545 protein-coding genes and 18 pseudogenes (1 of these 563 cut by a window edge) are annotated in these 663,878 nt (G+C 61.2%); 217 read left to right on the forward strand and 346 right to left on the reverse strand.

The genetic code is table 11. From position 1 onward, the window contains the following. From BUS12_RS14340 to BUS12_RS14390, 11 genes are all read right to left on the reverse strand, one after another. On the reverse strand, positions 1-479 hold the 5' end (the start) of the coding sequence (locus BUS12_RS14340; protein ID WP_074296286.1) for an ABC transporter substrate-binding protein. 730 nt of this gene lie to the left of the window's left edge; the window shows 479 of its 1,209 coding nt (coding positions 1-479); its start codon is at positions 477-479; the stop codon falls past the left edge of the window. Between the two features lie 63 nt (positions 480-542). Beyond that, a complete protein-coding gene (locus BUS12_RS14345) occupies positions 543-4,181 on the reverse strand; it encodes a molybdopterin cofactor-binding domain-containing protein (RefSeq protein ID WP_074296287.1) in 3,639 nt (1,212 codons plus the stop codon). Next, complete coding sequence (locus BUS12_RS14350; protein ID WP_074296288.1) at positions 4,178-4,684, reverse strand: (2Fe-2S)-binding protein; 507 nt, start codon at positions 4,682-4,684, stop codon at positions 4,178-4,180. The genes BUS12_RS14345 and BUS12_RS14350 overlap by 4 nt, the downstream gene beginning before the upstream one ends. A 31-nt stretch (positions 4,685-4,715) precedes the next feature. Beyond that, the gene (locus BUS12_RS14355; RefSeq protein WP_074296289.1) at positions 4,716-5,915 is read right to left on the reverse strand and encodes an amidohydrolase family protein; all 1,200 of its coding nucleotides are present in this window, start codon (positions 5,913-5,915) and stop codon (positions 4,716-4,718) included. A 78-nt stretch (positions 5,916-5,993) separates the two neighbouring features. Beyond that, on the reverse strand, positions 5,994-6,707 hold the full coding sequence (locus BUS12_RS14360) for an ABC transporter ATP-binding protein (RefSeq protein WP_074296290.1): 714 nt from the start codon (positions 6,705-6,707) through the stop codon (positions 5,994-5,996). After that, positions 6,704-7,513: an ABC transporter ATP-binding protein gene (locus tag BUS12_RS14365; protein ID WP_074296291.1), complete on the reverse strand. Its 810-nt coding sequence runs from the start codon at positions 7,511-7,513 to the stop codon at positions 6,704-6,706. The genes BUS12_RS14360 and BUS12_RS14365 overlap by 4 nt, the downstream gene beginning before the upstream one ends. Continuing rightward, complete coding sequence (locus BUS12_RS14370) at positions 7,510-9,489, reverse strand: ABC transporter permease (protein ID WP_074296292.1); 1,980 nt, start codon at positions 9,487-9,489, stop codon at positions 7,510-7,512. The genes BUS12_RS14365 and BUS12_RS14370 overlap by 4 nt, the downstream gene beginning before the upstream one ends. 58 nt (positions 9,490-9,547) lie before the next feature. After that, a complete protein-coding gene (locus BUS12_RS14375; RefSeq protein WP_074296293.1) occupies positions 9,548-10,132 on the reverse strand; it encodes an amino acid synthesis family protein in 585 nt (194 codons plus the stop codon). A 66-nt stretch (positions 10,133-10,198) separates the two neighbouring features. Continuing rightward, a complete protein-coding gene (locus tag BUS12_RS14380; RefSeq protein WP_074296294.1) occupies positions 10,199-10,789 on the reverse strand; it encodes an amino acid synthesis family protein in 591 nt (196 codons plus the stop codon). After that, positions 10,765-11,724 (reverse strand): UPF0280 family protein, encoded by a 960-nt coding sequence (locus tag BUS12_RS14385; RefSeq protein ID WP_074297536.1) that lies wholly within the window; start codon positions 11,722-11,724, stop codon positions 10,765-10,767. The genes BUS12_RS14380 and BUS12_RS14385 overlap by 25 nt, the downstream gene beginning before the upstream one ends. Positions 11,725-11,729: 5 nt before the next feature. Continuing rightward, on the reverse strand, positions 11,730-13,361 hold the full coding sequence (locus BUS12_RS14390) for a 6-hydroxynicotinate reductase (RefSeq protein WP_074296295.1): 1,632 nt from the start codon (positions 13,359-13,361) through the stop codon (positions 11,730-11,732). 265 nt (positions 13,362-13,626) lie between these two features. Between BUS12_RS14390 and fdxA the strand changes: the two genes are divergently transcribed. The 3 genes from fdxA to BUS12_RS14405 all read left to right on the forward strand — a co-directional run bounded on the left by fdxA (position 13,627) and on the right by BUS12_RS14405 (position 16,060). Continuing rightward, positions 13,627-13,950, forward strand: coding sequence for a ferredoxin FdxA (fdxA, locus tag BUS12_RS14395; protein WP_074296296.1), 324 nt, complete (start codon positions 13,627-13,629; stop codon positions 13,948-13,950). Between the two features lie 182 nt (positions 13,951-14,132). Then, positions 14,133-15,233, forward strand: coding sequence for an NAD(P)/FAD-dependent oxidoreductase (locus BUS12_RS14400; RefSeq protein ID WP_074296297.1), 1,101 nt, complete (start codon positions 14,133-14,135; stop codon positions 15,231-15,233). A 122-nt stretch (positions 15,234-15,355) separates the two neighbouring features. Continuing rightward, a complete protein-coding gene (locus BUS12_RS14405) occupies positions 15,356-16,060 on the forward strand; it encodes a TetR family transcriptional regulator (protein ID WP_074296298.1) in 705 nt (234 codons plus the stop codon). A 12-nt stretch (positions 16,061-16,072) separates the two neighbouring features. Here BUS12_RS14405 and pcaC read toward each other — a convergent pair whose 3' ends face one another. The 5 genes from pcaC to BUS12_RS14430 form a co-directional block, all read right to left on the reverse strand. Beyond that, a complete protein-coding gene (gene pcaC, locus BUS12_RS14410; RefSeq protein ID WP_074296299.1) occupies positions 16,073-16,471 on the reverse strand; it encodes a 4-carboxymuconolactone decarboxylase in 399 nt (132 codons plus the stop codon). Then, positions 16,468-17,259, reverse strand: coding sequence for a 3-oxoadipate enol-lactonase (gene pcaD, locus BUS12_RS14415; RefSeq protein WP_074296300.1), 792 nt, complete (start codon positions 17,257-17,259; stop codon positions 16,468-16,470). Before pcaD ends, pcaC begins: the two co-directional genes overlap by 4 nt. Before the next feature lie 4 nt (positions 17,260-17,263). Further along, the gene (locus tag BUS12_RS14420) at positions 17,264-18,643 is read right to left on the reverse strand and encodes a 3-carboxy-cis,cis-muconate cycloisomerase (protein ID WP_074296301.1); all 1,380 of its coding nucleotides are present in this window, start codon (positions 18,641-18,643) and stop codon (positions 17,264-17,266) included. A gap of 129 nt (positions 18,644-18,772) precedes the next feature. Continuing rightward, complete coding sequence (locus tag BUS12_RS14425) at positions 18,773-19,432, reverse strand: 3-oxoacid CoA-transferase subunit B (RefSeq protein WP_074296302.1); 660 nt, start codon at positions 19,430-19,432, stop codon at positions 18,773-18,775. A gap of 11 nt (positions 19,433-19,443) precedes the next feature. Further along, on the reverse strand, positions 19,444-20,148 hold the full coding sequence (locus BUS12_RS14430; protein WP_074296303.1) for a 3-oxoacid CoA-transferase subunit A: 705 nt from the start codon (positions 20,146-20,148) through the stop codon (positions 19,444-19,446). A 342-nt stretch (positions 20,149-20,490) separates the two neighbouring features. Between BUS12_RS14430 and BUS12_RS14435 the strand changes: the two genes are divergently transcribed. The 4 genes from BUS12_RS14435 to folE all read left to right on the forward strand — a co-directional run bounded on the left by BUS12_RS14435 (position 20,491) and on the right by folE (position 25,825). Next, complete coding sequence (locus BUS12_RS14435; RefSeq protein WP_171991641.1) at positions 20,491-22,671, forward strand: S8 family serine peptidase; 2,181 nt, start codon at positions 20,491-20,493, stop codon at positions 22,669-22,671. Between the two features lie 77 nt (positions 22,672-22,748). Then, on the forward strand, positions 22,749-24,032 hold the full coding sequence (locus BUS12_RS14440) for a glycosyltransferase family protein (RefSeq protein ID WP_074296305.1): 1,284 nt from the start codon (positions 22,749-22,751) through the stop codon (positions 24,030-24,032). Positions 24,033-24,122: 90 nt separating this feature from the next. Continuing rightward, on the forward strand, positions 24,123-25,046 hold the full coding sequence (locus BUS12_RS14445) for a LysR family transcriptional regulator (protein WP_074296306.1): 924 nt from the start codon (positions 24,123-24,125) through the stop codon (positions 25,044-25,046). 143 nt (positions 25,047-25,189) lie between these two features. Further along, on the forward strand, positions 25,190-25,825 hold the full coding sequence (gene folE, locus BUS12_RS14450) for a GTP cyclohydrolase I FolE (protein ID WP_074296307.1): 636 nt from the start codon (positions 25,190-25,192) through the stop codon (positions 25,823-25,825). A gap of 74 nt (positions 25,826-25,899) precedes the next feature. Here folE and BUS12_RS14455 read toward each other — a convergent pair whose 3' ends face one another. The 4 genes from BUS12_RS14455 to BUS12_RS14470 all read right to left on the reverse strand — a co-directional run bounded on the left by BUS12_RS14455 (position 25,900) and on the right by BUS12_RS14470 (position 29,040). Continuing rightward, positions 25,900-26,808, reverse strand: coding sequence for a DMT family transporter (locus tag BUS12_RS14455; RefSeq protein WP_074296308.1), 909 nt, complete (start codon positions 26,806-26,808; stop codon positions 25,900-25,902). A 97-nt stretch (positions 26,809-26,905) separates the two neighbouring features. Continuing rightward, on the reverse strand, positions 26,906-27,715 hold the full coding sequence (locus BUS12_RS14460; protein WP_074296309.1) for an AraC family transcriptional regulator: 810 nt from the start codon (positions 27,713-27,715) through the stop codon (positions 26,906-26,908). 61 nt (positions 27,716-27,776) lie between these two features. Next, positions 27,777-28,703 (reverse strand): serine O-acetyltransferase EpsC, encoded by a 927-nt coding sequence (epsC, locus tag BUS12_RS14465; RefSeq protein WP_074297538.1) that lies wholly within the window; start codon positions 28,701-28,703, stop codon positions 27,777-27,779. 103 nt (positions 28,704-28,806) lie between these two features. Beyond that, complete coding sequence (locus BUS12_RS14470; RefSeq protein ID WP_074296310.1) at positions 28,807-29,040, reverse strand: hypothetical protein; 234 nt, start codon at positions 29,038-29,040, stop codon at positions 28,807-28,809. A gap of 279 nt (positions 29,041-29,319) precedes the next feature. Here BUS12_RS14470 and BUS12_RS14475 point away from each other — a divergent pair, with 279 nt between their 5' ends. Together BUS12_RS14475 and BUS12_RS14480 are read left to right on the forward strand one after the other, a co-directional pair. After that, positions 29,320-29,775, forward strand: coding sequence for a DUF3005 domain-containing protein (locus BUS12_RS14475; RefSeq protein WP_074296311.1), 456 nt, complete (start codon positions 29,320-29,322; stop codon positions 29,773-29,775). A 242-nt stretch (positions 29,776-30,017) separates the two neighbouring features. Continuing rightward, complete coding sequence (locus BUS12_RS14480; protein ID WP_074296312.1) at positions 30,018-30,623, forward strand: short chain dehydrogenase; 606 nt, start codon at positions 30,018-30,020, stop codon at positions 30,621-30,623. A 91-nt stretch (positions 30,624-30,714) separates the two neighbouring features. Here the strand turns inward: BUS12_RS14480 and araD (BUS12_RS14485) are convergent, their stop codons facing one another. The 8 genes from araD (BUS12_RS14485) to BUS12_RS14520 form a co-directional block, all read right to left on the reverse strand. Continuing rightward, positions 30,715-32,466 carry an L-arabinonate dehydratase gene (gene araD, locus BUS12_RS14485; RefSeq protein WP_074296313.1) on the reverse strand — a complete coding sequence of 584 codons (1,752 nt, stop codon included), beginning with the start codon at positions 32,464-32,466 and terminating at the stop codon, positions 30,715-30,717. Between the two features lie 67 nt (positions 32,467-32,533). Further along, a complete protein-coding gene (locus BUS12_RS14490) occupies positions 32,534-33,532 on the reverse strand; it encodes an ABC transporter permease (RefSeq protein ID WP_074296314.1) in 999 nt (332 codons plus the stop codon). Next, complete coding sequence (locus tag BUS12_RS14495; RefSeq protein ID WP_074296315.1) at positions 33,532-34,410, reverse strand: ABC transporter permease; 879 nt, start codon at positions 34,408-34,410, stop codon at positions 33,532-33,534. The genes BUS12_RS14490 and BUS12_RS14495 overlap by 1 nt, the downstream gene beginning before the upstream one ends. Continuing rightward, positions 34,407-35,486 (reverse strand): ABC transporter ATP-binding protein, encoded by a 1,080-nt coding sequence (locus tag BUS12_RS14500; RefSeq protein WP_074296316.1) that lies wholly within the window; start codon positions 35,484-35,486, stop codon positions 34,407-34,409. Before BUS12_RS14500 ends, BUS12_RS14495 begins: the two co-directional genes overlap by 4 nt. 27 nt (positions 35,487-35,513) lie before the next feature. Continuing rightward, positions 35,514-36,692, reverse strand: coding sequence for an extracellular solute-binding protein (locus tag BUS12_RS14505; RefSeq protein ID WP_074296317.1), 1,179 nt, complete (start codon positions 36,690-36,692; stop codon positions 35,514-35,516). A 283-nt stretch (positions 36,693-36,975) separates the two neighbouring features. Next, positions 36,976-37,908, reverse strand: a complete 933-nt coding sequence (locus tag BUS12_RS14510) for an SMP-30/gluconolactonase/LRE family protein (protein WP_074296318.1) — start codon at positions 37,906-37,908, stop codon at positions 36,976-36,978. A gap of 42 nt (positions 37,909-37,950) precedes the next feature. Further along, positions 37,951-39,531: an aldehyde dehydrogenase (NADP(+)) gene (locus BUS12_RS14515; protein ID WP_074296319.1), complete on the reverse strand. Its 1,581-nt coding sequence runs from the start codon at positions 39,529-39,531 to the stop codon at positions 37,951-37,953. Positions 39,532-39,558: 27 nt separating this feature from the next. Further along, entirely contained in the window at positions 39,559-40,500 is a 942-nt protein-coding gene (locus BUS12_RS14520; RefSeq protein WP_074296320.1) for a dihydrodipicolinate synthase family protein, read from the reverse strand. 886 nt (positions 40,501-41,386) lie between these two features. Between BUS12_RS14520 and BUS12_RS14525 the strand changes: the two genes are divergently transcribed. Continuing rightward, positions 41,387-42,091, forward strand: coding sequence for a helix-turn-helix transcriptional regulator (locus tag BUS12_RS14525; protein WP_074296321.1), 705 nt, complete (start codon positions 41,387-41,389; stop codon positions 42,089-42,091). Here BUS12_RS14525 and BUS12_RS14530 read toward each other — a convergent pair. The 3 genes from BUS12_RS14530 to BUS12_RS14540 all read right to left on the reverse strand — a co-directional run bounded on the left by BUS12_RS14530 (position 42,075) and on the right by BUS12_RS14540 (position 44,994). Next, complete coding sequence (locus BUS12_RS14530) at positions 42,075-42,404, reverse strand: helix-turn-helix domain-containing protein (protein ID WP_074296322.1); 330 nt, start codon at positions 42,402-42,404, stop codon at positions 42,075-42,077. The two genes, BUS12_RS14525 and BUS12_RS14530, sit on opposite strands and share 17 nt — an antisense overlap. A 199-nt stretch (positions 42,405-42,603) precedes the next feature. Next, positions 42,604-44,145, reverse strand: a complete 1,542-nt coding sequence (locus BUS12_RS14535; RefSeq protein ID WP_074296323.1) for an MFS transporter — start codon at positions 44,143-44,145, stop codon at positions 42,604-42,606. Between the two features lie 159 nt (positions 44,146-44,304). Continuing rightward, positions 44,305-44,994 carry a FadR/GntR family transcriptional regulator gene (locus tag BUS12_RS14540; RefSeq protein WP_074296324.1) on the reverse strand — a complete coding sequence of 230 codons (690 nt, stop codon included), beginning with the start codon at positions 44,992-44,994 and terminating at the stop codon, positions 44,305-44,307. Positions 44,995-45,283: 289 nt separating this feature from the next. On the opposite strand from BUS12_RS14540, the gene BUS12_RS14545 reads away from it, so the two are divergent. The 3 genes from BUS12_RS14545 to BUS12_RS14555 all read left to right on the forward strand — a co-directional run bounded on the left by BUS12_RS14545 (position 45,284) and on the right by BUS12_RS14555 (position 48,209). Next, positions 45,284-45,766 carry a universal stress protein gene (locus BUS12_RS14545; RefSeq protein ID WP_074296325.1) on the forward strand — a complete coding sequence of 161 codons (483 nt, stop codon included), beginning with the start codon at positions 45,284-45,286 and terminating at the stop codon, positions 45,764-45,766. Positions 45,767-46,061: 295 nt separating this feature from the next. Beyond that, positions 46,062-46,718 (forward strand): helix-turn-helix domain-containing protein, encoded by a 657-nt coding sequence (locus BUS12_RS14550; protein ID WP_074296326.1) that lies wholly within the window; start codon positions 46,062-46,064, stop codon positions 46,716-46,718. A 132-nt stretch (positions 46,719-46,850) separates the two neighbouring features. Then, positions 46,851-48,209, forward strand: a complete 1,359-nt coding sequence (locus tag BUS12_RS14555) for an SUMF1/EgtB/PvdO family nonheme iron enzyme (protein ID WP_074296327.1) — start codon at positions 46,851-46,853, stop codon at positions 48,207-48,209. A 130-nt stretch (positions 48,210-48,339) separates the two neighbouring features. Here BUS12_RS14555 and BUS12_RS39365 read toward each other — a convergent pair whose 3' ends face one another. The 5 genes and pseudogenes from BUS12_RS39365 to BUS12_RS14575 form a co-directional block, all read right to left on the reverse strand. Next, positions 48,340-48,981: a hypothetical protein gene (locus BUS12_RS39365; RefSeq protein ID WP_253190076.1), complete on the reverse strand. Its 642-nt coding sequence runs from the start codon at positions 48,979-48,981 to the stop codon at positions 48,340-48,342. A gap of 165 nt (positions 48,982-49,146) precedes the next feature. Continuing rightward, a pseudogene (locus BUS12_RS39795) lies at positions 49,147-49,566 on the reverse strand (TniQ family protein); the annotation flags it as partial. Positions 49,567-49,797: 231 nt separating this feature from the next. Continuing rightward, complete coding sequence (locus BUS12_RS14565; protein ID WP_167379443.1) at positions 49,798-51,102, reverse strand: TniQ family protein; 1,305 nt, start codon at positions 51,100-51,102, stop codon at positions 49,798-49,800. 28 nt (positions 51,103-51,130) lie between these two features. Further along, positions 51,131-52,216 carry an ATP-binding protein gene (locus BUS12_RS14570; protein WP_074267626.1) on the reverse strand — a complete coding sequence of 362 codons (1,086 nt, stop codon included), beginning with the start codon at positions 52,214-52,216 and terminating at the stop codon, positions 51,131-51,133. After that, positions 52,197-54,962, reverse strand: coding sequence for an integrase catalytic domain-containing protein (locus BUS12_RS14575; protein WP_074296329.1), 2,766 nt, complete (start codon positions 54,960-54,962; stop codon positions 52,197-52,199). The genes BUS12_RS14570 and BUS12_RS14575 overlap by 20 nt, the downstream gene beginning before the upstream one ends. A gap of 356 nt (positions 54,963-55,318) precedes the next feature. Between BUS12_RS14575 and BUS12_RS14580 the strand changes: the two genes are divergently transcribed. Continuing rightward, positions 55,319-56,497 carry a DNA-binding protein gene (locus BUS12_RS14580; RefSeq protein WP_171991642.1) on the forward strand — a complete coding sequence of 393 codons (1,179 nt, stop codon included), beginning with the start codon at positions 55,319-55,321 and terminating at the stop codon, positions 56,495-56,497. Positions 56,498-56,532: 35 nt separating this feature from the next. Then, a complete protein-coding gene (locus BUS12_RS14585; protein WP_074267623.1) occupies positions 56,533-58,011 on the forward strand; it encodes a tyrosine-type recombinase/integrase in 1,479 nt (492 codons plus the stop codon). A gap of 223 nt (positions 58,012-58,234) precedes the next feature. On the opposite strand, the pseudogene BUS12_RS14590 reads toward BUS12_RS14585, so the two are convergent. From BUS12_RS14590 to BUS12_RS14610, 5 genes and pseudogenes are all read right to left on the reverse strand, one after another. Then, a pseudogene (locus BUS12_RS14590) lies at positions 58,235-58,486 on the reverse strand (transposase domain-containing protein); the annotation flags it as partial. Between the two features lie 313 nt (positions 58,487-58,799). Continuing rightward, the gene (locus tag BUS12_RS14595) at positions 58,800-59,735 is read right to left on the reverse strand and encodes an ImmA/IrrE family metallo-endopeptidase (RefSeq protein ID WP_074267622.1); all 936 of its coding nucleotides are present in this window, start codon (positions 59,733-59,735) and stop codon (positions 58,800-58,802) included. 21 nt (positions 59,736-59,756) lie between these two features. Beyond that, positions 59,757-60,248 (reverse strand): helix-turn-helix domain-containing protein, encoded by a 492-nt coding sequence (locus BUS12_RS14600; protein ID WP_074296330.1) that lies wholly within the window; start codon positions 60,246-60,248, stop codon positions 59,757-59,759. Between the two features lie 2 nt (positions 60,249-60,250). Then, positions 60,251-60,874, reverse strand: a complete 624-nt coding sequence (locus BUS12_RS14605) for a GNAT family N-acetyltransferase (RefSeq protein WP_074296331.1) — start codon at positions 60,872-60,874, stop codon at positions 60,251-60,253. Beyond that, positions 60,871-61,086 carry a ribbon-helix-helix protein, CopG family gene (locus tag BUS12_RS14610; RefSeq protein WP_074267619.1) on the reverse strand — a complete coding sequence of 72 codons (216 nt, stop codon included), beginning with the start codon at positions 61,084-61,086 and terminating at the stop codon, positions 60,871-60,873. The genes BUS12_RS14605 and BUS12_RS14610 overlap by 4 nt, the downstream gene beginning before the upstream one ends. A 134-nt stretch (positions 61,087-61,220) precedes the next feature. Between BUS12_RS14610 and BUS12_RS14615 the strand changes: the two genes are divergently transcribed. From BUS12_RS14615 to BUS12_RS14625, 3 genes are read left to right on the forward strand one after another with little or no spacing between them, the layout of a single operon-like run. Then, a complete protein-coding gene (locus tag BUS12_RS14615; RefSeq protein WP_074267618.1) occupies positions 61,221-61,958 on the forward strand; it encodes a multiubiquitin domain-containing protein in 738 nt (245 codons plus the stop codon). Then, positions 61,933-63,120 (forward strand): ThiF family adenylyltransferase, encoded by a 1,188-nt coding sequence (locus tag BUS12_RS14620; protein WP_074267617.1) that lies wholly within the window; start codon positions 61,933-61,935, stop codon positions 63,118-63,120. Before BUS12_RS14615 ends, BUS12_RS14620 begins: the two co-directional genes overlap by 26 nt. After that, positions 63,117-63,584, forward strand: coding sequence for a ubiquitination-like system serine protease family protein (locus BUS12_RS14625; RefSeq protein ID WP_074267616.1), 468 nt, complete (start codon positions 63,117-63,119; stop codon positions 63,582-63,584). Before BUS12_RS14620 ends, BUS12_RS14625 begins: the two co-directional genes overlap by 4 nt. Before the next feature lie 123 nt (positions 63,585-63,707). On the opposite strand, the gene BUS12_RS14630 is transcribed toward BUS12_RS14625, so the two are convergent. Continuing rightward, positions 63,708-63,908: a hypothetical protein gene (locus BUS12_RS14630; protein WP_074267615.1), complete on the reverse strand. Its 201-nt coding sequence runs from the start codon at positions 63,906-63,908 to the stop codon at positions 63,708-63,710. 397 nt (positions 63,909-64,305) lie between these two features. On the opposite strand from BUS12_RS14630, the gene BUS12_RS38180 reads away from it, so the two are divergent. Continuing rightward, positions 64,306-65,067: a hypothetical protein gene (locus BUS12_RS38180; protein ID WP_143788323.1), complete on the forward strand. Its 762-nt coding sequence runs from the start codon at positions 64,306-64,308 to the stop codon at positions 65,065-65,067. A 70-nt stretch (positions 65,068-65,137) separates the two neighbouring features. Here BUS12_RS38180 and BUS12_RS14640 read toward each other — a convergent pair whose 3' ends face one another. Further along, a complete protein-coding gene (locus BUS12_RS14640) occupies positions 65,138-65,956 on the reverse strand; it encodes a DUF5677 domain-containing protein (protein ID WP_074267613.1) in 819 nt (272 codons plus the stop codon). 432 nt (positions 65,957-66,388) lie between these two features. Between BUS12_RS14640 and BUS12_RS14645 the strand changes: the two genes are divergently transcribed. Both BUS12_RS14645 and BUS12_RS14650 read left to right on the forward strand, forming a co-directional pair. Then, a complete protein-coding gene (locus BUS12_RS14645) occupies positions 66,389-66,679 on the forward strand; it encodes a type II toxin-antitoxin system RelB/DinJ family antitoxin (protein ID WP_074267612.1) in 291 nt (96 codons plus the stop codon). After that, positions 66,651-66,971: a type II toxin-antitoxin system YafQ family toxin gene (locus BUS12_RS14650; protein WP_074296333.1), complete on the forward strand. Its 321-nt coding sequence runs from the start codon at positions 66,651-66,653 to the stop codon at positions 66,969-66,971. Before BUS12_RS14645 ends, BUS12_RS14650 begins: the two co-directional genes overlap by 29 nt. Before the next feature lie 823 nt (positions 66,972-67,794). On the opposite strand, the gene istB is transcribed toward BUS12_RS14650, so the two are convergent. From istB to BUS12_RS14675, 4 genes and pseudogenes are all read right to left on the reverse strand, one after another. After that, positions 67,795-68,592 (reverse strand): IS21-like element helper ATPase IstB, encoded by a 798-nt coding sequence (istB, locus tag BUS12_RS14660; protein ID WP_074296334.1) that lies wholly within the window; start codon positions 68,590-68,592, stop codon positions 67,795-67,797. Next, a pseudogene (locus tag BUS12_RS14665) lies at positions 68,589-69,016 on the reverse strand (IS21 family transposase); the annotation flags it as partial. The pseudogene BUS12_RS14665 and the gene istB, both read right to left, overlap by 4 nt. A 52-nt stretch (positions 69,017-69,068) precedes the next feature. Then, complete coding sequence (locus tag BUS12_RS14670; protein WP_074296335.1) at positions 69,069-69,734, reverse strand: AbiEi antitoxin N-terminal domain-containing protein; 666 nt, start codon at positions 69,732-69,734, stop codon at positions 69,069-69,071. 11 nt (positions 69,735-69,745) lie between these two features. Continuing rightward, complete coding sequence (locus BUS12_RS14675) at positions 69,746-70,213, reverse strand: hypothetical protein (protein ID WP_074296336.1); 468 nt, start codon at positions 70,211-70,213, stop codon at positions 69,746-69,748. Between the two features lie 151 nt (positions 70,214-70,364). On the opposite strand from BUS12_RS14675, the gene BUS12_RS14680 reads away from it, so the two are divergent. Then, on the forward strand, positions 70,365-70,742 hold the full coding sequence (locus tag BUS12_RS14680; protein WP_167379440.1) for a helix-turn-helix domain-containing protein: 378 nt from the start codon (positions 70,365-70,367) through the stop codon (positions 70,740-70,742). Positions 70,743-70,879: 137 nt separating this feature from the next. Here BUS12_RS14680 and BUS12_RS14685 read toward each other — a convergent pair whose 3' ends face one another. Then, complete coding sequence (locus tag BUS12_RS14685; protein WP_074267606.1) at positions 70,880-71,893, reverse strand: LacI family DNA-binding transcriptional regulator; 1,014 nt, start codon at positions 71,891-71,893, stop codon at positions 70,880-70,882. 327 nt (positions 71,894-72,220) lie between these two features. Between BUS12_RS14685 and BUS12_RS14690 the strand changes: the two genes are divergently transcribed. Beyond that, a complete protein-coding gene (locus BUS12_RS14690; RefSeq protein WP_074296337.1) occupies positions 72,221-73,762 on the forward strand; it encodes an MFS transporter in 1,542 nt (513 codons plus the stop codon). Between the two features lie 32 nt (positions 73,763-73,794). Here BUS12_RS14690 and BUS12_RS14695 read toward each other — a convergent pair whose 3' ends face one another. Next, positions 73,795-74,709 (reverse strand): LysR family transcriptional regulator, encoded by a 915-nt coding sequence (locus BUS12_RS14695; RefSeq protein ID WP_074267604.1) that lies wholly within the window; start codon positions 74,707-74,709, stop codon positions 73,795-73,797. A 109-nt stretch (positions 74,710-74,818) separates the two neighbouring features. Here BUS12_RS14695 and BUS12_RS14700 point away from each other — a divergent pair, with 109 nt between their 5' ends. From BUS12_RS14700 to BUS12_RS14720, 5 genes are all read left to right on the forward strand, one after another. Continuing rightward, positions 74,819-75,838, forward strand: a complete 1,020-nt coding sequence (locus tag BUS12_RS14700; protein WP_074296338.1) for an aldo/keto reductase — start codon at positions 74,819-74,821, stop codon at positions 75,836-75,838. A gap of 40 nt (positions 75,839-75,878) precedes the next feature. After that, positions 75,879-76,514 (forward strand): SRPBCC family protein, encoded by a 636-nt coding sequence (locus tag BUS12_RS14705; protein WP_083640392.1) that lies wholly within the window; start codon positions 75,879-75,881, stop codon positions 76,512-76,514. 153 nt (positions 76,515-76,667) lie between these two features. After that, a complete protein-coding gene (locus tag BUS12_RS14710; protein ID WP_429288136.1) occupies positions 76,668-77,963 on the forward strand; it encodes a c-type cytochrome in 1,296 nt (431 codons plus the stop codon). Continuing rightward, positions 77,960-78,448: a (2Fe-2S)-binding protein gene (locus BUS12_RS14715; RefSeq protein WP_074267600.1), complete on the forward strand. Its 489-nt coding sequence runs from the start codon at positions 77,960-77,962 to the stop codon at positions 78,446-78,448. The genes BUS12_RS14710 and BUS12_RS14715 overlap by 4 nt, the downstream gene beginning before the upstream one ends. Then, entirely contained in the window at positions 78,445-80,721 is a 2,277-nt protein-coding gene (locus BUS12_RS14720; protein ID WP_074296340.1) for a xanthine dehydrogenase family protein molybdopterin-binding subunit, read from the forward strand. The genes BUS12_RS14715 and BUS12_RS14720 overlap by 4 nt, the downstream gene beginning before the upstream one ends. Before the next feature lie 68 nt (positions 80,722-80,789). On the opposite strand, the gene BUS12_RS14725 is transcribed toward BUS12_RS14720, so the two are convergent. The 4 genes from BUS12_RS14725 to BUS12_RS14740 form a co-directional block, all read right to left on the reverse strand. After that, positions 80,790-81,824, reverse strand: a complete 1,035-nt coding sequence (locus BUS12_RS14725) for a fumarylacetoacetate hydrolase family protein (RefSeq protein WP_074296341.1) — start codon at positions 81,822-81,824, stop codon at positions 80,790-80,792. A 119-nt stretch (positions 81,825-81,943) separates the two neighbouring features. After that, positions 81,944-83,137 (reverse strand): MFS transporter, encoded by a 1,194-nt coding sequence (locus BUS12_RS14730; RefSeq protein WP_074296342.1) that lies wholly within the window; start codon positions 83,135-83,137, stop codon positions 81,944-81,946. 76 nt (positions 83,138-83,213) lie between these two features. Next, positions 83,214-84,083, reverse strand: coding sequence for an NmrA family NAD(P)-binding protein (locus BUS12_RS14735; protein ID WP_074267596.1), 870 nt, complete (start codon positions 84,081-84,083; stop codon positions 83,214-83,216). 110 nt (positions 84,084-84,193) lie between these two features. Then, positions 84,194-84,907: an SDR family oxidoreductase gene (locus tag BUS12_RS14740; protein WP_074267595.1), complete on the reverse strand. Its 714-nt coding sequence runs from the start codon at positions 84,905-84,907 to the stop codon at positions 84,194-84,196. 105 nt (positions 84,908-85,012) lie between these two features. Between BUS12_RS14740 and BUS12_RS14745 the strand changes: the two genes are divergently transcribed. Both BUS12_RS14745 and BUS12_RS14750 read left to right on the forward strand, forming a co-directional pair. Next, complete coding sequence (locus tag BUS12_RS14745; protein WP_074267594.1) at positions 85,013-85,918, forward strand: LysR family transcriptional regulator; 906 nt, start codon at positions 85,013-85,015, stop codon at positions 85,916-85,918. A 260-nt stretch (positions 85,919-86,178) separates the two neighbouring features. Then, positions 86,179-86,502, forward strand: a complete 324-nt coding sequence (locus tag BUS12_RS14750; RefSeq protein WP_074267593.1) for a DUF4148 domain-containing protein — start codon at positions 86,179-86,181, stop codon at positions 86,500-86,502. A 154-nt stretch (positions 86,503-86,656) separates the two neighbouring features. Here the strand turns inward: BUS12_RS14750 and BUS12_RS14755 are convergent, their stop codons facing one another. After that, positions 86,657-88,237, reverse strand: coding sequence for an ABC transporter substrate-binding protein (locus BUS12_RS14755; RefSeq protein ID WP_074296343.1), 1,581 nt, complete (start codon positions 88,235-88,237; stop codon positions 86,657-86,659). A gap of 5 nt (positions 88,238-88,242) precedes the next feature. Then, on the reverse strand, positions 88,243-89,124 hold the full coding sequence (locus tag BUS12_RS14760; RefSeq protein ID WP_074296344.1) for a hydrolase: 882 nt from the start codon (positions 89,122-89,124) through the stop codon (positions 88,243-88,245). Positions 89,125-89,267: 143 nt separating this feature from the next. Between BUS12_RS14760 and BUS12_RS14765 the strand changes: the two genes are divergently transcribed. After that, the gene (locus tag BUS12_RS14765; RefSeq protein WP_074296345.1) at positions 89,268-90,152 is read left to right on the forward strand and encodes a LysR substrate-binding domain-containing protein; all 885 of its coding nucleotides are present in this window, start codon (positions 89,268-89,270) and stop codon (positions 90,150-90,152) included. A gap of 13 nt (positions 90,153-90,165) precedes the next feature. Here the strand turns inward: BUS12_RS14765 and BUS12_RS14770 are convergent, their stop codons facing one another. The 3 genes from BUS12_RS14770 to BUS12_RS14780 all read right to left on the reverse strand — a co-directional run bounded on the left by BUS12_RS14770 (position 90,166) and on the right by BUS12_RS14780 (position 93,273). Continuing rightward, the gene (locus BUS12_RS14770; protein WP_253190077.1) at positions 90,166-91,323 is read right to left on the reverse strand and encodes a major royal jelly family protein; all 1,158 of its coding nucleotides are present in this window, start codon (positions 91,321-91,323) and stop codon (positions 90,166-90,168) included. A 112-nt stretch (positions 91,324-91,435) separates the two neighbouring features. Beyond that, on the reverse strand, positions 91,436-91,843 hold the full coding sequence (locus BUS12_RS14775) for a carboxymuconolactone decarboxylase family protein (protein WP_074296347.1): 408 nt from the start codon (positions 91,841-91,843) through the stop codon (positions 91,436-91,438). Next, positions 91,840-93,273: an aldehyde dehydrogenase family protein gene (locus BUS12_RS14780; protein ID WP_074296348.1), complete on the reverse strand. Its 1,434-nt coding sequence runs from the start codon at positions 93,271-93,273 to the stop codon at positions 91,840-91,842. The genes BUS12_RS14775 and BUS12_RS14780 overlap by 4 nt, the downstream gene beginning before the upstream one ends. 99 nt (positions 93,274-93,372) lie before the next feature. Between BUS12_RS14780 and BUS12_RS14785 the strand changes: the two genes are divergently transcribed. Beyond that, positions 93,373-94,302 (forward strand): LysR family transcriptional regulator, encoded by a 930-nt coding sequence (locus BUS12_RS14785; protein ID WP_074296349.1) that lies wholly within the window; start codon positions 93,373-93,375, stop codon positions 94,300-94,302. A gap of 38 nt (positions 94,303-94,340) precedes the next feature. Here BUS12_RS14785 and BUS12_RS14790 read toward each other — a convergent pair whose 3' ends face one another. From BUS12_RS14790 to BUS12_RS14825, 7 genes are all read right to left on the reverse strand, one after another. After that, positions 94,341-94,634, reverse strand: coding sequence for a DUF1330 domain-containing protein (locus BUS12_RS14790; RefSeq protein WP_074267585.1), 294 nt, complete (start codon positions 94,632-94,634; stop codon positions 94,341-94,343). A gap of 33 nt (positions 94,635-94,667) precedes the next feature. Beyond that, positions 94,668-95,090 carry a DUF1636 family protein gene (locus BUS12_RS39800; RefSeq protein ID WP_074267584.1) on the reverse strand — a complete coding sequence of 141 codons (423 nt, stop codon included), beginning with the start codon at positions 95,088-95,090 and terminating at the stop codon, positions 94,668-94,670. Between the two features lie 1,196 nt (positions 95,091-96,286). After that, complete coding sequence (locus tag BUS12_RS14805) at positions 96,287-96,583, reverse strand: DUF4148 domain-containing protein (protein ID WP_429306793.1); 297 nt, start codon at positions 96,581-96,583, stop codon at positions 96,287-96,289. A 466-nt stretch (positions 96,584-97,049) separates the two neighbouring features. Continuing rightward, on the reverse strand, positions 97,050-97,502 hold the full coding sequence (locus tag BUS12_RS14810; RefSeq protein ID WP_074267582.1) for a hypothetical protein: 453 nt from the start codon (positions 97,500-97,502) through the stop codon (positions 97,050-97,052). Positions 97,503-97,573: 71 nt separating this feature from the next. Beyond that, a complete protein-coding gene (locus BUS12_RS14815; RefSeq protein ID WP_074267581.1) occupies positions 97,574-98,533 on the reverse strand; it encodes a LysR family transcriptional regulator in 960 nt (319 codons plus the stop codon). Positions 98,534-98,653: 120 nt separating this feature from the next. After that, positions 98,654-99,520 (reverse strand): NmrA family NAD(P)-binding protein, encoded by an 867-nt coding sequence (locus BUS12_RS14820; RefSeq protein ID WP_074296352.1) that lies wholly within the window; start codon positions 99,518-99,520, stop codon positions 98,654-98,656. Between the two features lie 423 nt (positions 99,521-99,943). Beyond that, on the reverse strand, positions 99,944-101,131 hold the full coding sequence (locus BUS12_RS14825; RefSeq protein WP_074267579.1) for a porin: 1,188 nt from the start codon (positions 101,129-101,131) through the stop codon (positions 99,944-99,946). Positions 101,132-102,051: 920 nt separating this feature from the next. Here BUS12_RS14825 and BUS12_RS14830 point away from each other — a divergent pair. After that, the gene (locus BUS12_RS14830; RefSeq protein ID WP_083611636.1) at positions 102,052-103,317 is read left to right on the forward strand and encodes an amidohydrolase family protein; all 1,266 of its coding nucleotides are present in this window, start codon (positions 102,052-102,054) and stop codon (positions 103,315-103,317) included. A gap of 52 nt (positions 103,318-103,369) precedes the next feature. Beyond that, positions 103,370-104,059 carry an SDR family NAD(P)-dependent oxidoreductase gene (locus BUS12_RS14835; protein WP_074267578.1) on the forward strand — a complete coding sequence of 230 codons (690 nt, stop codon included), beginning with the start codon at positions 103,370-103,372 and terminating at the stop codon, positions 104,057-104,059. A gap of 416 nt (positions 104,060-104,475) precedes the next feature. Here BUS12_RS14835 and BUS12_RS14840 read toward each other — a convergent pair whose 3' ends face one another. The 14 genes from BUS12_RS14840 to BUS12_RS14900 form a co-directional block, all read right to left on the reverse strand. After that, the gene (locus tag BUS12_RS14840; protein ID WP_074296353.1) at positions 104,476-105,165 is read right to left on the reverse strand and encodes an SDR family NAD(P)-dependent oxidoreductase; all 690 of its coding nucleotides are present in this window, start codon (positions 105,163-105,165) and stop codon (positions 104,476-104,478) included. A gap of 66 nt (positions 105,166-105,231) precedes the next feature. After that, entirely contained in the window at positions 105,232-105,951 is a 720-nt protein-coding gene (locus BUS12_RS14845) for an SDR family oxidoreductase (protein WP_074267576.1), read from the reverse strand. A gap of 212 nt (positions 105,952-106,163) precedes the next feature. Next, complete coding sequence (locus BUS12_RS14850; RefSeq protein WP_074296354.1) at positions 106,164-107,015, reverse strand: fumarylacetoacetate hydrolase family protein; 852 nt, start codon at positions 107,013-107,015, stop codon at positions 106,164-106,166. Between the two features lie 155 nt (positions 107,016-107,170). Further along, a complete protein-coding gene (locus BUS12_RS14855) occupies positions 107,171-107,920 on the reverse strand; it encodes an alpha/beta fold hydrolase (protein ID WP_074267574.1) in 750 nt (249 codons plus the stop codon). A gap of 67 nt (positions 107,921-107,987) precedes the next feature. Then, the gene (locus BUS12_RS14860) at positions 107,988-108,413 is read right to left on the reverse strand and encodes a DUF1636 family protein (RefSeq protein WP_167379439.1); all 426 of its coding nucleotides are present in this window, start codon (positions 108,411-108,413) and stop codon (positions 107,988-107,990) included. A 270-nt stretch (positions 108,414-108,683) separates the two neighbouring features. Then, the gene (locus tag BUS12_RS38185; protein ID WP_074267572.1) at positions 108,684-108,956 is read right to left on the reverse strand and encodes a DUF4148 domain-containing protein; all 273 of its coding nucleotides are present in this window, start codon (positions 108,954-108,956) and stop codon (positions 108,684-108,686) included. 229 nt (positions 108,957-109,185) lie between these two features. Next, a complete protein-coding gene (locus BUS12_RS14865; RefSeq protein ID WP_074267571.1) occupies positions 109,186-110,484 on the reverse strand; it encodes a c-type cytochrome in 1,299 nt (432 codons plus the stop codon). Positions 110,485-110,496: 12 nt separating this feature from the next. Continuing rightward, the gene (locus BUS12_RS14870; protein ID WP_074296355.1) at positions 110,497-112,722 is read right to left on the reverse strand and encodes a xanthine dehydrogenase family protein molybdopterin-binding subunit; all 2,226 of its coding nucleotides are present in this window, start codon (positions 112,720-112,722) and stop codon (positions 110,497-110,499) included. Further along, entirely contained in the window at positions 112,719-113,174 is a 456-nt protein-coding gene (locus tag BUS12_RS14875) for a (2Fe-2S)-binding protein (RefSeq protein WP_074267569.1), read from the reverse strand. Before BUS12_RS14875 ends, BUS12_RS14870 begins: the two co-directional genes overlap by 4 nt. Before the next feature lie 116 nt (positions 113,175-113,290). Beyond that, positions 113,291-114,892: an efflux transporter outer membrane subunit gene (locus BUS12_RS14880; protein ID WP_083611635.1), complete on the reverse strand. Its 1,602-nt coding sequence runs from the start codon at positions 114,890-114,892 to the stop codon at positions 113,291-113,293. Next, positions 114,892-115,968 carry an HlyD family secretion protein gene (locus BUS12_RS14885; protein ID WP_074267567.1) on the reverse strand — a complete coding sequence of 359 codons (1,077 nt, stop codon included), beginning with the start codon at positions 115,966-115,968 and terminating at the stop codon, positions 114,892-114,894. Before BUS12_RS14885 ends, BUS12_RS14880 begins: the two co-directional genes overlap by 1 nt. Positions 115,969-115,979: 11 nt before the next feature. After that, positions 115,980-117,557 carry an MFS transporter gene (locus BUS12_RS14890; RefSeq protein ID WP_216352726.1) on the reverse strand — a complete coding sequence of 526 codons (1,578 nt, stop codon included), beginning with the start codon at positions 117,555-117,557 and terminating at the stop codon, positions 115,980-115,982. Between the two features lie 522 nt (positions 117,558-118,079). After that, positions 118,080-118,913: an AraC family transcriptional regulator gene (locus BUS12_RS14895; protein ID WP_367117612.1), complete on the reverse strand. Its 834-nt coding sequence runs from the start codon at positions 118,911-118,913 to the stop codon at positions 118,080-118,082. Positions 118,914-119,472: 559 nt separating this feature from the next. Continuing rightward, positions 119,473-120,492: a zinc-dependent alcohol dehydrogenase family protein gene (locus BUS12_RS14900; RefSeq protein ID WP_171991643.1), complete on the reverse strand. Its 1,020-nt coding sequence runs from the start codon at positions 120,490-120,492 to the stop codon at positions 119,473-119,475. A 105-nt stretch (positions 120,493-120,597) separates the two neighbouring features. On the opposite strand from BUS12_RS14900, the gene BUS12_RS14905 reads away from it, so the two are divergent. Further along, complete coding sequence (locus BUS12_RS14905) at positions 120,598-121,548, forward strand: LysR family transcriptional regulator (protein WP_074296358.1); 951 nt, start codon at positions 120,598-120,600, stop codon at positions 121,546-121,548. A 759-nt stretch (positions 121,549-122,307) separates the two neighbouring features. Here BUS12_RS14905 and panB read toward each other — a convergent pair. The 5 genes from panB to BUS12_RS14935 all read right to left on the reverse strand — a co-directional run bounded on the left by panB (position 122,308) and on the right by BUS12_RS14935 (position 127,104). After that, positions 122,308-123,135 carry a 3-methyl-2-oxobutanoate hydroxymethyltransferase gene (gene panB, locus BUS12_RS14915; protein WP_074267564.1) on the reverse strand — a complete coding sequence of 276 codons (828 nt, stop codon included), beginning with the start codon at positions 123,133-123,135 and terminating at the stop codon, positions 122,308-122,310. Between the two features lie 113 nt (positions 123,136-123,248). Then, the gene (locus tag BUS12_RS14920; protein ID WP_074267563.1) at positions 123,249-123,992 is read right to left on the reverse strand and encodes an SDR family oxidoreductase; all 744 of its coding nucleotides are present in this window, start codon (positions 123,990-123,992) and stop codon (positions 123,249-123,251) included. A gap of 402 nt (positions 123,993-124,394) precedes the next feature. After that, positions 124,395-124,679: a DUF4148 domain-containing protein gene (locus BUS12_RS14925; RefSeq protein ID WP_074296359.1), complete on the reverse strand. Its 285-nt coding sequence runs from the start codon at positions 124,677-124,679 to the stop codon at positions 124,395-124,397. Between the two features lie 203 nt (positions 124,680-124,882). Beyond that, on the reverse strand, positions 124,883-125,773 hold the full coding sequence (locus tag BUS12_RS14930) for a helix-turn-helix domain-containing protein (RefSeq protein ID WP_253190078.1): 891 nt from the start codon (positions 125,771-125,773) through the stop codon (positions 124,883-124,885). 383 nt (positions 125,774-126,156) lie between these two features. Beyond that, positions 126,157-127,104, reverse strand: a complete 948-nt coding sequence (locus BUS12_RS14935) for a fumarylacetoacetate hydrolase family protein (RefSeq protein WP_074267560.1) — start codon at positions 127,102-127,104, stop codon at positions 126,157-126,159. Between the two features lie 646 nt (positions 127,105-127,750). Between BUS12_RS14935 and BUS12_RS14940 the strand changes: the two genes are divergently transcribed. Genes BUS12_RS14940 through dmpG form a run of 3 tightly spaced genes read left to right on the forward strand, consistent with a single transcriptional unit; the run spans position 127,751 to position 130,604 of the window. Continuing rightward, on the forward strand, positions 127,751-128,584 hold the full coding sequence (locus BUS12_RS14940) for an HpcH/HpaI aldolase family protein (protein ID WP_083611633.1): 834 nt from the start codon (positions 127,751-127,753) through the stop codon (positions 128,582-128,584). Between the two features lie 23 nt (positions 128,585-128,607). Continuing rightward, entirely contained in the window at positions 128,608-129,567 is a 960-nt protein-coding gene (locus BUS12_RS14945) for an acetaldehyde dehydrogenase (acetylating) (protein WP_074267559.1), read from the forward strand. Beyond that, positions 129,564-130,604, forward strand: coding sequence for a 4-hydroxy-2-oxovalerate aldolase (dmpG, locus tag BUS12_RS14950; protein ID WP_074296360.1), 1,041 nt, complete (start codon positions 129,564-129,566; stop codon positions 130,602-130,604). The genes BUS12_RS14945 and dmpG overlap by 4 nt, the downstream gene beginning before the upstream one ends. 179 nt (positions 130,605-130,783) lie before the next feature. On the opposite strand, the pseudogene BUS12_RS14955 reads toward dmpG, so the two are convergent. The 3 genes and pseudogenes from BUS12_RS14955 to BUS12_RS14965 form a co-directional block, all read right to left on the reverse strand. Further along, positions 130,784-131,014: pseudogene (locus tag BUS12_RS14955) on the reverse strand (transposase); the annotation flags it as partial. A 254-nt stretch (positions 131,015-131,268) separates the two neighbouring features. After that, positions 131,269-132,531: an amidohydrolase family protein gene (locus BUS12_RS14960; RefSeq protein ID WP_074296361.1), complete on the reverse strand. Its 1,263-nt coding sequence runs from the start codon at positions 132,529-132,531 to the stop codon at positions 131,269-131,271. Between the two features lie 106 nt (positions 132,532-132,637). Further along, positions 132,638-133,387 carry an alpha/beta fold hydrolase gene (locus BUS12_RS14965; RefSeq protein WP_074267556.1) on the reverse strand — a complete coding sequence of 250 codons (750 nt, stop codon included), beginning with the start codon at positions 133,385-133,387 and terminating at the stop codon, positions 132,638-132,640. Positions 133,388-134,081: 694 nt separating this feature from the next. Between BUS12_RS14965 and BUS12_RS14970 the strand changes: the two genes are divergently transcribed. Then, the gene (locus BUS12_RS14970) at positions 134,082-134,744 is read left to right on the forward strand and encodes a FadR/GntR family transcriptional regulator (RefSeq protein ID WP_074267555.1); all 663 of its coding nucleotides are present in this window, start codon (positions 134,082-134,084) and stop codon (positions 134,742-134,744) included. 249 nt (positions 134,745-134,993) lie between these two features. On the opposite strand, the gene BUS12_RS38195 is transcribed toward BUS12_RS14970, so the two are convergent. Continuing rightward, on the reverse strand, positions 134,994-135,224 hold the full coding sequence (locus BUS12_RS38195; protein WP_143788324.1) for a hypothetical protein: 231 nt from the start codon (positions 135,222-135,224) through the stop codon (positions 134,994-134,996). A 1,016-nt stretch (positions 135,225-136,240) separates the two neighbouring features. Between BUS12_RS38195 and BUS12_RS14975 the strand changes: the two are divergent. Then, positions 136,241-137,059 (forward strand): annotated as a pseudogene (locus tag BUS12_RS14975) (EAL domain-containing protein); the annotation flags it as partial. Between the two features lie 287 nt (positions 137,060-137,346). Further along, entirely contained in the window at positions 137,347-138,321 is a 975-nt protein-coding gene (locus BUS12_RS14980) for a quinone oxidoreductase family protein (protein ID WP_074296362.1), read from the forward strand. A gap of 1,267 nt (positions 138,322-139,588) precedes the next feature. Here BUS12_RS14980 and BUS12_RS14990 read toward each other — a convergent pair. Next, on the reverse strand, positions 139,589-139,813 hold the full coding sequence (locus tag BUS12_RS14990) for a hypothetical protein (protein ID WP_083640484.1): 225 nt from the start codon (positions 139,811-139,813) through the stop codon (positions 139,589-139,591). 1,157 nt (positions 139,814-140,970) lie between these two features. On the opposite strand from BUS12_RS14990, the gene BUS12_RS14995 reads away from it, so the two are divergent. The 5 genes from BUS12_RS14995 to BUS12_RS15015 all read left to right on the forward strand — a co-directional run bounded on the left by BUS12_RS14995 (position 140,971) and on the right by BUS12_RS15015 (position 146,803). Further along, positions 140,971-142,047, forward strand: coding sequence for an ABC transporter substrate-binding protein (locus BUS12_RS14995; RefSeq protein ID WP_083611630.1), 1,077 nt, complete (start codon positions 140,971-140,973; stop codon positions 142,045-142,047). A gap of 60 nt (positions 142,048-142,107) precedes the next feature. Next, positions 142,108-143,670, forward strand: coding sequence for a sugar ABC transporter ATP-binding protein (locus BUS12_RS15000; RefSeq protein ID WP_074267550.1), 1,563 nt, complete (start codon positions 142,108-142,110; stop codon positions 143,668-143,670). Then, positions 143,667-144,596: an ABC transporter permease gene (locus tag BUS12_RS15005; RefSeq protein WP_074267549.1), complete on the forward strand. Its 930-nt coding sequence runs from the start codon at positions 143,667-143,669 to the stop codon at positions 144,594-144,596. The genes BUS12_RS15000 and BUS12_RS15005 overlap by 4 nt, the downstream gene beginning before the upstream one ends. 4 nt (positions 144,597-144,600) lie before the next feature. Next, positions 144,601-145,575 (forward strand): ABC transporter permease, encoded by a 975-nt coding sequence (locus BUS12_RS15010; protein WP_074296364.1) that lies wholly within the window; start codon positions 144,601-144,603, stop codon positions 145,573-145,575. 133 nt (positions 145,576-145,708) lie between these two features. Further along, on the forward strand, positions 145,709-146,803 hold the full coding sequence (locus tag BUS12_RS15015; protein ID WP_074296365.1) for a porin: 1,095 nt from the start codon (positions 145,709-145,711) through the stop codon (positions 146,801-146,803). A 205-nt stretch (positions 146,804-147,008) separates the two neighbouring features. Here the strand turns inward: BUS12_RS15015 and BUS12_RS15020 are convergent, their stop codons facing one another. From BUS12_RS15020 to BUS12_RS15060, 9 genes are all read right to left on the reverse strand, one after another. Beyond that, complete coding sequence (locus BUS12_RS15020) at positions 147,009-147,794, reverse strand: SDR family NAD(P)-dependent oxidoreductase (RefSeq protein WP_074296366.1); 786 nt, start codon at positions 147,792-147,794, stop codon at positions 147,009-147,011. A gap of 303 nt (positions 147,795-148,097) precedes the next feature. Next, the gene (locus tag BUS12_RS15025) at positions 148,098-148,421 is read right to left on the reverse strand and encodes an NIPSNAP family protein (protein WP_074267546.1); all 324 of its coding nucleotides are present in this window, start codon (positions 148,419-148,421) and stop codon (positions 148,098-148,100) included. 358 nt (positions 148,422-148,779) lie between these two features. Further along, positions 148,780-149,499: an SDR family oxidoreductase gene (locus BUS12_RS15030; RefSeq protein WP_074267545.1), complete on the reverse strand. Its 720-nt coding sequence runs from the start codon at positions 149,497-149,499 to the stop codon at positions 148,780-148,782. A gap of 777 nt (positions 149,500-150,276) precedes the next feature. Then, positions 150,277-151,746: an efflux transporter outer membrane subunit gene (locus BUS12_RS15035; protein ID WP_074296367.1), complete on the reverse strand. Its 1,470-nt coding sequence runs from the start codon at positions 151,744-151,746 to the stop codon at positions 150,277-150,279. Between the two features lies 1 nt (position 151,747). Then, a complete protein-coding gene (locus BUS12_RS15040; RefSeq protein WP_074267543.1) occupies positions 151,748-154,933 on the reverse strand; it encodes an efflux RND transporter permease subunit in 3,186 nt (1,061 codons plus the stop codon). 22 nt (positions 154,934-154,955) lie between these two features. Further along, on the reverse strand, positions 154,956-156,194 hold the full coding sequence (locus BUS12_RS15045; protein WP_083611629.1) for an efflux RND transporter periplasmic adaptor subunit: 1,239 nt from the start codon (positions 156,192-156,194) through the stop codon (positions 154,956-154,958). Next, the gene (locus BUS12_RS38200) at positions 156,166-156,504 is read right to left on the reverse strand and encodes a hypothetical protein (protein ID WP_074267541.1); all 339 of its coding nucleotides are present in this window, start codon (positions 156,502-156,504) and stop codon (positions 156,166-156,168) included. The genes BUS12_RS15045 and BUS12_RS38200 overlap by 29 nt, the downstream gene beginning before the upstream one ends. A 961-nt stretch (positions 156,505-157,465) precedes the next feature. Next, the gene (locus BUS12_RS15055) at positions 157,466-157,672 is read right to left on the reverse strand and encodes a hypothetical protein (RefSeq protein WP_074296368.1); all 207 of its coding nucleotides are present in this window, start codon (positions 157,670-157,672) and stop codon (positions 157,466-157,468) included. 100 nt (positions 157,673-157,772) lie between these two features. Further along, a complete protein-coding gene (locus tag BUS12_RS15060) occupies positions 157,773-158,309 on the reverse strand; it encodes a DUF3331 domain-containing protein (RefSeq protein ID WP_367117614.1) in 537 nt (178 codons plus the stop codon). A gap of 433 nt (positions 158,310-158,742) precedes the next feature. On the opposite strand from BUS12_RS15060, the gene BUS12_RS15065 reads away from it, so the two are divergent. Beyond that, on the forward strand, positions 158,743-159,168 hold the full coding sequence (locus BUS12_RS15065) for a response regulator transcription factor (protein ID WP_083640395.1): 426 nt from the start codon (positions 158,743-158,745) through the stop codon (positions 159,166-159,168). 49 nt (positions 159,169-159,217) lie between these two features. Here the strand turns inward: BUS12_RS15065 and BUS12_RS15070 are convergent, their stop codons facing one another. Together BUS12_RS15070 and BUS12_RS15075 are read right to left on the reverse strand one after the other, a co-directional pair. Further along, positions 159,218-159,898, reverse strand: a complete 681-nt coding sequence (locus tag BUS12_RS15070; RefSeq protein WP_074267538.1) for a response regulator transcription factor — start codon at positions 159,896-159,898, stop codon at positions 159,218-159,220. Positions 159,899-159,982: 84 nt separating this feature from the next. Beyond that, the gene (locus BUS12_RS15075) at positions 159,983-165,541 is read right to left on the reverse strand and encodes a trifunctional serine/threonine-protein kinase/ATP-binding protein/sensor histidine kinase (protein ID WP_083640396.1); all 5,559 of its coding nucleotides are present in this window, start codon (positions 165,539-165,541) and stop codon (positions 159,983-159,985) included. Between the two features lie 281 nt (positions 165,542-165,822). Here BUS12_RS15075 and BUS12_RS15080 point away from each other — a divergent pair, with 281 nt between their 5' ends. Next, positions 165,823-166,701, forward strand: a complete 879-nt coding sequence (locus BUS12_RS15080) for a LysR family transcriptional regulator (RefSeq protein ID WP_074267537.1) — start codon at positions 165,823-165,825, stop codon at positions 166,699-166,701. Positions 166,702-166,765: 64 nt separating this feature from the next. Here the strand turns inward: BUS12_RS15080 and BUS12_RS15085 are convergent, their stop codons facing one another. Next, positions 166,766-167,683, reverse strand: coding sequence for a DMT family transporter (locus tag BUS12_RS15085; RefSeq protein ID WP_074297544.1), 918 nt, complete (start codon positions 167,681-167,683; stop codon positions 166,766-166,768). 134 nt (positions 167,684-167,817) lie between these two features. Further along, positions 167,818-168,486, reverse strand: coding sequence for a glutathione S-transferase family protein (locus BUS12_RS15090; protein ID WP_074267535.1), 669 nt, complete (start codon positions 168,484-168,486; stop codon positions 167,818-167,820). 147 nt (positions 168,487-168,633) lie between these two features. On the opposite strand from BUS12_RS15090, the gene BUS12_RS15095 reads away from it, so the two are divergent. Continuing rightward, positions 168,634-169,539: an amidohydrolase family protein gene (locus BUS12_RS15095; protein ID WP_074296369.1), complete on the forward strand. Its 906-nt coding sequence runs from the start codon at positions 168,634-168,636 to the stop codon at positions 169,537-169,539. 36 nt (positions 169,540-169,575) lie between these two features. Further along, complete coding sequence (locus BUS12_RS15100) at positions 169,576-170,499, forward strand: LysR family transcriptional regulator (protein WP_074296370.1); 924 nt, start codon at positions 169,576-169,578, stop codon at positions 170,497-170,499. Positions 170,500-170,645: 146 nt separating this feature from the next. Here BUS12_RS15100 and BUS12_RS15105 read toward each other — a convergent pair whose 3' ends face one another. Together BUS12_RS15105 and BUS12_RS15110 are read right to left on the reverse strand one after the other, a co-directional pair. Then, positions 170,646-171,614 (reverse strand): PDR/VanB family oxidoreductase, encoded by a 969-nt coding sequence (locus BUS12_RS15105; protein ID WP_074267532.1) that lies wholly within the window; start codon positions 171,612-171,614, stop codon positions 170,646-170,648. Continuing rightward, positions 171,611-172,744: an aromatic ring-hydroxylating oxygenase subunit alpha gene (locus BUS12_RS15110; protein ID WP_167379438.1), complete on the reverse strand. Its 1,134-nt coding sequence runs from the start codon at positions 172,742-172,744 to the stop codon at positions 171,611-171,613. Before BUS12_RS15110 ends, BUS12_RS15105 begins: the two co-directional genes overlap by 4 nt. Before the next feature lie 329 nt (positions 172,745-173,073). Here BUS12_RS15110 and frmR point away from each other — a divergent pair, with 329 nt between their 5' ends. The 5 genes from frmR to BUS12_RS15135 all read left to right on the forward strand — a co-directional run bounded on the left by frmR (position 173,074) and on the right by BUS12_RS15135 (position 177,347). Next, complete coding sequence (frmR, locus tag BUS12_RS15115) at positions 173,074-173,349, forward strand: formaldehyde-responsive transcriptional repressor FrmR (protein WP_074267531.1); 276 nt, start codon at positions 173,074-173,076, stop codon at positions 173,347-173,349. Positions 173,350-173,417: 68 nt separating this feature from the next. Continuing rightward, positions 173,418-174,527, forward strand: a complete 1,110-nt coding sequence (locus tag BUS12_RS15120) for an S-(hydroxymethyl)glutathione dehydrogenase/class III alcohol dehydrogenase (protein ID WP_074267530.1) — start codon at positions 173,418-173,420, stop codon at positions 174,525-174,527. Positions 174,528-174,601: 74 nt separating this feature from the next. Next, positions 174,602-175,177: an S-(hydroxymethyl)glutathione synthase gene (gene gfa / locus BUS12_RS15125; RefSeq protein WP_074267529.1), complete on the forward strand. Its 576-nt coding sequence runs from the start codon at positions 174,602-174,604 to the stop codon at positions 175,175-175,177. A gap of 57 nt (positions 175,178-175,234) precedes the next feature. Further along, positions 175,235-176,065, forward strand: a complete 831-nt coding sequence (gene fghA, locus BUS12_RS15130; RefSeq protein ID WP_074267528.1) for an S-formylglutathione hydrolase — start codon at positions 175,235-175,237, stop codon at positions 176,063-176,065. 367 nt (positions 176,066-176,432) lie between these two features. Further along, positions 176,433-177,347 carry a LysR family transcriptional regulator gene (locus tag BUS12_RS15135; RefSeq protein WP_074267527.1) on the forward strand — a complete coding sequence of 305 codons (915 nt, stop codon included), beginning with the start codon at positions 176,433-176,435 and terminating at the stop codon, positions 177,345-177,347. Positions 177,348-177,468: 121 nt separating this feature from the next. On the opposite strand, the gene BUS12_RS15140 is transcribed toward BUS12_RS15135, so the two are convergent. The 7 genes from BUS12_RS15140 to BUS12_RS15170 form a co-directional block, all read right to left on the reverse strand. Next, positions 177,469-178,668, reverse strand: coding sequence for an aminotransferase-like domain-containing protein (locus BUS12_RS15140; RefSeq protein ID WP_074296371.1), 1,200 nt, complete (start codon positions 178,666-178,668; stop codon positions 177,469-177,471). Positions 178,669-179,002: 334 nt separating this feature from the next. Continuing rightward, a complete protein-coding gene (locus BUS12_RS15145) occupies positions 179,003-180,172 on the reverse strand; it encodes a branched-chain amino acid ABC transporter substrate-binding protein (protein ID WP_074267525.1) in 1,170 nt (389 codons plus the stop codon). Between the two features lie 462 nt (positions 180,173-180,634). Next, the gene (locus tag BUS12_RS39375) at positions 180,635-180,835 is read right to left on the reverse strand and encodes a pyrimidine/purine nucleoside phosphorylase (protein WP_367117615.1); all 201 of its coding nucleotides are present in this window, start codon (positions 180,833-180,835) and stop codon (positions 180,635-180,637) included. Between the two features lie 181 nt (positions 180,836-181,016). After that, on the reverse strand, positions 181,017-181,373 hold the full coding sequence (locus BUS12_RS15155) for an AraC family ligand binding domain-containing protein (RefSeq protein ID WP_074267524.1): 357 nt from the start codon (positions 181,371-181,373) through the stop codon (positions 181,017-181,019). Between the two features lie 206 nt (positions 181,374-181,579). Next, positions 181,580-183,268, reverse strand: a complete 1,689-nt coding sequence (locus BUS12_RS15160) for a thiamine pyrophosphate-binding protein (protein ID WP_074296372.1) — start codon at positions 183,266-183,268, stop codon at positions 181,580-181,582. 82 nt (positions 183,269-183,350) lie between these two features. Further along, complete coding sequence (locus BUS12_RS15165) at positions 183,351-184,121, reverse strand: SDR family NAD(P)-dependent oxidoreductase (protein ID WP_074267523.1); 771 nt, start codon at positions 184,119-184,121, stop codon at positions 183,351-183,353. A 449-nt stretch (positions 184,122-184,570) separates the two neighbouring features. Next, positions 184,571-185,437, reverse strand: a complete 867-nt coding sequence (locus BUS12_RS15170; RefSeq protein ID WP_074296373.1) for an NmrA family NAD(P)-binding protein — start codon at positions 185,435-185,437, stop codon at positions 184,571-184,573. Between the two features lie 446 nt (positions 185,438-185,883). On the opposite strand from BUS12_RS15170, the gene BUS12_RS15175 reads away from it, so the two are divergent. Together BUS12_RS15175 and BUS12_RS15185 are read left to right on the forward strand one after the other, a co-directional pair. Continuing rightward, positions 185,884-186,723, forward strand: a complete 840-nt coding sequence (locus tag BUS12_RS15175) for an IclR family transcriptional regulator (protein WP_167379437.1) — start codon at positions 185,884-185,886, stop codon at positions 186,721-186,723. Positions 186,724-187,728: 1,005 nt separating this feature from the next. Then, positions 187,729-188,889 (forward strand): porin, encoded by a 1,161-nt coding sequence (locus BUS12_RS15185; RefSeq protein WP_083611622.1) that lies wholly within the window; start codon positions 187,729-187,731, stop codon positions 188,887-188,889. A gap of 671 nt (positions 188,890-189,560) precedes the next feature. Here the strand turns inward: BUS12_RS15185 and BUS12_RS15190 are convergent. From BUS12_RS15190 to BUS12_RS15235, 10 genes are all read right to left on the reverse strand, one after another. Continuing rightward, the gene (locus tag BUS12_RS15190) at positions 189,561-191,015 is read right to left on the reverse strand and encodes an NAD(P)(+) transhydrogenase (Re/Si-specific) subunit beta (protein ID WP_074296375.1); all 1,455 of its coding nucleotides are present in this window, start codon (positions 191,013-191,015) and stop codon (positions 189,561-189,563) included. Further along, a complete protein-coding gene (locus tag BUS12_RS15195; RefSeq protein WP_074296376.1) occupies positions 191,012-191,341 on the reverse strand; it encodes an NAD(P) transhydrogenase subunit alpha part 2 in 330 nt (109 codons plus the stop codon). The genes BUS12_RS15190 and BUS12_RS15195 overlap by 4 nt, the downstream gene beginning before the upstream one ends. Positions 191,342-191,353: 12 nt before the next feature. Next, the gene (locus BUS12_RS15200; RefSeq protein WP_074296377.1) at positions 191,354-192,496 is read right to left on the reverse strand and encodes a Re/Si-specific NAD(P)(+) transhydrogenase subunit alpha; all 1,143 of its coding nucleotides are present in this window, start codon (positions 192,494-192,496) and stop codon (positions 191,354-191,356) included. A 301-nt stretch (positions 192,497-192,797) separates the two neighbouring features. Continuing rightward, positions 192,798-193,118 (reverse strand): pyrimidine/purine nucleoside phosphorylase, encoded by a 321-nt coding sequence (locus BUS12_RS15205; RefSeq protein ID WP_074296378.1) that lies wholly within the window; start codon positions 193,116-193,118, stop codon positions 192,798-192,800. Between the two features lie 87 nt (positions 193,119-193,205). Beyond that, on the reverse strand, positions 193,206-193,913 hold the full coding sequence (locus tag BUS12_RS15210) for an SDR family oxidoreductase (RefSeq protein ID WP_074267517.1): 708 nt from the start codon (positions 193,911-193,913) through the stop codon (positions 193,206-193,208). A 195-nt stretch (positions 193,914-194,108) separates the two neighbouring features. Further along, positions 194,109-195,047, reverse strand: coding sequence for an electron transfer flavoprotein subunit alpha/FixB family protein (locus tag BUS12_RS15215; RefSeq protein ID WP_074296379.1), 939 nt, complete (start codon positions 195,045-195,047; stop codon positions 194,109-194,111). 13 nt (positions 195,048-195,060) lie between these two features. Further along, on the reverse strand, positions 195,061-195,810 hold the full coding sequence (locus BUS12_RS15220; RefSeq protein ID WP_074267515.1) for an electron transfer flavoprotein subunit beta/FixA family protein: 750 nt from the start codon (positions 195,808-195,810) through the stop codon (positions 195,061-195,063). 125 nt (positions 195,811-195,935) lie between these two features. After that, positions 195,936-197,108, reverse strand: a complete 1,173-nt coding sequence (locus BUS12_RS15225; protein WP_074267514.1) for an NAD(P)/FAD-dependent oxidoreductase — start codon at positions 197,106-197,108, stop codon at positions 195,936-195,938. Between the two features lie 115 nt (positions 197,109-197,223). Further along, the gene (locus tag BUS12_RS15230) at positions 197,224-198,852 is read right to left on the reverse strand and encodes a hydantoinase B/oxoprolinase family protein (RefSeq protein ID WP_074267513.1); all 1,629 of its coding nucleotides are present in this window, start codon (positions 198,850-198,852) and stop codon (positions 197,224-197,226) included. Continuing rightward, on the reverse strand, positions 198,849-200,960 hold the full coding sequence (locus BUS12_RS15235; RefSeq protein ID WP_074267512.1) for a hydantoinase/oxoprolinase family protein: 2,112 nt from the start codon (positions 200,958-200,960) through the stop codon (positions 198,849-198,851). The genes BUS12_RS15230 and BUS12_RS15235 overlap by 4 nt, the downstream gene beginning before the upstream one ends. A gap of 1,694 nt (positions 200,961-202,654) precedes the next feature. On the opposite strand from BUS12_RS15235, the gene BUS12_RS15245 reads away from it, so the two are divergent. The 6 genes from BUS12_RS15245 to BUS12_RS15270 all read left to right on the forward strand — a co-directional run bounded on the left by BUS12_RS15245 (position 202,655) and on the right by BUS12_RS15270 (position 209,423). Next, entirely contained in the window at positions 202,655-203,425 is a 771-nt protein-coding gene (locus BUS12_RS15245; RefSeq protein ID WP_074267509.1) for an SDR family NAD(P)-dependent oxidoreductase, read from the forward strand. 132 nt (positions 203,426-203,557) lie between these two features. Then, positions 203,558-204,802, forward strand: a complete 1,245-nt coding sequence (locus BUS12_RS15250; protein ID WP_074296380.1) for a CaiB/BaiF CoA transferase family protein — start codon at positions 203,558-203,560, stop codon at positions 204,800-204,802. A gap of 27 nt (positions 204,803-204,829) precedes the next feature. After that, the gene (locus BUS12_RS15255) at positions 204,830-205,996 is read left to right on the forward strand and encodes an acyl-CoA dehydrogenase family protein (RefSeq protein ID WP_074267507.1); all 1,167 of its coding nucleotides are present in this window, start codon (positions 204,830-204,832) and stop codon (positions 205,994-205,996) included. A 22-nt stretch (positions 205,997-206,018) separates the two neighbouring features. Continuing rightward, the gene (locus tag BUS12_RS15260; protein ID WP_074267506.1) at positions 206,019-207,044 is read left to right on the forward strand and encodes an acyl-CoA dehydrogenase family protein; all 1,026 of its coding nucleotides are present in this window, start codon (positions 206,019-206,021) and stop codon (positions 207,042-207,044) included. 2 nt (positions 207,045-207,046) lie between these two features. After that, positions 207,047-207,841 carry a crotonase/enoyl-CoA hydratase family protein gene (locus tag BUS12_RS15265; RefSeq protein WP_074297546.1) on the forward strand — a complete coding sequence of 265 codons (795 nt, stop codon included), beginning with the start codon at positions 207,047-207,049 and terminating at the stop codon, positions 207,839-207,841. A 103-nt stretch (positions 207,842-207,944) separates the two neighbouring features. Next, positions 207,945-209,423, forward strand: a complete 1,479-nt coding sequence (locus tag BUS12_RS15270) for an aldehyde dehydrogenase (protein ID WP_074267504.1) — start codon at positions 207,945-207,947, stop codon at positions 209,421-209,423. A gap of 1,190 nt (positions 209,424-210,613) precedes the next feature. Here BUS12_RS15270 and BUS12_RS15275 read toward each other — a convergent pair. Both BUS12_RS15275 and BUS12_RS38205 read right to left on the reverse strand, forming a co-directional pair. Further along, complete coding sequence (locus BUS12_RS15275; RefSeq protein ID WP_290439562.1) at positions 210,614-211,435, reverse strand: 3-hydroxybutyrate dehydrogenase; 822 nt, start codon at positions 211,433-211,435, stop codon at positions 210,614-210,616. Positions 211,436-211,712: 277 nt separating this feature from the next. Then, positions 211,713-211,811 (reverse strand): annotated as a pseudogene (locus tag BUS12_RS38205) (3-hydroxyacyl-CoA dehydrogenase NAD-binding domain-containing protein); the annotation flags it as partial. Positions 211,812-212,081: 270 nt separating this feature from the next. On the opposite strand from BUS12_RS38205, the gene BUS12_RS15285 reads away from it, so the two are divergent. The 3 genes from BUS12_RS15285 to BUS12_RS15295 all read left to right on the forward strand — a co-directional run bounded on the left by BUS12_RS15285 (position 212,082) and on the right by BUS12_RS15295 (position 214,715). Beyond that, complete coding sequence (locus BUS12_RS15285; protein WP_074267501.1) at positions 212,082-213,074, forward strand: hydroxyacid dehydrogenase; 993 nt, start codon at positions 212,082-212,084, stop codon at positions 213,072-213,074. A gap of 35 nt (positions 213,075-213,109) precedes the next feature. Continuing rightward, the gene (locus tag BUS12_RS15290) at positions 213,110-214,243 is read left to right on the forward strand and encodes a mandelate racemase/muconate lactonizing enzyme family protein (protein ID WP_074267500.1); all 1,134 of its coding nucleotides are present in this window, start codon (positions 213,110-213,112) and stop codon (positions 214,241-214,243) included. Positions 214,244-214,307: 64 nt separating this feature from the next. Next, positions 214,308-214,715 (forward strand): cupin domain-containing protein, encoded by a 408-nt coding sequence (locus tag BUS12_RS15295; protein WP_083640398.1) that lies wholly within the window; start codon positions 214,308-214,310, stop codon positions 214,713-214,715. Between the two features lie 115 nt (positions 214,716-214,830). Here the strand turns inward: BUS12_RS15295 and BUS12_RS15300 are convergent, their stop codons facing one another. After that, complete coding sequence (locus BUS12_RS15300) at positions 214,831-215,589, reverse strand: FadR/GntR family transcriptional regulator (RefSeq protein WP_074267498.1); 759 nt, start codon at positions 215,587-215,589, stop codon at positions 214,831-214,833. A gap of 1,179 nt (positions 215,590-216,768) precedes the next feature. On the opposite strand from BUS12_RS15300, the gene BUS12_RS15305 reads away from it, so the two are divergent. Next, complete coding sequence (locus tag BUS12_RS15305) at positions 216,769-218,334, forward strand: tannase/feruloyl esterase family alpha/beta hydrolase (protein WP_253190079.1); 1,566 nt, start codon at positions 216,769-216,771, stop codon at positions 218,332-218,334. Between the two features lie 118 nt (positions 218,335-218,452). Here the strand turns inward: BUS12_RS15305 and BUS12_RS37830 are convergent. The 4 genes and pseudogenes from BUS12_RS37830 to BUS12_RS15325 all read right to left on the reverse strand — a co-directional run. Next, positions 218,453-218,922: pseudogene (locus BUS12_RS37830) on the reverse strand (IS5/IS1182 family transposase); the annotation flags it as partial. Between the two features lie 140 nt (positions 218,923-219,062). Further along, positions 219,063-221,264, reverse strand: a complete 2,202-nt coding sequence (locus BUS12_RS15315; protein WP_074296383.1) for a xanthine dehydrogenase family protein molybdopterin-binding subunit — start codon at positions 221,262-221,264, stop codon at positions 219,063-219,065. Continuing rightward, on the reverse strand, positions 221,261-222,247 hold the full coding sequence (locus tag BUS12_RS15320) for an FAD binding domain-containing protein (RefSeq protein WP_074296384.1): 987 nt from the start codon (positions 222,245-222,247) through the stop codon (positions 221,261-221,263). The genes BUS12_RS15315 and BUS12_RS15320 overlap by 4 nt, the downstream gene beginning before the upstream one ends. Continuing rightward, complete coding sequence (locus tag BUS12_RS15325; protein WP_083611605.1) at positions 222,247-222,816, reverse strand: (2Fe-2S)-binding protein; 570 nt, start codon at positions 222,814-222,816, stop codon at positions 222,247-222,249. The genes BUS12_RS15320 and BUS12_RS15325 overlap by 1 nt, the downstream gene beginning before the upstream one ends. A gap of 1,751 nt (positions 222,817-224,567) precedes the next feature. On the opposite strand from BUS12_RS15325, the pseudogene BUS12_RS39385 reads away from it, so the two are divergent. Next, positions 224,568-224,727, forward strand: a pseudogene (locus tag BUS12_RS39385) (IS3 family transposase); the annotation flags it as partial. A 156-nt stretch (positions 224,728-224,883) separates the two neighbouring features. Here BUS12_RS39385 and BUS12_RS15335 read toward each other — a convergent pair. Continuing rightward, positions 224,884-225,597, reverse strand: coding sequence for a GntR family transcriptional regulator (locus BUS12_RS15335; protein WP_074267492.1), 714 nt, complete (start codon positions 225,595-225,597; stop codon positions 224,884-224,886). A gap of 662 nt (positions 225,598-226,259) precedes the next feature. On the opposite strand from BUS12_RS15335, the gene BUS12_RS15345 reads away from it, so the two are divergent. Further along, positions 226,260-226,592 carry an antibiotic biosynthesis monooxygenase family protein gene (locus BUS12_RS15345; protein WP_074296386.1) on the forward strand — a complete coding sequence of 111 codons (333 nt, stop codon included), beginning with the start codon at positions 226,260-226,262 and terminating at the stop codon, positions 226,590-226,592. A gap of 223 nt (positions 226,593-226,815) precedes the next feature. On the opposite strand, the pseudogene BUS12_RS15350 reads toward BUS12_RS15345, so the two are convergent. The 5 genes and pseudogenes from BUS12_RS15350 to BUS12_RS15370 all read right to left on the reverse strand — a co-directional run. Then, positions 226,816-227,100, reverse strand: a pseudogene (locus tag BUS12_RS15350) (transposase); the annotation flags it as partial. A 196-nt stretch (positions 227,101-227,296) separates the two neighbouring features. Further along, positions 227,297-228,352, reverse strand: coding sequence for a porin (locus BUS12_RS15355; protein WP_074296388.1), 1,056 nt, complete (start codon positions 228,350-228,352; stop codon positions 227,297-227,299). A 280-nt stretch (positions 228,353-228,632) separates the two neighbouring features. Then, positions 228,633-229,931, reverse strand: a complete 1,299-nt coding sequence (locus BUS12_RS15360; protein WP_074296389.1) for an MFS transporter — start codon at positions 229,929-229,931, stop codon at positions 228,633-228,635. 91 nt (positions 229,932-230,022) lie between these two features. Further along, the gene (locus tag BUS12_RS15365; RefSeq protein WP_074296390.1) at positions 230,023-230,499 is read right to left on the reverse strand and encodes a cupin domain-containing protein; all 477 of its coding nucleotides are present in this window, start codon (positions 230,497-230,499) and stop codon (positions 230,023-230,025) included. Between the two features lie 96 nt (positions 230,500-230,595). Then, a complete protein-coding gene (locus BUS12_RS15370) occupies positions 230,596-231,372 on the reverse strand; it encodes a fumarylacetoacetate hydrolase family protein (RefSeq protein ID WP_253190080.1) in 777 nt (258 codons plus the stop codon). A 254-nt stretch (positions 231,373-231,626) separates the two neighbouring features. On the opposite strand from BUS12_RS15370, the gene BUS12_RS15375 reads away from it, so the two are divergent. Both BUS12_RS15375 and BUS12_RS15380 read left to right on the forward strand, forming a co-directional pair. After that, positions 231,627-231,809 carry a hypothetical protein gene (locus tag BUS12_RS15375; RefSeq protein ID WP_074296391.1) on the forward strand — a complete coding sequence of 61 codons (183 nt, stop codon included), beginning with the start codon at positions 231,627-231,629 and terminating at the stop codon, positions 231,807-231,809. Positions 231,810-231,872: 63 nt separating this feature from the next. Then, positions 231,873-232,190 (forward strand): hypothetical protein, encoded by a 318-nt coding sequence (locus BUS12_RS15380; protein ID WP_074296392.1) that lies wholly within the window; start codon positions 231,873-231,875, stop codon positions 232,188-232,190. A 151-nt stretch (positions 232,191-232,341) separates the two neighbouring features. On the opposite strand, the gene BUS12_RS15385 is transcribed toward BUS12_RS15380, so the two are convergent. Next, complete coding sequence (locus BUS12_RS15385; protein ID WP_074267483.1) at positions 232,342-232,806, reverse strand: (2Fe-2S)-binding protein; 465 nt, start codon at positions 232,804-232,806, stop codon at positions 232,342-232,344. 417 nt (positions 232,807-233,223) lie between these two features. Here BUS12_RS15385 and BUS12_RS15390 point away from each other — a divergent pair, with 417 nt between their 5' ends. The 7 genes and pseudogenes from BUS12_RS15390 (at position 233,224) to BUS12_RS15420 (ending at position 242,855) form a co-directional block, all read left to right on the forward strand. Further along, positions 233,224-235,485, forward strand: coding sequence for a xanthine dehydrogenase family protein molybdopterin-binding subunit (locus BUS12_RS15390; protein ID WP_083640399.1), 2,262 nt, complete (start codon positions 233,224-233,226; stop codon positions 235,483-235,485). A 40-nt stretch (positions 235,486-235,525) separates the two neighbouring features. Continuing rightward, positions 235,526-236,839 (forward strand): c-type cytochrome, encoded by a 1,314-nt coding sequence (locus tag BUS12_RS15395; protein WP_074296393.1) that lies wholly within the window; start codon positions 235,526-235,528, stop codon positions 236,837-236,839. A gap of 74 nt (positions 236,840-236,913) precedes the next feature. After that, entirely contained in the window at positions 236,914-238,197 is a 1,284-nt protein-coding gene (locus BUS12_RS15400) for an alpha/beta hydrolase (RefSeq protein ID WP_083611620.1), read from the forward strand. A gap of 64 nt (positions 238,198-238,261) precedes the next feature. Next, positions 238,262-238,869: pseudogene (locus tag BUS12_RS39390) on the forward strand (IS5 family transposase); the annotation flags it as partial. A 79-nt stretch (positions 238,870-238,948) separates the two neighbouring features. Continuing rightward, entirely contained in the window at positions 238,949-239,686 is a 738-nt protein-coding gene (locus BUS12_RS15410; RefSeq protein ID WP_074296395.1) for a gluconate 2-dehydrogenase subunit 3 family protein, read from the forward strand. A 1-nt stretch (position 239,687) separates the two neighbouring features. After that, complete coding sequence (locus tag BUS12_RS15415; protein ID WP_074267479.1) at positions 239,688-241,469, forward strand: GMC family oxidoreductase; 1,782 nt, start codon at positions 239,688-239,690, stop codon at positions 241,467-241,469. Between the two features lie 9 nt (positions 241,470-241,478). Next, positions 241,479-242,855, forward strand: a complete 1,377-nt coding sequence (locus BUS12_RS15420) for a cytochrome c (RefSeq protein ID WP_074267478.1) — start codon at positions 241,479-241,481, stop codon at positions 242,853-242,855. A 1,398-nt stretch (positions 242,856-244,253) separates the two neighbouring features. Here the strand turns inward: BUS12_RS15420 and BUS12_RS15425 are convergent. Beyond that, entirely contained in the window at positions 244,254-245,150 is an 897-nt protein-coding gene (locus BUS12_RS15425; protein ID WP_253190081.1) for a LysR family transcriptional regulator, read from the reverse strand. Between the two features lie 243 nt (positions 245,151-245,393). Here BUS12_RS15425 and BUS12_RS15430 point away from each other — a divergent pair, with 243 nt between their 5' ends. The 3 genes from BUS12_RS15430 (at position 245,394) to BUS12_RS15440 (ending at position 248,838) form a co-directional block, all read left to right on the forward strand. Then, positions 245,394-246,521: a C45 family autoproteolytic acyltransferase/hydrolase gene (locus tag BUS12_RS15430; RefSeq protein WP_074296397.1), complete on the forward strand. Its 1,128-nt coding sequence runs from the start codon at positions 245,394-245,396 to the stop codon at positions 246,519-246,521. Between the two features lie 78 nt (positions 246,522-246,599). After that, complete coding sequence (locus BUS12_RS15435) at positions 246,600-247,463, forward strand: alpha/beta hydrolase (protein WP_074296398.1); 864 nt, start codon at positions 246,600-246,602, stop codon at positions 247,461-247,463. A 4-nt stretch (positions 247,464-247,467) separates the two neighbouring features. Further along, positions 247,468-248,838 (forward strand): MFS transporter, encoded by a 1,371-nt coding sequence (locus tag BUS12_RS15440; protein ID WP_074296399.1) that lies wholly within the window; start codon positions 247,468-247,470, stop codon positions 248,836-248,838. Here the strand turns inward: BUS12_RS15440 and BUS12_RS15445 are convergent, their stop codons facing one another. The 4 genes from BUS12_RS15445 to BUS12_RS15460 all read right to left on the reverse strand — a co-directional run bounded on the left by BUS12_RS15445 (position 248,839) and on the right by BUS12_RS15460 (position 251,915). Next, complete coding sequence (locus BUS12_RS15445; RefSeq protein WP_074296400.1) at positions 248,839-249,675, reverse strand: aldo/keto reductase; 837 nt, start codon at positions 249,673-249,675, stop codon at positions 248,839-248,841. It abuts the gene before it with no gap. Between the two features lie 52 nt (positions 249,676-249,727). Continuing rightward, the gene (locus BUS12_RS15450; RefSeq protein ID WP_074296401.1) at positions 249,728-250,579 is read right to left on the reverse strand and encodes a pirin family protein; all 852 of its coding nucleotides are present in this window, start codon (positions 250,577-250,579) and stop codon (positions 249,728-249,730) included. 168 nt (positions 250,580-250,747) lie between these two features. Continuing rightward, positions 250,748-251,170: a DoxX family protein gene (locus BUS12_RS15455; protein WP_074296402.1), complete on the reverse strand. Its 423-nt coding sequence runs from the start codon at positions 251,168-251,170 to the stop codon at positions 250,748-250,750. A 46-nt stretch (positions 251,171-251,216) separates the two neighbouring features. Then, the gene (locus BUS12_RS15460) at positions 251,217-251,915 is read right to left on the reverse strand and encodes a pirin family protein (RefSeq protein WP_074296403.1); all 699 of its coding nucleotides are present in this window, start codon (positions 251,913-251,915) and stop codon (positions 251,217-251,219) included. Between the two features lie 180 nt (positions 251,916-252,095). On the opposite strand from BUS12_RS15460, the gene BUS12_RS15465 reads away from it, so the two are divergent. Beyond that, entirely contained in the window at positions 252,096-253,013 is a 918-nt protein-coding gene (locus tag BUS12_RS15465; RefSeq protein ID WP_074296404.1) for a LysR substrate-binding domain-containing protein, read from the forward strand. Positions 253,014-253,072: 59 nt separating this feature from the next. Here the strand turns inward: BUS12_RS15465 and wrbA are convergent, their stop codons facing one another. After that, positions 253,073-253,672, reverse strand: coding sequence for an NAD(P)H:quinone oxidoreductase (gene wrbA / locus BUS12_RS15470; protein ID WP_074296405.1), 600 nt, complete (start codon positions 253,670-253,672; stop codon positions 253,073-253,075). Positions 253,673-254,045: 373 nt separating this feature from the next. Here wrbA and BUS12_RS15475 point away from each other — a divergent pair, with 373 nt between their 5' ends. The 6 genes from BUS12_RS15475 to BUS12_RS15500 are packed head-to-tail and all read left to right on the forward strand — an operon-like array spanning position 254,046 to position 260,056. Beyond that, positions 254,046-254,834: an enoyl-CoA hydratase/isomerase family protein gene (locus tag BUS12_RS15475; RefSeq protein ID WP_074296406.1), complete on the forward strand. Its 789-nt coding sequence runs from the start codon at positions 254,046-254,048 to the stop codon at positions 254,832-254,834. Positions 254,835-254,868: 34 nt separating this feature from the next. Continuing rightward, positions 254,869-256,530, forward strand: a complete 1,662-nt coding sequence (locus tag BUS12_RS15480; protein WP_074296407.1) for an AMP-binding protein — start codon at positions 254,869-254,871, stop codon at positions 256,528-256,530. Between the two features lie 58 nt (positions 256,531-256,588). After that, positions 256,589-256,954, forward strand: a complete 366-nt coding sequence (locus BUS12_RS15485; RefSeq protein ID WP_074296408.1) for a VOC family protein — start codon at positions 256,589-256,591, stop codon at positions 256,952-256,954. Between the two features lie 39 nt (positions 256,955-256,993). Further along, the gene (locus BUS12_RS15490; RefSeq protein ID WP_074296409.1) at positions 256,994-258,016 is read left to right on the forward strand and encodes an LLM class flavin-dependent oxidoreductase; all 1,023 of its coding nucleotides are present in this window, start codon (positions 256,994-256,996) and stop codon (positions 258,014-258,016) included. Next, complete coding sequence (locus BUS12_RS15495; protein WP_083640402.1) at positions 258,013-259,122, forward strand: flavin reductase; 1,110 nt, start codon at positions 258,013-258,015, stop codon at positions 259,120-259,122. The genes BUS12_RS15490 and BUS12_RS15495 overlap by 4 nt, the downstream gene beginning before the upstream one ends. A gap of 31 nt (positions 259,123-259,153) precedes the next feature. Next, positions 259,154-260,056, forward strand: a complete 903-nt coding sequence (locus BUS12_RS15500; RefSeq protein WP_143788327.1) for an alpha/beta fold hydrolase — start codon at positions 259,154-259,156, stop codon at positions 260,054-260,056. Between the two features lie 11 nt (positions 260,057-260,067). Here BUS12_RS15500 and BUS12_RS15505 read toward each other — a convergent pair whose 3' ends face one another. Next, entirely contained in the window at positions 260,068-260,844 is a 777-nt protein-coding gene (locus BUS12_RS15505) for an IclR family transcriptional regulator (RefSeq protein WP_074296411.1), read from the reverse strand. Positions 260,845-261,133: 289 nt separating this feature from the next. Here BUS12_RS15505 and BUS12_RS15510 point away from each other — a divergent pair, with 289 nt between their 5' ends. Continuing rightward, positions 261,134-262,225, forward strand: a complete 1,092-nt coding sequence (locus tag BUS12_RS15510) for a porin (protein WP_074296412.1) — start codon at positions 261,134-261,136, stop codon at positions 262,223-262,225. A gap of 110 nt (positions 262,226-262,335) precedes the next feature. Here the strand turns inward: BUS12_RS15510 and BUS12_RS15515 are convergent, their stop codons facing one another. Beyond that, the gene (locus BUS12_RS15515; protein WP_074296413.1) at positions 262,336-263,118 is read right to left on the reverse strand and encodes an alpha/beta hydrolase; all 783 of its coding nucleotides are present in this window, start codon (positions 263,116-263,118) and stop codon (positions 262,336-262,338) included. 149 nt (positions 263,119-263,267) lie between these two features. On the opposite strand from BUS12_RS15515, the gene BUS12_RS15520 reads away from it, so the two are divergent. From BUS12_RS15520 to BUS12_RS15530, 3 genes are all read left to right on the forward strand, one after another. Beyond that, complete coding sequence (locus BUS12_RS15520) at positions 263,268-263,840, forward strand: GNAT family N-acetyltransferase (RefSeq protein WP_074296414.1); 573 nt, start codon at positions 263,268-263,270, stop codon at positions 263,838-263,840. Positions 263,841-264,162: 322 nt separating this feature from the next. Beyond that, positions 264,163-264,483 carry a flagellar transcriptional regulator FlhD gene (flhD, locus tag BUS12_RS15525; RefSeq protein WP_429308361.1) on the forward strand — a complete coding sequence of 107 codons (321 nt, stop codon included), beginning with the start codon at positions 264,163-264,165 and terminating at the stop codon, positions 264,481-264,483. Between the two features lie 46 nt (positions 264,484-264,529). Beyond that, on the forward strand, positions 264,530-265,819 hold the full coding sequence (locus BUS12_RS15530) for an EAL and HDOD domain-containing protein (RefSeq protein WP_074296416.1): 1,290 nt from the start codon (positions 264,530-264,532) through the stop codon (positions 265,817-265,819). 51 nt (positions 265,820-265,870) lie between these two features. Here BUS12_RS15530 and nadC read toward each other — a convergent pair whose 3' ends face one another. The 6 genes from nadC to BUS12_RS15560 form a co-directional block, all read right to left on the reverse strand. Further along, positions 265,871-266,707 carry a carboxylating nicotinate-nucleotide diphosphorylase gene (gene nadC, locus BUS12_RS15535; protein WP_074296417.1) on the reverse strand — a complete coding sequence of 279 codons (837 nt, stop codon included), beginning with the start codon at positions 266,705-266,707 and terminating at the stop codon, positions 265,871-265,873. A 59-nt stretch (positions 266,708-266,766) separates the two neighbouring features. After that, the gene (locus BUS12_RS15540) at positions 266,767-267,498 is read right to left on the reverse strand and encodes an ABC transporter permease (RefSeq protein ID WP_074296418.1); all 732 of its coding nucleotides are present in this window, start codon (positions 267,496-267,498) and stop codon (positions 266,767-266,769) included. A 26-nt stretch (positions 267,499-267,524) separates the two neighbouring features. Next, entirely contained in the window at positions 267,525-268,274 is a 750-nt protein-coding gene (locus BUS12_RS15545; protein ID WP_253190083.1) for an ABC transporter permease, read from the reverse strand. Between the two features lie 45 nt (positions 268,275-268,319). Further along, positions 268,320-269,177, reverse strand: a complete 858-nt coding sequence (locus tag BUS12_RS15550) for an ABC transporter ATP-binding protein (protein ID WP_074296420.1) — start codon at positions 269,175-269,177, stop codon at positions 268,320-268,322. After that, a complete protein-coding gene (locus BUS12_RS15555) occupies positions 269,174-270,172 on the reverse strand; it encodes an ABC transporter substrate-binding protein (RefSeq protein ID WP_074296421.1) in 999 nt (332 codons plus the stop codon). The genes BUS12_RS15550 and BUS12_RS15555 overlap by 4 nt, the downstream gene beginning before the upstream one ends. 349 nt (positions 270,173-270,521) lie before the next feature. Beyond that, positions 270,522-271,394 carry a LysR family transcriptional regulator gene (locus BUS12_RS15560; protein WP_074296422.1) on the reverse strand — a complete coding sequence of 291 codons (873 nt, stop codon included), beginning with the start codon at positions 271,392-271,394 and terminating at the stop codon, positions 270,522-270,524. A 181-nt stretch (positions 271,395-271,575) separates the two neighbouring features. Between BUS12_RS15560 and BUS12_RS15565 the strand changes: the two genes are divergently transcribed. From BUS12_RS15565 to BUS12_RS15585, 5 genes are all read left to right on the forward strand, one after another. After that, the gene (locus BUS12_RS15565) at positions 271,576-272,010 is read left to right on the forward strand and encodes a VOC family protein (protein ID WP_074296423.1); all 435 of its coding nucleotides are present in this window, start codon (positions 271,576-271,578) and stop codon (positions 272,008-272,010) included. Positions 272,011-272,032: 22 nt separating this feature from the next. Further along, positions 272,033-272,794, forward strand: a complete 762-nt coding sequence (pxpB, locus tag BUS12_RS15570) for a 5-oxoprolinase subunit PxpB (protein WP_253190084.1) — start codon at positions 272,033-272,035, stop codon at positions 272,792-272,794. Next, on the forward strand, positions 272,791-273,765 hold the full coding sequence (locus BUS12_RS15575) for a 5-oxoprolinase subunit C family protein (protein WP_074296425.1): 975 nt from the start codon (positions 272,791-272,793) through the stop codon (positions 273,763-273,765). Before pxpB ends, BUS12_RS15575 begins: the two co-directional genes overlap by 4 nt. A gap of 166 nt (positions 273,766-273,931) precedes the next feature. After that, positions 273,932-275,254, forward strand: coding sequence for an MFS transporter (locus tag BUS12_RS15580; RefSeq protein ID WP_083640405.1), 1,323 nt, complete (start codon positions 273,932-273,934; stop codon positions 275,252-275,254). Between the two features lie 53 nt (positions 275,255-275,307). Then, complete coding sequence (locus BUS12_RS15585; protein ID WP_074296426.1) at positions 275,308-276,132, forward strand: putative hydro-lyase; 825 nt, start codon at positions 275,308-275,310, stop codon at positions 276,130-276,132. A 19-nt stretch (positions 276,133-276,151) separates the two neighbouring features. Here BUS12_RS15585 and BUS12_RS15590 read toward each other — a convergent pair whose 3' ends face one another. The 9 genes from BUS12_RS15590 to BUS12_RS15630 are packed head-to-tail and all read right to left on the reverse strand — an operon-like array spanning position 276,152 to position 284,448. Beyond that, positions 276,152-276,505 carry a RidA family protein gene (locus BUS12_RS15590; RefSeq protein ID WP_074296427.1) on the reverse strand — a complete coding sequence of 118 codons (354 nt, stop codon included), beginning with the start codon at positions 276,503-276,505 and terminating at the stop codon, positions 276,152-276,154. Positions 276,506-276,548: 43 nt separating this feature from the next. After that, a complete protein-coding gene (locus tag BUS12_RS15595; protein ID WP_074296428.1) occupies positions 276,549-277,697 on the reverse strand; it encodes an NAD(P)/FAD-dependent oxidoreductase in 1,149 nt (382 codons plus the stop codon). Then, positions 277,690-279,084 (reverse strand): NAD(P)/FAD-dependent oxidoreductase, encoded by a 1,395-nt coding sequence (locus BUS12_RS15600; protein WP_074296429.1) that lies wholly within the window; start codon positions 279,082-279,084, stop codon positions 277,690-277,692. Before BUS12_RS15600 ends, BUS12_RS15595 begins: the two co-directional genes overlap by 8 nt. Next, the gene (locus BUS12_RS15605) at positions 279,074-279,436 is read right to left on the reverse strand and encodes a (2Fe-2S)-binding protein (protein WP_074296430.1); all 363 of its coding nucleotides are present in this window, start codon (positions 279,434-279,436) and stop codon (positions 279,074-279,076) included. Before BUS12_RS15605 ends, BUS12_RS15600 begins: the two co-directional genes overlap by 11 nt. A gap of 23 nt (positions 279,437-279,459) precedes the next feature. Continuing rightward, complete coding sequence (locus tag BUS12_RS15610; RefSeq protein ID WP_074296431.1) at positions 279,460-280,599, reverse strand: NAD(P)/FAD-dependent oxidoreductase; 1,140 nt, start codon at positions 280,597-280,599, stop codon at positions 279,460-279,462. Beyond that, the gene (locus tag BUS12_RS15615) at positions 280,596-281,393 is read right to left on the reverse strand and encodes an ABC transporter permease (protein ID WP_074296432.1); all 798 of its coding nucleotides are present in this window, start codon (positions 281,391-281,393) and stop codon (positions 280,596-280,598) included. Before BUS12_RS15615 ends, BUS12_RS15610 begins: the two co-directional genes overlap by 4 nt. 13 nt (positions 281,394-281,406) lie before the next feature. After that, positions 281,407-282,279 carry an ABC transporter permease gene (locus BUS12_RS15620; protein WP_074296433.1) on the reverse strand — a complete coding sequence of 291 codons (873 nt, stop codon included), beginning with the start codon at positions 282,277-282,279 and terminating at the stop codon, positions 281,407-281,409. Beyond that, the gene (locus BUS12_RS15625) at positions 282,266-283,336 is read right to left on the reverse strand and encodes an ABC transporter ATP-binding protein (protein WP_074296434.1); all 1,071 of its coding nucleotides are present in this window, start codon (positions 283,334-283,336) and stop codon (positions 282,266-282,268) included. The genes BUS12_RS15620 and BUS12_RS15625 overlap by 14 nt, the downstream gene beginning before the upstream one ends. 32 nt (positions 283,337-283,368) lie before the next feature. Further along, positions 283,369-284,448 carry an ABC transporter substrate-binding protein gene (locus tag BUS12_RS15630; RefSeq protein ID WP_074296435.1) on the reverse strand — a complete coding sequence of 360 codons (1,080 nt, stop codon included), beginning with the start codon at positions 284,446-284,448 and terminating at the stop codon, positions 283,369-283,371. A 138-nt stretch (positions 284,449-284,586) separates the two neighbouring features. Between BUS12_RS15630 and BUS12_RS15635 the strand changes: the two genes are divergently transcribed. Continuing rightward, a complete protein-coding gene (locus BUS12_RS15635; RefSeq protein ID WP_074297555.1) occupies positions 284,587-285,510 on the forward strand; it encodes a LysR substrate-binding domain-containing protein in 924 nt (307 codons plus the stop codon). A gap of 66 nt (positions 285,511-285,576) precedes the next feature. On the opposite strand, the gene BUS12_RS15640 is transcribed toward BUS12_RS15635, so the two are convergent. The 12 genes from BUS12_RS15640 to BUS12_RS15695 all read right to left on the reverse strand — a co-directional run bounded on the left by BUS12_RS15640 (position 285,577) and on the right by BUS12_RS15695 (position 298,264). Continuing rightward, complete coding sequence (locus tag BUS12_RS15640; protein WP_074296436.1) at positions 285,577-286,524, reverse strand: dihydrodipicolinate synthase family protein; 948 nt, start codon at positions 286,522-286,524, stop codon at positions 285,577-285,579. A 62-nt stretch (positions 286,525-286,586) separates the two neighbouring features. Then, complete coding sequence (locus tag BUS12_RS15645) at positions 286,587-287,927, reverse strand: MFS transporter (RefSeq protein WP_074296437.1); 1,341 nt, start codon at positions 287,925-287,927, stop codon at positions 286,587-286,589. Between the two features lie 17 nt (positions 287,928-287,944). Next, positions 287,945-289,309, reverse strand: a complete 1,365-nt coding sequence (locus BUS12_RS15650; protein WP_074296438.1) for an MFS transporter — start codon at positions 289,307-289,309, stop codon at positions 287,945-287,947. Positions 289,310-289,381: 72 nt separating this feature from the next. Then, positions 289,382-290,806, reverse strand: coding sequence for an FAD-binding oxidoreductase (locus BUS12_RS15655; RefSeq protein ID WP_074296439.1), 1,425 nt, complete (start codon positions 290,804-290,806; stop codon positions 289,382-289,384). A gap of 47 nt (positions 290,807-290,853) precedes the next feature. Further along, complete coding sequence (locus BUS12_RS15660; protein ID WP_074296440.1) at positions 290,854-291,738, reverse strand: dihydrodipicolinate synthase family protein; 885 nt, start codon at positions 291,736-291,738, stop codon at positions 290,854-290,856. A 203-nt stretch (positions 291,739-291,941) separates the two neighbouring features. Then, positions 291,942-292,637 (reverse strand): GntR family transcriptional regulator, encoded by a 696-nt coding sequence (locus BUS12_RS15665; protein WP_143788328.1) that lies wholly within the window; start codon positions 292,635-292,637, stop codon positions 291,942-291,944. 135 nt (positions 292,638-292,772) lie between these two features. Further along, positions 292,773-292,994: an FmdB family zinc ribbon protein gene (locus tag BUS12_RS15670; protein WP_074296441.1), complete on the reverse strand. Its 222-nt coding sequence runs from the start codon at positions 292,992-292,994 to the stop codon at positions 292,773-292,775. Between the two features lie 7 nt (positions 292,995-293,001). Next, entirely contained in the window at positions 293,002-294,429 is a 1,428-nt protein-coding gene (gene hydA, locus BUS12_RS15675) for a dihydropyrimidinase (protein WP_074296442.1), read from the reverse strand. Further along, a complete protein-coding gene (locus BUS12_RS15680; RefSeq protein ID WP_074296443.1) occupies positions 294,426-295,382 on the reverse strand; it encodes a dihydrodipicolinate synthase family protein in 957 nt (318 codons plus the stop codon). Before BUS12_RS15680 ends, hydA begins: the two co-directional genes overlap by 4 nt. Further along, positions 295,379-296,551: an NAD(P)/FAD-dependent oxidoreductase gene (locus tag BUS12_RS15685; RefSeq protein WP_074296444.1), complete on the reverse strand. Its 1,173-nt coding sequence runs from the start codon at positions 296,549-296,551 to the stop codon at positions 295,379-295,381. The genes BUS12_RS15680 and BUS12_RS15685 overlap by 4 nt, the downstream gene beginning before the upstream one ends. Continuing rightward, complete coding sequence (locus BUS12_RS15690) at positions 296,548-297,984, reverse strand: FAD/NAD(P)-dependent oxidoreductase (protein WP_074296445.1); 1,437 nt, start codon at positions 297,982-297,984, stop codon at positions 296,548-296,550. Before BUS12_RS15690 ends, BUS12_RS15685 begins: the two co-directional genes overlap by 4 nt. Continuing rightward, positions 297,977-298,264, reverse strand: a complete 288-nt coding sequence (locus BUS12_RS15695) for a (2Fe-2S)-binding protein (protein ID WP_074296446.1) — start codon at positions 298,262-298,264, stop codon at positions 297,977-297,979. The genes BUS12_RS15690 and BUS12_RS15695 overlap by 8 nt, the downstream gene beginning before the upstream one ends. Before the next feature lie 169 nt (positions 298,265-298,433). Here BUS12_RS15695 and BUS12_RS15700 point away from each other — a divergent pair, with 169 nt between their 5' ends. From BUS12_RS15700 to BUS12_RS15715, 4 genes are all read left to right on the forward strand, one after another. Continuing rightward, positions 298,434-299,261: a transporter substrate-binding domain-containing protein gene (locus BUS12_RS15700; RefSeq protein ID WP_074296447.1), complete on the forward strand. Its 828-nt coding sequence runs from the start codon at positions 298,434-298,436 to the stop codon at positions 299,259-299,261. An 81-nt stretch (positions 299,262-299,342) separates the two neighbouring features. After that, complete coding sequence (locus tag BUS12_RS15705; protein ID WP_074296448.1) at positions 299,343-300,011, forward strand: amino acid ABC transporter permease; 669 nt, start codon at positions 299,343-299,345, stop codon at positions 300,009-300,011. Continuing rightward, the gene (locus BUS12_RS15710) at positions 300,011-300,700 is read left to right on the forward strand and encodes an amino acid ABC transporter permease (protein ID WP_074296449.1); all 690 of its coding nucleotides are present in this window, start codon (positions 300,011-300,013) and stop codon (positions 300,698-300,700) included. Before BUS12_RS15705 ends, BUS12_RS15710 begins: the two co-directional genes overlap by 1 nt. Next, positions 300,678-301,415, forward strand: coding sequence for an amino acid ABC transporter ATP-binding protein (locus tag BUS12_RS15715; protein WP_074296450.1), 738 nt, complete (start codon positions 300,678-300,680; stop codon positions 301,413-301,415). The genes BUS12_RS15710 and BUS12_RS15715 overlap by 23 nt, the downstream gene beginning before the upstream one ends. 51 nt (positions 301,416-301,466) lie before the next feature. Here the strand turns inward: BUS12_RS15715 and BUS12_RS15720 are convergent, their stop codons facing one another. The 3 genes from BUS12_RS15720 to BUS12_RS15730 form a co-directional block, all read right to left on the reverse strand. After that, a complete protein-coding gene (locus BUS12_RS15720; protein ID WP_074296451.1) occupies positions 301,467-302,123 on the reverse strand; it encodes a GntR family transcriptional regulator in 657 nt (218 codons plus the stop codon). A gap of 101 nt (positions 302,124-302,224) precedes the next feature. Continuing rightward, positions 302,225-303,169 (reverse strand): SMP-30/gluconolactonase/LRE family protein, encoded by a 945-nt coding sequence (locus BUS12_RS15725; RefSeq protein ID WP_074296452.1) that lies wholly within the window; start codon positions 303,167-303,169, stop codon positions 302,225-302,227. 202 nt (positions 303,170-303,371) lie between these two features. Further along, positions 303,372-305,285: a glycoside hydrolase family 28 protein gene (locus BUS12_RS15730; RefSeq protein ID WP_083640408.1), complete on the reverse strand. Its 1,914-nt coding sequence runs from the start codon at positions 305,283-305,285 to the stop codon at positions 303,372-303,374. Between the two features lie 662 nt (positions 305,286-305,947). On the opposite strand from BUS12_RS15730, the gene BUS12_RS15735 reads away from it, so the two are divergent. After that, complete coding sequence (locus BUS12_RS15735) at positions 305,948-306,760, forward strand: NAD-dependent epimerase/dehydratase family protein (RefSeq protein WP_074296454.1); 813 nt, start codon at positions 305,948-305,950, stop codon at positions 306,758-306,760. Here the strand turns inward: BUS12_RS15735 and BUS12_RS15740 are convergent. The 33 genes from BUS12_RS15740 to BUS12_RS15895 form a co-directional block, all read right to left on the reverse strand. Then, positions 306,726-308,357, reverse strand: coding sequence for a methyl-accepting chemotaxis protein (locus BUS12_RS15740; RefSeq protein ID WP_074296455.1), 1,632 nt, complete (start codon positions 308,355-308,357; stop codon positions 306,726-306,728). The genes BUS12_RS15735 and BUS12_RS15740 overlap by 35 nt on opposite strands. A 148-nt stretch (positions 308,358-308,505) precedes the next feature. Beyond that, complete coding sequence (locus BUS12_RS15745; RefSeq protein WP_074296456.1) at positions 308,506-309,858, reverse strand: TRAP transporter large permease; 1,353 nt, start codon at positions 309,856-309,858, stop codon at positions 308,506-308,508. Positions 309,859-309,864: 6 nt separating this feature from the next. Beyond that, on the reverse strand, positions 309,865-310,344 hold the full coding sequence (locus BUS12_RS15750; RefSeq protein WP_074296457.1) for a TRAP transporter small permease: 480 nt from the start codon (positions 310,342-310,344) through the stop codon (positions 309,865-309,867). Positions 310,345-310,504: 160 nt separating this feature from the next. Then, positions 310,505-311,497: a TRAP transporter substrate-binding protein gene (locus BUS12_RS15755; protein ID WP_074296458.1), complete on the reverse strand. Its 993-nt coding sequence runs from the start codon at positions 311,495-311,497 to the stop codon at positions 310,505-310,507. Positions 311,498-312,421: 924 nt separating this feature from the next. Beyond that, the gene (locus tag BUS12_RS15760) at positions 312,422-314,116 is read right to left on the reverse strand and encodes a ShlB/FhaC/HecB family hemolysin secretion/activation protein (protein ID WP_074297559.1); all 1,695 of its coding nucleotides are present in this window, start codon (positions 314,114-314,116) and stop codon (positions 312,422-312,424) included. Positions 314,117-314,227: 111 nt separating this feature from the next. After that, complete coding sequence (gene bcpO / locus BUS12_RS15765; protein ID WP_074296459.1) at positions 314,228-314,428, reverse strand: CDI system lipoprotein BcpO; 201 nt, start codon at positions 314,426-314,428, stop codon at positions 314,228-314,230. 275 nt (positions 314,429-314,703) lie between these two features. Next, positions 314,704-314,979, reverse strand: coding sequence for a hypothetical protein (locus tag BUS12_RS38220; protein ID WP_143788329.1), 276 nt, complete (start codon positions 314,977-314,979; stop codon positions 314,704-314,706). Next, entirely contained in the window at positions 314,976-315,737 is a 762-nt protein-coding gene (locus BUS12_RS15770) for a hypothetical protein (RefSeq protein ID WP_143788330.1), read from the reverse strand. The genes BUS12_RS38220 and BUS12_RS15770 overlap by 4 nt, the downstream gene beginning before the upstream one ends. A gap of 29 nt (positions 315,738-315,766) precedes the next feature. Then, positions 315,767-315,991 (reverse strand): hypothetical protein, encoded by a 225-nt coding sequence (locus BUS12_RS38225; protein WP_143788331.1) that lies wholly within the window; start codon positions 315,989-315,991, stop codon positions 315,767-315,769. Positions 315,992-315,994: 3 nt separating this feature from the next. Further along, a complete protein-coding gene (locus tag BUS12_RS15775) occupies positions 315,995-324,865 on the reverse strand; it encodes a hemagglutinin repeat-containing protein (RefSeq protein WP_074296461.1) in 8,871 nt (2,956 codons plus the stop codon). Positions 324,866-325,041: 176 nt separating this feature from the next. Further along, positions 325,042-326,280, reverse strand: a complete 1,239-nt coding sequence (locus BUS12_RS15780) for an autotransporter strand-loop-strand O-heptosyltransferase (RefSeq protein ID WP_083640410.1) — start codon at positions 326,278-326,280, stop codon at positions 325,042-325,044. A gap of 16 nt (positions 326,281-326,296) precedes the next feature. Then, complete coding sequence (locus tag BUS12_RS15785; RefSeq protein ID WP_143788332.1) at positions 326,297-328,381, reverse strand: glycosyl hydrolase family 28 protein; 2,085 nt, start codon at positions 328,379-328,381, stop codon at positions 326,297-326,299. Positions 328,382-328,462: 81 nt separating this feature from the next. Further along, a complete protein-coding gene (locus tag BUS12_RS15790; protein ID WP_083640411.1) occupies positions 328,463-334,156 on the reverse strand; it encodes an AIDA repeat-containing protein in 5,694 nt (1,897 codons plus the stop codon). A gap of 69 nt (positions 334,157-334,225) precedes the next feature. Further along, positions 334,226-335,452: an autotransporter strand-loop-strand O-heptosyltransferase gene (locus BUS12_RS15795; RefSeq protein WP_253190085.1), complete on the reverse strand. Its 1,227-nt coding sequence runs from the start codon at positions 335,450-335,452 to the stop codon at positions 334,226-334,228. A 188-nt stretch (positions 335,453-335,640) separates the two neighbouring features. Continuing rightward, complete coding sequence (locus BUS12_RS15800) at positions 335,641-336,852, reverse strand: porin (RefSeq protein WP_074297564.1); 1,212 nt, start codon at positions 336,850-336,852, stop codon at positions 335,641-335,643. Positions 336,853-337,120: 268 nt separating this feature from the next. Further along, positions 337,121-338,878, reverse strand: coding sequence for an L-arabinonate dehydratase (gene araD / locus BUS12_RS15805; RefSeq protein WP_074296465.1), 1,758 nt, complete (start codon positions 338,876-338,878; stop codon positions 337,121-337,123). Positions 338,879-338,898: 20 nt separating this feature from the next. Next, a complete protein-coding gene (locus tag BUS12_RS15810) occupies positions 338,899-339,282 on the reverse strand; it encodes a hypothetical protein (RefSeq protein ID WP_074296466.1) in 384 nt (127 codons plus the stop codon). A 577-nt stretch (positions 339,283-339,859) separates the two neighbouring features. Beyond that, the gene (locus BUS12_RS15820; protein ID WP_074296468.1) at positions 339,860-340,798 is read right to left on the reverse strand and encodes a dihydrodipicolinate synthase family protein; all 939 of its coding nucleotides are present in this window, start codon (positions 340,796-340,798) and stop codon (positions 339,860-339,862) included. A gap of 158 nt (positions 340,799-340,956) precedes the next feature. Next, complete coding sequence (locus BUS12_RS15825; RefSeq protein WP_074296469.1) at positions 340,957-341,646, reverse strand: FadR/GntR family transcriptional regulator; 690 nt, start codon at positions 341,644-341,646, stop codon at positions 340,957-340,959. 118 nt (positions 341,647-341,764) lie between these two features. Continuing rightward, positions 341,765-343,420: a cyclic peptide export ABC transporter gene (locus tag BUS12_RS15830; protein WP_074296470.1), complete on the reverse strand. Its 1,656-nt coding sequence runs from the start codon at positions 343,418-343,420 to the stop codon at positions 341,765-341,767. 70 nt (positions 343,421-343,490) lie between these two features. Further along, positions 343,491-351,581, reverse strand: coding sequence for a non-ribosomal peptide synthetase (locus tag BUS12_RS15835; RefSeq protein ID WP_074296471.1), 8,091 nt, complete (start codon positions 351,579-351,581; stop codon positions 343,491-343,493). A gap of 8 nt (positions 351,582-351,589) precedes the next feature. After that, positions 351,590-360,226: a non-ribosomal peptide synthetase gene (locus BUS12_RS15840; RefSeq protein WP_074297566.1), complete on the reverse strand. Its 8,637-nt coding sequence runs from the start codon at positions 360,224-360,226 to the stop codon at positions 351,590-351,592. 64 nt (positions 360,227-360,290) lie between these two features. Then, a complete protein-coding gene (locus tag BUS12_RS15845; protein WP_074296472.1) occupies positions 360,291-361,343 on the reverse strand; it encodes a YqcI/YcgG family protein in 1,053 nt (350 codons plus the stop codon). 200 nt (positions 361,344-361,543) lie between these two features. Next, positions 361,544-362,974 carry a cupin domain-containing protein gene (locus BUS12_RS15850; protein WP_074296473.1) on the reverse strand — a complete coding sequence of 477 codons (1,431 nt, stop codon included), beginning with the start codon at positions 362,972-362,974 and terminating at the stop codon, positions 361,544-361,546. Positions 362,975-363,319: 345 nt separating this feature from the next. Then, positions 363,320-365,470 carry a TonB-dependent siderophore receptor gene (locus tag BUS12_RS15855; RefSeq protein ID WP_253190086.1) on the reverse strand — a complete coding sequence of 717 codons (2,151 nt, stop codon included), beginning with the start codon at positions 365,468-365,470 and terminating at the stop codon, positions 363,320-363,322. Positions 365,471-365,818: 348 nt separating this feature from the next. After that, positions 365,819-367,843 carry a Fe(3+)-hydroxamate ABC transporter permease FhuB gene (gene fhuB, locus BUS12_RS15860; protein WP_253190087.1) on the reverse strand — a complete coding sequence of 675 codons (2,025 nt, stop codon included), beginning with the start codon at positions 367,841-367,843 and terminating at the stop codon, positions 365,819-365,821. Continuing rightward, entirely contained in the window at positions 367,836-368,843 is a 1,008-nt protein-coding gene (locus BUS12_RS15865; RefSeq protein ID WP_253190088.1) for an ABC transporter substrate-binding protein, read from the reverse strand. The genes fhuB and BUS12_RS15865 overlap by 8 nt, the downstream gene beginning before the upstream one ends. Continuing rightward, positions 368,840-369,631, reverse strand: coding sequence for an ATP-binding cassette domain-containing protein (locus BUS12_RS15870; protein WP_074296477.1), 792 nt, complete (start codon positions 369,629-369,631; stop codon positions 368,840-368,842). The genes BUS12_RS15865 and BUS12_RS15870 overlap by 4 nt, the downstream gene beginning before the upstream one ends. Before the next feature lie 88 nt (positions 369,632-369,719). Further along, entirely contained in the window at positions 369,720-375,545 is a 5,826-nt protein-coding gene (locus tag BUS12_RS15875; RefSeq protein ID WP_253190089.1) for a non-ribosomal peptide synthetase, read from the reverse strand. Between the two features lie 73 nt (positions 375,546-375,618). Continuing rightward, a complete protein-coding gene (locus tag BUS12_RS15880) occupies positions 375,619-386,730 on the reverse strand; it encodes a non-ribosomal peptide synthetase (protein WP_074296479.1) in 11,112 nt (3,703 codons plus the stop codon). A gap of 67 nt (positions 386,731-386,797) precedes the next feature. Then, a complete protein-coding gene (locus BUS12_RS15885) occupies positions 386,798-387,772 on the reverse strand; it encodes a TauD/TfdA family dioxygenase (protein WP_074296480.1) in 975 nt (324 codons plus the stop codon). After that, positions 387,760-388,614, reverse strand: coding sequence for a thioesterase II family protein (locus BUS12_RS15890; protein ID WP_074296481.1), 855 nt, complete (start codon positions 388,612-388,614; stop codon positions 387,760-387,762). The genes BUS12_RS15885 and BUS12_RS15890 overlap by 13 nt, the downstream gene beginning before the upstream one ends. Before the next feature lie 3 nt (positions 388,615-388,617). Further along, complete coding sequence (locus BUS12_RS15895; RefSeq protein ID WP_074296482.1) at positions 388,618-388,863, reverse strand: MbtH family protein; 246 nt, start codon at positions 388,861-388,863, stop codon at positions 388,618-388,620. 404 nt (positions 388,864-389,267) lie between these two features. On the opposite strand from BUS12_RS15895, the gene BUS12_RS15900 reads away from it, so the two are divergent. Both BUS12_RS15900 and BUS12_RS15905 read left to right on the forward strand, forming a co-directional pair. Beyond that, a complete protein-coding gene (locus tag BUS12_RS15900) occupies positions 389,268-389,921 on the forward strand; it encodes a nitroreductase family protein (protein ID WP_074296483.1) in 654 nt (217 codons plus the stop codon). Positions 389,922-390,067: 146 nt separating this feature from the next. Beyond that, positions 390,068-390,547, forward strand: coding sequence for a hypothetical protein (locus BUS12_RS15905; RefSeq protein ID WP_074296484.1), 480 nt, complete (start codon positions 390,068-390,070; stop codon positions 390,545-390,547). An 84-nt stretch (positions 390,548-390,631) separates the two neighbouring features. Here BUS12_RS15905 and kdgD read toward each other — a convergent pair whose 3' ends face one another. The 7 genes from kdgD to BUS12_RS15945 form a co-directional block, all read right to left on the reverse strand. Then, complete coding sequence (kdgD, locus tag BUS12_RS15910; RefSeq protein ID WP_074296485.1) at positions 390,632-391,549, reverse strand: 5-dehydro-4-deoxyglucarate dehydratase; 918 nt, start codon at positions 391,547-391,549, stop codon at positions 390,632-390,634. Between the two features lie 90 nt (positions 391,550-391,639). Continuing rightward, the gene (gudD, locus tag BUS12_RS15915) at positions 391,640-392,989 is read right to left on the reverse strand and encodes a glucarate dehydratase (protein WP_074296486.1); all 1,350 of its coding nucleotides are present in this window, start codon (positions 392,987-392,989) and stop codon (positions 391,640-391,642) included. 63 nt (positions 392,990-393,052) lie between these two features. Then, positions 393,053-394,384 (reverse strand): MFS transporter, encoded by a 1,332-nt coding sequence (locus tag BUS12_RS15920; RefSeq protein WP_074296487.1) that lies wholly within the window; start codon positions 394,382-394,384, stop codon positions 393,053-393,055. 474 nt (positions 394,385-394,858) lie between these two features. Further along, positions 394,859-395,617, reverse strand: a complete 759-nt coding sequence (locus tag BUS12_RS15925) for a FadR/GntR family transcriptional regulator (protein ID WP_074296488.1) — start codon at positions 395,615-395,617, stop codon at positions 394,859-394,861. 78 nt (positions 395,618-395,695) lie between these two features. After that, a complete protein-coding gene (locus BUS12_RS15930; RefSeq protein ID WP_429308298.1) occupies positions 395,696-396,238 on the reverse strand; it encodes a nucleoside deaminase in 543 nt (180 codons plus the stop codon). A 77-nt stretch (positions 396,239-396,315) separates the two neighbouring features. Then, a complete protein-coding gene (locus BUS12_RS15935; RefSeq protein ID WP_074296489.1) occupies positions 396,316-397,428 on the reverse strand; it encodes a BMP family ABC transporter substrate-binding protein in 1,113 nt (370 codons plus the stop codon). A 573-nt stretch (positions 397,429-398,001) separates the two neighbouring features. Continuing rightward, the gene (locus BUS12_RS15945; RefSeq protein WP_074297570.1) at positions 398,002-400,311 is read right to left on the reverse strand and encodes an NADP-dependent malic enzyme; all 2,310 of its coding nucleotides are present in this window, start codon (positions 400,309-400,311) and stop codon (positions 398,002-398,004) included. A gap of 141 nt (positions 400,312-400,452) precedes the next feature. Here BUS12_RS15945 and BUS12_RS15950 point away from each other — a divergent pair, with 141 nt between their 5' ends. Next, entirely contained in the window at positions 400,453-401,421 is a 969-nt protein-coding gene (locus tag BUS12_RS15950) for a LysR family transcriptional regulator (RefSeq protein WP_074296491.1), read from the forward strand. A gap of 4 nt (positions 401,422-401,425) precedes the next feature. Further along, positions 401,426-402,637 (forward strand): Tet(A)/Tet(B)/Tet(C) family tetracycline efflux MFS transporter, encoded by a 1,212-nt coding sequence (gene tet / locus BUS12_RS15955; protein ID WP_074296492.1) that lies wholly within the window; start codon positions 401,426-401,428, stop codon positions 402,635-402,637. Between the two features lie 27 nt (positions 402,638-402,664). Here tet and BUS12_RS15960 read toward each other — a convergent pair whose 3' ends face one another. Continuing rightward, the gene (locus BUS12_RS15960) at positions 402,665-403,480 is read right to left on the reverse strand and encodes a phytochelatin synthase family protein (RefSeq protein WP_074296493.1); all 816 of its coding nucleotides are present in this window, start codon (positions 403,478-403,480) and stop codon (positions 402,665-402,667) included. Between BUS12_RS15960 and BUS12_RS39805 the strand changes: the two genes are divergently transcribed. From BUS12_RS39805 to BUS12_RS15975, 3 genes are all read left to right on the forward strand, one after another. After that, entirely contained in the window at positions 403,473-403,838 is a 366-nt protein-coding gene (locus tag BUS12_RS39805) for a GNAT family N-acetyltransferase (protein WP_367117618.1), read from the forward strand. The two genes, BUS12_RS15960 and BUS12_RS39805, sit on opposite strands and share 8 nt — an antisense overlap. 182 nt (positions 403,839-404,020) lie before the next feature. Next, the gene (locus BUS12_RS15970; protein WP_074296495.1) at positions 404,021-404,665 is read left to right on the forward strand and encodes a hypothetical protein; all 645 of its coding nucleotides are present in this window, start codon (positions 404,021-404,023) and stop codon (positions 404,663-404,665) included. Positions 404,666-404,713: 48 nt separating this feature from the next. After that, entirely contained in the window at positions 404,714-405,202 is a 489-nt protein-coding gene (locus BUS12_RS15975) for an HrpB1 family type III secretion system apparatus protein (RefSeq protein ID WP_074296496.1), read from the forward strand. Positions 405,203-405,319: 117 nt separating this feature from the next. Here BUS12_RS15975 and mmsB read toward each other — a convergent pair whose 3' ends face one another. From mmsB to BUS12_RS15990, 3 genes are read right to left on the reverse strand one after another with little or no spacing between them, the layout of a single operon-like run. Then, positions 405,320-406,210, reverse strand: a complete 891-nt coding sequence (gene mmsB / locus BUS12_RS15980) for a 3-hydroxyisobutyrate dehydrogenase (RefSeq protein WP_074296497.1) — start codon at positions 406,208-406,210, stop codon at positions 405,320-405,322. A 45-nt stretch (positions 406,211-406,255) separates the two neighbouring features. Beyond that, positions 406,256-407,782: a CoA-acylating methylmalonate-semialdehyde dehydrogenase gene (locus BUS12_RS15985; RefSeq protein ID WP_074296498.1), complete on the reverse strand. Its 1,527-nt coding sequence runs from the start codon at positions 407,780-407,782 to the stop codon at positions 406,256-406,258. Between the two features lie 54 nt (positions 407,783-407,836). Continuing rightward, the gene (locus BUS12_RS15990; RefSeq protein WP_074296499.1) at positions 407,837-409,153 is read right to left on the reverse strand and encodes an MFS transporter; all 1,317 of its coding nucleotides are present in this window, start codon (positions 409,151-409,153) and stop codon (positions 407,837-407,839) included. A gap of 140 nt (positions 409,154-409,293) precedes the next feature. On the opposite strand from BUS12_RS15990, the gene BUS12_RS15995 reads away from it, so the two are divergent. From BUS12_RS15995 to BUS12_RS16005, 3 genes are all read left to right on the forward strand, one after another. Next, entirely contained in the window at positions 409,294-410,262 is a 969-nt protein-coding gene (locus tag BUS12_RS15995) for a LysR family transcriptional regulator (RefSeq protein WP_074296500.1), read from the forward strand. Positions 410,263-410,423: 161 nt separating this feature from the next. Beyond that, complete coding sequence (locus BUS12_RS16000) at positions 410,424-410,888, forward strand: hypothetical protein (protein WP_074296501.1); 465 nt, start codon at positions 410,424-410,426, stop codon at positions 410,886-410,888. A 96-nt stretch (positions 410,889-410,984) separates the two neighbouring features. Further along, positions 410,985-411,788, forward strand: coding sequence for a lipid II flippase Amj family protein (locus BUS12_RS16005; protein WP_074296502.1), 804 nt, complete (start codon positions 410,985-410,987; stop codon positions 411,786-411,788). 37 nt (positions 411,789-411,825) lie between these two features. On the opposite strand, the gene BUS12_RS16010 is transcribed toward BUS12_RS16005, so the two are convergent. From BUS12_RS16010 to bla, 4 genes are all read right to left on the reverse strand, one after another. After that, positions 411,826-413,379, reverse strand: coding sequence for a class I SAM-dependent methyltransferase (locus tag BUS12_RS16010; protein WP_074296503.1), 1,554 nt, complete (start codon positions 413,377-413,379; stop codon positions 411,826-411,828). Positions 413,380-413,439: 60 nt separating this feature from the next. Continuing rightward, a complete protein-coding gene (locus BUS12_RS16015) occupies positions 413,440-413,916 on the reverse strand; it encodes an OsmC family protein (RefSeq protein ID WP_074296504.1) in 477 nt (158 codons plus the stop codon). A 219-nt stretch (positions 413,917-414,135) separates the two neighbouring features. Beyond that, on the reverse strand, positions 414,136-415,236 hold the full coding sequence (gene dnaN, locus BUS12_RS16020) for a DNA polymerase III subunit beta (RefSeq protein ID WP_074296505.1): 1,101 nt from the start codon (positions 415,234-415,236) through the stop codon (positions 414,136-414,138). A gap of 340 nt (positions 415,237-415,576) precedes the next feature. After that, positions 415,577-416,449 (reverse strand): class A beta-lactamase, encoded by an 873-nt coding sequence (bla, locus tag BUS12_RS16025; RefSeq protein WP_290439564.1) that lies wholly within the window; start codon positions 416,447-416,449, stop codon positions 415,577-415,579. Between the two features lie 354 nt (positions 416,450-416,803). Here bla and leuS point away from each other — a divergent pair, with 354 nt between their 5' ends. Then, complete coding sequence (gene leuS, locus BUS12_RS16030; RefSeq protein ID WP_074296506.1) at positions 416,804-419,329, forward strand: leucine--tRNA ligase; 2,526 nt, start codon at positions 416,804-416,806, stop codon at positions 419,327-419,329. 52 nt (positions 419,330-419,381) lie between these two features. Here leuS and BUS12_RS39400 read toward each other — a convergent pair whose 3' ends face one another. Then, positions 419,382-419,663 (reverse strand): hypothetical protein, encoded by a 282-nt coding sequence (locus BUS12_RS39400; protein ID WP_253190091.1) that lies wholly within the window; start codon positions 419,661-419,663, stop codon positions 419,382-419,384. Between BUS12_RS39400 and BUS12_RS16035 the strand changes: the two are divergent. From BUS12_RS16035 to BUS12_RS16045, 3 genes and pseudogenes are all read left to right on the forward strand, one after another. After that, a pseudogene (locus BUS12_RS16035) lies at positions 419,544-419,801 on the forward strand (ATP-binding cassette domain-containing protein); the annotation flags it as partial. The gene BUS12_RS39400 and the pseudogene BUS12_RS16035 sit on opposite strands and share 120 nt — an antisense overlap. A 43-nt stretch (positions 419,802-419,844) precedes the next feature. Further along, on the forward strand, positions 419,845-420,267 hold the full coding sequence (locus BUS12_RS16040) for an ABC-2 family transporter protein (protein WP_253190150.1): 423 nt from the start codon (positions 419,845-419,847) through the stop codon (positions 420,265-420,267). Then, a complete protein-coding gene (locus BUS12_RS16045; RefSeq protein WP_143788334.1) occupies positions 420,264-421,931 on the forward strand; it encodes a tetratricopeptide repeat protein in 1,668 nt (555 codons plus the stop codon). The genes BUS12_RS16040 and BUS12_RS16045 overlap by 4 nt, the downstream gene beginning before the upstream one ends. Here the strand turns inward: BUS12_RS16045 and BUS12_RS16050 are convergent. Then, on the reverse strand, positions 421,924-422,799 hold the full coding sequence (locus tag BUS12_RS16050) for a LysR substrate-binding domain-containing protein (protein ID WP_074296509.1): 876 nt from the start codon (positions 422,797-422,799) through the stop codon (positions 421,924-421,926). The genes BUS12_RS16045 and BUS12_RS16050 overlap by 8 nt on opposite strands. A 105-nt stretch (positions 422,800-422,904) precedes the next feature. Between BUS12_RS16050 and BUS12_RS16055 the strand changes: the two genes are divergently transcribed. Together BUS12_RS16055 and BUS12_RS16060 are read left to right on the forward strand one after the other, a co-directional pair. Then, positions 422,905-423,300 (forward strand): tautomerase family protein, encoded by a 396-nt coding sequence (locus BUS12_RS16055; RefSeq protein WP_074296510.1) that lies wholly within the window; start codon positions 422,905-422,907, stop codon positions 423,298-423,300. Positions 423,301-423,436: 136 nt separating this feature from the next. Further along, complete coding sequence (locus tag BUS12_RS16060) at positions 423,437-424,384, forward strand: alpha/beta hydrolase (protein ID WP_074297574.1); 948 nt, start codon at positions 423,437-423,439, stop codon at positions 424,382-424,384. Positions 424,385-424,434: 50 nt separating this feature from the next. Here the strand turns inward: BUS12_RS16060 and BUS12_RS16065 are convergent, their stop codons facing one another. After that, on the reverse strand, positions 424,435-424,845 hold the full coding sequence (locus tag BUS12_RS16065; RefSeq protein ID WP_074296512.1) for a GNAT family N-acetyltransferase: 411 nt from the start codon (positions 424,843-424,845) through the stop codon (positions 424,435-424,437). A gap of 76 nt (positions 424,846-424,921) precedes the next feature. Here BUS12_RS16065 and BUS12_RS16070 point away from each other — a divergent pair, with 76 nt between their 5' ends. Together BUS12_RS16070 and BUS12_RS16075 are read left to right on the forward strand one after the other, a co-directional pair. Next, on the forward strand, positions 424,922-425,440 hold the full coding sequence (locus tag BUS12_RS16070) for a GNAT family N-acetyltransferase (RefSeq protein ID WP_074296514.1): 519 nt from the start codon (positions 424,922-424,924) through the stop codon (positions 425,438-425,440). Positions 425,441-425,515: 75 nt separating this feature from the next. Continuing rightward, positions 425,516-426,979, forward strand: a complete 1,464-nt coding sequence (locus BUS12_RS16075; RefSeq protein ID WP_074296516.1) for a serine hydrolase — start codon at positions 425,516-425,518, stop codon at positions 426,977-426,979. On the opposite strand, the gene BUS12_RS16080 is transcribed toward BUS12_RS16075, so the two are convergent. Continuing rightward, positions 426,976-427,884: a LysR family transcriptional regulator gene (locus BUS12_RS16080; protein ID WP_074296519.1), complete on the reverse strand. Its 909-nt coding sequence runs from the start codon at positions 427,882-427,884 to the stop codon at positions 426,976-426,978. The two genes, BUS12_RS16075 and BUS12_RS16080, sit on opposite strands and share 4 nt — an antisense overlap. 135 nt (positions 427,885-428,019) lie before the next feature. Between BUS12_RS16080 and BUS12_RS16085 the strand changes: the two genes are divergently transcribed. Continuing rightward, positions 428,020-428,805 carry an alpha/beta fold hydrolase gene (locus BUS12_RS16085; protein WP_074296521.1) on the forward strand — a complete coding sequence of 262 codons (786 nt, stop codon included), beginning with the start codon at positions 428,020-428,022 and terminating at the stop codon, positions 428,803-428,805. 60 nt (positions 428,806-428,865) lie between these two features. Then, positions 428,866-429,378, forward strand: coding sequence for a GNAT family N-acetyltransferase (locus tag BUS12_RS16090; RefSeq protein ID WP_171991645.1), 513 nt, complete (start codon positions 428,866-428,868; stop codon positions 429,376-429,378). A 72-nt stretch (positions 429,379-429,450) separates the two neighbouring features. Here BUS12_RS16090 and BUS12_RS16095 read toward each other — a convergent pair whose 3' ends face one another. From BUS12_RS16095 to BUS12_RS16110, 4 genes are all read right to left on the reverse strand, one after another. Then, positions 429,451-430,590 (reverse strand): porin, encoded by a 1,140-nt coding sequence (locus BUS12_RS16095; protein ID WP_074296523.1) that lies wholly within the window; start codon positions 430,588-430,590, stop codon positions 429,451-429,453. A 137-nt stretch (positions 430,591-430,727) separates the two neighbouring features. Next, the gene (locus BUS12_RS16100; RefSeq protein WP_074296525.1) at positions 430,728-431,525 is read right to left on the reverse strand and encodes an ABC transporter ATP-binding protein; all 798 of its coding nucleotides are present in this window, start codon (positions 431,523-431,525) and stop codon (positions 430,728-430,730) included. After that, on the reverse strand, positions 431,522-432,592 hold the full coding sequence (locus tag BUS12_RS16105) for a FecCD family ABC transporter permease (protein WP_074296527.1): 1,071 nt from the start codon (positions 432,590-432,592) through the stop codon (positions 431,522-431,524). The genes BUS12_RS16100 and BUS12_RS16105 overlap by 4 nt, the downstream gene beginning before the upstream one ends. An 11-nt stretch (positions 432,593-432,603) precedes the next feature. Further along, a complete protein-coding gene (locus tag BUS12_RS16110; RefSeq protein WP_074296530.1) occupies positions 432,604-433,836 on the reverse strand; it encodes an ABC transporter substrate-binding protein in 1,233 nt (410 codons plus the stop codon). 170 nt (positions 433,837-434,006) lie between these two features. On the opposite strand from BUS12_RS16110, the gene BUS12_RS16115 reads away from it, so the two are divergent. Continuing rightward, positions 434,007-434,720 carry a response regulator gene (locus tag BUS12_RS16115; protein WP_074296532.1) on the forward strand — a complete coding sequence of 238 codons (714 nt, stop codon included), beginning with the start codon at positions 434,007-434,009 and terminating at the stop codon, positions 434,718-434,720. A 13-nt stretch (positions 434,721-434,733) separates the two neighbouring features. Next, positions 434,734-436,161 carry an ATP-binding protein gene (locus BUS12_RS16120; protein ID WP_083640489.1) on the forward strand — a complete coding sequence of 476 codons (1,428 nt, stop codon included), beginning with the start codon at positions 434,734-434,736 and terminating at the stop codon, positions 436,159-436,161. 7 nt (positions 436,162-436,168) lie between these two features. Here BUS12_RS16120 and BUS12_RS16125 read toward each other — a convergent pair whose 3' ends face one another. Then, entirely contained in the window at positions 436,169-437,866 is a 1,698-nt protein-coding gene (locus tag BUS12_RS16125) for a long-chain fatty acid--CoA ligase (protein WP_074296534.1), read from the reverse strand. 44 nt (positions 437,867-437,910) lie between these two features. Beyond that, positions 437,911-438,684, reverse strand: coding sequence for an SDR family oxidoreductase (locus BUS12_RS16130; RefSeq protein WP_074296537.1), 774 nt, complete (start codon positions 438,682-438,684; stop codon positions 437,911-437,913). 250 nt (positions 438,685-438,934) lie between these two features. Here BUS12_RS16130 and BUS12_RS16135 point away from each other — a divergent pair, with 250 nt between their 5' ends. The 3 genes from BUS12_RS16135 to BUS12_RS16145 all read left to right on the forward strand — a co-directional run bounded on the left by BUS12_RS16135 (position 438,935) and on the right by BUS12_RS16145 (position 441,037). Further along, a complete protein-coding gene (locus tag BUS12_RS16135) occupies positions 438,935-440,266 on the forward strand; it encodes a DKNYY domain-containing protein (protein ID WP_171991646.1) in 1,332 nt (443 codons plus the stop codon). 58 nt (positions 440,267-440,324) lie between these two features. Continuing rightward, the gene (locus tag BUS12_RS16140) at positions 440,325-440,516 is read left to right on the forward strand and encodes a hypothetical protein (RefSeq protein WP_143788335.1); all 192 of its coding nucleotides are present in this window, start codon (positions 440,325-440,327) and stop codon (positions 440,514-440,516) included. Between the two features lie 215 nt (positions 440,517-440,731). Then, positions 440,732-441,037 (forward strand): hypothetical protein, encoded by a 306-nt coding sequence (locus BUS12_RS16145; RefSeq protein WP_074296543.1) that lies wholly within the window; start codon positions 440,732-440,734, stop codon positions 441,035-441,037. 48 nt (positions 441,038-441,085) lie between these two features. Here the strand turns inward: BUS12_RS16145 and BUS12_RS16150 are convergent, their stop codons facing one another. The 4 genes from BUS12_RS16150 to BUS12_RS16165 all read right to left on the reverse strand — a co-directional run bounded on the left by BUS12_RS16150 (position 441,086) and on the right by BUS12_RS16165 (position 445,732). Beyond that, positions 441,086-442,048, reverse strand: coding sequence for a Csu type fimbrial protein (locus BUS12_RS16150; protein WP_074296545.1), 963 nt, complete (start codon positions 442,046-442,048; stop codon positions 441,086-441,088). Then, positions 442,045-444,411: a fimbria/pilus outer membrane usher protein gene (locus BUS12_RS16155; protein ID WP_074296547.1), complete on the reverse strand. Its 2,367-nt coding sequence runs from the start codon at positions 444,409-444,411 to the stop codon at positions 442,045-442,047. Before BUS12_RS16155 ends, BUS12_RS16150 begins: the two co-directional genes overlap by 4 nt. A 65-nt stretch (positions 444,412-444,476) precedes the next feature. Continuing rightward, complete coding sequence (locus tag BUS12_RS16160) at positions 444,477-445,211, reverse strand: fimbrial biogenesis chaperone (protein WP_437123864.1); 735 nt, start codon at positions 445,209-445,211, stop codon at positions 444,477-444,479. Then, positions 445,208-445,732 carry a Csu type fimbrial protein gene (locus BUS12_RS16165; RefSeq protein ID WP_083640417.1) on the reverse strand — a complete coding sequence of 175 codons (525 nt, stop codon included), beginning with the start codon at positions 445,730-445,732 and terminating at the stop codon, positions 445,208-445,210. The genes BUS12_RS16160 and BUS12_RS16165 overlap by 4 nt, the downstream gene beginning before the upstream one ends. A 334-nt stretch (positions 445,733-446,066) precedes the next feature. On the opposite strand from BUS12_RS16165, the gene BUS12_RS16170 reads away from it, so the two are divergent. Next, entirely contained in the window at positions 446,067-447,458 is a 1,392-nt protein-coding gene (locus BUS12_RS16170; RefSeq protein ID WP_074296551.1) for a leucine-rich repeat-containing protein kinase family protein, read from the forward strand. 11 nt (positions 447,459-447,469) lie between these two features. Here BUS12_RS16170 and BUS12_RS16175 read toward each other — a convergent pair whose 3' ends face one another. Continuing rightward, positions 447,470-448,390 carry a LysR substrate-binding domain-containing protein gene (locus BUS12_RS16175; protein WP_074296552.1) on the reverse strand — a complete coding sequence of 307 codons (921 nt, stop codon included), beginning with the start codon at positions 448,388-448,390 and terminating at the stop codon, positions 447,470-447,472. Positions 448,391-448,529: 139 nt separating this feature from the next. Between BUS12_RS16175 and BUS12_RS16180 the strand changes: the two genes are divergently transcribed. The 6 genes from BUS12_RS16180 (at position 448,530) to BUS12_RS16205 (ending at position 454,453) form a co-directional block, all read left to right on the forward strand. Beyond that, positions 448,530-449,852: an NAD(P)/FAD-dependent oxidoreductase gene (locus tag BUS12_RS16180; RefSeq protein WP_074296555.1), complete on the forward strand. Its 1,323-nt coding sequence runs from the start codon at positions 448,530-448,532 to the stop codon at positions 449,850-449,852. Between the two features lie 26 nt (positions 449,853-449,878). Continuing rightward, positions 449,879-450,619: an amino acid ABC transporter ATP-binding protein gene (locus BUS12_RS16185; RefSeq protein WP_074296557.1), complete on the forward strand. Its 741-nt coding sequence runs from the start codon at positions 449,879-449,881 to the stop codon at positions 450,617-450,619. A gap of 50 nt (positions 450,620-450,669) precedes the next feature. Continuing rightward, a complete protein-coding gene (locus BUS12_RS16190) occupies positions 450,670-451,488 on the forward strand; it encodes an ABC transporter substrate-binding protein (RefSeq protein WP_074296559.1) in 819 nt (272 codons plus the stop codon). 119 nt (positions 451,489-451,607) lie between these two features. Further along, a complete protein-coding gene (locus BUS12_RS16195; protein ID WP_074296561.1) occupies positions 451,608-452,387 on the forward strand; it encodes an amino acid ABC transporter permease in 780 nt (259 codons plus the stop codon). A gap of 34 nt (positions 452,388-452,421) precedes the next feature. Continuing rightward, the gene (locus BUS12_RS16200) at positions 452,422-453,759 is read left to right on the forward strand and encodes an NAD(P)/FAD-dependent oxidoreductase (RefSeq protein ID WP_074296563.1); all 1,338 of its coding nucleotides are present in this window, start codon (positions 452,422-452,424) and stop codon (positions 453,757-453,759) included. A gap of 10 nt (positions 453,760-453,769) precedes the next feature. Further along, complete coding sequence (locus tag BUS12_RS16205; protein ID WP_074296565.1) at positions 453,770-454,453, forward strand: SDR family NAD(P)-dependent oxidoreductase; 684 nt, start codon at positions 453,770-453,772, stop codon at positions 454,451-454,453. Between the two features lie 137 nt (positions 454,454-454,590). On the opposite strand, the gene BUS12_RS16210 is transcribed toward BUS12_RS16205, so the two are convergent. Both BUS12_RS16210 and BUS12_RS16215 read right to left on the reverse strand, forming a co-directional pair. Next, positions 454,591-454,842, reverse strand: a complete 252-nt coding sequence (locus BUS12_RS16210) for a hypothetical protein (protein WP_074296567.1) — start codon at positions 454,840-454,842, stop codon at positions 454,591-454,593. A gap of 192 nt (positions 454,843-455,034) precedes the next feature. Next, complete coding sequence (locus BUS12_RS16215) at positions 455,035-455,979, reverse strand: LysR family transcriptional regulator (RefSeq protein ID WP_074296569.1); 945 nt, start codon at positions 455,977-455,979, stop codon at positions 455,035-455,037. Between the two features lie 228 nt (positions 455,980-456,207). Here BUS12_RS16215 and BUS12_RS16220 point away from each other — a divergent pair, with 228 nt between their 5' ends. From BUS12_RS16220 to BUS12_RS16230, 3 genes are all read left to right on the forward strand, one after another. Beyond that, positions 456,208-457,857 (forward strand): acyl-CoA synthetase, encoded by a 1,650-nt coding sequence (locus BUS12_RS16220; RefSeq protein ID WP_074296571.1) that lies wholly within the window; start codon positions 456,208-456,210, stop codon positions 457,855-457,857. A gap of 71 nt (positions 457,858-457,928) precedes the next feature. Continuing rightward, positions 457,929-458,735, forward strand: coding sequence for a class II aldolase/adducin family protein (locus BUS12_RS16225; RefSeq protein ID WP_074296573.1), 807 nt, complete (start codon positions 457,929-457,931; stop codon positions 458,733-458,735). A gap of 97 nt (positions 458,736-458,832) precedes the next feature. After that, on the forward strand, positions 458,833-459,723 hold the full coding sequence (locus BUS12_RS16230; protein WP_083640490.1) for a 2-hydroxyacid dehydrogenase: 891 nt from the start codon (positions 458,833-458,835) through the stop codon (positions 459,721-459,723). On the opposite strand, the gene BUS12_RS16235 is transcribed toward BUS12_RS16230, so the two are convergent. Continuing rightward, positions 459,717-460,736 carry a LysR family transcriptional regulator gene (locus BUS12_RS16235; protein ID WP_083640491.1) on the reverse strand — a complete coding sequence of 340 codons (1,020 nt, stop codon included), beginning with the start codon at positions 460,734-460,736 and terminating at the stop codon, positions 459,717-459,719. The genes BUS12_RS16230 and BUS12_RS16235 overlap by 7 nt on opposite strands. A gap of 137 nt (positions 460,737-460,873) precedes the next feature. On the opposite strand from BUS12_RS16235, the gene BUS12_RS16240 reads away from it, so the two are divergent. Then, positions 460,874-462,160: a Zn-dependent hydrolase gene (locus tag BUS12_RS16240; protein WP_074296576.1), complete on the forward strand. Its 1,287-nt coding sequence runs from the start codon at positions 460,874-460,876 to the stop codon at positions 462,158-462,160. On the opposite strand, the gene BUS12_RS16245 is transcribed toward BUS12_RS16240, so the two are convergent. Then, the gene (locus BUS12_RS16245) at positions 462,109-463,419 is read right to left on the reverse strand and encodes an MFS transporter (protein ID WP_074296579.1); all 1,311 of its coding nucleotides are present in this window, start codon (positions 463,417-463,419) and stop codon (positions 462,109-462,111) included. The two genes, BUS12_RS16240 and BUS12_RS16245, sit on opposite strands and share 52 nt — an antisense overlap. A 168-nt stretch (positions 463,420-463,587) precedes the next feature. Between BUS12_RS16245 and BUS12_RS16250 the strand changes: the two genes are divergently transcribed. The 5 genes from BUS12_RS16250 (at position 463,588) to BUS12_RS16270 (ending at position 468,159) form a co-directional block, all read left to right on the forward strand. Beyond that, positions 463,588-464,718, forward strand: a complete 1,131-nt coding sequence (locus tag BUS12_RS16250) for a glycosyltransferase family 9 protein (protein WP_074296580.1) — start codon at positions 463,588-463,590, stop codon at positions 464,716-464,718. Positions 464,719-465,134: 416 nt separating this feature from the next. After that, positions 465,135-465,431 carry an EF-hand domain-containing protein gene (locus BUS12_RS16255; protein ID WP_074296582.1) on the forward strand — a complete coding sequence of 99 codons (297 nt, stop codon included), beginning with the start codon at positions 465,135-465,137 and terminating at the stop codon, positions 465,429-465,431. Positions 465,432-465,544: 113 nt separating this feature from the next. Further along, positions 465,545-466,258, forward strand: a complete 714-nt coding sequence (locus tag BUS12_RS16260; RefSeq protein ID WP_074296583.1) for a response regulator — start codon at positions 465,545-465,547, stop codon at positions 466,256-466,258. Beyond that, the gene (locus BUS12_RS16265; RefSeq protein WP_074296585.1) at positions 466,255-467,616 is read left to right on the forward strand and encodes an ATP-binding protein; all 1,362 of its coding nucleotides are present in this window, start codon (positions 466,255-466,257) and stop codon (positions 467,614-467,616) included. Before BUS12_RS16260 ends, BUS12_RS16265 begins: the two co-directional genes overlap by 4 nt. Before the next feature lie 159 nt (positions 467,617-467,775). Continuing rightward, positions 467,776-468,159, forward strand: coding sequence for a hypothetical protein (locus BUS12_RS16270; protein WP_074296587.1), 384 nt, complete (start codon positions 467,776-467,778; stop codon positions 468,157-468,159). Between the two features lie 34 nt (positions 468,160-468,193). Here BUS12_RS16270 and BUS12_RS16275 read toward each other — a convergent pair whose 3' ends face one another. The 4 genes from BUS12_RS16275 to BUS12_RS16290 all read right to left on the reverse strand — a co-directional run bounded on the left by BUS12_RS16275 (position 468,194) and on the right by BUS12_RS16290 (position 471,726). Beyond that, positions 468,194-469,669 carry an NCS1 family nucleobase:cation symporter-1 gene (locus BUS12_RS16275; protein WP_074296589.1) on the reverse strand — a complete coding sequence of 492 codons (1,476 nt, stop codon included), beginning with the start codon at positions 469,667-469,669 and terminating at the stop codon, positions 468,194-468,196. A 241-nt stretch (positions 469,670-469,910) separates the two neighbouring features. Next, the gene (phbB, locus tag BUS12_RS16280; protein ID WP_074296590.1) at positions 469,911-470,654 is read right to left on the reverse strand and encodes an acetoacetyl-CoA reductase; all 744 of its coding nucleotides are present in this window, start codon (positions 470,652-470,654) and stop codon (positions 469,911-469,913) included. 62 nt (positions 470,655-470,716) lie between these two features. Then, positions 470,717-471,247 carry a TIGR01841 family phasin gene (gene phaP, locus BUS12_RS16285; RefSeq protein WP_074296592.1) on the reverse strand — a complete coding sequence of 177 codons (531 nt, stop codon included), beginning with the start codon at positions 471,245-471,247 and terminating at the stop codon, positions 470,717-470,719. 281 nt (positions 471,248-471,528) lie between these two features. Then, a complete protein-coding gene (locus tag BUS12_RS16290) occupies positions 471,529-471,726 on the reverse strand; it encodes a hypothetical protein (protein WP_074296594.1) in 198 nt (65 codons plus the stop codon). Positions 471,727-472,460: 734 nt separating this feature from the next. On the opposite strand from BUS12_RS16290, the gene BUS12_RS16295 reads away from it, so the two are divergent. Together BUS12_RS16295 and BUS12_RS16305 are read left to right on the forward strand one after the other, a co-directional pair. Continuing rightward, complete coding sequence (locus tag BUS12_RS16295) at positions 472,461-472,934, forward strand: Lrp/AsnC family transcriptional regulator (protein WP_074296595.1); 474 nt, start codon at positions 472,461-472,463, stop codon at positions 472,932-472,934. A 1,621-nt stretch (positions 472,935-474,555) separates the two neighbouring features. After that, on the forward strand, positions 474,556-475,089 hold the full coding sequence (locus tag BUS12_RS16305) for a hypothetical protein (RefSeq protein ID WP_143788337.1): 534 nt from the start codon (positions 474,556-474,558) through the stop codon (positions 475,087-475,089). Positions 475,090-475,164: 75 nt separating this feature from the next. Here BUS12_RS16305 and BUS12_RS16310 read toward each other — a convergent pair whose 3' ends face one another. The 5 genes from BUS12_RS16310 to BUS12_RS16330 all read right to left on the reverse strand — a co-directional run bounded on the left by BUS12_RS16310 (position 475,165) and on the right by BUS12_RS16330 (position 480,550). Next, positions 475,165-476,346 carry a YbfB/YjiJ family MFS transporter gene (locus tag BUS12_RS16310; RefSeq protein ID WP_253190151.1) on the reverse strand — a complete coding sequence of 394 codons (1,182 nt, stop codon included), beginning with the start codon at positions 476,344-476,346 and terminating at the stop codon, positions 475,165-475,167. Positions 476,347-476,689: 343 nt separating this feature from the next. Beyond that, the gene (locus BUS12_RS16315; RefSeq protein WP_074296606.1) at positions 476,690-477,436 is read right to left on the reverse strand and encodes a 4'-phosphopantetheinyl transferase family protein; all 747 of its coding nucleotides are present in this window, start codon (positions 477,434-477,436) and stop codon (positions 476,690-476,692) included. Between the two features lie 76 nt (positions 477,437-477,512). Further along, on the reverse strand, positions 477,513-477,752 hold the full coding sequence (locus BUS12_RS16320; RefSeq protein ID WP_074296608.1) for a DUF2783 domain-containing protein: 240 nt from the start codon (positions 477,750-477,752) through the stop codon (positions 477,513-477,515). 63 nt (positions 477,753-477,815) lie between these two features. Continuing rightward, the gene (locus tag BUS12_RS16325; protein ID WP_074297582.1) at positions 477,816-479,537 is read right to left on the reverse strand and encodes an FAD-dependent oxidoreductase; all 1,722 of its coding nucleotides are present in this window, start codon (positions 479,535-479,537) and stop codon (positions 477,816-477,818) included. Between the two features lie 53 nt (positions 479,538-479,590). Further along, complete coding sequence (locus tag BUS12_RS16330) at positions 479,591-480,550, reverse strand: MBL fold metallo-hydrolase (protein WP_074296610.1); 960 nt, start codon at positions 480,548-480,550, stop codon at positions 479,591-479,593. A gap of 277 nt (positions 480,551-480,827) precedes the next feature. Between BUS12_RS16330 and BUS12_RS16335 the strand changes: the two genes are divergently transcribed. Continuing rightward, entirely contained in the window at positions 480,828-481,718 is an 891-nt protein-coding gene (locus BUS12_RS16335; RefSeq protein ID WP_083640418.1) for an IclR family transcriptional regulator, read from the forward strand. Next, positions 481,715-482,620 carry an IclR family transcriptional regulator gene (locus tag BUS12_RS16340; protein WP_074296612.1) on the forward strand — a complete coding sequence of 302 codons (906 nt, stop codon included), beginning with the start codon at positions 481,715-481,717 and terminating at the stop codon, positions 482,618-482,620. The genes BUS12_RS16335 and BUS12_RS16340 overlap by 4 nt, the downstream gene beginning before the upstream one ends. A gap of 133 nt (positions 482,621-482,753) precedes the next feature. On the opposite strand, the gene BUS12_RS16345 is transcribed toward BUS12_RS16340, so the two are convergent. From BUS12_RS16345 to BUS12_RS16360, 4 genes are all read right to left on the reverse strand, one after another. Beyond that, entirely contained in the window at positions 482,754-483,338 is a 585-nt protein-coding gene (locus BUS12_RS16345) for a DUF308 domain-containing protein (protein WP_074296614.1), read from the reverse strand. Between the two features lie 117 nt (positions 483,339-483,455). Next, positions 483,456-484,070, reverse strand: a complete 615-nt coding sequence (locus tag BUS12_RS16350) for a hypothetical protein (protein ID WP_074296616.1) — start codon at positions 484,068-484,070, stop codon at positions 483,456-483,458. A 278-nt stretch (positions 484,071-484,348) separates the two neighbouring features. Further along, the gene (locus BUS12_RS16355; protein ID WP_074296618.1) at positions 484,349-484,570 is read right to left on the reverse strand and encodes a DUF6434 domain-containing protein; all 222 of its coding nucleotides are present in this window, start codon (positions 484,568-484,570) and stop codon (positions 484,349-484,351) included. A 44-nt stretch (positions 484,571-484,614) separates the two neighbouring features. After that, positions 484,615-485,250: a 2OG-Fe(II) oxygenase gene (locus BUS12_RS16360; RefSeq protein WP_074296620.1), complete on the reverse strand. Its 636-nt coding sequence runs from the start codon at positions 485,248-485,250 to the stop codon at positions 484,615-484,617. 255 nt (positions 485,251-485,505) lie between these two features. On the opposite strand from BUS12_RS16360, the gene BUS12_RS16365 reads away from it, so the two are divergent. Both BUS12_RS16365 and BUS12_RS16370 read left to right on the forward strand, forming a co-directional pair. Further along, on the forward strand, positions 485,506-486,627 hold the full coding sequence (locus BUS12_RS16365; protein ID WP_143788338.1) for a DUF6765 family protein: 1,122 nt from the start codon (positions 485,506-485,508) through the stop codon (positions 486,625-486,627). A gap of 453 nt (positions 486,628-487,080) precedes the next feature. Next, positions 487,081-487,908, forward strand: a complete 828-nt coding sequence (locus BUS12_RS16370; RefSeq protein WP_074296624.1) for a class I SAM-dependent methyltransferase — start codon at positions 487,081-487,083, stop codon at positions 487,906-487,908. 64 nt (positions 487,909-487,972) lie between these two features. Here the strand turns inward: BUS12_RS16370 and BUS12_RS16375 are convergent, their stop codons facing one another. Next, positions 487,973-489,004 carry an alcohol dehydrogenase catalytic domain-containing protein gene (locus tag BUS12_RS16375; RefSeq protein WP_083640419.1) on the reverse strand — a complete coding sequence of 344 codons (1,032 nt, stop codon included), beginning with the start codon at positions 489,002-489,004 and terminating at the stop codon, positions 487,973-487,975. A gap of 155 nt (positions 489,005-489,159) precedes the next feature. Between BUS12_RS16375 and BUS12_RS16380 the strand changes: the two genes are divergently transcribed. Further along, entirely contained in the window at positions 489,160-490,062 is a 903-nt protein-coding gene (locus BUS12_RS16380; protein WP_074297588.1) for a LysR family transcriptional regulator, read from the forward strand. Positions 490,063-490,214: 152 nt separating this feature from the next. Here the strand turns inward: BUS12_RS16380 and BUS12_RS39810 are convergent, their stop codons facing one another. Beyond that, positions 490,215-490,628 carry a GFA family protein gene (locus tag BUS12_RS39810; RefSeq protein ID WP_074296626.1) on the reverse strand — a complete coding sequence of 138 codons (414 nt, stop codon included), beginning with the start codon at positions 490,626-490,628 and terminating at the stop codon, positions 490,215-490,217. A gap of 207 nt (positions 490,629-490,835) precedes the next feature. Between BUS12_RS39810 and BUS12_RS16390 the strand changes: the two genes are divergently transcribed. Further along, positions 490,836-491,474 (forward strand): glutathione S-transferase family protein, encoded by a 639-nt coding sequence (locus BUS12_RS16390; protein WP_074296628.1) that lies wholly within the window; start codon positions 490,836-490,838, stop codon positions 491,472-491,474. 69 nt (positions 491,475-491,543) lie between these two features. Here the strand turns inward: BUS12_RS16390 and BUS12_RS16395 are convergent, their stop codons facing one another. Continuing rightward, the gene (locus BUS12_RS16395; protein ID WP_074296630.1) at positions 491,544-491,909 is read right to left on the reverse strand and encodes a winged helix-turn-helix transcriptional regulator; all 366 of its coding nucleotides are present in this window, start codon (positions 491,907-491,909) and stop codon (positions 491,544-491,546) included. A gap of 101 nt (positions 491,910-492,010) precedes the next feature. Between BUS12_RS16395 and BUS12_RS16400 the strand changes: the two genes are divergently transcribed. Beyond that, a complete protein-coding gene (locus BUS12_RS16400) occupies positions 492,011-492,976 on the forward strand; it encodes an NmrA/HSCARG family protein (protein WP_074296632.1) in 966 nt (321 codons plus the stop codon). Between the two features lie 63 nt (positions 492,977-493,039). Here the strand turns inward: BUS12_RS16400 and BUS12_RS16405 are convergent, their stop codons facing one another. From BUS12_RS16405 to BUS12_RS16415, 3 genes are all read right to left on the reverse strand, one after another. Continuing rightward, positions 493,040-493,369 (reverse strand): DUF4031 domain-containing protein, encoded by a 330-nt coding sequence (locus BUS12_RS16405; RefSeq protein WP_074296634.1) that lies wholly within the window; start codon positions 493,367-493,369, stop codon positions 493,040-493,042. Positions 493,370-493,595: 226 nt separating this feature from the next. After that, positions 493,596-494,081 carry a DinB family protein gene (locus tag BUS12_RS16410; RefSeq protein ID WP_074296636.1) on the reverse strand — a complete coding sequence of 162 codons (486 nt, stop codon included), beginning with the start codon at positions 494,079-494,081 and terminating at the stop codon, positions 493,596-493,598. Between the two features lie 73 nt (positions 494,082-494,154). After that, entirely contained in the window at positions 494,155-494,988 is an 834-nt protein-coding gene (locus tag BUS12_RS16415) for a protein-L-isoaspartate O-methyltransferase family protein (RefSeq protein WP_074296638.1), read from the reverse strand. A 209-nt stretch (positions 494,989-495,197) separates the two neighbouring features. Here BUS12_RS16415 and BUS12_RS16420 point away from each other — a divergent pair, with 209 nt between their 5' ends. Then, positions 495,198-496,094 carry an alpha/beta fold hydrolase gene (locus tag BUS12_RS16420; protein WP_074296641.1) on the forward strand — a complete coding sequence of 299 codons (897 nt, stop codon included), beginning with the start codon at positions 495,198-495,200 and terminating at the stop codon, positions 496,092-496,094. Between the two features lie 83 nt (positions 496,095-496,177). Further along, complete coding sequence (locus tag BUS12_RS16425; protein ID WP_074296644.1) at positions 496,178-496,939, forward strand: glucose 1-dehydrogenase; 762 nt, start codon at positions 496,178-496,180, stop codon at positions 496,937-496,939. 242 nt (positions 496,940-497,181) lie between these two features. Here BUS12_RS16425 and BUS12_RS16430 read toward each other — a convergent pair whose 3' ends face one another. Both BUS12_RS16430 and BUS12_RS16435 read right to left on the reverse strand, forming a co-directional pair. Further along, positions 497,182-497,475, reverse strand: coding sequence for a hypothetical protein (locus BUS12_RS16430; protein ID WP_074296646.1), 294 nt, complete (start codon positions 497,473-497,475; stop codon positions 497,182-497,184). Positions 497,476-497,754: 279 nt separating this feature from the next. Further along, positions 497,755-498,297, reverse strand: coding sequence for a winged helix-turn-helix transcriptional regulator (locus BUS12_RS16435; RefSeq protein WP_253190092.1), 543 nt, complete (start codon positions 498,295-498,297; stop codon positions 497,755-497,757). An 18-nt stretch (positions 498,298-498,315) separates the two neighbouring features. On the opposite strand from BUS12_RS16435, the gene BUS12_RS16440 reads away from it, so the two are divergent. The 3 genes from BUS12_RS16440 to BUS12_RS16450 all read left to right on the forward strand — a co-directional run bounded on the left by BUS12_RS16440 (position 498,316) and on the right by BUS12_RS16450 (position 501,308). Then, entirely contained in the window at positions 498,316-499,164 is an 849-nt protein-coding gene (locus BUS12_RS16440) for an alpha/beta fold hydrolase (protein WP_253190093.1), read from the forward strand. A gap of 186 nt (positions 499,165-499,350) precedes the next feature. Then, positions 499,351-500,145 (forward strand): DeoR/GlpR family DNA-binding transcription regulator, encoded by a 795-nt coding sequence (locus tag BUS12_RS16445; protein ID WP_074297589.1) that lies wholly within the window; start codon positions 499,351-499,353, stop codon positions 500,143-500,145. Then, entirely contained in the window at positions 500,142-501,308 is a 1,167-nt protein-coding gene (locus BUS12_RS16450) for an MFS transporter (RefSeq protein WP_074296652.1), read from the forward strand. The genes BUS12_RS16445 and BUS12_RS16450 overlap by 4 nt, the downstream gene beginning before the upstream one ends. 41 nt (positions 501,309-501,349) lie before the next feature. Here BUS12_RS16450 and BUS12_RS16455 read toward each other — a convergent pair whose 3' ends face one another. Then, positions 501,350-502,075, reverse strand: coding sequence for a TetR/AcrR family transcriptional regulator (locus tag BUS12_RS16455; protein WP_074296654.1), 726 nt, complete (start codon positions 502,073-502,075; stop codon positions 501,350-501,352). 109 nt (positions 502,076-502,184) lie between these two features. Here BUS12_RS16455 and BUS12_RS16460 point away from each other — a divergent pair, with 109 nt between their 5' ends. After that, positions 502,185-503,315: an FAD-dependent oxidoreductase gene (locus tag BUS12_RS16460; RefSeq protein ID WP_074297591.1), complete on the forward strand. Its 1,131-nt coding sequence runs from the start codon at positions 502,185-502,187 to the stop codon at positions 503,313-503,315. Between the two features lie 9 nt (positions 503,316-503,324). Here the strand turns inward: BUS12_RS16460 and BUS12_RS16465 are convergent, their stop codons facing one another. Then, positions 503,325-503,756 (reverse strand): hypothetical protein, encoded by a 432-nt coding sequence (locus BUS12_RS16465; RefSeq protein WP_074296656.1) that lies wholly within the window; start codon positions 503,754-503,756, stop codon positions 503,325-503,327. 355 nt (positions 503,757-504,111) lie between these two features. Here BUS12_RS16465 and BUS12_RS16470 point away from each other — a divergent pair, with 355 nt between their 5' ends. Next, positions 504,112-504,672 carry a c-type cytochrome gene (locus BUS12_RS16470; RefSeq protein ID WP_074296658.1) on the forward strand — a complete coding sequence of 187 codons (561 nt, stop codon included), beginning with the start codon at positions 504,112-504,114 and terminating at the stop codon, positions 504,670-504,672. An 80-nt stretch (positions 504,673-504,752) separates the two neighbouring features. Here the strand turns inward: BUS12_RS16470 and BUS12_RS16475 are convergent, their stop codons facing one another. Next, on the reverse strand, positions 504,753-507,158 hold the full coding sequence (locus tag BUS12_RS16475) for a TonB-dependent receptor plug domain-containing protein (RefSeq protein WP_074296660.1): 2,406 nt from the start codon (positions 507,156-507,158) through the stop codon (positions 504,753-504,755). 123 nt (positions 507,159-507,281) lie between these two features. Beyond that, on the reverse strand, positions 507,282-508,034 hold the full coding sequence (locus BUS12_RS16480; protein ID WP_074296663.1) for an amino acid ABC transporter ATP-binding protein: 753 nt from the start codon (positions 508,032-508,034) through the stop codon (positions 507,282-507,284). Positions 508,035-508,283: 249 nt separating this feature from the next. On the opposite strand from BUS12_RS16480, the gene BUS12_RS16485 reads away from it, so the two are divergent. Together BUS12_RS16485 and BUS12_RS16490 are read left to right on the forward strand one after the other, a co-directional pair. Then, positions 508,284-509,165 (forward strand): amino acid ABC transporter permease, encoded by an 882-nt coding sequence (locus BUS12_RS16485; protein ID WP_083640420.1) that lies wholly within the window; start codon positions 508,284-508,286, stop codon positions 509,163-509,165. Positions 509,166-509,210: 45 nt separating this feature from the next. After that, positions 509,211-510,035: a transporter substrate-binding domain-containing protein gene (locus BUS12_RS16490; RefSeq protein ID WP_074296665.1), complete on the forward strand. Its 825-nt coding sequence runs from the start codon at positions 509,211-509,213 to the stop codon at positions 510,033-510,035. A gap of 153 nt (positions 510,036-510,188) precedes the next feature. Here BUS12_RS16490 and BUS12_RS16495 read toward each other — a convergent pair whose 3' ends face one another. The 6 genes from BUS12_RS16495 to BUS12_RS16520 form a co-directional block, all read right to left on the reverse strand. Continuing rightward, the gene (locus BUS12_RS16495) at positions 510,189-510,773 is read right to left on the reverse strand and encodes a class I SAM-dependent methyltransferase (protein WP_253190094.1); all 585 of its coding nucleotides are present in this window, start codon (positions 510,771-510,773) and stop codon (positions 510,189-510,191) included. A 75-nt stretch (positions 510,774-510,848) separates the two neighbouring features. Continuing rightward, a complete protein-coding gene (locus BUS12_RS16500; RefSeq protein WP_253190095.1) occupies positions 510,849-511,166 on the reverse strand; it encodes a hypothetical protein in 318 nt (105 codons plus the stop codon). 117 nt (positions 511,167-511,283) lie between these two features. Further along, the gene (locus tag BUS12_RS16505; protein WP_253190096.1) at positions 511,284-511,832 is read right to left on the reverse strand and encodes a GNAT family N-acetyltransferase; all 549 of its coding nucleotides are present in this window, start codon (positions 511,830-511,832) and stop codon (positions 511,284-511,286) included. Positions 511,833-511,847: 15 nt separating this feature from the next. After that, the gene (locus tag BUS12_RS16510; protein WP_074296669.1) at positions 511,848-512,717 is read right to left on the reverse strand and encodes a MurR/RpiR family transcriptional regulator; all 870 of its coding nucleotides are present in this window, start codon (positions 512,715-512,717) and stop codon (positions 511,848-511,850) included. 74 nt (positions 512,718-512,791) lie between these two features. After that, entirely contained in the window at positions 512,792-513,868 is a 1,077-nt protein-coding gene (locus tag BUS12_RS16515) for an ABC transporter ATP-binding protein (protein WP_074296671.1), read from the reverse strand. Positions 513,869-513,924: 56 nt separating this feature from the next. Beyond that, positions 513,925-514,698 carry an SDR family oxidoreductase gene (locus BUS12_RS16520; protein ID WP_074296672.1) on the reverse strand — a complete coding sequence of 258 codons (774 nt, stop codon included), beginning with the start codon at positions 514,696-514,698 and terminating at the stop codon, positions 513,925-513,927. 356 nt (positions 514,699-515,054) lie between these two features. Between BUS12_RS16520 and BUS12_RS16525 the strand changes: the two genes are divergently transcribed. The 3 genes from BUS12_RS16525 to BUS12_RS16535 all read left to right on the forward strand — a co-directional run bounded on the left by BUS12_RS16525 (position 515,055) and on the right by BUS12_RS16535 (position 518,199). After that, positions 515,055-516,287: an ABC transporter substrate-binding protein gene (locus BUS12_RS16525; RefSeq protein WP_074296674.1), complete on the forward strand. Its 1,233-nt coding sequence runs from the start codon at positions 515,055-515,057 to the stop codon at positions 516,285-516,287. A gap of 179 nt (positions 516,288-516,466) precedes the next feature. Continuing rightward, complete coding sequence (locus BUS12_RS16530; protein ID WP_074296677.1) at positions 516,467-517,357, forward strand: carbohydrate ABC transporter permease; 891 nt, start codon at positions 516,467-516,469, stop codon at positions 517,355-517,357. Further along, positions 517,354-518,199 carry a carbohydrate ABC transporter permease gene (locus BUS12_RS16535; protein WP_074296679.1) on the forward strand — a complete coding sequence of 282 codons (846 nt, stop codon included), beginning with the start codon at positions 517,354-517,356 and terminating at the stop codon, positions 518,197-518,199. Before BUS12_RS16530 ends, BUS12_RS16535 begins: the two co-directional genes overlap by 4 nt. A gap of 8 nt (positions 518,200-518,207) precedes the next feature. On the opposite strand, the gene BUS12_RS16540 is transcribed toward BUS12_RS16535, so the two are convergent. The 5 genes and pseudogenes from BUS12_RS16540 to tatA all read right to left on the reverse strand — a co-directional run bounded on the left by BUS12_RS16540 (position 518,208) and on the right by tatA (position 521,558). Next, a complete protein-coding gene (locus BUS12_RS16540) occupies positions 518,208-519,527 on the reverse strand; it encodes an ATP-binding protein (RefSeq protein ID WP_074296681.1) in 1,320 nt (439 codons plus the stop codon). After that, positions 519,524-520,264 carry a response regulator gene (locus BUS12_RS16545; RefSeq protein ID WP_074296683.1) on the reverse strand — a complete coding sequence of 247 codons (741 nt, stop codon included), beginning with the start codon at positions 520,262-520,264 and terminating at the stop codon, positions 519,524-519,526. Before BUS12_RS16545 ends, BUS12_RS16540 begins: the two co-directional genes overlap by 4 nt. 7 nt (positions 520,265-520,271) lie before the next feature. Continuing rightward, positions 520,272-520,394: a hypothetical protein gene (locus BUS12_RS39660; RefSeq protein ID WP_290439565.1), complete on the reverse strand. Its 123-nt coding sequence runs from the start codon at positions 520,392-520,394 to the stop codon at positions 520,272-520,274. Positions 520,395-521,132: 738 nt separating this feature from the next. Beyond that, a pseudogene (locus BUS12_RS39930) lies at positions 521,133-521,289 on the reverse strand (Sec-independent protein translocase subunit TatA/TatB); the annotation flags it as partial. Positions 521,290-521,336: 47 nt separating this feature from the next. Beyond that, positions 521,337-521,558: a Sec-independent protein translocase subunit TatA gene (gene tatA, locus BUS12_RS16555; RefSeq protein ID WP_074296687.1), complete on the reverse strand. Its 222-nt coding sequence runs from the start codon at positions 521,556-521,558 to the stop codon at positions 521,337-521,339. Positions 521,559-521,891: 333 nt separating this feature from the next. On the opposite strand from tatA, the gene BUS12_RS16560 reads away from it, so the two are divergent. Then, positions 521,892-523,148, forward strand: coding sequence for a cupin domain-containing protein (locus tag BUS12_RS16560; RefSeq protein WP_074296689.1), 1,257 nt, complete (start codon positions 521,892-521,894; stop codon positions 523,146-523,148). A 170-nt stretch (positions 523,149-523,318) separates the two neighbouring features. Next, entirely contained in the window at positions 523,319-524,623 is a 1,305-nt protein-coding gene (locus tag BUS12_RS16565; protein ID WP_074296692.1) for an Nramp family divalent metal transporter, read from the forward strand. Here the strand turns inward: BUS12_RS16565 and BUS12_RS16570 are convergent. After that, the gene (locus BUS12_RS16570) at positions 524,510-525,649 is read right to left on the reverse strand and encodes a LysR substrate-binding domain-containing protein (protein WP_074296694.1); all 1,140 of its coding nucleotides are present in this window, start codon (positions 525,647-525,649) and stop codon (positions 524,510-524,512) included. The genes BUS12_RS16565 and BUS12_RS16570 overlap by 114 nt on opposite strands. A gap of 374 nt (positions 525,650-526,023) precedes the next feature. After that, positions 526,024-526,311 carry a DUF1330 domain-containing protein gene (locus BUS12_RS16575; RefSeq protein WP_074296697.1) on the reverse strand — a complete coding sequence of 96 codons (288 nt, stop codon included), beginning with the start codon at positions 526,309-526,311 and terminating at the stop codon, positions 526,024-526,026. 134 nt (positions 526,312-526,445) lie between these two features. Between BUS12_RS16575 and BUS12_RS16580 the strand changes: the two genes are divergently transcribed. Beyond that, positions 526,446-527,246, forward strand: a complete 801-nt coding sequence (locus BUS12_RS16580) for a hypothetical protein (RefSeq protein WP_074296699.1) — start codon at positions 526,446-526,448, stop codon at positions 527,244-527,246. A gap of 37 nt (positions 527,247-527,283) precedes the next feature. On the opposite strand, the gene BUS12_RS16585 is transcribed toward BUS12_RS16580, so the two are convergent. After that, entirely contained in the window at positions 527,284-528,270 is a 987-nt protein-coding gene (locus BUS12_RS16585) for a chemotaxis protein (RefSeq protein ID WP_074296702.1), read from the reverse strand. Positions 528,271-528,756: 486 nt separating this feature from the next. On the opposite strand from BUS12_RS16585, the gene BUS12_RS16590 reads away from it, so the two are divergent. After that, positions 528,757-529,176 carry a secondary thiamine-phosphate synthase enzyme YjbQ gene (locus BUS12_RS16590; RefSeq protein WP_074296704.1) on the forward strand — a complete coding sequence of 140 codons (420 nt, stop codon included), beginning with the start codon at positions 528,757-528,759 and terminating at the stop codon, positions 529,174-529,176. An 84-nt stretch (positions 529,177-529,260) separates the two neighbouring features. Here the strand turns inward: BUS12_RS16590 and BUS12_RS16595 are convergent, their stop codons facing one another. The 3 genes from BUS12_RS16595 to BUS12_RS16605 all read right to left on the reverse strand — a co-directional run bounded on the left by BUS12_RS16595 (position 529,261) and on the right by BUS12_RS16605 (position 533,539). Beyond that, positions 529,261-530,706 carry a PepSY-associated TM helix domain-containing protein gene (locus BUS12_RS16595; protein WP_074296706.1) on the reverse strand — a complete coding sequence of 482 codons (1,446 nt, stop codon included), beginning with the start codon at positions 530,704-530,706 and terminating at the stop codon, positions 529,261-529,263. A 47-nt stretch (positions 530,707-530,753) separates the two neighbouring features. Next, complete coding sequence (locus BUS12_RS16600) at positions 530,754-532,994, reverse strand: TonB-dependent receptor (RefSeq protein WP_437123865.1); 2,241 nt, start codon at positions 532,992-532,994, stop codon at positions 530,754-530,756. A gap of 182 nt (positions 532,995-533,176) precedes the next feature. Further along, positions 533,177-533,539 (reverse strand): DUF2946 domain-containing protein, encoded by a 363-nt coding sequence (locus BUS12_RS16605; RefSeq protein WP_074296710.1) that lies wholly within the window; start codon positions 533,537-533,539, stop codon positions 533,177-533,179. A 255-nt stretch (positions 533,540-533,794) separates the two neighbouring features. Here BUS12_RS16605 and BUS12_RS16610 point away from each other — a divergent pair, with 255 nt between their 5' ends. The 5 genes from BUS12_RS16610 (at position 533,795) to BUS12_RS16630 (ending at position 538,845) form a co-directional block, all read left to right on the forward strand. Continuing rightward, positions 533,795-534,694 carry a LysR family transcriptional regulator gene (locus tag BUS12_RS16610; protein WP_143788339.1) on the forward strand — a complete coding sequence of 300 codons (900 nt, stop codon included), beginning with the start codon at positions 533,795-533,797 and terminating at the stop codon, positions 534,692-534,694. A 94-nt stretch (positions 534,695-534,788) separates the two neighbouring features. Next, positions 534,789-535,397, forward strand: a complete 609-nt coding sequence (locus BUS12_RS16615; protein ID WP_216352717.1) for an NADPH-dependent FMN reductase — start codon at positions 534,789-534,791, stop codon at positions 535,395-535,397. Between the two features lie 300 nt (positions 535,398-535,697). Further along, entirely contained in the window at positions 535,698-536,678 is a 981-nt protein-coding gene (locus tag BUS12_RS16620; protein ID WP_074296715.1) for a D-2-hydroxyacid dehydrogenase, read from the forward strand. A gap of 179 nt (positions 536,679-536,857) precedes the next feature. Continuing rightward, a complete protein-coding gene (locus BUS12_RS16625; RefSeq protein ID WP_074296717.1) occupies positions 536,858-537,244 on the forward strand; it encodes a VOC family protein in 387 nt (128 codons plus the stop codon). Between the two features lie 140 nt (positions 537,245-537,384). Then, positions 537,385-538,845: an MFS transporter gene (locus BUS12_RS16630; RefSeq protein WP_074296719.1), complete on the forward strand. Its 1,461-nt coding sequence runs from the start codon at positions 537,385-537,387 to the stop codon at positions 538,843-538,845. Here the strand turns inward: BUS12_RS16630 and BUS12_RS16635 are convergent. From BUS12_RS16635 to BUS12_RS16655, 5 genes are all read right to left on the reverse strand, one after another. After that, positions 538,832-539,920 (reverse strand): YncE family protein, encoded by a 1,089-nt coding sequence (locus BUS12_RS16635; RefSeq protein ID WP_083640421.1) that lies wholly within the window; start codon positions 539,918-539,920, stop codon positions 538,832-538,834. The genes BUS12_RS16630 and BUS12_RS16635 overlap by 14 nt on opposite strands. A gap of 117 nt (positions 539,921-540,037) precedes the next feature. Next, complete coding sequence (locus BUS12_RS16640; protein WP_074296722.1) at positions 540,038-540,742, reverse strand: TonB family protein; 705 nt, start codon at positions 540,740-540,742, stop codon at positions 540,038-540,040. Position 540,743: 1 nt separating this feature from the next. Then, complete coding sequence (locus BUS12_RS16645) at positions 540,744-541,142, reverse strand: ExbD/TolR family protein (RefSeq protein WP_074296725.1); 399 nt, start codon at positions 541,140-541,142, stop codon at positions 540,744-540,746. Positions 541,143-541,144: 2 nt separating this feature from the next. Further along, positions 541,145-541,834 carry a MotA/TolQ/ExbB proton channel family protein gene (locus tag BUS12_RS16650; protein ID WP_074296727.1) on the reverse strand — a complete coding sequence of 230 codons (690 nt, stop codon included), beginning with the start codon at positions 541,832-541,834 and terminating at the stop codon, positions 541,145-541,147. A 13-nt stretch (positions 541,835-541,847) separates the two neighbouring features. Then, complete coding sequence (locus BUS12_RS16655; RefSeq protein WP_074296730.1) at positions 541,848-544,019, reverse strand: TonB-dependent receptor; 2,172 nt, start codon at positions 544,017-544,019, stop codon at positions 541,848-541,850. 332 nt (positions 544,020-544,351) lie between these two features. Here BUS12_RS16655 and BUS12_RS16660 point away from each other — a divergent pair, with 332 nt between their 5' ends. Both BUS12_RS16660 and BUS12_RS16665 read left to right on the forward strand, forming a co-directional pair. After that, positions 544,352-545,035: a response regulator transcription factor gene (locus BUS12_RS16660; RefSeq protein WP_074296732.1), complete on the forward strand. Its 684-nt coding sequence runs from the start codon at positions 544,352-544,354 to the stop codon at positions 545,033-545,035. After that, complete coding sequence (locus BUS12_RS16665; protein WP_171991648.1) at positions 545,022-546,383, forward strand: sensor histidine kinase; 1,362 nt, start codon at positions 545,022-545,024, stop codon at positions 546,381-546,383. The genes BUS12_RS16660 and BUS12_RS16665 overlap by 14 nt, the downstream gene beginning before the upstream one ends. A gap of 68 nt (positions 546,384-546,451) precedes the next feature. On the opposite strand, the gene hpnI (BUS12_RS16670) is transcribed toward BUS12_RS16665, so the two are convergent. The 6 genes from hpnI (BUS12_RS16670) to BUS12_RS16695 all read right to left on the reverse strand — a co-directional run bounded on the left by hpnI (BUS12_RS16670) (position 546,452) and on the right by BUS12_RS16695 (position 555,935). Next, on the reverse strand, positions 546,452-547,687 hold the full coding sequence (gene hpnI, locus BUS12_RS16670; RefSeq protein ID WP_083640424.1) for a bacteriohopanetetrol glucosamine biosynthesis glycosyltransferase HpnI: 1,236 nt from the start codon (positions 547,685-547,687) through the stop codon (positions 546,452-546,454). 7 nt (positions 547,688-547,694) lie between these two features. Then, positions 547,695-549,116, reverse strand: coding sequence for a hopanoid biosynthesis associated radical SAM protein HpnJ (hpnJ, locus tag BUS12_RS16675; protein WP_074296733.1), 1,422 nt, complete (start codon positions 549,114-549,116; stop codon positions 547,695-547,697). Between the two features lie 127 nt (positions 549,117-549,243). Beyond that, the gene (locus BUS12_RS16680; RefSeq protein WP_074296735.1) at positions 549,244-549,594 is read right to left on the reverse strand and encodes a hypothetical protein; all 351 of its coding nucleotides are present in this window, start codon (positions 549,592-549,594) and stop codon (positions 549,244-549,246) included. 256 nt (positions 549,595-549,850) lie between these two features. Continuing rightward, a complete protein-coding gene (locus BUS12_RS16685) occupies positions 549,851-551,371 on the reverse strand; it encodes an efflux transporter outer membrane subunit (RefSeq protein WP_143788341.1) in 1,521 nt (506 codons plus the stop codon). Beyond that, positions 551,368-552,612, reverse strand: a complete 1,245-nt coding sequence (locus BUS12_RS16690) for an efflux RND transporter periplasmic adaptor subunit (protein WP_083640426.1) — start codon at positions 552,610-552,612, stop codon at positions 551,368-551,370. The genes BUS12_RS16685 and BUS12_RS16690 overlap by 4 nt, the downstream gene beginning before the upstream one ends. 92 nt (positions 552,613-552,704) lie before the next feature. Continuing rightward, the gene (locus tag BUS12_RS16695) at positions 552,705-555,935 is read right to left on the reverse strand and encodes an efflux RND transporter permease subunit (RefSeq protein WP_074296737.1); all 3,231 of its coding nucleotides are present in this window, start codon (positions 555,933-555,935) and stop codon (positions 552,705-552,707) included. 195 nt (positions 555,936-556,130) lie between these two features. On the opposite strand from BUS12_RS16695, the gene BUS12_RS16700 reads away from it, so the two are divergent. Next, on the forward strand, positions 556,131-556,805 hold the full coding sequence (locus BUS12_RS16700) for a heavy metal response regulator transcription factor (protein WP_074296738.1): 675 nt from the start codon (positions 556,131-556,133) through the stop codon (positions 556,803-556,805). After that, positions 556,805-558,193 carry a heavy metal sensor histidine kinase gene (locus BUS12_RS16705; protein WP_074296740.1) on the forward strand — a complete coding sequence of 463 codons (1,389 nt, stop codon included), beginning with the start codon at positions 556,805-556,807 and terminating at the stop codon, positions 558,191-558,193. Before BUS12_RS16700 ends, BUS12_RS16705 begins: the two co-directional genes overlap by 1 nt. 38 nt (positions 558,194-558,231) lie before the next feature. On the opposite strand, the gene BUS12_RS16710 is transcribed toward BUS12_RS16705, so the two are convergent. Then, a complete protein-coding gene (locus tag BUS12_RS16710) occupies positions 558,232-559,566 on the reverse strand; it encodes a sensor histidine kinase (RefSeq protein WP_074296742.1) in 1,335 nt (444 codons plus the stop codon). Next, complete coding sequence (locus tag BUS12_RS16715) at positions 559,563-560,225, reverse strand: response regulator (protein WP_074297609.1); 663 nt, start codon at positions 560,223-560,225, stop codon at positions 559,563-559,565. Before BUS12_RS16715 ends, BUS12_RS16710 begins: the two co-directional genes overlap by 4 nt. 114 nt (positions 560,226-560,339) lie before the next feature. On the opposite strand from BUS12_RS16715, the gene BUS12_RS16720 reads away from it, so the two are divergent. Together BUS12_RS16720 and BUS12_RS16725 are read left to right on the forward strand one after the other, a co-directional pair. Then, complete coding sequence (locus BUS12_RS16720) at positions 560,340-561,128, forward strand: COG4705 family protein (RefSeq protein ID WP_074296744.1); 789 nt, start codon at positions 560,340-560,342, stop codon at positions 561,126-561,128. A gap of 343 nt (positions 561,129-561,471) precedes the next feature. After that, positions 561,472-562,563: a porin gene (locus BUS12_RS16725; protein WP_074296746.1), complete on the forward strand. Its 1,092-nt coding sequence runs from the start codon at positions 561,472-561,474 to the stop codon at positions 562,561-562,563. A 160-nt stretch (positions 562,564-562,723) separates the two neighbouring features. Here the strand turns inward: BUS12_RS16725 and BUS12_RS16730 are convergent, their stop codons facing one another. Together BUS12_RS16730 and BUS12_RS16735 are read right to left on the reverse strand one after the other, a co-directional pair. Continuing rightward, positions 562,724-563,863, reverse strand: coding sequence for a porin (locus BUS12_RS16730; protein ID WP_074296748.1), 1,140 nt, complete (start codon positions 563,861-563,863; stop codon positions 562,724-562,726). A gap of 539 nt (positions 563,864-564,402) precedes the next feature. After that, complete coding sequence (locus BUS12_RS16735) at positions 564,403-564,993, reverse strand: response regulator transcription factor (protein WP_074296750.1); 591 nt, start codon at positions 564,991-564,993, stop codon at positions 564,403-564,405. Positions 564,994-565,550: 557 nt separating this feature from the next. Here BUS12_RS16735 and BUS12_RS16740 point away from each other — a divergent pair. After that, positions 565,551-566,513, forward strand: a complete 963-nt coding sequence (locus BUS12_RS16740) for a LysR family transcriptional regulator (protein ID WP_074296752.1) — start codon at positions 565,551-565,553, stop codon at positions 566,511-566,513. 25 nt (positions 566,514-566,538) lie between these two features. Here BUS12_RS16740 and BUS12_RS16745 read toward each other — a convergent pair whose 3' ends face one another. The 16 genes from BUS12_RS16745 to BUS12_RS16820 form a co-directional block, all read right to left on the reverse strand. After that, positions 566,539-567,234: a DUF2894 domain-containing protein gene (locus tag BUS12_RS16745; RefSeq protein ID WP_074297611.1), complete on the reverse strand. Its 696-nt coding sequence runs from the start codon at positions 567,232-567,234 to the stop codon at positions 566,539-566,541. Positions 567,235-567,256: 22 nt separating this feature from the next. Beyond that, the gene (locus BUS12_RS16750; protein WP_074296754.1) at positions 567,257-567,904 is read right to left on the reverse strand and encodes an OmpA family protein; all 648 of its coding nucleotides are present in this window, start codon (positions 567,902-567,904) and stop codon (positions 567,257-567,259) included. Then, on the reverse strand, positions 567,901-569,994 hold the full coding sequence (locus tag BUS12_RS16755) for a DUF802 domain-containing protein (protein ID WP_074296757.1): 2,094 nt from the start codon (positions 569,992-569,994) through the stop codon (positions 567,901-567,903). Before BUS12_RS16755 ends, BUS12_RS16750 begins: the two co-directional genes overlap by 4 nt. A gap of 10 nt (positions 569,995-570,004) precedes the next feature. Continuing rightward, positions 570,005-570,808 carry a DUF3348 domain-containing protein gene (locus BUS12_RS16760; RefSeq protein ID WP_074296760.1) on the reverse strand — a complete coding sequence of 268 codons (804 nt, stop codon included), beginning with the start codon at positions 570,806-570,808 and terminating at the stop codon, positions 570,005-570,007. Between the two features lie 238 nt (positions 570,809-571,046). Beyond that, the gene (locus BUS12_RS16765; protein ID WP_074296762.1) at positions 571,047-573,752 is read right to left on the reverse strand and encodes a TonB-dependent receptor; all 2,706 of its coding nucleotides are present in this window, start codon (positions 573,750-573,752) and stop codon (positions 571,047-571,049) included. A gap of 751 nt (positions 573,753-574,503) precedes the next feature. Continuing rightward, positions 574,504-575,757: a DUF3734 domain-containing protein gene (locus tag BUS12_RS16770; protein ID WP_074296764.1), complete on the reverse strand. Its 1,254-nt coding sequence runs from the start codon at positions 575,755-575,757 to the stop codon at positions 574,504-574,506. 10 nt (positions 575,758-575,767) lie between these two features. Next, a complete protein-coding gene (locus tag BUS12_RS16775) occupies positions 575,768-576,550 on the reverse strand; it encodes a 3-hydroxybutyrate dehydrogenase (RefSeq protein WP_074296767.1) in 783 nt (260 codons plus the stop codon). A 32-nt stretch (positions 576,551-576,582) separates the two neighbouring features. Beyond that, entirely contained in the window at positions 576,583-577,362 is a 780-nt protein-coding gene (locus tag BUS12_RS16780) for an acetoacetate decarboxylase (protein WP_074296769.1), read from the reverse strand. Between the two features lie 133 nt (positions 577,363-577,495). After that, a complete protein-coding gene (locus tag BUS12_RS16785) occupies positions 577,496-577,843 on the reverse strand; it encodes a cupin domain-containing protein (RefSeq protein ID WP_074296771.1) in 348 nt (115 codons plus the stop codon). 14 nt (positions 577,844-577,857) lie between these two features. Next, positions 577,858-578,397, reverse strand: coding sequence for a gamma carbonic anhydrase family protein (locus BUS12_RS16790; protein ID WP_074296773.1), 540 nt, complete (start codon positions 578,395-578,397; stop codon positions 577,858-577,860). After that, entirely contained in the window at positions 578,394-579,275 is an 882-nt protein-coding gene (locus BUS12_RS16795; protein WP_074296775.1) for a beta-keto acid cleavage family enzyme, read from the reverse strand. The genes BUS12_RS16790 and BUS12_RS16795 overlap by 4 nt, the downstream gene beginning before the upstream one ends. Before the next feature lie 23 nt (positions 579,276-579,298). Beyond that, positions 579,299-580,048, reverse strand: a complete 750-nt coding sequence (locus tag BUS12_RS16800) for an SDR family NAD(P)-dependent oxidoreductase (protein WP_074296777.1) — start codon at positions 580,046-580,048, stop codon at positions 579,299-579,301. Positions 580,049-580,061: 13 nt separating this feature from the next. After that, positions 580,062-580,976, reverse strand: coding sequence for a dioxygenase family protein (locus BUS12_RS16805; RefSeq protein WP_074296779.1), 915 nt, complete (start codon positions 580,974-580,976; stop codon positions 580,062-580,064). Between the two features lie 198 nt (positions 580,977-581,174). After that, the gene (locus BUS12_RS16810; RefSeq protein WP_074296781.1) at positions 581,175-582,641 is read right to left on the reverse strand and encodes an efflux transporter outer membrane subunit; all 1,467 of its coding nucleotides are present in this window, start codon (positions 582,639-582,641) and stop codon (positions 581,175-581,177) included. Between the two features lie 10 nt (positions 582,642-582,651). Beyond that, positions 582,652-583,839: an efflux RND transporter periplasmic adaptor subunit gene (locus BUS12_RS16815; RefSeq protein ID WP_074296784.1), complete on the reverse strand. Its 1,188-nt coding sequence runs from the start codon at positions 583,837-583,839 to the stop codon at positions 582,652-582,654. A 2-nt stretch (positions 583,840-583,841) separates the two neighbouring features. Beyond that, positions 583,842-587,009, reverse strand: coding sequence for an efflux RND transporter permease subunit (locus BUS12_RS16820; RefSeq protein ID WP_074296786.1), 3,168 nt, complete (start codon positions 587,007-587,009; stop codon positions 583,842-583,844). Positions 587,010-587,495: 486 nt separating this feature from the next. Here BUS12_RS16820 and BUS12_RS16825 point away from each other — a divergent pair, with 486 nt between their 5' ends. After that, positions 587,496-589,169: an FAD-dependent oxidoreductase gene (locus BUS12_RS16825; RefSeq protein ID WP_074296788.1), complete on the forward strand. Its 1,674-nt coding sequence runs from the start codon at positions 587,496-587,498 to the stop codon at positions 589,167-589,169. Positions 589,170-589,267: 98 nt separating this feature from the next. Next, a complete protein-coding gene (locus tag BUS12_RS16830; protein WP_074296790.1) occupies positions 589,268-589,888 on the forward strand; it encodes a LysE family translocator in 621 nt (206 codons plus the stop codon). 25 nt (positions 589,889-589,913) lie between these two features. On the opposite strand, the gene BUS12_RS16835 is transcribed toward BUS12_RS16830, so the two are convergent. From BUS12_RS16835 to BUS12_RS16850, 3 genes are all read right to left on the reverse strand, one after another. Beyond that, positions 589,914-591,185: a lactonase family protein gene (locus BUS12_RS16835; RefSeq protein ID WP_253190097.1), complete on the reverse strand. Its 1,272-nt coding sequence runs from the start codon at positions 591,183-591,185 to the stop codon at positions 589,914-589,916. A 141-nt stretch (positions 591,186-591,326) separates the two neighbouring features. Then, positions 591,327-592,244 (reverse strand): helix-turn-helix domain-containing protein, encoded by a 918-nt coding sequence (locus tag BUS12_RS16840; protein ID WP_074296795.1) that lies wholly within the window; start codon positions 592,242-592,244, stop codon positions 591,327-591,329. A gap of 456 nt (positions 592,245-592,700) precedes the next feature. After that, positions 592,701-593,729: a porin gene (locus BUS12_RS16850; protein WP_074296799.1), complete on the reverse strand. Its 1,029-nt coding sequence runs from the start codon at positions 593,727-593,729 to the stop codon at positions 592,701-592,703. Between the two features lie 472 nt (positions 593,730-594,201). On the opposite strand from BUS12_RS16850, the gene BUS12_RS16855 reads away from it, so the two are divergent. Both BUS12_RS16855 and BUS12_RS16860 read left to right on the forward strand, forming a co-directional pair. After that, a complete protein-coding gene (locus tag BUS12_RS16855) occupies positions 594,202-595,218 on the forward strand; it encodes a hypothetical protein (RefSeq protein ID WP_253190098.1) in 1,017 nt (338 codons plus the stop codon). A 151-nt stretch (positions 595,219-595,369) separates the two neighbouring features. Further along, complete coding sequence (locus BUS12_RS16860; RefSeq protein WP_074296801.1) at positions 595,370-596,662, forward strand: MFS transporter; 1,293 nt, start codon at positions 595,370-595,372, stop codon at positions 596,660-596,662. A gap of 69 nt (positions 596,663-596,731) precedes the next feature. On the opposite strand, the gene BUS12_RS16865 is transcribed toward BUS12_RS16860, so the two are convergent. The 9 genes from BUS12_RS16865 to BUS12_RS16905 all read right to left on the reverse strand — a co-directional run bounded on the left by BUS12_RS16865 (position 596,732) and on the right by BUS12_RS16905 (position 607,554). Beyond that, on the reverse strand, positions 596,732-598,582 hold the full coding sequence (locus tag BUS12_RS16865) for a PD40 domain-containing protein (protein WP_074296803.1): 1,851 nt from the start codon (positions 598,580-598,582) through the stop codon (positions 596,732-596,734). 208 nt (positions 598,583-598,790) lie between these two features. Then, positions 598,791-599,699: a substrate-binding domain-containing protein gene (locus BUS12_RS16870; protein WP_074296804.1), complete on the reverse strand. Its 909-nt coding sequence runs from the start codon at positions 599,697-599,699 to the stop codon at positions 598,791-598,793. A gap of 28 nt (positions 599,700-599,727) precedes the next feature. Beyond that, the gene (locus BUS12_RS16875) at positions 599,728-601,272 is read right to left on the reverse strand and encodes an acetolactate synthase large subunit (protein ID WP_074296806.1); all 1,545 of its coding nucleotides are present in this window, start codon (positions 601,270-601,272) and stop codon (positions 599,728-599,730) included. 3 nt (positions 601,273-601,275) lie between these two features. Beyond that, positions 601,276-602,133, reverse strand: a complete 858-nt coding sequence (locus BUS12_RS16880; RefSeq protein WP_074296808.1) for an HpcH/HpaI aldolase family protein — start codon at positions 602,131-602,133, stop codon at positions 601,276-601,278. Positions 602,134-602,196: 63 nt separating this feature from the next. After that, positions 602,197-603,183 (reverse strand): DODA-type extradiol aromatic ring-opening family dioxygenase, encoded by a 987-nt coding sequence (locus tag BUS12_RS16885; protein ID WP_074296810.1) that lies wholly within the window; start codon positions 603,181-603,183, stop codon positions 602,197-602,199. Between the two features lie 71 nt (positions 603,184-603,254). Further along, on the reverse strand, positions 603,255-604,535 hold the full coding sequence (locus BUS12_RS16890; RefSeq protein WP_074296813.1) for an MFS transporter: 1,281 nt from the start codon (positions 604,533-604,535) through the stop codon (positions 603,255-603,257). 92 nt (positions 604,536-604,627) lie between these two features. Next, the gene (locus BUS12_RS16895) at positions 604,628-605,479 is read right to left on the reverse strand and encodes an amidohydrolase family protein (RefSeq protein ID WP_074296816.1); all 852 of its coding nucleotides are present in this window, start codon (positions 605,477-605,479) and stop codon (positions 604,628-604,630) included. Between the two features lie 54 nt (positions 605,480-605,533). Beyond that, complete coding sequence (locus BUS12_RS16900) at positions 605,534-606,559, reverse strand: amidohydrolase family protein (protein WP_074296817.1); 1,026 nt, start codon at positions 606,557-606,559, stop codon at positions 605,534-605,536. A gap of 20 nt (positions 606,560-606,579) precedes the next feature. Next, on the reverse strand, positions 606,580-607,554 hold the full coding sequence (locus BUS12_RS16905) for an ABC transporter substrate-binding protein (protein WP_074296819.1): 975 nt from the start codon (positions 607,552-607,554) through the stop codon (positions 606,580-606,582). A 125-nt stretch (positions 607,555-607,679) separates the two neighbouring features. Here BUS12_RS16905 and BUS12_RS16910 point away from each other — a divergent pair, with 125 nt between their 5' ends. From BUS12_RS16910 to BUS12_RS16935, 6 genes and pseudogenes are all read left to right on the forward strand, one after another. Then, positions 607,680-608,063: a MerR family DNA-binding transcriptional regulator gene (locus BUS12_RS16910; RefSeq protein ID WP_074296821.1), complete on the forward strand. Its 384-nt coding sequence runs from the start codon at positions 607,680-607,682 to the stop codon at positions 608,061-608,063. 19 nt (positions 608,064-608,082) lie between these two features. Continuing rightward, on the forward strand, positions 608,083-608,448 hold the full coding sequence (locus BUS12_RS16915) for a hypothetical protein (RefSeq protein ID WP_074296823.1): 366 nt from the start codon (positions 608,083-608,085) through the stop codon (positions 608,446-608,448). Positions 608,449-608,560: 112 nt separating this feature from the next. Then, the gene (locus tag BUS12_RS16920; RefSeq protein ID WP_074296825.1) at positions 608,561-609,862 is read left to right on the forward strand and encodes a TolC family protein; all 1,302 of its coding nucleotides are present in this window, start codon (positions 608,561-608,563) and stop codon (positions 609,860-609,862) included. A 10-nt stretch (positions 609,863-609,872) separates the two neighbouring features. Further along, positions 609,873-611,141 (forward strand): annotated as a pseudogene (locus BUS12_RS16925) (efflux RND transporter periplasmic adaptor subunit); the annotation flags it as partial. 5 nt (positions 611,142-611,146) lie between these two features. After that, positions 611,147-614,365, forward strand: a complete 3,219-nt coding sequence (locus BUS12_RS16930; protein ID WP_074296827.1) for an efflux RND transporter permease subunit — start codon at positions 611,147-611,149, stop codon at positions 614,363-614,365. Continuing rightward, entirely contained in the window at positions 614,362-614,715 is a 354-nt protein-coding gene (locus tag BUS12_RS16935; protein WP_074296829.1) for a copper-binding protein, read from the forward strand. Before BUS12_RS16930 ends, BUS12_RS16935 begins: the two co-directional genes overlap by 4 nt. 120 nt (positions 614,716-614,835) lie before the next feature. On the opposite strand, the gene BUS12_RS16940 is transcribed toward BUS12_RS16935, so the two are convergent. From BUS12_RS16940 to BUS12_RS16970, 7 genes are all read right to left on the reverse strand, one after another. Beyond that, positions 614,836-615,810 carry an aldose epimerase family protein gene (locus BUS12_RS16940; protein WP_074296831.1) on the reverse strand — a complete coding sequence of 325 codons (975 nt, stop codon included), beginning with the start codon at positions 615,808-615,810 and terminating at the stop codon, positions 614,836-614,838. A 55-nt stretch (positions 615,811-615,865) separates the two neighbouring features. Then, a complete protein-coding gene (locus BUS12_RS16945; protein WP_074296833.1) occupies positions 615,866-616,486 on the reverse strand; it encodes a nucleoside/nucleotide kinase family protein in 621 nt (206 codons plus the stop codon). Positions 616,487-616,647: 161 nt separating this feature from the next. After that, the gene (locus BUS12_RS16950; RefSeq protein WP_074296835.1) at positions 616,648-617,523 is read right to left on the reverse strand and encodes a sugar phosphate isomerase/epimerase family protein; all 876 of its coding nucleotides are present in this window, start codon (positions 617,521-617,523) and stop codon (positions 616,648-616,650) included. Continuing rightward, a complete protein-coding gene (locus BUS12_RS16955) occupies positions 617,520-618,551 on the reverse strand; it encodes an ABC transporter permease (RefSeq protein WP_074296836.1) in 1,032 nt (343 codons plus the stop codon). The genes BUS12_RS16950 and BUS12_RS16955 overlap by 4 nt, the downstream gene beginning before the upstream one ends. Further along, a complete protein-coding gene (locus BUS12_RS16960) occupies positions 618,548-619,561 on the reverse strand; it encodes an ABC transporter permease (protein ID WP_083640428.1) in 1,014 nt (337 codons plus the stop codon). Before BUS12_RS16960 ends, BUS12_RS16955 begins: the two co-directional genes overlap by 4 nt. Then, a complete protein-coding gene (locus BUS12_RS16965; RefSeq protein ID WP_074296838.1) occupies positions 619,554-621,125 on the reverse strand; it encodes a sugar ABC transporter ATP-binding protein in 1,572 nt (523 codons plus the stop codon). The genes BUS12_RS16960 and BUS12_RS16965 overlap by 8 nt, the downstream gene beginning before the upstream one ends. A 131-nt stretch (positions 621,126-621,256) precedes the next feature. Beyond that, a complete protein-coding gene (locus tag BUS12_RS16970) occupies positions 621,257-622,249 on the reverse strand; it encodes a substrate-binding domain-containing protein (RefSeq protein ID WP_074296840.1) in 993 nt (330 codons plus the stop codon). A gap of 116 nt (positions 622,250-622,365) precedes the next feature. On the opposite strand from BUS12_RS16970, the gene BUS12_RS16975 reads away from it, so the two are divergent. The 10 genes and pseudogenes from BUS12_RS16975 to BUS12_RS17020 all read left to right on the forward strand — a co-directional run bounded on the left by BUS12_RS16975 (position 622,366) and on the right by BUS12_RS17020 (position 632,352). Then, positions 622,366-623,544, forward strand: a complete 1,179-nt coding sequence (locus BUS12_RS16975) for a LacI family DNA-binding transcriptional regulator (RefSeq protein ID WP_253190100.1) — start codon at positions 622,366-622,368, stop codon at positions 623,542-623,544. A 136-nt stretch (positions 623,545-623,680) separates the two neighbouring features. Then, positions 623,681-623,950: pseudogene (locus tag BUS12_RS39410) on the forward strand (helix-turn-helix domain-containing protein); the annotation flags it as partial. A 100-nt stretch (positions 623,951-624,050) separates the two neighbouring features. Beyond that, the gene (locus tag BUS12_RS16985) at positions 624,051-626,426 is read left to right on the forward strand and encodes a bifunctional salicylyl-CoA 5-hydroxylase/oxidoreductase (RefSeq protein ID WP_074296848.1); all 2,376 of its coding nucleotides are present in this window, start codon (positions 624,051-624,053) and stop codon (positions 626,424-626,426) included. After that, positions 626,423-627,214, forward strand: a complete 792-nt coding sequence (locus BUS12_RS16990) for an SDR family NAD(P)-dependent oxidoreductase (protein ID WP_074296850.1) — start codon at positions 626,423-626,425, stop codon at positions 627,212-627,214. Before BUS12_RS16985 ends, BUS12_RS16990 begins: the two co-directional genes overlap by 4 nt. After that, positions 627,211-627,768 carry a MarR family winged helix-turn-helix transcriptional regulator gene (locus tag BUS12_RS16995; protein WP_074296852.1) on the forward strand — a complete coding sequence of 186 codons (558 nt, stop codon included), beginning with the start codon at positions 627,211-627,213 and terminating at the stop codon, positions 627,766-627,768. The genes BUS12_RS16990 and BUS12_RS16995 overlap by 4 nt, the downstream gene beginning before the upstream one ends. Before the next feature lie 26 nt (positions 627,769-627,794). Then, on the forward strand, positions 627,795-628,646 hold the full coding sequence (locus BUS12_RS17000; protein WP_074296855.1) for an enoyl-CoA hydratase family protein: 852 nt from the start codon (positions 627,795-627,797) through the stop codon (positions 628,644-628,646). A 1-nt stretch (position 628,647) separates the two neighbouring features. After that, positions 628,648-629,856 (forward strand): acyl-CoA dehydrogenase family protein, encoded by a 1,209-nt coding sequence (locus BUS12_RS17005; protein WP_074296857.1) that lies wholly within the window; start codon positions 628,648-628,650, stop codon positions 629,854-629,856. After that, complete coding sequence (locus tag BUS12_RS17010) at positions 629,853-630,296, forward strand: acyl-CoA thioesterase (RefSeq protein ID WP_074296859.1); 444 nt, start codon at positions 629,853-629,855, stop codon at positions 630,294-630,296. Before BUS12_RS17005 ends, BUS12_RS17010 begins: the two co-directional genes overlap by 4 nt. Then, positions 630,293-630,697 (forward strand): RidA family protein, encoded by a 405-nt coding sequence (locus BUS12_RS17015; protein ID WP_074296861.1) that lies wholly within the window; start codon positions 630,293-630,295, stop codon positions 630,695-630,697. The genes BUS12_RS17010 and BUS12_RS17015 overlap by 4 nt, the downstream gene beginning before the upstream one ends. A 17-nt stretch (positions 630,698-630,714) precedes the next feature. Continuing rightward, positions 630,715-632,352 (forward strand): AMP-binding protein, encoded by a 1,638-nt coding sequence (locus BUS12_RS17020; protein WP_074296863.1) that lies wholly within the window; start codon positions 630,715-630,717, stop codon positions 632,350-632,352. A gap of 50 nt (positions 632,353-632,402) precedes the next feature. Here the strand turns inward: BUS12_RS17020 and BUS12_RS17025 are convergent, their stop codons facing one another. Next, positions 632,403-632,780, reverse strand: coding sequence for a lysozyme inhibitor LprI family protein (locus BUS12_RS17025; protein WP_074296864.1), 378 nt, complete (start codon positions 632,778-632,780; stop codon positions 632,403-632,405). Positions 632,781-633,228: 448 nt separating this feature from the next. Between BUS12_RS17025 and BUS12_RS17030 the strand changes: the two genes are divergently transcribed. From BUS12_RS17030 to BUS12_RS17075, 10 genes are all read left to right on the forward strand, one after another. Continuing rightward, the gene (locus BUS12_RS17030; protein WP_074296866.1) at positions 633,229-634,317 is read left to right on the forward strand and encodes a fatty acid desaturase family protein; all 1,089 of its coding nucleotides are present in this window, start codon (positions 633,229-633,231) and stop codon (positions 634,315-634,317) included. Continuing rightward, positions 634,314-635,327, forward strand: a complete 1,014-nt coding sequence (locus BUS12_RS17035) for an NAD-dependent epimerase/dehydratase family protein (RefSeq protein WP_074296868.1) — start codon at positions 634,314-634,316, stop codon at positions 635,325-635,327. The genes BUS12_RS17030 and BUS12_RS17035 overlap by 4 nt, the downstream gene beginning before the upstream one ends. Continuing rightward, entirely contained in the window at positions 635,305-636,111 is an 807-nt protein-coding gene (locus tag BUS12_RS17040) for an MBL fold metallo-hydrolase (RefSeq protein ID WP_074296870.1), read from the forward strand. The genes BUS12_RS17035 and BUS12_RS17040 overlap by 23 nt, the downstream gene beginning before the upstream one ends. Next, positions 636,111-637,397 carry a F390 synthetase-related protein gene (locus BUS12_RS17045; RefSeq protein ID WP_074296872.1) on the forward strand — a complete coding sequence of 429 codons (1,287 nt, stop codon included), beginning with the start codon at positions 636,111-636,113 and terminating at the stop codon, positions 637,395-637,397. The genes BUS12_RS17040 and BUS12_RS17045 overlap by 1 nt, the downstream gene beginning before the upstream one ends. Further along, a complete protein-coding gene (locus BUS12_RS17050; RefSeq protein ID WP_074296874.1) occupies positions 637,397-638,059 on the forward strand; it encodes a phosphatase PAP2 family protein in 663 nt (220 codons plus the stop codon). The genes BUS12_RS17045 and BUS12_RS17050 overlap by 1 nt, the downstream gene beginning before the upstream one ends. Beyond that, the gene (locus BUS12_RS17055; protein WP_074296876.1) at positions 638,056-639,180 is read left to right on the forward strand and encodes a sterol desaturase family protein; all 1,125 of its coding nucleotides are present in this window, start codon (positions 638,056-638,058) and stop codon (positions 639,178-639,180) included. The genes BUS12_RS17050 and BUS12_RS17055 overlap by 4 nt, the downstream gene beginning before the upstream one ends. Next, positions 639,167-640,012 (forward strand): metal-dependent hydrolase, encoded by an 846-nt coding sequence (locus BUS12_RS17060; RefSeq protein WP_074296878.1) that lies wholly within the window; start codon positions 639,167-639,169, stop codon positions 640,010-640,012. Before BUS12_RS17055 ends, BUS12_RS17060 begins: the two co-directional genes overlap by 14 nt. Before the next feature lie 110 nt (positions 640,013-640,122). Beyond that, a complete protein-coding gene (locus BUS12_RS17065) occupies positions 640,123-640,794 on the forward strand; it encodes a glutathione S-transferase family protein (protein ID WP_074296880.1) in 672 nt (223 codons plus the stop codon). Between the two features lie 125 nt (positions 640,795-640,919). Beyond that, entirely contained in the window at positions 640,920-642,431 is a 1,512-nt protein-coding gene (locus BUS12_RS17070; protein WP_074296882.1) for an MFS transporter, read from the forward strand. A gap of 119 nt (positions 642,432-642,550) precedes the next feature. Then, entirely contained in the window at positions 642,551-643,384 is an 834-nt protein-coding gene (locus BUS12_RS17075; protein WP_074296884.1) for an AraC family transcriptional regulator, read from the forward strand. Here BUS12_RS17075 and thrS read toward each other — a convergent pair. Then, a complete protein-coding gene (gene thrS / locus BUS12_RS17080) occupies positions 643,374-644,630 on the reverse strand; it encodes a threonine--tRNA ligase (RefSeq protein ID WP_074296886.1) in 1,257 nt (418 codons plus the stop codon). The two genes, BUS12_RS17075 and thrS, sit on opposite strands and share 11 nt — an antisense overlap. 221 nt (positions 644,631-644,851) lie before the next feature. Next, positions 644,852-645,454, reverse strand: a complete 603-nt coding sequence (locus tag BUS12_RS17085; RefSeq protein ID WP_074297615.1) for a flavin reductase family protein — start codon at positions 645,452-645,454, stop codon at positions 644,852-644,854. A gap of 239 nt (positions 645,455-645,693) precedes the next feature. Between BUS12_RS17085 and BUS12_RS17090 the strand changes: the two genes are divergently transcribed. Continuing rightward, positions 645,694-646,410 (forward strand): ArsR/SmtB family transcription factor, encoded by a 717-nt coding sequence (locus BUS12_RS17090; RefSeq protein ID WP_074296888.1) that lies wholly within the window; start codon positions 645,694-645,696, stop codon positions 646,408-646,410. A 78-nt stretch (positions 646,411-646,488) separates the two neighbouring features. On the opposite strand, the gene BUS12_RS17095 is transcribed toward BUS12_RS17090, so the two are convergent. Together BUS12_RS17095 and BUS12_RS17100 are read right to left on the reverse strand one after the other, a co-directional pair. Next, positions 646,489-646,809 (reverse strand): hypothetical protein, encoded by a 321-nt coding sequence (locus BUS12_RS17095; RefSeq protein ID WP_171991669.1) that lies wholly within the window; start codon positions 646,807-646,809, stop codon positions 646,489-646,491. A gap of 207 nt (positions 646,810-647,016) precedes the next feature. Continuing rightward, positions 647,017-648,513: a MocR-like pyridoxine biosynthesis transcription factor PdxR gene (locus tag BUS12_RS17100; RefSeq protein WP_074296891.1), complete on the reverse strand. Its 1,497-nt coding sequence runs from the start codon at positions 648,511-648,513 to the stop codon at positions 647,017-647,019. Between the two features lie 181 nt (positions 648,514-648,694). Between BUS12_RS17100 and BUS12_RS17105 the strand changes: the two genes are divergently transcribed. Then, positions 648,695-649,429, forward strand: a complete 735-nt coding sequence (locus BUS12_RS17105) for a GNAT family N-acetyltransferase (protein ID WP_074296902.1) — start codon at positions 648,695-648,697, stop codon at positions 649,427-649,429. Between the two features lie 112 nt (positions 649,430-649,541). On the opposite strand, the gene BUS12_RS17110 is transcribed toward BUS12_RS17105, so the two are convergent. Together BUS12_RS17110 and BUS12_RS17115 are read right to left on the reverse strand one after the other, a co-directional pair. After that, positions 649,542-650,078, reverse strand: coding sequence for a GNAT family N-acetyltransferase (locus BUS12_RS17110; RefSeq protein ID WP_074293653.1), 537 nt, complete (start codon positions 650,076-650,078; stop codon positions 649,542-649,544). A 95-nt stretch (positions 650,079-650,173) separates the two neighbouring features. Beyond that, a complete protein-coding gene (locus BUS12_RS17115) occupies positions 650,174-651,040 on the reverse strand; it encodes a LysR family transcriptional regulator (protein ID WP_074296894.1) in 867 nt (288 codons plus the stop codon). A gap of 107 nt (positions 651,041-651,147) precedes the next feature. On the opposite strand from BUS12_RS17115, the gene BUS12_RS17120 reads away from it, so the two are divergent. The 4 genes from BUS12_RS17120 to BUS12_RS17135 all read left to right on the forward strand — a co-directional run bounded on the left by BUS12_RS17120 (position 651,148) and on the right by BUS12_RS17135 (position 655,167). Next, complete coding sequence (locus BUS12_RS17120; RefSeq protein WP_074296898.1) at positions 651,148-652,098, forward strand: AEC family transporter; 951 nt, start codon at positions 651,148-651,150, stop codon at positions 652,096-652,098. A 177-nt stretch (positions 652,099-652,275) separates the two neighbouring features. Then, a complete protein-coding gene (locus BUS12_RS17125; RefSeq protein ID WP_074296900.1) occupies positions 652,276-653,154 on the forward strand; it encodes a sterol desaturase family protein in 879 nt (292 codons plus the stop codon). Between the two features lie 169 nt (positions 653,155-653,323). Continuing rightward, a complete protein-coding gene (locus BUS12_RS17130; RefSeq protein WP_074293654.1) occupies positions 653,324-653,830 on the forward strand; it encodes a helix-turn-helix transcriptional regulator in 507 nt (168 codons plus the stop codon). 2 nt (positions 653,831-653,832) lie between these two features. Then, entirely contained in the window at positions 653,833-655,167 is a 1,335-nt protein-coding gene (locus BUS12_RS17135) for a type II toxin-antitoxin system HipA family toxin (RefSeq protein ID WP_074293655.1), read from the forward strand. Between the two features lie 112 nt (positions 655,168-655,279). On the opposite strand, the pseudogene BUS12_RS17140 reads toward BUS12_RS17135, so the two are convergent. The 7 genes and pseudogenes from BUS12_RS17140 to BUS12_RS17170 all read right to left on the reverse strand — a co-directional run. Continuing rightward, a pseudogene (locus BUS12_RS17140) lies at positions 655,280-656,218 on the reverse strand (lysylphosphatidylglycerol synthase domain-containing protein); the annotation flags it as partial. A 129-nt stretch (positions 656,219-656,347) separates the two neighbouring features. Next, positions 656,348-657,585: pseudogene (hpnI, locus tag BUS12_RS17145) on the reverse strand (bacteriohopanetetrol glucosamine biosynthesis glycosyltransferase HpnI). Between the two features lie 43 nt (positions 657,586-657,628). Next, positions 657,629-659,050, reverse strand: a pseudogene (hpnJ, locus tag BUS12_RS17150) (hopanoid biosynthesis associated radical SAM protein HpnJ). A gap of 127 nt (positions 659,051-659,177) precedes the next feature. Continuing rightward, complete coding sequence (locus BUS12_RS17155; RefSeq protein WP_074296735.1) at positions 659,178-659,528, reverse strand: hypothetical protein; 351 nt, start codon at positions 659,526-659,528, stop codon at positions 659,178-659,180. 256 nt (positions 659,529-659,784) lie between these two features. After that, positions 659,785-661,227, reverse strand: coding sequence for an efflux transporter outer membrane subunit (locus BUS12_RS17160; RefSeq protein ID WP_253190152.1), 1,443 nt, complete (start codon positions 661,225-661,227; stop codon positions 659,785-659,787). Then, the gene (locus BUS12_RS39415) at positions 661,124-662,545 is read right to left on the reverse strand and encodes an efflux RND transporter periplasmic adaptor subunit (protein ID WP_143788343.1); all 1,422 of its coding nucleotides are present in this window, start codon (positions 662,543-662,545) and stop codon (positions 661,124-661,126) included. The genes BUS12_RS17160 and BUS12_RS39415 overlap by 104 nt, the downstream gene beginning before the upstream one ends. Before the next feature lie 92 nt (positions 662,546-662,637). Beyond that, positions 662,638-663,878 (reverse strand): annotated as a pseudogene (locus BUS12_RS17170) (efflux RND transporter permease subunit); the annotation flags it as partial.

Genomic DNA, 663,878 nt, shown 5'->3' on the forward strand with positions numbered 1-663,878 from the left:
GCTTCCGGCACCAGCATCGCCACCTGCATGTAAGTCGAAGGACGCAGACGGTAGGTGTATTTGTTGCCGTCGGCCCAGACGATCTTGTCGGTCAGCGGTTCGGCGGCGAGGAAGAACACGTGCCGCTGCTTGGCGTAATCGGCGAGCGCGAGACCCGTGTTCGACAGGAAGCCGCCGAACAGCAACTGCACGCCCTCGCCCGTGACCAGTTCCTGCGCGACGCGCACCGTGTCGCCCGGGTTGGCGTTGTCGTCGCGCGAGACGACTTCGAGCTTCTTGCCAAGCACGCCGCCCGATGCGTTCACCTCGTCGAGCGCGAGATTCCAGCCGTTCTTGTAAGGGCCGAGAAAGGCCGGTTGAGCCTTATAGCTGTTGATTTCGCCAATCTTGATCGTCTCTTGCGCCGCCGCCCCGAGAGCGGTCAACGAGAGCGTCAACGAGACGGTCAGACAAGAGATCCATCCTGCGCGTGTGGTCATGCCTTTCTCCGTTATCAGTGGGATTGCGGGAATGCGAATGTGCTACCAGGCAAATCGAAGCGCTCAGTCAGCGCGCGGCGCCGCGCGTATGCGCGCCACCGTCGCCTCGACGTCCTGCCACGCGGGCTTGCCGCCCGCAAACTGCTGACGCAGGTACGACACCAGTTCGGCCACCTGGGCGTCGTTGAAACTGTCTCGGTACGCCGGCATCGTACCGAGTTCGGGCCGCGCAGGCGAGCCGATGCCGTCCAGAATGACGCGTATCAGGTTGTCGGGCATTGCGCTATGCAAGTTCGTGTTGAGCGCCAGCGACGGATGCGCGCCGAACAGTTGCGGCCCGCTGCCGGTGTGGTGGCACGCGGCGCAAGCGCCGTCGAAGAGCCGTGCGCCGAGACCGGAGGCAACCGGCGTCGCCATGCTGGCCTCTTCATATTCGCGTGCGAGCGCTTGCGGATTCGCATTCGGACCGGCCGGATTGAGCGAGGCGAGATAGTTCGCCATCGCGCGGATGTCGCTGTCGGGCAGATGCGCGAGTTCGCTGACGACCGGCCCCATCGGTCCGGCCGCCACGCCATGCAGCGGTGCATGACCGAAGCGCAGGTAGCTGAACAATTCGCTTTCGGTCCACGGTACCGGCGCGTTGGACAGCGTCGTCAAGGCGGGCGCTTCCCAGCCTTCGGCCATGCCGCCGCCGAGGAATGCCGCGCCGGTTTTCTCGGCACCCATCGCATTGCGCGGCGTGTGACAGGCACTGCAATGACCCAGGCCGTTGACCAGATACGCGCCGCGATTCCATTGCGCCGTTTGCGTCGCATCCTGCGTGAAGGTATTGCGCTTCAGAAACAGGCTGTTCCATGCGGCCATCATGGGCCGCACGCCGAACGGGAACGCCAGCCTGGTTTCCGGCGGCCGCGAGCGTACCGGCGTTTGCGACATCAGGTAGGCGTATAGCGCCTGCAGGTCGTCGTCGGAGACGTTCTTGAAGGACGTGTACGGAAACGCGGGGTACAGGTGCCGTCCGTCGCGATGAATGCCCTGACGCATGGCGCGCACGAACGCTTCGAACGACCAGTTGCCGATGCCGGTCTGCTCATCCGGCGTGATGTTGGTCGTGTAGATGGTGCCGAACGGCGTATCGAGCGGGAGGCCGCCCGCGTTCGGCACGCCGTTGTGCGCGGTGTGGCAGACGGCGCAGTCGCCGAGCGAGGCGAGCAGCTTGCCGCGCGCGATCAGCTCGGGGGCAAACGCCGAGGCGAGCGGCGGCGTGATCGGTGCAATCGGCTGCGGAGCGAATGAAGCCATGCTGAGCCAGCCCGCCGTGCCCGCGACCAAAGCGCTAAGGAAACCGAAACGCCAGCGCTTTTTCCTGCGCGCGGCAGCCGCGGCCGCCGCCTCTTGCGCGGGACCATCCGCGAGCGCCGCACGGATCACCTCCGGCGTGAACGGCGGGCGGCGAAAGCGCACCCCGGTCGCATCGTAGAGCGCGTTGGCAATCGCCGCCGCGCCCGGCAGCGAGGCCGATTCGCCGGTGCCCATGGGCGGCTCCCCGTGGCGCGGCATCATCACCACTTCGATGACAGGCACCTCGCGGAACGTCAGGATCGGATAGGCGCCCCACTCCTGGCTCGTGACCGCGTTGTCGCCGAACGTCACGCGCTCCTTCAACGCGCGGCTCGTCGCCTGGATCACGTTGCCGTGGATCTGATGACGCACGCCGTCCGGATTGACCATCGTGCCGGTATCCTGGCCCACCACCACGCGCGTGACGGCCAGCTCGCCGCTCTTGCGGTTCACTTCGATGTCGGCCACCCAGGCGGCCCATGCCGCGCCGAAACCGGGGAATTTGCTGTGCACGTAACGCGCATACGCAAAACCTCTGCCGCGTGCGATGTCGCCTTCCTGCCGGTCCGGCTCGTCCTGCTCTTTTAGCGCGACGTTACGCGGCCGCCAGCCGGCCTTGTCGGCCACCGCCTTGACCAGATCGATTGCGCGCGGATCGGTCAGGTGCTGCAGGCGGAACGCGACAGGATCGACGCCCGCCTGCTCAGCCAGTTCGTCGATGAACGATTCGTGCGCGAACGTATTCGGCAAAGCTGAAACACCGCGCAGCCACGAGGCCCGGACAATCGGCGGCGTGTCGTCGCAGACGATCCGCATGGTCCGGTAGTCGTAGGGCGGCACCGCCGTGCGGTCGCCCATTTCGAACACCTGCGGCTGCGGCGCGATCGTGCCGGTCAGCAGCAAGGCGAGCGTCGGCGCGTCGTTCGACGGGTAACGGGTGGCGAAATCGTAGCCCGTGAGCTGGCCGTCCGCGTCCACTGCACCGCGTACGTCCATCAGTTGCGCCGCGCCTTTCGGTTCCCAGGCGTGTTCGTCTTCGCGCGATAGTTGCACGCGCACCGGTTTGCCCACTGCGCGCGAGAGCAGCGCCGCATCCGCGACCACGTCGTCGGCGCAGTTGCGGCCGTAGCAGCCCGCCGCCTCCATCCGCACCACTTCGATGCGCGCTTCGTCCAGCGCCATCAGCAGCGCCAGATCCGCGCGCAGCGAATGCGGATTCTGGGTGCCGGACCAGACCTTGAGCGCGCCGTCGCGATAGTCGGCCACCGCACACGACGGCCCGATCGACGCATGCATCTGGAACGGCCACACGTAAGTGCGGTCAAGGGCATTGCCCGCCTGCGCGAGCGCGGCGTCGACGTCGCCTTCGATCACCAGATCGCGACGCTTCGAGGGGTTGGCACGCAAAGCGGCCTCCACCTCGCTGCTGGTCTCGAGTGGTGGTAAGCCCTCCACCGGTTTCCACTGCACGTCGAGGCACCTGGCGGCCTGTTGCGCGATCTCTTCGCGCTCCGCCACGATGCCCACAAAATCACGGATCACGACCACCTTGACGATACCAGGCAGGTCGCGCAGCGAGTCTTCATCGACGTGCAACAGGCTGTTGCCGATGAAATCGCCCTGCGCCACGCCCGCATAAGGCGGACGCACCACGCGGCCATGCAGCATCCCTGGCACGCGAACGTCGTGCACGAAGGTCAGTTCGCCCGTGGCTTTGGCGGGAATATCGACGCGCGCCGTGCTCTTGCCGACAATCCGATACGCCTCAGGCGGCTTGACCGGCGTATCCGTCGAGAGCGTCAGTTCGATGCGCCGCCCGGCGATCAGCTCGCCGTAGCCGATGCCTTGCGCCATCGCTTGTGCCCCATCCTCGCCTCGACGATGCACGATACCGTCGTGCACGTCGAGCGTATCGGCGCCGACGCCAAAACGGGTGGCCGCCTCCTTCACCAGAAATTGCCGCGCCTGCGCCGCGGCAAGACGCAACGGCACGGCGGAAATCTGGATGGTTGCGCTCGCAATCGTCGGGCCCTGGTTCGGCACCTCGGTGGTATGCCCGAGCACCACCGACACGCGCGTGAGCGGCACATCCAGCTCTTCCGCGACGATCTGCGCGAGCGCAGTGCCGATGCCGGTTCCCAGGTCGACGTGTCCATTGAACGCCAGCACGCTGCCGTCGCCGCGCACCACCAGGAACACGTCCGCCATGGTCGGCACGAAGGACGAGCGCGAGCCCGGCTGCCCGATCGCCGGCTTGACCGGCGCCTGCGGCAGCCGCACGACGATCAGCACGTTCTGCGCGTCCTCGAGTTGCTGGCGCGAGAGCGGTTGACGGTCGACACTGACGTCCGGCCCGGTCATACGCGCTCTCCTTCAAGCTCGCCACGTCGCGCCGCCAGCAATTCGGCAGCGCGATGCACGGCGCGCAGGATTTCGACATGCGTGCCGCAACGACACAGGTTGCGCGACAGTTCGCGGCGGATGGTGTCGTCGCTGGGATGAGGGTCGCGGTCGAGCAACGCTTTGGCGGTCATGATCATGCCGTTCAGGCAATAGCCGCACTGCGCGGCCTGTTCCAGGATGAACGCCTGCTGCACCGGATGCAGCGCAGTCCGCGTACCCAATCCTTCGAGTGTGGTGACTTCATGCCCTAGCGCGACTCTCGCGGTCGTCACACAGGAGCGCGTCGGGATGCCGTCGAGCAGCACCGTGCATGCGCCGCACTCGCCCAGGCCGCAGCCGAACTTCGGACCGTTCAGCGCCAGGTCGTTACGCAGCAGATACAGCAGCGGCGTGTCGACGCCGGCGCTGACGACATGCGTCGCGCCGTTGACGTTGAGCGTGAGGTTGGCGGGACGGTTCATGGCCGCAGCGTCGACGGGTGGCGGCGCGCGCTCAGACGACCACCGGCACTTCGGTAGCAGGCGGCGTATTGCGACTGCGCCGGCAACGGATCAGGCCGTCGATCATCACCATGCCCACACCCGGTATATCGCCAAGCTGCACGCTTTCGAGCAACGTGCTGCCCGCCGAGTGCTGCGCGCGGTCCATGAACACCAGGTCCGCGGGACGGCCCACTTCGATCAGCCCCTGGCGTAGATTGCGTTGTCGCGCGGTGTTGCCGGTCGCAAAGCAGAAGGCGATTTCCGCGGGCACGTCGGCGAGACTCGAGATCAACGCGATCATGCGCAGAATGCCGAGCGGTTGCACGCCCGACCCCGCCGGACTGTCCGTGCCGAGAATGATCCGGTGCGGACATTTAAGTTCGATGGCGTGGCGCGCGGTCAGCAACGCGATGCGCTCATTACCGTTGTGGACGATTTCCAGCGCCCGCGTGGATTGCTCGCACAGATCGCAGACATGGCGGTAAGACAACGACGTATGGCCGCCGTTGATGTGGCCGATCACGTCCGCATCCGCCGCCAGCACCACGTCCTTGTCGATCAGTCCCGAGCCGGGGATCGACGGGCCGCCCGTGTGAATCGTGCTTTGAATGCCGTACTTGCGCGCCCAGGCAACCATCTGCCCTGCTTCTTCACCCGCCTTCACGCTGCCGAGACCCACTTCGCCCAGCAGCTTCACGCCTGCTTCCGACAATTCCTTGAAGTCTTCTTCGACCATGCCCTTTTCGATCACAGGCGCACCGGCCAGCACTTTCACGCCGCCGCCGACACCCGCTCCGCGCATGCCTTCGAACGAGCGCTGCGCCGTGATCGCCAGCGCCTTCACGCCGACGATATCCTTAGGACGTCCTGGCAAATGCACTTCGCCGGCCGAGATCATCGTCGTCACGCCGCCGTTCAGGTTCGATTCGATCCAGCCCATCTGGTTCTGGCGCGGCGTCCAGTCGCCGAAGACAGGATGCACGTGCGAATCGATCAGGCCAGGCGCGACCGTGGTGCCTTTGCAATCGACCGTGGTGCGCGCGCCTTCGAGGTCGCAGTCTTTCTCCTTGCCCACGGCGACGATCACGCCGTCGTCGATCACCAGCGTGTCGGCGTCGAGAATCGGCTGATCGATATCGCCCGATAACAACAGGCCGATATTCGTGATCACGACCTTGCCCGACAACCCTGTCAACGTCTCTGCTGCCATCTGCTTCTCCTTTCGCAACGACTACCCGACGCAACCGTTCGCCCGCATGGTGCTGGGCGCAGGACCGCGTCGCAGGAATCAGACGCTCAGATAAGCGCGCCTGACTGTTTCGTTCTTCGCGAGTTCGCCGATCGTGCCGCTAAAGCGGATCTGCCCTTTCTCGAGGACATACGCGCGGTCGCTGACCAGCTCGGCGAAGTGCAGGTTCTGTTCGGACAACAGAATCGACAGCCCTTCGCGCTTGAGTTCGAGAATCATGTTCGCCATCTGCTCGACGATCACCGGCGCCACGCCCTCCGAGGGTTCGTCGAGCAGCACCAGATACGGGTTGCCCATCAGCGTGCGCGAGACGGTCAGCATCTGCTGTTCGCCGCCGCTCATCTGGCCGCCGGGGCGCTTCGGCATTTCGCCGAGGTTGGGGAAGAGCCGGAACAGCTTCTCCGGGGTCCATTGCGGCGCGCCTTCGCGCGGCGGTTGACGGCCCGCGTCGAGATTCTCCATCACCGTGAGATCGGAGAACACGCGGCGGTCTTCCGGCACGAAGCCCATCCCCATGCGCGCGATGCGGTACGGCGGCAGCGCCGCAATGTCCGCGCCGCGAAACCGCACTTCGCCCTGGCGGCGCGGCAGCAGACCCATCACCGCCTTCATCGTGGTGGATTTGCCCGCACCGTTGCGGCCCATCAGCGCCACCACTTCGCCGCGGCCCACTTCGAGACCGACGTCGAACAGGATGTGCGCGCGGCCATAGAACGCATTGAGACCGGAGACTTTCAGCATCGGATCGCTCATTGCAACGCCCCTTGATGGCCGGCGTGGCCGTCCTGATGGTCCAGCGCAGCGTGCGCCTGAAACGTCTTGCCGGTGCCGAAATACACTTCCTGCACGCGGGCGTCGTTGCGGATCGTCTCGGCGCTGCCTTCGGCAATCAGCTTGCCGCGCGCCAGCACGATCATGCGGTCAGCGTAGGCGAACACCACGTCCATGCTGTGCTCGGTAAACAGCACGCCGATCTTGTGCTCGGTGACGAGGCGCTTGGTCAGCGCCATCAGATCGTTACGTTCCCTGGGCGCCATGCCCGCGGTCGGCTCATCCATCAGCAGCAGCTTTGGACGGTTTGCCATGGCAATCGCGAGTTCCACGCGCTTGACGTCGCCGTAGGCCAGCACGCCACAGGCACGATGCGCGTCGGCGCCCATGCCGACCTGTTCTAGCAGGCTGAACGCTTCATCCGCGTACCACGAGCCCGCCGGCTTCCACAGGCCGAACAGTTTGCGTTCGCGCGACACCAGCGCCATCTGCACGTTTTCCAGCACCGTCATCGAATTGAAGGTCGCGGCGATCTGAAACGTACGGCCCACGCCGAGGCGCCAGATATCGCGCGGCCGCATGCCGACGAGTTCGTGATCGTCGAGCCGGATCGAACCGGACGACGGCCGCAGTTGCCCATTAACCATGTTGAAGCAGGTCGATTTTCCCGCGCCGTTCGGACCCAGCAATGCGAGCAGTTGACCGGCTTCGAGATCGAACGACACGTCGTCGACGGCTTTCAGACCACCGAACGATTTCGACAGCCCCGACACGCGCAGGAGACTCATAGACCCTCCTTCATGGCGGCCGCTTGCGAGGGTGACGGGGACGGCACATCGCCGCGCTCCGCGTCGGACGCGCCGCCGGCATGACCGTTCTTCGCGCCGAGGTCGTCGTCGCCGAAGCGGTCGCGGATAAAGCCCACGATGCCCTGCGGGAACGCGATCACCAGCAACAGGATGGCGAAGCCGAGCAGCGCTTGCCAGTAGTCGGTCTGACGCGCGACGGTGTCCTGCAGCCACGTGAAGACCGCGGCGCCGACGATCGGCCCGGTCAGGGTCTGCAAGCCGCCGAGCAGCACCATCACGAGTCCGTCGACGGAACGGCTCACGCTGATGACCTCGGGAGATATCGTGCCCTTCGAAAACGCGTACAGGGAACCGGCGAGACCGCAGAACACCGACGCGATCACAAACGACGCCCATTGCACGCGCTTGACGTCGATGCCGATTGCCTCGGCACGCAGGCCCGAATCGCGCGAGGCTCGCATGGCATAGCCGAGCGGCGAAAACAACATCCGTCTCAGCAACCACACACACACCACGACACAGGCAAGCGTCAGGTAGTAATAAGCGACCGGCGAGGACAACCAGTTCGACGGCCACAATCCGAGTACGCCGTTACTGCCGCCGGTCACGTCATCCCACTGGAACACCACGGACCAGACGATCTGCGCAAACGCCAGCGTCAGCATCGCCAGATAGACGCCCGACAGGCGCACGCAGAACCAGCCGAACACGAGCGCCCCGCCAAGCGCGAGCAACGGCCCGAGCAACAGCGCCGCTTCCATCGGCAAATTCAGGACTTTGAGAAAGAGCGCGGCGCCATACGCGCCGAGACCAAAATACGCGGCGTGGCCGAACGAATGCATGCCACCCGGTCCCATGATGAAGTGCAGGCTGGTCGCAAACAACACCGCAATCAGGATTTCAACCAGCAGGATGGGCATATACGGAAACGCGCTCGCCGCGAGCGGCGCCAGCACCAGTACCACCAGCGCGGCCGCCGCCAGCCACTTCAGACGCTTGCCTGCAGGCCGCAGCGGCGCGTCCGGTGCAGCCATGCCACGCACTGCCGCGCTCGCGCGACCGAGCAAACCCCAGGGCCGCACCACCAGAACAATCGCCATCACGACAAACTCCGCAACCAGCGTGAAGCGGCTCAGCGAAAAATCGATCCCGCCAATCGATATATGTCCAATGCCGATACACAGCGCCTTGATCTCGGCGATCAACAACGCGGCGACGAACGCACCGGGGATGGACCCCATGCCGCCCACCACTACCACCACGAACGCATTGCCGATGGTCTCCAGATCGAGCGACAGATTCGCCGACATGCGCGGCCCTTGCAAGGCGCCACCCAGCCCCGCCAGAAACGCGCCCACAAAAAACACTCCAGTGAACAGCCACGCCTGATTGATACCCAGCGCGCCGAGCATCTCGCGATCCTGCGTCGCCGCCCGTACCAGCGTGCCCCAGCGCGTGCGCGTGAGGCCATACCAGAGCAGCAGCAACACCAGCGGACCGATCACGATCAGCGCGATATCGTAAGTGGGTAACGCATGGCCGAGCAGATTGACCGCGCCGGCCAGGTGCGGCGCACGCGGCCCGAACAGTTCCTCAGGGCCCCACAACCAGAGCGCGGCGTCACGAAAGATCAGAACCAACGCGAAGGTCGCAAGCAGATGAAATAGTTCGGGGGCCTGATAAATGCGCCGCAATACGATCATTTCGACCAGCGCGCCGAGCACCGCGACAACCAGCGCCGCGGCCAGCACCGAGAGCCAGAAGCCGCCCGTCGTCTGGCCGAAGCGGCTCGCAATGCTGTAGGCCACATAAATGCCGAACATATAGAACGAACCGTGCGCGAAGTTGACGATGCGCGTGACGCCGAAGATCAAGGACAGCCCCGCGGCGACGAGAAACAGCGTCGACGCGTCGGCGAGTCCATTGACCAGTTGTACCAGCAGATTCGAAAACATCGTAACCCTCAGCGGCGTGCAATCCATCCAATGCGCAGGACACTACCAGCGAAATTATTCAGCGCAAACCATCTTCGCCTTTGATTTCGCTGACCTGCAATCCGCCGATGCGCGGCAGCGGCCGGCCCGATGCCGTCACTGCCACCGCCACCACAATCTCGTTGGCACGCGGCGCATCGGAGACGCGGGCTTCGATGGCGTCGAAATGACTGCGTACGAACGCGGCGTCTTTATGGCCGAGCGGCACGTCGATCGCCGTGCCGAGCGTGCCCATCTTCTTCGCCGACGGCACCAGCGCCGCGCCCTTCTCCACCGCGACGCGCAACGGCGCGCCGAGCTTCGGATGCAGGATCGCGGCCGCGTGTTCGAGTTCGCCCGCTTCGCCGACAATCGCCGCCTTGCCGTAACTTTGCGCCTCGCCCGGCGCGATGCCCAGCGCCTCGACGCATTTCTTGCCGAGCAGCGCGCCGAGTTCTTCACCCGCGTCGATCAGCGCATCCAGTTTCGGTTCGAAGCGGCCCGCATAGGGGTTTTCGATGACGGCGATGGCGACCGCGCGGCGTACCGGCGGATCGATCGTCTGCCCCATTTCAATGCGTGTTTCATCCACCTGCACGATCAGCTTGCGAAGCTTGATTGCCATTTCGCTCTCCATATATGGGTTCGCTGTGTTTGCGTTCGGTCTGTTTTCGTTCGACGCCGCTGCGGGTTAGCGCAGGCCGTCCTTGCCGGCGATGGCCTCTTTCGCGAGACCGCCGACGCGCGCATGCACGCGCTGTCCGGTGCTCATCACGAGGATATAGACCACCTCGTCCGCGGCCGGCGCTCCCGGCACGCGCACTTCGATCGCATCGAAGTGGCTGCGCACATAGCTCGCGTTGACGTGGGTCATCGGCACGTCGAGTGCCGTGGACGGCGCCCCCACCTTCTTGGTGGACGGCACGATCGCATTGGTCGGCACGCCGTTCTTTTCCAGCAATTCGCGCATCGCATAACCGCCGGGCACATGCCACAACGCGCCATGCTCGAGCTCGCCGGCCGAGCCGACAATCGCGCCCTTGCCGTAACTTTCGATCGCCGCGTGCGGGACCGCCATCGCCGCCAGCAGCCGTTGCGCCATATCGATGCCGATCGGCTTGAGCGCTTCCATGGCGTGCTGGATGTCGGCCTCATAGCGGCCCGCAAACGGATTGCGCATCACGGCGGCAATCGCGCCCTTGCGCAAGGGATGCGCGGGCGCCGGACCGAACTCGTGAAAAATGTCTTCGACGTGCGTCAGCACGCGGCGTATTTCGAACACGGAGCCTCCGTTGGGTAATGGGCGTCACGGGTCAGGCGCAGGCCGCCACCGGCAGCCGGCGCCGCTGCGTGCGGACCGGCCATGCCGACCACTCGCACGCTGCGCTGCAGAAACAGCGCAGCACCTTCAATCAAACCTTGTTCGTGCAGACGGGCCGCTTCCTGGACCCCACGCGAGAGCGCAAAATCGATCAGCGGTTGCGGCAACGGCGGCACATCCACGGTCACCAGCAGGTCGCCTAGATCGCTGTCGTCCTTGAGCGCAGAGGCCGGCTGGCGGACGATATCCGAGTGCTTCAGATCGACGGCGTTGGCGATCATCGTGGCGGCGGCATCGGCGGCGGCGGCGCTGCGCGCCAGCACTGTCACGCTATCTGCAATGCCAAGACTGAAACTGCGGCCGCGCCAGCCACTCGTGGCGACGCCACGCACCGGCGAGGCCGCATCGAGCGTCAGGTTCGCATCGAGCGGGACGCCGCCGGCGAGGCGCGCGCCGTCGAACTGGGCCAGGTCGGTGAATACACCAATACGGTACTGCTGACCCGCGCTCAGATAAAGCGCAATGTCGCCCCCGTTGTTGATGAAGGCGCGCGCCACGCCAAGCCGCGCGAACGCTCCGATCAGCTCATCCGCAACGCTGCCGGCAACGGCAGCCATGGGCGTGATGTAGCGGGCCCGATGCGGATAGCACGCGTCCCACATGCGGTTCGCCACAGGGCCCTCGCAGGGCCGGCGCACCGCGTCGTGCTGCACGGCTCGCCGCAGGCCTGGCAGTTCCGCGACCAACTCGCTCAGCACACCGGTGAAGCGCAGCCAGCACGCCTCATGCGCGTCGCGCACGGCCGCTGCCTCGCCATCGGCGCCGATGATCAGATCGATCGGGCCGTGCTGCAAGTGCCAACGGGTGGCGTCGAGTTGGGCGCGGGTCGCGTTCATAGCCGTCATCCCAGCATCGGCGGCATGCCGAGCGGCCATGGGTTATCCGGGTGACGCGCCAGGGTGCGGCGTGCGAGCGGTGCCCCTTCGACGTGATCCGGTCCATTCGCCAGCACGCTTTCGAGCGAACGCACCGCATCGAGGTGGCCGCCCAGGTCGCGGTAGACGTCATAGCTCATGGTGAATTCGATCGGCGCGACGATCGCCGGTGTTGGCACCGTGCCGAACGAGCGGTCCGGCATGCGCGTCACATCGACCATCACCGTAATGCCGCCACCGGGCCAGACGTAGGCCGGCGCACCGCCGCAAGTCACGTTCACCAGACGCTGCTTGATGGCGCGCGTCAGCAGGACCGGATTCTCCGTGGCGCCGGCGCGCAGGCTGCCGCCCGCGCCGCCCAGGAACAGCACCGTCGCGAGCGACGGCTCGCAGTTTTCGCCGATCCGCTCCACGGTGCGCAAAACATCTGTAGGCATCTCCGCGATGCGCGGCACCAGATCCGCGTCCAGTTCGTACCATTGCGCATGCTCCCCGGTGGTCGACACCATCAGCAAGCGCATTCCCGGTCGCGCCACGGCAGGATCGAAGCCTTCGATAATGGCCAGGGGGTCCTGAATATCCGTACCGCCCCAACCGGTGCCGGGATTGGCGACCTGAAAATAGCGGCCCGGCGTCGACTTGCGGCCGCGAATCTTCAGACCTGAGCGCGTCATGCCGAGGCAGCGTCCCGCCTGATGCTCAGTGAGCACGCCGGTGATGTGATCGTCGACCACTACCACTTCGTCGACATGCCCGAACCATTGTTTGGCGAAAATGCCGATGGTGGCCGAGCCGCAACCCACCCGCATGCGCTGTTCCTCGACACCGTCCACGATCGGCGCCGCGCCCGCGCGGATCACGAGGCTCGCCCCGCCGTCGATGGTCAGCTCCACCGCCTGCTTGTTGCCGAGCGCGAGCATCATGTCGCAGGTCACGCGGCCTTCTTTCTTGCTGCCGCCGGTCAGATGATGTACGCCGCCGAGGCTCAGCATCTGCGAGCCGTATTCGGCCGTCGTCACATGGCCGACGATCTCGCCCTGGCAACGCACGTTCGACTGCTCGGGCCCGAGAAAGCGGTCAGTGTCGATTTTCACCTTGAAGCTGCAATAGCTGAAGATGCCCTCGGTGACGACCGTCACCATGTCGACACCTTCGAGCTTTGAAGAGACGATGAACGGCGCGGGCTTGTAGTCGGGATAGGTGGACGACGCGCCCACGCCAGTGACGAACAGCGCCTGATCCTGTTGCGCAGCCGCCGCGGGTGCGGCCACCGCCGCGTCGCCGCCCGTCGCGGGCGATGCACCAAATTCGACCGCAGCCGCCTCCCCGGCGCCATCGCCCACCGCGAGCGTGCGCGACACGAACACCACCGGATCAACCCGGATCAGCCGCCCGTCCGAGTTCGCGTAGCGGTCGCACGCGCCGGTGCGGCCCTCGGAGATCTGGCACAACACGGGACACGCATTGCATTCGATCTTGTTGCTCGCCATCCGCTCGCTGCGGGGCGCCGCTTTTTCGAGCACGGTCGGACCGGGCGTCGAGGCGGTTTCGCCATCGACGCCGTCTGCACCGAAATCGACCTTCGTATGTTCAGTCATGGTGGGGTTCCCATACGACGACATTACAATCGGCCCTACCCGGCTGACGAAATAGCCCTTGTTTCAAGGCACATTCGTGTGACACCCAACAACTCTCATTTTGAAAAATGTTGCGGTCACTCACCGTTCGTGTAGTATCCACTACACCAAACTTGATTGAAATCTACTCGATCAAAATAGACTGCGCAACGCCTTTTCCCGATTGTTCGTTATGTTGCGGCGCGCCATTGCCCGCGCCGCGGTCCTATGCAGAAGGAGTTTCGCCGTGACCCATGTCGTGACAGAAGCCTGCATCCGCTGCCGCTATACCGACTGCGTGGACGTCTGCCCGGTGGACTGCTTCCACGCCGGCCCGAACATGCTGGTGATCGACCCGAACGAGTGCATCGACTGCGCGGTTTGCGTGGCCGAGTGCCCCGTCAATGCAATTTACGCCGAAGAAGACCTGCCTGCAGACCAGCAGGCGTTCACCGCGCTGAATGCCGAGTTGACCGGCGTGTTTCCGGTGCTCAACAAACGTGAAGCGCCCTTGCCTGACGCCGACGCATGGAAGGACGTCACGGACAAGCTGTCGCTGCTCGAGCGCTGAGCCGAGCTTATCTGAGCTGAGGGACGCCATGCCGCTCGCCGCACCGCCGCCACTGCCACTGCTCATGCCCCTGCCTCCACTGCGAGGCGCATCGCTTTCGCCCTGCCGCAGCCGCCCCAGGCGCTGCGCACGGCTCATCGTTCCCCCGTTGTTCCTCACTCAACCGATTGCAGGAGAGACCCATGAACGAAGTTGTTGACCACCCCGCCTCGCACAACACGCCGGACACCCACGCCGAACCGCCATCGCCCATCGAAACCGACGCATTGATCGTCGGTGCAGGGCCGGTCGGCCTCTTTCAGGTGTTCGAACTGGGCCTGCTGGAAATCAAGGCGCATGTCATCGATTCGCTGCCGGTAGTCGGCGGCCAATGCGTCGAGCTGTATCCGGACAAGCCGATCTACGACATTCCTGCGGTGCCGATCTGCACCGGGCAGGAGCTCGCGGACAACCTGCTCAAGCAGATCGAGCCGTTCGGCGCCAACTTTCACCTCGGGCAGGAAGTGCAGATCGTCGAGCGTCTGGAAGACCGGCGCTTTTTCGTGCGCACCAGTAAAGGCACCGAGTTCATTACGAAAACTATCTTTATCGCTGCGGGTGTCGGTTCGTTCCAGCCGCGTTCGCTGAAAGTCGCCGGCATCGACAAGTACCACGGCCGGCAATTGTTCTATCGGGTGCGCGACCCCGAGCTGTTCCGCGACAAGGACATCGTGATCTGCGGCGGCGGCGATTCCGCGCTGGACTGGGCACTCAATCTCGTAGACATCGCGCAAAGCGTGATCCTCGTGCATCGGCGCGACGAGTTCCGCGCCGCGCCCGCCTCGGTGGCGAAAATGCGCGCGCTCTGCGACGACCTGCGCATGCAGTGCCTCGTCGGCCAGGTGAGCGGCTTCGAAGACAATCACGAGGCGCTGCATCGCATCAAGGTGACAGGCGGCGACGGCGTGACGCGCACGCTCGAACTCGATCACCTGCTGGTATTCTTCGGCCTGTCGCCGCAACTTGGGCCGATTGCACAATGGGGCCTCGAGATCGAACGCAAGCAGGTTGGCGTCGACACAGAGAAGTTCGAAACCAACGTGCCGGGCATCTTCGCGGTGGGCGACATCAATACCTATCCAGGCAAGAAGAAGCTGATCCTGTCCGGCTTTCATGAAGCGGCGCTAGCGGCGTTCGGGGCAGCACCCTATGTTTTCCCGGACAAGAAAATTCATATGCAGTACACAACAACCAGTACCAAACTTCACAAGGTTCTGGGGGTCGAATCGCCGGTGTTCGATTAAAGATCTGCTTGCCGGGCAACCTCCCGGTTGTATCATGACAGCGGGCCGGCAGCGAAAAAGCGCGGGCCCGCTGTGTTGTGAGCAGATGCACCAGAAGCTAACAGAGAGAGACGAGGCCGCCCATGAGTCCAACTGCCGCCCGCAAGACGGGCGCCACCGGCATCCGCGCGAAGCAGGCCCAGGATACGCGCGCAAAGATTCTCAAAGCGGCTATCAAGGTGTTCGCCAAGCAAGGCTATGCGAGCGGCCGGGTCGAGAGCATTTCGAAAGCGGCCCGCTCGCACGACCGGATGATTTACTACTACTTCGGCAGCAAGGAGCAATTGTTCGTCGAGGTGCTGGAGACCATCTACTCGCAGTTCAACGAAGCCGAAAGCCGGCTCGATCTGGACTTCGACGACCCCGTGCGCGGCTTGCAGCAAGTCGTCGAATTTGTCTGGCAGTACTACCTCGATCACCCCGAGTTCGTCACGCTGCTGTCCAGCGAGAATCTGCACCAGGGCAAGCACGCGAAGAAGTCGTCGAAGCTGCGCGATATTTCCGGCTACGCGATTTCCGTAGTGCAGAAGGTGCTGGATGCGGGCAAGGCGAAGGGCGTGTTTCGCGACAACATCGCGGCGCGCGACGTGTACATCATGATCGCCTCGCTCGGCTATTTTTATAACGCCAATCAGTACACGCTTAGCGCGTTTCTCGGCGAATCGCTGATGGACAAGGCCGCCCTCGCGCACTGGCGCGAGGTCATCAAGGAGACGGTGTTGCGCTCGGTGCTGGCGCGGGTGCCGGTTGAGGAGCCCGGCACCGTGAGCGAGAGTACGTCGGCCTAAGCGCCGCGCTTGCTACGCTTGGGCTTTGCCCGCCGCGTCCTCTTCGCGGAACAGCTTGTCGGCCAGATGGAAAGCCGAATTCGCAGCCGGCACGCCGCAATAGATGGCAGTCTGCAGCAGCACTTCCTTGATCTCGTCGCGCGTCACGCCATTGTTCTTCGCCGCGCGCAGATGCAAGGCAAGTTCTTCGCTGCGGTTGAGCGCCACCATCAGGCCGATGGTCAGCAGGCTACGCGTGTGACGGGGCAAACCCTCGCGCGTCCAGATCTCCCCCCACGCATAGCGGGTGATGAAGTTCTGGAATTCCTCGGTGATCTCGGTGCGGTTGGCCAACGAGCGGTCGACGTGCGCGTCGCCCAGCACCGCACGGCGCACGTTCATTCCTGCTTCATAGCGTTCGTCGTCGTTCATTGCTGCTCCGTGAGGAAGTCGAGAATAGTCTTCGTAAACGTTTCCGCCTGCTCGATGTTGGAAATATGCGAGGCGTCCAGTTCGACATAGCGGGCACCCGGAATCGCTGCGGCGAGTTCCTTCCCCTGTGCCGGCGTTGCCGCCAGATCGTGCGTACCGCTGATTACCAGCGCCGGCAGCTTGATGCCGGGGGCTTCGGGACGCAGGTCGGCGGCGTCGATCGCTTCGCAGTTGCTGGCGTAGCCTTCCTTGTCGGTGTGGACGAAGACGTCGCGGATCACCGAGAACATCAACGGCTGGCGGGCAATGAACTCGCCGGTGAACCAGCGCGGCAGGACTGCTTCCGAAAGCGTCAGCATGCCTTCCTTACGCGCCCGTTCTGCACGCGGCACCCACACTTCCGGCGAACCGATGCGCGCCGCCGTGTTGCAGAGCATGACGCGCTCGAAGCGGTTCGCATGACGCGCGGCGAGCGCAACGCCGGTCAGCCCACCCATCGACAACCCGCAAAAATTCGCCGTGGCGATCTTCAGCGTATCCATCAGACCCAACACGTCGCCGCTCAACTGTTCGATCGTGTAGGGCCCTTTCGGCGCCTCCGAGTGACCGTGTCCGCGCGTGTCGTATCGCAAGACGCGAAACTGCTTCGACAACGCGGCGACCTGGGGCGTCCACATCGACATGTCGCTGCCGAGCGAATTCGACAGCACGATCCACGGTGCGTGTCCATGGCGATCGCCGTCGATCCGATAGTGAAGCTCGATGCCGTTGACTGCGGCGTAGGGCATTCCGTTACTCCTCTGAGGTGGCGCGGCCAGCGCGCTCGTCATGAAGGGCCAGCACGGCGTCTACATAGGCGTGCGCCTGGCCGACGTATTGAGCCGGGTCGAGCAGATGCCGCAATTGCTCAACCGAAAGATGTTGGGTGACTGCGGCATCGGCCGCCAGCACGTCGAACAGCGTTTGCCCCGACTGCACCGCCGTTTTCGATGCGCGCTCAACCAGATGATGCGCGTCGAGCCGGCCGATGCTATCGCCGAGCGCAAGCATCACCGATTCGCCGAGAATCAGGCCGTGCGTGACCTCGAGGTTCGCGGCGAGACGCGCGACATTGACGTCCAGTCCGCTCGCGATCTGTTCGATATTGGCGAGCGCGCCGCCGGCGAGCCGGGCGAGATCGGGCAGCGCGTCCCACTCGGCCTGCCAGCCGCCGAGCGCGCGTTCGTGTTCCTGCACCATGCCCGACAGCACCGTGGCGACGAGGCCGGGCGCGCGCGTCGCGGCGGTCAGCACGGCCGCGCAGCCGACCGGGTTGCGCTTGTGCGGCATGGTCGACGACCCGCCCTTGCCCGCCGCGGCCGGTTCGGCCAGCTCGCCGAGTTCGGTTTGCATCTGCAGGGAAATATCGCGAGCGATCTTGCCGAGCGTGCCGATCAGCATGCCGAACCACGCGGCGGTTTCGGCCATGCGATCGCGCTGCGTGTGCCACGGCACCGCGGGCACCGTCAGCTTCAGTTCCGCGCCTAGCGTCTGCGTCACCGCCGGTGCTGCGTCGCGCAAGCTTGCAAGCGTACCGGCCGCGCCGCCGAACTGCAGCACCAGCACGCGCGGGCGCAACGCCTCGAGCCGCTCGCGATGACGCAGCAAGGCGTCGAGCCACTGCGCGAACTTCAGACCCAGCGTGATGGGCAGCGCCTGCTGCAACCACGTGCGGCCGATCATCGGCGTGGCGCGATGCTTGCGCGCCAGCGCGGCGAGCGCCGTGCAGGTGGATTGCAGATGAGGATCGAGCAGGTCGAAGCTGTCGCGCAGTTGCAGGACGGTCGCGGTATCGATGATGTCCTGGCTCGTCGCGCCCCAATGGACGTATTTCGACGCTTCCGCGTCCGCCGCCTTGACGCGTGCGGTCAGTTGCTTGACCAGAGGAATGGCGAGATTGCCGCCGAGCGCGGCATCCTGCGCGAGGGCCTCGGCATTCAGTTGATCCGCCTGACAGGCGGCTTCGATCGCGGCCACCGCCGACGACGGAATCACGTTGTGCGCCGCCGATGCGCGCGCCAGCGCCGCTTCGACATCGAGCATGCGCTGCAGCGTCGCGCGTGGCGACCAGATATCGTTCATTGGCTGCGTGCCGCAGAGGAGACCGGTCAGACGGGCGCTGGCTTCGAGCATGGTGGAATTGGCAAAACGGAGAAGAAGGTAGGGTCCGCCCGCGCCGGACTCAGCGCAAGCGGAGCAGGCACGGTGTTCGGCACGCGGACCGATACATTAGACACCATTGTGCCAAACGCTGCGCCGGGATCAGGCGGCGCGCGCCGCCTGGGTGCCGTCGATCAGCGGAACGCCCGTCAGCTTGTGCAGCTCGGCGAAGTCGATGTCCGAGAAAATCTCGCGCACCACGAGGCCATCGGCGGTCACGTCGATCATGGCGAGATCCGTGTAGATGCGGTCCACGCACGCCACGCCCGTCACCGGGTAGCTGCATTGCGCGGCGATCTTGCTTTCGCCCTGCTTGGTCAGGTGTTCCATCATCACGTAGACCTGCTTAGCGCCGATGGCCAGATCCATTGCGCCGCCGACTGCCGGAATCGCATCCGGTGCGCCGGTGTGCCAGTTCGCGAGATCGCCCTTGGCCGACACCTGGAACGCGCCCAGCACGCAAAAGTCGAGATGGCCGCCGCGCATCATTGCAAAGGAGTCCGCATGATGGAAGTAAGCGCCGCCAGTCAGCAGCGTGACGTGCTGCTTGCCGGCATTGATCAGTTCGTCGTCCTCTTCGCCTTTCGCGGGCGCCGGGCCCATGCCGAGCAGGCCGTTTTCGCTGTGCAGGAAGATTTCCTTGTCGGCGGCGAGGTGGTTGGCCACCAGCGTCGGCACGCCAATGCCGAGATTCACATACGCGCCTTCGGGGATGTCCTGGGCGACGCGCTTGGCCATTTCATCGCGGGTCAGTTTTTTCATGTCGGGTCTCCTCAGGCGGCAGTCGCGGATGCAAGTTCGGCTTGATGCGTCGCCTGCGGCACTTCGATCACGCGTTGCACGAAGATGCCAGGTGTGACGATCTCTTCGGGATCGAGCTCGCCGAGCGGCACGACTTTCGATACCTGCACGATCGCGGTTTTCGCGGCGCTCGCCATGATCGGGCCGAAGTTGCGCGCCGTCTTGCGATAGACCAGATTGCCCCAGCGATCGCCCTTGAACGCCTTGACGAGTGCGAAGTCGGCGTGCAGCGGCGACTCCAGCACGTAATGCCGGCCGTCGATCAGGCGGGTTTCCTTGCCCTCGGCGAGCTTCGTGCCGTAGCCGGTGGGCGTGAAGAAGCCGCCGATGCCGGCGCCGGCGGCGCGAATGCGCTCGGCCAGGTTGCCTTGCGGCACGAGTTCGAGCTCGATTTCGCCGGCGCGGTAAAGCGCGTCGAACACATACGAATCGGTCTGGCGCGGAAACGAACAGATGATCTTGCGCACCCGCTTGGCCTTGAGCAAGGCAGCGAGGCCGATGTCGCCATTGCCCGCATTGTTGTTGACGATAGTGAGCTCGCGCGCGCCCTGTTCGATCAGCGCGTCGATGAGTTCGGACGGCATGCCGGCCGTGCCGAAGCCGCCGATCATGACGGTCGCGCCGTCGTGCACGTCGGCGACGGCCGACTGAAGTGACTCGAAAATCTTGTTGATCATGTCGAATTCCCTTTGGGACGCACCGCACCGTGCCGCTCGATCCGCAGCGGCTCGCCTTGCCGGCGAGCTGCGTTGAACAACACACGGGACGGTCTCCACGTCCTTGTCATGGCGCGTAGACCAGAAGGGGTCAACACGCAATTTGTTCGCTATATGAACAGTGATTCGTTTAGCGAACGCACTGGCGCATTATGAAAGGCGGCCGTTCAGCTTGTCAAGGCGGGGATATCCATGATCCGCTTTTCTGGGTGGGTTTGCAGGCTGGGGGGCGTTAAGACGCCAAGTGAGTCGGAAGTCTCACGCGCTGAGTAAATCTTCTGATTGAAAAGAAGAAGTGCCTGATTGTTTATCTCATTCAGGATAAATATTATCTTTATTCAGATAATATTTAGAGACGAAGAAATAATGCGAACCAAGAGACATCACAACGGACGGAATGATTTAGGCAGACAGCGTTCGATCCGCAACCTGATTGGGCCGAAATCCAGCGTACGTCGCGTGCTTGCCGGCGCCGCCTGCCTGTCGCTTTCACTGGCGCTCACAGCCTGCGGCGGCGGCGACAACGCCACGACCGCCGAAGCCACCCCAGCGGCGCAAAACGCGGCGGAGGTCGCGGCCGCGGCCAGCGCTGCCAGTGCAACCAGCGTCCCGCTGGCGACGTCGCTCAAGATGAATACGAGCAGCATCGATTCCAACACGTCCATCGACCGCTTTATCGTCAGATACAAGACCGGCACCGCGGAACGCGGTTCGACCTCATCGGCCCAGTCGCAACTCGACAAGCTGGCCGGCGCCCTGCCCGCTCGGGCGCACCATGTTCGCCGCATGGGGATTGGCTCCGACGTGGTGACGACCGAGCGCAAGCTCAACGCCAATGAAGCCAAAGCATTCATGCGTGCGATGGCATCGGACCCGAACGTCGAATACGTCGAGCCCGACAGGGAAATGTCCGGCACCATGGTTCCAAACGACCCGGAGTACGTCAATCAGTGGGGCTTGAGTTCAAACCTGAAGCCCGGCAACGCCATGGTTGGAATACGCGCCGAGGGCGCCTTCGACAGCGCTAACGGCGCTGGGGCAGTCATCGCCGTGATCGACAACGGCGTGACCAGCCACAGCGATCTCAACGCCCATATCCTTCCAGGATACGACTTCACCGCGAACAACCGCGGTAGCAACGGCACCAATCCTGGGCGCATCAATGAAACCTGCGAGGTTGTCTGGCACGGCACGCACGTCGCGGGCATCGCCGGCGCGTTGACGAATAACGGCGTGGGCATAGCAGGTGTTGCGCCAGCCGCCAAAATTGTCCCGGTTCGCGTATTGAACGCGTGCGCGAAAGGCTACACATCGGATATCGCCGACGGCATGACATGGGCGGCCGGAGGAAGTATTCCGGGTGTACCCGACAACCCCAACCCTGCCAGTGTCATCAACGTGAGCCTTGGTGGACTCGGGTCTTGCGAGACCACCTTTCAGACCGCGATTGATTACGCAGTCAGCCGGGGGGCCGTCGTTGTAGCGGCGGCCGGCAACAACAGCGGTGACGCGTCGAATTTCGAGCCGGCCAACTGCCGTAATGTGGTCAATGTCGGGGGCATCAATCGCATTGGATGGCGATGGGTCGACTCGAACTTCGGGCTGAACGTGGATATTGCCGCCCCCGCGGACTCGATCTGGTCGACCTACAACAACGGAACGTCGACCCCAGGTACCGAAGGCTATGCGTATATGAGCGGCACCTCGATGGCAGCGCCCATGGTGAGTGGCGTCATTGCACTGGCCCAGTCGGTGGCGCCGAGGCCATTGACCCCGGCAGAAATGCGCACCCTTCTCACACAGAACGTACAGCCGTTCCCTAACGGCCAGCCGGATCAGCCCATCGGGCCCGGCATTCTGGATGCGAATGCCACGGTCAATGCCGCAAAGTCGGGGAAAATTCCAGCGGCGGCAAATTTCACTTGCACGGAGAGCACGTCGATCATGCAGGTGACATGCACGGACCTCTCTACGGCGCGCGGTGCGCCCATCAGTTCATGGGCCTGGAATTTAGGCACCGGCGGCCCCGATATGGTCCGGACACAATCGGTCAATCCCTGGACGAACTATGACTACCCAGGTACTTATCCGATCACCCTGACGGTTACCGATAGCACCGGCGCCGTTAGCAAGTTGACGCGTTCGTTCCGGGTCCTTCCCCCGACACTTACCGATCTGAGCGCCGGCATTCCCACGACAATTTCGGCAAAAAACGGTGAGATGCAGAATTACGATCTGGTCGTGCCTGCTGGTGTGAAAAGCCTGACTTTTACCCTGTCGCCCGGAGCCAGCAGCCAAACCGCGCTTCTGGACACTCGGGCCGGCACGCCTTCATCGCTCCACCCCGATTGCGAGTCGATCATGGTGAGAGGCGGCGCGGCCACCTGCACGATCGCCAACCCGGCACCCGGAAGTTACTACGCCATTGTTAGTGCAAACACCAAGTTAAGCGGAGTCACCCTCCTCGCGACTCTCACGCAATAGCTTGTCACCGCACAACGACACCCCGGATCGCTGTTTCCGATTCGGGGCGTCCATCAAAGTCAAACTATGGCGAGAACATGCCCTCTATAGCCACCCTGCAAGACCAGTTAGACCGTGTCGCGGCATTGGCAAAGACCGATCGCACCCGTGAACTCGACGAATTCATCACGCAGCTAAGAACCCATTTTTCCGATCATGCCGAGTCGCTTAAATCCTTAGCTTTCCTGCTCAATCAGAATGACAGGTTTGGCGATGCGGTTAGCGTGGCGAAACAAGGACTCGCGCTTGACCCGCTACACCCGTTGCTACACCACAATGCCGCGCGGGCGCTTGGGATGCTTGGCAACGTAGCTGAAAGTCTGGTGTACAGCAGGGAAGCTGTCCGGCTTCTGCCCGACAATCCTTATATGCATTTCCACCTCGCAGGTACGTTGCTCGGTTTGGGAAAGCTCGATGAAGGATGGCAGCACTATCGGTGGTTTTATGACTTACCCGGCATGGACCGGCAACTTGTACGGCTGAATTTTCCCCAATGGCGAGGGGAGTCGCTGACTGGACGCACGTTTCTCCTTGTCGGAGAACAGGGCCGGGGCGATGAAATCCAGTTCATCAGGTTCGCCGAGTGGCTGCACAGACAGGGAGCCATCGTTGATGTGCTGGTTAGTCAACCCATCGCGGGCATAGCGGCCAGCATCGCGGGAGTGCGAGCCGTGTTCACCACCGTACCGCCTGGCGCCTATGACTACTGGAGCCATATGCTAAAGATGCCCGAGCATATGAAACTCAATCAGTCGATGCTCCCCATCGCCACGCGGTACATCGCCGCATCGTCAGACAAGCTTGCCTATTGGCGCGCTCACGTTGATGCACTTCCAACACGTCCGGCACATGCGAAGACAAGGCGAATGGGTGTCGTGTGGGCAGGAGGCCCGCACCATGTGCTCGACCGCTTCCGGTCTATCCACCTTGACGCACTGAAGCCGCTTTTCGCGTTGCCGGGAACAAGCTGGTATTCGGTCCAGAAAGGGGACCGCGAGTGCGAAAGCGAAGCCTTAGCGGACGAATTCGACTTGCATACGCTCGGCCCGGCAATCCAGGACTTCACCGACACGCTCGCGATACTTGAGACGCTCGACCTGCTCATCACCGTCGACACGTCCGTCGCGCATCTTGCCGGTGCGGCCGGACGGCCAGTATGGGTGCTCCTGCCCACTTGTGCAGACTGGCGATGGATGGTCGATAGAACCGACACCCCGTGGTACCCGTCAATGCGACTCTTCCGCCAACGCGAACTCGGCCAGTGGGACGAGGTGATCGAAGAGGTACGCAATGCGCTGCGCGAATGGCAGGCCGCCAGATAGGCCTCGGCGCTTTCCCCAATATCCGTCCGGGCGATTAACGCGGTATGGTCTATACGCTGAAACGATACTCCACCCGCCGCCCCCGCCCGCATGTCCGAACTCGACCTGAACCTGATCCCTTACCTCGTTGCGATGGAGGAAACCCGCAACGTCAGCCGCGCGGCCGAACGGCTCGGCGTCAGCCAGCCGCGCGTGAGCACAGCGCTTGGACGGCTGCGCGAGTACTTCGGCGATCAGCTCTTCGTGCGCACCTCGCGCGGCATGGAGCCGACGCCGCGGGCGCTCGCCCTGATCCCCGCCGCGCGTGAAGCGCTGACGCGGATCAAACAAGGCATGCTGGACGCGCAAGACTTCGATCCCGCCACGACCACGCATACGTTTTCCATTGCTCTCTCCGACGTCGGCGAAATCGTGTTTTTGCCGCGCCTGCTGCAACTCTTCGCCGAGCGCGCGCCGCATGCGAATCTGCGCTCGGTGTCGCTGCCGCCTTCGCAGATCGAACGCGGCCTCGAATCGGGCGACGTCGATCTGGCGGTCGGCTATTTCCCGGATCTGTCGGGCAACAACTTCTTTCAGCAACGCCTCTTCACCCATCGCTTCATCTGCCTGATGCGCAGCGACCATCCCCTCACCCGCGCGCCGCTCACGTTGCCGCAGTTCGTCGCGTCCGGTCATGCGGTCGTGCGCGCCGAGGGCCGCAGCCAGGAAGTCCTCGAGCAATTCCTTGAGAAAAAGCGCATCCGGCGCCGCGCCGTGCTGGAGACTTCGCACTTCATGAGCTTGCCGTTCATCCTCGCGCGCACGGACCTGATCGCCACGGTGCCGCACGCCATCGGCTTTGCGTACGTCTCGGAACACGCGTCGATCACGCTCGTCGAACCGCCGCTCGAGTTGCCGCGCTTCGATCTGAAGCAGCACTGGCATCGCAAGTTTCATAACGATCCGCGGGCAGGCTGGTTACGCAGTATCGTCGCCGGGCTGTTTAACGACGCCATGGATGAATGGCCGAAATAGCGCTCCAGCACAGGCGAGCCCTTGGACCACAGGGCAATCGGCGCGTGGCCGGCCAGCCGCTGCGCACGCCGCAACGCAAAACATGGAACAATGGCCGTTGCCGTCCGCGGCCATATTCAACATGCGAGTTCAAGGAGCGAAGGATGAGCAGCAAGGCAAAGAAGACCAAACAAAGCGAAGCCCTGGGCCGCCCGACGCGCGATGAAGCCGAAGCCGCCGTACGCGTTTTGCTGCGCTGGGCCGGCGACGATCCGCAGCGCGAAGGCCTGCTCGACACGCCGGCGCGCGTGGTGCGGTCTTACGAGGAGTTCTTCGCGGGCTATTCGGTCGATCCGCGCGAGATCCTCGCCCGCACCTTCTCCGAAGTGGACGGCTACGACGAAATGATCGTGCTGAAAGACATCCGCTTCGAAAGCTACTGCGAGCATCACATGGTGCCGATCATCGGCCGCGCGCACGTCGCCTATCTGCCGGGCCATCGCGTGGTGGGCATTTCGAAACTGGCGCGGCTCGTCGATGCATTCGCCAAGCGTCTGCAGATCCAGGAGAAGATGACCGTGCAGATCGCCGATACCCTCAACGAAGTGCTGCAGCCGGAGGGAGTCGGCGTGATCCTCGAAGCGTCGCATCAATGCATGTCCACGCGTGGCGTACACAAGGCCGGTGTGACGATGGTCACCTCGCGCATGCTCGGCACGTTTCGTACGGATCCGTCGACACGTCGCGAGTTTCTGTCCATCGTCGGCAATCCCGGCGTAGTGGCCGTAGCGAATACCTAAGCACACCAGAAGAAAGCAGAACGCCGGGACGCAGAGAGCGCAGCAACCGGCGACTGGCTAGCGCGACGCCAGCCTCACGCCGAGCGACGCGGCATGCGCCTCATGTGCCCCACTGTCGCAAACAACACTGCGCCGAGCACACACGCCACCCCGGCAAGCTGCGCGCCGGACACCGGTTCGTGCAGCAGCAGCGCCGCCATCGCCACGGCGCTGATGGGCACGAGCGCGGTCATGAGTCCGGCTTCCGCGCCGGTGATTCGTGCGGCACCCTCATACCAGAGCACGAACCCACCCACTGTCGGCACGAGGGCGTAATAGACAACGCCGGCGAGCGCACCGGGATCGAACGGCAGCGTCCACGCCTGTTCGAAACTCGCCGGCACGATCGCCACCGCCAATCCTAGCCCACTCATCAACGCGGACAACGGCAGCGCCGCCACCGGCGTGCGCAGCTTGCGATTGAGCAGAATGAACAGCGCCTCGCAAACAATCGCGGCAAACACCAGCGCATTGCCGGCTAGCGAACTCGCGGCACGCGGGGCGGCCAGGTCTTCGACGTGGACGGTGCATACCAGCACACCCAGCGTCGCCAGGACGATGGCGCCGATCAGCGAAGGCGCGGGCCGCTCGCCGAGCGCCAGCATGGCCACCAGCGCCGACACGGCCGGCAAGGTGCCTGCGATCACCCCCGCATCCGCCGCCGAGGCGAGCTTCATGCCGCTGATCAGAAACACCGTATAGCCGACGCTGCCCGCACCTGCCTGCGCGATCAGCAGCAGGACATCACGCCGCGCCAGACGTGGCCAACGCACCCCGCGCAGGCGCATCACCAGCAGGAACACGGGAAACGCAATCGCGAAACGTAAAGCCGTCGCCGAAAACGGCGGCAGCCCCGCCGCGATCGATTTGCTGACCACTACCGTGCTACCCACGCCGATCATCGCCAGCGCGCAACACAGGTAACCCACGTAACGCGAATTCATGCAGCCGCCGCTCAGAAGGGAATGAACGGTCAGCTTAAAAGTCGCCGGGCGGGCGGTCTTGAACGAAATTGCAGCGTTGCGTCGGGGGCTGCGTGACTTATCGGATCGCGCCAGCGTAGCTAGCCGGCGTCACGCCGAACAAACGCACAAAGGCGCGCGTCATATGGCTCTGGTCGGCAAATCCGGCCGCCGCGGCCGCATCGGCCAGCGCCGCGCCACGCGCGATCAGTTGACGGGCCAGCACCACGCGCCGCTGCATCCGATAGGCATGCGGCGGCAACCCCATCGCCTGCGCGAACCCGCGCAGCAACTGGAAGCGGCTCATGCCCGCTTCGGCGGCCAGTTCGGCGAGCGTCAACGCCGCTGCGGGGTCGTCGTCGATGCGGGCCTTGGCGCGTGTGATCGGCCCCGCCGGCGCTCGCGTCGATGTGCAGGTCAACGTGGTGTGATGGCGCCCAAGATAGCCGAGCATCTGCAGCAGCGCAGCTTCGCGTGCCAGTGCATCCCCGGCGTTTGCCTGCGTGACGGAAACCAGGAATAACTGCTCGAACAGCGCCTTCAACACGGGATCGTGCGCGACGGGCTGCGTCAATTCAATCTGGCGTGGACCGCTGGTCGCCCGCTCTTCGGCCAGTTCAGCCGCAGCGTGGCACATTAATGCAGGTTCGAAGTACAGCATGCGCCATGCGCGACCACGCTCGTCGAGCGGGCTGCCGTCGTGAACTTCGCCGGGATTGACCATGATCGCGTCGTTCGCGCGTGCTTCCACGACGCCCCGTCCGCTGGCAGAGCGGTGACCGCCCCGCACAATGACGCCCACGCCGAAGCGGTCGTGCGAATGACGCGGAAACGCATGGACCGTTTCTGCAACCGTTGCCTCGACGCCGGCAAGCGCACAGCGCGGCATTTGCACGCGGTTGGCGGCCACGGTTAGCGCTGCCCCTACGAGGCGAACGACGGCGTCACCATCAACGCCGCCCCTCGTCGTCGCAATCGGTTTCGCGGATCTTGCCTTGCGAGACGCTGCTGCCTGGCGGCACGCTATGGGTCAGCCACACATTGCCGCCAATCACCGAGCCGCGCCCAATCGTCACGCGCCCGAGAATCGTCGCGCCCGCGTAGATCACGACGTCGTCCTCGACGATCGGATGGCGCGCATTGCCCTTGATGAGCGTGCCGTCGACATCCGCCGCAAAGCTCTTCGCGCCCAGCGTCACCGCCTGATACACACGCACGCGTTCGCCGATGATGGCGGTCTCGCCGATCACCACACCCGTGCCATGGTCAATGAAGAAGCTCGGCCCGATTTGCGCACCCGGGTGAATGTCGATGCCGGTCGCCGAATGGGCGATCTCGTTGATAAAGCGCGCCAGCAGCGGTACGCCGAGCCGGTGCAGCGCGTGCGCGAGACGATGGTGCGTCATCGCCCAGACGCCCGGATAGCAAAGCAGGATTTCGGTGATGTGCTGCGCGGCGGGATCGCCAGTAAAAGCGGCCTGGATGTCGCTCACCAGCAGCGCGCGGATGCCGGGCAACTGGGTGCCGAACTCGCGGGCCACCTCGAACGCGCGTTCGCCGAGCAGCGCGTCCGGGGTCTCGCCATGTTCCGGCAGAAATCGCAACGCGCGGCGGATCTGTTCGGCCAGCAGCCGCAAGGTGCTTTCGAGCGTGTGCCCGACGTAGTAGTCGACGGTCTCGTCGGTCAGGTCCGGGGCGCCATAGTGGGTGGGAAAAAGCGCGGCGCGCAGGCCCGTGACGATGTTGCCGACGGCCTCGCGCGACGGCAGTTCGCGAATGCCGCGCGGATGGCGCGTGCGGTGCAGTTGCTCGCGCGACGCGCGCAGGTCGGCGACGATCTGCTCGAGGCCCCAGTTGCGAGTAGGAGGGTTTGACATGGTAAGGACGGCGGTCATGCGGCAAGCATGACAAAGTGAATTGTCCCCAGAGATTACCGCGTTTTCCCGCCGCTCGTGCAGCGCTGCGTCCACGCTAGCTGCGTCAGATAGTAACGCTGCTAGCGTCGATCCAGCGTACCGCCCAATCGCGCGCATGTGCGATGGCAGCGGCTTCGTCGGCGAAGCGGAAATCCGTAGGGAAAAACCGGTTGGCAACCAGCTCGCCGTCACTCGAACGCGAGATGACCACGTAAGGTTGCCATGTCCCGTCGCCCGCGCGCGCCGGCGCGCAGTTAAGCAAGTAGCCGCGATGTGTGAATGCAGCATCAAAGTGCATGTGTCACCCGCCCTGACTGCCTCATATAGTGTTCGAGCAGCGCGTTGTCGTCTCCCAACGGCCCGCTGAGACGGCTTGGCAGAAGCCGTCAATTTTAACCGCGACTACTCGTCGGAGTAAGATCATACTCTGTAGAAAATACGCGTTGATTAAAAAAAAATCAAAAGAATGTCATACGCGTGTGCCAGGAAAAAACGGAAGGCGCGTCGCTCGCCCTCGCGATCTCCGGAACAAGTTTTGCTGTCACTTCAACCATCAGTCTTCCATGGAGAATGCACGATGAACAGCAATGACACAGGCAAACCCTTAGACACCGCCCGCGCAGCCGGCACCGGCGGTCCGAGCAGCACGGATCTGCACAACGACCGCACGCACGACAGCACCGTCGACACCGACGGCAAGAATCTCGAAGCCGCGCGACTGGCAGGCCACAGCCCGATCGGTCCCGACGAAGTGACCACCTCCAACGCCACGCTCGTGAACAGCGTGCCGGAAGCGAGAGACGGCCTTGCCGGGTTCGATAGCCGGGTGGGCGGCAATCATCTGCTGCTGGCGCTCGAGCCGGGCTATGCGGTGGTCGACAAAGGCATGATCGCGCCGCAATCGACCTACGACGAAGACCATCAATTCGAAGAAGAGCAAACGGCGGCAAGCCGTCAGGATCGCGGTCGCATTCACTTTGCGCTCAACCATATGCGGCCCACGCGGGTAATCGAACTGCAGCGCGTGAAATAACGTGGCGGCGGGTCGCGTCATGTCACGCGCCCGCTTGCGCGCTGTTTGCTTTCGTCTCTCCTGCCCGACTCCAGGCGGACTCGCGCGGTCCACGCCGTTTGAATGACAACGCGAACTGCGTATCGTCACTGCCAAAACCCGATTCGAAACTGCAGGTTTAAGGACCTGCAAGCCACGCCCCCTTTTTCTCGCCGCGCGGGCCACCGACAATCGAAGCCACACTTAACATTCAGAGGTCGCACATGAAAAAGATCGTCGTGATTGGTGCAACGGGTACGCTCGGCCAGGCGGTGAGCGCCGAATTGAAAGCCCGCCATGAGGTGATCGAGGTCGGCGCGACGCGCGGCCAGTACCGCGTCGACAGCACGGACCCGGCGAGTATCGAACGGCTGTTCCGCGAAATCGGCAAGGTGGATGGCGTCGTTACGACCACCGGCAAGCTGCATTTCGGCCCGCTGCCGGAGATGACCATCGAGCAGTTCTGGGTCGGCCTGCGCGACAAACTGATGGGACAGATCAACGTGGTGCTCGCGGCCCAGCAGTTTGTGAACGACGGCGGCTCGTTCACGTTGACGAGCGGTATCGTCGGCGACGAGCCGATCCGCGAAGGCGCGAACGCGACCACCGTCAATCTGGCGCTGGAAGGTTTCGTGCGCGGCGCGGCGATCGAATTGCCGCGCGGTCTGCGCATCAATGTGGTGAGCCCCACGGTCCTCACCGAATCGCTCGAAGGGTATGGTCCGTATTTCCGCGGCTTCGAACCGGTGAGCGCGCAGCGCGCTGCGCAGGCGTATCTGCGCAGCGTCGAAGGCGCGCAGACGGGGCGGGTTTATCGCGTCGGTTATTGAGGCGTCGGTTATCGAATCGGGGCGGTCGAACTGCTCGGACTATGCAGTCAAAACCGCCCCGTGATTGCCGTGAGTCGCCGTCACCTTCGCTTCAGTGAATCTCCGGCTCGCCAACACTACTGCTGTTCGCCGCGCCGCCCGCACCTTCGCGTTGCAGGAAGTCGAAGTCGCAACCCTTGTTGGCCTGCATCACATGCACCTGATGCATCGCGCCATAGCCACGCGTGAAGCGCGGCTCCGGCTCCACCCACGCCGCCTTGCGCCGCACCAGTTCCTCGTCCGGCACCAGCACGTTCAGCTTGCGCTGCGGCACGTCGAGCTCGATCAGGTCGCCGTCCTGCACCAGCGCAAACGGTCCGCCGATGAACGACTCCGGCGCCACGTGCAGCACGCACGCCCCGTAGCTCGTGCCGCTCATGCGTGCATCGGAAATCCGCAGCATGTCGCGCACGCCCTTTTGCAGCAGCTTCTTCGGAATCGGCAACTGGCCCCACTCCGGCATCCCCGGCGCGCCCACCGGACCCGCATGCTGCAGCACGATCACGCAGCTCTCGTCGATGTCGAGCGCGTCGTCGTCGATACGTGCCGCCATGTCGTTGTAGTCCCTGAACACCACCGCACGGCCTGTATGCACATGCAGCTTCGGATCGGCCGCGCCCGGCTTGATCACCGCGCCGTCGGGCGCGATATTGCCGCGCAGGACCGCGAGACCGTTGTTCGGCAACAGCGGCGCCGCGCGGCGGCGGATCACGTCGTCGTTGAAGATCTTCGCGCCTTCAAGGTTCTCGCCGAGCGTGCGCCCGTTCACCGTCTTCTGCGAACGGTCGATCAGCTCGCCCAGTTCGGCCAGCATCGCCTGCAGGCCGCCGGCGTAGTAAAAGTCCTCCATCAGGTACGAGCCGGTCGGGCGGATGTTCGCCAGCACCGGTGTATGACGCGAGATGTCGTCGTAGCGGTTCAGGGTCAGGTCGATGCCGGCGCGGCGCGCCAGCGCGATCATGTGGACGATTGCATTGGTCGAGCCGGATAGCGCCAGGCACGTGGTGACGGCGTTATCAATCGAGCCCGCCGTGATGATGTCCGACGGCTTCAGGTCCTCCCACACCATCTCGACAATCCGCATGCCGGTTTTCGCCGACATCTGCGCGTGGCGCGAATCCGGCGCCGGAATCGACGCAAACCCAGGCAGCGTGAAGCCCAGCGCTTCCGCGGCGCTCGTCATGGTGGACGCCGTGCCCATCGTCATGCAGTGGCCCGGCGAGCGCGCAATGCCGCCTTCCACGCCCTGCCAGTCCTGCTCGGTGATCTTGCCCGCGCGCAGGTCCGCCCAGTACTTCCACGTGTCCGAACCCGAGCCCAGCGTCACGCCGTTCCAGTTGCCGTTCAGCATCGGGCCGGCAGGCAGGAAAATGGTCGGCAGGTCCATCGAGATCGCGCCCATCAGCAGCGCCGGTGTGGTCTTGTCGCAACCGCCCATCAGCACCACGCCGTCAGCCGGGTACGAGCGCAGCGTTTCCTCCGCTTCCATGGCGAGGAAGTTGCGGTACAGCATCGTCGTGGGCTTCTGGAACGGCTCCGAGAGCGTCTGCACCGGCAGCTCGATCGGAAAGCCACCGGCCTGCCAGATGCCCCGTTTCACTTCCTCCACACGCTGCTTGAAGTGCGTGTGGCACGGGTTCATCTCGCTCCACGTGTTCAGGATTGCGATCACCGGCTTGCCCGCGTACTCCTCACGGCTGTAGCCCATCTGCGACGTGCGCGAACGGTGGCCGAACGAACGCAGGTCATTCACGCCATACCAGCGGTGGCTGCGCAATTCTTCAGGGGTCTTTCTCTTGGTCACAGCATTTTCTCCAACAGTATCTTGGCTACCGGGCTCGTTAATCAAACGCGCCGACCGTTCTTTCGGATCAACGCTTCTGTTCCTTCACACGTGACACGATCTGCGTCGGGCTCACGAATTGCAGCGCGATCAACACCCATATCAGGGTGATCGCCATATAGATCATCGCCATCGCATCGATGGATTGCGGCGCGCGCACGCCGGTTGAAAACACCGCGTAGTACAGCGCGACAACCAGCGTCTGCGTACCCGGTCCGGCCGTAAAGAAGGTCAGCTCGAACATGCCGATCGTACGCACCAGCACCAGCAAACCCGCGGCGAGCATGCCGGGCACCAGCAGCGGCAGCAGCACATAACGGAAATAGCGAAACGTATTGGCGCCGAAGATGCGCGCGGCGGCTTCGAGATTCGGATCGATCTGCTCGATGAACGGCGTCATCACCAGAATCACGAACGGCAGCGCGGGCACGAGGTTCGCGAGAATCACGCCGGGCAGCGTGCCGGCGAGTCCCACCTTGTACATCACGGTGGCCATCGGGATACCGTAGGTGACCGGCGGCACCATCAACGGCAAGAGGAACACCAGTACTGCGAAGCGCTTGCCGGGAAACTGCACGCGAGCGAGCGCGTAAGCTGCCGGCACGCCGAGCAGCACCGATAGGATCACCACCGCACCGACGACTTCAACCGTGACCCACAGCACGCTCGCCAACTGGAAGTCGCTCCATGCCTGCGCGTACCAATGCAGCGTGAAGCCTTGCGGCAACAGCGTGCCGAACCAGCGTGTCGCGACTGAATTGACCGCCACCGTCGCGATCAGCAACAGGACGTTGACGAGAAAAAACACCATTGCGCCCCACACCAGGACTCTCCAGACGCGCTCGGGCAACGGCGTGCGTTGCTTGACGGCGTTGCCCGGTTGCGCACCCTGGTTGCGTCCCGCTTGGCCCGCGTGGCCCGCGCTTTCCACGCTGCCGGCTTGCTTGCCCTCATCCTCGCCCGCAACGGCTGGCGCCTGCGAGGCGGATGCGGACCACTGAGGTGTGGCGTGACGATCGGTTGTCATCAGCCCTTCCCGCCCGTCACCGGTCCGCTATAGAAGAAGCGGCGCGCCCCCAGGATGCCGGCCACCACCAGCAGTTGCACGAAGCCCATCACCATCGCGATGGCCGAGGCGAGCGCGTAGTCGTAGTTTTCGAAGGCGGCTTCGGCGGCGGCAATCGACATCACCCGGGTCGGTCCCGCGGGCGCACCGAGCAGCACCGCCGACGGAAACACCGAAAACGCCTGCACGAACGACAGGCACGCGGCCATCGTCAGACCGGGCACCAGCAGCGGCAGATAGATGCGCCGGAACTGCTGCCAGGGACTCGCGCCGAGCGTGGCAGCGGCGCTGGCGAGCGTCGGATCGATGCCCGTGACGTACGACAGCGTCAGCAGGAACGCAAACGGAAAGCCCGACACGATCAACGAAATCAGGACACCCCAATAATTGTGGGTCAGCCGCACTTCGTCGGTATACAGATGCAGGCCTTGCAGCGCCTGCGGAAACCAGCCGTTCGGTCCGAAGTACGTGAGCATGCCGTCGGCGATCAGCACCGTGCCGAGCGTGACCGGAATCACCAGCAGGGTCGTGACGAGCTTCTGATAAGGCGAATTGCGGCGCAGCGCGAACGCTACGGGAATCGACACGCCGACGTTGAGCAACGTAGCAGGCACCGCGAGCTTCAACGTGACGAGAATGGTCGGCCACATCGACGTGTCGGTGAAGAACGCCACGTAGTTGGCCCACACGCCGCCGCCGTTCATTGGCTGGAACGACAGCACCAGCCCGTAGGCGAACGGATAGATGAACAGCGCAACGATAAACAGCAACGCAGGCGCAACCAGCCAGCCCTTGGTATCGCGCGGGGCAAGCGGCGGCAAAAGTGCGGGGGCGTTCATGACGCCTCGCCGTCGTAGACCAGCGTGCGCGCCGGCGGCACGCGCAGCGTGATGTGTTCGCCCTCGGCGAAATCGCCGGCCACGCGCGCCCACAGATCGCCGAACGCCGACTTCACGCGGATCAGCGAATCGCGTCCGCCGTATTCGACGCTCAGCACGTCTGCGTCGAACGTGTTCTCAACACCGGGCGTGCTGCGCTCCATATCTTCGGGGCGCAGCGCGACACTCACGCGCTTGCTGTCGAAGCCATGCATCGGAGTCCCGAGCAAGCGCACACCGTTGCCGCTCACCGCCACCGCTTCGCCCTGCATCCCTTCGAGCGTAAAGTCGAGCACATTCCGGTAGCCCATGAAGCGCGCGACATGCAGGTTCTTCGGCCGCCCATAGACTTCCTTCGGCGTCGCCACCTGCTGCACGACGCCCTCTTTCATCACGACGATGCGATCGGCCATCGACAGCGCTTCGTCCTGATCGTGCGTGACGTAGATCGTCGCGCGTTCGAGCTGGCTATGGATGCGGCGAATCTCCGCACGCATTTCGATGCGCAACTTCGTATCCAGGTTCGACAGGGGCTCATCCATCAGCACGAGCGGCGGCTCGATCACGATGGCCCGCGCAATCGCGACGCGCTGCTGCTGGCCGCCCGACAGCTGCCCCGGCAGCTTGCGTTCATGCCCGACCAGTTGCACAAGCTGCAACGCCTCGCGGGCGCGGCGCACTGCTTCGCTTTTCGCCACGCCGCGCATCTTCAGGCCGAAGCCGACGTTATCGAGCACGGTCATATGAGGAAACAGCGCGTAGTTCTGGAACACCATGCCGAAGCCGCGCTTCTCGGGCGGCAGGACGTCGATGCGCGTGTCGTCGAGCCAGATGCCGCCGGCCGAGAGCGGTTGCAGACCCGCAATGCAATTCAGTGCCGTGGACTTGCCGCAGCCCGACGGCCCCAGCAACGCGATGAACTCGCCGCGCCGGATCTCCAGATCGAGGCCCTGCAGCGCGGCGACGGGATGACCTTCAGCATTCGTGAAACTGCGGCTCACCGAGTCGAGACGCAACTGCTCAAAATGAGGCTTCATGGCGCGTTCCTGTGGACCCCCTCGCGGCTACTGGCTCTTCTGCGCACCGATATCGCGGTCCCACTTCTGGAACGCCGCTACCATCGCCGCGGCATCCAGCGGCAGGACGTGCGGATGCGCAGTCAGCATCTGCGTATATTCCGGGCGGCCATACTTCTTCAGGACCTCCTGGCTATGCGCCGGCGCCTGCTCGACGCTGACACCCTTGATGGCCGGTCCCGGGTAGAAATAGCCGTCGTCATAGGTCAACGCCTGCTGCGCCGGTTGCAGCATGAAATTCATCAGCTTGTAGAGCACGTCGAGCTTCTCTTTCGGCACGCCCTTCGGGATCACCATATAGTGAGCGTCGTCGACCCACGTCATGTTGTCGAAACCCTGCACGCGGAATTCGGCCGGCACGATGCCGAGCGCACGCGGGTTGATGTCCCAGCCGGTCACCGTGACCGTCATGTCGCGGGTGCCCTCGCCCAGTTCCTTCATCACCGCCGAGGTGCCGCCGGGGTAATACGGCACGCAGTCGTTCAGTTGCTTGAGGAACGCCCAGGTCTTGTCCCAGCCGTGGATCGGATCGCGCGGGTCCTTGTCGCCGAGTACATACGGCAAGCCCATCAGGAACGTGCGTCCCGGACCGGAGTTGGCCGGCCGCGCATAGATCAGCTTGTTAGGATGCGCCTTGCACCATTGCAGCAGTTGATCGGGCGTCTTCGGCGGATCGCCGACCTTCGCCGGGTTGTATTCGAGCAGCGGACCAGCGGGCATGTAGGCCACTTCAAGTCCGTCGCCTTGCGCGAGGTCCTGCATCTTGCGCGGACCGGGCGCGTAGTTGTCGAGTACGCCTGGGAAGGTGGCCGCCTGATCCGGCAACAGCTTGATCCACAGGTTCTGCTGGATGCCGGCGGCGAGCGCGTCGGTGCCGGTCAGCACCAGATCGATATCGGAGCGGCCGGCCGCCTGCATGGCCTTGAGCTTGCCCGGCAACTGCGGCGCGGGCGCGTTCGTATAGGTGATGTTCGCTACCAGATTCGGGTATTTGGCCTTGAACGCCTCGAAGCCCTTTTGCGTCAACTGAAGATCGCCCGCTACGTCGACGATATTGAGCGTGACCGGATCTGCCCAGGCCGGCGCCGCGAAGGTTGCACCGAACGCTGCCCCCACCGCCACCCATAAGCCCGCTAACCTGACCGACAAGCTGCCAGAAAAAGTCATTACGTCTCCTCGCTTCTTGGTATGGAAGTCCGCCAGTCGAATCGCGGTGCGGGCGGTGTGCGTCTCTCAATGCAACATAGCGAAGGCCCACTGTTGATGTCAAGCCAATTCACGGTTTGAGCCGTGCGGGAGCAGCGACTTCAGATGGCGAGGAAAGTCTTTTTATACAAAGCGTTGATGGAGATTCTCGAGCGCGGTGACGGGGACGTGGCGAGCGGAGTTGATGACCACTTGTTTGGCAACCGCAAGCACTTATGGGCACATACAGGTAGCCATGGACACCTTAGCCGCCCTTTACGCCCTGCGTATTCACATACAACGAATACAGCCCGTGGCTAGCCGCCATGAACAGACGGTTGCGATGCAAGCCGCCGAAACACACGTTCGCGCAACGCTCCGGCAATGCAATATGACCGATGGCCTCGCCTTGCGGCGTGAAGACGCGCACGCCGTCGAGTTCCTCGGTGCCCATGCCCCAGCCGCACCAGAGGTTGCCGTGGATGTCGACCCGGAAGCCGTCCGGCGTGCCGGGCCCCGCGTCGATCAGTACGCGGTTGTTCGAGAGCGCAGTGCCGGTGACGTCGAACGCGCGGATCTTGCGCGGCTCGCCGCGCGATTCGACTACGTACAGGATCGATTCGTCCGGCGAGAAGGCGAGGCCGTTCGGTCCGAGCACGTCGTCGATCACGACCGTCACCTCGCCGCTCTGCCCGTCCACCCGATACACGCAGGCCGGCAACTCCGATTGCTGCTGCTCGCCTTCGTAGAAGCTGTCGATGCCGAAGGTCGGATCGCTGAACCAGATCGAGCCGTCCGACTTCACGATCACGTCGTTGGGCGAATTGAGGCGCTTGCCGCGATAACGGTCGGCCAGCACGGTGATCGACCCGTCGTATTCGGTGCGCGTGACGCGACGCGTCAGATGCTCGCAACTGACGAGCCGTCCTTCGCGATCGCGCGTGTGGCCATTGGCGTGGTTCGAAGGCTGGCGAAACGGCGTCACGGCGCCGCTCTGCTCATCCCATCGCAGGATGCGGTTGTTCGGGATGTCGCTCCACAGCAGATAGCGGCCATCCCCGAACCATACCGGACCTTCCGACCAGCGCGCGCCCTGATACAGACATTCGACCGAAGCCGAGGCCAGCCGCAAGTCCTTGAAACGCGGATCGAGAATGCGGATCGCGGGATCGGGATAGCGTCGGTTCGTTTCGGTCATGCCATGTCCTCGGGGTTACCTGCGCGTGATCGGATTGGGGTGTTACTCCTGCACCAGTTTACCGTCGCGCAAACGCCAGAGGTGAAGCGGATTGCCGTCGTGCAGCGCTTCGGGCAGCAACTCGGCCGGCAGATCCTGATAGCAGACCGGGCGCAAGAAGCGTTCGATCGCGGTGGCGCCCACCGAGGTGGCGCGTCCGTCCGAGGTGGCCGGGAACGGGCCGCCGTGCACCATCGCATACGACACTTCGACGCCGGTCGGAAAACCGTTGGCGAGAATCCGGCCTACCTTGCGCTCGAGTGTGGGCAGAAGTTGCCGCGCCAGCGCGTAGTCGTCCGCTTCGAGTTGCAGGGTCGCGGTCAGTTGGCCTTCGAGATGTTCCGCCACCTTGAGCATTTCGCCGATGTCGGCGCAGGTGACGATCAGCGAGGTCGGCCCGAAGATTTCGTCTTCAAGCTGCGCCGAGGCCAGGAATTGCGCCGCGGTGGTTTCGAACAGCACCGGCAACGCAGCGCAGGTCGCTTCCGTGGATGCACCTTGCGCCACGCTTTGCACGCCATTGCTCGAGGCGCGTTGCGCGACGCCGTCACGGTAGGCCGTCGCGATGCCTGCCGTCAGCATCGTCTGCGCGCCCTTGCCGGCGAGCGCCTTCGCGGCCGCGTCGATGAAGCCGCGCGTATGCGGGCCCTCGAGCACCAGCACGAGACCCGGATTCGTACAGAACTGGCCGACGCCGAGCGTGACCGAGTCGACGAAGCCGTTCGCCAGCGCTTCACCGCGTTTGGCCAACGCGCCGGGGAACACGAAGAACGGATTGACGCTGCTCATTTCGGCGAACACGGGAATCGGTTCACGGCGCTTCGAGGCGATCTCGACCAGCGCGAGACCACCGCGACGCGAGCCGGTGAAGCCCACCGACTTGATGGCCGGATGCTTGACCAGCGCCTCGCCGATTTCGTTACCCGCACCGATCACGAGCGAGAACACGCCTTCGGGTAGGCCGCTCTCGGCGACCGCCTTCTGGATCGCCCGGCCCACCAGTTCGGAGGTGCCGAGATGTGCCGGATGCGCCTTGACGACCACCGGGCAGCCCGCCGCCAACGCAGAGGCCGTATCGCCACCCGCGACGGAAAACGCCAGCGGGAAATTGCTCGCGCCGAATACCGCGACCGGCCCGACCGGAATCTTCTGCAGACGCAGATCCGAACGCGGCAGCGGCTTGCGCTCCGGCAGTGCGGAGTCGAGCGTGGCGGTCAGCCAGCGGCCTTCGCGCACCAGCGACGCAAACAGCTTGAGCTGGCCGACCGTGCGGCCGCGCTCGCCTTCGAGGCGTGCCTTCGGCAACGCCGATTCGACGTGCGCGCGCTCGATCAGCGTGTCGCCCAATGCGAGGATGTTCTCGGCAATCGCTTCGAGAAAACGCGCGCGCGTCTCGAGCGAGGCGAGGCGGTACGGGTCGAAGGCCTGTGCCGCGAGTTCGCAGGCGCGCTCGACGTCCGCCGCGCCGCCGGCGCCGAACGCGGGTTCGATTTCCGCGTTACGTGCCGGGTCGAACGCGCGCAAGGTACCCTGGGTGCCGCGCACGGCGGAAGCGCCCAGCAACATGTCTCCGGTAATCTGCATCGTGTATTCCTTTTATCCTTGGGATGTTTAGCGCGCCGTAGAGGCTTGCGCAAACTGGCGTTCGAACGCGAGCAGCGCCTGCGCCGCCTGCTCGATGCTCGCGTGATGCTCCTGCGGGCTCGAACTCAGCAACGGCAGCATCGGACCCATGTCGGCAATCTTCGAGTACGTGACGGCGTCGTGCAGCACGCGAATCAGCGAAATGTCGTCGCGCAAGGTTTCGAGCGGCATGAACGCGTCGTAAATGCGCTGCGCGTCTTCCATCCTGCCGGCCTTGGCCGCGTGCAACAGCGCCGTCACCGCGTGCGAGGCAATGCAGCCCGAGCCGGTCGTCCAGGCCGCGAGGCCAAAATCGCGCACGTGTACCAGCGCCGGGCGCTCGCCCATGCCGGACACCACCTTCGCAGCCGGCACGCTCTCCAGCAGGCGGCGCAGGTACGCGTCGTCAGCGGGGTTCTCGCGCACGATAGCGTATTTCACCGCAATCAGTGTGCCGTTGTTGACCAGACGGGCCAGCGTGTCGACGTCCACGTAGTTTTCGCTCTTGATGTAGAGCGTGAGCGGGATACCCGCTGTGTCGACGATGCGGGTCAGGCCGGTTTCCACACCTTCGGAAGTGGTAAAGCCCGCGAGCGGCAGCACCATGGCCGTACGGTAGGACGTCTGCGCAAGGATGCGCGCCTGATCGAGCATCTTGCCGTAGTCCGCGCCGATGGCCGGAATCACCCGCGTGTCCGGGCCGGCGCTGTCCGCGAGCAGATCGAGCAGCTCGCGGTATTCGCTGACGGCGACGTGGTACAGATTGGCATTGCCGCCATACAGCAACGTACGCACGCCGCCCGCCTCGATGTGCTGGATCAGCTTGCGGTTTTCGGCGGCGTCGAGCGAGTAATCGGCGCGGCGGGCCAGCGGCGGCACGGCCATGACAGTGGCGGCGAACTCGCTATCGAGGATGGGAGAAGTTTTCATGGCACCTCAAGACAGTATCGAAGAATTGATGCCAAGGTAGCACCCCGCTCGCAATGTTGTCAAACAACATTTGAAATGCATCAGGATCAGGGCTTCCACGGACAGTTGTCCGTTAGGTAAAAGAAATCTTTTAGCTCCTTACGTCTTGGGCGTTCCAGGGTACATTCATGCGGCTTTTCCGGCTCCGTCAGACCGGAAAATCTGGTATGACAACATGCGCCTCTCACCATGTGCGGCTGAACGCGGGTCACCCAGCAGCGTGGGCGCGATATCCGATGATAAGGACAGCCCGTCGTCAACGCGCGACAAATAAAATCGGCCAGGTAAAACATCCCGAATTAATTATTAACGGTCAATTTGACCGTATGAAGCGACGCCTATTTCGTCAAACCCCGTTTCTATTGGGATCACACAGACGGTTCAGGAAACGATTTGAACCGGCTTGTTCAATCGAGCCAAAGACATTCAAGGACAATGGTTAAAAAACACGCGGACTTTATTGCAGGCAGTCGTTCTTTGAAACTATCATGCGGATCGGTGCAGATAGCCGTCGCCCGAATTGTTAAATCGGGTGGAAATCGTTTTCAGCAGGGTTGATTTGACAATTGCCAGGCGGCGCACGCAACACAGCGTAAGGTCTTACAACTGGCAGCCGGTCTGGGCAAATTTTCGCCAGGCGGGGATATTTTTGATTTCTATAGACTGAGCTGCAAGAATCCGGGTACCCGGATTAGAAGCGCCTGACTTTGCGGTTTGAACCGTTCAGGAATAAACGGTGATAAATTGCTGCCCAATATCATGCCGGTCGCGAGTTCGCGCCGACGAAACCCGCGGCTGGGCTGCTGCGATTGAGAGAACGAAAGTGTCGCTACATTTTATCGAGCAAATGTCGCCACTCGTGGACGCCCCAGACGAAGCGACGTGGTTCAACGCGCTCACCACAATCGCCGGCACGTGGGGATTCGACCGGGTTCTTATCGCCATGCTGCCGCGCCCCGGTATGCGCCTGGAAGATGCTTACGTTCGCAGCACGTATTCGCAAACGTGGCGCCGCAGTTATGAAGAGCAGGGGTTCATGCACATCGACCCCATCGTCACGCATTGCCTGAGCCGCTCGGCGCCGCTGATCTGGTCGCCGGAACTGTTCGCCACGCGCCAGCAGCGGGCGCTCTACGAGCTTGCCTGCACGCACGGACTGCGCTCGGGCCTGTCCTTGCCGATCCATGGCCCGAATCAGGAAGCCGGCATGCTGTGCTTCGCCAATAACTTCAACACGACCGACTCGTTCTGGACGCACATTGACGGCGTGCTGCCCAATCTCGTCCTGCTGCGCGATGTGGTGATCGACACCAGTCGCCGCCATCTCCACTCACATGCGCAAACCGTCCTGCCGCAACTGACGCCGCGCGAGCGGGAATGCCTGAACTGGACCGCGCGCGGTAAATCCACCTGGGAGATTTCACATATTCTCAGTTGCTCGGAAGCCGCAGTGAACTTCCACGTGAAGAATATCAGGGCGAAATTCGGGGTGAACTCGCGGCGCGCGGCAGCCGTGATTGCCGCGCAACTCGGACTTATTGACCCGGGTTAAGCAGGGCGGCAGCGTCGCGGCTATAAATCACCCGCTCGGCACGCCCTAAATCGCCGTCAGAAACCGTCTTCAGGAAGTACAGCCCCAGCAGGATTGAAACCGGCGGCGGAATTTCTGCGCCCGATTCGAACCGGCTGCCACGCGATTGCGTCACGCCAAAGCGTGCCCAGAAACGCCGCTGGCTTTCCTTTTTCATTTTGCGGTAAGCAATGATCAGGTGGCGATCAACCGTGGTGGAGGTTTCTTCGGGAGTATCGACCGCACGGTTTTGAATCGTGACGGGGGCTTTCCAATGATTTTCTAGTAATTCCATGGCGAGTTTCTCAGGTGGATTGGCCGTTATTTGTATGAATTTTGCTGGACCCTGAAAGACCACACACCTATCCAGGTAGGTAGGTGCAAAACCGACCCAACGCGCATAGCGATTTTTGCGCGTTTTTTATTGCCCGAAATATGTTCGGCAGAGGCGAAAAGAGTTCGGGACCACCGCACGGCGGTCCCTTGAAAGGCGATTAATGCGCTGCTGGAGCGCCGCTATTGCTGTCGCTGCTGCGTTTAAAGGTGATATGCGCGATCCGGCGCACCACGAAAGCCGCCACCAGCGCGGCGATGCCGGTAAGCACCACGCCAATGTGGATGGACTGAACCAGCACGCGGCGCGCCGCTCCCACGAGTGCAGGGCCGGCCAGCCCCGCGTGCGCCAGTTCGGCCAGCAAGCCGTCGCGCAGGCTCGGGTCGATCAGGATGCGCGGATCCGACAGTTTGGGCAGCCACGCGGAGGCGACCGGCTCGCCCAGCACCTGCAACGACTCCGCGACGCCCGCCTCGTAGCGGCGGTTGATGATCGTGGCGACGATGCTGGTGCCCAGCATGCCGCCCACCATCCGCGTGGACTGCAACAGCGCGGTGGTGATGCCGAAGCGCTCGCGGCCCGCGATTTCCTGGCCGAAGACGTTCAGGTTGTTGAGAATGAAGCCGAGCCCGATGCCGACCGCGCCCATCGCCAGTTCGAGGTAAAGATGCGGCGTGGCCGGCGTCGCCAGCGCAATGCCGACTGAGGCGATCACCAGCAGCATGAAGCCGATCGACAGGATCAGCGTTGGCTTCGGCATGTGAATCACGATGCGCGTGTTGATCACGCTGCCGAGGGCGATGCAGGCCGCGATCGGCGTGGCGAGCAGACCCGCCTGCTGCGGGGTTAGGCCGAAGCCGCCCTGCAACAGCAGCGGCGCGAAAAAAATCAGCGAAAACATCACGAAGCCTGACAACAGCGACAGCGTGAACAGCGTGACGAGTTGCGGGTCCCTGAACAGATCGAGCGGAATGATGGGGTGCGTTGCGCGGTGCTCGCAGATCAACAGCGCCGCGGCGCCGAGCACGACCAGCGCCGCCAGCACCAGGTTGCCGGTGGTGAGGCCCGACTTCGGCACCGCTTCGATAAACGTCTGCAAGCCGCCGAGCACCAGCGCCACCAGCACCGCCCCGCTCCAGTCGATGCGGACCTGGCCGCTCACCGCACGCCGGTAGTTGGGCAAATGCGCCCAGATGAAATACAGCGCCAGCACGCCCACCGGCAGATTGACGAGGAACGTGGAGCGCCAGCCGAACTGCTGGCTCAGCCAGCCGCCGAGCGACGGCCCCGCCGCCGTGCCGATGCCGTAAGCCGCCGCCATGATCACCTGCCAGCGCACGCGGGCGCGGGCGTCGGGAAACAGATCGGGGATCGAGGCGAAAGCGGTGCCCACCATCATCCCGCCGCCGACGCCTTGCAGGCCGCGCGCCACCACCAGGAACGGCATGCTGGGGGCCACGCCGCACAGCACCGAGGCCACCGTGAAGACGATCACCGCGGCAATGACGAAACGCTTGCGGCCGAAATAGTCGCCCAGCCGCCCGAACACCGGCACCGTCACCACCGAGGCCAGCAGGTAAGCGCTCGCGATCCACGCGTAGTACTCGAAGCCGCGCAATTCGGACACGATCGACGGCAAGGCGGTGCTGACCACGGTCTGATCGAGCGCGACCAGCATGTTGACGAGGGCGATGCCGAGCATCGCCAGCAGCGCATCACGGAAAGGCAGGGGGCGAGGAGCATTCACTTCGGGACAACGCGGCGTAACGCGTAAAAGAGGGCGTGAAAAAGCCAGACACGAGGTCGGACCGATTAAAAAAAACGGGCCGCGTTCGACGCGGCCCGGGATGACGGGAGTCCGTCAGGAACCGAACATCCGCTCGAGTGCGTTTTCGAGGTGCACCCGCATCGCCTGGCCGGCCGCGGGACCATCCTTGCGGCGGATCGCTTCGAGGACGGCCAGATGCTCGGCCTGCACGAGCCGCTGCCGCTCGACCGTCTTCACCAGCGACAGGTTGCGCGACAGGTTCATGCTGAACACGATCTGCTCTTCGATGAAGGACATCACGGTGATGAAAAACGGATTCTTCGACGCCCGCGCGACGGCCAGATGAAACGAGAAGTCGTCCTTTGCGCCGATACCCTGGGTTTCGACGATGCGCTCCAGTTCGTCCCACGCGTGCTGGATCGCGGCGAGGTCTTCCGCCTCGGCTTTTTCCGCCGCGAGTTCGGCCGCACCGGCTTCGGTGACGATACGGAATTCGTAGCAGCGGCGAATATCGGAGAGCGTCTCGAGCGGCGCGAAGCGGCGCACGTCCGGATCGGGCCGGCGCGCCACCGTGGTGCCCGAACCGTGCCGCGTGACGATGATGCCGTCGGCACGCAGCCGGGCCAGCGCTTCGCGCACGGTGGGCCGCGAGGTTTCGAAAGTTTCGGCGAGCGCGTGCTCAGTGGGCAGGCGCTCACCTTCCTTGTACTCGCCTTCGAGTATGCGGTTCAGGATGTCGCTATAGATCTTGTCGGGCAAGCCCGTCGATTTGCGCTCGTTCATCATCGATGAAGGGTTAGCTTGTCAGAATAGACCACGATTGTAAGGCAAACAGCGTGTGTTGCCCGCTTAAAGATGAGTCAAACGACCCCAACGCCGCCCGCAAAAGCCGACTGGGCGGCGCGGCGACTATATGACCCTACGAGCGGAAATTTGACAAGTGTTTGATTTACATCCTGACAAAACTGCACATTCTTCAGCGATCATTGAAGCTGGAATCGGTCATCAGGCGCCTTCGCACAGCCGACATCAGGCGCAGCCGGTCTCGAACCTTTCCGACGTGGAGTCCAACATGTACAAACGCATCCTCGTAGCGGTCGACGGCAGCAATACCTCCCGCCGTGCCTTTGAATCCGCCCTGAACCTGGCCAGTTCGATGGGCGCGGTGCTGCAGCCTTTCTATGTGGTGGAAAACACCCCGATGTACTTCGAAGCGCCCGGCTACGACCCGTCCATCCTGCGCAACCGGATGATCGAGCAGGGCAAGGAACTCGGCGCCGAGTTCACCCAGGCCATGCGCGAGCGCGGCGTCAGCGGTGAAGTGGCGGTCGGCGAGGCGTCCTCGCTCGACGACGTCTCCACCGTCGTGCTGAAGGGCGCGGCCGCATTCAACGCCGACCTGCTCGTGATGGGTACGCACGGACGCCGCGGTGTCCAGCGGCTGTTCCTCGGCAGCGTCGCGGAGCGCTGCGTGCGGCAAGCGGCCTTGCCCGTGCTGCTGGTTCCATCGGCGGCGAGCCAGGAGCCAGGCGCGCAGGCAGACGCCTCTGCTTGAGCGTGCCGGGACACGGACCGGCCGGGCGGGCGGGCGCCATGGCGTCACGCGCTGGCCCGGCGTTCCTGGGGCGCGATGCAACCTGACAACCGTGTGATCCCGCTCAAACGGAAGAAGCGCGGGCGCGCGTCATTTTGTCGCTAAACAGCGTTTAACCATGGTGGGACAATGGGTATGTTCTCCTTACAAATGGTCGTACACCATGCTTACGCCCACCCCCGTTGTCCGCCCTTCTGCCCGCCGTGCGCCTGTGCGCCCGGCCGCCCGCAGCAGCGCGCGCTGTTCGAGTTGCGCGATGCGGCAACTGTGCATGCCGCAAGGTCTCTCGCCCGATGAACTGCCGAAGCTCGAAGCGCTGATCTGCAGCGCGCGCCCGGTACGGCGCGGCGAGGCGCTCTACCGTTCCGGGGACGCCTTCGACAATCTGTATGCGGTGCGCTCCGGCTCGCTCAAGACCACCATGGCGCACCGCGACGGCCGCGAACAGGTGACCGGCTTGCGCCTCGCGGGCGAGGCGCTCGGCCTCGACGGCATCAGCGACGACAAGCACGCGTGCAGCGCGACCGCGCTCGAGGACAGCACCGTCTGCATCGTTCCGTACGTCGCGCTCAAGCGTCTGTGCCGCGAAGTCGGCTCCATGCAGGAGCGCCTGCATAAGCTGATGGGCGAGCAGATCGTCCGCGAGGCCGCGCAAATGATGGTGCTCGGCTCGCTCTCCGCGGACGAACGGGTCGCCGCGTTCCTGCTCGACGTGTCGGAGCGCAACGCGCAACGCGGCTATTCATCGGCGGAATTCAATCTGCGCATGACGCGCGAAGACATGGGCAGCTACCTGGGCACGACGCTCGAAACGGTCAGCCGCACCCTGTCAAGATTTCAAAAGCGCGGCCTGATCGACACGCAAGGCAAGTTCATCCGCATCGTCGATCTCGAAGGTCTGCGGGCGGTGTAGCCGCCCGCTGTTGCGGGCCTATCGGACGGCGCGGCCAGGGCGGCCGCGGCCTCCTCGCGTGCGCCTCCTTGGCACGTCTCCTGCGACTCAGGTACAGTCTTCAAACTGTCCCCCTCCAGGAGGCCCGGCGATATGAATCGCGACCCCGCCCCGCATCATCCGCTGGTCCAGCGCCTGATCGACGCGCGTCACATTACCGACGCCCTCTTCTCCATCGTCAAACCCGAATACCTGTACGAACGGCCGATCCGCGAGCGTCACCGGATCGTGTTCTATATCGGGCATCTCGAAGCGTTCGACCGCAATCTGTTCGACGAGCGCCTGTGCTCGCTGCCCGCCTTCGATGCATCGCTCGATGCGCTGTTCGCGTTCGGCATCGATCCCGTCGACGGCGGACTGCCGACCGATGTGCCGGGCGACTGGCCGTCGCTGGAAGCCGTGCGCGCGTACGGCGAGCAAGCGCGTGCGCAGATCGACCGCGAGCTGGCGGCCTTGAACGTCGACGGCCTGCCTCAAGGAAACGGCGCGCAGACCGGCTCGGCCGAGCAGTTGCTGAACGTCGCCATCGAGCATCGCCTGATGCACGCCGAGACCCTCGCTTACATGCTGCATCAGTTGCCGCTGGCGCAGAAGATTGCCGAGCGCAGCGAAGGCGAAGGGCAACGCCCCGGCTACGTCCCTCCCGCGCGGCATGCCGGTCGCACCCGCGAAGTGGATCACGCGCCGATGGTCAGCGTGCCGGCAGGCTCGACGCTGCTCGGCATGACGCGCGAAAGCGGCCGCTTCGGCTGGGATAACGAGTTCGGCGAATTGCGCATCGACGTGCCCGCCTTCGAGATCGACCGTTACATGGTGACGAACGGCGCGTACCTCGAATTCGTCATGGCCGGCGGATATCGCCAGAGCACGTGGTGGAAAGACAAGGACTGGCTCTGGAAGGAAAGCGAGGCAATCACCCACCCGGCGGGCTGGTCGCAACGTGCCGGCGACGGCGAGTGGCTGCTGCGCACCATGTTCGAAGAGCGCCCCTTGCCGCTCGATTGGCCGGTCTATGTCAGTCATGCCGAAGCGAGCGCCTACGCCCGCTGGGCCGGCAAAGCGCTGCCGAGCGAAGCGCAATGGCAACGCGCGGCCCACGGCGCGCCTCATGCGGCGTCGGGCAACTTCGATTTCCGTCACTGGGATCCGCAGGCCGTCGACGCCTATCCCGACAACATCAGCGCGTTTGGCGTGGAAGGCCAGTTCGGCAACGGCTGGGAATGGACGTCCACGCTATTCGACGCGTTGCCCGGATTCGAAGCGTTTCCGTTTTATCTGGGTTACTCCGCGAACTTCTTCGACGGGCAGCATTACGTGCTGAAGGGCGGCTCGGCGCGGACCGCGCAATGCATGTTGCGGCCCGCGTTTCGCAACTGGTTTCAGGCGCATTATCAGTATGTGTATGCGGGGTTTCGGTGTGTGCGGGCGTGTGACAAACAAAGCGTAAGTTGATCGTCAAAACAGCCTTATGCTTTATTGCAAATACTGGCCGACTTATGCTTTATTTTCCCCACCCAAAGCGAATATGGAGGCGAGCAGAAAACGTGCGGGGTGTCTCGGGACGAGTATGAGCTGCCCCCAACTAAAGCTTACCTCGTATTACCAGTTTCAGTATGCGACTGCTTTCCGTGCCGGGCCAGAACCCTGCCCCTGTCTCCGAGCGAGCAACGCACTCTGTAAGCCGGCCGCCCGTCGCCTCAACTTCTCTCTTGATCTCATGCAGCCTTTGCACGAGCCGTTGCCTACGCGCGCGACGCCTCTTGGCCCTTTCAATTTCGTCCTTTCTTCTTATGGTGGCTACTAGTTCCGGGAGTATTACTTCCATCCTCCTTGGAGCGACGCGCACCGATTGCGCGAGTTCATGTAACGACATTCCAGGCATCTCACCAGCCGCCTGTTGAAACGCTAGAGCGAGCTCAGCATCGCGGATCGTCCTGCGGCGCGCCCGGGGGATAGCATCGGACGGCTGGTAAGCCCGCTCGATTTTCCCGTCAAGCAGACGTACGAGATTCGCGCCAGTTGTCAAGCATATCGTCATCAGCAAATCGATGGGGACCCTTGATCGGCCGCCAAGCGTATACAAGTGACCCACATCCATTCTAAAAAATCGGGATGCCTCCATTACGCTGCCGAACTCATCAACGAGGTGGCACAAGACCGCCTCAGCAGCGACGCCACGATCAAACTCCTTGCCATCCGATATCGCCGCAATCAGATCGGCCATCTGCGAGGCGATTATAAGTTTGTTCCCGGTTGCCCGTCTTGCAGGGTGTTCGGAACAGCCATACGACACCGATCCACAGCATGGACATACACCAAATAGATTCGGTGCCTTTGCGGACCCGTACTGCATCGGGATGAGACACGAGCAAGACATTAAGTCGATCTCATGGAATGGACATGCGTCCACTATGGAAATGTCCCACAGCACCCGGCCCCACGCATCTGGAAATGGAGATTCCTCAACACACACAGGGCAATAACGCCCGGCGCCATCTATCCCTCCGATCATTAAAGCGAAGTTATTTCGAAATGGTAGTAGTGCGCATTTATGAAGACCGTCGCAGCCCGTCGCTAAAGTGAGCGATTCTGCCTCTTTGCCCGGACTGTTATATCGATTGCGCAATCCGCGACGACTCGGATAAATTTCGGAAAGGTACGATTTTAATTTCACATAAGGTACGCAGTGCTGGAACGCGAGGCGACGCATGAAGCTTCCGACGCTTTCGCAGTCCCACAAACCGAGACCAATAGGCTTCAACGGATAAAGGATGGTTCCCGTCGTTTGCACATCTACCTGATTTACCACGGTACGTACCTTTATCAACTACTGCAACTAACCATTACGTATCGAAGACTCGACAATTCAAGAAATCTAGCCTACGCGCGCTAGAAGCAGATCGGCGAGCACGCTGTTTGGAGTTGGTGATCGAAAAACCTCGGGCAATGTGAACGACTAACCTGTCATCTCCTCGTTGGTGCAATCGCTGCACTTCGGCATCGCCCTACTCGCGCTGTACTAATGCAGCGGCTGACGAGACTAGTCGTTCTGCGCATCCTGCTCACGCCTGAAAGGCTCTTCAAAGCGTGAGCCTCGACTTACACAAATGCCCGATTCGAGCCACACATTGCGTAGCGTAACGGATTTACCTGCGTTCTTCAGATTCTGGGCAACGGATTCAATCGATGCTTGTGCCTCAAGTATGCGCGCGGCCGTATTAATGCTTCTTGCCGAGCGCCAACGCGCTGTGAGCATCGCCGCCTCCTCCGGCAGACGTTTCGAAATGGTTGAACGGTCGCAACCTATATAAGCCGCAACAGCCGCCACGGAGGGATCTTGCAGGACAGCAAGCGCAGAATCTATCTTTTCGCGCAACTCATCAAGAGAAGTGATCCGAGTTCGGCGCGCGTGAGGCTTATAGCGAAAGTCCGCCCCTTCGGAGCATTGCGCCGGGCCTCGCAACACATCAACGACATTTATACCGCATGCCGCGCAGAGCGCGAGCAGAGGGGCGTACTTGATAAGCCTGACTCCGTGAATCCAATCGTATAGCCTGGCTTTGTTGAACCCGCATACTGCAGCTGCGCGAAATGGGAAGCCATCGCCTATCTGGGTCGCGAGCCCGCGGATACGCTCAGGCGCCAACGGTGCGTCAAAATTCTCGCCATCCGAGACCGCAGCAATGAGCATCGCTGACTGACGCGCCACCCACTGCTCTGCGAGCGACGCGCCTACGTGGGAAACCGCCCGGCAAGCGTAGGCGATCGAGCCACACTCGGTACAGACCCCTGGCATGTGAACTCTATGCCACCTCGGACGGCGTTGGGGTGTCTCCCGTCCGCATTCAGAATCGACCAGTCGCACCGCGTGAACCGGACAGCAACTGACTGCCTTAAGATCCCAAAGAAGCGGACGGTGCAGTTGGGCAAACTCTGCGGCTCCGTAGCACAGCGGACAGTGGCGAAGACGGAGAGAGGACATGCCCGCCAAATCTATGACGCCATCAAGAGAAGCTAGCGAAAGCCGACCGACCGCCTGAATTCCGGTCGCTCCGACGAGGGCGTCCCGGAGTGCCAGCGTGCGTTGCTTCGCAAAGACATCCACCGCGCGGTCTTTCATCCACGTCGAGAAATGACGCCAGATTTTGAAATCGTTTGCGGAATACCGCGCCAGTCCCATGTTGACCAGATCATCGACGCTAACGCAATGCGCCAAAGCCAACCTGCAAAGGTAACTCACCAGACCTTCGCAATCTCCCGTCCCTATCCCCATTGGCAGAAGCCCATAAAACAACGGAACAGGTTCTCGCGCCAGCGGTAGACCGGAACGCAAGTCTTCGGACATGGCGGACTGCATCGTATCTGCGTTCACTTCACCTTCCCGCCACGAGCTTTTCCATCTCCGCAACGCGATCCAGATCAATGGTTGACTCATCGAAATTTTCTCTTATCAACATGGCTTCACCGGCCTCGACTGCTTTCCGGATCTTTTCGATAGAGTGCTTCTTCTTGAGCGCAACGGGTATGAAGCCTTCCTTCCACCTTCCCGAGTTCTCTATCTGGCAAATCAGACATCGCGTCAAAAATTCCTTCAGCAATCCGACGATACCTAACGTCGCCGTCAACAAGTCGCTTGCTACCAGTTCAAATCGCGGCACCAGCTCCAGTGGCCAGCGTTCCATCAGTTTTCTTATAATATTTTTGTACTCATCCACATCGCTTTTGTTCCGAACTTTATCCGGTCGATCATTCCTGTACCGGCCGAGATAAACCATTTCGCCTCGCCGCACCACCTGGTCATAGTTTGTCACCATGCCGAACAGATCATAAGGCCCGATCAACAGAATCTGGGTTGAAACGGCGTCCGACAGGTCTTTCACCGAGTCCAAGGCTTTATCGTGATCACCATATCGCAGGATATGGAGAATTTCGTCAACGACGAGTAGCCGTGTGTCACGGTTTTTCAGCATCTGGCATACCGCATTTTGCAAAGCCGGGAGGTCAGCCCGACTACTCGAGCCGATCAGACGATTGTCCCGCACGCCCCATGAGCGCTTCGCGTCAATCATCGGTTCCTGACCTGCCTCCAGGATTTTTCTGAAAAAACCACCCCAGGATACTTTTGCGGCTCCAAAAGCGGGCGCTCTCACATAAATATATGGCCGATGACCGGCTTCAGTCGAGTTCATCCGGGAACCAACTGTCTCGGCCAGCGCTGTCTTGCCCCCTCCGGTTGGCCCGAAAAGTGTAATTATTCCGGTATCGGTGCACGGCCCCAACAGATCCGTTAGCTTAGCTTCCGCACCGTCACGAAGAAGATGCTTTACTCTCAGCGAATAAAAGTAGCGAACTTTCTGCGCATCGGGAAGCGCGAGGACCTGCTCACGAGTCAGCCTGCTATACATCAGCCTCTCTTCGTACGTAATCCTGTGTATTGTCTTAGAGAAGTCCAGCTTCATCTGGCTCGCTCCATGCGGAAGAGGTCGGATCAGACAGCGCGGCAAGTTCGGCAGCCGCTTCTCCACCAGCTCGCGCGATCGCCGCATCGGGTGCCATGTCCACCTCCGAGGAATCGGGCCCAGAGGCTGAACTGCAAGCTGGTTCCTGACGAGGTACCATGCCAAGATCAATGGCTCTTGCAGTTCCCATTCCAAGCGCCTTATAAAGCTCCAATTCGCTCTTCTGTTTCTTTGCAGTGGTCTCGTCAAAACTTATAGGCGTTCTTACCTGCCCAAGACGCACGGCCCGCGATGTCGTATGGCGGTCACGTTCTGCAGCAAGGCGGTTGAAATTTCGCTCCATCCGCTTGGCGTACTCCACTTCGTAGCGCGTTCGACCCCAGTAGGGCTCGAGGTCACGCGCGAGGGCCGTCACCCAGCAATGACCAACATAGACATAGATGACGTTCGCCAGCCACGGCTCGTATCGGACCGGACACGGCTTCCCGCCGACCTTTGCAAATTCCGCATGCCAATAAAACATGCCGCTCTCCCACACACCCCGTTGCGCGTGAACCTTGTGTTCGCTGCGTGGTGGCGAAGGCGCCGTGAGCAGAAGCAGATTCTCGTCAAATTCGACCCGTATATGGTCCCGCCGGCCTGTCTGTTCGAGCCTGGCCTGCTCGTAGTCACACTGCGTCATACCCAGCCCCGGATGAACGTGCCGACGGTATCTGAAGTCGAAAAGAAAGGATTCCATCGCGCGGTAAAGCTGAGGGAACGTCCAGACAGCGCGGCGCGTAGGATCGACTGACTTGGTTACGGTGCGAGCCTCCTTCAACTGGATCGAACAGCCTTCCAGACCGGATAGCAGTTCTTCCTCGGTCAGACCGAATAGCCGCTCAACGTCTTTGCCGCCACGCGGTCGACCGCCTGCCCGATATCGCACATCAATGTTATGGATCTTGCAGAACTGTTCAACCGCGTGCGAGCGCATGTCGGCGCCACCGTCAAAGACCACAATCCGCGGCAGGCGCCTCCACCGACGCACATAGTCCCGGAGTGTCATGAGCACCGACAGCGCGGATGGTGGACGATATGAGAGATAAAATGCGCGTGCACAGGTTACGTTACCGTCCACTGCCGCAGAGAGCCAGAGCTTTCCCCAGTCCTGTCCCTCAGGACCCTTCGTGAAGAGATTAGGCTCGGTGTGGTCGATGTAGCAGACTTCGTGGGGCGCTACGCCATCCACCGGCTCGCGCGCGTCCAGGATCAGAGGAATCTGCCCGTCCCGGTAGGCAACACGTTTGCCGAACCGGGCATTCGGGTCCTCGTATGCCTTGACCCGTTGGCACAATGTTGGATAAGACATGGGCACGACACCCTGTTTAATGCATTCCTCGCAGTAGGTGTCGTAAGTCTTCTTTGCATTGCCGGCCGATGCCGCGTTATGAACGGTCTCAATCGTCGTCTTCGCAAGCAACTCGACCAGTGGTGGAAGCCGGGGTAACCGGTTACCTTTTTCTGCGTGATGCGGTGCGAGCTCGAGCAGGACATCCTGTACGAAGGTGCAGTCGCGTATTGCCTGCCTGGACCTGCCCAGAGTCGCATCGGAATACTGGTCTGCCCCGTCGTCCAAGATTACTGCCTTATATTTCTTTATTCCATCCTTGAGCTCCGTCCTGCTTAAGGAAGCGATGGCGCGCCGTTTCTCGCTGTTAAGCAAAGCAACGCGCTCTTCATCGGTTGCGCGCTCGGCCAGCAATTGCCTTGCTGTCTCGGTGGGGAGGCTCATTCTCCCTCCCGCGCCTGAAGTAAGAAGCACCTCCGCGTCCGGTCCTGTCGAACCCAAGATAACAGTCCACGCCTCTCCTCCATATTGCAGTCGGGTGCCGATTGGGCACGCTGCAAGGCCGGGAAGGGGCAACGGCTCGCACATGAAGTCGCCCCGGCGAATGAGCCGATCGGCCTCGGCAAGGTCAGCATCGCGGTGCATCAGCAGATCGGCGGGATTACCAATACTGTCGGTATTCAGATCAACGAACAGCACACCCTGGACGATCGCCGACAGCAGAACATCCGCTTGGAATCCCTCACGCTTCATCATGTCATCGTAACTGACCGGACCGTTCTGTACGCATTGCCTTAGCCGCTCTGCCGTATCCGAGGAGAGAACCGGTGTCCTTGGATCGTAAAAATCCCGCAGATATCGAATATTCTCGAGAAACCATCGTGGAATCTCTCGGTTCGTCCGCAGTTGATGCGCAATTCCAAGCGACCCGCAATATTGCTCGCATGCGCGGTCATGCCAGCGATCGCATTCATCACGCCAGAAGCGGCCCACCTTTTTCCATCGATCGTCTTCTTTCTTTTGCATCTGGAATAGGACCGTCTCCTCTTTCCAGTCCTCGAAGCGGGGCGCACCGTCCCCAAGTATCAGAAAATCGAACCAGTGCTGCGACTTGTTTGCGACGCTCCCATCTTCCCGTTGAGTAATTGCAGTGAATGAATGCACATTTGCATAGTATTCCTGAATTTTTTCGTCAAATTCATACCACATGGCCGCACTGGCGTGTAGCGTCCGGCTCTGTACGGTGACGCCCTGCTGCATTTTTGCGGAACGAATCGTCACGACCGTTCGTGTACCCTGATGATTGAACGGATTGAAGTCTGACTGATTGCGCCGGATCTTCTCCACCAGTTCGCGCGTGGTAGCCGGCATCGGATGGCTTGCGAGATACTCAGCTAGTTCCAGTTGACCGAACATTCTGGCACCTGTAATCCATGCATCATGATTGCAACACACTTCTGATTGACGGCGGCGGGATACGGTGGATCCTGACCAACGCTTTTGCGTTCGCCATCAGTTACACACCTGACACGTCCTGAAATAGCAGCTCATGCGCCATATTCCAACGATCGGAAGCCGGAGCACCCCAATCGCGCGCCCACTGTCAGGGACAAGCATAGCTTGCCTGCCCGGGAATCGAGGCATGACCTGCGGTGTGGGCACGTGGTGGGCGGCTGTTTCCAGGCCGTGCACGGCTGGCTGGATAACACGGGCACGTAAGAGCTTTTTCGGCACAAAATCGGGTTTTTATGGGAAAGCCGAAATGTCGATATATGTCCTACAACGGTTTTCAGAGCAGTCTGACGGAATACTGTTTGTATCGGAAACATCGTCTGTGGTATTTTGTTTCAATTGCTGATACGCGCAACCGCCATGTTCGATTGCGAACATCCGTCTTTCCCCATACCGGTTGCCGTTGTTATTTAGTTAACGGCACAAATAAATACACGGCAAAAAAATGGACGGTTGGCGCGTCATGCCGGGACGGTGAGCGCAATAATGCCACTCTGTTTCGCGTGATAATTAAAGTTATCATTTCTCCAGCGCTCTATCCCGGACATTTATCCCAATCAGTACGTCCTGTATGTATTGGAATAACCGCGAATCACATTAAAATCCGTTTTCGGGCCATAATCAGTTTTATGAGCCGCGCTCCGTCCAATTCCCCCGAAGCCGTTCGTGCGACCGTAATCGCTTTGCTGGCCGAAGCTGGTCAACCCGCGCCTGCGTCAACGGAAGAGTTCCGCCGTCACGTCTCGGTCCGACGAGTCAGGGCGAGGCTCGGGGGCGGTGACACCACAGCGTTAGGGCGGACGATAAACGAGATTGAAGTTGAACTCGTCGCAGCGGGCCGGGCGCACCTGCGCGTGCCGGACATTCCGCCACACGTCTCTGACCTGATGCGAGGGTTATGGACTGCGGCACTGGATGCGCAGACCCACGAGATACTTAAAATCCAGCAGGCGGCGGCCGAATCCGTGGAGAACGCCGAGACCGAGCGCGACAATGCCCGCGCGAGGGTGGATCTGCTGAAGGTGGAACTGGATGATCTGCGTCAGGATCTTTCCACCCGTGACGAAACGGTTGGCGAACTGCGTGCCCGACTCGCGGAAACCGAGACGCAGCTGGAAGCAGCAAATCGCAATGCACGGACTATGGCGGATCGGCTCGATGAGATGAAGTCCCAGCGCGATGAGGCACACCGCGCTTACCAGGAGCGCGTTGATGCACTCCGACTGCAATTTGACGGCCTCGGCAGGCAACTCAGGCTTGAGACCGACACGCTGCGGCAGGGGATGGTGTCTGAAAAGGCAGCCCTCGAAGGAGGGTTGACGAGAGCATCGCAAGTGATTGAAAGCCAGAAGCAAATCATTGAGGAACTCCAGGCCGACCGGCAAAAACTCAGGAGCGAACTCGCGGGCCAGCGCGATGCGGATTCCCCGGTCCGGTAGTCAGGCCGCCCGTTCACTGTTTGAAAGGTTGCATCATGATGCCTTCCGCGTGGATCGACGCGATGGTCGCACCGCCGCGGCGACTGCCAGACCGAATCGACGACGCGATCGAGTATGTGTCTGCGGCGCTGGGTGTCCCTGTCTATGAACGATGGACACCGGCAACGCTGGCACGTCGTTATCCGTCGATGACCGCCGCGAAGAGTGCCCAGCCGGCAGTGTTCAATCTGCTGCTCGATTCGCTCGAAGCCGTGCAGTTCTGGCACGCTGGCACCATCGTGGTGATGACAAGCGAGCAGGCGCCCACCTCGGGACAGGTGCTGGAACAGCTGTTACGCACCCTCACCGTCCGGTTTCGCCTGACGCACCCGGATGCAACGAAACGTTCAGCAGACAATCACCCGATCCCGAAGGGCGACGGCCATGCAGTTGCTATAACCGGTTCCTCCCATGATGAAAGGTGGTTGGCGAGAACGGGCAGGTTCTTCAACGCGGACCCCAGCACAAATACCCTGAGCTCGACGAACGACGCGACGGCACTCCGTGCATTCCTCGTTGACCGTACCGGCCGGTCTTTGCATACCCGGCGCGCGTACGTGACAGAGCTGAAACGGCTGATCGCGTGGTGCCAGTGTGCCGATCTCGGACCGTTATCAGGTCTCACCCGCGAACACTTGATCGCATTCCGTGATACGCTGCCTCATATTTCAGCTCACGCTACCGCCCACCCGCTTGGAGCAGCAAGCTGCGCGCGCGCCATGGCGGTCGTTAAAAGTCTTTACCAGTACTGGGCGAAAACGGGCTATATAACGGTGAACCCCGCACTGGAACTCGGGAGTACCAAGGGCGAACGACCCACGTTCGAGCCGAAGCGCTTTCTGCCAGACAGTGCCACTGAAGCGTGCGATGCATGGATTAGCGCGTGGCTTAGCGCCCCGCCGGCCAACGCAAAACGGAACCGCCAGGCAACCATCCTTGGCCTCTACCGTTATACAGGTGTCAGACTGGCCGAGCTTGCGTGGGAAGACGGCTATCCACTGCTTCATACAGACCGGACAGGATGGACACTCGAGGTGAAGGGGAAAGGTCAACGCGTGAGACGCATTCCCCTTCCTGCTCAATGTGTCAGCTGCATCATGCGTTACCGCGAGTCGCGGGGACTACCGCCCGCTCCGTCTCCGATCGAAGACATGCCTCTCATCCACACCACACGAGGACACGGGCTGGGACGAAGCGGACTATATCGCGAGGTGAAGCTGGCTTTCGAGGAGATCGCAGGCCAGCTTCCAGCCAACGACATCGCCGGACGGTTCGCCCTCATGGCCGCGTCAACCCACTGGCTGCGACACTCGTACGTGCATCACCTTGTTGTGAGCCATCAGGTGCCACTGCCCGTGGCGCAAGCGCTCGCCGGTCACTCATCCGTGCAAACCACGGCAGCATATGCCCTTACCGATCAGTCGCAGCTGCGTAAATTTGTGTCGGAAAGCTTCGGCGACGTGCCAGCGTCGTGATCCTCCCGTGCCGCGACCAGCAAGTGGGGCACTTTCACTGTGCAAGTATTCTTCGCGACACCTCTACTCGGCCCGCACGCTGTGCGCCCCACCTCATGTGACAGTCGGCCATCCAGAATCGATGCAGCGTGCACCGACTGCCGCGGAGTTATCCGCAATTGAACGAGGCGCTGGCGCGTGTTTCCTACGTAAGCGCGCAGCAAACCCGCCTTGACGGATTGCGCTAATTGACTATCACAGGCGGACGCCAGCGATGCGGCAGCAATGCCGAGATGTCGCTGGCCTTGTGGGTCGGCAGCCGCGTGAGGATGTCCTTCAGATAGGCGTGCGGGTCGTGGCCGTTGAGTTGGGCCGAGCGTATCAGGCTCATGATGGCGGCAGCACGTTGGCCTGCTCGTAGCGAGCCGGCGAACAACCAGTTGGCCCTTCCGATAGCCCATGGGCGGATCTGGTTTTCGACCCAATTGTTGTCTACGTGTCGAGAAGGCGATAAAGATCGTTCAGAGTCCTGACTACTTCGATGCGCAGGCACGTCGACTTCTGTTACCCCTTCTCACGGAGGACGACAAATGGCAGCTTTTGGGAATCGACTTCGGTGTGGCAGCGTGAGAGCACGACTGTGAATTTCTGATGTGCTTCGCCTTTCAAGCAGCGAATGCCGAACTGTCAGCTGCTAGTCCCTACGTTGAAATTGGCTTCTCCTTGCCTGAGAGTTCCGCTGCCGAGTCAGAGTTCATTCCGACAATCGAAACGGTGTTCGGCACCGGATTGCCCGCGTTCAATGAGGGTCACGCGCTCACAGGAACCATAAGTGCTTCCGCGCCGAGATAGACGCCCAACGTCAAAGCGTCGTAGCGATTGAAAAATGTCTCGAAGAAAAACCGGTGCGAATCTCCATTGTCATCCGTCAAGATGAGCTCTCGTTCGCCAAGCAGGCCGCCCTTCTGTCGTCCGCAATAGCTGCTCACTGCGTTGAACAGCTCCACTTCAGTGATTCTGGAAAATCTTGCGTGAAAAGCGTGCGACTGAATCAGATGGCGGCATGGACTTGCTGGATCAAAATTGATCGGGCGACGATCCACATGCGGGTGGCAGGTCATGAGGCCCACTACGGGAGTTTCCTGTCCGACGCTCTCGACGAAGCGATAGAGGGTCGTTGAAAGCGTATTCCCATACGTATTTTTGAGATCGATTATTGATTGAAGACACGCCGGCGAGGAGCGGGCTTCGTTCACAAACCGGTCCCGAAGGAAAAGTAGCCGACCGGCCGCGAAATTAGCCTCGGTTTCAATCTGTTCGGCGCAGTCTCTCGAGACCGTGTTCTCGTTATCGCCATGCATCATGTCCTGATGCCAGGGAATGAGACTGTGGCCAATTTCGTGAGCTTCATTCCATCGGTGCTTGAGCAGTGGTACCGCACTGTCTAGCATGATCCGCTTACGATCAGGCAGGTAAAGTGCTTTCAGAGAAAATTTCTTCACTGCATCGAGAATCAGCGCGGGCCGGCGGTATACCTGCACGGCCGCGACGCGGATTCGGCTGATGGCTTCCCGAGCCAGACCAGGATCGTCCGAGGTGTAGAAAGCCAGATCTAACTTGAGGAGCTCACGAACATCTTCAAGCCGCAACGGAGGCTCAGGGTTGCCGAGGCCCCGGAGCACCCGTTCAACTCGACTGTCGATGTCATTTGAAGTCCTGGCAGAAAGAATCAGATTCCTGGCCATAGTTGCCTCATGCAGTTATGTTTACTTCTGCTCGCTGAGTACCGCGACGAACGCCTCCAGGGCGGAGCGCTCGGTTTCATTCAGGTCAGTGACCTTCTCGGATCGAGCCGCGAACCGTATTGCTTCATTGGCAAGATGGCTATCGCGCTGTTGCGATAGACCGGCCAACTGCATCAACTTCGAACTGGGAATCGCGAAATAGCCTGCCAACTGGAAGACAGTGCGCGGCTCCGGTCTGTAGTGTGAATCTTCCTCAATTTCTACGAGTTCGGTGACGTCGATGTCGGCAGCTTCCGCGAGTTTCTCGAGCGTCTGCTGTCGTCCCCTTCTCATGAGTCTGACAAATCTGCCAAAAGCTATCCTGGGATCGGCGGATTCCTCCATCGCATACTCCGGACGCTGTGTGGATGGGTCTGCGGCAAACAGGCCAGCACCGATCTCGACGTCTGTTCCATTCTCGTGCTCAAGCCTCGCCATTTTCAGGCACCAATCTTTCGTTACTTCAAATTTCATGACTAGACTCCTTTGGCGATGAACGCCTCCGCCTGTTCAGGCGTCATCTCAAAATAGCGGAGGTTCTCCTTGGCGGAATCAATTCCCAGGTCCGACATACCGCATACGTTTGCGTACCAAGCGTTGGCCTGCGGCAGCGAGTGAAGTCCAATTCGTCCGCCAAATCCTTCACTACGGCTAAGCTCGATAGCCGCGCGGACTAGTAGCGTTCCCACGCCTTTCAGACGTGGATGTTCAGCGGAGAGGCCAGGGCGATTCCATGGCGCCGTTTCGAGGTACTGGATATAAACGAGCGGCTTGCCCTTCTGATGCGGCAACCGGCAGGATTCCAGGGTTTCGACAATCATCAGGCCCTGGGTCATCCCCTGGCACACGATGCTGAATGATGGAGCCGCAAGCAGGCCTTTGAAGGCCTCGGCTTTTCTGCGCCAGTCCCAATGCCGGTTCTGTGGCCAGAATCGCCTGTCGACACCCTTCTCCTTTAGCTGCTGAAGCGCTCTCGCGAGCGCGGGCATCCAGGCATCTTCCCAGTCGCTAACGTTGGAATCGGAAATGCCCTCGATCAGGCTTGCCTCAACGGCCGCGTCCGAAGCGACATCAACTAGGTATACCGGGAATTGGCTCATAGCATCACAACTTCTGCCTTTTCCTTGGTTTTCTCATCCTCGAAAAAAAACTTGTCGCCTCGCTCAGCCCGTACTTCGACAGCCTGATAAAGCCGCAGCGCCTGCCGAAGGACCGCCGTTTTGCTCAGATCCTTCTTTTCGCAAAGCTCCTCGAGCGCACTCATCTCAGCATCAGTGAGATTTAGGGTCATAGTCTTTTTTGATGTGGCCATGTCTTTCTCCTTACTGTTTCCACAATTTTAGGTCCAAAAAATAGCCATGTCAAAGCTATTGACTAGCTAAAATTTAGCTATATAATCAGTATCAAGCTACCGGGTGGCCGGTTGCTCGAATCAGGGAGAACAGAATGAACATAACGATTGAAGATCTGCAGGATGCGCTGGCGGCAGGCCGCACGATCCGCGACCATGGCCCATATCATGTGCGGATCGGGATGCAAGGATTCGACTTCAAGAAGGTCGTTCTTGCTGAGCCGGTCGTGACCGGCAACGCAATCCTCGAAGCGGCCGAGGCATTTCCCGTCGAGCAGCACCTCCTCTTCAGGATTACGCGAAGTGGCGTGACGGAAGAGATCCGCCCTGATTCGGCGTTGGATTTGCGCCTGGACGCTGTGGACAGGTTTGTCGTGTTTCGGAGTGATCGCACCTTCCGGTTCCTGCTGGATGAGCGTGCATTCGACTGGGGCGCATCGCAGATTTCAGGCGCCACCCTCAAGCACCTCGCAGGCGTTGACATGTCAGATCACGATGCGTGGCAACTGGGTACGGACGGGACTGAAGCGTTGATTGAGGACGACTGTTTTGCCGACCTTGCAGCACCCGGTGTTGAGCGCTTCATCACCCGACACACCGGGCTGACCATCGTCGTGAATGGCAAGCGCAAGGAGGTATTCCGACGTCGCCTGTCGTACTGGGAGGTCGTGAGGCTCGCGTTTCCCGACGCGGTGAAGAGCGAGAACATCATCTATACGATCAACTATGCTCGCGGTCCGCACGCGAATCCCGAGGGCTCGATGGTCGATGGGCAGCACGTGAAGATCAAAGAAAATATGGTGTTCTATGTCACTCCGACTGATCGCTCTTAATCAGGACCTGCGTCGCCTGCGCGACGAAGGATATGAACTGGAAATCAGATCAGGCTACCTGCTTGTTCATTCCATACCGTACGTAAATTCGAGGCGTGAAGTGTGCCTTGGGGTTCTCGTGTCGGAAATGAATATGGCGTCTCCTGACGTTCTCGATCGCCCCAACACGCATCAAATCTATTTCGTTGGGGAGCATCCGTGCAACCCTGACGGATCTGAACTTGTCCAGATCAAGAACGGAACGAAAACCTACCAGTTGGCCGACAACCTTGTCGCGAACCACTACTTCTCGAACAAGCCGAAGTCCGGCGCGTACGAGAATTACTACGAGAAGGTAACGACCTACGCCAACGTCATTTCAAACCAGGCGAGAGCCCTTGACCCGACTGTGGACGCGCGGACATGGAAAACGGTCGACTCCGCTGAGGATGAGTCCGTTTTTCTTTACGAAGACACCGCATCGAGTCGTGCCGGCATCCAAGCGATCGCCGCACGCCTGAAGCACCAGCGCATCGCGATAGTCGGGCTCGGTGGGACCGGTGCGTATGTACTTGACCTGGTGGCGAAAACGCACGCCAAGGAAATCCACCTTTACGATGGAGATCCGTATCGGCAACACAATGCGTTCAGATCGCCTGGCGCTGCATCGCGCGAAATGCTCAATCGCCGGCTCAGTAAGGTTGCGTACTGGGTTGAAGTGTATTCGGCCATGCGAAAAGGTGTCGTGCCTCACGAGGTCATGATCAGCGAGACCAACGTCGCGGAGCTGTCGGGCTATGACTTCGTCTTCATCTGCGTAGACAAAGGTGAGGTTCGGCAACTTATCGTTCGGGAACTCGAACGGCAAACTGTGCGGTTTATTGATGTCGGAATGGGGATTAACCTCACAGAAGACGGAAGCCAGCTCTGGGGTACCTGCCGCATCACCACCAGCACGCCCGCGACCCGTGCGCTTGCGTCCGCCCGAATCCCCAAGGTGGACCGCGATGACGAAATATATGGCTCGAACATACAGATCACCGACCTGAACTGTCTGAACGCAACCCTGGCCGTCATGAAATGGAAGCGTCTTAGCCAGTTCTACGTTGATGACCGCAACGAGTACGACTCAACCTACAACGTTAATCTGAACCAGTTGACAAACGAGGAGCCCGAATCGTGAAGGTTAGCGGGTTCAAACCAATGTTTGTCGAGTACATCCCCGATCGGCTCGACGAGGGTGTTCTCTATCTGTCGATGGAGTTCGCCACTGCCTCTCATGCGTGCGCCTGCGGATGTGGCCGTGAGGTAGTCACACCGCTGTCGCCGGTTGGATGGCAAATGCGCTACGACGGAGAGAACGTCAGCCTTGAGCCATCCATCGGCAACTGGAGCTATCCCTGTAGATCCCATTACTGGATCAAGGGCGGGCATGTCCGCTGGGATAGCGAGATGCCGCAATGGGCCATAGATGAAGGCCGGGAGCGCGACCGGCAAGCAACAAGAAGATATTACGCGGAACGATCGAATCCGGCAGCGCCCGCAGCACAGGTCGAGCAGGCTCCGCAGTTGCATGACGTAACCCAGGAAGCAGACGTCCCCGTCTCGCGTACCTGGTGGGAAAGATTGATTTCTGTTTTCCGGTAAGAGGGACAACAACATGATCGAGCGGCACAGGCGCTAAGCCTCAAGTTCGCGCGGGGCGGTATTACGAACTGCCCTGTCATCTCGAAGACCTTGGCCATTGAATCGCTGGTTTCCAGTCGGGGATTACTGACCAAACCAGCGGACGTTGCGCATCATGTGCGATGGCGATCGCAGCTTGTGATGCATGATCCGGTAGCGGCGGCTGTCGCAGCGATCGGACGCTTGGCTCAAATTGTCGTCGTGTAGACCAGCTCTGCCCAGATTCTCAAGACCGTATTGGTCCCAGTTCAACGAGGAAATAAACATGAAGCTTGCCGAGTACATCGAACATCTCCAAAGCCTACAGAAGCAGTATGCGGGACTAGACATCGAAGTCGCCCAGCGACATCCGACAGTGAGTACGAATGCCGGACTCTATGTCGTACCAGCGAAAGCTCCTCGTGTTTGGCCCGTGAGAACGGAGGACTCTCATTCTCAACTAGTGCCGTTAGGCGCACAACCGCTCGACCCGGCCGCAAAACCGAAAGGCCCCGGTCCACACGGCGTCATCCTTGTGTTCGACGTTCAATGAGTGACGGCTGGTCCCGTATAGGCTCACACGTATCCGATGAGCAGCGGTTGCCAGCATCCAGCAATACATTTGGAGTTCCATAGTGGCGTTGCATACCGTACGTGTTCGGCTACCCGGCGTATCGGTAACGACGGACATGGAGAAGCGTTGATGACCCAAGTGCTACTGCCAATTGACCGACCAGATGCGTGGCCGGCTCGGCTGATATCCCTTCTGGACAGTCTCCACGAATTACTTCTGGACTCGCAGATCGCCCCAACGAAAGTGAATCCGCCAGACCATGACCGAGCGATTCTCGCCGTCGGTGATGCCCTTCGTCCGTATTCGATCACCGGCTGGCACTGCACCCGCCTCACAGATATAGAGATCGCGCAGATCGTCGGATCTGGGATGCAACTGCCCGACGATACGATGCTGCGCCGTCGCATCAATGCGCTGGTCAAATCGGGCCGACTTCCGGGCGACATTGGTGACCGCCTCGCAAGGACCAATCAGGCTGATGAGAGCAATCGCGCAGGACGGCTGTGGTTCTGCTTTTTCCCGCCGCATCGCGCTGGCGAACATGGCATTGGACGCTTTTTCCGTCATTCGGGCGGTGAAGCGCTCTATAACTCCCATGAGGACGACCCAGTGACGTCTCAGATCCTCTGCGCGATCGGAACACCGTGTGTGATCGAGGCCGACGTACCTGTTACCTCACTCGCCCCCGGTACCGGCGTTGCCACGAAGCTCGTACGCACGTATTTGATTAGTCGCGGCTACGGGACGCATGAACCGGTGAAACATGTAGACAGAAGCGTGCAGCCCATTGTAGCTGACTGCATCAGGCAGGTGATCCGTTATCCCGAAACTGACTTCATGGAACTCACCGGATGCGCAACCTGGCGACGTCCGCCTTTAGATGGACAATAAACGCTGTTTCGGAGTGAATTCCGCCTCTGTCCGTGCGGACAGCACGGTATGAATAGGTAATTGCCAAAGTTCAGTCCAACCCCTCCGCCGCGCTCGCCGCTTCGAGGTCCGGCCTGAGAATGTTCCAGTGCAAAGTTAGATCGCCGCGTTCGGCGTTGAATTCACCCAGCCCCATGCTGTCGACAGCGAGGTTGATCAGGTGGATCGCAGCGGCGTTGGCACATAAAAGCGTCGACGCCATGTCGGACGTATCGGGCCCGAAGAAGTACGCGTCTGGCTCGCCGTCGATACCTTCCCTCATGTGGCGAACAAATGCACCCAGCGTCGCGTGTGCCCCGTTCCCGGATGTGAACCTGTACGAAAGTTCGTAGAGCAGCGTGAGATCTGACTCATGAGCAAGCGTCGCAAGCTTCAGTGATCGCGGCCTGTCATACTGCGCTTCAATCTCAGCTTTCCTTCTCCTGAAAATTTCCAGCCGTTCGTCCCCAGCGTCATTTCCGTTGAGTTCGAGAACCCGGTTACATACACCGAGATCGTGCGCTGCATCGTCCTCGCGGAGGCGTTCGAGCGTGCCCTCCACCTTTGCCAATCCGGCCGTTACGATGACGGATTCTGTGCACAAGCGTGCCAGCGCACGAGCCTCTGGCAGCGCTCCGCGACTAGCCATCAGGATGCCCCCCTGGAACGCTCCCAACGCCCGTACGAACCCGGCAATGGCCCACTTTACTTCCTCGCGGAGCTCGTTCAGATCAAAAGCCTTCCGCATTCGCATTCCCATCTCGTTCGCGCGCCCCGCGAACTCGAAGGGCCCGGCGAACAGTTCACGCGCAGCCGTCTGCCAGCCCTCAAGATCGTCAGACAGGAACCCGACTTCATCAAAACTCGCCATGGTGGCTTTCTCCAGTCACCGCACACAATGCCGGGGCCAGCTAGAACTACGCAGCAGCCTGATCCCGCTCGATGGATGTACTGCTTCGCTGAGGCTTGCGCAAGACTAGAGGCACGTGATGGCCTGTAGGGTGGACGGCTTTTCCGGCCAGTCCAGCCGCCGCCAAGCCGAACTGGCGCGTATGGGAGAGTATCGCGGTTTTTCGCGTACGCGAAAAATGCCCCGGGCTTGTCGCGATTTTTGTAGCAACGTTGTAGCTACACGCCACCTTTTGAGATACAATCAACCTACGCGAGATTCCACCAAAGGCCCGCGCGGGATCTCGCTGTTTATCGTCATTTTCAATTTCATAGCAGTATGAAGTAACTATTTCCGGTAACGGTGAAGCGGCTTGGCCTTTGAACTTGCACGGTTCTGGAGTGGAGATATGCAATGGTCGGAACCACTGTTGATAACAAGACAGCCGATGTGCGTACCCGAATCGAACCGGAATTGAAGGAAGCAGCCGTGAAGGTACTCGCACAGAACGGGCTAACGCTGTCTGACGCGATGCGCCTGTTCCTTCGCCAGGTCGTGCTTTACAAGGGATTGCCGTTTGAGGTTCGGCAACCAAATGAGGCAACAGTAAGAGCGCTCAGGGAATCCCGGGCGATGCGGGAAAAGGCGCGCTTCGGCTCTGTAGCGGAGCTAATCGATGAGCTTGAAAAAGAAGGGCGCAAGTAGCAAACGTACGACGCTGCCCCTGCGCAGCGACATGAGTAAGGATTTCAGGAAGGACTGGAATCGGCTGTCGGAGTCGGGGCGTTATGACCTTATCCGGCTCAAGCGGGCCATGATGCTGCTGGGCATGAATGAGGGGCCGCTGCCGGCCGAGTACCAGGACCACGCGTTGACTGACGACTGGAAGGATCACAGGGAGTGCCATGTTGGCGGCGACTTTCTTTTGATCTACCGGATCACAAAGGACGCGGTGATTTTTGTACGGGCGGGGACTCACCCGGAGCTATTCGGCTGAGTGAAGCGGGCAAGACAAAAGGCCGTCGCGGCATCGCGGCGGCTTTTTTTCGCGTACGCAAATAGCTGGCCAAGGCGGCAGAGAGCGTTCGCCAGCTAACGAAGTGTGCCCTGGCATCCTCTTTGCCAGGCATCGATCTGCGCCATCCAGTACGGTATTGCTGAAGACCCACACGGGCATCCGCAGTGGTGTGACCCGCGAAGACAGGCGGTTCCGACTCGTAGCCGCGGATACCCAGATAGTCAGGAACGGCCGGCACATTTAGGAACACGCCCAGATCATCACGAATACAAATCCGGCTCGACTCCGCACGCGTCGTGCAGTACCTGAGTCTATGACTACTCCGGCGCGTTCGCAGCCGCTGCACTTGCCCAAGGTCGCAGCGCTCCGGATCTGAGCGCGACGCCCGCGTACGGAGAACTGGCATCAAGGTCGAAGCGGAAGGAGTTCTTCTTGTCGGTCAACCCAGGAATGGCGCCATGCCAGAACAACGTTGTCTTCTGGCCTGCCAGTGTCGGAAGGTAGTCGGGCAGCACTTTCTTTTTGCTCGATACCAGTAGCAGGGGAAGTTTCTTGGCTTCATGGAGAAATCGTTTTCTGCTTTCTATAAGGAAGCTATAGTCCGCCTCTCTGACAGTTGACGCGCCGAAAATGATACGCTCGCGCGGATTCAGCGAACTGATTTCATCGGAAGCACTGCCAAGAAACGTAAAGGCAGTCTCGTACGTCAGGCGGCGGCTGCCGATTAGACAGCGTCAAGCAGCACGGCCGGTCAGCGACAACTATTTTGGCCGGTCAACGGGTGTAGTTGTCGCTGGCTAATTCATAGTTGTCGCGCCTCCATCGTAATTGTCGCCGGCGCGCTCTGTTTGTCGCTGGCCTTTCGACGGCGATAGCTTTCCACATACAGTTCAAAGATCGTCGAGTGATGGACAAGCCCGTCGATGGCTGCGACCGTCATGCCGGGGTCGGGGAACACGTCATTCCAGCCAGAGAACGGCTGATTGGCCGTTATTAAAAGACTTTTTCGCTCATACCTCTCGGCGATCAGCTCGAACAGTACGCTGGTTTCGGCCTGGTCCTTGCGCGCATACGACAGGTCATCCAAGATGATGAGATCGAAGCGATCGAGCTTCGCGAGCGCGGATGGCAGCTGCAGGCTCTGGCGTGCAGCCTGCAGCTTCTGGACGAGTTCGCTGGTGCGCGTGAACAGCACCCGGTAGCCAGCGTCGATCAGCGCGTGCCCGATGGCCGATCCCAGATGACTCTTACCGGCACGAAGCGGCCCGAACAGGAGAATCGTGGCGCCTTTCTCCAGCCAGGATTCCCCGGTTGCCAGCGCAGTGACATGCGCCTTCGAGACCATCGGCACCATGCCGAAGTCGAAGGTAGCAAGTGTCTTGGTCGGGTCCAGATGCGACTCGGTTCGGTGGCGCTCGATGCGTCGTTTGGCGCGTTCGGCCAGTTCGTGCTCGAGCAATGCGCCGAGCAGCCGTGAAGCCTGCCAGCCTTCCTTGTCAGAGCGTTCCGCGAACTCGGGCCAAAACCTGCCGATGGTGGGCAGGCGCGGCTCGTTGAGCATCAGGGCCAGACGACCGTTCTCATAGGCGGGTGCGTTCATGCGGCCGCCTTGTCGAGGAGTTCGTCATAGACTGCGATGAGAGGCATCTCGACCACCACCTCGGGACACAGCGCCTCGCGCGGAGCGAATTCGTCGCGCAACTGTTTCAGGTCGGGCAGTTCGCCGACTACGAGTAACGCATCAAGCCGCTGCGCCAGCAACGCTTCAACGCCGTGGTGTCCTGCAAGTTCGAGCAACCCCACCATGGTCTTGCATGCCTGACGTTACATCAGTTGCGCCTCCAGCCGCTCCCAGGTCCGGCGGTGGGCATCGCGCGGAAACAGCGCGTCGCGAAACGCAAGTCCCTGAACGCCTGAGGCTTGCGCTTGAGAGAATCGATGAAGTGACAGTAATCCAGCGCGTGGCGGTTGTCGGCGGCACGGGAGCCTCGCGGCGTACTGTGCGCCAGCGCGCCCGACAGATACCGGATTCGACCAGAAGCAGCTAATGGCCCATCGTTTTCACGGTGAAAAGGTTCAGCATACTAGCTGCTTCGCCCACTCGAAATCTTCATCTTCCCCGATAGACTTGAGCGTCCAGACAACATCGCGCTGCGGGCAGTGATCAACCAGTTTTTGCAGCACGTCGAGGCGGATGTTTCGCAGCATGCCCACGAGATTGACGTTATCCTCGTGCAGCCTTTCGTCATGCACAGAACCGGCCAGATATTCCAGGATGGCACGTTCTGTGGCCGCCACCGGCATCCTTGCACTACGCGCGGGCAACGCCGAAATCGCGAACGTCGTCGGCAAGGCATCGTCAAACAGGCGGTCGTGCTCGTACGTGAGCAACAGCAACTCTTTCGCCCACGAAGGAAATTCGAAGGGCACGGCGCCCCACAGATTGATCCGGGGGCGTGCGTACAGGTAATAGCGTATGCCTCGCATGTCCAATGCGGCCTTGCCGCTCACATGAAGCCCGGGAACGCGTCGGGCAAAAAAGGCAACGGTGCCGTCGAGAGCCGGCAAATCACCTCGGAGTAGGTAAGCGTCGTCAGAAAGTCGCCGCAGCCAACCGCCTGTTACGAGATCTGACGCTTCGACCGACGTCACGCCGTATTCGGCGAGGAAGCCTAGATCGAGCGGCTCTCCGCGTGGCGCGAAATCCATCAGAAGCTGGACCAACCGGGTGATGTCCTCCATGTCCGATTCGACTACGTCGCGTCTACAACCGGGTCATTGCAATCCTGTGCATCCAGGTTGAGTGCAAGCTGCAATGGGGCGTCGTTGGGAAGGCGATGCTGCAGCCGGGAGCAGGGATGCAGATCACCCTCTTCCGTTCTGTACCAGTAGTCGTACGCCGGCGCAATGATTTGCTGCTGGGTCAACAAGCCTGTCACGCGTTGCATTCGCGCAGATGGCCGATCCTCGGCGGGTGCATCCATGACGTACACAGAGAAGCTCCCTGACGTCAGTTCACTCGCGATATCGAGAAGCGCCGCCGGGTCGACGACCAGCAACCCGTCGGGCAGTGCTCCGGTCCGGTCAGACTGGGGCGCGGGGAAAACCCAGAAACAGATCGTGTCGTCCGTCCATCCCACACACCTCCACGGTTGGAACGGCTTTGCGATGGCGCGCCGGAACGCACTCGACTCGGCCCAGTTTGCATCTGTGAACAACATATCTCTCCCTTACGGTGACACGGAAACGCAAAACACACGACAAGACAACAATTAATGTTGCCAACCAATATAAAGCGATGTTATCAGATCAGTACATTGAAGAGACCATCTCATGTTGAATGACAACATGAAATGGTGACTTTTGACTGCCGTGAACGAGCAGAAGACCGCAAAGCATTTGGGGCGCGCGCTAGCAGCGGCCCGAGCCGATGCACAGCTAACGCAGGAGCAGGTGGCCGAACATCTTGGCGTTTTTGTCGAGACCGTAAGCCGCTTTGAGCGCGGCGCGCATTGGCCGACCATCCCGCGTCTGCTGGAGCTAGCGGATCTCTATAAAATTCCGGTCGTGACATTGCTCAGGCGCGCGTCCGACCGGCCAACAGATGTCAGCCTGGAGATCGCCGAGCAACTCGAGCGGCTCAGTAGTGACGATCGCGCATGGGTGGGCACGCTGGTCAAGGATCTGTGCAACCGGTTGCCAGCCGCATATGAACACAAAGCGAGCGGCCAAGGCCGTGCGCGTCAGTAACGCGACTTTAGCGGTTCACTCCGCAGCGCGCGACCGAGGGAGTTTTTCAGCGTCCCGACAGGATCCGCGCAACCTGCATACTCCGCGCCTTCCAGACACGAAGCTCGCTGAGGTATGTCGTTCGAAAGCAGGCCAATCTATACCGCCGGCGCTGCAGCGGTACTTTCCCGCACAATGAGTTCCGCTTCGAACTCGTCTTGCCTGACGGGCTGATTACCCACGTTGTTGACCTGCGCCAACAGGTTTTCAGCACTTAGGTGTCCGATCTTAACGGCATCGGAATGGATGGTGGTGAGCGATGGAGAACCGAGTCTGGCTAGATCCCAGTCGCCAAAACCCGTTACCGACACCTGACCCGGAACGGAAACGCCGAGCGCTCTGCACTCGGCAAGCGCCCAGGCCGCTACGAAATCGTTGTTGCAGATAAGCGCAGTCGGAGGATTTGCCCTGGAAAGAAATTGACGCGCTGCGGAGCGAACGGACTCGGGGTCATACGGCGTAGCGATCACAGCTTCAGGCCGCAAGGCTATTCCATGACGCCCCAACTCCTCGCGTATGCCCGAGAGTCTCGCGGCCGACAACTGATGGACATCGGACGGACCTGTGAGCACGCCAATACGGACATGCCCAAGGTTGACGAGATGCTCGGTGACGCGCCCCATGGCACGTTGGTTGTCATAGCCGACGGTCGGATGAACGCGCTCCGGGTCAGTCGCCCACATCAATACATAAGGAAGTTCCTGCCTGCGTATCAGGGTTAGCACGTCGGGATGATGGCTGGAACCGACTAGCGCGAGGCCATCGACTCCGCGTTCGATAAGCGTCCGAACGATACGCAACTCCAGATCTCGATCATCACGATGGCAGGTTAGCAGCCCAGTGTAATCCAACTGAAGAAATTCGCTTTCCAGGGTATCAACGGCTCGCGCGTACAACTCGTTCATCAATGTCGGCGCAACGATACCGATGGTTCGCGAGCGACCCGACCGGAGTACGCGGGCTGGCGCGTACGGGACGTAATCAAGCGACGCAATTGCCTCTCTGACCTTTTTCAGCGTCTTCGGGTGCAGGCGCTCCGGCGCTGCAAGCGCGCGCGAAACGGTGGACGACGACACCCCGGCAAGCGCGGCGACTTGTTTCAGATTCACCATGTACACCCCGATACCGGCATGTTCATACCCATAAGATCGTGCGGCGTTGAGTGTATCAAAACAGCAATTCTCTTCATGCCCGTCTCCAATGGAGGCGCCAAAAGCATCGCAGCATCCCGGCCCGTTGAATTCCCGGCAACTCGCCCCACGAAACCACAAATGATAACGATTGCAAAACATCATAATATTGATTTAAATAGAAAAAATATGATATAAGTCTGAACGTTGCAATCGTTGTCATCAAATTCATCAAGGCTAGGGAAAGGATGGGAGCGCGCAGCTGCGGACAACTTCCCATGCAGACGGCCCCAGTAGGAGAGATAGTCCATGAAGGCATCAAAACAACTCCTGATCATGCTGTGCGTGTCCATACCGTCGTTCATGATCAACCTTGACGGAAATATCATCGCCGTATCGTTGAGTTCGATTGCCCGTTCGTTACATGCCGATTTCGCCGCAGTCGAATGGGTTATCAGCGCTTATACCTTGACCTTTGCGGCCATGCTCATGCCGGCCGGAACGCTTGCCGACCGCTTTGGTCGCAAACGCATGCTGATCGTCGGCCTGGTCCTGTTTACGGGCGCCTCGGCGATGTGCGGCGCGGCACACTCTGATACGGCGCTCAACTGGGCACGAGCACTACAGGGAGTCGGTGCGGCCTTGCAGCTGAGTGCGGCGATGGCAACCCTCTCCCACTCATTTCGTGGACTCGCACGGGCCCGTGCGTTTTCGTTCTGGGGCTCGGTCATCGGCGTTGCGATCATGCTCGGGCCAGTCGCCGGCGGCCTGATCACCCAATATCTCGGCTGGCGCTGGATTTTCTTCGTCAATTTACCGGTGGGCGTGTCAATGATCGCGTTGACGCTGTACGCGGTCGAGGATTCGAAAGATCCGCAAGCGAAGCGACTCGACATTGCTGGTGTGACGACCTTCGGCGGCTCTCTGATATTGCTGACGCTTGCCCTTATCTCGGGTAACCGTGCCGGATGGTCCAATCATCTGATTCTGGCGGAGTTCATCGGGGCAGCGGTCCTCTTTGCCGGGTTCCTGACTGCCGAGACACGACAAGTCCGGCCAATGGTCGATCTGCGCTTTTTTTACCAGCCAACGTATGTCGGCGCCAATATCGCCGGACTAGCCTACGGGATGGCTTTTCTGACCATGCTGACCTATTTGCCGATGTACTTCCAGAATGGCATGGGCCGCACGCCGCTCGACGCAGGGCTTCTCATGTTGCCAATGGCCTTGCCGCTATTCGTGATCCCACGCGTCGTCGCCTGGTGGCTGGCGCCGCGTTGTTCCGGTCGCCTGCTTCTCAGCACAGGCTTGGCACTGGTCGGGCTGGGATTGATATGGACGTCCACCGAAATGCGCAGTTTCGCCTATACACCCATCCTCGTCAGCATGCTCGTCGCCTCTTGCGGTGCCGGAATTCTCAATGGGGAAACCGCCCGGGTCGGCATGACTGTCATTCCCTCAGACCGTGCGGGGATGGCCTCCGGGGTTTCGGGTACCGTCAAGTTCAGCGGAATCGTGATCGGCTTTGCGACGCTGGGGGCGATCCTGGTTTCCCGCGTCCAGGCGTCGCTCGCAGACGCTTTGCCTGGGTACCCGGCGGCGGCGCGCAAAGAGCTCACGCGAATGATCACGGGTGGTAATTTGCATGCCGCGCAGGTGCTGGCTGGCCAGCGCGGTGGTTCGTCATTTGCGCAGTGGAGCTTTGGAAGTGGGTATGAGGCCGTGTTCTTTACGGCCGGCGCCATTGCACTGATAGCCGCCGCCCTGAGCTGGATGCTGGTCGACGCAGGTGAGACGGCACCGCTGGGAGCGGAAAGCATCCGGGATCACATCGCCGTGATGGAAGACTGAACCCATGAGATCGGCCACTCTCAACGGACCGTTCAAGCCGCGTCACGAATGACCTCCCTGATCCATGTTGTGAAGGCATCCATCGTGGCCTCGGTCCGCGTTGGCAGATGGCGGTGTCTTGGATAGAGAATCGATACTTCGGGCGCTGGCGTCTCCCATGAGGTCAGGATCCGCTCCAGCCTGCCCTCGCGTAGTGCGGGCGCAGCGAGGAACGAGAGGCTCTGGACGATACCCATGCCGGCGATCGCCAGTTGCAGCCGGGCATCGGAATCCCCAATCGAGGCGATACTGCGAGGGAACAGTTCCTGCCGTTCCCCGTTCTTGTCGAACTCCCACTCGAGCCGCGCTCCTTGCTGCGGCAGCAGAAAGTCGATCAGATGGTGTTCGGCGAGGTCTTCCGGACACTGCGGCCGCCCCCTTTTCCGTAGATACGCGGGCGAGGCGACCGTGACGCGTCGTGGACGCCCCAGGGGCCGCAGCACCAGATCCTGATCCTCAAGTCCTCCAATCCGTACCGCGAAATCGATCCCGTCGCGTACAAAATCGCTGCGATGGTCATTCATCACCAGTTCGACGTGGATCTGCGGATGCTGCTCAAACCAATCAGGCAAGCGCGGTATGAGAATCGAACGGGCAATCGAGATGTTCGCACTGATTCGGACCCGCCCCGCGAGCGCCTCTTGAGAACCGGTCAGTGAAGCTTCGATTTCGTCCAGTTCGCCGAGCACCCGGCGACAGACCTCGTAATAGCGCGTACCAGCCTCGGTGGCGGCAACCGCACGCGTCGTGCGGGCCAAAAGCCGCACGCCCAGGATTTTCTCAAGGCGGGCCACCCGTTCCGTTGCATTTGAAGAAGACATGTCCATTGAACGGGCTGCCTTACCGAAAGAGCCCGTTTCCACAATGCGCACGAAAAGACGCATGGCAGCCAACTGATCAACGCGCATCCGATTACTCGCTTAAGCCGAAAAGAGTCTTCGCATCTTACGCTCTAGGCGACTGACCGTCGATTCCCTATTGTGTGAAGTGTTCTCAACATAAAGCGGGCTCACTGTCATGAACTACTGCACCTTCGGCCGCTCCGGCCTGCGCATTTCCCGTCTCACACTCGGCGCCATGACGTTCGGCGCAGGTGAAGGCATCTGGGCAACGATCGCCGGCCTCAATCGTGAGCAGGCAGCACGTCTTGTGGGTCTTGCCCTGGATAATGGGGTGAATCTGATCGATACTGCCGATGCCTATTCGCAGGGTCAGTCCGAGGTGGTGGTCGGCCAGGTGTTGGCCGATCTGGGCCTCGACGAAACGCGCATGCTCGTCGCCACCAAGGTCCGCCTGCGTACAGGCCCCGGCCCCAACCAGGTGGGCCTTGGGCGCTCGCATATCATCCGCACGGTCGAAACGAGCCTGAAGCGGATCGGCCGCGATCACATCGATCTGTTGCAACTGCACGATCGCGACGCACTTACACCGCTCGACGAAACCTTGCGCGCGCTCGACGATCTGGTTACACAGGGCAAGGTCCGGCACATCGGAGTATGCAATTTCAGTGCTTCCGAACTCGAGCGGGCACACGCGATCACGTCGCAGGCGCATTGGGCGCGGGTTGCCAGTAATCAGGTGCACTACTCGCTGGCCGCACGCGACATCGAGCACGAAGTCGCGCCCGTCGCACGGCAACACGACATGGCGCTGATGGTCTGGAGTCCTCTGTCAGGCGGTTATCTGAGCGGCAAATACACCGCGCAGAACGGCGAACCTGCAAAGGGTCGGCGCACCAATCTCAACTTTCCGCCAATCGTTCCGCAAAAGGTCGATCCCATCGTCGAGGAATTACGCGTGGTCGCAAATGCACTGAACACAACGCCAGCGCAGGTCGCGCTCGCCTGGTTGCTCGGGCGCGACGAAGTGGCAACCGTGATCGTCGGGGCAAGTTCCGACGAGCAACTTGGCGCCAATCTGCAAGCAGCAGAACTCGTGCTCCCGCCAGAACTCCGTGACCGGCTCGATCGCATCTCGCAACCGGACGTACCGTATCCGCACTGGATGCAGCGCTTTCATGACAAGGACCGTGTCTAATCCCACAGCAAATAGGTGAGAAAGACGAAAGGACGACCCCATGACTGAAGGCAATATGACTATTCCCCGCGCCCTCGCATTGCTGGCGATTGCAGGGAGCGCGCTTGAAGCGTTCCCCGCATTTAGCCAGGGCAGTATGCAGCCGACCGCTCAGCCGGCCACAAACGACGTCAAAACGATGCAATTCGATCTCCAACACCGTTCGCGGGAGATTCACTGGCCCGAAGGTTTCAACCCGGAAACAGCCGACCTCTTTTCCCACAATGAGACCGTCATCCATGCGTCGTGCGAACGCGTATGGGACAACATAATCGATGCCACCAAATGGCCTCAGTGGTATCCAAATTCGAAAGATGTCCACATCATCGGTGACAGCCCCGTCCTCACTCGCGACTCCGTGTTTCATTGGACAACATTCGGCCTGCAACTGGAAAGCAGGATTCACGAATTCGTTCCGTACACGCGTATCGGCTGGTACGGCTATGCACCAGGTACTCAGCCCAGCTTCTACCACACGTGGTATCTCACGCCTGAGGGGAGCTCCTGTCGTGTAGCGATGGACGAAGTAGGTAACGGTGCCGCCCCAGCCCATCTACGCGAGACCGATGAGAGCCTCATGCACCGCGGCCATGATCTCTGGCTTGCTACGCTGAAGTGGGTTTCTGAAGAACACTAGCCATCGTGACGGCATCATTGCCAGCACTGACTACGAGCACAAGCAAATCGTAGAGAAAAACAACCGCCCCAGCAATCTGTAACGTTCGCCAATACAAGGGCGAATGTGATCGTGGGTTTCAGACGATCCCACCTTCGCTTGGGAGTTCTGATGGTGAAAGCTGGAAAGCTTGGTTTGATTATGCTCGGAGTGGCGGGAGTCGCCCTTGCATGCGCAATCCGTTACGCATGGCAACCCTCGATTGAGCCGCTGTTGGCCCCTGCACCGACTGGCGCCGACACGGCGCTGGTCGCCCACGGGGAGCAAGTCGCAGAAGTGGGTGACTGCATGTACTGCCATACCGCCAACCGTGAAAAACCTTTCGCAGGCGGCATGCCACTCGATACACCGTTCGGTGTGATCTACAGCACGAATATCACGCCCGATCCGGATACCGGCATTGGCCGCTGGCCGCTCGATGCGTTCACGCGCGCGCTGCGCGAAGGCGTTTCACGCGACGGCCATCTGCTGTACCCAGCCTTTCCGTATCCGCATTTCACGAAGATGAGCGACAGCGACATCGCTGCACTCTATGCCTATCTGATGTCAGTCGCACCAGTCAGCGCACCGGCGCACCCGAACGATCTGCGCTTTCCGCTCAACTTCCGGCCACTCGTGGCTGGGTGGAATCTGCTGTACCTCAAAACGGGCGAACTTCAGCCGCCGGACAGGTCGGAATCGCCGGCATGGCTGCGGGGCCGCTATCTCGTAGAAGGGGCTGCCCACTGCGCATCGTGCCACACGCCGATGAACGCGTTGGGTGCGGAAAAAAACGGCGAAGCATTCGCGGGCAACCTGATTGACAGCTGGAACGCGCCGCCGCTCAACGCACTGACACGTGCGCCAAAACCGTGGACCCACACACAGCTCGTCGACTACCTGCGTACCGGGCTCGCCTCCGAGCACGGCGCCGCAGCTGGTCCAATGCTGCCCGTCACGCAACACCTGGGCAACGCGCCGGAGTCCGATGTAGAGGCCATCGCCACTTACCTGATGTCGTTGCAACCGCCGCCCGCACCGGCGCAACCTGCATCCTCCCGCGAGAAAGCCTCCAGGACCGACGATGCAAGTGCACAGTCCATCCGTGGCGGGACCTTGTTCGCATCGTCGTGTGCCGGCTGTCATGCGAGCGAAGCGCCGATGCGCGAAATCGGTGGCAGCCCTGCGCTCGGGCTCAGCTCCGTCCTCACCTCCGACAGCCCACGCGATGCGATCCATCTCGTCTTGCAGGGCAATCCGTGGAACGGCTCTGCGACGGCGCATTACATGCCCCCGTTTGCCGACGTTCTCGACGACGACCAGGTCGACGACCTTCTCGCCTACCTGCGTACCCAGTATGCGCAGCGCCCCGTCTGGAAAGACGTATCCCGGACGACCGCCGCAATCCGCAAGGAGATTCCACAACCATGACCAAGCTCTCAGTCAACGGTGTCGAATACAACCTCGACGTCGACCCGTCCATGCCGCTTCTCTACGCGCTGCGAAATCATCTGAAGCTCAATGGAGCGAAATACGGCTGCGGGCTCGGACAGTGCGGCGCCTGCACAGTCGTCGTCAGTAAACGCGCAGTGTTTTCGTGCCTGATGCCTATCTCAGCCGTCAAGGACCGACCGGTGCTGACGATCGAAGGACTCGGTACCGTCGAGCGGCCGTCGCCGCTTCAGCAAGCCTTCATCGACAAGCAAGCGGCGCAGTGCGGCTACTGCATCGCCGGCATGGTCATGCGCGCACAGGCGCTACTCGAACAGAAGCCCGGCGCCACAGAAGTCGAGATTCGCGAACACATGCAGCCCAACCTGTGCCGTTGCGGTACCCACATGCGTATCATCGGCGCTATCGTGGAAGCCTCGCAGACAATGCGTGAACAACACCGCGCGCAGGGAGCCGATGCATGAACGTGCGTCCCCCCTCCAATCCGGACGCCCCCACGAACCCAGGCCGCCGACGCCTCCTCGTCGCCGGCTCCCTGACGGTGAGCTTCGCGCTGTTTCCTGCTGTGGACGTCATGGCCCAGCGGGCCACGGAAGACGCCGCACCCAATGCTACCAGCGCAGCATTGACCAGCTTGCCTGGCAACCTGGCCGGGACGCCCTCGCTCGATGCATGGATACGCATCGACGAACATGGTCATATCACCGTATACACAGGCAAGGCTGAACTAGGCACGGGAATCAGCACCGGTTTCATCCAGATCGCCGCCGAGGAGCTTCAGGTTCGTCCCGGTGACATTCACCTGATCACCGCCGACACGGGCTCGACGCCGAACGAGGGCTACACCGCAGGCAGCCACTCCACCGCGGACAGCGGTACAGCCATCATGCATGCGAGCTCGCAAGTGCGTGTCCTGTTGCTGGAATCCGCCGCCGGCAAGTTGGGCGTGTCCGCCGATACGCTGCAGATCCGCGATGGGACGATCGTCGCGCCGGATAACCGCAGACTCACGTTCGGCGAGGCAGTCAGCGGTCTCAACCTGCACCGTAACGCCGTCGCGCAGTCGCAGTTGATCGCGCCGGCTCGACATCACGTCATCGGGCAGCCGATACAGCGCATCGACATTCCCGGCAAAGTCACCGGTGGAGCGAGCTACGTGCAGGACATGCGCCTGCCCGGCATGCTCCACGCAAGGGCGGTGCGCCCTCCCTCGTATGGCGCCAGGTTGATTTCCATCGACAACGCGGTGGAAATGATGCCGGGTGTCGTCAAGGTTGTCCGCGACGGCAGCTATCTTGCCGTGGTCGCCGAGGACGAATGGCAGGCGATCCAGGCAATGCGTGCGCTCGAGCGGACCGCCCGCTGGGACACCTCCGCGAAGCTGCCGACGCCAGCGACAATCTACGAGACGCTGCTCACGCTCCCGCGGCGGGAAATTCAGGTGGCCGAGCAACATGGTCCGGCGCAACCTGCCGTGCGAACGCTGCACGCCAGGTTCACGAAGCCGTATCTGTCCCACGGATCGATTGGGCCGTCGTGTGCCGTCGCGCATCTTGATCAGGGCAAGATGACCGTGTGGACGCACGCACAAGGCGTATTCCCGCTGCGCGGCGGGCTCGCGGAGATGCTCGGCATGAAACCGGAATACATCCGCTGCATCCACGTTCCCGGCGCCGGTTGCTACGGCCACAATCCCGCCGACGATGCCGCCGCCGATGCCGCACTCATCGCACGGGCCGTTCCCGGCCGACCGATACGTGTCCAATGGATGCGCGAGCAGGAACATACATGGGATCTGTTCGGGCCAGCAATGGTGACGGACGTGCGCGCATCGCTCGACGCGACCGGCCACGTGATCGACTGGCAATATGAAATCTGGAGCAACACGCACAACTTCCGTATCGACAACGCGGGGCGATTGCTCGGCGCGCAATATCTCGCGCAGCCCTTTACGCCTGCCCCGCCCCAACCCATCCCGATGCCGGAAGGCGGCGGCGACCGCAACAGCATACCGCTCTACAACTTCCCGAATTTCAACATCCAGCACCACTTTCTGCCGGACATGCCACTGCGAGTCTCAGCCCAGCGCGGACTCGGCGCCTTCCAGAACATATTTACGATCGAGAGCTTCATGGATGAGCTGGCCAGCGCGGCGCAGGTCGATCCTGTTGAATTCCGGCTGCGACATCTCGACAACGCTCGTGGTCGTGACGTGATCGAGCTGGCAGCGCGGCAGTTTGGCTGGAACCCGAAGCACGCGCGACGCCCGGGCCACGGTGTGGGGTTCGCGTTCGCACAGTACAAGAACCTGATGAGCTATCTGGCGATCGCCGTCGAACTTCGCGTCGTGCCGGAAACCGGAGCCGTGCAGATCGAACGAGCCGTCGCGGCGCTCGACTGTGGCCAGATCGTCAATCCGGACGGCGTGCGTAACCAGGTCGAAGGTGGCATTCTGCAGTCGGCCAGCTGGGCACTGTATGAGCAGGTGCAATACGACAGCGAACGTATCCGAAGCTTCGACTGGAGCGGCTATCCGATCATGCGGTTTTCCGAAGTGCCGCTGCACGTCGAGGTGCATCTCATCGACCGGCCCGGTGCACCGTTCCTGGGTACCGGGGAGGCGTCGCAAGGACCGACGTCTGCGGCTGTCGCCAATGCAATTGCTGACGCAACCGGCAAGCGGATCCATGATATGCCCCTGGCAGCCGGCGGCCGACTACGAGAATTCACCATCTGACCGCCTGATCCTGATCAACCGTCGCGCTGCAAAAAACGCGAGATGGTTTCCCACCCCGCGTGCGGCCGTTACGCCAGATCGAACTGCAAGGTGCCCAGCTTCTCTATCGTACTTTCGATCTGGTCGCCCGCCTTAAGCCAGACCTGCTGATCCTTCGGCTTGCCGAGGATAACGCCAGGGGGCGTACCCGTGAAAATAATGTCACCCGGCTCGAGCGCGAATAGCTTCGACGTATAGGCGATCATTGCCTGTGTATTGAAGATGAAACGACTCGTGTTGCTCGATTGCCGGACCTGGCCGTTGATCCGGGTTTGAAGCGAAAGGTTGTTCGGGTCGCCGACGAGATCGGCTGACACAAAATATGGCCCGATCGGCGCGAAGCCATCTAGCGTCTTGCCGACCATCCACTGGCCCCCCGTATCCATCTGCAGATCGCGCGCCGAGAAGTCATGGCCCACCGCATAGCCGGCCACGTAGTCAAGCGCGTCTGCTTCGGTCACGTTTCGTGCGGTCTTACCCATCACGATGAGCAGTTCCGTTTCATAGTCGAACTGGTAGGACACTTCGCGCGGCGGCAACTTGATCGTCGACCGGTGAGCTGCGAGCGTGTTGTTGTACTTGTTGAACAGAATGGGTACTTTGGGTAAAGCTTCGTGCGTCTCCTCCGCGTGCTCGCGATAATTCAATCCGACGCAGACGATCTTGCCGGGCGAAGTAAACAGTCTGCCGTATCGTATAGACGATTCTTCACGGTAAGCGGACGCCGCGGCCGGATTGCGAGCCGCTGCGGCGATCAGCGATGTCAATTCTGCGCCATTACCGTTACGTAGCAACGCTTCGAGCGTCACAGGGACGTTCGCGTTAAGCAATGCGTTGGCCTTAGCCACATCGAGGATGCCGTTTGGAGTTTTGACGCCGAGCGTTTCGGAACCATCGGGCTGATGAATGGACAGCAGCGTCACGCCGCGCGGCAATGCCGATGAGCGCGAAGCGCCAGCCAATGCAGCAGTATTTCCCTGCGCCAACACAGACTTTGTTGTCAGGGCCGAGGCGGCGAGAGAAAGCGCGCCTACAGTTTTGATCATTGTTCGTCGATTCAGCATGTCAATCTCCTTGGTTAAGGTCAGTCTGGTGCCATGTACGATATTGAGTTCCGCTTTCACAGCGACGACTGCACGAGTGCGCCATTAGCTGGCAAGCGCATTTCATCGCGCCCATTATGTTAAATCCGACCTCCGATCGGCCCGGACTTTCTCAGCCATCGCCAGTCAACACAGATCAGTAACAACGCCGAGAGAGCGGTTGCCGTAGCTGCCGCAAACGCACAGGGTATGCCGTAGGATCGTGCGACCGCACCGGCACCGGGACCCGCAATCGCGAGCCCCAGATCGAAGCACGCCAGATAGGCACCTATCGCGAGACCCCGGTTTTCGCCGGGCACGCGCCTCATTGCCTCAACGCCGAGAGAGGGAAAGACAAGCGAGTAACCCAGCCCGGTGATAGTGGCTCCAGCCAGCGCGATCAAGGGGTCATTTGCCCAGCCGATCAGTCCAAGCCCGATGGTCTCTGCAAAGAGTGAAGCAAGACCCGTTTGATACCCACCCAGCCGGTCAGGAAGGCCACCCAGGACGAGACGCATCACAATATAGGCAGCGCCAAAGGCCGCAAGCGCGAAACCCGCATGAGGCCACGCCGCCATGCTGTAGCGTAGCGGTAAAAACGCGCTTATCGTGCCTACGCCGGAGGACGCCAGTGCCATGCCGAGTCCGGGTACCCATATCATGCGCAACACGCGTAAGAAGGAAGTACGCTGGGCGATGCGTTCGACGGCGAAGGCTTGCCATGTGCTTGCAGCCGCTGCGCCAAGAAGTGGGGCAAGGACCGCGCAAGCCGCGACAGCACCGAAGCCAGCGGCACGATAGATTGCCAACCCCAGCGGCGCGCCGACAGCCAGTGCTGCGTACATCGCGATGCCTGACCACGCCATCGCCCGACCTGCATATTCCGAACCGACACGACCGATACTCCACGCAGCCAACGCGGTAATGAAAAGGCTTTCTGCCAAACCGAGAAGCAAACGCCCAAGGCAAAGTAGCGCGAGACTCTCCCCCGGGTGCTGAACCAGGACAGCGGCGAGCAGATAAAACAAACCCGCTAAGGACGCGAAAAGGAGCCCCACCAGCGAGGTCAGCTTCGGGCCACGGGTATCCGACAGCCGACCGGCATACTGGCGCGTCAGAAGCGTAGCGAGTGACTGCAGACCAATTACGCCGCCGACAACAAGCGTGCCGAAACCTAGTCTTTCATGCACATAGAGCGACAGCACGGGTAACGGAAGACCAACCGCGAGAAAGCCCAGAAACGCTACCGCAGAAAACGGTACCAGTTGCCGGACCACGTGCGCTTCCTTGAGCATAGACAGAATCCTGAACAGCAACGGTGGCAACGGATCGCATGGACGCAAGAAAAATCATGGGTCTACCATGACCACTCTATTGCGACATTCGCTGTATCAGACGTTCGAGTGCCCGATCGATCGTGATAGAACCCTTCCGTATCGCAGACTTGTCGCCGTCGAACTCGATCCATCCTTCGTTGAAGCCATCGAGCATGCGTATACGTGGTTCGGGATTGGACGCGCCCTGCGAGCGGAACAGGTCGGCCCACGTCTGCCTTGGTACCACCTCCGCGCGCACCGGCCGTGCGAGCAACTTGCCGAGCGCAATCGCGATTTCGGTCGGCGTCACCCGTTGCGGTCCTTCAAGCTGCACAACACGCTGTATCGCGTCGTCCTGTTGGAGCAGTTCCGCCGCGACCTGTCCGATGTCCTCAGTGGAAACCATCGGTACCGGCTTGTCGAGCGGCTGCAGAAAGCTGGCAATCGTTCCGGTTGTCATGGCCGTCTGAATGTCGCGCGCCGCATTCTCCATGAACCATGCGGCACGCAAAAACGTGACGGATACCGGGAGCGCGATGAGGCTCCGTTCCATGATCCCAAGCTTGCTCAGCAAGTTTGACTGTGTCGCCCGCGCACCGATGGTTGACAGACAGACCACCCTCTGAGGGAGTGTCTCCTCGAGCGCACGGCGAATGGACGTCACCATCCTGACCGTCTCGGGAAATCCGTCTGCCTGATCGAAATTCGACGGCAGCATGACAAAGACCCCTCTTGAGCCGTGGAACGCGGTGACCAGTGACTTCTGATCGTCCATGTCGGCGACACACACCTCACATCCACGCTCCGCCCAGGCGGATCCCTTTTCCTGACTGCGCACGATCGCGCGAACTGGCTGGCCTGTGGCAAGAAGCGATCGGGCCACTGCTCCGCCGACCTTACCGGTTATTCCGAGAACCGAAAACATGTGTCACCCTACGAAGGATTGTCGAAAAGTGCTGCCATCGTGACTACAATGTCAGCCAGGAAAGTGGAACCAGACAGGCAAGCTTGGCTACCCCCAATTACGTGCGTCGATTACGACGGTCGCGCCAGGCCCGCATAAAATGCGTCGGCATCGCGCGCGAGCATGGCCTTGATCTCGGCGCTACGCGCGTCGGCACACACTTCGCGCTGGTTACTGGCAACGCCCGCAATCGCGCTACGTGCGATATCATCCGCGCTTGTTTTAGAAACGCCCAAGGACGCCGCCATATCCGTATCGATAAAGCTCGCATAGACACCCACGACCAGCGTGCCCTGTGCCGCCAGCTCCAGGCGCAGCCCGTCTGTCAGCGCGCGTTCAGCTGCCTTCGATGCACAGTAGGAACCGTTCATCGGATGCGTAAACCAGCTGACGACCGAAAGCATATTGACCAGCGCCCCGCCACCGTTATTACCGAGCACCGGCGAAAACGCACGGCACATGTTCAGTGTTCCGAAGTAATTTGTCATCATTTCTTCTCGCGCAGCCTCGATTGACGGCGCGGCGATGAACGGGCTCATCCGCATAACACCCGCATTGTTAATCAGCAGCGTTACATCGCTACATTGCCGGGCCGCTGCGGTGACAGTGTTGGGATCTGTGATGTCAAGTGCAACTGGAACCACACCGGGATCAGTGATTTTCGAGGGATCTCTCGCGCCGGCATAGACCTTTACCGCTCCAGCCTGAAGGAGTACTTGCGTGAAGGCACGCCCCAGCCCACGATTGGCACCGCTCACTAGCGCGGTTACCCCTTTGATCTGCATAGCCGGCTCCTGCTGTAGTTCGACGCCGCCGAGTATAGGGTTCCTCATCTGATTCAAAAAGCGCATCCGTGTCAAAATCACCGTGACACAAATTCATTGATCACTATGGCCTTCGATACACGTCTGTTGAATGGTATTGGCGTTCTCGCCGCAGTCGTCGAGAGCGGCAGCTTCGTGCACGCCGCAGAAGCACTCGGTGTAACCGCCTCTGCGGTCAGCCGCGCGGTGGCCCGGATGGAACAGCGCATTGGAATACGGCTATTCGACCGCACGTCCCGCGCGGTCAAGCTCACCGACGAGGGACAGCGCTTCTACGAGCGCGTCGCGCCGCTGCTAGCCGAAATGGAGGACGCAGCGACCGAGACGGCAGGCTCATCCGTCAACGTTCGGGGACGACTGCGCGTCAATGTAGACCCCTGGTTTGCCCGCTTCATACTGGCGCCCAAACTCGAGAAGTTTCTGTCAGCGCAACCATCGCTCCACGTCGAGCTGGCGATTCGTGACAGGCTCGGGGATCTGGTCGCGGAGGGTTTCGACGCGGCGGTACGCTTTGGCGTACCTGAAGCGTCATCGCTCGTGGCACGCCCGCTTCTGAGTACCCGCATCCTGACCTGCAGTTCGGCCGCCTATCTCGCGCGGCACGGTCGACCCGCGCATCCGCTCGAGCTCGCCGACGGTCGATACGAATGCCTGTTATTCCGGGATTCGTCGACCGGTCGGCCATTTCCGTGGGAGTTCCATCGCAATGGCGAAGTGCTAACTGTGCCCGTATCGGGACGGTTGATCGTCAATGATCTCGCGACAAAGCTGAGCGCTTGCGCCGCTGGTCTGGGTATCACACAGACGATGGAACTCGGGGCGCACCAATGGCTCGGCGACGGCAGCCTGGTCGAACTGTTTCCGGAATGGGCTCAGGAACAGTTACCGCTCTATGTCTATTACCCGTCGCGCCGACTGGTGTCGGCCAAGATGCGGGCATTCATCGACCTGCTGACAGCGGACATTGGCTAGCGTCAGGCATCTTGCAAGCCGGACGACGCGCTTCCGCTTGTTCAGATCCGCCGTGCGGCCCGCCGTATGGCGAGTAGCCACTCGCAGACGTTAGCTGCAATACGTGCCGGTAGCACCGGCTTACGCATCCTGGCGATTCGTTCAATGACAATCCGGCATCTATTAGATGACTTCGATGTTATTCAAGTTTGATCTATTTTTGTCCAGAATCTATTCCGAACGATCCGTTCCTTTCTTAACCCGCGTAAAGGAAATTTGCCATGAACTTCCGCCAAATCACCCTGGTCGTCGCGGCTGTGCTCGTCTTTCCGATCGCCAGCCATGCCCAGGAAACCTCCTCCACCGTAACCCGTGCCCAAGTGCGCGCCGAACTCGTTCAGCTCGAAAAGGCCGGCTACATGCCGAGCCGCGCCAATGATCCTCACTATCCGGACGACATTCAGGCCGCCGAGGCCAAGATCAGCGCACAGCGCAACACCTCTGCTAACGTCGAAAGCAGTTTCGGTGGTGTGCAGAACGGCTCCGAGGCATCGGGCAGTCCCACCGCCGTGATCGGCCTGGGTTCACTTTATACACGTCCCTGAGCGACCTGCCGTCCGGCCTGAAAGTACCCGCACTTTCCCAGGCCTCGAAGGCCTGGATGCGTAGGGCCTGCTTTCCTTTGCGTCGGTGTGCTAACGGCAATGCAAGAAGGTCTCGCACCTGTTTAAGCGGGAAGGTGCGCCGGCAGATGCGTACTCAATGTTTGACGACGTTGAAGACGCGTGTGCGGCGCATCGGCCACGACGTGACGCCTTCAAGTCGATTGCTGACGATTCGCAGGTCCGGCGTGTCGTACAAAACGATCATCGGTACATCGGCGATCATCATTTTATGCAACTGCTCAAACGTCTGTCCGCGCTCAGACGCATCAGTCACGCCGCGCAGGCTCTGCAGAAGCTTGAGTGCTTCTGGATTGTTCCACTGTGCCATCGGCGACTTGGCTTTGTCCCCCAATATATCGCTGAACATCATCGCCGGGTCGGTTCTTGCCGAGTAAGCGAACGACATGATCTGAAAATGTCCGGCACGAAAATCGGCAACCTGCTTGCCCCAGTCGACCACGTCGAGTTCTGTCGAGATGCCTGCTTTTCTCAGCAGTGACTGAACGTAAACCGCCAGTGAAAACATAAACGGAAAGCGATGATTCGTCTCGATCTTCAACGTCTGTCCGTGATAGCCCGCCTCTGCAAGCAAACGCTTCGCTTCCCCAATATTTTGCGAGAACCCGACCCGGTCGCCGGGCCCGAACACACCACTCGTCTCCGGTACCAGTGATGGACTGTAGTGCGCACGACCATCGGTAACGGCATTCACAATGGCGGGAAGATCCAGTGCAAGCGCGATTGCACGACGAACCCGCGCGTCTGCAAGCGTTGGGTCCTGGCTTTGCATCAGTAACTCGACGGGATCGGCACTGGGGCCCACGATGACACGCCATCTGGGGTCGCTCCCGACGAGCCCGTCTCCGCTCACCGACATCATGTCGACTTGCCCGGCGACGACCGCAACCTTTTGTGCCGCCTCGTCCGGGATGACGACAAATCGAGCGTCGTCGTACGCGACCTTCGCGCCCGCAAGACCACTCGGCGGTTCGCCTCTCGGGCGATATTGCGCAAATCGCTTCAGCAGAATGTACTGTCCGCGTCTCCAGTCCGCAAATATGTACGGACCTGTTGCGACGGGGCGAAGCCAATGCCCGGAGCTGTCGACGCTTGATGGGCTAAGGATTGCCAACTGACAGTGCGTGTCGACCATGTCTTTGAGGAACAGTTCGTTCGCTCTGTCCAGTTCGAACACCACGGTATAGGCATCGGGCGTCCGCACGCCGACGACCTTGGCACCTCGATGCCCGTCGTAGTTGCCACGGCACATGAATCCATTTTCTGGCCTCATCAGGAAGTCGAAGCTCCACTTGACCGCGCTTGACGTGAATGGCGAGCCGTCGTGAAACACCACGCCATGCCGGAGATGAAATGTGTAGGTCCGAGCATCTGAAGAGATGTCCCAACTGTCCGCGAGCATCGGGCCAATGCTGAGATCGGCACGTAGCGCTACCAGCGACTCGACAACGTTGGCCAGAACATTGTCGGTCATGGTATTGCGTGCGATATTGCCTGGCATCGAGGTAGGTGTGTCGGTGCCCTCCGCGACGCGGATTTCAGGTGTCCCGATCGCGGTCGACGAAAGCGTGCGCTGCGTTTCCGCTTTCGCGAAGACGGGAAGCACAATAGCGACGACGGCAGCCCCAATCCGGCAAAGAGTGGTCAGTCTGGACATTAAGATCAGGCAATTGAGGCAGGATGAGGTCCCCGCTTGCTGGCGAGTACACGCGCGAAGAATGCCTGGACTGCCGGAATCACCTCTGCGGATCGATGCGTGGCGTTCTCGACTTCTTCCAGCGCAACGTTGATCCCATGCAACTCAAAGCTGTTCTTGAGCGACTTCAGTCTCTCGGGACGCGTACGGCCCGCGTCGTTCGCGCCGGGCATATAGTGCGCGCCGTCCGGTTGATGGGTAATCTCCCAGATCTCGATATCGGCTTTTCCGACCACCATGTGAATCGGGACTTTTCTCAACGCCTCCACATCGATCTTTTTCCCGAAATGGGACTCGACGTCACGCGTGCCAGTCCACCAGTCACGGGTCGGATCAAGCAGCGTGACCGAGCCAGGCGCGCCGATCGATGCGGCCCATAGCCTCCCAGGATGCAGCAGGCAAAACCGGTTGGCAAACTGGCCACCGCCCGAAAATCCAAAGAGCCCAAATGTCTCCCATCTGCGTTGATACTTCTTCTCGATCTCGGCGATCATGTCCAGCAGCAACTGGTCGTAGCGGATCGTTCCTTCGCGTAGCTGCTTATACCCGTCACGATTGTCGTCGCCGCAAACGTTGGCGGGAAACAGAGGACTCAGAACGACACAGTTGTGCGACTCCGCGAACTCGGAAAAACGATCTCTGAAGCCCTCCATTCTGCGGTTCGACCCATGAACGACGACGATGAGGTCAATAACAGACTCAGGATCGAGAATGCTCTTCGGCACGTAAAGGGTATAAGCGAAGCGCGGATCCTTCGTATGCGAATAGACGGTGGTGTTCCCGAAGTTGTACATGCGATCCGAGCGCGATGCCGATGCAGACGTTTTTGTTGTGTCAGAGGTATCCATGACGTTTCCCTTTTGCTGATGCGGAGAGTATCGTATTGGTCAATTCAAAAAAAAAGCTAAATTTGCTTTATTTGAATTAAACAATTTCTTTCCAATCAGGTGTTGCTGAAAACGCAGAGTCCGTTGATCGAAGGGAGATACCCATGAGCACATTGAGGTTCCTCAGAACCTTCGTTGCGATTGCCGAACATGGAAGCTTCGCTGCCGCGGCTGAACGTGTCGCGCTGACGCACGCCGCTGTCGGCCAGCAGATGCGTGCACTGGAGAGCGAACTCGGCCGGCCTTTGTTCAGTCGGGAGAAGCGCTCAATCACGCTGCGCCCAGAGGCTTACCAGTTGCTTCCGCAAGTCAGGCAGTTGCTGGCCGACTATGAAGGGATCGTTGCAGGCGACAAAACTGAAAACAATGTTGCCGGGCACGTTTCGATAGGCGCGATCGTCTCCGGGATGGGGTTGCTTTCGAAATGCCTGGTCGAGGTTGCGCAGGTTCATCCCGCACTCGAGGTTACTTTGGCGACCGGACGATCGAGCGATCTGATCGTTCGGGTAGGGTCGGGCGAGCTGGACGCCGCGGTTGTTATTGAAGACAGTCGCCGGCCCTTTCGCGGTATCGGATGGACTCACTTGTATGATGAGCCACTCGTCCTGCTTGCAAATCGTGGACAGATCCGTCGCAAGGACGACTTTGATAGCCTGTTGGAAACATCCCCGTTCATTCGCTATGACAGGGCTACGGCAACCGGCGCGCAGATAGAGCGACTATTGCGTCGGGTGGGCACAAGACCACGGCAGATTCTGGAGCTAGACTCGATTCTGGGGATCAGCGAACTGGTCAGGCAGGGAGTGGGTGTTGCCATCGTACCGATGCTCGCACATTCCGGTTGGCACAAAGACCCTGCGCTACGCGTGTTCCCTGTGCCCGACGGCATCTATTCCCGTCGGGTTGGCATGCTCGAGCCGAGTCGCAAAGGGCATATCACCGGAATCATTCGGCAGCATCTGGTTGGCATCATGGGTAACCCATGCTAAGCGTATGAGGAATTCAAACCGGATTCGGAGCGAGCGTCACAGGCTTTGCGTCGATCCTGATGCGGAACAACGTATAAGGCTTCTTGCGCAAATCGTGACCATGATGAAATGAAGCCTGCCGAGGCAACTGGTTCGCCGTGAAGTACAGATAGCCGTCGTTCCCGACCGACAAAGTATCCGGCCACAGAATGCGCGGATCGTGTGCAATGGTTTGCCACTCACCGTCTGGACGCCGCCGGCGAATGCTGTCGTGTTCATAATCGCCGGCATAGATAGCGCCGCTCGCATCTGCTTCAAGACCATCGGATGCGCCCTTCTCGCCCAGATCCCGCACAGCTGCCGCTACCGCCGCGGGGCTCGCATTGCGATCGCGCAGCAGCGCAGTCGGCACCGAATACAGATGGCGGCTGGACAACGGTGAGTAGTACAGCGTCGCTCCGTCGGCTGACAACGCAATGCCATCTGCCGCACCATGTAGCGGCCGGCGTTTTCCGTCAGGACCGTCGGTTGCCATCTCTTCGCCCTCCACCACTGGAACGAACGCCGCATCGGCGCTGGTCGAAGGGTCCCCTGATAGTTTGCGCCACGCCTCGCCGCTTGCCAGATCCACAACAATGATTCCACCTGGCCCATGCGGCGACGAGTCGGTAACATAGGCAATGCCTTGCGCACCGAACCGGAAATCGAAACGCACGTCGTTCAGGTACGTTGTCGGCAACAACGCGTTCGGCGGAAGGAGAATCGTCCTGACCACCTTGTTGGTAGCAAGGTCGACGGCGACCAGTTTGGCGCCGCCCTGGATCGGTGCCGCCAATTTCGGCGACGCCGTGTCCAGAATCCACAGCCGGTTCTGCGAGTCAGCAACGACGCTTTGAACGCTAATCAGGCTATCGGCAGGATGCGCGGGATCCGCGCGATTCGTCTGTGCGTCCGGATAAGGCACGATCCGCTTACCGACGATCTCGCCGACGGTAAACGGCACGTCGTCTCCCCAACGTGGAAAGTTGACAAACAGGCGACCGTCTGGCGCTTTCGTTACACCGGTGGGCATGGCACCGTAGAACTCGAATACCGGTTCGATATGGCCGATCGTCTGTTCAGTGGCAAGTTTGGGCGTCGCGTCCGCAGTTGCCGTGAGCGTTGCTGTCAATCCGAGCGTCACCGCTGCCACGGCTTTGCTTATGCTTCTCATGTTTTTCCTGATTGGATTGCACGATTGAGCGCCTCCGGCATTCCCGTAACCAGCACGGTATTTTCCGCGGGGTGGCGCTGGACTGGAAATATCATCGCCCACTCACCGCACTGCCTCGCTCGATTTCCAGCGCTTCGAGCACCTCCGCTGCGGCATTGCTGGCAGTGTGCGCCGCCGGAAACCCGGCATATACAGACGCCTGAATCATCACTTCCTCGATTTCGCCCATGCTCAAACCGTTAGTCAACGCGATGCGAACATGATTCTTCAGTTCGTCGCGTTGGCGTAGCGCAATCAGAATACCGAGCGTAACGAGAGAGCGTGCACGACGATCAAGGCCCTCACGCGCCCATACGCTTCCGAACACAAAATCTATTGACAGGGCCGCCATCGATGCACCGAATTTCCCATCAGTCATCGAGTCCGCCATGTTCCGCGCTCGCTCAGCACCACGTAGTTGCTCGAATACGGCAAGACCCCGTTCCATGGCGTCCTTCATTGCGGCTCCAATACGATTGCACCGAGAACGGCCTTCGTCTCAAGAAACGCCTCGAGCCCGAATGTCCCGTATTCCCGACCGATGCCGGATTGCTTGTAACCGCCGAAAGGTGCGAGCGGTTCATGTGGCGCGCCGTTTATGCTCACGCGGCCGGCTTCGAGCCTGGACGCCACAGCACGGGCCCGTTCGATGTCCGCTGAAATCACGTACGCGTGCAACCCGTAGACAGTGTCGTTCGCGATCTCGATCGCTTCTTCCTCACTGCGATAGGTGAGAATGCACAGCACTGGCCCGAAAATTTCTTCACGCGCAATGCTCATGCCGTTCGTCACGTTCGCGAACACCGTGGGTTTTACATAGTAGCCGGCCAGCCCGTCCGGATGACCTTCTCCGCCAATTACGAGCGTCGCGCCTTCTTCGACACCGCGCCGGATATATCCCTGCACCCGTTCATATTGTCGCTGGCTGACCATGGGTCCGATTGCCGAATCGGCATCGTTCAAGTGACCGACCTTTACCGCTGACACGGCTTCCTTCACCAGCCGGATGACATCCTGAAGACGATCCTCAGGTACAAGAATGCGTGTACCCGCAATACACGCCTGGCCGCTATTCTGGAATCCGGAAGTGACGGCGACGGGTACCGCTGTCTCGAGATTGGCGTCGTCAAGAATCAGTGTCGGCGACTTACCGCCAAGTTCAAGCGTCACCCGCTTCATCGTGTCGGCGCCGGCGCGCAAGATCGATTTGCCGACCGCAGTCGACCCCGTAAAGGAGATCTTCGCGACGTTCGGGTTCACACTCAGTTCCGAACCCACAATGTCGCCCCGTCCCGTCACAATGTTGAACACGCCGGCTGGCAGACCCGCCTCGTGCAGGGCTTCGGTGACAATCTGCGTCTGGAGCGCGCTCATTTCGCTTGGTTTGATGACCACCGTGCAGCCCGCGGCAATCGCCGTTGCCAGCTTGTTGCAGATAAAGCCGGCGTTCGCGTTCCAAGGCGTAATTAGCGCAGCGACGCCTACCGGTTCCATCACCACTTCCGCCGACCCAATCCTCCGCGTGAACGAATACTCCTCCAGCGTCTGCGCAGCGTGCAGAAAGGACTCGGCGGCGTAACGTGCTCCCCACTTTGCACGCGTCGAGGGCGCGCCATATTCCTCGATTGTCGCAGCGGCGAGGCGATCGACATTCGCGAGCATGGCCTCATACAGACGCTTGAGCCACGCAATACGCTGCTCTCTGGTCGTACGCGCGAACGCCGGAAATGCACGGCGCGCGGCGGCTATCGCATCTTTCGTGTCTTGCACGTCGGCAAGACGCACCCGGCCGATTACGTCACCTGTCGAAGGGTTGTGGAGGTCGAACCACTCCTGACCATTTGGCTGCACAAACTGGCCGTCGATATAGATGTGTTCAATGCTGTACATGAATGCCTCGATCAAATGGTCACGTGTCCCAGCGTAGTCGATTGCATCCGAGCCGATAAGAGGGATAAACTTACACGACTTGATCCGGAAATCGGGACAATGCTCAAATCAGGCTTGATCGAACTGGAAGTCGTGCTCGCCGTCGCGCGGCTCGGTGGCTTTCGTGCGGCGGCACGTGAACTAGGCATGTCGTCGACAGCGTTGAGCCGTGCGATCGTGCAACTCGAAAATCGGCTGGGTGTGCGGATATTCAACCGGACGACCCGCAGCGTCGCGCTCACGGAACCTGGCAAGCAGTTCATCGCAACCGTCGGTCCCGCCCTGTCCGAAATCCAGCAGGCGATGGCCGCCGTCAACAATCATCGTGCAATGCCGACAGGCACCTTGCGACTGAACTGCGCGGTTGGAGCTGCGCGCGCTATCCTCGTTCCAGTCGTGCTGGAATATCTGCGCCGGTTCCCCGAGATGAGCGTCGACATCGCCACGGAAGCGCACTTCGTCGATATCGTAGGTAGAGGCTTTGATGCTGGCATCCGTGCCGCAGATGATGTGCCACGCGACATGATCGCTGTGCCGTTTGGCGGTGCATTGAAATTTTCCGTCGTCGGCTCGCCATCATATTTTGCGCAATGCAAGAAGCCGCGCACGCCAAAGGATCTGATGTCGCATCAATGCATACGAGCGCGCTGGCCAAGCGGCAAGCTGTCCCGTTGGGAGTTCGAGCGACGGGGCGAGAAACTCTCGCTCGACGTACCAGGAAATCTGACGCTAGACGAGCCCACGCTGATGCGTGATGCTGCGATTGCAGGTGCGGGCGTCGCGTATCTGTGGGAAGCCCCCGTAGCGGATGAACTCGCGACGGGGCGGCTCGTAGCTGTGCTAAAGGACTGGACCGTCAGTTCAGCCAGCTTGTGTCTGTACTATCCGGATCGGCGTAATGTATCAGCGGCATTGCGAGCATTTATCGAACTGCTACGAGAGCCAATAAACCATGAAAGCCGAGGTGATGCGATTGTCCTGAGGTGCTGAAGTCAAGACACAGTTCGCCATTCACCGCGCCCTGCACGTCATTCCACGCCGCGAATGATCCGGAAATCGCGCACGACGGCGTCGCCCAAGGCTTCAAGCGCCTTCCGGTACGCGTCGCTTTCGTATGCGGCAACGGCCTGCTCATAGGACGGAAACTCAATCACAACGGTTCGCTCCTTCAAACCGTGCTCACGGACTTCGTCAGCCACTCCACGTGCGATCACTCTGCCGCCGGCAGCCTCCACAGCGGGTACCGCCAATTGGGCGTACGTCGCCAGCCTGGCCTGGTCCTTCGTTTCACGATAGGCCGACACCCAATATCCCTTGCTCATTTAAATCTCCTTCTTCCAAGAGGAAAGCCGCTTTTATGCAGTACCTTTTCTTCGCTTCGGCGAGATCGCACTTACGTGTCCCTGCAACGCCGCCGGCAGTGTCGTAACGCTCACGTCGTCTGATGCCGTCTGTTGGTATTCCAGAGCAGCGCTGATCAGATCCGCAGCGTCGTTAACCTTCAGACCCGACAAGCGGACGCGCGGCTTTTCCGGCGCGTCAAGCGCAGCGGCACAGGGCTTCCGACAACTGCCGAGGCAATGGACCATCATTACGGTTACGCCCTGGCCGGTCAACCTTTCTTTGACTTCGTTATACAGGGACAATCCCACCGCACCGCTGTGCGGCTGGTCCCTAGGGCAGGTTCGGCAGATTGCGACGGTATTCGACCGCGCCCTCTCGCTCATATCCTGACTAACGACCTGAGATTGTTCCTGGCTCTCGCGTGTGGCTAACATGACGCCGTCTCCTGGCTCTATCTTTTCGAGGAAGGAACTGTCCCGAGTTTTATGAACCGTCTTTAAACAACCTGGGACAGAAAATCCTATGAACAAATTCTACGAGCGTGTCAGATCGCATGCTTATCAGAGCGTCGTATCGCGTATCCTAGAATCCAACTCTGTCATTGATATTTATATGGAATCCTATATTTATCATCAATCTCTGCTATGTCACTGCTTCCCCGGTCCTGGAACTTTCCGCAAACTGCACGCCAGACGTCCGACCGCTCGAAGGACCGAACTACGGATTCAATTTCGCGCAGCTTGAAATCTCGATGCAGTAGTGCAAATTTTATCGAATGGGTCGTCATGCCACGAGGTGTTCTGCATCCTCTTCGACGCTATGGACACCCATCCTTAAGATCTGCGCGACAACTTGATACTCATCAGGCGTTAGCGTCTGCGGATGATATTGTAGAAGTGCCCGGAGAGCATGTAACAATCGACTCAGGGAAATGATCGGCCACGCACTCATGAGGTAAGCAAGTGGTAGTACGCTTTTTCTCTCGCACCATCTATCAAAGAGAGGGAGGCAGAGTCTTTCGAGCTCATCGATTTGCGCATCGACAACGAGTTCGTCAACGATTTTTGACATGTCGACCAGATGTTTGCAGCGGCAGCAGCCGCCAAGCCAATTGAATAGCCAGAATCGAGACCCCGGCAGCGCAGATCCCTGTCCAGCCCCATTGACCCCAGACCCACCCGAATACCACGCCACCTCCACCACCGGCAAAATGGCACGTCATGTAGGCTGTCCGAATACGGACATGGATGATCGACATAGCCTTCCGGGCACGACTTCTACTTTCGGCAGATGCCAGCGAGCTCCACGCCAAGGTCCACGAAAAGCAATCAAACGTCATCACAGAGAGGTAAGCTCGGTTGAACCAGAAATGCCAAACGTTCCAATGGCCGGCGACATCGTTGAATCGGTTACATTGCATACACTTCCCCGATTCCCATGTCTTTCAATGACGGCGCTTAGCAAAGTGGAGCCTGCGCCGATGGAGTTTGAACAGCCATGCGGAATTTCGCGTAAGTCAGACACCGTCCGACCTGCCCCAGGCAAGCTAGAGGACGAACCTCAAAATTCCGAGGGCTTACCGACACGCGTCCCACATGGCTGCTCCACGCTGCGAAAGCAGCGTGCTGGTTCAAGGCGTACCGGTCCCCTGCTCCCCAGACTCCGAGTTCGCGCTGGTTACACCACCATAGGAAGTCTGCGGATTTCCACCCGCTGCGTTGCTCGCGCGGACCTTGGCCTCGGCGGCCTGAATGTCTGCCGGGTAGTAAGGGCTGGGCTTGCCCGGATGATAACCAGCTTTTTCGAGGGCCACCAGTTCAGCACGTACTTGCTCACGCGTGACGGGAGTGCTATTTTCCTGAGCGCTCGCAAGAATGGGCAGAACCACCGCGAAACCAATAACCAGATTGCGAATGTTGACGATCATTTTCATGCTCCTGTGTATCAACGAAAACTTGAATGAGCGAAAAAAAGCTGCATCGCAGAAGTTATTAACTGCATTTCCTCGACGAGCATTTCCTTAATCAGTTCAACGTAGCGTCATTCCGTAAATATCCAGTTACATCGGGCTTCGCCCTCTGGCTATTTGCACTCGCTGAACTTGATGATATTTTCGGCAGTCGTAGCCAAGACGTCTACGTACGGCAGGTCATGTCTGTCATAACGTCGTAGCATCGCATCACCGCGCAAATCATCTACAACCGGCATGCTGGCGATCGGTGATCAGGCGGGCGAATGACGTACCGCTCCGTCAGCTTGTCGATCAGTTCCCTCAGCGCATTAGGACCAACATCGTGTCATGTCTACAATGCCGACATGGCATGGATAGTCTTCTCAAGAAACCGTCGTCTGATTTTTGCGCCGCGAACCGTAGGTGTCGGCGAATCGTATCGCTACGTCCGGGAGAGCCACCGCAGTTGCGCTCGGCGAATCAGGAACTCGTCGATCGATATGGCGCAGTCCACGATCGCGTATTCGTGGCCATCGTGATCGACAACCACCCGGCTCAACTTGTACAGACGGTCTGCATCGTAGTCCCACGCCTCGCGTTCGTCGGAACCGTCACCACCACGCAGGATTGCGTACGTAGTACCACCCTCGTTCAGCCTGTCGATGTTTAGCCGTCGCTCATTGCGAGCGATCTTCACTAGTTTGCGCCACGGCGGCGGACTCCACACCTCGATTCGATCGGTGCCGTCCGGCAATTTTTCCCGTTGCATCGCCCACAACTTCAATACGACCACATCCTCGCCGTACGCGTCCCATGACCACGCGCGATTCGTCAGTTTCAAATTGAGTGTGTACAGCAGAAACTCATTGATCGTCTGTTGATTGTTCCTGGCCATGCGGTTATGCCGTTCCAATGCCGTCGTGGCACGGCGGCGGTCTACGCCGAACAGTGCCCGCACGCTATCAACTAGATTACGGGTTGAGCCAGCGGAGTGTTCTCCGACGACAGGAGCTCCCGATTCTCGTCAGCCAGCGCCAGCGGCACCTGGTCTCGCGCGAACTCGACGAAGGTTCTGATCTTGGCGTCGAGGTAGCGTCTCGACGCATATATCGCATAGATGTTGCACTCTCGCAGGCGGTGCTCAGGCAAGACGCGAACAAGGCTCCCATCGCGTAAGCCCGGCAGCGCGACAGAAATCGGCAAAGGTCCGATTCCCATCCCCTCACGTATCGTCTCGACCAGCGCTTCGGCGACATTGACGGTGAGCGGTGCAGGCCGCATGTGACAAAAAACCGGCTCGCTTACATCCTCAAATTGCCATTCTCCGGGAGGCACATCCGGCAACATCAATTGCAGGCATGTGTGTTGGCTCAGGTCCGCAAGACGAGCCGGAGTGCCGCGCCTCGACAGGTATTGTGGAGAGGCGCACAGAATCGTTTGCACGCTTCCAATGCGTTGGGACACCAAGTTCGAATCCACAAGATCTCGCGTCATCACCACGGACACGTCGATACCTTCGTTAACGATATTGGGCACGTTCTGCGAGAGTACCAGCTCGATCAGTACCTCCGGAAACCGTTTGCTATAGCGTGCGATGAGCCGCGCCAGATGGTGTTGACCGACACTGGCTGTCGCGTGGACCTTTAACTTGCCGGAGGGGCGGGTGCCCGCGCCTGCCGCCTCGGTCTCTGCGAGTTCAACATGGGCCAGAATGTGCTCGCAGCGTTGTAGATAGCGTTCGCCAGCACCGGTAAGCGTGACTCGCCGCGTTGTTCTTTGCAGCAGTCGTGTGTGCAGATGCGATTCAAGGTCCGTGATTGCACGTGAAACGTGTGCTGTCGACACAGACGCAAGATTCGCGGCCTTCGTGAAGCTGCCGGTTTCCGTAACTCGCACGAACATCCGCATGTTTTCTAAAGTATCCATCGGAATCCTGACTACAAGTAAAAGGTTTTCGGCAGATCAGCATCGTGTCGATAGGCGTTGAGTCGTAAGGAGCCGTCGGGCGCTCCGAGCCTGTTGCGCCTTACTGACACAGAAGCTGGATTAGCACGCGTTTCGAATAAGCTCGCGCAATACGACATCTAAAGGTACACGCCCAATTCGCGTTTCGGTCCGACGGCCCTCGAACTTCAGCCAGCCTTCGTTGAAGCCATCGAGCATTTGCATGCGCGGCCCAGGATTCTTCATGCCTTGCGCGCGGAACACTGCCTCCCATGCGTCCCGGGGAACCAGCTTCGGCCGGACTTCGCGTCCGAGCAGTCGATCAAAGGTCCGGGCGATGTCATTCGGGCTAATACGCCTATCACCTTCAAGTTCTATGATCCGAATACCGTCCCACTCTTCTGTGAGCGTCTCTGAAACCACGCGTCCGATGTCGGCCGTTGCCACCATGGGAATGGTCTGGCCAAGCGGCTGAAAAAAGGTGGGAATCTCCCCGCTTTCACACGCAGGCTCAACATCACATAAGGCGTTCTCCATGAACCACGCAGCACGCACGAACGCGACTGGCATCTGGAGATTGCCAAGCGCTTCTTCCAGATAGCGAACCTGCGTGAGCAGGCTAGGTTGAGACACCTGAGCCCCAATGGTCGACAGGCAGACGACCTTGCGAGGTTGCGCGGTGACAATCGCGTCGTGCAAAGACGAGGCGATTTCGCGCGCTTCCGAAAAATCCGAAGAAGGATCGAAATTCAGGGGCAACATCACAAAAACGCCTTCCGCTCCCTGGAACGCCAGCGCCAACGCTTGCGTATCGCGCAAATTGGCAACCGAAACCTCGTATCCCTGCTCCCGCAACGTCGGCGTATGGTCCGGATTTCGAACAACGGCGCGAACGTCGTATCCGTTTGCCAGAAGCAGTCGGGCAGCAACGCCTCCTACCTGGCCGGTGACTCCAATCACGGAAAACATAGTGCCCCCCTTTCGCTAGAACTGAATCAAATACAGTGTTCCAGCATTCTCATTCTTCTTTCATCGGATTAGGACCGCCGTCACGTCATACCTTCCATAACGGTATGGCATAGCTAAGCCTCGAGCTGGGCTTTTTGAGACGCGAGTTCGATCTTTCGCATACTCCTGTCGGCTTTCCACCAACATGAAGCGCATTCCTTTTCCGCCCTCGGCAACATGGCCGAAAGCACGGCTTCACATCGGACTGCTTCAGATTCAGGGATTCAGGTAACGCGTATTTTGGGCGTGCAGATAGCTCTCATTCCCGCGTGGGTATTCGCTGCAGGCGCGCTGAAAAAAAGCCGGTCGTCAGCGCATGCTCACGACCGGCTTTTTTCTGTCACGCGCTGCTCTTTCGTTGCGAGCGCCGCATCCAGGGCATCATCAGAACTTATGGCGTAGTCCGACGCTAACCACTTCCTGTGTGTTGGTGCCACCGTAGCCATACGAGCCCACGGACGCCTGCGCAGCCACCACGGCGGTGCCGCTTGCGCTAAGTGTTTCTCCGCTGGCGTGTTGCCATGCGCCTATCAAATATAGGTCAGTGCGAGTGGACAAGTTGTAGTCAGCGCCAATGTTGACTTGATGGTAGGTCGCGCCCGTGTCGCCGCTCGACTTCGTATAGCTGTAAGCCACACCCAACAGGATTGCCTTGGTGGCTTGATAGTTGAGGAAGCCCTGCCCTGTGTTGAATTTCTCAGTCGACGAGAATGCCGATTGTCCATCCGACTTGTACTGTGCGTTGCTATAAGCCGCACCGAACGTGAACGGCCCCGCCACATACTGCGCCGCGACCCGGGCAATGTTGATGGACTTCGCGCTCTGCAAGCCCAGATTGATCAGCGAGCCGTCGAAGGTGCCGTCAGATGACCCGCCCCAGCCGGAGCCACTTGTTGTCGAGGGTCGCACGAGGCCACCCACAGACGGATTGTTTGCCACAAAGTAACCCGCCGCCACTGAGATCGGGCCGTTGTTATACGCCGCAGCGGCCGACCAGGTCTGGCCCGAGCCCGTCTGTCCCGCGACGCCACCGAACGCATACATGCCCTCGACCTGCAGTCCAGAGTACACCGGCGACAGGTATTTGATCGCGTTGTTGGTACGGGAACTGTTATCGTAGTTGTCGACGTCACCTGCGGTTGCAAACCCGCTGCCGAAATAGTTATCCTCAGTAATGCCCTGCACAAGGTCAACGAGTGGGTCATATTGGCGGCCCAACGTGAACGTGCCAAATTGGCCTGAGGTCAAACCCACAAATGCCTGGCGACCAAATTCCCGGCCACCCTGCGCAAGTTGCCCCGTGCTCGGGTTAAACCCGTTTTCCAACTGGAAGATCGCCTTCAGACCACCGCCCAGGTCTTCCTGACCCTTCAAACCCCAGCGGCTGCCGGAGAGATCCCCGTTACTCGCGTTGCCGACGGACCACTGATTTTGGCCGGCTGCGTTCGCGTTATGAATGAAGGTAATCGACGTATCGATGGTGCCGTATAGCGTGACGCTGCTTTGTGCATGTGCTGCGCCTGCAGCAGTCAACAGTGTCAGCGAGAGTGTCGAAAGCGCTGTTCGTTTCATCTGTTTCTCCGGGTGGATGAATGATCTGGTTATCGCGTGATGGACGATAACGTGACGCCCCCTTCCGGAGTACCGAAAAAAATTGCCCGTCGCAAAAAGTTAACAGAAGCATGAGCCGAAGTGGACAATGATGTGCTCGACCAGAGCCAACGGACAATCAAAATTTTATGTGAGCGGAATTGGCCTGACACGGCTTTGCCGAGCAGCACACTTTCATCTACTTTTTCTGCGAACGCTGTGGTCTAACGAAACTGACTCACACCTCGACCCGCTTATAGCAGGAACGTCTGAGGCGGTCTGTATACGCGCAAAAACAAGTAACAGGACACCCATTTCAGTCGAACTGTCTTATTTTGTGTGGCGCACCCGTATCCAAAACCATGCTGGTTTCTCCAGAGAATAGCGTGTGCGTTACGCCCCCTTAACGTTGTCGACCGACCTAACCGTCGGTAAAGTCGGTGGCGCACTTGTTAGTTATACCCACCATTTGTCCCGATCCACGAGCGGCGAAACGTATCGTACAGTCCAACATATGCCATTTCGTCATAACAGGGATGCCGCTCTGGCCATTCTAATTTGACGAAATAAACGGTAAACCAAGTGCGATCCGCTTTCCGACATCAATCATAAGCCGGCTAGAGAGCTATCTCGCTCCGCGTCCGTTGCCTGCTCGGTTGTGCCGCCAGGCGCGTGCCCGGCAATCCGGTTCAGTGGCCGGATTTCTCCAGGCCTCCTTGGTGTTTTCACGCGCTCCTGTGATTCCACTGGCACTCTCTTATCAGATAGTCTATTTTTTCCGGACCCACGCGTGAACTCCAGGTGTACGACCAATACCTGGCTCTTCTAAGGCGTGCTAGCCTGTAAAAACTAAAGGCCGTCCAGCGACTGCGACTGGATAGCCACTTTATGGAGAGAGGCAAATGATGAATCCGCAGCTTTTTACCAATGTGAAGATTTTCGACGGCACGGGTGCACCAACGTTCGTGGGCGAAGCGCTTGTCGATGGCAATCTGATCCGCGCCGTGGCTCGCGGCAATGGCGGGATTCCGCGTGAATCCTACTACGACGTCATCGACGGCAAAGGCATGACGCTGATGCCAGGCCTCGTCGAAGCGCACGCTCACGTCACCTACAGCAACATGGCACAGTTCAGTGAACTTGGCCTGATTCCGATTGAAGAACACACCATCCTCGCGCTGCAGAACGTCAAGCTGATGCTGGACTCGGGCTTCACCAGTCTGTACTCGGCGGCTTCGGCGAAGTTCCGGCTCGAAGCGGTGCTTCGCGACGCCATCGACGCGGGAAAATTCCCCGGGCCGCGCATGCGGGCCGCTTCGCCTGAACTCACCGCAACAGGAGGTCTTGGGGACGAACGTCAATACCACACGAACCACCAGGGCTTCGAACTGATTGCAGACGGCCCCGATGAAATCCGGCGAACGGTCAGGACACTGATTCGCGAGGGTGTCGACACCATCAAGATGAACATCTCGGGTGACATGTTTGCTGGACGTCAGGGGTTCGCCCGCCGGCTTTCCTATACGGAGGCAGAGGTCGCCGCCGCCGCGGAAGAGGCCCATATGCGCGGCGCCTGGCTATCGTGTCATGCCCGTGCGGATGCGGCCGTGAAGCTTGCCCTGAAGTATGACTTCCGCGTTATCTATCACTGCGATTTCATCGAGGGTGAAACGTACGACCTGCTCGAGGCGAAGCGCGACAGCGTGTTTCTCGCGCCGGCCATTGGCGTAATTTACGCAACCGCGTACGAGGCAGAGCCGTGGGGCATCACCCGGGAGTTTGTCGAAAAGAGCGAGCTCTTCACCATGATCGAGCAATGCCCGAAGGTGTACGGCGAACTCAGGAAACGCGGCCTGCGGGTTCTCCCGGGCGGCGACTACGGGTTCGCATGGAATCCGATCGGCACCAACGCACGCGACCTTGAGCACTTCGTCAACATTCTTGGCTTCACGCCGGCCGATGCCCTGATGGCCGCCACGAAATGGGGTGGCGAAATCATGGATATCCCGAACCTCGGTCTCGTCAGCGATGGCTACCTCGCCGACCTGCTGCTCGTCGATGGCGATCCGGTCGAGAACATCAAGCTTCTCCAGGACCGCGACAACATCAAGGTCGTGATGAAGGACGGGGTCTACTACAAGCGGCTCATCCCGACACCCGGCATGTAGGGACCGAATTGTTACTGTGTATCTGAAGCCTATTTAAAGCAGGAGAATTTAAATGACAGTTAAAAAAAGTGTTCTCGTCGTAGGTGCCTCGCGTGGGCTCGGTCTTGCTCTTGCGGAGGAATACTGCGGCCGGGGCTGGCATGTAATTGCGACGTCGCGGAGCAAGTCCGCCGGACTTGCAAGCCTGCTTGAGCGCTATCCGGAATCGCTTGAGCTTGAGACCGTGGATATCGTGGACCTGGCCTCGGTGAGAACCCTGCGCACTCGACTCGAGGGGCGCAAGCTCAATACGCTCTTCGTCAACGCCGGCATCGCCAAGGCGAATGTATTGACGACGGTCCAGGTGGAAGAGAAAGACTTTCTCGACATGATGTTGACGAACGCGCTTAGCCCAATGCGAGTCATCGAGGTATTTCGGGACATTGTCGCGGAGAATGGCGTGATGGCAGCGATGTCGTCCGAGATCGGCAGCATTACCAACAGCTTCGGGTTCTGGGAGCTATACAGTTCGAGCAAGGCAGCGCTGAATATGCTGATGAAGGCGTTCTCGACACGCCATCCGGACGATTCGCGCGCACTTCTCCTGGTCGCTCCAGGCTGGGTCCGCACTGAAATGGGCGGACCGGAGGCAACCTTCGAGATTTCGGAGAGCATCCCGCTCGTGGTCGACGTGGTCGAGCGCAACGCAGGCGTGCCGGGACTTCGCTATACCGACCGTTTTGGTGAAATCCTGCCGTGGTGAGAACGACAGAAGGCGCGGAAATCTTCCGCGGTCGATAGCCCGTCTGAATTCCCGAGGCGATCAAATGGACGTGGACATAAAAAGAAAAAAGACCGAAGGCAAATCCACGCCCTGTTCGCCTACGCGGGCTGCGTCGACCGCGGAGTTGAGCGCCAGGACGCTTGTCTGGAAGGCTGTCCCTTCGTTTCGGTGGCGTAGGACGGCTAACCACCGGGTGGACGCCGAATGCGGCAGTTGAGCAATGTCGCGGCAGCGGCCATTGCCCTGCCCGATGTCATCGACAAAGAGTGCCGTCGCGATAGGCTACCAACCCCACGGCTGATAGCCCACCGGTTTTGCGTAGACGACGCGCTCATCGATCGACGTGTGGCGTTCACACCAATCGACCGCGAAAATTGTCGCGCCGTGCGTCTTTCTCACCACGGCAGGATTTCGCCAAAACGGTCGGTATAGCGAAGTCCCGACACGCCTGCGTTGCGCTCGACCACGTCGACCACGAGCGGGATGCTCTCCGAAATCTCGAAGGTTGCCTCCGGTCCGCCCATTTCAGTGCGGACCCAGCCTGGAGCGACCAGGAGAAGTGCGCGCGAATCGTCCGGATGGCGTGTCGAGAACGCCTTCATCAGCATATTCAGCGCTGCCTTGCTCGAACTGTATAGCTCCCAGAACCCGATACTATTTGTAATGCTGGCGATCTCGGACGACATCGCTGCCATCACGCCATTCTCCGCGACAATGTCACGAAATACCTCGATGACACGCATTGGACTGAGCGTGTTCGTCAACATCATGTCGAAGAAGTCCTTCTCATCCACCTCGACCGAGGTCAATTCATTCGCCTTGGCGATGCCAGCGTTGACGAAGAGCGTATTGAGCTTGCGCCCCTCGAGTCGAGTGCGCAGGGTTCTCACCGAGGCCAGGTCCACGATATCCACGGTCTCAAGCTCAAGCGATTCCGGATAGCGCTCAAGCAGGCTTGCAAGTCCGGCGGACTTGCCCCGCGACGTCGCAATTACATGCCAGCCCCGGCCGCAGTATTCCTCCGCAAGAGCAAGACCGAGCCCACGCGAGGCACCTACGACGAGAACATTTTTCCTAACTGTCATTCCAATTTTCCTGCTTTAGTCTGGTGCGAGTTTTTTCGCCGGTTGTCTGGACATGCGGCTCGGATATCAGGCCACCGATGCCCCGCCATCGGCGACTACAACTTGGCCCGTCGTAAAGCTACCTCGCATCAGATAGAGGTAAGCTTCGGCCACCTCATGTGCTTCAGCGGCATGCTTGACGAGAAGGTTTTCTTCAGCGCGTTGAAATGTCGCCTTACGGACAGCCTCAGGGAAGCTATCCCAAAGGCTGGTCTTGACCGTTCCAGGGCAAACCACATTGACCCGCAGCGGCGCAAGTTCCACCGAAAGCGCACGCGCAAGCGCTTCAATCGCGCCGCAGACGCTCGACACCACGGACGAGCCCTTACGGGGGCGGCGCGCTGCCATCCCGGAGGAAAGGACGATCGAGCCCCCCTCACGAATCTGGCCCGCACCGTACTTCGTGGCCAGGAAAACACCCCAGTAGCGGACTCCGAAAAATGCCTGCGCATCCTTGAAGCTCAAGTCCTTCTGATCAGCCATTAGCAAAGGATTGCCGGCCGTATACACCAGATGGTCGTACGCTCCTATCTTCTCGAAGAACGACTTGATGCTAGCCTCATCCTGCAGGTTGAGCACATGACCTTCCGCACTCGGCGGCAGTTGCTGCTGCGCCTTCGCTACCCTCTCCTGGCTGCTAGACGCAATGACGACAAGTGCACCTTCGTCTGCCGCAGCCTTCGCCGTAGCGAAACCCATTCCCGACGATCCGCCGAGAATGACAATCCGTTTACCTTTAAGCGACATAACTTCCTCCAATACGATGCAAAAACCCCAGTTTCATTTCTGAATCATTGCCGTCAGTGTGGGCCAGACGTCCAGCAAATACAGTACCAAAGAGCGTTCTGCACGTCCTAAGCCCGCATTCGAATCTGCGGAGTCAGCGGCTCAAAGGTTCCAACCTGACGACGATGATCCTCCGGAATCCCAAGCGATCTTACTGCACACTCGATGATGTCTTACCCACGCCCATAACGCTTGACCGACTGGCACTGTTCGCCGAGACCCGCGATGCCAAGGCGCATGGTGTATCCACCGTCGAGGTAACGCGGCGGCGTGAAGCCAAGGCCGACGCCTTGTGGCGTTCCCGTTATGATCACGTCACCCGGAAGCAGAGTCATAAATTTGCTGACATAGCTGACACACTGCGCGACAGAGAAAATCATGTCTGCTGTATTGCTATGCTGCACTCGCCCACCGTTCACTTCACACCACAGATCCAGCGCCTGCTCGTTGCCCACTTCGTCCCGAGTTACCAGCCAGGGGCCGATAGGGCAAAACGTGTCATGACTCTTGCCTTTGGTCCACTGACCGCCTCGCTCGAGCTGATGCTCACGCTCCGATACGTCATTCACAATGACGTATCCAAAGACATGATCGAGCGCCACGGCCTCTGAAACATTTCTCGCACGACGCCCTATCACAACGCCGAGTTCCACCTCCCAATCCGATTTCGTCGAGTTTTCCGGAAGAACGACGTCGTCGAACGGACCTGTGATGGCCGTATTCGCCTTAAGGAAGATGATTGGCTCCTTTGGAATCTCGGCGCCCGCTTCTTTCGCGTGCTCGCGATAGTTCAGTCCGATTCCGACCACCTTGCCGATATTTCCGATGGGACAACCAAGCCGGGAACCAGCGGGCGCTGCTGGTAAGGCGTCGATTTCCCTTGAATCGAGGCCCTGTAGCGAGTCCGCCCCGATCAGTTGCGGATCAATGTCTGATACGTGTGCGGACAGATCGCGGACGACCCCGTCCGACCCGACGATACCTGGCTTCTCGGCACCTGTATGACCAAAGCGTACTAGCTTCATATCTTCCTACTGGAAGGAGTGATCCAATGTCCTGCCTGTTGGCGCGAAGACCCAGGCACGATCAGAGATTTCAGAGAAATTGACATCTCCGACTGCGGTGTCGGGCTCCTGCACGTCTTCACCTCAGCACGACACCGCAGCATGGCTTGCGCGTTTTATTTCGTCAGGAACTGGAGCAGCAATTCGTTCACGGCTGCTGCCTTTTCGATGGGCGTCCAGTGACCGCATTGCGCCAGTTCGACATACTTCGAGCCCGGAATCTTGTCGGCAATGCCCTTCGCAGTCGCAGGCGGCGACGTTGCATCCTGATCGCCCGTCACAACCAGCGCCGGAATCCGCAGCTTCTCGATTGCCGCCGGTTCGAGGCCGACAATCATCTCGCAGGTTTGCGCGTACATTTCGGGATCCTGTCGCATCACAAGCTCCCGCACGAAAGCCGCCAGCTCCGGATGATCCCGCTTGGTCTCAGGCGACGTGCCGCCCTTCACGGTCGCGTCGGCAATGCCTGCCAGACCAACCTTCCTGGCCTGCTCCGCACGATCGCGGATCGCCGTTTTCGCTGCCTCCGGCGCTGCCTGGATCGGCCCGATCAACGCAATGCTGCGCACCATCTGCGGATGCTCGAGAGCCAGACGCTGCACGATGACGGTGCCCAGCGAATGCCCGACCAGATGGACACTTTCAAAACCCGCACCGTCGATCAGCTCCACGACATCGGCGACCAGCGCATCGATGGAAATCGGTGCCTTGTCGCTGCGGCCGCAGCCACGGATATCCGGGACCACAACCCGAAAGCTGGGCGAGAGTGCCGCAACCTGCGCTCCGAAAACGTTACCCGTGCCGCCGAGTCCGTGCACGAACACGACCGGCGTACCTGTTCCTACGTCATCGTATTTGAGTTTCATATGTCATTCCTGAATGTAGTGGGTTGATGAAATGAAGGTGATGTGGTGCGTCGATCGCACCGCTCTTTTATGCTGCGCTTCGTTTCCGTTTCGGTGAAATCGCAGTTACGTGTTGCTGCAGCATCGCCGGAAGCGTCATGACGCTCACGTCATCCGATGCCGCCTGCCGGTACCCAAGTGCTGCATCGATCAGATCCAGCGCATTGACGTCCTTCAGGCCGGACAGCCGTACCCGTGGCTTCGCCGGCGCATCAAGCGCAACAGCGCACGGCGTCCGGCAACTGCCGAGGCAGTGGACCAGCATCACGGTCATACCCTGGCTGGTCAGCCTTTCCTTTATTTCGTTATAGAGAGCCAGTCCCTGCTCACCGCTGTGCGGCCTGTCCCTCGGGCAGGTACGGCAGATTGCGACGGTACTCGATTGGTCGCACCCGTTCATATCCGGGTTGACGGCATCGAGTGGTACTAGGCTCTCGTGCACGGTAAGCGCCACGCTGTCTCCTGACTTCATCTATTTCGAGGAAAGAACTACCCCTCTTTTTCTGAACCTTGTTCGGACAACCAGAAACTGCAAATTCTGTGGATGAATTCTAGGTGTGTGTTCAATCGCACGCTTATCGGATCGTCTAGTCGCGTATCCGCGCCGAGGTTGACTTGACGTTGATTTCACCAGTGTTGAAGGTCGCGGTGCCGCCCGGGCACTTCGGTCCGACGATTGCCCCGACGGCATTGCGTGACGCTGGCCGGGTGCGGAACGAATTGTTTAGGGCCGACTATAGAGCGCAGCATTCAACGCTTTCAGCTGCCCATCGTTCTGGGCCTGAATCAATTGTTCACGCACTTCCTGACGGGTTAGCCCCCTATTCGGACTACCGTAAGCGGTTGCCCCGGCCTCTGTACCGCCTTGATCCAAGCTGGCCGGTGACTGGGTGGGCGTGTTCTGATTCTGAGCGGAACCGGACACCGAATCCGCATGAGCGGCAGCTCCGACTATCAGAAGAGAGGCAAGGCCAAGAGCCGAAAGAATAGTTTTCACACCAATACTCCTGCGCGGAAAAGGCTAAAAATTAAGTGGAATGGATCAGATAGCTTTCGCAAGCGAATCCTGTGAATCTATTCTAGGTCTGGGTACGACTTCGGGCTTATCGCAGTGTCCTGACAATTATCAAAGAGTCCATGTTTACGAGAGCCAGGGTGAGCGCTCTGGGTGCACAGCAATACAACTGGATACCGACCGTTCCGAAATTGATCCTGGGACACGAGCCTTACTCTTGCTCTGCAGCAGATTTCGTTCGGTTGCGCATTAATGCGACGCTCCTTTCGCCTACGGCATCCGCGTGGTTACCCCAACTGCCACGGATGTAAGTCAACACCTCCGCAATGTCATGATCGCTCATGACTGCGCCAAAGGACGGCATCGGGTACGCCGCCGGGACACCCTGGATCACCACCCTGCCCGTCCCGTTCAGTGAGACGTTGATCAATGACGACGCATCGGTTTCGAGCAGATTCGGGTTGCGCTGAAGAGGCGCAATCAGTGGCGCCACTCCCTTCCCGTCGGCGCCATGGCATTGCAGACAATAGATCGCATACAAGCCCTTCCCGCTTTGTACCGGTGTTCTATCAGAAGTGGGGGATGCGAACGCAGATTGTGAAATGTATACGGCCCTCCCTTCCGCCGAATCACGAGCTGGGGGCAATGACTTCAGGTAATGCGCCATCGCAGCCACATCGGCATCAGTCATACCCTGCGTACTTTGATTGATGACTTCAACCATTGAGCCAAAGCTGGTGGCGTGCCGGTTTGATCCTCTCTTAAGAAATTCCGAAACTTCCTCCTCGGTCCATTGTCCTAGTCCCGTATTCGAGTCTCCGGTCAGATCGGATGCGTACCAGTTGTCGATTAACGCACCGCCGAGAAATCCCGCCCGCGAGCCGTCAAGTGCAAGCTCCTGATGAGCCACACCGCGCGCGGTGTGGCATGCTCCGCAATGCCCCAGACCTTGGACTAGATAAGCTCCGCGATTCCACCGCGCATCCCGACCCGACACAGGCTCATAGACCTTTGAGTCCAGAAAGATTGCGTTCCAGATCTTTATCGGCCAGCGAATGGCGAGCAGCGGACTGATGTCCGGTTGCCGATTGTTCTTCTGTGCCGGACGCACCCCATGCATGAAATATACATATAGTGCATGCACATCCGCGTCGTTCACCTTCGCAAAGGATGTGTACGGCATCGCCGGATAGAGGTTGTGGCCATCCTTCGCCACACCTTCACGGAGTGCTCGGGAGAAGTCTTGTTCGGTATACTTGCCGATACCGGTCACCGGATCTGGCGTGATGTTCGTGGAGAAAATCCTGCCCATCGGCAAAGCCATCGGTAAGCCACCTGCCAGCGGAGCACCGCCGGGCGCGGTATGACAGGCTGCGCAGTTTCCGACCCGGGAAAGATATTCTCCTCGTTCGACCAGTTGATAATTGGGATCCTGACTTTGAGCGCTTGCAGTGAATGCGAGGAGTGAAAGTATTGACGCGCAAACGCCACGGAACGTAGAAACATTCATTACCGATTGTCCTCAAGCGAAGTTGCCGTCGGCCAGCTGGTTTCCTACTGACAAGTGACGCAGGCGCTTGCCGGTCGCTGAAAAGATGGCGTTTATAAGGGCTGGCGCCAGAACCGCACACCCTGCTTCACCTATTCCGCCCGGCGATTCGTTGCTCTGCACTACGTGAACTTCGATGCGAGGTGTTTCATGGATACGCAAGATGCGATAGTCATTGAAGTTGCCTTGCACGACTCGACCTCGATCGATTGTGATGCCTCCATATAGCGCTGCAGTGATGGCGAAAATCACGCCTCCCCGAATCTGCGCGTCGACTGTATCCGGATTGATTACATGCCCGCAATCTACAGCGATCACTACCCGCCGCACGTGGACTTCGCTATTCCGAACGTCTGCTTCGACGACCGCAGACAGAAAGCTGCCAAACGCATGCATCACTGCCACCCCACGTCCGGCGCCCGCATCAAGGGGTTGGTCCCATCCCGCCTCACGAGCGACGACATCGAGAACATGAAGCGCACGCGGTGTAGGCGACAGCAGCGCCCGACGATAAGCGACGGGATCGGTCTTTGCCCGCGCTGCCAGTTCGTCGATAAAACTTTCAACGACAAAGGTTCCTCGTACCGGTCCTACGCCACGCCAGAAGCCGGTGACGATTCCACGCGGCTCCTGTCTGACATACTCGATCCTTTGATTGGGTATCGCATAAGGCAGATCGGAAGCGACGGCAACGGCGTCCCGGTCAAGACCGCCTTTGAAGTACGTCGGCTGAAAACGCGCAAGTACAGATGAGCCGGCCACAGTGTGCCGCCAGCCTACGGGCCAACCGTGTTCGTCGAGACTAGCCGCGATCTTGTCGTGGTACATGGGCCGAAGCGTACATTGACGAATGTCTTCCTCCCGCATCCACGTAAGCTTGAGCGGTGCATTCACATGCTTCCCGATCTGCAAAGCCTGGATGACAATGTCCACTTCGCTGCGCCGGCCAAAGCCCCCACCAAGGAGCCGGTTATGGAGGACGATTCGCTCCCGCGGCAAGCCCGTATAATTCACGCCGGCGTCCACTGCCCAAACCGGCACTTGCGTTCCGGTCCATATGTCACAGCCGTCCGGCCTGACATGAACTGTGCAGTTTAGTGGCTCCATGGGAGCATGTGCGAGGAACGGCTGACCGTACTCGGCCTCATAATGCAGGGTGTGTTTGGCGAACGCTTCCTCCACATCACCGACCTGCCGCGACACGACCCCGCTTCTCAATGCCGCCGTTTGCAGATCCCGCTGCAGTATCTGTGTATCGAGCGACGCGTTCGGGCCGTCATCCCATTCGATCACCAAGGCTTCGAGACCTCGCTTTGCTGCCCAGGTATGATCGCCGACGACCGCGACAGTGCGTTCGAGCGTAACGACCTGGCGTACACCCGGGATTTTTCGGGCAAACCGGTCATCAACCGCTTTGACCTTACCTCCGGCCACCGGACTTGTAATAGAAACCGCGTAAAGCATCCCCGGAACCCGGACGTCGATACCAAATACCGCGCTTCCATTAACTTTCTCTGGGGAGTCAAGGCGTTTCACTGGCCTGCCAATAAGGCGGAACCGCCGCGGATCCTTCAGCGTAACGGTCTTGGCGAGGTCTTTCGGGATCGGCAAACTCATAGCCATCTCAACCAGTTGCCGGTACTCCAGCGTGCGGCCGGTCGGTCCATGAATGACCCGCGCATTCTCAGCATGACAGCTCTCAGGGGGCACCTTCCACTGACTGGCCGCTGCCTGAATTAACAAAACTCGTGCGGCGGCCCCCGCGCGTCGCAGGGGTTCCCACGCATAGCGTATTGAATTCGATCCCCCCGTAATCTGCGCACCTAGCAGCGGATCGGTATAAAGCTCGGAAACCGGAGGCGAGGTCTCGATTTCGACACTGTCGAGAGATACTTCGAGTTCCTCAGCAATCAGCATCGGAATTGATGTATAAACACCTTGCCCCATTTCCACCTTAGGCATGACCAGCCTGATACGTCCATCCCGTGCAATACGGACAAACACATTCGGGACGAAATCGCTCTGCGTATCAGTGAGATCGGAAGAATCAACTAGCGGATTGCCCGCTCTCAATACTGGAGCCGCAATTACCGGCAAACTAACGCCAAACAGGAGCATTCCGCCTACGGTTAAACCAACACCGCCGCCAATCCTCAGAAACGCACGCCGGCTGTACTCGACCCCGTTCTCGTCGATCACGCCGCCTCCGCTGCCAGGTGAATGGCTGCTCGAATCCGCTCGTATGTCCCACAACGACAGATGTTTCCTGCCATTGCAACATCAATGTCCGCGTCCGTCGGTTTCGGGGTGCGGCCAAGCAGTGCGGCCGCTGACATGACCTGTCCCGACTGGCAATAACCGCATTGCACTACATCAATGTCAAGCCATGCCTGTTGCACCCGCTTCCCGACAGGCGAGTTGGCCACGGCTTCGATGGTGGTGACCTTGCGGTTTGCCAGAGTGGCCACCGGGGTCACACAAGCGCGGCCAACGTCGCCGTCCAGATAAACCGTACACGCGCCGCACTGGGCAATGCCACAACCGAACTTGGTTCCGGTGAGACCAATCACGTCTCTCAGCACCCAAAGCAGCGGCATATCACCTGGAACATCCAGCTCGTAGCCCGTACCATTGACATGCAGGAACACCATTGCTTCTCCAAAGTTTGTTCAAACGAAAGCGGGAGCCACAGGATGGGAACCAAGAGCCAGCCTGCTTACGGATTTGCGTCAGCGATGGGCTGGATGGAAGTGCACAACTTCAGCGGTCATTGCGGAGCTGATGCGCCGGTTGCCGTACTAACGGTTTTCAGCGGCGTTGACCCGGTGTGCTCCGCAGTGGATGAAGCATCCTCCGGGAAAGCCGTTTCCCAACCACCACCGAGGGCCTTGTACAGGGTCACAAGATTGACTGCAGCGTCCGCCTGACTCTGCGCCAGCTCGCTTTGTGCGGCCAGCAGGTCTTTCTGTACGGCGAGCACGTTGAGGAAATCAATGGCACCCTCACGATACCGTTGCTGCGCGACCGAAAGCGCGAGCTGGTCCTGCTGCACCACCTCCTTCAAATTATCACGGCGGCGCTGCTCGGCATCGTAGGCGGACAATGCGTCATCCACTTCATGCCACGCCTGCAAGACCGTACGCTGGAAGCCGATCGCTGCTTCCTGTTGCTGGGCCTTGCGCAACTGGAGCGTGCCCCTGAGTCTTCCGCCCTGGAAAATGGGCATCGAAATGGAAGGACCAAAGACGAACTGATGCGAAGCCCAGTCACCCAGACTCGAAAGCTGAAGCGACTGCGAACCAAGGCTACCCGTGAGCGAGATCTGCGGATAGAAGTCAGCCTGGGCAACGCCAATCTCGGCAGTTGCAGCATGCAACTGTGCTTCCGCACGCCGGATGTCGGGGCGGCGTCGTACCAGTTCCGACGGAAAGCCGATCGGCGCACGAGCCGGGAGCGATGGAATGTCGCGCGGGGCTCCCAACATCTGTGCGAGTGCACCGGGTTGTTCGCCGAGCAGGAAGCTGAGTGCGTTGATAAGTGCGTCGCGGCGCGCCTGCAGCGGCGGCAGCCGCGCTTCGATCGACGCAACCTGCGCCGATGCGTTGGCAACATCGAGGGGGGTCGTAGCGCCCTCGGTCATGCGCAATCGTGTCAGCTTGACGGTAGAGTTGGCGAGCGCGAGATTCTGGTTCGTGATGTCAAGCAGGGTCTGTGTAGCTCGTAACTCGATATAGTCACGGGCAAGTTCGGCTTGCGCGGAGAGCAGGACAGCGCGGCGTTCCTCAGCCGAGGCCTGCACTGCCGCGTTGGCTGCTTCCACGCCGCGCCGCGCATGGCCCCACAGGTCCAGCTCGTAAGACGCATCGAAGCCGTACTGCCATAGGTTGTAGGGCGGCGATCCGCTCGAGCCAGGTAAGCTGGAAACACCGAATGCGGTTTCTCCATTCGCGGATTCGGGCTGCACTCCTGCGGGAGTGGTGCCCAGCAGCGAAAAGATGCCATTCGGGCTCGCCCGCTCCCGGTCGTAAGACGCAGCACCGCTTAACGTCGGATACAGTTCCGCGCCTGCAATGCGTAACCCGGCGCGGCTCTCCAGCAGGCGAACCGAGGCGGCCTTGACGTCGAGATTGTCGGTCGCGAGCCGCGACTCCAATGCCACCAGGTCCGAGTCTCCCAGCAGGGACCACCACTCGGGCGCGAGCGTGGCCTCGACGGGTCGGCTCGGCGCCTCAGCCTGGTTGGCACGGGTGAAATCATTGGGTGCTGAAACATTGGGCCGCTGAAAATTCGGTCCGAGCGTGCAACCCGCAAGCATGGCACCTGACAGCAGAGCCAGCAGAACGGGCCGAATGGACAAGGAGTGTGCCATCAGTTTGTCCCCGCCTCTTTAACTGATGTGTCACTTGCTGCGACATCGACCGTCGGCTCGACCGAAAGGCCCACGCGCAACCGGGCTACGCCCGGCTGACCCGGATCGAGGATGATCTTCACCGGCATGCGTTGCACGATTTTGGTGAAGTTGCCCGTTGCGTTGTCTGGCGCGACCGGCGCGAACGCGATACCCGTCGCCGGCGCAACGCTGTCGACATGGCCGGTCAAGACAAGACCCGGAAAGCTGTCCACTGTGATGCGAGCCGGCTGATGCGGGTGCATATGGTCAAGCTGGTTTTCCTGAAAGTTGGCGACGACATAAGCCTGTGACAGCGGTACCACGGCCAGCAACGGCGTGCCCGCAGCAACGATTGCGCCAACTCGGATCGAGCGCTGGCCGACCATACCGTCTATCGGTGCGCGGATTTCCGTATAGGAAAGGTTAAGCTTCGCCTGATCGAGCGCGGCCTGGGCGCGCGCCAACTCGCCGAGCGCTCTGGTGCGCCCCGCACGCAGAATATCAAGATCCTGCTGGGCAGCTTGCAGCGCAGCACTGTCGCGATCGTGGTCAGCCTGTTGCTGATCGAGCGTGGTCACGGCGTGCTGCTGCTCCTCCATCGTGCCGGCGCCGCCAGCGGAAAGATTGCGATAGCGCGTGGCGTTGGCGCGCGCGAAGTCAATGGCGGCTTCGTCGGAGTGCAAGGTCGCTTGCGCCTGTGCGACGACTGCGGGATGCTGCGCAATCTTCGCGTCAAAATCACCCACGGTGGCCGCGGCTACATTCAGGTCACCCTGCGCACTGGCAAGGGCGGCGCGGTAGTCGCGGTCATCGATACGCGCCAGAAGCTGGCCCGCTTTCACCACCTGGTTGTCGTCGACCAGAACCTCGGCAATCTGGCCAGCAACACGCGGTGCAACAAGCGTGTAATCGGCGGTGACATAGGCGTCGTTTGTCGACTCAGCGACGGGTTGTTGGGAGAGCAGCTTTGTGCCGCCCCAGCCGCAGCCGGCTAATAGGAGGGCCAAGGCCCCAAGCAGGACGGGCTTTCTGGATGGTCGGGTAGATTGTGACATTTTCGATGTGTTCAGCGAGAAGTTGTCTGGGTGGGCGCGCGGGGCGGACGGACACGCACAGGCACGATGGGAATGAGCAGCACAAGGGCGGCGGCAAAGACCGCCATGACGAGATAGAGGTCCGCCGACATTAGTACGATCGCCTGCTCATGGATCCTGCTGGCCAGTTGCGTAAACGTCCCCGCGTGATCGGCGGCCTGTCCGGCGATCAAAGGTGCGCCGCCCAACTGGTCGACGAGCATCGTGGAATGGTAGTGTTCACGCGCGGTGCCAAGCCCTTCCACCAGCCCGATGCCGATCGCCCCGGCAAAGCCCTTCACCATGTTGAACATGGCCGACGCAAACGGGCCCTCGGTTGGCGGCAGTCCGGTAGTCGTTTGCAGTAGCAGCGGAATCACGGCCATCGGTTCGCCGACCGTTAGAAGCGCCTGGAGCAGGTAGAAGTTCTCGCGCACCCAGTCCGACGTCATGAAGGTGCCGAGGGCACAAGAGAGCGCGATCAGGGTCAGTCCAATCCCCAGCACCCAGCGGCAATCAACACGTTCGATGTTGAGGATCGCCGCCGTGAGCGGTAGCGCGACAAGCTGCGGCAGGGCGACGACCAGCGCCAGTGGTGCAATCTGCAGCGGCCGATACCCACGCACCTCGGTGAGATAGTCGGCTGGAATGACAGACACCGCCAACAGGATCACCAATACGCCAGCAAGCGTAATCAGCGAATGGGTGAAATTGCGTCGAGCCAACAACCGCAACTGGAAAAAAGGCAGCGGGTGCGACCACTCGTTCAACAGGAACATACAGAACAGCAGCCCCCCTCCAACGAGCAACAGGCAGATCAGCGGCGAATTGAACCAATCCAGCCGGTCGCCCTGGTTAAGCCCGATCACCATCATCGAGATGGCAGGAAAACCGGTGAGCAAGCCGACCCAGTTGAATGTGCGAAAGCGTTCCAGCCTCAGCGGATCCTGCGGCAGACCATAGGCGATCGCCGCGCTGCTCATGAGGCCCAGCGGCACTACCTGCCAGAACACCATGTGCCAGCCGACGTATTCGGTCCACAAGGCGGCTAACGGCGTACCCAGGTTGGGTCCGAACGTCGCGGTGAGCGCATAGCTGGCAAGCCCATAAAGTCTGACGTTGGGCGGCAGGTACCGAAGCGCCGCCGTCATCAGCATGGGCGGCAGGCATCCACCGGCAAGCCCCTGCAGCGCCCTCAGGACCGCGAGCGTTCCAACATTGGTGGCGAACGGGCAAAGGAAGCCCAACAATGCGAAAGCGAGGACCGCGCCGATGGTGAAACGTCGCAGCGAGAAGGTCACTGAGCACCAGGGCGCGAAGGCCATGGCGGTGACGTTGGTGGCCTCAAAGAGCGCGGTCAGCCAGGTTCCCTCGTCGTGGCCAATCGACAGCGCGCCACGCACGTCGATCATTGCCACGTCGGTGACGTGTTCGTTCAACCCCGCGGTAAACGAAGCGAGCAGTACGCCCACCAGTCCGATCGCAAGCCGTAGTCCGAAAGCGGGTGGCGTGGGCGCAGCGGGGGCCGGTGGCGCAGCGGGTAGCGCAGGCGCGGCAGCAGCCACCGGCATCTGCGGGCTTGGCACGGGGGGCGCCAGAAGTTCGACAGTTGTCATACTGATGAATCCGCAAACGCACACGCAAGCGTGAAAGGCACGCTTAGGCGAGCAGTTGTAGGGCAGATCGCTGTCATAGCTGCAGCGGCGCTGCAGACCCATCGGGACCGCGACCTACGCGTGGTGAGAAAATATGTACAGAAACTCGGCATGGTTTACACCCGGTGTGTTTGGAACAGTTTGTGTACTCTAGCAATTCCTGATTTGACCGTACCGTCAAGGGATGCCAACCATCGTCGCGATACGGACAACTGCTCTGAAAGAGATTTTCCCGCTTCAGCCGGGTACTTCACCAGCAACAACCCGCATCGGCCTGCGATGAGGTGGCCAGCCTGTTAATGCGCTGCCGTCGGAACATAAACGCCCTAAGACATCGGCGTGCCTGCCTGCATGCACCCCTTCGAGGTATCGGGAACAGAAGCAAAAATTCAATGTCGCTTCGTCTTGCCGGCCACCTTTCGGCCAACCTCAATTCATTCATTTCCGCCCGCTCAAATAAGCGGTTGGTGCGATCCCGAGCGTGCGCCGGAACATCGCGGTGAAGGCGCTCGGACTGTCATAGCCATGCTCCATCGCGACCTGCAACACCGAGGCGCCCGCAGCGAGACATGGCAGGCTTAGCAACAGCCGCATGCGGCGCAGCCACTGCCCGAAGCTCATCCCAAGTTCGCGATGGAACATTCGGGCGAGGGTTCGCTCGCTGACGTTGATTCCGGCGGCCAGATCTGCGAGTATCACGGGTCCGGAAGGGCTTGCGATCAGTTGCTCGCACAAGCACATGAGTCGCGGGTCTCGAGGCATGGGCACGTGCAATTGCAGCCGCGGCGCTGCTTCGAGCTCATCGAGAATCAGCTCCATGACCCGGTGATCCCTACCCCCAAGCTCGTAGTCCAGCGGTACGCGCGTCGCGGCGACGATTGCCTCGCGTAGGAACGGGGACACTTCGATGACCTCGCACGCATCTGGAAGACCGGGACGGGCATCAGGGGCGACAAAAACCGTGCGCATGCTGACGTCGCCAAAAAAGCGCACGGCATGGTCCGATCCAGTCGGCATCCACACGGCACGTCCCGCGGGTACGACCCAACTCCCGTGCTCGCTTATGACCGTCATGACACCACTCAGCGCATGAATCAGTTGCGCACGTAGGTGGCGGTGCGGCGGAAAATAATAGCCGTGCAGATAGTCGCTTGCCAGGGCCGCAATTTCTCGGGGAGATTGTTGGCAATCCTCAATGGTTCGAAAGATTTCCATAGTGCGAAAAGTGTAGCTGTTCCTAAGCAGGTCGCCGGAATCGAAAATTTCACGCATCAACTGCAACGACGCGCGGCGTCCGGCAACTGCCGAGGCAGTGGACCGGTATCACGGTCGTCTCCTGCGTGGCCAGCTCTTCCTTTACGCTTTGATAGAGAGCATGTCCGAATCATGTGAATGCATTCTAGGTCTGGGGGCGATTTCAGGCTTATCGCAGCGTCCTATCGGTTATCAAACAGTCGAGCCCGTGAGCGGGCCTTATCCGGAATTCGTGGTTTTTTCGCACGCTCCCGTGACTCTGCCAGCACTCGCTTATCAGACAGTCCACTTTTTCAGGATCCACGCGTGCTAGCCTGTAAAAACTAAAGGCCGCCCAGCGACTGCGACTGGACGGCCACTTTGAACATCTCGGGTGACATGTTTGCTGGACGTCAGGAATTCGCCCGGCGGCTTTCCTACACGGAGATGGAGATCAAAGCCTCGAGGCGAAACGCGACAGCGTGTTTCTCGCGCCGGCCATTGGCGTAATTACGCAACCGCCTACGAGGCAGAACAGCGGGGCATCACCAGAGAGTTTGTTGAAAGAAGCGAGCGCTTCACCAGTTCACCTGTCGGCTCAAACCCCGGGGCCGGTTACTACGAGCTTACCGAACGAGCCTCGCTCCAAGTGGTCCAGCGCGGCTGGGAGCTGGTCGAACCGATACGTTTTCTCGATCACAGGTTTCAGTTCTTGCCAGTCAACCGCGCGCACCAGGTCTTCTAGTGCACGGCGCGGCCCGACTCCAATGCCCTGCACCGTGGCGCGCGCCTGCAGCAGCGGGAAAACGGAGGTCCGCAGCTCGTCTCCCTGCAGAATGCCGATAACCGATATACGGCCAGCTTGTGTCAATGACAGCATCGACTGGCCGAAGTTATCTCCACCGGCCAACTCCACAACGTGGTCTGCCCCGCGTCCTCCAGTGATCTCACGCACCGTCGCGGCCCAGTTCGGCGTCCGCTTGCGATTGATGCCATAGGCGGCGCCCAGATGCCTGACGCGTTCCAACTTGTCGTCGTCGCCGGAAATCACGATGACGCGTGCCCCCTGTGCTGCCGCAATCTGCACTGCGAACAGGGCGACGCCACCGGTTCCGATCACAACCACGGTGTCGCCTGGACGAGTCGATGCACTCTCGGTCAGCGAAAACCAGGCGGTCAGGCCGGCGCAGGTTAATGTGCTAGCCTGAGCCGGGTCCAGCGAACGCGGAGCAAGCACAAGCGAGTCCTCGTTGAGCACGACATACTCGGACAACATGCCTGGCCCTGGCGCGCCGAACATCACGCTGGTTTGTGGCTGGACGCCATCGACCCAGCCGGAGAAGAAAGTGTTGATCACCGCGTCGCCCACCGCGAAGCTGGTGACGCCCGGTCCCACCACGACAACCTCACCGCTCATGTCGGAAGCTGGCACGAAGGGCAACGGCAATGGCATGCCCATCCCATCGTGGGTGATCCGCAGATCACGGTAGTTCAATGCGATTGCCTGTACCTTCACCAGCACCTGACTAGGGCCGGGCACCGGTACAGCGACTTCGGCCAGTTGCAGATTTGTGCGACCATAAGCAGGCAATTGCCAACGTTGCATCGAGAGCGGCATGGTGTTCTTCCGTATTAACATGATGACAGCCGCAGAATAACGATTCTGTGGACTACAGAGTGCATCATATTGATCGGCAGTATGCAGATAAAATGGAACCAATAAGTGGAACCTGTTTCACATGATCGGCTAGCCGGAATTAGCGCCTTCGTGGCTGCAGTAGAAGCGGGAAGCTTCGCGCAGGCAGCGGCACGATTAAGGCTGACCCGCTCTGCAGTAGGCAAATCAATCGCCCGACTTGAGGCACGGCTGGGGTCCCGACTCTTCGTGCGAACAACGCGCAGCCAGAGCCTGACTGACGACGGCCAGGTCTTCTACGAGCGTTGTGCCCGTGCGCTGGAGGAGCTGAACGCCGCGCAGCACATCCTCGAAGCAGGGCGCGACGAGCCGGTAGGTCGGATACGGGTAAGCGCGCCGGTAGTTTTCGGTCGTTTGCACGTGACGCCCGTTTTGCTAAGTCTGGCAAAGCGCTATCCGCGACTCCAGCTTGAAGGGATCTTCACTGATCGCCTGGTCGACTTCGTCGACGACGGCATCGATCTCGCAATACGCAGCGGTCTCCTCGCCGACAGCGATGCGATTGTGGCGCGCCGGCTCGGCGAGCAGCGCATGATACTTTGTGCGTCACCGGCCTATCTCGAGAGCAACGGAACGCCACGTGACCTTGCCGATCTCACCGCGCACCGAGGCATCAACTATATGCGTGGGGGTCGGATATTCCCATGGCCACTGACGGACGCCACTGGACGTAAGGTGGAAACGGAAATTGCACACAGGATTGGATTTGATGACATCGGGGCGATAGCTGCCGCTGCTGTCGATGGCGCTGGGCTTGCACACGTCCCGTATTGGCTGGTGAACGAACATTTGCAGTCGGGTGCGCTCGTCGGCGTCCTCGGTGAAGCCTCGTCGGTAATGGTCCCGTTGCACGCTATCTGGCCCCGGACGCGCTACCTGCCGTACAAGTTGCGTGTAGTGATAGACACACTGCTGGACGCCATTCCACCGTCCCTGCAGCCGGCAAACAAGCTTGCCGATCCGGCATACTCGCCTTGATCTGCACGCACAAGCTCAGGCATTCCTGGTACTACTGTACGTGCGGCCGCCTGACTTCACGAGCGCGAAGACCGGCAAGCGGAATGCGATGATCTCGCCAATCTCGCATCACGACGTCCCAGCTCACTGCCTTGGCACCGGGTGGCGCGAATGCCTTTTAAAAACGCTGGTTTGCCAATCCGACGTTCACCTCGTCGAGCGAGCGGGACATGTCGTGCAACACTGAGACTATGAGCAACACGGGGCTGTCTTATGTTGCGGTTACTGATCCAGTCTGAGTCGGAGCAACCGTCGAGGCGCTCGCAACCCCAGCCCAGCAAAGCGATGTCTTCAAAGAAAGCGGCACAAGAATCGATAAAGCGAACTACCGCACGGAATCTATTTCTCACGTTCAAAGGATTGTCCGTTGAGTGATCGAGTTGAAACGTCGGTCACAACTAAAGTTCGTGGCACCTGCCGGGAACGGTCACGGTCGTGGAAGCGTTGCATCCAGTGCGGATACGGCAGGCCCGGCCGCGGTACACGATCGAGCCGTTTCAAGCTGGTCTCCGCCGTACGCACGATGTGTAAGCGACCGAGTCCTAGCTGACTGGGACCAGCGCCAGTGCGCAGCCGAACTTTGGTCGCGACGAGCATGCGCCGAATGTGCAGTAGTTCATAGTCCAGACCCCTACCTAACCTCAACATGGATTGCGACGGCGGCGGGATTGATGCCCCGCCGTCTGGTGGCGGAACGACTGACAATATCCCGAATGCGGACTAAAAGCAGTGTTCGGGCGCAGGGAATTCTCTCGACTTGACAGCCTTGATATAGGCGCCGATAGCAGCTTCGATACTCGGCATTCCATCCATAAAGTTACGCACGAAGCGAGCGGTCTTGCCGGGAAATATTCCCAACATGTCGTGCATTACAAGGACCTGACCGGAACAGTCTGGACCAGCGCCGATTCCGATGGTCGGTATTTGAAGCAGGTCAGTCAGTTCTTTGCCCACCGTCGCCGGAATCGCTTCAATGAGCATCAACGATGCGCCCGCCTCCTGGAGTGCTACTGCATCCGCTTTCAATCGTTCGACGTCCTCAGCTTTCTTTGCCTGAACCTTGAACCCACCAAGACGGTGAACCGATTGCGGTGTCAACCCAAGGTGGGCACACACGGGTATGCTGCGTTCCGTTAAAAATTTCACGGTTTCGACCAACCAGGCACCACCTTCGAGTTTGATCATTTGTGCGCCCGCCTGCATCAATCTCACAGCGCCTTCAAACGCAGACTCGGGCGTCCCGTAGGTGCCGAACGGCATATCAGCGGCTACCAGCGCAGATCGATTTCCGCGGGACACACACGCCGTGTGATACGCAACATCTTCGAGGGTAACTGGCAAGGTTGTGGTTTGGCCTTGCAACACGTTGCCCAAGGAGTCGCCAATCAGCAGCATATCGATTCCACAGCGGTCCATCATCGAAGCAAAGCTTGCGTCATAGCAGGTCAGCATCGCAATCTTCTCACCGGCTAATTTCATGTCCATCAGCGCTGGTGCTGTGGTCGCCTTGCGCACGGCGCTTTTGCTCTCTTGAAGATAGCCGGTCATTTAAAATGTTGTCGTTAAAGAAAATTTTTCAACGCCGGAATGGGACTGCCGGGTGCGACGCTGATGAGGGCCTTCGTCGACGAGAACGCCCGATCGAGGTACGTGGTCGTCCGTTAGACCAGCACGTGGCCACCATCGACAATAATGACCTGGCCCGTGCTAAAACCCTGTTGTATCAGGTAAAGATACGTTCGAGCAACGTCGCTTGCCTCTCCAACCCTTCGCACAGGCATCTTTTCGGCGATGTGATCATAAAGACCATTGCGATCAGCTTCACTCATATTGTCCCACAAGGCCGTGCGCAAGACACCGGGCGCTACGGCGTTGACTCGCAGCGGCGCAAGCTCGACCGCCAGGGTGCGAGTCAGTGACTCGATCGCGCCAAGAATGCTCGACGGGATCGCCCAGGCAGGCAGCGGGCGCGACGACGCCACTCCGCTTGTGAGCGTGATAGAGCCACCCGCGCGAATCAGCGAAGCCCCGTATTTAACGGCCTTGAGCGCACCCCAATAGCGCACTTCGAAAGCCTGCTGCGCAGCCTTAATGCTGACATCGGCAAGGTTTTGCAGGAGCAGCGCTTCACCGGCCGTGTAGACAAGGTGGTCGAATGCGCCGACGCGCGTGAAAAACGCGCTCACCTGTGCCTCGTCGGTAAAGTCGAGCGACTCTCCGCGAGCGCCTTGAGGCAGTCGGTCCACTGCAGCTGCGACGCGTTCACGGTTGCTTGATGCGATGATGACCTCGGCTCCGGCTTGCGCCGCAGCTTCGGCCACAGCAAAGCCAATTCCCGAGGTGCCGCCCGCTACGACGACCCGGCTTTTCTGGAGGGTGACGTTGGATAGTTGATTGTTTCCCATGCTCGAAGTTTCGTAAGAAAGAAAGACCACGCGACGACGTAGAGCATAAGGCAGCACGCACCGCCTTAACTGATCTCTACCCTATCGCAGCTGCGAAAGAGTGTACTTGTTTAGCGACAATCGCGTCGACCCAATCGACCGATCGCCCGCGACACCGACAATCCGATTCGACAGAAATAATTTTCCCTATGTCAACGCAAAGTGTAAATTCGGACCCGATAGCTTCACCGCATTTTCCGCCTCGTAGCTGATAGACCATCGCAGCAGTGGATCATTCACACTGGGTGGATGGAATGCGCGCAGGGGTACTGCGCGCCCAGACTACATGCTCAGGTCAAACACTTTTGGCATCCTCACTGGGCGTCCGGAATTGAAACGCAACGGGTAAAGGTACGACGCGTCCTAGTTGGACTTCGACACTGCTGACGGCCCTGATTCCGACGAACCGGACACATCGCCGCCGCCGATCCGTTCCGAACGGTGTTTCTCAGCCACCTTGGCTTCAGCAGCCTGAATTTCCGCCGGATAGGTAGTTCGACCCTGGCCTGGGCGCCAACCAGTTTGTTCGAGCTCAACCGACTCGGCGCGAACCTGCGCCCGGGTGAGCGGACCATTTGATTGGGCAAAGGAGGCAACCGGGATGGCGAATACGCCGGCAACGACAATGGCTTGCATGAGGGACTTCACGATAAATTAGCTCCGTATTTCCGGTCTTGCCACGAACACCTTTGTTCATGGACTTTCATTTATATTTTAGATATCCGAATCTTTTTTATAAACGCCACAATGCGGAAAACACTGTTACGGAGTTGCGCGCCAACGCAAGCAAACCAGCTCTTTCGTTCCAGACCTACTACGCTATGGTATCGATACAATAAGCAACACTAATTTCATGCGAATTTTTCGTTCGCAAAGTACAGCAATTTCCCAATGGCGTCGCACGCCATACCAGCACGCGGAGCTGTCGCTGCGCGCCTGTAGTCAGAAGGCGAAACGCCAGTATGCTCCTTGAAAAAGCGTGAAAAATTGCTAGCCGCAGAGAATCCCAGTTCATCGGCGACGTTTATCAAGGGTACATCTCCGATCGCCAGCTTACGAATCGCCTCTTCAAGGCGAATTGCGCTCCAGAACACCTGCGGTGTAGTGTTGAGTTGGTCGCGGAATAGCGCAAACAGTCGTGCTCTCGACAATCCTGCCTCGCTCGCAATCTCGTCGATTGTAGTGCGCACATCAACTCTTTCGCGCATAAGCACTATTGCCAACCTCAACTTGCGACTGAGCAGCGGGACGCCCGCAGTCAACGGACCCGGTGAGTGTGCAACCAGCGATGTCTGGATTGAACCACTAATGAGCTCCTCTGCTGCGACCTCAATCTTCTCTTGTAGCTCCGGATGGAACATTATCAGGTCCAAGACCTTCCAGAGACTGGCGCGCAACTCGGGACTGATGGCAATACGAGGGGAGGTAAACACGAACGGCCTACCTGTTATCGCGGCCCTTTTGTCCAACCACTCTTTATTGATATACACCGAAAGGAAAACGGCTGGCGAACTTGACGACAAAAGCTTCCCGTCGTGCTGTTCGAATGGCTTAACCGCAACCGCATGCGTTTCGCTAAAGCGGAAAACCTGCGTACCTATCCTCGCCTCAGCGTCGGCGCCGCCGAGCCACCAGACGATATGCGCTTCCGAGTGCGCGTGGGAAACCAATCCCGTGCGCAGTGGCAGCAGCGAAATGCGACCGAACGCTCCTTCGTGCATGGCAAATGTCTCGGGCATCATCGTCTCCTACAGTAGTTTCACAATTGGTTAACGCCTATCAATTCTTCACTTTTGCTTCAGTATTCCTAATTTCTACGGCAGATCGGTCCAACGTGATGTTGCCTGTTTCCATTTCAGATGAAGCGAAGTGCAGCCTGTCACTTCAGCTCTGCCGTTCATCGCCGACGTGATCGAGATGGCATCACCACCTCGAACAGTGCCAGGGGTCCGATGCGGACCATGTGCGGGGCGGATGTCGCCAATCTGCACCGCACCGCTTTACGGGTAACCTCAATGCAGCGAGCGACCGGCAACTCCGCCACCTTCAGCTATGTGAGAAAAAACACTGCTTTCCGCGCCGAACAGCCAAAATCTGGCTGTTCTTGAATTTCAGCGCGAAGCGTTTAGATGTGAACGACCTCATTCCTCAGAACGCCGATACGATCGATTTCATTTTCGATGACATCGCCTGGCAAGCAATAGCGTGTCGCCGCAACCAATCCCTCCTGACCTTGCCACTTTCCGCCGAGTTCGGCGTCGGTTGACCAGGCTGTGCCTGCGGGCGTTCCGGTCAGGATGACCATACCGGGACGCAGAGTGAAGTTGATCGAGAAGAAATGAATCAGGTCTGCGCACGTCCAGATCATGTCTGAAGTCGGGCTTGATTGACGCAACTCTCCATTGATCCGGGTACGCAGCATCAGGGTCTGCGGATCGCCGATCTCATCAGCAGTGACAATGGACGGTCCTAGCGGCGAACTACTGTCGAAGGCTTTGCCACGACCTACTTCGTACCACGTGAAACCTTCAGGCGATTGGCGAACCTGCCGATCCCGGGCGGTGACGTCGTTGGCGACCGTATAGCCGAAAACGTAATCAAGCGCCTTTTCAACCGGAATGTGTCGACCCTCCCGACCGATGACAATAGCCAGTTCGGTTTCGCAATCGAGCTTCTGTGTAAGTTCGGGGTCGTAGACGATCGGCTCATCCGGTCCTACCACGCAGTCCGACGTCATCACAAAAAACTCGGGTTCTTTGCCGCTGATAGGAGCGCCCACCTTTTCGGCGTTGTGCGCGCGATAGTTGCTACCACTGCAGAGAATAGTCGAAGGCAAAATCGGCGAGGTCAATCGCACGTCACCAAGCGAATGCCTGCCCTCGCCCGAACCCACAATTGCGTTCGCCACTTCCCGGCCAGCCGCGCCGGAACGAATGAAGCTAGAGGTATCAGCCAACAGAGCGCTGTTCTCCGATCTTGCTCCAATCTTGGTCGCTAGCGGATCGACAATCTTGTCGTCGACCAGAAAACCAAGTCGACGCTGGCCGTCGACTGTGAAATTAACGATCTTCATCTTTATCCTTTGCTCTTGGGGGGTAACCGTGTTCATTGGTGATGGCGACATCTCGCCCTCGAAACCAAGGTTATACCATTAACGTCTTTGGTTCAACCAAAAAAGCATCAGCATCGCACTTCCCTTCCCCACTTTCGGACCGCCAATTCCGATTTCGCACGGGAGGACGGAACGTCCCACCAGGCACCAAGGTCACTGGAAAACGGCGTCCCATCCCATAGCCGGGCACGGATCGACGTTTGCCCCAGATTCGGTTTGCCTAGGCAGAAATGTCCGCCAAGGCCGCGACTACGGGGCGCATCGAAGTGCAGTGCAGCACAGTAATTCTTTAGTTTCCATGCCTCTGGATTGAAACCAAGTAGTTGACAACGGGGTGTACCAAGGACTACATTGGTGTAACCAATGGACATTTTGGTGAAACCATTTGCCCAATTCTGATCGGGCGAGACCAGATGGATTCAAGGAGAGCGTGTGATATGGAGAAGCTTGATTTTGGCGAGGCGCACGTTCATCGACGCGTCGGTCGCTTGGCCAACGTGCCATGTTTTGCGAATACCCCTAACCCGCGAATTCTCGACGCGGCGCTCCGGACCTACCCGTTCGCGCTAGAAACTGACCTTGGAACTCCAGAAACTGGAGGGCCGCTGTGACAGCGGACCGTCCAAATGGCGGTGATTCCGCTTCTTCCGTGCACCGGGAGACAAATCTTCGTGTTCGCCTTCGCAAACGCGAGCCTTTTCTCGCGCTTTTCTCCATCATCCCGGCGGTCGAGCTCGTTGAAATCGCTGCTCAGTCCGGATTCGACGGCATCATTCTGGATACAGAACATGGCAGCTTTGGAACCGAAACGCTACCCGCTTTGATCCTCGCAGCACGGGCCTACGGCATTTTTCCTATTGTCCGCGTGCGATGCAATGATGCCTCTCTCATCGGTGCGGCGCTCGACGCAGGTGCGGCAGGCGTGCTGGTCCCCCAGATCGGGTCAATGCAAGAGGCAACACAAGCGGTACGAGCCGCCCGCTTCGCGCCGCAAGGTTCGCGTGGCGCCAATCCCTGGGTGCGAGCTGGCGGCTATGGTTGCTCTCCACGTTGGTTTGAGACGGCAAACGACGAAACCGCCGTTCTCCTGATGATTGAAGGCGCCGGGGGACTGGCAGCACTTGACAGCATCATGGGCATCGCCGATCTCGACGGCATCTTCCTGGGTCCGGTCGACCTGTCCCATGCACTGGGAGTGCCCGGACAAATCAATCATGAAACGGTGCGTGCAGCAATTACCACGACGATTAACCACGCCCTTGAGGCCAGCGTCGCGCCGGGGGTTTTCTCGCCCACGGCAACGGTGGCAAAAACCTGGCTCGATTGTGGCGCGAGGTTCGTAGCGATCGGCGTTGACACAGCACACATCGGTTTCGCCCTCAGCAACCTCGTTCAAGACGTTCGATCCACCGCTCAGGCTACCGGGCGCATCCAGAACTGATCACTAGCAAGGAGTTATACGCAATGACCAAGACGAAAGTAGCGATCATCGGGTCCGGCAACATCGGGTCCGATCTGATGATCAAGGTAATACGAAACAGTAAGTATCTGGAAATGGGTGCAATGGTTGGCGTCGATCCCAATTCAGACGGCCTCGCACGTGCATCTCGTCTGGGCGTGGCGACAACCGCCGAAGGTATTGACGGCTTGCTGGCCCTCGATGTATTCAAGGATATCGACATTGTCTTCGATGCGACTTCCGCCGGTGCACATAAACACCACAATGAAGTGCTACAGGCGCGCGGTGTGCAGGTGATTGACCTGACTCCCGCCGCTATCGGCCCATACGTCATTCCCGCCATCAATCTGGAAGAGGAAAACGCGACGAACATGAACATGGTGACATGCGGCGGGCAAGCCACCATTCCAATCGTTGCGGCTGTCTCACGCGTTGCAAAGGTTCACTACGCGGAAATCGTCGCGTCGATTGCGAGCAAGTCGGCGGGGCCGGGCACTCGTGCCAATATCGACGAATTCACTGAGACCACGCGCAGCGCGATCGAGAAGCTCGGCGGTGCAACGCGTGGGAAGGCGATCATCGTTCTCAATCCGGCCGAGCCGCCGCTCATCATGCGAGATACTGTGTTCGTCCTCTCCGAAATGGTCGATCAACAAGCCATCCAGGAGAGCATTGAGAAGATGATCGCAAAGGTGCAGAGCTACGTGCCAGGTTATCGACTTAAACAGCAGGTGCAGTTCGACGTGATTCCTGCTGATAAACCGTTGAACATTCCCGATGTCGGTCTGGTACACGGCCTGAAGACTTCGGTGTTTCTCGAAGTCGAAGGAGCAGCACATTATCTGCCTTCGTACGCCGGCAACCTCGACATCATGACCTCCGCCGCCCTCGCCTGCGGCGATCTGGTGGCACAACGTCGGCTGGCTTCAGGCATCACACGCGGCATCAAGGAGGCTGCACAATGACTCTCAACAAAAAGATCTACATTTCCGACGTGACGCTGCGCGACGGCAGCCACGCCATCCGGCATCAATATAGCGTCGCTAATGTCAGGTCAATTGCAGCCGCTCTTGATGCAGCTGGCGTCGACAGCATGGAAGTTGCGCATGGCGACGGCATTGACGGCTCAAGCTTCAACTATGGATTCGGCGCACATAGCGACGTAGAATGGATTTCGGCGGCCGCTGAGAGTGTGAAGACTGCGAAGATTGCTACGCTGCTGATTCCTGGCATTGGCACCACGCACGATCTTCGCAACGCATACGATGCGGGCGCCCGCATCGTACGGGTCGCTACGCATTGCACAGAGGCAGATGTCTCGCGCCAGCACCTTGAATTCGCGCGCGAACTAGGCATGGATCCGGTCGGCTTTCTGATGATGAGTCACATGACGACGCCTCAAAAGCTTGCCGAGCAGGCAAAGCTGATGGAAAGCTATGGCGCAACCTGCGTCTACGTCGTGGACTCGGGCGGCGCACTTGGTATGAACGATATTCGCGACCGGTTCCGTGCATTTAAGGATGTGCTCAAGCCCGAGACACAGACGGGGATGCATGCACACCACAATTTGAGCCTTGGCGTGGCGAATTCGATCGTTGCCGTAGAAGAGGGCTGCGACCGCGTCGACGCAAGTCTAGCCGGGATGGGTGCGGGGGCGGGTAACGCACCGCTCGAGGTGTTCATTGCCGCCGTGGAGCGTCAAGGCTGGAACCACGGTTGTGATCTGTACAAGCTGATGGACGCCGCCGACGATCTCGTCCGACCGTTGCAGGACCGCCCCGTGCGCGTGGACAGAGAAACGCTCGCGCTGGGTTACGCAGGCGTCTATTCGAGCTTCCTGCGCCACGCAGAGCTCGCAGCCGCCAAATACGGCCTGAAGACGGTCGACATCCTCGTCGAACTTGGCCGCCGGAAAATGGTGGGGGGACAGGAAGACATGATCGTGGATGCAGCCCTGGATCTGCTTCGACGGGATGCTCGCCCTGTCGCCCAGCACGGTTAGGATTGCTATGCCAGTGAGGGGCTCCTGGAGTGATCAATCCCGGAGCCCCTCACCAATCCACCCCATCGAAATGATGGCGCTTTCTGGCAATGCGTGTGATGGCGCGGTCGCCGATATCAACACGCTGGCACGCACGGGCGAGGCGGCCGCGAAGATCCACGTGACGCCGCTGCCGCCGTTCAGATATCCTCAACCTCCAATTCATCAAGCACTTTGGACATAAGACCGGCGCGTCTCCATTGGACCCATTTGATATAGCACGTCTGTAACGGCGGAAAGTTAGCCGGTAACCTGTGCCGCTTCTCGTTGCAGGCTATGACCCAAAGAATCGCCTTCAGTACGTCCCGCGGATCCCGCGCGGGGCGCTCAAACCGCTGCTGCGAGCCTTGGGAGAATAAGTGACCGACATGCTGCCAATCCCGTTCAGCACTGCGATGTCCGTTGTGCGGTCGAGTACAGGCATGGTCGGACGTTTACGCATGATCCAATTAAACCGCTTCTAGAACGTTCGTCAGTGCGCGCCCTTTCAGGGGACGCTCCAGCAGTGAGACATGCGAAACCGCAACGGGCGATCCGGTGATGGATCGCCCAGCTGTAGAGAAAAGGAATCACGAGGTTCTACGTATTCCCCTGAACCACCTTGAACACGTTAACAGTTCGCCTGCTACATGCCGGGTGTCAGGATGAGCCGCTTGTAGTAGACCCCGTCCTTCATCACGACCTTGATGTTGTCGCGGTCCTGGAGAAGCTTGATGTTCTCGACCGGATCGCCATCGACGAGCAGCAGGTCGGCGAGGTAGCCATCGCTGACGAGACCGAGGTTCGGGATATCCATGATTTCGCCACCCCATTTCGTGGCGGCCATCAGGGCATCGGCCGGCGTGAAGCCAAGAATGTTGACGAAGTGCTCAAGGTCGCGTGCGTTGGTGCCGATCGGATTCCATGCGAACCCGTAGTCGCCGCCCGGGAGAACCCGCAGGCCGCGTTTCCTGAGTTCACCGTACACCTTCGGGCATTGCTCGATCATGGTGAAGAGCTCGCTCTTTTCGACAAACTCCCGGGTGATGCCCCACGGCTCTGCCTCGTATGCGGTTGCGTAAATTACGCCAATGGCCGGCGCGAGAAACACGCTGTCGCGCTTCGCCTCGAGCAGGTCGTACGTTTCACCCTCGATGAAATCGCAGTGGTAGATAACGCGGAAGTCATATTTCAGGGCAAGCTTCACGGCCTCATCTGCACGGGCATGACACGACAGCCAGGCACCGCGCATATGGGCTTCTTCCGCGGCGGCGGCGACCTCTGCCTCCGTATAGGAAAGCCGGCGGGCGAACCCCTGACGTCCAGCAAACATGTCACCCGAGATGTTCATCTTGATGGTGTCGACACCCTCGCGAATCAGTGTCCTGACCGTTCGCCGGATTTCATCGGAGCCATCTGCAATCAGTTCGAAGGCCTGGTGATTCGTGTGGTACTGACGTTCGTCCCCAAGACCTCCTGTTGCGGTGAGTTCAGGCGAAGCCGCCCGCATGCGCGGCCCGGGGAATTTCCCCGCGTCGATGGCGTCGCGAAGCACCGCCTCGAGCCGGAACTTCGCCGAAGCCGCCGAGTACAGACTGGTGAAGCCCGAGTCCAGCATCAGCTTGACGTTCTGCAGCGCGAGGATGGTGTGTTCTTCGATCGGAATCTGGCCAAGTTCACCGAACTTTGCCATATTGCTATACGTCACGTGAGCGTGCGCTTCGACGAGGCCTGGCATCAGCGTCATGCCTTTGCCGTCGATGACGTCGTAGTAGGATTCACGCGGAATCCCGCCATTGCCGCGAGCCACGGCGCGGATCAGATTGCCATCGACAAGCGCTTCGCCCACGAACGTTGGTGCACCCGTGCCGTCGAAAATCTTCACATTGGTAAAAAGTTGTGGATTCATTTTCTATTCTTAAATAAATGGATTTATCAGTTCCGTGTAACGCTAGCTGCGATGGCAGGCTACCGAAGCGTCGCTTTAGCACGACACCGCCGCATGGGTACCCGATCTATTTCGCGAAGAACTGGAGCAGCAATTTATTCACCGCTGCGGCCTTTTCGATGGGCGTCCAGTGGCCGCACTGCGCCAGTTCGACATACTTCGAGCCCGGAATCTTGTCGGCAATGCCCTTCGCAGTCGCAGGCGGCGACGTTGCATCCTGATCGCCCGTCACAACCAGCGCCGGAATCCGCAGCTTCTCGATTGCCGCCGGTTCGAGGCCGACAATCATCTCGCAGGTTTGCGCGTACATTTCGGGATCCTGTCGCATCACAAGCTCCCGCACGAAAGCCGCCAGCTCCGGATGATCCCGCTTGGTCTCAGGCGACGTGCCGCCCTTCACGGTCGCGTCGGCAATGCCTGCCAGACCAACCTTCCTGGCCTGCTCCGCACGATCGCGGATCGCCGTTTTCGCTGCCTCCGGCGCTGCCTGGATCGGCCCGATCAACGCAATGCTGCGCACCATCTGCGGATGCTCGAGAGCCAGACGCTGCACGATGACGGTGCCCAGCGAATGCCCGACCAGATGGACACTTTCAAAACCCGCACCGTCGATCAGCTCCACGACATCGGCGACCAGCGCATCGATGGAAATCGGTGCCTTGTCGCTGCGGCCGCAGCCGCGGACGTCCGGAACCACAACCCGGAAGCTGGGCGAGAGTGCCGCAACCTGGGCTCCGAAAACGTTACCCGTGCCGCCGAGTCCGTGCACGAGCACGACCGGCGTACCTGCTCCTACGTCATCGTATTTGAGTTTCATATGTCATTCCTGAATAGGTTTTGTGAATCGAAGGTGATCGGTGCGTCAGGGCGCCGCTTTTTATGAAGTGTGACTTCGCTGTTCCGGCGAAGTCGCAATGACCTGTCTTTGCAACAGCGTCGAAAACGTAGTGACGGGCACGTCACCCGACATCGCCTGTCGGTCTCTCGGGCAGGTGCAGCCTGTCGCGACGGTCGTCGAACGGCCGTGCTCGCTCATATCCTGACTGACGATCGACATTGCGTTGGGCTCTCGTGTGCGATGAGCATGACACCGTCTCCTGGTTTTATCTTTTCGAGGAGGGAACTGTCCCAAGGTGCCCGAACCGTCGTTAAACATCCAGGCACCGTGAATCCCGTGAACAAATTCTAGGAGGGTGTCCAATCGGACGCTTATCGGATTGTCCAGTCGCGTATCCGGCAATCTAGCTCAGTGTCTGAATTTCTGCGGGAGTCCCTAACATTTCAGATGCCCGATGACCCGTCGGCGCTCCGTTATCAGAAAGTCCATTTTTCAGCGCCCATGCATGCAATCCAGATGCCCGACCAATCCCACGCCCCTATTGCGCGTGCTAGGCTCTACCAACACGAGTGAACCTTTCCGCAAACCGGTTGAAAAATTGGTTTACGACGGGCTAAGTGCCTTATAATCGAACAAAACGCGAGAGGAATGACAACTATGGTGAAGGTCTGATATGGAAGACTTTGAAGCTGTCGCGGCTGCATTGTCGCAGCGCATTGCGGACGGTGCCTTTCTTCCGGAGGGGCGCTTGCCTACAGAGCGAGAACTCGCTGTCGAGTACAGAATCCCTCGAAGCGGCGTTCGAAAGGCGCTTGCCAACATTGAGCGCGAAGGGATGATCGTCCGCAGTGTGGGACGGGGAACCTTTGTTGCCGGCAGTTTGCCACCCAGCTTCGAGCAAGAGGATCTTGCCGACATCAGCCCGGCCGACCTGAACCTGGCTCGCCTTCTACTTGAACCTGGTGTAGCAGAGCATGCGGCGCTTCACGCAACAGCGGCCGATCTCGCATCGATCGAGAAATGCATGCTTGAGTGCGAGAACGCTAAAGATGTCAAATCGGTCGACTTTTGGGATGCGAACCTGCACATGGCGATCGCGAAGGCAACTCACAACAGCTTCATTGCTTTCACGTTCAAGGCTTTGCATCAGGTCAGGCAGTCACCGTCCTGGAGCCAGGTCAAGTACTTCGCAGTTACGCCCGAACGATTTGAGGTCACAGTTGCTGCGCATCGCGCAATCGTGAGCAGTATTCTTCGACGAGATGCTGCAGCAGCTCGTCGTGCAATGGAAACCCATATCGAGCAGATTGGCAAATACATTGCCAATCGCGACTAGACTCGCGTAGCAAATCCACGCAATCAGGTCGGGGCCTGTGCACCCGACCATTTTCTTTGATACCCGCGGCAGCGTCCGTATTTCCAGATGCGGGACTACATAAGACGTTCCTCATTCGCTCCGGCATGATTGCTTCGTGCGGTGTCGGCACTGTACCGCTCCGGAGGCGGTCGGAAGGTGCATCTGATGCCCGCGGCGGACACTGGCCTCTGCCTCGCGGAAATGGGGCTGCCTTGTAACCGGTCATTGCTAATCGAAAGACGTGTCGTTCCAACTTTCGGGGTCGAATGATGGGGTATGCGAATCCATCCAATCATAACGACTACTGTCCGCAAGCCATGCCCAATTTTGCGTCGACCTGGGTGACTGAGCTGCAGCTTCACTACTCGCACCTTCCAGTGTTTCTGGATCCGCATTTGGATCTCGCTGGTCGGCACCGAGGTTTTCAACCTTCGACCCAGCTTTGTTGTTGAGTTTCATTGCTTTCTACTCCTATCAATGCTTCCGATATGCACGGCCAATCGCTCGCTCCCGATAAGCAAAGCCGCTGCTTGCCTGACGAACCCGACAAAAAATCAATCTACAGAGTCATCTGTCGGATCTTCACATGCAGCGGCTCATGGTCGACGGACGACGCCAAGACCAACTGCACCGATTAACTAGACCGCACCTTCCGATCGTTGCTGCGTTTAATCTGCAATCCGATCAATTTCCGACATCGCTTCTCTCAACGCCGTCCGGCAACGACCGTCAGAAAATCCTGTGCATTGATTCTAGGTGAATGTATGGCTCCGGGCTTATCGGAGCGTCCCGTCGCATATCTGGAAATCCAACTCCGTATTCTTGCTGCTCTTAAGGTCGCGGCGCTTCGCCCCTCGGGTTGTCTCACTAGCAATTATCTTTTGCGAAATACAGCTCCCGTTGATCAAGCTATGACTGCGGACGTATTAAAAACACTCACATTTCCTTCGGTTTGCTAACCATTTAAAAAAATCACATCCGAATCCAGCGCGATGGCGACTACGACAAATATCAACGACCTTGCGGGACAGATAGAACGACGCGAGCCGGAATTTTCTCGGACAGGAAACTAAAACCCTTTGCCGCCGGATGAGACGATGCAGAAAATCGACGTTGGTGAAAAATCTGGGACCGGCTGATAACATGATCCACCGGCAAGGACCTATCCGTTCGCGATCGCCATGCAGGGCTGTCATTTTAGGTATGCCATCGAGGTAGTTCTAATCCGGAAAATGACTGCCCATGATGAAATACGTGTTAAATTTTTCCGGCACCTCCAGTACGATTCGCGGAGCACGTGTTGCCTAGCTCATCTATTGGAGAGTCGTTACATGGAAATCGCAATTTAGGTATCTTGCGCAGGTCCACTACTTGATCCGGAGTTCTCTCAGGCACGCGTGTATCACGAATATTTCATTTAAATCTTTTCGAAGAACTTCCGACCAACCCACACCCCTCCGCTTCGGACAACTACCATGTCACTTCGCCCATCCCCAGGATTCGACGCGATCAGTATCGTGGACCTTATCGATCGGGGTCAGTTGTCTGCCGTGTTCCAACCCATCATGAATTTCGACGACGGGGCGATTCTCGGTTACGAGGGGCTGATTCGGGGGCCAGCGGGTTCCCCGCTCGAGAGCCCGTACGACCTTTTCGCACAGGCTAGCACCGAAGGTTGCGTGATTGAACTCGAGCAGGCTGCCGCACGTACCTGCATTGAGACCTTCGCTAAGCTCGCGTGTGTGGGCAAGCTCTTCCTCAACTTCAGCGCGGATACGATACGTCGATTCGCTGAGGCCAGTGACGACGTGCTCACATTGCTGCGCGAGTCAGGCATCAGCCCTGAGCGAATCGTGATCGAGTTGACCGAACAAAGCACGATTCGTGACATCGACAGCTTGTTGCAGGTGCTTACGACTTTGCGTACCGCTGGTGCGCAATTCGCACTTGATGACTATGGTACCGCCAACGCCAGCATGAATCTGTGGGTGCAATTGCAACCGGACATTGTGAAAATCGACCGGTTCTTCATCCATAACATCGCGAGCAATCTTCTTAAGCTCGAAGCTGTTCGTGCCATACAGCACTTCGCACACGCGAGCGGCGCCAAACTGGTTGCAGAGGGAATCGAAAACGAAGCGGACCTGATCGTCGTGCGCGACTTGGGGATTGCTTGCGGCCAAGGCTATTTCTTCGGTCGACCCACCGCGCAACCGGCTCGCATGGTGGCGGACGAGGTCCGCCTGGCGATTCGCGCGGGCCACATCGCGGTTTCTTGTGATAGATCACGCTCATGTCGAATCCCGTGGTGAGCCGCACAATCTCAGGCCCTACGCAACAGACGGTTTGTCAAGCCGATCCAATCCAGCAAAATCTTTCGGCAAAGCCGGTTCATGCCATTTTGGCATTACTGACATGATGCTATGTCGCTCGCAATTAGCGAGAGAATAAACAAAACGATGTCGCTCCGGTCTCCGATATGACGAGCTGGATGACAGCCGTTTCGTGTTCGCGTCTCTTGCCTGAGCCATTTCTGGGCTGAACGTGGCACCGTCTAACTCTGGTCGATATAGGAAACACCATGGTCAAAGCAGTTCGTTTCGGTAAGACAGGCGGCCCCGAGGTGATGAAGTGGGTCGATGTCGAGGTAGGCGAGCCGGGTAACTGCGAGATCCGCATCAAGCAGCATGCGGTCGGTCTCAATTACATCGACGTGTACGTCCGCACCGGTTCGTACCCGTTGCCGCTGCCGGGCGGCCTCGGCATGGAAGCGGCGGGTGAGATCACGGCGGTGGGCGCCGGCGTGACAGGTCTGAAGATTGGCGACCGGGTTGCGTATGTGGCGCGCCCTCCAGGCGCTTATGCTCAAGAACGGGTGCTGCCGGCCGTTCAGGTCGTCAAGCTGCCGGATGCACTGAGCTATGAGCAGGCCGCTTCAGTGATGCTGCAAGGGCTCACCGCGCAATACCTGTTGCGACGCACTTACCCTGTCAAGGCGGGTGACACGATCCTGATCCAGGCAGCTGCAGGCGGCGTTGGCCTGTTGGTGTCTCAATGGGCCAAGGCGCTGGGCGCGACGGTGATCGGCACAGTTGGCTCGGACGAAAAGGCGGAAATCGCCAGGGCACATGGTTGCGATCACGCCATCGTCTACACGCGCGAGAACTTCACCAAGCGCGTGCGCGAGATTACAAACGGCGCAGGCGTGCCCGTCGTCTATGATTCGATAGGCAAGGACACGTTTGCGGGTTCGCTCGACTGCCTCGCGCCGCTTGGCCTGTTCGTGAGCTTCGGCAATGCATCCGGTCCGCTGCCACCGATCGACTCCTCCGAATTCGTCGGACGCGGCTCGCTCTTCTTTACCCGGCCGACCTTGTTTACACACATCGCCAAGCGCAGTGACTACGAGGCGATGTCGACCGAGTTGTTTGAAGTTTTGGTGTCGGGCAAGGTCAAGACCAGCATCAACCAGCGCTACTTGCTGTCCGAAGTTGCGAAGGCACACATCGAACTTGAAAGCCGCCGCACCACCGGTTCGACCGTTCTCTTGCCGTAAGCGCGCCAAGAGGGACACCAAGGTGGAATCATCGGACCGTTCCGTCCAGCACTGAACGGTCTCTTTCAATCAAACATTTTTATGTTCCCTCGAGCACCCTCGAGCGAACGCGCCATGCCGATCGGTATAACGTTCTATTGGTCGTACATACCCTCGCCAAGGCTACACAACACGCCCTAGTTCACCTCTGACACAACCTTGGCCGCGCGCCTGCCACGCATAGCGCGCATCTAGCATCCCTTGTCGAGCCAGGGACAGGGGCATCTTTTGATTAGTGAGAAAAAAACGGGCGGTCAATTGACACCGCCCGTGGGAAGACCCGTTAAAAAAACAACATCGGGTCGCGTGGATCGGTCGACGCGCCCACCACGCCGACCGATCCACGCAGTCTATAGCGCCTGTCAACAATCTCGATATCAACGCGTGTCGAAATTTATTTTTCTTTCATCGAGCACAATGTCAGGGAGAGACGCCTGACTTGCCGCTCGACCACTCGTTCTCACCGCACGACCATGCATCCCAGCCGGATGAATCACCTCTGTCCCCGGGTAATACCTAATAACAGAACTGGATTCCTCGATAAACGACGAGACGATCTGGTAACCCTAAAATCAAGTCTACGCCTAGAGTTGAATCTCAGGATTCGCCAAGTCATCTTAACAACGATCAGACATTTGGCGACGAAATTTATATATTCTCACTCGAACGCGCTTAAGTTCGGAGCAATTTAACCTGATTTGCAACGAGCCTCTACAACTCTGACAAGATAACCGCGCTCCTTATGACAAACAATTCGCAATCCTTAACTTTTAATGGGATTATCGCGTTTACGCGATGCGAACTTGAAGGAGAAAGCAATGAGTACGATGGACCGTTCTTTGCGTTCCCTGGTCGCTAGATGGCTTGGAGCGAATCCCGCAACACTGACTCGGGTAGTCCGGTTCGGTCACATACGTCCAAATCGGCGCCGATATGTGTGCGTTGAGACATTACGGCCGACAGGCGCGTTGACAATTTATTTCTTCCTTCACGATGACGGCATGTGGAGCGTTTATCCACAGGAGATCGAGCGTCCGAGCATGAGTTTTTCATAACGTCGATACCGGCGGCGATCGATACAGGTACGCCAAACTGCGCGCTCTCACAGTTCGCCAGCCCGCAACCATGAACACTTTCGAAACTAAAAACGAGCAACTGGATTATCAGCCCACGCAGCTAATTTTCAGCACTTCAACGGAAATTCGGACCCAGGCGCGCCACAACGCGCCTAACCGATCTGCAGCAGCGATACCTGGCTCTCCAGCACAGTCTGCAGTTCGTTGCAGTCCGGCCGTGTCCCCCAGTTTCGGGAGCCGACCACTGATGCGATGGCAATCCACGAATTGGGCGGAAGCCACTTCCGAACTACAGTCTCTCCCTGAAGAATCCGCAGACGCCCGGTCTGCTCGCAATAATCGGCACGCAGTTCTGTGCCGTCCAGTTGGACAGTCATGAGAGGGTGACGCGTTCGCTTCATTGATGTCTCCTTTCAAGAAAAAATCTGATGCGTGCACGGATATCCCAACAGGACCTTTCCTTCCGCACCGCCATGCCCTACGCTTCCCTTCACAGAAACCGGTCTCGAACTTCAATGTCCCCATCTCGCAGTTACCCACCTTCACACCAATCCGCTCAACGTTTTCTCATGGTGGAAACATTCGTTAAACGAAATATAAATTGTTCGGTGCAGTCGGTTTAGTAAGCTCGCACCAGCCGATCCTGTAAATCAATCGTAGATGCACGTTGGTCCTATTTCTTATCGGAACGTCCCGTCGTATATCCATGAATCCAGCTTCGTAGTCAGGATTTTCCCGAAGTCCTCTGCGTTTCGCGTGGTGCCAGTCGAAGGCTGAATGGAGGCCATAGTTGCGGGCCGATCCTGACGAGCAGGCACAATGCTTTGACCCAGGCTGTCCCGCACCCTTTGCGGAAGCCCTCAGGAACGCATACGCCAGCGCTCATCCAGGGAATCGCGCGCGTTGATGCTCCAAGCCTAGACACTATCCGCATCTGCCGCCCCTCCCTCTATAGCCTGGTATTGGTGCATGCCACGCCACCAGATCTCTCGACGAGGAAGTGCGTAATTACAAGCGTCGTCGGACGATTGCAACACATGGAACTCCGGGAAATACCTCATGACGGAACTGGACGATCCGATACGTCACAAGACGATCCGATAAGTCTGAAATCGAACACATCCTTACACTTGCTTCACATGAGCAGTTGCCGGAAGCGCAGGAGCAGTCGGCAAGCGTTGTCCGAATGATCTAGAACACGAGAGGTCTGTTCCTTCCTCCAATAGATGAAACCAGGAGACGACGTCATGCTCACCCCACAAGAGAACGCAATACAACTCGAAACCATCAGACCGGGATGCGTGAACGCAACCAGCCGATTTTCGCTTTTCGCTGGGTTTGCTTAAGGTTGAGAGGACGCTGACAGCATGGAGATCCAAGCCACGCTACGACCGCCGGACACCAGATTCTCCCGATGTCCACGTACGCACTCGTAATGCGAAGTGCTGATGTATGGAGTCCATCTTGATGCGTGACGAGCATCCCGCAACGCTGCAATAGCTGACGATTAAATTTCAAACAAGGAGACAAGATCGTGATTTCTCTCAAAACACCTCTTATTTCATTAGTTATACTAATTTCGACGGCAACGGCTGCACAGCCATCGTCCGCGCAGGTCGGCGATCTCAAGGATCCACAATACAAGCCGACCTCCGCACAACTGACCAAGGCTGGCGCATTCAAGAAAAGCCCTCCCTACAACGTCGTTTTGGCTATGCCTGGTCTTTTTACGACATGGTTAATCCAGGAAACCGAGGAGGTGCGCCACGAGGCAACGTTGCATCCCGAAATCGGGAAACTCACGGTGATATCGAGTGATTCGAATGCCGCCAGACAGGCTGCAGACCTCGAAGATCAGATAACGAAGGGCGTCGACGCCATCGTAGTATCGCCGGTTTCCTCGACCGCCATTAATGCGCAGATCGCCAAAGCGGCCGCGAAAGGGATTCCAGTTGTTACCTTCACGGCCACCGCCAGTTCAGACCAGGTCGCGGTCGCCGTGTTATCCGGCGGGGCTCCTGAAGGAAAGATCATGGCCGACTGGCTTGCAAAGCAACTGGGTGGCAAAGGTAGCATTTGGGCGTTTCGTGGCATCGCCGGAAACACAGAAGACACTGACCGCTACGCGGGACTCGCTCAGTCGTTGAAAGTAACCAGGTTGCCGGTCTCTGCCGAAGTCTATGCCGACTGGAACTATGCCAAGGGCAAACAGGCATGTGAAAGCCTGCTCCTTTCAGGAAAGCCGGTCGACGGCATCTGGGCCTCCGGAGGTGAGATGTCGCGAGGATGCCTGGAGGTTTTCCAGGAAGTCGGAAAAGCTCCAGTTCCTGTGACGGGTGAGGGCAACAATGGCTTTCTCAGAGCCGCCCAGAAGTCGGGGGGACCGTTTGTAGCATATATCTACCCTCCGTCCCTGGGACCGGTCGCACTTCGAGCGGCATTGTTGCTCCTTGAAGGTGACCAGATGTATCGAAGCTACTGGAGCGACGGGGGAGAAGTCATCACACGCGAGAACCTGACCAAGTATTACCGTCCCGACCTGAACGACTCCTACTGGGTGGGTTCGTTGCTTCCGGATGCAACGCTTAAGCACCTCTATCAAAACAAATAGTCTCCAACCCGGCAGGCGTCCCTCCCATGTGCATTCTGTCCCTGACACACGGAGTCAAACATGCTGTATCAAGCTGAAAAAGCCCCGCATCGGAAGGCGTGGCCACCGCTTATCGAAGGCATCGACATTTCCATGAATTTTGGAAATACGCGCGCGGTTTCTCGTGTTTCAATAGCCGGCCACGCTGGCTCCGTTCATGCCGTGACTGGCGAAAATGGTGCTGGCAAGTCGACCTTCATGAAGATTCTCGCTGGTGTGTATCGGCCGAGCGCCGGCGAATTGCGCATGCATGGCAAAACCATAACGCTGCGCAATCCACGCAGTGCCCGAGAGCATGGCATTTCCACGATATTCCAGGAATTCACTCTGCTGCCCAATCTGACTATCGCCGAAAACATTTTCATCGGACGCGAGTCTGGCAGGCGCGGATGGATCAACAGGAAGCAAATGCATGAACGTGCGAGTCGTACATTGAACTCCCTCGGCGTAGACATCGATCCTGGGACGCTCGCAGGCAGCCTTTCCGTGAGCGAACAGCAACTCGTGGAGATCGCCAAGGGCATCACGACAGATGCGTCGGTATTCATTTTTGATGAACCTACGGCAGCACTAAATGGTCCCGAGGTGAAAAAGCTTGAGACACTCATCAAGGACCTGCAGGCAAGAGGCAAATCCATCTTCTATATTAGCCACCGACTCGATGAAATCTTTCGATTGTGCGACACCGTCACCGTGCTGAAGGATGGGCAGCATGTTCTTACGACTCCTTGCAGCGAACTGGATGAACACACACTCGTCACGCTGATGGTCGGTCGCCCTATCGAGGACCTCTTCCCGCACAGGTCGTCTGGCCAGCTATCCAGTGCGTTGCGATGTGAACGCCTGAATTCCGGTCCTGGACGCAGCGCCGTGAATTTGAATCTGAACCGACGAGAGATTGTCGGACTCGTTGGACTGGAGGGACAAGGGCAGCGGGAAATCATCCGGGCCGCAGCAGGTCTCATGCAAACACCGCATGCGACGATTGAAAAATTCAATAGCGTCGGCAAAGCCCATCCAGTCGACCCGAGTGCCGGCGTGGCGCGGCGCCTCGCCCACGGGATAGCCTTCGTACCCGGCGACCGCAAAGCGGAAGGCCTGTACCTGGATCTCTCGGTTGCGGAAAACGTCGTTATAGGCACCTATCGGGATAGTGCGCTATACGGCCACGCTTCAGCCCAATCTTCGCTTGTAGAAGACGTCATTGCGCGGATCGGTCTCAAGGTAAAGCATCCAAAGCAGTCTGTCACAACCCTTTCTGGCGGGAATCAGCAAAAGGTTCTACTGGCACGAGCGCTAATCGCTGACATCGACATCCTGCTCATCGAGGAGCCAACCCGCGGCGTAGACGTAGGCGCCAAGGCAGATATCTATCGGCTACTACGCGGATTTGCCGACGAGGGTGGAGCGGTACTCGTCGGCTCCAGCGAACTGACAGAACTCATCGGGCTGTGTGACCGTATTCTTGTCGTGCGGGCAGGCACTATTGTCGCTGAAATTGATGGCACTCAAGCATCAGAAGAAACTGTCATGTCGCACGCGCTCGGCGTCTCACAGCGACAATCAACGGAGAAGACGCAATGAACCCATTCGGTCCCAACTCCCGCTCCGGCCTTAAACCCTACGTCGTGTCGATGCCGATCGCGCTTATCGTTGGGCTTTCCTTTGCCGCCACCGATTTCCTGAATCGCGGCAATCTTTCTAATCTCTCGGCCCAGATCGCACCGCTTGCAATTGCTACATTGGGCCAGTTGCTGGTCGCCCTGGTGGGCGGAATCGACCTGTCCGTTGGTTCAGTAATCAGTCTGACTACCTGCGTCGCCTCCGCTTCTGTCGGGTCAACCGCGGGTATCGCACTCGCTCTTTTATTGGGTTGTGTCATCGGTATCGCCAACGGTCTCGCGGTGTCCGTGGCCCGTATGCATCCGATTATCGCCACGCTCAGTTCCATGACGTTCGTCCAGGGACTGGCGTTGTACTGGCTCCCAACGGCCGGAGGGCTTGCTCCTCCGTTCTTACCGGCCTTCATCAACTCGACTATCGCCGGCCTGCCGGTCAGCATATTGCTGCTACTAGGCTGCGTGATAGTCGTAGGGTGGCTTCTCGCCCGTACGCGTTTTGGTCTACGCCTTTATGCGGTCGGCGCACACCCGCGCAACGCATCGCTTAACGGCGTAACGGACCGTCAGATCATCGTTGCAGCGTACGCTGCCGGAGGTCTGTTTGCCGCTTGTGCTGGTGTTGTACTTACAGGTCGAATCGGCGCTGGCGACCCCGTCATAGGAGCGCAGTTCGCACTCGCAACGATTACAGCCGTCGCGCTTGGCGGAGTCCAATTCTCCGGCGGAATCGGCAGTGCCGTGGGAGCATTTTGCGGCGTTCTCACCTTGGGCCTGATGCGCAATGGAATGAACCTTGTTGGTATCGACGCGTTCCTGCAATCTGCCGCTACTGGGGTGCTATTGCTCATTGCTATCAGCTTTCAGCGTCGAACGATCATAGGGTTTTAATACCATGCCAGCAATCACAGTCCAACAAACTCCCGATAGCCAACGCGCCGCTCGCAGACTCTATGGCTTTCTCTCTAATCAACCGCCATCCTGGTATGGCCTCGGAATTCTGCTGCTAGTGGCCTGGGCAACGCGCCCGGCCCTGCTCTCCCCGTTGCTGCTTCTTGCAATCCTGAAGCAGGGTGCGATCCTGGGTGTAGTCACCATAGGACAGTCTCTGGTGGTCCGGAGTCGTTCCATCGACCTTTCAATCAGTGGGGTCGTCGTAGTCGTCATCTGGATAGTCACCAGCGGGGCAATCCCGCTGCCGGTTCCCGCTCTGGTCTTCCTGGCGCTGCTTTCGGGGGCACTCATCGGAACCATCAACGGCCTGATCATCACTCGCCTCCGGGCGTCGGCGGTAGTCGTCACGCTCGCGATGGCCATCGTCCTAACAGGCTCCGTCGTTGCAGCGAGCCAATACCATCAACCCGGCGAAACACCCGACCTTCTGCGGATCGTGGGTTCGGGTCGCATCGGGTCGCTTCCGATCGCGGCGATTGTGTGGGTCGCAGTGCTCATCCCATTCGCCCTTAGCTTGCGCACGTGCGTGTTCGGTCGCTATCTAGACGCGGTTGGATCCAACCCGACCGCCGCAACCGTGTCCGGCATACCAAGCCTTCGCGTCATGTCGATTACCCATATCTTCTCTGGACTGACAACCGCATTGGCCGCTCTTTTGCTCGTTGGCTCAGTCTCGGTGGGCAACACGAACATCGGTCAGGACATGGTACTTAACTCGCTGGCGGCAGTCATTCTCGGTGGCGTGAGTTTCGGCAGCGGTAAGGGACGCATGCTGGGGCCGGCTGTCGGCGCATTCATGCTTACCTACCTTTTTAGCCTGTTAATCGGTTTTGGACTCGGCGCCGCCGGTCAAGCCATGGTCCAAGGAGCAATTATTGCGCTAGCCGCACTTGTCTTCACATTTCGAAGCCGGTGATACGTCGCCTTGCGCAAAGCGACATAGCGCATGAAGTTCGACACGAAGAAGACCTGGCCGCCGCTCGCGGCCTCATTACAAGGAGACAGTAGTGAAAAGAAACACTCTTGCGGCACTGCCGCTGGCGCTCGCAATGGCAGGCGCTCATGCCCAAAGCACCGTCACGCTCTACGGCGTAATCGACGTCGGCATCGATTACGCGAACAACGTTGTCAGCGGCTCAAACGGGAACGTTGTGCCCGGCAGCGGTGGCAAGCTCACGCAGATGCAAAGCGGCGTTCCCCTCGGTAGCCGGTGGGGCCTTCTCGGCACGGAAGACCTTGGTGGTGGCAATCAGGCGATCTTTCGGCTCGAAAGCGGCTTTGACGCGGCGACGGGAGGTTTGGGCGGTGGTCTGGCGTTTTCCCGTAATGCTTATGTCGGCATCAAGTCCAATCAATACGGTCAGCTAACGTTTGGCAAGCAATGGGATGCATCCGTCGACATCGTCGAGCCGTTCACGCTGAACGGCCAGTATGGCGGCTGGTACTTCGCACACCCGAACGATATGGACAATCTAGACAACGGATTCCCAATCAACAACTCGGTCAAGTATGTGAGCCCCAATCTCGTGGGTTTTACGTTCGAGGGTCACTACTCGTTCGGGGGTGTTGCCGGCCAGTTCTCCAACAACTCTTCGTACAGTGCGGCCGCGGGTTACTCGCATGGCACGTTCAGTGCGGGCGTCAGCTACCTTCGCATCAACGATCCGATCACGGCGGTCGCCGGCTATGGCAGCGGCGGCGGCTACGTCAACACGATCTACGGCGACGCACTCGCGAACGCGCGTTATCAGGGTGCTCTGTCGGCCGGCGCCGCCTACGTGCTTGGTTCGCTCAAGGTCGGGGCCGACTATTCGAACGTCGATTTTGCCGCGGGCCCTGGAGGACATGACCTGCACTTCCAAAACTATGAGGTATCGGGTATCTACTCGGTCAACTCCGCGTTGATCATCGGGGCTGGATATACATTCACGACCGGCCTCGAGCATGCAACCGACACGTCGCCGAAGTACCACCAGGTTAACCTGATTGCGCAATACAGTCTCTCGAAGCGCACGTCCGTCTACGTAATGGGAATCTACCAACACGCCGCTGGGGCCGCCCAATACGCGCAGATAACGTCCTTCAACCCATCCAGCACGCAAAACCAGGTTGTCACTCGCGTCGGCATCACACACTCATTTTGAAGGCGGCGCCGCGGCAACGTGGTCCGTTTCGTGCCCGCAGTTGTCGCCGCGTCACCCTCAACTTGCCACCAACGCGACAACACTACTATGAATGGGAACGGTCGGAGTGTGCCTTTTCCGGTTGCCGGCGGTTCGCCCCGCGCTTTGCAGAACAACCGCCGTCTCCGACCGGTTTCGAACGCTTTCAGTACGCCGGAATCCGCCGTTACAGCACCAGCCAGCCTCCACTAATTTGCAGCGAAATTGAACTGACATACCGGCTCTCGTCTGAGGCCAGGTAGACCGCCCCCATCGCAACGTCGTGTGGCGTCCCAAGCGCACCGAGCGGAATGAGCGCCGTGAACGTGGCTCGTGCTGCTTCCGGGTCCGAAAACTCGCCACGACGCGCAGCACCCTTTAAAATCGAATCCATCATGCCGCCGTCACCCGTCTCAATCTGGCCCGGCATGATGCTGTTGCAGCGAATGCCGAACGGAGCGCCGTGCGCCGCTACAGACCAACTAAGGTGGCGAACCGCTGCTTTGCTCACACCATATGCGACCTCAAACGGCGTTGCGAGTACTGCGGCAATCGAGGAGATGTTGACGATGGACCCTCCGCCCGCACGCTTCATTGCAGGAATTACGCTACGGCACCCAAGCATCACCGACTCGACGTTGACCAGTTGGATGCGACGGAATTCGTCGACCTGCGTGGTCTCCGGGTTTACGTTCTCCGTGGACCCCAGAATGCCTGCATTGTTCACAAGAACATCGATGCGACCATGCTTCTTTTCGATTTCATCGATGACCTGCGTCCATTGCTCCTCGCTCGTGACATCCTGAACCACCGACGAACACCCGATTTCTTCAGCGGATTCATCCAACAGACGCTCGCTGATATCCGAAATGATGACCGTTGCGCCCTCGTCCTTGAAGGCCTTGGCTGTCGCATGTCCAATCGCTCCTCCCCCGCCGGTAACCAGACACACCTTGTTCGAAAGCCTGTTCATAACATATCTCCATTTAAGTATCATTAGCGTCCAGAGCCGTAAGCGGCACCAAGACGCGAAGGTGACTACGTAATTCCTTCTCAAGACCCACGTGTTTGCTGGCCAGCTCGCCGGTAATGGCGAGCGGACCTAACCCAAAAACAAGACAAAGTCCAATGGACCAGTTAGCGACGATGTAAGCGAAGCTCAGCCCTCATTCATGCTCGAGAAAGCTCACATCTTGCGTGTTGACTTCACTCAGGGATGTCTCTTTCGTTCGAATGTCCGTTACCTGAGATTCGGATTGAGGCGTCCCGCGTTTTCTCATCGCAGCGCGGAAAACGTAGTGGGCGTCAATGTTTTCGCCGAGAACGATTCGACGATCGGGCCGTCACGCTCGGAACTCAGCTTCGCTTCCAGCCAGCGTGGGTCTTTCAGAAACGCCCCCATCTTTTCGGCGCGTTCGGCCTCGCTGTTCCACTTCAGCAGATAAATCAGTTCGGACTTACTGTCTGCTTCGGTGGTCCAGAATCCGATTGTCTGGATGCCCAGTTCATGAAAGATACCCAGTACCGGATGTTCGAATCGTTCCGCGACAGCGTGGAGCCGACCGGGCGTACAGATATAGGTGCGCAGTTCGTAGAACATCTCAATCAACCTCCCTTCTTCATGTGGAAAACACATTTGGATAACTAATTTTATTACGACTGTCAGTGCAGGGATTTTCGCCTTCCTGACTCCACTCTAACGCGGCGTCTACGATCGACGTCCGCCATTGCGAATCAATTACAGATGGGCTGCCACCACTTCGTCCGCTTCAAACGGATGGGCTACACAGAATCTTTCGCAATAGTCATTTCCTAAATAGTCCTATGTAAGTTGTGGTGATTGATGCATCAAACATCCATCGTCGTTAGCTACTTTTCCGTGGATGCCCCCTGTTTCGACTGAGCCGAGCGGCAAGTCACCGCAAAGCCACTCGGTACATTTACATGGCGACAATGCCTCAGCCTACTGCTAACCCTCCATCGGCTACCACTACCTGACCGGTCGTGAAGCCGCCTCGCATCAGATAGAGGTAAGCTTCGGCGACTTCATGAGGTTCACCGGCATGCTTAACGAGCAGACTCTGTTCCGCACTTTGGAATATCGCTTCACGGGCGGCCTCGGGAAAGGTATTCCAAAGTTCAGTCTTGACCGTTCCTGGGCAAACTACATTGACCCGCAGCGGCGCCAGTTCTACTGAAAGGGCACGCGCGAGCGCTTCAACCGCCCCACAGACGCTCGAAACCACCGACATGCTCTTAAGAGGGCGTTGCGATGTCATCCCCGAAGTAAGGACGATCGAGCCACCCTCGCGAATTTTTCCTGCACCGTATTTTGTGGCCAGAAAGGCGCCCCAGTAGCGAACTCCAAAAAACCTTTGCGCTTCCTCAAAGCTCATGTCTTTCTGATTGACCGCTCGCAAAGGATCGCCGGCGGTATACACGAGGTGATCATATGCTCCGATCTTTTCAAAGTATGACTTGATGCTGTCCTCATCCAGCAGGTTGATCACGTGCCCTTCAGCACTCGAGGGGAGCTTGTCCTTCGCCTGCTCTATCTGCGCCTGACTATTAGATGCAATGACCACGAGTGCACCTTCATCTGCCGCTGCTTTCGCCGTCGCGAAACCGAGTCCCGACGATCCACCGAGAATCACAATCCGTTTATCTTTAAGCGACACCGTTTCCTCCGATACGTTAGAAAAATTCCAGTCTGACTTTTTGAATCATTGCCATCACAATAGATTTGTCCATTCCACATTGCTCCGCACTGTGACGTCAGGCTCCATTACTCTTCGCTTGAGGCTGGCAACAACCGATGGGTTATCGTCTGGTCCCGACTGGAACCGGAGCCGCGCTCGTTCATATCTGCCCCAAAGGTCCCGAGTTGTACCAGCCGCCGGTATGCGGCCAACCTGACACCACCTCCCAGTTTCATCTAGTAGAAGAAGTCACTTCCCTCGGTCTTCGTACTTCGCTTAGATCACATCTGCCCGTGAGCCCTGCGAAGCAACTTTAGGTGTGTAATTGACTACTGGCTTATCGTATCGTCTCATGGCGTATCGAAGAATCCAGTTGCGTGATCAGGTCTTTCCCGAGGTCCTTTGCAATTCGAACGCTCCGTGGTGCTGCCAGCGATCTTTCAGAGGTATTGGCAGATTGAGGGCGATGCGACGACAATCGCGGGGAAGCAACAACCCACGTTGTCACGGCGCACGCCGGATATCGGGTATCGGAAGGCGCATGATGCTAAGGCGGTGCGCTGGCCTGTCACGAGGAGATCAGGTAGGCGCCGAACGATCTATGGATGGCGCGCAGAGCTTTGCGCAAAAACCTGAAAATGCAAAAAAAATCGAGGCCGCCAGTCTCAACCAGCGACCTCCGGCACAGAAAACGAGGCGATCAATGTACGGAATGCTCTCAACGTTGATACCGCCGCTGAGGTTAAGGCGGCCAGATCAGCGCGCCGTAGAGGGGTGTGTTGAGGTCTGGGTCAGCGCAAGTGCATCGCAACGATCACCCCCACAGGCTTCCCACCCTCCGCCGAGTGACTTGTACAGTGCCACAGCGCGTACGTTAATATCCGACTCGGCCTGCGCCAGATCATCCCCCGCAGCGAGCTCTACCCGCTCGGCATCGAGCAGTTCCAGAAAACCTGTCGATCCCTCCCGGTAGCGGACGCGCGCGAGATCAGCTGCGCGGTGACTCTGCGAAAACTGATCGATCAGTTTGCCGACCCGAGCATGAGTTTCGTTGTAAGACGTGAGCGCGCTGTCAACGTCCTCGATAGCGAGAAGAATGCTTTGCTCGTAAGCGGCTTGCGCAGCGTCCGAGCGGGCTTGCGCCGCATGAAGGTTTGCACGCACGCGCTGTACATTCAAACCATCCCAGGTAATACCCGGCATGATCGACCATGCCTGCGAACCCGCCGTCAAGAAATCCGTGCCCTGGCTCGAGAGAAAGCCGAGAAATCCGACCAGTGAAACATGCGGATAGAAGTCGGCCTCCGCAACGCCGATACGCGCGGTCGATGCCGCCAGTCGACGCTCCGCTTCCTGCACGTCAGGTCGACGCGCAAGCACATCGCCTATTGACCCCATGGGTAGGCTCACGGCGATTGGCTCGGAAGTGCGCGGCGACAAATCGACGTCAAGTTCGCCGGGGCGCTTGCCAAGCAGCACCGCAAGCCGGAACTGTGCGGTCTGCTCGTCTATCCTGAGATTGGGCAACTGCGCCTCCACTGCACTCAACCGAGCGCCCGCGCTTGCGACATCCTGCTCCGAGCCCGTGCCAACATTCGCCTGCGCCTGCACGAGACGCAGCGTCTCCTGGAGCGTCTTGATGTCGTTCTGGACAATGGCGATTCGTGCCTGTGAACCGCGCATCATGAAGTAATTACGGGCCACTTCGCCAATGACGGAAACCTGGGCGCCGCGCAATGCCGCCTGCCGTGCATCGCGTTCATCCTTCGACGATTCCACTTCGCGTCGGATGCCACCGAACAGATCAAGTTCCCAACTGGCATCGAACCCAGCGCGATACTCGTCGTAGCTAACCTGGTCCGTGGTTATTCCCGGATACTGACCATAGGTGCGCGCAAAACTGGTCCCAGCCGAAACGGTTGGAATCTCCGCCGACTCCGCGCCGCTTACGAAGGCCCGCGACTCACGGAGGCGTGCCTGTGCAACGCGTAGATCGAGGTTATCGAGCGCCGCCATCTGTATAAGGGCATCAAGCGTCGGATCTCCAAACTGCTTCCACCATTGTGCCTGGAAGCTCCCGTTGTTCTCACGCATCGGATCGACGTTGAGCAGCTTCGGTACCGCTGGGGCGGCGGCGTGGTAATCGGGCCCGACGGACACGCACCCAGCGAGCGCCAGCGCAGACAGGATTGCTGCAACAGCCGAGAAAGGATTCAGCCTATTCATTTCAGTGCTCCCCGAGAACCGGCGCGCTTTGGATAGCCTTACTGCGGCGCGCCTCACGCCGTTCCACGAACCCGCGTACCAACACATAGAAAAGAGGCGTGTACACCAATCCGAACGCCGTCACGCCTAACATCCCAGCGAACACCGCCACACCGATCGCGTGTCGCATCTCCGCCCCCGCGCCGTGAGCCAACACCAGTGGAACAACACCCATGATGAATGCCACCGATGTCATCAGGATCGGCCTCAGACGCAGGTGCGCTGCCTGAAGGACTGCCTGCTTGCGATCCATACCGCGTCCTTGTGCGTCGCGTGCAAATTCCACGATAAGAATTGCGTTCTTGCACGCGAGGCCTACCAGCACGATCAAACCGATCTGCGTGAATATATTGTTGTCGCCATGTGTGAGCCACACGCCACCAATAGCTGACAAAAGTACCATCGGTACAATCAGGATGACCGCCAGCGGGAGCGAAACACTCTCATACAGGGAGGCGAGCACGAGGAACACCAGCAGCACGGACAAAGGAAATACGAGTACAGCCGTATTACCCGCAAGGATCTGCTGGTACGTCAGATCGGTCCATTCGAACGTCATCCCTCTCGGCAGATTCTCGCGCGCAATGCGCTCCATCGCTTCCTGTGCCTGTCCGGTGCTGTAACCCGGCGCGGCGCCGCCGTTGATTTCCGCCGTGGGATAACCGTTGTAGTGCATCGAACGCTCCGTCCCGACGGTGCGCTGCACTGACACGAACGAGCCTAGTGGCACCATGACCCCCGAAGAGTTACGGACCTTCAGTTGCCCGATGTTGTCAAGCGTGCGCCTGAAGTCCGGTTCAGCGGAGAGATTCACCTGGTACGTGCGACCGAAGCGGTTAAAGTCATTCACGTAGAAGGTGCCCGTGAACGCCTGAAGCGTGTCGGCGACGTCGGTCATGTCGAGACCCTCAAGCTTCGCCTTCTCGCGGTCTATGTCCACGCGGACTTGCGGTACGCGTGCGTCGAAGCTCGAATAGAGCGGGCTCAATGCGGGCTCTTTCGCGCCTAGCGCAATGAGTTTATCAATCTGGCGTTGCATTTCCATCGAACCATAGCCAGCACGGTCTTCAATCTGCATCCGGAACCCGCCCGTCTCGCCCATGCCGTCCACCGGCGGCGCGGGCACGACGCCAATGCTGGCGCCAGAGATAGCCGCATACTTCTTGTTCAACGCAGCAATGATCGCGTCGGCCGACAGCGACGGATCCCTCCGTTCCTCAAACGGCTTGAGAAGAAGGAAGATCACACCCGAATCGCTGCTATTCGTGAGGCCATTGATCGACAGACCCGGAAATGACGCGGAGCGCCAGACGCCAGGCTGATGAGCTGCGATGTCAGTCATCTCGCGCACGACGCCTTCCGTGCGGTCGAGTGACGCGCCGCTCGGTAACTGGACAAATGCGAGAATGAGTTGCTTGTCGAGCGTCGGCACAAAACCAGTCGGTACTCGCATAAAGCCGACCGCCGCGAGCACAATCAGACCGCCATACACCACAAGCGCAACCGACGAACGGCCCAACACCCGACTCACACCGCCGACGTAACGACCCGCGCCAGTCACGAACAGCCGGTTGAAGGGTCTGAATAACCAGCCGAACAGGCGGTCGATCCATACTGTCAGCGCATCTTTAGGCGCGTCGTGAGACTTGAGCAGTATTGCGGCAAGCGCCGGGCTCAGCGTCAGGGAGTTGAACGCGGAGATCACCGTCGAGATTGCGATCGTTAGCGCGAACTGGCGATAGAACGCGCCGGTGAGCCCACTGATAAAAGCAGCCGGTATGAACACTGCACACAGTACCAGTGCCGTGGCAACGATTGGGCTAGTGACTTCCCGCATCGCACGTCGGCTCGCCTCCTTCGGACTCTGTCCCAGCTCGATATGCCGCTCAACGTTTTCAACCACGACGATTGCGTCGTCGACAACAATTCCGATCGCCAGCACGAGCCCGAACAACGACAGCGTATTGAGCGAGAAGCCGACTGCATCCATAACAGCGAACGTGCCGATCAGCGACACGGGCACCGCAATAAGTGGAATGATCGATGCACGCCACGTCTGCAGGAAAAGAATAACGACCAGCACCACAAGCGCAATTGCATCGAAAAGCGTATGAACGACCGCTTCGATGGACGCCCGCTCGAACTGCGTATCGTCGCGGATGATTCGAAAGTCCAGACCCTCCGGAAAATTCGCCTTCAGGCGTTTCATTGTCGTCATGACCTCGTTCGACGTCTGGATTGCGTTGCTGCCTGGGCGCTGGAACAACACAATACCAACAGCCGGATCGTTGTTCAGCAGGCTACGCTGCGCGTACAGGTCCGCGCCGAGTTCGACGCGCGCGACATCGCCAAGATGCACGACACCCGTGTCGCCACTGCTGCGCAAAATAATTCGGCGGAACTGGTCTTCGGAAACGAGACGCCCCTGAGTATTCACATTCAATTGAAATGCGTCGTCCGTATGCATCGGGGGAGCGCCAAGCGTGCCTGCTGCCACCTCAACGTTCTGTTCCCGAATCGCCTTTATAACGTCAGGTGCCGTCAGTCCGCGTTGTGCCATACGTTGCGGATCCAGCCACACGCGCATGCTGTATTCACCCGCACCGAAGATCTGCACGTCACCGACGCCATCGAGACGAGACAATTCATCGCGAATGTGTGTGCGGGCGTAGTTCGAGAGATAGAGACCATCATAGCGATGGTTCGTCGACACCAGATGCACTACCAGTGTGACCTCCGGCGAACTCTTCTGGGTCGTCACGCCGAGGCGCTGAACCTCATCGGGCAGGCGCGATAACACCTGCGCCACCCGGTTCTGCACTTGAACCTGCGCCGTATCGAGGTTGGTGCCGAGTGCGAAGGTAACTGTCAGCGCAAGCCGTCCGTCACTCGTCGCCTGCGACGATGTGTACAGCATGTGTTCGACGCCGTTGATCTGCTCCTCAAGAGGTGTGGCCACGGTCTGCACAATCGTCTCGGGACTTGCCCCCGGGTAGTTCGCCTGCACGACAACAGTCGGCGGTACGATGTCCGGATATTGACTGACTGGCAGCATCACTAGCGCAATGGCACCAGCGATCACGAACAGAACCGACAAAACACCAGCGAAGATCGGTCGGTCGATAAAATAATTAGCTATACCTTTCATGACTTGAGTCTCGATGAAGCGGCTATCGTGCAGCCAGTGCGGTTGTGCCAGATCCGGCAACCGGTCTGGTTACACTTGCGAGCTCAGCCTTTTGGCGGTCGTTGAGCTGCGCATCCATTGAGACGGTGATCGGCAGTACCACCATGCCCGGTTGAACATGTTGCAGGCCATCAACGACCACCCGCTCGCCTGGCTGAATACCGCTTTCGACGACGCGCAAGCCGGCAAACACCGGACCTGTCGACACCTTGCGGTAGATGATCTTGCTATCTGGCCCGACCACGTAAACAAACTGATCCCCCAGATCAGTTCCCACTGCCGTGTCCCTCAGGAGGATGCGCGGCACCGGATGGCTCTCCTGAAGGCGGATCTGTGCATAGAGTCCTGGCGTGTACGCACCTTGCGCGTTGGGAAATACAGCTCGAAGGCGAATGGTTCCCGAACCAGAGTCGAGTTGATTGTCAACGAAATCCAGATGACCGACGTGCGTGAAGTCGTGCTCGTCCGCGAGGGCCATTGCAACTTCGGGCACGCTATGACCGTCATCGCGAAAATGCTGGAGCGTAAGGTAGCTCTGTTCGTCGACGTCGAAATATCCGTAGATGGGGTCGACGCTGACGACGCGGGTCAGGACCGCATCTGGCGTGACCAGGTTGCCGGCAGTGATCATCGCATAGCTGACCTTCCCGTCGATCGGCGCACGCACGTCTGTGAAGCTGAGATTCAGTTGCGCCGCGTCGAGCTGGGCGCCGGTCGCAAGCGCCTTCGAATGCGATGTGCTTGCCGCGGTGTCAAGTTGCTCCGACGCTTCGCGCGAAATGGCACTCTGCATCAGCAATCGCTTACCTCGATCCGAATCGGACCGGGCTTGCACCGCCTCCGCCTGAGCTTGCGCGAGTTCCGCTGTCAGACGGTCTACCTCGGCGCGATAAGGACGCGGATCGATCCGGAACAGTACGTCGCCCTTGTGTACCCGGGTGCCCTCCTTGAACAGCACCTCATCCACGTATCCGCTCACTCGTGGTCGTACGTCAATCGTGTCGACGGCCTGTAATCTGCCGGTGAATACCTGACGGTCATCCACCTGAAACGTACGGGCCTGCGCTACTGTCACCTGAGGTGCTGGCGCGGCGTTCACCGAATCGGCCGAAGCGGATGCATGCGTTTTAAGCAGCAGACTACTGCCCACGACGACCGCCAGCGTCATTATCTGGAGTACGATTCGCTTTCGTTTAAAGAAATGTGTCGTTGGTTGAGACATTACTTGACCCTCGTCGATTTGAAAGTATCGCTACTTCGTTTGCCTGATCCTCGGTTCCTGAGACACTGCCCCGCTGCGCCCCGGTCACCCCGTCTTGTACCTGATGCGTGTAAAGTTTTTCGCTCACATCGAAGTAAAAAAAGCGATTGAATGCCATCACGACATCACACGCATTCTGGCCCAGCAAGTCCGCTTTTCCGACAGCAAAGATGGCATCTTTCAGATGCAGTTTCGTCATGGCAGCGCCGATGCGCGTCACAAGCCCATGTGCATCTCGTGCGAAATCAAAATAAAGACGGACGACCGACACGAAAGCTACGCTCGCCTGTCGTCTGGCGAACCGCTCAATGTTTCTGTACAGTCTCTGGCTGAAGAGTCACTTCCGATACGCCACGACGTTTATCATTGCGATCTTCAACATCGATACGGCATTCGCTGCGAATGGTATTCGCGTCATCACACCTGGCACCAACGAAGACACCTTCTCGGGATTTAGAATAACAGCGCGAACGTCACATCCGTTCACTAGAGTCGACCGGGCGCCACCGCCTCTTACCTAGTTGACGACTCCAACAACCGAGAACATAAAGGATCCTATATTGCTAGAGCCGAATCAAATACGGTGTCTAATCATTCTCGTTCTTCTTGCATCAAATTAGGACCCCCGTTTCGTCATGTCTTTAATAACGGTATGGCATAGCTAACCTCGAACGTGACTTTTTCGAGGTTCAATTTCGACATTTCGCGCAGGCGAGCAAAGAAACGTCTCACGTCAATTCTGGGTCTGTCACGATCGTTGCCCTTTCCGAAATTCCGTCACTACGCTAGTTGCCACAGTCGCTCCCGCAGTTCTATCCGAAGAGCATCTGGTATTCCCATGCCTTCCTCCGAATGGAAACGGAACGGCACACCCTCCAAAGACGCGCCGTCGGTCAACCCCTGGCATTGTCACGTTATCGAACGGCACGCTCTCGAACACACTGTGTATAAAGACGCCGACTCTAATCAGAGTATCGCTACAGCACCGGAGCGCGCGTCACGCTTTCCCACGCCTGGAATGCCTCGGCGCGAAGAGGCCGCTTCTTTTTGCGTCGGTGTGGTAACGGCAATGCAGGAAGGGATTGGTGAACTGACCGCGTACCGAAGTTAGTGTCCGGTCCTTCATACGACGAACAAGTGGAGATAATACGTCTGCCAATCTCAAGGCGAACGCAAGCACGGTCACACAAAGGAATGACCACGTAGGCTGCCTCTCTCGCGCTGACGCGCTACTACAGATGGAGAGCGTCAAGCCGCGCTTGCGCGATCTCGTCTGGGTATTGGCGCTGGTACGCGTCGAACAACTGTAAACACAGCTGGGCGAGTGAAGCAAGTCCCAAGGCCTGCTCCGCGTACTCAACCTCGCCCGCGCTTAATACGTCATCGAGAACGGGAGCGAGACGGCGCAGTTGCAAAAACTTGGCGGACTCTAGCTTCATGCTAAACCTCGTGCGGCCTGATATTGGAGCACACGACTGCAGTGGCAACACCCTGGCAATGCTTCACCAGTAAGCGCGAATCGCCCCTCCCCACAGCGTCTCAAGCGATTGCGCGGTGCGTGGCCAGCTCGCTGGCCAGAATCATGGCGTCGCCGTTGAGTGGCCTCGATGGTCCGCGGCCTCGGGGTCGATAGACGCAATCGCCGCGGCCAATACGTTTGCCAGACAAGGCACAACGCCCGGACGAGCGAGCGCGGCACGGCACCCAGACCTGCTCCTCGTAGTTGCAAAGCGTCGGATCGTGCCAGCACAGGGAGAAGCGCGAATTGGACAATGCCTCCACAACCCTTACCGTATAAGGCCGCACTTCCCCGCGGTCGCTCTTGCGTGGAAGGCGCTGGCCGCCATCGGACCAGGAACGCCTAGACAAATGCGGAGGCTGTCGCTTCGGATCTGGCGGTGAAGAAAACTCACGGATGGTTGCGAGCATCGAAGTCCAAGGGTCCGCTGAAGTATGACCGGCTGGCCGATGCGATGATAGGAGGTCGGCCGTTAGCAGCATGGGGCCAATAGACGCATGGTAAGAATCATTGTTTAAGAATGTCTCAAGGGGCGAATCGCACTCAGCGTTCAACATCGCGTTCCTCTCTTTAGCGACGAGTGAAGATCAATCAAATTTAGCAGTACGGTCGAATGACCACTAACTTACGGCTACTGGACACATATTGAGATGACTCTTCGAAGAAGTTAAACGCTCAAACGGGGTGGGCGGCAGTTCCGCAGCAATGTTGGCCCAAGCCGCGCCGCACGCTTTGCGCTGTCGTAACGGTGTGTGGCCTCAATGTGAGAAGAGTAGCTCTTGCGGAAGAGCGAATCTATTCCCCGGTAGGATATTCTGACGCCGCATTGAGGTAAGTCGCATATACGAGGGTATAAGCGCGGCAAGGAAGCTTCATGCGCGGCGCCGATCTGCGCAAAGACGAGACTGCCGCAGAGTTGGTTCGATTCGCATATACGTTCGTATCATGTCGCCGCACATGGTTATAAGCTAATCTGCAGATGAAAAAGAGATGGACTGCACCGGCCTCACGCCGTCCCTTAAAACGAGAGGTCGAGAGGGCATTTTGCAAATTTCGCCTGTTGTTTCGATTGTCGATGATGACCAAGCGGTTCGTCATGCCCTGGACAGCCTGATCCGGTCGCTGGGTTGGCAGGTGCGCATGTATAAGTCGGCGGAGGAATTTTTTTCGTCAGGGGAGGCTGCTCACACCGCCTGCCTGATTTCCGATGTTTTAATGCCAGGGATGTCCGGTATCGAGATGTATGAGCACCTTCGTGCTCAGGGGCATAATCCACCGACCATATTTATCACCGCCTGTCCGAGCGCACCTCTACGGGCGCAAGTCGTGAGTGCCGGCGCACTCGTGTTGCTGCCGAAACCTTATGACACAGCCACTTTGACTCACTGGCTCTCGGTAGCACTTGGTAGTCCTTAGCGATGGAACGGCGCTGAGAAGAAGTCCGAATTACCTGACACGATGACGCTCAATGATGATCGCCGCGAGGCAGAGAGGGCCCTATACCGAGCGATTCGGCCTTGCGGACCAGATCCGGCATCGAGCACGCGTTCATTTTACGCATGACGTGTCCACGGTGAACCTTAACCGTGATCGCACTCAGGTTCATCTCATAGGCAATCTGCTTGTTCAGAAGACCGGAAAGCACAAAGCCCATCACTTCTTTCTCGCGCGGCGAAAGGGACTGGTATAACGCACGCAGATCGGCCAGCGCGGCTTCTGCCGCGAGCCGCTCGTTGTCTCGCGCCAGAGCCTGAGCAACGGCGTCGAGCATGTCCTGGTCCTTAAACGGTTTCGCAAAGAAGTCCTGCGCGCCGGCCTTCATTGCCTTCACGCCCATCTCGATGTCTCCGTGACCGGTCATGAATACAACGGGAATACGCATGCCGCGATTCACGATATCTTCGTGAATCGCCATGCCGCTCTTTCCGCGGAGTCGCACGTCGAGGATGAGGCAACTTGGTCCGGCGGCGGGCGGGCACCGTAGAAATTCGTCCGGGGATTCGAACGCTTCGACCCGCAGGCCGACTGAGCGCATAAGGGTGCTAAGGGAAAGCCGGATTCCCTTGTCATCATCGACGATGTAGACGACGGAGCCTTCGGTTGCTGCGGTTTCGGCTGTTTTACGGGAGTTCGTTCCAGTAGTCATTCGGCCACCTCGCGAAACCGGAACGCGGCCGCGTCCCGTTGGCATGCAATTATTCTACGCCCCCGAGCGAAGCAGGTACCACTTCTACTCTCCCCCCCCAGCAGGCAACGTGAACTGAAAGACAGCTCCTCGCGGTTCATTCTTGCAAGCCCACAACCGCCCCCCGTGCGTCTCGACGATTGAACGGCAGATCGACAGGCCCATGCCTAGGCCATTCTCCTTCGTCGTGTAGAACGGATCGAAGACGCGACTGAACTCATCCGGAGGGAGCCCCGGACCAGAATCCCGCACGACGATAGACACGCCATCCGATAAATCTACAGTTGTGCTAATCAGTATCTCACGGGGACTCGTGCTCGTTGAGCCCATCGCCTCAAGGGCGTTGACGATCAGGTTGAGCATCACCTGTTGCAACTGAACGCGATCACCCAGGACGAGAGGCAAGGCATCGCCGAGTGCCGTCAGCACTGAGACGTCGTACTTCGCCGCTTCGCCCCGCGTCAGTTCGATCACCTCGACGACCGCCTCGTTAATGTCTACCCGGTCCTTGCGTGGAGGCGCTTTTCTGACCAGGTCGCGAATCCCGCTAATGATGCCGCCAGCGCGTGTTGCCTCATAGACGATGCCATCGAGCGCCTGCCTGACCTCATTAAGGTTAGCGGGCCTCGCGTCCAGCCAGCGCGAGGCGGCCGAAGCATAGGTCGCTACCGCAGTGATCGGCTGCCTGACCTCATGGGCAATCGAGGCTGTGAGCTGCCCCATCGTCGCGGCCCGGTTAGAGTGCGCGAGCGCCATCTGCACTTCACGGTAGCGCTCCTCGCTCTCCCGCACTTCGGCTTCCGCCCGCTTGCACACGGTCAAATCAAGTGCGAAACCGACACCTTGGTGCTGCCCTACTTCGAACGTCGCCACGCCGATCAGCACGGGCGCACGGCTGCCATCCTTTCTGAAATATTCCTTCTCAAAGGGCTGTAATGTCCCTGTCGTCGTGAGCTCCGCGATTCGCTGGTTGTCGCGCTCGAGCCACTCGGGTGGGGTCATGTCGGTCCAGCACATCCGTCCCGACTCGAGGTCCTCGCGGTCGTATCCCACGATCCGGAGAAACGCTTCATTGGCCTCGAGAATCTGGCCATCGAGATGGAAAGTGAAAATACCCACAATGTTGGCCTCGACGAGACGTCGGATCCTTGCTTCGCGTTCCGCCAGATCGCGGTACAGACGAGCGTTCTCGAGGGTAATCGCGGCCTGCGAGGCCAGCAATTCGAGGACGGTTATGCGCTCAGGCGTGAACGCCTGGATGGCCAGGTTGTTCTCCAGATACAGCAAGCCGATCAATTCGGAACGGCGCATGAGAGGCAGACACAACACGGACTTCGGTTGGCGGCGGGTAAGGTATTCGTCTGCCGAAAAGGGGTTCGCTTGCGTCGCATCATCCAGCAGCACCCGCTCCTGGCAGCGCTGGACATAGTTGACGATGGAGTCCGGCAACGCCGCTTCGCGCGCGGCTGACTCCGGCGGGGCCGAGCCGTGCGACACGTCGCCCAAGTGCCGCCGGACGTGAACGGTCTGCTGCGCGACGCTCGCTTCGGCCACGAGTGCCAAGCTGGCATTGTGGGCTAGCAACAGCCGGCCGGTTTGCGCGCCGGCACTTTCGAGCAGGATGTGCATTAGCGTGTCGACAAGATCGTCAAGCACGATATGGCTAGATATGGCCTGCGAGGCTTTGGCGACCGACAGCAGATCGAGTTGCACCACATTGCCAACAGGCGTGGCGAGTCGAGACGTTGCCACTTCGCGTATTGGCGATATGCGCGCGTCGAGCTGCCTGACTTTGCCGTGTGCGCCCCAGCGCTCAAAACAGCTGCGCGCTTCGTTCAGATGGGCGCGGCCGGCGCTCGCCCATCCGCGGGCACGGCAAAATCCGGCGGCCAGTTCATGAGCGATGCCTTCGTTTTGGACAAACCCTTGATCGCTGGCCGCTTGAATGGCCACTTCGTACAGACACATCGCATCGAGGTTCCGCCCTTCGATCCGGGCGATCTCAGCCGACACCAAGGCGTGCTTGTCCGCGAACGTAGGCGGATAGGTGTCAGCCCACTCGCGCAATTGCTCCCGGTGCTCGTCGAGGAGGGCGTGCCACGCGACCTGCTCGCCAGCGGACCCGTTCTCATAGAGTGCAGCCAACGTCAGCGCCGTGTAGTAAAAATAGTCAAGTGACTGAAAGAGGCCGACCAGGACCCACAATTGCGGTTGCGCCCGTTGGGCGGCGTCGAGGGCCGCTACGTAGTCGCCTGCCAGAAATCTCGCGTGCAGTTTGAAGATCCAGTACGTGCAGACCATCGAGCTCATCCGGTCGTCCGTCAGTTGCGCCTCAAACGCCGCTTCGTCGAACTGCGAGTCGCTAAACGTGGATAATTTCGCGGTATGACCCTGCATGGTCGCAATGAAGCGTTGGTTGCACACTATGGCGTCCGCCGCGTCGAGGTACCCGGCCTTGCGCACGAAGTCGAGGCTCCGCTGCGACTCGCGCCAGACCGTTTCGAGCGGATCGCCCCGCAGTAGAAGGTCGCTGGTGCAATGGAACGCACTGTAGCAAGCCGTCGTCAGATCGCCCGTCTCGGTCGCGGTGCGAAACGCTGCCCGATGGAAGTCAATCACGGTTTCGATCGGCTGGGTCCAGAAAGCAACGTGTCCCGTTGCGATATAGACTAATGCCTTATCGACAGGGAAACCGCCCTCGCCGACCAGGTCGCATGCAAGCCTGGCGAAACGGTAACCGTCGCGGTAGCGGCGAAACACCGGGCCAAGGATAAACCCGAAGCAGGCGTACGCGGACGCACCACTCGAGCCGTGCAGCAGGCTGATGTTCACCATGCGGCACAGGTGCAGGCACAACAACTGGAAATCGATAAAGTAGGCGGATTCATACAGGGTCGAGAGAAGACGCATCGCGACCTGCAGTTCCGGATCGGTCATCAGCGGCACGTCTATTAAGCTCTCGACCGGGCGACCCGCCAGGTTGCGCCAGACCGCTTCGTATTCGGCCTCGACCTGTTCCTGAGACGGGTGCGCCGGGAGATCGATGCCGAACAGGCGCAGGCAGGTGAGCACGCTGTCGACGGCCTGCCGGTTCTCCGACTTGACGATATGCAGCCGCACCTTCATATGGCAGACGGCCGCATGATCGACTCTCGACACGCATCGCCGCAATAGCTCCTCGATGAGTTGCTCAGCCTTGTCGGCGCGACCTGTCAGATACTCACACTCCGCGCGTTCGAGCCGCAGACTGAACATCAGGTCACGGTGGCTGACCCAGTTGCCGTCGTCGAGCAGGTCCATGCCGGCCGCCAGGTACACGCACGCAGACGCATAAGCTGCCGAGGACTTAGCCCGGCGCCCGGCACTCAGGTCGAGCGCCGCGATCTGCACTTTCTCATCATGCCCGGTGAGCAGGGTTGCGCCCCGATTGAACTGGTTCGCGACATCGAACACATGCTCTGCAAGTTCGTCTGCAGTCAGGTTGGCCAGCAGCACGCGACCGATGCTTAGGTGGACGCCGGCGCGCTCCGCGTCGGGAATCAGCGCGTAAGCGGCCTGCTGGATCCGATCATGCAGGAACTTGCCGGTGCCGTCGGCAAGCACAATCAGATTTTCGCGCGCCGCGGCCGCGAGGGCTTGCTCGACCTCGACCTTGACCTCCCTCACGCCTTGCCATGCAGCGAACGCCAAATTGCCGCTGACCAGCGCGACATGGCGAAGGTCGAAAGTGTTGCCGAGGCATGCCGCCAGTCGCAAGGTTTCCTGTGCCGCGACCCTCAATTGTCGCAACTTACCCACCGTCAGGTCGACGGCGTTGCCGGCAAAATTTTTAGCCCTGATCTGATCCAGGTTCCACCGCCAGGCCCGGTGTTGCGCATCGTGCCGCAGCAACCCCTCCTGGTGCAGCACATCCAGGAACTGGATAAAGAAGAACGGATTGCCCCCTGTGCGCTCGCGAACAAGCCGCGTGAGCGGTTCGCAGGCGGCAGCAGATGGTGCACGGAGCGTGTCGGCCACCAGCCGGTTCAGATCCACGACCGACAGCGGCGCGAGCTGAAGCTCGTTCACCGATGTGCCATTCTGGCGGATCCTCTCGACGCTCGTCATCAACGGGTGCGTGGCACTCACTTCGTTATCACGAAAAGCACCCACTAGCAGCAGATAGCGTGTGTCCGGGTGTGTGATCAGGTCCTCGACGAGCGTCAGGCTAGCCGGATCGATCCACTGCAGATCGTCCAGGAAGAGAACCAGAGGATGTGCCTCGCTCGCGAACCCCATGACGAATTGCCGGAACACCACGCGGAACCGGTTTTGTGCCTTGGTCGGCGGCAACGCCGACACCGGCAATTGCGCGCCGATAATCAACTCGACCTGGGGCAGCACATCGACAATAAGCTGGCCATTGGTGCCGACCGCGGCCTGGATCCGTTGCCGCCAGCCGGCGACGCGCGCTTCGCTTTCCGCCAGTAGTTGTTGCACCAGTTCGCGAAACGCCTTGATGATGGCAGCATAAGGAAAATAGCGCTGGCCCTGATCGAACTTGCCCGAAATGAAGTAACCACGGTTCGCCACAATCGGCCTGCGCAACGCCTCGACCAGCGTCGACTTGCCGATGCCGGAGTACCCGGAGACGATCGCCAGCATGGCCTCGCCGGTGGCCGCCGTCCGCTCGAAGGCGCCTAGCAGCCTCGCTGCTTCGTGGCGCCGCCCGTAGAGCTTGTGCGGGGCATGGAAACGTACCGGGATATCTTCCCTGCCGAGCGGGAACGGCTCGATCTGACCCGAGGTCCGCCATTGCACCAGACACCGATCGAGATCGGCCTTCAGGCCTTGCGCGCTTTGGTAGCGGTCTTCTGGTAGCTTGGCCAGCATCTTCATCACGATATCCGACACCGGCTGTGGCACCTCGGGCGTGATCCCCGTCGGTGGTATCGGCATACGGGCGATATGGCAATGCGTCCATTCCAGCGGGTCGTTCGCCTGAAATGGCAGCTGGCCGGTCAGCATCCGATAGAGCATTACACCCATCGAATAGCAGTCGGTCCGATAATCAACCGGACGATTCATGCGGCCCGTTTGCTCGGGGGACACGTAAGCCCAATCTCCAGCGGGGGCGGTGACCTCCCTCGTCGGGACGGTGCTGGCTTCCTTTGCCGTCGCCATACTGAAATCCACCAGTAGAACCCGGCCAGTGCCAGGCTCGACGAGGAGATTGGCGGGTCGGATATCGCGGTGGATAACCTGCGCGGCATCGATACCCGCGAACGTATCCGCCAGATGACGGCCGATACGCAGGCAAACAGGCAGGTCCATTCGCGGCGCACGACCCAAAACGGCTTCGAGCGACTCGCCGGCGAAGTCTTCGAGCACCAGCACCGGGCCGATTCGCTCATCGATTAACGTGAGCGGTTTCGCAATCCCCGCGACGTTTAAAGATTGCAGCAGGAGGTGTTCGCGTTTCAGCAGAGCGAATTGGACTGGGTCGGCGTTTTCCGCAGGCAACTTCAACAGTACCGTCGACCCATCCGCGGAGCGTCCACGGAAGAGGTCGGAGCCCGCTGTCGCGCAGACCCGCTCAAGGATCTGACAGTTCGCGATGGCCACACCCTCTCCTTTGTGACGCCAGCGACTTGCCTACACCGGTACGTTGCGTTTTCCCTTAGTGCCCGAAACACAGGCACAGAGAAACCAGTGTGAGCATCGTGAGGGGGCCAATCACCCAGGGAGGTGCATAGCCCAATCGACGCGCGGGTTCGACGTCGACGATGGTAGATTTCTGTGGAAAATTTCTGATCTGCACTAGGGTAACCGGATGACAAAAGCAACAAAAATACTATTTAAAAATTGATGCTATGCTTTTGAGGTATAGGGGAACGAGGTCCCTCATGGAATTTCGCCATTTACGATATTTTCTCGCCGTCGCCGAGCATCGCAGCGTTGCCGAGGCCGCGAGACACTTGCACGTCGTTCAGCCAGCCTTGAGCCGCCAAATCAGGGATCTGGAAGAAGAATTAGGAGCCTTTCTCTTTGTCCGCAGCATTCGAGGTGTTGAACTCACTGCGGCGGGACGACAGCTTGTCGTAGACGCAACACGCCTGCTTGATGACCTACAGATGGCGACTGAGCGGGTCTCGCGAATAGCAAGCGGTCAACTTGGCGCTCTCCGAATCGGGGTATCTGCCAGCTACAGTTGGCACCCTTCAATCTTGCGACTACTACGCGAGTTCAGAACGACTCATCCCAATATAGCCGTTACGCTTGAGCCGGTACTCGCTATGAAACAGATCGAGGAAATTGCTGATGGCAGTCTCGACGGCGGATTTCTCGCGCTTAGGGATCGAAGCGATAAAGCATTTTTTGGGCACACCATATTTGGCGGCAGGCTGATGCTCGCGGTGCCGCGCCAAAGCAATCTTGCCCGTAAGCCGCCAGCTACACTTGCCGAACTCAAAGATGAACCCTGTATCTGGTTCGCTCGCGAAAACGCACCGTCGCACTACGATTTTTGGATTGATCAGTGCCAGCGAGCGGGGTTCGTGCCGCGCCTGGTAGAAGTGGCGGTCGATACTTCCACCATCTTGGGGTTCGTCGCTGCGGGCATGGGATATTCGATTGTGCCGGATGTATCAGAGTACAGCTGCCCGCCTGATGCTCAACTGATCAGTCATCCAGACCTGTCCAGCACCTATGAAGTTGAATTCGTATGGAGCGCGGACGCTAAAAACCCCGCACTCGATCAGTTCATCCAACATTTTAGGCCTTGATATCGCGTCCGGCGATTGCGTGTCCAGCATGCATTCGCGCCAGGTCTACGGATTCCCACTTACCTTATTTCGCTGGCCTGTGAGTCGCGCGGCAGCCGATCAGCAACGGTCGGCGAATCATCTGTGCCAGCAATACGCCCAAAAGAGTGACTCCGCCGCCGAGGAGGTGATATGCATGCAAATGCTCTCTGAACCAGCCAACCGCGATGACGGCTGTCGCGACAGGTAGCAGGTTAATAAACATACTGCAGCGGTTAGCGCCTAGATGTTTGACTCCCTGCATCCACAAATACGGCAGTACGACGGAAGCAGACATGCCTGCATATACGATCAACGGTACGCTCGCCCGATTCGGGAGCGCCGCGTGCAGCGGTAGCCGAAATTCGAAAACCAGCATGAAGCCCAGCGCGGCGATTGCCTGCAAATAGGTCGACTGCCATGACGGTAGGCCGACGTTCCAGCGTCGGAGCAACACGCCGTACAGTGCGTAAGCAAGAGCCGCAATCAGCATCAGCAGATCACCCACGTGGCCGCAGCCTGAGAGAAGCGCCGCCGGGTTTCCTGAACTGACCAGGTAGACAAGACCAACCAAGGATAGAAGGCCGCCGCATAGCATGCCCACCGTCGGGGCTTCGCGCAAAAACAGCACAGAGAGAAGCATAGTCAGAAGTGGCACAAGCGAGGTGATGACCGCCATGCTGGTCGCGGTGGTGGTTTTCGCTGCCTGATATGCCAGGCATTGAAACAGCGCCATGCCGAGAAAACCTAGAATCGCAAGTCTTGGCAATTGCGGCACGATCACGGCGCGGCTGCGCCACACCGGCTTCTGAACAAACGTGCTCATCAATGCAACAGCAAAAGCAAGTCGCCAGAACGTGATAGCCGTCGGATCGATGGCGTTGACCGCCAGCTTCGTAACCATCACGTTACCAGCCCATAGCAGTATCGCGACGAAAGGAAACAGGAAATACGGGGCAGACATGGCGGAACGTCTCCTGAAATAAGGAAATTGGAAAATGGTGTCCGCGGCGAACGAGAGCTCGCGAGGCATCGTGACTGTTTAGAATTTCCTGATGTAGAACCTTGCTGCCATTTTTTATCGGAGACTCGGGAGGGCTATTGCGGGGTCTCCGCGGGTCTTGTCAGCACCATGGAAGAACGCTGTGAGAAGTTTTCATACCAGTACGCAAGGTGGGGAGATGTCGCGCGCCATTGATCGCCTTGATAGCGGAAATCGGAAAACCCGCAAGCAGCGGCAATGGTTATCTGGGCAAGATCCGGTTCTGGCGCGAAATCCACCGCGTCTTCATTCAGCGCCACGAAGCAGCGCTGTGCCCGGACCTTCATCTTTTCGAGGAAAGCGGCGGATCGTCCCGCCGGATCGCGGAGCAGTTCCGCGCGCCGGCTGATGTGCGCTTCGAGTATGCCGTTCGCGATGGCGACTTGGGACAGGATGCGCCACCGGCGTTCGCCTGCCTGAGGAAGCAGCCGGTATTGACCATACTCAGCGTTCAGGTAATCGCAGATCACCATCGAATCCGCGAGGCTCAGCCCTTGATCCGTCACCAGCGCGGGGATGCGGCCAACCGGTGTAGCCTGGCCGAATTCGGGCGTGAATGGCACGGTGTGCGTTCCCCACGAGTGCGGCCATCGGGTTTGGATCGTGGTGACTTTGTCCTGGATGCCCAGTTCGATGATGCAAATCATGACCCGGCGGACCCAGGGCGATGCGGGGGTTGCGAATAGCTGCATGATGCCTTGGCGCGAACGAAATCGAACACGCATGATGTAGCTCCAGAGGAAAAGTGACTATCAGTATTTTTAAAAGCCCCCGTCAACGCATCCCTAACACGGTGTTAATGCAATCCTGATTGCCAGCCGCAGCGACCTGTCCGCACAATGTTCGGGTGTTCAACATACGAGCTGGCTCGAATGAAAATCATCGATGCACATTTCCATTTGTGGGATTTGAAGGAAAACTATTACCCGTGGCTAAACGACGGCAATCGATCTTCGGTCGTGCCGGACTACTGCTCGTTACGGCGTAACTATCTGGTGACGGATTTTCTTTTGGACTCAGAGGATTTCGAATTGCTTGCTGCGGTGCATATCCAGGCAGAGCACGATCCTTCTGACCATGTCCGCGAAACCCGCTGGCTGCAAGGTGTAGCCGACGATGTCGTTCGTTCCGGAGGGGTCCCTCAGGTCATCGTGGGCAATGTCGATCTGGCGGCGCCTGATGTGCGTGCAGTCCTCGAAGGCCATCGTGCATTCAGGAATACCAGGGGCGTCCGCCAGGCCTTGCATAGGCGGCTCGACGCGTCGCCCGCCTACGACCCACTGCACGACCCGGGATGGCAACGCAATTTTCGGTTGATCAAGGAATTCGATCTGACCTTCGATCTGCAATTCTTCCCCGAACAGGGAGCAGACGTGGTCCGGCTGGTGCGCGCGCACCCAGACACGCAATTTATTCTTACGCACGTCGGCAAGCCCTATGCAAACCAAGCCGAACGCCATGCGCTCTGGCGCAAGAACATGCGGAAGCTGTCCCAGCTACCTAATGTCGCGGTGAAAATATCCGGGTTCGGCATGTTCGACACCGCATGGACGCTGGATTCGATACGTCCCATTTTGGACTATACCGTTGATCTTTTTGGCTCTGGCCGGTGTGCGCTTGCCAGCAACTACCCCGTGGAGAGTATCGTCACGCCCTATCGGGAAGTCTGGCAAGACTATGTCCGATATTTCGAAGATTACAGCGCCGACGAGGTGGAAGGCCTCTTCCGTGGAAACACGCGACGCCTTTATCGGTTGGAACTGAATGGCGACATGTAGGCGAATGATTCATTCACCGCGGTATCATGACGCGCCATGAACCTACGTCTGGATCTGTTCGATCTACAACTCTTCATCCATATCGCCGATGCTAGCAGCCTGACTCAAGGTGCCAGCCGCAGCGCCATTTCCGCCGCCGCCGCGTCCACGCGGATCAGGAACATGGAGGCCACGGTTGGTGCGCGGCTGCTCAATCGCACGCCTCAGGGGGCCACGCTGACTGCGGCTGGCCGGGCACTGCTTGCGCATGCGCAGCAGATCATGCAGCAGATGGAGCACCTAAGCTTCGACATGCGCGATTTCAGCCGTGGCTTGCGGGGTCAGGTGAAAGTCTACGCGCACACGACTTCGATGACCGAATTCATGCCCCAGGCGCTCAGCGGATTCCTAGCGCAGCACCAGGACGTGGAGATCGAGCTCAGAGAGGCACTCAGCGACGATATCGTACGGGCGGTCGCTGCCGGCGAGGCGGATATCGGCGTCGTGTCCAGTCCGGTCGGAACGGGCGAATTGTGGGCCCGCCCTTTCGGCAGTAACAGGCTGGTCGTCATCTTGCCGCCTTCTTCCGAACTGGCGCGCGTCTCTTCGATCTCTTTCACCGAGACGCTCAGGCTTTCCTGCATCGCTTTGCCGGGCGACACAGCCCTACACCGGTTCATGGCGCGCGTGGCAACGCAATCCGGCGGGAATTTCCGGCCTCGAGTGCAGGTCAGCAACTTCGAGGCCGTGTGCCGCATGGTCGAGGCGGGCGTCGGAATCGGCATCGCGCCGATTTCCTCAGTGGAGCGCTACGTGAAGAGCATGAACATACGTTATATCGCGCTCGAAGATCCCTGGGCCATACGCGAGGTAAGCCTGGTGACGCAACCGCCCGACACGCTGCCGACGCTGGTGAAAAACTTGTCGGAGCACCTGGTCGGATATGCGAAGGCCAATAGTCGAATGCGAGTGGACAGATGACAATCGGACACGGCTAGCGTCGGCGACGAGGGTCGTGTGGCTCCCATTCCAGTGTGGATTCATGAGACCCGCGCCGCGTTCATAGCGACGCTGGTTGACGCGTCTGACCATCAATCAATACACCCGATGACGTGCCGGTCCGGTGCCTACAAGTCGAGAACGAGTCTCGCGCTTTTCGAGCGGGAGCAACAGACTGTCATACAGTCGTTGCGAAGATGTTCCGCATCCGTCAAATACACATCCCGATGATCGGGTTCGCCCTGCAACACCCGCGTCAGACACGTTCCGCAGACCCCCTGCTCGCAGCTGACTTCCAGAGCGACACCGGCTTCGCCCAGAACCTCCACGATACTTCGATCCGCAGGAACCGTGAGGATCTGCCCCGTGCTGCTTAGTTGTACCTCGAAGGATTCCTCTGCAGACGCGGCGGTTGATGTCGATGCAGCGAAGAACTCTCGATGCAGCCGCGCTTCTGGCCAACCCCGTTCGCGCGCATTCTCCAGAACATATCCAATGAACGGCGCAGGTCCGCAAACATACACGTGCGCGTCGTCGTCCGAACTCCCCAATGCCTGCCGGATCTCAAGCCGTTGTTCTGGAAGCCCGTCATCAAAATGAAGATGCACATGAGCCGAAAATGACGATTTCGTCATGCGCCGGACAAAGGCGGCACGAGCTGCCGTGCGCACGCAATAGTGCAACTCAAAGGGCTTTCCCGAATCACTGAGATGTTCGGCCATGGCCAGTATCGGCGTCACGCCGATTCCGCCTGCAAACAGGATGTAGCGGCTTGCAGTGGGATCAAGCGCGAAGTGGTTACGCGGCGCTCTGATCCGGATTGTGTGACCGGCCTGAATGCTGTCGTGCACAGCTTGTGAGCCGCCACGCGATGACGGCTCCCGCAGCACACCGATCACGTAGCGATGGCGCTCGCGCGGACTGTTGCAAAGCGAATATTGTCTTATCAGGTCAGGTGCGACTTCGACATCGATGTGTGCGCCAGCCGTGAACCCGGGGAGCTCCCCGCCCTCCCTGTCCACCAGCTCAAGACGGACAACGCCATCCGCCTCGAGTTCCTTGGCCGAAACTTCTACTTCAATCCACGACTCATTCATTTACGACGCTCCACCATCCCATCACTATCACTCTTCGCCTCAAGGTCCAGAAGCCGCTCGCGCGCCCTGCGGACCCGCATTGCAGCTGCGTCACATGTCAGCAGCACCGGCTTCATTTCTTCTAGCGTGCGACCGTCCATATTCCTCTGGACGCTCGCGATCATTGGCTCATCCTCCGTGGCGAACGCCTGACGGATAAACTCCGCCAGTTCGTGCGTCATGGCATCATCGTCGCGACGATAGTTACGCAGATGTATAAAGAAGTAGTAACACCGGTTAGCGCTCGACGGCGTCACTACCTGCAAGGAATCAATCTGAGCTCCGTGATAACGTCCCTGTCCGGCCGGTGCGTGCCCAGATGTGAGATAGAAGTTCGCTGGCGCATCCCAACGGATGTCCAGCCAGTAATCTACGACGTCGTCCTTCGAGCACCCACCTGACATCGAAAAGGATGGCGCGGGCTTTGTGTTTGGCGCCATCCGCATGCTCCATATCGAGTTGCCATCCTCACGTACTTCCGTCTGACCAGGGACGAGCCCATCAGAACCCAAGGTATTCTTGTGCGTAAAGGCAACGTGACTCAAATCCATCAGGTTGTCTGTCATCAACTCATAATTCAAGGGCATCTCCATCGTTTGCCCACGGGTGTACGTAAACTTTTCGGGTTGATTCAACTCCGGATAACGAACAATGGTGGACTCATCGGCGAGTTCGGCTGCGCCCATCCAGATCCACACGATCCCGTCGCGCTCCGCCACCGGGTAGCGCCTGACACAAGCCGCTTTGGGAATGGTCGCACTGTGGGGATTGTGAACACATTGCCCCGAAGGTGCGAATCGCAGACCGTGATAGAGGCATTCGATGGTGTCGCCAACCACTGTGCCCATGCTAAGCGGAGTAAAGCGGTGCGGGCACACGTTTCGCAGAGCCGCCACCTCACCCTCGGAGGTACGAAACAAAACGACGGGTTGGTCGATGATGAGCCGTTCGAGAGGCTCTTGCAAGACATCCGCAGACCACGCGGCAAAGTACCAGACGTTCTGCAAAAACCGCGTATTCGGCTGCCCGTTCTCCTTCGAATCAGAACCGACAACTTCGAGTTGGACAGGGTTCTTTTGTACGGTCGACATCACGCTATCTCCTGTATTTGATCTATTCGTGCGAGGAAGCGCCCCTCGCGTTTCAAGCATTGTCCGGACAAATTTCGCCGGTTAATCCTATGTATCAATACTAGACCTGCGTCCGGCCGAACGCTTATCGGATCGTCTAACGCGTTGCCCAGGTCTTTCCCGAAGTCCGTTATGTTTTACACCGTGCTCTCCGCATAGGTCTCAGCAACAAACCTGTTAGTCGTCACGAGCCTGGAGTTTTCACTTACGTCCTTAGAAAGCTGGACGTTGAGATAAAGAAAGACGGTGGCAATACCACATACTCACGCCCAGTATCTAACGGAGGTCATGTGCCGCATTCACCCCAGGAAAAAAATTTTCTGCTTACCCGCGTCAGACGCTTGCGTGGGCAGGTCGAAGCGCTTGAGCGGGCGTTGGAGGCGAGTGCTGAGTGCGCGGCGATTCTGCAGCAGATCGCCGCAGCGCGCGGCGCGATCAATGGCCTGATGGCCTGCGTGCTTGAAAGCCATTTGCGCGAGGAGTTTTCTAACGCGACCAACCGCCAGGACGGCGCCAATGCATCGATCAACGGCGTTATCAATCTCGTTCGCACCTACCTGCGGTGATGATGTGCAGCCCAGTCCGTCCAGATACTCATATCGCCTGTCTTCGTCGTCCAATTGAGAGAGCTGTCATGAAATCACGTGCTGCAGTTGCATTCGCGCCAGGAAAGCCCCTTGAGATCGTCGAGATCGATGTTGCACCGCCAAAGAAACGCGAAGTATTAGTAAAGATCACTCACACGGGTGTATGCCATACAGACTCCTTCACCTTGTCGGGCGACGACCCAGAAGGCCTGTTCCCCTGCGTGCTCGGGCATGAAGGTGCAGGCGTCGTCGTGGAAATCGGCGAAGGCGTCACATCTGTCAAACCTGGCGATCACGTGATTCCGCTGTACACGGCCGAATGCGGCGAATGCCTGTTCTGTAAATCCGGAAAGACGAACCTGTGTGTCGCCGTGCGTGCGACCCAAGGCAAAGGTGTGATGCCCGACGGTACAACCCGCTTCTCCTATAACGGCCAGCCGATCTACCACTACATGGGCTGCTCAACCTTCAGCGAATACACCGTAGTCGCCGAGGTCTCGCTGGCGAAGGTTAACCCCGCTGCCAACCATGAACAGGTTTGTCTGCTGGGGTGCGGTGTAACGACGGGTATCGGCGCGGTGCACAACACCGCGAAGGTTCAACCGGGTGACAGTGTCGCCGTGTTCGGACTTGGTGGAATCGGCCTTGCAGTAATTCAGGGAGCGCGTCAGGCCAAGGCCGGGCGCATCTTTGCGATCGACACCAACCCCTCGAAGTTCGATCTCGCGAAAGCCTTCGGCGCTACCGATTGTGTCAACCCGAAAGACCATGAAAGGCCGATTCAGCAGGTGATCGTCGAAATGACCGGCTGGGGCGTCGATCATTCGTTCGAATGCATCGGCAACGTCAAAGTCATGCGTGCCGCGCTGGAGTGCGCGCACCGTGGCTGGGGACAGTCCATAGTCATCGGCGTCGCGGGGGCCGGTCAGGAAATCTCGACGCGTCCGTTTCAACTGGTGACAGGCCGTACATGGAAAGGCACAGCATTTGGTGGCGTAAAGGGGCGCTCACAACTACCAGGCATGGTGGAAGACGCCATGCGAGGTGACATCCAGCTCGCCCCATTTGTCACGCACAGATTGCCGCTTGATCAGATAAACGAAGCATTCAACCTGATGCACGACGGCATGTCGATTCGCACCGTGATCAACTATTAGGACACGACCGTGCGCAGTCATTGGCGTAGCGTTGTTGCGCCGATTCCTATTCTGAAAACATTGGAGAATTCAAAATGAGCACTGTGGCAATCCACCCGTCAGTCGATACCGGTATCAAGAAGGGTACACCCGGCTTCGCCGGCGGTACCCTCCATTGCAATTGTCAGAAGGACAAAGTCGAAGTCCGGATAACCAGTAACGTGGCACACAACCATGCTTGTGGTTGCACCAAGTGCTGGAAACCCGCTGGCGCCGCTTTTTCGGTAGTGGGAGTCGTCCCGAGAGACAAGGTCGAAGTCACGGCTCACCCGGAAAAGCTGCAGGTAGTCGACGAGAACGCCGCTATCCAGCGCCATGCCTGCAAGGCGTGCGGAACTCACATGTATGGTCGGATCGAGAACCGCGACCATCCTTTCTACGGTCTCGACTTCGTGCACACCGAACTGTCCAACGACAAAGGTTGGGAGGAGCCACGTTTTGCGGCATTCGTCTCGTCGGTGATCGAAGGTGGCGGCGCAAAGCCGGAACAAATGGATGACGTTCGAGCCAGACTTACCGAGCTTGGGCTCGCACCGCACGACGCACTCAATCCTCCGCTAATGGACGCGATAGCCGCGCACATCGCAAAGCGCAGTGGTGTGCTGAAGTAGCAAAAAAGCCAGGGCGGATCGTTCATACCGATCCGTCCGCTATTTATAGGAGTCGCAATGGAACGGATAGAACACCGTGCCTGTTTTGACGGATGGCAGGACGTATACCGGCATGAGTCGGCCTCGCTCAACTGTTCAATGAACTTCTCTGTGTTTCTCCCGGCGCTGGCATCCAGGAAAAAACTACCCGTACTGTACTGGCTCTCCGGTTTGACTTGCACCGAGCAGAATTTCACCACGAAGGCCGGAGCTCAACAATACGCGAGTCGCCATGGCGTCATCATAGTCGCTCCGGACACCAGCCCTCGCGGGCAACAGGTTGCTGACGATATGGGTTATGACCTTGGAAAAGGTGCAGGCTTTTACGTCAATGCAACCCAGAAACCTTGGGCAGCCCACTACCGGATGTACGACTACGTTGTCACGGAACTTCCCGAATTGATCGAATCGGAATTCCCTGCTTCAGAAGCCCGCTCCATAAGCGGACACTCGATGGGCGGCCATGGTGCAATCGTCGTGGCGCTGCGCAATCCGGGCCGCTATCGCAGCGTTTCGGCATTCTCGCCGATCGTCGCTCCCGCCCAGGTGCCATGGGGCAAGAAAGCATTCGAGGCGTACCTGGGTCCAGACCGTACAGCATGGAGGCAATACGATGCGTGCGACCTCGTCAGGTCCGCGGCAGAGAAGCTTCCGCTACTGGTTGATCAAGGCGCTGCAGATGAATTTCTTGAGACTCAGCTCAAACCTCATCTGTTAAAGGCTTCCTGTGAAGCCGTCGGCCATCCCCTGACACTTAGGCTCTATCCTGGATTCGATCATAGCTACTACTTCATCACTACCTTCATTGGCAATCATATTGCGTTTCATGCTAAAGCTCTCCATGGATAGTCGATTTACACCCGCAGAATTGTCGGACGCTGACACATGGAGACGATGCTGGTCGTAGTACGACCCAACACATTATTGACATGTTATGGCACCGATGAGTTACCTTTTCATCGTGATCCCTCGGTCAAAGTCGCACCGGACTTTTGCGGCGGTCTCATTTCCGATACTTTGAGGCTATAGGTAGTTCAGACGGCATTAAGGCGCGTTTCACTCGCTCCCGTATCTGCATACCGGCACGTAGTGCAAGCGCGGCACGATATGGCAATGACAACACTTGCGTCTTGTCTCTTGGAATGCGTTATCAATAGGCCTTCGCTTTTCGCTACCATCGCTGTTGCGAAAAGATACCACCGACAGGAGAAGCCATATGGCTTTCGACGAGCGAACCCTCAATGGGATGAGCGTACTTGCTGCAGTGGCCAATAGCGGCAGCTTTGCTGCCGCCGCTGAGGCGCTAAATATGTCGCAGCCCGGCGTCAGCCGTGCGATCGCGCGACTCGAGGGTCGGCTTGACGCGCGTCTGTTCGACCGTCATCCTCGTTCCGTAACCCTTACGGACGAGGGACGTCGCCTTTACGAACAGGTGGTGCCGCTGCTCACCGCACTGGAGGAGGCCGCTGAGTCAGCTGCCTGCAGCAAGGAGACCGTGCGTGGACGTCTGCGAGTGAACGTTCACCCTTTCTTCTCAAACCTTATTCTTGGACCACGCCTAAGCGAGTTCCTCAAAGCCCATCCCGAACTCAAGCTTGACCTGGTCACACGCGACCAACTCGGCGACACCGTCTCTGAGGGCTTCGATCTCGCCATCCGTTTCGGCGAGCCGAAGTCCTCGTCCATGATAGCTCGCAAGTTGCTCGAAACACGAATACTCACGGTGGCGTCGCCTTCTTACCTGAAAGAGCACGGCCGCCCGCGTAGCCCCGATGAGTTGCGTGGCTCCTCACATATTTGCCTGAGATATCGGAATCCTGAGACAGGCCTGCCATTTAAATGGGAGTTCCATCGCAATGGCACGCAAATGGAGCTTTATCCCGAAGGCCAATTAATGGTTAATGATGCAGGTACGATGCATGCGGTATGTTTGGCTGGATACTGTATCGCCCAGGTCATGGAGCTGGGCATTGAAGGCTTGATTGCAAGTGGGCGACTTGTCAATCTGTTCCCCGACTGGTGCGACGAACGCTGGCCTCTCTATGTGCTGTATCCCTCTCGAAATCATATGCCCGCGAAGACGAATGCGTTCCTCGACTTTATCTCGTCGATCGTCGGTAACCCTCGTTGAACCGCCATGTCTGTACGGCGCTTTGAGCAGAGCCGCTATCCCTGCCTCACTAACGTCTGCCAGCAGGCTCATTTGTTCCTCGCACTCGGCCAGACCTACGACTACGAGGCTTGCGTGCGTGTTAAAGCGAACCTTCGAAAGCGCGCCTGAGCCGCCGCACCCCCTCCCTGATCAGTACTTCGCCCGGAGCGGCATACGACAAACGCAGTGACGAAATGTCGGGCTGGTCAGCAAAAAACACCCTTCCTGGAACGTAAACAACGTCATTTGCAATCGCCTTAGAAAGAAGCGCCGAGGTATCACTTCCGGATCGCAAGCGTGCCCACAGAAACATTCCGCCCATTGGGCGATCAAAGACGATGCCGTCACTAAATTCCTGCTTTAGTAAGTCACACAGCACATCACACTTCTTCCCGTACTCGTCAGCAATTTTTTTCAGATGAGGTCTGAGGGCCCCACTTTTTAGATACTCGGCTGCAACGGCCTGCATCCAGGTGGAGCTGCATAGATCGGCGGTCTGCTTCGCAATGACACATCTGCGCACGATATCAGCCGGTCCGATTGTCCATCCCACCCGCAAGCCTGGCGCCGATATCTTAGACAGACTCCCCAGATGGACCACCCAGTCTCGAGCACCTTCGACGCGACCGGAGAGACTGAGCAAGGAAGGGATAGGCTCACCATCAAAACGCAACCCGTGATACGGATCATCTTCCACGATTACGAACTGATGCTTAACAGCCAGTTCAAGCAGTTCGATCCTTCTCTCCAGGCTCAGCGTAAGTCCGCTTGGATTCGAAAACGAAGGCACGACGTAGAGCAATTTCGGCTTTGCCTTTAGAGTATCCGATTCGAGGAGTAGTTTTAGCGCAACCGTATCCAGTCCGTCGCTGTCCACAGCGACTCCGGTGACCGAGGCCTGTTGCAGCCTTAGTGCTTGCAACGTGGCGGGATAGGTACGCTCTTCGACATAAACCACATCACCAGACGACACAAATGCTCGCAACAGGAGATCGAACCCTTGTTGAGACCCCGTGGTGACTATAACCTCCGAATCGTCGCGTCTAATATCATCTTCTTCCACAAACCGGAGAATTTGTTCCTTTAACGCGGGCATTCCTTCGGTCGCACCATACTGCAGGCACGCCACTGGATTTTCGAACGCTATTTCACTCGCGCGTTTAAATCCCTGGACGTCGAACAGATCACTCGCTGGAACTCCGCCTGCAAACGAAATCATTCCCGGTTGGTTCAGATATCTTGAAAGCTCGCGGATGGGGGAACCCGTTGGTTGTTTAAAAACTGGCGCAAAATCGTACATTTTTTTCCTCGAAGCCATGCAACGCGATCACTGAAGAATGAGATCAAGTTCTTCTCAACGGTTGGCTTGTTGTTCAACACACGTGGCTATCCAGGCGAAGTCAGGTCCAGTGTTTCAAAACGCCCATTCAAAACCACTTCGCTTATGGCGCGGCCAGGTCTGCAATCTGAGACCACAGCAATACGCGTAACGAGACCTGCACAAGCAATGGCCGCTGCCCTATCTCAATCACGCGTCCACTACTTGATAGACCGACAGGTTTTCACTGACCTGCTACAGCTCATAAGAAACTGTCCCTTCCAGCCGCCGGATCATGGCCCCATACTGTTAAATTTCATACACCTTTGTTGGTTGATGTCACAACGACCCATTGACCTTGCTTCACTTGGTAAAGTGTTGAAATTGCTGTTTTGATATCGCCATTGGCAAGGAAGGCAATAGGACCGGTGATCCCAGTGAACTGGATTTTCTTGATTGCTGCGTTGATATCGGCCGGCTCCGTCGAATTGGCTGCTTCTATGGCGTGAATCAGCACGCTGGCTGCGTCATAGCTAAACGGGCCATAGGGGAGCAGGTCAATATCATAGGTTTTTCGGTATTTCGCAACAAACTCTTTGCCGTTCGGCAGCGATTGCAGCGGTAAACCGTAGTCCCAAACAAATGCGCCTTCCGCAGCATCGCCAGCGATCTTGATAAAGTTTGCATCTGCGACGCCGCCGCCCGCAACGAACGTCGCCTTCATTCCAAGCTGACGCATGCGCTTTACGACCATGGCAGAAGGCGTGTCACCACTTCCTGCGAAAAATAGCAGATCTGCACCTGTACTCTTGATTCTCGTCAACTGGGCGCTGAAATCCACTGCCTTATCGTTTGTGTATTCGCGGCTGACAATCGTTGCGCCGCTAGCCCGCGCCGCCTTTTCAAACTCGTCAGCTTCCCCAGCCCCGAAGGCAGTGCGGTCGTCCAAGATTGCAATCCGCTTCGCGTTGCCCGCTGTCGCGGCCCATCTACCAGCCGTGCCGGCATTTTGTGCATCGGTCGGCATAACCCGATACACCGTCGACAACCCCCCTTGGGTAATGCTCGGGTTAGTCGCAGCTGGCGAGATCATTGGAATACCAGCCTTTGAGTAGATTCGTGAAGCGGGAAGTGTAGTGTCAGAGGTGAAGTGCCCGATCACAGCAACAACTTTCTCGTCGACCAATTGTTGAGCGACCTGAACAGCAATACGAGGATCGCCCTGATCATCAGCGGAGACCAGTTGCAGCTTGATGGGCTTCCCGTTGATCGACAGCTTCTTCGCGTTGGCTTCGTCGATAGCGAGCCGCGCGGAGTTTTCACAGTCTTTGCCGTAGCCAGCATAGGGGCCTGTCATAGGCGCCACTAACCCGATCTGAACAACCGTCTCTTGCGCGTTCGCGTAGGCGGACAAAAAGAGAGAATGAGCAAGAAGTGCGGAGCTGGCTGCAAGACACCGCATACGAAATTTTAGCGACTTGAACATTTTTGCGAGTCCTCGGTGATCCTGAATATGGGAAGTCCGTTTGAGTCTCAGATTGAGCAAACGGGGCTACGGACCCGCTCAAGGTCCCATATGCGACCTTAGGTTTCATATCGGACGCACAGCCTAATTATAGACCCCGATCTTTTTTAGAAAGAACAAAAATCTGCGTACTTAGCGCAAACCCTAGTGCTGCACCTCGCACTGGCCCGGACGTCTCTGCCGTCGACTTAGCATCACGCGTGGCGTTCTCTACGAACCATGGGGCGCACCGAAAGCTTCGACGCAGCGTTTCGGGAGGTATTCCATACGGAATCCTGATTGCGTCCTCTTCCGCAATTCCGTCACGGCTCAGCCGTTCCCGTGGAACTCCACCGTCGCGGCAGAACCATGATCGTACTGTCAGACCTTTCGATCATCGTAGCTGCATACATATTCGACAGTCTCAAACAGCGTCCCATCTATCTAGCTCTCGCGTTGAACACTAAATGAACCCCCGGCGCGATACTCGCTCCAATCATTTCTACCGACCGCCCTAACCATGCAATGACCAGCCAATACCTCAATTACATCGTCAACAGTCGCCGGAAGCGTCATTAATCCGGGCAAAAGAACGCCGAGTGTTTTCCTCATTCCATCCGCAAAAAGATAGTGTGAGACATACATTTTTCACCATATTTATTTGCCATTTTTTGATGATTAATACTCCTACGTACTGCATATCATTTTATATTTTCCCCACCTCTCCAGAGCCTCGCCTCACGCCAAAAAATAAGCGACTGCAATCTCACTCGCGACATCACCAGCGACGATGATATTTTGAAATCTGAAAGCGGTGGACAGATGCTTAGGTCAGGTTGCTCCGCTCGCGCCAGTCCACCGGCGCAAGCGCGTAGAAAATGGTCGCGCCGCGGCCTTCGTAACGAACTGACGTACCTGCGGGAATCCAAAGCACATCGCCCGGTCTTGTCTCATAGGCATGCTCACCGACGCGCAGCGTAAAAGCCCCGTCAAGCGTAAAAATCAATTCGTCGTAGTGGACCGTCCATTCGACAGAGACATTGTCGAAACGCGCGAGACCCGCACCCATGGTTTTGCTTAGTTCAGGACCGACCAGGCGTGCGATCGACGCGGATCCGCTACCTTGTTCGCCGAACGGTTCGAAGGACACAGTGTCACGTTGAAAATGAATGACTTCGGACATGGACATCTCCATCGTTGAGCGGCTGTACACAGTCGCCGAGGGTTTGCAAAAGGACGATTTTTCATCTTCCAGTGGAAGCAAAACAGCCGTGCCGTAATTGCGAAACGCGAACGGCCTTCATACCTGGGGCTGTTGACGGATAGTGCTCCTGTCATTTCATCCCCTTTGTTGTCGATTCGATGTCTTCTCGCTCTGCGACCTTGCTTTTATTTTGAAGCACCAAGTGCAGCTTCGCGAAATGAGCTAAGAGTTGCGAAAGGAGTAATTGCTTCGGGATCAATCAGACAGTGCAGGATCGCGGGCTTTCCGGAGGCGTATGCCCGATCCCACGCGCCTTCAAATTCTTCGGTGGTTTCGATGCGTTCGCCATAACCTCCGAAAGCCTGCGCGTATGCGGCGAAGTCCGGGTTACGTAATGTGGTGGCGACAACCCGGCCAGGATAGTTTTTCTCCTGATGCATCCGAATCGTGCCGTACATGCTGTTATCCACCACGATAAAAATGATGGGAAGTTCATATTGCACCGCGGTCGCAAATTCTTGCCCGTGCATCAGAAAGCAACCGTCGCCAGCGAATGAAACGACGGTTCTGTTACTGTGAACACGTTTCGCAGCGACCGCTGCGGGTACGCCATAGCCCATGGAGCCGCATGTAGGAGCGAGCTGCGTTCCGAACTCGCTGAACCGGTAAAAGCGATGCACCCAGATCGAGTAGTTTCCCGCGCCGTTGCAAATAACCGCATCAGCGGGAAGTCTTTTTTGGAGAAACTCGATGATCCGCGCCATTTGGAGTTCACCCGGAGACTGGATCCTGCTGAGGTCACTCCATCCTTCGTAATTCGTACGCGCAAGCTGCGTGGAAGACGCCCATAACGGCTGCTCAGGGGTGGCCAGCCTTGCAACCGCGGCGGCGAAGGACCTCGGCGATGCGTTGATGGAGAGTGTCGGCTGATAAACGCGCCCCAGTTCGTTAGTGTCCGGATGCACGTGAATGACATTTTGCGCAGGGGTCGGAATTCGTAAAAGCGTATAACCCTGACTCGCTGCTTCGGACAGTCGGGTGCCGATCAGCAATACGAGATCTGCCTCTTCTATCCGGGCCACCAGCTTTGGATTCGCTCCGAAGCTAAGATCGCCGATGAAATTGGGATGTGTTGCTGGAAAGAGCATCTGCCGACGATACGAAACCGCTACAGGGAGGCCATATCGTTCGCTAAATCGGACAAAGTTGGACACAGCCTCGGCGTCCCAACCGCTGCCTCCGAGAATCGCGACGGGACGCTCGGCCGCCCGCAAATGTGCATCGAGCGTGGCAACGTTCGCTTCGCCGATCAACGTCTCGACCGGCGTGAACGGTTGAGGATCTAATGCGATGGCTGTCTCTGCAAGCATATCTTCGGGCAGCGCGATCACTACAGGTCCGGGCCGACCAGAAGTCGCTACATGGAATGCACGAAGCACAATCTCGGGGATCCGGGAAGGATCGTCGATTTCTGTAGCCCATTTCGCAAGGTGTCCAAACGTCGCCCGATAATCAACCTCCTGAAAAGCGTCGCGGCCGCGGGTTTTGCGTTCGACCTGGCCGACGAAAAGGATCATCGGGGTGGAGTCCTGCTGCGCGATATGAACGCCGGCCGCGGCGTTAGTGGCTCCTGGCCCACGTGTAACGAAACAGATTCCGGGTCGTCCCGAAAGTTTTCCATGTGCCTCCGCCATCATGGCGGCACCTCCCTCCTGCCGACAAACCGTAACCTCTATGGGCGCGTCATGCAGTGCATCAAGCGCGGCAAGATAGCTTTCGCCGGGAACGCAAAAAAGGTGTTTGACACCGTGAAGTACCAGCTGATCAATGAGGATTTGCCCGCCAGTTCGCGGCGTTGAAAGAGAACATTGCATGAAATGCCGTCCGATACAGTTTGTGTGAGACGCTAGGGATCGTGTTCTGCTTCAGGGTGTTTGAGATCGGGAGTGCGCTGCTTCAGCAGGTATAGTTGAGGCCCATTCGGCCACCGTCTGCAAAGATGACTTGCCCTGTAATGTACGAAGACTCATTGCTCGCAAGAAATAGAGCAATAGATGCAATTTCCTCTGGCTTGCCAAGGCGGCCCATCGGTGTGCGAGACATGATTTTTGCCGCGGCGTCCGGGGACGACAGCACCGTGTTTCGCACCAGCTCAGTTTCAATCGTGCCAGGGCCAATCGCATTCACGCGGATGCCGTGAGACGCGAGCGTAACCGCCATATTTCTGGTCAACTGGTTAATTCCGCCCTTCGAAACGTTATAAGCAAGTAACGAAGGAATCGTCATCACGGAATTGACTGATGACATATTGATGATGACACCAGGGCTTTCTCTTGAAAGCAGGTGGCGCGCCACTTCCTGACTCGCGATGAACGCCGATTTGAGATTGATGTTCAGGGTGCGGTCGAATACCTCTTCGGTGATTTCGAGCAGATCCTGCGGTGTTGCTACCCCTGCGCTGTTGAGCAAGATGTCAACTACGCCCATGGTATCTATCGACGACTGCACCAAGGCCCGCACCTGCTTCGCATCACCCGCATCGGAGGGGAAAAACGTCGCCTTGAAACCTTGTCGCTGCAATTCGTTTGCGAGAGCCTCACCAGAATTCTCGTTGATATCTGAAAAGCAGACTTCAGCGCCTGCCAAAGCAAATCGCTCTACGCACGCTCGCGCGATGCCATTCGCACCTGCAACTACGAGTGCCTTCTTGCCTTCGAGCTGTTTCATTTGCGTACTCCCCGATTCGTGAGAAGTGCTGGCACCCTACGCGCGGACGCTACTTAAGATGCAAGCCCACCAATACTAAAGTGACCGCAGCCTACGTTCCGCTACGCCGCCCTGCATTGGTCCGATATGGGACATTACGTCCGTATGAAGACCATTCTATTGTTCCAACTCTTTGATGTCAACGAAACCTGGCTGTGGGGATTGGCCAGCCCACGGTAGTCGTGCGAGGTGGGCGTCCAGGTTTCGTTGGGTTATTCAAGTCACCTAATACCGTGAGATGAACGGCAGGTATTTCAGGAGGTGTTAATGAGGGAAGCAGACCCAAGGCGGAACTCGTGTTGAGCGGGTTGGAGTGCAGTGCCACCTCGTTCACGTTCGTTTGCAACACTTATCGAGAAGTGGCTTTGACGGGGAATGTGTCGCGACCCTTGCCGCTCAGCTGGTTTCAGTCACGCCGGACGTGGCACAAGCGCGCCGAGAACCGCATCCAGTTCAATCTGACCGCGGATGATTTCATCGGGGTGATTTTCGAAATCAATCCAGTCTTCGTTGAGTCCATCGAACATGCGTATCCGTGACAGCGGATGCTTCATGCCTTGCGAGCGGAACAGCGCGTCCCAGGTGTCCCGGCCGATGGCTTCGGCGCGTACCGGGCGGTGAAGCACACGGGCAAAGGCCAAGGCGAGGTCGTTAGGGCTCACTCGGCGTGGACCTTCGAGTTCGACGATACGCACGCCGCTCCATGTTTGCTGGAGCAGTTCAGCCGCAACGCGGCCTACATCTCTGATGGAGACCATCGGCAAGGGCTTGTCCAGCGGCTGCAGGTAACTGGCGATGACGCCATCGTCACGAGCAGACGCGACATCCCGCGCGGCGTTTTCCATGAACCAGCACGGTCGCAGGAATGCTACCGGCACAGGCATGGTGCGCAACGCCTGCTCCATCATCGTGTGTTGTGTGAGCAGATTGCTCTCACTAGCTTGCGCACCGATCGTTGACAGACAAACCACTTTTTCGGGCCGCGCCTTCAGAATCGAGGCGGATACGGCGTCGCTAACTGCGCGCGCCTCGGGGAACCCCGGTGTGGGGTCGAATTCCGAAGGGGGCAGGATGAAAACGCCAACCGCGCCATCGAACGCGGCGGCGAGCGCGGTAGCGTCGTCCATGCGGGCAGTGGCAAGCTCGCAACCGCGCTCCGTCCACGAAGCGGCTCGTGCGATGTCACGCACGATCCCTCGCACGGGGAGACCTGCCGCTATAAGTTCGAGGGCCAGCGCGCTACCGACCTTACCGGTGATTCCCGTGATTGCATACACTGCTCATCCTCCTCGCGTGGATAATCATGATGGAGCCGCACTGAAGTACAAGCCGTCCGGTGTTCCTTCGCGCCGACGTGGCTCCCCGAAGTGAACCGTGCAAAGATCTGGAGGGCTGGAAGCGTAGTGTCCGAGGTGAAATACCTGGTTCGTTTTTGTTGACAAGGTCCGATATGTGACCTATAGTCTGAATTGGGACAATTCTATTGCCGCATTCTTTTGATGTCAACGCGAGGAAGGATTGCATTGGTCATTTAGCGGATAGAGATGTGCTATATGGAAACCGAAACATTCGGATCTCGTCATAAGACTCAACCAGTCTTGAGGCATCCAGAAGCTTTAGAGGGGCACGGGAAGCGGCGCGGGGCGTTGAACGACAAGACGTCTTCGCTTCCTTGAGGAAACGCGACTTTAGCGGTATGCCTCCCGATCGGTTTCAGAGTGCAATGCCAGTATCCACACCAAGTCAAAATTCATTTATCAGCATGAGTAAAGCAACTGGAAGTACCTCGGTGAAGGAGCGTCGCCCGTCACCGCGAGCTGCCGCGCGGATAGTCCACGTCCTGCGACTCTTGGCCGATTTGCGCGAAGGTGCAAATTTAAGTAAGTTATGCGAACTTACTTCCACCCCCAAGACAAGCCTTCTGACGCTGTTGCGGGCTCTTACCGAAAGCGGCTACGTAAAAAACGTCCAGGGAACGTACACTTTAGGTTTGGAAGCGTTCAAGCTTGCATCAGCGGTTGTCGCTCACCGCCGCTTTCCCGAGGTTGCTCAATCGACAATTGAAGCGCTCGCCGCTGCTTCAGGTGAGACTGTGCTGATCGCTCATTTCACGCAAGACCGGCAACACATTGTTTATATCGCCAAGGCCGATAGCCCTAAGGAAGTGCGATTTATGGTGTCGGTTGGGGATAGAAGACCACTTTATTCGTCCTCTGCGGGGCGATTGCTCCTGGCAAATATGGCTCGGGTTGAGCAGGACGCTTACGTAAAGACTGTCCGGATCGACCCCGCCTCGAAATTGGTTACAAGCAAGTCCATGCTAAAGGACTTACTCGCTAAGGTTATTGAGTCCGGACTCGATACAGCAGACCTCGGCTCCGCCAACGATGTATATGGGATCGCTGCGCCGATCCTTGAGTCAAGTGGTGAGGTTTTGGCGGCGCTGGTCGTCGGTGGTCCAAACGCTCGAATGCTTGCCGACATACAGAACATCACCAATCTGTTAGTCCAGTCCGCGAACGAAATTTCCGAGCTTCTTGGCCGTCGCGGCCTTGACGCTTAAGTCGCCCCTTGCGCCGGAAAGCTTCGAGGCATTTAAGTAAACCTGCAATCCAGATTGAGTCAGATGGGTCCAGTGTCCCTTTAGAGTCGACTTTTTAAGAAATTCGAGCCACGTCGCCCGCGGGCGAATTTTGCTTGGATGCGAGACCTCTCGGCCCGACCAAGGGCACCCGACTCCGTTTTAGCGCATTGGTGACCATCTGCCTCCTTTACGCCCCCGCCAGAAAGCCGATCAATCTCCAGGCGTGATAGCACATTAGTCAGCGACAACATCACGTCGGGCCGATCACTTACTAAGTAGTCCGCTATATCAGCGTCAACAATGTCCCGTTTTCCCTCCGTACAGCCGTTCCTCCACCTTGATTGACGCCCGCTGAGCAGTCCGGTCCAAATTTAAAGCGCACTGCGCAGGTAGAAGATGCTCTTCGAAGATCGGTTCGAGCACTGCCATCTCTACCTTCACGCTCATACCAATCGCCCTAACCCCGGTCGACCCGGCAATCCAGTCAGTGCGCTTTGCGCGCGAGATGGGTGCCGAGATTGTGCTCATCACCACATATGGCCCCACGCGAAGCTGCATATAAGAGACACCGGCATCAGGGTTTGCGATCAGTTCGACGAAATTATTTGTTTTCACAAAAAACCGATGGCTATAATCAAGTCAAGGTCTCCTATGGAACGCGTGTTCTGATATCGGACCATGAAATCGAGGCTCCAGGAACAGGCCACCTTGCTAAATGCTCAAGTCACGGTTCCCGTTCATGGATTGACGTGCGAAGGATTTGCAAAATGTCCGGAGTTTCCCGCATTGCAAGCCGCTCCTCACAATTGGTTACCCGGTGAGGTCTATTGATATGCAGAATCGACGACATGGACAGGAGGCACCGGGCTTGACGAACAGATGCCGACACGGGGCATTGAAGTCACTGTCCAGTCAGAGTTTTGATTAGTTATACAAATTAAATCGTCGTTTGAGTGAAAACCAACCATGGAATAGGAGACCGCTGTGAGTAATTCTTCAGTCAACTTAAAGATCTCTGCAATTGCGCTCTCGTGCGCATTCTTCACACTCAGTGCGCAGGCACAGTCCACAGTAACTCTCTATGGCGCACTCGACGAAGGTCTCGACTACGTAACCAACAGCGGAGGGCATTCTCTTTGGCGCATGCGAGACGGCACATACGATGGCGTGTACGGCAGCCGATGGGGACTGAAGGGGAGCGAAGACCTCGGCGGAGGGCTCAGCGCCATTTTCAAGCTGGAGGCAGGTTTCAGCGTCGAAAATGGCCAGATGCGACAGGGGGGACTGGAATTCGGACGGCAGGCTTACGTCGGATTGTCAGACGACAAATACGGCACGCTTACGTTCGGGCGCCAGTACGATCCCGTTGTCGATTTCCTCCAGCCTATGACAGCAGGTGGCCAATTTGGCGGCCCGTTCGTCCATTCGGGCGATATCGACAATACGGACAACTCGTTCCGTGTAGACAACGCAATCAAATATGCTAGCCCGAAGATCGCTGGCGTAACGTTTGGCGGGATGTATTCGTTCTCAAACACCAATGCCGTCGGGCGGAGCACGACCGGACTCTGGGGCCTTGGAGCGAGCTACTCTTTCGGTCAATTTAATTTTGGCGGCGCTTACGAATACATCAAGGATCCAGGCGCCCTCCTCACGGACGGTGACTACGTGCCGAATACAACGGGGGCGGGGATCGGTGCGACCGGCCCCTTCAGCTACGTCGGACAGCCGGCCAGTCAACAAATCGTGGGCGCTGGGGTGTCCTATCTGATCGGTAACACAACGCTCGGCCTGGATTTCAGCGATACGAATTTTAAAGATGCGAACGGCACGACGAGCTCAGTGCGCTTCGACAATTACGAAGCGTTTGTACGCTACGCGATCAGCCCGGCGTTTTCTGTTGGTGGCGCCTATACGTACACCCACGGCAAGGTCAACTACAGCGGACAGGTTCCAATCTATCAATCAGTCGGGCTTGCGACGTCTTACGCACTTTCGAAAAGCACATCTCTCTACGCGATGGCCGTATGGCAGAAGGCAGTTGGCGGCGCCGGCGTGGCTGATATCCTCGACGGTGCAGTTGGCGATGCATCAACTAACAACCACCAATCGGTGGTCCGAATCGGCATTTATCACCTGTTCTAACAGACAAAGTTCTCAACTTGAACCCAGCACCGACGTCGCGGATCTGCTTTAGCCTGAGCAGAAGCGACGCCGGCGTTTCGACGCGAGTCCCTTTAAAGCAGGGTCGCGATGGAGAACCAACCGTTGTCTGTAACGCGGTTCACAGCTGTGTTTAAACAGGTAGATTGGGCACACCGGTGGGCGAGCTGATCCATCAAACCCTGCACGTTTGACTAACTTTATTATGGATACCAAAGCATGTGCCGTCCGAGCGGTACTGCGTGATGAGGACCATCACGAGACCGTACAGCAACTGACAGATCATCTCGGTCCCGACAATCTCATCGCGGCTCAATGGCCGGTAGGCCACCCGGTCGATCGGGATCGCGGGCGATAACGCTGAAGCACGCCGTCGAAATCGCTAACAGGACTCGAAATCAGCAGCGGCAAAACCGCAAAACAGATGCGAAGATAGTGGTCATTCAGTTAGCAGATACGGGTGATGCCAGTCCATCCAGTCATACCATCCCGTTGTATTGACCCATGCCCACGTCGAACAATATTCCTTGGTAGCCGGCATAGCTACATCCCCTTCTCAGCTCAGTTGCTCATCTGCCCCTAACCCCGCTCGGCTTTCACCAAGATTCTTTACCGGCATTGTCATTGACTTCCCATTCATAGCCGGACTCCTTTTAAGCAGCACTCTTCACCATATCCTCGATCACCTTCTTCGCGTCGCCGAAGACCATCATGGTCTTGTCCATGTAGAACAGATCGTTGTCGAGACCCGCATAACCGGCCGCCATCGAACGCTTGTTGACGATCACCGTACGCGCCTTGTACGCCTCGATAATCGGCATGCCCGCAATCGGCGACTTCGGATCGTTCTTCGCCGCCGGATTCACCACGTCGTTCGCGCCGAGCACCAGCACCACGTCCACCTGGCCGAACTCGCTGTTGATGTCGTCCATCTCGTAGACCATGTCGTAGGAGACTTCGGCTTCAGCGAGCAGCACGTTCATGTGCCCCGGCATGCGGCCCGCCACCGGGTGGATCGCGTACCGCACATCAATGCCCTTTTCGGTCAGCTTGTCAGTGAGTTCTTTCAGCGCGTGCTGTGCGCGGGCCACGGCCAGACCATACCCCGGCACGATCACCACGGTTTCAGCGTTGCCCAGCATGAACGACGCATCCTCGGCCGAACCCGACTTGACCGGCCGCTGTTCCTGGGCCCCGCCCGCAGTCGCCGCGCCCGCCTCCGCGCCGAAACCGCCCAGCAGCACGTTGAAGAACGAGCGGTTCATCGCGTGACACATGATGTACGACAGGATCGCACCGGACGACCCCACCAGCGAGCCTGCGATGATCAGCATCGGGTTATTCAGCGAGAACCCGATGCCCGCCGCCGCCCAGCCCGAATACGAGTTGAGCATCGACACGACCACCGGCATATCCGCGCCGCCGATCGGGATGATGATCAGCACGCCCAGCGCGAACGCGATCAGCGTCATGATGATGAACGGCAGCCACGCTTGCGTCAGAAAGAAGATCACGCCGAAGCCGATCATGCCGATCGCCAGCATCAGGTTGATCAGATGCTGACCCGGATACACCACCGGCGCGCCCTGAAACAGGCGGAACTTGTACTTGCCCGAGAGCTTGCCGAACGCAATCACCGAACCGGAAAACGTAATCGCCCCGACGAAGGTGCCGATAAAGAGCTCAATCCGGTTGCCGTACGGCAGAAACCCCGGGATCGGATTGTCCGGATCCACGAGACCGAACGCCGACGGCTCCGAGACAACCGCATAGGCAATGCACACGGCCGCGAGACCGATCAGCGAGTGCATGGCGGCGACCAGTTCAGGCATCTTGGTCATCTCGACGCGCGCGGCGACGAACGCTCCGATCGCGCCGCCTACCACCAGCGCCGCAAACAGCAGTCCGAGGCCCAGCCCGAGATTCGAGCCGAGTCCGGCCGCCTGCTTGAGGATCAACGCGATGGTGGTGAGGATCGCGATCGCCATCCCGGCCATACCGAACGTATTGCCGATGCGCGCGGTCTTCGGATTCGAGAGCCCTTTGAGCGCCTGAATGAAGCAGACCGAAGCAACCAGATAAAGCAGCGTGACGACGTTCAGACTCATTGCGCCTTCTCCTTTGCCGCTGCGGGGAGCTTCTTCCGCTCTTTCTTCTTGAACATCTCCAGCATTCGCCGCGTGACGAGAAAGCCGCCGAACACGTTGACCGCTGCCAGCCCGACCGCCAGGGTCCCGAAGAACTTGCCTGTGCCGCCCACCGTCAGGCCGGCCGCAAGCATCGCGCCCACGATGACGATCGCCGAAATCGCGTTGGTCACGGCCATCAGCGGCGTATGCAGTGCCGGTGTGACGTTCCAGACCACGTGGTAGCCCACGTAGATCGCCAGGATGAAGATGATCAGGTTGATGACCGTATGGTTGATGACTTCCATCGCGGGCTCCAGTTATGCCTTGCGCGTGACTTCGCCGTCACGGGCCAGCAGCGTGGCCGCGACGATGTCGTCCGCGAGATCGATGTTGAGTGCGCCTTCCTTGTTGATGATCAGCTTCAGGAAGTCGAGCAGGTTGCGTGCGTAGAGCGAGGAGGCGTCGGCGGCCACCATCGAGGCCAGGTTCGTGAAGCCGACGATCTGCACGCCATTTCTGGTCACGATCTTGTCCGCCACGGTGAGTGGACAGTTACCGCCGCGCTGGCCTTCGTACTCGGGGCCACGGCCAGCCGCCAGGTCGATCAGCACGGAACCGGGCTTCATGGCCAGCACGGTTTCGACCGAGATGAGCGTCGGTGCGGGACGGCCGGGGATCAGCGCGGTCGTGATGACGATATCGGCCTGTTTGGCGCGTTCGTGGACCAGAGCGCCCTGGCGTTGGAGCCAGCTCGGCGGCATGGGCCGAGCATAACCGCCCACGCCCTGTGCGGCCTCGCGCTCCTCGTCGGTCTCATACGGCACGTCGAGAAACTTGGCGCCGAGCGATTCGATCTGCTCTTTCACCGCCGGACGCACGTCGGAGGCTTCGATCACGGCGCCGAGGCGCTTGGCGGTCGCGATCGCCTGCAGACCCGCCACACCGGCGCCGAGAATCAGCACGCGCGCCGCTTTCACCGTGCCTGCGGCGGTCATCAGCATCGGCATGAAGCGGGGGTAGAGATCGGCGGCAAGCAGCACGGCCTTGTAGCCGGCAATGTTGGCCTGCGACGACAGCACGTCGAGGCTCTGCGCACGGGTTGTGCGCGGCGCGGCTTCCAGCGCAAATGCCGTTACACCAGCAGTGGCGAGCTTCGCCGCGTTGTCTGCATTGAAAGGATCGAGCATGCCCACCAGCACCGCGCCGCGTTTCAGATGCGGCAGCTCGCTCTCAGTCGGCGATTGGACCTTGAGGACGAGATCGGCGCCGAAGGCGGTGGCTGCATCGACGATCTCCGCGCCCACCGCGCTGAAAGCCTCGTCAGGAAAGCTGGCGCCAGTCCCGGCGCCGCTCTGGATCGTGACCCGGTGGCCCTGCGATACGTATTTCTTGACCGTCTCGGGGGTGGCGGCAACGCGTGTTTCATGCGCTCGCGTCTCGGCTGGCACTCCTATGTGCATACATTCCTCTACTCATTGCCTTAAATCGGCGTGCCTGGTCATCGGGCACGTTCCACGTCAACGGCCGTTGCCCGCCTACTGGATAGGCCGACGTCCAATTGCACATTAGGGTTTGGGGAAACGTATCTAGGCGGTATGGTGGAACGAAGCCGTAAGACAGCGACCTCGAACCGTCAGCTCTACAGGCCCTATCATTGACGTTGAGTCGTAACGTCCATCCTTTCTGGTGTCAACACAACGGATCGCCGATGATCAGCGCAGAAGCAGCGACCGCGGTCCACCTTCAAGCAGAGAGCAACCGTCAATCACGGAAGCTGCAGATATATTCGACCGTTTCAAATACATTTACCTCGATCGAGCTGTTGCGCGGGACTTCAAAGAAATCACCCGCACGATATTCGGTCCACTCAGCGCCATTCTTTTGTCGAACCGAACAATGACCAGCCAGGATCTCGAGTTCCTCATCCACTACTGAAGGAATCGTCAGTTTTCCACGAAGGAATACACCGAGCGTCTTTCTCGTCCCATCTGCAAAGATGACCGTGTGCGAAACGCATTTTTCGCCGAAGACATTCGCCCGCTTTACTACTGATACTCCTTCGTATTGCTTATCGTCTGGCATTCTGAAATATCCTTATATAACCGGTTTTTACACAGAAGGCTGGCAGGGCGCGCCAACCTTTTTCTGAATGTCACGCTGCACGAAATCTTACAGGGCTCGAACCAGCGCTCCATCGACACGGATATTTTGTCCGGTGATGTACCCCGCGCCTTCTGACAGCAGAAAGGCAACTGTCTTGGCGATTTCCTCGACGGTGCCGAGTCGCCCTGCCGGCAGGCCAGCAACAAATTCTTTCGGGGCGTCCTCCCAACTGTCAACGTAGCCGGGCAGTACAGAGTTGATACGAATATTCTTCGCCGCGTAACGCTCCGCGTACAGGTGCGTGAACGCACTCAACCCTGCTCGCAGCGTCGAAGAAACTGGCATGATCTGGAGCGGTGAATCAGCGGCAAAGCTGGAAATATTAACGACCGCGCCGCCTCCTTGTGATTCGAACACCGGTGTAACGCGCCGCAGCATACGGATGACGTTCAACAAGATGATGTCAAGACCGCTGCGCCACTGGTCATCGGTAAGAGTCAGCAGGTCGCCTTTCGGAGGGTGACCAGTATTGTTAACAACCGCATCGATTCGTCCGTATTTGTTAAGCGTTTCCCGAACCAGCCGATCAATGTCAGCGTCCTCTGTAACCGAGCCAGATAGACCGAAACCGCCCAGTTCTTCAGCGAGTTTCGCCGCGCTGCCCGACGGTGACATGAGGGCCACCCGATAACCGCTGGATGCGAGCTCCTGCGCAATCGCCCCCCCCATGCCTTTACCCGCAGCTGTGACGATAGCAACTTTTTCGGCACTCATACCACCTCCTTGTAGATAGTTTGGGAATTCACGCACGATGCGCCCGTGGAAGATCGACGTGTCTCCTTAAGACATGGTTCGGCTTTCAGTGAGGCTGGTAAGGTCAAAATCTTCGTGCAAATTCACAGTCCAAGCTCAACTTGATCATTTGAGATTTCGCGCTTTGCTGCACACACTCGAATCGCTGTGGGCCGCTTACAAATTCAGCTGATTGACGAGCTCGGGGACGTGGTCGAACAAGTCTCCCACCAGACCGTAATCGGCGACGCTGAAAATCGGCGCTTCTGGGTCCTTGTTGATCGCCACGATGACCTTCGAGTCCTTCATGCCGGCCAGATGCTGGATCGCACCCGAGATGCCCACCGCGACGTACAGTTGCGGCGCGACGATCTTGCCCGTCTGGCCCACCTGATAGTCGTTCGGCACAAAGCCCGCGTCCACTGCGGCACGCGAGGCACCTAGTGCCGCGTTCAGCTTGTCCGCCAGCGGCTCGAGCACCTTCGTATAGTTCTCGCCACTGCCCAGACCCCGGCCACCGGAAACGATGATCGACGCCGACGTCAGCTCTGGACGGTCCAGCTTCGTGACTTCACGGCTCACGAACTGCGACAGGCCGCTGTCGGCTGCGGCGGCGATCTTCTCGACCGCTGCGCTGCCACCTTCTGCTGCTACCGGGTCAAAGCCGGTGGAACGCACCGTGATGACCTTGACCGGATCGCTCGACTGCACCGTTGCGATCGCATTACCTGCGTAGATCGGGCGCTCGAACGTGTCGGCGGAATCCACGGCGGTGATATCGCTGATCTGTGCGACGTCGAGCTTCGCTGCGATACGCGGGGCGATGTTCTTGCCGTACGCGGTAGCGGGCGCGAGGATATGCGAGTAGTCCTTCGCGATGTTCAGCACCGTCGCTTCGACGTTTTCCGCGAGGCCTGCTTCGAGTTGCGGCGCATCGGCCAGCAACACCTTGGCGACACCTGCGACCTTCGCTGCAGCGTCGGCCGCGCCCTGCGCGTTGTGACCTGCCACCAGCACGTGCACATCGCCGCCAATCTTGGCTGCCGCTGCCACCGTGTTCAGCGTCGCAGCCTTCAGCGACGCGTTGTCGTGTTCCGCAATTACCAGAATCGTCATTTCGTCCGTCTCCTCACAGCACCTTGGCTTCGGTCTTGAGCTTCTCGACCAGCGTCTTCACATCGGCGACCTTCACGCCAGCGGAGCGCTTCGGCGGCTCGACAACCTTCAGCGTCTTCAGGCGCGGGGTCACGTCAACACCGAGGTCTTCCGGCTTGAGCGTCTCCAGCGGCTTCTTCTTCGCCTTCATGATGTTCGGCAGCGTGACGTAACGCGGCTCGTTCAGGCGCAGATCCGTGGTGACCACAGCCGGCAGCGTCAGCGCCAGCGTTTCCGCACCGCCGTCCACTTCGCGCGATACCGTTGCCTTGCCATCCGCCACGACAACCTTCGATGCAAATGTCGCCTGCGGCAACCCTGCCAAGGCAGCCAGCATCTGACCAGTCTGGTTCGAATCGTCGTCGATGGCCTGCTTGCCGAGAATGATCAGCGATGGCTGTTCCTTGTCGACCAGCGCCTTGAGCAGCTTGGCGACAGCCAGCGGCTGCAGTTCTTCCGACGACTCGATCAGGATCGCGCGGTCCGCGCCGATCGCGAGCGCCGTGCGCAACGTTTCCTGCGCCTGCGTCACGCCCGCCGACACAGCGATCACTTCGGTCGCCACGCCCGCTTCCCGCAGACGCACCGCCTCTTCCACGGCGATCTCGTCGAACGGATTCATCGACATCTTTACATTCGCAATGTCGACGCCCGTGCCATCCGATTTCACCCGGACTTTCACGTTGTAATCGACCACTCTCTTCACCGGCACCAATACTTTCATGTATGTCCTCTCATCGCCGCACACGACTGAATCGCAGCGTCGCTCTCCGCAAGTACGCGTCCAGACACGCGCTGACGGCGTTTCGCGCCGTCAGCGCGTGTCTTCCCCTTATATCCGGATGCTTGTCACACGACGTTTTTCTCGACAATCGGTTGGTTTTCCAACACCCTGGACCAACCGAGAGAAGAAACATCCAACGTTGTATAGCGACCATTTCTGATCAGCTCGCTCACAGCACGTCCCGTTGCAGGTCCATGTTGCAAACCATGACCACTGAAACCATTTGCAAAAACGCAATTCTCGACATCGGGGTGGTATCCGATGATGGCGTTTTGATCAAATACGTTGTACTCGTAATAGCCAGACCAGCAACTCTCGACTCTGAGCGCCTCAAACTGGGGAACCCGTTCTGCGAGTTTGGGCCACACGATCTCGTCGAAAAGTGCGTGATCTACTTCGTGCAGGGGCAAATCATCATGGTCATTCTCTGGCTTGGGTGCGATACCGCAAAGGTAACCGTTGCCTTCGGGTCGAAACCAGACGCCAGTAGGGTCAATCAGGAGAGGAGCGCGTTCTAGGACAGCAGGGGATGAAACGTTGAAAATGCTCCGACGGCGCGCGTGCACAGGGAGATCAATATCGAGCATCGCTGCGATGTTTCTAGCCCACGGCCCGGCTGCATTAACCAACGTGTCACATTCAAACTCCTCGCCGGAGGACGTCGCGACTCCGGTGGCCCGGCGAGCTTGCCTACGCACAGCGACAACTTCCAATGGAAAGTAGCGGGCACCTAGCGCCTGGGCCTTTTTCCTTAGTGCTTGAAGCACACCGTAGCTATCGAACCAGCCTTCACCTGAGACCCCGTACGAACCCGCTTCCAGATCGTCCACGTTCAGCCACGGAAACCGCTCAACCAGGCCCTTGCAATCCAGAAACGCAATGTTGGCTCCAAGACTATTCTGCATTGCGCAGTTCTCTCGCAGGACATCGGCCCCCTGCCGACCCGCAAGAAACAGATATCCGCCTTCATGCAGACTGGCCGTCGGTTTCGATCCGTTCACATCAAGAAGTTCTGGCATGGACCGAAGAAATTCGAGCCCGAAGCCTGACATCTGAACAGCCACCGCAGTCGAAAACTGCTGGCGAATCCCGGATCCAGAAAGCGCAGAAGACGAGCGAGCATAGCTCGGATCGCGCTCCAGGACCGTGACGGAGAGGCCGGGTTCATTCGCCAATAGAAAATAGGCCACTGCACTGCCAATCACTCCGCCGCCAATGATTACGACTTTCTGAGCCACTTTCGCTTCCTCCTATTGCTAACTAAGTGGTGATTCCGGATTACGTGGGCGATTGCGATCAGCCGTCCCCTATTGCGCAGGAGACAGCGAGTCGCCGACTCGTCTACCAAGGCCACTACCGGATCACGAGATCGTTTTCAACGTCGAGCCGTTCTGCGGTTTTGTCCCGCAACTTCGGGTTTCCAATGCCCCCGCCACCCGGCGTGCGTAATTGAATAACCTCGCCGGGCTGGATGACCTGCGTTCCCTTTCCTGCCATCACCCTGTCAGAGTCACGCATGCCAAGGTATCCGCTTGCACCGTCCTGACCTTCGTTACGGCCACGAGGAGGATGTTCTATCCGGTCAAAAGCAGCCAGAAGTTCTATAGGGCTGGAAGAAATATTCTCGATTTCGATATCGAGGCCGTTACCGCCGCGCCATTGACCTGCCCCCCCGGAACCGGGTCGCAGCTCTTTCTTCCAGAACATCAACGGCGTCGTGGTTTCCACAATCTCGATCGGCGTGCCTTTAACGCCGCTTGGGTACGCAGTCGCACTTAGCCCGTCTTTACCCGGACGCGCGCCGACGCCACCGTTTGTCACAATGCTACTGGCGAAAGCGCCGTTGCTACCGCCGTCGCGTCCACGGAAAGTCATAAGGTAAATGCACGATGTTCCTTCAGCGGGAACGCGGTCGGGAATCGCCTGGTGCAAACAGCCGAACACGACATCAGGAAGCATCTGGCCAACAATGTGCCGTGACGCTACGGGTGAAGGTTTCAGCGCATTAACAATAGAACCTTCTGGCGCAACTACGTCAAACAAGGATAGTGAGCCCGCGTTGTTAGGTATATGCGGCGCAACCGCGCAAGACAGTCCAAAAATTGCATAAGCTTTGGTATAGGACATCGGGCAGTTGATGCCCTTTCCCGATGCTGGCGAGGAGCCGGCAAAGTCAACAGCAATTCCCGATTCCGTGATCGTCGTCCTCGCAGTCAACGTAACAGGCTCGCTGTACCCGTCGATCGTCATGGAGCTTGTCCATGACCCCTTCGGCAGCTCCTTGACTGCGGCCAGCACCGCGGCACGCGAGCTTTCGAGAATATGTCGGCCGAGTTCGTCAAGGCTGTCCAGGTTGAACTCCCGCATCATGTCCGAAAGCCGCCGCGCACCGATTGCATTGCAATTCACAAGGGAATAGATATCTCCCTCCGTGTCGACCGGTGTACGTGTGTTGGCTTTGAAAATAGCCATCAACGTCTCGTTGAGCACACCCGCGTCAAAAAGCTTCATGAATGGCACTGCAAGCCCTTCCATGAAGACATCTGTCCCGTCTGGAACCGTCCCGATTCCCCCAATGTCCATCAGATGGCTTGTCGACGCGAACAATGCGACTAAGGTGCCGTCGTGGAAGGCTGGCGTCACCACCACGAGATCATTCAGGTGGCCCGTTCCCTTCCATGGATCGTTCGTACAATATACGTCCCCTGCCTTCATGCTATCTGCGGGGAACGCCTTGAGGAAGTGGCCAACCGATTCGGCCATTGAGTTGACGTGGCCAGGGGTACCCGTCACAGCCTGCGCCAGCATGCGTCCTTGAAGATCAAATACGCCTGCCGAGAGGTCTCCTGACTCGCGCACAATCGTACTGAACGCAGTTCGCAGCAGCGTCTGCGCCTGCTCTTCGACGACCGCCAGCAGTCTGTTCCACATGATCTGACGGCGGATCTCGTACAGTCCACCTTGCCTGACTTCCGATTTCATCTTGACTCTCCCTGGGAGACGCTCTTCTCGAGCACAATGCAGAGTCGATCGTTGACGGACGCGCTAAAGGTCGCTGGCACGAACGTCGTCGTCTCATATTCAGCGATAATGGCCGGCCCAGTAAGCGTGTTGCCGACTTCCATCTGTTCTCGCGCATAGACCGGAACGGTGATCGATTTGTCCGAGTCCGGGTCGAACAGGGTTCGTTCACCGACCGGTGTTGCCTCTGTCGCCGTCACCGGTCCCCTTCGCGTGATATCGGGCTTTTCCGCTATCGTGCTAACCGAAAACGTCCAAGTCAGTATTTCGACAATTGCGTGTGGAATTGCACGCGAGAACAATGCGATATATTCCTTTTCGAAAGCATCTCTAAGCGACTCCGCATCGCCTGCCGTCAACTCGCGCGCCGGCACACGCACCACGATCTCGTGTCCTTGGCCCTTGTAGCGCATGAATGCTTCGCATACTTCCACAAGTTCGCTGTCGCCCGCACCGGCGCGCACAACTGCACTGGCCTCCTGACGCATCTGGTCGATGAGTCGATTGGCCTGACCCGCATCGAATGTCGACAACGTCATGTAGCGGCTTCGTACGACCTCGAAAGCAATCGGCGCCCGGAGAAACCCGACCGCAGATCCCACACCGGCGTTTGCCGGGATGATCACCCTTCTCATTCCCAGCTTCTCGGCAAGACGAGCCGCGTGCAGGGGTGCCGCACCGCCGAAGGCAATCATCGTATGTGTCGCGATGTCTTTGCCGCGTTCCACAGAGTGCACTCGTGCAGCATTGGCCATGTTTTCATCGACCATTTCAAGGACACCGTAGGCCGAGTGGTGCACGGAAAGGTCGAGCTTCTGCCCGATGGCTCGTGTCAGGGCGGCTGCCGAGCGGTCCGGATAGAGCTTCATCTTGCCGCCAGCAAAACGATCGGGATCGATTCGACCGATGCAAAGATTCGAATCCGTGACCGTTGGCTCTTCTCCACCGCGACCATAACAGGCGGGCCCCGGCTCGGAGCCTGCGCTCTCGGGCCCGACCGCAATGCGCTTCAATGTGTCGACATGGGCAATGGACCCCCCCCCTGCACCGATCTCTATCATTTCGATCACGGGAATGCGCAACGGCAGTCCACTACCACGCAGGAATCGCGCTGCGCGGTCGACTTCGAAGGTGCGGGACGATTGAGGTTTCTGATCTTCGATGAGACAGATCTTCGCCGTGGTACCACCCATGTCGAACGAGACGACCTTGTGCTCGTCACATTGGGCCGCAACGTACGACGCAAGGATGGCACCGCCCGCCGGACCGCTCTCCACCAGGCGGATCGGGAAACGTGCGGCAGTCTCAAGGGTCGTCAGGCCGCCACCCGACGTCATCAGGTACACCGGGCAATCGAAACCACGTGTTACGAGCTCCTTTCCGAGCCGCTGCAGATACCCCGCCATCAGCGGCTGCACATAGGCGTTTGCAACTGCTGTCGAGGTCCGTTCGTATTCGCGCACTTCGGGACAAACTTCGTACGAGAGAGTGACGGCAATGTCGGGACACTGTTCTGCAAGGATTTCCCGAACGCGCTGTTCGTGCTGCGGGTTGGCATACGAATGCAGCAACGCAACCGCGACGCTCTTGATCCCCATACGCCTGAGCTCGGGAGCCAATGCGTGAACCGACTTGTCGTCAAGTGGCAATACGACGTCGCCGCGCGCGTTGACACGCTCAATCACTGTGAATCGACGCGACCGCGGAATCAGCGCCGCGGGTTTGTCGATGAAAATGTCGTATTGATCAAAGCGTCCTTCGTCGGCGATGTCCAGGGTGTCCCTGAAACCTTCCGTGCCGATAACAGCGGTCAATGCACCCTTGCGCTCGATAATCGCATTGGTCGCGAGTGTCGTTCCGTGAATGAAAAGATCGACGTCAGACGGGGAGATTTCATGCTCCGCGAGCAAGGAAAGTGTGCCGTCGATCACTGCTCGCTCCGGCTCGCCAGGCGTCGTCAGCACCTTGCTTGTGAGTCGCTCGCCATCACGCTCCACTACGATGTCTGTAAAAGTACCGCCTATATCAGATGACAATCTCACGCGAGATTTTCTGTCTTTCGTGCTCATGTAATGCCCTTAATAGGTTGGCTGACTCTCAAAAGCTCGCGATTGAAGCGCATGTACTCACGTCAATACTGGCTTCGAGAACCACCACGCGAATGCATGTCGTACAGTCACCGCTACCGGATAGCTCATGGCGCCGAGCGCATCGCCACGCGTCCGGTCTCAGGCGGGAACACACACCATGCGCCGTCGTCGTGCCTGAAAAAAAAGAGTCCAACCGAGCCTGCAGGTCGGAGTATTTCGACACGCACATAGCACCTCTGATTCGAGCGCGTGCGACTGAATCGGGTCACCCGAACCGGTGTCGAAAGAGTCGGCACAAGCCATTTCTCGACCTGCAAACGCAATGATCTCGCTGCTACATTCACCTTCGTCTCCTTCAACTGCCAATTTCCAACTCGGGGCAGGAAACTTACGTATCGGAGTGCGCTGATAACGCGACGCCAACGACCAAAAGTCGCCTGCGGAATTGCGAGAACTCGGACATTTTGCGAATCCCTCGAATAGCCTGATGGTCAATGGAAAGCGCGGGCTCAAGCTCAAGCTCAAGCTCGGAACGATGCGGCCTACCTCGTGAGTACCGACGATGATGTTCCGTATTCGGACCATAAGTTTCATATCGGACCACAATTCAATTATAGGCGGGGAATTTTTCTGAAAACAACTAAATTCTGTAAAGGTCAGCGCAAACCCTAACGTTGTGACGATATGGCCTCGCGGTAGATACAGCGTCAGGGGGATACCCCTAGAATACGACTCGAGCGCACATAGATGCGCCGCTCGTGACAGCGTTGTGGCTGGCACGCTACCCCGGCGGGCCGATTCGACTGACAAAACAAGGCACCAATGCCCGGAGATCCGGACAGTCCTGGTCTGGCTTTTGTTAGGGGCCGCGGTGGGGTTGTCGGACTGGCGCCAGAGTCCCGTCTAAAACGACTTTCGGCAACCTATATGCGCGTGGCATTTATAGAGGAGTGCGAAATAATAATTCAAGATGCCGATAAATTTCATGATATGAAATCCCCAATCCTGAACGCATCCAAACCACTCCCACCGAAAGACATCGCCGTCGGGTGTCAACCACACCAATCGCCGCCTAGGGCAAAGGCACTGCATCGCTAGAGCCACATCGCGGCAAGAGGTGTCGGAAACCGCGATCTACGCCTGGTTAGCGACGGGTACGCGCATCCATCGCGGGTTGCGCGACTTCCGGACACCGTCGGTGGGCAACGACGGCAGACGCCAGCTTGAATCCTTCAAAACCGAGTGTTTATATTCCTTGGACATTCCTTACGTATCCGCTTCCTTCAGGACACGCTGGCTTTGGATATGCCCTAGCGGTGCGTCAACAGCTACCCCGCTACCGCTTTTTCCGCTATCAGACTCCCGCGCCTGCGGTTTACCCGCCCTGGTAATGACCCTGCCCCACGGTCTCGTCGTGGTCCTTTGTCTCGCACTCCTCCCCACCATACATCGGGTGCCCGCGTTTCCCGCGTCGACGCCGCACATTTCTTGCGCGTTGACATCCCTGATTGGGTGAAATAGACTGTTCTCCATTCAGACCATTAGTCTCGCATGAGAACAAATTCATTGCGAAATATTCTCTGCCAGAAACTTTCGCGACAACGACTCCGAGAACCTCCAGTCGAGTCGTCGCGGCCCGCGACAGGAAAATTCACCGAATCGGGAGCACGAAGATGAAATCCCTCGAAGGTAGAAAGGCACTCGTGGTTGCGGGTGCGAAGGGCATTGCCAAGGCGTGTGTAGAACGATTTGCCGCTGCTGGAGCAGAAGTCTGTTTCTCCGATATCAACGCCCAGGCCGGCTTTGCGCTCGCTGAAAAACTTCAGGAGGCCGGCTATAAGGCAAGCTTCTTCGTGTCAGATGCGGGTGATTCGAAACAGGTCCGGGAACTGGTGAAGTCGGCTATTGACACGATGGGCACCATCGATGTTCTGCTTAACAGTGCAGGCGTGGCAACGCCGCAGGATCTGCTTGACATCACCGAAGAGGAATATGACCGGACGCTCAACGTCAATCTGAAATCGGCATTTGTGGCGAGTCAGGAAGTGGCACGCCACCTTCTGGCCAATAAGAGCACGGGGGTGATCATCAACATGTCCTCGGTCAATTCCGTCATGACGATTCCCAGCATCCTGGTCTACAACGTCTCGAAGGGCGGCATCAACCAGCTGACGAGAAACATGGCGGTCACGCTAGCTCCTCATGGCATCCGCGTGAATGCAATCGGTCCTGGCACCATCGAAACTGAGCTCGTGCGATCGACCGTGTTGTCGTCCGAAGAAGCCATGGCGAAGATCATGTCACGCACACCGATGGGTAGGCTCGGCCAACCGGAGGAAATGGCCTCGATCGCCGTGTTCCTCGCGAGTGATGAGTCATCCTATATCACCGGACAAATCATCTTCGCAGATGGCGGCCGTATGGGTCTCAACTACACCTGCTGACAGTGGCTAGACACTGTCGTCTGACACGCATGTTGACGTGACGGTCTGCCGACAGGAAGGGAGCGTCACCACGATGTCCGAAGCCACGCAACAGGTAGCTCGCAGCCAAAGCAGAAAATTTCAATACTGAGTATGAAGGACGGAGGAGACAAAATGGCCAGTGCATTGGCTGAGATCAGAGTATTAGACCTGTCGCGCGTGTTGGCGGGTCCATGGGCGGCTCAGACGCTTGGAGACATGGGTGCAGAAGTCATCAAAGTTGAGCGTCCCAATACTGGTGATGACACGCGCACTTGGGGGCCGCCTTACGTGAAGGACGCAAACGGCGAACTAACCCGAGAGTCGGCCTATTTCATGTGCACGAATCGCAACAAGAAGTCCGTCACTATCGACTTCACCCGCCCCGAAGGTCAGGAGCTTGTGAGGCAACTAGCAGCGAAATCGGACATTGTTATCGAGAACTTCAAGGTAGGTGGCCTCAAGCAGTACGGTCTCGACTACGCGTCCCTAAGCGCTATTAATCCACGTCTCATCTATTGCTCGATTACTGGCTTTGGACAAACTGGCCCCTACGCGCCTCGGCCAGGCTATGACTTTCTGATCCAGGCCATGGGTGGCCTGATGAGCATCACCGGTCATGGCGATAGCGAGCCGGGTGGTGGCCCGATGAAGGTCGGCGTGGCTTTGACGGATGTTATGACCGGGCTATATGCAGCCATCGCAATCTTGGGTGCACTTGCCGCCCGGAGCGGCACGGGTCGCGGTCAGCACATCGACATGAGTCTGCTCGATGTCCAGGTGGCCTGCCTCGCTAATCAGGCTATGAACTACCTTCATGGCGGTGTCATTCCAGGACGCCTCGGCAACGCTCACCCGAACGTAGTTCCCTACCAGGACTTTCCGACTGCCGATGGGAACATGATCCTGGCTATCGGTAACGACACCCAGTTTGCAAAGCTCTGTGCGGTGCTTGAACGGCCGGAACTGCTGTCCGACAGTCGCTTCGCGTCTAACGCCGCTCGCGTCGCGAATCGCAACGAGCTAGTCCAGACCCTGCGCGACATTACCGTTCAACGTACGACAGACACCTGGCTCGCCCAACTCGAATCGACTGGTGTGCCAAGTGGACCCGTCAACACGCTTGATCGCGTATTCCGCGATCCTCAGGTCATCCACCGCAACCTCAAAATCGAAATGGAGCATACCCAGGCGGGGCCTCTCCCCCTCCTTGCCAGCCCGGTGCGGCTGTCGGACACGCCCGTGGAATATCGGTTGCCCCCGCCCCTCCTGGGCGAGCACACCAACGACGTGCTTTCAACGGTCCTCAATCTCGCCCCTGAAGTGCTGGCCCGTCTCACCTCCGAAAACGTTATCTGAGGACTATCCAAACCCGACGGTGAAACCATGATCGAATCACTTGACTATGTCTGTCTCCCGGACGAAGCGGAAGCCTTACGCAGCGAGGTTCGCGCCTTCCTGGCCGAGCACCTCATGAATGTTCCGGCGAACCAACGTGCCCGCTCTTGGATGGGCTTCTCCGCAGAATTTAGTCGAGCCTTGGGCCGCCGTGGCTGGCTCGGTTTAACGTTGCCGCGCAGCTACGGAAGCGCAGAACTGGGTGCATTTTCTCGCTTTGTTCTTGTAGAAGAACTACTTAACGCGGGGGCACCGGTCGGTGCCCACTGGATTGCCGACCGTCAAAGCGGCCCGCTCATCTTGTCGTACGGAACTGAAGCCCAGAAGCAATTTTATCTGCCCCGCATCAGCCGAGGCGAAGCGTTCTTTTGCATCGGCATGAGCGAGCCCAATGTTGGATCCGATTTGGCGAGTGTCCGTACCCAGGCACGCCGCACGAGTGACGGCTGGATTCTATCTGGGCAAAAAATCTGGACAACGCAGGCGCATCGATCACATTACATGATCGCACTAGTGCGGACCTCGGGATCGCCGGAGGACCGCCAGAAAGGTCTTTCGCAGCTCATTGTCGATCTTTCGCTTCCAGGGGTGGTCGTGCGGCCAATCAGGGATCTAACAGGCGACAGCCACTTCTGTGAAGTGTTTTTCGACGATGTGCATCTTGGCGGAGACGCCCTCATTGGAACAGAAGGGGATGGGTGGCGACAGGTGACCGCCGAACTGGCCTTTGAGCGCAGCGGTCCTGAACGGATCTATTCCAGCATCGTGCTGCTGAATGAGTGGGCTAGCTATCTGCGGCGGTGTGGAGCAATCGATCGTCTCGAATACGTCGCAGCAGGCCGACTTCTGAGTTCGCTTGTCACGCTTCGGGCAATGTCCATTTCAATCGTCGCGAAACTTCAGGCAGGTGAAAGTCCGGCGACCGTGGCCGCGTTGACGAAAGACCTCGGCACGGAGTTCGAACAGCTAGTGCCCGCTGTGATCGCCGACCTCGTGTCGGCAGTAGACAGCAGAACCGGACACGACGGGCCGCCATCCCCGGAGTTGCTTCAGACACTCGCATACATCACACACGTCGCGCCCTCGTTCTCTCTCCGGGGCGGTACGCGCGAGATTTTGCGCGGAATGATTGCCCGTGGTTTGGGTCTGCGCTAAATCTGCCGGAAGGAGACCTCGCATGAACGATATTTTTGCAGACTCATTTGATCGCCTTCTCGCGGGCGAGTGCCCGGCAAGTACCGTCCGGCAAATCGAGTCAGGAGAAAGCTTTTCCGGCCTCTGGGAAGCGCTGACCGAGAGCGCCTTTGCAGACCTGCTAGTGCCCGAGAGCGCCGGCGGCGCCGGACTATCGCTGCTCGATGCATCACCACTGATTGCTGCATGCGGCCGATATGCCCTTCCCGTGCCTTTGGCGTACACCATGCTCGTGCGTGCGTTGCTCGACCGCAAAAACCTCGAGACGCTCGCGGGTCCCGTTACGATTGCGGCAAGCGCTGTCAGGCACACCGGAGACGTGTTCCATTGTGACAATGTACCGTTCGGTCACGTCAGTGAATGGATCATGGTGGAGGAAAGCGGGCTTTGCCAGTTGTGGTCACTTGAAGCCGCCGATGTCGAAAGTGACGGCATTGAGGGAAGTCTCGACGCGTCGGCGACGTGGTCAAAGCGGCCTCGCTCGATCCCTCTTTTCTGCAACGGAACGCGAATGTCTGGTGCCGCTGTCACCGCGCTGTTGATCTCCGGCGCGCTGGAAAAAGTGCTGGAAATGACGATTTCCCATGCAAACGAACGCTCACAGTTCGGTCGCCCCATAGGCAAGTTTCAGGCAATCCAGCAACAGGTCAGTGTATTGGCAGAACTGACCTTTGCAGCACGAATGGCTTCCCGATTGGCGTGTTCTCCGTCGAGTGCGACACCAATCGCCAGCGGCGTCGCAATAGCTAAAGCTTACGCGAGTCAGGCCGCAGCTACTGCTGCCAGTATCGCCCACGCCGTCCATGGAGCAATCGGCATTACGGCTGAACACGACCTGAATCTATACACGCGCAGGTTGCACGCGTGGCGTCGCGCATTCGGAGCCGAAACGGCCTGGTATGCCGAGATCGGCGCGGCTTGGCTTGGTGGCAACGATTCTGCTCTCGATTTTGTTCGAAACGCAATTCCGCCCAGTGCGTCGTACGCCGACTCAACCAGTGAGTTATGACCATGACCAACTTTCTTGAAGTCACACGCGACGGTGCAGTGCTTACCTTGGCAATGAATGCGCCAGACACGCGCAACGCGCTCACGGGCAATACGGCCATACCGGAGTTTCTTGCTGAATGCGATCGGATCAACAGCGACGTGTCCATACGGGCAGTCATCATTACCGGATATAACGGTATGTTCTGTTCCGGGGGTAACCTCAAGGACATGCGGCGATATTTCGATGACGAGCTCACTCAAGCGCAGATCGCAATCGAGTATCGCACCGGAATACAGCGCCTCACGCGCGCCATCTACGGTCTGGATGTCCCAACCATTGCCGCAGTGAACGGCCCAGCCATTGGTGCTGGCTGCGACCTTAGTTGTATGTGCGATATCCGCATCGTTTCAGAGAGAGCAACTTTCGCCGAGAGCTTCATCAAGGTCGGAATTGTTCCGGGGGATGGCGGTGCATGGTTGTTGACCCGAACTATCGGTCGTTCTCGCGCGGCCGAAATGGCTTTCACTGGCGACATGCTCAGCGCCGATGAGGCACTACGGATTGGCCTCGTTTCTCAGGTCGTTTCATCGGAGGACCTGCTGGAAGCGGCCCAAAAGCTTGCTGCCCGAATCGTTCGCCACCCCGGGGCAACGCTGCGAATGACCAAACGGCTGATGCGCGAAAGTCAAGATAGTGGACTGGATACGATACTCGAAATGTCGGCGACTATGCAGGCCCTGGCGCACAAGTCACCGGAGCACCGCGAGGCAGTGACGGCGTTCATCGAGAAACGCGCCCCTCGATTCCCGGAGTGACCTCTGCGTACGCCGAGAAATAACCGCCAAGTGCAAATTTACTATCGCTAAGTCCCCGCGACGACACACTGAGCAAGGGGCCATCTCATACGGAGAAGAAGTTATGCAACGTTACCAAATGTACATCAATGGTGAGTCCCGCGCTTCGGTGAACGGCGAATGGTTCGAAACAGAAAACCCCTTTACAGGTGAAGCCTGGGCAGAGGTCGCCAGAGGAAGCCGCACTGATGTCGATCATGCCGTGAATGCGGCTCACGCCGCATTCGTCTCAGGGCCATGGGCGCAAATGTCTGCAAGTCAACGAGGCATGCTGCTACACCGTGTTGGTGACCTGATCGCACGCGACGCCAGGCGGCTCGCCGAACTTGAGGTACGCGATAACGGCAAACTCATGGCCGAGATGTATGCCCAATGCCAGTACATCCCGCAGTGGTACTATTACTTTGGCGGCCTCGCCGACAAGATTCAGGGAAGCGTTATTCCGCTCGATAAAAAGGGCTTTTTCAACTTTACTCGTCATGAACCTCTGGGCGTGGTTGCCGCCATCACGCCATGGAACTCGCCTCTCCTTTTGGCATCCTGGAAAATCGCTCCCGCACTTGCTGCGGGCTGCACTGTTGTCATCAAGCCATCGGAATTCACATCCGTCTCAACGATTGAATTTGCGAAGCTGTTCGAGGAAGCTGGTTTTCCGCCGGGAGTAATCAACGTCGTCACCGGCTTTGGCGCCGATGTCGGAGCCCCCCTGGTCGAACATCCGCTGGTCAAGAAAATCACGTTCACCGGTGCCGAGACGACCGGCAGAGCCGTTAACGAAGCAGCGGCACGTCAGTTCAAGCACGTCAGCCTTGAACTCGGCGGTAAATCTCCGAATATCGTATTCGAGGATGCGGACCTCGAAGATGCTGTGAACGGTGCGGTGTCCGGCATCTTCGCGGCAACGGGTCAGACGTGCATCGCTGGATCACGTCTTCTTGTTCAGGAAAGCATTTACGACGAATTTGTAGATAGGCTGCTGACCCTCGCTCGCACTGCGCGAATGGGGGATCCGTCAAGCCCGGATACACAAGTTGGCCCCGTGACCACTCGACCGCAGTATAAGAAAGTCCTCTCCTATATCGATATAGCAAAGCAGGATGGTGCGACACTGCTGCTGGGCGGCAAGCCGGGCACCGCGCCTGAATGTGGGAATGGATGGTTCGTTGAGCCTACCATTTTCGGAAATGTCAGCAACAGTATGCGCATTGCACAGGAAGAAGTCTTTGGCCCGATTCTCTCTGTTATCAAGTTCAAGAACGAGGACGAGGCCGTTTCGATCGCAAACGACGTCCGTTTCGGCTTGGGTTCGGGGGTATGGACAAAAGACATCGGTCGCTCAATTCGCATGTCAGAGAAGATTCAAGCTGGCATCGTGTGGGTGAACACTTATCGCGCTGTCAGCTACATGTCGCCATTTGGGGGATACAAAGAGTCCGGTCTGGGCCGTGAGAACGGTATCGACGCGATCAGGGAATACCTACAAACCAAGAGTGTCTGGATCAACAGCGGCGTCAAGACGACAAACCCGTTCATATTGCGCTGAATCTAGTGAGACCAGGTTGCACGCGAGACCCAGTTCATCAGTTCGAGATGGCGAGTGATCCTAGCCAACCGCGAAACGACATGGGCTCGAACAGCTTCCCGGGATTCGGATGCTGAAGTACCCCTTCCTACGATGAGCTCATTTTGATGGATACGACTTCTGGCTGCGCGTACGGCCTGCGCGAGTCAATGAAATATAACGGCTGCGCCCCTTGAATCAGACCTGGCCGGAAGAGGTAACCTCGATGACAAGGGCCAGACCTTTCACGTGGCGATAGACCGCGAGCAACGGGAAGTGTGTGGCACTGACGTCAAGGGCCGCCGCGCGCTACCTAAACACAGTCAAAGACGACTGTGACCTGGTCACGCGATAAACGCATCATGCCGTCAGTGGATGTGTCGACTTCCCTCACCTGCTTGCCCTGGCTACTACAGTACGCTTTGGCACGGCCCGTGGCCGAATTCTTTACACTTGCCCATGAAATAAATTCCGAGTTAAGGTTGCCGCGCGCCGACACGGCCCAGTGCCCGTGCTCTGTCGAAGTTACGTCCGAGCTGGTCGCGCATCCCGCAAGCGCGATAGCATAAAGTATGGGTAATGTTAGTCGCATTTTTTAAATCTAAACTTTTATGGATTCCTGATCACCATTTTTTATCAGCGGATCGATTGTCGCCTTGATCGCCCACAACTCGATGGCCCTGTTTATCTCCGGTTGTCAAAGTGACCGTATCTCCTCCGCAGTGTATTTTTATTACTCATGAAAAGGAATTCCTAAACCGGTAACTAACTGTTAGCACCCGTGCAAAACTGCCCCAGTCGCTGATGTGGGAGCGGATCGACAGCGAGGCCCTTGTGATCCACTTTCTTCCGCCGAAGGCGGAAGACTCGAGTGGTGAAGCGGTCGTGGCGCAAGAGGTTGCCATTCCGATTGGCGCTACCTGCTGCGGCGCCGTGGGTGACAGAGGGGCTACATCCGGAACTCGTAGCCTCGGCCACAAGGGAAGAAGATGCATACGTGGAGATGAATACGGCCGACGCGTGTGTCTCCTCAAACCGCACGTGCGAAATGGGTTTGAGACACGTCACCGGATGACCCTACGAGTCGTTTGTTTTCAGTCTCGAAGAGTGCACCCGGGAGACGTGAAGCATCGCGGAATTTTGTGGCATGACATGCGCGCTTCGATGCGACCTTATTGCGCGCTCCATCCGCCATCGATTTGCAGCGCGGATCCTCGCATCTCATTGGCGGATGGGGAGCACAAGAATACGGCGAGATCGCCGATTTGATCAGGAGTTACAAATTGCTGAGAGGGTTGTTTTTCTCCAAGAAATCTCGCACTTGCTTCGTCTGGCGACAGCGATTCACGCACAGCGAAATCGTCGATTTGCTTCTGCAATAGAGGTGTCAACACCATACCGGGGCAAATAGCATTCACCGTGACACCTGAGCGTGCGCTTTCCAGCGCGGCGACCTTTGTCAATCCAACGACGCCGTGCTTTGCTGCTACATATGCAGATTTCCCAACAGAGCCGACAAGGCCGTGAACCGACGCGATATTGATGACCCGTCCCCAACCCCGTTCGCGCATCGCTGGTAGTGCGAGCCGCATTGTGTGAAATGCCGAACTCAGGTTGATGGCGATGATTGAATCCCAGCTTGCCACAGGAAACAAATCGATCCGCTCGACAAACTGGATTCCGGCATTGTTGACCAGTATGTCGACACCGCCAAACGTTTGGACTGCAAAATTTATCATTGCTTCGATTTCGGCCGGCCTCGTCATATCAGCGGCGTGATGCACGACGTTCACGCCCGACGTTTCGACCGTGGCAACGGCTTCTTTAACGTCGCCGAATCCGTTCAACACCAGGTTCGCACCCGCACGGGCCAAGGCGGTTGCAATTCCCAGCCCGATGCCACTCGTCGATCCGGTAACGACGGCCGCTTTGCCTGCGAGGAATCTGGAATCAGAAATTTTCATATGCAGTGTTAGACAGTAGTGGGAAAACATGGGGATATCGCCCCGGCATTGCAGTGCGTACAGACCACTGCGGTCACTTTGCATCGGAATTGCGGTGCGTGAGACGTAAAGACTAAATCGATCCGCCCGATCGTAATGCACCTCTTGCCGCTACACGGGCGTTCGGGTGCCTTCGTACATCTGGACTACCGGCGGTATCGTCATCAGCCCCGTGCCCAGCATCGGCCGCTGACTGGAAAAGCCCGAAAGCACGTTCGGCGAGTACCGCGCTGAAATTCGCGCTTCTCACTATCTGCTGGACCAGGCCGAGGTCCTTGACGAAAACGTCAAACCCCGCCCGCAAAAGGGAGGTGGCCACTCCCCTTCCCATCGCGCCCAAGCCAACCACCCCCACTTTTCGTTGCATGGCAATTTCCTTTCGCACGCCCCATATTGGTTGTACCAGAACTTACATGGTCGGACCTGAGAGGTCAATTTTCGATTTCCCGGGTCAGGCTGATACATTGCATGGATTGCAACGATTCGTCCGTGGGTCGAGGCCTGAGGGGATTGGGGCGATAAATTGACTTCGCCGTTTTTTGAAACTACCATCTGGTTGTACCAGATATGGCAAAAAATGGGACAACGTATATTTGCGTGCGAGGACATTTTTCTGCGGCTTCACCGAGGGATAAACATGCATCGCAAGTTTCGCGTTCTTTCTACGAGCAAAATCGATCCGCTCGGGTCTGAAATGCTGGCTCCTTTGTGCGAGCTGATAGTTCCACCAGATGACCGGGCGGACACGCTGCGACGATACATGGCGGATATCGACGCGCTGATCGTGCGCGTTCGCCTGCCCGATGACATATTTACGAAGGCCGCGCGACTAAAGGCTATTGTGCGCCACGGCGTCGGGCTTGATTTCATCCCGGTTAGTCAGGCGACTGAAGCCGGCATTCCTGTTGCCAATCTTCCAGACTCGAATACGCAGGCGGTGGTGGAGCATGTAGTCGGCGCGCTCTTCGCGCTTGCGCGCGACTTTCACCGCATACCCGGCCTGCTCAAACGCGAGGGTTGGTCCGTCAGGCAGGCGTATCACGGCTTGGAACTTCGGGGCCGAGCCGTGGGGATCGTTGGACTTGGACGCATCGGTCTCGGTGTCGCAACAGCACTGCACCATGGTTTCGGCATGCGAGTGCTCGGGTACGACGTCGCGACCCAAGCCACGTTACCTGATTTCATCGTACAGACGTCTCTTGAGAGTGTGTTCAGCGAGTCCGATTTCATTACGCTACACGCACCGCTCCTGCCGTCCACGCAACATCTGGTCAATGCACAACTTCTTGGTCTGGTCAAACCACAGGCTTATCTCATCAACGCCGCACGGGGCGGTCTCGTCGACGACTCCGCATTGCTAGAGGCACTGAGTGAAAATCGGCTCGCTGGAGCAGCGCTAGATGTGTTCGAACCTGAGCCACTCGCCGCAGACCATCCCTACCTGCAACGCGACAATGTGCTCGTTACGCCCCATACAGCAGCGCTTACCCAGGAGAGTGTCGCGCGCATGAGTGTGGGCTCGGCGCAGGCCGTGCTCGATGTCTTGCATGGCCGGTGTCCCACGAATCTGGTCAATCCGGAAATCTGGGACCACTACCTGGAGCGCTGGAATCTGCGCTCCCCACGCTGAGCAGTCAGCCCTGTTCTGTCAGCTACTTAAAAAATATGAAAATCACAGACATCATTGCATATCCGGTCACTTCGCCCGTGCCGGAGGCACATCAAGTTCGCCTCGGTATTGGCAAAATGGTCAAGCGCGACACGGTCGTCGTGAAAGTCACAACTGATGAGGGGATCGTCGGCTGGGGAGAATCCCATCATGCGCGCGCGCATCTGGCGGTCGCCACGCTGGTTAACACGACGTTAAAGCAACTTGTACTCGGGTTTGACGCGACTGACGTAAACGGCGTCTGGTCGCAAATCTACCGCTATCAGCTTGCGTCGCATGGCATGGGAGCGGCTTGTGCCGCGGCGATGAGCGGCATAGATATCGCCTTGTGGGACATCCGCGGCAAAGCCGTCGGGTGGCCTCTATACCGTCTTCTTGGCGGTGCCGCGCGGGACGTGCGTGCGTATGCGGGCGGTATCTGCCTCGGATTTCAGGATCCAGGAGCGCTGGTTGAAGAGGTCGCCCTCATGATTGAACGGGGATTTTCCGCCGTCAAACTCCGCATTGGGGATTCACCGAGATCCGATATTGACCGCGTGAGAGCCGTGCGCTCGCATTTCGCAGATGTAGAGATACTTACCGATGCGAACGTTGCGTATTCACTGTCGGACTTTTATGCGGTCGCACCGTACTTTGAAGAGGCGCGCATTCGTTGGTTAGAAGAAGCCTTTCCTGCACACGACTATCGCAGCTACCGGGATGCGAAACGAATGTCGCGCTTCGAGCTTGCCGCCGGCGAGAATCACTTCACCCGATATGAGTTTGCACAACTGATTGACGCAGAATGCGTGACGGTCCTCCAGCCGGATCTCTCCAAGGTGGGCGGCGTTTCGGAGATGCTAAAGGTGGCTGCGATGGCGTCTGCGCAAAAACTCCCCATCCACTGCCACTCGAGCATGGGCATCAACATGGCGGCCACGCTACACGTACTGTGTTCCATCGACAATGCAGGATATTTCGAGGCCGACTGTTCCGTTCACAATCCGCTTCGCGATCAGCTCGTCGACTTCCGTTTCGACATTGATCACCAAGGTACGCTACGGCCTGGCGAGCGCCCTGGAATCGGCATTGAAGTTGACGAAGATTTTATCCGCCACCATAGCGGCTCGACTGGGCCTAGCTTCGTTTAATGTTCACGGCAATATGTGTCAACGTGATCGATTCATTTTATTTCCAACAATCGAAGGAGCAAGCATGTCAGAGCAAATTCAAGCCGTCGTTGGCAGGACCTCGGTGCGGCACGTCGCTGCAGATGGTTCGGATATCGAACATGGATTAAGAGAATATTTTACATATCGCGACACAGGCTTAAAGGAGGCTACGTACGGCGCTTACACTGCGCACGTAATTCGGGCGGTGCCGGGCAAACAGGGGGAGCCAGAATGGCACACCCATGAAACAACCTTCCAACTGGTGTTTGTACTTCGCGGATGGATCGACTTCGAGTTCGAAGATATTGGTGTTGTGCGCCTTGTGCCGGGATCGTCGTGCTATTTCCCGTCCGGGGTGCGACATCAGGTATTAGGCAACAGTGACGATTTCGAACAGCTGGAAATCGTTTCACCTGGCGATTTCGCGACGAACCCTGCGTCAAAACCCTGAGCGACCCCGCAGTGCCAGATAAGATTTGACCTCCGGCACTCTCTACTTCAGGTAGATTGCGGGCGGAGTCCGGCTGAAACGCGCTGCCTGCCCCGTTGACAGGCGGTCTGTTGCCTCAGGCGAACTCTTTCGTAGCGGCACGTTTGCGCTTTCGACCCGGCGCCGCAAGTTTGTCCGCACCTTGTTCTTCGTCATTCTCCGTTGCAAACAACGTGCGGAAGTACACATCAACACCTTTAATGTGCTGCCGCAGTATCGTCTCGGCTTCTTCAATGTTTCTCGCGGCGATCGCGCCAAGCAACTTGCGGTGATCGGCAACCGACTTGCGGCAATGCTCGTCTGACGAAAAGTAGACCTCGCGACGCTTCTTCGACATCAGATAGAAGACGTTTACGAAGCGCACGAAGACGTCGTTTTGAGTGGCCGATACGATTGCCAGATGGAACTCCGCGTCGAGTGCTGCGAGTGCGTGACCGTCGCCACGTGCCTCGATGCAACGTTTGAGAATCGCGGAGAGCTTGTTCAGGTCCGCATCGGTTCGGCGCTCGCACGCGAGTCTCACCGCCTGAACTTCAAGCAATCGCCGCAACTCCACGGACTGGATCACCTCGTCAGGGCTCAGGGGCGTATCGGCCTCGGCAAATAAAACCATCGCTTCAATGCTTGTTTCGGCTGAGTCGGCGCGAAGAAAAATGCCGGATTTCGGCCGCGCGTCGACGATTCGCAAAGTGTCCAGCCGGATGAGTGCTTCCCGCAGCGCTCCACGACTCATGCGAAACATTTCCGACATCTCGCGTTCAGACGGCAGCTTGTCGCCCGGTCCAAAACCACGCTCCTGAATCAGACGGACGAGTTGACGAACGTTTTCCATCATGCAGTCACCGCTCAATATGCAGAACTGGCACTATTGCCTTTAGGTGCATCGGACTGGCGCAACAGCCACCATTCACGGGCCTTGCACCGCTTCGCAGGGCAAGCACCCAGCGCGCCATGTAGCTTACGCGTAAGGCCCAATCTGGTCAAACCAGATCAGGCCTTACGCTGCGTCTAACTGCCCATGCTGGTCAGTCCGCGGGCCGTCGCAGGAATCCGGCCGCCGGCCACATAGTTTTCAACTACTGTGCGATCGGGTTCACGCGATGCGGCACGAGAAACAGAAGCGCGCAGGCCGGTCCCTCCACAAAGCGTCTCCTAGAGCAGAATGCGTCACGGGAAAAGTTGTTCGCGGACGTAATCGCGAAGACGTTCATGCCATGGGCACTGTCTGCTGCTCCCAACCTCTGAGGGACGTGGTTAAAAGACCGGTTACGGTGTATCCATCCCAACCGTCTCGAAATCGTGTATCCATGCAACAGCGATAAATATCGGCTGGAGTACCTCGTTCATCTCCCGCTCCCCGTGCGCCTGCCTGGGTTTGTTTCGACACAGTCATTGTCGACGATTCGTACGGTAGAGCCGACGGACCGTTCTTGGCCGCTTGCCGCACGCGTTAGCGACTATCATGTATTGAACAGTCTCCTTCGCGAGCGTTGCGGCGGGCATGCTGGGCAAGCCGTCGCCGTTTAGCCTGCAACAACGGAGCCCAGTGGGCTCTGCCGGACCGCGGCGAGAGTGCGAATGCGACGGCCTTCGAGCATTACGTCGACGGGCCGTCGAAGGTCTTCCATCAGGTTGACGGCAGGTTCGAGTATGCGGGGCCGGGCGGCAATCGCGCGCAGCACGCTGCTGATGGTGGTGCACGCGGTGGTCGCGCAGTTGACCCGGGATGGATAAGGGTCGTGTGTACGCTACGGCATGGGCCTGATGCCGCAACGTCCGGCACCGTCTTCAGGCCTCATTGGAAGGAGACAAGACGATGAACTCGAGAAGCGGGCTGTGGCGCACGCGTGGGCGCGCGCCGTCGTGGCTGGGTGCATTCTGTGTGCTTGTACTGTGCGCCATGTCGAGCGGCGGTACGTATTCGGAGACGACGGATGGTCCATGCCGGGACGCGGAATGCGGACCACACGGGCCACCTCCGCCGTCAAAAACAAGCTGTCCGCAACTAAACGGGTTGACCATCCCGGCCCGCGAGATCGGCCTGCCGACAACCGGTGCCATCGTCACATCAACGACACAGGTGGCGGCGAGCGGCACCGGAGCGACAGCTACCGGGTCATACTGCCTCGTGGCCGGCGCGATTCGTCCGGTCGATCCGTCCGCCCCGGATATCCTGTTCAACGTCGCGTTGCCGGACCAGTGGAACGGCAAGATCCTGATGCTCGGCGGCGGCGGGTTCGACGGCTCGATTCCAGCCGTGACCGGGAACGTGCCGAGCGCGCCGGCCAATCTGCCGGGACCGTTGTCGCGCGGCTACGCGGTGTTCGCGAGCGATTCCGGGCACGAGGCGACGAACGGCTCGGTGAACGGCGCGTTCTCCGTCAACGCCGAGGCGTACGACAACTTCATGGGCGAAGCCCTGAAGAAGACGCACGACGCCGCGCTCGTGATCATCGACAAGCATTACGGCATGCATCCGTACAAGGCGTACTTCGCGGGCGGCTCGACTGGCGGCCGCGAGGCGCTGACCGTCGCGCAGCGCTGGCCGCAGGACTGGAACGGTGTGATCGCTTTCTACCCCGCGTATGACTTCACGACGCTGAGCCTGCAGCAGTTGCGCGCGACGGAAGGTTTCACCGCGCCGGGCGCGTACCTCGACACAGCACAGCGCGCGCTGCTCCTGAAAGCGGTGATGCAGGTGTGCGATGGGCTCGACGGCGTCGAGGACGGGTTGATCAGCAACGTGCAGGCGTGCAACTCGACGTTCAATCCGGCGACGGCCCATGTCGACGGCAAGCCATTGCGCTGCGCCGGCGGTGCGGCACGGGGAGACACGTGCCTGTCGGACCGGCAGATCGCGGCGCTCAACACGATGAACACCCCGCTCGTCTTTGGGTATCCGCTCGAAAACGGCGAAACGCAGTATCCGGGCTATAACGTGTATGGCGCCGATCTGGGGGTGGGCAGCAGTTCGCCGCTCGAGGCGACGATCACGGAGCTCGCGCTCGGTACGACGCAGCCGTCGTATCCGCTGCAGAGCACTGCGATGTTCGACGGACAGATCAGCGACCAGTTCGTCCGCTACACGGTGATGGGCAACCCGAACTTCGATTCACTGACGTTCAATCCGGCGCTCGCCGGTCAATGGTCCGGGCGGATCAGCATGCTGTCGGGACTCGACGCGACCGATCCGAACCTGACGCCCTTCATGCGACGCGGTGGCAAGTTGCTGATGGCGCACGGCACCGTGGACCAGACCGTCAGCACGCGGGCCACCGAGATCTACTATCAGCGCTTGCTGTTCACGATGGGCTTTAGCGCCGTCGAGTCGTTCGTGCGCTTCTACGAGATTCCGGGGATGCAGCACGGGATCGGCACCGAGTTCAACGCGTCATGGGACTCGCTCGCGGCGCTGGAGAACTGGGTCGAGCACGGGACGCCGCCGGTGCATCAGGTGGACACCGATACCGCGGGCGTGCCGGGACGCACGCGGCCGCTGTGCCAGTATCCGGCGTGGCCTAGCTATAACGGCGCGGGTGACGTGAACAGCGCGACGTCGTTTACCTGCGTGCAGGGATAGCGAACGCAAGCCGCGACGCGCGAATGGCTACCGCGCCCGTTATCGCCGCGCGTCGCGCATCAGCCGCAATCTATAGCGCTGGTGTGCCTGCATCGACCGCGTGCATCTCCTTCTGGATATGCGCGATCTGTTGCCCGTGATCGGCGAGGCATCGATACTCATCGTTCCTTGCAACGTAGACGAAGTCGCGCTTGGTAAAGAGTCCTTTCTTCCTTGATGCCGAGGTAAGTGGTTTCGGGACATACGCCTTGATCCCGGCCAGTTTGCACGCACGGATATCCGGACCGCTGAAGTACCCCCGGTCAGCCAGCACCTTTAGCTTCGGCTTGCCCATGGCGCTCTTCGCCGACAAAGCCCTCCTGCTGAGTTACCCGTGATCGCTTCCGATATTCTTCACCTCGTGTTCGACGATCTGATGATGCTTCGTATCAGGAACGTCTGGACGTTGTAGCCAACGGTACCGGTTCTCTTGCACCGCTGGTGCTGGCGCAGGAGCGCGATCGTCTCGTACAGGCGCACGGTCTTCACATCGAAACCTGTCGGACTGGTTCGGTCTGCAGTTTCAATCATGTCGAGGTATCGCTGGAGTCACCCGGTCTCAATGCGTTGATTCAGTTTAGGTGATGAATGCGTTTTCGCACGCCCTCGGCCGGAATGAGTCGCTAACGGCGGGCGGGTCGCAACGGCCTCCGTGCTCCCCATGTCCATATCGGGGAAACCGGCAGCTTCTACAAACCGCCCATCAGCTTATTGGGTGTGATCGGTAATTCGCGCACCCGCACGCCGATGGCGTCGTAGACTGCGTTGGCGACGGCGGCGGCGACCCCTGTGGCGCAGAGTTCTCCGATACCTTTGGCGCCGAGCGGTCCGGAGTTGGCGTCGTATTCGTCGACGAACCCGACATCGATGGCCGGCGGAATGTCTGCGTTCACGGGCAGCGCAACGCCGGCCAGGTCTTTCGAAATCCAGCGGCCCAGAGCCGGCTCGAAGTGGCTACCCTCCATCGCCGCCATACCCCAGCCCCAGACGATGCCGCCTATCATCTGTGACCGCGCAGTCCGAGGGTTAATGATACGGCCGGCGCTATAGATTCCAGTTGCCCGCCGCAAACGCAGCAGGCCCAGATCCGGATCGACGGCGACTTCAACGAAGATCACGCCAAACGTACGAGCGGGAAATTCCGGAGCACCCATATCAACGGGCGCCCCACCAGGCAGGTCGAAGGCGCCGTCGCAAACAAGTTCAAAGACGCCTGCCTCGTCCAACACGGACTGGATGCTACGCGACCTGTCGCCATGGAGAATGTGCCCGTTGCGCATGGTCACCTCTTCCGTCGGCCAACCGGCCAGCCGCGCGAGCTTCGCGCGCACCCCTTGCGCCGCCTGCTGCAACGCCGCGCCTGTGCTGATCGTCGTCCCCGAGCCATAAGTCGGCCCCGAATAAGGCAGTGAGGTGTCACCTGCCAGAACGCTGACTTCCTCTGGCTTCAGGCCCAGGATTTCTGCGACGATCTGCGGAAAGACCGTGGCGGGACCAGTGCCAATGTCGCAGAAGCTGGATTCCAGTCGCGCCATTCCGTGTGCGTTGAGCCGTACTCGCGCAGTGGTATGGAATCGCGCCTGCCCCTGGCTGCAATCGGCGAGGCCGCAGCCAATGCGCCAATGTCCGTCGCGCGTACCACCCTTTGGCCTGTCTTGCCAACGGAAGCGGCGCGCGCCTTCGTTATAGGCCTCTCGCAATTTTTTCGACGACCACGACTTCCCGCTTTCAGGATCGGTTTCAGCATAGTTGGCGAGCCGCAACTCCAGCGGATCAACCTTCAACGTGCGTGCCAGTTCGTCCATGGCCGAGCCGAGCGACCATGAACCTGGGCCGTCCCATGGAGAGCGCATGAAGGTCGGCAGCACGACATTCCCACGGCGAACCTTCTGGCTGGTCGAAATGTTATCGCATGCGTAAAAGGATCGTCCCGGGATCGATCCGAACTCGACATAATCTTCCGTAACGCTCGTGATGTTGGTGACCGCGTGGACAATGCCAAGCAGTTTGCCGTCCTCGCTGGCACCCAACGCGACGTTTTGCGTCATCTGCGGCTGAAATCCGACCATGTCGTACATGTTCTGCCGACTGAGCACCAGTTTGACTGGCCGACGCGTCACCCGGGCCGCCATGCTGGCGAGGATTTCGTGCGGCCAGACGAACGCTTTCACACCGAATCCGCCGCCCGTGTACGGGGAAACTACCCGGACCCACGCCGGGTCGATGCCGAACGCGGCAGCGAGCGTGTTTTGAACCGCCGGCAGGTGTTGCACCGAGTCGTAAACGGTAAGCTGCTTGTCCTTCCAGACTGCCAGGATGGCGCACGGCTCCATCGGGTTTGCGTGGCGAGACGGCTGTATGTACTCGGCACCCGTCCTGAGCGGTGCGGCGGCGATAGCCGACGCCGCATCACCCTTGCAAAATTCCAAAGCACTCGAATGGGAATAGCCACCCCGCTCCGGCGCAGGCGGTTCGGCTGGTGCGGTGTCGGGCACGATGAAGGAAGTGGCTCGGTAGTCCACGCATACGGAATCCGCACCTGACTCGGCCGCTTCGATGCTCTCCGCCAGCACGATTGCCACCGGCTGCCCCTCATAAACGACTTCGTCAGTCTGCATCGGAACGAAGCGGGTGGCGAGCGGCGGAACACTGATGTCGGCCAGCCTTGCATGCACTTTCGGCATGTCGGCGGCGGTTAGCACGTGCGTAACACCGGGCATCGCCAACGCCTCGTGCGCGTCGATCTTCTCGACCCAACCGGCCGGAACGGTGGCAGATACCATCACCGCATAGAGCTGTGCTGGCAGATTCTGGTCGCCGGCATAACGGGCCGCGCCCGTCACCTTTACCGGACCGTCGAAGCGTGCAATCGATTCACCCGAATGGTTCATGGCGCACTCGCCGCGAGTTCGATGGCGCGAAGCGTAGCGTTGCGAGCGAGCGCGATCTTGTATCCGTTGGACGATAGCGGTCGGGCATCGGCAAAGCTTGCCCCTACCGCAGCCGCGACGCCGGCCGAGCCCAGCCGCTCGCCGACTAGCAGTCGCTCTGTCTCGTCGAGACGCCAGGGGCGCATTGCTACGGACCCCAAAGCAACGCGCGCCTTGTTGATCACGTCGCCGTCCAGTTGGAGCGTTACCGCCGCGGACACGATGGCGTACTCATAACTCTCCCGCTCCCGAATCTTCAAATATGCAGATTTCGGCGCTGGCCCACCTAATTCGATACTGGTGATCAGTTCGCCATGACGCAACACGGTGTGTGCGGATGGATTTTCGTCGGGCAGCACGTGGAAGCTGCGTGCGGGAATGCGCCGGCCGCCGCCTTGCGCATCCTCGGTTACGATCACCGCATCCAGTGCAGCGAGCGCCACTGCCGGGTCGGAGGGCTGCACCGCCACACACTCGTCGGTCCAGCCGAAGATCGCGTGCCTTTCGTTCAGGCCGTGCAATGCTGCGCAGCCCGAGCCCGCCACTCGTTTGTTGCACGGTGTGGGCGCATCGGCACGGAAGTAGGCGCAGCGTACACGTTGCAGGGGATTGCCGCCGATAGTCGCAAGATTGCGCAACTGGGCAGAGGCCGATTTCAGAATCGCCTGCGACAGGACGGGATAAGCGTTGCGGACCCGTTCGTGTTGCGCCACATCGTTAAGCCTGGCAAGTGCGCCGATCCGCAGCCCCCCGCAGGGTAACGCTTCGATGCGATCCATTTCAGGCACACGGCTGATATCGACGACCCGTTCAGGTTTGGTAATCCCGATGCGGAACCAGTTGAGGAGTTCAGTCCCACCAGCCAACACCGCCGCGTCGGGCAGTTGGGCGAGCGTCAGGGCGTCGGCCCGCGTCGTCGCGCAGGCATAACTAAAGTCGCGCATCAGCCCATCTCCTTCGCGGCAGCCTCGACAGCCGCCGCGATCTGCGGATACGCAGAACAGCGACAGATATTACCGCTCATCCATTCGCGAATTTCAGCGTTGGAACCGGTGTGTCCCTCGGCAATGCAGCCCACAGCGGACATGATCTGGCCACAGGTACAAAAACCACACTGGAAGGCATCGTGCTCAATGAAGGCCTGCTGGACGGGATGCAGGACCCCATCACTCGCTAATCCCTCTATCGTGGTGATTTTCTTGCCATCGGCACTGACTGCGAGCACGAGGCAGGCATTGACGCGCCGGTTATCCATCAACACCGTGCAAGCGCCGCATTCTCCGCGGTTGCAGCCCTTTTTTGCGCCTGTCAACTGCACCTGTTCGCGCAACAGATCCAAAAGGGTCGTCCTTGCTTCCACGTTGACGGAATGCTCAACGCCATTGATCTGGACGTGCGTCCACCTGCGTGGGGCAAACCGCGTTTCCATTTCTGGATCAGGCTGCCCATTCGCCGTGATTGTCTCGCCGTCTGTCGCGGGACCGGCAACGGCGGTCAACGAATCGTTGTTCATGACAGGCCTCGGCAAACGCTCGTCTTTACGAGGATGCCTCACTCCGTCCTAAGTCTGGCGGTATGAGGCTTCAGTCAACACAGACAGGACCGGCAGAATCTGCTCGGTCCAAAAATTATAGATGCCCATCGTCGGTTTGCAAGAATCCGCGCAGAACGTATGGCAGCGAATCTTTGATGTTTGGATGCCGATAGCGCTGTCTTCAGTGAGTAACAAGCGGTTGATCGATTGCTTCACCGGTTACAGGTATGACATGTTCAGACGAACAGCTGACGTGCCGCCCATGCGGGATTTTCGAGCCGTCAGACGAACTACCGGTAGGTCTGGTGCATTGATGAACTTATCGTTTGCGGTGACCTACCAGGACAGCTCTCTTCAGCACAGCACCCAGTAAAAGATGGCATAAGCCATTTTGTGAGGACTCCGTGTGGCTTGTATTCCGATCCCCTTAAGTCAGATCTATGAACGACGATGGTGGCAGCGCAAACCGATTGCGGTAACAAGAGGGACCGCCGCCAGAAGAGGATTTCGCATTGGACTGCCAGCTAACAATATATATGATGATATCGACAAAAACACGTACCGATTCCGATGGATGATGGCGCGACGGGTATAGCTGGTATAACTGAACACTTCCCTCTCCCCATGTGCGCCCACCACCATAGGGGTGGCCGGACAAACAACTCCGTTGATTTCCGCGTAGACGAAAGGGGGGCGCTCACGCTCACGCCGCTCAGATACGAAACATCGCTCAGCGTCGCAATCGTGCTGCCGAAATCCTGCTGCAGTTGCGCCAGAGATGACGAGCCCGCGCTCGAACCTCGGTTCACCACAAGCATTGGCGTCGTGGTCGTCACCTCCATTGCGTAGCGGATCGAGCCGGCGGACATCGCGGAGGTGTCCCCCGTAAGCGTATGCCCAACGCCGCCAATGACATCATTGGCAACGCTACCGACTGGCTGTCCGGAAATGTCGGTCGAAGTCAATGTAGCCTGCAGCACTCCCGGTGATCCACCAAGGCCGAACATGAAACCGTTCACGCTTTGTGCCGCTAACTGCATGTCGTTGCCTGGATACAGCGTTCTGAAGGCCGCGGAACTCGTCACCAACGACATCTGTGTCAAGGTTGCGACGTACTGACCAATAGCCGCGCTGGTCTGTTCGTTGAATACCGTTCTGCTAACACTGGCGAGGGACAGTTAACTTCGCTAAAGCGCCCGAGAATAGCCGTTGCAGCTACACAGTGTTGCTCGAGGACAGCCTCTGGTTCGCACTCCTTGTGAGTCTGGAGACGGACCGGTCACCAGCCAATGACGACGCTTTCGTCGCCTTCACGCAAGCCCTCCAGACAAGCACTACTTAATATCTCATCAACCGGGGTAAGCGACGACGCGAACTCTCGCGATACAGTTTCCCCGAAAGCCGCCGTCGGCATTTCAAACGCTTGACCGCTTTCCCACGCGGGCTGTTCCCCCCGGCGACTCGGTGTGTAGGTTGTACCGGGTCTTACCCACGGCATGACGGTCGCGGCCAAGGAGGCGGCTGTGTTGCGCGAGGTGCTCAAGGCGCACGCTTCGAATTACGACCCACTCGACGGCGTCATCGTGGATACAAGGTGTCCATCATGCTTGAAGAATTGGGCGTACCTTACGATCTCGCCGCAAGCGTCGAACCTTATAATGCGCTAAACCTTTGACCTGCGAGATGTCGATCAAAACCTGCTTGCGCGCAGACGGAAAATGAGGTCATCAAACGAATGCTCTCCCGATAATGCGGCCTGCGAAGGTCTCTTTGGTCTGCTCAAGACGCAACTGTTCTATCCTCGTGACTGACGGCTACGACCGTTGATCAATTCATCGAAGGTAGTTGACTCTTATCCAGTAGTACGACGCAAAGTGTATCGAGATCTAACTCGGTTCTCTCAGCCCACTTGAATACCGCGAGAGTCTTGAAATCACGGCGTAAGCCACTCCAGGATTTTAGCCGTCCTGCGTCACGATTCCTTGCAAATCAACAAGTTACGCTCTGCCTGGGCAGGAGCAACCGAGACACCGGCCAGCCGATGGATTAGCTATTTTCGCGAACGATTTGAGCCGTCAGCAAAACGTGTTGCTGGATAAGGCGAACAGCCTCTTCAACGTTTCTCGCGAGCGCCGCGTCCACCATGAGCTTGTGTTCATTTTCGCGCGGCAATACCACGGCATGCCGTGACAAATTACGGTATCGTTCGGCGTGGTCGAAAAGATGCATGCACGCGTCGATCATCCATTCTGACCCACATCCGGAAAACAGCGCCTTGTGAAATTCGCGGTGGGGACGGTCATATAGCGGGTTTACGACTCGAGGGTTCTCTGAACTATACCGATGGACTTTGGAAAGTCGATGATAGCTGAGAAGGACGCGCTCTTCCCATTCGTCGTCACCCCGCAGCACGGCTTCGCGCATGGCAACTTCCGATGTCCAGGCTCGCGCCTGCGCCAGATCCATAAGGCTTTTGGTACTGACGGGTGCTACCGCGAACCCCTTCTGATTTGAATAAACCACCAGCGCTTCGGCTGCCAGTCGACTAAGCGCCTCGCGGATAGGAATGGGGCCGCAGCCATATCGCTTGCTGATATCGTTCAGGCGCAGCTTGAATCCGGGAGGCAGTCCACAGGAAATAATGTCCACGCGAAGCCGCTCATATATGGCTCCAGCGGCGGTCTGCAGACCGAGACTTCCCGGTGTCCTAGCTTCGGCGTCGGCATTTTTGGAGCGATGGTTTTCGACAACTTCCTTCATATGTAACGTAGAACCCAGCGAGCGTCAGCTGACTATTTTTACACAGCAGCTCTTTATATACAAATTGATTTGTGAAGTCAGATATATATACTTTGTGGCGCAAGCTGTTTCCAAGAACCATGTAGAAACCGGACGGCCTGTTGGTCCCCATCGTCCCGAGTCGCTCGGACCAGAAAACTGCGACCTGGGGGCTAGTTCGGCGTAGCTGACGGCGAAAGCGTGAAGACTAAAGATCATCGCCTCCGTCGAGTCGCCCATGGGCTACCTGGTCAGCAAGTGCGTTGTAAGGAAACGGCAGATGTGCTGGATACGGTGTAGTACGTGCCAGCTACTTCAAACTCTCGTGCAGGTTCTGAACGGTGACTTGCTCGACATGTTCGAACGATGGTTTGCGAGGAACACGGCACCGGCGCAGGCGAACCCGAGGGAGGTCGCATAAAACTCCCCCTACGTCCTCCTGCTCTCCCAACAAGGGCGCCTGTAGTGGCCGTTCCTGACGAGGAGATTGAAGGAAAGAGTTAGAGGCGAATCGGGACTGCTGATCGACCACGTAAGGAGCACCGGGTCGAACAAGTCCAACATTCCATTTGCGAAAAAAGCGGATAAAGCGAAGCCTGTAGGCCCATGTTGAGAGTTCACTATCGCCTGTTGAAAAACTGATCATGACTACAATCTCTAAACATAACCAGCTTATTACGTTGATCAACGTATTCACCGTCGAGCCGTCCCGGCAACAGGAACTCCTCGATTTGCTTGACCGTGCAACCCAGATCGTGCGCCTGGAGCCCGGATTCATCTCATCAAGCCTTCACCGGGGCATAGATGGCAACAAGGTCACCATGTACGCGCAGTGGCGAAGTGTTGAGGCCTATCGGGCGATGCGTGAGAATCCCACCCCTTTAAGCTACTTTGAGCAGGCAGCAGCATTCACGGAATTCGAGACCGCAGTGTACGAGGTCGTCGAAACATATTCCCCCCCAGCCGGAGAGGCGTAGGGCGATCGGCGCACGAACGTGGGTAGAGAGAAGCTTCGTCGCCACAGCGTGTAGAAGTGACTTACAGAAATAGGCCCAATGCCCCTTCGGGGACGCGCGAAGCGGACCGGGGCGAAACTCGTTGTCGTCCGCGGGGGCCAGCTGACGAGCTTTGTTCTCATTTATTTGTCGCTGTGGTAAGTCTGCGATAAGTGCACCCCGTCACCGCACCGCGTTCGCACTACTGCTCCTGCGCCACGCGCAACACCGAGTGCGGATCGTTCACCATCTCCTCGAAACAGTCGGCAGTCAACCAGCGTTGCGTCTTCTGATAGACCCGTTCCCACGGCGCAAAGCTGATAGACAGCATTTGCGCGCCGGCTCGCACCCTCCAGCGCAGCGCGTCGAACACCACGCACAATTCGTATCGGCGTGGCGGCGCGTCTTCGTTCATCCGTGTCGGGCACGGAGCAACAAAACTCCATTACTCATTCGAAACATGCGTTGGGTATCGCTTGCGACCTGGCATCCCGCCAGGTTACCAGGTCTAGCCAAGAATGTTCAACCCGCTTCAGGTATCCCGGTGTAAGGGCCGAGATGGCCTGCGCCTCTGCATTAACGCCGAAAGCAGGCGTATTCGACCATACGTAACTCGTATCGCTGAACCGTGTGAGGTTCGCATAGCCGATATTGTTCAGCAGTGGCGCCCATCCGCCGCCGAGCCACTAAAAAAAGTGACGCATCCCGATATTTACACCGTACGTAGTCCCCGGTATTTCGGTAAGAATATCTTTGTACGTCAACGACAGGCCGGTGTCCATTGCTCCGTGGTTGTCGACACGTCCGAATTGCAAATAGACGGACGTGCGTCTCGAGAGGAAGTAGGTTGTACCCACCGCTGCCAATAGTGAGTGATTGGCGGTATCGTTGCGGTCACTAGTTACCCAAACGCCGCCGTTCAATTCAAGATCCGATCGGGCAAAGTAATCGACTCCCCCACCATAAACGTTCGAGTTTAATGCACCGGCCACCTTGTAATTGGTGAACGACACCTTGGTGGTCAGTGCCCCAAACCTGTACGCTACGCCTAGCATGCGACCCGTGAATTCTATATCGGTGGGAATAGGCGTGACCGCACCACCTGCATTGCTATCGTAGATCGCGGCGTCAACCATGAACGAGCCGTTGTCATATTTGAGGCCGCCCGACCACTGCCGTCCCGCTGAAAAATCACCGGCGACGCCGCCCGGAGCAAACATCACAGTGCCTGTGAGGCCAGCCAGGTTTGGGGTGGTGTACAACACAGCATTAGAGCTGATCATGCTTGTAAAGCGGACGTTGTTGTCATACGGCAAAATGGAGCTGCCAAACGTCGAGTGCCGTGGATCCAGATCGACCGCGGCTTGAAAGAATGGCGAGTGTTGTACGCCGAGCCTGATTTTGCCGAAATTGCCCTCGAGTCCGATCCATGCCTGGCGCCCCAGGAAATAGCCGTTCGAACTGACAATGCCTCCAGTGACCGTGCTGATCCCGCTTTCAAGATCAAATTCGGCCTTCATGCCGCCACCAAGATCCTCGCTCCCTCTCAGTCCGAAAACCGAAGGACCGAGGCCTCCATTATCAATCGCGAACGTAGGGCCGGCATTTTTCCCTGTCGAACCTGGGGTCCTGTTTGCATACAGGAACCCTGCGTCGAGCATGCCATAGAGCGTGACGCTACTTTGCGCGTGCGCGCCACCAATTGGCACAAGAATCGCATTGACCACAACACACTTCCACATCGAGCGAAAAGATGATCTCACCCTGTCTCCTGCATAGTTAGTACTATTAATTTATTAAATTTATATTTTTTGCATTGCACTCAACACTTCATTCGGGCAAGTCGCTGCGCCGGTTAAGTTCGTGCCGATCTGGTATGGCGGTCGCTTGATACGGGTAAGAACAACGTCATTTTCGTAACGCTTTACGCCGCTATGCTGCCTGGCCGGCGAACGTACGCCTGTAGCTCAGGTGCAGGCTGCCGGCGCCAGCAGGAGCACCTCCCCAACCTGTTCGGAAGAATCAGGCTTTCCGGATTCGAAGCATGACAAGGGCGCCCATGAAGGACGCGATTGCGAGCAGAAATAACCCATACTCTGGCCGCCCGCTTATCTCGCGCAGCCAGCCAATGCCAAAAGGGAAAACGTATCCACCCGCATTTCCTATCATCGAAATCATGCCGATACCGGCGGCGGCAGCCGTGCCCGACAGGATGCTCCCAGGCACGACGAACAGCACCGCATTCGCGCTGATCAAGCCAGCCGCAGCAAGCGTCAGACCGATCAGCGACAGCACCGGAATATGTGCAAACGCGCCGCTGAGCAGGAGGCCACTCGATCCGATTATGGCCGTGCAGGCTACGTGCCATCGTCGCTCGTTTACGCGGTCTGAATGCCGGCCGACAAAGATCATCGTCAACGCCGCGAAACCGAATGGGATGGCAGTTATCAGACCTGTGTGGAGCAAGCTGGCAACTCCGAGTTCGCGAATAATTTGCGGCAACCAGAAAGCAAGTCCGTAGATGCCGCCGATCTGAGTAAAATTCACGCAAGCCAGAGCCCAAACATCTAGATCCCTAAAGGCGTGCCCAAGTTTGTGGCCCATGCCAAGAGCATCCCGCGCAGCGCGCTCCTGAACTAGCGTGTCGATGACACGTTCTCGTTCGTTAGCCGTCAGCCATCGCGCTTTCGCCGGACCGTCATCAAGAAAGAAAATCGTTGCGATGCCAGCCATGACAGCTGGGATTCCCTCGATCAGAAACAACCATTGCCAGCCATGCAGGCCATCCTGTCTGTCTAATGTCTGCATCAACCATCCGGAGAAAGGACCTCCGATTACGCCAGCGAGTGCGATGCCCAGGAGAAAATAACTGATCGCCTGAGAGCGCTGACGAGTGGGAAACCAATATGTCAGGTACAGAATGATCCCTGGGAAAAAGCCTGCCTCCGCAACGCCAAGCAACACTCGCATCACATAAAATTCCACTGGCGATGTAACGAACATCATGCCTGCGGACACCAGCCCCCAGAGGAGCATGATTCGTGCAATCCATATCCGCGCGCCCACACGCGCGAGAATAAGATTGCTCGGGATTTCACAGATACAGTAAGCGACAAAGAAAACGCCAGCGCCAAAACCGTAGGCAGCATCGCTTAGTCCAATGTCGGAGGCCATACGCAGTTTTGCAAAACCGATGTTGACCCGATCCAGAAACGAGATCACGTATAGCAGGATCATGAATGGCAGTAACCGGCTGGCTATCTTGTTATATAGTCGCCACTCTGATTCATCGCCGAACCCTGCACGCGCTAAAAGATTCACTGTCTCCTCCACTGCTTCTTATAATCGCGTGCGCAAGCACGCGCTGACTTTGCACGCCGCGAGCGGCGCCAAGAGTCACAGGATCATGCTGTCATCCAATGGCATTGAGCGATTTCGCGCCGACGCTGTACGGCTCGGCATCAATCAGTACAAAAGCGATCACGCACGGCTCGGTACCCCGGTTTATCCAATCGTGAATCGTGCCGCGTTGAACCAGCACATCGCCGGCCTTCAGGTGAACCTCGACGCCATCCACATCCATATCGATCTCTCCAGATATCACCACGGCGTAGTCGATCGAGTCCGTACGATGGTTTCGCGGTTTGACACCCGGTGCATATTCGATGACGCGGAACACCGTACCGTTGGAATGACTGGTTGCTACCTTGCGTTTGGCACCGTCGAAGTCGTCGTTGTTATCGATCGGGAAGCCTTCGGTAGTCCAGATGACGGTAGCCTGTGCCCCTTCGCGCAACGAAGCGATATTTTTCACAAGCTCGTCGATGGCGACAACTGCTTTTCCGTTGGCATCGTGACCGGTCACAACGCGGCGCACAGAGAGTGTCATAGCTGCTCTTCTCGTATATTAGGTAAGGTGATTTTCACATTCGCGACTGCAACGACGATGGGGCACACGTGTTGTGGCCGACCAGATCGTGGACCGTCAAGCGGCGGTGGCGATGAGATTACGCAACAGCCCCAGCCCCGCAACCTCTGTTTCCAGAACATCTCCAGGCTTCATAAATTCCGGAGGCGTACGGGCATGTCCCACGCCCGGTGGCGTACCGGTAGCAATCACATCGCCCGGTTCAAGCGTAAGTCCATGAGATAGCTCCGCAATGATCCTCGGAATCTTGAAGTACATGTGACGTGTGTTCGACGTCTGCTTGCTCTCACCGTTCACTCGACTGGAGAGATCGAGACTCTCAGGATCGATCTCATCTGCGCTGGTAATCCAGGGGCCCATGGGGCAGGTTCCATCAATGCTCTTTCCCTTGAACCATTGCTGCCCATGCCGACGTTGAACGTCGCGCCACGTCACGTCATTGAGTACCGTATAGCCGAAGACATACTCCATCGCGTTAGCTTCCGGGATGTCGCGGCCCGCGCGACCAACGACTACAGCGAGCTCGACTTCCCAGTCCAGCTGGGCCGACAAACCGCCGAAGAAGGGTATCGGGTCAAACGGCCCAATCACCGTTGTCGGAGCCTTGGTAAAAAATGTCGGAAACGCAGGCATTTCTTTCACGTGCGGACGGATCTTTGCGCCTTCCTCGAAATGATCCTGGTAGTTCCAGCCGACACAAAAGATGTTCTTACGAGGCCGTGGAATAGGCGCGTTCACCTGCACGTCGGCAAGCAAAAAATCCGTCGAGGCATGGTTGACAATAGTCCGGATCACATCCAATCCTGGTTGACCCGCTGAGATGACCGAAATCATGTCCCTCGAGTCGAAAGGCGTCTCGAGACCCAATTCAGCGGCCGACCTTCCGATGTCGACCACGCGCCTGTCGGCGTCTCGTAGTGCTCCGACGCGGCTCGCCTGGTCTCCGGTGGTCGCAAAAGTAAGGAGTCGCATTGATATCTCTGTAAAAGTAAAATTTTAACCTCTTTAGCTATGATACATATCTTTTCAACAAATCATATATTTTTTTGGTCGGCACATTGCCTGCATGTCGGAAAACGGTCACCTTGATGCCAGACCATGCGGCGACAATCGCCGACATGAAGCACATCCGGTTTCCGCCTGATACGATCAGCCGCGCGGTGCGGCCGTACTACCGCTTGCTGCCGAGCCTGCACATGGTCGAAGAACTGCTGGCCGCGCGGCATCCCACCCATGTACGAGACCAAGCGAAGTCGGTCGGTAAAGTTTGACCTGGACATTGCTCGACGTATCCGGCCCGCCGCACCGACACGAGGAGACGAAGTGGCACCTGGATGGAAGTCGTCACGATCAATGTCAGGAGGCACCGGTTGTGGCGCACGGTGGACCTGCATGGCGCCATGTTCGACGTGCTGATGCCGAGGTGGAGCGACCAACTCGGCCAGGCGCCTTATGCGCGAGCTGCTCAGGAAGCACGGGCGCACATCGCGGGTGTTGATCCCGCTTTAGATCAACGCGTCGCCAGCAACGTTTTCGCTTCGGTGCATGATCAGGTCACCAACCTCTTTCGGCATTGCATTGCCATTACCACACCGACGCAAAGCAAAAGCAGACGCTCCGAGGCGAGGTCTTCGAGGCGAAGGAAAGCTTGACGGGAGCGCCGATGCTGGGGCAATTGGCTCATTAAATAGGCATCCTCAAGCGCGGCGTGCCAAGGGCGTGCCGTTCGACAACTTGACACCACCTCTCTGCCTCATCGACAAAAATCGCGCTCAATCCGATGGAGCGCCCCTGAGAGGCTAGCTAGGATTTGCGCAGTGCGGCCGCGGCTGCGTGAATAGCCTCTCGAATCTGAATGTAGGTTCCACAACGACAAATGTTGCCGTTCATCGCATGGTCGATATCCTGATCAGAAGGTCGGGTGTTTTTCATTAGCAATGCCATCGCGCTCATCATTTGTCCCGACTGGCAGTATCCGCATTGCGGTACTTCATGCTCGAGCCATGCCTTCTGAATTTCCCTGCCGATAACGCTCGCGCCCATCGCCTCCACCGTTGTGATCTCGTTGTCCTCAACTGCCGAAACGGGAATGCAGCAGGAACGAACTGCCTCTCCGTTCAGATGTATGGTGCAAGCTCCGCATAACCCAAGTCCGCAGCCAAAACGCGTTCCCGTCATGTCGAGCTCGTCACGAAGCACCCAAAGAACCGGGGTTTCAGGCGAGGCCGTTACCGGTTGTGTTCGTCCGTTGATCCTAAGCTTGTGCATAAAATTTTTGCCACGCTATCTGGTGAAAACGACGGGATGGTTGAATGCTCAGCTTCAAACCCGTGGAACCGACGATGCGCAAACACGGTTTGCGAACAGTCGATCAGTCAAGCACTCATTCAGGCTAAGACGTAGCCTGCTCCTTCTCCTTAGCCCATCCATCCGACTCGTCGCAAGGAACCTGCGACTGCGACTTCGTTTCATGCGCCTACAAACCGCAACTGAACGGTGTTGCGAGCCAATCGGACCAGAACGGCAGGGCGCAAAGCTCCTTGTGGGCGGAGTCCTTCTCTCATGACCAGCGGAACATCAGAGCTACCGCGCGCGTCGCGTTTACAGCAATCTTAGGCCAATAATATATATTTTTCAATAAAACAAAATTTGATATATGATTCGCACATTGCGCGGGGGAACTTGATGGAGTTCGAATGGCGGCCGGGCAGAGTGGCGAAGTTGTGCAGCGACATGAGGGAAGCCGGCAAAGGGACCGATATGAACAACAAGGGCGAAGGCGTTTCGCGGCGGGGCTTTATCTTTGGAATCAGTGCTGCGGTTGGCGGTCTTGTCCTTACAGGCTTGCCTTCGCTCGCGGAGAGTACAGGGGTGGTGCAATCGCCATTGCTCACAAATGCCCCTGGCTCAGAGGTAGGGATCTGGGTTGTGATAGACGGCGAGACCACGACGATTCGTGTTGCGCGATCGGAGATGGGTCAAGGGAATTTCACGGCGTTACCGATGCTGGTAGCTGAAGAACTCGACTGTGACTGGAGTCATGTGACGGCCGAATATGTGTTGCCCGAAGCAAACCTTGCGCATGGTCACGCATGGGGCGACATGATGACTGCATCAAGCGCGTCCATCCGTATGTCTCACCTCTATCTGCGTAAGGCGGGTGCTCAGGCGCGTCATATGTTAGTGGACGAAGCCGCGGCGCGTTGGAAAGTCAGCGCGTTGGAGTGCACGGCACGCGACAGTGTCGTAACTCACGCTGCTAGTGGGCGTTCATTGACCTACGGGGAACTCGCGGAAAACGCAGCGCGGCGTCCTGTTCCACAAGAAGTGACGCTAAAAGACCCGAACCTATGGCGACTGATCGGGACACCGGTGAAACGGCTGGACCTCGAAGACAAAGTATTGGCGAAACCGATCTTCGCGACCGACGTGCGTCTTCCCGACATGCTTTACGCAACGGTTACGGCATGCCCAACTCTCGGCGGACGACTCAAAGATTTCGACGCGTCAAAGACGTTGGTCATGCCTGGCGTACGTCATGTGGTGCCGGTTGGGGATACAGCCGTCGCCATAGTCGCCGACTCGTGGTGGCAGGCCCACCATGCGCTTGATACGTTGTTGGTCCGATGGGACGCTGGCCCTGCTGCGGCGCTATCCAACGAATCCATCCGTGAGATTTTCCTGAAGGGTCTTGACGATCCGCATCCTGCAGTTGCCCAAAGGATCGGCAACGTGGACGAGGTCCTCGCAAATGCTACCAATGTAATACACGCCGATTATGAGGTTCCATATCTCGCACACACCACGATGGAGCCCCAAACCTGCACTGCTCACGTAACTCCCGAATTCGCCGAAGTTTGGGCGCCTACCCAGAATGGCGATGGGACGCTGCAAGTCGTAGCACACACACTCAAGATTGATCCGTCCCGCGTCAAGATTCACAAATGCCATCTTGGCGGCGGATTCGGGCGCCGCGGAGTATCTCAAGATTGGGCTCAACAGGCAGTCTTGATTGCCAGGGCTGTAGGTAAACCGGTGAAAATGCTATGGACCCGGGAAGAAGATGTCAGGCATGACTACTACCGCCCCATGTCCATTGCCCGACATGTAGCAGGATTCGACAGGAATGGAAAACTTCTCGCATGGAAAGTGCGGCTGTCGTGTACGTCTATTCTGGCCAACCTTATGCCCTCTCGGCTGAGGCATGGACAGGACTTCGACATGATGGGGGCATTTCTACCGGGTGACATGAGCTACCACATCCCCAATTTTGAAGTCGGCTACGCAATGCGGCAGTTGCCGATCCCAGTGGGCTTTTGGCGAGGTGTCAATCATAGTCAGAACGGATTTTTTAGAGAGTCCTTCGTTGATGAGATGGCGCATGCAAGTGGCCAGGATCCCTACGCTTTCCGGCGTGAGTTACTCGCGCATAGCCCGCGCTCGCTTGCCGTTGTGGATGAGGTAGCGACTCGCGCTCAGTGGGGGCACACTAAAGCCGGCACATACCAGGGAATGGCACTCGTCGAATGCTACGACTCAGTCTGCGCTCACGTCGTCGACCTATCGATCGATGACGAAGGACAGGTGAAAGTACATCGCGTCGTATGTGCGCTTGATTGCGGATATGTCGTGAACCCAAGCATCGTCAAAAAGCAACTACAGGGCGCCGTCGCATATGCGCTTAGTGCTGTGCTTTGGGGTCAGGTAACGATCAAAAATGGCGAGGTACAGCAGTCTAACTTCCACGACTATCCGGCGCTTCGGATCAGCGAGATGCCCGTGGTCGAAACCTATCTCATCCCAAGTGGCAACAAGTACATTGATCGCTGGGGAGGTGTTGGCGAGCCGGGTACGCCACCCGTCGCACCTGCCGTCGTTAATGCGATTTTCGCCGCAACCGGTAAGCGTATTCGACTGTTGCCGCTTGCCGGCCAAAAGCTGGTGTAGACGCTGCTCTCCTGGCTTCCTTTCGAAGCGAAATTCATCGATGAAGACTGCAATCTCAAGCAACCCGACGCGCATACGTAGATGGTTCGCGCTTGCGTCAATCCTGGCGATGGTGCTAACGGCAAGTCTACCAAGCCGGGCGGCTACGCCTGCGGATCGTTTGGTCGCTCGGGGCGGCTATCTGGCAAAAATCGGCGATTGCGCAGCATGCCACACGGTTCGAGGCGGTGCGGATTTTGTCGGCGGGCTGCCCATGCAAATGCCCGTCGGCACGATCTACACGACCAATATCACGCCCGACCCCGACACGGGAATCGGCCGATACACGCGGGACGATTTCGAGCGTGCGTTACGACACGGAGTCGCTAGAGATCATAACTTGTATCCGGCAATGCCGTATCCATCCTTTTCCAAGATCAGCGATGAGGATGTGGACGCGCTGTATGCCTATTTTATGAAGGGTGTGAAACCCATAAAACAGCGCAATCGACAATCGGATATTCCTTGGCCGCTTGATATGCGCTGGCCACTCAAGCTGTGGAACCTCTTTTTTCTTGACGATACGGTCTATCGGGCAAAGCCGAACAAAGACCCCATCTGGAACCGGGGTGCTTATCTTGTTCAGGGCCTCGCGCATTGCGGCGCTTGTCATACGCCGCGAGGCATGGCGATGCAAGAACTAGCGCTCGACGAGAAGAGTCAGACTTTCCTTTCCGGCGCATCTCTCGACGGATGGTTTGCATCGAATCTGACCGGTGATAACAATGCGGGACTCGGTAGATGGACGGAAAATGATCTGCACATGTTTCTGAAAACTGGAGCGAACGTTCATGCTTCCGCGTATGGTCCAATGACGGATGTCGTCAACAATAGTACTCAGTATTTGTCCGACGAAGACCAAGTCGCGATAGCACGGTATCTCCGTTCGTTGGTTCCGTCACACGCGGGTGACGTCAACGAGAGAGAGCCGTATCGATACGACGGTCAGATAACCTCCACCTTGGTCGCAGGAACGCCGTTACCGAACGGCGCACACGTCTACTTGACCTATTGTGCCAACTGCCACGGGGTTGATGGCCGAGGACGTGCACCCTTCATCGCTCCCCTGGCAGGAAACCCGGATGTGTTGGGCACTAATCCATTGTCGCTTATTAACGTGACGATCAATGGCGCCGCGAATCTTGTAGTCGGCGGCGTGCCCGCGGCCTATCCCATGCCCAGGTTCAGGCTAGGCCTCACGAACCAGGATATCGCCGACGTGTTGAGTTTTGTACGAAGCGGCTGGAATAACCGCGCTCCAGAAATCAAAGCACAGGATGTTGCGAAGGTGAGAGCCAGTACGAGCGGCAAGTGATAGGTGGATACACATTTTTTGAGCAAGCATCAAATACAACTAGATCTACTTTCTTGACGACCAAAGAGGGAATCATGCGCCACCCTGTCGATCACACTTTTTCTTCGAAGACGCGGCAGACTTTGCGGAACGATAGCAACAGAAAACATCGTCGCGTACATGGAGGCGGCACATTAATCGTGGTGTTGACCGCTCTAGCACTGTCGCATAACGCCGTGGCTCAAGAGTCACAGGACAAATGGCAAACGCGTTCCTGGCCTGAGCTTGCCGCCGAAACGCAGGCGCGTGCGGATCGAGGTGCCTATCCTTTGACTGGACTCAAGCCAGATGATGTTCGCGAAGCGCTCTCGCATATCCACTCCCTCGATCGCGACGAATGGGCTTCGGCCTGGATGGCGATTGGCGATCAATACGAACTGCGTGCAAAATCGGAGGAACCGACAGACTCTGGCGCCGCACGTGATGACTATCGGGCAGCATGGCTCAACTATTCGTTCGGTCGTTGGCCCTCCCCTAATTCGCCAGGCAAAGCGCAGTCGTATGCAAAAGCACAGGAAGCTTTCGCCAACTATGGGCGGCTTCTCAATCCACCGATCGAAACGATCAGCATTCCATTCGAAGGCAAGCAGATCGTTGCCTATCTGCAAAAACCGCCCGGTGTCACAAAGCCACCGATTGTCCTTGACCTCGGCGGCATGGATGAATGGAAGGACTCCGTCGCTGACCAGGGGCGCGGATTCCTGCAGGACGGCATTGCCGACGTCGCAGTCGACATGCCCGGCACTGGCGATGCACCTATGGCCCGCCCGGGAGCCGAGAGGGTCTATTCACGTCTGATCGACTATCTACTCACGCGAACCGACGTCGACGGTAGCCGCATCGTCGTACGCGGCACGAGTTGGGGCAGTTATTGGTCCGCGCGGCTCGCATTTGTTGAGGCGAATCGTCTAAAAGGTGCGGTGTATCAGAGTGGTCCGGTGGACAGTTATTTTCAGCGTGCATGGCAAGATAACTCTCTGCACACGAAGGAATACCTGTTTGATTTCGTTGCATCACGCTTATATGTTCTTGGGCAACCCTCGGTAGAAGCGCTCTTGAACTATATGCCGTCGATGTCGCTGAAGGCAGCCGGACTCCTGGGACAGCCGACGTCACCTATGCTTCTGATCGGTGGTGTACAGGACAGCCAAACGCCGTTCACCGATCTAATCGAGCTACTGCAGACCGGGACACCAAAGGACGCATGGGTCAACCCAGAAGGCCGACACATGGGAGACTCTGGCAGTTGGACGCATAAAGCTATCTTCGACAAGGTTATCCGACCGTGGATACGGGCGCGTTTGATCGTTGGGCAATGATCCATTTCGCGCGTCTCGTGATTCAAAACTGATCAAACTATGGAGCCACCACTTGCCACTAGCGGAGATGCGTTTCGGCAGTGGCATGACGTGTTGGCGTCGACCGCGTGAATGGCAGGACAACGGCGTGTGGGCAGACCCGCATCGGGCGTTCCTTGTGTGCCTGCGTGGATATGACGCGATTGACTGGAGTCGTGTGAGCATTTATAGGGCGAGCCGACCGGGCCGAACACGACCGACCGGAGCAAGCTAGGCAGCAAGCGGCATATTGCAGTAGACGCCCACGGTATCCCGCTGGCCCCGGTGGTCACAGGCGCCAACCGGCACGACTCGACGGTGTTCGAAGCTGTACTCGATGCAATACCGCCCGTGTCGGACGTGCCTGAGCGACCACGGCGGCGGACGGACAAGGTCCATGCTGACAAGGAATACGACTATGCGCTCTGCCGGGAATCACTGCAACAACGAGGCATCACGGCACGCATTGCGCGTCGTGGTATCGAGAGCAGCGAAAGGCTCGGCCGTCATCGCTGGGTGGTCGAACGCACACATGCCTGGTTTGCCGGTTTCGGCAAACTGTGCATCCGTTTCGAACGGGCTCTCGATACTCATGTCGCGTTGCTCAATCTGGCTTGTGCTGTCGTCTGCTCAAGGTTGGTTGATCAGTTTTGTTGGCAACTCTTAGCCAGATTACCAGAACACCTCATTGCGCCCCCCTCGATCACATGCTCAATCTCTTCGGAGAATCATAATGTCTCAAGAAAAAGAACCTCGCAGACGATTCTTGCGACAGATGTTCGCAATCGTACCGGTATCCGGCCTGGCCACAGGCGTCGCACTAACACAAACGGCCTGTTCCAAACCCCCACAGACGGGGAGTGCCAATGAACTGGGCGCTACCAGTCTCGGACTCTACGAACCAACCTATTTCACGAAAGAGGAATACACGTTCATTGAAGCGGCTGTCGATCACCTCATTCCATCGGATAAATTTGGTGCCGGCGCGCTTGAGTGTGACGTACCGGTCTTCATTGACCGCCAGATGGAAACGCCTTACGGGCACGGCAAGCTCTGGTATATGCAGGGACCGTTTCATCCGGATGAAAGCCCTGACATGGGCTACCAGATGAACCTGAACCCGCGCCAGATTTATCGCCACGGTGTTGCCGAGACCAACACGTACTGCGTGAAGCATCATGACAAGGTGTTTGTCGATTTGTCGAAGGGTCTTCAAGTCGAAGTCCTGAAAGCACTCGACGCCGGCACGCCGCAATTCGAATCTCTTCCCTCCAGGACCTTCTTTTCATATCTGTTGGCAAACACCAAGGAAGCTTATCTGGCCGATCCGATTTACGGTGGCAACAAGAACATGGGCGGTTGGAAAATGATCGGATTCCCGGGTGCCCGTGCGGATTTCATAGACTGGATCGACAAGCCAAACGTGAACTATCCGTACGGCCCGGTCTCGATCTCGGGAATGCGGGGATAACATGGCAATCCAAAAAGACAAGGTAGACGTCGTCCTGATCGGCTTTGGATGGACCGGGGCAATCATGGGAATCGAGTTGACGGCGGCCGGCCTTAACGTGCTGGCGCTCGAGCGCGGGGAGTTCCGCGATACACCGACGGACGCGGAATATCCGAAGGTCGCGGACGAGCTGAAGTACTCCACACGCGGCGAGCTATTGCAGCACCTTGCCGACGAAACGGTGACCATTCGTCACGATATGACGAGGACAGCGGTGCCGTATCGTCAGCATGGCGCATTTCTGCTGGGAAATGGTGTCGGCGGTGCCGGCTTTCACTGGAACGGCATGATGTACCGCAACCTGCCGGAAGAACTCGAGATGCGCACGCGCTATACCGAGCGCTATGGCAAGAAATTCATTCCCGACAATATGTTGCTGCAAGATCATGGCGTGACTTACAAGGATCTCGAGCCGTTCTATGACTTTTCGGAAAAAGTCATGGCTGTTTCGGGTAGGGCCGGCAATATCAATGGCAAGCTAACTGGCGCCGAAGAAGGTAATCCGCTGGAGGGTCCACGAACCAACGAATTCCCGACAGCGCCGCTGCAAAAGCAATATAGCGGCATGTTGTTTGAAAAAGCCGCACGGGAAGTGGGTCTGCATCCGTACTCGGCACCGGCAGCGAATGCGTCCGCGCCATACACGAACCCCTATGGTGTGCGCATCGGACCGTGTAACTTTTGTGGTTTCTGCGATGGCTATGGCTGCTACATGTATTCGAAGGCATCGCCACAGACGACGATCATGCCGGTTCTGCTCAAGCGTGAGAACTTCGAGCTTCGGACCGAATCGCAGGTGATCAAGGTCAATATGGACTCCACGGGCACGAAGGCAACCGGGGTGACATATGTCGACCGGCAGGGGCGTGAGGTCGAGCAACCGGCGGACATGGTCATCCTGACAGCCTTTCAGATGCACAACGTGCGTCTGCTGCTGTTGTCCGGCATTGGTAAGCCGTATAACCCGTTGACGGGTGAAGGTGTGGTCGGCAAAAACTTCGCCTACCAGATGAACGGAAGCATTGGCATCCTGATGCCCAAGGGCACACATTTTAACCGCTTCGCGGCCGCGGGCGCAGGCGCTGTCGGCTTGGACGACTTCAATGGCGACCAGTTCGACCACGGGCCGCTCGGCTTCATAGGGGGGGCGAGCATTCGAAGTTTGAGCTCGGGCGGCCGACCGATCGGCCAGGCCCCGACGGTACCGGGGACGCCGTCATGGGGCTCGGGTTGGAAAGAGGGTGTCCAGGATGCATATCAGCGGTATATGAATATCGCGATCGCTGGCTCGGTCATGTCTTACAAGGACGCTTATCTCGATCTGGATCCGACCTATCGCGACAAGTTCGGTAAGCCATTGCTGCGCATGACGTTCGATTGGCATGACAACGAGTATGACATGCTGGGTTTCATGGGCGACCAGATGGAAAAGCTGGCCAATGTGATGGGCGGTGACAGGGTAGTTCGTGGCATCCGCAAGAAGGGAAAGCATTTCGATGTGCGCGAGTATCAAAGCACACACCTGACTGGCGGCGCCATCATGGGTACCAATCCGAAGGACAGCGTGGTCAACACGTATGGCCAAACCTGGGGTGTGTCGAACGTTTTCGTGATGGGCGCCTGTCTGTTTCCGCAGAACATGGGGTACAACCCGACAGGGCTGGTAACGGCAATCGCTTACCGTTCCGTGAAAGCGATCCGCGAACAGTACCTGAAGAACCCCGGCCCGCTGGTGCAGGCTTAGGCACGCACGATGACTAAATATACGAAGCGCGTGCTGCCGGCGCTGGCGTCGGTTGTCATGTCATCGCTCGCGCTTGGACTAGCGGCATTATCCACGACTGTGCGCGCGCAGGATGCAACTAGCGCGGATATGACCCAATTGATAAGGCAGGGGGCCTACCTCGCGCAAATCGGTGACTGTGTCGCCTGCCATACCGCGAAGGATGGAAAGCCGTTCGCTGGTGGCCTGCCGATGAGCATATCGATCGGCACGATCTGGTCGTCGAACATCACGCCCGACAAAGACACCGGGATTGGCAGTTACACCCTTGACGACTTTGATCGAGCGGTTCGCCACGGGATAGCGAAGAATGGCGAGACACTGTATCCGGCGATGCCTTATCCGTCGTATGCGAAGGTCAAGCCATCAAACATCAAGGCGCTCTATGCGTACTTTATGCACGGCGTGCAACCGGTCTCGCAGGCGAACAAGACCACGGACATCATGTGGCCGATGTCAATGCGATGGCCGCTGTCGGTCTGGCGTAAGCTGTATGCACCAGACGTGGTAACTGACGACACACCTGTAAGCGCTACTGATCCGGTGCTCCGTGGCCGGTATCTGGTGGAAGGTCTGGCGCATTGCTCCGCGTGTCACACGCCCCGTAAGGTGACGATGCAGGAAGCATCGCTGAGCGACGATGGATCGACGTTCCTGTCAGGTACGGTGATCGACGGTTATCTCGCAGAGAATCTGCGCGGAGACGTGAAGGACGGCCTCGGCAATTGGAGCGAGGGGGATATTGTCGCGTTCCTGAAGAGTGGCCGTAACGAGCACTCCGCTGCCTTTGGCGGCATGGCCGAGGTCGTACAGGACAGTACCCAATTCATGATGGACAGCGATCTCATGTCGATCGCCACGTATCTGAAAACGTTGGGACCGGCGCATCCGGACCAGACGTCGCTCACGTACGATAGCGCCACGGAGAAGATGTTCCACGACGGGAGCGCCAGCAGTAACGGCGCGATCCAGTTCCTGAATAATTGCGCAGCCTGCCACCGGACTACTGGCAACGGTTGGAATGGGACTTTCCCGCGACTGGCGTTGAGCACCACGGTCAACACGAAAGATCCGTCGTCGCTGATTCGTATCGTGTTGTCCGGGGCCCAGATGCCTTGGACGGCATCCGCGCCGACGCACTATGCGATGCCTGGCTTCGCTGATCGGCTAAGCGATCAGGATCTGGCGGATGTGTTGACGTTTGTGCGTAGTAGCTGGGGGAACACGGCACCTGCCGTTACATCGGAAATGGTGGCCGCCGTGCGCAAGAGCCTTCCCGAGAAGGCGCCGGCCACGGATCTTCAGACACGTCTCATCAACGGGATTTGTCGCAGTAAGACTCGATGAGTAGAGTCGAATCGATATGCAAAGTATTGCTTACGTTGCGAGTTCGTAGAATCGATCGGCGACGGGCGGATGATAAGCTCGAGCATGTTTCATCTGTCCTTTGCCGAACATATGCATCAGTTCGATGCCACTGTGATCGTCGATTAGCGCAACCCGTCAAGACGGGTTCCCGAGCCGCTTATGGTTCGTCTGCCATCATGCACAAGGATCGCTTCTACCAACGCGCCTTCCTGTCCTAGCACCGAGCTTACGGCTCATGGTTATGGACGCGATCGTTAAAGGTCGGAATCACGCAACTGATATCTGGTGACGACACGGCGCGCCTCCTCATCGCCACCATCGACGGACGTAAGCGGAGCCGGAACGACACCAACACAAGCATCTAGATCGAACGGAACATCCGTCGCCAAAGTGCTCAACAAGGTCCGTATCTTATGGCGTTGTGTCGAATAGTGCTCCTCGGCAATTTCTGCGAAGCTGGCGTCGAGCGTCGAACAGATGTCCAACCGACAGGGCATAACGGCAAGAAAACTAGCTTTCAGGCGCGGGGATTTCTACTTGACCGAGAAACTGATTCGCCTGCGCAAAATCTCTGCACGAAGACGAGGCCTAACTCGGAGGGAATTCGGGCGCCGCGGGAAGACGGCGCACGGGTACTGGGGCCGCCGCAAACTAGTTCGAGTCAGCGCAGGAGTCGGACGCCCTTTCTTATGACGAATCTGCTATCGGTGACACGCCGACTTGAGGGACTGCTAAGCGGGGCGGTGGTGCTGTCGGTAAATTTGTCTCGCCCCCCCAATTTAAGGTATGCGCAAGAGGCACTACAGCGATCGAAATACGCCCCAACTGACTGCTCGCGAACCGATTACTCCTGCTAATGCTGCATGGCAACACAGTTTTGAGACGTGCAGTAGGCTCTGCTGTATCTGAAATATCCAGAAGCGTTTGCTGCAGACTTTGTTGTGCTCCAATATCTGCATCAAAGAAAAAGCGATTCGAGAGCTTTCCCTTAGAAGTTTCTATCCAATCTCGGACCGCGCTTGAGACTCGCTCCGCTCCCTACCTTCAGCCTCTTACGGAAATATCCAACCCGCTCTGTGGACCCTCTTGGGTACACCACATTTTGATTAATAATCTGTTGGGCGGTTACCGTAGGCACGTGACGACCACGAAACGCTCAACATATGCTTCACCCCGCAATTCATTGACAAGAAATAATATTTAAAATCAATGCATTACATAAAAAATCAAACAATTTCAGCTTTTGCTTTATTTCTGCAAATAGTTGCGGGCTTTTGATTTATTCAGCGTCTGCTGCACCGATCCGCGTGCCCGATCTGACGTTCAACTTTTGGTTTATTTTTGATCAACTTTTGCTTAATTTGTCAGCGTGACCATTCAAACAGTCAAGAGGCGTGACTCGGCGAGCGCGGCGAGCAACTGATTCTTGACGATCGCGGTGGCCAGCGGCTGCCGCCCGAACTCATACCAGCCGATATGCCGGCGCCACACCGTGCCTGGAATCGGCCTGACCGACAGCAGCGGGTCCTCGTCCCACGCAGCATGCCGCAGACGCGGCACGATCGACACGCCGATGTTCTGCCGCACCAGATCGGCAATCGCGGCGATGGAATTCATTTCCAGAATCGGGTTGACCTCGACGCGCAGTCGCCGCAGGAGACTCGTGACATGCGTGCCGGTCAGCGACGAGGTCTCGAAACCGATAAACGGAAAACGCTTTAACAGCAAGCTCACCGACGCGTCGGCAGGCGCCGTCGCAGGATTGACCAGCAGCACCAGTGGCTCGTCGTAAAGACGCTCCCACGACTCGGGTAGTGTGGTCGCCCGGGGCTCGCTGACGATCACCGCCGCATCGATCTCCCCGGCACGAACCTGGCGCGCCAGCTGGGCGCTGTCTCCGTGCGCGAGGCGTACCTTCAAGCGGGGATACGATACCTTCAGCCGGATCACGTTGGCCGCCAGAAAGCCCATCGACGACACCGTCGAGCCGATCGTGATCGAGCCTTCCACGCTCAGTTCGTCGGCCACGCCGCGCAGCAGCGAATCGTACGCGGCCACCACAGCGCGCGCCTGTTCGATGATCGAGCGGCCGGCGTCGTTCAACTGGATGCTGCGCCCGCTGCGGTCGAACAACTGGCGCTCGCACACGCGCTCCAGCGTGCGCATCTGCGCGCCGACCGCCGCGTGCGTGAGCGCCATGCGATCGGCGGCGGCCGCCATCGTGCCGTGTTTCTCGATGGCGAGAAACGTGCGCAGCATTCGAATTTCACTCATGCCGAACTCTCCTCAAAGGCTTCCGGGACGTGCGTCAATCGCATGAATTTGCCCCGCTTTCATGCGATTCATGATCGCACGAAACGAAAATTTTTCTTTCCTTTCGATAAAGAAAATAACGCTTTTTATTTTATTTGTGGCTCGTGAAAATCGATTTGTCACAAATCGAGCCGATCACATCAGAGCGAGGCCGCGGGGCCGGCCTGGTGTCCGCGGCGGCAGCCAAGGGTCAGGAGTCCCACCATGTCGCAAATCCAGCAGTTTCCTTTCATCAGCGTGTCCGGCAAGCCGTACGAACGCGGCCTGCAATACGGCCGCGCGGCCGCCGAGCGTGTGCGCCTGAGCGCATCCCGCTACGGCCAGACACTGCGCAATCTCGGCTATAGCCAGGCATCGCAGACGGCGCTGATTCGCTCCCTCGAACAGGTGATCGGTGAATTCCAGCCAGCGTATCTGGACGAGATGCGCGGCATCGCCGAAGGCGCGGACGTGCCGTTCGAAGACATCGTGATGATCAACGCCCGCACCGAAGTGCTGGCCAAGGCGCGTGCCGAAATGGCGCTGCAAGCCGACGACGAAGACGGTTGCACCGGCGTGCTGGTACTGCCGTCGCGCACGTCGAACGGGCAGTTGATCCACGCGCAGAACTGGGACTGGAAGGCCGATTGTGTCGACACCGGCATTGTCTTGCGCGTGCGCAACGACGAAGGCCCCGACTTCCTGACCTTCGTCGAAGCGGGCGGCCTCGCGCGCAGCGGCCTGAATTCGGCGGGTGTGTCGATCACCGCAAACTATCTGGAGTCCGAGCGCGACTTCATGCAGATGGGCGTGCCGTTGTCGCTGCTGCGCCGGCGCGTGCTGGAAGAACCGGTGTTCTCGAACGCGTTGCGGGTGATCGCCACAACGCCGAAATCCTGCTCGAACAACATCATGCTCGGTATGGCCGAGGGTTTCGGCATCGACTTCGAATGCGCGCCGAACGAAGCGTTTCCGATCTATCCGGGCGACGACCAACTGATCGTGCACGCGAACCACTGGATCAGCCCGGTGGCCCGCACCAAGCTGATCGACACGGGTTGCGAGAGCTCGCCGGACAGCTATTACCGTGACTGGCGCGTGCGCCAGTTGTTGAATGCCGCGCCGAAGGTGGATCGCGACGCCGTCAAGGCCGCGTTGTTCGATGCCTTCGGCACGCCGTATTCGGTTTGCCGTCCGCCGCGTCCGGGCACGCGCCACACCATGACCGCGACCGTCGCGATGATCGTCATGCAGCCGGCCGCGGGTGAAATGGATGTCGCGCCGATGCCCGCGCTCAACCGCGTTTTCACGCGCTACAGCCTGCACCACGAACCGCTCGCCGAAGCTGCGTAAGCGGCACTTGCACACGTTGCCCTCGCGCATCGCAGGGCATCGACGACACGTTTGAGACTCGCCAGAAAGGAATGACAGATGTCCGAAGCCGACAAGCCTTCCAATCCCGCTCAGGAGAAAGCGCAAGCGCTATATGACTTGGGCTCGACCACGGTGTACGCCAGTACCCACGATCCGCGCTTTCCGTATGCGCTGTACGTGCCGCCCGAGGTGCTCACCCCCGGCAACGACGTGGAACTGGTCGTCGTGATGCACGGCACCGGTCGTCAGTTCACGCAGTACCGCGATGCGTTCGCCCCGTTCGGCCGCTGGAACCGCTGCATCGTGCTGTGTCCGCTGTTTCCGGTGGGCGTGCGCGGCGATGGCGATCGTAACGGCTTCAAGCGCCTGATCGAAGGGGATATCCGGTACGACAAGGTATTGCTCGACATGGTCGACGAAGTGGCCGGACGTTATGGCAAACGCTTCGACAAGTTCGCACTGTTCGGTTATTCGGGCGGGGGGCAGTACGTGAACCGCTTTGCGTACGCGCATCCTGAGCGGCTATGGGCCGCGTCGATTGGTGCGCCTGGCAACGTCACCGTGCTCGATCACAAGAAGGACTGGTGGCTGGGTCTGGGCGGTTTCGAGCGCCATTTCGGCAAGCCGTTCGATCTGGCCGCGTTGCAGCGCGTACCGGTGCAAATGATCGTGGGCCGCGCGGATCTCGAGACCTGGGAGATCACCGTGCCCGAGGACAGCCCGATGTACCTGCCGGGTATCAACGATGCCGGTGCGACGCGCCCGGAACGGCTGCGCACGCTGAAGGCCTCGTTCGAAGCCGCGGGTATCCGCGTGCGTTTCGATGAGCTCGCCAATATTGCCCACAACGGCATGCAGGTCGTCGAGGTGGTTCAGGATTTCCTTGTGCAGGCATTGCGCACGTTGCGAGCCGGAGGATAAGCCCATGCCCACCCAACGCGATCCGGGGAATATCTGGAAAACCATCGTCTCGACCGTGATAGGCGGCACGTTCGAGTGGTTCGACTTCATGGTGTACTCGTATTTCTCGAGCACGATTGCGCGGGTGTTTTTTCCTACCGTCGATCGCGGCGGGGCGTTGCTGCTGACGTTCGCGACCTTCGCGGTCGGCTTCCTGGTCCGTCCGATCGGCGGCGTGGTGATGGGCCTGGCCGCGGACCGGGTCGGACGGGTGAAGGTGCTGTCGTGGATCATGGTCCTGATGTCGGTGGGCTCGCTGGTCCTCGGGCTGACCCCGGGCTTCGCGACACTTGGGCTCGTCGCGCCGCTGCTGGTGGTGATCGGCCGCCTGGTGCAAGGCTTCGCGGTGGGCGCGCAATTCGCGCTGTCGTCGGTGACGATCTACGAGGTCGCGCCGCCCAACCGGAAGATGTTTTACGGCAGCTTCAATATGCTGTCGATCGGGGTCGCGGCGATGTTGTCGTCGGGGTGCAGCTATCTGCTGTCGCGTCATCTGTCGCACGCGGACCTGTCGGCCTGGGGATGGCGCGTGCCGTTCCTGATCGGCGCGCTGGTCGGGCCGCTTGGCTTCTACATCCGCCATCATGTCGACGAATCGGAAGAATTCAACCGGATGCAGGCACGCCCCGCGGCACGGGCGCCCATGCGCGAGCGGCTACGCGATTTCGTCCGCGAGAACGGCGACGCCGTAGTGTGCGCGATGGGCGTGATGATCGCCGGTACGTCGCTGAATTATGTGTGGAATGCGTATCTGCCAACTTATGCGCAGGTTCAGTTGCATCTGTCGCTTAGCTCGTCGCTTCAAGGAATATTCGTTACGAGCATCGTGATGTGCGTTCTGTCACCGGTGTTCGGCATGCTGGCAGACCGTGTCGGCGCGTACCGGCTGTTCTTCTTCTTTATTGCGGGCTGGCTGATCTGCGTCTTTCCGTTGTTCTCGTATTTGCTGGCCGCCCCCACCGAGAACCGTCTGATGATCGTACGGGTTGTCGGCATACTCTTCCTCACGCTGCAAGGTGCCGCGCATCCAGGGATGCTGGTCAAGATCTTCACCGTGCAGGGACGCTCCACGGGCGTGGCGATTTCGTATAACACCTCGGTCATGCTGTTCGGTGGCCTGGCGCCGTTCTATCTCTCGCTGGTGGCGCGCCTCACGGACGCGCGCTTCATTCCGCCGAGCTACCTGTTCGGTACCGGGCTGCTGGCGATCCTGCTGGTGCTCGTGACGCGCACGGGTCGGCGGGTGTTGCAGGCCGACCGGATGGAGCGCGGGCAACGGCGCGCGGCACGCGGAACCGGCATGGAGCAGGCGGGCGCGAATCGGGAGCACAGCTAATCAAACGACCGTACTGTCCCACAGCGGAGCAAGCCCAGGCGGGTCAACGATACGGCTGTCTGCCGTCGCCAACGCGTGTATGGCCGCCATGTCCACGTCATCCAGTTCGAAGTCGAAGACCGCCAGGTTCTGCGCCAACCGATCGACCCGCGTGGTCCTTGAAAGCGCGACCATCCCACGCTGTTGAACAAGCCATCGCAAGACAATCTGGGCAATCGTCTTGTCGTAGCGCGCCGCAATCTCTTTGAGCGTGGGATCCGAGAAGACCCGGCCAATCGCCATGCCGCAGTACCCCGTCACGGCAAGCCCCGCCTGCAGCGTACTTTCGATCAGCAAGGACTGGTTCAGATACGGGTGATACTCGAACTGATTCGTCACGAGCGGAACCGCAGACAGCCAGATCGCCTCCGTCATCAGTGCGCGGTTGAAATTGCTCACGCCGATGTGCCGAACCTTGCCGGCGCGCGCCACGGCGTTCAGTCCTGCGATCTGTTCGGCCAGCGGCACATCCGAGCCAGGCCAGTGCAGCAAGAGCAGATCGATATAGTCTGTCTTGAGCTTGCGGAGGCTCTCGTTGACGGACGCTTCGAAGTTTCGCTCCGAATAGTTGCTGACCCAAACCTTGGTAGTCAGAAAGATCTCGCTTCTCGGAACGCCGGACGCGGCGACGCACTCGCCGATTTCGCCCTCGTTACGATAGACCTGCGCGGTGTCGATATGACGGAAGCCGGCACTCAGGGCAGCAGGAACCACTCGGTAGACATCGGCGGCGCTCATTCCATAAGTGCCAAAACCGATGGCCGGAATCGCCGCGTTACCCACATTGACGTTTCGCATGACGTGTTCCCAATAGAGTCATTCGCATCCTGCCGAAACCGCTTTCGGGCGATTACCCAATGCGGCCGCGGCGACGCAGTTGTGTGCCGATCTCCCTGATGCTGGCTTCCCCCGCGCGCAACGCCTCTACCGACGTATGCACCGAGTAGTAGCCAAGCACGAGATCGTGCGGATGAGCGACTGCGGAGCCGAGGACGAAATCCGTCGCTTCGTCGGCCGTGAATGTCAACGCCTCTTCGGATTCGTCAAACACGACAAGCTCGTCGGCGATGACTTCGCCGGCTGTGCGCAGTGCGCCACGTTGAACCGCTAGCCACGCGACGTTGTGACCGGCCGGCGGCGTGTACTGCCACTGCTCGCCAGCCGAAAGCTGAACCAGCAGATAGTTGATGCCTGACGGTGCGGGTACCAGGCTTTCGACGTTTCCGTAACGACCCAGGATAACGCGGGCCGGACCGCTGCGAGGCACTTCGCTCGCAGATAAGTACTGACTGTGCGGTGCACCGAGTTCGAGCTCAGGCGGCAACGCAACCCACAACTGATAGCCGCGCACCGGCCCATCGCCTTTCGCGCGACCGTCATGCCACACGCCCCTGCCCGCATTCATCCACTCGACGCCGCCGGCCGGCATGATCCCCGCTGCGCCGGTCGTGTCTTCGTATTCGACTTCACCTTCCAGCAGCACCGTCGTCGTGGCGAGACCGGAATGGGGATGCATGGAAAAGCGCATGTCGCTGTCCATCGAGCTATCGAAATAGTCGAGAAAGACGAACGGCTTTAACACCGCTCCAAGGTCGGACGGGCTGACCATCCGCTTGACCGGACCATGCTGCCGGCCTGCGGTGCGAGTCACGATCGTACGGCCATCCAGCAGCGCATCTGATTCACGTAAATTGGTTTGCATATCGAACAATGCTCCATGTTCCGCAGCACTTGGCGATGAGACAGGCGACGGATTCGTTTCGAAAGACATGGTGTTGACTCCCACTCGTGCCCCGACAACGGAGAAACGTCACGAAGAGACGATCGCACATCCGCTTAAGCAAGCAATCGCCTCGACGAGACCGCCCTCCTAGCTTGCGCTCAGCGCTGAAACACCCGAAGCGGTGCGCCGGGCGCGTGCGTCCAGGCTGAATGCGCCGGCGCCGAAATAGGTGATCTGCAGCAGGCCACCCGCCATCATCACGTTCTTGAGGAAGTGAATCATCTGGTTCTGGTCGGCGAAGTTGTGGTGAAAGAACAGCGCCGTGACCACACAGAACACCGCCATCGCCAGCGAGACGGTGCGAGCCCGGTAGCCCGACAGCAGCAGCAGACCACCGCCCAGTTCGGTCAGCACGGCCATCACGAATGCAAGTGGCGGCACGGGCAAACCCATGGCAGCAATGTAGCCAACCGTCGCACCGTACGCGGCGAGCTTGCCCAGGCCACTCATGACAAACGGCGCACCGATCAGGATGCGACCCAACAACGGAAGAAATTTAAAGCGTTCCATCACGATCTCCAGAAATGAAATTACGTAGGTGGATGAAAAAAGGGAATTAGCCGGCGTCCACCATCACCAGTTCGGAATCTTCAAGAGCAACAATCTGCGCCGCGGCGAGTTGCGTGATCGCCACACCGTCCAGCGGCCCAACGGACTCGCCATTCAATTCAATGCGGCCCGAGGCCACGACGAGATAGGCACGATGTGCCGGGGGCAACTCGTATCGAACGCTTTCACCGCCCTTTAGCATCGCGCCAAGCACACGTGCTTCGGCCCGTACCGGCAGCGCACCTTCATCGCCGTCGAAACCGCTGGCAAGGACTACGAATCGCCCCGAACGGTCGCCCTTGGGAAACGGCTTGGTATCCCACGCGGGTTCGCCACCGGCTTTGCGAGGCTGCAGCCAGATCTGATAAACCTTGAGCGGCACCTCGCCGCGGTTGAACTCGGCGTGGCGTATGCCCGTGCCGGCGCTCATGACCTGGACATCGCCGGCATGGAGCGTTCCTTCGGATCCCAAAGTGTCCCGATGGCCGAGCAAACCCTGGCGCACATAGGTGATGATCTCCATGTCGCGGTGCCCGTGCATGGGAAAGCCGCTACCTACGGCGATCTCGTCGTCGTTCCAGACAATCAGAGGGCCCAGAGCAGCATGTGCGGGGTTGCCATCGGCGCTGACCACGAAATGGTATTTCGCGCGCAGCCAGCCGAGGTCCGCCGTGTCCAACGATTCCCAACGCCTATGTGTGAGCATGACCTTCTCCGTTTCCTGCCGCCGCCTATGCGGCGCTTGTCACCTGTGCGACCAGCCGGATTCGGCGCGGCTACAGGCCATGAGAAGAATGCTATATTTGCAATGATCCCGTGCATAGATGCTGCATTGGAACGCATCGTTGCCATGAATAGAACGATAACCAGGAGTTCAAGTCTGCTCATGAAGGCAATCACCGACCTCAATGATCTTCGGCTCTTCGCGGAAGTCGTCGAGCATGGAAGCTACACGGCGGCCGCACGCAGCCTCGGCCTGCAGACGTCGAAACTCAGCCGGCGCATTCGTGCTCTGGAGGAAGAACTTGGCGTCCGCCTGCTCAATCGCACCAGCCGGAGCCTGTCCTTGACGGAAACCGGGCGGCAGTTCCATCAGCACTGCCTGGCACTGGTGGCGGAAGCGAAAGCCGCCAAAGATATCGTGGACCGCACCCGCTCGACGCCACAGGGCACTGTGCGCATCAGTTGCCCGGTGGCCTTGCTGGAGTCCGGCATCTCCACGATCATCGCTCGCTACGTGGCGGACAACCCGCATGTCCAGGTCGTGCTCGATGCAACCAACCGCCGCGTGGATGTCGTCGAGGAAGGCCTCGACTTTGCCATCCGCGTCAGGCTTCCGCCGTTGGAGAACACCGATCTCGCCGTCCGCCAGTTGTGCGTATCCATTCACATTCTGGTTGCCAGTCCCGAGCTGGCGGCACGCTATCCGGCGCCTCGCTCGATCGACTCCCTGAAGGAGTGGCCCACCCTCTCCATGGCCAGCAGCGGCGAGCGATTTGTCTGGAACCTCGTCGACGGCGAGGGGCGCGCGACATCATGGGCGCATCAGCCGCGCCTCGCGACCGACGACCTGGCCAGCCTGCGGGTGGCGGCGATGGCCGGCGTCGGCGTGGCCATGTTGCCGAGAGAACAGGTGGAGACCGATATTGCGGCCGGCCGTCTGCAGCAACTGCTGCCAGGTCTGACCAGCACACCGGGCCTGGTGCATGCGATCTTCCCCACACGCCGAGGCATGGTGCCGGCCGTGCGTCACTTGCTCGACGCACTCGTTGCAGGCTTCGAAGGTCCGGACCGGCGGCCCTAGCGCGGCCACCGGCGGGATGCACGTCGTTTGTATGTCGACGCTGCGAATCTGGCTGATGCTCAGCCAAACAGCTTGTTTGCCGTCCGGGCGATCAGTTCGCCCTGATGGCGCGCGCCGGCGAGCTCGATAGCGCTCGGCTGGCGCTGACCTTGTCCGCCGGCGATCGTTGTGGCGCCGTACGGAGAACCGCCGACAATTTCGTCCAGGGTCATTTGCCCCTGATGGCTATAAGGGAGGCCGACGATGGTCATGCCAAAGTGCAGCAGGTTGGTAATAATCGAAAACAACGTCGCCTCCTGACCGCCGTGCTGGCTCGCGGTCGACGTGAAGGCGCCGCCTACCTTGCCGTTCAGCGCACCGCTCATCCACAGGCCGCCGGCCTGATCCAGGAATGCCGCCATCTGCGAAGAGATGCGCCCGAAGCGGGTCGGCGTGCCGACAACGATCGCGTCGTAGTCGGCAAGCTCCGCAACCTTCGCAATCGGCGCCTTCTGGTCCAGCTTGAAGTAAGCGGCCTTGGCCACCTCCTCCGGCGCCGTTTCCGGCACTCGCTTGACGTCGACCGTGGCGCCCGTCAGGCGCGCACCTTCGGCAATGGCATCCGCCAGCGTTTCGGCGTGGCCATACGAGGAATAGTAGAGAACCAGAACTTTCGACATTTCGACCTCCTTCCTATATCTGCGGTGGTGACGGGGTGGGACATGCGGTGGTGACGGGGTGGGACATGACGGCCCGGCGTCAATCCTACGTCTGCATCGTTGATCGCGCCTATCTCCACGGCAGCAACGAAGCGTTGCGGCCAGTAGAACGATAAGCGCCAACGCCCCACACGGCTGGCTGTCGGGCCTGTCGAGCCGCGCCAGCAGGTGTAATCCCCAGGTACGTCGTCACCGGCGAACCGGTTGACACGCCTCAGCCCACATCCTAATATACAACCATGCTGTATGCATTCACTATTGTTGAATATTCGCAGCACCTGGCAGGAGACACCAAGGTTTCAGGATCGCCATCATTTATTAAGGATTCCTTTCAATGAAAAGCATCTATTTTGAACGTCGTCAGAACGTAGGCCATATCGTCCTGGCCAATCCTCCCGCGAATCTCATCGCGGCAGACTTCGCCGATTCCCTCGAAAGCGCCGTCCGCGAAGCCAGCAAGGCCGATATCCGGTCGCTGCTGATCCGCGCAGAAGGTGCCGACTTCAGCAAGGGCGGTGACGTCCTCGATTTCATCGACAAAGGTTTCGATGACTGGAGGACCTTCATAGCGCAGATTCACCATACGTATCGGTCAATCGAAGGCCTGCAGATTCCGACGGTTGCCGCGGTGCGCGGCGCGGCATACGGCGGCGCGTTCGAGCTGGCTCTGGCGTGCGACTTCATCGTTGCCGCGGAAAACGCTACTTTCCGCTGCATTGAAGCGTCGGTCGGCTCGGCGCCGGTCGCCGGCGGTGTGCAGCGCCTCGCGGAAAGAGCCGGTCGCGCCTATGCAGCGCGCTACGCGATGCTCAGCGAACCCATGTCCGGCACGACCGCCGGTCAACTCGGCGTTGCCGCCTTCGTCGTCGGCGAGGACCAGGTCGAGCGCGTCGCCGAGGATCTCGCCGTCCGGCTGGCCAACGGCCCGACGCGTTCGTATGGCGCCATTCGCGCGCTTCTCAAGGCATGGTCCGGGGCAGGCGTGCCCGGTGCCGACGTCCTGACGCTCGACCTCACCATGGGACTGCACCTGACGGACGACGCCCGGAAAGGGCGCACCGCACGTGCAAACGCCGTCGCTCGTGGGGAAGAACCGGCTCCGGTCGTTTTTCTCGGCAAGTGAGCCGGCAGGCAACTCCAAGTCACGGACGATAGCGATGAAGACACTTTCCCACGAGCGCGGAACACGTTTCGCAGACCTGATCGATCAGACCATTGGCGATTGTTTCGACGAGATGGCCGGCAAAATGGGCGACCACGTTGCGGTCGTCAGCCGCCACGAAGGGATCCGGCTCAGCTACGGTGAACTTCGCCAACAGTCGGACCGGCTTGCAGGTGCGCTTCTCGCGTCGGGACTCGAGCCGGGGGACCGGATCGGCATCTGGTCCCATACGAACATCGCCTGGCTGCTGATGCAGTTAGCCACGGCGAAGGCCGGGTTGATACTCGTCAACATCAACCCCGCTTATCGGACCTCGGAGCTGGAGCATGCCCTCAATCTGGTGGGCTGCAAGGCCATCGTGACGATGGTCCGTTACCGCTCGAGCGAGTACCTGAACATGTTGCGGGAGCTGGGAAAAGCCCGGCTGCCGAGCCTTGAGACGATCTGGTGGATCGACGACGCCGACTGCCCGGACGAAGCGGGTGCGCAACGTTTCTCCGACCTGCTCCGTTTCGCCCCGGAGGACAACGCATCGCTGCAGGCCATACGCCGTAGCGTGCGTCCGGACGACGCCGTCAACATCCAGTTCACCAGCGGCACAACCGGGCTTCCCAAGGCCGCAACGCTGAGTCATCGCAACATCCTCAACAACGGCTTCTTCGTGGGCGAGTGCATGAAGCTCACCCACGTGGATCGCGTGTGCGTCCCGGTTCCGATGTACCACTGCTTCGGCATGGTGATGGGCAATCTGGCCTGCCTGACCCATGGTTCGACGCTTGTTTACCCCGCGGAGCGCTTCGACGCCGAAGCCGTTCTGGCGACCGTCCAGGCAGAAAAATGCACGGCGCTCTACGGAGTGCCGACCATGTTCATCGCTGCGCTCAATCACTCGCGCTTTGCGGAGTTCGATCTGGGCAGTCTGCGCACCGGCATCATGGCCGGTTCGCCCTGCCCCGTCGAAATCATGAAGCGGGTGGTCGGCGACATGCATCTGCCTGAGATCACGATCGCTTACGGCATGACGGAAACGAGCCCGGTGAGCTGCCAAAGCGTGACGGATACGCCGGTCGATAAGCGGGTGTCCACGGTCGGCCAGGTGCTGCCGCATCTTGAGATCAAGATGATCGACCCGCTGACCGGCCAGACCGTGGAGCGCGGCCAACCGGGCGAACTCTGCACCCGTGGCTACTCGGTCATGCTCGGTTACTGGAACCAGCCCGAGCGAACGCGCGAAGCGATCGACGCCGAAGGCTGGATGCACTCGGGCGATCTCGCCACGCTCGACGCGGAGGGCTTCGTCAACATCGTGGGACGAATCAAGGATATGGTCATTCGCGGCGGCGAAAACCTGTATCCCCGGGAGATCGAAGAGTTTCTCTACACCTGTCCGGGCGTGCTGGACGTGCAGGTGGTCGGTGTGCCGGACAAGCATTTCGGCGAAGAACTCTGCGCATGGATCATCGTCACGCCGGGGACGGCTCTCGACGACGACGCCGTTCGCGACTTTTGCAAAGGCAGGATAGCGCATTACAAGGTGCCCAAATACATCCGCTTTGTCGACGCGTTTCCGACCACCGTGACGGGAAAAATCCAGAAGTACCGGATTCGGCAAATCATGAGCGACGAGCTGGGCCTGAACGAACAAAACACAGCGTGACGATCGTCGGTTAGGCCATCGCATCAATTCAGCAATCACACTTTTCCGGAGTGCCGCCATGGCAGAAGTTGACCTGCAAGCCGTCTATCTGGTCGCGAAGGATATGGGCCGGTTAGAGGATTTCTATGCATCGGCGCTGGGGATGCCTGTTCAGTTCCGCGACGACAACAAGTGGACTCAATTCCGCCTGCAGCGCAGCGCATTTGCGCTGAGTTCCGCCGAAGAAGCGGCACAAGGCGCTGTTGGAGCCGTCCCCGTCTTCCGGGTGGCTGGAGAAGCTCAGGACACGGTCCGGCAGAACATTCTGTCCGCGGGTGGCCGGGTAGTCGCACAGCGCGACATGGGCACTCACGGTGTCGTTACCACCTATCAGGATCCGGAAGAAAACCTCTTCCAGGTATTCAGTCCATCTTCGACGCGCTAAGCCCGAAGAACACTCCCTTCGCACCTTACTGGAAAATCGATGAAATTCGGTATCTTCGACCAAAACGACCGTAATGGCCTACCTATTCATAAGCAGTACGAAGATAGGTTAGGAATCATCGAGCTTTACGACAGGCTCGGCTTCCATTGCTATCACATGTCGGAACACCATGCGACCACGCTGAGCGCCTGTCCGTCGCAAAGCGTATTTCTTGCCGCGGCCGCGCAGCGCACCGAGAAACTGCGCCTGTCGCCACTCGTCTACATTCTGCCGATCCACCATCCCGTCCGTCTGGCAGAAGAAATCTGCATGCTCGACAATCTCAGCGGCGGCCGCCTCGAGTATGGCGTGGGGCGAGGCGCCTCACCCCATGAAATCGAGGCGCTCGGCATCGATCCGGCCACCGCTCAGGCCCGATACATCGAGTCGTATGAAATCATCAAGCGGTATCTGAACTCGGAAACCCTCACGTATAACGGCACGTTCTGGCAATTCAACAACATGCCGATCGAACTCAAGCCGTTGCAGACGCCGCCTCCGACGTGGTACGCGCTGGCATCGCCGGAGTCGACGGTGTGGCCCGCCCAGGAGAAGATGAATATCGTGTGCGGCGGCCCGGTCCAGCGGGTCAGAGCCATCACCGATCGATACCGCGAAGAATTCGCCACACGGCATCCGTCCGCTGCGGAGCCGCTCATCGGCGTGAATCGCTATATCGTTGTCGCGGAGACGGATCAGGAGGCCATGAAAATCGCCTCGCGGGCATGGTCGGTCTTCTATCCGAACTTTTTCAAGCTCTGGAAGAAGCACGGAACGGAGCCCGTCAATGCAAAGCTTCCGCCGACATTCGAGCCGCTCGTGGAATCTGGCCTCGCCGTAGTAGGGCGACCGGAAACCGTGCGTGAAAAACTGCTGGAGCAGGCGCACGCCGGGGCGTTCAACTACCTCATCGGAACCTTCATGTTTGGCGACATGTCCGTCTCCGAGGCCAGGACATCTATCGGCCTGTTTCATGAGTCCGTCATGCCTGCATTCAGCGAGTCGCAACAGGTGCTGTCATGACAGCAAGCACGTCGTTAGACCCCGAACGTCCGGCCACCACCACGTTCGACAAACGTCAGCTAAGAGACGTGCTCGGGTCCTTTGTCACCGGCGTCACCGTGATCACCACGCGCGACGCCGAAGGGAAAATGCACGGGCTCACCGCCAATTCGTTTTCCTCGGTCTCGCTGGATCCGCCGCTGGTCTTATGGAGTCAGGCGACCTCTGCGGGAAGCCATTCGGCGTTCAGGGATGCCGGGAGATTCACCATCAACATCCTGGCTGAGCACCAACACGGCCTCGCCAATCACTTTGCGAACCGGTCGCCGGACAAATTCTCCGGTATCGACTATGACCTTGGCGTCGACGGCTTGCCGCTGCTGCGCGATTGCAGCGCGTGGCTGGAGTGCAAGGTGGTCGCCTGCTACCCGGGCGGCGATCATGCGATTTTTGTCGGCTCGGTGGATTGCATTCGCCAGAGCACGCGGCGACCGCTGGTATTCGGCGGCGGCCAATATCTGGTCGCCGACCCGCACGACCTCGGCCTCGCGCCGCGCGGAACGAAGGGTGCGATGAAATCGCAGCCCCATGCCGTCCGTCTCGCGAGCCGCGCCATGTTGCGGCTCGCCCGTACGCTGGATCAAACGCTTGCACTGGTGGCGTGGGGCAATCACGGGCCTACGGTAATCGCGTGGCAAGCCGCCACCACACCCGTGGCCGCCGATCTGCCGCTGGGGCTGGTGCTGCCGGTGACGTCCTCCGCTTCGGGTTTGGCCCTCGCGGCGTTCCTGCCGCCCGAAGCGGTCGATCGGTTTGTGGCGGCGGAACTGCGCGACAACGCGCGACAACCGTCTGGCGAATTGCCCCTCAGCGTGGAATCGCTCGCCCGCGTGCTTGAGTCCGTGCGAGCCTCGCATGTCGCGACAAGGCGCCCCGGGCCGTTCTATGACGACCGGGTGCTTGCCAACGCCATCAGCGTCCCCATTCTTTCGCCGAGCGGACTAGCGGTGCTGGCCCTGACGGCTATCGGCCCGGCAGAGCATTTCGATGCCGCAGTCGACGGTCCTTGTGCCGAAGCCCTTAGGGCTGCTGCACATGAGATCGCCGTTGCATTGAAAGAAGCGTGAAGTGGCATTTCCCAAGATTAAGGCGATTGATATGCAGACCTACACTCCCATCATGATCGAAACTGAAAGCCAACTTCTTGAAGCCTCGTTGCCTGCCGTCGAACACGTGCAATTGAGTCTCCCCACACTCGGGGACAAACGGATCCTCACCTACCGGGCCGCCGGCGATAAGCGTGCGCCAGCCATCGTGTTGCTGCATGGCATGGGTTCGAGCTCGGCGGGATATCGCGCGCAACTTGCCGCGCTGAGCGAGCACCACCGGGTGATTGCCTGGGACGCCCCTGGCTATGGGAAAAGCAGTCCCTTCGCGATCGGCGCTCCCGCGGCCACGGATTACGCAGATGCGCTCGCGAACCTGATGTCCGCGCTCGGCATAGTGCGTGCAACCGTCGTAGGCAGTTCATGGGGGAGCGTCATTGCCACTGCGTTCGCAGCGCGCTACCCGTCGGCTACGCGCGCCCTCGTATTAAGTGCGCCCAACATCGCACGGGGACATCTGGCGGGTACGGACCGCTATGTGGCGCGCGAGGTTCTGATGCGAAGCGCAGCGGCGCAATCTACCGAGGCACGCGCCGCTGTGGTGAACGCTCTGCTCGCTCCGAACGCCGGCCCCCTGGTTCGTACGCTCGTATCCCGACTGAGAGACGCAGTGACCGCTACGGGTTGGCAACACGCCGTGGACATGCTCTTCTCCACGTACACGCCATCCGTCGTCCCTTCGATCCGGGCGCCTATCACGATCATTGCCGGCAGCCAGGACCGTCTCGCGCCCATTGACGAGCATGCCCGGCCGATTCACGAGGCCGCTCACGATTCGACACTCCACGTGCTCGATGCGATCGGCCACATGCCGAAGCTTGAAGCGCCTGGCGCATTCAACTCCATCGTGCTGGAGGCTGCCGCCGCCGGGACAGATGACGCGCACCGGCATTGAGCGCCCCTTTTCTATCCAATCTTGAGGGGGACCTTTCCGCCGAGGGCCACCGTCGCTCGAACCGCGCTATCGAGGAGCGCCCTGACCGCTTGACCTTCAACTTCCGTGTTCAACGTTGCGGGCGATCCGATGAGACTGATGGCAAACCGGACATCGCCATCTCTGTCCCAGACAGGGGCCGCGACAGACACGTAACCCATGTCGCCGCGATGAACCGTTGTGAAGCCACAGTTGCGCAATTCACCGATCGCCTCTTCCCGCAAGGACGCTGGACTCCATTCCTGTCCTGCAGACAGTTCGCGACTGATGAGCGCCTCGGTTCGAGCAGCCTGCAGACAGGCAATAAACAGCTTTCCCGCCGCCGTCGTGACCAGTGGAATCAGGCCTGTTCTCAGCTCGAGGATACTGCGCGTCTGCCCCTCCTGCTTGAAGAGACTGACCGGCCCATCTTCGGTCCATGCGGTGACGGCTGCGCCGCTCAGAGTCGCCTCACGCAAGGCGATCACCTCCCGCCGCACGATATCGAATCCGTCCAGCTGGTTGATCGCGCTCATACCCAAGGCAAGCGATGCAGGCCCGAGCTTGTAGCACCCCGGTTTTTCGTCCGGCGACACCAGCCCGGTCCGCACCAGACTAATCATGTAGTTGCTTGTCGCGCTTGGAGACAGTTCGGAGAGCGCAGCGATTTCCTTGAGAGGAAGCGCTCGCACACTCGTTTGCAACGCCGAAAGAATCCGGAACGCAATCTCGACAGATTGAATGCCACGCCTCGCAGTCACATTGGTCATGTCTGGGCCATATGGAAATCACAGAAAGTCACCGTCCCGGGTTTTCACGGACGGTCCTCATGTTGACACGTCTAGGAGGGGCCCCCTATAGTGTTCAACATAGATTATGTCATTCATTATTGTTGAACGCAACACCGGCAGACCTGAAGGAGACTGGGGACAAGCGGACAGTCGCAGCAAATGTCTGAGTTTTTACCGCCCCATATTATTAGTACTACCAATCTTTTTACTCTTCATTCAATTCATAAGAACTTCTTCGGAAGAGTCACAACCGTATCGGAGTCGAGGCATGGCTATTTTTGGACGTACAGTGGCAGGCACAATCGTCGCACTTGCGGTGACCAGTCACGCCCACGCGCAATCCAGCGTGACCTTATATGGCATTGCGGACACCGCCATACAGTACATTAGCAACGTCGGAGGACACGCGCTGTTTCAGGAGGGCAATACGCATGCACCCGACATCTTCGGCATCAAGGGCGTGGAGGATCTGGGCGGCGGTCTGCGCACCGTCTTCGATCTTCAGAACGAGTACCTGCTCAACAATGGCCAGGCACTGGTTCCCGGGACGTTGTTCAACAGAAAGTCGTATGTCGGCTTGCAATCTGACACCTACGGTACGTTGACGCTCGGTCACCAGCCCAGCTTCATGTATGACGTACTGTCCAGCTATCAAACGCCCTTCGTCCTCGGCAACATCCTCTCGCTCCACGAGGGCAATCTGGATGAGATCGCCAACTTCTTCCAGTTCAACAATGCGGTGAAATATGTCAGCCCGACCTTTGGCGGATTCTCCTCAGGAGCGGAATTTGCATTTGGAAATGTGGCCGGCAATTTCAGCGAGAGCAGGGACTACTCCTTCTTTGTCCAGTACAAGAGCGGTCCTCTGAGTCTGGCCGCCGCGTATGCGAACGAGAACAACCGCTTTCTGGAACTATCCAGCTTTATCGGTCTTCCATCGCTGTTCGGGACGCAGCTTCCTCAGGCCGAAGGCGTGGTGGCCGACAAGCTCGTCAACTGGGGGCTCGGGGCGTCGTACCAGTTGAAGACTCTGCTGCTGCATGCAACGTTTACGCAGTCGCGCATCACTCTTTCAACGGGCCAGGGCAACGCCAACACGGTCGACGCCGGGGCGAACTGGACCATCAGGCCCGACGACGTCATTGCGATCGGCGGATGGGTGGAAAATCTCGACGGTGGCAACTGGAAGACCCTTTCCCTCTCGAACTCGTATCTCTTCTCGAAACGGACAACCGTCTACCAGCAGGTGACCTTCCAGCATGCCTCGGGCGCCCATGCGGTCGCCTCGCTGACAGGCGCAGGCGTAGCATCAGGCAGGTCTACGACCGGCATCTCGGTGGGTATCCAGCATTACTTTTAGGAATGCGATTTAACCGGCAATGAAGATGAACTTGATGACAAACGCCGGTCTGACGCGCCTACGCAACCTCGACGCCAAGGCGCCGTTGTCGCACAGGCCCGAGCACCGCCTTACTTCTGCTCGCCGGTCGCTTCGAGGATCAGGTTGGCGACCTCCACCGGATGCGACAGCAGCGACACGTGACTCGACTTGAGCTCGATCGTATGCGCGCCCATCCGGTTCGCCATGAAGCGCTCCAGATCGGGGTTGATGGTGCGATCATCAGTCGACACCGCATACCAGGTCGGCTTGTCGTGCCATGCGGCGACGGTCGTCTTCGCCATCGTGATCGGCTTGCCCATAGGCTGCTGGACCGCATAGTAGGCACGCGCTTCGACAGGCGGCAGATCGCCGGCAAAGTCGTTCACGAAGGCTTGCTCGGACAGCTTGCCATAGCCGTCGGCCGACCACTGCAACCCCGCCGACGCAGGTGCGGCCGGGAATTTCTTCGTCAGCGCCGGATAATCCTCACCGGCGTCCGGCGCACGTGCGGCGATGTACACGAGACCGGCCACCTTCGGATCGTCGCCCGCCTGACTGATCACCATGCCGCCGTACGAGTGCGCGACCAGCAGCGTCGGGCCGTCCTGTTGCGCGAGCGCGCGCTTGACCGCGTCGACGTCCGCGTCGAGCGAGGTGGTCGGATTCTGCACCGCCGTCACGTGCAGGCCCTTCGCCTGCAACAGCGGAATCACTTTCTCCCAGCTCGAACCGTCTGCAAACAGACCGTGAACCAGCACGACATTCCTGATCGGTGCGGATGGGGTAGCGGCGCTGCTCTGCGCGAATGACGTCGTGGCGCCCAGCATCGTGGCGCAGGCCATGCCGGCAAGGACAAACGAACTCAACTTCATGAGACTTCTCCGAAATAGGTGTGGGACGTACTCAGTGGCAAACACCGCCTTCGGGCAAACATTCCGTGCGCCGCAAAAAAATTTCGGCGTCGACAATCCGCGGGCTCTAAATCAGTTAGATTGTTGAAGTCGCAACCTTATCCGCCGAAATGACTTCAGTTCTTTGCAGCAACACGTTCTATCGTTCCGTGTCGCTAGAGACCGACCGCCTGACCCTGACTCCGCCAACCCTCGATGACTTCGAGGCAATGTATTCGATGTGGTCGGACAGGGACGTCGTAGCCCAGGTGATCGACGCTCCACTCACCGAGGAAGAAGTTTGGGCACGCTTGCACCGGATCGTAGGGCACTGGGCGCTGCTGGGATTCGGACATTGGATTGTCCGGGAAAGGCACAGCAGGAAATTCGCAGGCGAGCTTGGACTCTTTCGCTTCAAACGAACGCTGACCCCTGACTTCGATCAGGCGCACGAAATCGGCTGGATGTTTGCTAAAGAGTCGCAAGGCTTAGGTTATGCCACTGAAGCGGCGACCGCGGCGTTGAAGTGGCTGGAAACTGAGTCTCAAGGCAAAGCAACGGTGTGCATCATCGCACCGGACAACCTCGCCTCGCTGGCCCTGGCAAAGAAGCTCTCGTATGAAATCGCGGACGAGGTCATCTATCGAGGCAAGGCGATGCTGGTCCTGCGGCGCGATGCCGATTCGCCCGGACTCACGCGCTAGCGTTGAACATCGCACGCAGCCGCTGCATACGAAACTGTTCCCTTGCCACCAGCCGCTCGCCGCGACCACCAACGGCCTTTAGCCCAAAGTAAGGCACCGTAATCGCCGGGCGGCCCTTTATCTTTCGGCAACTTTCATCGAGGTTGTCTTTAGCGGAGCGATTCTCCACACTCCACTCAAACGTATCTAATTGTAACTGAGTGTTTCTAACCGTAAATCCCCGCGAGCCGGAACGGTGCGTCCGCTGTACGCGCACGAGCTCTCAGCAAGCCAGGCAATAACGGCAGGAAACACGGCGGATCGTTCACCGAGGGAGTAGAAAATCATGAACGACGGCGAAACGCTGGGTTTCATCAGGGAAGTCAATCTGTCCTACATCATGCTGGCGCAGCGCCTGCTTCGCGAGGACAGGCTGATCGGCATGTTCCGGTTGGGGCTGTCCGCGCAGAGCGCCGAGCTTCTCGCGACGCTCACTCTGGCGCAAGTCGTCAAGCTCGCTGCGTCCGACCAGTTGCTGTGCCAGTCCCGCCTGAACGACCACACCATCCTGAACACCTTGACGCAGTCCGGTGGGCACGTGGATGTCACGCCTGCGCATACGGCCATCCTGCTCGCCAGCCAGAAGGCCGAACATTTCGTCTAAGGAGGATTCCTTAGCGACGCCAGGAAGTCCCATCACCGCTAACCGCATGAACGACATGATTCACGATGCTGCCGCGCTGTCCCTGATCGCGATGACTTCGTATCTCGGACGACAACCCCTCCTCGACCGCCAGGGCCAACTGGTCGCCTACGAACTGCTGTTCCGTCCGTTCGATACGGACCACGCCGAAGCCGACGACAGCGTGCCCATGGACGGTATCCGGGCCACTGCCGACATCGTCGTCGAAACGCTTGGCGAACTGGGGATCGAAAACGTCCTGGGCGGACACACCGGCTATATCAATGCCGGCCGCGACTGGCTCATGAACGAAATGTTCACCTTGCTGCCGCCGGCTCATTTCGTCATCGAAATTCTCGATACCGTGCAACACGACGCGCAACTGGTTCAGCGCATCCAGACGTTGTCTCGCACCGGCTATTGCTTCGCCATCGACGACATGCGCGAAACGAACCCGGCTCGCACCGACGTGTTCGATTGCGCCGCGCTGGTCAAGGTGAATGTGCCGCACTGGACACCCGATCGCCTGACGCCGTTCGTTGCCGCGATGCATCGGGCCGGTAAGCGCGTCGTCGCTGAAAAGGTCAACACGCCGGACGAATACCGGTGGACCTACGATGCCGGTTGCGACCTGTTTCAGGGCTACTATTTTGCCCATCCGCACCTGCTCGCGGTACGCAGGATTCCACCGCTGCGTCAGGCGCTGGTCCAGCTTCTGGTGCTGCTAAGCGCCGAGCCGCCGCTGCCGAGCGTGGAAGACGAGGTCAAGCGCAATCCCGCACTGACGATGCAACTGCTGCGCTTCGCCAGTTCGGCGCACCACGCGCTCGCGCGTGGGCGCTTGAGCGTACGCGATGCGCTCGAGATGGTCGGTACCGACTGGCTGCGGCGTTGGGCCCTGCTTGCGCTGTATACGGACGGCAACAACCGCGCCGTCGCATCCAATGCGCTCGTGCAACTGGTCGGCACGCGGGCGCGCTTCATGGAACTGGCTGCGCGCCGGATCAGGCCGCACGACGAGGAGTTCGCCGACAACGCGTTCATGACGGGCATGGCCTCGCTGTTGCCAGCGGTACTGCAGCGCAACCCCGCTCACCTGTTCGCCGAACTGCGCCTCGCGCAAGCCGTGCGCGAATCCATCGAGACTCGCGCCGGCGTGCTCGGACAATTGCTTGTGTGCGCGGAGGCGATGGAAAACCCCACTTCGGCAGCCGCGGTAACGGACCTCTGCAGGGAGCTCGCGCCGCTTAACGCCGCGGCGGTCTCGTTGCTGTCCGCGGCAGCCGCGAACTGGATGGCGGACCGGACCCGTTTCTGACGCGGCCCGTGCGGCCTAAGCAGCGCACGCGGCCTAAGCGGCCTAAGCGGCCTATTCCGCCTCGTCCAGACCGATGTCGACGCACGCCGCCGCCTGGTTGATCTTGCTGGTGGAGATGTAATCGACACCGGTCTTCGCAACCGCTCCGATGGTGGCGAGGCTGATACCGCCGGACGCTTCCAGCAACACGCGGCCGCTGACGAGATCGACCGCGCGCGCCATCTCCTCGATCGACATGTTATCGAGCATGATCACGTCCACACCCGCAGCGAGCGCTTCCTTGACCTGCTCCAGCCGGTCGCATTCCACTTCGAGCTTCGTCAGCACCGGCAACTGCCGGCGGGCACGCTGCACGGCCTTGGCGATGCCGCCGCACACGGCGATATGATTGTCCTTGATCATCACGCCGTTATCCAGACCGAGCCGGTGATTCAAGCCACCGCCACAGGTGACGGCATGCTTTTCGAGCATGCGCAAACCCGGCGTGGTCTTGCGCGTATCGATCAAGCGCGCTCGCGTGCCGGCCACGGCCGCCGCATACTGCTCGGTCAGATTGGCGATACCCGACAGGCGCTGCACGATATTGAGCGCCGTGCGCTCCGCCGTCAGCACGCTGCGCGCCGTGCCGCTGACATCCAGCAGCACCGTGCCCCGCTCGACCTTGTCGCCGTCCTTGACCCGCACCGACACTTCGAGCGTCGGGTCATAGCGCTTGAAGATGCGCGCGGCCACGTCGATGCCCGCCACGATCAGCGTCTCGCGCGCGTTCATAAAGAATGCGCCAGTCTCATGCGCTTCGATCATCAACTGCGCCGTCAGGTCGCAATAGCCGATGTCCTCGGTCAACCACAGGTCGATCAGGCGATCCGTCTGGAATACGTCGTACATGTTTCTCTACCTTTGCGGAAAGAAATGGAATCGATGCTTCATCACATCCGATGAACCGCTCAGCGATGCTTCAGACGCCGGTCGGCCATCATCAACAAGCCATTGCACGCGAGCGCGAACACCGTCAGAAACAGGGCGACCGCCATGATCGTGCGGATATCGCCGAGGTTCATCGCACTCGTCAACAGATAGCCGAGCCCGCGTTGCGACGCGAACATCTCGCCGATCAACACGCCCAGCAAGGTCAGCGAAAAGCCGAGGCGCAAGCCGGAGACGACTTCGGGAAAGATCGCCGGCAACACCACGTGAACGATGGTGCGGGCAAACGACAGGCGCATGGTCTTCGACGCGCGCAGGTAGACCGGCCGCATCTCGCGAATCGCGTTCATGGTGAACATCAGGATCGGGATCAGGCCGTGCATGACGCCAAACGCCACCTTCGCCGACAGGCCCAGACCGAACACCAGCAACACCAGCGGATACAGCGTCACCTTGGGCAGCGAATACAGGTTCAGCAAAATCGGCTCAGCGACCACACCGGACAGGCGGTTCACGCCGAGCAGCACGCCGAGCGCCACGCCACCAGCGAGCGCGATGACGAGTGCGTAAGCCAGCGCTCTTGCGGTCTCGCCCACGTTGTCCCAGAACGCTGCGGTGCCGAGCATCTGCACGAGTGCCTGCACGGTGCTCCACGGCGAGCTCAGCGAACTGTTGCCCACGGCCCAGTGCAAACACTGCCAGCACGCGACGATGACCAGCGCAACCAGCAGCGAATCGACGACTCTCTTCATGGCGAAATCTCCCGGTATCCGCATGCTCAGCGCCGCCGGCGCGCCTGAAAGCGCTGATCGATCCGGTTCAGCACGACGTTCACGAGCGTGACCAGCACGAGTACGAACAGCATCAGCGAATACATGTCGTCGTTCTGAAAGTTGTTGTACGCATAGCCGATGGCGTAGCCGATCCCCGAACCCGACAGGATGAATTCCGAGGCGATCACGCCGATGAACGCATAAGCCACCGATAGCTTCACGCCGGTGAACAGATACGGCAGCGTGGCCGGCAACTTGATGTAGATGGCCGAGCGCCAGCGCGAGAGGCGCATCACCTGAGCGCTCTTGTGCAGCGCACGCGGAATGCGGTCCAGGCCGTTGAGCGTCGCCGTGATCATGGTCACGACCGAGAGCATCACGGCAATCGCGATGATCGGCAGCGAGCCGATGCCGAGGATGACGATGAAGACCGGATAAAAGATGAAGGTGGGAATCGCGTAATAGCTCGACAACAGCGGCTCGATGGAGCGGCGCACCGAGGGCAGCGCGTGAATCCCGAGCCCTAGCGCGAAACCCAGCAGCACCGAGACGATCGAGGCAGCGACGATGTTGAGGAGGCTCGTCACGATATCGTGGTCGAATTTGCCGCCGCGCAGCAGGTCGACGCCGTGCGTGAACATCGCGGACGGCGGGATCAGCACGCTGGCTGGAATGATGCCGCTGCGGCATAGCAGCTCGATCAACACGATAAAGCCGGCTACCACAGCAATCCGGATCAGACTTGCGGATTTCACTTCGAACTCCCAGGTTCGCATGACCACACGCCCATGCACCACGCCTTAGTGCACACCCATCACCTTCAACGATTCGACGCGCAGCTTGTCCCACAAGCGGGCATTGATCTCGCCGAAGCGCGGCGTCGACACGACGCGGCTGTCACGCGAACGCTCCCAACCTGTTTCGACGATGTCGATAAACAGACCCGGCCGCGCAGACATCACGCCGACCCGGTCGGACAGCATTGCGGCCTCGTCGAGCGCATGCGTGATCAGCAGCACCGTGGCCGAGGTTTCGCGCCACAGCCGCAGCAACTCGTCGCCCATCAACAGGCGGGTCTGTTGATCGAGCGCACCGAACGGCTCATCGAGCAGGATGAGGCGTGGTTGCAATACAAGGGTTCTGGCGATGCACACGCGCTGCCGCATGCCGCCCGACAACTGCGATGGGTAAGCGTTGGCGAAGTCCTTCAGTCCCATGAAACCCATCGCGTAGTCGACCCGGCGCCGGATCTCCGCGCCATCGACGCCCGCCATGCGCAGCCCGAACGAAATGTTGTCGCGCAGATTCAGCCAGGGAAACGACGCATCTTCCTGGAACACGACGCCCACGCCGTCGGGCACGCCCTTCACCGGTTGCCCTTCGAACGTGACCGTACCCGAACTCGGCTTGGCGAGTCCGGCGAGCGCATCGAGCAAAGTGGACTTGCCGCAGCCGGATGGCCCGACTACGGAGAAAAACTCGCCCCGTGTCAGCGTGAGATCGATCGGACCGAGCGCATGGAACAGTTCCTTCGAATCGTTCTTCGCGAAGTAACGCGTGACGCCGGCAAGTTCGACATGCACCTCGGGCGACGCCGGCGCGGTCTGCGTGGGCGACTCGACGACCTGCAGCGTGGGAGGCGAATTGCGCGCCTTCATAGCGTGCTCTTCGCTTTGAGGTCGGCCGGCAGGAAGCTCGTGTCCACCAGCTTCGACCAGTCCACGTCGCCGTTCAGTTCGCCGATCAGCTTGAGCCCATCAGTCATGCGGTCCAGTTCGGCGCGATTGAATTCGCCATCGCTCCACATGCGTGACTTGACCATGTTGTCCACGGCTTCGCGCGCGACGTCCGGCGTGAGTTTGAAGCTCGACTGCAGCAAGGTGGCGGCGCCGGCGGGGTCCGCGTACACCGCGTCCACCCCTGCGCGGCGCCCGGCGATGATGGCGCGCAGTTCGTCGGGATGGGACTTGGCGAATTCGCGGGTGGTGATGCCGACCGAGGTGGTCATCGGCTGCAGGACATCGCCGGCACGGTAGACGGTACGGTAACTGGCCTTGCGCACGATCGACAGCGGTTCGATCAGCACCGCGCCGGAGACTGCGCCCTGTTCAAGCATCGTCAGTCCGTTGACGTAGCCGCCGGAGGCGACCCGCGTCACCTTGCTGGCGTCGATGCCTTTTTGCTTGAGCACCATCAGCAGCAACATTTCGGAAACGCCTTTAGGCGAAGTGATCGCGACTTTCTTGCCGGGCAGATCCGCGACCGTTTGCACGTTGGTGCCAGGCATCGTGACCATCGAGGCTTCCGCCACGCTGCGCGTGCCGACGTTGACGATCACCAGATCGAGCCCCTGGCGTTGCGCGGCCAGCGCCGCCGCGACCGCCACTTCGCCATACGGCGTCTTGCTGGCCAGGATGTTGCGAACGGTCGTGCCGCCGCCGCCCGAGGTGAGAATGCCCGTAATATCGACGCCGGCCTTCTTGAAGAGGCCCTTGTCCATGGCGACCGCATACGGCAGACCGTAGAGGCTGCTGCCCCATTGCGTGACGGAGATTTCATCGGCCTGCGTGGCCGGCCCGTACACCAGGCTGGCAGCCGATAGCACCAGCGACGCACCGAGCGTGACGCAGGCTCGCTTGACGAACCACTTCATAGAGAACACTCCGGATCAGGAAACCCGATAACTATCGAAGCTGTGCACCGCCCGTTCGCTCGGGTCCAGCCACCGAAATGAGCGTACACGCGGCAATTAAAAGAGTAAATGCAATGACCATGCCATCACCAGCGGCGTTTACCCGAGCCGTCATTACGTCTGAAATAAGCCTCTTAAGTCCTTTATATTCAGGGCCCCGGCTCTTCCATCCATATTTTTCAAGCTCGCCACCCGCCCTTCCAGCAAACAGCACGTCGCACCACAAAAAACATTTACACACTATAAATGCACACTGAGTGGGATCGGCCCACGCTTGGTGCACGGCGCACAGCTTAACTCCAATACGACCTTAACCCCGTGCGCCTGTCACGCGGCTAAGGCATTCGGCGAAATCGGCCGCCGCGGTTTGCGGGTTGCGGCTGCTCCGTTCCACCAGCCCGACTTCGCGAACGAACGCGTCATCGTCAAGCGGCAAGGCGGCGACAGTCTTCGGCATATGAAGCCCCGCAGCCTGCGGCACGAGCGCAACACCGACGCCTTGCGCCACCAACCCGATGATGCCCTGCAACTCGTCAAGCTCGACGACGTCGTGCACCGTCACGCGAATCCTCCGCAGAAAGCGCTCCACTAAACGGCCGCCAAACGAGTTGCGATCGTAACGGATGAAGGGCTCCGATTTGAGCAGCGAACGCCACGGACGATCGGCCAGCTCGCGCCGCACCAGCAACGCGAACGGCTCCGCCATCAACGTGCGCCACTTCAACTCGGCCGGCAGCGCAAACGGCGGCTTGATGATCACCGCGACATCCACCTCGCCCGAATCCACCTGCGCCAGCAAATTGAGCGACACGCCCGGTATGACCCGAATGCGCCAGCCCGGCGAATCCTCGCGAAACCGCTGAATGGCGTTGACCAGAAACGACCCTTGCGCCGAAGCGATGGCCCCTACCCGCAGCAGACCCGACTGTTCCGCCGTGCCGCCGCGATCGGCCAGGCGCGCATAGACCGAGAGCAGTTCTTCCGCCACTTCGACGGTCCGCTTGCCTGCCGCGTTGAGCGTCGCGGAGCGGCCGGTTCGATCGAACAGCGCAAAACCCAGATCTTCCTCCAGACGCTGGATCTGCGCGCTCACCGCCGATTGCGTCAAGCCGATGTGCGAGCCCGCGCCCGCAAACGTGCCGTAACGCACCACGGCCAGGAAGGTCTTGAGTTCGCGCATCATGATGGAATTGATCGATTTTGTTGTTGCTGAGGGCAAAAATATATCGTTATTCGACTATTTTTGTCATCCCTAGACTGGTTTGCATGGCGCGGACCTAGCGTGACGCGCCACGACGACGGCGCCGTACGGCGCCTGCTCGAAGGCAGACGAACTGCCATTTGAACCATCTCAGGACCCCAATATGAACGACATCACCAGCGCCGTGCCTCCCTTTCATCTGGCCTTTCCGGTCCATAGCATTGCGGCTGCCCGCGAGTTTTACGGCGACCTGCTCGGTTGCCCCGAAGGCCGTAGCGCGGAAGACTGGGTCGATTTCAACTTCTACGGCCATCAGATCGTGGCCCATCTCTCGCCTGATGAAGTCGGTCACCGCAAGACCAGCGCTGTGGATGGCGACGCGGTCCCCGTCCGCCATTTCGGCGTCGTGTTGCCGATGGATCAATGGCAAGCCGCGGCGAAAAAGCTCACGGCGGCCGGCCTGTCATTCATTATCGAACCGCACATTCGCTTCAAGGGCGAAGTGGGCGAGCAAGCCACGATGTTCTTCCTCGATCCGTCGGGTAACGCGCTCGAGATGAAGGCCTTCGCAAACATCGCGTCGTTGTTCGCCAAGTAGGCCGGCGCGCATGAGCACCGCCATGCCCCTGAATCGCGCGGCAGCGAACGCCGCGTCCGATGCGGCCGAATGGACCCTTCATGCGTCGGGCGAGCGTTTGCTGATCGTCGAGTTGCAGGCGAAAGATCGCGTCGCGGCGAATCGGCGTGCGCGCGATTTCGCCGCGCGCATCGGCGCTGAGAACCTGCCGTACATCAGCGACATCGTGCCGGCCATGACGACCGTCGGTATTCACTACTCGCCCAGTCGGGTTCCGCTCGCGGCAGAGGGGCAAGCGCCCTATGAGGCGCTCGTCGAGACGCTGAACCGGTTGCTCGCCAGCGTCGCCGCCTCACAGAGCGCTGCAGCGCGCGTGGTCGAGATTCCGGTTTGTTATGGCGGCGAACATGGGCCCGATCTCGAAGATGTCGCCCGCGCTTGCGGCCTGTCCGTCGCGGAAGTCATCGAGCTTCACAGTGGCGCGCTGGTGGACGTGATGATGCTCGGCTTTGCACCCGGGCATCCTTACATCGGCATGTTCGACGAACAGTTGAGCCCTGCGCGGCGTGCGACGCCCAGGACCGCTGTCGCGGCCGGGTCGATCGGACTGGCCAACCGGCAAACGGTCATCTATCCGTTGACGCTTCCCGGCGGCTGGAATCTGATTGGCCGCACCCCGCTCACCTTGTTCGACCCGGCGCGAGAAGCGCCCTGTCTCGTCGACGCAGGCGACCAGATCCGCTTCGTGCCGATCACACCAGCGCAGTTCGACACCCTGAGCCCGACAACCGGAGTGCAGCGATGAGCATTGAAGTCATCAAACCCGGGGCGCTGAGCACCTTTCAGGACCTTGGCCGCACCGGCTATCAACATCTGGGCATTCCGGTCAACGGGGTGATGGATGAGCGCGCCCATCGGCTGGCCAATGCGCTCGTCGGCAACCTGCCGCAGAGCGCAACGCTCGAGATCACCTTGATGGGACCGGTGCTCAAGTTTCATCATGAGGCCGTGATCGCGATCAGTGGTGCTGATCTCGGCGCACGAATCGAGGGCGAGCCTCTCGCGCTCGATCAGGTCGCCGTCGTCGCGGCGGGCAGCGAACTGTCGTTCGGCAAGCGCAGTGCCGGACTGCGCGCCTACCTGGCAGTGCGAGGCGGATTCGCCGTCGATGCGGCGATGGGCAGCGCCAGTACCTATACCCGTGGCGGCTACGGCGGTCATGCAGGACGTCCGCTGAAGAAAGGCGACCTGCTCGAGACGGGTCCGTATGTTCAGTCCAGCAAACTGGCCAGGCTGGCCCAGGTGGCCAAAAGCCTGAGCAGCGCGTTCGACGACGCGGTCGCGCTCCCACCCGACGCGCCGATACGCGTGATCCCCGGGCGCGAGTGGACTTACTTCTCGTCGCATGCCCGCCAGGCACTCGAAGCCGCACCGTATCGCATCTCGCCCCAGTCCGACCGGATGGGCTACCGCCTCGAAGGCGAGAAGCTCGAACTGACCGAGCCGCGCGAAGTGGTTTCGGAAGCGGTTAGCTTCGGTTCGATTCAGGTGCCGGCCGACGGTCAGCCGATCATCCTCATGGCGGATCGGCAAACGACCGGCGGCTACCCGAAGATCGGCCACGTTTGTGCGGTCGACCTGCCGCGTCTCGCGCAAAAGATGCCCGGCGAGACCATTCGGCTCAAAGTCGTCGATCTGGGTACGGCCCAGCGCCTGATGCTGTCGCAGGAACGCAGCTTCGCGGCGCTGGAGCAGCATTGCCGGACATCGACGTGAACGCGCCGGCGTTCGCATTCGGGCCGCGCGGCACAACCCAGCAACAGATTGGGGCTGCGCAGACCTGATTGTCCGGACGGAATTTCGAGTAACACGCTTTGGCATTAATTAAGACAACTTATCTATCTCGCTTGCCTCTCACGCGTCACTTACCCTGGAACCGAACATGTCCAACGCCTCAACCGCAAACCTGAATGTGGACGCGCCGCCTTCGACGGCGTCGGCCAGGCATGCCACCCACAAGGCCGCGATGGCCGCAGCCGCCGGCACGGCAATCGAGTACTACGAATTCGGCGTCTACGGGTACATGGCGGCCATTATCGGGCCGCTCTTTTTCCCGGCGGACAACGCCACAGCCGCCTTGCTCTCGGTCCTCGCCATCTTCGGCAGCGCGTTTCTGATGCGCCCGGTTGGGGGCATCGTGCTGGGCCGGCTCGGGGACAAGCTGGGGCGCCGCAGCGTCCTGCTCGTGACGGTGATCGGCATGGGCGTCGCCACCGTGGCGGTTGGGTTGCTGCCCACGGCCTCGGTCGCCGGCGTGCTCGCGCCGGTCGCGCTTCTGCTGGTCCGGCTTGCACAAGGCTTCTTCTCCGGCGCGGAAGTGACCGGCGCCGCCGCGTATGTGGCGGAATGCGCCCCACGCGGCCGGCGCGGTTTCTACGGTGCGGCGACGCCCGTGGGCGTCGCGCTCGGCGGCGCGCTGGCCGCGGCCGTCTGCGGTTTGACGACCGGCTTGATGAGCACCGCGCAACTGCACGCCTGGGGCTGGCGCATTCCGTTTCTGATGGCGTTGCCGCTGGTTCTGCTGTCGGCGTTCGTCCGCCAACGGATCGAGGAATCCGCCGCGTTCAGGAAGAGTCTCGAAACCAGCCAGCCCGTCAAGGCGCCGTTGAAAGAGGTCTTCGCGCATCACCGCGCCGCGCTGCTCAAAGTGTTCCTGATCTCGTTCGGCCAGAATGCCGGCTACTGGGTGGGCTTTGTGTTCATGAACATCTACATGATCACCTACCTGAAGTACGACAAGACGAGCGTCTACTGGACGATGTCGGCAGTCAGCCTCACGATGGCGCTTCTGATGCCGGTCTGGGGTGGCCTGTCCGACCGCATTGGCCGCCGCAAGGTGCTCGCCATCGGCTTTACCGCATACATCGTGCTCGTCTTCCCGATGATGATGCTGATGAACCACCAGAACCTCGCGCTGGCGGTTCTCGCGATGTTTATCGTTGCATTGCCGATGCCCATTGTGCAATCGGTGGGCTACCCTACTTACGCTGAACAGTTTCCCACCCGCGTTCGCTATACGGGCATGGCGTTCAGCTTCAACTTCGGCGCAATGCTCGGCGGCGGCGTCACCCCGTATATCGCCACTGCATTGATCGGCCATACCGGCAACCTGCTGAGCCCGGCATTCCTGCTGGTCGGCGCCGCAATCGTCGGGCTTCTGACGCTGACCCGAACCCGCGAAACCGCGGATGAATCGTTGCAGTAAGGCCTCGACGCATCGTTTTCAATCCGAATCAATCGCAAGGGAAGTTCCGTCGTATGAATGACGTCACGAGCAAGCCGCCTGAAACTTCGCCGCCGCTGGCATGGGCGTTCACCCCGCAGGGCGCCCGCGCCGGAATCCGCGCGGGTTTCAATGGCAACACGAGCGGCATGGCGCCGGGCTACGCGCAAGGCAACCTGGTGATCCTGCCGCGCGACTGGGCGGACGAATTCGCGAGTTACTGCCGGGCCAATCCCACGCCGTGTCCGTTGATCGGCATGACGGAAGTGGGCGAGAGCCTCGTCCCCATGCTCGGCGACAACGTGGACCTGCGCACGGACCTGCCGCGCTATCGGGTATGGCGCGACGGCGTGCTAGTGCAGGAACGCGACGACATCGCGGCGATCTGGCAGGACGATTTCGTCGGCTTTGTGCTGGGTTGCTCGCTGTCGTTCGAACATGCGCTGGAGTTGGCCGGCTTGCGCGTGCGCCATGTCGACGAAGGTAAGGTGGTCCCCATGTATCGCACGGCCCTTCAGACGCAACCGGTTGGGCGATTTCACGGCCCGATGGTCGTATCGATGCGGCCTTATACGCCGCAAGAGGCCGAGATTGCCTACGAGGTCTGCGCGAAGCTGCCGGGCGCACACGGCGCACCCGTCCATATGGGCGACCCGAGCGCGATCGGGATTCGGGATGTCGCCGTTCCGGACGAAGGCGAACCGACGGCGATCCTCACGGGCGAACAACCTGTCTTCTGGGGCTGCGGCGTGACGCCTCAAGCGGCGGCCATGGAGGCGCGTCCGCCCATTTGCATCACGCACGCGCCGGGCCACATGCTGGTGTGCGATGTGCGAGTGGAAGACCTGAGGCTTCTCTAGTCCCCTCGCACCATGCCGCTCAGCCGAGCGCGATGACCGCGATTTCCACCAGCAGATCGGGGGCGGCCAACTTCGATTCCACCGTCGCGCGAGTCGGTGCGCAGCCCGGCGCAACCCAGGCGTCCCACACTTCGTTCATCGAAGCAAAGTCGCGGGCGATATCGGCCAGCCAGACTTGCGCGGACAGCAGCCGCGTTTTGTCGATGCCGGCCTGCGCGAGAAACGCGTCGATCTTCGCGAGCACCTGCTGCGTTTGGCCTTTCACGTCGAGCGTGCGGTCATTCGAAGTCTGCCCGCCGACGAACACCAGCCCCGCCGCTTTCACGACCCGGCTCATGCGCTGACTGCTTTCGATTCTCACGATCTCATCCATACCTGTTCCCTTTCAAGTTGAATCCGGGCGCCGGGTGGCGCCGTTATCCTTCGTCCGCCGATTCTTGAACCGGCCCAAAGCGATCAATAGCAAACGCATCCAGCGGTAACGACGCGACGCCGTCCAGCACCAGTTCCGACACCAGCTTGCCGCAGCCGGGACCAAGCTGAAAACCGCTGCCGCAATAGCCGAACGAGTACGTCAGGTTCGATGCCCGGCGGCTCGGCGAAATCACCGGCAACGAGTCGCTGGTGAACGCTTCCACGCCCGCCCACGCGCGATTGATGCCCAGATGGCGCAGATGCGGAAACAGGTCGACCACGGTGTTGGCGCTTCTGACGAGGCGGGCGAAATCCACTTCGCCATGACGCCCCGGCAAATCGGCAATCCCGATCAGCTTGCCGCCGATCACTACCGTGCCGTTGTCGAACTGTTTGAACGACAGCGGCCGACCCGTTGCGCCAAGCGTCGAGCGGCAGAACGGCGCGACCCGATGCGTGACCATCAGCATCAGCCCTTCCGGGTGGACCGGCACCGGCTCGCCGACCTGCTGCGCGAGTTCACCGGCCCACGCACCGGCCGTGATGACGAGGTGCCCTGCCGAAAACACACCCACCGGTGTCTGCGCATACCAGCGCTCACCGCGCTGTTCGATGCGGCCAACCGGCGTGCCTTCATGAAACACCGCCCCGCGAGCCTGCGCCGCACGGCGAAACGCAGTGGTCGCCCGATACGGCAGCGCGTAGCCATCCTGTTCGACCCAGATCGCGCCGGCCACATGCGGCGCGAGCGCCGGCTCGAGTTCGCGCACGCTCGCGCGGTCGATAATCTTCTCGTGCGTAAAGCCCTGCGCCTCGAGCGACGCGACGCGCTCGCGGCACTCGTCGAGTTCAGCCCCGCTTTCGGCAATCTTCATCTGCCCCGACGCGACAAAACCCGCGTCGTCGCCGATGGTCTCGACGAGGTTGTGCCAGATCTCGCGCGACATCAGCGCCAGCGGGATTTCCGGCAACGGCCGGCCGAGCGTGCGCACCCCGCCGGCATTCACGCCCGACGAATGGCGGCCCACGTAGTCGGCTTCGAGCACCGTCACGCGCACGCCACGGCTCGCGAGATGAAACGCGCTGCTCGATCCGTGCAGCCCGCCGCCGATCACGAGCACGTCCGCTTCCTGAACGGCGGCGCTATTCACCGGCGAGTTCTCCGAGCGTGAGCGGCTTGATCGGCGGGCGAATGCGGTAATAACCCACGGTCGCCGGCGGCACCTTGCGCGCATCGGCGATCACTTCGGTCACGGTCAGCCCGCACATGCGCCCCTGGCACGGTCCCATCCCGCAGCGGCCGAACGACTTGGCCTGATTGGGCCCCTCGCAACCCAGCGCCACGATGCGGCGCACTTCCCCGGCGGAGACCTCTTCGCAACGGCAGACCAGCACGTCGTCCTGCGGCACGCGATTCTCGTCGCGCGGCCGGTACAGGCTGTCGAGGAACGGACGGATGCGCCGCGCCTCGGCCAGCTTGCGCAGCGGCGCCGTCGCGTCGCGATCGCGCGTAGGTTGATCGATGGCGCCGAGTTGCGCCGCAATCGCCAGCGCGGTCACTTCCCCCTGCGCTCGCGCGGCCTGGGCCCCGGCGATGCCGCTGCCGTCTCCGGCGACGAAGATGCCGCTCACGTCGAGTTCGCCCCATGCGTCGGTCTGCGGCGTGAAGCACAATTGCGCGTCGTCCCAGCGATGCGACGCACGCAACGACCAGGTGAACTGCGTATTCGGCACCACACCCTGATGCAACAGAATGACGTTGGCTTCGACGCGCTGCGGCACGCCGCGCACGGAAAAACTCAACGCGTGCGCCCGTTCGGTCCCATCCTCGCCCGGTGCGCCTTCGATACGCAGATCGTCCGCAGCCTCATGGATCGGCACGCCCGCCTCGCGCAACGTGCGGATCAATTGCAGGCCCTTACGCAGATCGGGCCATGCACGCAACGCCGACACGAGGTGCCGCTTGGCACGCCAACGGTCCTCATTGCGCGTGGTATCGATCAGCGCGCGAATCGGCACGCCGGCTCGCACGTATTGCCAGCCGAGCAGGTAGAGCAGCGGGCCGCAGCCGACCAGCACCGGCGGCTCCGTCGGCACTTCACCGGCGCTTTTCAGCAGGATCTGCGCAGCGCCGGCCGTCAGCACGCCCGGCAAGGTCCAGCCGGGAATCGGGAACGGCCGCTCGAGCGCGCCGGTCGCGAGGACGACGCGCTTCGCCTCAAAGCTGCCTACGCTGCCCTCCTTCAGGTAATGCACCGAGCGTTCGCGTGTGACTTGCCAGACCGAAGCGTTGGGCACATAGGCCGCGCCGCTGCGCGCGAACTCGGCAGCAAGCGCGGCGCCGGCGGCATAGTCCGGGCCGAGAATCTCGCGACGCTGCGCATCGCTGCGCTCGATTGCCCGATAGATCTGTCCGCCGACCGCCTCCTGCTCGTCGAGCAGGACCACGGACAGACCCGCCTGAGCGAGCCGCGTCGCACAGGCAAGCCCAGCAGGCCCGGCGCCGATCACGGCGACATCCACCTGATCAGCGGCCATGAGCATTCTCCTCGCTGACGTGCGACGGCTCGAACGGCAGATCGCGCGCGCCTTCCTGCGAATGAATCCGCATGCCGTCCTGCACCGTCACCAGACAACTTTGCCGGCTCGGCACGCCGTCGATCTCGACGAGACATTCGAAACAGGCGCCCATCATGCAATACGGCGCACGCGCTGCGCCCGTAACCGGTGTTGCGCGGAAGCGCTGCACGCCCGCAGCCAGCAGCGCGGCGGCCACCGAGCGGCCACCTGGCACGGCGAGCGGCTGGTCGTTGAACCAGATCTGGACAGTGGCGTCGGCAACAGCGGGCGCACGCGGGGCGAGCACTCTGAAAAGCGGTTTGGAAGTCATATCAGAACGGAATGGAACATTTATCAAGCATGGCTAAGGATCTGGCCGGCGGCGCGAAACCGGCCGCCGGGAAACGCGTCCAGCTCGTCGGGCATCGCCCCGCCGGCGATCCACGGCGCCACGCGCAGCGCGTGCGCAGCAGCGAGGGTCACGCCGCTGTGACAGGTGACGACAAACGCCCCCGGATACTGCGACGACTGCTCGTAGATCGGAAAGCCATCCGGGCTGTACACACGCAATGCCGCCCACATGCGCACCAGCCGGACCTCCTTCAGCAGCGGGAAGGCGCGCACGCCGCGGCGGGCGATCGTCGACAGCACGTCCGTGGTCGTGAAGTCGTTAAAGCCGACCTCCTCCATCGAATCGCCGAACTGCACGGACCCCTCATCGGTCTGCCGCACGTTGATGGTGGGGTAATGCAGGAACGGCGCGACGCGCTCGCTGACGAGTATCTGGCCGCGATTCGGCGCCACCGGGGCATGCAGCCCGAGCTGCGGCGCCAGCGCGCGATTGCCGAGGCCCGCGGCCAGCACGATGCGCGGCGCGCGCCACACCCCGAGCTTGCCGTGAGCCGCGAAGCCCCCCGCTTCCGGCGCGATCCGGCTGATCTGACTGCTGCCGATGAGCGTCACGCCGCGCCGCTGCATCGACTGGTGCAGCGCCCGCAGCAGCTTGAGCGGATTCACGTGGCCGTCCATCGGCGTATAGCTCGCGCCGACCACCGCGGGGCCGACCGCGGGCAAACGCTCGCGCAGCGCTTTGGCGTCCAGCAGTTGATACGGATAGTCGCCGCCCAGCTCCGCTTGCAATGTAGAGAGGCGCTTCTCGCGTTCGGCCAGCTCCTCGTCCGAGAAGCACAAATGAAAACCACCCGGCTGCCGCAACGACACGTCGACGCCGGAGTCCTCGAGCAGGGCCGCCGCGAGTGCGGGCCAACGCTGCGCGGAACTGCGCGACCAGCGCGCGTACGGCGACAGGCCGTAGCCCTTGCCCTGCACCCACACCAGACCGAAGTTGCCGCGCGACGCGCGAAAACCGCCGTCGCCTTCGTCGAGCACCGTGACCCTGGCGCCTTCTCTCGCCAGCCCGTACGCCACCGCCGTACCGACCAGGCCGCCGCCTACCACCAGCACATCGGGGCTTTCGGCCGTATGACCTCTCATCGTGTTTCTCCGATCAGGACGCGGTCCAGACCGACCATGCGGTCCAGCACCAGCATCAGGACGACCGTGCCGACGATCAACACGGTCGACACGGAGGCCACCAGCGGATCGATCGTCTGCGCGATCTGGTTGTACATCGCGACGGGCAGCGTGGTCGTGCCAGGCGTCGCGACAAAAATCGTCATGGTCAATTCATCGAAGCTCTGGATGAAGGACAACACCCAGCCTCCGACCACACCGGTGCGTATCATCGGCAGCACGACGCGGCGAAACGCCGTGAAGCGGCTCGCCCCGCACGATAAAGCGGCCCGCTCCGCATCGCGATCGAGCCCGACCGCCGACGATAGCGCGAGCCGTAACGCGTACGGCACCACGATGATTACGTGCGTCGCGCACAGCGCCCAGAACGAGCCGCCGAGTCCGAGCAGGCTCAGAAAGCGCAGGAACGCAATGCCGAGCACGACAGCGGGAATCATCATCGGCGAGAGGAAGAAGCCGGTCAACGCGCTGCGTCCCGGAAAGCGATAACGCGCAATCGCCAGAGCCGCGGGCACCGCGAGCGCCACGCCGAGCGTGGCCGCTACGAGCGCGAGGCGGATCGACAGCCAGAAGGCGTCGACGATGTCCTCGTTCTGCAGAATCGCCCTGAACCAGCGCAGCGAGGCGCCGTCGAACGGCATCGAGATATAGCCCTTGTCGGTGAACGACACCGCGATCACCACGACGAGCGGCGCGAGGATAAACGCGAGAAACAGCGCGTTGAACACCAGACCCCAGAATCCGTTCTGCTTCATGGCGGCCTCCGCGTCAGTCGAAGATATGCTTGAAACGGCGTTCGGCCAGCCGGCTGCAGCCCATCACGATCGCCACGTTGGCGATCAGCAGCAGCACGGCAATCGTCGCGCCGAGCGGCCAGTTGAGGGTGCCGAGGAACTCGTCGTAGGCCGCGGTCGCGACCACCTTCAGACGCCGGCCGCCGATCAGCGCCGGTGTGGCGAACGCCGAAGCGGACAGCGCGAACACAATGATCGACCCGGACAACACGCCTGGCAGGATCTGCGGCAGCACAACGCGCCGGAATACCCGCAACGGCGAGCCGCCCAGCGACAGGCCGGCCCATTCGACCTGCGGGTCGAGCTTTTGCAGCGTGGCCCAGACCGACATCACCATGAAGGGCACCAGCACGTGCGTCAGCGCGATCACCACGCCCGTCATCGTGAAGACGAGGCGGATCGGTTCGGAGGTGAGATGCAGCGCCTGCAGCGCGTTGTTCAGGACTCCGTTGTTGCCGAGCAGGATCTGCCAGCCCAGCGTGCGCACCACCACCGAGATCAGCAGCGGCCCCAGCACGATCAGCAGGCACACGGACTGCCACGGCCGCTTCATGCGCGCGAGCACAATCGTCTCAGGCACGCCGAGCACGATGCATAGCCCGGTCACCGCGAAGGCGAGTCCTGCGGTACGCGCGAAGATCGCGCCGTAGTATGGGTCGGTGATAACCCGCAGGTAATTCGACAAGGTGTAGGCGGCGAGGGTACCCTGCGTGTCGCTGAAGACGTGAAACGACAGCACGAGGGTCAGCACCAGCGGCACCAGCAGCAAGGCGCCGAACAGCAGGAGCGCCGGTGCGGACAGCAGCCACGGCGCCGCGCCGGCGCGGTCCTGATCAAGCGTGGCCATTGCCGGGTTCCTTTGCGAGCATGCGCAGGTCGTCGTCGGACCACACGAGGCCGACGTGTTCGCCTTCTTCCGGCGGCGGCGCACCGAAGTTCGGCTGCGCCACGCTCAGGCGGCCGAGACCGGTATCGACCTGCAACAGCCACTGGTTACCAACGAACACCCGCGTCGTGATACAGCCGGTGGCGCGCGCATCGGCGCCGGCCAGACGGACTTTCTCCGGGCGGATGTAGACGTTCACCTCGCCTTGCGCGGGCCGCCCTTCGTGCGGCACCTTGAGCGTCGTACCCGCCACGTCCACCTCGGCGCAGCGGCCGTTGCGGCGCACCACCGCGCCCGGCAGCAAGTTGGTCTTGCCGAGGAAGGTCGACGCGAAAGGCGTCTCAGGCCGCTCGTAGGCTTCGAACGGCGTGCTCAGTTGCGCGATCGTGCCGCGATGCATCACCGCAATGCGATCGCTCATGGTCATCGCTTCGACCTGATCGTGCGTGACGAGGATCGTCGTGATGCCGAGACGCTTCTGGATGGCACGTAGCTCGATGTGCATTTCCTCGCGCAGCTTGGCGTCGAGATTGGACATCGGTTCGTCGAGCAACAGCAGTTCGGGCTGCATCGCCAGCGCGCGGGCAATCGCCACGCGCTGCCGCTGGCCGCCCGAGAGCTCCTTCGGATAACGGCTTCCCAAACCGCTCAGACGTACCAGTTCGAGCGCTTCGGCCACCCGTTCGGCGCGCGCCGCCCGCTTCATGTTGCGCATCTCGAGACCGAAGCCGACATTGCCGTCGACGGTCATATGCGGGAACAGCGCGTAGCTCTGGAACACCACCCCCATGCCGCGTTTCTCGGGCCGCTCATGGGTGATGTCGCGCCCGTCGAGCGTGATCGTGCCGGTGCTCGGCGTGACGAAGCCGGCCACCATCTGCAGGGTCGTGGTCTTACCGCAACCGGACGGCCCAAGCAGCGACAGGAACTCCCCTCGCTCCACATCAAGGTCGATCTGTTCGATCGCGGTGAAATCGCCGTAGCGCTTCGAAATGCCTTTGAGTGTCAGGAAACTCATGTGCGTCCCTGGTGGGTGGGCGAATTCAGCATTCAGCGCTCGACGCTGCGATTCCAGCGTTCGGTCCACTCGGCGCGGTGCTGGTTGATCGTCGTCCAGTCGACCGCGATCAGCTTCGCGACCTGGTCCGGGCCATACGGCACGCGCGCCGCGACATCGGGCGCCAGCTTGACCGTCTTGTTGACCGGGCCGAGCCCCATCGCCTGCGCCTGGGTGGCCTGCACCTGCGGGCTCAACAGATACTGGATGAACTGCTGCGACAGCGCCGGCTGCGCGTTCTCGACCACGGGGCACGCCGCCACCTGCAAGGCGATGCCGCCTTCTTTCGGATAAAGGAACTTCAGCGGAAAGCCCGTGTTCTGCAGCGCAACCGCACGGCCGCTGCCATACGGCGCGAGGATCACGTCGCCATTCTGCATCAGGCCGTCCATCTCGCCTGGCGTCGGCGCCCACGACAGCACGTTCGGCGCGACCTGTGTCGTCATCGCGGTGAAACCCGGGTCGATATTCTTCTCGCCGCCGCCGTTCATGCGCGCCAGCATCACGAGTGCGTGCAGGCCGTACGTGTTGGTGATCGGCGGCACACCGAGCTTGCCCTTCAGGCGCTTGTCGGTCAGCACGCTCCATGAATCGGGCGGCGGCAGGCCCATCTTCTTGAACGCTTCTTCGTTATAGCCGATCCCCGTGGCGACCATGCCGACCCCGACTGCATTCGGCCCAAGCCGCGCGAGCGGATACAGGTCGTTCATGACCGGCGCGTCGTCGACTTTCGAGCACAAACCCATCTGCATGGCCTGGTACATCGGACCATCGTCCATCACGGCGACGTTGATCTGCTCATGGCCCTTCTGCGCCTGCAGCTTGGCGAGCGTATCGCTCGAATTGCCCGCTACGTAGACGATCTTGACGTTGTGCGCCTTTTCGAACGCCGGGATGATCGTCTGCCGATACATCTGTTCATTCGAGCCGCCGACGTTGGCCACGTAAAGCGTCGCCTCGGCGTGCGCCAGCAGCGGTCCGCACAACGCGCCGGCCCCGGCGAGCGCGGCCAGCAACGGACGCCATGAGGAACGGAACGACGACGGACGACGGCTTCGCTGCGGGTGTCTCATGTGCATTTCTCCAGTCGATACGCTGCCGGCAATTGCGGGGGGATAGGTGTGAGCGAAATTAATTCTGTCGATCTAAGTGCATAACGTCCAATACGAATAAAATAACAATCCATACCGATCTGATATGGGTTGCGTTCGATGAATCTGAAGCACATTGAAGCGTTTCGCGCGGTCATGCTGGCCGGCTCCATGACCGCAGCGGCCAAGGAGTTGTTCACTTCGCAACCGAACATCAGCCGGCTCATCACCCAGCTCGAACGCGAAACCGGACTGCTGCTGTTCCAGCGCAGCGGCGTCAGACTGATCCCCACCAGCGAAGGCAACGCCTTCTTTCGCGAGGTCGAACGCGCCTATGTCGGCCTGCAGGGGCTCAGCAACGCCGCGGCGCAGATCAAGAATCTGGGTAGCGGGCGCTTGCGCATTGCAGCAATGCCCTCAGCCGGTTTGACGCTGGTGCCGCACGTGATCAAACGCTTCCAGGCGTTGCGCCCGGAGGTCACCGTTTCGCTGCACGTGAATACCTCGGGCACCATCAATCATTGGACCTCCTCACAGTTTTGCGATCTGGGCGTGGCGGTGTACCGCAGTGAAGCGTCAACCTGCGAAGTGGAAATGCTGTCGGAGGTCGCGGCCGTCTGCGTCATGCCGGCGGGCCATCGGCTGGCGAAGAAGCGCGTGCTCAAGGCTGAAGACTTTCAGGGCGAGCCGTTTATCTCGCTCTGTCATGGGGACGGCACACGGGCGCAAATGGATGAGGCCTTCGACCGCGTGGGGGTGGAACGGGTGCTCGCCATCGAAGCGCAGTATTCGGCGATCTGTTGCGAGATGGTGCGCTGCGGAATGGGCGTGACGCTCGCGCACCCTATCGTCGCGCGTGACTTTGCGGGGCCCGAAGTCGAAATCCGGCCGTTCAAGCCTTCGGTGATGTTCCCCACGTATCTGCTGTTTCCGCCGCATCAGCCGCGCGATCGCCTGACGCTCGAGTTCGTCGACCTGCTGCGCCAGGAGCACAACGAGTTGCTGGAGAACCTGGAAAAACCGCGGCGCGCGAGCCGGCGCTGAGCCGCCCGCGCCGCAGACTAGCGTGCAGCAACGGCGCGGTGCCCGGCGAAGCTGCAGCGCCCGAATCTACAGCGCTGCAATCCGCGCGCGAAAGTGTTCGGTCCCGGCGACGATCTTGTCGAGCACGGCGTCCAGTGCCCAGAAGCGTTCGCGTACGTCGTAATCGATCGCGCGGCAACGGATCGAAGCGAACGTGCCGATACGCTGGTGGTAAATCTTCGCGAGCGCCGGATAACCGAGCGCTTCCGAGACCGCCGCGACCACCAGAAACGTCGACAGCTCTTCGGCCAGCGCGGGATTCTGAGCGCTGTGGTGGCGCAGCCAGTGATACAGATCCGGGTGGAAGTTGGTGAAGACGCCGTTGAAACCGGCCGAACCTGCTTTCATCGCATCCCATGCGATCGCGGCGTTTGCATTGAGGATCTTCAGTGGCGAGCCCTCGGCCAACGCGACGCGCCGCTTCACGGTGGCGAGATCGCAACTCACGTCCTTGAGCATCACAAAGCGGCCGGTGTCGATACAGGCCCGCAGTTCTTCATCGGACAGCAACCGGCGATACGGCGCAGGACATTCGTAAAGACCGAGCGGTACCCCGGCCGGCAGACGCGCCAGCAAACGCTGCAGGTTGGCGAGGAAGGTCGCCGTGCCTTCGCGTTTCGGGTCGAGCCGGTTCGTCACCAGCACCACGCCTTGTGCCCCGGAGGCCGCGGCGGCGTTCAGTTCTTCGGCCTGCGCGTCGGGATCGTCGCTGATGTGACCGGACGCCACCACCGGCACGCGGCCCGCCACCTTGTCCACCACGAAGCGCGCCAGCGCGCTGCGTTCGGCGAGGCTCAGGAACTGCATCTCGCTCGATTGCGCGACCGCGAACAAAGCGTCCGCTCCGTGTTGCAGATACCACTCGATCAGACGTTCGAGTCCGGCGTAGTCGATTGCGCCTTTATCGTCGAACGGCGTCAGCATCACCGGAACGATCCCTTCAATGACACCCGCGGTCTTCGGTGTATGACCCATCAAGCTCTCCTCAGGAAAAATTTGCGTTGCGCGGCGCGCGCACTGTGCAGCACGCCTTCGCGTTACGCGTGTGCATGCGTACCTGCCGCAGCCGGTTCGTGCTCGGGAATCGACTGGCGTACCAGCACCAGGTAGGCCAACGCCCCCACGAAGGCGATGCCTGCCGCCGTCAACAGCGCCGGCACGAACGACGCGCTCTGCGCGATGAAGCCCGTCACGATCGGCGCCAGTGCGCCGCCGAGAAAACCGCCAAAGTTCTGGATCGCGCCCAGCGACGCGACCCGGCGAGGCGGCGCCGCAGCCGTCGCCAATGCCCACGACGAAGCCGACGCCGCATTCGCCAGAAAGATCACCACCGAAATGCAGGCGAGCGCAATCGTATTGCTCTCGACGAGCGCAGCCGGAATCGTGAAGGCCACCATGCCGAGCATCGCAATGACCACCGCGTTGCGCCGGCTCGACACCGGCGAACCGCTGCGTTGCGTAATACGGTCGGAGAACCAGCCCGCCAGCAGCGAACCGATAAAGCCGCACAGGAACGGCACGGATGCCGCGAAGCCGGTGCGCAGCAGGCTCATGTGCCGCTCGATGGTCAGATAGCCGGGCAACCACGTCAGATAGACCCAGTTTAGATACACCGAGCCGAAGAAGCCGATCAGCATGCCCCACGTCGTCCGATACGCAAACAGGCCGCGCCATTCCGCAAAGCTGAGTTTAGGAGACGGAGTGCCGGACAGGTCCGCATCCGCGTCGAGGTAGCGGCGCTCGGCTTCGCTCATGCGTGAGCGGTCCGGATCGCGATAGAGCGCGAACCACACGAGCGCTACCACGAGACCCAGCGCGCCGGTCATGACAAAGGCCCAGCGCCAGTGGAACGACACCACGATCACCGACAGGCAGAGCGGCGCCAGCGCGGTGCCCAACGGCGAAGCCGCATTGAAAATGCCGGTGGGCATGCCGCGCGAGCGCAGCGGAAACCAGTTGCTCACCACCCGCGCCGCCGACGGATACTGCGGCGCTTCGCCGATCCCCAGCAGGATGCGAGCGATGACGAAGTAGCCGAAGCCCGACGCGAGGCCGCCGGCTGCCTGCGCGAGCGACCAGAGGATCAGCCCGAGGCCGAGCAACCGGCGCGGCCCGATGCGGTCGACGAGACCGCCCACCGGCAACTGGCACAGCGCATAACTCCACAGGAACGCCGACAGCAGCAGTCCCATTTGCCCGAGCGACAGGCCGAGGTCGGCGCGAATCAGCGGGTTGGCCACCGCGAGCGTGCCGCGGTCCAGGTAGTTGACGACGCCGCTGACCAGCAGCAGCGTCAGCGAGACCGTCTGCGCGCGGCGGATTCGCGGCGGTGCGGATTGCCCTGGCGGGTGCGATGGATTTGATGGGTTGTCGATCATCGTCGCCGGCGCGGTCGTCAGATCTTCGCGTGCAGCGGCTCGGCCGGCTTGGCCGGCTTACCCGGTTTGCCCGCACGACTATCGGCCTGCGCGGGACGCAGCATGGCAATCAGACATGCCGCGACGAGCCCGCTCGCGGCAAGCACATAGAGCCCCGCGGCGGGCGAATGAAACGACACCTCGGCCGCGTTCCTCACCGTGGGCGCAAAGAAGCCGCCGAGATTGCCGATAGCGTTGATCACCGCGAAGCCCCCCGCCGCCGCCGTGCCGCCCAGGTACGCCGCCGGGAAGGTCCAGAAGATCGGCTGAACGGTCATGATGCCCATGGTCACGAAGCAGAGCGCCACGATTGCCGCCACCGGACCCGTGTTGGCGGAGACCGCGAGGCCGCCCGCAATCGACAGCGCCGACAGCACCGCAAAGCCGCGCCGATATCCGGTGCGCACCGCAAAGCCCGGATAAAACGCGCCCGCGACAATCGCACAAGCCCACGGAATCGCCGATATCAAACCGACGTGCAGGCCCACCTTGACGTGCAGCAGCGCACTCACCTGGCTCGGCAGATAGAACGCCACGCCATAGCCGGCAATCTGGATCGAGAAATAGAGGATAGCGAAATGCAGGAGCTTGGGATCGGCTAGCGCGGCGCGGAAACTGGTCTTGCCCATCTGGAGTTTCTGCCGCTCTTCAGCGGCGAGAGCACGCGCGAGCGCTTGCGCTTCGTCGCGCGGCATCCAGGCCGCATCCTCGGGACGATTACACAGGTAGAAATAGCCCCAGACACCCACCAACGACGCCAGCAGTCCCTCGACGAGGAACATCAGTTGCCAGCCGTGCAGGCCGAACAGGCCATCGAGCTCCAGCAGATACCCCGAAAGCGGGCCACCCAGCATCAATGCCAGCGGCGAGCCGAAATAGAAGATCCCCATGATCTGTCCACGCGCGCGGGCGGGAAACCAGTACGTCATATAGAGGACCGCGCCAGGAAAGAGCCCCGCCTCAGCCGCGCCAAGAAAGAAGCGGATGAAGGAGAACAGCGAATCGCTCCTTGCATACGCCATGGCCGCCGAAATCAGTCCCCACGTGACCATGATGCGCGAGAGCCAGATGCGTGCGCCCACGCGATGCATCATCAGATTGCTTGGCACTTCGAAGAGTGCATAGGCGACAAAGAAAATCCCCGCGCCGAACGCGAACGCCGCGCTACTCACCCCCGTCGACGCCTGATAGGCCTGCTGCGCAAAACCGATGTTCGCGCGGTCCAGATAGGCCATCATGTACATCAGGATCAGAAACGGCACGATCCGCCATTTCGCGCGCCGGATGGCGCGTTCCAGCAAAGCCTCTTCCTCCCCGTTGCCGGGGTTCAGGTTCGTCTCCATCTCGTCTCCTGTGTGTTCCCTTGTCGCCATACGACATCCGGTCTGGCGCCGGTGATCGTCGTAAGCGGGGATTCAGACTACCTTGCCCGGATTGAGCAGATTCTGCGGATCCAGCGCGGCCTTCAGGCGCCGCATCAATGCGAGTTCGGGTTCGCTGCGCGTGTACGGCAGCCATGCTTTCTTGGTGAGGCCAATGCCGTGTTCCGCGGAAATCGTGCCGCCGAATTGCTGCACGAGACTGTAGACAATGCCGGCGATCTCCTCTTTCGGTTGGGCAGACGCACCCGGCACGCAGGCGACGATGTGCAGGTTGCCGTCGCCGATGTGTCCATAGAACAGCGCGACCGCATTGGCAAAACGCGAGCGCAGGGCGGCGCCGCATGCGCTCACGTACTGGTCCATCGCCGCGACCGGCAAGCCGATGTCGAACGACTCGTGCGGCCCGAGCACCTGCGGAAATTCGGCGCAGGCATCGCGCACGCCCCAGAAGGCCTGCACGTCCGCGAGCGATTGCGCGAGCGCTGCATCGGCAAGCACGCCGGCTTCCATCTGGCGCGTGAGCCAGGTTTCGAAACGCGGCGCGTCGAACGCCTCATCCATGCCCTGGGCTTCGATCAGCACATAGCAGGCGTGCTCGCCGGCTAGCGGATTGCTCACGCCGGGCACGCGCTGCGTGACCGTGCGCCAGTAGTCCGGCCACATCACTTCGAATGCGGACAGGAGCGGGCCGAGGCCGCGCCGCGCGGCATTCAGCAACGCGATCAGCTTGTCGTAGCTTTCGACGGCGCACACAGCCGCCATCGTGCAACCCGGCTTGGGAAACAGACGCAGCACAATGCGCGTGATGATGCCGAGCGTCCCCTCGCTGCCGATAAACAGATGCTTGAGGTCGTACCCCGCGTTGTTCTTCAGCATCTTGTTGAGGTTGGTGACCACGCTGCCGTCGGGCAGCACGACTTCGAGTCCGAGCACCATCTCGCGCGCCATGCCGTAGCGGATCACGCGATTGCCGCCGGCGTTGGTCGAGAGATTGCCGCCGATCGCACACGACCCGCGCGCGCCGAGATCCAGCGGGATGAAGAAGCCGGCCTCGTCCGCCGCCTGCTGCACGGTCTGCAACGGCGTGCCGGCCCTGACCGTCATGGTCGCGGAGGCGGGATCGATTTCCTCGACCCCCACCATGCGTTCGAGCGATAAAGCCACCGCGCCTTCGACGGGTCGCGCCCCGCCGCACAGGCCGGTCAAGCCGCCTTGCGGCACGACCGCCACGCCATGCTGCGCGCAAATGCGCATGCCGGCGGCGACGCCCTCGGTGTCGGTGGGACGCAGGACGGCGAGCGGCCGAAGCGCGGAGAGTGTGCTCCAGTCTTTCTCGTTGCGCGCCGGAATGTCCTCACCGGTCAGCACCGCGGCGGCGCCGAGTGCCTCGCGCAAAGCCGCGAACAACGTCTGTGCCGCATCGCCGGCCTGCTCGGGCAGGCAGAGTTCGTGATCCATCTCGTCTCCTTCTTGTCCCCGGGTCGTGCGCGGGTTCGCAGTTGTATTTACAGCGCTGTGGCGGGACGCAACGAGCGCGGCAGTGAAGCCGCCGCCTCGGCGCCCGCGGGCACCAGCGGCGCCCTGACCCGGCGCCAGCCGTCATTGCCCTGGGACGCGGCAAGCCACGCCTTCAGAAGCGGAACGAAGGGCTGGCCCTGGACCGCGTGCAGGAGTTCCTTGAGAACGCCCGACTCCGGGTCCTCAGCACGCTGGTAGGACGCGAGGACCTGCTCCGGCGCGAGGTTCGCCAGCCCGCAGATCGATCCCGCGCCACCCGCCGCGCGGGCCCGGCCAATCGTGTCCTCGGCGCCCACATAGACCTTCAGGCCCGCATGCCGACGGATCAGCCCGAGCGAATGCTCGAGGCTCCCGCTGCTGTCCTTGATCCCGTCGATCACGCTGCCGTAGCGCTCGCGCAGCGTCGCGATGGCTTCGTCGTCGAAGCCCACGCCGGACACCTGGGGGATGTGATACAGGATGACGCGCAATTGCGGATCGCGGACCGCGTCGATCACCGACCCGATCGCGTCGGCCACGCCCGCGCTGCTGACACCCTTGAAGAAAAACGGCGGCAGCAGCAACACGCGCCGGCAACCCTGGTCAAGCGCATGCCGCGTCAATTGAACCGCGTCGCCGAGCGCGGCGGCGCCGGTGCCGACCACCAGCTCGCTGCTTTCGATCCCCCGTGCGAGCAGACCTTCAAGCGTGGCGCTCCGCTCGGCGACGGTGAACGACGGACCCTCGCCAGTGGTGCCGAACAACGTGATGCCATGCAGGCCGCGCCGCAGAAGCTCCGCGCAATGCTGCGCGAGCAGCGGCAGATCCACCCGGTTCGCCGCATCGAGCGGCGTCGTCACGGCTGCCAGGACGCCCTGTCCATCGAAAGACATACCCGTTTCCTCCCGTCATGCGTAGGGCGGCCCGACGTCCGTCCGCCCCGCTCGCCATCGTCTCCGTTCAGCCTCATGACGCACCGAACTGTGACTGACATGTTAGTTAGAAATCAGTGGTCCGTCAAAGAAGAATTTGTGAGCCAGTGACGAGCCCGCTCCGCTGGGCCCTCTGCCATGCGTTCCGGACCGCGCGCGTCCTGTCAGCCGAAGTTGCCCATCGACCGTTGGCGCGCGTTCTCGATATGCGTGTTGAGCAGTTCGACGGCCTTTGCGACATCGCGCGCCTTGAACGCCGCGATCAGTTCGAGATGTTCGTACATGGTCGGCAGCACCACTTCCGGCTTCAGCACCACATGCTCCAGGCGGATCAGGCGAATGCGCAAACTGTTGACCCGATAGATGTTCGAGATGATTTCGTTGCCCATGGCGTCGATCATCATGTCGTGCAGCCCCCAGTCGACGGTCTGCGCGTCGTTGAGAAGACGGTCGTCGATTTTTTTAGCCAGCGCGCGGCGCACTATATCCCTGTGGGCCCGCTCGATCTTGTCCAGATCGGCGTCCGAGGCGGTGCGCGTGAAATTCGCCACCGCTTCGCGCTCAAGCACGAGACGCACCTGGAAGGCATTGCGGATCAGCCGCAGATCCACATGACAGACCTGCAGGCCGCGGTTCGGCACGGTCTTGATCAGCCCTTCGGCTTCGAGGCGCGGCACCATCTCGCGAATCGCGCCCAGCGGCATATCGGTCAGCAGCATCAGTTCGCGCTGCGAGACGAATTGCCCTGGGCGGATATTGGCGTTCAGGATTTGCTGCGTGAAATTTTCATAGGCGACGAGACGTAGCGATTTGCCCTGGGTCTCGTCCGGCTCGGTTTTTGCCGGTGCCATTGTGTTCATAGCCGGTCTCATGTACGTGTGAGTTGCACGCTAACATGTTAGCACGCACGCGGCGATCGGACTGGACAAGACGAACTACCTCAGCCGCACCTGATTGCAGTGCGGGCAGAGATTCACAGGGTCTTTTCGCCCGTCTCACAGGCAACACCGGCACCCCGTCCTGTGCCTCGCCAGGTACGCGCCGTCGTCGCTGGCTGCCTGATCGTCAGCATGCCTTATCAGTACCGGTAACCCATTCGGAATCCGCACTGCAGCCATGCCGCACCATGGACACTCCGCCGGCAAATCGCGCGCGGCGACGCTGCGCATCTGATCGAACGCGCCGCATGCGTCACAACGATAGTCGTAGATCGGCATGATGGCGCTACCAGTGCGCGCCCAGTTCGCCACGCGGCACAAATTGTCCGTGTCCGGTGCCGCCCACCCACTCACCGTCGTCGATCAACAACTCGCCGCGCAGCAACACCTTCTTCACCCGTCCGGTCACCTGATGACCTTCGAATAACGTGAAGTCGCAATCGCTGTGCTGCGTGTCTGCGCGAATCGTATGCGCCTCACCCGGGTCGAACAGCACGATATCGGCGTCACTGCCGATCGCCAGCGTGCCTTTCTTCGGGAACAGCCCGAACAGTTTCGCGGGCGCCGTCGAGGTCAGCTCGACGAAACGGTTCAGCGAGATTCGACCTGTCCGCACGCCGCCGTCGTACACCACCGTCATGCGCGTTTCGACGCCCGGCACACCGTTTGGAATTTTCGAAAAGTCATCGCGGCCAAGCGGCTTCTGGTTGACGTTGCCCCGATGCCCCTCCTTCATGCAGTAGGGACAATGATCGGTGGAAATGAGTTGCAGGTCGTCGGTTTTCAGCGCAGTCCATAGCGCGTTCTGCGCGTCTTTCGAGCGCAGCGGTGGACTCATGACATAGCGTGCGGTATCGAAACTTTCGTCGGCGTACGCCGAGTCGTCGAAGAACAGATAGTGCGGGCAGGTTTCCGCAAACACCGGAATACCGAGGTCGCGCGCTTCGATCACATGTTTCAGCGCCTCCTTGGCCGAAAGATGCACGAAGTACACCGGCGCTTCCGCGAGTTCCGCAAGCTTGATGCCGCGATGCGTCGCTTCGCCTTCCATGATGGCCGGGCGCGTGAGTGCGTGATAGCGCGGCGACGTATGACCTTGCGCGATCGCCTCGCGAATCAGCAGGTCGATCACCGTGCCGTTTTCGGCGTGCAACGCAATCATGCCGCCGTGCTGGCCGACCATGCGCATGGCCTGGAAGATCGAGGCGTCGTCCGACATGACGGTGCCCGGGTACGCCATGAACATCTTGAAGCTCGACACCCCTTCGTGACGAATCGCGTATTGCATGTCGCCGAGTACGCTTTCGTCGACGTGCGTGACAATCACGTGGAACGCGTAGTCGATGCTGGCGACCGCAGCCGCTTTCGACTGCGCGCGGGCGATGGCATCGAGCGGGCTTGTGCCGGCGTTTTGCAGGGCAAAGTCGATGATCGTCGTGGTGCCGCCGAACGCGGCCGAGCGTGTACCGGAAGCGAAATTGTCGCAGGTCACCGAAGGGCCGAACGTATTCTCCATGTGCGTATGCGCATCGACGCCGCCGGGGAACACCAGCAGGCCGCTCGCGTCGATCACACGGGTGTCCGGTCCCGCTTCAAGCTGCTGGCCGATACAGACAATGCGCTCACCCTGAATGACGATATCGGCAACGTAGTCGTCGACGGCCGTAATCAGGCGTCCGCCACGGATCAGGATGCGGGTCGGGGTGTGAGTCATGAATCGCTCCGTTCGGTGTCAGCGGCAAGCGCAAAAGAGAGTGCCTCTTCGAGGCGGCGGGTCTCCGCGGCGGACAGGCGCGGGATCGGCGGACGCATCGAAGGTTGCGGAAATTTTCCCAGAAGATGCAGACAGGCCTTCAGTCGCGCATTCGCATGCGAGCCGGGGGCGGTGCCGTAAATGGCCTTTGCCAGCGGATACACATGGGCATGTAGCCGTTGCGCCTCGCGGAGTTCGCCGCACAGTACCGCCCGATACAGCGCGACGATCAACTCCGGCACCACGGCAGCGAGACTCACAAGGCTGCCTTCGGTCCCGATCGCGAAGCATGGGAACAGGTGTTCATCGCCTGACGCCATGACGGCCACATGCGGCGCAACATCTTTCGCGAGTCTGCGGTTGGCCTCGTAGGCGCCGGTTTCCCAGCTCCCTTCCTTGATCGCCACCACCTCCGGCAGGCTGACCAGCGCCGTCAGCATCTCCGGCGTGTAGGCCATCGCACCCGTGTTGACGCCCGCCTGGTACAGCATCATCGGCAAGCGCGCGTTCTCGTTGACGATCCGGTGATGCGCGACAACGGTTTCCAGATCGGTGGAAAGCGCCCACGAGTAAGGCGGAAACAGCAGTATCGCGTCGGCGCCCGCACGTTGTGCGTCGTCGGCATGCGTTTGGGCCTCGTAGCTGTCTTCCGAGTTGATACCCGCGACGATGATCGAGCGGTCGCCACAAACACTGCCGGCAATCTCCACCACACGCCGCTTTTCCTCTCGCGACAAGGCGACGTTCTCGCCCGCATGGCCGTTGATCAGCAGGCCGACAATTCCGTCGACCGCTGCCACGTCTTCGAGATGGCGCGCGAGCGCGGCCTCGTCCAGATGGCGGCCATCTGCATCGAGCGGACACAGCGTGGCGGCATAGATGCCATTGAAGGGAGCGTCATGCGAGGGGATCATGGGGTCTGTTCTCGATGAGGGAGTTCGGGCGCGGCCGCAACGAGCCGCGCAGGATCGAACAACGGCAGCTCGGGCGTCTCGCCGAGCATCGTTTGAGCGAGCAGCTTGCCCATGTAGGGGCCGCTCGTGTAACCGGAGTGCACGCAGCCGATGACCCACGCATCGGCAAGGCCAGGCAGTGGGCCGATCATCGGCATGGCGTCGGCCGTCTCCGCTTCGAGCCCTAGCCAGATACGCGCCACACGCGCTTTGGCGAGTGCCGGGATCACATGTTGTGCGAGCCGCAAGTTGCCAGTGAGGTTTTGCGGAATGGTCTCGACGGGGCCGCGTGCGCGATCACCGACACCTTGCCAGCCGCCACCGATCAGCACCGTGCCGTTGGCAAACTGCTTCATCGACAGCAACCCGTTCGCAATGCTCAGCACCGAACGCATCACAGGCGGCATCCGTTCGGTGATGATCAACTGGTTCACCAGCGTCTTCACGGGAATGCGGACATCGAGCATGGCCAGCAGCGGTTCCAGCCAGACGCCGCCCGCCATCACGAGGCGCGTGGCGTCGATCCGAATCGAGCCATCGTGGTTGTCGGGGCCATGCACCCGGTAGTGTCCATTGATCTGATCGATACGGGCAGCGGCCGTCTGCTCGAAGATCTGCACGCCGGCCGCACGCAGTGCGGCATGATAGGCGCGACCCGTCAGATACGCGCTGGCGAAACCGTCGGTCCGGCAGAACGCGGCTTCGAGCATCGCCGGGTTGAGGCCGGGTTCGATCGCGAGCGCGGCGTCGCGCTCGAGCAGGTCGATCTGCGCGCCGTATTCGCGCCGTGCCGCAGCGCGGGCCTGCAGCAGTTCACGTTCGGCCTCCGTAAAGGCGAGCGACAGTCCCGGCGCAGCGGTCGCGAGCACGCTCGAGCCAAGCCATTGATCGGTTGCCATCCACATGTGCCATGCCCGCATCGCGTAGGGGACCAAAGCGGCGCGTGTCATATGGAGCGTGAGCGTGCCCGCGTTCACCCCGGATGCAGCGCGACATAGCGCGTCGCGTTCAATGAGCGCCACACGCATGCCGCCACGCGCGAGGAACAACGCGGTGGTGCAGCCCATCACGCCGCCGCCGACGACGGCGGCATCGAAGGGGCCATGCACCGTTTGACCCGGCGTGCTCATAGCGGGGCCGCCTTCGGAATCGGGATATCGTCGTACGTGAACTCGCCGGTTAGCGCTTCGACCTCCACCGGACGCAACGGCGTGCGGGCGGAAAAGCATCCAACGCTTTCGCGCGACGCAGCGCCCACGCGCCGCATGAGCAGTTCACCCGCGACGTCGCCGCACGTGCGGCCCTGGCACGGGCCCATGCCGCAACGTGTCCACGCCTTGAGCTGGTTGACCTCCTGTGCGCCGGCTTCGCATGCGGCGTCGATCTCGGCGCGTGTCACGTCCTCGCAACGGCACACGATGGTATCCGGTGCGATGCTGTCGACGTGACCGGTGCGCAGCGCCATCAGCTTTGCCATTGCATGTCCAAAGCGCGCTGCCTGCCGATGCGCCTTGCGCGCCAGCTCGGCGCGGCGCTTCAGGCGCGAGGGGTTCGAGGCGCCGAGATCGAGCGCACACGCCAGCCCGGCCAGCACGCCGTGTGTCGCCGCAGCGGCCGCACCCGCGATACCGGCACCGTCGCCGGCGACATACAGCAGAGGACGCGACGTGCGCCCGTCCTGATCGGCGACAGCGACCCATCCTCCCGCTGTACGCGAATAAACATGTCTCGCGCGCAACAACCGGGTGATTTCGGTGGAAGGCGTGAGCCCGTGTCCCACGGCAACGCAATCGACGAGGACGGTTGTCTGTTTTCCGTCTATTGGGTGTCCGGCCGCCTCACAGGGCGCAAGCGTGGCGCGTAAGCGCTCGCCGGCCGGCTCGACACGAACGATCATGTGCCGCGCGAGGCGAGGCGTGCCGGCGCGGCGGATCGTGCGCCACCACTTTGCGCCTTGCCACAGCAGATCAGGACGTGCGAGCAGCGCGGGCACCGTACGTGCCCAGTCCGCGGTACCGGCGAGGTCCGCAATCGCCTCGACCTTGCCGCCACCTTCAATGGTTTTCGCCGCCACGGCCGCGAGCAGCGGACCACATCCGGCGACGAGGGTCGAGCGGCCGGGCAGCATGCCTTGCGATTTCAGCAGGATCGTCGCAGCGGCGAGACCGATCACGCCTGGCGTCGTCCATCCTTCGAACGGCACGACCCGTTCGGTCGTCCCGGACGCCACGATCAACGCCCGTGCCGAGCAATGCACAGGGCCATGCGGACCGGTAGCGTCGACCCGGTACTCGCCGGTCACCGCCCACACCGGATGGGCGAAGAAGGTCGTCACCGTGCTCGCAGCAAGTTCACGCCGCAGTGCGTCGCCAGCCTGCTGATCGGCGCTGCTGCCGGCGTCGATGCCGGCGCCGGGGCCATCTATGGGTGCGCGATAAACCTGGCCGCCGGCGCTGGGGTTTTCGTCGAACAACGCGACGTTCAGCCCGGTCGACGCTGCCGCCAGCGCAGCATTCGCGCCTGCCGCCCCCCCTCCGAGCACCACCACGTCGAATTCAGACATCGGCGCCGGTCTCCTGAACGGTTTCGATACGCAAGCCCTCGCTGACAGGCGTCTGGCAAGCGAGCACGCGGCGGCCGTCTACCATCACCAGACACTCCTGGCACGATCCCATCAGACAAAACATACCGCGCGCCTCTCGCAGACGCGGACTCACGCGCAACGCCTTCACGCCGGACGCGAACAGCGCGGCCGCGACGCTTTCGCCGGCGCGCGCTGTGAAGCGGCGGCCGTTGAAAAACAGCTCAATCGCATCCGCATGCTTCGAGTCGTGAATACGCATGGCGTCCTCTGCAGACATCGGCATCAACCTCGCTTGACAAGTAATTTAGGCGATGCTTTGATACTAACGTATACGATACGTATACGCAAAGTCGCCAAAAACAAACGGCGCCGCGAACGCCTCGATCCAGCACTTTCCACACCTTGACGTCCTCTCACGGAGTTACAGCATGAAACCCTCGATCATCCTGAGCCGCATGCTCGCCGTCGGCCTCGCAGCATGCGCGCTGCTCGGCTCACTCGATGCAAGCGCACGCACGCTGGACGAGATTCTCGCGTCGAAGAAGATCGTGTTCGGTATTAACCCGAACCTGCCGCCACTCGGCACCTACGATGCGAAGAACAATATCGACGGCTTCGATGTGAGCATCGCGAAGAAGATTGCGGACTCGCTGGGCGTCAAGCTGGAAATCGTGCCGGTCGGATCGAACGACCGTGTGCCGTTTCTGATGGCCGACAAGATCGATGCGGTGATGGGTGGCATGACGCGCAACGCAGACCGGCTGAAAGTGATCGACTTCACGGACCCCGTGAACACCGAAGTGCTCGGCGTGCTGACCACCCAGGACAAGCCTTATAAAGACTGGACGCAACTGAACGACCCATCGGTGCGGCTCGTGCAGGTGCGCGGTACGACGCCGGTGAAACTGATCCAGGACAAGCTGCCCAAGGCGCAATTGCTGCTGCTGGATAACTACCCCGACGCGGTCCGCTCGATTGCGCAGGGCCGCTCCGACGCGCTGATCGACGTGCTCGATTTCATGCTGAGCTACACGAAAAACTATCCGACGAAATGGCGCGTGGTCGACGCACCGATCGAAGTGGATTACGACTGTATCGGTATCAAGAAAGGCAATACCGAGTTGACTGAGCGTTTGAACAAGGAAATCGGCATACTGCAAAAGAACGGTTTTGTGGCAGCGAGCTGGAAGAAATGGTTTGGCAGCCCGATGCTGTACGACCCGACTGCTGCGCCGCCGGTGGTTGCCGCGCAGTAACTTTGCTTCGTCACCGGCAGCGCGCGTCGCCGCATAGGGCGACGCGCGCTGCCTATCTTCGTTGCAAGGAGTGCTGATTCGATGACGCTACAGTTCGGGCCCATCCTCGAGCAATGGCCGTATCTGCTCGGTGGCGCGTGGCTCAGTCTTCAGATCGCGGTGCTGGCGTTCGCGTTCGGCATGCTGATCGGACTCGTCTGCGCGTCGCTCCTGCGCTACGGGCCGACTTTTGTACGCCGCCTCGTTGGCGCGTATGTGAGCTTCGCGACCAATACGCCGCAGCTGGTGCAGATTTTCTTCCTGTTCTTCGCACTACCCGGAATCGGCATCACGTTATCGCCCTACACCGCGGTCCTGATTGGCGCCACGTTTAACGCGGGCGCTTACCTGTGCGAAATCCAGCGCGCCGGTTTCGCGTCGGTACGATGGGTGGAAATCGAAGCGGCCGAGGTGCTCGGCTTTTCGACGCCGCAGATCGTCCGGCATGTAATCTTTCCACACGTGATAAAGGTCATGTTTCCACCGCTGTCGAACCAGTTCATCGTGATGACGCTCGGCACTTCGATGGCATCGATCTTCGGTGTCGAGGAGCTGACGGGACGCACCTATAACATCAGTTCGCAGACCTACCTGTCTGTCGAAGCGTTTAGTGTGGCCGCTGTCATGTATATCGCCATCACGCTGCTGGCTACCTTCGCGCTGGCGATGTTCGGCCGTCACGTCTGCCGCGCGAAGATAAAGGTGTTCTGATGTTCGGCTCAACCCTGTCACAACTCACCCAGCTGTTCTCGTACTACAACGTGCTATTGCTGCTCGAAGGGCTCGTCGCGACCTTCGTGCTGTCGGTGATCGGCTGCTTCGCGGGTTTCGTTTCGGGCTTCGTGGTGGCAATCTTGCGTGCGACGCGCTCACGCGCGATGGCGCCGGTGCGCGCGCTGATGTTCGCGTACTGCCTGCTGTTCCGGCGCGTACCGTTTCTCGTCACCTTGATGCTGGTGTTTTTCGCGAGTCAGTCGATCAACGCCAACCTGTCGACCTTCACCGTTGCATTGATCAGCATATGCCTGATCGCCACGGCGTATCTCGGCGAGATCGTGCGCAGTGGTCTCGAGTCGGTTCACGTCAACCAGTGGGAAGCCGCCAGTACGCTGAACTTCAGCCACCTGGAGACGCTGCGTTATGTGATCGTTCCGCAGGCGTGGCGCGTGATCTTGCCGCCCACTTTCGGCTTCTTCGTCATGTTCATCAAGGACACCGCGCTGGCTTCGCAAATCGGCGTGATGGAACTCACCTCGGCGGGAAAAGTGCTCAGTAACAAGGGCTTTTCCGCCACATTCGTGTACGGAACGGTGTTGGCGCTGTATTTCCTGATGTCGTATCCCCTGTCGCGCCTCGGTAAACGCCTGGAGAAAAATCTTGCCGCAACTCGAAATCGTTGACCTGAAGGCCTCATACGGTCCGCACACAGTATTGGAGCGCATCAATCTGTCCGTCGAGAAGGGCGAGATAGTCAGCCTGATCGGGCCTTCCGGCTCGGGCAAGAGTACCTTGCTACGCGTCTTGATGGGGCTGCTGTTGCCCGAGGATGGCAGTGTGCGCCTGAACGGCAGCGAGGTGAACTACGCGGACCGGGCAGCCGTCCGTGCACTGCGCTCGGATATCGCGATTGTGTTCCAGCAGTACAACCTGTTCCAGAACATGACCGTGATCGACAACGTGATGATCACGCCGACCAGGATCAAACGATGGCCGCGTGCCGAGGTCGAGCAGAATGCGATCAATCTGCTGACCCGCGTCGGTCTTGCGCATCGCTTGCATGCCTACCCTGACCAATTGTCGGGCGGCCAGCAACAGCGTGTCGCAATCGCACGGGCGCTCGCGTTGAAACCAAAGGTGTTGTTGCTCGATGAAGTCACCGCCGCGCTCGACCCTGAACTCGTCAATGAAGTGCTCGACACGATCCGCGAACTCGCGTCGGACGGCATCACGATGTTTATCGTCTCGCACGAAATGGGCTTCGTCCGCGAGGTGTCGTCAAAGGTGGTGTTCATGGCGGGCGGCCACGTGATCGAAACCGGGACGCCGCAGCAGGTACTCGATGCGCCGCAGGAAGCGCGCACGCGTGAGTTTGTTGGAAAGATTCTGCGCCACTGATAGCCCCGCTCAGGCACCGCCGCGCGGCGGAATGTTTCCGCGCCCACGCCGTCAGCTATAGGTGCCTTCGGCTAGCCGGTCGAGCACAAAGCGGCGCAAGTTCTGCAGATGCTTGCGGACGGCGGCGCGCGCCGCCTCTGCGTCGTCCGCCAGATACGCTTCGAGAATCGCCAGATGTTCTGTGCGATCTTCTTCGATGCGATTGAACGGCGTGATCAATTCAAACAGGCGGCTGTTGGTGCGCACCAGATCGATGGTATGGGCGAGCACGTCGTTGCCGCTGGCGCGCGCCATCATGGTGTGGACCTGATCGTCGATCTGCCAGTGAGCCTGTTCCTGCTGGCCGCTGCTCAATGCCTTGATCTTCTTGACCAACTGCTGAACCAGCTTCTTGTCGATCTTGCCGATAGCGAGGCCGATCGCCTCCGCTTCGAGCAGTTCGCGCACTTTCATGGCCTGAAAGTACTCCTGGGCACTGACAAAACGCACCGAATACGAGCGCGCTCCTGCTCGCACCAGCAACCCCTCGCCTTCGAGACGCAGCAGGGCCTCGCGCATCGGCGTGCGAGAGATGTTGAGTTCCTCGGCAAGCCGCCCCTCGACGACCGGACCACCGCTGCGTAAAGCCTTGTCCAGGATCATGCGGCGTAGCGTCTGATAGGCCAGCTCGCCGAGTTTCTCGGGACTGGAGGTGGAATTAGTGTTCACGCGATCTCGCTGAAGTTATATGTTGAGTATACGAACTGTATGCGCATACGCAAGTCTACCCGTCGATCGCGGCGCCCGTAAGGGCAGTCGTTCAGAAGGCGTCAGAACACCCCGCCATAGGCCGTCTCCGCACACCCCGTCACGCCGGGGCGCACCGCAAACACATGTCCATCGCTTTCGTTCGCGCCTGCATCCGGGCGGATCGTCGTGATGAACAGCGTGTCGAGCGCACGGCCGCCGAATGCGCACATCGAAGGCTTCATGGCCGGCAATTCGATTTGCCGGTCCAGCTTGCCCTGCGGCGTGAAACGCAGCACCCGGCCCGCGTCGTTGGCGCAGATCCAGTAGCAGCCGTCGGCGTCCATCGCCGCGCCGTCGGGGCGGCCCACGTAGTGATGCAGGTCGGCGAACAGACGCCGGTTGTGCGGCTCGCCCGTTTGACCGTCGTAGTCGAATGCCCAGATGAGGCGTTGCGACGTATGCGAATCCGAGAGGTACATGGTGGCGCCATCCGGTGACCAGGCGAGGCCGTTCTGCACGATCAAGCCGTCGATGACCGGCGCCGACAATGTGCCCTGCGTATCGAAGCGGAACAATTCGCCAGCCGGCCGCGCAGTGGGATTGTCCTGCACCATCGTGCCCGCCCAGAAACGTCCCTGACGGTCGCAACGGCCGTCGTTAAAGCGCATGTCCGGCAGCGGGAACGCCGGCGCGGCCAGCTTGCGCACGTGGGCCTGAAGCGGCGCCGTGCCGGCGGTTTCACCCGCCGCGCCAGGTTCGGGCAGCGTAACGGAGAACAGGCCCGTTTCGAGGCCGGCCAGCAGGCCGCCTGCGCTTCCGAAGGCGAGGCAGGCCACGCGCTCCGGCAGCACCCATTCGGCTCGCACACCGGACTCGAGATGCAGGCGGATAATCTTCCGCGCCACAATATCGACCCAATAGAAAGCGCCTTCTACCGCGTGCCAGATTGGGCTTTCGCCAACCGTCGCCGGCACGGCGCCCGCCGCTTCCACCCGTTCCGCACGAAGGCTCGCTGCTGCGCTCATGGGTTCGCCTCCGTCGGACCTGCAAACGTCACGCACAGGGTGCACCAACCCGCTTCGATGCCGCTACGCATCGCTTCATCCCGACTCATCTGCTGCTCCTTCATAGAGTCGGGGACGAGACCGGCAATACCGCGCATCCACGCTGCGCCGCATGCCCTTCCCGTCCCCGTGACGTCAACCTGTTATGCGTGTCATCTCGTGACTAGCGCTGGTCGACGATCGTCGTGTTGTACGTCTTGCCGCCAATGATGACATTGTTCAACTGAATGCCGTTGACGTTGTACGCGTAAATCGGCCCCGGCGTGGTCGCGCTTGCTGTGCCGTTGTTCACCGGCGTGCCGAGGTTGCAGTTCGAGATCGTGACACCGGTGATCGCCGGAATCGCCGGCGTGGGTGCGGGGCCGTTGTAGTCGAAGCCGACCGGCCCTTGCGCCACAATGGCCTGAAAGCACGAGGCCGAGGTGCCGTTCAGCGTCACGTCGGTCACCTGCACGTTCGAGATGTTCACGTTCTGCACGACCGGCGGACTTTCGCGCACGGCATCGCCAGCCGGATCATAGTCGCAATCGAAGGTAATCAGGCCGCCCTGCGACGCGGACGGATTGCCCGCCGTCGACGTGACCACGCCGAGCGGCACCGTACTGTTGATGGGACTGCCCGCGAGCAGCGAACTGCCATAGCCCGAGCCGGTGAGATTGACGCCATTGGGCAGCGTGACCGTATCGACGTAGAAGTTCTTCACGAAGCCGCCGCGATTCATGTTCGTCTTGATGCGAATCGCGATGTTCAGCGGATTGGTGGCCCAGTTCTGGTTGAGCATCTGCAGATTGCGCGCGTAGACGTTCTGCACGCCGCCACTCATTTCGCTGCCGAGCGTGATGCCGCCGTGTCCGCTGTTCATCGTGCAGTTCTGCACGACGATGTTCTGCGAGGGACCGTATTCGGTATCGAGCGCCTTGCCCGATTTGATCGCAATGCAGTCGTCCCCTGTGTTGAACGTAACCGTATCGCACAGCACGTTGCTGCAGGCGTCGGGGTCGAAGCCGTCGTTGTTCGGTCCGATGCTGTCGGCGAACACGCCGCGAATCACGACGTTGGTGCAATCGGTTGGGTGATGCTGCCAGAACGGCGTGTTGTTGGTGTGGTAGTTCTCCATCAGCACGTTCGTGCAGCCGATGAACTCCACCATGCATGGCCGCAGATAGTGCCCAAGGCCGAAGACACGCTGCGCAACCGGCACGCCTGCCTCGGACAACGCCGGCAGGTAGTTCTGATCCTGCTGCCAGGGTGTGGTCGGGCTGGTCAACAGCGCGTACAGCGCGTCGGAGATGTTGGGTGCAACCGTCTTCAGGTCCACGTTGTTCGGATTCGCATAGGCCTGCGAGGGGGTCGTCGAACCCGCGCAGCCGTACTCCCCTTTCGAACCCTTGTAGGTCCACCAGCAGGTGCTCGTGTTGCCGCTGCCGGCAAACGGCGTCATGGCCTGGCCGTTCAGGACCGAGGTGGTGTCCTCGCCGGTAATCGCGATCTTGGTCTGATTGCGGGCATAGACGGGTGCGCCGAAATTCAGGCAATCGTTTGCCTGCCAGCGGCTATAGAACAGCTTGCCGTTCGCGCCGCAGTTGACCGGACCGTCCTTGGCGTAGTCCGCGGGATTCGGGCTGAAGTAGATCGTGCAGTTGCTGCTCAGGTGAAAATTGACGTTGCTCAGGAGGACGATAGGCCCCGCGCAATACCAGTTGCCCGACGGCACCACCACCCGGCCGCCGCCCGCCGCATTGCAGGCCTGAATGGCGGCGAGGAATGCAGGCCGCGAATCGAACGCGCCGGCGGCGTTGGTCTGGGTCGCGCCCGGACTCGTGGGCGAAGTCGTGCCCGTGTACGGATTGGTTGCGGCCACAACCGAACAGGTCTGCGCGCCGTAACTGGTCACAGTGAAGTCCACACTCGGGAACATCGACTGCGTGATGCCCTGCAATGAATTGACGATCAGGGTGGCGGCGCCGACCGTCCCCCAGATGGGATCGAGGGCGCCCGGCGCGGCGTCCACGCCACCGCCGCAGCCCGGCAGCGTGCCCAACAGGGTTGCCCCTGCGGATGCGCCCGCAAAGACCATGAAAGCACGGCGCCCGGGTGAACCCGGCTCGCCGTCATGACCGCTGCCCTTCCTCGCACGTTCACCGACGTTTCTGTTGCGCGTTGCCACAATTGCCTCCTGATGTTTTTCTGGTTCTATGACCGGTTTCTGATCGATGTCCTGACCCGGCGAGCGTCGGTCGCGAGACCGCTACAGAGGCGCCGCTCGAACTTCAGACGGCTCGCCCCATGTCGCACAGGGTCTCAAGCATTGTTGTTATACAACGCAATAGATGTCAAGCCATGACGTAAGGCCGCACGGGACGCCACTCAGGCGGGATACCGTGGAGGCGAAAGATCGCGATGCGCCCATCACGCTATATAGATTGGGATCTCTGAGGTGAGGCTCAGTATTTGAAGCACCTAAAAAGGAGGCAACCCGATCTGTCGATGCCAGGGAAACTCCTGACCCAAACGTCATTTGCTTGACAACTTTTGAACGAATCGACATGATTGCCGGACACAATCGATGAAGCTGCGCCCACGCCCACGGCGAGTCCTGGCGAGTGGCTCAGCAAGCCGCCTCTTTGCGCGCGCCAGGCCGCCGAAGTTCAAACGGATGGCGAGCGCCTCCCCGCGAAGCACCGGACGCCTCACCGGCAGTCCCCGCTTTACTAACACCTCTCGTTAAGGATGAGACCCGTGAAAAAAATTGCATTGAGCGGCGCAGGCGGCCAGCTTGGCCGCGTGTTGCGCAAAGCCCTGCTCGAGCGCGGCGCGAACCTGCGTTCGGCAGCGGGCTCGCGCCCGCTGGAGCCGATCGTCGACGGCGAAGATGTCATGCATGGCGACCTGCGCGACCCGGCCGTGGTCGATCGCCTGCTGGAAGGCGTGGACGTGCTGATCCACATGGCGGGCACCAGCGTCGAGCGTCCGCTGCCGGAAATCATCGAGAACAACCTGCGCGGGCTTGTCGAAGTGTATGAAGGCGCGCGCCGCCACGGCGTCGGCCGCGTCATCTTTGCGAGTTCCAACCACGCCATCGGCATGCATCCGGTCGAAGACAAGCTCACGCTCGACTGCGATTTCCGTCCCGACGGTTTTTACGGTCTGAGCAAGGTGTGGGGCGAGGCGCTTGGCCGTCTCTACTGGGACAAGCACGGCATCGAGAGCGTGTGCATCCGCATCGGCAGTTGCATCGAAAAGCCCACGGAGTTCCGCCATCTCAGCACATGGCTCGGTTTCGAAGATCTGCTGCAGTTGATCGAGCAGTCGGTGAACGTGCCCGATCTCGGCTATCAGGTGGTGTGGGGCGTGTCGAACAACACGCGCAGCTACTGGGACAATGCCGGCGCTGCACGCCTCGGTTATCAGCCGCGCCAGAACGCCGAAGACTACGCTGCGGAGATTCTCGCCCAAACCAATCCGCTCGATGCCACCGCCCAGCAGTATCAAGGCGGCAGCTTCGCCAGCTTCGATTTCACACCGCCGGAGCGTAGGAATCCGAAGCGCTAATGCGCCTGTGTAGGTGATGAGGCTCCGGGCGGGAGATTGACGGAGCCTCTTCCTCCAGACGGAACACAGCAACCGCATCGCGCAACACCGACGCCTGCTCCTCCAGCGACTTCGCGGCAGCCGCTGCCTCCTCGACAAGCGCCACATTATTCTGCGTGACGTCGTCGATCTGGCTGATGGCCTGATTGACCTGCTCGATGCCCGAGCGTTGCTCCTGCGCCGCCGCTTCGAGTTCGACCATGATGCCGGTTACGCGCTCCACCGCGCGCATCGCCTCGTTCATCGTGCCGCCCGCCTGCGCCACCAGCGAGGCGCCTTGCTCGACCTGCGCGGCCGACGCGCTGAGCAGGTCCTTGATCTCCTTGGCCGCCGTTGCCGAGCGCTGCGCGAGGCTGCGCACTTCCGAGGCCACCACTGCGAAGCCGCGTCCCTGCTCGCCGGCACGGGCCGCTTCGACGGCCGCATTCAGCGAGAGGATGTTGGTCTGGAAAGCGATGCCTTCGATCATGCCGATAATCTCGCTCACCTTGCGCGACGACATCGTGATGTCGTCCATCGTCTCGATCACGCGCTTGACGACCGCACCGCCACGCGTGACGGTCTCCAGTGCGCCATGCGCGAGCCGGTTCGCTTCCTGGGCATGATCGGCGTTCTGCTTCACGGTTGACGACAGCTCTTCGATGGTCGCGGCCGTTCGCTCCAGTGAAGCGGCCTGCTGTTCGGTGCGGCCGGAGAGATCGAGATTGCCCTCGGCGATTTCCTTCACACCGTGCGCGATTACGCCGGCGCTGCCACGCACCTTCGACACGGTATCGGCCAGTTCAGCACGCATCTGCTTTAGCGCGCCGAGCAATTGGCCCATTTCGTTGCGGGAGTCGTCTTCGATCGAGCCAGTCAAATCCCCCGCAGCAATGCGGCCGAAATGCACGATGGCCCGGTCAACCGGTTTGACTAACGCTGCCGTCAACATCGCCCGCGCGAACAGCGAAATCAGGATCGCGGCGGCGCCGATGCCCGCAAACAGCAGAACGGAGACTCTGAACCGATGCGTCATCGCCTCCGCGCCGCGGCGCTGCGTGTCCGATTGCAAACGCTCGAGCGCGTCGATGGCTTTCGCGTAGACCTGGTAGCTGCGATCCGCGGTATCGCCCTGAATCGTGCGGAAGGTGTTGAAGTCGTCGTCGACGAGCGCCTTGTATTCCGGCTCGATGGCCTGATTGACGAGTGCCGCACGGGCCTCGCCTACTGTTTGCGCGAGCTGACGTTCTTCGTCGCTCGCGAACGGGCCATTGGCATAGACCTGGAAGTCCGCATTCGATTCGCGCAGCATCTGCTCCGCGCCTGCCAGCAGACCGTCCGTCGCCTTGCCGACATGAAACAGGATCTCGAAGCTGCCCAGCGCGAGTCGCGCCTTCAGCAATTTCTCAGAGCTTGCGTTAAGCGATGCGAGCGCGGCCGAGCTGCGCTGCGCGTCCTGGAAGCCGTCAATCGACTGTTTGAGCGCGCCGTAGCCCACGCCGATCACGGTCATGAGAAACGCCACGAAGATGCAAACGACCAGCGTCAAGCCCGTGCGTATTCTGATGTTATTGAGCATGCTGTCCCCGATGTCTTTGGCGCTATCGTTGTTGATGTCTCTGGCAACGTCGCCGGCGGTCTGGTGCCGCCCTGCAACAGAACCCGGCCAGGCGGGTTCTGTGTGTTCAAGCCACTGCTACTGCTCTAGTGCTACTTTCCGAACCGGATCAATAGACCGGGTGGCCGTTGATCAGACTGGGCAACCAGGTGGAAAACATCGGCACGTAGGTGACGATATTGATCGCGCTGAAAATGGCCAGGTAGTACGGCCAGGCAATCTTGGTGGTCTCCCCGATCGACACTTCACCGATCGCGCAACCGATGAACTGCACCGAGCCAATGGGCGGATGCACCAGCCCCAGCGAACAGTTCAGCAGGATCATGATGCCGAACTGCACCGGGCCCACGCCGTAGTGCATCGCCATGGGCAGGAATAGCGGCGTCGTGATCAGGATGTGCGCCGCCATGTCGACGAACGTGCCCAGAAACACCTGGAGGATGTTGATGTACAGCAGCATCAGCCAGGGGATGGTCGTCGCGTGTTCGAGCAGGTGTTGAATCGCGTCCGGAATTTCCAGGTAGGCCATCTGGAAGCGCAGCATGTTCGACACGCCGATCAGCAGCAGCACCACACCGGTGGTCCGGGTCGCACGGGCCAGCGCCGTCGCAAGCTTCCTGAGCGTCATCGTGCGATACACGACGAAGGTCAGCACCAGCGAGTACGCTACCGCAATCGCCGCGGCCTCGGTCGCCGTCGCGATCCCCTTGGCCACGCAGGTCAGGATGATCAGGATCACCAACAACCCCGGCAACGCACCCACGAAGGTCCGCGCCACGGTCAACCAGCCGGGAAATTTCGGCAGTTCGGTCGAGCCGTCGGCACGGCGCGGGAACTTGTAGCGAACCGCTTGCCAGTAGGCGGCGAGCAACACGAAGCCCATCACCCACAGCACCGGCACCAGTCCGGAGAACAGCAGGTCGCCGATCGACACGCCGCTCACCGACTGCCCCGCCACGATCCCCGTGATGCCCTGTGCTGCTAGCGCGTAGATGATCATGTTGGTGGAGGTGGGCATCAGCGCGCCGGCCAGCGAGGCGTGGGTCGTCACGTTGACCGCATAGGCGGCGCTATAGCCTTCGCGCTTCATCAGCGGAATCACCACACCGCCCATCGCCGAGGTATCGGCGGTCGGCGAACCGGACACGCCGCCGAACAAGGTACAGGCGACGACGTTAGCCATGCCGAGCCCACCGCGGAAATGCCCTACCGTGGCTTGTGCAAAGCGCAGGATGCGGTCGGCGATGCCGCCGTGCAACATCAGCTCGCCGGAGAGAATGAAGAACGGCACTGCGAGGAACGAAAAGGCGTTGATGCCCGATACCATTGACTGGATGGCCGTTGCCGCCGGTAGACCTTCATGCAGGTAAGTGAGGATGCAGGACAGCCCCAGCGCAAAGGAAACGGGAACCCCAAGTACGAGGAAGACAAGAAAACTGATAGTTAGAATCGCAAGTTCCATGATTGCTCACGCCCGCTTCTGCGCGAAGAGGTCCACTAGATGTTCGATTGAAAAGAGAATGGTGCAGGCGCTGGCCAGGAATGGAATCGCGTAACGAACGGCTTCCGGCAAACCCAGGATGGGGATCTGGTCGTCGATCGTGGTGGCCGCCATATTGGCCGCGCCGAAGCAGACCGCAACCGAGAAAGCGATCACGCACAGTTGCTGAAACACCGCCATCGCAACCTGGCCTTTGGGCGGCAGTTTCTTGACCAGCGAATCGAGGCCGATATGACCGCCGTCGCGCACCTTCAGCGCAGCGCCGAAGAACGCGATCACCAGCACCATCAGCAGGCCGACCGGTTCGACATAGTCGGGGGCGTCGTTGAAGATGTAGCGCATCACCACGCTGTACATCACCAGCACCACCAGCACAGCGAGGCAAATCGACGCCACCACTGTCGCCACGCGGGCAAGAACCCTGAGCGGGCATTTCACGAAGTTCATCTATCTCTTCCTCGTACAAAACAGCGCAGCCGTGACTCCCCACACGAACCTGCCGGTACACCGGGTTGGGCTCGCTGCCGAGTCCAACATAAACGACGAACGCCGGAAACCTTGAGATTGCTCCGCAAGGATTTCCGGCTGGACTAGCGATGGGGATGGCTTACTGGATCGCCTGGATCTCGGTGACGATCTGCTTCATTTCAGGGGTCTTTTCATACTTCGCCCAGACCGGTTGCATGGCCTTCACGAACGCCGCGCGATCGATCTGCGAAGCGGGCGTGATCGTCACGCCTGCCTTGGTCACCGTCTGGACGCCCTCGGCTTCCTTCGCGGTCCACAATTTCACGTAGTACGGCACCGAGTCGGCCGCAGCCTTGCGGATGGCCGTCTGTTCCTGCGGCGTCAGCGTGTCCCATACCTTCTTGGAGAACACCAGCACTTCCGGCGTCATCGAATGTTCGGTTTCGGAGAATTGCGTCGCCACTTCGTAATGCTTGGTTTCGACGTACGACGGCATGTTGTTCTCGGCCGCGTCGACCAGACCGGTCTTCAGCCCCGTATAGACTTCCGCGAACGGCATCGGCGTGGGTGTGCCGCCCATGGCCTTGATTTCGTCAACCATCAGGTCGGACGGTTGCACGCGCACCTTGAGGCCCTTCATGTCGGCCGGCGAGTGAATCGCTTTCTTGGCGTAGATCGAACGCGCGCCGCTCTCGTAGAACGTCAGCGCAATCATGCCCTTCGCTGCGAAAGCGTCGAGAATCTTCTGGCCTTCCGGACCGTACATGACCTTGCGGAACTGGTTGACGTCGCGGAACAGGAACGGCAGCGACGGAATCATCGACTCGGGAACGATGTCGTTGAAGGCCGCGGCGTTGGCGCGCACCATGTCGATCGCACCGATACGCACCTGGTCGATCGTGTCGTTTTCCGAACCGAGCGCGCTGTTGCTGAAGACCTTCACGGTATCCGCGCCGTTGGTCTCCTTGGACAGTTCGTCGCCCATATACTTGAGCGCCAGGACGGTCGGGAAGGTGTCGCTATGGACGTCGGCCACACGGAAGGTGTGGGCTTGCGCGGCGCCTGCGCTCAAGGCGAGAACCGAGGCGGCAACCAGCATCGAGATACCGGACAGGGCGAAATTTTTTTTCATCTGTGATCTCCTCAAAATTGTTTCATCAAGTGCGCAATCGGTGCGGCCAGCCCTCCCCGATTTACAACTTAGCACAAGCCGCCATGTTGTAAGACAAGATGTGATTGTATAAATATCTCACCCGCTTGCGGCCTAGGACATACCCGTAGGCGGGATAGGTCGTAGAGATACAAGAAGATGGGGTTTTGCAGCTTCCCGGCGAGGCTGGCCGGGGCTGCGGGACGGTTAGCCGGCGTCCGATATTTGCTTGATAAGATGGGGGTTGGGCCGCGATGATGTCTTACACATCGGCGTCTGGGCCGGCGGTTGCCGAGGAAACGTAAACACGTGTCACTGTTACGTGACAGGACAGCCTTCCTGGGCGAAATGCTCAACGGACCCGCTTTCGTGATCGCGAGACGGCGAGCGCCCGGTGTCGGCCAGTTGCGGTCATTTGCTAATCTTGCTAACCGGTCACGCGAGTGGCCGATTCACTCTGAAACCCACCAAACGCTCTGTTAGCTCGAGCAGCGTCCACGATGTCAATGTGGTCCGCCTACCGACTAGCGACAGCCGCCTGCTACTGCTAGTTCGCCATTAAATGACTGAAGCGGGGAATTGCGCGCAGCGCTGTCTGGTGACCTGCCCATCGATCATTTGACCGATACCCTGCCGGCGCCGTCCCTGCGATCCTTGCGTTCATACCGTCGCGCCCCCCCCGACTGGATGGTGCTCTGGCATTACAGCGGGGAAATCCGGCTGGACCGGCGAAGACGGTAAACCTGAGGCAATACATGACGACTACCGCAACGCGGACAGGGTGGACGCGGGTCATGGTCTGGCGCCAGCACGGCGGTAATGTGCCGGTTCGGTTCCACGTCCTCGTCCAACGCAAAGGCAAGCGAGGCGTGATGAAGTGTGGCCGATCCCCGGTTCACGATGCGCTCAAAACTGCGTGGTAGCCTGAAAACCCAGCGTCACACGCGAGGTCGGGAACCCCGCCGGCTTATAGACCGGCGTACCGGCGAACAGGTCGTACGAAAACCCGCCGATGCGAATCGGAGCGCTGCCGCGTATACCTATCACGGCACCGGCCAGTTGCGTACCTGCAAGCGACGCTGTCTCAGGACCGAATACATGGCCGTAGTCGATGCCCCCATAAATCGACTGCCCGCTCTGGCCGATGGGTAACTGCAGCTCGTTACGCCAGTAGAAGCCGCGCTCAGCCGCGAGCATCGTTTCGCCGTCGAAACCACGCACCGTATAGCGACTACCTATCGTCAGGTCGTCGATGTAGTTCAGCGTGTCGTTGGTGAACTGGCCATGAATCGTCGTCACATAACGCAGGTTCTGCTTCGCAATTGAAAACGGCACCGACAGGTTGGCGTCGAGCACGGCCATGTGAAAGCGGTACGTCGGCCCACCGTCGGACGTATCCGGCATTGCACCGAGCCAGCCGATACCCTGACGGTACGCGAGCGTGCCGTCGAACTGCGCAGCCCCGAAATAGTGACGGTCGGTCAGGCCGGCTTCGACGAACGTGTTATCGCGGTACTGCTGCGGAATCTCCGTGTCTTCGATGAAGCTCGCACCCCAGCGTTTGGTCAACTGGAGCTCCACGCCGAGAACGTCGTCCTGACTACGTCGGATCACACGTTCCAGCTTGATACCGGTCGTCTGCGCGTTGCCACTCGAGACGAAAGTCGTGTTCACGCCGGCGATCTGCTGATAGTAAGTGTTGGTATAGCCGAACAGCGTGCCGGTCCAGTAGCCCCACGGAACCGAATACGAACCGTTCCAACCGTGCGAGCCCAGATGTTTGTCGCCGAACTCGAGGTCCTGGTTCGCGCCGACATTGAAGATGTCGTTCAGGCCCAGCGGGTTGTCGATACCGAAGCGCACGTTCCCCTGGAGCTTGCCCGTCGCGCGGGTACCTGAGTTGTCGACCGAGGCGACGAAGGACCAGGGTTTCGTTCGCTTTACTGTGATCACGACATCGCTTTCGCCGGGGATATCGGTCGGCGCGATTTGCATGTCGACGTCCTGGCTGCTCACACGCTTCATCTGCTCGAGACCTTGTTCGAGATCGCGCAGGTTAAGCAGATCTCGATCACGCGCGGGGAACGCGGGCTTCCACGTGCCGCGGATTTTCGGGTCCGCGAATCGCAACTGCCTTATTACACCTGGCACGAGCGAAAGTTTCAGCACACCGGATGACAGGTCCTGCTCGGGCAGCAGAACGCGCGTCGTGATGTAGCCACGGCTGAGGATTGCCTGCGACAAGCCTTTGACGATCACGTCGAGTCCCTGTTTTCCTACGCACTGGCCCGCATAATGGTCGAGCCATTCACGCGCGAAGGCGAAGTGGTCCTGCGGCAAAGCGGACGCGCCTTGTGCCCGAACCGCAACGGGCAATGTTGCGGGTACGTCTAGCACAAACGAGTGGATCGGAAAGCACGGGGTCTCGACCGGCAAGGAAACGAACCCGGCGACAGGAACTGAAACTGAACGCACCGCCGGTGCATTCACTGTCTGCTGGCGTTCGCGCGCTTCCTGCTGCTGACGGGCAAGCTGATCCTGCACGCCTCCGGGACCAGGAGGAGTCTGTGCGACCGCCAGAGAAGCCGACGTAACGGCCATGAACGTCGACAACACCTTCGATGCCTGCTGCCTATGTTTTGAATGCGTGCCTAGATTTCTTATCTTCTTAGAGTGCATCTTTTTGTATAGGATGGCGAAATAGATTCTAAATCACAGCTTCGGCTCAACGTGGCCTCTGATCCACACCCACTGTGCGCCATCCCAATGCCAGTAGCCTCCGACCCACGCGGAATTAGGCAGCATCGGCGACATCTCTGGGATGGGTGGCGGCTTGGGTGGTGCACCAGGAGGTGCACTTTGACAAGCTGTCAGCAGCGCAAGCGCTATCAGGGCAAAAAAAATTCGCGTCATTTAAGGATAAGGCCCCAGATCAACGTCACAACTCCAAGTAAAGACTGCGCGATCAGTCTATTTTCCCATTGTGAAGTGCCCGGAAGTATTGGCAGCCCTATCTTCCTTTTGTACGGAAGACTGAGTAGGCGAATGTGAAAAGCATCAATGACACGCTGCATATTGGACCAACGCGCATGCAGCCGCTTCCAGAAGATGCTCCTTGTCGGCAACCCCGTTGGCTGGATTCTTTATTGCCTGCCTTTCGCTCTGGTCAAGCTACCTGTTGTAGACGTCTATCGTCGTGGTTTGAACCACGGCCCAAAATTTCCCGGGTCATCGCTCAGCATTCCAGCCTTACGCAGCGGCTTCGGCAAATACTTCACAAACACGGCCAGAAGAACGATAAAGAACGGAAGTCCAATAGCAAACACAGAGACACCATCGCTCAAACCGATTAATCTCCGGCAAATACCAATCACGACAACTGTATAGCACCCCGCGCTAAAAAAGGATGCCAAGCAAACCACGAATCCGATCTGAAGCGTCGCATAGAGCCGTTTCCAGTTCATCTTTGATCACCAGCATTCCGAATGTCGTTGATGACAGTTGCTCCCTTCGTGCCCACCCCATATAGCAGGATGGCTTGTGTCGTGCCATAAGGTGCAGTCTGACCAGTGAATGGAATCAACGTATTGTTGTTGATTCGCGGTACTGTTACATCAAACATTGAACCAGAACGGTTCAAGCCGTCTGCCGTGCCCATCTTAAGTGACACCGGAGCCCCCAAAGCTAAAATTGCGGCCGCGAGATTTAAGCCGTCGTATGCTACATTGCCCCAGCCACCGGGTAGAGCTTCATTGAATCCATATCGTAAGGGGTTCGTACCGGGTGAGTTGATACCGTTGTACAGGTTATATAACCCGTCAGCACCTTCCGTCATATCGCTTAGCCCAAAGGCAACCATTGCACCACCAGCAGTACACCCCAACCCATTCGTACAAAGTGCCGCGCCAGTCTTGACCGTCAGGCCACCCGTTACGATCTTGGCCACATCCTTCGCCACGCCGAGCGGATCGCTCTGAAGCGCATCACCAATTTTCTGCACCGGAGTGTACACAAACAGCCCCGCTTCCTGTTGACGGTTAACCCAGTCAATCTCCGGCCCAAGCTGCGACACTTCAAGCTGGTTTACATAGTTCGCGTTGTACGCATCGCTGCCCACCGGATACTCCGCCCAGCACTTCACCGCGTAGCATGCCGCTTCCGTCAGCTTTTTCTGCTCAGCCGAATCTCCAATTCGCGTTGTTGGCAATCGCGTTCTTTTCACTCTGGTCAAGCTGCTGGTTGTAAAGGTACCTACGATCTATTTTTCTCGCGAAAAATGGTTATAGTTGCAATGGCGCAAAATACCGCGGCAAGTACCAAGCCATTTACGACAATTGATTTGGCATCCATCCAAGTCCATTGATACTTCCCGCCACGCGCCCAAACAACAATAAAAATTGCCCAAATTTTTACCGCAGCCATCCCAATGATCGATAGGATAATTAACTTAAGATAAATCGAAATCAGATGAGACATGCTCTATTTTCCCATTTGGCTTTTTGCGTCATTGATGGCTTTGGTGCCCATCTCCGCCCCCGCAGCACCTGCTGCACCTGCGCCAATGACGGGTATATTATTCGGAATAAACCAGTTGGTCGCCGGAAGCAAATTCTGAGCCGTCAGGCCTATACCATAACCGACGATCGCTGCACCAGCGTTTACTAAAGACCCAGTAGCGATGCCATCGCTTTTTCCTGAAATTTTATTGTTTGTATAGGTATCCGCTGCTCCTGTTCCAGCATTGACAGCGATATTCCATAGAAGTCCACCGGCGGTACCTACCCCACCAGCAAGAGCAGCATAGCCTACGTCAACAGGATTGATAGTGCCACTCTGGATATACTGCGATGAAGCATTCACTGCGCCAGTGATCACACCAATTCCGACAGGTGAAGCCCATGCCCCTGAGCCCAATACACCGCCCGAGCTCAAGATCGGCGCACCCGGTATCGCAGCCAATGCGGGGAGTATAGCGGGCGCTGCCAACGCCCCCGCAATTGCCAAACCAATCGCCGGATGCGCCGTTGAGCCAGGCAACGCCAGCTGTTCAGGTGTCGGTGTGCCGTCCGGATTCCGACCCAACTGGGGATTTGCCATTTCAGCGGGTGTAGCTGAGAACAGGCTTCCGGTATTCGCCGTAAGATACTGTGCCGCTACGGCGTTGTAGCCTAGCCCACTCGCGGCAGCATTATCCACCCGGATATATCCGTTCGCGAGCAGCATGTTCTGCGCGTCTGTCGACGAAATCGTCTGGCCCGTAACGCTCGCGTAATATGCCGCAAAGTCATTGGCGTGCTGCATCGCCCAAGTACGTTCGTCCGGATGCAACTGCCGGTTGTAGACTTCATTGTTCGCCGCCGAGCCCGCTCCAGCTATTACCCCTTGCGAACCGCCACCCGCGAGTGCGCCGCCCAATGCGCCACCGGCCGTCGACACAATGTCATTGAGCGCGTTGCGTGCCGCGTCCTGCGCATCGGCCGGCAACTGGCTCACCGCCTGGTTGATAATCGGAGCGGCCAGCGTCTGCAACGCATCGCCAGCAAGCGAGCCCCCCACTGCGCCAGCAATGTTGCCACCAGAGATCGCCGCACCAATCGCCGCGACCGCCGCGTGCAGCGCATCGCGCCCGGCGCCACCTTCAGCGAAGAGCGGATTATTGGCCTCAAGCTGGTCAGCAATCTGTCCGACCGCATAGGTCGCCGTTTTCCCAAACGCCTGCGACAACGCCAGATTATTCTGCACGTTCTGCAGGTTGAACGTGTTCTGCACGGTCTGGTTTGCATTCGTCGTATCGCGCGAGAGACCCGCCGTGCTGTCCGTCCCGTTTGCCTGATCGGACCTCACCGTGATTGTGCCTGGGCTGACGGCCGCATAGGTCGTACCGCTGGAGTTAGCCCCCGTCTGCGTCATCTGCGGTCCACCCATCAGGCTCTGACTGCTTCCTGTAGGACTACTCGACAGTGCAATCCCTTCGGTCGATCCGGAGTACGACATCGTATTCTGGATGTTCGAATACCCGAAAGTACCGGTGGATAGCGTGTTGTCCTGAGCCAGAGCCGTACTGGCGATCTCCGCGCCGTTGAGCTGCGTGTTGTTGCCAACGCTGACGTGGAAACCACCATCGCCTGCAACCAGCCCGGTCTGCTGATTCACCGAAGCATAATTGCTATTGATGTTCGTCTTCGAGACGGAAAGGTCGCCCGAGAAGCCGCCGGCCCCAAATGTGTAGCTCAGGCCACCGCTCACGCTGTGCTGGCTGTTGGCATATGTGGAGGTGTCCTGCTCGCTGGTCATCGTCAGATTGCGACCGACATCGACGTTCACGGTCGTGCCCGAAGCCTGCGCCCCATCCAGCGTCGCATCCCGACCGGAATGCATGGACAGCATATTGCCCGCGCTGAGCGTGGTGTTGTCCTGCGTGACGCTGGAGCCGTTGCCGTGACCGCCCGCCTCGCTTACGCTGGCCGACACGCTGATGCCCGCACCCCCCTTACTGCTTACACCGATTCCTACGCCCGCACTGAACCCGCTCGAACTGTTGCTGCTCGTATCCTGCTCGGTGCTGTGCGCGCTTTGCAGCGTAATATCGTTGTTCGCTGAGAGCGCGACGTTCTTGCCCATCACGGTCGCGCCGGTCATCGCGATATCGCCTGTGCCGGCCTGGGTGTTGCCATTTGCATCCGGGACGCCGGTCGCCGTGATGGACACATTCCCGTTGCCGATGATCGAGGAGCCGCGCGCGGTCGTGGCCGACGTGCTGGACGAACTGTTGCTCTGGCTGGATCCCACGCTGATCTGCAACTGCACGCCTGAGGCGCTCGCGATACCGCTACCGTTGGCCAGCGCGCTCGCGGCATTCGCGATCTGCCCTTTGTTCTGGTACGCCGCCTCTGCCGCTGCGAGTCCCTGTACGGCCGCGAGTCGCGAGTCGCCGGACTGCACGCCCGAGTTGACATCGCTCGCCATCATCTGCGCTGTCTGCAGCACGCCGCCGCCTAGTCCGACGGACAGGCCGGCCTGCTTCTCCTGCTGCGTCTGCTTGTCCTGGTAGGTATCGTACGCAGCGTTGACCGTCACATTCTGTGCCGTGATACCCACGTCCTGTCCCGCAACGATCTCGCTGCCAGTGAGTGTCGCATCCTTGCCCGCGCTGATCGTTACGTTGCCCGACGACGATCCGACTACGCTGGCATTGTTCGTCACCGCGCTGGACTGATCCGTCTGCGACAGCGAGCGGCTGCCGATCGTCACCGACAGGCCCCCGTTCGACAGCAATCCCGATTCGTGCTTGTCGTAGCTGCTTGCCGAACTGGTGCGATCCTGGGAAGTCGTGATGTCGACGTTGCCCAGTGCCGCGAGGTTGACGTCATTGGTGCCGACAACGTTGCTGCCCTGGACCGTCAGATCCTTCCCCGCGTGCACGTTCACGGAGTCCCCAGATAGCGTGCTCGCGACACCCACATTCGATTGGGTGTTCTGCGACGTATCCGTCGTCGAACCACTCACAAAGCTGCCGCGCTTCGATTGAACCGCCGTCGCACTGTCATGCTCTTCACGCCCTTCGTTGATCGTGACGTTACCATTGCCCGCGATTGTCAGCGCGCCCGCACCGTTGGCGACCTGGGATCTGTCGATTCCAGCGGTCACCGTTGAACCGGTGAGGGTCACATTCCCAGCGCCGTCCGCCCGGCTGTTGCCGCCCGCAACCGCGTTGACCGCGGCAAGCGTTGCATTGCCACCGGCCGATAAGTTGAACCCCACAACCTGCTGGCCGTAGGTGTGGTCAACTTCCTGCCGCGTTTTATCGTCGGTCGCAACGTTGTCGTACTGCGACGTGTTCGTAACCGTCGCCGCCGTCAGGTTGCCTCCGGCGATCACAGACAGACCGGTGCCCGCCGTGACCTGTGCGCCCTTGAACGTGGAGTCGTTGCCGCTTTGCATCGCCAGGCTACCAACCGCCGAGATCGCGCTGGTCTCATTGGTTGTACCGGTCGCTTCCCAGTGGTGATTCGCGTTCTTGTCGACCGACTGGTCCGTGGTGGACTGCACTGTGTCGACCGTGATGTCATGACCCGCGGTGATCTGCGCATTACCGCCTGCGGCAATGTTTGCGCCATCGACGCTCAGGTCGTGCCCCGCGCTCACCATCAGATCACCGGTGGACGCAATTGAGCCCTGCTGGCCTACAAGACCCGTATTGACCTTGCTGTCGCCCGATACCGCGGAGACGCCTACCGTATCGACGAGCGTCGTATTGACGATATCGTTGCCCGCCAGCACGGCCACGCGGTTGCCCGTAATCTGACCGGACGCATTGACGACATCATGGGTTGCCGATACGACTGTCGTCCCATTGGTCGAACTGCTACCGATCGTGCCTGCCCGGTTAAGAATATCCGTTGCGGCAACAACCGTTTGCGTGCCGCCCTTGATCACCCCGCTGTTGACGACGCTGCCGGTCGCGTGGATTTCGACGTCGTCGGCGGCAATCAGGGCACCGGTCGGCTGCAGGTCGTTCGCATGTGTCTGGGCCAGATACACAACCGGCGCCAGCACCTGTTGGGTGCTCCCGTCAGGCAAGGTCACTGTCTGGTTCACAAGCCACACCATGTCGCTCGTAAGCGAATCCATCTGCGCGGCGGTTAGCGCTACGCCGGGCTCCAGATTGAACTGCTGCGCGGCATTGACCCCGGCCGTCATCAGCGCCTTGTACTCGTCCTCGTTGTCGTTGTAGCCTTGCAGATACACGCGCCCCGTGAGTTGCGTAATCTGGTTCTGCACCTGACCTTCTTCATAGAGCCCGTCACCCAGCCGCTTTTCTGTCGTCTGCGGATTGAACCCCAGTGCCTGCAACATGTAGTTGCTCGAAATAAAGCTCGTATAGCTCGTGAGCATTGGATTCGTGGCAACCAGATACTCCTGCCCCGGCGCGGTCTGGAGTGCGTACAGACCACTCGTCGGCAGCCTGATGTTTAGCGAACCGTTATGCCCTGCGACCGATTGCGGCGCATTGACTGCCGCCTGCTGGCCGGTGGCGGCATTGATCACCTGCGAGGAGCCGGGTGAGACGCCCGCAAGAGCCGCATTCGTTCCGAGCGTTCCGCCGGTTGCGCCGGTTGCCGAGTTCGCAGCAGCGACATTGGTATTGTTCAGGTTTGTCGCGTTAATCTGCACCGAGTTGTTCGCGATGATCGTGCCGCCCGTGCCGCCAATGGCCACCGGTGCCAGCACGACCGGAGCTTCGGCCACCGTGCCCACGTCGCGAGTGATGTCCTCGTTCCACGCGTAGGTCGAAACGATGTTCTGCGTCTGATACTGATACAGGGTCTGCCCGGTGTTGCTGACGGTTGTGCCACCGTAACTGCCGCTACCAATGGAGCCACCCTGTTGCGTACTGCCTATCTGGATCGAGTTGCCGGCCGCGATCGCGCTATAGCCGTTATTGATCGTCCCGACGTTCGCCAGCGTCATGTTGCCACCTGCCAGCAGTTGCGCCTCCTGCGCCGGCGAACCGGTGACCTTGTCCTGCTCGGTTATGGTCTCGGTGTCCCGTGCGATCTCGACGCGCTGGTACCCATGGTGCGCGTCGTTTCGCGTCGGATATTCAGTAGACGGCAGATAGTTGATGCTCGGGTTGTAATCGTCCCAGTAGTTCACGGTGATGGTGCCATCGCCGTTGTTCGTGATGGAGTTGTAGTAAATAGTCTGTTGCTGGCCACCGACATTCACAACAAGCACGTCATTGGTCGCGTTCGGACCGGATGTCTGGGACACGACCTGTGAGGTCGAGTAGGTCGAATTGATCGGTGATTTGTAGCCGAAGTCCCATACCGCCTGTGAGCAGGACGAGTGGCTATCGGCATTCGTCGTCGCGCACGCCACGTACTTGTCACGCTTGGTCTGGTGAACGGTATCGTCGCTGGTCTCCGTCTTCTCGATCGTCGGCGCCGGCCGCGTATTGCTCAACGTCCCGGCGGCAATCTCCATGTTGCCCTGCGCCTGGATCGTCGACTGGTCGTTGGTCACGACGCCGGTCCGATTGGCGAGCACGCCGTTTCCGTCACGGTTCGCATTGGCCGCGATGGCGAGGTTGCCGAGGCTCTGGATGTTGGCGCCACCGGTGTTCGACAGTTCGTTCGCGGCGTACAGGTTCAGTTGTGTGGCCGCCGCGATGGCTGCCGCCGAACCCGTATTATCGATCGAGCCGGCACTCAACGTCACGTTGTTGCCGACGACCGTCCCGGTATTGGTGAGCAAACTGCTTTGCGTCGTGACCGTTGCGCCTGCGAGTGTGCCTTCGTTGGTTAGCGCACCGGATGTGTTGACTGTGGTGCTGGCGGAATTCAGTACCGCCCCCGCCTGGTTGTCAACGCTGGCCGCGTTCACGGTCAGCCCATTGACCGCGCTCAATGTCCCCTGGTTCGTGAAGTTCCCGGTGGTGGAGAACGTCAGGTTGTTGTTCGCCTGGATCGTGTTGGCCGCGTCGTCGGTGTAGCTGCCGTTGACCGCCAACTCGCCATTGTTGCCCGCGATGATCCTGCCATCGCCCGAAAGCCGGCTCGTCGTGACGTTCAGGTTCTGGTCGCTGCCGATCGCGCCGCCCTGGTTCGAAAGCGTGCCCGCGTTGATTGCGATGCTGCCGCCGCTACCCGTGTCGTTACCGATCTTGCCAGCGGTATTGTCGAGCGACGCGACGTCAAGCGTGATCGCACCGTCGCCGTGAATCGAACCGCTCTGGTTGGTGAGCGTCGCGCCCGATCCGTTGAGCGTGAGATCGTTCAAGCCTGACAGGGTGCCGCCATTGTTGTTCACGGCCTGCGCGACGTTCAGCGTCAGGTCGTGGGCCGCGACAATCTGCGCACCCTGCCCGTTCGAGAGCGTCTGTCCAGTGAGCGTCACGTCACCATTGCCGCCGATCGTACCCGCTCCGGTCACACCGCCCGGATTAGCGTTGGTGATCGACCCTGCGTTGATCGTCGTCGCCCCGGTTCCCGTATCCGCGATCCGTCCGTTTGTATTGTCCAGAGAGCCGCCGGACACACTGAGGGTCGTCGTCGAGCCGTTCGACTCGATTTCGCCTCCGGTATTGGTGATCGTTCCAGTTGCTATTGCGGCGACGGCGCCGTTGCCTTTTATCAGACCCGCCGCGTTCGTGAGCGTGCTACCCGACTGCACGATAGTCGCGCCGCCGGCAAGGACGCTTCCGCCCGAATTGTTCACACTGCCGCCGGAGACGGACACAGCGCCGTTGCCTGCGATCACCCCACCTTGCGTATTGGTGAGCGCACCACTTGCGGTGACGTCCGTCGATTGCGTACCGGCATTGCTGATCGAGCCGCCGTCGTTGGCAAACGTCTGCGCCGACGCGCTCAGCGTGCCGTTCGCCTCAAGCGTGCCGCCCGCATTGTTCAGCCCCCCCGCATCGGTCACGGCAACATTTTGTGCGCCAATGTAGCCGCCTGCGCTGTTGTCGAGCGATGCGACTGAGAAAATGACCTCGCTCTGTCCGGTGAGTTTGCCGCCCTCATTCGAAACGGCACCGGCGTTCACATCGAGCGCGCCGTTGGTAGCGAGCGTGCCGCCGTTGTTCGACAGTGTTCCCGTGCTAATCGACAGGGTGCCCGTACCCGAATCCGTCATCGTGCCGTGATCGTTGATCAGTGTGCCCGGCGTGAGCGTCAGACCTGCGCTGTTGGTCTGCAGCGACCCGTTCGAATTGTCGAGCGTGCCCGAGACATTGATCGCCGTCGTACCCGTCCCAGTCTGCGAAATCCTGCCGCCGCTATTCGTGAGGTTCGTGACGGAAACGGTTAGCTGGTTTGCGCTGATCGTGCCCGCGTTATTATTGAGTGTGGCCGCTGTGACTTCCGTCTGCAGTCCTGCTGAAATCGTGCCACCCGCGTCAATGAGTGTGCCCTGGGCCGTTGCATCGATGCGGCCTCCTGCACTCGCCGTTGCACCGGCGAGGTCCAGATCACCCGCGTTAGCGACGAGAGTCAGGTTGCCTGTCGCCGAGGTCTGGCTACCGGCAAGGTTCGCCGAGGCGCCCTGGAGGGTAGCGTTGCCTCCGGCCGCGTTTTGGCCGGTCGCCGCAAGCGAACCGGTCGCGACGACCGTCAGGTCGCCCGCTGTCGCAATCGACCCGTCGTTATTGATGCCCGCCGCGAGCGTGCCGGTCGAGTTCACGCTTCCTGCGTTGACGCTCGTGTTCTGTTGCGCGGCCAGTGTGCCGCTGTTCGTGAGATCCGCGGCAGTGTTCACCGACACGCCCTGCTGCGCGTAGGTCGTGCCGCTGTTCGCAACGCCGCCTGCTGCCGACAGGGCTACGTTGCCGCTGGCACTGGCGTGGCCGGAAAGCACAAGCCGCCCCTGCGTGGTCAATGTGAGATCGCCCGCCTGCGCAGCAATAACCCCCGCGTTCGAGACACCCACTCCATACTCATTGGAGGCCAGAAAAATACGATTGGCATACATACCACCTAACTGGCTCACATCGATCGAGACCGCTGGAGGCGGGCCGTTGCCAGCGATGGGTGTCGCGGCAAGCGTGTCGTGGTCGACGTGGTTCGCGCCTGCGACAATGTTCAGCGTGTTGCCATAGATGGCGGCGTTCGCCTGGACAGCACGGGCAATGAGGTCAACCTGATCGACGTTCGAGGCGTTCAGGCCGGCGCCCTGAACCGTAATCTGGCCGCCGGTCACATCGAAACCCGTGAGGTTACCGTTCGCGCCGAACGTTGGCGTGCCGGTCGTGAGGATCGCTCTGGACGTGTTGATAAAACCGCCCCCACCGACGATCAACCCGGAGGAATTGGCGATCACGACCTCTGCGCGCCGGCCCGCGACCTCGACGTAACCTCGTAGTTGCGAGGGATTGTTACTGTTGACCTGATTGACAATGATCGATGCCGACTGGCCCGGCTGGAAATTCGGGTTGCCGTTGACATAGCCAGCCTGCTGAGTCTGGACAATCGTGGGAGAGTTGTTCAGGATCGCGCCGGGCTTCTGGACGTCGAACTGGCCGTACGTATTTAGCGATACGCCAGCCCCGGACGGGCGGTTTATGTTGACCTGCGGCAAGCCGCTCTGCGTCTGGATCACCGATGGCGCGTGCGCTCCGTCCGGCACGATCTGCGCGTGCCCTGCCGTAACCGTACCAGCGAACGTCAGCGCGCCGAGCGCGGCGTGACGCAGCGCAAACTGTGCAACGATTCCGCGACCACCCCGAATCGCGCGCCTGGGCGACGTTTCCCCGTTCACCTTCTTGCCATTCCCGGTCGCCGTTTCTTCGACGGCGACCAGCATGCCCCGCAAACGGCTGAATACCAGCCTGTAGGTCTGTTTGTTCATTTTTATTACTTTGTGTTACAAACGCAAACCTTGCGCAATATACACGAAGCAATGGCTAAAAATGCAAAAAAATGTCACGCGACGCAATCTACAGCGAATTATGTTTCAGCTTGCGTACGGGGCGGATCTCATGAACGACGACTGGAAAACTTGGGAACTGCCAGCCTTACCCACCATTAATGCCTGAGATCGTCGATCACGCGCCCAATCGTCCTGATAACCTGCCCCGAGGCGATCAGGCGCGAGCATTCGAATTGCCGCTCGGTGCCGGCATGGCGCGGGCACCACAGGTAGTCCGTGTTATCGAACTCGACACTCGTGTCGTTCCAGCAGCTATTGCACGCGTGAAAATTGATGACCCGGTACGGCGTATCGAACTCGTTCTGCGGATGCGTGAAGCCGCTGATCATGACGACCGGCTTGCCAATGGCCCAGGCGAGCCATGAGAGACCGCTTGAGAGCCCGACGAAGAACTCCGCATGCAGCAGCAGGCTTGCGCGCTCCTGGAGCGGCAAGTCTCCCGTGAAGTCCTCGGCGCCATAGGGAATGTGATTCCACTGCAGGCCCTGGCCGGTGAGCGGCTCGCGATCAATGCACAACACGCGGTAGCCCTGCGCCTTCAGGTAGCGGACCGTCTCGTACCAGCCGGTCGGATTGTTCCAGTGCTTGCACTGCGACGACGCCTGCGCCGCGATGCAGACATAGGGCTCGGCGATGCGCCTGCGCGTGTCGCGAATGCCGATCCGCGGACGGCACTCCGCCGCCGGCAGGCCAAGCAGCCAGGGAATGGTGCGTTGCAGGCCGCTCAACCGATAGTCCGTGGGCTGATGCGTGCGGTCGCTGCTCGGGAAGAAGATGCCGAGAAAATAGCTGGCGTAAAAGCCGTATTCAGCGGCGTCCTCGTCCTCGGGATGAACATAGTGCAGGCACGGGTAGGCGTCTTCGAACAGCGACCAGAGCCCCTCGCCCATCGACACATACATCTCGCACTGATGCCGCTTGCGAAACTCGTCGACGTAGGGAAACCAGGCAATCACGTCGCCGATCGTCGAGACCGGCAGACGCGCATACACCTTCCTGCCGTGCAGATCCTGATCGTGCTCGAACACCATGACGCCATCGCGCAGCACCTCGATGCGGAAGTTGACGTAATAGCGCTTCGTACTGCAGACCGTGGCGTTGGCGACCTCCTCGTCGTACAGCACCACGTCCGCGTCGCGATCCAGCAGACGCACACGCCACCCCGCCCCGGAGACCTTCACGCGGCAGCCGTAGTTGAAGTCGTAGCGAATCCCTTGCGGCCCCTCGAAGAGCGGCTCGCCCAGGTCGACGAACGGCGCCTGACCGGCCCTGCCGGCCTGGACGCCGGCGGACCGGGCCGGTTCAGCCCCGTTGAGTGAAGAAGCGGCGCTCATCCGTATCTCGCGTTCGTCATGGGAAGCTCTGACCTGGGAAGGCCACGAAGGCCTTGCTGCAATCCACGGTGGGCGGCGCCGTGATTGTCGTATTGCGGGCCACCGTCACGTTGTTCGTGGTCGAGTTCGCCAGCGCGACGTTGACGTTGCCGCCGAGCGTGATGTTGGCGTCACTGGACGTGACCGACAGCGGCGCCACGTCCGCCACCACGTTATTCAACGTGATGCCCAGCGGATTCACCACCGCCGGACTCGGGACCGCCACGCTGCCGGTCGGCCAGCCCTGCAGGTTCGGACTCGCCGAATTGAAGCCCTGGAAGGTCCAGGACGCCGCGGTGAGCTCATGCAAGCCGTTGACGTTGATGTTCTGATAGCTCGGATACAACCCTGCATTCCCGGTGGCCGTGTAGTACGGCGTGATGATGACGGCCGCCTGCGGCGTCGGATCGAGCGCGTTCGGACTCGGATTGCCCTGCATGCAGATGTTCGAGTAGTTGGCGTTCGAGACGAGACCGCCTTCGCTCCAGTTGGTCTTGATGCGCACGCCGTTGTCCGTGTAGTTCATGGACAGGTCATAGACGTTCACATTCGATACGCTTGGATAGACGAGTTGTCCCTGCACGGTAAGCGGCGTGGTGTTCGCTACCACAGCCGGGTCCGCCGTGGCGAGATTGGCAGGGTTGCCGTCCAGCCCCGAGGTCTGGCTGCCGATCGACATGCCGTGCCCATAAAAGAAGTGATTGTGGGCAACGGTGATGTTGTAGACGCGGCCGTCGGCGATATTCGATTCGCCTTTGATAGCCATATTGTCATCGCTATCGCTGATGTACGAATAAGCCACGAGGATGTTGCTGATGTCGCCGGTGAAGCTGCCGGCCGAGCCGGTATAGCCGCCCGGCAGTGCAGGCGATGCGGGCGTAGCCGACGTCGTCGGGCTCTTGCTGCCCGGATCGATGCCGTCGGTGTTCTTGATCGAGGCATAGCTGTACGGCGCGCCCCAATAGTTGTTCATTGCCTGATAGACCGCCGTCGGCGTGAAAATCTTCACGTTCCACGCGGTGAAGCCGTTGATGCCGGTGGGCGTGACGTGGAATTTCGGCGCGTTCTGCAGCGTCAGGTTGAACAGCGTGAAGTTGTAGCCGTACAGCGGCTCGATCAGGCGCGGATTGTTTTCGTCCTCACCCGCGATCGCCTCATTGCCCTCCCAGCCCAGATCCCACCAGCTCATGTTGGTGCCGTCCGGACGCGTGATCAAGGGCGGCGCACCCGCTGCCGTGAGGTTCGCCGCCGTCGTGTACAACGGCTGGCCGCCCTGGCCGTCAATGGTCCCCGGCCCCATGATGGCGTTGTTGCTCGTGTAGATCTTCGACGTCCCGCTGTAGACCACGTTGCTGATCAGCGGCTTGCAACCGTCGTCGTTCGGATAGATCTGGCCGCAATAATAAGTACCGTTGCCGGCGATGGCGCTGGTTGCCGCACCCGTGGACGCAGCGTCCGGTGTGCCAGGCAGATTGGCGGTGGACGCACCCGTGGTACCGGATTCGTATTGCGTCGGATCGCGCGATGCAAACAGCGTCACGCCGTTGTCGATCACCAGCGTCACGCCGCCGGGCATCGACAGCGGTCCGGTCAGAAACGCGTTGTTGGCGCCGCCCGCGCTCAGCTCGACTACGCCGTTGCTGCTCAGCGTGTTGGTGCTCGTGTATGCATTGGCCGCGTTCGCGCAGGCATACAGCGCCGCCTGGATGCGCGCCGTATCCGGTGCGGTGGAACCGGCCGTCGCCTCCGTGGTGGTCGGCAACAGGCCGTTGGCCTGCGTCGCGTAGCTGGCGGTCAGCCGGCATGCCGCGTTGGACGGCGGCAGGCTCGGCATGACCGGCGCGGCCGGCAGGTTCGGATCGGACGTCGTGGTGCCGACCTGGTAGGCAGCGGTGGTCGCCGCCGCCGTACTCGCCGGGTTACTGCTCCCCGTCGTGCTTGCCGGTGTCGTATACGCCGCCCCTGAGTTGCCGCTGGCGCCCGAGGATCCACCTCCACCGCAACCGGCCAGCAGCACGGCCAAAAGGCCTGCGGCGCAAACTCTGTTAGAAATCCTGATCACTTTCGTCTCCTTCAATTGTGTCTGTTCTGTTCTCGCGGCAAGCCGGCCATGCCGGCTCCGGCTTGCCCGCGCGGCGCTGACTTACCACTTCCATTGCGCCCCTAGCTCTCCACCGTAGTCATGCGTGTGGGTGCCGTATTCGACACCCAGCTTCGCGAACACCTTGGTGCGCGAGCCCACTTGCCAGTCGGCGCCGAGATCCAGCTTCGCCGCGTCGCGATCCGACGGCGTGCCGAACACTTGCCAGGTCTCTCCCGGCGAAGCGGCAAACGCAGCCGTGAGCGATTGATCCGCGCCGGTGAGGCGGTGCTCCCACGACACGCCGGCCTGCAGATCGAAGGCATGGCCAAACAGCCAGACACCCTGTTTCAGGAAGCGCGCGCCGAGGATGCTGGAGAGCGCGTTGGTGTTGGCCGATCCATAGGTCAGCGCCGTCACGCCGCCGCCCTCCGTTGCACTCTGCTGCGCGTAGTGGCCGGCTGTCAGCGCGACATAGGGCTGCACGGTACCGACGGTGTAGGCGAGGTTCATGCCCGCTTCGCCGTACAGCGCCATGCTTGTAGTGTTGAAGGTTGACGTGTCCTGGTTCGACACAGCGCCGACGCTCACCTCGCGCGAGAGCCGGTTGTTCCAGTACCCCAGCCCGGCGATACCCGTCGCGTACAGCAGGCTGCCGGCCGGTGTCCAGGAGCCGTACAGTTCCGCTTGCACGCCGTCGGTGCGGGCGCTGGAGCCGTCATTGGAGAAGTCCACGATGTCGTTGTTGAGCATCAGCGCGGCGCCTGCCCGCACGGTCTGCGTCAGCGTCTGGTCGTAGCCCAGCGTGATGGCGGCGGAATGGTCGTCGTAGGGGTTGCTCCCCACGGTGCCGTTACCGTCAATCGAAGCCTGCTGATAATCGGCGCTGACCCATAGGCCGTGCTGGGTCGTGGCGTCGGTACCTGCCAGACGTTGTGCGACCGTGTCCTGCGCCTCTCCGGTGCGCGCCTCGGCAATCTGCCTGAACGGCACGGCGTCGGCGCCGGACAACTGGCCCAGCGCGCGATAGGCTTGCGCCGTGGTCGTCACGAGCAACGCTTTCGTGACCGCGCTGCCGCCCTTGCCGTAGATCGTGCTCAGTGCGGCCGCCACGTTGTTCTGATTGGTCGCGTCGCCTGGCAGGGCGAAGCTGAACGCGCCGCTGGCGTTGCCGGTCGTGCCCGTCGTGGTGGTTGTAGAGGTACCCGTTGCGCCCGGCGCATCCAGCGTGACAGTGACGGCCCCGCTCGAATAGCTGACGCTCGGTGTCAGGTAGGCGAAGTTGGAGGTCACCGTGCCGAACGCGCCCGTCTGCAGACCGGTATAGGTCAGCACCGTGTATGCGGTCCCAATCGAATAGCTGCCGCTGAGCGAAGTCAGCGTGAGGACCGCCCCCGAGCCGATCGTCAGGTTGCCCGTCACAACTGCGCCGGCGCTCGCGCCGCCCGCGTTCACCGTCACGTTGTAGGTGGAGCCGCTCTCGAGACTCAGCGTGCCGCTCACATGCAGCCCCGCGCCGAGCGTGCTCTGCACTAGCGTGCTGCCGCTCGTCATGGTCAGACCGGGCGTGACCGTCCCCGTGCCGCTGACGATCGCGCCGGCGCCCACCGTGACGTTGCTGAGCGTGCCGTCGACGATCACCGTACCCGACGATACCGTGGTGAACGACGCGGAGCCGCCGGCGAGAATGTCCTGCACACCGCCGTTATTCACCGTGGTGCTGGTTGCCGTACCGCCGGAGTCGACCTGCTGCGTGCCGCCCGCCACGAGCGTGTTTTGTGCCGTGCCGCCGGCCGCGACCTCCTGCACGCCGCCGCTGTTCACGGTGGCGCTATACGCATAGCCTTCGACGACACCGTCGATGTACTGATAGCCGCCGCTGTTCACCACCGCGTCGTTGGAGACGCCGCCGGCCAGCACCAGTTGCGAGCCGCCGCTGCCCACTGTCGTCTGGTTCGCCGTGCCGCCCGAGACGATGCTCTGGCTGCCGCCGCTGTTGACCGTCGCCGCGGTCGCCACGCCGCCGGACGACACCACCTGGGTGCCGCCGCTATTGACCACGCCCCCGCTTGCGGTGCCGCCGTTCGTCACGGTTTGCGTGCCGCTCGCGTTGATGGTCGTCGCGCTTGCCACGCCGCCCGACGACACGTTCTGGTTGCCGCCGCTGTTGACCACACTGCCGGCGGCTGTGCCGCCGCTCGCGACCGTTTGCGTCCCGCTGGCATCGACCGTGGTGCCGCTTGCAACACCGCCAGCCGACACCGTCTGGCTGCCGCCGCTGCTCACCACGCTGCCCATGGCGAGGCCACCGTTCGCGACGGTTTGCGTGCCGCCGCTGCTGACCACCGAACTGGTGACGGTCGCGGACTGCACGTTCTGAATACCGCCGACCTCAATGGTGGTCCCGCTGACGATCCCGCCTGCGCTGACGTTCTGCGTGCCGCCGCTGGCCACCAGCGTATCGAGCGCGGTACCGCCGCTTGCTACGGACTGCATGCCGCCGCCGTCGACGGTCGCGCTGATCGCCGCACCGCCCGACAGGATGTTCTGCGTCCCACTGTTGCTGATCGTCGTGTCCCGCGCCACGCCGCCAGACGACACCACTTCAACGCCACCGCTGCTGACCACCGCACTGATGGACAGCCCGCCGTTCGACACGCTCTGCGTGCCGCCGTTGTTGACGGTGGTGCTGATCGCCGTGCCGCCCGAGAGGATGTTCTGCGTGGCGCTATTGATCACGGTGGCGCTGGCCACGCCGCCCGACAAGGTTTGCACGCCGCCACCGCTGACGCTTGCGCTGACCGCAAGGCCACCGGACATCACGGTCTGCGCACCGCTGGCATTGACCGTCGTGCTGGTCGCCACGCCGCCCGCCGACACGACTTCGCTGCCGCCGCTATTCACCAGCGTGCGCAGCGACGAACCGCCGGACAGCACCGAGAGGCTGCCGCCGTCTTCCACCACCACCGCGGAAGCGAGGTTGTTCGCAATCGAGAACGCGTTCGTCGAGCCGGACGACGATACATAGGATCCCGACAGAATGTCCGAGGTGTTGGCAATCAGCGCCGCACCGGCGCTCTGCACCACGTTCGTGGCGCTGCCGCCTGCCTGCACGCTCAGCATGCCGCCGCTGTTGACGAGCGTCCCACCGGCCACACCGCCGGACGACACCACCTGGGTGCCGCCGCTGTTCACGACGGTGCCGCTGACGTTGCTGCCGCTCGACACGTCCTGCACGGCCCCACCCGATTGCGGCAGGATCACCGGCGGCAACAAGGTGTTCTCGGTGCCGTCGAGGATGACGTCGTTGACCGTCGCGCCCGACGTCACGTTTTGCGTCCCGCCGGCATTCACGATGCCGCTGGTGACGGTGCCGCCGCTCGCCACGTTTTGCGTGCCGCCGCTGTTCACCGCCGTGCCGATCGCCGTGCCGCCATCCGCGACGTTTTGCATGCCACCGCTGTTGATGGCGCCGCCCACGGCCGAGCCGCCCGAGCTCACGTTCTGCGTCCCGCCGTTGTTCACCACGGTGCCGCTCGCCACCGCACCATTAGCGACGCTTTGCGTGCCGCCGCTGTTGACGTTCGGACTGACCGTGAGGCCGCCCGAGAGAATGTCCTGCGTGCCGCTGCTGTTGATGGTCGTACCGCTGGCCACGCCGCCCGACGACACCGCTTCGCTGCCGCCGCTGTTGACCACCGTGTTGAGCGATGTACCGCCGTCAAGCACGGCCAGGCTGCCGCCGTTCTCGACCACCACGCTGGAGGCCGTGTTATTCGCAATCGAGTAGGTACTGGACGATGCGCCCGACACATAAGTGCCGGCGAGCGTAGCGGACGTGTTGACCTCCAGCGCCGCGCCGGCGCTCTGCACGACGCCGGTCGCGCTGCCGCCCGTCTGCACATTCAGCGCGCCGCCGCTATTGAGCACGGTGCCGCTTGCCGCGCCGCCCGACGACACCACCTGGCTGCCGCCGCTGTTGACCGCGGTGTCGAGCGCCGAGCCGCCCATCTCCACGCTTTGCGTGCCGCCGTTGTTGACGGTCGCATTGATGGTCGCACCATCGGACAAAACATCCTGCGCACCATGACTGTTGATGGTGGTGCCGCTCGCCATCCCGCCCGACGACACCACTTCGCTGCCGCCGCTGTTGACCACCGTGTTGAGCGAGATACCGCCGTCGAGCACGGCCAGGTTGCCGCCGTCTTCGACGATCAGGTTCGAGGCCGTATTGTTCGCAATCGAGAACGCGCTGCTCGATCCCGACGAGACGTAGGTACCCGATAGCGTATCCGCCGTGTTCACGTCGAGCGCGGCGCCGGCGCTCTGCACGACGCCCGTGGCGCTGCCGCCCGCCTGCACGCTCAGTTCGCCGCCGCTCGTCACCACCGTGTTGCTGGCCACCCCGCCTGACAGCACATCCTGCGTGCCACTGCCGTTGACCGTGGTGCTGTTTGCCACACCACCGGACGACAGCACCTCGCTGCCGCCCGTGTTCACCGAGGTATCGGATGCCGTCCCGCCAGCCGCCACCGTTTGTGTACCGCCGCTGTCGACCGAGGCGCTGATGGCCGAGCCGCTCAAGCTCACGCTTTGCGTGCCCCCGCTGATGCTCGTGCCGATGGCGCTGCCGCCCGACGACACCACTTCCATGCCGCCGCTGTTGACCACCGTCGCGAACGACGTACCGGCTGAGGCGACGCTGGTCTCGTCCCAGACGGTCTGCGTCCCGCCGTTGTTGACGATCGTGCCGCTTGCCACACCCCATTGCAGCGACACGCTGCCACCGCTGTTGACCGTCGTGCCGCTGATGTACGCGCCCGAGACCACCTGCAGGCTGCCGCCGCTGATCACGGTCGTATCGAACGCGGAACCTGCGCTGCCCGACGTCGCCGACACGTTCAACTGGCCGAGCATCGTCGTCCCGCTGGAGGTCGTGCCGCCGCCGACTGTCGTGCCGCTGGCCACGCCCGACAAAGCCACCCCCAAGGTGCCGCCGCTCAACACGGTGCCGATCGCCGTGCCGCCGCTTGCCACTTTCTCGCTGCCGCCGGCAAATACCGTGGTTGCATAGCTGGTGCCCGCGCCCGACATGACCAGCGAGCCGCCCGACATCACCTCCGTGGCCGACGCCACGCCGCCCGACGACAAGACTTCCTGGCCACCCGACTGCACCGTCGTATTGCTGGTCACGCCGCCGCCGGAGGTACTGCCGACCACGATCTTGCCGCCCAGGAAAACACCGGCGGAGACGGCCGTGCCGCCCGAACTCACATAGAGCGAGCCACCGGAACTCACCACGGTGTCATACGCCACGCCGCCGCTCGATACCGCCTGCTTGCCGCCCGACACCACCGTGTTGCTGGCGACGCCGCCGGCGGAAACCGTCTGGTTAGCGGACGTCGCGAGAAGCGTGGCGCCGTACGCCACACCACCGGACGATACAAACTGGGTGCCGCCCGACGAGACCACCGAACTGCTAGCCACGCCGCCCGACGAGACGATCTGCGTGCCCCCGGACGAAACGAACGAACCGATGGCAAGGCCGCCGCCATCGACGATCTGGTTGTCGCCCGCGGTCACCGTCACCCCTGTCGAGGTCACGCCCGACGTCACCGAGGTCTGCGCGTGCGCCGGCATGACGATCGTCTGCAACGCCGCGACGCCTATCAGCAGCCGCACCAGCCGCGACAAGTCGAGCCGTTTCCTGCCGAAATGTCGGACTCCATATTTTCTGCGCCAACTCAAGCTTTTCATTGCCTCTGTCCCCTGTGTGCTCTATCGATTTTTTTATGCAACGCGAGCCGCGCGGAAAACGCTGTCCTGCTATGCGGCGAACACCGGTATGCGGCGAATCACGTTCTTGACCTGTTCGGTCGTAATCAGGCGGGTGCACTCGAACTGCCGGGGCGTACCGGCATGGCGCGGACACCACAGGAAATCCTTGTGGTCGAACATCACGCGCACGTCGTTCCAGCAGCTATTGCAGGTGTGGTAATTGATGACGCGGTACGGCGTCTGGAATTCGTTGGTGGGATGGGTAAAACCGCTGATCATCACCACCGGTGTACGGACCGCCCACGCCAGCCACGACAGGCCGCTGCTCAAGCCCACGAAGAATTCCGCATGCTTGAGCCAGCGCGCACGCTCAGCGAGCGGGCGGTCGCCGGTCTGATCTTCCGCGCCATACGGGATGTGATTCCAGACCATGCCCGTCCCATGCGTGGCCTTCTGGTCCACGCAGATCACGCGGTAGCCGTGATCTTTCAGGAATTGCACGAGTTCGCGCCAGCCCGACGGGTTGTTCCAGTACTTGCACTGCGTCGTGCTCTGCGCCGCAATGCAGACGTATTTTTCGGGGATCGGCCGGGTGTCGTCCGGCAGATCGATATGAGGAGGCGTCTCGTCCGGATCGACGCCGAGGATATAGCCGGCTGTCCGATGCAAACCTACCAGCCGGAAATCGCTCGGCTGCCGCACGTTCTGTTCGTCGTCGAAGTACAGGCCGATGTTGTAGGTGGCGTAGTAGTCGTCCGGTTGGATCTCGTCGGGCGTCACGAAGGTGATCGAAGGGTACAACTGTTTGAATAGCGCGATGACCGGCGCACCCATCGCGCAGGTCAACCGGCAGAGATGCTGTTCGCCGAACTTGACGGCGTAGGGGAACCAGGCAATCAGGTCGCCCAGTGTGCCGACCGGAAACTGGATCAGGACGTTCTGATCACTGCAGTCGAAGCGGTGCCGCAAGACTTCCGTATCCCCCGAACGAATCTGGATCTCAAACGGCACGTAGTACTTCTTGCTGCTCGCTACCACGCCCGCCTTGATCTGCGTTTCGTACAAGGTGTTGTTGGTCAGGGCGTCGCTCAAACGCACCTGCCAGTCGCCCTCCGGCAGCGCGATCCGGCAGCCGTCGTTAAAGTCGAAACGGATGCCCTGGCTGCCCTGCTGGGTCGGTGTCGCGGCCGGCGCGCGGAAATTTCCCACCACGATGGGCTTTGCAGCAGTGGAATTGGCGTTCGTGCTCTCGATGGGCACAGGCTTCTTTTTCACGGGTCTCGCTCCACATGCCATGCCTGGCGCGTCTCCAGACCCGGCAATTCAAACTGCCTCGAACAGCGTCGGACCTGTCGATTACCCGTCAATACGTAAGCATGACTAAATAATTGACAGGGCCAAGTAAGATTCGGCGCGATGGCGGGAACGTCGAAAAATGCCCCCGCCATCAAGCTGCTACTGCATCAGAACTGGTGATTGATACCGATCGTCGCCGCGAACTGGCTGCGGCTCGATGCAGCGGACTGTTCGCCGATCGCTGCCGTGGCGGTGACCACCTTGCCGCCGTTGATCGTCTGGCCGTTGGCGCGCTCGTACGCTTCCAGCACGTAGATACGGGTGCGCTTGGACAGGTTGTAGAGCTCGGTCAGGTTGATCTGTTGATAGCTCGCAGCATCCTGGACACCGTTCGCCTGGGTTGCACGCGTGTAGCTATAGCCTGCTGCGAAGTCCCACGACACCACCGGACGGTAGTGGAGCACGGCGCCGCCGGTGTTGAAGATGGCGGTCGTCGAGAAACCGGAATTCGGGCCGGCGATGTATTGCACGTTCGAATACGACGCCGAGACATCCCATTGCGAGTTGAACTGATAGCCACCCGTCACCGCGAAGCGCTGTTGCGCCGCTGCGTTCTGGTAACCGTTCGTGATGCTCGATTCACCTTGCTCGCCCGTGCCCGAATACGCCGTGGAGCTGGAGCTCCATGCGCCGCCGCCTTCGGTCGCATTGTTAAAGCGCGCGAAACCGACGCCGATGCCCGCGGCACCCGCCAGATACTGCGCACCCACGCTCCAGGACGAGCCCAGGTTGGTGCTGCCCGCCACGCCACCCAGTGCATACATGCCGCTCAGCTTCAGGCCGCCAAAGGTCGGCGTCGTGTAGACGAGCGAGTTGTTGACGCGGTAGTCGGTATCGAGGGCGTCGAGGTCGCCCGGGTGAGCGCCGTATGCGCCGGTCAGCCACGGCGTCGGGCCGTACTGCGCGAGCATGTTGTAGTAAGGCGTGTACTGGCGGCCGGCCGTGAACGTACCGTAGGTGTCGTTGCTCAGGCCTACCCAGGAAGCGCGGCTGAACATCAGGCCCGACTTGCTTTCTGCGCCGGTGTCGGCGTTGAAGCCTTCTTCGAGCTGGAAGATCGCCTTCGTGCCGCCGCCGAGATCTTCGCTACCCTTGAACCCGAAGCGCTCGCCGCCCCAGACCCCTTCGATCATCTTGAACACCGATTGACCGCCCTTCGTTGCGCCCGTCGAAGGCGCCTGGCTGCTCAGATAACCGATGCCGGTATCGATCACCCCGTAGAGGGTCACGCTGCTCTGCGCGAAGGCTCCGCCCGTAGCGAGCATGGCCGCCACGCCGGCAACGGCCAGCGTGGCTTCTTTGTGGTAACGCTTTTTCATCAGATCGTCCTTTGTTGTCATTGGAGTTATGGCGGCACGTTATGCCGCACGAAATTGCCTGGCCGCCATCGGGCACCCAGTATTCGCTCTCGTTGACGCACATCCGCCGGTAAGTCGATCGGCACGATATGCAGTCCTTATCGTAGGTTTCGCCGCCTGGTCTCCTGCGCGCGGCCTGACTGCCCAAAACTTTTTCGGTCGGGTGATCTCCGACGCTAGTGCCGCTGTTCGAACCGCGTGGTTTCGAACAGCGGCACCGTTAGCTAACTCAGTGAATCTCCGGCTCGGCTGCAGCGCCGCCGCAGCTCGCCGCGCCGCCCGCACCTTCGCGTTGCAGGAAGTCGAAGTCGCAGCCCTTGTTGGCCTGCATCACATGCACCTGATGCATCGCGCCATAGCCACGCGTGAAGCGCGGCTCCGGTTCCACCCACGCCGCCTTGCGCCGCGCCAGTTCCTCGTCCGGCACCAGCACGTTCAGCTTGCGCTGCGGCACGTCGAGCTCGATCAGGTCGCCGTCCTGCACCAGCGCAAACGGTCCGCCGATGAACGACTCCGGCGCCACGTGCAGCACGCACGCCCCGTAGCTCGTGCCGCTCATGCGTGCATCGGAAATCCGCAGCATGTCGCGCACGCCCTTTTGCAGCAGCTTCTTCGGAATCGGCAACTGGCCCCACTCCGGCATCCCCGGCGCGCCCACCGGACCCGCATGCTGCAGCACGATCACGCAGCTCTCGTCGATGTCGAGCGCGTCGTCGTCGATACGTGCCGCCATGTCGTTGTAGTCCCTGAACACCACCGCACGGCCTGTATGCACATGCAGCTTCGGATCGGCCGCGCCCGGCTTGATCACCGCGCCGTCGGGCGCGATATTGCCGCGCAGGACCGCGAGACCGTTGTTCGGTAACAGCGGCGCCGCGCGGCGGCGGATCACGTCGTCGTTGAAGATCTTTGCGCCTTCAAGGTTCTCGCCGAGCGTGCGCCCGTTCACCGTCTTCTGCGAACGGTCGATCAGCTCACCCAGTTCGGCCAGCATCGCCTGCAGGCCGCCGGCGTAGTAAAAGTCCTCCATCAGGTACGAACCGGTCGGGCGGATGTTCGCCAGCACCGGTGTATGACGCGAGATGTCGTCGTAGCGGTTCAGGGTCAGGTCGATGCCGGCGCGGCGCGCCAGCGCGATCATGTGGACGATCGCATTGGTCGAGCCGGATAGCGCCAGGCACGTGGTGACGGCGTTATCAATCGAACCCGCCGTGATAATGTCCGACGGCTTCAGGTCCTCCCACACCATCTCGACAATCCGCATGCCGGTTTTCGCCGACATCTGCGCGTGGCGCGAATCCGGTGCCGGAATCGAAGCGAAGCCCGGCAGCGTGAAGCCCAGCGCTTCCGCGGCGCTCGTCATGGTGGACGCCGTGCCCATCGTCATGCAGTGGCCCGGCGAGCGCGCAATGCCGCCTTCCACGCCCTGCCAGTCCTGCTCGGTGATCTTGCCCGCGCGCAGGTCCGCCCAGTACTTCCACGTGTCCGAACCCGAACCCAGCGTCACGCCGTTCCAGTTGCCGTTCAGCATCGGGCCGGCCGGCAGGAAGATGGTCGGCAGGTCCATCGAGATCGCGCCCATCAGCAGCGCCGGTGTGGTCTTGTCGCAGCCGCCCATCAGCACCACGCCGTCAGCCGGGTACGAGCGCAGCGTTTCCTCCGCTTCCATGGCGAGGAAGTTGCGGTACAGCATCGTCGTGGGCTTCTGGAACGGCTCGGAGAGCGTCTGCACCGGCAGCTCGATCGGAAAGCCACCGGCCTGCCAGATGCCCCGTTTCACTTCCTCCACACGCTGCTTGAAGTGCGTGTGGCACGGGTTCATCTCGCTCCACGTGTTCAGGATTGCGATCACCGGCTTGCCCGCGTACTCCTCACGGCTGTAGCCCATCTGCGACGTGCGCGAACGGTGGCCGAACGAACGCAGGTCATTCACGCCATACCAGCGGTGGCTGCGCAATTCTTCAGGGGTCTTTCTCTTCGTGCTCACTTCGTAGTGCTCCAGAAAACTTAGTCGGTAAAGCGCCCGCCGCAAGATGACATGGTCGGAAGCCGGACCCGCATGGCCCACCGCAGGGTCGACTCGACGCAGGCAACACACGCGTCGGCGCTGGGTGAAAGGAGTGCGATGCCGCGGTCGCCTGCGACCTGCACTGCCCTGGTGTTGACGGGCGATTGCGGCGCTGGCGCTTCAGTGGTCGGGATAGTGGAAAGGTGGCTCGGGCGTGCTGCCTTCAACCCGAAGATGCTTTCCTGTGTGAGCCTGTGATCGCTCGAGAAGTTGTCAATGTTCTGCGATGCGGGCTGGGCCGCGTTCGCGTCGGCGGCAAGGTCGACGCCGAATGCAAACCACGCATCCGGAGATTTGACTGACAACCCACCCGAGTCGAACATTTCGTCTCCTAACCTTCTTGTTATTTGGACAGTCCGTCCGTCAGATGCCTGACGAATTCCCGCGCGAGGCGGTCCGATGAGCGAACATACCTAACCACGCACAATGATGTCAAGCAACTATACAAACCCCATCCCTTCGGCAACTTGAGGAAATTAGCCACAACCCATTGTTTTTATTGTGTTTACCATCGTAAATCAGGAAAACCCCAATGTTGCAGGGTTGTCAAAGCCTAACATCCGGGATGTCAATCACCACTGGTAAGACAAATATGCGCCACTCATCAGGGCTGACGCCATGCCGCCTGCGCTTGCAGGTCGATCAAGGCGCAACGGCAGAGAGCGACGCACGTGCGAACGCGGACCTCCCTGTCACACAAGGCGATCGGCAAGATCAATGGGGCGGCAAACCACGTTGCGAGGTTCGAGCGGGCAACGCGGGATAAGGGGTGTTTCTCCTGCAATGGGAGAAACGGATCTTTACGGTCGCCAGCCTCGCTGGCGACCATGCAGGCGCCGCTGCAGACCGCGAGCCGTCGCGGCACTCGCAGTCCTCATGCAGCACCGCAGCGGCTAAGGCTTAGGCTGACGCGCTCGCCGCGAGATTGCGTTCGAATGCGAGCAGGGCCTGGGTCGCGGCATCGACCGCGGCGTGGTGTTCCTTCGGCGTGGCGCTTAGCAGCGGCAGGATCGCGCCCATGTCGGCGATACCCGAGAACGTCACGGCATCGTGCAGCACGCGGATCAGCGAAATGTTGTCGCGCAGCGTTTCGAGCGGCATGAACGCGTCGTAGATACGCTGGGCATCGACGGCTCGCCCTTCCTTCGCGGCGCGCAGCAGCGCGGTCACCGAGTGCGACGCGATGCAGCCCGAACCCGTCGTCCATGAAGCCAGCCCGAAGTCGCGCACATGGACGAGCGCCGGGCGCTCGCCCATACCCGACACGACGCGCGCCGGGTTGACGCTTTCCAGCAGGCGCCGCAGGTAGGCGTCCTGCGCGGGGTTGTCGCGCACGATGGCGTACTTGACCGCGATCAGCGTGCCGCGGTCGACCAGCCGGGCGAGCGTATCCACGTCGACGTAGTTCTCGCTCTTGATGTACAGCGTGAGCGGGATGCCCGCTGCGTCCACGATCCGCGTGAGGCCCGCTTCGACGCCTTCCGACGTGGTAAAGCCGCCGAGCGGCAGCACCATCGCCGTGCGATACGAGGTCTGCGCGAGGATCCGCGCCTGGTCGAGCATCTTGCCGTAGTCCGGGCCGATCGCCGGGATGACCCGCGTGTCCGGGCCGGCGCTTTGCGCGAGCATGTCGAGCAGCTCGCGGTATTCGCTGACGGCGACGTGATAGAAATTCGCGTTGCCGCCGTACAGCAGCGTGCGGACACCGCCCGCCTCGATGTGCCGGATCAGCTTCAGATTTTCGTTGGCGTCGATCGACAGGTCGGCGCGGCGCGCCAGCGGCGGCACAGCCATCACGGTCGAGGCAAATTCGCTCTCGACGATTGGGGACACGTTCATGGGGTCTCTTGTCTCTTGTCGGAATTGATTGACAGGCTGAACGGTAGCATTGCGATCGTTATGTTGTCAAACAACATGACAAATCAATCGAATTCTCGTTTTCGTCGGGGAAATCGGCGGGCGGCGCATGGCGGCTCCCTGCCGCTTCAAGGCACAGCCTAAGCCCCCACCATCCGCTCCATGGCGTTGGCCAGATGCTCCCGCATGGCCCGTTCCGCGCCACGCGAGTCGCGCCGCCGGATCGCATCGAGCACGGCGAGATGTTCCGCCTGGACGAGGCGCTGCCGCTCGACCGACTTCGCCTGCGAGAGCTTGCGCGACAGGTTCATGCTCGATTCGACCTGCTCGTGAATGAAGGACAGCGCCGTGATGAAGAACTGATTCTTCGACGCGCGCGCCACGGCCAGATGAAACGCAAAATCATCGCGAGCACCGACGCCTTCGCTATGAATCACTTGCTGGAGCGTGTCCCAGGCCTGCTGGATGGCGTCGATATCGGCCTCGTCGGCCTTCTGCGCGGCGAGCGACGCGCCGCCTACCTCGGTCATCACGCGAAACTCATAGCAGCGCCGCACATCCGACAAGGTTTCGAGCGGCGCAAAGCGGCGCAGGTCGGGATCCGGCCGGCGCCTCACCGTCGTGCCGGAGCCTTGCCGGGTGGCGATGATGCCGTCCGCCCGCAACTGGGCTAGCGCTTCGCGCACGGTCGGGCGCGAGGTCTCGAAGCGCTCGGCCAGCGTGTGCTCGCTCGGCAGGCGGTCCCCTTCCCGATACTCGCCGTCGATGATGCGATTCAGGATGTCGCTATAGACCCTTCCCGGCATGCCGGGCGATTTGTGTTCGATCATGGCCGAGGAATCGTCTGAAGTTGTCACGCCAGACAATAATTGTACGACCACTTTTACTGGAAGCGCATAGTGGTAAACAACTTAAGCCACGACCGGACCTGAGCGGACCCGCGTGTCGTCAGCGTGCCTCCACCGCCGCGCTCGCCGGTTGGTGTTGCAGATCGGCGCCCGGACCTTCCTCGACCACCCGGCCGTAGTCGAGCTTGATGTAGCGATCCGCGAGTCCGAAGTAACGATCGTCGTGGGTAATCACCAGCACGGTTCTGCCCTTTGCCTTCAGATCGGGCAACAGGCGGCGGTAAAACACGTCCTTGAAGGTTGGGTCCTGGTCGGCGGCCCATTCGTCGAACACGTAGAACGGACGATCCTCGAGATACGCGACGAGTAGCGCGAGACGTTTGCGCTGCCCCTGCGACAGATTGATCGTCGACAGGCGGCCATCGCGAATCGTGACCTTGTGTTCGAGATGCAGCAGTTCGAGCAACTGCTGCGCCTGCGCGTCGAGACCCTCGATATGCAGGCCATGCAACTGGTCGAACAGAAAGAAGTCGTTGAACACGACCGAGAAGTGCTGACGATAGATATCGCGCTCGGCCTCGCCTATCGCCTGGCCGTTCAGCAGAATCTCGCCGCCTTCCGGCGCATAGAGACCGACCAGCATCTTGGCAAGCGTGGTCTTGCCGCTGCCGTTGCCGCCTATCAGATACACCAGTTCGCCGGGCTTGAACGTCAGGCTCACCGGGCCAAGCGTGAACACCTCGTTTTCTTTCTCGCGGAAATAGCTGTGCGTCACGTGCTTCAAGGCGATGCTCTCGAACGCATGCGCGGATTCGGCCGGCAACACGTCCTCGCGCGGCAGATCGCGGCTGACCTGATCGATGCGTTCCAGCGCGACCTTAGCCGAACTAAGCGACGGAATCGACGACAACAGGCTTTCGATCGGCATGATCATGTACAGGAAGATCACCGCGTAACCGGACAGCACATGCGGCTGCACCGGATAGATGCGCGTCAAAAGAAACAGCACGCAGCCGATAAAGGCCAGAAAGATCATGCTGCCCCAACTGGCCGCCGCCGTGTACAGCACATAGCCGCGCGTACGCTGCACACGCACGGCTTCGACGCTGGCCGCGAGCGAATCGTCGACGAAGGCCTGCCTGCGGCGGCGGTGCAGCTTCAACTCCTTCGCGCCGTCGAACAGCGAACGGAAGTCGCCCACCAGATCGTCTTCTCGCTTGCGCGAACTGCGCAAATGGAACATGGCGCGCGTATTAGCCAGATGGAAGCCGAGCGAGCCGATCAGGATCGTCACCAGCGCGAACAGCAGAATCTGCCACGAGAGGTAGCCGAGATACGCGAGACAGCCCAGCACGATCGAGCCGTTCATCGCGAGCGTCGGCACGCTCAGGAAGAACACGACGATCGTATCGAGGTCCTGGGTCAGCACGGCCATTGCCCTTGCGCCACCCTGGCGCTCCAGGTTTTGATAGGAAGCCTCAGTGACGCTGCGGATGGTCCGCATGCGCAGCGCGGCTTTGGTGCTTTGTCCAAGCCGCACGAAGAAGGTCTGCGACAGCGTGCGGGTGACGAGCACGGCGAGCGCCAGCAGCAGGAAACGCCAGCCGAGTTCCGGCAGCTTGTCGGCCGATACGCCGAGTGCCTGATTGATGATCGCGACGAGCGCGGCGTTGCTCAGACCGCCGACCACACTCGTGATCAGCGCGAGCAGCAGAATCCAGCGGGATTGCCGGACCAGGGTCAATAGCAGGGACATGAAAACCTTTTTTTGAAGTGATTGAAAGCGCCCAGCGTGTTCGCGTTGCGCATGACTGGCCGAACCATCGTCATAGCTCCGCGAGAATATCCTGCATTTCGGCGGCCATCGCATCGTCGTCTTGCGCGACCCGGCCGGTGGACGTGAGCGTCTGCGCCAACCGGTACAGCGGCTGATTATTCATCAGATCCGCGAGCTGCGCGTCGATGCCGAGCGTGCGCCGGATCGACGCTTGCACCTGCATCGCCGCCAGCGAGTGGCCGCCGAGTTCGAAAAAGCGGTCGCTGCGCTGCACGGGTTGTACGTCGAGCACCGTTGACCAGATCGCGGCAAGCGCGGTTTCCAGTTCGCCTTGCGGCGGGTCGGCCGCTTCGCTCATCCCGGCCGCCACCGCTTCATGCGCGCCCGGTAAAGGCAGCGCGTGCCGGTCGATCTTGCCGTTCGGATTCAACGGTAACGCATCCAGTACCAGCACGGTAGACGGCACCATATAGTCCGGCAGCGTGGCGGCGAGACTCGCGCGCAACGTCGCGCCGTCGAGTTGCGCGTCGGGCGCGGCTGCCACGTAGGCCAGCACGCGGGCGCCGCCTGTGCCCTCGCGGACCACCGCCACTGCCTCGCGCACCTTGGGAAGCCGCAGCAACTGCGCCTCGATCTCGCCCAGCTCGATGCGAAAACCGCGCACCTTGACCTGATGATCGAGACGGCCCAGATAGTCGAGCGTGCCGTGTGCATTCCAGCGCACCAGGTCGCCGGTTCGATACAGCCGGCCGCCGGGCGATGCGGCATGCGGGTCGGCGATGAAGCGCTCGGCCGTCAAACCCGCTCGCCCATGGTAACCGCGCGCGAGCAGCGCACCGCCGATGCACAGCTCCCCCGCGACGCCAACCGGCACCGGATTGAGCTGCGCGTCGAGCACCCGCAGCGAGCGCCCCGCGAGAGGCCCACCAATCGAGATCTGCGCCGGCACTTCGGCTGCCGCCTGCAGATAGGGCGAGCAATCGAACGCACTTGCTGTGACGGTTGCTTCGCTTGGCCCGTAGGTGTTCGCGAGCGCGACGTGGGCGAGGCCCGCCATGCGCCATGCGAGGATGCCGTCGGCCGGCATCGCCTCGCCGCCCGCATGCACGCGGCGCAGGCTTGCGCAAGCGGCGCGCGCACGCGGATTGACGGCGAAGTCCTGCGCGAGCACGTTCCAGTAGGCCGTCGTCAGATCGGCCACGGTGATGCGTTGCTGCGCGACCTCGTAGAGAAAGCGCTCGCTGCTCCACAACTGCGGGCCGCGAAGGATCAATGCAGCGCCTACGCTCAACGTCGCGAACACCTGTTCGACGAAGCCGTCGAAGTTGAAGGTGGAGAACTGCAGCACGCGGTCTTCGGCGGTGACGCCGAACAGATCAATCGATACCTGCGTATGCTGCGCCAGTGCGTCGTGCGTGATGCCGACGCCTTTGGGGCGGCCGGTCGAACCCGAGGTGTAGATCACGTAGGCGAGGTTGTCGCGCGATACGTTACTGGATGGCGCGTCGTCCGCGTGATGTCCGCGATCGGGATAGGCACTCGCCGGCGACGCGGACTGCGTCACGTCGATGCATGCCACGCCGAACTGCGCCAATGCGTCCGCAGAGGCGCCGGACGTCAACGCCAGCTCGATCCCGCTGTCTTCGATCATGAACGCAAGCCGTTCAGCCGGATACGACGGATCGAGCGGCACATACACCCCGCCCGCTTTCAGTACGGCGAGCACCGCGACGATCATCTCGAACGAACGCTCGATGGCAATGCCGACCCGCGACTCCGGTCCGACGCCCGCTGCTTGCAGACGATGCGCGAGCCGGTTGGTGCGGCGCTCGAGCGTGTCGTAATCGAGCGACTCGCCGTCGAGCACGAGCGCCTGCTTCGCGCCATATGTCTCGGCCTGGCGAGCGATGCGCTGATGCACCAGAGGCGCCTGCGCGATTTCCGGTCCCGCACCCCATTGCTGCTGTTGTCCGAGTTCGGTGTCGTCCAGCATCGCAAGCGAGCCGAGCGGCGCAGCCGGATTCGCCGCAAACGCGTCGAGCAGCGCGGCCAGATGTGCAGCGAGCCGCTCTATCTGCAATGCGTCGAAAGCGTCGCACGTATAGGCAAATTCGATCCGCAGGCTTTCGCCGTCCGGTGACGCGTCAGTGTGTCGCGCGTGTCGTCCATGGCTGATCGATAGCGTCAGCGGATAGCTCGTGCGGTCCTCGTTACGCAGTCCCGAGAATTGCAGTTCACGCGGCGTCGCGGCTTCAAGGATTTCGTCGACCGGATAGTTTTCGAACACGACGAGGCTGTCGAACAGCGCTTGCCCACCTTCGATCTTCGCCCAGCGCTGGATGTCGTATAGCGCGACATGTTCATGTTCGCGCGCCGCGACGCCGTGCTGCTGGATCTGTTCGAGCCATTGGCCGACGCTCAGCGACGGCTGCGGCGTCGCAATCACGGGAATTGTGTTGATGAACAGGCCGAGCGTGCGCTCGGCCCCTTCCAACGATGCCGGGCGACCCGCCACGGTTGCGCCGAATGTCACCGTGCGCTGCCCGGTGTAGCGCTGCAGCAGCACGAGCCAGGCGGCTTGCACCAGCGTGTTCAGCGTCACGCGTTGAGCCTTTGCAAAGGCGCTTAGTTGTGCCGTGTGTGTTGCGTCCCAGATGCGTGTGGTTGAAGCGTGGGTGGTCGCAGGCACTGCGTCTGCCGCATCGACCGCGGCCGGCTTCGCCAACGCGCTCGCCAGCAAGGTCGGGCCATCGAGACCGCCGATCTGCACGCGCCACCACGCCTCGCCCGCATCGTGACCGCGCGCCTGCAGCCACGCGATGAACTGCCTATAGCGTGCAGGCGACTCAGTTGGCTTGCGACCTTCGTACGCACCGAGCACTTCCGCAAGCAGTTGCGCCGCGCTCCAGCCATCCAGCAACGCATGATGGAACGTCCAGACCAGGTGATAGCGCTCCGCCGCCGTGCGGATCAGCGTGACGCGCCACAACGGCGGCCGCGCCAGATCGAAACCTCGCTCGATCTGCGCCGCCGCGAAAGCGTCGAGCCGCGTGGCGAGCGCGGGAGCGTCCGAGGTGTCCCGAGCGCTCACGTCGCGCCAATCCTCGACGCTAAACGGCACGGCGACGCTGCGCGCTACCCATTGACGCGGCGCATCGTCGAACGCGAGGAAGCCCGTGCGCAGGATGTCGTGACGCGCAGCCGCCGCTTCCCATGCCGCCTGGAAGCGCGCGCAATCGAGCCGGTCGATATCGACGCGCAACTGGTTCACATACGCGCCCGGCTGCTGCCCGAGCAGGCTGTGAAAGACGATGCCGGTCTGCATCGGCGCTAGCGGATAGAGATCCGCAATCTCGCTGGCCGGCACAGGTAAGTCGTCGAGCTGGGCCTGATCGAGCGCGGCAAGCGGCACATCTGAAGGCGTCAGGCCGCTCGCACCGCTTTCGCAATGCGCCAGCACCGCAAGCAGTTCCTGGCGAAAATCTTCCGCGAGCGCTTCGAGCGTCGCTGCATCGTAGCGCTCGCCGTTGGCGTGCAACCAGGTCAACGACAGTTCGCCGCCTTGCACCTGGCCCGCGATTTCGAGTGCATGGGTGCCGCGGCTGCGTTCGCTGTGCGCGTGGCCGGTGCGTTCACTTGCGAGTTGCCACGCGCCGGCCTTGTCGATGTTAGCGTTGGCGTCATTGGCGAGTGTGGCGTCGAACTGGCCCAGATAGTTGAACAGCACCTCGGCGTGACCGACGCCCGACAATGCAGCGCGCTGTTCAGGCGTTCCCAGATACTTCAGCATGCCGAAGCTCATGCCACCGTGCGGTACGGCCCGGCGGGCTTCCTTTACTCGCTTCAGCGCGGCGCCGATCTCGCCGGTGGGCGCCAGCCGGAACGGATAGACCGCTGTGAACCAGCCCGTCGTGCGACTGAGGTCCGCCGCGCCGAAGTGGGTCTCGCGACCATGTCCCTCCAGATCGATGCGCAGGACGTCGCGTCCGGCGAAGCGACACAGCGCGCGACCGGTCGCAACTAGCAACAGATCGGCGAGCTGGGTTCGATAGGCCGACGATGCATCCCGCAGCAGACGACTCGTTGTGGCCGCATCGAAACGCACCGTTGCGCTGACCGGTTTGGCAGTCGATTCGTTGCCGTCGTTAGCATTCGCGTTGACCTCGACACGCTGATCAAGCCCCGCACCCGTAGCACCCGGCGGCAGCGCAGCGGGAACATCCGCAAGCGCTTGCCACCATGCACCATACTGTTCGATCTCCGGCCGGCGCGCTGCCTCCTGCAACTGCCTTCCGAACACCTGGTACGACGTCGTCCGCGCCGGCAACTTCACGCCTTCACCCGCTTGCAATTGCATATAAACGCGCCGCAGGTCGTCGAGCAGAATCCGCCACGACACGGTATCGACAGCAAGGTGATGAATCGCGATAAACAGACGCCAGCTACCGTCGTCGATCTGCATCGCCAGCGCGCGCAGCAGCGGACCATGCGTCAGATCCAGCGTGCGCTGCGCGGTATCGCACAACGCTTCGACGGCGGCGGTACGCACGCCTGTCGCAATCTGCAGCAGCGTCGTGGGTTCGCTGCGCGCATAGCGTTGCCGCCAGCTGGTATCGTCCGCATGCACCGGATCGCACGGCTCGAAGCGCAAACGCAACGAGTCGTGATGCGCGACGATGGCCCTCAAGGCCTGCTCCATGCAGGCAGTATCGATCGCCTGATCGATGCGCAGCAGCACGGCCTGATTCCAGTGATGACGCTCCGGCAGCGGCTCGGCAAAGAACCAGGCCTGAATCGGCAGCAATGGCACGGGCGCATCCGGTTCGATCGTGCTGGACGCGCTGCTGTCGTCCGGTAACCCGTCGACGTTGTGAATCGCGACCGCACAGGTCGCGAGCTGCGCGATGGTCTGTTGCTCGAAGATTTGCCGGGCCGTCAGCAGGAGTCCGGCCTGGCGTGCACGAGCGACAATCTGCAGGCCCATGATCGAATCGCCGCCCAGCTCGAAGAAGTTCTCGTGACGGCCGATGTGTTCGCGCCGCAGCAACTGTGCCCAGATCGCCGCAAGCTGCGTCTCGACAATCCCTTGCGCCGCCTCGCCGCTCTCCAGCGCGGACACCGCAGCGGGAGCCGGCAACGCGCGCCGGTCCACCTTGCCGTTCGGATTGAGCGGCAATGCATCGAGTACCATCAGCACGCCCGGCACCATGTAGTCCGGCAGTGTCGCGGCCAGTCCGGCACGCAGCACCGCGGTATCGAGCGTGCATCCCGGCACCGGGCTCACGTAGCCAACCAGCCGCGTGCCGCCCGGACCTTCCTGGGCGTCGACCACGGCATCGCGCACGCCGGGTTGCGCACGCAATTGCGCCTCCACCTCGCCCAACTCAATACGAAAGCCACGCACCTTTACCTGATGATCGATGCGGCCGAGGTACTCCAGTTGCCCGTCGTGGCGCCAGCGCACCAGATCGCCGGTTCGGTACAGGCGTGCACCGGGTTCGTCGGCAAACGGATCGGGTACGAAGCGTTCGGCCGTCAGCGCCGGGCGGCCCAGATAGCCGCGCGCCATCCCACGACCGCCCAGGTACAACTCGCCTGGTAGTCCTTGCGGTACACGGTTCATCTGAGCGTCGAGCACCCAGGCACTGCGCTCGCCGACCGGTCGTCCGATCGGCGCATAGCCGCTGTCGAACCCGGCGGTTGAGTTGGACGCTGTGTCGAACTGCCAGAGCGTCGGTGTGATCACCGTCTCCGATGGCCCATAGGCGTTGAAGACCCGTTGCGGCTTTAGATGACCGCACACTGCCTCGAATCCGGCTTTCGACCATGCTTCGCCGCCTGCGATACAAACGCGCACGCTTACCGCGCCCGCCTCCGTCGACTGAGCGAACGCGTCGAGATAGGCCGGCGGCAGGTTCACGACCGAGATGCCCTTCGAGCGAATCTCATCGGCGAGCCGGTGCGCGGACCACACTTCGTCGTCGCGCAGCACGATCGCGGCGCCGTGCATCAGCGGCACGAGGCACTGTTCCGTGGCAGCGTCGAAACTGGCCGATGCAAAATTCAGGTAGCGGTCCATGGCGCTCACCTCGTAACGCTCGGCGACGGCGCGGCAATGCATCGCGAGCGCGCCATGTGCGACCGCCACACCCTTCGGCCGTCCGGTCGATCCCGAGGTGTAAACGACGTAGGCCAGGTTGTCCGCGTTTGGATTGCGCGTCGGGTTGTCTACCGGTTCGTCCGAGACATCGAGCGTGTCGAGATCGAGCGTACCAGGCGCGCCGGAGAGCGGCAGACGCGCCATCCCCAGGTGCGTTTGCACCAGCAGCAGTTCGATGCCGCTGTCCTCGATCATGTAGGCAAGCCGCTCGGCCGGGTACGCTGGATCGAGCGGCACATAGGCACCGCCCGCTTTCAGGATCGCAAGCTGCGCGACCAGCATTTCGACCGAGCGCGCCATGGCGAACCCAACCCGAACCTCCGGCCCCACACCTGCGCGGATCAGGTACGCCGCGAGGCGATTGGCGCGCTCATTTAGCTCGCGGTAGCTGAGCCGCTCGTCGCCGAACATCAAGGCCAGCGCATCCGGCTGCGCCGCCGCGTGGGCCTCGAACTGCCGATGCGCGAGCGGCGCGCCATCCGACGCGCCGGTGCCCTGTGCCCAGTCATGCAACCGCTCACGTTCTGCGAGATCGAGTAACTCGACTTCGCCCACCGCCTGAGCGGAATTCTCCGCGAGCGAGCGCAGCAGGTTCACATAGTGATGGCCGAAACGCTCGATCGTCGCCGCGTCGAACAGCTCGCGCGCATAAATCAGTTGTGCGGATAAACCGCCATCCGTGCTCTCGACGATGTTAAGCGTCAGTTCGAACAACGCCTCGCCCTCCGTGAACTCGTACCATTCGACGGCGAGCCCCGGCAGTGCGTCAAGTACACGGTAATCGCTGCGCAGATGGTTGAACATCACCTGAAACAGCGGATTGTGGCTCAGACTGCGCTGCGTGTGCAGCGCATCCACCAGCACATCGAACGGTAGGTCCTGGTGCGCCTGCGCTCCGAGCGTCGCCAACCGGGTTCGCTCAAGCAGTTCGCCGAGTGTGTCGCGTGCGGCCACCTCGGCACGCAACACCTGAGTGTTGACGAAGAAGCCGATCAGCGGCTCGGTTTCGACGCGGTTGCGGTTCGCCACTGGCACGCCTACGCGGATGTCGCCCTCGCCGGTATAGCGATGCAGCAGCGCCTGGAACGCGGCCAGCAGCACCATGAACGGCGTCGTCGAACTGCGCTGCGCGTGCTCGCGTACCGCCTGGGCCAGTTCCGCCGGCAGTGTCACGCCGTGACGGGCCGCCCGATACGATGCGTGCGCCTGGCGTGGCGCGTCCGTAGGCAACGCCAGCACCGGGTGTGTCTCGCCCAGCGCCTTGCGCCAGTACGCCAGTTGCTTTTCACGTTCGCCCGCTTCGAGCCATTCGCGCTGCCACGCGGCATAGTCCGCGTATTGCACCGGCAGCGTTGCCAGCGACAGCGGTTCACCCAGCACGGCCGCGCGGTAATGCGCCACCAGTTCCTCCAGCAGCACCTGCACCGACCAGCCATCCGAGACGATGTGATGCAGCGCCAGCACCAGCAGGCTACGCCCGGCCTCGCTGCGATACAGTCCCGCGCGCAGCAGCGGACCTGTCGCGAGGTCAAACGGTTCGCTCGCCAGTGCGCGTGCTGTCGCATCGATCTGCGTAGAGGCCGGCGACGCTTCGCGCCAGTCGAGTTGCCCCCGCCCATCGACCCACTGCTCGACCCGCCCCGCTTCATCCGCAACGAAACGGGTTCGCAGCACCTCATGCCGCGCCACGATCGCTTCCAGACTCGCGCGCAGCGCGTTCGCCTCCACCTGACCCGTCAGCCACAAACCACCCGCCACATGATAAGCACTGCTTTCCGGTGCAAGCTGCCACATGAACCACTGCCGCTGCTGCGCGTACGAGACCGGCAACGCTTGCTGCGCCTCTCGCTCACGCGCCAGAATCGGCAACTGCGCCGGCGTCATGCCCTGCTCGTGCATCTTCTGCCAGAACAGGCGGCGCTTCTCCGGCGTCAATCCGATGAAGCGCTCGGCGATGCGTCGCGCGGTATCTTTTTCCATGAATCAGCTCAAAGGGTATCGATAAAGAGGTCCAGGCCGCGCAGTGCCTCGTCGTTGCCCTCGCCGTCGCGGGCGCGCTCGATTGCCGCGGCCTGTTCATGCAGCGTCGCCGCTTCGAACAGCGCGGCGAGCGGCAGGCTGGCGTTCAGTTCAAGCGCGATGCGCGCGTTCAGACGCACGGCGAGCAACGAGTGGCCGCCCAGCGCGAAGAAGTCATCATGACGGCCGATGCGCGCAGTCCCTAACAACGCGGCCCAGATCGAAGCGAGTTGCGTCTCGGCGCCCTCGCGCGGCGCTTCCCACGGTACTTCGCTCGCGGTTTCCGCCGATGGTTGCGGCAATGCGCGCCGGTCCACCTTGCCGTTCGCGTTCAGCGGCATCGCCTCAAGCGGCACGATGCGCCACGGCACCATGTAGTCCGGCAGGGTCTGCGCAAGCCGCATGCGCAGCGCTGCCGCGTCAAGCGATTCGCCCACCGCATAGGCAATCAGCCGGCCGTCGTGCGCTACCACCACCGCTTCGCGCACACCGCTCTGAGCAGTCAGGGCCGCCTCGATCTCGCCCAGTTCGATGCGGAAGCCGCGGATTTTCACCTGATGATCGAGCCGGCCCAGATAGTCGAGCGCACCATCGGCACGCCAGCGCACCAGATCGCCGGTCCGGTACAGACGCGCGCCTTCGGCGGCGCCAACCGCGCCGAAGGGACACGGTACGAAGCGTTCGGCCGTCAAGCCCGGCCGGCCCAGGTAACCGCGCGCGAGCCCGGCGCCGCCGAGGTACAGCTCGCCGGGCACACCCTGCGGCACCGGCTCCATCCGGGCGTCCAGCACCCAGGTCTGGGTCGCGGCAATCGGCCGGCCGATCGGCACCGGACGTCCTGCCTCCGCGACACAGGTCCAGGCGGTCACGTCGATGGCCGCTTCGGTCGGACCGTAGAGATTGTGCAAGGCCACTTCCGGCAATGCTTCGGCCACCTTCAGTTGCAGGTCCGCCGGCAACGCTTCGCCACTGCAGACGATCCTCTTCAGCGCATCGCCGCAGCGCGCCGCCTGTCCGCTCGCGATGAACGCCTGCAGCATCGACGGTACGAAATGTAGCGTGCTCACCCGGTAGTCGCGGATCGCCGCCGCCAGCCGCTCGGGGTCGCGGTGGGCGTCGGGAGCGGCAATCGCCAGACGCGCACCTACCATCAAGGGCCAGAAAAATTCCCATACGGAGACGTCGAAACCGAACGGCGTTTTTTGCAACACCGTTTCTCCACCCGTCAGGCCGTACGCTCGCTGCATCCAGACGAGACGATTCCACAACGCGTCATGACGATTGCCCACGCCTTTAGGACGGCCGGTCGAGCCGGACGTGTAAATCACGTAGGCGAGATTAGCGCCATGCAGCGGCACGTCGTCGAGATTGGTACTCGCATAGGATGTCGTGTCGATCGACGCCAGGTCGGCGCAACGCACGTCATTCATCTCGGGCAAGGCGACGCCGTGCTGGCTCAACAACAAGTCGATGCCGCTGTCGCCGATCATGTAGGCGAGACGCTCCGCCGGATACGACGGATCGAGCGGCACATACGCTGCGCCCGCCTTCATGATGGCGTAGAGCGCAATCACCATCTCGAGCGAACGCTGCGCGGCCACGCCGACGCGCGATTCGACGCCCACACCTTGCGCGCGCAACCAACGCGCAAGCTGATTGGCTCGCGCGTTCAGTTCGCCGTAGCTCAGCACCTGCGAGCCGAACAGCAGCGCGTCATCGTCGGGATGCGCCGTCGCGTGATGCTCGAAAGCGCGGAACACCGGCTCGTATCCGACATAGCGCGCCGGATTCCGGCTCCAGCCCACGAGTGTCGCGCGCTCCGCGTCGTCGGCGAGCACCACTGCGTCGACTGCTTCGTGCAGTCCATCGGCACGCTGCGACAACGCTTCGAGCAGCCGCTGATAGTGGCGCGCCATCCGCTGCACCGTCGACTCGTGAAATAGCTCTTGCGCGTAGGTGAATTCGAGCGTCAGGCTGCCGTCCTCTTCATCGCGCGTATCGAGCATCAGTTCGAATTGCGCCATCGTGCCCGGCAGGCGGTACGGTTCGATCGACAGATCCGGTAACTGCTTCAGTACCCGCCAATCGCGTCGCTGGTGATTGAACATCACCTGAAACAGCGGGCTGTGGCTCAGACTGCGCTCGGGGCGCAACGCGTCTACCAGTACGTCGAAGGGTAGATCCTGGTGGGCCTGGGCGTCCTCGGCTGCGTTACGCACCTGGGACAGCAGTGCTTCCAGGGTGGTCGAGCCATCGATCCGGCTGCGCAGCACCTGAGTGTTGACGAAGAAGCCGATCAGCGGCTCGGTTTCGACGCGGTTGCGGTTCGCCACTGGCACACCCACGCGGATGTCGCCCTCGCCGGTATAGCGATGCAGCAGCGCCTGGAACGCGGCCAGCAGCACCATGAACGGCGTCGTCGAACTGCGCTGCGCGCGCTCGCGTACCGCCTGGGCCAGTTCCACCGGCAGTGTCACGCCGTGACGGGCCGCCCGATACGATGCGTGCGCCTGGCGTGGCGCGTCCGTGGGCAGCGCCAGCACCGGGTGTGTCTCGCCCAGCGTCTTGCGCCAGTATTCCAGTTGCTTTTCACGTTCGCCCGCTTCGAGCCATTCGCGCTGCCACGCGGCATAGTCCGCGTATTGCACCGGCAGCGTTGCCAGCGACAGCGGTTCACCCAGCACGGCCGCGCGGTAATGCGCCACCAGTTCCTCCAGCAGCACCTGAACCGACCAGCCATCCGAGACGATGTGATGCAGCGCCAGCACCAGCAGGCTACGCCCGGCCTCGCTGCGATACAGTCCCGCGCGCAGCAGCGGACCTGTCGCGAGGTCGAACGGTTCGCTCGCCAGTGCGCGTGCTGCCGCATCGATCTGCGTAGAGGCCGGCGACGCTTCGCGCCAGTCTAGCCGCATCCGCCCATCGATCCACTGCTCGACCCGCCCCGCTTCATCCGCAACGAAACGCGTGCGCAGCACCTCATGCCGCGCCATTATCGCTTCCAGACTCGCACGCAGCGCCTTCGCATCTACCTGACCCGTCAGCCACAGGCCGCCCGCCACATGATAAGCACTGCTTTCCGGTGCAAGCTGCCACATGAACCACTGCCGCTGCTGCGCGTACGAGGCTTCCGTGCGAGTACGGGCCGCGTCGGTCAGGCGCTTGATCGACGCCGGCCGCTGGTTGTCCTGCTTACCCGCCACGGCCTTCGACGCTGCGTGCAGCGCGAGTTCTGCAAGCGTCCGGCGCTCGAACAACTGTTTCGGTGTCACCCACAGGCCGGCCTTGCGTGCCTTCGCGACCACTTTGAGGCCGAGGATCGAATCGCCGCCAACCTCGAAGAAATTCTGCTCACTTCCGATCATGCCTGGCTCGATGCCCAGCACATCCGCCCAGATCTGCGCCAGCGCAACTTCGGCTGCACTGCGGGGCACATCGGCGTTGTCGGCGTGATCGTCGTCGGTGTTAGGTGCGGACTTTGCCTCCAGGTGTGCGGCCAGTGTCGCTCGCAATGCGGCACGGTCGAGCTTGCCGTTGGCGTTGAGCGGAAGCGCAGCGAGTGCGATCGCCTCCGCCGGCATCATATAGTCAGGCAGCGTGCGTGCAGCGTCCGCCATAACAGCCTCCAGCGCGCGGCTCGACACGACGAAAGCGGCCAGTCGCTTGCTCGAGATCGAAGCCGAGGCCGGGGTCGATTCGTACACGAGTGCCGCTGCGTTCTGCACGCCGTCCACAGCGCGGATCGCGCGTTCGACCTCGCCGGGCTCGACCCGGTAGCCGCGCACCTTCACCTGGTCGTCCACCCGTCCGAGGTATTCGAGCAGACCGTCCGCAGCGAACCGGCCGCGATCGCCGGAACGATAGAGCCGCGCGCCCGGCACCTGCGGGTCGGGCACGAAGCGCTCCGCCGTGAGACCCGCACGACCGTGATAGCCGCGCGCGACACCCGGGCCGCCGAGATACAACTCGCCCTCGGCGCCCCGAGCCACCGGCTCCATCCGTTCGTCCAACAGATAGATGCGGGCATTGGGTAACGGCCCACCCAGCGGAAGATCGCGGGCCGGCTCCGTGGTATCTGCGAGCGCATGCATCGCGATGCCCACCGTGGTTTCCGTCGGACCGTAGTGGTTGAAGATGCGGCATGTGGGCTTGAGCGCACGAAGCCGTTCGAGTAGCGCAGCGGAAGTCGTCTCGCCGCCGACAATCAGTGCCTGGCCCGGCAACACGTCTCGGGAACGCGCGGCGGATAGCAGCGCGGCGAGGTGGCTCGGCACGATCTTCAGTATGCCGATTCGATTTTCGGCCATGTAGCGCGAAAAACCGTCCGGATCGAACGCGAGATCCTGCGCCAGCAGATGCAGCGTGTGCCCCGAGCACAGCGCGCCGAACAGCACCGTGTGACCGAGATCGGCGGCAGGTGTCGAGACCATCGCGAACGATGCGTCAGCGTCGACCCGCAAGGTGGCAAGCATGCCATGGACGTAGTTCGCGAGGGCGCGCTGCGTAATCACTACGCCCTTTGGTTCGCCGGTCGAACCCGAGGTGTAGATCATGTAGGCGGCGCTGTCTGCGTGGGCTGCGCGGCGCTTGTGTGATACGGACGCGCCCTGCGATGGTTGCGACTGCAACGACTGCAGCGATTGCAGCGAGGTCACGAAGTCGTAGCGCAGCGCCAAGGTATCGATGCGCAAATCGACAAGACCCGTTGGCAATGCCCCAGCATGCAGCAACGCGACCGCCCCGCTGTCCGCGATCTGCGCAGCGATGCGCGCCGCCGGTGTCTGCGGATCGAACGGCACCCAGGTTGCGCCCGCCTTGAAGGCTGCCAGCATGCCGAGCACCTGCTCGATCGAACGCCCTGCCAACACGCCGACGCGCGCTTCGCCACCTACACCCAATACGTCGAGCTGGGCGGCGAGTGCCTCGGCCGCGGCGTCCAGCGCGCCGAATGTCACGCTGCGCTCGCCGTCGTATACGGCGATGCGGTCGGCGCAACGCGCCACGCTTGCATTCCACAATGTCAGGACGTCATGCGCGGCATACTCGCCCGGTTCGCCTGACACTGCGGATGCGGCGAGGGCGGCTTGTGGCTCGTCTGAGCGTTGCGGCGATGACGGCAGCGCCGACGCCTCGGTATCGTGCGCATTCAGTTCCACACCAGGCGCCTCAACGAGCCGCTTCGCAAGCATTGCGAACAACTCAGCAAAGCGCGCCGCAAACGTCGCATCGAAAAGCGCATCGTCGTAGGCGAGCAGACAGTCGACTGTCGTACCCGAATCGGTAAAGTCGAGCGCGAGGTCGAAATGCGGTGCGTCGTTCAACAGAACACGCAGTTGCGCTTCGAGCGGTGCAAACGCGGCTTCAGCAAAGGGTTGCTGCTCGGTCAACTTGACCTGAAACAGCGCCGCACTATTGCTCGCGCGGTTCGGCAGCAGCGCACTCACAAGCCGGTCGAACGGGACATCCTGATGTTCCTGCGCAGCGAGCACCGTCTCGCGCACGGCATCGACGAGTGCGCCGAAGTCGCGATGCAGGCTCATGCGTGTGCGCAGAACCTGCAGATTGATGAAGTAGCCCACCATCGACTGCGCTTCGGGCCGTTTGCGCAGCGAGAGCGGCGCACCGACGCGGATATCGTCCCTGCCGCTCAAACGCTGCAACACAGCGTTCAAGACCGCGAGCATGGTCATGAAGAGCGACGCGCGGCGGGTTCCGCCAAAGCGCTTCAGCTTTGCAGCGGTGTCGGCGGAAAGCGAAAAGCTTAGGCTGCGCTGGTGCCCTGCGAGATCTTCGGCGCCTGCAAGGCGGTTAGCCGGTCGCGCAAAGAGTTGCGCTGCCGCTGCGGGATCGCTGTCCGCGGCAAGTTGATTGCGCCAGTAATCGAGCTGGCGCGAGATCACGTTCGTGTCGAGCGTCGCACGCTCCCACGTAATGTAGTCCGCAAACTGCAACGACGGCGCCGTGCCGGAAGTCGCCGCATCCGGCGGAACTCGTTGTGCGCGATAGGCCTCAGCCAGCGACGTAAGCAACACGTTCACCGACCAGCCGTCCGCGATGATGTGATGGAGCGCGAGCAGCAAACGGTACTCGTCACTACCGGTGCGAACCAGGTGAGCACGCAGCAGTGGTCCGTGTTCGAGATCGAATGGCTGGCGACCGACCTGCTGGATCAATTTATCGAACGCTGCCTGTTGCTCGACGGAAGAGCTCGCGTCAATCCGCGTCACCGGTAACGGAATTCGTACGCTGCTATCGATGATCTGCAGCGGTTCGCCGTCTTCGCCGAGCGTGAAATGCGCGCGCAGGATCTCATGGCGACGCACGAGCTCGTCGAACGCGCGTTGCAATGCCGGCACGTCCAGCTCACCGGACAAACGCAGTTCGCCGCTCATGTTGTAAGCAGCGCTCGCAGGGTCCTGGTGCCACGTGAGCCAGAGGCCGCGTTGTGCATCCGAGGCGCGCGATATCAGACGCTGCCCGTCAGGCAGACGCACCAGTGCAAGCTCCTGCGCAGCGGCGCCATGCATGCTTTTCTGCTCGATCAGCGTCGCGGCGTCTTTCAGAACGGGCTCGCTAAAGACATCACGCAAGGTGTAGTCGACGGTCCAGTGTGCACGGGCAAGGGCCGCCACTTGCACCGCCGCGAGCGAATTGCCACCGAGCGCGAAGAAACTGTCGTCACGTGCAGGCCGCTCCTGCGGCAAGCGCAATACGTCGCGCCACAGCGTCGCAAGCGCCTGTTCGGTGCCGGTCAATGGTGCACACGGCGCAGAAGACGCAGACACCGCTCCAGCATCTCCCGGCGACGGCGTTCCTTCGATACGAGTCGAGGCTGCGCCCGCCTCACCCGACGCAGCCACATCGACCCGCCGCCCCTGCACAAAATACGCATACGCATCCAGCGAACGCTGCTGCCAGCCACGTCCGCATGCCGCGCGTTGCACCTTGCCGCTCGATGTCTTCGGCAGTCCACCCGGATTCAGCAGCACAACGACGCTCGCCGGTTCGCCGCAAGCCAGCGCAACCGCTTCGCTCAGCGCCGCGGCAATCGCTTCAGGCGACGCGAGCTTCTGCATGTTGCGCGACACTTCCGCCGCAATGCCGATCCCCTCCTGAGCATCGACTTCCACCGCAAATGCCGCAACACGTCCGCGCCTAACCAGTTCGACCTCGCGTTCAATCACAAGCTCGAGATCCTGCGGATACAGATTACGGCCGCGCACGATCAGTAGATCCTTGATGCGTCCGGCGACATAGAGCTCGCCGTCGTGCAGGAAACCCAGATCACCCGTGCGCAGCCAACGCGCCCCATCGCGCTCGACAAACGTGCGCGCGGTATCTTCAGGCCGTCGCCAGTAACCAGCCGCGACACTCGGGCCCTGAACCAGAACTTCGCCGATCTGCCCGGCCTCAAGCACGGCACCGCTCGCGTGATCGACAATGGCCAACGCGTGACTGCTCGCAGGCTTGCCACAGGAGACGAGCGGTACGCCGTCAGCATCCTGTTCGGCCCGCCCTGCCGCCAGTTCAGTCACCGAGAACGACGGCGCCCGCGCTCCATCGCCCCGCGCGACACCGCTCACATACAGCGTCGCCTCAGCCAGGCCGTAGCACGGAAACAGCGCGTGAGAATCGAAGCCGACATCTTCGAAACGCGCGGCAAACGCATCCAGCGTCACCTTGCGAACCGGCTCCGATCCGGAAAACGCGAGCCGCCAGCACGACAGGTCGAGCGCCGCGCGTTGTTCGTCACTGACGCGATCGGCGCACAACCGGTACGCGAAATCGGGACCGCCCGAGATCGTGCCGCGATGGCGCGCAATCGCTTCGAGCCAGCGCACCGGCCGCTCCAGAAAATACTGCGGCGACATCAACACCAGCGGAATGCCGCTGAACACGGGTTGCGACAGCGTGCCGATCAGCCCCATGTCGTGATAGAGCGGCAGCCAGCTCACGAACACGTCGTCGTCGCGAACGCCGAGGCCTTCGCGGATCGCCACTTCGTTGGCCCACAGGCTACCGTGCGTGACCATCACGCCCTTCGGAGCCGAGGTCGAGCCGGAGGTGTACTGCAAAAAGGCGACGTCGGAGGGATGTGCGCGATGTGGCTCGAAAGCGTCCGTATCGACGCGGATGAAATCGAGCGCATCCACCGCAATGAGTTCGGCACGCGGCGCGATGGCCGCGAACGCGTCGCGAAGTTTGCCGGCGAGTGTCGCGGTCGTCAGGATGAAGCTCGCGCCAGCGTCGGCGGCGATCGACTCGAGGCGCGCCAGATGTTGTCCGCGCAACGATTCCGGCGGATAAGCCGGCACAGCGATGATGCCCGCGTAGAGGCAAGCGAAGAACGAAGCGACGTAATCGACACCGCTGTCCATCAGCAGCAGCGCGCGTGGAGGAGTGTCGTTATCGCTGCCATCCGGTTCGGCACACACACCACCCGCACCGCCCACACCACGCAGACGCGCACCAATCGCCCGAGCGCGCCGGTCGAGATCAGCGTAGTGATAGCGGGTCTCGCCAGCCGCATCGAGCGTCACCAGTGCGGTGTCCGTCGCACGCGACGCACTCAGCGCGCGCAGCCGTTCGATCATGTTCTCAGTCATTTCACCATCTCGTATGACACGCCGCGCCTGCTGCGGCGATGCAGGCGGCACGCCGCCCGCCTGCTTATTCTTCGCCGTGCTCGCGACGCTCGTGCTCGCTGTCGGCCAGATGCCGGTGCTCAGCCCCATGCCGCGCCGCATGCGGCGCAAACGGGCTTTCGGCCGCAGCCGCTGCACGCGGATGCCAATGCGTGTAGCTGCCGTGAGCGAACCCGGACACCTTGTCGATCGATGCATCCGGATGCGTCGAGGTATGAGCCGGCACGGCGGCCGCAACCTGCGCGGCCTTCTCGCGCTGACGCTTCAGGAATGGGCAACGGTCGTCGGCAGGCAGGTTGGCATCGTCGAGAAAGTACTGCTTCCACTCCAGATTGCCGGGATCGCCGTAAAAGCCGAGATCGGGATGCGCGGAAATTTCGTCCCACGTTTCGAGGCGCTTGCGCACCTGATTGCGCGCTTCACGCCCAATCACCTTGTTGGTGATCGTGTCGACGAATACGCTGCGCGGCTGGAACAGCAGCACCATGCCGGGCCCCAGATTGCGGCTATGCCGCAGACGGAACGACGGGCATGCGCAGACCACGAACGTCTCCACGCCGGCAAACGAAAACTCCCAGTCCTCGTGCGACGGCTCGGGCTGCGCATCGGCCTTCGGATCGGGGTCGACGTCGTGCAGATGCTGCAGGATGCTCCAGAACCACGCGTGATACGCCTCATGCGTGAGCGGTTGCGCGTCCGGCTCGAAGAAGATCGCAATGTTGTTCTTGCGGTATTGCGGCAGCGTGACCAACTCCGCGAACGTTTGCATCGTCGCCGGCAGATCGCGAATGTCCTTGCCGTTCACGTATGAATAGAACATCTCGCCGCGCTTTTCGGCGATCGTGCCGAAGAAGCACGGATACGCAGGGTCCATTACGTGCGTACACAACGTTTCATACGAAGCGTCGAGCCACGCCGGCGGATTCGCCGCCGCGCCGGTCGCGCGGCCGGCGATGATCCGGCTCTTCCAGTCGCCGGGGTCGAAGCCGTCGCCGAGCGACGCTGCCTCGTGCGGATTCGACACGTGCGATGCAGCAAGCTGCACCCCACCCTCCACGGTTCCCTCATTTGATCGCATCTTCAAAGTCCTTTGTCGTCACACACGTCTGCATCGCGCAGCGGCGAGCGGGCCGGCACGCGTCCTTGCGGGCGCGCGTCAACTGCGATATCGGTTTGCGGGGGAACCGGCGCCCTGTCCCAGGCGTTCCGGCATTCAGGAAAGCAGCGGCGGTTGGCGTCGTCTGCGATTGCTCGCGACGTCTGCCGCCGCCGCGGCGCTCAGGCCTCGGCCTTCGCGTCCAGTTCGGCGACCAGCGCCTGAACCCAGTCGTCCGGGATGATCGGCTGGTGGTAGGTGCACTCGCCCGAAACAACGGTCGAGCCATGCAGGCGCCCGTCGGGGATCAGCACCATGTCGCCTTCGTTCATCTTCAGTTGCATGCCGACGTTGCCCCAGAACAGCATTTCGCCTTCCTGAATGGTCACGAGCCGGTGGTCGTTGTGCACGTGAGTGGTCGAACACATCTCATGCGGTTCGACGAAAGTTTCGCGGTCGATGCCGGGGCACTCCGCGTCGATGCGCGTGCTGATGCGATGCGCGAACTCGACGTAACGGCGAATCGACGACAGCCACAGCAGTTGCTCGCCGAGATCCCAGCGGCCGCGCTCGGCGAGCCGCTCGGCGGCCGCCACGCCCTGCACGGTCTGGGCGAAAGCCGCCGCACCGAACTCGTCTTCGATGCCCTGCAACGCCTGCGTGAAGCGCGACGCCAGTTCGGCTTTGCGTTCGGCCGCATCGCCGCGGCGTCGCCCGGCGGGCTGCAAATGCGCACACGCACGTTCGAGCGCGAGGCCGAACGCCAGCCACTCGGCTTGCGCGGCAAAGGCCGCACCGGCGAGTGCGAACGCGCGATCCGGCCGGCGTCCCAGCGCATACAGCAGATTGCACTTCGCCATGCTGGTGGGCAGATAGAACTGCCAGTAAGCGTGTTGCTGACGCGTCACGCCGCAGGCACCTGCTACCCGCTGCAACAGCGCGTCGTCAGGCAGATCGCCCTCGAGCGTGGGCCGCAGGTCGGCCGGCAACATGTCGAACAGGCCGCTCGCGGTAGCACGGGCGAGCGCACGGCGCTTCGACGGCGCCAGAGCCCAGCGCTGGACCATGATGAAGCGCAGCCCTTCCTCGATGTAGTCGTTGCGCATGAGCCGCTCGAACGTCTCGCTCCAGAAGGCGGTTTCGTCGTCGACGATGCGGGCAAGCCGCGCGCTCGCCGCCGCGGCCTCCGTTTCGATGACGTGGTCCTGCGCGAGATATTCGAACGCGTAGGCTTCGAGGAACGGGGCAAGCTGCGCGCCACGTACCTGCACCTCGTCGCGGTAGAACTCGCTGAAGTGCTGCCATTCCAAGGCGTCCGCACTGCGTGGCAGGCGCGCGATGCCCAGCTCGTAGATCGACAGCAGCGTCCGGTTCGAAGCAAGCGACGGCAGGCGGCTCACATTGTGCTGACGCACCGGCTTGGCGAATTTCAGAAACTCGAAGTCTTCGGGACGCAACGGACGGCGGTGATAGTCGTCGTCAAGCAGCAGCTCGTCGACGGTGGCGCTGCGAAACGAGTGAGCAGCGGCGAACTGCTTGATCAGTTCTACGTATTGTTCGCTCTTGCCGGCGAACGGCGCAAAGTCGAATAGCAAAGGCGTAGCTTGCGTCATGGCAATAGTTCCTGTGAATGACTCGGAAGTGGACGGCGCAACGATGCCGGCATGGCGTGCGGAGCGTGCTTCACAATCCGCCGCCGGACGGCAGGCGCACAACCGGCTCAACATCTCGAATATAAATGTTAATGATTCTCATTTATACAAAATTAGACATGATGCCCTGTCTTGTCAAGATCTTTCAAGTCCTTTCAGGTCAGCCTGCTTCCGGGACGACTGCTTTTCCGTTGCGCGATGGGCGTAATGCACTGACACCAACGCGCGGCCCGCTGTGAAGCGGAGCCGCGCGTCTCACAACCGGCACGCGCATCGCATTGATGCGCGTGCCTCGACCGCTTCGATTTAGAAGTCGGTGCGCACCGTCAACATCAGGTTGCGCCGGTCGCCGAACTCGCTAAAGAACGTACCTGGCGGACGGATGTAGTACTCGCGATTGAACATGTTGTTCAACGTCAGCGAGGCGTTGACGTGCTTGTTGAAACGATAGCCCACTTGCGCGTTGAAGATGGCGTAGCCGCCCTGCTCGACACCGCGCGTGATCGCGCTCTGCGCCAGCATCCCGCCGCCGATCGTCACACCGTTCAGGAATCCTTGCGAAAGACGGTAGGTCGTCCAGAGCTTGAACAGGTGCTTGGGATCGGTGCCGTCCGAATAATTGGCCGTCTGGTTCGTGAAGTCCTGGTTCAGGTACGTATAGCCCGCGTACACATTCCAGTCCGGCAGCGGCTGGCCCGTGACTTCGAATTCGAAGCCCTCGTTGCGCGCCCCGCCGCCTGCGATCGAACCGGTCGGATTGTTGGGATCCGCAATCGCGACGTTGTCGGTGTCGATGCGGAACAACGCCGCGGTCACACCGAGCCGCCCATTCAGGAAATTACCCTTCAGGCCGGTTTCGTACTGCTGGCCGGTTGCCGGCGGCAAAGCGCCGCCGGTGTAGGTCGTCGCCGTCTGCGGCGAGAACACCTTCGAGTAGCTGACGTAAGCGCTCAACCATGGAACGATGTCATAGACGAGCGCCGCGGACGGGAGGAACTTGCCGTTCATCCGCGTGCTGGTGGTCCAGTCGGACACCGTCGGCAAGATGCTTTGCGATTCTTCGTTGAAGAAGGTTTCGCGCGCACCGAGCACGAGCGTCAGCGGCTTGGCGAGATGAATCCGTCCCTGCGCGTACACGCCGTACTGCTCCGTGCGGATGTTGGAGCCGTAGGTGAACGGTATGTTGACCTGCGGGACCGAGTCCGGATCGAAGACGTTGTATGCCCCGCCGAACGGACCGTCGAGCGAAGCAAAGCCCGACTCCGTGGTCTCCTTGAGCAGCGAGTAGTTCGCGCCAATGGTGAACGTATGCGTCTGGCCGAACAACTGAACCGGGCCTGAGACGTTCGTGTCCGCGCCGAACCAGTCGTAGGTGATGCGTTGCCGCTGGTCGGCATAGTCGGCGTAACCGTTTTGGCTCACACCCGGCCCGGAATACGCGTACTCGCCCGACTGCAGTTCATGGCGATAGAACAACGTGGTCTGCGATTTCCAGTCGTTCTCGAAGCGGTGCGTCAGGTTCAGGTTGGTTTCCGCCAGCGACGTGTAGGCATAGTTCCAGCTCGGGCTGAAGTTCTGCGAATACGAACTCGGCAGCCGCGTACCGGCAGCCGTGCCACCAACGCCATAGTCGAAGCCCGACACCGGATCGACCTCATAGGCGGCCGACAGCGCGATCGTCGTACGCGGGTTGATGTCGTAGTCGAGCGCGCCGTAGGCCATGAAGGTCTTCTCGCGCACGCCATCCACGGATTTCAGCCCGTCGCTGCCGACGATCACTGCACGGCCGCGCAACGAGCCGTCCTTGTTGAGCGGCCCGGTGACGTCGACCATCTGACGCACGCTGCCGAAGGTACCCACCTGCGTCTCGGTGGAGATATGGAAGGTATCCAGCGGGCGCTTGCGCACCAGGTTGACCGTGCCGCCCGGGTCGGTCGGGTCGGCTGCGCCGGTCATCACGCCTTCCGGTCCGCGAAACACTTCGACGCGATCGTACATGGCCAGGTCGAACTGGGTCTGGTACTGCAGGCCGCTGACGACCGATACGCCATCGAACTCGATACCCAGATAATTGCCGCGCGCCTTGTAGTAGGCGGTGCCGTCGCCATAGTAAAGCGACTCGACGCCCGTGACATACAGCAACGCGTCCTGGATCCTCGTCATGTTCTGGTCGTCCATGCGCTGACGCGTCAGCACCGAAACCGATGCCGGGATCTCCTTGAGCGGCTGCGCCGTCTGCCCGGCGACCGTCGCGCTGGTAGCGGCGTAAGAGCCACTGCCCTCGGTGGTGGCGTCGGCGGTGCTCGTCACGCTGACGGCCGGCAGCACGTTGTCGCTGGCCGTCGTGCTGGCGGCGCTGGTCGTGCCCGTCGTGCCGGCAGGCGTCGTTTGCGCACGGGCGTGGCCGGCCCAGATTGCGAGCAGCGAGATCGCTACCGGTGTCAGCCGGGAATGCAACGAGCGAGCTTTGGCTCGTCGTGTCTGGCAAAGGTCCATGGTTATTTTCATCGTGGCAGGCAAATTTTCAGCGTGAAGACACACCCCCCGTTCGTCCCATTGAAATGGACTCCTAACGAGATGTGTCAGGATGATGTATTCGTTGCGAAGGTGACTCGCGGCTTTGCACTTCCCCTAGTACCGCGACCGGCGATAAGCCGCTCTCGCGCATCGATGCACGGCGCAGATGTCGTGCGCCATGCATCACGTTATCGCGAATGAGATGTTATTCGATAATGATTCTCATTTGCAAATTATTTTACGTTCGATGGGGTGATTCGTGGCAATCCCGTCACGCTCCAGCGCGCCTCAGGTGGACGAAACCGTCTTGCGCAACGTCAGCGCGATCAGATACGGACCGCCGATTAGTGTCGCCACGAGGCCCGCCGGCATCTCCAGCGGGAACACGAGCTGCCGGCCGAGCCAATCCGCGAAGCCCATCAGCAGGGCACCGAAGATGGCAGCCACGAACATCTGCACGGCCGGCCTGCGTGCGCCGGAAAAGCGGGCGATATGCGGCGCAATCAGGCCGACGAAGGACAACGGCCCCACCAGCAGCGTGGACGTGGCCGTCAACAGCGACGCCAGCAAGAGGATCGCGAGCCGCGCCCGCACCACCGGCACACCGAGGCTGCCCGCCATCGGCGCGCCAAGACCGAGCGTTTCGAGCCAGCGCGCCATCAACGGTCCGAGCACCAATGCCATGAGCGCGATTGCGCCCGCTGCATACGCCGCGACGGGTTCGACGTAATAGGTCGAGCCGACCACAAAATTCATCAGGAGACCTGCGCGTGGATCGTTGCTGGCTAACAGCGCGCCGACGACCGCCTGAAACAGCGCGCTGATCCCCACGCCGATCAGCAGCAGCCGCTCGGGTGCGAACGAGGCCCGGCCGCCCAGCCACAATAGCAGCGCAAGCGTCGTCATAGCGCCGGCGAGGCAACCGGCGAACAGGAAGCCCGGCGTCGGCTCGAGTCCGGCGAACAGCACGACGACGATACCGAGCGCACCGCCCGAGCTCACCCCGAGCAGGTCGGGGCTCGCCATCGGATTGGCCGTGACGCGCTGGATCAGCGTGCCGGCAATCGCCAGCAATACGCCCGCCGCCATCGCCGCGACCGTATGCGGCAGTCGCCAGAACAGCAACGCGTCGATCTGCGCGAGACTGGAGACGCGCCAGCCATCGAGGCCGCGCGACACGGCAAAGGTCAGCAGGGTCACCGCCACGAGGCCGACGATCGCCCACGGCAGACGCGTCGCCAGCTTGCCCGGCGGTGCGTGCGCGATAGCGCTCGCATGCAGGTCCGGCTGGCTGCGCAGGCGCGGCAGCAACAGCAGGAGCAACGGCACGCCGAGCAGCGACGTGACCGTGCCGGTGGGCACCAGATGCGAGGAGAACAGTTCCGTCGTGGACATCGCCTGGACGATTTCGTCCGTCGCCCACAGCAGTGCGGCGCCGAGGCACGGCGCCCAGATCAGGCGCTGTCTGAGGCGCCTCGCACCCGCGAGGCGCGCGAGCGTGGGCGCGGCCAGACCGACGAAGCCGATCACGCCCACCGCCGACACGACGCAGGCCGTCAACACCACCGCGATCAGCAGCGCGGCAAAGCGCGTGCGTTGCAACGAGATGCCGAGACTCTGCACGGTCGAATCGCCCGCCTCGAACACGCCGAGCGGACGGCGTAGCAGGCCGGTGGCGACCACGCAAGCAAGTACGCTCCACAGAAGCTGGCGGCTTTCCTGCCAGCCGCTCTGGTCGAGCGCCCCGCCGCCCCAGATCATCAGGCCGCGCAACAGGTCGAAGTTCGACATGGCGATGGCGAGACTGATGGCGCCGCAATACAGGTTCACGATCATCCCCGACAGGATGACCGCCAGCGACGACATGCGCTGCCGCCACGCGAGCCCGAACACGAGCAGCATCGCCAGCCCGCCGCCGGCCAGCGCCACGACCATGCGGCCGCCGGCGAGCCACGCCGGCGCCCACAGTTCGGCCATGGTCAGCGCGAGATACGCGCCGGGGAAAATACCGAGCGTCATCGGCTCGGCCAGCGGATTGCGCAGCACCTGCTGCGCCAGCGTACCCGCCAGCGCCAGCGCGCCGCCGCACAGCAGCGTCATGGCGATGCGCGGCAGCATGCTGTCGCGTACCAGTACCTGATGCAGGTCCGTGCGGTTCGGTGCGGTCAGCGTAGTCCAGAACGACGCACCGCTCAGTTGCGCATGAATGGAAAGGACTGCCAGGATCAGAGCGACGACACCCAGCACGCCAACAAGGGCGGCGCGAAAGTCGCGCACTGTGTCCGGCGCGGGAGAAGCAGCAAGATTACGCAACGCCGCCTCCGCCATTGTCGATGGTAGCCAGCGCCGCTGCGACCGCTTGTGCGAAACGCTGCATCGAAACCAGTCCTCCGTAAGGCGCAATCACGGGCAGCACGGCCACGCGGCGCTCGCGCACCACCGGCAGCGCCTGCCAGATCGCATTGCGCGCGAGACCGGCGCGCGCGGACGGCGCCACCGGACCCACCAGCAGCACGCTCGCCTGCGGCACCTCGACGAGGCGCTGCACCGGCACCAGCGCGAAGCCGGACTCGGTACTCCACGGGCTGCCGCCCGTGGCGGGATTCGCGGCGTTGCCGACCGCGAGCTTCTGCAACATCTCGTCGAACAGGCTGCCGCGCGCATAGACACGCAAATGGCGATCGTCGACCAGATCGGCGACGAGCACCGGCGCGCGCAGCAACGCTGGGCGCGCGGCGAGTTGCGCGCGGATCTCGGCCGTGTTGCGCTCAGTTGCGGCGATCAGGCTCGTCGCGTGTTCCGGACGTTGCAGCCGCGCGGCGAGCTCGGCGGTTTCGCCGAGCAGCGCCGGGTATGGCGCGTCGCTCGACATGTAGGCGCCGAGCGTAATCGTCGGCGCGAGGCGCTCGAGCCAGGGTTTGGCCGGCGCGTGGCCGGGCGTAATGATCATCAGGTCGGGCGCGAGCGCCTGCAACATCTCGAAGTTCGGCTGGTATAGCAGCCCGATATTGGCCACGCTGACGGGCAGCGGCGGCTCGACGATCGTGCTGCGGTACCAGTCCGGTAGCGGTGTGCCGATGGGGGTCACGCCAAGCGCGAGCAACGTTTCGGTCAACTCCCAGTTGAGCGTGACGATGCGGTGCGGCGCGAGATTGGCGGGCGTCGCTGTGCTTGTCGCGCTGTATGCGTTCGCCGCACCGAATGCGCTGAATGCACAGGACGTACCGAGCGCGCCGAGTCCCGCGAGCAGCCGGCGGCGCTGCGGGTCCGGCATCGCTCCATCGCGCGTGGGTCGAATCAGGGACTTCGTCATCGCGGAAACCCGATGGCATAGCCAGTCTGCGGATCCGTCAGCACGCCCATCGGCACGCCGTAGATCGCCTCCAGACTGTCGGGGCGCATGATTTCCGCCGGACTCGCCTGCATCAACACCTTGCCGCCGCGCAGCGAGATCAGTTCGTTGCAGAAGCGCGTCGCCATGTTCACGTCATGCAGCACGACGATCGCGGTCATGCCGCGCTTTTCGCACAGCGAACGAATCAGGCCCAGTACTTCGATCTGGTGGCTGATGTCGAGCGCCGAGGTGGGTTCGTCGAGCAGCACGCAGCGGCTGTTCTGCGCAATCAGCATGGCCAGCCAGACGCGCTGGCGTTCACCGCCCGAGAGATTGTCGACCGCGCGGTCCGCGTAGCGGGCGACGTCGGTCCATGCCATCGCCTCCTCGACGCGCTCGCGGTCGTCCGCGGTGACGCGGCCCAGCGCGCCATGCCAGGGATAGCGGCCGAGCGCGACCAGTTCGCGCACCAGCAGGCCATCGGTGGACGGTGTGTACTGCGGCAGATGCGCAACCTGTTGCGCGAAACGCCGGTGCGGCCAGCTCGCGAGCGGCGCGCCGTCGAAATGAATGCTGCCGCGCGTCGGCTGATGCAGGCGGGCCAGCAGCCGCATCAACGAGGTCTTGCCCGACCCGTTATGACCGATCAGGCCTACGACCTGGCCCGGCGCGATATCGAGCGAAATGGATTGCAACAGCAGCCGGTCGCCGATCGAAAAGTCGACGCCGGAAAGCTGGTAAAGCGAGGAACCGCTTGATGACTGCATAACTCACGCCGTAGCTTGATTGAAAGTGGGTAGGAGGACGTAGCGGTTTCGCTTGCGCGACCGTCGCCGCGATTGTTATGGGGTGAGGTTAACCATCCTGCGTGCAGGCAGGGCCGGGTTGCGGCGCCGCTGCGCCGGGCGGTTGCTGCGCGTGTTGTGTGTGCTGCGATTGCGACTGCGGATTCCGCAGCCGTTCCAGACGCTCCCTCACGCTATCGTGCAGCGCCGGATGAAGCACGATTCCGGTATGGCTTGCATCGATCCGCACCTCTTCGACAGCCGCGCTTGTATGTGCGCGCCAGTCGCGTTCGCGTCCCGCCACGGTATCGCGGGCGGCGCGCCAGAACGTGATCGGCACGTCGAGGGTCGGCAACGTGTGAGCCACGCGCAGCCGGTAGTGCATGGCATCCAGTTCGGCCGCGCGCTCGAACAAGGTCCGCAGTTGCACGCCGTCCGCCTGCCGGTCGAGCCACGCGGACAAGCCGGCTTGCTCGCCGCCTTCATCTTCATGCGCCTCGGCGGTGTGTGTCGCGGTATCGAGCAGCCCGAGAAAGTCCACCACGTGACCGCGTGCGCGCAGTTGCGCGGCGACCGTAGCGGCGAGCCGGCCGCCGAAAGACCAGCCCAGCAGCCGGAACGGTCCCGTGGGCTGCGCTTTCAACACTCGCTCGACACAGGCTTGCGCAAGCGACTCGAAGTCAGCGGGCCGGTCATGACGAACGTCGCCCGCGTCGCGAGCGAAACCAGGCGAACGCAATGCGAGCACGCTGGCGATGCCTTGTAGCGCGGCGGCAAGAAAGCGGTATTCGCCGACGAGTCCAAAGCCCGAGTAGAAGCAGAAGAGCGTCAGCGGCGCGCCGCTCGCGTTCAGCGGCTGGACGTCCGCGTCGCCGGCCGCAGTGTACGGTGGGCACAATAATGCCTCGCTGTAAAAGCGCTGCCGCCACAATTCGAACGCGCCGGATTGCGCGGCGTCGGTTGTCGGAGCGGGCGCACGCGCGGAGACAGTCAACCCGTCGTAGAGATGCTGTCGCGCTGCCTCATCCGTCTTGTCGGGCGACGCTCGCAGGTGCGCGACGTCAGTAAAGTGCTCCACGGGATCCGCCAGCGCCCGCACATGTTCGTCGAACGCGGCCATTAGCCGCTCAAGCTGCGGCACATCGAACACATCTTGCGCCACGCTCCACTCGACTTTCAGGCAGCCGTTCGCAACGAGGCCATTCAGATCCAGCACGTGACGCGGCCCGGTGGCCACGCTCGCGCCAGCGCCGTTGCCGCTATCCTCCGTTGCGAATGTGAAGCGGCCTTCGCTCAGTCTTTCTTCGAACCGTCCGAGGTAATTGAAACCAATGGTCGTGCGTGGCAATGCGTTCAGCACGGCACGCGTCGACGCGGATCCACCGTAGCGGAACAGGTTGAAATGCATGCCCTCCGCCGGCACGTTGCGCAGAAGTGCCGCGATCTCACGGCGGGTCGTCTCGATCTGCGGCGCGGCAGTCAAACGCAACGGATACTGCGTGGTAAACCACCCCACCGTACGGCTCAGTTCGAGTCCAGGCGCGCACTCGCGACGGCCGTGTCCCTCGAGTTCGACGATCACGGGCACCTGCGGCGCATGCCCGGCAAAGGCCTGCGTGAGCGAGGCCAGCAGGACCTCGTCGATGCGGCGACCGGTGTCCGTCAAACGGCGCGTGGTCTGCGCGTCGAGCGTCCAGGTGCGATGCAAGGTGGGACGCTGCATATTTTGTGCGCAGGTCGTGAGATCAGCCGCTGCAACCGCGCTCACAGGCGCTTCCAGCTGAGCCTGCCACCAGGCGAGTTCGCTCAGATGCTCCGGCAGGTTCGCGTATTCAGCAAGACGTTGGGTCCATTCGCTCCATGCCGTGCCGGAACGGGACTGTACCGCCTGTGCGCCGGAAGCGCAGGCTGATTCATAAGCGCTCAGCAAATCGTCGAGCAGGATGCGCCACGACACACCGTCAACCACCAGATGATGCACGACGACCAGCAGTCGTGCGCCGTCCGGCGTCATCACGTAGGCCGCGCGAAGCAGCTTGCCGCCGGCGAGATCGAGACTGTCGTGCACGCTGTCCGCGAGCGCCTCGATAGCGGCGGCCGGATCGGCAGCGGCTCGCAGGTCCACGATACGTAATACGTCGGCTTCGTTAGCTGTATTGAATGCCACTGCAGATGCAGACTCACCGCCGATCGTCGACGCCGGCGGCAAAATCGTCTGCGTCCATTCACCCGTCTGCGGGTCGCGCCGGAAGCTCGCGCGCAACGCATCATGAACGGCCAGCACCGCCGCAAACGCAGTACGCAACGCGTCAACGTCAAGCGCCTCGGCACTGCGCAGCAGTACCGATTGATTCCAACGTGCCGGCGCATCCGGATAGCGCTCGAAGAACCACCGTTGCATCGGCGCAAGCGGCACGTCGAACGCTACACTTGCGGCAGGTGCACCCTCTGCGGGTTCAACACTAGTCTGCGCCATTCGCGCAAGGCCCCGCACCGTAGGATGCTCGAACACCTGGCGTGGCGAAACCGTCCAGCCCGCGGCACGCGCCTGGGCAATCACGCGCAGGCTCGAAATCGAATCGCCACCGAGCGTAAAGAAGTTATCGGTCACGCCGAAGTCCGCGCGCCCGAGTACGGTCTGCCAGACAGCCAGCAGCGCCGTTTCGACGGCCCCCGCGGGCGCCACCGCGGCGCCCTGCAGCGTGTCGTTCGGTTCGGGCAGCGCGCGACGGTCGAGCTTTCCGTTAGGCAGCGTCGGCAATGCATCGAGCGCCATGCACAGCGACGGCACATGCGAAGCCGGCAGGGTGTGCACCAGTTCTTCGCGTACCGCGTCCGGATCGGCAGAACCGGTGAAATAGGCAACGAGGCGTTTGCGTTCCCCTTCCCCGCGCAGTTCGACAACAGCCTCGCGAACCTGCGCAATACGCCGCAACGCCACCTCGATCTCGCCGAGTTCGATACGATGCCCACGCAGCTTCACCTGCTGATCGATCCGACCCAGAAAATCGATGGTGCCGTCGACACGCGCGCGGCACAGGTCGCCGCTACGATAGACGCGCGAGCCGGGCGCACCGTACGGATCGGGTACGAAGCGTTCGGCCGTCAACCCCGGCCGCGCCAGATAGCCTTGCGCAAGCGTTGCGCCGCCGATGCACAGCTCGCCCAACGCACCATCGGGAGCGCGATTGCCGTCGAGATCCGCGACATAAGCGTGACGCGCCGGATAGCAGCGGCCAATCGCGACGATCGCGTGGTTCGCGTCAGCGCGCCCAACCGGATGATGCAGCGCCGCCACGGTGGTTTCGGTCGGGCCATACAGATTGTCGATTGCGACGTTCGCGAGCGGGCCTTCGTACCAGCGCTGCAAGGCATCCCCAGGCAAGGCCTCGCCGCCGACCGTGATCTGCCGCAGCGCGATATCTTCTGCCGGCGGCAGTGCGATACGCCACTGCTGCCATAGCGCCGTTGGAATCCGCGCGAACGTCACGCGTTCGTCGCATAGCGTGCGGTTCAGCGATGCGAGTTCCCATGGCTGCGGACCACGCATCACAACACGGCCGCCCGCTATCAGCGCAGGCAACAGTTCGTGCAACGCGACGTCGAAGTTGATCGTTGAGGACTGCAGCACGATATCGGACTCGGCGATGCAGTGGTCGTGCAGGAAGTCGTCCAGATGCAACGCGAGCGAGCGATGCGAAATCGCCACGCCTTTCGGCGTGCCGGTCGAACCCGAGGTGTAGATCACGTAGGCGAGCGCGTCGGGGTGCACGGGCCATGCGGGTGCGCTGGTTTGATCGTTGCTAGTGGGAACGTCTTGACCGCGTGTTCCATCACCGGAATCTGGTTCATCGCTTGCGTGCACGGCGGGCGTCGCATCGTGCCGCACCGCCGCGGCAAGCACCGTACGCAGCGGCGCGAGCAAATCGCGCCAATCGTTGCGCGTAGCCTCGTCGACGATCACTCGCGTCACGCCGGCATCGACGATCATCGCCTGCAGACGCGCCTGCGGATAGTCCGGATCGAGCGGCACGAACGCCCCGCCCGCCTTGAAGACGCCGAGGAGCGCTGCGGGCAGTGCCGGCGAACGTTCCAGCAGCAGGCCCACGCGTTCGCCGGAAACGAGACCATCCGCACGCAGCGCGAGCGCGATGCGCTGCGCCCATGCGTCGAGGTCTGCGTAGGTCAACTGCTCGCCCTCGCAGCGCAAGGCAACCCGCGCCGGACATTGCCGGGCACGCTCGGCGACACGCTCGTGCGCCGCGCGGAACGGACCGCGTGCGATGTTGTGCGGTTGGTTGACCGCGCGATCACTCGCGTCGTCGCGTACGGCCTCTGAGCCGCCACGTCGTACCGCCAGATCGCCGATCCTGCGCTCGGGTTGCGCAGCGACCTGTTCGAGCAGCTCGACATAGTCGTCCAGCAAGCGTTGCGCTGTCGTCTCGACAAAGCGGTCGCGCGAATAGGTCAACGCAAATTGCAATGCACCACCTGTTCCGCGATCCCGCGTGTTCAGCGCGAGATCGAAACGCGCGGTGGGCGCAACGTCGAGCATCGATTCGACCGCGAGACCATCGTCACCGGCCAGCGCGGCAGGCTGAGCCTGCACGGTATCGGCCGCCAGATCGAACATCACCTGAAACAGCGGCGAGCTGTCGAGATTGCGCTCGACAGCGAGCGCCTCGACAAGCCGCGCGAACGGCACGTCCTGATGGGCCTGCGCTTCTAGCACGCGGTCATGCAGGCCGCGCAGCAACGCGTCGAACGGTTGCGCACCGTCCAGATCGGCCCGCACGATCAGCGTGTTGACGAGGAACCCGACCAGCCCCTCCAGTTCAGTACGACCGCGTCCCGCGGTGGGCACGCCGACCACCACCGTACGTTGCCCCGAATAGCGGCACAGCAATACGTCGAACACGGCGAGCAGCAGCGTGAAGAGCGTCGTGCGCTGGCTGCGTGCAATCGTACGCAACGACTCGGCCAGCGCAGCCGGAATCGACAGCCGGACAAGGCCGCCGTCGTGCGAACGCGTCGCGCGTGGCGGCACGTCGCGCGGCAGCGTGAGCGCCGCCGGTGCGCCCGCGAGCCGCTCGCGCCAATAGCCAATCTGCCCTTCGAGCAAATCGTTGGCCGCCCATTCGCGCTGCCACAATGCGACGTCCGCCAGTTGCACCGGCAACGCCGGAAGATTGCGCTCACCGTGATACAGCGCGAGCAGATCGCGAAACAACACGTCCATGGACCATGCATCGGCGACGATGTGGTGCACCACTACCTGCAGCACGCGCTGGTCGTGGCCGGTCTCGAACACGCCAACCCGCAGCACCGGTCCATTGACGAGATCGAACGGTTCACACGCGAAATCGTGCAGCGCCTCATCGAGCGATGCGCCATTGTCCGCGATCGTCTGCCGCACAAAGCCGTAGCCGGCGTCGGCGGCCGGGTATTGCATCGGCACGCCGTCGTTCGCATCGAAGCGCAGCCGCAGCGCTTCGTGACGCTGCACCAGTTGCGCCAATGCATCCTGAAGCGCGGCGACATTGAAAGTGCCGGATAGTCGCAACGTATGCGTGATGTGATAGCCCGCGTGGTGCGGATCGAGGCACCACAAAAACCACAGACGCTCCTGCGCGAACAGCAACGGAAAGCGCGCTGGGCGCGGTACGAGCGGCACTACGGGCAACGCGTCCGCACCGAGCCCCTGGGCGCGCGCACGCGCGCGAAACAGCGCCCGCTTGTCTTCGGGCAGGGCCGCGTACTGCTGCGCGAGCCGTAATGCGTCGGGTCGGCGAGCGGCAGGCGGCGCTGCGGTGTGGGTGGCAGCGGCTGTGGTTGCGGCGAGTGCAGCCGCCTCGTCAGACACGGAGAAAGGTTGCGCCGAAGTTTGGTCCGTCACGTTCATCGTTTCCTGTTCTTCTGCAATGCAAGCCGCGTACAGGCGCGGACCGAGATTCCCGCAAGCCAGTCGTTCATAAGGAATCCATCAGATCCTGCAGCGCATCGAGCGCATCCGGCCCTTCGCCTTGCGTGGCAGCTACGCTATCGAGTTGCGCGGCAAGATCGGCGAGAACCGGATGCGCGAACAGCAACGCCAGTTCGATCTTGCGGCCAAGCGCTTCGCCGACGCGCGCCGCCACCCGTACCGCCAGCAACGAGTGACCGCCGAGCGCGAAGAAATCGTCGTCTATCCCGACCTGCGCAGCGCCCAGCACCTCCGTCCAGACACGGCACAGGAGGATCTGCGTGGCGGTGACGGGTGGCCGATACGCTTCCGTTGCGCCTGACGTAAGCAACGGCAATGCCTTGCGATTCAGCTTGCCGTTCGACGTCAGCGGCAACGCTTCAAGACGTGCGACCTGCGCGGGGATCTGCTGAGCCGGCAGGCGGCTCGCGAGCAAGGCACGCAGTGCGGCCGGATCGGCTTCACCGGTGATGAATGCGACAAGCCGGCGCGCCGTGCCCTCGCCCTGAATCTGGCATACCGCGTCGGCGACACCGTCGAGCGCGCGCAGCGCCGCTTCGGTTTCGCCCAGCTCGATCCGGAAGCCACGCAGCTTGACCTGTTGATCGGCACGGCCGAGATACTCGAGCGGGCCGTGGCTGCGCACACGGCACAAGTCGCCGGTGCGGTACAGGCGTGCCCCAGGCGCGCCGTGCGGGTCCGGCACGAAACGCTCGGCGGTCAGTCCGGCGCGCCGCGTATAACCGCGTGCGAGATTGTCCCCGCCGATGCACAGCTCGCCGATTCCGTTGTCCGGCACCGGATTGCCGTCCGCGTCGAGTACCATCAGCGTCGTGTGTTCGAGCGGGGCGCCAAGCGTAATCGGCGTGCCTACATCAAGCCGCGCCGCGCTCGACCAGATCGTCGTTTCGGTCGGGCCGTACATGTTCCATAGCTGCACGCCGCGCGTCTGCAGTGCGTCGGCGAGATCCGCGGGCAGTGCTTCGCCACCGGACAATGCGCGCAACGGCGTACTGCCGTTTCGTTGGCCTTGCCAGCCACCGTCGAGCAGAACGCGCCAGCCCATCGGCGTCGCCTGCATGACGCTCGCCTTCGACGTGTCGAGGAGCGCCGCGAGGCGTCGACCGTCCGCGACGGCTTCGCGCGTCGCCAGCTCGATCGTTGCGCCCGCAAGCAACGGCAGATAGAGCTCGAGCGCGGCGATATCGAAGGACAGCGTGGTCACGGCGAGCCAGACGTCATCGGCACCCAGTGTGAGACGAGACTGCATGCTGTCGAGAAAACGGCTTAGCGCACCGTGAGCAACCGCGACGCCCTTTGGCTTGCCTGTCGAACCCGAGGTGTAGATCACGTAGGCGAGTTGATCCGCGCGAACCGGTGTGAGCGGGAAGTCTTCCGCGCTCTGTTTGCTGTCCTGTCCCGCACTCGAGACTTCAACATCGACATCGACGAACACATGCTCCCCTGCGATTTCTTCCAACCGCTCGCGTCCCGCCGCATCGACCAGCGTGCAGGCGAGCATCGCATCGTCGATCATGCCGCCCAGATGCGCGGCCGGATAACCCGGATCGAGCGGTACGTATGCCGCGCCCGCCTTCATCACCGCGAGTACCGCCACCACCATTTGCAGCGAACGCGTCACGCAGACGCCGACACGCCCTTCCGCACTCACGCCACGACGAAGCAGGCGCTGCGCGAGCTGAGCGGCGCGCTCATCCAGTTGCCGATAGCTAAGCGTCGCGCCATCACAACGCAAGGCGATCACATCGGGCGAGCGGCGCGCTTGCTCCGCGATGCGTGCGTGCACGGACACAAACCGCGCGGACGACGCAAACGGCTCACTCGCGCCGCGCTGCGCGACAGGCCGCGCTTCCAGTACAAAGTCGCGCAAGCGCGGTGTCTTCGGCGCTATGTCCTCCTGAACGAGTTGCGTCAACACGCCCACGTAGTCGCGCAACAGACGCTCGACCGTCGCGCGTTCGAACAGGTCGACCGCATAGCTGAACGACAGCTTCACCCGATCCGCAATCGACACGCTCAGAGTCAAATCGAACTGCGCAGCCGTACGCTGACCGCCCAACGGTTGCAATCGCAATGCGGTACCGGCATGCCGATCGAGCGGTCCTGCGGGGACATCCAGATTGAACATCGCCTGGAACAACGGCGTGTGATTGGCCGCACGCGTTGGCTGCAGAGCGTCGACGATCTGCGCGAACGGCACGTCCTGATTCGCCTGAGCCTCGAGTACCCGTTGCTTGACTTGCGCCAGCAACGCATCGAACGGCAATGCGCCCGTGAGGTCGGCACGAATCACCGCCGTATTGACGAAGAAGCCGATCAACGGCTCGATCTCCAGCGGCTCGCGGCCCGACAACGGAATCCCCACGCGGATATCGCGCTGGCCGCCATAGCGATGCAGCAGCGCGTGGAATGCTGCGAGCAGCGTCATAAACACGGTCGCATCGCGACGGCGTGCGAAACCTTGCAGCGCATCGGCAAGCGGCTGATCCAGCACGCCTTCGACCTGCCCGCCTTGTGCACTGCGTAGCGCCGGCCGCGGGCGATCCGCCGGCAATTCCAGCAGCGGCTGTTCGTCGCCGAGGCATGTGCGCCAGTAGTCGAGCTGCCGGTCGAGCGCCGCGGCATCAAGCGTCTCGCGCTGCCAGACGGCGAAATCCGCGTACTGCACGGGCAACGGCGCGAATGCAGGCACCTGGCCGCTGCGATGCGCCGCGTAGGCGGTCAGCAGTTCATCGATCAGCAGGTTCATCGACCAACCGTCGGCGGCGATGTGATGCACCACCAGCCCAAACACATGCGAGCCGTCGCCAAGGCGCGCGAGTTGCGCGCGCAGCACCGGGCCGCGTGCGAGGTCGAACGGTCTCGCCGCGCCGTCGCGCAGCCAGGCCGCGAGCGACGGGTGCGCGGTATCGCTGATATCCGGGAATGCCGCCTCGGACCATTCACAATCGAGATGCTCGTCCACGATCAGCCAAGGCGCACCGTCACGCTCCTCGAAGCGGCTATGCAGCATCTCGTGACGCCGCACGACGCTGGCAAGCGCCAAGCGCAATGCGGAAGCGTCAAGTGCGCCATCGACCTTCACGGCCAGCGACAGATGGTAGGCCGGGTTGTCAGGCGCGAGACGCCAGAGGAACCACAGGCGCTCCTGACCATGTGTGGGCTGAACCTCGCGTCGACGCAGGCGGCGGACCGGTTTTAGGCTACGTTTGTTAAGACTCTCTGCGACCACCTCATCGAGCGCAACCGCAAGCGCGCTCAACACCGGATGATCGAACAGCGTACGCAGCGCGATCTCGCGGCCAAGCGCACGTTGCAGCCGCGCGGCCACTTGCAGCGCGAGCAGCGAGTGGCCGCCGAGCGCAAAGAAGTCGTCACGCGCGCCGACCCGTTCGATGCCGAGCACCGACTGCCAGATACCCGCGAGCAGCGTTTCCATCTCCGTCTGAGGTGCTACGTAATCCGTATTATCCCCGTCGACATCCGGCAGTGCCTTGCGATCAAGTTTGCCGTTAGGCAGCGTCGGCAGCACGTCGAGCGGTACGATCGCCGATGGCACCATGTACGCCGGCAGCGTGCGGGTCAGCGCCTCGCGCAGCACGACGCCAGAAAGCGCGGCCTTCCCGCTTGCGGCAACAACATAAGCCAGCAGACGCTTCGCTTCCTGATCGCCTCGCACGATCGCCACGGCTTCGGCCACACCAGGCTGCACGCACAGTGCGCGTTCGATCTCACCCAGTTCGATGCGATAGCCGCGCACTTTCACCTGATCGTCCAGACGGCCCAGATACGCTACGCTGCCGTCCGCAAGCCAGCGGCACAGATCGCCAGTGCGATAGAGACGCGAGCCCGACGGCCCAAAAGGATCGGGCACGAAACGCTCCGCTGTCTGCGCGGGCCGGCCGAGATAGCCGCGCGCCAGCGTCGCGCCACCGATGCATAGTTCGCCCAGTGCGCCTCCGGGCACCGGTTCGCCGTCGGCATCGAGAATGCGATAGATCCGCGACGCCCACGGCAACCCGATCGACACGGCCACACTTGCAGCGTGATCCGCGGTAACGGTCTGCCCCGACGTGGTCACGGTTGCCTCGGTGGGGCCATACGTATTCACCAACGGGATGTCCTTGAGCGGTCCCGTCAACCATTGCGCAACCGCACTACCGGGCAACGCTTCGCCGCCCACCGTGACGCGGCGCAAGGCGAATCCTGCGGTGTCCTCAGAGAGTTGCTGCGCCCATTGCTTCCAGTACCCCGTCGGCAAGTCTGCAACCGTGACATTGCGTTCCCGCAGTACACGGCTGAATTCTGCGCCGCTCCACAAGACGGGCCCGCGCAATTCGAGCGAGGCTCCCACAGCCAGCGTGGCAAAAATATGCTCCACTGCCCCATCGAAATTGACGGTCGCGAATTGCAGCGCGCGGTCCGCTGCGCTCAAGGTGTTTTCGGCGATAAAGTCGTCCAGATGCAGGCTCAGCGCGCCATGGTCGATACCCACACCCTTCGGCTTGCCCGTAGAGCCCGACGTATAGATCACGTAGGCGAGTTGCGCGGGGTGCAGCGGATACCCGAGATCGTAGCCCGGCTCTGTAGTGGCGATCTGGTCCACCCGAATCTCTGCACACAGCACCGAGGCAATCAGTTCGGCATGCGCAGCATGAGTGCTCGCGTCGGTCAGCAGCGTCGCAAGCCCGGCATCGTCGATCATGTCGCGCAGACGATCGCGCGGATACGCCGGATCTAGCGGGACGTATGCGGCGCCCGCTTTCAGCACGCCAAGCAACGCCGCGATCAACGCCGGCGAACGCTCGACGCAAACACCCACGCGTGCTTCGCGACACACGCCTTCTGTGGCGAGCCGGCGCGCGATCCGGTTGGCCCACTGGTCTAGTTCGCGATAACTCAGCGTCGCGCCGTCACAATGGACCGCCAAAGCGCCCGGGCGCTCACGTACCGCGGCCTCGAAACGCTCGACGACGGAGCGATAGGCGTGAGCCGCACTCCCACTTGTCGCACCACTCGCCGCATCCCGCCCGGCAACGCGCAAGCGCGAGAGCGTAGCGGTCTGCGTTTCGCCGTGCGTCAACTGCGTGAGCAAGTCCACATAGGCGCGCTGCAATACATCGAGCGTCGCCTCCGGCAAACGCTGCGCATCCCAACTCCACTCCAGCGCAATGCGCTCACCCGGAACCACACCTAGCGTCAACGGATAATGCGTGCGCTCGAAAGACTCCGAGGACGCCACGCTCAAGCCGAGCGACCCGTCGTTCAACGCAGGATCGACCGGGAAGTTCTCGAACACCAGCAGCGAATCGAACAAGGTGCCGAAGCCCGCGCCGGCCCACTGCTGGATGGACGACAGAGGGGCGTGCCCCGCCTGGCGCAGTTCCACGTTGTACGTCTGCAGCCCGCGCAACCATTCCGCGACCGGTTGATGCGCGGGCATGTCGACCCATAGCGGCAAGCTGTTGATGAACAGCCCTTGAATCGCGGCCGAACCCGGCAGGTCCGCCGGACGCCCCGCGACGGTCACGCCGAACGCAACCTGGCGGCGATTGCCATAGCGCGCCAGCACCAGCGCCCAGGCACCCTGGATCAGCGTATTGAGCGTCACGCCATACGTTTGAGCGGCTTGCACGAGCGCCGCGCCGAGCGCAGCGTCGAGAGTCTGCGCACGATGGAGGAATGCGCTGCCCGTCCGCACGCCGCGCGAAGCCTTGTCGGGCAACGACGGCACACTGTCGAGCAGCAGCGCAGGACGGTCGACGCGGGCGAGTCGAGCGCGCCACCATTCGCCCACATCCGGTTGCTCGCGCAACCATTCGAGGTACGACCGGTACGGCACAACCGGATCGAGCAGCGGCGTCTCGCCGCGGCTCGCTGCCCGATAAGCGCGGCTCAGCTCGCCCAGCAGTTGCGCATTGCTCCAGCCGTCAGCCAGCGCGTGATGATTGATCCACGCCAGATCGTGCGCACCATCGGGCCGCTTGAAAAGCGCCACATGCATCAGGCACGCCGCGTCCAGATCGATCAATTGCGGTGCGTCGAGCTCGAACCATTTAGCAAACGCTGACTCGTAGTCAGTACGGCTGCTCCAGTCGTGCGCGGCAAACGGCTCCGGCACCTCCGCGTACACGGCCTGCAGCATCGCGCCGCCGTGACCGCGCACGAAACGCGTGCGCAGCACCGCGTGCCGTGCAACGACGGTGCGCCACGCAGCGCGCATCGCGTCGAGATCGAGCGTGCCGCGCAGCGTTAGGCGCTTGCGGTTCAGGTAAGCACCCGGTTCCAGCAGGCTGTGGAAGATCAGCCCGGTTTGCAGCGGCGTCGCGGGGTAGATGTCTTCGATGGTATCGAGCGGCAGGTCGAGCGCATCGAGTTCATCCTGACTCAGCCGCGCGAGCGGGAAATCCGCCGCGCTTGCACGCGGCGTCGCCGCGGCACAATGAGCGACCAGTCGTGCGACTTCGCGGTCGAAAGCAGCCAGCCATGCTTCGACGTCCGCTTGCGCGAGCACCGCCGGGTCGTAGCGCCAGCCGAGCGACAGGCGGTCGCCCACGATCATGCCGTTGATGTCCAGCGTGTAGACGAGCTTTTCGTCGTCCGGTTGCGGATTGCCCGCCGCTTCGCTCGCAAAGCCGAACGGGCCGTCGGCGGCGAGGCTTTGATCGAACTGGCCCAGATAGTTGAAGCTGATGCGCGGCGCACCGAACTGCGCGAGCGTTTCACGCTGCGCCGCTGTACCGTAGGCGTGCAACCAGCCCCACGACAGGCCGTCATCCGGGAGCGAGCGCAGACGCTCTTTGGTCGCGATCAGCGCTTGCGCGTCATCTGGTTGCGCGGGCAACCAGACCGGGTAGCGAGACGTGAACCAGCCGACGGTGCGGCTCAGGTCCGAACCGTGGCTTTCGTTCAGGTCGCGGCCATGCCCTTCCAGCGCGAGCAACGCACCGTGGCTGCCGAGTGCGTTGGCGAGCGTACGCGTGAGTGCGGTCAGAAGCAGTTCGTCGACACCAAGACGGTATGCGCGCGGCGCGGCCCGGCGTAGCGCGGCGGTCGCTGCGGCGTCGAGGCGCCAGTCGATCCGGTGGCTCGATGCGGCGGTACCGCTTGGCGCCGCTAGTCCCGGCGTCGAACCGGTCAGCACATGCTGCCATGCATGCAACGCACCGGTCAGCCGATTCTCGTTCACGGCCTTACGCTGCGCGCCGACCCAGACGCTCCACGGTGTGCTAGCGCCGAGTGCCGGCGCTTTGCGTGCGAGCGTCGCTGTATAGGCTTCCTGAAGATCGGCTAGCAGGATGCGCCACGACACGCCGTCGACGGCGAGGTGATGGATCACCAGCAACAGACGCCCCGACGCGGCGCCGTGTGCTGTACCGTTCATTGTCGAAGGTACTTTGAAGTAAATCGCCTTCACGAGGCGACCCGCCTGCGGATCGAGACTTTGTTGTGCGAGCTGGCCTTGCTCCGCCAACGCCGCTTGCCAATCACCCGGTGTGTCCGGCGCCACCGTCGCGCTTACCGCATTCCGCAGATCGACCACACTCAGCAGCCCCGGCGGCGCATCGACCAGCACGCGCTGCGTCCAGCCATCCGGATGACGCTCGAAACGCAGACGCAAGGCATCATGACGTGCGACGAGCGCGTTCAGCGCGCGCTCCAGCGCATCCACCTCCAGTTCGCCGCGTACTTCGAGCAACACCGACTGGTTCCAATGCGGCTCCCCATTCGGATAACGCGTAAAGAACCACGCCTGAATTGGCGTCAACGGCAGTGCGTCACGCACTTCTGCGAGCGCCGCGCCGCCTTCCTCCAGCGGACGCATTACCGTAGCCAGGCGCGCCACCGTGGGATGCTCGAATACCTGGCGCGGCGTCAGCAACCAGCCTTGCGAGCGAGCACGGGCAATCAGTTGCAAGCTCAGAATCGAATCGCCGCCTACGGCAAAGAAGTCGTCCTCGACGCCCAGACCTTCACGCCCGAGCACCGCTTCCCAGAGGGCCAGCAACACGCGCTCGGCGTCGTTGCGCGGTGCGATGTGTAGTTCGTTATCCGATCCATCGATTGCAGGGAGTGCCGCACGATCGACCTTGCCGTTGCGCATGAGCGGCAGCGCATCGAGTAACGCAATCGCCGAAGGCACCATGTGCGCCGGCAACTGCTGCGCAAGCGCCTGCTGCAGCGAAGCGCTCTGCACGGTCATACCGTCTTTCGCGACCACGTAGGCGACCAGGCGCGGCGCGCCGAGATCCTTCGCAAGCACTACCACGGCATCCGCGACACCTGGCCGGCGGCGCAACGCCGCTTCGATTTCGCCCGGTTCGATGCGCAGGCCACGCAGCTTGACCTGCTGGTCGAGGCGTCCGAGGAAATCGATGGCGCCGTCGGGACGGCGACGGCACAGGTCGCCAGTGCGATACAGGCGTGCGCCAGGATGCGACGGATCGGGAACGAAACGCTCGGCCGTCAGCGACGGCCGGTCAAGATAGCCACGCGCCAGCGTATGGCCGCCAATACCGAGTTCGCCGAGTGCGCCGACCGGCGCCTCGTTGCCGTCGCTATCCAGTACGCGAGCCGTACGCGAAGCGTACGGCACACCAATCGAAACGATCGGCTGCGACGCGTCGTCGGCGGTGGTGGCGCGATACATGCACGCCACCGTCGTTTCGGTTGGACCGTACAGATTCGCGAGGCCGATATGACCGAGTGGGCCGCCGCGCCATTGCGCAAGCGCATCGCCCGGCAAGCCCTCGCCGCCGACCGTGATCTGCCGCAGTGCAGCAAGCGCGTCTGCCGGCGGCGGGTTGCGTAGCCATTGTTGCCAGTATGCCGTGGGCAGGCGCGAGAACGTCACGCGTGCATCGATCAGATGCCGGCTCGTCGTCTCGATGTCCCACGCCTCGGGGCCGCGCATTTCGACCTTGCCGCCGCGCAGCAACGCGGGCAGCAGTTCGTGCAGTGCGACGTCGAAGTTGATCGTCGACGATTGCAGCACCGTGTCGCTCGCATCGATGCGATGCGCCGCGATGAAGTCGTCGAGGTGGGCAGCGAATGCGCCGTGGGTGATGGCGACGCCCTTCGGCCGGCCTGTCGATCCCGAGGTGTAGATCACATAGGCCAGTTGCTCGGGATGGGGCGAGTGCGCCGGCGTAGCGCTCGCGCTCGTGTCCTTGCCCGCCCCGCCATCCAGCGCATGGACATCGATCACCGTACGACCGGCGAACAATGCACCACATTGCTCACGTGTCGCGCGATCGGTCAGCAGCACGCGCACGTTCGCGTCGTCCATCATCAGCGCGAGGCGCTCGGCCGGATAAGCGGGATCGAGCGGCACGAACGCGCCCGGCGATTTGAGCGTGCCGAGCAGCGACGCCACCATACCGATCGAGCGCGTCATGCAGATACCGACCCGCTCATCCGCGCGCACGCCCGCAACGGCGAGTTGCCGCGCGATCCGGTTGGCCCATGCGTCGAGTGCGGCATACGTCGTGCGCTCCCCTTCGCAATGCACAGCAAGCTCGTGCGGCTGCCGCGCCACGCTTGCCGCGAAGCGCGCAGGCACCGGCTCGAAGGTCTTTTGCGCGGGCATGGCAGGGATCTCGCGCACCAGTTCGAAGCAGCCTAGCGGCACGGCCGCGTCGCGCGCAATCTGCTCAAGCAAGCCAACGTAATGATCGAGCATCTGTGCGATGACCGAACCGTCGAACAGATCCTCTGCGTAGGTCAGCGAGACTTCAAGACCGTGCGTGCGGTCGCGCGCGGCCAGCACCAGATCGAAACGCGCGGTCTGCGTATCGATCTCATGATGGGACACGTCGAGCCCCGGCAACGGCGGCATGTCGCGATCCGCGCCGAGGTAGTTGAACATGGCCTGGAACAGCGGCGTGTGGCCGAAGCTGCGCTGCGGCTGAAGCGCGTCGACCACCTTGGTGAACGGCAGCTCGGCACTGGCATGCGCTTCGAGCACGCGCTCGCGCACCTGAGCCAGCAGGTCGGCGAACGTCGCGAGGCCCGCGAATTCGGTGCGCACCACCAGCGTGTTGACGAAGAAGCCGATCGCCAGCGCCACCTCCGTGCGGTCGCGGCCGGCAACCGGCACGCCGACGCGAATGTCGCGCTGGCCGCTGTAACGGGCCAGCAATACGTCGTACGCCGAGAGCAGCACCATGAAGAGCGTCGCATCGCCCGCCTCGCCGATCTGGCCCAACGTCGCACGCAGCGCCGGCGGCAGCACGCACGTCACGCGCGCGCCGGCACCGCTGCGCATGCCGGTGCGCGAGCGCGCATGCGGCAATTCCAGCACCGGATGCTCGGTACCGAGGCGTTCGCGCCAGTAATCGAGCTGGCGTTCGAGCGCATCCTCGTCGAACCATTCGCGCTGCCATTGCGCGTAGTCGCCGTATTGCACGGGTGGTGTGCCGGTAGCCCCTGTGGTCAGTGCCCCATCAATCGCGCCCGCTTCCGCCTCTTCCACACACGCCCGATAAGCAGCCGTAAATTCAGCCACAAAAACATCAATCGACACACCGTCTGCAACGATGTGATGCACGGCGATATGCAGCACATGATCGTCCGCCGCGCGACGGACCAAGGCCACGCGCAACAGCGGACCGTGCTCGAGATCGAACGGTAACGCGGAGCGGCCAGCCAGCAGCGCGTCGAGCGCCGCTTCCGGATCGCGGCCGCCCTCGAGCTCGAATTCATCCCAACCGTACCGGCGCTCGCCTGCGATCTGGAACGGCACGCCGTCGACTTCTTCGAAACGCTGCCGCAGACTCTCGTGCGCATCGACCACCCGGTCGAGCGCCGTGCGCAACACGCGCGCGTCGAGCCGGCCGCGCAGACGCACCGCACCGGTGACGTTGTACGCGGCACTCGCGGGATCGAGACGCCACAGAAACCACAAACGCTCCTGCGCGTGCGAGAGCGCAAAACGACGCTCGCCGCCCGGAAACGGCACAATCGGCAAGCGCGAGGGGTCGATGCCGCGCTGTTTCAGGCGCGCGCGGAACGCCGCGCGCTTCTCCGGCGGCAACGCAACGTACGCCTTCGAAATCGACAGCAGGTCCTTCGACGCTTCGCTTGCAGTTTGACTCATGAATGATCTTGATTCGAGAGGGTTTCCGACCGCCGGCGCACTCATGTGCGCCGTAGCCGAAGGGGGTTCAGGCCGTCATTGCGACCAGCACGCGCCGCTTGCCGGCGAACGGCGCGCGGCCATGCGACATCAGCAGGTTGTCGAGGATCAGCGTGTCGGCGGCCTGCCAGGCGAACGACAACGTCGTCTCGCGATAGACCGCGCGGATTTCGTCGAGCATCGCGGCGTCGATCGACGTGCCGTCGCCGAAGAACGTATTGCGCGGCAAACGGTCGTCGTCGACAACTTCCAGCAGCGCCTCGCGCACCACAGGCGGCAGGTTCGACACATGAAACAGATGCGCCTGGTTGAACCACACCGTCTCGCCGGTCACCGGATGACGCAACTCCGACTGGCACACCTGGCGCGTACGCAACGCCTCGCCGTCGTCGAGCCACTCATAGTCGATCCGGTTGGCACGGCAATACTGTTCGACCTGGTCACGCTCGCCGGTGCCGAACACCTGCTCCCACGGCAGATCGAGACCGTTACCGTAGTTGCGCACGTACATCACCTGCCGTTCGGCGAAATGTCGGCGCAACGCGGGGTCGAGCCGTTCGTAGACAAGACGGCTATCGGCAACCGGCGTCGCGCCGCCCTGCTCCGCCGCGATGTCGCAGTAGAACCAGATCGAGGCAGGCCAGTTGAGCGTGTAGGATTGCTCATTATGTTGATCGATCCATTGATCGGCCGGATACTCGGTCGACGAATACACGCCTTTCTCGACCTTGCTGCGCGGTGTCGAGCCGAATTCGTAGGTCAGCAGCGGTTGCCCGAAGCTTGTGACGAGTCGATCGAAACCGGCGGCGCCGAGCGCATCGAAGCCGCGCAGCAGCACGCCGCCATAGGTCGTCCTGGCGCGCGCAACCCGTTCCCGCAACTGCGGCAGGCACGCGTCCACATTGAGCGCGCCCTGCGGACTCAGCACCAGCACGCGCGAGCCGTTTTGCTCCAGCACCTGTTCGCTGAGCACCTCGTCGATACCGCTGATCAATGTATCCATGCTTCGGCCTTCGATAGACGCGCCGGCGCAGCGTGAGCCGACTGCGCGAGCGCATCCGCAAGAGAGGTGGCGACACGCGCGAGCACAGGCTCGGGCGCGCCGTCGAGATAGAAATGGCCGCCGTCGAAACGATGCAGCACGCACGTGGCGCGCGTTTCCTCACGCCAGGCTGCGACGTCTTCGACGCATGCGGTGGCGCTGTCGTCGCGGCCCATGAACACGTCGACCGGACAGTCGAGCGGCGAGCGAACGGTGAGCCTTGGCGAGGTCTGTGCAATGCCGGCCTCGTCATTCAACTCGCGCCGATAGGTGCCGCAAAGATGGAAGTCGGCCCGCAACAGCGGCAGCACGAAGTCGATAAAGTCGCGGTCCTCGAGCAGCTCCGCAGGCGTGCCGCCGAGTTCGCGCAGCCTGTCGACCATCGCGTCGTGCGTGCAGTCGAGCCAATGTGTCTCCCGCTTACGGCGCCTCGGCGCAACCGAACCCGAGGCGCCGAACCATACCGGCGCGAGACCGTGACGCTCGCGCAGTGCGTGGATCAGTTCGAGCCCGACCAGCGCGCCCATGCTGTGGCCGAACACCGCAAACGGCATCTCGCCATCGAGCCGTCCCTCTAGATCGACGAGCAACGCGTCGACCAGCGCGGGCCATTCCGTATGCGCGGGCAGCGCACGACGCGCGCCATGCCCCGGCAATTCCAGCGGCTCAACCTGCACGCCGCGCGGCAAACGCTGCGCCCAGCGCCGATACAGCATGGCGTTACCACCCGCATGCGGCAGACAGAACAAGCGCACCGGCTGCAATGCGATCGGCACGGCAGGCACCGCGACGGATCCGGTCATCGATCAGGCCGCCGATCCCGCGCGCGCCGCGGTTTCTCGGGCTACGTCCTCGGCCATCGCCTTGCGAAGGCTCAAGGGACGCATGTCGGTCCAGACCTCATCGATCCATGCAAGGCACTCGGCCCGCTTGCCGGACTTGCCCGCTTCGCGCCAGCCTGCGGGAATCGCCTTGTAGTCCGGCCAGATCGAGTACTGCTCTTCGTCATTGACGACTACGTGGAAATTTGTGTCTTCATCGCCCCAGCTCATTGAACGCTCCGCTGTAGATTGTTGAATCGCTTGAATAAGTATCATTCACATCTGAGCTCGCCACACGTCTCGCCTGATTCGACTCGGCAGCAGGCCCGCGTCGTTTCGGACCGGTCCGTCCTCACATTCGCCGGCATCGAAACGGGTGTGAAGGTGTTGCGCAAATGAGAATCATTTGTGTTTAGACGCGTAAATTAGAGGGCGCGCTACCCTTTGTCAAGGAGTTTTGGCGGCCGCAAAGCTCGCCCCTAGGCCCATGCGGCCTTCGTCACACCTGCCAGCCAGCCGTCTGGCCAGCCGATACGCATAACCTCATCGGCAAAATATTCAAATGAGAATCATTTGCATTAACGACCAATCTGTCTCATCATTGGCGTCATGCCAACACTGTGATGCCGCCTCTCATGAATTCGCCTCTCGCTATTGCCTCGCCCGACCGTGCCACCGCTCCCGAGCCGCAAGATCACACGGACATCGTGCTGAACACGCTGTTGTCGCGTCAGTCGCACTGGCCGTTGACGAGCCCCGGTCCTGACGACGCAGCCCTTGCGTCGATCTTCGATGCCGCCCTGCGCGCGCCGGATCACGGCAATCTGCGCCCGTGGCGCTTCGTCGTCGTGCGGGGCGAGGCACGCGTCGCGCTGGGTGAGGTACTGGTGGATATCGCGTGCGCCCGCTCGCCGGGGGAGCCGCGTGTCGCGCATGCGCATCGCGCGAGGAAAGCGCAAGCGGCACCGGTGATCATTGCGCTCGGCGCGGCGGTGGACGAGGAGTCGACGGTGCCCGAAGTCGAGCAGTTGCTGGCAGTCGGCGCAGCGACGATGAATATGCTGAACGCGATCCACGCGCTCGGTTACGGCGGCTTCTGGGCCACTGGTCCGGACAGCTACGACACAGCCATGCACGCGGCGCTCGGTTTTCAGTCGTCCGAACGATTGCTCGGCTTCCTGTTCGTCGGCACACCGCAAGCGGCGCAACGTGCCGTGGCCAGGCCCGAGCGCAGCGCCCACGTGCGGGAATGGACCGGGCCGTCGTCGAAGCCGTCACCCGCGAATTAAGAGCAAACCCAACGCGTGCGCGGCTCGGCGGATCGACCTTCAGCACGCGCCATAGTCATAGCACACAGCTCGATCGCTGCGCGCCCCGTGCGCGCTTCTCTATGCGGCCCGCGCCGGCGCAGCGTTCATTTCAGCCTGGAGGTCCCATGCCTTTCCTTAGCTTATCGGAGCAGCCGTACTCACTACTCGACGAGTCTCTCGCACAACACCCCGACATGGCCGAGCAAACCGTCCTCTCCGCGCTCAGGATGTGGCTGCGTCCTCAGTGCGACGCCATGCGCAAGCGCGAAAGCTGGCGCGAACCGCTCTCCGATGCCGGTCTTTCGCACGATGGTCTCGTCTCGTTCGACTTGCTCATGCGTTCGGTCATGAGCGTGACGCGCCGGCCGCTCGACACGCGCTGCCGCTGTGCCAGCGATCTTGCGAAAGACGAAGCCATGCTGCTGCAATCCATCGCGCTGCTGCAGGGCATGCGCAGCGACGAGGCGATCAGGTTGCTTGAAGACTGGCTACCGCAACAGGCGATGAGCGTCGTGCTGAAGGTGGTCCGCTGGTTTGCGATCGCGCTGCTTGAGGCGGGACTTGAGCTCACGGTCCGCGAGCGGCGCGTCACCTATATGCATTGAAAGCGTGCGCGGCGTGGCAGGAGCCGGCCCGGCGGCACGCTAAGAGCCTCTCCCGCGCGCCGCCACTCGCCACACTCGTGAAGCTTACTGCGCGCCGAGCTTCTTGATCAGCACGTCCAGTTGCGCCAGTTCCTCTGCGGTCAGGTCCGTAAGCGGTGCGCGCACCGGACCGGCGTCGCGGCCCACCAGCTTCGCACCCGCCTTGACGATGCTCACCGCGTAACCCTGGCGTCGATTGCGAATCGCCAGATACGGCAGGAAGAACTCGTCGAGCAGTTTGCCCACGGTGGCATGGTCGTCGGCAGCAATCGCGCGATAAAACTGCATTGCCGTCTTCGGAATGAAGTTGAACACCGCCGACGAATACACCGGCACGCCCAGCGCCTTATACGCCGCCGCATAGACTTCCGCGGTGGGCAAGCCGCCGAGGTACGAAAAGCGATCGCCGAGCCGGCGGCGAATCGTCACCATCGCCTCGATCTCGCCCACGCCGTCCTTGAAGCCGATCAGGTTCGGGCAGCTATCAGCCAGACGCTCGAGCATGTCGGCGTTGAGCTTCGAATTGGCGCGGTTATAAACGATCACGCCCATGTTCTGCACCGACTTGCACACCTGCTCGACGTGCGCGGCAATGCCTTCCTGCGACGCTTCGGTCAGGTAGTGCGGCATCAGCAGCACGCCTTTGGCGCCGAGCCGCTCGGCTTCCTGCGCATATTCGATCGCCACGCGCGTCGGGCCGCCCGCGCCGGCGAGGATCGGCACCTTGCCCTTGCAGGTTTCCGTAGCAGTCCGTATCACGTTGCTGTAGTCGCTCTTGGTCAGCGAAAAGAATTCGCCGGTGCCGCCTGCGGCGAACAGCGCCGTTGCGCCGTACGGCGCGAGCCATTCGAGGCGCGCCGCGTAGGTGTCGGCACGGAAGTCGCCGTTCGCATCGAAGTCGGTCACGGGGAACGACAGCAAGCCTTCGGAAACAATCGCTTTGAGTTCTTGAGGGGTCGTCATGGTCTGAAGAGTGTCAAGTTTGAGAAAAAGTGAACGGCCACGCCGGCCGTCGCCGTATCGGGGATCGAGGGTCCAGGTCCGCGGTTAGAATCAGCGCACGAGGCACGGACGCTTGTTGTCGAACTTCCAGTTCGGAATCAGGTACTGCATGGCCACACCGTCGTCGCGCGCACCCAGGCCGTGCTGCTGATAAAGCGCATGCGCCTTGTCGAGCGCATCCAGATCGAGTTCGATGCCGAGGCCCGCCGCTTGCGGAACCTTGACCTTGCCGCCTACGATCTGCAGCGGATCGCGCGTCAGATGCTGACCGTCCTGCCAGATCCAGTGCGTGTCGATGGCGGTGATCTTGCCGGGCGCGGCCGCCGCGACATGCGTGAACATCGCCAGCGAAATGTCGAAGTGATTGTTCGAATGCGAACCCCACGTCAGCCCCCAGTCGTTGCACATCTGCGCCACGCGCACCGAGCCTTGCATGGTCCAGAAGTGCGGGTCGGCCAGCGGGATATCCACGGATTGCAGCTGGATAGCGTGGCCCATCTGGCGCCAGTCGGTCGCAATCATGTTGGTTGCCGTCGGCAGGCCCGTCGCGCGGCGGAATTCCGCCATCACTTCGCGGCCCGAGTAGCCGTTCTCCGCGCCGCACGGGTCTTCCGCATAAGCTAGCACGTCGCGCTGGTCGCGACACAAACGCACCGCTTCCGCCAGCGACCATGCGCCGTTCGGGTCGAGCGTCACGCGTGCATCGGGAAAGCGCTCGGCCAAAGCGGTCACGGCTTCGATCTCGGCATCGCCCGGCAGCACGCCGCCTTTGAGCTTGAAGTCGTTGAAACCGTAGCGCGCTTGCGCAGCCTCGGCCAGCCGCACGACCGCTTCCGGCGTCATCGCTTCCTCGGTGCGGATCCGCTCCCAGGCGTCGCGACCCTCCGCGCCGCTCGCGTACGGCAGATCGGTTTTCTTGCGATCGCCAATGTAGAACAGGTAGCCGAGCATTTCGACTTCGTCGCGCTGCTGGCCTTCGCCGAGCAACGCAGCGACCGGCACGCCCAGATGCTGTCCAAGCAGATCCAGCAGCGCCGCTTCGAGCGCGGTCACCGCGTGAATCGTGGTGCGCAGGTCGAAGGTCTGCAGGCCGCGACCGCCTGCGTCGCGGTCCGCGAACTGTGTGCGCGCCTTGTTTAGCACCGCTTGCAGATTGCCGATCGACTGGCCGACGACGAGCGGCCGCGCGTCGTCGATCGTCTTGCGGATGCTCTCGCCGCCTGGCACTTCGCCGACGCCGGTGTTGCCGGCGCTGTCGCGCAGAATGACGATGTTGCGCGTGAAGAACGGCCCGTGCGCGCCACTCAGGTTCAGCAGCATGCTGTCACGGCCGGCGACCGGCACGACGCGCAACTCGGTGACGGTCGGCGTGGCGTTCGATTGAATAGGTTTCGTAGACATGAAGTAAGACTCGTGAAGTGATAGAGCCGGCTGGCAAGTGTCGTTGGATAGGTATCCGAATGATCAGTGGGCTTTGCTATGAAACGGCGGCGCCACGACGTCGTGATTCACGCGGCGATTGCGGGTCAGGAAAGCGGCCGCCGCCGCGATGAGCGACGCCACGCCTAACGCATACAGGCCCCCGGAAATCGAGCCGGTATGCTGCTGCAGATAGCCAAACGCAGCGGGCGCGAAGAATCCACCCAGATTACCGACCGAGTTGATCAGCGCAATCACCGCTGCCGCCACGCGTGCATCCAGATAGCCCTGCGGGATCGGCCAGAAAAGCGAAGACGCTGCCTTGAAGCCGATAGCCGAAAAGCAGATCGCCACGAACGAGAAGACCGGATTGCCGGAGGTCGACGCAAACAGCCCGCATGCGGCAATCACCAGCGCGCCGGCGAGCCACGCCTGCTGGAAACGCCACTTCGCCGACAGCACCGCAAAGCAGTACATGGCGACCATCGCAATCAGCCAGGGAATGGTGTTGAACATGCCGACCTGGAAATCCGAGAGTCCGCCCATCTTGCGAATGATGGTGGGCAGCCAGAACGTGGCCGCATAGATGGTCAGTTGAATCGCGAAGTACAGAAAGCAGAACAGCAAGATTTGCGGATCCTTCAGCAGCTTCATGGCCGGCAAATGCGCGCCGCCGAGCGCGTCGCGCTCAGCCTGCTCGGCGGCGATCGACGTCTGCAAAATGCGCTGCTCTTCCGCCGTCAGCCACGCGGCATCGCGAATGTGCGATTTCAGCAGGACCCAGCTCACGCCGCACAGCACGATCGAAAAGCCGCCTTCGATCAGAAACATCCACTGCCAGCCGCGCAGGCCGAGCCCGCTGATCGAAAGCAGGCTACCGGTGATCGGACCGGACAGCACCGACGCGAGCGCCGAGCCGCCGAGAAACACCGCGATGGCTTTGCCGCGCTCCTTCTGCGGCAGCCATTGGGTGAAGTAGAACACCACGCCCGGGAAGAAACCCGCCTCGGCCACGCCGAGCAGAAAACGCAAGACATAGAACGAGGTGTCGTTCCAGACGAAGGCCATCGCGCCGGCCACGAGACCCCACGTCCCCATGATGCGGGTGAGCCATGCGCGTGCGCCGTACTTTTGCATCAGGACGTTCGACGGCACTTCGAACAGCGCGTAGCCGACGAAGAACAGCCCGCTGCCCAGACCGTACGCAGCCGCGCCGATGCCTAGATCCGCCTGCATGTGCGAATTGACGAAGCCGATGTTCACACGGTCGATGTAGTTCGCGATGAACATGATCAGAAACAGCGGCAGAATGTGCCGCTTGACCTTCGCGACCGCGGATTCCAGCGGGTCGGGCGTCGTGGTGAGAACAGAGGGCAAGGGCGTCTCCTGGATCGGCCTGGGCGACGGCCAAATCGAACGCAACGCGGCTGGGTTGGACGTGGAGTGGGATGACTCCAGCCAACAATCCGAGATACGTTGTCTGACGACAGTCTACTCTGTTTTATCCCGGGCTTCCAACAAGGTGTTTACCCTGTCATCAGGCGGCTTGAGCCTAATATTCAGCCACTTTCCGCGCCGCTGGAGCACGCACAAGGGGCAACGACCCCACGAAAATCTCCCGTTTCGCGGCCGCAATTTGGCTCTAATCTGACCAGTTGTACGATGACGTTGCCGTGACATCGCATACCAGTCAAGCATTGCCGGGACGGTTGGCTGACGGTTTTCCGCTGAGCGAGGACCTGCCGCTGGTGGATATCGAGCACCAACCTCGTCGGCGCGAGGCCACTCTGGAGAACGCAATGTCGCGATGTCTCGATGCGCACAGTTTGGCCTGACGTCGGCCGAGGCAACTCAAACCGTGCGCTCGACACCCTCTTCCGACGCACTACTCAACCGGCGCAGCCGTTCGCGGCTGCTCGACAGATGCATGCGCATCGCCGCCCGCGCGCCCTCGGGATCGCGCCGCGCGATGGCATCGAGAATGCCCTCGTGCTCCATATTGACCCGCGCCATGTAAGCGACAGGATCGCTCTGCGCCAGGCTCGGCGAATCGACACGATGCCGCGGAATCAGCGCGGTGCCCATCTGCGTGAGAATGTCGACGAAATAACGGTTGCCGGTTGCCCCCGCCACCGCCACGTGAAAGCGCAAATCCGCGGCTGCGCTGTCGCCGCCGACACGACTGGTGGCTTCGATGGCGTCGAGCGCCGCGCGGATATTCGCCAGGTCGCGCTCGCTGGCGCGCTGGGCGGCGAGCCCTGCGCACTCGGTCTCGAGGCTGATGCGCAACTCCATCACGGACAGCAGGTCGGCCAACGTGGTGGCGGGCACCATCGCAAGACCCAGCGACTCGCGGCGCGGTTCGAGCACGAAACTGCCGATGCCGTGACGCGTCTCGATCACCGCATTCGCCTGCAGGCGCGAGATGGCTTCGCGCACCACCGTGCGGCTGACGCCGAGCAGCGACATCAAGGTTGTCTCAGTGGGCAGCTTGTCGCCGGGCTTCAGCATGTGCGCCGCAACCTGCTCGTTGATGTAGTTCACCACCCGGTCAGCAAGACTCCCACGCACGCGCATCGGCGGCGCAGTTAGGGTTGGGGACGCGGTCATCATGGACCTCCTTGGTTGTTTGCTGACCCGTCCATTATACGTTGTCCTACAACGCGAAACGGCCGATATCGTCGGCCGTCAACCTGTCCGCGAGGCCCAGAACGCCCGTTGCACCCGCATGATTTCCTCCTCCACCTCAGCAACCGGTCCGATCAACTCGACGGGCTTCTGGCAATGGTCGAAGACATAGCGCGACGACACGCTCATGGTGGGATTTTCGGCGTGATCGCCGGTGGCCTGCAGCAGCTGCATCTCCGTCATGCCGAACACCACGCGGCCGATGTTCGCCCAGTAGGCGGTGCCCGCACACATGCAGCACGGCTCCACCGAGGTGTACAGCGTGCACCCCCACAGGTACTGCGGCGTGAAGTTGAGCGCCGCGACGCGCGCCAGCACGGACTCGGCGTGATTGACCGTGTCGACATTGCCCTGCTCCATCAACACGGTCTCCTGATCGGGGCCGACCAGGATCGCACCGAACGGGTGGTGGCCCATCAGCGTCGCCCGTTCGGCGACCGCGCACGAATGCCGCAGATGACGCACGATCTGCTCGCGCGTCGGCGTGAGCCCCTGCGGCGGATAAACGGGGGCGTCGCCGGCGGGCGTCGCGGCAATGGTCAGACTCACAGACAGGTCTCCTTGTTAGTGATCAGCTCGGCGAGCCGCCGGCGCCAGGCGGCAAACAGCCAGCGGCCGGCTTACTTGGGCAGCGCGCCGTCGACGCCCTGCACGAACCAGTTCAGACGCGACAGATCCGCATCGGCCAGGCTCTGGCCGGCCGCGACCTTGACTGCGCCGGTCTGATCCTTGATCGGGCCGGCGAACGGGTCGAACTTGCCGTCGATAATGTCCTGGCGTTTTTGCGCCAGCGCCTTTTGTGCGGTAGCGGAGACGGCGTCGGTATTGATGTCGGCGAGGTCAATGGCCTTATCCTTCAAGCCCCACCAGACCGGCGCATTGGTCCATTTGCCCGCCTGCACCTGCTCGATCAGATGTGAATAGTAGACCCCCCAATAGGTCACGCAGGCGCCCAGTTGCGCATTCGGGCCGAACTTCTTCATGTCCGAGTCCCAGCCGAAGGCGTGGACCTTCTTTTGCTCGGCGGTCTGCATGGTGGCGGTCGAATCGGTGTTCTGGATCAGCACATCCGCGCCCTCGCCGATCAGGGTTTCGGCGGCCTGCTTTTCGCGGCCCGGATCGAACCAGCTATTGATCCAGATGACCTTCACCTTGGCATTCGGATTGACCGAGCGCGCGCCGAGCGTAAACGCATTGATGTTGCGCACCACTTCCGGCACCGGCACCGAGCCGACGAAACCGAGCGTGTTGGTCTTGCTCGTATAGCCGCCCACGACGCCCGCGAGGTAGGCGCTTTGATAGGTGCGCACGTCATAGGTGCCGAAGTTGGCCGCCTTCTTGTAGCCGGTGGCATGCTCGAACACCGTGTCCGGGAAGTCCTTGGCGACCTTCAGCTCGAAGTCCTGGTAGCCGAAGCTGCTGCCGACCACGATCTTGTTGCCCTTCGCCGCGAGGTCGCGGAAGACGCGTTCGGAGTCGGCGGACTCGGGCACGTTTTCGACGCGGGTCACTTTGATCTTGTCGCCGAACTGCGTTTCGATGGCCTTGACGCCCTGCTCGTGCGCGTAAGTCCAGCCCGCGTCGCCGGGATTGCCGAGATAGACGAACGCGACGCCAAGCGGTTGAGTCGTGTCCGCGTGGGCGCCCAGCGCGAGGCCGAGGCTGGCCACCGCGAGGACGGTAGCCGGCATGCGGAATAGATGGCGAAGCGTGCGGGTCATCTCTGCTTTCATAAATTTTTCCATGGCGGGTTGGGCTGGATCTGCGGTCGGGCGCTGGGACAAGGCCTCAGCAGACGAACAGCATCAGGGGGATAGTCGAAGGCCAATTAGCCGGCAAATATTTGCTGGCGTTATTTCCGAGATAACGAAATTGATATCTGACCGCCTCGGCGCGACCCGCTATACACTGCGTCCTCACGCGTTGCGCATCATTCCAGAGGCCTCAACGTGCTTGCAAACCGCGTTATAAACGAAAGGACCACGAAAGAATGAGCTTCTCAGCCGGTGTACTCATCTTTCTCTGCGCGTGTTGCTGGGTCGCGGTTGTGCTGGCGCGTTCGGGCGCGCTGCGCAGCACGAAGGGCGGCGCGCAGGAACCGCAAGGCCGGCGGGTGTTGCGGGAGGCGCTGGAGAAACGCGGAGATGTGCCTGACGTGCGAGACGTCCGTAGCGTCCGGGACGTTCACAGCGTCAGAGAGATCAGAGGCCTGAAAGGGAATCGGGCCGGCAGGAACAAGCGGGGCTAAGCCCACCGTCTCGAAGCCGCTGCGCTTTCGCGCAGACGTCCTCGAGACGGGCGTTATTTCATCGCGCGGCGACGTTCGTATCGGCCTCGCGATTCGCGTCGATCACCGTCAGTGCCGCCATGTTGATGATCCGGCGCACCGTCGAGCTCGAAGTGAGAATGTGCACCGGCGCATTGGCGCCCAACAGGAACGGGCCCACGGCAACATTGCTGCCCGCCGCGGTCTTCAACAGGTTGTAGGCAATGTTGCCCGAATCGACGTTCGGGCACACCAGCAGATTCGCCGCGCCCTTCAGGCGAGACATCGGCAGGATGCGCGAGCGCAGTGCTTCGTCGAGCGCGCAATCGCCGTGCATCTCACCGTCGACTTCCAGCGTCGGCGCCTGCTGCGTCACCAGTTCAAGCGCGCGCCGCATCTTCGCGCCGGAGGCCGAACTGCCCGAGCCGAAGTTAGAGCGCGACAGTAGCGCCACCTTCGGCACCAGGTTCAACCCCGTCATGCTGTGCGCCGCGGCAATCGTGAATTCGGCGATCTGTTCGGCCGTCGGGTCGTCGTTGACGTGGGTGTCCACCAGCGCAACGGTGCGATTGTCGAGCAGCAGAATGTTCATGGCCGCGTAGGTCTGCGCACCCGCTTTCTTGCCGATCACCTGATCGACGAAGCGCAGGTGATCGTGATACGCGCCGACCGTGCCGCACACCATCCCGTCCGCATCCCCCAGCTTCACCATCATCGCGCCGATCAGCGTGAGCCGGCGGCGCATTTCCACGCGCGCCATCTCCTTGGTGATGCCGTCGCGGCACATCAATTCCCAGTAGGTAGTCCAGTATTGATGGAATCGTTCGTCATACTCAGGATTCGTCACTTCGACGTCGTGACCGAGGCGCAGACGCAGGCCGTATTTTTCGATCCGCGCCATCAGCACTTCCGGACGCCCCACCAGAATCGGCCGCGCCAGCTTTTCGTCGACGATGCCCTGGACCGCCCGCAGTACACGTTCTTCCTCGCCTTCGGTGAACACGATGCGCGACTTGCCGCCCTCGCGGACAATCTGCCGCGCCGCCGCGAACAACGGCTTCATGAAGGCGCCGGAGCGGTAGACGAATTGCTGCAGTTGCTCGGTGTACGCCTCCAGGTCCTGCAGCGGGCGCGTGGCGACGCCGCTTTCCATCGCCGCCTTGGCCACGGCCGGCGCGATACGCACGATCAGGCGCGGGTCGAACGGCTTCGGGATGAAGTACTCGGGCCCGAAGTCCACGCCATACGCGCCATACGCCGCAGCCACCACTTCGTTCTGCTCTTCTTCCGCAAGGGCTGCGATCGCGTAGACCGCGGCCTTTTCCATTTCAGGGGTAATGGTGGTCGCGCCCACGTCCAGCGCACCCCGGAAAATATAGGGGAAACACAGGACGTTGTTGACCTGGTTCGGATAGTCGGAGCGGCCGGTCGCGATGACCGCATCGTCGCGCACCGCTTGCACCTCGGCCGGAGAGATTTCCGGCGTGGGGTTGGCCAGCGCCAGGATCAGCGGGCGAGCCGCCATGCGCGCCACCATGGCGGGCTTCAGCACACCGCCGGCCGATAGGCCGAGGAACACGTCCGCGCCTTCGATGACCTCTTCCAGCTTGCGGGCCGAGGTGTCTTTAGCGAAGCGCGCTTTCTGCGGGTCCATCAGCGTGGTACGGCCTTGATAGACCACGCCTTCGATGTCGGTGGCCCAGATATTTTCGATGGGCAGGCCGAGTTCCACCATCAACTCGAGGCAGGCCAACGCCGCCGCGCCCGCGCCGGAGGTCACCACCTTGACCTCCTTGATGCTCTTGCCCACCACCTTCAAGCCGTTGATGAAGGCCGCGGACACGGTGATCGCCGTGCCGTGCTGGTCGTCATGGAAGACCGGAATCTTCATCCGCTCGCGCAGTTTGCGCTCCACGGTAAAGCATTCCGGCGCCTTGATGTCCTCGAGGTTGATCCCGCCGAAGGTCGGTTCCAGGCCGGCAATGATGTCCACCAGCTTGTCCGGATCGGTCTCGTTGATCTCGATGTCGAACACGTCGATTCCGGCGAACTTCTTGAACAGCACCGCCTTGCCTTCCATCACCGGCTTGGAAGCGAGCGCGCCGATATTGCCCAGGCCCAGCACCGCGGTGCCGTTCGTGATGACGCCCACCAGATTGCCACGCCCGGTGAAGCGGAACGCGTTGAGCGGATCGGCAGCGATTTCCTCGCAGGCCGCGGCCACGCCGGGCGTGTACGCCAAGGCGAGATCTCTCTGCGTGACCAGCGGCTTGGTGGCGGTGACCGCCGTTTTGCCCGGAATCGGGAATTCGTGGTAATCGAGTGCGGCCTGGCGATCCGATGCGTTCATGTTCTGAGCCCTATCTTTGGCGGTTTGGCGGGCGCCCTTGCGGCGCGAATCCAGCGACAACTCATTCTAGGGACGAGCCATAAGGACAATATTTGGAGTTAATATGCCCCCATCACCTTTTTCTAATGGCGCGGCACCTTGATGGCGGCATTCGATCCCAACGTGGTGGTGCGCAAACTGGCCTCGCGGCTGAAAATGCGCCACCTCACGCTGCTGCTGCAGATCCAGCAGCACGGCTCCCTGACGCGCGCCGCCGAACATATGGCGAGCAGCCAGCCCGCGGTCACCAATGCGCTGGCGGAGCTGGAGGACATGTTCGGGGCGCCGCTGTTCGACCGCTCGGCGCGCGGCATGGCGCCCACGGCGTTGGGCAAGGTCGTGCTGGCGCGAGCACGGGCGATGACCGAGGATCTCGACCATCTGGTGCGGGAAATGGAGGCGGTGGCGTCCGGGCACGCCGCGCATCTGCATATCGGCGTGATCCCGTTCATTCCCGGCCAGATGCTGTCGACGGCGATTGAACGCACCCGGCCCGAAGGCGACCGTCGTCTGACGGTGACGATTCACGAGGGCACGAGCGAGCACTTGCTGGCCCAGTTGCGGGACCACACGGTGGACATCGTGATCGGACGCGCCTCGGCTTCGCTCGATCTGCAGCAGGTCGGCGTCGAGATCCTGTATCGCCAGCAACCGCGCCTGATTGCCAGCCGCCGCCTCGCGGCCCGGCTGGCGCGCGGCCGGCTGGACTGGCAGAAGCTGGCCGAACTGGACTGGATACTGGGCGCGCCGAATACGCCCATGCGCGAGCAGGTCGCCGACCTCTTTCTCGGCGCCGGCCTGACGCCGCCGACACCGATTGTCGAAAGCTACTCGTCCAAGCTGATCGGCGAGATGATCGTCGCGGGCGAGCAGTCGGTGTCCATCGTCCCGGCGGATATCGCCGAGGAGCTGGTGCGCATCGCTGGCGTTGCCATCGTGCCGTACTCGTTCGAATGGACCTTGTCGCCCATTGCGCTGTTCACGCGCATGAACGAAGCGCAGCGCATGCCCAGCCTGCTGTTCGCAGAGGCACTTCGTAAGGTATGCCAGGAAATTTATGCGAGGCCCTAGCGTTTTGAAAAAACCCCATATCGTCATACTCTTCACGGTACTGCTGGACGCGATCGGCTTCGGGCTCATCATTCCCATCCTGCCGGGACTGCTGCACAGCCTCGCCGGCTCGGACACCGCTGTCAGCAGAAACTACGGCGCCCTGCTCGCCGTTTATGCGTTGATGCAGTTTCTGTTTGCTCCCATCCTCGGCGCGCTGAGCGATCGCTTCGGCCGTCGTCCGGTGCTGCTGGCATCGCTCGCGGGAGCGGCGGTCGATTATCTGGTGATGGCCTCGGCGCCTGGCCTCTCGTGGCTCTATATCGGTCGTGTGCTCGCCGGCATCACCGGCGCGAACATGGCCGTCGCCACGGCCTACCTCACCGACGTCACGCCCGAAGCGGAGCGCGCGGGCCGCTTTGGTCAGATGGGTGCGGCGTTGGGCGTGGGCTTCATTGCGGGACCGCTGATCGGCGGTCTGCTCGGCGCGTTGCATCTGCGGGCGCCGTTCGTCGCGGCCGCGGCGATGAATGGGCTGAATCTGTTGCTGGCGTATTTCGTCTTGCCCGAATCGCGCGAGCGGCAAAGCGGTCCTCGGGAGAAGCGCAACATGAACGCGTTCGCCGCCTTGCATCGTCTGCGCGGCACGCCGAACCTGATGCCGCTCGTGGGCGTCTACGCCATCATCATGCTCGGCTCACAAACCCCCGCCACGCTGTGGATCATCTACGGCGAGGACCATTTCGCGTGGTCCACGACGATCGCCGGCGCCTCGCTGGCCGCCTTCGGCGCCTGCCATGCCGTATCCCAGGCCTTCGCTATCGGGCCGCTGGTGGCACGGCTGGGCGAACGCGTCGCGTTGTTGATCGGACTGGCGGCGGACGGTCTGGGCCTGGTCTTCATGGCCATTGCAACGCGCGGATGGATGCCTTTCGCCATCCTGCCGCTGTTCGCGGTGGGCGGCATCACCATGCCGTCGCTGCAGGCCATGCTCGCACGGCAAGTCGACGATAGCCGTCAAGGCGAATTGCAGGGCACGCTCACGAGCATCGCGAGTCTGATTGGCGTGGGAGGGCCGCTCGCGGTGACATGGCTCTACGCGGCCAGTCAGCACATGTGGCCGGGTCTCGTGTGGGCCATCGGCGCGGCGCTCTACCTGCTGGTGCTGCCGCTGCTGTTCAGTTCGCGCATGAAATCGCCGCAGGACGGCGCGGTGGGGACGAGCGCAGGCGAATGACGTCCGCGGCAAGCTCAATACGTTCCATCAATTCACGCGCTTGCTCACAATTACCAGGCCGCGTGACAACCCGCTGACGTTATCGACCGCTTGCGATCCCGCGTACAACTGCGCGATCGGCACCCACACCGCCGGGTACTTGTAGCGCGCGACGTCGAGGACAAGCGCGCTATCGCTCGCGGCGTCGAAGGCGGCAAGCGGCGACCAGTGACCGCCGCCCGCTTCGCCGATCTCCACCCGCCTGAAGTTCAGCAGCGCAAAGCGGTCGCTATGCGCCGTGGTATCGCGGATCAGCTCGCGAAACTGCGCGAGCGTGAGATCGCCGGAATGGAATTTTTTAACCTCGACCGGGAATTCACCCAGCACCGCGCTGAGTTGGTCGAGTGTCATGCCTTCGTGCGAGACCCGCTCGGCATTGGCGACCCGCGGATCGACGCTGCGAAAGAAATCCTCTTGAGAGAAGTATGGGAAGTCAGGGTATTGCGTGGATTGGGGACGCTGGATGCCCAACGCATTCAGCGCCATCACCGAGCTTGCCACCGAACAGTACGCCTCGTTCCGCTGCGTTTCGAAATACTCCGAGAGTGGCCAGTACGACTGCTTGTCGGTGCTCGACATCAGCCGCTGTTGACCTTCGGGCTGCGTCAACGCGACAAGGTTGGGCGGAACCGGTAAGGGGCCATCGGCCGGTTGGCCGGCTGCGGGAGCGTCCGCATGACTCTGCGTGGACGGGGACGGCAACGATGCACAACCCGCCAGGGCAACGGCCGAAGCCGTGGCTATCGCGAGCCAGACGTGCCGGCTATTGAGCCTAACGAAGCGGAACAACGAATAGTTGAACATCGAGCCCTTCTCATGCGGATGCGTTCCGGACGGTGGGTGGGTAGCTGGCTGGCCACTGTGTCAGCACCCTGCGCGCGAACTACGGGACGAGCTCCGTTTTTTAACACGAAACACGCGCGCGCGTGAGATCCGAGCGCAAGGGATTGAACGGGGAAAGCGCCTCGCCGAAAGCATCGTGCAGATCGCGAAGGAGAGCGGCTACTCGAAGATCCGGCTCGATACGCTCCCAACCATGTACGCGGCGCAAAAGGTCTACGCGTTGCTCGGGTTCGTGCCGATCCCGGCATACGTGTTCAATCCGGTGGAAGGCACCCAGTTCCTTGAGCTCGATCTGCATACAGTGCAGGAGCTGCGCTAACGCTGAGGTAGCGAAGACGGCCGGCCCCGGCTCCCCTCACCCGCTTCGCATCGCGTGACGGCCGTTCGTATCGGCGCCGTTTTTGCTGCGCGGCCAGTCGTAACCTCCCCCAAGGTCCAAATGACTCCCCTGTGCAGTCGTCCACGAGACCGTCCCAAACTTTATCTCGCGAGGAGGTAACGATGAACACCATATCGTCGGCGTATCTGAATCCCACGACGCAAAGCGCGCCGTCCACATCCACGTCGGGCAGCGCCGACCAGGCTGTCGAGCAATTGCTGCAGGACATCGAGACCCTGCTTGAAGATGCGAGCGGTAACGGTTCGGGCTCGGGCAGCGGTTCGGGCTCCGGCTCGGGTAGTGGCATGGATCTCGGCAGTGGCTCGAGCAGCTTGCCGCAGACCGGTAGCATCCCGTCCACCGGCGGTGCGCCTGGCGGCGGCGCAGTTCCGGGCGCGGGTGCAAGTCCCGCTGCCGGGGCTGGGGCCAGTCCGGCTGCCGGCGCCAGCGAAGCAGGCCAAGGTCTGCACGACGTGAAGATCAATTCCACGGCGGGCGGCGAAGCCCTGCATCTGCAGGAAGACAGCCAGGGCAATCTGTACAACGGCAGCGGCGACAATGTCGGCCACGTCGGTGCGGATGGCTCCGTTTCGCTGAATTCGGGCGCCACGAAGGAAATCCAGCGTCTCGAGACCGGCGGCAATCCGATGTCCATCCTCGCCGGCAAGGCGGCCAAGCCGGAAGAAGGCGACGGCGGCAACGCGGTGTTCTCGTCGTCGGAAGTCACGGTTTCCGCAGGCGACCTGAACCAGACGAACGACTTCTGATAGGCGTGGCTTCAGGACGCCGTTCGTCACGCGAATCGGAGGACGGCGATGCCGGCCAATCACGTTGCGGCCTATCTCTCATGCCGCGACGATGTGATCGCACTGCTGCTGAAGATCTTCACGCTGGGCTTGAAGGATGCCCCGCGCGAAGATCTGGAAGATATGTTGCTGGCGTTGCGGGTCTTGCGCCGCGACGCGCTGCCGATCGACCTCGGCGAAGTGCGCCTCCATATCCGCGACGCCGACTGGATCGGCGCCGTGCGTCTTCTCAAACGCCTCGAATGGGCCGAGAAGACCAACACGGCGTCGATCGCCCTGCTGGCCGGATGTCTGTTCAAGCTCAACGACGCCGAATGGCGCCGCTATGCCGCGAAAGTGCTAAGAGACGGCGGCAATCCGGCCGCGCTCGCGCTGGTGGGGAAATTCATGCAGATCGGCGAGACGTCCCGGCCCATTCACGAAGTGGCGGGCGGCGACGAGTTGCGCACGCGTATCGCCGACGTTCTGCACCGCGGCGGCGGGCCGTCTGCGTTTTAGCGTGCTTGACGGCATTCGCAGGCTCGCAGCTCGCGAATGCCCACAACCGGGCAATCAAGCAATCAAGCAAAGATCAAGCGGCGCCCTCAAAGCGCCGCTTGACCGCTCTGTCCGCTATCAAACGTCCCCAGCCTGATACAGCTTGATCACCGCCGAGAAGTCCAACCGGCCCGCTCCCTTAATGCTCATGCTCTGATACAACTGCTGCGCCAGCGCGCCGAGATACACCGGCTGACGCACCTGCTTCGCGGCATCCGTAGCAAGACCAAGATCCTTCAGCATCAGATCCGTACCGAAACCGCCGGTATAACCGCGCGACGACGGCGCCGTTTCGATCACGCCCGGGAACGGGTTGTACGTGTCGGAACTCCAGCAGCGCCCGGTGGACGTATTGATGATCCCGCCCAGCACCTTCGGATCGATGCCGAGCGCGGCGCCCAGCGACATCGCTTCGGCCACCCCCGCCATCGTGATGCCGAGCACCAGGTTGTTGCAGATCTTCGCCACCTGGCCCGTGCCGGTATCGCCGCAATGAACGATGTTCTTGCCCATTCCCGACAGCACCGGCTTGACCTGCTCATACGCCGCTGCGCTACCGCCCACCATGAACGTCAGCGTGCCGGCCGCTGCGCCGCCCGTGCCGCCCGAGACCGGCGCATCGACAAACGCATTGCCGTGCTGCGCCGCGAGTTCGGCGAACGCCTTGACGCTCGCCGGATCGATCGTGCTCGAATCGATGATCGTCACGCCCTTGGCGATCCCCGCCAGCACGCCATCGTCGGCAGTCAGCACGCTGCGCACGTGAGCTGCGGCGGGCAGCATCGTGATGACGCATTCGACGTCCGTCACCGCGGCTTTAGGCGACACCGCCGCCTTGGCGCCCGCGGCCACCAGCGCCTGTACGGCCTGCGCGTTCAGGTCGAACACGGTCACTGCGTGGCCGGCCTTTAGCAGGTTCTGCGCCATCGGCGCACCCATATTGCCGAGTCCGATAAAACCGATCTTCATGATTGCGTCTCCCCTTCGTGATCCAGAGTGCCTCGCGCCGAGCGCTTAGCGCAGGCTGATAGTGGTGTTGACGCCATCGTTGACGGTCGCGTCGTCGAACCAGCGCGCCGTAACCGTCTTGGTCTGCGTGTAGAACTGCACGACCTGCTTGCCGTACGGGCCGAGATCGCCGAGCTTCGAGCCGCGCGAGCCGGTGAAGCTGAAGTACGGCACCGGCACCGGAATGGGAATGTTGATCCCCACCTGGCCCACGTCGATATCGCTCTGGAACTTGCGCGCCGCTGCGCCGCTTTGCGTGAAGAGTCCCACGCCGTTGCCCATCGGATTGCGGTTGACGAGTGCAATCGCATCGTCGAGCGTCGGCACGCTCAGCACCACCAGCACCGGCCCGAAAATTTCGGTGCGGTAGATTTCCATTTCGGTGGTGACGTCGGTGAAGATCGTCGGGCCGATGAAGTTGCCTTCCTCGAAGCCCTTCACTTTCACGCCGCGGCCGTCGAGGGCAAGCGTGGCGCCCTCTTTCACGCCCGCTTCGATCAGGCCGAGAATGCGCTGCTTCGCCGCACGCGACACCACCGGGCCAATGTCCGTGCCCGACTCGCTGCCCGCGTTGACCTTCAACGTCTTCGCCTTCTCGACCAGTTCCGGCAACCACTGCTGCGACGCCCCCACCAGCACGACCACCGAAGTCGCCATGCAACGCTGGCCTGCTGCACCAAAGCCGGCGCCTGCGAGCGCGTTCAAGGTTTGTTCGCGATTGGCATCGGGCAGCACCACCGCGTGATTCTTCGCGCCCATCATCGACTGCACGCGCTTGCCGTGTTCGCTGCCTAGGCGATACACATGCGTGCCCACCGCCGTCGAGCCCACGAACGAAATCGCCTTGATCAGCTCATGCGTGCACAGCGCATCCACGACGTCCTTGCCGCCATGCACGACATTCAGCACGCCCTTCGGGATACCGGCTTCGATGGCTAGTTCCACCAGTTGCATCGTCGACAGCGGATCCTGCTCCGACGGCTTCAGCACGAACGTGTTGCCGCAGACGATCGCCATCGGGAACATCCACAGCGGAATCATCGCCGGGAAATTGAACGGCGTGATGCCGGCGCATACGCCGATCGGCTGGCGCAGCGTGTACGTATCGACGCTGCCCGCGACGTTCTCGGCGAACTCGCCTTGCTGCAGCGTGCCGATCGAGCAGGCATGTTCGACCACTTCGAGGCCGCGGAAGATATCGCCTTCCGCGTCGGGAATCGTTTTGCCCTGCTCGGCCGACAAGGTCTTCGCGATACGCGGCATGTGTTCGCGAATCAGCGCCTGGTACTTCAGCATGATGCGCATGCGTGCGCCTATCGGCGTGTTTTTCCACGTGGCGAACGCGGCATGCGCGGCACGGATGGCCGCATCCACTTCATCGGCGGTCGCGAACGGCACGCGTGCCAGCACTTCCTGAGTCGCCGGGTTGACGATATCGCGCCATTCGCGCGTGCTCGATTCGACGAACTCGCCGTTGATCAGCAGTTTGACCGTGCTGACGTTCGCGTTGGACGCCTGGGTAACAGCATTCATGATGGGCTCTCTCGGTTAGGTTCGGATAGATAAGGTGAGTGGGCTACGGATGGACTAGTGGTCGGCGCGCGGGCGCATCATCAGCGTGCAGAGCAACGCGACAACGCCGAGCGCCACCATATAAACCACCACGTAGTGCGGGCGGCCGGCGCCCACGGCGAGCAAGGCGGTCGCGATCATCGGCGCGATACCGCCGCCCAGTACGCCGGCAATCTGCACCGACAGCGAGATCCCGCTATAGCGAATCTCGGCCGGAAACTGCGAAGCGAATAACTGTGACTCCGGTGCATACAGAATCGGGAACACGACGCCGACGCCCAGCACCATCGCCCACCAGACGGTCAACGGATCGCGCGTGCCGAGCATCGCAAAGAACGGCGCCGCAAACAGGCACATGATGACGAGGCCGATCAGGAACAGGCGTTTCTGGCCGATGCGATCGCTCAGATAGCCGCAAAACGGCATGGTGAACAAGGACAGCACGGCACCCGCGGTAATCGCATGGAGGATGGCGGCCTTGGGGATCTTCAACTGGTTGGCCGCATAGGCCAGCGCGAACGCGACCACCAGATAGAACCAGGTGTTCTCCGCACTGCGCGCGCCGATGATGATCAGCAGTTCGCGCGGATGGCGGCGCATCGCTTCAAGGATCGGCGCCTTCACCGGCTCGCCGCGCGCTTTTACGCGCTCGAAGTCCGGCGATTCGGGCACGCGTATGCGGATCACCCAGCCAACTACCACCAGCGCAATGCTGGCGAGAAACGGAATGCGCCAGCCCCATGCGAGCAGGTCGGCTTCCGGCAGCGCGGTGACGGCGGCCATGGCTAGCGAGGACAAGATCAGTCCGAAGCCCACGCCGGTTTGCGGCAGACTGCCGAAGAAGCCCTTGCGGCCAGGCGGTGCATGTTCCACCGCCATCAGCACGGCGCCGCCCCACTCGCCGCCCACCGCCATGCCCTGCAAAAACCGCATCGCCACCAGCAACGCAGCGGCCCAGTAGCCGATGCTCTGATACGACGGAATCAGGCCGATCACCATGCTTGGAATGCCCATCAGCAACAGCGTGACGAGCAGCATCGACTTGCGGCCGATCCGGTCGCCAAAGTGACCGAAGACAATACCGCCCATCGGACGGCCGATGAACCCCACGCCATAGGTCGCAAACGCGGCTAGCGTGCCGAGGATGGGATCGAGCGTCGGAAAGAAGATCTTGTTGAATACGAGCGCGGCAGCCGTGCCGTAGAGAAAGAAGTCATACCATTCGATGGTGGTGCCGGCCATGCTGGCCCACCCGGCGAGCAGGTAGTCCCTGGCGCGCCTGGGAAGCGGTGCGCCAACTGGCGCCCGGTCGGGGGTCGATTGCATCTGCATCCTGTGTCTCCGGTCTTTTTTGTAGGCTCGCCGATCGCGCGAATCGCGCGGGCTGCCTAAGCCGTGGTTGTTCCAGCGGCTTGCATCCGAGTATAGTTATTCGAATATCCACGGCATAGAGATGAAAAAGCCCATCTGATATGCAAAAAAACACAAGTGCCCTGCTGCACGGAGACCGGATGCAAAGTTTGAACTGGGACGATCTGCGCTACTTCCTCGAGGTGGCGCGAACCCAACGGGCAAGCGGCGCAGCAAAGCGCCTGGGCGTCGATCACACCACCGTGGCGCGTCGCGTAAGGGAACTGGAAGCTGCGCTTGGCACCGTGCTGTTCGACAAGTCGCGCGCGGACGGCTTCGTCCTGACCTCAGACGGCCAGCGTCTGCTCGCCTATGCCGACACCGTCGAAACCACCGTGCAATCCGCCGCTGAACAATTCACGGGTGGCGCGCACTCGCTCTCGGGACACGTGAGGGTGGGATCGACCGAGGGCTTCGGCTGCTTTTTTCTGTCGCCGCAACTCGCGCGCTTCGCGGGCAAGCATCCTGACATCTCAATCGACCTGCTGCCGGTTCCGCATTTCGTCAGTCTCTCCAAACGCGAAGCGGACCTCGCCATCATGCTCGAGCGGCCCGAGCGCGGCCAGTACGTCTACACCAAGCTGTGCGACTACCGGCTCAAGCTATATGGAACGCGCAGCTATCTGGATCGCCATCCGCCCGTCAACACGGTGACGGACTTACGCGACCACGCGTTTATCAGCTATGTCGCGGATCTCGCCTTCAGCCGCGAGTTGCTCTATCTGGACCGCACCATCCCCAACGCCACGGCCAATCTGTGCAGCACCAGCGTGATCGCTCAATACCATGCTGCGCTGCAAGGCAATGCGCTTGCCATTCTTCCCTGCTTCATGGCCGAGCTCAATCCGCTGCTCGAGGCGGTCTTACCGGACGAGGTTGTGGTGACGCGGCATTTCTGGCTCTGCTGCCGCGAAGATCTGCGCAAGCTGCGGCGCGTCACTTCGTTGTGGGACTATCTGCGCGCGGCGGCCGATGAAAATCGCGCGCTGTTGATGGGTGAATCGAGGGAGATGCGGTATGTGGCGGCGTGAGCGGGAAGCGTGTTTCGTCGCCGCCTGTGGCCGAAGGTCATTCCACGGCTGAGCACGACGAGTGCAGCCGGCCGGCATTCGACGGCCGACTGTGCAGATGGGCCTTAAGCTTTTGCCGGAGAGGCCGTTATTGCATCTGCCAACCTTTCACGTGCCCGCTCATGGCCAAGACCATTCCGTTTTCCGGCAACACCCAGGCCGCCCGCGCGCGGGCAGCAAAGGCTATGTTGCTGCCGCTTCCGAGGGCGACCGCGGAAGAACTTGCCCTGCAGGTCCACCTCGCACTCGACAGCCTGCGACGCGGGCAAGGCAGCGTCAGCGCCGCCCAGACCGTGACGCAGGCGATGCTCCTCGTCGCCTTCATCGTCGAGGCGGGCTACGGCACGCTGACCCCTGAAGCGCTGCGTACCGCGGACGCCGCGAGCGCCGCCTGCTTCGAGCGTGGCCGTACCTCGGGCGAATGGGTACTCGAGCGCGCCGGCTACGAGATTTTCGCGGCGATCGCGACGGTGTACGACCATCAATTGCAGAAAGCCCCGCTTTGGGCCGTTACCGAGGCAAGCGACCGGCTGGACCGGTTCAGCGCCGGCGAACCTTATCAGGCAGTGGCCCGCAAACGCGCGTGAATGGATGCGAGTAGTTCAAGCATGTGCACGACAGCAGCTTCGCGGGCGTCATCTGCCGTCATGTAGACTGGCGGGGCCGCGACTACCGCCTCGATCATGGACGCCCAGCTACTGATTATTTGCGCACTGACCTTTGTCATTCACGTGATCGCGACCCTCGCGTACGCGGTCCGGATCGCAGGGGTGCGCACGCGCAGGATCGCCGTATCGTTCGCGCTGTTCGGCATCATCGCCCTCGTGTCTCGCACCGCGAATTCTTTTCAGGGGCCGTTTCTGGCAAAGCGCGTCGAAGAGGATATCGCGCAGCACATTGCGCAAGGCATGCTCGGCGATTTTCGTTTGCTCCTGCTGGCGGCGACGATTGCCACCATCGTCGGCGCGCTCCTCATCCCCACGTTTCAGCGCTACTTTAGCCGCGCCGTCGTGCACTTCCAGGCGCACCGCTCGCTTCCGCGTCTCGCGCTCCACGCCTTCAGTCGCGGCGGCATTGCTTACATCCGGCATGGCGCGCGTCTGCCGTCACGCACCAACGTGACGCAACTGGCGAGCGGCTCAGGCGTGTCGTGGAAGGTCATCGTATTGAACGTGCTGGCGATGGCGCTCTGGACCGTGGGCGTTTTCGCGTCGCTATACGCGGGTTTTCTGAAACCGGAGTTGCGCGTGACCTGCGCGAATCTGTCGTCGGTCATCAACGGCTTTGCGACGATCGTCCTGACCGTCATGATCGATCCGCAGATTTCCGTCATGACCGACGACGTCATCGAAGGACGGGTCACGGAAAATCGGTTCCGCCGCGCGATTACGACGCTGATCGGCGCACGCGTCGTGGGCACGCTCGTCGCGCAGGCGATGCTCATTCCGGCTGCGTTTTTGATCGTGCGGGTGGCGGAAGCGATCTAGGCGCGCGTGCGGTTGCGTCGTGCCAAGGAATGCCCTCCTAAGCAATGCCCAATGCCTGCAAGAGTGGAAGATGAAGTTGCGCAAAGCGCTGCGCTTTGGCCGTCAGATCGGCCAAAGAAACTGTTGATGGCGATGCCTTAGCTTTCTGGCTTGATTCCGAATCCGCGCGTAACACCGCCTCTGCGAATTCGGCCCATTGCGCCGGTTGCTGCATTTGATGTCGCCTCGCCAACAGAAAAAGCTGCGGCAAACGCGGCATAAAAACGCCCGATCCCGAAACCGGACTCACCATGAAATGCACGTCGTCATGGTGACGCGCCTGCTCGCAGATTGCTGCGTTCAACTGCTCTGCTGACGGCCGGGCCGCGCTGATCTGCGCGTCGTGCTGGGCATTCAGCAATGCGCCCATGCTGATCAGCAGCAGCACGGCCTCGACGATCTGCGCCAAGGTGATGCCTCGCGCGCGAACATCGCGTTCGATATCGGACAAAGGCACGGGGCGATGGCTCGACAGCGCGTCGAGAATCGGGCCGTATAGCGCTTCCGGCAAGGTCGTTTCGCCGAGTGCGCCACGCACCTTCAGCGCCACAGACGCTCTCGGCAGCGCGAGGATCACGCGATGCGCGCGCAGCGCCGTATCGCGCTCGTCATCCGTCAGCGTGCGGGGTTCCTTGATCCAGTAATCGCGCCGCAACGAGCGGTTCACGCAGAAGTCGCGCGCCGACTCACGCAAGCCTGTATCGGCAATGCCCGCCAAAAGAGCGCGTTGCGCCGCGCTGAGGTTGATCTCGTCGACATGATCGCGATAGTCCGCCGATCCGCCATAACTCAAACCGGCCGCAGTCAGCGACGAGGCCACCTGCAAGAACGACATGGGATGCCAGTCGCGATTGAAGTACTCATGCGCGAGATACTCCGGCCTCTCCGCGGAGACCGCCTCGACACGCTCTGCCAGCAAGGGGTTAACCACGGCATAGCCCGGCTGCGTCGCGAATACGGCTTGCGCAAAACCGACGGCGTCCTTGATGCGAGCCGCCATGCGCGCCTCAGCAGTCATGCCGTCATGCTGCGCGGATTGAGCACCGATCTGGAAATGCCGGTGCATCAATTCGCGCACAGGCAGCATTGGTGTCCAACCGGGTTGCGTGTTGTAGCTCAGGTACAGCACGCCGCCGGGCTTCAGCTTGCGTTGGATGAATTCGGCAAGCAGCGCGCGGTTTTCCTCGGAGATCCAGCTCCAGATGCCGTGCATGCCGATGAAATCGAAATCGGGCAGGTCGTCGCGCCGGCAGAACTCAGAGAAGCGTTCACCGGACAATTGCGCCTGCGATCCGGCGCGCTCGGCGAGTTGCTGGGCGAAGTGCGCGTGAGGCGGGTGGAAGTCGGTGCCATGCCATTGCGTGCTCGACCCGGCCGCGTGAATGTTGACGCTGACGCCGTGCCCGAACCCGAGCTCGCATGCGTTACCAACGGAGGGCGGTACAAGCCCGGCATACAGCAACGGAAGCTTCAGCCGTAGTGGATTCAGCTCGTCGCAATAGCCGAACGTGTAGGCAATCTCATCTACGTACCCCGTATCGCACTCGCCCACGTCTTTGCTCTCGTTCGTTGCGCGGATGTCCTTGCGGGGTCCGCGGATTGCCGCACCCGGTCAGGTTGCAGCGAGTTCGATGGTCGGCTCGCAGACAATCGGGAAATTGACCGAGTTCGCAACATAGCACTTTTCATGAGCCGCGTGATGCAGATGCGCGGCGAGGTCAGGGTCATCCCCCGCACGAATCGTCACGTGAGGGCGCAGCACGATTCGCGTGAATTTGCCCTGCTCCGGACTGTCGAGCATCGTCCCTTCCGCGTCGTCGCGATAGTCCAGCACCGCAATGCCGGCATCGGCGCACAGGTGCAGGTACCACAGCTTGTGACAGGCCGATGCGGACGCGACAAGCAGATCCTCCGGATTCCAGCGTGCCGCGTCGCCGAGAAACGCTGCGTCCGACGAGCCTGGAATGTCGGGCTTGCTGCCCGAGCGAATCGTATGATCGCGTCCGTAGTCGCGATAGCCCGACGTGCCGGTGCCGCGGTTGCCGGTCCACTGCACTGAAACCTGGTACTTGTGCTCGCCATATGCCATGCCACTCTCCTTCAGGTTAAACAATCGGTTCGGATCGAAGGTCCAAGCCGTACCGTCGCTCAGGCGAGCGCAACGCCCAGGTACATGAGCCGTGCATTGTAGATGGAGCGTCTGCGGTAGCTCATGGAATGGATGGACGGTCGCCCCAACGGTTAATATCCGACATTATCCGATTCCGGCACGCTACGGTGCAACACGCTCGCGCCGCAAAACACGCCATCACTTCCGCAATGCCATGACGACGTACCTGAACGCTTCCTCACCCGGTGCGACGATCAGGGCGCTCAGTTTGGTTGAACTCAAGCGAACCTCCAGGGTATCGGTCCGCAGTGTCGCCATGGCGTCCAGCAAATAGCGGATGTTGAAGCTGAGGTCTACCGGCGCACCATCGTAGGCTATCTCAAGCTCTTCAACCGACTCCTCGTCCTCCGGATTGCTGACGCTGACCTGCAACCGGCCATGGCCCGCGGAACATTGGATGCTTTTGAATTTCTCAGTGGTTAGTACTGCTGCACGCTGCAGACACGCGTAAAACGCCTGACGGTCGATCGTGAACTCCGCCTCGAACCCATCTGGAATTACGCGCCTGAAGTCCGGATACCGGCCCGCAATCAGCTTGCACGTGAAGAGAATCTTCCCAAACGCGAAACTCGCATATCCCGCTGCGGTGGTGAGCAGAACCGTCGAGTCGTCGTCAGGTAGCAGGCGGATCAATTCGAGAATCGCCTTGCGCGGCACGATGATCTCCCGTGAATCGTGGCCGGTTTGGGCGGGGATACGTGCGGTAGCCAGCCGGTGACCGTCGGTGGCTACGGCCGTGAGCTCTGATCCGCTAATCAACAGTGCGCCGTTCAGGAAGTAACGAATGTCGTTATCCGCCATCGCGAAGTGCACCATGTGCAGCAGGCGTTTCAGATTGCCTGCGCCGACAGAAAGCGCCATCTCCGGCTCCGCGCTTTGCCGGATCTGCGGGAAATCCTCCGCGCTCCCCGCATGCAGGGATATCCGGCTGCCTGGCCCCTGGATGATGAGACGAGTGCCTGACACAGCGAGGCTGATCGGTGCGTCGGGCATGGCTCGCACCACATCCAGCAGCTTGCGTGCGTTCACGGTTAAGGCCGTGCCGGACTCGCGGGCGTCGATATTTTCCGTTGCACTGAGTTCCAACTCGAGGTCGGTGCTGCGGAAATGCAACTGGTTGCCGGCGGTGGAAACCAGCACGCTGGAGAAAACGGGAAGCGTGCTGCGCCGCTCCACGATGCCGCAGACGATTTGCAATGGGTGAATCAGAACATCGCGTGGAGCTTTAAGAAACTGCATGGCGTTTCCTTTCAATTGGGAGGCGATGTAACGGCCGACCAGGTAACACCGTCGCCCTCTATTTCGTCATCCTAAATGCAAAGTGTGGATGTTCCGATCCAAACGGACGGAACATGCCGGCGTGACCGGCCAAGACCTTCGCGAGGTCAAGGCGCATTCGATCATGGAGAGTTCGAAGCGCCCGGGACACATTTCCCCGAGCGGGTGGCCGAACGCGATGTGGCCCGCGTTCGACATGTGCACACGATAACCGGCGGATAAGCCGGAGTCAACTGACAAGCTACACTTGTCAGTGCGATCATGTGCACGCACAGGCCGGGTTTGAAACCCTCCTCATACATCAAGCGCTGGCCGTCACCCATTGCACGAAGACAGCGCCAGCCTCGCGCAGGACGGCCTCGCGAGCGTCCATGCTCACGCCGGGCGCATCGTAGTACGCGGCGACAAGAAGCGGCGCGCGCCCTGGTGGCCGCACGACGGCGTAGTCGTTTGTTTCCTCTTCGACGCTCGTTCCGGGGCGGTCGGCCGCCCGCCAGTCCGCAGGCAGACTTGCACGAAGCCGGTTGAGGCCAGGCTTGCAGGCGACCATCCAGCTTTCCAGTTGCGCACGCGACGGGGGACTCAAGACATCGCCTAAAAGAATTCGGCTCACCGCCTGGGTGATGGCTCTTGGACTCGTCGTATCGAGCACCCCGCTATATTGGTTCGACTCGGGCTCGTACCGATCCGAGCGTGTGACGGTATCGCCGAGACTTCGAACGAATTGAGTCAAGGCGGCAGGACCGCCCACGCTTCGCATCAACAGGATTGCCGCCGTGTTGTCGCTCACCTCCACAATCGCCTGGCAAAGCGCGCCGACCGACATGGCACCCTGCGCAACGTTGGCTTTCGTCACGGGAGAAGTGAAGATCAGATCCTTCTCCGTGTACCGCACGAAACGCTCGAGGCTATCCTTGCCGCTATCTACACGGGCAAGCACCTGTGCCGCTAAAAGCCCTTTGAAGGTGCTGCACATCAGAAAGCGTTCATCCGCGCGATGACTTAGCGTTCGCCCCGAACCGGTATCGACGGCGAACACGCCAAGGCGTCCGCCGTGTCGGCGTTCGATATCGGCTAGCGGCGATTCGGCTGCGTAAAGCGGGTTGGCAACGCCGATGCCAAGTAACAGCGGTAGTCCAAGAATCAGACTTCGACGCGTGGTGAAATGAGTCACTGATTATCCTGTTCAATCGGGAGCAGTCATGTTTTAAGGAGTGCGCGAGTGCCGCCTCAACGAAGGACCTCGACGTTCGAAGATTTACAGAAAGCCGCGATTCGTGCAAACTCGTTACACATTACGGGCTAACCGTTACGCTCTTATGGTGTTCACTATCGCGTCCTCGGCAGATGTACACGGGTTTTACGACCCACGCCTTGGCACGCCCCTATCTGTCTACCTCCCTATCCGCCGACTACCGCTCGGCCGCTGAGCCATGGCGTCTTGGCGGCCGTAGCCATTCCATCGCCGCAATCGCGGCTGCATACGGACAAAGCCGGTTGAACCCGTTTCGCCGGCAAGGGGTAACAGATGGCCTACGATCCAAAAGCGATCGAGCCCAAGTGGCAAGCCTATTGGGACGAACATTCCACGTTCCGGGCACAGATCGATCCAACTAAACCGAAGTTCTATGCGCTGGACATGTTTCCCTATCCATCGGGTGCGGGATTACATGTTGGGCATCCGATGGGATATACCGCGACCGACATCCTGTGCCGGTACAAGCGCATGCTCGGCTTCAACGTGCTGCATCCGATGGGCTGGGACAGCTACGGCTTGCCCGCCGAGCGCTACGCGATGCGTACCGGCGTTCATCCGGCCATCACTACGAAGCGCAACATCGAAACCTTTCGCGGCCAGGTCAAGCGCCTGGGCTTTTCGTATGACTGGAGCCGGGAATTCGCCACCACCGACCCGGCCTATGTGCGATGGACTCAATGGATATTCCTGAAGCTGTTCGAACGCGGCCTCGCCTATCAGGCCGAGGTCGCCGTGAACTGGTGTCCCGCGCAAAACACGGTGCTGGCCAATGAAGAAGTGAAAGACGGCAAGTACGTCGAAACGGGCGACCCGGTCGTACGCCGTCTGATGCGCCAATGGATGCTGCGCATCACTCACTACGCCGACCGCCTGGTGGACGATCTGGACGAACTGGACTGGCCCGAAAACGTGAAGACCATGCAGCGCAACTGGGTGGGACGATCGGAAGGCGCAGAGATCCATTTGCCGATTGCAGGCAGCCGCCACTCGGTGACCGTCTTCACCACGCGCGCGGACACGCTGTTCGGCGTGACGTGCTGCATCCTCGCCCCTGAGCACGCATTGCTCGCCAGCATCGTCACGCCCGAGGCCCGCGCTACCGTCGACACGTATATCGAGCGGGCAAAGACGCTGGACGACACCGTGCGCGGCGATGCGGGTCGCAAGAAAAGCGGCGTGTTCACTGGCGCATACGCTATCCATCCCGTGAGCGGTGAGCGCCTGCCGGTGTGGGTCGCGGACTACGTGCTGGCGGGTTATGGCAGCGGCGCCGTCATGGCGGTGCCGGCGCATGACGGAAGGGATCATGAGTTCGCTCGACACTTCGGTCTGCCAATCGTACGGGTTGTCGACGATGGTTTAAACGGCGACATCACGCAGGCAGCGTATGAAGGCGACGGCCTGATGGTCAACTCCGGCTTCCTGAATGGGTTGACGGTCACGCAGGCAAAGCAGGCCATGGTGACGTGGCTGGAACAGCACGGCGCCGGTCGCGCGAAAGTGACCTATCGTCTGCGAGACTGGCTGTTCTCCCGCCAGCGGTATTGGGGCGAGCCTATTCCGGTTCTGCATTTGACCGACGGTTCGATCGTGCCGTTGCCCGAGGACGCGTTGCCGCTCCTGCCGCCCGAACTCGACGACTACAAGCCCGCTCCGGGCGGAGAGCCGCCGCTCGCCCGCGCGGAGGACTGGGTTCGAACCACCGCCCCCGGCACTGACATCCCCGCTATGCGCGAGACGAATACGATGCCGCAATGGGCCGGCTCGAGCTGGTACTTCCTGCGTTTCCTCGACCCGCACAACGACCGCGAGTTCGTCAGCAAGGAAGCGGAAAAATACTGGATGCCCGTGGATGTCTATGTGGGTGGTCCCGAGCATACCGTGCTGCACTTGTTGTACGCGAGGTTCTGGCACAAGGTGCTGTACGACATCGGCGTGGTGTCGACGAAGGAGCCGTTCCGCAAGCTGTTCAATCAGGGGATGATGCTGGCCTTTTCGTACAAGGACGAAGCAGGCCGCTACTACGAGTCCGACCAGGTGGTCGAACGCGACGGCAAGCATTTCAGCGGCACGGTGGAACTGAGCCGCCAGGTCGAGAAGATGTCGAAATCGCGCTTTAACGTGGTCAATCCGGACGACGTGGTGCAGGAGTACGGCGCCGACGCATTGCGACTCTATGAAATGTTTATGGGCCCGCTGGAGGTCGCCAAGCCGTGGCAACCCTCGGGCTTGACCGGTGTGCGCCGGTTTCTCGAGCGGGCGTGGCGCATGGTTTGCGACGACAACGATATGCCGCATCCGCTGGTGCAGGATGGTCCGGATGTGCCTGAAGTTCTGCTGCGATTACGGCACAAAACCGTCCGCACGGTGACTGAGGATATTGAGGGGCTGCGTTTCAACACCGCCATCGCGCGGTTGATGGAAATGGCTAACGTACTGACTCACGCTTCCATCCGGCCGCGCGAAGTGGTGGAGACTTTCGTCAAGCTGCTGGCGCCGTTTGCCCCTCATGTTGCGGAGGAGTTGTGGGGCAAGCTGGGGTACGACGGCACACTCGCGTATGCGCCATGGCCGAACTTCGACCCGGAGCTGGCGCTCGATGAGCGCCAGGAGTACGTCGTGCAAGTCAACGGTAAGGTGCGACATCGTTTCCACGGCGAGACCGGGCTCGACGCGAAGGCTCTCGCGGCAGCGGCGAAAGCCGAACCACAGGTCCGCGCTTTGCTGGAGGGGCGGAAGGTGATGAAGGAGATTGCCATCCCCGGGCGGCTGGTGAATTTTGTCGTCGGGGAATAGGGTTCTTCTACGATCCGGGTTGGCGTAGACGCCTCTGCACTCCTTGTCTGCTTTAAGCGGGCAAGGAGTGCTTATTTGTTTTGGAGCGGTGAATCTCAGCCACGAACGGCCACGTCCCGGTTTCTGCTAACATCTTGCGCTTTTCGGTCCGCACGGTCGGGCTGAAAACAATCGGCAGCATCGACGACTCAGCGAGGATGGCATGTCTCAGATCGTGGTCGAAGGCCTGGCTAAAACCTACCGCATCGCGGAGCGCCAACCCGGCTTGCTCAGCCTGCTCCGGCGTCGCTGGCGCGAGGTGGAGGCCCTCAAGGACGTCAGCTTCAGTCTGCAACGCGGCGAACTGCTCGGTTTTATCGGCCCCAACGGCGCAGGCAAGTCGACCACCATCAAGATTCTGTCCGGCATTCTGCGCCCCACTGCCGGCCGCGTCGTGATCGAAGGACGTGTCCCGTTCGACAATCGGCTACGACTTCCGGCTGCGAGTGATCGGCCGTCTGATTCAGGGCCTGCTGGTGCTGGCAGTAGCCACCCGGGCACTCGATCTTCATTGGGGTGTGGGCGAAGTTGCGTTAGCGCTCTGGACGATTGCCGGGGGTGTAGCGTTGTTCTTCGGACTGATGGTCTTGCAGGCAACGCTCGCCTTCTGGACCGTCGAAAGTCTGGAGGTGGTCAACGTGGTGACTTACGGCGGCGTGCAGGCTGCGCAGTACCCGCTCGGTTTTTACACTAGTTGGTTCCGCAACTTTCTGATTTTCGTCGTGCCGATTGCTTGCATCGCCTACTTTCCGGTGCTGGCGATTTTGCACAAGGCCGATCCGCTCGGTGCGCCAGAGTGGTTCCTGCCGCTGGCGCCCGCGGTGGGATTCGCGTTCCTTGCGACGAGCTTCGTGGCGTGGCGCTTCGGGGTGCGGAAGTACACGTCGACCGGAACTTGACTGCGTGGGCTTTAGAGCGTCCATCGGCACGTAGTACCCCCTCGCATTACGCATCCTTACCAAACACCCCTCTCGTAACCTGCCGTAAATTTTCCACTTCAAGGCACGATTGGCACGAAGCGCGGCGCTGCTATGCTCGATTCATTCGCCCCGTCCAGCAAGGTTCAACCTCTTCCGCCGGACATGAAGACCCACTGAACCATCGCTTTACCACCCGCATGCATGACCACCACGTGGCTCGCTTGCGGTGCGCTCCCATCATGCCCATCGATCGTCTTCTTTCTCTGGCCTCTTCGTATCATCAGGAAGGCCGTTTCGACCTGGCCGAAACGCATTATCGACAAGCACTGGACCTCGACCCCAATCACTGGGACGCATGCTTTAGACTCGGCCAGGTATTGATCCGGCGCGATCGGTTCGACGAAGCAATCGGCCGGCTCAGTCAACTGTTGAACCGCCCCGGCGATCACGCCGCGGTGCATCGCCAGATCGGACTCGCCGAAGCTTGCGCGGGACGGCGGCAACGCGCGCTGGATCATTTCAAACAGGCCCTTGAACACGAACCCGACGATGCCACCACCTTGCACATCGTCGCCAATCTGCAGCAGGCGCTAGGTCTCCATAGCGCCGCCGACGCGACCTATCGGCGTGCGCTGAAATTGAAGCCGCTGATCACCGTGCCCGCCATCGTCGCACCGCCGGATTTCCGCGTGCTGTTCGTGTTCGGACCCAGTGCGGGTAACACCCCCATCGAGTATCTGATCGAGCAGGCGCGCTTCGAAAGCAATATCGTCACCCTGTTGCCGGACACGGAATACGACGTCGATCGGCTGCGCGTTTACGCAAACGTTGTCGTCAATCTGATTTCCGATGTCGATCGGGGACACGCCTTCCTCGCACCCGCGCAAGCGCTTGTCGAGCAAATTGGCGGTCCGGTCGTCAACCCTCCCAAGGCGATCGAGGGTACGGGCCGGGAGTCGATTGCGCGACGCCTTGCGGCGTTGCCGGGCTGTCGCGTACCGCAAACGCGGCAGTATCAGGCAGTTGAGCTGCGCGACCTGCTCGCCTCCGATTCATCAGCCATGCTAACGTTTCCGTTGCTGGTAAGACCCGCCGGCACACACGGCGGCGACGACTTCGAGAAGATGGAGAGTGCCTCGCAACTGCATACATTCCTTGGCGGACACGAACCACGCAGCTACTATCTCACCGCGTTTGTCGACTACCGATCCGACGATGGCTATTTCCGCAAATACCGTTTCTTCTGCGTTGGCGACGAGATCCTGCCGTATCACCTCGCCATCGACGATAAATGGAAAGTCCACCACGTCACCACCAGCATGACCACCCATACCTGGATGCAGGACGAGGAACGGGCGTTTCTGGACGATCCGTGGCGCGTCTTCGGCGCCGCGCAGCAAGCGGCTTTGCGGTCGATTCGCGACGCGATGGGTCTGGACTATTTCGGCATCGACTGCGCGCTCGATCGTGACGGCGCCGTCGTCGTGTTCGAGGTCAATGCAAGCATGCTCGTGCATGGACGGAACCAGCAGTTTCCGTACAAGACGGCGGCGGTAGAGCGCATCAAGCAGGCGTTTCATGCTTTGCTGGAACGACTCGCGCGGCAGGGGCAAGGAAACCAGCAGGCCGACGCCGCTACTTGAACCGGTTGATCAACACGTCGGCCGCTTCGCGCACCCTATCCGATTCGCCGGTGCGAGGTATCAGCAGCGAAAACTCGACCATGGGCAACTCGGGCAGGTCGATCTCGCGTTCCAACGCCCGAACCCCGCCGGGGACAGCGGATGCATTCAGGCAAGCAATGCCGAGCCCGGCTGAAAGTGCCGACTGCAAGCCGCTAATGCCTGAGGCGGTATGCGCAACGAAATAGCGGATCCGTTGTTCCGTCAGCTTCGCGAGGGCAAACCGCTGCATCGAGCAATGACCCGGCAACGTGATCAGCGGCAACGGCGCGCTCCGATCCACCTTGTACGATGCGCCCGCAACCCACATCAGCGGTTCGCGTCTTAGCGCAACGCGCCGGTGCGCAGTGTCCTCGTCGCTCTCCTCCCCACGCCCGACGATGGACATGGAGATCCCAAGATCGAAATCGGCGCGCTCCACATCGTGTTCAATCAGCGCGCTTTTGCGGATGAAAACATGCAGACGCAGACGCGGATACTGTTCGCCCAGACCTTTCAGAATGCCTGCCAGATCAGTAGGCCGAAAGTAATCGGTGATGGCGAGCCGCAGATCGCCCGACAACACCACGCCTTGCATGTCCAGCCACGCAACGTCGTTGAGTCGCAGAAGCGAACGGGCATGCGCGAGGAGACGGTCGCCGGCCGGAGTCAGGCTGACGCCTTTCTTGCCGCGCAGGAATAGCGTCAAGGCGCAGAGCTCTTCGAGTTTCCTCACCTGTTCGCTGACCGCGGATTGCGACCGGCACAGATGCGCGGCCGCCGCGGACAGACTGCCCAGGTCTGCGACCGCCACGAGCGTATTGAGGGCATCAAGATCGAAGCGTCGCATGTCCTATCCAACTGGTTTTCCGATGGATGGGATCATATATTCCCGCTTTTCCAATAGCAACGACACAGGCACGATGCTGTCTCCTACTCATGTTTGGAGGGCAATATGCCTGGCATCTCTGTGAACCTCTCCGGTACGCCCAATGCGGCGCTTTCCCGCACCGTGGCGCGCGAATTGACATCGCTTACGTGCACGCTGCTCGACAAGAAGCCGGTGAACACGACGGTGGCTGTTCAGTACATCGCTCTTGAAGACTGGTTTATCAATGAGCAGTCGCTTGCGGAGCTTGGCAAAAACTCGTTCCGGCTGACGGTTTCGATTACCGAGGGGACCAACACGAAGTTTCAGATCGCGGCCTATCACAAGGCCGCGTTCGAACTGCTGTCGAAACTGCTGGACGAGGTTCATCCGCATTCGAACGTTCATGTGGTCGAATGCAGTGCGGCGGGGTATGGATACGAGGGGGTGACGCAGGAGTACCGGCATCAGCATGCTTCCTGAAGAATCCGGTGAGAGCGGAGAAGTTTGCAACGATTGCTTGCGCGGGTCGTGCTAACTTCCGGCCATGTGGCACACTTCCGGGTCTCGTCTTCGTGCCTCGGAGGCACTGCGCATGAGCCTTCTCGCCGCTATCGCCATGGCCGCAGCTATCCAATCCGCAACCATCGCGCAGACAGTACAAACCGAGCTTGAAGCACCCGGTCCAATGGGTCCCTTGCGTGGCACGCTGCTTTCGCCCGCAAGCCGCGGCGCGCCCGTCGTCCTGATCGTGCCGGGTTCTGGTCCGACCAACCGGAACGGCGACGGCCCAAACGGCCTTCACACCTCAACCTATCAATTGCTCGCTGAAGGACTGCTGAGCCGCGGTATCGCCTCGGTTCGAATCGATAAGCGAGGGATGTTCGGTAGCGCATCCGCCATACCCGATGCCAATGACGTCACCCTCCAGGACTACGCGAGCGACGTGCATTCGTGGACAGCGACTATCCGCAAGCGGACCGGCGTGTCTTGCGTCTGGGTGCTGGGTCATAGCGAAGGCGGCCTGGTGGCGCTAAAGGCCGCGCAAGACAGCCACGACATTTGCGGGCTAATCCTGGTCGCCACAGCAGGACGTCCGCTCGGGCAAGTGTTGAGGGAACAGTTACGATCGAACCCGGCAAATGCCGCGATTCTGGACAATGCCATGTCGATACTCGAATCCCTCGAAGCTGGGCACGCGGTGGACGCGACGAGGATCGATCCCCTCTTGCTGCCATTGTTCGGGCCACAAATTCAGCGTTTTCTCATGAGCGAATTGACACTTGATCCCGCTACCCTGCTGGCGGGTTACACCAAGCCCGTGCTCATTATGCAAGGCATGCGGGATCTTCAGGTCGCACCTGAAAATGCGCAACGGCTAAAGCAGGCGGATCCTCGGGCGGAGCTGGTGTTCCTCCCCGATGCCAATCATGTTTTGAAGGCTGTCCATACGCCTGACCGAAGCGAAAACCTCGCCGCCTATACGGACCCGCATCTTCCTTTAGCGAACAATGTCGTTGATGCGATTTCAACCTTCGTAAAGAACTCAACGAGTGATCGTCAATAGGTCCCTGCGCTGCGTCAACCGGCGATTATCGACTCAGTAAGTCGTGCGACTCAAAGCGCCTTGCGAAAGAAATGACGCTCATGCACGCCGTCCATTTCAGTGAGGCGGCCCCATTCGGAGTAGCCTAGCTTTCGATAGAATTCCGGCGCCTGAAAACTGAAAGTATCGACGATGACCTGCTTACAGCCACGCCGCCGCGCCTCTGCCTCCGCGGCCAGCATTAGCGTTGTTGCATAACCGAGCTTCCGGTGACGCTCGTCAACCCAAAGAAAAGAGATGTCCAGATACTGCCAGTAGGTCTTGGCGGTCAGCCCGCCAATAATGTGATCCTCATCATCACGGGCGAATACGCAAAGTCGTTGTGCCCCGCCCTGCGAAAAACGCCTGTTGTACGCGCGGGTCTGGTCAATGACAAACGCTTCGTCATCCGCCTTGGGATCGTCGGTAAGGTCCAGGTGCATGGCATGATGGTCGTAGAAAACCTCATCATTGTCGCAGAAGTATCATAAGCCAATACCAACTCTACCAAAGACACCAGTGGACAACGTTCAACTCGTCATCAAGCCCTTGACCAGCAACGACGCACCGGCATTCAAGGCGCTCCGTCTAAAGGCCATTCTGGACTCCCCAGCAGCACTGTGGCCCACCTATGAAGAAGAAGCGGGACTCACACCTCAAGCCATCATCGAGCGGATTCGCCACAACGAGCATCAGATCGTATTCGGCGCGTTTAGCGGACTCGAGTTGATTGGCATTGTTGGCTTAAGGCGCGAGCCGCTGGCTCAGGTCGCTCATCGAGCCATGCTTTGGGGGGTCTTCGTTGACACGGCCTGGCGCGGCAGCGGTGTTGCCCGCAAATTGCTCGACACGACCGTTGCACACGCTCGCGAAATGAAGCTGCTGCAACTCCATCTCGCCGTACACACTGAGAATCCAAGGGCGGAAGGGTTGTATCGATCGGTCGGATTCGAGCGGTACGGTTTCGAACCGCGTGCCATACGCATCGGGGATCGCTTCTACGACGAGCACCGTATGATGCTGCGTCTGGACGACTAGTCTCGAGAGCACTACGTGACTCGACCGCCCGCGAGCCACTGACATTGGGAACTGCCTTAAGGAGGTATCGATACGATGAGCGAACCCGATTTGAGCAACCTGGACAGTCTGGTCGAAGAGGCCATGGCGCACTGGCAAGTTCCCGGACTCGCGCTCGCAGTGGTACAGGGCGGCGAAGTCATCAAGCTGCAGGCTTATGGCACGCGCGATATGGAAACCCGTTTGCCCGTGACAATCGACACGCAGTTCATGCTTTGCTCCCTGACCAAGTCGTTCACGGCCGCCGGACTCGGCTTGCTCGTCGACGAGGGGCGGCTGGACTGGGACACGCGCGTCCAGGACGTATTGCCGAATTTCCAGCTCTACGATCCGATCGCCTCAAAGAACCTCACCGTACACGACCTGCTTACGCATCAAAGCGGCCTGCCGCGTCACGACAGGATCTGGTCGCCGCCGGGCGAGCGCTCGCGTGCCGACATTCTGGAGGCCATGCGTTACCTGCAGCCGAGTCGCGGGCTTCGCGAGATCAGCCAGTACTGCAATCTCGGCTACGTGGTGGCTGGCGTCGTGGCCGAGCAGATCAGCGGACAAAGCTGGGAGACCTTCACCACCGAACGCCTGCTGCGTCCGTTAGGCTTTAAGCATGTCAGCCTTTCGACGCAGGCACTTGAGACCGCAACCGATCATGCCTCGCCGCATCCCCGAGATGCCGCTCGCGTTTATCGAGGCAGGTTGTGGCCGATGCACGCGGCGCCCGCGGGAGGCATCAACACGTCCGTCTCGGACATGGCAAAGTGGTTAGGTTTCCTGCTTTCTCAAGGCGAAGCTAACGGATCTCAGCTACTGTCGAAAAGCGTCATACAGCAGATGACGACCCCGCAGATTTACTTTGAAGAATCGGAGTTCAGCGAGATCGGCACTCGCCACTATGGTTTGGGGCTTCGCTGCGAGCAGTATCGCGGTGATCGAACGGTCTCGCATACGGGGTCCCTGCCGGGATGGGGTTCGATGATGAGCATGATGCCCGAGCATCGTCTCGGCATGGTTGTCCTCACCAATCGCGATCCTGGTCCGGTGAACGAGCTATTGATCTATTCCGTCTTCGACCGCCTGCGCTCGCACGAACCTCTCGACTGGCTGGAGACGTTTCGCGAGAGGCGACGTAAAGCGCTCGACGCGGAAGAGACGGAGCGGCGCAGCCGCGAGGCGCTTAGGGCAACCTGGAGCGAACCTGCCCGGCCTTTGAAAGACTACGTCGGTGACTACGCGCACCCCGCATACGGCGAGTTCTCGGTGTTCGAAGATGAAGACGCGGGTGTAGTGGGCTGGCGCTGGCGAGGCTTGACTGGCGTCCTGCTAAGCTGCGACGGCACGACGTTCGAACTCAAGGAGGACGGCGATCCCCGCTTTGGCCCGCCTCTGCAAGTGACTTTCCAGTTCAATGCGGACGGCGTTATCGACAGCTTGAGTTCTCCGCTGGAACCAACCGTCGCAGACATCCGCTTCCAACGCCGCGGCGCTGCGGTGTCGCGCGGTTAATACGCGTCCCATGGTGGCCGGTCGCCGAATGCATCCGCAAGGTACTCGATAAACCGGCGCACCTTGGACGGCACGTAGCGGGCGGTCGGATAAACCGCGTGGACGGTCAACTCGGGCGCACGGTAACCGGGCAGCAGTACCACCAGTTCCTTCGCCCGGATGTGCGGTCCAAACACGAACGTGGGACCGTATGCAATACCGACTCCGGCGAGCGTCGCCGAAAGCAGCATCTGCATGTTGTTGGCCTGCATCCGGTGCGGCCCGTCTACCACGTGCTCGCGGCCCGCTTCGTCGGTCAGCGTCCATTCAGGCATCGAGACCGCCTCGCTGAATGCCAGACGAGGCGCGCGATGTAAATCCTCCGGCGTGGCAGGCACACCTTCACGCGCGAGAAACGCCGGCGAGGCACAGACGGTCATCCGGCATGGCGCGAGACGCCGCGCGACAAGTTGAGAATCAGGCAAGCGGCCAATGCGGATAGCGACATCAATGCCGTTGTTCTGCAGATCGACATACCGGTCGTCGAGCGCAACCTCGATGTTCACGTGGGGATGGCTCTCGAGATACCGCGCCACGACATCGCCCATATGCATCGCGCCGAATGTGACCGGCGCAGCGACACGCAAGGTCCCCCGCGCGGTGCTGTGTGCGTCGCTCGCTTCGCTGTTGGCGTCGTCGAGTTCTTCGAGAATCCGCTTGCAGCGAAGGTAATAGGCGCGACCGGCCTCCGTGAGGCTCAGGCTGCGCGTACTCCGCTGCAGCAAGCGCACGTTCAGATCCGCCTCCAGCGCGCTCAGATACTTCCCGGCCATGGATGCCGACAGCCCGGCACGTCTGCCGGCCGCCACCAGGCTGCCCTCGTCCACCGCTGCAACAAAAACGGCAATGCTCGCGAAACGGTCCATGGCGGGTCCATTCAGGAATTTGACGATCGACTGATGATACTGGATGCGGGATTATCGCGCCCGATGCTTCAATCTACTATCGCTTCAGGGTCCGGAAACAGCATTGAAGCAACGGGATATCGAAGGAGCATCGCAATGAAAATCGCATCGAACGGCATTCACCTCCACGTCGCCGATCAGGGCAACGGCACGCCCGCCATCGTGTTTTTGCACTACTGGGGCGGCTCGTCACGCACATGGAACAACGTCATCGCCGCACTACCGAAGGCCTACCGCACGGTCGCGCCCGATCACCGCGGCTGGGGAGACTCCGACGCCCCCGCTAGCGGCTACGCCCTCGCGGATTTCGCCGACGACGCGCAAGGTGTCATCGACTCGCTGCGGCTCGACCAGTTCGTGCTGGTAGGTCACTCAATGGGCGGCAAGATCGCACAACTGCTGGCGTCGCGTCGTCCCAAGGGACTCGCGGGACTGGTCATGGTTGCGCCTTCGCCTCCGGTGCCGCTGGTGCTTCCCGCCGAAGTGCGCGCACAGATGGAGAGCGCCTATACGTCTCGCGCGTCGGTCGAAGCAGCCATCGATCACATGCTTACCGCGAAACCGTTGAGCGCTGCACATCGCGAGCAGGTCATTGAAGACAGCCTGCGCGGCGCCCCTCAGGCCAAAGCCGCATGGCCGCTCTACGCGAGCCTCGAAGACATCACCAGGGAAGTTGCGGCGATCGACGTGCCTGCCATTGTCATCGCAGGAGAACTGGACCGGGTGGACAGTGTCGAAACGTTGCGCTCACAACTGCTTCCCCACATTCCGCACGCGCGCATGCAGGTGGTGCCGGGCAGCGGCCACCTGTCACCGCTCGAGGCGCCGGTTGAAGTGGCCGGGTTCATTCAGGAGTTTGTCGAATCGCTTGCACATCCCTAAGTCATGCTTCGCATGCATGTCAGAATAGCGCCGATCCGCGCCTTCCTCCAAAAGACTGACATGAGCTCCACGTACCTGATTCGCCCCGCCCTCGCCGACGATGCGCCGCGTATTGCGGTGCTCGGCGCGCAGGTCTGGATTCACACCTATGCGACGGCGGGCATCTCCGAGGTTATCGCTCAATACGTGCTGGCATCCTTTACACCCGAGCGATTCCGCACGCTTGCGCAAGACCCTGGCGCTGTCATGCTGGTCGCCGAGCGCGAGGGGAATCTCGCCGGCTATATCGTCGTGCGCTTCGCTTCGCAACATGCGGACATTCAGACGGAGATTGAAACGCTCTACGTTCAGGCGTGCTTCGCCGGACAGGGAATCGGCTCGGGCTTGTTGACGAGGGCCAAAGAGATCGCATTGACGAAAACCGGCAGCCGCTCGATCTGGCTCATGGTGAACTCGCAAAACGAGAGCGCCATCGCTTTCTATCGCTCACTCGGCATGAAGCAAGATGGTCTGACGTACTTCGAACTAGGCGGCGTCAAACACGAAAACAAGGTGATGATTGCAGTGGATTGAAGCCCTTCACCACCGTTCCTGCGCCCGTGTGTCGCCAATACCCCGGCAACACACGGGCCTGGCATAAACCCATCAAAACCGATGCCGCATCCCCACGCCCACCACCACCTGCTGGTCCGTCGAGGAAAGCGCTTGCCCGCTTACATCGGCCGTCAATCCTGACCCGTCGCTGTCGATGTGCTGATAGCTCGCCTGCAGATACAGGTCCGTGCGTTTGGAAAGGATGTAATCGGTTTGCACCGACACTTCCTGCCACTTCGGATGATGCTGCCCACTCGCCGTAGAAAGCGCCGCGTCCGTGTACGTGTATTCGCCGGTCAGGCTGAGCGCCGGGCTCAGCGCGTAACTTGCGTTCACTTCATAGTTGTTGAAGCTCGCACCCTGGCCGTTCTCCGCGAGACCGAGACTGTTCGCCCCGTTGATCGTATCGAGCCCACCCAGTTGCGTGCGCGTCCACACGAAGCCGAACCGCGCCGCGCCAACGGTGTAGTTCGCACCCGCGCCATAGATTCGTTGCTGTGCGGCGATGAAGGTGCGGTCAGTCAAGGTCAGTGCGCCGTTTGTGTTGCTGCTGCCGCCGTTGTTAGCCTGCAGGTAGCCCGCACCGAGACTCAACGGACCCGCATTGTACGCAGCGCCGAAGCTGTACAGACGATTGTCGTCAAAGCCGCCCGCTTCGTTCGAGAAGCCGTACAGCGTGCCGAAGCGCAATCCTTCGTACGACGTACTGGTGAACTTCACCGAGTTGTTGACGCGGAATGAGTTATTCAGGTTGTCGTTGTCGAACGGATGAGCGGAAAAATTGTTGCCACCCGGATGAATGCCGGTGAAGCTGAGCGGCGCAACATAGTCCACGACCGAGTCGTACTGGCGTCCGAGCGTCACCGTGCCGAAGCGGTTGTTCGACAGCCCTGCATACGCCTGATAGCCGAACTCCCGGCCGCCCTGGCGAAGCGATCCGTTCATTACGCTAAAGCCGTTTTCGAGCTGAAAAATCGCTTTTGTACCGCCACCGAGATCTTCATGACCGACGAAGCCCCAATGACTGCCCGTCACATCGCCGCTGCCCGCCTGCCATGCGGCATGCCCCTTCGCGTTGCTCGTATAGGAAAGGCCCGCGTCGATCACCCCGTAGAGCGTCACGCTCGATTGTGCCTGCACCCCGCAGGCGTACCCCGCCGCGCATAGGGCGATAACCAAAGTCTTCTTCATGTTTGTCCTGAAGTTTCTAGTGAGCCGCCCGCGCGCGACCGCACGACACCGCGGCTGGGCGGTGTCGTGCGGAGCGAGCCGAAAGCGGCATGGAAGGGGCTGGCTGGGCCGTATGGCTAACGGCTGGCGATGCCCGTCTAAGCGACGAGTCCGTCGATCAGAACCTGATGGTGGCCGCGCGAGCATGGCTCGATACGCGCGGCGACACCGAATACCTGGCCGAGCGTCGCCGGTGTGACGACCTCGGGCGGCGGCCCGAAGCGCACGATGCGCCCCTCGTGCAGCAACATCGCGCATTCGCAGGCGCGCATCGCCGCATTGATGTCGTGCAGGACCACGACGGTCACGATCCGGCTTTCGCGCGTGACCTCGCGCAGCACCTGCATCACGTGGAACTGGTGATTCAGATCGAGCGCCGAGAGCGGCTCGTCGAGCAGCAACACTTGCGGGTCGCGCACGAGTGCCTGTGCAATGCCGACGAGTTGCCGCTGACCACCCGACAATTCATCGAGCGAGCGCGAAGCGAGGTCGTCGATCCCGAGCCTGCGCAGAATCGCATGCGCATGCACAAGATCGTCGCCGTGCGCGGCATGCGCCGACGCAGCGCCATATCCGCGCGTGGCGCGACATGCCACCAGCACCGATTCGAGCACTTGCAGGCGCACGCCCGCGGGCAGCGCCTGCGGCAGATAAACGACGCTATGCGAACGGGCGCTCGCCGCCGACAAGGCGAGCGTTTCGCCGTCGAGCGAGAGCGAACCGGCTTGGACCCGCGTGAGACCCGCCAACGCGCGCAGCAACGTGGACTTGCCGCTGCCGTTCGGGCCAAGCAGCGCAGTGATCTGACCACGCGGCAAGGGACCCGCTTCGAGCGAAGTCAGCACCTGGCGCTTGTCGTAGCGCACGCTCAGATCGTGAATGCACAGGCCGTTCATCCCATTTGCCCCTGCGAACGCACGACGATGCCGAGAAACAGCGGAATGCCCACCAGCGCCGTGACGATCCCAACCGGAATCAGCACGCCCGGAATGATCAGCTTCGAAGCAATGGACGCCAGCGAGAGCGTCAGCGCGCCGATCAGCATGCTGCCCGGCAGATAGAACCGGTGGTCCTCGCCGAACAAGGTGCGCGCGATATGCGGCGCAATCAGTCCGACAAAGCCGATCGTGCCCACGAACGATACCGCCAGCGCCGACAGTACCGACACGCGCAGCAGCGTGGAGAGCCGCAGACGCCGCACGTCGATACCGAAACTGGCCGCGCGGTCTTCGCCGAGACGCAACGCGGTGAGCGTCCAGGCGTTGCGCATGGACAGTGGCAACGCTAGCGCCAACGCAATCGCCAGCACGCTGATCTTGGGCCAATCGGCGCGCGCCAGCGAGCCGAGTGTCCAGAACACGAGACCCTGCAGGGCATCGGCCGAGGCCATGAACTGCATCAGCGAAACCAAAGCATGAAACGCGAACACCAGTGCGATGCCCAGCAGCACCACGCCTGCGGTATTCATGCCGCGCCAGCGCGCAACCGCGTCGAGCAGCAACGCGGAAAGCAGCGCGAAAACGAATGCGTTAGCCGAGACGATCCACGTCTGCGACACGCCGGGAATGGCGACGTCCAGCACAATCGCAAGCGACGCGCCAAACGCGGCCGCTGCCGACACACCGAGCGTATAGGGGCTCGCGAGCGGATTGTTGAGGATGGTCTGCATTTCCGCACCCGACAACCCGAGCGACGCGCCCACCAGCAGCGCCATCACCGCATAGGGCAGACGAATCTGCCAGACGATCACGGTCGTCGCCGGATCGGCGGCAGCGCGGTCGAAGACCGTATGCAGCAGCGCCATCAACGGCAACCCCGATGGTCCGGTGCGCAGATCGAACAGCAACGCGCAAACGATCAGCGCCATCACGGCGAAGAGCCACATGACGCGCCGGTACGTGAGGCGTTTGTAATGCCGCACGCTAAGATCGTGCGGCGCGGCCTGATGCTGAAGAGTCGCCATGAACCGCCCGCTCAGTGCAACGCTACCGGCGTAGCGGCCCGAGCGGCATCCCCGGTCCCATCTACCCAATAGGCGCCGTCCGGCGGCACCGCCAGGAAGCGGCTATATAGTTCGGACTGCGTTGCATTAACGTCCAGATCCTTGAACTGCTGCGGATAGAACCATTTGGCGAATGCCTCGATCGCCACGATGTTGTACGGCGAGTCATAGTAATTGTGCGAGATACCGTGCACGCGACCATCGTGAATAGCCTTGATGGTGTCGAAGCCCGGCCGTGCGACGAGCGCCGCGAGACTCGCTTGCGCATCGTGCCCGCTCGTCAATGCGCCGACGCGTAGCGAAGCCAGGCCCGGTTTGCTGCGGCTGCCGGTGGCGATATACACGTCGGGCTGCGCAGCGATGATCTGCTCCATGCTGATGTCGCCCAGCACACCCGGCACTAACCCCGCCGCGATGTTGCGACCGCCTGCGGCCTCGATGAATTCGCCGAAGTTGCCATTACCCGCGGTGTGGCAACATCCCGCATCCCAGACGCCGGCGAGCAGGTCGATAAAGACCTTGGGTCGCTGCTGCGCCGGGATCCGGTTCACCACCGCTTGCACTCGCGCCAGATGCTGCTGATAAAACTGCACGTAGGCGTTGGCCTCCTGCTCGCGGTGCATCACCTTACCGAGCAGTTCGATACTCGGCAGGGTGTTCTGCATGGGATGCAGCCGGAAGTCGACGAATACAACCGTGGTACCCGTCGCCTCCAGTTGCTTGACCAGCGCGTTATAGCGGCTCGGACCGTGGCCCGCGAGACTGAAGATGGCGAGATCGGGCTTGAGGCTCAACGCCTTCTCGTCGCTGATGCTATCTTCCGTGGCTTTGCCGATCAGCGGAATCTGCTTGATGCCCGGGAATTTCGCGGCGTAGGCGTCGAAGGTCTGCGGATCCATCGTCGGCAAGTCGCCTTGCCAGCCCACGATCCGGGCCAGCGGCTGCTTCCCTTCCAGCAGCGCCACCGCCATTAGCAGACGGCTTTCGCCGAGCAGGATGCGATGCGGCTCAGCCGGAATGCGAACCGTGCGGCCCGCCAGATCGGTTACGGTCTGCGCCGGTAACGCGACCGTAGCCGGCGGCGTCGCGGCCTGCGCGGCCATGCTGGCCCCGAGGGTCGCGAAGCTGAGCACCGCGCAGGCAGTCAGGGCGCGCGTGGCCGCGCGGAGTGGGCGTGCGAACGACTGAAACCGGAAAATCGACATGGTATAGTGCGTAAATGAGAATGATTGCCATTTGCGGGCTCCACTTTAGCGGCGCAATGTAATGGCAATGTGTTGAAACACGGCTGTTTTGTAATGGAATGTGTTGGCGCAAACGCGAGCGTAAAAATCGCGTTGCGGATAGCATGCGAGCCGCCCACAAGAACTGAACGATGGACCACATACTCGTTGTCGACGATGACCCCAACATTCGCCAGTTGTTGCAGGACTACCTGCGCAGCATGGGCTATGGGGCCACCGCCGTCGAAAGCGGCGTGCAGATGAAGCAGGTCATCAACACCTCGCCCGTCGATCTCGTCGTACTCGACCTGATGCTCGAAGGCGAAGATGGTCTGGACATCACGCGTGAGCTGCGGCGCACGCACGCCGTGCCGATCATTATCCTGAGCGCGCGCGGCGGCTTGCTCGACCGCATCCTCGGCCTCGAGATGGGCGCCGACGATTATTTGCCCAAGCCCTTCGATCCGCGCGAGCTCGTCGCCAAGATCAAGGTGGTGCTGCGGCGCACGCGCAGCGTGCCGGGCGAACGGCTCACGGATTCGTCTGCGTTCGTGAGCTTTGCCGGCTGGAAACTCGATACGCGCATGAAGCAGATGCTCTCGCCCGACGGCGTGGTGGTCTCGCTCGGCGGCTCCGACTATCGCGCGCTGCGCACGCTGCTCGATCACCCGAACCGTCCGCTGTCACGCGAGTTTCTGCTGGACCGGGTGTTCGGCAAGGAACGCACGCCGCTCGACCGCTCCATCGATGTTTGCATCAGCCGTCTGCGCCAGCATCTCAAGGATTCGCCACGCGGCTCCGGGTTGATCCGCACCATGCGTAACGAAGGCTACATGCTGGTGGCCGATGTCACGCACGAAGCCTGAGCGGCGCATCGCCATGAAACTGCGCTTTTGGCCCGACACGCTATATGGGCGACTCGTGCTGATTCTCGTCGTGGGCATGTTCGCGGGGCAGCTCTTCACCAGCACCATCTGGTTCGAGACTCACGACAACCGCACGCTTGAGATTCCCGCGCGCCTCTTTGCCAGCCGCCTCGCCGACACCGTGCGGTTGCTGCAGCATGCTCCGGATGAGACCACGCGCCATGCGATTGCCGCGGAGCTCGCCGATCAGCGCTACCGTCTGCAATGGATCGATACGCCCGCTACGGCACCTGCAGGTTCGCTCGCGCAACGCACGGTGAGCGACCTGATCGCGGGCGTGATTCACCGGCGGCTCGGCGAGCCGATCGAGGTCCGCCTGCTCGACGTGCAGTTGCGCGACGAAACCGGCCGCCATCACGGCATCCTCAGCCTGTTCAATTCGCGCATGCCGTCCGGCGATTTTCATCTGCAACTGAGGTTGCCACAGGGCGAATGGCTCGATGTACAGGCCAATGAAGGCCAGGCCGGCATGCTGACCGAACCAGGCACGCTCGTGCTCGACTATTTGCTGCGGATCTATCTGGTGCGGCTAACGGCCGTCCTTCTGCTGGCACTCGTGGCCGTGCGATTTGCTGTAAAGCCATTGAAGGAACTGGCCAAGGCGGCCGAGGCGCTTGGCCGCAACATTCATCGGCCACCGCTGCCGGTGACGGGACCGCTTGAAGTGCGCACCGCCGCGCAGTCGTTCAATTCGATGCAGGAGCAACTATCCCGCAGTCTCGCTGAACGCACGCGCTTTTTGACGGCCGTCTCGCACGATCTGCGCTCGCCGCTCACCCGCTTACGGCTGCGCATGGAAATGTTGCCCGATGCCGAATCGCGAGAACGGCTGCGCGGCGATCTCGACGAGATGGAAGCCATGGTAGGCGCGACGCTCGACGCCGTTCAGGGCGTGGAGATTACCGAAGCGCGCCACGAGATCGACATCAATTCGATGCTCGAAGGGCTTGCTGAGGATGCACGCGAGGCGGGCCACGACGTGAGCGTCGAAGGCCGTGCGAATCGTCCTTTGTCAGGCTATCCGCGCAATCTGAAGCGGTGCTTGCAGAACCTGCTCGACAATGCGATCCGCTACGGTGGCGCAGCAAGCATCCGCGTGAGCGACGACGAGAACCTGCTGCGCATCGTCGTCAGCGATCCGGGTCCCGGCATTGCGGACGAGGCCTTGCTCGAGCGCGTATTCGAGCCGTATTTCCGCGTCTCGGGTTCGCGCAACGGCGCAAGCGGCGGCACCGGCCTCGGGCTGACGATTGCACGCAGCGTGGCGGCCGCGCATGGCGGCACGCTCACCTTGCGCAACGGCGCGGTCAAAGGATTGGAAGCCACGCTCGCGTTGCCACGCGACGGCCGCGCCGCCGAACTGTCGTGGAAAATCGGCTAGGCGCGCGTCACGCTTTCTTGCCCGCGGCTGCTGCCGCGCGTGCGGCATCCTCTTCCTGCAGTTTGCGCCACAGAATCTTGCCGCTGCCGGACTTGGGCAACGACGTCACGAACTCGACCAGCCTCGGCGCCTTGTAAGGCGCCATCTGCTCATGCGCCCAGGCGATGACCTCGCTCTCCGTCAACGTATCCGCGTAGCCCGTAGCGGGCACCACCAGCGCCTTCACGGTCTCGCCGCGGCGTTCGTCCTGCACGCCGATCACACAGACCTCATGGATGCCCGGATGCCGGTACATCAGCGCCTCCACCTCCGCCGGCCAGACCTTGTAGCCCGACGCGTTAATCATGCGTTTGAGGCGGTCGGTCATGAAGAAATAACCGTCCTCGTCGATATGGCCCAGATCGCCCGTGCGTAAGAAACGCTTGCCATCGAGCTCGACGAACGCTTCAGCCGTACCCTTGGGATTGCGCCAGTAACCCTGCATTACCTGCGGCCCGTTCACGACGATCTCACCGGTTTCGCCTCGCGGCAGTTCCTGTAGCGAGGCCGGGTCGATCACGCGCGCGTCGAGATCGAACACCGGAATGCCAAGGCACTGCGGCTTGGGACGCTGCGGCGGATTGATGTGCGTCGCGGCGATCGTCTCGGACATGCCGTAGCCTTCCACATAGTCGAGGCCGGTCAGGTCCTTGAGTTTGCGTGCAATCGCAGCGGGCATCGCCGCGCCGCCGCCGCGCGTGCCGGTCAGTCGGGAAAGATCGTATTCGGCCAGCTTGGGGTTGGACAGAAAGTCGACCATCATCGTCGAAATGGACTGCCACGACGTGATGCCGTAACGTTGCATGCACTGCGCAGCGGCATCGCGATCCCAGCGCGGCAATATGACAATCGTTGCGCCCGCATACAACGGCCCGTTCATACCGCCCTGCATGCCGGTGACGTGAAACATCGGCAACACGGACAGATGCGTGCTGTCCTGCGATCCCGCGAACCAGACACTGCAACCGACCAGCGTGCTCATGACGCTGCGATGCGTATGCATGCAACCCTTCGGCCTGCCTGTCGTACCCGATGTGTAGGGCATCACGCAGAGGTCATCCGGGCCTGCGGTCAACGGCCCTGGCGCGAGGCGCCGTTCGAGCACCGTACTCCAGGCCGTTACGCCGGCACGTTCAATCAATCGCTTCGGCGCCACTACGAATTCGGGTGGGGTAATCGACGACGGGCGTTTCAGGTAGTCGCTATAGGTTGCGACAATCGCATGCTTCAACCCCTGCCCGGCTGCCTCGCCCAGCAACGGCTCGATCTGCGGGTACAGGTCCTGCGGCACGATCGCGGTCGTCGCACCGCTGTCCTCCACGTAGTGACGCACCTCGTCGGTCAGGTTCATCGGATTGACCGGCACCACCACCGCATTCGCCCGCAAGATGCCGTAGTACGACAACACCCATTGCGGACTGTTCTGCATATAGAGCAGCACGCGATCTCCGGCTTTTACTTCGCATTCCTGTTGCAGAAAGCCCGCAATACGCTCGGCTTCGTCCCTGAACTGCGCGAAGCTCAGCGGCGTGTCGTAGAAGATGATGAACGGCTTGTCCGGGAAGCGCGTCGCCGTCACTTCCGCGTTATAGAACAGGCTGGTCTGCGGCAGGCTCAGATGATGCGGCACGCCAGCCGGCCAGTACGCGTGATGAAGGGTGTTCATGGGGGACTCCAGTTATCACGTTTCTTGAGCACGCCCAAGTACCGTCACACGATGCTAGCGCCGCCGTCCACCGCCAGATTCTGACCGGTGATATGCCGCGATGCCTCGCTGGCGAGAAACACCACTGAGCCCTTCAGATCTTCCTCGCCGCCAAGCCGGTGCAGCGGCGAATGCGCAATGATCGACTCTTCCATGGTGGCGAGCAAACCCGCCGACATCTTCGATGGGAAAAAGCCCGGACAAATCGCATTGACGTTGATATTGTGGCGACCCCACTCCGAAGCCAGCGCCCGCGTAAAGTTGATCGCCGCGGCCTTCGAGGTGTTGTAGGCAATCGTATTCATGCCCGCCGGCGCGCCCTTCAGGCCCGCGATCGAAGCGATGTTGATGATCTTGCCCGCGCGGCGCGGAATCATGCTGCGCTTGCCCACTTCACGCGCGAGAAAGAACGGCGCGTTGATGTTCAGATTCATCACCTTGTGCCAGGCCTCGTCAGGATAGTCTTCCGCTGGAGCACCCCACGTGGCGCCAGCGTTATTGACCAGAATGTCGATGTGGCTGTACACGGCCAACACGTCGCTGACAAGGTCGGGAATCCTCTCGAATCTGGCGAGATCGTTAACGAAGGTTTGGACCTCGATGCCTCGCTCTTCCAGATGTGCCTTCGCTTCCGCGAGTTCGTCGGCCTTGCGTGCGGTGATCGCCACGCGGCAGCCCATTTCGCCGAGCGCCTCGGCCATCTGCAAACCGAGTCCGCGCGAGCCGCCGGTAATCAGCGCCACCTTGCCTTCCAACTGAAACAGGTCTTTGACATGCATCCGGCGTCTCCTTGATGAGGACTTTTGGGTTTGCTTTTTTCAAGCCATCATACGTGCGGAGATTCGCCGTGTAAATAAAAGCATGGTCGTTTTATTTGTGCGTAAACTGCTGTGAATCGCCTGTCATCGGGACTTACCCGACTGTCCGACTCATGGCATGCTGCTGTGACGAGCGTAGGCTGCTTCACGGCACCCCCGCGCCAACGCACGTTTTACTTCGGCTAACAACATGAAAGCGAGGCATTCATCCTTGAGCAAAGCGGCGCGCATTATCTTTCTGGTCCTCTGCCTGTTCGCAGGCCCGGCTCACGCTTATACGACGACGACCTGCGAGGAAACCTGGTATGTCCCGACACCCGGGAAGGAATTCTCGGGTTCGACCGCATCGTGGACGAAGGTCAAGGAGGGGGATTGTCAATCGCATAGCATGAAACTTCTCGAGCTATGGAACTCGGGCCACTCCGAGAGCTTCGCGATGGTCGACGGCAAGGGCTACTACGTAAAGTTGACCGAGGTGCCGGAAGGGCCCGGTTGTCACGATCGCGGCGCCCCCGTCATCGATCCGCAGTGTTTTCTTCCCGACGCGCTGAGGCACTACGAGGTCCACAAGGAGAGGCAGTACTACCAGGTCACCAGCGGGCGCGAGCTGAAGTTACTGGACGAATCATCCGTCAAGGGCGGTCCGGCTGCCAGCGGCTGCAAGCCGGGACTGTATGCCACGGACGGTGTTTCGCTGTTCTATGCCACCCATGCCTTTGACGATGAGAGCGGCGTGTTTCCGTATACGCCCGTGCGGATCGAAGGCGCCGACCTGGCCAGCTTCAAATGCTTTACGCCGACGGGATCGAACGACGATCACGAATGGGCGCACGATAAAGACCACGTTTTCTATTTCGGCCGAACGATCAATGGAATGTCGCCCAACTTTCCCGTTCGCGTGCAAGGCGACCCTCGCAGCGTGACCTCGTTCATCATCAACGGAGACAAAGTGTTCGAGGTGTCGTGGGACGAGGTGACCTTGCGTCCGGACATGAAGCCGGATCTGCATCTGCTGTCACCCAATTTCATGACTGACGGGACATCCGTTTTCGATAGGGAAGGCAAGAAAATCCAGGGGCTAAATGCGGCAGCCTTGAAGATCGTCATGCCGGTTTGCCCCATACCGGGGTATCCGCAACTGAATTGCACGCCTTACGACAGCACGATCCCAACCGGCATGGTTCTCGACGGGGGCATTGCTATCGAAAATGGCGTGATCGCATTTCCGCGCTTCGGCAGTCATGTTTTCAGGCACGAGGGGTTGAATGCCGGCAATGTGACGTACTTCTTCCTTAAACGCGATGACGCACAACCCGACGCATTCATGATTTTCGACAACCGGTTGTACCGGTTACGTGCCCTGGTAGATCAACTGTCGGACTACGATGCGCGAACCCAACAGCGGCTTAAAGACGGAGTAGTCATTCACGGCTCGCTAAGAAGCGCCAAATGCGGCTTCGTCGACGACGACAAGGGCCCGATAGACATGGAGACGCTGGAGCGGTATTCGCCAGACTCGCCTTATCCGAAGCAAAACTGTTAGAGCGCCCGGCAGCGGCGGCGCGCTGTTCATGTGCGTCGAGCGCTGCGTCAACGCAACGATGCGATTCGTGCTTTGGGGCACGATGCCGCTCGCCAGCATGATGGCGGGACTCAGCGCACATAAGCTCGGCCTCGTACCGACGATGTGGATTGCCGCGCTCGGTGCGCTGGCCACGGTATGGCCGATCGTCGGCATCGCCCGCCACATCCCGCCGCAGGTCGCCGATGCGGCGAAAGCCCATAGCCGATAAACGGGAACACCCTTCAGATTTCCGCGCAAATGCCGATATACCTGATGCTATTCACATAGCAAGAGTCAGTCGGATTGACCTCTTCGGATACGCGAAGACAAGAGGGCACGCGGATGCGGTTCGTTCACGAAAGCAAGGCACATACACATGCACGGGGCTGCCGTGGGGTTTCGATCTTCGGACCTTCCCGGCCTCAGCGCGGTGCGGCGGTTCGTTTGCGCGGGGTGCGCAAAACGCTAACGTTCGGCGCTGCCGTGCCTTTTCTGCTGGGCAGCATCGCCAAGACGACACCAGCCTCGGCGGCTGAACTGGCGCCGATCGCCGTGAGCCTCGTCGTACAGGAGACCTGCGAAATCCGCTCTTCGGACGCGACAAAAACCTTCGCCCTGCCCAACGTATCGTGCCTGCACGGCGCGGCGAACGCGATCGGGCGTGGGCCACTGGATCCGACGCAGCCGCTCTCCCAACTTCAAGCGGCGAAGCAAACCACGCAAAGCACGGTTTTGACCGTTGCGTTCTAAACGGACGTCGTCAACCGGGTTCCCCTTCCCAGCTCATTCAACGTCACGTCAAAAGCTGATGGTGGCGGTGATCGTATCGCTGTAACTGCCGGGCGCCGGCGTGCTCTGCTGCGGCACCAGACCATACACACTGAAAACCTGGGCGATGCCGGTACCCGTTCCCGTTGCCATGACGGTGCCGCCGGTGCCGTCACCCCATGCGCTCGTATGCGCCGAGTCGACATACAGTTGGTAACCGACACTCCCCCCGCCGCCTGAGCGCTGCATCTGCCGGGCCGCAACATTGGCGCTCGCGCCACCGTTGAGCGCAATCCGGTAAGCGTCGCCATTGGTGCACTGCGCCGTGATCGATCCTGTCGCGCTCAATGCGCTGCTCAGCACGCCGGCTGCGCCAAAGGCGACGTTGGTCGCGCTGATGTTGCAGTTGTTGATGACGGTGGCGCTTGCGCTGAACGCGAACGTGCTTTCGGTGGCGGTCAGCGACGCACACGTCGGAGCACCCAGCAAATAGAATCCATAGTTGAGCGAAGTCTGGTTGCCGCCGAAATTCTGCGTATAGACGGTGCTGGCGTTGCTCACGGTGGGTACCGTCGGCTGGTTGGCGGCGATCTGCCCGTAGAAGGTGACGGAAGCGCTGGCGGTCGTCCCCGAGAGAGGTTTGACGAGCGCCAGCGAAATCGGTGTCGTGCCGGAGTAGATCGATCCCCACGTCAGCGAGTGCGCCGCATCCTGGTAGAGGTCGTACTGCATCTGATTGCTGCCGTTTGCCAATGCACGCGGACTGGTGCCGCCAAGATTCAGACAGACCTCGACGTTCGGCGTCAGCGTGATGGCAGGCCATGTGCAGGTCACCGTGACGGTGCCGGTCGTACTGACCGCACTGCGGTTGATCGGACTGACCGAGCCAAAATTGACCGCTGACGCGCTGGCATTGCAGCTTTGTGCGTGCGCGCCCTGCATCATGCCTGCCAGCAAGCATGCGACCCAGAAGATGATGGCGACCCGCCTCATGGCCCGACTCCGGCGTGGTCCGATAAGGGCCTGCACGTCAGAGGCCCGATGGTCGGCAAGGAGCCATCCTTGGGCCGAGCATAGTCGAAGCTCACCGCGCAACGCAGCGCACCGCTTGTGACGACGAGATGGTTGGTCTGCTGGAGGCCGTCGACGAACGTCATGCCATCGTAACCGACGATGGTGTCCTTGCCGCTTTCCACCTCGTGCACACGCGCACCTGGCAGCAGGACCTTGCCGTCCGGATCATGCAGAATCAGCGATGCAGCGCTGTAGCGTGTCACGCCGAAGCGCGCCAGCACACCGGACTGTGCTTGCGGTACGAGGTCGGCCGACGTCGTTGCGATGCGCGCGTCGGCGGGCAGATTCATGCTGTCGATGCTGACCTGGTTGTGCTGGTACGAGTTGAGGTCCGGAATCAACAGATGGCCGCTACTGTCGGTCGTGCCGATCACGCGGTTTTCATGCAGCACGGGGATGCCCGCCACGCCGTCGGTCGAGACGAGCGCAAAACCATCGTCAATGCGCCGCGAAGGCTCAAGCACGTGATCCATTAGCACGACTGCGCCGGTGAGATCGAGCGAACCGCTCGTGTGCCCCGCAAGATTCTGCACGACACCCGTGACTTCGCCGTCGTTGCCGAGGTACTGCAACTGGCCCTGCTGGAACGGCACGGCGCCGTTGTCGCCGGCCTGAACGCCCCACCCCCAGCCACCGCCGTAGTCGGGCGGCCGGACTGCGTTGAGGTTGTAGTTCGACTGGCCGCCCTGCCGCCCCACGCTCGCATTGATCGACGTGTTGTGACCGAGGCCGAAGCTCAGGCTTAAAAACACACCGCGCGAGCTGCGCTGCTTGAAGTCCTGATAGGCACTGAGGTTCACGGAGGCCAGGTTGCCGAAGTCCAGCGTGTATGAAACCGAGCCGATCTGCGAAGACGGCGCCTGAGGAAAGCGGTACCCGATATAACTCACTGAAAACGTCTGGTGGCTGAAGAATGGCAACGCCAGCGTGACGGTGTCGGTCGCCGTCGGCACCGGTGTGCCGTCGCGGGCAGCGAGGTCGCCGTAGTTCGAGAACGCGCGAATGGATTGTGCGTCGATCGAAAAGTGCGGCTCTATCAATTCGTATCCCAAACTAATCTGCGTTCCCGCGAGTCGGCCGGCGCTACCCGAAAGCGAACCATTGACGACGCCGCCCATGCCGAGACGCAGCAGCGCTCCAGCCCCGGCGTTGTACAGGCCACTGGTCGCTTCGGCATGGCCCTCGAGTGTCAGGGCGCTGTTCGCGCCGTAGCGTGCCGACGCGCTCGCCGCCGGCCGCGGATCGTAGTCGAACGAGTCGATACCGTAGTTACGGCGCAGAAAGCCTGCTTCGAACGAATAGCTCGACAAACCCGGCGCCAGCAAGCGGGTATCGACGTAGAGCGGTACGGAGGTCTCTACGGTACGGCCGAGCGCATCGTGGGTGATGACCGTGGCTTGCCCGGCACCGGTGATGCCCGGCACGTTGTTGACGATGAACGGTCCGCTCGGCACGTTGCCGCTATATTGCCGGACGCTGTTGATGTACAGGTCGACGGAAGAAGGCACGACCGCTGTGCCAGAGAGAGTCGGCACGGGAAACGTCACGAGGTCGGGGCGCAAGGCGAAGTTGCTGCGCCATTGAAACCCGGCCATGCGAAGCGAGCGCGTCCACGCGAGAGAACCCGAAATCGTATCGCCGATCTCGGTCGTGTCCAGCGTAGCGGGATTAGAGCGGCTCCACGACGTATCGTAGCGCGTATAGCGGCTCAGGTCGCTATACAGGTAGGCAATGCCGGTCGTGCTGAACACCCCGGCCGGATCGAAGTAGCGCTCCTCGCTGTAGAACGCGAGGTGTTGCTCGGTATCGGTCTGGACGAACGCATCGTAGTTGATCACGAGACCGCGCGAGGACGTCGCCGCCGGCGTCGCGCTCAGCTCACGGGTATCGAAGCGATACGGCTTGCGGATACTGTCGGGCGCCTGCAGATCGATCGCCTGCTGCGCGGCATCGTAGCGATAGCGCAGGCCGGTAATGTCGTCGAGGCGCACTTCCGCCGTATCCGCGATACCGAGCCGCTCGGTCGCGATACCGAGGCTGTTCAGATCGCTGCCGGTTGCAACCAGGTGTCCGTCAACCTCGCGGAAATGCACGATCACCGAAGTGCGCTGTCCGTTCAGGGTCACTTCGAGGTACAGGTCTCGCGATTCATGCGTGCGGGTGCTGACCGGCAGCATCGGCGCCTGAGCAACCGCGCAAGGACACGCAACGATAAGCAGAACGTTTGCGAGTACCGCGACGCGCACGGCGTACCAGCGATGTGCTGTCTGTCTTATTCTCATCGATCGGCTTGTGACCCATCATGTCCTCTCCGGTTGACCCACGAAGCGCGCTTGCGATTGGGAGACTACTGCGTGCCGAGCGTAGCTTCGGCGGGCAGCGCATTCACCTGGGCGCGAATCTTCATGACGCCGCTCGGCGCAGTGTCGGGCGGCAACGTCACCTGCCATTGACGACCGCGTCCTGCCAACGCGTAACCCAGCAAGCCCTTGTTGATATCGTACGGGTTGCCGGTGCCATCGAGCAGTTGCACGGCCGCGATCTGGGCGCGTCGCGAACCGCTGTTGTCGACGCGCAGTACCCAGTGCCCGTTGTCATGCATCAGATGCCACGACAGCGCCGGGACGCCGGCTGTGCCGGCAGGTTCGACGAACACCGGGACCGAATAGCGCAAACGGATAGTCACGCCGTTGGCGACGGGCTCGTCCGGTGCCGGCAATTCGTCGATCAGCAGTCGGTAGCTTTGTTCACCAGAGGGCGGCGCCGGAATCGCACGCACCAGCCGGATCAGCTGGTCGCTATGCGCCGGAATCTGGATGAGCGGCGGACTGGCCGCGAGGTCTGTGGTTGGCGTGAGCACGTCGTCGCCGTTCGCCTGGTCCCAGCGGAACACACGCACCTGACCATACAGCGGCGTGTCGCCAGGATTGCGCAGCGTGATGCCCGATGCGTTTTCGCCTGGCGAGAGATCCACGGTGACCGGCGAGATCTGCAAGGTAGACGCGCTCGCCACCACTGCGAACGACAGCAGCAGTGAGCCGGCGATGAGTCCTTGCGCACCTGGCGCGCCGCGGCCCGTCAAAAGTAGACCGTCGCAGTGACTGTGGTCTGGTACGTGTCCGGCTTCGGCGTGGATTGCGCGGGCACCTGGCCATACACGGCGATCGATTGCGCAGCCCCTGTGCCCGTGCCCGCCACGGTATTGGTGCCTTGCGTGTTGCCCCACACCGTGGTGTGTCCGGAGTCCTGGTACAACTGGAAGCCGACCGTGGTAGCCGTATTGCCCGTGGCGGTGCCAGCCATCAGCCGGCTTGTGACGGATGAGCCGGTGACGGTGCCGGCATCGAGCCCGACGTTATACGGTGTCGTGTTCGTACAGGTGACAGCTACGTTGGTCTGCTGGTTGATGGCAGTGGCCAGCACACCATTCGTGCCGAAGTTCAGCGGGCTGGCTGCAATGGAGCAATTCGCCTGCAACGTGAGAGAAACCGTGAGCGTCGCGGTTGCCGTTCCATTCGAATAAGTCGCGGCATCCGCGATCGGTAAGCTTGCCCCAAACATGAGTGCAACAGCAGTCGCGACAGTCAATATTTGCCGTTTCATCGATCAACCCTCTTCGCTCCCGGTCGAATGAACTCGGGTAATGACGCCGCCCCGAATCGTCTTGTGTGTGAAAGTCTAGTTCGCAAAAGAGGACATTTTCAAATGCGCGAGCGGCAATCTAACAAAGTGTTACATCTAGTCGCACTCAATATGCTCTGCGCATTGGGGCCATGAGGTGTGACTATTCAGCTCGATCATTCTGGTGTACTTCTCAATCCGGATTGCCTTCGTGAAGTGCAAGTCAGAACGACAGAAGCCACCGGTTAGACGATGCAAGTAGAATCGAGCCTTATCGAATCAACCTGCCGGCACGCGCCACGCTCGCCTCATCACAGTGACCACGACCCTCGACCAACTGCTCGCCGGACAACTGGCCGGTACGCAGCGCCTGACATTAGCCTGCGGACTCCGCGAATTTCCGCGCGAGATTTTCGATCTGGCGGACACGCTGGAAATCCTCGACCTCTCCGGCAACGCGCTCTCGTCGCTACCGCACGACTTGCCGCGTCTGCATAAACTGCGCATCCTGTTCTGCTCCAACAACCGCTTCACCGAGTTGCCTGAAGTCCTCGGCCAGTGCGAGCAGTTGAGCATGGTGGGCTTCAAGGCGAACCGGATTCGCACGGTGTCGGGGCAATCGCTGCCGCGTGCGCTTCGCTGGCTCATCCTGACCGATAACGAAGTCGAGGCGCTACCGCCCGAAATCGGCCATTGCACACATCTCCAGAAACTGATGCTGGCGGGCAACCGCCTGCAGTCGTTGCCCTCGCAACTGTCTGCGTGCTCCCGCCTTGAACTGATCCGGCTTGCAGCGAATCGGCTAACGGAGCTCCCTGCATGGTTGCTCGCGCTGCCGCGGCTTTCATGGCTTGCTTATGCGGGCAATCCATTTACTGCGTTGCTGGAAGCTGCTGCACTGAACGAAACACCCATCGCGGATATGCATTGGGATGCTTTGGAACTGCATCATCGGCTCGGAGAAGGCGCCTCGGGTGTCATCCATCGTGCCGCGCATCGGATTCCTAATGAAGATGATCGCCATGTCGCCGTGAAACTCTTCAAAGGCGACGTGACAAGCGACGGCTTGCCGTACAGCGAGATGGCCGCCTGCATCAACGCGGGCACCCATCCCAACCTGATTCCGGTGCTCGGCAAAGTGAAGGATCACCCTGCCGACAGCCATGGTCTGGTGATGGAGCTGATCGATCCGCAATTCACCAACCTGGCCGGGCCGCCCAGCCTCGATTCGTGCACCCGTGACATCTACAGCGAAGACACGCGCTTCGATCTCGCCTCGGCACTGCGCATCGCACGCGGCATCGCATCGGCTGCCGGTCATTTGCATCAGCAAGGCATCATGCACGGCGACCTGTATGCCCACAATATTCTTCATTGCGGCGCGGGGCGTGCACTGCTGGGCGATTTCGGCGCGGCGTCGTTCTACGCGGTGGATGATCCGACGCTAGCGCCGTTGCTTCAACGCATCGAAGTACGGGCGTTCGGTTGCCTGCTCGAAGAGTTGATCGCGCGCTGCGATGAAGCTGGAGCTGGGTCTACTTCGGCTTCGGCGTCGGCTTCCGCCACGTTAGCCACATTGGCGCAACTCAAGGCCGCGTGCTTAAGCGAGACGGTTGCGAGTCGCCCATCCTTCGTGGAGATCGTCGATACGCTATCCACGTTGAGTGGTCCGCGGCAAGATTCCTGCAGTGTGCGACCGGTCCCTTGATCGATCCCGCACTAAGCCCGCACCACCACATCGCTGCGGAAGTGTCCATGTTCCCGTTCCATAGTCTCAGTAGCGAGTTCGAGAAACGCCTGCACGACCGGATTGACATGCTGAAGTTGCGGACACACCGTAAAGCCGCGGAATAACACATCCGGTGAAAACGGCCGGAACACGATCCGCTCTGGATTCGTATCGAGCGTGGCGAGCGGATTCACCAAACCGATCCCGAGTCCGCGCGACACCATGGCGCAAATCGTCGCCCCATACGGCGTTTCGATTGTGGGCACCTGGTTCACCTCCGCCTGGCGCAGCACACGATCGAGGGCCGAACGCGTGTCGTCCGCATACGAGGGCAAGATGAGGTGCTGATCCTTCAGATCGCGGGCGTGAATGTGTTTTTTGGCCGTAAGCGGATGCCCCGCCGGCAACGCGCACACACCGGGCAAGCGGTATAGCTCGGCGCTCGTCACACCGAACGCATCGGGCGTGGCGGTGGAGAAACCGATATCGCAATAGGCCGACGACGCCCAGCGCTGAATCGTCCCTTCACTGCGCATTTCCAGCGACACCGCAATGCGTGGATACGCCGCCAGAAAACGCTCGATCACGGTCGGTACAAACGACAGCGCCAGCACAGGCGCCGCCACCAATCGCAAGCGTCCCGTGCCGAACTGACGAATCTCACGCGCGGAATGCACGAGCTTTTCCAGCCCTACAAAGCTTCGATCGACCTCGCGATAAAACGCGCTGCCCGCGTCCGTGGCCTGGATGCGGCCGCCGTTACGCGTGAACAACGCGAGCCCTGTCGATTGCTCCAGCTCCGCGATCAAGCGGCTGATGCTCGGCTGCGACGTGCCCAACTCCTCGGCCGCCGCCGTCATCGAGCCGCGCAGCATCACCAGCCTGAACGCCTCTATCTGTCGCTGATTCATCAGATGAATCCCATCCGTTTAGCCTCGCCTCTCGTCAGCATGCCATATCAAAAATGAATAGAAGACGTTTTTGGCCGTATTTGACCGGATAGGCGGCGCAAACCTAGACTGGCTCTCATCCTGCAACGTTAAAGAAGCCATGCGACCCGACGCCCTGCTGTTCCACGACGATTTCCGGCTTGCGCCCTACTGGTGGGATGCGGCGCCGCCCGAGACGTCGCGCGATCCGGTGCCGGAGCGCGTCGATCTGGCGATCGTCGGTAGCGGTTACTGCGGCCTGTCCGCGGCCGCGGAAGCTGCCCGCCAGGGCGCGAGCGTCGCGGTACTCGACGCGGCCGAGATCGGCGCGGGCGGCAGTACGCGCAGCGGCGGAATGGTATCGAGCGGACAGAAATTGGCCCTGACTAACGCGATTCGCGGCGTTTCATCCGATCGCTTAGGCCGCCTGATGCGTGAGTCGATGGCGAGCTTCGAGTATCTGCAGCGCCTGATCGCCGACGAAGCGCTCGACGCCGATCTGCAGATTACCGGCCGCTTCTTCGGTGCCTTCACGCAGGGCCATTTCGAACATCTGCGCAAGCAAGGCGAATTGCTGCACGATAAAACCGGCGTCACGGTGCATCTGATTACCCGTGCCGAGCAACGCTCGATCATCGGTTCGGACTACTACTATGGCGGCATCCTCGTCGACGAATACGGCGGCCTGCATACGGCCAAATATCATCGCGCCCTGCGCGGCCTGGCCCGGCGCCGCGGCGCGAGCCTGCATTCGCACGCCGCCGTCGAGCGCATCGAGCGGCATGGCGCGCATTTCCGTGTTCAGACCGCTCGCGGCCCGATCGAAGCGAAGCACGTGCTGGTCGCCACCAACGGCTACACAGGACCGCTCCTGCCGTTCTTCTCGCGACGCGTCTTGCCTGTGGCCAGCTACCAGATCGCCACCGAAGCACTGCCTGCCGGACTGATGTCCGCCCTCAATCCTGGCCGCCGGATGATCAGCGATTCCAAGCGCAATCTGTTCTACACGCGGCCCTCGCCGGACGGCACCCGCATGATTTTCGGCTCGCGGCCCGCCATCCGCGAAGTGGACGAGCGCGAGGCCGCGCGGATTCTGTACGCGAAGATGATCCAGCTCTGGCCGGCATTGCGCGACGTGCGCATCACCCATGCATGGAAGGGCTATGTTGCGATGACCGGCGACAAGCTCGCGCATATCGGCGAACACAACGGCATTCACTACGCGCTCGGTTGCAACGGCAACGGCGTGGCGTTGATGAGCTATCTGGGCCAGCGCGTGGCGCAACACCTGCTAGGGCTCGATGCCGCGCCGGGCGCGTTCGGCGAAGGCACATTCCCGATCAGCGTTGCGGGCATGGCGAGCCATTGGGCCGTGCCGGTCGGCGCTGCGCTCTACAAGCTCGACGATCTCTGGGACGGCCGCGCACGCGCCGCCCTGTCGTGAAGCACGTCAAGAACGAGGCCTCTCCCATGATCTCTCTGCTCAACGTTTCGAAGTGGTATGGCGAACACCGGGTGCTGACCGACTGCTCGGCGTACATCGGCCGCGGGGAAGTGGTCGTGATCTGCGGACCGTCGGGCTCCGGCAAGTCCACCTTGATCAAGACCGTCAACGGGCTGGAACCGGTGCAGCAGGGCGAGATCGTGGTGGCCGGCACGCCGGTGACCACGACTGCTCTCAACCGGAAGAAGCCGGATCTCGTCAAGCTGAGGGCACGCGTGGGCATGGTGTTTCAGCACTTCGAACTGTTCCCACACCTTAACGTGTGCCAGAACCTGATGCTCGCGCAAATGCGCGTACTGCATCGCAGCCGCGACGAAGCGGCCGACAAGGCCCGCGCGCTCTTGCAGCGGGTCGGCATGCGCGCCCATGAGGACAAGTTTCCGTCGCAACTATCGGGTGGCCAGCAGCAACGCGTGGCGATTGCGCGGGCGCTTTCGATGGACCCGGTGGCCATGCTGTTCGACGAGCCCACCTCGGCGCTCGATCCGGAAATGGTCAACGAGGTGCTCGACGTCATGACCGGGCTGGCGCAAGAGGGCATGACGATGCTGTGCGTCACGCACGAAATGGGCTTCGCGCGGCGCGTCGCCAATCGCGTCGTGTTCATGGATCAAGGTGCGATTGTCGAGGACGAAGCGAAGGAAGTGTTTTTCGACCGTCCGCGCTCAGCTCGCGCACGCGAGTTTCTCTCCCGGATATTGCATTGATTTCCTCGCCATCCTCTTCAATCGGTAGTCCTTTCGACGGAGCAAACATCATGCGGTTTCGCCATTTTCTGCGCCTCTTCGCGATAGTCGTCCCCCTGTCCTTTGCCGCGGCCACCGCGGCGCAAGCTGAGGACGTCGGCACGCTGACACCCGGCAAGCTCGTCGCCGGCGTGGATGCGAACAACAAGCCCTACTCGTATATCGACGACGGCAAGATGACCGGCTTCGACGTCGAACTGCTGCGCGCCATCGCGACGAAGCTCGGCCTTACCGCCGACTTTCGCGCGCAAGACTTCAGCGGCCTGCTGCCGAGCGTGGCGAACCAGCAGATCGATCTTGCCGCCGGTTCGATTTCCATCACCAAGGAACGCCTGAAGATGGTCGACTTCTCCGAGGGCTACCTGACCGGCCTGCTGAGCGTGGCGACCTTGCCCGACAGTCCGATCACGAGCGACCCCGCTTCGGTAAAGGGCAAGCGCATCGGTGTCGTGCAAGGCACGATCGAGGATACGTATTCGGACAGCTACTTGCCTGGCGCGCAGATCGTGCGCTTTCCGAATCTGAATGCGGGCTTCCTGTCGTTGCGCTCCAAGTTCATTGACGGCTACTTCGTCGACAAGACGCTCGTCGAAGGCTTGCAAGGCAAATATCCGCAGATGAACATTGCCGACAAGCTCGATATCTCCGCGGTCAATCTGCCGGCAGGATTTCCGGTGCACAAGGGTAATGCGAAGCTCGAGGCGGCCTTGAACAAGACCATCGACGAACTCGTCGCCGACGGCACCTGGCTCAAGCTGTACCTGCAGTTCCATCCGGGCTATCCAAAGCCGGCGAACCTGCCGCCGTATGTCATGAAGACCGGCAGCTAGTCTGTACACAAGCGGCATCTAATCAACGCGCAAGACCCACCGACGCAGCAACGAACACGCAACCCGGCGGCCGCCGAACGCTCATCGACCGGCCGCCGACGCTCAGACAGGAGCGAATCATGAATGCCTTCCTGCAGAACTTTCTCGACTGGCCGTTGCTGATCGGGTCGCTGCCCTCGTTGCTATGCACCGGCCTCGTCAATACGCTGGTGCTGTCGCTGTTTTCAACCGTGCTCGGCATCGCGGCCGGCATGGTCCTCGCGTTGATGGCGGTATCGCACACGCGCTGGCTCATGTTGCCCGCACAGGTCTTTATCGACGTGTTTCGCGGCCTGCCCGCCGCGCTCGTCATCCTGCTGGTGGGCCAGGGTCTCGCGCCGGTCGGGCTGGCGATCTTCGGACCTAACCCTTACCCGCTCGCCATCGTTGCGCTGGGCCTGATTTCGTCGGCCTATATCGCGGAGATTTTCCGCTCGGGGATTCAAAGCGTAGGACGCGGACAACTTTCCGCGTGTCAGGCGCTCGGCATGACGTACTGGAGCAGCATGCGCCACGTCATCGTGCCGCAAGGCATCCGCCGCATCTTGCCGGCGCTGGCTAACCAGTTCATTTCGATCGTCAAGGATTCGAGTCTCGTCTACTTTCTCGGCCTGCTGACCTCGCAGCGCGATCTCTTCACCATCGGGCAGAATACGTCCGTCAATACGGCCAACCTGTCGCCGCTGGTGGCCGCCGGCGTGGTCTATCTGCTGATCACGGTGCCGCTCACGCATGCCATCAATCACATCGACCGCTGGACGAACCGTCACGCGAACCCGCGGCAAGGTGGCGCGACGCGCGGGCAACGCAAGGCGCAGGCACCGGCAGCCGAGACGGCTATTGCCGAACAACATCACTAACCTACTCATCCGCATCTAACGGGCCGCCAACACTATGGGACCACAAGTCGAGACTGTCGCCAGCGACACCAGCTTGCCCGCCGAAGTCGATGTCGTCGTGGTCGGCGGCGGGATTATCGGCGTCAGTACCGCGCTTTATCTGAGCAACAAAGGCCTAAGGGTGGCGCTCTGCGAGAAGGGGCATATTGCCGGCGAGCAGTCGAGCCGCAACTGGGGCTGGGTTCGCGTCACCCATCGCGACATGCGCGAATTCGAACTGAGCATCGAAAGCCTGAAGCTGTGGCGCACCCTGGACCGCGATCTCGGCATCGACACCGGTTTCAACCAGTGCGGGATTCTCTACATGACCGAGGACGACAAGGTCATGGAGGGGCATCGCACCTGGCTCGAGAACGCACGCAACCTCGCCGGCGATGCGTTCGATACGCGCGTAGTCGACCCGAAGCATGTCGCCGCCCTGCTGCCTGGCGCGAAGAAATCGTTCAAGGGCGGGCTCTTTACCGCCGGCGACGGCCGCGCCGAACCGCAACGGGCAGCGCCCGCCATCGCCAACGCGTTGCGCAAGCGCGGCGTGAAGATTCTGACGCCCTGCGCGGCACGCGGCATCGAAACGAGCGGCGGCCGGGTCAGCGCGGTCGTCACCGAGCACGGCACGATCCGCTGCCAGAGCGTGGTGGTGGCCGGCGGTGCATGGTCGCGACTGTTCTGCGGCAACCTCGATGTCGACGTGCCGCAACTGCTGGTGAAAGCATCAGTACTTCGAACCGAACCGCTTGAAGGCGGCCCCACCTGCAGTGCGAGCAACAAGCATTTTGCGTTTCGCAAGCGCGCGGATGGAGGTTATACGGTGGCGAATGGATTTCGCACTTACAGCGACCTCACCCCGGACAGCTTCCGTCTGTTCTTCAAGTACATCGAAGCGTTAAAGAGCCAATTGGGCTCCTTGCGTATCGGCATCGGCGCCCGCTTCTTCGAAGAACTGCGGCGCCCGCGGCATTGGGCGCTCGATCAGCCCACCGCCTTCGAACAGGTTCGCACGCTCGATCCCGAGCCGATCGTCCCCTACGTCGACGCGGGGCTGCGCGAGTTCATCAAGGTGTTCCCGCATCTGAGCCATGCGCGCATCGCGCAGCGCTGGGCCGGCTACATGGATGTGACGCCCGACGCGATTCCGGTGATCTCGGACGTGGATACCGTGCCGGGATTATTTATCGGCACGGGCTTTTCCGGCCATGGGTTCGGCATCGGTCCGGCAGCCGGAAAGCTGATGGCCGATCTGGTCGCGAACGATACAGCGCTCGTGGATCCCCACGCGTTTCGTCTGAGCCGCTTTAGCGACGGCACCAAAATCGTCATCGACGCAGGGTTCTAGGGAGAGTCGTATGCAGAAGGTAGCGATGATTTCCGGCGCGAGCCGCGGCATCGGCCGGGAGATAACCGAAGAACTGGCCCGGCGCGGCTATCTGCTGTCGCTGGGCGTGCGCAATCCCGCAGGGCTTTACGGTCACCTCGACAGCCTGGTGTTTCCCTATGAAGCGCGCGACCCCGAGGCAGGGCGCCGCTGGGTCGACGCCACGGTGGAACGGTTCGGGCGTATCGACGTGCTGATCAGCAATGCCGGCATCTGCAAGCCCATCAGTCTGGAAGACGGCAGCGACGAACTACTGGAAGAGACGCTGGATATCAACGTCAAGGCGCCGTTCCGGTTGATTCAGGCGGCATTGCCGCACTTGCGGCGGGCCGGCAATGCCCGCGTGGTGCAGATTGCCTCGCTGTCCGGCAAGCGCGTGAAGAACCTCAACGCCGGCTATCAGATGTCGAAGCATGCGGTGATCGCACTCAATCATGCCGTACGGCGCGCAGGCTGGGACGACGGCATTCGCGCCACCGCTATCTGTCCAGGGTTCGTGAATACGGAAATGGCGGCGGGTCTGGCCGATCTGCCGCCCGAAGCCATGACCCAGCCGGAGGACATTGCGTTGCTGGTCGCCAATACGATTGAGTTGCCTAACTCGGCGAGCGTGGCCGAGATCCTCGTCAATTGCAGGCACGAAGATCTTTTTTAGCGGAGATAAAAGCTGGAGAGAAAACAGATCCAGCCCCGTTAAGGAGCTGGATTACGCAAAATTCGATACGCGGTAGGGAACGCACCCGCAGCAAAAATCAATCATCAGACGTTTCATGCATACCGCATGGCAGCGAATTAATCGCGCGCAACCACCTGATCATTGACGCGCGCCTCGCCTGTCACGAGGCAGCCCGAAAGGAAATTCTGTCCTTGCCCACTGGACGCCGCTTCGGAGAAGCCCTTGTCCATGGCGCCCAGGCGGATCATCTCGGCCCCTTTTTCGCACGATATGGTGCCTTCTTCCCCCGCTTGCGCATGGGTCAGTGCGCGGCCCACTGTCAGGTACGCAAGGAGCATCAGTACAGCAATATTAAATACGCGTCTCATGGTTTGCCTCCTCTGACGAGAAGACTAGCGCGAACCATGCTCACACGGTGTTAGGACTTTCCCGATTAGGGCGAAGGTGTATGACCCGAGTCAATAAGGATGCCGGAATTTACCGATTACGGGTTTTCCCTTTGTCAAAATGTCATATTGCATGCTGCAGCGCAGTAATCATGCACTGCAGCAAAGTATCGGTTAGTACAGCATATTGCTCGACGCGGCAGCATCCACGCATTCGTGATTGAACATTGCAGGCAGCTCGTCGCGCAAGAACTCAACCCACGTGCGAATCTTCGCGTCGAGATACTGGCGCGACGGATACAACGCATAGACGTTCGTGTGCTGCGTTGTGTACTCCGGAAGAATGCGCACCAGCGCGCCGCTGCGCAGACCGCTCGCCGCTGAGTAAAAGGGCAGCAAGCCAATCCCCATGCCCTCGCCCACCGCCACCGCCAGTGCCTCCGCGATATTGACGCAGAACGTCGACGCAGTTGGTGCGAACGACTCCCGGCCGCGCGGCCCCTGAAACACCCATTCGTGCGCCGGAAAAATTGGCGTAGCCGTTTGCAGGCAGGTGTGCGTAGCGAGGTCGGCGGGCGTCTGCGGCACGCCGTTGCGTTTGAGGTAAGCCGGCGACGCGCAGGCAATGCTGAACGTGCTGCAGAGGCGCTGCGAGATCAGCCCCGAGTCGGGCAGTTCAGTGGCAAGCACGAGTGCGACGTCATAGCCTTCGTCGATCAGATCCGGCTCGCGCTGCGCCAGCGTCAACTCTACTTTGACCTCCGGATAGCGTTGCTGATAGCGGCCTATAGCGGGCACGATGCAGTGCTGGCCGATACCCGTCATGGCGTGGACCTTCAGCTTGCCGGACGGACGTGCCTGCGCATCGCTCGCCTCGGCTTCGGCCTGATCGACACAGGCGAGAATTTCCTCGCAACGATGCAGATAACGCTCGCCCGCTTCGGTGAGTGCAATGCGGCGCGTCGTGCGATTGAGCAGGCGCGTGCGCAGACGCGCCTCGAGATCGGAGACGGCACGCGACGCATAGGCCGTGGTGGTGTTGAGGTGCTGCGCGGCACCGGTGAAACTGCCCGCTTCGACGACGCGAACGAGCACACGCATTTTTTGTAACGTATCCATACGATCCTTCAAAAACCCGCTCGAATTGTTGCATGAATAGCGCGCCTGATTTTCTCGAATCCGGTAAAGATGCATTGCAGTCCTTGAGTTTGTGAGCGGCGCATTGCGCTCACATACCTCAACTTGACTCACCTCCATAGCTGGGTTCTACTCAAATCCGGTTGCACACCCGAGCGTGCAGCGCAGACTGGTGTGTGCAGCGGCTTTCATGGACACGAGGAGGAAGCGATGCTTCCAGCAGCACAGACGTACGAGACGTTGGCGGCAAACTTTGCATGGCAGATTCCCGAGCGATACAACATCGGCGTGGACGTGTGCGACAAATGGGCCGACGGCTCAGGGCGCCTCGCGTTGATCTACGAGCAACGCGACGGCAGCGCCACGCGCTATAGCTTCGACGATCTCAAGGCCCGCTCCAACCAGTTCGCCAACGCGCTGCGCCACAACGGCGTCGTGCAGGGCGACCGCGTGGCGATCTTCCTGCCGCAATCGCCCGAAACCGCTCTCGCGCATCTGGCCGCCTACAAGGCCGGCTGCATCGCGGTGCCCCTTTTTGCGCTGTTCGGCGTCGACGCAATCCAGTACCGGCTCGCGGACAGCGCCGCCGCGGCACTCATCACCGACGCGGCGGGCCTGCAAAAACTCGCCGAGATCCGCCACACGCTGCCCGAACTGAAAGCGGTGTATTGCGTCGACGCGGATAGCGCCGCCGCTGCGAGCGACGTGCATGCCTTCTGCGACGCGCTCAATGCCGAGTCCGAGGCGTTCGCACCGGTCGACACCTCGTCTGAAGATCCGGCCGTCATCATCTACACCTCCGGCACCACCGGCAAACCGAAAGGCGCGCTGCACGCGCAACGTGTCCTGCTTGGGCATCTGCCGGGCGTGGAGTTGTCGCAGGCCTGCTTTCCCGCACAGGCCAAGGTGATCTGGACGCCGGCAGACTGGGCGTGGATTGGTGGCCTCTTCGACGTCCTGCTGCCCGCGTGGCATCACGGCGTCACCGTACTCGCGCGCCGTTTCGACAAGTTCGACGGCGAGGCCGCGTTCGACCTGCTGGCGCGCCACGCGGTCACGCATACGTTCCTGCCGCCCACCGCCCTCAAGATGATGCGCACCGTACCCCAGCCTGAGCGCTGGACGCTCTCGCTGCACGCGGTGGCAAGCGGCGGCGAATCGCTCGGCGAGGAACTGATTGCATGGGGACGCGCCGCGCTCGGCGTGACCATCAACGAGTTCTATGGGCAGACCGAGTGCAACGTCGTGGTGTCCTCATGTGCGTCGCTGTTCGCGCCGCGCATCGGCGCCATCGGCAAAGCGGTGCCGGGTCATGAAGTGGCGATCGTCGACGACGACGGTCAGCCCGTGCCCAACGGCACGATCGGCAACATTGCGATTGCCGGCCCCGATCCAGTGATGTTCCTCGGCTACTGGCGCAATGCCGCGGCGACGCACGACAAGTTCCGCGGCCGCTATCTGCTCACCGGCGATCTGGGCCAGTGCGACGACGCCGGCTTTATCCGTTTCGTCGGACGCAACGACGACGTGATCACCAGCGCCGGCTACCGGATCGGACCGGCTTCGATCGAGGATTGCCTGCTCCAGCACCCGGCAGTCTGCATGGCTGCGGTGGTCGGTGCGCCGGATGCCGAGCGTACGGAGATCGTGCTGGCGTTTGTGGTGCTGAATGCCGGCTTCGTGCCTGGAGACGATCTGGTGCGCGAGATTCAACGGCATGTGAAGACGCGCCTCGCCGCCCACGAATATCCGCGCGAGATACGCTTCGTGGACAGCCTGCCTATGACGGCGACGGGCAAAGTGATTCGTAAGGAACTGCGGGCCATCATTCGCGCGCCCAATGATCAGCATAAAAATTAGAAAATTGACTAATGCCGCCGCGCCAGCGATAACTGTCGAACTTGTCACTGCAAACCTGAGAGACCTCCCAGATGGAAACCCAGCCCACTTCGCTTCACGCTGAGGATGCACCTGCCTCGTCCGATGCCGACGCGGACGTCGAATGGAAAATCCGCACGGACCTGGCGGCGCTGTACCGCCTCGTCGCGCATTTCCGCATGACGGACATGATCGACACGCACATCACCGCGCGCTTGCCGGGCGCCACGCCGACGTTTCTGATCAACCGCTACGGCGTGCTGTTTCATGAAATGTGCGCCTCGGACCTGGTCAAGATCGACCACCTGGGCCGCGTCATCGACGAACGCGCCGCAGCCGAACCCGCGCGCTTTCGCGTCAATGCCGCCGGCTTCACGGTCCATTCGGCCGTCCATATGGCGCGCGACGACCTGCACTTCGTGGTGCATACGCATACAGCCGCCGGCATCGGCGTCGCGGCGCAGGAGCATGGCTTGCTGCCGATCAGCCAGCACGCGCTGAAGTTCTACGGCAAGCTCGGCTATCACGACTACGAAGGCATTGCGCTGGATCTCGGCGAACGCGAGCGCCTCGTGCGCGACCTGGGTCCGCATAAGGCGATGATCCTGCGCAACCATGGCCTGCTCGCCGGCGGCGCGAGCGCTGCCGCGGCGTTTCATGAGATCTACTTTCTCGAGCGTGCCTGCCAGGCACAGATCGCGGCGCTCGCAGGCGGCGCCACGCTGCGGATTCCGTCGGCAGCCGTATGCGAACTGACGGCCAGCCAGTTCAATCGCGACGACTCCGAGGACATCGCCGAACTGGCGTGGCAAGCGGCGCTGCGCCTGATCGACAATACGGGCTCCGACTACCGCCGCTAACTGCCTCGTCATCCACGAATCCACCCGCGTCGGGACCCGGCGCGTAAAGCCCTGCCCGTTCATGACTCAACTCGTTCTGATTAGCCGTGACTACGACATGTCACACCTCATCCCTCCGATCCAGCGCGCCGCGCCGGAACTGAAGGTGAGCCTGTACAGCACCGCCCATGCGCACGACGCCGAGGTCGCCGTCTGCTGGAATCCGCCCGCCGGTGCGATTGCCACGCTGCCGCACCTGAAGCTCGTGCATAGCATCGCCGCGGGGGTCGATAACATCCTGTCGGATCCGAGCCTGCCGCGCGTGCCCGTCTGCCGGGTCGTGGACCCGCACCACGCGCGCCGCATGAGCGAGTTCGTCACGTGGGGCGTGCTGCACTTTCACCGCCAGTTCGACCGCGTCCTGGCGAACCAGAGCAAGGAGATCTGGTTGCGGCCTCAACAATCCGATCCGTCGCGATGCACGGTCGGCATCATGGGATTGGGCGAGATTGGCAGCCCTGTTGCGAGCGATCTGCACCGGCTCGGTTTTGCCGTGCGCGGCTGGGCGCGCAGCCCCAAGAATCTGCCGGGCATCGACACGTTCGCAGGCGAGCACGCCCTCGCGCCGTTCCTGCAAGGCACGGATATTCTGGTTTGCCTGCTGCCGCTCACCAAGGCGACGCGCGGCATCCTGCATGCGCGTACGCTGGGCCAGTTGCGTCCGGGTGCCAAGCTGATTCATGTGGGCCGCGGGGAACATCTGGTGCCGCAGGATCTGCACGCTGCGCTGGCAGATGGCCGGCTTGGCGGCGCCATCGTCGATGTGTTTCCCAATGAGCCGCTGCCGCCGGGCGATCCGTTCTGGAGCGCGCCGAATCTGATTGTTACGCCGCATATGGCGTCGGTGGCCAGTCCCGAGACGATCGGCTTGCAGGTCGCGCAGAACGTGCGACGCCTCGTGCGCGGCGAGCCGCTCGACAATCTGGTGGATATGGCGCGCGGCTATTGATCGTCTGATGCCGCAGCGCCGGTGGGTTCCGCGCCGGACTCGTCTTCGGCATCTTCGGCGCCTTCGGTCTGCGCTTCGTGCTGATCGATGAACGTATGCAGCGCACTGAGGAAGGCGCTTTCCGCCGCGCTGAATCTGCGGTCGCTGGACCAAAGCAGGTGGACGTCCACATCGGCCACGCCGTTCTCGGGAGGCAGTTTTTGCAGGCGGCCCTCGGCCACGTCGTCGCGCACAATGTGCTCGGGCAGACAGCCGATGCCGAAGCCCGCGAAGATGAAGCGCCGCACCTCCGGCATGCTCGAGGAGGAACCCACCACGCGCCCGGTGAAGCCCATTTCGTCGCGAAAGAACGTCAGGGGCGACATGTGATCGCCGACCTTGTCGCCGGTGAACGAAACGAAGTTTTCGCCGACGAGGTCACTGATCGTCAAGCCTGTCTGACCGAACAACGGATGATGGCGGCCGCAAAACAATCCATAACGCTGGCGTAGAAACACGCGATGTTCGACCCGCTTCGGCAGCGCGCGCTTAGGCGTCAATCCCAGTGTGGCCGTCTTCTGCTGCAGACTGTTGACGACATCGGCGCTGCGCATCTCCTGGCTCTCGAGTTCGATGCGCGGATAGTCGCGATGAAAGCCGGCAAGGAAAGCATCGTAAGCGGGAAAGTCGATGCCGCTCACCACGCTCACGCGTACCATGCCGGAGATATCGCGGTCGCTGCTGTCTTCATTCGCAAGCGAGAGGCGAGAGATGGTTCCGTAGACATCCTCAGCAATTTGCCGGACGTCCACGCCCGCACGCGTGACCTCGATACGCGGACCATGCCGGTCGACGAGGCGGCGGCCAAGCTGCTCCTCGAGCCGGCGCAGCGCCTGGCTCACGGCAGGCTGCGAAAGATGCAGACGGGTCGCTGCGCGGCTGACGCTTTGTTCCCGCGCGATCACGAGGAAGGTCCGCAGCAGGTTCCAGTCGAGACGGTCGTTCAGATAGGTATCCGGCCTGTCCTTGTTCATTGCGCGCTCCGCGGGCGTGATCATTCGCGAAAATTATACTGAAAATAATAATTAGAAATTGGACAAATGATTTTGGATTTTCGATAAAGACAGCATGGCGAACCCAAGCTGCCGGATCCTGGCAGCGTCACGAGGAAATGGAAGCGATGCTGAAAATCAATGCGAAGCGGCTCTGGTCGAGTCTGATGGAAATGGCGACGATCGGCGCGACTGCGGGCGGTGGCGTGCGGCGTCTCGCACTCACCGAACAGGACGCCGCGGGCCGCGCGTTGTTTGCGCAATGGTGCACGGAGGCAGGACTGACGCTGAGCGTGGATCGGGTGGGCAATCTGTTTGCCCGGCGCGCGGGCAGAGTGAATCACGCGAGTCCTGTGGCGAGCGGCAGTCACCTCGACACACAACCTGAAGGCGGGCGCTTTGACGGCGTGTATGGCGTGCTGGCCGCGCTCGAAGTCGTGCGCACGCTGAACGATGCAGGGATCGAAACGGACAAGCCCATCGAGATCGTGGTGTGGACCAATGAAGAGGGCGCGCGCTTCACGCCTGCGATGCTCGGCTCGGCGGCGTTTGCCGGCGTGATGCCGCTAGAACAGGCGTTAAACGCGCGGGATGCCGACGGCGTCTCCGTTGCCGATGCGTTGAGCGCCACCGGCTATAGCGGCGAGCGTGCGGTGCCCGGGACCGTTTTCGATGCCTATTTCGAAGCCCACATCGAACAGGGCCCGGTACTCGAAAACAACGGCGTGCCGATTGGCGTCGTGACAGGCGGCCAGGCGATTCGCTGGCTCGACGCACGCGTGCGTGGCCAAGCTGCGCATGCCGGCACCACGCCGATGCCGTTTCGTCGCGATGCTTTGTTTGCAACGGCAGAAATGGCAGCGGCGCTGGAAGCGATGGCCGCGGATTTTGGGCCCGAGGGACTCGTCACCGTCGGCGAGATCGGGATTCGCAACGCGTCGCGCAACACGATTGCAGCGGACCTGTCGTTCACGATCGATCTGCGTCATCCGGACGACGCGCGCATCGAAGCAATGGAAGCCGTGCTGCGCGAGCGTTTCGATGCGATTGCCGAACGGCGTGGCGTGACGGTTGATGTCGCGCACCACTGGATCAGCCCGGCCACACCGTTCGACCCGGCCTGCGTGAAGGCGGTTGCCGATGCGGTCGAGGCACTCGACTATCCGCATCAGCGCATCATCAGCGGCGCGGGACATGATGCGATTCATCTGGCCAAATACTGCCCTACTGCGATGGTGTTTATTCCCTGCGTGAACGGGCTCAGTCATAACGAAGCGGAAGACGCGCTGCCGGAGGACGTCGCGCGTGGCGCGGATGTGCTGCTGCATGCGATGCTCGCACGTGCTGGGCGAAATCAATTCGCCAGCACCCCCACCACCTCTTCCGAACTCAACCCCTTCCGATAACGCCCGAGCCCAACAATCCCAAACAACGAAATCGCCGACAGCACCGTAAAGAAGCACGCAAGCGGCATCCATTCGCCCTTGTAATGCTGGGCCAACATCGTCCCGATCAAAGGCGTCGTGCCGCCGGCGATCGTGCAGCACAACTGGTAGGCAATCGAGATTCCCGAGTAACGCACCCGCGTCGGAAACGCCGGCGTCATGAACCCGGCAATCACCGCGTAGATCGCGGACAACGTGACCACCGCCAGCGAAATCCCCGCAATCAGCGCAAGCGGCTGTTGCGTATTGACGAGCAGGAACATCGGATACGGCGTGATCATCGAGAGCAAGGCCGCGCCCGTGAGAAACCGCGTTTCACCGACACGCTCGGCGATCAACGCCGCGATGGGTTGCGAGCAAAGCTGAATGATGGTGACCGCGAACAGGCAATCGAGAATCAGCGACTTGGGCATGCCCAGATACGTCGTGACATACGAGATCATGAACGTGTTGGTAAAGAAGAATCCCGCGGAGCCGATCGTGGTCGCGGCGGCGGCCAGCAGAATCGGATACCAGGCCGTACGCAGCACCTCTGCGACAGGCGACTTCGCCACTTGCTGCGTCCGCTTCAAGCGCTCGAACTCCGGTGATTCGTTCACACCCATCCGGATCACGAGACCAATCACCAGCAGCACGAAGCTGGCGAGAAACGGCAGACGCCATCCCCACGACACAAAACTCGCGTGATCGAGCGAGGTCACGAAGCGAAACGACAACAGCGACAGGATCAGGCCGGCCGGGCTGCCCATCTGCGGAAACGACGCGAAGAAGGTTTTCCGCCCCTGCGGCGCATGCTCGCTTGCCATCAACACCGCGCCGCCCCATTCGCCGCCCACCGCGATCCCCTGGAGAATCCGCAGCCCGATCAGCAACGCCGGTGCCCATATGCCGATACGTTCGTAGCTCGGCAGCAGTCCAATGCCGGTTGTGGCAATGCCCATCAGGAACATCGTCAGCAGCAGCATCTTCTTGCGGCCCAGGCGGTCGCCCCAATGCCCGAACACCATGCCGCTCAACGGGCGCGCCAGAAAGCCGACCGCAAAGGTCGCAAACGACGCCATCGTGCTCAGAAAGTGGTTGCTGCTGGGAAAGAAGACGTCGCCAAGGACCAGCGCTGCCGCCGTGGCGTAGGTGTAGAAGTCGTAGAACTCGACGGTGGTGCCGATAAAGGCCGCGGTTGCGGCGCGTACGGGTTGATGCGTTTGCTCGGGAAGAGACATGGCAGCCCTGTGTCGTGGAGCGCGGGCGCCGTGGGCTGGGTCGAACCGGCATCGGTCCCACCGGCTCAACCTGCGGAACGCCGCGTGATTAGTCTGGTCTGCCCTTTATCCTTCGCCGAAATACATTCGTAAAATGCTTATTCCCAATGGTCTTCATTCGGGTGGCTTATGATTCAAGGCTTACCCCTCGACACAACCAACGGAACCCTCGAATTGCAAAGCCTACGTGCAGACGAAGCGCTCACCCATGCCGGATCCCTGCTCGCCCCCGACGGACGCATCATCGCGCCGTACGACCTGGAGCAGCGCGATGCCGAGATCGGTGAGCACGACGCGCTCGCGAGCCAGCCCGGCATCCTCAACGCAACGGCTCATCCATTCGTACTCGACTACTCGACGGTTGCCGTCGCCCACGTGATCAACGGCATGGGCGTGACGCTCGGCGATTCGATCATCGGCCTGACCGCACTGGCTGCGATCCAGCACGCTCATCCGCAAGTGCGCTTCGTGATCTACCGGCCGGAACTCTCGCCGCCTTACGTCGAACAGCTCTACGCGCTGGCGGCAGGCAAGCTCGCGCCAACGCGTTCGTTGCCGTGGCCGCTCGCCGATATCCCGGCCAACGAAACGCGCATCGACATGGGCAACCACCTCTTCTGGCCCGGCTTCATGTCGTTGCCGATGATCGACTTCTTTCTCGCTGCGCTTGGCGTGCCACCCGAAAGCGTTCCGTCCGCGCACAAGGCTAACCGCTGGCTCCAGACGCTCGAGTTGCCACGCTTGCCCGAGCCCTGGCGCGAGCAGCCGTATGTGCTGTTTTGCCCGACGGCCAGCACGCCGATCCGCAGCATTCCACAACCGGTACGCCGCGCGCTGGTGAGCCGACTGTTTGAGCGCTTCGGTCTGCCTGTGCTCGGTTTTGGAGCCGTGGATCATCCGCATTACGTCGACGTGGCGGCCACCTCGACCGGCACGGCGCACTTTCTTGCGTGGATCAGGCACGCTCGCTACGTGCTGACCTCCGATACCGCCGCAGTGCATATCGCCGCCGGATTCGACGTCCCCACTACGGCTTTTTTCACGACCATCGCGCCTGAACTGCGAGTGCGGGACTATCCGCATTGCCTGCCTGTCACGCTGAATCTACCCGAGCTGCGCAATGTGCAGGCGAGCGATCGCGAGCAGGACGTGGCGCGATTGAACGCGGCATATGAGACGGTCGTCAACGGTGAACTGCCTTTTGCAGCGGGACGTGCCGCATCGCTTGAGGGGACGGCAGCGGCGCCCAACCCACGCTGACCAGGAGTAGGCACGCCGGATGCTGGATAGCGGTGGTAACGCAAACCATCAACCGGAGGAGAATTCTCATGCCCTATATCCTTGGCTGGCTACTCGGCGTGCCGCTCATCGTCCTCGTCATCCTGTATCTGATCTTCCATTGACGTGACGCCCTAAGAAACCCACTGCCTGTTGGCACGCGCGCGGCAACATCCGGCGCGTGTCGCGGCAGCCGCCGTTGCGTTCCGCGAACGCAACGGCGCTTCGCGTTCCGCTTCCCGTTCCCCGCCACCAGCGCCCCCAACCATGTCGCGACATACGGCGACATGATTTCCAAATTGCCTTCCCCGCCAGAGTCGACAAGAATTCGACCTGTCATCGAACGGATCGCAGCACAAGGCCGACGACGCACGATGGCAAACTCTACGGAGAACGTAATGAAGAAGATGTTGACGATTCTGGCGCTATGCCTCGCCTGCAGCGGCGCCTTTGCGCAAACCGCGACGCCGCCCATGGGCGGCAACCCGCAGCGCATGGCGCAAATGGCGCAGCAGTTGCAAAGCCGCTTTGCCAGCGCGAACACCACGCAGGACGGCAAGCTGACCCGCCAACAGGCGGCAGCCGGTATGCCGATGGTCGCCCGCAATTTCGACGCGATCGATACGCAGAAGGCCGGCTACGTAACCTTGCCGCAAATCGAAGCATTCATGCAGCAGCGCGCGGCAGCACACTGAGCGAGGCAATCATCAGAGGGATCGTGGGCGTATCGGGCAAGCGGTGCGTATGTTCGCACTGTCCCCGAAAACCGCTATTCTGGTAGCCGGATGCGCGCCTAAGGAGCCCACGCATGGATCGACCCGCGAAAATCATCGTGCTCGACGACGAAGCCGAATTGCGCAATATGCTGCAGCGCTTTCTGACCGGCCATGGCTTCGAAGTGCGCGTCGTCGAGGACAGCAAACGGCTCGACCGCTATTTGCAGCGCGAGCCGTACGACCTGCTGGTGCTCGATCTGATGATCGGCGAGGAGAACGGCCTTGAAATTTGTAGCCGGCTGCGCGCCGAAGGGCAAACGCTGCCCATCCTGATGCTGACCGCCAAGGGCGACCCGCTCGACAAGGTGGTGGGTCTCGAAACGGGCGCCGACGATTACCTCGCCAAACCCTTCCTGCCGCGCGAACTGGTGGCGCGAATCCGCGCCTTGCTGCGGCGCCAGAAAATCGCCTCAGGCGATCCAACCGTCATCTCGCAGACCGTGCGCTTCGGCGACTTCAGTCTCGACATCGGCAAGCAGGCGCTCTCGCGCAAGGGTGAGCCGCTGGACATTCACTCCGCGCAGATGTTGCTGCTGGTGGCGCTGGCGTCATCGCCGAATCGGCCCGTGAGCCGCGACAATCTGATCGCGCGCGCCCGTGGTCGCGATCACGATGCGCTCGATCGCAGCATCGACGTGCAGGTACTGCGCTTGCGCCAGATTGTCGAGGACGATCCGTCCAAACCGCGTTTCATCAAGACCGTCTGGGGCGTCGGCTACATGCTGATCGCCGACGTCGAATCATGACGGTGGCCTTGAAGCGCCTCGGCTTGCCGCGCACGCTGCTCGCACGCAACATCGTATTGTTGATCGTGCTTGTCATGCTGTCGCAGGTCTGTTCGCTCACGGTGTTGCTGCACTATGTGCAAAGACCGCGCGTCGAACGCACCGCCGCCGTGTTCGCCAACTACGTCACCACGCTCGACTCGCTGTTCGAGGCCGCACCCGACAATGCGCGCGATGCACTGGTGGCCCGCCTCAACCACGGCGCACAGCCGCCGGCCGCAGACGAACTCGAGCCGACGCCAAGCCTGCGGCATTTCTACGTCACCTATCAGCGCGAGGTGTTTCTGGACGCCCTGCGCCAACACCTGCCCGCCGACATGCCGGTACGCTGGCAAACCCTGGGCGGCCAGCGTCTGTGGATCCGCATTCACGCGCATGACATGCCCTACTGGATCGCCCTGCCGATTCCCGAGGACGCTCGCGGCGCAGGTCTCGACGCGGCGATTCTGCTGTCGCTCGGCCTTGCCGCAGCAGCCGCGCTCACCGGCTATCTGATCCAGCGGCATCTGAACCGGCCGCTGCAAAATCTGGCGCATGCGGCACGCCGCGTAAGTTCAGGCGAAACACCACCACCGCTGCCGACCGATGGCCCCACGGAAATCGCCGAGGTAAGCAGCGCCTTCAACCAGATGACGCAAGCGCTGCAGCAAGCCGAAGCGACGCGCGCGGTGATGCTGGCCGGCATCTCGCACGACATCCGCACGCCGCTGACCAAGCTGCGGCTAGCGATGGCCATGGCAATCACCGACAACGGCCACGACAGCTTCGTGGTGGCGGCCGAAGCGTATCTCGACCAGATCGAAACCATCCTCCAGCAGTTCATGGACTACGCCGGCAGCGGCGAGCGCGAAACGGCGCAAGCCGGCGATCTCAATGCGCTCATCAGCCGGCTCGCCGCGGATTTTGCGGGGCTGGGACACGAATTCGAACTCTCGCTGGGTGCCGTGCCGGTGTTCGCGTTTCGTCCAATCACCATGATGCGGCTATTGATGAACCTGATGCAGAACGCCGTGGTATACGGCCGCGTGGGTCTCGCTGTGCGCACATGGGTGCACAGCGGCACCGCCTATGTCGCGGTCGGCGATCGCGGTGAGGGGCTCGCGGCGCACGAACTCGAAGCCTTGAAGGCGCCGTTTCAGCGCGGCCGCAACGCACGTGCGCAAGCGGGAGGCACAGGACTCGGGCTCGCGATCGTCGAACGTATCGCGCGACTGCACGGTGGGTCTCTGCAGTTTCACGCACGCGACGGCGGTGGACTCGAAGTATGGGTCGTGTTGCCGCTCGTCGCGCCGCGCAGCGCATCCCAGTCGGGGCGTTAAACAGGTCCAGGTCGCAACGTGTCGCCTGATTGCAGCACGCGTCTTGATTGTGATTTTCAGCCTCGTACAATGTGATCCGGCATGCAGTATCCCGTCAGGCTGAGGCAACGCCTCGCGCGACATTGCACTCGAAAGAGGACCCTGTTCGAGGAGCACATCATGGCAAACAGCGAGTACTTGTTATCGCATCAGGACCTGGTCAAGGCCGTGATCATTCATCAGAACATTCACGAAGGGTTCTGGCGCCTGAATATCAACTTCAACGTCGCCGCGACGCACGGCAAGGACGTGCCGGACCCGTGCGTTGCCGTGACGATTCAGGGCATCGGCATCATGAAGGCGGATTCCAGCGACGAGATGGCGGTGGACGCGGCGCTCGCAAACCCTGAAAAAATCGCGCCCCCGGTCGACAAGACTCACGATGTAACCAACGGCATGCAGTTTTGCCGCGACGTGTATCGCAACGTCGCGGTGCATCTCGACGACGCGGCGAAACCGGCCAGTGCCTCCATGGCGGTCGACCTGCGCACCCAGCACAAGTAGCCATCGGTGCCACGGTCCTTGCGGGCCGCTCGCGTCAGGTGCGGTGCGCCGCCCGCATCATCGTCACGTAAAGCACCGCGCCCACCATGGCGCCGATCAGCCAGCCGAAGTTGTTGTCCGGCAAGACATGCAGCAGTTGCGTGCAGAGTTCCCAGCCCACCGAGATGATCCCGGCAATGACGAGCGCCGCGATGCCCACCTTGTTCCAGCCGCCGTCGTAGTAGAAGCGCCCTTGCGGCGACATGCTGTACAGCTCGGCCGTTTCGACCTGCTGCTTCTTGATGAGGTAAAAGTCCGCCATCATCACGCCATAGAGCGGCGCGAGGACCGAACCGAACACGCTGACAAAGATCGTGATCGCCTTCGGGCTGTCGACAAAAATCCACGGGCACACGAGCACCGCGAGAATGGAAGCCACGAGGCCGCCTTTCTTGAAGTCGATGTGCTTGGGGAACAGGTTCGCGATGTCGTAAGCAGGCGAGACGAAATTGGCGACGATATTGATGCCCATTGTCGCCACGATGAACGTCAGGCTGCCGATCACCACGGCCGCCTTGTTCTGGATGTGCGCGACGATCGCTACCGGGTCCATGATCATCGAGCCGAACACGGTGGCGCTTCCCGACGTCACCACCACCGTAATGATGGCGAAGACGATGAAGTTGACCGGCAGGCCGAGGAAATTGCCCACCTTCATCTGACGCTCGCTTTTGGCAAAGCGCGAGAAATCGCCGAAGTTGAGCAGCAGCGCGGCGAAGTAGCTCACCACCAGCAGCGTGGCATTGCCCATGCTGGCGAATTGCTCGCTGCCCGACAGCACCTTGCCGCCGAGCGTCAGGCTCAGACTGCCCAGGCCCGCCTGCGACAGGATCCACGCCATCAGCGCGAACATCACTACATATACGGCCGGTCCGCAGAAGTCGATGAACTTGCGGATCGTCTCCATGCCGCGCTGAAAAATGAACAACTGGAACACCCACATGAACAGGAAGCTGATCCAACCCAATCCATCGAGCCGCAAGAAGCGGAAATCGTGCAGTGCCGTGGCCGCCGGGAAGAACAGGATGACTAGCGTGGCCACCGCTTTAGAAGCAAAGTAGGTCTGCACGCCGTACCAGACAATCCCCACCACGCCGCGAATCACCGCCGCCAGGTTCGCGCCCATCACGCCCATACTGACGCGGGCCATCACCGGAAACGGAATGCCGTGCACATAGCTGGGCTTGCCGACCAGGTTCATCAGCAGATAAACAATCAGGATGCCGATGGTTAGCGCAATCAGCACCTGCCAGCCGGAAATGCCGAGCAGAAACAGGCTCGCCGCAAACGTGTAGCCGCCGACGCTGTGCACGTCCGACATCCACATGGCGAAAATGCAATAGCCGGTCCAGGTGCGCTTGTTGAGCGGCACCGGCGCAAGGTCGTGGTTATACAGACGCTCGTCGGTCTGTGCGACATGCCCACCCGCATCGCGCGGGGCGCCACCATCGATAAGCGGTGAGGTCGACATGTCTGCCCCTTTTGCCGTGCCTGACGACCGGTCCCGAAGCAAGCTGCTGCCGGGCTGTGGATGGACCGCGCGCCGCCCTGCCTGTCGCCGGCCATTGCAACAATATAGATGGTTCCACGAAAAAAAGACCGTGTCGAAATAATCTGCCGGTGGAGATGCTGGCAAAGCGCACACTGTGGGATCGAAGCCCGTCGCGATGCTTAGGGGTGCTGGCAGAAATCGACGTGCGCTTGACTGCGCTTCACTGCAGATGCTGCCCGCCGTTGATGGCGATGTTGGCGCCGGTAACGAAGGCGGCCTCGTGCGAGCATAGATAGAGCACGAGCGCCGCGACTTCGTCGGGCTGTCCGAGTCTTCCCACCGGGATCTGCGGAATGATCTTGGTGTCGAGCACTTCTTGCGGCACGGCCATGACCATTTTGGTAGCGATAAAACCAGGCGACACGGTATTGACCGTCACGCCCTTTTTAGCCACTTCCAGCGCCAGCGACTTCGTAAATCCATGCATGCCGGCTTTGGCGGCCGCATAGTTGGTCTGGCCGAAGCCGCCCTTGGAGCCGATGATGGACGCGATGTTGACGATGCGGCCCCAGCCGCGCTCCACCATGCCGTCGCAGAGCGGTTTCGTCATGTTGAAGAGCGAATCGAGGTTGGTGCGCAGCACCGCATCCCAGTTGATCTTGTCGAGCTTCTTGAAGCTGGCGTCGCGTGTGATGCCGGCGTTGTTGACGAGAATGTCGACATTGCCCACTTCGGCCTGAAGCCGCTGCGCACCCTGCTGGCACGAGTCGTAATCCGCGACGTCCACCTCGTAGGCGGGGAAGCGGCGCCCCGCCGCCTCCATCCGCTCAAGCCACGTGTGCGCACCGGTGTTGGCGGGCGAGTAGGTGACCACCGTCGTATAACCGGCGTCGTGCAATTTGACGGCAATGGCTTCGCCGATCCCGCCCATTCCACCGGTGATGAGTGCGATCTGCTTTGTCATGGCGGCTGCCTCGCGTGAGAGGATGTTGCTCCGGTCACCGCGCGTTCAGCCTGGCCGGCCGCTCACCCGGTCGTTACCCCTGATGCTTTCGAAGTGTGCGATAGCACCGCTTCGAAACTGCCTTCGGCCATGTTGACGGCCTGCCGCGCCGACTTGTTGACGCTGTCGTAAAGGGCGCTGCTCGATTCGAGCAGCTTCTTAAGCGCCGCAACGGCCGCTTCGGAACCGGCCGGCGCCTGCTTCGACACGTCCTCGAAGAGCGCCTGCACCCGGCGATTGTGCGCTTCGTACTGCGCCCCTGCAATCGTCGCGAAACCGGCGTGGGTGCCGGCGGCGATCTCATACAGACGGCGGTAATACGATTGCGCGCGTTCGATGAGCGCACCGTTGGGTCCGGCCTGCTGCGCAACGAACGCTTGCGGATCGGTTGCGGACATCTGCGTGTGCGTGTCGGCAAGGGCCGACCTGGCCGCTTGCAGATTCAGTTCGGTCAGCTTCTGGAAGCCCTCGAAGGCCAGATTGGCCGCTCCGTAAAACGCTTCGAGGTTGGCCTTTTGAGCGGAGGCAAGCTGCTCCGGAATCCACTCGTTCATCGTCAAGCTCCTAAAATCGACCCACCGTTGCACTCCCAGGATTGGCGAGGCATGCGCGGGTCATGGCATGGCTGGGAAGGGATGGCGAGCGCATTGCAGCGCGCGGGCATCGCAAGATCTCGTTCATCCCCGTGATATTTTCTTGTTATTAAATAAGCACAACAAACTAATAGACTGACTACTCTCTCAGGTTTTATAACAGCACGTACGTACACTTTATCGTTGTAGCGAATCCTCGGTGGGGCGGTATGCGAACCGCGTGGCGTTTCAGGCGTACTCGCTCAATGAATCCGTCCGGCGGCCTTCAGGAACGAGTGACCTTCGCGGGTCAAACGCGGCAACGCCTCACCGGACGGCGCATGCTCGAGGCTGACCAGTTGGCGTGACAGCAGCACGTCGAGGTCGGCCCGGTCTACCTCCAGTTGCCCCGTGGCGTCCTTGACCAGCATCAGCGTTGCGAATTCGTGAGGGCTCAGCATCTTCGTCTCCCAAGTTTTTAGCTGCTGCGTTGACGGGATGCTGACGGTCAACCGTCGCGTCCCGAACCTGACTCGTTGAACGGATACCGCAAATTGACTCTTCGCCGACTCGACACGCGGAGTGCGTCGAGGGAAGTCATCTTAATTCGGGACATCGCAAATGATCAATATGTGGGAAAAATCTTTTCGGAATAAATACCGGCTGATAGTCCCCACGCGCGACAACCGTGTAATGCACGCTCGCCCAGCGCGGACAGGCGTTTGAATGAGGTTGCGTAGGATGGCAGAAACACCGTCAGACAAGGCACTGTCAGGGTAAACAGGTGCTGCGCCGGGTTTGAATGCGCTATCGCCGCTGAGAGCAATGGCTCGACGCGGCTTCCGGAAACGTTTCCAGCGATGCGCGCGGACGTTGCGATGAATAGATTGGCGGTCGATGAAGGACATGCGTCCATGCCCGGCGAGCGCATCGCTCGGCGTCGGTCGCACCGGAAATGGCCCGCCGCGGCCGCCTACGGTGGAGGCGGCGCGACATCAGGCGGCAGCTTATGGCTGCGCCGATTGGACGGAAGGAACATCCGTCCGACCGGAAGCTTGTCCCGGGCATGGAAGCACCCTCAAAATATACCTTCAGCGCCCATGGACGGGCTTCTTAAATGCTTGCCGCCAGCCACCACCTTCGGAACACTCTTCTTATAGAATCAAATTTTCCTGAATATTCTCCCCAACCCACCATGACCACCCGAAACCGTCCCTTGGACAACCAGGATCGAAAAATCATGCGGGAGCTGCAGAAGAACGCGCGGCTCTCGAATGCAGAACTTGCGGATCTGGTCGGCATGTCGACCACCGCATGCTGGAATCGCACCCGTCAACTGGAGACCGAAGGCTACATTCGCGGGTACGTGGCGTTGCTCGATCAGCAGAAGCTGGGTTTCGCCGACGTGGTGCTCCTCGAGGTGACGCTGGACCGTCACGAGGACGACGCGCTCGCGCGCTTCGGCGCCGAACTGGCGACGCTGCCCGAAGTGCTCGAGGCGTATCTGGTGTCCGGCGAATATGACTATCTGGTGAAGGTGGCCGTGGACGGCACCGCCGGCTACGAGCGCTTTCTGCGCGAGAAGCTGTACCGGATCTCCGGCATCCGGCACAGCCGTTCGATGTTCGCGTTGCGCTGCATGAAGAGCATTCCGTCAGTGCAAATCTAAACGCGCGTTTCTAACGTGCGGTCTTATATATCGGAGTCCATACTATATTCATGCGGCGAATTGTCTGATAGATAGCCGCGGCGTGTGACGTAACGGCGGGGTTACGTCGCCCGCGACGGGAACACGTAACATCGTCTGCGCACCCGACTGCGCTCAGTGCGGCGTCGGCCTTCCGCGGTGACGCGTGCGCCGGTCCGCCAGGTAAGGCGCCTCCCCCTCTCCTTTTGATCGATGCTCGAACCGCACGCGCGCGGCTTGCATCGCGCGTCGTCAGGCATACGTTGGCTCGGAACTTGCGCCGCTCGCCTGCCCGAGCAAGCCATATCCATGCATGGCGCTACCGCGCCCGACATTAAAAAACGGCATCGCACACACGCGCGACATCGGGCCCGGAGCAAACACTTTCTGCAAGACCGATCAGCGGTTTTCCGGGGGCACTGATTACACCTTTGACCAATCAGGACGCGATTCCATCGCGAAAGGACTAATCATGGCTCCCTTCAAACACACTCTTGTTGCATCGGCGAGCGTAATCCTATGGTGGTCGCTCGCTACGTCATGTCAGGCAGGCGATTTCACCAGCATGACACCGCCTTCGATCCCGGAAAGCGGCTGGACCGGCAGCGGTCTACCGGGCGCGGGGTCTCCGTGGACGGGCGGTAGCGGCTCGACCGGAATAGGCTCCGGCGGCAGTACGACGGGCGCCAGTTCGGGCTCTAGTTGGGGCGGTAGCTCCGCGTCGGGATACGGTTGGGGCAGCGGTTCAGCCTGGGCTTCAGTGGGCGGCTCGCCGTGGGGCGGTGGTACGGGCTCTGGTTCGGGTTCGGGCTCCGGATATGGCGGTGGTTCAGGTGATGGCGGTCAAGGAGGTTGGGGGACGGGGTCAGGTGGGACGGGTGGTAGCGGCGGTAGCAGTGGTGGCGGAGGAAGCTCCGGTGGCTCGGGCGGTTCCGGTGGCTCGGGCGGTTCCGGTGGCTCGGGCGGAAACGGCGGCTCCGGTGGAAATGGCGGCGGTGGAGGCTCCGGCGGATATGGCGGCGGCGGTTCCGGTGGAAATGGTGGCGGCTCTTCAGGGGGCGGCTCTGGTGATGGCGGCCATGGCGGCTGGGGGAGCGGCTCGGGTGGTTCTAGCGGAAGCGGTGGCTCCGGTGGCTCCGGTGGCTCCGGTGGCTCCGGTGGCTCCGGTGGCTCCGGTGGCTCCGGTGGCTCCGGTGGAAGCGGTGGAAGCGGTGGAAGCGGTGGAAGCGGTGGAAGCGGTGGCTCGGGCGGAAACGGCGGCTCCGGCGGATATGGTGGCGGCGGTTCCGGTGGAAATGGTGGCGGCTCTTCGGGGGGCGGTTCTGGTGATGGTGGCCATGGCGGCTGGGGGAGCGGCTCGGGTGGTTCCGGCGGAAGCGGTGGCTCAGGTGGTTCCGGTGGAAGCGGCGGCTCGGGCGGAAACGGCGGCTCCGGAGGCAACGGCGGCGGCTCTACCGGCGGAAATGGCGGAAATGGCGGAAATGGCGGCCACGGCGGTTCCGGCTCAGGCGGCTCCGGCAATTCAGGCGGTTCATCTGGATCAGGCACCAGCTCCAGCTCCGGCAACGGCAACCAGATCACCAGCGGCCTGCTCAATCCGATCGTGGATCTGGTGGTCAACGTCGGTGCCATCAGCGTGCCGATTGTGCCCATCACCGTCGGCAACAACAGCGGCAGCGGGAACGGCAATGGCGTAGGCAACGGGACGACGGGCAACAAAGGCAGCGCCGGCGAAACGGGCGTATCCGGCGCCGGCAATCTGCTGGCACCTGTCACCGCATTGCTTGGCGGCCTGCGCGTCGCGCCGGTCACCGGCGGTTCGCAAAGCGGCGGCAGTAGCGCAAGCAGCAGCCCCGTCGCCCCCCTCACAACCTTGTTAGGTGGACTAACAGGTGTCCTGGGTGGCGGAAGCTCGCACGGGTCGTCGTCGGGCGTCGTCGGTGCAAGCTCATCAAGCAGTCCGGTTGCGCCGTTGACCAACCTGGTCACCTCGCTGACCGGCACGCTCGGCGGCCTGAGCGGCGGAACCAGCGGCGGATCCTCCCTGCTCGCTCCGTTGACGAGCCTGCTCGGCGGCCTGACGGGCGGAACCAGCGGCAGCAGCTTACTGTCGACGCCAACGGTACCGAAGCACTAGCGGACAACGCGAGGAATACCCGGGCGTGATGCATCAAACGCCCGGGAACCGGAACCATCGCCCCAGCGTCTGTCCTTACCCCCGCCCATCCACCGGTTTCTGACACGCCGCCAGCACGGCGCCGGCCAACAGCAACACGGCCGAATACACCAACCCGCGCGCAAGCCCAGCGCCATCCGATACCCAACCGATCACCAACGGCCCGACGATCTGCCCGAACGCGAACACGATCGTGAATGCGCTAATACCTTTGGCCCAATGACTGGCAGGCAGGTTGTGTCGCACGAACGCGGTCGTCGACGCCACCGCGGACAAAAACGTCGCGCCGAACAAGGCCCCTGAAACAAACGCGGCGAAGGGATGCGTGGCAAGCGCCGGCAGCAGCGTCGCGAGGCCGAGCAGTCCGTTGAGTACCGCGAGCGCCTTGCCGCCGCGCATCCGGTCGAGCAGCCCTGACCACAGACGCGCCGAGACAACGGTCGCCGCGCCGAGCAGGATATAGAAGCCGGTCACGATGGCCGCGCTCATCCCCGCGTTGCGCAACAGCGCAACGATAAACGTCATGTAGCCGATATACCCGACGCCGAACAATCCATAGCCGCCCAACGCAAGACTAAAACGCGGCCAGTGCAGTCCAGAGTCGGACCCCGGCTGCGAGGCCGCCGCCTTCGATACCACCGCGTGGCCCCGTTCGATTTTGCGGGCCGCGCCGATCGCCACCAGCGAGAAAGCGAGGCACCCGGCCGCCAGCGCAAACCACGCAAGCTGCCAGCCGTGGATCGCCCTGGCAATCGTCAACGGCACGAGTATCGCGGAAGCTACGATGCCCCAGCCGGCGCCGCCGTAGTACAAACCGAGCACGAGTCCGGCGTCGCGCGGCCGCGAGGAAGCGAGGCGCGCCGCCAGCACCCCGCCGCTGACGAAGATCAGCGCACTGCTCACGCCGGTCATCACGCGCAAGGTGAGCAAGGCGTGCGTGTCGACGAGCATGCCGCTGACCGCCATCAGCAATGCCGTCGCTATGCAACCGGCAACAAACAGCGCAGCCGTCGACGCGTCCCGCGACAAGCGCGGAAAAGCAAGCGCGCCGAGCAGATAACCCAATGCATTGGCCGTGTTCATGGCGCCGGCCTGGGCAAAGCTCCAGCCGAGATCGAGTTTCATCGCGGGCAATAGCAGCGCGTACGCGAATCGTGCGAGGCCCAGGGCAATCGCGCTTCCCAGGGAGAGCGCTACGGCGAGCCACAACGTCTCCATCCGGTTCGGCGTTGGAGTTTCCGTGTCATGGCGAAGCGATTTCGAGCGAGTCAGTTGTGCGGACATGAGCGAGCGTGGGACGAGCTTTTGTCAGGCAAGGAAGCAGCCAGCATACTGCAAGCCCTGCCATCATAGCCGCGCTACACGCTCACGCCAGCGCTGCATCACGATGCGATCGAAGGCAACCGGCATTCGTTCGACGAGCACACTCCGCGCAATGCTTCGCCGCGTCGCGCACGACATCTTCGGCGCGAGTGCCGCAACCCACAAACAAACTCGCCAACGACACGAGCATGTTGCGATGTTCGGGATTCAGTTGGGGACTTCGGCCCGACGTGTGCGGTCAAATTGCGCCGTGATCCGTCGTCGACCAGGCGACACAGGCGGCATAGCCCGCAGGCGCGGCGAGCCACGTTGCCGACAAGTCGCGCGCTTCATCAGGCACCTGATCGCGCAAGACGACACGCGTGCCGTCGCGTGGCAGGACGGTCAGGCGCTGCAAGCCACGCGTCACGCCCACGCCCGTTGTCTTGAGCAACGCCTCCTTGGCAACCCAGGCATCGTAAAACCAGTGGAGACGTTGGCCGGCCTCCGCCTGATCGAGCCATGCCGCTTCGCTGTCAGCCAGTGTCAACGAGGCGAGCGAGCGCCAGTCGAGTTGCACGTTGCACTGTTCTATATCGACCCCCACCCTGCGGCGAGCGGACAGCGCAATCAGACCGTGGGCGCCGGAGTGGGATACGTTGAAATCAAGCGCACGCGCCGCAACCGGTTCGGCGAGTTCGACCACCTCCGCCATTGCATCCATCCCAGCCAGGCACGGACGCCCCATGGCATCACGCGCCAGACGCACGGCATGTGGCGCGACGCCCAATGCGTTCCCGAGTCGCTCGCGCAGGGCCGCACGCACGGCCGCGAAGCGCAGCGTGTCTTCGCTGCGACGAAACACTCGCGCACGCGCGCGTTCGTCGCTCGACAGCGCGCTGAATGCTTCGCTTTCGAGCGTTTGATCGAAGGGGATATCGACCCGCCATACCTGGACATCGGACGGGCCATCATGCAACAACGGGAAGAGAGGGATACGCTGCATTGCAGGGTTCGGGCTCGTTGCCTGGGCACTCGGGAAAACGGCCACTGTACAGCATTCACATGCAAGCGCCACCCGCTCAGGCGTCGAACGACGCAGCCGCGCCCTGCTGCTTCCCACCTGCCTGCGCGGCGCCTGCACGCGCATGCTGCATCGCTTCGAGCAAGGTGGCGTGATCGCCGATATGGTTCGCCAGCAGCAGGATTAACTGCGCATTCGCCGACTGGCTCTGCGCATCGTCGAAGTCTCGATGCATGTCGATCAGCGCTTCATAAAAGTCGTCGGGGCGTGCGAGATTCGGTTGTGTGTTCAGTGTCATGGTTGTCTCCTGTTCTCTCGTGGCGCTCGCGTGCTGCATGTCTGTGCCCATGCCACGCCACGATCACGCCGTGCCGCCCACGCACAACGCGCGCTTCAATGCCTGCTCGACGCGGCCGGCGTCCAGGCGACGCCAGCGCGCACAAACGTGCTGATCGGGGCGAATCAGATAGAACGCGCCGGGCGTGGCGTCATAGCGCGTCTTCGCCAGACCCTCCGTGTCGTGCAAGACCGTTGCACCGGATAACGCGACGTCAAGTGCAGACACGCCCTCCGTAGCATCCGCACTTACCAGCACGACCAGTTTCAAAGGAATCGCCCCACGCTGCAGGGCTTGAAGCGCATCACATGTCGCCTCATCGATGCCCCCAGCGCCGCAAAACAGCATGCCCGTGAACTGCTGGCCGATATGTTGCAGCAACCACGCCGGCTGCCCGCCAAGACGAACTGGCGCGTCGCAGCATGCCGCACCCGGCACCATCTGGCCGGCAAAGCGCTCGCTGTCCGCCGTATTGAGCGCCGAGTCGCGCAACACCGCCGGCACGGAGAGGCGCCCGCTATTCACCAGTTGCCGCGCGAATGCATGATCGCGGGCGAGTTTGAGCACAGCGTCGCGAAACACCCGGCTCACCGCGCTCTTGGGTGTGATGAAATCGGTAGAACGGGTGGAGTGGCGGATATTCTCGTCGGCTGCAGATTCGCGCTCGCTGGCGTAGGTGTCGAGCAAAGCATCCGACGCTCGCCCGCTCAGCACCATCGCCAGCTTCCACGCGAGATTCTCCGCATCCTGCACGCCGCTATTCGCCCCGCGCGCGCCGAACGGCGAAACGCCGTGCGCCGAGTCGCCGGCGAACAGCACGTTGCCGTGGCGAAAGCGATCCATCCGCAAACACGAGAACGTATAGACGCTCACCCACTCCAGTTCGAACTTCGCCTCCGGTCCGAGCAACGCGCGCACACGCGGAATCACACGTTCCGGTGTTTTCTCGAGCGCGGGGTCGGCATCCCAGCCAAGCTGAAAATCGATCCGCCACACGTTGTCCGGCTGACGATGCAACAGCACCGACTGATTCGGATGAAACGGCGGATCGAACCAGAACCAGCGCTCGGTGGGAAACTCTGCTTCCATCTTGACGTCGGCAATCAGGAAGCGGTCCTTGAAGGTACGACCATGCGTGTCGAGACCCATCAGATTGCGAATCGGACTGCGCGAGCCGTCCGCTGCAACCACGTAACGGCCGCACAGCGGGTACTGCCCGTCGGGTGTTTCGACCGTCAGCGTAACGTTGGCGTCGTCGCTCCCGGGTGCGCCGTCCTGCCGAATGCCCACCACCTTGCTCTTCCAGCGGATCTCGAGATTCGGCAATTCGCGTGCACGTTCCAGCAGATAACCTTCCACATAGTACTGCTGAAGATTGATAAACGCAGGCCGGTTATGACCGCTCTCCGGCAGCAGATTGAACGTGTAGACCAGTTCGTCTTTCAGGAACACCTTGCCGACGTTCCAGCTAATGCCCTTGTCCACCATGCGCTGGCCGCAGCCGAGCCGGTCGAAGATATCGAGCGAGCGCTTCGAAAAGCAGATTGCGCGCGAACCGGTCGACAGCGAACAGTCGTCGTCGACCAGCACGACCGGCACGCCCTGCTGCGCGACGTCGATTGCGGTGGCGAGCCCCACCGGCCCCGCACCGACCACGATCACCGGATACGCCGTCGCCTGCGTGCCGCCCTGCTGCTCGCGGCACGGCTGATACTCGAACGACAGCGTCTGGTAGTTGATGCCCATCTTGTCTCCGTCCATCTCCACGCTCTGCACGCTCTGCACGCTGTGCGCTCCCGTCAGGCCTGCAGCGCGTCCCACATGTCCTTGTCGCGCTGCGCCGTCCAGATGCGCGGATGCGTGATACCGCTCGCCTCGTCGAAAGCCCGCGAAACGTCGAACGGCAGACAGTGCTCGTAGATGAAAACGTGGCCGAACTTCGGGTCCATGGCCTTGCGGGTGTGCGCCATGGCCGCCTTTAGATCGAGCTTCTGCTCGACGGCTTCGCGGCCCTGCTGCAGCAGCGTCGTCACAAAGTCTTTGGTGTAATCGAGGCCCTTGTTGACGTCTGCGGGCGTGGTCAGCGCGGGACCGCGGCCCGGCACCAGCTTGTCCGCGTTCAGCGCGCGCAGCGCCTCGAGCGTGGCCGGCCATTGCGCGAGTTGCGCGTCGCCGCAATAGCACGCAGCGTCGTATTCGACGAGGTCGCCTGAGAACAGCACCTTCTGCGACGGTAGCCAGACGATCGTGTCGCCCTTCGTGTGACCCGCCCCCAGATGTGCGATGCGCACTTCGAGCTTGCCGAGGAACAGCGTGATGTCCTTCTCGAACACGAGCGTGGGCCAGGTCAGGCCAGGCACCGTCTCGACCCCGGCAAACAGGCGCGGGAAACGTTCGATCTCCGACTTCATGTCCTGCTCGCCGCGCTCGACGATCATTTCATAGGTGCCGCGACTCGCGATCACCTGCTGCGCGCCCTCGGCGAAATACGCGGAAGCGCCGAGCACGCGCACCGCGTGGTAGTGCGACAGCACGACGTATTTGATGGGTTTGTCGGTGACGCTACGGATCTTCGCGATCAGGTCTTGCGCCATGGCAGGCGTGGCGGTGGTATCGACGATCAGCACGCCGTCGTCGCCGATGATCACGCCGGAATTCGGATCGCCTTCCGCGGTGTAGGCATAAGCGTTCTCGGACAGTTGCGTCCACGTGACTTTCTTTTCTTCCAGATCGGCCTGGGATGCGAATGCCTTTGCCATGCTTGTCTCCCTCAAAAGTTGGACGTGAGGCGAGACGGCCGGCATGGGCGCCGTTCGGAACGGGGCGCGCAAACAGACGGCATTGGAGGATTGTCTCGCCCCGTTTTGACTCTGTGACTGCGCCGGTGTGTCGGGGTGAAGGCATCTTATGGCCGGGCGAGATTATTTGTCAATAGCGAAATGTATCGCTATACGCAAACTCATAAGCACCTATGATGAGAAAGGAAAGCAGACGACCTTCGGCTAACATGGAGCCCTTTTACGGACGAGCGCAGGTGTGAGCAAAGCAGCCAAAACGGACTCCGGTGCGGTTTCCAGAAAGGGCCCGGGCGTGGACAAGCGCGCGGGTGCCGGTGCTGGCGACACGGCAGACGGCGGTAAAACGCAGCGCGGAATTCAGAGCGTCGAAGTGGGCGGCCGCGTGTTGCAGGCACTCGCCCAGGCGCGCAGACCGCTGGCGTTGTCCGATCTCGCCACCGCTGCGCAGATTGCGCCAGGGCAGGCGCACGCCTATGCGGTCAGCTTGAGCCAGTTGGGCCTGATCAAGCGCGACGAGTTGTCGGGCCGCTATGAACCCGGCCCGCTTGCGCTGCGGCTGGGTTTGCTGCATCTGGAGAATCAACCGGCATTTCGGGCCGCCGTGCCGCGCGTCGCCGCGTTGGCTGAGGCGATCGGCTTTAGCGTCGCGATCTGCATTGCCGGGCCGCAAGGACCGACCATCGTTCGATATGAGCACGCGGGCTTTCCGCTGCACGTCAATCTGCACGTGGGCACGGTGATGTCGTTGCCGGCAACATCCACGGGCCGCGTGTTTTGCGCCTATCTGCCACGCGAGACATTGGAGCGCATGTGGGCGAATCAGTCGGGCACTGGTGGCGCGATGACACCGCGTGCTGAACGCGCCCGCTTCGACGCCGCTCTGGACGCCATCCGCACACGCGGACTCGAATCCAGCGTCGATGCGCCGAGTCCGGGCATCAGCAGTCTCAGTGCTCCGGTACTCGATGCGCATGGCCGCTTATGCCTCGCGCTGACAGTGATCGGCTCGACCGGCGCGATCGACGTGGCCGCCGGCGGTGCGACCGCCGGCGCGCTGCTCGCCGCGACGCGCGACATCAGCGCAGAACTGACAGCGCCCCCTTCTCTGCTGGCCTCTTCCTCATCGTGACCGATTCTCTCGACACCTCTCACGCCGGCAGCACCGCTGCTAGCGCTGCGGCGAAACCGCAGCGCGGCATCCAGTCTCTCGACAGCACCGGCGAGTTGCTCGCCGCGCTGATCGCGGCCGCGCGCCCTCTGAACTTGCGCGACCTCGCGGCCGCTGCAGGCATGCCGCCGGCCAAGGCGTTTCCGCATCTGGTGAGCCTGCTGAAAATCGGCTTGCTGAATCGCGATGCGGCCGGCTGTTTCGAAGCCGGTCCGCTTGCGCTGGAGCTGGGCTTGATCGGACTGCAGCGGTTGTCGCCGACGCGCGAAGCAGAGCCGGAGGTGGTCGAACTGGCGGCATCGACGGCAATGAGCGTCGCGATGGCGGTGCTTGGGCCACTTGGGCCAACCGTCGTGCGTCTGGAAGAATCCGCGCGGCCGCTGCATGTGAGCTTGCGGGTGGGCACGGTGATGTCGCTGGTGAACACGGCCATCGGACGGGTGTTCGCGGCGTATGTTGCGGACGACGTGCGTCAGGGTCTGCTGGCGCAGGATCACTTGCGGCTGGCGGGGGTGGACAAGGAGGAGTATTTCGCCGCTACGGCGAACCGGTCAGCGAAGCCCGCCTTGGCGAGCGGCAAAGACATGGCGTCGCCGCAGTCCGCCGGACAGTACGCCCAGCGCCTCGCACAGATCCGCGCGCACGGGATCGACTCGGCATTGAGCCGGCCGGTGCCGGGCATCGACACGTTGGCTGCGCCGGTTCTCGATCACACGGGAAGCATCTGCCTCGTGCTGGCATTGATGGGACCGAGCGGCAGCTTCGATAGCGAACTCACCGGTGGACCCGCGCAAACGCTGCGGGCGGCGACGCTCAGGTTGTCGCGCCGGTTCGGATGGATGGCTTCGCAGAGCGAAGATTGACGCGACGGAGCGCTACCGGCTCACTGTTCGATAACGCGCGTCGAAAGGATGATCCAATCTGTGCTGGCGCCCACCGTACAGCGATCGCCGAATCTCAGCACCTGCGAAACAACGGTCACGGTAGTCCAGTTCTTTAAGGCGTCGATGCAGACTTTCGCCGCAGTTGGCCGGCCGACAGCCACAACGCTGAGACAAGAAAATAGATTGCCCCTACACTTGCGTAGCCGGCCACTTTGACGATCGCAGGAGGCGTCGATGCATGGGCCTGCGCGATGAAAAACGCACCCGCCAGCGCTGACTGGCCTCCGCTCAGAATCATTGCCCATTGCGCACCAAAGCGCTTCCTGCGGCGCACGGCAGTGGCGAGCTGAAGTAATCCGGACAGAACGGCCCAGACTCCGAATACATCAAGCACCGAGCTTGTATTTACGTACAACACAACAATCACCGCAATCGCTATAGCCGCGCTAGCGAAGACATTAAAAGCCTGAGTAAAATTTTTGCGCATTCCACCGCTACGCGACATGTCGACGTAATTGGCCAGCGCATCCCATACGGGATAGACAATAAGCAGTGCGGCTCCGATCGCCGTGACCTGCTGCCCGATGGTGAACGCAAGCGCGACCCAGACGACAGAGAACGCGGCACGGATAAAGTAAAGGTGTTTGAGCCACCGCTCATTCTGAAGGCGAGCGGTATCCGAAAGATGAGTAGCCATTGAAACTCCTTTTAAATTTCGCCTGGTGTGTCGTCTGGTGCGACACACCTCGCCAAGACCGTGCAGCGACCGTGTCACCCGACGCACACCTGAGTCGCGCTGCGACGCCGGAAACAATCACATTGGCGGTGCTACGCCGTCCTTTTCGACCACGACAAATTGCGCGTTATGGGCTCCGCCGTTAGCCGGGGTAGCGATGACAAACACTTTCTTGCCTGCAATCAGGTCTGCACGCGTGGCCGGTGCAAGCGTCACGACCGGTGCATTGGTCGGCACCGTGACGGTGTTGCTGCCACCCTTATAGGAAAGTTTCAGATCGCGTCCGCTCGTGCCCTCGACGACAGTGTCCACATTGGCATTCGTCATCGAACTGTTGGCGCCGAGATCATATGCATAGTGCCCTTCGCCCGTTCCGCGCGCGGCATCGGGAAACACCAGCACTTCCGTGGCGGTCAGCTTGCCGTCGGGACCCGGCATCGCCGCGGTGCCGACATATGAGCCCGGTTTGATATCGGAGAGCTGGATCGCCTTCACCGCGCTTACCTTCGACGCGTCGCTCAAGGTGAGCGTCACGGTGTCGCCGCTGCGGCGATGTACGGTCAAGGCATCGCCCGAGAACGACACAATGTCGCCGCGAATGCGCTCAGGCTTTGTCGCCGGAGATTGTGCGAACGATGCGCCCGCAAGCGAGAGTGCAACGAGTGAAGCGGCAAGCTTGATACGGATGGACATAGATGCTCCGTTGATATGAAGGGATTAAAGCTGTTGGTGGCTGGCGGCTCAGAATCCGCCGAACCAGAGCACCATCCAGTCGGGGGGCGCAATTGGTATGAACGCAAGGATCGCAGGGAAGGCGCCGGCAGGGTATCGGTCAAATGACCGATGGGCACGTCACCAGACATGCGTTTGGCGGGTTTCAGAGTGAACCGGCCACTCGAGTGACCGGTTAGCGAGATTGGCAAATGACCGCGACTGGCCGCGTGCCGCGCAATCCATTCAACACAGAGCAGTCAAATTCCGCCGTCGACCTTCCGCAACCTGATCCATTCGTCCGCCACCTCCCCCATGTTCCGGGGTACGCCGCTTTTAATCCACGCCATGAAGAGTCGATCGAACTTAAACGTCTCACCACACTCACTCTTCAGAAACCGCCGAACGTTCTGAGTGTTCCTGTAGGTCTCGTCAATTTTGGTGGCCCGATCAATCGGGTCCCGGTGCCAGTCGAATTTCATAGAGCCTTCCCGTCTTAAGAATCAACGCATGAAAGCCAGCGCCATTACGCGCGGCGTCTGAACCATCCGGTGAGCGACAGGCGATCGCGCGTCGCGGGCAATACCTCGTGCAGCATATCGGCGGATAGAAACACCGCAATCCGGCTACCGACCGGCGAGATGTCCCACATGCGCAGGCCCTCCGGATGCAGTCGCAATTCACCGCCATGCTCAGGCAGCCAGTCTGCATTCAGATAGACGACGACCGACACTGTGCGCCTGTCGTCATGGCGAAACTGATCGCGGTGTCGCAGATATGCATCGCCAGGCGCGTAGAACGCGAAATGGCTTTCGTATTCTTCGAGTCCCAGAAAGAGCCTGCGATTCAACGCGACACGCAACGTTTCCATGATCGCGAGATACCGGTCGCAGGCGTCGGATTGCCCCGCCTCCAACCAGTGAATCCGGTCGCCGCGGACATCGGGCTGGAGCGAACGCGCCGCGCCCTGGCTGACCCGCGCCAATGCGAGCGTCCCGGCAGCCGCAAGCGTCGCACATTCCAGCGCGAGCGAGAGCGTCAAATCCGGCGGAAGAAAGTTGTCCTGTTCCGACCAGCCATGGTCATGAAGGGCCTCCAGGATTCGTCCATGCCTTTCCTCTCCGGGTGCATCGGAATGCGCCGACGGGTGTGTGCAGTTCACTGTCTGTTCCTTCGAACGAAGGTGCTGGTTGGATATTCGAACTGTCGTCCAAAGGATATGAACGAGGCGGGCTTTAATCTGAGCGAAGGATGGTAACACCGGCTTCTGGTGTTTCCTGTATGGGGAAATTTTGGCGCAAAGGACGTTAAGGACAAAAGCGCTCTGGCAACAGGCAGGTTTTCAGTGAGAATCGACCCACCTTAATAGAAGAGCCGGCAGTAGAATCGACCCGATTACACACGTCCGGGGGAGTTTATGCAGCGCGATATGCACTATTACGCGACATATGCAATGGCTGCGGCGGCCGGCATTCCGAAGGAGGATGCCGAAACTATTGCCTATGCTTCGCAATATGTGGACGACCAGAACGACGAAGACCTCATTTCCGTTCGGGAGGTAGGGGGCGACTTTTGCGAGTCGGTGGTCACTATACCCACGGCGCATCACCCCCTGGAGACCGGTATTTTCGCGGGGCTCGGTCACCTTGAAAGGGAGGCTGCGAACTTCGTGCGCCGCAAGACAAACCACAAGGAGGGGCGCGACGATAGCCGGCTCGTTTGGGTGCCGTTTCATTTCTTGCCAGGTAACAAGGGGACCAACTACCTGGAAAAGCTCGTCTGCCAGAAGGACAGCGCTATTGCGAACGAAATGCTGGAGCATCACCTGGGCTTCGCGCAGGAAGACTTCGGTTTGGTGCTGGCAGGGATTGCGGCCCACGTTTACGCCGACACGTTCGCCCATTTTGGATTCGCAGGTGTTACATCGTGGCTGAATTCGATTGATATCGATTCGATTCAGATTTCCGATGGCCATGGCCACGAGACGAAGAATTACGTCGAGGGCAGTGCTTCGAAGTTCAGACGGCTCTATGGGTTCATTGAGAATGCTGCACATATCGGACACGGTGGCGTCGATACCTGCCCGGATCGTCCATTCCTGAAATGGGCGTTCCGCTATAAGCAAAGCGGTCACCTCGAGAGCCGCTCGAATCCGGACAATTTTCTGGAAGCGTCTCGCAAGCTTCACGCCTTCTTTATGCGCGTCGCTGAAAAGCGCTATACCGAAGCCTCGCGCGGCACAATTGTCCCGTTCGATGCGATCGAGAACGCCGTTCAGACGCTGATTGCACACGAAGGAGAAATGACGGAGCGCGAGCGCGCCTGGACGGAGGCGATGGAGCAAGGGTCGCTTCAGGTCGCGAGATGTGCGGCGTATTCCGTTGGTGCGTGGGGCTCGGAACTGGATGAGGCGCTGACAGAGAGGAACTTCACGCGCATCAGGAACAGTCGAGCCTATTCGTTCCATTCCGCAGCCGAGTATCACAGGCATTTCGTGCTCAAACGGTTGTTGCCCAAGCACGGGTTGATTGTCGCCTGATTGGCGAACACGGTGTGGCGTTCGACCCGTGTGGCAACGCCGGGAGCGCGGTGCGCTGTTTCCGCTCGCTATAAGAACGGACGTTCGCACCGCTCCGCTGGTCATGACCGGACCATTCTGCCGGTGGGCTGGGCAGAGTGTACGCTGGCGCACACTGAAGCGTTGACCTCACCGGGTTAACTTACGATGATGTAGGCAACGGGAAAGGCAATCGTATCGATAAATTTATGCTTTTGTATAGATCACCGTATTGTTTTTGTTGTATTCGCTCGCCTGTTTGAGCAGTAACCGGGAGTCAGGGCCGTAGCAACGGACCTGGACGAACGCTTCCATCCGCCCGAGTCAACGCATAAAGATCTCCCCGCGCCTCGTCGCCACCGACCGGCGCCGGAAAGGTGCGTCCTCGTTTTGGCGATTGCGGTTTTGGGCTTGAGATGAGACGGGAGTCTCGTAATGGACATTCAACTTACGCTTGACCAGATAAACCAGCGTGCCTGGAACTCGCGCGATGCCTCGCGCGAGTTCCTTCGGAGCAAGTCGTGGATCGACCCTGGGGAAAAAGCCGCATTCGACCAGATCGCCGAGGAGTGTCGCGGCGAGCCGTTGCTCGACATCGGTATCGGCGCGGGCCGCACGATTCCGTTAATGATGCAGATTTCGTCCAATTACACTGGGATCGACTACACGGCCAAACTGCTCGAGCACGCCCGCACTCGCTACCCGGATCTCAATCTGTATCACATGGATGCGCGGGACATGTCAGGGCTGCCAACCGATCACTATGCGCTGACGGCCTTCAGTTGCAACGGGATCGACTGTGTGGCCTACGAAGACCGCGTTCTGATCCTGAAAGAGATGTTCCGCGTTACCCGGCCCGGCGGCCTGGTCTGGTTCTCAAGCCACAATCGCGATGGCCCCGGGTTCCAGGACAGTATCCCGAAGCTGATGCCGCGTTTTACGCTCAACCCATTACGCTACGGATGGCGGACCTTACGGGCACTACGGACGCTTCCTCTTGCCTCTTACAACTACATGCGGCACGCGCGTTTTCATCGCAACTACGAAGGGTATTCGATCAAGACGGCGGCAGCCCATTTTTTCGGTATCCTGATCGTGTACACGACATTGACCGAACAGCGGCGCCAGTTGGAATCACTAGGGTTCCGGGTTGAATCCGTGTTCGGATGCGGTGACGGCAAGCGTATCGATGGCGATGCCCACACGAGTGACGCGTCTTGGTTGCACTTCGTCGCCCGCAAGCCTATGCCCCCCCTGGAATGAAAAGCCAGGCCAAAGCACTTGCCGAGCGAGACGCAACGCGGCGTCCGCTCGGCAGTACTTGCGTTCAGTTGCTATGTGAAGGTGTGAATACTCCACGGAAGCGCATCTTCCCGGAAGCGAGACGGTCATACGCTTCGGTGGCACGGTCTAGCGAAAAGGTCTCGACGATTGGCTTAACTTTTCCTTTCGCGGCGAGGTCAAGCACCTCGCTGAGATGGCGCAGTCCCGCATGCGTGGAGCCGATTACCCGTTGGCGCATCATGTGGAACGGCTTGCCCTGCGACGAGATCGAGAACGGCTTGCTGAAGTCCAGTCCGCAAAGGATCACGCGACCGTCGACCCTCAGACCCGCCATGGCCTCCTCTGCAGCGCCGAACTCGTTGGTGGTGACCAATAGTATGTCGGCGCCACCAAGATCGCGAAGTTCTGTGCCATTGCCAACCACTTGATCCGCGCCTAGCTGGATGGCCAGGTCTCGCTTGTCCGCGGAGTGTGTAATCGCGATGGTCTCGAAACCGCACGCCCTGGATAGCTGCAAGGCAACGTGCCCCAATCCCCCAATACCCAAAACAGCGATTCTTTCATGCGGCTGAGGTGCTGCATCCCGAAGGCCGCTCCAGGTGGTATAGCCGGCGCACATCATAGGTGCGGCGTCCGTGTAGGTCAGGCCGTCAGGCAGCAGAACAGTCCCCTCAGCGGCGACGGCGATGTACTCGGCATGTCCGCCCTGCGTAGCGAATCCGGTGGTGCGAGGGACGTCGCAGTTCATCGCGGTCTGGCCGGACAGCGGGCGGTTCTCGCGGCAGTAGGCACAACGACCGCACGAGGACTGTACCCAGGTCGTGCCGACCCGGTCGCCCACTCTTCTCGTATGCACGCCGGCACCCACTTCGACAATTTCGCCGACCACTTCGTGACCGGGTGTCTGGGGATAGATGTCGCCACCATAGCCTCGCGTTGCCCACACGTCGGTGTAACACATTCCAGACGCATGAACTTTCACCAGCACTTGCCCTGGCTCAGCTGTTGGAACCGGAAGTTCCCAGACCTCCCAAGGTCGATTGGCACCGGTCATTACGACTGCCTTCATCTTCATTGCCTGCTCCCTGTTCGACAGAAGGACCGGTCAAGACCCAATCCTCTGGCGTTTGCGGCTACCACTCCGGGCCGCGTTGGATCGTCGTCGTGAGAAACCTGCTCAGTCTAGGAAAAAGTCACTATCATTACTATCTCGCCAATCTTTATGCCAAGATGAAACGCGCTCATCAGTTAAAAAGCGGCGACCTCTTTTCGCTCAATGTGTTCCTGACGGTGGCGGCGCACCGTAGTTTTCGCGCGGCATCGATTGAGCTCGACGTTACCCCTTCGGCAATCAGCCATTCGATCAAGATCCTCGAACAACGTCTTGGTGTTCGCCTCTTCAACCGCACTACCCGCAGCGTGTCGCTGACAGACGCAGGAGAGCGACTCGCCGACAAACTTCGTCCCGCAATCTCGTCGGTAGCAGAGGCGATGCAAGTGGTTGACGGATTGCACGATACGCCTAGCGGCAACGTCCGAATCAACGCCAGCGAAGGCGCTATTCGCATGGTCCTGAAGCCCATGCTTGCGCGCTTCCTGCGTGACCATCCGCAGGTCCATCTCGACGTTGTGGCGGATGGAAAACTCAGCGATATCGTCGCCGGCGGGTTCGACGCGGGGATACGGCTAGCCGAGGCAGTACCGCAGGATATGATTGCGGTTCGCGTATCCGACGTGGTGCAGTTTGCGGCTGTTGCTTCGCCTGCCTATTTCTCTTCGCGCGGCCGCCCTGAGGTGCCCCAGGACCTTTATCGGCACGACTGCATCCGCTTTCGCTTTGACAGCGGCGCAGTCTACCGTTGGGAGTTCGAGCGTCGCGGCATCGTGGAGACGGTCAACGTCAGCGGCCCGCTTACCCTGACCGATCAACCATTGATGGTTGACGCCGCCATCGACGGCATCGGGATTGCATTCGTGCCGGATCATCTTGTCCGCGACGCATTGCGCGATGGTCACCTTGAGCGCGTATTGGCCGATTGGTGCCCAGTTATGCCCGGCCTGTGTCTTTATTACCCTGGCCACCGTCACGTATCGAGCGGTCTACGCGCGTTGATTGATACATTGCGCGTTTAGCTCGCGAACTCCGGCAGGAGCACGCGAACACAGACGGTCAGTAGCAAGGTAAGCGTGCTCACACCGCTACTGCCATCGACTCGCCGGATAAAACGATTCCGTGTCCCGTGCATACCATCCGGGTTGCAGGTACGGGGACTGGACCGTGAAATTCACTGCTGGGGCGACTGAGGAAAGTGAGGAATAGCTGGGTCGAAGCAAACCCACCGCTGCGCACTAGCGGTATAGATGTCTAGCATGGGTTTAAAGTCAGAGGTGTCGTCTAGCGAGGGGAATCGGATAGAAGTGACCTGTGGATAAGCTGAGCTTTGCGTGAACAAGGGGGTTCCACAGTCAGGGCAAAAACTACGGGTTGTGAGGCCACCGCTGCTTGCAGGAACTGCGTATGTTCTCGGCTTACCGCAGATCTCAAGATCGGCAGTCCTGACGATGATGCCTGACGCGAAAGGCGCGCCACTTGAGATCTGACAGTCTCTGCAATGGCAGTTGATCATGGCTACGGGCTCCCGCACACATGCATAGCGGACCGATCCGCATGCGCACCCGCCTGAAAATGGAACATTCATATTGCGCTCGTCAATCGATAGCCAGATTAACCGCGAGTCTACAACTTTTTGTAATGGCCGCTTTGCACCGCACTCTCGCGCGAAGCAGCAGATTCGGAGGCTTCCCAGCTCCGCAGCCAACCCCAACGATGATGTCGATTTTCGAGGTTCCCATTCGTCGTTCCGAAATAAGGTAGATAAAACCCGATCAAAGGAGGGTTGCGAAAGATGATCACCGTATTTGGAGAAGGAAGAGGGTTCCGGGTCGTCTGGCTGCTGGAGGAGATGGGGCTCGCTTACCGGCTGAGGCCAGTGGACCTGCTAGCTGGTGTCGAAGAAGACGCGGAGTTCCTGGCCATCAATCCCGCCGGTTTCATTCCGGCCATTCAGGATGGCGACGTCACGATGGTCGAGTCCATTGCGATCATGGAGTACCTGATGGCTCGCTACGGGCCGACGCCGCTCGCGCCCACCCCGCACGATCCTGCGTTCCCCGCTTACCAGCAGTTCCTCCACCTCGGTGAAGCCGGTCTCGCGACCTCCATCTACTTCGTCGTTGGCGCCCGCCTTATCGCGCCGGAGTCCGAGCGGCAGAACTGGAGTGCGGGTCAGGCGCGGAGGGTTTTCGAAAGCCGGCTGACGTTGGTGACGCGTCGGCTTGCGCATACACCCTATCTTGCTGGCGAGACGTTCACCGCAGCCGACATTTCGGTAACCTACGCTCTGGAGTTGGCCCAAACAAGTGGCGGCATCACCCTCGGTGAGGTAGAGCAGTCTTACATGGCTCGCACCCGCGCACGCGAAGGCTACAAGCGCGCTATGGAAACATGTCCATCCAGGAAAGCATGGCTCGCTAACCCTGCGTAGCGAGCCACCGTGTTGCGGGTGGCCAGGCTTTACGCAACGTTGCTGTGGTATTGCCACAGCGTGATGCTCTCAAGGAAAAGGGCTGCGAGCGGCGAAGGCTCTCTGCGCAGCCTGGACATCCTCCCGATGATCTTCTGCCCACTTCAGGATCGCTTGTAGATGCGGCTCGAGAGAGCGCCCGAGCGGCGATATTTCGTAGACGACGGCAACTGGCGCCGTGCTGATGACCGAGCGATTGATGAAGCCATTGGCCTCAAGCCGGCGAAGACATTGAGTCAGCGCCTTCTGGGTGATGCCCTCGTTTGCTCTTCGCAGCGCATTGAACCGCATGGCGCCGCCGCAGAGACAACCAAGGACAAGCAGCGACCACTTGGTCGTAATTTCTTCGAGCACGACGCGATTTAATTCAAGGTCTTCTCGGGATGGTGTCGACATTGTCCGGGATATTCCAGGCTACCTAGTAGCATTCAGGTGCGTAATTGCATTCAAGTATCAAATGTATACCATAACCTACCTCTAACAGACCGGGGTGGAAGATGACCGTTGATATTCATGAATCAAACAGCCTGACCAGGCAGGATGCAGCCGCCTCCAAAGCCGTGCTTGTGTTCGGTGCCACTGGACAGCAAGGCGGAGCCGTCGCAACCGCGCTTAAGTTGCAAGGATGGCCGGTCAGGGCGCTGGTCCGCAATCCCGCCAGCGACAAGGCGAAAGCTCTCCTGGACCTGGGCGTCGAGCTATTCAAGGGCGACTTTTCGGACAGCGATTCGATCAGGAACGCAATGTCGGGAGCCTATGGCGTCTTCAGCGTGCAACCCAGTTCGGGACAGGGCGCGTTGTACGGCATATCCGACGAGCAGGAGATCCGCTACGGCAAAAGCGTCGCGGACATCGCCATCGAAATGGGCGTGCAACATTTCGTCTATACCTCGGTCAATGCTGCTGGTCCCGACAAGACCGGAATGGGCCACTTCGATAGCAAGTCCGAGATTGAAGCGCATGTTCGCGGCACCCGTCTGCGCAGCACGATCATTCGCCCCGCCGGCTTCATGGAACTTCTGATGCTTCCCGGCATGGGACTCGACAAGGGAGTTTTCATGTCGTTTCTGCGACCGGGGCAGACCGGACAGGTGATTGCGGTGCAAGACATCGGCAAGATCGTCGCGACCATCTTTTCCGATCCAGACAGATTCGTCGGCCGGACCATCGAAATTGCCGGGGACGAGGTGACTGGCGTGACGCTACAGGAAAGTCTGAGTCGCGCCGCGGGCAAGCTAATCACCTATTACCGCTTCCCCGATAGCCTGTTGCAGGACAACAGCTTCCTTGATCGTCTTACATCCCTGTTCGACGACGGCCGACTCGCGGGCCATGCGGACATCGCTGCCCTAAAGAGCGAATTTGGACACCTGTTGAGTTTCGACGAATGGTTAGCAGGTCCAGGCAAACCCATGTTCGAGGCCGCGCTCCAGGCCGACGCCGCTGCGATCTCATTCCGTTGAAGTCGCCAAGCGTACCTGATGAGTTAGCCGACGATTTACATGGATATACGGGTCCCCTGTTGCCTAGTCCGCAACCGGCATTGGCATGTTCGAGACATTAACCGTGACTTGCGCCAGAAGCCGGTCGGCGTCCTTGTTCTTAAGGCGCCGTGCGCCGGCAGCGACAGCTTTCGCTCGCACGTCGGGGCGAATCCAGTAGTACGGCGCACCCTTCGGCGTGAAGGTGCCGTCGGCCGCGCGTGAGGGAATCCATGAGGCGGGATCAAGTCCGATTTGCAAGGCCATTGCAAACAGCGCATCGGGCGTCGGATCGTCCGAAAACAGCCGGCAATGTTGGGCTTGCGGACCGCGGGCGCTCCAGGCGCCGCTTTTCAACTCGTCTACATAAATCATTATGATAGGCTAACGTAATATAGGTTTTGCGAGCGTCGGACACACGCGGCCGACGCTCACTCAAATGCGGGCAAGCTCGATGGGCGATTCACCCGCTTCTTCGGCGACCACTCGCTTGCATCCGGATAAGCGAAAGCGTAGCCGCTTGCGCCCGGCGGGTCGATTATGGAACCGTGAAAAAGAATTCATCTCGAGGGCCACGACATGAAGAGGGCGAAATCCGGTGTCAGGCGAGCAAGCCGCGCCGCAATAGCGCAGCCATACGCCACCGGTGGTCACGATCATGATCCGCAAGATGCTCAAGCAGGTCGTACACCTCATAGGTCGAGCCGTTCTGCCGGATACTGACCCGCTCAAACTGACTCGGCTCCAGATCTTGCAGGCGATCGATCAAGTGCCGCCGTAGCGTCGTAAACTCACGGATCGCGTCGTCGCCGTCGCGCTGTGCGTAAGCGCGTGCAAGCGGCCAACTGCCGATGTCCGGCATTGGCAACAGCGCCGGCTTGTCGTGATCGAGAGCCTGTACGATTCGCGGGTAATAGAGGTCGCTCTCGCAGTCTTTGATATGCCAGAGATGCTCGACCAGCGACAGGTTGTCTTCTTCCGGCGCGCGAGCAAGGTGCTCTCGGGGCATCCCCTGAAAGACCTCGGCGAGGAAGCGCGGCATCTCGGCCAGTTGTTCGATCAGATAGGCACGACGGGTGGCGGTCATGACGCAGGAATCCGTGGTGAAGGTAGTGTGTAACGGTCGCTCAACAGACAAGTCTGGTGGAATCTGGCGGAAGTCAGGCCGGCTCGGAGGTCGATAGCCACCAGTCGGCCCCCACGAACCACGCCGATTGGTCCGCGGGCGTTTTCAATCTTAGCGACTTGACTGCCGCCGTCGTATTTGATTTGAACGCACTGACCAGGGATTCTCCGGTCGCATCGTCGCGAGCTCCGATACACTCGATGAACTGCGCCGGTGAGATGAACTTTGCCGCGTATGAGTTGGCCGCAACACGTGTCACAAGCAGCATGCCGCCGAGGCCGCGATTTGGCGTCAACGGGAAAATCAGACGGCCGCCATCATTGAGTGCCTCAAGCCAGCTATTCAATGGATGCGTCGCACCCGCGCTCACGTAAATCAAATCCGAGCGCGGCAGCACTGCGTGAGTTCCGCTTTCTTCAAGCACCCGGACGTGTTCCAGGTGAGCAAGGTTCGACGTCGCATGCGCACTGAGACCCGGGTCGATCTCATACGCAGCCACATGCCCTGCTTCACCGGTGAGGTGCGCGAGAAGTGCCGTGTAATAGCCGGTTCCCGAACCGATGTGTGTGATGGTTTCGCCCCGCGAGATGGCGGCTGCGTCCAGACACCGGGCATGGAGGCTCGGCTCACCGTTGTTAATGCCTCGATCGGTCTTGAGCCCGATCAGGATGTCCTGATAGAGAACGGCAGGGTCGGACGTGTCGGTCGAGATGTATCCCGCCAACGTGTACACGTTCCATGGACCGGGACCCAGATAGTTTTCCCTTTCGACCAACGCAAATGCCGCCTGAACGCTCGGGTCTCGGCACGCTCCCTTGGCCGTTATGTATCGCGCATAAAAAGCGCGAAGCACTTCTATGTTCGTCATCGACCGTTTCTCCGTAAAGGGACAGAGCTATCGTAGCAGGTCAAGTCGGGCAAAGTGATCGCTTGTTAGCGATCCAGTTCGCAATGTCGAACGGCCGACATTGGCAGTCCAACCCGGAACCAGGCGTTTTTCTAACGCGATTCGGCAATTTATCTGGTTTGCTGGACCGCCGCAGGATAGATATCCTTCTTGCTGCGAAGGAAGACACCATGCTTAAACATATTGCAACCGACCTGCTTGACATCGCCTATGACGAACAGGGCAATGCCGATGGCTGGCCGGTGGTCCTGCTACACGGTTTCCCTTACGACATCCACGCATACGCGGAGGTGACGCCACGCCTGACATCCCAGGGCGCCCGCGTCATCACCCCCTATCTTCGGGGATACGGGCCAACGCGCTTCCTTGCGCCCACGACACTTCGTTCGGGCCAGCAAGCGGCGCTTGGAGCAGACCTGCTAGGGCTACTCGATGCACTTCAGATTGGCCAGGCCACGCTCGGCGGGTACGACTGGGGCGGCCGGGCGGCATGCATCGTGGCCGCGCTCTATCCTTCGAGAGCGCGAGGACTGGTCTCGGTCAACGGCTACAACATCCAGAACATAGCTAGCGCCGTGCGGCCCGCCGACCCCGAAAAGGAATACCGGATGTGGTACCAGTACTACCTCCATGGCGAGCGCGGCCGGGCCGGACTGACTGAAAACCGGCGCGCGTTCTGTCGTCTGTTATGGTCGCTATGGTCACCGACCTGGCGCGTCGACGACGACACCTACGCGCGCTCGGCAGCGGCGTTCGACAACCCCGATTTCGTCGATGTGGTCGTCCATTCTTACCGGCACCGTTTCGGACTGGTCGACGGCGATCCCCAGTTTGACGATATCGAGCGCCGCTTGTCCGCCATGCCGTCGATCACGGTGCCTACGATCACGCTCGAAGGGGACGCCGATGGCGTTTCGCCACCCGGGGGAAGGCAGGCGAACTCACAGCGCTTCACGGGACGCCATCAGAACCGCGTCGTGCCGAACGCCGGCCACAATCTTCCGCAGGAGGCACCCGAAGCGTTCGCTGACGCGGTCCTCGACGTCAACGCATGGGCCGCCGCTTGACGCTCTTGCGCATAAGGCGATTGACACCGCTCTGTTATTCGGCCGAGCCAGGCACGCAAGCATCACACATGGAGGTTCCCTCAATGAATACTGTTCCGCAGACCCCATTGATTCTGATAACGGGCGGAGGCCGTGGCGTAGGCGCAGCGACTGCGCGGTTGGCTGCCGCACAGGGTTACGACGTAGCGATAAGCTACGTCTCCAACGAGTCTGCCGCTCTTGCGGTGGCCGCCGATGTGGAAGCTGTCGGGCGCCGGGCTTTAGCCATGCGTGCAGACAGCGCAGATCCGCAGCAGGTCGCTCAGCTATTCGCCGCGATCGACCGGAAGTTCGGCCGCATCGATGTGCTGGTCAATAACGCCGCGATCATTGCGCAGCAGTCTCGGCTAGAGGATCTCGCATTCGAGCGGATGCAGCGCATCTTCGCGGTCAATGCGATAGGCCCGATCCTCTGCGCACAGCAGGCGGTGAAGCGGATGTCGCGTCGTCACAATGGTCGAGGCGGCGCGGTGATCAACATCTCATCGGCATCGGCCCGGCTTGGCAGTCCAAACGAATATGTCGACTATGCTGCCTCGAAAGGTGCGCTTGAGACATTTACTACCGGCTTCGCCAAAGAAGTCGCGCGGGACGGGATACGTGTCAACTGCATTCGCCCGGGACACATCTACACCGACATGCACGCTAGTGGCGGCGAGCCGGGACGGGTGGACCGCGTCAAAGACTCGATCCCCATGGGACGAGGCGGTCAGCCTGAAGAGGTTGCGCGGGCGATTCTATGGCTGGCAAGCGCCGAGGCTTCGTTCATCACCGGCACGTTCCTCGATGTCACCGGCGGCAAGTAAGCAACAGGTTGCGGCGATGGAGGCGGTGCTCTGCGGGAACGGCATGGGGCGCGACGTCTGCGCCACGCGGCCGAACAGAGGCACGCGTGACAGACAAGCGCTCATGGCCGAACCCGCCCCGACGCTGTCATTCAACGTGGGGGCGGGTTCGGCCATCTGGCGCGTGACGGCAAGCTAAGCCAGTCGTATTGACTTATTCCTGCCGTCGTTTATTGACGCCTGGTTGTCGTCCTCAATTGCCGTTATTGGCCAGCCGGAGACGCTGTGCTCGGGGTGGCCAGCGTGTTGTGACTCCCGGGGAGGTTGGTGAGAGCCGCCGCACTATTGCTCGAGCTATTCGACAGGTTCGAGTTCGACGATCCGGCGGCCATACCGCTTTCCGAATTGGTGGCGCCAGGCGCGCCGTAGCCGCTCGTTGCAGTGGCGGCGGGCGACACGGTGGTCGGGGTGGCCAGCGTGTTGTTCTGCGCATAAGCGACGCCCGACAGCGTGAGTGCGGCGAGCGCCGCGATGAGTGTGCTAGTTGCCTTTTTCATGACCCGTTCCTCTTTGATTGGACTGCAATTTCGACGTAAACGACCCATTTGCATGTCTCCATAGCGGTCGTTGTACGCTTGGCTCGTGGCGATCAAACTCGCGCGACCGAGTCCATAGCAGCTAACAGCAAGTTTAGGAAAGCGGGCGCTAATAATTAAGCGCGTTGTTCGCAAAGATTAATTTCGGTTTTTGGAGATTCGCCTCAATAGGTGCTCGTCTCCAATCACCCACTAGCGGCAGGGTCTCCCGCTACGGGCCGGGTGTTGGCACTATGGCTCTCACGGCGCATGTTGGTCATAGACCTTTTGTGCCTGGTCAATCTCATCCAGATGCTCGATCGACCACGCATAAACCGCGCCGAACGGAACCTGCAAGGTTCGCCCGAGTTCCGTGATCGAATATTCCACCGCTACCGGCGAAGTATTGAGCACCGCCCGCGCGATCAGGCCATTCCGTTCGAGGCGCCTCAAGGCTTGCGTAAGCGCCTTGTGCGTGACGCCTTCCAGCCTGCGCTTGATCTCGTTGAAGCGGGTTGGCTTCCTGGTGAGCAGCGTGAGAATCATCACCGACCACTTGTTCGCCACCTGATCGAAAAACGAGCGTGCGGCACAGTCCGCAAAGAAAACCTCATCGACCTCGCAAGTCATCCCAGTATCCTTCTGTATATCTGCGCACCTGAAGGTGCGTAATTGACCGTAGATATCCAACGTATAACATGGAGTCAGGTCAATTGCTTCGAGCTCGACGTCACGCAGGCGAGCGAGCCAGGCGGTTGATGCACGCCCAATCAATAAGGATAACGAATGGAAATGATGAAACACAAACTGTCCCGACGCGGCATGCTGAAGATCGCCGGTGCGGCGACTGTAGCAGGCGCGCTGAGCAGCCGTACGGCTTCTGCTGCGCCCGAATCGCCGGCGACGCTGTTCGCGACGGAGCGAGGCCAAGGCAAGAATGTGATGTTTCTCCACGGCTGGACTTGCGACTCCCATGACTGGAGCTGGCAACTGCCGTACTTCGAAAGCCAATACCGTGTCGTCGCTGTCGATCTGCGCGGGCATGGCAGATCGCAGGTCATGCCCTCGGGCGCCTACACGCCCGCGGATTATGTCTCGGACATCGAGGCGTTTATCGTGACGAAATATCCCGGCCAGAAGTTCATCATCGTGGGCCATTCGATGGGTGGGCAGATCGCCGCCCGACTTGCCGCCAGGCGGCCGGACCTGGTCAGTGCCGTGGTGTCCGTCGACGGCGCGCTCGGCCTCTCCGAAGCCGCGGCCAAACTCTTTGCGACAACCAGCCGCGATCTGAACGCCGGCGATCCCGGCGTGGCGGCGCCTGCCCTGTTCGAACTTGTCTATGACCGCAGCACCGATCCGGCGTACAAGCGTTGGCACGCGAGGCGCGTCCAGGGCATGCCCGCGCATGTCGTACGCGAGTCCTTTGCCCCACTGTTCTTTGGCGGCGATCAGGTCGGCATTGGAGAGGCGAGCGCCACGTTCTGCAAAAGCCTCACAGTGCCTGTGAAGCACTTGTGCCGCGACAACGAGCAGGCCAACCGCATGCGAACCTGGTTCGCACATCCGAAATCGGAAGTCGACGTGTGGTCCCACACAGGCCATTGGATCATGCAGGACCGCAGCAAAGACGTGAACGCTGCAGTCACCGCCTGGATTGACGCGCTCTAGCCAACGGCCTGTTCAGCGCCTACCGGTCGAATGCCCTCAACGTGCCGACCGCCGAGGTCGCCGCGTACTACCTCCACCGCGTTTTCGACCTTGGGCTAACCGGCTCGCCGCCTATTGCACATTCTGCTCGTTTTCTATACATTATGCTCGTTTATGATCGTTTTGCTATTCAAGCGGGAAGCACGCATGCAACGAACGCGGCAGGATGCAGTAGACGGGCTTCTGCCCGAGGAGCGCGAGCGGCTCATTCTTGAGCGGCTCAGAGCGCAGGGCCGCGTGCTCGCGTCGGAGTTGGCGGTCGAACTCAGCACGTCCGAGCATACGGTGCGCCGCCACCTGCGCGACCTCGCCAGCGCCGGCCATTGCAAGCGGGTCTATGGCGGCGCACTGCTCACCTCCCCCGCTGACCACCCCGCATCCACGCGGATGCGCGAGGCGGTTGATCGCAAGCAGCGGCTCGCTATCGCTGCGGTGTCGATCGTGCAGAGGAAGCAGGTCATCCTGCTCGACGCGGGCTCAACGAACGTCGCGATCGCGCAAGCGCTGCCTGACAACGTCGGCCTCACGGTCATCACGAACTCGCCCGAGGCGTGCCTGCGTTTGCTGGATCGGCCGGGCTTCGATGTCATCCTGGTCGGCGGCAGGGTTGGGAAACAGGTTGCCGGTGCGGTTGGGGCTACCGCGCTGCTGCAGGTCCAGCAGATCAAGGCCGATCTTTGCTTTCTGGGGGCGTGCGCCCTCGACCCCATCGAAGGTGTCGCAGCCTTCGAAGCGGAAGATGCCGAACTGAAGCGCGCCATGGTCAAAGCGAGCGGTCTGGTCGCCATTGCGATGACATCCGAAAAGCTGATGACCGCGGCCCCGTTCGTGGTCGCGCCGGCATCGGACGTCGACTATCTGGTGATCGAGGCGGACCTCCACGCCGACGGGCGACGCACGCTTGAAAAGGTCTGCGGTAGCGTAATCGTGGCCACGCCATGAAGCCTGTCAAGGAGCGTATTGCAACCGTCGCGGTGTTTCTGGCCAATGGCTTCGGGATCGGCGCGTGGGCGGTCGAAGTGCCACGTATCAAGGAACACCTTTCGCTAAGCGATGCCTCGCTGGGCATGGCGCTGTTCGCGTTCGCGCTAGGCGCCATCGTCGCGATGCCGCTTGCAGGACGCCTGGCGCCCCGGCTTGGCAGCGGCCGGGCCACCGCTCTGCTCGGCGTAGCGTTTGTGGCGGCGCTACCGCTGCCTGCGCTAGCGCCGAACTTTCCGTTGTTGTGCATCGTGCTTCTGTTGCTGGGTGCGGCAAACGGCGCGCTGGATGTATCCATGAACGGCCATGCCAGTACCATCGAAAGCGCCTGGCACGCGCCGATCATGTCGTCGTTCCACGCTGCGTGGAGCGCCGGCGGCCTACTCGGCGCAGCGACCGGCGCGATGCTCCAAAGGAGCGGGATGGGCGTGATCGCCAGCCTGGCGTTGCCGGATGTGTTGATCGGCGCACTGATCCTTGCTGCCGCCGGTCTTGCGCTTCGCGAGCTTGGACCGCGTGCAGCGCCAGGTGGCAGCGGCTTCGCGCTGCCCAGTGCGGCTGTCATGAGGCTTGCCGCGCTGGCGTTCCTGTGCATGATGGTGGAAGGCGCGATAGCCGACTGGAGCGCAGTGTTCCTGCGCACCGTCCTGACCGGCGAGGCGAGCATTGCGGCACTCGGTTATTCCGCGTTCGCCTTTTCGATGGCGGCATGTCGCATCATCGGCGACGTGTTCGTGCGCCGGCTGGGTTCCAGCAAGGTGGTGGCGCTGGGCGGTTTCGTCGCGGCGAGCGGCCTTGCTCTGGTGCTGAGCATCCCAAGCGCGTTCACCGCCTGCATAGGATTTGCGCTCGTCGGCCTCGGTCTGGCCAACATCGTTCCGGTCATCTTCAGTGCTGCCGGCCGCTCGACTCCGACGCCGGCCGTAGGCGTCTCCATGGCCGCCACGGCGGGCTACGCGGGCTTTCTGGTGGGCCCGCCGCTAATCGGATTCGGCGCAGGACTGCTGGGGTTGCGACTGGCGTTATGCGTGCTGGTGGCGGCGACGTTGATCGTCTGCGCGTTTGGTGGACGGGCTGTGCGCGGCTCGAGTCGTTCTGCTGAGCCGAAGGCGGTGGTGGAGTGAGGGGATAGTCAGTCATCCTCACTCAATACGACCTCGAAGAATCAACGCCTGCTCTTCGTCCCGGCGACGCCTGCACGCCCCTTCCGGGCAGCGGCCGCGCGCTGGCTGATCCCGCCAAGGATGAGATCGATCCCGGCGAGAAAATCGACACGGTCGTCGTGGACCCGCAACTGTGCGGCTGCGCTGCGGGTGAACGGGTATTCATCCGGATCGAGCTGAGACCACATGGTCGCCACCTCATCCAGGAAGTTGGACCTATCGGCGTCCCGCTCCCGCGCGAAATGCGCGTTCGCCGCGTTCTGTCCGCTGACGCCAAGGATATAGCTCAACAACGCGGACACCGTTTCCCACTGTTCTTCGTCCGGCACGCCAAGCGCGCGTAACTGCTGGCCCAGGCGTTCGAGAATACGCACGACGGGCAACTGACCCGGGGCGCGCGTGAGCGCCGAGCCAACCCATGGATGCGCGTCGATCGCGTCGAACATGCCCAGCGCAAGCGCACGAATGCTGGCCTCCGGCGTCGCGCCGACCACGGGCTCGCTCAGCGTGCGAGCGACGATAGCGTCGCACGCGGCGGTCAGCAGATCGCTCTTGCTGGCGACGTGCCAGTAAATCGCACCAGGGCCGGTGGCGAGCCGCTCGGCCAGGGCGCGAAACGTCAGGCCGTTCTCCCCGCTACTGTCCAGCAGCGCAATCGACGCCTCAATGATTCGATCCGGCGAGAGCGAATCCTCGCGCCGTTGGGTGCTGCGTGCTTTTTTTGCCATTGTTCATCTTGACACTTATGGAATGCCGTTCCAATAATACTATGGAATGACGTTCCATAGACTGTCTGAAGCAGATCTTGTGACGACCTCCGACCATCAAGGAATCAGGATGAACACTTCGATTGCGATTATTGGTGCGGGACTGGGTGGGCTGACGCTTGCCCGAGTCCTCCACGTCCACGGCATTGCCGCGACGGTCTACGAAGCGGAAGCCTCGGCTAACGCGCGTACGCAGGGCGGCATGCTCGATATCCACGAATACAACGGGCAGCTCGCGCTCAAGGCAGCAGGGCTCTTCGATCCGTTTCTCGCGATCATTCACGCCGGCGGTCAGGCATCGCGAGTACTCGACAAGGACGGCAACGTCCTGCTTGATGAACCCGACGACGGCACCGGCGGCCGCCCCGAGGTACCGCGAGGCGAACTTCGGCGGATTCTGCTCGACTCACTTCCTGCCGACACGATCCGCTGGGGACACAAACTTGCCACAGCGTCTGCGCTCGGCGACGGCCGGCATAAGTTGACCTTTGCCGACGGCTCGACGGTGACGACAGACTTGCTCGTGGGGGCTGACGGCGCGTGGTCGAGAGTTCGTCCGCTTCTTTCCGAGGCGAAACCGGCGTACGTGGGCACAGCATTCATTGAAACGCACCTGTACGACAGCGACACCCGTCACAAGGCTAGCGCGCAAGCGGTTGGCGATGGCGCGCTGTTTGCGCTTGCGCCCGGAAAGGGCATCCTCGCGCACCGCGAGCCGAATGGCGTGCTGCACACGTACGTGGAGTTACACAAGCCCAAGGACTGGATCGACGGCATCGACTTCTCCGACCCGGTAGCGGCCAGGGCCCGCGTTGCCGAGGAGTTCGAGGGTTGGGCTCCGGCGCTAACAGCGCTCATCACCGACGGCGAGACGGACCCTGTGCCGCGCCCTATTCATGCGCTTCCGGTTGGGCACACATGGGCTCGCGTACCCGGGGTGACACTGCTAGGCGATGCGGCGCACCTGATGATCCCCTCTGGTGAAGGGGCCAACCTTGCCATGTTCGACGGCGCTGAACTCGCGCAGGCCATCGCCGCGAATCCTGGCGACGTTGAAGCGGCGCTCGCTGCGTATGAAAAAGACCTCTTCCCTCGCAGCGCGTCTGAGGCTATAGCGGCGGAAGGCGTACTCGAAGCGTGTCTTGGTCCCAACGCGCCGCAGAGTCTGCTTGATTTCTTCGCGCATCACCAGCCCGTCTGAGCTGAATGATCAATGGTAGATCGTGCTCGTAGACTGCAGCTTCGTCAGCACACCGTGCTCGAATCGAAACCAGCCTTGCGAGCCTTGCATGACGACTTCATCGCCTTGCCAGAACACGCGCCTGATCGTCATGCGCTTGTCCAGGCGCTGCACAAGCGCCGGACGGCGGCGAAAGTCGTACAGCACCGGGCCCGACTCGGTCTGCACGAGCATGCGCGTAACACTGTCGTTTGCGCTGCCGACGTCATCGAAATGCGTGAGCCCGTTCGCCTCGAAGCGATCGAACGTTTCCTTGTCGAGCATGGCAGTGAAATCGCGATCGGCACGCACGAATTGCAGCGTGCCCGAAGGCGTGGCGAGCGGGCCCGACGCGTTGCTTTGCGCATGAACGCAGGTGACGAAAGAGGCGGCCGCGAGCGCAGCGAGGAACAGGTGTTTCATGTTGCCTTTTCAGACTTTCAGATTGAGCGGCACATACGGCGACGGGGGCCATTCACCGTCGCTGCGTGGGGCGATTGTCGCCAATTTTGATCGATACGTCGAATGGTTCAAAGCGCTCGTCGGGCGTCATGCCTACGCAGCACAGACCGGACCCAATGCGCGTTGAAGCGCCATGCGCGGCCAGGTCCGGTCACTACGGGTAAATGACAAATCTGTAATCACCGGGCAAGGGCGCCGTCATCTACCCGATCCAACAATGACTACACGGTCTGACACAAGCGCCTGTGTCAGTGCGTATTTCGAGGCCTTGCACGCAGCGATCCACTTCCCCATTTTTTATAGCAGGTAGTCGAACATGAACTCGGTAGCCAGAGAAGCTTCATTCCTTTCCCGGCATCCCACGCTGAGCGCGTTCGTCGCGACGGCGGTCGTGGCCGGCGCGGCCGGCTTCGGATTCATGTACTCGGGCGTGTACGATGTCTCGGCCACGTCCGGACATAACCCGCTCGTCGCGTGGCTGCTGCACAAGACTTACCTGCAGTCGTTGCACCGCCACGCGGCCGATATCGAGGTGCCGCCCGATCTGATGACTACCGCCAACGTCGAGGCCGGCGCGCGTCTTTACGCGAGCACTTGTGCGGCGTGCCACGGCGCACCGGGACACGCGCTGAGTCCGATCGGTCAGGGCATCCTGCCGCTCGCGCCGGAACTGCTGGCGCCGACGCGCCGTAACAATCCCAAGATGATGTTCTGGGTCATCAAGAACGGCGTCAAAATGACCGCGATGCCCGCGTTCGGCAAGACGCAAGACGACCAGACGATCTGGGACTTGACCGCATTCCTATATAAAGGGCGTGGCATTTCCGCTCAGGATTTCGAAAAGCAGAGCGCAGCCCAACCCAATGCCCAGCCATAGCAGCAGGCAAGCACCACGCACTGTCCCGCTCCGCTTTACCACGATCAAACCCCCATCGCGCCGCGCAACCGCCATCGAACTCAAATCTGCCAGGTCAACCGCATGTAGTAGTAGCCGCCATTGATCCCATACGGTGACAAATGCGGATACATGTCGAAGTTAGGCTCCGCGTTCGGATTATTCTTGTTGGGGAATGTGTTGAACAGATTGTTGGCGCCGAGCGCCACCGTCACGTTCCGGTTGATCTTGTAGGCGATATCGAGGTCAGTGATAAAGGCCGGATTGACGTTGTCCGGATACACCGTGCTGTAGTCCGTCGACCATTGAACCTGAGTGGATTTGCCGTAGTAGGTTTCACGCAGCGTTACCCGCCAGTTGCCTAGCGTGTAGACACCCGCTCCCGAGACCACGATGCGCGGTGTCGCGGTCGTCAGGTTCGAGGTCTGAATGGCGTCCAGCACTGAAACACCGGCCGCAGCGAGGCTTGCCGGCGTGTTGATATGACGGATGGTGGTGCGGTTATAGTTGGCGTCGAGATTCCACTTCACGCTGCCGTAGCGGCCATAATCCGTCAGGTAGTTCAATGCCGCATCGATCCCCCGCGTACGCGTATCGGCGCCGTTGGTAAAGAACTGCGCATAGGTGTTTTCGACCGCATCGGCCGGCACCGTGGTGCCGTTTGCCGCAATCGCCTCTGCGGCAAGCGGCCCGTAGATACCGCCGCTATCCACGATACGGTTGTCCACGTCGATCTGATAGAAGTCCAGACTGTAGTCGAAATTGTGAGTCGGCTTGCCGGCAATGCCGAGGCTAAATTGCCGGGATGTTTCGTCCTTGAGATTAGGAGCACCGAGAATCGCCGCACCCGGTGAGCCTAACGGAATCTGGATCGAGGCGCCGCCGGTCGTCACGTTGGTGGCCGAGTAGTGGTCCTGCACCAGGGTGGGAGCATGAGTGCCCGTCCCTGCCGACCCGCGCACACCAAACGCATCGGTGAAGTCGTAGCGCGTCGATACCGTGCCGTCAACGGATGCACCGAGGGCCTGGTAATCTTCGGCGCGCACGGCCAGATCGACCTGCCAGGGCGGCAAGATATGCGTCGAGACATCCGTGTAGGCGGCGACGCTCTGCCGGTTCGAGCTACTCGCATCGGTCGGCAGATAACCCGGGAATGCAACGGACCCGGTTTCATAGTACGAGCCGGGCTCGCCCGCGCCCAGGCTAAACGTTTCATAGCGATGTTCGAGGCCCACCGCGACGTTGACCGGCGCGCTCCACAGCGGCAGTTGAAACGACTTGCGCAAATCCAGGTTGGTAGTCAACTCCGAGGACGTATAGCTGCCGACGTAAAACGACGTTGGCGTATAACCGTTGTCGGTCAGCAGACTGTAGTTGGCGGTATTCAGATTGCTCAAACTGATTTCGTCGCGACCATAGGTCGTGCTCAGATCCCAGTCCCAGTTCGAATCCGTCCTGCCTTTGACGCCGACGGTAAAGCTGAAGTCGGTTTCGTGGCTGCGCTCCACCGGAGAAAAGCCGTTCGGGTACAGGGCCGCCAACTCCGGCATGTTCTCGCTGATATAGGACGGCGAACGGTAGTCTTCGTAGGCACGCACGGTACGGTCGGCAACCGTCCCGAAGCTGTACAACGTCACGCCCGGGGTCAGCGAGCGCTCCAGGTTAAAACCGAATGTACCGATATTGGTCTGCGGATCGCCTTGCACCCTGGCGGGTTCCGGTCCACCGCTGGGCCCGCTCTGATTGGAGTAGCCATGGTGCCGGAATCCCGCACTCAAGGTCAGGTAACCGTCATCGCCGAACGGCAGCCCCTGTTCGACATCGGCCTGACCAGTGGCGCCGCCCCCGCTGCCGTATGCGCCTCCCGTTACGGTGGCCGTGCTACCTTGACTGGCACGCTTCAGAACAATGTTGATCACGCCCGCAATGGCGTCCGAGCCATACTGCGCCGCCGCGCTCCCCAACAGAACTTCAACGTGATCGATCAGCGCGAGCGGTATCAAGTCCAGGTCAACCGCATTCGCCCCTTGGGATGGATCCTCGTCCGCATACAGCGTCGCCGAAAGATGGCGCCGCTTGCCATTGACGAGCACCAGTGTTTCGCCCGGTCCCAAGCCGCGCAGCTGGAAGGTGCGAGACAGCGCGCCGGCGTCGTAGCCCACAGCGGGTGTCGTCAATGACGGCACCAAAGTTTTCAGTGCATCGAGCAGATTGCCCTGTCCCGTGGCCGCGAGATCCTTTGCGCTAATGACCTGAATGGGAGTGGTGCTGTTCTGCTGCGAGCGGTTGACCGCCCGGCTACCGGTGACCACCATCGAGTCCAGTGTCACGCCCGGCGCGCTGGCGGCTGCCGCGGGTTGCACACCGGATGTGGCTGCGCCCGGTGCGCTTTGGGCCCATACCGATGCGGCCGACACCGACCACATCAGTAATCCTAAATTAATACCGAAGTAGCTTTTCTGGTTCATTTTTTTGGCTCACCTGTCAAGATACGTCTGAATACCACCGAGCGGATCTGTGTCCGCCTCGTCCGCCTTTACGATTGCCCGTTTCTCCTGATCGAGTCGCGCGTCGCGCGACTCATGGCAGGCTCAATGCGCCAGCACCCTGCTTAAGAACTGCCGCGTACGCTCATTCGACGAGCGCTCGAAAAACACATCCGGCGCCGCCACTTCGATGATTTCTCCACCGTCCATGAACACCACCCGGTCCGCGACGCGGCGGGCAAAACCCATTTCGTGGGTCACACACACTCGCGTCAGGCCTTCTTCACCGAGTTCGGCCATCACATCGAGGACTTCATGGACCATTTCAGGATCCAGCGCCGAGGTAGGTTCGTCGAACAACATGATCTTCGGCCGCATGCATAGCGCCCGGGCAATCGCGACGCGTTGCTGCTGGCCGCCGGAGAGTTGCGCCGGGTATTTATCGGCGTGGTCCTGAAGATGCACACGGGCAAGGTAGTATCGCGCCGACTGTTCCGCCTCGTCCCGGGATATACGGCGAGCATGCATCGGCGCCAGAAGCAGATTTTGCAGTACGGTGAGATGCGGAAACAGATTGAACTGCTGGAACACCATGCCGACATGGCGTCGGACCGCTTCGGCGTTGCGGCATTCCAGATCCAGCGCGACGCCGGCAACGTCAATGGAGCCCGCCTGACGTTTCTCCAGGCCATTGATCGTGCGCAGCAGGGTCGATTTACCCGAGCCTGACGGCCCGCAGATCACCAGAGTCTCGCCGGCGCGGATATCGAGCGTGACGGTTTTCAAAACCTGCGTGCGGCCGTGCCATTTGCTGACACCGCGCAACGAGATCAGTGAGTCGGAAGGTCTATCTGACATGCTGTTTAAATGATATTGCCGTACCTGGCCCGCTACGCTCCGACATGACGCCAATTTCCTGTGCGCGTCGCGGTGGTACATGATTTTTATGATCGTGCATGCTAGCACCCGGACGCAATCGCCCTTATACCGTATCAATATATCCATAAGCATTTTTACTTTTTCGTTGCGCGTCACTAACCATTTACACTTTCGGGCGCAAGCGCATAGGCTTGCCGCTTTCCGAGCCACCTCACCGTTTGCGTTTCCATGTTCAAGCTGAAGCTCAGGCATTTGCACGACATTGCCGCCGTACCCGACACACCAGGCGCGCCCCTCGTGGAATTCGACACGCTACGTGAAGAGTTGCGTAGCCGTGCCCGCTTCCAGATCCGTGCGCGGATCACATGGTTGATCCTGCTCGCCTTGCTGGTGCTGCTGCTGTCGCACCTCGGACTACAGTTTTCACTGGTGCGCGACAAACTGCCGTTTCTGTTGGGCCTGCACCTCTCGCCCGACGACTTTATCCAGGGTGCGCCGCTGACGATCCTGATCACCCTGATCTCGATCTCATGCTGCTGCGTGATCGCAACGCTCGTCGCCGCCGGTCGCATGTCCGCGAATCCGGTTGCCTTCGCCCTCGCGACGTTCTATGGCTCGTTCTTTCGCGGTACGCCGTTGATGCTGCAAGTGCTGCTGATTTACCTGGCACTGCCGCAGGTCGGTGTCGTCATGGGACCGGTGACATCGGGTGTGATGGCGCTGTCGTTGAACTACGGCGCCTATCTGGCTGAAACCATTCGCGGTGGCGTGCTGTCGGTCCCGCCCGTACAGCGAGAAGCGGCATTGGCGCTGTGCCTGCCGCGGCACGTGATCGCACTGCGCGTGATCGCGCCGCAGGCGCTGCGCATCATCATCCCGCCGGCCGGCAGTTTGTTCGTCTCGATGCTGAAAGACTCTTCCCTCGTCTCCTTGATGGGCGTATGGGAACTGAATTTCGTTGCGCAATCCTACGGCCGCAGCACATACCACTATATGGAAATGTTGATCGCGGCGGCCGCGATCTATTGGGTGATGTCCATCGTCTGCGAGTTGCTGCAAGCACGCCTTGAACGCCGCTTCGGCAAAGGCTATGCACGTGCTCATATCTGATCGGTGGACGTGCGGCGCGCGCCCGATCTCCTGTTAAGGAACCTCATGAAGTTCAAATCGATCCCAGGTGCCCTGGTGATGGCCGCCGTCATGTTGAGCGCGCTGGCCGCGCATGCCGGCGAAACCCTGCAACGTGTCCAGCGCAGCGGCGTCATGCGTGACATTCTGGTGGACAGCTATCCCCCATTCGGTTTTGTCGACGCGTCCAATCACTATGCGGGCTTCGACGTGGACGTAGCCAAAGCCATTGCACAACGCCTCGGCGTCAAGATCGAACTCGCCGCGCCCAGTTGGGAAGTGGTGGTGGGCGGACATTGGAACGGTCGCTGGGACCTCTGCGTCTGCTCGATGACACCGAACACGGAACGTGCGCGTGTGCTGGACTTTCCGGTGGCGTACTACGCCTCCCCGGCAGTGCTGGTGGTGAACAAGGCGGAGACCCGGATCCAGTCGGCCAAAGACCTGACCGGCAAGAAAGTCGGCGTGGGTCTGGGCTCAAGCTATGAAAACTATCTGCAGAAAAATCTGGTGATCCCCAATACGCCTCCGATTGCCTTTCCCTTCGGCGCCGTGCAAGCAATACCGAGTGACGAGACGGTCGCCTTCGGCGACCTGGCGTTGGGTCCCGGCGTGCGTCTCGACGCCGTGATTTCCGATCTGGCGACCGCCAAGGCGCGTATTAACCAGACGGCGGCGTTCAAGATCGTCGCCCAACTGTACGCCGAGCCGAACTGGATTGCGACCGACAAAGGCGATCCCGAATGGAACGAGAAGATACGTACCACGCTGCAAAGCCTGCGTGCGGACGGCACGCTCGCGAAAATTTCGCAGAAGTGGCTGGGTGAGGACATCACAAAGAATCTGCCCTGAAGCGGCTACGGCGATAGTCGCGTCTTCGCGCGCTGCCTGCTTTATGGATTGCGGGTGGCCGCTATCTGCTGCCCAGGTATCCTTGCTGTTTTGATCTCTTTGCTGTGATCCTCGGGTGACGCACTCCGGGTGTCGCGCGCCCGCTCCGGACGATCATTCCCGCTCGAGAACCACTTCCCAAGCTGCTTTTGGTTTGCGGTACTTATCAGTCACGGTATGCTCTAGCGCGACCGTGCGCCAGCCATCCGCAAAGAGTCGACGCACCGCGCTTTCGTCAAAGAAGCGCTTCGCCTGTCCGTCAACCAGAAAATAGTTCGGCTCGATTTCCTCGCCCCCGTCCGCACCAAAATTTCTATCCTCGGTGGAGTTCAATCGGCACAGCAATACGCCGCCTGGTCGAAGCGCCAATCGCACGCGTTCCACAATCGACACGGTTTCTTCCCAGGCAAAATAGTGAAGCGACAGACTCGCCAACACAACGCCCAGGTCCGTCGCTTCTTCGGGAAGCGGATCGCGAACGTCTCGCCGTTCGATGCTCGCCGAGGGTACTCTGATTTTGGTCGACGTTACCGCGCTCAACGACAGGTCAAAACCGATTACGCGTAGACCGGCCTTCGTCAAGGTTGCAGTATCGTCGCCGTAACCGCAGCCAATCTCAAGCACGGGCCGATCACCGGCCCGCGACTTGATCAGTGTTAGCCAACGGTCTAGCCAGGGATCTGGGAACATGGAGAACATTACTCTGGACATTGATTTATTTTACAAACGATTGTCACTGGTTGATCGCTCCCTGTCCACCGTCGTTACCCGCTGCTATTGTCCCGCGGCGGGCGACACCACGCTCGGGGTCGCTAGTGTGTTATTGGTCTTGGGAGCGCTGTTGGTCGTGGAGCTATTGCTGCTCGGCAAACCCGAGTTCGGCGCCCCGTTAGCCATGCCGCTCTCCGAGTTGGGAGTGCCTGGCGTGCCGTAGCCGCTCGTTGTACCGTTCATCTGGCCGCTCATCTGGCCGTTCACCTGGTTTGCCGGGCTAGCCGTGCTGCCCAAGCTCCGCAACGTCACCGAGTCGGCATAGCCGACTTCGCTCGCAATTCTTTCGAGGTCGTAACCCATCGAGACGAGGTTCTGCACGTTTGGTCGTCGGGCAGTCGTTTGGCGCCGGACACCCTCAACGCGCAAGCCCTGTCGGTGCAGACTCAGTTGATAGAGGGTCTCGGTCTCAGGCAACTTGCCAAACCGTGAGTGACCTCACAGCGACGGCTTCCATTCCCGCCTGAGAAGCCCATACACCCAGGAATCCGAGACCTCGCCATCCACAATGCAATCTTCCCGCAACATACCTTCGCGGACAAACCTGAGCTTCTCGAGCACGCGGCTCGATGCCGCGTTGCGCGTGTCGGTCTCGGCCTGAACGCGGTTCAGATCGAGCGTATCGAAGCCCCACTGCAACAAGGCGCCTGCGGCTTCGGTGGCGAAGCCTTGACCCCATGCCGCGTCATCGAGGCAGTAGCCCATCGTCGCGCTGCGATAGTCCGGATCCCATTTGATCAAACAGCACCAGCCGATGAACACACCATCGGCGGCACGTTCGATGGCCAGCCGCGCGCCGCTGCCTTCCTGCTCGATTTTTCTGCAAACCACGACAAAGCGCTCTGCTTGCGCGCGCGTCTTCCAGGGCGGCGCATCCCAGTAGCGCAACACGCGCGCGCTGCTGTGCAGCGCGAAGATGGCGTCCGTATCGGCTTCCGTGAAAGGACGCAATAGCAGGCGAGCGGTGTGCAACGTCGGAGTTGGCAAGGAAATATGCGGCACTTACGACGACTCCCCCGCTGCCGGCTCCGGCTCATGCGCGAGCCGCGCCTTCGCATGCCGCATCTTCTCCAGCGTCTTGGGCCCAAGCTTGAGCGCCACGCCGATTGCGAGCGCATCCATGATGCACAGATGCACGAGCCGCGACACGCCCGGCGTATTCGGATCGATCGCACTCGGCACGCGCAGCAGCAGCGGAATATCGACCAGCCACGCAAGCCGCGAGCCGACATTGGTCAGCGCAATGGTCGTCGCGCCGCGCTCCTTGGCGATCTGGATGCTTTCGTTCACTTCGACGCTGCGCCCCGAGTGCGACACCGCAAACGCCACATCGCCCGGCTCGAGAAGCCCGGCGTAGAGGCGCTGCAAATGACCATCGGTGAATGCGCTCGCGGCGATATCGAGCCGCAGGAAACGCAGCGCCGCATCCTGGGCCACCAGTCCCGATCCCGAACCCACGCCGAAGAAATACACGCGGCGCGCGCCGGCCAACGCGGCAATCGCCGTCTCCACGACAACCGGATCGAGCGCCCCACGCGCATGCGTGATGCCTTCGACCGCCGCTTCGCCGACCTTGTCGAGCAGGGTCTGGATATCGTCATCCCGCGCGACGGCCGTCGACGCATACGGCAAGCCCCCCGCCACGCTCTGCGCCAGTTGCATCTTGAAGTCGCGCAGCCCATTCGCACCGACCGCGCGACAGAAGCGCGTCACCGAAGGCTCGGACACCTCCGCGCGCTGAGCGAGCTCGGTGATGCTGGCGCGCATCGCAAAGTCGACGTCGCTCAGCACCATGTCGGCGACCTTGCGCTCAGCCGGACGTAGCTGGGTCAATGCGCCGCGAATGTGGGGAATCAGGTTGGGAGCGGACACCCGTGTGTTCCTTATGGGTTCAAGGTCTGGAATCCGCGTCTTGGTTCTATGGAGATCAGCGGCCACACGCGGTTTCAGGCAAGCCTGCGTCCACTCTCCGTATCGAACAGATGAATATGCCCAATCGGCAAGCGGAGCGCCACGCGCTGGCCAGGCTCGATTGTCGAGCGCTGGCGCGTCGTCACGCACCACGTGCTGCCGCCTATTTTCCCGTACAAGTGGGTCTCGGCGCCAGTCGGCTCCACCACTTCGACTTCCATTGACACGCCATCCGGCGGCGCCAGCGTTTCGATATGCTCGGGCCGAATGCCCAACGTGACCTTGGCGCCGGTCTTGGCTGAAGCCGGTGCGTGCGACAGCGCCACTTCACTGCCGTCAGCCAGTTTCAGCGCGAGACCGCTTGCGCCGCTCACCAGTACGCCTTCGGCAAAGTTCATCGAAGGCGAGCCGAGAAAACTGGCCACAAACAGATTCGCCGGTCGATCGTAGAGATCCAGCGGCCGGCCGATCTGCTCGATACGGCCCGCGTTCATCACGACGATCCGGTCGGCCATCGTCATCGCTTCGATCTGATCGTGCGTGACGTAGATCACCGTATTCTTCAGACGTTGATGCAGCGCCTTGATCTCCGTGCGCATCTGCACGCGCAGCTTCGCATCGAGATTCGACAGCGGTTCGTCGAACAGGAACAGCGACGGTTCGCGCACCACCGCACGGCCCATGGCCACGCGCTGACGCTGGCCGCCGGAAAGCGCACGCGGCAAGCGGTCGAGGTAGCCGCCCAGGTTGAGCATCTTCGCCGCGGCTTCGATACGCGGCTTGAAACTGCTGGACGACTCCTTGCGGATGCGCGGCCCGAAGGCGATGTTTTCGTAGACGGAAAGATGCGGATACAGCGCGTAGCTCTGGAACACCATGGAGATATTGCGTTGCTGCGGCGCGAGGCTATTGGCGCGCGTCCCGCCGATCAGCAGATCGCCGCCGCTGATCTCTTCGAGACCGGCCACCATGCGCATCAGCGTGCTCTTGCCGCACCCGGACGGCCCGACCAGCACGACGAATTCGCCGTCGTCGATATCCAGATCGATGCCATGCACCACCTGGGTGTCGCCGTAACGCTTGAAAATGCCGCTCAGTTGCACTGCTGCCATGCTGTCCTCATCGTCGTCCGGTGCCACCGCGAAGCGGGCGCACCACGTTCACTGGTTCAAAGCGTCTCGAGCGTCAATTCCTCGGCCATCAGCCGGTTGCCCGCCATCAGGCCGCCGTCGACCGGCAGCGCCACACCGGTAATCACACGCGCCATCGGCGAGGCGAGAAACTGCACCGCGTCGGCGATGTCGTCCGGTGTCGCGAAGTCGCGCAGCGGATAGTATTTCTTCAGGTTCTCGAAGACCTGTGGATTCTTGTCGACCCGCGCCTGCCAGGCCTTCGTCTTCACGGTGCCCGGACAGACGATATTGGCGCGGATGCCGTGTTTGCCCAATTCCAGCGCCAGCGCCTTGGTATAGCTGATCAGGCCGGCCTTCGCCGCGCTGTACGCGGGGTGGCCGAGCGAAGCCATGCCGTTCACCGAGCCGATCAGCACCAGCACGCCCTGCTGGCGTTCGATCATCGACGTACGCACAGCCTCCACCGTGTGATACGTGCCGTTCAGGTTCAGATGGACGTCGCGGTGCCAACTGGCGACGTCGGTCGTCGCCAGCGTCAGCCCCTTGGCGCCGCCCGCGTTGGCGACCAGCACGTCGACCGGCCCGCGCAGCGCGACCGCCTGCGCGACGGCTTGCTGGACCGCCGCCGCATCGGCCAGATCGGCCACCACCGGCGTCACGCGGCCCGCCTCGAAGCCGCCGGCAAGCGCTGCGAGCGCCGCTGCGTCGAGGTCGAGCGCCAGCACGGTGTCGCCCAGTTCGACAAAACGCCGGCACAGCGCGCTACCAATCCCGCCACAGGCGCCGGTGACCAACACCACTCGAGTCATGTCTCTCCCTGCCTTTTGCCTGCCGGCACCGCCGCCGACCGGGTGAATCGCGGTGGTCCGGAGCACGCCGGCACCACTCGTCAAACGCTCTCAGGTTCGTGCTTAAAGGCTTCGCGTGCTGTAAATTTCCAACACAACGCACTCATTTCGCATACCGGGCCTGTTCCGACCAACCTGCCGCCCGCCTCTGCACCGCACAAAATACGCCTTCTTTACAGCATCTTATGCAAAAACAGCCGCGAGAAAAAATATCGTAGACCCTACGTGACAACAAATTTTTACTCCTGTAGGATTTTTTCAAACAATTTGACAACCCAGCGGCCGGCGACGGCAGCGGACCACCCCAGGAGAGAGAAATGTCGTTGCAAGCCCGTGCTTCCTTCGCGCTCGGCAAGATTGCCGTAGCGCTCGCGTTTGCAGGTATGGCCGTGGCGGCGCACGCCGACACGGTCCGCGTCACCGTCGCCCACTACAGCGATGCGACCGCCCCGTACTTCGAGAAAGTGGCCCAGGAATTCGAAAAGGCCAACCCCGGCACGACCATCAAGATCGAGGACGTCAGCTGGGACACGCTGCAACAGAAGCTGCAAACGGACATTACCGGTGGCGCCAACGCCGATCTGGCGATTGTCGGCACGCGCTGGCTGCTCGATTTCGTGAAGGACGATGTGGCTGAACCGCTCGACGGCTACATGGATGCGAGCTTCAAGAACCGCTTTATCGGCCCGTTCCTGGCGCCGGGTGAGATCAACGGCAAGGTCTACGGTCTGCCGATCGCTGCCTCCGCTCGCGCGCTCTACTACAACAAGGACCTGCTGGCGAAGGTCGGCTACCCGAACGGTCCGAAGACGTGGAACGACGTGATCGATGCGTCGAAGAAGCTGAAGGCGCAAGGTATTGCCGGCTTCGGTCTGCAAGGCAAGGAAATCGAAACGGACGTCTACTTTTACTATGCGCTGTGGAGCTACGGCGGCGACGTGGTGGGCAAGGACGGCAAGGCTGCGTTCAACTCGCCGGCCGGCGTGAAGGCGGCGACGCTCTACAAGACGCTGATCGACGACGGCCTGACGGAACCGGGCGTGACCGGCTACAGCCGCGAAGACGTGCAGAACCTGTTCAAGCAGGGTCGCGTGGCGATGGTGATCTCCGCACCGTTCCTCTCGAAGCAGATCAAGAAGGAAGCGCCTAACCTGAAGTACGGCATCGATCCGATCCCGATGGGCACGACGCACGCCACGTATGCGGTGACGGACTCGATCGTGATGTTCAAGAACTCGAAGGTGAAGAAGAGCGCCTGGAAGTTCCTCGACTATCTGTTCACGAAGGAACCGCGCGTGCAGTTCACCAGCACGGAAGGCTTCCTGCCGACGACGAAGGCCGAAGCGACCGATCCGGCGTTCAACGATCCTGACACGAAGGCGTTCATCGCGCTGCTGCCGAGCGCGCACTTTGCGCCGACCATCACGGGTTGGGAAGACACCGCGAAGGCCGTCTCCGACGCGATGCAATCGATCTACCTCGGCAAGGCCCAGCCGGCCGCTGCGCTCAACGCGGCAGCCGACAAGGCGAACGAATCGCTCGGCAAGTAAGGCTGAGGCAAGGCTGGGTCGAGGCATAGCCGATGCCCAGCTCATGCCCGGTTGAAGAAACACCGCGTTAATGTAGACCGGCGCGCGCTACCGCAGACAGGCGGCGCGCGCCGTGTTGTACCCGGCCCATCCCGTTGCGCCAGCCATGAGGCCACGGCGCGACTTACGATCGAGCACGCATGAGCCGTCCTGCTTCTCCGCGCCTGTCGGCGCCCTGGTTGCTGATTGCGCCGAGCCTGATACTCGCGCTGTTTATCATCAGCTATCCGATTTTCAACATCGTGTATCAGTCGCTGCACGATGTGTCGCGCTTTGGCGCGATTCGCGACTTCACCGGCCTGAAGAATTTCTATACCGTCTTCGCGGACCCAGAGTTTCTGGGCGCGTTGCGGCGCACGATCTACTGGACCTTCTTTGTGGTGGGCGGCACCGTCCTGATCTCGGTACCGGTCGCGCTGGTCCTCAATCAGGACTTCTATGGACGCGGCGTGGCACGCACCATTGTGATGCTGCCGTGGTCCGTCTCGCTGACCATGACCGCCGTGGTGTGGCGCTGGGCCTTCAATGACGACTACGGCATGGTCAACGTCACGCTGCATCGGCTCGGCCTGATCAACGGGCCGATCCATTGGCTGGCCACGCCGGAGCTCGCGTTTCCGGTGGAAATCGGCGTCGGCATTCTGGTGTCGATTCCGTTCACGGTGACGATCCTGCTAGGCGGCCTGTCGTCCGTTCCGGGCGATATCTACGAAGCGGCGCGCATCGACGGCGCGAGCGCCTGGCAGCAGTTCCGCAAACTGACGCTGCCGCTGCTCAAACCCTTCGTCAACATGGCGATCCTGCTGAACGTCATCTACGTGTTCAACTCGTTTCCGATCATCTGGGTCATGACGCAAGGCGGTCCGGATGAAAGCACCCATATTCTGGTCACCTATCTGTACGAAGTCGGCTTCCGGCTCGGGCGTCCGGGCCAGGCGGCGGCGGTATCGCTGATCATGCTGGTGATGCTGTTCGTGTTTTCGATGCTGTATCTGCGCATGCAGCCGGCGAAAGAAGGAGAAAACGCATGAGTACCAAGATGAAACGCACGCTGTGGTGCTGGCTCGCGCTGTCTCCGCTGATCGTCCTCGTGCTGTTCCCGTTTGCGATCATGCTGTTCACCGCGCTCAAACCGGCGGACGAGGTGTTCGTTTATCCGGCGCGCTGGCTGCCGGTGCACTGGCAATGGAGCAACTTCGCCGATATGTGGGTGGCCGCCAACTTCGGCGTGGCCTTGCGCAACAGCGTGGTGATCAGCCTGCTTTCGATGGCGCTTGCGCTGGCCGTCAGCCTGCCCGCCGCCTATGCACTCGCGCGCTTTCCGTTCAAAGGACGTGGCCTGTACCGGCAATTCCTGCTCGTCACGCAGATGCTCTCGCCGATCCTGCTGGTGGTGGGCCTGTTCCGGCTCGCCGCGATGATTCCGTACGGCGACGGCAATCTGGTCGACTCGAAGCTCGCGGTGATCGTCTCGTATGCGGCGTTCAATATTGCGTTCGCGGTGTGGATGCTGTCGTCGTACTTTCAGACCGTGCCGCGCGATCTCGAAGAGTCCGCCTGGCTCGAGGGCTGCGGACGGGCCAAGGCTGTGTTCAAGGTGTTCCTGCCGCTGGCCGTGCCCGCCATTGTCGTCACTGCGATCTTTACGTTTATCAACGCATGGAATGAATTCGCGGTGGTCTATACGCTGATCCGTTCGCCGGAGAACAAGACGCTGACCGTGCAGGTCACCGATATGGTGGCCGGCAAATACGTCGTCGAATGGCATCTGGTGATGGCCGCGACCTTGTGCGCGACCTTGCCGGTGTCAGTGGTGTTTGCGTGGCTGCAGCGCTATCTGGTCAAGGGGCTGGCTTTGGGAGCGGTGAAGTAAACGTCGCTTCAGCCGGCGTTTTTCAACACGAGCCGCGCTTCCAGCCCACCCTCGGGCCGGTTATGCAACGACAGCGCCGCGTCCATCGCGAGCGCGAGCTGTCGTGCAATGGCAAGCCCGAGTCCGGTGCCGCCCGTGTGGCGGTTGCGCGATCCTTCCAGCCGGACGAACGGTTCGAACACCGCTTCCAGCGATTCGGCAGGAATGCCGGGCCCACGATCGAGCACTGAGATCCTCACCTCGCCACCCTGTGCGGCCGCAACCGCGATCTCGGCCGCGCCGCCGAACTTCAGCGCGTTATCCACCAGGTTGCCGACGATCCGGCGCAGCGCCTGCGGCCGCGTGATCAATGAAGTCGCGACCTGCCCGTGCAACGACACGTCCTTCCCCGCGTCCAGATAGTCGCAGACGAGGCTGTCGAACAGCGCGTCCGGATCGATGCGTATGGGCACCTCGGTCGCGCCGTGCATGGTGCGGGCGTACGTCACACCTTCCTTGACCATCGTTTCCATTTCCTGCAGATCCTGCCGCAGCTTGGCCCCCTGCGCGTCGTCGTCCATAACGTCGACCCGTAGACGCATGCGGGTAATCGGCGTCTGCAGGTCGTGCGAAATCGCCGCGAGAATCTGCAGGCGCTCGGTCATGTACAGCTTCACGCGGTCATGCATCGCATTGAAAGCGCGCGCCGCGCGCGCCACTTCGTCCGGGCCGTCTTCGGGCAGGCGCTCCGCTTTCAGATCGGGACCTAGCGTGTCGGCCGCGCGCGCCAAATGACTCAGCGGACGCGTCGCCACCCGCACCGCCAGCCAGCAGCAGGCGGCGAGCACGATCAGTTGCAGCACCAGCACCACCGCCAGCCAGGGCGAGAGCGGCGCGCCTGCCATCGGCTGATAGTCGATGGTCAGCGGCGAGCCGTCGCTCAGGCGCAGATGGACCTGCAGACGTTCGGGCTGGCCCGGCACCGCGTTGACGGTCAGCGGATACCGCTTGCCGATGCCGTCTGCAATCGATTGCGCCACGCGCGCCGACAGCGCGGCGTCCGGCGCAGCGCCGGGCACGCCTGGCCCGAGAATGAAGCGATAGGTGCGCCGCGCGAGGCGCGGCAACCACTCGGCGCGCTCGTCAGGTGGCAGATGATCGAGCAGTGCGACCGAACTCGTGACCTCGCGCTCGATGTAACCCATCATCACGTTGTTCATGGTCTGATCGCGTTCGGTCATGGTCAGCCAGACCGACAATGTCTGCGCCAGCGCGAGGCCGACGAACAGGATCAGCGCGAGCCTCGCGAACAGCGTGCGAGGCCAGTGCGGCCATGCGTTCAACGTCATGGATTGCCCTCGATCATGGTCACGGCCGCCGAAAACACATAGCCTTCGCTGCGCAGCGTCTTGATGTAACGAGGCTCGCGCGCCACGTCCTGGAGGCGCTGCCGCAAACGGCTGACCAGCAGATCGATGGAGCGGTCGAACGGATCGGCCTGGCGGCCCTGGGTCAGGTTGAGCAATTGATCGCGCGTGAGCACGCGCTGCGGATGATCGAGGAACACGCGCAACAGGCGGTATTCCGCTCCGCTCAGGGCCACCATGGTGCCCTGGGCGTCAAGCAGGTGGCGCGCGGTGGTGTCGAGCCGCCAGTCGCCGAAGCCGATCATCGGTGCGGTCTCCGTCACCTGCATGCCGGGCGGCAGCATGCGCGCGCGGCGCAGCACGGAACGGATGCGCGCCAGCAGCTCACGCACCGCAAACGGCTTGGCGAGGTAGTCGTCGGCGCCCATCTCCAGCCCGACGATCCGATCCGTCTCCTCGCTGCGGGCGGTCAGCATGAGCACCGGAACCGAACGGAACTTGCCCGCACGCAATTCGCGGCACAGCACGAGGCCGTCTTCGCCCGGCAACATCAGGTCCAGCACGATCAGGTCGGGTGCGCCCTGCTCCAGCACGGCGCGCATCTGGCGACCGTTGGCGGCGAGCGAGACGCGCATGCCGTTCTTCTCCAGATAGCCGGCGAGCAACTCGCGGATGCCGCGATCGTCGTCGACGATCAGCACATGGTCGAGGGTTTCCATCAAGCGATCATTCCTTCCGGAGATTGACGCGCACCCGGTTCACGTTGATCAGCGAACACTGCACGGGATGCGCCAGTTCCGCGATCAAACCGCCGGCGAGGAAGACGAGCATGGCCAGCAGCCGACGCATCCCGCCTCCACGGCGCACGGGCTCGCGCGCTGCGTCGGACAGAGCTCCAGCGTATACGGATCGATGCCGTAGAGGCAACCCGTAAGCACGAGCGTGGGCAACGGCGGGTTGTGTCGAATCGGTCGTCATAAAGCACTCCACGTCCACGATCAGTCATGTATGTGTGCTTTATAGCCCAGCTCGCGGCGGGCTTTGTATCCCAATGTATCTGGACCTTCCGCCGACACACAACCTTGCAATTTACCGGCTTTCCAGGCCACAGCCGCGCTCGCGGAAGCGGCGAGCGTTACGCGAGCCGGTCAATATTCCGTCCCATGGCCTTGCTGGCAGCCATCGAGACGACGCGGTTGCGCTTGACTGCGCCACGTCGGCCCGCCGATGCCGTGCCGTGCCACTTCGTTCGCATGCGCTGAGCCGGAGACCTCGGCGCGCTCGGCAGATCCGCGGCGAGACGAAGCGAATGGTTCGAGCCGACGGCCTGTACCGAAACCGGCAACGGCAACGGTGCCGGTGCCGGTCGAACCTTGAACAGTTCACTCTGCAAATCGCCGGCACTTTCGTGAACCGACGGCAGATAGGCGCCGGGCAAGCCTTCCCGGATATCCGCTGCTGCGGCATCGACGCCTGCCTGCAGTTCACCCATGTGCTGGACAACGGTACGGTCGACCGTGGCCTGCATATCGCCGGCAGCCCGCTCGACACCGTCCTTGAATTTGCGCAGATCGTCCATGCGGATCTGCTGGTCCACTTCCGCCTGCACGATAGCAATGTAACGCTGCGCTCGTCCTAGCAGCGTGCCGGCGGTACGCGCAACGCGGGGAAGTCTCTCCGGTCCGAGTACCACCAGCGCGACAGTGCCGATGACGGCCAGTTTGGAAATGTCGAAATCAAGCATGGCAACCGTATCTCCACATTGCAGGACTGAAAATTCAGTTCTGCGACTTATTGTTGCGAGGTCGCGCGAGGAATCTGCGCGTCGATTGCAGGCTCGGCAGGAATCGAGGCCGCCTGCGCCGCGACGGGTTCACTCTCCTGCAAGCCTTCCTTGAAGCCTTTGATTGCGCCGCCCAGGTCCGAACCAAGATGGCGGATCTTCTTCGTACCGAAGACAAGCGCGACGATCGCCAGAACGATCAACCAGTGAGCCATGCTGAGGCTACCCATAATCACACTCCTTTCGTTTGTATGGAACCGACCCGCCAACCCCACCTGAGTACCGCAGGTCAGGCGCAGATCGTAAGGGGATTTGCATCGACGGTGTATCAAACGTGCTTATGGTTTCTCCAATAAATCCTGATTGGTGATTCGTGCCCCATCTTTCTAATATTTGCGGCACGGAACGAATGACGACGGTGCCGATCGTGCAGTAAGCCTCATGTTGACCGACGCTTCACTGCAGCACGGAAACTCGCCGGTTCTGCCCCACATCCTGCGTGGCACGGGACGTCATCCCGGTCACCAGGAATTGACGAAAACAGATAGTTAGGAGAAGAAAGCATGACTGATATGAAACGGCGCAGTGTCCTGGCTGGAGCAGCTGCGGGGGCGGTCGCGCTTGGCGCGTCGGCCGCTGCCAAAGCCGCGGAATTCGGCAACCCGGATCGTCCTTCGCAAGGAAGTATCAACTCGACGCCTGCCGCGATTTCCGAACCTGGTCCGCAAAATCCGCAACTGCGCGACGTTTTGCCCTCGTTCAACAACCCGCCGCCCACCGACGTCGGCGGCATGCCGATTCCATGGGCATCGTTCAACGAGGCACACAAGCGCATTCAGGCGGGCGGTTGGGCACGCGAAGTGACGACGAAGGCGTTCCCTGTATCGAAGGACATCGCCGGCGTGAACATGCGCCTCGGACCGGGCGGCGTGCGTGAACTGCACTGGCACCAGCAGGCTGAGTGGGCCATCATGGTCAGCGGCGAAGTTCGTATCACGACCATCGATACCAAGGGCCGCGCTGAAGTCGCCGATGTGCAAACCGGCGACATCTGGTACTTCCCGCCGGGCCTGCCGCACTCGCTGCAAGGCCTGGGCGACAACGGCGGCGAATTCGTGCTGGCTTTCGATAACGGCGCGGCCGGCGAATTCAACACGCTGATGGTAACGGACTGGTTCGCGCACACTCCGCCGGAAATTCTGGCGCAGAACTTCGGTGTGCCAGCCGAAAAATTCAAGGAAATCCCGCTCGATCAACTCTGGATCTATCAGGGGGCGAAGGCCGGTGCGCTGGCAGCAGACCAGGAATACTGCGCGTCGCCGGCAGGCCGTCCCGATCATCCGTCTATCTTCCGTATGGGCTCGATGGCGCCGACCCTCTCTAACGCGGGCGGCGAAGTGCGCATCGTGGACAGCCGCAACTTCCCGATTTCGAAGACCGTGGCAGCCGCACTCGTGACGGTCAGGCCGGGTGGTCTGCGTGAGTTGCACTGGCACCCGGACAACGATGAATGGCAGTACTTCATCAAGGGCACCGGCCGCATGACGGTGTTCAACACGGGCCCCGCGGCACAGACGGTGGACTTCAACCCGGGGGACGTGGGCTACGTGGAGAAAAACCTAGGTCACTACATCAAGAACACCGGTAAGGAAGATCTTGTGTTCCTTGAGCTTTTCAAGTCGGACCACTTCTCCGAGGTGACCCTGTCGCAGTGGCTAGCGAATGTCCCCCGTCAACTGCTCAAGGAGCATTTGCGCGTCGACGACGAAACGCTCGACGCGATCCACAACCTGAAGCAACGCCGCGACGTGCTTGCGTAAGCGCGCCGGCCCTGCAGCAGCTGGCGCCGTGCGCCCGGCGGTTCGATCCGAACTGCGGGTCCACGGCGCCCCACACGGATTCGACGCAGTCCCGCTCCGATACCGGCGCATAAGCATAAGCAGTCAGTCCCTATCGATACCACGCAGCACCGTGAAGAGAGACGCTCATCATGTTGATGGCAATTAAACGAACCGCCAGCTATGCGCTTTCTGGAGAAGCGACGGCCGACACCGTCACGGCGATGCGCGACACGCTCGACAACAACCGCCGCGGCGTGCGTGCACTGTTGCCGTTCGCGGGTCCTGCTGTGATCGCTTCGGTCGGCTACATGGATCCGGGCAACTTTGCGACGAACATCCAGGCCGGTTCGACCTATGGGTACGAACTGCTTTGGGTGGTGCTGCTGTCGAGCCTCGTGGCCATGCTGTTTCAGGCGATGTCCGCGAAGGTCGGGATCGTAACCGGCCGAAGTCTCGCGGAGTTGTGCCGCGACGAGTTTCCGCGTCCGCTCGTCATGGGGATGTGGATCGGTTCGGAAATTGCCGCCATGGCGACCGACCTGGCCGAATTCATGGGCGCCGCGATGGGTATCTCGCTACTGTTCCATCTGGCAATGGGCTGGGGTCTGCTGATCACGGGCATCATCACGATCGGCATTCTGACGCTCGACAAAAAAGGCTTCCGGCCGCTCGAAATCGTCATCGCCGCGCTGATCACCGTCATCGGTCTGAGCTATCTGTGCGAGTTGGTGATTGCGCCGCCTGACTGGCATGCCGCGATCTTTCACACCTTCGTGCCCCGTCTTCACGGCAACGATGCCTTGATGCTAGCCGTGGGTATCGTCGGCGCAACCATCATGCCGCATACGATCTACCTGCACTCGGGTCTGACGCAGAACCGCGCGCCGGCCCGCAACGATTATCAACGCCGCAAGCTGGTGCGTTTTTCGAACCGCGAAGTGGTGATCGCGTTGGGCTTCGCCGGCCTCGTGAATCTGGCGATGGTAACGATGTCCGCTTCAGTATTCAGCAAGAAGGCGCCAGGCATCTCGGACATTGCGGTGGCCTATCACACCCTGACGCCCGTCCTAGGCGCCGGTGCGGCCGCGCTGTTCCTCGTCTCGCTGCTGGCGTCGGGCATCTCCAGTTCCGTGGTGGGCACGATGGCCGGTCAGAACATCATGCAGGGCTTCGTCGGTTTCAAGACGCCGGTGCTCCTGCGACGCCTCATCACGATGGTGCCGGCCGTCATCGTCTGCATGACCTGCAATCCCATGACCGCCATGGTGGATAGCCAGATCGTCCTGAGCATCATCCTGCCGGTTCCGCTCGTCGCACTCGTCGTCCTGTCCTCGCGCCGTTCAGTGATGGGCGGATTTACGGCGGGCCGCAAGCTGATCGGCACTGCTGTCGTCGCCACCGGCGTGATTCTGGCCCTGAACGTGATGCTCATCTGGCAGTCCGTCGTCTCGTAAGAGTGCGCGGGTACGAAGCGCGACTTCGTGACGGGCGCTAGTGGTGGCAATCGTTCGTGTTTCTCGAGCCGCGTCGTCAGGACGTGGAATATCCATGCCCGTATGCACCTTGTCGATCCCCGTGAAATGCTCGAGCCGCGCGCCGCCCTCGGCAAGAAGAAACTGCCGGAAATCGAGGGCCGCCGGCGGCAGATGCCGGTCCGCGCGATGGACCGCGCACCAGTGGCGCTTAAGCGGAAAACCCTGCACGTCGAGCACCTTGAGCAGACCGGCGCGCACTTCGGACTGAACCGCCTGCGCCGATAGAAAGCTGATGCCCATGCCTGCCATGACCGACTGCTTGATCGCCTCGGCGCAACCGATCTCCATGAAACGTGGCGTCGATGCAAGGCTGCGGAACGTATCGTTGGCGGCGCTGCGCGTGTCGGTGCCGCTCTCCCTGACGATCAGGCATTCGAGTGCGATACGCGCATAGGGGATGTCGCGTTCGTCGGCGAGCGGGTGTGTCGGGGCGGCTACCAGCACGAACGAATTCGGCGCAAACGCCTCGGCTACGATGGCCGGGTCATCCGGCGCATGCACCATCACGGCGAGATCGATCTGGTCGCTTCGCAGCAAACCGATGAGCTGATCGCGACTGCGCACCGTCATGTCGAGGTTGATGTGGCTCCTGTCCTGCATGAAAGCACTGATCAGATGCGGAAAGAAATAACTGCCCGAGGTAATCAGTCCGACCCGCAGACGCTGGGCGCCGCCGCTCTGGAGACTCGCTATCGACTGCTCGGCGGCTTTCAGATCCGCCAGAATCACCATGCTGTGACGCAGCAGCAGCTTGCCTGCCTCGGTCAGCAAGATCCGCCTGCCGATATGGCTGAACAGCGGCAACCCCGCCTGATCCTCCACCTGCTTGACCTGCATCGACACGGCCGGCTGGGTGAGGTGCAGGTCCTCCGCCGCGCGGGAAAAACTCAGATGACGCGCAACGCTTTCGAAAGCCTTCAGTTGCCGAATTGTTATGTTTTTCATATGAAGTCGCGTCTCCTATATTGGAATGTATAGACGCCCCTCAGAAACTCCGGGGGAACTCGGTCGCAGTGTAGCGCCTGTGGCGAATTGCCGCACGCAAAAGCGCATCTTTCACTTTGCCCCCTCTTTCATTGCCGCCTCAAGCAGTCGTCCCCACGACCTCACGATCCGCTAAATATGATCTATTTGTGCATATACTCATGACGTACCGCACGCGCAGCGCGCAAGACTTAGCCGACTTTCGCCGGGCCGTTTTATTCGTTGGCGGCGTAAGTAGTCCTATGCATCTTGGGCCTTGCTCGACTTGCCATCGTTAACATGGTGCGAGAAAGACCGCGCATTGCGCATCCTACGGACAGCGCAATGCGCGCGTGTTACACGCCTTCGACGAGGACGGCGCGATAGCGCGAGCCCTTGAAGCGGTGCTGCGCGACTTCCTGATAAGCGGGGCTGTCGTACCAGGCACGCGCCTCCGCTGTGGTCGGAAACTCCACGATCACGACGCCCTCGGGGGCATCGCCCTCGAGCACCTGCTGCTGTCCGTAGGCGGCGAGAATCTTGACCGCATGGCCCTTGAAGGTAGGACCGACCTTGCTGCTGTAAATGTCGAGTTCGCTCTGGTCCTGTGTGCTTTCTCGCGTGAAGACGATATAAGTCGCCATGGCATAGACTCCTGCGGTGGGGGGAAGGTGCATCAGATGATGCCACGACGGCTGATTTCACGTGGGCCGCACGCTCGGCGATGTTGAACGCCCAGCCGTTACGATAGACTCCTGCCGTACCGGAGGGTGTCACTGTGTCCAACCTGAAAACCAGACTGATTCGCTTCAACACGGCTTGCCTGCTGGCCTGCGTGTCGGTCCTCGCACACGCTGCGACGCCCGCGGCGGCATCGACCGCCGCTGCCGCCAGCGGGGCGGCGAGCGCTGCCATTGCCGAGGTCCTCGCGGCACGGCCAATTGTCGGCGACGACCCGGTTGCCATCCGGAACACGTTGGCCAAACACAGCATCCATGGCAACGCGCCGTCGTTGCGCGACCGTATCCGTGCGCTGATTCCTTACCGGAAGGCACAGCACGATCTTGGCCTGACACAAGCCAGCCTCGACCGCGAACTGGTGTTCGTCGTCCCCATCCCCTACGGCGTCCTGTACCAGTCGAAGAGCCACGTGCTGACGATCGACGCGGACCTGGCTAACGAAGACATACCCGGCGCGATCCTGCTGAAGAAAACCGTCGACGGACCCGATGGCCGGGGACTGACGGTGGCGGCGGAAGCAAAGGCGAAGGGCTTTATCCAGCAGATCGATCTCATTGGACTCAAGTCCGACGCAACCGGCAAAACCAGGATTCGCGGCCACCTCACGCTACCGGCGGCGACCTTCGCCAAAGTGGATGGCGACTTCGCAATTGCGCTGATGTGCAGCCTGGCGCCGCCTTACCTGAGCGACCAGCGCGAGCACAGCGATCCGACCGACGACGAGCCGACCGACATCACGACCCGCACCTCGATCCTCTACACGGAGATTCAGGCGGTCTGGCTGATCAGCCCGCAGACGGGCACCGTGCTATCGAAGAACCTGCACGTGTCGAATTGAGGCGCGCCGGGTTGACGGGCAACCCGACGCGCGCGTCTCAGGCCGGTTGAATATGAAACTCCGCGGTGGATCCCGCGAGCGCCTGGCGCAGCGCCTGGGCCAGTTCGCCGGCGGCAAACTTGGCGATATAACCGTTCGCGCCCGCGTTTCTGACGTGCGCTTCGTTGGCCGCCCCGGTGAGCGACGAATGAATCACCACGGGAATGTCGCGCATCCGCGCATCGCCCTTGATGTGTCGCGTGAGCGTAAAGCCGTCCATTTCCGGCATTTCAAGGTCGGTCAGCACGAGTGCGATCTTGTCCCGCACTCTGACCTTCTCGGTCTGGGCTTCGCGCGCGATCTGCTGCATCATGTTCCAGGCCTCTTCGCCGGTCTTCGCCATGATGTACTCGGCGCCGATCGCGCCTAAGGCTTGCTCGATCAGTTTGCGTGCGAATCCCGAGTCGTCGGCCGCGAGAATCTTGGCGCCGGCAGGCATCTGCAGATGATCGCCGACGGACTTCGGGTCGACCGCCGGATGTTGCGACGGAAACACATCGCGCAGCACCTGCTCGACGTCGATCACCTGCGCGAGCCGCGAGTCGCCGGTATTGCCGTCGATCCGCGCGATACTCGTGATCGACTTGCCGGCGGCGGCGCCTTCGGCGGTCAGCACCTGATTCCATTCGAGGCGAACGATATCGTCCACTTCTTCAACCGCGAATGCCTGCGTGGAGCGAGCGAATTCCGTCACCAGCAGGATGTTGCGGCCGCGCGTCGGCTCGCAACCCATCAGACGCGGCAGATCGATCACGGGAATGATCTGGCCGCGGATGTCGACCGCGCCCATCACGAACTCCGACGCGCCCATAATCGGCGTCACGGACGGCATCGTCGAAATCTCGCGAATCTTGAAGACGTTGATTCCGTAGAGCTCATGCGCGTCGCTGTCGGGGACCGATCCAAGGCGAAACAGCAGCAATTCGAATTTGTTCGAGCTGGTCAAGCTCGTACGTTCGTCGGCCACATGCAGATCTGCCCCCATACCTCATTCTCCGGTTCGAATTCTGGGCACAGCGCGTTGATGTCGCCCACGACACCGATCGAACGCTTCCGCCTCATAGCTGGTTATCGGCCCGCAATGCATAAAGTTCAGCGCCGTCAGCCTGTTTGTACGGCTTTTTGTGAACCTTCGGCGTTTGCCGGCAACGCGCAAACGATTGCGCGAGGCCTTCAATCATTAGACGAAAACGGTAATTGAAAGCAAGTTCAGCGGGCGCTGAATCACACGATCCTGGCAGCGGCGCCCTATCTCCACGGGAGTCCTGATCAAAGCGCGTTGCCGGTTCTGCCTGGCGGCGGCCGGCCCGGCACGTCACTCGCGCCGCGGAAGGTGCTGTCGTGTCCAGCGCTGTGGACCGTAGGGCGTGGCATACTCGTCGCATCGTCTTGCGCGGTTGCCGCCCCTTCACCCAAGCCGGCGCACCCGTGCTTCGCATCCCATGAAACCGGCCAGGCAGGAGTCGATTCAATGCAGCAAGCCATTCGTCATTTTCACGTCAGGGCGCCCGTACGTGGACTCGTCGAATTTACGGCGGAGGTCCGCGAGTTCGTCGAAGAGCAGCAGATCGAGATCGGTATCCTGACGCTGTTTTGCCGTCATACGTCGGCCTCTCTTCTGATTCAGGAGAACGCCGATCCGTCCGTGCAACGCGACCTGGAAACCTACTTCGGCACCATCGCGCCGGAAGACCGCAACCGCTACGAGCACGATACCGAGGGGCTCGACGACATGCCCGCACATTTGCGCACCGCCCTCACGCAAGTGCAGCTATCCGTGCCGATCGAGCATGGACGCATGACGCTCGGTACGTGGCAAGGCATCTACCTGTTCGAGCATCGGCAGCATCCTCAAAGCCGCGACATCGTCGCGCACATCATCGGCGAATAACCGGCAGCGCGACGCACCGCGGGTCGCGGCGCCGCGCATCCACGCGTCTGGGCGGCGAGCGTCACGTGCTCAAGAACCCAGACGCTATGCCGCACGGCCAAAGAAGGTTCGATCGGCCATCCAGACTGCGAGCATGCTGGCGCCCATCAACGGAAACAGGACTCCAAGGAACACCAGGCCGGCCTTCCATGCACGCATGGGCGGCACGGCGCGTGCGCGGCCTGGTGCGCCGAGCGAGCGCGCAGGACGGCGCTTCCACCACATCACGCAACCCGTCACCGCCATGGCGGCAAGACCCAGCGAGATCAGCGCGCACAATATCTGGTTGACCAGCCCGAAATAGCGGCCCATATGAAGCGAGGTGCCGTAAGAGACGGCCTTCGACACCGCGCCGTAGTCCGCATAACGAATGTCCTTGAGGACTGCACCGCTATATTGGTCGATATAAAGCGTGCGCTCCTGCTGCGGATCCGGTGGAAAGTAGGACACCGTATAAACACCGCTTGCCGAGGCAGGCAGCACAATATCGTAGCCACCCGCCACACCGAGCGACGCCACCAGGGCCACCACACGTCCGAGTGGAAAGTGACCTTGAGCGTCGTCACTGCGCGAATTCGGCACCGGTACGTTGCCCACCGCCCACGGTGTCGTGGGCAGCGGCAGGTCGTCCATCGTCATGCCCGGCATCGACTCCATGGAGGATTCATGGTGGGCGACATTAGCCGGCGCAGGTTTCCCATCGCTCCTCCCAGGCAAAGTGGACTGCAACGGAAGCCCACCCCACGAGCCAGGCGGTGCGCCGAGATGGGCACTGGTCGCCAGCGCCTTGAACTGCTTTCCCCACGACCCCGACCAGGGTAACCCCGTCAGCACGAAGGCCAAGGTGCCAAGCGCAAGCCAGATGCCCAGCACCGCGTGCAAACTCTTCCAGAGCGCACGCCCCTTAAGCGCGAAGCGCGGCCATAACGCGTCGCGCAACGTCGTCGTCTCGCGCGGCCACCAAAGGGCGACGCCGGTACCGATCATCACGAGCGTCCAGCAGGCGGCCAGCTCCATCAAGAGTTCGCCGGGCTTGCCCAGTAACAGCTTGCGATGGAGCATGCGGTCCACCTGCATGAAGCGGTGCTCCACGCTAAGCGTGCCAAGCAACGCTCCTGTGTACGGATTCAGATAGACGCTTTGCTTTTCGCCGCTCGGCAAGCGAAACACAAATTCGGCGCTGCGTGCAGGGTTCTGATCGATGGCCGCGGTCGTCGCCAGCGCACCTTCAGGCATCGCCTTGCGCGCACTCGCCAGCAACGCGTCTTCGCTCAGACGCGGTCGCGCTTGCGGCTCGACGACCAGGCGATGCCGGTACAACAGCGGTTCGATTTGCGGCTGAAAGCAGTACAGCGTGCCGGTGATGGCCAGAACCACCAGGAACGGCATCACGAAGAGGCCGGCGTAGAAATGCCAGCGCCATAAGGTTCGATAGCCGGCACCGGCTGTGCTGCGTGCCGAAGACACGGAGTGCGTCGTGGTCGCGGACATTCAATTCTCCTGATTAGCTAAACGTAGACTAAAGCTCGGACCCGACTTCACAGGCGCAGCTTGCCTTCCACGTAGAACGTGCGGCCCGGGTACGGGTGATAGACGAAGTAGCGCTCATCGAACAGGTTGTCGATGCCGATACCGATCTCGCTGAGCTTCGTGGGCCTGAACGTGTATTTCACGTCGGCGACGGTGTAACTGCTGGTGCCGCCGAAGACGTCCGGATTGGTGTCGGTATTGGTCAGCGTGTTGTATTGCCGGCCCGAGTAATGCACGCCCGCGGTGACCGTCGAGCGCCCGTCCAGGTGATAGCTCGCCACCAGATCGGCACGCCACAACGGAATGCGGTAGAAGTACTTACCGACGGTCGCCGGATTCTGGGCGTTAGCAAGAATCTTCGATTGCGTGTAAGCCACGCTCGTCATGAGATCCAGCCCGCGCACCACGACGTCCTCCCCCGCATAGCTCGTCTCGACGCCGCGCGAACGCACCTCGCCGATGTTCTGGAAGTTCGTGACGTTAGGCACGACCGTCGTATCGGTCTGGCTGAAGATCGTATTCTTGACGTCGTCCTGGAACAGTGTGAAACGGAACAGGCCGTTCCAGTGAGCCCATTCGGCGGTGAGCTCTTTCGAAAGATCGTTTTCCGGCCTCAGGTTCGGATTGTTGTTGACGATCGAGGAACCGTTGATCTGCCCTTGAAACAGCTCGCTGACGGTCGGAAAGCGGTAGGCCCGGCCAATGGATGCGCGCAACGTCAGATCGTTGGTGAAATCGAACGAGAGCGATGCCTTGGGCGAGACATGCTGGTCGCTCACATCGCTATAAGGCACCCGCGTGCCGGCGATCGCCTGTGAACCGTCGTAGGCTTGCCAATCCTCATAGCGCGCCCCGTACACGAGCTTCCAGCGCGGCAGGAAACGCCAGGCGTCCTGCGCGTAGACGGCTTGCGTCTGGGTCTTGCCCGCAAACGCGTTAGCGAATGCGTTGCCCGCGCCGTCCTGCCAGTTGAGCGTGTTGTAGGTGGTGTTGTCGAGGAAGTAGTTGTCGTAGTGATAGCCGAAGGTCAGCGCATGGTTCGCCAGACCAGCTGCAGGCGTAGCCGGCGTATACGTCGTCTTCAGATCGAGCGTCTTCCAGCCGGTGCCGTCGCCGAAGGTCACGCTCCCTGGACCGTTGCCGGGCGCGCCTGAGTTCGCCGTGCGCGCGACGCTGCTGCCGATATCGTAGTAGGAAGCAATCGCTTCGCCATTCCAGCCCGTCGCGTTGCGCGTTTTCAGCGTGACGCCATAGAGCCAGTTTTCGCTGTAGCCCGAGCTGGGTGCAAATTCGGCCGCGGGAATCCGGTATTCGTAGCCCCCGATATTGACGTTGCCGCTATACACCGGATTGCCATTGTCATCGCGCAGGAATGTCGACGTCTGGCTGTTATAGCTGTGATGCCAATAGCCCAGCGTCAAGCCGCCTTGCAGCGTCGGCGTGAAGTCGTACTGCATCTTCAGCTTGAACTGATCGTTGATCGAGTGCTCGATACCTTCCCCATTCACACCCAGTACCGCAGTCGGCGTGTTGGTCTGGTTGTTGTAGAAATACGCACCGGTAACGGGGATGTCGCCGGCTTTGGCCGGTGTGTTCGACCTGGCGAGTGTCCCGAACTGCAGCGGTTGACTGGTGTTCTCGAGATGATTCGCGTCGAGCCGATACGAGAAGTTGCCGACCTTGTCGCCGATCGACGCACTCGCCTCGCTGCCGTTGAAGTTCCCGTTCACGCCGAACAGGCTGAAATGCTGGGTAAATCCCTTGACGTCGGCTTCCGCCTGAAAATGCGTCGGCATACGCGTGGTAATCAGCACCGTCGCGCCCAGCGAATTGCCCGGATAGGCGGCGGAGAACGGACCGTAGATCACGCTCACCTGCTGGATTTCGTCAGGCGCCACCATCGACCATGCCGGTGGAAACGAATAGCTGTTGCCGAGCAGGTTGCTCAGCAACAAACCGTCTGCATAGACGAGTCCTCGCGCGCTTTGGCTATTGCTCGTGCCACGCACGGCGATGATCGAATTCAGGTCGCCGATAAAACGCTTGCGTACCGCGAGGTTAGGCATGTACTGCAACACGTCCTCGCTGTTCACCACGTTCCAGTTCTGGAACTGGGCGGGAGTGACCGTCTCGACGGTGGCCGGCAGATTGGGATCGACTGTGATGGGGTTGGGTGCACTCGCAGTAATGGTCACCGAAGGCAATGTAACGCCACTGGCGATATCGCCGGCCTGAGCGAATGACGGCATGACGGAAAGCGGCAGCAAGCCGAGCGTGACAGGCGAGACAGAGCGTGCCCGTTTGCGTGCGCAAAGGGGCCGCCTTCGCAAAGCGAAGTTGAACATGAAGGTTTCCTGAATGCATTGGACAAGCGGCCGCGCGCGCCCTTCATGGGCGCATGGCTAGGCACGGCCAGCAGCAATAACGGCGATCAGGAAACGGCAGGCGGGTCGCGTGGACGACCGGAAGGAAAAGCGCCGAGTGGCGTAAAGCGGATATTCAGAACCGGCGCAGCAGCGGCACTCGTGAGTATGAAGAGAGACAGCGCAGCGGGAGGAACAGGCGGCGCCACCACATGATGCGCCAACAGGTTGCAATAACCGCAGGCGTCCAGTGAACTGACGGGATCGTGATGCTCTGGACTACCAGGTTGAGCGGCAGAACAAAGCGCGGCGACGGGTTCATCCGCGCGTGCCGAGACGACCAGTTGACTCACAACCGGCGCGAATACGATGAGCCACATGGCGATCAGGCCAAGCCATGCAGTCAGGTATTTGCGGTTGTAGAAGGTCATGTCGTTTGGGCGCAATAACGCGCGGAAGTCTATCACTTCGATAGGGGCATATCCAGATGGGTGGCGAAGTTGCGTGGCATTTTGACGCACCGTTCGAACGGCTCCGTGATGCCCGCGGCCGACCCGAAAAGGTCGAATGTCCGAAATTCGAAAGCGTTTGACCCGTCGAGCGAAACACCGCGCGATAGAGTGCGTCCGGTAGTCAGGGCGCAGCATCAGGGCCCTCACCCTTAACAATGCTCGGGAGAATGCAACGTGGATGCCTTGAATTCGATGCGAGTCTTCGTCAAAGTCGCGGAGTTCAACAGCTTCGCACGGGCCTCCGAAGCGCTGGATATGGCGGTGCCGAGAACAAGCCGGATCATTTCCGAACTCGAGGATCACCTCGGCACCCGCTTGCTGCAACGAACCACACGCAAGATGTCGCTGACCGAACCCGGGCGGATCTATCTGGAACGCTGTCGGCAGATTCTCGGCGAAATCGAAGAGACATACCTCATGCTCTCGGCGAATGCGGTCAGCACGTCGGGACGCATCCGCGTCGCCGCGCCTGCGCTCTTTGCCCAGCACAAGCTCGCGCCGGTGCTTGCGGCCTATCAGCGTGCCTATCCGAATGTCATCGTGGACCTTGTCCTTGCCGATCGCCCGGTCGATCTGATCGAGGAAGAGTTCGATCTTGGCATTCTCGCCGCACGCCGCATCAATGCCATGAGCCTCGTCTCACGACACCTCGCGACCACCGATTTTCACATCTGCGCCGCGCCCGGCTATCTCGCCGAACATGGCACGCCCATGCACCCGTCGGAGCTGGCCGATCATCCCTACCTCGCTTTTCGTACCGAACACAGCAGCGAAGAGGTGACTTTCCACGCGGCGGACGGCACGTCGATCGCCGTGCAGCCAAAAACGTCCTTCGTGTGCAACAACATCGGCATGTTGCGTGCGAGCGCACTGGCCGGGATGGGTATTGCCACGCTCTCGGCCTACCTCGTTGAAGACGACATACGGACGGGACGCTTGCAGCGCATCTTGCCCGAATATCACCTGGCCGATAGGGAGTTCCGGATCGTGTACTCGACCCGCAAATTCCAGTCGCTCAAGGTCAAGGCATTCATCGATCTCGCGGTCGAACATTTTCGTCAGACCAACGAGTAGACCATTTGACCGAAACTCGAAAGTGCATGTCCGACCGCTTGTGTTCGCGGTGGTTATAGTCGAATCCTCTTTATTGCCCAGTCCCTCTTCCCTGTTGTTCGTCTACAAGCTCATGAAAACATCGTTCAAATTTGTTGGCCTGTCGGGTAGCCTGCGTCAGGCGTCTTTCTCGTCCACCGTGCTGAACGCGTTCGGCCAGCAGCTTCACTCCCACGGGCACGGTCTCGATCTGTTGAATATCGGCGACTTCCCGCACTACAACCAGGATATCGAAGAAGCCGGTCTGCCGGCAGCGGTCGCAACGGGACGCCACCTCGTCGAGCAAAGCGACGGCGTCGTCATTGTTGCGCCGGAGTTCAATCACGGCATACCTGGTGTCCTGAAGAACGCCTTGGACTGGCTCTCCCGGCCCGCATTTGCGAGCTGCTTCGAGAACAAGCCGGTTATCTTCTGCACGATCTCGCCGGGCGCGCTTGGGGGCGTCCGCGCGCAGTATCAACTGCGGGAAACGCTGAGTTCAATGCTTTGCCACGTTGTGCCTATGCCGGAAATCGTCATTCCGCACGTCAACAAGAAGGTCGAAAACGGGGTCTTCACGGACAAGCCGACCCTCGACTTCATCTCGAACTCTATCAGGCGACTGATCCAGGCGATCGAGCTCCGCCGAACTGCGCAGGACCAGGTGTCTGCGATCGAAGCCTGACGCGCTAGCGCGGATTCCTCTCTCGCGCGTGTTCGCACACGGCACGCGCGAGAATCGGGGCGCTTCGAGCGTCACGCTGCCGGTACAGTCGCTCGTTCCTGAATTTCACAAGCAATCCCAAGGAAAATGCTCCAATGAGAATGGCCATGCTGGCTCCGGTCGCCGCACTCATCGTGACTTCGAGCGCCCCTTTCCCTTAGGGAAAGCCTCGTTGAGGATCGAGCAAACCGCAGCGCCAGGCGCCGTTCACAATGGAGGGGATTCGACACCGAACGTCTAACGCCACACTGCAGATCGATCATGCCAAACGCTCCCGCCCCCCTGAAGGTCGTCTTCCTTGACCGCGCAACCATTTCCCCCCAAACCGTACTCAAGGCACTCCCCTTCCCGCATTCCCTTGAGGTTTTCCAAAACACGCCCGCTGAGTCGGTTGCGGTTCGCATCGCGAATGCGGATATCGTCATCGTGAACAAGGTTCGCCTCACCCGTTCGGACCTGGAACAGGCGAAGCACCTGAAAATGATCGCCATCGCCGCGACAGGTACCGACAATGTCGACCTCACGACCTGTCGCGAGCGGGGAATCGTGGTGAGCAACATCCGGAACTACGCCACGCACACCGTCCCCGAGCACACGTTTGCGCTGATCTTTGCACTGCGGCGCAGCCTCGTGGCCTACCGCGACGCGGTCAGCGCCGGCCGCTGGCTGGAGGCGAACCAGTTCTGCTTCTTCGACTTTCCCATCCGCGACCTGAGCGGCACCACGCTGGGAATCATCGGCGATGGGGCGCTCGGACGCGCCGTTGCCGATATCGGACGCGCGCTCGGACTTCGCGTTCTCTTCTCCGCTTATAAAGGCCGCGCGGATATGGGTCCGCTCTATACACCGTTCCAGGAGATGCTTGAGACGAGCGACATCATTTCCTTGCATTGTCCCTTGACGCCCGCCACGCGGGACCTGATCGGGAAAGCCGAATTTCTTCAGATGAAGCGCAAGCCGCTGCTGATCAACACCGCGCGCGGCGGGTTGGTGAACGAGACCGCACTCGTTGCAGCCTTGAAGTCGGGGATGATCTCGGGGGCCGGCTTCGATGTCGTGACGCAAGAACCGATGCCGCTCGACCATCCGTTCCAGGAAATCCTGTCGCACCCTGGTTTTGTTCTGACGCCGCACGTGGCGTGGGCGAGCGACGAAGCGATTCAGGCGCTGGCCGATCAACTCATCGACAACATCGCCGCATTTCAGGCCGGCAACCCCGGGCACGTCGTGTCGCTCGCCTAAGCGGGTAAACCTTAGGCTGCCACCGCAATGCCTTGCCGGCGGGTCCTCGCGGCCGCCTTTCCCGGATGGAAAGCATCCTTGAGAATCCAGCGATTATCGCGCGCCTGGAAATGCAGCAGGATGAACGACATGACGCGGCATTCCGACGTAGCGCGCCTTCGTTCAACCAGGAGTTTGCAATGCCATTGATTGACCACCTTGATCATCTGGTTCTGACCTGTGTCGACCCCGAGGCGACCCGGCACTTCTACACCCAGGTCATGCAGATGGAACCCGAGACGTTCGGCGCGGGCCGGCTGGCTTTCCGATTCGGCAATCAGAAGATCAACCTTCACGTTCGCGGATCCGAATTCGAACCGAAGGCACACATCCCCGTGCCCGGCGCACTCGACTTGTGCTTCATTGCCGCCGTCCCGCTCGACGATGTGATCAGGCATCTGAACAAGGTGGAGTGGCCGATCGTCGAGGGGCCGGTTGAACGCACCGGCGCCACGCAGAAGATCCGCTCGGTGTACGTGCGCGATCCCGATCTCAACCTGATCGAAATTTCCGAACTCTTGAACTGAGTCGCGAAGGTCATTGCCGCGGTGTGTGGCGCAGGGTGCGCCCAGGTCGCGCACCCGCCATGACACAGCCAGCGGCACCGCACCAGGCATAAGAACCGTGGGCGGCACATCAGCATGATCCAATAAATCAAGGAGACGCCATGAGCGCCAACAATCTGGGCCTGGGCAGCGGAGCGAGCGCCCAGGCCGCTTTCCCTGCCTCTGCACCCGGCGCCGCACCCGATGCGGCGCCCTCGCCGAATATCCATGCGCTCACGCTCGGCGACTGGATGGACAACATGCGGGTGGGCCCGCTGCATCGATTCGTTGTGCTGGTGATCGGCATCGGCCTGTTCTTCGACATGTATGAGATTTTCCTCGTCAGCTCGATCGGCACCGCACTGCAGGGCGAATACGGCATCGACCGACACAGCACCGACTTCAAGCTCCTGCTGGCCTCGGCCTTTATCGGCATGTTTTTCGGTTCGTTCTGTCTCGGCAGCATGGCCGACCGGATCGGCCGGCGCAAGGCGTTCCTGTTCAACCTGGTCTGGTACAGCGCGTTTTCATTGGCCGGTGCGTTCTCCGTGAACGCCGGGATGCTCGTGATCTGCCGCGTGCTCACCGGCATCGGTGTAGGCGCGATTTACCCGGTCGCCGATAGCTTCCTCTCCGAGATTCTGCCCAAGGAACGTCGAGGCCGGTTGGCCGCGTGGGCCTACACCACCTCGTATGTCGCCGTGCCGCTGGTGGGGTTCCTCGCGCTGTGGCTCAATCCGCTGCACGTTGGCGCGGTGGCGGGCTGGCGGATCATCCTGGTGATCGGCAGCCTGGGGGCTGTGCTGGTCCTGATCGTGCAGCATAAGCTGCCCGAGAGTCCGCGCTGGTTGCTGGCGCAGGGGCGCGTCGAGGAGGCGCACGCCATGCTTCGGCGCTTCGCCGCAAGCGCGGGGGTAACCGTATCGGGCATCCTCCCTGAAGCGGCGAACACGCAGCATCCGATCACGTTGCGCGAGCGCGTGGCCTTGTTGCGCCGCCCGCCCTATGACAAGCGCTACCTGATGCTGACCATCTTCCACCTGCTGCAAGGATTCGGTTATTACGGCTTTGGCACGCTGGCCAGCACGGTAGTAAAAAGCCGCGGATATGACGTCACCGACGGGACCTTGTTTATCGCCCTGTCGTTTCTGGGCTACCCGGTCGGCTCGCTGCTGTCCATTCCGCTTCTCAGCTGGATAGAACGTCGCACCCTCGTGATCGTATCGATCCTGGCCATCGCAGCCTGCGGCCTGTGTTTCGCCTATTCGAACAATTCCACGCTGATCGTCTGCTTTGGTGTGTTGACCACCTGCGCATCGAATGTCTTCAGTAATGCCTATCACGTGTACCAGTCGGAGATATTTCCGGCGGGCGCACGCTCCACGGCCATCGGCAGCACCTATTCGCTGTCGCGCATCGTCAGCGGCATCCTGCCGTTCATCTTGCTGCCGATATTGAGTGCGTACGGCGCAGTCGCCATGTTCGGCATCATCGCCGCTGCGCTGCTGACCGTGGCCTTGACGGTGCGGGTACTGGGACCCCGCACCACCCGGCGTAGTCAGGACGAGATCAATCCGGTGTGAGATGGCGGCTGCCGGCTGGCTTGCGCTGTGCCACCAATACCTCGAAGGTCCCGGGAATCACACTCGGTCGCGGATGCGGCGTGTCGGCGCTAGCCGCTTCCGCAGGGCCGAATTTCGACGACACGAGATAGACGCGATGTGCCTTGGCGTCGAGCGCCATGGTTTTCGCGCCCTCTTGCGTCTGCACGTTTTGTGCGACGCTGTAGTGGTTCGCATCGTCTTCATGCACCAACGTCAGCGTCCCATCCGCGCCATTCGAGCTAAACGCCAGCTTCAGCGCAGGATCGAAGGCAGCCGTGTCCGGATGACCGCCAATCGGAATCTCAGCCACATGACGGCCCGACACCGCGTCCGTCACCATCATTCGCTGGTTGGCGCATACGGAGAACAGGCGCTCGCTCGTGGGGTCGATGGCGAGACCGGTCGGTTCCTCGCACGGTGCGATCGACCAATGCGCCAGCACGCTGGCCGACCTGCCGTCCATTTCGACGATCTCGCCTTTGTCTTCGACGTTGACGAAGACATGCCCGTGGTTGTCCGCGGCAAGCGCTTCCGGTTTGCCCCCCACCGGCAAGGTGGCGACGATCTTGCGTGTTGCGACGTCGATTTCACTCACGCTCTGATCATGCCCGTTGCTGACGAAGATCCGCTGCAGCGAGGGGACATAGAGAATGCCGTCGGGATCCGGGCCTGCGGCCTTGATAGTATCGACCACCTGCAGCGTGTCGAGATTGACGACGGCAATGGTATCGGCCCGGCCATTGGTCACGAAGCCGAGCTTAAGGTCCTGCACGAATGCAAAACCGTGCACCCCATCGGTATGCGCGATCTCGCCGAACAGCTTGCCCGTCTGCGTATCGACGACCTGCACATGCGTGTCCCGGCTGATGAACAGATGATGGCGCACCGCATCGTACGCTACGTAGTCCCAATGTTCGTCGCCGTCCAGACCATAGTGCCTCACCACTTCGAACTGCGCGTCGGGTTTAACCGTTGCAGCTTGCGCCGCAGCAAGGGCAAGCAAAGAGATAACGCCACCCACGGTCAGCGTTTGCAGAATGTGCTTTATTTTCACTTGAATTGACTCCGTTTGTTGATGTCGATTGAAACTCGGACGAGCGCTATCGCGCTCCGGTCTGAAACCGTCGCGTCTTTAATCCGGCCATGCCGAAACCTCAGTGCGGGATGGCTGTCATTCCTGGTCGTCGAGGTTGAAGGTGACCCACAATTGCTCCGCGAGCGTCTTGCCGACAAATGCGGGTTCAGGCTTGGGATACGACGCATCGCGCACCGCCGCGAGCGCCGCACGATCGAGCAAACCGATGCCGCTGGACACCACGACGCTCAAGTTCGACACCTCGCCGTCCCGATACTGAAACGCGACCCGCGTGCGACCGGCCATGCCCGCCATACGCGCCGATTCCGGGTAGCGCAGCGCCGCCTGAATGGCCGCGCGTAAGGCCCCCTCAAAACTCGGTGTGGCAGTCACGACTGCCGGCGCGGGCGCGGCAGCAGGCGGCGGTGGCGGACGCGGCACGGGCTGTGGATCAGTCGGCGTTGCCTCGGGCATGACCGGCGCGGGCGTTGGCTCAGGCCGTGGGTTCGCGATCGCGGCAGGCTTCGGCGGTGCAACGTGCGCCACACGATGCACCGGCACGACCGGATGCGTGGGGCTTGGCGCCTCCGGTTTGGGTGGCACGACAGCGGGTTTCGGCATGGGCGCGGGCGCCGCTAGCGTCAGCAACGTCGGCGGCAGTTCGGCCGGCGCAGGCGAACGATGCGTCAAAAACGCAAATGCACCGCCAAGCAGAAGCACTTCCGCGAGCAGCGCCAGCACCGCAGCGGACATCAGGCGCGGCCGTTCCCGCACAACCTCGGGGGCGGAGACAGTCGCCATATCAGTTCGCCACGGGTTGCGCAGCCAGCGCGATCTGCGAGACGCCCGCGGCACGACAGGCGTCCATGACCGCGACGAGCTTCTGGATCTGCGCCTGCTTCGAGCCGGCAATCGTCACCACGGTGTGTGAAGCATCGGCTCTCGCTGCCAGCATCGCCGTCAGTTCAGCGGGACTCAAAGTGCGGCCGTCGACGGAGAGGCTGCCGTCGGTCGCGAGCGTGACGGTCACCTTCGGCGGCGGCAAGGACTGCGTCGTGGTACTCGAAGGCAACTGTGTGCGCAAACCGGCGTTCGGAATCATGTGCAGCGTGATCATGATGAAAAACACCAGCAGAAAAAACATGATGTCGATCATCGGAATGATCTCGATGCGAGCCTTGCGCGCTTCGAAATACTTCATCGTCACGCTCCCTGCGACGCAAGTTTTCCGACCACTGCACGCGGTGCCTCGCGCACGGCTTTTGAGCCTTCGTGCGACGTCCCAACGAGACGGTTGACGAGCGCGGCCTTCACAGTCTCCATCTGATGCACGACACCCCGCACGCGATTGTGCAAGCCGTTGAAGAACACCAGACCGATCATCGCCACGAACAGCCCCGACGCTGTCGCGATCAGCGCCTCGGCCACGCCGCCCGTCACCTGGGTCGGCGCATTGCCTGGGTTCGACAGCACCTGAAACGCGTTGAACATGCCGACGATCGTGCCGAACAGACCGAGCAGCGGCGCAAGTGTGACGATGGTGTCGAGCACCCAGAGAAAGCGGTCGATGCGCGGCGCTTCGCGCATGATGGCTTCCTCCAGGCACGCATCGAGCTCTTCGCGCGAGGCCTGTCCGGCAAGACGTCCGGCGGTGGCGAACAGCGTCGCCATCGGCAGCGCGTGAAACTGCTCGGCGCAGGCGGTCAGCGTCGCCGCATTGAACGTGTCGAGTCTGTCGAGCTGCTCGAGCGCCGCGCGGCTGCTGCCGGCGGCACGCTGCAGAAACCAGCAACGTTCGATGATGATCGTCAAGGCGACGAACAGCATGGCGGCAATCACGTACAGAACGCCGCCCGAATTGTTCGCGAGGTGCAGCAGGGTATCGACGGTCATGGGAAAGCTCCGGTTAGAAGTCGGTGGACAAGGTGCCGATGAAGGCACGGCCCGGGATGGTCCAGTACAGCGGCGTGTTGTCGGCAGCGGTATAGCCTGCTAGCGCGTCGATACTGGTGCGGTTGAACAGGTTGTCGATCTGGAAGCCGATGCGCGTGTTATGCAGCCACGGCGCGAGGCTCTTGATCGTGTAGGCGGCCGAGAAGTTGGTCACCGCAAAGCCGCCAATCGGCTGCGTGTCGCCGGTGTCGCCAAACTGGTGGCCCACAAACTTCGTGATCAGCGAGCCGTTGAGCGGGCCGTGTTCGTAGAGCACGCCGGCTGCAGCGGTTTGCTGCGGCGCGTTCGGCATCCAGTCGCCGGTACTCTTCTGCTTGGCCGAGTTGAACGTCAGATTGGCGTAGAGGCTGAAACCGTAGCCGAGCGAGAAGGTGGCTTCGGACTCGAAACCCTTGTACACCGCGCCGCCGGCATTCGTGAAGATCGTGTTGTCGCCCACCGTGCGGCTCGTCACCGCGTTGCGGAAGTTGATGTAGTACAGGTCCGCTGAAACCGTCAAACGGTTGGTTTTGAAGGTTGTGCCAATCTGGTAGTTATCCGTTTGCTCCGGATCGGGCTGCCCCGACACCGACGGGTTCTGCACGTAGAACACATTCAGGTTAGGCGCCAGAAAGCCCTGCGCATACTGGATGTACGCGCTCCAGTCGGAAGCAATCTGTTCGTGGACCGTGAGCGAGGGCAGCACCTTCGTCCACGTATGGCCATAGTCGAGCGGATCGCCCGATTTCTGGTTCATCGGCGAATCGATATCGCGATTGAACGACACATACTTCACACCCGGCGTCACCGTCAGGCCGTAGGGGAGTTGCAGCGCGTACTGCAGGTAAGGCTCGAACGTCAGCAACGTATCGGTCATCGTGAAGTTCTGCGACAGGAACGCAAAGTTCAACGAATCGTCGACATTGAAGTTGTCGCGGAAGTTGGACTGGTGCGTGATCCACGCCCCCATTTGCAGCGTGCCCGGTCCGATCTTCCGTTCGGCCGTGAGCACGTCGCCCCATGCGCGGTAGTTGTTGTTCATCTCCTGACCCGGCACATCGTTCGCACCGAGGCTGGTGCCGTTCGGCGTTTCGCCGTTCGGATCGAGTCCGTTAAAGCCGTTGTGGTAGTAGCCGTAGGTGTACAGCTTGTTATTGATGACCCATTGAGCGACCTTCGTCTGAACGTCGATGTACTCGAAGTCCGTGTTGATCAGGTCGACGTTGTAGCCGGAGAACGCCTGACTCGCCGGATTGTCGTTCAGACCGAAGTTCGGACCATAGGCCTGAATCTGTGCGGCGGTTGCGCCGAGCGGCACGTTCTGGTGAATATTGTTGTAGGTGGCGAAGACGGTGATTAACGTATTGTCGCCAATCGGCTTCTCGAGCTTGAAGTAGACGTTCTGACGACGTTGCGCAGAATCCGTCAGGTAGCCGTCGCTGCCCGTCTGCGTGTAGCCCACCATCGCGCGGGCGTCGCCCCACTGCTGCATGTCGCCCGTATTCAGTTCCGCGCCGGTAATCCACGTGTTCCAGCTACCGTATGAACCCAGCACCGAAAACGACGGCGTGAGCGAAGGATCCTTCGACTCCAGCCCAATCGTGCCGCCAAAGGTGGCGAAACCGATCTGCGAGGCGTCGCCCGGACCGCGGTCGATATTGATGCTGCCCAGCACCTGGTTCGAGAAGAACGAGGTCGAGTGGTGGGTGAAGTCGTTGGAGTCGCCAAACGGAATGCCGTCGAATGTCACGTTGTACTGACCGTCCTGAAACCCACGAATGGAGAGGCTTTGCGACTCCATCAAACCGGATCCGTTCGGGTCGATGTTCGACACGCTAGGCGCGATCTGGACGATATCGCTGTAGTTCGAGGTGGGCGCCGTGCTGTTCTGGATGTAGTGCTGGCTGATGACCGATTTCGGCTCGCTGGCCGTCAGCGAACCCTGGGAAGGCGCCTGGGCCGGCGCCGACTCTGCATTCTTTGCGGCAGGCGCGCTGTTATCGGAAGACGACACGGCCGTGCTTTGCACCGAGCCGAGATCGCCAGTTGCCTGCGCATGCGAGACCTGCGCTCCGGCGGCGCACAGCGTCGCAAGAACGAATTGCGTCAGCGGTTTCTGATTGAACTTTGAACGTACCCGTTGCATGGTTCATGCATCCTTGTTTTTGAATGGGGCGGTGGGGCAGTGAGTCAGACAAGGCCGGATGCTATAGACCACGCATTAATGCCCGGTGATGGGTAAATTACGAAGTTAAAGTTCTTATTACGGATTGCCGACAAGTGGCGCGTCGCAGATCGAGTCATGAAACAGCCACATACTCATGGCACGCTTCGCGGCCAGACGTCGAGGCCCGCGAACCTACACCCGATGCCAGGCGACACCGCAACGACGCTGCGCATGCATCCCAACGACGCGTCATCTAATGGAACTACGTCCTCTTGGAAAGTGAAGCATCGATCCTCCGCCAGCCGGGCCCCATGCCTCGCATCCTGGTTGTCGAAGACGACGACCCCACACGGCTCGAAGTCACTGCGGCGCTCGAGGACTATGGCTTTGCCGTCGAGAGCGTCGCGCGCGGCCACACTGGCTTGCTGCGCGCGCTAGAAGGCGATTTCGATGCAGTGGTGCTGGACCGCATGCTGCCGGATGTCGACGGTCTGTCGATCCTCTCCACCTTGCGCAATGTCGGCAAGCAAACCCCGGTGTTGATCCTGAGCGCGCTTTCGGCGGTCGACGAGCGCGTGCGGGGCCTGCGTGCCGGCGGAGACGACTATCTGACCAAACCATTCGACAGTCTTGAACTCACCGCTCGGCTGAATGCGTTGCTACGCCGCCGCTCGTCGCCTGTCGAAGCCTCCGCACTAAGCGTAGGCGATCTCGTCCTCGATACCAGCACCCATCACGTCGAGCGTGCAGGCGAGGTCATCGAGCTCAAGCCGCGCGAGTATCAGTTGCTCGAATACATGATGCGTCACGCCGGACAGCCGGTCACGCGGGCGATGCTGTTCGAGTCCGTCTGGAATTACCACTTCAACGCGCAGACCAACGTGATCGATATGCATATCGGACAGTTGCGCCGCAAGGTCAGTCTGAATGGCCGGCTCTCTGTGATGATCCACACGGTTCGAAATGTCGGCTATATCCTCCATGCAGGCGAATAAGCGCCAGACGCGCATGCACTTCAGCAGCGTCACGTGGCTGCTGGCGGTGTTTATCAGTTCGGCTATCGTCCTGTTCACCCTGCTTTACTGGGTGACGCACAGCTATCTGCTGCACGAGGTCGACGAGCGGCTGCTGGGAGAGGTCGCCGAGTTCCACTCAATTGGCCGCGCGGAGGCGATTGCCGACATCGCGGCGCTCAGCCGGCGCGATGTTGCGAGCAGCAGACCCTATGGCGTGTTCGACGCCGACGGCACATGGCTTGCGGGAAATATTCATACGCTGCCGGTTGCCCGGCACCGCAAACCGTTCTACTACACGCAGGTCATGCAAGACGGCCATCGCGCCATCGACGCGCATTTTCGCGGCATCATCGTGCCGACCCAGAGCGGCTTGCGCATCGTGGTGGGGCATTCGATCGACGAAATCATCGACTTCGACCGGACCCTGGTGAAGATGCTCTGCGTGGGTCTGATGTTGACGATCATCCTTGCTGTGGGATGCGGAGCGGCGCTGAACGCGATGTCGAACCGTCGCATCCGGGCCATCAGCGTGACCGGGCGCGAGATCATGGCGGGCCAGCTAAACCGGCGCCTGCCGACCCGAGGCACGCATCACGATCTGGATCGCCTTGCCGAGATCGTCAATACGATGCTCGACGAGATAGAGCGGCTCGTGGCCGAAGTGCGGGGCGTGTGTGCCGGCATCGCGCACGACCTCCGCACGCCGATGACGCATCTGCGCGCAGGCCTGGAACGGGCGCGACGCCGTTCGGCCAGTGTGGACGATTACCAGACCGCCGTCGAAGCGGCCATCGTGCAATCGGACATCGTGCTGAACCGCTTCACCGCACTGCTCAGAATCGCCGAAATCGAAGCCGACGGGCGGCGCGCCAGCTTTGGCGAGGTTTCGCTCAGCACGGTCTTGCGCGATGTCGTGGATCTCTACGAACCGGTTGCGGATGACCGTGGTTTGTCAGTGACCGTGCTTGGGCACGAGCCCGTTCAGGTGACGGGCGACGTAGACCTGCTGTTCGGCGCGGTCGAAAACCTGCTGGATAACGCGCTCAAGTTCACTCCGCGTGGCGGCATGATTACGCTCGAAGCCACGACGGAAGCGGGGGAACCCATTGTGTCTGTCGCAGATTCGGGGCCCGGCATCGAGGCGGGTGAGCGCGAGGCGGTCTTGCGGCCGTTTTATCGCAGTCCGAATCAACAGGCCCATGCGCCGGCCGGACACGGCCTCGGCTTGAGCCTGGTTGCGGCCATTGCGCGCGTGCACGACGCCGACGTGGAAATACACGACAATCAGCCAGGCTGCAAAATGGTATTGCGCTTCAAAGGAGCGTGACTGCCGCGGAAATCCGCGCACGCGGCCGGAGCGGGCGTGCGCGGTCTTTGGATAGCATCTTCGTTGCCCTACTCGTCCTGAACCGGCGACAGCAAGCCGTCGCCGTCCACCTTGAAGCTGAAGCCTCGCCAGATCACTCGCGTCGAGAAGAAACTCGCCACGAAGATCAGAAACGACACGATATCCCACAGCGGCAGCAGCCATAAGTCGCTATACGCTTGCCCCAGCGCGTGATCCGACTGTACCTTCAACGCCAGTCGCGCGAGCAGCGCCACCGCCACGAGCGGCCATGCCCACGGCGCACCGCCCGAGAATGCGGCAGCAAGCAATGCGAAAGCGAGCGGATGCGTCAATACCGAGCCGAAATGGCCGACCGGATCGATCGTGCGGATGGTCCGGCTCCAGCGCAATTCGTGCGCAATCAGCTTGGTGGCGCTGGTCTCGACGCACGCGTGCGACACCGTGAACGGCGGTATCACCACCTTCTCGCCGATCATGCGCACCGCTTCGCCGATCGCATGATCCTCCGCCAGGTGATGCACGAACTGCGCGAAGCCGCCGATCTTCTCGAGCGTTTCGCGCCGCATCGCAATGGTCTGCCCAAAGCACGGCCGCGCCATCCCCAATGCCAACCCCGTCACGACGCCCGGCAGAAACTGGTAATTGGTCGCCTTGGCCGACAGCCGCGGCCAGAACCCCGGATCGGGCTGGCCGCGATAGACACAGGTGACAAGACCCACGCCGGGTTTCTGCAACTCGCCGATCACGTTGCGCAGATAATCCGGCCCCACGCTCACGTCGCTGTCCGCGAACACCAGCACGTCATGCTGCGCCTCGGGCAACATGTTGAGGATGTTGCTCATCTTGCGGTTGGGTCCATACAGACGTGCATCGGCCACTACCGTGATATGCGCATCAGGATGCAGCAGACGCAACTGTTCAACCGTGTGCAACGCCGGATCTTCCGAGTCGTGCACGCCGAACAGGAATTGCAGTGGGCCCGGATAGTCCTGCTGGCAAAAGCTCGCCAGGTTGCTGAGCAGGGTCCACTCGTCGCCGTGCAGCGGCTTGACGATCGTGACCGGCGGATAGCTGCTGGGCTCCGACGGGGGACGGGAGAAGAAACGCCCGATCAACGCGCCGGCGAGCGCCGTATAGACGATGCCGAATGCCGCGCCTGTACCGCACAGATAAGCAAGCGCGACGAGGATAAGATGCTTCCCTTGCACATGACTTTCAACTGCGATCAGTCCACTTGCGAGCAGCAGACCGATCAGGCAGGCGAGCCATACCAGAGACTTCATTGGCGCATCACGCTTCGTGAGCGCGCAGGAAGCGGAAGAACTCGACGCCTTCGCGCAGACGCCGCTTCATCATGTCCCAGCTCATGAGCATCTCGCGCACGATCTCCCAGATCTTCGAGGGCCGGAAATAGAAGCGCTTGTAGAAACTCTCGACGTGGTGATAGATCTCTTCGCGCGACAGATGCGGATAACCGATCGCCGCCAGTTGCACACCTTCCTTGCTGACGAGATTGATCACCTTGTTCTCCTGCAGCCAGCCGTTCTCCACCGCCTGGTTGTAGAGCGTCGTGCCCGGATACGGCGCCGCCAGCGACACCTGGATCGTGTGCGGATTGATTTCCTTGGCGTACTCAATCGTCTTTTCGATCGTCTCCTGCGTCTCGCCCGGCAGCCCCAGGATAAACGTGCCGTGAATCTTGATGTCCAGCTTGCGGCAGTCCTCGCTGAAGCGCCGGGCGATGTCCGTGCGCAGACCCTTCTTGATGTTCAGCAGGATCTGGTCGTCGCCCGACTCGTAGCCCACCAGCAGCAGGCGCAGGCCGTTTTCCTTCATGATCTTCAGTGTCGAATACGGCACGTTCGCTTTCGCGTTGCAGGACCACGTCACGCCCAGCTTGCCGAGACCGCGTGCGATTTCTTCGACGCGCGGCTTGAAGTCGGTGAAGGTGTCGTCGTCGAACATGATCTCCTTGACCTCAGGCATGTTGTCGCGGATCCACTTCACTTCTTCCAGTACATTCTCCACCGAGCGCGTGCGGTAGCGGTGCCCGCCTACCGTCTGCGGCCACAGGCAGAACGTGCACTTCGAATGGCAGCCGCGACCCGTGTAGATCGATACATACGGATGCTTCAGGTAACCGATGAAGTAGTTTTCAATCTTCAGGTCGCGCTTGTAGACCGGTGCGACGAAGGGCAGCTCGTCCATGTTCTCGAGGATCGGGCGCGCCTCGTTGTGTTCGATCGAGCCGTCCGCTGCGCGATAGCTCAAGCCCTGGATCTGCGCGAGCGGTTTGCCCGCGGCCACTTCCTGGCAGGTGAAATCGAATTCTTCACGGCAGACGAAATCGATCGCCTCGCTCGCGGTCAGCGAGTTGTGCGGATCCACGGCGACCTTCGCACCCACCATGCCGATCATCACCGACGGTTTGAGCTGCTTGAGGTCCTGCGCAAACATCGCGTCAGTGGGAAACGACGGCGTGCTGGTGTGGATGATCACAAGCTCGTACTGCTGCGCAATCTTGAGCGAGGCTGCGACCGACAAGCCATCCGCCGGCGCATCGAGTACGCGGCTATCCGGCACGAGTGCCGCCGGCTGCGCGAGCCAGGTGGGATACCAGAACGAGCGGATCTCGCGCTTCGCCTGATAGCGCGAACCCGCGCCGCCATCGAAACCGTCATACGACGGGGCCTGCAAAAACAGCGTTTTCATGAATGATGCTCCGGCAAGATGCTTGAAATCTGATAATCAGGTAATCGAAAGAATGGGTTTGCGATGACATGACAGCGCGCCGGACCTCGCGCGGCATTACGCGCGGCCGGCGCAAAACCTGCTGCCGTTAGCACGCGGCCCACTCGATGGCCGTGCGATTGAACCGGAGATGGAGAACCACAAGCATGCGCACCGGACACACTGGCGATATCTCGATGGCATTGGCATGTGCTGCGCTGAAGGTGGCGTAGCGTTGGGACAGGGCTGAGACAAATGCGGCGCGCGCCACGTGTCTTGTGACCAGTACGAAGCACACGATGACCGCCACAGCGACTAGCCGGAAGGTCGTCGACGTAAACACATCTTCAGGCACACCGAACAGGCCGATTGCCAAAAGCGCCGCTACGTCTATCACGATGGCAGCAAGCGACGCTGTCAGGAGATAGGCCCGTAGCATGTTGATTGTGGATGGTTTCATGGCGCGGTTCGTCGATACGGATGGGCGGAAATATCGAACGCGCTTTCATTTTCCTTGTAGCGATCGATAAGCCGATGCACGTCTTCTGGTTTTAAAGCGCGTCTATACGTCCATGCGTTGTGAGTCGATAGTAGCGGCGAAACCTGATGGGAACCTTAAGCGAAAAGGCGCCATACTTTCAACGACATAACACCCATGCAGTACAGTGCGAATTGTCCCTGGCAAAGATGACGATCTGACTGGCGACAGCCCCGAATCACCACACGCCTCCCAGTGCCTTGACGAGCAAAACGCTTGCGTCGATCTGCCGGCGCTCCAGGTCGACGGCAGTGCGCTCGTCCGTCAATGCCGTGCTTTGTGCGGTGACCACCTCCAGGTAGTCCACGGTGCCGATCCGGTACTGGTCCAATGCAAGCTGCAGGGTCTTTTGCGCTGACGCCACCGCTTCATTCTGCTTGCTGGCCTCCTCACGCAAGATACGCAGCGACGCCAGGTTGTCTTCCACTTCCTGAAAGGCCGTCAGCACGGTTTCGCGATAATCGGCCGCGCTGGCATCGTATTGCGCCTGAGCCTTCTCGGTCATCGCGCGGCGGCGGCCGCCGTCGAACAGGGTGCCCACCAATGCCGGTCCTACCGCCCACATGCGCGACGGTGCAGTGAGCCAGTTCGTCAAGGTCGAACTTTCGAACCCACCGGTGGCAGACAAAACAAGGTCGGGAAAAAACGCGGACTGGGCAATGCCGATCTGGTCATTGGCCGCTGCCACGCGTCGCTCCGCGGCGGCGATATCGGGCCGGCGTTGCAAGAGTTCGGAAGGCAGCCCCACTGGAATCGCGGGCGGTACGAAATCCGCCGTGGCCGGCGGCAAGCTGAACGTCGACGCGGGCACGCCGGTCAGCGTGGCAATCGCGTGCTCGTATTGCGCACGGGCCACGCCCAGGTCGATATCCTGCGCTTCGGTGACCTGCAGTTGCGTCTCGGCCTGGCTCACGTCCGCCTGCGACGACACGCCGACCGCGAAACGGCTTTTGGTGAGATCGAGCGACTGTCGGTAATCTGTAATCGTCTGATCAAGCAAGCGTTTGGAGGCATCGAGTCCGCGCAGATTGAAGTAGTCGACCGCCAGCTCGGCATGCACGCCAAGGCGCACGCTCTCGAGATCGGCCGCGCTCGCCTGTGCGCCGGCGCGTGCGGCGTCGTTTTCGTGCGCGATTCTGCCCCACAGATCCGGCTCCCAGCTCGCGTCGAGTGCGACCGCATAATCGCCGAACGACTTGCCGGCCGTCTGCTGATGACCGATCACGTTCGCCGAATCGTGCAGGCTGGTCGCATCGGTCGTCACGCCGACGGTCGGCAGATACGCGGCGTGGGCGGACTCGACCATCGCACGCGCCTCCTGAAGCTGAGCGACGGCCTTCTGGATCGTCTGGTTCGAGACGCTGACGCGCGCTTCGAGTGCCGTCAGTTGCGGGTCGTTAAAGCGCGTCCACCATGCGCCGCGCGATTCGGTGTCGGCAGGCGCGGCGTGGGTCCAGCCAGGTGTAGCAGGCGAAGACGACACGGCCGCTTTGCCCGCCGTTGTCGACAGTGCGCCGCTATCTGTCGAGGACAGGCCGCCGTTCTCCTTGAAAGCCGCGGGCACGGCCACCGAGGGTCGCACATAGTCCGGACCGATCGAGCAGCCCGCGAGACCGAACACACTCGCCGCGCAAAGCGCACCAAGCAGCCGCGCGCGCGCGCTGCGCAGCGGCGTCACGTGAACAAGCCGCAGCTTCATGACTGGCCCCCTGCTCCGTTCGCTTTTGTCGCCGAGGCGCTGCCAGGGGACGAAACCCGCACGGGCTGTCCATTAGTAATCGAGTCGGACGGATTGAGGATCACCTTGTCGGTCGCGACGAGGCCCGCGGCCACTTCGATGCGCGTACCGAAGTCCCGGCCCAGCTTGATCGTCTTGAGCAGCACCTTCTGTTGCGCATCGACGGTGGCAACCTGCACCCCTTCAGGCCGGTACAGCAGCGCATTCACCGGCAACGACAAGCCCGGTTGAGCGGTTTTCAGCGACAGCCGCACCTGTCCATACGATCCCGGCAGCACCGCGTCGGCCGCGTTCGGCACGTCGACTTCGATGCGCAGCGTGCGCGTCGTCGGATTGATCGCGCCCGTGTTGCGCGCGACGGTTCCCGGCAGGCAGCGTCCGGGGATCTGCGCAACCTCGAGGCACGCCGACGTGCCGTCCAGTTGCGTGCCGGCGTAGTTCTGCGGCACATCGGCGTATACGCGCAACACGCTGGTCTGGGCCAGATCGAACATCTCTTTGGCCGGACCACCCGCGCTGCCCGCATCGATCAACGCGCCGACGTCGATGTTTCGCGCCGTGACCACACCCTCGAACGGCGCATAGACCTTCTCATACGACTGCATCTGCGCAAGGCGCGCCACATTCGCTTGCGCCGCGAGAAGCGCCGCATGTTTCGCCTGCGCGTCGCTCTGTTTCATGTCGGTGTCCTGCTGCGAGACCGCGTGTGTCTGCACCAGTTGCTGCCAGCGTGTCGACGTCACCTGGGCTAACTGATCGTTCGCCTGCGCCTGCTGCGCATCTGCACGTGCCTGACGCAGCGCGGCGTCCACTTCGGGCGCGTCGATGATGGCCAGCAATTGCCCGGCTTTCACATGCGTGCCGATATCGGCGTACCAGGCCTTCAGATAGCCGTTGGTACGCGCGAAAATCGGCGTCTGCTGATACGCCTCGATATTGCCCGGCAACACCAGCGCCTGGTCGGGCGGCGCGACCGTGGGTAGCGTGACCTGCACGGTCGGCACGGCCAGTGCCTCGGTCTGCTGCAGCAGCGCGGCACGCGCGTCGAGCCGCGGCACGATACCGGCGCCAAGCGCCGCCGCGACAACCGCTACGATCAGGGCAACCCGCAGAACGCCGCGCGGGCGTTGCGCGGGCGGTTGAGTCTGTGGCGCGGTCTGCGACGGATGCTCCGGCGCGGACTTGGGAGGTTGGTTGGACATGCGGCGTACTCCGGTCAATTCGAATCAGATCAGGTTAGGGTTGCCAGGCACAAGGCGGCCCCGCTCCGGGACCGGGCGAGGCGCGGCGCCGTTCACTTCAGAATGTCGAGTTCGGCCTGCGTCATACCGTGCGGACTACGTTTGGCCAGCCACGCATGCACCACCGAGAACACCACCGGCAGGAACATCAGCGTCGCGACCGTGCCGATCATCAGACCACCGATCACCGCTCGTCCCAGCGGCGCGTTCTGCTCGCCGCCGTCGCCCATGCCGAGCGCCATCGGCACCATGCCGATCATCATCGCGAGCGCCGTCATCAGCACCGGACGGAAGCGGCCCACGCCCGCCGCCAGCGCGGCCTGCAGCGGCTCCATGCCTTGCGCCAGCCGTTCGCGCGCAAAGCTCACGACGAGAATGCTGTTGGCCGTCGCCACGCCGATACACATCATGGCGCCGGTCAAAGCGGGCACGCTCAGTGTCGTGTTGGTTACGAACAGCATCCACGCGATGCCGGCCATGGCGCCCGGCAGACCGCAGATGATCACGAGCGGATCGATCCACGACTGGAAATTGATCACCATCAGCAGGTACACGAGCAGCACGGCGAAGCCAATGCCCATCGCGAGGCCGTTGAACGAACTCTGCATGGTGTCGACCTGGCCGCGGATCACCACTCGTGCGCCACGCGGCAAGTTAGCCTTCGCGGCATCGACGATGCGCGTCACGTCCGTCGCGACGCCGCCCAGATCGCGTCCTTGCACCGAGCCGTAGATATCGATCACCGGCTGCACGTTGTAGTGCGTGACGACCGCCTGCTGCGTCGTGCGCGTAAATGTGCCCATCGCGCCGAGAATCCCGTTGACGCCGCCTGCGTTGCTGCCCGAGCCGCCGGTGCCCGGCGTGAACGTCGCGGAGAGCGGAATATTGGCCAGCGTCTGCAGCGAATTGATGTCGTACTGCGGAACCTCCGTCATCACCGGATAGCTCACGCCGTTCTGCGGATTGAGCCAGAAGTTCGGCGACGTTTGCGAACTGCCGGACAGTGCGATCAGCAGGCTTTGCGCGACGTCCTGCTGCCGCAGGCCCGCCAGCAGCGCTTTGGTGCGGTCCACGTTGATCGCAATCTCCGGTTGATCGGCCGGCTGCTGGATGCGCAGGTCGACGAGACCCTCGACGCCGTGCAGTTTTGCCTGCAGGTTGTCCGCGAACGTGCGGTCGTCGTCCAGGTTATTGCCGACCACCTGGATGTCGATCGGCGCCGGCAGCCCGAAGTTGAGAATCTGGCTCACCATGTCCGCGGGCAGGAACGAGAACGTCACCGCCGGGAATTTCTCGCCGAGCATCTGACGCAGCTTCTTCACGTACTGCACGGTCGGGCTGTGTTTCGCGTTCAGCGTGATCAGGATGTCTGCATCGGCGGTCCCGATCGGAGCGGAACTGCTATACGACAGGTTGATACCGCTGGTCGGCAGACCGATGTTGTCGACGATGGTCATCAACTGGTCGGCCGGAATCACCGTACGGATGCTGTTCTCGATTTCGTCGGCAAGGCGCGCGGTCTGTTCGATTCGCGTGCCGGTCTTGGCGCGCATATGCAGACGGATCTGCCCTGAATCGATCTGCGGGAAGAAGTCGCGGCCAAGGAACGGCACCAGCGTCAACGAGCCGATGCAGACAATCAGGAAGCCGGCCGCGAAGCGGCGCGGCGCGGCCAGCGCCGCTTCAAGCACCCGCTGGTAACGGCTGCGCAGCCCTTCGAAGCCACGCTCGAAGCCCTGCTGGAAACGCTGGAAGCGGTTCAGCGGCCGTGCGTCCTCGCCGCCCTCTTCACCCGTCTTGTGCGCGCCGCGCAGCAGATACATCGCCAGCGTCGGTACAAGCGTACGCGACAGGAAATACGACGCGAGCATCGCGAACACCACGGCTTCGGCAAGCGGCGTGAACAGATAGCGGGCAACGCCGGACAGCAACATCATCGGCACGAAGACAATGCAGATGGAAAGCGTCGAGATCAAGGTCGGCACGGCGATCTCGCCGGAGCCTTCGAGGATCGCCTGCAATAACGGCTGCCCCTGCTCGATGTGATGCGTCATGTTTTCGATCGCAACGGTTGCGTCGTCCACCAGAATCCCAACCGCGAGCGCCAAACCGCCGAGCGTCATGATATTGATCGTCTGGCCGAGCACCGACAGCAGGATCAGCGACGAGATCATCGCGAGCGGAATCGAGATCGCGATGATCAGCGTCGCGCGCCAGCTGCCGAGAAACAGCAGGATCATCGCCGCCGTCAGGCCCGCCGCGATCAAACCTTCCCGCACCACACCCTGCACCGCCGACTTGACGAAGACCGACTCGTCCGTGACGGTCTGGATATTGAGCGCGGTCGGCATCTGCGAACGAATCCGCGGCAACAGCGCCTTGATGTTGGCGATGATGTCGAGCGTCGAGACATTGCCGCTCTTTTCCACCTCGAGCAGAGCGGCACGCTGGCCGTCATGGCGCACGATGTTGGTCTGGGGCGCAAAGCCGTCGCGCACGGTTGCGACGTCGTGCACATAGGTCACGGTGCCGTCGGGTTGCGTGCGGATCGGCAGCGCGTTGAGTTCCGCCACCGACGTCGCCGCGCCGTTCATGTTCACGTTGTATTCGAAGGTGCCGATCTTCGCCGTACCGCCCGGCAGCACCAGATTCTGCGCGTTGACGGCGTTGACCACGTCGGTCGGCGTCAGGTGCTTGGCCTGCATGGCCTGCGGATCGATGTCGACCATGATCTGCCGGACCTTGCCGCCGTATGGAATCGGCACGGCCGCGCCCTGCACCGTCGCCAGCTGCGTGCGGATAAAGTTGTTGCCGAGGTCGTAAAGCGTCTGTTCCGGCAGCGTCTTGCTCGACAGCGCCAGTTCCATGATCGGCACGGTCGACGCGTTGAACGTCAGCACCATCGGCGGCAGCGTGCCTGGGGGCATGATGCGTAGCAACGACTGGGCGCTCACCGACGCTTCCGTCTCCGCCCGCGTGATGTCCGCGCCAGGGTGAAAGAAGACCTTGACGACGGCGACGCCATTGAGCGACTGCGATTCGATGTGCTCGATATCGCCGACGTCCGAGGTCAGCGCGCGTTCATAAGGCGCGATGATGCGGTGCGCCATATCCTCCGACGACATCCCGTTGTAACTCCACACCACGCTGATGACGGGGATGTTGATATTCGGGAAGATATCGACAGGTGTACGCATGATCATCAGCGGGCCGATGATCACAAGCAGCAGCGCCAGCACAATAAACGTGTAGGGGCGGCGAAGAGCGACTTTGACGATCCACATGATGAAAGCGGCGCCTGAAGGGATGCAATAGCCGCAGTCTAGGGAGTCCCCGTTTGCGTCGAGATTGCCCCTGGATGACAAAGCCGTAATGAACCGCGGGGCGTTGCGCGGGTATCATCGAAGGCGTCTGCGGGGTACACGCGCAGGGCAAACCCAGGACGAATCCATGGCAAATCAATCCGAAAGGCGACTGCGATGAAGGTGCTCGTAATCGAAGACGAACCGAAGGCCGGCGACTACCTCAAGAAGGGGCTCGAGGAGTCGGGCTTTGTAGTGGACGTGGCGCGCAACGGTGTCGACGGCCTGCACCTCGCGCTGGAAGAATCTCACGACGTGATCGTGCTCGACGTGATGCTGCCGGGCATGGACGGCTGGCAGGTGCTGCAGCAGCTACGCGGACGCAAGGACACGCCAGTGCTGTTTCTGACGGCGCGCGACGAGATCGAAGACCGCGTGCGCGGCCTCGAACTGGGTGCCGACGACTATCTGATCAAACCGTTCGCCTTCGTCGAGTTGCTCGCCCGGGTGCGTACGCTGGCGCGGCGCGGGCAGTCCCGGGAAAGCGACACGCTGACGATCGGCGACCTCGAGATCAACGCAAGCCAGCGGAAAGTGCGGCGCGCGGGCCAACGCATCGACCTCACGCCGCGCGAGTTCGCGCTGCTGCATCTGCTGGCGCGGCGCAGCGGCGAAGTACTGAGCCGCACGCAAATCGCCTCGTATGTGTGGGACATGAACTTCGATAGCGACACCAACGTCGTCGACGTGGCGATCCGGCGGCTGCGCTCGAAGATCGACGACAACTATGCGGTGAAGCTGGTGCATACCGTGCGCGGCGTCGGTTACGTGCTCGAAGTGAAGGACGCGTGATGAAACGTATCTCGTTGACAGCCCGGCTCGCTGCCTCGTTTGCGCTGATCACGGTGCTGGTGTTCGGGGTCGGCGGAGGCGTGTTGTACCGGGCGCTGGCCCAGCAGATCCGCACCCAGGACGACTTCGACATGGTGCTGACGGCCCAGCGGTTGAGGCGCCTGACAAGCGAGCTGGATTCGCCGCAAGGCATTACGCTTCATGAGTCCCGGCTCGATAGCCTTGTGATCGGCAATCAGGCCTTCTTTCTGAGAGTGCAGGATTCGAACGGTCACGTCCTGCTCGAGCGCAATCCTTCGCACTTTGCGATTGGCGATCTGCAGAAAGTGAAGCCGACAAACCGGATCTTCCCGCACGACGTCCAGGAATGGCATACCGCCAACGGCCTGACGATGCGCGGTATCTCCACGGATATTGCGCTGGCCGATGGTTCGGTGGTCGACGCGGTGGTCGGACGGGAGATGAGCGACCGTGAGGCCATGCTCGCGCGCTACCGCTACACCGTCATGCTGACCACGCTGGCGGCGCTGATCGCGGCGGCTACGCTTGGCTATCTGGCGGTACGCGCCTCGCTTCGCCCATTGCATGATATTGCCCGAGGCGCCGCGCGCGTGACGGTAGGGAAACTCGATACCCGTCTGCCCTCGGGCAACGTGCCGCGCGAACTGGAGGCGCTGATCGACGCGCTGAATTCGATGCTCGCGCGCCTCGACCTCGGCTTCCAGCGGCTCTCGCAATTCACCGCCGACCTCGCACACGACCTGCGCACGCCGCTCGGCAACATGCGCGGGGCGAGCGAGGTAGCGCTCGCCCGCCTGCGCTCGACCGACGAATATCAGGCCCTGCTGGTGTCGAACGTCGAAGAGTGCGAGCGGCTCTCGCGCATGGTGGAAAACGTGCTGTTTCTCGCCCGCGCCGACAATCCGCAGTACATGACAACGGCTGTGGATTTCCCGGTGCGCGACGAACTGTTGCGCGTGGCCGATTATTTCGAAGGCATCGCAGACGATGCCGGCATTGCGCTGCAGGTGACGGCGAGCGGCGAGTTGCACGCCGATCTCGATCTGTTCCGCCGCGCCGTCAGCAATCTGCTGGCGAACGCGCTGCGTTATACGCCGCGCGGCGACACGGTAACGCTCACGGCAAGCGAGACGCCAACGGGAATGACCGTCACGGTCGCCAATCCCGGCACGCCGATTGCGCCGGAACATCTTGGCCGGCTCTTCGACCGCTTCTACCGCGTCGACGAATCGCGCAGCAATTCGTCCGGTTCGACCGGACTCGGACTTGCCATCGTGCGGACCATCATGGAGCTGCACGGCGGCAGCGCAACCGCCGAGAGCGACACGGCAGCCACGCAGTTCCATCTGCACTTCCCGCTACGCTGAATGGGGATGGAGATGGGTAGCGTCAACCGAACGAGAGACTAGTGCGAGCCAAATCCGCTCACTGAAACGGTCAGGCCTCTCGCGTCGGTGTTATTGCGCAATGAGAGGGCCAGTCGTTGCCGCTGCGCAATGCGCGCGGCAATGGCGAGCCCCAGTCCGCTCCCCGTCCCCTTGGTATGTTCGCCGCGATAGAAGCGGTCGAGGACCCGTTCGAGCTCGGCCTCAGGAATGCCCGGTCCGTTGTCCACCACTTCGAAGCCGAGGCGGCCTGCCGTGCGGGTCAGCACCACGTCGACCTTGCCGCCTTGCGGCGTGTAGCGGATCGCGTTGTCGATCAGGTTATTCAGCAGCACGTCCAGCCCGTGCGGATCCGCCAGCACGTTGCAGGTGTCCTCTTGCGTGACCGGTTGCCGGAACTCGAGGCCCAGGTCAATCTGCTTCTCGTCCGCGAGCAGCGAGAAATCGCTGACGGCCTGCTCGCCCAGTCTCCGCAAACTGACGAACGTCGCTTCGATGGCAGGTTGCGCATCCTCGCGTGCAAGGGTCAGGAGTTGCTGGACGAGCCGGATGATGCGGTTGAGCCGCATGTCGATCCGCTCGAGTGTCTGGCCATCGTCCTTTAACGTGCCGTTTTTCGCAGCCGCCTGCAACTGCAGTTTCAGCGCGGCCAGCGGCGAACGAAGTTCGTGAGCCGCGTCGGCGATAAACGTGCGCTGTGTGTGCGTGGCGACGCTCAGACGGGCCAGCAGATCGTTCACTGCCACAACCAGCGGCCGGATCTCGATGGGCACGTTGCCATCCAGACGCAGCGCGTCGAGCGACTCGAGCGAACGCGTGGCGAGCAAACGCGACAACCCGCCGACCGGCGCAAGGCCGCGCGCCACCACGAGCAGCACCAGCAGGATCGTCACGGGCACGAACACGCCCAGCGGCCACAACGTGTGCAACGCCAGTTGTATGGCCAGGTCTTCCCGTACCGATACCGGCTGCGCGACCTGGACGAAGCGATCCGACTGCTGCAGGCCGAATACGCGCCAATGATCCTCACTCCGTTCGATGGTGCGGATGCCGGCCGGCAAACGTCCGAGTACAGCCGACTGCCGTGAGTGATAAACGAGCGTCCCCGTCTTGTCCCAGATCTCGATGAGGATCCGGTCGTCCGAAATGCCGCCGACCCGTTCGTCCTCCCTTTCGACCGTTTCCGCCGCTTCGACATTCAGAGGCAGCGACAAGGCGACGGTACGCAGTTCGTAGTCGAACAGTTCACCCGCTTCTTCGCGAGCCGTATGAAAGATCGCCAGGGCGGCAATGCCGGAGGCGGCGGCAAGACCGCAAATGAGCCAGCCGAGCAGCCAGCGGCGGATGGACTTCATCCAAGCCTCTTCAGACGATAGCCGACGCCGCGCACCGTCGCGATCTGGTCTGCGCCGATCTTGCGCCGCAGGCTGTGCACGTGCACCTCGATCGTATTGCTGCCCACTTCCTCGCCCCATCCGTACAACTTGTCCTCCAGCTCAGCCCGGGTGAACACGCGCGCAGGCTCTTCGATCAGCGCCTGCAGCAAGGCGAACTCGCGCGGCACGAGCGCGATCAGCACGCTGTCTTTGGTCACTTCATGGGCCGCGGGATCGAGCGACAGTTTGCCATGCGTATAGACCGGCTGCTTCTGTCCGGTGCGCCGCCGCAACAGGGCTCGTGCTCGGGCTGCGAGTTCGTCGAGATCGAACGGCTTGATCAGGTAGTCGTCCGCGCCGGCATCCAGACCGCGAACCCGGTCGTTCACCGCGTCGCGCGCGGTCAGGATGATGACCGGAGCCGCACCGCCTTGCCTGCGATAGCCACTGAGCAAATCGACGCCGTCTTTGCCGGGCAGGCCAAGGTCCAGCAGGACAAGGTCATAGACGCCGTTGCCGAGCGATAGCTCCGCGGCCCGTCCGTCTTGTGCCCAGTCGATTGCGTAGCCTTCGCGCCGCATCGATTCGAGCACGGTCTCCGCAATCATTTCATCGTCTTCTACCAGAAGCAGACGCATTGCGCCCCCCGCGTTGTCGCCGGATGCCATTGTCGCGCATTCGGGCTTAACCGTCCCTTAAGCCTCGCCTAAGCGTTCGTTCAATATCATCCCCCTTCCATAGAGGAGTGCGATATGAAACCACACACGGCAAGCCTGGTCAGGCACGCTGTCAGCAAAGTCCCCGAAGTCACGCTCGGCTTCTGGGCCATCAAGGTGGCGGCCACCACGCTGGGCGAAACCGGCGGCGACTGGGTCTCGATGTCGCTGAACCTTGGCTACCTGGTCGGCTCGGCAATCTTCCTCGTATTGTTCATCGGCCTCGTTTGCGCACAGGTGCAGGCACGAGCGTTTCATCGCTTCCTGTACTGGGCCACCATTGTCGCCACGACGACGCTGGGCACGACCCTGGCTGACTTCGCCGATCGCTCGCTAGGTGTCGGCTATCCTGGCGGCGCCGCCATCGTCATGGCGTTGTTGATCGTCAGTCTGGCGATATGGTATCGATCGGAGGGAACGGTGTCGGTCGAAAGCATCGTCACAGGCAAGGCCGAATGGTTTTACTGGATCACCATCCTGTTCTCGCAGACGCTCGGAACGGCGCTTGGAGACTGGGTGGCGGGTGAGGACCGCGGCGGTCTCGGCATCGGCTACGAATACGGCGCCATGCTTTTCGGCGCAGGCCTCGTCGTCGTGGCCGCGCTATATTTCTGGACGCGCGTGTCCCGCACGGCGCTCTTCTGGTCAGCGTTCGTTCTGACGCGTCCGCTCGGCGCGACGTTGGGCGACTTCCTCGATAAACCCGCGGCGCAGGGTGGCCTGCAGATTAGCCGGTTATATGCATCCGCAATCCTGCTGGCGGTAATCGTAGTTTGCGTCGTGCTGATTCCACAGCGATCCGCTCGGCGCGATCCGGCAGTGTGACCCGGCACGGTGTGTGCAGTTGATGCGCATATCTTTAATCACGCCTTTAATCGCGAGTCAATATAGTGGAATAAACCCTGATTTCCAGCGTAGCCGGCGCTCGCCGGTTTCGTCAAAAAAACGACACTCGTCAATAGAACTCATTGCGTGCGCAACCATTAGTACGGCTTTATCGTAAAATCTCCCCGCGGCGGAAGAGAGATTAAGCGGACCATGTCCGCATTAAGCGCGCGCAATGACGGGTGATAACGGCCTCCCCGTTTCGCCCAGAGGGCCATCGCCTGCGTCTCGAACGCCATTCAAAGAAATCAATTCTTCAACAAAAAATTACGTGGAGAGACAGATGAAGAAAACCCATCTCATGACATGCACGGGTGCAGCCGCACTCATCCTGTTCGCCCCCAATGTATTCGCACAGAGTTCGGTCACGCTGTACGGCATCGTCGATACGAGCGTCCGTTATCTGACGAATGCAGACTCGGCGAATAACAATCAGATCTCAATGGGCGAAGGCGTCGAAACGCCGAGTCGTTGGGGCTTGAAGGGCAGCGAAGATCTGGGCGGCGGTCTGTCGGCGATTTTCAAGTTGGAAAACCAGTTCCAGCTCTGGTCGGGCAAGCTCGACAACACCAACAACACGCTGTTCCAGCGCAACGCGTATGTCGGGCTGTCGAGCAACCAGTACGGCGCAGTCACGGTCGGTCGCCAGCAGACACCGTTCTTCGACATGATGGGCAACATCTACGACCCGATGACAGTCGGCGATTACTGGCAGGATAACTGGGTGTATAACCCGGTAGGCCCGTTCCTGTTCACGAACAGTTCCGTCAAATACAACGGTCATTTCGGTGGCCTGAATGTCGAAGGCATGTATGGCTTTGGCGGCGTGCCGGGCAGCACGGGCGAGAACAGCATGTACGGCCTCACCGCGTCGTACGCCGTCGGTCCGCTGTCGGCCGACGTGGGCTTCCAGCAAAACGACGTCTCGGGCAAGAAGTTCAACATCGTGAACGTAAGCGCCGTCTACGCGTTTACCTCGGACGTGAAATTCCTCGCCGGCTGGCTGCACTCGCAGGACAACACCGGCCTCGCCGATCTCGACATGCAGCAAGCCGGCGCACCGGTGCTGCCGCGCGTGAGCCCGAACCGCATCGACGACAGCTTCTACGTCGGTTCGACCTGGCAAGTGACGTCGCCGCTCGCGTTGACGCTGGCGGGCTACTACGATCACGCCCGTAACGCGGCCACGCTCGACGGCGCGCTCGGCGTAGGTATCAACTACTCCGCTACGGTGCTGGCCGAGTACTCGCTGTCCAAGCGCACGGAAGTGTACGGCACGGTCGACTTCACCCGTGGTACCGGCGCGTTCCTGGCCGACTACCCGGGCCGCAATAACCAGACCGGCGTCGCAGTCGGCCTGCGCAATATTTTCTGACGCTGCACCGATCCGACAGGCGGACGTGTGCGGTCGTATGCTTTACGCCGCCTCGTCGGGTTCAAAATAAAAAAACGGCGCATTGCTGCGTAGCAATGCGCCGAGACGCGCCTCTCGTGGCTGCGTGAAAAGCATCGGCAGCCAGGCTGCCGGTTCGAGATTAGAACGAGTGTTGAATCCCCGCGTACACGCCGGTCTGGCTGTGACCCGGCACCGGATTCTCATTGAACGAACCATCGCTCAGGCCGCCAGCGCCTTCGTTATTGGCATCAAGACCGAAGTTCGCCGTCTGGCTGTTGCGCACCGTCGCGATCTGGATATCGAACAGCGTCCGCTTGGACAGGTTATACGTGCCGCCGACCGTATAGATGGTCGCATTGCCGCCGCCGTTGTTCGTATTCACGTGGTAGACCGCCGCGATGAGCGCGGCAGCCGGCGTGGCTTGATACGTCACACCGCCCCACTCCATGTCCGCCGTGGTCGGCGCGGTCGGCGAGCCCGCCGGCGTGACTACGCCTCCCGAGGTCCGCTCAGCCGTGTAAGCGGCTTGCACCTTGATGTTGCCGAGAAACAGGTTGGCGCCGACAAAGTATTCACGCGATGCCGTGAACGGATTGTCCAACTGACCATTGAGCGGGTCGCGAATTTCGTCGTAGATGCCGCGCAACTGGAACAGCGAATTCGTATACGTCAACTGCATGCCGTCTGTACGCCCGGTTGCCGCGCCCGGCACGCCGGCGTTGAAGTCCGTCGAGTTCGACAGCCCATACTGACCGTACACGTCGAAGCCGTCGAACTTGGGCGACTGGTACGAAATGTTGTTGCTGGTGTGTTCCCAGTTGCGGCCGCGAACCAGCGAAGCCGACGACCAGTTGGACTGGCCGAACGGATCGAAGTCCCAGTCGCCGTTGGCGATCTGCAGTTGCCGACCCAACAGCATCGTACCGAAGGCATCATTCGACAAGCCTACGTTCGCAATCCGGTCGAACAGCGAACCGGACAGGCCTAAAGAGCCCGTAGCAGTACTGAATGCTCCTTCCAGCTGAAAAATCGCCTTGTTGCCGCCACCCAGATCCTCGACCCCTTTCAAACCCCACAGACTGGTACCCCAGTCCCCGCTTTCCTGCCGCCAGCGCGAAGTGGAACCCGTGCCGTTATTGTTCGGCAAGCCACTCATGTACTCGATACCGGCATCCAGACGGCCATATAGCGTGACGCTGGTCTGAGCCTGTGCAACAGCGCCGGCCGACATCAATGCGACGGCCAGCAAAGTCCTCTTCGACTTCATCATCTCCTCCATACCCTGTTAAATGGAACACCAACTGCGCGGGATTCTGCCTGCGCCAGCAGCGCCGGACAGGCATCAATTCTTTAACGGGCGCTCATGCAGGGGCGACACAGCATTCGTCACGGATGACACAGGCATTGCACCCGCATCCGGTCTCCTGTCTGTACTCCGCCCAACGTGGAGCGAAACTACATTTATTTGGGATTCATTTACTACTTTGATTACCAGTCTACCAAAACACGCTTTTTCGGACACAAGAATCAACAACAGTTGTGACCGATGTTCCAATCCCGCAACATGACCGAATTGAATGCAGATATCGGCTCCATTCACCGAAATGGCGCTGAAACACAGCGTCTTCCGGGAAAAGCGCCCGAAATTTTTCGCATCGTGGCGATTAGACAGGAATCGAAGAAAAGTGGATTATCGAATTCGATAACAATCGAGTAAAGCGACACCACAACACGAATTTTATTTCCAATTCAGGAATAGATATTTTCGTGTTCTGAAGGTAACCGGAGGAATACCGCGTTTCTGATCTGCGAACCTGATCAGCCAGGCACGCCCACCGGTATCAGAGGCATGGCTTGCCGCGCGGCCGGCAGCCGGTTGCGGCGCACAGGGTCGAGCCGGTAGCCGTAGTTGTAGATCGGGCTCAGGGCGTAATCGGCGTCGGCGCGCAACTGGAGCTTCGAGCGGATCGCGGAGATGTGCGCCGTCATGGTGCGCACGTTGATACGCTCGTCGTGACGCCAGACCGTTCCTGCGATGTAGACCCGCGACACCGGTCTCGCGACGTTCCTGAACAGCAGCAAGGCAAGCTGGAACTCCTTCTGCGTCAGCGAGACGCGCCTGCCGCCCACCAGGACGCTTCGCCCGTGCGGCTCGAAGACGTACCGGCCGAATGCCATCGGGCCCGACGTCGCGTACCGGTCCCATGCCCGGCTGAGCGTGCTCTTGACGCACGCCACCAGTCCGCGCGCGGACACGGGCTTGACGAGATAACCGTCCGCATCCCGGCTCAGTCCCGCTAGGCGGTGCTCGTCAGTGCCGACGAACAGCATCGGCCGGTCGGGCGAGAGCGCCTGCGCCAGATAGCCAAGCCGTTCGTCATCGAGTCCGTCGCTGTCGATAATCGACATATCGGACTCGCCGGCCCAAGGGCTTTCGAGCAGGACATCAATACTGCAATAACCCCGGCAGTGATAACCAGCCTGCCGAAGCGTATTGTTCAACGACCACGAATTATCCGGGTCATTTTCGAAAGTTAACAGTTTCATCGATCTAATCGCATCAATAATTGGCATGAACCCACACGTGGGAAGCTTGATAAGCCGTTGCGTAGTTTTATTTAGGCGCATTCAAATCGGGTGTCAAGCGATGGGCCACGAGCCGCATGGTCATTCAGGCGATATTATTTCCGGGAGCGGCAAAACTGTTTTGCCGGATATCGCAGCAATAAGGAAAATCGCCATCAAGATACAATAATGGCGTTTCCGAATGGGCGGCCTGGCGGTTTGTCCCACGTCCCTCTCGCCGGCGAAGTCAATGCCGGCGCCCTACTGTTCAACCCATTCACCGGCTCAATGCACTTGCAGTTGCGCGCGCAGCCGTGGACAGCCTCCAACCGGAAACGGCCCGAAGCCCATCGCCATGACGTGGGCCTGTGCCTAACCTTCTACTCGTAGTCAGGATTCCGATGGACACCTTGGAAAGCATGCGAATGTTCGCCCGCGTCGTAGAGGCCGGCAGCTTCACAAAGGCCGCGTCCCTTGCATCGGTGACCACACCGCAGGCATCGCGCGCGATCACGGATCTGGAGTCGCGACTGCATACACGGCTGCTGCACAGAACCACGCGGCATTTGTCGCTCACTGAAGCGGGCGAGCGCTATCTGCAACACTGCGAACAGATTCTGGCCCAGATCGATCTGGCCGAGGCCGAAGCAGCCGGCGCCGGCGCCCAGCCTTCCGGCAAATTGCGGGTTCATGCGACCACCAGTTTCGGCCAGCATCATCTGGCGCCGCTGATCGCACGGTACCGCAAGCGGTTTCCCGAGGTCATGATCGATCTCGTGCTTGCCCAGCGCGTGCCCGACATCATCGACGAAGGGTTCGACGTTTCGGTTGTCGTGGCGCGCGAACTGGCCGACTCGGCGCTGGTGTCGCAACGCATCGGCAGCGTGTATACGATTCTGTGCGCGTCCCCGCGCTACCTGTCGAAGCATGGCACGCCGCTGCGGCTCGTCGACCTGAACAAACACACCTGCCTGCAACTGATCCTGCCCGATGTGCCGCTCGGGCAATGGCATTTCGAGGGCGAGGACGAGACGGTGTTTCGTCATGTGCGGCCCGCGCCGCTCACGGTCAACGTTGCAGAGGCACTCGGCGAGGTCATTCGCGCGGGCATGGGAATCGGACCGTTGCCGATCTCGGTGGCGCTGCCGGGCTTGCGCGACGGCAGCCTGGTTCGCGTGTTGCCGGGCCACCGCCTGCGGGCCAACAACATCTATGCGATGTACGCGTCGCGCCGCTACCTCGACGCGAAGATCAGGACCTTCGTCGAGTTCTTGCGGGACGAGGTGCCGCTCGCGCTGGCCGAACAGGATGGAGAATTGCTCTCCATGGCGGGCAGCCTCGTGAAGGAGCCGTATTCGATCTGAGCGCGCGTGCCCGCGTACTTAACCACTAGCGTGGCGTGCTGCGCGTGCTCTTCCGCGGGCTTGCAGCGCGAGGCGCCTCTTTACCGGCCGGCGCGCCGCCGCTGTTGATCTGCTCCATCCACGACAAGGCGTCGACGTACGAGAGGAACTGCTGCAGATACCCCGGTGACAGCTCGCGCATCAGCGAAAGCGACCGGTGCACGAGACTGCTCGAATTGAGCGGACCGGCATTGCCGGGCACTTGTTGCAACGACTGCCGCAACTGTCTTTCCGTACCGAGCCTGGACCAGACTTCCCTGAAATACCCGAGTATCTCGAGCTCCGGCCAAGGGGCCGGCTGGGGTGTGAGCTGGCCCGCTGCGAAAGCAGGTGCCTCCGCCGTCGACGCACGGCTTGCAATGTGATCGAGCAGAACACCCAAGGCTGCGCGAGTGGGGCCACCTGACTGCGGTGCGCTGGCCGCGTTGCGCGCGCCACTCGCACTGCCCGCAGCATCGGCCACGAATGCGGTCTTCCCGAGATCCTCGGCATACGCCGCGAGCAGGCCAGCTACCCTTGCGTCGAGGATGCGCCGCGCCTCGCCGCTATAGCCGGCCGCCCGCCGATCCAGCGCTTCGATGAAATGAAAGCGTACGGGATCCATGCGCTCGGCGCCGCGCTCGCGCCACGCGTCGAGCGTGGCGCGAGCCTCGCTTGCCGCAGCGCCGCTTGCAGCACTCACAGCGCTCGCACCCTTCACGCCGCTACTCACCGGATTTCACCGTCGCATTTGACGGCTTTGGAATCGGCGCCAATTCAACGCGCCGGTTCCTGGCCCGGCCAGGCTCGTCGGCATTCGAACTCACGGGCTCCTGCGAACCGAACGCCGCCGCAAACACCGAGGAAGCCGGAATGCCCGAGTCGATCAAGGCACGCGTCACCGTCAACGCGCGCTGCGCCGACAGTTCCCAGTTGTCGGCAAAGCGACGGTTCGCCTCGCCCACCTGGCGGTCGTCGGTGAAGCCGCTCACCATCAGGATCTCGCCACGCGCCTGGAGATAGGCGGACAGCGGTCCCGCGAGGCTCTTCAACACCTCCCGGCCTTCGGGCTGCAACTGATCGGAGTTCAGCGCAAACAGCACGCTGCCGCTGATGCCGATACGTCCGTTGACGAGTGTCACCCGGCCCGCCGCCAGCGGCACCGCGAGCGCCTGTTCGAGGGTCTTGCGGCGCTGCGTCTCCATCTGCCGCTGCTTGACCTCCTGGTCGAGCCGCGTCGAAAGCTCCAGTTGCACGCCGATGACAGCCACCAGGATCAGCACGAAGGCGCCCAGCAGCACCGACATCAGGTCGGCGAAGACAGGCCAGATCGGCGCCGCCGTTTCGATGCCGCCGTCAATATCCTCGCTCATGCCGCTTCAACTCCGGCGGATGCCCGCCGGCCGGCGAGCTGCTGCAGGTCTTCGACGATCTGCTTCTGCGACATCATGCTCAGGTCGATGACTTCGCGCGCCTGCGCCACGTAATAGGCCAACTGTTCGTCGCTGCGCGCGAGGGACTTGTCCAGCGCGGCTTCGATACGTTGCAGGTGGTCCACCAGCTTGCCGTTCGACTCGCCGAACACGTGGACGGCCGCCCCGAACGCATCGCCGAGGCTCGCCACTTCGACTGCGCTGCCGGTGACCTGGGCCGCAACCGAGCCCAGCTTGCCGGTCTCGAGCTCGACCTTGTCCGCGAACTGCGTGCCGACGCGGTCCAGCAGATCCGCCGTCGTGGTGACGAGCGCATCGACTGCCGAGCGTTGTTCGGTCGAGGCGTGGTTCACGGCATCGAGCAGGGTCTCCACCGTGGCGAGCAGGCGGCTGCGCTCTTCCAGCATCGCGGTGTCGCGGGCCATGCTCTCGGAGAGCTTCTGACGCAGTTCGGCGACGACTTCGGCAGCGGCCTTCGGCGCTTCCGAGGCCACCTGCACAAGCTGGGAGATCTCGGCGATGGTGCTGCTGGCGTGCGCCTGGGTCTGCGCCGAGATATCGCGCGCGGTCTGCGCCAGTGTGTCGCAAATCTCCTGCTGGCGGCTCGCGGTACGCGTGCCCGTCTGTTCCCACTCGCGGCTCAAGGTCGCGGCCAGCGAACCGAGCGACTCGGTCCAGACGGCGAGGCGCTGCTGGTCGCGCGAAGCCAGTTCCGTCTGCAAGTCCGCATGCGACTGACCCACCGTGCGCAGCAACGACGCCGAATGCTGCTCGAAGGTCGCCGCGGCTGCCGCCAGGGCTTGCTCGTTGTGGCTCGACAGCTTTTCGCTGACGCGTTCCTGGCGCACCAACGCCTCGTTCCAGGCTTCCGACACCTTGCCCGCGGTCGCGTCCAGACGCGCGGAGACGCCCTCCAGCAGGCCCGCGGAGCGTTGCTCGAAGGTTGAGGTGAAGCGCTCCAGCGAGCCGCGCAACTGCTCGGCAAGCGCCTCGTTCGAGCGCTGCTGCCCGGCCAGTGCCTGATTCCAGATATCCGCTACGGTTGTGGTGGTGGCCGCGAAGCCGGACGACAGTCCATCCAGTTGCCGCTGCACGGCGTGGGTGACGGTGTCGTGCAATCCGGCCGTCTCGCGCGCGAGCCCCGCCATGGTGGCCTCCATGACCGGCTTGAGCGCCGCGCTGGCGGCGCGGGCGCTGTCGGCCACGCTCGACTTCAACGACTGCTCCACGTTGGCAGCGAGGCGCGCGTAGGCCGCCTCGGTCTTGCCGTGGAAAGTATCCTGGGCGGCGATCTGCCGCTCGTTCAGGGCGAGGCTCTGGCGCTCGATGGTCGCCATCATCGTCTGCAGACGGTCCACCAGTGTAGGCATCACCTCGGCCTGGCGCTGCAGGAGCTTGAAGCTTTCCTCGCGCTGATGGCTCTGCGAGTAGATGCGCAATGCCGATCCAATCTTGACGTCGAGCGTTTGCCCGGCGTCGATCCGCTCGCGCCGGCACAAGGCCGAAAGCAGCCCCAGCATCGCAGAGGCGGCCACGCCCGCAATCGAGGTGCCGAAGGCAAAGCCCAGGCCCTTGACCGGCGCCGCCAGCGACGCGCGGATGGCCTGCAGGTCCGTCGCGCTCTCCAGCGCCATGCCGGTGCCCCTCAGGGTCGCCACCATACCCAGCAGCGTGCCGAACATGCCCAGCAACACGAGCAGGCCGACCAGATAGGGCGTGAGCGCCGGCCCCGGCAGCGCCACGCGCTCTCCTTCGACGCGCAGACGCACCGCATTGCGCAGACTGGGATGCAAAGGCTCGAGCCACGCGCCGAGGCTGCGCGGCGGTTCGGACAGGCTCGTCACGGCGCGCGTCAGCGTGGCCGTGGCCTGGCTGTAGCGTTGCAGTTCGAGCGCGCCGGCTACATAGCAGGCGCCAATCAGCAGCGTGACGGCCAGCGCAAGCGGGTTGGAGACGACATAACCGGCGCCGATCCAGCAAACAGCCACGAGACCGGCGAGGAAAACAACGAGATTGAGATATCTGGACATAGTGTCCCAGTTAGCGGGTAAGAAGGGCCGCGAGCAACCCTTCGACCGGTTGAAAACGAACATCCAGTTCGGCAAGCAATACGCTCTGCATATCCTTGCGAAACACGTCGAGCCATGCGCCGGCTCTGACCCCTGCCGCATCGCCAGCCGCGACGGCGGCGGCGGATTCGGCGGCGGCCAGCGCCTCCCGCTCGGCGCCGCGCAGGCGCTCGAAGTGCCCTGCGAGCAGGCCGGGCACGGTGGCGAGCAGGTTGTGCTCGCGGGCACCCAAGGCACGCTCCATGACCGCATCCACCACCGCGAGCCGCGCCATGGCAGGGGTGCGGGCCGCCAGCATGGTTCGCAAGCGGCCGCGCAGGTTGCCGATGGTGGTCTCCATGGTCTGCTGGATGGACTGATAGCGCTGCCGAAACACCGCATAGTCGAGCGCCGCATCCGCCGCGACATCCTGGACGGGCGCTTGCGCGGGCGCACGCCGCTTCGCAGCGGCAAACGTGCTATCGCCGGCGATGGCCTTCGCGAGCGAAGCGCGCACGCGGGCGCACTCGGCCTCCTCCGCGTGGCCGTCGGCTCGCGCGCCGGCCGCTGCGGCGGACGGCTGGCCGCCCCGCGGCGCACCGCCCGCCGGATGGCCGTTCAGCGGCGTGCCGCCCAGCGCCGTCGACAACCCAATGGCGTCGGTCCAGCCGAGCCACTGGCTAAGCCGGTCCGAGAGCGATTGGCTGGATTCGGGGACATCGAGGTCCGTCAGGCGGGCAAGGACGCGAATGAGCGCCGGGCCGCTGAAGGCTGTGCGCTGTGGGGCTTGCAACATACCACCAGATTCAAAAAAGTCAGCAGTTTACACGCTGGCGAGGTGGAAGCCGCCGAAGCGCGAGGAATGGGGTGACCGAGAGGAGGACTTTTGGCGCAACCGGGACACCACGCGCACGTTGCGCATGCGGTCTTCACGCCGATACGTCGACAAAAGAAACGGTCGCTCCAGACCATGAAATCCGGAGCGACCGCGAGAGGAGAAGACTACTGCATGATTCGATTCAACACACTGCGGCTTAGAACTTGTACGTTGCCCCCACTTGCAGGTAACGGCCCAGGTACGTGTACAGCGACTCGTCGTAACCGGTCAGCGTGGCGGAACTGGCGTTGAGCCATTCCGGATCGTACGGAGGCGCCTTGTTGAAGATGTTGTTCACGCCGCCGTAGATGGTCCAGTGCTTGAAGCCCGTGTAGGCCACATTCAGGTTGAACTGGCTAAACGACGCGGTGGAATAGTCGAGACCCAGCGCGTTCGAGTACGGACCGGTGTACTGCCATGCCAGATCGGCCGTCCATTGGTGGAAATTCCACGACAGGTCCGTGTTGCCCTTCCAGCGCGGGAACGAGCCGCCAAACGGTTGCGCATAGGTCAGGTTGTTACCCGCGCCGTCAACCGAGGTCACGCCGCCGAGCCCGTCGATCGTGAAGTGCCACACATAGGCCCAGTCTGCCGACAGCTTGAACGTACCGATCTTGGTCGGCAGCGACTGCGAGAACGTCATTTCGAAGCCGTCCGTATCGAACGAGCCGAGGTTTTCGTACTCGTTGACCTCGTAGGCAATCGAGCCGTCCGAGTTGTAGACAGTGCCCGACGGATCCAGCACTGTGCCAATGGCGTTGTCGACGTGAATCTTGTACCAGTCGACACCCACGTCGGTCGTACGCGTCGGCGACAGTTCAAAGCCCACGTTGTAGTTCTTCGTGCGTTCCGGCTGCAGATCCGGGTTGCCCTTGGTGATGACGTTTTCCTCCGCGCCACCAGGACCGACCGGCTGGATGCCGAGGTTCGACGAGTTCGTATTCTCGAGGAATTCCGGTGCGCGGAAGCCACGGGTGTACGACGCATAGGCGGTCAACTGCTGGATCGGCTGGAACCGCAACGCGAAACGCGGCGAGAACGCGCCGCCGAAGTCGCTGTAGTGGTCATAGCGGCCCGACTGGCTGAACGTCAGCATCTTGTTGATCAGCGGCACGTCGACCTGGTAATACACGGCGGCAACATTGCGCTCGCCGGCTACTTCCTGGAGGTTCGGGTTCAACACCTCACCGGTCGTGTAGGCGCCGCCCTCTTCGATCAGCTCGCTTTCGTGCAGGAACTGCGCACCCACACCGAAGCCGACATCACCGGTCGGGATATGGAACAGGTTCGGCGTCGACAGGGTTGCGTCCAGCGCGTCGAGCTTGGAAATGCCGAGGTTGTCCGCCGAGGTCAGAATGCTGCTCAGGGCAGCCGGCGTGGCGGACGGATTAACGAAGTTAAACGTGCCGTTATTCAGCGCGGTGGTCAGGGCATTCTCGTTGATCACACCATTGAGCGTGTTGCTCACCGTGCTCATCGAATGGGTGTAGCCCGTATTCCAGTCCCAGTCCTCCGCACCCGTGGAGAAGGTCCCCTTCACGCCCATTGCCGCACGCCAGTAGTTCGAATCGGTCACCGAGTTATACGTCGCCGGCAGGGTACCAAACAGTTCCTGCGCCACGCCCGTCGTGTTGTACGGATTGTTAGCCGGCACAGTCACCGTGTAAGGAGTCACGGTCTTGGTGACCGGGTTGTACGAGAGCGAGTCGCCGAGGACGACGGGGCCGTCGCTCGTAGTCGTCGTATTGTTGCTTTCCCACAGGTCGGCGTAGGCCGTCATCTGGTCGTTGATCTTGAAGTCCGCGTGGACCTTGGCGTTAAAACGCTCGGTCATCGGATCGACCGAATAGTCTTCGGCTGTGTTTCGCAGACACACGTTACCGCCCGTTGCCGCGCCCGCTTGCGTCACGGTCAGGCTGCTCGAATACGGAACAAGCGAGCCGCCGCCGCAGCCGAAGGGCACCGACGCCACACCCGTGGTCGGATTCAGGAAATACGTCGGCGTCTGCACATTGCCGCCATACGCCTTGCCGGTGTAGTCCTGATTCTCGGTTGTATCGCGGTCGGCAAGCGTGAAGCCGTTGTCCTTGTAGTAGCTGGCGGTCGCGGTGATGTTGTAGCCATCGGACGTCAGGTTGCCGAAGCCCCCGAGGACGCTGAACTTGGTGGTGCCGGCGCCTCCTTGCGTGGCGCCGCCATAGCTGCCGTCGAGCTGCAGGCCCTGGAAATCATGCTTCGTGATGATGTTCACGACACCGGCAATCGCGTCCGAGCCGTATTGCGACACCGCACCGGTCTTGACGACTTCGATGCGATCAATCGCGCTCAGCGGCAGGGTATTCAGGTCGAAGAACTGGTCCGTGCCGTTGACGGCAAATGCGAACGGCGCAACCCGTTGGCCGTCGACGAGCACCAGCGTGTACTTTTCGCTCAGGCCGCGCAGCGCGATACCGGAACCGCCGGCGGCAAAGCTGTCGGCATTCGCCTCACCCCAGCTATTGGCCGAATTGGCCGAGATGGCGCGCATGTAATCGGCCACGCTCTGTTCGCCCGATTCCTGGATATCCTTGTTCGAAATCACCTGAACCTGGTTGAAGCCGGTCTTATCCGCCTGGCGGATCAGCGAGCCCGTCACCTGGAACGTCTGGAGCTGCTTGACGTTCTTGCCGCTGCTCGTGGCGGTCGAAGTCGCCGCCGCTCCCGAAGCCGCGGCCGGTGCGGCTGCGGCGGCCGTACCCGACGCCGCGGTTGCAGGCGCAGCAGGTTGACTCTGCGCGAATGCCGGAACCGCGATCACTGTCGACAGTGCCAGTTCGGCCCAGATTGTTCTTCTAATGGCGATTGCCAATGCCCGTTGCTTCATCTCACTCCTCACACTTGTCAGTAAGGTCATACGTTGTTATGCGGAGAGACGCTTTTTGGACCTCTCTCCGCGATTCACGGCGTCGCAACGTCGCGACGCCGCATCCCGGTAAGCGCTGCTCCGGCGCGTCTTCTGGCACAAGTCAGCGCGCGCTCGAAGCAACGAAAATGCCGCTTAATATTTATTTCTATTACGGATTACTAAATTTCATTTCAAACAGTTACCAGATAATATTTCCGGTAAGGATTTTTAAGCCCTTTTCCCTGCGACGCGGCCGGCGCAGGCATGACCTCTGCCTGCACCTTGTGCATGTTTCGAGAGAAGATGGGTTGCGCGTCAAGCAACGCGCGGCCATGAGTTCCAGCAGGCACCGCCGGTTAGGTCCATGACCAGGATGCTTGCTACAAAGAGTGACTCGTCATCACGCGGCAACAATACATTGATCAAAATTTATTTGATCAACATAAAAACTTTTTGTCGGGTAAACCGTCTGCGCCGCGCAACAGTGAAAGCGTCGGGCGTTCGCCAACAGCGTGGCTACGGAGGGCCCTCGCAGGGGCGAAAGACGCGATGCGGCGCGGTGATTGAAGGCGTCGCACGCAGTGCGACGCTATAGGGAGGGATGCGGAGGGATTGGGATGGCGGGAGTCTTACCGCGCCTTACCTGAGTGCGGCAACGCGCTGCAGATAGCCTTGCGCCGAAGACTTACCAACGCTTACGAAGTCGTCTGCAGCAGACGCAAGCCTCGGTTCATGCGGCGACCTTGCGCTCCACGCCGAGGGGCAATTCAGGCATGTCGCGATCGGACTGCGGTACGGAACCCGGCCGGCGATGCACGTCGTGCGTCACGAAACCCTGTTCGCGGCTCGGCACGTCGAACCAATCCCGATGAGCAAACGAATCGCGAATGTCTTCGAGACCGCTTTCCCAATGCTCGTGCATCGTGTCGCTGCTGAACTCGTAGTCCTTGTAATGCCCCTCATACGGCTTGTTCTTGTAGATGAGATGCACCACATTGATTGCGCTGCCGTCGGCGGCCTCTTCGGCGAGACGGAATAGCGGATCGGTTTTGCGCACATCGGCCGGAACATGCGCGAGCAGTTCCTTGATGAAACGTGCGTGCTTCTGGCGATCCGCCAGCATGCTGGTAATCGCTCGCGTACGGCTCGAGTACTGGATGTCTTTGGCACGCTCCGACACGTCGAGGAAATCCCCCGGTGCCTTGCCGCTCGCGCTCCACAGATCCACCTGAAAAACCAGTGCATCCTTGTGGTCGGCATCGCGCAGCACCTCGGTCAACGGCGTGTTGGAAACGAGGCCGCCGTCCCAGTAGTATTCGCCGTCTATCTCAACCGCCGGAAAACCCGGCGGCAAAGCGCCCGACGCCATGAAGTGCTCCGGTTCCAGACGCATCTTCGTGTTGTCGAAGTACACCAGGTTGCCGGTGCGCACATTCACCGCGCCGACCGACACGCGAATGTCGCCATCGTTGATGCGGTCGAAATCGGCGAACTTCAACAGCGTTTCTTTTAGCGCGGCCGTGTCGTAATAGCTGACCACGTTGGGGCTTTGCTTGCCGAAGCCGGCCATCGGCAACGGCACGCGCGGGGCAAAGAAGCCTGGCTGGCCCTCCGTCAACGCGCGCCCCGCGGCCCACATGCTGGCCCACTTGCGCGACAGGTCTTGCAGCCCCATGACGGGTAGCGCCAGGGCGCCCAGGCCGCCGAGCCAGTCGCGTGGATGGCAGATCGCATTCCAGAAGCCGCGTAACGCTTCCACGCGCTTCTCCGGCGCATTACCGGCAATGATCGCGGTATTCAATGCACCGATCGAGACGCCGGCGATCCAGTGCGGTTGCACACCGGCCTCGGCCAGACCTTCGTAGACGCCGGCCTGGTAGGATCCCAGCGCGCCGCCGCCCTGAAGCACGAGGGCAATTTCATCGTAGCGCGGCAGCACGAACGCATCCGGCTGCCGGTTAGTTTTTGTTGTGCTGCTGCGCATACGTAACCCCTTATTGCATGAACCAGCCGTGGCTGACGACCACCGACTGCCCGGTGAGCGCATTCGATTCGAAACCGGCAAGGAACGCAACCGTATTGGCGACGTCCTCGACCGTGGTGAATTCACCGTCGACGGTTTCCTTGAGCATCACGTTCTTCACGACTTCGGCTTCGGAAATGCCGAGCTCCTTGGCCTGCTCGGGAATCTGCTTGTCGACGAGCGGGGTGCGCACATAGCCCGGACACACCACGTTCGCGCGCACGCCTCGCGGGCCGCCTTCCTTGGCGACCACGCGGGCTAGTCCGAGCAAGCCATGCTTGGCCGTCACATAGGCGGACTTCAGCTTCGACGCCTCATGCGAATGGACCGAACCCATATAGACGATCGAGCCGCCCTTGCCGCCCGCGTACATATGCTTGATCGCCGCCTTGGTGGTGAGGAAGGCGCCATCCAGATGGATCGCCAGCATCTTCTTCCAGTCGGAAAACGCATACTCCTCGATGGGCGCGACGATCTGGATCCCCGCGTTCGAGACGAGCACGTCGAGGCTGCCCAGTTCCTGCACCGCGCGCTCAATCCCGCTATTCACCGCTTCTTCGTTCGTGACATCCATCGCGACGGCCAGCGCCTTGCCGCCCGCGGCGGCGATGCTGCTCGCGACCTTCTGCGCGTTCTCGAGATTCAGGTCGGCGATCACCACTGCGGCGCCGAGACTCGCGAGCTTGCGTGCGCATTGCTCGCCGATACCGCTTGCTGCGCCGGTTACAAGCGCGACTTTATTGTTCAACGACATGTTGCGTTCCTTTCTAATCGGTTCACGATTCGTTATTGATTGACCGCGAGCTTCATGCTCTCGGTCGAAGCGAGATAATCGAGTGCGACCTCGCCGATATCCAGCGTGAGATTGGCAATCACATGCCGCGCGCCGACCACCCGCTTCACCGGCAGATCGGCGACCGGCGCCAGCGCGTGCGGATGCAGTTCGAGCGCGGCGGGACCCGACCACGCGCCCAGCACGCTCACGTCGCGCAGATAGAAGCGCACGAGCTCGCAGACGCGCGGCGAACCGTCGACGTGCGGAATCACTTTCAACAGGTAATTCGGTGTGTCCGCCAGCTTCTTGCATTCAGCCTCGATATCGAGCGCCACATGCTTGAAGCCCATCGTGCCGGTGGCGATACGCTGGGTACCGTAGTCGAGCGTGCCGAGCAGCGTGTCGTTACCGTCGACGCCCAGGGTGGGTTTAGCCAGTTTCTTCGGAAAGCCCCATATTTCGCGGCCCCCGGCAATCGGACCTTCGTCATCGAGGTACATCGAATGCGTGTAGTTGCCAAGGCGCCCTTGCTGGTCGCGCACCGAGATAACCTGACCGCTCTCGGTGTAATTACCGAAGCCCGACGAGTCAGGCATGCGAATGAATTCGTAATGCACGAGATCGTTTTCCGGATGCAACGGCTCCGGCACGATGGCGCGCAGCGCATCGAAATCGGTCTCGTAGGAAATGATGAAGTATTCCCGGTTGATAAAGCGGTACGGCGGCCGGGGATACGCGGGATTGTGAACGGGCATCGCAAAGGCGTCTTTGCGGATCGAAGCGAGATTCATGAGACTCCTTGATGACTGGCTGCCCATGCAGCGCCGCAGCAATGGTAGAGGCAATGCGCGCGCAGGAGGAGCCGTCATTTATCAATAGACCGTTAACCAAACTGCAACGCTGCGGCTGGAACCTCGCGACGGGTCAGGGTGTCGAACCCGCTACCGGCATGGCCAATAAAATCATGGCGACCTCGGCGGAATCGTTTCTCAATGCGCGTGTTTCACCTGGCGCGAGACGGCACGAGTCGTAGCGGTACAGCGTTGTTTCGTGGTCCCCGGTGCTGACCACGACCTCGCCTCGCAGCACCACGTAGTGCTTCTCCAGCGGCGACGCCGCCAGCGACGTGTGCCCCCCGGGCTCGATCGTCGAGACCCCCATCCACAATGCGTCGGCAGGGCCGGCCTCGTGCCCCTGAAGCCGCACACAACGCATCTGATAGTGATGCGCGGGCAGGTACTCGGGGGCTTCGTTAAATCGCGTTACGTTCATGGCTTAGGCAAGACTCAGAAGTGCAGGACAACCGGTTTGGAGAACAGGTAGCGCTGCGCGAGCGCCACATAACGGTCCGCCGATGTGACCATTCCTGCGCGTTCCTGCTCGGTGAGCGGGCGCAGAAGTTTGGCCGGATTACCCGCCCACAACTCCCCGGCTCCGACCACTTTCCCAGGTGTCAGCACCGCGCCCGCCGCCAGCATGCCGCCGGTGCGCACCACCGCGTTATCGAGAACGCGGGCGCCGAAGCCGACGAAGGCGAGGTCCTCGATGGTGCAGGCGTGCAGAATCGCGCCATGTCCCACAGTGACCTGACTGCCAATCAGCGTCGGCGATCCATGGGTCGTGCCATGCAGGATCGAACCGTCCTGGATGTTGCTTCGCGCGCCGACCACAATGCGTTGCACGTCACCGCGCAAAACGCAGTTGAACCAGATCGACGCGTGCTCGCCAATCTTCACGTCGCCGATAATCGACGTTCCATGAGCGACGAATACGGTTCGGTGTACCGACGGTGTCCCGAACTGCCGGGCATCCTGATCCTCGCTCATTTCACCAACCCCAGTTGCTCGCGCGCTTCGCGTGCGGTCGCAATCTCACCGCCGAGCGACAATACGATGTCCCGCGCACGGGCCACCAGCACCGCATTGGTTTCGGCCAGCACACCTTTGGAGAGATAGATATTGTCTTCGAGGCCGACCCGCACATGACCACCCGCGAGCCACGCCTGGGCAACGATGGGAAACTCGGTGCGGCCAATGCCGAAAGCCGACCACGCCGCGCCCGGCGGGAGAAAATTGCGGGCGTAGAACAGCGTTTCGGGCGTCGCGGCGAAGCCATACTTCACGCCCAGGACGAACGTCCAGAGTCCAGGCCCGTCGAGCACGCCTTCCTTGATCAGATCCAGTGCGAGGTGCAAGTCGCCGGAATCGAAGATCTCGAGCTCCGGCTTGACGCCTGCTTCACGTATCACACTAGCCATGCGGCGAACGTTCTTCGGGGTGTTGATCACCACGTCGCCGCCTGAATTCATCGTATTCAGGTCGAGGCTGCAGATATCGGGTTTCAGCGCCGCGATGTGTTCGACGCGTCGTTCCGGCGGCAGCAGTGTGGTGCCGGGCGCCGCCACCTTGGGATCGTCGTCGCTCGGAATGAAGCGTCCTCCGGGGCCTGTGGTCAGATTGATGATCAGTTCGGGATCGACGGCACGGATGCGCTCGATCACCTGCCGGTACAGATCGATCTCCATCGACGGCCGGCCGGTTTGCGGATCGCGCACATGAATATGAACGACCGCGGCGCCGGCCTGGGCGGCTTCCAGCGCCGAGGTCGCAATCTGCTGCGGCGTAATCGGCAGTCCTGGATGCTGCTCCGGCTTCGTCAGGTTGCCGGTCACCGCACAGGTGATGATGGTTTTGCGTACATGCATGAGAGGTCTCGCTTAAGCTCAGTTCAGTTCAGACGGCGGCCGCCGTCGACCACGATCGTGACGCCGGTGCTGAATGTCAAATGGGTGGCGCATGCTTCGACGGCTGCGGCGATATCGTCAGGAGTCCCAATGCGTCCGAGCGGCGTCGTCGCGGCAACCTTGTCGTTGAAATCCGCGCCCCGCCCGGGCACAAAGCTCGTGTCGACCACACCCGGCGAAACGTTCAAAACCCGGATGCGCGGAGCCAGCGCCCGCGCCAGCGAGGCCGCCATCACATCGAGCCCGGCCTTCGCCGCGCAGTAGGCAATGTTGCTGCCCACACCCGTGCTGGCGGAAATCGACGACACGTTCACCACCAGACCGTCGCCGGACTCGTCGAGCAGCGGGCGAAAGGCACGGATGGCCGCAAACTGCGCGCGCCAGTTGACCTTCATGATTTCGTCGATGAGCTCGTCGGTGAGCGCGTCGAGGTCGCCATGTTTGACCGGCTTGGTAAACCCGGCGGTATTCACGAGGATGTCGGCGCGCCCCAACTGCGCCTTGACGCAACTGGCGAGAGCGGCGAGCGATGCGCTGTCCGTAAGCGACGCCACCGCGGCCAGATGACCGCTTCCCGGCAATGCATCGACCACCCGCTGCGCCTTTTCGACACCCGACTGGCCGGTGACGACGACAGTGGCGCCTGCATGGGCAAGCCGGGTCGCCGTAGCGGCGCCGATGCCGCCCGTGCCGCCCAGAATGACGGCTACTTTTCCTTCGAGATCCTTGGACACTTGAGTCTCCGTGTTACTTGATGGGGGGCGTCGGGTACGTCGGCGTACCTTCGGCCAGCACAAATTCGTATCCGAGCGTGTAGTACGGCCCGGTCACGTCCGCGTCAGGCGCCTTGCCGTCCTCATGCAGTTCGAATCGGCCGACCAGATCGCGGATCACGCCGAACACGACATCCGAGCCGAGATAGCCCGAGTCGTCGGCAAAAACCTGACTGACCAGCGTCTCGTACCCTTCAGCGATGACGAGGAAGTGAATATGAGCAGGTCGATACGGATGCCGGTGCTGCTTCTCCAGCAACCCACCCACCGGACCGTGCGTGGGAATCGGATAGCCGGCGGGTCTGACCGAACGAAAGCGGAAGTAGCCCTCGGCATCCGTCCGGAAGCGGCCGCGCAGATTCATGTCGGGCTGGTCCGGGTCCTGGTTTTCATAAAGCCCCACCGGCGATGCTTGCCACACATCCACCATGGCATTCGCGACCGGCCGCCGTGCCCGATCGACCACGCGGCCACGCACGAACAGCGGCGCGCCGGGCGAACCGTCGGCCACAATGCATTCGCCGTTGCGGTATTCAGGGGAATGGCCGCGATAGAACGGACCGAGCAATGCGCCGGGCGTGCGGTCGGTCTTGTCGATGGTATTGAGCAGTGTGACCAGCGTCGAAAAACCCAGCACGTCCGCGCACAACACCACCTCGTTGTGATCGTCTGTCGTGGCCTGACCAATGGCCTTGACAAACTCGATGCCCTGCTCAAACTCCTGGTCGGTCAATCTGACTTCGCGGAAAAACGCGTGGGCGTGTCGCACGAGTGCATCGACAATCTGTTTGAGCCGGACATCGTCGGTTCGGCTCATGGCAGCCTGCACCACTTCGGTAATCGAATCCGCATCGTCCACGATACTGTCCAGATGAGATAAATCAGTCATACGAGTCTCCTAGATGCCCAGCCATCGGAGGTGCGAACGCATTGCGCTAGCCTCACGACGGCGTTGATAAAGCACTTGAATGAGCCCCGGCGAATTTCGCGAGGCCATGTCTGGATGCTAGCCACCCGGGGAACGCGCGGCGGACAACCGCTTTCGAGTTTCGGCCATCCCAGGGTTTCCTCGAGTCCATCTGAGCGCTTACGACGCCGGGTTGTGACCCGCATCCGGTGTCTTCGCCATAGACGAGGAGGCACCCCAGCCGCCTCCCAACGCCTTGATGAGAAACACGCTCTGGGCCAGTTGCTCGCCACGGATGGTGGTGTTCAATCGCCGCTGCGTCAGCAACGCCTGCTGGGCGTCGATCACGTCGAGGTAGTTGGCAAGTCCATCCTGATAGCGCTCCGTCGCGATCGACAACACGTGATCCGCGCTACGGGTGGCCGCAACCGACTCGTCAGCCGCCTTGCCCAGATAGCTCATGCTCGACATGCCATCCTGAACTTCCTGAAAGGCCTTCAGGACGGTGGCCGAATAGTCGTCGACCGACGCCCGATACCCTGCTTCGGCGAAGCGGTTCATGGCGACAATCTTGCCGCCTTCAAACACGTTCTCGAAGGCCGATCCGCCCAACGACCACAGCAGGCTCGACGCGGTAAACAGCGACCCGCCGGCGACGGACTCGAATGCGACAGACGGGCTCAGCACGATGTTCGGGTAGTAGGCGCTGCGGGCCACGCCAATCCTGGCATTCGCCGCGGCCACGGCGCGTTCCGCTGCGGCGATGTCCGGACGCCGCTGCAGCAACCCGGAAGGAATGCCGACGGGTACGGCTGGAATGCGGGTCGGCATAGCGCCCGCCGCCAACTGGAAGTCGGGGGCGGGCGTGCCCGTCAACGTCGCGAGTGCATGTTCTGCGCGCGCCCTTTGCTCGGCGAGCAATTCGCGTTGCGTCGTCGTTGCCGCCAGTTCGGCTTGTTGCTGCGACAAGTCAAGACCCGATGCATCGCCATCGCGATACCGGCTGGCAACGAATTTGAGCGCCGCCTGCTCGTAGGTCACCATCGAATCCACCACGGCGGTCTCTTCGTCCAGTTCGCGGACATTGAAATAGGTCGTGGCCACCTCTGCGGCAATCACCAGCTCCATATTCTGGAAATCCGCTTTTGACTGCTCGCTGTCGGCTTTCGACGCCTCAACTTCGCGTCGTACCCGGCCAAACAGATCGACTTCATAGCTCGCCTGAATGCCAACCTGGATATCGTTCTGAACGATTGAGGTATTGGGAATGGCGTAGCTCTGCAGCGGCCGGTTCCCGGAAATCCGCGAGCGCGATGCCGCGGCCCCCAGACCGACAGACGGCATCTCCGCCGATTTGACCTCGCCCAGTTCAGCCTCCGATTGCGTGTAGTGCTCGAAGGCCGCCTTCAGCGTCGGATTGGCTCCAGCGGCCTTCTGTTCCAGGCCATCGAGCGCGGGATCGTTGAAGAGCGTCCACCAGTCTCCCCTGAGCGCGTCGTCCTGAGGTTGGGCGGTCTGCCACGGCGCCTCCGGGTGCCACCCTGCAGGCGTGGCGACGACAGGTTTGACATAGTTGGGACCCATGGCGCAGCCCATGCATGCACTGACCAATGCCAGCGACACCGCGTGTTTGACAGAGCGTTTCATAGCGGCACCCTTAGCGGACGGAGACATGCTGGCCATCCTCGAGCGAGTCGGGCGGATTGAGTACCAGACGGTCCGTGGCATTCACACCCTGGGTAATCTGCAGCGTGGTGCCGTAGTCTTCTCCGACCGTCACGGGTTTCAGATGAACCTGACCATTGGGATCAATCACCGCCACGCGCAGGCCTTCGGCGCGGAACAGCAACGTATTGGCCGGGATCACAACTGCATCGCTCGACGGCAGATCCAGTTGCACGTCGGCGTACGCGCCAGGCTTCAGCACGCCGTCCGGGTTGGGCAGATCGACCTCGATCTGCATCGAGCGAGTCACGGTATCGATCGCGTCGGCGGTACGCACAACGGTGCCGTAGAAGTTCTTGCCGGGAAGTTCGTTGAGCGTGACGCGCACCCTATCGCCGTTCTTGACCCGCTGCGAATAGGCCTCGGGCACGTACACATAGGTTTTCAGCACGTCCGTTTTGGCCAGCATGAACAGTTCCTTGCCTGCCCCTTCTGAGCCTGCGTCGACCAATGCCCCTATGTCGATGTTGCGTCGCGTGATCACGCCGGCGAACGGGGCCACGATGCTCTTGAAGCGCTCGAGCTCCTGGAGCCGGCCGACCTCCGCATTCGCAGCGTCGAGATCGGCCTGGCTTTGAGTGAGTGCGCTCTGCCGTTCGTCGAGCTCCTCCTGCGACACCGCGTCGTCCGAGCGCAACTTCTGCCAGCGCTTCGCCGAGATGCCCGCGAGATCGAGACGGGCCTTGACCTGCTCACGCGTGGCTTCGGCCGCACTCAGTTCCCGGTCGATCTCAGGCGTGTCCACGGTCGCCAGCAGATCCCCTTGCTTGACCGTATCGCCGATGTCCTTGTACCAATGCGCGATATACCCTGTGCTTCTGGCATAAATCGGCGATTCCGTCACGCCCATGAGTGTGCCCGGCAGCTTGACCGTCTGATCGGCGGGCCCGGCTTTGGGCTTGACCGCCGTCACGTATTGTTGCGCGCTCTCGCTAGCTGTCTTCTCGAGTGCATTGGCGTGCGCCGAACGATCCCAGATTGCTCTCGCCCCTAGCACTGCAAACGCAATAACCACCATCACTGCAATTTTTGAGGCCCGCTTGACGGCCGTCGAATCGGCCTTGCCTGATTCAGCATCACGACTGGATGCCGGTACAACAGAATCGTGGGAACTGGACATGGTTATTCTCCAAGCGCCGGAGCTTCGGCAATGTGTTGAGGACGCTTCCTGTGCAGGAGCGCAAAGACAGAAGGAACGAATAGCAGGGTCGAGAACGTCGCGAACAGCAGGCCGCCAATCACGGCACGTCCCAGAGGTGCGTTCTGCTCGCCACCATCGCCCATCCCGAGCGCCATCGGAATCATCCCGATGATCATGGCAAGCGCGGTCATCAGAACCGGGCGAATCCGCGTTGCACCCGCTTCGTATGCGGCCGTCAGCGCATCGCAACCTGCAGCCATGCGTTCGCGTGCAAACGAGACGAGCAGGATGCTGTTGGCGGTCGCCACCCCCATGGTCATGATGGCTCCCATCAATGCGGGGACGCTCAGCGTGGTCTCAGTGAAGAACAGCATCCATGCGATACCGGCCAGTGCAGCGGGCAGCGCGGTAATGATGATGAAGGCGTCGACCCAGGTCTGAAAGTTGATCACGATGAGCAGATAGACGAGCAGGATCGCCATGACCAGTCCCACGCCAAGCGCGAGGAACGACGAGTTCATGGTCTGCACCTGGCCACGCAGCGTGACCCGGGCGCCGCGCGGCAACGTGGGCTGAACCTGTTTGATCAATGTCTGGATCTGGCCGCTGACTGAGCCCAGATCCCGTCCGTCGACGTCCGCGTAGATGTCGACTGTCGGCATGATGTTGTAATGCGTCACGACGGCAGGCTGGATCTCCGGCTTGACCTGCACCAGATTGCCGAGCAATTGGGACGGATACCCCGAGCCGACGTGCGCCACCGGTGTGCGCAGCAGGTCATCCAGCGTGTTGATGCGATATTGCGGCGACTGCACGGCGACGTTGTAGACCACCCCGTTCTTGCTCAACCAGAACGACGGCGAGGTCTGGAAGCTGCCGCTGAGGGAATCGAGCATGTTCTCGGCGACGTCGGTCGCGTTGAGTCCGACCTGCTGGATTTCGGTGCGGTTCATGCGCAAGCCGAGACCGGGGTTGTTGTCCAGCTGATAGACGTGAACGTCGACCGCCCCGGGAATCTTGCGCATCTGATAGGACAGGTTATTGGCAATACTGCGCAATTTCTCCGGGTCGTTGCCGGCAAACTGAACGTCGATTGCTGCAGGCGAGCCGAAGTTGAGAATCTGCGTCACCATGTCGGCCGGCTGAAAGAAGAACTCGGCGCCGGGATACTTTTTGGCCAGCTCGGTCCGCAAGGTTCGAACGTAGTCGCGCGTGTTGCCGTGTTTGCCTTCTTTCAGGGCAATCAGAATTTCAGCATCCGAATTGCCGATCGTGCCACCGTTGCTGTATGCCAGATTGATCCCGCTGACCGGCAAGCCGATGTTGTCCAGGATCGTGTCGAGATCGCCGGCGGGAATAACCTGACGGATGGTCCCTTCGACTTCGTCAGCAAGCCTGGCTGTCTCCTCGATACGCATGCCCGTGGGACCGCGCATGTGCAAGCGGATCTGACCGGAGTCGACGCTCGGGAAAAAATCGCGCCCCAAGGTCAGGAACAGCCCACAAGAGGCGATACAGATACCGAGGAAGATCGAGACAAAAAGCGTACGGTTGGACAACACCACCTCAAGCACCTCGACATAACCGGCACGCAGGCGCTCGAAGCCCGCTTCGAAGCGGCCCTGCACCCGGTGGAACAGGTTAGGCGTGGGATTGGCGGCGTGGTGCGATACGTTGGCCATCAGATACTTGACCAGCGTCGGCACGAGCGTTCGTGAGAGCACGTAGGAGGCGATCATCGCGAACACGACTGCCTCGGCCAGCGGCACGAAGAGGAACTTCGCGACGCCGCTCAGAAAGAACATCGGCACGAAAACGATACAGATACACAGTGTCGAAACAAGCGCCGGTACCGCGATCTCGCCCGCACCCGTCAGGATGGCGTCTTCGAGCGGTGTGCCGAGATGCAGGTGACGCTCGATGTTTTCGATCGTCACGGTCGCATCGTCGACGAGAATACCCACCGCCAGCGCCAGGCCGCCGAGCGTCATCAGGTTGATGGTCTGTCCACAGATGCTGAGCATGATGATGGACGACAGTATCGACAATGGAATCGACACGGCAATGATGACCGTGCTGCGCCAACTCCCGAGGAACATCAGGATCATGGCGGCGGTCAGCGCGGCGGCAATCGCCGCTTCGCGGATCACGCCTGTAATCGCACTTTTGACGAACACGGACTGGTCGAAGAGCGGCGTGATGCGCAGATCCTTCGGCAGGGAAGCGGCCGCCAACGGCAACATCTTTCTGAGGTCGCTGACGATCTGCAGTGTCGACGAACCGCCATTCTTCAGGATCGGCTGAAGCACGCCGCGGTGTCCATCCTGGCGAACCACGCTGGTTTGCGGCGAGAAGCCGTCCCGTACGTGAGCCACTTCGCTGAGGTAAGTGGTCGAGCCGTTCTTCGTGCTAACCGGAATGGCGTTCAACTCGGAAATGGCCTCGGGCGCCCCATTCACGTCAACCTGGTATTCGGTGGCGCCGAGCTTCGCCGTTCCCGACGGCAGGATCAGGTTCTGTGCAGTCACGGCGTTCACGACGTCGGTCGGTGTCATGCCCTTCGCCAGCAAGGCCTGCGTATCGAGGTCGACCGCGATGACGCGCGATTTCCCACCATATGGATACGGGACCGCCGTTCCAGGAATGGTCACGAGCTGAGGCCGCAGGAAGTTCATCCCGAGGTCGTTCAACTGCTGTTCCGACAGCGTGTCGCTGGACAAGCCCAACTGGATGATCGGTACGCTCGACGCCGAATATTTGATGACGAGCGGCGCGGTAATGCCGGGCGGCAATACGCGCAGCGTCTGCTGCACATTGGCGACAGCCTGAGCCACGGCCATTGGTACGCTGGCGCCAGGGCGCAGATAAAGCTTGATCACGCCCACGCCGGCGAGCGACGACGACTCGATGTGGTCGATGTCGTTGACCGTGGTGGTGAGGCTGCGCTCACTGACGGTCACGATTCGCTGCGCCATATCGGTCGCATCGAGTCCGTTGTAACTCCAGATGATGCTGACAACAGGTATGTCGATTTCCGGAAAAATATCCGTAGGCATCCGCAGCAGCACGAATGGTGTAGCTAACAGAATGAGGATGGCCGCGACGATAAATGTCAGCGGCCTCCGTAGTGCGATATTGACGATCCACATGGCATCCGGTCACTTGAAAAGAGGTTGAATCAGCGACCGGAGTGTATTTGGCGTACCAGGAGGCGTTCGGACAAACACTTCTGTATCTCGGCCACGCAGGCGCGTCGACGTCGCGCCTGGAACGCGCCGCCCCCGGCAAAAGCCCATGTTCAGGCACTCTTACGGCAAACCCACTGATAGTTATCCGAAGCGACAACAATCACTTTCCGTCCGGAGCATGTGTGGCGACAGGCCAGCCCCTTTAGACTCGCGCTGCTGTTGACGTGGTCTCTTCGACCGTGGATGGATAACCAGGCAGGTGGCGATGAAACGAAGGTTCAAAGATGCGGAGTCCGGGCGCAGACGCGCAGCGGGACCCTACGCGATGGTCGATCAGGTCGATCCGCTCACGCCGGCAAACCGCGCGATTCTATGGACCGCAAACGGAGATATCATAGCCACTCTGAATGCAGCAGTTTCACCACAAGCATCACTTCGGAAACCGCCATGGGCAAAGATACTTCAGGCAATCCCCACGATCTGTCGTCAGGTGGCAGCCGCTACCATCAGGTGTATCCCACGCTCGGCGAGAAGCAACTGGCGATCCTGGAAGGATACGGCGAGCGGCGCAAGCTGAAGGCCAACGACATCCTCTATTCCGAAGGCGACCGCCACACCGGCATGTTCGCCATTCTCTCCGGCACGATCGAGGCGATCCGGGCGTCGGTTCAGGGCCCCCAATTGCTGGGCACCCACGGGCCCGGCAGTTTCACCGGCGAGGTCGCCACGCTCGCCGGCCGGGCTGCGGTCGCAACGACACGCGCCCTCACCGACTGCGAGGTCATCGTCATCGACGAGGAATCGCTCCGCGCGCTCGTGATCGCCGAAGCCGAACTCAGCGAAACGATCATGCGCGCCTATATCCTGCGCCGGGTCGCTTTCATCCAGGGTCAACATGTGAGCATGGTGGTGATTGGAAGTACGTCCTCGGGCGCTACGCTACGCCTGCGTCACTTCCTCAGCCGCAACGCGCAGCCCTCGGCCTACTTCGATATCGTCCAACACCCCGAGGCCAAAGACCTCCTGACGCACTACGGCGCAACGGAAGCCGACATTCCAGTGGTGATCACCTTGCAAGGGGCCGTGCTGAAGCAACCCGGCCACCGAGCCGTCGCGGATGCAATCGGCCTGAGTCCGGACCGGCTCAATGGCGAGCACTTCGACCTCGTGGTGGTGGGCGCAGGACCCGCGGGACTCGCGGCCGCAGTGTATGCGGCCTCGGAAGGATTGAAGGTGGCGGTACTGGACGCCAAAGCGCCGGGAGGCCAGGCCGGCACCAGTTCGAAGATCGAGAATTACTTTGGTTTTCCGACCGGCATCTCGGGGCAGGCGTTGGCTGGCCGCGGCCTGTCGCAATGCCGCAAGTTCGGCGCCGAAGTCGGCGTGCCGATTGAAGCGCTGACCATCGACTGTACGGATTCTCAATCGTTTCACATTGGCCTCAGTCAGGATGAGTCCGTTTACGCCCGTGCGGTCGTGATTGCCACGGGTGCGCGCTATCGAAAGCCGAACCTTGCGCGTCTTGAGCATTTCGAGGGCCGCGGCGTCTACTACAGCGCGACCTTCATGGAGGGCGCATTCTGCAGCAACGAAGAGTTGATCGTAGTGGGCGGCGGCAACTCGGCGGGACAGGCTGCGGTATTTCTCGCGAGGTTCGCGCGTCATGTCCACGTCGTGATTCGCGGCGACGGACTCAGCGCCAGCATGTCGGCTTATCTGATCAGACGAATCAATGCGGCAGCCAATATCACGCTGCATACGAAGACACAGGTCGTCGAGCTATGCGGCGAATCGAAACTTGAGGCGATACGTTGGGACCGGCAAGGGCAGATCGAACAAAAGCCTATTCGGCACGTGTTTCTCTTTCTCGGGGCCGAGCCCAACACCCGTTGGCTTGGCGATTGTGTGGTGCTCGACAAGGACGGTTTTGTGCTGACAGGTGCCGATACCGGCGATGCGTGGACTGCGGAGCGGCCGCCGCACGATCTCGAGACGAGCCGGCCCGGCATCTTTTCAGCCGGCGATGCGCGCAGCGGCTCCGTCAAGCGCGTGGCGGCGGCGGTCGGCGAGGGGGCGGCGGCCATTCAGGCGGTACATCAGTATCTCGCTCGCGGCGGGTAAGATCCGTCGGCGTTGTTTCGCTTGCCATGCGCCTGCCGCGTTGCACCGTGTCTTCACAACCGCCGCTAACCCGGCTCATCCCTTACTGACACCAACTCATGCTATCGACCTCCAGCGCTGCATTGTTGACGTTAGGTATTGTGATCCTGCTGATCATGCCAGGGCCCACCAACACCTTGTTCGCGACTGCCGGCCTGCAGCGCGGCGTGCGGCGCTCGGCTCATCTGATTGGCGCCGAATTTGCCGGCTACTTCGTGTCGATTACCGTGCTGGGATGCTTTCTCTCGCATGCGGCGACATCGCTCACCTGGATACCCGCGCTATTGCGCATTGCAAGCAGTCTGTACCTGGCAGTCCTCGCGGTTCGGATGTGGCAAACCGCGAGCGAGTTTCCTGCGTCCACGCAAAAGGCGATCGGCCTGCGCACGCTGTTCGTCGCCACGCTGCTCAATCCGAAAGCCATCCTGTTCGCCGGCACGATCTTTCCCGCGATTGCGTTCGAGCGTTTGCCCGCTTATCTTGAGGCGATGGGCATCTTTACCGCCGCACTGATCCCAACCGGGCTGGCATGGATCGCCTTTGGCGCGGCGCTCGGCAGCGGCCGGCTGATGCGGATCAGTCCGGTCCACCTGCAGCGCTGTGCGTCGATCATTCTGGCTGCCTTTTCGCTGTCGCTGGCGTGGACGGTGTTGCGCCAGGTGGGTCAATTCCGCGTATAGCGTACGCACCGGCAATCGCAACGCCTCACTTCACAAAAGCGACGCTGACCGCGGTCGGTATGTCGGCCGCCTCGCCACTGTCCGCCACCATGCCCGATTCAGGATCGATACTGAATGCGTTGACTGTCCCGCTCTGCTGGTTCGCGACCAGCAGCCATCTGCCCGACGGATCGATGGCAAATCCCCACGGCTTCACACCGCCTGCAGACGTTCGCTGAACCAGAGACAGCTCACCCGAATCGGGGCTAATGCGATACACCACGAGTGCATTTTGTCCGCGATTTTCCACATAAACAAAACGTCCATCACGACTGAGCGCCAATTCGGCACCGCTCCTCACACCCTGAAACTCTTCGGTGCTGGTCGGCACGGATTGCACTAACGTCAAATGCCCTTCCGAGGCATCCCAGTGCAGGACCATGATCTCCGCGCTCAGTTCGGTCAGCACATACGCGAACTGGCCGTTCCGACCAAATGCGATACGACGAGGGCCGCTGCCGGGCGGCGTAACGAAGGACTGCGGATTGACCTCGTTGCCCGCTGTCACCGCGTGACTTGCGCGGTCAAAGCCATATACGAACACGCGGTCAGCACCCAGATCGGGGACGAGTGCGTATTGACCTGAGGGATCGATCACAGCGCTGTGCGCATGGGCACTTGCCTGCCGCCGGTTCGGTCCGGAACCGGTCTCCTGAATCGTGGAGACGAGTGAACCCAGACTGCCGTCGCGATTGACTGCGATGCTCGATACGGAGCCACTGGCGTAGTTGGCGTCGAGCAAGGTCATCGAGGGGATGTCCCAGCCCAGGTACGTGCTGCCGGCGCCGCCCGTGGCGACCGCGTTCACCTTGGTCAGCGAACCGGTCTCGCGATCCACGGCATAAGCCGTGACGCTTCCTTCGTGGGTGTTGTCGTCGTCGACCGCATAAAGCATCGGCAAATGCGGATGCGCGGCCACCCATGTGGATTTCGGCCCCTCCGCAACAGCGCCGATCGCCGTCAGTTTGCCGGTGGATGTGTCGAGGCGCAGCGCGTCGATCTGACCTTTCTGCGTCCCCACGTAGACCAGTTCCATTTGTGCACTTTCCGGCGGCGTCGCGGCATTGCCGCGCGCGCTGTGCATACCGGCCAGCAACGTAAGCAGGCTGGCTGCCGCCATCGCTCCGTACCGCGTCAATGCATTTCTCTGGAGGGGCAGCTGTGTCATTGTTGGTAGCTGTGCAATCTCGGCAAGGCGAGCGACACATTCAGCATGCGTGAGCGGGGTGAACGGGTTGGCTAAGGGTATTCGATTCACACGCGCGCGTCCCTGCACAAAAGTGGGATTCGCTGGTACTTTTTGAGCCGCTCCGTGAGGACACCGGTTCGCGACAGCGGCGTCATGCACGCTTCGTCGCCACCCCCAATCCGCCTACTGTGACAGGACCTTGCGATGCGGCTATTGTCGCGCCGCGATGCGAAACTGGCTTGGCGCCTGGCCGACTTCTCGCCGGAAGAAACGCGTGAAGTACGCGGCATCCGCAAAGCCAAGCCCAAAGGCGATCTGCTCCACAGACATATCGCCGAAAATCAGGTTGCGCTTGGCCTCCGTGATAATGCGGGCGTGAATCATTTTCGTCGGGCTTTGCTCGGTGGCGGAGGCACAGGCCGCACGCAGTTGTACCAGAGACACCGCCATCATCGACGCATAGTCCTGCAGCGGCAAATTCTCCCGGTAGTGTTCGTCAATCAGCTTGCGGAAGCGATCCACCTGGCGAATGTCGTTGCGTGTTGCGGCTTCGTTGCCGGCCTGGTCCAAATGCGCTTCGCGAACCAGCATGAGCAGAAGACTGGTGAGGAGCGCTTCCGTGCCCACCACGTGGCCCACGGCGTCGGACTCCACCTCGTGCTTAAGGCTTTTGATGAGGTTGCCGAACTCGATGCCTGCCTCGGCGGAATAGGCCAGGGAAATCATCCGGGGCAACGCCCAGAGCGCGATGAATTCATGCAGCTTGGCGTTCACCTGGGTCAGATAGGCGACCTCGATCGTGACGACCCATCTGTCGGCATCAAGCTCGTAATCAAGACCGTGCACGCACTCGGTCGGCAACAGCAAGGCGCAAGGGCCCTCGAACGGCACGCTGCTACCCTCGAGATTCATGACGCCGCGCCCGCTGCGGACAAAGATCACCTGGCCATAGGCGGGATGCGCATGAGGCTCGGTGCGCCAGCGGCCCCGGTCGGTGACATGCCCGACATGCACAAACCAGTGTTCCGCTTCAGGGCGCTCAACGTACAGGCGGACCTTGGGAACGGTGGCCTGCTTCGCTTTAGGAATCGATTTGGGCTGGTACTTTGCCACGGCACTGTGTGTCATAAAGTCTCCTTGGCGGCCGAATCGACTAGGTAGCGGCCGTCCTTGATATTCCGGCCTTACGCAGAAGTTCTCTGGCGCGGGTGTCGCGCGGGCCTTGTCTCTTCAATCTGGCAACGGCCCAAACCGCTGCCGTGGTCGGCGCGACGTCGGGCCGTGAGCCGCCGCGTGAGATCGCGATGTTGCGCGGCGGTCGCGATCGCGGCGATGGAGATCGGGGCACTACGGTTGGGGGCTTTGCCATCCTGCTGCGAAGCGTCGAACAGATCGTCTGATAGGGCCGCTTAACTGCTATTTCAGCGGATTCCCTCATTAGAGCCGCCCTGCACCGCGTACCATGATAATCCTCTCGATGGGTCGCGGAAACCGGGGGTATTTTTCCATACATTTCCGTCGGGCGTCACTTGCGATTTACCCCGACGAACGGCGCCGCATCCGGCGATGCAGGCGCCGGCGTCCTCAGAACATGTGCACCATTCCAAGCGTCACGCCGCGCGTATTGGCGCCCGGTGCGACCGCGACACCCCCATACGACGTGCCGTTAAGGGTGAAGTCCGCCTGGTTCCGGTTCTGGATAAACCCGGTTGCGGCGTATAAGGTGGTCGCCTTGGAGAGGAAGTATTCATACGTCAAACCCACCTGCTGTGCGTTGTTCCCCTGCCCGGTCCGATCGTGCTCATAGCCATACATCAGCGAAAGCTGATCGGCATGACTGAACGAATATGAACCCGATGCTTCGTAGACGTCACGCTTCTCGCTGTCATCGGTCTGGTGTTCCGTGTGATAGGCCAGATAAAACCGCGCAGCCCCCACACCAAACGACGCCCCTGCATTAAACACCTTCAGGATCGAAGTGCCGGTCGCATTGGCTGCCTGCTCGTAGCCGGCCGCCGCGCGAAACGGTCCGTTCACGTAACGCAGTGCCGCGTTATAGAACTGCAATCCATTGGTCGGCCTGGTCGTCTGATCGCGCATGGCGACCATGAATTGCGCCGTCAGGCCGTACACCGTGGGCGTAAAATACGAAATCGCGTTATTGACCCGAACGGTCAGGCTGTTGAAGTTATTCATCGGCGAACCCATGCTCATCACCGCCACAGGGTCGAGCTCGGGGTTCATGAAAATGTATTGAGGCGTGTTTTGCAGACCAAAACGCGCCTCGCCAAAATTGCCCGATACGCCAACCCATGCCTGACGGCTGAAAGCCTCAGCGGCATTCGACGCCGCACCGGTCGCACCGGAGAAGCCTTGTTCCAGCTGAAAGTTGATGTGAAGACCGCCGCCGATGTCCTCGCTGCCCTTCAGACCATATCGGCTAGCAAACAGTCCACCGGAGATTGCGCGGAGCGTTGCCGGGGAAGAACCGGGGTTTTGGTATTCCACGCCGTTGTCGATGACGCCGTACAGCGTCACCGACGACTGCGCGTACGCAGAATTGAGGACGCATACCGATGCCGCCCCAGTGACAAGAATAATCAGTTTTTTCACGCAGTCTCCGAGTCAATCTAGTTATTAAATTCATCACGCAAGTTGCCCGATTCAGGACCTTCACATTCATATTTTGGATGCCTAATTTTTATTGGAATGCGTCTTGTTCTGGCGAGCAGGCAGGATCATGTCATGCGCTCAAAGCGCTGACGAACCCGGCGTTTCAGACCAAACAGGCCGCCGGACGCATGGTCATGCTGGAGCAAGGGTATGAGATGTCCGCCCGGGCGTCCCTACACAAAACTGAGATTCACTGGCACTTTTTCGGCTCGATGCGTTGAGTGCCGCACACGCCTCGTAGATTCCCGCGCCGCCGCAACAAAAAATGCAAGCGAATCTAGTTTTTGTGTAAAGGCATGCGCTCGGGCATCCAATACTATCCTCCCCACCGCGACAGAAAAATCTGGCTCCCTGTTCATCCAGAAGAAGGTTGAACAGCCGCGGGCTGATAAAAAACCATATGGAAGGAGACATGCAAAACATATCAGTAGCTTTGCGCAACCCGCTTCTCGGCGCCGCCCTCTTCTGCTGTTTGAGCCAGTTCAGCCATGCTGAGGAAATCATCACTGCACCGAGCGATTCCGCGCCGCCGCAAGTCCAGCAAACGCAGCAGCAGAACCAGAAAACCCCGCAAACACCGCCAACCCTAAAGAACGGCGCAGCGCCGCTCAGTGCACCGGATCTGAAATCGGCGGAGCAATTCGGCGCGCCGCCTGTGTCGTGGAACGATACGTTTGTCGGCTACCGCTATGGCAGCGACTTCCACTATCCGGGTGTACCCGACAAGGTCGCGCAGAACATCGGTTATCTTTCGACGATAGGCGGCTTCAAGTACGGTAGCTACGCGTTCAACGTGGACTACCTCGTGTCGAATTCCGCCAACCCGGAAGCGGGCGGCCCGTCCAATGGTGGAGCGCAGGAGATCTATAGCATCGGCCGTGTCGAACTGAGTGCCGGCAAGATTCTTGGCCGGTATATGGGTTACGGCTTCATCCGCGACTTTGGCTTGACCGGCGGCTACGAGTTCGGCGTCAAGAACGATGCATACGGCGAGCGCGCCCGGATGCTGGTATTCGGCCCGACCATCGAATTTGCCGTACCGCGCGGCTTCTGGAACGTCACGGCCGGGGTACGTACCGAGAGTAACCACAACGGCATTACCGGCGTGGACGTGCATTTCAATCCCGCGTGGCACGTCGAAAGCTCGTGGCTGGTTCCGTTCCAGGTGGGGCCGTTGCCGCTGGTCTTCAAAGGTTTTGCCAGCATGACCGGGCCTAAAGGCAGAGATGGCTTCGGTGTGGAGACCACCACCGAGTTTCTCGCTCGCGGCTCACTGCTGGCGGATCTTGGCTCGTTTGCCGGCCACCCGCGTGTGGTGTACGCGGGCGTAGGTTACGAGTATTGGCATCACATGTACGGCTCGCCGACTAACGAAACGGTGGGCACCATTACGTCGGCACCGATGTTTGTGGCCGAGGTTCATTTCTGATCAACCGTCTTCGATAACAATTGCATTGGCGACCCCGCAGGCGGGTCGCCATGCCCAATACACGCGCGCCCCCCGTGCGAAGAACGTTGTGGCGGAACCCGCTTTACATGAAGAGATTTTTGGCTCAGCCTGTCTTCTCGAAGTGAACGCGATGGAGACGCATCAATTGAAACGACCGGCGACCGAGAATCCCTGGAGCATTCTCGTACTTCTCTCGCTCGGCCTGCTGATTTCGTTTGTCGACCGTACCAGCCTGTCGTCTGCGTTGGCGGACGCAAGCTTCATTCGAGAGTTTGCGCTGACGAGCGTGGAGCGCGGCTGGCTCAACTCCGCCGTGTTCTGGTCCTACGGTTTCGTTCAGATGCCGATGGGCTGGCTGGTCGATCGCTACGGCGTGAAATGGCCTTACACGATCTGCTTCGCGCTGTGGTGCATGGCCGCCGCAGCCACCGGCATGGTGACCACGCTCTCGGCGCTGATCGTCATGCGTCTGCTAATCGGCGTAGCCGAAGCGGTGGTGGTGCCGGCTACCTATCGCTACCTCGCGAACCACTTCGAGGAAACCCGGAAAGGCACCGCCCTCGGTATCTTTTCGATTGGCGGCAAGATGGGGCCCGCGCTCGGCGCGCCTATCGCGGCGTGGATGATCGTCACGTATTCCTGGAAGGTGATGTTCATCGCAACCGGCCTCGTCGGACTGATCTGGCTGGTGCCCTGGCTGCTGATGGTCAGAAACGACTATCCGTCACGGCAGGAACTTGCGGCCGCCATCCATCGGGCCTCTACGGTGCCGCTCAAAAACCTGCTCGCGAGCCCGGTGGTTTGGGGTGGGCTGGTCAATAACTTCTGCTACAGCTATTTCGCCTTCTATTGCATGACGTGGATGCCGGCCTATCTGGTCGAGCAGCGCGGCCTTTCTCTCGAGCGCTCGGGCCTCTATACCTTCTTCAGCTTTGCCGGCATCGCCATCGTTGCGGCGCTCGCCGGCTGGGCAGCGGACCGGATCATCGCCCGGGGTCACGACGCGGTTATGGTGCGCAAGGCGTTTATCGTGGCGGGCTTTATCGGCGGCACAACGGTTCTGCTCGGCGCCTATGCGCCATCGCTCGACATGGCGCTGTTCTGGAACGTGCTCTCGCTGTCGCTCCTCGGCCTCGTCACGGCGAATAACCTCGCGCTGTGCAAACTGACCTTGATCCCCAAGCAGGCGGTGGGATTGAACACAGGCCTGCAGCAGGTTGCCACCAGTCTTGCGGGCGGTGTGTCGGCGAGTCTTTCGGGTTGGCTGCTCCATCTTGGCGGCAGCTACACCCTGCCCATGATGGCGATCTTCGCGTTCCTGCTGGTCGGCGCAACCAGCACCCTGGTTCTACTCCAGCGCAAATGGGCGCCGAAAGTCAACGAGATCGCTCTCGAGCCGCCCCATGCCGGATGGCGCGCATGAACAAAAAGGCGCTGTGCTTTCGCGCAGCGCCCTCGTCAAACCAATGCAATGGTCAACGCAAAGAGAGACTTACGGATTGGGAATGTACAGCGGCATTGCCTCTTCCCATAGCGTGTCCGTAATCGGATGCTGGTCGCTACCGTCGGCGTTCATCACCCAGTTCTGACCATCGGGCTGGAAGCTGTTGTCGTACAGCGCGAGTTCGTCACGGAAACCATACACACCCGAGCTATACGCGATGCGGCCGTCGTAGGTCCACACGGCGTGGCCCTGATTCGCCCCCGGCGTCGTCAGACGGGTTAGGTCCGATCCATCCGGATGGATCGTGTAGACGTCGTAGTGAAACCTGTTCGGGTCCGTCGGGTTGACTTCCTTGCGGGTGAACACGATCTTGCTGCCGTCCGGCGACCAGCCCGGCAGGTTGTCCGGATCGGTGGTCAGCACGGTATCAGCGTGCGTCTCCAGATCGAGAATACGCAGACCCTGCACCTTCGGACTCCACACGCGGTAGACGATCCTCTTCCCATCCGGCGAGTAGCTCGGGAAACCCGCATTGATGGAACCGTCGGTCAGCACTTCCGGTTTGCCGTTCATGCTGCCGTCGGTCTTGATACGCATGATGCGGCCAGGACCGGCACCGCGCGTGAAGAACCAGTCGCCCACACCGAAGGCCACCCACTGACGATCCGGCGACCAGGTCGGCTGAAATGCACCGGCCAGACCTTGCTTGATCATGACCGGATCCAGGCCGCTGTTAGCAGGATCGTAGATCCGCTGATAGCCCGTGAAGTCGGGGTTCATGATGGCAATGGAAGAATTGATGGCCTTTTCCGTGTACACCAGCTTCTGGCGATCCAGCGACAGTTGCGGGAAGACGTCGATGTAACGATAGTTCCAGTCCGGGTCGAAGCTATACAGCGGCGTGCCGTTCGTATGGGCCGGACGCATGGCGATTTTTTCGTAGACCACCTTGCCGCCGTCCGACGAATAGCGGGGCGAGCGAATGCCCGAGTTGGCCGTCGAGCGGAACGTACCGGCGGTGGTGTAGAACCCTTCGGTGTCACCGCCCTTCACGTGATACGCGACGTTGGTATCGCTCAGATATTGCGGGAACACCTTGAAACCGGGCGTCGACGTCAGGTCCTTCCGCTCAAGCGTGGACACGTCCACCGAAACCAGTTGCGAGCTCACCTTGTTGATCCCTTCCGGACGGTGCGCCCCCCACGTCGACTCCACCGGCGTTTCGTAGAAGACCACAGACTTGCCGTCCGGCGACCAGGAAGGCGAGCCTTCGTCAAAGCCCGGCTTGCCGGCAATTTTCTTCCAGCCCGAACCATCCGGCTTGATGAGATAAATGCTGCTTTCCTGTGTGCGTTCCCATCCCACCGGCAGATTGTGGCCGCGCCAATCGGACCCGGTATCGGAAGAAAGCGCGAGCCACTTGCCGTCCGGGGACCACGAGGGCCGGAAGTAGCTATGCGGTTTGCTCGGATCGAATTTCAGTTCACCCGTGACGTTTTTCAGCGCGCCTGTCGCAATGTTCAGCGTCCAGATGTTGACCGTGCCGTAATCCTTCTCGCCTCTGCGCGACGACACGAAGGCGATGAGGTTCGGGTTGGCCGGCGAAAAGACAGCGGCGTCGGACACGCCGGGGTGATCGGTAAGGCGCTGCAGGTTCGTGCCATCCACCTTCACGCGATAGAGGTTCGACTGGCCGAGGCCATCGCGCTCCGACGTAAACACGATCCACTGCCCGTCTTTCGAGAACGAGGCGTGATAGTCGAAACCGTCGGTTGGGAGCAGCCGGTGTTCGTCGCTGCCGTCCGCATTGGCGACATACAGCTCGGATGTCACGGGGCCCACGCGGTCGAGCAACAAGGTGCCTTTCGTTGCGGCCCCGGCTCCGCCTGGAATGAGCATCCAGGCTCCCCCGATGGCCACACACGCCAGGAGTTTTTTCAAAGATGTAGTCAGATGCACAGCCTAATGCCTCCATTAATTATGCGTAGGTGAACGGCGTGAAACCGCTCAACCGCTGAACTGCTCCCGCGTTGCGCTTTTCGTCAACGCATCGTGCTTCTGTTGCTTACCGCTGTTTCCGGGCCCTCGACGCTTTCCCCGTGGTCGATCAACCCAGATTACCAGTAACGTCGTCGAACAGTTCGTCAACCGACAGGCGATGCGGAATGATCTTCTGATCGAGCGCCCAGTCGATCGCCAACTGGATCCCCTTGCGGTTCGCCTCCAGGCCAATGGGCGGGAAGATGGCCGGCACGCCGCCTTCAGTCAGCGCCCGGCTTTCGACGATCATCCGGTACAGTTCGCGAACCACCTCCGGGTGCTTCTTCGACACGTCGGCATGTACCACGAACATGTGATTGATCGGCACCACGCCTTCGCGCGCGAACCAGTCTTTCGCGGCGGCCTGTGCATCCGGAACCAGCGTACGCACGCGCGGATCTTTCGGCATGTCTTCACCGAGCAAGGCCGCGCTCAGCTCACCGTCGAGCATCATCTGCGGAATCGACGCACCGGCGGGCAGGCGCTCGCAGTTGTTCGGATCGCGATACTCGGCGAGATGTCCGTCGCCGAGCGTCATCCAGGTGACCTTGTCGAGATCGACGCCATATTCGTGACGCAGGATGCCGCGAATCCACAGCGCCGTCGTTTGCGTATAAGTGCGCACGCCGACCTTCTTGCCTTCGATGTCCTTCGGCTTCAGATCGCCAAAGTCGATGTTGAAACCGGCGCAATGATGCTGGAAACGTCCCGAGATCGGCGTCGGTAACAGCACGTAGGGCTTGCCGTAGGCCCTGGCTTGCAGGAAGGTGACGATCGCCAGTTCGCCTGCGTCGAACCTGTTCTCGCGGACCATCGCCTTGAAGCCGTTATGCGCTGGCGTCGGTCCGCAGTAGTCGAGGTCGACGAGATCGGACTTTACGCGCCCGTCTTTCATCGCCTGGGTGACGGGGCAATCGGCCAGATTGGTCCTGAGTGTGGGCACCCCGGTGGGCACCTCGTTTAGCGTCGTTGTCATTGATGTCTCTCCTTACGCTTGAATAGATTTACAGCCTGACCTCGATGAGGCACGGTCCCGGCTCGTTCACCGAGTCGGCCATGGCCTTGTGGAACGCTTCGGCGGTATCGACGGCGAGCGCAGGCACACCCATGCTTTTCGCCATGGCCAGCCAGTCGATGCGAGGCCGATCGATATCGATCATGGCCAGCGCACGCACCCCCGGCGCACCGGCGCCCATGTTGGCGTACTCGGCCTTGAGAATGGCGTAACTGTTGTTGGCAAAGATAATCGTCGTGATGTTCAGGCCTTCACGTGCCTGGGTCCACAGCGACTGGATCGTGTACATGGCGCTGCCGTCGCCGACCATGCAGAACACGCGCCGGTCCGGACAGGCGAGCGCGGCGCCGGTGGCGACCGGAGTGCCATAGCCGATCGAACCGCCCATGTTATTGATGAGGTCATGCGGCGCCGCGCCGACGGTCAGTCCCATCGTCTCGCGACCGGTGGTCAGCGATTCGTCGACGAGGACGCAGTTTTCCGGCAACGCGGCGGCCAGCGCCTGGGCGATGGTGGCGGGCGTCAATGCGCCGCTCGGCGGCGGGGCGTCCGAACGCTGCTGGAGCACGGCCGCGCTGCTGGCCGCGCCGAGCGCCTCGACCAGCATCTCGAGACCGGCCGCACCGTCCTCGCCAATTTCGACCAGCGCATGAACGCTGGTTCCGGGCGACTTAAGCAGGCTCGGTTTGTCAGGATAGCTGAAGAAGGCAATCGGCTCGGTCGTCTCCACGGTAACGATATGCCTGAAGCCTTTCAGATACTCGACAGCGAGGCCAACCGCATAGGGAATGCGTTCGAGCGTGACTCGCCCTGCCCCGCGTTCGATTCGCGAACTGAAGAACTGCGTCGCAACACGACAGCCGGTCGCCGCCTTGACCTTGCCCACCCATTCGAGCGCACGACCGCGTGTCGAGCGCCCCGCCAGCACGATCAGCGTCGGCTCGCCCGAACGCAGCACCTGCGCAATGTGTTCGATACGCGCGGCATCCGGCGCCTTCGCCCTGGCAGGCGTGCGCGGCAGTACGGCTCGCTCGCCCGCGTCCTGCCACGAGGTATCGCCGGGCAGGATGAGCGTCGCAATTTGCCCTGGGTGTTCGCTTGCCTTGCTCACCGCAGTCGCCACGTCCCACGCCACCGCACTCGGCGACTCGACGCGGCGCACCCAATGGCTCAAGGGCCGCGCGAGACCCTCGATGTCGGAGGTCAGCGGCGGATCGTATTTCAGGTGCGCGGCCGAGTGCTCGCCCACGATGTTGACCATGCCCGACGACGCCCGTTTGGCATTGTGGATGTTGGCCAGCCCATTCGCGAGGCCCGGACCGAGATGCAGCAGCGTCGATGCCGGCGTTTCTTTCATCCGGTAGTAGCCGTCCGCAGCGCCTGTGCAGACACCTTCGAACAGGCACAGGACGCTACGCATCAGCGGATTCTCGAGCGCCTTCAGAAAGTGCATCTCCGAGGTGCCCGGGTTCGCAAAGCAGATGTCGACACCCTGATCGGCGAGCGTCTGAACCAGGCTTTCGGCTCCGTTCATTGCTTAGTACCCCGCCATCTCGCGCGCCATGCCGACTACGCCATAGCTCTTCAACGGCGCCGAGATCAGGAAGCGGTAACCCTCTTCGAGCAGCCGCTTGTGATTCTTCGCATTGACGTGCGGATTGCCGACCACCACGTTGTGCTTGTGGCAGGTCTCGACGATCTGGCGCATCGCGTCGACCACGACCGGGTGCTCATACTGGCGCGGATAGCCGAGCTGCTGGCTGAGATCGCCCTCGCCAATCAGGATGAAGCCAATGCCAGGTACGTTCGCCAGAATGTCGTCGAGGTTTTCAATCGCTTCGGTGCTTTCGCACATCAAGCCGACCAGAATTTCGCCTTCAGGGGCCAGCGGCCAGACATCGGCCTTCCTGTAGTAATCCGCCATGCTCAAACCCCAGTAGCGGGCCGCGTTGGCGGGACCATCGCCCCGGATGCCCTTCGGCTCGTACAGCGGTGCGTCCTTGGGCCGTGCGTAACGGCACGATGCGACTGCGTTATAGGCCTGCTCCACGGTCGACACATGCGGCCAGACCACGCCATAGGCGCCGCGATCGAGCACCTGCTTGGCGAAGGACTGGTTCATCTCGGCGCCGTTAGCGGGAATACGCGCAATCGGGGTGACGCGCGGCGCCACCGATGCGGACTCGGCAATCTGCTTGCGGCTCAGCATGTATTGCAACGCATCGCCCAATGCCGTTACGTCATACGGGTTGTGCTCCATTTCGAAGACGAGGCCGTCATACGGCGCATCGCTCATTTCGATGGCGTTCTGCTTGTCCAGTTTGGAAAACGCGGCGAAAGCAGGCTTGCCGGATTCGAAAGCGCGAATAATGCTGTTGAGTCGGGTATCGCTCATGGTCGTTCTCTCTCGTTGATGGGGTGCTTAAGGGGCCGCACTGAGGGGCTGCACGAAGCCGGTTCAGTCGGCCGCTTTCCAATACATGAAACCCATGCCCTCGCCGGTGCCGGCGGGCGTCCGCCAGCAGGGAACGTAGTCCACCAGCGTCATCTCGGCGCCGGTTTCCTGCACCGCTTTCATCACGCTGACGTAGAGCTTGATTTCGGATGTGCCCGACTGGTAGGAGCGGTTATCCACTGCGGCCAGACCGTCATAGTCGTAGTCGGCCAGCATCTTCATGATGCTGTGGTCGAATTCCTCGTCGTTGACGAAGTGCGACAGGCCGCCCGACGCAAAAATGCCCACTCGCACATCCTCGGGCCATGCCGTGATGGCATCGCGCAGCACACGGCCGAATTCGATGCAGCGCGACATCGAAGGCTGTGTCGGCGGGTAGAAGCAATTCATGATGATCGGCACATGCGGCGGCGGGTTGTCGCCCATGATCTGGTGATACACAAAGCTGTACGCATGCGGCACCACCGGATACTCCGGCAACGGCTTCATCCACACGTTGTCGGGCCATGCAAAGAGGTCGGTCAAATCGAAACCTTCGCCCTGGAAGTGCTCGATCAGATAGGTGGCCAGCCGCGGATGACACTTGTGCGTGACGTGGTGGTCGGGTGCATAGACGGCGCGCTGCGGCGGCCCATTGTGCACTTCCGCGCCGCTGTAAATAGCGATCGACGGCGAGAACTCGGTGAAGATCTCCTTCTGGTCCTTGCCCAGAATGATCGCGACATCGATGTCGGCGGTGCGGTAGGCTGCAGCCATCTCGTCAAGCGCGGTACGGCAGCGCGTGGCGCGCTCAGTGCGCTCCTCGAGCGTCAGGAATGGCTCGAACGCTGCGCCGCGGTGCGCTTCCAGATCGGGGTAAGTCCAGATCTGGTTGCGAAACCACAATTCCGGATTGTTGCGGTCCCGCTCCCCGTTCTTGAGCCAGTCTTCCGGTGCCTGACCCAGCATGCCGCTATGCGGCACCGCCATCCCGAATACAATCTTCGCCATTTAGGATTTCTCAGTAAATTAATATGTTCAACACAGCCGGCTAGTCCTGCTATACGGCCATGCCTTGATTGCTAGGCTTGCCGCAGCGAGCCATGCGTTTCGGTCACCTTGGGCGCCCATTCGGGACGGAACAGGGTCGCCGTGGCCAACGCGCCGATCAGCAGAAAGACCAGGATCACCAGCATCGGCAAGTCGTAACTCCCGCTGACGTGGAGCAACCAGCCCGACAGACTCGCCGCCACGCCGCCGGCAAGACTGGTGGCAACCTGCTGCACGCCCGTGACGAGACCAATCGCCTGCTTGGGGATCAAGGTCAGCCGGGACAACACCAGGTTGTTTGCGGTCGCAAGACCGAGCAGCGAAAGCGAAAGCACGTTCCAGAACAGCGCCACATTGAGCGAGTGGGCATAGGCGCCGAGCAGTACGGTGCAGCCGCCCACAAAGCCCGCGATGGTGAAGATCTTGCGGACCAGAATCGGGTTGCCGCCGCGGGCAATGATGCGGTCCGCGGCCCAGCCTGCGAGCGCCGCGACGATGGCGATGCCGGCGAAGCTGAAGAAGGTGAAGAGTCCTGAGCGTGAAATCGACAGGTTGCGTTGTTCCACCAGATACGCCGGCATCCACGTCATACAAAAGAACGTGAAATAGCCGTAGCAAAAGTTGGTGATCATGCCGCCCCAGACAACCGGGCTGGCCAGGATGCTGCCGAGGCTGACGGTACGTGCGCTTCGATTGGCCAGCGTGAGTTCGGCTTTCGATGGCAAGTCGTTGCGCACCATCAGCAGCCATGGCGCGAGCCAGATCATCCCCACCAGGCCGGTCGCGACAAACATCACCTGCCACGAGTAATTCACGAGGAACCAGGCGCCGACCGGCGCACCGAGTGCGGGCCCGAACTTGTTACCCATCGCCAGAATGCCGACGGCAAGACCGTTCTGGCTTTCGCCGAAGTGGTTGCGAATCCAACGATAGCTCGCGGGAATCACAATGGCCTCGGCCATGCCGATGATCAACCGCATGACGACGAGACTCGCGAGCGCCGTCACCGCCCCCATCAACGCGGTGGCGAGGCACCATAGCGCGAAGCTGATCGCGTAGGGCCACTTCACGCCGTAGCGGTCGGCCACCCAACCCATCGGGACCTGGAACAGACCGTACGACCAGAAGAAGGCCGCGTTGATCCAGCCGCGATCGACGTCAGTGAGCGCAAAATGCTGAACGAAGCCTGCGTCCGCCAGCGTGGAAGAAATGCTGGTGCGATCGACAAACGAAATCAGAACACCGATCGCAAGGAGCGTGAGAATGGCCCAGCGGCTCGCGGTCCCGGGTCGTGCAGGTTTGCCTGTCTCCATCTGCCTGTTTCTCTTTATGATGATGAGTTCCGCGCGCCGGCTGCCCGATTCGCCGCGGCACCTCGAGTAGCCGGCGCACATGCGACGCAAGCTCAGGCGAGGCCCGGATACAGTTGCTGCGCAGTCTTGCCGAAGATCCACGCGCGATCTTCATTGCTCAGGCTTGCCAACCCTGCCTGAGCGGTCGCGAGAATCTCCGAGAGCCTGCCCGGCGAGGTTGGATAGTTCGAACCCCAGGCCATCCGTTGCGCACCGAACGCCTCGACCACCTTCGGAAAGAACGTTTCCGCACTGGCCTTTTCCTTTTTCACATCGCCGAAGATGCGCGGCGTGAGCTTCAGATAGATGTTCTCGAGCGGCGCCAGCTCGAACAGGCTTTGTGCCGCTGCATACGGCGCGCCATCCGCCACCTCGGGGCGTCCCAGGTGATCGAGGATGATGCGCACCTTGGGAAAGCGCCGCGCCAGTGTCGTGACCTGCGGCAGTCCGATCGGGCCGGTCTGGATACACATGGTGAGGCCGAGTTCGGCGCATAGCTCCCACGCCGGGAATGAACGCGGATCGTCGAGTTCGCTCGGGTCGAACTCCTTGGTGCTGCCGCCGGTGAAGAGGCGCAGACCCGCGAGGCCCATCTTGACCCATTCGAGAATGCGTTCCGGCGCATCCGGCTGCAGAACGTCGACCGAGCCGACCGCGACCAGGCGGCCTGGATACTTGCCGCATCCTTCGACGACATAGCGGTTGTCGAAACCGTAGGTCGTGGAAGAGTGAACCACCGCAGCCCTGGCCACACCGGCCTCGTCCATTGCCGCGATCAGCGTTTCGACCGTCGTCGGACGCTCCTTCGACCAGTCCGAGCGCTTGCCGAACAACGGCGCCGGCGGATAGCGGGTCTCGTCGTCCGAGATGATGTGCGGGTGAATATCAACAATTGAGGAAGTCATAGTGCCTCTGTGCCTGTCTCTCTGCCTGTTCGTTGCATGCGGCTCGCGCCGATGTCATTTGCCGCGCGCTTTCAGGCGCGCATCGAGACGCGGATAGACGCGCCGCGCATTGCCCTCGAAAATCTTGTAGCGATCGTCGTCCGACAACGCGGTACAAGCGTCGATGTAGCGCTTGGTGTCGTCGAAGTACTGGCCGGTTGCCGGATCCTTGCCGCGCACGGCGCCGATCATCTCCGAGCCGAACAGCACGTTGTCTGCGGGAATCACTTTGGTCAGCAGCTCGACACCCGGCTTGTGGTACACGCAGGAGTCGAAGAAGATGTTGTCCAGCAGGCCTTCGAGCGGACGGGCGCGCATCTCGAGTGACATGCCGCGATAACGGCCCCAGTGATACGGTACCGCGCCGCCGCCGTGCGGGATCACGAGGCGCAGCGTCGGGAAGTCCTTGAACAGGTCCGATTGCAGAATCTGCATGAACACCGACGTATCCGCGTTCAGGTAGTGGGCACCGGTGCCGTGGAAGCACGGATTGCACGAAGCGGCCACGTGGATCATGGCGGGTACGTCCAGATCGACCAGCGCTTCGTAGAGCGGATACCACTCGCGATCGGTCACCGGTGTGCCGGTCCAGTAGCCGCCGGTCGGATCGGGGTTCAGGTTGCAGCCCACAAAGCCCAGTTGCTCGACGCAACGGCGCAACTCGCGGATGGAATTGGCGGGCGCGGCACCCGGCGATTGCGGCAACTGGCAAACCGGCGCAAAGTTGTCCGGATAGAGTTCCGTCACGCGGTAGACGAGATCGTTCGAGACCTCGGCCCATTCCAGGCTGGTGCGCTCGTTGCCCAGGTGGTGGCTCATCAGGCCGGCGATCGGCGAGAACAGCGTGAGGTCGCTGCCGCGCTCGCGTTGCAGCTTGAGCTGACCGTTGCCGATCGCTTCGCGAATCTCGTCGTCGCTGACAAAGGCGCCGTCACGCGAGGGGGCGTTGGCCGGGTTGTCGGCAAACTCGACCTGCTTCGCGCGCCAGGCGCGAAACGATGCGGGTACGGTCGTAAAATGGCCGTGACAATCGATGATCATTGTTTTTCTCTCAGGTCAGCTCAGCGGGCCAGCGGGTCTACAAACAACTCGCTAACGGACATGCGACGCGGCGTGAGACCTTGCTTGAACGCCGTGGCTTCCAACGTCTCGATGGTCTTGAGGTTTTCCGGCAGACCGTACGGCAGCGGATCGTGTCCGACGATCTTGCGCAGTTCGAGGTACTTCTTGTCGCTGGCACCGGTGGCCTCGCCAGCATCGAGACGTGCCAGCCATGCTTTTTTCGCTTGCGCGAAGGCGTCGTAAATCGATCTGGCGATCCACGGGTGCTCTGCGAGCACCGAGTCCTTCACGACGATGGTGCCGTGCATCGGATACACCCCTGTGCGGGCGTAGTACTCGGTTTCGAGCTCGGTTGCGTTGGGCAGCAGATCGGGATAGTCGGCTTCGACTTCCTTCCATCCACCCGTGGGCGCACCGGTGCGGCCGATACCCGCAGCCGCGGCAAAACCGGCCGACAACTCCCCCGAGGCCATCATCTCCGCCAGCGAGCTTCCGGCCGGTGCGTGGATGACATTCGACGGCAACTTGAGTTGCGTGACATGCTCTTCGTCATCGACCACCCAGGTGACCTTGGAGGAGTCGAGACCGAACTCGTCGATCAGGACCTGGCGCGTCCACACGCCGGTCGTCACCGAATAGGCGCGCACGCCCACCTTCTTGCCTTCCAGGTCTTTGGGAGTCTTGATGCCGGCGTCCGGGCGCACCAGCAGGCCGCCATGGTGAAAGCGCCGCACGACGAAGATCGGCAGGCCGACGAACGGTGCGCCATAGGCGCGGGCGATGATGTACGTGGTCGGCGCCAGTTCGCAAACGTCGAATTCGACGTCGCGCACCATCCGGCGAAACGCGCCGATTTGCGGCTGGACGGTGACGAACTCGGCGTCCACGCCCTCGATGGGAATGGAGCCATTGCGAATAGCCGACGTGTGTGGGTGCTCAGCAATTGCGATCTTGAGCGGGACTTTCTTGGTCAACGTTCTCTCCAGGGGATTAATCGTCGCAGACGGCTGGACGAAGGCTCCAGCGCCGGACGGATAGTCTCGATGGGGTGAGAATATTGAAAGTCGGGGCGCGCGTCCCTACACAAAAAGCAGATTCGATGGCACTTTTGTTGGTGGGCGGCGGGTGCGTGCGCGTGCGCTCGATCCGCCACTACGATGAGCACGGTCTGCTGACCTCCATTCGCGCGAGCAATGGCTACCGCGCGTTTCCACTCGCAGCCGTCACCCAGGTCCGGCAGATTCAGCGCATGATCGAAGGCGCAAGTGCCTGCACCGAAACCTCTGAGACGCAGCGCAAACGGCTGGCCTCGATTGAACGTCAGATAGCGGATCTCGAACGCCGTCGCGCACGTCTGCTTAAGACGCTGACCGATGGGGCCATTCCAGCTTTAGACCAGGAATCTCCTGAACCGGAAGTGCGCGCCAACACGACGAATGGGTCTCGCCACGCCGCGAAAAAACCGCCAATCCGATCGAAATAGCTACGCTATACTTGCTGCGATGAAAATCTTGCGGACACTTCTCGTCTTGTTGCTGTGTGTGATGCTGCCCCTCAGTGGGCTGGCAGCCAGCGGCGCGACTGGCGCGTGTCCAATGGACTCCGTCATGGCCGGCAACGTCGCCGCCATGTCGGCGGATATGCCCGATTGCGAATCGATGAGCCCATCGTCCAGTGAACCCGGCAAGTCGAAGGCACCGCTGTGCAAGGTGAGCGCCCAGTGTCAGATGGGCAGTCTCTATCACCCCGTTTCCTCTCCCACCGTGACGCGGCCCGCCGGGTCGTTTGTCCCCGTCAGCTTCCACTACACGCAGTCGCTCTCCATCCGCGCGCCGGATGGACTCTGGCGTCCACCGCAGTCCGTCTAACTCCATCGTTCTGGTTCGCCGCCTTTGCGCGGTGATGTCGTCCCGTTTCGGGACGTGAGTTCGTGTGTCCGCTCGCGCGGCTTCACGCGGCTCGACCATTCGAGGTTAGAACATGCTTTCCATCATCGGCACGCCGGTTTTCCGGCGCGCCTGGACTCGCACATGCGCCGTTTTTGTTGCGCTCGGCTTGTTGGCGGGACGCGCGGCGCACGCTCAGGACGCGGGCTTGACGCTCGACGAGGCGCTGCAGATCGCCACCCTGCGCTCGCCCTCGATCCAGGCCGCGCAAGCCTCGGTTAGAGGCAGTTCGGACGTGGTCGTCAAAGCCGGACAACTGCCCAATCCCACGCTGAATCTGAGCGTCCAGGACCTGCCCATCAACGGCCCCAATGCCTTCACGATTGGGCAGGATAACTTCACGATGCGCGGCATCGGCATCCAGCAGGAATGGGTCTCTCCTGCCAAGCGCCGGCTGCAGACCACGCTGGCCGATCGTGCCGTGCAACGCGACCAATCGACTTACCTGGAAAAGGTGGCCGAGGTTCGTCAGCAAACGGCGATGGCCTGGCTCAACGCGATCTACGCCAAGAAAGCCGTCGCACTAAGCCAGGCGCTGGTGGACCATCTGGGCCAGGAACTGGCGGCAAGGCAGGCGTCCTACCGTGGCGCAAAAGGGACCGCCGTCGATGTGGCGCAGGCCAACCTGACGCTCGGGAATGCGCGCGATGAACTGATCAATGCGCAGCAGGACGAGAAGACCGCGTTGATTGCGTTGTCGCGCTGGACGGCCGCCGGCAACGTGCTGGACGTGGCCGGCAACCCACCGGAACTCGCTTCACCAGTGTCCAGCTTGAGCGTCGAGCAACTCGCTCAGGTGCAGCCTTCGTTGATCGCGGCACGCGCCGCCATCTCGCTGGCCGATGCCGACACCGACGTCAGCCGAAGCAACAGGAATCCTAACTGGACCTGGGGGGTGACCTACTTCAAGAGCGGCGGGCACTTCCCGGACTACGTGTCGGTCGGCGTGTCGATCCCTTTGCCGATCCATCGCGGCAACGTCGAAGACCGCGACGTCGAGCAAAAGTCCGAGATGGGGACACAGGCACGCCTCACTTACGAAGACACCGAACGCCGGGTCGTCGCCGATATCCAGAGTCTTACGGCGAAGCTCGCCGGTGGCCGGGAACGTCTGGCCAATGCGAAGCAAACCGTGCTTCCCGTGGCTGAACAGAAGGTGCAACTGGCGAATGCCGCTTACCGGTCGGGTGCCGGCACGCTCTCCGATGCGTTGGACGCGCGACACACCCAGCTCGAAGCGGATCTTCAGGTGTTGAACCTTGAACGGGACGTTTCCCTCGTCTGGGCGCAACTGGAATACCAGGTGCTGCCACCCGACATGACCTCCGGCCAGTAGAGAGAACCCCATGAAACAGAAACTGATCGTACGCGCCGTGGCGGCCGTGTTCGCTGCGGGCGTGCTGCTTGGCGCCGGCTACGTGGCCGGCACTCATCGCGCTGCAACAGACACAGCCATGGCGTCAGCCGCGGCCGCGACGCCCTCCGCAACTGCAACCACAACCGCCGACAAGGTGGACCCCAAGACGGGCCGCAAGGTGCTCTATTGGCACGATCCGATGGTGCCGAACCAGCACTTCGACAAGCCCGGCAAATCGCCCTTCATGGACATGGCGCTTCAGCCCGTCTTCGCAGACGAAGGCGGTTCAGGCGGGATCAAGGTCGACGCCACGCTTCAACAGAATCTTGGTATCCGCTACGCGACGGTGGTCCGCCAGGACACCGCTGAAGGTTTCGACGCGATAGGGACCACCCAGTTCGACGAGTCGATGGCCGACGTCGTCCAGTCGCGAGTGACGGGCTATATCGACCACCTGTACGCCAGCGCGCCAATGCAACGTGTCGCCAAGGGAGCGCCGATTGCTTCGCTCTTCGTGCCCGACTGGCTGGCGCCGCAGGAAGAGTACCTGGCGCTCAGGCGCGGCGGAATGGATGCCGGGCTGCTTGCCGCCGCGCGCGCACGCATGCAGGCGCTGTCGATTCCGGACGGCCTCATTGCAAGCCTCGATCGAACCGGCAAGGCGCAGACCCACGTCACGCTATCTGCGCAGCAAGCCGGCGTGCTCACGGAACTCAATGTTCGCGATGGCGCGATGGTGTCGCCGGGACAAACGCTCGCCAGGATCGCGGGTCTTTCCAAGCTGTGGCTGATCGTTGAGATACCGGAAGCGCTCGCGTTGCAGGTGCGGCCCGGCATGACGGTCGACGCAACGTTCGCCGGCGACGGCGCGCAACACTTTAGCGGCCACATCCGTGAAATCCTGCCGGGTATCAGTCCGGACAGCCGCACGTTACAGGCGCGCCTTGAGATCGATAACGCAGACCTGAAGCTGACACCCGGGATGTTGATGCGCGTCCATGTCAGCGCAGCGAAACCCGTCTCGCGGCTGCTGGTGCCGTCCGAGGCGGTCATCACGACCGGCAAGCGCTCGATCGTCATCGTCCGGAATAGCGACGGGCGGCTGCAGCCTGTCGAGATCTCCATCGGTCGCGATAGCGGCGACAACACCGAGGTAACGCGCGGCTTGACTGAAGGCCAGCAGGTGGTCGCATCGGGCCAGTTCCTGATCGACTCGGAAGCGAGCCTGAAGTCCGTGCTGCCGAAACTCGAAGGAGGCGCGCAATGATCGCACGCATCATTCGCTGGTCGATTGGCAACCGCTTCCTCGTGCTGCTTGCCACCGTGCTGGTTACCGCATGGGGCGTGTATTCGGTGACGCAAACCCCGCTCGATGCGCTGCCGGATCTCTCCGATACCCAGGTCATCATCAAGGCTTCGTATCCCGGCAAGGCGCCGCAAGTCGTCGAAGACCAGGTGACGTATCCGCTCACCACCACGCTGCTGGGCGTGCCGGGCGCCACCACCATCCGCGCGTATTCGTCGTTCGGGGACGCGTTCGTCTATGTGCTGTTCGACGACAAGACGGATCCGTATTGGGCCCGCTCGCGCGTGCTCGAATATCTGAATCAGGTGCAGAGCCGTTTGCCGGCAGGCGCGACGGTCTCACTCGGGCCCGATGCCACGGGTGTGGGCTGGGTTTACGAATACGCACTCGTCGATCGCAGCGGAAAACACGACCTTGGCCAGCTTCGAGCCCTGAACGACTGGTTTCTGAAGTTCGAGCTGAAAGCCGTGCCGGACGTCTCGGAGGTAGCCAGCATCGGCGGCATGGTGCAGCAATACCAGGTCGTGCTGGATCCGGACAAGCTGCGCGCCTACGGCATCACACAAGCAGGAGTCGTGGATGCCATCGGCAAGGCGAACCAGGAATCGGGCGGGTCCGTGGTCGAACTCGCGGAGTCCGAGTACATGGTCCGCTCATCGGGGTACCTGCACTCGCTCGACGACTTCCGCCACATCGTGCTGCGCACGAACGACGCGGGCACCCCCGTGTTGCTCGGCGACGTCGCTCGCATCCAGATCGGACCGGAAATGCGCCGGGGCATTGCCGAACTGAATGGCGAGGGCGAAGTGGCAGGCGGTGTGATCGTGATGCGCTCGGGAAAGAACGCGCTGACGACCATCGAAGCGGCCAAGGCGAAACTCGCCGAGCTGAAAAAGTCTCTGCCACCGGGCGTCGAGATCGTCACGACCTATGACCGCTCCCAGCTCATCGAACGGGCGGTCGGTAACCTCAAGGACAAGCTGATCGAAGAGTTCATCATCGTCGGCCTGGTCTGCGCGGTGTTTCTGTTCCATCTGCGCAGCGCGTTCGTCGCGATCCTGTCGCTGCCGCTTGGGGTGCTGGCCGCCTTCATCGTGATGCGCTATCAAGGCGTCAACGCCAATCTGATGTCCCTGGGCGGCATTGCGATCGCGATCGGCGCGATGATCGATGCGGCGATCGTGATGATCGAGAACGCCCACAAACATCTGGAGGCGTACGACCATCAGCACCCCGACACGCCGATCACCCCCACCCGGCGGTGGGAGTTGATCGCACAGTCGGCGGCCGAGGTCGGCCCGGCGCTGTTCTTTTCGCTGCTGATCATCACGCTGTCGTTCATTCCCGTGTTCTCGCTCGAAGGCCAGGAAGGCAAGCTGTTTGCGCCGCTCGCGTTCACCAAGACCTACACAATAGCCGCCGCTGCCGGACTGTCCGTCACGCTCGTGCCGGTACTGATGGGCTATCTGATCCGCGGCCGGATTCCGCACGAGAACGCCAATCCGCTCAACCGCGTGCTGATCCGGCTATACCGTCCTTTGCTTGAGGCAACGCTGCGCCGGCCATGGGTGGCGATCGCGCTGGCCGTGCTGGCGCTCGTCATGACGGCGATTCCTGTCTCGCAGCTCGGCGGTGAATTCATGCCGCCGCTCGACGAAGGCGACCTGCTTTATATGCCGACCGCGCTACCCGGCATCTCGGCGGACAAAGCCGCCGAACTGCTGCAGCAGACGGATCGCCTCATCAAGACGGTTCCCGAGGTGAAGACGGTGTTCGGCAAGTCGGGGCGTGCCGACACCGCGACCGATCCCGCGCCGTTCGAGATGTTCGAGACCACCATCCAGTTCAAGCCGCGCAGCGAATGGCGGCCGGGCATGACGCCGGAGAAACTGGTGGATGAACTCGACGCGCGGGTGAAGATACCTGGCCTGTCGAACGTCTGGGTGCCGCCGATTCGCAATCGTCTGGACATGTTGTCGACCGGCATCAAGACGCCCGTCGGGGTCAAGATTTCCGGCGCGGACCTCGGGCAGATCGACAGGATTGCTACGCAAATCGAGTCCGTCCTGAAGAACGTCCCGGGCGTCACGTCGGCATTGGCAGAACGCCTGAACGGCGGCCACTACATCGACGTCGACATTGACCGCCTTGCGGCCGCCCGTTACGGCCTTTCGGTAACCGACATCCAGTCCGTCGTCTCGACTGCGGTGGGGGGCGACAACGTGGGCGAGGTGATCGCGGGTCGCGAGCGCTTTCCGATCAACATTCGCTATCCGCGTGAAATCCGCGACTCGGTCGACAACCTGCGTCAGTTGCCGGTCGTCACGGACCGCGGTGCCCAGATCACGCTCGGCGACGTCGCTGCGATCAGGATCTCGGATGGTCCGCCCATGATCCGCAGCGAAAACGCTCGCTTGTCGGGGTATGTCTACGTCGACATTCGCGATACCGACCTGCAATCCGCCGTAAAGGCCATGCAGATCGCGGTTGCGCAACAGGTTGTATTGCCACCGGGTTATTCGATCGCGTGGTCAGGTCAGTTCGAATATCTGGAGCGCGCGGCTGCGAAGTTGCGAACCGTGATTCCGGTGACGCTCGCGGTCATTTTTGTGCTGCTGTTCCTGACCTTCAACTCGGCCGCCGACGCGCTCTTGCTGATGTCGACGGTGCCCTTTGCACTCGTGGGAGGGTTCTGGCTGATCTGGATGCTCGGGCACGCAGTGTCCGTCGCCACGGCGGTGGGATTCATCGCGTTGTCGGGCGTGGCGGCCGAATTCGGTGTCGTGATGCTGCTCTATCTGAAGAGCGCGCTCACGCGCCGCCTCGACGAAGGCGCGCCCTTTAGCGAAGCCACCTTGATCGACGCCATCCGCGAAGGCGCGGTGCTGCGCGTGCGGCCCAAGGCAATGACCGTCGCGGTCATCCTGGCGGGCCTCATCCCGATCATGCTGGGCCATGGTTCCGGCTCCGAAGTCATGCAGCGCATCGCCGCGCCGATGGTTGGCGGCATGGTGACCGCACCGCTCCTCTCCATGCTGATCATCCCGGCCGCCTGGTTGTTACTGCAACGCCGCCGCATGGCTCGCATGAAAACAGATACGCAAGACACGCTTCAACCTCACGTAGTACCCACTGGCACGCTCGTGCCGCAAACCCACTCTGGAGAAAACTCATGAAGAAACTGCTTACCCTGACGGCTGTGCTCTGTACCGGTCTGACGCTCGCCGGCGCGGCGCTGGCGGCGGACGATATGGCCGGCATGAAAATGAACGGCGGCGCCATGGAAACCGGCGCGTCGAACAACGCAGCGCTCACCGATGCGATCGTCAAGAAGGTGGACCCGTCCACCGGCATGCTGACGCTTCAGGCCGGCGAACTGAAGAACATCGGCATGTCGCCGATGACGATGGCCTATAAGGCCAAGGATGCGCTGATGCTCAAGCAGGCCAAGGAAGGCGAGAAGGTCAAGGTGCGCGTCGAAGAGGTGGATGGAGCGCTGACCGTCGTGAAGCTTGTGAAGCAGTAACGGTTGGCGGTGGCACAGCGATGCGTTGGCGGCTCGACGCCTGGTCCTGCCGCTAACGCGTTGCTGTGACAGCGCGCACGCTCGCACACCTCGTCACGCGCTTGCTGGGCGAGGCGTGAATCAACGCGCCGACAATCGATAGCTGATGGTGCGTGGCACGCCGGCACTGAACGCGAGGCCTTTACGAGCCGCGAGCGGATGATCGGCGGGCGGCATCGCCACACGTCCGAGATCGAAGAAACTTTGGGCCGGTTCAACGCCTAAAGCGAAGTTCCGGCCGGACCACGGCTCATACGCGCGTCCACCGTTGCTGATCCACAGCAAGGCATCCGGCAGATCCTCGGGATTCCAGTCGAGCAGGACGTCGGCCTGCTGCGCGGTGTATCGCAAGACAAAAGGTGGCCGACAGCCTGCCATTTGCAGCAGTTCCTCGGTGTTTTCGGGGAGCGGCAAGCGTGTCGCATCCATGAAACCGGTCGCGGTGGGTATCGCTTTCAGTGAGGCGAAACTGCGATTCGGCAAAATGCGGGAAACGCCCGGCTCCTGCGGGACCGGATAGCTGTGAATCGCCTCATGCGGACAGGCGAGCACCTCGATGCCTTCGTCTGGTATTGCAAACGTGGGATGAAGCGCGAACGGTAAGACCACATCTCTGCGCGCATGAACCGTGACGGAGACGATCAGCGCCGGCGCGTCGGGGTCGGCTTCAATGGTCCGCTCGAGACTTTCAATCTCCCCCTCAGACGGGTAGTCGATCCGTAGCGAGAGCCGATGGGCGGTCTGTTCGACCCGTCGCCACATGTGATTCGCACCGTATCCGTGATCCCACACATCCGTGGCGTTCCGAGTCTCGAAGCCTGACGGTAGCGCATCAGGCGCCCTCACCATGCCGAACGGCAGACACGGCCATTCGCCGCGCAAGGCGCGAAGCAGTCCCGGCCACCGTTCATCGTCGCCCCACGGAGCGACGTACAAGGGCGACACGGTCCGGCCGCCGCCGAGTTCGAATCGCACGGGCGCCAGCATTCCGCCCAGCGACTGCGCGGTCGCTTCTCCATGCGCCCACTTCAGCGTCCACCGTTGCATTGCATCCATCGTGCCGTCGTTCCAGGTTAGCGACCCAATCGTTCGTCGAGCTTGCGGCCCTCTTCTACTCCGACCAGTTGAAAACCAGATCGGCACGATGCCGCGTCGAATCGATCAGGACGGCGTTGGGTTCGTCGGTTTGCTGAACCCAGTTGCGGGCGGCCTCCTCATCGCGGCCAAACCTCATGTGGCGCGCGACAAGCCGCTGCGTCCGCAGCACCGGATCGACGTCGACATACCAGGCCTCGTCGAGAAGCGGGCGAACATCCTTCCAGTGCCCATGCTCCAGCAGCAAATAGTTACCTTCAGTGATGACGAGTGGCACATCCGGGCTGACAGGAATGGCTCCGGCGATGGGTTCTTCAATCTCCCGGCGAAACGCCGGTGCGTAGACGGTCTCGTCGCTCTGCTGAACGCGCAGGCGCTTCAGCAGAGCGACGTAGCCGGCGCTGTCGAACGTATCTTCGGCGCCCTTGCGCGAAGCACGCCCGAGACGTTCGAGTTCGACATTCGCCAGGTGATAGCCGTCCATGGGGACGACCACCGCCTGACCGGGCAGCGCTTCGAGGATCTGCTCCGCCAGCGTGGATTTGCCGGCGCCGGGCGCGCCGACCAGGCCGAGAATGCGGCGCTGACCGTCAGCGATAAGGTGTTGCAGCCGTGCGAGAAAGCGGTCTTCGATCATCGAAACAATCCAGAGTTATTTGAAGTGACGGCTAGCGTCGCCATTCCAAAAAATACCGCATGCCGCGCAATATGACAACAGGAAACCGTACGACGATACTTATCCATACGGCATCCTAATTGTATAGGCCGCTTTGGTTTACCGCATAGAGGCGCGCGCTCTCAGTGGTGAGCCTTCGCTTTGGCTGCAGCGTGAATGCCGTCGGCGATGAAACTCCGTGCATGCCTGGCCAGATCCATGCCGTCGTCCCACATATTTCTCCAGATGGCCAGCGCATTGGACAACTGCTCGTTCACCACCGCGGAAGAGAAGCTCTCGAACGTGACCACGCCCTTATAGTCGATCATCGCGAGTGCATGGAAAAACTGCGCGAAGTCGATGGTGCCGGAACCCAGATAACCCCGGTTGCTTTCGCCGATATGCACATAGCCGAGCCGCTTGCCGCACTCCAGCACCGGTTGCATGAAGTCGGCTTCCTCGATGTTCATGTGATAGGTATCGAGGTGGACCACCACATTGGGCGCATCGACGTCGTCCAGCATCTTGAGCGCCTGCGATGCCGTGTTGAGCAGGTTGCTCTCGTAGCGATTCACCACTTCAAGCCCAAGGGTCACGTTTTTCTTCAGCGCGAAATCCGCAATCCGCTTGAGCGAGTCGACCGCGTTGCGGCGTCCCTGTGGCGTAATCGGCGCGGAATATTTGCCCATCGCGCCATACAGGATACCGCCGAAGTAATTGCCGCCGAGTTCCGCCGTCACGCTGATGCCTTCTTCCAGCATCGCCACGCCGCGCGCAACCGAAGCCGAGTCGTCGCTGGACACGTCCGCGTCGAAGGTCAGGCCGCGCGAACAGCCAATTTTCAGGCCGTGCTCCTGCAGCAGGTCGCGCGTGAGCGCCAGGTCCATCACCTTCGGCCCATGCAACGACAGTTCAACGAGGTCGAAGCCTGCAGCCTTGGTCTGGCTGATCACTTTGCGGGTCGACTCCGGCGTCAGATCACCAGCCCATACCAATGCGTGAACACCAAGCGTATTCATTGTGTAACCCCTCCCGATGCGGTCACGCGTCTGCGGACCAAGGACTGAAAGAAACCGTTTGCCCACGCCCAACGCAGGAGCATCACGGCAAGCAAAAACACACCCCACAACGCGGTGGCAAGATGTTGGTTCGCGCCCAGCAGGTTGAGGCCGGAGGCAATCACCTGCAGGATGACCAGCGCAATCACCACGGGCACGACGCGTCCGAACCCGCCGAACGGATCAACGCGGCCGAGGAAACATGCGAGTACCGAAATCAGCAGGAACGCCTCGCCGTGACCGACGCGCACCGAGTTGAAACTGGCCAGCATCACGATGCCCGCGACGCCGCACATCAAACCCGACAGCATGTAGATGCGGGTAACCGCACGCGTGGTGGCGATGCCCGAGTAGCGGGTCGCCTCGAGATTCGAGCCGATCATGCGCGTGGCAAAGCCAAGCCGCGAGCGCGTCATGACGACGTGCCACACGGCCGCGCAACCGGCGAAGATCCACAGCGGCACGGGCACGCCTAGCAGCAAACCGTTGCCCATCACCAGAACCGCAGGCGGGAAGCCGGAGATATCGCCACCGTGCGTCATGAATTCGCCGAGGCCGCGCAGGAAAATCATCATCGACAAGGAGACGAGGATGGGACTAGCGCCGGTACGCGCGATGATGGCGCCCATCACCCAGCCGGATGCCGCGCCCGTCGCCAGGGCCGCGGCGATGCCGAGGATGATCACGCCCGCGCCGGCATCGGCGCCACCGTGCGCGTGCAGCACCCAGGCCATGGCCAATCCGGAGATATTGGCGGTGAAGGTCACGGCCAGGTTGAAGCCGCCGGAGATCAGCGGCATCAGCATCGCCAGCGTGAAAAGCCCCAGTTCGGGCAACTGAAACGCCACCGAGACAAACGTGTCCGCGGAAAAGAACCGGTCGGACGCGAAGCTCATGGCTACAACCACCACCGCGAGGAAGCCGAGCAGGCCGACGACATCAGCGGGCACGAACGCTATAGCGGACCGTTGCGACGAAGAGGTTTTCATGAGAAGGCCTTGACACGTTGCGACGCGAAGCGCGATCCGACGAGCTTGGCGAAGCCGCCGCTCGACAAGGTAATCGCAATCAGAATGACCGCGCCGATGATCATCTTGAACGCGTAAGGAGAGATGCCCAGCAGGTTAAGTCCGTTCGCGGTGATGGCGGTCAGCAGAATGCCGAGAATCGCGCCAAGGATCGTGCCGCGCCCGCCACCCAGGCGCGCACCGCCGAGCACTACCGCGGCGAGCACGTCCAGTTCACGGCCATACAGCGCGTTGGGCACCACCTCCTGTACGTAGTGCGCCTGCATCAGCCCGGCGATCCCGGCCATCATCCCGAGCCAGCCAAAGGCGATGTAGTGCATGGCGCCGATGTTGATGCCGACGCGCCGCGCCGCTTCCGGGTTGTCGCCCATCGCATAGAGCTGCCTGCCGGTGGTCGTACGCCGCAGCAGGAACCAGGTGGCCACGACCGTCGCGAACATCACGGCAACCGGCAGCGCGAGGTCGGCAACGCCGCTCGACGTCTTCAACGTGATCAACGACACGCGGTTCATCCACCAGTCCGGCAGGTCGTAGATGGAGACACCGCCCGTCAGAAACATCAGGCCGCCGAAGAACACGTTGAAGGTCGCGATGGTCACCACGATGGAGACGATGCGGAACCGGTAGATGAACGTAGCATTGATGGCGCCCAGCAGAAAGCCGAACGCGGCCGACGCCAGGAAGCCCAGCGCCCAGTTGCCGCCGCCAAGCCGCATGACCGTCAACGCGGTCAGGTACTGGACGACGGACGCGCCCACCGCGAACGAGATGTCGATCCCGCCGGCGATCAGCACAACGAGCAAGCCGACGGCAAAGATGATGTTGACCGAGCTCTGGTTAAGCAGGTCGAACAGATTGGGCAGCGTGAGGAAGGTCGACGTGGTCAAGCTAAGGCCGATCACCATGACGGCGATGACGAGGATCAGCAGGGCCTCGATCGAACCGATGCCGAGTTTGCGCAGATCAGGCATGGACGTCTCGCTCGATTTGGTCAATGGATGTGGCGCCCGGCACGTACTCCCTCACGACGCGGCCATTGCGCATGTGCAGAATACGGTCGGCGTTGAAATAGACTTCCGGGATCTCGTCGGAGATCAGCAGGATGGCCATGCCCTGTGCAGCCAGCTTGTGGATGATGGCGAAGATGCCGGCGCGTGCGCCGACGTCCACTCCTACCGTGGGTGAATCCAGAATCAGCAGCTTTGGGTTGGTGGCCAGCCACTTGGCCAGCACGATGCGTTGTTGATTCCCGCCTGAGAGCGTCGAGACCGCGTCTTCCGGTTTGCCGATCTTCACTGCCAGTTGCTCGATCCAGTCGGTGATCAGGCTGTCACGCTTCTTGAGACTGATCAGACGCGTGGCGTCGAGCAGATCGTCGAGCACCGCGGCGACGGTGTTGTCGCCAATCGATTGCGGCTGCACGAGGCCAAGCTGAAGCCGGTCTTCGGATACGTAGGCGATACCCGCGCGGATCGCGTCGCGGTTCGAGCCCAGCGAGAGTTTCTTGCCGTCGAGGCTGATCGAGCCTGCGCCCGGCCGCGTCATTCCGAACAGCGACAACGCGAGTTCCGTCCGCCCCGCGCCGAGGCGGCCCGTGACGCCGAGAATCTCGCCTTTCCTGACAGCAAACGAGACCGCGTCATATTCGCCCCGTCGTGTCAGGTCCGCTACCTGCAGAACAACAGGCGCGGCGGACAGGTCAGTCGTGCGTACGGCGTAGTCGAAGGTACGACCGGTCATCAATTCCGTGAGGCGGGTTTGCGTCATGCCGGCCGTGGGAAAGGTGCCGACGTATTGGCCGTCGCGCAACACGGTCACGCGCGTACACACGTCCAGCACTTCGGCTAGCCGGTGGCTAACGAACACCACAGCGATTCCGTCAGCCGAGAGGCGGCGCACGATCTTCAGCAACGCCTCGGTCTCGGCGTGACTGAGCGACGCGGTGGGTTCATCCATGAAGACCAGCCGCGCATCGGCAACGAGCGCGCGCGCGATGGCGACGATCTGACGCTGTGCGATGGACAGCGAGCGCACCGAACGGCCCAGATCGATCGACACGCCCAGCCGCTCAAGGATACGGCGCGCCGCCACTTTCATCTGACGGTAGTTGACGAGGCGCGGACGAGGTCCGAGGTTCTGTTCGAACGCGATGTTCTCGGCGACGGTCATCTCGGGAAACAGCGCGAGATCCTGCCAGATCACCTGAATGCCGAGCTCCCGCGCCTTTGCCGGATCCAGTCCTTCGATCGACTGACCGTCCATCAGCATGACCGCATCCGGCTCAGGTTGATAAACACCGCTGATGACCTTGATCAGCGTGCTCTTGCCGCAGCCGTTTTCGCCTGCGAGGCACAGCACCTCGCCGGGCATGACGTCGAACTTGATGGACTGGAGCGCTTTCACCCCACCGAATATCTTGGAGATGTTGTCGAGCTTGAGCAGCTCGGTGCGCTGCGTGTCGACGACGGCAACGCTTGCTGCGCCCGCGTGTCTCCGCTCAGGCGCGGGATGATCCTGTGAAGCCGCTGAAATCATGGGACATGCTCCAATGCGGCTGATGGGCGACCTGACGCGTCGTCCGGTTCATCAGCCGGGTGAAGGGCAGACCGGCCGCCCCTCACGCATTGCTTTTTAAGGCTACAACTCAGGTTGCAACTGCGGTTGCTTCAGAGACCTAACTTCGCTAGATCGTCAACGGTATTGGCGTTGAGATCCACCAACTGGTCGACGATCAGGTCGTGACCCTGCGGATGCACGACGCCCAGACCCGGAATGTTGGTGCCGTCCTTGACCGGCTCACCCTTCGCGACCATCGTGCCCAGCGTGACGAACACTTCGCCGGCCTGCTCGGGATTCCACATATAGCCGCCGGTCAGGATGCCGTCGTGCACGAGACGCTTGCCCTGTCCAGGCGAGAACGGTCCGAGTACCACCACCTGGCCTTTCTTATGCGTTTCGTCGACGGCGCGCGCCGCGCCGATCGGCCCCTGGCTGCCGAACGCGAGAATGCCCTTCAGATCCGGATGCGCCCGCATCAGATCGAGCGCAGTCTTGCGCGAGGCGTCGACGTCTTCAGCCACGCCGTAGCGGTCGCCGACCAGCTTCATGTCCGGATCGTTGGCCTTCAGATAAGCAATCGCGGCGTCGGCCCATGCGTTATGCAAAGGCACGGTGAGCGAGCCGACGAAGACCGCATACTCGCCCTTGCCGCCCATCGCGGTAGCGAGGCGCTTGCCGTAGGCTTCGCCGAAGCCCTTGACCGAGGCCAGTTCGAAGTCCCAATCCGCATTCTGCTGGTTCGGCGATTCGTGAGTGATGACCTTGATGCCGGCCGCCCGCGCCCGTTGCAGGACCGGCTCCAGGACCTTGGCATCGTTCGGCACCACGCCGATCACGTCCACGTGCTGCGCAATCAGATCCTCGATCGCGCGGACCTGCAGCGCCGGGTCCGCGCTGGTCGGGCCGACCATGAAGGCTTTCACGCCGAGCTGATCCGCCCGTTTCTTGATCCCCGCCTCCATGGCGTTGAACCATGGGATACCGCCAATCTTCACGACGATGCCGATGACTGGCTTGTCGGGCGACGCCGAAGCCAGGCTTGTCGCGAGTGCAAACGCGGCGATGCCTGCGCACAGTGTGCGCACGAAGTTCTTTGACATGTCTCCTCCGTTGGACTCCGGCAGCTTCGCCAAACGCCCAGATGAGTAATGGGAAATGAGCCGGTTGCCGAACCTCAACTTATTTAGCTGAATCCATTCAGCAACTCGGTGGACAAATGCTGAATGGATTCAGCTTTATGGTCAATCGAGTAGATACCCTAATATGGCTTCCCGTGGCAGAAGGTCTACCGTCTGCAGAACGTGAACGATGGTGCTTTTGGAGTAAAAGGCAGATGGCCCGCAGCAGCTCAGGACGCAAGTCCACAATTTATGACATCGCCAAAGCGACGGGCTCTTCGACGTCGGCGGTGAGCATGGTGCTGAACGGCACCTGGGCTCGCTACCGTATCAAGGAAGACACCGCCAAGCGGATCCTCGCAAGCGCGGAGCAGCTTGGCTACAACGTGAACATGAAGGCCCGCGGACTGCGGCTGTCGCGCTCGGGGCTAGCCGGCATGATCCTGCCGCACTATCGCAACCGGTTCTTTGCGGGGCTGGCCGAGAACTTCGAGGAGCATGCGAGGAGCCGGGGCCTGTGCCCGATCGTCGTCAGTACTCAACGCGATCCCGCGGTGGAGTTGAGCGTGACGGAGACGCTCATCTCGCAGCAGGTGGAGTTGCTGTTCATTGCCGGCGTGCGCAACCCCACGCCGCTTGACGACCTGTGCTCGGCAGCGGGTATTCCGTGCATCAATGTCGACTTGCCTGGCCCGGGCGCACCGTCGGTCGTCTCGGACAATCGCGGCGGCGCGCGCGCGCTGGCCGATGCGTTGATGGACAAGATGGTCGCGCGCGGCAATGCTCCCGGCGAGTTGCTGTTTCTTGGCGGCGTCACGGATGAATACGCGACGGACATGCGCATTGCCGGCTACCGCGATGCCTTTGAGGCTCGAGGGATCAGTCCCGCGGCGGATGCTGTGGAGTGCTTTGGATACGACGCGTCATCTTCGCGGCGCGCCCTGGCTCGCCGTTACGACACGCTCGGCAGGCTCCCCGCTGGCCTGCTGATGAATTCGATTACCGCGTTTGAAGGCCTGGTTCAGTTCGCGTCCAGATTGCCGCAGGATGCCTGGCAGTCCACGGTAGTGGGGTGTTTTGACTGGGATCCGTTTGCGGTGCATCTGCCGTTTGAAGTGACCATGATGCGGCAGGACGTGCAGAAGATTATTCTCGAAGCGTTCGCGCTCGCGGACAGCCATGATGCTAGCGCCCGGCCGGTTGTGGTGGTGCCGACGGGGTTTGGCGAAATGCTCGACGAAGATGAGCCGGGCAGCAAGAGTGGGTACGTCGGCTGAGGGACAGACGCCGCGTTAAAGCGCTGCGTCGCGCGCGACACGGGTTTGCCGACGTGTTCGAGATAGTCATAGACCGAGTCACCCATTGCGGTCATATCCGGCAACCGCAATCAGTCTTCAGCAGGTCTGAAGCGTAATCGGCCAACCTCTCAGTCTCAGCGAACTTGCGCAACGACTCGAGATGTCGATGCGCCAGCTTGAGCGATTGTTCGGCAGCGAAGTGGGCGATGCACCGCTATCGTATGGCCGACAACTCCGTATTCGAACAGCAGCATGGCTTCTGACCAGTTCGGATAGGACGGTGACCGATATCGCGTCCTCCTGTGGATTCTCAGATGCATCGCATTTCGGACGAGAATTCCGGAAAGCGTTTGGGGACTCTCCCAACGCCTACAGGCTGCGAGGCCCGCATACGGTGCCAGAACCCTTCCCTCCCCCCATCATTTACTTGACATCTAAAATATCGAGGACTAAATTACATTCCAGAATCCAACCGGAGCACCAGCATGCGCATCGTCTGTATCGGAGGAGGCCCGGCCGGCCTGTACTTTGGGCTGTTGATGAAGGGCCGCAACCCGCAGCATGAAGTCACGGTGATCGAGCGTAACCGGCCCTACGACACGTTCGGCTGGGGCGTGGTGTTCTCCGACCAGACGCTCGGCAACCTGCGCGCGGCCGACGCGCCAAGCGCCGACGCAATTCTCGACGCCTTCAACCACTGGGACGACATCGAGATCAACTTCCGCGGCCAGCAGGTCCGCTCGTCGGGTCACGGCTTCTGCGGCATCGGCCGCAAGCGCCTGCTGAACATCCTGCAGGCGCGCTGCGAGGAACTCGGCGTCAAGCTGGTCTTCGAAACCCAGGTGACGGACGACACCGCTTACGAAGCCGACCTGATCGTCGCCTGCGACGGCGCCAACAGCGCGATTCGTCAGAAGTATGCGGCGACCTACCAGCCGGATATCGACATGCGCGATTGCCGCTTCGTCTGGCTCGGTACGAAAAAGCTCTTCGACGCGTTCACCTTCGCCTTCGAAGAAACCGAATGGGGCTGGTTCCAGGCCCACGCCTACCGCTTCGACGACCAGACCTCCACCTTCATCGTCGAAACGCCGGAGCGCGTCTGGCGCGCCGCTGGTCTCGACGAAATGAGCAAGGAAGACAGCATCGCCTTCTGCGAAAAGCTGTTCGCAAAGTATCTGGACGGCCACCCCTTGCTGTCGAACGCTGCGCATTTGCGCGGCTCGTCGCAATGGATCCGCTTCCCGCGCGTGGTCAATCAGGAATGGGTGCATTGGCGCAGCAACGCCAACGGCGCGCGGCCCACGCCTATCGTGCTGATGGGCGACGCCGCGCACACGGCCCACTTCTCGATCGGCTCGGGCACCAAGCTCGCGCTTGAGGATTCGATCGAGCTTGCCAACAGCATCGGCGAACATCCGGGTGATCTCGCCGCCGCGCTCCAGCATTACACCGAAGTGCGCAGCGTCGGCGTGCTGCGCATCCAGAACGCCGCACGCAACTCGACGGAGTGGTTCGAGCATGTCGACCGCTATACGTCGTTCGAGCCGGAACAGTTCGCCTATTCGCTGCTGACGCGTTCGCAACGCATCTCGCACGAAAACCTGCGGGAGCGCGATGCCCACTACCTGTCGGCATTCGAAGACTGGCTCGCAACACGCTCGGGCATCGAACGCGCGCCGGCCAAACATTCCGTGCCGCCGATGTTCACGCCCTTCACGCTGCGCGGCGTCACGCTCAAGAACCGCGTGGTCGTGTCGCCGATGGCGCAATACTCCGCCGTCGACGGCGTAGCGGGCGACTATCACCTGATGCATCTCGGCGCACGCGCCATGGGCGGCGCCGCCCTGGTGATGACCGAGATGACCTGCGTATCGCCGGAGGCCCGCATCACCCCCGGCTGCCCCGGCATGTACGCACCGGCGCATCTTGCCGCGTGGAAGCGCATCGTCGATTTCGTGCACGCGCAATCGGACGCGAAGATCGGCATGCAGCTCGGGCACGCCGGCGCCAAAGCATCCACACGCGTGAGTTGGGAAGGCATTGATCAACCGCTGCCGGAAGGCAACTGGCCGCTAGTGTCGGCCTCGCCGCAGCAGTATCTGCATGGCGTCAGTCAATGGTCGCGTGAAGCGAGCCGCGAAGATCTGCGCGAAATCGAAGCGCAATTCGTCCGCTCGGCGCAGATGGCTGTTGAGGCCGGCTTCGACTGGCTCGAACTGCACTGCGCCCACGGTTATTTCCTCTCGAGTTTCCTCTCGCCGCTCACCAATCATCGCAGCGACGAATACGGCGGCTCGCTGCAAAACCGGTTGCGCTATCCGCTGCAAATCTTCGCGGCGATCCGCAAGGTCTGGCCCGCGGACAAGCCCATCTCGGTGCGCATCTCCGCGCACGACTGGGTGGACGGCGGCACCACGCCGGACGACGCAGTGGAAATTGCGCGCGCCTTCAAGGCAGCAGGCGCCGACATGATCGACGTCTCCTCGGGCCAGGTCAGCAAGGCCGAAAAGCCGGTCTACGGCCGCATGTTCCAGACGCCGTTCGCCGACCGCATTCGCAACGAAGCCGGTATTGCGACGATCGCCGTCGGCGCGATCTCCGAAGCCGATCACGTGAACAGCATCATCGCCGCCGGCCGCGCGGATCTCTGCGCGGTGGCGCGACCGCATCTGGCCAATCCGTCGTGGACGCTCAACGAAGCCGCGAAGATCGGCTACTTCGATGTGATGTGGCCAAAGCAATACACGGCGGCGAAATCGCAGCTGGAACGCAACCTCGAACGCGAACGCGCGCAGGTCGCAGCGAACGCGGGGCTCTCACCGCAAGAACGCGCACAACGCGCAGAAGGAACCGTGTGAACACAGAGACCTCCGGGCTGGCCGGGAAACATGCCGTCGTCACCGGTGGCGGCAGCGGGATCGGCGCGGCCACTGCCGAAGCGCTGGTGCGTGCCGGCGCACGCGTCACGTTGATGGGTCGCGACGCGGCACGTCTTGCTGCGCAGCGCGATGCGTTGAACGCGCTAAGCCTTTCAGGCACAGCAGGCGACATCGCCTGCATCGCTGTAGACGTCACACAGGAGGTTGCCGTAGCCGCTGCCTTCGAACAGGCTGGTTCGGTAGACATCCTGATCAATAACGCCGGCCAGGCGCAAGCCGCCCCGTTCGCGCAGACCGATATCGCCCTCTGGCAACGCATGCTCGACGTCAACCTGACCGGCGTGTTTCTATGCACGCGCGCCGTGCTGCCTGGCATGCTCGAACGCGGTTACGGTCGCATCGTCAACGTCGCGAGCACCGCGGGGCAGACAGGTTATGCCTACGTCGCGGCATATTGCGCGGCCAAACACGGCGTGATCGGCCTGACCCGTGCGCTTGCGCTCGAAGTCGCGACCAAAGGCGTGACCGTCAACGCAGTCTGTCCCGGCTACACCGAGACCGAACTGCTGCGCGCCTCGCTCGACCAGATCACCAGCAAAACCTCGCGCAGCGAAGAGGAAGCACGCCGCATCCTGCTGCGCAACAACCCGCAACAGCGTTTTGTCGCGCCGGAAGAAGTCGCCAATGCCGCGCTGTGGCTGTGCATGCCCGGCTCTGCCGCGATCACCGGCCAATCCATTTCCGTCTCCGGGGGAGAAGTCACATGACTCGTGCAACCAGCGCTAAAAAGCCCGCCTCAACAGAAGCGAAAGCACTGCGCAAAGGCGTCGCCAAACCGGCCGAGAACGTGGTCGACATGGAAATGAGCACCGGCGCCGACAGCCATATGGGCCTGCGTCTATGGCTGCGCATGCTCACCACCACCAACCTCGTGCAAGCCGAATTGCGCAAGCGGCTGCGCAACGAATTCGACACGACGCTGCCGCGCTTCGACCTGATGGCTCAGCTCGAACGCCATCCCGAGGGGCTCAAGATGACCGAGCTCTCGCGCCGTCTGATGGTGACGGGCGGCAACGTAACCGGCATTACCGATCAGCTCGAAAAGGAAGGCCTCGTCGTGCGCGATGCGGATCCAAACGATCGCCGCTCGATCAGCGTGCGTCTGACAACCGACGGCCGCGCGCAGTTCGACCGGATGGCGGTAGCGCACGAACAGTGGGTCGTCGAAATGTTCGGCGGCCTGAGCCTCGACGAGAAGTCGCGCACGCATCAGCGTCTGGGCAAGCTCAAGAAACATCTGCTCGACAACCTCAAGGGTTGAGCGGCACCGAACTGGAGGAGATATCCATGACACCATCCCACGTCGACGCCCTGCTGGCCGGCAATCGCGTCACGCTAGCGGGCTATGAGGCGAAGCACTTCGGCTGGTCGGTCAGCGCCAAGGTCGCGACCGTCACACTGAATCGCCCCGAACGCAAGAACCCGCTGACCTTCGAATCGTATGCCGAGTTGCGCGACCTGTTTCGACAGCTTGCGTACGCAACCGATGTGAAAGCCGTGGTGATCCACGGTGCCGGCGGCAACTTCTGCTCGGGCGGCGACGTCCACGACATCATCGCGCCGCTGATCGACCTGCCGATGCCCGAATTGCTGCTGTTCACCCGCATGACCGGCGATCTGGTGAAGGCCATGCGGCATTGCCCGCAGCCGGTGATTGCCGCCGTCGATGGGGTCTGCGCAGGCGCAGGCGCCATTCTGGCGATGGCGTCCGACCTGCGCATGGGCACCGCGCGCAGCAAGCTCGCGTTCCTGTTCTCGCGCGTCGGCCTGGCCGGTTGCGACATGGGCGCGTGCTCGATCCTGCCGCGCATCATCGGCCAGGGACGCGCGTCCGAACTGCTCTTCACCGGCCGCTCGGCGAGCGGCGAAGAGGGCTACGCCTGGGGCTTCTATAACCGTCTGTGCGAGCCCGATGCCGTGCTCGACGAAGCCGCCAGGCTGGCCGCCGAACTCGTCGCCGGACCGACCTTCGCACACGGCATCACGAAGAAGATGCTGCACCAGGAATGGAGCATGAGCATCGACGAAGCCATCGAATCCGAGGCGCAAGCGCAGGCCATCTGCATGAGTACGCACGATTTCGAACGCGCGTATCGCGCGTTTGCGGCGAAAACGCGTCCGGTGTTCGAAGGAGACTGACGTGAGCGCTTCCGGCAAGATCGATCTTCATAGCGCACTGGCGTGGCCGTTCTTCGAAGACCGCCATCGCGAACTCGCGGCAGGCGTCGAAGCCTGGTGCGGCACGCATCTGGCTGACACGAGCCACGGCGAGGACGTCGATGCCACCTGCCGCCATCTGGTGCGCGAACTCGGCGCAGCGGGTTGGCTGAAATACGGCGTCGGCGGCACCGCGTACGGCGGGCACGGCGACACCATCGATACGCGCGCTGTCTGCCTGCTGCGCGAAACGCTCGCGAAACACTCGGGCCTCGCCGACTTTGCGCTCGCCATGCAGGGGCTCGGCTCCGGCGCCATCTCGCTGGGCGGCACGCACGAACAGAAGCAACGCTACCTGCCGCGTGTGGCGAACGGCACGGCCATTGCGGCCTTCGCGCTGTCCGAACCGGAAGCGGGCTCGGACGTTGCGGCCATGGCACTCTCTGCCCGCGCCGACGGCGACGCCTATGTCCTCGACGGCGACAAGACGTGGATCTCCAACGGCGGCATCGCCGACTTCTACGTGGTGTTCGCCAGAACCGGCGAAGCACCCGGCGCGCGTGGCATCAGCGCGTTCATCGTCGACGCCGATACGCCGGGCCTTGAAATCGCCGAGCGCATCGACGTCATCGCACCGCATCCGCTCGCGCGCCTGCATTTTGCCGGCGCACGCGTGCCGCACAGCCAGATGCTCGGTGCCCCCGGCGAAGGCTTCAAACTGGCCATGCGCACGCTCGATATTTTCCGCACCTCGGTAGCGGCGGCATCGCTCGGTTTTGCGCGGCATGCCATGGCAGAGGGCCTTAGGCGCGCCGCATCGCGCAAGATGTTCGGCCAGACGCTGGGCGATTTTCAGTTGACCCAGGCAAAGCTCGCGCAGATGGCGCTCACCATCGACAGCAGCGCCCTGCTCGTCTATCGCGCAGCCTGGTTGCGCGATCAGGGCGAGAACGTCACGCGCGAAGCCGCGATGGCGAAGTGGCATGCCAGCGAAGGCGCGCAGCAAGTGATCGATGCAGCCGTTCAGCTTTGGGGCGGCATGGGCGTGCAAAGCGGCACGGCCGTCGAAATGCTCTACCGCGAGATTCGCGCGCTGCGCATCTACGAAGGTGCAACCGAAGTGCAGCAACTGATCGTAGGCCGTGATCTGTTGAAGGCCCACGCCGCCGCGCAACAGGACAGCACGTCATGAGCGCGACGTTCGACATGCCAGTGCGCATCCGCTTCGCGCATTGCGACCCGGCCGGCATCGTGTTCTTTCCGCAGTACCTGGTGCTGACCAACGCGCTGGTCGAAGACTGGTTCACCGAGTGCCTGCACGTCGACTACGCGCACATGATCGGCGAACGCCGGATCGGCTTGCCGATCGTCAAGCTCGACTGCGAGTTTTCGCGGCCAAGCCGCATGGGCGAAACCCTCACGCTCACGCTGAGCGTGAACGCAATCGGCCGGCGTTCGATTCGCCTCGGCATCGTCGGTCATTGCCAGAACGAAGTGCGCTTCCGTGCGCATCAGGTGCTGGTGACGACGTCGCTCGAAACCGGCCAGTCCATCGATATTCCCGACGACATCGCGAGCGCCCTCGCGCGCTTCGCCCCACCGCCGGCCCTCACCGACGAGCCACGCTCATGAAAAAACCTCTCCTCCCTGCCGGCTGGGTCAAGCCGCGCGGCTATGCGAACGGCGTTGCGGCCGTCGGCACCCAGGTGTTCATCGCCGGCCAGATCGGCTGGGACGCCGAGGCGCGCTTCCAGTCAAGCGACTTCGCCGCCCAGGCGATTCAGGCCTTGCAGAACATCGTCGCGGTTCTGCATGAAGCCGGCGGCAAACCGGCCCACCTGGTGCGTTTGACCTGGTATGTGACGGATAAGCGCGAATACCTCGCCGCGCTCAAGGACATCGGCCGCGCGTTTCGCGAACTGATCGGCGACTACGACATTGCGATGAGCGCGGTTCAAGTGGTCGCGCTGATCGAAGACGAGGCCAAGGTCGAAATCGAGGCCACTGCAGTGATCCCCCACGAAGCCCACTAACCGTTCGGGAGAGCGTCATGGAACCGTCTGCGCACGTCGACACCTTCGCCCGCGACCATCTGCCGCCGCAAGATCAATGGCCGGTGTTTCTGCTCGACAATCCCGACATCGCCTATCCGGCGCGCTTTAACTGCGCGACCGAGTTACTGGACCGGACCATCGAGGCGGGGCACCGCGACCGCCCGGCCATCTGGTCCGAGGTGAACGGCGAAGCCCGCGCCACCACGTATGGCGAGTTGCTTGCGTTGGTGAATCGCAGCGCACATGTGCTGGTCGATGAGTTGGGTCTAAAGCCCGGCAACCGCGTGTTGCTGCGTGGGCCGAATACCTTGCAGATGGCGGTGGCCGCGCTGGCCGCGCTGAAAGCGGGACTCGTGCTGGTGCCGACGATGCCCCTGCTGCGCGCGAAGGAACTCAAGCAGATCATCGACAAGGCGCAGATCGGCGCCGCCCTCTGCGACGCACGCCTGACCGACGAACTCGCCCGCTGCCGCGATCCGCAGGACGAATATTTTTGCGCGGGGCTGCAACAGACCTGCCTGTTCCATGACGACGGCGCGGACGCTCTCGAAACCCTCGCCACCAGCAAACCCGACCACTTCACCGCCTGCGATACCGCCGCCGACGACGTCTGCCTGATCGCCTTCACCAGCGGCACAACCGGCTTGCCGAAGGGCTGCATGCATTTTCATCGCGACGTGCTGATGATGTGCGACCTGTTCCCGCGGCATGTACTCAAACCCAGCGCCACCGATGTGTTCTGCGGCACGCCGCCACTCGCGTTCACTTTCGGCCTCGGCGGCGTCTTGTGCTTTCCGCTGCGGGTGGGCGCCTCCACCGTGCTGATCGAGCGGCTCACGCCCGAGAGCTTGCTACAGACGGTGGAGCGCTTTCACGCCACCATCATGTTCACCGCGCCCACCTTCTACCGGCAGATGGCGCCGCTCGTGCCGCGCTTCGATATTTCGAGCCTGCGGAAGACCGTTTCGGCCGGCGAAGCGCTGCCCGATTCGACGCGGCATCTGTGGCGCGAAGCGAGCGGCATCGAGATGATCGACGGTATCGGCGGGACCGAGCTGATCCATATTTTCATTTCGGCGGCGGGCGCGGATATCCGGCCGCATGCCATCGGCCGCGCGGTGCCGGGTTATATCGTGCAGGCCGTCGACGACGCCATGCAGCCGGTGCCGCCCGGCACCATCGGCAAGCTCGCCGTGCGCGGGCCGACCGGTTGCCGCTATCTGGCTGACGACCGCCAGACGAAGTTCGTGCGCGACGGCTGGAACCTGCCCGGCGACTCCGTCTATCTCGACGAGGACGGTTACGTGTTCTACCAGGCACGCGCCGACGACATGATCGTCTCCGCGGGCTATAACATCTCCGGCCCGGAAGTGGAGAGCGTGCTGCTGCAGCACGATGCGGTAGCGGAATGCGGCGTAGTGGGTGCGCCCGACGAAACGCGTGGCCAGGTCGTCAAGGCGTTTATCGTCCTTAATCCGGGCTTCACGGCTGACGACAGCATGGTCGCGCAGTTGCAGGAGTTCGTGAAGAACAACGTGGCGCCGTACAAATACCCGCGTCTGATCGCCTTCGTCGACGCGTTGCCGCGCACCGAAACCGGCAAGCTCAAGCGGTTTGCGTTACGCAGCCTGTAGCGTCGGGAGAAACGTCGCGGCGATTTGAACACCGCCGCGACGTGCAAAACTCAGTCGCCGAGCTTCGCATCAACGCAACCGGTGCTGCTGCATTCGCGCTCACGCTCGCGCAGGAATGCAACGCGCTGCTGCGTCATGTCGGTCGCGCATTCCAGATTGACGTAATAGCCGTCCTCTTTTTCAAAGCTGCATTTCGCATCGCGCTGACTGAGCCATGCGAGTTGCCCGTGCTTGAGCGTCGCCTGCTCGGCCGGTTGCAATGCCTTCTTCACACGGTCATATTCCTGATTCAGATCGCGATCGAGCTGGGAGAACTCGGTGCTCGCGCAATAAACCTGGTCAAACGCATTACGGGGCTTGCCGCAACCGGCCGCATAAGCCGTCATCGAAAACGCAGCCAGCAGTAAAGGTAAGGCGATTTTTTTCATGCTAAATGCATCCTTTCAAGTGAAGAGAAGTTTTACTATCGAAAAGCGTCATGCAGACACAGGCGGTTTTACGGCTTTCGGCAGACATCCATTCCAAACGCAATCCCGGCCACAATCGCCAAAAATCGTCTATGCATCGGGCGGTGCGCGACAGAGCGCCCAGCCCTGCTGGCCAGTTTGTGAGCACGAAAGGTAAACGCTTTTCCGCTTTATGTGAACCCGCCACAAACCGTAAAATCGGTTTTTGTCACCGCCTGACAGTTTTTAAGACGAACTTCAAAACAACTTATTTACTGATGCATGGCACGTGTGATAGAACCACTGTCGCCAATGATTGTGACGACTGCAACCTCCGGCGCCGTACATGGGATGCTTAAACCCGGCGTTACCCTTTTCATTCGGGACACACCATTGATTCGCGTCCGTTTGCCGAACCAGGCCTGACTCCATGCGCCCGCACTATTTACCGTCCAGCCATTCGCCTTTCTCGACCGAGCTTCGCCGGGAAGTCGCCGCGTATCTCGCGAGCAGGCAGGACCACCGGTTCGGCAATGCGGCGACCTGGCTGAAGGCGGGGAGCCTGCTGGCGATCGCCTGTGTGCTGTTTGTGCTGTGCTTCCGTGCCCACAGCCCCGCAACGTTCTTCGCGTCCTACGTCGGCATGTTTCTCGCGGCCGTGATGCTGTCGGTCAATTCCATGCATGACGCATCGCACGGCGCCCTGTCGAAGTCCAAATGGCTGAACACGCTCGTCATGCGCGCGGTCACGCTGCCACTCGGCATCGAGCCGGCCTACTGGCAAGCACGGCATGTCCGGTATCACCATGTCTATCCGAACATCGAGCATCACGACCTCGATACCGAGGCCAACGTGTTTCTGCGGCAAACGCCGTTTCAGGCATGGCACCCGCATTTCCGCTTTCAGCATCTGTACTGGCCGGCAATCGCCGCGCTCTCGCTGCCCTATATCAACTGGATCTACGACTGGTCGGACCGCCTCGGCACCACACCGCTGGCGCAGGACGGACTGCTGCCCGGCGCGCGCGGCTGGGCGCTGTTCATCGCTTCGAAGCTGGTTCACTTTGGCGTGTTCCTGGTGTTGCCGCTCGTGCTGCTCGGTCCCACGGTCGGCTACGGGACGGTCTTCGCCGCGTATCTGGCGGGTCAAATGCTCGCCTCATCCATCCTGTTGATGCTGATCCTCGGTACGCATTGGGCCGAGACGGAGTTTTATCTGCTGCCCGCCGACGGCCGCTTGCCGCACACGCGCGACGAGCACGCCTTCCTGACCTGCTGCGACTGGATCACGCGCCCCGCTTTCATCGGCGCCTGGCTGGGCGGTCTCAATCACCATCTCACGCATCATCTGTTTCCGGGGCATGGGCATCGGCACTATCGTGCGATTGCGCCGATCGTCGAGCGCCTGGCGCGGCAACACGGTCTGCCCTATCGGGCGATCGGTTACGCTGAACTGCTTTCGAGCCAGCAGCGTTTCCTGAGAAAGATGGGGCAGGCGCCCCGGAGTCTGTCGGCATGACCACCCTCGTCACCGGCGCCACTAGCGGGCTTGGCCGCAACGCCGCCGCGTTTCTTGCGCAGCAGCGCCGCAGCGTACGCACCACCGGCCGTAATCGCGCGGCCGGCGAGGCGCTGCAGGCGCTCGGCATGGCGTTCGTGCCGCTCGACCTCGCCGGCGCCACCAGCGCCGATCTGGAGTCTCTGCTGCAAGGTGTCGATACGGTGTGGCATTGCGCGGCGCTGTCGTCGCCATGGGGCGCATGGGCCGACTTTCACGCGGCCAATGTGCTCGCCACCTCGCGCCTCGCGCATGCGGCAGTCGCGAACGGGGTGCGCCGCTTCATCCATATCTCGACTCCCGCGCTCTATTTCGATTTCAACCACCGGCTCGATATCGAAGAAACGTTTCGCCCGGCCAGCTATGTGAACCACTACGCGAGCACCAAGGCGCAGGCCGAGGACGTCATCCGCGCGGTCGCCGCCACGCATCCGGATACCACCTTCGTGATGCTGCGGCCGCGCGCCATTTTCGGTCCGCACGACCGGGTACTGCTGCCGCGCATCCTGCGGCTGTTGCGCGAGCGCGGCGGTCGCTTGCCGCTGCCGCGCGCAGGCACGGCCAAGGTCGATCTGACCTATGTGGGCAACGTGATCCATGCGATGCAACTGGCCACCACCAGCCCCGATGTGCGCTCCGGCGAAGCCTTCAACATCACCGGTAACGAGCCCACTTGCCTGCGCGACGTGCTCGACGTCCTGCTGACGCGGCTCGGCATCGCCTACCGGATCAAGGACGTGCCGTATCCCGTCCTCGACCTCGCCGCCCGCGCCATGCAGCGCTGGGCCGCGATCAGCGGACGCGAACCGCTACTGACGCGCTATAGCGTCGGCGCATTGAGTTTCGACATGACGCTCAGCACGCGCAAAGCGCAGCAGGTGCTCGGCTATCAACCGCGCTGGACGCTGCAGCAGAGCATCGAAGAGACCGTCAACTGGATCAGGGCACATGGCGACGATTACGGTCTTTGAAGCCGGCTACTGCACGCACATGGCGTGCATGGCGCTAAAGGGTGCGGGCTTCGCAAGCTGCCGGTTTCCGGCGCGGGCGTATCTGATCGAAACGTCCCGCGGACGCTGGCTGTGGGATACCGGGTATGCGCAGCACTTCCACGACCATACGAAGAGCGGCCTCTTCTCTCTATACCGGCGCGTGACGCCGGTTTACTTCGACGCGAAAGAGGCCGTGGTCAGTCAGCTAAAAGCGCGCGGCATGCAGCCGCGCGATCTCACCGCCGTGATCCTGTCGCACTTCCATGGCGACCATATTGCCGGCTTGCGCGATCTGCAGGGCGTGCCCACTTACCTCTCGGGCGCCGGTTGGGAAGCGACGCGTGGTCTGCGCGGCATCGGCGCATTGCGCAAGGGTTTCGTACCGGGCCTGATTCCGCCGGACTTCGAGTCGTCCACTGTGTTTGTCGAAAGCTTCGAGCGGGTTGCCCTGCCTTCCGAGCTTGAACCGTTCCGCCAGGGCTTCGGGCTGCCAGGCGCGTGCACGGAAGTGATTCTGGTCGAATTGCCTGGACACGCCGCCGGTCATCTCGGCGCCTTCGTCAGTACCGCTGACGGTTGGGTACTGCTCGCATCCGATGCGGCCTGGTCGCCGAAGAGCTATCAGCAACTGGTGGGACCGTCCGTCATCGCACACGCCATCATGGACAGTCCCGCCGAATACCATCAAACCTTGCGCGACCTGAATGCGCTGCATACGCGCGGCGAAGTGAAGATCTGCCTCACGCACGAAGGGGCGTTGTAATGCGCCTTGCAGAGACGCTCTGGTCGTATTGGCAGACACGCCGCTTGCGCTTCGCGACCCGCGAGGTGCTCGAACAACATCAGCAGCGCAAGCTAAAGCAGTTTATCCGCCTGCACCTGACGCGCAGTCCGTGGTTCGCACCGCATCTGTCGCAACCGCTGCAAACGTGGCCGTTGATGAACAAGGCGGTCATGATGGAGCATTTCGACCGCATCAATACGGCGGGACTCAAGCTCGACGAAGTGCTCGCCTGTGCGATGCAGGCCGAACACTCGCGCGACTTCGAGGCTACCGTGAACGGCTATAGCGTGGGCCTGTCTTCGGGCACCTCCGGTTCGCGCGGTGTGTTCGTCGTGAGTCCGGCCGAGCAGGCGAAGTGGGCGGGTGTCCTGCTCGCCAAACTCCTGCCGCGCGGACTCTTTCACGGCGAGCGGGTCGCGCTGTTTCTGCGCGCCAACAACAACCTGTATTCGTCGGTGCGCAATCCGTGGCTTTCGTTTGAGTTCTTCGACCTGTTCGAGCCGTTCGACGCGCATTTCGAGCGCCTGAACCGCTACGATCCGACCATCGTCGTGGGCCCGGCACAGGTGCTGCGCAGTCTGGCGCTGGCTAGAACCGCAGGATACCTGACGATCAAACCGCACAAGGTCATCTCCGGCGCCGAAGTGCTGGACCCGCTCGATAAGGTGCTGATCGGCGCCTCGCTCGGGACAGTCGGCGAGGTCTATCAGGCCACGGAGGGTTTTCTCGCGGCCACCTGCGAATACGGCACGCTGCACCTGAACGAAGCGCATATCCACGTCGAACCTCAATGGCTCGACGGCGAACGCTTTGTGCCGGTCATCACGGATTTCACGCGCGTGACGCAGCCCATTGTGCGTTACCGTTTAGACGACATCCTCGTGCGGCGTTCGACGCCTTGCCCCTGCCATAGCCATGAGATGGCACTGGAGCGGATCGAAGGACGCTGCGACGACCTGCTGCGCCTGCCCGGTGCAAACGGCGCGCCGGTGGAGGTGTTCGCCGACGGCCTGTCCCGAGCCATTGCGCAAACGCTGCCGCGCACGGCGGACTATCGGCTGGTTCAAACCGGGCCGGCGTCGCTCGCACTTTACGTCGACGCGCCAGGTGCGCCGCTCACGCAATATGAGGCCGATCTGAGCGCCTATCTGCAACGCCTGGGCGTGGCGACTGCAAGCCTGGAATGGGACCTGCACGCCGCCTTGCCGCCCACCGATTTCAGCGCCAAACGCCGGCGCATCACCCGGCTTCGGGAGGCACGCTGATGCCTGTACTCGCGCGCTTGCGCTTCATGTTGCTGGGGTGGGGGGCGGTGGGCGTGGCCTACACGACCGGCCGCGTGCTCTCCGGTACGCCGACCCTGCTGCCCGAAACCGCACTCGACCGCCTGATTCCATTCAATCCGGCGGGCGTGTGGCTCTATCTGTCGTTTTTCCTGCTAGTGCCGCTCGCCTTCCTGACCACGGATGCGGCCCGCGTGCCTCGCCTCGCCCGTGCAATGCAACTGTGTGCGGTGGTATCCGCGGTGATCTTCGTGCTGTGGCCCACTACGCTCCATTACCCGCCGATCCCGTCCGGCGCCGCAGGGGCATCGTTGCTTGACGGGCTGATCGCCTCGGATTCCGCGCAGAACTGTTTTCCGTCGCTGCATGGCGCGCTGACCTTGCTGTGCGTCGCCGCCCTCTGCAGCCGGCGCAGGCCGGTTGCAAGCGTGCTGGCGGTGCTGTGGGGCTTCGGGATCGGCTGGTCGGTCATCCAGACGCGCCGCCATCTGGCGATCGACCTCGGCGCAGGCATGCTGCTCGGCTGCGCCAGCGGCTGGCTGGTCGCCCATCTGAGCCGCCTGCGCGATCGGCGAGCGACATCCCCGGCTGCGTCCTCGAACGCCAAAGCCGCGTTCGAAACAGAACTGGAAAGCGAATCATGAATGCAATGGCCCTCCCCCTGCTGATCACGCTCGCTTGCGTGCTACTGGAGCTGGGGTACTCGCGTGTCCGGCGCGGCCTGGCGATTCCGTGGCGGGACGTGATCCTGAATCTGGATTCCGGGCATATCCTGATGTGGTTCTTCCGGGGCATCGAAGTCGCGGTCTTTGCGTGGATCCTGGCGCACGTCAACCTGCATTGGCTCGATCGCTGGCATCCCGCCGCCGTGTGGATCTTCGCGATCCTCGCGTGGGATCTCGGGTTCTACTGGATGCATCGCCTGCATCATTCGTTCGGGGTGCTATGGAGCGTTCACGTGGTCCACCACGAGGGCGAGCACTTCAATCTCTCGCTCGGCATCCGCAACTCCTGGTATTCGTCGCTGACCACGCTGCCGTTTACGACGATACCGCTCGCTTTGGCCGGCGTTCCGCTGGACATCTTCATTGCCGTGTCGACGCTTCACTACACCGTGCAGTTCTATAACCACAACGGTATCGTCGGCCGCTCCGGACTGCTGGACCGGTTTCTGGTCACCCCCGCGAATCACCGGGTTCACCATGGGCACAACGCCGAGTATCGCGACCGCAATTTCGGCGGCACCTTCCTCATCTGGGACAAGCTGTTCGGCACGTTTCAGCGCGAACTGCCTGGCGTGCCGATCCAGTACGGCATCGCCACGCCCACAGATTCCACCAATCCATTCTGGGCGAACACGGTGCCGCTGCTGCGCTATGCGGGCTTACGCGTGCCGCGGCTCACCAGCGTGCGCCGCCTTTCTGTGCCCGACGCGGTGATCGCAAGCGGCGGCGTGATCCTGTTCGGCGTCGTCACCTACTACGTGCATCGCAACGGCACCTGGCCGGAATTTGGGCAGCCCACCTTCTTCGCCCTGATCTTCGCCGCAACGCTTGCATTGGGTGGCATGTCGGATGGCCGCCTCTGGGGTGTGGCGAGCTGGGTTGTCATCGCCGCGCTCTCGCTCGCCATCATGCCGCTGTATTTCGGCCTGCGCGATCCTCTCGGGCTGAGTCTGCTAGGCGCGCTGCTCGTGCACAGCGTCGTGGCCGCTATCGTCACGCTACGTGTGCGGGAAAAAGCGTCGAGCTATGTCCAAACCTGATATTCGCCGCCGCGACCTCGATTTCAACATGAAGGACGCCATTCCCGTTCACTGGCTGGACGGCGAGTGCCACATCACGCGCCATTACGACGCCATGTCGATCATGTTCCCGGAAGGCGAACGCGCGTTCATCGAGAGCGTGTCCCTGTATCGCGACCATATCGCGCCTGGGACGCCGCTCGCCGAGGACGTCGCCGGGTTTGTCGGCCAGGAAGCGATCCATCGACGCGAACATCAACGCTATAACGCGAGGCTCGCGGCGCAGGGCGCGCCGGTTGCCGCGCTCGAGCGCCAGGTTGCCGGACAACAGGAGTTTGCGCGCCGCTATCTGCCGGATAGCGTGCGGCTCGCCATCACGGTGTGTCTCGAACACTTCACCGCCATGCTCGCCGACCAGATGCTCCGGCAGCGTGCCTGCATGAAGGGCGCGGATCCGCGCATGCGCCGCATCTGGGGGTGGCACGCGGTGGAAGAAACCGAACATAAAGGCGTCGCGTTCGATGTCTTCGCGCACGTCATCCGCCATCCGGTGAAGCGCTACGCATTGCGTTGCGCAGCCATGCTGTGGGTCACAGCCATCTTTACGCTGCTGGCCTGGGGTTTTACGTTCAGCCTCGTCAAACACGATCGCCGCCTCACGGACTGGCGCGGCTGGGGACGCTTGCTGCGCTATCACTTCGTCTCGCCTGGCGCGCTCGTGCGCATCGTGCCGCACTGGCTCGCCTGGTTCTCGCCGGGTTTTCACCCATGGCAACACGACAACCGCGAGCTCGTGCGCGAGGCTTACCGGGAATATGACGTGCCGTGGGACGAAGGCCGCGCGAGGCTGTAGATTCGACCGGGCCAGGTCTCGCCCGGTTTGTGAGGCGGTGCTTCACTCTATATTTAGCACTATCCAAGCCGGCTATGATGTGACACTCCACAGGCCCGGATCTCATACTCATGCTCACCGTCCATCATCTGAACAACTCACGCTCGCAGCGCGTCCTGTGGCTGCTTGAAGAACTCGGTGTGCCGTACGAGATCAAGCGCTATGAGCGCGACGCCAAAACCATGCTGGCGCCGCCCGAATTGCGCGCCATCCATCCGCTCGGCAAATCGCCGGTAATCACGGACGACGGCCTGACCATCGCCGAATCGGGCGCCATCATCGAATATCTGGTGGACCGCTACGGCCAGGGACGCTTCGCGCCCGCTGTCGGGACACCCGAGCGTCTGCGCTATACGTACTGGCTGCACTACGCGGAAGGGTCGGTAATGCCGCCGTTGCTGCTCAAGCTGGTGGCGTTGCGAATCGCCAGCGCGCCGATGCCGTTCTTCGCCAGGCCAATTGCACGCAAGATTGCTTCGACGCTGCAATCGAGCTTCGTGGATCCGCAGATCAAGCTGCACCTGGGCTATATCAACGACGCGTTGACGCCCACCGGCTGGTTCGTCGGCAACGAATTCAGCGCCGCGGACGTCCAAATGAGCTTCCCGCTCGAAGCCGCCACGGCGCGCGGCGGGGTCGTCAGCCATATCGCTGCCATCAACGGCTTTCTCGAACGCATCCATGCGCGTCCCGCGTATCAGCGCGCGCTGGAACGCGGCGGCAAGTACGAACTGTTGGGCTGAGTATTGCTGACCCATAGGGCAACACGAGGGGCGCCGCACGCCGCCTGGATCGCCCATGCTCGCCTCAGGTTCGAGAGGCGTAACATCTTGGTTTCCGACGCTAATCCACACCGGAGACCTGCCGCATGACTCACAACATCGACGGGCGCAAACGCTGGCTCGCCCTGATCGTCCTGTGCCTGGGCGTGCTGATGATCGTCCTCGACTCGACGATCGTAAACGTCGCGCTGCCGTCCATCGCCGCAGATCTCGGCTTCTCCGAAACCTCGCTGGTATGGGTCGTGAACGCCTATATGCTGACCTTCGGCGGCTGCCTGCTGCTCGGCGGCAGGCTCGGCGACCTGTACGGCCATCGCAAGCTGTTTCTGGGCGGCATTACGCTCTTCACGCTGGCTTCGCTGGCCTGCGGCATGGCGAATTCCCAGGTGCTGCTGGTCTGCGCGCGCGCCGTGCAGGGGTTTGGCGGCGCGGTGGTGTCGGCGGTCTCGCTGTCGCTGATCATGAACCTGTTCACCGAGCCGGGCGAGCGCGCCAAGGCCATGGGCGTGTACGGCTTCGTGTGTGCGGGCGGCGGCAGCATCGGCGTGTTGATGGGCGGTCTGCTCACCAACCTGTTGAGCTGGCACTGGATCTTTCTGGTCAACCTGCCTATCGGCATTGCCGTTTACGCGCTGTGTGTCGCGCTGCTGCCCGATGGCCGAGGCCACACACGCGGCGAGCGGCTCGACGTCGCCGGTGCCGCGACGGTGACCGCCTCGCTGATGCTCGCGGTCTATGCCATCGTGAACGGCAACGAGGCGGGCTGGACCTCGCTGCCCACCCTCGGCATGCTCGTCGCCGCGCTGGCGCTGCTCGTGCTGTTCCTGCGCATCGAAGCGCGCGTGCAGCACCCGCTGATGCCGCTGGGCCTTTTCAGGCTGCGCAACGTTGCGGTCGCGAATGTGGTCGGCGTGTTGTGGGCGGCGGCGATGTTCGCGTGGTTCTTTATCTCCGCCCTCTATCTGCAGCGCGTGCTGGGTTATCGGCCCATGCAGGTCGGGCTCGCTTTTCTGCCGGCCAACCTGATCATGGCGTTGTTCTCGCTTGGGTTGTCCGCTCGCCTCGTGATGCGCTTCGGTCTGCGCCTGCCGCTCGGCGTCGGCTTGCTGCTGGCTGCCGCGGGGCTCGCATGGTTTGCGCGGGCGCCGGCTGACGGCAGCTTTGTCATTGATGTGCTGCCCGGCATGACCCTGCTCGGACTCGGCGCGGGGATTGCGTTCAACCCGGTTCTGCTGGCCGCGATGAGCGACGTCGAAGCGAGCGAGTCCGGCCTCGCCTCGGGCATCGTCAATACCTCGTTCATGATGGGCGGCGCGGTGGGTCTCGCGGTACTCGCAAGCCTTGCCGCGGCGCGCACCACTGCGCTGCAGGCGAGCGAGGCGCCTGCGGCGGCGCTGAACGGCGGATATCACGTCGCGTTTCTGACCGGTGCGATTTTTGCCGCGGTTGCGGCGCTGTTCGGGGCGTTGCTGCTACGCACCCACACGACGGCGGCCGGCGAGGCTGACGCGGATGCACAAGCAGACGCCACTGCCGACAACACGGGTGTCACGCACAGGCCACATGCCAGCCGCGACACCACCACCGAAAACGGCTAACTCCTGCAGAGGCCCACGGCGAAGGGTAGGTCGCCGCGCCGATCCAAAATGCGCAAGCCCGATCAAATCAGCTACCGCGCCACTCGCTATGCTGGCTTCATGCTGACACGAGAGCTGGTATGAACCCCGTCAAAAAAGCGCTCTGGTTTATCGAAAGCCACTATTCGCGCGAGTTGACACTCGACGACATCGCGAGCGGCGGCTGCGTTTCGCGCTACCACCTGTCGCGTGCCTTCGAAGCGGCAACGGGCCGCTCGGTGATGCGTTACGTGCGGGCACGACGCCTGACCGAAGCGGCGCGGCGTCTGGCAGGCGGCGCACCCGATATTCTGGCAGTAGCCATGGAAGCGGGATACGGCTCTCATGAGGCATTCACGCGCGCGTTTCGCGAGCAGTTCGGGCTCACGCCCGAGGCGTTGCGCGCGCAGGGACATCTCGACAACATCCCCCTCGTGGAGCCGATCAAAATGGATGAAACCGTTCTTACCAACCTTCCTCCGCCTCGCTTCGAGAACGGCAAGCCGCTGCTCGTCGCGGGCCTCGCCGAACGCTACACCTGCGATACCAGCGCGGCCATTCCCGCCCAGTGGCAGCGCTTTAACGAATACTTCGGCAAAGTGCCCGGACAGATCGGCAACGTCGCCTACGGCATCTGCTATAACGCCGACGACAGCGGCAATTTCGACTATCTATGCGGTGTCGAAGTCAGCGACTTCTCCAGCCTGCCTGCCGGGTTGAGCCATGTGCGGGTGCCCGAGCAGCGCTATGCCGTCTTCGCGCACCATGAGCATATCGCCGTGATTCGGCGCAGTTGGAACACCATCTGGAATCAATGGCTGCCGGAATCGGGGCATACGCCCGCCGACGCGCCGAACTTCGAGCGCTACAGCGAGCAGTTCGACCCCGTCACAGGCATGGGCGGCTTCGAGATCTGGCTGCCGCTCAAGACGTGATGGCGCCTTGACGGAGCGCGGCGATCCGCAACCGCTCGACGCCCTCGGCAAACGCCAGCACAACCTGGTGCCCGTCCCGTTCGCGGATGCTGATCGTCTGGTCGCGTTCATCGCGCGGCCCGACCGCGACGAAGACAGGCACCTGCTTCTCGCGCGCATCGACGATTTTCTTCTCCAGCCGCTCCGGGCGATCGTCGAGCACGACCCTGACGCCGGCGTCTTCAAGCGCCTGCACCACCTGCGCGGCATACGCCGCGCAGGCGTCGTTGATCGTCGCCACGGCAACCTGCTCCGGCGCGAGCCACAACGGCAGCCAGCCTTCGTGATGCTCGAGCAGCATGGCGATGAAACGCTCCATGCTGCCCAGCACAGCGTGATGGATCATCACCGGCCGCTCGCGCTCGTTGCGCTCGTTGACGTAGAGCGCGTCAAGCCGCTCGGGCAAGACGAAATCGAGCTGAATCGTGCCGCACTGCCAACTACGTCCCCGGCTATCGAGCAGATGAAATTCCAGCTTGGGACCGTAGAACGCACCCTCGCCCTCGCGCACGTCGAACTGCAGTCCGGCCGCCAGCGCGGCTTGGGCCAACGCCGCTTCGGCACGATCCCAGACCTCGTCGGCGCCTGCCCGCAACGCGGGGCGCGTCGCCAGGGCGACGGAGAAAGCGGGAAAGCCGAGGTCGGCGTAGACGTTACGCAGCAGATCGCAAAAGCGTCCGACTTCGAGCTCGATCTGCGCCTCCGTGCAAAAGACATGCGCGTCGTCCTGCACGAATGCGCGCGTGCGCTTGAGGCCCTCTAGCGAACCGGAAGGCTCATCGCGATGACAGGCGCCGAACTCGCTATAACGCACCGGCAACTCGCGGTACGAACGCACGCGCTGATTAAACACCTGTACGTGGCAGGGGCAGCTCATGGGCTTGAGACACAGCGCGCGGGCTTCGGACGCACCATCCGCATCGTGCGCTTCGCTCGCGCCGCCCGAACCCTGTCCTTCGGATAACGAATACATCTGGGCGCCAAATTTCTCCCAATGACCGCTGCGCTCCCAGATGGAGCGGGCGAGCAGTTGCGGCGTGCGGATTTCGCGGAAGCCCGCGCGCCGCATCCGCTGGCGAATATAGTCTTCCAGCACGCGATACAGCTCCCAGCCGCGCGGATGCCAGAAAACCATGCCGGGACCTTCCTCCTGCTGGTGGAAAAGGTCCAGCTTGTTACCTAAAACACGATGATCGATGTCGTTCACAGTACGCTCCGTTTGATATGAGCCAACGACGGAGGGCCGTAAACGCCAAGAGCCCCGTCCGTCTCCGGCGGGGCCCTTGGGGGTTTGCAGCAGCTTCTTGCTTTAGCGCGCGCAACCTCCAGACGACCCGCCCATGAGGGTGGTCGTCGTGGTGGTGACAGCCGCGAAGGAAAGCGAATAGAGGTCCATGGATCGACATTAAACGATTTGATGACGCTACGTCAATCGATGCCTGCGGGAATTTCCTCGCCACCCTTCAACGCCGGCTCAACCTCAAACGCTTCACCGGTGGCAAAAAACGTCCCACCGGCCACGTAATGACAGGTACGCAATTCCGGGTCGTCGCCGAAGTGCCAGCGGTTCTTCGAATAGACCCGGCTGTCCGCATACGCGGCCACCACTTCGCCGATGATCAGATCGTGGCGCTGGCTATCGTCGGGAATCACCTTGCATTCGAGCCACGTGATGCAACCGGCCAGCATCGGCACGTCGATGCGCTGCCCTGCAAACGTCTCCAGGCCGAAGGCGGCGAACTTGTCGAGATCGGCGCCCGGCGTCGTGCCAACCGCGAGCGTTTGTCTCGCGAATGCGCGGCTCGGCAATTGCAGGCCGAACACGCCGCTGGCTTCGATCAGTTGTCGCGTGAGCGTGCGGCTGTCGACCACCACCACGACCTTGGGTGGATTGAAATCCAGCGGCATCGCCCACGAAGCCGCCATGACGTTCGTGCGCCCTGCATGCGCACTGGTGATGACGGTGACCGGACCGTGATTCAGTAACTGGGTCGCCCGCGACAATTCCACTGCTTCTCTGGTGCCTTTCATACGTTCCTTCATCGTGCCGACGGTGTATCGATTCGTGCGGTCTGCCCAGGCATCCCGGCCACGCCACATGGCATTCTAGCCAGGCCGCGACCGGGTCGTGCGAGCCGCGTTCAGGCCGCCGGGCGGCTGCGCATTCCGTGTAACACCTGCCTCTTCGAGCGGCCGCCACGTTTCGACGCGCATCGAAGCATACAGACCGCGTGAACGCCTATGATGGGAGCATCGCAGGAGAACCGATCATGTGCCCTCACCCGAATATCGCATCCACCGCCTTCCTGATCTCCGATCCGGCCCGCGCCAGCATGCTGATGGCGCTGGTCGACGGACACGCGCTACCCGCCGGCGAGCTCGCCTACGCGGCCGGCGTGACCGCCCAGACGGCCAGTACACATCTGGCGAAGCTGCTGGCCGGTGGCCTCGTCGAAGTGGAAGCGCAGGGCCGTCACCGCTATTACCGGTTAGGCGGGTCGCACGTAGCATTGCTGCTGGAAAACCTCGCCTCGATCACGCCATTGAGCCGCCCTCGTACCAGGCCGCTCAGCGGCGACGCGCAGAAACTGCGCTTTGCGCGCTGCTGCTACGACCATCTGGCCGGGCAACTCGGCGTGGCGATGACCCAGGCGCTGGAGCGGCGTGGGGTGATCGTTGCAGCGGCGGACAAGCAATTCGAGGTCACGTCAGAGGGGATCGAATGGTTCGGCAGGATGGGCCTGAATGTGCCGGCGTTGCAGCCCACCCGGCGCGGCCTTGCGCGCCAGTGTCTGGACTGGTCGGAGCGGCAGCATCATCTGGCGGGACCGCTCGGTGTGCAATGGATGAGCCTGCTGTGCACCAACGGCTGGCTGCGGCGGGTCAAGGCCACACGCGCGGTGCAGGTGACGCCGCACGGCTGGGTGTGGTTGAAAGAACAATTGGGCATCGAAGGCAGGTTGGGAGAACTCGCCCACGATGCCTGAGACGCGCCGCCGTGCGGCGGTGGTCTTGCTGCGCAAATTGGCGAGTCGCGCGCGGCAGCCCTTGCCCGCGCATCCGCGCTAGCTCTTCTCGCTATGCGCCACATCCAACGGTTTGTGCTGCTCTTCGCCGAGCCCTGGGAAAAACGCATTCCACGCCGCACGAACGCCTTCGGCCGCGGTCGCTTCGGCGCTGAAGGTTTCGCTCTCGCCGGAGCGGGCCGGATCGGCAGAGAGCCCTCGCCAATGCGTGAACACCAGCAGCGGCTTTTCACTCCACTCTTTATCACCGAACTTCGCAAACGCGGTCTCGCCGCTCACAAGCTGAACTTCATACCAGCCGTCACGGACAGGGGCGTAACGGTCCAGCGGAAACCACGCGGTCGGTCGAATGTCCATCATGTCCTCTCTGGTCGAAAGATCGTCACGAGTGAACAGAAGGCATTCTTCATGCCCGACGCTGCGGCTGAGCGCCGTCAACATGACGCGAAGGCCCGCGCGTATTCAGCGCGGGCGAAGGGCATCGGTGGCCGGCTGTTGCGTCGACGCGCGCGATGCGCGTGTGACGAGGTAAGGAGCAGTCACCCTCTGTTGCAGCGAGAGTAAGACTTACACGGTATGTCGATGCAGCAAGCGGCGCGCGCCACCCGCCACTTTGCTCACACACTGCGCGAGCGCGCCGACCGCATCCGCAATCTGCTCGGCAGGCGTGTTGCCGTAGCCGATCACGAGGCCGTTGTCCTCATCGCACGGTTGCAGCGCGAAGCTGGAGAGCGCACGCGGATTGAGCCGCTGCTGCTGCGCCAGATCGACGACCGCGCGGTCCGAAATACGCGGCGGCAAGCGAAGCGTCAGATGCATGCCGCAATTGCCGCCGAGAATCTGTGCCGCTTCGAAGTACCCGGCCAGCGCCTCGCGCAACGCCTGCTGCCGCTCGCGATAGAGCCGCCGCATGCGCCCAAGGTGACGGCCAAATTCGCCCGCTTCGATAAAGTTTGCCAACGCCGTTTGCTCGAGCCGGTGGCCGCCGCGCAGCATCTCTTGCAGCGCGATGCGCGTAGGCTCCGCCATGCTGCGCGGCAGCACCACAAAGCCGATGCGCAGCGCCGGAAACATCGTCTTGCTGAACGACCCCACATACAGCACCGGAGCATCGGGCACGAGCCCCTGCATGCTGGCAATCGGCTCGCCCGTGTGACGAAACTCGCCGTCGTAGTCATCCTCGATCAACCAGGCGCCGATGCGTCGCGCCTGCGCAATGAGATCGAGCCGCCGCGCCACGGAGAGTACCGCGCCAGTCGGATACTGGTGCGCGGGCGACGTATAGATCAGCTTGGGCGGGCTGACACGCCAGGCATCCGGCGGCACGACCATGCCCTCATGATCGACCCGCATCGGCACGGTCTTCAGATCGCCCAGGTTGAAAGCGGCTTTGGCGCCGCGATAACCCGGATCTTCGACCCACGCGGTATCGCCGGGGTTGGTGAGCAGGCTCACACACAGGTTTAGCGCCTCCTGGGCACCCTCGGTAATCACCACCTGAGAGCCGTCGCAGCGTACCCCGCGCGCCATCCGCAGATGCGCGGCGATGGCGTCGCGCAAAGCCGGCTCGCCCGCCGGCTCGCCGTAGCCAAGCAACTGAGGCAAGCCTTGCTCCATGGCCCGTTCCAGCGAGCGGCGCCAGGCGCTCAGCGGAAAGCGTTCCAGCGCCGGGCTGCCCGGTGTCATCACCGAGGTCATATCGAACTGCGTGCGAGTGGCGGCGAAGCGCATGAGCCGCGCCGCGTACGCGATCTCGGCCGGGGCCGGGTCCTGATGCGTGTCGGCGTGGGACGCGGCGCTCGAAAGCGAGCTCACCCGGGTGCCCCTGCGGTCGGCCAGTACATAGCCTTCGGCAAGCAAATGGTCGTAGGCGATGACCACCGTGTTGCGCGACACGCCGAGCTCCGCCGCGAGCAGCCGCGACGACGGCAACAACGCGCCCGCCGGCAGACGGCCGGCCAGAATCGCCTGCTGCAGACGCTCGATCAGTTGCTTCTGCAGCGGCACCGGCTTGCCGGCCGGCGTGAGCGCGCCGTGGGACAACGGCCCTATGATCTCGATCATCGTCACTGGACCTATCAAATGGTGGTTCTCTGGATCTTTTTAACATACCACGTTTGCCGTATCGTCTCTGTTGAATGCAACTCAGGCAAGATCTGATCAACGCCGTTGCGCGACCCTTCAGCGGGTCATCGGGCAACAAGCAAGCAAGGAGAGGAACGTGGCACAACGTCTCAACGAATACATGCAGCCGATCGGCTTACCGGTGCCGGACTGGAAAGGCGCACAACTGCCGGGGCGCGAGCCGCTCGTCGGGCGCTATTGCCGGATCGAGCGGGTGGACGTCGAGCGCCATGTCGAAGACCTGTACGAGGCCTATCGCACCGCCGAGGACGGTCGCGACTGGACCTATCTGGCGGTAGGGCCGTTCGAGAGCCTCGAAGCGTATCGGGAACATCTGACCAAAGCGGCAACGCTAACCGATCCGATGCACCATGCGGTGATCGACCTGGCTACGGGCAAGGCCGTCGGCACGCTGGCCTTGATGCGCATCGATGCGCCTAATGGCGTGATCGAAGTGGGTCACGTGACCTATTCGCCGCGTCTGAAAAGGACCCGCATCGCGACTGATGCAATGGGGCTGATGATGAAATACGTGTTCGAGGATCTGGGCTACCGGCGCTTCGAATGGAAATGCGACTCCCTCAATGGGCCGTCGCGGGCGGCTGCGCTGCGGTATGGCTTCAAGTTCGAAGGGATCTTTCGCCAGGCGATCGTCACACGTGGACGTAACCGGGATACAGCATGGTTTTCGGTCATCGACAGCGAATACCCTGCGGTGCGCGACGGCTTCGCGCAGTGGCTCGACGAGCGCAATTTCGACGCGCAGGGCAATCAGCGCGAGCGGTTGGGCGATCTGATCGCGCAACGGCAAGCGCTGGCGGCGGAGGTCGAAGCGAAGGCGAAGGCTGGCGGCTGAAATCGCCGCTGGCTTTGCGCTTGCTTCCGAACGCCGGCTATCTGGCGCCTGGTTACCTGGCGCGGCCTGCTGTCCGTCAGCCGGACCGGGGCTACCGCGCCTCGTACTCGTGTCAGGCCGGCGCGGCGGCGCGGCGAAACTGGATAGTCGGCTTGCCCTTGTAGACGCCGCGAACCCACTCTACGTAACCGCACTTTTGCGCTACCCGCAGGGACGCTGTGTTCTCCGGCGCAATGATGCAAGCAGTGTGGGTGGCGGGCCATTCTGCATCGGCCCAGCGTAGCGCCGCGCGCACCGCCTCGGTTGCGTAGCCGCGCCCGTGGGCCGCGGGCGTCAGCGCCCAGCCGATCTCGGGCATGTCGTCGAGCGGCGGCTCGATCTGACGCCGGAAATTGGCGAAGCCCACTTCGCCGACAAAGCGGCCGCTCTCCTTTTCACGCACCACCCAATAGCCGAAGTCCAGCAGCGCCCAATGCCCGACGTAGCGCAACAGACGCGCCCAAACCTCTTCGCGGGTAGACGGCTGGCCGCCGATAAAGCGAATCACCTCCGGATCGGACCACATCGCAAAGCTGTCGTCGAAATCCTCGATGACATGAGGACGCATGGTCAGACGATCAGTCTCGAGGAACGTGCTGGACTGGGCCATGGTGCGGAAAATGGGGTTGAAGGTGGTTGGGATGATCGCAGATTTTGGGCAATGCGTTAGGCAATGCCATGCAAGTACCGAACTTCGCACTCGCTCTACGCCAGCTCCAAAAACCGCTCCAAACACGGGTTGCGATTCACCGGCGACCACACCAGCACCTGCTCGATTGTCGGTGCATCGGCCAGCGGCCGGAACACCACGCCTGCAAGCTGCGCCTTGCGCATCGAAGCCGGCACGAGCGCAACACCGACACCCTCGTCGACCAGACTGAGCACCGTCTGCTGCAGTTGCACCTCGAAACGGATATCCGGCTCGAAGCCCCCCGAGCGGCAATGCTCGAGGATGGTGGCGCGCAAGGTGGGCGCCACTTCCTCCGACGCCAGCACAAACGGCTCCCCCGCCAGTTGCGCAATCTTCAGTTGCCGCGCCCGCGCTCGTGGATGAGTCCGCGACAGCGCCACACACAGCGGCTCGCTGACAATCGTGCGCATGGCGAGGCTCCTGTTCGGCGCGCCCGGAAACATGATTGCCGCGTCGATCTGGCCGGCCAGCACCTGCGCAGCAAGATCGTTCGACACCACCTCGCGCAGATTGAGCGCCACTTCCGGATATGCCGAACCGAAAGTCCGCGCGTAACTGGGCACCACGCTGTACGCGGCACACATCGTGAAGCCGATCGCCAGCGTCCCCGTGTCGCCGTGCGCGGCCGCCTGGGCATTACGCGCGGCCTGTTCGATTGCGCTGAGAATCGCCTTGGCGTCGGCGTAGAACCGCTCGCCGGCCGCCGTCAGCGTGACGCTGCGCGGACTGCGCTCGATCAGCGTGACGCCGAGACTCGCCTCCAGCGCCGCCAGTTGGCGACTCAACGGCGGTTGCGACAGGTTGAGCCGCGCCGCGGCCCGGCCGAAATGGCGGGTCTCGGCCAGCGTCACGAAGTAGCGTAGCGGTTTGACGTCGATCACGATGCAAAAAAGGTATTGTTGGGCACTCGAAACGGTATTTGATTGTATCAACGTGAACCACTACTCTGGCGAATCGTCTTTTCTCAGCCTGTCGGCCTGCCTCACTGATGTTATCGACCCTCGAGATTCTGCTCCCCGTATTCGGCCTGATTTTCGCGGGTTTCGTGTGCCGCAAGCGCGGCCTGCTGGGGCCCACGGCCGCGTCGGAACTGAACCGCTTCGTCGTCTGGCTCGCGCTGCCCGCGCTGCTGTTCGACATCATGGCCCACGCCACCTGGCGTCAGTTGTATCAGCCGGCGTTTGTCGCGACCTTCGCGCTGGCCTGCGCCGGGATATTCTTGCTGATTCTCGCCGTGCGTCTGCTGGGCGGCCGGCCCCTGGCCGACGCCAGCGTCGATGCGATTGCGGGCTCGTATCCGAACACCGGCTACATCGGCTTTCCGCTGTGCCTGATCGCGTTTGGACCCGTCAGCCTGACGCCGACCACGATCGCTACGATCCTCGTCGCCTGCGTGCTGTTTGCAATCGCGATTGTCCTGATCGAGGTGGGTCTGCAGACCGAGCGCGCGCCTCACCGGCTGGCGTTGAAGGTGGTGGGTTCGCTGGCGCGCAATCCGCTGATTGTTTCGCCCATCGTCGGCGTGCTGGTGGCCAGCGTTCACGTCACGTTGCCGCAAAGCGCGGAGACGTTTCTGAAACTGCTGGGCGGCGCCGCAAGCCCATGCGCGCTGGTGAGCCTCGGTCTGTTCCTCGCAGAAAAGCGCGAGGGTCAAGCCAAGGCGACGAAAAACGGCGCTTCACTGCTGCTTACCGCCACCAAGTTGCTGCTGCAACCGGCCTTGACCTGGTGGCTCGCCGCACGTGTGTTTGCGCTGTCGCCCATGCTGGTTGAAATGGCCGTCGTGCTGGCTGCCCTGCCCACCGGCACCGGTCCGTTCATGCTTGCGGAGTTTTATCGGCGCGAAGCGCACATCACATCGCGGACTATTCTTCTGTCCACCTTGGGTTCGCTCGTCACGCTCTCGCTGCTGCTATTGTTTATGCGGCACGGCGCCTGAACGACGGCGTGGCGGTGCGGTGGTGCGGCACGTTCACGCTCGCTCGCGTCGTGACACTGCGCGACATATCTCGCACATATCTTTTAACCGTGCCCGTCCCTAGACTGGTTTCATGGGACGCGGCGGCGATCGGTGCCGCAGACGATTCGTCCCCTCACGAGTCGGAACAGGCACACAATGATCTCCACAGGAAAAATTTCGCTCTTTGCTACAGCGATTGTCGTCAGCGCGTCGATGATCGAAGCATGGGTCCTCAGCCGCAAAAAAACCGCGCATTTCGACTGGCATGAAGTGATGCTGTCGTTGACCGACCTGGTCGGCCGCAAGCTGCTTGCGCTCCTGCCCTTATCGCTGGCTGCGCCGATCTTCGCGTTTGCATGGGACCATCGCATCTATACGGCCACTATCAACAGCGCGTTGATGGTGTTGTTGCTGTTCGTCGGGCAAGAGTTCTTCTATTACTGGTATCACCGCGCGTCTCACCGCATCCGTTTCTTCTGGGCAACCCATGCGGTTCACTATTCGCCGAATCAACTGACGCTCTCCTCGGCATACCGTCTTGGCTGGACCGGAAAGCTGACCGGTACCGCGATGTTCTTCACGCCGCTCGTCTGGCTCGGCATCCGCCCCGAAGTCGTGCTGGCGACGTTGATGATCAATCTGCTGTATCAGTTCTGGCTGCACAACACATGGATGCCGAAACTAGGCTGGCTGGAATATGTGTTCAACACGCCATCGGCTCATCGCGTGCATCACGCATCGAACGTAGAGTATCTGGATGCGAATTACGGCGGTGTGCTGATTATCTTCGATCGCCTGTTCGGCACCTACGTCGCCGAGCGCGACGATCTGCCCTGCCGCTATGGCCTCACAACGCCGACACGTTCGCACAATCCCTTTGTCGTGCAGTTCGAACATTGGGTGAGCCTCGCTCGCGACATCGCATCGTCGAAGCGTCCGTGGACCGCGATCGGATATGTGCTGCGTCCGCCGGGTTGGAGGCCGGACGGTGCAGGGGAAACGACGGAGGATTTGCGGCGGGGGGTGACGCACTAAGGCGTGCTTGCACGGGTGTTCCGCTGCACTGAAATTGTCCTTGCCGAGCAAGCCTGCCGGCAAGGCGTACAGCTTATAGCCTGTATTTGCGAAATACAGCCTATAGGCTGTTATTTGCATTTACAGTCTATAACCTGTATTGTGCTTGAATACGGACCGGAGACCTACGGTGGATTATCCGATCAAGACGCTTAATCAGCTACGGCCCATTCTGCAGGGATTCCGCAAAGCTGCTGGGCTCACGCAAGCCATGATGGCCAGTCGCCTCGGTGTGACGCAGCAGACTTACGCCCAGCTTGAGGCCAATCCGGCCGCAGTCAGCGTAGAGCGGCTCTTTAGGGTCTTGCGTGCACTGGATGTCGATCTGACGCTGGCTTACACCGCTGCGCGTCCACAGAAAGGCGGCGTTCCGCGCAAGACTGCTCCGCCTCCTCCGGCAAGCATGTCCGTCGCAGCCCGAAAAAATAAGGGTGCTAAGGCAAAGACCTTGCCGGCCGCTCACGCAAAACGCGTCACGCCTGGCAAGACGAAAAGTCCGCAGGAAACCTCATTGCGTGCCAGCAGCGCCCCAAAACGGGCTGAAACAACCCGGAAAAGCAGCAACAACAATGAGCCTACTGTCCGACGAAGCGCCAGAACGACGGGAGGGAGCAACAAGAAAAGGGAGAATTGGTAAACATGCCGCGCCGCACGCAAATGAATCGGCTTGATCTGTGGATGAATGGTCTGCCGGTCGGCTATTGGGAAACCACTCGCAGCGGCGAGCGGCTCGTGTATCGGGACGACTGGATCGACGATCCCCAAGGGCGCCCCCTCTCCCTATCGCTGCCCTTCACACCGGGCAACCAGCCTTATAGCGGCCAGGTCGTAGCGGATTATTTCGACAATCTTCTTCCTGACAGCGAGGCGATCCGCCGCCGCATTGCCACACGCTACAAAACCGGTAGCACCGAGCCTTTCCAGCTTCTCGCGAAACTGGGCCGAGACTGCGTGGGCGCCATCCAGATGCTCCCGCTGGACGAGGCGCCGGTCGATCTCAGGAGCATCCGCGGACGCGAACTCAAGCAGGGTGAGATCGCCCGCCTGCTGCGGGACACAACCTCGGCAATCCAGTTGGGCCAGCATGAACCTGTGGATGATCTGCGCCTGTCCATCGCCGGCGCGCAGGAAAAAACGGCCCTTCTCCGAAGCGGTAACCGATGGCTGCTGCCTGAGGGCAGCACGCCAACCACGCATATCTTCAAGTTGCCGTTGGGCCTGGTAGGCAACATGCGGGCCGACATGCGCACCTCGGTGGAAAACGAGTGGCTCTGCTCGAAAATCGTCGCAGCCTATGGCCTGCCCATCGCCCAATGCGAAATCGCCAGGTTCGAGGATCAGAAGGTACTCATTGTCGAACGCTTCGACCGCAGGTTATCAAGCGACGCAAGCTGGATTTTGCGGCTACCGCAAGAGGATATGTGTCAGGCAACCGGCACACCTGCACTTCAAAAGTACGAGTCTGACGGCGGCCCAGGCATTGAAGCCATCATGCACGTGCTCGAACGGTCTGAGCGCGAAGCCACGGACAGGCGTCACTTCTTCATGACGCAAATGATCTTCTGGCTGCTGGCGGCCACGGATGGTCATGCAAAAAACTTCAGCATCGCCCACCTGCCGGCCAACCGTTACGAATCCACGCCGCTCTATGATGTATTGTCCGCTCATCCGATCATAGGCAGGGGCGCCAATCACATTGCCGTGCAAAAGGCGAAACTGGCCATGGCGGTGCGTGGCAAGAACGTCCACTATCTGATCAACCAGATCCAGCGCCGTCACTGGATTGCCCAAGGGCAACGCGTCGGATTTTCTGCTGCAGAGACCGAAGAGATGATCGGCGAACTGACTGCGCAGACCTCGGATGTCATCGACGAGGTTGCGGGCCTCCTGCCAAAAGACTTCCCCATGGATATTGCGGAGGCCATTTTCAACGGCATGCAGCGGCTGAGCAGCAAACTGGCCCTGTCGAAGTAAGCGGGGATCACGCCCCGTGATTCAACCCGCGACTCCCCACCCTCCACGCCACCGCTGCTCACCGCCGCCAACGCCCTCGCCCCCACCTTCCCCGACGACTCCGCGATCTGCACGCCAACAGCCCCGGCACAAAGATCAGCAGATCGCGAATCCGCCGCGCCCCTGCAAGCGCAAGGCACGTCGCCGGATCGAGCCCCCAGCGCGCCGCCAATCAGGACGAAGCCACCCTCCTGCACCCCCAGCCCGCCCGGCACAAAAAACGCCGCACTACTGACCGCCTGAATCAGCGACTCGGATCACCACCGCCTCGGTAAAACTCACGCGTGCACCGAGAAAGTACAGCGCCAGCCAGATCTCCAGCGCGGTTAGCACGCACTGCAGCGGCTGCCAGAAGAACAGATAGCGCAGCACCACGCCACGGCGGCGCCAGATCAGTTTGATCGACTGATCGATCTGTGCCGACTGGCCCACCAACGCGGCCAGCTTCCCGCTCGTCGCATGGTTCAGCATGCGCGTGATGCGTTCGAACGGGCTCGCGTGCTGCACCAGCGCGAACAGCACCAGCAACGGCGTGAGCGCCACGATGCCCCAGGCCAGATCGGCAGCGAGACGTAGCGTGCCCGACGCCGCGTGAGCAAACAGAAAGCCGATGCCGACCAGCGTGAACATCACTGGCTGATCAGCGTGAGCTGCATATCGACCACCAGACTCGCCGCCGCGGTCGAGCCGCGCAGACCGCGACGCCGCATGAGGCGAAACGACACCACCTCGCCGCCGATGCGCGCCACCGGCAACATGCTGTTGACCGATTCGCGAATCCAGACAGTTGCAACATGCCCGCCAGGCTGGGCCCGGTTCGCGCCGCGTATCAGGCTTTGCCAGTCGCGCGCGTTGGCGAGCATCGGCAGTACGTGGGCGAGCCCCGCCAGCACCAGCCCCGCGCCGGCGGCGCGCATGAGCCCGAGCACCGCGCCCGGGTTGTCGTGCACCACCAGCCAGAGCGACGCAATCAAGCCAAGCAACGCGCGAGACGACCGACATGCTTCATCACGCTGCCACCTTATTGCACGCCCCCAGCATCACCGCATTGACCGCGGTGACTGGTACTACGAATACGCCACGTTGCCGGAGGTCCGCTGAACCCACCCGCGCAGCCTGCAAAGAAAATCCGCATAACCCCTTACTCGTCCTGAACTGGCGACAGCAAACCATTGCCGTCCACCTTGAAGCTCACGCCTCGCCAGATCACTCGTGTCGAACAGAAGCTCGCCACGAAGATCAAAAAAACGACACGATATCCCAGAACGGCACAACCACAGGTCGCGACGCACTTGCGCAACGCGCGATCCGATTGTACTTTCAGCGCCAGCCGCGCGAGCAGCGCCACCGCCACGAGCGGCCACGCCCATGCCGCACCGGCCGGACAACACGATCGTCAGCAAGGCAAAGGCCAGCGGATGAATCAGTGCCGAGCCAAAATGGCCGACCGGATCGGATCGTGCGGATAGTCCGGCTCCAGCGCAATTCGTGCGCAATCAGCTTGGTGGCGCTGGTCTCGACGCACGCATGCGACACCGTGAACGGCGGTATCACCACCTTCTCGCCAATCATGCGCACCGCTTCGCCGATCGCATGATCCTCCGCCAGGTGATGCACGAACTGCGCGAAGCCGCCGATCTTCTCGAGCGTTTCGCGCCGCATCGCAATGGTCTGCCCAAAGCACGGCCGCGCCATCCCCAATGCCAGCCCCGTCACGACGCCCGGCAGGAACTGGTAATTGGTCGCCTTGGCCGACAGCCGCGGCCAGAACCCCGGATCGGGCTGGCCGCGATAGACACAGGTGACGAGACCCACGCCGGGCTTCTGCAACTCGCCGATCACGTTGCGCAGATAATCCGGCCCCACGCTCACGTCGCTGTCCGCGAACACCAGCACGTCATGCTGCGCCTCGGGCAACATGTTGAGGATGTTGCTCATCTTGCGGTTGGGTCCATACAGACGTGCATCGGCCACCACCGTGATATGCGCATCAGGATGCAGCAGACGCAACTGTTCAACCGTGTGCAATGCCGGATCTTCCGAGTCGTGCACGCCGAACAGGAATTGCAGTGGACCCGGATAGTCCTGCTGGCAAAAGCTCGCCAGATTGCTGAGCAGGGTCCACTCGTCGCCGTGCAGCGGCTTGACGATCGTGACCGGCGGATAGCTGCTGGGCTCCGAGGGGGGACGCGCGAAGAAACGCCCGATCAGCGCGCCGGCCAGTACCGTGTATGCAATGCCGAACATCGCCCCCATGCCGCACAGCACCGCCAGCGCGAGGCGCAACAGATGCAGCGCGCGCAGGGATCCTTCGAGTTCGATCAGCCCGATCGCCAGCAGCACGGCAATCGGGCACGCGAGCCAGGCGAGGCGCTTCATGACGGGTCCGTCCACGCGACACGGCGGAAGGGACACATGCCCGTTACGCTTCGTGAGCGCGCAGGAAGCGGAAGAACTCGACGCCTTCGCGCAGACGCCGCTTCATCATGTCCCAGCTCATGAGCATCTCGCGCACGATCTCCCAGATCTTCGAGGGCCGGAAATAGAAGCGCTTGTAGAAGCTCTCGACGTGGTGATAGATCTCTTCGCGCGACAGATGCGGATAACCGATCGCCGCCAGTGCACACCTTCCTTGCTGACGAGATTGATCACCTTGTTCTCCTGCAGCCAGCCGTTCTCCACCGCCTGGTTGTAGAGAGCGTCGTGCCCGGATACGGCGCCGCCAGCGACACCTGGATCGTGTGCGGATTGATTTCCTTGGCGTACTCAATCGTCTTTTCGATCGTCTCCTGCGTCTCGCCCGGCAGCCCCAGGATAAACGTGCCGTGAATCTTGATGTCCAGCTTGCGGCAGTCCTCGCTGAAGCGCCGGGCGATGTCCGTGCGCAGACCCTTCTTGATGTTCAGCAGGATCTGGTCGTCGCCCGACTCGTAGCCCACCAGCAGCAGGCGCAGGCCGTTTTCCTTCATGATCTTCAGTGTCGAATACGGCACGTTCGCTTTCGCGTTGCAGGACCACGTCACGCCCAGCTTGCCGAGACCGCGTGCGATTTCTTCGACGCGCGGCTTGAAGTCGGTGAAGGTGTCGTCGTCGAACATGATCTCCTTGACCTCAGGCATGTTGTCGCGGATCCACTTCACTTCTTCCAGTACATTCTCCACCGAGCGCGTGCGGTAGCGGTGCCCGCCTACCGTCTGCGGCCACAGGCAGAACGTGCACTTCGAATGGCAGCCGCGACCCGTGTAGATCGATACATACGGATGCTTCAGGTAACCGATGAAGTAGTTTTCAATCTTCAGGTCGCGCTTGTAGACCGGTGCGACGAAGGGCAGCTCGTCCATGTTCTCGAGGATCGGGCGCGCCTCGTTGTGTTCGATCGAGCCGTCCGCTGCGCGATAGCTCAAGCCCTGATCTGCGCGAGCGGTTTGCCCGCGGCCACTTCCTGGCAGGTGAAATCGAATTCTTCACGGCAGACGAAATCGATCGCCTCGCTCGCGGTCAGCGAGTTGTGCGGATCCACGGCGACCTTCGCACCCACCATGCCGATCATCACCGACGGTTTGAGCTGCTTGAGGTCCTGCGCAAACATCGCGTCAGTGGGAAACGACGGCGTGCTGGTGTGGATGATCACAAGCTCGTACTGCTGCGCAATCTTGAGCGAGGCTGCGACCGACAAGCCATCCGCCGGCGCATCGAGTACGCGGCTATCCGGCACGAGTGCCGCCGGCTGCGCGAGCCAGGTGGGATACCAGAACGAGCGGATCTCGCGCTTCGCCTGATAGCGCGAACCCGCGCCGCCATCGAAACCGTCATACGACGGGGCCTGCAAAAACAGCGTTTTCATGAATGATGCTCCGGCAAGATGCTTGAAATCTGATAATCAGGTAATCGAAAGAATGGGTTTGCGATGACATGACAGCGCGCCGGACCTCGCGCGGCATTACGCGCGGCCGGCGCAAAACCTGCTGCCGTTAGCACGCGGCCCACTCGATGGCCGTGCGATTGAACCGGAGATGGAGAACCACAAGCATGCGCACCGGACACACTGGCGATATCTCGATGGCATTGGCATGTGCTGCGCTGAAGGTGGCGTAGCGTTGGGACAGGGCTGAGACAAATGCGGCGCGCGCCACGTGTCTTGTGACCAGTACGAAGCACACGATGACCGCCACAGCGACTAGCCGGAAGGTCGTCGACGTAAACACATCTTCAGGCACACCGAACAGGCCGATTGCCAAAAGCGCCGCTACGTCTATCACGATGGCAGCAAGCGACGCTGTCAGGAGATAGGCCCGTAGCATGTTGATTGTGGATGGTTTCATGGCGCGGTTCGTCGATACGGATGGGCGGAAATATCGAACGCGCTTTCATTTTCCTTGTAGCGATCGATAAGCCGATGCACGTCTTCTGGTTTTAAAGCGCGTCTATACGTCCATGCGTTGTGAGTCGATAGTAGCGGCGAAACCTGATGGGAACCTTAAGCGAAAAGGCGCCATACTTTCAACGACATAACACCCATGCAGTACAGTGCGAATTGTCCCTGGCAAAGATGACGATCTGACTGGCGACAGCCCCGAATCACCACACGCCTCCCAGTGCCTTGACGAGCAAAACGCTTGCGTCGATCTGCCGGCGCTCCAGGTCGACGGCAGTGCGCTCGTCCGTCAATGCCGTGCTTTGTGCGGTGACCACCTCCAGGTAGTCCACGGTGCCGATCCGGTACTGGTCCAATGCAAGCTGCAGGGTCTTTTGCGCTGACGCCACCGCTTCATTCTGCTTGCTGGCCTCCTCACGCAAGATACGCAGCGACGCCAGGTTGTCTTCCACTTCCTGAAAGGCCGTCAGCACGGTTTCGCGATAATCGGCCGCGCTGGCATCGTATTGCGCCTGAGCCTTCTCGGTCATCGCGCGGCGGCGGCCGCCGTCGAACAGGGTGCCCACCAATGCCGGTCCTACCGCCCACATGCGCGACGGTGCAGTGAGCCAGTTCGTCAAGGTCGAACTTTCGAACCCACCGGTGGCAGACAAAACAAGGTCGGGAAAAAACGCGGACTGGGCAATGCCGATCTGGTCATTGGCCGCTGCCACGCGTCGCTCCGCGGCGGCGATATCGGGCCGGCGTTGCAAGAGTTCGGAAGGCAGCCCCACTGGAATCGCGGGCGGTACGAAATCCGCCGTGGCCGGCGGCAAGCTGAACGTCGACGCGGGCACGCCGGTCAGCGTGGCAATCGCGTGCTCGTATTGCGCACGGGCCACGCCCAGGTCGATATCCTGCGCTTCGGTGACCTGCAGTTGCGTCTCGGCCTGGCTCACGTCCGCCTGCGACGACACGCCGACCGCGAAACGGCTTTTGGTGAGATCGAGCGACTGTCGGTAATCTGTAATCGTCTGATCAAGCAAGCGTTTGGAGGCATCGAGTCCGCGCAGATTGAAGTAGTCGACCGCCAGCTCGGCATGCACGCCAAGGCGCACGCTCTCGAGATCGGCCGCGCTCGCCTGTGCGCCGGCGCGTGCGGCGTCGTTTTCGTGCGCGATTCTGCCCCACAGATCCGGCTCCCAGCTCGCGTCGAGTGCGACCGCATAATCGCCGAACGACTTGCCGGCCGTCTGCTGATGACCGATCACGTTCGCCGAATCGTGCAGGCTGGTCGCATCGGTCGTCACGCCGACGGTCGGCAGATACGCGGCGTGGGCGGACTCGACCATCGCACGCGCCTCCTGAAGCTGAGCGACGGCCTTCTGGATCGTCTGGTTCGAGACGCTGACGCGCGCTTCGAGTGCCGTCAGTTGCGGGTCGTTAAAGCGCGTCCACCATGCGCCGCGCGATTCGGTGTCGGCAGGCGCGGCGTGGGTCCAGCCAGGTGTAGCAGGCGAAGACGACACGGCCGCTTTGCCCGCCGTTGTCGACAGTGCGCCGCTATCTGTCGAGGACAGGCCGCCGTTCTCCTTGAAAGCCGCGGGCACGGCCACCGAGGGTCGCACATAGTCCGGACCGATCGAGCAGCCCGCGAGACCGAACACACTCGCCGCGCAAAGCGCACCAAGCAGCCGCGCGCGCGCGCTGCGCAGCGGCGTCACGTGAACAAGCCGCAGCTTCATGACTGGCCCCCTGCTCCGTTCGCTTTTGTCGCCGAGGCGCTGCCAGGGACGAAACCCGCACGGGCTGTCCATTAGTAATCGAGTCGGACGGATTGAGGATCACCTTGTCGGTCGCGACGAGGCCCGCGGCCACTTCGATGCGCGTACCGAAGTCCCGGCCCAGCTTGATCGTCTTGAGCAGCACCTTCTGTTGCGCATCGACGGTGGCAACCTGCACCCCTTCAGGCCGGTACAGCAGCGCATTCACCGGCAACGACAAGCCCGGTTGAGCGGTTTTCAGCGACAGCCGCACCTGTCCATACGATCCCGGCAGCACCGCGTCGGCCGCGTTCGGCACGTCGACTTCGATGCGCAGCGTGCGCGTCGTCGGATTGATCGCGCCCGTGTTGCGCGCGACGGTTCCCGGCAGGCAGCGTCCGGGGATCTGCGCAACCTCGAGGCACGCCGACGTGCCGTCCAGTTGCGTGCCGGCGTAGTTCTGCGGCACATCGGCGTATACGCGCAACACGCTGGTCTGGGCCAGATCGAACATCTCTTTGGCCGGACCACCCGCGCTGCCCGCATCGATCAACGCGCCGACGTCGATGTTTCGCGCCGTGACCACACCCTCGAACGGCGCATAGACCTTCTCATACGACTGCATCTGCGCAAGGCGCGCCACATTCGCTTGCGCCGCGAGAAGCGCCGCATGTTTCGCCTGCGCGTCGCTCTGTTTCATGTCGGTGTCCTGCTGCGAGACCGCGTGTGTCTGCACCAGTTGCTGCCAGCGTGTCGACGTCACCTGGGCTAACTGATCGTTCGCCTGCGCCTGCTGCGCATCTGCACGTGCCTGACGCAGCGCGGCGTCCACTTCGGGCGCGTCGATGATGGCCAGCAATTGCCCGGCTTTCACATGCGTGCCGATATCGGCGTACCAGGCCTTCAGATAGCCGTTGGTACGCGCGAAAATCGGCGTCTGCTGATACGCCTCGATATTGCCCGGCAACACCAGCGCCTGGTCGGGCGGCGCGACCGTGGGTAGCGTGACCTGCACGGTCGGCACGGCCAGTGCCTCGGTCTGCTGCAGCAGCGCGGCACGCGCGTCGAGCCGCGGCACGATACCGGCGCCAAGCGCCGCCGCGACAACCGCTACGATCAGGGCAACCCGCAGAACGCCGCGCGGGCGTTGCGCGGGCGGTTGAGTCTGTGGCGCGGTCTGCGACGGATGCTCCGGCGCGGACTTGGGAGGTTGGTTGGACATGCGGCGTACTCCGGTCAATTCGAATCAGATCAGGTTAGGGTTGCCAGGCACAAGGCGGCCCCGCTCCGGGACCGGGCGAGGCGCGGCGCCGTTCACTTCAGAATGTCGAGTTCGGCCTGCGTCATACCGTGCGGACTACGTTTGGCCAGCCACGCATGCACCACCGAGAACACCACCGGCAGGAACATCAGCGTCGCGACCGTGCCGATCATCAGACCACCGATCACCGCTCGTCCCAGCGGCGCGTTCTGCTCGCCGCCGTCGCCCATGCCGAGCGCCATCGGCACCATGCCGATCATCATCGCGAGCGCCGTCATCAGCACCGGACGGAAGCGGCCCACGCCCGCCGCCAGCGCGGCCTGCAGCGGCTCCATGCCTTGCGCCAGCCGTTCGCGCGCAAAGCTCACGACGAGAATGCTGTTGGCCGTCGCCACGCCGATACACATCATGGCGCCGGTCAAAGCGGGCACGCTCAGTGTCGTGTTGGTTACGAACAGCATCCACGCGATGCCGGCCATGGCGCCCGGCAGACCGCAGATGATCACGAGCGGATCGATCCACGACTGGAAATTGATCACCATCAGCAGGTACACGAGCAGCACGGCGAAGCCAATGCCCATCGCGAGGCCGTTGAACGAACTCTGCATGGTGTCGACCTGGCCGCGGATCACACTCGTGCCACGCGGCAAGTTAGCCTTCGCGGCATCGACGATGCGCGTCACGTCCGTCGCGACGCCGCCCAGATCGCGTCCTTGCACCGAGCCGTAGATATCGATCACCGGCTGCACGTTGTAGTGCGTGACGACCGCCTGCTGCGTCGTGCGCGTAAATGTGCCCATCGCGCCGAGAATCCCGTTGACGCCGCCTGCGTTGCTGCCCGAGCCGCCGGTGCCCGGCGTGAACGTCGCGGAGAGCGGAATTGGCCAGCGTCTGCAGCGAATTGATGTCGTACTGCGGAACCTCCGTCATCACCGGATAGCTCACGCCGTTCTGCGGATTGAGCCAGAAGTTCGGCGACGTTTGCGAACTGCCGGACAGTGCGATCAGCAGGCTTTGCGCGACGTCCTGCTGCCGCAGGCCCGCCAGCAGCGCTTTGGTGCGGTCCACGTTGATCGCAATCTCCGGTTGATCGGCCGGCTGCTGGATGCGCAGGTCGACGAGACCCTCGACGCCGTGCAGTTTTGCCTGCAGGTTGTCCGCGAACGTGCGGTCGTCGTCCAGGTTATTGCCGACCACCTGGATGTCGATCGGCGCCGGCAGCCCGAAGTTGAGAATCTGGCTCACCATGTCCGCGGGCAGGAACGAGAACGTCACCGCCGGGAATTTCTCGCCG

This window comes from Paraburkholderia phenazinium (assembly GCF_900142845.1).
Taxonomy (GTDB): domain Bacteria; phylum Pseudomonadota; class Gammaproteobacteria; order Burkholderiales; family Burkholderiaceae; genus Paraburkholderia; species Paraburkholderia phenazinium_A.

What these genes read in the sequence shown, in the direction of transcription:
- BUS12_RS14345 (WP_074296287.1), bottom strand. Translation starts at nt 4,181, where the DNA reads ATGACCGGGCCGGACGTCAGTGTCGACCGTCAACCGCTCTCGCGCCAG.
- BUS12_RS14350 (WP_074296288.1), bottom strand. Translation starts at nt 4,684, where the DNA reads ATGAACCGTCCCGCCAACCTCACGCTCAACGTCAACGGCGCGACGCAT.
- BUS12_RS14355 (WP_074296289.1), bottom strand. Translation starts at nt 5,915, where the DNA reads ATGGCAGCAGAGACGTTGACAGGGTTGTCGGGCAAGGTCGTGATCACG.
- BUS12_RS14360 (WP_074296290.1), bottom strand. Translation starts at nt 6,707, where the DNA reads ATGAGCGATCCGATGCTGAAAGTCTCCGGTCTCAATGCGTTCTATGGC.
- BUS12_RS14365 (WP_074296291.1), bottom strand. Translation starts at nt 7,513, where the DNA reads ATGAGTCTCCTGCGCGTGTCGGGGCTGTCGAAATCGTTCGGTGGTCTG.
- BUS12_RS14370 (WP_074296292.1), bottom strand. Translation starts at nt 9,489, where the DNA reads ATGTTTTCGAATCTGCTGGTACAACTGGTCAATGGACTCGCCGACGCG.
- BUS12_RS14375 (WP_074296293.1), bottom strand. Translation starts at nt 10,132, where the DNA reads ATGGCAATCAAGCTTCGCAAGCTGATCGTGCAGGTGGATGAAACACGC.
- BUS12_RS14385 (WP_074297536.1), bottom strand. Translation starts at nt 11,724, where the DNA reads ATGAACGCGACCCGCGCCCAACTCGACGCCACCCGTTGGCACTTGCAG.
- BUS12_RS14390 (WP_074296295.1), bottom strand. Translation starts at nt 13,361, where the DNA reads ATGACTGAACATACGAAGGTCGATTTCGGTGCAGACGGCGTCGATGGC.
- BUS12_RS14400 (WP_074296297.1), top strand. Translation starts at nt 14,133, where the DNA reads ATGAACGAAGTTGTTGACCACCCCGCCTCGCACAACACGCCGGACACC.
- BUS12_RS14405 (WP_074296298.1), top strand. Translation starts at nt 15,356, where the DNA reads ATGAGTCCAACTGCCGCCCGCAAGACGGGCGCCACCGGCATCCGCGCG.
- pcaC (WP_074296299.1), bottom strand. Translation starts at nt 16,471, where the DNA reads ATGAACGACGACGAACGCTATGAAGCAGGAATGAACGTGCGCCGTGCG.
- pcaD (WP_074296300.1), bottom strand. Translation starts at nt 17,259, where the DNA reads ATGCCCTACGCCGCAGTCAACGGCATCGAGCTTCACTATCGGATCGAC.
- BUS12_RS14420 (WP_074296301.1), bottom strand. Translation starts at nt 18,643, where the DNA reads ATGCTCGAAGCCAGCGCCCGTCTGACCGGTCTCCTCTGCGGCACGCAG.
- BUS12_RS14425 (WP_074296302.1), bottom strand. Translation starts at nt 19,432, where the DNA reads ATGAAAAAACTGACCCGCGATGAAATGGCCAAGCGCGTCGCCCAGGAC.
- BUS12_RS14430 (WP_074296303.1), bottom strand. Translation starts at nt 20,148, where the DNA reads ATGATCAACAAGATTTTCGAGTCACTTCAGTCGGCCGTCGCCGACGTG.
- BUS12_RS14440 (WP_074296305.1), top strand. Translation starts at nt 22,749, where the DNA reads ATGCCCTCTATAGCCACCCTGCAAGACCAGTTAGACCGTGTCGCGGCA.
- BUS12_RS14445 (WP_074296306.1), top strand. Translation starts at nt 24,123, where the DNA reads ATGTCCGAACTCGACCTGAACCTGATCCCTTACCTCGTTGCGATGGAG.
- folE (WP_074296307.1), top strand. Translation starts at nt 25,190, where the DNA reads ATGAGCAGCAAGGCAAAGAAGACCAAACAAAGCGAAGCCCTGGGCCGC.
- BUS12_RS14455 (WP_074296308.1), bottom strand. Translation starts at nt 26,808, where the DNA reads ATGAATTCGCGTTACGTGGGTTACCTGTGTTGCGCGCTGGCGATGATC.
- BUS12_RS14460 (WP_074296309.1), bottom strand. Translation starts at nt 27,715, where the DNA reads ATGCCGCGCTGTGCGCTTGCCGGCGTCGAGGCAACGGTTGCAGAAACG.
- epsC (WP_074297538.1), bottom strand. Translation starts at nt 28,703, where the DNA reads ATGTCAAACCCTCCTACTCGCAACTGGGGCCTCGAGCAGATCGTCGCC.
- BUS12_RS14470 (WP_074296310.1), bottom strand. Translation starts at nt 29,040, where the DNA reads ATGCACTTTGATGCTGCATTCACACATCGCGGCTACTTGCTTAACTGC.
- BUS12_RS14475 (WP_074296311.1), top strand. Translation starts at nt 29,320, where the DNA reads ATGAACAGCAATGACACAGGCAAACCCTTAGACACCGCCCGCGCAGCC.
- BUS12_RS14480 (WP_074296312.1), top strand. Translation starts at nt 30,018, where the DNA reads ATGAAAAAGATCGTCGTGATTGGTGCAACGGGTACGCTCGGCCAGGCG.
- BUS12_RS14490 (WP_074296314.1), bottom strand. Translation starts at nt 33,532, where the DNA reads ATGACAACCGATCGTCACGCCACACCTCAGTGGTCCGCATCCGCCTCG.
- BUS12_RS14495 (WP_074296315.1), bottom strand. Translation starts at nt 34,410, where the DNA reads ATGAACGCCCCCGCACTTTTGCCGCCGCTTGCCCCGCGCGATACCAAG.
- BUS12_RS14500 (WP_074296316.1), bottom strand. Translation starts at nt 35,486, where the DNA reads ATGAAGCCTCATTTTGAGCAGTTGCGTCTCGACTCGGTGAGCCGCAGT.
- BUS12_RS14505 (WP_074296317.1), bottom strand. Translation starts at nt 36,692, where the DNA reads ATGACTTTTTCTGGCAGCTTGTCGGTCAGGTTAGCGGGCTTATGGGTG.
- BUS12_RS14510 (WP_074296318.1), bottom strand. Translation starts at nt 37,908, where the DNA reads ATGACCGAAACGAACCGACGCTATCCCGATCCCGCGATCCGCATTCTC.
- BUS12_RS14515 (WP_074296319.1), bottom strand. Translation starts at nt 39,531, where the DNA reads ATGCAGATTACCGGAGACATGTTGCTGGGCGCTTCCGCCGTGCGCGGC.
- BUS12_RS14520 (WP_074296320.1), bottom strand. Translation starts at nt 40,500, where the DNA reads ATGAAAACTTCTCCCATCCTCGATAGCGAGTTCGCCGCCACTGTCATG.
- BUS12_RS14525 (WP_074296321.1), top strand. Translation starts at nt 41,387, where the DNA reads ATGTCGCCACTCGTGGACGCCCCAGACGAAGCGACGTGGTTCAACGCG.
- BUS12_RS14530 (WP_074296322.1), bottom strand. Translation starts at nt 42,404, where the DNA reads ATGGAATTACTAGAAAATCATTGGAAAGCCCCCGTCACGATTCAAAAC.
- BUS12_RS14535 (WP_074296323.1), bottom strand. Translation starts at nt 44,145, where the DNA reads ATGCTCGGCATCGCCCTCGTCAACATGCTGGTCGCGCTCGATCAGACC.
- BUS12_RS14540 (WP_074296324.1), bottom strand. Translation starts at nt 44,994, where the DNA reads ATGAACGAGCGCAAATCGACGGGCTTGCCCGACAAGATCTATAGCGAC.
- BUS12_RS14545 (WP_074296325.1), top strand. Translation starts at nt 45,284, where the DNA reads ATGTACAAACGCATCCTCGTAGCGGTCGACGGCAGCAATACCTCCCGC.
- BUS12_RS14550 (WP_074296326.1), top strand. Translation starts at nt 46,062, where the DNA reads ATGCGGCAACTGTGCATGCCGCAAGGTCTCTCGCCCGATGAACTGCCG.
- BUS12_RS14555 (WP_074296327.1), top strand. Translation starts at nt 46,851, where the DNA reads ATGAATCGCGACCCCGCCCCGCATCATCCGCTGGTCCAGCGCCTGATC.
- BUS12_RS39365 (WP_253190076.1), bottom strand. Translation starts at nt 48,981, where the DNA reads ATGGCCGATCTGATTGCGGCGATATCGGATGGCAAGGAGTTTGATCGT.
- BUS12_RS14565 (WP_167379443.1), bottom strand. Translation starts at nt 51,102, where the DNA reads ATGTCCGAAGACTTGCGTTCCGGTCTACCGCTGGCGCGAGAACCTGTT.
- BUS12_RS14570 (WP_074267626.1), bottom strand. Translation starts at nt 52,216, where the DNA reads ATGAAGCTGGACTTCTCTAAGACAATACACAGGATTACGTACGAAGAG.
- BUS12_RS14575 (WP_074296329.1), bottom strand. Translation starts at nt 54,962, where the DNA reads ATGTTCGGTCAACTGGAACTAGCTGAGTATCTCGCAAGCCATCCGATG.
- BUS12_RS14580 (WP_171991642.1), top strand. Translation starts at nt 55,319, where the DNA reads ATGTCCTACAACGGTTTTCAGAGCAGTCTGACGGAATACTGTTTGTAT.
- BUS12_RS14585 (WP_074267623.1), top strand. Translation starts at nt 56,533, where the DNA reads ATGATGCCTTCCGCGTGGATCGACGCGATGGTCGCACCGCCGCGGCGA.
- BUS12_RS14595 (WP_074267622.1), bottom strand. Translation starts at nt 59,735, where the DNA reads ATGGCCAGGAATCTGATTCTTTCTGCCAGGACTTCAAATGACATCGAC.
- BUS12_RS14600 (WP_074296330.1), bottom strand. Translation starts at nt 60,248, where the DNA reads ATGAAATTTGAAGTAACGAAAGATTGGTGCCTGAAAATGGCGAGGCTT.
- BUS12_RS14605 (WP_074296331.1), bottom strand. Translation starts at nt 60,874, where the DNA reads ATGAGCCAATTCCCGGTATACCTAGTTGATGTCGCTTCGGACGCGGCC.
- BUS12_RS14610 (WP_074267619.1), bottom strand. Translation starts at nt 61,086, where the DNA reads ATGGCCACATCAAAAAAGACTATGACCCTAAATCTCACTGATGCTGAG.
- BUS12_RS14615 (WP_074267618.1), top strand. Translation starts at nt 61,221, where the DNA reads ATGAACATAACGATTGAAGATCTGCAGGATGCGCTGGCGGCAGGCCGC.
- BUS12_RS14620 (WP_074267617.1), top strand. Translation starts at nt 61,933, where the DNA reads ATGTCACTCCGACTGATCGCTCTTAATCAGGACCTGCGTCGCCTGCGC.
- BUS12_RS14630 (WP_074267615.1), bottom strand. Translation starts at nt 63,908, where the DNA reads ATGTACTCGGCAAGCTTCATGTTTATTTCCTCGTTGAACTGGGACCAA.
- BUS12_RS38180 (WP_143788323.1), top strand. Translation starts at nt 64,306, where the DNA reads ATGACCCAAGTGCTACTGCCAATTGACCGACCAGATGCGTGGCCGGCT.
- BUS12_RS14640 (WP_074267613.1), bottom strand. Translation starts at nt 65,956, where the DNA reads ATGGCGAGTTTTGATGAAGTCGGGTTCCTGTCTGACGATCTTGAGGGC.
- BUS12_RS14645 (WP_074267612.1), top strand. Translation starts at nt 66,389, where the DNA reads ATGGTCGGAACCACTGTTGATAACAAGACAGCCGATGTGCGTACCCGA.
- BUS12_RS14650 (WP_074296333.1), top strand. Translation starts at nt 66,651, where the DNA reads ATGAGCTTGAAAAAGAAGGGCGCAAGTAGCAAACGTACGACGCTGCCC.
- istB (WP_074296334.1), bottom strand. Translation starts at nt 68,592, where the DNA reads ATGAACGCACCCGCCTATGAGAACGGTCGTCTGGCCCTGATGCTCAAC.
- BUS12_RS14670 (WP_074296335.1), bottom strand. Translation starts at nt 69,734, where the DNA reads ATGGAGGACATCACCCGGTTGGTCCAGCTTCTGATGGATTTCGCGCCA.
- BUS12_RS14675 (WP_074296336.1), bottom strand. Translation starts at nt 70,213, where the DNA reads ATGTTGTTCACAGATGCAAACTGGGCCGAGTCGAGTGCGTTCCGGCGC.
- BUS12_RS14685 (WP_074267606.1), bottom strand. Translation starts at nt 71,893, where the DNA reads ATGGTGAATCTGAAACAAGTCGCCGCGCTTGCCGGGGTGTCGTCGTCC.
- BUS12_RS14690 (WP_074296337.1), top strand. Translation starts at nt 72,221, where the DNA reads ATGAAGGCATCAAAACAACTCCTGATCATGCTGTGCGTGTCCATACCG.
- BUS12_RS14695 (WP_074267604.1), bottom strand. Translation starts at nt 74,709, where the DNA reads ATGCGCGTTGATCAGTTGGCTGCCATGCGTCTTTTCGTGCGCATTGTG.
- BUS12_RS14700 (WP_074296338.1), top strand. Translation starts at nt 74,819, where the DNA reads ATGAACTACTGCACCTTCGGCCGCTCCGGCCTGCGCATTTCCCGTCTC.
- BUS12_RS14705 (WP_083640392.1), top strand. Translation starts at nt 75,879, where the DNA reads ATGACTGAAGGCAATATGACTATTCCCCGCGCCCTCGCATTGCTGGCG.
- BUS12_RS14715 (WP_074267600.1), top strand. Translation starts at nt 77,960, where the DNA reads ATGACCAAGCTCTCAGTCAACGGTGTCGAATACAACCTCGACGTCGAC.
- BUS12_RS14720 (WP_074296340.1), top strand. Translation starts at nt 78,445, where the DNA reads ATGAACGTGCGTCCCCCCTCCAATCCGGACGCCCCCACGAACCCAGGC.
- BUS12_RS14725 (WP_074296341.1), bottom strand. Translation starts at nt 81,824, where the DNA reads ATGCTGAATCGACGAACAATGATCAAAACTGTAGGCGCGCTTTCTCTC.
- BUS12_RS14730 (WP_074296342.1), bottom strand. Translation starts at nt 83,137, where the DNA reads ATGCTCAAGGAAGCGCACGTGGTCCGGCAACTGGTACCGTTTTCTGCG.
- BUS12_RS14735 (WP_074267596.1), bottom strand. Translation starts at nt 84,083, where the DNA reads ATGTTTTCGGTTCTCGGAATAACCGGTAAGGTCGGCGGAGCAGTGGCC.
- BUS12_RS14740 (WP_074267595.1), bottom strand. Translation starts at nt 84,907, where the DNA reads ATGCAGATCAAAGGGGTAACCGCGCTAGTGAGCGGTGCCAATCGTGGG.
- BUS12_RS14745 (WP_074267594.1), top strand. Translation starts at nt 85,013, where the DNA reads ATGGCCTTCGATACACGTCTGTTGAATGGTATTGGCGTTCTCGCCGCA.
- BUS12_RS14750 (WP_074267593.1), top strand. Translation starts at nt 86,179, where the DNA reads ATGAACTTCCGCCAAATCACCCTGGTCGTCGCGGCTGTGCTCGTCTTT.
- BUS12_RS14755 (WP_074296343.1), bottom strand. Translation starts at nt 88,237, where the DNA reads ATGTCCAGACTGACCACTCTTTGCCGGATTGGGGCTGCCGTCGTCGCT.
- BUS12_RS14760 (WP_074296344.1), bottom strand. Translation starts at nt 89,124, where the DNA reads ATGGATACCTCTGACACAACAAAAACGTCTGCATCGGCATCGCGCTCG.
- BUS12_RS14765 (WP_074296345.1), top strand. Translation starts at nt 89,268, where the DNA reads ATGAGCACATTGAGGTTCCTCAGAACCTTCGTTGCGATTGCCGAACAT.
- BUS12_RS14775 (WP_074296347.1), bottom strand. Translation starts at nt 91,843, where the DNA reads ATGAAGGACGCCATGGAACGGGGTCTTGCCGTATTCGAGCAACTACGT.
- BUS12_RS14780 (WP_074296348.1), bottom strand. Translation starts at nt 93,273, where the DNA reads ATGTACAGCATTGAACACATCTATATCGACGGCCAGTTTGTGCAGCCA.
- BUS12_RS14785 (WP_074296349.1), top strand. Translation starts at nt 93,373, where the DNA reads ATGCTCAAATCAGGCTTGATCGAACTGGAAGTCGTGCTCGCCGTCGCG.
- BUS12_RS14790 (WP_074267585.1), bottom strand. Translation starts at nt 94,634, where the DNA reads ATGAGCAAGGGATATTGGGTGTCGGCCTATCGTGAAACGAAGGACCAG.
- BUS12_RS39800 (WP_074267584.1), bottom strand. Translation starts at nt 95,090, where the DNA reads ATGTTAGCCACACGCGAGAGCCAGGAACAATCTCAGGTCGTTAGTCAG.
- BUS12_RS14805 (WP_429306793.1), bottom strand. Translation starts at nt 96,583, where the DNA reads ATGATCGTCAACATTCGCAATCTGGTTATTGGTTTCGCGGTGGTTCTG.
- BUS12_RS14810 (WP_074267582.1), bottom strand. Translation starts at nt 97,502, where the DNA reads ATGGCCAGGAACAATCAACAGACGATCAATGAGTTTCTGCTGTACACA.
- BUS12_RS14815 (WP_074267581.1), bottom strand. Translation starts at nt 98,533, where the DNA reads ATGGATACTTTAGAAAACATGCGGATGTTCGTGCGAGTTACGGAAACC.
- BUS12_RS14820 (WP_074296352.1), bottom strand. Translation starts at nt 99,520, where the DNA reads ATGTTTTCCGTGATTGGAGTCACCGGCCAGGTAGGAGGCGTTGCTGCC.
- BUS12_RS14825 (WP_074267579.1), bottom strand. Translation starts at nt 101,131, where the DNA reads ATGAAACGAACAGCGCTTTCGACACTCTCGCTGACACTGTTGACTGCT.
- BUS12_RS14830 (WP_083611636.1), top strand. Translation starts at nt 102,052, where the DNA reads ATGATGAATCCGCAGCTTTTTACCAATGTGAAGATTTTCGACGGCACG.
- BUS12_RS14835 (WP_074267578.1), top strand. Translation starts at nt 103,370, where the DNA reads ATGACAGTTAAAAAAAGTGTTCTCGTCGTAGGTGCCTCGCGTGGGCTC.
- BUS12_RS14840 (WP_074296353.1), bottom strand. Translation starts at nt 105,165, where the DNA reads ATGACAGTTAGGAAAAATGTTCTCGTCGTAGGTGCCTCGCGTGGGCTC.
- BUS12_RS14845 (WP_074267576.1), bottom strand. Translation starts at nt 105,951, where the DNA reads ATGTCGCTTAAAGGTAAACGGATTGTCATTCTCGGCGGATCGTCGGGA.
- BUS12_RS14850 (WP_074296354.1), bottom strand. Translation starts at nt 107,015, where the DNA reads ATGAAGCTAGTACGCTTTGGTCATACAGGTGCCGAGAAGCCAGGTATC.
- BUS12_RS14855 (WP_074267574.1), bottom strand. Translation starts at nt 107,920, where the DNA reads ATGAAACTCAAATACGATGACGTAGGAACAGGTACGCCGGTCGTGTTC.
- BUS12_RS14865 (WP_074267571.1), bottom strand. Translation starts at nt 110,484, where the DNA reads ATGAATGTTTCTACGTTCCGTGGCGTTTGCGCGTCAATACTTTCACTC.
- BUS12_RS14875 (WP_074267569.1), bottom strand. Translation starts at nt 113,174, where the DNA reads ATGGTGTTCCTGCATGTCAATGGTACGGGCTACGAGCTGGATGTTCCA.
- BUS12_RS14880 (WP_083611635.1), bottom strand. Translation starts at nt 114,892, where the DNA reads ATGGCACACTCCTTGTCCATTCGGCCCGTTCTGCTGGCTCTGCTGTCA.
- BUS12_RS14885 (WP_074267567.1), bottom strand. Translation starts at nt 115,968, where the DNA reads ATGTCACAATCTACCCGACCATCCAGAAAGCCCGTCCTGCTTGGGGCC.
- BUS12_RS14890 (WP_216352726.1), bottom strand. Translation starts at nt 117,557, where the DNA reads ATGCCGGTGGCTGCTGCCGCGCCTGCGCTACCCGCTGCGCCACCGGCC.
- BUS12_RS14895 (WP_367117612.1), bottom strand. Translation starts at nt 118,913, where the DNA reads ATGCGTGAAATTTTCGATTCCGGCGACCTGCTTAGGAACAGCTACACT.
- BUS12_RS14900 (WP_171991643.1), bottom strand. Translation starts at nt 120,492, where the DNA reads ATGCCGCTCTCGATGCAACGTTGGCAATTGCCTGCTTATGGTCGCACA.
- panB (WP_074267564.1), bottom strand. Translation starts at nt 123,135, where the DNA reads ATGACCGGCTATCTTCAAGAGAGCAAAAGCGCCGTGCGCAAGGCGACC.
- BUS12_RS14920 (WP_074267563.1), bottom strand. Translation starts at nt 123,992, where the DNA reads ATGGGAAACAATCAACTATCCAACGTCACCCTCCAGAAAAGCCGGGTC.
- BUS12_RS14930 (WP_253190078.1), bottom strand. Translation starts at nt 125,773, where the DNA reads ATGATGCCCGAGACATTTGCCATGCACGAAGGAGCGTTCGGTCGCATT.
- BUS12_RS14935 (WP_074267560.1), bottom strand. Translation starts at nt 127,104, where the DNA reads ATGAAGATCGTTAATTTCACAGTCGACGGCCAGCGTCGACTTGGTTTT.
- BUS12_RS14945 (WP_074267559.1), top strand. Translation starts at nt 128,608, where the DNA reads ATGACCAAGACGAAAGTAGCGATCATCGGGTCCGGCAACATCGGGTCC.
- dmpG (WP_074296360.1), top strand. Translation starts at nt 129,564, where the DNA reads ATGACTCTCAACAAAAAGATCTACATTTCCGACGTGACGCTGCGCGAC.
- BUS12_RS14960 (WP_074296361.1), bottom strand. Translation starts at nt 132,531, where the DNA reads ATGAATCCACAACTTTTTACCAATGTGAAGATTTTCGACGGCACGGGT.
- BUS12_RS14965 (WP_074267556.1), bottom strand. Translation starts at nt 133,387, where the DNA reads ATGAAACTCAAATACGATGACGTAGGAGCAGGTACGCCGGTCGTGCTC.
- BUS12_RS14970 (WP_074267555.1), top strand. Translation starts at nt 134,082, where the DNA reads ATGGAAGACTTTGAAGCTGTCGCGGCTGCATTGTCGCAGCGCATTGCG.
- BUS12_RS38195 (WP_143788324.1), bottom strand. Translation starts at nt 135,224, where the DNA reads ATGAAACTCAACAACAAAGCTGGGTCGAAGGTTGAAAACCTCGGTGCC.
- BUS12_RS14980 (WP_074296362.1), top strand. Translation starts at nt 137,347, where the DNA reads ATGGTCAAAGCAGTTCGTTTCGGTAAGACAGGCGGCCCCGAGGTGATG.
- BUS12_RS14990 (WP_083640484.1), bottom strand. Translation starts at nt 139,813, where the DNA reads ATGACTGTCCAACTGGACGGCACAGAACTGCGTGCCGATTATTGCGAG.
- BUS12_RS15000 (WP_074267550.1), top strand. Translation starts at nt 142,108, where the DNA reads ATGCTGTATCAAGCTGAAAAAGCCCCGCATCGGAAGGCGTGGCCACCG.
- BUS12_RS15005 (WP_074267549.1), top strand. Translation starts at nt 143,667, where the DNA reads ATGAACCCATTCGGTCCCAACTCCCGCTCCGGCCTTAAACCCTACGTC.
- BUS12_RS15010 (WP_074296364.1), top strand. Translation starts at nt 144,601, where the DNA reads ATGCCAGCAATCACAGTCCAACAAACTCCCGATAGCCAACGCGCCGCT.
- BUS12_RS15015 (WP_074296365.1), top strand. Translation starts at nt 145,709, where the DNA reads ATGGCAGGCGCTCATGCCCAAAGCACCGTCACGCTCTACGGCGTAATC.
- BUS12_RS15020 (WP_074296366.1), bottom strand. Translation starts at nt 147,794, where the DNA reads ATGAACAGGCTTTCGAACAAGGTGTGTCTGGTTACCGGCGGGGGAGGA.
- BUS12_RS15025 (WP_074267546.1), bottom strand. Translation starts at nt 148,421, where the DNA reads ATGTTCTACGAACTGCGCACCTATATCTGTACGCCCGGTCGGCTCCAC.
- BUS12_RS15035 (WP_074296367.1), bottom strand. Translation starts at nt 151,746, where the DNA reads ATGAATAGGCTGAATCCTTTCTCGGCTGTTGCAGCAATCCTGTCTGCG.
- BUS12_RS15040 (WP_074267543.1), bottom strand. Translation starts at nt 154,933, where the DNA reads ATGAAAGGTATAGCTAATTATTTTATCGACCGACCGATCTTCGCTGGT.
- BUS12_RS15045 (WP_083611629.1), bottom strand. Translation starts at nt 156,194, where the DNA reads ATGTCTCAACCAACGACACATTTCTTTAAACGAAAGCGAATCGTACTC.
- BUS12_RS15055 (WP_074296368.1), bottom strand. Translation starts at nt 157,672, where the DNA reads ATGAAGCTAGAGTCCGCCAAGTTTTTGCAACTGCGCCGTCTCGCTCCC.
- BUS12_RS15060 (WP_367117614.1), bottom strand. Translation starts at nt 158,309, where the DNA reads ATGTTGAACGCTGAGTGCGATTCGCCCCTTGAGACATTCTTAAACAAT.
- BUS12_RS15065 (WP_083640395.1), top strand. Translation starts at nt 158,743, where the DNA reads ATGGACTGCACCGGCCTCACGCCGTCCCTTAAAACGAGAGGTCGAGAG.
- BUS12_RS15070 (WP_074267538.1), bottom strand. Translation starts at nt 159,898, where the DNA reads ATGACTACTGGAACGAACTCCCGTAAAACAGCCGAAACCGCAGCAACC.
- BUS12_RS15080 (WP_074267537.1), top strand. Translation starts at nt 165,823, where the DNA reads ATGGAATTTCGCCATTTACGATATTTTCTCGCCGTCGCCGAGCATCGC.
- BUS12_RS15085 (WP_074297544.1), bottom strand. Translation starts at nt 167,683, where the DNA reads ATGTCTGCCCCGTATTTCCTGTTTCCTTTCGTCGCGATACTGCTATGG.
- BUS12_RS15090 (WP_074267535.1), bottom strand. Translation starts at nt 168,486, where the DNA reads ATGCGTGTTCGATTTCGTTCGCGCCAAGGCATCATGCAGCTATTCGCA.
- BUS12_RS15095 (WP_074296369.1), top strand. Translation starts at nt 168,634, where the DNA reads ATGAAAATCATCGATGCACATTTCCATTTGTGGGATTTGAAGGAAAAC.
- BUS12_RS15100 (WP_074296370.1), top strand. Translation starts at nt 169,576, where the DNA reads ATGAACCTACGTCTGGATCTGTTCGATCTACAACTCTTCATCCATATC.
- BUS12_RS15105 (WP_074267532.1), bottom strand. Translation starts at nt 171,614, where the DNA reads ATGAATGAGTCGTGGATTGAAGTAGAAGTTTCGGCCAAGGAACTCGAG.
- BUS12_RS15110 (WP_167379438.1), bottom strand. Translation starts at nt 172,744, where the DNA reads ATGTCGACCGTACAAAAGAACCCTGTCCAACTCGAAGTTGTCGGTTCT.
- BUS12_RS15120 (WP_074267530.1), top strand. Translation starts at nt 173,418, where the DNA reads ATGAAATCACGTGCTGCAGTTGCATTCGCGCCAGGAAAGCCCCTTGAG.
- gfa (WP_074267529.1), top strand. Translation starts at nt 174,602, where the DNA reads ATGAGCACTGTGGCAATCCACCCGTCAGTCGATACCGGTATCAAGAAG.
- fghA (WP_074267528.1), top strand. Translation starts at nt 175,235, where the DNA reads ATGGAACGGATAGAACACCGTGCCTGTTTTGACGGATGGCAGGACGTA.
- BUS12_RS15135 (WP_074267527.1), top strand. Translation starts at nt 176,433, where the DNA reads ATGGCTTTCGACGAGCGAACCCTCAATGGGATGAGCGTACTTGCTGCA.
- BUS12_RS15140 (WP_074296371.1), bottom strand. Translation starts at nt 178,668, where the DNA reads ATGTACGATTTTGCGCCAGTTTTTAAACAACCAACGGGTTCCCCCATC.
- BUS12_RS15145 (WP_074267525.1), bottom strand. Translation starts at nt 180,172, where the DNA reads ATGTTCAAGTCGCTAAAATTTCGTATGCGGTGTCTTGCAGCCAGCTCC.
- BUS12_RS39375 (WP_367117615.1), bottom strand. Translation starts at nt 180,835, where the DNA reads ATGTATGTCTCACACTATCTTTTTGCGGATGGAATGAGGAAAACACTC.
- BUS12_RS15155 (WP_074267524.1), bottom strand. Translation starts at nt 181,373, where the DNA reads ATGTCCGAAGTCATTCATTTTCAACGTGACACTGTGTCCTTCGAACCG.
- BUS12_RS15160 (WP_074296372.1), bottom strand. Translation starts at nt 183,268, where the DNA reads ATGCAATGTTCTCTTTCAACGCCGCGAACTGGCGGGCAAATCCTCATT.
- BUS12_RS15165 (WP_074267523.1), bottom strand. Translation starts at nt 184,121, where the DNA reads ATGAAACAGCTCGAAGGCAAGAAGGCACTCGTAGTTGCAGGTGCGAAT.
- BUS12_RS15175 (WP_167379437.1), top strand. Translation starts at nt 185,884, where the DNA reads ATGCCAGTATCCACACCAAGTCAAAATTCATTTATCAGCATGAGTAAA.
- BUS12_RS15190 (WP_074296375.1), bottom strand. Translation starts at nt 191,015, where the DNA reads ATGAGTCTGAACGTCGTCACGCTGCTTTATCTGGTTGCTTCGGTCTGC.
- BUS12_RS15195 (WP_074296376.1), bottom strand. Translation starts at nt 191,341, where the DNA reads ATGGAAGTCATCAACCATACGGTCATCAACCTGATCATCTTCATCCTG.
- BUS12_RS15200 (WP_074296377.1), bottom strand. Translation starts at nt 192,496, where the DNA reads ATGCACATAGGAGTGCCAGCCGAGACGCGAGCGCATGAAACACGCGTT.
- BUS12_RS15205 (WP_074296378.1), bottom strand. Translation starts at nt 193,118, where the DNA reads ATGCCAGACGATAAGCAATACGAAGGAGTATCAGTAGTAAAGCGGGCG.
- BUS12_RS15210 (WP_074267517.1), bottom strand. Translation starts at nt 193,913, where the DNA reads ATGAGTGCCGAAAAAGTTGCTATCGTCACAGCTGCGGGTAAAGGCATG.
- BUS12_RS15215 (WP_074296379.1), bottom strand. Translation starts at nt 195,047, where the DNA reads ATGACGATTCTGGTAATTGCGGAACACGACAACGCGTCGCTGAAGGCT.
- BUS12_RS15220 (WP_074267515.1), bottom strand. Translation starts at nt 195,810, where the DNA reads ATGAAAGTATTGGTGCCGGTGAAGAGAGTGGTCGATTACAACGTGAAA.
- BUS12_RS15230 (WP_074267513.1), bottom strand. Translation starts at nt 198,852, where the DNA reads ATGAAATCGGAAGTCAGGCAAGGTGGACTGTACGAGATCCGCCGTCAG.
- BUS12_RS15235 (WP_074267512.1), bottom strand. Translation starts at nt 200,960, where the DNA reads ATGAGCACGAAAGACAGAAAATCTCGCGTGAGATTGTCATCTGATATA.
- BUS12_RS15245 (WP_074267509.1), top strand. Translation starts at nt 202,655, where the DNA reads ATGAAATCCCTCGAAGGTAGAAAGGCACTCGTGGTTGCGGGTGCGAAG.
- BUS12_RS15250 (WP_074296380.1), top strand. Translation starts at nt 203,558, where the DNA reads ATGAAGGACGGAGGAGACAAAATGGCCAGTGCATTGGCTGAGATCAGA.
- BUS12_RS15255 (WP_074267507.1), top strand. Translation starts at nt 204,830, where the DNA reads ATGATCGAATCACTTGACTATGTCTGTCTCCCGGACGAAGCGGAAGCC.
- BUS12_RS15260 (WP_074267506.1), top strand. Translation starts at nt 206,019, where the DNA reads ATGAACGATATTTTTGCAGACTCATTTGATCGCCTTCTCGCGGGCGAG.
- BUS12_RS15265 (WP_074297546.1), top strand. Translation starts at nt 207,047, where the DNA reads ATGACCAACTTTCTTGAAGTCACACGCGACGGTGCAGTGCTTACCTTG.
- BUS12_RS15270 (WP_074267504.1), top strand. Translation starts at nt 207,945, where the DNA reads ATGCAACGTTACCAAATGTACATCAATGGTGAGTCCCGCGCTTCGGTG.
- BUS12_RS15275 (WP_290439562.1), bottom strand. Translation starts at nt 211,435, where the DNA reads ATGTTTTCCCACTACTGTCTAACACTGCATATGAAAATTTCTGATTCC.
- BUS12_RS15285 (WP_074267501.1), top strand. Translation starts at nt 212,082, where the DNA reads ATGCATCGCAAGTTTCGCGTTCTTTCTACGAGCAAAATCGATCCGCTC.
- BUS12_RS15290 (WP_074267500.1), top strand. Translation starts at nt 213,110, where the DNA reads ATGAAAATCACAGACATCATTGCATATCCGGTCACTTCGCCCGTGCCG.
- BUS12_RS15295 (WP_083640398.1), top strand. Translation starts at nt 214,308, where the DNA reads ATGTCAGAGCAAATTCAAGCCGTCGTTGGCAGGACCTCGGTGCGGCAC.
- BUS12_RS15300 (WP_074267498.1), bottom strand. Translation starts at nt 215,589, where the DNA reads ATGATGGAAAACGTTCGTCAACTCGTCCGTCTGATTCAGGAGCGTGGT.
- BUS12_RS15315 (WP_074296383.1), bottom strand. Translation starts at nt 221,264, where the DNA reads ATGAACCATTCGGGTGAATCGATTGCACGCTTCGACGGTCCGGTAAAG.
- BUS12_RS15320 (WP_074296384.1), bottom strand. Translation starts at nt 222,247, where the DNA reads ATGCGCGACTTTAGTTATGCCTGCGCGACGACGCGGGCCGACGCCCTG.
- BUS12_RS15325 (WP_083611605.1), bottom strand. Translation starts at nt 222,816, where the DNA reads ATGAACAACGATTCGTTGACCGCCGTTGCCGGTCCCGCGACAGACGGC.
- BUS12_RS15335 (WP_074267492.1), bottom strand. Translation starts at nt 225,597, where the DNA reads ATGAAGGAAGTTGTCGAAAACCATCGCTCCAAAAATGCCGACGCCGAA.
- BUS12_RS15345 (WP_074296386.1), top strand. Translation starts at nt 226,260, where the DNA reads ATGACTACAATCTCTAAACATAACCAGCTTATTACGTTGATCAACGTA.
- BUS12_RS15355 (WP_074296388.1), bottom strand. Translation starts at nt 228,352, where the DNA reads ATGTGGAAGTGTGTTGTGGTCAATGCGATTCTTGTGCCAATTGGTGGC.
- BUS12_RS15365 (WP_074296390.1), bottom strand. Translation starts at nt 230,499, where the DNA reads ATGACACTCTCTGTGCGCCGCGTTGTGACCGGTCACGATGCCAACGGA.
- BUS12_RS15370 (WP_253190080.1), bottom strand. Translation starts at nt 231,372, where the DNA reads ATGATTTCGGTCATCTCAGCGGGTCAACCAGGATTGGATGTGATCCGG.
- BUS12_RS15375 (WP_074296391.1), top strand. Translation starts at nt 231,627, where the DNA reads ATGCCAGACCATGCGGCGACAATCGCCGACATGAAGCACATCCGGTTT.
- BUS12_RS15380 (WP_074296392.1), top strand. Translation starts at nt 231,873, where the DNA reads ATGGAAGTCGTCACGATCAATGTCAGGAGGCACCGGTTGTGGCGCACG.
- BUS12_RS15385 (WP_074267483.1), bottom strand. Translation starts at nt 232,806, where the DNA reads ATGCACAAGCTTAGGATCAACGGACGAACACAACCGGTAACGGCCTCG.
- BUS12_RS15390 (WP_083640399.1), top strand. Translation starts at nt 233,224, where the DNA reads ATGGAGTTCGAATGGCGGCCGGGCAGAGTGGCGAAGTTGTGCAGCGAC.
- BUS12_RS15395 (WP_074296393.1), top strand. Translation starts at nt 235,526, where the DNA reads ATGAAGACTGCAATCTCAAGCAACCCGACGCGCATACGTAGATGGTTC.
- BUS12_RS15400 (WP_083611620.1), top strand. Translation starts at nt 236,914, where the DNA reads ATGCGCCACCCTGTCGATCACACTTTTTCTTCGAAGACGCGGCAGACT.
- BUS12_RS15410 (WP_074296395.1), top strand. Translation starts at nt 238,949, where the DNA reads ATGTCTCAAGAAAAAGAACCTCGCAGACGATTCTTGCGACAGATGTTC.
- BUS12_RS15415 (WP_074267479.1), top strand. Translation starts at nt 239,688, where the DNA reads ATGGCAATCCAAAAAGACAAGGTAGACGTCGTCCTGATCGGCTTTGGA.
- BUS12_RS15420 (WP_074267478.1), top strand. Translation starts at nt 241,479, where the DNA reads ATGACTAAATATACGAAGCGCGTGCTGCCGGCGCTGGCGTCGGTTGTC.
- BUS12_RS15425 (WP_253190081.1), bottom strand. Translation starts at nt 245,150, where the DNA reads ATGAGTGAAATTCGAATGCTGCGCACGTTTCTCGCCATCGAGAAACAC.
- BUS12_RS15430 (WP_074296397.1), top strand. Translation starts at nt 245,394, where the DNA reads ATGTCGCAAATCCAGCAGTTTCCTTTCATCAGCGTGTCCGGCAAGCCG.
- BUS12_RS15435 (WP_074296398.1), top strand. Translation starts at nt 246,600, where the DNA reads ATGTCCGAAGCCGACAAGCCTTCCAATCCCGCTCAGGAGAAAGCGCAA.
- BUS12_RS15440 (WP_074296399.1), top strand. Translation starts at nt 247,468, where the DNA reads ATGCCCACCCAACGCGATCCGGGGAATATCTGGAAAACCATCGTCTCG.
- BUS12_RS15445 (WP_074296400.1), bottom strand. Translation starts at nt 249,675, where the DNA reads ATGCGAAACGTCAATGTGGGTAACGCGGCGATTCCGGCCATCGGTTTT.
- BUS12_RS15450 (WP_074296401.1), bottom strand. Translation starts at nt 250,579, where the DNA reads ATGCAAACCAATTTACGTGAATCAGATGCGCTGCTGGATGGCCGTACG.
- BUS12_RS15455 (WP_074296402.1), bottom strand. Translation starts at nt 251,170, where the DNA reads ATGGAACGCTTTAAATTTCTTCCGTTGTTGGGTCGCATCCTGATCGGT.
- BUS12_RS15460 (WP_074296403.1), bottom strand. Translation starts at nt 251,915, where the DNA reads ATGCTCACACATAGGCGTTGGGAATCGTTGGACACGGCGGACCTCGGC.
- BUS12_RS15465 (WP_074296404.1), top strand. Translation starts at nt 252,096, where the DNA reads ATGAAGGCAATCACCGACCTCAATGATCTTCGGCTCTTCGCGGAAGTC.
- wrbA (WP_074296405.1), bottom strand. Translation starts at nt 253,672, where the DNA reads ATGTCGAAAGTTCTGGTTCTCTACTATTCCTCGTATGGCCACGCCGAA.
- BUS12_RS15475 (WP_074296406.1), top strand. Translation starts at nt 254,046, where the DNA reads ATGAAAAGCATCTATTTTGAACGTCGTCAGAACGTAGGCCATATCGTC.
- BUS12_RS15480 (WP_074296407.1), top strand. Translation starts at nt 254,869, where the DNA reads ATGAAGACACTTTCCCACGAGCGCGGAACACGTTTCGCAGACCTGATC.
- BUS12_RS15485 (WP_074296408.1), top strand. Translation starts at nt 256,589, where the DNA reads ATGGCAGAAGTTGACCTGCAAGCCGTCTATCTGGTCGCGAAGGATATG.
- BUS12_RS15490 (WP_074296409.1), top strand. Translation starts at nt 256,994, where the DNA reads ATGAAATTCGGTATCTTCGACCAAAACGACCGTAATGGCCTACCTATT.
- BUS12_RS15495 (WP_083640402.1), top strand. Translation starts at nt 258,013, where the DNA reads ATGACAGCAAGCACGTCGTTAGACCCCGAACGTCCGGCCACCACCACG.
- BUS12_RS15500 (WP_143788327.1), top strand. Translation starts at nt 259,154, where the DNA reads ATGCAGACCTACACTCCCATCATGATCGAAACTGAAAGCCAACTTCTT.
- BUS12_RS15505 (WP_074296411.1), bottom strand. Translation starts at nt 260,844, where the DNA reads ATGACCAATGTGACTGCGAGGCGTGGCATTCAATCTGTCGAGATTGCG.
- BUS12_RS15510 (WP_074296412.1), top strand. Translation starts at nt 261,134, where the DNA reads ATGGCTATTTTTGGACGTACAGTGGCAGGCACAATCGTCGCACTTGCG.
- BUS12_RS15515 (WP_074296413.1), bottom strand. Translation starts at nt 263,118, where the DNA reads ATGAAGTTGAGTTCGTTTGTCCTTGCCGGCATGGCCTGCGCCACGATG.
- BUS12_RS15520 (WP_074296414.1), top strand. Translation starts at nt 263,268, where the DNA reads ATGACTTCAGTTCTTTGCAGCAACACGTTCTATCGTTCCGTGTCGCTA.
- BUS12_RS15530 (WP_074296416.1), top strand. Translation starts at nt 264,530, where the DNA reads ATGAACGACATGATTCACGATGCTGCCGCGCTGTCCCTGATCGCGATG.
- nadC (WP_074296417.1), bottom strand. Translation starts at nt 266,707, where the DNA reads ATGTACGACGTATTCCAGACGGATCGCCTGATCGACCTGTGGTTGACC.
- BUS12_RS15540 (WP_074296418.1), bottom strand. Translation starts at nt 267,498, where the DNA reads ATGAAGAGAGTCGTCGATTCGCTGCTGGTTGCGCTGGTCATCGTCGCG.
- BUS12_RS15550 (WP_074296420.1), bottom strand. Translation starts at nt 269,177, where the DNA reads ATGAAGGCGCGCAATTCGCCTCCCACGCTGCAGGTCGTCGAGTCGCCC.
- BUS12_RS15555 (WP_074296421.1), bottom strand. Translation starts at nt 270,172, where the DNA reads ATGAAGTGGTTCGTCAAGCGAGCCTGCGTCACGCTCGGTGCGTCGCTG.
- BUS12_RS15560 (WP_074296422.1), bottom strand. Translation starts at nt 271,394, where the DNA reads ATGATGCGCGAACTCAAGACCTTCCTGGCCGTGGTGCGTTACGGCACG.
- BUS12_RS15565 (WP_074296423.1), top strand. Translation starts at nt 271,576, where the DNA reads ATGAACGACATCACCAGCGCCGTGCCTCCCTTTCATCTGGCCTTTCCG.
- pxpB (WP_253190084.1), top strand. Translation starts at nt 272,033, where the DNA reads ATGCCCCTGAATCGCGCGGCAGCGAACGCCGCGTCCGATGCGGCCGAA.
- BUS12_RS15575 (WP_074296425.1), top strand. Translation starts at nt 272,791, where the DNA reads ATGAGCATTGAAGTCATCAAACCCGGGGCGCTGAGCACCTTTCAGGAC.
- BUS12_RS15580 (WP_083640405.1), top strand. Translation starts at nt 273,932, where the DNA reads ATGTCCAACGCCTCAACCGCAAACCTGAATGTGGACGCGCCGCCTTCG.
- BUS12_RS15585 (WP_074296426.1), top strand. Translation starts at nt 275,308, where the DNA reads ATGAATGACGTCACGAGCAAGCCGCCTGAAACTTCGCCGCCGCTGGCA.
- BUS12_RS15590 (WP_074296427.1), bottom strand. Translation starts at nt 276,505, where the DNA reads ATGGATGAGATCGTGAGAATCGAAAGCAGTCAGCGCATGAGCCGGGTC.
- BUS12_RS15600 (WP_074296429.1), bottom strand. Translation starts at nt 279,084, where the DNA reads ATGGCCGCTGATCAGGTGGATGTCGCCGTGATCGGCGCCGGGCCTGCT.
- BUS12_RS15605 (WP_074296430.1), bottom strand. Translation starts at nt 279,436, where the DNA reads ATGACTTCCAAACCGCTTTTCAGAGTGCTCGCCCCGCGTGCGCCCGCT.
- BUS12_RS15610 (WP_074296431.1), bottom strand. Translation starts at nt 280,599, where the DNA reads ATGAGAGGTCATACGGCCGAAAGCCCCGATGTGCTGGTGGTAGGCGGC.
- BUS12_RS15615 (WP_074296432.1), bottom strand. Translation starts at nt 281,393, where the DNA reads ATGAAGCAGAACGGATTCTGGGGTCTGGTGTTCAACGCGCTGTTTCTC.
- BUS12_RS15620 (WP_074296433.1), bottom strand. Translation starts at nt 282,279, where the DNA reads ATGGCCACGCTTGATCAGGACCGCGCCGGCGCGGCGCCGTGGCTGCTG.
- BUS12_RS15625 (WP_074296434.1), bottom strand. Translation starts at nt 283,336, where the DNA reads ATGAGTTTCCTGACACTCAAAGGCATTTCGAAGCGCTACGGCGATTTC.
- BUS12_RS15630 (WP_074296435.1), bottom strand. Translation starts at nt 284,448, where the DNA reads ATGAGACACCCGCAGCGAAGCCGTCGTCCGTCGTCGTTCCGTTCCTCA.
- BUS12_RS15635 (WP_074297555.1), top strand. Translation starts at nt 284,587, where the DNA reads ATGAATCTGAAGCACATTGAAGCGTTTCGCGCGGTCATGCTGGCCGGC.
- BUS12_RS15640 (WP_074296436.1), bottom strand. Translation starts at nt 286,524, where the DNA reads ATGGGTCATACACCGAAGACCGCGGGTGTCATTGAAGGGATCGTTCCG.
- BUS12_RS15645 (WP_074296437.1), bottom strand. Translation starts at nt 287,927, where the DNA reads ATGATCGACAACCCATCAAATCCATCGCACCCGCCAGGGCAATCCGCA.
- BUS12_RS15650 (WP_074296438.1), bottom strand. Translation starts at nt 289,309, where the DNA reads ATGGAGACGAACCTGAACCCCGGCAACGGGGAGGAAGAGGCTTTGCTG.
- BUS12_RS15655 (WP_074296439.1), bottom strand. Translation starts at nt 290,806, where the DNA reads ATGGATCACGAACTCTGCCTGCCCGAGCAGGCCGGCGATGCGGCACAG.
- BUS12_RS15660 (WP_074296440.1), bottom strand. Translation starts at nt 291,738, where the DNA reads ATGTCTTTCGATGGACAGGGCGTCCTGGCAGCCGTGACGACGCCGCTC.
- BUS12_RS15665 (WP_143788328.1), bottom strand. Translation starts at nt 292,637, where the DNA reads ATGAACACAATGGCACCGGCAAAAACCGAGCCGGACGAGACCCAGGGC.
- BUS12_RS15670 (WP_074296441.1), bottom strand. Translation starts at nt 292,994, where the DNA reads ATGCCGATCTACGACTATCGTTGTGACGCATGCGGCGCGTTCGATCAG.
- hydA (WP_074296442.1), bottom strand. Translation starts at nt 294,429, where the DNA reads ATGACTCACACCCCGACCCGCATCCTGATCCGTGGCGGACGCCTGATT.
- BUS12_RS15680 (WP_074296443.1), bottom strand. Translation starts at nt 295,382, where the DNA reads ATGATCCCCTCGCATGACGCTCCCTTCAATGGCATCTATGCCGCCACG.
- BUS12_RS15685 (WP_074296444.1), bottom strand. Translation starts at nt 296,551, where the DNA reads ATGAGCACGCCGGGTCAAACGGTGCATGGCCCCTTCGATGCCGCCGTC.
- BUS12_RS15690 (WP_074296445.1), bottom strand. Translation starts at nt 297,984, where the DNA reads ATGTCTGAATTCGACGTGGTGGTGCTCGGAGGGGGGGCGGCAGGCGCG.
- BUS12_RS15695 (WP_074296446.1), bottom strand. Translation starts at nt 298,264, where the DNA reads ATGCGTATTCACGACTCGAAGCATGCGGATGCGATTGAGCTGTTTTTC.
- BUS12_RS15700 (WP_074296447.1), top strand. Translation starts at nt 298,434, where the DNA reads ATGAAACCCTCGATCATCCTGAGCCGCATGCTCGCCGTCGGCCTCGCA.
- BUS12_RS15705 (WP_074296448.1), top strand. Translation starts at nt 299,343, where the DNA reads ATGACGCTACAGTTCGGGCCCATCCTCGAGCAATGGCCGTATCTGCTC.
- BUS12_RS15710 (WP_074296449.1), top strand. Translation starts at nt 300,011, where the DNA reads ATGTTCGGCTCAACCCTGTCACAACTCACCCAGCTGTTCTCGTACTAC.
- BUS12_RS15725 (WP_074296452.1), bottom strand. Translation starts at nt 303,169, where the DNA reads ATGAGCGCAGCAGCGAGCCTTCGTGCGGAACGGGTGGAAGCGGCGGGC.
- BUS12_RS15730 (WP_083640408.1), bottom strand. Translation starts at nt 305,285, where the DNA reads ATGGTCTTTGCGGGCGCATCCGCAGGGGCAACCCTGTTGGGCACGCTG.
- BUS12_RS15740 (WP_074296455.1), bottom strand. Translation starts at nt 308,357, where the DNA reads ATGCTCAATAACATCAGAATACGCACGGGCTTGACGCTGGTCGTTTGC.
- BUS12_RS15745 (WP_074296456.1), bottom strand. Translation starts at nt 309,858, where the DNA reads ATGGAACTTGCGATTCTAACTATCAGTTTTCTTGTCTTCCTCGTACTT.
- BUS12_RS15750 (WP_074296457.1), bottom strand. Translation starts at nt 310,344, where the DNA reads ATGAACTTCGTGAAATGCCCGCTCAGGGTTCTTGCCCGCGTGGCGACA.
- BUS12_RS15755 (WP_074296458.1), bottom strand. Translation starts at nt 311,497, where the DNA reads ATGAAAAAAAATTTCGCCCTGTCCGGTATCTCGATGCTGGTTGCCGCC.
- BUS12_RS15760 (WP_074297559.1), bottom strand. Translation starts at nt 314,116, where the DNA reads ATGGCCGTTACGTCGGCTTCTCTGGCGGTCGCACAGACTCCTCCTGGT.
- bcpO (WP_074296459.1), bottom strand. Translation starts at nt 314,428, where the DNA reads ATGACGCGAATTTTTTTTGCCCTGATAGCGCTTGCGCTGCTGACAGCT.
- BUS12_RS38220 (WP_143788329.1), bottom strand. Translation starts at nt 314,979, where the DNA reads ATGAACTGGAAACGGCTCTATGCGACGCTTCAGATCGGATTCGTGGTT.
- BUS12_RS38225 (WP_143788331.1), bottom strand. Translation starts at nt 315,991, where the DNA reads ATGTCTCATCTGATTTCGATTTATCTTAAGTTAATTATCCTATCGATC.
- BUS12_RS15775 (WP_074296461.1), bottom strand. Translation starts at nt 324,865, where the DNA reads ATGAACAAACAGACCTACAGGCTGGTATTCAGCCGTTTGCGGGGCATG.
- BUS12_RS15780 (WP_083640410.1), bottom strand. Translation starts at nt 326,280, where the DNA reads ATGAGCGCCGCTTCTTCACTCAACGGGGCTGAACCGGCCCGGTCCGCC.
- BUS12_RS15790 (WP_083640411.1), bottom strand. Translation starts at nt 334,156, where the DNA reads ATGAAAAGCTTGAGTTGGCGCAGAAAATATGGAGTCCGACATTTCGGC.
- BUS12_RS15800 (WP_074297564.1), bottom strand. Translation starts at nt 336,852, where the DNA reads ATGAAAAAGCGTTACCACAAAGAAGCCACGCTGGCCGTTGCCGGCGTG.
- BUS12_RS15810 (WP_074296466.1), bottom strand. Translation starts at nt 339,282, where the DNA reads ATGTTCGACTCGGGTGGGTTGTCAGTCAAATCTCCGGATGCGTGGTTT.
- BUS12_RS15820 (WP_074296468.1), bottom strand. Translation starts at nt 340,798, where the DNA reads ATGAACGTGTCCCCAATCGTCGAGAGCGAATTTGCCTCGACCGTGATG.
- BUS12_RS15825 (WP_074296469.1), bottom strand. Translation starts at nt 341,646, where the DNA reads ATGATCGAACACAAATCGCCCGGCATGCCGGGAAGGGTCTATAGCGAC.
- BUS12_RS15830 (WP_074296470.1), bottom strand. Translation starts at nt 343,420, where the DNA reads ATGTCCCTGCTATTGACCCTGGTCCGGCAATCCCGCTGGATTCTGCTG.
- BUS12_RS15835 (WP_074296471.1), bottom strand. Translation starts at nt 351,581, where the DNA reads ATGGAAAAAGATACCGCGCGACGCATCGCCGAGCGCTTCATCGGATTG.
- BUS12_RS15840 (WP_074297566.1), bottom strand. Translation starts at nt 360,226, where the DNA reads ATGACTGAGAACATGATCGAACGGCTGCGCGCGCTGAGTGCGTCGCGT.
- BUS12_RS15845 (WP_074296472.1), bottom strand. Translation starts at nt 361,343, where the DNA reads ATGCGATCAAATGAGGGAACCGTGGAGGGTGGGGTGCAGCTTGCTGCA.
- BUS12_RS15850 (WP_074296473.1), bottom strand. Translation starts at nt 362,974, where the DNA reads ATGACGCAAGCTACGCCTTTGCTATTCGACTTTGCGCCGTTCGCCGGC.
- BUS12_RS15865 (WP_253190088.1), bottom strand. Translation starts at nt 368,843, where the DNA reads ATGACGAAGTCCCTGATTCGACCCACGCGCGATGGAGCGATGCCGGAC.
- BUS12_RS15870 (WP_074296477.1), bottom strand. Translation starts at nt 369,631, where the DNA reads ATGCAGTCATCAAGCGGTTCCTCGCTTTACCAGCTTTCCGGCGTCGAC.
- BUS12_RS15880 (WP_074296479.1), bottom strand. Translation starts at nt 386,730, where the DNA reads ATGAGTCAAACTGCAAGCGAAGCGTCGAAGGACCTGCTGTCGATTTCG.
- BUS12_RS15885 (WP_074296480.1), bottom strand. Translation starts at nt 387,772, where the DNA reads ATGGATACATTGATCAGCGGTATCGACGAGGTGCTCAGCGAACAGGTG.
- BUS12_RS15890 (WP_074296481.1), bottom strand. Translation starts at nt 388,614, where the DNA reads ATGACCGGATCCGTCGCGGTGCCTGCCGTGCCGATCGCATTGCAGCCG.
- BUS12_RS15895 (WP_074296482.1), bottom strand. Translation starts at nt 388,863, where the DNA reads ATGAGCTGGGGCGATGAAGACACAAATTTCCACGTAGTCGTCAATGAC.
- BUS12_RS15900 (WP_074296483.1), top strand. Translation starts at nt 389,268, where the DNA reads ATGAATTCGCCTCTCGCTATTGCCTCGCCCGACCGTGCCACCGCTCCC.
- BUS12_RS15905 (WP_074296484.1), top strand. Translation starts at nt 390,068, where the DNA reads ATGCCTTTCCTTAGCTTATCGGAGCAGCCGTACTCACTACTCGACGAG.
- kdgD (WP_074296485.1), bottom strand. Translation starts at nt 391,549, where the DNA reads ATGACGACCCCTCAAGAACTCAAAGCGATTGTTTCCGAAGGCTTGCTG.
- gudD (WP_074296486.1), bottom strand. Translation starts at nt 392,989, where the DNA reads ATGTCTACGAAACCTATTCAATCGAACGCCACGCCGACCGTCACCGAG.
- BUS12_RS15925 (WP_074296488.1), bottom strand. Translation starts at nt 395,617, where the DNA reads ATGACCGCGTCCCCAACCCTAACTGCGCCGCCGATGCGCGTGCGTGGG.
- BUS12_RS15935 (WP_074296489.1), bottom strand. Translation starts at nt 397,428, where the DNA reads ATGAAAGCAGAGATGACCCGCACGCTTCGCCATCTATTCCGCATGCCG.
- BUS12_RS15945 (WP_074297570.1), bottom strand. Translation starts at nt 400,311, where the DNA reads ATGAACGCATCGGATCGCCAGGCCGCACTCGATTACCACGAATTCCCG.
- BUS12_RS15950 (WP_074296491.1), top strand. Translation starts at nt 400,453, where the DNA reads ATGGCGGCATTCGATCCCAACGTGGTGGTGCGCAAACTGGCCTCGCGG.
- BUS12_RS15960 (WP_074296493.1), bottom strand. Translation starts at nt 403,480, where the DNA reads ATGTTCAACTATTCGTTGTTCCGCTTCGTTAGGCTCAATAGCCGGCAC.
- BUS12_RS15970 (WP_074296495.1), top strand. Translation starts at nt 404,021, where the DNA reads ATGAACACCATATCGTCGGCGTATCTGAATCCCACGACGCAAAGCGCG.
- BUS12_RS15975 (WP_074296496.1), top strand. Translation starts at nt 404,714, where the DNA reads ATGCCGGCCAATCACGTTGCGGCCTATCTCTCATGCCGCGACGATGTG.
- mmsB (WP_074296497.1), bottom strand. Translation starts at nt 406,210, where the DNA reads ATGAAGATCGGTTTTATCGGACTCGGCAATATGGGTGCGCCGATGGCG.
- BUS12_RS15985 (WP_074296498.1), bottom strand. Translation starts at nt 407,782, where the DNA reads ATGAATGCTGTTACCCAGGCGTCCAACGCGAACGTCAGCACGGTCAAA.
- BUS12_RS15990 (WP_074296499.1), bottom strand. Translation starts at nt 409,153, where the DNA reads ATGCAGATGCAATCGACCCCCGACCGGGCGCCAGTTGGCGCACCGCTT.
- BUS12_RS15995 (WP_074296500.1), top strand. Translation starts at nt 409,294, where the DNA reads ATGCAAAAAAACACAAGTGCCCTGCTGCACGGAGACCGGATGCAAAGT.
- BUS12_RS16000 (WP_074296501.1), top strand. Translation starts at nt 410,424, where the DNA reads ATGGCCAAGACCATTCCGTTTTCCGGCAACACCCAGGCCGCCCGCGCG.
- BUS12_RS16005 (WP_074296502.1), top strand. Translation starts at nt 410,985, where the DNA reads ATGGACGCCCAGCTACTGATTATTTGCGCACTGACCTTTGTCATTCAC.
- BUS12_RS16015 (WP_074296504.1), bottom strand. Translation starts at nt 413,916, where the DNA reads ATGGCATATGGCGAGCACAAGTACCAGGTTTCAGTGCAGTGGACCGGC.
- dnaN (WP_074296505.1), bottom strand. Translation starts at nt 415,236, where the DNA reads ATGCAGTTTCTTAAAGCTCCACGCGATGTTCTGATTCACCCATTGCAA.
- leuS (WP_074296506.1), top strand. Translation starts at nt 416,804, where the DNA reads ATGGCCTACGATCCAAAAGCGATCGAGCCCAAGTGGCAAGCCTATTGG.
- BUS12_RS16050 (WP_074296509.1), bottom strand. Translation starts at nt 422,799, where the DNA reads ATGCGACGCTTCGATCTTGATGCCCTCAATACGCTCGTGGCGGTCGCA.
- BUS12_RS16055 (WP_074296510.1), top strand. Translation starts at nt 422,905, where the DNA reads ATGCCTGGCATCTCTGTGAACCTCTCCGGTACGCCCAATGCGGCGCTT.
- BUS12_RS16060 (WP_074297574.1), top strand. Translation starts at nt 423,437, where the DNA reads ATGGCCGCAGCTATCCAATCCGCAACCATCGCGCAGACAGTACAAACC.
- BUS12_RS16065 (WP_074296512.1), bottom strand. Translation starts at nt 424,845, where the DNA reads ATGCACCTGGACCTTACCGACGATCCCAAGGCGGATGACGAAGCGTTT.
- BUS12_RS16075 (WP_074296516.1), top strand. Translation starts at nt 425,516, where the DNA reads ATGAGCGAACCCGATTTGAGCAACCTGGACAGTCTGGTCGAAGAGGCC.
- BUS12_RS16080 (WP_074296519.1), bottom strand. Translation starts at nt 427,884, where the DNA reads ATGGACCGTTTCGCGAGCATTGCCGTTTTTGTTGCAGCGGTGGACGAG.
- BUS12_RS16085 (WP_074296521.1), top strand. Translation starts at nt 428,020, where the DNA reads ATGAAAATCGCATCGAACGGCATTCACCTCCACGTCGCCGATCAGGGC.
- BUS12_RS16090 (WP_171991645.1), top strand. Translation starts at nt 428,866, where the DNA reads ATGAGCTCCACGTACCTGATTCGCCCCGCCCTCGCCGACGATGCGCCG.
- BUS12_RS16095 (WP_074296523.1), bottom strand. Translation starts at nt 430,590, where the DNA reads ATGAAGAAGACTTTGGTTATCGCCCTATGCGCGGCGGGGTACGCCTGC.
- BUS12_RS16100 (WP_074296525.1), bottom strand. Translation starts at nt 431,525, where the DNA reads ATGAACGGCCTGTGCATTCACGATCTGAGCGTGCGCTACGACAAGCGC.
- BUS12_RS16105 (WP_074296527.1), bottom strand. Translation starts at nt 432,592, where the DNA reads ATGGCGACTCTTCAGCATCAGGCCGCGCCGCACGATCTTAGCGTGCGG.
- BUS12_RS16110 (WP_074296530.1), bottom strand. Translation starts at nt 433,836, where the DNA reads ATGTCGATTTTCCGGTTTCAGTCGTTCGCACGCCCACTCCGCGCGGCC.
- BUS12_RS16115 (WP_074296532.1), top strand. Translation starts at nt 434,007, where the DNA reads ATGGACCACATACTCGTTGTCGACGATGACCCCAACATTCGCCAGTTG.
- BUS12_RS16120 (WP_083640489.1), top strand. Translation starts at nt 434,734, where the DNA reads ATGAAACTGCGCTTTTGGCCCGACACGCTATATGGGCGACTCGTGCTG.
- BUS12_RS16125 (WP_074296534.1), bottom strand. Translation starts at nt 437,866, where the DNA reads ATGAACACCCTTCATCACGCGTACTGGCCGGCTGGCGTGCCGCATCAT.
- BUS12_RS16130 (WP_074296537.1), bottom strand. Translation starts at nt 438,684, where the DNA reads ATGCATGTCAAAGACCTGTTTCAGTTGGAAGGCAAGGTGGCGCTGATT.
- BUS12_RS16140 (WP_143788335.1), top strand. Translation starts at nt 440,325, where the DNA reads ATGCGATTCGTGCTTTGGGGCACGATGCCGCTCGCCAGCATGATGGCG.
- BUS12_RS16150 (WP_074296545.1), bottom strand. Translation starts at nt 442,048, where the DNA reads ATGAGGCGGGTCGCCATCATCTTCTGGGTCGCATGCTTGCTGGCAGGC.
- BUS12_RS16155 (WP_074296547.1), bottom strand. Translation starts at nt 444,411, where the DNA reads ATGAGAATAAGACAGACAGCACATCGCTGGTACGCCGTGCGCGTCGCG.
- BUS12_RS16165 (WP_083640417.1), bottom strand. Translation starts at nt 445,732, where the DNA reads ATGAAACGGCAAATATTGACTGTCGCGACTGCTGTTGCACTCATGTTT.
- BUS12_RS16175 (WP_074296552.1), bottom strand. Translation starts at nt 448,390, where the DNA reads ATGAATCAGCGACAGATAGAGGCGTTCAGGCTGGTGATGCTGCGCGGC.
- BUS12_RS16180 (WP_074296555.1), top strand. Translation starts at nt 448,530, where the DNA reads ATGCGACCCGACGCCCTGCTGTTCCACGACGATTTCCGGCTTGCGCCC.
- BUS12_RS16185 (WP_074296557.1), top strand. Translation starts at nt 449,879, where the DNA reads ATGATCTCTCTGCTCAACGTTTCGAAGTGGTATGGCGAACACCGGGTG.
- BUS12_RS16190 (WP_074296559.1), top strand. Translation starts at nt 450,670, where the DNA reads ATGCGGTTTCGCCATTTTCTGCGCCTCTTCGCGATAGTCGTCCCCCTG.
- BUS12_RS16195 (WP_074296561.1), top strand. Translation starts at nt 451,608, where the DNA reads ATGAATGCCTTCCTGCAGAACTTTCTCGACTGGCCGTTGCTGATCGGG.
- BUS12_RS16200 (WP_074296563.1), top strand. Translation starts at nt 452,422, where the DNA reads ATGGGACCACAAGTCGAGACTGTCGCCAGCGACACCAGCTTGCCCGCC.
- BUS12_RS16205 (WP_074296565.1), top strand. Translation starts at nt 453,770, where the DNA reads ATGCAGAAGGTAGCGATGATTTCCGGCGCGAGCCGCGGCATCGGCCGG.
- BUS12_RS16210 (WP_074296567.1), bottom strand. Translation starts at nt 454,842, where the DNA reads ATGAGACGCGTATTTAATATTGCTGTACTGATGCTCCTTGCGTACCTG.
- BUS12_RS16215 (WP_074296569.1), bottom strand. Translation starts at nt 455,979, where the DNA reads ATGGATACGTTACAAAAAATGCGTGTGCTCGTTCGCGTCGTCGAAGCG.
- BUS12_RS16220 (WP_074296571.1), top strand. Translation starts at nt 456,208, where the DNA reads ATGCTTCCAGCAGCACAGACGTACGAGACGTTGGCGGCAAACTTTGCA.
- BUS12_RS16225 (WP_074296573.1), top strand. Translation starts at nt 457,929, where the DNA reads ATGGAAACCCAGCCCACTTCGCTTCACGCTGAGGATGCACCTGCCTCG.
- BUS12_RS16230 (WP_083640490.1), top strand. Translation starts at nt 458,833, where the DNA reads ATGTCACACCTCATCCCTCCGATCCAGCGCGCCGCGCCGGAACTGAAG.
- BUS12_RS16235 (WP_083640491.1), bottom strand. Translation starts at nt 460,736, where the DNA reads ATGAACAAGGACAGGCCGGATACCTATCTGAACGACCGTCTCGACTGG.
- BUS12_RS16240 (WP_074296576.1), top strand. Translation starts at nt 460,874, where the DNA reads ATGGAAGCGATGCTGAAAATCAATGCGAAGCGGCTCTGGTCGAGTCTG.
- BUS12_RS16245 (WP_074296579.1), bottom strand. Translation starts at nt 463,419, where the DNA reads ATGTCTCTTCCCGAGCAAACGCATCAACCCGTACGCGCCGCAACCGCG.
- BUS12_RS16250 (WP_074296580.1), top strand. Translation starts at nt 463,588, where the DNA reads ATGATTCAAGGCTTACCCCTCGACACAACCAACGGAACCCTCGAATTG.
- BUS12_RS16255 (WP_074296582.1), top strand. Translation starts at nt 465,135, where the DNA reads ATGAAGAAGATGTTGACGATTCTGGCGCTATGCCTCGCCTGCAGCGGC.
- BUS12_RS16260 (WP_074296583.1), top strand. Translation starts at nt 465,545, where the DNA reads ATGGATCGACCCGCGAAAATCATCGTGCTCGACGACGAAGCCGAATTG.
- BUS12_RS16265 (WP_074296585.1), top strand. Translation starts at nt 466,255, where the DNA reads ATGACGGTGGCCTTGAAGCGCCTCGGCTTGCCGCGCACGCTGCTCGCA.
- BUS12_RS16270 (WP_074296587.1), top strand. Translation starts at nt 467,776, where the DNA reads ATGGCAAACAGCGAGTACTTGTTATCGCATCAGGACCTGGTCAAGGCC.
- BUS12_RS16275 (WP_074296589.1), bottom strand. Translation starts at nt 469,669, where the DNA reads ATGTCGACCTCACCGCTTATCGATGGTGGCGCCCCGCGCGATGCGGGT.
- phbB (WP_074296590.1), bottom strand. Translation starts at nt 470,654, where the DNA reads ATGACAAAGCAGATCGCACTCATCACCGGTGGAATGGGCGGGATCGGC.
- phaP (WP_074296592.1), bottom strand. Translation starts at nt 471,247, where the DNA reads ATGAACGAGTGGATTCCGGAGCAGCTTGCCTCCGCTCAAAAGGCCAAC.
- BUS12_RS16290 (WP_074296594.1), bottom strand. Translation starts at nt 471,726, where the DNA reads ATGCTGAGCCCTCACGAATTCGCAACGCTGATGCTGGTCAAGGACGCC.
- BUS12_RS16295 (WP_074296595.1), top strand. Translation starts at nt 472,461, where the DNA reads ATGACCACCCGAAACCGTCCCTTGGACAACCAGGATCGAAAAATCATG.
- BUS12_RS16310 (WP_253190151.1), bottom strand. Translation starts at nt 476,346, where the DNA reads ATGGAGACGTTGTGGCTCGCCGTAGCGCTCTCCCTGGGAAGCGCGATT.
- BUS12_RS16315 (WP_074296606.1), bottom strand. Translation starts at nt 477,436, where the DNA reads ATGCAGCGTATCCCTCTCTTCCCGTTGTTGCATGATGGCCCGTCCGAT.
- BUS12_RS16320 (WP_074296608.1), bottom strand. Translation starts at nt 477,752, where the DNA reads ATGACACTGAACACACAACCGAATCTCGCACGCCCCGACGACTTTTAT.
- BUS12_RS16325 (WP_074297582.1), bottom strand. Translation starts at nt 479,537, where the DNA reads ATGGGCATCAACTACCAGACGCTGTCGTTCGAGTATCAGCCGTGCCGC.
- BUS12_RS16330 (WP_074296610.1), bottom strand. Translation starts at nt 480,550, where the DNA reads ATGGCAAAGGCATTCGCATCCCAGGCCGATCTGGAAGAAAAGAAAGTC.
- BUS12_RS16345 (WP_074296614.1), bottom strand. Translation starts at nt 483,338, where the DNA reads ATGGCTACTCATCTTTCGGATACCGCTCGCCTTCAGAATGAGCGGTGG.
- BUS12_RS16350 (WP_074296616.1), bottom strand. Translation starts at nt 484,070, where the DNA reads ATGTCCATCCGTATCAAGCTTGCCGCTTCACTCGTTGCACTCTCGCTT.
- BUS12_RS16355 (WP_074296618.1), bottom strand. Translation starts at nt 484,570, where the DNA reads ATGAAATTCGACTGGCACCGGGACCCGATTGATCGGGCCACCAAAATT.
- BUS12_RS16365 (WP_143788338.1), top strand. Translation starts at nt 485,506, where the DNA reads ATGCAGCGCGATATGCACTATTACGCGACATATGCAATGGCTGCGGCG.
- BUS12_RS16370 (WP_074296624.1), top strand. Translation starts at nt 487,081, where the DNA reads ATGGACATTCAACTTACGCTTGACCAGATAAACCAGCGTGCCTGGAAC.
- BUS12_RS16375 (WP_083640419.1), bottom strand. Translation starts at nt 489,004, where the DNA reads ATGAAGATGAAGGCAGTCGTAATGACCGGTGCCAATCGACCTTGGGAG.
- BUS12_RS16380 (WP_074297588.1), top strand. Translation starts at nt 489,160, where the DNA reads ATGAAACGCGCTCATCAGTTAAAAAGCGGCGACCTCTTTTCGCTCAAT.
- BUS12_RS39810 (WP_074296626.1), bottom strand. Translation starts at nt 490,628, where the DNA reads ATGAATGTTCCATTTTCAGGCGGGTGCGCATGCGGATCGGTCCGCTAT.
- BUS12_RS16390 (WP_074296628.1), top strand. Translation starts at nt 490,836, where the DNA reads ATGATCACCGTATTTGGAGAAGGAAGAGGGTTCCGGGTCGTCTGGCTG.
- BUS12_RS16395 (WP_074296630.1), bottom strand. Translation starts at nt 491,909, where the DNA reads ATGTCGACACCATCCCGAGAAGACCTTGAATTAAATCGCGTCGTGCTC.
- BUS12_RS16400 (WP_074296632.1), top strand. Translation starts at nt 492,011, where the DNA reads ATGACCGTTGATATTCATGAATCAAACAGCCTGACCAGGCAGGATGCA.
- BUS12_RS16405 (WP_074296634.1), bottom strand. Translation starts at nt 493,369, where the DNA reads ATGATTTATGTAGACGAGTTGAAAAGCGGCGCCTGGAGCGCCCGCGGT.
- BUS12_RS16410 (WP_074296636.1), bottom strand. Translation starts at nt 494,081, where the DNA reads ATGACCGCCACCCGTCGTGCCTATCTGATCGAACAACTGGCCGAGATG.
- BUS12_RS16415 (WP_074296638.1), bottom strand. Translation starts at nt 494,988, where the DNA reads ATGACGAACATAGAAGTGCTTCGCGCTTTTTATGCGCGATACATAACG.
- BUS12_RS16420 (WP_074296641.1), top strand. Translation starts at nt 495,198, where the DNA reads ATGCTTAAACATATTGCAACCGACCTGCTTGACATCGCCTATGACGAA.
- BUS12_RS16425 (WP_074296644.1), top strand. Translation starts at nt 496,178, where the DNA reads ATGAATACTGTTCCGCAGACCCCATTGATTCTGATAACGGGCGGAGGC.
- BUS12_RS16430 (WP_074296646.1), bottom strand. Translation starts at nt 497,475, where the DNA reads ATGAAAAAGGCAACTAGCACACTCATCGCGGCGCTCGCCGCACTCACG.
- BUS12_RS16440 (WP_253190093.1), top strand. Translation starts at nt 498,316, where the DNA reads ATGCTGAAGATCGCCGGTGCGGCGACTGTAGCAGGCGCGCTGAGCAGC.
- BUS12_RS16445 (WP_074297589.1), top strand. Translation starts at nt 499,351, where the DNA reads ATGCAACGAACGCGGCAGGATGCAGTAGACGGGCTTCTGCCCGAGGAG.
- BUS12_RS16450 (WP_074296652.1), top strand. Translation starts at nt 500,142, where the DNA reads ATGAAGCCTGTCAAGGAGCGTATTGCAACCGTCGCGGTGTTTCTGGCC.
- BUS12_RS16455 (WP_074296654.1), bottom strand. Translation starts at nt 502,075, where the DNA reads ATGGCAAAAAAAGCACGCAGCACCCAACGGCGCGAGGATTCGCTCTCG.
- BUS12_RS16460 (WP_074297591.1), top strand. Translation starts at nt 502,185, where the DNA reads ATGAACACTTCGATTGCGATTATTGGTGCGGGACTGGGTGGGCTGACG.
- BUS12_RS16465 (WP_074296656.1), bottom strand. Translation starts at nt 503,756, where the DNA reads ATGAAACACCTGTTCCTCGCTGCGCTCGCGGCCGCCTCTTTCGTCACC.
- BUS12_RS16470 (WP_074296658.1), top strand. Translation starts at nt 504,112, where the DNA reads ATGAACTCGGTAGCCAGAGAAGCTTCATTCCTTTCCCGGCATCCCACG.
- BUS12_RS16475 (WP_074296660.1), bottom strand. Translation starts at nt 507,158, where the DNA reads ATGAACCAGAAAAGCTACTTCGGTATTAATTTAGGATTACTGATGTGG.
- BUS12_RS16480 (WP_074296663.1), bottom strand. Translation starts at nt 508,034, where the DNA reads ATGTCAGATAGACCTTCCGACTCACTGATCTCGTTGCGCGGTGTCAGC.
- BUS12_RS16485 (WP_083640420.1), top strand. Translation starts at nt 508,284, where the DNA reads ATGTTCAAGCTGAAGCTCAGGCATTTGCACGACATTGCCGCCGTACCC.
- BUS12_RS16490 (WP_074296665.1), top strand. Translation starts at nt 509,211, where the DNA reads ATGAAGTTCAAATCGATCCCAGGTGCCCTGGTGATGGCCGCCGTCATG.
- BUS12_RS16495 (WP_253190094.1), bottom strand. Translation starts at nt 510,773, where the DNA reads ATGTTCTCCATGTTCCCAGATCCCTGGCTAGACCGTTGGCTAACACTG.
- BUS12_RS16515 (WP_074296671.1), bottom strand. Translation starts at nt 513,868, where the DNA reads ATGGCAGCAGTGCAACTGAGCGGCATTTTCAAGCGTTACGGCGACACC.
- BUS12_RS16520 (WP_074296672.1), bottom strand. Translation starts at nt 514,698, where the DNA reads ATGACTCGAGTGGTGTTGGTCACCGGCGCCTGTGGCGGGATTGGTAGC.
- BUS12_RS16525 (WP_074296674.1), top strand. Translation starts at nt 515,055, where the DNA reads ATGTCGTTGCAAGCCCGTGCTTCCTTCGCGCTCGGCAAGATTGCCGTA.
- BUS12_RS16530 (WP_074296677.1), top strand. Translation starts at nt 516,467, where the DNA reads ATGAGCCGTCCTGCTTCTCCGCGCCTGTCGGCGCCCTGGTTGCTGATT.
- BUS12_RS16535 (WP_074296679.1), top strand. Translation starts at nt 517,354, where the DNA reads ATGAGTACCAAGATGAAACGCACGCTGTGGTGCTGGCTCGCGCTGTCT.
- BUS12_RS16540 (WP_074296681.1), bottom strand. Translation starts at nt 519,527, where the DNA reads ATGACGTTGAACGCATGGCCGCACTGGCCTCGCACGCTGTTCGCGAGG.
- BUS12_RS16545 (WP_074296683.1), bottom strand. Translation starts at nt 520,264, where the DNA reads ATGGAAACCCTCGACCATGTGCTGATCGTCGACGACGATCGCGGCATC.
- BUS12_RS39660 (WP_290439565.1), bottom strand. Translation starts at nt 520,394, where the DNA reads ATGCGTCGGCTGCTGGCCATGCTCGTCTTCCTCGCCGGCGGTTTGATC.
- tatA (WP_074296687.1), bottom strand. Translation starts at nt 521,558, where the DNA reads ATGGGTAGCCTCAGCATGGCTCACTGGTTGATCGTTCTGGCGATCGTC.
- BUS12_RS16560 (WP_074296689.1), top strand. Translation starts at nt 521,892, where the DNA reads ATGACTGATATGAAACGGCGCAGTGTCCTGGCTGGAGCAGCTGCGGGG.
- BUS12_RS16565 (WP_074296692.1), top strand. Translation starts at nt 523,319, where the DNA reads ATGTTGATGGCAATTAAACGAACCGCCAGCTATGCGCTTTCTGGAGAA.
- BUS12_RS16570 (WP_074296694.1), bottom strand. Translation starts at nt 525,649, where the DNA reads ATGAAAAACATAACAATTCGGCAACTGAAGGCTTTCGAAAGCGTTGCG.
- BUS12_RS16575 (WP_074296697.1), bottom strand. Translation starts at nt 526,311, where the DNA reads ATGGCGACTTATATCGTCTTCACGCGAGAAAGCACACAGGACCAGAGC.
- BUS12_RS16585 (WP_074296702.1), bottom strand. Translation starts at nt 528,270, where the DNA reads ATGGGGGCAGATCTGCATGTGGCCGACGAACGTACGAGCTTGACCAGC.
- BUS12_RS16590 (WP_074296704.1), top strand. Translation starts at nt 528,757, where the DNA reads ATGCAGCAAGCCATTCGTCATTTTCACGTCAGGGCGCCCGTACGTGGA.
- BUS12_RS16595 (WP_074296706.1), bottom strand. Translation starts at nt 530,706, where the DNA reads ATGTCCGCGACCACGACGCACTCCGTGTCTTCGGCACGCAGCACAGCC.
- BUS12_RS16600 (WP_437123865.1), bottom strand. Translation starts at nt 532,994, where the DNA reads ATGCCGTCATTCGCTCAGGCCGGCGATATCGCCAGTGGCGTTACATTG.
- BUS12_RS16605 (WP_074296710.1), bottom strand. Translation starts at nt 533,539, where the DNA reads ATGACCTTCTACAACCGCAAATACCTGACTGCATGGCTTGGCCTGATC.
- BUS12_RS16620 (WP_074296715.1), top strand. Translation starts at nt 535,698, where the DNA reads ATGCCAAACGCTCCCGCCCCCCTGAAGGTCGTCTTCCTTGACCGCGCA.
- BUS12_RS16625 (WP_074296717.1), top strand. Translation starts at nt 536,858, where the DNA reads ATGCCATTGATTGACCACCTTGATCATCTGGTTCTGACCTGTGTCGAC.
- BUS12_RS16630 (WP_074296719.1), top strand. Translation starts at nt 537,385, where the DNA reads ATGAGCGCCAACAATCTGGGCCTGGGCAGCGGAGCGAGCGCCCAGGCC.
- BUS12_RS16640 (WP_074296722.1), bottom strand. Translation starts at nt 540,742, where the DNA reads ATGGCGACTGTCTCCGCCCCCGAGGTTGTGCGGGAACGGCCGCGCCTG.
- BUS12_RS16645 (WP_074296725.1), bottom strand. Translation starts at nt 541,142, where the DNA reads ATGAAGTATTTCGAAGCGCGCAAGGCTCGCATCGAGATCATTCCGATG.
- BUS12_RS16650 (WP_074296727.1), bottom strand. Translation starts at nt 541,834, where the DNA reads ATGACCGTCGATACCCTGCTGCACCTCGCGAACAATTCGGGCGGCGTT.
- BUS12_RS16655 (WP_074296730.1), bottom strand. Translation starts at nt 544,019, where the DNA reads ATGCAACGGGTACGTTCAAAGTTCAATCAGAAACCGCTGACGCAATTC.
- BUS12_RS16660 (WP_074296732.1), top strand. Translation starts at nt 544,352, where the DNA reads ATGCCTCGCATCCTGGTTGTCGAAGACGACGACCCCACACGGCTCGAA.
- BUS12_RS16665 (WP_171991648.1), top strand. Translation starts at nt 545,022, where the DNA reads ATGCAGGCGAATAAGCGCCAGACGCGCATGCACTTCAGCAGCGTCACG.
- hpnI (WP_083640424.1), bottom strand. Translation starts at nt 547,687, where the DNA reads ATGAAGTCTCTGGTATGGCTCGCCTGCCTGATCGGTCTGCTGCTCGCA.
- hpnJ (WP_074296733.1), bottom strand. Translation starts at nt 549,116, where the DNA reads ATGAAAACGCTGTTTTTGCAGGCCCCGTCGTATGACGGTTTCGATGGC.
- BUS12_RS16680 (WP_074296735.1), bottom strand. Translation starts at nt 549,594, where the DNA reads ATGAAACCATCCACAATCAACATGCTACGGGCCTATCTCCTGACAGCG.
- BUS12_RS16685 (WP_143788341.1), bottom strand. Translation starts at nt 551,371, where the DNA reads ATGAAGCTGCGGCTTGTTCACGTGACGCCGCTGCGCAGCGCGCGCGCG.
- BUS12_RS16690 (WP_083640426.1), bottom strand. Translation starts at nt 552,612, where the DNA reads ATGTCCAACCAACCTCCCAAGTCCGCGCCGGAGCATCCGTCGCAGACC.
- BUS12_RS16695 (WP_074296737.1), bottom strand. Translation starts at nt 555,935, where the DNA reads ATGTGGATCGTCAAAGTCGCTCTTCGCCGCCCCTACACGTTTATTGTG.
- BUS12_RS16700 (WP_074296738.1), top strand. Translation starts at nt 556,131, where the DNA reads ATGAAGGTGCTCGTAATCGAAGACGAACCGAAGGCCGGCGACTACCTC.
- BUS12_RS16705 (WP_074296740.1), top strand. Translation starts at nt 556,805, where the DNA reads ATGAAACGTATCTCGTTGACAGCCCGGCTCGCTGCCTCGTTTGCGCTG.
- BUS12_RS16710 (WP_074296742.1), bottom strand. Translation starts at nt 559,566, where the DNA reads ATGAAGTCCATCCGCCGCTGGCTGCTCGGCTGGCTCATTTGCGGTCTT.
- BUS12_RS16715 (WP_074297609.1), bottom strand. Translation starts at nt 560,225, where the DNA reads ATGCGTCTGCTTCTGGTAGAAGACGATGAAATGATTGCGGAGACCGTG.
- BUS12_RS16720 (WP_074296744.1), top strand. Translation starts at nt 560,340, where the DNA reads ATGAAACCACACACGGCAAGCCTGGTCAGGCACGCTGTCAGCAAAGTC.
- BUS12_RS16725 (WP_074296746.1), top strand. Translation starts at nt 561,472, where the DNA reads ATGAAGAAAACCCATCTCATGACATGCACGGGTGCAGCCGCACTCATC.
- BUS12_RS16730 (WP_074296748.1), bottom strand. Translation starts at nt 563,863, where the DNA reads ATGGAGGAGATGATGAAGTCGAAGAGGACTTTGCTGGCCGTCGCATTG.
- BUS12_RS16735 (WP_074296750.1), bottom strand. Translation starts at nt 564,993, where the DNA reads ATGTCGATTATCGACAGCGACGGACTCGATGACGAACGGCTTGGCTAT.
- BUS12_RS16740 (WP_074296752.1), top strand. Translation starts at nt 565,551, where the DNA reads ATGGACACCTTGGAAAGCATGCGAATGTTCGCCCGCGTCGTAGAGGCC.
- BUS12_RS16750 (WP_074296754.1), bottom strand. Translation starts at nt 567,904, where the DNA reads ATGAGCGAGGATATTGACGGCGGCATCGAAACGGCGGCGCCGATCTGG.
- BUS12_RS16755 (WP_074296757.1), bottom strand. Translation starts at nt 569,994, where the DNA reads ATGTCCAGATATCTCAATCTCGTTGTTTTCCTCGCCGGTCTCGTGGCT.
- BUS12_RS16760 (WP_074296760.1), bottom strand. Translation starts at nt 570,808, where the DNA reads ATGTTGCAAGCCCCACAGCGCACAGCCTTCAGCGGCCCGGCGCTCATT.
- BUS12_RS16765 (WP_074296762.1), bottom strand. Translation starts at nt 573,752, where the DNA reads ATGAAGCAACGGGCATTGGCAATCGCCATTAGAAGAACAATCTGGGCC.
- BUS12_RS16770 (WP_074296764.1), bottom strand. Translation starts at nt 575,757, where the DNA reads ATGCGCAGCAGCACAACAAAAACTAACCGGCAGCCGGATGCGTTCGTG.
- BUS12_RS16775 (WP_074296767.1), bottom strand. Translation starts at nt 576,550, where the DNA reads ATGTCGTTGAACAATAAAGTCGCGCTTGTAACCGGCGCAGCAAGCGGT.
- BUS12_RS16780 (WP_074296769.1), bottom strand. Translation starts at nt 577,362, where the DNA reads ATGAATCTCGCTTCGATCCGCAAAGACGCCTTTGCGATGCCCGTTCAC.
- BUS12_RS16785 (WP_074296771.1), bottom strand. Translation starts at nt 577,843, where the DNA reads ATGAACGTAACGCGATTTAACGAAGCCCCCGAGTACCTGCCCGCGCAT.
- BUS12_RS16790 (WP_074296773.1), bottom strand. Translation starts at nt 578,397, where the DNA reads ATGAGCGAGGATCAGGATGCCCGGCAGTTCGGGACACCGTCGGTACAC.
- BUS12_RS16795 (WP_074296775.1), bottom strand. Translation starts at nt 579,275, where the DNA reads ATGCATGTACGCAAAACCATCATCACCTGTGCGGTGACCGGCAACCTG.
- BUS12_RS16805 (WP_074296779.1), bottom strand. Translation starts at nt 580,976, where the DNA reads ATGACTGATTTATCTCATCTGGACAGTATCGTGGACGATGCGGATTCG.
- BUS12_RS16810 (WP_074296781.1), bottom strand. Translation starts at nt 582,641, where the DNA reads ATGAAACGCTCTGTCAAACACGCGGTGTCGCTGGCATTGGTCAGTGCA.
- BUS12_RS16815 (WP_074296784.1), bottom strand. Translation starts at nt 583,839, where the DNA reads ATGTCCAGTTCCCACGATTCTGTTGTACCGGCATCCAGTCGTGATGCT.
- BUS12_RS16820 (WP_074296786.1), bottom strand. Translation starts at nt 587,009, where the DNA reads ATGTGGATCGTCAATATCGCACTACGGAGGCCGCTGACATTTATCGTC.
- BUS12_RS16825 (WP_074296788.1), top strand. Translation starts at nt 587,496, where the DNA reads ATGGGCAAAGATACTTCAGGCAATCCCCACGATCTGTCGTCAGGTGGC.
- BUS12_RS16830 (WP_074296790.1), top strand. Translation starts at nt 589,268, where the DNA reads ATGCTATCGACCTCCAGCGCTGCATTGTTGACGTTAGGTATTGTGATC.
- BUS12_RS16840 (WP_074296795.1), bottom strand. Translation starts at nt 592,244, where the DNA reads ATGACACACAGTGCCGTGGCAAAGTACCAGCCCAAATCGATTCCTAAA.
- BUS12_RS16855 (WP_253190098.1), top strand. Translation starts at nt 594,202, where the DNA reads ATGCAAAACATATCAGTAGCTTTGCGCAACCCGCTTCTCGGCGCCGCC.
- BUS12_RS16860 (WP_074296801.1), top strand. Translation starts at nt 595,370, where the DNA reads ATGGAGACGCATCAATTGAAACGACCGGCGACCGAGAATCCCTGGAGC.
- BUS12_RS16865 (WP_074296803.1), bottom strand. Translation starts at nt 598,582, where the DNA reads ATGCTCATTCCAGGCGGAGCCGGGGCCGCAACGAAAGGCACCTTGTTG.
- BUS12_RS16870 (WP_074296804.1), bottom strand. Translation starts at nt 599,699, where the DNA reads ATGACAACGACGCTAAACGAGGTGCCCACCGGGGTGCCCACACTCAGG.
- BUS12_RS16875 (WP_074296806.1), bottom strand. Translation starts at nt 601,272, where the DNA reads ATGAACGGAGCCGAAAGCCTGGTTCAGACGCTCGCCGATCAGGGTGTC.
- BUS12_RS16880 (WP_074296808.1), bottom strand. Translation starts at nt 602,133, where the DNA reads ATGAGCGATACCCGACTCAACAGCATTATTCGCGCTTTCGAATCCGGC.
- BUS12_RS16885 (WP_074296810.1), bottom strand. Translation starts at nt 603,183, where the DNA reads ATGGCGAAGATTGTATTCGGGATGGCGGTGCCGCATAGCGGCATGCTG.
- BUS12_RS16890 (WP_074296813.1), bottom strand. Translation starts at nt 604,535, where the DNA reads ATGGAGACAGGCAAACCTGCACGACCCGGGACCGCGAGCCGCTGGGCC.
- BUS12_RS16895 (WP_074296816.1), bottom strand. Translation starts at nt 605,479, where the DNA reads ATGACTTCCTCAATTGTTGATATTCACCCGCACATCATCTCGGACGAC.
- BUS12_RS16900 (WP_074296817.1), bottom strand. Translation starts at nt 606,559, where the DNA reads ATGATCATCGATTGTCACGGCCATTTTACGACCGTACCCGCATCGTTT.
- BUS12_RS16910 (WP_074296821.1), top strand. Translation starts at nt 607,680, where the DNA reads ATGGCACTTTTGTTGGTGGGCGGCGGGTGCGTGCGCGTGCGCTCGATC.
- BUS12_RS16915 (WP_074296823.1), top strand. Translation starts at nt 608,083, where the DNA reads ATGAAAATCTTGCGGACACTTCTCGTCTTGTTGCTGTGTGTGATGCTG.
- BUS12_RS16920 (WP_074296825.1), top strand. Translation starts at nt 608,561, where the DNA reads ATGCTTTCCATCATCGGCACGCCGGTTTTCCGGCGCGCCTGGACTCGC.
- BUS12_RS16930 (WP_074296827.1), top strand. Translation starts at nt 611,147, where the DNA reads ATGATCGCACGCATCATTCGCTGGTCGATTGGCAACCGCTTCCTCGTG.
- BUS12_RS16935 (WP_074296829.1), top strand. Translation starts at nt 614,362, where the DNA reads ATGAAGAAACTGCTTACCCTGACGGCTGTGCTCTGTACCGGTCTGACG.
- BUS12_RS16940 (WP_074296831.1), bottom strand. Translation starts at nt 615,810, where the DNA reads ATGGATGCAATGCAACGGTGGACGCTGAAGTGGGCGCATGGAGAAGCG.
- BUS12_RS16945 (WP_074296833.1), bottom strand. Translation starts at nt 616,486, where the DNA reads ATGATCGAAGACCGCTTTCTCGCACGGCTGCAACACCTTATCGCTGAC.
- BUS12_RS16950 (WP_074296835.1), bottom strand. Translation starts at nt 617,523, where the DNA reads ATGAATACGCTTGGTGTTCACGCATTGGTATGGGCTGGTGATCTGACG.
- BUS12_RS16955 (WP_074296836.1), bottom strand. Translation starts at nt 618,551, where the DNA reads ATGAAAACCTCTTCGTCGCAACGGTCCGCTATAGCGTTCGTGCCCGCT.
- BUS12_RS16960 (WP_083640428.1), bottom strand. Translation starts at nt 619,561, where the DNA reads ATGCCTGATCTGCGCAAACTCGGCATCGGTTCGATCGAGGCCCTGCTG.
- BUS12_RS16965 (WP_074296838.1), bottom strand. Translation starts at nt 621,125, where the DNA reads ATGATTTCAGCGGCTTCACAGGATCATCCCGCGCCTGAGCGGAGACAC.
- BUS12_RS16970 (WP_074296840.1), bottom strand. Translation starts at nt 622,249, where the DNA reads ATGTCAAAGAACTTCGTGCGCACACTGTGCGCAGGCATCGCCGCGTTT.
- BUS12_RS16975 (WP_253190100.1), top strand. Translation starts at nt 622,366, where the DNA reads ATGCTGAATGGATTCAGCTTTATGGTCAATCGAGTAGATACCCTAATA.
- BUS12_RS16985 (WP_074296848.1), top strand. Translation starts at nt 624,051, where the DNA reads ATGCGCATCGTCTGTATCGGAGGAGGCCCGGCCGGCCTGTACTTTGGG.
- BUS12_RS16995 (WP_074296852.1), top strand. Translation starts at nt 627,211, where the DNA reads ATGACTCGTGCAACCAGCGCTAAAAAGCCCGCCTCAACAGAAGCGAAA.
- BUS12_RS17000 (WP_074296855.1), top strand. Translation starts at nt 627,795, where the DNA reads ATGACACCATCCCACGTCGACGCCCTGCTGGCCGGCAATCGCGTCACG.
- BUS12_RS17010 (WP_074296859.1), top strand. Translation starts at nt 629,853, where the DNA reads ATGAGCGCGACGTTCGACATGCCAGTGCGCATCCGCTTCGCGCATTGC.
- BUS12_RS17015 (WP_074296861.1), top strand. Translation starts at nt 630,293, where the DNA reads ATGAAAAAACCTCTCCTCCCTGCCGGCTGGGTCAAGCCGCGCGGCTAT.
- BUS12_RS17020 (WP_074296863.1), top strand. Translation starts at nt 630,715, where the DNA reads ATGGAACCGTCTGCGCACGTCGACACCTTCGCCCGCGACCATCTGCCG.
- BUS12_RS17025 (WP_074296864.1), bottom strand. Translation starts at nt 632,780, where the DNA reads ATGAAAAAAATCGCCTTACCTTTACTGCTGGCTGCGTTTTCGATGACG.
- BUS12_RS17030 (WP_074296866.1), top strand. Translation starts at nt 633,229, where the DNA reads ATGCGCCCGCACTATTTACCGTCCAGCCATTCGCCTTTCTCGACCGAG.
- BUS12_RS17035 (WP_074296868.1), top strand. Translation starts at nt 634,314, where the DNA reads ATGACCACCCTCGTCACCGGCGCCACTAGCGGGCTTGGCCGCAACGCC.
- BUS12_RS17040 (WP_074296870.1), top strand. Translation starts at nt 635,305, where the DNA reads ATGGCGACGATTACGGTCTTTGAAGCCGGCTACTGCACGCACATGGCG.
- BUS12_RS17045 (WP_074296872.1), top strand. Translation starts at nt 636,111, where the DNA reads ATGCGCCTTGCAGAGACGCTCTGGTCGTATTGGCAGACACGCCGCTTG.
- BUS12_RS17050 (WP_074296874.1), top strand. Translation starts at nt 637,397, where the DNA reads ATGCCTGTACTCGCGCGCTTGCGCTTCATGTTGCTGGGGTGGGGGGCG.
- BUS12_RS17055 (WP_074296876.1), top strand. Translation starts at nt 638,056, where the DNA reads ATGAATGCAATGGCCCTCCCCCTGCTGATCACGCTCGCTTGCGTGCTA.
- BUS12_RS17060 (WP_074296878.1), top strand. Translation starts at nt 639,167, where the DNA reads ATGTCCAAACCTGATATTCGCCGCCGCGACCTCGATTTCAACATGAAG.
- BUS12_RS17065 (WP_074296880.1), top strand. Translation starts at nt 640,123, where the DNA reads ATGCTCACCGTCCATCATCTGAACAACTCACGCTCGCAGCGCGTCCTG.
- BUS12_RS17070 (WP_074296882.1), top strand. Translation starts at nt 640,920, where the DNA reads ATGACTCACAACATCGACGGGCGCAAACGCTGGCTCGCCCTGATCGTC.
- BUS12_RS17075 (WP_074296884.1), top strand. Translation starts at nt 642,551, where the DNA reads ATGAACCCCGTCAAAAAAGCGCTCTGGTTTATCGAAAGCCACTATTCG.
- BUS12_RS17085 (WP_074297615.1), bottom strand. Translation starts at nt 645,454, where the DNA reads ATGAAAGGCACCAGAGAAGCAGTGGAATTGTCGCGGGCGACCCAGTTA.
- BUS12_RS17090 (WP_074296888.1), top strand. Translation starts at nt 645,694, where the DNA reads ATGTGCCCTCACCCGAATATCGCATCCACCGCCTTCCTGATCTCCGAT.
- BUS12_RS17095 (WP_171991669.1), bottom strand. Translation starts at nt 646,809, where the DNA reads ATGATGGACATTCGACCGACCGCGTGGTTTCCGCTGGACCGTTACGCC.
- BUS12_RS17100 (WP_074296891.1), bottom strand. Translation starts at nt 648,513, where the DNA reads ATGATCGAGATCATAGGGCCGTTGTCCCACGGCGCGCTCACGCCGGCC.
- BUS12_RS17105 (WP_074296902.1), top strand. Translation starts at nt 648,695, where the DNA reads ATGCAGCCGATCGGCTTACCGGTGCCGGACTGGAAAGGCGCACAACTG.
- BUS12_RS17110 (WP_074293653.1), bottom strand. Translation starts at nt 650,078, where the DNA reads ATGGCCCAGTCCAGCACGTTCCTCGAGACTGATCGTCTGACCATGCGT.
- BUS12_RS17120 (WP_074296898.1), top strand. Translation starts at nt 651,148, where the DNA reads ATGTTATCGACCCTCGAGATTCTGCTCCCCGTATTCGGCCTGATTTTC.
- BUS12_RS17125 (WP_074296900.1), top strand. Translation starts at nt 652,276, where the DNA reads ATGATCTCCACAGGAAAAATTTCGCTCTTTGCTACAGCGATTGTCGTC.
- BUS12_RS17135 (WP_074293655.1), top strand. Translation starts at nt 653,833, where the DNA reads ATGCCGCGCCGCACGCAAATGAATCGGCTTGATCTGTGGATGAATGGT.
- BUS12_RS17155 (WP_074296735.1), bottom strand. Translation starts at nt 659,528, where the DNA reads ATGAAACCATCCACAATCAACATGCTACGGGCCTATCTCCTGACAGCG.
- BUS12_RS39415 (WP_143788343.1), bottom strand. Translation starts at nt 662,545, where the DNA reads ATGTCCAACCAACCTCCCAAGTCCGCGCCGGAGCATCCGTCGCAGACC.